Source organism: Terrimicrobium sacchariphilum (genome assembly GCF_001613545.1).
GTDB lineage: Bacteria > Verrucomicrobiota > Verrucomicrobiia > Chthoniobacterales > Terrimicrobiaceae > Terrimicrobium > Terrimicrobium sacchariphilum.
Window position 1 is genome coordinate 2060319 of record NZ_BDCO01000002.1, and the last position, 922746, is coordinate 2983064.

The following is a 922746-nucleotide window of genomic DNA, read 5'->3' on the forward strand; positions in this document are numbered from 1 at the left end:
GAAACCCGGCCTTGAGCAGGCGGCGTTCATCGGCTTCCGCCGCGCCTTGTTTGAGCAGGGCGCAGCCTGTCAGCAAAAGAGGAACCGCGCAGAGAAGGGATATCAGGGCGAGAAGGCGAGGGGGATTCATGGCGGTGGTTTTTTCCATTTACCCCCGGATGCCGGTTGCCTACAAACCTTCTTGTGGCTTTGCCGTCTGATGTAAAAATTCGTAGATACGAGGCGCGCGACCGCGACGCCGTTCGCTGGTTGTGTTGTCAGACGGGGTTTCTGGGCAAGCCGATCGATCCGGTCTTTGAAGATCGCGAGCTTTTTGCCGATTACCTGACGAGCTACTACACCGACATCGAGCCGGAGTCGTCCTTCGTCCTCGAGCATGAGGGACAGGTGAAGGGCTACCTCCTCGGCTCGCGCATGCCGATCAAGCAGCAGTTGCACAACATCTTCCAAAACGCCCGGCTCTTCGTGATCGGCATGTTCCGATACCATCGTTACAACCCGGCGACGAAGGAATTCATCGCCTGGATCCTGCGGAATTCCTGGCGCGAGGTGCCGGCCGCCCCGCGCAAGATGGCGCATTTCCACTTCAACGTCCTCCCCGAGGCTCAGAGCCTGCATGGGACCAAGACCATGATGGACCTGTACTTCGACTACCTGCGCCAGCATGGCGAAAAGGCGGTCTTTGGACAGATGGTTACTTTTGAAAGTCGCCGCGGAGCCCGCGTGCTGGAGCGTTTTGGATTCCAGGTGCTCGAGCGCAAGGAGATCACCAAGTGGCGCAACAAGCACCCCGAGCCGGTTTATCTCACCACCGCGGTGAAGCTGCTTGAGGTTGCTGAAAAATAGACGGGAAACTCCGGGGTGAGACATGGGATGTCCGACCCCATCTGACAGGTTCGCAAAATGACGCTTTTTCTGGTTGGTTTGGGTGCCCTCATCCTGGGTTTTGTGATGGGCAGCCTTGTTTATCTGCTCAAGTCGAGCCGCGAAACCACGGGGCTCCGCGCTCAGTTGGCGGCGGAACAAACAAAAACAACGGTTCTTTCCACTCAGATTTCGAATGCACGCGAGGCGGATGCTGCCCAGCGCACCCAAATCGAGGAACTCACCCGCCTGCTCGCCTCGGCCGAGGCGGAGGGGGCAAATCTGCGCCAGCGACTGGATGAGGATTCCGCCCGGCTGGCCAATCTCCAGAAGCAGTTCACCGCCGAGTTTGAAAATCTCGCCAACCGCGTGCTGGAGGAAAAAAGCACCCGGTTCCTCGCGCAGAACAAGGAAAGCCTCGCCGTCCTGCTCGATCCGCTCCGCCAGCGCATCGGGGAATTCCGCGAGCGCATTGAGTCGATCCACACCGAGGAGACCAAGGCGACAGCCGCCCTGCGCGAGCAACTCGTCCAGCTTAAGGATCTCAACCGCCAGATCACCGAGGAGGCGGGCGCGCTGACCCGTGCGCTCAAGGGCGAGTCGAAGACGCAGGGTTCCTGGGGTGAGCTCATCCTGGAGCGCATCCTGGAGAAGTCCGGTTTGCAGAAGGGTTCGGAATACGAGACGCAGGCCAGTTTCCGCGATGAAGCGGGCGGACGGCGCATGCCCGACGTGATCATTCACCTGCCTGAGGGCAAACATATCATCATCGACGCCAAGGTGTCGCTCACCGCTTATGAGCGCCTGGTCAACGCGACCACCGATGCCGCCCGGCAGGCCGCCATGAAGGAGCACGCTCTCTCCGTGCGACGTCACGTCGAGGAGCTGGCCCGCAAGGATTACCCGGGTCTCGCCGATCTCCAGTCGCCGGATTTTGTCCTCATGTTTGTCCCGGTCGAGACGGCGCTCAATCTCGCGCTCCAGGACGATCCGGAGCTGTACGGCAGCGCGTTTGAGAAAAACGTCGTGCTGGTTTCCTCCTCCACGCTGCTTATCACCCTGCGCGCCATCGAGAGCGTGTGGCGGCGGCACAAGCAGACGCTCAATGCGCTGGAGATCGCCCGCCGCGCCGGGGGCTTGCACGACCAGTTTGTCGCCTTTACCGAGTCCCTGCAGGAAATCGGCCAGCGTCTCGACCAGGCTCGGGGAGCTTATGATCAGGCCATGGGGCGGCTGAGCTCGGGACGAGGCAATCTCGTCCGCCGCGTGACCGAACTCCAGAAACTCGGAGCCCGTGCGGAAAAGCAGCTGACCGATTCTCTCGTGAAACAGTCAGAGGATGAGGAAGCCGAAACGCCGCCCCAAGCTCCGAAAAAGCCCGAAATTCCCGCCCCTGCGCAGGAACGTCTGCTCGGGATGTAGGAAATCCCCCGAAAAAATACCCCCTTGCGCTCCGGGGGAAGTGTGTCAGCGTGTTGATGTGAAAACAGCAAAACAACATAGTGCGGTCTTCACGGAGGTTACCAGGGGAATGATGGTGGCTGCGGTTGCAGTCACCGGCGTACTGGCCATTGCTTTGGCCGGCACGGCGTTTCTCAGGTAATATCCTGAGACCTGCCAGGGAATATTGAGGGAATCTGTCACCGCGTTTTAGCTTCAGCGCGAACCATCCGGGAGCGTCTCAAGCGAACAGGTAAGGGCAGGAACGGGTGCTTTGTCGCCTGACGATCCTGTCGGCTGATTCGCGCTGCTCGCCGAGAACCGGCGGCAGGTCCCTCGATAGACCTCTGTTTCACACATAAAGAAGGCGGCCGATCCGGTGAAAATTCCGGGAAATCGGCCGCCTCTTCTTTTTGCGCCGAGACTAGTCTTTCTTCAACGCCTTCTGGTAGAGGGAGTTGGCGAAATCCCAGTTAACCACATTCCACCACGCGGTGACATATTCCGGGCGGCGGTTCTGGTATTTCAGGTAATAGGCGTGTTCCCACACATCGAGTCCGAGAATGGGTTCCTCGTCCTCCATGATCGGGGAGTCCTGGTTCGCGGTGGATGTGATCTCGAGCTTCCCGTCATCGAGCACGAGCCAGGCCCAGCCGCTGCCGAAGCGCTTCATGGCCGCCTCGTCGAATTTCTTCTGAAACTCCGCGAAGGAGCCAAACTGCTTGTTGATCGCCTCGGCCAGTTCGCCCTTCGGTTCGCCGCCGCCCTTGGGGCTCATCATCTGCCAGAAAAGCGAGTGATTCACATGCCCGCCCACATTGTTGCGCAGGCCGGTGCGGATGCTTTCCGGGGCCTTGTCGAGATCCTTGAGGAGTTCCTCCGGGGTCAGCTTGGCGAGCTCCGGCTGATCGGCGAGGAGCTTGTTGGCGTTGTCCACGTACGCCTTGTGGTGCTTGTCGTGGTGAATTTTCATCGTCTCCGTGTCGATGGAGGGATTCAGCGCGTCGTAGGCGTAGGGCAGGGGAGGGAGGGTGTAGGGACCCGTCGGAGCCGGAGCGGAGGTTGGGGCGGCGGAAGTCTGAGCGAAAATGTTGCCGAGCGGAGCAGCCAGCCAGGTGGCAAGGAGGCTTCCAGCGGAGAGTTTGAAGAGAGAGCGCCGGTTTAGCGGAGTGGGGGTGGAGTCGATCGTCGGTTTCATGATGTTGATGATCAGGTGATTGTGGAGGTTCCTTTGGCTCCGGGGCGGAAGTTCTGGCTAAAGCCACGGAGTTTTGGTGACAATCTTGTTTCAATTTACGACGCGCAAAGGCTTTTTGGCCGTGCGATACAAAAAAATGCCGATCCAAATGTTACGGAATTGTAACAATCAACCCTTTGGCGCTACCCCATATTCCTCGGCACTGTCGGCTCGTAACCTGAATTACCTATGAAACTTCTCTCTCTTCTCAGCGTGGGTGCCGTCTCGACGAGCATTCTCGCCGGATCGGCGATGGCCCAGCAGCTCTCCGGCGCAGGCGCTAGCTTTCCTGCCCCCCTCTACCAGCGTTGGGCTGCCGAATACAACAAGGTCAACCCCTCCGTGCAGGTGAACTACCAGTCCGTCGGATCGGGCGCGGGAGTGAAGCAATTCACCCAGGGAACGGTCGATTTCGCCGCCAGTGACGCGGCCATGTCCGACGAGGAGATCGCCAAGGTGAAGAACGGCGTCGTGATGATCCCGGCCACCGCCGGCTCGATCGTGATCGCCTACAACCTCCCGGGCGTGACCGACCTCAAGCTCTCCCGCGACGCCTATGCCGGTATCTTCCTCGGCAAGGTGACGAACTGGAGCGATCCGATCATCGCCAAGGACAACCCGGGTGTCACTCTCCCGAACCTGCCGATCAACGTGGCTTACCGCTCGGACGGAAGCGGCACGACCTTCGTCTTCACCAAGCATCTCTCGGCCATCAGCAAGGATTTCGCTGATAGCGTGGGCAGCGACAAATCGGTCCAGTGGCCGGTGGGCGTGGGTGGCAAGGGCAATGACGGCGTGACCGCCCTCATCAAGCAGAGCCCCGGCGCAGTGGGTTACGTCGAGTACGGTTATGCCGTGAACAACGGCCTCGCGACTGCCCAGCTCCAGAACAAGGCTGGCAACTTCATCAAGGCCACCGACGAGAGCGGCGCGGCGACCCTCGCCAGCGTGCAGCTCCCGGAGAACCTCCGTATCTGGCCGGAAGACCCGGCTGGCGCTCAGGATTACCCGATTGCCACCTTTACCTGGCTGCTCCTTTACAAGCAGAACGCGGATGCCGCCAAGCTGAAGGCGCTCAAGGAATTCGTGACCTACGGTCTCACCGACGGCCAGAAGTTTGCTGGCGAACTCGGCTACATCCCGCTCCCCGCTCCGGTGGTGGCGAAGGCCAAGGCGGCTCTCGAATCCGTCAAATAACCAACCCTTAAACTCGATCGGGCATTCCCATGGCGGACCAGTCCACTGGTATTGAACAAGGCGGAATCAAGGCCTTCCGCAAGGGGCCCGATCTATTCCGAGTCCTGTGCTGGGTGGCGTCGGCAGCGACCGTCGCCACCCTCGCATGGATCATCGGGGAAATCACCCATCAGTCCTGGCCCGCGATCCGGGAGTTTGGGTTTGGCTTTCTTGTCGGGGAAAAATGGATCCCCAATCGCGATCTGTTTGGCGTGCTTCCGTTCCTCATCGGGACGGCTGTGAGCTCGCTCATCGCGCTACTTTTCGCCCTTCCGCTGGGGCTCGCGATCGCGATTTTTCTGAGCGAGGATTTTCTCCCTTTGCCCATCCGGCAGGCCATCCGTTTCACGGTGGAGATGCTGGCGGCGATTCCCAGCGTGGTCTACGGCCTCTGGGGTATCGCAGTGGTCATTCCCCTGGTGCAGAGTTTTGGAGGCTGGGCCGTCGTAGCTTTCAAGAACGTGCCGGTGTTGAATTCGCTCTTCGCTCCGCCAGCCTACGGAAACAGCATGCTGACGGCCAGTCTCGTGCTGTCGCTGATGATCCTTCCGACCATTACCGCCATTTCCCGTACTGCGCTTGTGGCCGTGCCGGGAACCTTGCGTGAAGGCGCTTATGCGTTGGGCGCCACCCGCTGGGAGGCAATCCTGGGGGTGATCGTTCCGACTGCGGCGCCCGGTATCGTCGCGGCGACGATCCTCGCCCTTGGTCGAGCCATGGGCGAAACCATGGCCATCGCAATGTTGATCGGCAACAGTTCCCGCCTCACGGGTTCGCTCCTCTCTCCGGCTGGAACTCTGGCCGGGCTGCTGGCCAACCAGTTTGGCGAAGCAGAAGGCATGCAGGTCAGCTCGCTGATGTACGCGGCGCTGCTCCTTGTGGCCATGACACTGCTCGTCAATATGGCGGGTGAGTTTGTCCTCCGTTATACCCAGAAACGTACCGCTGGAGTTCGATAATCATGACTTCCGCCACTGCTGCTCCCGAGCGACCTGCTCATAAGGATTTCTTTCACAAGGCACGCGAAGCCCGCTCGGGCTTCCGGTCGCTGGTGAACCGCGTGCTGAGCGTTGTCTGCGTCACGCTCGCCTTTCTCGCGCTGATCCCGCTGCTCTCGATCATCTTTCTCGTGTTGAAAAAGGGCCTGCCTCTCCTCAGCTGGAGTGTTTTCACCGAGCTTCCTCCCGCGGCTGGTCAGGTCGGCGGAGGTATCGGCAACGCCGTGGTCGGCACCCTGCTCATGGTGGGGGTGGCCCTGGTGATTGCCACGCCCTTTGGGATTCTTTCGGCAATTTATGTGAATGAGTATGCGCCATATTCGCGACTGGCCAATGCCGTGCGATTCGTGGCCAAGCTCCTGACGGGCATTCCGTCGATCATTTGCGGTGTGTTTGCCTATGCCGTGATCGTGCTGACGACGGGCGGGTTTTCCGCCTGGGCGGGCGGCTTCGCGCTGGCGATTCTCATCCTGCCGACCATCCTGCTCACAGCCGAGCAGGCTCTTATCGGTGTCTCCAAGGCGTATCGTGAGGCCTCCTACGGACTGGGCGCGACGAATTTCCAGACCATCTGGCGCATCGTGCTTCCCGACGCGCTGCCGGCCATGATGACCGGCATCATGCTCGCCGTGGCTCGCGCCGCGGGCGAAACCGCGCCTCTGCTTTTCACCGCTTTGTTTAGCCAGTACTGGATCCAAAGCCTCAAGGAACCCACGGCCTCACTATCGGTGCTCATTTATAACTTCTCGACAGCGCCCGTTCCGCATCAGATTCAGATGGCATGGACTGCGTCCCTGGTTCTGGTGATTCTGGTCACGATCGCGAATGTCAGCGCACAGATTGTGTTCCGCAAAAAATAACCCGATATGCCGCACACCATGGACCAACAACGCCCGGAAACCAGTGTCGTCTCTAGTGCAAACTTTGCTCCCGTGAATACACCCGCACCTCGCAGCGACTTCCTGAAGGTCGAGAACTTCAACTTCTACTACGGCAAGAAGCAGGCCCTTTACGGGATCAACATGGAGATCCCGGAGCGCCAGGTGACGGCCTTCATCGGACCCTCCGGCTGCGGCAAGTCGACGCTCCTGCGCAACTTCAATCGCATGAACGAACTGATCGACGGCGTTCATCACGAGGGCGAGATCTACCTCAATGGCCGCAGCATCTACGACAAGGCGATCGAGGTCATCGCCCTGCGCCGCAGTATCGGCATGGTCTTCCAGAAGTCGAATCCCTTCCCGAAGTCGATCTACGAAAATATCGTTTACTCACTGCGTATCGCTGGCGTGAAGGCTCGCAGCATACTCGATGAAACCGTGGAGCGCAGCCTGCGCGGCGCGGCTCTGTGGGAAGAGGTGAAAGATCGCCTGCATGACAGCGCTCTCGGCCTCTCCGGCGGCCAGATGCAGCGTCTCTGCATCGCCCGGGCTATCGCGAACCGTCCCGAGGTGCTCCTCATGGACGAGCCGTGCTCCGCGCTCGATCCGATCGCGACGGCCAAGGTGGAGGACCTGATTCACGAGCTGAAGAAGGAATTCACCATCGTTATCGTCACCCACAACATGCAGCAGGCCACCCGCTGCTCCGACAAGACGGCGTTCTTCTACCTCGGCAAGCTCATCGAGTTCGACGAGACGCAGAAAATCTTTACCAACCCCTCGGAGAAGCAGACCGAGGACTACATCACGGGCCGGTTCGGTTGATCGACACGCTGGACGCGCCAGAACTTCAGTAAACTCCATAGAAAGCTCCGACCATGGGCAGTGCACATATCCTTAGTACCTTTGAGTCCGCCTTGAGCGAATTTCGCGACAACGCGCTCATGATGGCCAGTCTCACGCAACGCAACTTCGAACATGCCCGCCAGGGGCTCTTTGAACGCGATGAAGACTGGAGCAACACCGTGATCGCGGACGACGAAGAGGTCGACACTCTTGAGATGCAGCTCGACCGTCAGGGTATCGATCTCATGGTGCGCTTCCATCCCGTGGCCTCCGATCTGCGCACGGTTGTCTCGACCATGAAATTCAGCGTGAATCTCGAGCGCATCGCCGATCAAAGCGTGAACATCGCCCGGCGCTCGCGCAAGCTCACCGGCCGGACGCCTGTGCCGGAGCTGGCCGATCTCGCAGAGCAGTATCGCTTTACCGGACTCATGCTCGACGATGCGATCCGAGCCTTTGCCGACAGCAATGTCGAACTCGCCCGCACCCTGCGCGAACGTGATCGTACGCTCGACATCATGAACCGGGATTTCGCGGAAAAGCTCACCTCCCTCATGCCGGAAAAGCCGGACAACATTCCGAGCTACATGGACCTGATTTTCACCGCCCGCTTCCTCGAGCGCATTGGTGATCAGGCCAAGAACATCGGCGACGACGTGATCTACGCAGTCTCGGCCGAGGAGAGTCGCCATCCCCGCCGCGGTGGGGAATAAGGCGGTCTTTTACGCACCCTTTGCCATCGGCCTGTCAGAAATTACGCCATTTCGTGTAATTTGAGGCTTGCCCTTCAGGGGCGTCTGGGTACTGTTATCGACCCCTTCGCCAGAGTAGCTCAGGGGTAGAGCAGGGGACTCATAAGCCCTTGGTCGGGGGTTCAAATCCCTCCTCTGGCACCAATTTTAAGAATAACCATGGCCAATACGAAATCCGCAGCAAAACGCTCCCGTCAAAGCACGATCCGTCACGGGCGCAACTCGAGCATTCTCAGCGCTCTCAAGAACGGACAGAAGAAGTTCCGCGCTGCCATCGCCGCCGGCAAGCTCGACGAAGCCAAGGCCGAGTACGTCAATGTGACCTCCGCTCTGGACAAAGCCGCCAAGCGTGGAGTGATCCATCAGAACAGCGCCGACCGCAAGAAGAGCGTCTTCAATCGCGCCCTTCAGCCGACCAAGGCCTAACGCAGTCGCTGCCGCGGGACGGCACAATGATTTCTCAGCCGCAGCAGACGCAAGACGCTGCTGCGGCGATTTCCCGCCGCCTTCCGGAGGCGCTCGCCTTTCTGCGCGATCTGGTATCGTCCAATAGCTGGACACTAAACCCTTCCGGAGTTCGAGCAAACGCCCGGCTGATTGCCGGGCATTTTGCTGCCCTGGGATTCTCCGCCGAGCATGTGCCCTCCGAGAATCCCGCTTTCGGCGACCATCTTTTCCTCCGCCGCACGGGTGCAGGCGAGCGCAGCCTGCTCCTAGTCTCCCATCTCGACACGGTCTTCCCTCCCGAGGAGGAAATGCGCAATGACTTCCACTGGCTGGAGGAGGGCGACCGCATCTACGGCCCGGGAGTGATCGATATCAAGGGGGGTACGGCCATGATCTGGCTGGTGCTGGTCTCTCTGCGAGATACCAATCCCGAGCTATTCGAAACGACCGACTGGCTTGTCGCGTTGAATGCCGCAGAGGAGGAGCTTTCCCCGGATTTCCCCCAAGCCTGTTATGAACGCCTGCCCGCGAACACGCGGGCGGCTTTGATTTTTGAAGCCTGCGCCGGACAGGGGGCAGGATACTCCCTGGTGAGGGCCCGCAAGGGATCGGCCAACCTGCGAATAACTGTCGAAGGGCGCGGTGCCCATGCCGGAAGCCGTCATCAGGAAGGAGCGAATGCCGTGGTGCAAGCGGCGGTTTTAATCCAACAGACGGCTGCGCTCACGGACTATGCCCGGAAATTGACGGTGAATGTCGGTTCTGTACGAGGCGGGGGGCCGATCAATCGGGTTCCGCACGAGTGTGAATTTGAGGTGAATATCCGCGCCTTCGATAACGAAACGCTGCAAAATGCTGTTGATCGCATATATGCGTACGAGCAGGAGAGTCCGGTTGTGCGAGCGGTGAGCGATGGCTATCCCTGCCGTGTAAGGGTGGCGACCTTGAGCCGGAATCCGGCATGGCCGGCTTCGGCTGGCACGGACGAATTGATCAGTATCTGGCAATCTGCTGCTGAAGCGGAAGGCGTTCGCCTCGATGCCGAGGAACGCGGTGGCTTGAGTGATGGGAACTATATCAGCCAGTTCCTTCCCACCCTGGATGGGCTGGGTCTTTTCGGTCGAAATGGCCATGCCTCGGAACGCAATGCCGATGGCACGAAGGTGCCCGAGTATGCGGAGAAATCCTCAATTGCCGAGATGGCGAGGGTGAACCTCCGGGCTATTCGATCACTGCTATGAACGTCCATGGTGAGATCTTCACCATTCGTCTGCCGCGCCCGTTTCGCATCGCCCATGGGGTGAGCCATACCCGGGAGACGGTACTGGTTCAGGTTTCTGATGGCGGATTCACCGGCTGGGGCGAGGGGGCGCTGCCTCCTTACTATCCTTCCCGCGCCGGGGCGTGCCTGGAATGGTTGCGCCATATTGAGGCAGAGGCTGATCCTTTGGCGGTTCTCCCGCCGGTTCCTGCGGATGCGGCAGCGGCGCGGGTGGCCTTGGAAATGGCGCGTTTTGATCTGGCGGCTCGGCGGGCCGGTTTGCCGCTTGGGCGGTTCCTCGGCTTGGAAGCTCGTGAGACCGTATCCGTCGCCCGTACGCTCTCGATCCCGCAAAATATCGCCGAGTTGGCGGAGATGCTGGCCGACGGACGCGCCCAAGGGAGCCGTCTCTTCAAGCTCAAGATGGGCGGAGCTGTCGGCTGGGATATCGACTGCGCGCGGCAGGCGGTGCGACTCGCTCCAGATTGCCGATTCATGGCCGATGTGAACGCCGGATGGCGCATCGGCGAGGCGATCGAGGCGCTTCCCCTTCTGGCAAAGCTCGGGTTTGTCCTCGTGGAGCAGCCGGTCGGTGTGGACTGGGAAAACTGGAGGGAGCTTCGCGAGTTTACTCGCAGCGCACCGTTGCTGATCGCGGACGAGTCGTTTCAGGACGCGGGAGATCTTCCGGCTGCCATGGAACTCGCCGATGGCGTGAATGTGAAAATCATCAAGGCTGGTGGCGTTGCGGCAGCGAAGGACCTGTTGACGGAAGCGCGGAGGCGAGGCTTGCAGACGATGATCGGCGTGATGGTCGAAACGGGCATTGCCCGCTCCGCTGCCGCGCAACTCGCCTCCCTGGCCGATTGGGTGGATATCGATCCGCCCGATACAATTCCCACCGAGCCTCTCTGCGGCTTTGCCATCGAGGGAGATCAGTTACGCTTGCATGAGGGAGCCGGACTGGCCCTCTCAGCGGTTACTGCGGGAGATCGCGCAGGTTGATCGAGTTCACCGGCGCCGGTGCGGGTGTGGCGACCGGGCGCGGAGGGGGAGTCGCTGCGCTGTTCACGCTGGCCGTGCCGTTGCGATACTCGGCCATGGTCGGGGGCGCCTGATCCGTTTCGACGAGTTTTCGGTAGGCCAGGATGCCTCGGGCGATGGCTTTGGCGTATTGATTACGCCAGGCCGTCGAGGCCACTCGCTTGGCATCCCCAGAGTTTGTGAGGAATCCTCCCTCGATCAGCACGGCTGGCATCTTGGTGAGGCGAAGGACGGCAAACCGGGCGCGTTTTACGCCACGATCGGCCATGTCGAGATTGGCTCCGCGGAGCGAGTGAAAGATCGTATGCGCGAGTGCAAAGCTCTGGACCTCGTTGGCATTGCCGTACTCCTGCACCATATCGCGCACGAGCAGAGTGTCGTATTCGGTCGACGGCGAACCGCGCGGGGTGATGGAATAAATCTCGAGCCCGCTGGCGTCGGGATTGGTGTCGGTCGCGTTGAAGTGGATGCTGACGAAGATGCAATTCTGCTTCGCATTGGCCATTGCGGCGCGGTCCTGAAGCTCCACGAAGCTGTCATTATTGCGGGTCATGAAGACGCGGAGTCCGGCCTGCTGAAGCTCGTTGCGGACGCGACGCGCCACGTCGAGGGCAAAGTTCTTCTCGAACTCGTACGGACTGGCGGCTCCCTTGTCCTGACCACCGTGGCCGGGATCGAGAACGACGAGCGAGAAGGGTTTTAACCCCTGGACGTTCTCGGGACGAAACGCGGGCTCGATCGTCTTGCCCAAGTCCATGCGCGAAACCCAGAACTTCCCGTTGCGGTCGAGCACCGGGAAGGAAAGCACGTAGCGTACACCGTTGATGTCGAGATCGCGGCTGTCGGCCCTGGCGGTGAGGCTGCGGCCGCCCCGCGAGAGATACATCTGGCGGTCGCTGGGAGCCACATCGAGGGGAAGATTGTAGAATTCGGCGATCTTGGCCACGGACACGTAGTCGCGTCCGTCAATACGCTGGATGTCCCAGTCGAAGGCGCGGGCCTCCGTGGCGAACATCCAGACGAGAAATACTGCGAGGAATCCAGAGAACCGCATCCGCGGTAAACTTCCACAGTTCACCGCGGGCGGGCAAGTCCGGGAAATCAGAACGTGACACCCATCTGGGCGCCGAGGACGAGGGCGTTGCCGATGTTCGGATTTCCGCCCGGGTTGATCACGTACTGCACGTCGGGCTGGATGAAGGCAAACTTGGTGAGCTGGATCTTGTAGCCGCCTTCCAGCACGAGCTCGTAGTTGGGCTTCGGATCACCCGGGTTGGCCCCCGGTTGCTGATCGCTGAAGTTGCCGTAGACGAAGCCGAAGGTCGTCCAGTCGGTGTCGCGGGTGGGGATGAGGCCCTGGTAGGCCAGGCCAAAGTTCGCCTCAAACGGGAGCTTGGCGATATTTTGCTGCGGGGAGAGGACGAAGGCGCTCCACAGGTAGAGGCCCTGGTCGCTGCCCGGGGCCTCCTGGAAGACCATCTGATCGGCGTGCCAGTAGAAACCATAGGCGTTTTGCGCCTTCTGGTCGGGCGTGCCGCCGATGACAGGGTAGGACCATGGCGACCAGTAGACGCCGAACCAGTAATGGCCCTTCAGGCCCTTCATCTCGACGGGTTCCTTGAAGGACTTGGTGGATTTGCCGTCGACGACGGACTTGCTGTCCACGACCTGCTTGCCGTCGCGCGTGGTGTTGGTGGGTACCTCACGCTTGAAGAACTCGGGCGACCAGCCGAACTGGCTGATGAGGAGGAATCCATCGTCGGGACGAATGCTGAAGTCCACGCCGTGGTAGTTCCGGTTGAAGACGCGGCTGGAGACCTGGTAGATGCCGAGCTGGCCAGTCCATTCCGGAGTCGGCTGCACCTTCAGGCGGGCGGCCCACACAGCCCAGGGATAGGCGGAGAACTGGCTGTTGACGGGCAGCGCCTGAGGGTTGCCGTCGATGCCGTTGTTCATGTAGAGCCAGTAGAGCGGGGAGGAGGCAAAGTCATCACCAGTGGCGAAGCGTCCAACCTTGATGGAGACCTTGTCTTCCATGAGCTTCTGCTCGAGGGCGAGTTCGTAAAGCATGACGGCGGAACCACCGTAGACCTGCTGGACGGTGAACTGGTTGCCGATGTAGTCCTGCGAGAGGTTGGAACCGTCACGATTCAGTCCGCTCACAGTGATGGATGCGCCCTTCCAGCCGGCGATCTTTTCCAGGTCAAGAGCCACACCCACGAGGATGTTGTCGCAATAGGTGAATCCCTGATCCCGGCCGCCGGTCACATTACCTGCGATGTTGTTCGTATAGGATCCGGAGAACTCGATCCCGTTATCATCCAGCCAGTTTCTGACACCCCACCAGTCGCCAAGAAGTGTCGGGCCGGCAAGCCACTCCGGCGAGCCGATGTAGTTGGAGGGGTAGGGATTGTAGTAATCCCAGAACCGCGAGCGGCTTCCGGATTCCGTTCCTGCGAAGGACGAGGTGGCGGTAAGGGCGAAAGCGGCAGCACCGATGCCAGCGAGCGAGAGAGTTCTCATAAACAGAGGGGGTGGAGAGTTGTTTAGTGAATCGCGGGAAAATTTGCAATCCCGGACACTGGGCTAAGCTTAGTTTGCCGGGAGGAGGCGGACGACCTTTCCGGGATTGTCGTAAACGACGTAGAGATAACCGTCGTCAAAAACGCGCAGATCGCGGATGCGGCCCGTGCCCTTGAGGATGTCCTCCTGCTCGATGACTTTCTGGCCGTCGAGTTTCACCCGCACGATTTTGGTGAGGGCGAGGGCTCCAGCGAAGATGTTGCCCTCCCATTGGGGAAACTTGTCGCCGTGGTAAACCGTGAGGCCGCACGCGCCGAGGGACGGAGTCCAGTACGTAATGGGCTGCTCCATTCCGTCCTGGCTGGTATGGTCGGTGATCGGGGTGCCGCTGTAATTGATGCCGTAGGTGATGGTCGGCCAGCCGTAGTTCAGGCCTTTGCGGATGATGTTGAGCTCATCACCGCCCTTGGGGCCGTGCTCGGTCTCCCAGAGAATGCCGGAGGGCAGGTCGTAGATGAGGCCCTGCGGGTTGCGGTTGCCATTGCACCAAATCGTCGGGCGAGCGCCCGGGGTGTTGGCGTACGGGTTGTCGGCCGGGATGCTGCCGTCATCCATCACCCGGTGGATCTTGCCCTTCACGTTGTCGACGCGCTGGGCGTTGTTCGTCGGATTGGTGACATCGCCGCGGTCGCCAATGGAGAAAAAGAGATGGCCTTCCTTGTCAAACGTGAGCTTGCAGCCGAAATGGACGCCTGCCCCAGTGGCTTCGTCGGCGGGCGGATCGAAGATCGTCTCCTGGTCGACGAGCCTGTTGTCTTTCAGCCTGGCGCGAATGACCGAGGTGAGCGCGCCTTTGGGCAGAGGCTTGGAGAAGGAGAGATAGATCCAGCCGTTCTTTGCGTAGTCGGGATGCAGGACGACATCGAGCAGGCCGCCCTGGCCCTTGGCCCAGACCTCGGGCACGCCCTCGACAGGATCGGGCAGGAGCTTGCCATTTTCCACGATGCGCAGGCGGCCGGGGCGCTCGGTGATGAGGAAGCGGCCATCGGGGAGCTTGGCGATGGCCCAGGGGTTGGTCATGCCATCGGCGATGGTCTCGACCCGGAACTTTGCCGCGGCGGTTTCCACCACGTCTCCCTGCTGGGCTGAGGCGAGGCCGCACCCAAGAAGGAGGAAAATCGCCGCGTGACGCAAGGGGAGTTGCCAAGGCTGCATGGTGCTGGCTTCTTTCTCACATGCGGCTCCACATTGCACTGCTTTCCTGCATTTTCCCCATGGTCGTCGTCGCGGATGAGCTGGAAACCCAATTGGTTGCCGGGGCGGGAGTCTATGAGATGAATTGTGCGCAGTGCCACGTCGCCGGCAAGGGCGGTCCGACCGCCCCGGCCCTCATCGGGACGGCTATCGTCAAGGGGCCGGCGAAGGCGATCATCGAGGTGGTCCTGAAAGGCCAGACCGGCAAGGTGGTGGTGGACGGCAAGCCTTTCAACGGGCAGATGCCAGCCTTTGATTACCTGACGGATGAGGAAATAGCCTCCGTCGTGGCCTATATCCGCAAGCAGTTTGGCGAGGTGGGAGAGGTCGTGCCGGTGCAGACCGTGACCGACGCGCGGCCCAAATAGAGGCTATTCCGCCTTTTCCCAGTTTACGCTGCCGTCGAATCGCGCGGCCGCCCGCATCGAGCCATGGACAGGAGCCGACGGGGTATTGGCCCGCCAGGCGGCTCCGGCTACTTCGGGGACGTGCTGATCGGCTTCCTTCATAATCCAGCGTTCGTCCTCGGGAAGCGAGGCGACGGTGACGAGTTTCAGCGAGGGCTGGGCGGGATCGGTGGGGAGATTGCCGAAGGGGTTGACCGTCGTTCCGTTGACCTCCACGGCGGTGTTCATCACGTAGATGCGGGCGTCGCCGAGGTTTGTGCCTTTCATTGCGCGGCGGTAGGACTTGGGAATGAGCGACTCGACTACGTAGGCGGTCGGGCGCTTTTCAAAGGAAAGATACTCGCCGACCTCCCGCACGAGACGACCCTCGCGGGCGGGATCGTAGAGCATGACCTGGCCGGGCCAGAGAGGGCCGGGCAGGGTGCCATCGTGCTCGCCCGCATAGGAAATAACGGCCTGCGCCATGGTGCGAAGCTGCGCGGTGGAGTCGGCCTGCTCGGCGGAGCGCTGGCTGCGGAACAGCGCCGCCAGCCCGAGAACGGCCAATACCGCGATGATGCTGATCGTGACCAGCAGCTCGATAAGTGTGAATCCCCGCCGCGTGGTTTTCATTTGGACTGAAAACATACGGCGGCGGGTTGCGAAAGGGCTGCCTATTTGGCGACGATGTTGATCAGCTTGTTCGGGACGATGATGATTTTCACCACGGTCTTCCCGGTAAGGCTTTCCTTAACCTTCTCCAGGGCGAGCGCCGCAGCTTCGATCTCGGCCTGCGGGGCGTCCTTGGGCACGACGAGGCGGTCGCGGAGCTTGCCATTCACCTGCACAACGTACTCGGCTTCGCTGACAGCGAGGTATTCCTCGTTCCACACCGGCCAGGCCTGCGAGGAGGCACGGCCATGGAATCCGGAGAATTTTGCCGCGAGGAGCGCCCAGAGTTCGTCGGCGATGTGCGGGGCGAAGGGCGAGAGCAGCACGAGGAGCGTACGCAGCACCGCAACGGGGCGCGGCGAGGCGTTTACGAATTCATTCGTGCAGACCATCATCTGCGAGATCGCGGTGTTGAAGGCAAAGCCGTCGATGTCCTCGGTGACCTTCTTGATTGTGGCATGCACGACGCGAAGCTGGGCCGGGGTGAGGTCGGCCTCCACGAGGGCGGGCGAGATCGCCCAGTCGCCCTCCTGGGTTTCCTCCATGGCGAGACGCCAGACGCGGCCGAGGAAGCGGTAGACGCCTTCGACGCCCTTCATGCTCCACGGTTTGGACTGCTCCAGCGGTCCCATGAACATCTCGTAGAGGCGGAGCGAATCCGCGCCGTACTCGGAGATGACGCTGTCGGGGTTGACCACGTTGCCGCGGCTCTTGGACATCTTCTGCTCGTCCGGGCCGAGGATCATGCCCTGGTTGACCAGCCGCTGGAAGGGTTCGCGGGTCGATATGTAGCCGAGGTCGAAGAGCACCTTGTGCCAGAAGCGGGCGTAAAGCAGGTGCAGCACGGCGTGCTCGGTGCCGCCGACATAGAGGTCGACGCCGCCGGGCTTCCCCGCATCCATCCAGTAGTTCTCCGCATCGGTACCGACGAAGCGCTCGGGGTTGAGCGGATCGCAGAAGCGCAGGTAATACCAGCAAGAGCCAGCCCATTGCGGCATGGTGTTGGTTTCGCGGCGGGCCTTCTCGGAATACTGCACCCAATCGGTGGCCTTGGAGAGCGGTGGCTCGGGCGAGCCGGTCGGCTTGAAGTCCTCCATCTCGGGCTGCGCGAGCGGGAGCTCGGCCTCGGGCAGGGCTCGGTGACGCCCATCCTCCCACAGGATCGGGAAGGGCTCGCCCCAGTAGCGCTGGCGTGAGAAGAGCCAGTCGCGAAGCTTGTAGTTGATTGTGCCGTGGCCGATGCCTTTCTCCTCCAGCCACGCGGTGATGCGGGCCTTTGCTTCCTTCGTGGGCAGGCCCTCGATGGGGGCGGAGTTGATGGCGATGCCTTCGCCGACAAAGACGGCGCTGGTGTCGGGCTGCGAGCCGTCCGCCGGGGCGACGACTGGAATGATGGGGAGCTGGAACTTGGTGGCAAACTCCCAGTCGCGCTCGTCGTGCGCGGGGACAGCCATAATCGCGCCGGTGCCATAACCAGTCAGTACGTAGTCGGCGGTCCAGATCGGAATGCGGGCGCCGTTGACCGGATTGATCGCATAGGCCCCGGTGAACACACCGGTCTTTTCCTTGGCCAGCTCGGTGCGCTCGAGGTCGGACTTTGAGGCGACCTGGCGCTTGTAGGCTTCCACGGCGTCGCGCTGCTCGGCGGTCGTGATCTGGTCGACCAGCGTGTGCTCGGGAGCGAGCACGAGGTAGCTCGCGCCGAAGAGCGTATCCGGGCGGGTGGTGAAAACTTCGATGGTCTCGCTGGCTCCCTCAAGGCCGAACGTGACCGACGCTCCCTCGGAGCGGCCAATCCAGTTTTTCTGGAGCAGCTTGATGCCTTCGGGCCAGTCGAGGCCGTCGAGTTCATTGATCAGGCGTTCTGCGAAAGCCGTGATGCGCAGCACCCACTGGCGGAGCGGACGACGCTCTACGGGATGGCCGCCGACCTCGCTCTTGCCGTCGATGACCTCTTCATTGGCCAGCACGGTGCCGAGAGCGGGGCACCAGTTCACCGGCTGTTCGCTCACGTAGGCGAGACGCACGGAATCTGCGTCCTCACCCTTGTAGGTCTCGATCGGTTCGGCTTTCTGCGTCTCGGGGTTGAACCACGAGTTGTAGAGCTTGAGGAAGATCCACTGCGTCCAGCGGAAGTACTTCGGATCAGTCGTGCTGATCTCGCGCTCCCAGTCGTAGCTGAAGCCGATGGACTGGAGCTGGGCGCGGAAGCGGTCGACGTTGCGCTCGGTCGTTACGCGCGGGTGCTGGCCCGTCTTGATGGCAAACTGCTCGGCGGGGAGGCCGAAGGCGTCCCAGCCCATGGGGTGGAGGACGTTGAAGCCGCGGAGGCGCTTGAACCGCGCGATGATGTCGGTGGCGGTGTAGCCCTCGACGTGGCCGACGTGCAGGCCCTCGCCGCTCGGGTACGGGAACATATCGAGCACGTAGTACTTGGGCTTGTTGGCGTCGAAGCCGGGCTCGCCGGGATTGGCCGCGCGGAACGCGCCCTCGTCCAGCCAGCGCTGCTGCCACTTCGGTTCGAATTCGGAAAAGGGAAATTGCTTGCGTTGAACAGCCATCGTGAAAGGGGTGGGACTATGGCAGAGACTTCCCTTTCTGAAAACCTCGCAAATTCAGGCCCCTACCGCCTGCTCGTTTCCACCCGCAACGCTCACAAGGTCGGCGAGATCCGGCAGATCCTCGGTAGTTCGTTCGAGGTCATGGACTTGTCCGCGGCTCCGCAGGTGCCGGAGGTGGAGGAAACCGAGACCACCTTTGAGGGAAATGCCATGTTGAAAGCCGTGGCCGCCTCGCTCGTCTTCGACGGCTGGGTGATCGCCGACGACTCCGGCCTGGAGGTCGACGCCCTCAATGGCGCGCCGGGTGTCTACTCCGCCCGCTACGCCGGGGAAAACGCCGGAGACAAGGACAACAACCGGCTCCTTTTGGAGAACCTCGACGGCGTCCTCGACCGGCGGGCGCGGTTCCATTGCGTGATCGTTCTGGCCCGAGGCGGGCGCAAACTGGCGGCTTTCGACGGAACGGTCGAGGGGCGAATCATCGATGCCGAGGACGGCGCGGGCGGCTTCGGGTACGATCCGCTCTTCATTCCGGAAGGTTACAACCAGACCTTCGGCGTCCTTCCCGCCGAGGTGAAAAACGCCCTGAGCCATCGTGCCAAGGCTCTCGAAAAACTGTGCCAGTGGCGCGGGTGGTATTGATTTGCGTAGGGTTGGCGTCCCACCGACCTGTTCGCTAGGCACACTAGAAGCAGTGAGGGAGCAAGGTGGTCATGGCTCGTCGTACTCGCGGGCCGGCAAGATGCCGGCCCTACGATCCTTGCGATGGCTGGTCAACGGGTGGTGCTGGCTTCCGTCTTCGTCCCGATCAGGAGCAGCTTTCCGTATTCCTCGCAGAGGAAAAAGCCGGTGATGACGGTTCCGCTGGATCGAATTTCCAGATACGTCGCAGGCGTTGACGTGGTCGTAAAGCGGACGCCGTCGACCTCTTTGCTTACCGGTGTGCCACCTTGCGGAACATCGAGCCATTGGTAATGCAGGTCGTTCTTGAACGGCTGCAACTTTTCCAGCAATCGGCGGAAAGTGCCATTTTGCGTGTTGCGGATATTCTCCTGCGACATGCCCTGTGAATACAGGAGCGAGGTCAGCACGGCCGGGTTGTTCGCTGCAATGGCCATGCGGAAGCCAGACAGAAACGCTTCCTTCTCCCGGTCGCTCGGTGCGGCGTGAAGGCAGAACGTTCCGAGGAAGACTGCAGCCAGTAACGCGAGGTTCAGACGCATGGGGTGTTTGGCTTACAAAGCTAAACACCGCTTTGTTCGGTGTCGAAGCTGAAGCTTTCCAGAAGGGCGAGGCTGCGCCTGCTCAGGTGCTCCGCCCGCGGAAGGTAAGTTCGGCGACGCCGGATTTGTCGAGTTCGCCGAGATCAAGGGCGACCATGCGGTCGTATTGGGCCTTGGTGGCTTCGGCGAGCGGGAGGGTGAGGCCGAGATCACCGGCCAGTTCGAGGGCGATGCCCGAGTCCTTGGCAGCGTGGGCGGCGGAGAAGTAACAGGAGTGCTCGCGGTTTTGCATGTCCTCGCCGTCTGTTTCCAGCACCCGGGAGTTTGCGCCGGTTTGCGAGAAGACTTCGCGGAGCATGGTGAGATCGAGACCGAGCGCCTCGCCCAGGCCGAGGCCTTCGGCGAGGCCGGCGGTGTTGATGTTCATCACCATGTTGACGAGGGCTTTTACCTTGGCGGCTTCCCCGGCTTTGCCGACATAGCGGAGTGAGGAACTGAGCTTTTGCAGGATCGGCTCGACGGCTAGGAAGACATCCTTTTGGCCGCCAACCATGAGGTAGAGTGTTCCCTGTCGAGCTTGAGTGATGCTGGAGGCCATGCAGGCTTCCAGGGCATAAGCTCCGGCGGCGGAGGCGGCCTTTTCGACGTCCTGATGCACTGCCGGGGTCACGGTGGCGCAATTAATAAAGGTTTTGCCTCCAGCATGCCGGAGAAGATGGTCGCTTTCGCCGCTCAAGCCGAAGATCGAGCGCATGGCGCCGTCATCGGTGACGACGGTGATGATGATGTCGCCTAGTCGGGTGGCTTCCGCTAGTGAGCCGGTTGCGGTCGCGCCGATTTCACTGGCCAGCTCTCGGGCCGCCTCTGGGCGGACGTCGTAGATGCCGCCGATGGGATAGCCGAGTTCATTGAGACGATGAGCCATGTTGCGGCCCATGCGGCCGACGCCGACAAAGGAAATGGTCTGCATTCGCTTAGGGAAAGAATGGGTTGTTTTGCTTTTGCTCGCCCACGGTGGTGAGCGGACCGTGCCCGGGACAGATGATGGTTTCGTCAGGGAGAGACAGAATCTCTTCCTGGTTCGTACGGAGGGCGTCAGAGTACGAAACTCCACCTCCGCCCATGGACCCGGCAAAGATGGCGTCGCCGACGACGGCGAGGGAACGTTCGAGGCCCGTGACCACGTAGGTGATGCCTCCGGGCGAATGTCCCCAGGTGAGTCGGGATTCCACCCGAAGGTTGCCGACCTCGAAGACTCGGCCAGGCGCGAAGGTGGAGGCACCCTTCACGGGTTCCTTTTCGCCGATCCAGGCGGGGGCTCCGGTTTTTTCCACGAGACGGTCGAGTTCGTAAATATGATCACCGTGCGAGTGGGTAAGCAGGATGAGTTCGAGCGTGAGGTTCTCCTCCGTGAGGGTGGCGAGCATGTCGTCGATGTCGGTACCGGTGTCGAAGGCGACCGCTTTGCCCGACGCCTTATCCCACACCAGGTAGGAGTTCACCATCATATCGTGAAACGGCGTATTGTATCCGGCAAGGCCGGGCAGCGAGATCGGCGCGGGTACATAATCCCCCCGGCCGAGAGCGGCGGTGCGATTGGCGCAGAGGCCCAGTTCCGGCGAGAGCGCACGGACGATCTCCTCGTCAAAATGACCATCGAATACGGCGGCGGCGCGATCTTCGGGAATCCCGGCGCGCTGAGCGACAGAGAACAGGTCGAATCCAAGACCGCGACGAGCCTTGGAGAGGACATCGGCAAAATTGTCTTCGAGCGGGATGGTTTTCATGGATCTAGACCGTACGGGTGCGGATTTGGTGGTTGAGGATGAGGAAAAGCGCGAAGAACAGAACCAGCGTGGACAGGGTGAGCACCCCGATGTTGAACCAGATCATGTTGACCTTGATGCCGAGATACTCTTTCACCGGCCCGAAGAAGACGTTGAGGTGGCGGCGGCCCGGCATATCGTTGCGATAGTCGGTCTGCTCCATCTCGGCTTTGGAAATGAGATCGGTCACCTTCTGGTTGATATAGATCTGTTCGGCTGTGACGCCCTTTTCGCGCCCGCGGAATTTTGCCCGGTCGAGCGGGCCGCCGCGAATGACATTGTCGACTTCGCGGAGTTTGCGATCGATATCCTTCGCATTCTTTCCCTGGAGGCCGGAGACGATGGCGAGCAGGTCCTTCAAGTCCTCGAGTCGATCCTCCTGAGGTTCTGTCAGGTTCTTGTTGGCGGCGAGTTCGGTGATCTGTTTCTGAATGATCTCCTGGCGGCTGGTGAGAGGATTGAGCTTGGCCTGAGCGAAGACAAGGGCCTCGTAGGACCAGCGCATCGGCATGAATTCGCAGATAAGCGGCACCTGGAGATCGCTACGGGTGGAGCTCATCGCGTCCGGGTGACGGTTGGCCCACTGTTCGATCGTATAGACGAAGTCGAGGTTGCGGTTCATCTCCTCGTACTTGATGAGTGCGCCCGCAAGGATGATCTGCGGGATGAGCACGGCGGGGATCACGAGCACGGCGGTCTTGCTTTCATTCACCAGCGAGGAGATGACGAGGCCGATGGCCACGCCGCTCACGGTGGTGAGAAACATCGCAACGAAGACGATCCAGTACACGCCTCGCACAGAGAGCAGCGCGTCGCCGATCCACGTGTAGAGGGCGCACTGGACGAGGGCAAACACGGACAGCGTGAGCGCCTTGCCCGCCACGTAATAGCCGATCCGCACGTTCAGGTTTCGTTCTCGCAGAAGCACGGGCCGGTCTCTGAGGATGTCGTCGACGCTATTGGTCAGGCCCAGGAACATTGCCACCACCAGCGAGAGAAAGAGGTAGGTCGGGATGTGGTAGGCCGAGGAAAAATCGTACGGTCCGCTCTCGTTGTAGCGAAGCACGAAGCCGATGAGCAGCGCCAGCGCCGGGGCGACGAGGATCGTCATGAGCAGGTTGGCGGGCATGCGCATCTTGCTCAGGAAGGCGCGTTTCAGAAGGACGACGAACTGCCGCCATTCCTCGCGCCAGCGAATTGGCTCGCGACGGCGGGCGCTGGTCGATGGGAGTTGCGGTGAAGCGTCCTTGGGCGGAGTCGTCTGCTGGACGTCCTTCATGAGGCGATATGCCTCGTACTTGTCGCGCCAGTAGTCCGGGGAATAACGGCGGGCCGGCACAAGCTGGCCGCGGTTGTTTTCCTCGAAAATAATGTCGCCCGAGAGATCTCGCAGCGGAGTCTCCAGAACGTCGAAGATGAACTCCGGCCGCGTCGTGCCGCAGGCCTCGCAGGTACCCATCTCGGTGCCGAAGTGCTGCTGGTGCTCCGCCTCGGCGAAGTACTTCAGCATTTCCTGTGGCGTTCCAAAAAAGACCAGCTTGCCGCCGCGGTCGAGGAGCACGGCCTTGTTGAACATCTGGAAGATTTTCGATGTCGGCTGGTGGATCGTCACGAGGACGATCTTGTTGTGCGACATGCCGCGAATGATCTCGATGACGTGTTCGGAGTCCTTCGACGACAGGCCGCTGGTGGGCTCGTCGAAGAGGTACACGTCGGCCGAGCCGATCATGTCGAGGCCGATATTGAGGCGCTTGCGCTCGCCGCCGGAGAGGGTCTTCTTGTGGGCGGCGCCGACGACGTAGTTGCGACGTTCGTTGAGGCCGAGCTCCGCCAGCTTGCTGTCGATGCGGCGGAGGCGCTCACGGCGGGAGAGGTGGGGCGCGCGAAGGGCGGCGGCGAAATTCAGGTTTTCCTCGATGGTGAGGTGCTCGTCAAAGGCGTCGTGCTGCGGGATGTAGGTGACGTACTTGCGGAGCTGGTCGTTGTTGGAGTACAGCGAACGTCCGTTGAAAAGCACGTCTCCCTGGGCTGGGGCAAAGGTGCCGGAAAGCGAGCGCATGAGCGTGCTCTTGCCCGCGCCGCTCGCGCCCATCACGCAGACCATCTCGCCGCGCTGGACGGAGAAGGAAATACCATCGAGCGCGACCTGGCTGTTGCGGAAGCGGCAGACGAGGTCGCGCACCTCGAGATTGCGAACGATGTTGCGCTCCTCCTCGATGAGGCGCTCGGTGAAGTTGCAGCGCAGCACCTGGCCCGCGTCGATGCGGATGGTGTCGCCATCGGCCAGCGTGGCGTAGTTGCGCACCGGCACGCCGCGCACGACGATGGGACGGTCGGCCTGGAGCACCTCCACGCGGCCTTCCTTGCGGTCGTAGTCACAGTAGATTTTCAGCAGCACGTCGCCGCCTGTGCCGGCAGAGAGGAGGATGTCGTCCTCGTGAAGCAGCCCGGGGTTGTTTGAGACGAGGTACTCGCTCTTGGAGGCCTTGAGCTGGAAGCGTCCGCCGTATTGACGCGCCCTGCGGCGAAGGTCGCCGAGGTCGAGTTCGCTGTCATTGTGGAAGATGATGTTGTCCTCCAGGGTGGCGTCGACGGTGCGGCCCTGGGTGAGGCGGACGTCGCGGAGCACGGCATCAACGTCCTTGAGCGCGGTGACCTTCACGCCGAGGCCGAATGTGACCTGGAGACAGGAGTCGCGGGATTGGTTTTTCTCCAGTCGCACCTCGTCGTCCTCGTTCACTGCGACGAAGATCTGTGGCGTGGCGACGTTTTTCTTGGCGTTGAAATAAAAGACGAGGTCCTGGTGGGTAATGACCTGGTCGTCGATGAGGATGCGCTGCCCGGTGAAGATACGGCAAAGGTCGCCGTTCTTGAGCACGCGGCCCTGCACGATGAGGTTACGGCCGCTGAGGTTCTTCAGGATGACGAGCTCCTTGTAGCGGTAGGCGAGGATGCGTTCGTGGTCCTGGAATCCGCGCAAGGCCACATCACAACTGCCCTGCGGACCAAAGCTCACCGCCTCGAGAGGCGAGGCGCCCTGGTGGTAAATCCCGGCGTCGCCCTGCTCGTTGGCATTGAGCTGGTAAACGATGTCGATGGCCTGGGCCGCCATGCCGAGCTGCGACATGAAGGAGTAGTAGGCGATGACCTGCTCCTGTTTGAGGCCCGCCTTGGAGATCAGGTCGTAAAGCTGGACGCCGAGGAGGATCTTGCGCTCGTCGTCGAGCTCCGCGCTCAGTTTCTGCGCGATGGCATTGAGATCCTGCTGCTCGTGCAGCGCATCGCGGAAGAGCTTGCGCAGTTCCGAGTAGACGGCATCCGGGTAATCGTAGCGCAGGAAGCCGAGGCTGGAGTCGATTTCCTCTTCCAGGATCTCGCCATCGACGCGGGCAAAGGCGGCAAAGACCTTGATGAGGGTCGGCAGAAGGTTGGGGCTTTCCGCAACGGTGCGCGGTTTTCCGGAGAGGCGACGAAACATGCGGCGACTGGCGGCATGTGCCTGGGACGCAAGGAGAAAGATGCCCTCCAACTTGCTGCGGGAGCGGTTGGATTGGGGTTCTTGGGCCGATGCGTCCATCGCAAGAGATTAGGGTCCGATTCCAGTGAATGCAAGGTAGCGGGTTGCAAGCTTCACCATTTCTGAGATAATGAGCAGTCCGCCGTATGACAGAAATCGCTATAGAACCACGCCAGCAGGCCGAGGAGGCCTTGCCCTTGGAGAACATCCGCGTGCGTGGTGTTACCCGTCTGATCACGCCGACGCAGATCAAGGAGCAGCTGCCCATGTCCGCTGCCCAGCTTGACACCGTCCTCCGCGGCCGTGAACAGGTTCGCTCCATCCTCCGTGGGGAGGATGACCGCCTCCTCGTCGTGGTGGGTCCATGCTCGATCCACGATCCCAAGGCCGCCCTCGAGTACGCCGAGAAGCTTGCCGCTCTCAGCCGCGAGGTCGCCGAGAAGTATTTCGTCGTCATGCGCGTCTATTTTGAGAAGCCCCGCACGACCGTGGGCTGGAAGGGATTGATCAACGATCCCCTCATGGACGACTCCTGCGACATGGCCCACGGCATCGCCCTGGCCCGCCAAATCCTCCTCGACGTGGCGGCGCTCGGCCTGCCCGCCGGTACGGAATTTCTCGATCCCATCATCCCGCAGTACATCGGCGACCTCATCACGTGGTCGGCCATTGGGGCGCGCACGACGGAATCCCAGACCCATCGTGAGATGGCGAGCGGACTCTCGATGCCGGTCGGCTTCAAGAACGGCACCGATGGCAGCGTGCAGGTGGCCATCGACGCGATGAAGAGCTCGATGTCTCCGCACAGTTTCCTCGGCATCGACCAGGACGGGTCGACCAGCATTGTCAAAACCTCCGGCAATCCCGACAGCCACGTCGTGCTGCGCGGCGGCCGCATCGGGGCAAACTACGGCCCCGAGCATGTCGCCACCGCCTGCGAGACGCTGCGCAAGAATGGTCTCAGCCCCGTGGTGATGGTGGATTGCAGCCATGCCAACTCCGGCAAGGACCCGAAGAAGCAGCCGACGGTCTGGAAGAGCATCCTCGAGCAGCGCGCCTCCGGTCGCCGCGAAATCATCGGAGCGATGATCGAGAGCAATCTCAAGCTGGGCGCACAGCCGCTCGGCACGGACCCCGCCCAACTCGAGTACGGCGTGTCGATTACCGACGCCTGCATGAGCTGGGAAATGACGGAGGAGATCCTGCGGAGTTGAGGGTCGGCGAGACGGAATTCGCCGCCATCGACTTTGAGAGCGCCGGTGCTCGCAAAGGCAGCACCGACGTTCCCGTGCAAATCGGGATAGCCACGTGTACCGGGGCGGCAACGAATTGCCGCACCGCCCTGGCCAGCTATCTCGCGACCGACCAGCCGATCGTCTGGAGCGCGCAGAAGGTCCACGGCATTCGCCAGGAGGACCTCGCAGGCGCGCCGACACTGCTGGAACTCTGGCCGCAAATCTCGTCCCAAATGCAGGGGCGGTGGGTCGTTGCCCACGGCGCGGCCACGGAAAAGCGCTTCCTGCGGGCCTTTCCGTTCCATGGATTCCGCCCCTGGGTCGATACGCTCAAGCTTGCCCGCGCCGTCTGGCCGGATCTGCCGTCACATTCCCTCGGCGACCTGATCGGGCAACTCGGGCTTGATGGGGAAATGGCGCGTCTTTACCCGGCCTATCGCTGGCACGACGCGGTTTCCGATGCGCTGGCGTCGCTCGTTTTGCTCGGACACGTCATTGCCGTCTCTGGCATCGCGGAGGAACCGGCTGAGATCCTACTGCGCGCTGATGACTCGCATTATCACCGGGCTGCGTCCCTCAAGGGCCGCGCTGCTCGGTAACCACCGAGTCGACCTTCAGATCGTGATCCTCAAGCGGGATCGCGTCGACAATCTGGCACTCGAAGCACAGACCGAGGCGGGGAACCTTGGGATGCCCCATGAGCCAGCGGTCGTAATGACCTTTCCCGCGCCCGAGGCGTCCACCGGATTGATCAAAAGCCATGCCGGGGACCAGAATCAGGTCGGGTGGCGGGGCGATTTCGCCTTCGCTCGGCTCTTGGATTCCCAGGCCACCGAGAGTGAATTCGCTCGGAATGAGAAATTCCATCCGGTTGCCCTCGATTCGGGGAAAAGCGATGATGTGCTCTCCTGCGACCGCCGCAGGTTGCCAGTCGGGTTCGCTGGGAAGGGGGTGGTAGGCGTAAATGACGCGCGAATTTTTCCAGATCGCCGATTCTGCGAGACGACGGGAAATTTCCCCGGAAGCCCATTTTTTCCCGGGGAAAGCGGCGAGCGCACGTCGGGCAGCGGTGCGGAGAATTTGCTTTTCGTTCGGAATCATCAGAAACTCTGACCCACGATATGGTGGTTCGTCTTTTGAAGCGCAAGAAGCATAAACCCCAGAATCATGTGGATATGCGCTTGGGCGACGGGTGGCATAAACGCAATTTTCTCGCCGAGGTGATCCTGCCCTCGATGTTTGCCCGGAGGCGGGGGGAGAAGATCAAACCCAAGTTTCCCAAGCTTCAGGCAGGGCAGATCTGCATCACCTGGATCGGACACGCGTCCTTCCTCGTCCAGACCCCCGAGCACAGCATCCTGATCGATCCCAACTGGGCCAAGTGGCTCAAGATCATCAAGCGCATCAAGCACCCCGGCCTCGAGATTCACGACCTGCCCGCCATCGACCTCGTGCTCGTAACGCACGCCCACTTTGATCACCTCGACAAGCGCACTCTGCGCGCGGTCGCCCGAGACCAGCCTATCGTCGTCCCGCAGAATGTCGGCAATCTCGTTCACGGGCTCGGTTTCGATCGGGTTCAGGAGATGAAGAGCTGGGACACGTTTGAGCATGGATCGCTCAAAATCACCATGACCCCGGCGAAACACTGGGGTGCGCGGGTTCTCCACGACAGCCACCGGGGATTTGGCGGGTTCATTATCGAGTACGGTGGCCGGTCGGTATTTCATTGCGGAGATACTGCGTACTTCGACGGATTTCGGGAAATCGGGGAGCGTGTACCCGTGGAAATCGCACTGCTGCCCATCGGAGCCTACGATGCGCCGACGAAGCGAGACGTGCATATGAACCCCGAGCAGGCCATCCAGGCGTTCCTCGAGTTGGACGCCAAGACGATGATACCCATGCACTTCGGGACATTCCGCCTGAGCTATGAACCTCTGGACGAGCCACCTGTGCGACTGATGGAAAAGGCACTGCAGCTGGATCTGCTGGATCGGGTGCGAATGCTGAACGAAGGGGAACCGACCGTCTTTTGACGGCTATTTCCCCCGTAATTCCCATTTGCCTTGCGAGGGCTGGCTCCCTATCCTCCCACGTTCCATGAATCTCCATACGCTCCTCATCCTGGCTCAGTCCACCCCCGCTGGCGGCGGCGCCCCCCAGCAGAACGTGCTGGTGCAGATGATCCCTTTGGTTCTCATTTTTGTGATCTTTTACTTCCTGCTGATTCGTCCGCAGCAGAAGCGTCAGAAGGACCATGAGAAGCTGGTTAGTGCGCTTAAGACCGGTGATCGCGTGATTACCAATGCCGGCATTCACGGTATCATCGTTAACGTCAAGGACCGCTCCGTCCTCATCAAGGTGGCCGACAACGTGAAGATCGAGTTTGATCGCGCCGCGATCGCGACCGTCGACAAGTCCTCCGACACGGCTGTCGAGGAAACCAAAGCCTAGTCCCCCTAACAGGCAGCCTTTGCCTGATCTCTGCTTCGTATGTCTCCGATCTTTACCTTCTTCTCGGGCCTCGGCCTGTTGATCCTCTTCGGCTGGTATTTTGCGACGGATATTCCGTCCCGCAAACGCTGGCTGGGCTTGACCCTGACCATCCTCGTGACGGCCTTCTGCTTGCAGCAGGCCATTCCGCCGGAGAAGAACATCCGCCTGGGCCTGGACCTCAAGGGTGGTACGTCCTTCCTGCTCAAGCTGGGAGACAGCGGCAACGATGACATCTCCGCCAACACACTCGACCAGGCGGTGGAGGTCATCCGCAAGCGTGTGGATGCCTTCGGCGTGGGCGAGCCGGTCATCACTCCCCAGGGCAAGGACCGTATCCTTGTTCAGATTCCGGGCCTCGATGCCAAGCAGGTGGAGGAGACGAAGAAGTCGCTGCAGCAGGTGGCTCGTCTGGAGTTTGCCACGGTGGCTCCGGGGGGGCAGGCGCTGATCCAGCAGATCGAGTCCGGCCAGATCGTGCGCGACCCCAGCTACGTCATCAAGGACTACAAGACGACCAGCCCCGATGGCACAGAGGTCACCTACAAGCTGCTGGTGAAGAAGCGTCCGGAAATCTCCGGCGACCACGTGAAGCGTGCTTTCGCGTATTTCGACCAGCGCGGCTGGGGTGTTTCGCTCGAGCTCGACAGTCAGGGCGCCAAGGATTTTGACGCCATCGCGGCCCGTCACCAAGGTGAACAGCTCGCAATCATGCTCGATGGCGAGGTGATTTCGGCCCCGACTTTGCAGGCGAGCGCCTACTTTGGCCACGCTTCCATCACGGGAAACTTCAGTGAAAAGGAAGCCCGTGATCTTTCCAGCTCGCTGGAAAATCCGCTCCGCGTGCCTGTCACCATCGAGGAGACCCATACCGTCTCTGCCTCGCTGGGCAGTGATTCCATCCGCAGTGGTATTCTTTCCGGTGTCTTCGGCCTGATCCTTGTCACCATCTTCATGGTGATCTACTACCGCCTGGTCGGATTCATCGCCATTATCGCCCTTATCATCAACTGCATCATGGTGATCGGGTCGCTGAGCATGTTCCACAGCGTGCTGACGCTGCCGGGTATCGCGGGCTTGATCCTGAGCCTTGGTATCGCGGTCGATGCCAACGTGCTCATTTACGAGCGACTGCGCGAGGAACTCGACGCGGGCAAGGGGCTGCGCGCCGCCATCAACTCGTCGTACCAGAAGGCGTTCAGCGCCATCTTCGACGCGCACGTGACCCAGTTCCTCACGGCGGCCATTCTCTACTGGCTGGCCTCTGGCCCGGTGAAGGGCTTTGCCCTCACTCTGACGATAGGTATCGTGGCCTCGATGTTCTCATCTCTGCTGGTGACCTACACCTGCTTTGACTGGGCATTCCACTTCAATGCCATCAAGAAGGTGACGATGCTGCACCTGATCCGTGCAAAGCGTTTCAACTTCCTCGGGCATGCCCGCCCGTTTGTCTTTGCCTCGATCGCGCTCGTGATTCTCAGCATCGGGTACTTCACCTGGCGCGGCCCGGCGAATTTCGACGCCGACTTCAAGGGTGGTGATCTGATAGTCTTCTCCTTCAAGGAAAAGGTGACGCCAGATCAGGTGCGTAGCGCCCTGGCAAGCACGCATCTCGACAACAGTGTGATCCAATCCGAGCAGGTGGCGGGGCGCGAATTCATCAGCGTTCGCACCGGCGGTGGACACGCGGCAGAGTTGCAGCAGATCCTCAATGAGAAGTTTCCTTCGTCTGGCCTTGTCTTTGAGCAGGTCGATCATATCGGGCCGCTGGTGGGACAGGAACTCGCCTACAAGAGCGGTCTCGCACTCGCCCTCGGTCTTCTTGGTATCTTCATCTACGTCTCCTTCCGTTTCGAGACCTCGTTTGCGGTGGGATCGATCATCGCTCTCCTGCATGACCTGATCATTACGATCGGTATTTTTGCCCTGAGCGGTCGCGAGCTTTCGCTCATCATGGTGGCGGCGATCCTCACGATCGCGGGCTACTCGATCAACGACAAGATCGTGGTCTTTGACCGAATCCGCAGTGGCTTCCGCGAGCGCGGGCGTCGCTCCATCGCGCAGGTGATGAACGACTCGATCAACGATACGCTGTCGCGCACGATCCTCACGGGTGGCACTGTGCTGCTGACCGTGGTGGCGCTGTACATCTTTGGAGGCCCGGTGCTAAACGACTTTGCCTTCTCGCTGATTGTCGGCGTGTTGATCGGCACCTACTCGTCGATCTTCATCGCGTCGCCGATCGTGCTCTGGTGGTCGTCGCTGACCACCGGCGGCAAGGGCCTCGATGCCGAACTGATCGAGACCAACGCCGAGAGCAAGGCTTGATGCCTTGCTCGCCGCCCCAGTGGCGGGAATTAGAATAGCTAATGCTTTATTTTTAGTCTGGCTGTGCCAGTATGGGATAAAATGTCAGTGGCATTCGACCCCAGCCTGGCCGCCAAGATTGAAAAGTGCGGCATCATCGCTGTCTTGATCATCGACCGAGTCGATGACGCAGTACCTCTCGCCCGTGCGCTCCTCGCCGGCGGAGTGAACGTCATGGAGCTCACATTGCGGACTCCCGCAGCAATCGACGCGCTCAAAGCCATCACGGCCGAGGTGCCGGAGATGGTGGCAGGAGTGGGCACGGTGCTTACGCCAGCTCAGGCGAAGCTCGCCAAGGAATCCGGAGCGGCTTTTGCCGTGGCTCCAGGCTTCAATCCCCGGGTCCTCGACGCCGCTCGTGAGCAGGACATCTCTTTTGCGCCGGGAGTTCTCACCCCGACGGACATCGAGCTCGCGGTGGAAGGCGGTTGCAAGCTCCTGAAGCTCTTCCCGGCGGAGCCGTCAGGCGGCCTGAAGTACCTCAAGGCTGTCGCTGCGCCATATGCCCACCTGGGGCTTAAGTACATCCCGCTGGGCGGGCTGAATTCCGCCAACATGGGATCCTATATCGCCGATCCGCTCGTGGCGGCGCTGGGTGGCTCCTGGCTCGCACCTAAGGATCTGATCAAGGCGGGAAAGTGGGACGAGATCACCCGTCTCGCCAAGGAATCGACGGAGATCATCGCGAGCACGCCTCGGTCGTAGAACCTTTGTCCGACTGGCAAAGACCAGTAGATACGAAAAGCGCCGATCTGAAGGGATCGGCGCTTTTTGCTTATTGAACTGTCACGACGTCCTAGCCGGTGGTCCGGAGGCCGCTCGCGATGGCGTTGATGGAGAGGAGGACCTTGGGTTGGAGGCGCTCGGTTTCCTGGGAGCCGTCGGCCTTGGCCGTACGCCATTTCTTGAGAATCTCGATTTGCTGCTGGTGCAGGACGCGCAGGGCATGAGCACGCAGGCCGAGAGTCTTGAGCATGCGCGGACGGCGGGCCTCCAGGCTGCCGCCAAAGACCTCCGCCATCATTTGATGGGTAAGGTCAAATTCTGCCAGGATGACCTTCAGGATGGATTCCCTCGCAGTATCGTCGGTGACCAGATTGGCGTAAGCCTCCATGATGCTCTTGTCAGCGCTGGCGATGTTGGTTTCGACATTCGTCAGCACGTAGTAAACGAGCGGCGAGGTCTTGAGCATGCCGCGCAACTTCTCGATTGCCGAAGGGTCGCTTTCCGCAAGGGCTTTGAGGCCGGAACCGACGCCAAACCAGCCCGGGAGGTAGTAACGGCTTTGATTCCAGCTGAAGACCCAGGGAATCGCCCGTAGGTCGGCCAGCGTGCGCTGCCCGGTGCGGCGAGAAGGCCGTGAGCCGATGCTGCTGATCTCAAGGGCGTCGATCGGGGTCGCCTGTGAGTAGAAGGTCATGAAACCCTCGGAGCGGATGAGGTCCGAGTAGGCCTGCTGGCTGCTTTTTGCGAGAACCTCCCACATCTCCTGGTCTTCCTGAATGACGGGCGGCTGGTTTTGCTCCAGCAGGGAGAAACCGGTGACGCCTGCGAGGAGGAGTTCCAGATTGTAGGTACACGTGACGAGGTTTGCGTACTTCTGGGCGATGGTCTCGCCCTGCTCTGTCAGGCGCAGATCGCCTTGGATCGAGCCAAGCGGCAAGGCACCTAGGAAACGATGGGTCGGGCCCGCGCCGCGGCTGATCGTGCCGCCGCGACCGTGGAAGAAGCGGATTTTGATCCCGTATTTCCTCCCTGCGGAAGCGATGCCGGCCTGGGCCTTGTGGAGAGCCCACTGGCTGGCAAGGATGCCGCAATCCTTGTTGCTATCGCTGTAGCCGATCATGACCTGCTGCACCGGGGTGCTGTGCGGGAGTGAAAGCACCTTGGTACGGTCAACCTGGTGATGGGCGAGGCTGCGTTGGGTAATCGGGTGGGCCAGGAAGCGGTCGATCAACCCCGCGCTGTGCTCCAGATCGTCGAGGGTTTCAAAGAGCGGTACGACAGGGAGCTCGCAAAGGAGTCCCTCGGGCGTCCACTTCATCAATCCCGCCTCGCGGGCGAGGACATACACCACGAGCAGATCGGAGAACTGCCGTGTCATGCTGACGATGAGCGAGCCAAGGCCGTCACGGCCGTAGTTCTTCAGGTAATCCTTGAGAATGGCGTAACAGGAGAGAACGGCGTCGGCTTGTTCTCCGATACCGGTGTGCTCGTAAAGGAACGGTCGGGGAGACTCGAGTTCCTTGGTGAGAAATGCAACGCGACGCTCCTCGTCCCACTCCCCAAAGTCTGGCGCAGGCTGGCCGATGGCGGCCAGTATCTGCATGAGCGCCTGATCGTGGAATTTGCTATTCTGACGGATGTCGAGCGATGCCAGATGGAAACCAAAGATGTCGAGCGCTCGGCGCACAGGCCATACGGCCGTGTTGGCGAGGCGCTTGGCGCCGACCTTGACGAGAGAGTCCGAGAGGAGTGCGAGATCTTCGTCGAGTTCGTCCGGCGTGCGATAGTGGTGCTTGGCTTCCTCGATGGCAGTCGGTTTGTCACCCACGCCCACCGAAAGCGGGAGTTTGGCTTGCAGGAGCAGGACGTACTGGCGCCATGGCTCGTCGGAGTATTGACGGGCGAGGGTTTCTGCGAATTCCGGGTTCTCCCCCCAGAGACGGACGATGGCTTTCTCAAGTTCCGGCGGAGCCTGCTGGAAGTTGCTCGAGAGCGGGAGCTTTGAGGCGAGGGATGTCAGGTGGCGGTGAATGACGACGAGGGCATTCAGGCGCAGTTCAGCCAGGGTGGCCTTGGTGACGCTCGCGGTAACAAAGGGGTGACCATCACGATCGCCACCGACCCAGTTGCCAAAGCGCAGCCGAGGCCATACGTGAGGATTGTCGAGCAGGGCGCCGTCGAATCCTGTGTCCTTCCAAGCCTGACGAAGGCGGGCGTCGAGCTGGTTGACTGCCGCGGGAAATACCTCCCGCAGGTAAAAAATGACGTCGCGCCGTTCCGATGCGACCTCGGGCTTCTCCAGGAGGATCTCTCCGCTTCGCCAGAGGCGTTCCAGGACGATCTTGATCTCGTCGCGGATCGCGCTGCGCTGCGATGGCGTGAGAGTCTTGTTTTCCAGCGAGGTAAGGAACTGATAAATCGCATGGTGCTGCTCGAGCACCGCAGCGCGTTTCGCCTCTGTCGGGTGGGCGGTCAGGACCGGCTCGACGCGGACTTCCCGCAGAGAGCCAACGATGTTCTCTGGCGTGATGCCAGCGTCTCGGACCCGTGCGAGCTGTTCGCCCCAGAGACCGGGTTCGTCGGTGAGACCGTGCTCGATCTCGCGCAGGCGCCGGGTCTGGCTGGCCGCATTTTCCTCGACCATGTTCAGCAACTGGAAGGCGATGGAGTAAGCCTGCTCAATGCGAAAGGGAGGCTGTTTTGAGTCATGGACCTCCCCGCTGGCTTGCCAAGGGAGGAACCTGGCCGCCTGTTCTTCCCCGAGTTCGTTAAGAACCTCGCGCAGGCATTCCATCAAGAAGTTCAGATCCGCGTCGATCTTCGCGAATCCCGATGAGATATAATCAGCCGTTGTATTCACCCCGCGCGGCATCATTGGAGAAATGTGCCGAAAATCAACGCAGAAGATTCATTCTCTGCGAGATAGTGCGAAAAAAGTCGGACTAGAAGGACATTAGGTCCTTGCGGGCGGCGCTTTGGACTTTGTTGAGCTCCTGAATGATGCTCAGGGTGCGCTCTTCCTTTTTCACGAGCTGACTGATGGCAGCGGGATTTTGGTCCTCGAGCAATTGGATCTCCGTGAGAAGCATCTGGGCGGAGTTGATGACCGATGCGAGTTGGCGCATCGACTCCTTGTCCGTACGGTTTTCCTTGGTCACCTGCCGGTAATATTCGATCTGGCGCTCAAGCCAGCGAGCAGCTTCGTCGATGGCGGCCTCTCCTCCCACGAGTCGACCCTGAGGCGTAAAGGCGGGCGGGGTGGGTTCATTGGGACGTACCGGGATCACGCTTTGCGGCACTTCGGCGATGCCGGGAGTGGTCGAGCGATTGGTGATGATCGTCGGGGTGATGAAAATGATGAGGTTCTTCTTGCTGCGGGCCCGACCCTTGGCTTTGAAGAGCTCCCCGATGCCGGGAATGTCTCTCAGGAACGGGACGCCATTGCGGGCATATTCGTCGAAGGCCTGCTCAAGGCCGCCGACGGCCAGGGTGTAACCCGAATCCACCTGCAACGCGGCATTGTAGATGCGCGATGAGGCAATGGGGTAGTCATTGCCTTGAATGGTGGTGGTGCCCACGATGGAGGAAATGGTGATCGCAACATTCAGGACGACCGAATTGTCGGGCATGGTCTTGGGCAGGATGTTGATGATCGTGCCGATGGGAAGATACTCGACCTCGGCAGTGGTCGTGCCGCCGACGCCGGGTGTCACAGAAGACGATGAGGCGAGAACGGGCTGATTGACGACGCTACGGATGACCACCTCGCGGTTGTTGATGGTGAGCACGCGGGGGTACTGCACCGTCGTTGTCTCGTTATCGGTAAGAAAGGCCTGAAGCGCAGCGGAGACATCGTGCACTGAGAGGACTGCCGAGTAGGGCATCGCCGCCGAGACCGTGTAGTCCTTGTTGTATGTCGAGTAGTCGTAGGGAGAGGAGCCGGGGGGAAGCTGGCCGGATTGGCGCTGGTTCTGATTGTTGGTATCGATGTTGATCGATCCAGAGGGCGACGCCTGGATATTGGTCAGCGAGACGTCGAAGCCGCCCTTGAGCGTGCCTGCCCAGTTGATGCCGAGCTCTTTCGACGGGTCCTTGGTCGTCTCGAAGAACTTTACCTCGATACCGATGAGAGCCTGGGGACGATCCACTGCGCTGAGGTAACCCTCAACCCATTGGTGCTGCTGGCGAGTGGCGATGACATACACCGTGCCGGAATCCGCATTGTAAATGACCTGCGGGCCTCCATCGCCAGTGCTGTTGGCGGCCAACTGGCTGCCGGGGGCCACGGCGGTTGGAGTCGTTTGAAGGGAGCCGAAATTTTCGACGCTGGCCTCGTCGGCGTGCGCTGCCGAAACCGAACTGGTCGGAATGCCGAGCAGGGACTTGATCTGTTCAATGATCTTTGGCGTCTCCACCTTGAAGACCGTGGTGGCACCCTGCATGTTGATGTCCCCGATGCCCGTGCCGCTCGATGAACTGGAGTTTGAGTTGGCGCTGCCACCCGTGGTGCCATTGCCACCCTCGTACTTGACGTTGTCCTGTGGGTTGAACTTGATTTTGTAGATTCGCCCGACGAGTTCCTTTTCGTTGGTGGGGCGCATGAACCACACACCGTTTTCGTAGAAGATCGTGACGCCATTGGCCTTCGCGACGGTCTCAAGGGTCCGGAACGGACTGGCCTTCAGGGTGAAAGTGACGAGCGTATTTTCGGCAGCCGAGGACTCCTGCAGGGCAACGAAGGGGATGCCGGCATCATCTGCGAGGAAACGGAGGACGTCGCGAAGGGAGGCTCGGTCAAACTCATAGAGCTTGGCTGGCGCATTGCGGAGCTTTGCCGCCATGGCGTTGCCCCAGTTGTAGTCCGGGTAAACCTCGAAAGCCGGAGCGGGAATCGTCTGGGGCGCCAGCGGGACGGTCATCTGGGCGACCGGGGTGGCATTGGCAAGTGCCGCAGGCGTAGCCGCCACGACGGGCGCGGGAGCCAGTGCTGCCGGGGTCGGCACGCTAACGCGAATCGAAGGCGGTTGAGAAGGTTGGGGAGGCGGAGTCTGCGTAACTACGGCCGGCGGCTGTTGCGCGATGACTGTCGGTACGTTCTGCTGTGCGGCGGCACCGCATAGACTGGATGCCATAAGGCTAATGACTAACGCGGACTGCTTGCCGGGGCAGGCAATCGCGTTTCGAGCCTCACGGGCAGAACGAAAACACAGGCTCTTCATTGGTTAGGGCGGCATCCGCATGTTCAGTCTGCGGGAGGTGAATAAGTAGGGGGTTGGCAGGCTATTTACCAGCCCAAAGTGCATTGGGATAGCCCAAAAGTTCAGAGAATTTACGCATTCAGTTGCATAAATTGCTTTCTGCCCAAAGTGCTTTCATGGAGTTTTTTGCTGGCATCTGGCAGAGGGAATGATCATTGTTGTTGCGTGAAGTCGGTGAAATCTGCGCCGTGCGTCTGGGCGTTCACCCTGGTCGAAATCCTTTTGGCCATAGCGGTGATCTCTGTTTTGACTTCAGCGGGCTATTATGTCGCGACCACCACGAAAGAGACGGCGCGAGAAAACAAGCTCCGCTCCGACGTTACGAATCTTAATACGGCGGTGCAGCTGTATGTTGCCAATGGTGGGACCATCCCGGCAAATGCCACTGCTCAGCAGGTTCTCACCAAGCTGCAGAGCCGGGCGACAGGTGCGTCTGCGGCTGTGGCCATCGGGCTGTCAGGCAGCTTTGTTGATCCCCGATTGACGCCTTCCGTCCAATCGTCGGATCAGGCTTCAGGCAGCGAACTGCGCGCGGTCTGGGTGCCTGCGGCGGGTGCTGGGGAGGCGGGAAAGTTTGCCGTAGTCGCGACAGGGCAGGGAATACGGGAGTTTTCCATCGATGAAAGCAAAGCGGCGGCAGGGGCGTCCACCCCAGCTCCAGAGGTAAGGCAGCAAACAATGGAAGCTGTCTCCCTGGCTGAGTCGAATCCTCACTGGGTCTGGGGTGTCTCCGATTCCCAGCCAGCAGCGGCAGAATTGGGCGCCACACCGACAACCGGGGCCGCGGCGGGACCTTCTGCAACACCATCCGCGAGCAATCTGTCGCAACTGGATCCTCCGAGCTTTAGTCGCGGAGGCGGCTCTTATGATCTGAGTTTGTTTCCCATGGCAGACCTGACGTTGAGCAATCCCAACCTGGTTCCGTCCAAGGTTTATTATCAGGTCGCAGGAGGGGCACCTCAGGAATATACTGGGGGGACTCTGCCCTCGTTCCATCCAGACACCCAGGTGACGGCATGGGTGAAATCCAACTCCGCCGCATATTCGGATAGCTCGATGGTCAATGCGACCTACGACAATCTGGTAAAGACCCTCCAGGTATCCCTGAGCGGTCCGACGAGCCTGACCTATCAGCAGGCTGGCGGAGCCATGTACGGAAGCGCCTCGGTAGCGGCCCCGGTCGCGACGGCGACGGTCACGACATCCGGGATCTCCTCAGCCTATCAAGGGACGTCTTATTATGTGATCTATACGAGTGTGGGTTCCGCGACGCCCTTGACCACTGGAGTCTCAAGCGGGAGTGCGACTACTGCGGCTATTGATCTGTCGCTATCCAACTGGGGCACGGCATCGTCTTTGACTGTCAGTGCTGCGGCGAAGGCGGTTCGCACGGACTACTATGCGGATAGCTCAGTGCAGACGATCTCCGTGGGGAAATCTCCGACCGCGCTGGCGATGCCATCGATCAGCCCGACCTCAGGCGAGCGCTCTGCCTTGGTGGCGGTCACGGTCACTGCCTCGGGCACGCTTCCGGCAGGGTTTCAGATTTACTACACTCAGGATGGTTCAGATCCCGGGGTAGGATCAAATGGCAGACCTACCAGTGTAGCGGCGACGTTGCTGCCTCTGGGAGGCGGAACGAGTGGCACTTTTACTCCAGAGTCCGGAGGTACGGGAGCTCTGGCAGTGAAGGCGCGAGTTTATGGTCCCTCGGGTTATGAAAGCTGGTTTACGCCGAGCAGCGTGATTTCGGTGGTTTATACGGAGGCCTCGTCCGGCATTCCGGAAGGCGCCCTCGTCGGAAGCGCTGATGTCAACGGTGTCTTTGTGGGATCGCTTATTTACTCGGATCAGAATGGGTCGATGCCCAGCAATATCAACTTCAACAGCGGGGCTCAGATCCAGCAGGGGAATATCTATTTCCCGGGTACACCGGTAATCGATCTTCAAAATGGCGGTGTAATCGTCGGCAATCAGTACAATGCCGACGGCACCCAGGTGATTCCTGCGACGGACACCCGCAAGATCGTGGACCTTAACGGGAGCATCTATCCGACCAATTACACAGTCCGCTTTAACAACAATGCAGTGGTGCAGGGAAAAGTCTATCGACGGAGCACTCCCCCCGAGTTTCCGACTGTCTCCAAACCCCCGTCGCCCACGAATTCCAATGGTGTCAACATCAACAGCCCGCAAACAACGGCGGTCAATCCCGCAATCACGGCTAATGTCAATCTGAATAATGGAGCGGGGGATGTGAAACTGGCTCCTGGGAGCTACGGAAGTCTGAATGCCAGCTCTGGAACTTCATTTGTCATCGGGGACCCTAACTCGACGACGCCGCAGGTCTATAGCTTTCAGAGCCTGAGTCTCAATAGCGGCAGTCAGCTCAAAGTGGTCGGCCCGGTAATTTTGACGATGAGCGGAAATCTTTTCATCAACGGCGGCTCGATCATGGGAAATTCAGCGCATCCCGAATGGCTGCAACTGAATATGTACTCGGGAGACTTTCAGGTGAATAGCAATGGTCAGGCGTATGCAAGGGTGGTCGCTCCCAAGAACAACGTCGGGCTCGATGGGACGTTTACGGGTAGCGTGGTGGCCAAATATCTGCGGATTAATGGCAATGGTGTAGCCTTTACTGTTCCGCCTGTAATCGGTAGTTAACTGCGATGCTTCTGGCAGATGGCCTGCCTGCAGCCTGAACCTCCAATGCGACTCCTTGATCTTCCTCCAGATTCTCCTGTTGCCCAGCGCATCAAGGAGTTGGCTACCTCTGCGTCGGTCAGTGACTTTTACCTGACCCCGTTTGAGCGCATGAGCTACAAGTACAACGGGCAGTTAATCTACGACGATATCGTCTTCGAGATGGCGGTGCCCGAGCATCTGGAGCCGGGTTGCGACGATAGCGCAATGGATCTCTTTGACTACCGCTTCCGTGTCAACCAGATGGTGACGCGCGGGCGCTTGCGTTGGGTACTCCGTCTCCTGCCGAGCAAGATCCCCGAGCCGGAAGCCATTCGTGTGCCCACGCCAGCCATCAAGGCTTTTCTGGAGGCCAAGAATGGACTGTTCCTGATCTGCGGAGCTACCGGCAGTGGTAAATCGACTACGATTGCCTCCATGGTGTTGCACCGGGCGAAACGGCGGCGTGAACATGTCATTTCCTTTGAGGATCCGATCGAGTTTGTCTATCCGGATGGTCTTCCGTCGCTGGTTTCCCAACGTGAGATGGGATCGGACGAGATTGATTTCTCGTTGGCGTTGAGGGCGGCTCTCCGCCAGGCCCCCGACGTGATTATCGTGGGTGAGATTCGAGACGGCGAGACGGCGGAGATTGCATTGCAGGCGGCGGAGACTGGTCACGTGGTTGTAGCCACCCTGCACACATCTTCTGCCTCCCAGACGGTACAGCGATTTTTGAAGCTTATTTCCTCGGATCGGCTGGAAAGCTCTCAAGAGACGCTGGCCGATACGCTGCGGCTCGTGATGTGCCAGCGATTGCTGCTGGACGAGGGACTGGGCAAGCGCTTCCCGATTCATGAGGTGATGCTGCAATACGATGGCGTCGTCAACATCATCAGGCGGGGCGATTTCAAGAAGATCGACCAGGAGCTCGAAACGGGCTGGAAGCGCGGAATGTTCAATTTTGAGAAAAGCATCCAGGTCCGCGCGGATGAGGGCTATCGCAGTAGCTCCGGCGTGTCGAAGACCGGAAACTCCTGGGAGGAGATTGAAGAGTATCTGGAGAAACAGGTGGAGGTAGCGCCATGACGTTGAAGGATGTTGTTTCGGTATTGAATTTTGCAGCCTTCCGTCCGGAGCCGGATGATCCGTCGGCCAGCTGGCGTCGTCGTTTTCCGACCCACCGCACGGTGCTGGTGGGGGTGGGAAAGGCTTCTCTCGGCTGGCGGGGAGTGCTGAAAAATGGTCGCTTCACCGAGGGCGGGTTGATCCGGGGCGAGCTGAAGGAGTTGATCAATCAGGCCTCGATCCAAATCAAGGATCTGGCTGACGATGGCTGGTGTGCGGTATCGCTGAACACCCGCTATGTGATCAGCCTGGAGACCAACCTTTCCCGACGACCGGGCAGCGAGGACGTAATCAAGACCACCCCTCGTAATGTGCTCGGTGCGCGCTATGAGCGAGGGAAACGGTATGCGGTGACGCACAACCCGGAGACAAATGCCAGCATCCTGCTTTCCACCGACGAGGACTATATCAAAAAACTCGAAGGTATGCTGAAGGAGGCCGGGCTCAGTATTGGGCGGGTCTGTTGCGGCTCTTACGTGCTTCTCCGTCACGCCCTCTCGGCGACCAACTCGACGCGGAGCGGGGAAAAGACGGCGACCTGTTTCTATGTTGTCTGCTGTATGGGGGCGGTCTGTGCTCTCGTGCAGGACCAGGACCGCTGGCTGGAGCTTCGCTCACGCACGGATGTCTACGAGGATACTCTCGATCCGGTGATCGATCTGGTGACGCCTTTCAAGCAGCGCGTCGCTCCGGAGAGTGAGATCGTCCTGATCTGTGATCAACCCTATGAGGGGCTGGCGGAAGCATTGCAGGAACTGTTCACGGGCCATAAAATCACGGATCTCTCCCAACCCGATCTGCTCTGGAGTCTGATCGCCCAGTACTAATGCAAATCCTCGCCAAATCGATCGATGACCTGAAGACGGAGCGCAAAGGGGTAAGCCCGCCGCTGCCGCCGATCTTTCGTTTGCTGCCAATGTTGTTTTATTTGACGATAGCCGCATCGATCGGCCTCAACGGCATCTTCTTTCTCCGGCTCAGCCAGGAGGTGCAGCGCAAGGAGGCAGCGATCAAGCGCAAGTCGGATTACGACGCAGCGCTCAAAAAGGCGCAGACTGAGCGACGGGATCTCGAAGGCGAGGCGAAAAAAGCCTCCGACATTCTTTCCTGGGTGGATACCACGCGGCCCCTTCAGCCGCTTGTCGTCGAGATAGCCCGTAGCGTAGCGGCAGACTCGACCATGGTGGAACTGCGCATGGAGCGTGATGAGGATTCCCCGAATCAGATCAAACTCTCGATGCGGCTCAATAGCGACTCCACCCGGCAACTCGACAATACGCTCGAGAAAATCTCCTCTCAGCGTTACCGCACCTACTCTCCTCAACAGACCGTGAACGGGCAGGAAATCGACTACAAAGCCACCTTGCTCTGGCAGGATGCCTCCCGCCCTCAACCTCCGGAACCTGCCGCCAAATGAACAACAAGCAAATTGCCTGCGTGATCGTGCTGATCATGCTCCTGGGATTGCTCCAGGTGACGAGCTGGATGAACAGCCGGATGGTTAAGATGCAGGGAGAAGCGGCAAGTGCAACCCAGGCGGCGGATTTGGCGTCGATCCAGCTGATGGGTGAGCAGCGCCAGCTTGAGGAGTTGAAGAAAAGCTCCAGAAATCTCATCGATTTTCTCAATACGTGGCAGCCCTATTTCGCGCAGACGGACTCGTCTCAGAACGCCGAGTTGCGTATCTCCCTTCGCATCAAGCAGGACAACCTGGTGAGCCTTTCGCAGCGCTATGAGGTTGCCTCGATCAAAAACAACAAGTCGCTCCCGTATGTGATGCGGGCGCATCTGTCGTTCGAAGACAACTACGCGCGGCTCCTCAATTGGTTCGGAGCGATTGAAACAGAGTTGCCCACCCTTCGCATTTCGAGTCTTCGTATCGCTCCGGGAACCGGAGAGAGCGACCTCAAGATTGATGCCATCCTGGAGCAGCCAATATCCAGTACCCGATGAAAAAGCGCCTTTTGATTTGTGTTTTTCTGGCAGCCGGAGTCGTGGTGCACGGTCAGGAGATCGGGCTTTTGCCCCAGCAAAAAGCCTCGCTGACAGTATCGTCCAGTGAGCGCAATCCTTTTGGGAAAAAGCCCCCCAAGAAAACCGTTGAGCAGGCCAAGGTGCCCGTGGAAAACGAGGAGAGCAGACTGCGAGATGCGATCAGCGAATTGCCGCTGGCGGGTGTGGTGGAAGCTCGTGGCGGAGTAAAGGTGCTCCTTGGCTCGATTGCCATCCAGGAGAATGAGTTGCTGCCGGCCTTGATCTCCGGGCAGACTGAGCAGATTCGCGTGATTTCGGTGACTCCCAAGGAGGTGATGCTGGCATTTGTCGATTCTGATGGAACGGCGAACAACCGGAAGATTCGCCTCCAGGTGGATATGACGCCCTCTGTGCGCTACAAGCTCGGTGGCAGCTCTGCCACCGCCGCAAAGGATGAAACCAAGCAGGAGTCCGCTCTCGGAGGCGTGTTTAAGAGGAATGACTCTGCTCCGAACAAGCAATAGACGGCAGTTTGCTACGCGAGGTGACAAGCGCCGGGCGATCCGGGGGTTTAGCTTCTCGGAACTGCTGATGGCTGCCGCCATCGCGGTCTGCGTCTTGACCGTGGCAGTCATCGCGTTTCGCGCGGTTTCGCAAAACGCGAACCGCTATGGGCAGTACACAAAAATACAGCTGCCAAGTGGTGCACTCTTTGCCCTATACGGCCTGAGCGGAACGGATTTGCAGACCTGGGTGGCTCCCAACTACGGTCGGGTCGCACAGGCTGAGTTGTTGCGGGAGACCTTCTATCAAGATATTTCCCATGCGACGGCGGTTTACTGCCTTGCAAGGACGGGAAGAGATTCGATCGTTCGCCCAACGTCGATCAATATCGATCAGACGATTTATCCCAATCTTGACGCGAGGACCTTGGGGACGCCGGAGGATTTCCGAGTTTTTCTCGAACGCAATGGCGTGGCCGATGCCGGGTTCTTTTTTGGATATCGAGGCGCTGCAGGGCGAACAAACCTCTCGATATTTATCCTCCAGCCATCGACCTCCGAGACGACGCTGAGCGTTCGCGCCGTGTATGAACTCGACATGATCGCCACGGTGGGGACGCCAGGCGGCACCTACGTGTCTGTCCGGCGGTATGATAACTACAGCAACCAAAACCGGGCTCCGACCGACTACTACGATATCTTTTACCCGGAGAGCGATCCTGCGGACTTTCCCGTAACGGCAGTCCATTTTGAGTTAAGTCGTCGCCTGGCTCCGAGCGATACGGCTTACGACCTGTTCAAGGTAGCTCCCGAAAAGCCATTTTACTTTCTCTGGTGGCCTGATCCGGCAACGCCGGTATTGGCTAACGACTCCAATCCGTCCTACGGGAGCGGTGATCCGCGCTCTGCATATGGTCAGATGGGCAGCCGGACATCGCTCTTTATGGTTGTGCCGATGTTTCCCGCCTTATGAGACGTAAGCGGAAATACATAGCCGGCTCGGTGCTGGTATACGCTCTCCTGATTTGCATGGTGGGCGCGGTGATGCTCGCCTCATGGATTTCTCTCCTCGGCAGCAGGGTCCGGTACGTCGAGGAGGCGGTTAAGCCAGCAATCAAACGGCGCGTCGTCCTCGAAAACAGCCGCGCTCTCGCGACGGAATACCTGCTGGAGAATGTATTGCCATATTCGTATCAGGCGATGCCTGAGATCGACTTTGATGCTTTGGACGGCTGGGGGGAGTTTTCCTTGGATGCCTCCGCGCAGATCCTGACGCCGCTAAACTCCACCACCGTTCAGCATGGAGTAAGTGGCGGTACCAGCTACGGCCAGGTGAATCACTTTTCGCCAGGTCTGGGTATCGGATTTCAGACGGTTCTCTCCGGGCAGCTTTCGGACGGGGAGGGGATGAATGCCTGGGCGTTTTATGCCAAATCGCGGAGCCCGATATTTGCCGGCGACTTGTTGACGATGCAGAGAAGCGGGGTGGTTTCTCCTGTGGGGAGTAACGTTTTTCTGGGTGGGGTCGTCATGGGAGCGGCGAATTTTGTTGCCTGGCAGGCCGGTTCCTTTGGGCTGACAGCCAAGACCTTCCAAGCTGCGACGGTGGCGGGATTGGCGACCATCAACGGCCCCGATGGACCCTTGGTTCAGCTGGATTTTCCCTTCATACCGGTGACATCGGGGAGCGGGTATTATGATGGCACTCTGAATGTGGTGAGCCCCTCGGGCGGTATCAACTCACTAGCAACCCGGCTCGTCGGTTCTTCACCGGTGTTGGTGGACCCCCAGATTGCCCAGACGATGGGAGGAGCCACTACGGATGGCACGGGAGGGGTCACGATCGACCTGGGCCAGATTTCGGGAAATTACAGTATCTCGGGCAACATGACTAGGCTGACCCTGATCGGTGTTGAGAATGGGGTGACAGGGGAAAGCTATCCCATGGCCCGTATCGTTTACGTCCAGACCGTGCCATCGGCTGGAGCCGCGACATCCATTGTCCTTTCAGGAAACAATACTCGCCGGGTGTACCTCGGTTTGAAAAAACTTGATGGCAGTGCCACCGTTTCGCTTTCCGGCGCCAATGCTTCCTGGCGCCTGGCAGGCTCGATTGAGAGTTGCCCCCTGACATTCAGCCTCGCCGGACACAGCCTGACCGTGACAGGAGGCTTTCGCACAAACCGGGGCTTTCAGATCTCAGGGGGCGGCTCGGTTACGATTCAGCGGGAAGCCGCCGCCTGGGGAAACCTTGAGTCGTTTGCGGATCGCAATGCCTGGCTGGAGGTTTATCGCCAATGAAAACCAAGGGATATACGCTCGTTGAGACGCTCGTTGCGGCGGGAATCCTGGTCGTAGCGATCGGCGCGGCTGCTGCCCTGGCGGTCACCATGACGGCCTTTGAGGAAGGAAATGCGACCGTTTCTCGCGCCTTCAACTATCAAGAGCAGGCGGCCAGGCTTTACCGGTTGGGTTTTACGCCGGACGAGGTAATCGCGCTGCTGCCTCCGGAATCCAGCGTCCAGAGCATGAACTTTACCACGAATTCCCTGACAATTTCCAACCTCGGCACCGTGGAGACGGCGACATTGGAGATGGTCTTCACATCCGGATCCGCGATCACCTCAGCGACTGCTGGCGCGAATCAGATAAATACGATAACAGTCGTGCGGCCCAGCATCCGATAGCCATGCTCAAGAAGGTCGTCCTTACCAATATCAACACTGCTCGTTCTTTCCCGGTCATCGTCGATACCGACGATGATCAAAAGGCGATCCTAGGCGCTGGAAAAGCGCCGAACGAGACCGCGGTGGTCACGGATATTGTGGGTGTTGACGAAGCCGTGCATCGCGGCACCACCAAGGCTCCCGGCAAGGAGGAGATGGTGACTCTCTTCGGCGGTCTGGCTCGATGCCTGGAACGGAATATCTCGACCGTCAAGAGTCTGGAGTTGATCTCGGGCCGCCTGTCCACACCCAGGTACCGGGGAGCGGTGGCGGACATCGCTCAGAAAGTGCTTGAGGGAGAGAAGTTGAGTGATTGCTTCGGCATGCATCCCGACCTTTTTACCGAGGACATCGTCGCGTTGATACGGGCCGGTGAGGAGTCGGGCCAGGTTCACGAAGTTTTCCGGCAAGTCGCACGCTCAAATGACAAGACTCAACGTGTTTTGAAGAAACTGAGGGCTGGATTAGTTTATCCGGCCATCGTTCTGGTGCTCGCCATTGCTGTTGTAATTGTCATGAGTTTTACCCTCGTGCCAGCAATTTCAAAGCTCTACGGCGCGATGCATGTGACTCTGCCGGTGGCTACCCGCATGATGATGGCGTTTTCTCAAACGTTGATCAAACAGCCCTACTTTGTATTGATTCCAATCATTGGCTTGGGGGCCTTGTTTAAATATTGGCCGAAGATATATCGAATTCCTCGAGTTCAATTGACTCTCACCAGAGTGCCCACGGTCGGGAACATAATCCGAAAATCGGCCGCGATGGTGAGTTTTCGGTGCTTGTCCATGCTGCTGCATGCCAATGTCCGAATCAGCACTGCGCTTGAAATCTCCGCGAGGAGTGCGAACCATGTGGAGTTCGAACAGTTTTTTTTGCGGGTGAGGGATCATATCATCGAAGGAATGTCCCTGCCTGAAGGATTCCTTATGGAATCACATTTACTCGGCCCCGATGGACGAATGATTGCCGGTGTAGTTCAAATGGCCGGTGAGACAGGCGGAGTGAACGAGTTGCTGGATGAAATCGCGGCAGATTATGAAGAGGAGCTTGATATCATTGCAGGCCAGCTCGACAAGATCATGGAGCCTTTCATGATCGTATTCCTGGCTGTGGTTGTGGGTTTTTTAATTTACGCTATTTACGGTCCAATTTTCAACCTGAGTCAGGTTCTCTTGCCGAAAAAGCCGGGTGCGCCTGTTCCTACAGCTGAAGTCAGTCGCTGATGAAGCTCAGGCCGGGCACAGTATATTCCCGAGCGCTCGCTATTTTTTTGTTGGCGTCCCTATTGCTGCTGGGAGCAGTAGCCGCGCTGACACAGTTAATTATCCTCCGGGAATTTAGTCAGACTGAGAGCCGGGAGCTTAAAGCGACAATGCAGCGTGTCGCTCTATTGCTGGGGAGGGAGGACGCTGCAATGGAAGGGGTGCTGAGCAATTGGGAACAAATTCCATTTTTTCGAAATATTGCACTAGGCTCATTAGCAAGGAATTTGAAAGAAGAAGAGGTCACGCGATCATTGGAAGATTTGCGTGCAGATTTCTTCGCGGTGGTAGGCGAGGACGGCAGGATGCGTCGGGCTTTTTACCGTAATGAAAATATCCGGAAAAAGTTGGATGCCCAAATCGGGGGGGTGATGTCCCGTGTAGCGAAGGATGGAAAGCCTGGGTGTTCCTCGGGCTTTGTCGTGATCTCCAATATGCTTTGCAGTGTGAGCTTCCTCAAGTTGGATGGCGCGCCCAATAAAGTTGTCGTTGGGCGAATTTTCGACAAGGACGCTTGGACGTTTATTGAACAGATGTTCTCTGCCGAGATCGGCTTTGGATCGTTTGGTGAACCTACAGCTGGTGTGATTTCTCCTGAAAATATCGTCGATCTTTTCAATAAGCAGGATGTCGTTATCAATGTGGAAAACAGTGACAGAATCACTGGTATCCGTTTGCTGAGAGGTATTGACGGTACGCCTCTTGGCTACATCAAGGTCTCGCAAGGTCGTCCTTTACGGCAGGAGGGGCTGCACGCCAGCAGTGTATTTTTGATCGGGATCTCTCTGGCGGGAAGCGCGCTGGTGGTTCTTGTGTGGATATTGCTGGATCGCACCATCTTGGCGAGAATCAGTGACCTGACTCGAAAGCTGGAACTTGAAAAACGCTCCGGGCGCTTGCCTGTGCGACTCGAGTTTAAGGGCGATGATGAATTGGGCACGCTGGCCAGAAGCATTGAGGATCTCGCCTCCAAGCTGGAACACTCTCAGGATCAGTATCGCGCCATCGTGGAAGATCAGGCGGAGTTGATTTGTCGATTTGACGAGAATTTCACCCTTACTTTCGGCAATGAGGTTTTCTGTCGGTATCTGCTGAACGGCAGGGCGACCATTGCGGATACAGTTCTGCTTGAGGTCTTGCCCGACGATGTGGCTGGTGAACTGAGGCGTGCTTTTGGGAGTCTCTCCAAGGACAGGCCGATGGTGATCCAAACGGTGGAGTTTTCCTTTCCTGATGGAAGGAACTCCATGTGGTTGCGAACTACGCTCAGGCGGGGGTTTGACGATCACGGGCGCTCCCGCGGCGGCCAGTGGGTGGCCTCTGACGTAACCACTCAGGTTCTTGCGCAGAAACAGGCTCTGGAAACGGAGCGGAGGTTTCGACGTCTCTTTGAGACTTCCTCCGACGGCATTCTGTTGATCGACGTCGGAACGATGTTTGTAACCGACATCAATACGAGTCTCTGTCGCATGCTATTCCTGGCGGGTAGTGATGTGCTGGGCAAGAGATTGCAGGAACTTCCGATCTTTGCTCCGTGCATGCCGCTTATCCGTGACGCGTCGGCTCAGCCGTCAAAGGAGGTCTACGGCGGCAGTAAACGGGAATGTCGCCTGGATCGTGTGGACGGGACATCGCTTCATGCTGAGGTGCGATGCTCCAGTTATCTGGTGGGTGATCGCAACTACATCCAGCTGAATTTCCGCAACATCAGTGAACGGGTGGAGGGAGAACACCAGATGCGGCTTCTCTCCGCCAAGCTCCTGCGATTGCAGGATGAGGAGCGACGACGCATTGCTCGGGAGTTGCATGACTCCACGGCTCAGAATCTCTCGGCGCTCGAAATGAATATCAGCCTGCTGGAGCCGATTATTCAGCCGAAAAACGGTCGAGCCACCCGGATCATCAAGGAAACCCGGGAGATCGTGCAGGAGTGCTCAAAGGAATTGAGAAATATCTCCTATTTGCTCCATCCACCGCTCATCGACGAGGTTGGGTTGGCCTTTGCTGTGAAGTGGTTTGTCGATGGATTCGCCAAGCGCACGGGAATGGCCGTGCACCTCGAGGTTGATCCGCTGTTTCCTCGTCTCGCGGCTGAGATTGAGATGCCGCTTTTCCGGGTGGTACAGGAGGCGATGACCAATGTGTACCGGCACTCCCGGGCGGACGATGTCTGGATCACGCTGCACCATACGGAAAATGAGGTCTCGCTGGAAATCCGAGACAATGGAAGGGGCTTCCCCGATCCTGAAGTACTCGAGGCCGGGGGCATGGGCGGCGGGGTCGGCTTGGCGGGAATGAGGGAGAGGTTGTCCAATCTCGGGGGCTCGCTGGATGTGGCCAGTTCATCATTTGGGGTTGTCGTAACCGCTACTCTGGGGCTTGATTCCAACCATGTCCGACCAACTGCCGATTAGGATCGTCATCGCAGACGACCATGAAATCGTCCGCCAAGGGGTCCGCAATCTGATCGAGAGCGAACCGGACATGGAGCTATGCGGCGAGGCTACCATCGGTAGGGATGCCGTCGATATCGTTACGCAGACGACTCCCGATGTGGTTGTGCTGGATATCAGCATGCCGGGTTTGAACGGAATCGAGGCGACACGACAGATTTTGAGGCAGTCGCCGAGGACGCGAGTGCTCATGTTTACCATGCACGATGCGGAGCAGTTGGTGCTGGAGGTTTTTAATGCCGGGGCTCACGGCTACCTGCTCAAGTCCGACGCTGGCAGGCACCTCATCACGGCGATCCGTACAGTCGCGTCGGGTTCGCGCTATTTCAGCTCCAAGCTCTCGGAGGTCATCTTTGAGAGCTTTTTGCACAAGGATTTGCCGCACACGCCAGAAAGTACTCAGCCCAAGCCGAGTTCCCGCGAGCGGGAGATCATTCAGCTCCTCGCGGAGGGCAAGAGTAACAAGGAGGTTGCTGCGGTCTTGGGGATCAGCGTCAAAACAGCGGAAACACATCGGGCCGCGGTGATGCGGAAGCTGGGGCTTCACTCGATCAGTGAGCTGGTTCGGTACGCCATCCGCAATAAAATCATCGAAGCGTGATGCAACTGTTGCGTGAATCCCTACAGGGAATTCCTAAGAGGAATTGCGGGTTTCCTGCTGTAGCGAAAGTGCGAACTTCTTGCCATGATAGGGATGCTATGAAATCCAAGCATCTCTCGTCGGCTCAGGGCTTCAGCCTTGTGGAACTTCTCGTGGTTGTTGCAGTGATCGCGATCATTGCAGCTATTGCAATCCCGAATATCGCAAATATCACTTCGTCGGCTACGTCCGCCAAAGACCAGCGAAACGCGCAAAATATTGCGTCCGTGGCTTCCGCGGCCAGAGCGGCTGGAATAACGAACCAGTGGACAACCACTCAGGGTGTAGTTGATAGTCTGGTTGCCGGCGTCAGCACGAACGGACTGAATTTTGGTATTTCGCCCCTTTCGGCCGCTGAGGTTACTGCAGCCGACAAATACCTCACTTATGGTGGCAATGGCCTGCCTTCGTATTCCACCTCGCCAAAGTCCAACTAGGAACTCCCTTAGGTAACGGTTGAATGATGTTTCCCGATCGACATGATACTCGTAGTGGGAATACGGCATTCACCCTGATCGAACTCCTTGTCGTCATCGCCGTCATTGGAATCATGGCGGCGCTGATTGTGGCCTCGATAACCAACACCGCGCGGGATACCCACGCGGTGTTGGCTCGTCAACAGGCGGTAGTGGTGCAGGAGGCGCTTAATGCCTGGGTCGCGGCAGAGTCCAGCGGAACCAGGAGCCTCCAGGTCGCGCGGTCGAATTATAACGCCGCCGCGACGGGAGCGCAGAAGCTCGCGCTCATTCAGGACTATCTCGATAGCTCGACCCGGGGAAACCTGACTGCTGTCGGCAATTACATCCGCAGTGATTCCATGATCATGCAGGGGAATGCCTTGAGCTTCTCCACCTGGCCAGCCAATGGCTACCCGAGCGTTCAGCTCTCCACCTATTCCTCCCAATGAATTTCCAGATCCGTCATCGCGGGTTTTCGCTCGTCGAGGTGCTGGCTGCTGTCGCCATCATCGGGATCATTACATTCCTTGCCATCCCCAATCTGATTCGTATCAAGGAGGACAGCGAAAAGAATCTCGCCATGGCACGAGCCGAGAGCCTGAACATGGCGATGGCAACCTATGTGCAGGCAGCCGGACAGTCTGCTGCGACCGCAAACTGGACCGGTGCAACCACGGATGACCAGCGGTACATCCAGCTCGCGCCGTATCTGGCCTTTGCTCCCGATACCTTGGATAACTACATGCCGCTGGGTTATACCGTTACCTTCCCAGCCACGTTGGTGCCGCTTTCCAAGGCGACGCTAAAAGGCCCGGGCAACGCGGCTATCGCCTATTAGGAGTCAGATATGATGGCTGCTCTTCATCCCGTTGCACCTTGGGGGAAGAAGGGGCGATCGGGTTTTTCCCTAACGGAAGTAATAATCGTCATCGGAGCCATCGGCGTCCTGGCTGCAGTTTGCATTCCGATCATTGGCGGAGTGGCGACGCAGTCGAAAGCGGCGGTGGCGGAAAAGAACATGCGCTCGCTCAACGCAGCCGTTCAGAGTTTCAATCAAGCCAACTGGGAGTTGGTGTTAGCCCCCGAGGAGGGAACGGACGATGAGCTTGCAATTTTCCTGTCGTTACAGTATAGAGACAGTGCCGTGTCGCGACAAGCGCCCGGTTCGCCGTATCTCAATCCGATGTTTGATTTTGTCCGCTCGAGCGATCCCCAAGATTATCGGGCCATCTGGAATGGCCGAATGTTCGAGATGGTGAATCCAAATGCAACAGGTGACGGTATCAATCTGATGCGTCTCGGAGAGATGGCGGGCGGCGGAGCCTCGTTCCCCAATGGCTATAGACCCGTAGGAGCACCCTGGTGAAAGAAAACGACTGGAGATTTTTGCAGGACGCGCTTCGTAGCTGTGGCTACGAGGTCGATGAGTCCGTGTCTCCAGGAGAGGAGCTCCACGTCGTACTCGCTCAGCGAAATGGCGTCCCGCCCGAGCAGGCACTCGAGTGGCTGGCCTCTCTTTTCCAGATTTTGCCGCTCGACCCGAACCGCACGGCTTGCTCGACTCAGGCTGAGGCGTTGTTCCGGCGGCTTGCGGTGGCGACCGATGATTCGGAGCCGTGGTTGCCGCTGGGTACTGTCGGCCCTCTTTTGATTTGTGCGCATTACAATCCGGCCTGCTCGGAATTTTGGAAGATTCCCGCCGAGTTGCTCGTGCCGGTGCTGATTCCCAAGGCTAAATACGATACCTTGCGTCGGGATGTGTTTGACCGGGTGGCGACGAGTCCACTGGAAAACACCAATCGCATCCGGTTTTCCGAACCTCTTCAGCCTGATCAGGGATACTCCGAGGTGCTCGGATGGATGCTCCGGGAGTTTCCGCTCGATGATGTCGAGGTCCGGGCAAAGCTTGAGCAGGAACGCCGTTCCCTCGCCGAGGGAGCGCACCATGACTACTCGGCCCTGAAGGGATTGCCCCGGCATTATGCCTGTACGGTGCATCATCTTGCGACAGGTGAGCCGTGCTTCAACCCGGAGTATGCACCTTCCCAGACGATGTTCTCCGAGAACCTTCTCGAGAAGCATGCGGTTTATCCGATGTATTGCGGGAGCAAGGTGGTCTATCTGCTCTCGGCAGAGAAAAACAATTTCGCCTTTGAGGACGAGTGGCTCTCCAGCGGGAATGAGGCGATCGATTTTCGGACGATCTATGCGGATCGCGACACGATCATGGCGATCATCGCCAAGGAGCGCGGTCGGGTGGCGGCATCTGGTGCGGTCGAGATTTCCGGGGATCTCACGTACTCGGACGTCGCAAACATCGTCGAGATCGACTTGCAGGAGGTGCAACGCATCAATCCCTCGAGCATCAATGTGACCTCTGAGCAGGTCGTCCATTGGGTGCTGTACCGCGCGATCACGGGACGCGCGAGCGATCTGCATATCGAGAAGTATTTCAACACAGCCCGATTCCGTGCGCGTATCGATGGCGAGATGAAGGTCATTCACTCCTGTCCCGAGGAGATGCTGGCCCGTTTCATCAGCCTCATCAAAAACTACGCCAACATGGGCCAGCGCCGCCAGGATGCGCAGGACGCCCGGTTCTCGCTCATCCTGGGTAAAAAGCGCGTGGATTGCCGTGTGTCGGCTATTCCCTGCCGCAAGGATCTCCAGAAAATCACGATCCGCTTTCTCGACAAGGATGGGGGCCTGAAGAAGCTCTCCGAGCTCAAGCTCTCGCCACGGCAGACGAAGCTGCTGACTGACGCGATGGGCCGCGACCAGGGGCTCATCCTCATCACCGGCCCGACCGGCAGCGGCAAGACGACTACGCTCTACGCTCTGCTCAACAGCATTAATAGCGAGAATATCAACATCCACACAGTGGAGGACCCGATCGAGTACGAGATCGAAGGCATGAACCAGACGCAGACCGACCCGATCCATAATCTGGATTTCGCGGAAGGCCTGCGACGTCTGATGCGTGCCGATCCCGACGTGATTCTTATCGGTGAGTGTCGTGATAACGAAACGGCGATGGCAGCAATCAATGCCGCTCTCACAGGTCACCTCGTGCTGACCACACTGCACGCCAATGACTGCCTGCGCGCCGTGAGCCGGCTTATTTCCATGGGAGTGCCTGCTTATTTGCTGGCAGATTCACTCGCCCTTACCCAGGCCCAGCGTCTCGTGCGTCGTCTATGCACTTTCTGCAAAAGACCGACTCCGATCACTCCGGAGATCCAGGCGATTTTTGACGCCAACATGGTCCCGATCAAACCCGAGGTGACTTCGATCTATTCGAAGAACGGTTGCCCCGAGTGCAATGAGAGCGGGTACAGCGGACGTCTGGCTTTGATGGAACTCGTGGCTGTCGACCATGCGCTGGGCGATCTGATCTCCCGTAATGCTCCTCAGAGTCAGATGCGCCGTCTTGCCTTCCGGCAGGGGATGCTGACCCTGTATCAGGAGGGGCTCGTGCAGGTCCTCAATGGCAATACCTCCCTCGATGAGATTAGCTGCCTGAGCTACACCTCCATCACCGCTGAGAACCACGACGACGATCCGCCGGATGGCAAGATCGTGGGCATGCCTGTCCGCCGGGCTCCTGCCGTGGAAAACGAGGTGCTCGAGTCGAAGTTCGAAGCCTGAGATTTCGGCTAGCCGCGTCGGTGACTGCCGCTATGTTGAGGCGCATGCCGAACGTAAAATCCCTCCTTTGGGTTTTTCTTATGGTCGTAATAGGAGGGATCGCCTTTGCCCAGAATCAACCTCAACCAACTGGTTGGGTCGTGGAGGATGACTCGGTCGGCGTGGTTCAGCCGCCCGCCATCGTGGCGCCGCAGGCTCAGCCAGCGACTCCTGCACCGCCGCCGAAATGGGCCGTTGCCGCGATGTTGTCGCTCGATCCGAAATATGCCGGCGGTATCGTCGATGTGTCGGCTTCGGGCGGGACGCCGGAGCCGAAGCAGTGGATCATTCTCGCTCGGGATACGGCCGATCAAGGTGTGCTCCACCGCATCACAGTGGCCGAGGGGCAGGTTATTTCGGATGTGCCTTCCGTGAATCTGGTCGAGAGCATGCGCCAGCGGGTTGTGATCGCTCCTCAATCGGTGCAGGTGGACTCCGGCGATGCCTATCTGGTGGTCGAGCCGATCGCGGCAGCGAGCGGCAAGATCATCGGTCATGTGGATTACTCCCTGCATCAGGAGGCTTCCGATGCAGGGTCGGTCTGGACCTTGAACTGCTTTGACCTCGACGGTGTCTACATCGGGAAGGTCAACCTGCTCGCCTCGACGGGAAATGTCCTTTCTTCCTCGGGATTCAAGAGCGTACAGGGGAATTGACCACGTTGGAGGGAATTCCCGAAAGGAAGGCCTTCACATTGCCGACAAGTGCATCCATCAGTCGCTGGCGGGCCTCGACGGAAGCCCAGGCGACATGCGGGGTAAGGACGGAACGCGGGGCAGAGATAAGCGGGCTTCCGTGCACGGGAGGTTCCGCGAGCAGGACGTCGCCTCCGTAGCCACCGAGCTGTCCCGCCTCGAGTGCTGCCGCCACGGCCTGCTCCTCGACCAAGGGACCGCGTCCTGTGTTGATGAGGAGCGCGGAGGGCTTCATTCCAGCCAGGGTCTTGGCGTTAATCAAATGATGCGTCTCGGGAGTGAGCGGGCAATGCAGGCTGACAACGTCCGCCCGGCGGAGCAGGTCCTCGGTCGAGACCCAGTCCACGGGAAAATCGACCTGTTTAGGTGACCGGGCGGTGGCGATGATTTTCATGCCAAAAGCGACGCCAATCCGAGCAACCGCCTGACCGATGGCTCCGAGACCCACGATGCCGAGAGTCTTGCCATCGAGTTCGTGCAGGGGAGCCACGGTGAAACAAAAATCGGGACAAGCTTGCCAGCGGCCAGATTTGACCTCCCGATCCAGTGGACCGACCTGCGAGCAGAGTTCCAGGATGAGCGCAAAGACATGCTGCGCGACCGACATGGTCGAGTAGCCGGGGACATTGGTAACGACGATGCCGTGCTCGCTGGCAGCTTTGAGGTCGACGATGTTGGTGCCCGTCGCCATCACTCCGATGTATTTCAGATGCGGCAGGCTGGAGATCGTTTCGCGGGAGAGTGGTGCTTTGTTTGTGAGTACGATCTCGGCGTCGGCGATGCGGGCGGGGATATCTGCGGGAGTGGAGCGTTCATGGATCGTCAGGTCACCGAGGGTGGCCAGGGCATGCCACGAAGGATGGTCGGGGGAGGACTCTGCGGCGGGAAGCGGATTCAGTGTATAGCCATCGAGGACGACGATCTTGGGCATGAGCAGTTGTAGATTGAGCGCAGATTGAAAAGTGGAGCTTCGATCCGCAAGGGCAATCGTGTATGCTCGCGTAATGAGTAGTGTATCCTCGCCCATTTCGACCATCGCAGCCGAACTGAAGAAGAAGCTCGGGTCGGATAACGTGATTTCCGATGCGGGTGATCTGGCGAAACTTGGCGGCGACAAATGGTTTGCGAGCCATCAGCCGGATCTTGCGGTGTTTCCCCGCAATGCCGAGGAGGCCTCGCTCGTGATGCGGCTGTCTCATGAAAACGACATCCCAGTCACCACACGTGGAGCGGGGTACGGGTATGTGGGCGGTTGCGTGCCGGTGCGGGGCGGGATCGTGCTGGGTGTGCGGAACCTGGCGCGCATCAAGGAGATTCACAACACGGACTTTGTCGCGGTCGTGGAACCGGGCGTCATCACTGGTGATCTGCAGGATGCCGTGCAGGCGCAAAAGCTCTTTTATCCTCCCGATCCCGCCAGCCTGCGGGATTGCAGCATCGGAGGGAATATTGCGACCAACGCGGGCGGCCCGCGATGCCTGAAATACGGCGTGACCCGCAGCTATGTGCTTGGCCTGGAGGTTGTCCTGCCAGGGGGAGACGTGGTGCGGTGCGGCGGGCGTACGCACAAGAACAAGACAGGCTTCGACCTCGTGGGCCTCTTTTGCGGCTCGGAAGGGTTGCTTGGCGTGATCACGGAGGCGACGCTCCGGCTATTGCCTCTTCCTCCCGCGCGGGCCTCGGTGTCGGCGGGATTTGTCGACATGGCAGCGGCAGCGAAAGCTCTGCAGGCTGTTTTTGCCGAGGGGTTTCTGCCGGCGGCGCTGGAGGTGGCGGATGGGTTTACTCTCAACGCAGCACGCAATTACAAGCCGGGTGCGCATTTCCCTCCCGGCGATGCCTTGTTGCTTCTCGACCTCGATGGACAGAAGGAAAGCGTGATGAATGAGGCCAGGGTGCTCGGAAAGCTGCTGGAATCCTGCGGGTCGACCGGAGTCGAGGTTGCCACGACCGAGGAGGATCGGGAGAAAATCTGGGACCTGCGCCGCGCATTTTCACAGAGCCTCAAGGCGACGGGGTTGCGCAAGCTCAATGAAGACATCGTCGTGCCGCGTGGGCGGTTGGTCGATCTTGTGAATTTTGCCCGAGATTTGCAGGGGCGGAGCGGATTTCCCATCGCGTGCTTCGGACATGCGGGAGACGGCAATATTCACACCAACATCATGGTGGGCGATTACGATAACCCGGAGATTCGCGCCCGCGCAGATGCCGCGCTCGACGAACTCTTTGGCCAGATCATCGCCTGGGAGGGCGCGATCACCGGCGAGCACGGCATCGGTCTTGCCAAGATGCGCTGGTGGGACAAGGCGCTCTCTGTGGAGAATCGCGCCTTGCACCAGCGGATCAAGCAGGCCGTCGACCCGAAGAACCTGCTGAATCCGGGGAAGTTTGTTTCGCTGGATTAGGCGACTCCTTAAGCAGGCTGACGCCGAGTCCTCCAACAAGCGTGAGGAGGAATCCGCCAAGCTGGGCAAAGTTGGGACGTTCTCCGAGCACGGCCCAAGCCAGAGCAAAGGTTGTCACTGGTCCCACGGTAGAGATGATGGCAAATCGCTGCGCCCCGGCGCGCTTCAGTCCGATGCTCAGGAGCAGGGCGGGAAGCACAGTGCCGAGAATGGCAAGGATCAGGCCATACCCATAGACGGCCGGCTTTTGATTCACCAGTCCTGTGATGTCGCGTGTTAGTATTTCATGGGAAAGGATGAAAACGCATGAGAATCCCACCGCAATGCCTGTGAACCGCATCGATCCGACACGGCTGATCGTGTCGCCGCTTAGCAGAATAAATGCGCCATAGCTCACTGCGCTCGCAAAAATGAGCATCGCTCCGAAAGCGGCATGACCATTTGCGACGGGGTTGTGCATTTCTCCACCAAAGGCGGCGAGGATGCCCAGCCATGTGATGGAACTGGCCAGCCACACGGCGGCGCGTACGGGTTTCTTCAGCACCAGCGCGGAGAAGGCGAGGAGCAGGGTGGGGTAGGTATAGAGGATGACCCGCTCCAGCCCGACGCTGACGTATTGCAGCCCGGTGAAGTTCACGAGCGAGGAAAAGTAATACCCCACGAAGCCGAGGCCCGCGAGCTTCAACCACATCGCAGCAGTCAGCGGGGCTTGTCCTCGGGAGCCGAGGATGACCATCGCAATAAAGAAGGGCAGGGCAAAGCCCATGCGGAGCGACAGTACGGTGAGTGCGTCCGCGCCGAGAGAATAGGCGAGCTTCGCGAAGACGCTCTTTGAGCAAAATAGCACCGAGCTCATCGCCACGATGAGAAAGGTCGAGATTGCGCTGGTGGATCGGTGGGTGGTCATAAATACGAAAAAACCCGCCTGAGTTGCCTCGGGCGGGTGATGGTTGACTTGCTGGAAAAGAAACTTACACGGCAATAGACCACGCTCCCGCCCGCAGGCGGAGAATCCAGATCGTGGCTTTGCCGAGTTTCAGCATGTCAGGACTTTGCGGGTGAATCGGCCCGGAGGCAAGGAGAGTTCTAGTATTTTCTTTCTGCGGCTTTTTGCCAGCCGAGTAGAATGAAGCCAATGACCGGAAGCAGAATGTCACTCCAGAGCATGATTCCCGCATTTCCGGGAGCCATGTTGTGCTGGGTGGCAATTTGGTAAATGTGGCCTGCGGCTGCACCCCAGAGGAAGAAGGCCGGACCAATCAGGGCGGCGGCACGAAATGAGATCCTGCTCCATGTGGCAATGATGCCCACGATGCCAAATCCCAGACTCGCGTAGCCGACCTCATACTGGAACGGGCTGTTGGCCCAACCGATGAATCGCGCCGCCATCTCTGCGAAGAAGACGTGCATCGCGAAGTTGTAAAGAAAGCTGAGGCCGACGGAGAAAAAGAGAAACCAGCCAAGAAAAATGCGAGCGGTCTCGAAGCGCTTTCTTTCCGGCGAAAGCATTGAGCATCGGATAAACGCTCCGACAATGCCGAGCACGAAGAAAGTGAGGGTGAAGTTGCTCAGGACAAAGGCGATGGCTGCTTCAATCATGAGGAAAAAGCTTTTGGTGCACCCGGGAGACGATGGCGGCGCGTTCGTTCACCGTGGGGCTCAGAATGGTATTGACTGCCTCGAGGACCTCGGCAGGGCTGGTTTCGGGAGTTCCGCCCGGGAAGGGAGGAGCTGGAGCATATTCGATATAAAGCTGGATCTGACGTGCGACATCCTCGCCGGAGGCGAGGGCAGCCACCTGAAGCGCGGCGTCGATGCCCGAGGTGACACCTGCTGCGAAGACGAAGGGCAGATCGACCACCACGCGGTTCTCCTGCGGGATGGCTCCAAGAGCAGGGAGGAACTGCTTCGCAGCCCAGTGGGTCGTGGCTCTTCGCCCCTGAAGCAATCCCGCTGCACCGAGGATGAGCGCTCCTGTGCAGACGGAGAGCGTGATCGAGGCGGCGGAGACCTGTGCCCGGATGAAGTCCAGTGTCTCCTCATCCTCCATCAGACGATTCACGCCGGAACCGCCGGGAACCAAGAGGATATCGAGATCCGGGGCGGAGGTGAAATCGTGGGTCGGCGTGAGGATTAATTGCTTGGCATCCTTAACGGGAGAGAGATTCTTCCCGATGACGAGAAAGTCCGCTCCCGGCAGACGGGAAAGGACTTCGAACGGACCGGTAAAGTCGGCTTGATCGATGCCGGGAAAAATCAGGCCTCCGACGTTCATCGTCCTAATCGCTGGAGATCACAGTGCCGGTAGTGGCGAGGAGCTTGAGGAATCCGATGTAGCTGCCGCCCTTGTCGTAGCACCAGATGGACCAGAGCGGTGCGGCGTCCTTGCCCTGCTGCTGCAGGACATAGCTTACGCTGCTCAAGGTCTTTCCTTTTCCCCTACAGTAGCCCGCCGCAGCATTCCATGCCTCCGTCGATCCGATGCGGATCGCCCCAAGGTTTAGCGGGCTATTCTGCACTGCCGAGCGCAGATCGAGAGAGAGCTTCTCACTCGTGATCTGTCCATCCGTGATGATGATGGAGTGAATGGTGTTGCTCGCATCGGAGTTCAATGCCGTGATGTACCACTGGGGAGGGTTGGGCGTGCCATTATCGGCAGAAAGTTTGAGTACCCCATCGCGGTATTTTTGGGGCAGGGCGTTAAGAGCAGCGAGTGCCCCTCCAGAGTCCTGTGCGGAAAGGGTGATAACGCCGGAGATCAAGACGGCAAGGAAGGGTAGGGCGGATTTCATTGCGCTTTCAGCGAAGCTTACGCTCTCGATCCCGCCTGTCGAGTTTTCGAGGTGAAAAGAATGCGGAAACCCTTTAGCCTGACGGTAATGCCCCTCCTTCGTCGCATGGCTGAGTGGATCATCGCCTTCATCGTTCTTTTCGCCGTTCTGCTGGTGGCAGCTTACGTTTATCAGGATCAGCTGATTTTTCATCCATGGCGGGGTGATGCGGGCGGCCTGGAAACGGAAGCCAATCGCGCGGGTTTGATTCCGTGGCGCGATGCTCGAGGCACGCGCATCGGATGGCAGTCCAAGGCAGGCGATCCCCGGGAGGTTATCGTTCTTTTTCACGGAAATGCCGGAGCGGCGCTGCATCGGGCCGATTACCCTTCTTTCCTCCATGGTAACTCCAGAAAGTTCTACGTATTGGAATATCCGGGCTACGCGGATCGATCTGGGCGGCCCGGGGAAAAGCCAATGACGGAGGCTGCAGTGCAAGCTCTGGATGGACTCGCTCTCGGGGGAGCCCAAAGCATCTGGGTGCTGGGTGAATCCATCGGCACCGGGGTGGCTTGCGGAGCGGTGCGCGGACGCCCGAAGCTTGTCCAGGCGCTGGTGCTGATCACGCCGTTTGATTCCCTCGTCCATGCTGCGCAGGTGCATTATCCCATGCTTCCGGTATCCCTGCTGATCCGGCATCGGTTCAATTCCGTTGAGAATCTGAAGGACTACCCCGGCCCGGTCGCTTTTCTCCTGGCAGAGGATGACCGCACTGTCCCCGCACAGCTCGGGCGAGCACTGTACGAAGCCTATCCCGGTGTGAAGCGGCTCTGGGTGACGGCGCAAGCCGATCATAATGATACTCCGCTGATGCTTTCTGCGTGGCCGGAGATTGCGGCCTGGCTGAAGGAAAGCGGGGCAAAATAAAAGGCGCGACCGGATACCGGCCGCGCCTTGGGTGATTCCTTGAGGGAATCGGTGACTTACATGTGGGCGATGATGTTGTCGCCGAATTCCGAGCACTTGATCTTCGTCGCGCCTTCCATGAGGCGGGCGAAGTCGTAGGTGACCTTCTTGGAGCCGATCGCGCCGTTGAGACCCTTGATGATGAGGTCGGCGGCTTCGTTCCAGCCGAGGTAACGGAACATCATCTCGCCGGAGAGCACGACGGAACCGGGGTTCACGACGTCCTGGTTGGCGTACTTCGGAGCGGTGCCGTGCGTGGCTTCGAAGATGGCGTGGCCGGTGAGGTAATTGATGTTGCCGCCGGGAGCGATGCCGATGCCACCCACCTGGGCCGCGAGGGCGTCGGAGAGGTAGTCACCATTGAGGTTGAGCGTCGCAATGACGTCGAAATCCTCGGGGCGGGTGAGCACCTGCTGGAGCGTGATGTCGGCGATGGCGTCCTTGATGATGATGCCATTCGGGAGCTTGCACCACGGGCCGCCGTCGATTTCGACCGCGCCGAACTCGCTCTTGGCGACTTCGTAGCCCCAGTCACGGAAGGCGCCTTCCGTGTACTTCATGATGTTGCCCTTGTGGACGAACGTGACGGACTTCTTGCCCTGGTCGATGGCGTACTGGATGGCCGAGCGCACGAGGCGCTGGGTGCCGGGCTTGGACACGGGCTTGATGCCGACGCCGACGGATGCGATGTCCTCTTCGCCGAAGCGGACTTTCTTGAATTCCTTCGGGTAGTTCGCCTTGAGGAACTCGAGGGTCTTGAGCGCCTGCTCGCTGCCGGCCTGGAAGTCGATGCCAGCGTAGATGTCCTCGGTGTTCTCACGGAAGATGACCATGTCGACCTTTTCCGGAGCCTTGACCGGCGAGGGCACGCCCGTGAAGTACTGCACGGGGCGCAGACAGACGTAGAGGTCGAGGAGCTGACGGAGGGCGACGTTCAGGGAACGGATGCCGCCGCCGACGGGAGTCGTGAGCGGGCCCTTGATGCCGACGAGGTATTCGTTGAAAGCCTCGACCGTGTCGTCCGGGAGCCAGTTGTCGAACTTGGTCTTGGAAGCTTCACCGGCGAAGACCTCGAACCAAGCGATCTTCTTCTTGCCGCCGTAGGCTTTTTCCACCGCCGCGTCAAAAACGCGCTCGCTCGCCGCCCAGATGTCCGGACCGGTTCCGTCGCCGCGGATGAACGGAAGCACCGGATTATCCGGCACATTGAGCTTCCCGTTCGTGATCGAGATTTTTCCCCCTGCTGGTGGTGTCACTGTCGTGTAGGCCATAGATTTTCGTGAACTTGTAAGCAACTCGGCCACAAGAAAAGTAAAAACTCGCCGTGAGCGCCCTCGGGGGCAAATTTACTTTCCGGCAGCTTTTTTCCGGGCGTTGCGGATCTGTTTCGCCTTGCGAACGAGGAGGAGCCAGGTGAGGTCGCCCTTGGTGCGCACCCAGCGCCAGACAAAAAACGCCACGATCAGTGACAGGATGATGGAAATCACCACATCCGAGGGATGGTGCGCTCCGATGACGACGCTGGCCCAGGCGATCAGGGCGGCGGGGACGAGGGCAGCGATACCGATCCATGGGCTGGCGAAAAGCACGACCCCGGCGAAACCAAAGGCCGTCGCCGTATGCCCCGATGGGAAGGAGTTGTAGCGAGGGTCGCCGATGAGGAGTTTCCCATTGTGCCAGGGGCCATAGAATCCCTGCTCGATCTTGGGACTCTCGCGGGGCCGGGTGCGGCCCGTGGTGAGGCGGGAGGCGTTGGCGAGCATTCCAGCGAGGGTCGAGGCAATGAGGGCGGCAACAAGGATGCGCATCCACTCGCGGCTCCTCAGCTTCCACGCGATAAGGAGTCCGACTATGGCCAGGGCGACGATTTGCGGGTAATCACCGAATTTCCGTACGCTGGTGTAGAACTTGTAGTCGTCACTCTTTTTCCACTTCTTTCCCTGGGCTGTCACCAGGGCCTTGCGGATATCGTGATCGTATCGGAAGGCAAGGGTGACCGCGGTGACGCTGGCCAGAGCCAGGACAATGATCAGGATGAGTCGGGCGGTAGGCGACATGACGCTGGGGGAAGAGATTACTGGACGGCCGGAGTATCGCCCGGAGCAGCGGTGGGAGCGATGTCCTTCGTCTTGAGGGAGTTCATGATGACGTAGAGCACTCCATCGAGATGGTCGGCATCAGTGTGGTAGATATCCGTGACCCCGGCGGGCGGCTGCCACATGGCTGGCTGGAGAGCGGGGCCAAACTTCAGGTCGGTGATCGTGACCGTGGCGGAGAGATCCGGCTGCTTGATGGTAATGCGGCGTGGGAGGTAGCCCGGCCCGATCCACAACATGGCGCGAAAGCCTTCCGCCTTGGCTGCCCTGGCAAGATCAGGCATGAGGCCGGCCGTAATCAGGCGGCAATCCTCGCCATCGAGATTGCTGATCTCCGCCGTATCGGCGTTATAAATCGTGAAGAGGGCGGGGATAAAGGCGGCCTGCTGCGCAGTGAGCGGCAGAAAGATCGGGGTGCCCTTTTTTACTGTCTTGCCGGGCTTCACCTTGAACTGCTTGAGGAGGTACTCGACCTTGGCGCCGGGAACGGCCCAGACATCGTTGCCATTGCGGCAGACGGTGATTTCCTCACCGAGGACGGGAGCCTGGAGGCGGACTTTGTCCGGAAACTCGACGGCGGCTTTGAGAATGGAGCCTTCCATCTGCTTGGGCAGGTGGCCGGTGACCTCGGTCATCGTAAGTGTCATCACGCAGGCATTGTTGGTGCCCTTGCCGCCCGACAAGAGGACCGGCATGAAAGGGGCAAGCACCCGACCGATCACGTCGTACGGATTGTCGCGAGGCGGGCCGTCCTGTGCGCGCAGGGTCGGGGAGCCAATGAGGACCGTGGCGGCAAGGACGCAGATGAGGCGGGCTGTCATGACGGCCCTACATAAGCAGGAAATGGTTGGGTGGCAAAAAGTTTAGTGACTCCGGGCGGGAGTTGGGCAAATCTTTGCCCCGGTAATGATGGCAACTGGAATCACGCTGCCGCTGGCAACGGGTCTGGTGTACGCTTTTCTCGAATCGACCGTCGAGGGAAAGGCCGTGCTCCTGGGGCTCTTTCTGGCGTCTATCTTCAGCTGGTCGGTCATGGTGACCAAGATCCGGTACCTGAACTTCGCCAAAAGGCAGTCGGGACGCTTTTCCGTGCTCTTTCACCGCGATCGCGCTCCGCTGCGCATTTACGAGCAGGGGCTTCGCTTTGAGGGTTCGCCCCTTTATGAGATCTACAAGGCGGGTTGCAGCGAGCTTTGCTTCCAGATGCTCGGGTCCACGGAGGTGGACGAGACTTTCCGCGCCCGGCTCGATAGCGCGGAGAAAATCTCCCCCTCGCAGATGCGAGCCGTGACCGTGGCCATGGAGCGCGCGGTGGGCGAGGCGGGGCTGAAGCTCGAGTCGCAGATGATCATTCTTTCCACCGCCGTCAGCGGTGCGCCTTTCCTCGGCCTGCTCGGTACGGTCTGGGGCGTGATGGACGCCTTCTCCGGCATCGCCCAGTCGGGCAGTGCGAATCTCGCCGCCATGGCTCCCGGCGTTTCGGGCGCCCTGATCACCACGGTCGTTGGGCTGCTCGTCGCCATTCCGGCGATGTTTGGCTACAATTTCCTCGTCACCAGCGTGCGGTCGATGATCGTGCAGGCGGAGAATTTCGCCGCGGAGCTTTCCTCGGAGATCGAGCACAAGTTTGTGGATCACGGCGGACGCGAGCCGCGCAAATCCTACACGCACTAAGCCATGCGCCGCTTCAGCAGCCGCAATTCGCTCTCGACGCTCACGGAGTTGAACATCACTCCGCTGCTCGACCTGTGCTTTGTGCTCCTGATCATCTTCATGATCACCACGCCGCTCATGGAAAACAGCATCGAGCTGGTGGTGCCATCGAGCTCGACCGCGAAGAGCGAGGTCAACCCTTCGCAGGTCCAGATGATCGAGATGGATCGCAATGACAACATCAAGCTGAACGGCGAGGTGACATCGCTGGCGCTCCTGCCCGATCAGCTTGCCGCTCTGAAGGCTCAGGACCCGCAGATTGCCGTGGTCGTGCGACCAGACCGGGACCTTGCCATTCAGAAGTTCATCGGCGTAATGGATATCCTCAAACAAGTGGGCATCGCCAAGGTGGGCGTCATGACGCGCCCCGAGGATGCGGCGCCTCCCCGCAACTGATGGGCGACCGCCAATTTCGGCGCAATTTCATCATCATCGCCCTCGTGCACATCCTCGTGCTGGGGGCGATCCTCTTCCTTGCCCGCCGCGAGATCAAGAAGCCGCAGGGCGAGGTGATCTGGATGGACCCAGGCACCTTCTCTGCTGCCGCCGCGGGTGATGCGGGAGCGGCCAATACGCCGGAACCTGAATCCAATCCGACGCCGGAACCGACCCCGGAGGCAGCGCCCGAGCCCACCCCTCCGCCGACTCCAGAGCCCACTCCGGAAATGACTCCTCCGCCTCCGACCCCCGAACCAACCATGGAGGAGACGATCCCGCTGGCTACTCCGACGCCGACACCAACCCCGACGCCGACCCCCAAGCCAACCCCTACACCCACGCCCAAACCGACGCCGACTCCCACACCGAAGCCAACGCCTACCCCGACTCCAAAACCCACGGCGACGCCGACGCCTAAACCTACTCCGAAGCCGAGTCCCTCGGTGACGCCGAAACCGTCTCCGAAGCCAACGCCTTCCGCTTCGCCGAAGCCGAAGGCCAGCGCTTCGCCCAAGGCCTCGCCGAAAGCGTCGCCCAAGGCGAGTTCCTCGCCATCGGCGAAGTCGGACTCAGGGTCCTCCAAGGCCACTCCCAAACCGGGAGCCACGCCGGGCTCTGGTGGCGGAGCAAAGAACTCCTCTTCCGACAAGCCGACAAGCGGCAGCGAATCGGGGCCGGGGGGCGGAGCGTCATCCGGAAAACCGGGTGGTGGAGGCGGGAATGCTTCGCAGTTCGGCTGGTATCATGAGTTGATCCACGACCGTTTTTACAGCCAGTGGGAGCAGCCGACATCGATCTTCGACTCGGCAAAGAACTTCGTTTGTACCGTACAAATCCGCATTAAGGCGGACGGTTCCATTGCCGAGGTGAAAATTGTGCGTAGCAGCGGCAATGTCGTGATGGATAATTCTGTGATGGAGGCGGCCAAGCGTGTTTCCCAAATTGACCCGCTCCCTTCCGGCCTCGGCAGCGGCGGCGAGTACACGGTGAATATCAATTTCGAGCTGCAATAAGTGGCATACGCCATTTGGCGTGGCGTGTTTTGCGAGTTGATTGGCGTGATTTGCAAGTGAGAAAAGGCCAGGCGAAGCTATGGTGTGTCCATGGCTAACACGAATGTCCGCGCGTATGCGGCCCAAGACGCCGCTTCCACCCTCGCTCCCTTTCCCATCAACCGCCGGGACCCCGGTCCGCTCGATGTCGAGATCGACATTCTCTACTGCGGAGTCTGTCACTCGGACCTGCATCAGGCCCGCAACGAATGGCACAACACGATTTACCCTTGCGTGCCGGGTCATGAGATCGTCGGTCGCGTTGTGCGAGTCGGCGAGAAGGTGACGAAGTTCAAAGCCGGCGACCTGAGCGCGGTCGGATGCATGGTGGACTCCTGTCGCGAGTGCCCGAGCTGCAAGTCGGGTCTGGAGCAGTATTGCCAGAACATCGCGACATTTACCTACAATAGCGAGGATCACCATCTTGGCGGACCGACCTTCGGCGGTTATTCCGACCGCATCGTGGTCGATCAGGATTTTGTGCTTCGCGTACCGGAGGGTCTCGACCTCGCCGCGACCGCGCCGTTGCTCTGCGCGGGCATTACGACCTACTCGCCATTGCGCCATTGGAAGGTGGGGCCGGGCCAGAAGGTCGGCATCGTCGGCCTCGGTGGGCTGGGGCACATGGGCGTGAAGTTCGCCCACGCTTTCGGAGCGCATGTCGTGCTCTTCACCACCTCACCGGGCAAGATCGAAGACGGTCTGCGTCTCGGTGCGGATGAGGTGGTCGTATCAAAGGACGCTGACGCCATGGCAAAGCACACCGCGAGTTTTGACTTCATCCTCGATACGGTCTCGGCCCAGCATGACATCAATGCCTATCTCTCACTGGTAAAACTCGATGGCACGCTCACGCTGGTCGGGGTACCGGAGCATCCGCTGCCGGTGGCTGCCTTCAACGTCATCATGCCTCGTCGCAACTTTGCCGGTTCCGGTATCGGCGGCATCGCGGAGACCCAGGAGATGCTGGATTTCTGCGCCGAAAAGGGAATCACCTCGGACATCGAGATCATCCCAATCCAGAAGGTTAACGAGGCATGGGAGCGCCTGCTCAAGCAGGACGTGCGCTATCGCTTCGTCATCGACATGGCGTCGCTGAAGGCATGAGTAATCGCTTCCGGGTTTCCAACATCCTCGCGGATCGATTGAGCGAGCATGGACTCGCGCTGGGGGCCGTCCTCCAGCGCGCCAGCCTGCCAGCAGACCTGTTCCAGCAGGAGCGGATCTATCTCACAACCGACGAGCTGTTCTCGCTCTGGCGGGCGGTGGGGGAGACCAGCGGAGACCCGTGCATCGGATTGAGGCTTGGCACGGAGGAGCGGGTGGAGAGGTTCAATGCGGCGGCTCTCACCGCCCTGTGCAGCCAGTCGTTTCGCGATGCGCTGCAGAGGCTCTCCCGGTATAAGCAAATCACCTGCCCGGAGATGATCCGCATCCAGCAGGAAGGCGGCGAGGCGGCAGTGGAGTTTCTCTTTCTCGAGGCCGACCAGGAGGAGCCGGGCACGCTGGTGGATTTGTGCCTCTCATGGATTTGCTCGATCGGTCGGCGCGGCACGGAGGGGCAGGCACGGCCGATCCGGTTGGAACTCACCCGCTCATTGCAGCACCGCGAGACGCTGGAGGCGCATTTCGGCTGCCGTGTTCGATTCAATGCCGCCCGCAATGCGGTCATCTTTCGCGCCAGCGATCTTGACCGCCCCTTTGTCACCCACAATGCCGACCTGCTGAAAGTGGTGGGCGAGCAGATGGAGGCGGAGTTCCGCGAGTGGAAGGCCGGGGCTTCCGTGGGGGATCAGGTCAAACAAACGGTTAAGCGTTCGCTCGCCGGGAAACGTCCCGTGCTGGGCGATATCGCCCGTCAGCTCGGCATGAGCGTGCGGACCTTGCAGCGCCGCCTCACCGAGGCAGGCATCTCATTTCAACAAGTGGTGGAGGATACTCGTCGCGAGCTCGCTCACCACTATCTCAGGCAAAGCACGGTGGAACTCACCGAGGCGGCGCACCTCCTCGGCTACGAGGATACAAATTCCTTCTTCCGGGCCTTCCAGCTCTGGGAGGGAACGTCCCCGGGCCAGTGGAGGTCTCTCAACTCGTCTCGCGACTGAAAGGACGCGCCAATACGCGCGACAGCACTATGAAAAAACGCACTCTGGGAAACAGTAATCTGGAAGTCTCCGCCATCGGCCTCGGCTGCATGGGAATGAGCTTCTTTTATGATCCGCCGAAGGACCGGAATGAAATGATCGGCGTCCTGCGTGGCGCGGTGGATCGCGGTGTCACCTTCTTTGACACGGCGGAAGTCTACGGCCCCTACCTGAACGAGGATCTGGTCGGCGAAGCGCTCGAGCCGGTGCGTGATCAGGTCATCATTGCCACCAAGTTTGGCTGGGACCTTGATCCGAATGCCGACCTCCGGGAAATGAAGGCGATGCCGGGCGTCAATAGCCGCCCCGAGCAAATTCGACGGGCCGTGGACGGATGTCTGAAACGGCTCCGCGTGGATACCATCGACCTCCTGTACCAGCATCGCGTCGACCCGAATGTCCCGATCGAGGATGTGGCGGGAACAGTCAAGGATCTGATCGCGCAAGGCAAGGTGAAGCACTTCGGTCTGTCCGAGGCTGGGGCGGGGACGATCCGCCGTGCTCACGCCGTTCAGCCGGTGACAGCTTTGCAAAGCGAATACTCGCTCTGGACGCGGGGGCCGGAGCAGGAAATCCTGCCACTGCTCGAGGACCTGGGAATTGGGTTCGTGCCCTACAGCCCGCTGGGACGAGGATTCCTCACGGGGACAATTACGACGGCCACATTTGGCAGCAAGGATGTCCGTACCCGCCTGCCCAGATTCACCCCCGAAGCCATCGAGGCAAACCAGGCACTCGTGAGATTGTTGGGCAAGTTTGCGACGAAGCACCGCGCCACTCCCGCACAGATCGCCCTCGGCTGGCTGCTGGCGCAGAGGCCCTGGATCGTTCCGATTCCCGGTACGACGAGGCTGGATCGCCTCGAGGAAAATATCGGTGCGGTCTCGCTGACGCTCAGTGCTGAAGACGTGGCCGAAATCACAGCGGCTGCCGCGCGGGTGCCGGTGCTCGGCAACCGCTACACAGAAGAGATGGAAAAAATGAGCGGACTGTAATCGTCCCGGGAATTGCCTTTCTGCCTAACCGGCGGGATAATGCGCTTATGCCCGCCGGTTATCATCTCATCACGCCGGAAGATCTCACCTGGCGTCCATCGAATATGATGAAAGTCCCGAACGCCGATTACCTCGAGCGTACCGGGAGTGAAAAGATGGGGGCGCGTCTCTGGCGCATGCCGCCCAAGAGTGCCAACACGCTGCACAAGCACATCCGGGCCGAGGAGTTTTATTTCGTCCTGGAAGGAACGGGTAGGATGCGCATCGGGGATGATACCGTGACCGTACCGAAATATGGCGGCGTGTGGGTTCCTCCCGAGTTGATCCGGCAGCCCTTCAACGACACGGACGAGGAGGTGCTGTGGCTGATCTTCGGCGCACCCGAGGAACTGGAGTTTCTCCAGGGATCAAAGTCCCAGATGGATCTTTCACTGATTTACCCGAGCGATCCGACCGTTCTGCCCAAGGAACTCGATGGCTTTGAGTGGCCGCCGAATGAAGACGGTTAGCGTTTCGCGATAACGAGCAGTCCCGAGAGCATAAGCGACCCTCCGAGGATGGTCCGCCAGGTGATCTGTTCCTTCAGGATGAAGTAGGCGCAGACCACGGCAATGACCATGCTGCCCTTGTCGATCAGGGCGATAGTGGAGACCTGGCCATCCTTGAGCGCCTTGTAATAGAAGATCCACGAAAGTGAGGTCGTTACACCGGAGACGCCGAGCCAGAAGAGATTGTCGCGAGTCACCGTCGCGAGTTGTTGGGCGGGCACGACGACGAAGGCAAAGCCCAGGACGATGGCAAAGACAAAGCAGGTCCGGATCGCCAGGCCAAGTTCACCAGAAATTCCCGAGAGGCCCATCTTGGCGATCACCGAGGTCAGGCCCGCAAAAACCATCGAGATAATGGCATAAACCACCCAAGTTTTCACAAGGGAGATAGTTTCTCCAGAACAGCGGAAAATCCAGTCTCGTTTGGAATTGTCAAATTTCCAGTCCAGCCTAGGAGTCTTCCGGAGATGTGCGCGAGGAGCCTTGGGATCGGCGTCCGGTATATGCTGCGTGAGAGATTTCGCGCGGCTCTCGTTGCGTTAGCCTTGATATTGTCGGACAACGCCGGGGCTCAGATCGCGGCGGATGGCCGCACGGGAAGGGTGGGGCCGTTTCGAGGTGAGCAGACGACCTTCATGTTTCAGTGGAACATGTCGCCGGAGGACTATTTGCAAAAGAACTGGCTCGATCAGCCGCAGGCGCTGGGGGCGATTTTCGGCTTTCGGCTGTGGGCGCTGGAGCATGGCGTGACGCTGGCGGGCACGTATACAGGATCAGTCATGGGCGGTGTGCTGGGCGGCAAGTCGCAGGGCGCGGCCTACACGGATGTTTTCTTCATGAGCGCCATCCTGGACCTGGGCAAGCTGATCGGCCTGGAGGGTTGGTCGATCTCCATTTCCGCCCGGCAGACCGACGGAAGTTTCATCGCCGATATCGTGGGTTCCACGCCGCTGATGAGTCCTGTCTCCGAAGCCAATCGCAGCTTTCGCCTGGGGCAGCTTAGCCTAAGTTGGGAGGGCTTTGATGATAAGTTCCAGGTGTCGGCGGGACGGTTGGTCTTGAACAACACTTTTGCCCACATCCCGCAGTCGTCACTGTTTATGAATGCTTCGATGAGTGGCTATCCCGGAGCCATCTCCAATGACGTAGCTTTTACGGGAACGAATTCCGCGCGGTGGGGCGCGTTGGTGAATGTACAGCCGGTCGAGTATGCGTATTTTCTCGCCGGGGTGTTCAGCGCCGATACCTCGCTGGAGATCAATAGCGCTCACGGGTGCGATTTCTCGATGCGTCCGCGATCGGGGACGATCGAGATCATGGAGCTTGGCATGTATACGGGCACCTACAATGTGGCGTCCGACGGAAAGGAATCGCAGCTTTCCTCCACCGGTCCGGAGACGTGGTTCGGCGGAAACCCGGGAGCCTACAAGATCGGAGGCATTATCTCCACCGCGCCATATGATGACTTTCAGTCAGGCGATCAGGTCTGGGGAAACTGGGGGATGTACGCGACTGCGAGCCAGATGGTTTACCGGGAGCCCGGCGGCACGGGAGGGCAGGAGGGGCTGACTCTCTTTGGATCGGTGACCTATTTCCCGCCGGATCGCAATTACGTGCCGTGGTTCTTCATGGGTGGAGCGTTCTATCAAGGGCTGGTTCCCGGGCGGGAACGCGATCAATGCGGCGTGGCGTTTTCCTGCGCGTTTTTCAGCGAGGATCTGAAGCGACTGGAGCAGTCCGTGGGCAATCCCGGCCCCACCAACGAAATGGCGCTGGAGTTTGCCTATTCGATCTCGATTACACCTTGGGCTTATGTCACGCCGGACGTTCAGGTCCTGGTGAATCCGGGCGCGGCGGGAAGCTACCCGACGGCGGTAGTGGTCGGATTTGAGACCGGCATTACGTTCTAGGATACGGGACTCGGAACTCCCGTCGCCAACCGATCAGCGCCACTGCGCAGCCGGCGAGAAAGACCCCGCTGAGGATAATACCGCCGCTCAGGCTCCCGAGTGATTGGGCGATCCAGCCGATGGCGACCGGGCTGATCAACGCTCCGGCAAATCCGGCGGCATTTACGAGAGGGATTCCCACAGCCGCCTTTTCTCCAGCCAGGACCTCGGGAGGCAACCCCCAGAACGTCACGGAGAGCGACAGCATCGACGCAGTGGCGATGGTCATGAGACTGAGGACCAGCCATCGATCCTGCACGATGCCGGCGAGACCGAACGCCACAGCAGCGGAGACTGCGGAGATCGCGGCCACGCGCCCGAAATCACGCGAGCGGTCGGCCATACGACTCGCCACGACGATGGAGACTGATCCGAATGCCCACGGAATCGCGCTGATCCAGCCGATAACCTGCGGGCTCTCCCAGCCGGGCCGGCGCAGAAACTGAGGCAGCCAGAGCACGATCCCGAACGTCCCGCCTACGAGTAGAAAATACGTGACGCACAATCGCCAGACGGCTGGTGACCGAAGAGTGATGAGTATCTGTGCCCGATCCACTGGTCGAGGAGAGGCTCCGGCCAGGGTCGATGCGGCAGCAATCTCGGCCGCCTCCGTTTCCGACAGCCAGCGGGCCTCGCGTGGGGCATTCGGCAAAGTTGCGAGCATCCACAGGCCAACCAGGATTGACGGTGCACCTTCGCAAAACATGAGGGCCCGCCAGCTTTCGGATTCGGCTGGCGTGGCAAAGACAGTCATCAGCCAACCCGCCAGCGGTCCGCCTATGATTCCTGCAATCGGGACGCCCTGGCCGTAGATGGCCACAGTCTGGGTCCGCATCCGCGTAGGGAACCACCAGGAGAGATAAAGTACGATGGCCGGGACAAATCCAGCCTCGACCGCCCCAAGCAGGAACCGCGCGGCATAGAGCTCGGTCGGCGTACGAACCAGCCCCGTGAGGCAGACAATCAGCCCCCATCCGATGGCGAGGATCCCGAGCCAACGCCGTGCGCCGATGCGCATGAGGCCGATATTGGCCGGGATCTGAAACAGAAGATATCCGATGGCAAAGCACGACCCTGCCCAGCCAAAGCCGACTGGTGAAAGGCCCAGTGACTCCTCCATCTGAAGTCCGGCGAAGGAGATGTTAAATCGATCAAGGTAATTAAGGAGAAATGCGATCGAGATCGCGGGCAGGAGATGGCGAAGCACGCGATGCGTAAGATCATCCGGGATATCGGGTGTTTCTCCGGTATTCATCCCCTTTTAGTGAGACCGCAGCCTAGCCGGGGATTTCGCGCTGACAATCTTTCCTCAGCGGACGGACCGGGATTTACGGCTACGATTCCGCTGGATGGCAAAAGCAATGTACAGACTGCACCACAATGCGAACCCTCGGCGCGGTTGCTCGTGGGCAGGCGCGAAACCTGTCCAGTCATACGTGGTCACCCGTATACTGGCATATGGGGGGCGTACAAAGCGGTGTAAATCCGATATAGCTAATAGTCTCTATGTCGCATCGAAAGCTCATAGACCGCTATCCGACGGGGTGAGTTGTGAATTTCATCAGGTAGGGTCGTGAGGATGTTTTTGGAGTGTTTGGGCGCGGGTGTCTTCCTCCCGGGTGAAGGAGTTCAGAGGCCGCGAAAGTCACGGCCTTTCGGCATGCTGGTACGATACTGCCGAGGTATGGCGGGGGAGTTTGCGGTCGAGGGAATGCGGTGGATTCGCCAGAGACTGAAGTCCTGTTTCGTGACCGGCCTGCGGAGGAGGATTGTCCTGGAATGAACGTTTAGTCTCAGCCGTTCTCAAGTCTTCATCTCGAATGCTTAGAGATGGTCTCCTTTGTCAAAATGTCCTGCGCTTGACCAAGTCTGGCTCTCTCCCTATCTGAAGAGGCGAATGCTCCCTTCCCGGATTCCGCAAAAAGCACGGCTGGAACGACGCTGGTGTCTTGAGCGTGTCGTGGCTGCCATCGCGTGGTGGAGTGTGGCGATTTGCGGAGTGTCACTCCTGCTTGGCGCGGTGCTCGCTTTTATTGCACTTTCGCGGTTCGGGATATTGATCGCGTTGGGCGTGCTCGGGGGCGTCTGGTTGCTTGGAGTTGGCGTGGTGGTCCTCAAATTGCTTCGGAAGCCCGGCTTGGGGACTTTGGTGAAGCGTGCCGATGCCGTGCTTCGCCTGCCGGATGATTTGCTGACCCTCAGCGAGTTGAATGAGGAGCAGAAAAGCGAGCCGTGGAGGGCGGCCACGTGGCAGAAGCTCGAGGAGTATCTGACAAGGCTCAATCTTCGAGAGGCCTGGCCAGTCCGGCTGTCGCGTCGAGGGGTCGGAGCGCTGATCGCAGCCGGGATTGCGACAGGATTGACCGTTTGGCTGGGGGGCTTTCGGCTTCAGCAGGATAATGAACGAGTCGCCCGGGAGGCGGCAGCCCAGGAGGAACGCCTCGCCGCGGGTGAGGAATTGCTGAAAGACTGGAAGGAATTTGCCGAAAAGACTGATGATCCGGAACTGAAGAAGCTCTTTGCCGAGGCGGAGAAAATCCGGGAAGCGCTGAAACAGGGTGATCCCATGGTCGCCATGCTCGCCATGGACCGCCTCGATCAGCAACTCAACTCGCTCCAGGCCGAAATCGACAAGGACAGCATCTCCGCGCAAGCCGGCGGGATCGCCGACGCAATGGAGTCATTTGCCGGCGCGGGCGCGATGAGTGCGGCTTTGCGCAACCAGAATTACGAGCAGGCGGCGACCGAGGCTGAGAAATTGAGGGAAAAGCTCGCCAAGGATCCAACCGGAAAAACGGAGGTGAAGCGTGACGCAGCTGCTTCCGAGATGCTTCAGACCGAGGCAAAAAAGGCTGCGAACCGGGGCAACCAGAGCTTGTCTGACGCCCTGAACAAGCTCTCGCAACTCGCGCAATCGGGATCGGTGGCAAACTCGGATTTGCAGGCGCCATTACAGAAACTCCAGGAGCAGTATCTCCAGGAGTGTTCGAGGCAGGGGAGGGGACTGGCATCGCGCCTCGGGAAAAAGCAGATGGAAACTTTGCGCAGGAGGTTGCGAGGCGAGGAGCCCAAGGATTCCTTTTGCCAGTCGCTTTGCCAATCGTGTCTGAAGCCCGGCAGCAAACCCGGGGGAAACAAGGCCGGTCGCGGGGCGGCGGGTGATCCCAGAGGCACGCCCACCGAACTCGCCAGCGCAGGCGTGCAAGAGCAAGTCTCGGGAACGATGACGGACGGTGAGACGGAGGTGACGGTAAGCTCCTCGGCCTCCGGTGCGGGGGGGGCGGTCAATGGCGGACGCAAAGCGGCCTTTTCCGATTACGTGGAGCTTTCGCAAAAGGCGGTCGCCGACGAAAATCTTCCCCTGGCTTATCGCCAGGTGATCCGAGCGTATTTCGAAAAAATCCGACCAGTTGCCGAAAGCCAGAATCCATGATCGAAGAGCCTAAAGTGTCCCCCGAGGAGCAGATCGCCCTGCTCCAGCATCGTTTCGCCACCATGCAAAGCGCCATTCAAAAAGCCGTGGTGGGGCAGGACGAAATCGTTCGTTATACGCTGATGGCTGTCGTGGCGGGTGGGCATGTGTTGCTGGAAGGAGTGCCGGGGTTAGGCAAGACGCTGCTCGTCAAAACGATCGCATCCGCGCTGCACTTGAAGTTTCAGCGTGTGCAATTCACGCCGGACCTGATGCCGTCGGATCTCCTCGGCACCACGCTGCTCGTCGATGACGGGCGGGGCCATCATCAGTTTCGCTTTGAGGCCGGTCCGATCTTTTCCAATGTCCTGCTCGGCGATGAGATCAACCGCGCCACTCCCAAGACCCAGTCTGCCCTGCTCGAGGCGATGCAGGAGGGGCATGTCACGGTGGGAGGGGAGACTAGGCACCTGCCTCAGCCCTTCTTTGTTCTTGCGACCCAGAATCCTCTGGAGATGGAGGGAACCTACCCGCTGCCGGAGGCGCAGATGGACCGTTTCTTCTTCCAACTCATCGTGCCGTATCCGGCGGAGGAGGAGTTTGCCCGCATCCTGGAGTTGACCACATCCGGCACGAAAGAGGCGGTGACTCCCGTTCTCTCCGGGCAGGAACTCCTCGAGATGCGTGCCGTGGCAGCCTCTGTGCCAGCCACGGCCACCATGCGCCAGCGAGCTGTGCGTCTGGTCATGGCGACGCATCCGGAGTCGCCCTATGCGACGACCGAGGTGAAGCGCTATGTCCGGTACGGCGCTAGTCCGCGTGCCGGCCAGGCTTGTATTGCCGCAGCCAAGATTGCGGCGGCTCTGGCGGGACGTTTCCATGTTGCATCCGAGGATCTCATCTCGGTGGCGCACCCGATCCTGAGGCATCGCATGATGCTGAACTTTGAGGCGCAGGCCGATGGACTCACGGCCGACCGCATCCTTGACGGTGTGGTGAGCGAATGTCGTGCCGCCTGGGCACGCGAGGCGAGCTAGTTTGTTTCCCCCGGATCGTGGCTGAACTTTTCCCGGCGGATTTCCTCAAGCAACTGGAGGGACTGCACCTGCTCGCGCGCCAGATCTCGCGTGGTCGCATGCGCGCGGAGCGGCGTAGCGTGAAGCAAGGGGCCGGGTTGGAGTTTGCGGATTATCGTCAGTTTTCTCCCGGCGATGACATTCGCGCGATCGACTGGAACGTCTACGCTCGCAATCGTCATCTCCTGCTCAAGCTTTTTGAGGAAGAGGAGGATCTGCATGTGCATCTCCTGCTCGATTGTACGGCATCGATGGCCTGGGGTGCTCCGCAAAAATTTGACCCTGCCCGTCAGATTGTGGCTGGCCTGGCGTATCTCGCTCTGGCCAACCTGGATCGGGCGGGCGTGGCGATGATTGGTCCGCACGCCCAGACACCATGGTCGCCGAGTCGTGGGCGGGCGCGGTTTTTGCGCCTCCTGAGGCACCTGGAATCCTGCACCACAAACCCCGGGCCGTGCGGGCTGGCGGACACGGTAGGTCGCTGGCTGGCCAGTCGTCCCCGGCGAGGCCTGGTAATCTGGGTCACCGACGCATGGGGCGCCGATCCGGACGATGCTTTCAATGCCTTGGACCGCCTGCGTTATGCCCGCCACGACATCGGCATTGTGCAGATACGTCATCGCGACGAGGGGGAGGCAGGGGAGCTGGGCGAATACGAGTACGAGGAAGTCGAGACCGGAGAGGTCAAGGCGATGATCGTCGATCGTGCGGTGGCTGCCGCCTACCGCGAGGCGGTGATCGCGTATGAGGGGCGGTTGAAGGAATACTGCCGCCGTCACGGCGTGGCTCATCTGCGAGCGGATGCCTCGGAGCCGGCCGTGGACGTGCTGCGGCGCTCGCTGCTGGAGGGAGGATTCATCGGATGAGCCTGCTTTTTCCCGCCGCTCTCTGGTTGTCGCTTCTCGGCCTTCCGATCATTGGGTTTTATCTGCTGAAGACGCGCCAGCGTCGTCGGCAGGTCAGCACGCTTCTTTTCTGGCAACAGATCAAACCCAAGATCGAGAACAGTCCGCTGTGGAGGAAGCTTCGACGCTGGCTATCCCTCCTGCTGCAGCTTTTGATTCTCCTGCTCGTGGTACTGGCCATTTGCCGCCCGGCCTTTGATTGGGAAAAGCGGGCCGCGCAACGCACTGTAGCGGTCTTTGATCCCTCGGCCAGCATGCAGGCGGTCGACGGCAAGGCAACCCGATGGCAGACCGCCCGCGCCCGGCTCGATGAGGCGATCTCCCGGCTGCGTGTCCAGGATGAGATGGCGATCCTCAGCGCGGAAACTCCACCTCGGATTCTTAGCGGCTGGACAGCGAGCAAGCGGACCCTTCGCGAGGCAATGGCTGGGGTTGAGGAACTCCGGACGGGTACGGATCCTCGGGCCGCCCTCGACCTCGCCCGCGAGTTGACTGTGGTACGGGAAAATGCCCGCATCGAGGTCTACTCGGATTCCGTCTGGCCCGAGGTCGCTCGAGATGCGGTGAAGCCCGATCTCGTTCTGCGCGGCGACCGCAACGACAAGGCGGAGAATGCCGGCATCACCCTGCTGGCCGTAAGGCGCTCCCCGGTTTCTCCAGGAGATTGGCAACTCGATGCCGAGGTGGTGTCCCCGGCTGCTTTCACTGGTACGCTGGAGATGCGACGGGATGGCATGCCGATGGATCGCGTGGAGGTAAAGTGCGAGCCGGGGCTGCCATGGAAAAAAAGCTGGCGGGGTAGCACAGAGTCTGGCTCCACCTTTGCGGCGACCCTCCAGGTCGCAGAGGGCGATGCGCTGCCGATCGATAACCAGGCGTCTTGCGAACTCGCTCCTTTGCGGTCGTTGCGTGTGCTGCTGGCGGGACCGCCGGACCCTTATATGGAGGCTCTGCTGGAATCCATCCCTCTCGTGCAGACTTCGCGCGTCCTGATGTTTCCTCTCAAGGCTCCAGATGGCACGGATTTGATCATTGGCAGCGGCTCGCATGGCCCGGAGGAGCGTTTCCCATCCACGCCGGTACTGCTGGTCAATCCGACGACCAGCGGGCTGTGGGGAAAACTGGAGGGGAGCCTAAAGGACACGCCGGTGACCGATCTCGACAAGAAGTCCGCTCTCGCGAGTCACGCCAACCTCGGTTCCGTCGTGATTGAGGAGGCGGGGCAGTGGAAGCCTTCCCCAGGTGCCAAGGTGCTCGCAGCCAGTCTGGGGAACCCCCTTATTTTCGGCCAATGGGATGAACGGGCAAAGTGGATGGTCATCGGATTCGATCCCGCAAAGTCCGACCTGCCCCTGCGTACGGCGTTCCCGATCTTCGTCAGCAACCTTCTCCAGTCCCTCCGCGACGAGTCGGGAGGAGGCAAGGCCATGGCCGTGCTGCCTGGACGGGTGGAATCTGAACTGCGGCCTGTGGCTCCGGCGGAGAATTTTCAATCCGCGCAGGGAAGCGCCCTGCCCGTCTTTCCGGGCTGGTGGCTGGTACTGCTGGCTGGTGTCGTGGTTCTGGTGTTGGAGTGGTTTTTCTACAGCCGGAGGTTGACCGATTGAGCTTCGAGATTCTTCGCCCTGCCTGGTTGTTTCTGCTTTTGCTCGTGCCGATCGTCTGGTGGGTGCATGTGCGATCCATCGCGCCGTTACGGGGCAGACGCAGACTGGCGACTGTCATCATTCGCAGCGTGCTGGTCGTGCTGCTTGTTTTCGCCCTCAGTGAGCCGAGGTGGGTGCGCCTCTCGGATCGCGAGGAGGTTATCCTGCTGGTGGATGAGAGCCGGAGTGTCGACGGCAAGGCGGTGGAGGCCGCGGAAAAGTTTGCCCGCGAGGCGGATTTTGCCGGCGCCGATGTCGTCTGGATGGGGTTTGCCGGAGGCGGGAGGATCTTCCGTGGGATCGACGAGCTGAAAAAAGCCGACCCTGGCGACGTGCGCCCGTCGGAAACCCGGTTCGATACAGCGCTATCGCTGGCGGCGGCGAATTTCCGCCCGGGACGGGTCAAGTCGGTGGTGGTTTTTTCCGATGGCGTGGCGACGGGAGGGGATGACAAGCTGGGATCTCTTCTCAAAGAGAAGGCGATCCGGATGCACGCAGTACCCGTGGCTCCGCCCGATCGGCCCGAGGTTTTGGTGCGCGAAGTGAATGCGCCTGCCTCCGTGAGGACGAACGAGCCGATGCAGATAACGGCGACCGTGCAGACAAATCGTCCAGGCTCCGCCGACGTCGATCTGTTCCGAAACGGAGTGCGTATCGCCACGCGCAAAGTCGACTTGAAGAGTGGTCCCAACGATGTGCGTTTTGAGGATCGGGCCGATCGCGAGAAGTTGCTTCACTACGAGGTGGGAGTGCGCTCGGCGCAGGACTCCATTGCGGAGAACAACCAACTGGGAGCGGCTGTGATTTCGGAGGGAGCGGCGAAAGTGTTGCTCGTGACTGATCGCCCGGAATCGGCGAGGTACCTGGAATGGGCATTGCGGCAGGAGGGGATCGAACTGAGCGTGCGGCCAGGGCAGGGAATGCCCTCTCAGATGAGCGATATTCAGAATTACGATACCCTCGTCATCGACAATGTCCCTGCCTCCGATTTGTCCCGCCAGCAGATGGATCTGCTCCATTCCTATGTGCGCGATTTCGGTGGCGGGTTGCTCATGCTGGGCGGCGACCAGGCCTATGGACTTGGCGGGTATTACCGTACCCCGGTTGAGGATGTGCTGCCTGTCAGTTGTGACTTCCAGCGTGAGGAGGAAGCTCCTTCGCTCGCTCTCGCGCTGGTGATCGATCGAAGTGGAAGCATGCAGGGAGAGAAGATCGAGATGGCCAAGGCGGCAGCCAAGGCGAGCGCGGAACTGCTCGGTCCGAAAGACTACGTGAGCGTCATCGCGTTTGATAGCGAGTGCTATCCGGTCGTGCCGTTGCAATCCGCCGGAAACAGCAGCGTCGCAACGCAAATCGCATCCATCGAGTCTGCGGGAGGAACCAATATGGCACCGGCGATGGAGGAGGCCTTGCGTCAGCTTTCCGGGAGCAGCGCCAAACTGAAGCATGTGATCCTGCTCACGGATGGAATGTCGGAAGAGGGACCATTCTACGAACTTACCAACCAGATGTCTCAAGGCGGCATCACGGTGAGTACTGTCGCAGTGGGCGAGGGTGCGGATACCGAACTGCTCTCGCAGATCGCACAATGGGGTGGGGGACGGTATTACGAAACGAACGATCCCTCGGCGGTACCGCAGATTTTCACCAAGGAGACGATGACCGCGTCAAAGTCGGCCATCCAGGAGTTTCCCTTTCTGGCCAAGCCGGTGCGTGCGGTCGATTTTCTCGAGGGCGTGCCTTGGAACGACACGCCGTTTCTGCTCGGTTATGTGCGGACCAAACCAAAGCCGACTTCGGAAACCTGGCTGGTCACCGAGCGGGGTGATCCGCTGCTGACCACCTGGCGTTATGGACTCGGCACCACGGCTGCCTTCACCTCCGACGCCCGCAATCGCTGGGCGGTCGAGTGGCTGCGCTGGAACGGGTTTGGCAAGTTCTGGGCGCAGCTCCTGAGGCGTCTCAGCCGACCGGAATCTCTGGGATTGTCTGAGGTCGCGATCAAGGAAAAAGACGGAACGGTACACGTCACCGTCGATGCGCTCGATCCTGTGGAGGGATTCCCGAGCGGCCTGACTGGGTCGATCCGCCTGGCTGATCCCGACGGCAAGGCTCGCGAGCTACCATTGGAGAAAACCCTGCCGGGCCGCTGGGAGACGACCTTTGCCGCTCCACTCAAAGGCATCTACTCCGCCCAGATGCTGCTGGCTCGTGACGGGCAGCCGGTGGATTCTCGCTTCTTTACCTATTCACGGGGCTACTCGAAGGAGTTCCTCTTTGATCCCCCGGATCGCGAGTTTCTCTCGGGTCTGGCCTCCGAGACTGGAGGCATGATCGATCCAGACCCGAAGACCGTATTTACCAGAAAAGATCGCAAGGCCTCGCTCGAGGAAGAGCTGTGGCCGCTCCTGGCGCTGCTGGCACTCGTCGGATTCGTGCTGGATGTGGCGATCCGACGCTGGCCGGAACGATAGACAACTTTATGAAAACTTCCCCGTATCTTCTCCTGATCCTTTGCCTGTGCCTCATCTCGGCCCGGCCGGCGATGGCGGAGGCCGAACTCAATCAGCAGATCGCAGATCGGTATGAGCTGCTCCTCATCAAGTCTCCCCAGCCCGGGGCGCCGTTCGACCGCGTGGTGGAGTGGTACTCGACCGGAGGCGGTGGACTCGAGGTGCTGCAGCAACGCTGGAAGGATGCCGCAGCGAAGGACGAAGGGGCAAGGTCCTCCTACCTGCTGCTCCAGGGACTGCTCGCCGAGAGACGCCGCGATGCCGAGGCTGCTCGCAATGCCTACCGGGACGCGCTGGCGCTGGGGGCGAATCCTGCCCAGGCCGGACGGCTGCTCGGAGCTCTGGAAACCACTGAGGGGCGCTTTGATGCCGCTGCCGCCGCCTATGAAAAGGCGCTCACCGTTGAGGAACTGCCCTCCGTCGATCGGCTCGATCTCATGCGCTCACTCGCCTTGCTTTACCAGCGCTCTTTCAATGAGGACAAGGCTCTCGCGGTGTGGCGGGATGCGCTTATCCGGTTTCCTGGCGATCAGTATGTGCTCGAGGAGTCCGGTGAAGCCTTTCTGGTGGCTGGCAACTATGCCGAGGCTCGCAAGGCATTCACCGCGATGCGTGACGCTGGCGCCAATGATCCATATCGCCGCGTAGCAGCATCGTTGCGTCTCGCCCGCACGGCCGAGGCCGAGGGAAAAATCGATGAGGCTGTAAGCATCTACGATCACGCGCTGGAAGAGACGAGCGAGGGAAGCTGGATTCAGCGCGATGTCCGGAACCGAATCGAGGAACTCTTCCGCCGGAAAAATGACCTTCCCGGCCTGCTGGCGTACTACGAGAAGCGCACCAACGCTGTTCCAGGCGACTACGTCTCCCTGGTAGCTCGCGCCGAGGTGCTCGATGAGCTCGGGCGGAGCAGCGACGGAGTGGACCTGATGCGAAAGGCGGCGCAACTTGCCCCGGACAACAAGGACCTTCAGCTTTCTCTCGTTCGCTGGCTCAGGCAGATCGGCAATACCGATGAAGCCATCGCCGAGGCGGAAAAGCTCGCCCTTGCCAAGGACGCCCAGGACGATGTGCTCATCCTGCTCGGTGACCTGCGGTGGAGCGTCTACGAGGGAACGAAACAGGATAAGTCTCGCGACGAAGCACTTGCTGCCTGGGGCCGCATCGCTCCCTCCGATTCGCAGGATGTCGCCCGGATCGCTCGGCTGGCAGACATCTTTCAGTCTCATGGCCTGACCGATGAGGCAATGAATCAATGGAAACGCATCGTCACGCTCTCTCCCGGCTCGTCCGATGCCCGCCAGCGGCTCGCGGAGATTTACCTGAAGCGTAACGACAAACCGGCGGCGGAAACCATCGTGGCCGGACTCGTCGAGGGCGAGCGTACCCGGCCGGAGAATTACCTTTCCCTGGCACGCATCCAGGAGAAGTTTGAGTGGTTCGATCTGGCCCGTGCGACGGTTCGGCAAGGGCTGGAACGAAATCCCTCGGATTACGATCTGCTCAATCTCTCGTGGACCCTTGCGCTCAACGCCAAGGATCGAGATGCCGTGGACTCGCTGTTTCCCCAGGTTTGGGCGCAGGCTCCGAATGAGTTCTTCGCCGAGGACGCGGCGAAGAAATATGCCTCCTTCCTGTCGGAAAACGACTCGTCCCAGCCGGAAGGGCGAAAGATGGCCGATCGCCTGACCCGCGATCCGGAGAATCCGCAGGATGCCGTTATCCTTCTCCGGCTCGCCTTGTCGGCGCAGGATGAAAAGGCGGCGACGAAGGCCGTGGAGTACCTGAAAACCCAGGGCAATGCCTTGCGCACGGCGCGAGCGCAGGCAGACTTCGCCCAGGCTTTCGGATCCGTCGACGACCAGATTGCCTCATGGCAGGCTGTAGCGGTGGCAGATCCACGCATGGCCGTCGATAGTTTGAGGACAGCCGCCCGCATCCAGGCGGACAACGGGAAGACCGATGCGGCGCTGGCGACCATGAAGCAGCTGATCGAGAAATCCCCCGCAGATGCCTCACTCTATGCCTATTATGCCGATATAGCGGCTCGCTCGGGACGTATGGAGTCTGCCGTGGAGGAACTCCGCAAGGCTGTGCGTTATGTCGAGGATGCCACCAGTCTGCGACTCAAGCTTGCAGAGTTGCTGCAAATGCAGCAGCGAAACGATGAGGCGGCCGCGGTACTGGAGGAGGCTTTTGTCCGGGAGGATCGTGATGCGCGGCGCATGGAGATCTTTCGCCGACAGATCGAGGTTGCCAGCCAGGCGGGACGGATTGATGAACTGATCGCCAAGCTGAAGGAACGTCAGGCCAAGGAGCAGGGCGGAGCAAAGTATGGAGCTTATCTCGCCGAGATCTACATGGCCCAGGGCGATACACTTTCGGCCCGGGACGAACTCGAGAGGAGCCTTGGACGTAATCCCGATAACGCATCCGCGGTCTCTCGACTACGTGATCTTTCCGAGCAGGGCGGGGACCAGGATGACGTATTGCGCCTTTCCGCGCGGCTTTACGAACTGGAGCCGAGCACAAGCAACCGGGCAGACTATATCGAGCGCCTTTTCAGCGCAGGGGAAACGGAAAAAGGACTTGAGGAGTTTGGGAAGGCCCGCGAGGCAGCTTTGAAGAAGCCCGGCGATTGGAGTTCCGTCCTCATCGCCATGCGGCGCGCCGGATTGGATGCCGAGGCGGATGCATTCATCGCCGAGGTCGCGAGTCGGCCGGATGCGTCGATCGAGCAGCGCTGGGATATGGCCAATCTCCGCCTGCAGCAACGGCAGTTCATCCAGGCCAAGGAAGCGATGTGGCAGCTCCTTTCAATGGGTAGCCTCGCGGATGCCCTGCAGGCGGTTTCGCAGGACACCTCGGCCAATCGGATGTACGGGTCGTCCGGCCCGTGGTTGCGATATGCTCCCTTTTACGCAATCATGAACGGGGCGCAAGGGTCGCTCCAGCAGATGTTCACCAACTATCGGGGCAGAGGAATTTATCGCTCTTATCCGATGATGTACTACCCCGCGATAGGAGGAGGTAATGCGTCTCCGGTCACTCCCGAGCAAAAAGCCCAGGTCATGGCGCTTTTCACGCTCCAGCGTCTTGCTTTCGCCGAGGGGCAGTCGAAGGAGTTTCAATCCAGGCTGCATGAGTTGCTAAAAAAGAATAATGTTCCCCGAAGCCTTCAGGCGACGATCTATCAGGTGACGAATGATACCGACGGATTGCGCGCCATTGTCGCCGCAGAAGCGGATGATCCGAGCAGCGACCTGACGACCGCCCGGCTCCTGATTGAAGGGAGCCTTGCCGAGCATCCGGATGACAAGGAACGGAAAGCCCGCATCACCGAACGTCTGGAAAAGGCTGATCCGGTCTTTGCCTGCAGCAAGATGCTGGCCGACACCCGCAAGGAGTTCCTTGAGACGGGGAACACCGTTCCCGCAGAGAAGCGCGAGGCGTTGAAAAAGCGGATTCAGGAGATCCGCCAGCGGCCGGAGGTATCGACTTCTCCTCAGCTCCAGATACAGCTGGTGTCCCTGGCCCTGGCGGGGAAGTTCTTTGATACGGCGATCGAGATATTGGATGGCATGGACGACAAGTCGGGAAACTTGCCGGCGGATTTGCTGACGCAGATTCTGATGCTGCGCAACTCGGTCCTGATGCAGGCCATCATGGCGGACAGCCCGCTCGCCCCCGATCTCTTTGTCCGTTTGATCAAGGATGCGTCCTCGGCGCAGATAAAGACGTCGCCGTTTATGTTCCGCTCCGGCATGCTCCTGCGTGGAGTCCGCCAACCGTATCTCCTCATACAAAACTCGAACGATCTGGCGGTGGGCGACAGCGAGCTGCCGGTCGCGACCTATCGGACCATGACTCAGTCCGCCGGCCAGGAAACGGCAGTCGACCGGGATGGGAAGATAAGCGCCTGGCTCGCGAAGCGAGCCTCAACGGACACGCTCGACGTCTACGGGGTGGCGATGTTTTACCAGACGTGGTTCGCGGGAAATCGCGATGAAGCCATCAAGCGCCTGGAGGCGGTCCAGAAAAAGAACCCGACACCCCGTGGTGCAGCGTTGCTGCTGGAAGCCTATGAACGCTCGAACGCCAACGACAAGGCTCTCGCAGTCATCGATGTCGCTGAGATGCAGGACGGAGAGACCGCGGAGATTCGGACCTTCCGCAAGCTCCGGCTGTTGAGAACTGCCGGAAAACTTGACGAGGCCCGTGCTCTGCTCGACAAGCTGGCCAAGGGGCGAGTCTCCTACACGCTGCGTGACCAGATTGCCAACGAGGTGAATCTCATGGGCATCCCGGTGGCCAATTATCAGAATCTTGCCCAGCAGCCCTTCCGGACGTCTCGAAGCTCACGCGGGTCAGATCCCATGCAGGAAACGGTGTCCCGGCTGGTGAATGGAGGACGGAAGGATGAGGCGGAGAAGCTCGCCCGGCAGGTGCTGCAGCGTCCGTTCCCTTCGGCGAACGATTATCAGGCGATCAATCAGCGAGACTTCATGTTGCGGACTTTATATTCCATGAAGCGCCTCGATGCGCTCGAGTCGGAACTCCGTGATCAGCTGGCGGAAAATCCCAAGGATTTTAACACAATCGTGCGGCTCGCCGAGATTCTTACTCTGAATGACTCGTCCAATATCGCTGCGGATCTCCTGATAAAGGCAGTGGACGATGGAGTTCCTACGGGTTCGCAGCTCAGCTATGCCGTGTCGCGCATGCAGCGAGGTAATGGCGGGCAGGAGAAGATTGCGGAACTGCTCTGCCGGATCATCAAGCGTAATCCGGATGAACTCTACACCGGCGGAATCCAGCTTCAGGAAGTCCTGCAGCGTGGCGATGACCAGAAAAGCCAGGAGTTGCTGGCCGACACAATCGCCAGTCTCGACCAGAAGCGTTACGATCAGCTCTTTCTACCGCAAAGGCTCTCTGGACAGTATTCGGAAGTGGCAATACTTCCGCGACTCGCTGAGTTTTCCTATCAGGCAGGCAAGACCGATCAGGCCATCGCCCTGCTGTCCCGGGCAAAGGACGAGTCTCTGACCAATCTCTATCAAAGCTGGCCGCTCCTCATCCGGTTGATGGAGTTTCAACTCCTTCAGGGAAAGAAGGACGACGCACGGGCCATCATGCTTTCACTCGTGGGAGACTCCTCCCAGTCGCCGGCGATAAGGTCCCAAGGTGGCATTGCCGGCATCCTGATGAACATGATGCAGAACTCCTATGGAGGAGGAAAGTCCACGGAGGATCAATTGATACGGTTCGGCAAGATAGCCGAGCAGACTGATACCTTCCAGGTTCTCATGGACAGTCTTTCTCCCAAGGAAGGTCAGCCAGTCATGCCGGGCATCTCTGCGGGATTGGTCCTGCGGACGATCTACAAGCAGCCTGGAGTGGTCAAGGAGTGGAAGGAAATCGCCAATAACAAGACGACTACCCTGGGATATGTGAGTCCCTCTGTCCTCGCAACAGGGCTGAACGTGCTCGCGGAGCAGAGTGATGGGGAAAAGACCGTTCCCGCTCTCCTGGCGAAGATGCCGGATGCGCAATATTACTCAGGAGACGGCCAGTTGGCCTTCCTGGTTCAGATCCGTCCGATCCTGGAGAAGTATCGCGACAATCCCAAGGTGGCCAAGTTCCTCGAAAGTATCGTGGGCAAGAGCCTTTCCGACCCGAACGCAGTGAACTACCTTGCCTATTCGGAGAACTATCCTGAGGCCGTAAGCATTTTGATTGATCTGGGTCAGGTCGATCTGGCGCAAAAGCTCTTTGATGCCACGGCCACCGTCCGGTCGAACCGCAATAGCGGGCGGGATATTGTTTTTCAGACGCTTGAAGCCAAGCTGAATGCCTCCCGTGGCAGTTCCAGCGCCTATCAGTTTCTCTGTGCCGGAACACCCGGTGCGGATGGCAAATTGAAAGTATTCTGGAAAGCCAGTCTCGCTGTCGACGATAGCAGCATGTCGGAGTATTATAATCGCAAAATTGTACAGTGGGATTCCGGCAGCTTTGCCTTTGGTACGAAGCAGAAGCCGTTGGAACTCGAGATCCTGGCCGGGCCGAATCCTCTGGCAATGGAGCGTGTCGCACTCGTCAAGGGACCGGCTGCCTCGGGCAGCATTGACGTGAAGGCGCCAGGTTCACTGGGTCTGCTCCAGGCGCGATGGAAGCGTTCGGATGGCACCGAGGGATGGGGCCCCCTGACGGCTTATTTACAGGGTGAGAATCTGGCATCGGGTAATGCCATTCCCACCTCGATCGGAGGTGCGGGTAAGGATGCATTCAGCGCGGAACAGCCGGGTCCGCTCGGGCCAAAATCTGCCGTGACGTTGGAAACCTTGTCGCCGCAGACGGAGCTTAAGGTCGACCTCGCCTCAGTGAAGATTACCGAGTCGGAGGAGGGACTCGCTTTTCTCGGCTGGTTTGGGTCCAGATCCCGCAATGGTGCTCCGTCCATTACGTTTCGCATAAAGACCACCGGGGGAAATGACTCCACCGATGGCGACTACATCTCTCAGCTTTCCGACGGCATGTGGACGCAATCGGTGAAGATCTATAGCAAAAGCGACAGTGACCGCGGTTGGTCTTCTCTTCCGGCCAAGGCCGAGCAATTCACTGTCACCGGGCAGTTTCGTGCTACAAACGGGTATAACAGCCAATGGGCGATTTCCGGGGCGTGGTCCGGAGTGCAGGTGATCCGTTTTCCCTGGAAGGAACAGGCTGCGGAGGTCAAGGCCCTGCTCGAGGAAGCCGGAAAGGCCAGGGGAAAGAAGGATTTTGCAGGGGCGACCGATGCCTACTTCAAGGCGTTGAAACTCAGTCCTGGCCAGGTGTTGCGTCAAAACAGCTCCTCGGTTTTTGAGTGTGCGGAGAAGGCGCAGAAGCTTCCTGAGATGTATAGTCTGTTCCTCGCGCCGGCATTGTACCTTCCCAATCCATTGACGGACAATCGTATGGACCTGCAGGGGGACGGGTTCCTTGCCCGATTGGTGGAGGTCGCTTCGCGTCCGGATGCTTCACCCTCTGCAAAGGAGTGGCTGCAGCGGATTCAGGACATTCCTCTTTCAGAGAGCACGCGATTTGCCATCGATGTCGCCCTGCTGAAAGCAGCCAAGGATAATCCGGAAAAGACTACGCCCGAGAAGCTGGCCGCATTCCTGGGCTGGCAGCCGGAAAAGGCGAATATTGGACGCTTGCGTATGCTTTGGTACTCGCGTGGCAGCGATGTCTATCCGGTCAAGACCGTTCTGGAGGTCATTGAAGCGACGAACAATACCGCGAAGGTGCGGGAGTTGATGAAGAAAATGCCGGTGACGGCGGATGTTGTCGCGTCGCAGCTGATGTTGGAGGCATGGCTGGCCGCACCGACAGACCCGCAGGCTGCGCTGACGGCATTCAACCAGGCTCTCGCCCAGCAAAAATCCGGCCAGAACTCGGTGAGCTTCGGTGGCAACATGCAGGACTGGGTCTTGCGGCGCATCGCGCTTACGCATCCGGAGCCGGGCAATATCCTGGCAGCCTTTACCGCACTACAGGGTCAGCGCAGCTCCGATCCGAGGTATGCACAAAAGACCACGGTGGAGTTTCTGTACACCATGAGCAAGCAGGAGACGCCGTTGGGAGCCAAATTTGCCTCGCTGTGGGCGGATGCGGAGTTTGCGGGCTACAAGATTCCCGGATATGAGGCATCCCGTGAACGACTGGGTGCGTTGATTCGGCGGTTGCAGGAAGCGCAGGATTGGGAGCGGATAGAGACTCTCAAAGGCCTCGTGGAATCGAGCAAGACCATCGATCAGGGAATCCGGCAGGAGTTGGCCCGTCTGAGCGCCGTCGCGGCCTTGAGGCGTGGCGATAGTGACATTGCCTGGCCCGTGGTATGGAGCAAGCCGGGAGCGAGTCCGACCGAGGCGACGGTCTGCTGGCAGTGGAATCTCCGCGACACGCGCCCGGACGAGGGATTCTTTGATATGGTGACTGCGGTGTCGGACAAGCCCGCTCTGACCGAGATCAATGGGCAGGACCGTGTGGAGATTTATTTCGGAGAGATGCCGAATGACTTGAAGCTCATCGGCAAGGTGGATGGAAGTGCTGCGGCTGGCGAACTCGCCCTGGATCTCCCAGCGGCAAATGGATTCCTGCGCGCAGTGGCTGTGCTGGGAGACCGACAGGTCCGTGGTCCCATGGCTGTGGTTGTTTCAGGCCCGCCCATCTATCCACCCGTGGACCAGGGGCTGAAAGAGCTCCTCATGAGCGGCGCGAAGCCGCTCGACGCATCGCAGCTCTTCGTAAAGGGAGCCGCTCCAGATGGCTCCCCGGCGGTCCAGCTTGGTGTGCTGGGAGAGGGGGATAACCTGAGCTACGAGGGGCCGTCCTTTCCCCTGCCTCCGGCTCGCTTCTGTGTTTCCCGATGCTGGTTGCGCCGCGCGGGAAATGGCGTTGCCACCGTCACCACGCGGTTCCAGGGAGATGCGGGTGCTGGCAAGCAGGAGGTGGATTTGCTCCTTGCATATCGGTCGGAGTCCGCTGGCTCCTGGGTCTACTACACCCGAGCCGTGCCGAGCCTGCCGTCACACACGTTCTGGGTTCCCTACGATCACCTTACCGGAGTGATCCCCTGCATCCAGTCGGCGCAGCCTGGAACGCAACTGGCTACTTGGGAGATGATCGATGCGACAGATTCCGCGTACGGTAGGTGGCTTGTTGAACTCGTGCTCCTGAAAGGGCAGCTTGAGAAGGCCTCGACGCCACAACTGGTCGATCGCCTTGCCCAGTTGGTGGCGGTGGAGCCGCTCACAGTGCTGGACTATCACGGGGACTGGGTTTGCCGGGAACTGATCAAGGGAGGAAAATCCTCCGCGCTGCCGCCGCTGTTTCGGACGGCGCTCGAAGCTGAAGCAAATCCGTTGTTTGCCCGCACCCGCCCCGAGCGAGTATATGCCAATCTCTTTTCCGTGATCGACAATCCGGACGTGCCGCTTGAGGTACGGCAGCAGGCGCTCGAGATCGGTCTGGCATCTTGCAGCAAGAATCGGCTGGCACGGAAGATCTCGCTCGAGCGCCGTGAACTCGATCTCGCCAAGGTCGCCGGAAAGGACGCGGAAGTTCGGACCCGTCTCAAGGGCGAGTTGCTCGATCTCGTGAAATCCGGCGACGATCAACGAAAGACCCTGCTGGGTGCACTGAAGGAAAAAGCCGTCTGGCGGGACCGCCTCGTGAACGATCTCTTCACCATCGTCATCGCATTGGACGATGAAACGATTACCCGGGGTCTGCTCTCTGCCGTATCCAACGCCAAGGATGACAGCCTGGAGGCTTATCGCCGGACTTTTGCCGCTCTTGCCCTCGAGATGAGTCTGCCGGACCCCAAGCTCGACGAGCAATGGCAGGCCCGAGTGGATAAAGGATTCGCCCTGACAGAACGAGTCCAGAATGCCCGCGACATCCTGCTATGGCCGTCGGTCATGGCGGACACGCTAGCTGCCAAGGCTCTCTTCCCCGAGATGCAAGGGACCCTTCGGCAGAAGGCTTTCGATCAACTGATCAAACTCGATATCAACAAGTCCGAAAACGCAGTCGAGTTGACCCGTTCAGCTGCGCAGCTCATTCAGGCCGACCTCGAGAAAAAGGACACCTCCAGCGCCAGGGAGGTCTCCGACCGGCTGGGCAAGCGATTGGGCGAGCGTGAAGCCAAGCTATCCGATGAAAACCTGCGGCTCTTGCTGCCGGTACTAGACGGTCTCATGGCGGAGAAGATCATCGATCCCGGTTCGCCCCTGCTCCAGCGGGCAGCCAAAGATGCCGCTGATTCGCAGACCATGGCAGACGCCTATGAAAAATATCGGCCCTAGGCCGGAAGTACCTGCGCCCTGCGTCAGCCAACGCATAAGCAAACACCTAGCCAGGATCGGGGCGCAGGGGACTTTGATAACCGGGAGGGGGGGATGACATGACCGCCGGCGTTGGAAAAATGCCTAAAATGTGGGTGACCTTGAAGCCTGCGGTAGCCAGTAATCAGGTCCTGCGGGTGTTGGCCAATGAGGGCCGCATTACGATGCGTGACGATATCTTTTGCCCCCCGAGTCGTATCTCTCAGACCACAAAGCCCGGCGGCCATAGAGGTTAAGTTGATGGCTGACAAACTTCTCAGTGCTTCGATGTCGTGAAAGGAAGGCCTTCGCACGCTGCCTGGCAGGGTTATCGATACCGACGGGTGGATCGACGAGAATGCTCCCTGGACCGCATTGGCTACGGAATTCTTCCTGAGACCGCGGCATGGAGGTGCGGCTGTGCAGTATTATTCTTTTCCCTCGGAAGAAGCGGCATGCTGGATCGCCAGCGCCATAACGTTTGGTCCGAGCCCCAACCAGTGCGCGTAAGGCTTGGACCTGTGATGCGACGTGAAAAAACCTCGGCGTGCAACCCATGGGCATCAGTCGTTTTATATGGACCTGATCGTGGCCCCCAAAGGCGCTGAGCTGCTTTCCGAGATCTCAACGGCAGTTATTGACTCTAATAACTGGAGGTAAGGGGATTCGAACCCCTGGCCTCTTCATTGCGAACGAAGCGCTCTACCAACTGAGCTATACCCCCGTTGAGTGGGAGAGGGACCATATACGGTCTTTTGGCAAAGGGAAAGCGATTTATGCGGGGAGTGGCTCGCCTCGGCGGCGCCATGTGGTGGCGAGCAGGACGATGGCAAGCATCACCCCGGAGAGATAGGCCGTGATCTGGATGGTCTGGGTGATAAGGAGGCCATGGGAATCATCTGGATAAACCCACCCGGGAGTTGAGGCGGAAGGGCGGGGGAGTCGGCATGGGGCGGATTCTCGGTCAAGGATCGGGACAAGCCAGCCATTACCTTGTGTGCCGACCTGACGAGTTGGGCGGAATTGCTCCCCGGCGCGAGATATGTCTTCATGAGGCAATGCACTCTGCCGATCGCGACCTTCAGGCTTTGTTGGACAGTTACACCTCGACGGGAAGGGAGCGAGGGCTGCAACTGGCGGTTTATAAGGATGGCAAGCTCGTCGTTGATCTGAGCTCGGGGATTGCCAATGTCGAGACCGGCGAAAAAGTCACCAGCCACACGCTCTTCCCGGTCTTCTCCGTTTCCAAGGGCATCGCGGCGACGATCGTTCACCGGTTGGTGGCGAGGGGATTGCTGGCTTATGATGAACCGCTCGCCACGTGGTGGCCGGAGTTTGGCTGCCTCGGCAAGGAGGAAATCACGCTCGCCGATGTCCTGAGCCACTCCGCGGGAATGCAAAACATCCCGGCGGGAACGAAATGGGCCGATCTGGCCGACTGGTCCGGCATGTGCCGCAAACTGGCGGAGTCCAGCCCGATATTTCCCCCGGGAACCGCGGTGGAGTATCATGCCATCACGTACGGTTGGCTGGTCGGGGAACCTGCCTGTCGGGTGACGGGGTGCGATTTCCCGGCGCTATTGAGGCGTGAAATTCTCGAGCCTCTTGGCCTGTCGGAACTCTTTATCGGCAACGATCAGCCCTGGACTCTCCCGATCTCGCTGCTCGAGGAGGAGGGGGGCTCCGTCGATGTTCCCGATCCGGAGACCCCGAGATCGATACCGGTGTGGCTGCTGCCGCTTGCGTCGCTGATGAATGACCCGGATGCCCAGCGCGCCTGCATGCCCGCATCGAGCGGTCTGGCTACGGCGCGGGCGATTGCTCGGCATTATGCCGCCCTTCTTCCCGGAGGAGTCGATGGCGTGCGCTTGCTGGATGATGAGGCGTTGAATCGTGTGGTGACACGGCATCCGCCTCGGCTGGCGCCGGACGTGGAGAGCGGCTTTGGTCTAGGGTATCATGTCGAGACCATTACCGGTTCCACAGGCGGGAAGATTCGGTCGTTTGGCCATGGGGGGCATGGAGGCTCGAAGGGATTTGCCGACATAGAAAGCGGGCTGGCGATCAGCTTGACCAAGAACAAACTGAGCGCAGACCCGCATGCGCAGGAGATCATTGACGGGGTGAGAAGCCTCCTGGGATAGCCGGCTCGGTGTTGCAGGCGGCGAGAGACTGCATACGGTGAACGATCAAGGTATGAAAAGAGCCCTCGTCGTCTTCTGCGGAGCACTGGTGTTTTCGGCCCTCGGTTTTGTGCCTCTGGCGGCTGCGGCGGAGGACGATGCGTGGATTGAGGACTTTGCCCAGGCCAGTGCGCTGTCGAAGAAACTGAACCGGCCGATGTTGGTGGAGTTTACCGGTTCGGACTGGTGCCCGCCTTGTATCCAGATGAACAAACAGATTTTCTCCACGAAGAAGTTCCAGGACTTTGCCAAGGACAAGCTGGTCCTGATGAAGGTCGACTTTCCGATGCGGAAGCCTCAAAACACCGCGCTCAAGCAGCAAAATCTTCAACTTGATGAGAAATTTGGCGTAAATGGAGCGGTCCCGACCGTGGTTCTCCTTTCACCGGATGGCAAGGTGCTGGCGGCTCACCAAGGGCTCTTCATGGCAGGTCCTGACGCCTTTATCCAGTGGATCCGGGACAATACAAAGGCATGAGCGGGTATCGCGACTTTTTGATTCTATCCGGCAGCCTTTTGCTCTAGGGTCAGGTCATGGCTGACCCTCGTACTGTCAAGCCGAAGATCCCCGCCCGTGTGGTTATCACGGCGGTGGCCATCGGCCTCGCTGTGTTTTTGTTCGTCGTTGTCGCTGTCATGCAGAGCGGGAGAGGTCTCGCCCAGGCCAGGATGGCTGGAAAGATTATCAAAAAGGAGTTCAACCCTGCTCCCGAGGAACAAATCGTTCTCGGCCGTGACGGCAAGGTCAATGCCCGTCACAAGGAAGGGGATTTCATTCTCACCGTGGAGGTGCCTCAGAAAGACGGCACAGTGAAGATCTTCAATGTCTTTCTCGACAAGGCTAGGTATGACGCTGTCAATGTGGGCGATACCTATGATGTCGGTCCCGCTTTGGTGCCGGAATAGTCTCAGGTAAATTTTGAACGGCGGGCGCATCCTGATGTCTCAGGATGTAAATACATTGTGATTCTCTAAATCATCTCCCATGAGTGTCCTCGCATCGCAACAAAACAGCCAGATCCAGGAAGCCCGCCAGTGGGTCGATCCTCTCCTAACGGAAGTTAGCAAAGTCGTCGTCGGTCAGAAGAAGCTTGTGCATCGTTTGCTAACGGGCCTTCTTTGCAACGGTCACGTGCTCCTCGAGGGCGTGCCGGGTCTGGCGAAGACGCTGACTGTGCGCACGCTGGCATCGTGCATTCACACCGGTTTCCAGCGCATTCAGTTCACGCCGGACCTTCTGCCCGCGGACCTCATCGGCACGCTGATCTATAATCCGCGCGACGGAGAGTTCACCACCAAGCTCGGCCCCGTTTTCTCCAACCTGATCCTTGCGGACGAAATCAACCGTGCTCCGGCCAAGGTGCAGAGCGCGTTGCTTGAGGCCATGCAGGAGCGCCAGGTCACGATTGGCGACTCCACTTATCCATTGCCTGATCCGTTTCTGGTTCTGGCCACGCAGAACCCGATCGAGCAGGAGGGTACCTATCAACTGCCGGAAGCCCAGCTCGATCGTTTTATGCTCAAGGTCAATGTGGGCTATCCCACCCGCGACGAGGAGCGATCCATCCTCGATGCGATGGCAACCTCTGCTCCGCGGCTCCATGTCAATCCCATCGTGACCCCGGAGGAGATCATTCATGCCCGCAGCGTGGTGAACTCCATTTACGTCGACGATCGGGTGAAGGACTACATCGTCGATGTGGTCTGGGCGAGCCGCGACCCGGCTGCCTACAAGCTCAAGCTCGACGGCTTGATCCGCTATGGAGCCTCGCCGCGTGCCACCATCTTCCTCACCCTCGCTGCCAAGGCCCAGGCCTTCATCGACGGCCGAGGCTACGTCACTCCGCAGGATGTGAAGTCCATCGGTCTCGACGTGCTCCGCCACCGCATCGGTGTCAGCTACGAGGCAGAGGCTGAGTCGATCACCAGCGAGGTGATCGTGGAGAAGATCTTCGCCGGTCTGCCGGTGCCCTGATCGTTCCAAGGATTATTGCGCCTGTAATGGTAATGGGGAGCGCGCAGCCCGTGCTCCCCGGTGTGAACCCCTGCCATGAAAAGAGACCCCAAAGAGATTCTAAAGAAGATTCGCCGTATCGAGTTGCGTACGCGGCGCCTGGTGAACTCCTCGTTCGCTGGTCAATACCACAGCGTGTTCAAAGGCCGAGGCATGAACTTCGAGGAAGTGCGCGAGTATGCACCCGGCGATGAGATTCGCTCCATCGACTGGAACGTCACGGCTCGCATGAATGCGCCTTACGTGAAGAAGTTCACCGAGGAACGCGAGATGACCGTGATGTTGTTGGTGGACGTGAGTGCCTCGGGCAGCTTCGGCAGCGTCGAGTTGAGCAAGCGCGAGCTAGCCGCGGAGGTTGCCGCCATTCTCGCCTTCAGCGCCATCAACAATAACGACAAGGTCGGCCTGATTCTTTTTTCAGATCACGTAGAGCTTTTCATTCCACCAAAGAAAGGCCGTCTGCACACATTGCGGCTTATTCGCGAGATGCTGTATTTCGAACCCAGGGGCACAGGAACAAATATCTCGGTGGCTCTCGATTACCTAAACAAGGTGGTGGCCCGTCGGGCCGTTGTCTTCATGATTTCGGACTTTATCGCTCCTGATTATAGCAAGCCGCTTACCGCCGCCAGCCGCCGTCACGATCTCGTAGCCATGCCGGTGGTCGATCCCGGTGAGGAGACTCTTCCCGACATCGGCCTGGTCACGCTGGAGGACGCGGAGAGTGGAGAGTTGATCGAGATCGACACCTCCAGTCGAGAGACCCGCAACGCCTATGCTGCCGCGGAGGAGCGCCGCCGCAAGGATCTCAAGAAGCTCCTTGGATCAAGGGGCATCGACCAGGTGCCGCTGGTAACCAATGAGGATTACCTTATCCCACTGCGCAGCTTCTTTGAACAGCGTGAAAGGAGGCAGGCAGCATGATGCCCACCCAGCCAGCCGCCACGCCCGCGCCTATCAATGACATCGTCGGCCCGGTGTGGATATTTCCTTATCCCGTGTGGGGAGTGATCGGGGCCGGAGTGCTCCTGCTTGTCCTCCTCGGTGTTGCCGTGTGGTTCCTGCGGCGCAAGCCGGGGCCGCGCATCCTGACCGCGAAGCAGCGAGCGCTTAACGCCATCGCGGCGTTTCGCGCCAAAGGTGCGGAAGCCGACGCCTACGAGTTTGGTGTGAAGGTTTCCGACGCGCTGCGCACCTACATTCGCGATCAGTATGGAGTGGATGCGGTCACCCGCACCTCGGTGGAGTTCCTGGATGTCATCCGCACAAATGCGGTTTTCAGCGCCAATGAAAAAGCCGCCATCTCGGAGTTTCTCGAATCGGTGGACTTGTTGAAGTTTGCCCGTCAGACGGCGGGCGTTGAGCAAATCACCGAGTTGCTCGATATTGCCGAGCGTGTGGTGAACGGGCAAGAAGCAGCGGGAGCGAGCAAATGATGGACAGTACGCCATTCGGTTTCAGTTTTGCCCATCCTTGGGTTCTGCTGCTGCTGCTGCTCATCCCGGTGCTGGCGATCCTGAAAGGTCGTGTCGGGGGCTCCCCTGGCATCACATTCTCCAGCACCAGCGCTCTCGCCGAGATAGGAAAACGCCGCAAGTCCCGGGCAGGGGCCTTTCTCAACATGATCGCCTACCTCGCGGTCGCCTGCATGATCGTAGCCCTGGCGCGGCCGCAACTCGGCCGTACCCTCACGCGGGTGCAGGCCAGCGGTGTCGACATCATGCTCGTGATCGACGTGTCGCGCTCGATGCTTGCCGAGGACTACACCATTGGCAATGAGCATGCCAACCGCATCGATGCAGTCAAGCAGGTGACGGAGCAGTTCATACGGCAGCGTCCGAATGACCGCATAGGAATCATCGCCTTCGCGGGCAAACCATACCTCGTGAGTCCGCTGACGCTGGATCATGACTGGCTCATCCAGAATCTCGACCGCGTACGCATCGGCATGGTGGAGGATGGCACGGCGATCGGGTCTGCCACTGCGGCCGCGGCGAACCGGCTCAAGGACAAGGAAGCCAAGACCAAGCTCATCGTACTCCTGAGTGATGGCGACAATAACGCAGGCCGGGTCACTCCGATCACGGCGGCCGAGGCGGCCAAGGCACTGGGCATCCGCATCTACACGATCGGTGCGGGTTCGCAGCAGCCTACGGTCCCATTTCCCTTTACCGATCCTTTTGGACGGACTCAGTACCAGATGGTGCCGATGGAGTTCAACGAAGACACGCTCAAGGAGATCGCCAAGATCACCAAGGGCAAATACTTCCCGGCAACCGATACCGCATCGCTCAAGAAAACCTTTAACGAGATCGACAACATGGAAAAGACCAAGGTCGAGGTTTCAAAAACCGCCGACTATCGCGACCTCTTCGCGTGGTTTCTCATCGCCGGCTTCGGCTTTCTGAGTCTCGAAATCATTCTTTCCCAAACCGTATGGAGACGTCTTCCCTGACCTTTGCCCAGCCTTGGTGGCTGCTCGGCATCCTGGCTGCGCCTGCCTTTGCGATCCTTTATATCTGGTCGCAGCGGCGCGGCGATGCTCTCATCTCCCGCCTGGTGGCTCCCCGTCTCAAGGCGGAGCTGGCAAATGGGGTAAGCATTGGGCGGCGCATTCTTCGCGCAGTGCTCGTACTGGGGGCTGTCGTCCTCATGGCCATCGCGCTGGCCCGCCCGCAGCTGGGTTTCATCGAGAATGAGATCAAGCATCGCGGACGCGATATCATCATCGCGGTGGACACCTCGAGAAGCATGCTTGCGACCGACGTGCCGCCGACCCGGCTGGCGCGAGCCAAACTGCTGGCGCAGGATTTGATGCGCTTTGCCGCAGGTGACCGCATCGGGCTGGTGGCCTTTGCGGGAAGCTCATTCCTCCAGGCGCCGCTCACGCTCGACCAGTCGGCCGTGCTTCAGGCCCTGGACGAACTCGACACCAATGTGATTCCCAAGGGAGGCACAAATATAGCGGCTGCCATTCGTACTGCCGACGAAGCGTTCGGCAAGGGAGAGGGCAACACACGAGCACTCGTGATCCTTACCGACGGCGAGGAACTGGATGCTGATGGCATCGCCGCGGCGAAAAAGGCCGCTGAGCAAGGCGTGAGGGTGTTCACCGTAGGTATCGGCTCGTCGGAAGGATCGCTTATTCCCATCCCTTCAGAAGGTGGCGGCTCGGACTTCGTACGCGATCAGGCGGGTAAGCCGGTGCAGAGCCGCCTGGATGCCAACCGCCTCAAGGAAATCGCCGCAGCGGGCGGGGGATTTTACCAACCGCTCGGCCCCGATGCCGCCAAGGCCATTTTTGAAAAGGGCATCCTCCCCATGGAGGAGGCGGATTCCACGACCGCGACCTCGCGGCAGCCGATCGAGCGTTATCAATGGCCGCTGGGGTTTGCCCTCGGTTTGATTGTGGTCTGGCTGCTCGTTGGCGACCGTCGCAGGCCCGCACGGGTTTTGCGGTACGCGCTCGGCGCTCTCGTCATCCTCCTCGCACCTTCGGCCCGGGCGGATGCTTTGGGCGACTATCAGGCGGGAAATTACGACAAGGCCATGCAGCAGTTTTCCGAGCGACTCAAGGCCAGCCCGGATTCCGTGAAGCTCCAGTACAACGCGGGAGCCGCCGCTTACAAAATGGGCGACTACGGCAAGGCGGTGGAGCATTTTACCAAGGCCATCCTTGCCGAGGACAACAAGCTCCGTGAGGAGGCTCTTTATAACCTGGGTAACTCCCTCGTGCGTCGAGGCGAGGCAGCCAAGGGCAAAGAAGAAAAGAAGGCGGATTGGAAGAACGCCATCCAGCACTACACCGAGGCATTGAAGGTCGATCCCAAGGACAAGAAGGCCGAGGAAAATCGTGAGATCGTGAAGAAGCTGCTCGAGGAACTCGAAAAGCAGGAGAAGCAGCAGGACCAGCAAAAGAACGATCAGCAAAAGCAGGACCAGAAGGACCAGAAGGACCAGAAGGACCAGAAGGACCAGAAGGACCAGAAGGACCAAAACAAAGATCAGCAGCAGCAACAGCAGCAGAATCAGCAGCAAAAGGATCAGAATAAGGACCAACAGCAGAAAGATCAGCAAAACCAGCAGCAGCAAAACCAGGACCAGAAGAAGGACGACAAGCAGGAGCAAAAGCCCGACCAGCAGAAGCAACAGGGCCAGGGCCAGAACTCCCAGGATCAAAAGAAAGATCAGGACCAGAACGGAAAGTCCGGCGATCAGGAGAAAAAGGACCAGCAGGGCGGGGATAAGAAGGATCAGCAAAAAGATCAGCAGTCCAAGGGCGACCAGAAGCAGGATCAGAATCAGCCCGCGCCCCAGCCGACGCCCGGAGAAAAGAAACAGGGCGAGTTGAAGTCTGCCGGAGACCAGCAGGGCCAGCAGCAACCCCAGGGCCAGGAAGGCCAGGGGGCGGCCGCAGGGGAGGGCGAGGAAAAGGACGGGGAAATGTCTGCCGCCCAGGCTCGCAGCTTGCTAAATTCCCTGCGCTCCGACGAAGAACGCGTGAAATTGATGCAACGTCAGCAAACAGAAGATACGGTGAAGGACTGGTAATGCATACGCTAACCAATAAACGGATGAAGTTTGGCGCAGTCGCGTTGTTGGCCGCGATGCTTGTGGCGGCCTCCAGTTACGCCCAGAAGGTGTCGGCCGATCTTTCCCAGGAGGTTACGGCCGTCGGCGAGGCTGTGCAGTTGAATATCTCGGTGACTGGTGCGACCGGCGCCCGGGTGCCTGGTCAGCTCAAAGTCGACGGACTGCAGATCGATTTTGCGGGTCGCAGCGAGCAGATCAATATCATCAACTTTCAGAAAACTGTCTCGGCGGTTTATACCTACCTGATCGTTCCTCTCAAGACGGGCGATTTCACCATTCCTCCGATCGACGTTTTGATCAACGGACAGAAGTACAAGACAGCTCCGCTGACGTTGCGGGTGGGAACCAGTTCCGGAGGGTTCGCAGGCGGGCAGGGGCAGCCGGGTCGCGCCCGTTCGCCCCAATCCCAGATGCAGGCTCAGATGCAGGCGCTCATGCAGTTCATGAATCAGGGTGTGCAGCCGCCGCAACCCCAGCAGATTCAGCCGGGGCAGCAGAGTCAGAGCCGTCAGTCCTCTGCTGGCGACGATGCGGAGCCGGCCTACGGAGACCTGATCATTCCCAAGACATCAGCTTACGTTGGAGAGGTCATTCCCGTGGAGATCCGGTTCTACTTTAATGCCAACTATCCTACCCAGTTGCGGGACCACCCGACTTTTGGCGGTGACGGATTCACCGTGATGGACTTTTCAAAGCCCACCCAGCGCGAGCAGGAAATCAATGGCGTCCCGTACAACGTGGTGATCTTCCAGACGGCGATTACGGCGGTGAAGTCCGGCCCGTTGGAGATTCCGCCCGCGAAGATCGAGGGGCGTATCCAGGTTCCAGCTCGGGGAAGTTCTCAGGATGACTTTTTCAACGGATTCTTCGGTGGTCAGGGATTTGGCATGACCGCGCGCGACATGACGGTTTCCACGAAACCGTCCAAGATCGACATCAAGCCGCTGCCGAAGGACGGCCGTCCGGATGATTTCTCCGGAGCCATCGGACAATTCTCGCTTGATGCCAAGGCGACGCCAAAAAAAGTCGATGCTGGCGAACCCATCACCCTTTCCGTGAAAGTCGCAGGGCGTGGAAACTTCGGTGCGATTACGGCGCCGACACTTTTGGACGCGGAGAACTGGCGCAGCTATCCGCCGAATGAGAAATTCACCCCGAGTGCCTCCGATCCGATCGGCTACAATGGCGAGAAGGTCTTTGAGTACACCATCGTCGCTCGCAATGATGCAACCCTCACCCCGACACCGGAGTTTTCCTTCTTTGACCCGGCGGTCGAGAAGTACGTGACGCTCAAGGCCGCCCCCATCGCGGTGGTGGCTCGGGGATCGTCCACTGCGACCCAGACCACGACGGTCCAGGCGGCATCCAGCAGCCCCACACCCCAGGCCGCGACACCGGCCCCTGCGACACCGGCTCCTGCGGAGAAGGTCGTGGATCTCGTGACGAGCTTCCGGCGCGGAGCATTCCTGCCGACATTGACCGATCCGACCTTCCTTACTGTGAACGGAGTAGTGGCTCTCGCGTTGCTTGCTTTGCTTGCACTTGGCATTCTCCGTGCGGTTGCGAGTTCCGACGCATCGCAACGCGCCGCTCGCTTGCGGGAGGTACGGCGCACCTTGCATGCTGCGGAAGATCCCAGCAAATCCGCGGAGGAGTTCTTTGCGCTGGCGGCGGACTTTGTTCATGGCCGTCTCTCCATTGCGGGAGGCCAGGGTTCAACCCGGGATATGTTGGAGTCGAGCAAGGTCTCCGAGGAAACGCGCACGGCGATTTATGCGCTGCTCAATCAGGCTGATGAGGCCCGATATGCGGCTACTCATGGCACCTCGCTCGATCGCGAGGCCCGTCACACCTACATCCAGCAACTCAAGAAATTCGATGCGCAGGTTTAGCTCACTTCTCTTGGTCAGTTTTACGGCGGCAATCCTTGTTGGTCGCGTGCAGGCAGGTCCCGCCGAGGATGCTGCGGCAGCCTACGCAAAGGGGGATTATCAGGCCGCCGCCCGCGGATATGAGACTGCGGTGGCTACGCTGCCGAGTTCCGGGCTCTACTACAATCTCGCCATGGCGGAGATGAAAGCGGGCGACCGTCCTGCGGCGGCGCTGAATTTCCGCCGTGCTCTTGTTCTCGATCCGCGCATGGTCGACGCGAAGATCGCGCTTTCCGAGATCGAGCGATCGCAAGGTCTGCCCGTAGCCAAGGAGGGCATCTTTGACAAGATCAGCCCCTACGTGCCTTTCGCCACGATCATCACCGTAGGGAGCGTGCTGTTTTGGCTCGGTGCTTTTCTCGCGGTCGGCCTGCTTGTCTTCCGGCGCGGCGGCATTGGCGTGGTCATGGGAGTGGTCCTCGTCGTGATTGGCGGAGCCCTTGCTGCGGCGGCTTTGATTTCTGAACCCGCCTGGGCTCAGCGTAATGATGGGGTGGTTATTTCCACCAAGCCCGTCGCCTTGCTCGATGCCCCGGCTGATCAATCACCCACGCTCACGAATCTGCCCCCGGCCTCGTGCGTTCGCATCATCAGCAAGCGCGGAGAGTGGACCTACTGCGAATCTCCTGGTGGAGAAAAAGGATGGCTACCCTCGGCAAACTTGCAACCCGTCATTCCCGCAGCCTGATCGCTGCGCTGGCTGTCGCGGTGTTCCTGCCAGCGGCGGGCTATGCTGCTGGCGAACCGTGGGCGGGCAAGATCACACCGCTTACGAAGGGAGCCTTCCCGGACATCCCTCCGTTTGAGGGGGAGTTTCGCTTTGGCTGGTCCGACATCGAGGCGGCGCGTGCGAAAGCAATCTTCGATAAAAAGGGGGACAAGTACGTTGTCGATGTGTCCGGTGGCACATCGGGTTTGGCTCGCACCCTCTGGTCGCTGGATGCCACTCACCACGCGGAGTTCTATGTGGATACGTTGCGACCCACGGCTTTTGATCAGGTGGAAAAATACGCCAAGCGTACCATCACCACGCGCGGGGAGTTTCGCCCAGATGGTTTCTGGCGGCATCGGGAGTCCAAGCCCGGCAAGCCGGAGAAATGGAAGAAGATCAAGATCGAGCCGATCTGGGACATGGTGGCCGGGATGTTCTTCGTGCGCAGCCAGCGCCTCGCCGATGGCGACAAGGTGGTGATCAATCTCTACCCCGGCGACTCCGCCTTTTTCACCGAGATCAGCGTGCTCAAGCACGAGAAAATCACCATCGATGGCAAGGCGCACGATGCGATCAAGCTGGAGTTCAAACCCCAGCGCATCACCCGCAAGGACGGCAAATTTGGCCTCGAGCCTCACGGCAAGTTCAAGCGCGGCGTGGTCTGGCTTTCCGACGACAAATACCGGATGCCTCTGCGAGCCGAGGTGGATATTTTTATCGGCTACGTGTTCGGAGAGCTTGCCAATGTGAGGTTCCAGGATGGTAGCACTCTTCCGTGACCGATACACGGCTCGTTGCGGACCTCTCCTCTCTCACTCGTCGTCTCAAGGCGCTTGCGCCTGAGGCGAGGAGTGTGGCCATGCCGGGCGTGCCGGATGATGTGGCTCGGGCGGCGGCATCGGACAATGACCTGACTCTTGTCGATGGCACTCCTGATCTTGCGGTGATCTATCGTCCGGGGGAGGAGAATGTCCATCTCCCTCACAGTGCACGCTTCGGTGAGGTCGCGGTATGTCGTTCCGTGGCGAACTCCGCGGCCTGCTGCCGCAGCGCCCCGGCCCGCCGCTACATCTCTCTCCGCGAGTGGGTGGAGGGTTGGTTCCCGGAGAACTCCAGCGCCGGTCGATTTCTCGCTCACCGCCTGGTCTCGCAAGCCGTGGCAGATCGCCTGACCGTCGCGAAATACCCGGGCAACTCGGAGTGGTTCGCCGTGGCCGACGGTGTGGACATTTCTCGCGCCGGAGCAGGGGAGATAACGCGGTTGCTCACTGTGACCTATTTCGGAACCGGCCTGTTTCCGATTATGCCCGCCACGGTCGCCTGTCTCGGGATGGCTCCGCTGGGACTACTCGCGGTGTGGTTGATGCCACCGCTGGCGTTTCAGCTTCTCTGGTTCGCGGTGGCGGTGGCGGCGACGTGGGGGTGTTTCGTATTGGAGAAATGGTCGGCGAGGCGCTTCCAGTCGGAGGACCCGAAGGAATTCGTCCTCGATGAGGTGGCCGGGCTGGCGCTGGTCTGGGCCTTGCTTCCTGCCCACACTGTGGCGGCGGTGCTGTGGGGAGTGCTGGCGTTTCGCGTCTTCGATATCTTCAAGTGGGGCGTGAAATGGGTCGAGCGCCGCAACTGGCCCGGGACCATCGTGTGGGATGATCTTGTCGCAGCCTTGTACGCTGCGGCGGTGGTCTGGCTCGGGTATCGGGTTCTTTAGCGCCCTGTCGATTTTCATGGCGTGTGGCCGCCTCGTTGGCTAGGGAAGGGGGCATGATCGCTCTCCGGTTATTCGTTGCGGCTCTTGCCGCCGCCGTCCTGGCCTCCTGCGCCACCACCACTGCTCCGCGGCATACCGGCAATCCGCCCGTCCTCGCCAAGCTCGAGGCCATGGGCATCGACAGCCGTACGTATGCGAAGATCGCCAACCATCGCATCCTCGATTTCGGCGACATTCTCGGCCTGCTGAAGAAGGGCGTGCCGTCGCCGGTCATTCTCACCTACATCCAGAGCACCCACGCGCCCTACACCCTTACGGATGATCAGCTCAACCAGCTGATGAATGCCGGAGCCAGCGCCGACCTCGTGAACTACCTCGGCAAATCCGTCGGCTTCTTCGAGGCCACTGAGCGCAGCCAGACCGGCGGCGCGGGCAAGTGGAAGACCGATCCGTTCTTTGCCGATCCGTATTACATGGGTGTCGGGCCGTTCCCATACGCCTGGCCGGATGAGTGGTACGACCAGAACTGGATCGCAGGCGTCTTTTAACCTTTGCCGATCATGAAGGCGGCCCAGCTTTCCTCTTTCGGTTCCGCCAGCGACGCCCTGCGCGTCGTTGATCTGGAGATCCCCAAGCCCGAGGCAGGCGAGGTGCTCATTCGCATTCTCGCCTCGCCGATCAATCCCGCCGATCTCAATGTGATCGAGGGTACGTATGGCGAACTGCCTGAGCTTCCCGCGGTCATTGGCAATGAAGCTGTCGGACGCGTCGAGGAGGTCGGGCCGGACGCCACGCGCTTCGCCGTCGGAGATCTCGTCATTCCGCTGACCAGCGGCAACTGGACGCAGCTCCGGGTTCTCCGCGAGGACGAACTCATCAAGATTCCGGCGGATACCGAAGTCCTCCAAGGCTCCATGCTCCTCGTGAATCCCGTCACCGCGTGGTTCATGCTGAAGGATTGCGTCGACCTTCACCCCGGAGATTGGGTGGTGCAAAATGCCGCCAATTCCGCCGTCGGTCGCTCCGTGATTCAAATTGCCCATGCTCGCGGCCTGAAGACGCTCAACGTCGTCCGCCGTCCCGAACTGATCGATGAACTCAAAGCCCTCGGAGCCGATGTCGTGGTGACTGAGGAGACCGACCTGCGTGCCTCGGTCGAGGAACTTTGCGAAGGCACCCGTCCGCGTCTCGCTCTCAATGCTGTCGGCGGGGCCAGCGCCCTCAATCTCGCCAATGCCCTCGCCGACCGGGGAACGCACGTGACTTATGGGGCCATGGGGCGCCAGCCGCTCAAGATTCCCAACGGCCTGCTGATTTTCCGGGAGATCACCTTCCGGGGATTCTGGCTGCGGAACTGGCGTTACGACGCGACCCTTGCTCAGAAGGAAGAAACGCTCGGCGTCCTCGCGACCATGATCGCCGGGGGCAAGCTCACTCTGCCTGTGCACCGGACCTATCCGCTCGACGACATCCATGCTGCCCTCGCAGAGGCCGCCGAGGGACAGCGCTCGGGCAAGGTCGTGATCGATCTGCGCTGACGGGTTGCCTCCGCGCTCCGCGTCCGCTAAGACTGTCCGTCTTTACCCATGCAGAATCTACCTGGCTTCCGGGATTTCCCACCGGAAGATTGCGCCCGCCGCAACTACATCCTGAATACCTGGCGCTCCGTCGCCCGTCGCTACGGCTTTGTCGAGTACGATGGCCCGACCCTGGAAAGCGTCGAGCTTTACGCCAAGAAGAACGAGAGCGGCGCGGAGATCATGCAGCAGCTCTACAGTTTCGAGGATCGCGGCGGTCGTCCGGTCGCTCTGCGCCCCGAGATGACTCCCACGCTCGCCCGCATGGTGGCCTCCCGGGAAAAACAGTACAAGAAGCCCATCAAGTGGTTCTCCTCCAGTACGTTCTTCCGCTACGAGCGCCAGCAAAAGGGCCGCCTGCGCGAGTTCATCCAGCTGAATTGCGACCTCATCGGCGAAACCGGCCCCGCCGCCGACGCCGAGGTGCTGGCCCTCGCCATTGACCTCGTGCGCGCCTTTGGTTTTGGCCCGGAGGATTTCGTCGTTCGACTTAGCGACCGCAAGGCGTGGATGGATTTCCTCACCGCCCGGGGTGTTCCTGAGGCCCAGTTCGGCACGGTGCTCCAGGCCGCTGACAAGATCGAGCGCGAGTCACCCGACTCCCTCAATGCCAAGCTCGCTCCCGCCGGGCTTACGGTGGACGACCTGAAGGCCTTCATCGCCTCCGGAAGCCCGGAGTCTTTCCGTCCGCTCATCGAGGAGCTAACGGCTCGCGGACTCGCGGGCTACGTCGAGGTGGATCTCTCCATCGTGCGCGGACTCGCCTACTACACCGGAGTCGTCTTCGAGGTCTTTGACCGCTCGAAATCCATGCGCGCTCTGGCGGGTGGGGGACGGTACGACGACCTCATCGCCGGGCTGAGCGATGGCGCGGCGAATCTCTCCGCCATGGGCTTCGGCATGGGCGACGTGGTGCTGGCAAATTTTGTCAGCGAAACGCCGAAGGCGGCCGAACGTATGGCCGCCGCATTGGCTGCTGACGCTCCGGTCGATATTTATGTGATCATCGCCGACGCCACCCGCCGGGCGGAGGGCTTGCAGACCGTGCAGGCCTTGCGCGATGCGGGCTGGAAGGCTGATTTCTCACTCGCCGGGGCCAAGGTCGGGAAGCAATTCCAGACCGCCGAGGGGCTGGGGGCGAAATTTGCCGTCGTTGTCGGTGGCGAATGGCCTGAGGTGAAGGTGAAAACCCTCGCCACCCGGCAGGAGGTGCAGGTGCCGCAAAGCGGGCTTGCGGATTGGCTGAAAAGCGGCGAAAACTCCCTTTGACCACAGAGAACACGGGAGCACAGCGTCGAGTTCTGTGCCGACCGCGCTCTCTGTGGTTTGTTTTTCTGATTTTATGACTTATCGCACACATCATTGCGGCGCTTTGCGCAAGGCGGACTCCGGTTCGCGCGTCACCCTCTGCGGCTGGGTGGATTCCCGTCGTGACCACGGCGGAGTGGTTTTCATCGATCTCCGCGACCGCAATGGCATCACCCAGGTCGTTTTCCGCCCCGAGGAACATGCCGAGGCGGCCTCCGCTGCCCACGGCCTCCGCGTTGAGGACGTCGTGCAGGTTTCCGGCACCGTGGCTCCGCGCCTCACCGGCACTGAGAACACCAAGCTCGCCACCGGCGAGATCGAGATCGTGGCCGACACGCTCGTCATTCTCAACAAGGCTGACGTATTGCCTTTCCCGCTCGATGAGGATTCGGTCAACGAAGACCTCCGCCTCGAGCACCGCTACCTCGACCTCCGCCGTCCGGCGATGGTGCGCAACCTCACCGTGCGCCACAAGGTGGTGAAGACGACCCGCGATTATTTCGACCGCCAGGGCTTCTTGGAAATCGAGACGCCGGTCCTGTCGAAGAGCACGCCCGAGGGCGCCCGCGAGTTCCTCGTGCCGAGCCGCATTTTCCCCGGCAGCTTTTACGCTCTGTCGCAGTCTCCGCAGCAGTACAAGCAGCTCCTCATGGTGGCTGGCCTGGAGCGCTATTTCCAGATCGCCAAGTGCTTCCGCGACGAGGACCCGCGCGCGGACCGCATTACTGAGCTGACCCAGGTCGACCTGGAGGCTTCTTTCATCACTCAGGAGGACATCATCGAGCTGATCGAGGGATTGCTCGTCGAGATCTTCCGCGAGGTGCGCGGCGTGGAGATTCCGCGTCCGTTCCTGCGCATGACGTATCAGGAGGCGATGAACCGCTACGGCAGCGACAAACCCGATCGTCGCTTCGGCCTCGAGCTCATCACGCTCGACGAGGTTTTCAAGGCCAGCGAATTTAAGGTCTTCCGCGGCGCGCTTGACAATGGCGGCACCGTGAAGGCGATCAACGCCAAGGGCTTTGCCGGCATCACCACCGGGCAGATCGAAGGCCTGACCGAGCTCGCCAAGCAATATGGAGCGAAAGGCCTCGCCTTCATCAAGGTTGAGAACGGCGAGTGGAAGTCGCCCATCGCGAAGTTCCTCACCGACGCCGAGAAGCAGGCGCTCATCAGCCAGCTCGGCATCGAGGAGGGCGACCTGATCCTCTTCGGCGCGGGCGACTGGGAGACCGTCTGCAACGTGCTCGGCCGCATCCGCCTCCGCGTGGCGGAGCTGCAGAAGCTCATCACAGACCCGAACGCCCTGGAGTTCCTCTGGGTCGTCGAGTTCCCGCTTCTCGCCTACAACGCCGAGGAGCAGAAGTGGAACGCCGTTCACCATCCCTTTACCCGTCCGCATGCCGATGACGTCGCCCTCATCGAGGCGGGCGAATACGGCAAGGTTCGCGCCCAGGCCTATGACGTCGTTTTGAATGGCGTGGAAATTGGCGGCGGCAGCATCCGTATCCACGAGTCCGATCTGCAGGCGAAGCTCTTCGAGGTGCTCGGCATCTCGCCGGAGAAGCAGCAGCTTCTCTTCCCGCATCTGCTCAAGGCTTTCCGCTTTGGCGCTCCTCCGCATGGCGGCGTGGCGCTCGGCGTGGATCGTCTGGTCATGCTGGCAGTTGGCACCGAGAACATTCGCGACGTCGTGGCGTTCCCGAAGAACAACCGTGGCGAAGATCTCATGATGAGCTCGCCGACCCCGGCCGAGCCTCGGCAGTTGCGCGAACTGGGCATCCAGGTCACCCGCAAGGCCTAGCCTTTTCCCCGGTTACATTTTCGTTATCCGTCCGTCCGGTTTGCCAAAACCGGCGGACTCGGGTATGACTGCGCCATGAAGTTGCGATTCCTCCTCCCCCTGGCGGTTCTTGCCGCGTCTGTCGCTTCTCTTTCCGCGGACCTCCTCAGCGAAGTCCCCAAATACGCCCAGGACGAACTGGCCGAGGGCCAGATCGTCGTCAAGAGCGAGAATATTCAAGGCGCACCCTGGCCGAAGCTTATGCTCTACCAGGTGGTCAATGCCTCGCCCTCCGTGGTGTGGAATCTTTTCAACGACTATGCCGCGGCCCCGGAGTACACCCCGGGCCTGATCGCAGCCAAGATCATCGAGACCTACCCCGATGGCAGCAAGGACGTGCAGTACACGGTCAAGGTGCCGATCATCCAGCGCGCCACCTACGTCGTCCACAATACGTATACGACGAAGGGTAAAATGCAGGAGGTGGCCTGGAATCTGGTGAAATCGCCATTGGCCAAGTCCAGCACCGGCTCCCTGCGCATCGAGCCTTACGGCAAGAACCAGACGCTCCTTTGTTACACGAACCTCGTGGTTCCGATCACCAACCTCGTGGCAGGCCTCAAGAACGAGGCGCTTTCCGAGGCCAAGACCACTGTGCGCGCGCTCAAGGCTGAAGCCGAGCGCCGTGCCTCCGGTTCCTAGATTTTTCAATGTCAGCATCATTCGATCCCTTCCGCCAAAAAATGGAATCGGCCGGCCTGAGCAAGGCGGCCATCGCAGCATTTGAACGCTCCTACGGCCTGCTGGCCGCCAATGAATCGGGCCTGATCCCCGAGAGCGCCATCACTCCCGCCCAGGGACTGCCGCTTTACGAAGATGTGGCAACGACGCAGGCAACGCCCGACCTCCTCGCCAAGACTGTCCTGCTCAAGCTCAATGGCGGTCTCGGCACCGGCATGGGACTCGAGAAAGCCAAGTCGCTCCTGCCCGTGCGCGACGGTCAGACGTTCCTTGACCTCATCGTTCGCCAGGTGCTCGCCGCCCGCAAGGCCACGGGATCGGATCTGAAATTTCTCCTGCTGAATAGCTTCAGCACCAGCGAGGATACGCTTGCGCATCTCGCGAAGTATCCCGAGTTGGGCAAGCCCTCCGACCTTGAGCTGATGCAGAACAAGGTGCCCAAGATCGACGCCGCCACGCTGGCTCCGGTCGAATGGTCGGTCGATCGAGACCACGAATGGTGCCCGCCGGGTCATGGCGACCTGTACCCGGCCATCCTGGGTTCCGGCATGCTCCAGCAGCTCCTCGACGCCGGATATCGCTATCTTTTCGTCAGCAACTCCGACAACCTCGGTGCCACTCTCGATCTCGGCCTGCTCGGCTGGTTCGCCGCCTCCGGCAAGCCCTTTGTCATGGAGGTGACGGCCCGCACCGCCGCCGACCGCAAGGGTGGCCATCTCGCCAGCCGCGCCACGGATGGCCAGTTGCTCCTGCGCGAGTCGGCCCAGTGCCCGGATGAGGACATGGATGCCTTCCAGGACATCTCGAAGCATCGCTATTTCAACACCAACAACCTCTGGCTCCGGCTCGACCTCCTTGCCGAGGCGCTCGACGCCAACGGCGGCCTGCTTCCGCTGCCGGTCATCAAGAACAAGAAGACCGTCGACCCGCGCGACAAGAAATCGCCCGCCGTCTACCAGCTTGAGACCGCCATGGGCGCTGCCATCGAGTGCTTTGCCGACGCGGGTGCCGTGGTCGTGCCGCGTACGCGCTTTGCCCCGGTCAAGACGACCGCAGACCTGCTCGCCCTCCGCTCGGATGCCTATGTCATCACCGACGACGGCCGCGCGGTGCTCGCCCCCGAGCGCAATGGAATTCCGCCGGAGATCAATCTCGACGGCGACCACTTCAAGATGGTCGACCAGCTCGATGTCGCCCTCGCGGGAGGCGTGCCGTCCCTCATTCGCTGCAAGCGCCTCGATGTCAAAGGCCCGGCCAAATTCACCTCCTCAGACGTATATGAGGGTGATGCCGTGGTCGATGTTCGTAGCTAGTTGCCAGCCCGTGCCCGCTCGTTTATGGAGAATCGCGTGAACGAGCTGTACGATGTCGTGGTGGTAGGGGGAGCCTTTTCGGGGGCTTCCACCGCCTTGCTGTTACGCCGTGAGCGTCCACAGCTCCGCATCCTGATCGTGGAGCGAAGCGAGCATTTCGATCGCAAGGTGGGGGAGGCGACTACGGAAATCAGCGGGTGCTTCCTGACGAAGCGCCTCGCGATGAACCACCACCTTAACCATCACCACGTGCCCAAGCACGGCCTGCGGTTCTGGTTTTCGCAGAATGCCTCCGACAGCTTCGGGGATTGTGGCGAACTCGGAGGGTTCTATCAAACCCGCCTGCCCACCTTTCAGGTCGATCGCGAGGTATTGGATGAATACATCCTCGCCGAGGCGGTCGCCGCAGGCGCGGAACTCCTTCGCCCCGCGCGGGTGAAGGATATCGAACTCGGTGAAAAACTCCAGACGCTCCATCTGGAAACCACCACGGGCGAGCATACCGTCTCGGCAAAGTTCCTCGTCGATGCCAGCGGACGCGCGGGAGTGCTTTCGCGCAAGCTCGACCTTCGCCGCTCGCTGCCGGATCATCCCACCCGCTCCATCTGGGCGCGTTTTCGCGGGGTGAAGGATTGGGACGGCTACGAACTCAAGAGCCGCTTTCCGGGGTATGCAAATTCCTGTCAGGTCAGCCGCGCCACCGCGACGAATCACCTCACCGGCTATGGTTGGTGGTGCTGGATCATTCCGCTGAAGGGCGGCGACTACAGCGCGGGTCTCGTTTACGACGAACGCCTCTACACTCCGCCTGTCGGGGCAACCGCTGCCGACCGGCTCAAGGCGCACATTCTCAATGATCCTGTTGGCCGGGAAATCTTTGGTCAGGCCGAGGTCGTCGAGGGCGATGTGAAGTCCTATGCCCCGCTGCCGTATTACGTCGACCAGATCGCGGGTCGCGGCTGGCAGATCGTAGGCGACGCCGCCGGGTTCCTGGACCCGCTTTACAGCGCGGGCCTGGACTATTGCTCGTGGACGGTGAGTTCGGCGGTCTATCGCATCGAGGCGGAGCTGGATGGTTCGCCGGTTGATGTGCCCATGATCAACAAGCATTGGCTCATGTCCTATCACGGCTGGTTCAACGCCCTGTACCGCGACAAATACTATTACCTCGGCGACAAGGAGCTCATGACCGCCGCGATGCTGATGGATCTCGGGCTGTTCTTCTTTGGCCCGGTTCGCTCCGTCGTGCATTGCCTGAAGTACGGCTTTGGCCATCTGCCATTTACCGGACCGATGGACTCTTTCGTTTGCAAGCTCATGGCGTTTTATAACGGGCGTCTGGCGCACATCGCCCGCAAGCGCCACGCGGCGGGAGTCTATGGCAGCGAGAACCTGCGTAGCCGCACGCTCATCGCAGGTTTTGCCCCTACGCCCGAGGTGCTCAAGGTCGTGTGGCGCGGAGTGAAGGTCTGGCTTCGCGCGGAACTCCGCAGCGCGCGCCTTCCCGCCGTGGCGGAGAAAGAAATTTCTGCCCCTGCGGCTCCGGCCACCGTATCATAGGAAATGGCTTATTCGTCCTACCGCGATTTTGTCGAGACCCTCGAGCGTCACGGCGAGTTGAAGCGTATTTCCTCGCCCGTCGCGACGGAGCTGGAGATCACGGAACTGGCCGACCGGGAAATGAAATCACCCGGAGGGGGCAAGGCCCTGCTCATTGAGAAACCGACGATCAACGGCGTGGTCAGCCCATTTCCCGTGGCGATCAATACCATGGGCTCGTGGAAGCGCATGGCGCTCGCCATCGGCGCGGAATCCGTCGAGGCGGTGGCGGAGGAACTCGGTATGCTGATGAAGGCCAAGCCGCCGACGAGCATTAAGGAAGCCCTCAAGCTTTTCAGTACGGCCATTGAGTTGCGCCACGCCAAGCCGCGCAAGGTGAAGACGGGTCCCTGCAAGGAGATCATTCATCGCTTTGACGCCCCGGCCTCGCACACTGGCGAATGGCCTGCCGCGCCCGATGTGGCCGATCTTTCCACCATCAACACCCAGCCGCCAACGCTTCTCGATATCCCGATCCTGCGTTGCTGGCCGCTCGATGGCGGGCGCTTCGTCACGCTGCCCTGCGTGGTGACGCGCGACCCCGATACCGGCGAGCGCAACCTCGGCATGTATCGCGTGCAGGTTTACGATGGCCAGACCACCGGCATGCACTGGCAGCTCCAGAAGGTCGCCGCGCGCCATGGCCGCCGGTACTACGAGACCGGGCAGAGAATGCCGGTGACGATCTTTCTCGGTGGCGATCCGGCATTTCCATTTGCGGCGACGGCCCCGCTGCCCGATGGCCTCGACGAGTTTCTCCTCGCCGGTTATCTGCGCCGGAAATCCATCGACCTCGTGAAGTGCGAGACGAATGACCTCGAGGTGCCCGCCGATGCGGACTTCGTTATCGAGGGTTACATCGACCCGACCGAGCCTCTGCGCATGGAGGGACCCTTCGGCGACCATACGGGCTACTACACGCTGCCCGAGCCGTACCCCGTATTCCACGTCACCGCGATCACGCATCGCAAGGACGCCGTTTACCCCGCGACCATCGTGGGCATTCCTCCGATGGAGGATTTCTACATGGGCGCGGCCTCGGTGAAGCTCTTCATGCCGATCTTCAAGATGAACTTCCCGGAGATCGTCGACATCGCTCTCCCGGCCGAGGGCGTCTTTCACAATGCCGTCTTTGTCAGCATCAAGAAGACCTATCCCATGCAGGCCTACAAGGTCATGCACGGCCTCTGGGGGATGGGGCAGATGATGTTTACGAAGTACCTCGTGGTGGTGGATCACGATGTCGATGTCCACAATACCAGCGAAGTGCTTTTTCATCTCTGCGCGAATACCGACCCGCAGCGCGACAGCATGCTCACGCGCGGCCCGGCCGATGTGCTCGATCACGCCACCAGCGAGATCGGCATCGGCGGCAAGATGGGCATCGATGCCACCCGCAAGATGGCGGGCGAGGGCTTCAAGCGCGGCTGGCCGCCTCTTATCAAGATGGACCCGGCGGTCAAGGCCGCCGTGGATCGCCTGAAAGGCTAGTGTTTTTCCTCATCCCACCGGCTGAGTGATTCCTCATGCAGGTGGCGGGCCTTGAGATGGCGGATGATGATGCCGTATTTCGGGCTGAAGAGATACGCGGCGAGAAACACCGTGCCGAGCACCATGATGATGGCAGGACCCGAGGGAATATTGGTCCAGTAGGAGAGGATCAATCCAGCCACCGCGCCGCTCGCGCCGAGCAGGCCGCCGCACCAGGACATCTTCGAGTAGGAGTCCGATAGCAGGTAAATCGTCGCCGCCGGGAGAACCATGAGCCCGAGCGAAAGCAACACGCCCACGGCCTGGAGGGACGACACCATCGTGAGCACGATGAGGACGATGATCAGGCCGAGCAGCCAGTCGACCGCGACGCCCTGGGTCTTGGCCACGGAGGGCTCGAAGAGCGCCAGCAACAGCGGTCGATGCAGGATGACGAGGGAGAGCAGCACGATGGCGCTCACCGCAAAGCTCGTCCAAAGGTCGCTGTTGGCGATGCCGAGGATGTTGCCAAAGAGGAAGTGATCAAGGCTCACCTTGACGTGGGCAAACTTGATGATCGCGACGCCAAGCGCGAAGGCGATGATGTAGAGCGACGCGATGGCCGTCTCGTCCTTTACCCGCGAACTGCGCGCAATGAGATGTCCGCCGATGGCGACGAAGAACGCCGCCAGCAATCCGCCCAGCAACAGTCCCGCCGTGCTCAGGCCCACCAGCATCGCTGCGATGGCCAGGCCCGGGAGGAGGGAATGCGAAAGGGCGTCGGCCATCAGTGCGAGACGACGCAATACGACGAAGGCGCCGATAAAGCCGTTGGTAAATCCGATCAGCACGCACGCTACCAGCGCGCGCTGCATGAACTCATAGTGGAACAACTCAAAGAGACTCATGACGCGTGCGGCTCGTGGTGATGATGATGGTGCGGCTCCGAGCCGGAGAAGATTTTCATCGCGAACGTCTTCTCAATGTTGGCCGTGGTGAAGGTCTCACTGGTCGGACCCGAGGCAACGAGTTCGCCATTGATGAGCAGGACATGGTCGAAAAGCTCCGGAACCGATTTCAGGTCATGGTGCGAGGCGATGATCAGCTTGCCGCTTTTGCGGAGCTTGTGCAGCGCTCCGGAAAAAGCCTCCTGCGCGTTGCGGTCGAGCCCTGTGAAGGGCTCGTCGAGCAGATAGATCTCCGCCTGCTGCGCCCAGGCTCGGGCGAGAAAGGCACGCTGCTGCTGGCCGCCAGAAAGGGCCTTGATCTGGCGGTCGGCGAAGGCTTCCAGCTCGGTTACATGGAGCGATTCCTCCACGATACGATCATCCTCCGCGCCGAACTTGCGCCAGAGCCCCAGTGACGGATACCGGCCCATCTCGGCCAGTCCGCGCACGGTGATGGGAAAATCCCAGTCCACCGCCTCGCGCTGCGGGACATACGCGATGGCGTTCTTCCGATTCCCTCCGTGAACGGTGACTTTCCCGGTTTCCATCGGCACGAGTCCGGCGATGGCCTTGAGCAGCGTGGTCTTGCCTGCACCATTGGGACCAACGAGGGCCACCAGCGAATGCGAGTTGAGCGTGACGCTCAGGTGATGGACGGCGGGGACGCGGTTATACGAGACCGTCGCGTCGGTGATGGTGAGGCGAGGCGTCATTGGGCGGGGGCGGTGAAATCAATAACCTCGGTCGCGGTCTCCGCTCCCCATATGCTTTGGTCGGCGAGATCGTCGCCGTCATGCGTGATCTTTACGCGGGCGGCGTTCTCCGATTCGGTGTGCGACCATTTGATGGTGGCGACGAGTTCCACCGGGGTTCCGGCTTCCACGGAAATCTCCCGCGAGACGCGGGGAGTTTCCGGGGGAGTATCGAGAACGACCTTCCCGTTGTTCTCGATGCGAAATGCGGCGGGAGAGGTGCTCGTCGCCTCGACCGTGACAGTGACGACCTTCTTTCCACTCTCACTGGCCGCCGGGAGCGCAGGTGTGGGCCGGGGTTTCGTCAGGTTCGCGATGGCGACCCCGGTGATTCCCAGGAGCACGATGATGGCGCAGAGAGCGGCCAGTGGAGGATTACGCATTTATTGAAGGGCTTCTACGATCGTCGTCACGTTGTGGCGAATCATGGAATCATACGTGTTCGCCTCCTTGTCGCCTAGTCCATCTGCGTAAATTGTGCCGCCGAGCTTCGCCCCGGTCTCGCGGGTGATTTCCGAGAGCACCTTTGGATTCTCGATATTCTCGGCAAAGATCGCTTTTACGCCCTTGTCCTTGATCTCTTTGATCAGGAGCTGAACCTTCTGCGACGAGGGCTGGTCACTCGTGCTGATGCCCTGCACCGGGAAGATCTCAAAGCTGTAATCCCGGGCGAAATACCCCAGTGCGTCGTGCGAGGTGACGAGGATGCGCTTGGATTTCGGGAGCTTTGCGATCTCGATCTTGGTCCACTTGGCGAGATCATTGAGCTTGGCAAGGTACGCCTTGGCATTTTCCTGGTAGGTGGCGGTGTTGGCCGGGTCGATCTGGATCAGCGCATCACGGATGACGCGGGTGGCAATCTTTACATTCTCAATGCTATGCCACCAATGGGGATCAGGCACCTTGCCGTCGGCATTAGGCGCAATGTGCTCGTGATCGTGGCCGTCGTGATCTTCCTCCTCGGTGGTCATGATGGGAGTGATCGATTCGCCAACAATGACGAAGGTCGGGCCGGACCCCACGGCGGTTTTCACCTTGGAGAGGAAGGACTCAAACCCGAGGCCAGCGGCGAGAACGAGCTTGGCCTGCGAAATCGCCTTCACGTCGCCCGGGGATGGCTCAAACTCGTGCGGATCGATGCCCGGTTTGACAATGCTCGTCACCGTCACTTTGTCTCCGCCGACGTTCGTGGCGATGTCGGAAAGGACGGTGCTGAGAGAGGCCACCGGTACGGTGTCAGCCGCCTGAAGGGCTACTGCACCGGCGAGAAATGCGATTATTGCAAGCTTCATGCGACAAGAATGGATGATGCTTGTCGTTTTGCAAGTGATTTGCAGATAAATTTAAGCGAGGAGAATTCCGCCTACGAGGACGGCGGCTCCGCAGGCGCGAAGAGCCCAATCCTTGGCGGTCGTACCCACCAGCTTGCCCGCGCCGATTCCGACGAGGTGCAGCGAGGCGGTGGCGAGGACGAATCCGGCACCGTAGAGCAGGCTCATGCTGTTGGCCGGGCACTCGGCGCCATGGGCGTAACCATGGAACACGGCGAAGACCGCGACGAGCGCGGAGCTGGCCCAGAGCGGAACCTTCACCGCAAAAGTGATCAGCACGCCGAGCAGCAGCACCGAGGTAAGGATGCCGGTTTCCACCATCGGAAGCGGTATGTTGGCAAAGCCGAGGACGCTGCCGAGGATCATTACTCCCACAAAGCTGGTCGGAACCGCCCAGAGTGCACGACCGCCGAGCTGCACGGCCCAAAGCCCGACGGCGATCATCGCGAGAAGGTGATCAAGCCCGAAGAGCGGGTGGGTGAGTCCATGCGAGAAATCATGTACGACGTCGACTCCCGTGTGGGCGTGAGCAAGCAACGGTGTGAGAGCAAGCAGTGCAACGAGCGCGGATTTCTTGGCCATGGGGGGCGTTATATGCGCAACGGCCTCGCGAACAAAGTGGAATTTCCCCGGAAAGCGCGCCTTTTTTCGTGGGAATCCCGCCGGACGATTCTTCGTGCTTGATTGATGAAACGCCGGAAGATTTCGTGCCCGGATGTTTCGTCATAGGGTGTTGATCTTAGGTTTGCTGGCGCTGGCCGGCTGTGCAACGGAATCCACGACTCGCACCTCGACCCCCGCGAGAGTCGAAGCCGCCCGCCCGATGATCGCGGCGGCGCCGGTGACAGCTGGTCCGATCTGGCCCGCCTCGGCACCTCAAATTCACGCCCGCTATGCGATCATGATCGATGCTCGTACGGGTCGCACCTTATACCAGAAGAACGCCGACGTGCATTCCCAAGTGGCGAGCACACAGAAGCTCATGACCGCTCTCGTGCTCCTGCAGCGGGGCGATCTGGCGGGAACTCTGACAATCGCGCGGGAGGATACGTTGGTGGAACCGGGTAAGCTCAATGTCCGCGCCGGGCAGACCTATTCCCGCGTCGCCCTGCTCTCGGCCATGATCGTGAAAAGCGAGAATGACGCCGCGGCAGCGCTTGCCCGCGACCATGCCGGCAGCATTCCGGCTTTTGCCGCCGAGATGAACCAAGTCGCACGCGAGATCGGCGCAAACAATTCCTATTTCGTCAATCCGCACGGCCTGCCCGCCTCGCAGTTCTCGACCGCCCGCGACATGGCGATCATCGCCTTTCATGCGTATCGCGAGCCAATTCTCCGCCGCCTGATGGCCACGAAGTACTACACCTTCCTCTATGCCGACGGCCGCACGAGGCAGCTGGAAAATACCAACAAGCTCCTTGGGCGCTCCATGATTTGCAACGGCATGAAGACCGGCTTCACCAATGCCGCCGGGCGTTGCCTCGTTTCCAGCGCGACGAATGGCAGTCGGGATGTGATTCTCGTCCAGCTCGGCAGCAAGACGAATTACATCTTCGATGATGCGGAGACGATGATGCAGTGGGGGCTGAACTCTGCTTCGCCCTTCTCGCTCGCGTCCTACTAGCCGACCAGTTCCCGCAAATCCTCGGTGTCGAGCCGCTCCAGAGCGGTGTCGGCATCGACCGTGCCCTCGAGGAGTTCGCGCTTTTTCTGCTGCATGCGCAGCACACGCTCCTCCACCGTATCGCGGGCGATCAGCTTGATCGAGGTTACCACGTTCTTTTGTCCGATACGGTGGGCTCGATCGGTGGCTTGCGCCTCGACGGCGGGGTTCCACCACGGGTCAAAGTGGATCACCGTGTCCGCCGCCGTGAGGTTGAGACCCACGCCGCCCGCTTTCAGGCTGATGAGAAAGACCGGGATGCCTGCATCCGTCTGGAACCTCTGCACCACGCCCTCGCGGTCTTTCGTTGAACCATCCAGCCGGCAAAAGCTGATGCCTGCCTCGTTGAGATTCTCTCCGATGAGGTCGAGCATTGAGGTGAACTGGCTGAAGACGAGCACGCGGTGCCCGCCGTCGATCGCCTCGGACAATAGCTCACGCAGGGCGTTGAGCTTCCCGGACTCCGTTCCATCAGGTGCGCCGAGCAGTCGCAGGTCGCAACACGCCTGCCGAAGGCGCAGTAGCGCCGTGAGCACGCGCATGCGGGTGGCTCCCGCGCTGCTGCCCGCATCCTTCATCGCGTCGACTTGCGAGCGCGCAGCCTGCTGGAGCTGGGTGTAGGCGGTTTTTTGCTGATCACTGAGCTCCACCTCGATGACCTGCTCGATCTTGTCCGGGAGTTCGGTGAGGATTTCCTGTTTGCGGCGGCGGAGCAGGTAGGGGCGCAGACGGCGGTTGAGCCGCTCCCATGCGGAACCAGCGGCTCCGTTCAGAAGCGGTGTTTCGTAGGTGTCTTTGAAATCCTGCCGTTTGCCGAGATAGCCAGGGAGCAGGAATTCGTAGAGCGACCAGAGATCCCGCAGCGAGTTTTCGATCGGCGTGCCGGTGAGAATGAATCGGCTCTTCGAGCGGAGCGCGTAGGCCGATTTTGCATTCTGGCTCTCCGGGTTCTTGATGTGCTGGGCTTCGTCGAGAATGACCGCGCCAAACTCGTAATCCCGGAACATCTCGATATCGCGGCGCAGCAGCGCATAGCTCGTGATCGCCAGGTCATGCTGCGGGATCTTTGGGAAGAGCTGGACGCGTTGCGGGCCGTCGAGGGTGAGGACCTTCAGGCCGGGCAGGAAGTGAGCGGCCTCGCGCTTCCAGTTCCACACTAGAGATGATGGGCAGACGACGAGGGCGGGGGACCGGAGCGACTCCAGCATGGCGAGCGTCTGGACCGTTTTGCCCAGGCCCATCTCGTCGGCCAGCAAGCCGCCCAAGCCCGAGCGGGCGCGTTGCAGGAGCCAGAGGGCGCCTTCGCGCTGGTAGGGGCGCAGGGTGTTTCGGAGCGAACCCAGTTCGCTTTCCGGCAGTAATTGCGACGCCTGAGGGTTGGCGCGCCCGGTCCACTCCGCGACGCTGGCCTCCATGTAGGCGCGATGCAGGGGGGAGAGGCGGTAGCCGCCGCGCTCCTGCTTCGGGTCGCAATCCCGCAGCACCTGCTCGATCTCTGCTTCCAGCCCCGCATCGGCCACGGCGATGCGACCATCGCCCAGCTTCACGCTGCCCTTGCTGGTCTGGAGGAGATTGCGCAGATCGGTGGGGGAAAAGACGGCGTTCTTCCCGGCGGTGTAGTGGACGTGAAAGTCCAGCCACCCGTCGCCGCGCTCCTTGAGGGCAAAGTGCGGCTCGATGCGCACGATGTCCTTCGTCACATGCTGGAAACGCTCGCCTTCCTCCACCTGCCAACGGCCTTTCCACTGGGGCAGGGTATTCGCAAAGAACTGTACGATCTGCTCCTCGCTCTGAAGCGCGGCCTTGCCCTTGTACTCCTGGAAGCCCGCTCCGAGCATTTCGGTGAGCACCTGGGCCTCGGCTGCCGGGTTGGAAACGCCGGGCTGGGAGTAGGAAAATGAGATTTCCGCCTCGAGATGGCGGAGGGAACCCTCCAGTTTCACCTGCACTTTGGGAGCTTCTGCCGTGGGAGCAGATGCAGGGCGCTCGACGCGAGCGGGCTCTGGTTTTGCGGCCTTGCGGGGGTGCAGCACCTCCAGCCCCACCGCGACGGAGTGCGCGCAGATGATCCCGCGCACGCGGGAGTCCCGGCACGGGCAGAGGTTCTCCACGTCGATCGGGTTGCGCATGCGCAGGCCGGCGGGGAATTGCTTCCCGCCTTCGGAATACCTGCCCCGCAGGACGGGTGGCTCGTACCTGGCCTCGATAATGCGCCCCGCCTCATGCAGGGCGCGGGCTTGTTTGACGACCGGCCAGCCGGCCATTGAGATGAGAAGTTTTTCCGTTAGCTCCACAAGTTTCGCCTTCCAGTCTACGGGGAGACCTGATCGAAGAAAGGAAGAATGCCGTGAGCCGATACCTCTTTTTCTCTGCGTTTTCCTTCTGCTGCCTGATCAACTCCGCCCTGGGGGCCGATGCACCTGTCGCCACGCCGACCCCGACTCCCTCTCAACCCATCAAGGTCGCGGTGATCGACCGCCCTCCCTTCGCAATGAAGGACAAGGACGGCGAATGGACCGGGCTGTGTGTCGAGCTGTGGGAAAACATCGCGAGCGAGCTGAATATCCCCTTCGAGTATCACGAGACGGACCTTGAGCACATCGTCTCGGAGATTGCGGACGGCAAGTTCGACATCGCCATCGGTGAGATCGGCGTCTCCGCTGAGAGGGAGCGCGAGGTGGATTTTACCCAGTCCTTTCTTTCCTTCCCGTCTGCCGTGGCGCTTAACCGACAGCGCGGCACCGCCCTGATGACGGGTTTTTTCTCGGAAATGTCCCAGCATGGCGTGATGTCAGTCGTTTATGTCATGCTTGGTACTCTGATGGTCTTCAGTCTGCTCCTGTGGCTCGTCGAGCGCGGGGTGCATAGCTCCCATTTCGGCGGAAAGCCGATCCATGGCTTTGGTTCCGCGCTCTGGTTTGCCGCCGTCACCATGACCACGGTCGGCTATGGAGACAAAACTCCTCAGACGCCGCTCGGTCGCTTCCTCGCCTTTCTCTGGATGTTCTTTGGTATTTTACTGGTGAGTGCGTTCACCGGCGCCTTTGCCTCGAGTCTCACGGTTTCCAGGTTGAATTCCGACGTGACGCGGCTGAGTGATCTTTCCCGCTATCGGACCGGAGTGCTGGAGGGTTCGCTTGGGCACGGTGCGCTTTCCGCCATGGGCATCACCGTGGATACCTTCAAGACGCCGGAGCAGGGGATGAGCGCACTCGCTGAGGGACAGATCGGGGCATTCGTTACCTCCGAGGCGACCCTGCGGTATCTGAATCACTTCAAATATGGAGATCGCTTCGAGGTCGTCCAGCTCCCGACGACCAAGGTGTCCTTTGCCATGGCGGCCCGGCAGAATTTCCCCCTCCTGCGCGAGATCAATATCGCGCTGGTCGCCGAGACCACCCGGCTCGAGTGGGAAAATGATGTCCAGCGATGGCTGGGGCCGCCTCCCGGTTCCGGAAACTGATTTCTCACCTCGAAGAAATAGGCCTTTGCCCGACAAGTTCCGCATAAGAGCTTGCGTGCAGGTCGCAATCTCTACTACCACAATTCACACGCATGGCACTCGTCGTCCAACGTCCCAAATTGACTCTCGCCGAGAAACTCTACCTTCCGTCGATCATCGCCGGTCTGCTGGTTACTCTCAAACACTTGCGCAAGGTGGTCACCGGCAAGACCAAGGTCACGATGCAATATCCCGAGGAAAAGTGGGACAGTCATTTGCCCGACTGGTATCGCGGCGCGCCCACGCTCGTGGCCGACGAACATGGCAAGGAACGCTGCGTCGCCTGCCAGCTTTGCGAATTTATCTGTCCCCCCCGGGCCATCACGATTCATCCCGAGGAAATCCCCGGTGATACGAAATGGGCCAAGGTTGAAAAGCGCCCGAAGGAATTCGAAATCGACATGATCCGCTGCATTTATTGCGGCCTTTGCGAAGAGGTCTGTCCCGAGCAGGCAATTTTCCTCCAAAAGGATTACTCCATCACCGGTTACAGCCGCGCGGAGATGAAGCACGATAAGAAAAAACTCTACGAACTCGGCGGCATAAAGACCGGCCTCGTATACAAGTGGAACGAAAAAAAGTAGCCGAGCTAACTGCCGGTTGTTAGAAACTTTGCCGCTAAATATGGAGGTCGCTCTATTTTGGATTTTCGCCGCGCTGATGCTGGGCTTCGGTGCTGCGGTAATCTTCCTCAAAAGTCCCGTCTCGAGTGCGTTGAGCCTCGTAGTTTCCTTCCTTGGGCTCGCCGCCCTGTTCCTTCTGCTTGATGCCTTCTTTATCGGCATCATCCAGGTCCTCGTCTATGCAGGCGCGGTCATGGTGCTGTTCCTATTCATCATCATGTTGCTGGACTTGAAGACGGAGCGCGCTCGCAAGTTCAACATTCCCGCCATGATCGGCGGTTTGATGGTGGTCGTCGGGTTCATTGCCTTGCTCGTCAAGCTTCTCGCGGGATTTGATATCGCCAAGCCCGCGCTCGCCCGTCCTGTGAATGACGTGGCTGCGGTAGGCATGCTTTTGTTCAGTGATTACAATCTGCCATTCCAGATTATCGGTGTGCTCCTCCTCGTTGCGACGGTGGGAGTCGTGCTGCTCAGCCGCAAGGAGTTGAAATGACCCTCACGCTCGGCCACTTCCTTCTTGTCAGCGGACTTCTCTTCGCGCTCGGCCTTGCCGGTGTGATGCTGCGCCGCAACATCATTGTCATCTTTATGTGTCTGGAGATGATGCTCAACGCGGCGAATCTCTCGCTCGTCGCTTTTTCCCGCTTTCGGCCTCCGATCGACGGCATGCCCGATTACAATGCCCAGATTCTGGTGTTCTTCATCATTACCGTCGCAGCCGCCGAGGTCGCTGTCGGTCTGGCTATCATCGTGGCTCTCTTCCGTGCCAAGCAAACCGTCCATGTCGAGGACCTCAATAGCCTGAAATTCTGATGAGTACGTCCCTCGCACCCTGGATCATCCTCTTCGCCCCCCTCGTTGCAGCGACGCTGATCCTTTTCTTCGGTAAATACTCCAAGCCCCTGAGCGCCGGGCTGGCCATCGCCGCCGCCGCCCTCGGAGCTTATCTGAGTTGGACGCTCTTTCTTTCGCATGAGCCCATCGAGGCGGCGAAGTTTACCTGGCTCAGCCTGCCAAACTTCACCGTCGAGATCGGTGTCACCATCGATCAATTGAGCAAGGTGATGCTCCTCGTCGTGACGAACATCGCGACCCTCGTGTTTATCTACTCGATCGGGTACATGGACCACGAGGAGGGGTACTGGCGCTATTTCGGCGGTCTCGCCCTGTTCCTTTTCTCGATGCTTGGCATCGTGCTCGCCGATAACCTGGTGATGATGTTCATCTTCTGGGAGCTCGTCGGTGTCAGCTCCTATATCCTGATCGGTCATTATTACAGCAAGGACTCTGCTGCGGATGCTTGTAAACAGGCGTTTCTGGTCAACCGTATCGGTGATTTTGGCTTCATGCTGGGCATTTTGTTCGTCTGGCTTGCCACCGGCTCGATTGTCTTCAGTGAAATCTTTGCCAAGATCCCCGGAGCGCAGTTCGCCGGTCCCGCGACTCTGACCATCGGCGCGATCCTTCTATTCTGCGGTACCGTTGGCAAATCCGCCCAGCTTCCGTTGCATGTCTGGCTGCCGAACTCGATGGAGGGCCCGACACCGGTCTCCTCGCTCCTGCACGCCGCCACGATGGTGGCTGCCGGTGTGTACATGCTGGCTCGTATTTTCCCGCTGCTCCTCACGGTCGACATCGCTCGCGATGTCATTGCCTGGGTGGGTGGCATTACCTGCTTCGTGGCGGCTCTCATGGCTACCCAGCAGAATGACATCAAGCGCATCCTCGCTTACTCGACCATCTCCCAGCTCGGGTACATGGTTCTGGGAGCGGGTGTGGCCTCGACCGCCGATGTGCCGATGTTCCACCTCTTTACGCACGCTTTCTTCAAGTGCTTGCTCTTCCTTTGCTCTGGCTCGGTCATCCTCGGGATGCACCATGAGCAGGACATCTGGAAGATGGGTGCACTGAAGAACAAGATGCCCCTTACACTCCTGTGTACCCTCATCGGTCTGCTGGCGCTTTCTGGCTGTGAGTTCTTCAGCGGTTTTTACAGCAAGGACCTGATCATCGCCTGGGCGGTGGAGAAACAGCCCTTCCTCGGCTGGCTCTCGGCGGCTGCGGCTGGTCTGACTTCCTTCTACATGTTCCGCCTCTTCTTCGTGGTGTTCTTCGGCAAACCCCGGAGCGATCACGCCAAGCATGCCCACGAGTCTCCTGCGGTCATGATCATCCCGATGCTTCTCCTTGCGATCCCCGCTTGGATTGGCGGCTACGGCTTCATCGAGCATCCTTTCTTCCCGAATATCGAGCACCCGCATCATGTGCCGGAGATCCTGCATTACGTGTTGCTCGCTCTTTTCCTTGCCGGTGGTATCGGAGGTTTCCTCCTCTACTTCAAGGCGGACAAGGACCCGCTAAATATCCCGTTCTTTGCCAACCGCTTCTACATCGACGACCTGTACGCATGGATCGTCAAGACCTTCCAGGACGGCCTTGCCTGGGTTAGCGCCTGGGCCGACCGCTGGATCGTCGATCTCATCCTGGCTCGCGGTACGGCTCTCGCCGCTGTGGTCTTTGGCCATGTGCTGAGGTGCCTGCAAATTGGCAACATTCAAGCCTACGCCTTCTTCTTTGGCGCGGGCGTGGTTGGTCTCCTTTACTTCCTGATCGTTCGATGAACCTGCTGCTTGCTTCAATTCTCATTCCCGTCCTTGCCGCGATCCTCGTCATCGCGGGCTTCAATGCGCGGCGGACGGCGATCTTCGCAGCGGCGCTCAACTTTCTGCTTACGCTGGTCATCGTCGGCCAGTTTAAGCAGGACGGTGGTTATCAGTTCCTGCTCAGTGTCCCGGCGGTGCCTGCTCTCGGTATCAAGTTCTCGCTCGGCGTGGACGGTCTCGGCGTCGCGATGCTCTTTCTCTCGACGGCCGTCACCCTCGCGGCCATAGCCATCGCCCGTCCTCCGAAGGCAAATGTCTCGTGGTTCTACGCGAGCCTGCTCTTCATCTCCGCGGGTGCGGTGGGTGCGTTTGTCTCGGTCGACGCATTCTTCTACTACATGTTCCACGAGCTGGCGCTTGTCCCGACCTTCCTCCTCATTGGTATTTGGGGATCGGGAGATCGGCAGACGGCAGCTTGGAAGATCACCGTGTACCTCGCTTTTGGCAGCTTCGTCCTGCTGGTCGGCCTCATCGGCCTGTACCTGTCGCTGCCTGCTGGCAGTCGCACATGGGACTTCCGCGAGCTCGCTCAGGCGGCTCGTATCGGGACGCTCGCTCCGGCGCCGTGGGTCTACCTCACGTTGTTCTTCGGCTTCGGCATCCTGGTTTCGCTCTTTCCGTTCCATACCTGGGCGCCCCAGGCTTACGCCTCGGCTCCTTCGCCTGCCGCCATGTTGCACGCGGGTGTGTTGAAGAAGTTCGGTCTCTACGGTCTGCTCCGTCTGGTGACACCGATCTTCCCGCCAGCGATCACGGAACCCTTTAACAACCTGCTCCTCGTCCTTCTGCTCGGCAACATCCTGTATGTCGGTCTCGTGACGATCTCGCAGCGCAAGCTCGATCTCATGCTCGGTTACTCCAGCGTGATGCACATGGGCTACATTTTCCTCGGTATCCTGAGCTGGACCACGATCGGCCTCGCGGGTGCGGCTCTCATGCTCGTGGCTCACGGCCTCTCGATTGCTGCACTTTTTGCCCTCTCTGGCGAACTCCGCGAGCGCACAGGTACTCTCAAGTTCTCCGAGTTGGGTGGTCTGGCCCGTACAATGCCCAAGTTTGGCCTCCTGTTCGGTTTCGCTGCCATGGCTTCGATCGGCCTGCCGGGTTTTGCAAACTTCGCCGGTGAGTTGATGGTGTTCTTCGGCGGCTTTTCCGCTGGCAAGCCTGTTGTCGGACTCAACAATTTTCAAATCGCCACGGCCATCGCGGTCTGGGGTGTTGTGATCTCTGCGGTGTACATGCTCCGCGCCTACCGCCGCGTCTTTTTCGGTCCTCCGCTTGAGCGCTGGAAGGATCTTCCGGAAATCTCCACCCACGCCAAGATCTGCGTGGTCGGCCTGCTCATCCTCCTGCTCATCTTCGGCTTTGCTCCTCAGCTTCTCGTGAAATTCGTCCTTCCTGCCATCGTCCAGCCATGATTGTTCCCTACGCTCTCGAAATTTCCGTCGTCTGCGTGGGCATCTTCCTGCTCATGGTGGATGCATTCCTCAAGACTGACAAAACCACCATCGCCTGGACGGGAGTGGTCGTGCTCCTCGCGATTTTCGGCCTTACCTTTGCGCTGGGACCCATGCCCAAGGGTGTCATCCCGGAGGGGTTCTACGTACTCGATCCTACGTCGCTGTTCTTTAAGCGGTTTCTGCTGCTGGCGACGGTTCTTACGCTCATCCTCTCGGTCGACTACTCGCCGGTTTACCAAAAATTCGTTCCAGCGGCTTCTCCTCAAGCCGGTCTGGGTGAGTTCTTTACGTTGCCGGTTTTTGCCTGCGCAGGCATGATGTTCATGGTTTCGGCCAATGATTTCATCATGATCTTCGTCGCCCTCGAACTGGTGACGATTGCCTTTTACGTGCTCGTGGCGAGCATGCGGAAGAACCAGGGAAGCCTCGAGGCGGGCGTGAAATACCTGATCCTTGGCGCTCTTTCAACCGGGTTCCTCGTCTACGGCATCACCTGGCTCTACGGCATCACGGGTTATACCTCGCTGGAAGGCATTCAGAGCGTCCTTCCGCGCGTGCCTGAGCAGTATCAGCCCAGTGTGCTTTTCGGCCTCGGCTTGGTGCTGGTGGCGCTCGGATTCAAGGTTGCCGCCGTGCCATTCCAGTTCTGGGTGCCCGATGTCTACCAGGGCGCTCCCACTCCGGTGACCGCCTATCTTTCCGTCGCCTCCAAGGCAGCGGGCTTCGTGGTCTTGCTGCGGGTCCTTGAGCCGTTCGTCACCACTCCGGCCTTTCAGGTCAAAGTCTTCGGTATCCTGACGATTCTCGCTGCAGTGACGCTCGTTCTCGGCAACCTCGCCGCGATGTCCCAGCAGAATCTCAAGCGCCTTCTCGCCTACTCCAGCATCGCTCACGCCGGTTATCTGCTCGTGGCGGTGGCCAGTCTCTCGGCTCCGGGGGCCAGAGTGGCGATCGGGTTCTACCTTGGCGGCTATCTGGTGATGACCTTCCTCGCCTTCCTTGTGCTGCTGAATGTGGCCAAGGCCAGTGGCGGCGACGACATCCGCGATTTTAACGGCCTCGGCAAGCGCTCGCCAGTTCTCGCTCTTGGCCTGCTCATCGCCATGCTCTCGCTGGCTGGCCTTCCGTTCACCATCGGTTTTCTCGGTAAGTTCTTCATTTTCGAAGCGGCTCTCGCCAGTGGTCAGTACGTGCTCGTGGTCCTAGGTGCCATCACCGTGGCCTGTGGCTTCTACTACTACTTGAAGGTCGTGATGGCTATGTACTGGCAGCCCGCCGCGCCCAGCGCGACGAGTATCCAGGTAAGTCCCTTCGGGCACTTCCTGATTGGGCTTCTGGTCCTGGCGATCATTCTCTTTGGCATCTTCCCGCAGCCGCTCCTCGGTGCCCTGACGCACCTCTAGGCGGAGGCTCTTGCAAAAATCGTTCCCCCTTGGTGCCCGCGTCTTTCGTCTCCTTGTCCTGATGGGGTTCGTTCCCCATCTGGCAGGCAGCGCGATCTTTGGCATGGTCATGCATGGATGGACGGGAGCTTTGTTTCTGCCGCTCTTCGCCTTCTTCGGCTGGTTCCTCCTGCCGGTGCAGTGGGCGGTGTCGTTTACCCAGTGGATCCTCTTCGTAAAATACCGGAGGAGCTTCCCGTGGGTGACAGCGGCGCTGGCGGTCGTGGCCCCCATTTTGTTGGCATCGGTGGGCCGGCTTGAGTCAGACGATGGATTCGATGTCGCAATAGCGTTTGCCTCAGCAGGGGCGGCATCCGTGCTGGTGTCGGCCTGGATTCTCTGGCTGGAGTACCAGAACAGTGAGGACTGAGGGTCGCTGAACGGGCGGGGCAATTACGGACCAGCATTTCTGCGTGCTCCGAAAGGTTGCCTCCGGCCTCGGTTTGTATTGCCTGGAAATTTGCGTTTAGCGGCGGACGTATCGCTCCACGGTCATCCCGGGACTGGATATCACTGTCTCCCGGAGTGCGAAATCCTGCTCGAATGCCGGGAAATATGCGTCACCTTCGACCGGCTCGGGCAGTCGGGTGAGCAGAATCTCTCGGCATTTGGGTAGCAGGGCGGCATAGAGCTCGGCTCCGCCGATCAGGAAGATCTCACACCCTTTTGGCGCTGTGGGAATGCGGTCCAGATCATGCAGCACCGTCACGCCGGGAATGGCGATCTCCTGGCGCGTCAGCACCCAGTTTTCCCGGCCAGGCAGCGGCTTTCCGATGGAATCGTAGGTTTTACGCCCCATCAGGACGACATGGCCGAGAGTAGTGCGCTTGAAGAATTTCATGTCCTCGGGCAGCCGCCACGGGATAGTGCCAGCCTTTCCAATCACCCGGTTGGCCGCCATCGCAGCGATCGCGATCATACGGAGATAGGCGCCTTGATGGCCGGATGCGGATCGTAGCCTTCCAGGGTGAAGTCCTCGTAGCGGAAATCTCCGATCTCCTTCACCGCCGGGTTCAGTTTCATGCGGGGCAGGGGGCGAAAGTCGCGGCTAAGCTGTTCACGGGCCTGATCGAGATGATTTGAGTATAGATGCAAGTCGCCGAAGGTATGCACAAACTCTCCCGGCTGTAGGCCGCAGACCTGTGCCACCATAAGCGTGAGCAGCGCATACGAGGCAATGTTGAAGGGCACGCCGAGGAACAGGTCGGCGCTACGCTGGTACAGCTGGCAGCTCAACTCGCCATCCTGCACATAGAACTGAAACAATGCATGGCAGGGTGCCAGCGCCATCTGGGAAATCTCACCGGGATTCCAGGCTGACACAATAAGCCGTCGGCTGTCGGGATTTTTACGGATCTGGTCGATGACCTCTGCAATCTGGTCGATTGATTGCCCCTGGGAGTTGCGCCAGTCCCTCCACTGAGCGCCGTATACGCGGCCAAGGTCGCCATTTTGATCGGCCCACTCGTCCCAGATCGTCACCTTGTTCTCCCGGAGATAGGTGACATTGGTGTCTCCCTGCAGGAACCACAGCAACTCATGAATGATCGAACGGAGATGGAGCTTCTTGGTGGTGAGCAAGGGAAAGGTATCGCGCAGATCGAAGCGCTCCTGCGCCCCGAAAACCGAGTATGTGCCCGTGCCCGTCCGGTCGGACTTGTATTTGCCCTGTTCGAGGACGAGGCGGAGCAGGCGATGGTATTGCTGCATAGGCTTGAAAAGGATGCACGGTACTGCATGGGGAGGCGAAAGAAAAATCGCCGGAAAACCTGCTGGTCGTGGACAGGGGGAATTGCCGTATATTTGCCTCGATGTTTGAGGTTATCACCCTGGGAAGCGGCAGTGCTGGCAATTCCATGCTCGTGCGCGGCACCTCGAGCGCATTCCTGGTCGATGCGGGCCTGAGTGCGAAACAGCTTTCTGTCCGGCTTCAGGCCTGCGGGGTGCGTGTCGAGGACCTTTCGGGAGTTCTCCTCACTCATGAACATCAGGACCATTGCGGAGGGCTGAAGGTTCTCATGAACCGCTGCCGTTTCCCGGTGTATTGCAACCCGCTTACCGCTCGCGCCATGTCCGATGCTGGATTCCCGCATGCGAATTGGCAGCTTTTTCAGAACGGATGCGCATTCGCCTTGAGTGAGTTCACCATTCTGCCATTTCAGGTTCCGCACGATGCCTCTGATCCTGTTGGGTTTCGCATCTCTACTCGAGGGGCATGTCTTGGCGTATTAACCGACCTCGGCTACGCGACGCGTAACGTCTTCGATGTGCTCAAGGGCATCCATGCCCTGCTCATCGAGACGAATTACGACGAGGAGATGCTCCAGCGCGACATCCGCCGGCCATGGTCGGTGAAACAGCGCATTCAATCGAAGCACGGGCATCTTTCAAATACCGCAGCCGCCCGAGTGGTGGAGGAACTCCACGCGCCTGACCTGAGACATGTCATTCTTGGCCACTTGAGCAAGGACTGCAACTCCCCCGACCTGGCCGAAACCTGTGTACGATCCACCCTGGAGGCGCGTGGACGAGGAACCTCGGTTTATTGTGCCGGGCAGGACGTGCCGAGTCCGGCTTTTGCCCTTATTTAGGAAGCACCTGGGGAGCGAGTCCGATAACCAAAGCGGTCAGCCCGAGCATCAGCCCGCAGCAAAAAAGCATCGGGATGACGACGCCAATCGTTGCCTTGGCCGAGGAAACCTGGTGTGTCTCCCGCAGGGCGATCACCATCAGAATCGAGAAGGCGAAGAAGAACAGCGGACCCCCGCAGATGGGGATGAACTGGACGAGGGACGCCGTGCCCCCCGCGTAGCAAAACGCTCGGAATGTGGCTTCAAAGGGTTTGGTCGTGCCGCCTATCACCGAGAGCAGGCCATGAAAGATTGCCGCGGAAATCACGGTGCCGAGCATCACGAGGAGAGGGACAAGGGGAAGCACCGATGCCTGACTCCAGAGAAACTCCGACTGCGACATACCCTTGGGAATAGTCGGAGCGAGAGCCTCGGGGTTCACCTGCGCGAGCGCGACCCGGTAGAGGAATGCAACCCAGATTGTGAGGGTCGAAATGAGGGTGAAAAAAATCATCGGCCGCTTGTAGCCCGAGGTCGCAGATGAGGCGCGAAACGTCTGTACCGGCGTGGCAAAGATCTGCCGGAAAGTTTCAAACAAGGCTTTGAAGAAACCCAGCTCGCCCACCCGTTCCCAGGCAGGCTGGGGAATGTCTTCTTGTTTGCGCTCGATGATGGAAGGGAGAGACTCGAGCTCGGGCTCCGGGTCGGGAACCTCCGGGAGATTGTCAAACTCGCCCAATGGCTTCCAGGCATCCATGGGCTCCCGCCAGGCGAGATCAGACGCGAGGAAACGCCCGGTTTTCAGTCCTTCCGCGACCTCTTCCGGGGAAAACTGACCGAGGGGTTGCCTGTTGCGGGCGATGTGAATACGGAACATGAGACTGGGGCGGGGTTACACCAAGGACGCTGTGCGGTCAACCTTGAGCAGGCGGGGGCTAGTTCTTCTTGAGAAGCTTGCGGCTTCCCAAAGCGAGAAACAACCCGATGCCAAAGAGCAGGCATACGCTCCCGATTGCCATGGATATCGCGGGCTGGAGCGGAGAGTTCGCCGCCCAGGGATTGTTCTGAAGGAAATCCTTGGGCATGACGCTTGGCCACGCACAGCCGAGCACTCCGATGAGCAGGGAGAGGGTGGCGAAATAAGCAAAAGGCCGCACCAGATGGGAGGGGGCAAAATAGGCTGGAACGCAGAAAATGAGAATGAAGAGTACGTAAAGGTAATGCATGCCTCTGGTTGCTTACGGAAAATCTTTCGACTCGGCGAGCCTCTTTCTATGCGGTGGTGCAGACACATCATGGGGAAAAATGAAACGGTCGTGTGCGCGCAGTCTTGCTTCATCGGCCCGGTGGAGAGAAAACGTCTGGAATGAGTCAGACAACGTCGTCCCCTGCGGATGTCTTGATCGTGGGAGCCGGCCCCGTCGGCCTCAGCGCCGCCCTTTGGCTGGCGCAGGCCGGGGTGAAGGTGCGCATCGTGGATCGTCTCGCCGCTCCGATGCGACAATCCCGCGCAGCGATCATTCATTCCCGCACCTTGGAGCATTTCGAGAGAATGGGGATCGTGGAGGACTTTCTCTCGGCCGGGGTGAAGGTTCATGGCGTCAATGTCATGGGAGAAGGAAATACCACCCTGCTTCATCCCCGGCTGGACAAGCTGCCCACGGCGTACCCTTTCATGCTGGGGTTGGATCAGTCCCATACCGAGGCCATCCTGGCGCGCAGGCTGGCGGGCTGCGGCGTGAGGGTGGAGCGCGGGACGGAGTTTCTGGCCTATGATGAACGTGACGCGGCGGTGTCGGTGCGATTGCGCATCGCCTCCGGCGGGCTGGAGGCGGCCTCGTTCCGGTACGTGATCGGCGCCGATGGCGCGCATAGCGCGGTGCGGGCCGCCATGAAGCTGCAGCTCGAGGGGGAGACGCTGGATTCCGTCTGGATCACCGCCGATGTGAAAATCAGCTGGGAGCGGCCGCCGGATGAGCTGTTTGCCTATCTCGGACGCTCGGGGATGATCTTCATCGCCCCGCTCAATGACGATCGCTGGCGGGTGATTCTCAATGTCTCCGGCATGACCATGCGTGACGCGGAGAAGCTGGGCTTGTCCGAGATCGAGGCCATCATCCAGGATCGCTTTGGCTCCCGCATCCCGATGTACGATCCCGTGTGGATCAGCCCCTTTGGCATCAATACCCGGCTGAGTCCCGCGATGAAAAAAGGCCGGGTCTTCATCGCTGGCGATGCGTCGCATGTGCACAGTCCGGTCGGCGGACAGGGGATGAACACCGGTATCCAGGATGCGATTAATCTCTCGTGGAAGCTCGCCTCCGTCCTGCACGGAAATGGTGGAGAGGGCCTGCTGTCCAGCTATCAGATCGAGCGTCATGGCAATGCCCGCAAGCTGCTGGAGCGCGTGGGCCCCGCCACCCGCATGGCGGACCTGCATTCTTCTCTTTCCATCGAGGTGCGCAATCATCTCATCCGATTCGTCGGCCTCGTGGGCATGGACAATGCCATGGCCGAGACGGTGAGCATGTTGAATGTGGCTTACCGGGACAGCGCCATCGTGGAGGAGGGGCATCTGGGCTGGCTCAGCGGCGCTCCCCATGCGGGCGAGCGGGCACCGGAGGCCTGGGGGTTGCAGACCCGAAGCGGGGCGCACACCCGCCTTCATGCTCTTTGGAAAGGGGATGGCCGGTTTCAGCTCTTGATCTTTGGCAATGCCCTGGCTCCGGCAGATCTGCCGGGTTTTGTCCGGGTGATCCGCATCTTCCGCGAGGGCAATGCGGGCGATTCTGTGGTCATCGACCGCCGAGGCGAGGCTCATAAGGCCTACGCTGTCGGAAAGGATGGCGCCTGCTATCTCATCCGCCCCGACGGTATCATTTCCTACCGTGGGATTTCCTCTGATATGAGTTTGTTAATCAGGCATTTGGAGAGAAATTTTGGCACTGAGTGATGGCGATCCTGAGTCGCAGTTAAGCTGCGAATGAGATTGGATTTCAAAAAATAAGAAAATCTTATTGTTGGTTCAAGACGGGATGCTGTATGATTTCGTCTTATGAACTGGATCTCTTATTGCGATCGCCCGGAAGTGGTCGTGTGGGAGATGACCCGGGCTTGTCGGCTGGCGTGCACTCATTGCCGCGCCGAGGCCCAGCCCAAGCGCGATCCGCTTGAACTGGATACGAATGAAGCCCGGACTCTCATCGATCACGTAGCAGCCTTTTCCCCACGATTTTTCATCTTCAGCGGAGGAGATCCCTCCCGGCGACCCGATCTCGTCGAACTCGTCGCCCACGCCGCCAGTCGAGGACTGCGCGTAGCCCTCAGCCCCAGCGCCACGCCGGATATGCTGGCTCTGGATTTTGAAGCCCTCGCCGAGGCTGGCCTGGCTTGCTTGTCCTTCAGTCTTGATGGGGCTACGGAGGAAACTCACAACACCTTTCGCGGGGTGAAGCGTGCCTGGGAGTGGACGATGCAGGGCATCGCAGCCACTCGCAAGGCGGGCATTCCGTTCCAGATCAACACAACGATCACCGCGCAGAATTATCATGAGTTTGACGCGATGACGACGCTCGTGGAATCCCTGAAGCCCTCCGTCTGGAGCATTTTCATGGTGGTGCCAACCGGCCGTGCCGATGCGCATCAATTGCCCGAGCCCAAGCAGGCCGAGGCGCTTCTCAACAAGCTCTGTGAGCTTTCGCGCCGGGTGCCCTTCGCCATTAAAACGACGGAAGCTCCCCAGTATCGCCGCATTCAGCTCCAGCAGGCTGAGCGTGCCGGGTTGGAACGTCCTCATGTGGGAGGCACCAATGACGGGCGGGGCTTTGTTTTCATCTCGCACCGCGGTGAAGTGTGCCCGAGCGGGTTCCTGCCTGTCTCTGCTGGCAATGTCCGACGTTTGCCATTGCTCCAGATTTATCGCGAATCACCGCTTTTCCGCTCCCTGCGCAATCCCACCGCGCTCAAGGGCAAGTGCGGCCGGTGCGACTACCGCATGCTTTGCGGCGGATCGCGTGCCCGTGCCTTCGCTCTTCGCGGCGACCCGCTCGCTGAGGAACCCCTTTGCACCTATCAACCTAAACCGCAGGAATGATTAATCTGACTCGTCTTTATCTCGGAGCCAGCCAGCCGGCCGACGGCTTGCGTTACGGCACCGGTCATCATCGGCCTTTTGCCTCCGCCCGGGAGCGTCGCCCCGTGGTCGTCTGGAACATCACCCGCCGGTGCAATCTCTCCTGCATGCACTGCTACTCCGACTCGTGCAACCAGAACTACGAGGGAGAGCTTTCGTTTGAGGAATGCAAGGGTGTCATCGACGACCTGGCCGATTTCGGTGTCCCGGCGGTGTTGCTCTCCGGTGGAGAGCCCATGATCCGGCAGGATTTTTTCTCCCTCGCCCGTTATGCGGCCAAGCGTGGGCTGCCTTTTACCCTCTCAACCAATGGCACCCTGCTTTCGCGACCGGCGGTTTTCAGCCTGCGTCAGATGTCCTGCCGCTACGTGGGGATCTCGCTCGACGGTATCGGCAAGGTGCACGACAAATTCCGTGGCCGCGTCGGGGCATTTGAGCGCGCCGTGGAGGGCTTCCGCAACTGCCAGAAGATCGGACAGAAGTCCGGCCTGCGTCTCACCCTGTCCCGCAATAATATCGATGACCTCGACAACGTCCTGAAGTTCATCGAGGACTACGACATTCCTCGCGTTTGCTTCTATCATCTGGTCTTCAGTGGGCGAGGGTCCAATCTCCAACTCGTTGAACCTGAGCGCACTCGCATGGCTCTCGACAAGATTCTCGACAGGATCAAAATCTGGCAGAGCAAAGGAATCGAGCGTGAGGTCCTTACCGTGGATCAACCGGCGGATGGCGCCTACCTCTACCTGCGCCTGCAGGAGGAGGACCCTGCCAGGGCCGACGATGCGTTCAAGCTCATGCAGTGGAATGGCGGCGGCGCCAATAGCTCCGGTGTCGGGATCGCCAATATTGACAGCCAGGGCAATGTGCATCCCGACCAGTTCTGGCAGACCCACACGATCGGAAATGTGCGAGATCACAAATTCAGCGAGATTTGGACTCAATCCAGTGATGAACTTTTGACCGGGCTTCGCGACCGATTGCCGAGATTGAAAGGTCGCTGTGGATCGTGCAGATTCCAGAAAGTCTGCGGTGGCGGCTTCCGGGTTCGTGCAGCGCAGGTGCATAACGATCCTTGGGCCACAGACCCCGGATGTTACCTTACTGATGAAGAAACGCTCGCAGCATAAGATGGATCCAGCCGTTCCCCAGTCGACCGGAGAAACTCCGAAACGCCGTCGTACGGTGAACGATCTGGCTCCCTGCGAGCAGGCGAAGGTAACCGCCATTCATCATGACGAGGGTATGGGCCAGCGGCTGATGTCGCTGGGGCTCGTACCCGGCTGTCCGCTTCAGTTTGTCCGCTCTGCTCCTCTGGGTGATCCTCTCATGATCAAGATCCCTGGATGTTTGCTCTGCCTCCGGCGAGCGGAAGCCCGGTTGGTCGAGATCGAGGACGAAATCGCCGCCTGAGGGAAATAACTATGGGGAATCGCCGCGCCACTACCGGAATCGCGACCATCGCGTTGATCGGGAATCCCAATACGGGAAAAAGCACACTTTTCAATCGCCTGACGGGTTCCCGTCAGCGCATCGGTAACTACCCGGGTGTGACTGTAGCCAAGAAATCCGGGCGGATGGTTCTCGATGGGCGGGAGATCAATGTTCTCGATCTTCCCGGTTCTTATTCACTCGCGGCGAGTTCGCCCGACGAACGAATTTCCTCCGACGTCCTGTCCGGCCGCGGCGAGGACGTGCCGGATCTCACCATCTGCGTCGTCGACTCGCGTCAACTGGCGCGGAGCCTGCAACTGGCTTGTCAGATTGCGGACTTGGGAGTCCCGCTGATCATTGCCCTTAATTTCATGGACGAAGTCGTGGCTTCGGGCCAGTCGGTCAATGCGGCACTGCTCAGCCAGAGGCTGGGTGTGCCGGTCATTCCGATCTCCGCGCGAAAAGGCCAGGGACTTGATGGCCTGTATCGGGCGATCGGCGAGTGTCTGCAGACGCCCGTATTTCTTCGCACTCCGCAGTGGCCGCAATGCGTGAAAAGCGCCACGGAGGTGTTGCGCAATCAGCTCATAACAAACATCCATCTCTCGGATGCGGAACTCCGCCGCATCCTCTTTGATCATCGCTCTTCTTATCTCGACCTGGTGGGATGCCCGGAGAGCGAGCGCAAGCCGATCGTGGAGAAGGGCCGCACTCCCATCCGTGACGCGGGATTTGATCCGTATTCGATCGAGATGGTGGTTTTTCAGAAGCTGATCTCTGAGCTTTTGGAGGGGGTCACTCGTGCGGACAATCATGCGCAGATCCAGATGACGGGACGCATCGACTCGATCCTGACTCATCGTTTCTTCGGTCTTCTCATTTTTGCGGGGCTGATGTTCATGGTCTTTGAGGCCATCTACACGCTCGCGGGACCTGCCATGGACCTGATCGATACGTTATTTTCCTGGCTGGGCGAAGTGGTGGGGAATTTCCTCGCTCCTGTCCCGGTCTTCCAGTCGCTAGTCTGCGACGGTATCATCGCCGGTGCGGGCGGTGTCGTGGTATTCCTGCCGCAGATTTTTCTTCTGTTCTTCTTCGTCTCGCTGCTGGAGGACACGGGCTACATGGCACGGGCAGCTTTCCTCATGGACAAGCTCTTCGGCTGGTGCGGCCTTAATGGCAAGAGCTTTGTGCCCCTGCTATCCAGCTATGCTTGCGCCGTTCCCGGCATCTTTGCCACCCGTACGATCGAGAATCCCCGCGCGCGGCTGGTCACGGTCCTCGTCGCTCCGCTCATGAGTTGCTCGGCTCGTCTGCCGGTCTATCTACTGCTGATCGGGGCATTTATCGAACCCGTGTGGGGCGTCTGGGCCGCTTCGCTGACGCTCTTCGCTATTCAGATGCTCGGGCTCTTCGTCGCCCTGCCCCTGGCCTGGGTGGTGAATCGCTTTATTTTCAAGACACCGAGCCAGCCATTTATCATGGAAATGCCGCCTTACCGTTTCCCGGTGCCCAAGGATGTGCTCTGGCGCATGTGGATGGGCGGAAAGGAATTTCTTCAGCGTGCGGGTACGATTATTGTCGTGATCAGCGTCATCATCTGGGCGCTCCTCTATTTCCCACATAAGCAGGGGGCGCATGACCAGAGTGCCGATCCTGTGGTGCAGGCAGAGCAGATCGAGCAAAGTTTCCTGGGCCGCGCCGGACATGCTTTGCAGCCGATCTTTGCCCCGGCGGGTTTTGACTGGAAAATCACCGTTGGCGTCCTGGCGAGTTTCCCGGCCCGCGAGGTGATTGTCTCCACCTTGGGAATCATCTATCGCCTTGGTGGCGATGTGGAGGATTCAGACGGCGCACTCGCCGATGCTCTTCGCGCCGAGCGCTGGCCTGACGGCCCCCACAAGGGGCAGCCGGTATTCACCCTCCCGGTGGCGCTCGCCATCATGGTCTTTTTCGCCTTTTGTATGCAGTGCTCATCGACCCTGGTGGTCATTGCCCGGGAAGTGGGCGCCCGGTATGCCGTCCTCACCTTTGTCTATATGACCACTCTGGCCTGGGTAGCGGCCGTGGCGGTTTATCAGACGACCTCGTTATTCCTATGAGTCTGTTGGATACAGTCCTTGTCTCGGCCAGCTTGCTGGCCTCGATCTGGTGGATCTGGCACATGGTCAGGCATCGCGGCCGTATCGACTGCTGCGGTGCGTGCAGCGTCAAGCGCAGTGGATGCAAATCCTGCGCCTTCAAGACGGATATCTCGCGGAAGGCGGCAGGGCGGAAAAATCCCGCCCAGCTCTAGCTTCACATTACTTCCCTACTCGGAAGCAGTTCCAAACCACTTTTTCTGGAGATCGGTATTGGCGCCGCTCTCCGAGAGTGCCAGCAGGGCACGGTTGATGCGTTCGCGGAGCGGGCTGTCCTGCTGGAGGCCGATGGCGTAGTTCTGTCGGTCAAAGGCGGGTTCGACGAGTTGAAGCTTGTCGTCGCCATCCTTGGAGACAGCGTACTGGACGAGCGGCGCGTCATAGACCACTGCGGCCACTTCCTTGCGCTTCAACGCGGTAAGGCACTCGGTCAGGGTCGCGTACGGCTTGGGATTCGCCCCATGATTGGTGAGCCAGTTTGCGGCGGTGCTGCCCGTGATCGTCGCCACGTCGCGACCGGGCAAATCTCCCGGTCCGGAGATATCGCCCTTGAGCGTGTTGACGGTGAGGGTGGTCGTGAAAGACGCGGTGAGGAGGGAAACCAGCACGATACTGAGCAGCATCCAGATGATGGCAATGATACGACCTCCCACGCCGACCGGCCCTTTGTTATCCGCGCCGCCGACGAGCAGTGTGCTGATCGTCCACCAAAAGGACTCCCAAAGGCCGTGGCGATAGCTCTTCGGCCACATCTCCTCGTTGACTTTGTGTTCGTACAGCCAGACGAGGTGGGAAATGACGAGCATCACCACGATCAAAAGGGTGAAGGCGCCTACGAGTTTCCAGTTCAGGAGATTTCCAACCAGTTGGAAGATGGTGTCGGCGATGGAAGCTGTCTTTCCCGAGGTGACAATCTGAAGGCCGGATTCATAGAAGGGCTGGGAGAAATCCATGATTTCCTCGCGTTTGGATGTAACGCTCAGCGCACCGACCGCAGCATCCGCCGTCCGATTGGTCAAGGCGTCGACCATCTCCTGGGCGGTTCCCACGACCTGTACGTCATAGTCCATCCCGGCCTCGCGGGCGACTTCCTGCCACAGGTCCATGGCATAGCCGACGCGCCTGCCGTTTTGCTCAAAGGAGAACGGCTCGATATTGCGGGTCACGATGTGGATTTTCTGACTCCAGGCCTCCAGGGTGAAGCTGGAAAAGAAAGCAACCAGAACGAGAAAGAAGCGATTCATGCGGGTAGGGCGGAGCTTGCGCAGATCGCACCCGCTCTCGTCAATGGGTCTCTGCGTCCGGTTGCGGAAAATCGTGCTTTTTTACTATGGAGTGAACTCGTAAGCCTCGGTGATCCAGAAAATCTCGCACGCACCGTTACCGGAATCCCCACGCTCCAAGGAGCTTTTCCATGGGGGTGCTCCGTCCTTGGTGGCTTCCACGAGATAACCTTTGAGGCTCACGAGGGAGTTTTTGCGTAGCGACTGGAGGGTGTCGAGGACTTCGTCATTTGCCGGCAGGCAATGGACGTTCGCACTCTGGGTGGCAAGTTCACCCAGGGAGACAGGACACTCCGCATCGGCAAAGAAATCATACCATCGCCCGGACTGGCCTACTGTCACATGAGACAGTACGGCTGTATCTGACATGCTGCCCCAGCCGAGGGCCAGGTCGATCGGCGCGATGGAGGCGGTGTCGTCAAAGTAATATCGCTTTTTGCTGAGCACACGCGCCCGCATGGCGTAGGAGGCGAGGGGACGGATCGTCCAGCCCTTGGCCTGCCACGCGGGCTGGTCGATGATCTGCTGGTCGGGCTCGTCGGCGATCCGGTAGCCGGCGGGTGGGTCCTCCGCCGGATTGTCGCGGAGAAAGCACCACCAGATCGCCCAGAGAAGCAGCAGGCAGACCAGCAGCCTCTTCATTGAGCCGAATCAACCCTCGAGCGAGCTGCGGGCTTCGCGGAGGCGCTTGTAGAGCGGGGTCAGTCCCTCGGGAATGACTCGGGTGCCGCTGATGGTGGTCATGAAGTTTGAGTCGCCGATCCAGCGGGGGACGACGTGCATGTGAAGATGGTCATCCACTCCCGCGCCGCCAGCCCGGCCAATGTTCCAGCCGACGTTGAAACCTTGTGCGCGTACGCAGATGGTGAGGAGTTGCTGGGCATGGACGCAGAGCTCCCAGGTCTCCAGCACTTCTTCCTCGGTGAGGTCCTGGAGCTGGTTGATCTTGCGATAGGGCACCACCATGAGGTGCCCCGCGGAATACGGGTACTTGTTCATGATGAGGAAACACGTCTTTCGCCGGGCCACCACGAAGTGCTCCTCGTCATCCGGGGAGTTTGCTGCGGTGAGAAGAAAGTCGGGGTCGGAGGTTTCCTTGTGTTCAAAATACTCAACGCGCCACGGGGCCCAGAGGCCTTCGAGGTGCTCGCGGGGAAAGGAGTCGCTCATGGGTGCTGTGCGGTCGGTTGAACGTTTCAGGCTGGAGTCGATGATGCCCCGATTTGCGGGAGATGATCAAGTATCGCTCGCGCCGCTCGTTCGCTCGCCCCGTGCGCATCGAGGGAATTTACGATCGCGCTGACCTTTTCCGTGAGTTCCGTGCGCGCCTGTTCGCTGGCAAGAAGACGCAGGGCCTCCCCGGCGAGAGCCGGTGGCGTGGCGAAGTGCTGGATGAACTCGCGCACTACGTGTGGCGAGGCCTTGGCCGGGAGCTTCGGATCGGGCGGGGGATTTTGGATGTAGTTGTTGAGGATATTGATGATGCCGAGGCAATCGACGTCGACGAGCCTGCTGCCGACCTGGAAGGTCAGCCACGCCGCCTTGTAGATCAGGCAATACGGGAGGCCGAAGAACGCAGCCTCCAGAGTGGCTGTGCCGGAGCAGACGATGCCCGCCGTCGCCCGCTGCATCAGGTCGTGGGCTGTGCCGACGCGGATGGTGAGCGGGAAGTCTCCGGCCTGGGCGTGCATTTGAGCGGCCTGGGAGTCCGAGGCGGCGGCAAGCTCGAAGCGAGTCTGGGGGCGCTTCTCGCGGATGATCCGGCAGGCTTCCAGCATCGCGGGAAAGTTGCGCTTCACCTCGCGCTCGCGGCTCCCCGGGAAAAGTCCGAGCAGGTCGGTCTCGCGCGGCTGGTGAGTTTGCTCTGCCTCAAGCATCTCCAGTAATGGATGCCCGGTGAATACCGTGTGCAAACCGCTGGCCTCGTACATCGGCTGCTCAAAGGGAAACACGCAGATCATCAGATCCAGGATCGGGGCCATCTTCTTGATGCGCCCGCGATTCCAGGCCCAGACCTGCGGGCTCACGTAGTAGAGATTTTTTCCCGGGTAGCCGCGTTTGCGGAGCGCCTTGGCCATGCGCAGGTTGAAACCCGGATAATCGACGAAAAGCACGGCGTCGGGCTTGATGCGGTCGATGTCGCGCAGCATGGCGTCGAACTTCCCGCGGAAGTACCCGTAGTTCTTCAGCACGTCCCAGAGGCCGAGCACTCCGGCCTCTGCGATCCAGTTGTCAAAAGGCGCGGAGGCGTATTTCGCCATCTTCGGTCCGCCCGCGCCGATAAAGGTGAGGTCGGGATCGAGTTGATGGAGGGCGCGGAGGAGTTCCGCGCCGCGAGCGTCGCCGCTGGCTTCCCCGGCGACGACCCAGATGGTGCGCTTCACGAGGTTGCCAGCGCCGCAGCGGCAGCGGCGTTTTTCCGCGGGTCGGCTTCCTGGATGCGGCGTGTGATTTCCAGCGCGATATCCAGTGCGTCGGCGGCTTGGCCGCCCGAGACCTTGGGCTTTGCCCCTTCCCGGGCACAGCGTACGAAGGATTCCAGCTCAATCATGAGCGGTTCGCCGCGCTGGACCTCGACGTTTTCGCGCACGATCTCTTTGCCCTTCTTGCCTTCGATGAGGCGAAAAATCACGCCATCCTGCTTCTGGTAGTCCAGCGAGAGGTATGCGTTTTCCTGGAAGACGCGGATCTTGCGTACCTTGTCCCGGCTGATCCGGCTGGCGGTGACGTTGGCCACGCAGCCGTTCGCGAAATGAAAGCGCACGTTGGCGATGTCCTCGCCCTTGCTGAGCACGGCGATGCCCACGGGGTCCATGCTGACGACGGGACTGTTCACCAGATGCAGGATGATCTCGATGTCGTGGATCATCAGGTCGAGAACCACTCCGACATCCGTGCTGCGGTTGGGGAAAGGCGAAAGGCGCGTGACCTCAAGGAATCGCGGGTTTTGCAGCTTCTGCTCCAGAGCGGCGAGCACGGGATTGAAGCGCTCGATGTGGCCCACCTGCAGCACACAGCTTTTCTGCGCGGCGAGATCGGATAACCCACGGGCCGCCTCAGGCGTGTCGGCGATGGGCTTCTCGATGAGGAGATGTTTTCCCTGCTCCAGGAGATACTTGCCGATCTCGTAGTGCGTGGTGGTCGGTGTGCAGATGGTGGCGGCGTCGACGAGGGAGGCAAACTCCTCCAGCGTAGCGGCGGCGCGGGTCTTGTATTTCTTTGCCACGCTCTGCGCCACGCCAGGGTCGGCGTCGTAGACGGCGGTGAGTTGTGAGTCCTTGAGTTCCGAGTAGACGCGGGCATGGTTGATGCCCATGTGGCCGACACCGACCACTCCTGTGCGAAGCGTGTTCATGAGATTCCGTAGATGGTGATGCCGGCACTTTCCGCCGCAGCGCTCACGCGCGGACGGTCGAGGAGCAGAGTGCGGCCGGCTTCCACTCCGATGATTTTGATTTTGGCGGCTTTCGCCGTTTCGATGGTGAGTTCCCCGACGACGGGAACGTCAAAGCGCATGTCCTGCCCGGGCTTGGATACCTTCACCATGGTGCTGCCATCGCGACCCAGGGCTCCACCGCGCTTGATGCATTCGTTGGTGCCCTCAAAGGCCTCAACGGCGAGGACTGTGCCATTGCGGACCACGACGGTCTGGCCAATGTCCAGGCGGCTGCTTTCCTTGGCAATCTCGTAGCCGTACTCCACATCCTCGACATGACGCTTCTTCAGCGCCGGTCCTGCGATGTGGCCTTTCGGAGCGATATGGTTGTCGAGGAAGGTGAGGGCGGGGAGAAGTTGGATGCCGATCTTGGCGAGTTGATTGGCCACCTCGCCGAAAAGCGTTTCGGCATTGCGGCGCTTGAGCTTGGCGAGAAGAATGAGGGCCTGGAGGTCCGGGCGCAGGTCAAAGAGATTCTTTGGCGCCAGTTGCCCGGCCATCATCGCGTGGCTCGCTCCGGATTTCTTCGCGGCGTCGAGCATCTTGCCGAGCTGTCCGACCCGGAGCATGCGCACCTCGTCTGCTGCAGCGATCGTCGACTGCTCCGTTTCGCCTTCGAAGGCGGCGAGGGAAATTCGACCGACTCCGGCGGCGCGGGCTTCTGCGATGACGAGGCCGGGATACTTGCCGCTTCCGGCGATGAGAAAGAGGGAGTCAGGTGTGCTCAAGGTGCGGAAAAGAGATCGTCGAATCGATTGACCCGGAAAGGCTTTGTTCCCTCCGGTTTCGGTTTGTCCTTCAGCAGGCTCTTGGGCTGGTCTTCGGAGGAGGAGGCACTCCTCGCCTCGACGCTGAAGGTATTAATGGGGATCATCGTGCTGCGCCCGCCACCCGGGAGTTTGCGACGGGTGGAGATGAATGCACTCGGGATGTAGTAGCACGTCAGGTCGCGGGGGAACCCGCGCTGGTTGAAGCCGATATTGAGATTCTTGCGGATCTCGAAATGCAGGTGGGCCGGGTAAAGCCCGTGAGCGGTGCCGATGGTGCCTACCTGCTGGCCGCGGACGACCTGGGCATTCTCCTTCACCATGATCTGGTCGAGATGAGCATAGACAGAATCGGCGAATTTTATCTGGCCCTCTTCGATGTAGGCGTGCCGGATAATGACAAGATTGCCCCAGCCCATGCGCATGTCGCGCGCGAGGACCACATAGCCATTGGCGGTGGCATAGACCGGCTTGCCCTTGTCGGTGTTGCCCCCTCCGTCGCCATTCCAGTCCTCTCCCATGTGATAACGAGCCCGGAACCCGCGGCTTTTATAGTATCCGTCGGCATCAGGTTTACCCACTGGCTGGTCAAAGCCATCCGCCACCCGGGTACGCGCAGTCTGCACCGGGGGCGCAGCGATGAGTCCCGCGACGAGGAGCAGAAGACAAAACCAGTATCCGTGTCGTCGCAGGGAAGACATTACCCGGTAATTTCTAGTTATGACGGGGCAGGGCTGCAACCTTTTCGGGCTACTCGCTTGCTAGGACACCCATTGTCGGCGTAGCACTTTGCGCATGGCGACGATCACTTTCCTCGGGACAGGGCATGGCGGTGGCGCTCCGGGACGTTTCCAATCCAGCATCCTCCTCCATACGGATGGCGCTCGCATCCTTCTCGATGCCGGGGAGCCGTGTACCTATTCCCTTCTTAGCAGGGGATTCGCCCTCGACGATCTCGATGCAGTCTGGATCACGCACGCACATTGTGATCATACGGCTGGTATTCCTATGTTGCTTCAAGCGAGTAAGATACGTCGACGGAGTCGAGCTTTGCCGCTCGGGCTGCCCACTCATCTGGTCGAGCCGCTGAAGGCTTGGTTAAGGGCGTCGTTTCTTCCCATCGAGCATCTGAAGTTCCCTCTGGATATCTTTACCTGGAAAGCGGGGGAGGCGGTTACCTTCCAAGGGACATCGGTTATCCCGAGACATACCAGTCACCTCGACCGGTATCAGGACGAACTGCAGGACAAATCTATCGAGTCGTTTTCCTTTGATATTCAGGCGGAGGGAAAGAGGGTCGTTTATACCGGTGACATAGGCGGAGCCAAAGATCTCGAACCCCTCCTTACGGAACCGGTCGATCTGCTAATCTGTGAACTCGCCCACTTGTCTCTTGCGGATTTGCTGGCGGCTCTTGCCTCTTCCAAGGTGGGCACGCTCTGCCTCACGCACGTCGTTGAGCGCGATGGGCTGGATCGGGCGGGAATCCGCCTCCAGTGTAGCCAGAGGCTTGATCAGGTGGATTCAGTCTACCTGCCGGACGATGGCGAGCAGATCGAGTTCTAGTTGGCAGCAACGTTCTGCTGCGGGCGTACGACTGGCAGCGGAAAGCGGAGCTTCAACTCATCGTCGACGCGAATCTCGACGTGATAGATGCCGTATTTGGGAAACTGAATGCCACCGAGCACGTGGACATTCGTTGCGTGTGAGTCCAGCCCGGTGAGGGAAAACTCCACCTCGCTCTGCGCGATGGGCTGGTCATTGTCGCAATCCAGGATGAGCGAACGTTGCTTGAACCGGCCCACTCCGCCGCACCAGCGTGTCCAAATGCAAAGCTTGAAGAACCCGATAGGCGTCGTGGGGGCGGGGATGAGACCGATGATCCCCACGAGAGTTTGCTGTCCGCTGACTTCAGCGCGGACGTCTTCACAGAGCACGGCGGCCTGGAGATCGGGAATGATGGGTTCCATTTATTTCGGCCAGAGGGCCCACAGTAGCACCAGACCGACAACGATGCGATAAATGCCGAAGCTGACAAAGGTGTGGCTCTGCACGTAGCGAAGCAGCCATTTCACTGCGAGGAAGGAGACGATGGCCGAGGCGATCGTCGCGAGGAGGAGAAGGGACCAGTCCTCATGTCCGCCGACTTTGAGCTCTTTGTAAATCTTGAGAGCTCCCGCTGCGAGCAGGGTGGGGATGCCCACCAGGAACGAGAATTCTGTGGCGGCGCCACGGCTCAATCCTAGGATCATCGCGATCATGATCGTCGATCCAGAGCGGGAGAGCCCGGGAAAGATGGCCGCGAGCAACTGGCCGACGGCTACCGCGACGACGATGAGCCAGGTGATGTCTGATCCGAGCTTCTTCCCCTTGAGGAGGCCCTCCACCGCGATGAAAATCACACCACCGATGATCAGGGCCAGTGCCACCGGGAAAACTTCCTCCGGCAGCTCAAAATGCATCTTGTCGAGGATGAGTCCGCCTACGCCGGTAATGAAGAAACAGGCGAAGATTTTGAGCGCAAAGTCGCGGCTTGCGGCCTCGCGCCAGCGCAGAAGCATCTCGATCCTACTGCGGAATAACGGTAGCACCGCTATTACCGCACCACACTGGATGACGACGTTAAAAAGGTCGCTCTGCTTCGCATTGAGCCAATGCTCAACAATGAGGAGATGACCTGTCGATGAAACCGGGATGAACTCGGTAAGGCCTTCAACGATACCGAGAATGACGACTACCAGCCAGTCGGGCATGGAAGTGTGGAGATAACCCTGCCGCCTCTAGACTGGGCGACTAGATCGCCGAGTCGCCCGTCTCTTCGGTACGGATGCGGACAGCCGTCTCGATCGGAAGGACGAAAATCTTGCCATCACCGATCTTGCCGGTTTTGGCGGAGGCGGAAATAGCCTGAACGGCCTTCTCAACCAGGGAATCAGCCACGACGATCTCAAACTTGACCTTCGGGAGGAAGTCCACCGTGTATTCACTGCCGCGATAGATCTCGGTATGGCCTTTCTGACGGCCAAAACCCTTTACCTCGCTGACGGTCATTCCTTCAATCCCAACTTCGGCAAGAGCCTCTTTGACGTCTTCCATTTTGAAGGGTTTAATGATCGCCTCAATTTTCTTCATATCACAGGGTGTTTATTCAGCAGAGAGCAAGTTGGCAAGAAGAGATGCCCCATCGAGGAGTATCAGATGACGATGTTTACAAGGCGGGAGGTCTGTTGTGAATCCGCGTGAATGGCGGAGGAGTGTGGCTGGCAAGTACTTGCGACATCTCCCCAGGATCAAACACATTCGTGGAACCTGGTTGCATCGCCGCCTCGGAGATCGACTTTTTAATTTGGAAATGTGGCAGCCGCAGCGAGAGCGTTTTGCCGCCGGATGCGCCATCGGGGTGTTTTTTGCGATGATCCCCTTGCCATTTCAGATGCTCGGAGCTGCGGTGATCGCATATTTTGGACGCGTCAACATCCCGGCAGCTATCGCCCTGACCTGGCTGACGAATCCGCTGACCGCCGCGTTCTTCGTCTATCTCGAGTACAAGATCGGGAATTTTATCCTCGGAACGGCAGCCGGCGAGCCGACGGGGAATCTTTTTGAATTGATCAAACGCGCGCCTTTTCCCGTTCTTACTGGAGCGGGCGTGCTCGCGATAGTTTCTGCGATCATCAGCTATCCGGTCGCCCTCTGGGGTTATGATTGGGTGGGCCGGAGATTCCTTGCTCCTGTGAGAAAGAATAATGCGCCCAAGTCCCAAGCCTAGACAGGGACAGCAGGATGTTCACTTTGCCGCGTTCATGCGTTCACCGCGTTAGCACATGGTGGTGTGCGTGGGGCGATTTTTAGTCCTCAGTATTTCACTGCACCTTCGGCGTGTTCCGGATGTGTAGACAGGGCTGCTGAGCCGGAAAAAACGGATACTGCTAGGCGCGAGGATGAAATTTGCGGTGCACCTGTTTCAGGCGCGAGGAATCGACGTGCGTATAGATCTGGGTCGTCGAGATGTCGGCATGACCTAGCATCTCCTGGATGATGCGAAGATCCGCCCCACCTCCCAGTAGATGCGTGGCGAAACTGTGGCGAAAGATATGCGGGTAAACGGTTTGGTCGATCTGAGCGATCGACGCGTAATGTTTCACCAATTGCCAGATGCGTTGAGGGGTGAGTCTTTTGCCGCGAACGGAGAGGAAAATTTCCGCGCCCGTCTTTTTTGCGACGAGGGCAGGGCGTTCCTCGGTGAGATAGGATTGGAGTGCCTCTATTGCCTTTTGACCGACGGGAACGAGACGCGTCTTGTTGCCCTTGCCGGTGACACGGATGAAGCCCTCCTCCAGATGGAGGTTCTCCAGCCGGGCGTTGCAGAGTTCGGATACACGGAGTCCGCTGGCGTAAAGGAGTTCCAGGATGGCGCGGTCACGTCTTCCGAGCTCGTGGTTCGTGTCGACGGCTGAGAGGAGTCGCTCGACGTCCCTCGGGTTGAGGGTTTCCGGGAGATAGCGTTCGATGCGGGGGGTTGGGAGATTCTCGGCAGGATCATGTGGGATGATCTGCCGAAAATGCAGGAAACGAAAAAAAATGCGTATTGCGACGGCCTCTATCTTTACCGAGGCGGCGGCGAGGCCGGCTCGTTTGCGCCATGCGAGGTAATCCGTGATTGTTGCCGGCGTGACCTTGCCTAGAGTCAGTTTTGCATGACTCTCCAGCCAACTGGCAAACGACTCGAGGGAACGCCGCGTCGAAAGCTGATAGTTGTCGGAGAGTCCTCGCTCGGTGGCGAGATAGAGGATGAAAGTATCGATGGCCTCGGGGGCCGTCATTGTGCCTTGAACAGGCTGCGTCCCGTGAGCCTCTCGAAGGCCTCGAGGTATTTTTCCGAAGTGCGGGTGATCACATCCGCGGGAAGGGACGGAGCAGGAGGCTGCTTGTCCCAGTCGAGCGTCTCGAGGTAGTCGCGGACAAATTGCTTGTCGAAGCTCGGCGGGCTGCCGCCGGGAGCAAACTCTGCCTCGGGCCAGAAGCGCGAGGAGTCAGGCGTGAGCACTTCGTCGATGAGGAGGATTTCATCCTCAAAGACGCCAAATTCAAACTTCGTATCCGCGACGATGATTCCTTTTTGGGCGGCGTAGGCTCGGCCGTGTTCGTAAAGCTCGATGGAGCGGTCGCGTACCTCATGCGCCACGTCGTCCCCGAGGATGCGGCGACATTCCTTCCACGTGATATTTTCATCATGGCCGGTCTCGGCTTTCGTGGCGGGAGTGAAAAGCGGTTCCGGCAGTTTGTCGCCCTGGCGGAGGCCGGGAGGGAGAACGTGGCCGCAGATGGTGCCGCTGGCCTGATATTCTTTCCAACCCGATCCGGCGATGTGACCTCGTACGACGCACTCCACGGGGAGAGGCGAAGCTTTTCGTACGATCATCGAGCGTCCGGTCAGTTCGGCTTCGAATGGCTTCAGGATCTCCGGGAACTGGCGAAACTGCGACGTGATGACGTGATTGGGTACAAAATCGAGCTTGTCGAACCAGAAAGACGAAATCTGCGTCAACACCTCGCCCTTGTGCGGTATCGCGTTGGGAAGGATGCAGTCGAAGGCCGAGATACGATCGGTCGCGACAAAAAGGAGGGTTTCACCCAAATCAAATACTTCGCGTACCTTGCCGCTTCTCAGTTTCGGGATGCCAGGGAGGCTGCACTCGAGCAAATCCATATGACGCCTCGTTGACTACCCTTGCAAAGGCTTCCTGACAAGCGCGTAGAACGCACCCGGTCGTATCAGGATTTGCGGCGGCCCTTTGGACGGGAGGTACCGCTTTTGTCTTCGCTCTTTTCTGGCGAGGCATGGCGGTCTGGTCGGGGGGATGGGCGCAGTTCCCCGACCGGAGGGAGAATGTCCTTGAACGCTGCGCCATAGATTTCCCAGGCGAGGAGAAACAAACCGCAGACCACCGGCCCGATGACGAACCCTATCGGTCCGAAGAGAAACAATCCCCCGAGTGTGCCGATGAAAATCATGAGATCGTGCATCTGGGCGTCCTGCCCGACGAGGCGAGGACGCAGGACATTGTCGATCGTGCTTACCACTGTGGCGCACCAGATGAGCAGGAGGGTTGCAGGCAGAGCCTGGCCAGCGACGTAGAGATAGATGACCGCAGGCACCCAGACGAGGCCGGCACCGACGCCTGGGATGACCGACAGGATCACCATGATGACGCCCCAGAAGGCCGATCCTCCTATGCCGGCGAAGAAGAACCCCAGCCCGCCAAGTGTTCCCTGCAGCAGACCGATCAAAAGCGTGCCCTTGATCGTGGCCCGAGAGATCGAGATAAACCGCTCGAGGATGCGCTCTTCGTCATCGTGGGCGAGCGGCATGTAGTAAAAGATCTTCGCCAGGATCTGCCGGCCGTCCTTCAGGAAAAAGAACATCGCATAGATCATGATGAAAAACTCGAGGAGGAATCCCGCCGTGCCCGCGGTGAAGCTCGATGCGCTGCTCACGAGATAGGTGCCCACCCCCCGGATAGCGTTACTGACGCTATTGACGATCTCCTTTTGGCTGGGGGCGAAATCCTCGGCGAACGGAAAATGGTCGACGATCCAGCGATTGGCGTCGAACGAGGTGGCCGAGCCGAAGCGATCCTGCAACCAAGGCAGCGCGCGATCGCTCACCGTCACCGCCTGCTGAACGGCGAGTCCCAGCATGGCGCTGATCGGACCTGCGATGATGATGAAAAGGACGAGCAGCGTCGCGATCGAAGCCAGCCCTCTGCGCCCGCGGAACAACCGGACAAACCAGTTGAACATCGGCGTACACAGGCCCGAGAGGATCGCCCCGATCATCAGGGGCCGGAGGAGAGGCCAGGCCAGCGCCAGAAACAGTCCCGAGACAACGGCGACGAGCAGCACGACAAATGCTGTCCGGAATTTGCTGCCATCGACCGCTGCGCGCTCCAAAATAGTCTCCTGATCCGGAATGTGTGGGGATTCGGCCACCGAGTCAACGCCGTTCGCGTCCTGTAATGGCGAGAATGGCTTCGTTTCCTACTTTCCTCTCGACCGAGACCGCGAAGAACTCTGCACGGATGCCCTTGACTGCTCCCAGCATCGTCAGACCATAGCTCTCGCGAGCCTGCTGGAGGACGTTTTGATGGATGGGAGCGATGCCGATGCCGTCTGCAGCGAAATCCTTGAGCAACGCTGTGTCGTCAAACTCTGCCACTATCCGGGGAGTGATTCCCTCACGATGAAACCACGCGTCCAGTTCTCTCCTTAATGGCATGGCGGGAGTGGGGAGGAGAAACGGAGCACCCTCCAGAGAATGGGGGAACTTTTTTCCAAACCGACGGGCGATGATGGGAGCGGCGCACAGGCTGATCCCACACGCGCCCAGTTTGTGGTGAAACGTGCCATGAGCGATCTCTCCGGAGATCTGTGTATCAGTCAGCAGGATATCGAGGCGATGCTGCTTCAGGCGCAGCACCAGGTCCTCAAGCACTCCCTCATGGCACACCAGCCGGACCGATGAGCCGATCGCAAATACCGGACGCAAGAGTTCCCGGGCGATGAGCTTGGGCAGGGAGTCTACGATGCCGACATTGAGGCGGTTGGGCTTTGATTCCATCCCTTGCGCGAAGGCGGCCTGCAACTCCGCGCCGAGGCCGAAGATTTCCTCCGCATACTCCATGGCGACGCGACCTGCCGCCGTGAGAATGAGTTTTCGACCGCTGCGCTGGAAGAGCGGTTCACCCAGCGACTCCTCCAGTTGATGGATCTGGGTGCTCATGGTTGGCTGCGTAAGGTGGAGCTTTGCCGCAGCCGCCCGCAAGCTTCCTTCACGTGCCACAGCCCAGAAAATCCGGAGATGGTGGTAGTTCATCATTGGTTAGATTTTATCTAACGGATCGTTAAAAACATCGTAATATTCAAACGATAAATCCTGGGTATGCTTTCCCCCATCGTGAAAGCAGCAACGATCGATGAGTATATTGAGAATGCAGCTTCGGGGATCGTGCCGGGCGAATTGGGGCGCCTGGCCGATCTCTCGGGGCGCTTGTGGGATAAGGTTACCGAGGCCGATCCGGTCCGGCATCCCCGTCTCCAGGCGCAGGCCCGCATTCTCGAGATACTTCTCGTGACGTATCAGCCGCGCTACGATGAGCTTCCCTCAGATGAACGGCGTGCCCTGGGCGAGCTCGGCGTGGCGGCATCCTACCTGCTCAAGGGGTACGACGTGATTCCTGATGAGGTGGAGGAAATTGGCTTCGATGACGATGCTTTTCTAGTCGACGCCGTCTTCAGCCGTAACCGTGATGTGATCGAGCGTTGGGTCGCATCCCGCCTCGAACGTTCGATATCCGCTTCGCTGTTCGCCCCGAGCCGATGACACTCTTTCCCTTTGAACACTACTGGGGATTTTATGCGGCCTTCTCCGCGTTGATTCTCGGATTGCTCGCCCTTGATCTCTTTGTCTTTCACCGCCGCGCTCATGCCGTGTCGATGAAGGAGGCGGCGGGATGGAGCGTCTTCTGGGTCGCCCTGGGACTCATCTTTGGCGTCGGTCTTTACTATTACAGCCTTTCCAGCTTTGCCGGGAATCCGGCCATGGCGGGGATGAACCATGCCGCCATGGCTGGACAGGCGACCATTGAATACTATACCGGCTTCGTCATTGAGAAGGCTCTGGCGGTCGATAACCTTTTCGTCTTTGTGATGATCTTCGCCTATCTTTCGATCCCGGCGGAGTTTCAGCATCGGGTTCTGTTCTTTGGCATCCTCGGCGCGCTCGTGTTCCGGGCGATTTTCATCGCGCTTGGGGCGGTCCTCTTCCAGTTCCACTGGGTGGTGATTTTCTTCGGCGTCCTCCTGATCCTGACCGGCATCAAGATCCTCCTCGTGGCGGATACGAAGGACGATCCTTCGAAAAACCCGATAATCCGGTTTCTCATGTCGCGTTTGCCCGTGACAGCGATGGATGGTCAGAAGTTCTTTGTCCGTAAGGCGGGCAAGTGGCTCGTCACGCCGTTGTTTGTAGCACTCATATTCATCGAGGTCTCGGACATCATCTTTGCCGTGGATTCCGTCCCCGCGATCTTCGCCATTACGAAGGAGCCGCTGATCGTGTTCACCTCGAATGTCTTCGCCATCCTTGGCCTGCGTGCCATGTATTTTCTGCTCGCGGGGGCGGTCGACAAATTTCACCTTTTGAAGTACGCGCTTGGCGTGATCCTGATCTTTGTCGGCCTGAAAATGGCATGGCTGAACGAAGCTTTCGGAGGAAAGTTTCCGATCACCTGGTCGCTTGGCATCATTCTCGGCCTGCTGGCTGTTGCCATCACAGCATCGCTGGTACTGGCGAAAAAGACGGAGGCGGGGATTGTCCCGGCCAATCCTTCCCGGGACGCCTGAGAAGCTATCTGGCGGGTGCCCGGACCTTCGATGCCGCCGAGCGCTCCCGAGTGGCGGAGAGAAGCCGTCTGGCCAGTAATCCGCGTCTGGGCGCAAACGTCATGGCGAGGAGGAACAGGAGAGCCAGTACGAGCACGATGCAAGCTCCGGTTGCTCCGTTGATGAAGTAGCTGACATATACGCCGACGATGCTGGACAGGACCGCCGAGCCTACGGCTATCTGAAGCATGTGCGTGAACCGGTGGCTTAACAAAAACCCGATACAGCCTGGAGTGATGAGCATCGCCATCACAAGGATGATGCCGACGGCCTGGAGAGAAACCACGATGGCCAGCGCCACGAGCGAGAGCAGTGTGTAGTAGAGTCGCGTGGTGTTCAGCCCGATCGATCGGGCGTGGTTCGCGTCGAAGCAGAATAGCAGGAGATCTCTGCGCAGGAGCAGGATTGCGAGCAGTGTGAGTCCGCCGATGACTGCGGTCTGAGCGATGAGTGATTGCGAGATGCCGAGCAGACTCCCGAAAAGAATGTGGTTGAGGTGTACGTCGGTTTTGACCTTGGTGAACAAGACCAGCCCCAGTCCGAAGAGGCCCGTAAAGACAATTCCCATGACGGTGTCTTCCTTCACGCGACTATGCGATTTGATGAAGCCTGTCGCGGAAGCGCACAGCAGCCCTGCAGCAAATGCGCCCACGGAGAGAGGTAGTCCCGCGATGTAGGCGAGCACGATGCCAGGCAGCATCGCGTGCGAGATGGCGTCACCCATCAACGACCAACCCTTCAGTACGAGGTAGCATGAGAGCATCGCACAAACGACGCCCACCAGCGCCCCCACGCCGAGCGCCTCGAGCATGAACTGGTGCCGGAATGGCGCGGCCGGGTCCTGGAGAAACAGTTCGATGGCTGCGTTCACGCCGAAACCTCCCGGAGTGTGGTGGTAACCGCTTTCCGACCAGCACGCCTCGCCGCGAGCATCCCGTGTTTGGGAGCAAAGGCGAACGCCAGGAGGAATAGTGTCGTCTGGAGAACCACGATACATCCCCCGACAGAACCATCGAGGAAATAGCTGGCATACGCTCCGGCGGCGGCTGTCAATACACCCATTGTCGACGCGATGCCTAGCATCCTTCCAAATCGGTCGGTCAGCAGATAAGCCGTTGCGCCGGGAGTTACGAGCATTGCCACGACGAGGCAGGCACCGACCGCCTGGAGGGCAGCCACGGCAACGGCGGAGAGAAGAGACAGCAGGATAAAGTGCAGCGCAGTGGTGTTGAGCCCGATGGAGCGGGCCTGGTTCGCATCAAAGCAGAAAAGCAGAAGATCCTTCCATTTTGCCAGCAGCACAGCCATGGCGATGCCGCAGATGGCGATCGCCTGGAGGATGTCAAAATCCGCGATGCCCAGCATGTTCCCAAAGACGATCGTGCGGAGATTGAATCCCGTGGGATATAGCGAAATGAGAAGCAGACCCAATGCGAAGAAGCTCGTGAATACGATGCCTATCGTTGCATCCTCGCGAATAGGCGTCTTGGCTTTGACAAAGCCCATGGCAGCCGCGGCCAGAAGGCCCGCGAAGAACGCACCGACGGCAAACGGCAGACCGAGCATCAACGCCAGCGCCACGCCCGGCACGACGGAATGGGAGAGGGCATCTCCCATCAGAGACCACCCCTTGAGCGTGACGAAACACGAGAGGAATGCGCAGACGCCTCCGATAAGCGCACTCACGAATATCGCCTTGAGCATGTACTCGTAGTGGAACGGAATGGTCAGTTGCTCGATCATGAGTCCTCTCCCTGTTTCCTTTCCTCCGCGAGGCGGTGCTCCAGATGGCCGCCGCGTCCCAGCACTACGGGGCGTTCATCGTCGGTCAGCAGAGTCACTGCCCGTCCGTCCGTCTCATCCACGGTGGATTGGTCGAACTGGAACTGCCGCAACACACCACCGAAGGCAAGGGTCAGGTTGGCCTGGGTGAAGACCTCCTCCGTCGGGCCAAATGCCAGTACCGTGCGGTTAATCAATACGACCTGGTCGCAGAACTCCGGCACGGAACCGAGATTATGCGTCGACACAAGCATGATGTGCCCGGCCTCTCTCAGCTCACGGAGAAGCTCGATAATGGCGGCTTCGGTTTTGACGTCCACTCCGGTAAATGGTTCATCAAGCAGGATGACTCGTCCGCCTTGTGCGAGGGCGCGAGCCAGGAAGACACGCTTCTTCTGCCCACCGGAAAGCTCGCCAATCTGGCGGTCCCGAAAGTCCCACATCTTCACCCTCTCAAGACTTTCCCGGACCAGGCGTTTGTCCTCCGCACGCGGGGTGCGCAGGAAATTCATAAATCCGTACCGGCCCATCATCACCACGTCCCACACGCTCACCGGGAAGGTCCAGTCGACCTCCTCGGACTGCGGGACATAAGCGACCCAGCTTTTCTTTTGTGCCTCCTTGACGGGGCGTCCTCCGATCGTGACCGAGCCTCGCGATGGCCTGACGAATCCCATGATCGCCTTGAAGAGAGTGGATTTTCCGCTGCCATTCACGCCGACGAGCGCACAGATGGACCCGCTTCTGAGATGAAACGACGCATCATGGAGCGCGGTGTGTCCATTGTTGTACGTCACGGTGACGTCGCTCACATGGACGTCCAGAGAAGTTGACTTGCTGGTCATTTCGGTCCTTTCCGGCCATTTGTCCCGAGGGAAGGATTGGGAATCATTGCCTTTCGTTGTATTGACTTCACTTCCCGGTGAAGCCTTTGACGATGGTGTCTGCGTTGTACTGGAGCAGTTTGAGGTAAGTCGGAGCCGGGCCCTCCTCGGCCGTGAGAGAATCGACGTAAAGCACGCCGCCGTATTTCGCCCCGGTTTCCTTGGCGACCTGGAGCATGGCCTTCGGGCTGATCGTGCTTTCGCTGAATACGACGGGAATTTTGTCTTTCCGCACCGTATCGACGACTTTGCGCACCTGTTGCGGCGTGCCTTCCTCGTCGGCATTCACGGGCCACAGGTAGAGCTCCTTCATGCCGTAGTTGCGGAGGAGATAGGAAAACGCGCCTTCACAGGAAACAAGGGTCCGCTGATTTTCCGGGATCTGGGCGAGCTTCTCGCGCACCGGTTCGTCGATAGCCTTGAGCTCCTTGGTATAGGCCGCAGCGTTGGCGTTGTAGGTTTCCTCATTGGCCGGGTCGATCTGCACCAGCGCCTTGCGGATGTTCTCCGTGTAAATAACCGCATTGGCCGGGGACATCCAGGTGTGGGGATTCGGTTTTCCATTGTAGGGGCCTTCCGCGATGCTCATCGGTTCGATCCCCTCGGTGAGTACCGCGACCGGAACGCCCTTCACGCTTTTGAAGAACTTTTCGAACCAGCGCTCAAGGCCCATGCCGTTATAAAGCACCAGATCGGCCGCCTGCGCTTTGACGATATCCAGTGGCGTCGGCTCATATTCGTGAATCTCCGCGCCGGGCTTGGTAATCGACTCCACGATGGCTTTGTCGCCAGCGACATTCTGAGCCATGTCCTGAATGATGGTGAAGGACGTGAGAATTCGCTTCGGTTTTACGGGTGAAGTGGTGTCTGCCGCAAACGCACCTGGCAGAGTCAGGCCGATAATCGCGACGTACAAAAGAGTGTGATGTCTGGTTCTCATGGATTCATCTGTCTTCCTGCTTGTTGAGCGCGATGGGTGTTTGCGTCAAAATGTAGCGTTAGCTACAGGATGAAGATATGGCTACTTGCGGCAGTATGATTTGTCAACGGTCTTTTCCCGCGTCCGGAATGCGGATGGCCGACTCAGCGCCGAGGCGAGTCGGATATGCCCCTTGGCTTCCCCCAAAACTAGGGATGTGTGCGATGATACCACCCCAACGCCTGAGCGTTTGGCGGTAGCCCTCTCGGTTGGGCGCGCGAGAGGGACCGTGAGTTATTTTTTGAGGATGATCGCGCCGAGCCTTCCATCGGTACGCCAGAGGTCTCCGCCACCATTGCGGCCCTCGTGTTCCGACTGGAAGTTAGTGACGTAATATTCATCCTGGATGAAGCCCGCCTGCTTAAGGCCTGTCATGACGAGATCACGCTCGGCGTCGACATCCGGGCCGATATGGTGGGTCACCTGGGCGTTGGCGTGACTAAGTCCGACGCGCTCGTCGAGGGTGGCTGATCCGAACCAGACGGGACGACCGTCCTTGAGCTTGTCCCATCGCCAGAATCTCACGTGATGGCGCTGGCGCGGACTGTCTCCGATGGGAAGCTCAAAGGCCAGATCCTGCTTGCGATCGAAAAGAAACAAGCTGCTGACCGGAGCTTGGTCGTCGGGCTTTTTGATGACGGAATCCACCGCGATGCGCACGCTGCTGTCGAAGGTGATCGGGTCGGCGGGATACCATCCAGCCTTGTTCATGGCGCGAACAAGTTCCGCCTCTTCTCCCTCGATGGCGATATTGACCGGATCTCCCGGATGTCCGTCCGACGTGTGAGTGATGCGCGGGCCTCCATTGAAATGATGGCGGTAAAACGACCGCGTGATCATGGGGATAAGGATGTAGGCCGCCAGGGCCCAGACCAGGAGAATGACGACAAACAGGGGGATACTTTTCTTCATGCGGAGCATGGTGCCGACGACCTATGAGTCTGACTGGATGGTAGCCTCGTTGTCGAGAGCGAGGAAAGCCCAAAAGCAGCAATGCGCTGATTGGGCTTCCTGCGTTCCTTACGTCTGGTGGCCACCATCGGGACGTTTGCCGGCCCACGTGAGAAGCGCGTCGAGGGCGGGACAGAGGGACTGGCCCCACCGGGTCAGTGAATACTCCACCTTGGGCGGGATTTCCGGATAGACCCGTCGCAAGACGATGCCGTCTTTCTCCAACTGCCGAAGCTGCTGCGCGAGCATCTTTTGGGTGACTGCGGGAATGGCTCGTTCGAGTTCCGAGAATCGTCGTACTCCTCCATCAAACAACTGAAAAAGGATCAGGAGTTTCCAGCGCCCTTCGAGCATCTTGAGCGCCTTTTCCACGTCGATCGCCGCCGTCTCGGGGGTATAGGGTACGCCCTGGGGATCCATACTTACTTTTTTGTGGGTTCTTCCCATTTGGGAACTATGGATTATCGTGGGGTTATGACAACGAGCAATTCATCGGAGGTCCCAGCGCCGCTTGCGGATTATATCGAGGCCGCCAACGCCGGAATGATCGAGCCAGCTCTTGCCTCCTTCTCCGAAACCGCCGTCGTGCAGGACGAAGGCGGAGAATACTGTGGACATGTAGCCATCCGCGATTGGATCAAGGAGACGGTTGGGAAATATCAGTTCCGGGTCACGCCTCTCGCAGTTCACAAGTCGGGAGATCATGTCGTGGTGCAGTGCCAGGTTGGTGGCAGCTTTCCCGGGAGTCCGGTGCAACTCGATTTTGATACTGTCGTCTCCGGCGGAAAAATCTCTCATCTTTCCATTCGATGAACAGCATTTCTGTCCGGGAGTTTGAGGGCCGCCGGGTCCTGGTCACCGGAGGAACCAAGGGAGCGGGGGCTGCCATGGTTCATCGGTTTGCCCTGGCTGGCGCCAGAGTCGCCACCACGGCGCGTTCGGCAGTCTGTCCAGACGGGGTAAACTGCGAGCTTTACATCCCGGCTGATGTTGCAACGCCGGAAGGCGCCACGAATGTTGGGCGCACTCTCACTGAGCAATGGGATGGAGTGGATGTCCTGATCCACAATGTGGGCGGATCGGCCACGCCCGGAGGGGGCTTCGCCGTCATCACCGATGAACTGTGGGAACAGGAGTTGAATGTGAATCTCCTCGCGGCCGTGCGGCTTGACCGATTGTTGCTGCCTTTGATGATCGAGCGAGGAAATGGGGTCGTCATCCATATTTCCTCCATCCAGCGCCGCCTCCCATTGCCCGCATCAACCACGGCCTATGCTGCCGCCAAGGCGGCGTTGACCACCTATAGCAAATCCTTGTCCAAGGAGGTCGGACCCAAAGGAGTGCGGGTGCTTTCAGTCGCGCCGGGCTGGATCTACACATCAGCCGCGGAAGGGCTCGTGAAACGAATCGCCGATCAGGGAGGCGTCGACGAGGATGCGGCCCGCCAGCAAATCCTCGATTCCCTAGGCGGTATTCCCATCGGCCGTCCCGCGATGCCGGAGGAGGTGGCTGATCTGGTGGCCTTCCTCGCTTCACCTCGCGCCGCATCGATTCACGGAACGGAGCTGGTCATCGATGGAGGAACCATTCCGACGGTCTAGGCAGCTGGGCGTGTTTTATTATGCGCCCTTGGCTTTCTAGGTCGCGACGCGTCCGCGCATCTTCTTCGTCTCACCGCGGCGGCGTTTGCCTTCCACCATCTTGGCTTTCGTCGCCCGGGAACGCTTCGCTTTTTGTCTGCGAGCCTTGGAAACGGCAGCCAGTCGGGCTTGGCGGCGCTCCGCCTTCCGGCGTTCGAGCTCGGCGATAAATCGTTCGATGGCCAGGTGGCGGTTTTGGGATTGAGACCGGGAGTCGCTTGCGACGATTCGGGTGCCAGTGGGCACATGCAGTAACTCGACTGCGGTGCTGACCTTGTTGACATGCTGGCCGCCGGGTCCGCTGGATCGGGTGAAGGAAAAGGTAATGTCCTCAGGGCGTATCCCCACCGCCTTCAGCCGGGCAGCCAGTTTCTCTTCGATTGCCATACTGATCCTAGGTCCCCGGCGGTCTGTTGCCTGGTGGCTGGAAGGGCGAGGCGGGCACCGGCTTGGCCCGGCGATGCATGCGGAATGCCAGCACGGCGAAGAGCAGCAGAAAAAGCGAGCCCATGAGAAGCCCGGCGGCGCCAGCGGCCAGAATGATGACGGCCGAAGTTTTCCAAGCCGGGGAGGACCGGGGAGGTGTTTTCACTTCCTCGGACTCCTCCTGCGTCCCTCCTTTGGTCCAGGAATGTGGCACGGTGATCATGTAGCCGGTCGACCCGTAGGCGCGGTCGAGGTTGGAGAGATAGCCGCTCATGCGATACGAGGGCACATGGTCGGCCTTGGCCTCGTATTTATGCCGCAGGGTCAGTCGGCTGCCATCCGGCGTGGCGGTGAAGGAGTAGTGAAAAGAAGGGTCGTTGACGGTCTCCGAGTCGGAATCGAAATTCATCGAGCGAGGAAACGAAAGTTCTATCACGCTGTTGACCCTGGCGGGATAGTCCAGCGCATAGGGCATTTCGCGGGATGAGGACTCCGGGCGGGATAAGCGCTGGCTGACGATGTCGGCGTCGACCTTGCCCTTGAGATGATCCTCATCGTCGTCATTTTTCCAGAAATCCCGGATGACGTATTTTTCCCGGCAGGTGATGATGTTGCGGGAGCGATCATCCGTAAACTCGGGAACCTCGACGGATTGGATATTCTCGTGATCCCGGCCGTAAAAGCTGCGGTAGTTCTTGGTAATCTCCTCCTGGCTGTAGTTCTCGAGATTCCTCCGCATCACATCAGCCGCATGGCCACGGTAGACGGTCTCGACGGAGAGATTCACCAGGCCGGAGAAGTCGGGGAAATCGTAGTTCTCCTTCACATCGGTGACGGTCTTGTCGTAGCCGCCCGCCTTGATCTCGGTGAGGTCAGTGGTGTCGTCGCGGAGGACGAGAGCCTGATGATAATCGGGGAAATAAATATCTCCGAGTGCGCCGCCCTGATTGTCCTCGGTGGGGTCGAGCCAATACGTCTTGCCGTCGAGCGAAAGGTGGACGACGACGTGATTGAACGCCCATGCGGAGGGCAGCCAGTTATCATGTTTCAGCCAGCCTTCGGTGGTCACCAGGGCCGGGTCGGCCTGGAAGCCGAGGTCGCGGAGCATTGCGCAAAGAAGGACGGCCTTGTCCTTGCAGTCGCCAAAACGGCGCGAAACGATCTCCGACAAGGCATGGGGTTTGTGTGCGTTGGGGCCGATCTCGATGCCGAGATAGCGGATATTATCCTGCACATACCAGAGTGCGGCTCGGATCTGATCTTCCGGCTTGGGCAGGGTGCGGATGCGGGCGACCTCCTGCTTGATTTCATCGGGCAATTCCTCCGACGTATTGTAGAGAGGAGCGCCCCATCTCGCGACGTCCGACCAGGATTTCCACTCCGAAAGCTGCACCCAGCCCCAGGGATCATACCAGTCGGGCAGAGTGTCGTCGGGAATCAGCGGCCGGACATTGCTGGCCGTCCAGCGGTATTCCGTCGTGCCGTCGGAAAGGGTGTTTTGTGTCGGAGCGAGATCGGAGTTGTGGCTTCGCACCTGCAGGGTGCGATCCCTGGGCCAGAGCAGGCGATAATGGAGCGACGAAACCGGCTCGTCACCGATAGTGCCGAACGAGTCCATGAACTTCCCTCCAAAGATCGGATTCTCACCCTCATAGGTGAACGCGTACTCGACCACATCGCCCACCCGGATGTCGTTCAGCACCATGATGACCGAGAGCTGGCCGTCGAACATGTTGCGATCCAACTGTTCTTCGCGATGGAGAGTGCGTATTTCCTGATCTGGCAGGCGGTCGATCTCCTTCCCGTCGCGATGAATCACCAGCTTGTTCAGGACGAGGTGCTGGTAGGTCGGATCGACCAGGATGGTGATACTGGAGTCGTTCTCCACCGAGGACTTGGTGGAAAACTGACGCGCATAATGATGATAGCTGGTTTGCTCAGCGGCATTGTTTTGCTCGTCCTGCAGGAGCCAGACGCGACTGCCGTTGCGTTCCTTTTTGTCGACCGGCGGCGGCACCTTCTCCGGCTGCGCCCAAGCAGGTGCGGGGCCTTTGCGTACAGCCTGTTCCTCACTGGGTGTCTCGGCGGAGACAGGGTGGGAAAATGCCAGGAGGCAAACGATGCTCCAGAGCGCGATCCCTTTACGGCCAGCTTTCATGAGATGATGCCCTTCTTAAGGCGGAAGCTCCCTGCTGGCAACTACTCCCCGATAGAAAGCCGGTCGGCGTTCCGTCCAGAGATGCGCGTCGAGAAGATCCGACGGCGAGCGGATTCGATGTCGTACGGAATCCTACGGAACGTCACATCGCGACTCTCGCGTTCATAGATCACATAGCTGGCGCGAGGGTCTCCATCCCGCGGTTGCCCGACGCTGCCGACATTGATCGTGTATCTGTGTTCCTGCGAGAGCCGGACATTGGCCAGGGCGGGCTTGTGCGCCTTCACCACCGGGCCTTTCTCTTCCCAGATGATCGGGACGTGCGAGTGCCCGTGAAAAGAAACAGGCGTGGTTTGCGCCTTGAAGTTTCGCCGGGCATCCTCGGTCCGAAAGACGTAGGGAAACTCACCTGGGTGGTGCAGAGAGGAGTGCACGGCTGTAAAGCAGCCGATCTTGCTCACCAGCGGCAGTTCGCGCAGCCAGGAAAGCTCGTCGTCAGTGAGTGACGTGCGAGCCAGTTCGATCGGGCGGCGGATACTGGATGGCATTTCTTCCAGGTATACGATGTCGTCAAATACAGTCATCGCCTCATGGTTTCCCATGACGACGATCGGGCACAGGTCGCCAATCTTTCGGACACATTCAGCAGGAGCGCCGCCGTAGCCGACAATGTCGCCGAGGCACACAACCGCTTGCACGCCGTGTTCGCGAATGTCTGCGAGGACTGCATCGAGTGCGTCGATGTTTCCGTGAATGTCACTGATGAAGGCGACGCGGGGGTGAGCGTCCAACATACTCTTCGAGGAAGAGGAGTTAGCAAACGCGCCCGGGTGTGGCAAGTCTACGAAACGTTGCGCCACGTTTTATCTCGGCAGAGAGGTCGATTCCTTAGCGGGCGTGACGATGAATTCTGTCAGAATCTCGAGCAACCGTGCAGGGACGGAGGCGCGCACCATGGCGTACTCGGGTTCGTATGCCATCTCGTGGATTTGCGCCTCGCGGTGAAGACGGGCCAGAAGATCGCCACGGTGAGTCGGGATATGGAGCATGGTTTCCTGGACTTGGTCGCTGACGAAATCTCCGATGCGATTCACCAGTGCATCGATGCCGTCGCCGCTATGGACGGAGACGAAAACCGCCTCGGGGAAATGGCGGCGCAGGACGGCTCGAGTGGAGGGGTCCGAGACCTTGTCCATCTTGTTGAAGACCACGAGCGTCTTCTTGGTATCGGCACCGAGTTCCTCAAGCACCTTCATGGTCGTGTTGTAATACTCCATCACGCGCGGGTTGGAGGCGTCGAGGACGTGAATCAGAAAGTCCGACATCGTAGCCTCTTCCAGCGTGGCGTGAAAGGCCTCGACGAGCTGGTGGGGGAGTTTGCGGACGAAACCCACCGTATCCGTGAGCAGGAGCGGCTGCTTGTTGGGCAGGGCGATCTTGCGGGTGGTCGTGTCGAGAGTGGCGAAAAGCTTGTCCTCGACCAGCACTTCCGCACCGGTGAGCCGACGCAGGAGGGAGGATTTCCCCGCATTTGTATATCCCACGATGGCTGCATTGGGCACGGGGGTGCGCTTGCGATCCTTGCGCTGGGTGGCGCGGGCTTTGCGCACGCTCTGGAGTTCCCGACGCAGGCGATCGATCTGGCCGCGAATCTTTCGGCGGTCCTGCTCGAGCTGGCTTTCACCTTCACCCTTGGCCCCGATGCCGCCGCCCTGTTGACCGAGGTGGCTCCACGCCTTGGTCAGGCGGGGCAGAGAGTAGGCCATGCGGGCGAGATCGACCTGGATCTTGGCCTCGCGTGTCTGCGCCCGGGCGCCGAAGATATCGAGGATGATCTCCTGGCGGTCGATCACGAGCACCTTGGTGAGGTCCTCCCAGTTCCGCTGCTGGGCGGGGGTCAACTCGTTGTCAAAGATGAGCACATCGCAATCGAGTTCCTTGATACGGTCCGCGATCTCCTCCGCCTTGCCCGATCCGATCAGATAGCGCGACTGGGGCTCGCGATGGTAGACAAGCATCTTTTCTCGTACGGGCACGCCCAGGGTGCGCACCAGTTCCTCGAGCTCGCTCAACAGGTCCTGCGCTTCGTCTTCCAGGTCGTTTCCGGTAAAGGCTCCGACGAGGAGCGCCCGCTCGACCATTTTTTCCCGCGCTTTGATTTCAAACATCTCGTGCGTATCTTAGCAGGAATCCCTGCGGCTTTCCACGATGGCATTTTCCCAGCTTCATCTTGTGCGAATCGGTCTGGCTCTCGTCATCCTGGTTTCTCCTTTGGCGGTCAACGCCTCGGACGAGGTGCCACCCGAGGTTCAGGCGGCTGATTCCGTGCTGGCTCGGGCGGGCCTGCCTGCCATTCCCGGAAACGCGACCGAGGTGACATGCTACTCCTGGAGCCAGACGTCCGCAGGGGTTTATGCCGTATTTGTCCTCAAGCCGGAGGAAATCGCCCCCTATGCCGAGCAGTTTCGCGGGTTTTCCCGGGCGGAGCCGATCCCTCCCTCCGTCCTGCCCGCTCCGCTCCCCGATGCGCCATGGTTCAACCCGGCGGGAATTGCCCAGGGCTACGTGCTCTGGCGCACCCAGGTGACGATCAGCGCCCCGGAACTCGTCCGGCTCTTCGTTGATACCGAGGCGCATCGCTTGTTTCTTTATTACACGTGGAATAACCGCAACGTGGCCTACTAGCGGCAAAAGCGGTTTGCCCGACGAGGACGCCGCGCTAGATTCCGCGCATGCAACTGAGGGAACTCGCCGCTTTTCTCAACACGGAACTCCGGCTCGCTGACATCAAGGATTACCCCAACGCCGTGAACGGCCTCCAGGTCGAGAACCTCGGTGAGGTCAGTCGTGTCGCCGTGGCGGTGGATGCTTGTGAATACATTCTCCGCGCCGCCGTGGAGCAGGGGGCGGATTTGCTCATCGTTCATCACGGTTTGTTCTGGAGCGGATTGCAGCCCGTGACTGGAGCGCTCTATCGCAAGCTCAAGATCGCTCTCGAAGCCGATTTGGCCGTCTACAGCGCGCATCTCCCGCTCGATGCCCACCCCACGTTGGGAAACAATGCCCTCCTTTGCGATGCTCTTGGGCTGCCTCCGGAACGTGAGCCCTTTCTCGATCTCGGCTGGAAGGCTTCGTTGAAGATTTCCCGAGAGGAACTTTCGGATCGGCTGGCCCGGGCCGTCGGTGGCCGGGTGCATGTGGCGCCGGGCGGAGCGGGGACGATTCGCTCGGTCGGCGTTGTCACGGGTGGAGCCGGCGGCGAGGTATTCAAGGCCGCCCAGGCTGGTGTGGATGCCTTTGTCTCAGGAGAGGGGCCTCATTGGAGCTATACTGCGGCGGAGGAATGCGGCATCGACCTGTTTTATGGCGGTCACTATGCCACGGAAACCTTCGGGGTGAAGGCGCTGGGAGCTTTACTGGAGTCGCGCTACGGTCTCCCGTGGCAATTCATCGACCATCCCACGGGCCTGTAATGCTACCACGCTCGTTTTTTGAAAGGGATCCGGTGCCCTGCGCCCGGGATCTCATCGGTTGCGAACTCATCTGGGGCGAGGCGAGGGGAATCGTGGTGGAGACCGAGGCCTACGATGCTGAGGATGATGCGGCCTGCCACACATTTTCGCGGCCCAGTGCCCGCACTTTTGTGGCGAAACATCAGCCTGGAACGGCCTATGTGTACTTCAACTACGGCGTACACTGGATGCTCAATGTACTCGTGAAGGGGAACCGCCAGGGTTTCGTTCTCATTCGCGCCCTTGAGCCGGTGGCTGGACTGGAGGCGATGATTCTTGCACGGGGGACGAACATCCCGACGCAACTGTGCTCAGGACCTGGCAAGCTGGCCAGGGCGCTGGGGGTTACTGGGGATGATCATGGCCGCGATCTGTGTTCCGATCCTCAACGATGCTTTCTCGCTGCTGGAGCGAGTCTGCCCGTTGCGGTCGGGCCTCGGATCGGTATTTCCCGCGCGATGGATTTCCCATGGCGGTTCCACGTACCGGCGAACCGGCATGTGAGTCACTTCAGAAGTCAAGACCGACCGCGACCGAGTCACGGCCGGTCTTGAAATTTGCTAGAGCGTAACTCCGATTACTTGGAGTAGCCCACGGTCGGAGCCGGAGCCGGCTTCGGCTTGCTGGCGCAAGCGCCGAGGCTCAGAGCGCCCGTCGCGACCGCAACAGCGGCCAAAATTTTGACGAATTTCACTTAAATGTCCCCCTCCTTTCTTAGCAGGTTGCTAGGGGGACTTTGGCAAATCCTATCCAACTGACAATAAAGAAGGTGTGAAATCGTAACAGGTTTCGCCCCTATCGAGGGGGAAGGGATCTCCCGATGCCGGGTGTCTGTCCGGGAAAAGTGGGAAATTTCGAACGTTCAGGCGACGATTTCGACGGGAGTTCCCTCGGGAATCAGATCGTAAAGTTCCTGGATATCTGCGTTTTTCATTCGCACGCACCCATGGCTGGCGGGCGTGCCGATGAGCTGCTCCTGGTTCGTCCCGTGAATGTAGATGTAGCGATCCTTGGTATTGGCGTTGCCGGGTTCCAGTCCCTCCAGCCAGAGAATACGCGTGAGGACGAGATCTTCCTCACCACCGGGAGCCGCAATGTTGCCTGTGAATTGCCTGCTGACGAAGTGCGCTCCCAACGGTGCGCCTGCACCGTGTTTTTCGGAAACGGCAAACTTTCCAAGAGGAGTCTTGAAGCTCCCCGGTTCGCTGCCAAGACCGAAGCGGGAGGTGGAAATCGGAAACTGCCGTAGCAACCGCCCGTCTTCGTGCAATTCCAGCGTCTGCCGGGGAACATTTACGAGGAGAGACAGTGTGGCGTGGACTTTTTGGTCAGGCTCGTTCATCGTAATGGTCTGTCTCTTTTGTTATGTCCCGAGATTATCGTATCGCAATTGTCGGCGCAACTGGCGCCGTGGGTGTGGAAATGCTGCGCGTCCTGGAGCGCCGCAATTTCCCTGTGGCTTCCCTGCGCCTCCTGGCGTCACCTCGTTCCTCGGGTAAAACGCTCACCTTCCGCGGCAAGGATGTCGTTGTCGAGCCGCTCCAGCCGAGCGCCTTTGCGGGCATCGACATTGCGCTTTTCAGCGCGGGCGGATCGATTTCCAAGGAATATGCTCCTGTCGCCGTGGAAAGCGGTGCAGTGGTGATCGACAACTCCTCGGCCTTCCGTCAGCACGAGAACGTCCCGCTCGTCGTGCCCGAGGTCAATGGTGCCGACGTTGCCCACCATAAGGGCATTATCGCCAACCCGAACTGCACCACAGCTATCACCCTTATGGCGCTCTACCCGCTGCACAAGAAGTTCCGGGTGAAGAGGATCTTTGCCTCCAGCTATCAGGCTGTATCTGGTGCGGGCGCCCGCGCCCTGGAGGAACTGCGCTTGCAAGTCAAGGCGGTCGCCAACGATCTCCCGATCGAGAAGGAAATCTTCCCGCATCAGATCGCGTTTAACGTAATCCCGCAGGTCGATTCCTTCCTCGACACCGGCTACACCAAGGAGGAGATGAAGATGCAGAACGAAGGACGTCGCATCATGCACCTGCCGACCTTCAAAGCCTCGGTCACCTGTGTGCGCGTGCCGGTCTATCGCGCTCACTCCGTCGCCGTGAGTGCCGAGTTTGAACGTCCTGTCACGCTGCACGAAGCGCGCGAGGCGATCAACGCCTTTCCGGGCATCGAACTCCGCGACGACACAGCGTCGCGCGATTATCCGATGCCCCTCGACTATGCGGGCAAGGACGATTGCGCCGTCGGACGTCTGCGCCTCGATTGCGCCTTGGAGAATGGCATCAGCTTCTGGGTGTGCGGCGACCAGCTTCTCAAGGGAGCTGCGCTCAACGCCGTCCAGATTGCCGAGCTTCTCTAGGGAAGCAATTTTGATCGCAGCGAACTCATGAACATCATCGACCCACTTTCCGTTGCCTGGCAGGCCGTATCGAAACAGCTCTTCCAGAATTTTCGCTTCGGAAAGTGGTTCGCTCTGGGGCTTTCAGCCTGGCTGGCAAATATCCTGATCGGGAATACAGGCAACTGCACCTTCCCGTTCAATATTCTCAACGTCCTTTTGGATGTAGGTTCCAAGTCGCACTCTTCATCCGGCTTGATACCGCAATGGCCGCAGTTTCTTGCCTCGGCACCGGTTCCGGGGCAGGCGACCACTCCGGATTTGTCCCAGGCCATTGGCGGCTCTTCAGCGTTTTTGGGCATCTTCGGTGTGATCCTTATCGCTGTCGTGGTGGTCGCACTGGCCTTGGGATTGGTCATGCTCTGGCTGGGATGCCGTGGGCAGTTCATGCTGCTCGATAACGTGCTTCACGATCGCGACCAGGTGATCAAGCCATGGAAGGAGTTTCGCAAGCACGGCAATAGTCTGTTTCTTCCCTTCCTCTTTCTTGGCGGCGGCAACATCATCCTGATCTTTGCCGTGGTTATCGGAGTCGTAGCCTTTTCGGAAGTACCGGGCCTCGGAAATTCCGTGGAGACATGGGTATGGGTTGTGCTCGGACTTGTCTGCATGCTTTCCGTCGCCCTGGTCGTGCTCGCTGCGATACTGCTAATGCTGGTGCGGGAGGTGGGCTCGGTGTGGATGTATCGCAATGGCGGCACTGCCTGGGATGCGATGAGGCGTATCCTGGCATTGGCCGCGGAAAAGCCTGCCGATGTTGTTCTCTACATCGTAGCGCGGATCGTACTCGGCATCGTTTTCTGGTCCGCTCTGATGCTTGTCGGATTCGCGACCTGCTGCTTGGGATTTTTGCCGTACCTCAATACCGTGATTACTCTTCCTGTCAGCGTATTTCGCGTCGTGTACAATGTGGAGTTGGTCGCCCAGTTTGGTGCGGAGTTTGACGTTCGCATTCCAGGCACTCCGGCCATTCCGGGGCTTCCTCCGGACGCCGCGGTCTAGATGTCGCCCGCACTCCTGGCCGCCTGGTGTGGAACCATGGCGGTGATCAGTCTCACTCCTGGTGCCGGGGCCGTGGCCTCAATGTCTAGCGGCGCGACTTATGGGTGGATGCGCGGGATCTGGACAGCCGTCGGGCAGCAGCTCGCCTTGGTGTTTCTACTAATGGTTGCCGCAGTGGGATTGTCCTCGTTGCTTCACACGGTTCCCTTTGCGTTCTTCGTCATGCAACTGGCGGGAGCGATGTATCTGGCCTGGATCGGCATTCGCCTCATCCTTCAGTCGTTTCACGAAAAGCAGATGGGTGGTCCTGGTCGGCAGGCGATTCCCTCCACGCCGACAGGAATGATTCGCCATGGCTTTCTCGTAAATGCGACGAATCCCAAGGCGCTGCTGGCCATGTTTGTCATCACGCCCCGATTCTTGAATCCGCAGGAGGCCCTCATTCCGCAGTACGCGATCATGGGGCTCTGTATGGTCACGATCGATATCGTGGTGATGGCAGGCTACACCGGAGTCGGAGCCTCCGTGCTGCGCTCATTGACCGAGTCCCGCTGGCGGCGGCGGGTGGATCGGCTTTTTGGATCGCTCTTCCTCATCGCCGCGGTGATCGTGGCGAGAGGCTGAGAGTCTCAAGGACGGAAGTTTTCGAAGATGATCGCGTCCGCATGTTGACTGGCGGCCGCCGCCTCCTCCTTGCTGCGGACCGTCCAGGCCAGGATCGGCAGGCGGTATTTCTTGCGGATCAGCGAAGACGCGAAGGACGGGAGATCACGCCAGTCGTGGCTGAGAAAGTGCGGTTTACTGATGCAATTCCACACGTAATTGCGAAGCAGGATGGTCTTCCACCACGGGCGGAAGTCGTCCTTGTACGAGTACGAGATCTGGCCGCGGGGAGCGCTGAAATAATTCGTGCGGAACCAGCCGAGGGTGAGGGGATTGAAGGACTGGATGGCAAAGGGACCGCGGTAGGAAACGAGCTGGCGGCACACCTCCTCCTCCAGCATGCCGGGCTGGGCGGGATTTTTGATCTCGACGAAGATCGGTACGCGCCCATTAACAAGAGCCAGCACATCCTCGAGCATCGGAATCTTTTCCTGGGTGTCGAAGAGAGTCAGGTTGCGCAGATTGGCCGAGCTCACGCTCGACACCTGAAGACTCATGCCGCAGAGGCGATCCAGCGAGGCGTCGTGAAATACCGCTGCCTTCAGATCGAGCGTAGCGCGAACGTCGATCTCCACCGCGTAGTCCGCTTCGATGGCGGCCTCGATGGCCGCCAGCGAGTTTTCCGGACGGGAATAGTCATGCAGACCTCGATGAGCGATAGGTCTGTTGGCTATCCACGCGATGTTTGTGGTCATTTTACTGCATGGGCTGGCCGGCTTCGTAGCGGTCGAGTTCCGCGATGCGGTTGACGTGGCGGCCGCCTTCAAACTCGGTCGTGAGCCAGATGTCGACGATGCGCAGGGCGATCTCGATCGAGATCATGCGTTCGCCGATGGAGAGCACGTTGGAGTTGTTGTGCTGGCGGGAAAGCTGGGCGGTTTCATCGCTCCAGCATAGAGCGCAACGCACTCCCTTGACCTTGTTGGCTGCCATGGCCTCGCCATTGCCCGATCCTCCCAGCACAATGCCACGCTCGCATTCGCCCCTAGCCACGGCTTCTGCCGTCGGGATGATCCAGAGCGGGTAGTCGGTGGAGTCCAGACTGTAGGTGCCGCAGTCCTTGACCTCGTGGCCGAGTTCCTTCAGGTGGGCGATGATCTGTTCCTTGTACTTGAAGCCGGCGTGGTCGGATCCGATGGCGATTTTCATACGGGTTGGGGAAGGTCGGAGTAAGGGGCCTGGGGCGTAAGGTCGAGTTCGCGGAGGAGTTCCATGTCGGCGTCGGCCGCAGGATTGGAAGCGGTGAGCAACTTGTCACCGTAGAAGATGGAGTTCGCCCCGGCGAAGAAGCAGAGCGCCTGCGCTTCGCGGGTCAGCAGGGTGCGGCCGGCGGAGAGGCGTACCTTGGCCTTGGGCAGGACGATGCGCGTCGTGGCGATGAGGCGCACGATTTCAAAGATGTCGACCGACTTGGATTCCTCGAGCGGGGTGCCGCTCATCGGCATGAGACAGTTGATCGGCACGCTCTCGGGCGCGGGATCGAAGGAACACAGCACCTCCAGCATCTTCAGGCGGTCGTCCTCCGACTCGCCCATGCCGATGATGCCGCCGCAGCACACGCTCAGGCCCGCGCGCTGCACGGCGCCGATGGTGTTAAGGCGGTCGTCAAAGGTATGTGTGCTGACGATATTCGGGTAATGCTCGGGCGAGGTGTCGATGTTGTGATTGTACGCTGTGACACCGGCCTCACGGAGTTTGCGGGCTTCGATGTCGCTGAGCTGGCCGAGGGTCACGCAGACCTCCATGCCGAGCTTGTTGACCTCGCGAATGGTATCGAGCATCTGGTCAAACTTCCGGTCGCCATCGCGCACGCCCTTCCAGGCTGCGCCCATGCAGAAACGGGTGGAGCCATTGGCCTTGGCGCGCTCGGCGTAGGGCATGACCTCCTCGGTGGTCATGAGCTTCTCGGCCTTGACCCCGGTGGAGTACCGGGAACTCTGCGCGCAATACGAGCAGTCCTCGCTGCACCCGCCCGTCTTCACACTCAGCAGGGTGCAGAGCTGCATCTCGTTGTTCGGCCAGAATTCGGTGTGGACCCGACGGCTCGTTTCGATCAGTTGGAAAAAGGGCTGGGAGTAGATGCCCTTGAGGTCTGCGAAAGTCTTACTCACGTGGACGGTCTTTCTATCCGCCCCGGTGGCGGCGCGTCAACGCTGCGCGCTTCGGATTCCACCTCGCCGTCCAGGAAACGGGTGCGCAATGTTGCGCCGGGTGAAACGCCTGCCGCTCGCGTGACCGGCTTGCCGGAGGCATCGAGGGTGATGGTGTAGCCCCGCTGCAGAGTTCCCTCGGGACTCAGGGCGGAAAGGATTCCCCGGGTATGCTCCAGCCGGGCGTGGCGATTTTCCATCTCGCGCAAGATGCTTTCTTCGAGACGGTTGCCGAACCAGGTGAGCGACTGGCGGGCTTGGGCCAGTTTGTTCTCGGGCGACTGGTTTTGCAGGCGGAGGGAGAGGTTTTTCAGCAGATGGCTCGGGCGTTCCCAAGCTTCAGTTGCCCGGCGCTCGATGATCTCGGCCATCCGGTCGGTTGTCTGGCGGAGTTCCGCGACCCGGCGCTCCGGCTCGCGCAGCGCGGCACTGGAGGCAAGAGCCCTGACCTGGGCGGTAAGCAGGTCAAAACGAGCCTCCATCGTGCGGTGCAAACGGGCTGCCTGCTGGCGGAGGCTGGAGAGCACCTCGACCCGATCAGCCGCGAGGATTTCCGCCGCCGCACTCGGTGTCGGCGCGCGCAGGTCGGCAACAAAGTCCGCAATGGTGAAGTCAATCTCGTGGCCTACTGCGCTGACCACCGGCACGCTCGCGTCGGCAATGGCTCTGGCGACCACCTCCTCGTTGAATTCCCACAAGTCTTCAATACTGCCGCCGCCGCGCGTGACCACGATCACCTCGACGGGCGGGAGGTGGTACTTTTCCGGCTCGGAGAATTCCCGCACCGCCTGGGCGATCTCGCGGGAGGCTCCCGCGCCCTGGACGCGCACGGGGTTGATGATGACCTCTATGCCGGGATGGCGGCGGTGGAGGACGTTGAGAAAATCTTTCAACGCCGCACCCGTGGGCGACGTCACGACGCCGACGACCTTCGGGAAGCGCGGCAGTGTGCGCTTGCGGTCAGGCTCGAAAAGACCCTCGGCGGCGAGCTTCGCCTTGAGGGCTTCAAACTTTGCCTGGAGCAAACCCTCGCCCTTGTTGCGCACGATGCGCACGACGAGTTGATACTGGCCACGGGCTTCGTAGACCGTGACCTGGCCAAAGACCTGCACGCACTGGCCGTCCGTCAGGTTGACCCCGCGCAGTTGCGAGGCCTGTCCGGCGAAGAGGACGCAGGAGAGCTGGCTGCCTGCGTCCTTCAGGGTGAAATACTGGTGCCCGGACGATTGCTTGCGGAGGTTGGAAATCTCGCCCTCCACCCAGAGCTCACCGACGTGGTCCTCGATGAGGCCGCGAATCGAGCGCGTTAACTGGCTGACGCTCAAGACGACCGGTTCCTTCGGAGCGGGCGGCTCGGGATCGGGCTGCGGCGGCGCAGTCAGATCGAGTGTGACTGGCGCGGCTGGTTTGGACTCAGTCGCTTCCTTAGCTTTTGGCTTGGGCGTCTTCGCGGGCGCGGGCTTGGGAGGCTCGGCGGAGCCAAAGAGGTCCAGTTGCGGCTGCACGCCTGAGTATGGCCCAATTCCGAGCCATGGCAAACCTCAGTCTTTCACGCCGAGCTTTTCGCTGTAGCCCTCTTTGAGTTTGAGAAAGTTCTCCCAGAAGGGCTGGGGTTCGATTCCCTCCAGGCGGGCCGAGAGGATATCGAGGTGCAACTGCCAGCCGGACGAGACGTAGAGATTTGTCGTCGGATCGAGCTTACGGTGGATGAGTTCCAGCCGGGTGCCATCTGCCACCGGCGTCAGATGAAAGCTCACCTCGGACGTTTCATTCCAGGTGAAAGCCAGCAGATGCGGCGGATCGCATTGCGTGACGACGCCCTCCTTGTCCGCGCCCTCATAATGCACGTCGCGGAAATCCTCCGGCGGTTCCTCGTTGGGCGAGATATTTTTATGCAGGAAGTGGAGATGGACCTTGCCGCCGACGCGGAGTTCCATTTCGCCGCTGGCGAGCCAGGTGGCGCGTTTGTCGGATTCCGTGACGTAGGCCCAGACGCGCTCGATGGGAGCGGGGAGGGTGCGGGTGAAGCGGACTGTTCCGGGGGTGGTGTGGTCGCCGTTGAGTTCGATGTTGCTCATGGTGTGGAGTTTTTGCGGAGTTCCTGTTCCAGCGCATCCAGGCGGCCTTCCCAGAAGGTTCGCATGCGCTTTGTCCACGCCTCGATCTCCGCCAGCCCTTCCGGGTTGAGGGATTGGATGCGCTTCTGGCCTTCCGCGCGCACCTTCACCAGTCTGGCCTCGCGCAGCACCTTCAGGTGCTGGGAGATGGCTGGCGCGGTGAGCGAAAAGGCCTTCACGATCTCCCCGGCAGTCAGTTCCCGCAGCGCCAGCATCTCAATGATCTGGCGGCGAGTCGGATCTCCCAGGGCGGTCAGTGGTGACATGCGAGATATATTTAAGTATAAACTTAATTAAATAAAGACGAAAATACGGTATCGAGAAAAACAACCGGCTAGCGGACCGAGTAGCCAAAGACCGCCACGGCGTGGCAAACGGTCCCGCCGAGGACGAAGAGATGCCAGATGAAATGGGCGTAAGGACGGTGCTTGGCGGCGTAAAAGACGATGCCGCCCGAATAGAAAAATCCCCCGGCGAGAATCCACGCGATGCCGGGCATGGCCATGCCGATGGCGAACGGCTTGGCCCAAAGCAGGCCGATCCAGGCGACGAGGAGATAGATGACATTGGAGATCTTGCCGAACCGCAGGGAGCCCGAGACCTTCATCGCAATACCGAGTGCGGCGAGAACCCACTCCAGCCCGAAAAGCCAATACCCGCCATGCTCGCGCAGAGGCCCAAGGGTGATCGGCGTGTACGTTCCCGCGATGAGGATAAAGATCGCCGAGTGGTCGAGCAGCCGCACCTTCCGGCGCAATTCCCCTGGCGGGAGCGCGTGGTAAAGGGTGGAACTGGTGTAAAGCAGCAGCACCGAGCAGTAGAAGACCCACGCCCCGATCGCACCATAAACCGACACGCGCGAGACGACGCCAAGCAGCGCAGGCAGGCAAGCCAGCGCCATCAGCACGCCAATTGCCGCGCTGGCGGTATTGGCAAAGCGTTCCGCCTGAGATTCCGGTCGTTCCTGTGCGCTCATGTGGGCAAGCCCACACTGTGCGCGTCTTCCGCAAACGCGGCAACGTCATTCCGGCGCGCGGGTTTATCCTGCGATCCGAATGGCGGCGGTGATGCCGACGACGAGGGCAATGATCGCGACCAAGGCGCCGACCGCGATCTTCCAGCCGAGATCCTTGTCGGCCTCGGCTTGTTCCAGCCGGAATTTTTTGTCGACAGGAGTCTCGTCGCTCCACGCATTTTCCCACGAGTTCGCCCGAACGACGAAGCAGTCGGCGAGGATGTCGTGCAGCGCCTGTTTCTTGCGCGTAAATGCAGCCATGAGAAAACCTCCGAGAAGCGGAATGAAGGAGAGGATCTTTGCGAGATTGCGGCCGATGGCATTCGGTATGGTCACACGCCCGCCGCGTTTGTTGATTACCCGCACACCCATGCACATCTTTCCGATGGAGCCCTGGTATCGACTGCTCTCCATCAGAATCCAGTAGATCAACAGAGCCATCGCTGTGAGGTTTGTGTTGCTGGCTGGCGGGATGCGTGCTCCGGTCTGGGGATCGATCCGGATGCGATCGTTCTTCGTATGGGAGGGATCGGATGGGATTGGCTCCTTGTAATAATAATGCCACCGGCCGAGTACAATCGTCTCAATGACCCTCGCGTTGGGGGCGATCTTTTGATCTTCGTAGGAGCGTTCTGAAGTGAAGAGGCCGAACGGTGTCTCTACCATGGCGGAGCCTGGCGAGATGAGGGCCAGCACGACAATGATCGGGAAGATCGCAAACTGGACCAGATAGCAATCGATGACCAATGCGACGAGGCGGCGCATGAAGCCTGCAAAGAGATCGCTTCCCGAGGTGGTACGAGGAGGGCGGGAGATCGCCGGGCTGTTTCGCTGGGTGATCGGGCGGATGATATATCCGACCGCGAGCCACTCGCCCTTGGACTGGCGGCCGAAGGTGACGGTTTCAAGAGCTGCGGGCAGCCCCTCGAAGGAAGCTTCAAACTGCACCTCCCGCCACTGCCCGGCGAGGCGGGCTTTCTCCGAGATCATTTTGCGGTCGAGCAGTTTGCCCAGCGGACCTCGAATGCTCTCAAGGCGTGAAACCCACTCCTCCCTCGGCACCCTCGTACGGAAGTACGGCGCTGCATTTTCCCAGCTCTGCACATAGCCACCCGTGTCGATCAGGGAAAGCCATAGCCTCATGCTGGAGAGACATGAGGAAGGGGCGGCGGGAGGCGGACTCTCGGCGCGGTTTTGTCGTTTTGCCCAATGGGTCACACCGAGAAACACGGCGAGAAAAGGCAGCCAGATTACCGTGCTGCCAAAGACCAGCCACGGCTGGATCTGGGTAAATAGCTGGCGGAGCATTGCCGAATCGTGATGGCTGCTGTCGAAGATGTGTACGCCGAGAGCTTGGCCTCCAAGCGCGAGATATCCGATGGCCAGGCCGCCGACCGCGAAGGGGGCGCAGGCGAACCCGCCGAAGGCGATGATCAGGGCGATCGTCATTCCGCCGCAGGCGACGATGCCCGCAGCCAATCCGCCTATAGCCAGCACGCCTCCGGCGACTCCTCCGACTGCGATGACGCCGTAAGCCGCTCCGCCGATGGCCAATACGCCTGAAGCGGTATCGCCCATGGCGATGATCCCGCGGGCATGACGCGGTCTGCCGGTTTGGGGATCGATTCCGGAAGTCACATGCACCAGCGGCCAGCCGAAGAGCGTGCGTCGGGATTTGTACTCCCAACCGTGGTTTTGCGCAGGAGGATTTGGGGTTGGAATTACCTGATCCCTCTCGAGGGATTCGAGCTGGGTTTTGATCTGGCTCGCCTGTCCGTAGCGGAGGTCAGGGCTGCGCTCCAGAGCGCGAAGCACGATTTCGTCGAGGCGCACGTCGATCTGCACTTTCCTCGATGGCGGCTCGATGGTTTTGCCCGGCAGTTCGCCGGTGAGCATCTGGTAAAACACCACCCCGAGCGCGTAGATGTCGGCACGATGGTCGACCTCGCCCGGAGCCTCGATCTGCTCCGGTGGCATGTAGGACGGCGTGCCCATCACCCTGGCGTCGGTCGAGAGGTTGAGCAGGTCGGCAGGATCGGCCGCGCTGCCGATGATCCGGGCCAGCCCGAAGTCCGCCACCTTCACCTGTCCCCGGCGGTCGATGAGGATATTCTCCGGCTTGATGTCCCGATGAACTATCCCGTGATCGTGCGCATACTGTAGCGCGTCGCAAATCTGCGGCACCACCGCCAGCGCCTCCCGGGTCGAGATGCGGCCATTGGCGGTCAGTTGCCGGAGGTTCACCCCATCGACGAACTCCATCAGGAAATAATAGAGCCCATCCGCGCGGCCGAACTCGTAAAGGGTGACGATGTTCGGATGATTGAGCTTGGCCAGGGCGCGCGCTTCGCGCGTGAAGCGTTCGGCAAAGGCCGCGTCCTGCCCGATGTCGGGAGGGAGAATCTTCAGAGCGACGAGACGGTCGAGTTCCCGCTGGCGCACTTTGTAAACCGCCCCCATGCCGCCTTGGCCGATGAATTCCAGGATTTCCAGCGCGGGAAACTTGACTCCGAGTTCGTCGATGGGCGGGGCCTGGAACGCATGAGGCCTTTCATCGCTTCCGGTGGCGGTCGCGAAGGCGGCCTTCATCAGGCAGGCGGGGCAAAGGCCCTTGGGCGCGTCCTCGGTCTGAGCAGTCCCACAACTGGGGCAGGTGCTTGGGGAATCCATGGTGTCTGCTCGGTACTTCAGAATTTCCCGCCGATTGTTACAGGCATTCCTACGCTCCTGACAAAACCTGAAAGAGGTGGCGCAGTTCTTCGTCGACCTCGTCCTCTGAGCCGACGGTTTCAGCGACCTCGGAGCGAATGAGCTGGCGGTAACGCTGGCGCAGGCGATGGACAGCCACGCGCGCCGCTCCTTCGGAGATACCGAGCTGGCTGGCGGTGGCGGCGTAGTCGATCTCTCCGCGTCCGCTCGTCAGCAACGGTCGGAGAATGTCGGCCCAGGCGGTTTTTCCTTCGCGGGAAAGATCGTCCTCGAGACGGCACAGAACATTCTCCAGCAAGGCGAGCGCCCAGTTGCGCTCATACAGGATATCGGGAGATGCGGTGTGGGCAGGTTCCCGGGAAAACCGAGTCTCCGCGGACTCTTCATCCAGGGAGAGGATGGGAAGATGACCGCCGCGTTTCTGGGCGTGAGCGCGATGCCACTCATTGGCCAGAAAGCGCTTCATCGCCGTCAGCAAAAACGTGCGGAACCTGCCGCGCGTGCGATCAGCCGATGCGACCCATTCACCCTCCAGCAATCGGAGGAAGAACTCCTGGGTCAAATCCTCGGCGTCGTCGGGAGAATGGCCGGTGCGCCGGGCAAAGGAGTAAAGCGGATACCAATAAATCTGACAGAGGTGCGAAAGGGCATGATGCGCCTCGGTGGCAGCGCCGGTTCCGGCCTTGACCACGAGCGACCAGCGGGTGGTCGCGAAGCAGCCGTGTCCGTCAGATGTCTTGGGAGCGTTCAATACCGGGAGATTACGGAAACGGGCGCATTTGTTACAGCCAGGACCGTATTCAGTTCTCTCCGGGACGCTCGGGAGTCCGCTGCTCCTCGCCTAGCTGCGGGCCAGTTGCTCGCGGAGGCGGCGGATCTGGACGAGAAAATCGGCTTCGTCGCGGGTCAGGCGGGAACCGGGCAGGGCGAGCTCCATCTGCTGGTAAACCGGGCGGGACTTGCGGGTCATCTGCGAGAAGAAGGACTGGATGTTTTTCATAACGCAGTTGACTTTGCCGCAGGGGGTCGGACATACCATGTCCGATGCCTCCGAAAAGTTTGGCAAAATTAAAAAAAACCACCGCAGAGCCGCCCGTCGCCCGAGGTTTGGCGGCGAAGGCGGCCCGTCCTCCGCTCGTGCGCATGGTGCGCATCCATGAGGCGCTGACGGCGGAGAAGTATCCGAATTGCTCCACCATGGCCCGCGACCTGGAGGTGACGACCAAGACGATCCAGCGCGATATCGAGTTCATGCGCGATCAACTGGCGCTGCCCATCGAATACGAGCCGGTCGAGCGGGGGTATTACTACGCGGCCTCAGTGGCGCAGTTTCCGATGGTGACGGTAAGCCAGGGCGAGCTGGTCGCCCTGCTGGTGGCGCAAAAGGCGGTCGAGCAGTACAAGGGGACGCCCTTCGAGCGCCCGCTCAACGCCGCCTTTGACAAACTCGTGTCCAGCCTGGGCGAGGAGGAGAATATCTCGCTGCACGAGCTTTCCGAGGCGGTGTCGTTTCGCACTACCGGCGTGCCGCACGGGCAGATCGCGACGTTTGAGGTGCTGGCCGATGCGGTGATGAAGCACCAGCGGGTGGAGTTTGACTACATTTCCATGACGGCGAAGACCTCCGAGCGGCGATCGGTCGAGCCGTACCATCTGCCCTGCATCGGGAATCAATGGTACCTCATCGGGTATGACCGGAACCGCAACGGTATCCGCACCTTCGCCCTGCCGCGCATCCAGGGAGCGCGAAATCTGGGGAAGACCTTCGAAAAGCCCGAGGATTTCTCGGTGGCGGACATGCTGGAAGGGAGTTTTTCCGCCTTCCAGGCTGGCAAGACCGAGACGGTACGGCTGTCCTTCACCCAGGCGGTGGCCCGGCTGGTCGAGGAGCGCCAGTGGCATAAATCGCAGAAAATCCGCACCATGCCGGGCGGTAAGCTGGAATTGTCCATGAAAGTGGGCATCGCGCCCGATCTGATCGCCTGGATCCTGGGGTGGGGAGGGGAGGTCGAGGTGCTCGATCCGCTCTCGCTTCGGGAGAAAGTTCGCAAAACCGGGCAGGAAATCGCCGGGAAAAACTTCTGACGCATCGTTTTGCTTGAAGCCAAACCGGGAAAACCGCAAAACGTCTGACCATGACCGAGACTCCCGCCGATGCTGCCGCCACGACTGAGCGGCAAGCTGACAAGGTGACTCCGCAGTTTGAGGCGGAAATCGACGAAATCGTCACGCATTACCCTGTCTCCAAGCGCAGCGCATCGCTCCCTTTGCTTCACTACTGGCAGAACCACTTCGGCTTCGTCGACGACAGCGGCATCGAGTGGATCGCCGCCAAGCTCGGCCTCCAGCCCATCAATATCTATGAGCTGGTGACGTTCTACCCGTGGTTCCGCCGCGAAGCCGCTGGCAAGACCATCATCCGCGTTTGCCGCACGCTCGCCTGCGCCATGGCGGGCGGCTACGAGGTGCGCGACCAGTTTTGCAAGGCGACGGGCATCGACCCGCACCACCATCACCACGGCTTTGGCATCGCGCCCCCGACCTCGGCGGATGGCAAGTTCAGCGTGGAATTCGTCGAGTGTCTGGCCAGCTGTGGCAGCGCTCCGGTCGCGCTGATCAACGACACCCTCCACGAAAACATTTCCCCGGAAGCAGTTCCCGGCATCGTAGAAAAACTCAAATGACCGACAAGCCATTCGTCATGCCCGCACCGCATCCCAAGGAGCGGCGCGTTATTTTTGAAAACATCAGCAAGGAGGGCTACGATGCCTCCATCGACACGTACCTCGCCCATGGCGGATACGAGTCGCTGAAAAAGGCGATCACCATGCAGCCTTCGGCCATCATCGACCAGGTGAAGGCCTCGAATCTCCGCGGTCGTGGCGGTGCGGGTTTCCCGTGCGGCACGAAGTGGAGCTTCATCAAGTACGACGACGGCAAGCCGCACTACATCGTAGTGAACGGCGACGAGTCGGAGCCCGGCACGTTCAAGGATCGCTACATCCTGCACTTTGACCCGCATCAGCTCATCGAGGGTCTGGTGATCTCGGCCTTCGCGACGAACACCCGCCTTTGTTACATCTACATCCGCTGCGAATTCCCCGAGGCGGCCCGCATCGTGTGGAACGCCATCAAGGAAGCCCGCGCTCGTGGCTTCGTGGGGCAGAACATTCTCGGCTCCGGCTTCGACTGCGACATCTACGTCCACCAGGGCGCCGCAGCCTACATCTGCGGTGAGGAAACGAGCCTCCTCGAGTCCCTCGAGGGCAAGCGCCCGTATCCGCGCATCAAACCGCCGTATTTCCCGGCCGTGCTGGGCCTCTACATGAAGCCCACGATCGTGAACAACGTGGAGACGATCTGCCACGTGAAGCACATCATCCGTATGGGTCCCGAGGAATACGCCAAGATGGGGACTCCCGGCGACGGCGGCACCCGTACCATGTGCGTGAGCGGCGACGTGATGAAGCCCGGCTTCTACGAACTGCCTGCTGGAGCGGTGACGCTCGGCGAACTGATTTTTGACATCTGCGGCGGGCTCAAGCCCGGTCGCAAACTCAAGGCCGTGATCCCCGGAGGCAGCTCCGCCAAGGTCATGCGCGCCGACGAGGTCTACAAGATCAAGGTGAAGGGTGCGGACGGCCAGATGGTCGACAAGGAAGTGCCCATGCTCGACGTGGTGATGGATGCGGCCAGTCTCGCCTCCGTCGGCACGATGGTGGGGTCCGGCGGCGTGATGGTCATGGACGATTCCCGCGACATGGTCTGGGCGCTCAACAACCTGAACCAGTTCTACGCCCACGAGAGTTGCGGCCAGTGTACGCCGTGTCGCGAAGGCAGCCTGTGGATGAAGAAGATCACCACCCGCATGATGGATGGCGGCGGACGCGCCGCTGACCCGGCCGAGCTCAAGAGCGTGGCCGACAATATCGCGGGCCGCACGGTTTGCGCCTTTGGTGAAGCCTGCTCCTGGCCGACCCAGAGCTTCCTCGCGAAATTCCCCGAGGAGTTCGACAAGGTCGCCACCAGCGGCACGCCCGTGCCGGTGCCTCACTAGGCTCCGAACGTCAGACTTTCCAAGAAGGCCCGGTGAAAACCGGGCTTTTTTGTTTCGGGGAACCGACTCCGACCGAGAACAACCCGGGAACATGAAGACAATGTGCTTGTATGTGGTTTCCCAAGGCGTCTACTTCCCAAAAACATGCTGCGCACTTTGTGCTCGAGTCTGGTAGCCGTGATTTTCTCTGCCATCTGGGTTCCTATTTCCGTCGCAGAGGAACCAATGGATATTCAGCTCTCTTCCGAAAAGGGAACCTATCGGAAGGGCGAATCGATCGTTTTTCACCTCTCGGTGAAAAATCGCTCAGAGCAGGATGTACCGGTGCTTGTTCGACTTTACGATTGGGCGGATCTGAAAAGGATGGAGGACAATTACCTTGAAAGGAGAAGCGAGCTTCAGCGACTTGCAGCGGAGAAGGATCCTCCAGAGTCTGTGACGCGTAAGTTGGAGAATCTCAGGAACCTGGCAGCCGACTACCGGGCTGAAGGTGGGGTCCGACCGCTCGGGGAACTGGAAGTATCGAGTGCGCCAGGCGCTCAGAGCAAATATGACGTCGATGGCCTCGACTGTGGAACTTTCCTCAAGAGTGGACGGATGCCTGCGGGAGAAAAGGTGAACTCATCTTTCTGCATTCCGGCTCCGATGGTGCCGGGAACCTATAATTTTTCCTGGCGACTGGTATCTGCCAGCAAAGGCAGCGTATGGAAACGGGGAAAAGCCGTGTCGAACGCCGTGACTGTCCAGATCGTCGAATAGGTCGGATCGCCAAAGCTAGAAAAGCCCGCTGAGGAATTTCCATAGCTGGACGGCTCCGGCCTTTCCGACGACGGCGATGGCGGCGACGTAGACTGTCGCGAGCGCGGTCAGGGCGTAGCCCCAAAGGATGGTGCGGCCGTCGCGTTCCATTGAGCCAAGAGAAAGGAAGATGATCGCGAATCCCGGAATAGTATTTGTCAGCGGGAAGGGCGGGGGAATGGGGAGGCTGAGGAGAAAGCCGGCCAGCGCAATGGTCAGGCCGGTGACCATCGTCATGCCGGGAGTGTCCAGGACCGCCGACATGCGGGGACGCACCACGCGCTCGATTTTTCGGTGAACTCGGCAGCCATAGGTCACCATACGTTCCAGTGAGGGGTAGGAGAGCGAGCGGTTTAAAATGAATCCCGGCAGCCACGGACGGTGTCCGAAGGCGATCCGGACGCCGCTGAGCATGATGGCGAAGCCAAACGGGATCGAAATTCCGGGAATTGTCACCGGGGCGAGAAATGGCAGGCAAAGCAGGATGATCACCATTTGCAGCCCCCGGCCCTGCAGGGCCTCCACCATGTCCCGAATGCGCATCGGCTGGCCATTTGCCTCGCGGAGGAGCCTTTCGAGGGCATCGGAAAGGCGTTCAGAGGGCTCTGTGGCGAGGAGGGAAGACATGAAGGGCGGAATAAAACACGAGATCGCGGGGACGGCAAATGACTTCCGGCAAGGCACTTCAATCAGAGGAAAATGCAGTTCGCCTTGCAGCGGACGCAATTCCATCAGACAACAGAGGTGATGAACGAAGAACTGCAAAACGCTGTGGATGCAGGAAAGCTCTCCCAGGCGGCTGCCGAAGCCCTGGAAAAGCTCGCACCCGGCGAATTCTGCCAGCACAAGAGCTGGGGTTTTGGAAAGATCGCGGAATGGAACCTTATCACCGGACAGGTGATCATTGATTTCAAGGGCAAGAAGGGCCACCCGATGCAGGCCCAATACGCAGCCGAAACGCTGACGCACATCCCGGCCGGCCACATTCTCGCTCGCAAGGCGGTCGACCCGGCTGCGGTGAAGGCGGAGGCGGCGGAAGACCCGGTGGGGCTCACTCGTTCGATCCTCAATGACTTTGGCGGCAAGGCGACGGTCGAGCAGATCACGACCTCTCTCGTGCCCGAGGTTTTCGACGCCCCTTCGTTCAAAAAGTGGTGGGATGCCGCCAAGAAGAAGCTCAAGGCCGATGGCCACTTCCAGCTTCCCGCGAAAAAGACCGATCCGGTCGTGCTGCTCGCCTCCCCGGAGGCTCCGACGAGCGGATTGCTCGAGCGGTTCCGCGCTGCGCGCCATCTGAAGGATCAGATCGCCGCCCTCGACCAGATCGTCAAGGCTCTTCCCGACTTTACCGATGCCAGCGAACTTCAGGTGCTGGTGACCCAGATCGAAGCCGCCGCCGCCAAGGTGCGCCGCCTCCAGCCCGCGCAGGCGCTGGAAATGCTCCAGGCTCGCGATGAAATCATTGCCCGCCACCCGGCGATCAAGACGGGCGAGGGTGCCCCGAGTGTGGCCGAGATCCTCAAGGGCGAGCAGCCCCGTCTCCAGGAGCTCTTTGCCGCTCTCCCTGCCATCAAGCAGAAGAAGGCCGTCGAGCAGTTTCCGGTTGCCTTCGGAGACGAATGGCTCGATGTGATTTTCCGCGTGATGCAGGAAGCTCCGAACCGCCTCGTGGTCGAGATCAGCCGCATCGTCGAGAAGGAAGGCCGCCAGGAGGATCTCCGCCTCGTGCTGGCTCGCTGGATCAGCGAGCGCTCCGCCTCTTCCGAAATGCTCATCTGGCTTTGCAAAGAGCGTGGTGCGTCGTACCCGGAGCTCTTCAATCACGACCTCCTCGGCGCGGTCTTCAGTGCTCTTGAGCGCGACCAGCTTGCCGAGAAGCGCGGAGCCCGTCTCCACGACCTTCTCTTTGAAGATCGTGAACTCATCGGTGAACTCCTCACCACGGCCGAGCACGACGAAGTCCGCGACGCCCTGCGCCGCCTCCTTCTCACGCCCGTCTTTGAGGATCTGAGCAAGCGCTCGCTCCTCGCCCGTATCGTGAAGATTTACCCTGAGCTCCAGTCCATGATCACCGGCGATAGCGGTGAGCGGCAGGAGACCCTTACCGTTTCCTGGGCCAGCCTGGAGAAGCGCAAGGAAGAGCACGAGGACCTGGTCAACCGCCAGATCCCACAAAACATCCGCGACATCCAGATCGCCCGTTCCTACGGCGATTTGCGCGAGAACTTCGAGTTCAAGTCGGCCAAGGAGCAGCAGCGCGTGCTGGCCCGCCGTCGTGCGGAGTCCGAGCGCGATCTCGGCCAGGCTCGCGGAACGAACTTTGAGAACCCCGACACGACGCAGGTCTCCATCGGCACGGTCGTCACTCTGAAGACCCCCGACGGCGCTATCGAGGTGTACAGCATCCTCGGGGCGTGGGACAGCGCGCCGGAGCTCGGTATCGTCTCCTACAAGGCGGCGATCGGGCAGGCGCTCCTCGGCAAAAAGGTGGGCGAAAGCGTCCAGCTCCCGGCCGAGTTTGGCGTCCACAACGTCACCATCGAAAAGATCGAACCCTTTACCAACCTCGACATCCTCGCCGAAAAGGTGCACGTCCTCGCGAAACCATCGGTTTCGTAAAAATGGTTGGGATAAGACAACACATGTGCATGGAATCTGCTTGCCTCAAACAGAGCGCCAGCGATGCTTTCCTGCGCTAATTACAAGCACACACACAAATAATGTCCGATACTGTCATCACCTCGATTACGGCTCGCCAAATCATTGATTCGCGAGGCAATCCCACTGTTGAAGCCGACGTAGAACTCGCGGGCGGCGCGATTGGCCGCGCTGCGGTGCCCAGTGGCGCCTCGACCGGCGAGCATGAGGCTTGGGAACTGCGCGACGGCGACAAGGGAGTCTACCTTGGCAAAGGCGTCCTCAAGGCTGTCGAGAACGTCAACGACATCCTCACTCCCGAGCTCGTAGGCCTCAACGCCCTCGACCAGGTGCTCATCGACAAGACGATGAACGCCATCGACGGAACGGAGAACAAGGGTAAGATCGGCGCGAACGCGATCCTCGCGGTTTCGCTCGCCACGGCCAAGGCCGCTGCCGAACAGCTCGGCATCCCGCTCTTCAAGTACCTCGGCGGACCTAACGCCAAGGTTCTCCCGGTGCCGATGATGAACATCCTCAACGGCGGCGCCCACTCGGATGCTCCGATCGACTTCCAGGAGTTCATGATCATCCCGAAGAAGTTTGACACCTTCTCCGACGCGCTCCGCGCCGGTGTGGAAGTCTTCCACGCCCTCAAGGGTGAGCTCAAGAAGCGCGGTCTTTCCACCGCCATCGGTGACGAAGGCGGCTTCGCCCCGGCTCTCTCCTCCGCCGAGGACGCCCTCGACTCCATCGCCAACGCCGTGAAGGCCGCTGGCTACAAGTTCGGCGAAGAGATCTTCATCGCTCTCGACTGCGCCTCCAGCGAATTCTACGACGCCTCCAAGAAGGCCTACGTCTTCAAGAAGTCCGACGGCTCCGTCCGCACGGCTGAGGAACTCGTGGCCTACTACAAGACCCTCGTCGGCAAGTACCCGATCGTCTCGATCGAGGACGGCTGCTCCGAGAACGACTGGGACGGCTGGAAGCTCCTCACCGAGGCCATCGGCGACAAGGTTCAGCTCGTTGGCGACGATCTTTTCGTCACCAACGTGTCCTTCCTCCAGAAGGGCATCGACCGCGGCGTGGCCAACTCGATCCTCGTGAAGGTGAACCAGATCGGTTCGCTCACCGAGACGCTCGACGCCATCGAACTCGCCAAGGAACACAACTACACTGCGGTCATCAGCCATCGCTCCGGCGAGACCGAGGACACGACGATCTCCGACATCGCTGTCGCGACGAACGCCGGCCAGATCAAGACCGGTTCGCTCTGCCGCACCGATCGCGTGGCCAAGTACAACCAGCTCATTCGCATCGAGGAACTCCTCGGCGACGACGCTGTGTACGGCGGCAAGTTCTAGTCCGCTAGTCGCAATCGTTACTTCGAAGACCGGCTGGGAATCTCCCAGCCGGTCTTTCTTTTCGCCGGATCACGGCGCATTTAATTAGTCAAGCCAAAGGGTTGCCTAAAAATCTCAATCCCATTATCATTCGCCAATGAGGTCATCGGTCGAAACACGCCGCAAACGGAAGGACGCCACCTTCCTCAAGGCGCTGAACCGTGTCCTGATGGTCCTCGTTTTCCTGGGATTTCTCGCGATTGTGGCCTTCTGGTTTTATCCGGAGGTGACATATCGCAACAAGCTCGTGGCGCAGCTTGAGGACAAGAAGATGCATCTCGCTTCGCTCCAACTCACACAAAAGCAGCGCGAGCGGGAAGTGTATCTGCTCCAGAATGATCCCGAGTATATCGAGATCATCGCCCGCGACAAACTCGACCTGATGAGACCGGGCGAAACGATCTACCGTTTTGACTCCGCCCGCGCGGCATCAGATAAATAAGGTTTCAAGTATGCAACTCCCTGGCGGGAGGCCAGCCAAGCACCTGTCGCGTCATGGCGCTATGGATAACGAGCGTTTGCTGGACGCACGTCGCAAGAATCGTTGAGACTCCGCTGAGGGCGAAGCCCTGGACCCTGGCCCACGGGCCCTTGAGGAGAAGAGCGAGGCACAGGCCGAATGAAACGAGCCACCGCGGAGCCACAGCGGAGCCACAGCGACACGGGAAGCGAATTCCCGGAGAGGAAAACGATTTCGAGAGCTCCAGTGGTCAGGGCGATCCGGTATGGCCACGCTCTCCGCAGCCCAGTGTTTTTTGGAGGGGGACTACTCCAAGACCGTCGGAATGGTTTTTTCTGATCCTCTGGCATTCAGGGAAGCCAGCAGCGAAAGGACAGATGGAGACTTGATCCCGGGGAAAATCAACGGAGGCTTTCGATGGCTTCGCGGAGATCCTCCTCGGTCACGTCCTTGGAGACGAAAGCCTCGCCGAGTTCCGGAACCACGACGAACCGAATGGCTCCGGATTCGAACTTTTTGTCCCGGCTGAGGGCTGCCAGCAGGGTATCGGTGGTGATGTCCGCAGGGAGGGATGTCGGGAGATTGTAGGCTTTAAGAGCCGTGATGATTTTTTCCGCGGATTCCTCGGAAAGGTCGGCTTTCTTGACCGAGATGCGGGCCGCTGCGACGAGGCCGAGGCTGATGGCTTCGCCATGCAGGTAGCGCCCGTATCCCGCGGCGTTCTCGATGGCGTGGCCGATGGTGTGACCGAAGTTCAGGAGAGCGCGGAGCCCATGGCGTTCGAATTCATCTTCCGCGACGATGCGGGCCTTGATCTTGACGTTACGGGAGATGAGTTCGCCAAGGTCCGGGGATGTCTCGGCCAAGAGGTCTTCCAGCATTGCCGCGTCACGAATGGCGGCATGCTTGATAATCTCGCCAAAGCCTTCATTGAATTCCCGCTTGGGCAGGGTATCCAGCGTATTGACATCAGTGATGACAAGAGATGGCTGGTGAAATGCACCAAGCAGGTTTTTGCCCTTGCGGGAGTTGACGCCGGTCTTTCCTCCGAGTGAGCTGTCGACCTGAGCGACGACCGTGGTGGGAATCTGGACGTGCGGGATGCCGCGATAAAAAATGCTGGCAACAAATCCGGCGAGATCGCCGATAACCCCGCCGCCCAGTGCGATCACTGCGCTCCGTCGGTCAAGTCCCGCCTCGATCATCTGATCGCAGACATCCTCGATGAATCCCAGTGCCTTGGAGGGCTCGCCCGGGGGTACAATGATCGTTGTGACCTCGAATCCTGCTGCTTCCAGGCTTGTCTCCACCGTCTCTGCATACAGGGGAGCGATATTGCTGTCCGTAATGAGAGCGCAGCGTGAAGCAGGCAATACCTGGCTGATGAACTCTCCTGCGCGGCGGAGAATATCATGGCCGACGATGACTTCGTAGGGATTACGGGAAATAAGGACAGGAATGCGAGCAGCCATGGGAGGTCAGGAAGCTTGGGCGAAAATCGGAGGCTCCTCGCGGAGCGGGATGGACTTACCTTGCACGATAAGCTGCCACCATACCCGGGCGCAGGAGAGGACAACAAGCAGAACCAGTATGAGAAACGCGGCAGTGACGCCGGTATTCACGTAGTTGTTCATCAGGAGGTGATTCCAGGTGGCGAGCTGCTCGGGAGTCCCGCCGGCGGCCAGCTTGGCCTTGAAGTCGGCGGCTGCACTGAGGAAACCGAGGCGTGGGTCGGCGCTGAAAATCTTCATCCAGCCCGCTGTCATCGTGACGATTGAAAGCCAGACCAGAGGAAGAAGAGCCACCCAGACATACCGGATGCGATCCATCTTGATCAGGACAGTGACGCCCAGAGAAAGCGCGATCACGGCGAGGAGCTGGTTGGCGACGCCAAAGATCGGCCAGAGTGAATTGATCCCGCCGAGTGGATCGAGCACGCCCTGGATGAGGAAGTATCCCCAGGCCGCGACAAAGGCGGCGGAGGCGAGGAAGTTACCCAGAGCGAAGTCGGTGCGTCCGAGTGGCTTCCAGATATACGCCAGGAGGTCCTGGACGAGAAATCGCCCGACGCGGGTGCCGGCGTCGATCGTGGTGAGGATGAACATCGCCTCAAACATGATGGCAAAGTGGTACCAGACCGAGATGGCGGCCTTGCTGCCAAAGACGCCGGCAAACATCGAGGCCATGCCAACGGCAAAGGTGGGAGCGCCACCTGTGCGGCCGACCATATTGGCCTCGCCGACATTCTCGGCGAGCTGGGTCATCTGCTCAGTCGTGACCGGGAAGCCGAGCGCCGTGACTTTTTGGACGACGGCGGCAGGTTCGCCTTTCATGTTGATGGCGAAGTATTCGCCGGGAGGCATCGCGCAGGCGGCGATGAGGGCCATGATGCCCACGAGCATTTCCGTGATCATCGCGCCATAGCCAATGACACGAATGTCTTTTTCACTTGTGATGATCTTGGGCGTGGTTCCGGACGCGATAAGGGCGTGGAAGCCTGAGACCGCCGCGCAGGCAATCGTGATGAAGGCGAAAGGAAAGACCGGGCCGGCAAAGACCGGCCCTGTGCCGTCTATGAACTTTGTCAGCGCGGGCATCTGGAGCTTCGGAGCGAGAATGACGATAGCGACGCCGAGAAGAGCGACAGCGCCGATCTTCATGAACGTGCTCAGGTAATCACGAGGAGCGAGCAGCAGCCAGACGGGGAGGACGGAAGCGAGAAGGCCGTAGCCCATGATGCCCCATGCGAGCTTGAGTTCCTCGGCGGTAAGTGGGCCTTCCAGCGGAGAACCCTTGATCCATTGTCCGGCAACGACCGAGGCGATGAGGGCGGCAACACCGAAGATGCTGACCCATCCCACGGACATCTTGAACATCCGCAGGGCGATGCCCATGAGCATGGCGATCGGGATCGAGGCGAGAATGGTAAAGAGGCCCCATGGGCTTTCCGCCAGCGCCTTTACCACCACCAGCGCCAGCACGGCCAGCAGGATGATCATGATGGCGACAATGCTGATGAGGGCGATGAATCCGGCAAAGGGCCCCACCTCGTCTCGCACCATCTGGCCGAGAGACCGACCGCGTCGACGGACGGAGCAGAAGAGAATAATGCTGTCGTGCACCGCTCCACCCAGGGTGGCGCCGACAAGAATCCAGAGCATACCCGGAAGAAACCCGAACTGCGCAGCGAGGACGGGGCCGACCAGTGGGCCAGGGCCGGCGATGGCAGCGAAGTGGTGGCCAAAGACAATCCACCGATTGGTGGGTACGTAGTCCTTGCCGTCCTCATTGGTAATCGCAGGCGTCAGGCGTGCGTCATTGAGCGTGAGCACCTTGGCCATCAGCCAGGCGGAATGGAACCGATAGGCGAGGGCAAAGACACAGACCGAGGCAATGACCATCCAGAGAGCACTGACGTGCTCTCCTCGGGCGAGGGCGAGAATGGCCAACGAGGCGGCTCCCGCGAAACACACGGCGAGCCACCCATAGAACGACCACCGGTGGAGGACGGAAGTCATGGTGATGTGATGAGAGTTTTAGTCCTGGTGCGCGAGGCAGGCGGCGATGAATCCCTTGAAGAGCGGATGCGACCCATTCGGCTTGGACTGGAACTCCGGATGGAACTGGCAGGCCAGGAACCACGGGTGGTTCTTGATCTCGATCAGTTCGACGAGAGTGCCGTCCGGGGAGGTGCCAGAAATGACGAAGCCCTTTTTCTCCATCTGCTCGCGATAGGCCATGTTGAACTCATAGCGATGGCGATGGCGCTCGTTGGCCTCGGGGCGTCCGTAGACCTGATGAGCAAGGCTGTTTTTGCTGAAGATGGTCGGGCAGGTGCCGAGGCGCATGGAAGCGCCCTTGGTCGTCACGTCGCGCTGTTCCTCCAGGATATGGATGACCGGGTGCGGCGTCTGAGGGTCGAATTCCGTGCTGTTGGCATGGTCGAGGCCGCAGACGTTGCGGGCAAATTCGATGGTCGCGATCTGCATGCCGAGGCAGAGACCGAGGAAGGGCGTGCGGGATTCGCGAGCAAAGCGGGCGGCAGCGATCTTGCCCTCCGTGCCTCGGTCGCCGAAGCCACCAGGAACGAGGACGCCAGCGACGCCCTGCAGGTATTTCTCCGCGCCTTCGTTTTCCAGATCCTCGGCGTCGACGAGCACGAGGTCGGCGGCGCAGTCATTGGCGGCGGCGGCGTGGGTCAGGCTTTCGTAGATGCTCTTGTAGGCATCCTGAAGCTCGATGTATTTGCCGACGACAGCGATACGGACGCTCTTCTTGGGATTCACCACGCGCTGGACGAATTTCTTCCAGTCCGACATGTCGGGTTCCGGCGTGTTAAGATTGAGGATGCGGCAGACGTAATCGTCGAGGCCCTCGGCCTGGAGGTTGAGCGGGGATTCGTAAATGGTGTGCTCGACGTCACCGGCTTCGATGACGGCTTCCACCGGGACGTTGCAGTAAAGCGAGAGCTTCTGGCGCACATCGAGATCGAGAGGATTCTCGGTGCGACAGATGAGCACCTGGGGCTGGAGCCCGATCTCGCGCAGCTTGGCGACGCTCTGCTGGGTCGGCTTGGTCTTCAGTTCACCCGCGGCCTTGATGTAGGGCACGAGCGTGACGTGCATGACGAGGACGTTGCCGTGGCCCGCCTCGAGCTGAAACTGACGAATGGCTTCGAGGAAGGGCAGTCCCTCGATGTCGCCGGTGGTCCCTCCGATCTCGGTGATGAGGATGTCGGCGCCGGAGTTCTCACCGAGCGCGCGGATGCGGCGCTTGATCTCGTCGGTGATGTGCGGAATGACCTGAACGGTCTTGCCGAGGTAGTCGCCGCGGCGTTCGTTGGCCAATACGGTTTCATAGACCTGGCCGCTGGTGACGTTGTTTTCGCGGGTGAGGACGCAGTTGGTGAATCGCTCGTAGTGGCCGAGATCGAGATCGGTCTCGGCTCCGTCGGCGAGGACGTACACTTCCCCGTGCTGAAACGGGTTCATCGTGCCAGGGTCGACGTTGAGGTACGGGTCGAGTTTCTGGAGGACGACTTTGAGCCCGCGATGCTCGAGCAGGGTACCGAGGGATGCCGCGGCGAGCCCCTTGCCCAGGGAACTGACCACGCCGCCGGTGACGAAAATGTACTTCATGCGCGGGCAGTTTAAGGACGTCTGCGAAGAAATCCAGCCTCAGCGCGAATTTCCTCGCGAATCCTTGCTACGCCGCGGGAATTGTCCGGCTGGAAACCTTGGTCGCCGGGAGGGCGGAGACGATTTTTTCCACCGCGGCCTCGGCCGTGAGGCCGTGCTTGGCGCGCAGGATTGGGACGGTGCCGTGCTCGACAAACTGATCGGGCCATCCGATGCGGACGACCGGCGTGGTGACGTGCTGGTCGGCGAGGAGTTCCATGACTCCGCAGCCAAAGCCGTTGGTCAGCACATGGTCTTCCATCGTGCAAAGGACCTCGCAACCGCGGGCGAAAAACTCGATGGTTGCAGCGTCGAGCGGCTTGATCCAGCGGGCATTGATCACGGCGGTGGAGATGCCTTTTTCCTCAAGCATGGCTGCAGTATCGAGGGCGACTTCGACCATGTTGCCGAGAGCAACGATGGCGACCTGCTTGCCGTGACGTATGACCTCGGACTTGCCGATTTCAAGGATCTTCGGCTGCGCTTTGGGGACGGCGCCCGTGCCACTGCCTCGCGGGTAGCGGATGGCGATGGGACCTTCGTGATAGTTGGCCATCGTCCAGAGCATGTCGACGAACTCCTCCTCGTCCTTGGGCTGCATGTGCACGAGACCCGGTACGGGGCGGAGGTAGGCAATATCAAAGAGGCCGTGATGCGTCGGGCCATCGTCACCGGAGAGGCCGGCACGATCCATGCACAGGCAGACATTGAGGTTCTGTAGCGCGATGTCATGAATGATCATGTCGTAGGCGCGCTGCATGAAAGTGGAGTAGATCGCCAGGAAAGGCTTCAGGCCCTGAATGGCCAGGCCGCTGGCGAAGAGGGCGGCGTGTTCCTCGGCGATGCCGACGTCATAGCACTTGGCGGGGTGGCGCTTGGCGAAGTTTACCAGTCCCGTGCCGGTCGGCATGGCGGCGGTGATGGCGACGATCTTGTTGTTGTGATCGGCGAAATCGGCCAGCGTTTTGCCAAGGAGTTCCGAGTAGGTCGGGGAAGGGGATGCGAGCGTCTCGCCGGTATCGAGCTGGAACTTGCCGAGGCCGTGAAACTTGTCCGGCTTGGCCAGGGCGGGCGCGTAGCCTTTGCCCTTCTGGGTCAGAATGTGGAGGATGACTGGCTCGTTCTGCGTCTTGAGAAATTCAAAGGTGCGAATGAGGAGCGGAATGTCGTGTCCGTCAATCGGGCCGTAATAGCGCAGGCCCAGGTCCTCGAAAATCACGCTCGGCGCCAGCAGGTTCTTCATGCCCGCCTCGACCTTGTGGGCGAGGGAACGGGCGTATTTGCCGCCGAGCCACTCGACGAACTTGCCAGCCTTTTCGTGCAGATCGGAAAAGGCGGGGTTAGTGACGATGCGGTTCAGGTACTCTGCGACCGCGCCGACATTCTTGGCGATGGACCACTCGTTGTCATTCAGGACGACGATGAGGCGTTTCGTTGTGGTGGCGACGTTGTTGAGAGCCTCGAAGCTGACTCCGCAGGTAAAAGCGGCGTCTCCCGCCACGCAGACGACGTGTTCGTCGCCGCCGACCTGATCGCGGCCAGCCGCCATGCCGAGAGCGGCGGAGAGAGCGGTTCCAGCGTGGCCTGCTCCGTAGCAGTCGTGCTCGCTTTCGGTGCGGAGGAGAAAGCCGTTCAGCCCCTCATACTGGCGGATGGTGGAAAAACGGTCGCGGCGCCCGGTCAGGAGCTTGTGGACGTAACCCTGATGGCTGACGTCGAAGAGAAACTTGTCCCTGGGTGTCTCAAAGACGCGGTGCAGGGCGATGGTGAGCTCCACCACGCCCAGGTTGGGGCCGAGGTGGCCGCCGGTTTCCGAGAGAACCCGGATGAGTTCCTCGCGAATCTCTGCTGCAAGCTGGGTAAGATCCTTTTCCTCGATGCTTTTGACGTCGGTGGGTGAGTGAATCTGCGAGAGCAAAGATTCGTTATGATTCATTTGAATACGAATGGAAATCGTCCAGTCCAGCGGGACCGGAGGCATTTCGCTTGATGATTTGAATCTTTTCCTCGGCCGCGTCGAGTCTTTCCTGACAAAGTTTCACCAGCGAGACGCCTTCCTCGTAGTGTGCAAGTAGCTTCTCCAGAGGGAGTTTTCCAGATTCCATCTCGCCGACGAGAGCCTCGAGCTTCTGCATGGCCTCCTCGATGGAGGCGGAGCCTGATGGGGGCTGGCTCACTTGCTGCTCCGGGGCTGACTCCAGCGATCGCGGTCTGCAAAGATGATGCACTCGGCCTCGATCGGGAGGGCGGTATACGAGGTCAGCGGGAAGCCGTCCACCTTGGGAGGGCGGGTAACCAGGGGCGCCCAGTCTTTGAGATTGCCCTTGTAGATATCGGAGAAAAGGCGCTGATTGCCGCTGATCGGCGTGAGGAACAGGCCATTGATCGGCTGCTTTGTCTCGTTGTAGTCGTGGATGCGATTAAAGTCTTTCATGCTCTTGGGCATGAGCAGAGAGGGGCGCTGGGCATACCATGCGACAGCCCACGGCATATCGGAGCAGATCGCTTCATCTTCGTCGAACCATTCACCGAGCATACCGATCACCGGAGGAACGTATGGCGGCCACTGAATGCGTCCCTGCTGCCCGGAGAAAAGCGTAATCAGCAGAGGGATGCCGCACAGGAAGATGACGGCAGAGATAAAAATCACCCGGAAGAGTGCACCGCCAAATTCCAGTCGACTCCACAAGACCAGCAGAAAGGCAAAGCCGAATGCGGCGAATATTGGGATGAAAATCACATGGAGCTGGTTTTCTGACATGACTTCAAAGCCACGGTAGAGACTCATTCCAAAAACTGCGGAGACCCACATGGCTAGAACGCACCATTTAAACATGGCGGCCTTGTGCGAGCGGAAGCGATGGAACAGCGCGAGGAAGAAGGCACCGGCGGCGATGTTGAGGCCGATCAGGCCAAAGAGACCGTCCAACTGGCGAACTAGATTGGCTCGCACCTTGCCTTGAAGGCTGATGCCCGAACCGCCGATAGTCAGCTCCGATGCGCGCTGATAACCTTCGGTTGGCGTCTGATCGAAGAACATTTCATAGAAGCCCAGGCCAAAGGGATTGCCGCAGACCTGATAGGTGCGCACCAGCCAGGGGGTGACAATGACCAGAAACGCAGCCAAGGCCGCCAGGAAAGCGAGGCCGCGGGGACGGAAGTAAATGGCGGCAAAGACGGCCCAACCCACGAACAGCCAAAAGGCCAGACCATGTGCGAGCGTCATGAGGCCGAAGAGCGCACCTGCTCCCACCAGCCAGCCCAGAGTATGGGTGAACTGGTCATTTCCGGCGGCTTCCATCGCGTATAAAGTGGCCAGGCTCGCGAGGCCAAAGAGTAGCAGCACAAGCATTTGCGGGAGTCCGCTCAGCGAGAATTGCCAGAGAAGATCGGTAACGAGCGCCGCCATGGAGGCGAAAAAGGCGAGCTTCGTGTCGAACAGCTTCTGCACGACCAGGAACCACACGCCAATGGCCAGCAGAAAGGTGATCATCGCGACTGCCGCTACCATGCGATCCCCAGAGTAAGGGATCTGAGTCGGGGACATTTTCCAACTGCCTTTGATCAGGCGGAGGGCAAAGGAATTGATCCAGGGATTCAGCGGAGCCTGATAGAAATCCGGGAAGCGATTCAGATCGATCTGGTCGACGGACTCACTGAGATGGTTCTTGTACATCCAAAGGGCGGCGGGTCGGATGTTGCCTGTGGTGTATCCCTTACCCGAGGCGATATTGCGGGCGATCTGCGCCTGATCCATGGCGCTGGAGTTGTCCAGACCCTTGAACTGCACGAAGAGGTACAGGAGGGAAACTGCGATCACGAGCACGGCAATCATGCCCCCCTTGATGAGCAAGGCGAACAAGCCTTGGTCGAGGGAGTGCACGGCGGATTGGACTTGTACGTCGCCGGAGGCCATAAAATAGGTCTATTGAATCGGTGGATTGGTGATTTTCAGGTCGCGAAGCCGTCGATGAAGCGTTCGGCGGCTGATTCCCAGCTTCCGCGCTGCTTCGGTTCGATTGCCGCCGCACTCTTCCAGAGCGCGGAAAATAAGTGCCTGTTCGGTTTGGTGCAAATTTAATCGACCAGATGCATGCGGCTCTTCGACCAGGGGAGAAATGGACGGGATTCCCTGCCGGACCGAGGCCGGGAGGTCGCGCACTCCGATACGGGGAGTGCAGCACATGACGACAGCGTGCTCGATGGCGGCGCGGAGTTCGCGGACATTGCCGGGCCAGTCGTAGTGGATGATGCAGGCAGCGGCCTCGGGTGAGAGGTCCCGGAACGGCTTGCCGTTTTCCTTGGCCGATTCTTTCAGGAAAGACTGGGCGAGCAGCGGAATGTCCTCCTTGCGCGAGCGCAGCGGAGGCATCGTGATCTGGACGACGTTTAGGCGAAAATAGAGATCGTCGCGGAACTTGCCCTCGGAGACGAGCTTGGCGAGATCCTTATTGGTCGCAGCGACCAGGCGGACGTCGGTCTGGATGGTCTGATTACCCCCCACGCGCTCAAAAGTGCGTTCGCCGATGGCGCGAAGGATCTTCACTTGGGTGTTTTCGTCGATTTCTCCGATTTCGTCGAGGAAGAGTGTTCCGCCGCTAGCCTGTTCAAAGCGTCCGATACGTCGTTCAAAGGCTCCGGTAAAGGCACCTCTTTCGTGTCCAAAAAGCTCACTCTCAAGAAGTTGTGATGAGAATGCCTTGCAGTGGACTGTGACGAATTTTTTACCTGCCCGGGGGCTGAGCAGATGAATGGCACGGGCGGCGAGTTCTTTGCCGGTCCCGGTTTCGCCCTGGATGAGGATGGTTGCCCGGGAGGGGGCGACCTGCTTGATCGTCTCGAAGACCTCGACCATTGGGGACGACTGGCCGATCATGTTCTCCAGACCTGAGCGCTTTTCGACCTGCTGTCGCAACTCCTCGTTCTCCTTGCGGGTGTCGCGCTCACGTAAAGCCCGCTGGATGAGGAGTTCCAGGCGATCGATATTCACCGGCTTGGTGACAAAGTCGTAAGCGCCCCGCCGCATGGCCTCCACGGCGGTATCGACGGAACCGTAGGCGGTCATCATGATACAGACGGGCGGTTTGGGCAGCTTGAGCGCCTTTTCAATAAGAGCCATGCCATCTTCGCCGCCGAGTCTCAGATCCGTGATAAGGACATCCGCCGGATCGGTTTCCATGATGGAAAGCGCACCGGAGATATCGCCGGCCACATAGACCTCAAATTCATCCTCGAGGGCGACCCTCAATCCATCCCGGGTGTTTTTTTCGTCGTCGACGATGAGCAGGGTTCCGCGCCGTGCCATATTGGCACAGTCAAAGCGGGTGGATTGCACTGTGGCAAGCAAATCCCAGCGTCGCTAATCGACAAAAACCAGCGGCGTCCACTCGTGCTGACGGTGAAAATTAATCTCGGCATGACGGGAGGTCGAGGAGAGGACCGGGGCGCGGTCTGGTCCGGCGTCGTAACGGCTGAGCGAGACGCGGGCGCTTCCGTCTGCAGAAGCGGCCGGGCAGGGTATGATGGCGACGATTTCCCAGAGACCATCCGTGTGGCGGGTCAGGAACTCAAACAAAGGCTCATCGTCGACAATGCACTCGCCCACAGCTGGGCGTGGGGTGACACTGTCGGGAATCTGCAGCTGGAGTCTATGTCCCGTCGGAGAAACATGAAGCTCGAGGTAATACGGCTCATCCGCACCGTGGAGAAAAATCTCGAAGACATCTCCGAGTTCCCAGAGGTGCTGGGAATCCCGGATGGCTTCGGAGGCGAGGTCGGTATCCTGAAGCGATGCCGCCACGAGGAGATGACCCTCGTTCCAGCCGAGGAAGGCAATGCCGGAGAGAAATTTCTCCCTTGGCCCTGCCAGGTAACATAAGGGAAGACCTGCCTGCTGGGAGAGAAGCTCGAAAAGCGTCCAGTCGGGGGTGGAGCTGGAGCGGGGAAATTTAGGGACGGCGAGTGCAGACATGGGGGGAATTATCCTGAGGCGGCGGCGAGTTTGGCGGCAGATCGGGCAAGGTGTCGAGCGAGATGGCGATTCGTTGGAGCCTGAAGCAGGGGATCAGCTTTGAGAATGGACTCGGCAAGATCCCGAGCCTCGTCCATCAGGTCACGATCGCGAAAGATGTCGCCTATTTTCACCGGAGGCAAGCCGGTCTGGGCCGTACCAAGCAGGTCGCCCGGACCGCGAAGGCGCAAGTCGGCTTCGGCGATGAGAAATCCATCGCTGGTCTCCTCCAGCACCTGAAGTTTCTCCAAGGCATCCTCCGGCGCCTTGGGATCGTGGAGGAGGATGCAGTACGACTTATGCTCGCCACGACCAATGCGACCTCGCAGTTGGTGAAGCTGTGCAAGGCCGAAGCGCTCGGCATTTTCGACGATCATCATGTTGGCGTTGGGAACGTCGACGCCAACTTCGATGACAGTCGTGGCAATGAGCACCTTGGTGCGACCATCGCGGAAAGCGGACATGACGGACTCTTTTTCCTCCGGCGACATGCGACCATGGAGAAGCGCCACCTCAGCCGGGGCGAGGTGGGACTGCCAGCGCTCGATTTCGGCAGTGGCGGCCTTGGCGGAGAGTTTGTCGGATTCCTCCACGAGGGGGTATACGACGTAAACCTGTCGGCCGTTGCCCAGATGCTTGCGGACGAACTCCACCACATCGGGCATCTTGGTCGATGGGCGGACGGCGGTCTGGATCACGCCGCGATTGGCAGGCTTGTGTTTGAGGATCGAGACATCGAGGTCCCCGTAAAGAGTCTGGGTGAGGGTACGCGGGATCGGCGTGGCGGTCATGACCAGGACGTCCGGAGTGTCCCCGCGCTCGATGAGGCGGGTGCGCTGGAGGACGCCAAACTTGTGCTGCTCGTCGATGACGACGAGGCCGAGGTTGTTGAATTCGCTGCCCTCGTAAAGCAGTGCGTGGGTGCCGACGACGATGGTGGGCTTGCTGCCGAAGAGCGGCAGTGGTCTTGCCACCTCCTTGCGCGAGCCGGTCCGCAGGACGACATCGATGCCAAGTGGCTCAAGAAGGCGCTTGAAGCCGAGGTGGTGCTGCTCGGCAAGGATCTGTGTCGGCGCCATGATAGCGGCCTGCCAGCCAGCCTCGACGGTATGCAGCATGGCGGCGAGGGCGACGAGTGTCTTGCCTGCTCCGACGTCGCCCTGGAGCAGTCGATTCATGCGCCGGGGCGAGGCGAGGTCGCGGCGGATCTCCTCGATGACCTGAGTCTGCGAGTCCGTGAGGGCAAAGGGAAGCCGATCGAGCAACTGGCCGAGGAGCTTGCCCTCGGACTGCTTGGCGGCACCGGGCAAAAGAAGCCATTCCGCGCGGCGGGCATGGATCAGGAGCTGGATGGCGAAGAACTCCTCGCGAACCAGGAAATCGTGGGCCGTGATGCGGGCGTGCTCGGACTCCGGAAAGTGGATTGCGCGCAGGGCGCCCGCCTTTTGATGGGAGGCATCGGGGATGAGAGAGGGAATCTCCTCGAGGTCGGTCGACTCAATGGCCCGGTGGATCATCTCGCGCAGGGAGCGGACTGGTACGCCGTCGCCAGCCGGGTAGACGGGCGTGATATTGCGCATGTGGACCGAGTGGGACGCCTCCTCGTCGATAACCTCAAACTCCGGGTGATCGATGACGATGAGCCGACCGCGTCTCTTCGGACGTCCGTACACGACGATCTGATCTCCCGTGGAGATCATCTTCTGCACAAACTGCATGTTGAACCAGCGGCAGGTGATCGGCTGGCTCAGGATGCCGCTGGCCGAGTTTTCCATGATGATCTCGAACATGCGGCGGCGGCCCGGAAGGAACTTCATCGCCGTGTGGGCCACGATACCGTGGAGACAGACCGAAGCAGGTTGCTCCTGATCGGGGAAACGATCAAACCGCGTACGATCCTCGTAGCGGCGCGGGTAATGCCCGAGGAGGTCGGCAAGGGTGACCAGGCCGAGGCGGTGCAGGGCGGGGAGCCGGTTGCGAGGCACCCATTCCATGTCGGCCAATTTTGTGTCCGGCGGAAGAAGTGTGCTCAAGAGACGGAGGTGCGGATGGCGACGATCTGCATCTGGGCATCGACGCGGCCATTGAATTCGTTTCGTTCCACCGTGAAGGCGACATCCCAGGGCCCACGCGGGAGTTTATCCATCGCGCCATTGAAGAAAATCGCCGGGACCTTCTGTCGGCCTGCCTGGAAGTCGAAGCGGAGGTGCTTTTCCTTCAGGATGCGCGGGGGCGAAATGGGTGAGACGCCCCGGGCGGCGTAAACCGGCTGGGGATTGGCAGAGCCATAGGGCTCCAGCCGACTCTGGCACTCGAGAAAGGCGTGTGTCACCTGCGCGATGGGGAGCTCGCCATCGACGCGGAGTTTGGGAACCAGCAGGTCGTCACTCATCATTTCACGAGCAGAGGCGTGGAAAGCATCGCGGAAAGTGGAGAAACGGTCTTCCTGAATCGTGACGCCAGCGGCCATCTCGTGGCCGCCAAATTTTTCCAGGTGCTCGGCGCATTGCTGCAGGGCGAGCACGAGCGAAAGTCCCTCGATGCTGCGACCGCTGCCTTTGCCGAGCCCGGACTCGTCGAAGCCAATGAGGAGGGTGGGGCGGTGATAACGGCGCATGATGCGCGAGGCGACGATACCGAGCACGCCGTGATGCCAGTCGCGCTGACCGGCCACGATGCAGGCATCGCGGATCGGGTTGAAGTTGCCCAGCACCCAAGTCTCGACCTCATCGGTCAGCTGGCGCTCGACCAACTGGCGCTCGCGATTCTGGTGATCGAGGCTGTCGGCGAGGCGGCTGGCCTCCGCGATGTCGTCGGTGGTGAGGAGGCGGAGGGATTCCTGGGCGGTGCCGAGACGGCCGGAGGCATTGATGCGGGGGCCAAGACGGTAACCGAGCGCATTGGCCGAGATGGGTGCCTCCACGCCTGCGACGACCATGAGGGCGCGGAGACCAGGCCAGCGGGAATGCTCCATCTGGGCGAGGCCGCGATGAACGAGGATACGGTTTTCCCCGACGAGCGGGACGATGTCGGCCACCGTGGCGAGAGCCACGATGTCGAGGTAGTCCTTCAGGTCGATGCCGGGACGGGGCGAGAGCTTGAGGATGGCGTGGGCCAGCTTGAAGACGACACCCGCGCTGCACAGATAGCCGAGGCCCTGACCATCGCGCTTGGGATTGACCAGCGCAATGCAATCGGGGCGAGCGCCGGTAGTCTCATGGTGATCCAGGATGAGGACGTCGACACCGCGGGAGCGAATGGCTTCGACCTCTTTGCAGGAATTTGTTCCGCAGTCGACAGCGATGAGGAGGCTGGCATCGTGCTCCTCGAAGCATCGCTCCACCCCGCTCATGCTGAGACCGTAACCTTCCTCGATGCGGTGCGGGAGGAAGCACGCGACGCTGGCGCCGAGGGCGGTGAGGAATCTTTTCAGGAGGGCCAGGGAGGCCACGCCGTCCACATCATAGTCGCCATAGAGAACGACCTTCTCATTTGCCTGAATAGCCTGGAGCACCCGCCGGGCGGCGGTTTCCATCTCGCCAAGGAGGAGGGGATCGCCCAGGTTTTTCAGCCGGGGCTGAAGGAAATCGGCAGCCTCCTCGGGGGCATTGTAGCCATTGCGGATGAGGACGCGCCCGACAGATTCCGGGAGTCCGAGCTCGCGGCACAGGCGGCCGAGGGTGGGAAGATCGATTTCTTCCGGAAATATCCAACGGCGCTGCATCGGCGGATCATAGAGAGGTTTGCGAAAAGGATCAACGATTGCGGAGCGAGTTGACGGGGAGAAATACAGGGTGCGCAAATCCGCTTGCTCCCCCGGAAGCGGGTGGTATGGTGTGCGCATGTCGTTTTCGGAGAACACCGCACTTCTCGCGCTTCGACTCGGGTTGCTCCCGAGCCGACTTACTCTCCTTTCTTAAAACGGCATAGGCTGCGTTCCCGGCGGGCGTGGTAGGTGCCGCGACCCCTTCCCAATCTTTCGCCGGACAACCAAACATCCCTATGTCAGACAAAGTTATCATCTTCGACACGACGTTGCGCGACGGCGAACAGTGCCCCGGCGCCAGCATGAACCTGCGCGAGAAAATGGAGGTCGCTCGTCAGCTCGAGCGCCTCAACGTCGACGTGATCGAGGCCGGCTTCCCCGTCATCAGCGACGGAGACTTCGATGCGGTCGAAAAGATCGCCACGGAAATCAAAGGCCCGAAAATCTGCGGCCTGGCCCGATGTGTGGCCAAAGACATCGACGCGGCAGGTGCTGCGGTGAAGCCCGCGGGTGAACGTGGACGCATCCACGTCTTCCTGGCGACCTCGGCGATTCATCGTGAGTTCAAGCTGAAGAAGGCGGAGGAGGAGATCATTCGCCTGGCTGTCGAGGGCGTTACTCGTGCCCGTGGCTTGGTCAAGGACGTTGAGTTCTCGCCCGAGGATGCCTCCCGCACGGAGCCGGAATTCCTGGCCCGCGTGGTGCAGGCTGTGATTGAGGCCGGGGCGACGACGGTGAATATTCCCGATACCGTCGGTTTTGCGGTGCCGGACCAATATGCGTCCTTGATCGGCTATCTGCGTTCCAACGTGCGCAACATCGACGATGCCATCATCAGCGTGCATTGCCACGATGACCTGGGCCTGGCAGTGGCAAACTCCCTGGCAGCGGTGAAGGCTGGGGCGCGTCAGGTGGAGGGAACCTTCAACGGCATCGGCGAGCGCGCGGGCAACTGCGCCCTGGAGGAAGTCGTGATGGCGATCAAGACGCGCGGCGATTTCTATGGCGGTCTGCACACGGATGTCGTGACCCGCGAGATTTTGAAAACCTCGCGCATCATCAGCCGCATGAGCGGTCTGCATGTCGCGCGCAGCAAGGCCATCGTCGGTGAGAACGCCTTTGCCCACAGCTCCGGCATTCACCAGGACGGCATCCTGAAGAAGCGCGAGACCTACGAGATCATGGATCCCGAGGAGGTCGGGTGGGGTGGAACAGAATTGCCCCTGACCAAGCACAGCGGCAGCCATGCCATGAAGGTGCGCCTGGAGCATCTGGGTTTTCACCTGAGCGATGCGCAATTGAAGGTGGTCTACGATCGCTTCAAGGACGTCGGAGACAAAAAGAAATTCGTCTACGATGACGACTTGGCCGCGTTGGTGGAGGATTCCATGACCTCGGACAGCGAGACATACACGCTCGACTATATCCACGTCACCAGTGGCAGCACGACCGTGCCGACCGCGACCGTGCGCCTGAAAAAGGGTGGCGAGACCTTGCAGGATTCCAGCCCGGGCAACGGAGCCGTCGACGCCGCGATGCAAGCCATCGACCGCATCGTGAAGCGCCACGGCCATCTCGCGCAGTACAGCGTCGAGGCCGTGACCCAGGGGCGTGATTCCCTGGGTGAGGTGACGCTGAAGGTGGACTTTGGCAATGGCGACCTGATCACCGGCAAGGGGGCGAGCACCGATGTTATCGAGGCCAGCGCCCGCGCCTATGTCAACGCGGTCAACCGCACTGAACTGCTCCAGGGCCGTAAAGCCGCTGTAGCCGCCGCTCCGATTTAGTCGGAGCGGTTCAGGGAATCTTCAGTTCTTCGATTGCGAGAACATCCAGTCCCAGATATCGGGATTGGAGTAAGTGGGGGTCCACGCATCGTGTTTCACGCCGGGGAACTCCGTGTATTTGGGATTTCCCCCGGCAGCCTTGATCGCGGCGACGATGTCGCGGGAGCGGCTGACGGGAACGATGTCATCGGCATCGCCGTGGGTAGCCCAGATCGGGATGGAGGTGAGTTTTCCGGCGAAGGCTGTATCGGCTCCTCCGCAGACGGGGGCCGCGGCGGCGATCATCTCTCCCCGGCGCTGCAAGATCTCCCAGGTGGCAAAGCCCCCCATGGAGAGTCCGGTGACATAGATGCGCTGGCGATCCACGGGATGAGTCGCGATGAATTGATCAATCGCATCGAGGGCGAGATGCAGCGGCCACGTTGGCTGCTCCTTCATGGTATGACCGACGCTGCTGCCGAATTGTGTTTCGACCCATACCCCCTCGGGCGCCTGATCGCGCCGGGGACAGAGAGGGGCGATAACGAAGCAGGGGTACTTTTTCCAGAATTCCACCGTCGACCTGAAATTTCGAAGCTGAATCCGGTTGTCGATGCCGCGCTCGCCCGCTCCATGCATGAAGATTACCAGCGGGTACGTCTTGCCCGGTTCCATGGAATCCGGCGAGTAGAGTCGATAAGGTAGGACGTGCCCATCCTCCTCAAACTTGTGAAAGGTGAAATCCGCGAACTTTCTTTCCCAATCCTCAAAGGGCTGCGCGGTGTAGTCGGGATTCAGCGGGTCAGGCGTCTGCTGGGAAAGTGCAGGGCATAACGCCGGCAATAGGAAGAAGAGGCAGCCAATCGGGGACATTCGCATGCCGAAGATTGGCCGCTCTTTCTCCTCGGGACAAGCTGGCTGAGCAGCGGACGGAGTCGGGATATTGGGAGCCTTGGCGGATGCGCCGGGGTGAACGCGGGAAGCCCTAGTTCAGATTCTTCAACTCCGGGATGCCGTATTCCTGTCGGATCTGGGCGTCGGATTTTTCGGACTCGGCTGCGTCGAGATAGATGATCGGCGGATCGTCGTCGAACTCGATCTTGTGGAAGCCGTTCTTGGGATTGGCGATGGCCTTGGCAAGGTCGTTCAGGCTTTTGATTGGCACATCATTGACCTTGCTGACGACGAGATGCTCGAGGTCCTGGTAACCGAGGGCACTGGCAGTCGGGAAGACCTGGCTGAGGAAGACCACCTTGCCGCGATCGGCAGTATTATCTTCATCCTGGAAGGCGTCGAGAGCGACGAGGCGCTGAGGGGCTTCCTTAGGCCAGTTGGCACCCCACTCCTGGAGATAGGGGCGGGAGAGTTCCTGGAAAACCAATCCGCCGACCACGAGATAGCGAGGTTGTTTGTCGAAGATATATGGGTCGCTGACGATGCTGCTGCGATCGACCGGCTCCAGCGTGACGGGGATCGTTTGCTTCTGGCCGTCGCGCAGGACGACGAAGTCGACCTTGTCTCCGACCTTTGCGTCAGTGCTCGTGAGATGGCTGAACGTCAGTTTGCCGTAAAGCGGGTGATCGAACTCGCCGTCCTGATTGATCGCCCTGCCAGCTACGGCCAGAATAACATCGCCGCGTTTGAGGCCTGCCTTGTCGGCGGCGCCTCCGGGGCGGACGGCGGTCACATAGACGCCGCCATCGTCCTTCAGCCCCACATAACGGCGGAGTTGTGGGTCGCGAGTGGGCGAATAGCCCAGACCAATGCGAGGGAAGCCCTGGTACGTGGCCTGGGCGGCGTCGGCGAGGAAGTGTCCGATAACCGGCGCAGGAATGATATCCGCCGTCTGGCTGCGGGAATCATAACGCATAAGCAGACCGACGAGAGCGCCATCGCGCACGGCGGGGATCGTGAAGCTGCTATCGCGGCTCTGGATGGGAGAGCTGATACGAAAGGTGAGCAATGCCAACTGACCGAGCGGATACGGAGCGACGGCAATGGTCGTGATGGTGCCAGGGGTCTGGGCGACGAGGCCGTTGGTTTCCAGTTGAAGCAGCTCAATGTGATCACCCACCACGGCATCCTTGTCCAATGCAAGGGGCCTGGCGTTTTTCAGGAAGTTTTCGTCGGATGGGGCAAGGAGAGCGAGGTTGCTGTCGTAGTCGACGGTGATGACCTGGCCTGCCACCCGGGCATTGGTGACGGGATCCTCCAGCTCGATGTAGGTGCTATTGGTGACGAGTTCCGCCGTGACGAGGATGCGATTCTTTTCCACTACGACGCCGAGGCCTTTACGAAAATAGGGGGCCTTTTTGTTCCAGGGGCGGAAGAAGTCGTAGGACTGGTTGGTCGAGTTGACGCGGACCAGCGATGCGGCAGTGACCTCTGAGGACACAGGTGGAGGAGTTGCCGCCGGCTGGTTCGGGTGAGTGGCTGCGGAGTGGAGAGCGGGGACGAGCGCGAGAAGCGCGGCGATGGTGAAGGAAAACCGGCGCATGGGACTAAAGCTGCTGTTCATTGACGACTCCGTAGCGGGCGCGGACGCGTTCGCGGGCCTGATCGACGGCCTGCTTTTCCAGGACGAGCGGACGGCCCTGTCCGACCATCTCGATGACATAGTAATCGGCTGGTTTCTTAAGGGCCTCAGCAAGGTCGTCGAGCTTGCGGATTTTCTGGCCGTTGATGGTGTCGACGATGTTGTAGCGGAACTCCCCCGAGTAGGCATTCACCGGGTCGGCAAGGATCGAACTGAGAGTGATGATCTCCTGCCGGTCACGATAGAGGTGATCGGAAATGAAATGGTCGAAGTAGTAGCGGAGACGGAGGTCGGCAGGATCGTGCTCGCGCATAAAATTCGCGTCGACCGGCTGGAAAACGAGTCCGCCAAAGACGACGAAGCGCGGCTTTTCATCATAGGCGTTGGCCTGAAGGGTAAAGGGCCACGAGTGGGTGAGGGGAACGGTGACGTCTTCTTCCTTGCCGTCACGAAGGATGTGAAATTTCACCTTTTCCCCGCGGAACTTGCGCTCGACGACTTCTGCCATCTCGACTGGATCGCCGGAGTCCATCTTGACCGTGCCATCACTCGCGATCGGCAGGCCGTCAATCGCGAGGAGGACATCTCCGGTTTTGAGGACACCATCACTATTGCCGCCCCCAAAGACATCGCCCACGACGACGCCTGTGTCCTCGTCGCTGAGACCGAGGGCACGGCGCATGGCGGGATTGTGAAGCGAGTGATAGCTCAGGCTCAGATCGACGTATTTGTCGTAACGTCCGTCCTCGATATCTTTCAGGAAGCGCCGGACGACCGGGGTCGGAATCATGTAGCCAACATTCTGAGCGACGTCGCCGCTGTATCCCTGGAAGGCCACGCCGACGACCTTGCCATCCTGGAGGACGGGGCCGCCGCTGTTGCCGGGGTTGATGGCGGCATCGATCTGAATCGTGAGATGCGAGTCCACGCCGGAGTGCGTGTAGGGTTGGAAGTCGATGCGTGAGACGATGCCTCGTGTGACCGAAAGACGGTCACCGCCGATCGGATAGCCGTAGACGGAAACGGTCGACTCGATGGCCGGGATGCCGCCGAAAGTGAGGGCGGTCGTTCCCTTGAAGAAGTTCGGATCATCCACGGTGAGCAGAGCGAGATCGCAGTCGTGAGCGATGAAGAGGACTCGAGCGAGGTAGGGCTTGGGATCGCCCTCCTTGGAGACAAGGAGGAACCGGCTGTTGCTGACCACGTGCGCGTTGGTCATGATCCGGTTGTTATCGATAATGAAACCTGCGCCAACGCCGCTGATGACGTTGCCCCCGGCCCACGGGACCCGGTAGTTGGGGTCTTGGGAGGTGGCTTGGATACGAACCAGGCTATCGGCGACTCGTGCGGCGGGCAGGCACGCAAAGGGTGCCAGCAGCAGGCAGAGCACCCAAAAGCAACGACGGGACATATGCGCGAGAACCTAAGCCTGTACGGGGCGTTGACAACTCGGAATTTTTACGGATTTGCGAAACTTGCCCGCGAATGGCCTAAAACGAAGCTCCGACCTGGACGCCGAGGATGAGAGCATCTCCGATATTTCCAGTTCCTCCGGGACGGAGTACGTACTGGATATCGGGCTGAACAGTGAGGTTCGGGGTCAATTGGATGAGGTAGCTCCATTCCAGGACCGACTCGGTGGTGGGGCGACCAAAACCTAACGTCGCATAGGCGTCCGCGTAGTCGCTACTCCAGCCGCCAACGAGGAACGAGAACAATGTTTGATCCTGGTCCCGGCCGGGAATGAGTCCCTGCCAGATCGCTCCGGCAAATCCCATTACGGGCATGGTGGCGATTTCAGGCTGGGGATTGCCGGTGGCTCCTCCCCACAGCGAGAAACTGATATTCGGATTGGCTGGGTTGCGCCAGATCATCTGCTGGGCGAGGGCGTAAAACCCGTAGGAGTTTTGCTGTGTGCCGTCTCCGAGAAACTCGTCCTCGGGCAGGTTGGAATAATAGAGACCTGCAACATAGGTGCCGGGTAGCCCGGAGGGAGCACTTGAGACGGAGGGCGTCACGGATTTGGCATCCTTCCCGGAGGGGACTGGGGACTGACCAAGGGTCGGGGTCCACCCCACCTCGCCGAGGAGGAGTATGCCGTCACCGGAGCGGATGGAGAAATCCAGGCCGTGATAGGCGGTGAGACCGAGGCGTTCCGTCGCCTGGTAGATTCCGGCGGAGACATAGGTGTCTGAGGTGGGGGTGTATTTTGCATAGGCGCCCCAGGTCGCATTCGGAGAGGCGGTGAACTCCGAGTTCAGGAAAACGGTGAGAGGATTGCCGTTGATGCCTCCGTTGACCTGGAGCCCGAAGGCGGGAAGCGTGGCAAAGGTGTCGCCAGCGGTGATGCGGCCGAGGCGGAACTGGAGGGCATTGTCGAGAAACGACTGCTGCCAGTAGAGTTCGTAAAACATCATCGTGGGTGTGACGTATGCCTGGGAGGCGGTGAAGATGTTGCCAATATCGTCGGAGATGTTGCTGCCTGCGGCATCTGCTCCGGAGATCACCATCGAGGCACCGGGCACCTTGAGGAGTTTTTCCAAATCCAGCGTCGCTCCGAAGGTGAGCTCCTGCGACCAGGCGGCGGATTGATCGAGGCCTCCGATGGGGTTTCCCTGGAATACGCCGAAATAGGTGATAAATGGCTTCACGCCCGCATCCTTCATCGTCCCGAACTCTTGATTTACCCATGCCGGAATGTCCCAGAAGGGGGGATTCTTCAGCGATGTGGACGTATCCGACCCAGCTGTGGCGGTGAACAGGGTCATAATGAGCGCGGTGCATGCTCCTGCCGCTTTGTGTACCAGGGTCCGACCCGGTCTGTAGCTTCCTGAAGCCATGCAGCGGTGCTACCACCTTGATGAGCCGAGAAAAGAGGAAACTTGCGGGTTTTCTGTCACGACATGGGCAAGAAAACATGCCCCTGATGGGGCAATCCGGAGTACGTTGATGCTTATGGACTTGCCAAGCCCTCACACCGCCGCCTAAAGAATACGGGGAAATTATTCGCGCTTGGTTGCGTGTAACATATTGATGTTTTTCTTGTTACATTTACCCGGCGCTCAAGACAGGTAGACATGCCGACCACAGATCCAAGCCGACACGCATCCATCATGAACCCGTTGGAGGAGCGGATGGGCTATAAGTTTCGCAATGGCCTGCTTCTGGCAGAGGCATTGACGCACCCCAGCATCTCGCTGGAGCGGAAGAACTATCCCTTCGACAACCAGCGCTTGGAATTCCTGGGCGATGCGGTGATCCAGCTTGTGGTGACGGAGCATCTTTACCGGCTGTATCCCGATTTCAGCGAGGGCCAGATGACCAAACTTCGCACTCGTATCGTGTCGCGTCCCGCGCTCAAGGCGCATGCCGTCCTGATGGATCTCGGTCGCTACCTGATGATGGGCCGCGGCGAGGAGGCCAGTGGTGGGCGCGAGCGTGCCTCAACCCTGGCGGATGCTTTTGAAAGCGTGGTGGGCGCGATCTACCTCGATGGGGGATTCGATGCGGCGCGGAATTTTGTTCTACGCGAGACGCTGGATGACTTTGAGCGCATCGCGAAGAACCCCGAGGAGGTGAATCCCAAGGGAACCTTGCAGGAAATTTTGCAAGCTATCGAGCCGTGTGCGCCAGCCTATGAGGTGGTGGAACAGACAGGGCCGGATCATTCCAAACACTTCGTTTCCAAGGTGATCTGGAGTGAGATCGAGCTGGGCAGGGGGGAGGGCCTCAGCAAGAAGCAGGCGCAGGTGGCAGCCGCCTCCGATGCGCTTGATCGACAGCTCTGGTTGCGCAAAGACAAGCGCTCGGGTACTGCTGCATCTGTATGATGTATCCGGTCGACCTTCACGCCGTGGGACTCGTCCTCGGGTTGGCGCTCATTTTGGGCCATGTTCTGGCCTTCGTAAAGCCGACGGCGACCGCATCGGCGCTAAAAGGTTTTCCCCGTTCTCGTGCCGCAGGGACAGTGCTCATCGCGATTGCGGGCATCTGGGGTTTCATTCTCATCACGACCATGGATCTTGGTGAATTTGCCCATTTAAGGCGGGTCATGGCGATTGCGGTGGTGGCTGGTACCGTTCTTTCCTGGCGGTATATGGAGGAGTTTCTGGCTGTACGCGCGCTGGGGATGATCGCCCTGCTCGCTTCCGAGCCTATTTTGGAAGCGGCATTTCTCCGTCCGGAGACCAGTCGTTTGCTCGTCGTAGTGCTTGCCTATGTTTGGATCATTCTCGGCCTGTTCTGGGTGGGAATGCCGTGGATGCTGCGTGATCAGATCACCTGGCTGACCAGCCAGAAGCTCCGTCTCAAGGCGGCGACGGTGGGCGGGATCGTTTACGGCGTGGCCGTGCTTTTTTGCGCGGTGGCTCTCTGGAAGTAAGATTTTTCGGGAAAATTGCAGTCTTCTGGCGTTGACTAGGTAACGCCATGAGAAAGACCGCTCTCCCGCTGGCCGCCCTCGTTTGGGCCGGTCATCTTTCCGCCGCCCCGATCGATGCCTCTTCCCAAATCTCCGCCGTCACAGTCTATGCCGACCGGGCGAGAGTGACTCGCTCGGCGGAGGTGACCTTGCCGGAGGGGGAAAGCGTGGTGCGTCTCGGCGGGCTCCCTGCAAATCTCGATCCCTCCAGCGTTCAGGCGGGAGGTACTGGCACGGGGGTGAAGATCCTTGGGCTGGAAATCCGCGATGTCTTCTTTGACGAGGCGGTAAATCCCCGGGTGCGGGAGCTTGAGGCGCAGCTACAAGCCTTTCAGGATCAGGAGGCGACGCTGGTTGCCAAGAATGCGGATCTCAAGGAACGCCGCACTTTTTTGAACAAGGTGCGCGACGGGCTGGCCCAGCCGGGTGCGGAGGAGGGAAAGAGTTCGTCGGGCAGCAGCCTGGAGAAGGTGAAGCCGCTTTATGAATTTTACGGAGCCGAGAGTGTGGCGATTTCCGAGGCGAGTCAGGCCAATGCCATCGCTCTTCGCGAGCTCGCGCCCAAGAAACAGGTGATCGTCGATGAATTGAATCGTCTGCGCTCGGGCGGAGGCAAGACGGAGAAGCAGGTACTGGTGGCGGTGAAGGCATCGTCTCCGGCGAAAGCTTCGCTTTCCCTGGGATACAATATGACCGGAGCCTCATGGCAGCCGCTCTACGACGCAAGAGTCAATACCCAGACAGGCGCGATCGAACTGGCCTATTATGGAAACGTGCGCCAGCAGACGGGAGAGAACTGGGACGGTGTAAAGCTGTCGCTTTCCACGGCAAGGCCCAATGTGGGGGCGCGCATGCCGGAGCTGGAGCCCTGGTGGCTGAACTTCATTCAGCCGATGGCGGCCGCGGCTCCGCGCGCTCTTGGCTATGCGCGGAATGAGCTGGCCAAGAATAAATTCGTCGCAGGCGCCGATGCCGATATCGCGGCTGAACCAGCGCCCGCCCCCATGGAATACGAACAGGCGCAGATCGAAAGCTCGGGTGTTTCCGTGGTTTTCGAAATCAAGATTCCCGCGACGATTCCGAGCGATGGAGAGGAGCATCGCGTGGCGATTGCGACGCAGAAATTCGATGGCAAAATCGAGTATGTGACGACGCCGAAGCTGGCAGATGTGGCCTTTCTCAAGACCCGCCTGACCAACTCCAGCGGAGCGCCGATCCTCGGTGGCAAGGTGAATGTCTTCCGCGATGGGGACTTCATCGGCGACAGCCATGTGAACTTCATCGCTCCCGGCGCGGACTTTGATTTCTACCTCGGGGCGGATGACAATGTGAAGGTCACGCGCAAGACGCTGGTGGACCGGGCCGCGGAGAACGGGCTCTTCCAGAAGCGCAAGGGCGTGACGCGCAAATACGAAACGACGGTGGAGAACTTCAAGAGCCAGCCGGTGAAGGTGACGGTGCTGGATCAACTTCCGGTGGCCCAGGATGCGAGCATTACCGTGCGGGATGTGAAGTTCAGCGACACCCCGACGCAGGAAAAGGATACCGGCAAACTGACTTGGACCTTTGATCTGGCTCCGAAGCAGAAGAAACAGATCACCGAGGAGTTCACGGTCGACTGGCCGTCCGAAAAAGACGTGAGCTTCTAAACCAGCGCGTCGATCTGGCGGGCGAGTGCGAAGTCCTTTTCAGTAAGGCCGCCCTTGCTGTGGGTCGTAAGAGAGAGGCGGATGGTATTCCAGCGGATGTCGATATCCGGGTGGTGGTCGGCGATTTCGGCCAGAACGGCCACGCGGTTTACGTAGTTCATCGCCTCGGCAAAATCACGAAAGACGCGCCTGCAGGCGATGGCCGAAGCCTCCCGGGCCCAGGTGGGCACGGAGGGGAGTTCGTGGGCGATTTCCATCTCGGAAAGCAGGCCGGGCATGGCGGGAATCCTACAAAAATAGCCTTTCCCGTCGCAAGGGCCGCGTGTAGGTTGCGCTTTCCCCTATCAAATCAATCGTCATGGGCAAAATTTACAACAACATCGTTGAGACCGTCGGACGCACTCCCCTCGTCAAACTGAACAAGGTGACCGAGGGCGTGAATGCCACCATCGCGCTGAAATGCGAGTTTTTCAATCCGCTGGGAAGCGTGAAGGACCGTATCGGCATGGCGATGATCGAGGAGGCCGAGAAGAGCGGTGTGCTCACCAAGGACACCGTGATCGTCGAGCCGACCAGCGGCAACACCGGTATCGCCCTCGCGTTCGTCGCCGCCTCCAAGGGCTACAAGCTCATCCTGACCATGCCCGAGACGATGAGCCTTGAGCGCCGCACGCTCCTCGCCATGCTGGGTGCCAAACTGGTGCTCACTCCAGGTGCCGAGGGGATGAAGGGAGCCATCGCCCGAGCCGAGCAGATCGTGAAGGAGACGCCGAACTCGTGGATTCCGCAGCAGTTTTACAACCCGGCCAACCCGGCGATTCACTCCAAGACGACAGCGGAGGAGATCTGGGAGGATACCGACGGCAAGGTCGATATCTTTGTCGCAGCCGTCGGCACTGGCGGAACGATCACTGGTGTTTACGAGGCACTGGCTCCGCGCAAGGCGGGCTTTGCGGCCGTCGCAGTCGAGCCGAAGGATTCGCCGGTCATTTCGCAAACCCTCGCCGGTGAGCCGGTGAAGCCGGGTCCGCACAAGATTCAGGGCACGGGCGCGGGATTCGTTCCCGGCAACCTGCATCTCAAGGCCTCCGATGGATCGGAGCAGATCACCGAATGTATCCAGGTCGCGAATGAAGACGCTTTCGCCATGGCTCGTCGCCTGGCGAAGGAAGAGGGCATCCTCGTCGGTATCAGCACAGGTGCCAACGTGTGGGCCGCCCTACAGGTCGCGAAGCGCCCGGAGAATGCGGGCAAGCTGATCGTTACGGTAGCCTGCTCCACGGGAGAGCGTTATCTGAGCACGGCCCTGGCCGAGGAAGCTCGCGCGGAGGTGGGAGCCTAATCTTATGTCCAAGGACCAACTTCCTCCGGCGGAGGATCGTTTGCTGCAATCCGACGGGTTCGACTCCGATTTGTTCTGGACCAAGTATCGCTCGGTCATCATCGGCGGCGCCATCGCCGTGGTGGTTATCGCCCTGGGCGGCGGTTTCTACTGGCTGAGCGAGCGCAATACGCGGATCAACTCGGAGAAATCCTTTGCCGAGGCCACCACGGTGGAAGCCTGGCAGACGCTCATTGCCCAGTACCCGAAATCGCAGGCGGCAGCCGATGCGTACTTCCTTGTCGCTGCCGCTCAGCGCGATGGGGGCAAGATCGAGGACTCTACGGCAACGTATAAGAAGTTCCTGGAGATCTTCCCGAAGAACACGCTTACCGGCGCGGCTCGTCTCGGAATCGCCCAAAACCTCGAGCAGCAGAATAAGCTGAGTGAGGCTCTCGATGCCCTGCGTGATGTGCAAGCCCAGGATGGGAAAAGCTACGTGGCTTCATTTGCCCTACTGGAGCAGGCTCGGATACTTCTGCGCCAGAATAAGCTCGAGGAGGCTCGTGGAGCTTTGAATACCCTGACCCAGACCTACCCGACGACTCCGGCGGCAATGTTTGGCGGATCGATCCTGTCCGATGTGCAGGCATTGATTCCTCCGCCGGCTGTGACGGCTGTCGTCGCTCCGCAGCCTGCTGCTGCGGCCTCAGCCACACCGTAGCACGCGTCGGGCGTCTAGGACGCCAGACCGAGATTGGTTAATCCCTCGAGAGGAAGCGTCTTTTCAGGCGCTTCCTTTTCGCTTTTCTGGATGGGGGAGGCTGGCTGCACGGTGCTGTCGGCGAGCAAAAAACCGCCCTTTTCGACCACGACAGCCCTGGCGGTGAGTCGACCCTCAAGGCGGCCATGACGGTGAACATGGACCTGGCCCTCACAATGGAAATTCCCCCGGGCCGAGCCATGCAAAATGATTTCGGCGGCAATGAGCGGGAGGGGGAAATCGAGCCTGGCTCCTTTTTCAATCACGATCGATTTTGCGGCGATCCGGCAGCTCATGATGCCGGAGTAGGCGATACGCACAGTGCCTTCGCAACGCAGGGTGCCGTTGACCTCGCCGCGGATATCGGCCTCGCCACAGACGATGTAGCCGTTGCTGAGGGAGCCTTTGGCCTCCACGATCAGCCGTCCACGAGTGTCGACGGGGCGGGCGACCTTGGAGTCGAAGATGATGTCGTCAAACTCGATCGAGGCGGAGCAGCCCGGGCAGATCGTGCTGCGGGCGGAGGCTGATACCTCATGCGTCCGCCGACAGCGATAACATCGCACCTCCCGGACATGACGCTGCGCCGCTGTCGGCTGAGACCGGGGAGCGGCGGGCGCTGGCGCGGGTTTTTCTTTTCCGGTTACCGGAGCGCCAATCTCATAGTAGCTGCCGCAGGAGCGGCAGTACGTGGAGATGGCGGTTACGGGCTCGAGCTGGACGTACTCGCAGTGCGGGCACCGGAACGGGGCCTTGCGGAGATTGTCCTGCATGGAGCCTTAGGACACGGCAGGCGCGGAAGCAGACTGGGTCTTGGTGGTGGCAGGAGCTGTGCCGCGGTCGGAGGCCTTGAAGGCCGGAGCGGGCTTGTTCGGGGTGACCTCGGATTTGCCGATAAAGGTCGCGCCTTCCTCGATGACGATGCGCACGGCGCGGAGATCGCCGGTGAGCTGGGAACTGGCCTTGAGCTCGACGCGCTCGGTCACGGTGATGTTGCCGTTGACGGTGCCGTGCACGACGACGTTCTTGGTGCGGACTTCGCCATTCACCTCGGCGTTTTTGCCCAGGGTGAGATTGCCGTTTTCGGAGACGATTTCGCCTTCGATTTTGCCGTCAAAGATCAGTTCGCTCTCGAAGTTGATGGCGCCTTTGATCTGGACGTCGTTGGTGAGGATATTCTTGGTGGCAGAAGGAGTGGTATCCGGCATAAAGCTCGTCAAATTGTTGAGGTTCATAGGGCGATAACGGGCAAATCTAGCGGTGAACCTAGGCAGGTCAACTCCCGACCGAGGCGTCCTCCGCCAAATCGGAGGCGGGGTAGGTCCAAATTTCGCACAGGGTGGGGTGATAGTGCGGTATGAGGGCAAACTGACCGGCAGTGGAGCGGAATCGCATGGCCACGACGACCTCCTCAATGAGGTCGGAGGCGTGCGGTCCGACGACGGAGGCGCCGATGATCTCCCGGGAGTGCTTTTCCACGATGAGTTTCACGAAGCCGTGCAGTTCATCCATGATCAGGGACTTGCCATGGTCGTTGAATGGGTAGGAGGCGGTGAGATATTCCACACCCTTCGCCGCGGCCTCGGCTTCCGAGAGTCCCACGGCTGCGACCTGCGGCTCGGTAAAGACGGCGTAGAGCTTGAGCCGGTAGTCGATCTTCTCCAGCAAGTCGGAACCGGCGAGCACCTTGGCGGCGTTGCGGGCGGCGAGTTCCGCCTGCTCGATGGCGATATGGACGACCTCGTAAGGCCCGCAGCAATCCCCGGCGGCGAAGATATGAGGCTGGGATGTTTGCTGGGTGGCGCTGGCGGCGATGTGGCTGCCCTCCACGAGGATGCCAGCTTTGTCCAGCCCGAGGTGAGCGAGATGGGGGCGGCGGCCAAGGGCGTTGAGCAGGGCGGGGGCCTCGACGGTGTGGGTGGCGCCGTTCTTCTCAAAGGTGATGCGGCGAAGGTCGCCTTCCCGCTCGATCTTGACCAGCGTGGTGCCGGTGTGGATTTCCAGCCCGCGATCGCTCAAGGCGTGCTCGAGTTCTTTCGCCACGTCGGGGTCCACGCCGGTCAGGAGTTGGGCGCTGCGCTGGATGATGGTGACTTTGGTCCCCAGGCTGGCGAAGTAATGAGCCATCTCCAGAGCGACGGGGCCTGCGCCGAGGACGATGAGGGAGGGTGGGATCGTGGTCAACTCCAACACGTCGTCGCTCGTCCATGCTCCAGACTCCGCCAGCCCGGGCACCGACGGAACATTGACGACGGACCCGGTGGCCACGATGGCCGACCGGGTGGTGATGGTGCGAGTCGTTCCGTCGAGCAGATCGACGTGCAGGGTGTTGGCGTCGAGGAAGGAGGCTTTTCCACGGACAAATTCAAACTTGCCGGTCTCCAGCTGCTCGCGGCGGTAGTCGGCGAACTCTCCGATAAGCCGCCGCTTGCGGGCGATGATCTCGGTGGCGTCGTAGCTAAAATCCGTGACGCGGAGACCGAATTCGCGGGCCTGGCCGAAGGCGCGGAAGCGGTTGGCGGATTCGATAAGCGATTTGCTCGGCATGCAGCCCCGGAGAATGCAGAGGCCACCCACCTCTTTCCCGCCATCGAGCACGATGGTTTTGAGTCCCAGCGAGGCGGCGGTGCGCGCGGCGGCATAGCCCGCGCTGCCTCCGCCGATCACGGCAAAGTCGTAGTCGCTCATGCGTCCTACTTGCTCCATCCGGGAGAAAAAGGAAAGGGCGAGTTTATGGGTGATCACCGTCGCTTTCAGGAGGAGTCAATAAACGGAGCGCTCTTCGCCCCTGTGAGTGCGGCCTTGAGTTTGCGGGAGCTTCCCGGCACGATGCCCGTCGACCCCTCAGGAATCGCTATGTGGAAGAAACAACCCCGCTCCGGGCTTTGGTGGAAGGCCGGCCTCGCCATGACCGTCCTGTGCGTGGCAGGATGCGGGCGCCAGAGTCCGGGAACGGGTGAGGTGACTGAATCGACGCCAACTCCGCAGCCGTCCATCACGCCGAAACTCGGGTTTCGTTCGATGGAGCCGGGTACTGAGGCAAAGCAGCGACCGGTTTCGGAGGTTCTGGCCGACATGGCCATGGCCAATGGCGATGAAGCCAAGGCAACACTGGCGGCGGCGTATTCCGCCCGCCTTTCTCGCGATGAACTCATTCAGAGCATTCGTGATTTGCAGGCTCAGCCCGGTTCCATGCAGGAGGTCGTATTGCGGGCGATGCTGAAGCAGCTCGCATCTCATGCTCCGTCTGTCGCGCTACAGCTCGCGTTGGAGAAAGACCCTCAAGCGGCTAATGACGGGCTGGCGGCAATGGTGGCCGAGCAATGGGCGGGCACGGATTATGCGGGTTTGTACGACTATTCGCGAACTCTCACATCGGATCTCTTAAAATATCGGGTGGGTGCTTATGCGGCATTTGCTTGGGCCTCGCGCGATCCGACGGCGGCGTTTCAGTATTTTTCCGGCTTATCGATGCGGGATGGAGGCGGGTTTATCGGTATCGCGGCCAGCGAACTGGCGAAACGTGATCCGAACGCCGCGCTTGAGGCGTTGGACAAGATTCAAAACGATCAGGTATGGGACCGGGCGGCGGGCAAGATCACGGAGGTTATCGCTCAACAGGCTCCCGACCAGGCAATCGCGTTGCTCTTTGACCAGGACGACCCGAAGGCGGCGGCGCCGATCGCAAATGCGCTGGGATCGGTCATGGCGGAATCCTCGGCGGCGGCAGGCATAGGCGTACTCAATCGCCTGGAAGACCCGCGCGTCGCGTATAGCTTTCTTTTCGGAATGCTCGGAAAATTGCGCGAGGGCGATGTGTCGGAATTCGCTGCGAATTTTTCGCAGATCAAAAACGAGAATGTCCGCGCTATGGCCGCGAGGAGCATGGCTCGCGATGTGGCGAGGCGGGACCCAAACGAGGCTCTGGCCTGGGCGGCCGCCCTGACCAATGATGAGCAGAGTCGGCGGATGGCCTATCAAGGCGCAGCGAGCGGCTATGCGGCTAATAATCCCCAGGCTGCGGCGCGGTGGTTTGAGACGTTGCCGCAGGGTGCTGAGCGGGAAAGCGCCATTTACGGATTCGTCGAGCAGTATCAATGGCGTCAGCCGGCGGATTCTGCCAACTGGGCATTGAAAATCACCAATGCCGAGGCACGCCAGCGCTACCTGAGCTCAGTTCTGGCCAATTGGTCCCGGCGCGATGCTGAGGCGGCCCGGACGTGGGCCACGCAGACGGGGAACCTTCAGTTTCTCCAAACGAGAAACTAATCCTGCGTCACCTCGTAGATGCGGAAGAACCGGTTCTGATTCACCAGCCGGAGAAAGCGCGGCGGGACGGGACGGGTGCGGAAAAGCTCGGTGGCGAAGCTTGATGCCGGTAGAGGTGTCCCCAGGACTTGCGCGGAATTTTCCAAGATGCGCGAGGGTTCGTACGCGATGACGTAACGGACATGGTGGTCCTCGAGAATCTTCCGGGCTTTTTCCTGATCGGTGGTGGTGTAAAACTCCGCGGTGTCAACGATGCCGGGTAGACTTTGGTGAGAGCTGCCGCCCATGCCGGGATGGCGGCTCCAGTAGACCGCGGCAGGCGTGAGCCACCAGGGAGCAAGGATGCTGCCGGGATTTGTCATGGCCGGAATGGTGCTGCGAAGCAGGACGGCGTCGGCGAGGTTCTCGTTGCGGGCGCGGAGTTCCTCCTGATCGGGGAAGAGCTTTTCATCCCACTCGGAGGCAACTGGCCAGAGAGCGATGATGAAGGCGGCCCAGGCAACAGACTTCCAAGGGATGGCCGCCAAGGCGATGGGCAGCGCGAAGGCGAAACTCAGGGCAAGGAAATACCCCCAGCGCATATGCCAGAGGGTGAGTCCGGTGAGAAGGAGGAGCATGAGCGCCCAGGCGACACCTTTCAGTGCGCGCAGTTGCAGGCTGCGCAGGATGAGCAGGGCCGGGACGATGGCCAGTAGCCATCCGCACCATGCAAAGATTTGCGGGATGGAGGTGTGCTGGAGTTCGCCTATGCTCTGCGCCCAGCGCCAAAATATCGCTTTGTACGCATCGGGGAGACCCGTGCCACGCCACCCATCAAAAAGCAGCCAGAGAGCCAGTATGGAAAAAAAGACGATCAGGCTCCTACGGTCGGGAAGCAAGGCGTGACGACGGGGAGCCAAGCCGACAAGGACCCGGAGCAGGAGGGTGGCAACCAGGAGGATGGCGGGTTCGAACAAAGAAACCCAGAGGGCGAGGCCCCAGCTGATGGCGGAGACGAGATGCCAGCGACCGGGAATGTTTCGCCAGAGGGCGAGTTCCGCCGCCCAGGCGATTCCGACAAGGAGGATGATGAGTGACTGGTGGTCGGGGCGACCAAGCTGAAAGCCGTGGACGAGGATGGGGGAAAGAACGACAGTCACGAGAAGCGGCCATCGTAGACCTCCGGGAAAGACCTTGCCTGACCACCACCAGAGGTAGCCGACCAGAAGCATGCCGACGAGGGGCGAAATGTATGCTCCCGCCAGATCGAGGGATTGGGCGGAGAAGGGCTTTAGTACGAGTGAAAGCCCGGCAATAAGGAAATCCAGGGGAGCTGTTGTGTGCGGAGTCGTACCCTCCGGGTAGTTCTCGAAATCGTGGTGGCGCAGCGGGGTGAAGGGATGCTCAAGGACCATCTGCACCCTGGTCATACGGGCGTAGCAGTCTCCGTCGGCAAAATAGACGCCATCCTCAAAGAAGACCGTCTTGGAGTTCCACGTATAGGTCAGGAAGGCTGCTGCCACGATAAGCAACCCGCCCAGGAGGGAGTAAATACGGCGCACGAGGGTGTCGGACACAGCCCTTGGGATACCGCAAGAGGTGGGGAAAAGGGAAGCCCGGCGAGGTGGGTATCCTGGAGAGTTGTCCTAACGTGGGCAACCGAGACTCAAACGCAATATGTTGTGTTGGGCTAATATCATCTCTCAAGATGCTGTGGCTCAGGGAAGTAAAAAACGGTTGTCTGAACTCCCGGCAACCCCTAGACTTGCCCGTTTAACAGGTTTCCTTCCTGCCAACACTCTTCCATTGATGTCCGACGAACCGAATCTTACGCCGAACAGCGAGAAATACGACGCTTCCAAAATCGACAAACTCGAGGGCTTGGCTGGCGTGCGACAGCGCCCCGGAATGTACATCGGACCCACGGACGAGCGAGGTCTGCACCATTGCGTCTTTGAGGTGCTCGACAACTCGATCGACGAACACCTGGCTGGGTACTGTACGCGCATCGATGTGACCCTGCATGCGGATGGGTCGTGCTCCATCAAGGACAACGGACGCGGCATCCCGGTCGACATGCACCCGAAGTTCAAGGTGCCGGCCATCGAGCTCGTGCTGACGAATCTCCACGCGGGCGGCAAATTCGGCCAGGGTGCGTATAAATTCTCCGGCGGTCTCCACGGTGTGGGCGCCAAGTGCGTGAACGCGCTTTCGGACTGGTTCAAGGTCGAGGTGTCCCGCGACGGCCAGGTGTACCACATGGCCTTTGAGCGCGGCGTGACGACGCAGAAGCTTACGGTCATCGGCGAGCTGAAGAACAAGAAGCAGACCGGCACGCTCATCACCTTCCTGCCCGACCCGACGATCTTCAACATCACGGTCGAGTTTCAATTTGCAAAGCTGGCGGCTCGTCTGCGCGAGCTGGCCTTCCTTAATCCGGGGCTCGAGATCAATCTCATCGACGAGCGCGGGGAGACGGAGCGGCGCGAGCAGTATCTCTACAAGCTCGGTATCGAGGAATTCGTCCGCCAGCTCGGCGAGAACAAGCAACTCATTCACCCGAAGCCGATCGTGCTCGACGGCAAGCGCAAGGTGAAGTTCCGCAACAAGGACCAGCAGGAGGTCGAGGACGATATGTATTGCGACCTCGTGCTGCAGTACAACGACAGCTTCAACGACCAGATCCTCTGCTTTACCAACGCCATTCCGAACCCGGACGGCGGCACGCATTCGACCGGTTTCCGCACGGCGCTGACGCGTGCGATCAACCAGTACGCGAAGCAGAACAACCTCGTGAAAGACAAGGACCCGACGATCTCGGGCGACGACGTCCGAGAGGGTCTCATCGCGGTCGTGTCCATCAAGCACCCATGGCCGGGCTTTGAGTCCCAGACCAAGGTGAAGCTGGTGACGCCTGAGGTGGAGGGCATCGTCTCCTCGATCACGTACGAGGGGCTGATGACGTTCTTTGACCAGAACCCGCCGATCGCCAAGAAGGTCGTCGAAAAAGGCCTCACCGCCGCCCGCGCCCGCGAGGCCGCGCGCAAGGCTCGTGAAACCGTCCGCAAGGGCGCAATGACCGGCGGCGGTCTCCCCGGCAAGCTGGCTGACTGCTCCGAGCGCGATCCGTCGCTGACCGAACTCTACATCGTCGAGGGCGACTCGGCCGGTGGCTCCGCCAAGCAGGGCCGCGACCGTCGTTTCCAGGCGATCCTGCCGATCCGAGGCAAGCTGATCAACGTGGAGAAGGCTCGCCTCGACAAGGTGCTCCAGAACACGGAAATCCAGACGATGATCACTGCCGTCGGCACGGGTATCGGTGCTGGCGACCAGGAGGGCGCCTTCAATCTCGCGAAGCTCCGCTACGGACGCATCATCATCATGACCGATGCCGATGTGGACGGCTCGCACATTCGCACGCTGCTCCTTACGTTCTTCTACCGGCAGATGCCGGAGCTCGTTCGCCAGGGCAAGATCTACATCGCGTGCCCGCCGCTCTACCTCATCAAGCGCAAAAAGCGCGAGGAGTACGTGGACGATGACGCCCAGCTCAACAAGATCCTCATTTCGCTCGGCGCTGAAGAGGTGAAGCTGAAGAACCTCGCCGACGGCAAGGTCTTCACCCCGGTCCAGCTCAAGGAACTGCTCGAACTGCTCGAAAGGCTGTCGAAGTTCAGCGAGGCGATCCGCCGCCATGGCGGAGACTTCGAGACCTATCTCAGCGAGCGCAATCCCGGCACCGGCCAGCTCCCGGCGTATCTCGTAAAGGTGCGTGAGGGTAACACCGAGTGGGTGACGTACTTCCCGGGTGAGGCCGAGATGCGCGCCTTCCACGAGGAGAATCTCGACCTGAATCTTTTCGAGGACGAACCCGAAGCGCCAGCGCTCGATGAAAACGGCCAGCCCGTTGTGATCGAGGCCGTGGCCGCTCCTGCTGAGAAATCGTCGAAGAAGAACGGCGTCCATCGCCGCGCCCGCAAGGTGGAACTCTATGAGTCCACAGCCGTGCAGAAGCTCATCGCGGAGCTGGACAAGAAGGGGCTCCACGTCGACCACTTCTCCAACAGTGATACGCCGCTCTTTGAGCTGATCGAAGGCGAGGGCGAGAAATCCACCACGCATCCGGTGTTCTCCATCCCCGAGATCCTCCAGCGCGTGCTGGATATCGGCAAGAAGGGCATGCAGATCCAGCGATTCAAGGGCTTGGGTGAAATGAACCCGAAGCAGCTCTTTGAGACGACGATGAACCCCAACAAGCGTAGACTCCTCCGCGTGGATCTCAACGAGGACAACGCGCTGAAGGCCGATGAGATGTTCACCATCCTGATGGGCGACGTCGTCGAACCGCGCCGCCAGTTCATCGAGGACAATGCGCTGAACGCCCGCCTGGACGTTTAATCCCACCCCAGATTTCCGAAGTACATGTACACTCTCAACGAGCGAGTAGAAAAAATCGACGTAGCCGATGAGATGTCGAAGTCGTTCCTCGACTATTCGATGTCGGTCATCATTTCCCGCGCTCTGCCGGATGCGCGCGACGGCCTGAAGCCATCGCAGCGCCGCATCCTTTTCGCGATGCACGAGCTGAGCCTTTATCCGCCGCGCAAGCACATGAAGTGCGCGAAGATCTGCGGTGATACGTCTGGTAACTATCACCCCCACGGCGAAGCGGTCATTTACCCGACCCTCGTGCACATGGCTCAGCCCTGGGCGATGCGCGACACGCTGATCGACCCGCAGGGGAACTTTGGTTCGGTGGAAGGCGACCCGCCGGCTGCCATGCGTTACACCGAGGCTCGCTTCACGCCCCTCGGCGGCACGCTTCTCGACGACCTGGAGAAGGACACCGTCGACCTCGTGCCGAACTACGACGAACGTCTCACCGAGCCAGTGGTATTTCCTGCTGCGTTCCCGAACCTGCTGATCAATGGCGGCACGGGTATCGCGGTCGGCATGGCGACGAACATCCCGACGCACAACCTGATCGAGATCATCAACGGCATCTGCGCCCAGATCGACGATCCGGATATCACGATCGAAGGTCTCATGGCCTACATCAAGGGGCCGGATTTCCCGACGGGCTGTCTGATTCAGGGCTCGACCGGCATCAAGTCGTACTTTGAAACCGGTCGTGGCTCGGTGCGCGTGCGCGCCCGTGTCGGCACGGAAGAGGCCAAGGGCGGCCGCGAGAATATCGTCATCACGGAAATTCCGTTCGGTGTAAACCGCGCCGACCTCGTGAAGCGCATCGCGGAACTCGTGAACGAGAAGGTGCTCACGGGCATCAGCGATGTGCGCGACGAATCCGACGAGCAGACCCGCGTCGTCGTCGACCTCAAGCGTGATGGCAATCCGAAGGTCATCATCAACAATCTCTACAAGCACACCGCGCTGGAGACCTCCTTCAGCGTGAATATGCTGGCGATCGATCACGGCAAGCCGCGCCTTCTTTCTCTCAAGGACGCGATCAACTGCTACATCGAGCACCGCCGCGAGGTCGTGCTGCGCCGCACCCGCTACCTGCTCAGCCAGGCCGAGATCGAAGCCGAGAAGCTCGAGGGTTACCTCATCGCTCTCGCAAACCTTGATGATTTCATCCGGATCATCCGCGACTCACGCGATCGCGATGAAGCCAAGGGTCGTTTGCTGGAGCTCAGCTGGACCCGTGAGATCGTCGAGCAGATCGGCATCCTCATTCGCGACGAGGCCCGCCTCATCAATGGCCACTATCGCTTCACCGAGAAGCAGGTGACCAGCATCCTCGACCTGCGCCTGTATCAGCTGACCGGCCTTGAGCGCGACAGCATCAAGGGCGAGTACGACGAACTCCTCAAGGTCATCCGCGATCTCCTCGACATTCTGGCCAAGGAGTCCCGAGTGCTGACGATCATCAAGGAAGAGCTGCGCGACATTCAGAAGCGTTACGGCACGGAGCGCCGCACGCAGATCGTTCCAGCCGAGGGCGAAATCGCCATCGAGGACCTGATCGCCAATGAGGGCGTGATCGTGACGCTCACGCACAACGGCTTCATCAAGCGCACGCTGGTGAGTGCCTACCGAGCGCAGAAGCGCGGCGGCAAGGGCGTGATCGGCATGACGGCACGTGAGGCGGAGAATGAAGAGGACAGCGACTTCGTTGAGCATCTCTTCACCGCGACCACGCACGACTACCTGATGTTCTTCACGCAGACCGGTCGATGCTACGTCGAGCGCGTGTTTGAGATTCCCGAAGGCTCCCGCGCGAGCAAGGGACGTTCCATCGCGAACTTCCTCGAGCTGCGCAATGACGAAAAGATCACGGCGACGATCCGCATTCAGGGGCAGAAGAAGGAAGAGGATACGTGGAGCAACCAGCTTCACATCGTCTTCGCGACCCGTAGCGGCATCGTGAAGAAGAGCAATCTCAGCGACTTCAAAAACATCCGCAAGGGCGGCATCATTGCCATCAAGATCGAGGAAGGCGACCACCTCATTGACTGCAAGCTCACGGGCGGGCAGGACGAGATCGTGCTCATCACTCACGAGGGCATGAGCATTCGCTTCCACGAGGAAGAGATGCGCGACCAGGGCCGCGACACCGTCGGCGTGTGGGGCATCCGCCCGAACAAGGGCGACTACATCATCGCTGCGGCGGTGGTGGAGAAGGATGCCTACCTGCTGGTGGCCGGAGAGAACGGCATCGGCAAGCAGACGGAATTCGAGGAATACCGCGTGCAGAGCCGCGGCGGCAAGGGTGTCATCACCATGAAAACCACCGAGAAGACTGGTGGCGTGGCCGGTGCGCTGACCGTGCGCGATAAAGACGAGATCATGCTCATCACGAACAAGGGCAAGATGGTCCGCACGAAGGTCGACGGCATTCGTGTGACCGGCCGCAACGCCCAGGGCGTGAAGCTGATCGACATGCGCGAAAGCGAAAACCTCCAGGCCATCGCGCCAGTCGTGAGCGAGCCGGAGGACGAGGATTCCAGCGCCCAGGCGTAAGCCTAACCTATCGTGAAACTCCAGTGGGGCATTCTGAGCACCGGGCGTATCGCCCGGCGCCTGGCCCAGGCGCTGGCAGTTTCCCAGACGGGGGAGCTGGCCGCCGTGGCCAGTCGCTCCCTGGAACCGGCCCGCGCGTTCGCTGAGGAATTCGGCGTGCCGCGAGCTTATGGTTCCTATGAGGAACTATTGGCTGATCCTGGCGTGCAGGCAGTCTATCTCGCCACGCCGCACCCGTTCCATCTGGAGTGGGTGATCAAGGCGGCGGAAGCGGGGAAGCATATCCTCTGCGAAAAGCCAGCCGGGATGAATGCTCGCGAGGTTGAGCAGATGCTTGCCGCGGCGAAGCGACATGGCGTCTTTTTCATGGAAGCCTTCATGTACCGCTGCCATCCGCAGACAGCGAAGGTGATCGAGATTTTACGCTCGGGGCGACTGGGTCAGGTGAAAACGATCGAGTGCAGCTTTGGCGGCCTGCCCGCCTATGAGCCGAAGAGCCGACTGTTTGCGCGGGAACTCGGTGGGGGAGCGATACTTGACATCGGCTGTTATTGCGCGTCGATGGCAAGGCTGGTCGCGGGTGTTTCGCTGGGTCGGGAGCTCGCGGAGCCGCTTGAAATCAAGGCGCTAGGGCAGCTTGATTCGGGCGAGGGAACAGATTTGCAGGCTCATGCGGTGCTGCGGTTTGAGGGCGGGATTTTTGCCCATCTGTCGACATCGATGGTCGCGCCGCTGGAGAATTGCGTGCGAGTGCACGGCACAGCCGGAGTCATGACGATCACGCAGCCATGGATCGCGGGATCGGCGGGTGCTTCGATCATCCTGAAGGACTACGCCAGCAATACCGCCGAGACGATTTCCACCGAGGACGCGACCGATCTGTATGCCTACGAACTCGATGCCGTGGCGCAGTATCAGAACGAAGGTGAGTCACCGTGGCCTGCGATGACCGGGGAGGATTCGCTGGGAAATCACCGCCTCCTCGACGCATGGCGCAAGGAAATCGGTCTGACTTATCCAGCGGACGAGGTTTTTTAGGCGCGGCCGAAAGGCTTGCGGTTTTGGAGCACAGGGTGAAAATTACGCCGTATGAGCCGTATCCTTGCCCTCCTACTCTTGGTTCTCCCGGTATCTGTCTCCCTCGCCAATGACGAAGCCGACATTCGCACGGCAGTGCAGGGATTTTACGACAGCTATATCCAGGCTCTGCCCAAGCTGAACGGCTACAAAGGGACAATGAACTTCGTGGCGAAGGACCCGCGCGTGACGCCGGAATTTGCGACAGCTTTGCGCAAGGTTTACACCAAGGCGCTCAAGGATGATCCTGAGCTCGGCTACGGCTCCGACGCGATCGTGTGCGGCCAGGACTGGCCGGACAAGGGATTTCAGGTCGGCAAGATCAAGATCGACCGAGATGGCGACGAAGCCGATGTGAAAGTGGTCAGTCGCGAACCAAATTTCAAACACACCATCGATGTCGAGGTGGTGAAGAGAAATGGCCGCTGGCTCATTAATGAGATCGGCGACATTTCGGGCGATTAAGGCACCTCGGAAGAAAAGCCGGACGAGCGAGGTCTGCCCGCCCGGCTATTTTGGTCGGTTCGTTAGGATTTCAGGCGCTTCTGCAGCCAGTTGAAACAGTCGTTCACCCAGGGAATGCCGTCCTTCATTCCCAGGCCGTGTCCGCCATCCTGGTAGATGTGAAGTTCGAAAGGCACTCCGGCCTTGCGGAGAGCTGACGCGAAATGCACGGCATTCTCGACCGGCACGGCACCATCCTCGTAGGTGTGCCAGATGAATGTCTGCGGGGTTTGAGCCGTGACGTTCTTTTCGGCGGACATGGCCTCCAGCATGTCTTGCTCAGCATCGACGCCGAGGAGATTTTCCTGCGAACCCTTGTGGGTGAAGTCACCCATCGTAATCACCGGGTAGCAGAGGATGCCGAGATCGGGGCGGGAGGACTCGCGATCAATCGGGTCGCTGGCGTTGGCATCAGCCTCGATCCACTGGGTCAAAACCGTGGCGGCGAGGTGGCCGCCGGCGGAAGAGCCAATGATGACGATCTTTTTGGGATCATACCCGCGCTCGGCTGCCTGCGAACGAACGATGCGCACAGCGCGCGAGGCGTCTGTAAGCATGGTGGGATGGCGATAGCCATCGGAGCCGAGGCGGTAGTTGCAGACAAAGGCGTGGAAGCCCCAGAGTTGGAAAAGACCGGCGAAACCTTCTCCCTCCTGGCCGGAGAGAAAGCCATAGCCGCCTCCCGGGAGGATGACGACGGCGCAGTCGCGGAAGGTGTTGCCGAAGGGTTCGTAGATGTCGAGGGTGGGAATGTCGGCGGGCGATGAACCCTTGGCATAAGGGGCGGGTCCATCCCAGAGAGGAATCGATTTCACGAGGGCGAACTTGCTCCCAAATCCGGGAGGGGGTCAAGGACTGGTCGGGGGATTTGTTGACGAGGCTGTTTAATGCGGTAAGATACCAATCGGTATGTATGAGTAGAGTGAAGGAGGGTCAGATCCCGACCAGGGAAAAGCTGGTCGATGCCGCCGTGCGATTAATGCTGAAGCGAGGCTTCGTGGCCACCGGCGTGGACGATGTCTGCGCGGAGGCGGGAGTCACGAAGGGCGCGTTCTTTCATTACTTCAAGTCCAAGGAGGACATCGGCGTGGCTGCGCTGCAGCGGTGGGCCGATTTTGGTATGGCACTCTACGCCGAAGCTGAGCGACTGGATATTTCCGCGGACCCGCTCGTCCGCGTCCATAAGATGCTCGATATCATGACTGGCTTCGCTCAGCAGCCGGAGGAATGCGTCTGCTGCCTGGTGGGGATGTTTGCGCAGGAGATGTCCTTTACGAACGAGCATCTGCGCGAGGGCAGCGCCAAGGCTTTGGCGGATTGGACCTCCTATGTGGCGAAGCTTCTCCAAGAGGCGAAAGACATTCACAAGCCAGTTGCCGATTTCGATGTTGAAGGAGTGGCCTGGTTTCTTAACAGCATCTGGCAGGGCTCGATGCTGATCGGCAAAACACAGCCGGATTCCACGGTGGTCGTCCAAAACCTCCGGTACGCGCGAGACTATGTGGACAGCCTGTTTTTCGGCTCCAAGGCGCCTGAGAAAGCGGGGCAGGGAAAGAAAGCCAGCTAGTCGGATTTTCGTCGACGGCTTTTGCGGTTGGTGATTTCAGAACGGGCTTTTTCGGCAAGTTGTTCGTAATCCGCGCGGATACGATCGAGGTCGGCCTCCTCGAGCTTCTCGAGATCGAGCATGGAGTTGTTCGCAGCGCGCGTGGCGCGGATGAGTTCGTCCAGCTTGATCTGAAGAGCCTCGGTGTCGCGGTTCTGAGTGTTCTGAATCAAGAATACCATCAGGAATGTCACGATGGTCGTGCTCGTATTGATGATCAGCTGCCAGGTATCGCTGAATCCGAAGATGGGGCCCGAAATCCCCCAGACGACAAGCAACCCCACTGCTGCCACGAAGGTAACCGGCTGCCCCGACCAGTGGGCGCAACGCTGGGCGAATCGCGTAAACCAACTGGTGCGATGAGAGGAAGTGCGAGCTTTCACGACGAAAAGGCTGTTTGCCTAATCATCGTGAAGAAACAGGCTGGTGGACGTAAGAATTACCAACGCTCTTAATCCGGAGCATTCGCCGCTGCGGGAGCCCAAGGATCGTAGTCCTCCTCGAAATCAGAGAACCATCGACGCTCATGTGCCTAGCGGGCACGAGGTCTCTGGGGCTGCATGCACAACGCACCTTGGATAATGACTGAGCGAGCAGCTTAATAGTGGAGTTCATCGTGACATCGTCTCCCAGGAAGTGAGGAAGAGAGGACGAGCGTCTTGATCAAATGGAGGCTTGGTCTCATTTCTTTCTGAAGCAGCGACATGTCTCACAAAGAGTTTACCTGGGCCGATATCGGAAGGTCTATGGGGGATGCAGGCGTCGACCATCGGGATATCGAGAATGTTTCGGCGGGGCTATGTTCTCTGTCGGCTCCCATTGACGGGTTCAGGAACGTTCTGCTTCAATGCGCGCTTCTTGCCAATTTCCACGTACTCCATGCGAAAGTCATTTGTTTCGTTCGGCCTGATTCTTCTTTCCGTTCCCGCCTTTGCCCAGACGCCTGCTGCGGCGCCGCTGCCTCCGTATGAGGTGCCTCCGGTGTTGGATGCGCGGGTGATTTTGCGGCCAGAGTTTGACCGGGGTTACAACTTCGCCGTGCAGCCTCCGGTACCGACGAGTCGGGGGTTGAATCACTTTACCATCGATACGGCGGATTCCGGGGTCAACCTGGCGGAAGGCAACACGGCGTTGATCCAGCGTATCGCGGAGATCCAGGCAATCGCCAAGCTGCGCGAGGTGTCTCGCAGCGAGAGCTACAAGCAGGCGCTGCAGCGGGCAGCGAAGAGTCCTTTGGCGCTCGCGCAGAACCTTATCGAGCATCCGGTAGGAACCGTGGGTGATCTGGGCAAAGGACTATGGAATACGGTAAATGGGGTTGGCCAAGCGGTGAAGGAAGCGGGGCAAGGGCGTAAACAGTCCAAGTACGAAGATTCCACGCTTGAAGGCGCCATTGGGTTTAGCAAGGCGAAGCGGCAGATCGCGCTCAGCCTGGGTGTTGATCCTTATTCAACAAATCCAGAGCTGCAAAAAGAGCTGAAGAGCATTGCCTGGGCGGCCTACGCCGGGCAGATGACGCTGACCGGCGCTCTCATGCCGGTGGGTGGTGCGGTGGGGCTGACTTTGAGATCAGTCAACACGGGCAGCCAGACCTATGCGGCGCTGCGCGATCTCAGCCCGGCGGACCTCAGGCTGCGCAACCTGAAGATCCTTCTCGCGATGGGCATCGATCGCGCTCACGCCAACGCGTTTCTCAACAACCCTGCGCTTTCCCCGATGCATCAGACGGTGATCGTGGATTCGCTGGCGCAACTGCGTGGAGCGAAGGGGCGGGCGATCTACGTCAAGCTGGCGACGGCGGCAGCCAACGAGACTGAGGCGATCCGCTATACGCGGCAGGCGCAATTGCTTGCTGCGATCAATCGCTCGCAGCCGATCTCGGCGGTCTTTAACTACCGTCGCGCGCCGCTGGCAATGAACCAGCACGGGGCATTGATCATTCCGCTCGAATGGGATTACGCGGCATGGACGAAGGAGAGCGCGGGCTTTCTCGATGTGGTGAAGTCAGGGCATATTGCCGGACACCAGTTTAGCTCCGTGCAGCTTTATCTGACTGGCGTGGCTTCACCGACGTTGAAGTCCGTTCTCGCAGCCAACCACATCGCGTTGGCGGAGAAATCACTTCCGGGGCCGCTGAGATAGGGCGACGGTCGGGTGGCTTGGTTCAGGGCTTGGCGATCTTGTTGTAAATCTCTTCGATTTTCGCCTGGGGCAGAGCACCCTCGGTTCCGTTTTCCGCGCCGTAAATGGTGAGATCATCGATCATCCCCTGAAACGGTCGTACACCGGAAGAGACGTTGCCCACTTCCAACCCGCCGGAAAAGGGGGGGAGTCTGCCAGCGTCAACGGAACGGGTGCAGACGAGAGTAAGTCCGGCGTCAGTGGCACCCACGTAGAAGTTCACATTATCCATGGTGCGGGTGCCATCATAGGTAATGGCAAAGAACATCCACATTCCCACCTCTGTATAGTTGGGCTCGCTGTTGACAAAGACAGGAGTGCCGTTGTCTGGAACGACTCCGAACTGAAGCTCGCCGCTACTGCCGGCCTGCACGTAGAAGGTTTTCCCGACAATGATGCGGGCTGCACCTGTGATGGGCGCCTGAGGTTTAATCCAGCCGGTAATCGTCAGGGATTCCAGCCCACCAAGTGCCGACAGTCCCTCTGCGTTTCCCGACACGGTGGCGACGGGACCGGTGTTTGGCGGGTTATTGGCTCCCATGCCATTAGCTCCGGAGAGGTCCAGGGCATAGTCACCGGGCTTGCCGGAGGCTCCCCCGCCATCAGGAGTGAAAAGCGATGTTTGGACTTTGTCATTCTTCATCGCCAGAGCAGCGGCGCCCGCGGAGCCGGAGCTTTCCGCCATTTCTCCGCTGCCCTCATTGAATTTCCATTCAATAAGCTGGGCCTGCGAGAGTTCGAGGCCGAGGCCGAAAGAAAATGTCGCGATAAAACTGAGTTTTAGGAAATCGGGGAAGTTAATGGCGACCATGAGAAAAAAGGGGGAGTTATGGTTTGCTCGTAGACGATGAGGGCGCCGTCGCAGGCTGGCCAAAGTAAGAGGTCAAGGTGCCCCAGGAAGGCAGGATGATCAAGTCCACTCCCTCTGGGCGATGCTTCTGTATGGTCTCGCGAACGTAGGGGAGATCGAGACCTTTCTCGACCACATAATGCTGATAAATGAGCTCGTATCCGGGTCGGAATTCTCCGCGGCCCTTGGGACTGATGGGAACCTCTCCAAGGACCTTTACATCCTGTCCGGCAAGATATTTTGCCATGTATTCGTACCCTGTGGCGAGCCGGTTTCCTGCCGCAGAGTAGAGATCAATCCCCTGATTCTTTGCGATCTCACTGCATGCCGCAAGTGCGGCGAGTCCCATCTGTCCATGGATTTGATCGCGACCTGATTCCTGGTTCTGACCGTGGGGGTGAATGTAGTGGGTAAGGGAGCCGTTCCCTTTGCCATTGAGGTAATAGGCAAGGGCTTCGTTGAACATATCGTGGCGGTTGCAGAATACGGAGATCGCCATCATCGTGGCCATCATGCTGGCATCCCAGTTTCCATTGAACTCCGGTTTGAAACCCTGAAGGCGGGGATAGAAGACGGCGACAAGCATTTGTCTGAATTTCTCGGCGGATTCTTGCGGCCAGCCGGCAGAACTACCGTCAGGTTGACGGTAATGCGCCAGCAGCTCTGCGGCACTGGCGTATTTGCCGCCAGTGAAACCAGCGGTGACCTTTCCCTGGTCTTGCCGACCGATCTCGATGGCCTGAAGTTTGCTGCCAGCGGCATCGAGGATCTGGATCGCTTTGTCGGCGTGGGCCTTGTTGCCGGTGAGGCTCCAGAGTAGCGCGTGGCCATAGGCTGCCGTTGCATCCTTCATGAGGTAGCCGACGGTCTTGTCGTGAGGGTTGATTACTGGAGTGATCTTGGGTTGGTAGTCCAGGGCGGTGTATTCGCTGGCTTGTAAAGCCTTCAGCGCGGAGGTCCAGGGTTCTTCTCCGGCGGCAAGATGCTTGCGGATCTGGTCAAGTTCCGCCTGGGTGTGCAGAATGCCAGGGTGGACGAAAGCCTGATTGGCAGGCAATTCCAGGGCCGGAAGGGGCTCTCCCGGCGCGGCGGGGCCCGTATAGTTTGTATCAAGGTACGCGGGCTTTTTCACTCCCTCGGTCTGCGCAAGGCACACGCTGGCAAAACACGCGGAAAGAGTAAGGCAATACAGTGTTGAGGATTTCATGGGAGGTTGTCTGCCGGAGGCTGGCGGACGATATTTTACCGGAAAGCGATTTCCGAGGTTAAGTCGCGCGGTCGTAAATTTCCAGGGTCACCTTGGCAGAAACCGGATCTCCCCGGAGGAAAGCGGCGATGTTGTGCAATGCAAGCTCCCCGCAGCGGGGGAACTGGTCTGCAGTCGGGCCTGCGATATGGGGAGACTTTACGATGCTGTCGACGGCGTGAAGTGGTGAATCGGGCGCGATGGGATCGACCTGATAAACGTCGAGCGCGGCGTATAATCTACCGGAGGCGGCGAGATCAGCAATGGCTGTCTCATCGGCGATAGCACCCCGGCCGACATTGACGAATAGTGCGCCGGGGGGCATCAGCTCCATGATCGTGCGGGAGACTGTGCCGATCGTGCGGGCGTTGAGAGCCTCGCAGTCGACGATGATTTCATTTGATGCGAAAAGCATCTCCAGGCTTTCACATGGGGCGACGTCGTACTCGGTGAAGTAAGATAAGGGTACGCCGGTCGAAAAGGCGGAGACACGAGCGGCAAACGGGCGGAGGAGTTGCACGAGGGATCGTGCGACGTTTCCAAAACCATGGATGCCAACCCGCTTCCCATACAGGGTACGGGTTCGAATCGGGGAGGGCTGCCAGCGTCTTTTGCCCGCGATAATATCGGGCCACTCGGGCGTGCGGCGAAGGCCGGAGAGGATAAGAAGCAGGGCGTGTTCCGCAACCGTGTCGGCGGCGAGAGTTCCCCAGTTTGTCACGAGCAATCCCTGCTCGAGAAGTTCGCGTGGAATAAGGTTACGTACCGAGCCACTCGCATGGCAGACATACTGGAGGGTGGGAACCTCCGCGAGAGTTTCCTTTGGAAACGGAGGCGTCGACCAGCTGGTGACTGCCACTTGAGGAGCAATGCTCCTCAGGAGTGAGAGATCGAGATATCCATCACGCTCCGCCTCGGCAGCATCGAAGATTTCAGCTCCAGGCAGTGAAAAACCAACTGGGAAAAACAGGTCGCTTTCCTTCTTGTTGATCAACAACGCGACTCGGCCGCTGGCAGCGGCCTGCGGGTTGCGATCGGAGGTCAGGGTCTGGAGCATCGAACTCTCCTAATAAGCCTCGCTCTCGGATCGGTCGCGAGAGTCAATCAAGTCAAACTGTTGATCGCTGCGAACAGTTTCGGTCGATAATTTATCTTGGGTGGAGCTAGTGAAGGGTTGACTTGCCATTGGTTCAGCTCAAACTGTTGACATGATCCAGCGAGTAACCTTGCGCGATATCGCGAAGGAGGTGGGCGTGCATTACAGCACAGTCAGCATGGCCCTGCGGGACAACCCCCGGATTTCCTCGGAAGTCAAAGCCCACATCAAGGCCGTGGCGGATCGTCTTGGCTATGTCCCTGACGCTGCGTTGTCAGCGCTGAATGCCTATCGGAAGGCTAAGCTTCAGGCGCATTATCAGTCGACAATAGCCTGGATCGATAACTGGTCCGGCGAATATCGTCTGCGCGATCAGCCGACGTTTGATGAATATTTTCGGGGGGCTTCCGAGCGGGCGAGGGAGCTCGGATACAATGTGGAGGAGTTCAGTCTCAAGAGAGATAAACTCACGCCTGACCAGCTTTCCCGAATCCTGCGAAGCCGCGGGATTCGCGGGCTGCTGCTTGCGCCCCAGCCCTCGGCCGGGACATGGCTGCAGCTGGCATACGAGTGGTTTTCTGTCATCACATTTGGCTACAGTCTGTATCCTCGTATTTTCAACCTGGTGACGAATCATCAGATTCACTCCGCCAATCTCGCTTTTGCGACGCTGAAGGATCTGGGCTACAAGCGTATCGGCTTATATGTGCATAAGGATCACGATGACAAAGTGGAGAACGCCTATTCCATCAGTCATTGGCTGTATCACAAGAAGCATCCCTGGGAGCAGCGCATCGAGCCTTGTTTCGATCCGTCTAGGACTCCGCCGGAGGAGACCTTTGAGCGCTGGTTTAAGAAAGCGGCTCCGGATGTGGTTTTGTTTCTAGGAGGGTTTGATGTCACGAACTGGATTCGACGGATGGGAGTGCGCGTCCCGGAAGATGTAGGTGTGGCCAATCTGAGTCTTGCGGGAGATGACGAGACGCTTTCGGGTGTTTATGAGAACGGAATTACGATCGGACGCACGGCGGTCGACAATCTGGTCGAGATGTTACAGCGCGGCGAGCAGGGTCCGCCGACCACGCCGATCCGCATTCTGGTGGAAGGAGTTTGGCGTGATGGTACGACGACGCGGCCGCAGCTTGGAGGGGAGCCTCCAGGGGCGATACCGGCCAAGGTTTCCCGCAGTAAACGACGCGCCGGATGAGAGTTGTTATGGTGCGAACTGATGGTTCGCAATGACGCGAAATCGATAGTAGTCTCCCAGTGGCTGGCTGGGAGGAAACGAGCTGCTGCTAATGACGGTCGCGTAGTCGGGAATGCTGTCGCCCGGGTCAATATAGCGCTCGATCGTCTGGGAACCGCGGAGCTGTCCGAGGACCGTGTCTCGGTCTTCCCTCCAGGTTGAGTAGTCGCTACCAGGAGTCTGTTTCAGGCTCTGCACGCGGTAATGAACGGTGTAGGTATTGGATTTGGTGGTGAGCAGAGAATAGAGGTTGGTATAGGGGCGCTCACGCACATTGTCCCCTGTGACCGGGTAGGAGTTCCAGAAGGCATCCATATTCGCGCGCGTGATCGGGAGGGCTGGCGCGGAATTATGCGCTGGGACCAGGTCAATACTGCAAATCTCGGAGGCCGAACGAAAGATATCGCCAGTCGCGAATCGGGACGCAAACTGTGAGAGCGTCTTGTCTGCATCGACCGGGAAACGCACGTCGATATTGGAGGGTTTGTTTCCGCTGCTCGGGGAGCCATTTGGGTTCTGGTATGTTTTGTAGAGGCCTGTACCAGGTGAGGGAATAACGGTTACCATCTGGCTCTTCATGGCCGCGCGCAGACCGGTATCGCGGTTGATATAGGTAAATGGGACGATCAAATGGTTCATATTGATACGACCAGCTGTGGCGAGTGGCGTGCTGATCGCATAGGGTTCAACGACCGGCATGGTGAAGAGGTCGAGGATCAGATGATCGGGCGGCATGGTGGCCGAGCCGAGTCCGGGGTGGTTGGCCGGACCGGGGCGGAACAACAAGGTCTGCCAGGGTTTGTTCGCGAGCACTCCGGTGGGGAGGGAGCCGAGCATGCCCGGGGACGGGATCATGCGATTGGGAGAGAAGAAGGTATCTCCTGCGAGCGCGGCACCGTAGTCGAGCTCGAAATATGGACGTCCGTTAACATCGTTGCGGCCTGCGTCTCCTTCGTCGGGCTTGTTGATGAGCGGGCCATCCACATTGTTGGCGATGCCATTGTCCCAGTCTGCCGGGACTCCCGATGAGGTGGTCGCGCCAGTCAGCGAAGGGACCGATGTGTCCTTGCTACGATAGTAGGTAGCGTTTCCCGGCCCTCCGTAGAAGTCCGTGTCGTTGATGTTCCGTCCCGCGGATACTTCAAACTTGGGTTGGTAGTTGGAGTAGTTGACATTGACGAGCTTGCCGCCCGATGCCCCGTACACCGGATAGGCGAGGCCGAAACGCAGCATATGGGAATGCCTTTGGGTCGACGACATGTAGTCGGCACTGGTCATTGCGCTGGTCAACGGCTGGAGCATGGATGATGGGACCTCTGCGCGAGCAGCGAGCAGGCGGGCATCGCCGGGAGTGGCTACGAGGGCACGGACGACATCGCGACTGCTGATCCATGAGATGTTTTTGTTAAAGTTGAGACGGCCGAACGGAGACGAGCCATTGTCGTAGAATGAGCGGAAGTTGTAGCTTGTCGCGTTGGAGTTGAGCGCGGTCGCGGAATCGGCCACTGTATCCGGCACGGGAAGTGTCGCGGCGGGAAAGTTCAGGTTGACGGTCTGGATGGGATCAGTCGATATGCGATTGCCAGATGCATCGAGCGCGAAGATCTTGGCAACGGTCGAGCCGCCCTTGAAGTAAATCTGCCCGTTGTTCATATCTGGACAACCGACGAGGGCGGGAGGGGCTCCCGATTGTGCTCCCGTAGGGCGGGTAATGAAGGGATACCGATTGGCCGCGGAGGCTTTATTCTTTCCGTAGGTGAAGATGCGATAATCGGTGATGCCACCGTAAAGGGACATCGACAGGCCGACTGCGCCATTAGGGCGTATGACGCCGCTCGATGGAAATGTCATCGCATGCGAGGTCGAGTTGTCATTGCTCCACGCCAGCGTATCGAGGCCTTCCACCTGAATTTCATACCAGGGATAGGTGAATGGCGTCCCGCTAGTCGGGTCATACATCTGGAGAAAGAAGCCAGCCTGGACCCTCTGGGTCCCATTGGCCGTGATGGCGGGGAATGTGAATCCGGTGAACCCCGGATATCCAGAGACTGCGGGATTAAATGCCGGACTATTATTGCCTGCTCCGATGAAGACGAGGAACGCCTGCTGAATCGTGGGAAATCGACCAAAGCCTCGCGGGTGGGAGGGTTTTCCGGTGGCAGCGTCGGAGACCGTGGTGGCCATGTCAACGATGGGAATGACCTGACCTTTCCCTGGTTCGCCATCGGTGGCATTGGAAAAGAGCGCCCGGGCGTAAGGAGTGGCGCCCGTCGTGCTGTCCTGAAGGTTCGTCGACCGAATGTAGTCGAATATCTCGGTGAGAATCTGGTTGCGATCATCGCCATACTTGCCAGCAAATGATCCCGTACTGAACCCTGGAGCGGGAAGTGCAGTAAGGGCGCGAAGATACTCGAGGAGCTGACGATTACGGCCGAGGCCGGTCTGTGAACCTCCGGCCGGGAGGTCCACGGTGGGACTATTCGCATCCTGGCGCTGAAAGTGAAAAATGTGGTTGTTTACGGTCGTGCAAAAGGCGATGAGCTTGTCAAAGGGCGTCATGGCGCGAGTCCCCGACGAGTTGAGGGTGATCGGCCACATCGAGACCCTGGGGAGATTGTAGATGTTGACGTCTGGCGCCTGGCTGCTGGCAGTGAGGAAGAAGCTGGCACGGCGGAGCGTGGCGGGATCGAGCGCAGTCGGGGAGGCGAGCAGGGTTCCATTTTCCTTGCGCGCTCCGGAGGCGTCCAGGGCGGTTTGGAAAAGGAACTCGTCTACGGTGCTATATAACCGGGTGACGCTTGCAGGCAGGGTGTTTGATGTCGGTGAGGTATCCGTGTTTCCTCCTTTTGACCCGCCAGGCTTGGTGGCCGGCGTGATCGGGTACAGGTCTTCCAGGCCGAGATGGCTTGCGGGATTGGATGGTGTCCATCCGGTGGAGGTAATACCGAGGCCCATGACTGTGCTCAGGCAGATCGTGGCAGGATGGCCGGGATAGCGTTGAAACTCGCCCTGCACAGGCTGTCTCGTCGCGAGGTAGAAGTCCTGCGTTGTATAAGTGCGAGGGGTATCCCAGAAGGTTCCTTCCGATGCCGTGTTAATATTGATCTTGGTCGTCTCGTCATCTGTCCAGAATGCGATGCGCCCGACGATCTGATTGGTCGCGGAAGGTTGCGCTCCGGAGGAATTGAAGGAGACGACCCCATTCGCGCTTGAGGACGGCGTGATGATCTTGCCGTCTTGCAGGACGTAGAGCCACTTCACCGGCATGGGCGCCTGATTTGGGGATTTCGGATCGACCGGCGCATTGTTAAGCCAGAATCCCTCGACGGATGGTGTGCCGCTGGTGATGGGTGCATATGCCTTGGCATTTGCGGCGAGGGGCGAGTTATAGCTGGCGAGGTCGGAGGCATCGCCGACCAGGATCGGGTAATAATTCGTCGAGCCGATGCGGACAGGTTGATTTAGATCGGTGTAGATGCCTCGTTGGGAATACCAGTTTGCTGGCACGCCATTGGTGGATGTGGTGTGGTCAAACTTTCCCGGTCCCTGCATGCCGGAGTCGGAGTACAGCTTGTAATAGCCGGAGGGTTGTCCCGACGTGGCGTAGGTACGGATCATTCCGGGCTGCGAGGCCCAGTTCAGCGAAGGGTTTCCTGTGGCGACGCGGATCTGCCCTTCGACGAGGTTGACAGCGTTATTGGCGAGTAATTTAAGCGATGCTCCGCTGGCATAGACCTTGGAGCTCTGCACTTCCGTGCGCACGGTGGCAAGGAAGGCCAGAAGGAGGATCGAGATCAGCGTGATGCCAATCAACACGAGGACGAGTGATGCGCCGCGATTGTTTCCAGAAGGGCTTCCGGCCGGGGACCAGAGAGGGCAATTCATTGTTTTGAATGCTCAGGGAGTGCAGGGGAGTATGCTCGACTTCGTCGCGGTATCCGTAGCGGATCTCGGACAGCGCGGGGATTATGTTTCCGCTGGTGTAAACCGGTCAGGGCGAGGCGTGGCCTCGTTTGTTGGCGACAATCAGGGAGTACTGGTTGATCTGCTGTGTTTGATTGACGCGCGAAATCTGGATGCGGACATTATAGGCCTCGTTGCGAGAGGCGGAATCTTGCAATCGCACAGGGTAGGAGGAAAGACTGTCGACAGGTTCGAGCTTCACGGTGGCAGTGTAGATCGTGGCCGGGTCGCCTGTCCGGGTGGTGACTCCGCTGTTATCGTAGGTAAACTTCCTGCCTTCCAGATCTGCGAGATTGGAGAAATCGGTAAGCGCGATCTCCTCCGATAATCCCTGAACAATCTGCGACTCGATCGTCTGCGACATCGCCATCCGGAAGTTGCTAAGTCCTGCAGGCAACAGTCCCACAAGGCTAACCATGGCAAAGGCCACGATGCCTAGCGAGATCGTGACCTCGATCAGCGTAAAGCCGGAGCGACGGAGTGCCCGGGAATCATTTCGGGAGGAAATCATTACACAGACAGATTACTCTGCGGGGAGCATGACTCAACTTACGGGAATGTCAAACTGTTGACGCGTCGCGATTGTGCCGCAGTAATCTTCCGCCGTGAGGTCAACAGATTGAGTTCCGACCGGCTGGCGAGAACTGACGTTTTGAATAGGATGAGATCTCTTCCTTATCGGATGTCTCCTAAAGCCCACTCCTCCCTTATGCAGAGTTCTCATCTTTGTGATTCCTGGTTTCTGCGCGTCGGTTCCCTAATCCTGGGTGGCGTTCTGGTGTGTGTCTCTGCCCGGGCGGAGATTACTCTTCCTCGGATTTTTTCCGATCATGCCGTATTGCAGAAGTCGGATTCGGTGCCGGTATGGGGAAAGGGCACTCCCGGCGAGGCCGTCACAGTGACTCTCGACAAGGCGGTGGCTCAGACGGTGGTTGGTGAGGATGGGAAATGGAAGGTGGTGCTGGACCTTGATACTGCAGGGGCGGGACCGCATGAACTGATCGCGCAGGGGAAAAATACCCTGACGGCCCATGACGTGCTGGTCGGCGAAGTCTGGCTTTGCTCCGGGCAGTCAAACATGGATTTCCCGTTGGGAGCCTTTCCGATCGCGAAGACCGAGGTGCCAGTTTCCGCGAATACCAATCTTCGCCAGTTCTTGGTCAAACGCGGTTCATCGGCTGACCCTTTGGATGAAGTAGAGGGTGAGTGGATGGTGGCCGGCCCCGCCACGGCTGGAAAGTTCTCTGCCGTGGCATACTTCTTTGGCAAGCAGCTCCAGAGGGATATCAGCGCTCCCGTCGGTTTGATCAACTCCGCCCTCGGAGGTACGATGATTGAAGCCTGGATGAGCAATGATGCGCTGGCCGCCGATCCGGTGCTCAAGGAGGGGGCTGAGAAGGCGCAGAACGACCGCCGGGCATTTGATCAGTATTCCGAACGCTACAAAAAGTGGCAGAAGAAATATGGGCGCGAGGACAGGAAGCAGGGAGACCCGGCGACCTTTGCCGGACCCGACGTGGATACCTCGGACTGGAGGCCTGTCACGCTCCCGGGATTCTTTGCAGAGGCAGGATTGCCCGAGGCGGGGGCGATCTGGGTGCGGCGCAAGGTGCCGGCTCCATCGGCTCCAGATATCACGCCCAGAAAGGGCATTGACATGTTCCTTGATAACATTCGCGATTCCAATGAAGTCTACTGGAATGGCAGACGGGTCGGGAGCAGTCCGATCGACAGCGTCGTGCATCGCTATGGCGTTAAGGGAGAGTATGTGAACGAGGGGGAGAACGTACTCGCATTGAGAGTCTTTAGTGCCGGAGAATCGGGCGGAGTTGCACCGGGAGGCTCGCGGTTTCAAGGAAATCATGTGCCATTCAAGGGAGAATGGCTGGCGAAGGTGGAGTATGCGTTTCCTCCGCTCGACAAGGCGGCGATGGATGAGTTTCCTAAGCGCCCGGCCACGCCCATCGACTCCCAGAACGTTGCCGGATACCTGTACAATGGCATGATTCACCCACTCATCCCGTATGCGATTCGCGGTGTGATCTGGTATCAGGGCGAGGGAAATTGGAATCGCGGGTATCAGTATCGTGCGGCATTTCCCGCCATGATTGCCGACTGGAGGGCGAAATGGGGGCGCGGGGATCTGCCCTTCTATTATTGCCAGATCGCCAATCTCGGGGCTCACAGCAAACAGCCGGAAAGGACATCAGCCTTTGCCGAGGTGCGAGAAGCTCAAAGCATGGCGCTATCGCTACCGAATACCGGTCAGGCAGTCTTGATTGATGTCGGTGAGGAGGAGGATATCCACCCTGCCGACAAGATGTCGGTGGGCGACCGGCTGGCGCGTATCGCGCTGGCGCAGACCTATGGCAAGGCCGTCGTATTCTCTGGTCCCGTGTTTGACTCCATGACGCTGGAGGGTGACAAGGCGCGGATTCGCTTCAAGCACGCGGCTCCGGGCCTTTTGGCCAGACCCATGCCGGAGACATATGCTCCCAACTCCAAGTCGGGGCGGATGGTTCCGCTCGTCCGCAACTCCCCGCGATCGGAGATCGAGGGTTTCGCCATCTGTGGAGAGGACAAAAAGTGGGAATGGGCCAATGCCAGGATCGAAGGAGAGACCGTCGTAGTCTGGGCGGATGCCGTGCCGAAACCGGTTGCCGTGCGGTATGCCTGGGCGCAGAACCCGTTCTGCAACCTGTACAACACAGCAGGACTGCCGGCGAATCCGTTTCGCACGGATGATTTCCCGCTTGCTTCGAGGAATGCGAAGTATTGAGCATGGTCCGCTATGCGGATTCCCCTTTGGTATGCAGCAGTCGCTGGATTGATGAGCCTGACCGTGATCGGTTCCGCGCAGGCGGAAACTACTGGATATTTTCATGTGGAGAAACGGGATGGTCGGTGGTGGCTGATCACTCCGAAGGGAGAGCCGTTCCTCTCCAAGGGAGTGTGTGCGGTGCGATATGCTCCGGACCCTATCCTGGGCACCGGACCCTCGCTCTACGGAGAAGCCAATGCGAAGAAATATCCCTCCGTCAAGGCATGGGCGGAGGCGAAGACCTCGCAATTGCTCGCATGGGATTTCAATACCCTCGGGGCGTGGTATGATGAAGGGATGGTGTTCGGAAAGGGTGACAGGCTCGCACGCACGCCTATTTTGAACATAGCGGCCGATTATGCCCGCAAACACATCGAGGCAGGCGGCGGAAAAAAGAGCGCCTGGGAGATGGGCGTGTTTCCGGATGTCTTCAGCCCAGACTTTGAAACATTTGCCCGCGAACGAGCACATAAGGTCTGCACCCCGCAGGCACAGGATTCCAATATACTGGGATGGTTTATCGACAATGAACTACGATGGGGACCCGACTGGCGCAGCCAGGATGAGCTGCTGGTGACTTTTCTGAACAGCTCGAAGGAGGCTCCAGGCCGGCATGCTGCCATCGGTATGCTGCAAAAGCGCTACAAGGACATTGTCGCATTTAACGAAGTATGGAAAACCGGGGCGGCTTCTTGGGCGGAGTTGGTGCAGGGCGGAGAGATCAAGAGCCCGTTTCCGCACAGGGAGAAGTCTAAACAGAACGAGGAGATCGAGCGGGTGGGGGATGACTCGGCTGGGAGACGTAAATTGTATGTGGCAGATTGCGACGCGTTTCTTGGTCTGCTGGCTGAGCAGTATTTTGCCGTGACGCAAAAAGCGGTGAGAGAGGCTGCGCCCCATCACATGGTGTTTGGGTGCCGTTTTGCCTATACTCCGGCAAAGCCCGTACTCGAGGCTGCCGCCCGCCATGTGGATGTGATTTCCTTCAACTCCTACTCCACGGATCCCTCGGGGATCACGGAAAACTATGCAACATATGGCCGCCCGCTGATAGTCGGCGAGTTTGCCTTTCGAGCGGAGGATTCCGGACTGCCCAATACCAAGGGCGCCGGCCCGAAAGTGGCCAATCAAAAGGAACGTGCGGCAGCTTATGAAAAGTATGTGCGCGCGCTCGTATCGAATCCCTCGGTCGTCGGTTATCATTGGTTCAAGCATGTCGATGAGCCTGCCGAGGGGCGGTTTGATGGAGAGAATTCCAACTACGGTTTGCTGAAAATCAACGATGAACCCTATGAAGGATTCGTTGAAAAGGTGAAGGAGTGCAACGGCAAGGCCGATACCTGGCATGCGAACGCGCCTGTGACCGGGCGAAAGTAGCTGGCCTTTCCCGGTGCTGCATTGAGGGATGCCGTAGGTTTACGGGGGGTGATTGCTCAATGGTTTGAGCTGGGTGTGCGTTTGCATATTGTGTGGAGACGTCCAAAGTGGACAGCAGGTTTTTCCGTCGTTCCCAAATTCCCCAAGATATGAAATCTCCTCTTTTCGCCCGTTGCCTGTCGGCGGCGTTTCTTTCGCTAGGAACCCTCGGTATCACCACATTATGTCCGGCCCAGGCTGACGCTCCGAAAATCACCACGACATACGTGATCCTGAAGCTGGATGATGTGACTAATGGTACGCCACAATGGAAACGAACTCTGGACTACCTGAAGAGCAAGAATATCAAGTCATCTGCCGGCATCATCTGCAACTCGCTGGAAAGTGGTAAGCAGGCTTATTACGACTGGCTCAAGGAAGTGCAACAGTCGGGGGTGGTGGAGTTCTGGCTCCATGGTTACGACCACAAGCAGTGGAAGGAAGAGGGCAAAGACGTCTGGGAATTCAGCGGACCGTCCTATGAACAGCAGAAGGAGCACATTGCGAAAAGCCAGCAGCTTGCCAGGCAAATCCTCGGTGCGCCTTTTGCCGCGTTTGGTGCGCCTTTTAACAAGACGGACGAGGCAACGGTGAAGGCTTTGGCCGAGGACCCAGACATCAAGATCGTACTCTATGGGAATACCAAGGACGCCGCAGCGCTGCCGGGCAAGCTGATCCTGGATCGCACGGAGATGAACATTGAGGCTCCGCTTTTTCTCCCCAATTCCCAGAAGGTGAAGCACGACTACGAGGTGATGGCTGGTACGCGTGATTGTTTCGTGATCCAGGGGCATCCGAATCAATGGACAGATGAGCGGTTTGCCGAGTTTCAGAAACTGGTGGAGTACCTGCAATCGCAGGGAGTCGTCTTCACGACGCCGACCGAATATCTCAAAACCCGCGATCCTGGTTCGCTCAAGGTGACGGTCGTAAATACGAAGGCAGTGGCTCCGCAGGCAGCCGCACCGATCGCAACCGAGCCACCGCCTCTCTCGGAGAATCTCCTGGCGAATGGAGACTTTGAGAGTGGCTCCCGGGGATGGTCTCTTTACGATCCGGAAAAGTCCTCATCCGCGGGCTGCCAGTTTCAGGTGGTGGCGGATAACCCGCACGAGGGCAGTGGCACGATGGAACTCTCGTCGGCGGCGAATTCGCGCTATGCGGTGCTTCAGTACCTCAAGGGCGCTAATTTTATCGAAGGCCAAAAATATCGCGTTTCAGCCTGGGTGCGGGCCGGGGAGGATTTCGTAGCCGCATCAGGCACTCCGGGATTCCTGCTGCGGGTATCGATGTTTGGGCCAAACTTTAGCAACAGCGGAATGTACTTTCTGGGTTTCAATGGGATGGGGGGTGACAGTCCCTCGGTCCTGGCTGGACAGGAGGTGCCTCGGACATGGACCAAAGTCGAAGGTGTGTTCGAGATGGCTGCCGGTGTCGAAAAGGTTAATGTCTGTCTGTTGGTTGATCGCGGGGTGGGGCACGTGTACGTCGACGACGTCTCCATTGAACGCGTGGAGGACGCCACTCCTGTCGGTGCCGTAGCCACAACGAAATAGCAGGCCGCCGCGATGTCCGGCAAGCGGTGCATTGAGCGATTCAACAGATTGATCGGGAGGGTTCTTGAGGGCTTCCGGTGAGTCACATAGGATCAGATGATCCCCTCCCAATCATGAACGATTCCTGGATTCCGGCAAATGAGGCGGGAAGGGCAAAAGCGATGGATCAGGCTTTGGTGACAACTGACGAGCTTCCAACCATGCTGACACGCCTGGACCGGCGGGGTCGGCGATCTCTTCGAGGATTTTCCCTCCTGGAGATGCTGGCTGCAAGTGCTGTGTTCCTTTTGCTAATCGGCCTGGTCCTGAAGATGACGCAGGCGACGGCGGACTCATGGTCCAGTTCGACAGGCAAGACCGAGGGGTTTCGCGATGCTCGTGCGGCCTTTGCCACGATCACCAAGGCAGTCAGCCAGGCCACGCTCAATCCCTATTTTGACTACGCCGATGCGGGCGGAAATTTCCGAGATCAGGTTTCCTCGGCGAGCTTCACGCCAACACAATATATTCGTCGGTCGGATCTCCAGTTCATCACAGGAAAGAGTCTCGTCGACGCCGGAGTGCAGAATCCTGTTTCGCATGCGATCTTCTTTCTGGCTCCGCTGGGGTATTCCCTTGAGGCGAATTATCGCAACATGGATGGCTTCCTTAACGCCTGTGGATTCTATGTGTTTTATGGGGAGGACCCCGCCATGCCCGCCCGCCTTTCCGGCGCGATCCCAGCTTCGCGAAACCGATTCCGGCTCATGCAGTTTTTGCAGCCCACGGAGAATCTCTCGATCTACGACGTCTCGGTGACTGGGGGATCTGCCAACTGGCGAAATACGAAGTGGTTCGGCAGCGCTCTCGCCAGAAACTCCGCTCCCGTCTCCCAACTGGCGGAGAATGTGGTGGCGCTGGTGATCCGCCCCAAGGCATCTGATGCAGACGAGGCAAAAGCGACCGCCACACTTGCCCCGGATTACGAATACGACAGCCGGGACCCTGCATCGGCAGAGAGCGTGAATCAACTGCCGCCCGTGGTTGAGATTGTAATGGTGGTGATAGACGATACATCCGCGCAGCGGCTCGGGAATGAAACGACGCCCCCCAATCTCGGGTTGAACAACCTCTTTCAGGATGCTTCCAGGCTCGATGCCGATCTTTCCGAACTGGAGAAAAACCTTGGCGCAATCAATGGCAACGCGGCGGGGAACAAGATTCCGCTCAGATACCAGATATTCCGTACGGAAGTTGCGTTGCGGAGTGCAAAATGGAGTAGTCAATGACCCTGCAAACCGGCATTCGAGACTTCCGAAACATGGACTTCAGAGAGGTGCCTCGCCCATCTCCAGGGGGCTTTTCTCTTGTCGAACTCCTTATTGTGATTGCCATCATGGGAATACTGACAGCCCTGGTCATGCCCGCGGTGTCCAGTATCTCCCGCGGTTACGGATTGACGACGGCAGGGCACGCCGTGATGAACAACCTCGTGCAGGCTCGTCAGGCCGCGTTGACCAGGGGATACCCGGTGCAGGTGCGAATCTACAAACTGCCCCCTTATAGTCAGCCGAATACGGCGACTCCGGAGACATATCGCGCGATGCAGGCCTTCATCGAGAGCGACCCGATCGTAACCAACGGAACGACATCGGTCACAGTCACTCCGCTTTCGCGTCCCGTCTTTTTCAATGCACCAGTTGAGATCCTAAATGATACAAAAAGCTCGCCGATCCTTGGTCTGGCTTACGAGTCGGCTCCGCAGGAAGTGCTCCCGGGTTATGGCAAGAACTACGGTTATGTCTCATTTCGCTTTAAGCCGAGCGGGCAATCAGACCTGCCAGCCGATGCTGCGGGATTGACTCTCGTGCTCGGCCCGAGCAGCAACGGCGGTGCTCTGCCCGGGAACTTTCGGGCCATTGAGATCGATACGATCACCGGAGCGGTGAGAGATTATTCGCCATAGGGTGCATCCGGCTGAAGGGAACTGCGCTGGCTCGCTCTCGATCTGTCAACAGTTTGAACTCAGGTCGCCTTGCGGGACCATGACTTAATTAAGAGAGTTCGTTCGTTCCTAAAAGCTAACACCCCACCATGATAAAAGAATCCCTCTCCTCTCGCTCCGCGAGGCATTTGGTTTATGCGCTAGCCGGCGCTGCTTCACTCGCGGTTCATTCAGCAGCGGCAGCAACCTATTCCTGGGTTCCCTCGACGGGTGGAAACTGGGATCTGACTACTGCCAACTGGAATGATGGCGTTTCGACAACTGCATGGGTGAATGGAGTTGGTAATGCGGCATCGTTTGGCGCATTCGGAGCCGGTCCGACGATTTCACTCACCACGAATATCGTTGCCGGAACGTTGACGACCAATGGCGGTGCGACACTCGTGCTTAATGGTGCCGGAACTCTGGATGTCACAACGATTACAACGGGAAACAGCGGGAGCATTGATCTTTCTGTAAAACTGACCGGTAGTCACGGCTTGACGCTGACTAGTACAGGCGCCGCCGGTAGTCAGGGACGCCTAAACATAAAGGCTGCTGCCGATTATACCGGGGATACGACGTTGTCTGGAACGGCCTACCTGCTGTCGGACAATGTGAGCAATGCTCTTCCGATAACGACGACGTTGAACATGTCCTCGGGAACGACGTTCCGATTTGCAAAGAACGGCGTTACGCAGGAAATCGCCGGACTCGCCGGTAACGGCACGGTGACATCGAGCGCGACGGGTAGCGTCTTGACACTGCGGACGAAATCCGGAGTAACGACTGCCTATTCGGGTTCCATGGGCTTTACTGGAGGCGGTGTTCTCAGTGTTGTTGTAGCCGGCTCCGGAACCCAGACGTTGAGTGGTGGAAACTTGAACTACAATGGTTCTACAACGGTTTCATCAGGAACGCTGCTCCTCGGTGCAAGTCTTAATAACTCATCGTCCGTCACAGTAAGTGGAGGCACGCTGAACAGCAGCGCTCTTGACACCAAGCTTGGCGCGGGTGCAGTTTCCATGAGTTCCGGAACCATTGATATTCGCGGCTCTGCTGCGGGCAAGTTCACCCTTGCGGCAGGGCAGAATTTCACAACGACTGGAGGAACCATCAAGTTTGATCTCGGCACGGGCACTGATCAAATTATCGGTTCCGGGGTGGGAGCGTTTAGCCTGACGAATACGACGCTGGCATTAATCTTGGGAACGGGTTTTGACTATAGCAATAGCTACACGCTATTCTCTGGATTTTCCGGTGGTTCTCTTTCTGGCTTGGTTGTTTCCGGTTACGATACGACCAACTACACGGCATCATTGAGCAATGCGGGCGTCCTTTCGTTTGCCGCGGTGCCGGAGCCATCGACGATCGCGCTTGGTGCGCTGGGTGTCGCCTTGATCGCATTCCGACTCCGTCGGCGTGCGATCTGAGATGCTGTTTGTCTCTCGCCAAGGCAGAGGTGCGAGCGGTTTGGGGGGATTGCTCGCCTTTGCCTTGTTGCCTTTTGGGTCAATTGTGAATAATGAGTTATCCGTCCTTCCCCAAAGGTAAGATTCATCCCTTATGAACACGCGTCCACTGCTGGTTGCATTTTCATTCCTCGCTGTCACCGCATTTGCTGATGAGGCGATTTTCCAAGAGTCCATCCTTGAACTGCCGAAAACAAAGGGTTGGAAGACCCTGGGAACGGTCCAGGCGCAAGGAGGCCGACTTGTGCTGAACGCGGCGGGGGATGAGGGAAATTTCGCAAACGGAGTCTTGATGACTACCGAGGGAGTCGAGGCGCTGAATTTTACCGAGCATCCTTTGCAGATCAAGCTCTCCGGACTTGAGATGAGCGGTGACGCCCCCGAATCCAAGAAAGCCTTTGTCGTTTTATTGAGCACGGATCGAAACTCGGAGACTTCCTCTGCCTATGTGAGGTTTTGCCTGAACGGCGATGGGTCTTTCAATGTGGCGAGCCCCAGGGGAGGAGGTGGCGAGAATGTCCCGCCAGTTGATGTGCTGAACGGAAAGGTGATGCTGCCTGTCTCCATGATCACCATTTCGCTCAGCCGGGAGCAGGTGACGGTGAAGATCAAAGACGCGTCGGGCGAGCAGGAGTTTAGCGGGGAAGTCGGTGACAAAATCGACCTTTCGCTCTGGCAGGGGACGTCTCCGTATTTTGTCCTAAAGGCGGTCAGGCGCCCGGCAGCGGGATTTTTTGAGGCTTCGGTAGGCGGGCTGGAGGTTGTTTCCCAGTAGACGGTCTGGAAGTGCGCGATGTCTCACGTTTCGCCTCCTGATCGTTCCCTCGGTGGATCCGGAGGTGCGCCTTCCGGGGAGGTTGTGGCGCTTTCGCCCTCTGGAGCGAGAGTGTGGAAGGTCGGTTCACTTCAGTATACTGCGGGCGGGCTGGTTGTTTTGTTCCTCCTGCTGTTGCTGGGGGACTTTTCCTGGTCGATGCGAGATCGTTCGGTGGGGCCGATGGCCCAATGGTATCTCAAGCACCTGGATGTTCCGAATTATCTCTTCGCTCTTCTGATCAGTTCTTTTCCGGCCTTGGTGGGACTAGTCCTCGGGCCAATTATCAGCGTCAAATCCGATAGGCACCGCGGTCCCCGCGGGCGGCGTATTCCCTTCCTTCTCGTCACAACTCCGATCGCTGCTGCGGGAATGATCGGTCTCGGGGTCACCCCGCATTTGGCTCGCTGGGTGCATGGACATTTCCCGGGACAGAGCGAGGTTTTTGTGGCGGTCGTCTGTTTCGGCGTTTTCTGGGCGATATTCGAGTTTGCGACCATTGCTGCGATGGCGATCTTTGGCGGCCTCATCAATGACGTGGTGCCCCAGGAGTTTCTTGGTCGTTTCTATGGGCTTTTTCGTGCGGTAAGCCTCATCGATGGGATGATTTTCAACTTCTGGATCCTGGGGAAGGTCGAGACGTACTACACCGTGATTCTTGTCATTATCGGATTCTTTTACGGCCTTTCGTTCTACTGGGTGTGTCTGAAGGTGAGGGAGGGTGACTACCCACCTCCAGAGACACACGCGAACACACACCCGCTGGCCGAGGTGAAGACGTATTTCCGCGAGTGCTTTCACCGTCCCTATTATGTCGGCGTGTTTGTCATGATGATGGCGGCCTCGCTCGTTTTCATGCCGGTGAATATCTTCATGATTCCCTACGCGGACAGCCTGGGAATGAGCATGGACACCTACGGGAAATGCCTTGCATTGACTTTCCTTATCTCGCTCATCCTTGCCTATCCGCTCGGCTGGCTGGCCGATGTCTTTCATCCGCTACGCATGTGCATCTTCAGCCTGGTCGGGTACGCTGTCGTGACGGGCTGGGGCGCTCTGAATGCGAGGACGCCGGAGACCTTTGCCATCGCGCTGGTGCTTCACGGCGTACTGTCGGGATGTTACTTCACCGTGGGTGCGTCGTTGGGTGCGCGGCTTTTTCCGCGGACCCGCTACGCACAGTTTGCCAGCGCCTCGGGTATCGTTGGTTCTCTCGGTGCGATGACGGTCGGTCCGCTGGTTGGCGGTTTGGTGGATGCGACGGGCAATGCCTACTATCATACGTTCACGGCAGGTTGTGTGATGGCCGTGATCGCGCTGCTGGCAGCGATCGGTGTTTACCTCCGGTTCCTGAGCCTCGGGGGACCCCGGGGCTATGTGGCACCGGAGTAATTTTTTAAATCATGGCAAACTTTCCAAAGGACTTCTTCTGGGGTGCGGCAGCGGCCGCTTATCAAATCGAAGGATCGGCACCCATCGATGGCAAGGGTGCCTGTGTCTGGGATATGTTTAGTGCAATCCCGGGCAAAACCTTTGAGGGGCATTCCGGCGCGAGCGCCTGCGATCATTATCATCGATATGAGGCGGATGCTGCGATGATGAGCGAACTGGGCATCCCCAACTATCGTCTCTCCATTTCATGGCCGCGCATTTTGCCCGCGGGTCGCAGTGCGATTAATGCGAAGGGGGTGGATTTTTATGACCGCCTCGTTGATGTTTTGCTTGCGAAGGGCATTCAGCCCTGGGTGACTCTATTTCATTGGGACTATCCCTATGAACTCTACAAGCTCGGAGGCTGGCTGAACCCGGAGAGTCCGCAGTGGTTTGCCGAATATGTGCAGATCGTGGTTGAAAAGCTGTCTGATCGTGTGTCGCGGTGGATGACGATTAACGAGCCGCAGTGTTTCGTGGGCCTTGGACATCAGACCGGCTATCATGCGCCCGGTGACCGGCTAGGATTGAAAGAGGTTCTTCAGGCGGCCCATCATGTGTTGATCGCTCATGGTCGGGCTGTTCAGGTGATACGGAGTCACGCTCGCACTGGGCCGACCATCGGGTGGGCGCCTTGCGGAGCGATGGCGATGCCGGAGGATGAATCCAGTTCCGCCGATATCGAGGCGGCCCGAAAGGCAGTGTTCTGCTTCGGCCCGGGAAATCCGCTGTATTCTCCTGCCGAACCCCTGTGGAGCGTAGCCTGGTGGTCCGACGCGGCTGTGCTCGGGAGGTATCCGGAAGGGGAACTCGAAGTCTACGGAGGTGCTGCGCCGATGTTTACGGAGGAAGAAATGCGAACCATCGCACAGCCACTCGATTTTTACGGAGTCAATATTTATAACGGAACCGTCGTGCGGGCGGGTGGGGACGGCGGGATCGAGCGAGTACCACGTGCACCCGGCGCGCCGGTGACCGCCCTCAAGTGGCCGGTTACGCCGACGAGTCTGTACTGGGGGCCGAAATTCCTGAACGAGCGCTACAACCTGCCCGTGGTCGTGACGGAGAACGGCCTGTCCGGCATGGATTGGGTCTCGCTCGACGGCCGGGTGCATGATTCCCAGCGAATCGATTTCCTGCAACGTTATCTGCGTGAGCTCGACCGGGCGATCGGGGACGGTGTGGATGTGCGGGGGTATTTCCAATGGTCTATCATGGATAATTTTGAATGGTCGGAGGGCTACAAGGAGCGTTTTGGCCTCGTCCATGTCGACTACGAGACCCAGAAACGCACGCCGAAGGATTCCGCCTATTGGTATCGTGATGTCATCACGACCAATGGCCGTGTGCTTTACTAGATCAGAGCCGGGCCGCGGTGAATATGACCGCTTCCCAGGGGCGCAGATGGGAATAGGCAATGCCTCCGTGATTTGCGTACAGAATGCCGTCGGCCGATGGTATCGGGCAAGGCCAGGGCTGAGCGGATGATCCCCAGTTCAAAATGACACAGACGGCGGGATGGCTGCCCCACTCTCCGCGTCGATAGGCGAGGACCTGCCCTGACTCCTTGATGGGAGTGAAGTCACCGTAAACAAGAGATTTCACCTGCTTGCGCAATGCGAGCAGCCGGGCATAGGCGTGAAAGATGGAGCCGGGATCATCGACCTGTCCGGCAGCATGGAAAGGACGATGATCTCCGGCAATGGGCAGCCATGGGACTCCACGGCTGAACCCCGCTCCGGGGGTGGCATCCCAGGGGATGGGTGAGCGACCGTTGTCCCGGCTCGTCACTCGTACCTCGGCAAGGGCCTTTTCCGGTGAAACTCCGGAGGCAACGAGTTCCTGGTAGCGATTCACCGTCTGGATGTCGCGATAGTCCGTGATCGTGGAATATGCATGGTCGGTGAGGCCGAGTTCCTCGCCTTGGAAAAGGAAGGGAGTCGCCGGCAGGGTGAGCAGCCAGGTGGCTAGAAGCGAGGCGGATGCATGGCGATAATTCACGGGATCGCCGAACCGTGACAGACTGCGGCGGGAGTCGTGATTTCCGAGCGTGACGGTGAGCCAGCTTTTCCCGCGGGTGGCCTCGTAGAGATTGGAGAAGTTTTCGAAATGAGCCTGGCCGCTGGCGCACTCGTGGAAATAGAAGTAAAAGGCGGCATTGAGTTCCCGGCGGTGGTATCCGGTGAAGTCGATGGTATTGTGCGCACCCACCCACCACGTCTCGCCAACCGAGTAGAGATCGCGGCCAGCGAATACGGCATCATGCATTTCCCTCAGGTACTCGTGAATGGGCGGCTGGTTCACCCCGTATTCGTCGAGATTGAGGAATGGCTCGGTATTGCCGGCGGGGCGGGGTACGTCGGGGTAGCCCTCTGCCTTGGCAATCATATTGATGACGTCGAGGCGAAAGCCATCCGCTCCCCGGGTGGCCCAGGTCGTCAGGACCTCGTAGAGTGCACGTCGAACGTCGGGATTGCGCCAGTTCAGGTCAGGTTGTTTGCGGGAGAAACAGTGAAGGTAATACTGCTGTGTTGAGGCTTCCCATTCCCAAGCCGAGCCGCCGAAGACGGAACGCCAGTTGTTTGGCGGGACCGGGCGATCTCCCTCTCCATCCGTCCTGGCGTCGAGCCAGTGATACCAGTCCCGTCTGGGGTTTGCTCGTGAAGAGCGACTCTGGTGAAACCACTCGTGCTCGTCGGAGGTGTGATTGAGGACCTGGTCGAGGATCAGCCGCAGGCCCCGCTCTTTTAGCCCGAGCGAAAGCTCTTGAAAATCCTTGAGGGTTCCGTACTCCGGCCCGATCGCCAGATAGTCGGAGATGTCGTAGCCATTGTCATCATTGGGAGATGCATAGATGGGAGACAGCCAGAGACCATCGACGCCGAGGCGCTTCAGGTAGTCAAGTTTGCCAGTGATGCCGGGCAGATCTCCGATGCCATCGCCATTCGAGTCGGCGAAGCTTCTTGGATAGACCTGGTAAAAGACGGCTTCCTTCCACCATGCTGGGGACTCTGGCTGCGGCACGGTCATCAGGATCAGTGACTGTGCGGGAGCGGGTTGAGCCAATACTTTCCGCCCGCCAGAAAGTCCTGGGCGTCGATGAAGACGCCGGCCGTCCATCCCATCATGGAAGGCGTCTCCGCCTCCGGAATATCGTCCCCTCCTGTTGCCAGGTTGACCGGATTTTTGAAATATCCAGCCTCATTTCTGGCTATATGGGAGCCATCGGCGACATTGTACTTTTCCCAAAGATCTCCGGTCAGATTGAAAGCCCGGGTGACGCAGTCGATATATTTTTCCGCAATACGCCGGCCTTCGGCAATGTATCCATATCGCGCGAGACCGCGATAGACGATATGCTGTATGGGAGGCCACATGTTGGGATGGTCCCACTGGAAGGGAGTGGCGTTTTCCGGTGGAAGGGTGGCGGTTATGCCATGGTCAAACTCCAGTTTCGGCAGAGCATTGGCAACAACCGACGCTGCCTGCTCCGGGGTGGCGAGTCCGACCCAGAGAGGCTGAAACAGGCCGGCATTCCACACGACGGATCGCCGGCGATTCACATGATCATAATCGAACCATGCGCCTTGCTCCGCATCCCAGCAGAGAGAGTTGATGAGGGTTCGTCGACTATCGGCCCGCTCAGCCCAGCGTACGCTTTCCTCCCCTTCGGTCCATCGGGCGAGGAGTGTCTCGTAGAGCCAAAGATTGCTATTGAGGTCGACCGGGAAGAAATCGGGACAGCGCTTGGCGAATCGCGAGTTCATATCCCAGCCAGTTTCACATTCGGACATCACCCGGGCGACGAAGTCCAGATCGTCCTCTGCACATGCCTCGGGCAATCCGAGGCGATCCCTTACGGTGGGGAAGAATTCGATTAGCTCCTCGCGGGTAGCGTGGCAGCCATGGTGAGCGAGGCCGGGAGAAACGGTGCGGCGCTTAACCCAGAATTCATACTCCCGCTTGAGCAATGGTATCGCCTCTTGCAGGAACTCCGTATCCTGACTGGACTCCTCAGCCACGAGACCTACCAGCGGAGCGAGATAGGGAGACTGGGAGCGGCTGAGGTAATACGTGCGGTTGCCGTTGGGGACGAAGCCAAACCTTTCTACTTCGGCAAGAAGATTGCGTGCATTGTTAAGAGCAAGGTCCCTCCTGCCTGTGGCGGCCAGGCCCAGACAGGTGAAATAGGTGTCCCAGTAATAGAGCTCCTGGAAGACATCTTTGCGTGTTGGAATCGTGTAGGGGTAAGGCAGCCCGATCAGCGTCTCGTCGTCTCTCGGCGAAAAGCGAACGGTATCGTCCCAATGGGATGCGATGAACGCCCGCACCTGATCGGGAGACGATGGGGGCATCGATTGGGATGTGGCAACGGGGAGAGCAGTAACCGGCATATCAAATATGCCGTCAAAATCGCAGCAGCCTTCGGACTCTCAATCGAGCCTTTGGTCAAACCATTGAGCGGCAGGGTATCAATCCAGCTGGTTTTCTGCAGGCAGATTCTGTCCCAGGTATTTTGCCAGGAACGCAAAGACTTCGGCGCGGAGATCCTTCTGTGGCGGTGTCAGGCCAAAAGCATGTTTGGCGCCGGGCACCTCAATGTATTCGTAGGGAACCCCCAGCTCCTTGAGCTGGGTGATCAGCCGGCGGCCAAAGGAGACCGGGACGATGTCATCGGCGTCGCCCTGCACGGCCAGTACAGGCGGCATCTTTGATGTGAGATGAGTGGCGGGGGAGGCTGCGATGACATTGGATTCGGTTTCCTCCTCTGTCGCTCCGGCGAAGTGGGGGCGCCGATCGACGGTGACATCATGCCGTCCATAGAACTCGATCACAGCGCTGATGTCGTTGCTCTGATCCAGATAAAGGCCGCCTTTGTTCCATTGATCAGAGTCTTTGGTCGCGGCGACCAAAAGGGCCAGATGGGCGCCAGCAGAGGCTCCCATGATGGCGAGGCGGTCCGGATCGATCCCGAAATCCCTGGCATTTTTCCGAACGAAACGCACCGCTGTCTTGCAATCGAGAAAGTTCTGCGGCCAGGCGACCTTGTCAAAATGGGTCTTTCCATCGATATCCTTGCGCGCCTTGTTCAGCAGATAATCGATGGAAACAGCGACATATCCTTTTTCGGCCAGGGCATTGCAAAACTCCTTGGAAAGTTGATCGCTCTTGCTCCCGCCGCTCCATCCTCCGCCGTGAATGAAGATGACCGCTGGGCGAGGACGAGGGAGTCCCACGGCAGGGAGGTAAACATCCAGTTTCTCCGTACGGTCTGCGCCGAGGTATGGGATGTCTGATTTGAACGAGATATCCTCTCCGGCGGGCAGGGCTGCGGTGAGAAACCCGAGGACGACAGCTGCGGCGACGAGAGTGCGGGAAGCGCGCGAGAAACTGAGGATGCCTGGAGTCATTTTGTGACATTATCGGAGTATCGCTGCCTGGAACACTGGAAGTTGCCGGGGCGATACAACTACGTCGTGACTATTTTCGGGGAAATCGCGTAAGGCCGGAACTTTAGGCTCAAAACGAAGGCATATGTAACCCTTCTGCTGCCAAATATCTCGACATTTGAAACAGGTTGCGGCACGAGGGTGGAAATCACGTGCTCAATGAGTTCCCCTGATAAGGTAGCCCGTCGCAAAGAAAAACTGGAAAGGGTCGCGAAGGTGTTTGGGCCGGGCAAAGTCATCCCCGCTGCGCGTACCGTGGAGTTTCTGGAACTCATTCTCTCGCCCGGCGACCGGGTGGTGCATGAGGGCGATAACCAGAAGCAGGGCGACTTTCTGGCAGAGAAGCTCGCTCAGGTCGATCCGAAGAAAGTCAACGGACTCAAGCTCGCCGTCTCTTGCATCGGTCTGCCCGAGCATCTGGATCTTTTTGAAAATGGCATCGCCGAGGTTGTCGACTTTGCCTACGCTGGGCCGCAGGGCGGGCGTCTCGCGGAACTGGTCGGCAAGGGCACGGTGAAAATCGGCGCGGTCCACACCTACGTGGAACTCTATGCCCGCTATTTTGCGGAGTTACGCCCCGATGTGGCCTGTCTCGTCGCGATAGATGCCGACGCGCAGGGCAATCTTTACACCGGATCAAATACCGAGGAAACGCCTGCACTGGTTGAGGCAACAGCCTTCGGCGGAGGCATCGTGGTGGTACAGGCCAACGAGCTCACCGACAGTCTCCGCCGAGTAGACATCCCGGGCGAATGGGTCGACTTTGTCATCGAGAGTCCGAAACCGTTTCATCTCGAGGCGTTGTTTACCAAGGACCCTGCGCTCCTCGACGAGACGCGCATCCTCATGGCCATGATGGCGATGAAGGCGATTTATCAGAAGTACCTGCCGAAGGTGCTGAACCACGGCGTGGGTTTCAATACCGCTGCCATCGAGCTTCTCCTGCCGACTTATGGCGAGGAGCTTGGGCTTAAGGGCAAGGCCTGCACGCACTGGGCGCTGAATCCGCATCCGACCATGATCCCCGCCATTGAAAGTGGCTTCGTAGAGGCCATTGCCTGCATCGGCGGCGAGGTCGGCATGGAAGACTATGTCGCCTCAAAGCCCGACATCTTCCCGCTAGGTCGCGATGGAAGCCTGCGGTCCAATCGCTTTTACGGTCAGATGGCCGGTCACTTTGCCGACATGTTCGTCGGAGCGACGCTCCAGATCGACCCGTTTGGCAACAGTTCCACCGTCACGGCGGACCGGTTGGCCGGATTTGGTGGCGCTCCGAACTTTGGCGCGGAGAATCGTGCGCGTCGCCATCTTTCCGAGGCCTTTCTGCGTGCCGGAGCCGAAGCTCATGCGGGCGATTATATGCCGCAGGGTCGCAAGCTGGTTGTGCAGATGGTTGAGACCTTTCAGGGGGCGAACAAGCCGACTTTCGTGGAACGGCTGGAGGCTTGGGATGCGATGAAGACGGCGGGATTTGAGGTGCCGCCCGTGATGATTTATGGCGACGATGTGAGCCACATCGTGACCGAGGAGGGAGTGGCAAATCTGCTGCTCTGCCGCACGATGGAGGAGCGCGAGCAGGCCGTGCGCGGCGTGGCGGGATTTACCCCGGTCGGTCTCAAGCGCGATCACGCGATGGTGGCCAGTCTCCGCGATCGCGGCGTCATCCAGCGCGCCGAGGACCTCGGCATACGCAAGAGCGATGTTTCGCGCGACCGACTCGCCGCCCGTAATATCCACGATCTCGTTCGCTGGTCGGGCGGGCTCTACAATCCGCCGAGCCGATTCCGTAACTGGTAAAGAGCAATGGAAAACCTATCTTTTGAATTTGATGGCGGCCCGAATGCGCCGAAATCCGGGAAGCCGTATTCCGTCTCCGGAGTGGTGGCCTCCAGCAACCTCGAGGTGCTCGCCCAGCCGATGGATCTTGGCGGCAAGGTGCGCTTTGAGGTAAATACGACGGTTGCGCATTTTGAAGACGCGTGGCGCGCTGTCTTCGCCGATTTCGTTGATCGCAGCCAGCCGCGTGACGTGCTTTTCTCCATCAATGATTTTGCCGCGATCCCACCGGTGGTGAGCCTGAGGCTGGATCAGGCCTGGGAGGCTCTCGCATGAAATTGACTCCGCGTATTTCCTTTTACGAAGCCTCGGCCCGTCAGCGTGTGGCGGGGATTCTCGATGCCGGTTCTTTCCGCGAAATCCTGCCTCCCACCGAGCAGAGAATCAGTCCGCATCTCGGCATGTTCGGAGCGCCGGTCGCCTTTGACGATGGTGCGGTGGTGGGCGAGGGGACGCTCGGCGGAAAAGAGGTTTATATTTTCGCCCAGGAGGGCAAGTTTCGCGGCGGTTCACTTGGTGAGGTGCATGCGGCCAAGATCACCGGCCTGCTGCGGCTCGCCGCCATTCGCAAGCCTGCGGCAGTGCTTGGGCTTTTTGATTCCGGTGGAGTGCGCCTGGAGGAGGCGAATGCCGGCGAGATCGGCTCGACGGAAATCATGCGCGCCATCCTGGAAGCGCAGTGCGCCGGCATACCCGTCATCGGGCTGCTTGGCGGGAGTTGTGGATGTTTTGGCGGCTCGGGCATCACGAGCAGTTGCTGCGATGCGCTCGTCGCCTCGGAGGAGGCGCGGCTCAGTGTCTCCGGGCCCGAGGTGATCGAGACCGTGATGGGCGTGGAGGCGTTTGATTCGCGTGATCGAGCCCTCGTCTGGCGTACCACAGGAGGGAAGAATCGTTTCCTTTTCGGCAAGGTCGCCACGCTCGTCGATGATCACATTCCTGCGTTCCGTGCGGCTGCTGCTGCGCTGATCCAGCCCAGCGAGCCGCTCACCGTGGAAAGTCTCCGCGCCGAGCGTGTACGGCTGGCCCGACGTATCGACGACTACGGCTCCTGTACGGATGCCCGGCAGGTCTGGCGGAAGATGGGCCTCGATGCCGATCGCGTGCCGGACATGACCGCTGCTGAATTGACCGCCGCTAAACCCGCCTGAGACATGGAACTCCCCATCCTGCTTGATCAACTTTTCCCTGAAGGCCACCGTGTCGCCGCCGAAGACTGGCTCGTCTCCGGCGAGGCCACGCTCGGCGGGCGCCCTGTGGCTGTGCTCGGCACCACGAATCATGTCTTCATCGGTATCCGGGAATCGATCGCTCTTTCCGGAAAGCTCCTGGATATCGTGGAAAGGAGTCCCGGCATGCCCATCATCATGCTGGTCGACAACAACGGCCAGCGCATGGCCCTCGACGAGGAGCTCCTTGTCCTGCCCGAATACATCGCCCACCTCTTGCGCGCCCAGCAGTTGGCTCGCAATAACGGCCACAAGCTGATCGCAGTCGTCTATGGCAATTCCATCGCCGGTGGCTTCATCGCCTTTGGCATGCTGGCCGATCGCATCGTCTCTGTTCCCGGAGCGGAAACCTCGGTGATGAAACTCGAGGCCATTGCCCGGGTGACGAAGATGCCGCTGGAAAAACTTCAGGATCTCGCGAGACAGGTGTCTGTCTTTGCTCCGGGCTGCGAGAACTTCTTCCGTATGGGCGGACTGCACGAGATGTGGGCGGATGATTTCTCGAGTCGCCTGCAAAAGGTCCTCGAAAGCGATGACGCACAGGACAACCGCGCTATCCTCGGCAAGGAACGCGGTGGTCGCAACGTGGCCCTCGCGGTTATCGAGGAAGTCCGCGGTTAACGTGTTCCGACGCCACGCCTTTGTCCGGCTCGCAGAGGGTGCATGGTGCGAAGCGACTCCGGAGGGCGGTGACGTTGAGGTTCTTCGTGAGTGGGTCGCACATGGGCGCCCACTTATTGTGCGGCGACCGTGTTTGTCGGATGAGGGACTAGAGGTCTATCTCGGCCTGGCTCTGCCCGGCAAAAAGCGAATGGCCTTTCGCGTGCCGGTTGCGGGCATCAAGTCCATCGAACCTCCGCCGGTTTGGGAAGGTGAGGGAATTCGCGCGCCGGGATTCGTCTTTCGCCTCTATGGCAGCCGTGCTTGGGAACTCCTCACGGGCCTGCCCTATGTGACCCCCGACTCCGATCTCGACCTGCTCGTGGATATCGATTCCTCGGCTGATTGGATGTCCTTTCTCTCCGCCGACCTCCGGCTTCCGGATGAACTCCGGGTCGATCTCGAGGTGATTTTTGGCGGTGATGCCTCGTTTAGCTGGCGGGAATATCTCGGACCCGCCGAAGACATTCTCATCAAGTCCAATCGCCGCGTCTGGCTTGAGCGCAAGAACCATCTCGCAACACTGTTCACATGACGCTATCCGCCGAGGAAATCGCCCTGTGCGCTGCCAAGGCGCTGCGCGAGGAATTGGAAACCTATCCCAAGCCAGGGCTGGTGAGCCTGGTCGACCAGGGTAGCCATCCCGACATGGATGCGCCGTGTTTCCTGGCATCCATTGAGGCGATCACGCCGGGTTTCGCCGAGATGGCTGCTTGTGCTGCCGGCTCGCTGGCCGACCTCCAGAGGATCGGGGTGACAATGGAACAGGCAATGCGTAAAGCGACGAATGGCCGCAACGCCCATCGCGGCGCGATTTTTTGCCTCGGCTTGCTTTGCGCAGCAGCGGGCGTGCAAATTGCAGGGGCGACCGAGTCACTCGGGCAGGTCGTCGCCACGCGGTGGGGCGGCGAGATACCTCAAGCCGAGGCCCTTGAGCCATCCAGCGATGGCGTAGCCATGTGCCGTAGGTTTCACCTGGGGGGCGTCCGGCGCGAGGCCGCACTCGGATTCCCTTCGGTCTATCAATTCGGCCTGCCTGCTTATCGGGAAGCCCTTTCGCTTGGTCGTCCTGCCGCCCGGGTCCAGGCGTTCTTTGCTATCCTGGAGCACTGTGAGGATACGACGCTCCTAAAGCGAGGAGGGCTGGATGGACGCGATTTTGCCCGGCAGTGCGCACGGCGGTTTTTGGATGACGGTGGGGTCGCGAACCCCGAGTGGTGGCAGCGCGCACAGGAAATGCATCGCGAGTTTGTCCGGCGAAATCTGACGGCGGGAGGAGTCGCGGATTTGCTGGCGGCCACTCTCTTTGTTGAGGATATGGAGAGGAAACAATGAGCCAGTTTGCCATCGTATGTTCCGGACAGGGCGCGCAGACGCCCGATCTCTTCACGAGCTTTCCTTTCACGGAAAAGGGTTTCGCTCTCAGGCAACGGATTCTTGATGCCCGTTGTGTGGGCTCCGATGTGAACGACTGGATGGCTGATCCAGCCCGCGAACCGTCGGCGATTTTTCAGAACCATTTTTCCCAACCCTTGATTTGTCTCTATCAGGCAATGGTGTGGGCCGAGATTGCTGACCTGCTGCCTGCTCCTGCCATGATCGCAGGCTACAGCCTGGGCGAACTCACCGCTTACTTTTGCGCTGGAGCGCTCTCGCCGGAGGATGTCGTGCGGCTGGCCGGAATACGTGCCCGAGAAATGGATGCCGCTGGGCCTGGTGGCAAGCTGATCGCAGTTACCGGCCTGTCGCCATCCATGGCGTCGTCACTCGATGGAGCTTTGCTGGCCATCGTGGTCAGCGACGATCATTGTGTAATCGGCTGTTCTGCCACCCGCGCCGAGTCTCTGGCTCGGGAGCTTGGCGCGGCAGGAGCTCGTGACGTCGTCATACTCGCTGTAAGCGTGGCCTCTCATACTGCGCTGCTGGATGCCGCGGTCGAGCCGTTTCGATCCGCTTTGCAGCAGGTGGGCTGGTTTGATCTGAAAACTCCGGTGCTCGCAGGCATCAGTGCCGTCAAGGTCATGCGACGCGAGCAGATGGAGCAGGTATTACCTGAGCAGATCCACCATACAGTCCGCTGGGATCGCGTCCAGCAACGCATTCAGGAATCCGGCTGCCGGGTTGTGCTGGAGCTCGGACCCGGTAATCAACTTTCCCACATGGCAATGGCCCGGGGTATCGAGGCTCGCAGCGTCGACGAGTTTCGTTCCGTGGAAGGCATCGGCGAATGGGTGAGGGCGACCCTGGCTCGGCTGGGATAGGAAATCTTTTCGGAAAGCAGACTACGGGCGAGGTTGACTAGGCACCTCTGATACTGAAAATGTCTGCCATGGAATCCTCCCGGAGAATCTTCCTCAAAACAACTGCCCTTGCTGGAGTTTCGTATGCGATTTCGGGAGCATCCGGCCAAGCGGCCAATCTCGCTCAGCTTCCCCGGCGGCGGTTTGGCCGTCATGAGGATGAACTGTCGATCATCGGATTTGGCGGGATCGTGGTCCGGGACGCTGACCCTGCTGATGCGGCGCATCGCGTGGCCGAGGCTTTTGAAAAGGGCGTCAACTACTACGACGTCGCGCCATCCTATGGCGATGCCGAAGTGAAGCTCGGTCCGGCCCTCGCACCGTATCGCAAGCAGTCCTTTCTTGCGTGCAAGACTGGGAAACGCGATCGCGCTGGCGCTGAGCAGGAATTTCAACAGTCCCTGCAGCATCTTCAGACAGACTATTTCGATCTCTACCAGCTTCATGCCATCACTGATGTGGCCAGGGATGTCGATGCTTCGTTTGCACCGGGCGGTGTGATGGAGTTTTTGATCGAAGCCAAGAAACAGGGTCGCGTCCGCTATCTTGGCTTTTCCGCGCATTCGATCGAGGCCGCGCGGGCTGCACTGGACAGGTATCCGTTTGACTCGATTCTCTTCCCGGTCAATTTCGCCAGTTATGTAGCGGACGACTTTGGCCCCCAGGTTCTCAAGCTGGCGGAGGAAAAAGGAGCGGCACGTCTCGCTCTCAAGGCTCTGGCCAGGCAAAGCTGGCCCAAGGATGATCCGTTGCGCGAGGAATACAGGAAATGCTGGTATCAACCGCTGACTGATCCCCGGCAGGCGGCGTTGGCTCTGCGCTTTACGCTGAATAAACCCGTCACTGCTGCCATCCCTCCAGGCGACGAAAGACTTTTCCGCCTCGCTGTTGATCTCGCTCTGAAAGATATTCAGCCACTTGACACAAATGAGGAGAAAGAGCTCTACGCCTTGATCGATGGGCTAAATCCGATCTTCCGCAAGGTATAGGTGTTTCGATCATGTGGGGCGCCAGGCATCCCGCCACATATCGGGATACCAGCGACCTTCGTCCATTTCGATGAGGTCAAAGTCCGTGAGTACCGAGCCGTTCTCGGGCAGCCCATACTCGCGGATCATTGCCGGGATGAACTCATCAGTCTCATCATCGTGCCAGCCTCGCTTGCTCATGAAGCTGTTGTAGATGAGTATCTCCTCCTCCGTGAGGTGGCGACCGTTTTCATAGCACCATGCCAGCGCCTCGCGATCCGAGGCGCCGGCGAGAACCTGATCGCGCAGGGCTTCGTAGGTGATCTTCAGGTAGCGACAGGTCCGACCGTCGAAACCTCGCCCCAGCATTTCCCAATATTCCGCTGGCAGCGAGCCATGAGCATGAAGCCGGATTTTCGAGCACATGCGGGCGAAGTAAAAGAGTCCGCCAGTTTTCTCAAAGCAGCCTGCGAGACCTTCGATTTTCATTCGTTGGAATAGAGTTTGCAGGTCACTGTAGCCCAGGAAACGGGACTTCCCAAGCTCGTCGTAATAGACAAAACCGACTCCGCCATCCCTTTTCGTTCGTATTTTTGTGAGAATGGAGTGTGTCCTGATCTTTCCCCACCAACTCTTTGACCCGCATCCTGCAATCGGTCCGGGTCGCAAGATCTTCATGTTGGAGGATCCATTGTTCATGGGCACGGACGAGCGGTGGCCCATGCGTATGCATCGGCAGAAGGTGATCCTGCACCGTTCCTCCATGCAGGCTTACGCGAGCAGGCTCGAGACGCAGGGGAATTCCGTGAACTATCTCGCCTGTCCCTCGGGAACGGGACGGACGGAGTCTATCCTCGAGTCGGCTTTGCCTGCGCAAACGGTCGGGTTGCACGTCGCCGATCCGGTGGATGAAATCCTCTCTCGCCGTCTTCACCGGATCTGTGAGCGCAAGGGCTGGCGGCTCAAGGTGCACGACACGCCTGCGTTTCTTAGCCCGGCCTCCTTTCTCGATGAATGCTTCGGTGGTCGACAAAAACCGTTCATGGCCCGCTTTTATCAGCGGCAGCGAGTGCGCATGGGGTTGCTGGTCTCACCCGAGGGGAAACCCTTGGGAGGAAAGTGGTCGTACGATGAGGAAAACCGCAGGCGACTGCCGGCACACGAGCCTGTGGCCCCGGCTCCATGGCTACCCCGGAATCGGCTCGCTCCTGATCTTCTGGAGGAGATCGGGCGCTTTTTTCCGAAGGCCAGTGGCGTCCCGGCACCGTTTGTTTATCCCTCGACGCATGAGGAGGCTTCCGAGTGGCTGGATGAGTTTCTTGAGCGGCGGTTGCTTCGATTTGGAGACTATGAGGATGCGATTTCGGCGAAATACGCCGTCATCTTTCACTCCGTGCTGACGCCTGCGTTGAACGTTGGCCTGCTCACCCCCGGTCAAATCGTGGAAAGAACTCTACGGGTCGCCCAGGCGAAGAGAACGCCGCTCAATTCACTGGAGGGCTTCATTCGCCAGATTGTCGGCTGGAGGGAGTTCATCCGGGCGATGTACGTGCGTGGGGGGAACTCAATGCGGGGCCAGAACTTCTGGGGGTTCAGTCGGCGTATGCCCAAGGCGTTCTACAACGGGACGACAGGTATCGAACCTGTGGATACCGTGGTTGAGAGACTGCTGGAAACGGGCTATTGCCATCACATTGAGCGGCTTATGTTGCTCGGCAATATCATGCTGCTTTGTCGCATTCATCCGGACGAAGTTTACCGGTGGTTCATGGAGATGTTTGTGGATTCCTACGATTGGGTCATGGTTCCCAATGTTTACGGAATGTCGCAATTCGCTGACGGCGGGGGATTTACCACAAAGCCCTACCTTTCCGGGTCAAATTATCTGCTCAAGATGTCTGACTTCCGTCGGGGTCCGTGGTGTGCCATCTGGGATGCACTTTTCTGGACCTTTATCGCCGATTACAAGGACGTCTTTCTCGCAAATCCCAGAATGAACATGATGGCTCGGCTCGTGGAAAAACAGGGGGCGAAGCTCGGCGAGCAACGCCGGATTGCGGAGCGATTCATTTCGAGTCTGGAGTAGCCTTCTCCAGTTGACGGAGGCGGCGGCGGCCCTCAGCATCAAGGCACATTAAAAGGAATCTATTGAATGAATAAAACAGTTGTTGCCTCCCCGGATTTTGAACGCCAGATCGAGATGGACTTTCTGAGAGCCACGGAAATCGCCGCCCTCAATACTCTCCAGTGGCTCGGAAAAGGCGAAAAGGAGAAGGCTGATGAGGCCGCTTCGGATGCGATCCGAGGGATGTTCGATCTCATGGACATCAGCGGAGAAGTCGTCATCGGAGAAGGGATCAAGGACAAGGCGCCAGGTCTCTTCAAAGGCGAGCGTGTCGGGTCCTGGAAGGAAGGGACGCCTCGCTTCGACATCGCGCTCGATCCCGTGGATGGTACGACCAACGTCAGCAAGGGCATGCCGAATTCCGTCAGTTGCATTGCGGCGACGCAGACGGCTGCCGATGGACAACCCAGTCTTCAGGATATCCCTGCCTTTTACATGAAGAAGCTGGCGTATCCGCTCAAGGTGCGTCAGGCCTGGATGAAAGACCCGAGTCTACCGATCGACATCGAAGCACCGATCGAGGAGGTCATCGACGTTACAGCCCGGATTTTGGGCAAAGAGGTGCGCGACGTTGTCGTCTGCGTGCTGGACCGCCCTCGCAACGGTGAACTCATCGAGGCTGTTCGTCGCAAAGGCGCCGCCCTGCGCATGATCATCGATGGCGATATCGCAGCGGCGCTTGCTCCGGCGATGCGGACGTCGAATATCAATCTCTACGCTGGCATTGGCGGAGCCCCCGAGGCCATTCTTTCCGCGGCAGGTCTCCGGTGTCTCGGCGGTGGCATGCGTGCTCAGATCTGGCCCAAGGACGAAGAGGAGCGTCAGTCGCTCATCGCATCCGGCTGGGGCGAAATGCTCGACAAACAGTTCATGTCCCGCGACCTCGCGCGCGGCGAGAGCATCATTTTTGCGGCGACCGGTATTAGCAATAGCCCTTTGCTCAAAGGCGTCGAGGTCGAGGGTTCCGTAGCTACAACGCATTCTGTATTGATGCGCGCCCGCAGCGGCACTGTCCGATTCATCGAGGCTCATCATAATCTGGAAAGAAAGACGATTCACCTGCGGTCCACGCAAGCGGAACGAAAAGTCTAGATTCGAGCAAAGGCTCTGACTTAGGCCGGGCGGGCGGGTATTCAACCCTGCTCCCCGGCTTTTCTGTGAGAATAACTGAGTGTTGCGAGAATCCATGAGTAGGATAGCATGGATTCATGTCGCCACAAAGATCGACGTTTACCAGTCGATCAGCTCCCGACTCCGGGGGACTCTCCGTGCCGTTGTGGAAAGCCATATTTCTCAGATATGGTGCGATATCTGCCCGCTGTCTTAGCGCGGGTGTCTTTGTGCTTGGGATGATGGGACTCGGGGGGTGGGTGCTTGAAAACGAGATCCTGAAGAGGGTCATTCCGGGATGGGTAACGATGAAGGTGACGACCGCTATTGCTCTTGTCATGTGTGCCTTCGCTCTTTTCCTGTCGTTATCCGAAACCAGGTTCCGGGCGGTCCGGATGCTGGTTCGAATCATCGGGGCAGCTGTTGGCTGCTTCGGACTGTTAGTTATTGCCGAATATGTATTTGGCCTCGATCTGGGTTTTGACAGCGTTTTCTTCCGGGAAAATTTTACGCCTGAGTGGACTGTGCGTGGTCGTCCCTCGCCGTCCACGGCATTGAATTTTGTTCTGGTGGGGACAGCTTTTTTTCTGATCAACGGGGCAGGGTTCCGTCGCAACATCCAGGTCGTAAAGTCGCTAGGGTTCACGGTCGCGGCCATCGGCTTTATTGCCATCGCGGGTTATCTTGGCGAAGCGTTTTTCGGGTATCGAGGCTGGATCTATACCGGCATGGCTTTTCATACCGCGTTATCTTTTTTTATGCTCGGATTGGGACTGGTCATCCTGACTCTGTTGAATGACGAGCTTCGATGGTCCGTGAGCATCCCGACCACGCTGGTGTTTTTTTCCGGATTGGGACTCATGGTACTCGCGGCGGAGATGACGTACGCGCACACCCGCCATTTATATGATACCTCGACGATGCTTACGCATAGGGAAGAGGTGCTCAAGGAACTCCAGGAGGTGGAAAAGGGCATCTCGAATCTCCAGGGTGAAGAGCGGAACTTTTTGATTACCGCCGACGAGACATTTCTCGGTGGTCGCCCCGAGGCGGTCAGCGCCATCTGGGGCAACCTTCAAGAGCTGAAGAGCCTCACAGGGGACAATCCCTTGCAGCAGGCACGAGTGCTCGAGGTTGGCGTTTTGCTGTCACGGTGGTTGACCGCCGAAGACGCAGCGATTTCCGCCCGCCGATCCGAGGGACTCGATGCGGCGGTCGAATCGCTGAAAAATGGCGGCTCGATGATTTATCGACAGAACATTGAAGCGATGCTCGCCAGCATGGAGGGTGAAGAGATCCGGCTGCGGGGCGGCGATCGAAGCGTCATGCGCGACGTGGCCGCAGATACATTCCTGCTCCTCCCTCTGGAGGCATTCCTCGGGTCGGCGATATTTCTCGTTGCCTTGTTTTCTCTCGATGCAGGCCTGCGCAAGCGCGATCAAGCCGAACGCCATCTCCGAGAGGCCCTGAAGAAGGAGACCGATCTCCGCAATGCGATCGGCGAGCATGCCATAGTCGCGATCACAGATACGCAAGGGAGGATAGAATTCATCAACGATAAGTTCTGCCTCATTTCAGGATATTCCCGGGAGGAATTGATCGGTCAGGATCACCGAATCATTAATTCAGGCCATCACCCTCACGAGTTTTTTCGCGATCTCTGGGCCGTCATCCAGCAGGGGAATGTTTGGAAAGGCGAGATCAAAAACCGCGCGAAGGATGGCTCCGCGTATTGGGTGGCGGCGACCATCGTCCCATTTCTTGGAGAGGATGATCGGCCAACGCATTTTGTGGGAATCCTCACAGACATCACCCAGCTCAAGGTGGCGGAGGAGTCCTTGAGACACAGCGAGGCTTGCCTCGCGCAGGAGCGGACTCTCCTTCGCACCTTGTTGGATACCATTCCTGACCTGATTTTTATCAAGGATCAGAACTGTGCTTTCGCCTATTGCAACAAGGCCTTTGAAGAGTTCTTTGGCAAGACGTCCGAGGAACTCAAGGGACTGGTAAATAAAGATGTCTTTCCCCCAGAGCATGCCGCCATGGCGCAAAGTCTGGAGATGCAGATATTGGAAACACTTCAGTCGCAACGAAGCGAAAAGACGATCGTTTCGACAACAGGGCGGAGGATGGTCGTGGAGACGGTGCGTTCTCCTCTTTCCGATGCTGCAGGGAACTGTATCGGGCTGGTGGGAATCAGCCGTGACATTACTGACCGGAGGCTCTCTGAGGCCCGGGTCCGGGCGCTGCTCGAGCGTCTTCGTATAGCTTTGCAGGCCTCTGGCGCCGGGATATGGGAGTTGGACCTCTGCGTTGACGAGGCGGTGTGGGATGATCAGATGTTTGCCTTGTACGGTGTGGCTCCCGACATGGCGGAGAAGGGCATACTTCGCTGGTATCGGCGCATGCATCCCGACGATATCGATGTTTGCAAGCGAACGATGGACGACGTTCGCAGCGCCGGGAAGGATATCTTCGAGGTCGATTTCCGAATATTTCGTTCGGACAACGGTGAGCTGCGTTTCATCCGGTCCAATGGCATCGTCAAACGCAACGAGACGGGCGAGGTCATAAAGGTGATCGGGAGCAATCGCGACGTGACCGAGGAACGAAAGCGGGAGCAGGAGCTGGCTGACGCCGTCGCGTTACAAAAAAACCTGGTCGCTCGTGCTCAGGAGGGGGAGAAAGCAAAAGGACAGTTCCTTGCAACAATGAGCCATGAACTGCGGACCCCGATGAATGGGATACTGGGATTCATCCAGCTCCTCGGTGATACCCCGGGCTTGTCGCGAGTGGCCAACGAGTATACCGCGATCATTCGCGAAAGTGCCGAGTCGTTGCTGCGCATCCTGGACGATATTCTCGATTTCAGTCGCATGGACGCTGGGAGGCTGGTGCTGGAGAGCAAGACGTTCTCACCGCGACAGCTTGTCACCGATGTTCACCGGCTCATGGTCAAGCAGGCGGAGGATCGCGGTCTGCGGTTCGAGATGATGGTGGCAGATACCGTGCCGGACCGGGTGAAAGGAGATCCTGGCAGAATCCGGCAGATTCTTCTCAACCTGATCGGTAATGCCATCAAGTTTACACCCGCAGGCAGTGTCACGCTGGAGGTTTTGCCGACCCGTCCCGAAGACCTGCCCCCGGAAAGGGCGGACCTGACGTGCTTTGATTTTCGCGTTAAAGACACAGGCATCGGGATTTCCCAGGAAAAGCTGGCCATCTTGTTCAAGCCTTTCGTTCAGGGAGATTCGAGCATTTCCCGGCGGTTCGGAGGTACGGGCCTTGGGCTTTCGATATCCAGGAAGCTGGCGGAGTGCATGGGTGGCTCCATCTTCGTCCAGAGCGAGGAGGGACAGGGATCATGCTTTACCGCCCGGCTCCACCTGGAATCTGCTCCTGACGAACCCGAGGCAATTTGCCTGTCGGCGATGGAGGCTCTCGATGTGACATTTGCTCAAAGGCATCCTCTGAATGTCATGGTGGTCGAGGATGACCGGATCAACCTCCTTCTGATTCAATCTCTACTAAGGCGACTCGGATATGAATCCTCGGCGGCGGAGAATGGAAAGGACGCCATCGGGTTGTATCAGTCAGAGAAGCCCAACTGTATCCTGACCGACCTGCAAATGCCCGTGATGGATGGCGTCGAACTCACTCGGGAAATCCGCTCCATGGAGAAGCTCGAAAGAGGGTGTCGGGGGGTAGCTGTCATCGCAGTTACGGCCAACATCCTTCCGTCTGACCGGCAGCTTTGCGCTAGCGCCGGAATGGACGATTATCTGAACAAACCCATCAAGGTTGAAGCTCTGGCCAGTGTGCTTGCCGAGGCCTCACGACAGGTCGGCGGCAATCTTTAGCCCAAAGTGGATGGCCTATCGGGCGAAAAAAAAGATATAGATGCCGAAGGCAAAAAACATCACATAGATCAGCCCGGTGAGGATGAGGGTGAGAAGCACTCGGGCATGGAGCAGGTGACGATACCAGGGCCTTGGTCCATTCCCGGGGATTTCCGTCTGGTTGCTCGGTGGCGCAGGGTTTGTGGTCATCGCAATGTCAAGTGTTCCCCATTTCACCGGAACTGAACAGTGGCAGTTTTTTTGATAATGGACCTGCACAGATCAGCGCCCGCCGGCCATGCTGCGGGTAGTTTTTTCACGTGATGTGATGAATCAACCCTCCATCGACGCGCAACGCCGCTCCATTGATCGCGGCTGCTAGCGGGCTGCTCACGAAGGCGACAAAGTCGGCGATTTCCTCCGGTCGAATCAGGCGGGAAATCAGCGAGTTGGGGCGATCGCGTTTCATGAATTCCCTGCCAGCCTCCTCGACCGTGAGATCAGGGAAAAGGCCTTGCACCAGCCGGGCCACACCTTCCGTCTGGGTTGATCCCGGCATGATGGTATTGACCGTTACTTTGGTGCCCTTGGTCAGGTTCGCCAGGCTGCGGGAAAGAGAGAGTTGCATTGCCTTGGTGGCGGAGTAGGCCGCCATGTCAGGCGGCGGGGTAAGGGCGGCTTCGCTGGCGATGAAAATGATGCGGCCGCAGTCCCTTGCGATCATCCGCTCCAGATAGTGGCGGGAGAGGCGGACGCCGCTCAGGATATTTACCTCGAAGAGCTGGCGCCAGCTATCGTCACTTTCCTCGAAGAATGAGCTGACTTCGTAAATCCCGAGATTGTTGACCAGGATATCCAGATCCGGATGCAAGGCGATGGTGAGTTCCGCTCCCTCTGGCGTCCCATTATCGGCAACGAGTGGAAGCAATGCGGCATGAGGCAGAGCCGATTGGATCGAGAAGATCGCCTTTTCGACCACGGCTGACGTCCGGCCGTTGATAATGACAGTTGCTCCCTCGCGGGCGAGGGAAGTGGCGATTTCCTGACCAATGCCGCCGCTGGATGCCGTTACCAGGGCGATTTTTCCTGCGAGCTGAAGATCCATGTCCTCAGAAATTGGACGGGAATGTCACCCGGTGCAAATGGACTTTCCATCGGGTGGTTGAGCGCAAGTTGCCGCCAAACAAACGCAATACCGGGCGAGCGGGTCTGTTTGTGTCGTCTATAAGATAATCTTATGAAAGTAGCGAGTGACTCCCTATTGCCCGGTGCGCAAAAGTCCCGTCCATCGATCTATGCGACGGCGGCCATGGGATGGGCTGGAATGAGCTGCACCATTGCTCAAGCTCTTCTTTTGGGCGTGGCGATCGACACTCTTTGGCGAGGTCAGTCCATACCGATATGGGTGTTTCTTGCTATTGGCGCGGTAATCGTCTTCCGCGCGATTTGCGCGGGAGGCGGTAGAGTTTTTGCCTTTGGCGCCTCGGCTGGTGCAAAGAGAGAAACGCGCCGTGCGATTCACCGCAAGATCCTGGAGTTGGGTCCTGCGAGATCAGCCTCCGAGCGGACTGGAGGACTCATGCATGATGCTGTCGAGGGGGTCGAAGCTCTGGATGCGAGCAATGGACTTTATTTTCCGCAATTTCTCGTCGGACTCAGCGCGCCAGTGGTCATCTGTGTCGTCATTGGCATCCTGGACTGGGTTGCCGGACTGGTTCTACTTTTGACCGCTCCTATTGCGCCGCTGTTGCTCGGCCTGACACAGAGTCGGTTCCGCTCCGTGTCTTCCCGGTATCACGCGGCAGCCAACGCGCTAAGTGCCAGGTTTCTCGATGCTGTACAGGGCCTTGCGACTCTCAAGGCACTCAATGCGGGCAGAGCGCAGGGAACGGAAATGGCACAGGCAGGGGAGTATTTCCGGAAGGAAACGATGAAACTTCTCGCCGTCAATCAACTGGCCATCTTTCTGCTGGATTGGGGGTTTGCGGTTGGCGCTACGGGGGCGGCATTTGTCGTTGCGGCCTTGCGTTGGCAAGCAGGTGCGATCTCGGTCGGCGAGGCAATAGCCATCGTTCTATTGAGTCTGGAGATCATCAGGCAGTTGAATCTGCTTGGAGCATTCTTCTTCGCCGGTGCGGGTGGGCGTGCCATGAGTCGTCGCATTTGTCAGTACCTGGAGGAGCCTGTGCCGGTACAAGATGCGGGGCAGCGGATTCACCGCCTGCCTTCCCGTCTCGGCATTAGCTTTGAGGACGTCTCCTTCGGCTACCGCGAGGGTAGCGATGTTTTGCACGATGTGAGTTTCTCGATTGACCCGGGGGAAACGGTCGGACTGCTCGGTGCGAGCGGTGCGGGAAAGAGCTCCATTATTCATCTGCTGCTGCGCTTTGCTGATCCCCGATCGGGCCGCGTGACCCTGGGCGGATATCCTTTGCCCGACCTGCCCCTGGAGTGGGTAAGATCGCAGATGGCGTGGGTGGCCCAGGATACCTGGTTGTTTCATGGCACGGTGGCGGAAAATCTTCGCATTGCACGTCCCGATGCCAGCCTGCGGGAGATCGTGGCGGCATCCCGAGCGGCCTGTATTCACGACTTTATCAGCTCTTTGCCCGATGGCTACAGTACGCATGTCGGCGAGCGTGGTGTGCGCCTGAGCGGCGGGCAGGCCCAGAGGCTTGCCATCGCCAGAGCGCTGCTGAAAGACGCGCCCATCGTTCTCCTCGACGAGCCGACGTCACATATTGACTGCGCCTGTGAAGCGAACCTCAGGCACGCCCTGGAGCGGCTCATGGAGGGGCGTACCGTCTTGCATATCACCCATCGCCGCCACTCGCTCTCTTCTGCCTGCCGACTGCTCTACCTGGAAGGCGGGCGAATCGTTCTGAACGAGGAAAGCAGAGACAGAGAGGCCATGGCTGCCTGAAGTTTATGAATCATCGACAAACTGTCTCCCGGCTCTGGAAGGTACTGCGCCCCTTGCGTGCGACCCTGGCGCTTTCTGTTGGCATGCGTATCATGAACCATGTGCTGGCCATCATTCTCATCGTGCTGGCCGTATGGGGGATCTCCGTTATCGCCCGGGGAGGTGGCAACAGGGAGCTTTGGAGTGTGGCCCTGGCTTTGGTCGGGCTGGGCATGGTAAAAGGCGTATTTCGCTATCTGGAGCAGTTTTCAGGGCATTACGTCGCTTTTCGCCTGCTGGCCGACCTGCGGCGCCAATTGTACGACTCGCTTGAGGCTCTCGCTCCGGCGGGATTGGAGAGCGAGCGGAGCGGTGACCTGGTCTCACGAGCCATTGCCGACGTGGAGCGAGTCGAGGTATTTTATGCTCATACCATTGCTCCTGCGATAGTTGCCATGGTCATTCCATTGGCTGTGCTAGGAGCTTTGGCGGTTGTGAGTCCGGGATCAGCGTTGGTTTTACTGCCCATCGTACTCCTGGTTGGCGTGGTTATCCCATTTGCAGCTCATCAGCTAGGTATGCATGCGGCTCAGAGAACGAGAAATGGCCTCGGAGAGATCGCCGTGCGACTGGCGGATACCATTCAGGGGATCCGGGAGACACTGGTCTTCGGCCATGGGGACCGTGCTGAAACTCTTCTCGAGCGCGCAGGCGATGAGGTGGGAGACGCACAAAAGGGGCTGGCCCGTTGTTCGGCATTTCAGAACATGGCGACCGAACTGGCTATCGGGACAGGCGTGCTGGCCGTGATAGTCTTAGGAAGCCGGGAGGTTTTGTCGGGAACAATGCCTGTACAGGAATTTCCCCTTGTTCTTGCTCTGACGTTGAGCGTGTTCGTGCCACTGTTAGGTATAACAAATCTGATTCCCGATTTTGAGCAGGCGATCAGCAGTGCACGGAGACTCTTCGCGATAATTGATCGTCCCGAGAGCGGTCTATCATCTCGGTACTTCAGGGGCGGCCGTCCCAAGGATTCGGGAATCATTTTTGACCGGGTGGCATTTTCCTATGAACCCGACGGAGCTCCGGTGCTGGATCGCGTCTCGTTTGCCATGGAGCCAGGGGAGATCACAGCCATTGTCGGTGCGAGCGGAGCAGGGAAATCAACATTGGTTAACCTGCTTTTGCGCTATTGGCACGAGCAGCGCGGGGATATCCGGCTCGGAGGCATTTCCCTCCGGACCCTTGCACCGGAGAGACTGCGGGAGTTGATCGCTGTGGTTCCGCAGCGGGTGCATGTTTTTAACATGACTCTCCGGGAGAATATCCGCCTCGCCCGGCCCGAGGCAACCGATGAGCAGATCGAGACGGCAGTTCGTCTCGCCCGGCTTCATGACTTTATCATGGAGCAACCAGAGGGATATGACACCCAGGCTCACGAGGGCGGTTCACGGCTTTCTGGTGGGCAACGGCAGCGAATCGCCATCGCACGCGCCTTCCTGCGTGATGCTCGGGTACTGGTTTTCGATGAAGCTACCGCCCACCTTGATGAACGAACGGAGCGCGACATCATGGACTCTGCCCGTTCGTGGCAGGCGATGGCGCCGGACCGCACCGTCATGGTCATCGCGCATCGGCTGGCTTGTGTACGGGACGCCTCGCGAATCGTCGTGCTCGAGCTCGGGCAGGTCGCCGGCTTCGGCAGACATGACGAGCTGCTGGAAAGTTGCGAGGTTTACGCGGATCTCTTTGCGGCGCAGTCCTCCGGCGCGCTGGTCTAGGCGGCAGGCTCGATTACGGGTTCCTTCCGGGCGCGGAATCGGGAAGATGCCATGAAGAGCGCGATCGCCGTCCAGATGAAGGCGAAGGCAATGCCATCGCGCAGGGTGAATCGTTCGTGAAAAACGAAGACTCCGACGAGTAGCTGCAGCGTCGGTGCGAGGTATTGGAAGAACCCCAGAGTCGACAGCGGGAGCAGCTTGGCCGCGGAGATGAACCAGATGAGGGGGAAGGCTGTCACGATGCCTCCACCCATCAGGAGCAGCGTGATCTTTGGCGTGTCTAGAAAATGCATCGAACCATGCCCGGCAAATATTCCCAGCAGGATCAGTGCGACGGGTGCCATGACAGCCGTCTCCACCAGCAGGCCGGGCAGGGGATCGATTGGCACCATCTTGCGGAGCAATCCATAGATGCCGAAGCTCGACGCAATACCCAGAGCGATCCAGGGTACCTTCCAGAGGTGCCAGCCAAAATAGATGACTCCCACCGTGGCGAGGAGCACGGCGATGATCTGCGCACGAGTGAGGCGCTCCCGGAGTACCACGGCGCCTAGCAGTACATTGACCAGTGGGTTGATAAAGTAGCCAAGACTCGTTTCCACCACCTGCCCGGTATTCACTCCGTAGACAAAGAGCCCCCAGTTGAAACTCAGCAGGGCAGCTGTGAGGAAAAGAAGGCCCACCAGCCTGGGTGAACGAATCACACGCAGACAGGGCGCAAGCTGTTTCCAAGCTGCGGCCAGAATCACCAGGAAAACCAACGACCATAGCAGGCGGTGGCAGATGACCTCGGCGGCTGGCACCGAACCAAACTGCTTCCAATATAGCGGGAAAAGTCCCCATGAGCCATACGCCAGCAATGCGTAGATCACTCCCTGGCGACTCTTGGCTTCCGTATTCACAGCAGGCAGCGGATTCTGCACGCCTGCGTTTCAAAGAACAGATTCAAATCTGATCTTTTTGGACCATTACAGATTTGCCCTTTTCCGAAGGTTGCCTGGAGGAAAGTCGAGGCAACCATTGCGGAATGTTGAATGGCTCAGTAATAATCGAGCTCCAGGTACGGACGCTGGTTCGCATCTGTATTCTCCGTGGTGCCGAGACTGTAGTAGTCAAACGTGGATGTGGTGCCAGTGGTAAAGACTCCGGTGGGGAGCTTGAGACGGAAGGCGAGGAACGAGCTATTGCGGGAGACGGCTCCCCGCAACGCAGATGTCAGTTCGGGCGAGTCGAAGGCCCAGAGTCCCATGCCCGCAGCCGGGGAAAATATGTCCCCGATCTCTCGAGCCTGGGTTTGATTGGTCCAATCCCCCAACTGAACCGGGCCGCTGGACGCCTCGTAAGTTTGCAGGATCAGATCGTGCACTGGAGCGCCCGTCTTGATCCGGTTGTAGACGCCGAAACGTGCACCGGTGATCTGGGCCCCTGCTGGTATCGAGGCAAGGGGGAATTTGTAGTATGCCTGATAAGATTCATTCAGGTTGGAATCTCCGACCCGGGACGATGGGTCAGTACTGCTTGCGACCGTGGCTGTGGAGTAGGGCGAGGGAGACTTGAGGAATCCATCATTTGCCGGAGCTGAGGCAAGGCTGATTCGTAGAGTGCGAGGGGCGCCCGCGGTGAAACTCAAGATCGGGCGCTGGGTCCCAGTTTGGTTTTTCGTCGATCCGATATCGTAGTAGTCACCGGCGGAACTCGAACCGGCAACATAAGCGCCGCCGGCCAGTTGAAGGCGAAACGCCACATGGCGAGCTCCCCGCAGATAGGCGTCGCGGATCGCGTAGCCCAGTTGCGGATAGGTGGCGGAATCAATCGTGACCGGACCGAGCGCTCGGGCCGGGGCGATCACGCTGCCTATCGATATGAGGTTCGTCGTGTCGTTCCAGTCTGTCACCCGTGCTGCAGTATCTTCCGGCGAAAATGCCACCAGCTCAGCAGCGGCATTGGGATTGCCGGACTTGGACCGAAGATAAACCTGCAGGGTGACATCCTGAACGACCTGCCCCTCGGGCAGACTAGGAAGATCGAATTTCAAGATCGCCCTATAGGCGCGGACGGAGTTTGGAGAATAGCTCCCGATTTTTTCATCCGCATAGTCGGAACTGAAGATCGTTGCGTTGGCGAAATTATCGGAATACGACACGGCCGAGTCCGATGTCAGCAATGCCTCTCCCGCACCATATGCCGCGACGTCAGCGATAATCGGCGAGGTGACTGCCGTATTGGCTCCCGTGATTTTCAGGATGATGGGTTCATCCGGCACGGATAGCCCGGTGATGGCCGTTACGGAACCAGTAGGGATCGCGCTATTGGCCACAGGATTGACTCCGACTGACGGCCGGTAGCAGGTGACCGAACCCACAGGCTGACTGAACGTGATGGAAGCCGTCTGTGCTGCCGGGGTGAGATCCGTGTAGGTGGAGGTATTGAATGAGGAGACGTTTTGCCAAAGGATCAGCCAAAACGAGCCGTCGCGTTTTTGCAACAGGACATGTCTCAAGGCCGGCTGGTTGCTGCCGGACAGCGTGAAGCCAAGGCTGGCGGGTTCGAACGAAACTCCGGGATCCTGTAAGATGGCGATGAGATTCTTGAGGCTGGAAAAGGCGGGTTTCTCCCGGGCGGTGACATTTGCACCAGGCCCGGAGACGGCGATGAGGCCAAAATGTGATTCCCGGTTGGTATTGTTGAAAGCCGCATTGCTCGTCGACCACGTGTCGATGAATTCATAGAGATACGTGCGAGCAACGCCTCGGCGAAAGTACTCCAGAAGGAGACGCGGGAGATACTTCGCCTGGGCAGCCTCGGATATTCCCTGGTTGGAAGAGTTGCCTTCGTTGAAGGTGAAATAACCCGTCTCTGTCGCAACGACCGGCTTTGGTACCCCGGTGATCAACGGCAGCCAGGAGCACCCTGAGTCGAGACCATTATCAGGCAACCCTCCGCCGGGGTAGGAGTGCAGCACTCCCGCATCGCAAGGCACGATGCCAACCTGCTGCGGTCCTCCTCCAGTCATGAATGACGGTGCGAGGACAGCGATGTCAGCGCTTTCAGTCTTTACCGCATTATACAGTGCGGATTGGTAGGCTTGAGTGCTCTGGGGAAAGGTCTTGTTGTCATAGGAGAATACTTTTTTCGGATTGTCGGTTTCGTTGGGACCCTCAATGGAGGCGATGGCATTTGGCATGGCATCGTAGAGCTCGTCGACGATGGCGGGCGGGACGATGAGATTGACCGAGATCGGGTTGGGGAGATTCGAGAGCCCGATCAGATTGTTGACCATGTCGGAGTTGTAGGAGTTCATTCCATCGCGGACGTGGCGGACTCCCAGGGAGATGAGCTTCGGCTTCACGAGGTTCTCATAATTCCCGTAAGCCGTGTCGCCATAACCCAGGTGAATGTTTACGCCGATGGTATCGATGAACGCATCAGCCTCGCGCGCCGTCTCCAGGGCGAGAGATACGGAGTACGAGGAGATGGACAGCAGGGTGATAGCCAAAGCCCGGAAGGAACCTCCGAGTCGGCTGGGGGAGTGCCGAAGAATCATGCCGCACAGATTTCCGGCCCGCTTTACTTCAGGCAACTGTTGTGTTTACGTTAGCGTTAACGCGGTCGCCCAGTTTCCCCAACGATGTCGGACACGCCCACGCTAGCCACCATAGCTCGTCTTCTCGGAGTTACTCCGATCACGGTATCCAGAGCCCTCCGTGGGCAACCAGGTGTGGGGGAGGAAATTCGCGGCAAGGTCAGGAAGGCCGCTGCGGAACTCGGCTATCGTCCGGACTATTTTGCAGCCGCGATGGCGGGTCGCCGCCTGGGAGGCAAGACGGTGGGCGGAGCAATTGCCTGCCTGGTGGGACATCAAAACGCCGATCCGAGGGGCCGGTATGAACACTATGAACTCGTCTTCGGTGGTATGCGAGAGCGTTGCGCCGAGATGGGATTTTCGCTCGACACATTTTGGGTTTTCGACCCTGGAATGTCAACGTCCCGGCTGCACCAGATCCTTCAGGCGCGAGGCATCGAGGGCTGCGTGTTAATGTCGCTCTCCCCGAATGAAATGGCTTTTCCCTGGGAGCGTTACTGCCTCGTCCAGGCTGCAGCCAATACGATGCATGCGGAGGTCGACTACAGTGCGATTGATTATTATAATGCAACGCATTCGGCATTGACTCGGATGCGGGCTCGTTTGCGGGATGAGATCGCGTTGGTGCTGCCGCCTGATTTGAACTCCGCGCTGCGAGAACGTATTGTCGGTGCGTACCATGCCTTTCATGCCTCCACGGGCTCTCGCCATACGCGGAACATGGTGCTTTCAGCCGTGTCGGCCCGCAGACAGCGAAAGCGGTTGGGAGCAGCGCTTTGCTGGGGGTGTGAAGAGGCAAAGCTGGTGCTCGACAGCCTGATGGTTCCCTCCGGTCGTGTGGCCAGCCTGCATCTCCTGCACCGGGATGTGGAGTATCCCGGAATGCTCATTCCGTACCGCGAGCTGGGGGCTGTGGCGGTCGACCTTCTTTGGAAGAAAATGCGAGAGCGAAGATACGGCATCACAGAGGAGTGCCGCGGCCTCGTGATCGAAGGAAAATGGGAGGGGACCGTGGCCGCCTAGGCAGGCCGTCTTTCGGCACTCGGAGGGTATTTCCAAAAACGCCGGTAGAGCCGCGAAAAATAGAGGGGATCGTCGTACCCCACCTCGGCGGCGATCCGCTTCATCTGCCAGTTGCTCTCTCTCAGGAGGTAGCGGGCATGACGCAGACGCAAACGTTCAATATACTCATGGGGGGTGCACAGCGCCGCATCGAGGAACAGACCGCGCAGGTAATTGGGACTGAGCTCCGCCACCTGCATCAGCTGGGTCAGGGCATCGCGTTCAGCAAAGTGATCGTGGACCCAGCGCAAGACCTCCTTGATCCGGGGATGAATTGTGGATGCCGCCATGGAGGGTATGACGGATGCTGCGGGCTGCGCATGCTGGAGAAACCGTGTCAGCATCACCTTCAAGGCGGCCTCAAGATGCAGCGCGCGCCAATCGTTATCCTCACTCAGGTGCAGTTTCCTCAGGCTGGCGTAGGCTGCGCTCTCGTTTTTTCGTTCGGCCGGAGAAAGACGTCGTCGCAGGAAGCCTCGAATGCTCTCGCTCGGATCGTCAAACTCGCACCATGTGATCCTACAGCCCGCGCCTGCGGCCGTCGTCCAGACTCTGCGCACCCACGCGGGTACGAGAAACTGCGTGCCAGCCCGGAGCCGGAACTCCGTCCCATCGAGAGTATAGCGCAGCTCCCCGTCAATGATGAGGATGAATCGATAGGTTGTAATGATTTCATCCCGCGTGGTTTCACCTCTCATAAAGAAGCCCCGATCAACATTGCTCACGTCCAGCTTCTTGCGCAGGCATTCTGCTGCGAACTGGAGGTTGGTGGATGCCGGGGAGGCGAGCATTGCGAAAAATTAAGCCTAAACTGGTGGTTTTATCCATGTCATTATTTGCGTCCCCCATCCCATGGTTCTGGCGGGAGGCAGCCGCATGGGGTGATGCTGGCCAGATGAATGACACGATTCACGAACCCGCCCGTGACCTGCCCGTGATCGGGGATTACGATCTCTGCGTCATTGGTGGCTCCTGCACCGGGGTGTTTGCCGCAGTGCGGGCCGCGAGGCTGGGGCTTTCCGTTGCCATCGTCGAGCGTATGGGGAGCCTCGGCGGCGTCGCGACGCTGTCTCTCGTCAATGTCTGGCACAGTCCTTACGATGAGGTCTTTCAGCGTAGAATCTTTCGGGGCCTGACTGTGGAACTCATTGACCGCCTCCGTGAACGGGGAGCGGTGAGGGAGCGGGACCGTGATCCTTCGTGGGCCTGGGCTTTCAATTCGGCGGAGATGCAGATCGATCTCGACGAACTCGTGGCGGAACACGGCATCACTTCCTGGCTCCACGTTTTGTTCTCCGGGCCGTTGATCGAAAATGACCGGCTCGTTGGCGTTGCGGTGGAAACCAAATCGGGGCGAGAGGCGATCCGGGCGCGCTTCTTTATTGATGCGAGCGGAGACGGCGATCTCTGCACGCGGGCAGGGGCGGAGACGTACAGGGCGAGCCGGCATCAACCAGCTACCGCGTGTGCGCTCTTTGGTGGATGGGACGGGTTGCGGGACACGGACTGGCAGGGACTCCTGCGCCAGCATGGTTGCGAGTTTGGCTTGCCCGAGGGCTTCGCCTGGGGCGCTATGGTCCCGGATTCCGAAGCGTACATGCTGGCAGCCACACGTGTGCATGAGGATTGCTCAACGGCGACCGGCTTTGCGAGGGCTGAGGTGGAAGGAAGGCGGCAGGTCCGGGCGATTCATGATCTTCTGCGAAAATATGCGCCTGCCGCTCGCCTTTCTCTGCTCGCTCTGCCGGCTCGCATCGGGATTCGCGAGACTCGGCACGTTCGGTGCCTGCATCGATTGACCGGAGAGGAGGTTTTGTATGGACGTCGATTCTCCGATGCCATCGCAAACGGATCCTATCGGGTCGATATTCATCATGCGGACAAACCGGGCATTACCTTCCGGTACCTGAATGGATCGGAGGTCTACGCCCGACCGGGCTACGCGGATGTCTGCTCGCGATGGCGTTCCGCGAGTGATGAGAACCCAACCTTTTATCAAATTCCGTACCGGTCTCTTGTCCCTGTTTCCCCTCATGGCAATCTCCTCGCTGCGGGGCGCTTTATCGATGCCGATGAGCAGGCCCACGCCGCGATTCGCGTGATGGTGAATATGAACCAGACTGGCGAGGCGGCGGGTGCGGCTGCGTTTTTGGCTCTGCGAGACAATGTGCCTGCCGCTCAGGTCGACCTGGAGAAACTCAGGTCGACCCTGGCGGAAGGCGGTTCGATAATGATCTAGGCTGGATAGACGAAGGTCGAGATTGAGCGGGCTGGCTGCTGGATCAAACTCCTGTCGTTGCCGACCGAAAGCTCGATGTTGGTATTGTGCTCGAGTGGGTTCATTACCACGACAGCCAATGTTCCGTCGGGGTTCAGGTAGGCGGTGGCTTCCACGGCATCGGAGGTCGTCGCGCAGAGGGCGCGACGTGCTCCCGGGCGGATGAAACGCGAAAAATGTCCAATGTAATAGTATGACGTCTGGAAAAGCAGGGTATCGGTCCGCGTGTCAGCCAGGATCGGAGCGCTGCAATGGTTGCCGACATGATTCGGGCCGCCCGTTTCGTCGAGCAGGAGATTCCAATCGACCCAGCCCTCGGTCCAGTGATTCAAGTCGTTGATAATGGATCGGGCGTAGCGTTCCCCCAGCGCCCACTCACCGATATGGGGTCCTCCTTCCTGGCAGCCCTCGGTGAAGAGCAGATGCTTCTCTGGCCAGGCATCGTGCAGCAGGCGCACGTTGTCGAACTTGTCAGCAACATACCAGTGGAAGCCCGCGCCCCAGATATATTTCGCAGCTTCTGGATCGTGGTACGCGACGCTGGCGCGATGCACCAGCATGTCGCGGTTGTGATCCCAGATGATGATCTTCACATCGGAAAGTCCCGCTCGCTTCAGAGCCGGGCCAAGATGATCGCGAACGAAGTCCCTTTCTTCCTCTGCGGTGTATTCACAGGAGTCCCAGGGCTGGGTTGCGGCGGGTTCGTTCTGCACGGTGATGCCCCAGATCGACAGCCCCTCGACCTCCATCTCGCGGATGTAGCGCACATAATATTCCGCCCAGGCGGCCCGGTGCTCAGGTTTGAGCTTGCCGCCTTCATTCATCCTTTCAGTTGTTTTCATCCAGGCCGGAGGTGACCACGGCGAGGCAAACAGGAGGACTTTTTCCCGTGTCGCGGCCAGCGCTTCCTTGATGAGAGGCAGGATTTCGCGACGCTCTCGATCGAGGGTAAAGGTTTTCAGATCAGTATCGCCGGCCTGTTCGACGCTTGCGTAGTTGCCCAGAGCAAAGTCGCAGCTGTTAATGTGTGTGCGACATAATGTGTATCCATGGCCAACTTCATTATCGAAGTAGGCACGAACAAGCGCCTCGCGGTTCTTTGATCCCAAGCGATGAAAGGTATGTGCCGCAGCCTCGGTAAATGCTCCGCCGAAGCCGATATGTGTTTGAAAGAGAACGGACTTGTCAGCCAACACGGAGACTTTTGCCGGGCCCGCTGAACTGGTTGTTTCGAATTGCTCGCTCAGGCGTTGTGAAGAATAAGCGGCGGTCAGAAAATGACGGAAGGGACGTTGCATTGTCGAAACACGGAGAACTTCCAGAATACGAAAACCGTAGCAAGTGTCTCGCTGCTATATCCGTTGAACGGGATGTTGGACTAGTCAGCACCTCGCCCATGGCTGGCTGGATGTATGCGGGAGGGGATTCGTCGCGAGATTCCGTTGCTGCCACCCAGACAGCTCTTTGCGTGTGAATACGTTGCACATTTCCTGGGGATGATTTTTTGTTTGGAAAAATGGCCGCTAGGGGTTGCCTCGTGAGAGATGTCCGGCTACGTTTGCGCCGCCGGTCCGCCGGCAGGGTGCAAGAGCGCCTGCCTCGGAGATTTCGACATGCCACCCACGACACTCACATTCAGTATGCTCGCGGTCATTTTCCTGCCGATGCTGGCAGTGCCGCTGGTGCTTGCTCTGGCCTCGAGGCTTGGGCCGCGGGTAGGGTACCTCGTGGGCAGCGTGCCGCTGGCTTCCGCTGGGATCCTGGCGTGGGTTACGGCATCTGCGGGGTCTCAACCGCGTGTGGTTCTTGAGGTTCCCTGGGTGCCTCAACTGGGAGTGAATCTCTCATTTCTCATCGATGGGCTCTCGATTTTTTACGGCTTTGTCATTTGTACCATAGGGGCGCTCGTCTGCTGGTACGCGGCGGAGTATCTTGGCAAAAAGTACGCTCACGCCCGGTTTTACTCCTGCCTGCTGTTCTTCATGACGGCGATGCTGGGGACGGTTTTTTCCAACAATTTGCTCCTCCTGTTTGTTTTCTGGGAACTGACCGGTGTTGCGTCTTTTCTTCTCATCGGATTTTTTCACGAGAGCGATGAATCCAGACGCGGGGCGCGGCAGGCTCTGCTTGTTACTGCGACCACGGGACTCTGCATGCTGGTCGGTATTATCCTTCTGGGACTTTCCTCGGGTACTTATTCCCTGGCCAGGTTGGCGGATGGTTCGCTGAGCGATTACAAGGATGCCGGCTGGATCACAGCTTCCTGCGTGCTGCTTCTGGTGGGGGCATTCGGAAAATCAGCGCAGTTCCCATTTCAATTTTGGCTCCCCGGTGCCATGGCTGCTCCGACACCTGTCAGCGCCTATCTGCACTCCGCCACGATGGTAAAGCTTGGCGTATTCCTGGTCGGCCGACTTTTTCCCATTTTCCATTCGCTCGAGCTTTGGTTCTGGCTTGTTTGCGGGGTCGGCTTTTTCACCATGTTGCTCGGTGCGTTCCTGGCGCTACGCTCGAATGACCTCAAGGCCATCCTGGCCTACTCGACTGTCAGCCAGCTCGGCTTTCTCATTGGAGCCTATGGGGTGGGGAGCAAGACGGGTATTCAGGCGGACATGGTCCATGTCCTGAGCCATGTGCTTTACAAAGGATCGCTCTTCATGACCGCGGGCATCGTCGATCATTGCACGGGTCTGCGCGATGTTCGGAAACTCGGAGGACTCGGGCGTTATATGCCGGTGACAGCCTTTTCGGCGGCTATCGGTGTCGCGGCTCTGGCTGGACTTCCGCTTACCACGGGGTTTATCAGTAAAGAACTGCTACTCGCGGATCTCGTTGATGCGAGGGCCTGGGTTTGTTTCGCTCTGGTGGCCATATCCGCGACACTCACGGTGGCATTCGCCGCTCGTCTCTTCTTCAATGTTTTCACTGGCGCCAAACCCGAGGCGCTTTCGGTACATAGTCCGGGCTGGGCGATTCAGATTCCTCCGCTGATGCTTGCTTTGGCGGCTCTTGCTCTCGGGACTTTCCCTGGGGTGCTCGATGGAGCGATCTATTCCCTCAAAGTCGCCGGACTGCATGGAGAGGAGCCGGTCCATCTCGCCTTATGGCATGGTCTCAACCTGGAGGTTATCACGACGGGGCTCGTGATTCTTTGTGGTGGCGGCCTTTATTTTCTTTGCCAGAAAAGCGGATGGAGGTGGGCACACATTCCTTCCTTTCTTCGCTTTGATGCCGCCTTTGAGCGAGGCCTGGACGGACTATCCGTTTTTTCCAAAAAGCTCACACTTGCTCTGCGAGCCGACTGGCCGCCCGCCTATCTGCCCATCGTGATCTTTTTTCTTCTGGTCTCTTTGGCTGGAACTGTCGCTGTCTCCTCGACGAAGTTTTTTGAAGGATTCACCGCCATCGATATCAGCCTTTCACCACTTCACTCCTTTGTCGCGTTGATGATCGCGGTTTCGCTCGTTGGCGTGATTGTGCTGCGTCGCTGGACCACCCAGTTGATCGCGCTTTCCGTTGCCGGTTTTTTCCTCACATTCTACTTCGTCCTTTATCGCGCACCGGATCTGGCGATGACACAGATCCTGGTGGAAAGCGCCTCGGTGGTGATGATCCTTCTGCTTCTCTCTCGCTTCCCGAGTTCCCAGCTTCTGCGATCCGAGGAAAAGCGGGAGGCCAAAGGGCGAATCTTTCGCGTGGTTCTCTCCGGAGGTGTTGGGCTGGTGATGACTTGTCTTGTCCTTTTCGCCGACCGGCATTCGCATCCGGAGCCTATCGGTCCGAAGTATCTCGAACTCTCCGAGCCTCTGGCGGAGGGTACCAATGCCGTGAATACGATCCTCGTGGACTTCCGCGGTTTCGACACGCTCGGTGAGATCACGGTCCTCCTTATCGCTACCCTCGGCGCACTTGGTCTCATGATGCGCTACAAACGCGGCCGTTCGGGTAGCGATCCCGCACCAGCCCCCGGGTTTTTCCTGGAAAAGAAACGCCGGCCATGAAGGCGACCACCGATTCCTTTCTCGTGCGTGCCCTCATCGGGTTGGTGTTCCTGCTGGTGAATATCGTCTCGGTGTATCTCCTGCTGCGCGGACACAACCTGCCCGGTGGCGGATTCATCGGCGGACTCATGACCGGCATGTCGTTTATTCTCCTCGGCCTCGTGCGTGGATGGGAGGAGCTTCAGCGCGAACTCCCCGTGCCCCCACTGCGCCTCGCCTCGTTTGGGCTGCTCCTTGCCATGATCACGGGCACGGCGCCGATGCTCTTTGGCAGGCAGTTCTTGACCCAGTATCAGCTGCACCTCGATCACGTACCTCTCATCGGTGAGGTGCATATCGGCACCCCGCTGCTTTTCGATGTGGGGGTATTTCTGCTTGTGAGCTGTATTACCGTTAAGCTGGTGATCGTTCTCGCCCGTTCCACATCGGGTCTCCCGGCATTTACGCCCGGAGAAGTGCCATATTACGCCTCGGAGCTCGAGGGACCCATCGAGGAATCCGCCAAGGAGGAGCGCCATGCAAATTGAAACTGCACTCCTCGTTGGCCTGCTCTTTGCCGTCTCGGTTTACCTCCTCCTGCACAAGAGCTTTGTCCGCATCCTTTTTGGATTCGTCACCCTGACGAACGCGACCAACCTCTTCCTCATTTCCATGTCGGGCGACCCCGATGGAAAGCGCGCACCGATTCTTGCGGAAGGCTCCGGGCCGATCGTTGATCCGCTGCCTCAGGCACTCGTCCTGACGGCCATCGTCATCGGTTTCGGCCTGACCATTTACCTGATCATGCTTCTCTACCGCATCTTCCTCGACGCGAAGACGACGGACGCGAGCAAGCTCTTCCTGCCGGAGGCTGACGATGAATAACCTCCTCGTGCTGCCATTTTTGCTCCCTGTGCTGACGGCGGTGATATGCTGCCTTTTCGTGGGACGCCCCGGGGTGGGGAGGCGGGTTTTCATCGCCATATCGGCTGTGGTGCAATGCGCGCTGGCGTTCTATCTTGCCATACGCGCCTTTCATGGGCCGCCCCTCGTTTTGCTCATGGGCGGATGGGCTCCTCCACTTGGGGTGGTGCTGGTTGTCGATGGACTCGCCGCCATCATGCTCTGCCTTTCGACCGTTGTCGCACTGGCCTGCATCCTGTTTTCCTATGCCGAGATACCGGTGTGGGCGGAGCAGCCGCTGCGCCTGCCGCTCATGCAGTTGCTCGTCGCGGGTATCAATCTCTCTTTCCTGACAGGCGATCTGTTCAATCTGTTCGTCGCCTTTGAGATCATGCTGGTCGCTTCCTATGCACTCCTGACCCTGGAGGCTAACGATCGGCATATTAAGGAGGCTTTTCCCTATCTGGCGGTGAACATGTTTGGCAGCGCGCTGTTCCTTGTCGCGGCAGGTCTGGCCTACTCCGTTTTCGGCACGCTCAACCTTGCCGACATTTCGCGCCGGGCGGAGGCCATGCAGGGGGACTTTGGCGTCATGGTCGTGGCTGTGCTGCTTGTTGTGGTCTTTGGTATCAAGGCGGGCGTTTTCCCACTCTACTACTGGCTGCCGAATAGCTATCCGATCCTGCCGTTTTCGCTGGGGGCGTTTTACTCCGGCATGCTGACCAAGGTGGGAATCTACGTGCTGCTGCGGACTTTTGGCACAGTCTTCCCGCACAACCTTACTCCGCTTTATACCGCTCTGGCGTGGCTGGCGGGATTAACCATGGTACTCGCCGTACTCGGTGCCGTGTCGCGGAATTTTATTCGCGGCATCCTGTCATTTCACATTGTCAGCCAGATCGGCTACATGATCCTCGCCATCGGATTTTTCACACCGCTGGCCATTGCCGCATGTATCTTCTACGTGATCCATCACATCATCGTGAAATCGTCCCTTTTTCTCATCGGAGGCACGGCGATGTTTTACAACCGCACGGACAATCTCGCGCGTATGGGAGGGCTGCTCAAGGCCAGTCCGATCCTCGCCACCTGCTTCCTCCTGCAGGCCTTCTCGCTGGCGGGAGTTCCGCCGCTCAGCGGCTTCTGGGGCAAATACGCCATCATCCTCGTCGGCCTGGAGGAACATCGGTACTGGCTCGTTGTGGCCGCGCTTGTCGCGTCCGTGCTTACGCTGGTCAGCATGCTCAAGATATGGATGGGCGCTTTCTGGCAGAAACTTCCTGTCGACGGGACTGCTGCCCCTGAGGCACCTGCCGCCGCTCGCGCGATGACAGCTATTGTGTGCGCCCTGACCTTGATCTCCGTCGCCATAGGTTTCGGGGCGGAGTTTTTCTTTGGCATCGCTCAGACGGCTGCCACCTCGCTGCTTGATCCGTCGCAATATCGCGAGGCGGTTTTTTCGCTGACCGGAAAGGGGGGGCAATGATCCCGGGAGCAGTCATGCATCTCCTCATTGCCCTGGTGGCGATGTTCCTGAGCGGCAATACCACCCTGGGGGGACTCGCTCTGGGCCTCGTGGGTGGATTTGCCCTCATGGCGCTCTTTCGCAGTGCGCTCGGGTGTCAGCACTACATTCGACGGGTGGTGGCAGTGCTGGCCTTTGGGTTCATTTTTCTCCAGCAGGTTGTTTCATCGAATCTCCGCCTCGTCGGTGCGGTTCTGCGACGCGATGCCGGTTCGCTTGAGGGTGAGTATATTTCCTATTCCGTGGAAGGCTTGACCAAGCTCGAGGTACTGCTCATTGCGCAATGCATCAGCCTCACTCCTGGCACCATCGTTGCGGACAAGAGTGCCGACGGTCGAGCCCTTATCCTGCATACCTTTGCATCGGGCAGTCCGGAAGAAATTCGCAACGCTCTGGACGAAGGACTAAAGCGCCCCATCCTGGCAATCACACGATGATGACCATAGTTGTAATCCTCGCTCTCGCGCTCTTGATTGCCGCCTCCATGCTGGCCCTGGTGCGCGTCTTGATGGGACCCACCATTATTGACCGCATCATCGCGTTCGATCTCGTCGCCATCAGCATTGTTGGAATGATGGTGATCCTATCCGTCTGGTGGAAAACCCAGCTCTTCATTGAGATCATGCTCATCTTCTCGCTGCTGGGCTTTGTCGGCACGGTCGCGTTTGTTTGCTATCTCCATAACGACCCCTCAAAGCTCAAGCGAGTGGGGAAGAAGGAGCCATCAAAAAAGGAGACGCCATGATACGAGAAATCCTCATTTCAATCCTGCTGATTGTCGGAGCGCTATTGATCTTTCTGTCTGGTTTGGGGCTTATGCGGTTTTCGGACGCATTGTGCCGTTCTCACGCTCTGGCCAAGGCGAGCACATGTGGCATCTGCCTCATGCTGGCTGCACTCGTTTTCGCTCTCAATAACGAAATCTCCGGCCTCAAGATCTTCCTGGTGATGACGTTTACGCTGCTCACGATTCCGCTTGCCGGACATCTCACTGCCCAGTTGGTCTACCGGCACGAGCAGGGGAGCTTGAAGCCTTCATCAAGGTCAAAAACAGGGAGTTCATCCGGAGGAAGCTAGATTTTTCCTCACGTCAACGGTTTGAAACGTTGCTGCGTTTACGTGTGCAGCGCTGACAGCGAAAAGGCGGCGACGATATGAAATCGGTTTTGCTTTCGGTTCGGCATCGCTGGTTGCTGGTTCCCTCCAGTCGGGGCGTCACCCGGCATCGCGTGCAAATTTACGAAGGTGGCAAACTCCTTCATGATTTCGTGTCGCCTCTTGCCAGCGCCGAGGTGGAGTGGTGGGCGCCGATCGACCTGGTCTCTTCGCTGGGGAGGCAGATAACCCTGACGTCGGAAGACGAAACACTATTCGATCTCGTTCGATGGACCCAAGAGCGTCCCAGTCCATGCGACCTTTACCGGGAGCCTCTTCGTCCTTTGTTCCATTTCTCCTGCCGTCAGGGCTGGTTGAATGACCCGAATGGCCTCGTCTGGTATCGCGGCGAGTATCATCTCTTTTATCAGCACAATCCCTATTTCACTGACTGGGGAAACATGCACTGGGGCCACGCCGTCAGTCGGGACCTTGTTCACTGGACGGAACTCGACATCGCTCTTTTCCCGGATGAGCACGGAGCCATGTTCAGCGGGTGCGCCGTCTGGGATAAGGAAAACACCAGCGGCCTCGACCCCGATGGCTCCATGGCTCTGCTCTACACCGGGGCCAAGGAAGACTCCGTCCAGTGTCTCGCTCATTCCTCCGACGGGCGGGAGTTCATCAAGTACTCCGGCAATCCGGTCATTCCCACCATCGAGAGAGGCAATCGCGATCCGAAGGTGTTTCGTGACGATGCGCGCGATCGCTGGTTGATGGCTCTTTATGTCCCGGATGGAGCTAGGCACGCGATCCATCTCCTCTCATCCCGCGACCTGAAGCGATGGACGCCTCTGAGCCGCGTGCTGGGCGGGGAGGGGAAGGATGCTTTTCTCTTTGAGTGTCCAGACATGTTCCCTCTGCGTTGGCAGGATGAGGAGAGGTGGATCCTTATCGGAGCCGATGGGCAATATCTCATCGGCTCTTTTGACGGTACCACCTTTGTGCCGGGGACCGAGCCACTGCGTTCGATTTTCGGCACTTCCTACTACGCGGGCCAGACCTTTGATAGTGAACCCCGCGACCGCCGGGTGCTCATCGGTTGGCTGCGGGGTCCGGCAAATGGAGGGACGTTCAGCCAATGCATGTCCCTGCCACTTGAGGTGTCACTGGCTGAGGGCGACGATGGCCCTCGCATCGCTCTCAATCCCGTGAGCGAGGTGGAAACATTGAGGAAACCTGAGCAAACCTGGCCCGGGGTTTCGCTCGAGGAGGGACAGCGCGAAGTCCTGGCGGAAGCCATGGATGGCTTCGCTTTGAGTATCGTGATCAGCGAAGAGAATGATGGGCATCTCGCCTTGCAGGTCGGAGAAATCGGGCTCCTCTACGATCCGGCTTCTCGCCAGCTCTCCTGCGGGGAAACCTCGGTGCGGATTCCCGGAAAAGCTGCTGCGCTCGATATTCGAATCTATGGGGATCGGACAACGCTGGAAATCTTCGCTGCGGGAGGCTTGATCTACTGGCCGATCGCCGATGCGGCGACATCGCGTTCATTGAGTGTCGAAGCCCGGCGCGGGCGCGTTGATCTGGCAATGATTTCCCTGAGCAGGATGAAATCATCGTGGCCCGGCGCTCTGGACTGAGCGCCGGATACGATTTTTGGAACCTTAAAGCTCGGTAATCGGCTCGTAGGTCTCCGGACGCCGGTCCCGGTAAAACTGCCACACATTGCGGACTTCCTGGATGAGATCCAGGTCGACTGTCTCGACCAGCACCTCGTCCTTGTCGCGGGATGCCACCGCCACCATCTGGCCGCGCGGGTCGCAGATGTAGGAGGAGCCGTAGAATTCCCCAATGTTCCAGGGCTTCTCCATGCCCACGCGGTTGACCGCGCAGAGGAAGTATTGGTTCGCCACGGCATGAGCTGGCTGCTCCAGCTTCCAAAGATACTCGCTCAGGCCCGCGACAGTCGCCGACGGATTGAAGACGATCTCTGCGCCATTCAGCCCGAGGCAGCGCGCACCCTCCGGGTAATGGCGGTCATAGCAGATATACAGGCCAACCTTGCCCACGGCAGTTTCAAAAACGGGATACCCGAGGTTGCCTGGCCGGAAGTAGAACTTCTCCCAGAAGCCAGGCTGGCAATGCGGCAGATGGCTCTTGCGGTACTTGCCCAGCCAGGTGCCGTCGGCATCGATGATGGATGCCGTGTTGTAGTAAACCCCGGTATTCTCCACTTCGTAAATGGGGACGATGAGCACGATGCCGAGGCGTTTGGCCGTCTCGATCATGAGTTGGGTGGTTGGGCCGTCGGGGATTTTCTCCACCATGTCGTACCACTTCATCTCCTGCTCCGCCGCGAAGTACGGGCCAAAAAACAGCTCCTGGAGACAGACGATCTGAGCGCCGCGTTTTGCGGCCTCCTCGATGTAGCCGATATGTTTCTCGATCATCGCCTGCTTGATCACCTTCGGGTCGGCGTCACCCGAGTGTGTGCAAGTGGCCTGGATGAGGCCGATGCGAACGTTGCGTGCCATCTGACCATCGTTGCGATCTTCCGCGGGTGGTGCAACTGGATTTGAGAAATTGCGATGGATTCCCGAGGCAAAAGGGGGAATTCTTTCCCTTTAACCCAACGCTCAATGCCCACGCTTGCCACTACCGTCGATGGCCTGAAGCTCCCAAACCCGTTCCTGATCGCCTCAGGCCCTCCAGGAACCAATTTCAACGTCATCAGCCGCGCTTTCCGGGAAGGATGGGGCGGTGTCGTGGCCAAGACCGTCAGCCTGGATGCTTCCAAGGTCATCAACGTCTCCCCGCGCTATGGCAAACTTCACGCCGCCGATGGCCGCGAAGTTGTGGGATGGGAGAATATCGAACTCATCAGCGACCGCCCGCTAGAGATCTGGCTGGAGGAGTTCAAGAAGTGCAAGGACGCCTTCCCCGATCGCATCCTCATTGCCTCGATCATGGAGGAGTACCGTCGCGATGCCTGGGTGGAAATCATCGAGCGTTGCGAGGCGGCAGGCGTCGATGGGTTTGAGCTCAACTTCTCCTGCCCTCATGGTCTGCCGGAGCGAAAGATGGGCTCCGCCATGGGCGAGAACCCCGACATTCTTTCCGAGGTTTGTAGCTGGGTGATGGCCGCAGCCAAAAAGCCGGTATGGGCCAAAATGACGCCAAACGTCACTCATATCGAATCCCCGGCGCGTGCTTCTCTCGCGTCAGGCTGTCACGGTATCAGCGCCATCAATACCATCCGCTCGGTCATCGCGGTGAACCTCGATACACTCCGACCCGAGCCTACGGTGGAGGGTTATACGACTCCCGGCGGCTATTCTTCGAAGGCCATCCGCCCGATTGCGCTCCGCATGTGCATGGAAATTGCGACCATGATCCGCAACGAATTCCCCGGCCGAACCCTGTCCGGCATCGGTGGCATCGAGTCCGGCCACGACGCTGCACAGTTCATCCTTCTGGGTTCCGACACCGTGCAGGTTTGCACTGGCGTCCTGAAGCACGGCTACGAGCTGATCCATTCGATGAAAGAGGAACTCCTCGCCTTCATGGAGAAACACGGCTTTGAAACGCTCGAGGACTTTAAAGGCAAGAGCCTCCAGTACTTCACCACCCACGCGGAACTCGTCCGCCTCCAGCGCGAGGCCAAGAAAAAGGCCGAGACCGACGGGGACTGGAAGAGCGAAACCTTCGTGGCGCAATCCCACGCCCTGAGTCGCTGACATGGCCCTCCTCATTAAAAACGGCGAAATCGTCACCGCCGACTCCCGCTACGTGGCGGATATCTGGTGCGAGGGAGAAACCATCACGCACATCGCTCCCGACATAGAGGTTCCCGCCGGGGCGGAGGTGATCGATGCCTCGGGCAAGTACGTCTTCCCCGGTTTCATTGATCCCCACACCCATATTTATCTCCCGTTCATGGGCACCTATTCCAAGGATGACTATGAGTCCGGGACCAAAGCGGCCCTCATCGGCGGCACCACGACCATCTTCGATATGTGCACGCCGGGGCGGGGAACGACTCCGCTGGAGGGATTTGAAACCTGGACCCGGCAGGCCTCCGGCAAGGCGGCGTGTGATTACGCTTTCCATGTTGGGGTGGCGGGGTTCGACGAGAGTACTCCGGCTCAATTGCGTGAAATCGTTGCGAAGGGTATCGGGTCCTTCAAGATCTTCCTGGCCTATAAGGGGGCGTTGGGAATCGACGATGAAGAGCTTTACGAAACGTTGCGTATTGCCAAGGAACTGGGCGTCATCACCGCTGCTCATTGTGAAAATTCCACCCTTATTTCGAGCCTGCAAAAAGACCTCCTTGCGCGCGGCGTGACTGGAACGGAGGGACATCATGCCAGCCGTCCGCCACGGGTGGAAGCCGAAGGGGTGCATCATCTGATGACCTTTGCGGAGCTTACCGGGGCTTCGGTGTACATTGTGCACCTGAGTTGCGTGGAGGCATTGGAGGAAGCCCTTCGCGCCCGCCTGCGGGGTGTGGATGTTTCGATAGAAACGCTTATCCAATATCTGCTTATCGATAAAAATTACGCGGAATTAGGGAATTTTGAAGGAGCCAAATATGTGATGTCTCCGCCCCTTCGCGACGCCAGTAATCAGCCAATTTTGTGGAATGCCCTGCGTCAAGGCCTCATCCAGACCGTGGCAACCGACCATGCGCCTTTCGACTTTTTCACACAGAAGCGTATGGGCGAACATGACTTTACCAAAATCCCCAATGGCATCCCGGCCATCGAGGATCGGGTGAATCTGCTCTATACCCATGGCGTGGCTGAGGGCCGCCTGGACCTCCAGACCTTCGTGGCGGTGGCGAGCACGAACGCCGCCAAGACCTTCAACCTCTTTCCGCGCAAGGGAACCATTCAGCCCGGTTGCGATGCTGACTTGGTGGTTTATGATCCGGCCTATCGCGGGACGATCTCCGCTGCCACCCAGACCCAGAATGTCGATTACAACGCTTTCGAGGGTTGGGAGATCAAAGGCAAGCCGACCCATGTCTCCGTACGCGGGCAGCTCGCTGTCCGGGACGGGAAGTTCGTGGGGACGCCGGGCCGGGGCCGCCTGCTCAGGACAACACGCTGAGCAGCGAGTCCAGGTGAATGGCCATATCGGGCCGTGTTCCCGCCCAGGGAAACACGGCGTCGATCTCCTCGGGAGAGACGGATTCCTCCAGAGGTTCGAGTCTTTTTAGTACGCTTGTAAGCGCGGGAGCGAACAAGGAAGCATCCTGACCAATACAAAAGTCGAGAACCTTGGGCGGTTTATTGTTCACCCCCATGCGTACGCGCATTCCAGACGCGTAAGCGTTCAGGCCTAAATCCCACGCCCCGCCTTCGGAGGTCAGCCGCAGGTCGCGGTAATGCTCGTTTGGCTCGATGCGGTGGAAGGTCACTATTCCTTGCTGCGGTCTGGGTGACCCCACCAACTGTTCTTCCGCTTGCCGTCGTAGTGTTTCTCGATCAGGCGCACGGCGTCTTCCAGCGATCCATCGGCCGGAGCCCACTCCTTCACATCGGGAAAGTCGATGGAGGCGTTGCGATTCTTGGCATCGCTGCGGAAACGAATCGGGCACCAGAAGGACTCAATGTTGCGAAGCATCTCGCTGCCCAGGCTCCAGAGCCCCGTCATCCAATCACAGTACCAGCACCAGAGCAAATCGTAGCCGACCAAGCCATCATATTTGTGGCGCGACAAATTGACCCACTCGCTTTGCTTGTAGGTGGGGAGCTTACCGATGCCGGCCACGATGGGGTAGAGGACGAGTTCCGTAGCGCGGATCGCCACGAAGGCGAGCACGGCCGGAGTCTGGAGTAAAAGGCACACCTGATTGCGGATCGGTCCCAGCACATGGGCCTGGGCATCGGTGAGGGTGCGCCCCTTCTTGCCGCGAATGGCTCGGTGCACCAGGCAGAAGAAATGGAGAAAGAGAAGCTGGGCGACGACGGCGGCAAAAAATCCGCGCCATCCGTCCCAGGTCGCGCCGACTGCCCACGGCACCCAGGTGTAAAGGCTGACAAAAGCGTCGAGCAGCGGAGCCTCGGTGATCTTCTCCGAGATGGCATAGGCGATTCGCGTCAGAATCGCGGCGACGATGAGTCCGCAGAAAACAGTTCCGAGGACGCAAAAAAAGGCGGTCACTTCAAGCATCCCGCCAGCATGCCGAGGAGCTGGCTCCTCGGCGATGCAAAATCTCTAGCGGGCGGCTTGCGCCTTCTTGAACTCCAGCACGTTGATCGGCGGGACGTTCAGGGCGCAGTATTCCTTGTCGTGCAACTCAAAGAGGTGGCTCTCGTCGCACAGCTGGGTGGTCACCTGATAGGTGATGAACCTGCTCTCCTCGTGCATCGCATCTGAGATGCTGCCGAGGAGCTTGCCGCGGGCTTCCTCGGGAATTACGAGGAAGGGCAGACCGGAAACGATATAGTCGCAATGTGTGATCCCATGCTCGGCGAGGACGTCGGGCATCTCGGTGGCGTTCCTGTGCAGGATCGTCACGCGCGGGTCATGGGCGAATTGCTTGCGCAGGTGCGCCACGAACTCCTCGTCCAACTCGAAGGCAAAGAGGCGGGAGTTCTTATCCATCCGCTTCACGATCTTGCGGGTATGGCAACCCTCGCCGGGTCCGAGTTCCACCACCACACGGGGCTTGGAGAAATCCAGGCGACGGGAGGTTTGGCGGGTGAGGAATGGTGAACTGGGCACGATGTAGCCAACCTGCAAGGGATTGGCCAACACGCGCTTGAAGAAGAGTAGACTCATTTATTTAAGGGGAGCGACCTGTTTATTCCAGCCTGAGAGTCGCTCGTAGGCATCTGCCACCCCGAGGAGCCTGCTTTCGTCGAGCGATTTGCCGAGGAATTGGAGTCCGACCGGGAGTTGCTTCCCGCCTTCTTCCACAAATCCACATGGAACGCTGATGCCGCAGATTCCAGCCAGGTTGGCTGCAATGGTGAAAATATCCGCCAGGTACATGCGCAGCGGGTCGCTCGTGCGCTCGCCAATCGGGAAGGCCAGATCAGGCGAGGTCGGGCAGACGATGGCGTCGACCTTCTCGTACGCGGCTTCAAAGTCGCGCCGGATGAGCGTGCGCACCTTTTGCGCACGGAGGTAGTACGCATCGTAGTAGCCGCTCGACAGGACATAGGTACCCAGAATGATACGCCGTTTTACCTCACTGCCAAATCCCTCCTCGCGCGAGCGCAGGTAGAGATCCATCAGATCCTTCGGCTGATCGGCTCGCTTGCCGTAGCGCACGCCATCGAAGCGGGCCAGGTTGGCCGATGCCTCGGCGGTGGCGATGATATAGTAAACCGATACGGCGTATTCCGTGTGCGGGAGCGAGATTTCCACCAACTCCGCCCCGGCGGCTTCGCATTGGCGGATGGCTTCCTCGACCTTGGCGCGGACCCGGGCATCCATGCCGTCGACGAAATATTCCTTCGGAATACCGAGTTTTACGCCCTTCAGGTCACGACCGAGCTGGGAGGTGAAATCCTCCGTCGGCAAATCGAGCGAGGTCGAGTCGCGCGGATCGCGTCCGGCGATGGCGTTGAGCAGCAGGGCGCAATCCTTCGTCGTGCGGGCAAATGGCCCGATCTGGTCGAGCGAAGACGCAAAAGCGATAAGGCCGTAGCGGGAAACGCGGCCATAGCTGGGCTTGAGGCCCACGCAGCCGCAAAGGGCGGCGGGTTGGCGAATCGATCCGCCCGTATCCGATCCCAGCGTAGCCGGAACCTCCAGCGCAGCCACGGCAGCAGCGGAACCACCCGACGAGCCACCCGGAATCCGGGAGGTATCCCATGGGTTGCGGGTGACCTGGTAGGCCGAGTTTTCTGTCGACGATCCCATGGCGAACTCGTCCATGTTCAGGCGGCCGAACGGAATCGCACCCGCCGCTCGGAGCTTGGTAATCACCGTGGCGTCGTAGGGCGAGGTGTAGCCGGTGAGCATCCTCGAGGCAGCCGTGCAGGACTCGCCCTTGACGTTGATCACGTCCTTGATGCCGATGGGCACGCCGCCCAGCGGGAGGGAGATGTCGGCGGTTTCGGCAGCTTTCCTGGCTGCTTCAAAATCGCGGGAAAGGAAAGCCTGCACCTGCGGCTCGACGGCCTCGATGCGTTTTTCCAGCGCCGTGATGGCGTCGACGGGGGTGAATTGACCGGCGCGGAAGCCAGCCTGGAGTTCGGCTGCGGAGAGAGTGGTCAGATCCATTATTCGAGAACCTTCGGGACGATCAGGAGATTGTTAGCGGAGCGCGGGGCGATGCCGAGGAAGGCTTCGCGCGGCAGGCTTTCACCCGGCACATCGTCGCGGGTGACGTTAAAGACCGGATACGTGTGGGCGGTGGGTTCCACGTCCGAGACATCCAGCTTTTTGAGATGCTCGATATGCTCAAGGATGCGACCGAGCTGGTCTTGGAATGTGGCGACCTCCTCATCGGAGAGCGCGAGGCGGGCCAGGGTGGCGACTTTGCGCACGTTCAGATCGGGTGAGCTCATGACGAAAAGGGAATCACACTGCCCAGCGCGGGCGGGGAGGGAAAGTGTAAAGCGTCGCCCCGAGGGCGATTTTTGCGTTTTTTCAACTCGGTACGGAATTTGCTTTATGAGGGCATGGACCACCCAAAAACAGCCGCTTCACCGCAAAGTGCGGGGCATTTGGCTGGCCTTCTCGCCTCGCTGCATGCCCTCGGAGTCCGAAACCGCGAGGTCTATAATGGCGTTCTTCGCTCAGTGCTCGACGCAAATCCGCACTTCCTTGGGGTGTGGTCGGTTTGGCAACCCGATGCCCTCGATGGCCGGGACCATGAATATGCCGGTGCGCCGGGACATGATGAATCCGGTCGCTTTGTGCCGCTGTGGCATCGCTTCGGCGGAGAGGTGCAGCTTGAGCCCAATACCGACTACGATGAACCTGGCGCCCAGTGGTATCGGCTTCCGGCCTGTCGCGGTAGCCAGGTCGTAATCGATCCGTACGAATACCGGGTCGGCGGGGAAAATCTCTTTATCGCCAGTCAGGCGGCCCCGATCAAATTCGGCGGTCGCTGCGTGGGCGTGGCCGGATTTGATGTTCACATGGATGTGCTCATCGACGCGGAAGTCCTCCCGCGCAATGTGGAGCCGATCGAGAATGCCCTGAACCGTCACCACGTCATCCTGGACGATGGGGGCGATGTCCGGTTCTGGAGTCCTGTTACTCGCCAGCTCATCTGGCGCTATGTCGGCGGACGTCCCGCCGGGCAAAGCGAACTGCCTGCGCCCTTGCACGAAATGGTCGCTTCCCGATTGCAAAATCCGTCGCGGCGTGGAGCGTCCTGGACTTTTCCGAAGGGAACGAGGGAGTTGGTAATACGATTCACGCGCCACCCGCATGCGGGTTGCGGCCTTCTCCTGGTGGAGGAGCGCGGCCTGGAATGCGCACCCATGGCGTCCGAGAGCGGGCTGAGCCAGCGGGAACGCGAAGTGGCCGACTGGATGTGCCAGGGCAAATCCAATGAGGAAATCTCCATCATCCTCGGGATCAGTGCTCACACGGTGAAGAACCATCTGGAGAAAATCTTTCGTAAACTCGGGGTGGAAAACCGCCACGCCGCAGCACTCGCCTTTCAGCGCGAATACGCTGAATCAGCCGCCTCATAGGAAGGTCTTCCTATTGTTGTATAGGAAGGACGGAGGCAGTGTGCGAACCATGTCGGATGTAAAAGCAATCAAAGAGGATCTTCAGGGAAAGGGTGTGAAGTATTGCATCGGCGCTTACGTGGATATCCACGGTGTTCCCAAGGGAAAAGTGGTGCCCATCTCGCACTTTGAAAGTTTTGCTTCGGGTTCGGAGCTTTACACGGGCTACGCGCTCGACGGCCTCGGTCAGAGCCCCAACGACGATGAGATCGCCTCCGTGCCTGATCTGGAGCGAGGCATTCAGCTTCCCTGGCAAAAGGAAGTCGCCTGGTTCCCGGCAGACAATACCTATCACGGCGAGTCTTATCCGCTGAATACGCGCAATGTCTTGAAGAGCGTTCTCGCCCGTGCGGCGGAGAAGGGCTGGAAGTTCAATCTCGGCATCGAATGCGAGGTGTACTTTCTTAAGCTAACAGACGACGGCAGACTCGAGGTTGCTAACAAGGACGACAACCTTTCCAAGGCCGCCTACGATGTGAAGCGGTTCCTTGATAGCTATCCCATGCTGGACGAAATCGCCGGGTACATCGACGACCTGGGCTGGGGGCTGTATTCCTTTGACCACGAGGATGGCCACGGGCAGTTCGAGTTTGATTTTGGCTATTCCGATGCGCTGACCATGTGCGACCGCTACATCTTCTTCCGCTATATGGCGAAGCAGGTCGCGGCGAAGTATGGACTCATCGCCACCTTCATGCCGAAGCCCTTCGGCGACAAGACGGGCAATGGGGCGCATTTCAATATGTCGCTTGCCAGCCTGGAAACCGGCGAAAATCTCTTCAAGCAGGCGGATCGCAGCGACCCGTACAGCCTCGGGCTGTCCGCGCTGGGCTATCAGTTTACCGCTGGCATCCTGCGCCACGGCCAGGCCCTTTGCGCGGCTTGGGCTCCAACGGTGAACAGCTACAAGCGCCTCGTGCGCCGCGGCCTTATGGGCTACTACTCGTGGGCTCCGGTCTTTAACTCGTTCGGCACCAACAATCGCACCAACTCGGTCCGCATCCCCATGGCGGGAGGACGGGTGGAATCGCGCAATGCCGACTCGAGCTGCAATCCCTATCTCGCCGCCGCCCTCGCGCTTGCTGCCGGGCTTGAGGGCATCGAGCAACAGCTCGATCCCGGGCCGCCGCGCACGGAAAATCTTTATGAACACACGGATGCCGAACTCGCTGAACTCGGTGTCCAGCATCTGCCCAGATCGCTCGGCGAGGCTGTTGCGGCCTTCGATCGCGACCCATTCGTCGAGCAGATTCTCGGGGCGGAACTGAAGAAGGAATTTATCACTTACAAATCCGCGGAGTGGGAGGAGTACAACCTCACTGTCACGCCGTGGGAAATTCATAAATACGCCCGCCTGTACTGACCCATGCGCTCAAAGAAAGTCCTGTTCGTCCAACACGGAGATACCGATAAACCCGGCCTGCTCGGTGAAGTTCTCACCCAGCGAGGCATCAGCCTTGATGTCTTGAGGTCCGACCTCGGCCAGCAGGTTCCCGTGACGTTGGAAGGATACGACGGACTTGCCCTTGGCGGCGGAGCGCAGGGTGTTTACGAGCAGGATCAATATCCCTATCTCGGTGCGGAGACGAACCTGGTGCGTCAGGTCGTCTCGGAGGGGAAGCCGATCATCGGCTTGTGCCTGGGTGCTCAGTTGATGGCGGCAGGGCTCGGCGCGGAGGTGCGCAAGGCTCCGCATCGCGAGGTGGGGTTCTATCGTGTCACGCTTGATCCCATCGCGGACTACGACCCCATCTGGGGCGGTTTGCCGAAAGACTTCGTCACTACGCACTGGCATGGCGACGTGTTTGAAATTCCGGTTGGCGGCATGCGGCTCGGCTCTTCGGAACTCACGCCGAATCAGCTCTTCCGCTACGGGCATTCGCTTTACGGCATGCAGTTCCACTTGGAGATGACACCTGAGATCCTCTCCGAGATGGTGGAGGACTCCCGCGACTACCTCACAGAATCGGGTGTAGATCCCGACATCATGATGTCGCAAGGAAAGGAATGCCTCCCTGTGCTGCGCGAAACGGCCATCGAGGTATTCACACGCTGGAGTGATCTCTTATGATTTACGGACCGGGAGATTCACGCAAGCCGGTGCGGCTCGAGCACCTTTCCTGGACGCGCATTCGCGACCTCCAGGCAGGCGGCGGCGATATGCTTCTCCTTCCGGTCGGAGCCACGGAACAACACGGGCCGCATCTCCCGATTAATACCGATACCGTAATCGCCACCGCAGCCTGCGACTACGCCTCCGCCGCAACCGGAGTGCCAGTATTGCCTGCTCTTTCCTATACGGTGTCCGTCGGTCACACCGAGAGATGGCCGGGGACCTTTTCGATTTTCCACGAGACCTTCATTCATACTTTGCGCGAGATTGCGGCCTGGGCCGTCGCGACAGGATGGAAGCGCCTTCTTCTCGTGAATTCCCACTTTGGCAACGATGCCTCGCTCCGCGTCGCGGTGGATCGCCTCCGCTTCGATTACGTCAACCGGCTCCAGATCGCCACGCGCAACACCTTCAATCTCACGCCGTCCATCTGGGAGTATTTCATCAGCGACGCCGCCGATCTGCACGCCAACAAGGCCGAGACCGATCTCATGCTGCACCTCGCACCGGACTCTGTGGACATGTCGGTCGCCGAGGATGATCCCGACCGCACGACCGAGACGATATTTAACTACATGGTCGCCAATACGAGCATGAATGGCGTCACCGGCAACCCGACCGAAGGCACCGCCGAACGCGGAAAGCTGCTCTTTGAGGAAATCGGCGAAGCCCTCGCCGCGATTGTGGAAAAAGCCCGCCGCGAGACCGCCCCGGTCGAATGGCATCGAACCGCCGGAGTCTTTTGAACCCCTCGAACGATCCAACAACAAACGGAGAACAACCATGATGAAGAAAACACTGATGGGTCTGCTCGCTGCCGCGCTTTGTGGCGGTGTCGCGCAGGCGGAACCCCTGAAGATCGGTTACAGCGACTGGCCGGGCTGGGTGGCCTGGGAGGTTGCGATCCAGAAAGGCTGGTTCAAGGAAGCCGGCGTGGATGTTCAATTCGAGTGGTTCGAGTACGTGCCCTCGATGGAGGCCTTTGCCGCAGGCAAGCTCGACGCCGTCTGTATGACAAATGGCGACGCTCTCGTGACTGGCGCAACCGGCGCGCCGAGCAAGACGATTCTCATCAATGACTTCTCGAACGGCAACGACATGATCGTCGGCCAGCCCGGCATTGAGAAGCTGCAGGATCTCAAGGGCAAGAAGGTCGGCGTGGAAGTCGGCTTCGTCGACCACCTGCTTCTACTCAAGGGCCTCCAGGCTGTAGGCATGAAGGAATCCGACGTCGAGCTCGTCAATGTGCCGACTGGTGAAACTCCCAAGGCACTCGCCTCCGGCGATGTCGCCGCCATCGGCGCCTGGCAGCCGAATTCCGGACAAGCCCTCAAGGCCGTCCCCGGTTCCAAGCCGATCTACACCAGCAAGGACGTTCCCGGCCTGATCTACGACGTGCTCGCCGTTAGCCCGGCCAGCCTCTCGGCTCACCCGGAGGAGTGGAAAAAGATCGCCCAGGTTTGGTACAAGGTCGTCGACTACTTCTATGATCCCGCCACGCATGATGATGCGGTGAAGATCATGGCCTCCCGCGTGAATCTCTCGCCCGAGGAATATGCGAAGTTCGTCAGCGGCACCAAGATCCTCAAGCTCGACGAGGCCAAGAAGGTCTTCAAGAAGGGCGAGGGGCTGGATTCCGTCTACGGCTCGAATGTCGTGGTCGATGAGTTCAACGTCTCCAACAAGGTCTACGACAAGCCGCAGCCCACTGCGGACTACATCGCTCCGGCCATCACGGACTCTCTGTAAGATAATAGCGAATTCGGACCGGTCGCTGACGTCCCTCTGCGGCCGGTCCCACCACTACTCATGAGCAAGGGAAAGAAATGGCTGGTTCCATTCGGGACGCTCCCGGAGTCGCGGCAGTTGATTCTGCTGTGGATCTCCTTTGCCCTCCCGCTGGCGGTCTGGGCGATCGTTAGCTACGTGCCCTTTGTTTGGCATCCGCTGGTCAAGATCGATGATCCGGGCGATGTATCGTATTTCACCCGTGACGCGCTGATTGAGCGGACCACTTTCAAAGCCGAGAATGCCAAGCTGGCAACCTCGGGTGGTCATCTCGCTACTGGCACCCCGGCGAATCCGGTCTTTCTTCCCGCCCCTCATGAGGTCGCGGTGGCCTTTTATAAGAGCTTCACCACCCCGCCCAAACGCAAGGGCGAAAAATGGCTGCATGAAAGCCTCTGGCAAAGTATCCAGGTCATCTTCTGGGGCTTTCTCTGGAGTTCTGTCGTCGGGGTGCCTCTCGGCATTCTTTGTGGCACATTCCCGTTTTTTTCCCGCATCACCGAGCCCTTCGTGGACTTTACCCGCTACATGCCTGCGCCCGCCTTCGGCGCACTGGCGGTGGCCGTTCTCGGCATCTACGATGCGCCCAAGATCGCCATCATTTTCATCGGCACGTTCTTCCAGCAGGTGTTGGTCATAGCCAATACGACGCGCAAGCTCGACACCTCGCTCGTTGAGGCCGCGCAGACCCTCGGGGCCAATCGCCGACAACTCGTGTTTCGCGTCGTCGTGCCCGGCATCGCGGTCGATCTCTACAATGACATGCGCATCCTGCTCGGGTGGGCATGGACCTACCTGATCGTGGCGGAATACATCGGCGCCAGTTCCGGCATCACCTTCTTCATCAACCAGCAGGCGAAGTACCGCATCTACGACAACGTCTTTGCCGCCATCATCATCATCGGCATCATTGGCTTCACCTCCGACCGCATCCTCGACTGGGTCGGACGCCAGATCTTCCCATGGCAGAAGGGAGCAAAGAAATCCCTGATGCGCGCCATCCTCGATCGTCGTCGCAACAGCACACAGAACACGGAGACAGCCAATGCAAACGCTTAACCTGCCCAGCCACCTGGACCAGAGCCCGGAGGTCGCCGCGCGATTCTCCAAGCTCAAGAGCCGCCCGGTCATTCTCGACGTCAACCATCTGAACAAGACGTTTCACACCCACACGACGCTCAATGACATTTCGCTCCAGGTTTTCCGCCGCGAGTTCATGTGCGTGGTCGGCCCGTCCGGTTGTGGCAAGTCCACCCTTATCCGTATCATCGCAGGGTTGGAGACACCCACATCCGGCGATGTCTTGTTGGAGGGAACCCAGGTTTCCGCTCCGGGTTCGGATCGCGGCATGGTCTTCCAAGGCTACACGCTCTTTCCGTGGCTCACGGTGAAGAAGAACGTCATGTTTGGCCTGGAGATCGGTGGGCGTTCCTCCACGGAGTCGGAAAGCGAAGCTCGCCAGTGGATCGATCTCGTCGGCCTGAGCAAATTTGAGAACTCTTATCCGCACGAGCTCTCCGGCGGCATGAAGCAGCGTGTCGCCATCGCGCGCGCTCTCGCCAACAATCCGCGAATCCTGCTCATGGACGAGCCCTTCGGCGCACTCGACGCTCAGACCCGCTGCAAGATGCAAAGCTACCTGCTGGAGATCTGGAAGCGTGTCGACGTCACGATCATGTTCGTGACCCATGATCTCGACGAGGCAATCTACCTCTCCGACCGCATCCTGGTGCTCGGCACGAATCCGAGCCGCATCATGGAAGTCATCGAGGTTCCCGTCCCGCGTCCGCGCAGTTCCAGCCAGTTCCTATCACCCGAGTTCCTGGCCACCAAGGCCCGCCTGGAGGAGTTGATTCACGGCCCGGAGGAAGCGGAGGCCATGCCGCTGCCGAAGATCCGCCTCACTCATGCGGGTGATGACGTGGAGTAGGCGAGCTTCAGGAAGCCGGCTTCCCGTTGGCATCCAGTGGTGTGAGTTTCAGAAACAGGGTGCCGGGAACAGCTTGCCCTAGCTCGATGGGGATCTCGGTGTTGGCTGAAACCGTCCCGGAAAAGAAGGTTTCGAAGCTGACAAAGCTTTTCGGGGAAAGCGATTCTTTACTTTCGAGGACATCCGGTTTGCGGAGCAGGCTCATTCCGGAAATGGTGCATTTCCCATCTTTGTAAGCAGCGGTGATTTTGATGCTAGCTCCGGCTGAGGCTTCATGGGACTCGTCTCCAATTGGAAATATGTATTCCCCGTTTACATGGACGGTTGCGATCTTGCCTGACTTAACAGTGATGCGGGGCATGGCAAGATTGGCTGGTTCGTCCTTGGAAGCGCCCTCAACGATGCCCGGGTCGATGCCTTCATACCTCGCGGCTATTTCGATTTGAGTGACTTGAGCGCAAGCGATGGATGTAAGTGCCGCGGTGATCGCCGCCAGGGGGGTGATAAACTTCATTTGATGGAGGGAATGCCGCCCGCCTACGCTGATCCATCTGCTTTGTAAAGAAGTTATATGGTCGGCGGAGCTTTCGCGACCGGCAACTAAGCTTAGAATCTCTTGGATGGCCGGGACTCAGCTACACGCTCTTCTTTAGCAAAATCTCCGCGGCCTGCGAGACGTCCTTGTCTCCGCGACCGGAGAGATTGACGATCACGAGCTGATCGGGGCTCATCTTGGGTGCGACCTTTATCGCGTGAGCCACCGCATGGGAGGACTCCAGCGCAGGGATGATTCCCTCGACGGAGGCGAGCGTACGGAAAGCCGCCAGCGCCTCATCATCCGTGGCGTAGTCGTATTCTGCCCGACCGATTTCGCGCAGGTAGCAATGCTCGGGTCCCACCGCGGCGTAGTCGAGACCGGCCGAGATGGAGTGAGTCAATTCGATCTGCCCGTCCTCATCGGCGAGCAGCCATGTCTTGGCCCCCTGGAGCACGCCGAGGCGTCCACCCTGGAAACGCGCCGCATGGCGGCCCTTGATGATGCCTTCGCCGCCGGCTTCCACCCCCACGAGACGCACGGAGGAGTCTTCGAGGAAGGGGTAAAACAGGCCGATGGCATTGCTGCCGCCGCCCACGCAGGCCACGAGCAGATCGGGGAGGCGATTCTCCTTTTCAAGAATCTGCCGCCGAGCTTCGTCGCCGATGATACGGTGGAAATCTCGCACCATCACAGGGTAGGGGTGGGCGCCGTAGGCGGTGCCGAGAATGTAGTGGGTCGAGCGGACATTCGTCACCCAGTCGCGCATCGCTTCGTTGACCGCTTCCTTGAGCGTGGCCTGTCCAGCAGTCACCGGCACCACTTTCGCGCCGAGGAATTCCATGCGGGCCACGTTGAGCGCCTGGCGCTTCATGTCCACCGCACCCATGTAAATCACACACTCAAAGCCAAAGCGCGCCGCCACCGTGGCAGTCGCCACGCCATGCTGGCCCGCGCCTGTCTCGGCGATGACTCGCTTCTTGCCCATGCGGCGGGCGAGGATGGCCTGCCCGATGGCATTGTTGATCTTGTGCGCGCCGGTATGCAGGAGGTCCTCTCGTTTGAGGTAAATCTTGGCTCCGCCGAGGTGCTTGGTCAGGCGCTCGGCATAGTAGAGCGGCGTTTCGCGGCCGCAGTAGTCGGTCAGGAGGTTCATGTACTCCTGCTGAAATGCCGGATCGTCCTTGGCCTTCAGGTATTCCTCCTCGAGCTCCTCGAGCGCACTGTAGAGCGTCTCCGGGACGAATTTGCCCCCGTACTGGCCGAAGTGACCGGTGGCATCGGGCGCGTAGACAGGTGAAGGAGAGGACATAAGTCAGCCAATATGCCCGTTTCTGATCAACGCTGCAACAGCTCGCCGATGCGGAGATGGCATCGGGGGCAATTCCGTCAGGGAAAATCCCTTGAAGAGTTCACTTGTCCTTCGCTCCGCATGTACGCTCATGGTCACGCGATACCGGGTGATTGGGTAAATCTCGGTGTGCAGAAGCCGACCGCCGCCGTCCGAGGGAGGCAGCAGCCACATGCCTTTCCAGCGCGGACCATGGGACGGTTCCAGCCAAAGCTTGCCCCGATCAAAGACGCAGGCTCGGCTTTCCGCGATGAGTTCCACCTGGGGCCGTGCCCGTTTCACGGGTAACGCCTCCGGGTTTTCCGCCTGGCACTCAAGTCGCACCGGGCAGTCGTCGCAATCCGGATTCCGCGCTGTGCAAACCAGCGCGCCCAACTCCATCAACGCCGAGGTGTGGAGGCGCCCACCCTTTGCGGGCAGGAGCGCGTGAGCCGCCTTTTCGAGGAAAGTTTTCCCAGTCGCATCGTCGATGGGTTTTTGCCAGTTATTCAGGCGGGCCAGCACGCGGGCGATGTTTGCGTCGATTACCGTCTCCACCGCGTCGAAGGCGAACGCGGAAACCGCTCCCGCCGTGTAGTTGCCAACCCCCGGCAGCGCCCTCAGTTCCGCCCGGGTACTCGGCACGATGCCCCCATGGCACGCGATCACCGCCTTTGCTGCCGCATGGAGATTGCGGGCCCGACTATAGTACCCGAGTCCCTGCCAGAGATGTAGCACCTCTTCCTCGCTGGCCTCCGCGAGGTGCCGGACGGTCGGAAATCTCTCCATCCAGCGATGAAAGTACGGCTTTACCGCTGCCACCGTCGTCTGCTGGAGCATGAATTCGGAAACCAGGATGGCGTACGGATCGGTCGTCTCCCGCCAGGGGAGCTTCCGCCCGTTGCGCCGGAACCACTTGGCCAGCGACTGGCGAATTTTTTCCTCCGCCTCTGCCGTGCTCCGGGTATTACTGGGTGTTCCTGTGTCCGAAAAAGCCATCACTCTCTACAATACGCCGCTCACCTCTGAGCAAGCTGCGAAACTCAAGCTGCTGCTCCAGGCGGACGGTTACAAGTTCGAGACGCGTCCCTATACGCTTTTCTTTGCCCAGAAGGACAAATTGACCATCGCGGTGTATGAAAAAGGACCGAAGGTAGTTGTTCAAGGTCGTGGCACCGAGGAGTTTGTTCAGTATCGGCTGGAACCCGAGATCCTTGGTGAGGCCAAGCTCGGTTATGACGAGGTGCTCAAGCCCGAGATGTTCGAGCCGCACTTCGGCATCGACGAAAGCGGCAAGGGCGATTTCTTCGGCCCGCTCGTCATCGCCGGGGCCTACGTCGACCGTGATATCGCCCAGCAGTTCAAGAAACTCGGCATTACCGACAGCAAGCGCATCGGATCGGACAAGAAGATCCGCGATCTCGCCAAGGCTATCCGCGAATCCCGCACCCCGCAGAGTGTCGTCACCATCAGCCCCGAGCGGTATAACGAACTTTATAAAAAAATCGGCAACCTGAACCGCCTCCTCGCCTGGGGCCACGCTCGCGTCATCGAGAACCTCTGCGAACTGAAGCCCGACTGCCCGCGAGCTCTTTCTGACAAATTTGCCGACGTTCGCGTCCTCCAGCGCGCTCTCATGGAAAAGGGCCGCGCCATCACCCTCGACCAGCAGACCAAGGCGGAATCCGACTACGCCGTCGCCGCCGCCTCGATCCTGGCCCGCGAGAAGTTTATCGACTGGCTCGACGCCCACGGCAAGGAAGCCGGAGTGCCTCTCCTGCGCGGTGTTTCCAAGGCGGTAAAGGCCGCCGGACGCCAGATCGCCCAGCAGGGTGGAAGCGAGAGCCTCGCTCGCTTCGCCAAGATGCATTTCAAGACCGCGCAAGAGGTTCTCACCGATTAACCCCAAAAGACTGACTATGGACATCAACGCCTGGACCCAAAATCTCCGACTGATCTACGACAAGGCCGTCAAATCCTACCAGGACGGCAATCGCGACCTCGCTTCGTACTTCAGCGACGCCGAAAAGCTCTTTCTCGCCACGATTGGCCTGAAACCGATCAACGTCTACGACTACGCCGAGGATTTCGTGAAATACGGTGAACCCGACTGGGACACCTTCCTCCTCATCGTCGCCGCCCGCCGCGACTACTTCCTCTATGAGCAAAAGGGCATGCCCAGCTCCGGGGAGATCGACGAGAGCGAGCTTCCGCCTAAAACTGCGGATCTGGAGGGAGTCACCTGGCTGCCTCGTATCACCCGCAAGGCGAAGTGCTTCCTCCATGGTGACCTCTGCCATGACATCATGTATGGCTGTAGCGGTGACCGGCGATTTCTCAGCGAGCATGGCCTGCATCCGGCCGACTTCCTGAGGGCGGTCTGGGCGTCTCATGGAGACGATCACAAGGTGCTGGCCTTCGTCCGGAAGGTCGAAGGACGCCAAAGCGCTTAACGCTCAAGACCTTCGTTACGCGAATTTTTCGCGATCCACGCGAGTTTTTTGATGACAATCTGCTCGCGTGGAATGAAATTTGCTGCCCAGTTTTTCTCTGAAAACACTGACCTGCCACTGCATCTCTGGAAACCTACGGGGAAACACACATGAATCAAAATAGCCTGAATACCGAAACGCTCCCAACTTGTATGTACCGTCCGGAGCACGAACATGATTCGTGCGGGGTAGGTTTCGTCGCTCAGGTCAGTGGACGCCGTTCCAACCGCATCCTGCGCATGGGCCTCCGGTCCATCTGCAACCTCATGCACCGCGGCGCGCTCGACGCTGACGCCAAGACGGGTGACGGAGCTGGTATCCTGACCCAGATCCCTTACAAGCTCTTCGTGCCGGAGGTGACCCGCCTCGGCCATACGCTGTACAAGGAAAGCGATCTGGCCGTCGGTGTCCTCTTCCTGCCGCATGACAATGCCTACGCCCAGGCTCGCGCCAAGGCCATCACCGAGGAGGTGCTGGAAAAGCGCGGTCTGTTCCTTTTCGGCTGGCGTGAGGTGCCGATCAATCTCCGTGTCCTTGGCGAAAAGGCCCAGACGACTCTGCCGCGCATCGAGCACGTCCTCATCGGCAAGCCCTGGGGCATGGCCGACGACGACTACGAGCGCCGTCTCTTCCTCGCTCGCAACGAGATCGAGGACATGGCCGCCGCCGCCAAGATCAATAATTTCTACATCCCGTCGTTCTCGCACCGCGTGATCATCTACAAGGGATTGCTCGTCTCCGCCTCGGTCGAGAAGTTCTACCCGGACCTCTCGAACCCCGACTACGAGACCTCGATCTGCGTCTATCACCAGCGCTACAGCACGAACACCTTCCCGAAGTGGCCGCTCGCGCAGCCCTTCCGCATGCTCGCGCACAACGGTGAGATCAACACCGTGCGCGGTAACCGTATTTGGATGAGCGCCCGCGAGGCCGAGCTTCAGGCGGATTTCTGGGGCAAGGACATCGATCTGCTCAAGCCGATCATCCAGCCCGGCGGGTCCGACTCCGCCAGCCTCGACAACGCCCTGGAGGTTCTCACCATGAGCGGTCGCAGCCTGCTGCACGCCGTCACCATGCTCGTGCCTCCGGCCTGGAGCTCCGACAAGAGCCTGCCCAAGGTCGTGAAGGAGTTTTACGAATATCACCGCTGCATCTGCGAACCATGGGACGGCCCTGCCGCTCTGTGCTTCAGCGACGGCATCACCGTGGGCGCTTCGCTCGACCGCAACGGTCTGCGCCCGGCCCGCTACAAGCTGACGGACGACGGTATCTTCGTCCTCGGCTCCGAGGTTGGTATTGACGGACTCGACCTCCGCAACATCGTTGAGATGGGTCGTCTCGCCCCGGGCGAGATGATCGCCATCGACACGGCCGAGGGGACGCTGCTCCGCGACGCCGATATCAAGCTCGGCCTGGCTTCCCGCAAGCCATACGGCGAGTGGCTGGCCAACAACCTCGTGCGCTTTGAGCACACGAAGGAGGAGGAGCTCAAGCCCTCCGAGGGCGAGCTCGACATCATGTCGCTCACGCAGCAGCAGATCGCATTTGGCTACTCCAGCGAGGAGCTCGATATGATCCTCAAGCCCATGTACAAGGACGGTGCGGAAGCCGTCGGCTCCATGGGCGATGACACGCCGCTCGCGGTGCTCTCGCTGCGTCCGCGTCTGCTCTACACCTACTTCAAGCAGCTCTTTGCCCAGGTGACGAACCCGCCGATCGACCCGATCCGCGAGAAGCTCGTCATGTCGCTCGCCACCATCATGGGATGGCGGCGCAACCTGCTCTCCGAGTCGCCCGAGCATTGCCATCAGGTCGTGATGGAATCTCCGATCGTTTTTGACGCCGAGCTGAACAAGCTCCGCGCCATCGGCGGCGATTTTGAATCGCACACTATTCCCTGTACTTGGCCCGTCTCGGAAGGCGCAGCGGGTCTGGAAAATGCCGTCCACCGCATCTGCCTCGAGGCGGAGAGCGCGGTCGACAACGGCGGCCGTCTGATCATTCTCTCCGACCGCGGAGTGGATCATCAGAACGTGGCCGTGCCGATGCTCGTCGCCGTGGGCGCCGTGCATCATCACCTGAGCCGCGTCGGCAAGCGCATGCGCGCCAGCATCATTGCTGAAACCGCCGAGGCCCGCGACGTGCATCAGATCGCCTGCCTCATCGGTTACGGAGCGAGCGCCATCAACCCGTATCTCGCCTTTGAAACCGCTCGGGAAATGATCGAGAAGGGCCAGGTCGAGGGTGGCTTCGCCACGGCGGCCATCAACTACAAGAAGGCCCTCGAAAACGGCATCCTCAAGATCATGTCCAAGATGGGCATCTCGCTCGTGAGCAGCTATCGCGGCGCCCAGGTCTTCGAGGCCATCGGTGTTTCCACCAAGGTCATCGACGAGTGCTTCGCTGGCACCACGACCCAGATCCAGGGAGTGGGTTTCAACGAAATCGCTGCGGAAAGCCTGACCCGCCATCACATGGCATTCGGCGAGGCTGTCCCGGTCGAGGAAGGCAAGCTGGAGGACCCCGGTTACTACCGCGTGCGCCGCGGTGGCGAGCTTCACGCCGTCACTCCGCCGGTGCTCCAGAGCTTCCACACCTTCGTCGGCATCAAGGGCGAAGACAAAGCCGGCAAGTGGGAGGATTACCAGAAGTACGTCGACGCCGTGCTGACCAACCGTCCGCATTCGCTCCGCAACCTGCTGGACATGATTCCCGCTCCGACCGGCCCCGTGCCGATCGAGGAAGTCGAGCCTATTGAAGAAATCCGCCGCCGCTTTACCACGGCGGGCATGTCGCTCGGCGCGTTGAGTCCCGAGGCTCACGAGGCCCTGGCCATCGCCATGAATCGCATCGGCGGCAAGTCGAACAGCGGTGAGGGTGGTGAGGACCCGGTGCGCTTCAAGCGCCGCGAGGATGGGGATTGGGCCAATAGCGCCATCAAGCAGATCGCCAGCGGTCGCTTCGGCGTCACGGCGGCCTATCTCGCCAGCGCGAAGGAAATCGAGATCAAGATGGCTCAGGGTGCCAAGCCCGGTGAGGGCGGTCAGCTGCCCGGTCACAAGGTCAATGCGTACATCGCCAAGCTCCGTCACTCGGTGCCCGGCGTCACGCTCATCTCGCCTCCGCCGCATCACGACATTTACTCGATCGAGGATCTGGCTCAGCTCATCTATGACCTGAAGCAGGTGAACCCGCGCGCCCGCGTCTGCGTGAAGCTCGTCGCCGAGGCTGGCGTCGGCACCATCGCGGCTGGCGTGGCCAAGGCTCACGCCGACATCATCCTGGTCAGCGGTCACGATGGCGGCACCGGTGCTTCCCCGCTCAGTTCGGTGAAGAACGCTGGCGGCGCTTGGGAAATGGGCGTGGCGGAAACCCATCAGGTTCTGCTGCTCAACGGCCTGCGCAACCGCGTCACGCTCCGCACCGATGGCGGAATGCGCACGGGTGAGGATATCGTTTACGCGACGCTGCTTGGCGCTGAGGAATATAACTTCGGCACGGCTGCGCTCATCGCGCTCGGCTGCGTCTACGTGCGCCAGTGTCACCTGAATACCTGCCCGGTCGGCGTTGCCACCTCGCAGGAGAAGCTCCGCGCGAAGTTCAAGGGCACGCCCGACAACCTCGTCCGGTTCTTCAACGCCGTGGCGCAGGAAGTCCGCGAGATCATGGCCAAGCTCGGCTACCGCACGATCAACGAAATGATTGGCCGTACCGAGTCGCTGCGTCAGCGCGTGGTGCCCGATCATCCGAAAGCGAACACCCTCGACCTCAGCCCGCTCCTGGTGGACGTGGCCAAGGGCGATTCGACCATGGTGCGTTACGCCACCCGCTCCCGCAACGATGCTCCCGAGGATCGCACCCTCGACGACATCATCATGCAGGATGCGAAGGAGGCGATCAATGACGCCCAGCCGATCACGCTTTCCTACAAGATTACCAACGTCAACCGCTCCGCCGGCACCATGGTGTCGGGCGAGATCGGCTACCAGTGGGGTGAGGAAGGTCTGCCTCCGGGCACGATCAACCTGCTCCTCCACGGTAGTTCGGGCCAGAGCTTCGGTGCGTTCCTCGCACCGGGCGTCCGCCTCGTTCTCACCGGTGAGGCCAACGACTATGTGGGCAAGGGCATGAGCGGCGGCGAGATCGTTATCAAGCCGGTCACTCCTCGCAAGTACACTCCGTCCGAGTGCATCGTCCTCGGCAACACCGTCATGTACGGTGCCACGGGCGGCGCCTTGTATGCGAATGGCCGCGGCGGCGAGCGCTTCTGCGTCCGTAACTCCGGCGGCACTGCCGTAGTCGAGGGCGTGGGTGACCACTGCTGCGAATACATGACCAACGGCACTGTTGTGGTCCTCGGTCCGACCGGAAAGAACTTCGGCGCGGGCATGACGGGCGGCGTGGCTTACGTACTCGATGAAGGCAATACCTTCCTCGACCGCTACAACCCGCAGCTCATTACTCCGGCCCGTCTGGAGAATGCCGACGACATCACGACGCTGAAGGAGTTCATCTACAAGCACCTTGAGCTCACCGAAAGCGCCAAGGCCCAGGCCATCCTGGCCGACTGGCCTGCTTACGAAGGCAAGTTCTGGAAGGTCAGCCCGACCGTCCCGGCTGCTGCTCCCGCCCCGGTGGAGGAGAAGCCCAAGGACGAACAGGTGATCAACGAGAACGTCACCGCCTCACGGTAAGTTCCCAAGTTAGGCTAACTTCAATAGAAAAGGGCGGGCAGAAATGTCCGCCCTTTTTCTTTGCGAAAGAACTGAAGGGGGAGGAGATACCCGCGCGGTTGCATCGAAGCCGCATGGATTCATGCTACCCAGGCACCCCATGCTCGTAAGCGGACCTTGCCGCCGAGCATCGGTTACAATTTGATTTAATTCGCCCTCAGGCGGACTGGGTGAAAAAGCGCCGCTGCTTTTCCGAGATCGGGCGCTCCAGCCGCTCGAGCACCTGCAGCATGTCCTCCCACACTTTGCGCTTCTCGCTGATGAGCTGATTGCGCAGGAGGTAGGCGGGATGGTACGTCGCCATCACCGGGATGCCACGAAATTCGAACCACTTGCCTCGCATCTTGCCGACTGGTCCGTTGGAACCAAGCAGGCCCTCGACCGCAGTAGCGCCGAGCGCGACCATGGCCTTCGGCTTCACCAGGGCGATTTGCTGCTCCAGCCAGGGAATACACGTTTGCATCTCCTCGGGCTTCGGCTTGCGATTGCCGGTTGATCCCGGAGGCATATCGGGTCGGCACTTCAAAATATTGGCGATATAGACATCATCGCGGCTGTATCCCATCGCCTGGATGATCTTGGTCAGGAGCTGACCGGCCTTCCCAACAAATGGCTCTCCCTGCAAATCCTCATCCGCCCCCGGGGCTTCGCCGACGAACATCAGCTCGGCATTGCGGTTGCCCACGCCGAAAACGACCTGGGTGCGGGAGCGCACGAGATGCTCGCATTTCGTGCAATTCAGCGCCGCCGCCTCCAGCGTCTCCCATGTCCAGACTGGCGATATGCTCGGTGCATCTGCAGGCGTCTCTGCGACGATGGTGATCTGCGGCGGTAGGGAAGGCTTGGTTTCGGCAGGAGCAGGCTTGGCCACAGGAGCTGGCGCAACCGCCGTTGATTTGGCCGCCTTGGTGGCCTCCGTTGCGAGGGAGCGCAATGCGGCCAGGCTCTGCTCCGATGCGCTGACCTTTGGGCCGAAGCCGTTCTTGATCTGCTTCAGCATCGGCAGGGTTTCTGCCAGGGCCTGTTGGAATACGTCGCTCACTATCCCTATATTCTCCAATTCTCCGCCGCCTGACTCAAGGCTTCTCCGGCAGCGAACTGCGAATCTTGAAAAACTGGCTCTCGACTGAGTCCTGAGCCCGGGGGAAGGGGATGTCTTTGCCGTCGATATGCAGGATGGGGGTGAGAAAATCGTTATCCGCCGTCATTAAGAGCGTCACCATCGACGGATGCAGCGGCGGCACGATCACGATGCCCTCCCATTTCGCGGCGAGGCGCTTGGGATCGGGGACGATCGCGGGCAGGTTGAAGAGAAGCGTCTTGGCCACCGGGCGGGCCGTGGCGGCGCTGCCGTGGTCGAGGATGTTTGTCGCCATGGAGAGATCGGCAATCCATACCGCCTTGTTGCGAGCCGCCGGGTAGTCGAGACTGCCATTGCGCCCCCGGTTGTCCCGCTCCAGCACGAGGAGGCGAGTCTGGCTTAACGCTGCCAGATCATTCACTGAGACGCTGTCGAGATCCTGCGGTTCGCTGGTCTCCGGCACCACGGTGGAAAATGGGTATGCGTACAGCGCCGTGGGCTTGCCGGAGGCCAGGTCGAGGATCAGCAGATTGGTGGTGGGCGATTTCTTCGCGCCGTCCTGCATCAGGCCGCTCTGGAAGATGAGCGCGACAGATTTCCCGTCTGGCAGCAGGCACATGCCCTCCGGCCCCTGATTCACCGCGCGGCCATGGACAAGTTTCTCCGTATTCGTGAAATCAATCCTACCATCAGCGCGGCGAGGGCGAAACATTTCCGGCAACACAATGCGCCGGATGATCTTGCCGTCGCGGGCGAACTGATAAAGCAGCGGCCCATATTCATCGGTCACATAAAGCGTTCCATCGGGAGCGACGGCGATGGCTTCGGGATCGAGGCAGGTGCGACCGTCCTTGAGCCTGGGGATTTCCGAGTTGGGATCATCCGGGATCAAGCCGCTCATCTCGCGGCCCTCCTCGTCGCGGAAAAGGACGGCTTCGACCACTTGCGGATTCAGGTCATCGCCTTGGAGATCGAGGCGGACTTTGACATAGCGCGGGCGGTAATCAATCGTGCCATCTCCCGCTCCGCGATCCGGGATGCAAAAGAACAGGCCGCTTTCGGGATCATGAGCGATGCCGGATCCCAGTCCGCCGACAGTGTCGCCGAGATTGTCGCGAGTGTCGGAAGGGATGGAACCCGAGGCGATCACGACAGAGTCCGCCCGTGCCGACTGCAGCAGGGCGAGGGAAAGGAGGAGAGACAGGAAGGACTTCACGATTTCGCGGCGAGTTTGGAATAATCGATCGTCTTGAGGCGTTTTTCCTTCGAGCCCAGCCGCGGGATGCAGGCCATGAGCGCCTTGGTGTATTCGTGCTGGGGAGAGTGAAGAATGCTCTGCGTATCGCCGTACTCGACGACTTCTCCCCGGAACATCACCGCCATCCGGTCGCAGAGTCCCTGGGTGATGGCGATGTTGTGAGTGATGAGAATGAGCGACATGTTGAACTCCGCCCGCAGGCGTTTGAGCTCCGCCAGGATCTGCGCCTGGATCGTGACATCGAGTGCCGTCGTCGGTTCGTCCGCCACCAGCAGGCTGGGGCGGCAGCTCAGAGCCATCGCGATCATCGCGCGCTGCTGCATGCCACCGCTGAGCTGGTGTGGGTAGTCGTGCATTCGCTTCTCGGGATTGACGATTCCCACCGTCTTCAGCCAGTGAACGATCTCCGCATCGACATCCTTCACCTCGGGCCGATGGAGGCGGATCGCCTCGGCAATCTGGCTGCGAATCGAGTACACCGGATTCAGCGAGGTCGAGGGCTCCTGGAAGATATAGGCAATACCGCCGCCGCGGATCTTGCGCAGCCTGTCCGGCGACATGGTGAGGACGTTCTCGCCCTTGAAAAAGATGTCGCCGCCTGCATACAGCGCCGGAGGCGAGGGGAGCAGCCGGGTGAGCGACAGCGCGGTCACGCTCTTGCCGCTGCCGCTTTCGCCCACGATGGCCAGCGAGGAACCTTCCTTGAGCGAGAGGGACACATGCTTCACGGCTTCCGTTACACCATGCTCGGTGCGGAAGTTGATGGATAGGTCGCGGATTTCCAGCAGAGAAGGGCTCATGGGTTACTTGCGTTCGGATCGGCTTTCGGCGGCCTGACGCAGCGCGTCACCCGCAAGGTAAAAGGCCAGGGCGGCGATGAAGATGGCCATGCCTGGGAAGACAATGAGCCACCACGCATCGAGGAGGTACGTCTTGCCGTCGGAAATGATGTTGCCCCACGTCGCCTGCGGGGGCTGCACGCCGAAGCCGAGGAAGCTCAGGCCCGCCTCGGTCAGGATGGCGTCGGGAATACCCACTACCGCCGTCACGATGATCGGCGCGGCGGCATTGGGCAGGATATGGCGAAAGATGATGCCCGGCGTACGGATTCCCAGCGCCTTGGCCGCGCGTACATACTCGGTCTCGCGTAGCGTCAGAAACTCCGCCCTCACGAGCCGAGCCGTGCCGGTCCAGCTCACCAGGCCGATCACGACAATGATGTTCATGATGTTGGGCCCGAGCAGGGCGACCGCAGTGAGGATCAGGAAAAACGACGGGAAGCACAGGATGGCATCCACGACGCGCATGATGATGTTGTCAATCCAGCCTCCGAAGTACCCCGAGATCGCGCCGACCGTCACACCGATGAAAAGCGAAACCGCCACCGCGACGAAGCCGACGGTGAGCGAGATGTACGATCCATTCAGCAGGCGCGAGAGCACGTCGCGACCGAGATTATCCGTCCCCAGCCAATGCGCGGCCGAGGGCGGCATGAGCTTCTGTGTCAGCTCGGTGGTATTTGGATTGTAGGGAAAGTAAACGCCGAGGAGCGAGCAAATGCCCGTCACCAGCGCGATTGTGAAGAACACCACGATCACGATGGAGGATACAACCCCGACGGGATTCTTGCGGAAGCGTCGCCACATGCGACGGCCCGGACTTTCCAAGAGCAGGGGAAGGTCAGCGACCTCGGCGGAACTGGCGGTGGATGCGGTCGTCGTCATTATTCGAGTCGCACACGGGGATCGACCACGGCGTAGAGTACGTCGGAGATCAGGTTTCCTATGAGAATCAGGGCAGCCACGATAAAGTTGATCGCCACCAGCGTCGGATAGTCGCGCTCCAGTACCGCCTCGTAGCCGAGTCGGCCCAGCCCCGGATACGCGAAGATGGTTTCAATGATCACCGACCCGCCGATGAGTCCCGGGAGCAATCCGCCGATGCCCGTGATGAGCGGGCGGATGGAATTGCGCAGCGCATGCTTGAAAAACACCGTGTCCGGCTCCAGTCCCTTGGCCCGCGCCGTGCGAATGTAATCTTCCCGCAGCGTCTCGATCATGCTGGCTCGAATGAAGCGCGATTGCACCGCGATGCCGCCGATGGAGAGCACCACCGCCGGAAGGGCGATATGCCAGAAGCGATCCAGCCACATCGACGCCGCATTCGGAAAGATCACGCCATAGCTCTGCGTGCCCAGGATCGGCACATCGGTAAACCGCACCAACCCGATCACGATCAGGTAGGAAATCCAGAAGCCCGGCATCGCGATAAAGATAAACGCCAGAATCGACGTCAGCAGGTCGGGCGTCTTACCTGCGTGCTTTGCCGCATAGACGCCGAGCGCCAGGCCGAAGCTGAGCGAAATCACCGCCGCCAGCACATTGAGCGATATCGTCGCAGGCAGGCGCTCGCCAATCTTCTGTAGCACGGGCCGGTCGTCCTTGATGCTCTTCAGGTTGCCATTGAAGAGATCGCGCATATTGAGCCAGTACTGCTCGATGAGCGGGCGATCGAGGTGGAACTTCTTTTTGAACGCCTCCTTCACCTGCGGGGTGATCTTGGGGTTCAGCTCGCCCCACGGGTACGGACTTCCGGGTGTCAGCGTGATAATGAAAAACGAGATCAGGCTGATGAGGAAGGCCAGTACGACCGAGATGGCGAGGCGGCGAATGATGAAATTCAGCATGTCAGCGAGGGAGTTTGTCCGCGTATTCCGGACGGTAGAACCACTCGGAGTAATAACTCCAGCCGGCCTTGGTCATTTCGACAGGTGAGTCGATCCATCCTCCTTTTCCATCGGGACGGCGGATGCGGTAGCTGTCCTTCCAGAGCACCGAGGTCGCCTGCGGGACGAAGAGGAAGAGATACGGCTGGTCCTTGTAGATGATGCTCTGGAGCTTGCCCGCCATCTCGATGATCTTGTCGCGGTTGTATTCCTGACGGATGTCGACGAGCAGCTTGTCCACTTCCGGATTGTTGTAACTGACGACGTTAAGTTGCTCGGGGTTGTTCTGTGACGAGTGCCAGATTTGATACTGATCGTAGTCTGGCCCGAGCGACCAGCCCAGTACCATGGCGTCGAAGTCTCCCTTGTTGATGAAGTTCTTCAAAAATACGGCCCACTCGTAGAGTTCGATTTTCACCTCGATCCCGATCTGGCGGAAGTTGTCCTGAATGAGCGTGGCGATATCGCGGCGGACCTCTCCGCCGTTGTTTGTGATGATCGTGAACGTAAACCGCTGGCCGTCCTTCGTTAGGATTCCATCCGTTCCCGGCTTCCATCCCGCTTCGGCCAGCAGTTGGCGAGCCTTCTCCACGTCGTACGGGATCGGCTTTACGTCGGGATTGAAGAACCACATCTGCGGCAGGAAGATGCCGGTGCTCTGCACTCCGTAGCCGTAGAGGATGTATTTGATCATCTCGGGCACATTGACCGCATGGGCCAGCGCCCGACGCACCCGCTCATCCTGAAAGATCGGACGCTTCAGGTTCCAGCCGACGTACGAGTAGGAACTGCTCGGATACGAAAACAGGTCGAAGCGGCTGTCTTTGCGAAACTCGCTTACCGCCCACGGATCAACCCCCCAGAAATCAATCTGTTTGGTTTCGAAAGCGAGCCGCAGCGAAAGCTGGTCGCTCAGCACGCGGTATACCATGGAATCCAGCCATGGCCCCGGCGCGTCGAAGTAATCCGGGTTGCGCACCAGCCGTACGTATTCGTTCGTCTTCCATTCGGAGAATTTGAACGGCCCGGTGCCGATCGGGTTGCGGTTGAAATTCTGCGCCCACCATTCTGGCGATTTGCCTTCGAGCAGATGAGATGGGAGCAAACCGATCATCCAGCTTTGGAGGGCGGGGGAGTAGGGCTTGCGATAGACCACGCGGACAGTATGCGGGTCGGGAGTTTCCACTGCCTGGATGTAGAGAAAGTCCGGCTTGCGCGGAGACGCTACCGCATCGTCCATGATCGCATGGTAAGTGAAAACCACATCCGCCGAGGTGAAAGGCGTGCCATCATGCCATTTAACATCGTCGCGAAGGATGAAATCCACGATCGGCTCCGCCAGAAATGGCTGTACATCGCCGGCCGCAACCGTTCCTTTTTGCGTCCGACCGGCCAGGAAGTCCTGCAAATCCTTCACCACTGGCGCGGGGTCACCCACCACTGTCACCTCAAAGGCCGTATCGGATTCCACCCAGTTGCGCACCGCCTTGGCGCCGGTCTCCGTCTCTCGCCAGGCCTTGAGCGTCTCCGCAGCCCTTCCTTCGAGGTCTGCGCGAACAATGGTCGCCGAAACGAGATTCTTGGAATCAAAGAGTCCCATGATCTCCTGCGATGCCGCCATACCCGGCTCAGAGAAGGTCAGAACCAGTGAGGAACCATCCTGCCGGGCATCGGTGAGTTTCCAGTCCGCCCAGCGGCCGCGCATGAAAAACAGCTTCCCCATTGCACCGGGTACGGACTTTGGATCGTCAAAGAATATCGTCGTGTGTTGGCTCAGGGCGAAGGACTTGGCCAGATCCGTGGTGATTTCCAATTCCGCACTGTACTTGAGCAGGCCATTAAAGATCATGCTGCCCACATCGCTGGCGGCGGAATCCGCCTGCTGGATTGGGTTGAGCATGGACGGCTCGGCTATCGAGCCGATCGTCATCTCATTCTTCTTGTCGGAACTGAGCCTCGTCTCGTTGAAGAACGCCACCGCGATGGCAACGATCAACAACGCCGGGAGGCCATGAAGGAAAAACCGAATCACCAGCGCGCAAGATAGCGCGTCCTCCGGCTCTGGAAAGCGGGAAGTGACCGCGAAAATAACCGATTTTTCTGCTGTGCGGCTGCGGGTGCGAATTGCAGAGTCTCGGCGCATGACGGACTCCACCCGCTCATCCGGCGCTCGCCGCACCCTGGCCCTCCTGCTGAGCCTCAATCTCCTCTGCTACATCGACCGCTACATCCTCGCTGCGGTGGAGCCCCAGATTCGCGAGAGCTTCTTTGCCAATGATCCCAATGCGCTGGCCAAGACCGGCAGTCTCGCCACGGCGTTTTTGTTCAGTTACATGATCCTGGCTCCGATTTTCGGTTTTCTGGCCGATCGTATGTCCCGCTGGGTCATTATTGCTTTTGGCGTGGCCGTGTGGAGTCTCGCCACGGCGGGATCGGGTTGGGCGGCGACCTTCGGCGTCCTCTTGCTGGCCCGAATTCTGGTGGGAACGGGTGAGGCGGCCTACGGCCCGGCTTCGGCCACGATCATTTCGGACATGTACCCGATCGAGCGCCGTGGCCAGGTGCTGGCTTGGTTTTTCGCCGCGATTCCCGTGGGCAGTGCGCTCGGGTACGTGTTTGGAGGAATGATCGGAGCGGCTCACGGCTGGCGGGCTCCATTCATCTGGGCCGCCATTCCGGGGATGATTTTGGCCGTGATGTGCCTGTTCTTTAAAGATCCACGCGCCGGCAGGGCCGAGAAGCCGAAGCACGCCTCGTTCAAGGATTACCTCGGCCTTCTGAAGATCCCTTCCTATGTCCTGAATGTCGCTGCGCAGACCGCAATGACCTTCGCCATTGGCGGCATGTCCTTCTGGGCTCCAGCCTATTTCTCCGGGCGGTCGGGCGCGCCGGACCTCGGGCAGGTGAATCTCATCTTTGGCGGCATCACCGCCGTGGCTGGACTCCTCTCCACGCTCTTCGGTGGCTGGCTGGGTGACCGGTTGGCCCGGCGGCTACCAGGTGCCTATTTCTGGGTCTCCTCTGGAGGCATGCTGCTCGCTTTTCCCTGCACGATCGCCATGCTTTTTGTTCCATTCCCTTGGGCTTGGGTGCTCTGCTTTTTTGCCGTGTCCTTTCTCTTTATGAACATTGGGCCAGCCAATACGGCGATCGCCAATGTTACCGATCCCGCTGTGCGCTCGACAGCCTTTGCCCTGAACATCTTCGTCATCCATGCGCTTGGTGATGCAATATCTCCGCCGCTTATCGGGGCCGTGGCCGACCGCTCCAGTCTCACTGCCGGATTCTTTGTGGTTTCTCTCGCCATGTTCGTGGCTGGCGTGATCTGGCTCTTTGCTGCCCGCTACTTGGGACGGGACACCCTGCGGGTGCGCGAGGACTTTGCCAGTGCTTGAAGCGCCCGGTTCATTGCCTTCACCGAGGCAAACCCGCTTCGTAACGCCGCCTCTGTGAGCGTCATGCCCGGCCGGTCGAGGAGTTGCTGCGCCTCTCTGGCGCGCAGCCTCCGGAGATACGCCGCCGGGGCGGTTTTCATACGATTGGAAAAGAGCCGGGTAAAATGCTCCCTCGAGAGCCCGGTTTCCGCCGCGAGTTCCTTGATGCCGATAGGCTCGCGGAATCGCCGCTCGCAGATCAGCTTGGCTGCCTGTACGGGGTCGAGGGTGCGGGCGGCCGGGGTGCTTGCTTCGCGGGTCCATGCGGCGAGAAACGCAAAACATTGGGTGCTGGCCGTGAACGGATCGACGGAAACCCGTCGCTCTGCCTGCCGGATCAGTGAAAAGAAGAGCGTCGCCGCTTCGCCGGTCCGGGTCATGGGGATCACCGGCCCGAAAGCCTCACGAAGCTCCCGGCAAAGCCGGATGCCGAGTTCGCCATACAGGTTGAGCCACGCCAACTCCCATGGCTCCTTGGGATTTTCTGGCAACCCGTATTCGCTCTTCTCCGGAACCAGCACGATAAAGGCGTGGCCTTCCGGCACCTCGTGCTCCCGGCCCTGATAAATCACGCGTCCCACTCCGTGCTCGGTACGTTGGATGATCACAAAGACCTCGTCGCTCCGATTGTCATTGTTCCAGTGATACCGGCTTTGAACCACCTGACGCGAGGCACCGAATGGGACGGAAATATCCAGGGGGTTTTTAGGCAGAGCCATGCCGGAAATATCACAAAATGACCTATCAATGTCACATCTGAATTCTGGATCGACTGATGGAATTATCGTAAGAAAACCCCATGGCAAAGCCATCCTCCAAGAAGTCACTCGGTCACGCCGAGCATTCCAAGGCCGCCCACACTCACAGTTTGGCCGGTGAATTCCTGCGCCCCATCAAGATCACGATGCTCGGCGCGGGCAGCGGGTTCACGCCCAAGCTGGTCAACGACGTCCTGCGCACCCCTGGCAACAAGGGAGGCGTGATCGCCCTGGTCGACATCGACCTCAAGCGCCTGAGCGCGATGAAGCGCCTCATCGGCAAGGTCATCGACCTTGTCGGGGCCAAGGGCTGGAAGGTCATCGCCTCGCCGGACCGCCGCGCGATGCTGAAGGGCTCGGACTATATTGTGAACTGTATCGAGGTCAGTGGCCTCGAGTGCGTGCGCCACGACAACGACATCCCGGCGAAATACGGGGTGAGCCAGTGCATTGGCGACACCATTGGGCCTGGAGGCTTATTCAAGGCTCTGCGCACCATCCCGGTGTGGCTCGCCGCCCTGCGCGACGCCGAGGAGCTTTGCCCGGAGGCCATCGTGCTGAACTACACGAACCCCATGAACATGCTCTGCCTCGCTGCGCAGCGGACCTCTGCCATGTCGGTGGTCGGTCTCTGCCACTCCGTACAGGGAACCAGCCACCTTCTCTCGAAGCGGGCAGGCATTCCATACGACGCGATGGAATGGGAGTGCGCAGGCATCAACCATCTCGCGTGGTTCGTGAAGCTCCGCCATCAGGGCAAGGACCTTTACCCGCTCCTTAAGAAGCTGGCCGAGCAGGATATCGCCGGAAAGCCATCAAATCCCGACGACGTCGGAGACATCGTGCGCAAGGATATGATGCTGCACTTTGGAGCCTTCATCACGGAATCCAGCGGACACCTTTCCGAGTACCTCCCGTACTACCGCAAGCGGCCCGAGATTTTGGAGAAATACGGACGTTCCGGATACGATGGCGAAACCTCGTTTTACGCCGACAACTGGCCGACCTGGCGCAAAAACGCCGACGCTTCCCGCGAAGCCATGCTCAAGGGCAAGGAATCGATCACCTGGGATCGCACCTGGGAGTACGCCAGCTGGATCATTGAGGCCCGCGAAAAGGACTCGCCGTTCCGCATCCACGGCAACGTCTCCAACAATGTGGAAGGCAGCGGAGCGCTGATCACCAACCTACCGGCCAGCGGCTGCGTCGAGGTGGCGTGCATGGTCGACCGCAACGGCATCAATCCGACTCGTTTCGGAGCCCTGCCGCCCCAGATGGCAGCCCTCTGCGCGTCAAACATGAGCATGTTTGAACTCGGGGCCACTGCCGCCATCGAGCGGAGCAAGGAGGCGGCGATTTACGCCCTCATGCTCGATCCGCTCACGGCGGCCATGTGCAGCCCGGCGGAGATCAAAAAGATGACTTTGGAGCTGTTTGAGGCCGAAAAGTCGTTCCTGCCGAAGTACAAATAACCAAAAACGTCACCGGCGGGGGCAAACTCATCTATTGTCCCCGCCGGGACGTTGTGCTTAACTGGACCGTTTACCGATGAACGTTCTAGTAGAAAACCAGCCCAACTGCCTCGTCTCCCTTCAGGTCGAGCTGCCCGCCGACCGTGTGACCCGTGAATGGCAGACCGTGGCCGAGCAATTTCAGCGCAACGTGCGCATCCCTGGCTATCGCCCGGGCAAGGCCCCGAAATCTCTCGTCGACACCCGTTTCGCCAAGGACATCAAGGAAGAACTCACCAATCGTCTCCTCCGCGAAAGCCTCAACGAAGCGATCAAGGAAAAGAACATCCAGGTCATCTCCGTCTCGCAGGTCGAGAACGTCGAGATCGGCACGGACAACGTGCTCCGCTATCGCGCCACGGTCGTGACCGCCCCGGATTTCGAACTGCCCGATTACTCCAGCATCCCGGCGGAGATCGCCCTTGAGGAGGTCAATGACGAGCACATCCAGCGCTGGGTCGACCAACTCCGCGAGCCGCATGCCACCTACACCCCTGTGGAGGATCGCGCCCTGGCCTTTGGCGACTACGCCGTGGTCAGCTACGAGGGCAAGATCGACGGCACGCCGCTCGCCGAGGCCATTCCGACCTCACCGCAGCAGCTCCAGGGCCGTCGTAACGCCTGGATCTTCATCGACGAAAAGAGCCTCCTTCCCGGATTCTGCGCCGCTCTCGTGGGCCAGAATGTGAATGAGGAGCGCACCTTCTCGCTCGAGCTTCCCGCCGATTTCCCGATTGCCGATCTCGCCGGCAAAAAGGTCGACTACACCGTCACCCTGCACGGCATCAATTCCAAGAGCCTGCCCGAGTTCACTGACGAACTCGCCGCCAAGCTTGATCCGGGTTCCAATGCCGAACAGGTACGTACCAAGATCCGTGAGCAGCTTGAGCAGCTCGCGCAGAATCAGTTTGAATCCAACAAACGTCAGGCTGCGGTGAAGTACCTCCTCTCCAAGGTGGAGTGCGAGCTTCCCTCAAACATCGTTGAGCGTGAGATGGCTGGCATCCTCAAGGACATCGTTCGTGAGAACCAGGGCCGCGGCGTGAGCGACGAAGAGCTGCGCAATCATCAGGACGAACTTCTTGGCGCTGCCCAGCAGAGCGCCCGCGACCGTGTCCGCACGAATTTCCTCCTCCTCCGCATCGCGGAAAAGGAAAAGATCGAGGTCGGCGAGCAGGATATCGCCCAGCGCGTCTACGAGATGGCCGCCCGCTATGAGATTCCCGTGAAGAAGCTCATCAAGGACCTTCAGCGCCGTGAAGGTTTCGGTCCGCTGCGTGAACAGATCCTCGCAGGCAAGGCTCTTGATTTGCTGGCCGCTAATGTTACGGTGACGCAACCCGCTGCAACAGCGGAGGCTCCGGCTAACGCCTGACATTTATGACGAACTCCTATCTGATTCCCACGGTCATCGAACAGACCGGTCGTGGCGAGCGCGCTTACGACATCTACTCCCGACTCCTCAAGGATCGCATCATCTTCATCGGCACACCGATCGACGATCATGTGGCCAATATCGTGATCGCGCAGATGCTCTTCCTTCAGATGGAGGACGCCAAAAAGGACATCAGCATTTACATCAACTCCCCTGGCGGATCCGTCACGGCGGGTCTCGCGATCTATGACACGATGCAATTCGTGACGTGCGACGTGAATACCTACTGCATGGGCATCGCCGCCAGCATGGGAGCTGTCCTGCTCTGCGCCGGCACCAAGGGCAAACGCTATGCGCTGCCCAACTCCGACATCATGATCCACCAGGTCTCGGGCGGCGCCCAGGGCCAGGCCAGCGATGTCGAGCGCCAGGTCGAGTTCATGTTTAAGCTTAAGAAGCGGCTCAACGGCATCCTCTCGCATCACACCGGCAAGCCGGTGGAGCAGGTGGAGAGAGACGCCGACCGTGACAACTATATGACCGCCGAGGAGGCGTGTGCTTATGGTCTGGTCGACGAAGTCGTCAAATCCCGCAAGGAAATCAAAGAGCTTCCCGTCGAAAAGGCTTCCGAGTAGTATTCTTATAGATGGCCAGGGCTAGCAATCTGACGATGTGCTCCTTCTGTGGCAAAAGCCACGCGGAGGTGAGGAAACTTATTGCCGGCCCCGGCGTCTATATCTGCGACAGTTGCATTACTGTTTGCAAAGGCATCCTGGATAAGGAGCTTAACGACGAAGCACGCAAGCAGAAGACCGCGATTCACGTGCCGAAGCCCGCAGACATCATGCGGGAGCTCGATAAGCACGTCATTGGCCAGAATGGCGCGAAGAAGGTCCTGGCCGTCGCTGTTCACAATCATTACAAGCGTCTCATCAGTGGGGAATCCAACGCCGATGGTGCGCTCATGCTCGACCCGCTTTCCGAGGTCGAGATCGAAAAGAGCAATATCCTGCTCATCGGACCCACTGGTTCGGGCAAGACGCTTCTTGCCCGTACGCTGGCACGCATCCTAGATGTTCCCTTTTGCATAGCTGACGCCACGACCATCACGGAGGCTGGCTATGTCGGTGAGGACGTGGAGAACATCGTGCTCCGGCTCCTGCAAAACGCCGATTACGACGTGAAGCGTACGGAGATGGGCATCGTCTACATCGACGAGATCGACAAAATCGGCCGCAAAACCGACAACGTGTCCATCACCCGCGACGTTTCTGGCGAGGGTGTCCAGCAGGCACTACTCAAGATTTTGGAGGGTACCGTTTGCAACGTGCCTCCGCAAGGGGGGCGCAAGCACCCGCATCAGGAGTATATCCAGATCAACACGGAGAAGATCCTCTTCATCTGCGGCGGCGCTTTCGTCGGCCTGGACAAGATCGTCCAGCGCCGTATTGGTGGCCGTTCGATGGGCTTCCACGCCCGCGATCTTCGCGATCCAGACGAGATTGCAACGGAGGCGGTTCATTCCGTCGAGCCGGAGGATCTCCTTGGCTTTGGCCTCATCCCCGAGTTTATCGGTCGTCTCCCCGTCGTCAGCACACTCGACGCGCTGACCGAGGATGAGCTGATGACCATCCTGACCGAACCCAAGAATGCCATGACCAAGCAGTATACCAAACTGCTCGCCATGGACGGGGTCGGACTCACCTTCACCAAGGATGCCTTGCGTGCCCTGGCTGCCGAAGCCGTGCGCAAAGGCACTGGCGCACGCGCTTTGCGCGCCCTGCTCGAGCGGATCATGCTCGATATCATGTACGATGTTCCCAGCCGCGACGACATTGCCGAGGTGACGATCAATCGCACTGTGGTGGAAGGAAAACGCCCCCCGTTGATCCGGAGGCGGCAGGACAAGGACGCCGCCTGAGGCGGTTTTAGGGAAGCCATGGATGACTCCACGAAGGCAGGCGGATTTGCCTACCTTTTTGAGAAATTTCCGTCGTTCAGCCAGACCTTCTGTTTCCGGGAGGTCGCTGAAATGCGACGGCAGGGAATCAAGTGCCCCGTCTATTCCGTTCGTGAGCCCACTGGCGAGCCTCCGCAGGATTTTCCGGAGGGATTGAAAGAGGCGATTACGTATCTTCCCGCCTGCTTCCACGAATGGACGGGTTCCGTGCGCCATCGCCGGAAAACTTTGCAATGCACCATCCCAAAGATGGTGAAGCGCTGGGGCGACGAGATCGAGAAACGCCGCATCCACGAGGCTCTCTGGCTGGCTGAGGATTTCCAGCGCCGCGGCATCCGCCACGTCCATGCTCATTTTGCCGGATTGGCCGCCCGTACCGCGTACTGGCTGCACGACCTTCACGGCGTGGCGTACAGCTTTACGGCGCATGCCAATGACGTCTTCTGCGACGAACCGAAGCATCGCCTGGAGACCATGGTAGCGGGTGCGAAGGTGATCACCACCGAGACCGAGTACAGCCGCAAGTTCCTTCAGGATCTTTTTCCGAAATACGCCGACAAGGTTTACCGGACATATAACGGCATCGATATCAGTCGATTCATCCCGGGAACTGAAAAATCCAATCCGCCCGTCATCATCAGCGTGGGCCGTTATATCGAGAAGAAGGGATTCGCCGATCTTATTTCCGCCTGTGCCCAGCTCAAGGATCTGTCTTTCGTTTGCCAGGTCGTCGGGAGGGGTCCGCTCGAGGAGGAACTCAAGAATCAGGCTGCAGCCATGGGAGTGGGGGACAAGGTGCAGATCACTGGTCCGCGCACCGAATCCGAAATCATCGAGATTCTGTCTCGTGCCTCGCTCTTCGTCCTTCCGTGTGTGAAGTCCTGCGATGGCGGGTCGGACAATCTGCCGACCGTCATCATGGAGGCCATGGCCATGGCATTGCCCGTCATTTCCACTCCGATCGCCGGGGTTCCCGAGATGGTGATTGAGGGACAAACCGGGTATCTTGTTCCAGAGCACAATCCCGATGCGCTGGCTCAATCCATGCGTGAGATTCTCTCGAATCCTGCCCGGGCCGATCAGTTTGGCAAAGGAGGGCGAGCCTTGGCGGAGGACCGCTTCGATATAGCGAGGACTGTTCAGACCCTCCGGGACGTGCTGGAGCAGCACGAAGCGTTCCGGCCCCGTTCCCGCAGCATTCTGTCGAGTCTTTGGTCATGATCACGGATGCCTCGCCACTCCCCGCCGGGTGGATCGAGAGCGGACGACCGCTGGAGATCGACGTCGGTTGCCACAAAGGACTGTTTCTTGCCGAAATGGCAGCACTGTACCCTGACCGGAATTTTCTCGGCATCGAACGGCAGGCCGAACGTGTTGAGCGTACCAATCGCAAGATCCAGCGCCTCGAGATGCGCAATGCCGCTGTCATCTGCGGCGAGGGCCACGAGACCTTGCGGACGCTGCCTTCGGAGGTTGCCGACCATATTCATGTGCTCTTTCCCGATCCCTGGCCAAAGCGGCGCCATCACATCCGGCGGTTGATTCAGCCTTCGTTCATCGAAACCTGCCTGCGGCTTTTGAAGCCCGGCGGAATTTTACGTCTGGTGACGGATGATGAACCCTATGCCCGGGATGTCCGCATTCATGCGGCAACCGTGCCGGGGCTCGTGGAATGCCCGGACGATCGCGAGTACCCGCTGACCGAGTTTCAGAAGAAATTCCTCGTCGACGGCCGCCCGGTTTACGCGCTGATCCTGCGCAAGCCGGATAACGATTAGGCGGCGGCTTTTGGCGAACTGCCGAGCAGCTCTCGATAAGCCGCTTCCAACCTTGCAATCGACTGACTTTGCTCGAAATTCTGGCGCACGCTCTCTGCGGCATTGCGAGAAAGGGATTGATAGAGAGACCCGTCGCCGCAAAGTCGCTCCAGCGCCGCCGTGAAGGCATCCACATCGCGCTCCGGCACGAGCAGGCCGGTGCTTTCCGATGTCACGGCCTCCGGGATCCCTCCATGCAGGGTGGCGACCACCGGCAGCCCCATGGCCATCGCCTCGAGCATGGCATTGGGCACACCTTCCTGATCGCCGGTTTCCGTCGTCTGGCTGGGGTGCACGAAAACATGCGCCTCGCGGTAGGCCTTGGCCAGGGACTCCTGGTCGAGGAACCCGGTAAAGGTCACCGAGGAGAGAATCCCGAGCTCTGTCGCCTGCCGCTTGAGGCTTTCCTCCAAGGGACCGGCCCCGGCCAGAATCAGCTCTGCGGCAGGGTAGGTTTTCTTGATACGGGCAAAGCTCTTCAGCGTCACTTCCAGCCCCTTCTTGGCGATAAACCGCGAGGCTTGGATGAATTTCCACGCTCCATCGGCTGGAGGCTGGCGATCCTGATACGGGAATCCGTCGAGCGGAATGCTTGTCCGGTTGAGGCGGATCTTGCTCCGGTCACAGCCGAGTGCAACGAGGCGGTCGGCCAGCGATTCGCTCCGGGCCAGAACCATCGGGACGGTTTTGAGCACTTCCTTGAGCTTGCCGGCATAGCTGGGCTGGTCATCCCGCGTCATGATATCCATGCCGTGGAACGACACGAGCGCGGGAATCGGCCATGCCTGCAGGAATGGCAGGAGATGCACTCCGGTATGCCCGAAATACACATGCATCAGGTCGACTTCCCGACGGCGCAGCACCTCGATCAACTGGTCATACTCTCCGCGATAGTGGATCGCGGGCATGCGCCGGACATGCTTCCGGTAAAACCGCCGGAGAAAGTTCGTCCGAGGCTTCAGTAGAATCTCGACGTCATCGAAGGGGTAAACATCCTCATTTTCCCGGCAGCGCGTCAGCACGAACGTCTTGAACTCCTTCAAACCGGTGACCTGACGATAAATATGCCGCATTTCTTTCTTGAGAAATGTGGTGCAGTAACTGGCGACGACCGGCTGGGACATGAACGATCCATTCAACGGAACTCCGCCCGCTTTAGCCAAGAGATTTTCTGCGTCTTTTTATCATTTGCCGGGTTAAATCTCTGGTAAACTGTGATTTCGTGTCTCCCGGCGATGAATTTGGACGCTTCCCCCAACGATGATTCGTCGGCGGCGGAGGATGTTCAGCTCATGCTCCGTGTGCGGGACGGCGATATCGACGCCTTCGAAAGTCTGGTTGTCAAACACCAGCATAGCGTCATTGGCACGGTGGCGCGCATGATGGGAAATCCGTCGGACTCCGAGGATATCGCTCAGCAGGTCTTCATCAGAGTCTGGAAGTCGGCCGTACGCTACGAGCCGAGCGCGAAGTTCACCACATGGCTCATGACCATCACCCGCAACCTCGTCTTCAACGAATCCCGCCGCCGGAGCCGGGCCAGGGTCGTACCTTTGCATGACGATGCCGACGATGGGCCGACGGTGCAGTATGCCGACCCCGAGGCAGGCTCTCCCGCCGACGATCTTTTGGACGCAGAACTGCGTGACGCCGTCGACACCGCCATCGCGGAACTCCCCGAAAAGCACCGCCTCGCAATTATCCTGCGGCGTTATGAAAACATGGCTTACGAGGAGATCGCCAAGGTTCTCAAGACCAGCGTGCCCGCCGTGAAAAGCATCCTTTTCCGCGCCCGGGCGGACCTGAAGGCGAAACTCCAGCGTTATCTGGAGTGATCAGCCCAGACGGCCGATCTGCTGAGCGGCGCGGAATCGCTCCAACGATTGCCTCATTTCCTCGAGCTGGGTGGCATGCCCGGCGGAATGGCGTAGATTCAGCGCCTCTTCTGGATCACTGGCGAGATCGAACAGCGCTTCCTCGCCCCCGGGAAACGCCATGTATTTCCATCTCCCATCGCACACCATGAACTTGTCTGCCTGATACTGGCTGAACGTGACCGTGGGGGGATTGGCGACCAGGTCGCGACCGTCTACGCCCTCGGGGTGTGGTAGTCCCGCCAGCCCGCAGAGGGTGGGGAAGAGATCGACGAGGTTGGCAGGGGCGGAATTCACCCCGGGTTCCAGCCCGGGAGCGCGGACGAAAAGGGGAATGCGGGCGCTTCCGTCGTAGAATTTCCGCTTTTCCCAAAGCCCATGCTGGCCGAGCATGTCGCCGTGATCGGAGGCGAAAACCACGATCCACTCGTCAAGATCTTGTCCAGCCTCCTCTAGGGTGCGGATAACACGGCCCAGTCGCTGATCGGTTTTTTCAACCATCGCGTAGTATGCTGCCGTGGCACGCCGGAGGTCTTCTGGGCCGATGCCCTCGTCCTCCCCGATACGCCCCACATTCAGGGCACTCAGATCAGGTCGCGGTTGATCGGTGAAGACCGGCACTCGGTTATGGTAGTAGTGGTAAAGATCGTCCTCGGCCAGGAGCGGGAAGTGCGGCTGCTGCAGGCTGACCATCATCAGCAGCGGTGTCTCCGGAGACAGGTCATACATCCCGCCAAAGTGGATGCGAATGAAATCGCAGGCTCCCTGCACGGTATAGTCGTCGTGGATGCCCAGTGGCGAAACGCCCGGTCCCGCCTTGCGCAGATCGTCGGCTCCCTGCCACTTGCGTCGCCCGATCTGGTTGCGCTCGCCGTAGGCATCCGGCCAGCGCACCGCGGTTTCGGACCCGATGCGGTGCATCCATCCCTGCATCTGGTCCGGTCCCCGGTGATGCAGCTTGCCGCAGGCCACCGTGTAATATCCCCGCTCGGCAAACCATCGCGCAAAAGTCGGCGATCCCGGCGGGATATCGGCGAGAAATTGGGTGCAGCCCGCGCGTTGCGGATAACGTCCAGTCGCCATGCACTGGCGGGCTGGTACGCAGACCGGCGAGGGGGTGTAGGCCCGATCAAATCGCATGGCATTTGCTGCCAGTTGATCAAGATACGGCGTACGGGCGACAGGGTTCCCCGCGAAGCCAGCGACGTCGTGGCGGAACTCGTCCGCCATCAGGAACAGGATGTTCTTCACTAACCCTCCGCAGCCATGCCGAAAAGGCCGACATGCTGATTCTTGCCCTTGAGCTGGTGCTCTCCCAAGTCCTTCGCATCGGCGGGCCGTGCGGGCAGGGTGGAGATCAGGTCATGGGAGGCGACGAGCCGGTAGCCGCCCAGTTGCTTCATCACGCTCTCGATGCGGAAGACCGTATTGACCGTATCCCCGATGATGGTCGCGTCGCGCTGGGCCACGAGCCCGATGTTGCCACAGGTGACCGGGCCATGATGCAGGGCCACCGCGATGCGGAAGGGCTTGCGCTCCACGCCGGGCCAGAAGCGCTTCTGGGCTGCCTCCAGCAGGGCGAGGCCGCTCTTCATCGCGCTTTCCGCCTCGTTCTTGGCATTTTGTTCCCGCGTCCAGTAGGCGAGCACGGCATCGCCGATGAATTTATCGATCGTCCCGCCGCTGGCGTGAATGACCTCACCGGCATCGCGGAACCACTCGCCCAGCATGCGTGCGAGATGCTCCTCGGCCAGTACCTCCGACATGGTCGAGAATCCCCGGATGTCGCAAACCATCACCGCCACCACAGCGCTCTGGTCCTCGCTGGCGTCGGTTCCCGCCGCCATCGTCACTTCGTTGGCCATGTCGGCGGGAGCGTCTTCGCTCTGCTCGAAAATGATCTCGTTGTTCGTGATGCGAATCACTGCCCCATGATTCAGCAGGGTCGGCGTGATGACGCGGCGACCGTTGACGAAGGTGCCATTGCGGCTACCCAGGTCCATGATCTGGTATTGGAAGGCATTGTGACAGCGAATGATCGCGTGCTGACGCGATACATGCTGGCTGAAGTGCAGACTCACCGTGTTGTCCCGGCTGCGGCCGATCGTCGCTGTATTGCCTACGTCGACCGTGAAGGACTCGCCTTCCGCCGGGCGGATTTTCAACCTTGCTCGCATGGGGCTATAATACTCGGTTCCCGCCGGAGCGCTACTCCCGGCGACCGTTCAGGATTCGCTCCGCGTATTTGGCCAGGATGTCAAATTCCAGGTTTACAGCGTCTCCCACCTGGAGGTCGCTCAGGTTCGTGTGCGACCGGGTGTGCGGGATGATCCAGACGGCAAAGGTGGTGTCGTTTACCTCGGCGACGGTGAGACTTACGCCATTCACCCCGATGGACCCCTTGTAGGCTATATACTGGGAAAACCCTTCCGGGATCGTGACTTCAATCCGCAGATCGCCACGACGCTCGAGGAGGTCTTTGACTTCGCCGATACCATCGACGTGGCCCTGGACAAAGTGTCCTCCCAGTCGGCCGTCCGCTGCCATCGCGCGCTCCAGATTCACGGGGGACTCCGGCCGGAGTTTGCCGAGATTGGTTCGGTGGAGTGTCTCCTCGAGGAGATCGAAGGAGAGCTGGTCTTTACGATGGGCGGTGACTGTCAGGCAGCAGCCATTGACGGCGACGCTGTCCCCAGTGCGAACCGCCTTGGGAATCATGTTTGCGGCTATGGTCAACTGCACGGCATCCGTGGTGCGCCGCAGCCACTGACACTCGCCAACTTCTTCTACCAGACCAGTAAACATTGCAGCCGGGGAGAATCTCAGAGTCTGGGCCTCCGTAAACGCAAAATCGCTCCGCAATTTCATCGACTTTGTATTCATCGGGTCTCATCAAGTGCCGGTGATGATGTCGCGGCTGATTTTGGCGGGTATTTCGCTGGCACTCTGCTCCTGCGCCTCCGTTGGGGTGCGATCTGCGCAGCAGGTTTCCGAGACTTTGCCTCGCAAGGTTCCTTCGGCCATTTTCGTGAAACCGTTTGCATACTATGATCCGAATCTGGCCGTGGATCGCAGCGGGACAAAGCTGACGGACTTCCAGTACGATTTTCAGGAGAAATTCACCCGTTTCCTCACCAGTCGCCTCTCGGATGGTATCGCTCCAGCCTCTGCCATGGCGGCTACCGCTCCGCCCCGGAGGGGCAACTACTGGCTGATCACTGGCCAGTTTGACCGCGTGAGCCAGGGCAGTCGATTTCTGCGCTCTTTCGCCGGCTTTGGTCTTGGAGGGACAAAGCTCGATACGACCGTGGTGATCGCGGACATGTCCGGTCCGACACCCCGTCCATTCCTTGTGATTCGGACCTCGGGAGGGTCGAATGCCGTACCTCTCCTGCTGGGGTTACCTCGCTCTGGCCTGACATTTGACGCCCAGCGCACCGCTCGCGAGGTTACGGCGGCAATTTCCGAGTTTCTCTACCAGCAAGGGGCGGTTCCCTACGAATATGCCGTCGCGCCCCGGAGGCTCTCGGAGACAGCCCCGGCAAGGTATGATCCTCGTGCCTGGGTGCATCCGTCCGCGCCATAGTCTTGCATAGGGCGGTGTGCTGTGCTCGTACTTGAGCTGCCATGATTCTCTCGAAGAATTCTCATGTGCTGTTCTATGGAGACAGCATCACCGATTGTGGCCGCAATCGGGACGACATCAACTCTCTCGGCGGCGGCTACGCCTTTCTCATCGCCGGTCGACTCCAGTCGGCCTACCCGGGATGGAATCTCAAGTTCACCAACAAGGGCATCGGCGGTAACCGCGTCTTTGATCTCGAGGAACGCCTGGAAAAAGACGTTCTCGCCCTCAAGCCCGACGTCGTTTCCATCCTCATTGGGATCAACGACACCTGGCGCCGCTACGACAGCAATGTGGTCTCGCAGATCGACGAATTCCAGGCCTCCTACGACCGGATTCTCACCCGCATCACCACGGAGCTTACTTCCCGCGTCATCCTGCTCGAGCCCTTCCTCCTGCCCGTGCCGGAGGATCGCAAAAAGTGGCGTGAGGATCTCGATCCCCGCATCACCGCCGTTCGCGAACTTGCCTGGAAGTACAAGGTGCCCTATGTCGCCCTCGATGGCATCTTTGCCACCGCCGCCACCATGGCTCCTGCCGATTATTGGCTGCCGGATGGCGTGCATCCCAGCCTTGCAGGCCATGGCCTGATCTCCTCAGCCTGGATTCGCGCGATCAAGAACTGATCACTTCCAGCTGACCGTTCCGACCTGGGGGTCCCATTCCGCAACCGGAGTGCGGACCCCGAATGGTTTTTGCACCGCGTGTAGCAAGGCGGCCGGTGCCTGGTCGATTCTCAACGGCAGGCGATTCGCCTCATACGGACGGTTGGCGACTGTCGTCCACAGCAACCCGACCAAGGTAAGTGCGATGCCGGCCACGACGACTCCTCCTCCCAGCCCAAAGGCAAGCCCGAGGATGCTGTCGATCACGTTGGATTCAGTATCCTTCTGGTTACGTTTCCGGATATTGACCGCAAGGCACGCCAGAAGGGCTCCCACCGCAAAAAGGATGACGAATACGGCGGATGTCACCAGCCCCGGGGATGCGGGAATGATCGGAGTCAGGCGGGTTGCCACTGGCGACCAGAGACGCTCGGCAAAGATCGTGGCGAGGGCGATGCCCACTACGTACTGAATCACGACATAGGCTCCATGACGCCAACCGAGGAAGGCGCCGACTAGAATCGGAAGGAGACTGACGAGAAAGATGATGAATTCAGTAGCCATGATGTTCTAGACAGCCTGGAGGACTTCTTCCACGGTGGTGATGCCCATAAGGACCTTGAGCGCGCCATCCTGTCGGTAGCTGCGGAAGCCCCGCTCCTCGGCCATCGAAAGGAACGTTGCTTCATCGACGTCGTCTCCGACGGCTTTACGTAAATCGTCGTCGAGCACGAGGAGTTCGAAAAGGCCGGTCCGTCCTTTGAAGCCCGTGCCGTTGCACTCGGGACAGCCTTGTGATCGGTAGATGGCCGTTCCAGGGTCAAAGCTGAACCCGATGGAGGCAAGTTCCTCGCCCTCGCACGCGATTTCCTCCCGGCATGCCGGACAGAGGACTCGTACGAGGCGCTGCCCGACGATCATGAGGAGCGCCGTGCCGAGTTTGTAGCGCTCCAATCCCATGTCTTTGAGGCGGGCCAGCGTGCCCGGCGCATCCTTGGTATGCAGCGTGCTGAGAACGAGATGGCCTGTCAGTGCGGCACTCACCGCGACCTGCGCCGCCTCGGCGTCACGCATTTCACCGACCAGGATGACGTCGGGGTCCTGTCGCAGGATCGAGCGCAACCCGCTTTCATACGTCACTCCGGCTTTGATATTCACCGCGATCTGCGTCGCTCCGACGAGTTCGTACTCGGCCGGGTCCTCGATGGTCATGATGTTGATGCGCGCAGCGTCAAGCTGGCGCAGCGCGGCGTAGAGAGTGGATGTCTTGCCTGATCCTGTGGGTCCGGTGGCCAGGATCATTCCGTTTCGAGAGTGAATTACCTGCTGGAAGGTCTCGAGCATTTCGGGCGACATGCCGAGCGCCGTCAGATCAAAAATCCCCCGGCTGTGATCAAGCACCCGGATGACGATTTTTTCACCATGAATGGAGTTGGCGGTGGCGACGCGGAAATCCACCCCGGCTCCGCCCAGGCGTGCGCGGAACCGCCCGTCCTGCGCTTTGCGCTTCTCCGAGATATCGATCTGCGCCAGAGATTTGATGGCGGTGACGATGCGCCGTCCATCCTCGGTGGCGAAGGCGAATCTCTCATGCATGATACCGTCGAGGCGGAACCTCACCCTGTATTCCTCGCTGCCCGGCTCAATGTGGATATCGCTGGCACGTTGATCGAGCGCCGTCTCGAGGATGTCGCTGGCCAGGTCGAGTCCGGAGGAAAGGTCGCCCTTCTTTTTGAGCTTCAACGCCTTTTGGTCCTCATCAAGGAACTCGATCGTTCGTGAAACCCGGTGCTTCGGAGCGGTATCGAGGGGTTTGTTCTGCTGTCGGAGTTTTGCGATAAACGTCGACCATGGGGACCAACGGGTGCCTCGCTTGGGCAGGAAGGGCAGCATCGCGATATATAATCCGTAGAGGATCGAGCCGAGGATCGGCAGCACGATCGCGACATTCGTCCACATCCCCGGGTCCACTCTCCGATGTTCCAGCGAACGCCGCACCCACTGGAGACTGTAGATCCAGATAGCAGTGAGTAGAAACAGGGCTGCGATTGCGACATCGGCTTTCCACTGGGGATGCGGTGCGGCAATCGCTGTAGTCGTCGAAACGACCGGTGTTGGCGTGGGAGTCGGAGCGACCTTCAGTCGATCCTGGATTTGTTGCACTTCGGGCACCATCCCAGGAACGACTTCATCCGGAGTTGCGCTTGGGGCCACCGTAGCGGTCGGGGTGGGAGAAGCTGACTTGTTGACGGGAGTGGGTACGGCCTTGGCAGGTCCGGGCGCTTTGCCATTGATCGATTTGATTGCTTGCCGGGGAAACTCTGCCACTCCCTTGGGCATGTGGACGATGACGTGGGTCTCTGTGAGAACCGTACGCACATCGTGCATTTTCGTTCCGTCCTGGAATACCACCTCGTCAGCAAAGAGGGCTGCATGTCCCAGAATCAGGGCTGCCAGAATGAGTGCGCCGGTGAGCCGACGTGAAATTGCCACGTTGGGGCGTATAGACTTGGGAAGGTTGTCGAGTCAAGTCGCAGCGCTCGCTCCCTGGCGGGATGATTGCGCCGCAGTCGAGGGCGGGTTGTATCAGCCTGACGCTGTGGCGATTATGGCAGACGCTCAACCGCCCGCCTTTTCCCCGCGGACGGGCGGGTGGTCCGAGAAAGAAAATAATCTCCGGAGCTTGGGAATTCTACGTAACCGATGAGACGTCAGCCTTGGGGCGTCGCGCCACGATGTACCGGGCGATGCTCGCTTCGAGATCGGCTTTACGGTAGGGCTTCGTCAGGTAGTCGTTCATTCCCGCGATTTGGCATTTTAGCCGATCGTCGGGCATTGCGGCGGCCGTGAGGGCGGATATCCAGGTTTTCTTTCCTGCGGCTCGCAGGCGGGCGGTCGTTTCAAATCCATCCAGACCGGGCATCTGCACATCCATGAAAATCAGGTCATATTCCTCACGTTCACACGCTTCAAGGCACTCGAAACCATCCCCGACCAAGGTGGCGGAATATCCAAGGGACAGGAGCATGCGCGAGATCACCTTGCGATTGATGGCATTGTCTTCCGCCACGAGGATCTTCAAGGAGGGATGGGCGGCGAGTTCTGTCTTGGCGTCTCGCGCTACAGGCGTTGCCACAGGTTCGCTCTCCGGCGTTTCCGTCAGCTTCAATGGCAGGGTGAAGGAGAAACAGGACCCGCGTCCGGGTTCGCTCATGACGGTGAGTTTCCCTCCCATGAGCTCTACGACACGGGCCGATATGGCGAGGCCGAGCCCTGTCCCGCCGTAGCGTCGAGTGGTCGAGGAGTCTGCCTGGCTGAAAGGCTTGAAAAGGCGAGCCAACGCATCCTTGTCGATGCCGATGCCCGAGTCGAGGATCTCGATCTTGATGTGATCGGGACGGTCCGAAGGGGGGGCGCTCTCGGCCGGAGTCACGCGGAGTTCCACCCAGCCGCGCTCCGTGAATTTGACCGCATTGCCGACAAGGTTGAGCAACACCTGCCGGAACCGGGTGCTGTCTCCCAGGATTTGATCTGGCACCTTGGGATCGATCTGTGCCGAAAGGGCGATCTCCTTGGCGATGGCCGTAGGCAGATTCAGGCTGATAACCTCCGAGGCGCATTGGCGGATCGAGAACGGGCGGTGCTCCAGTTCCACCCGGCTGCTTTCCATCTTGGAAAAATCGAGAATGTCATTCAGCAGTCGCAGCAGGGTATCTCCGCAGCCTTTCACCGTTTCCACATATTCCCTTTGCAGCTCGGTCAGCGTGGTTTCTCCGAGCAATTGGGCGAATCCGATGACGCCATTCATGGGCGTGCGGATTTCATGGCTCATGACCGCAAGGAACTCGCTCTTGGCGCGATCTGCCGCCTCCGCCGCCTCCTTGGCTGCAATGATCTCCTGCTCGGCTTTTCTCCGTGCGGTAATGTTGGTCAAGGTCCCGCTGATACCCGTCTGGCGGCCGGTCGAGTCGTAACGCTGACGCCAGTCGGCCTCGACCCATATCTCAATGCCTGTCGATCCGACGATGCGGAACGGAGCGGTATCCGGTTTGCCGCCATTCCATGCTCGCAGGACACGTTCCCTATCCTCCGGCCAGATAAACGGATCGATCGGTCGTCCGAGACAGTTGGTGATTCGGTAGCCGGTGTTTTCCTCCCAGGCGGGATTGAGGAACATCCAGTGCCCGTTCTGATTTGTCTGAAAGACGATCTGATCCAGCCCTTCGACGAGTTCGCGGTATTTTTTCTCGCTAAATGCCAACTCTCTTTGTGCGTGCTTGATCTTCCGGAGATCGTGCCAGACGACCAGCATGATTTCCTCGCCCGCGATGGTGAGGTGGGTATTGGTGACATCGACCGGGATCAATTCGCCGGAAATGTGCTTTTTGTAGCTTTCGAATCGGTGCAGCCCGCGGAACACCGTGGTGTCCCAGGAGGCGGTCTCATCGAGATCAGGCCAGTGGGTGGCCAGTGGTTGCCGGAGCACGTCGGCCTTTGTCTCCAGGCCGAGCATCTCGACGGTTGCCTGATTGCAATCGATGACCTTGTGGCGAGCGACCAGCATATGCGGGTCGGTGGATGCTTCAAAGACTGTCCGAAAACGCTCGTCGCTCACCTTTCGCTGCGTGACGTTGAGGAGAGTGCCGTCGACCAGCAGCGGAGCGCCTGCCGAATCTCGCAAGATGACGCAACGGTCGTGAAGCCAGAGGTAGTGTCCGTCGGCATGGCGGAAGCGATACTCCCCATCATAGGAGTTTGCTTTGCCTTTTACTGCCGCCATGAATGCGGTCACTTCGCGCGCACGGTCGTCAGGATGGAGGAAGCCGAACCACTCTTCCGTCTTTTGCGGCATCTCGCCGGGTTTATAGCCGAGAAGGACTTCGGTTTCTCCTTCCCAGAGGATTTCGTCGCGGCGTTGATCGGTGGCAAAGTTATGCCGGTAGATAATCTGTCCCAGGGATTGGATGACGCGCCGGTCGCGCTCTTCCAAGTCGGCCTTTTCCTTGGTTGCCTGCCATTTTGCCTGTTCGTGACGCCGAGCCTGTCGGGCATGCCACCAGACGAGCACGCCCAGCAGCATTCCGGTCAAGGCGGAGATCACCGAGGAAAGGAAACCGGTCTTCTTCAGGTCCGAGAGTCGGCTCTCATAATCGGCCACGCTCATATCGATCCCGAGCGAAGCGACAACCTTCCCCTGCGAGTCCCGGATGGGGGCGAGTGCCGAGAGGAACGTGCCGTATTCATCGGTGAACGCCTTTTGGCTGACAAAGTTTTGCCCCTTTCTTACAGCCTGTACCTCGGCTGCATCCTCATTCGGCGAGAAGCTGCTGTAAGGTTCCAGAAAGCCGGATGGCTTCATGGGGCGGGAGAACTGGAGTGCTTTCGCGGAGGTAGCCGTATCGAGGACGAAGTAGAGCTGCCCGTCCTTTTCGACGAGAGTGTAGAGGTAGGCGATTTCCGGCGCCCTCCGGTGAAATTTCACCAGAGGAGCAATGAGTTTCTCATAGGCTGCCGGATCGACCTTTCCGTTCTGCACCATTTCCTCGTGGGCATCGCCATCCACCAAACCTGCTGCGGTTCGAGCGGTTCGCTCCAGGCTGTCCTTGATCGTGATGCGCTGCTGGCGCAGCGCCTCGATATCCATCAGGAGAAGGCTCGACAGTGCGATGACAAACACGGCGAGTCCCGCCAGTATCCCATCCCGGACAGGGATGGAGATCCGGGGAAATAGGTGTTTTTTGCCGTGGTCTGAAGACGAACCCACTCGCGGAGAATAGGCACACATTAGGCAATTTCCAACGTAAACATGCAACGTTTCACGAGAGTTCCCTCTTCAAAGTCTCGCAGGAATCGACTAGGTCACCGGGTGGAATGATCGCGATCTCGATTGAATCCCTGACCAAGCGGTTCGGAAGCCACGCAGCACTTGACGATGTTTCGCTGCGGATCGAACCCGGGGAGCTGTTTTTCCTCCTGGGCCCGAGCGGGTGTGGAAAGACGACATTGCTGCGTACGATCGCCGGTTTTGTCACTCCCGATGCGGGCAGGGTGCTTTTTGATCGTGAAGATGTCACGAAGCTGCCAGTGCACAAGCGGCGCACCGGCATGATGTTCCAGAGCTATGCTCTCTGGCCTCATCTCTCGGTGGCGCGCAATGTGGCATTTGGCCTGGAAGAGCAGGGAGTGCCTGCTGCGGAGCGGGAAAAGCGTGTTCGCGAAGCCCTCGCTTCGGTCCGGATGGACTCCTATGCCGAACGCAAGATCGGCCAGCTCTCCGGCGGCCAGCAACAGCGGGTGGCTCTGGCGCGAGCGCTTGTGGTACGCCCACGCGCCTTGCTGCTTGATGAGCCGCTCTCCAATCTCGATGCCAAGCTGCGCCTGGAAATGCGCTCGGAAATTCGCCGGGTCTGCAAGGAGTTTGGACTCACGGCTGTCTATGTGACTCATGATCAGAAGGAAGCTCTGTCCGTGGCAGACCGCCTCGCTGTGATGTCGGAGGGGCGCATTGCCCAGATCGGTTGTCCCGAGGAGGTTTACCGCCGTCCACATTCCCGGCTAGTGGCGGAGTTCATCGGAGAAACCAACATTCTTCGCGGCAAGGTTGTGTCGCGGGCGGGGGAGGAAATGCTGGTCGCCACCGCGGCGGGAAAGTTTTCGGCGCGGGCGACCGGTGTCCTGAGGACGACGGCTGAGGAGGGCGTGTTGGTCTCCATCCGTCCTGAGGGCTGGAGGATTTCCGATACCGGCGGCGAGAACTCGATTCCCGCCGTCCTGCGGTCGACAATGTATCTTGGCGAGTTTGCCCAGCATGAGTTTACAGCCGGAGGAGAGGCGCTCAAGGCTTTGGAGCTTAATCCTCATCTGGCACACCGCGTGATCGGTCGGCAGTATTTTCTCGAGCCGCTCGATGCCGTGGTTCTCAACGACACGCCATGAAGAATCTTTTCGCCATCGGGGTGGTCATTGCCGTCTTGGCGCTACCGTTCGTTTTGCGTCCAAAGCAGAATCTGCTGGCGGCCGCGGACGATACTCTCGTTCTTATCAGCCCTCATAACGAGGCGATTCGCTATGAGTTCACCAGGGCTTTTTCCGAGAGCTATCATCGCGAGACGGGCCGCACCGTCCGGCTCGACTGGCGTACCCCTGGCGGTGGCAGCGAGATCGCACGCTATATCAAGAGCGAGTTCTACAACTCCTTTGAGAACTACTGGCGCTCGCTCGGCCGTGCCTGGACTCCCGAGGTCATCGGAGGTTTCGACAATCCCAGGATGACTCCGGCGGCCAGTCCAGCAGAGGACTTTCCAGCGCAGGCTGCCCGGCGGAGCTTTCTGGACTCCAGCGTGGGCATCGGCATCGATATCATGTTTGGAGGCGGTTCGTTTGATTTCATCCAGCAGGCGGACGCTGGTCGGCTCGTCGCGGGTGATGTCATGCGGCGTCACCCGGAGTGGTTTTCGGAAAACTCCATCCCGCAGTCGGTCTCGGGCGAGATATTTTATGACCCGAAGGGACGCTGGATCGGGGCAGCTCTCTCGTCATTCGGCATTTGTTACAACAGGGATTCCCTGCGCCGTCTCGGGGTGATGCAGCCTCCGACCGGGTGGGAGAATCTGGCCGATCCTGTGTACCGGAACGAGGTGGCATTGACAGATCCCTCCAAAAGCGGTTCCGCCGCCAAGGCCTTTGAAATGATCCTCCAGCAAAAGATGCAGCAAGCCGGGGAGGATCGGCTAGGCGACGGGTGGGCTGCCGGACTCAACCTTATTCAAGCTGCGGCCGCCAACGCCAGGTATTTCACCGATGCCGCGGGCCGCGTGCCCATGGACGTCGCGGCTGGCGATGCGGCCATTGGGATGTGTATTGACTTTTATGGTCGATTCCAGAGCGAATACATTGCAGCGCCTGATGGCGAATCCCGGCTGGTCTATGTCACGCCCTCGGGCGGGTCATCTGTCGGAGTCGACCCCATAGCGATTTTACGAGGCGCTCCGAATCGAGCCGTTGCGGAGCGATTCGTTGAGTTTGTGCTTTCGATTGAGGGGCAGAAACTATGGAATTTCCGAGTTGGCACTCCGGGCGGCCCGCAGAAGTACGCCCTCCGCCGTCTTCCGATTCGCAAGGAATTGTACGCGCCGGAGTACACGGCATTTCGTTCCGATCCCACCGTCTTTCCTTATGAGGATGCCCGCCTCTTCACATATCACGCCGCCTGGACCGCTCCGCTCTTCCGGGCGATTGGCTTGATCGTGAAGGTTATGACGCAGGACAGTCACGATGAACTCGCCGACGCTTGGAAAGCGCTTATCGCGGCAGGGTTCCCGCCAGAGGCGACCCAGAGGTTCTACGATGTCAGTTTGGTGGATTACTCTGTGGCCAGGGAAAAGCTGCGGCCCATACTTTCCTCGCCGGACCGGATCGCCGAGGTCGCGCTGACTCGCGAACTGACCGATGCATTCCGGCGGCAATATCGCGAGGCGGCGCAACTCGCCAGGGAGGGAAAATGAGCCGCGCCACCGCCATCGCTGTTTTCGGATTCAGCGTTCTGTTTTTCTTCTTTTTTTTCCTCTGGCCCATCGGCGAGACCGTCCGGGGAGCATTTGCCACGCCTGGGCAGGGGTTCACGCTGGACTATATCTTCGAGGTTTTTCGGAATCCGGTGTATGTGGAGGGATTGGTCAATGCGCTGATCCTGGCGATCGCCAGCACGGCGCTGACTTTGATGATCGCCCTGCCGCTTGCCCTCGTCTCGGATCGCTTCCTCTTTCCGGGGAGAACCCTGCTCTCGGCACTCGTGCTCGTACCGATGATCCTGCCTCCCTTTGTGGGAGCCATTGGCGTGCGGCAGATCCTCGGCCAGCAGGGCGCGTTGAATGCCTTGCTGGAGAGCCTGGGGCTTGTCAACGAAGCCGTTCCGGTTGACTGGCTGGGGCAGGGGAGATTCTGGGGCGTTGTCATCATGAACGCCCTGCATCTTTACCCGGTGCTGTTTCTTAACATCACGGCGGCCCTCTCCAATGTCGATCCCGCCATGGAGGAGGCGGCGGAGAATCTCGGGTGCACGGGAGTGAGGAAGTTCCGGCGTATCACGCTACCTCTCATCATGCCGGGAGTATTTGCCGGCGGAGCCATCGTCTTTATCTGGGCGTTTACCGAACTCGGCGTGCCTTTGATGTTTGAGTACACGAGGGTAACTCCGGTGCAGATTTTTTACGGTATTCGTGACATCTCGGGGAATCCTTTTCCCTATGCTCTGGTGGTCGTGATGCTGGCATCTACCGTGCTATTGTATGCGGCGAGTCGCTATGTTCTCGGCAATAGTGCGCATGGGATGATGCCCAAGGCCACCAGCCAGGGCGGCCCCCGACCGGTCAGGAGGGTGGCTGCATGGGGATGCACCGCACTCTTCGGCGGCGTCACTGCGCTGGCGTTGCTGCCACACATCGGCGTGATCCTGACCGCCTTCTCGTCCAACTGGTACGGCACCATTCTGCCCGCAAGCTGGACGCTGGAGCACTTCGAGGGTGCTCTGGGCCACAGCCTGACGCTTCTTTCGATCCAGAACAGCCTGAAATATGCCTCGCTGGCCACGATCCTCGACGTCGTGCTCGGGATCGGAATCGCCTACGTTGTGACCCGGACAAAGTTGCCAGGTCGCGGTTTTCTCGATGCCATGGCGATGCTTCCACTGGCCGTTCCCGGGCTGGTGCTGGCATTTGGATATCTTGCGATGACCCAGCCGGGAAAGACTTTCGAGTTTCTCAATCCGCTCGTCGATCCTCTGGCCATTATCGTCATCGCCTATGCCGTCCGGCGTCTGCCTTATGTCGTTCGCTCCGTGGCGGCGGGGTTGCAGCAAACCAGCGTGACCCTGGAGGAGGCTGCGCAGAATCTCGGAGCCTCTCCGCTCCGCGCTTTGCGCCGAGTGACGTTACCGCTCATCCTCGCCAATGTCCTCGCCGGCGGGCTGCTCGCATTCTCCTTTGCCATGCTGGAGGTAAGCGATTCACTTATCCTTGCCCAGCGGATGAAGGATTATCCGATCACAAAGGCCATTTTCGAGCTATACCAACTCCTCGGGGAAGGCCCGTACCTGGCTTGTGCCCTCGGCGTCTGGGCAATGCTGTTCCTCGCCGCCACTGTATTTGCGGCCAATCTTCTTCTCGGAAAGAAGTTGGGAGGCATGTTCCGGCTCTAGCGGCGTGAAGGGAAGGCCTGGTCTCGCCCTCCATTTCACTTGCCGCGTCTGGACTTTCCTCGCTTTAGTACGGCTCGCCCAATGAAGAGCGTCCTGCGTTTTCTCATCTTTGTCGTTATTCTCTTCGGAGCGGTGCTGCTGCTGTACTTTACTCGCACGAAGTCTGCGACGTCTGCCGGTACCACGACACCGGTAGGGACGACTCATTATTCCGCCCTGGAGGCTGTCGACCGGGAGTTTACCGATCTCGTTTCCCATGTGCTTCCGTCGGTCGTCAGCATTACGGCCATCCCGGCCGATACGACCAATCCCCGCATCCAGTACCTGCGGAGCCTCTTCGGCTTTCAACCCGGTGCGACACCTCCTCAGCTCGGCTCCGGCGTGATTGTATCCCCCGAGGGGCATATCGTGACAAATTTTCACGTGATTCAAGGTGCTGGTTCTGCCGAGGTGACCCTTAACGATGGGCGCGTCCTGCCTGCGAAGTTCCTGGGCGCGGACATCCCTTCCGACATCGCCATCCTTCAGATCTCTCCGGAAAACATCTCGCCCATCGCCTGGGGAAACTCCGATGATGTCAAGGTCGGCCAGATGGTATTTGCGGTGGGAAATCCGCTGGGTCTCCAGGAAACCGTCACCCAGGGAATCATCAGTGCCCGCGGTCGCCGCGCTGCCAGCGAGGCGGCCAATGAGTTTTTCCAGACGGATGCCGCCATCAATCGCGGCAACTCCGGAGGTCCTCTGGTCAGTCTCCGTGGTGAGCTGATCGGCATTAATAACATGGTTGCTGCCCAGACGCAGACCCAGGGAATCGCTTTTTCGATCCCGGCAAATACTGTTCGCCGGGTTTTTGAAAGTATCCGGGATCATGGACGCTTTATCCGCCCGTGGTTCGGCGTTTCGACCCTTCCGCTTTCGCCCATGATCGTGCGCCAGCTCAATCTGCCGGACGACATTACCGGGGCTCTCGTCCAGGTCACCCAGACGGATTCCCCGGCGGAAAAGGCCGGTCTCGAACCCGGCGATGTCATCGTGGGGTACGGTGGTAAGCCGGTTCGCGACGCGGCAGACCTCCGTAGCCGGGTGGTCGACACCCCGATCGGCGATACGGTGGAGATCAAAGTACGGCGTGGCGGACAGATTATTCCCTTGAAAGTCACCATCGCCCCGGAGCCCGGGAGCTGACCGTTCCAGTTTCCCCTGCGAGCAAGGCTTTGCAAAAGCCACAAAAATGTTATTCTAGCCTGCTGTGTCGACTGCCACCCCTCATCCTCCCTTACCCAAGCAGCCTTTGGGGAAGACGTTTACCGTCGCGATTTCTCTTCTGGGGCTCCTTGCCATTGTCCAGTTGCTCGCGGTGATTCTTCATTTTGGCCCCATGGTAGGGCAACAGATCAGTGATACGGCGCTCGCCGCCTCGCGGCAGAGTGAATCCCGGGCGTCCACTGCCTCTCCTGCCCCTTCTCAGGCGGACCTTCCCCCGTCCCAGTCGACCAAGGCCCCGGCCATTTCTGCTACGGATGGTCAGCAGGTGAGGGACCTTTGTGATGAAGCCGCGGGCAAACTTCGGGTAGGTGACTATGACGCTGCATTGAAAAGTCTGGATGAGGCAGAGGCCATCGTCCCGGGCGATCCCACGGTGCTTTGGCTCAAGGCCAAGGCGTTCGAGGGTTCCGACCAGCCCGGCGAGGCATTGGCTGCCCTGGAGGCGGCTTCGCGGTATCCCGATCTCCCTCCTCAAGTGCGGGCCAACCTTCAGAAGGATATGAACCGTCTCTCCCAGTTGGTCGATGCCGCACCGAGTGCTCGCGCGCGCCCGGCTCAACCCTCCGCTCTGGAGTCCGGCGGTGAGCAGGAACTGCGGGAAAACGGCCTCCAGCCGGGCTCCTCGCTCGGCATAGTTGATATCCGACTGCGCGATGTGAAAGTGGGCATCAAGGGGCTCAAGGTTGCGGTAAAGGCTCGCCCGGGTTCCACGATCAACGTCAAGGACGTCAAGCTCCTCGCCTTTTTCTATGAGCAAACGGAGGATGGTGAGATCCAACTGACAGAATCCAAGGTCGTACCCCAATGGCTCAGCCCTCCGATCGACTGGGCGGGAAATGACTTTGAATTGCTCGAGCTTCAATACACGACGCCCGAGGCCAGTGGCGACACCACCGGTCGCAAATATTTCGGCTACGTCGTAGGTATTTACTATAACAACGAACTGCAGGATTTCCGCGCCGACCCAGGCAAGCTCGCGAAAGACTTCCCCCTTCCCCTCTATCTTAAGCAAGGCAACGAATGAAAATTTTGATCGTAGACGATGAGCTCGGATTAGCGTCCGGGCTGGCAGGTTGGTTGACAGAAAATGGCTGGCCTCAGCCCGGCGTGGCAACCAATGCCGACGAAGCCACCGCCTGGGTAGATCAACAAGGCCGCCTGGACGTCCTGGTGACCGATGTCGTGATGCAGCCGACGGATGGGTTTACCCTGCGGGAAACCCTGCAAGCCCGTTTCCCAAAGCTCAAGGTAGTCTTCATTTCCGGCTACGACCTGAGCGATTACGGACCACGCATGGAAGGGGCTCGTTTCCTGCCCAAGCCTGTTTCCGGCTACGACATTGACGGAGCGATCCGCGCTCTCTTTGAACAGCCAGCGCCTGTTGTCGCGCAACCTGTGGCTGCACCGACGCCAGTGACCCCGGCCGTTGCTCAGCCTGCGCCGGTCGCCGCACAGCCGACGCCCGTCGTCGCGCAAGCTGCTCCCGCGGCCGCCCCGGTTGGCGCAGTCGGTACGGCAGGCGCTCCGGTCGGTGCGAAGGTTGCCTCAGTCGCGGCGAAGGCCGCAACCCCTACGCCAACGCCGGTTGCTTCGCCGAGACCCGTTGCCGCCGCTGCGACGCCTGTCGCTGCCGCCGCTCCCAAGGCCGTCGCCGCAGCAGCCGCTCCGCAGGCGGTTGCTCCCACTGCCGGACAGCCGGTCGTCGCCAAACTTTCCGCTGCTCCGAAAGTCGCAGCCGCTCCGCAGGCCAAGCCTGCCGCAGTCGCAGCCAAGGCCGGAGCTCCACGTCCTGCCGCCGCCGCTCCGGCGGGAGCAGGCGCCCGCCCGGCAGCCGCCGCATCTCCCGCTGTTCCAATCGCCCAGCCGGCGGATAATTCCGAGGTGGAACTCCCGGCAGATCAATTTGTCGGTACCGCGGTAGGCAATTATCAGGTCGAAGCCAAGATTGGGCAGGGTTCGCGAAGCGGCATTTATCGAGCGCAGCAGACCAATATCGGTCGACCGGTCCGACTCTACATCCTGGAGCCGGAGCGTGCCCACGATCAGGAGGAGGTGAAGAGCTTTATCTCCGATGCGAGCGTGAAGGCCAATGTTTCCCACCCGTATATCTTCGCGGTATATGAGGCGGGACAGTCAAATGGCTCATACTTCTACTCTTGCGAATATGTTCCCTGCCGCTCTCTAAAGCAGATCATTCAGGCCGGCCAGTTTCTGGACGAGGCGACCGCCGTGCAGGCCATGAAGGTCACCGCCGAAGTGCTTGCGTACTTTGAGAAGGAGAAGATTTCGCACAATCTCATCGGAGAAAATACCGTGCTGATCGGGGAAAAGAACAAGCCCCGCATCGCGAACATCGCCACCTATCACCCAGAGGCAACCTTCGACATGAAGCGCGAAATGGTGGAGATCGGGCGCGTATTTGCCGCCGTTCTCCCGGAGCAGTCCCAGGCTTTGGGTATTCGTGCCCTTGCCGTCGGTCTGGCCGATGGCTCGAGGGAGTTCCCAACCTGGCAGGCGCTCATCGATGCCGTCACGGCATTGGAACCGAAGGTTGCTCCTCAGGATGCCTACAAGCTCGATGCCCAGGAGCGTGCGGCGATTCGCATGGTCGAGGAGGCAAAGAAGCGCCAGAAGCGCGGCATGTACATCAGTACGGCTGTTTCCCTGACTCTGCTGGCGGTTGCCCTTGGCGTGGTTTACTTCTTCATCTCGGGTTCAAATACCAAGGGTACGGACTTCAACAAGATGATCGAGATTCCGGCCGGGGAGTTTGTCTATCAGGATGGACAAAAGGAGACGCTGCCGACCTTCTACATCGATGAGTATGAGGTCACGATCGGCCAGTATGCGAAATTCCTTGAGTATCTGAAGGCGCACCCCGACGAGGCCACAAAGTTTGATCATCCAGATCAACCCAAGGGCAAATCGCACAATCCCGAGAAATGGGCCGATGAGGATCTGCCGACCGGCTGGATGCCTGGCTACTATACGCGTGCCAAACGGTGGGGCAAATATCACGACGCCAAGCTCGACGTGAACAGCCCTGTCTTCGGTGTGGATTGGTATGACGCCTACGCATACGCCAAATGGAAAGGTCATCGTCTGCCAACGGAGAAGGAATGGGAAAAGGCGGCTCGCGGGACGCAGGGATTTCTCTATCCGTGGGGCAACGATCCGGATAACAAAAAGGTCAACAGCGGTCTCGATACCAATCCTGATCCCTCAAAGGGCGGAGAAATTGATGGTTGGGATCGATGGAGCCCTGTGGATGCGGTCAAGACCGATAAAAGTCCCTTCAATGTCTACGGAATGGGTGGAAACGTTTCGGAATGGACTGCTACCTTCGACGTCGATCCGATGCTGCCGAGCCAGAAAGTCCCTGTACTCCGTGGCGGCAACTGGCGTACCCCCGACTACAAGCTGACCCGTCGTATTCTCAAGTTAAGTGAAATTCAGAATGACGAGGCGCTTGGATTCCGTACCGTATCGGATACACCTCCCGCCAAATGACGAAATTTCGGTATTGGCTCATCGCCATCTGCCTCTGGGCCGCGCTTAGTCCGTTGTCGGCCCAGATCCTGGTCGACATCAAGTTCAAACGCAATTTGTACGTCGTCTACGAGCCGATCATTTGCACTGTCACGATCACGAACCAAAGCGGACGCTCGCTGACTCTCGCGGATACTCCGAAAAACCAGTGGTTCAGCTTTCAGATTGAGACGGGGCAGGGCCGGCCAATACCGCCGATCGATCCCTATTATGAGAATCAACCGCTCGTCCTGCCGGCGGGCGAAAAAGTCGTGCGAGCCATTAATCTCACGCCGCTCTTTCCGCTCGGCGAGTTTGGCACGTATCGGGTGAAAGGGGCGGTCTACTCGGAGGAGCTGAAACAATATTTCTCCTCTCCAATTCTTAATATCGAGATCACGGAGGGGCGCCTGCTCTGGAGTGATACGGTCGGAGTGCCGGAGGGCGCGGGTGCAGGCAAGACGCGCCGGGTTTCCGTTCTGGCTCATCGCCTGCCGAGCACGAGCATGCTTTACCTGAGGGTGGAGGATGCCGATGCAGGAGTCATCTATTGCACGACTCAACTGGGTAGGTTCATCGCCTTCAATAATTCGGATATCGAGCTGGATGGTTCGAACAACATTCACATCCTGCAAAACACCGCTCCCAAGGCCTTCCTCTATTCTCAATTCGACATCAATGGAAAGCTGGTCAACCAGCAAGGCTACCAGGCCGGAGCGCAGCGCCCGATTCTGGTGCGTTCTCAAGGTGTTGTATCCGTCAGCGGCGGCATGGAGTACGATCCGCGCGCGACCCCGCCCGAGAAGCAGCTTCCCAAGCTGGGCGACCGGCCCGTACCGCTGCCTACTCCGCAGACTGCGCCGACGCCGGAAGACAAGCGACCGGAGAACCTGCTTTCGCGATAAGCCTGGTCGCTCTGGATCGAGAGAGAGTTTTTCGTCGAGAGAAGGAGACGGCTGTCCGGCAATATGCTAGAAGCCAGGGTGATGGCAGGTGTTGAAAATCAGCGGCTGTCCGAGCACTCCTCCGGATCGGTGAATTGGCTCCTATGGGGGCCCTATCTGAGCGAACGCCAGTGGGGCACTGTGCGGGAGGACTACAGTGCAAGTGGGGATGCCTGGAATGACTTTCCCCATGAGCATGCTCGCAGCCGCGCTTATCGGTGGGGCGAGGATGGTTTGGGCGGCTGGTCTGATGAGAGGCAGCGACTCTGTATGAGCGTGGCCTTGTGGAATGGTCATGATGCGATCTTGAAAGAACGCCTCTTTGGCGTGACCAATGCCCAGGGCAACCACGGCGAGGACGTCAAGGAGTCCTATTTCTTTCTGGATGGTACTCCAACGCATTCTTACCAGCGGATGCTCTATAAATATCCGCAGAAGGCCTTTCCCTATGAGGAGCTCATCCGGGCCAACCAGAGTCGCTCCCGTTTGGAAGAGGAGTTTGACCTTACTCAATCCGGCATTTTTCGAGAGAATCGCTACTTCGATGTCTTTATCGAGTATGCCAAGGCTGGCTCACGCTCGACCTGTCAGCAGATCACGGTGACCAATCGCGGGCCGGAGGCCGCTCCGCTGACTTTGCTCACGCAAATCTGGTGCCGCAATGTCTGGTCATGGGGCGAGCCTGAACGCAAGCCGACGTTGCGTTTGAGGGGTGAGGGAATACAGATTTCGAATGCCGAGCTAGGCGATTATCGCTTCCAGGCAGAAGACGCACAGGAGTGGCTCTTTACCGACAACGAAACAAACTTCACCCGTCTTTTCCGCGCAGGCGAATGCACATGGCCGAAGGATGCGTTTCACGACTATATTGTCCACGGAAACGCCGAAGGCGTGAATCCTGACAGGGTTGGCACCAAGGCCGCCGCCGTATGGAGGTGCATGCTGGAGCCGGGTGAAACGAAAGAGTTTCATACCACCCTCTGTCCCATTGACGAGGTCGCTCCGGATATTGCCGCAGTGGTGACGAAGCGTCAGGCGGAAGCCGATCAGTTTTTCCAGCGGAGGACGGATGACCTTTCCGAGGAACGGGCCGGCATTTATCGTCAGGCCGCTGCCGGGCTGACGTGGAGCAAACAGTTTTACCGCTTCAACGTCCGCCGTTGGATCGAGGGTGATCCCACCGGTCCCAAGCCGCCCGCCTCTCGCGCCACCGGGCGAAACTCGCGCTGGCAGCATGTGAATGCGGGCGAGATCATTCTCATGCCCGACACGTGGGAGTATCCCTGGTTTGCCGCGTGGGATCTCGCATTTCACGCAGTGGCCTACGCGCCCATTGATCCAGCTTTTGCCAAGGAGCAGCTTTTACACATTACCAACGAGTGGTATTTGCACCCGAATGGCCAGTTGCCCGCGTACGAATGGGCCTTCGATGATGCCAATCCGCCCGTCCACGGCTGGGCGGCCTGGCGGGTGTTTCTCATCGACCGCGAGCGGCGCGGGGATCGCGGGGATATCGAGTTTCTGGAGCGCGTCTTCCACAAGCTCATCCTGAATTTCGGCTGGTGGATCAATCGCAAGGACGCTGATGGACAGAATATCTTCGAGGGCGGCTTCCTCGGCATGGATAACCTCGGAGTCTTTGACCGCAGCCAGCCGCTTCCTCCGGGATTGAAGCTCCATCAGTGCGACGCGACGGCCTGGATGGCGATGTGCTCGCTCAATCTCATGCGCATCGCCGCCGAGCTGGCGCTGACGAATCCTGCCTACGAGGACATCGCTGCGAAGTTCCTCGATCACTTCCTGCGCATCGCTTCTGCGATGAACAACGTGAGCGGGCAGGGGCTGGGACTATGGGACGAGGAGGACCAGTTTTTTTATGATGTCGTGACCAAGGCCGATGGCCAGCCGTTTCCGCTCCGGGTACGCTCGATCGCGGGATTGCTGCCGCTGCTCGCAGTCGAGACGCTGGAGGCTGAGCATATTGAAAAGCTGCCGCGGTTCGCCCAGCGGCTCGATTGGATTCTCAAGCACGAGCCGGGCCTGGCATCGCTGGTTTCCCGCTGGCAACAGGCGGGCCATAAGGAGCGGCGCTTGTTTTCTCTGCTCCGCGTGCATCGGATGAAGAGCCTGCTGCACCGCATGTTTGACCCGGCGGAGTTTTTATCCCCCTATGGCATCAGGGCGCTGTCCCGCTACCATCTGGAGAATCCGTATGTATTGCCTTATGACGGACGCAATCTCACCGTCGGCTATGATCCCGGAGAATCAAAGATCGGGGCTTTCGGGGGAAACTCCAACTGGCGCGGCCCGATCTGGATGCCGGTGAATTACCTGCTCGTCGAGGCGCTGTTGCAGTTCCATCAGTATTATGGGGATTTCATCACGGTGGAGTGTCCATGCGCAGGCGGAAATGCCAACTTGCGGGATTGGGCGGTGGAGCTTGCGACGCGGCTGGTAAGGCTCTTTGAACGCGACGAGGCAGGATGTCGTCCGATCTTTGCCAATGACGACTTGTTGCAGCGCGATCCATACTTTCGGGACTACCTGCTGTATCCCGAGTACTTCCACGGAGACACGGGGAGGGGACTCGGGGCTACGCACCAGACTGGCTGGACGGCTCTCATCATGCCGCTCCTCAAACTGGCCTCGGGTTCGCAGTCGGATATTCCGCTGCGGTAGCCTTAGTGAGCCTTGCGAGCCATCAGCCCGATCAAAAGCCGGGTGATGATTGTCTCGTCATTCAGGCTCCCACTGAGCAGTCGCTGGTTTGCCTCGGCGCAGGCGGCGAAGCCCGCCTCGAGTTCCGGCAGGGTATAGTGCGAGGCATTCATCGCGGCAATGCCGAGCGGGTAGGCATTGAGCGTGCCGTCCTTTTTCTTGGGCAGGTGCGAAAGGGCGCTTTCCGGGAGGCGCTTGAGCGATGATGCGAAGAAATGCGGCTGCGACGGCGGGGGAACCTTGTGACGAGTGATGAGATCCTTGGCCAGCAGGAGATTGCGCACTGTCGGGACGATGGAAGCGAGCAGGATGCCGACGCCTTTTTCTCCCTGGCGGAAAAGCTGGGCGAGAGTGTCGAGGGCCAGCGGCAGATCACGGCGGGAAACCGCCTCGCTTAGGTCAAAGATGCCGCCCTCCCGGGTTTGTGGCACCAGATTGCGGATGTCCTCGGCCTCAATGGCCCGGCTTTTCCCGAAGGCGGTTTCCAGCTTCTCCAGTTCCGTATCGAGTTGTCGGGTATCGAGTCCGACGCGAGCGGTGAGCGCCTCGATGGCCGCCGGGCTCATCTGGAGATCGCGGGCATGCACGCGAGATGTCGTCCACTCGATCATCTCCTCCTCGCCAGCGTTGAAGCCGAGGTCCGGCAGGTCATGTACGGTGGTCTGGGCGAGCTTGGTGAGAGTCTTGTAAATGCCCCGCCGTTTATCGGGCTGAGGCGCGCTGAAGACGAAGGTGATGCCATCGGGCAGCCCCTCGGTGAGCAGCTTGGAAAGGCTCTCAAGATTGTCGGCAACGGTTTCCGAACGGCCCATCACGCTGTCGGAAAGGAACGTGGCGCTCTTCAGCCACACGAGCTTGGCTCCTGCCAGGAAAGGCATGGTCAGCAGCGCCTGCATGGTGCTCTGAATGGCCGTGGCGGCGGCATCGACGGTATCGACCGCGCCGTCGATCGTTTCCAGGCCGAAGGCGTCGGCTCCGGGCGCGAGCTTCTGGACCAGCGCCGATGCAGCTTTCTTGACGGCCGACTCATCAGAGCCGGTAATGAAATGGATGGGTGAGGCCTTGGAGGGCATTTAAAACGAGCCGGCTTTTTTTCGTCCGCCGCGCTTCGTTGGATATTTCGACGGACGCTGGCGTGGCTCAATCTTTGAAACCCCGGAGCCATTTTTCAACTCCAGAATTTGGTCTCGCAGCAAAGCGGCCTTTTCGTACTCCAGTGACGCGGCGGCGGCGGCCATTTCCTGTTCCAGCTCGCGGATGACCTCGTGGAGGTCAAAGTCGGCCGGAGTTTCCTTCACGATGCCCTGCTCGAGCTCACGGCCCTTCAGGATGACGTGGAGGCTTTCCTGGACGGCGCGTTTCACGCTCGTGGGCGTGATGCCGTGCTCTTCGTTGTAAGCGATCTGGCGGGCGCGGCGGTATTCCGTCACATCGATGAGGGCCTGCATGCTGCCCGTGACCTGATCGGCGAAAAGGACGACCTCGCCATTGACGTGACGCGCCGCGCGGCCTGCTGTCTGGATGAGGCTGGTCTGGCTGCGCAGGTAACCTTCCTTGTCGGCGTCGAGGATGCAGACGAGGCTGACCTCGGGAAGGTCGAGACCTTCGCGGAGGAGGTTGATGCCCACCAGGATGTCGCATTCTCCCGCGCGGAGACCTCGTAGGATTTCCACCCGCTCGATGGTATCGATGTCGCTGTGCAGATAGCGGACCTTCAAGCCGATATCGCGCAGATAGTCCGCAAGATCCTCAGCCGTGCGCTTGGTCAGCGTGGTCACGAGAACGCGCTCGCCGATGTCGATCCGCTGGCGGCAAAGCTCGATCGTGGCGTCGATCTGGCCCTTCAGCGGCTTGATTGTGATCTTCGGATCGATGAGGCCGGTGGGGCGGATGATCTGCTCGACGATGAGCGGCGATCCCGGCGTGATCGGGTCGAAAGTCTCTTCCCCGGCCTTGCCCGTGCGGGATTTTTTCCCACTCAGGCGGGCGGCGGATTTCTGCTCTTTGAACCCCTCGGTATTGGCCAGGTAGCTCGTGTTGCCGACGATGCTGTTGCGGATTTCAAATTCCCCCGGCGTCGCGCTCACGTAAATGACCTGATTGGTCATTTCCATGAACTCGGCGAAATTCAGGGGCCGGTTGTCGAGGGCGCTGGGGAGGCGGAATCCGTAGTTCACCAGTACCGACTTGCGCGAGCGATCTCCCGCAAACATGCCCCCGATCTGGGGCACGGTGGCGTGCGACTCGTCGATCACGAGGAGGAAGTCCTCGGGCATGAAGTCCATCAGCGTATAGGGACGCGATCCCGGAGGCCGACCGGTGAGGTGCCGCGAGTAGTTCTCAATGCCATTGCAGAATCCCATCTCCTGCATCATCTCCAGGTCGAACTCCGTCCGCTGCTTGATGCGTTGCGCCTCGATGAGCTTGTTGTCCCGCTCGAATTCCATCACTCGCTGATCGAGTTCCTCGCGGATGGCCCGGGCGGCACGCTGGAGCTTGTCGTAAGGGGTGACGAATTGCTTGGCCGGGTAAATCGTGAGGGTCGTCAGCGTGGCCGTGACATTGCCGGTGAGGGGATCGAACTGTGAAATCCGGTCGATTTCATCGCCGAAGAACTCCACCCGAATCGCCTCGTCGTCCACCTGGGCCTGATGCACCTCGACGACGTCGCCACGCACGCGGAACTTGCCACGGCCAAAGGCGATGTCATTGCGCTCATAGAGCATGTCGACCAGCTTGGCCAGGAAGGCTTCGCGGGTCATCGTCTGCCCGGTCTTGATCGTGACGAGCATCTGGAGAAAGTCCTCCGGCGAGGCGAGGCCATAGATGCAGGAGACACTGGCCACGACGATGGTGTCGCGACGGGAGAGGAGGGAACTCACCGCCGAGAGGCGCAGGCGCTCGATCTCCTCGTTGATCGAACTGTCTTTTTCGATGTAGGTATCCGTGCGCGGGATGTACGCCTCGGGCTGGTAGTAATCAAAGTAGCTGACGAAATACTCGACCGCGTTGCGGGGGAAGAACTGCTTGAACTCGCTGTAAAGCTGCGCCGCCAGCGTCTTGTTATGCGACATGACGAGGGTGGGGCGATCCAGCTCCTTGATGACATTGGCGGCGGTAAAAGTTTTCCCCGAGCCGGTTACGCCGAGCAGCGTCTGGTGGCGGTTTCCCGCCTGGAGCGAGCGAAGCAGTTTATCGATCGCCTGTCCCTGATCTCCGCGAGGTTCATAGTTCGAGGCGAGCTCAAAAGCCATAGCCGATCAACATGCCCTCAACCCGGCCCGAGCGCAAATCCTGCTTTTTACGGTTGCCAAGCCGCTGATGACGTGGCAATATCGCCGATTCGAATTAACGAAGAAATGGCAAAAGCAGAAGCAATCGAAGTCGGAACGCTGCGACTTCACGAAAAAGATACCGGCAGTGCGGATGTGCAAATCGCCCTGCTGACCAAGCGAATCAACGATCTTACCGAGCACCTCAAAGGTCACTCCAAGGATCATGCCTCCCGTCGTGGACTCCTGAAGCTGGTCGCCCAGCGTCGCAGTCTCCTCGACTATCTCAAGAATACAGCTTCTGACCGCTACAGTTCGGTCGTCGAGAAGCTCGGCTTGCGTAAATAGCAAGTCAAAGACCGCAAAGCCCCGTCATTTGGCGGGGTTTTTTGCGTAATCCCGGCGTCGGCCCACAGGGGGTTCGACGCCTCATCCCTACACGTACGTACATAATATGCCTCATTCCGTAACGGCCAACGTTGGCCACTCCCCCCTCCTGATCGAAACCGGTAAACTCGCCCGTCTGGCTGACGGTGCAGTGACGGTTCGCTCCGGCGACACGATTGTCCTCGTGACCGCTGTTTCCGCCACCACTGTCAAGGAAGGCCAGGACTTCTTCCCGCTCACCGTCGACTACCGCGAAAAGGCGGCTGCTGTGGGCAAATTCCCCGGTGGATACTTCAAGCGCGAAGGCCGTCCTTCCGAGAAGGAAATCCTCACCGCCCGCATGACGGACCGTCCGCTCCGTCCGCTCTTCCCGAAGGGCTACCTCTACGACACCCAGATCATCGGTGTGTTGATGAGCGCTGACGGCGAGATCGATCCCGACATCCTCTTCATCAACGGCGCCAGCGCCGCTCTTTGCGTTTCCGACATCCCGTTCGCCGGTCCCGTGGCCGCCGTCCGTATCGGTCGCATCAACGGTCAGTTCGTCGCCAACCCGACCCACGCTCAGCGTGCGGATAGCGATCTCGATCTCGTCTACGTCGGCACTGAGAACGACGTGATCATGATCGAAGGCGAGGCCAAGGAACTCCCGGAAGTCGAGTTCGTTGCCGCCCTCAAGTTCGCCCACGAGTCGGCCGCCCCGATCATCCAGGCCCAGAAAGAACTCGCCGCCGCGGCTGGCAAGGAGAAGCGTGTTGCTCCTCTCTTCGTCGTTCCCGAGGAACTCCTCGAGATCGCCTACCAAGTCGCCGGTGACCGCATCGAGGCCGCCCTTTACACCCCGAGCAAGGTCGCTCGCGGCAAGGCTGTCGGCGCTCTCCGCGACGAAGTGGCCGCCGCCATCGTGGCCAAGTTCCCGGAAGCCTCGAAGTTCGAGATCAGCCAGGCGTTTGATTATCTCCAGAAGAAGGCCTTCCGCATCAGCATCCTCGACAAGCAGGTGCGTTGCGACGGTCGCGGTTACGACCAGATCCGTCCGCTCGCCGCTGAGACCGGTCTCCTCCCGCGCAGCCACGGCAGCGCGCTCTTCCAGCGTGGTGAGACCCAGGCCGTGTGTCTGGCGACGCTCGCCCCGGCTGATGAAGCCCAGGAGCTCGACGGTTACACCGGTGGTGAGACGACCAAGCGTTTCATCCTGCACTACAACTTCCCGCCGTTCAGCGTGGGTGAGACCGGCCGCACAGGCAGCCCGGGCCGCCGCGAAATCGGCCACGGCGCTCTCGCCGAGCGCAGCATCGCCCCGGTCATTCCCGACGTGAGCGACTTCCCGTATGCCATCCGCGTAAGCAGCGAGATCATGGAGTCCAACGGCTCCACCTCGATGGCCAGCGTGTGCGCCGGTGTGCTCTCCCTCATGGATGCGGGCGTGCCGATCAAGAAGCCGGTTGCCGGCATCTCCTGCGGTCTCGTGACCGAGTACAATGGCAGCCAGCTCAGCCGCTACACCATGCTCACCGACATCATCGGCAGCGAGGATCACTTCGGCGACATGGACTTCAAGCTTTGCGGCACCGACAGCGGTGTGACGGGCTTCCAGCTCGACCTGAAGCTCCCGGGCATCAGCCTCCAGCTCATGGAAGAGGCCGTCTATCGCACCCGCGACGCTCGCTACCGCGTGCTCGAGGTAATGAATGCCGCTCTCTCCGCCCCGCGCACCGAGCTCAGCGCCTACGCGCCGCGCATCGAGACCATCCGCATCAATCCGGACAAGATCGGTCTCCTCATCGGACCTGGCGGCAAGACCATCAAGGGCATCGTCGCCGAGACCGGCGCCGAGATTAACATCGAGGACGACGGCTCCGTGCACATCTACTCGAACAATGGCGAGAGCCTGAAGCGTGCCAAGGAGATCATCAATGGCATGACCAAGGAGATCACCATCGGCGAGCTCTACCAGGGCACCGTCGTCTCCATCAAGGAGTTCGGCGCCTTCGTCGAAGTGCTCCCGGGCAAGGATGGCCTCGTGCACATCTCCGAGCTGGCCGACTTCCGCGTCAACAAGGTGCAGGACGTGGTCCAGGTGGGTGATTCCGTCTGGGTCAAATGCATCGGCGTCGACGACAAGGGCCGCGTGAAGCTCAGCCGCAAAGCGGCAATGAAAGATCGCGACGAGGCTGCCAGCCAGCCCGCTTAAGTCCTTCATTATCAACATACGAAAAAGCCCGACCTTGACAGAGGTCGGGCTTTTTTCGTTGATACGCGAATCCTGATGTTACGGAATTGTAACATTAGACGCCTTTGCCCAAGGCCCCACGACTTGCAGGCTCGGCACCGCCTTAAATCTCTCCTATGAAATTACCGACAAGCCTGCCGTGGCGCTCATTTTTTAGTGCCGCAGTCTGTTCAACCCTTATCGCAACATCCGTTCACGCTGGAACGCCCACGACGACTGTCGCCGAGGAATCTTCCTCCTCCGACTCGTTGCTCAAGACCTGGTGGGATGGCAAATACATGACCGGCAACTGGTTCGGTCTGCGCGACACCCTCGAAGAAAACGGCCTCACCCTTGGCGGAAAATACGAAGGCGCCTACTTCGGCGTCGTCGATAGCGCCGGTGGCTCCCGTGGTTTCTACGATCAGCAGCTGACCTTCACGGGTGACCTCAATTTCGGCAAGCTCCTCAAAACGGAAGCCCTCGAAGGCGTCAAGGCCTTCGGAGTGGTGCGTTGGCGCGATCCCCGTCAGGCCTCGAATCCGAATCAGTTCGTCGACGCCTCCAGCATGTTCAACCCGTCGAACTGGCAGTCGGGCACCCAGTGGCGCATGATGTCCTTCGGCATGGAAATCGGCACGGCCAATCTCCTGCCGGTCAAGGACATGATCGTTCTGCGTGGCGGCTGGCTTCAGCCGAACCGCGAGTTCATCGATCAGCCGCTTTCCAAGCTCTTTTCGAACAACGCGATCAACAGTGCCAAGGGCGTAGGTGGCAACATCCCGTTCTCGTCCAGCTTCTCGACCTGGGGCGGTACGCTGAAGGTTAAGCCGGTCGAGTGGTACTATGCCAAGGCAGGTCTCTTCATGTCCTACCCGCAGGCCACCGCCAGCGGCAACCATGGTCTTGCTTACCAGGGTTTTGCTCAGGACCCCAACCAGAATGGCCTCTTCTTCATGGGTGAGACCGGCTTCACTCCGAAGATCGGCTCGTCCAAGCTCCCGGGTAAATATGCCTTCGGTGGCTACTACTACGAGCAGCAGAATACCTCGTATTTCGGCCAGAACTACGATGGGCGCTATGGCTTCTACTTCCAGGCTGACCAGATGGTTTACCGCGAACCTTCGGCCGAGGCTCCCGCTCCTCTGGGCAAGGGACCTTCTGATGGCAAGTCGGTTGCCGACGGCAAGAGCTTCAAGGCTCCTGTCGCGGAGTCCAAGCCTGAGCTCTCGAAGCAGGGTCTGTCGCTCTTCAACCTGATCAGCTTCGCTCCGAAGTATAACAACCTCTATCCCTTCTACTTCCAGTCGGGTGCGGTTTATACCGGTCTCATCCCGTCCCGCGACGAGGATCAGCTCGCCTTCGCGATCGGCTACGGCTCGTACAGCTTCTACAATATCCAGGCCCTTCAGGACCGTGGTGTGGTGAACCAGCCGAACTACTCGATCGTCCTGGAATGGGATTACCGCATCCAGCTCAACAAGTGGGCGTACTTCCAGCCGATGGCTCAGTACATCATCCAGCCGAATGGTACCGGCGCGGTCCAGAATGCGACCGTCCTTGGTTTCACCTACGGTCTGACCTTCTAAGTTCTCGTTCTCTAGGTAGCTAGTGTGAACCGCCGCCGGGCCTCTCCTCCCGGCGGCGGTTTCTTTTTTCCACAAGGGGACAGATAAACTTCAGGCGAGGGATTTCGCTGAATTGGGCACATCGAATCTGGGAAATTCCAGTGTGGCCGAGGGAGTTCCAAGGGAAAAAAAGCTGTAGTCGATTCAGTGCGACAGACCGAACTGTCGGGATGAACTTAGCTCTGGCAGCGGCGAGCGGTCTCCGATCTACAAACAGGCTGAGGCGTGCAGACGCCGCAGATTACCTGTCCGATTGGGCCTGACCTTCAGGGCGTTTGGCTGGGCGGAAAACGCCTCCCACCGAAAGTGCGCTAGTCGAGCAATTCGCCGTAGTGAGCGCGGGCGATCTCGATGCATCTTTTCAGAATAACCTCGGCCGTATCAGCCTCGAAAACCTCATTGGCGAATGTCTGGCATGTAGCCAGGGAAAGGGATTGCACGGCCTTTTTCACTCGCGGGACGACAGAAGAACTGGCGCTGAGCTCATCCACTCCCAGACCGATTAAAAGGGGAGTGTACTGAATGTCGCCAGCCATTTCGCCGCAGACTCCCACCCAGATGTTATTCCGATGGGCGGCTTCGATTACAGACTTGATCAACCGGAGCACGGAAGGGTGCGTTGGCTCGTAGAGATGAGCGATCTTGTCGTTTCCGCGATCGACAGCGATGGAATATTGGATGAGGTCGTTGGTGCCGATGCTGAAAAACTTTGCCTCACGGGCCAGCAGGTCGGCGCACAAGGCCGCACTGGGGACTTCGATCATGATGCCGACTTCGATGTCGGGATTGAACTCCACTCCGCGTTCACGCAACTCGACTTTGCATTCCTCCAGCAGAGCATTGGCCTGACGGAGTTCGCTCACGCCCGAAATCATGGGGTACATGACTCGGACATTACCCAGGGCAGCGGCTCGGAGGATGGCTCGGAGCTGGGTCTTGAAAATATCCGGATTTTGCAGGCAAAACCGAATGGCTCTGCAGCCCAGGAAGGGGTTTTCCTCTTCCTCGAGTTCCAGGCTCTCGGAGAGTTTGTCACCTCCGATATCCAGAGTGCGGATGATGACGGAGTGGGGCTTGGCTCGCTCGGCAACCAAGCGGTAGTTTTCGAACTGCTCTTCTTCGTCCGGCGGCTCCTCCCGGTTCAGATAGAGGAATTCCGTGCGGTAAAGCCCAACGCCTTCCGCCCCGCTTGAGATGACGTCGTCGACTTCCTCGGGAAGCTCAATATTTGCGGACAGGATGATGTGCCGACCTTCCTGCGTCGCGGAGACAGTATCGCGGATGAGCTCAAGACGCTCTTCGACTTCTTCTTTCCGGCTCTCGATCTTGCCGTACTCATGAAGGGTCTCCGGGGTCGGATTGATGATCAACAGGCCCGTGTAACCGTCGATCAGGATGTCATCACCGTTGGAGAGCTTGGAGCAGATCCCATGCAGGCCCACGATGGCCGGAATGTCCAGCGAGCGGGCCATGATGGCCGAGTGAGACGTCTTGCTGCCCACCTCCGTGGCGAATCCCAGCACGAGGGAGCGATTTAGCGACGCCGTATCGGAGGGCGTCAGATTGTGCGAGACGATGACGTGGGGCTTGTCATTGGACGTATACCCCTGCGGACCCTTGCCTAGCAGATGGCGGATGACGCGTCGGGCGACGTCTTCGATATCCACGACTCGCTCGCGCAGATAAGGGTCATCGATCTGGCTCAGTGTCTGGCAGTACTTTTCCGCGACCTGGTGAAAGATGTACTCGATGTTGTTGCGCTGCTTTTCGAGATTACGCAGTACCTCATCGATCAGGGTGCGATCCTCGACCACGAGCAGGTGAGCGTCAAAGATACTGGCATCCTTGGCCCCGATGGCATCCGCGATACGCTGCTGGATCTCGAGGAGTTCGGCTCGCGTGGCGATGAGGGCGGCTTCAAAGCGCGCGATCTCCTCGGGCAATTCCTCGTTCGTGATTTTACGGAGAGGAATCTCCTCTTCATCGACCCAATGAATGACGGCCTGGGCATGGGCGATGCCCGGGGCGACTCCTACTCCTTGAAAGCGCTGTTCTGGCTTTGGAGTGGTCGCTGTTTCGCTCACTCAATCAGCGGTAGCAGCAAACCGCTTTCACGTCAAAACGTCTTCAACCATCGGTGTTTGAAGATTTGCTTGCCGGTCGCCACCAAAGGGCATGTTCCGCTGTGGTTTTTGCTCTGGGAGCCGAAACTTTTGCAAACTCTGGTGGCGGCTTTTTGCCGGGAAAATCAGGCAAATACGTATCGCCCGCCGCCCGGTGGTGGACCGGGATGCGTTGCAAGACTGAGATCGAGGATGGAAAGCGGAGGAGAGACAGTTCCGCTGGTCGCAGTATCGCTTGGGAGAAGATACTCCGGATGTACGGGATATGCCCATACGCCCGGGAGCAGGTTATTCCTCTCCGAAACGGGTCTGAACCAGGTTGTCGAGTTCGGCGACGACCTTGTCGGCGTCGGCTCCCTCGGCAACGATGTGGAGCTTCGATCCTTTGCCAGCTGCCAGCATCATGAGTCCCATGATACTTTTGCCGTTGACTCGCTCGCCATCCTTCTCGACCCAGACTTCCGCCCGGTAACGACTGGATATCTTCACGAACATGGCCGCCGGCCGGGCGTGCAAGCCGTTCCGATTTTGGATCACGATCTCCTTGGTGCAGCGGAGAACGTCGTCGTTTGATTTCTTGCGAGAAAGGAGGCCCATTATCTGATACGTCTTTCGCTCATCATTTGCAGTAGTCGCTGGTTAAATTCAACTGCACTGTTTTGACCCATGCTTTTTAGTTTTTGATCAAGCGCGGCAACCTCAACCAGCCTCCCCACGTCGCGCCCGGTGCGGACCGGGATGATAACGTGCGGGATCTTGATGCCAAGGATTTCATAATACTCACGATCCAGACCGATGCGATCAACATTTTCCAGTTCCGCCCAGTCTTTCAGTGTCACTACGAAATCGAGTCGCTTTTCACTTCGGACGCTTCCCACACCAAAAATCGAGCTGAGGTTGATCACCCCGATGCCTCGAACCTCCATGTGGAAGCGGGTAAGATCCGCTGCCATGCCGATGAGCTCCCGACCTTCCACGGAGCGGACCTTGGTAATGTCGTCGCTCACGAGGCTGTAGCCGCGCTCGATCAGCGACAGCACGCATTCGCTTTTGCCAATGCCGCTGTCGCCGCGGATCAAAGTGCCTATGCCCTGGATGTCCACCATGCTGCCGTACTCACTGGCTGAAGGCGCGAAGTCGAATTCCAGCGCGATCGTGGCGGCGTTGATGAACTTCATGGTGATCATGTGCGTGCGAAACACCGGGGTCTCAAACTCGGCTGCCGTGTCCAGCAGGGCATTGGGGATCGGTGCGTTTCGCGCGATGACCAGACAGGGAATATTGCGGGAAAAGAGTTGCTTGAGACGATCCTGCATGGTCGTCGAGTTCAAACTGCGCAAATAGCTGAGCTCGGCTGCACCGAGCACCTGAATGCGCTTGCCCGCGAAATAGTTATAGAAGCCGCTGATGGCCAGCCCGGGGCGGTTGATGGTGGGCTCGCGAATCTTGCGGTTCAAGCCGCGCGAGGCGCCTTCCAGTCTCAATCCAAGGGTTTCCGCATGGTTGGCATAAAAATGTCCGACCGTGATATGCGGGACCTGATGGGAGGTGGAGGCGACCGATTTGCGCGGCATGGGGGTTACATGGTGAAGTTTTCGCCGAGGTACAGCTTGCGGCTGATCGGGTCGTTCAAAAGGAAGTCCTTTGTACCCTGACTCTCGACCCGCCCTTCGAAGATCAGGTAGGCGCGATCAACGATGTTCAGGGTCTCGCGTACGTTGTGGTCGGTGATGAGAATGGCCAGGCCCTGCGTGCGGAGATCCTGAATGATCTGCTGCACGTCATAGACGGCGATCGGGTCGACACCGCTGAAGGGTTCGTCCAGCATCAGCAGGGAAGGGTTCGTCACCAACGAGCGGGCGATGGTCAGGCGGCGTTTTTCACCGCCGGAGAGGGTAAGGGCGACATTCTTGGCCAGATGCTCGATACCAAACTTGGTCAGCAGTTCTTCGCAACGCTCCTTGCGCTCCTTGCGGGTGGATTTGGTGGTCTCGAGGATGGCCATGATGTTCTCTTCGACCGTGAGCTTGCGAAAAATGGATTCTTCCTGCGGCAGATACCCCATTCCTTGGCGCGCCCGGCGAAACATCGCCATGCTCGTGACATCCTTGTCCTCAAACAGGACCCGCCCGCCATTGGGCCGGACGAGGCCGACAATCATATAAAACGTCGTCGTCTTGCCTGCACCATTGGGTCCGAGGAGGCCGACGATTTCGCCCCGGCGGACATTGATGTCCACGCCATTGACGACGGAACGGCCATTATAGATTTTTACCAGTTTGTCGGTCTGCAGCAGCGGCTTGGCGGTATTTCCGACCGGGGCTGTTTTGGGCTCGGGAGAGCTGGCGGCTGCGCTCATCAGTACTTCTGCTCTGAGGTTTCGACGATGACTGTGGTGCTGCCTCCGATGGTCTTGGAAGTACCTGATCGGTTTAGGATCATGATGGTGCCTTCTTCGGTGGCCTTCTGCATGTTGACGTCGTGTTGGATGGATGGCCAGATGGAAAGTGTCACGTCGCCGGATTTCGGCTCGTAGACCGCTTTGCCTGCACGTCCTGTCGCCTTCGAGGTCTTGCCGTTTTCGTCGGTGCTATTTTGAACGATGATGACATTGCCCATTGCCTCGGCCAGTTGAAGCCCTTTGCGGTCCTTGCTCAACGTGACTCGGAGCTTGTCGCAGAAGAGGGTAAACTGGGGGTCCTGCACGACCACGTTGCCCTCAAATTCCGCCAGATTGGCGTTGTTATCGAAGGTGGCCTGCTTTTTTGCGGTGATCTCGGTCTTTGCGTTCTTTGGCCGATCCTTCATGAGCGGATTCATGCCGAAGGGATCTTTTTTGTCGTTTTTCGACGACTCGGGGTCCATCGAAGCTCCGGAATTGGTCTGCGCCCAAGCGGTAGCCGATAGGAGAATGAGACAGAGGGTACAGAGGAAACGCTTGATTATCATGAATTATTGAAGATTTTCGGCGCTGTTGATGATCATCTGAACGTTGCCGATTACTTTGGCAAAACGGGTTTTGGTCTCGAATTCTCCCTGATCGCCTCGAATTTCAAAATCTTCACGCCGAATGAGCACGCGATCATTACCAGTCAGCACACGGTTTTCGAGATTAAAAACCGACTTGGGCAGCTCGATATAGAACTTCTTCCCATCATCGGAATAGGCATCAATTTTGAGATTCTCCATTTCGATGTGATTGTCGTCGATTTTGCGAGCGACATCGGCATTCATGAGCATGATCAACTGACCGTTCTCGCCGTAATGTGGGATCTGAATGCCCTTTACCGGGACGTTGATGGGCATCGGAATATCAAAGTCCTTTGATGTTCCGCTGTCGTCTCCATCTTTCTTTTTGGCTTTGTCGTCCTTCTTGGCCTCGGGTTTCGGCGAGGCGGATGGCTGCTGCTCCTGAGCGGGGAGCGATGATGTTACGACAAGCGAAGCGAGGAGGAGGCTAGCGAAGAATCTCATTGCGGATGCCTTTGAGTTGCCGGATCAGCTTGGGAAGCTGGCGGAGGGGAATTTGGTTGGGACCATCGGAGAGCGCCTTGGCGGGATTCTCATGGGTCTCGATGAATATGCCATCGCAGCCTGCGGCGACAGCAGCGCGGGCGAGGACCGGAGCCAGCTCGCCATCGCCGCCCGTACGGTCTCCCGCGCCTCCAGGGCGCTGGACCGAGTGGGTGGCGTCAAAGACCACCTGGTAGTTGAGCTGTTGCATCCAGTAAATCGCGCGCATGTCGGCCACCAGGTTGTTGTATCCGAAGGTCGCTCCGCGTTCCGTGAAGAAAAATCCCGCAGATTTCGCGTTTTTCAATTTTTCGCCGATGTTTTTTACGTCCCAAGGGGCAAGAAACTGGCCTTTTTTGACGTTTACGATGCGTCCGGAGTGCGCCGCAGCGACGATAAGGTCTGTCTGGCGACAGAGAAAGGCGGGGATTTGCAGGATGTCGATGTACCGGGCGGCGATCTCGATATCCTCGGGGGAGTGGACATCAGTTGTCACCGGCACTCCGAGATCTGCGCCGATTTCCGCAAGCAAGGCACAGCCGTCCTCGACGGTCGTACCCCGGAACGAATTTATCGAGGTGCGGTTGGCTTTGTCGTAGGAGGCTTTGAAGATGAACTGGACGCCTTCGTCCTGGCAGATTTTGTGGAGCTTGCGAGCCATGCGCCGGGTGAATGCCGGCGTCTCAATCACGCACGGGCCCAGAATGAAAAGGAGCGATTTGCCGCCAATCGACTGGCGACCGATCTTCACTGCAGGTCGGGACATCCGCAAAACCTAGCGAGGTTAACGATTTTCGCCAAGTCTCTTACGCAGGTTGCGCAAGTTTTGGGTAGACCGACAGGTGTTCCGAGATGGCATCGCAGAAAATTTCGCCATATTCGGCCAGTTTTTTCTCTCCAACGCCTGGGATAAGCGACATTTCTCGCTCAGTGGTGGGGTATTTTCGCGCCATCTCTCGCAGGGTGGCGTCGCCAAAGATAATGTAGGCGGGCACCTGATGTTCGTCGGCGAGCTTTTTGCGCACGGACCGCAGGCGGGTAAAGAGGAGTTCGTCGCAGGAAATCTCGCCCGAGCGGCTGCGGGCACGCTTCCTGGGTGAAGCCAGAGGCTTCGTGAGCGAGATCATGCGGCGCGATTTCAACACTTCCAGTCCCGCTTCGGTGATTTCCCATTGAGGATACTCTCCGGCAGTTTGCTGGACGAATCCAAGGCGAAGAAGTTCACGTCCGATGGCCGCCCATTCTGGGCGGGGCAGATCCTTCCCGATGCCATAGGTGCTGAGGGTATCGTGGCCCCATTTGCGGACCTTCTCGGTTTCCGCGCCGGTGAGGACTTCGATGATATGGTTCATGCCCACGCCGAACGGAGTGGCCTTGCGGATACGAAGGATGCAGGAGAGAAATTTCTGGGCTGGGATGGTGCCATCGTATGTTTCGCGAGGTTCGAGGCAGTTGTCGCATCCCTCGCAGTTTGTCTCATCGACGTCTTCGCCAAAGTATCGCAGGAGCGATTGGCGGCGGCAGTGCGAGGTCTCGGCATACTCAAGCATCTGGCGAAGCTGGTCGCGGGCGATCTGCTTCTCCTTGGGATTAGTCATTTCATCAATGAAATGCATCTGCTTAGCCGCGTCGCCGGGACTGAAAAGGAGCAGACAATCTGAGGGCAGACTGTCGCGCCCGGCACGCCCGGTTTCCTGGTAGTAGCCCTCGACGTTCTTGGGCAGATCGTAGTGCAGGACCCAGCGGACGTTGGGTTTGTTGATGCCCATCCCGAAGGCAATGGTGGCGCAGATGATGCGCACTTCGTCGCGGAGGAAGAGCTCCTGGTTAAGCGCGCGCTCCTCGGCGGAGAGGCCAGCGTGGTAGGGGCGTGCGGTCAGGCCGCGATTGGACAGTGCGTCCGCCACGCGCTCGGTGGTGGCCCGGGTGGCGCAGTAGACGATGCCGCTTTCCTCGCGGCGGCTGGAAACGAAATCTGCGATCTGCTTGGCGGGCTGGTCTTTGGCGATGACGCGATAAAGAAGGTTGGGGCGGTTGAAGCTGGCGACGAAGATCTCGGGATCGCGGAGCTTCAGGTGCTTGACGATGTCGTCTCGCACACGTTCCGTCGCTGTGGCAGTGAGCGCCGTGACCGGGATGTCGGGCAGGAGATCGCGGAGCTTCGCAATCTGGCGGTACTCGGGACGGAAATCGTGACCCCATTCCGAAATACAATGCGCCTCGTCGATGGCGAGGGCGGAGACATTCCAGGAGAGGAGGTTGTCGCGCCAGTTGTCGAGCATCAGGCGCTCGGGGGCGACATAGAGCAGGCGATACTCTCCATTATGCAGTCCACGCAGACGGCTCTTGGACTCGGCGGCACCGAGGGTGGAATTCAGAAAAGTCGCGGAAACGCCAGCGGCCTGGAGCTGGTCGACCTGGTCCTTCATCAGCGCGATGAGCGGTGAGACCACGACCGTCAAGCCGGGACGAATGAGGGCGGGCAGTTGGAAGCAAAGCGATTTGCCGCCGCCCGTCGGGAGCAGGGCAAAGACATCGCGGCCCGCCAGTGAGGCTTCCATGATCTCACGTTGGAGCGGCCGAAATGAGGAATAGCCGAACGTGCGATGGAGCGTGTCTTCGAGGCTGGGCATGGGCAGAACGGGGAGCTTACTCCCGGTGGGAAAAAGGTCAAAACCCGTGCAGATCTTTCGAGAGGGAAATTTTGATCGCAACGGGTTGGAAAACGAAAAAGCCCCGGGCCTTGCGGCACCGGGGCTCTTAGCGGGAGGGAAATCCTCGCGTACTTAAAACTTGAGTTTGACCATAGCCTCATGCTGCTCGTCTGTGCAAGCAGCATTTAGCGGAACGTCGGTGGTTTTATCCGACGCTCCGACGAGGCCCTTCTCGAGCATATACTGCTCGAGCTCCTCGCCGCTGATGTCCGCGAGCATCGTGTCGTTCACGATGACGCAGGGCGACAGCGGCTGCCCGCTCAGTTGCTCCATCTCGAAGCGCAGTTCCGGATTTTTGATGATGTCCTTCTCCGTGTAGGGGAGGTCATACTTTGAGAGTACGGCGCGAACGCCGTTGCTCCATCCGCAGAAGGTCTTGAGATAAGCTGTGATAACGGGTTTTTCCATGGCTTTAAGCTACGCAGGTTTTGGACCAGGCAAGGGTTATTTCTTCTTCTTGCCTTCGCCCGGACGATATTCTTCCTCGGCGAACTCGAAGGCCTGAGCCAGGCCGACCATGTCCTCGCCCGGACGCAGCGTGTCGAGAGTCTCGGCTTCGCGGCGGAGGGCATCCTGGTCGTAGTTCGCGGCCTTGATGGAAAGACCGATGCGGCGCTCGGCCTTGTCGACCTTGATGACGCGGGCTTCCACTTCCTGACCGATCTTGAGAGCGTCCTTGACCTTGTCGACACGGTCCTCGCTGATCTGCGAGATGTGCACGAGGCCGTCGATGTCGTCCTGGAGCTGAACGAAAGCGCCGAAGTTCGTGATCTTGGTGACGGTACCCTTGACGAGGTCGCCGATCTTGAACTTGCCGTCGATTTCCTTCCAGGGATCGTTCTCGAGCTGCTTGATGCCGAGGCTGATGCGCTGGTTGACCTTGTCGATGTCGATGACCACCGCCTCGAGTTCGTCGCCCTTCTTGAGGACTTCGCTCGGGTGGTTGATCTTGCGGGTCCAGGAGAGGTCGGAGACGTGAATCATGCCGTCGATGCCTTCCTCGAGTTCGACGAATGCGCCGTAGGCGGTCATGTTGCGGACCTTGCCCTTGACCTGCTTGCCGATCATGTAGCGGACTTCGATTTCGTCCCACGGATTCGGCTCGAGCTGGCGGACGCCGAGCGAGATCTTCTGCTCTTCCTTGTTAACGCCGAGGACAAGAGCCTCGATCTCCTGGCCGAGCGTGAGCACGTCGGAAGGACGGGCGATGCGCTTGGTCCACGAGAGTTCGGAAACGTGGATGAGACCTTCGACGCCTTCCTCGATCTGGACGAAAGCACCGTAAGGCATGAGGCTCGTGACCTTGCCCTTGATCTTCTGGCCGACCGGGAAGCGCTCTTCGATGCGATCCCAGGGGTTGGACTGCATCTGCTTGATGCCGAGCGAGACGCGCTCCTTGTCCTTGTTGATGTCGAGGATCTGTACGTCGATCTGCTGGCCGACCTTGAGGAGCTCGCCGGGGTGGGTGAGGCGGGCCCAGGACATGTCGGTGACGTGGAGGAGACCGTCGATGCCGTCGAGGTCGATGAACGCACCGAAGTCGGTGATGTTCTTGACGACGCCCTGGACGCGATCGCCGACGTTCACGCTGCTGAGGAAGCGCTGGCGCTTCTCGGAGCGTTCCTGCTCGATGATTTCGCGGCGGCTGAGAACGACGTTCTTACGGTCTTCGTTGATCTTGACGATCTTGAAGTCGTAGGTGTTGGCGACGAACTGCTGGAGATCCTTCGGCGGGATGATGTCGATCTGGGAAGCGGGGAGGAAAGCCTCGACGCCGACATTGACGGTGAGACCGCCCTTGACCACGGCTTTGACCTTGCCCTTGATGAGGCCTTCGCCCTTGAACACGGAGACGATTTTCTCCCAGTTCTGGCGCGCGGCGGCCTTTTCCTTCGAGAGAACAACCATGCCCTCATCGTTTTCGAGACGCTCGAGAAGAACCTCGATTTCGTCGCCGACTTCGACCTCGGACGGGTCGTCAAATTCGCTGGCGGGGATTACGCCCTCGCTCTTGTATCCGATGTCGACGAGAAATTCGCGGGGACGGACTTCAAGAATGTGTCCTTTTACAATGCTACCCTCGCGGTAATTCTTTACGGAGTTAGCGATGAGTTGCTGGAGTTCTGCCATGATGGCCATATTGTTGAGTTTGTTGATGTTATGCCGCTCGTGGTGGGCGGAGGCCCAATGACTTCCGGATTCCTCATCCGGTAGAAGCGGGTCGTGAAGAATACCCCCGCATCCGGGAATGGCAATCTAAATCAACTGGCTTAGCTGGCCTGGGACGAGGCGACTCCGGCGCTGGCCGGGACTCGGATCTCGGGCAGGGGAGCGCGGAGGCCGAGGATTTCCGACGTCCAGCTCCGTACGCGGTCAAAGAGGGCGCGATTTTCCAACAGGTGCTCGCCGTAGGACGGGATGAGCGCCTGGAGGCTGGTGACCCATTTCTCACTGGAGATTTGCTGGGGGAAGCACCTGGCCAGCAGTTCGAGCATGATCGAGATGGAGGTGGAGGCTCCGGGCGAGGCCCCCAGCAGGGCGGCCAGCGAACCGTCCCCGGCGGCGACCACCTCGGTGCCAAACTCCAGCACGCCGCCGAGCTTTGGGTGCTTCTTGATCACCTGGACGCGTTGTCCGGCGTCGACGAGCTTCCAGTCCTCAAATTTCGCCATGGGAATGAAGGCCTGCAGGGCCTGGAAGCGCTGCCTGGGCGACTGGAGGACCTGGCCGATGAGGTACTGGGTGAGTGGAATATTCTGAGCACCGGCGGCCAGCATGGGAACCATGTTGTCCGGACGGAACGATAGCGGCATGTCGAGGATCGAGCCGTGGCGGAGATACTTTGTCGAAAATGTCGCATAAGGGCCGAAAAGCAGCCCGCGTTTGCCATCGATCACCCGCGTGTCGAGGTGCGGGACCGACATGGGCGGGGTGCCGACCTCGGCCTTGCCATAGACCTTGGCGAAATGGCGCTCGGCCAGGGCCGGGTCATCGCAGCGCAGCCATTGCCCGCCGACGGGGAATCCGCCGTAGCCCTTGCCCTCCGGGATGCCGGATTTTTGCAGAAGGGGCAGGGCGCCACCACCTGCTCCGAGGAAAACGAAGGGGGCGCGGAATTCCCGTTTCCCGCCGCTTGCGAGATTCTTTGCCGTGATGCGCCAGCCAGAGGCTTCGCGGTCGACGCCGGTGACCTTGTGGCGCAGCAGCACCTCGGCGCCTTGCTTGCGCAGGTAGTCGATGAACTGGCGACAGAGTTCGCCGAAGTTCACATCCGAGCCGATGGACATGCGCGTGGCGGCGAGCTTTTCTGTCTTTTCCCGACCATCCATCATGAGCGGGAGCCACTCGGCGATCTCCTCGGCAGTATTGGCGAATTGCATCCCGTCGAAGGCATGGTGACCCTTCAACGCCTCAAAGCGCCTGCGTAGATAGGATGTATTGGCCTCTCCTCGGACGAAGCTGTGATGCGGCACCCGATGGATGAATTTCTCGGGCGAGGCAATAACACCGCGCTGGGCGAGGGTGGACCAGCACTGTTTCGAGATTTCGAAAGCCTCGTTGATTTTCAAAGCCTTGGAAACATCGACTGATCCATCGGCCCGTTCGGGCGTGTAGTTCAGTTCGCAGAGTGCGGCATGCCCTGTTCCCGCATTATTCCAGGCGAGACTGCTCTCCTGGGAAACGTCGTCGAGCGACTCCAGGATCAAAATTTTCCAATCTGGTTCCAGCGCATTGAGGATGACCCCCAGAGTGCTGCTCATGATACCCGCCCCGACGAGGATGACGTCGGCGGCCCCTTCTCCCTTCCCGCTTAGCATAGCGGGATAGGGGAAGCAGGTTGTATTCCAGTTGGCAAGAAAGCCGTCGGAAAAATCGACGGCTTTCGGTGTCAGTCTTTACGCGTGGTATTCCTGGATGCTCTTGACGGCGTAGCCAGCCTGTTGCAAGGCGCGGATGGCGGCTGCGCTGGCGCGGGCACCTCGGAGAGTCGTCATCGTGGCGACGCGTCCGGCGACGGCTGCGCTGCGGATCACCACCTCGTCGCGGCGGGGTTGCTGGCCGCTCGGGGTGTTGATGATGAACTGGATCTCGCCGTTCTTGATCAGGTCGAGCACGTTGGGGCGGCCCTCCTGGAGCTTGAGGAGCGCCTTGGCGGGTACTCCGGCATCGGCCAGGATTTTGGCGGTTCCGCTCGTCGCATGGATGATGAAGCCCAGGTCATGGAATTCCTTCGCGATCGGGATGACGGCCTGTTTATCGGCGTCCTTCACGCTGATGAAGACATTGCCCTTGGTCGGGAGCGGCGGCTGGGCCGACATCTGGCTCTTGGCGTAGGCAATGCCGAGATCGGCGTCGATGCCCATGACCTCGCCGGTCGAGCGCATCTCGGGGCCGAGGATGATGTCGACGCCCGGGAACTTGATGAACGGGAAGACGGCTTCCTTGACCGAGAAATGAGTCGGGATGATCTCCTCCGTGAAGCCGAGTTCGCGCAGCGTCTTGCCCGCCATGATCTTGGCGGCGAGCTTGGCGAGCGGCTTGCCGATGGCCTTGCTGACAAAGGGGACCGTACGCGAGGCGCGCGGGTTGACCTCCAGCACGTAGACCTGCTCGTCCTTGACGGCGAACTGCACGTTCATGAGGCCGCGCACCTGGAGTTCGCGAGCCATGGCTTTGGTGGCGCTCTTGATGGTTTCCAGAACCGTGGCGGAGAGCGAGAAGCTCGGGATCACGCAGGCGCTGTCGCCGGAGTGAATGCCCGCCTGCTCGATGTGCTCCATCACGCCGCCGATCACACAGGTTTCCCCGTCGGCGATGCAATCGACGTCCACCTCGGTGGCGTCCTCAAGGAAGCGGTCGACCAGCACCGGGCGTTCCGGGCTTGCGGCCACGGCGGTGCGGATATACTGGCGCAGTTCCTCCTCGTTGTGAACGATCTGCATGGCGCGGCCGCCGAGAACGAAGGACGGACGCACGAGCACGGGATACCCGATCTCGGAGGCGACGGAAACGGCCTCCTGCTCGTTGGTGGCCGTGGCGCCCTCGGTCTGCTTGAGGCCGAGCTTGCTGAGCATCGCGGCGAAGTGCTTGCGATCCTCGGCCATCTCGATGCTGCTCGGCTGGGTGCCGATGATCTTGCAGCCGTTGGCGGCGAGGCCGGCGGCGAGATTCAGCGGGGTCTGGCCGCCGAACTGCACGATGATCGCATCGGCGCGCTCGCGCTCGTAGATGTTGAGCACGTCCTCAAGGGTGAGGGGCTCGAAGTAGAGCTTGTCGCTGGTATCGTAATCGGTCGAGACGGTCTCCGGGTTGGAGTTGACCATGATCGTCTCCCAGCCGAGCTCCTTCAGCGCGAAGGCGGCGTGGACGCAGCAGTAGTCAAACTCGATACCCTGGCCGATGCGGTTCGGTCCGCCGCCGAGAATCATGACCTTCTTCTTGTCGCTGGCGCGGGTCTCATCCTCGTCGCCATAGGTCGAGTAGAAGTATGGCGTGTAAGCCTCGAACTCCGCCGCGCAGGTGTCGACGAGGCGGTAGGTGGGCACGACTCCGGCGGCTTTGCGGGCGGCGCGGATTTCCGGTTCGGTGGCCTTGGTCAGGATGGCGAGCTGGCGGTCCGAGAAGCCGAGCTTCTTGGCCTTGCGGAATCCCACCTCGGCAATGCCCTTGGTGCGGATGCGCTCCTCTTCCTCGACGATCTGGCGGATGTTCTCGAGGAACCATGGATCGATGGCGGAAATCTCGTGAATGCGCTCCGGCGTGATGCCGACCTGCAGAGCGTAGCGGAGGAAGAAAATGCGCTCGTGATTCGGGATGCGAATCTTCTGCTCGATCGCGGCGATGTCGGGCTTGCCGTCGGGGAGGGTGGGCAGGGCGTCCTTGCCATCCGCGCCGAGGCCGAAGCGACCGATTTCCAGCGAGCGAAGCGCCTTTTGCAGGGCTTCCTTGAACGTGCGGCCAATGGCCATGGCCTCGCCCACGCTCTTCATCTGTGTGGTCAGGGTCGGATCGGCCTGCGGGAATTTCTCAAAGGTGAAGCGCGGGATTTTCACCACGCAATAGTCGATCGATGGCTCGAAGCAGGCGGTCGTCTCGCGGGTGATGTCGTTGCGCAGTTCGTCGAGGGTGTAACCCACGGCGAGCTTGGCGGCGATTTTCGCAATCGGGAAGCCCGTGGCTTTCGAGGCGAGGGCGGAACTGCGCGAGACGCGCGGGTTCATCTCGATGACGATCATGCGACCGTTCTGCGGATTGACGGCGAACTGGATGTTCGATCCGCCGGTCTCCACGCCGATGGCGCGAATGACGGCAAAGCTCGCGTCGCGCATGACCTGGTACTCCTTGTCGGAGAGGGTCTGGACTGGGGCGACGGTGATCGAGTCGCCCGTATGCACGCCCATGGGATCGAGGTTTTCGATCGAGCAGATGACCACGCAGTTGTCGGCACGGTCACGCACCACCTCCATCTCGTATTCCTTCCAGCCCAGGAGGGATTCTTCGACGAGAACTTCGGAAACGGGGGACATGTCCAGACCGCGGCGGACGATCTCCTCGAGTTCGTCGCGGTTGTAGGCGATGCCGCCGCCCGCTCCGCCGAGGGTGAAGGCAGGGCGGATGATCAGCGGGTAAGACCCGATGCGACCGGCGATCTCTCGAGCCTCATCGAGCGTATGGGCCACGCCGGAGGCGGCCACATCGAGGCCGATCTCGAGCATGATGTCTTTGAAAATCTGGCGATCTTCGCCTCGGCGGATTGCCTCTGCGTTCGCGCCGATAAGGCGGGCACCGTGACGCTCCAGGGCGCCATTCTCCACGAGAGCCATGGCGGCATTGAGCGCGGTCTGGCCACCAAGGGTCGGGAGCACGGCATCGGGCTTCTCCCGCTCGAGGATTTTCTCAATCGCCTCGGGCGTAATGGGTTCGATGTACGTGCGGTCGGCAAACTCCGGGTCCGTCATGATGGTGGCGGGGTTGGAGTTTACGAGGACGACAGAGTATCCCTCCTCGGCCAGGGCCTTGCAGGCCTGGACACCAGAGTAGTCGAATTCACAACCCTGGCCGATGACGATGGGGCCGGAGCCGATGAGCAGGATTTTTTTGATCGAAGTATCTTTGGGCATGGAGAGCGGCGCTGGTTTACCGGATATCTGACATCATCGCAAAGGCAAACGATGCGAATCGTCTTGATTTTCCTCCGAGACGGCAGACCATGGGGGCATGGTTGATCTTGAGGTTTATGCCGCCGGAGTGCGGAACCCGGACAAGATGTTGGCTTTGGCCCTGGAACTCGATGTCGTTCCAGGCCTTCGTTATAAAGTCGATACCAACCACGATATTGTTTATATGGAGTTTAGCGGAGACGCGCCAACAGTCTCCAGCCTCCAGTCCATCTTTCGTAAGATCGAGCTCGACGCGAAGTTCGTCGGCCAGATGCCCTCGGAAGTCAGTACGAAAAAGAAAACGCAGCGCCTGGACGTCCTTGAGGCGTAACAAGCGCGCGATTCTCGACCTCGTATCGGCTTCATGAAGTTCATTCCGGTTTTCTTTTCCCGCCTGATTTTGTCCTTCTTCCTCGCTCTCGGGGATGTTGCGCAACTGGCGTTTGAGACCTTTGGTTCGATTTTCCGCGGGCGGATTCGGGGGAAGCTGCTCCTTCAGCAGATCGCGGAGGTCGGCTACCGTTCGCAGCTGGTGGTCATTGTCACTGGCGCTTTTACCGGTGCGGTCTTCACGGCGCAGGCGTATTTTCAGTTTGCCAGCCTGAACATGCAGACCGCCGTCGGTCCGGTGGTGACTCTGGCCATGTTCCGCGAGTTGGGCCCGGTGCTCACCGGCCTGATGGTAGCGGGTCGTGTCGGGGCGGCGATGAGCGCCGAGATCGGCACGATGAAGGTCACCCAGCAAATCGACGCCCTGCGCGCTCTGGCAGTGCATCCGGTGGATTACCTCGTCGTTCCCCGGGCGCTGGCGATGTTCATATCCATGCCGCTGCTCGTGGTCGAGTGCGTAGGCTGCGGTGTGCTGGCGGCCTATTGGGTCGCGGTCAAGGTCCTCAACGTCGAGTCCGTCTATTTCGTCAACAACCTCAAGAAGTTCACCGACTCCAGCGATATCGCCATGTCGCTTATCAAAGGAGCTGTTTTCGGCGTGATCATCGTCTTCATCAGCTGTCGCGAAGGCCTGCGGGCCAAGGACGGCGCGGTGGGCGTGGGTCGGGCTACCACGGAAACCGTGGTGACGTGCTCGCTCGCGGTGCTGATCGTGAATTTCTTCATGACGATGTTCCTCAACATCATCTTCCCGGCAGGCCAGCGCTGATGAATCCCGAACCGCTCATTTCCGTTCGTGATCTTCACCAGAAGATCGGTCGCCAGGAGATCCTGCGCGGATTTTCCCTCGATATCTTCAAGGGCGAAACGCTCGTCCTGCTCGGCAAGAGCGGCGGAGGCAAGAGCGTCTTCCTGCGCCATCTCATCGGGCTGATGAAGCCCATCTCGGGCCAGATCGTTTTCGAGGGGGATGACATCACGAAGTATAACGAGCGCGAGCTTGAGCCCGTCCGCCGCAAGATCGGCATGCTATTCCAGGACGGAGCGTTGTTTGACTCGATGACAGTTTACGAAAACGTCGCCTTCCCGCTCCGGGAACGCGGCGAGCGCAACGAAAAGGTCATTCGCGACAAGGTGCACGACGCCCTCGGGATGGTGAACCTCCACGGCCACGACCAGAAGATGCCGGTGAACCTGAGCGGCGGCATGCGCAAGCGCGTGGCTTTGGCCCGGGCGATCATTTCGCCCCCGCATGTCATCCTGTACGACGAGCCGACGGCGGGTCTTGATCCCATCGTCTCGGATAGTATCAATCGACTTATCCGCCGCCTCCAGAAACAGCTCGCGGTTACCTCGATCGTCGTGACCCACGACATGATCAGCTGCGATCATATCGCGGACCGGGTGGCTTTACTTAACGAAGGTAAGCGGTACTTTCACGGGACGCTGCAGGAATTGCACGGCACCCAGGACCCGGTGATACGCAACTTTGTGGACGGGAAGTCGACGGATGACGACGACTTCGCCCCGCTTGATTCGCCGAACGAAGACAACTGAAGATTATAAGGTCAGCACTATGACAGAACGTGGATCCCAGCTGAAGGTAGGCATTTTCATGGCCATCGGATTGGCCGCCATCGCGGCCATGGTCGTTTATTTTGGCCGTTTCGGAGACAGCGTACGCGGCTACTACCAGATCCGGGTCGAGTACCCGAACGCCAGCGGCATCCTGCAAGGGGCGGGCGTCCTGCTCGCAGGGGCGAAGGTCGGCGTGGTGGCGACTCCGCCGGTGATCCTGCCCGACATGAATGGCGTCTATGTGATGCTGAAGATTTACGAAGAGGTGAAAATCCCGAGCAAATCGGAGTTCACCATCGGCAGCTCGGGCCTGCTCGGCGACCGCTTTATTCAGATCAATCTCCAGCCGGGAGCGAGCCAGTCCGAGCCGATCCAGCCGGGTGCGGTGATCCAAGGTAAGAACGAGACGGGAATGTCGGAGATCTTCGATCAGGTGGGCCCAGTCGTGGGCGAGGCGAGGGAAGCCATCACGAACATCAAGAACATCTCGAAGAAGCTGAACGAGCAGGTGCTGACCGAGACCATGCTGAAGGATCTCAACGCCTCCATGGCTAACCTCAAGACGACCACTCAGTCCTTTGCCGATGCCTCAAAGCGCCTCGACTCCATCATGGACAAGGCCGAGAAGACCATCGGCACAGGTGAGGATGCGTTACTTTCCGCCAAGGGTGCGGCTGACGAACTCAAGAAAACCATCACCGACGTGCGCGGCATCGTGCAGCAGGTGAAGGCGGGCAACGGTGCGCTCGGGGTGCTCCTCAGCGACAAGCAGACCGCCGAGAATCTCCGCATTCTGGTTGAGAGCATGCGCAAGCGCGGCATCCTCTGGTACAAGGATACATCGAGGGGAAATCCCGACCGGTAAGACTCCCATGACCGCCGCCGCGCCGCAGACACGAGCCGGGTTTTCCGAGACGTGCCTGCTTGCCTCCGTGGGCGGTTCGGTCGACGCGATTGGCGTCATCACGCTGGGCGGGTTGTTCGTTTCCCACATGAGTGGAAACACCGCCGCGCAGGGTGTCTTTTTCGGGCAGGGGCAGTGGTGGCTGGCGTGGCCGCATCTCGTGGCCGTACCGATTTTCCTGCTCGGGCTCTTCCTCGGCTATCTCCTGATGGAGCGCGCCCCGACCCCTCGGCAGTGCGCCGGGGTTCTGGTGCTGGAGGCCGGGCTGCTATTCGTCTTTTTCATCCTGCTCCTGATGGGGGCGGACTATCGAGTGGAGAATCCCTGGACGTTTCTCACGGCGGTTCCGCCGTTGATCGCCATGGGCATCCAGAACGCCACCCTGCGGGGGCTGAAACTCTCGGCCTTTCCCTCGACCTACGTGACCGGGGTGCTCGACACGGTGGGCCGGACTTTTGCCAAAGCCATCGCCGGGAAGGCAGAGGAGCGTGCGGAGAATGCCCTCATGGCCCGGCGTGCGGCGATGGTCTGGACCTCCTATGCGCTGGGTGCGATTGCAGGCAGCGCGATCTTTTTGGGCATCGGGAAGTGGGTTGTCCTCTTCCCGATCACCTCGCTCCTGGCGGTGGCGTGGTCGGTCGCCAGGAGGTGAAACGAACCTAGATCGTCGCGGCGCGGGCGAAACGGGAGAGCACGCGGTCTTTGCCGAGAACCTCCATCATTTCGTACAGGCCGGGGCCGACGGAGCGTCCGCTCACGGCCACGCGGGCCGGGTGGACGAGTTCGCCGACCTTCACGCCGAGCGAGGCGGCCAGTTCTTTGAGTTTGGCCTCGATGTTGGGATGGGTCCACTCCGTCACGGTCGAGAACGCCTCGCCGAGCTGCTTGAGCCGCTCAAGCGCGCCTTCCTTGCGCAGGCTCTTCTCCACAGACGCGGGATCAAAGGCGAAGTCCTCGGTGAAGAGGAAGCCGATCCAGTCCGGCACGTCGCTAAGGTGCTTGACCTTGGGCTTCACGATGGCGAGTGCGGGCAGGAGGGCTTCCTTCGTGCCGTAGTTCACGCCGGCCTTTTCGATGAAGGGCAGGGAAAGCTCGGCGAACCGCTCGATCGGCATGTTCTGGATGTACTGGCCATTGAGCCAGAAGCACTTGTCGAGGTCGAAGATCGCGTTGCGGCGATTGATGTTCTCCAGCTCGAAAATCTGGCTAACTTCCTCGATGGAGATCACTTCGCGGTTGTCCTTGGGCGACCAGCCGAGGAGGCAGAGATAGTTGATGACCGCCTCGGGAGCGTAGCCGTTTTCGATGAAATACTGCACGCTGGAACCGCCATCGCGCTTGCTCAGTTTTTTGCCCTCGTGATTGAGGATGAGCGGGATGTGGGCGAACTTCGGCGGCTCGAAGCCGAGGGCCTTGTAGAGCTCGACGTGCTTCGGGGTATTCGAAAGGTGATCCTCACCGCGAATGACGTGGGAGATTTTCATCTCGATGTCGTCGACCACGTTGACGAAGTGGAAAATCCACGAGCCATCCGGGCGGCGGATCGTCATGTCGGGGTGGGTCGCCGGGTTGGACATGTCAAACTCGATGCGACCGCAGACGAGGTCCTCGACGAGCACGCTCTTGCGGGGTGAGCGGAAGCGGATCGCGCCCTCGTCCTCGTAGAGGTAGCCGCCCTGCTCGAGGATGGCGAGGTACTTCTCGTAAATGGCGTTGCGCTCGCTCTGGCGGTACGGGCCGTAGTTGCCTCCCTTGTCCGGACCTTCATCCCAATCGAGCCCGAGCCAGGTCATGCCATCATAGATGGCCTGGACGGCCTCGGCGGTGTTGCGCTTGTCGTCGGTATCCTCCACGCGGAGGACGAGTGTGCCGCCGAAGCGACGGGCGTAGAGCCAGTTAAAAAGGGCCGTGCGGGCGCCTCCGACGTGGAGGTAGCCGGTGGGCGAGGGAGCAAAACGGGTGCGAACAGACATGAGAGCGGGAAATGTAGCCGATCAGAATGCGCAGGGTTTGCCGGGAAAGGAAAGTCTCCATCGCGGGGGAATGTCTGCGAGCGAGCGGCGTGGATTTTCCTAGGCACCGATTTTCGCCCGCTTCATGATGCGGGGATGAGTCTCCAAGCCCAAGTCGACAACGACATCAAGGACGCAATGCGCGCCAAGGACATGCCGCGCCTGAACACCCTGCGTCTCCTCAAAGCCGCCCTCAAAAACACTGCCATCGAAAAGGGCGGGGCGGACGCCGTGCTCGACGACGTGGAGGCCTCCGCGGTCATTCGCAAGCAGGTGAAGCAGCGCCAGGATTCCATCGAGGGATTCGAAAAGGGCGGTCGCCCGGAACTCGCTGCCAACGAAAAGGCTGAGATCGAGATCCTGAGCGCGTACCTGCCGAAGGCGCTTTCCGCCGAGGAACTCGCCGTCATCGTGCGTGACGCCATCGCCGAGGCCGGAGCGACCACCCGCCAGCAGATGGGCGCGGTGATGAAGATCGCCTCCGCCAAGGCAGCGGGCCGCGCGGATGGCAAAGCTCTCAGCTCGGAGGTCCAAAAGCAGCTTTCGTGAGCGTGCCGACGCTCGCCGCCATCATCGTCGCCGCGGGATCGAGCCGCAGGATGGGTTTTGACAAGCTCACCGCTCCGCTCGGCGGCAAGCCGCTGGTCCGGCATAGCCTGGAGGCGTTTTGCCGGACGGCTGAGGTTTCCCGCGTCGTGCTCGTATGCTCGGCGGAGCGAATCGGAGAGTTTTCTGAAATCGCCGCCGGTTTGCCCAAGGTTTCCCGCATCGTGGCGGGAGGCGTCGAGCGTGCTCACAGCGTGCTGGAGGGCGTCCGGGCGCTGGTTGAGGATCGCCCGGAGTTTGTCGCGGTGCATGATGGGGCGCGACCTCTCATCACGCCGGAGGCGATCAGCCAGTGCTTCCGCGAGGCTATCGAGCATGGTGCCTCCGTGAGCGCGGAGCCGGTGACGGACACGCTCCATCGCACGGATGCCGGGCGTTTTGCCCGTGAAACCGTTTCCCGGGATAACCTCTGGCGGATGCAGACCCCGCAGGTGATGCGGACGGATTTACTGGAGCGCCTTTTAAAGGAATCCATCTCCCTTGGCGGCGCGATAACGGATGAAATCTCGCTCCTTATCCGCTCCGGCGGTTCCGCCCGCATCGTCGAAAATCCCGACTGGAATTTCAAAGTGACCTACCCGCGAGACCTGGAGCTCGCCGAATTGATTTTATCGAAACGCAACGCATGAAAACCGAGCTGACCACACTGCCCTCCGGCCTGAGAGTGGCGACCTGTGAGATTCCGCACGCGGAAACCGCCTCCCTGGGTATCTGGGCCGACGTCGGCGGACGCCACGAGCCCGCAAAGCTGAACGGCATTTCGCATTTCATCGAGCACATGCTCTTCAAGGGCACCAAACGCCGCTCGGCCCGCCGCATCATGGAAGAGGTGGAGGGCGTCGGCGGCGACCTGAATGCCTACACCGCCGAGGAACGCACCTGCTATTATGCCGCAGCGGCGGCGGAGTTCTTCCCGCGCCTTTGCGACGTGCTAAGCGACCTGTATCTGGACGCAAAGTTTTCGCTCACGGACATCGAGCGGGAAAGGGGAGTCATCGGGGAGGAAATCCTCATGTACCGGGATGAACCCGCCTCCTGCGTACAGGAGATGCTCAATGAGCACTACTGGCCGAATCACCCGCTGGGCCGTCCGCTCACCGGCACGCTGGAAACCATCGCAAGTTTCAAGCGCGACGACTTCCTCGACTATCGCACCTCACATTATCACGCAGGCAGCACGGTGGTTTCCGCCGCCGGCAAGCTGAAGCATGAAGAGGTCGTCGACCGGATCGCGAAACTCTTCGAGTCCATTCCCAAAAAACGCGCTACGCGCTTCTCCAAAGCACCCGAGCCGAAGGCGAAGACGCGCATCATTTCCGAAAAACGCGACACGCAGCAGACCCAGATCGCCATCGGGTTGCCGGGGCCAAGTCACTTCGATCCCCGCCGTTATGCGGTGCAGATTTTGCATGTGATTCTGGGCGGCAACGGCAGCTCGCGACTCTTTCAGGAGGTGCGCGAAAAGCGCGGCTTGTGCTACTCAGTCAGCACACATCCCTCGGCCTTTCACGACACGGGCATGCTCAATGTCTCGCTCGGGCTTGAGCAAAAGAACGTCGAGAAATCGCTCCGCCTCATCCTGGCGGCTTTTGAGACGATCAAGAGCAAGCCGGTCGGCGCGGCGGAACTGCGACGCGCCAAGGAGTACGCCGTCGGCACCAGCCGCATGTCGCTGGAGCGCACGTCGAACCAGAACATGCGTATTGGCGGCTCCGTGCTGGTCTATGGAAAAATCACCGATCCCGAGGACGTGCATGCCAAGCTGCGAGCGGTGACGGCGGATGACGTGATGGCCGCGGCCCGGGATTTCCTCGATACGAGCCGGGCGACGATCGCGGTGATCGGGCCCTCGCCGGACGACAGGAAGATTCTCAGCCTTTTCGAATCATGAGTGACTTTTACGCGATCTTTGACTGGGACGGCGTGGTTATTGACTCGTCCAGCGCCCACGAGCGTTCGTGGGAAATGCTGGCGGCGGAAATCAACAAGCCGCTGCCTCCGGACCACTTCAAGCGGGGTTTCGGCAAAAAGAACCAGATCATCATCCCGACGATTCTGGACTGGAGCCACGACGAGGCGGAGATCATCGCGCTGGGTGATCGCAAGGAGGAGCTGTATCGCGATATCGTTCGCGACGAGGGCGTGGAGATCCTGCCGGGTGCGGTGGAGATGTTTCAGGCGCTCAAGGCTGCGGGAATTCCTCGCGCCATCGGATCATCGACGCCGCGCGGCAACCTCGACGCCATCTTTGCCTCGACGGGGCTGGATCAGTATTTCGACGCCGTGGTTTGCGGCGATGATGTGGTCCATGGCAAACCCGCGCCCGATGTGTTCCTGAAAGGAGCCGAGTTTCTGCGCGCCGACCCCGCGAAATGCGTCGTCTTTGAAGACGCGCTTTTCGGCATCGAGGCGGCGCAGCGCGCGGGCATGAAAGTCGTGGGAATCGCGACGACAAATCCGCCGGAACTCCTGTCGCACGCCGATCTGGTCGCGCCTAATCTGGCCGGTGTGACGGTTGACGATCTGCGGAAGCTCTTCGTCGCCTGAGCGGAAAGCCTCGCTTGAGTTGCGCCGGATTCCGTCCGAGGGTCCGGCATGAACAGGAATATTTTATTCCGGGCTTTATGTGCGCTGATGCTGGCCGGGGCGTTTCCGGGAACGTCCTTGCGGGCGGCGGAGAAGGAAAAAGCAGGTGACACGATCCTGCTGACCATTTTCCTGAAGCACGACCAATCGAAGAGCCTCGCGGAGATTCAGAAAATCCAGGAGGAGCAGGGCTTTTATAAAGCCTTCCCTCCCGAGGGAACTCGCATCGTATCCTGGAATGTCGCGATGGGAATCGGCCAGATCGTTACGTTGGAGGTGCCTGCCTCCAAGCTGCGGGACGTAAATGTCGCGCTGGAAAAAACGGCATGGAAGGCTTTCCGCACGGAATACTATCCGACCTACGACCTCTATCCCATCATCAAGGACAAGCTCGCGAACCCGGCCCTCGCGAAGTAGCCGTCCCACGAGCGCGCAAAGGCTGCCCGGACTACTTGTTGGTCTGGTTCCCCTGGAACGTCTGCTGAATGTCCTTGGCGGTATCCTTGACGGCTTGACCGAAGCCCTGGAGGGCGTTCTTGGCATCGTTGAGCGCCTTGGCCAGCTTGGCGGTCTGGTACTGCTCCTTCAGCGAAGTGAGCTGATCGGAGATGGCGTCCGCCTTGGCGTCGCCGCGCTTCTGGAGCGCGGCGAGCTGGGTTTCCAATTTGGCGAAATGCTCCTCGATCAACGCCTGCTTCTTTTCGTCAGGAGTGTTTTTGAACTCCGCGATTTCGACGCGGAGCTTGTCCGCCGTGCTCTGGGCGGAATCGCATCCGGCCAGAACGAGGGCGCAGGTGAGAGCGAGGAGCGCGCGTTTCATCAGGCGAGAGAAACGGTGTCGGCACCCGGATTGGCTCCGGTTGTGTAAACGACGCCGGGCTTGTTTGCCGCGATGTGGCGGGCGACGTGGAAGACATTCTCCGCGTCGGCTCCGATCGCTGCGGCGATCTGGTCGGCGGTGAAGGCCTTGCCCTTGTTATCGGCGAGATAGGCGAGGGTCTTCGCCTGCAGCTCCAGCACGCGGGCGGCGGCTTTCTTGCCAGCCTCCACGCCGGGCTGATGGTAGGCGTTGATATTCACCAGCGTGCCGTAGAAGCCCACAGCGCGCTCGTACAGGCCGATGAGTACGCCGAGGTAAAAGGCGTTGAACTCCGGGATGCTGACGGTGATGGACTCGCGGCCCTTTTCATGGAGGGCCGTGCGGGTGCCGCGCAGGAAGCCCTGCAGGTAGTCGCCGCTTTCGACGCCGGGTTCCACCTCGAGCTGTGCGACGGGCGAGGCCTTGCGCACCTCCACAAAGGTGATGAAGAAATTGTTCACGCCGTCGCGGAGCTGCTGGACGTAGGCGTGCTGGTCGGTCGAGCCCTTGTTGCCGTAGACGGCGATGCCCTGGTTGACCACGTTGCCATTCAGGTCGAGCTCCTTGCCGAGGGACTCCATGACGAGCTGCTGGAGGTAGCGGCTGAAGAGGAGGAGGCGATCCTTGTACGGGAGGACGACCATGTCCTTCGCGCCGCGGCCGCCGCCCGCGTGCCACCACATGAGGGCGAGCAGGAGCGAGGCGTTCTTCGAAAGATCATCCGTGCGGGTCTTGGCGTCGATCGCCTTGGCTCCGGCGAGGAAGGCCTCGACATCGAGACCCTGGAGGGCCATCGGGAGCAGACCGACCGCGCTCATGACGGAGGTGCGTCCGCCGACCCAATCCCACATCGGGAAGCGCTTCAGCCAGCCTTCCGCCGTGGCGACCTTGTCGAGTTCGCTGCCTTCACCGGTGACGGCGACAAAATGCTTCGGGAAATCGAGCCCGGCCTTCTTGATCGCATCCTGCGCGACGAGCATGCCGTTGCGGGATTCCTTGGTGCCGCCGCTCTTCGAGACGACAGCGACGAGGGTGGTCTCGAGCTTTTTGCCGAGCTGCTCGACGACCTTTTCCATGCCGTCGGGGTCGGTGTTGTCAAAGAAATGAACCGCGATCGGGTCCTTGGACGACCAGAGGCTGTCCGCCACGAGCTGCGGGCCGAGGGCGGAACCGCCGATGCCGACGAGGAGGAGGTCGGTGAACTTCTTGCCCGTCGAGGAAAGGATCTTGCCGGAGTGAACGTCGGCGGCGAAGCCGAGGATGGCGGCCTTGGTGTTCTCAATCTCATCGGCCAACTCCTTCGTCGGGGCGAGGCTGGAGTCCCGGAGCCAGTAGTGGCCGACCATGCGGTGCTCGTCCGGGTTGGCGATGGCTCCCTTTTCCAGGGCGAGCATCTGGGTTACGGCGTTCTTCGCCGCCTCGGCCTTGCTGCTGAGGAAATCATCCGCAAAATCCATCCGGCTGATGTCGAGCGACACGCCGAGGTCGTCGTAACGGAGGAAATGAGACTGAAACCGATTCCAAAGGGAGATTGAGCTCATGGGTCGGAGCGAACTAGATTCGCCGCGGCATGGCAAACCGAAAACTGTTACCAACCCGTCTTCTCTCGGAGGAAGGCGCGATCTGTCGCACCGAGGCGGAAATGATTTCTCTCGGCGAGGAAGTCGGCCGTTTGCTGGGCCTTGGCGACGTCGTGAGCCTGGAAGGCCCCCTTGGAGCGGGAAAGACGCAGTTTTCCAAGGGCCTCGCAGCGGGTTTGGAAAGCCGGGCCGAGGTATCGAGTCCGACCTTTGCCCTGGTGCATGAATACGATGGCGGCAGGGTGCCGGTGGCGCACTTTGACTTTTACCGGCTGGAGTCTGCCGACGAACTCCTCACGACCGGTTATGACGATAATGTCGCGGAAGGCGTGACGATCGTGGAGTGGGGGAATAAGTTCCCCGAGGTGCTCCCTGCGTCTGCGCTTCGTTTTGTTTTTGAGGTTGTCGATCCGTCCACCCGTGTCGTGAGGCTGGTGTCATGATTCTGGCCATCGAAAGCTCGGGTCCGGTCGGCGGGGCGGCTCTCGTGGAGGGTGATGCCGTTATTGCGGAGCGATTGGTCGACGCGCCACGCGGTCGAGGCACGGCCCTCGTCGGGCTGGTTTCTGAATTACTAGCCATGGCTCCGGGACTTGAGCGTGTCGTCGTCGGGATCGGACCGGGCAGCTATAATGGCATTCGTGGAGCACTCGCCCTGGGGTGGGGAATCGCCGCCGCTCGCCAGGTTCCGCTCATCGGTCTTTCCTCGCTTCTCGGTTTTTCCGACGAGCGATATGCCGCCGCAGGCGATGCCCGCCGGGGCCAATATTACTGGGCGCGGGTGGAGAATGGGCGGTTCATTGAGGAACCGGCGATTTTTGAAAAGGACGACTTTGAACGCAAAGTCTCGGAAGCGGCACGATTGCCGATCTTCCTGCCATCTCCGATCGAAGGAGTAGAGGGAACCGTCCAAGCAGCCTCCGCTGCGATTCTCGCCCGGCGCGGGGTATTCGCCGACCCGGTGCCGGGGGTGCCGGAACCACTCTATCTGAAGCCCGCCTTTATCAATCTGCCGGGTAAAAAATAGCGCTTCCCGTTTTCGCAGAGTCGGCTACATTCCTCAGTCCACCCAAGCCGGCGTGGCGGAACTGGCAGACGCGCACGACTCAAAATCGTGTTCCTTTCAGGAGTGTGGGTTCGATCCCCTCCGCCGGCAGTGGCTTATCTGCAATTTCCAAGACGATCTGGAAGATAGCCGGGGTGCGAGACTCTTCGACCCAGCCATTGATGGGAATTTTCAGATGGGGATAAGTCGATAACTGGGGAGGAGATGCTGGGGACCTGTGCGGCGTTTGCAGAGGGTTCAAGCAGTTGAAAATACTCCGTTGGATCTGCGATCTGGGTGAATCGCGGGCTAGAGTGCTTTTTTTCGTCTGTATCCCGACCAGGAGCGGCGGATGACATACCATCCTCCAATGAGCAAACTTATGCCAAAGAGCGCGGAGCTATTTGGCTCCGGCACGGTATTGAAGCCGACATAGCCATCCTGAAGATTGAAGGCGACATCCTTTCCGAAGAATGCGGTGATCCCGGTGTTTACATAGAGGGCGGGCGAGTCGATGACGTTTTGGGTCGAGAGTCCGATGGAGTTTAGGCCAGAGACGTTTCCGACCGGAGTATCCAGAATGGTCGAGTCATTCGATGCCTCGTAGGGTTGGCCGATCAGGGAAAAGGAACCGCCGTTGGCCAGTGCATCGGCCAAGGCTTGAGAGACATCGGAGTAGTCACCTGCGTCGGCTCCGACCGGATGGATCTCGGTATTGGGTGCTCCGGTGTCGTACACGATGCCGATGTTGGTAAAGGTCAGCGGAGTACCATCGGTGGGACTGGTCGAGATAGAGGTCGTTCCGTTCGAAAGGATTTCTTCATATACCTTCTGGCCTGAGTTGAGGAATGTTTCGCCAGACGGGGTTACCATCTTTGCGGTGGCATCCCAATGAGATGCCTCCAATTGATTCGTTGTGAGTCCGACCTGAACCCAACCCGTTCCGATCAGGCCTTTGCCGACACCCGACGCAGGGACATCTCCCAGGTGAATAACAAAACCAGCATTCGCGGAATTGCCGAATTGCGGAATCAAGGCAAAGAGAGAGACCGGGTTCGGGGTGTTTGCGGTGGAGGGGAGTGATCCGAGTCCCATGCCAAAGTCCCCGTAGAAATACTTTTCCAAGGGTGCTTCGTTGGGAAGTCGTTCTGTCCACTGGTTGATGGACTTGTCGGGGTGGGTCGGATTCGAAGCGCTTGAGATCAAGCCGATATTGGACTGGAGGGAGGCAGGGGCACCTCCGTCCGTGACCTCGAAGGTGACCGAGGTATTGCTCAGATGAGCGCTCAGTTCGTTCCCGCTCGCATAGCTGAGAGAGTATTCACCCTGGGTATTTTCCGTGGCGCTGTAAGGAAAGGCAAAAAAGCCGGTTCCCCCTGTATCAAACTCGTACATCCGCCAGGGGGTGTTGGAGCCATCGGTCACCGATCCCACCTGAAGGTTTATGCCCACCTTGTATTGAGGTGCGTCCTCAGAGCCGACATTGAAAATATAGAGAGGAATGCGGAACGGCGTGAATTCCTGGGCCTGCGCCCTGAGTCCGAACAACCCAACTGCCATAATGAAAAGGCAAACCCTGAGAATCATTTGATTCCCGTATCAAAGTCCTTCCAGGTGTCAAGATGGCGCGAGGGGGAGCGGAAATGGTGAAACGTGTCCCATTTATCGGCGATGCAAGGTCTGCGACGGGATGGGAGGGACAGCATTTACTCGTATTATCATGTTGATCATATGGGGCTTGAACGCAGCGTGCATCCGGTTTATTCATCCACGGCCTCCAGTCTTGGGAGGCCTGTTGTCAGGGCAGAGGATTATTTTCATAAGGACCTTAAGCCGCTTGACAATTGGCAAGATGCTGCCAAGCTCACCGATTCCACTTTTTGACTTTTTAAGATATGAAGCGCACCTATCAACCCAGCAAACGTACGCGCAAGCGCCAGTTCGGCTTCCGCGCGCGGATGAAGACCAAAAGCGGCCGCGCAATCCTGAGCCGTCGTCGTCAGCGTGGACGTAAGCGCCTGCTGCCGAAGGGTGTTGAAGTCCATTACGCCCGTCACACCGAAGCCTAACCGGCTTCGGTTTCCTCGAGCGGCCCGACTGCGAACCAGTCGGGAATTTGCGCTCGTCCGCAAACAGGGCCGAACCGCCCAAGGCCGTCTCCTCCGCATCAGCGTGGTGCGCATGGAGGAGGACAGTCAGCCTGCGCGGTTCGGCATTATTACGTCCCGCAAAGTTGGCGGGGCGGTAGATCGCAATCATACGCGGCGGAGGCTGCGCGAGTTGTGCCGTTTGTCGCGTCCGGAAGTCATTGCCGGATGGCTGGTTGTGGTCGTCGCAAAGTCCCATGCTGCAAGCGCTTCGTTTTCCGAGTTGCGCGAGGAATGGTTGCAACTGGCACGACGTCTCTCTATCGTGCCCCGCTTCGATGATCGCACGGAGAAATCCAACTAAACGGCAGACCGAAAGTCAGTGGCTTCCGGGCATGCCGTATTAACCGGATGAAGGCGGTCGTCGTATTCCTGATCTATACCTATCGCTGGACACTCAAGCCGGCTCTGCACGTGATTTGCGGACCCGGTTGCGGCTGCCGGTACGAGCCGACCTGCTCCCAGTACGCCCTCGACGCTGTGCGCGAGCATGGCGCATGGAAAGGCTCCTGGCTGGCCATGAAACGTCTCACGCGATGCCATCCCTGGGGTGGCGCCGGGTATGATCCCGTTCCCAAAATGTTTAAACCGCACTGTTAAATGGATCGCAAAGCCTGGATCGCTGTTACAATTTCCGTCCTCGGCCTGGTTGGCTGGTATTACTACTTCGGGATTCTCAACCCGCCCAAGCCTCCGGTCACGCCGCCAACGGCGGAGGCTTCTCCTACGGCGTCGCCAGCTGCGGCGACTCCGGCACAGGAAGCAACTCCCTCGGTAGCTGCGGCTACGCCGGCTCCGGCGATCGTGGCCAGGACGGAAACGCTGTCCGCCTCGGATTCCGCGTATGTATTCACCAACGATGTCGGCGGCATCCGGCATGCCATCCTGAATCGCCATCTCGGGGAAAACGACCAGCCGGTTGCTCTTAATGCCGACCCGGCTCTTCCCATTGGAGCGATCGGTGACGCTCCGGGCAAGGCTTGGGGCGGTTTCGACATGGCGCTAGACGAAGCCAATGGCGTGGCGACCTTTACCCGCAAGGATGGAGACGGGGTTCAGATTACCAAGCGCTTCTTCGTTTCCCGCGACCCGGATAAGAAGGCCAATCATTACGTGGTGCGCCTTGAGGTGGAATTTAGCAATACCGGGACCAGTCAGGTCTACCGACCTCCTTACTTTGTGAGTACTGGGGGAGCGGCTCCGATTCACTCGGCGGATCTCCCGACCTATACCCGGTTCGACTGGATGCACGATTGGAAATTCGTTGGCATCGATGTGAATTGGTTCAATGCCGGATCGATTCCGTTGATTGGCATCCAGACCCATCCTGCCCGGGAGGTCTATCTGGAAAGTCGCAACAAGGTTCAATGGGCTGCGGTAGCCAGCCAGTACTTTTGCACGATTGTTTCCGTGCCGGAATTTGAGGCGGTATCCGTGGGTGCTCTGCGGTACTCCACGCAGAAGGCGAACCATACGCCTGTATTTGGCATCGAGGGCGCGCTCGGAATGCCGGGAATCAACCTCCAGCCGGGGCAGAAAGTCACGAAGACCTTCACCATTTATGCCGGCCCGAAGGAACTCGCGAGCCTGCGCAAGCTGGGTGAGAAGCAGGACGCCGTGCTAAATTTCGGCTGGTTCGGCTTTATCAGCGAAATTCTGCTGGCAGCGATGAACTGGTTACACGGCATTCTGTTCAACAGCTTCGCCGCGGCGATCATCGTCCTGACCCTCATCATCAAATCGCTCCTCTGGCCGATCCAGAACAAGGCGACCAACGAGATGCGCAAGATGTCGCTGCTCGCGCCGAAGATGAACGAGCTCAAGGCGAAGTATCCGGATGACCCGCAGAAGATGAACGAAGAGGTCATGAAGCTCTACCGCGACTACGGGGTGAATCCCTTCAGCGGGTGCTTCCCGATGCTCATCCAGATCCCGATCTTCTTCGGCTTCTACGCCATGCTGGGCAGCGCCATCGAGCTGCGCAACAGCTCGTTCCTCTGGGTGCACGACCTTTCCCAGCCCGATACGGTTTTCCATGTGCTCGGGTTCCCGATCAACGTCCTGCCCATCATCATGGCGGGTACGATGGTCTGGCAGATGGCGATCACGCCGAAGACGGGAGATGCCATGCAGCAGCGCATCTTCTACTTCATGCCGATCATCTTCCTGGTGTTCTGCTATAATTATGCGAGCGGCCTTGCGCTCTATTGGACAACACAGAACATTTTCTCTATCGTTCAGCTATACCTGACCCGAAACAGGCCGCTCCCGACGCTGGAAAAGAAAAGCGTCATTGCGAAACGGGAAGCGGCTGCGACGGGCAAGAAAAAGAAACGCCCCGGCCAATGAGTACACCCCTGAATGCACGAGATCTCCTCGACACCATGCTGGGCTACCTCGGTTTCGTCTTTGAAATCGAGGAGCAGGAGCGGGACGGTCATCTGGTGCTTCAGATCTATACCCACGAGGCCGATCGCCTGATCGGCAAGCGCGATCAGGTGATGGACGACCTGCAGTATCTCCTCAACCGAATGCTGCAAACAGCCGATCCTCAGGCCCGTCGCGTGATCGTGGATGTGGAGCATCACCGCGCGATGCGGGATGATGCTCTGGTCGAAAAGATGAAACATCTCGCCGAGGCGGTAAAGACCACCGGTCGTCCGATCCAGACCGAGCCGCTGAATTCCTACGACCGCTACGTGGTGCACAATGTTTTCAAGGATGATCCGGAGGTTGCGACCTGGAGTCCGCCGGATGATGCGAAGGTCAAACGCATCACGTTGCGACTGCGCAAGAAAACCGCTTAACCGCCGGTCGGTGCCTGGAGCTCATTACGTGATGAGAACGCTGCTCTGCGCCTGTTTGCTGGTCAGCACTGGTGGTTTCACCCTTGCCCAGCAGACTGTATCTTCAACATCCGCCGGTCTACCGACCGTCCGCGCTGCGGCTGCCATCCTTTTCAATGCCCAGACGGGCGAGGTTCTTTACAAGAAGAACGAGACTGATCATCGAGCGGTCGCCAGCACGCAAAAACTGCTTACTGCCCTTATCGTCGCAGAAAGCGGCAATCTGTCGGACCTCGTGACGGTTACGCGCTCGGATACTTTTGCGGATCCGACGAAGCTCTACCTCAAGCCGGGCGAGGTTTACCCCCGCAGCCAACTCCTCACAGCGTTGCTGGTGAAAAGTGCCAATGACGTCGCCCGTATCCTGGCGCGCGATAATGCCGGTTCCGTCGAGCAGTTTGCACACAAGATGAATGAACGCATGGAGCGCCTGGGCGGCAAATCCTCGCATTTCATCAATCCCAATGGCCTGCCGGTCGAGGGACAGTACTCCACGGCTCGGGACATGGCCTGCGTGGCCCGTGCGGCGTACTACAACCCCGTCCTTCGCGAGATCATGAAACAGCGGCATTTTCCGTTTTGTTTCTCCAACGGGAGAGTCAGCTCCCTTCGAAATACCAACCGGGTGTTGCGGACCTATTCCTTTTGCAATGGGATGAAGACTGGCTATACCGATGCGGCTGGCCATTGCCTCATTTCGAGCGGCAGCTACAACGGCAAGGACATGATCGCTGTGGTGCTCGGAAGTAACAAGGCGCGTGTTTGGGATGAAAGCGCCCAGTTGCTGGCTTACGGGCTGGGACTCAGCCAGAGCCAGATGGCCTCATTGCGAGTCGACGAAACGAAGGTGCAGGACGACGAGGACTGATCGTGGCTCGTCATTATCAACTCGATCCGACCTCGGCAGGGCCAGCCACGGACTTTGCCGCCGAGCTCAATGAGCAGCAACTCGCCGCTGTCACAGCGGCTCCTGGGCCATCTCTGGTGATCGCCGGGGCAGGCAGCGGAAAGACCCGCACTCTGACCTACCGGGTGGCGTGGTTGCTGGAACAGGGAACCGCTCCGCGGAATATTCTCCTGCTTACCTTCACCAACAAGGCTGCGCGCGAAATGCTCGAGCGGGTTGGTGCCCTTTCTCAAAGCGCCGCCGAGGGCATCTGGGGCGGGACGTTTCACTCCATCGGCAACCGCATCCTTCGGCGCAATGCGGAGCGCATCGGGTTCCGCCAGGGATTCACGATCATGGATCGGGAAGATCAGGAGGAGATGATCGAGAGCATCGTGGCCCGCGAGGGATTGCGCACGAACGACCGGCGCTTTCCGAAGGGCGAGGTGCTGGCGGATATCTTCAGCTACTCCATTAATACCGGGGCACCCATCTCGCAGGTCGTCGCGACCAAGTATCGGTACTTCATGCCTCTCATCGCGCAGATTGAGCGCGTGCAGGTGGCCTACGAAGGCCGCAAACGGGAGGCAAACTCCCTCGACTTCGACGATCTGCTCTCCAAGACCCTGGAACTGCTCCAGATGTGCGAGGATGTCGCCGCACAGTACCAGCAGCAGTTTCAGCACATCCTTGTCGACGAATACCAGGACACCAACCGCATCCAGGCGGAGCTCGTCGACTGGCTGGGGCGCAAACATGGCAACATCATGGTCGTGGGCGACGACGCGCAGAGCATTTACTCGTGGCGCGGCGCCAATTTTGCCAACATCCTCGACTTCCCCAAGCGCTATCCGACCGCACAGGTCTTCAAGATTGAGACCAACTATCGCAGCGTGCCCGAGGTATTGAATGTTGCGAACGCCTCGATCCTGGGCAATGAACGGCAGTTTCCCAAGAATCTCGCACCGGTTCGTACGTCGTATCCGATGCGCCCGGCTCTGGTTCCGCTGTCGACCAACAACCAGCAGGCAACCTTCCTGGCCCAGCGCATCCTGGAACTGCACGAGGAGGGCGTGAGGTTGAATGAAATCGCCGTGCTGTATCGGGCGCACTTCCATTCCATGGAGGTGCAGCTTGAATTTACGCGCAGGGGTATTCCCTTCTCCATCACCAGCGGACTGCGTTTCTTCGAACAGGCTCACGTCAAGGATGTGTCGGCCTTCCTGAAGTTTGCCACCAATCCGCGCGATGAGGTGGCCTTTAAGCGCATGGTCAAGCTCCTGCCGGGAGTAGGGGCCAAGTCTGCGGAATCCATCTGGAGCCAGACGTCGGATGTCCTCGATGGCGGCACGGAGTTTGGCCGCCTGCACGGGCTCAAGGTGCCGTCGAAGTCCGCGAAAAACTGGGAACAGCTCGTTCACACGCTGGCGGAGCTGGCCCCGGATGGCAGCATTCTTGCGCCTTCCACCATGATCGATAGCGTGCTCTTCGCCGTCTATGACGACTACATGAAGAGCAAATTCGCCAATTATGAGGCGAGGCGCGAGGATCTCAACACACTGGCGGGTTTTGCCCGGCAGTTCGAGAGCACGGAGGAGTTTCTTTCTCAACTCGCGCTCCTCGGCGCAGTCGAGACGACGGACGCGCTCGCGGTGGAGAGCGAAAGTGAAAAGGTGACGCTCTCGACCATCCACCAGGCCAAGGGGCTGGAGTGGAAGGTGGTCTTTCTCATCTGGTTGACAGAGGGGATGTTTCCGAGTTCTCGCAGCGCGGAAACCGACGAGGGAATCGAGGAGGAGCGACGTTTGTTTTACGTAGGTGTCACCCGATGCTGCGATGAACTCTATCTGACCTATCCTGACCTGCGTCTTAACGCGGGCTACGGCGAGGCATTGCAAAGGCCCTCGCGATTTTTAACCGAGATCCCCGAGGAGTTGGTGGAGGGGTGGGAAGTTTCCGCTAGCCGCCAGAAGGAACCGACTTCCGACGACGAGCCGTTCTAGATTGGCGCTGGGGATTCGCCGTATTCCTGAATGATCGAATCTTTCGACAGCAGGATCAGGGTAAAGATTCCCAAGGTCGTACCGAATGGAAGGAGTGCGCAATTGATCGCACCCACGATGATACTGAACTTCCGCGACCGGCGCCGGGCTATTCTGCGACCAGACAGGATGGTGACAATCCCGAGCGTCCATCCCGCAGCGACGACGATGCTGCCGATGATGGCGAATATGGCCGCCATTGCCATTTCAGGCCCCGCTGCAGTCCGTGATTCATTCGGAAATAGGCCGAGAAGTATTGCGACTCCGAAGGAGACATGGATCAGGCCAAATGATCCGAACAGCGCGTGCAGTCCTCCGACCACGTAGTGCGAGATCGCCAGGACATTCAACTGCTCCTTGGGAGACATGAGGTTATTTGATGATCGTAACCGGGGTGCCCATCGGGGCGTTGTCCCAGAAGATCTTTACCATTTTTTCAGGCATGCGGATGCAGCCGTGGCTGTCGGGCACGCCGGGGAGGAAGCCCTGGTGCATGCCGACGCCTGCGTTGGAGACGCGCATGAAGTAAGGCATGGGGGACCCCTGGAACTTGGCTCCCGGAGGGCAGGGGTCCTTGGAACTTACGTTCTTCTGCACGACATTGCCCGAGGCATCCACAAAGTCGCCATAGAGATTGGAGACATGATTCTGGTTTTTCTGGAGGATCTTGTAGTTTCCCGTAGGCGTGTCGTAGCCCTCGCGACCGCTCGAGATCGCGGAAACTCCTACGAGCTTGTCACCCTTGTAGAAGGAGGCGGTCTGCTTCGTCAGGTCAATGACGATGGATGGTGCGCCATCGATGCCTTCGCCATCCCAGTACGATTTCCGCATGGCGAGATCCTCCTTGGCCTCGGGACTGACAACGGTTTCGCCGACGCCGAGGTACTTGACGGACGAGTTCGTGAGACGGGTATCGTAATTGGCGCAGCCGCCGATCAGCAGAGTTGCGGTGGCGGTGAGTGCGAGGACGGCACGGATATTCATGTGCGAAGGCGCTACAAGAGCACGCCCGCGGAAAACGTCAAGCACGCCATAGTTCCGCGACGCTTCGGTTGCGCGAAGTGCCATCTCTTGCTACCTTTCTAGGCTTTTGCCATGCCAACGTACGAATACGAATGCAAGAAGTGCGGAAAGACATTCGATGTCTTTCAGTCAATGAAGGACGAGCCTCTCACTGTTTGTCCTGACAAAAAGTGCAAGGGCAAGGTGAAGCGTCTGCTTGGCACCGGAGCCGGACTCATTTTCAAAGGAAGTGGGTTTTATATAACGGATTATCGCAGCGAGGGTTATAAGCAGGCGGCCAAAAAAGACTCCAGCAGCTCTTCGAGTTCGTCCTCGAGTAGTTCGAAGTCCAAACCATCGAAGGAATGAGTGCTGCGCTGGTTTGCGATCAGTGTGGATTTCATAACGACCTCACCCGGGTTTTTTGCCACAACTGCGGCGCTCGGCTGACCTCGCCACCCAAGGAAGTGGCTGAAGCGGAGGCTCCCGCGCCCGCTGCAGGAGCCTCGGTGCCGGGTCGTATGCAGATCCCTCCCGCTCTTGGGACCACTCGCGTCGCTGGATCATCGGCTCCTCCACCGGGATCGGCCTCGACTGGAAGCGCTTTGGCGAAATTTGTCCGGGCGATCGTCGCTACGGCGATATTTGCCGCCATGCTGGCTGCGATGATTCAGATGGCTCGGACTCCCGATGGCCTTCCGCCGGCGCAGATCGTTAATACGGCCATGGCCGATGGTGTTTCGTCTGCCGTGGAGTCGGCTGCCAAGTCAGGTACGGGACTGGTTTTCAAACAGGCTCAGATCAACAACTTTCTCGCGGCCAGGATCCAGGCGTTGAATGACGGAACGCAGGCGGTTTATCAGCCACAGTTTGTCAGGGCCTTCGTTCGGCTTGGAAGTGGGGAGTATCGCCTGTATGTCGAGGAGACAGTCATGGGATGGCCTGTTTTCCTCTGCCTCGCCCAAGTGCCGGTCGCTTCTCCGCAAGGCCTTTCGAAGACAGACGTTGGAGGGTGGATTGGCCGTTTGCCCATTCATCCGAAGCTATTACCAGTCGTGCAGCGATTGGTGAATCCCGTCGGAGCATCGGCATTACAGGCGGCTCCGGATTTTTCCAAGGCGACGTCGATTTCCGTGACCCCGGAGCAGATCACCGTGGGTTACATCGGAGCATCTCAGAAACCTCATTAGGCCGTTGAGACATCGGTTATGGATGGTCATCCTTTTTGCCGGGATGACTCTGGGGCTGGCGCAATCACCGGCGCCTGCTCCGAAGGTATTGCCCTTACAGCGATCCTTCAGCAGTTCCCAGCAGTTCATCATTTATAACAACGACAAGATCCTGCGTGCGCGACTGGCGCGGCAGGTCGAGGATATCAAGGCTAATTTCCTTCGCCGCCTGGGGCTTTCCGATGAATGGAAATCGCCGATTATCATCAGGGTGCTGACTCTGCGCCCGTCAAACCAGCCAAAGATCATCACCAATGCCTTCGAGAGCGACGGCGACCAGCTCAAGCTGCAGATCGATGTCTTTGAACCTGCCGTGATCGGGACGGCAGACTTTGACATCGAGATCTATCGGGCGCTCTGTCTCGAGTATCAATATCGGAACTATGTTCTCAAGGCGGGCAAACAAATCAGCCAGCCTCCGGCCTGGCTGATCGAGGCCCTTTATGAGGAAAGTCGTGCCAAGGAGGATGGGCCAGCCGCGGGACTCTACGAGATGCTCCTCCAGCGCGGAAGCTCTCCGAAGCTTGAGGCCTTTCTCAAAGAGAAGCCGACAATGTACGACGGCACATCGCGTGCGATTTACCGCGCACAGGCGGTGGGACTCCTTCGAGCGATCATGGCGTTTCAGGGCGCACAGGCCAATCTCTGCACCTACCTTTCGAAGCTGCCGGAGAAAAATGCGACGGATGCGAAGGAACTGATCAAGGCTTTTCCTGCTCTCGATCAAGATCCCTCCCTCCTCGCCAAGGCTTGGGTGCTCAGTATCGCAGATGTCTCGGCTGCAAATCGGCTCGACCCGATGACGATTGAAGACACACGCAAGCAGCTCGCCCTTGTCCTGGATCTGAGCGCTCCTCCAAATCCGAAGAAGCCTGACGAAAAGCCCTTGCGAGGACCTATGGCGTTTCAGGAAATCGCGCGTACGCCGGAGGGGCGGTACGTACTGGATCAAAAAAAGGATGACCTGTTGAGGCTTGAATCCCGGTCGCATCCGCTCCTGCGTCCCATGATCGCAGAGTATCGGTTGATCGTGACTCAGCTCGTGGCCAAGCCGAAGCGCAACGTGCGTGATCGCCTGGAAAAGAACCAGGAGCTTCTCGATGCTGTCTCTCAGCGAGCCAACGCAGTGGAGGACTATTTGAACTGGTACGAGGCGGCCAAACTCGAGACGCCGAGCGGCCATTTTACAAACGTCACCGATGAGCCAGCCATTCAGAAGACGCAGCGATCCGATGCGGTCAGCCGCCGTCTGGACGATCTGGAGGCTCAGGGCTGGTAACGTGTGTTGGCGCTTGCAGGGTGAGGGGAGCAGGCTATTTTTGCGGTGATTTGTTGACCCGACGCGAACAGATACTCGTTGCTTCCATCGTGGCCGCCTTCGCGGTGGGGCTGGCGGTGAAGTGGTGGCGTGACTCGGCCTCGCTTCGCAGCCTGCCACCCGTGACGGTCACCACTCATTGATTTTTTTATGCAGTCGATTGGATTTCAAGAAGCCCTGGAGCAGATCCTGGCCTCAGACACTCGCTACCATGCCGAGGCCTACGCCTTTCTGCGCGACGCGCTGGAGGGGACGCTGAAGCGCCGCAAAAAGGCGCGCAAGGACGCTCCACCCTCGCATGTGAATGCCGCCGAACTACTCGACGGCTTCCGCATTCATGCCTTGCAGGAGTGTGGCCCGATGGCGGTTACGGTGCTGGACTACTGGGGCGTGCGATCCTGCGAGGATGTGGGCAACATGGTGTTCAATCTCGTGAACGCCGGAGCCTTTGGCAAAACGGACGAGGACACGATCGAGAGCTTCCGCCTGGGATATGATTTCCGGGAGGCGTTCGTGATTCCTTTCCTCCCCGAGCCAACAAATTTGAGCGCCGGAGCCCCTGGCGTTGTCGGAAAGAAAAAATGAAGTCGTTGATCCCCTGTGCCCTTCTCTCTATGTCCATTGCCCTAGCGCCAGCCAAGGAGACCCGTGTAGTCAAGGAAACCCCGGTATTACCCGATAACAAGGCCCAGTCCTTCACTCTGCCTAACGGTCTCACCCTCATCGTCGAGGAGGACCACAGCGCTCCAGTCGCAAGCGTGCAGGCGTGGTGCGGCACGGGGAGTATCGATGAGGGAAACTGGATGGGGGCAGGCCTCTCTCACATCCTGGAGCATATGCTCTTTAAGGGCACGGAGAAGCGCAAGTCAGGCGACATCGCCCGTCAGATCCAGGACCAGGGTGGCTACATCAATGCCTATACCAGCTTTGACCGCACGGTGTACTGGATCGATATCCCGTCGAGCGGAGTGGATCAGGCCATCGACATCCTCGCGGATGCCATGCTGCACTCGACGCTTCCCGAGGATGAATACGTCAAAGAGCAGGAAGTCATCCGGCGCGAATTCGCCATGGGTTTTGACGACCCGGGTCGTCAGAGCTCGCAGCTCATGCTGCGAACCGTTTTCACGGAAAGCCCGTTCCGGCATCCGGTCATCGGATATCTCGATGTTTACAACAAGCTGAAGCGCGAGGATGTCTTTGCCTATTACAAGAAGCGTTACGTGCCGAACAACCTCACCTTTGTAGTGGCAGGTGATGTTGATGCGCAGAAGGTGCGCGAGCAGGTGGAGGCCCTCTTCAAGGACGAACCCCGCCAGCCCCTCGAGCCGGTCTATGTGGCGGGCGAGCCGGAGCAGGTTGGCCGCCGCGATGTGCATGAGGAGTTTCCCACGGAGCTTACCCGCTTGTCCCTGGCTTGGAGGATTCCCGGCCTGACCAACCCCGATACACCGGCTTTGGAGCTCCTGGGCGATATCATGGGTTCCGGACGCAGTTCACTCCTCAATCAGGACCTCCGCGAGAAACAGCAGATCGTTCATTCGGTCAGCGCAGGCATGTATTCGCTTCAGACCGACGGCGTCTTTGTCATTCAGGCGCTTTGCGATCCTGACAAGCGTGAACAGGCCGAGAAGGCCGCCTTTGCCATTGTTGAGAGGATCAAGAAGGATGGCGTTACCGCGGCCGAACTCGACAAGGCACGGCGTTCCATGCTTTCGAGCCAGCTCTCGAATCTCGGCACCTCGAACGGCAAGGCTTCCGATCTCGGATCGAACTGGCTGCTGACCAAGAATCTGAATTTCAGCAAAGACTATCTCGATGCCATCGCCAGAGTGACGCCTGCGGACATCCAGCGGGTGGCCCGCCAGTACCTTCGCGACGATCGCGTCAACGTCACTTCGCTCAACCCAATAGGTTCTCTCAACCTCAAGTCCGACAAGGAAAAGGAAGCGGCCAACTCGGAGGTGAAGAGATTCGTCCTGCCCAATGGCCTGCGCCTGCTCGTCCGTGAAGACGCTCGCCTGCCGCTCGTGTCGATTTATTCGACCTTCCGCGGCGGCCTGCTGGCCGAAACGCCCAAGGACAACGGCGTGACCAAGCTCATGGCACGTACGATGCTCAAGGGTACCAAGTCTCGTACGGCGGCACAGATCGCCGAGCAAATTGAGGATGTGGGTGGCAGCATCGGCGCCGATGCCGGAAACAACAGCTTTAGCATTTCCGCCGATGTGATGAAGCCCGACCTCGCGCTCGGCCTGGACCTCGTCGCCGACGTCATCAAAAACCCGACCTTTCCGGCGGGCGAGGTGGACCTCGAGAAGCGCGGCCTCCTTGCCGCCATCAAGGCCGAGGACGAGCAGCCGACCGCCGTGGCCCGCAACGCCATGCGCAGCAGCCTCTTTGGCACGCACCCGTATGCGCTGCGCGGCAATGGCTCTGCCGAGAGCGTGGCCAGTCTGACCCCCGAGCAGCTCAAGGCCTTCCACGATGAATACGCCGTCGCGTCCAATGGTGTGATCGCCGTCTTTGGCGACGTGAAGGCCGAGGATGTGCTCAAGCTGGTCGAGAAGGACTTTGGCTCGCTGCCCGCGGGCAAGCTGGCATTGACGAATCCGCCGCAGCCGGTCTTCCCGGACAAGGCAATAGACACGCAGGAGAACCGCCCGAAGCAGCAGGCCGTGCTGATGTTTGGCTTCCCCGGCACGGATGTCCTCAGCGACGACCGCTCCGCCCTGGAGCTGATCAACGAGGCCTCGAATGATCTCGGGTCGCGGTTCTTCAACCGCATCCGCGAGCAGATGGGCCTCGCGTACTACGTGGGCGCGGGCAACTTCATGGGCCTCGCTCCGGGGTGCTTCCTCTTCTATCTCGGCACGGACCCGAAGAAGGTCGACCGCGTGAGGGTGGAGTTTCAGGATGAGATCGGGAAACTCGCCAAGGACGGTCTGACGGAAGAGGAACTCGTCCGCGCAAAGAAGAAGCTCCTCGGCTCTGAGGCGATCCGCAACCAGAGCAACTCCGCCTTCGCCGCCGCCGTGGCCATCGACGAACTCGTCGGCCTCGGGTACGACAATTATCTGAAGCGCAAGGACCAGATCGAGAGCGTGACTCTCGACGACACGAAGCGCATCGCGGCGAAGTATCTTGGCGTACCGGGCCGGGTTGAAGTAATCGTTCAACCTCCGGCGCAAGCCGCCGCGAACAACCCTCAACAGTAGCACCGATATGGCAGAAGTTCAGACATCCACCCAGGCCGGGGCCTTGACCCAGCGATTCATCGAGTTCGTCGTCATGCAGGCGCAGCAGGCGTCCCTTTTCCTCGGGCGCTTCCCGCACCCGCAGACCGGCAAGACCGAGGTGCACCTCGAGGCCGCGCGCCTCTTCATCGACCAGCTCGAGATGATCCGGGAGAAAACCCGGGGCAATCTCAGCCCTGAGGAAGTCGAGATCCTGAAAAACGTGCTCTCCGATCTTCAGATGGCCTTTGTGCAGGCGACCAACGAGGCCGCCGCCGGAGGAGCCGCGCCGGCTCCCGAGACGGCCAGCGCCGCACCCGCACCGGAGGTCGCCGCCTCCAATGCAGGCGACGAGGAGAGCAAAAAGCGCTTCTCGAAGAGCTACGGCTCCTAAGCGCGGACCGCGCTTTAGTTGGAGACCTTGATCAGCCGGGAGGTGTCGTAGCCTGCCCGGCGGATTTCCTCCAGGATGTGCTGGTAGGTTTTCGCAGGCAGTTGCGGCTCGCGGGCCAGCACCCAGAGGTACTTGCGGGACGGGTGTCCCACCACGGCCCACTGGTATTTCGGGTCGAGCGCAATGACCCAGTAGTCGCCGGTGAAGGGGCCGAAGAAGCTCACCTTCAGCTTCGCGTTGCCGCTGTCCGGCACCACGCGGGCCCTGCCGATGGCCTGGATCGTCTTGCCTTTCTTATCGAGGCAGGTGTTGGTGACCTTGATCGAACCATCCGCCTGGGGCGTGTACTCCGCCGTGCTCTGGCAGGCGCATTTCCGCTGGAACCAGTTCGGGTAGCGGGCGATTTCGTACCATTTGCCCGAGTAGCGCTGCAGGTCGACCGAGGGAACAGTCTTGAGCGTCGGCGACGCGCAGCCCGGGAGGAAAAGGCCGAGGAGCAGCATTGCAGGGAGGGTCAGCTTCGTTTTCATTGGGTGCTTCCATGAGGATACGTATTTGGATGCTGGCAGGGATGCTTGCGATTGCGGGTTGCGATCGCCTGACGAAGCGCGCCGACCTCGTTTTCCTCAACGGCGCGGAGCCGGAAACGCTCGATCCCTCCCTGCTCGTCGGCCAGCCCGAGGGGCGCGTCGTGCAAGCCCTCTTTGAGGGGCTGACCACCTTTGACGCCAAGGGCCGCGCCCAGCCCGGCATGGCCGAGTCGTGGACCATCTCGGAGGACAAACGCGTTTACACCTTCCGCATCCGCGATAACGCGAAGTGGAGCGATGGCACGCCGATCACCGCGCAGGATTTCGTGGATTCCTGGAAACGCACGCTCACCCCGGAGACCGCGTCGTCGTACAACTACCAGCTCTTTTACGTGAAGAACGCCCAGGCTTTCGCCGAGGGCAAGATCATGGATTTCTCCCAGGTCGGCGTGAAGGCGCTCGACCCGCGCACGCTCCAGGTCACGCTGGAAAACCCGACGCATTTCTTCCTCGAGCTCTGCGCCACGCCGCCGCTCTTTCCCGCGCCCGTGCGCACGATCGAGAAGTATGGCGACGAGTGGATCAAACCGCAGCACATCGTGAGCAACGGCGCGTACATCCTGAAGGAATGGCGCATCAACGACCGCATCCGCCTGGAGAAAAATCCGTACTACTGGAACGCCGCCAACGTCGCGCTCCAGACCGTCGACATCCTCCCGGTGAGCAAGGCCAATGTCGCCTTCAACTTCTTCTCCAGCGGCGTGGCCGATGTGCTGCTTGACAAGGGGCTCGCGCCGCCGGCCTTGCTCGACGACCTGCGCAAGCAGCCGTACTTCCACTCCGCGCCCTTCCTCGGTGTGTATTTCCTGCGCTTCAACTGCGCGAAGCCGCCCTTTGACGACGTGCGCGTGCGCGAGGCGTTTTCCCTCGCCATCGACAAGCGCGTCATCACCGGCAAAATCACGCGGGCAGGGGAGTTGCCCGCCACGAGCTTCGTTCCGCCCGGCATCGAGGGATACACGTCGCCGACCGGCCCAGGCTTTGACCCCGAGCGCGCTCGCAAACTCCTGGCCGAGGCGGGGTATCCCGGCGGCAAGGGCTTCCCGCTCGTGACGTATCTCTACAGCGAGGGCGAGGTAAATGGCTTCATCGCCGACGAACTGCAAAACATGTGGTCGCGCGAACTCGGCATCCGCGTCGAGCTCGCCCGGCAGGAGTGGAAGGTCTACCTGAACTCGCTTAACTCCTTGGAGTACAACATCGCCCGCTCCAGCTGGCTCGGCGACTACGCCGACCCGAATACCTTCCTCGACATGTTCGTCACCGGCAACGGCAACAACCGCACCGGCTGGAGCGACCCCGCCTACGACAAGCTCATCGCCGAGGCCGCGAGCGAGGGCGAACCCGCTCGCCGCGCCGCCATCCTCCAGCAGGCCGAGACCATGCTCGTCACCCGCGCCATGCCCATCTGCCCGCTTTATTACTACGTCGGCATCCAGTTTTACGACACCGACAAGATCGGCGGCATCGAGCCCAACGTACTGGACGAACACCCGATCAAGAGTATGTTTCGCAAGGATCGCCCCCCGGCGGCTCCGCAAAAATAGACACGCGCAGCTTCCCCCCGGCAGACGAAAAGACGTTTCGACGATAGACCATCGGGCTTTTTTTAGCGGTGGAGATCGCTCCGCCAACCCGATAACCTACACAAGTATTTCCCCATGAAGATTTTCCACTGCGATAACTGCGATCAGCTCGTTTATTTCGAAAACTCCAAGTGCCTGAACTGCGGCAGCGTGCTGGCCTATCTGCCGGACCGCCAGGATCTCTGCTCCCTGGAAATGGGCGCCGATGGCGCGTGGAAGGTTCCCGGCAAGGAGCCCGACTCCTACCTGCTCTGCACGAACTACGTGAGCGAGCACGTCTGCAACTGGGCCGTCAACGTGGAGGACAACATCCCGTACTGCGCCTCCTGCCGCCTTACCACCAGGATTCCCGACCTCACCATACCGGGCAACAAGGAGGCCTGGGGCAGGATCGAGCGGGCGAAACACCGCCTCGTCTACAGCCTGCTGAACCTCGGGCTGCCCGTCATCTCCAAGCAGGAGGAACCCGAGACCGGGCTCAGCTTTGAATTCCTCGCCGATGATCCCGCCGACGGCCCCGTGCTCACCGGCCACGACAACGGACTCATCACGCTGAACATCGCCGAGGCCGACGACGCCGAGCGCGAAAAGCGCCGCATGCAGCTCGGCGAACCCTACCGCACTCTGCTCGGGCACTTCCGCCACGAGGTCGGGCATTACTACTGGGACCGCCTCATCCGCGACGGGGGATTGATTGATTCCTTCCGGGAAATCTTTGGCGATGAATCGCGCGACTACGGCGAGGCGCTGAAGGCGCACTACGCGCAGGGCGCTCCGGCCGACTGGCGCGAGAGCTTCATTTCCTCCTATGCCACGGCGCATCCGTGGGAGGACTGGGCCGAAACCTGGGCCCACTATCTGCACATGAGCGACACGCTGGAGACAGCGGCGACATGCGGGCTGGCGCTATTTCCGCCGAGGGAGAATGAGCCGGAACTCTGGCCCCTCCAGAGCGGGACGAAGCAGTCCTTTGACCACATGATCAAGAGCTGGTTCCCGCTGACACACATCCTGAACAACCTGAACCGCGGGCTGGGGCTGGCCGATGGGTATCCCTTCGTCATATCCCCGCCCGTGGTTGAAAAGCTGCGTTACGTCCACCAGGTCGTACACGGCGAGATCCTGGCCCCGACCGCCATGGCGGCGGCCTGAGGCCGGGCGATCCCGCTACTCCAGCACGAGGTTGCGGCGCGTGTTGCCATCGGCGCGGATGCCGGTGGCGTAGCGCCAGCAGAGGCGGATGCCAGCCTCCGGACTCGCCGCCCAGTTGCGTAGCGCCGTCGCGTGATGGAACTGCCCCGCGAGATCCAGCGGCACGGCCAGATACTCGGCCAGCGTGGCCGGGTCCTCGTACTCCTCGTACCACAGATCGTGCATCAGCGGGGTAAAGCCCGCTTGGTCCAGCCAGTCGGCGAGGTGCTTCCCGGCGCGGGTGTTGCCGCCGTTGCAATCCTGCAGCGTGCGATAGGCCTGGATGGCGCGATCCACGCGCACCGGGTGCGAGGTCAGGTCGATGGCGTCCCAATCCGGGCTGCACACGCCGATGAATCCGCCGGGCTTCGTCACGCGATGAAACTCATTCAGCGCGGGCATCGGGTCGCGCAGATGCTCGAGCAACGCATGGGCAAAAACCACATGAAACGCCTCATCGGCAAAGGGGAGCTGGTCCACGTTGCCGGCCACGAAGTCGAGATTCACGATCTCGCGCCCCTGGGCATTGCGGCGAGCCTGGTCGAGCTGCTTTTGCGAAAGATCAAAGGCCGTCACATGGCCGGGGAAAACCGTCTGCGCGATCCCGGTCGAGATCGTGCCAGGGCCGCATCCGGCGTCGAGCACGTCAAAGCCCGGTTGCAGCAGAGGTGTCAGGAAAAAGCCGTGGGTCTCGAGCTCGCGCGCCGCTTGGAAAGCAGTCGCGCTGGCCGTGTGTCCCGGCGTGTACTTTTGGCGAGTTGGATTCATTGGAGTTGGTATTCTTGGTGGACCAACCCACTTTCCTTTCAGCCGTGAAATAAAAAATCCCACAGCCTTCAGAGGGCCGTGGGTTTCGTCGATTCAGTGAGTTCTCAGTTCACCACGACGCCACGGCTCCCCGGCCGACGACGGCCTTGGAGACGACGGAAATCATGATGGAAACGAGATGCTTCACTGCCGCCTAGTATAAGGACGGCTTATCCATCCGCAAGCGGAATTTTCACAAGGCCGGAAAATCTTGAGGCGACCCCGGTTTCGGGCTACCAAATCCGGATGGCCCTACGTGCTTTTTTCGCTCTCTTTGTATTGGCACTCGGTACGGCGGTGGCAGCGCCCCAGCGGTTTGAAGCCTCCACGCTGAAGTTTCTCTATCACGTCTCCCTCGAGGAGAAAAAAGGCGCGGTGATCGGCACCCTCGAGCGCAGCGAATACGGCGTGAACCGCGCCAAATACCGCTTCACCGGCCAATGGACCCCGCTGCCCGCTGGCGACAAGGGCAGGGGACTCCTCGTCACCTATCTCCCCAAGGATCTCAAGAAATACGGCGACCCGTACTCCTTTCCCACCGCCGGCAAGGACCTCATCTGGCGGCTCGTCCCCACCAAGGACGGCACTCGCCTCTACGTCCGCACCACCAGCCGCATCTACTCCTCCCCGACGAAGTGGAAAGTCACCGAGCTCGTCTTCGAGCCTCAGGATTAGGGAATACGGCTGCTAGGGAACGAGAAATAGCTTTCCCGTGTAGGGGCACCTCACCTCCGAACCGGAGGGAAGACCTCGGACATCGACGTAGCCCATATCGGGTGCGTGGGGGCTGGTAACGAATCCCAGTTTGTCGGGAACCGGCACGCCGGACGGCAGGTCCTTCGCGGCGCGAGCCGGGGGAGGATTGGCAGGCACCTCCGTGGTGTCGGCAGGGGTAATCCGAGCGGTAATCAATGTGTAGAGAACGTGCTCGCCCTCCCGGCCTTCGGTCGCCTTGCCGCCGGGGAAGGCCGTCATGGATGGAGAGTCGGCATGCGAAAGGCCGCCCAAGACGATCGTTTCACCAGACCGGAGAACGGCCGTAGTCTGCATTTCCCGAGTGCGAAATACCGGCATGTTGATCGCCCCCGAGGTGTTGGCGGCAGGCCGCATAGCAGCTTGAATGGTATCTTCCTTGGGATCGGAGATTTTGGGCTTTGCACCTGCGTAGTCGACAAGGCCAAGCAGTTCCACCATGCGAGGCTTGAGGTTCAGGATGATCCGTTCGTCGTCCGCAACGAAAGGCTCGACCTCAAGAGTCAGGCCGACCGGCTCGCTCACAAATGCATTCGGGCTGGGCGGAGTCTGGTTGTCTGCTGGTGGGGAAAATTCCGACGGATAACGAAATTCGCGCACCACCTGAATGACGGCGCGCTGGCCGCTGCGAGTCGTGACTTTTGGCGAGGATGCAAGGTCTACGCCTTGGGCCTGGCTGAGGCTTTCGATGAGTTTCTCAAATGCTTCTTTCTTCAGAATGCTCTGAAATTGTCCAGGTGTGTTGCCGAAAAACTTCTCAGCGAGAGCCGGGGTCATTTCGATAAATTTCGCCCCGATTTCCACCCGGGACCCGGCATGGGAGGCGGCGGCCGGAGTTCCTTGTGGCGACTGGGATTTGGCGCTTGGTGAAAGCAGGGCCATCGCGCAGGTTCCCAAGGCTACAGCGATCACCACAGACCACCATCCGCGGGGATTAGCCAACGCGAGATGCCGGATTCTCCGCGTCAGCCCGCGACGCGACTCCGCCATGCCGGTGCGCATATACCAGTGATCCGATGGCAGGGACGCGATGCGCAGGATGGCCTCACCGTAGTCCTCAGCGCGGGATCTCTCGTGAGAGAGCACCCATTCGTCGCAGGCCATCTCCATGTCAACCCGGCTCGTGCGCTCGGCCAGCCACATGAGCGGATTGAACCAGTGCAGCGCCCGGACGACTTGAAAGCACCAGGACCAAAGCATGTCTCCACGGCAGATATGGCCCTTTTCGTGCAAAAGGATCCAACGGAGGCTGGCCGGATCCAACCGGTCGGCCCAGCCGAGGGGTAGCAGGATCACCGGAGAAAAAAGACCGCACATCGCGGGACTGTGTATGAGATCCGATTCCCGGATCGATGTCCGGCGAGGCAGCGTAATGTCGGGAAGCGCACCGGTGACCGGAGTGCTTCGGTGAACGATCTGGAGCGTGCGCAGCCAGCGGACAGACGCAGCCGTGAACAGGCAAAACGCTCCGGTCGCCCAGATGATGAATACCCATGGAACCACCGGGGCAGGCGTCGACGCAGGAGCGGACGTCGGAAGCGCGTCGTGGGAGGAGGGCAGAAAAACCGTGGCCACCACGGGCGGCAAATCATCGACCCTCGGCAGGACACCGGCAGGCGAGGGGAAGAGGGAAGGAATCACGAACGCTACCAGCGGAAATATCCACAGGACAAATGCCGCTCGTGCTCCGAGAAGCTTTCTTGCCCAGGGAATAAAGGCCAATGCAAGCACAAGGGATGCCGTCCCTGCCACCGACGTCGTTCCGAGCCAATGCAGGAACATGCTCACGGTTCGTCCACCTCCCGCATGGTGATGAAAATAAACTGCGCGTTCGTTTTCTCCGTGGCCGGTGCGCTGTAAAACACGATCTGCCCGCGCGTCACCGTCAGATCGCTCTTGAACTCATTGCTCTGAAACGCGGGCTGCCAGACAGATCTGCCCGGAGCTTCCGGGTCGGGACAGTCAATAAACCCCTCGAGGCTCTTGAGCTTGATGGTGAGGGAGAGATTGATAACGCCGTCACCGAGCTCCGGCACAAATTCCATGATCGTTCCCACCGGGGCGCTTTCAAACGCCGTGGGAACCGAGTTGGCGTTTTTCGAAGCGGAATATTCCGTCGGATATTGAAAATCCCGTACGTTCTGCACCGACGCCATCTTTCCGCTTAAAGCAATAACGCGCGTCGTGCTCGCCACTGTCGCGCCAACTCGTTTGAGGAGATCGAGGGCTTTTGCCGCCTGTTCCGGCGACAGGACTGCGGTGACACCAGAGGGTTTATCAGAGGTAATAGGAAATTCGATCGGTTCGAGACCTTCAGCCTGGCTCTTGGTCGCGCTCAAGGTGCGTACCTCGATTTCCACCATCTTGAGCGGATCGACCGCACCCGGGTAAGCAACACCCAACCCGGCAAGGAGGCACACCGTGCAGATTAAGAGCCTACTTTGCATCGCTTCGTCTCCCCTTCCGCTTAAGGATGTCCCGCAGCGTATCGATTTCCTCGGGCGAGAGATCCTGGGTTTCGCAGAAGTGGGCGAGCATGGGCGCGACGGCTCCGCCGAAGACGCGCTTGAGGAAGGATTCGCTTTCCTGCCGCACGCATTGCTCCTTGGGAATCCCGGCGTGATAGCGGAAGGCCCGGCCATCGGGGCGGGCGGCGAGGACGCCTTTGGCCACGAGCCTCGCGAGGAAGGTGTTGATCGTCTTTTGCTTCCAGTGCGTCCGGCTGGCGAGGCGATCCGCGATGTCCGCAGCGGTGAGCCCTTCCTCGGCCCAAACCTCGGAGGCGACCAGCCACTCGCTGTCGGAAATGGAGGGAATTTCAGAACTCATCGAGTTGCGGGGAGTTCTAGTCCTACAAATGTAGTCCGGTCAAGGCATAATATGTCTCATAAGACAAAAAGCTTAGGAAACGCTCAGTGGAGGAGACTAAGCTTTCACCGAGCGCAGGCCGAGGTTGTCAAAGATGCGGCGGGTGGCGTCGGAGCGGTTGAGCGTGTAGAAATGGATGCCGCGTACGTTGTTTTCCAGCAGGTCGGCGCATTGCTCGGTGGCGTAGTGGACGCCTATGCGTTCGACCGCGGCGGGATCGTTCTGGCCGCGCTGGAGGGCGCGGAGGAGCTTGGCGGGAAATCGTGCTCCGGCGGCGAGCTCTGCCATGCGGCGCATGCCACCGAGCGAGGTGATCGGCATGATGCCCGCGATGATGGGGATGTTGATCCCGGCCAGCGAGCAGCGGTCGCGGAAGTCGAGGAAGTCGCGGTTGTCGAAGAAAAGCTGGGTGACGATGTAGTTGGCCCCGGCGTCGACCTTGGCCTTCAGGTAGTCCATCTCCAGGAGGCGGTTGGGCGTGGCGGGATGGCCCTCGGGGAATCCGGCGACGCCGATGCCGAAGCCGCGCGGGTCGGCGTGTTTGCCGCTGGCGTTGAACCGCGAGATGAAGCCGACGAGATCGGCGGCGTGCTGAAAGGCGTCCCTGGAGCGATCGTAGCCTTCGCGCACCGGGGGATCCCCGGCGAGGGCGAGGATGTTGCCCACGCCCTCCTCGGCGTAGCGGGCGAGGATGCTCTCGATCTCGGCCTCCGTGTGGCACACGCAGGTGAGGTGCGGCACAGGGTTGAGCGAGGTCGTGCGCTTGATGCGCAGCACGAGGTCATGCGTGAGGTCGCGGGTGGAGCCGCCTGCGCCGTAGGTGACGCTGACAAAGTCCGGGCGGTACGCCTCCAGCTCGCGAATGGTTTGGTACAGATTCTCCGAGGCCTCGGGAGTTTTCGGGGGGAAAAACTCAAAGGAGAACGTGGTCTCGGATTCGCGCAGGGTGTCCTCGATATGCATGACGGGCCGGAAAGAATCACCTGTCGGCGGCAAATTGGCAACAATCCGTGTTTCCGGAGGGGTGGTTTTGGCACAAATTTCCCCCATGGCCGCCCTCAACGACGCGCAAAAAGCCTCCCGGGACCAGTTTCAGAAGCAGAGCGCCCGGTATGGGAAATCCCACATCCTGGCCAATGTCGAGGACGTGGCGGCGCTGCTCGATGGGGTGAGCTTTCCCGCTGGCGCGCGAGCCCTGGATGTGGCGACGGGCGGTGGGCATACGGCGCTGTACCTGGCTGGGCGGGGGCTTTCGGTCACCGCCAGCGACATCACGCCCGCCATGCTGGAAAATACGGCAAAGCTCGCGGCGGAGCGCGGCCTTTCCATCGAGACGGTGCTGCACGAGGCGGAGAGGTTTCCCTATCAGGATGCCGCTTTTGACGTGGTGACGTGTCGCGTGGCGGCGCATCATTTCAGCGATCCGAGGCAGTTCGTGGCCGAGGCCGTGCGGGTGCTCAAGCCGGGCGGCTACCTCATGGTGATCGACGGCAGCGTGCCGGATGGCGAACCCGAGGCTGAGGAGTGGCTGCATCAGGTGGAAAAGCTGCGCGATCCGAGCCACGGGCGATTCATTGCTCCGGCGGTGTGGGCGCGATGGGTGCGCGAAAGCGGGTTGGAGCTTGTGGAGTGCGCCACGACGCCGTTCAAGCAGCCCGACCTGGAGTGGTATTTCCAGACCGCCGCGACCTCGGAGGAGAACCGGGCCAGGGTGATGGCCTTGGTCGAGTCCGCGCCGGAATCCGTCCGCCGCGCCTTTCGCCTCGCGGTGGAGGACGGCAAGGTCGTCTGGTGGTGGCCGCGCCTCGGGCTGCTGGCAAGAAAGCCGTAGGGGTGGCGTCCCGCCGCCCCTACGAGTTATCAACTTTCGCCGATCTCGTCGTTGACGGTTTCCTCGAGGATGTCGGCCACGCGCTGCACAACGCGCATGTAGCGGACGCCGTCGGTGAAGTCCGGGCGCGGGCGCGCTCCGGCGGAATCACGCACGGCATCGATGAAATCCGCCTCGACCGTCCAGCCGCCCAGGAGTTCCTGCGGGATTGGCAATATCTCGGGCTCCTTGCCCGGTCGCTGAAGCGAGATGCGGTCGGCGAGGTAGTCGTAAAACAGCGTCCCAGTCGTGCCCGCAATCTCCAGGCGCTCGACCGGCTCCTGCGTATAGACGCCGCTGAATTCCAGCGTGCCGGTGAAACCCGCCGCGCCTTCGATTTTGACCCGGAGCGCATCAGGAATCGAGATGCGGTAGCCGTGGCGTTCGCGCACATCGAAGCGGCCAATGGCGCGGATCGGTGTGAAATCTCCCAGCCAGCGCTGGATCACTTCGGTGTGAATGCCGAGCGTGAGGATGTTGAGCCCGCTGATCTCGCGGCGCTGGCGCCAGTGGGCGGGTTTCTCGCGATCCGAGAAGGCCCCGTTCAGGCTCAGCAGGTGAATGTTGCGGACATCGCCGATGACCTTTTCCCCGAGCAGTTCCCGGATGAAGCGGTCGCCCGTCAGCCCATGCGGCGGCGGGCAGAGCATGGTGACGCGATCCGGTCGCTCGGAGGCGGCGGCGTGCATGCGTTCGGCCTCGGCCAGATCGCGAGCCATGCGCGCCTGGCAAAACACGTGCTTGCCGTGGTGCAGGGCGGCGATGGTGGCGGGTTCGTGCAGATAAGGTGTCGCGCCGATCCAGACGATGTCGACATCGGGGTGGGCGACCACCTCCTGCCAGCTCCCGAGCGGCTTCGCTCCGGGCGCGTGTTCCTGGCAAAAACGTTCTGAACTCTCCAGCGTCGAGTTCGCGACGACCGCGAACTCGACACCCGGAATGTTTTTCAGCCCCGGCAGGTGTCGTTGGAGAACGATACCGCCTGCCCCAACGAACCCTACTCGAAGCGTATTCATGATTTTTAACTTAGCAACTGACGCAGGACGAACGGCAGGATGCCGCCATGGCGATAGTAGTCGACCTCGATCGGAGTGTCGATGCGCAGCTTGACCACCTGATCGACGACCGAGCCGTCCTTGCGGGTGATGCGGAGCGTCACGTCCTGGCGAGGCTGGATCTCATCCGACAGGCCGAGAACGTCGTAGGACTCCGTGCCGTCGAGGCTGAGCGTCTGGGCGTTCACGCCTTCCGGGAACTGGAGCGGGAGCACGCCCATGCCGCAGAGGTTGCTGCGGTGGATGCGCTCAAAGCTTTGCGCCACCACGACCTTGACGCCGAGGAGGTTCGTGCCCTTCGCGGCCCAGTCGCGGCTGGAGCCCGTGCCGTATTCCTGACCGGCGATGATGATGAGCGGGGTGCCTTCCTTTTTGTACGCCATGCAGGCGTCGTAGATGAAGGTCGGCTTGCCGCCCTTGTCGGTGGTCATCTCCTTGTCCGGAGCCGGGACGTCGCCCTGGCCGAAGTAAACCGTGTAGCCACCCTCCACGCCCGGGAGCATGAGGTTCTTGATGCGCACGTTGGCAAAGGTGCCGCGCGTCATCACGAGGTCATTGCCTCGGCGGGAGCCGTAGCTGTTGAAGTCCTCGACGGCGACGCCGTTTTCCAGCAGGAACTTGCCAGCCGGGCTAGTCTTCTTGATCGCGCCAGCGGGCGAGATGTGATCGGTCGTCACGCTGTCGCCGAAGATGCCCAGCGGGCGGGCTCCGGAGATGCCCGAGATCGTTCCTGCCTCCATCGAGAAGTCGGCGAAGAACGGCGGCTCCTGGATGTACGTGCTGGAGCGGTTCCACTGGTAAACGTCACCGGTGGAGGAGGGGACTTCGTTCCACTTCGGGTTCTGCTCGGCGAAGTCGGTGTAAAGCTTGCGGTACACCTCGGGCTTGAGCGCGGCGGCCATGGCGGAGCGAATCTCCTCCTGTGTCGGCCAGATGTCCTTGAGGTACACGTCTTGTCCATCCGTGCCCTTGCCGATGGCGTCCTGGCTCAGGTCGATGTCGACCGTGCCTGCGAGGGCGAAGGCCACGACGAGCGGCGGGGACATGAGGAAGTTCGCACGGATGTTCTGGTGCACGCGGGCTTCGAAGTTGCGATTGCCCGAGAGCACGCTGGCGGCGACGAGGTCGTTCTTCGTGATGGCGTCTTCCAGCGCCGGATGGAGCGGGCCGGAGTTGCCGATACAGGTCGTGCAGCCGTAGCCGACGGTCTGGAAGCCGAGCTTGTCAAAGTACGGCTGAAGGCCAGTCTTTTCGAGGTAATCGGTCACCACGCGGGAGCCAGGCCCGAGCGAGGTCTTCACGGCGGGGTTCACCTTGAGGCCCTTTTCGACGGCCTTCTTGGCAAGCAGACCCGCGCCGAGCATTACGCTGGGGTTGCTGGTGTTTGTACAGCTCGTGATGGCGGCGATGAGCACGCTGCCGTTGCCGATGGCGGTATCCGCCGTCTTGTAGGGCGACGGGAATTTCGAGATGTCGTCGCCGGTCGGGCGATTCTCAACCATCTCCTCCTTGTTGCGGGCTTCGCCTTCCTTGAGGTGGTTGGTCGTGGAGTCGGTCGAGGGCAGGTCATCGGAATCGCCGTTTCCATGGCCGTTGATGTGCACGGGCACCGCGAGCTTGAGGTCCGCGGCGGATTTGCCGTAGCCGCCTTCGGTGAGGGGCTTGGTGAAGAGATTCTCAAACGTGCTGCCGAGTTCGCTGAGGTTGATGCGATCCTGCGGGCGCTTCGGGCCGGCCACGCCGGGAACGATGGTGCCGAGGTCGAGATCGAGTTCGACGGTGTAGTCGACCTCGCCCTTGCGCGGGATACCCCACAGGCCCTGGGCCTTGTAGTAGTTCTCGAACGCAGCGCAGTTCTCCTCCGAGCGGCCGGTGCCGCGCAGGTAGGCGAGCGTCTCCTCGTCGACGCCGAAGAAGCCCATCGTGGCGCCGTATTCCGGGGCCATGTTGGCGATGGTGGCGCGGTCGGTCACGCTGAGCGCGGCCGCACCCTCGCCGAAGAACTCGACGAACTTGCCGACCACCTTCTGCTTGCGGAGCATCTCGGTTACGCGGAGCACGAGGTCGGTCGCGGTGACGCCTTCTTTCAAGGTGCCGGTGAGGTTCACGCCGACGACTTCCGGGGTGAGGAAGTAAACGGGCTGGCCGAGCATGCCGGCCTCGGCCTCGATGCCGCCCACGCCCCAGCCAACGACGCCCAGGCCGTTGATCATGGTGGTGTGCGAGTCAGTGCCCACGAGCGTGTCGGGGTAGTAGACGGTGCCCTTGTCGCTCTTCGCGCTCAGGACGCCCTTGGCGAGATACTCGAGGTTGACCTGGTGAACGATGCCGATGCCCGGAGGCACGACGCCGAAGGTCTCAAAGGCCTGCTGGCCCCACTTGAGAAATTCATAACGCTCGCGGTTGCGCTGAAACTCGAGCGCGAGGTTCATCTGGAGCGCCTGGGCGGAACCGAAGAAATCCACTTGCACGGAGTGGTCAACCACGAGGTCGACGGGCACGAGGGGCTCGATGATCTTGGGATTGCCGCCCTTGAGGGAGACGGCGCTGCGCATGGCGGCGAGGTCGACGAGTAGCGGTACGCCGGTGAAGTCCTGCAGGACGATACGGGCGACGACGAAGGGGATTTCCTCCGGGGCCGGGGCCTTGGCGTTCCAGTTGGCCAGGGTGACGACGTCCTTGTCGGTCACTTTTTTGCCATCGCAGTTGCGCAGCACGGATTCGAGCACGATGCGGATGCTGACCGGCAGGCGGGAGATTTTGCCGATGCCCTGCTCTTCGAGGGCGGGGAGCGAGTAGAGGAGGCCGGTCTTACCGTTGCCTGCGTCGAAGGTACGCTGCGTGTCTGAGATCATAGTTTGGTGGTTATAGAAGATAAAATAAAGCGTCGCGCCAGCAATTTATGCAGGCAAATGGACGGCGGAGGAAACCCATGCCAGCAAACGACATGCCAACCGGCGGATATTCCCGTGATTGACGGGCGATACGCAAGCGGGCAAAACGTCCCTTCACCGCATGGTTTTATTTTTTCTCCGCCACGCAGAGGCCGAACGAGACGCCGAGACGGACTTTGCCCGCAAGCTGACCTCCAAGGGGGTCGATCAGGCAGAAAAAGCGGGTAAATTCCTGCTGCGGCTCGGTATCGTGCCGGATGTGATCCTGACCAGCCCTCTCGTCCGCGCCCGCCAGACGGCGAAGATCGTGGCCGACCGTCTCGGCGACATCGAGGCGACCGAGGTGCCGTGGCTGGCGGCCGGCATGGCTCCCGAGACCTACCTGCGCGAGATCCAGGAGTATTCCAAAAACGAGTCCGTGATGGTCGTGGGCCACGAGCCGGATTTCAGCGAAACCATCGCCTACCTGCTCGGGCTGCCCGATCCCGACGCCTTGAAAATCCGCAAGACCACGCTGACCGCCGTTCAGATCGGCCAGATCAACCCCGGCAAGGGACAGCTCCAGTTTCTCGTTCCCGCCCGCCTGATGTAACCCTTTCCCCATGAAACCCGAGATCATCCACTCCACCAACTTCGTCGCAGACGCCGTCAACCTGATCCGCGCGGAGGCCGCCGCCGCCATCGCCGCACGCGGCGTTTTCCGCATCGCCCTGAGCGGCGGCAACACCCCGCGCCCGGTTTACGAGGCGCTCCTGAAGGAACAGACCGACTGGTCGAAATGGGTCTTCACCTTCGGCGACGAACGCTGCGTCCCGCCGACCGACGAGCAGAGCAACTACCGCATGGCCCGACTGGCGTTGTTTGACCACATCGCGATCCCGGCAGAGAACATCCTGCGCATCCGCGCCGAGGCCGAGCCCGATGTGGCTGCCTCGGAATATGAGGCAACCCTCCGCCAGCACGCCGCCGGGGAGGACTACTACCGCCACGACCTGCTCCTGCTCGGCATGGGCGACGACGGACACACCGCCTCGCTGTTCCCGGGCACCGAGGCGCTCAAGATCACGGATCGCTGGGTGGTTGCGAATTTCGTGCCGAAGTTCGACACGCATCGCATCACTTTCACCTATCCGCTTCTCGACGCCTCGCGCCACGTCTGCTTCCTCGTGAACAGCAAGGGCAAGGACGCCGTGCTCGACGAGGTCTTCAGCGGCACATCGCACTATCCGAGCGCCGCGGTGAATCCGACCGACGGCAAGCTCACCTGGCTGCTGGGGGCGTAGCCTCCTCGGTCAACCCCTCCCAGATCTCGGTTCCATCCTGCTTCGGCGCGGGCCACCCCGCGCCGCAATGCTCGCAGGTTTCCCGCTCCACCGAGCGCTTCCGGCTGCACGATGGACAGGCGAGGCGTCGCGGCCAGTCGTTGGCGATCCAGAAAGCGAGCAGTCCGAAGACTCCGAAAAAGAAGGCAAACACGGTCCACGCGAGGCGCTGCCCGGCGAACTGGTCGCGCTTCAGCGGGATTTGAATTAAGGCCGCGCAAAGAAGGCCAACCGCAGCTGCGGCCAGCCAGCGAAGCATTTCCAAGGGTTTTTCCGCTGCATTCCATTCGGTTACCATGCGGTAATATCCGTTCTCGACGAATTGCAGGGCCTGGGTGATCCCGGCGCCCAGAAGTCTCGCGCCCAAAGGCGTGAGCGCTTCGCCAAGCCATTTTGAGATGGATTGAGGCGGACTGTTATACAGCAAGGGAAGAGTTTGCTGGCGGGTGATTTTTCCGTCCGGCGAAGCGACGGCAAGCTCGATGCCCTGTGGGAAGCGTCCCCTGATAAATAGGGTGTAGTTTCCGCTCTCTGGCCGATAAAACTCAACACCTGTGATTTTATTCGGAGCAACGGGCAAGGCAATACGAGCCCTGGGGCCCGATTTTGTGACGACTTGAATGGCCTGATTCGAGCCAATGGCATATTCTTCCTGCGCTCCCTCTTTTTTCGGTTTCGGGAGACGAGCGGCGGAGATGATCTGCTCCCCAGGTGCCGCCGCGTAGATTTTCTTTACGGAACGAGCATCAAGATCCGGAATATACACTCCGTCCCGGTCACCAATGACTGTTGATTTGTAAGCGCTGAAGCCCGGATGGAATCGTCCCGCCTGTCCGGTGTTGTCGATCGGCGCGTATCCATTGGGACCAAGGACTCCCAGCGGCATTTTTGTTTCCGTGGAATAGACCCGGAAGATTCCCAAATCGTTAATATAATACCAGGCGAACGGAGCAGTCCGGTTGCTTGACTCGTAAGTAAAATAAGCGCGTGGGCTGCGAAAGTCGCGGAATCCATCCGGTGTGGCGTAATAGAGCATCGTCGGAAAGAGGAAGTCGGCCCATTCGAAAGCCCTTTTCTCCGGCTTGATTTGCTTGCCGTCGAGTGTTTCGACTTTTTCGTACCAGTTCGACCGCGTGGTGATCCGGACTACCTCGCCATTCTGGTCTACCCCATATCGTTGATAACTGAGAGGTTGAGGCGGAAACAGCATCATCCATCCCAAGGACAAGACCATGTCGGCGACGAGCAGGCCAAGAAGGTAGACGGAAAGTATACCGCACTTTCCAACTACTGACATTCTACGAAACAAGCCGCTCGCGGCATGAGCGCTGGCTGCGGCGATGATCATGCTCGTCAGGACGATGATAGGTCCAATCAAAGCGGGCGACAGAATGATTGTATTGGCAAACGTCGATCCCAGCAGCGCCGCCGCGAGTGGCAAAACCTTCCGTCCATACCATCGCCCGGGGAGGATGCTGATAAGCAAAGCGGCATAATAATACGAGAGTCCTGCGAGGAGATTGACTGATCCCGGAAGGATCTGCCTGATGTCAAACGGCGCGGCGATGCTGCCGGGTAGGGAAAGCCAGTAAGCCGACGCTGCCAGTGGCAGCCCGCCCGCCACGAGATACAGAGCGGTTCCCGGCAGGGCCTTGCCCCAGAAGACCTGGAGACGGGTAACGGGGCGGTGCAGGAGAAACGCCCATTGATCCCGGCGAAGCTCGGTCAGGATTTGGAGAAAACCCAGGGCCAGGGCAATGACGGGAAACCCGAACGCTGTGACGGTGAGGAACTGCTCGTTTTGAAGCCCTGCCCATGAGCTATCAACCGAGTCTCCACCTTGTCGCAGGGCGTAGACCATCGCGACAGCGATGGCCGCCATCGCCAGCAGGCCCCATTTCAGGTTCTCCCGCCATTCTTTCCAAAACAATGCCTTCATTTTACGTCCTCCAGATCTTTGGTGAAAAAGCTCTTCGCGCCGCGCTCGCCGACATAAGTCACGAATGCGTCCTCCAGGCTAAGCGGAACCTCCTCGATACGATTTCCCGTCAGTACCTGAATGCGCTGGATCTCGGCAGGGCCGATATTGGCAAAGGTCAGACTCGTTTCCGTATCTGTGCGGAAGGTTTGCAGAAGGCCGGGCAAGTCGGGCAGGGGAGGTTCGTTGCCGTCATGCCGGATGACAAACTGGCGGACATGCTGGCGAAAGGTCTCCAGCTTGCAGGATGCTCGCAGCGTTCCGAGATCGAGCACCGCGATTTCGTCCGCCACGCGCTCGACGTCGGAGAGAAGATGCGAGGAAAAGAGGATGGTGCGGTCGGTCGTTCGCGTGACGTAGAGCATCGACTGGATGAGGCTGCGGCGAGCCACGGGATCAAGGCCAAGCGCAGGATCGTCGAGGATGAGGAGTTCCGGCTCCGGCGCGAGCACGAGCGCCAGGCAGAGCCCCGCGCGCTGGCCGCGCGAGAGATTGCCCGCCCTGCCTTTCCGGTCGAGACGGAAGTGGGATAGGACGGCCTCAAAGATGCTTGCGTTCCAGTGTTTATAAAACGCGGCTTGAAACTTTCCGCACTCCTCGATGGTCATCCAGCCGTAGACGTGGTGCCCCTCCGGGAGATAGCCAATACGGGCGCGATCATCAGGTGATAGGTTCCAGCAGTCTTTCCCAAGCACCTGGGCGGACCCGCGCGAAGGTTCGACCAGACCGAGAAGCATGCGGATCGTCGTGCTTTTCCCGGCGCCATTGCGCCCGAGGAAGCCGAAGATGCTGCCTTTCGGCACCTTGAGATTGAGTTCGGAGACCACGCAGGTCTTGCCGAAGTATTTCGTGAGTCCCTGGGTTTCGATCACGTATTCGCTCATGGCTTTGGGGAATGGGTGAAGTAGTCGGTTCCGGCCTCCTCCAGACGACGGAGGATTTCGGCGAGAGGGATGTCGAGAAATGCCGTTTCATCGAAAAACCGCTTCATCGCGCAGGACAGCCTGCGAAGCCGTTCTTCCTCGGAGTAAATCTGGCGACGCGCGGCGATGAAGACGCCGCGCCCTGCATGCGACGCCACCAATCCCTCGGCTGTGAGTTCGGAGTAGGCCCGGGCGACGGTGTTGGGATTGACGGTGAGTTGCTCGGCCAATGCACGCACGGATGGGAGCTGATCGCCCTCCTTGAGGGTTCCCGTCGCAATCCACCTCCGGATTTGTCCCTCGATCTGCTCGTAGATCGGCTGGGGCGAGCCGGGGGTGATGTCAAACCGAAGCGACATAAGTGTATTAATGCAAATAATACAGTTGAGGTCAAGAGATCGCTTTTTGACGGTATGTCAGGGTCCCCGCAGCACTCTTGCCGGATGCAACTCCTTTGCTAGACTCGTGTTGTGAAGGCACTCTTCCTGACCAACGAGTATCCGCCCCACATCTACGGTGGAGCAGGTGTCCATGTGCAGTACCTCAGCCGCGAACTGGCCAAGCTGATGCCGGTGGATGTGAGATGTTTCGGTGACCAGAACCAGGTTTCCGGAAATCTGTCGGCGCTCGGGTACGGGCTTGTTTCCGATGCCTACACGTGTCCCAAGCCGCTGAAGTCGGTCTTTGGGGCCTTGCAGCGGTGCATTGATTTCAACACGACCAACATCGACGCCGATGTCGTCCATTGCCACACGTGGTACGCGCATTTTGGCGGCATCCTGGCGAAGCTCAACTACGGCATCCCGCTCGTCGTGACGGTTCATTCTCTGGAACCGCTCCGCCCCTGGAAGCGCGAGCAGCTCGGCGGCGGCTATGACTTCACCTGCTGGCTGGAGCGCACCACGCTGGAGATGGCCGATGCGGTGATCGCGGTTTCTGAGGAAACCAAGCGTGATGTGAACAAGCTCTTCCACATCGCCCCCGAAAAGATGCACGTCATCTACAACGGCATCGACCTCGACGAATATCGCCCGGTCACGAGCAAGAACGCGCTGAAGCGTTTTGGGATCAATCCTGTCGAGCCGTACATCCTTTTCGTCGGTCGCATCACGCGGCAGAAGGGTATCATTCATCTCGTCAACGCGATCCGCCATATGAACCCGGGCTTTCAGGTCGTCCTCTGTGCCGGAGCCCCCGATACGGCGGAGATCGCCACCGAGATGAAAAACGCCGTCAGCGCGGCGCAGCGTGCACGCCCTGGCGTGATCTGGATCGAGGAGATGGTCGATACCAAGAGCAAGGTCGAGCTCTACAGCAACGCGGCGGCATTTGTCTGCCCGTCGATCTACGAGCCGTTCGGCATCATCAACCTCGAGGCCATGGCCTGCGGCACCCCGGTGGTCGCCAGCAATGTCGGCGGCATCAAGGAAGTGGTAATACATGGCGAGACCGGCTTCCTCGTTTCGCTCGACCAGATGAAGGAGAGTCCGTTTGAGGCGACGAATCCCGATCGCTTCTCGCGTGATCTCGCGGGCCGGGTGAATGAATTGATGAGTGATCCGGCCAAGCGCAAGGCCTTCGGAGCCGCCGGACGCCGTCGGGTGGAGGAAAAATTTGGATGGTCTGCCATTGCGCGACAGACCGCCGACCTGTACGAGACTCTCGTCACAAAGTAAAAATCGGGTGAAATTCGTCGATCAAGTTCGTATCCATGCCAAGGCTGGCGATGGCGGCAACGGGTGTTGCAGCTTTCGCCGCGAGAAGTTCGTGCCCCGGGGCGGTCCGGATGGAGGCGACGGCGGAAAGGGCGGCAGCATCATCCTGGAGGCCGATGTCCACACGGACAACCTCGTCTCCCTGTACTATGAGCCCAACATCCGCGCCAAGCGCGGCGCGCACGGCCAGGGCAAGGACAAGCATGGCCGCAGCGCCGAGGATCATATCGTGCGTGTGCCCGTCGGAACGATCATCTACCGCCTGCCGGATCAGGTGCCCGCGCCGACAGATATCCCGCTCTACGAAGACCTGGAGGCCTCGGAGGAGCCCGTAAAGAAGAGCCATCTCGACCTGCGCACGATGGAACCCGTGGCGGATCTTTCAGAACCCGGCCAGCGGTTTGTCCTCTGTGCCGGAGGAGACGGCGGCAAGGGCAATTCGCATTTCAAGACCTCGACGAATCGCGCCCCGCGCCGCACGACCGACGGCTGGCCCGGCGAGGAGGGGTGGTTCGCGCTGGAACTGCGCACGATCGCCGATGTCGGCCTCGTGGGCTATCCCAACGCGGGCAAGAGCACGCTGCTCGGCAAGATTTCCGCCGCTCATCCGCGGGTGGCTCCTTATCCTTTCACAACTCTGAACCCCGTGGTCGGCGTGGTCGATCTCAATGGCTACCAGCGTCTCACCGTCGCGGACATCCCAGGCTTGATCGAGGGCGCGCATGAGAACAAGGGGCTTGGCCACGAGTTCCTGCGCCACATCGTGCGCTGCCAGTTGCTTTTATTCGTACTCGATACCGCAGGCAGCGAGGGCCGCGATCCGGTCGAGGATTTCCAGACGCTTCGGCAGGAGTTGAAACTTTACGATCCCAACCTCGCAGCCAAACCGTGGGCGGTCATCGCCAACAAGGTCGATCTGCCCGAGGCCAAGGAAAACCTGAAGCGCCTCAAGTCCAAGGTCCGCAAGGTGAAGATTATCCCAATGAGCGCCCAGGAGGGCGAGGGGATTGACGAGTTGCGGAAGCTGCTTGAGGAGCTGGCGTCTTCGCCTGCCGTTTAATGCGATAGGTCAGGAAGCACTCGCCGCCGAGGACTTCCTGGCTGGACAGCTTGAAACGCACCAGATGAGGGAGGAATTCGCCGGGGAGTCCGGTGAGCGTGGATGCCTCACGGCCTCCGAAGATCACCGGGGCCCAGGTGAGGTGCAGAGTGTCGACCAGATCCGCCTCCAGCAGGGAGCGGAATAACGTCGGCCCGCCCTCGCAGATCACCGAGCGGATTCGGTAGTCCGCCCGCAGGATGCGCATCATCTCCGCGAGATCGACCGACGTCTCAAAAAGCCATACGTCGGCCTTCGCAGCCAGCCACGACCGGACGCGCTCCGGCATGGCCTGGGTGGAGAAAATCACGATCGGAGCGCCTGCCTGAGTGAAAATTTTTGCTTTGGGATCAAATCGCCCGGATGCGCTCACGACGACTCGTAGCGGCTGGGGCGACTGGCCGCGTTTTTTGCGAGCGCGTTGCTGGGCGGGATCGCTTACGCCCATGGACATGTTGTCCGTAGTGAGTGTTCCCACGCCAACCATGACCGCGTCGGCCTCTGCGCGTATTTCGCGGAAGCGGCGTTTGTCGCTCTCCGATGTAAAGCCCGAGGCCGTTTTTTTCCGCGTCGAGACTTTGCCGTCTGCGGTGATGGCGAAGTTCACGGAGACCTTTAGCCTCGATGCTTTCACGCCGCGTCTTCGATGGTCTTTTCGACCTTCTCCACTTCCTGCTCCAATTCACGGATATGGATGCCGCCGACGGGTCGGAAAAGCATGTAAATGACTCCGCCGACAAGCCCCCAGAAGACAATCATCAGGAATCCCGTCATGGAGATCATCGCGGCGGTTCCTACTGGCGTATTGAACAACTCGGAGAAGACTTGCTGGAAGAGACCTTCACGCACGCCGAGGCCGGAAAGGCTCACCGGCAGCGAGGCGATCGTCATGATCGCGGGGAGAACCGCGAAGACATCGATCAAGCCATCAAACCCGCCGAACAGGCCGAACGCCCGTGCGGCAAAATAGAAGGCCAGGAACATCAGCAGATGCGAGGGAATGGAAATGCCAAACGTCGCCAGCAGTGTCTTTGGACTGCGGGCATAGGTGGAAAAAGCCGTGGCGAACTCGAGAATCTTCGCGTGGAGCGGAAGCCATGTGGGAAGCTTGTGCGCCAGGCGAAAGTAATCCACCAGAAAGCCACCTACGATAAATGTTAGGGAACCGCCGAGGATGATGCCCAGCGAACCCATGAGCGCCTGGGTGATCGGTTTGGAAAACAGGAGGTTAAACTCCAGCGTGCAGAGCGTGGCAGCAACCGCGACTAGGCCGAGAAGGCCCATCATGCGATCGACCAGCACACTCAGGAAGGCCGCGCTCTTGCGGTCCTTGGTCTCTTTCATGGCGTAGAAGATCTTCACGACATCGCCACCGGTGCCGCCCGGCAGGAAGAGGTTGAAAAACGCTCCAATGAGAAAGATGCGCATCGCCCGCCACCAACCCATGTGAATGTCCTGCGCGGCCAAAAGGATACGCCAGCGCTGGGTTTGCAGGGAAAAGGCGATGCCCACAGCCAGCGCCCCTGGGATCAGCCACAGAAAGTTCGCCGTGTGGAGGGCGGTCGCCATCTGGTCGCGCTTGGTGGGATCTCGGAAGATCCAGCACAGGAGCAGGACGGTAACGACGATTTGGAGGATGGTCAGGAGAGTGCGCTTCATCGGAGAGTGCGCCACCTTGCGGCGGCGGAGAGAATGTCTTCTTTGGCTGTTCTCGGATGAAGTTCAAAGACGAAAAGGCAATCCGGCGGAAGAAATTGCACGAGTTTCTCGAATGGGATCTCCCCGGTAAAGGGCGCGCGATGATCCTGGAACGGCCAGCCGACGTCGTGGACGTGGCAGCCCATCGTGCGCGGACCCATCTTCCGCAGCCAGTCGGAGTGATCCAGCAAGCCGAGGTTATGCTTGATCTGGGCATGGCCAAAATCATGCCAGTACATGGCATTGGGAGCGTCGAGTCGTTGCAGGAAGTTCACAAACTCATGCTCGGACGGCATGGCCTCGTAGTGCTCACGATTTTCGATGCCGAGGCGGATGCCCTTTTCCGAGGCATAGTCAGTGATCTCCATCAGGCAGTCCAGCGCCCGCTGGATGTAGGACTCGCCGACCTTCTCTCGCCGGAGAACCGCGCACAATTTCTCTTTGGAATAGCGACGGGTGAAGTTTCCTTCATTTTCCACGAGTTCCCGGAGGTGCCGGGTAAGCTTGAGCGTTTTGATTCGTCCCGTGTGCAGGACGACCACCTTTGCTCCGAAGCGTTCCGCCATGTCGATCGTTTGCAGGGTCAATCGGACCGCCCGCTTTCGATCTGTGAGCCGATGGGAGGTGAACTCATAGCAGTCGGGATTGTCGACCATCACCTCCGGGGGCAGGGGACAGAAGTTGTGCAGACTGGAAACCCGGAATCCCTCCTTCTCCTGAAACGACAGGATCTCGTGCACGGTATGCGCCTTCAGCCCATGTCCCAGCTCGATGGCATCGAATCCCATTTCGAGAATTTCGCGAACGATGCTTTCGCCGCTGCGATGCCGGTTCGAGTTCCATGCTGTCGAAAAGGAAAGCATGTCTTAGTGGGATTCCAGAATAAGCCGGGCCGCATTTTCACCGGATCGAATCGCGGCATCGATACTGCTGCTGGAGACCTGGTCCCCAGCGAGATGAACGTTGGGCCAGGGAGACACCGGGGGAGGTCCGGCTTTCACGGTCGCGTAGGGCACGTGGCGCTGATGGACGAACCTGAGAGAGTCCGCCGCATGGGGGAAGATCTCTGAAACTTCCGCTTGGGCGCGAGCAATGATGTCCTCAGGACTCAGACCCTGGTCTTTCAGGATCGTCGCGCTGATCAGGTGAGCGCCGTCCGGCGCATACTCGGGCACGATGTTGGTGATCTGTACGAAATGCCGCACCAGACGTTCTTCTCCCGCCGGGAGAACGAGCATTCGCTCTGGATAAAGGCTTTTGCGCGAGGAAAAATACACGACACGGGTTGAAGTGTGAGCCCGGCAGGGCGTGGTGTCCTGGATCAGTCTCCGGGTCGTGGGTTCTGCGGTGGCGATCACGACCCGCGAGGCGTGAACAATGCGGTCTCCGGTGAGAAAAATACTCGCGCTCTTACCTCCTTTCACCTCCATGCTTTGTACGGGGCTGTCCAGGCGTAGCGAACCGGGAAGCAATCGCGAGGCCATCTGCGCGGGCAGTGCTCCGACACCCTCGGCAGGAACAAACACCCGCCCGGAGGCGAATTTCTTTAAATAAAAGCGGAAGAGCGATGCGGGAGCGCTCAGCGTATCATCCAGGAATACACCTCCGAAGAATGGGCGGAAAAATCTCCTCAGGGCCATCTCGCTAACGCCCCTTTTTTTTAGGAGCTGAAGGGTGGTTTCTTCGGGATCTTCGAGACTCTCGAGATCTGTATCCACGGAGAGCAGGAGATCTGCCACCATTTTGGTGATCCGAGCCTTGTCGAGCCAGGTGAGGGCGGAAGTTGCAAAAGCGGCGCCGGCCGACGTGGGGTGCTTCAGAGGGTTGTGAACCTGATAAAACTTCCGGTGATCCCACATGATGGCACCAGAGTCGAAATACCGTGGGCGGAGAGCGGAAAGGTCAACATGCGCCCGCAGGCTGGTGTAGGAATCCATGATGACCTGAAAGCCCAGATCACAGGTGTATCCATTGATGCGCTCGTGTCGGACTCTGCCTCCGACTTCCGAATTTGCCTCGAGGACAATCACCTCTCTACCGGCATGCTGCAAACTGCGAGCGCACGCCAGTCCTGCCAATCCTGCTCCTATGACTACGACCACGGTGTTCTTTCCTGGAGGTGCCGGAGTGCCATCCCCGCAGCTAGAGCTTTTCCTCGCACGGCAGCAAGGAAAACCGGCGGTCATGACTCAAAAAGCGGCACAGTTGAAAAGTAAAAGCGATAGTAACTTGGCAAATCGCTTCAGGCAATGGCATGTTCCCTGCCAATATGAAGTACCGCACATTCCGAGGCACGGACATACGTGTGAGCGAAGTTGGATTTGGTCTCTGGACGGTTTCCACCGGTTGGTGGGGCAACTATACGGATGACGAGGCGGTGGCATTGATGAAAGAGGCGCTGGATCTCGGGATCACCCTCTTTGATGCGGCAGATACCTACGGAAATGGCCGCAGTGAGGAACTCATCGGCAAGGCTTTCGCAGATCGTCGTGATGACATCGTCATCGCGACGAAGGTGGGCTACGATTTTGTGAATCATGGGGAAGAACGTCGCGGTCAGCGCGAGATCCCTCAGGATTTCAGCCCGGAGAACATCCGCCGTGCCACGGAGGCGGCCCTGACGCGCCTCAAGACCGACACCATTGATCTTCTGCAATTGCACAACATTCGTTTCGAGCAGGTGGAGGATGACGCTCTTTGGGAGACCCTCGAGGACCTGCGTGCCGCTGGAAAGGTGAAGCACTATGGCGTCGCTCTGGGACCCGCCATTGGCTGGCTCGCTGAAGGCGTCCTGACCATTCGGCGTCGCAATCCCGGTGTGCTCCAACACATTTACAATCTTCTTGAGCAGCATCCGGGCAAGACCATCCAGGATGCGGCGCGCGATGCACAGGCAGACACGATGTTCCTGATCCGCGTTCCACACTCTTCCGGCATGCTGGAGGGCAAATACACTGCCGAGACGGTATTCCCTCCGAATGACCATCGCAGCCATCGCCCCAAGTCCTGGCTCACGAACGGCGTCAAGAAAGTCGAGCAGCTTCGCTTCCTGGAAAAAGGAGGAGAGCGTACGCTCGGCCAGGCGGCCATCCAGTGGCTGCTTGCTGATGATCGCGTCGCTTCCGTGCTGCCGAATATCTACAATGTCGAGCAGCTGCGGGAGTTTGCCGCTGCTGCCGATGTGGCTCCGCTTTCTTCCGAGGAACTGGCGCGCATCGAGGCGTTGGTGAAGGCGAATTTCGGCCTGGAACCTGAGGAGGGGCGCTACAAGGGAACCATGGAGCTGCCCGCGGAAGCCACCGCGTGAAGCATTGGGCACATCGGGTCTTTGGACGTCGCAAGCCAAAGCCCCCTGTCGTCGTCGCTCCCAAGGTCATCGTTTTCGATTTTGATGGCACTCTGGCAGATACGTTCGAGATCGCCTTCGAGATCCTGAACAAGCTGGCGGACGAGTTTCGCTTCCGCAAGCTCAGCAGGGAGGAACTCGAGCATGCGCGCGACATGCGCACGCGGGAGTTGATGAAATTCCTGGGTGTGTCACCGACGAAGCTGAGTCGCATCGGCTCCCGCGGCACTGCGGCACTCCATGGGCAGATCGACCGGGTGGTTCCCTTGCCGGGCATTCCTGAACTGGTGAGGGAATTGCATCGTCGGCAGTTTGCGCTCGGAATCATCACGTCCAATAGTGAGGACAATGTCCGTACCTTTCTTCGCAATCACGATCTCGAGATCTTTCAGTTCGTGCGTAGCTCCTCGAAGCTGCTTGGAAAGGCGCGGGAGATTCGTCAGGTAATGAAGGACTTCCGGTTTGCGCATGGAGACATGCTTTTCGTCGGAGATGAGACTCGCGACATCGAGGCGGCGCACAAGGCCGGAATTCCCATGGCGGCAGTCAGCTGGGGATATAACAGCCGTCGCTCGCTCGAGGGGATGAAACCCGGAAGGCTTTACGATAAGCCGGAGAGTCTGCTGGATATCCTGGAAAAGCCGGGCCAGCTCCTCGACATTCCGATAGGGCATCCCACCAAGGAATAGCTTTTCTGGCTGCCGCGGCCGGAGCCGGGCAGCCTGAGAAAGGCCAGCCGTTTCTTAGAACGGCTTCTGGTCGAGTTTCCAGATTTCCTTCGCGTACTCCATGATCGTGCGATCGCTGGAGAATTTGCCCACTCGCGCGGTGTTGAGGATGGCCATCTTGGCCCACTTGTCCTTGTCGCGGAAGGCGGCGTCGACCCGTTTCTGGGCATCGCTGTAGGAGCGGAAGTCCGGCAGGCAGAGGAACGGATCGCTGTAGTAGAGATTGTCCCGGAGCATGCTGAGGACGCCGTGCGGTTCGTCGGGGGTGAAGTAGTTGGAGCCCACCCAGTCGACCACCGCGCGCAACTCCTCGTCGGCGTTGTAGTAATCCTGCGGATTATACCCGCGAGCCCAGAGGGCGTTGACCTCCTCCACGGTCATGCCGAAGATGAAGATGTTGTCGTCGCCGACTTCCTCGCGGATCTCCACGTTCGCGCCATCGAGCGTGCCGATCGTGAGCGCGCCGTTGAGGGCGAGCTTCATATTGCCTGTTCCCGAGGCTTCCTTGCCTGCGGTTGAGATTTGCTCGGAGAGGTCGGCTGCCGGGACGATGCGCTGCGCGAGCGAGACACGGTAGTTTGGCAGGAAGACGACCTTGAGGCGGTCGTTGATGCGCTTGTCGTTGTTGATCACCTTGCCGACCGAGTTGATCGCCTTGATGATGCATTTCGCCAGGTCGTAACCCGGAGCCGCCTTGGCGGCGAAGACAAACACGCGCGGGGTGATGTCCAGCGACGGATCCTGGAGCAGCCTGCGATAAAGGGCGAGGATGTGCAGGAGGTTCAGGTGCTGGCGCTTGTACTCGTGGAGGCGCTTGATCTGGACATCAAAGAGCGCCGATGGATCGACCGAGACATCGCAGGACTCCTTGATGATCCGGGCGAGGTCGACCTTGTTGGCATGCTTCACGTGCATGAAGGCCGACTTGAACTCCTCGTTGTCGGCAAAGGCTTCGAGTTCGCGCAGCTTGTCGAGATTGCGCTCCCAGCCATGGCCGATCTTGGATGTGATCAGGTCGCTGAGGCGCGGGTTGCAGGCGAGCAGCCACCGGCGGGGCGTGATGCCGTTGGTCTTGTTGTTGAACTTGCCCGGGTAAAGGGCGTCAAATTCCGGAAACAGCTCCTTCTTCAGCAACTCCGTGTGCAGAGCGGCAACGCCGTTGACGGAGTGGCTGCCCACGACCGAAAGGTGGGCCATGCGGACCATCTGGGTCGGGCCTTCCTCGATGAGCGAAAGGATCTGCTTCTTGGTGGTATCTCCCGGCCATCTGGCCTCCACCTCGTCGAGGAAGAGCTTGTTGATCTCGAAAATGATCTGCAGATGGCGCGGCAGTACCTTCTGAAACAGGCCGACGCTCCACTTTTCCAACGCCTCCGGCAGAAGGGTGTGGTTTGTGTAGGCGAAGGTCTTCGTGACCAGTTCCCACGCCGGTCCCCAGGACATGCTGTACTCGTCGAGCAGCAGGCGCATCATCTCGACGATCGCAACCGCCGGATGGGTGTCGTTGAGCTGGATCGCGACTTTTTCCGGGAATTCGCTCCAGTCCTCATTCGTCTTGCGGAAACGGCGAATGATGTCTTTCAGCGAACATGCGACGAAGAAATACTGCTGGAGCAGGCGCAGTTCCTTGCCGCTCTCGGTCTTGTCGTTCGGATAAAGGACCTTGGAGATGGTTTCGCTGTGGTTCTTTTCGCGCACCGCTTCGTCGTAGCCCCCGCGATTGAAGGCCTCGAAATCGAAATCCTCGGCCGCACGAGATTCCCATAGCCGCAGGTAATTGACGGTATTTGTGCCGTACCCGGGGATCGGAATATCGTAAGGGATTCCAAGCAGCTTTTTCCAGCCGTTCCAGCGGGATACGTAGTTGCCGCGGTCGTCGAAGACATTCTCGACGTAGCCGTAGACCTTGATCTCGGTGGCGTGCTCCGGACGCACGATCTCCCAAGGCGTTCCGTCGCGCATCCAGGCATCGGGCAGTTCCACCTGGTAGCCATTGCGGAACTCCTGCTTGAAGAGTCCGTACTGGTAATGGATGCCATAGCCGATGGCCGGAAGGTCGAGTGTGGCTAGGGAATCCAGAAAGCAGGCGGCGAGGCGACCGAGACCGCCGTTACCGAGGCCCATGTCGTACTCCTCGCTGCGGAGTTCTTCAAAATCGAGTCCCAGTTCCTCGAGCGCGTGAACCATGTTCTCCATGATGCCCGCGCTGTAGATCGTGTTGGAAAACAGGCGTCCCATGAGAAACTCGAGGGACAAATAGTACACCCGCTTGGCGTTGCTGTTGTGATGCACCGCCTGCGTGGCGATCATTCGCTCCACTACGACACTCTGTGCAGCTTTGCAGGTTGCGAGCCACCAGTCGCGCTTCGTGGCCGTCGAGGCGTCTCGAGCCAGGCTAAACTTGAGGTGGGTTTGGATCAGCCGTTTCAGGCCGGGAATGGAAGTATCGAGAGCGGATTGGAACTGGCTCATGCTTTATCTCGTTTCGTATGAATGGGAAGTCAGGGAAAGAGCAAAATTCGCGCCAAATTCGATTGCGGCGAACTTGTTACACAAATTCCTCCGCTATTTACGCGGCTTAAGCCTGCTGCTTGGCCGTCACGTAGGAAGCGATCGTGTTTACACTGACGAAAGCCTCCCGGGCGACCTCGGAGCTCGGAGTGGCGACGCCGAAGTTCTTTTCCAGACTAACGGCGAGTTCCAGAGCATCGATCGAGTCGAGAGCGAGGCCTTCCGGGCTGAACAAAGGGGTGTCATCCCCGATGTCGTCGGGCGATACCTTCAACATCAGGCTTTCAACGAGCATTTTCTTGATGCGGGAGGTCAGGTCGGAATCTGGCATGGCGGACGATCTAATCGGGGTTTCCAAGTTGAACAGGATTTTTTATACGGAGGTATGTCGTCAAAAATACGCCTCGATAACCTCTTGGTGGCGAGGCAATTTTTTCCATCTCGCGAAAAAGCACAGAGATCCATCATGGCCGGGCAGGTCTACGTGGCTGGGCAAAAAGCAGCCAAGCCGGGCCAGCAGGTGCCCCAGCATGTGGAAATCGAGGTGCGTGGTGGAGAAAAATATGTCGGTCGAGGCGGATTGAAGCTCGAGGGGGCGCTTGATTTTTTTCGAATCGATCCCACCGGTCGAGTGGCGGTGGATGTCGGAGCCTCGACCGGGGGATTTACGGACTGCCTCTTGCAGAGAGGGGCATTACGGGTTCACGCCCTTGATGTGGGCCATGGCCAGCTCGACTGGTCCCTGCGTACGGACCCTCGAGTGAAGGTTTACGAGGGATTCAACGCCCGCAACCTGAAGGCCGGGGACCTTGGCGAGCCGGTCGACCTGGCGGTGGCGGACGTGAGCTTCATCTCGTTGACGTTGATCCTGCCTGCGCTGTTTGCCCTGCTTGCGCCTCCGGGCGACATGATCGTGCTCATCAAGCCGCAGTTTGAGCTTTCGCCGGACAAGGTCGGCAAAGGTGGAGTGGTCCGGGAAGCGCTGTATCACGAGGAGGCGGTGGCACGCATCCGTGACTTTGTAGCCCAGCACGGCAAATGCTGGCATGGCGTCACGACTTCGCCTATCAAGGGCCGCGAGGGGAATGTCGAGTTCCTCGCTCATTTATCTTTGTGATCGGACTCATCGCCCATACCGAAAAAACGGAAGCAGCCGAGCAGGTGCGCGCCATGATCGGCGCCCTGCAGGAAAAAAAGGTCGGCTTCCTCCTTGAAAAATCCACTGCCGAGATCGCAGGCATACTGTCCGACCTGGATGAGCGCGCTCTGGCCCGCCAGTGCGACCTGCTGGTCGTAATGGGTGGCGATGGCACAATTCTGCGCGTCGTTCACAAAATCGGCGAGGACATCAAGCCCATCTTCGGCATCAATATCGGGTCCCTGGGTTTCCTGACCTGCGCCGCTGCCACGGAGATCCCTCGGGCGGTCGAGAGCATCACTCGCAAGGATTATATCCTGAGCCAGCGAAGCCTTCTTTTGACGGAGTTGATTTCATCCGGCGGAAAAATCCGCAAGATGTATGGACTCAATGACGTCGTCATCAGCCGCGGCGAGCGATCCCAATTGGTGAAACTGCGCGTCAAGATCGATGGAGCGGAGCTGACGGACTACAATGCCGACGGCCTCATCATCGCGACCCCTACCGGGTCCACCGCCTATTCGCTTTCTGCGGGCGGGCCGATCCTCATGCCGGACTCGGGCGGCTTTGTCATTACTCCGATTTGTCCGCATGTGTTGACCAATCGGTCCACGGTCGTGAGCGATCGATCGATCATTACCAGCGAACTCATCGTAGCCGAGCACTCCGTCTTTGTGACGGTCGACGGGCAGGGGAATCACGCCATGCATCTGGGCGACACCCTCCGCATCTCGCAAAGTGACCGACGTCTGCCTCTTGTGATGCTCCCGGAGAAACTCTTTCCCGAGGTGCTGCGGCAGAAACTCAAGTGGAGCGGAAGCAACGTATGACACCCATTTCTGACGTTCTGCAGCCCGATCATGTGAATCTTGCGCTGTCTGCAAAATCAAAGGCGGAGGCGGTGGAGGCAGTACTCTCCAAACTCAACGGCGATCCCCGGGTGACAAACTTTGCCCAGTTGGAGGAAGCGGTCAAAGCCCGCAATGCTCCGGCTATTTCCGAGAACGGGTGGGGGATTTGCCTCGCTCACGGCCGGACCGACAGCGTGACGGAGCTTGTGATGGCTGCGGGCCGGGTGACTCCTGGTTTTAGCTGTCGGGATGTGAGAGACCCTGTTCGCCTCGTTTTCGTGGCGGGAATCCCCAGCGCCTTCGACTCGGAGTACCTGCGTATCGTAGGGGCGATCGCCCGTATTTGCCGCGACCGCCACCAGTTTGAACGACTCCTCGCCGCCAAAACTCCCGAGGATTTCATCCATTTGCTCGGCGCGGCGGAGGTCAAATTGTGAAGGCTGCCTTGACACTTCGGCCCTATCGCCTTTGCTTATCCGCCAATGCCTTTGCTTGAGGTCAAAGATTTACGCGTTTGGTTTCCGGTCCATGGAGGATTGCTTCGGCGCAAAGTGGGCGAGATCAAGGCGGTGGACGGCGTTTCCTTTACCATCGAACCGGGCCAGACGGTTGGTCTCGTGGGCGAGAGCGGGAGTGGCAAGACCACAGTCGGGCGTGCCCTGCTGAAACTCGGTCCGGCGACCTCGGGGGAGGTGTATTTTGAGGGGCGAAATATCCTGCCCCTGAATGAACGGCAGTTTCGGCCCCTGCGTCGCCAGATGCAGATGATCTTTCAGGACCCATTTGGGTCGCTCAATCCGCGTCTGACCTGCGGATCGATCATCGGCGAGGCCTTGACCACGCATTTTAAGGAGATGACGGCTACCCAGCGCCGCGCTCGTATTTCCGACCTGCTGACCCAGGTGGGATTGAAACCCGAGATGGCTTCCCGGTATCCGCATGAGTTCAGCGGGGGGCAGCGGCAGCGGATCGGTATCGCGCGTGCTTTGGCGGTTGAACCCAAGTTCATCGTCTGCGACGAAGCGGTGAGCGCGCTCGATGTGAGCGTTCAGGCGCAGATCGTGAATCTCCTCATGGATTTGCAGGAAAAGCTCGGTATCGCCTATCTGTTCATCGCGCACGATCTCGCGGTGGTTCAGCATATCAGCGACCATGTGCTCGTGATGCATCACGGTCGCATCGTGGAGTCCGCATCTTCAGACGCGATCTATTCACGCCCCCAGCACGAATACACGAAAACCCTGCTGGCCGCAGTGCCGCAGCTGGCGTAAAGATTTTCCGTTTCGATGCATCCTCTTCTCCGAAAGATTCTGGGCATGAACTGGTTCGTCATGTTGCTCATGACGGCCCTGCTAGCCTATGGCGTTTATTCGATCTATAGCGCCACCTGGATGCGCAATGAGAACTATTGGTCGTCCCAGCTCATCTGGATCGGCATCTGTCTCCCTGTCTTCTTCGTTACGGCGCTCATCGATTATCGCTGGATCCGCTTTGGGGCGGTGCCCATCTACGTGTTGGGCATCCTGGGGCTGGTGGCGACGATGGTGATCGGCGAGGAGCGCTACGGAGCCAAAAGCTGGCTCGACCTGAAGGTCATGAGCTTCCAGCCCTCTCAGCTTGCCATCGTGGCAGGAATCATGACGCTGGCGGTGTACCTTGAGGCGTCGCGCAGGACGATGCCGATCCTGCGCATCCTCGCCTGCGGAGCCATCGTGGGCGCTCCGTGGCTGATGATTCTCATCCAGCCCGATCTGGGGTCCTGCATTGTCTGGGTGCCGGTTCTGCTCGCCATGATGTTCATCGGTGGCATCCCGAAGCGCTGGCTTGCGGCCATGTTGATCATCGGCGTGGCCTTGGTGCCTCTCGTGGTCCATTTTGGACTTAAGCCCTACCAATACGCCCGTATCACTACGTTCCTGAATCCCGACCTTGATCCCCAGGGCGACGGCTGGAATATCAACCAATCTCTCATCGCCATAGGCTCCGGCGGCTTTTATGGCAAGGGCTTCAAAGCCCCCAATACCCAGAATGAGCTGGGTTTTCTCCCCGTCACCATCGTCCACAACGACTTCATCTTCTCCGTCATGGGAGAGCAGCATGGATTCATTGGCGGCGTGATCCTGATCGGCGTGCTTGCTCTCTTATTTGTGGGCATCCTGCACATCGGCATGGAGGCGAGTGACGATCTCGGGCGATTATTGTCGATAGGCATTCTGCTGCTGCTATTCACGCACACCTTCATGAATATCGGCATGACGATCTCCGTGACGCCGATTACCGGCTTACCTTTGCCATTTGTGAGCTACGGTGGCTCCTTCCTGCTCATCACGCTCTTCAGCATGGGACTCCTCCAGAGCATCTGGATTCACCGCAAGGTGGTGCGATAGCGTGATTCGCTGACAAGAACGACGCGCTCGCCGCGAACGTTCCAACCTTTGGTTGGGAAGATCGGAATTAAGGCCGCAAGGATCATTCCGACGATGGCAAGTCCGATGAAGTGAATCGCAGTGGCAGAGAAGGCGTTGTGCAGCCAGTTCTGCGCGTTGAATCGGGTATGAAACTCCGGGATTCGCTCCGGCAGCAGCTTGTGGCAGATCACGTCGGCGAGTAAATCCGGGCCTTCGCGGATCAGATGGTAGATCAGATGGTAGATTAGATAGGTGCCGAGGGAGACCAGGGCGAGATAGATCCCAACGATGACCGATCCGCCTCCGCCTTGGCGAAGTCCTTGGTTTGCTCCGTTCCAGAAGCTGTCCTGAAATTTTCGTTCCTTTTCCGTCAGTTCGCCGAACTGCCGCCGATTTTCCTGAGCTGTTCAGTGTTCATCTGCGGAGATCGAGGATTCCAGATTTTGCAGGAGATGGTGGCGCTGATCGAGTCGGCGGGCGGCGCGATGGATGCACAGCAGGAAGATCGGCCAGGAGAACAGTATGGCGGTGAATACCGAGGCTGGCGTCGATGCCTTGAATGACGAAAGGACGGCGAAGACCGCGAAAGCGAAAACCGTGAATTGACCGAGCGCCCAGGCTGTGAGCCATCGAGGTTTGTCCATGGCTCAAATCGCACCGCGAATGCCTGAGTAAAGACGACGTGTGCGGTGTTCTCGTTCCTCCCAGGCCACTCGAGCTTCGTCTCCGAACTCGATATAACCGCGCATGGAAGATGAACCCTAGATCTTGACCCGCTCGATCTGTGCGCCGAGGCCATTGAGCTTGTCGTCAATGCTCTCGTAGCCGCGGTCGATATGGTAGACGCGGTTGATCTCGGTCATTCCGTCGGCCTTGAGTCCGGCAAGGACGAGGGCGGCGGAGGCGCGAAGATCGCTGGCCATCACGGGAGCGCCGCTCAGGCGGTCGACGCCGGTGATGACGGCTGTAGCCCCTTGCAGCTCGATATTGGCGCCCATGCGCTTGAGCTCGGCCACGTGCATGAAACGCTGCGGGAAGACATTCTCCGTGATCGCGCTGACGCCATTTGTCATCGCCAGCAAGGCGCACATCTGAGCCTGCATGTCGGTCGGGAATCCCGGGTAGGGAAGCGTCTCAAGGGTGAGCGACTTATGGCTGCCATTGGCCTTGAGCGTGACGTAATCCTTGCCGTTCGAGATCTCGTAGCCAGCGTGTGCCAGAGGCTCGATGACGGCCTGCAAATGGGCGGGGTCGACGCGCTTGAGCGTGACCTCCTTGCCCGCAATGGCGGCTGCGACGAGAAATGTTCCTGCCTCGATGCGATCGGGGATCACCTCGTGCTCGGCACCATGGAGTTCCTTCACGCCCTCGATGATGATGCGACGGGTGCCTGCGCCCTCGATGCGCGCGCCCATCTTGATCAGGAAATTGGCGAGATCCTCGACCTCCGGCTCCTCGGCGGCGCCGTCGATGACGGTGGTGCCTTCCGCGAGTACGGCGGCCATCATGACGTTGTCGGTGCCCAGGACGGTGGAACCAAACTTGCCGCGCAGATTGATGGTGGCACCTTTCAACTCGGGGGCGAGTACCTTGACATTACCGCCCTGCACACGAACAGCCGCGCCGAGGGCTTCAAATCCACGCAGGTGAAGATCGATCGGTCGATCACCAATGACACAGCCACCGGGCAGGGAGACTGTAGCCTCCTTCTCGCGACCGAGCAGGGGGCCAAGGATGCAGACCGAGGCGCGCATCTTGCGGACAATGTCGTAGGGTGCCTCGGTGAGAACTTTTTCCGCCTTCACCGTCACGATGCCGCTGGCCCGCTCCACCTCGCACCCGAGTTCACTCAGGATGGTGAGCATGTAGTGGATGTCGCTCAGGTCGGGAACGCGGGAAATCACGCACGGTTCCTTGGTCAGGAGTGTCGCGGCCAAGATAGGCAGGGCGGAGTTCTTTGATCCGCTGATGCGCACGGAGCCATTCAGTGCGGCTCCTCCGTGAACGATGATTTTATCCATAACTCGCGAAGACGAAACGTTCTATACCTTGATAATCGGGACGTACGGTGATGTCCCGATAATTGTTCCCGGAGAACAATTCGCATACGAGGGCTGCCTGGTCGTGTCCGATTTCCAGACCGATGCGTCCTCCGGGAATGAGATGAGCGGGCGCGGTGGCGATGAGCCGCCGGATGATATCGAGGCCGTCCGGGCCGCCGTCGAGGGCGGAAACGGGATCGAACTGCACCTCGCGTTGCAAGTCGGGAATGTCACCTGCCGGAATGTACGGCAGGTTGGCCATGATCAGGTCAAATGGTCCACCTTCGGACGGAAGCAGGTCCGCTTGGGAGAAATGCACCTTTGCTCCGAGCTTCTCGGCGTTTTGTCGTGCGAGGCTGAGGGCTTCGGCGTGCAGGTCGGTGGCAAATACCTCCGAGTCGGGAAACTCCAGCGCAAACGTGATGGCAATCACGCCGCTGCCCGTGCCGATATCGAGAATCCGGGCTGGCTTGGGATACTGCAGCGCAAACTCGATAAGCTGCTCGGTCTCGGGGCGGGGGATCAGCGCGCGCTCATCGCACAGGAAGGTATGGCCAAAAAACTCCGCTGTCCCGAGCAGATGCTGCAAGGGTTTGCCCTGGGCGCGCTGACGTACGAGGTCGCGCAATGGAGCGCGATCCGCATCGCTCAGGGGACGATCAAACTCGAGGTAAAGGTCGAGGCGCTTCTTGCCAAGAGTGTGGGCGAGTAGATGCTCGGCATTCAGGCGCGGACTCTCAACGGAATGCTTGCCGAGGTAATCCGCGGCGGCCGTGAGAGTTTCGAGGACGGTCATCACGCCTCGTTCTGGGCGTCCTGCAAGCGCTGCTCCATGTCGCTGGACAGCAAAGCCTCGATCATTTCCTTGATGTCGCCTTCGATGAAGCGATCCAAGCTTTTCAGCGTCATCTCGATGCGATGATCGGTGACGCGATTCTGCGGAAAGTTGTAGGTGCGGATTTTTTCCTCTCGTCCACCGCCGCCGATGAGGGCCTTGCGATGAGCGGAGTATTTCTCCTCTTCCTCGCGGCGTTTGTCCTCGAGCAGGCGGGAACGCATGATTTGCAAGGCGCGTTCCTTGTTCTGCTGCTGACTGCGGCCATCCTGGCATCGCACGATGCGACCCGTGGGGATGTGCAGGATCTGGACGGCGGAGTCCGTCGTATTGACTCCCTGTCCACCGGGACCGCCGGCGCGGCAAACCTCGATGCGGAGGTCTTCCATCTTGAGCTCCACGTCGACTTCCTCAGCCTCAGGGAGCACGGCTACAGTCGCCGTGGATGTATGGATGCGTCCCTGGGCTTCCGTGGCGGGCACGCGTTGCACACGGTGGACGCCGGACTCATAACGCATCTTGCGAAACACGCCTTCGCCGGAGAGGCGAAAGGTGATTTCCTTCAGGCCGCCCAAGTCGGCCTCGCTGGTGTCCATCACCTCGATCTTGAGGTTATTCGCCTCGGCGAAGCGCACATACATGCGATAGAGGTCGGCGGCAAAAAGCGCGGCCTCCGTGCCGCCTGTGCCAGCGCGGATTTCTACGATGGCGTCGCGATCTTCATCGGGCTCCGGCGGGAGCAGCGCGATCTGAAGTCGCTTCTCCAGCTCGGGAAGCTTTTGCTCCAGCTCGGGGAGTTCAGCCTGGGCCATCTCGGCGATCTCGGCATCATTGTCCGATGCGAGTTCGCGATTCTCCGCGATCTGCTGCTCGATGCGACGGCATTCGTCCGCGATGCTCAGGAGTTCCTTGAGCCGCGCGTGTTCGCGGAGGATTTCCCGGGCTTTCGCGGGATCGTCATACAACGATCCACTCGTCACCGCGCTTTCAAGTTCGTCGAAGCGGGTGCGCTTTTTTTCGATCAGTCCGGAGAAGTCCACAGCAGTACGATTGGGATGTAAAAACGCGAAACGGTGATGGCGCTTTTGGCGCTATCACCGTTTCTTGCGGGAGGGGAAAGCTAGGCCTTCTTGCCCGGCTTGAGAGCGCGAGCAACGCGCACCGTGCCGTAGCGGCGCTTGAACTTGTCAACGCGTCCAGCCGTGTCGACGAATTTCTGTTCGCCGGTGAAAAAGGGATGGCAAGCCGCGCAAATACCGATTTTGATGTTGTCGCGCGTAGAACGCGTGCGATACGCCGCACCGCAAGCGCAAGTGATAACGGTCTCGACGTAGTTGGGATGGATATCTGCCTTCATTTCAGTGGAAACGAGCCAATTTAGTCAAAATTCCTCCGGACGCAATCTCGAAAAGAATCCAATTCTCGCGAGATGGTCGGAAATCCTGAAGCAGTTGGGCTCGAAACCGGCGGTTTTTTCTCCGTCTGGAGAGGTTTTGCGGACTTTTGACGAGGTGGAAAAAGATGCCCGTTTCTGGGGCAGCCGCCTGGGATTTCTTCCTCCGAGATCCGTGGTTTCCTGCCAGATCGGGAATGTCCCGGAGTTCTTTTCCTTCCTGCTCGCCTGCTGGCGGGCGGACTATTGTTTCCTGCCTTTTGACATGGAACTGGCGAAAGACCGGCGAGACAAATTGGAGAAGGTCTGCGGCGTCACCATGCGGCTGGAGAATTCCAGATCCGGTCCCCGGCTGGTTCCGGTCAATAATTCCGCAACTTCGCTGATGGCGGCCGACATGCTCAAGGTGACGTCGGGTAGCGCCGGGGAGCCCAAGGCGATCCGCTTTTCCTGCGCTCAACTCCTGGCGGATTGCGACAACATCTGCGAGACGATGGGAATTGGGGCGGGGGATGTGAACTACGGCGCGATCGCGTTTTCGCATTCCTATGGGTTTAGCAATCTTGTTACGCCTTTGCTGTGCTGCGGGGTGCCAGTGGTCGTTGCTCGCGACATGATGCCTCATGCGCTGCGCGATGGGCTATCAGCCTCTCGTGCCACAGTGTTTCCCGGCGTGCCGGCCTTGTTCCGGGCGCTCGGGGCGGTGGGATCCGGAGGGTGGAAGCCTCGGCTCTGCATTTCCGCCGGTGCTCCACTCACGCCAGAAATCGCCGCAAAATTCGCGGAAAGCTGGCAGACGAAGATACACACGTTTTATGGGGCTTCGGAATGCGGCGGCATTTGCTACGACGCTTCGGAGGATTTCGCCATTGAGCCGGGATTCGTGGGAAATCCGATGCACGGCGTTGCCTTGGAACTGGCGGAGGATGCCGAGCCATCCCAGGCCGCCGTGATCAGTAAAGCGGTTGGCAAAGGCTATCATCCCTCCCGGGCGGGAGAGAGCTTCGGTGGACAGTATGTTCCCGGCGATTTGCTGGAAAAGGTTGCATGCGGCTACCGCATCTGCGGCCGGGTTTCGGATTTCATCAACATCGCCGGCCGCAAGGTCAACCCCGCAGAAATCGAGCAGGTGCTGGGTTCTATTCCCGAGGTGGAAAGTGTCGTGGTCGTCGGATTGCCCGTCGGTACCCGGGGGGAAGAGATTGGGGCATGTTATGTCGGTGGCGTGGAAATTGACGGCTTGCGCAGGGCCTGCGCGCGCGCTTTGCCTTCGTGGCAGGTGCCGCGGCACTGGTTGCGGCTCGAGGAAATGCCGGTCAACTCCCGTGGCAAGATCAGTCGCGCCGACCTGCGCAGGAAGCTGCTCGCCGAAGGATAGCCGGATTTCGATTTACTCGGGAGGGGGCTTTCGTAGGTTACGCCCATGTCCCAACTGGAATCTCTCCGCGAAGCGGCCCGCGTGTCGCCTGACAACATCCCTCTGCAGATGCTGTTCGGAGAGGCGTGTCTCAACGAGTTTGCCGCCGATGAAGCGATGGGCGCCTTTCAGCAGGTGCTGAAGCTGAACCCGTCTCATCCGGAGGCTCGCATCGGCCTGGCCCGGGCGTTGCATCATACCGGGCGCACATCCGAGGCGGTTGTGCGTCTCGAGGCTCTGGTGGCGGAACGCCCCGAACTTTCCGCGGCCTGGCTGCATCTTAGCCGTTTTCTCATGGCGGAAGGGCTGCGTGATCAGGCAAAGGCTTGCTACGAAAAGAGTCTCGCTCTGCCCGGCGGACTGCCGGACCCCGCACTGGAGCAGGAACTCTATTTGCGTGGCGGCACGGAAAAGCCCTCCGACAGCAAAGGCCTCGGCCGGGTCACCAGCGAAGGATGGGAGGCTCCCATCGCGACGGAGGAGAGGGGATTCTCGGGCAGCCCGATGGGTGCGGACGGTTTCGATGGTATCGAGCAGCCGGATCTGAATTTTGACGACATCGGAGGCATGGAGCCGGTGAAGGAGGAGATCCGAATGAAGATTATTTATCCGCTGAAGAATCCCGATCTCTTCCGGGCCTACGGCAAAAAGGCCGGAGGCGGCGTCCTTTTGTACGGCCCTCCGGGTTGTGGCAAGACGCTCATCAGCCGGGCTACGGCAGGCGAGATCGAGGCGAATTTCCTCTCCATCGGCATCCACCAGATCCTCGATCTCTATATCGGCGAGAGTGAGAAAAACCTGCACAAGCTCTTTGAGCTGGCACGGGACAATGCCCCGGCGATTCTCTTCTTTGACGAGGTCGATGCCCTCGCTGCCGATCGCCGTGATCTTCGCAAGAGTGCGGGGCGGACGCTGATCAACCAATTCCTGGCCGAGATGGATGGGAATGTCGCCTCCAACGACGGCTTGCTCATTCTCGGAGCGACCAATGCTCCCTGGCATATCGACCCCGCGTTTCGACGCCCCGGTCGCTTTGATCGTATCCTTTTCGTGCCGCCGCCCGATGAAGAGGCTCGCGAGGCCATCATCACGATTCTCGCCAAAGGGAAGCCGGTTTCCCAACTTGATGCCCGGAGCCTCGCCCAGAAGACCAGGAATTTCTCTGGCGCCGACCTGAAGGCGATCTTTGACACGGCGGTCGAGCGCAGCCTTGCCCAGGCCATGAAACAGGGGCAGGTGGTGCCAATCACCCAACGCGATCTCCTCGATGTCGCAAAATCCATTAGGTCGTCCACCCAGGCATGGTTCGAAAGCGCGAAGAACTATGCGCTCTACTCGAATCAAGGCGGGTTTTACAACGACGTGCTTGCCTTTCTGGGAATCAAGAAATGACACCAGATTCCTCTGCTGCTCACCGCGGGCTGATTTTTATCCAGCAGGGTCGCTATCGCGATGCTGAGAAATATCTCCGCGATGCCCTGGCGACCGACCCGAATAATCCAGCCACCTTGTATTACCTCGCTCTGTGCGAGTTGAATCAGGGCAGGCCGAGGGAGGCTCTGGAAACCATAGAACGGGCCTTGGGCTTAGGTCCAGAGGTGGACGGATTTCACGCGCTACGAGCCTTGTGCCTGCTGCAGATGGGTAAAGCTGATGAGGCAATGGAATCGGCAAATGAAGCAGTGCGGCTCGGGCCGGATTCCGATTTTGCCTTTGTTGCCATCGCATCGATTCATCTCGCGAAAAAGCGGTGGTTCGAGGCGGAGACGGCGGCGAGGAAGGCCCTCGATCTCAATCCTGAGAACGCAAACGCCTCGAATATTCTCACGACGGCTTTGCGCATGCAGAACCGCCTCTCGGAAAGTGCCGACCGCGTGGCATATGCTCTCCAGCAAGACCCGGAGAATCCCGACAACCATGTGTCGGCGGGGTGGACCGCGCTGCATCAGGGTCAGGTCAAACAGGCGGAGGAGCATTTCCTTGAGGCTTTGCGACTTGAGCCGGAAAATGAGCAGGCCAAGGACGGGCTGAAGGAGGCCTTCAAGTCCCGTTCCATCATTTACCGAGGATATCTCCAGTACTGCTTTTTCATGCAGCGCCTCACGACTGCGAACCAATGGCTGATTATCATCGGTTTGTTGGTTGGCGTGAGACTTGCGCGTGCCTATCTGCCTCCGGCCATAGCGACATTTGTCATCGGTTTGTACTTTCTATTGGTGCTCTGGGTCCATGTGGCCCGGCCGGTGGGAAATCTGCAACTCATGCTCGACCGGTTCGCCCGGCATGCCTTGAGCCGCGGTGAACGCTGGGAAGCCTGCCTCGCCGGGGGAGCCGTGACTGTCGGTGCACCACTGTTTTTCCTTGGTTCCATCGGAGGGTACTTGCACCCGCTTATTATTGGCTCGGCATTGACCTCGGCGGCATTTCCACTGGCCTACATCTTCACAAACCGTTCCCGGGTCGGGCAGGCGGTATTCGGACTCGCCGCCGCCGGCGCGCTGGTTTGCGGAGGACTTGCGTATCTCTCCATTTATTTCGGACATCCGGCCGGTCAACAGGGACCGGAGCTTTTACTGGTATCGGCCATCATTGCCATGGCGGTGACCTGGCTATGCAACATTCCTGCGCTCAATCGTCGCTGGTAAGGGGGGAGGGAAACCTTCCTCCTTGCAGCCTGTGAATAACCGGATATACTTGACCTCCCCAGCTGCCTATGCTCCGCGCAGGACATTTTGCCCTCATTGTTACCGCATCGTTTACGATGCTCGCAACCGCGTTTGCCCAAGACGCGTCTGATCTGTTTTTGCGTGGCTACAATGAGGTGACGGTTGCAAACAGGCTCGAGGGCGAGGATAAACCTGCCGAGGCCCTGGAGCGGTATCGCAATGCAGCGAAACTGTTCGAAAAAATCGTTAGCGACTCGCCGGATTGGCAGCCCATTGTCATCGAGTATCGCCTGAAGAAAACTCGGGAAAGCATTACGCGACTTGAGAGTCAGGTAGGGTCGGCTCCGGCTCCATCGGAAGGCATCGAGGGACCGCTGCCGTCTTCAGATCGTTCATTGCCGGAGATTTCCACCCAGCCGCTCACGGTCACCGCTCCCCCAGTTCGTCCTGCTCCCCGTCAGCAGTCCTCGGTGAGGAGTTCTGAAGTCGGCCAGTATGAAAACAGCGGTTCCGGCAATTCCGTCATGGCGGAACTTCGGAAGCTCCGGCGGCAGTTGGCGCAGGCTCAGGAGGAAAAGGACGCCCTCACAGAGCGTCTTCAGAAAAAAGGAGCAGAACTCCAGAGTGCAATGGTCGAGATCGACCGGATCAAGGTCACGGTCGTGGACCTGAAGTCTCAGCTCGCCCAGGCAAACAGTGCGCTGGAGGATGCGACCCGCGACCAGTCTTCGGATGGAGCTGCCAAGAAGAATTACGAAGCTCGTATCGCCCAGTACGCCCAGAAGTTGAGCGAGTTGCAGGCTGATAATGAGGTGCTTACGGAGGAGAATGGACGCTTGCTGGGTAAGCTGGACCTGGCGGCAAAGTACATCACCTCGAGCGATGCGATCCGGGAGGGACTCTTGAAGGAACGCATCACCTTGGCCGATGCCCGCGATACAGCCCAGGCAAAGCTGAAGAAGATCAAGGACAATGCGGCCGAACTCGACAAGGTCGCCAGCGAAAACAAAGCGCTGAAAGCCCGAATCGCCGAACTTGATGGCGGGGCTGCAGGCAAGAAAGCTCTGGACAAGGTCAAATCGGAGAAAGCCGAACTCGAAACAAAGCTGGCCGAATCGGAAAAGAAGCTTCAGGAACTCTCGGGCGCAGGTGCAGAGCGGGATAAGACCGTCCTCGCGTTGCAGAGCGAGCTCAACAGCGTCAACGACAAGCTGCTCGAGGCTCAGACTCAGTTGACGAAGAACCAGGACCAGGTGGCCGACCTTCAGAAGCAACTGGATGAGACCTCCGGCGATCTGGCCAAGCTGCGACTCAATGGCTCGCCCGGCAGGGAACAACAGACCCTCCTCGCGGAAAATGACATTCTGCGCGGTATCATCCTTCGCCAGATCAAGGAGCAGACATCCCGCGATGAGGCCAAAAAGAAGATCGAGCAGGAAATCGCCACCCTTCAGGTTCAGTCCAGCACCATCACCGAGCAATTGGGCGTGCTTGGCGCACCCATCCTGCAGCTTTCTCCCGAAGAGAAATCCGTCTTCAAGGAGCCGGTGGCGCTTCTTTCGGAACCGGGTGCTCAGGCGTTGGATGTGACTCTCGCCATTTCCAAGGACGAGAATCGCAATGTGGCGGCAACGTCCCAAGGGCCGGAGTCCTTGCCGGACAACGCCCGCGATCTCGTCAAGACGGCGAAGCAGTTCTTTGATGCCAAGAACTATCTCGAGGCTGAAAAGGTCTACCAACAGATCGTCGACGAGACGCCGGACAACTACTTTGCCCTTTCCAATCTCGGAGCTGTGCAGATCGAGGCTGGCAAACTTTCCGCCGCAGAGGTGGCGCTTAAGAAAGCGATTGAGATCAACCCGGGCGACGCCTTTGCTTACACCAATCTTGGTATCGCTTACAGCCGGCAGGGCAAATTTGATGAGGCCATCGCGAACTTGAAAAAAGCGCTAAGCATTAATGATTCGGATGCTGTCGCTCATAATTATCTCGGCGTCTGCCTCGGGCAAAAAGACGATCATGTCGAGGCGGAGAAGGAGTTGCGCCGTGCGATTGAGCTCAAACCGGAGTATCCTGACGCTCACTTTAATCTGGCGGTACTGTACGCCACCTTGCAGCCACCTTCGCTGGACTTGGCCAAAATGCATTACAACAAGGCCACTTCTCTCGGCGCTCCCCCGGATTCTTCTCTCGAACGTTTGATTCAATAAGTCTTTTGTCCGTTCATCAGGTCATTGCCAGATGATCCATGTGTGGTAGCCTCAGGGTTCTACCCAGATGATTAGCGAAAAACTGCTCAAGTCGTTGCCCGCGAGCGTTGAACGCTTTCTTAACTCTCCATCTGTCCTCAACGCGATTTTTGATGCAATCCCGGTGCAGATCGTGGTCAAGAGTCTGCGCGCGGAGAATTTTGGAGAGTTTTTGATCTGGAATAAGATGGCAGAGGAACTCCTTGGTATCTCCGCCGAGGAAGCTGTCGGGCGAACAGATGAGGATTTCTTCCCCGCAGAGCAGGCTGAAGCTTTTTGTCAGAAAGACCGTGAGGTCGCCGCCCTTGGGGGCTCCCTTGTTATTCCCTCGGAGCTGATTTACAGCCGTACAAGGGGTTTCCGGATTCTAAGGACGACGAAAACGCCAATCTATGACGCGGAGGGGGTGTCGGTTGCTCTGCTCGCTGTCTCCGAGGACATTACCGAGAGGGAACAGAGTGAGGCAGAGTTGCGCGGTGCGGTCGAGTTTCTGGAAAGCGTTAACAGTGAACTCCCGGGGGCGGTTTTTCAATTTCGCGTCGATCGCAATGGGCATCCTTCATTTCCGTACATCAGCACAGGGATACATGCGATTACGGGAGATTCCGCGGTCGACGTGTTGAGTGGAGAGGTCAGTTTATTCGACCGTATTTTCCCCGAGGATATTTCCCTGTTTGTGCAGGCGGTGGAGACCAGTCAGGAGCTGATGACGACCTGTCGGCAGGAGTACCGTATCATAACGACTTCTGGCGAAATGCGGTGGGTCTCATCCAAGAGTTCTCCCACTGCCCAGGAGGACGGATCCACCATTTGGCATGGGTTCCTTACAGACATCACCGAGCAAAAGCGTACCCAGGAGGCTCTGGCCCGGGGAAAGGAGCGTTTGCGCAATGCATTGGATGCAATCCACGCCTGCGTCTGGGAATACGATCTGGCCTCCAAAGAACTGTACTTAAGTCCCGAGTGGAATTCCCTGTTCGGATTTGAACCAGCGACTGAGAGTTTTGGCCTGGAGATGCTGAGTCGGTGCATCCATCCGGATGACGCTGGAAATGTCTCTCTGTGGTTTGATCGAATCCGGAGCGGGGAATTTCGAGGACAGATCGAGTTTCGCCATTTGCGGGGCGATGGTCAGTTTTCCTGGGTGAGACTCAGTGGGAAGCCGATCTGGGCGTCGGATGGCAGCGTGGTGCGTGAAGTCGGAGCGATCGTTGAATCCTCGGAGCAGAAGCGCATGGAGCAGCAATTGATCGAGGCCAAGGAATCAGCCGAGCGCGCCAGTCAGGCGAAGGGCGACTTCCTCGCTATGATGAGCCACGAGATTCGGACGCCGCTCAACGCAGTGCTGGGATTTTCCGATTTGCTGGCGGCTACTCCACTCAATCCCGAACAAAGCGATTTTCTCCAGACCATTCAGGATAGTAGTAGCGCGTTGCTGGTCGTGTTGAATGATGTCCTGGACTACTCGAAGATCGAATCTGGCAAACTGGATCTCCAGATCATGCCGATCGACATCACTAAGGTCATCCAGTCATCGATCGATATTTTCCGTGCGCAGGCGGCGGCTAAGGGTCTCAAGATTTACGCAAATTTCTCTCCGTACATCCCTCAGTTCGTGCTTTCTGACGCCGTACGACTCAGTCAGATCGTGCATAATCTTTTGAGCAATGCGGTGAAATTTACCGAGATGGGCGAGATCGTGGTCGATCTGTCCGTAGCCGGGCCGTTGGTGAACAGCGTGGTTCCGCTGCTACTGCAGGTGAAGGACTCGGGCATCGGTATCGATCTGGATCAGCACACGGGATTGTTTGATCCGTTCTACCAGGCCGATAGCAGTACCCGCCGGCGTCGCGGTGGCACCGGACTGGGACTGGCGATCGTTCGCCGACTCATCAATCTTCTCAATGGTGATATCGAGGTCCAAAGTGCGGTGGGCAAAGGAACGACCTTCCTGATCACTCTACCGCTCCGGATTCCTGATCAGGAGGAACCCTTGACTGAGGAAGAGCGCAAGCGGATGAGCATGAATCTCTCCGGACTCCTGCGGAAGATCCTTATTGTTGAGGACAACTCAACCAATCGCAGACTCGTGCGGCTCTTTCTTAAAAAGCTGGGGTACGACGCCGATGAAGCGGAAAATGGCTTTGTCGGCGTGAGCATGGCGAGCCGTGTTCACTACGATGTAATCCTTATGGATCTGGAAATGCCGGGGATGGACGGCTACGAAGCCGCCCAGCAAATCCGGCAGATATATGGAGCCGAGGGGCCGTATATCGTGGCTTTGACCGCCCACGCCATGCCGGAGTATCGCGAGCGCAGCTTCAAAGCCGGCATGCAGGCATATCTGAGCAAGCCGGTGAAGCGTGAAGATCTCGCGAAGGTCCTGAAACAGGCGCTCAGGCGCTAGCGGCCTTTGCTCCGTCGAGAGCGTAGCGCGCGGCGCCCATCAGGGCGGCACTGTCATTCAGGATGACCTTGATCGGCATGCTTTGCATCAAGCCGGACAGGCGTCCTTTGTCATTGAAGGCATGGGTGAAGGCCACGCTCTTGATATGTGAGAGCATCTTGGCAGGGATTCCTCCGCCCAGGTAGACACCACCCGTAGCCATGGCCTTGAGCGCCATGTTGCCCGCTTCCGCGCCGAGGCACCCGAGGAAGATCTCGATGGTCTGCACGCACATCGAGCATTCGCCGGAGTCGGCATATTTCGAGATGACCATGTTGGGGTCCTTGGTCTTCATCTCGTGGACGGCAGCAGGGAGCTCCTTGCCGCGGCCTGTGTCGCGGAGAAATTTGTAGATGTTCTCGATGCCCATGCCCGAGGCGACTCGCTCGTAGCTGACATGGCCGTATTGTTTGATAAGATGCTCCAGCAGGGCGACTTCCAGATCGTTACGGGGACCGAAATCCGTATGACCACCCTCGCAGGCCCATACGCCATAGCGCTTGCCATCCCAGTATAGACCCGCCTCGCCGAGGCCGGTGCCGGGCGACACGATGCATCGATTGCCCTCGGCGTCGGGGGCACCTTCCTGAATGACGGCAAAATCATCGGGATTCAGCTCCGAGATACCATAGGCATTGGCCGCGAGATCATTGAGGATGCTCACGTAGGGAATCTCGAATTCCTTCGAGATGTCCGCCGCGTCCACGCCCCACGAGAGATTCGTGGGCTTGGCCCGGCCATGTTTCACCGGACCGGGAACGCCGAAGCACGCGGCGAGAACCGGGCGCTTCTCCTTGGCCAGAAACTCGCGGATGATCGCGTTCAGGCCCGGGTAGGAGGCGCTGGGAAAGCGCTCGTTCCGCTCCAGGCTGAGCGAACCGCCGATGGTCTTGAAGATGGCGAGATTGGATTTCGTTCCGCCGACATCGCCGGCGAGGATGACATAATTACGATCGGGCATGGAGAGACGGGAGGCTGAAAGACAGACCTACAGCTTATGCTGAATCTGGTAGTGGTGCCAAGCATGACCCGTTTTCTGGATCAAATGGTCGGCGGCCTCGGGGCCCCATGAACCTGCCTCGTAGTTCGGGAAATCGCGGGCGGGAAGGGCATGCCAGACGTCGAGAATCGGGTTCACGATGCGCCAGGATGCATCCACGCTGTCGTAGCGATGGAAGAGCGTCGGATCGCCGACCATGCAATCGTAGAGCAGCGTTTCGTAGCCGGTAGCGGCAGTATGTTCGCCAAAGTCCGCGTAGGTGAAATCCAGCGGCACATTGGTGATGTTGATATTCGGCCCGGGACGCTTGGCGTGGATGTCGAGCGTGATGCCCTCGTCGGGCTGCACGTGAATGACCAGGCGGTTCGGCGTGATGTTGTTCTGAACCTCCTGGCCGAAAAGCATGAGCGGAGCGCGGCGGAAGCCGATGACGATCTGCGTCGTATGAGCTGCGAGGCGCTTGCCCGAGCGGATGTAGAAGGGGACCTCAGCCCAGCGCCAGTTGTCGACCTCCAGCTTCATTGCGACAAAGGTCTCGGTGTTGGAATTCGGGTCCACATCAGGCTCGGTCCGGTAGGCCGGGACGTTTTTGCCGTCGATGATGCCAGCGCCGTATTGGCCGCGCACGGTATTGGCCAGGACCTCCTCGGGCTCCATCGGTCGGATTGCCTCGAGGACCTTCACCTTTTCGTTGCGCACGCTATCGCCGGATATGGAGCTCGGCGGCTCCATCGCGATGAGCGAGAGGACGGAAAGGATGTGATTTTGCACCATGTCGCGCACTACGCCGGAGTGATCGTAGTACCCGCCCCGAAGCTCAACGCCCAGTTGCTCCGCCACGGTGATCTGGACGTATTCGATGTACCGACGATTCCAGATTGGCTCAAAGACGGAGTTGCCAAATCGAAATACCATGATGTTCTGCACCGTCTCCTTACCGAGATAGTGGTCAATGCGGTAAATCTGGCTTTCGTTGATGTGCTTGGAGAGATCCTCGTTCAGAGCCCGGGCACTCGCAAGGTCATGGCCAAAGGGTTTTTCGATGATGACACGACGCCAGGCATTGGGAGCTTCCGTGGTGAGGCCGACGCCGTGAAGCTGCTCGACGACCTTGCCGAAGAAAGTCGGCGAAACGGCGAGGTAAAACAGGACGTTGCCCGGCAGGTTCCAGGTTTTCTGGGCGTCCGCGATCTTGGCCGAAAGATGTTCGAAGGTTCCCTGGGAGTTGAAATCACCCTGCACGTAGTACGAGCGGGCGGCAAAGTCGTTCCAGCAGGTGTCGTCCACCGGACGGGTGGCAAATTCCTTGATGTCCGAGGTGATCTTCTGACGGTACAGCTCATCATTGCCATCCGTCACAGCCACACCGATGACTGCAAAGTTATCGGGGAGGAGCTTGAGCGCCTTGAGATTGTAGAGGGCGGGGAGGAGCTTACGCTTGGTGAGATCGCCGGAGGCGCCGAAGATAACGATGGTACAGGCGTCGCCGGGACGTTCGTGTCCAGTGAGAGGTTGCTGAGACATGGCAGATCCGATTAAGACAGATTCCGGGCTGCGCACAAGGCCGGAGCGGCTATTCCTGTGGCACAAAAGTGTACGTCCATTCCTCGCTGTTCCAGCCCTTGGGACCTTTCAGGCGATACCTCAGGACGGCATTCATGTTCTCGGATGGGAACTTCACGTCGGTGAATAGCCTCCAGGACTTGCCATCTGGGTTGGGATCGACCGTATGGCTGAGCACCTTGGCGTTGTCCACCGTGATGTCTACGCCGGGCACCTCGCCCTCGGCGAAGGGGGCCGGACTGCCACCATTCCAGGCAAAGTCCACCATCACGATGTACTCATCCTTGCGGCCGTAGGACGACATGATGTAGGTGGCCTTCACCTGTCCCTCCGTGGAGACGCCCGGTGGGTCCTGCGCGGTTGAGGTGAGGCGATAGCGGATTGTGTGTTTTTCTCCGGCTTTCGGAGGGGTCTTGGGCATCCAGTACGCCACGATATTGTCGTGGTATTCGTCGACTGTCGGGATTTGCCAGAGGACGATCGATCCGTCATTCCAATCCCCGATGGGCTCCACCCAGAGCGAGGGACGGCGATGATAAATCGCCCGGATGTCGACCGAACTGGAATACTCTCGATCCCGCTGGAGCAAGCCGAAGCCCTGCGGCGACTTTGGTAAACTGAAGACATCGACGAGGTCTTTCGTTACCGTCTGCAAGGGCCGCCAGATGCGCGTGCCGTAGGAATCCAGGATCAGGAGGCCGTCCGAGTCATGCACCTCGGGACGGTAGTCGGGAAATTTCCGATAGTTGTTTTCGCCAAACCAGAACATGCTGGTGATGGGCGCATAGCCTACTCGCTCGGACTGCTGGCGAAAGAAAAGGGTCGCCTTGACCTCGGCCTCCGTTGTACGAGCCAGCGGCCGGATGAGAAACTGGTACGCGCCTGTGACGGACGGGCCGTCGAGCAGAGCGTACACGGTGACCTCCTTCGCTCCTTCCTCCGGCTCCACCACCCAAAGCTGGGAAAAGGCTGGGAACTCCTCTGGGGCCTTCTTGTCCGCTGTATTGATCGCGATGCCGCGCGCAGACAGGCCGAAGATCTGGCCGGGTGCAGGGAAACGGAAGTAACTTGCTCCCTGGAACACAACGAGCTCCTCCCAACTCCGGGGGTAGGGGAACTCATAGAGCAGGCGCATGCCGGCAAATCCGTAATCCGGCGAAACTTTGGGGACCTTCCCGTTGCCCTCGGTGACCTTGAAGAGCTGCGAGGAATACGCGAGCGGTTGGATGGTGCCATTCCGACCGACGAGATTAATCTGGATCTTTTCGGGGTAGAGGAAGCCGCGGAAAAAGGCTTCGATACGGAACTTGAGGTTGGTGTTGTTCCAGATCGCCTTGTCCCGGTCAAATGCGATGGCGCGATACTCGCTATAGCTTAGTTTAGCAGCAACGTCAGGGATCTGGCGGTCGAGCGGCTGAAAGGGCCGCATGCTCAAGGCCTGAGCCTGTTTCTCGATCTCCTCAAAGGTGTTGGTTTGGGCGTGTGCGGCGGAAACGGCAAGGGTGGCTACGGCCCCCAGGGCGAAAAGGAATCTCACAACGAGGGGACGTTGCGGGGAATCCCGGCGGGAAACAAGGAGATTTCCGGGCGGTTTGTACTGAGACATTCATCAGGGATGTTTCATACTGCCTGGAATTCAGACTCGCACTCGCGGCATAGCCAGGCATCTTGTCGGCCATGAAGATCTACACCCGCACGGGAGACGACGGGACGACAGGAATCATCGGCGGCGGGCGCCTTTCCAAAGCTGACCTGCTCATCGAGGTGATCGGCGAGGTGGATGAACTTAACGCCTCACTCGGCGTTGCCCGCCTCGCGGTACTCTCCGGCGCCTCGCAACAGATCCTGCCACGTCTTCAGGACCTGCTGTTTCAAGTGGCGGCGGTGCTGGCCGATCCCAAGGGCGTTTTCGGGATGCACGTCGGGGAGGAAAACGTCTCCTCGATGGAGGAGGAAATGGATCGCCTCACGGCGGAACTGCCGGAATTGCGGAACTTTGTCCTGCCCGGTGGCAGCGCCGGAGCCGCACAACTGCATCTCTGCCGGACGGTATGTCGGCGGGCGGAGCGGCGGATAGCGCAACTTGCCCACGATCATCCTGTTCCTCCCGTGCTTCTTCACCTGATCAACCGTCTCTCGGACCTGCTCTTTACTCTGGCCCGGTACGAAAACAAAGTCGCGGGCACCGACGAAATCCTCTGGTCGGCGAAGTAAAGTCCGGGGCAGACTTGGAGCATGTCTGAGAAGCGCTGCCCCTGGTGTCTGGGTTCCGAGATTTACGAAGCCTACCATGATGAGGAATGGGGCGTCCCGGTACGGGACGATCTCGCGCTCTTTGAAATGCTCAACCTCGAGGGTGCGCAGGCGGGGCTTAGCTGGATCACCGTGCTGAAGAAGCGCGACACCTACCGCAAGGCATTTCACAATTTCGATCCCAAGCGGATCGTCAAATACACCGATCAGGATATCGCCCGCCTCATGGCCGATCCCGGGATCGTACGCAATCGGCTGAAGATTTATGCGGTGATCGAGAATGCGCGGCTCTATCTGGAGATGCAGAAGCAGGGCGTTTCCTTTAGCGAATACCTCTGGAGCTTTGTGGGAAACAAGCCGATCCAGAACAAGCTCGAGAGCCTGCGCGATGTCCAGCCAAGCACGCCAGAGTCCGATGCGATGAGCAAGGATCTGAAGAAACGGGGATTCAAATTCGTCGGAAGCACGATCTGCTACGCTTTCATGCAGGCGGTCGGCATGGTGAATGACCATTTGGTGACCTGTCCGCGCTACAAGCAGGTGGCAAAACTCAGCTAAACGCAGGGCTGGTCGCAGTCGAAGAGGTAACGATAGGAGCTTTCGTGCGCGGTTCTCGCAGGCCGGCAGGATGCCGGCCCTACGGGAATCCAAAGTGGCCAAGGCGGTTATTTGCCGGACTGTAATCGGGCGGCCTTTTCGATCAGAGTGAGAAACTCTGCGCGATAGCTGCCCGGGTCTTCGCCGAGGTTACGGCGTGCGATCTTCTGGATTTCGCTCCAGGAGAGGTCTCCTGCGTAGGGCGAGTTCCGCAGCTTCATGCCGAAGGCGGCTACGGCGGCGGCGAATTGGAGGTCCGCGCTCGCTTCGTCGAAAGCCACGGGCGTGTTTTTCACGGGTACTTCGATAAGCTTGCTCGTGTCGCCATCCGGGGCTTTGTAGCGGAGCTTGACCGTCAGCAGGTCGCCGGAGCTTTTTCTGTCGATCTCCGCAGCCGGTGCCGGTTCGGAGTATTTCAAGGGATCGACGCTCGGGCGGTTGGGCAGGGGCTGGCCCGCGGGCACCACTTCATACAGAGCGGTGACGGTATGACCTGCTCCGATCTCGCCCGCGTCCTTGCGGTCGTCGTTGAAGTCCTCCTTTGCGAGGATGCGGTTCTCGTACCCGATGAGCCGGTATCCGGCGACCTGGGCGGGGTTGAACTCGACCTGCACCTTCACATCCTTGGCGATGGTGAAGAGGGTGGAGTTCATCTGCTCCACGAGCACCTTGCGGCCTTCGGCGAAGGAATCGATGTAGGCGTAGTTGCCGTTTCCCTTGTCCGCGAGCTTCTCCATGGTGGAGTCCTTCAGATTGCCCTCGCCGAAGCCGAGGACGGAAAGAAAGACGCCCGAGGCGCGTTCTCGCTCGATGAGGTCGGTCAGGTCGCTCTGGTTGGTCACGCCGACATTGAAATCGCCATCCGTGCAGAGGATCACGCGATTGTTTCCTCCCTTGAGGAAGTTCTCGCGGGCCGTCTGGTAGGCGAGGGTGATGCCCTGCGCGCCATTGGTCGAGCCGCCAGCCTCCAGATTGTCGAGCGCCTCCAGGATGCGTGTCTTGTCCTTGCCCGGGGTGGAAGGCAATACGAGTCCGCTCGATCCAGCGTAGACCACGATGGCCACGCGGTCATCCGGTGCGAGGTTTTGCACCAGGGCCTTCAGGCTGCGCTTGAGGAGCGGCAGCTTGTTCGCCGGCTGCATGGAGCCCGACACGTCGATGAGGAAGACAAGGTTGGCTGGGCCGCGGTCGCCCTTGGCGATTTCCTGCCCTTTCAAGGCGATGCGGACGAGGTCATGCTGCGGAGCCCACGGAGCCTTGCTCACTTCCACGTTGACCGAGAACGGCTGGCCGTTGGTCGGCTGCGGATAATCGTAGCCGAAGTAATTCACCAGTTCCTCGATGCGCACGGCCCCGGCAGGAGGCAGTTGCTCGCTCTGGAGGAACCGGCGGACATTGGCGTAGCTCGCCGTATCCACATCGATCGAGAAGGTCGACAGCTCGTTGCCCTTGGTCTCGCGGAAGGGATTGTCCGCGATGGCGTCGTAGGTTTCGGTGTTGAACATCCCTCGCGCCTCGTTGATTGCCCGATCCCTGTACCGATCTTCATCCCTGACAGTCCCGGCTCGAGCGTCCAGTTGGTCTCTCGCCGCCCCTCGCGTCGCGGGAGCCTGAGAGGCAAAAAGACGCCCCACCAGTGGAACATTTCCGCTGACGATTTCCTTCGTCTTCTCAAGGTTGCCAGGTGCAGCTGTCATCGTTGCGGTTGGAACTGAGGGTGCCATCGATATTGTCACTGCAGCCGAAGCGGAGCCGTCGGCGAGGAGCTTTTTGCTGTTTTGCTCAAGTTCCTGAACCGGCAGATTATTGGCACTCAGTGCCATGGCGAGCGAATCACTCTTTGTCTGTTCCGCTGGCGTATCGGTCGCGGGAACTGTTTTGGCGACGTCGCCGAGAGCGGGGGGAGTGGCGGCTGCCGCCACCATCGTTTGCGGCTTTTCCGCGGCAACCTGGACCTCCTCGGCCTTTCTTTCCCGCCGAGCCTCAAGCTGGGCCAGCATGGCTGGCGAAGGTTTGGAAAGCGAAGCCGTAATGGCAGGCAGACTCATTGTTGCCAGGATGATTCCTCCCATGACCAGCGCGGCATAGGCGAGGACCCTTTGCACGGTCTGGCGTTGCTTCCTGTTCGTGCATTCGATGGCGCAGGCATTGCGCAGGTTCTCGCGCTGGCGATCCGTCAGGGTGTCCTCATCCCTGGGCAGCCCGGCCAGCCGGTCGCTCATTGCGATGGTCTGCTCCAGTTCGTGCTGGAGTTCCTCGCTGGCGGCGAGTTCGCGCTCGAATTCCTCGCAGTCTTTGCCGTGGAGTTCGCCGAGGGCGTATTGGGTGATGCGGAAATCTTCGGTTTTCATGATACGGCCTCCGTGTTTTCGCGGTTCCAGAGTTTGCGGAGGGTTTGGATCGCGGTGTGGAGTTGGACGCCCACGTTGGAAATGCTCATGCGGGTGGCCTCGCTCATTTCCTTGTAGCTGAGCCCGGCGTCGAATTTCAGTTGGATGAGCTCGCGTTGCTGGGGCGGGAGTTGGGAGACGAGTTTCTTGAGGAGCACCCCATCCTCGTTGGCCGAGACCTCGGCGGCGGGAGAGGGGGAATCCGACGGCTGCTCTTCGCTGAGCGCCCCATCCGGGAAGCGCAGAACCTTTCGCTGATGATCGAGCGCGCAGTTGCGGCAGACGAAGAACAGCCAGGGGGCGAGGCGTTTTTCCAGCGCTCGCACGTCCTGTCTGCTCAGGCGCAGAAATGTCTCCTGCACCGCATCGCGGGCGGATTCCAGGTCACCCGTTATGCCCTTGGCATAGCTGATGAGGGGGCGTTCGTAGCGCTCCAGAGCGTGGTCGATGATTTCTTCCGGAGACATGGGTTTCTATCCGGTCAACGCACGAGCCGGATTTTTCTTAATGCCTTTTTGGAAAAAATTCGCGCCGGGTCAACGCCGGAGGCGTCGCATGACCTTGCTCCCGACGGCATTCCAGGCGGAGGAAACTTCCTCAACCCGGAATATCAGGCAGACGAGGACGTAGCCTGCGGCCGCCAGCGCGATCAGGGACATGATGGAGGCGATTTTGATGAGGAGATGCGGCGAGTAAATCCACTCGTGTCCGTAATGCACGCCTGCCCACGCCAACGCCCCGAGTGCCGCCGAGGCAAGGCCACAGCGAATGAGCGTCGAAATCATCCGGGTGGTATGCAGCGTACCTGCCTCCCTGTGCATCAGGAGGTAGAGTGTGCCGAAGTTCAGCGTGGCCGCGATTGTCGTGGAAAGTGCGAGCCCCTTGTGGCCGAACTTCCAATGAACGATGAACAAATAGTTAAGAAAGGCATTCACTCCGATGGACGCAAAACTCACTATCATGGGAGTCCACTTCCGGTCGATGGCGTAAAAGGCTGGAGAAAGCACCTTGATGCAGGAATAAGCCACCAATCCCATCGCGTAGAACTGAAGCGCGATGGCCGTCTGAAGGGTGTCGTAATGATGAAACTGGCCGCGCTCGTAGATGAGCCCGATGATTGGCTCTGCGAGGAAATAAAGCCCGACTGCTGAAGGAAGGGTGAGGAAGATCGCGAGCCGCATGGCCTTGCCGAGGGTGGGGCCGAACTCTGAGCGATCCTCGTGTGCTGCGATGCGTGCGATGACAGGGAGAGTGATCGTCGCCACGGCCACTCCGAAAATGCCAATCGGCAGCTGCATGAAACGAAATGCAAAGTTCAGCCATGCCACGGCGCCTGTACTGACCTTCGTAGCAAAGCCGGTATTGATCATGACATTGATCTGCACCGCGCTGGCCGCGATCACGGAGGGAACCATGAGGACGAGGATGCTGCGAATGCCCGGGTCCCGCCACCTGAAGTCTGGCTTGAAGCGGAACCCTACTGCTTTGAGACTCGGAAACTGGATGACGAGTTGAAGAAACCCTCCAATCAAAGTGCCGATGGCGAGGCCGATCAGGGCTGTTTCGCCAAATTTCGGGTCGAGCATCCACCCCAAAACGACACCACCAACAATGGAGCCGATATTGAAAAAGCTCGATGCCATGGCAGGAACGCCGAAGACGTTTTTTGCATTCAGCATTCCCATGACCAAGGCAGCCAGGGAAACGAGCAGAATGAAAGGATACATGACCTGGGTGAGCAGAACCGTGAGATGCCGATCTGCCTGGTTCAGACCCGGAGCCAGCAGCCAGATAAATTGATCGGCAAAGACAATACCTAGGATGCTGACAATGCTCATAAAGATGACGGCGATTGTCATCATTTTGCCAGCCAGTTCCCACGCAGACTTATCGCCCTCGCGTTCGATCTTCTTGGAAAATACCGTAATGAAGGCGGTCGATAGAGCTCCTTCGGCGAAGAGGTCGCGGAGGAGGTTGGGAGCCCGGAATGCGATGGTGAAGATACCCATCAAAGTGGTCCCGAACAGACCGGCAAAAAGCATCTCGCGGATCAGCCCGAGCACCCGCGAGCACATGACGGCGACGGCAACGACACCGCTCGCCTTCGTATTGAGCTTGTTACTCACGCGCGGCAGCCTTGCGTAAACGCTCCATGATCGCAACGCCCAAACCCTCCTCGGGGACGGAATCAGCGACGATCAAATCGAGGCCGGCTTCATCGAGCCGACGCATGGCGGCGTAGAGATTGGTTGCGGCCTCCTCGAGGTTGACGGATTCGCTCAGCCGCTCGACATGGGCATATCCTTCGCCGGCGGAATCCCAGGCGAGCAGGCCATGACGGGGGCCGGGCACGACAGGGCCGAAGACCAGCGGGGTACGCGGAGCGTAGTGACTCTTGAGCGTACCGGGAGCACTCACCTCGGTATTACCTGAGACGAGCGGACCAAAGGCGGCCAACTGTCGATCTGTGATCGGGCCGTGGCGCAAAATGCGCAGTCCATCCTCCTGCACGAGAACGATGGTGGACTCGACGCCGTGATTGCATGGACCGCCGTCGACGATGAGGCGGATGCGGCCATTGAGTTCGGAAAGCACGTGTTCAGGCGCGGTCGGGCTGATGCGGCCAAAGCGGTTGGCGCTTGGCGCGGCGATGGGGCGGCCAAATTCCTCGGCGACCTCCTGGAAGACCGGGTGCGCGCTCCAGCGAATCGCCACGGTATCCTGCCCGGCCGTTACGAGATCGGGAACGATGGCCGTGCGCGGTAGTACGAGAGTGAGAGGCCCCGGCCAGAAGGCGTCGGCCAGAGCCTGGGCTATGGGCGAAAGAACGGCGATGCGATCCGCCCACGCCCGATTCGGCAGATGAACGATCAGCGGGTCGTAAAGCGGGCGGTCCTTGGCTTGGAAGACCTTGGCGCAGGCGAGGGGCGCGAGCGCGTCGCAGCCCAACCCGTAAACGGTTTCGGTGGGCAGGGCGACGAGTTCGCCTCGATTGAGCAGGTCCACCGCCTCGGCAATGGCGGTCGGACCACTGTGGATGCGCGTGATAATCAAGGCTCGAGCGTGCTTCCGAGGACTGCGTCGGTCTGATCCTGGCGAAATTTTTCCAACCTCGCATCCAGTTCGGGAAATTCGCGTGCCAGTTGGGCCACGGCAAAGAGTGCGGCGTTCTTAGCCCCGGCGACGCCGATGGCAAAGGTCGCGACGGGAATACCCGCGGGCATCTGCACGATAGAGAGCAGGGAATCCATTCCGCTCAAGGCCTTGCTTTGTACCGGCACTCCAAGCACCGGAATGATCGTATGCGCTGCGAGCATCCCGGGCAGATGGGCCGCACCGCCTGCACCGGCAATGATGGCGCGGAGGCCACGCTCCTTGGCGGTCTTGGCGTAGTCAACCAGCAAATCCGGGGTACGGTGGGCGGAAACCACTCGGGATTCGTGCGCCACTCCAAAGCTCTCCAGAATCAGTGAAGCTTCCTTTAAAGTCGCCCAATCGGACGTACTTCCCATCACAACTCCAATTAATGGCGCGCTTTGGCCCAAAGATTGCTGCATATTTTGACGAAATTGTTGCCAAGTGCCGTTTGACGCACCCTGATGCCGGGCCATTATGCGCCACGGAGCAGGGACTTCACCCGGATTGGCTCGTAATTAGCAGACGTATATGGCCAGAGGAACAGTAAAGTGGTTTAACGAGAAGAAGGGCTTCGGGTTCATTGTGGACCCCGCAGTCAACGGAGACATCTTCGTGCACTTCTCGGTGATTCAGACAAAGGGATTCCGCACACTTAAGGAAGGGGAGGAAGTCGAATACGAACTTTACGAAGATCAAAAAGGTTCACGCGCCAAGAACGTTGTGAGAGTCTAGTGGGGTGCTACCCAACATTGTCTTGATCGGTTTCATGGGCTGCGGAAAGTCCTCTGTAGGTCGTCGTCTCGCCGGCCTGACGGGACATCGCTTCCTTGATACCGACGACTTGATCGCGCAGGCAGAGGGGCGATCAATACCGGAAATCTTTGCCGCTGAGGGAGAAGCATATTTTCGCGACGTCGAGCACAGGGTGCTTTCGGAGCAGGTGGGTATCTGCGGTCTGGTTTTGTCTACGGGTGGCGGTCTGGTTTTGCGCCCCGAGAACCGCGAAATTCTGCGCCGCCTCGGTGTGGTGGCGTGGCTGGATGCAGACCGCGAGGCATTGTTTGAGCGCGCGACCCGCACCGGCAAGCGCCCCTTGCTCCAAACCGACAACCCTCGCGAAACCTTTTTTCGTCTGCTCGATGAACGCCTTTCCGTTTACCAGGAAGTGGCCGATTTTCGGGTGGATTCCACCAACCTTTCGCACGATGAAGCTGCTCAGAGCCTCTTGGATGGGGCATTGCGAGAGGGGCGACGTTTTGAATATTGACGCTACTCGGCTCTAGCGTGTCTATTAAAGGTACTTATTTTACGCACCCAAACATCATACAAAAACACACATGGCAACAATCGGCATTAATGGATTCGGACGCATCGGACGTCTCGTCTTTCGGGCAATCGTGGAACAGGGCCTTCTTGAGAAGGGCTTCAAAGTCGTAGCCGTCAACGACCTCGTGCCGGCAGACAACCTCGCTTACCTGGTCAAGTACGACTCCATCCAGGGCGGGTTCAAGGGCGAAGTTTACAGCGAAAAGTCCAGCGAGTCCCTCGCTGAGGACGACACGCTCGTGGTCAACGGCCACAAGATCAAGTGCCTCGCCGTCAAGGAAGGCCCGGCTGCTCTCCCGTGGAAAGACCTCGGCGTGGACATCGTGATCGAGTCGACCGGTCTCTTCACCGACGCGGCGAAGGCCAAGGGTCACCTCGACGCAGGCGCCAAGAAGGTCATCATCTCGGCTCCGGCCAAGGGTGAAGACATCACCATCGTCGTCGGCGTGAACAACGAGAAGTACGACGCCAGCCAGCACAACATCATCTCCAACGCGAGCTGCACGACGAACTGTCTCGCCCCGGTCGTCCACGTCCTCCTCAAGGAAGGCTTTGGCATCGAGGAAGGTCTCATGACCACCGTGCACAGCTACACCGCCACCCAGAAGACGGTGGACGGTCCTTCCCGCAAGGATTGGAAGGGTGGCCGCAGCGCTGCGATCAACATCATCCCGAGCACGACCGGCGCCGCCAAGGCTGTCGCCCTCGTCTGCCCGGAGGTCAAGGGCAAGCTCACGGGCATGTCCTTCCGCGTTCCCACGCCGACCGTTTCCGTCGTCGACCTCACCGTCAAGACCACGAAGCAGACCAGCTACAAGGAAATCTGCGAGGCCATGAAGAAGGCCAGCGAGACCTACCTCAAGGGCATCCTCGGCTACACCACGGACGAGGTCGTCTCCAGCGACTTCATCCACGACACCCGCTCGAGCATCTTTGATGCGGGCAGCGGCATCGAGCTGAACAGCAACTTCTTCAAGCTCGTCAGCTGGTACGACAACGAATGGGGTTACAGCAACCGCTGCGTCGACCTGCTCAAGCAGATCGCCGGCTAAATTCTACAATGATTTGGGGCGGCCTTGAGCCGCCCCTTTTCTTTTATGGCAAAAAAATCGATTACTGACGTCTCCCTCAAAGGCCGTCGCGTGGTCATGCGTGTGGACTTCAATGTCCCGCAGGACAAGGCGACCGGCGCGATTACGAATCCGGCCCGCATCACCGCGGCCCTGCCGACCATCAACTACATCCTCGACCAGGGCGGCTCCGTCGTCCTCATGAGCCATCTCGGACGCCCCGATGGCAAGAAGGTCGAGAAATACACACTCAAGCCCGTGGCGGAGAAGCTCTCCGAACTCCTCGGCAAGCCGGTCAAGTTCCTCTCCGACTGTGTCGGACCCGAGGTGGAAAAGGCCGTGTCCGAACTCCAGCCCGGCGAAGTCGCTCTCCTGGAAAACCTCCGCTTCCATATCGAGGAAGAGGGCAAAGCCAAGAACGAAGACGGCACCTCGACGAAGGCCGATCCGGCCAAGGTCGCGGAGTTCCGCGCCTCGCTGACGAAGCTCGGCGATGTATACGCCAACGACGCCTTTGGCACCGCGCACCGCGCCCACTCCTCCGTGGTCGGAGTCGACCTGCCCGACAAGGTGGCCGGTTTCCTCATGCAGAAGGAACTCGACGCCTTCGCCGCAGTCCTCGACAACCCGAAGCGCCCGCTCCTCGCCATCCTCGGCGGAGCCAAGGTTGCCGACAAGATCCCGCTCATCCGCAACCTCCTCGACATCGCCAACGAAATCATCATCGGCGGTGGCATGGCCTACACCTTCAAGAAGGTGCTCAACAACATGGAGATCGCCAACAGCCTCTTCGACGCCGAAGGCGCGAAGATCGTTGCCGAGCTCGTGGAGAAGGCCAAGGAAAAGGGTGTGAAGATTCACCTGCCGGTCGATTTCATCGCCGCCTCCAAGTTTGACCCCGAGGCTGAGACCAAAGTCGTGACCGATGCCGAAGGCATCCCGGAAGGCTGGATGGGTCTCGATGTAGGCCCGAAGAGCAATGAGCTCTTCACCGAGGTCATCCTCGGCGCAAAGACGATCGTCTGGAACGGCCCGGCGGGCGTGTTCGAGTTTGACCGCTTCGCCGAAGGCACCAAGGCCATGGCCGCTGCCATTGCCAAGGCTACGGAAGCCGGGGCTATCTCGGTGGTCGGCGGTGGCGACACAGCCACGGCCGCCAAGAAATTCAAGGTCGTCGACAAGGTCAGCCACGCCTCGACCGGCGGTGGCGCTTCGCTCGAACTCCTCGAGGGCAAGGTCCTCCCGGGCGTTGCCAACCTGAACGACAAATAATTCCCTGAAAGTTTCCCGATCCGGCATTCCTTATGCGGAGTGCCGGTGAGGAAACGCCTTACGCATGCGCAAGAAAATCATCGCAGCCAACTGGAAGATGAACATGACCATCGGAGAAGCTGAGAGCTTCCTGAAGGACTTTCGTCTTGAGATCGAGGAAGTCACCGGAGTGGAGATCGTCATCGCACCTCCCTTCACAGCCCTGCCGAAGCTCTCCGAGCTTCTCGGCGGATCGCAGAAGGTGCGCCTCGGAGCCCAGAATTTCTATTTCGAGAAAAGCGGAGCCTATACGGGCGAGATCAGCGCGGCCATGCTGCGCGACCTCTTCGTTCGCTACGTCATCATCGGCCACAGCGAGCGTCGCCAGATCTTTGGCGAGACCGATTCCTTCATTAACAAGAAGGTGCTCGCCGCCCATGCCTCCGAGCTGAAACCCATCCTCTGCGTCGGTGAGACGTTGGAGGAGCGTGAAGCCGGCAAGGAAAAGCAGGTCCTTGAGACCCAGCTTCGCGGCGGTCTCGCGGGAGTTTCCGCTGAGCAGCTCGTCGAGACCGTGATCGCCTATGAACCCGTGTGGGCCATTGGCACTGGCAAGACGGCGACCTCCGCCCAGGCCCAGGACGCCCACGCCCACGTGCGTGCGGTGTTGGCCGAGCTCACCGATGCCGCCACGGCGGACAAGGTGCGCATCCAGTACGGTGGCAGCGTGAAGCCCGCCAATGCACTGGAGCTTCTCAGCCAGCCCGACATCGACGGCGCTCTCGTCGGCGGTGCGAGCCTGGAGGCTCGGGGCTTTGCCGAGATCGTGAAGGCCGGAGTCCCAGCCTAAGCGGCTTTACCAGTCAGCTTAACTTTTACCCAGATAGCGGGCGAAGAAGTCTGCTATCTGGGTTTCTGTTTTTTTGTCGGGAGGGAATCCATGCCCGGCATCGGGCAGGAGTATCATCTCCGACTTCGCTCCTGCTTTTTGGTAGGCTTCGTTCAATACCGTGCTTTGCGAGACGGGCACCAGACGGTCTTTTTCGCCGTGGATGAGGAGAATGGGCGGGCTGTCGGCTGTCACGTATTCCAACGGGCTGGCAGCGCGGGCCAACGCCGCCTTTTCGGCAACGGAGCCACCCAGGAGCTTTGCGACGAGGTTGTCGACGCGTGTGCGCAGGGGGAAGGGGACAATGGTCGTGAGATCGGTCGGCGGATAGAGTGCACAGATTGCCTTGAACGTGTTTTTTGGCAGTGAGGCAGATTCGCTGCCCGGGTAGGTTTGTGAGGGAGCCAGCCCAAGCAAGAGCGCAAGGTGACCTCCAGCCGAACCTCCTGCCAGGCCAATACGTTGCGGGTTGATCTGGAGTTCCTTGGCATGGGCGAGCATCCAGGCGGCTGCATCCCGGACGTCGTCGATCTGTGCGGGAAATGTCGCGGCGTTTGTGAGGCGATAATCCGGGCTGACCACGAGATATCCTGCTTTTACGAGTTCCGGGGCGAGCCAGCTGAAGTGGCGCGATCCCTGGCTCCATCCGCCACCGTGAATGCAGAGCACCGCGGGATATCCGGCCGAGGGAGGGGGAGTTGACGGGCGAAAGATATCGAGCCGCAGTTGCTGGCCGGAACGTTGGGCGAAAATTGCTTCACCGGAGTCGGCTCGCCCATTCGAAAAGCCAAGGGCGGCGACAAAAAGAACCCAAGGGAAAAACCTTCGGCAATTCATGGCGGATCATACGCCCTCCGCAGCCTTTCTTCAAGATGAAGGCTAGGGCGTAAAGACCGCGGTTATTGTTTCGCGAGCGAGTTCGCTGGCTACGCTGATGACCTCGGGTTTACCGCTGACGATTGTGATAGCGGTGCGGACATTGGGAGCGTGGAGCTCGCTTTGCCCATCGGGCCAGGTAGCGCAGGCTTGGTAGGCTCGCAAAAGATGTGCCCAGCCAAGGAGTGGCACGGGGGCGGAGGTGAACGGACCGCTCCAGCCAAATCTCGCCAGCTTGCCGCTTGCAGTCAGATTGCCATAAGGAGCCAGATCAAGGGAGAGAATCGGCTTGGGAGTACCCTTGAAAAGATGTACCTGCACTTGCCCATCCACGGCTCGGGCAAAAACTGCCTCGCAATGCAGTGTCGTGTCGGCGCGCTGCCATCGGATGCTGGCATTTTGGGAAACCTCGGCGCGAAATGGATGATCCGGCTTGGTGGCGACACATCCCGTCAGACAAAGGACGGTCAAGGCAAGGAGCGCGCGGGCGATCATGACCGGGGAACGAGTGTCAGGCGCGGACAAATCGGTACGATTCGTTGCAGGCGAACGATAAGCTGAAACAGCCAGAGCCTCCAACGCAGGCTGAAAGATTTGCCCATGTTTCCGGCGAGGACGGCATTAACAGCCGGAACTACTTCAAAGAATTCGCGTGGAGCGAGAACAGTTTCGACGAATTCTTTACGATACCACGCGAGGACAAACTTTAAATAAAGGCCCATGACCTTCACGAGATGTCGCTCGTAACGGGCAAAGAGGCGTCGGGCCTCCCTGGGCGATCGCAAGGCAGCATCGATCGCCTCGGCGGCCTTCTCACCGCCCAGGATCGCCAGGAACACGCCGCTGCTGAAAACCGGGTCGATGAATCCCGCCGCGTCGCCAGCCATGAGCCAGCGGTCGCCGTGAAGGGTACGGTTCCGATAAGAATAATCTCCGCTCGCATAGACCTTGGTCACCCGTCGGGAACCAAGCAGACGAGATTGCATCAGAGGCTGGTCGCGGATGAATCGCTCGAGCACCTGCTCGGGAGTCGAGCGAAGGCTCTTGTACTTCTCGGTATCCATCACAACTCCGATACTGAGTTTGGTGGAGGAAAGAGGAATGATCCAAAACCAGTGGTCTTCTCCCCGTACCATGCGCGTCAGTGTTCCGTCGACGCCTTCGGGAATCTGGGCATCTTCAAAGTGCGCGTAGACCGCGAACTTCTGCAGGGAAGGGTACGACTCCTTAAGTCCAAGATGCGAACCGATCACCGAGTTGCGACCGCTGCAATCAATCACATACCCGGCTGTAATGGTCTCCGGAGATCCATCGGCCGAAGCAATCGAAAGAGATGTTGATCCGGCGGAGAGATCGAGGGATGTCACAATCGTCTCTTCCCTCACGAGGGCACCGCATTCCCTCGCGTGATCCAGCAGGATCTTGTCGAATTCCGAACGGGTGACCTGAAATGCTGTCGCACGCCGGGATCGGAAGCCGTCCTTGAAATAAAAGCGCGTTTCTTTCTCTCCGCACCCGGAGCAGATTTCGGCGCCATGCTTTACGACGAACCCGGCATCCTGGATTTTCTTCAGGATGCCGAGACGTTCAAAGGCGTCCATGCTAAACGGGAGAAGTGACTCACCGATATGAAACCGGGGAAACTTTTCCCGTTCGATGACGACGACGCTTCGGCCTGCTTTGGCGAGCATTGCGGCTGCCGTACTGCCAGCAGGTCCTCCACCGATGATGGCTACGTCGTAGTGCATCGACTTGCTGGGACAGCTTATGTGATGGGCTTTTCGAGGTGGCCGCCGAACTGGTAGCGCATTGCGGAACAAACCTTTTCGGCCATCGTGTGCTCCTTGCGGGAACGGAAGCGGGCAAACAGCGCGGCGCTGAGCACGTCGCAATCCACCGCTTCCTCGATGGCAGCCATGATCGTCCATCGGCCCTCGCCGGAGTCGGATACACGACCGGAGAAGTTTTCCAGCGTCGGATTTTCCGCAAATGCGGCGGCGGCCAGATCGAGCAACCAGGAACTGATCACGCTGCCGCGACGCCAAACCTCGGAAACATCCGCAAGATTGATGTCGTACACATAATCGTCGCCGACCGGGGCCGTCTCAGCATCGGCCGCGCCTTTCTTCAGGCTCGCATTGGCATTGGCAAGAATGTCGAAGCCTTCACCGAAAGCGGCCATGATTCCGTACTCGATGCCGTTGTGGATCATCTTGACGAAGTGACCAGCTCCCGAGGGGCCGCAATGCAGGTAGCCATACTCGGCTGTGCCGCCGAGCTTTTCGCGGCCGGGAGTACGCTCCACGTCGCCGATGCCGGGGGCGAGGGATTTGAAAATGGGATCGAGGCGATCCACGGCGACCTTGTCACCTCCGATCATCATGCAATAACCGCGCTCGAGGCCCCACACGCCGCCGCTGGTGCCGACGTCGAGGTAGTGGATGCCATCGTGACGCAGACGCTCGCTGCGGCGACGGTCGTCGCGGAAATACGAGTTGCCGCCATCGATGATCGTATCATCCGACTGCATGTGAGAGGCGAGTTCGCCGACAACCTTGTCTGTGATGCCTGCGGGAACCATGATCCAGGCGTTGCGGGGTGCTTTCAGCTTGCGTGCAAACTCCTCAATCGAAGTCGTGCCGATCGCTCCCTCTGCGACCAACGCGGCGACCGAGTCGGGGTTTGTGTCGTAAACGACGCATTCATGTCCGTTCTTGAGAAGGCGGCGAACCATGTTCGCACCCATCCTGCCGAGGCCGATCATTCCGAGTTGCATGTGTTTTTTGAGGAGTGAGTCGTTAGCTTGTGCCTATGAGCATGTTGCGGGCAACAAGAATTGCGAAACTTTTCTACTTGTTTTCGAGGGCAGAGATACGAGCCGATTCATCGTCATCGACTGCGTGGCGTTGTTTCCGCCAGAAAATGATGGCGGCGGCGACTGCTCCGATCCCTGTCAGGATCACCAGCCAGCCAAAGAGTCCCATGGATTGATCGACTTTGGTGGAGATGATGAACGTCGGCGATGCGGCTGATTTCTTGCCCAGTTCATCGACCGTGCGGATTCGAATGCGCCATGTCTGGCCGTCCTTCAGGTTGGGGAATCGCGCGATAATCGAGCCATTGACCTCGCTGGTCTGCACTCCCCGCCACTCGTTCCACTTGACGATGGGCGGGCCATCGCCAGCTGGCGCCATCACCTGTCGCCACTCGATCAGATAGGAGATCGCATTCTTTGCGGGAATTTTCCAGCCGATCTCAACCTCATGCGTGTCGGTACGAAGGTGGTTGAATTCCGTAATGGGAGGAATCTCGTTGCCGGCCGGTTCCGGAGGGTCCAGTGAAAAGATCGGACCTGGAGTCTCCTGTCTCTGAGGCGTGTTTCCCTCCGGTATGGCGACGACAGTGGGCCGGGAGGATTGGGTGTTGGCTGTTATTTCAGCCGTGACCGGAAGAGTCAATGAGGTGTCTCCGCCGTAGTCGATGGCAAGGGTCTCCTCAAAGCCCCCCTGTTTTGAGAGTTCCAGGACGGCAGTGAACTTTCGCGATTCACCCACCGGTATCACTGCGGTCGCCGGATCGGGGGAGATGACCAGTTCGCGAGGCGGTGTCACCTTGAGCTGGGCTGGAGATCCACCGGAGTTTTTCAGTTCAAAAGCCAGCTCCTTATGGTCGCCGGATGCCAGGGCGCCAAAAGCCAGAGCGGCAGGTGTAGCGGAAAGAATCGGCCGTACTGCACCCGCCTTGACGGGAAGCGAAACTCGATAGCCCTCGCTTTCAAAAGTAATGGCAGACTCGATGTTGCCGAGGAAAGCCGGAGCGATTTGAAGCGTGATGGTCTTGTCCTCGTGCGGTTTCATGAGCAGTTGCTCGGGACCGCTGACATTTTCCGGATATTCCAGATCGACCGGGCGGGCGGCATCGGTCCGGTTGAGCAGGGTGACTGTAGCGATGCGACGGTTGGGGTCTGCACTGCCAGGGAAGACCAATTCCTTCGCAGGCTCAAAGGCCAGGGGAGCGAAACCCGTACCGGTAAGGGTGACGTAGGCCTTGATGTCGTGGGAGAAGCGAAGCTGGCCGGTGAATTCCTCGTCGTCCATGGGCGCAAAAACGATGCGGACCTTTTGCTCTTCCTTGCGCCCCAGTCGATAGGTGTCGGTGCCAACGATGCGCCAGGGTGGCGGTACGGTGATACGACCGGTTAAAACTCCGCCCCCCGCATTTTGCAACAATACCTCCTCGGACTTGGTGTTGCCGAGTGTAACCGTGCCAAACTCCACCTCGCGGACCGCGCTGAAAGCGGGAGGCTCCTCGGAGATGGTGAGCGAGACTACTCCCGGGGCAGAAACCGGACTATCCGGTCCCTGCACGGCAAAGGTGAAGGAATCGCTGGTCGCTGAGGATTTTTCGTCGTGGATATAGGTGATCACCGCATTTTTTCGGTCGATGATCTGAACGGCGCCGAGCTTCCCGAATTTTGGTTGCGTCCGAATGAGAAAGCGGAGCTGGCCCGGGCTGCGACCGATCGCTCTCAGAGGAATCTCAATGCTGCGACCACGATACATCGTGATTGTTTGGGCCTGCGGCATGGGAGGGGGCGGCGGCAGGTTTTCCTTGTCCTTCTTAGCTGCGAAACACAGCGTCGCGGTGAGAAACAAAATCGCCACTGAGGGCAGCCAAGACCGGAACATCATTGGAATGTCGTTGCGAAAAATCCTTCCAGAGTTTAAGCGGATGTCACTTGGAAAAGCGAATGACCGTAGCCTTGCCTCACATCCGCGTAAAGGAAACTGCTGCAATACTCATCGCAGCAGCGGTTCTCGTGGTATCTCAGGCCGCTGCTCAGCAGGGAGGCGCGGCTGCTCCGACTCCTCGTCCGAAACAAAAGAAGGCTTCGGAACTCATTTATAAACAGGAGCCTCCGCGGATTTTTGAGCGGGTGCTGGAAAAATCCACTCCGGCCAATTCGACCATCGTCATTTCTCTCGGAAAGCAGCGAGCCTACTTCCTGGTCGATGGTGAGACGGCGATTGATTCTCCGATTTCTTCGGGCAAACGGGCCGGCATGACTCCGAAAGGTACGTACAAGATTTCGGAAAAGGATGCGGATCATCGGTCGAGCGTTTATGGGGATTTTGTCAGCCAGCGAACGGGCAAAACGGTTCGGGCAGGGGTAAGCACGAAGATTGATTCGGCTCCGAGCGGAACCGTCTATCGTGGCGCTCCCATGCGCTGGTTCATGCGCCTGACCAATGACGGGGTGGGTATGCACACAGGCATCTTGCCGGGTTATCCTGCCTCTCATGGATGTATCCGGCTGCCGGAGGAGATCGCCAAACTGTTCTATTCCAAGGTCGTTCTCGGTACCCAAGTTACTGTCACCGATTAGGTCGTCCTTTGACGCGCGGGACATTTCCTGCTAATTTTTCGTCTTTATGCAGTTGTCGATGCGCACGGATTACGCCCTGAGGGCCCTTTTCACCTTGGTGGCACATCATGGCGATACCCCTATTCCGATCATTGAGCTTGCCCGGAAAAACGACATACCGAAGCGTTTTTTGGAGCATATCATGCTGGATCTGAAGGAGCGTGGCTGGGTCGACAGCGTTGCGGGCAAACGAGGTGGCTACCGCCTCGCCAAGGATCCGGCCTCGATCACCATGGGGGAGGTTGTCAGGCATTTTGATGGTTATCTGGCCCCGATCGCCTGTGTTTCCGTGACGGATTACAAGTGTTGCTCTCAGGAGTCGGTGTGTCGTTTTCGTCGTGTGATGCTCGAGGCGAGAAATGTGGTCGCCAAGCTGATGGACACTTCGACCCTTGCTGATGTCATGCGGGGTGAACCAGTTACGAATCGTGAGGTAAGCGCCGTGCAGGGCGTCGACGGCGAAGGTATATAACGACGCTTGGAGTCGTAATTACTTGACCCTGTCATAAAACGGGGTAAATCGAAGGCAATGAAAGTCTTGATCCTGCTCTCATCAGTGCTTGCCCTGGCTGCTTCGTCGGCCAAGGACGTGACACTGCTGAATGTGTCGTACGACCCGACACGGGAGTTGTATTCGGATTTCAACGACGCTTTTTACAAGTACTGGAAGACCAAGACCGGCGATGGCGTGCGGGTTGACCAGTCTCACGGAGGATCAGGCAAGCAGGCTCGGGCCATCATGGATGGCTTGAATGCCGATGTCGCCACGCTCGCCCTGGCGGCGGACATTGATGTGTTGGCGGAAAAAGGCCGCCTCCTTCCGACCGACTGGCAGCAACGGTTGCCGCACAACAGCTCCCCGTACACCTCGACGATTGTCTTCCTCGTCCGCAAGGGAAACCCCAAGGGGATCAAGGATTGGAACGACCTGACCCGCAGCGGCGTGGAGGTCATCACACCCAATCCCAAAACATCTGGCGGAGCCCGCTGGAACTTCCTGGCGGCCTGGGCGTACGCGCTCAAGCAAAGCAACGGCGACGAAGCCAAGGCGCGGGAGTTCATGACCAGGCTCTTCAAAAACGTGCCCGTGCTCGATACCGGAGCCCGTGGCGCGACGATCACTTTCGCCGAGCGGGGCTTGGGTGACGTGCTGGTGGCTTGGGAAAACGAAGCCTATTTGACGGTTAAGGAAAAGCCGGGGCAGTTTGAGATCGTCAACCCGTCGATCAGCATCCTGGCTGAGCCGCCGGTCGCCGTGATCGACGTGGTCGCGAAAAAGCGCGGGACGTTTGAGATCGCCACCGAGTACCTGAAGTACCTGTATTCCGACGAAGGGCAGGAGATTGCCGCAAAGCATTACTACCGGCCGACAAGCGAGGCCATCCTCGCCAAATACGCGGACACCTTTCCGAAGATCGAATTGACGACCATCGACAAGGATTTCGGCGGATGGAAGAAGGCGCAGGGTACCTTTTTTGCCGATGGGGGCGTGTTTGATCAAATCTACCAGCCGAGCCGCTGACTGGAACCGATATTGTAGCATTGAAACCGCCGACGACTCTCGATTTCCTTGGTGCTGTGACGAACCCCGTCTCGTTTACTCGTGATTTGGAGAAATTGACTGCGCCACTTGATGTTCTGGCCGAACGCAATGAACGCCTGAGCAGCGAGCATGTTTCCTATCTGAGCAAACACGGAGCGCTGGCAAGCCTGCCGAAATATGTCTTTTCGGGACCGGGCGACCGGCGCAGTCATTTGAAAGTCGGCATATTCGCCGGAATACATGGCGACGAGGATAGCGGAGTCGAAGCCATTGGCCGCCTTGTCGAACTCCTCGGCCGGCAGCCCGAGATGGCGCGAGGGTATGAACTCTTCCTTTATCCCGTGTGCAATCGCCATGGTTACCTGACCAACAGCCGCTGGTCCGAGGATGGGCTGGATTTGAACCGGGAATTCTGGAAAGGGTCAATCGAACCCGAGGTGCGCGTGCTGGAGCAGGAACTCGAGGCAAATCGCTTCGACGGCATCGTGGCCCTCCATAGCGATGACACCAGCGAGGGACTCTATGGCTTTGTGAAGGGCCATGAATTGACTCGTTACGTGCTGGAGCCAGCCCTGGAGGCGGCGGGCATGTTTCTGCCGAGGAACTTCGACAAGAGCATTGATAACTTCGAAGCCAACAACGGCATCATCGAACAAGGATACGAAGGCATCCTCACCGCGCCGCCGACGCAGAAATTCCGGCCATTTGAGATCGTCTTTGAGACTCCCCATCTGGCGGATGCGGAGCGGCAGGTGCAGGCGCATCTCGCGGCGATTGCGGTGATCCTAGAGCGGTTCAAGGTTTTGATTTCCGAAGGACAGAATATCTAATGGCAGCACGCAGACATGTTTTGCCCGGCTTTGGGCTGACGCTTGGCTACACGCTCGTGTACCTGAGCATCATCGTTTTGATCCCCCTCAGCGCCCTGTTTCTCAAGTCATTCTCGGACGGGTGGGGACATGTCTGGAAGACCATCACCGAGCCGCGCGTGGTCGCCTCGTACTGGGTGAGCTTCGGCCTTTCCTTCCTGGCTGCGCTGGTCAATGGCGTCTTTGGCGTCATCGCCGCCTGGGTGCTGGCGCGCTACCGCTTTCCGGGTCGCAAGCTTCTCGATGCCATCGTGGACCTGCCGTTCGCCCTGCCGACCGCCGTGGCCGGCATCGCCCTCACGACGATCTATGCGCGCAATGGCATGATCGGTCATGTGCTGGAGCCTTACGGCATCAAGGTCGCGTTTACCCAGCTCGGCGTCTTCATCGCCCTGACCTTCATCGGACTGCCTTTCGTGGTGAGAACCGTGCAGCCGGTCATTCAGGATCTGTCCGCCGATGTGGAGGAGGCCGCCGCCACCCTCGGAGCCTCGCGCTGGCAGACCTTTTGGCGGGTGATCTTTCCCGCGCTGCTGCCCTCGATCCTCACGGGTATCGCGCTGGCCTACGGGCGCGCGGTCGGTGAGTTCGGGTCTGTGGTCTTCATTTCGGGCAACCTGCCGTTCAAGACGGAAATCACCCCGCTCCTCATCATCACAAAGCTGGAGCAATACGATTACGCCGGAGCGGCGGCCCTCGGGTTTGTGATGCTCGTGGTGTCTTTCATTATTCTTCTGGTCAGCAATGGGCTGCAGGCCTGGGACCAGAAAAGGAGGGGAGTCTAGGTTATGGCTGGTGCAGTATCGACATTTCCCACCCGGGTCCGGACGCCGCGCCGTGCGACGGCGGAGTCGCCAGTCGTCAAGGTGGTGCTCATCACCACGCTGGTGATCTTCTTCGCCCTGTTCCTCGTGCTGCCGCTGTTTGTGGTGTTTCAGGAGGCATTCAGCAAAGGCGTCGAGACGTTCATCAAGACATTCGAGGATCGGGCGACGGCGCATGCGGTGAAACTCACGCTTATCGTCGCCGCGATCGCCGTGCCGCTGAATACGATCTTTGGCCTCGCCGCTGCCTGGGCCATGACGCGGTTTCAATTTCGCGGACGCGCTCTGCTCACCTCGCTGATCGACCTTCCACTATGGGTCTCTCCCGTCATCGGCGGCTTGATCTACGTTCTTGTTTTCGGTGCAGGCGGCTGGTTCGGACCGTGGCTCCGCGCCAATGATATTCAGATCATCTTTGCGTTGCCGGGTCTGGTGATCGCAACGATCTTTGTCACGTTTCCCTTCGTGGCTCGGGGCCTTATCCCATTGATGCAGGCGCAGGGGCACAAGGAAGAGGAGGCCGCCATGACGCTCGGCGCCAGCGGGTGGCAGATTTTCTGGCGGGTGACGTTGCCCAAGATCAAGTGGGGCCTGCTTTACGGCGTCATTTTGTGCAATGCCCGCGCCATGGGGGAATTCGGTGCGGTGTCCGTGGTTTCCGGCCACATCCGCAACAAGACGAACACGATGCCCCTCCACATCGAAATCCTTTATAACGAATATCAAATCGCAGCGGCTTTCGCTGTTGCCTCCGTCCTCTCGGTGCTGGCCCTTGTCACCCTCGTGGTGAAGGCTTATGCTGAGTGGCGGGCAGAGCGGCAGTTGATGGAAGCAATGCAGACATCCGAGGGAACAAATCCATGAGCATAACCATCAAAGATATCTCGAAGAACTTCGGCAAATTCGCCGCGCTCAAGGGCGTGAATTGCGAGGTGCGGACTGGTGAGCTCGTGGCTCTGCTCGGGCCGAGCGGATCGGGAAAAACAACGCTCCTGCGCATCATTGCGGGGTTGGAGTTCTCCGAGCAGGGGCAGGTCTTTTTCAGCGGGCGTGACGTGACCGACCACAGCGCCTACCAGCGCAAGGCGGGTTTTGTGTTCCAGCACTACGCGCTCTTTCAGCACATGAGCGTGTATGAAAACGTCGCATTCGGCCTGCGCGTGCGTCCAGCGCGCTCGCGGCCCAGCGAGGCGGAGATTCGCAAGCGCGTGGAAAGCCTGCTGGAGACGGTCCAGCTCGCGGACTACGCCAAGCGCCTCCCGTCGCAGCTTTCCGGCGGCCAGCGTCAGCGCGTGGCCTTTGCCCGCGCGCTTGCGATCGAGCCGGAGGTGCTGCTACTTGACGAACCCTTCGGCGCCTTGGATGCCAAGGTCCGCCGGGAACTGCGCACCTGGCTGCGCGAATTTCACAACACCGTCCACCTGACCAGTCTCTTCGTCACGCACGACCAGGAGGAGGCCTTTGAGGTGGCGGACCGCGTTGTGATCATCAGCGAGGGGCTCATCCAGCAGATCGGCACGCCTGCCGAGGTGCGGTCCAATCCCGCGAACACGTTCGTCGAGGAGTTCCTCGATGTGGCGCAGTTCACGGCCTGAGGTCTTTACGGAAGGGGGCGCGGTGAGGCACTCTGCGCTCCATGACGATCACCGAGTCCTTTGTTGAGTTGACGACCACTCGCGGACCCATGCGGGTGCATCTCTTTGCGCCTGCAGGGAATAAAAAATACCCGGCGGTCATCTTTTTCTCGGAGATCTTCCAGGTGACCGGGCCGATTCGCCGCATGGCGGCGGCCTTGAGCGGGAATGGCTATCTGGTGGCTGTGCCTGAGGTGTATCACGAGTTTGAACTCGCTGGGACCGTGCTGGCCTACGATCAGGCGGGTTCGGACAGAGGCAACGAACTGAAGTACGCCAAAGAGCTCGCTTCCTACGATGAGGACGCCCGGGTGACGGCGGAATACCTGAAGAATCACCCGCAATCGACAGGCAAGGTCGGCAGCTATGGCGTGTGCCTCGGCGGTCATCTGGCGATCCGGGCCGGGTTTCAGCCCCACGTCGACGCGGTGGCCGCATTCTACGCCACGGACGTGCATACGGGTTCGCTCGGGGCGGGGAAGAGCGACGATACGCTGGCAAAGTTCGGTGATGCCCGGGCAGCGTTCTTCTTCGTCTGGGGACGGCAGGACCCCCATGTTCCCCTGGAGGGACGCAAGAAAATCGCCGACCGCCTGAACGAGGCGAATGTCGATTTCGAATGGCACGAATTCAACGGCGCCCATGCCTTTCTCCGGGACGAAGGTCCCCGCTACAACCCCTCGCTGGCCCGGGTTTCCATGGATTTGCTGCTTCGCTTCTTCTCCGAGCGCCTCGGATAAGCGGTAAACATTCCGTGACGAGGGGCGCGTCACCGTGTACCGCTGGAGGATTACATGGATAAGACAGACTTTTCGTCGCTAGGAATTTCCCCCGAGATTCTCAAAGCAGTGGGAGAGCTCGGCTTCGAACAGGCCTCGCCGATTCAAGCTGCTGCCATCCCCGTGCTCCTCACCGGCCGTGATGTGGTCGGCCAATCACAGACCGGTTCGGGAAAGACCGCGGCATTCGCCATTCCTGCCATCGAGATGGCCGACGCGACGGACCGCTCGGTCCAGGTTCTCGTGATGTGCCCCACTCGTGAACTCGCCACTCAGGTCGCTGAGGAGGTGCACAAGCTCGCCGCTTTCAAGAAGGGGATTCACGCCGTGCCGATCTACGGCGGAGCATCCTACGAGCGCCAGTTCTTCGAACTCAAGAAGGGCGTCCAGATCGTGATCGGCACGCCGGGTCGCCTGATCGACCACATCGACCGCGGCACGCTCGATCTTTCGCAGACCAAGATGGTCATTCTCGACGAGGCCGACCGCATGCTCGACATGGGCTTCCGCGACGATCTGCGCACGATTCTCGATGCGGTGCCGAAAGAGCGCCAGACCGTGTTCTTCTCGGCGACGCTGTCGAAGCCGATTCGCGAACTCATCGACAAATATTCGAAGTCTCCCGAGTTCGTTCAGATCGAGCAAAAAGAGGTCAGCGCCCCGGCGATCGAGCAGTGGTACTACGAGGCTCCGTCTCGCGTGAAGATGCAGACCCTCATCCGTCTCATCGACTACCATGGCTTCAAGCTCGGTATCATTTTCTGCAACACCCAGCGCATGGTCGACGAACTCGCCGACGCTCTGGCGGCGCAGGGCTTCTCCGCCGACCGCCTGCATGGCGGCATCGCCCAGGCCCAGCGCACGCGGGTGATGAACAAGTTCAAGAAGTCGGAGTTTGAGTTTCTCGTCGCCACCGATGTCGCAGCGCGCGGCATCGACGTGGATGATCTGGAACTCGTGGTCAACTATGACCTGCCTTACGACGCTGAAGACTACGTCCATCGCATTGGCCGTACCGGTCGCGCGGGCAAGCGCGGTATGGCGGTGACTTTTGTTTCCGGCCGCGACATCTACAAGCTGCAGTTCATCGAGAAGTACACCAAATCCAAGATCCGCCGCGGCCAGGTGCCGACGGCAGACGAGGTCGAGGAGCGCCGCACCGAGGGCTTGCTCGAAAAGGTGCGCGAGGTCGTCGATGCGGGAGAGTTCCGCGATCACTCCTTCCTCGTTGACCGTTTGCTGGAGCAGGGGATCAGCTCCACCGATCTCGCAGCCGCTCTGTTTTACTTGCTCACCGATGCGGGAAATCCCCCGGCTCGGATGGAAACTCCCATCGAGGAGCCCAAGCGCCGCGAACGCCCGGACCGAGCCGAACGCGGAGACCGCAGCGAGCGTGGAGAGCGCAGCGAACGTCGGGAAAATCCGCTCGCCATTCCCAAGGGTGAGGCTCCTCGGTTGCGCCATCCCGCTCCGGGCATGGAGTGGCTCTGCCTCAGCGTCGGACGCGGCAGCGATGCCGAGGTGCGCGATGTGATCAATCTGATCGTGCAAAAGACCGGCCTGCCGCCCCGGCAGATCGGCCTCATCCAGCTCGGCGAGGATCAGTCCTTTGCCCAGGTGCCGGAAGGCGTCCTCCAGCGTGCTCGCTCCGGCGAGGAAGCCGTGTGGCAGGACCGCGCCGTCGACATGTTCACCTGGCACTCCGGCGGCCATGGCAAGACCGAGGAAAAGCGAGCACCGAAGCGCTTCGACAAGCCCTTTGAGAAGCGCGGAGGGAAAAGCTTCGAGAAGCGTCCCGATAAAAAGTTCGTCAAAAAAGACAAGAACCGCCGGGACAGGTACTAAACCTGTCCCGCTCGATTCCTTTTAGGCCAGACGAAGGTCGCAGGTGAGATCACCCCTGCGGCCGCCACGGCAGGGCTTGCCGCCCAGCGCGGTGAGGCCCGGCTTGTCGAGGGGCGTGAAATCAATCTCGTCCACGCCCATGACAAACTCCGCCACGGCGCGACCATTTTTGCGGTTCACAATGGTGACCGCCAACGGGAGTTGGGTGGGGATGCCGGGGTGGAGCGAGGGGTAGAGGTTCGTCCGCCGATAGCGCAGGCCAGCGAGTGATGTTTCATCCGGCTGGGCTGCCAGGGGTAGCGGACGACCGGCGACGTAGATGTCGTATTGACTGCTAAAGCCGGGCGATGTGAGGAACTCCAGACGCTGCATCGAGGTATCGACGAAACGGCTCGTGCTGCCACCCTCCACCGGGGTTTCGCTCAGGAGCGGCCAGCTTTCCAGCGCCTTGCGCACGGTGAGGCTGGCGCGTCCGGATTTCCATTCGAGCAGGACGGGGAATCTCCAGTCCCAGATGGCCCGATAGGTCTCGCGGTCGAGCGTGTAGCCTGCCTTTTCCAGATCGGCGAAGATTTCCTCCAGGTCGTCCCAGAGGCGGCGGGGCAGGAAATACTCGTCGTGGAGCTTGGTGCTGAATCGCTTGAGTGAGCGCTTCGGCGGGTTTTCCAGCAGATGGGAGGCGAGGCAGGACCAGAGCAAAGCGACGGCGGAGGACCATTCCGGTTTCGGCAGCGCCTCGATGGCCCGGAATTCGATGAGTCCGAGCATGCCGGAGGGAAAGGCCGTGTTCCAGAACTTGTCGAGGCTGATCTCGCTGCGGTGCGAGTTACCGGTCACGTCGATCTGGATGTGGCGCAGCGTTTCGTTGATGAGGCTGCGGTGATCGCCCTCGGACAGCGTCTCGATGAAGGTATACGCCATGTCGATGTCGTAGAGATCGCGGGCGGATTCATCCGGGCGAGGGGCCTGGGATGATGCGCCGACATAGCAGCCGGTGAAAAGGTACGCGAGCGACGGGTGGTGCTGCCAGTAGCGGAGCACGTTTGCGAGCCAGAGGGGCCGGGTAAAAAACGGATGATCCTCCAGGCTCGGGCCACCCCAGAGCAGGTGGTTTCCCCCGCCGCTGCCCTGTGGGTGATCCCAAGGGCTTTCCTTCCACGTCCGCATGCCGGCACGGTGCCCGGAGGCAAAGAGCTCCTCCATCCACTCGGCATAGGCCTGCCAGGATTCGCAGGGCGGGAGGTTGATCTCCAGCACGCCAGGGTCGGCGGCCAGGCCGAGGACGGACCATTTGCCCTCTTCATCCTGCGGCGTGTAGCCGTGAAACTCCAGGTCGGCGACGCCTCGCGATTTGGCGGCGCGCTCGGTGGCGCCAAGCAAATTGAGAAAGGCGTTTTGCAACAGCGGCGGAACGAAGATCGAGATCGTGCCGCCCTGGCGGTCGATGCACAGGACGCGACGCGGGAGGCCCTCCGGCATAAGGTGCAGGGGCAGGCGCAATCCTGCGGGGCCCTCGGCGGTGGAGAGCTTGCGGTCGCCCTTCGGCAGAGGCCAGCGGGCGGAGCGCCAGATGGAGCCGTCGTGATCGAGAGGCATGACGAGCACCTCGATCCCGCTGCCATTCGGGTCGGTGAATCCGATCCAATGCGAGGGCACGCCGAGTTCTTTGGCCAGGGCGTCGGCGAAATCCTGGAGGCTGGACGGCGTGAGGGCTTTGCCGCGTTTGGGCAAGCTAAAGACGGGCGAGCCATCGCGGTTGGAGATCAGCCGTACGACCCAGCGCGGGTTGGTCTCACCGGGATACAGTTTGCCGGGGCAGTAGAACCGGGCGGCTCCGGCACAACGATCCTTCATCAGCTCGTCGGCAAATCGCTTCGCATAGCTGAGCTTCGTGGGCCCTACGGCGGAGTAGCTCCACTCGGGGCCCTGCGGGTCGTTGGGAATGAATGTCGGCTCACCGCCAATGGTGAATCGGATTCCATGATCGGCCAGCGTCTTTTCGGCGCGGGCCGCAGCTTCGTTCATCCAGGGGGAGATCATTTGCGGCGGATGCTGAGGTTGGTGGTCAAAGTGCTATTGATAGTCTTCTTGCCGTAATAATGGCCGTGTACGGGGGCGATATGAGCAGGAGTGAGGCCAACCGCAGTGGCGATGAAGTGGTGACCGCAAAAAATTCCGTTTGTCGGATCGATGCCGACCCAGCCCGCGCCCGGCAGGTAGGTTTCCACCCAGGCGTGAAGGGCATTTTCAGCGCGGCGGTCTTCCTCGGGGAGTTCCTCCTCCCAACTGAACCCGCTGACCAGTCTCGCCGCGAGGCCGTGGTGGCGCAGCACCTCGACCGCGAGTACGGCGTAGTCGCGGCAGGAGCCTTTCATCAGGGCGAGGGTTTGTTCTGGTGAGTAGGCTTCGCCTTCGTCCCGGCGCTCGTACTCGATGTTTTCATGCAGCCAGGAGTTCAAGCCGACGAGCCAGTCCACGGTTGGAATTTCCTTCGTCGGACGATCCAGGGCTGCCGGGATGGGGCCGAGCGGCTGCCGGGGTGTGATGTAGGCGGAAAGTACGGATGCCTCCTCCTGCGTGTAGGTGAACGGAACGTTGAGCGCGTGAGAATCGAGCAGGAAGTGGAACGGATTCTTCTCTTCCAATCGGAGATCGAGCTCGAGCTTGTAGCTCAGGTGATCCAGCTCCTTGGGATAAAAACAATAGGCGACGAGGTTGTCGAAAATGTCCTGCCGGTACTGGACATCGGTGCCCTCGTTGGTCGTGATCTTGGACCGGTCCGTCCTTACGGCAAACCCATTCCTCGGCAACAGCCGGACGAGGTGAGGGGAGAAACTGGCAGTGTCTTCATACTGATACGTCGCCTCATAGCGTATCTCGATCTCGATCATTTTTCACTGAGCCTCCTCATGGTGACTTTTACCTTCATTTGTTGTGTCCCTGACGCCTTGAAGGTGCCCCGTACGGGGGCGGCGTCCTCAAAATCTCTTCCGTACGCCATCGTGACATGACGCACTCCGCACCATTGGTTGTTAGTGGGATCGAGTGCGATCCACTTCATGCCGGGCGTCATCGCCTCCACCCATGCGTGAGTGGCGATGGAACCGACCAGCGCAGTCGATCCGTCTTCGCTCTTCGGCGGGTCGGACTCGATGTAGCCGCAGACATACCGGGCGGGGATGCCAGCAGTGCGTAGCACGCTGAGCATGATGTGGGAAAAATCCTGGCAGACTCCGGCTTTCTGTTTCCAGACGGTGTGCAGCGGCGTCGAGTTGTCCGTACTGCCAGAGCGATACTCAAACTTCTCGTAGATGGCCTTGTTCAGGTCCTCCAAGCCGTCTCCAAGCGGCAGGTCGGCGGGGAAAAACTTGCCGGCCCATTCCATCGCCGGCCCGCCCGTCGGTACGGCTGCTGTGGGCTGGAGGTAGTCGAAAAGGTCGGTGAGCTTGGACGTAAAGATCTGGCGGGCCTCGGCTACGCTGACGCCGAGAGCCGCTTCGGAATGAGCCACCTCCGAGGTACGGATCGTGGAACGATGAACGATCGACAGCCGCTCATGACGGAGTGTCATCGAGTAGAATGTCACATGGTTCCCGAAATAATCGACGTAACTCGATACCTTTGCGTCTGGAAGGAATTGTATGGAATGATCGACGACCTCCTGTCCCGCAAGAGAGGGAGGAGTGAGGCGGGCCTCGATATATGCCTCGCTGGCCGCGCGCCCGTAGCGGTAGTCGGTGCGATGGGTGATCTCAAACAGCATGGCTAAACAGCGTAGGTTGAGACTCCGGGTTCATCTGAATCTGGTGATTCAGGAAACCATCCGAGATCAGGTGGTGAAATTCGAGCGTCTTGTCGAGAAACTCCTCCTGCTTGTCCAGCAGGGCATTCTTTGCGTCAAGATCGTTCTCCGCCTCACGGGCCAGGGCTTCCCAGTCGGTATGGCGGATGTTTTGTATGAGCTGCTCCATTGCGATGACGGTGCGGCTTGTGGCCGGTGAGACCTCATCGCGCAGGCGTGCCACGCAGGCTTCCAGACATCGCGTGACCGAGCGAGGGGCGACCGGATTGTTCCATAGCAGTTCCAGAACGGGAGCAGCCTCGATACGCATCTGAAAGACACGCCGGTAAATATCCCGGCTGTTGAGCAGGCGCAGGAAGGCCGACAGTCGGATTTCAGTCTCATGATCTGCCGCCACCTTTGTGGGACGGCGTACGATCGGGCGCATGATGGAGCGAATGGCGTTGCCGGTGATGATGGCCCGCTCGAGGTATTGACCGATCTCGCAGAACGCCCAGCCGCCATCCGCCAGCATGGTGGCCTGGGCGGTGCCAAAGAACTCCGGCGTCGAGCGGGTGACGAGTTCACAGCATTTGCGGGTGCTCGTGGCCAGATCCTCGTCCGTCTGCCGGGGACGATAGCGAATGCGCTGAAAGCGATTGCGCAGCGCGCTGATCACGCTCCACGCCTCGATGCTGACGCACTCCAGCACGGACTCCGCATTGCTAACTGCGCGCAGGACGGCCCGGACGACGGAATCCGGTTCGTCGAGGTCGAGCGTGAGGCGATACCGGCCGGCAGGGCTGGAGATGTTGCGTCGCGAAACGGTCCCTGGGTTTTCCAGTGGTGGGAGGATGCGGTTCCATACCGGGCGATAAAGCGTGCGCTCGGTGGAGTTGAGTTCCTCGAGTTCCAGCGATTCGATCACGCCGATCATCACGGCGAGGCTGTTGGCGCGCTCCAGGTAGCGGCCCACCCAGTAAAACGACTCCGCTACGCGGCTGGTGACGCTTTGCGGCGGCATGGTCGTTTCTCGGACCGGGGCTCGGCTTTCCGGAGGCTCGATGAAATCGGGATGCGAGAGCACCCATGTGTCCTTGCTGCCGCCGCCGAGCTCGTTGGCAGTGAAGGGCGTGTCCTCCGTGCTCACGCGCGTGAGTGCGCCGGGGAAGACATCGTACTCGCCATCCGGCTTGCGCAGGGCAAACAGGATGTGGTCCTGGCGCCGCTCGACTTTGCGTCCGTCGTGATACGTAACCGTCAGGGCATCGCAATCCTGCGGTTGGGCGACATAAGCACCGGGATTTTGCAGGATGGCTTTGCGTATGGCCTCGGTCTCTGACCGGGACGGGGCCTGGCCATTGCCTCCGTAGAAGATCTTTTCCCCGCTGAGGCCGCGGATCGTGTAGTCCTCGATCTCCGAGAGCACGTGCTCCCGCTGGTCGATATCGCCCATCCAGAAGGTTGAGAGTCCACGCAGGATGGGATTTTCGTTGAGATAGTACCGAATGATCGCCGGGGCGAGGGGAAGCAGAGCTCGATCGTCAGCCAGTTGGGAACCAATGCCATTGACCACGGCGACGCTGCCCTGGCGGATACACTGTACGAGTCCCGGAACGCCGAGGAGCGAATCGCGCCGGAACGCCATGGGATCGAGCCACTGGTCCGAAATGCGGCTGTAGATGACCTCGACCTTTTCCAGGCCCGAGACCGTCTTGATATACACGGCGTCGTCGAGGACAAGCAGGTCGCTGCCTTGCACGACCGGGATGCCCATGCGCCGCGCGAGGAAGCAGTGTTCCGAGTACACCGCGCTGCCGGGGCCGGAAGACAGCAACACGACCGTCGGCTCCGGATCGGCAGAAAAGGAACGAAGCATCTCCAGCATGTCGACTGGCGAGTCCGCGATCGGGCGCACATTGAAATCCTGGAATGTCTGCGGGATCACACGGGCAAGCGCGCGCCTGTTCTGGATCATGTACGAGATACCGGACGCGTTGCTGAAATAGTGATGCTTGATGCCCAGTTCGCCATTGGGCAGGCGACAAACCGCGGCGCCGGAGATATGCAGGTAGGCATCGCCCGGAGGCTTCAATCCACAGGCGGCGCGCTGGTAAAAGACGCTTCCGAGCACGGGTTGTACGGGAAGCAGACCACCGCGGAGGATTTCCTTCTTCCCGTAAATGTCCTGAAGGAACAGCTCAAAGGCCTTTAGCCGCTGGCGGAATCCTTCTTCGAGCGGAGCCCACTCTTCTGGGCGGAAAATCTGGGGCAGCAGGTCGCAAAACCAGGGACGGCGACCCCACGGCCGCTCGCGCGAAATGTCAAAGGTCGCACCCATCTCACGCATGGTGGCTTCCAGGCGTTCGTCGAGCACCCGGATCTCTCCGCGAGTGTGCTCATCCATCTTTTGAAAGAGAGGACGATACACCTCACGCAGTTGCCCCGAGTCTCCCTGGATCTCGTGCCAATGCGTGAAAGGATTCTTGGCACCAACACTTTGCACGGCGGTGAAGGCTTGGCCCTACGCTTTTTCCGGTCAAGGAAATATGAAGATTCTTTGCATTTGACAGAAGAGGCAACCTTGGGCATGCTCCCCGATTCTCTTAAGTACCAAATGAAGACATTTTCTGCAAAAGCGAGCGAGGTCCAGCGCGATTGGTGGATCATCGACGCTGCTGACCAGCATCTCGGCCATGTGGCCGTGAAGGCCGCCAACCTTTTGCGCGGCAAGGGCAAAGCTATTTTCACCCCGCATGTTGATACGGGTGATTTCGTCGTCGTCATCAACGCCGAAAAGGTTCGCATCGGCGGCAAAAAAGACGTGCAGAAGACCTACATGAGCTTCTCCGGTTACGTCGGCGGTCACAAGTCCGAGACCTTCGCCGCTCGCCGTGAGCGCCATCCTGAGCTTCTCGTCGAGCGCGCTGTCCGCGGTATGATTCCTCATAACCGCCTCGGCAGCAGCGTCTATCGTAAGCTGAAAGTTTACAGCGGCTCCGAGCATCCTCACGCCGCCCAGAATCCGAAAACCGCCTGATCATGTCCGACATCACCGCAACCGGCCGCCGCAAAACCTCCATCGCCCAGCTTCGCATTCGTCAAGGCACGGGCGCCTTCAAGGTCAACGGAAAGGATTTCACCGACTACTTCCCGAGCCTTTCGATGCAGAATATCATTCTGCGTCCTCTGGAGATCGCCAACGCCGTTCACGGCTTTGATCTCGAGGCCAAGACCTCGGGTGGTGGCATTGTCGGCCAGGCTGGCGCTCTGCGCCTCGCCATCAGCCGTGCTCTGCTCCAGACCGACGAGAACCTCCGCGGCCCGCTCCGCGAAGAGGGCATGCTGACCCGCGATCCTCGCATGAAGGAGCGCAAAAAATCTGGCCAGCCCGGCGCCCGCAAGCGCTTCCAGTTCTCCAAGCGTTAATCCGCGAGGTTACCAAAGAAATTCACGAGCCGTGGTTCTCCGAGCCACGGCTCTTTTTTTGCCGCGAAAAGGGCAGAATCTGATTGCGATCTTTCCGGATTTATTGTTCTTTTATCGGCTCTCCTGCCGACGTAGCACAGTGGTAGTGCAATCGATTCGTAATCGATAGGTCACGAGTTCGAATCTCGTCGTCGGCTCCACCTTCCACCTTGAGGAAGGTGTCTTCTTTGGCAGGACTTGCGAAGCTGCGTCCTTGGCCGGTACTTCAGAGCCATTACCGAATCGCCTGAAGGGCAATCGATGAAATGAGGCTTTCGCGCACGATCCGGGCAAAAAAAAGAGGAGAGACCCGAAGGTCTCTCCCCAAAACTAGGAGAACTAACAATTACGAGTCTCTTAGAACGAGAAACGCAGACCGATGCGGGTCAGGCTGGAGTTGAGGCTGTTGTTGCCGTAGAGGTAACGCGAGTCAACGAAGGTGCCGATGTTGCGAGTAATGCGGTACTCGATGCCGCCGCCAACGTTGCCGTTGCCCTGGCCGAAATGCTTGCCCCAGGTCGCGCCACCGCCGACGAGGGCGTAAGGAGCGAGGCGAAGGCTCTCGATCGGGTAGCGGAGGATCAGGTTGCCCTGAAGGCTGTCGAAGGCGCCGTGGTTGCCGGAGCCGACTCCACCACCGACGGTGTTGTCAACGCCGATACCGATGTAGCGGGTGATGAAGTAGTTCAATCCAAGATTGCCGCCGATCCCGTTCGCATTGTGACCGTTGTAACGGCCGAGCATTGCTGCGAAGCTGGCGTCGATCTGGAATTCACCGGCGCGGAAGAGATCTTCCTGCACAGGAGCGATTACGACTTTTTTGCTATCCGTTCCAGCGAAGGCGGCCGAGGCCGTGATGATCGCGAGAGCGAGGGTGGAGAGGATTTTCTTCATTTTTGGTTTGTTGGTACCATCCTTTACTCTGGAGAGAGGGATGATCCCTGCCTTCTACCTAAGTATGGGCGGTATTAACAATCCAATTCGTGCGTGATTTTATTAAAAATTCGCTTATTGAGAACGACTTGCAGAAACGAGCCGGTCGGTAGGGGCCGGAATTTCCATTTTGCGGAAATTACTTAACGACATGAAGTAATGGCTGGGTCGCCATTTTCGGATCAAGGGCGGAAAGACGGGCCGGGCCCTACGGTCGGGCCGGAACCCGCGAAATCCTTAGATTTTTACTCCATGGCGCAGTGGCGCTCCTCGAAGTGTTTGCTTAGACTTAGGAGAGTCTTTTGTTGCTGCCGCCCGCTGCGGTCTGGTTGCGGGTGCGCCAGAGGGGGAGGGCCAGCCCGAGTGCCCCAAGCAGCAGCATGATCCAGGACGATGGTTCTGGAACTGTATAGACGAGATTAAGGTCCTTTTCATCCTGGATGAGGGAGAAGGTTCCAGAGAGATGGTCGTTGGCGAAGCCGCTGACATCGAGGACGATCTGGCCGAGGCTCCAGGGACCGATGCTTCCGGTAACGGAGAGGATGGTCCAGGAGTAGTTTTGCGTATCGGAGAATCCTTGAAGCAATCCAGCCTGTCCTTCCAGGGTGAGGGTGGAAATGGCAATGGTGAAAGGATTTTCCAAGGTGCTCTCGATCGTCAGATTCCCATCGATCTTGAGAAGATCCCACGTCGATCCTGTCGGGCCGTTGAGACTTTGGATTTCCCAGTCGTAAACGCCTTCATTTTTCCAAGTTTGTGAGCCGGTGGAAAGGGTGGCCACACTCGAGTCCCCCGGGGAGATCGTGCCGCTGATTTCCACCTCTCCGGCCACCTTGCCATCCCCAACCAGGGTGCCAAGCCGGTCGACGATGACCTTGCCAGAGCCAGTGGCGCTTCCACTACTGTTGCCGACCTTGAGCGTGCCGTCTGCGACGGTGGTGAGACCTGTATAGGTATTCTCGTAATCGAAGACGAGGCGCCCTGTGCCGCTCTTGGTCACAGAGAGATTACCAGCCAGGGTAGGGGCGAAATTGACCGTGACAGAGTGATTGAAGTTCACGCTCGCGGTACCCAGCCCGCCCGTGACGGAGGATGCCTGCAGCGCGCCTGCTGTATCGCCCTGGCCGATTACCAGCGTGCCGACAGAGCCCTCGGCTTCCGCCAGGGTCACTGTTCCGTTGCCGGTTGCGCCGATCTTGACTACTCCATCGCCTGAGAGGTTTATCGTGCCGCTTCCAGCGCCTCCGACGATGAGGGAGTCGGTATTCCAGATACCGCTGGAGACGTTGGCCGTACCGCTTGAGCCGGCTTGGGCTCCCAACATTGCCGCACCGCTTGCCACCTCGCCGCCTTGCATGCCCAATGCGCCGACACCCAGATTTCCGATCGTCAGAGTGCCTGTGACCTGCCAGGAGGAGCCGATATTGTTGATGTTGAGTTCACCGCTCGATCCAACTGCATTGCCCAAGATGGCCGAGGCGGCGGACGACTGGCCGCCGCTGGTGATGTTGAGCTTGCCCATTCCGGCATCCCCGATAATCACCGAGGAACTGACCTCCCAAAGCGAACCATCTCCCGAGACATTGACCTCGCTGGTGAAGCTGGAAAGCTGCTCGCCGATCGTGGCGGTGGCTGCCGTGGCTGTCGCCCCGGTGTTGATATTGACCTTTCCTAATCCGCTGCGGCCAACGTAAAGGGAGGAACGAATCGTCCATAGCGTATCGGCGCCCGAGAGATTGACCTCGCCGTTGCCTGCGGAGAGCACGCCGAGCGAGGCATTCGAGCTGTCCACTGCACCACCTTCCCGGATATTGAGGATGCCCTTGCCTGCCTCTCCGATAGAAAGATCGCCAGAGGCGTTCCAGGCAGAGCCGACGCCCGAAATATTGACAACGCCCTCCATCGTTCCGTTGTCTTCGCCAATGGATCCATCCACGCTCGTGACGGTGCCTCCAGCCTCGATGTTGAGAGTGCCTGCCCCCTGGTAGCCCACGTGCAGGCTGGCGGTGTTTTCCCATCGGGACCCGGTGCCGTTTATCGTGGCAGCACTGGTGTTCGTGGCACCGTAACCGACATAGCCGGAGCTCGATTTCACGGTGCCGCCTTCTCGCACTGTCAGGTTGCCGGTGCCTGATTTTCCGACGATCAGATCGTTTCGGTTGGTCCATGTGGATCCGACTCCATTGATCGTGACCGTCCCGGATCCAGAGGCGTAGTTGCCGATGGTACCGTAGGAGTTGGATACCGTGCCTTTGTTGGAAATGGTGAGTGTACCAGTGCCTTGTTCGCCCACGCTCAGGTCATCCTTAATCGCCCAGGTGGAACCGACTCCAGTCACGGAAACATCGCCGTTCGATCCGCCAAGATGGCCGACCGAGGCCGATGAAGCGCTGGTGGATGTCTCATCGGTTGCAACTTTGCCTCCCGCTGTGATATCGAGGCGCGCCGTGCCAAAATAGCCCACAAAGAGATAGCTTCGCAGCTTCCAGATGGAGCCGATGCCATCGACAGACACGGTGCCATCGCCCGTGCCATTGTAACCCAGGAAGCCTTGGGTGCTTTTCACCGTTGCGGCACTGGAGACGTTGAGAATGCCCGTACCGGATTCTCCCACGAGCACGTCGCCCGAGTTATTCCAGGCCGATGTCTCTCCGGCGACCGATACTTTGCCGCGGCTACCGCTAAAAACTCCCACCTTGCCATAGGCATTGGAGACGACGCCCCCGGCATTGATATCGAGGAGGGCAGTACCGCGCTCACCCACAGAGATGTTGCTGGAAAGAGTCAGATAGGATTCGCCGCCGTTGACGATCAACGTGCCGTCGCCGGAGGCATTGTTGCCCAAATACGCGATCGTGGCGACAATGCCCCCCGCAGAGACGATCCGGAGCGTGCCTTTGCCGTCGATGCCCACATTCAGTGTCGAGGCGGAGCCGGGGACTCCGGTATTGTGCGGTACGGAAGCATCGCCATTATTGTCGATGGCTGCGTTGTAGGCGGAGGTGGGGATGTAACCATTCCACCAATTGGCCGGATCGAACCAACTGCCCGTCGTGTTGTCTTTCCAGTCTACATTTGTCTGAGCACCCGCCTGGGATAGAGCCAGCACAGCACAACAAATGATAAGCAGCAGGCGAACAGGATGAGATCGGAATGGCAGCACGAGAAGCGGTGTAAGCGGTCACTTATGCGTCTGGTTGCGTGATGCGTCCAGAGAATTTGTTTCAGTGCCATTTTTTACGAAAAAATAACTGCTCGGAATTTGGCGGAATTGCGGTGGCCGAACGCATTTTTTTCGGTATGACTGAAATTGCCATGACTCCGACCGCAGAACTGAAACTTGACGATAAAGTGGTGAACCTCCCTGTTCTTGTCGGAACCGAGGGGGAACACGCCGTAGACATTTCCAAGCTCCGTGACCAGACCGGGTACATCACGCTGGATGATGGATATGGAAATACTGGCTCCTGCAAAAGCGCCATCACCTTCATCGATGGAGACCGTGGCATCCTGCGATACCGGGGAATTCCGATTGAGCAGCTGGCGGAACGCTCGAATTTTGTCGAGACGGCGTATCTGATCATTTACGGCGAACTGCCGACACATGATCAGCTCCGCAAGTTTTCGGACTTGTTGACCTTGAACCAGATGCTGCACGAGGACATGAAGTTCCATTTCGAGGGATTCCCGCCGCATGCGCATCCGATGGGTATTCTGTCCTCAATGATCAACGCCTGCGGATGTTTCAACCCCAGCCTATTCGCGGACGAAGAGGTCTCGCAGTTCGATCTGCAGGTCGCGCAGTTGATTTCGCAGGTTCGCACGATTGCGGCCTTCTCTTATCGCAAGTCCAAGGGGCTTCCGATCATTTATCCCAAGAAGGCCTACAAGTACTCGGCCAACTTTCTCCATATGATGTTCTCGGATCCGTATGAGGATTATGAGTTGAAGGTGGAGGTGGTTCGTGCGCTGGACCTCATTTTTCTCCTGCATGCTGACCACGAGCAGAACTGCTCCACCTCGACTGTGCGCATGGTGGCCTCCAGCCGGGCCAACCTCTTTGCCTCGGCAGCGGCGGGGGTATGTGCGCTTTGGGGGCCGCTTCATGGCGGGGCCAACCAGGCGGTGCTGGAAATGCTCCAGGAGATCCACCAGAGCGGTGATGACGGCTCGAAGTTCATCCAGGCCGCTAAGGACAAGAACAGCGGCAAGCGCCTGATGGGCTTTGGCCATCGCGTTTACAAGAACCACGATCCTCGTGCAAAGATCATCAAACGGCAGTGCGACATCCTGCTGGAGACCTTGCACATCAAGGACCCGCTCCTCGATATTGCGAAAAAGCTCGAAGAGGCCGCCTTGGGCGACAGCTACTTTGTGGAGCGAAAACTATATCCCAACGTGGACTTCTACAGCGGCATCATCCTGCGAGCGCTGGGCATCCCAACCGAGATGTTCACCGTGATGTTTGCCATCGGCCGTATGCCGGGATGGATTGCGAACTTCAAAGAGATCCGCGAGGAGGAGGGGAGCCGTATTTACCGCCCGCGTCAGGTCTACGTCGGGCCGACGATCCGGTCCTACACTCCGATGGAGGAGCGGAAATAAGTGTTTTCCGCACAGACATGCTGCCAGGAGGCAGCATGTCTGATGGTGGAAAATGGGAGAAAACCTCCGGTGTTTATGGGCCGGAGTTGTGTTTGGGAAGAGATTACTCGACGGCGAGCAAAACGCTCGAAGCCTTGATTACGGCGTAGGCAGTCGAGCCTTCCTTGAGGTTGAGTTCTTCTGCCCCTTCGGTCGTGATGCTGGAGGAGATGACCAGGCCGGGAGCCACTTCGATTTTCACGAGAGTGGTGGCGGGGCCTTCCTTGATGCTAACGACTTTGCCGGGCAGAACGTTGCGGGCGCTGAGTTTCATTGTCTTTGATTTCTCTGTCTGACGGTTGCTTGCCGAGTTCGTGAGGTCGGCTGGTACGAAATGCCGAGACGAACTCGATGACGCCGAAAAGAGTAACAGAATCCCGGCAGCGCTCAAGCCACCATCGGAAGGAGGCCTTCACCAGTTGCTCCGCCGGTGTCTAGCCAGCTTTCTGGACATCGGAGATGATGCTACCCTGCTGGGTCATGGCGTACAGGTAGATGTTGCAGCCCATCTTGAAGGCCTCCATCTGCTTGCCGGTACCGAACCAGCGGTCGCCATTGGTCCATCCGCAATGCGTGTCGGAGGGAGAAAGCAGCATGACCAGCCGCCCGTTGACGGTGACGCCGTGAAGGCCGTGCTGCTGCCCCTGCATGTGAGGCTGGCCCGAGTAAAAGTGATAATAGCAGTGGAAGACCGGATGGTCGTAAGGCAGACGCTCCAGCTTGGCATCCGGAAAAATCTTCGGCACTTCATCCACCATCTGCGTGAAAAACTCGTCGTTCAAGCTGCCATGGTGGCGCTTGCCGTTTACGCAGTCCTCCGCAAAAAGGAATCCTCCCCGGAGGAGGTACTCACGCAGGTTGGCCCGCTCGGTGTCGTCGAGTTCCGGAGCGACGTCCCCATGCATGAAGAGAAACGGGAAGGGGGTTAGCGTCGTCAGCTTATCCACCTCCGCCACGTTCCAGCGCTTGTCAAAGTTCAAGGTTGTCTGGTCCTGCATGGCGTCGATGAGATTCAGGTCGCCATTGGGATGCACGTTCCAGTCATCGTTGTCGCCATTGCGTCCGGGATACTTCAGGCGAGCCCAGGGGGAGATCGGCCCCCGATTCTCCTGGCCGAAAAGCCCGGCGGACAACCCGAAGAGCGAGGCGCCACCGGCGGATAGAAGCTTCAGAAATTGCTGACGGCTGATTTCGTCGCTCATGGTTGGGAACCTAGTCTGGAATTTTTCGAAAACAAGGGTGGATATGAGTGAAAGCTTAGCCGGTCAATCTTAGTCTCACTGGAGCATTGCGTAAGCATAGATATTTACCAGCATTCGCATGCAGGCCTCTGGAAGGCCCGGCGGAGAGATCATGCGATCCCAGCCGCATTGAAGTCCGCTGAGGCTGATGATACCCGCCATGCGGGAACCGAGCATGATGCCATAGAGGCCATGTCTGGCCCATCGCGCATCGTAAATATTGTCGCAATACATGTGGGGCGGAATGCCTCCCGGAATTTGAAAGAAACAGTGAAAGACATCGTGGTCAGGCTTGAGCGGAACCACCTCACAGTCGGGTAGGATTGCCGTCAATACGCGGATCTGATCGGCGAGGAAGGCATCGGGATCTGCGGTCACATTCCGGTTGATGCAGGCATCGATCAAGAGGAAGCCGCCCCTGTGGATGTATTCGGCGAGATTGAGGCGGGCCTTGCTGTTGTCGACCGCTCCGATGCCTTGGGAAAACAGCATGGGGTATCGGCAAAGATCCTGCAGGTTTTCCACATCCGCGGCATACCATGTGGGATCCATGTTGAGGCTGGTGTTCTCTCGGATGAACTGTGCCAGCACGGGATCACTACCCGAATGCCGTTTCCAGTGCGGGCTTGGCGTCTGGAGTCTGGCCCAGCCGACTCGGTCTGCCCGCATTTTGGAAAAATCAGTGGACCGGGCGGAACTGAGAACTCCCAGCGAGAGGAGACAGAGGCATGTCAGAAGCCGGCTCATCACAGCAGGCGGTAACAGCGTCGGGTGACCAACTCCGTCGCATAGAAACCGAGGAGCAAAAGGAGGAGCGAAGACTCGTCCCAGAGAGGGCGGGTTCTCTTGCTATCCATCGATCGAGAGTCACCGGAAGGTGAGGGGAATGCTGCGGAGTCCTTGTCGATCAAGGTGCCGCCGGTCGCCTCGGCGAGTTGACGCATGCCTTCGATATCGGCTGGTGTATTGACTGTCTCAACCGTTTTTCCCTGCTGGGAGACGGGGAGCGAAATGCGGGCAATGTCGCCTGAACTGTTCTCGGCCGCGATCTCCCAGCGGCCTTCCTGATCCGGGGTGAAGCTGGCATCCCATGTGCCTTTTGAGTTGCTTCCACGCGCGACGAGCGGGAGCGCTACCCCGCGGGGAGTGGTGGCGGAGATTTTCGGAGGTTCCCCATGGTCCGAGCCCTCGACACGTACGGTGACTGGACGCGAGAGCGATGGGCTATCTCCGAGTCGGACGATTCTCAGTCCCTGGCCAGGGGTCTTGGAGGCGAGAGACAACATGAATTGTTGCCAGAAAGTCTCTGCATTGCGGGCAGAGCTGGGCAGAGAGAGTTTCCATCGCCAGAGCAGGTCGGTGGTCATCGCGGCTGCAAACCCCTGGCCGAATTGCTGACGGGCGATGAGCACTCGAGGTGTGCCGTTGGGCGAGCGATCGCGCGGGTGTACGGCGATGATCTCAGCGCCGGGCTTGGCACAGAGCACCTTTGCGTATTCGCTGAACTGTGGAGCATTTGGGCCGGGAGCGAAGAGTTTCGCTCGTGAAGAGGAGCGCAGTGCGGCAAAGGGAGTGAGTGGCTCGATCTCCTGTCGGCTCATGGCTTCCTCTGCGAAAGCGGTCTCGTCCGGCGACCTCGCTCCGCCGATCGCCTGCATGTGAAGCTGAAACGTCTGGGCTGCGGCATCCTCCTGAGATACACGATGACGCCGTTCGAAGACCACGGGCAGCATTTCTTCTATCGCGGTACCCGCAAAGTCCTGCGAAGCATTGCTATCCGGCGTGATAAAAAGGATCCCTCCTCCTCCTCGTACGTACTCGATCAAGGCTTGTTGCTGTTTGTCGGAAAGCTGGTCCGCAAAGGCATGGGCGAGGACGACAATCTGGTAGGATTTCAGCTCATCAGCATTTTCAGGCAGGTCATTGAGGACAGCGTGGCCTTGTGCTGGAGCTGTCATTTTCATTCCCAACGCCGGGTTGAGGATGCTGGCCATTTGGAAGCTCGGATCGCTCTGAAGAGCGGCTTGCAGAAAGCGATATCCCCACTGCAGTGCCCCCTGATAGTACAGTATGTCGACAGTCGTTTTGTCGATGATCCGGGTTGTGCTGGCTGAGTATTCCTGTCGGTCGAGGCTTCCCACGCGGAATTCCAATGGCATGGGACCGATTTCTTCCGCCGCGACCTCCACGGTCCACGGGATCGAGTTCCAGCCTGCCCGGACCTTGAGTTTTGATTCCGACAGCTTTTGATCTCGGCTCCAGAGCTCTACCGGGATCTCCGTGTCCCTGGCGGCTACTGCCTCGACGATGACGGCAGCGGGAAACCGGGTTTGCCGCAAAACCTGCGAGGGAGATTTGATTTCCTTGATATTGAGAAATTCGCCAGGCCGGGCCCGGTTATTGGCAGCAACGAAATATAGCGGAATGCCGGAGCGCTGAGCCAAGGAAGTGATCTCCGACGGGTCTTTCTGAGTGGTATCGAGACCATCGGTCAGGCAGACGATGGCTGCCGGAGAGCTTGCGAGGGTTTGCTGGATTGCATCGAGGAGATGGGTCTCTTCTCCTGCTTTGCCCTGCTTGGCCGCGTCGTCGAGGTTTGGGAATGATTCCGTGTTCGTGCTGAAGCGGATGTATTCGATCTGATCAAATTTCTCCTTCGCTTCCGGGCTGTGTTGTCGCCAGGCGCGCAGGGCATTTCCAAGCCGGGTCTCCTGGCGATTGTCTATCGCATCCATGCTGGCGGAGCGATCGACCAGCACGACGAGTTTGCGTCCGGCTTTCTTGTCCTTGTCCGAATCGTCGACGCGCACCGGATTAGCGAGGCAGAGCAATATCCCGGCAAGCAACGCAGTGCGGAGCAGAGTCAGACCCCAGCGCGCATGGGTAGGGAGCTTGCGCAGTGTCCGCTGGTAAGAAAGGGTGATCAACCCGAGACCGACGATGGCGATCAGCCCAAGTAATCCCCACGCGAGAACGGGCTGCTGCCCGTGAAGCCAGCCGCCGAAGTGCCATTCCATCCCGGCCTTCATTGGTTGGACTCCTTCGAGGGCTCGGGCTGGGGAGCGTTCATATAATCTCGGGACAGGCGTTCAAAGTAATCTGCGACGGCATCACGGTATGCCTCGGGAGCCTTGGCCGGGTCTTGAGCCTCAAGCTTGTGTTGGCGCTGGACCTGCTGAAGTTGGGCGCGCAGCAATGTGACAATCTCGTCTAGGGAGCCGTCGATTTTATCGAATGCGGCAACCACTTGGGCAAATGGACCAACATAGGTGTGCGGGTCTTCCCAGAAGAGCTTATGGACTTCCTTCACCGTGGGATCGAGTGGCAGGATCAGTTCGGCCTCAATCATTTCTTCACGGAGGTCTTCGATAACTTCGCGTGCAAGTCGATCCTGGTTGGGAGTTGCTGGGCCGCCGTGACTCGAAAGGTTCAAACCATTGCCGCCTCCGGACCCAATTCCCGAAGCTGAGGAGGCGCTGCCGTTTCCTTTTGTCGAGGCGATTGTATCCGATGTGGCAGACTGTTGATTGCCTGTTGCCGTCATTTCAGACGATGAGCCGGAACCTGAGCCCTCTCCCTGACCCGGTTGGTTGCCCTGACCCGGTTGGTTGCCCTGACCCGGCTGGTTGCCCTGACCCGGCTGGTTACCTTGACCCGGTTGGTTACCTTGACCCGGTTGGTTACCTTGACCCGCTTGGTTACCTTGACCCGGTTGGTTACCTTGACCCGGTTGGTTACCTTGACCCGGTTGGTTACCTTGACCCGGTTGGTTGCCTTGACTCGGTTGATTGCCCTGGACTTGCTCGGCGTTTCCGGGCTTCGTGCCTTTGGAGCGCCGCCTTTCACTGTCCGATGCGGAATTATTGGCGTGTTGCGAAGATGCGAGGCGACGCATGTTGGCTGCACTTCGCTCGATGCGCTCGATGAGCTTTGCGATATCTTCGGATGAGGGGCGAGGCGTTCCAGGAGAACTGGAAAGCCGGTTGGCGGTATTGGCCAATTGCTCGCTCACTTTGTTGGCCTGAGCCTGGTCTCGAGGCTGATCGTAGAGCTTCTTCATTTCCTCGCGGAGTTTGCCGTCGTTCAATACGGCGGCTGCAGCGGCAAGGCGTTTCGCTGCTTCGGAAGATCCTGAGTCCTGCTGCCGTTGCGCTTCTTCAGCGAGTTTCTGGCGGGAGTGTTCAACTTGATCCGCGACTTTTTTTGCTGCGTCCTTGGCTGCATCATCGGAGCTCTTTTGCGGTGCATTCTTCGCTTCGGAACCCGCCTGATTCAGCTCCTTTAGCGCGTTCGCAATGACATCCTTGGCGGACTGCTCGCCTGCGCGAAACATTGCTTCTACGGCGAGTTTCAATTCATGTGCGGCATTTGCCGCGGGGCCGCGTGCCATCGGGACGTCTTCGGCATCGAGTTGTCGTAGGGTGGACTTTGTTTCGTCATGTGCCTTGGCGAGATGCTCCATGATCTCTGGTTCAAAAGGTGCGAGCGTCTGGTTGAGCGAAGCGGCAATGCGCTGGCTGACCTGGGCTTGCCGTTCGACAAATGATCCATCGAAGCGATTTGGATTGGACGGTTTGCCATCTGGCATCGGGGTGGGAGCCGGGGAGTTGCGACCCGGATCGGAGGCAGCATCTTTGGTTTGGTCGAGATCGGAGGACAGACGTTGCTGCTCCTTGGCGAGAAGCTCCAGTTCGCCAGCCTGAGTTTCATAACGCTGCTTGAGTTCTACCTCCTGCTGCTTTTGGAAGGGATCGTTGACGTTCTTTTCCTTACCAAAGGTTTTGCCGTCGCGGGCTATGACTTTGACCAGAAACTTCTCGATCTCGGTGATATGGCTGAGCGCCTTTCCCTGAAGCTTCGCAGCGGGCCCATTTTGCGTTTCAGCGATTGTCGTTGAAGCCTGCTGCATCAGCGGATGCGTTTCGTTCAAGAGATCAACGATTTTAGCCGGCTTGCCCTCCGCGATGAACTTCTTGATGACTTCGCCGACCTTGGCGGCCAACTGGGCTTGCTCACCAGATACCCGCTGATTTTCCTTCGTCCAGACAGGGTTCGTGCGGGCGAGTTCCGCGTTGGCAAGGAAGAAGTTCTCCTTGAGCAATCTGAGTTGGGCCACCTTGATCGCGGTGATGAGCGGGAATATTGACTCGCCCGTACCTCCCGGCAGTTCCTTGACGTCATCCCGGAAAGGTTTCACTTGAACAAACTGCACGGGGGAGACCGTCGCAGGCAGTGTCGTTGGGGCGACGCGCTGCGCTTTGAGGTAGTACGACACCATGTCAAACGGTTCCACGGCGATCTGATCAAGGAAGAGGGATGTGAGTACCTTGGTGCGGCCAGGCTTCTCCAGAGCTTCAACCGACACGGGAACGCTGAGGCGCGGATCGCCATTGACGGAGATCTCCAGAGAAAGGTCCCTCAGTCCGCTGGTGGATTCTGCCGCGGCCTCCAGGGGCACCTCCTCAATCGGTGCAGCCTTGGTTTCCGATTTGGGCGACTTCCAAATGATTGACGCTTTTGGCACGGATGGTGTGGGAGCGGGGGCCGCTGAGGCGGTCTTGGGCTGCGCGAGGGTGGCCCACGGCTGAGTCCAGATGATCAGCGTGGCGAAATGCGCGATGATCAGCGCGATGACGAGAGCTGCCAGGCTCGCCAGAGCCCTACGTGGCGAACGACGAGGGACGTGTTTCAGGAAATTCGCCGTTTCCTCCCGTTGCGCCTTGGCGATGGGGTCGTTCACATTCTGCAAAGCGGTCACCGTCTCCAGACGGTTTTTTGCTGAGAGCGAGGCATCAAGCTGGCGGGCGGTTTTTATGAGCGAGCGGCGACGGAATACCCAAAGAGCGAGACAAACGACGAAGAGACTGAGGAGAGAGGCGCTCCACCAGATGGGGAGACTCCCCCACCTTTCGACCTTGGAGAAGGCGGGATGGGAGACCCAGAGAAGGACGAGCAGGACGAACAATCCGGCAGCCGCGACGACCAGGGGCCTGCCGGTTCTCATCCAGCGATATTGCTGGTGCAAAAGCTTGCCGGTCGTTCCTTCCGGAGCCGAGGGAGAAGAGGAACTGTCGTGAGTAGGCATGAAGTCAGGCAGAGGTGCGATTTGCCAGGGCGACTTCCGCGAGCAGACCGAGTGCGCACGCTGCGAGGAGCCACCACCACAGGCGTTGCTGGGATTCGGCGACCTCGTCGCTCACCATAGGTCCGGCGGCAAGGGAGTGCTGCTCGGCTGGGACTCCGGGTCGTTGGGATTGGAGCCGGGTAAGCAGGTCGGCATCGGGCCATGGCGCGAGATCAGATTCGGTGACCGGGGTGTTGACTGCATACAATGCACGGCTCTTGCCATCGGAATACTCGTACAATCCCGGAGCCTGCGGCTGGACACCTCCGGAGACCTCTCGGGGTGGTTCCTGCGTGGATGAGTCAATCGTCTTCCACGTTCCTTTCTCCGAGGGCAATGGAATCATTTCGCCGATGCGCCAGTCTCGAGCAGAGGAATTGAGCGAGGCGAGCCAGCGAACAGCCTGATGAACGAAAGGGACAAAGGAAGGACGGACCATCCAGTCTGTCGCCTCGCGACTGGGTGGAAATCCACAGATGAGGAATCTTTGACCTCCGGAACTTACTGAGGCGATGGCGGCGGAGCCGTCCGGCCAGTTGGCCACAGGAGTGATACCATCCCCTGTGAGGTCGTAACCTTGGTAGAACTCCACATCCATGAGGGAGAAGAGTCCATCACTGCCAAAAGCGGAGAGCAGTGGACTTTCCGCGTCCCAGTCCCGTAACGTCCAGGGGTCGTTCTCCGGCGTTCTCTCCGCAAAATGGATGCCTCTCTGGGCGAGCCAGTCGCGTTGCTCCTGTGATCCATCGATAAAGATCCAGAGGGCACCGCCACCCTTGGCGAAGCGATCGAGATTCGCACGATAATGCTCGGAGAAGGGCTTTCCGCCCTGCGCGATAACCACTGATGCTTGAGGCCAATCGCTTTCTGGAAAGGCGACGGCCTCCATGGGATTGTCATTGAGCTTGTGCGTCGACCCCAATGCATGTGCGAGAAAGTCGGTCCCGGAGGGAGGAGGTTCATTAAGCACTTTTGATGAGGTGGGAGGTGTCACCACGATCCAGGCGATGTCGTCGGCAGGCAGGGCATCTGGCGTCATCGTGACCTTCAAGCCTTCGATGGTCTGATTCGCCGGGAAGGGAACCTGAAGGCGAACTTTGTTTTCCGCGTTTTGCGCGAGTTTCACGTTCTGGGTTGCCAGCACGGTATCCCGAGATCGGACCTCGATATGCCTTTCGTCGCTGGCTGGGCTGTAAAGCCGGATCGAGAGTTCAATGGTCCCTCCCTTTGGGTTGGGGGTCCACCGTGTCGAGGTGATTGAGGCCTGTCGTTCCGGAGGGGGTTCTATTGCCCCGCACTGAATTTCGATGTCCGGAGGCAGCGATCGGTCAAAGGTAGCACCGAGCCAGCCGAGACGCTGCTCGTCGGCCATCCAGACGAGGATCTTTTTGTGTGCGGATTGAGCGGCGAGAGCTTCGGCAGCGAGTCGCATCGCAGCCGGGTACCGGGTGGTTTCAAACCCAGGCTTCATCTCCTGAAGTGTCGATCGGACAGTCGCAAGGTCGGCGGTCATAGGCACCAGCCAGCGCGGTGCCGGATTGATTATAAGCAGCCCGGCCTGGTCGCCGGGACCGAGTTGATCGAGCGAGGAGAGGGCCTGCTGGCGAAGCTTTTCCCAGCGCTGGCCAGTTTGCATGCTCATGGAGTTGTCGATGGCGACAAGCACCGCGGTCTGGTGCTCCGCCTGTTTGTTTTTCCAAAAGGGGCGCGCAAACGCTCCGGCAAGGAGCAGGATCACGAGCATGCGAAGCGCGAGCGTGAGCCATCGGCGAAGGCGGTGCTTGCGCGTATCCCGGAGCGCGGACTCCCCGAGGAACCGAAGCGATGGAAAGCGGATCTCTGTCTTGGGTCTGCTACGGAGAAAGTGCAAAGCGACCGGCAACCCCACCAGCAAGCCTCCGGCTAGAAATCCAGGCAGCAGCCAATTCATAACCGGTTGTCCCTTTGTGCCAGATACCGGGCAAGCACACTTGTGGGTGGCTTGTCCGTGCGGAGGCGCGAAAGATCACCGCCCACGGAGCGAAAGAGCTGATCCAGCTCCGAGCAGAAGGTGTTAAAGCGGCGCAGGTAATTCTCGCGCACGGCGGCGGGATCGAGCTTTAGGCGTGTCCCGGACTCCGCATCGATAAACGTCCCGCCGTCTTCCATGTCGAAGTCGATTTCCTGCGGATCGAGCACGTGCAGTCCGATGACTTCGTGATGATCGTAGGCAAGTCTCCGGAGAGCGGAGTCCAGGAGCGGAAGGTCCTCGTAAAAATCGCTGGCGATAACCACGAGCGAGCGTGGCGGTATCAGTTCGGCCAGGCTTTCCATCGACGTTCCGAGGTCGGTTCCCTCGCGGGGATTGACAACGGTAAGCTTGCCGATAAATCGCCGCCAGTGCGCAGTCGACGACCTTGCAGGCAGATAGTCGACGAGTTCCTTCCCCGCCACTGCCAGGCCGAACGCATCACGTTGGCGCTGGGCGATGAGTCCGAGCCCCGCCAGGACGAGTCGGGCGTACTCCACCTTGGTCATCGTAGCGGCGGGAGAGCGAAAATCCATCGATGCACTCGCGTCGAGCACGACGAAGACTCTTAATTGAGTCTCCTCTTCGTACTGCTTGATGTGTAGACGATCAGTTCGACCATAGAGACGCCAGTCCGCACGGCGGAGGTCGTCCCCGAGTTGATAATTGCGATATTCCGCAAATTCCACGGAGGACCCCTTTTGCGGACTGCGATGCTGGCCGCTCAGGAAACCCTCCACCATGTACCGGGCACGCAGCTCCAGGCTCGGTAAATCGGCGAGCAGTTGCATGTCCAAAGGCGGGAGGGCGGGCGGAGGCCCGGCATCCACTGGCCAGCGACGTCGCTGCATGGTGGCGCTCATCGGAGGCTATTTGATGGATTGCAGCAGGCGGTCGATGATCGTGTCCGCCGTCTCATTGTCGGCCTCTGCGCGGTAATTGGTGATGAGACGATGACGCAGGACGAGCTTTGCGCTGCGACGGATGTCTTCCTTAGCCACATTAAAACGACCCTCGAGTGCGGCAAATGCCTTGCCTGCGAGAGCGAGATACTGGGAGGCGCGAGGCCCGGCGCCCCACTGGAGGTAGCGCTTTACGAAGTCAGGCGCGGAGTTGTCGGAAGGGCGCGTGGCCTGGACGAGCGACACGGCGTACTCAGCCACCGACTGTACGACAGGGATGCGACGTACCGCATGCTGAAGCGCGATCATTTCATGGCCCGTCCATACAGTCTGGAGGGATGTATCGTTGGTACTGGTGGTCTCCATCAGGATGCGCACCTCGTCGGCTCGGGAGGGATAGTCGATACGAAGATTGAACATGAAGCGGTCGAGTTGGGCTTCGGGTAGGGGGTAGGTGCCTTCCTGCTCGATCGGGTTCTGGGTGGCGAGGACGAAAAAGGGTGTCGGCAGCGCATAGGTCTGGCCGGCTACTGTGACGTGGCGTTCCTGCATCGCTTCGAGCAATGCCGCCTGTGTCTTTGGCGGGGTACGGTTGATTTCATCCGCCAGGAGGAGACTGGCGAAGACGGGACCTGGGACGAAGCGGAAGGCGCGTTTTCCAGGTTCCGTTTCATCGATGATTTCGGTGCCGGTAATATCGCTTGGCATGAGATCCGGAGTGAACTGGATGCGCTGAAAGGGCAGATCGAGGATCTCGGCCAGGCTGCGAACGAGCAGTGTTTTTGCCAGTCCTGGCACGCCGATCATCAGGACATGCCCTTGCACGGCAAGAGCCACGAAGAGATCGCGGATTGTTTCCTCCTGGCCGATGATGCGCTTGCCGAGTTCTTCTGCGAGACGAGCATAACGGGCCGGTACGGTCCGGAGGATATCCACATCGTTGTCCGTGGCATGCTGGGAGGGAGTGAGAGCTGACGTAGTCATATTTAGAAAAACCTAGCGAGCGGCGATGGATGTGGTCCATGTGCGAAGAGCCTTGCGCACCTCCGCGTATTCAGCCGGAGAAATGACAGGCTTCCTGATTTCGACCATTGCGGTGCGTTCGATCGTGTGAGCGTCGATTTGCTTCCACGTTACGGCAAGGTTTTGACCGCCGGCAGAGAGTATCAGCGGGGGGGGCAAGGATTGAGGAGCGCTGTCGGGGTAGGTCAACCTTACGGTCTGCCGGGTTGTGAAGGGCTGGCCATCATTGATCTGGAGCGGTCGGTCTCGCTCGGGGGCGCTGAATCCTTGAAGCCATGGAAAGTCGGGCAGTGGAAGTTTTGAGTCGCTGGACGCAACCCGAGCCTCGACTTTCACGGTTTTCCCCAGTGCGCTGACATTGGAAATCTCTGCGCCGGTAGTATCACTGCCTGGCCATAGAGTTGAGACGGAGGCACACACGACCTGACGTCTCTGGGCGGGAGTGAGTCCGTGGAACCTTTCTCGAAGAGTATATTCTGCTAGCCCCTTGCCGGTTCGTTGAAATGATCCGCTCCAGCCTCCCTCCGTGTTCTGTTCAAGCACCCAGGTGTCGGATAGCAGGCTTGTCTCGGGATTGCCGCCTACGACTTTGAATTCTGCCTTATCCTTGCCGATGACAAATCCTTGGCGGCCTGCATCCCCGGGGGGTACATAGCCATATGGCGTGACGCTGTCGGTTGCATCCAGCCAAAGATCCGGGTTTTTCCCTTCACCGGGTACGTAGCAGATGGCGTGGTTAAACTGCCAGCTCGGCAGACTTACATCCGTGGCGCTCCCGCGATTGAGTAGGACAAAATTCGCTTCGATCCCTGAGGCGCTCAGGAGGGCGATGAGGAGGTTTGCCTTGTCCTTGCAGTCGCCGAAGCGATTGTTCAGCACCTGTGCCGGAGTGCGGGGACGGAAGCCTTGGATGCCGAGTTCGACTGCGACATAACGTAAGGCAGAGACGAACTCGAACAAACGCTGGATCTTTTCCTCCCGAGTCTCGGCTGTCGCTACGAGGCCCCTGGCTGTCTCGCGGACGGTATCGTCGACCGCGTCGGACCCGGCGGCAATACGCCGATACCACACTGCAAACTTTTCCCAGGACGGCAGCGAACTGACACCCAGCCAGGTTACCCATTCGCAGGCAGGTGGATCACCCGGCAGGGACTCGGCGGCCTTTTGGGGGCCGAGCGCCCATCGGAAAATCTTGCGCCCATGATCCACGGATTCCTCCGGGGTTACATCGGAATTTTTGAGTGCAACATGATAGATCTTGTTCTCGGGAACCTTGATCTCGATCTGGGTGGCGAGCGCGGGAATTTTTTGCTGAATCGGAAGAGTCTCGGTGACCTCTGGCAGCGCGGCATTCAGCATCTGGCGGACGCGGTAGCCTATTTCGACGATGCAGCCGGGTTCCACCTTTGGCAGGTAGACCATGGCCATGGCACCGCACACTCCCGAGGTACAATCTGTTGCCGCTGGCAGTTTCGCCGGGTTGAAGACAGTCGCTGAGCCATCGGGATGGATGACCCTCGCGATCTCGAGCTTGCTCGTGACGATCGGCGGTGACTGAGGGAGAAATGCATTGGCCCAATCTGCAATGGCGTCTTCACGCACGAGGTAGACCCGGTGAAATAACTTGCGATCCGTCGTGCGGTCTTCCTCGACGGTCAGGCCTACCATCTGGTCCATCATGATGGCTGAGTGCTCGTCTGGATTGGGAATCGCCTTCGCCTCGGCAATAAGCTTTTTGGTTTCCTCGGTCGCTGGCTGATCCTCCCACAGGGCATTTGGGTCAGTGATCTTGACCTCGATATCGGCGATGTCGGCTGCGGTGGGGGGGAAGTTTCCGGATGTCACTGCGAGTTCCGGTCTGGCGTCAAGATTCACTCCGAAAGGAGGCTCGAGGATTGTGCCGGTTACCGGATCAGCGAGACGGGCGTGCTCGATTTGGGCAAGGCTGGCATTTTTGTACCCTTCTGACACGAGTTGGGAAGCCCGTGCGGCAATCCACGGAAAAGACGCTTTTGGGTTTTCCGATAGAGCTTCGATCCACGCTGCGGGAAAACGGGGTTGTTCAGACTCTGCCTCCATTTTGGTGGCAGAGACCACCGACCGCTGTGAGCTTTGCAGAATGGGTAAAAAGCTGCCGCTGTCGTTCGTTCCGATGAGGATGAACTGTCGCGCCGGAATTGCGTCCAGTGAAGACCTGAGATCGTTTGCCGTCAGCCGAGGACCGCGGATTTGAAAGGCGGGAATACCACCCTGAGAGCGTGCGGAATGACCATAGAGAACCAACCAGAACTCATCGTCAGCCACCTTGGCGTCTGCCAGCGCCTTCAGGATATCCTCGCGGCTGGCCTTGTCGCCAAGCTGGGTGATATTCTCCAAGGGAATGCCTCGTTCGACCAATAGTCGTTTTGTCTCCACTGAGAGGCGGTTGAATTCCTCCGAGTTTGCTGAGGAGCCGGACAATCCGGAAACCACCAGGGCGCGCGATGCTGCGGGGGATGAAGACGGGAGGAAAGTGACGCAAAGCAAGCCGAGCCACGCCACACAGGCGCCGACGCTTTTGAGGGAAGTCACAAAGGGCGTATCTAGGGGAAACACTGCTATAAACCAAGCGATAATCCCCGGAATCTTGCCGCTGGCACCCGGTACTATGGAAACGGCTCTTTGAGCCGAGGGAATAGGCGTTTTTTCGAACTTCGGTGACAATGCCGCCTTGCTGCAAAGGTCTTTGTTTTGCGGGATGTCGTACTAGTACGGTATTCTTGTGGATTGCGAATCAGAGAGCCGGAATTAGTCAATCCGACAGCGTCAGACTTTGCAGCAGGCTATTTGGCTGTTGTCCCTGCTCAGACTGTTTCCCGAAAGGATGGTCGTTTCCGGAATCAACCTCGATCAGGCTCGGAGATCGTTTGCCGAGGATTGACTGGAAAACTTCAAATCGCCGGAGTCGTCGACTTGGCAGGCAAAGGCAAACCCCTGTTGTCCGGAGGCAACTTTGACTTCGAGCAAATTCCAGCCTGCGCGGAGTGGTACGTCGCAGCGGAACTCATGAGGTTCGGGCGTCCATGAGGGGCGAATCTCGCGACTGTGGTCGATGAAGCACTCTCCATTGACACGAAATTGCATCCAATAGTCGCAGCCGAGCAGAAAAATGGCCGGGCGCTCGGTCGCGCTATGCACGAACGTACGGGCGTAGCCGACCTTTCCTTCGAGCGCCGGGGAAATGCTTTCAAAGGAAACGAAGCCTTCGCCCTTATGGTCGGCGTGAGCTGAACCAACTCCGTTTCGGAATTCCACCGGAAAGAGTTCCTTCCATTGAACATCGCGGTTATGCCCGATTTCGGGAGGAAGCGGATGAGCAAGAGCTGGCAGCGCTCCGCCGTTGTTCATGTTGAGTTTTTCCATTTCGATGGAACCAACACCGTTCCAGGCAAGCCAGCTTGGGATGGATACAAAAGAAATATCGCTGTCGCCAATCAGTCGGCGGAGCAGAAGAGATTTACGCTCTGCGTGGCGGGTTTCCACGGCTTGGGGATTGGGGCGGCTGACGAGTTGACGCAGCACCGCGCCGGGAGAGACCAGACATTTGGTGAGAACATCCAGCTCGGTGAAACGTGCCAGCAGGACTTCACCGTCGGTGTCGCGGTTACGATCATAGGTGATGTAGATCGTACCGTCGGGTGCGGTGGTTCCATCCGGATAGCTGACACCTTCGCGCTCATCGAGAACGAGACCACCTTGCCAGGTAACGCCATCGTCGTCGGATAAGTATGCGGTGAGATGGGAGCGACTCTGGGGACGTGTGTCCACGGGCACACCATGCTTTACGAGCAGGATACGGCCCGAGGGAAGACGGCGAATGAAGTGCCGAGAGTTAACGTGGGGCAGCCATGGCTCGCCAGTGGTCCAGGTCGCGCCGCGGTCAAGAGACACGCTTTGCCACATGCCATCCTTGAGCGTACGCACGATCATCCAGAGTGAACCATCTCGCCGTTCCACGATCATCTGCTCCAGGAAATCCACCGCACAGGGGAAAGTGGCTCCCCCGCGTCGTTCCCAAGTGCGGCCTAGATCGCTCGAAACGATAACGTTGCCCAGCCGGTATGGGTCGAGTTCATGAAAACTCTCAAGAAATGGGCTGGATACTTCCGATGTGCTTTCTACCATCGAGCAGTTCATCAGGTCACGAGGCCAGAGCGCGGCGGGAAGCATCCACTCACCGGTTGAGAGCACGGTGGGTTTGTTGAGGGCGAAGCCGTGCCAGAGTCGCTGGGGTTGCGTCCATTGCGGTGAGTCGGCATCGGGGTCGTCGCAACGTGCCGCCCAAATACCCATGCGGCCATCGTAGTACCCCATGGACTGTGAAAAGAAGAGCCAGAGTCGCCCCTGAGGATCGAGCCATGGCACGCCGCTTATTACCGAACGGGCCATCGGAAGACTTTCGTCGTGAGCGTCGATCACCAGGCGAGGGTCAGACCAGCAAATCCCGTCGTCGTCGCTGGTGGCGACTACCAGAAAGGCTTTCTCGTTGTCGCCGCCGCCGATCCATGAGGCCCAAAGGCGACCTCCGTACGTGCGTTCTACTCCGACGGTCATCCCGTAATCGAGCTGATCATATCCGTAACGAGGAAGCGGTGCGAGATTGAGAACCGGCGGAACCAGAGCCTGGTCGGCCAGCGCGAGGATTTCAGGAGACATGAGTATGGGTGGATCGAGGTTGGCCAGACGGGGCGTTACGCTGGCTGGAAGCTGTTCATGACGTCGCGCTGAAGCACGGGAAGTCCCTCGCGGATTTGATGCTCGGTCAGCTCCACATGGAGAATATCGCCCGAGACGTTCCGTGCGTGGTCGTAGATCAAGTGGATTGTGCCGTCGGCGGCCTGCGTAAAATTCGGGTAGGAGACGTGTTCACGCTCGTCGATGAGAAAGCCGCCATGCCAGGCCTGCCTCGCCCCATAACAGCAGGCCCAAAGCGTACCGCCATGGAGCCACTCGATGCCGGGAATGCCTTGAAAATCACGTTCGGCGAAACCAGCGGGTGGATGCCTGTGGAGGGTATTGGCCGGTGTGAGCGAGAGCTTCTCCGTTGGTGATACCATGGTCTATTTGGAGAGCTGGGCCAGTCCGTCCGCATTGATGGCGACACGGAAGCCGATGTAAATGTAGCCGCCGAAGCCGGGGCTGTTGTATTCCCGGTCCCGAACGCGCTGCGAGTGGTTGTAGTAACCCCACGAGCCGCCGCGGATCGCGCGATATGGCGAGGTCTGCGTACTGAGCGGATCGGTGGCATCTCCCGGGGTGTAATCGCGGAAGGTATCGTTGCACCACTCGGAGACGTTGCCAGCGAGATCCATCACCCCATCGCGCGAGGCGCCCTCCGGGAAATCGCCGACGACCTCGACGCCTCCGCCGACCGAGGCCGTACGCTTGGGAGACATGCTCATGCTCGCGTCGAGCTGGAAATTTCCGAGGTTGTGCGTTGGGGGTTCGTTGCCCCACGGATAGGTGCGATTTTCACCGCGACCGCTGGCGGCGTATTCCCACTCGGCCTCCGTGGGCAGGCGGAAACCGTTGGCTCCGGGAACAGGCTGCCAGGTCTTTTCGTCATAGAATGGGACAAGGCCATTTTCCCGCGAGAGGAAGTTGCAGTAACCGGCCGCTTGCGTCCATGAGACGTAAATCACGGGTTCGCGGTCGCGCCATGAGAACCCATCGCGGAGACTGTGATGGGCGGGCAGGAAGCGCTCGAATTCCGCGTTGGTGACTTCAAATTTTCCGAGTGCGAAGGGGGAGACCTTTATGCGGCGAGCCGGAGATTCGTCTAGGGAGCCACCGGGCCCGCCCATCATGAACTCACCACCAGGGATGGCGACCAGCTCGGGATGCCTGGCTTCAGGCGCGGGTGAGGATTTCGCTATCTCGATGGGGATGAGCTCGAGACTGTGCAGCGTCGCTTCACCGAAATCGTTATAGTCAGCGCCGGCAAGCTTTGCGTCATCGGAATGATCGCTGCTGATAGTGAAGCGAGTATTGGCGTCCCAGGTCGACCAGAAGAACGAGATGGTGCGGTATTCCCCTCCAGTGGGCGGTAGGGTGAGCGGGAAATATTGCGGGAACTCTCCTTCTGCACCCGGTGCGCCATTGGCATAGAGAGTCAGACGGGCTTCGGTTGACCCGGAGTTGCGATAGGTGAGGCGAAAGTTATATGGCGCATCGCCGAGAGACTTTGTCGCGATCACGAGAGGTTCACTGCCGGGTTTCAGCGTCTTGTCGTCGAGGGCAAAGGAGTGTGTCGGTTTCCCGGCGACGGCCCCGCTCATCCACGTGCGGTTGGCGAGATGATAGGCCTGCACACTGTTTTGCTGGGTGGCTGTGGCCTCGGAGACGATCTCCTTGCGTCCCGCGACGTCGATCAGCATGTCTTTATTTCGCAGCAGGCGGAATTGCGGCGTAAAGCCGGGCCGCAGCGGCGCCTCCGCATGGACTACACCGGCGGCGAGCGGAAAGCGGTCCACCTGGTCGCCCTGTGCAATCTCAAGCGTACCAGGAGCGGTCAGGAATGCGGTGACGTAGACCATGTCACGGACATCATCGTGGATCTGATCGTAGGGGTAGCGGGTGAAGCGAATGTCATCCCACTTCTTTTCCTTTTCGTCCCAGATCTTCGTAAGCTCGCGGCTGCGGTTCCGATATGCGAAATAGATTTTATCCTGGGTGATCGCAGGACGCACACCCTTCTTAAACCATTCGGCATAGTAAGCGGTAACATCGAGGAAGCTTTCGTCGCGATTGAAGTAGCGCTTGTCGGTGGGTTGCGTTTTTCCGCCAGCGCGCCATCGATAAGGCGTTAGGATTGAGTCTTCGTTATAGTCGTTCCAGGTAACAATCTCGACATAGTCAGCGCTGTCGCGGATCAGTCCTTCCCACATGGCGATGTAACCTCTCATCCCTGCAAAGTCGCGCAGATTGGGACTGTTGTAGGCCGGGCACGCACCTGCTATGTAAAGTTTGTCTCGAAAGAGCGTCACTCGGCGGCCGAGCGAGTTGACCTCGACGAGATCGGATACCGAGCCGTCGCAGGTGAAGCGAAAGAGTCCGTCGAGAGGGCCTCCCTCCGGGAGAAGCTTGAGGGCACTCTCGTAACTCCAGGTCACCGGATAAGGAGCCCCCAGCGAAGCCGCGGGAACGAGCACGATGTCTCGGCCGGAGGCGCGGAGCTTTTCTTTGGCTCCAGCATATTGATCGAGCCGCCCGGAGTACCCTGAGAGAAACTGCTTTCCGCCATGGTAAAACTGGTTGGGGTGGTCGGCGTAACGATTGACCATATCGCTGAGGTTCAGGTCCGTATGCTCGCTAATGGCCTTGCCTGCAAAATCCGGCGAGAAGAACAGTTTGAAATCGGGGCTGGTTTCCTTGGCCGCCTGATAAAGGAAATCCGCGTTACGCACATAAATGCTGTCCTGGATGGAGCCATCAGGAAGCGGTTTCTTCCATTCGCCGCAATTGAGAGCGAAGCCGTCGATGCCGTAGCGGCGCGCCAGCTGGATTTCGCGTTGATAGAACTCCGGCGTGGCGGAGAAACACGTCATGTAGTGGGCAAAGACGCGGGGTGTTTCCCCGGCGACGAGAGCCAGTGTTGCGCCCAGGTAAAGCGCTGCTGTGGCGAGAGTCCTAGTCATTAAGCGTCTCCAGTTTTACCCGTAGGTTTTCCACCATTGCAAACGGGCTGTCCGAGCGGGGGTTTGCGTCAGCGACCAGATAAAGGAAGTCGCCTTTTTTGACCTCGATGGTTCCGGAGGCGATCTGCGCGGTGCTGCCAGCGGGAATCGATTCCGTATGGAGTGGGGCGGATTCCTCGTTGCGGCTCAATTCCAGAATGAGCGGATCCGCGCCGTTAACCTCCGCGACATCCAGCGAGACGCTGACTTTTCCGTCCACCGGGCTTTTCCAGCCGACAATCACCGCCGCGTTGGCGCGTGGCCGCATGATCATTTGCCAACGGCCATCGGAGGCTTGGCGGTGGGCGATCCAGCCATGAAGATATTTGTAGGGTATCCCCTCGGGATCCTGAGGAGGAGAGAGGTGGGCCATCTTTCCCGCATAGGGAACATCCTGCCAGCTGGAGGGCATGCGTGTGTAATGGCCGTCGTGGGCGATCTTTCCAGCGTCGCCGTGTTTGTAGAAATAGAACCACACGTCACGCTCGTGAGAGTCGCGGTCCGGGTTGAAGCTGAGGCTGTTTTCTGTGATCGAGGACATGTCCCAGACATAACCAGGCTCGTAGGGACGTTCCGCGGTGAGGGGATTTGTCCGATCCTGCCACTCTTCCAGGTTGGTTCGTCCGTCGCCGTCGGGATCGTCGCCGGGCTGGGCCGCCGTGGCGGTGGAAAGGTCGGGGAATTTTCCGAAATAATACATCTCAAACCAGTTGGGCAGCCCATCTCCATCGATGTCTCCGTATTCGCTGTAGAGCAGGGGAGGCGTATCGCCAAAATCCGTGCGCCACTCGTCCAGGAAGTTGCTGGAAAAGCAGACCATCGAATTGTCTTCACGGAAAGGATGGTCGGTGACTTTTTCCGGGGCTGTCACGGAAAGAACATCCTGACCATCGCGGGAAAGTGTGGCGGAAACTTCGCCTGTCTGAAGTGGAACCTGCCGTACGGAAAGTCCAGCCGGAGCTTCGTAGGTCAGATTATAGCCAGGGACGGTGATGCGGCCGGGGCTCGTCAGGATGCTCGCAATCTCCAGCACGCCATCCACCCTTCGGCGAGTGTGGAAGGGAAAGGCTTCGGCTCCGTTGATTGACCGTCGGAAGATCAGGTGAAGCTGATCTTTGTCCACCTGGGGTTCGCGTCCCTGTTTCCACCAATCCGAGAGATAGCGATTGAGGCTGAGGATCGTGTAGTTGGTGCTGTAACCGGGTGCCAGCACGGTGTCTTCGCCGTAGTCGTTCCAGGTGACGAACTGCAGGAGCGTGGCATCGGTGTCGCGGGCTTTTTTCCAAGCCTTGCGCAATTTGTCGGTGCCGGGTTCCACGATGAGACTCCCAGCTTTATTATTATATTGGAAGAAGAGGGGTTGGCTCCATTCAGCCCCGCCGGATTTGATAGCGGCGATCGTGGCTTCGTCGTCATCCCAGCCATTGCCCAGGAATCCGCCGACCGCCCCGAACTCCTTGCCCGCCCACGCTGCAGCTTGCTGGCGAATTTCCGGAGGCTTCGAACCAAGATTATCGAAGCAGAAATGGAAGAAGAGGGGTTGGCCGACATTCTTCTCCACTTGATGGTAAGCCTCCGCCACGCGAGCCCATTTTTCTGGAGTCTCCGGCAAAGCGCGAAAAGCGGGATCAAAGATAATTCCATTGGAACCATAGCCGAAAATCAGCGGCTTGCCATCGCGTCGGGCGAGGTGAGGGCTTTGGCCGTGGCGCTCGAGCAGCCATCGAATTGTTTCCGTGTACGTGTCGATGTGATTGCCGGTATCGCGTTTTTCGTGGCAGGCGGGATCGAGACAGACGGTGAGTGCAAAAGGTTTCCCAATCCTCTCGGCCGCCGCGAAGAGTTCATCCAGCACAGCCTTGGCTTGATCTCGACCTGCCCAGGCATCGACGGCGAACCCGTCAATACCACCGCGGATCGCGCGGCGAATTTCCAGCTCCGCGTCCTGTGCCGGAGTCAGCCTGCGATTTTGCGGAACCAGCGGCCAGTTCACGATGCGGCCTCCATTGGCCGCGAGAAAGTTCGCGCTGTCGTGCTTCATCTCCGTCGCCTGATTTTGCCAATGAGTCTCGGTCGGCCCATATCCGGTGGGATAGCAGCCCATGTAGTGGGCGAAGATGGTTTTTGGAGGTTCTTCCGCGCCCACGGAAGAGCACGATATGGCCGCGAGAGCCAAGGCGAGAACGAACGGAAAAATACGGGGTCTCAACGGGAACAACTTCATGGAGGAAGGGCTGAAGATTTTCAGGCGAGCGCCGGCTCGCAGGAGTCTCGACGTGCTGTCGCAGGACTATTGATTCGGTAGCTTTGCGGAGCGAGATCTTGCCACGCAAACTCGGAGCGATTGACGAGCACCTCGGTGCCATCGGAATAGCGGGTGCACGAGACGCCCTCGCCTGGTTCCCAGCGGCCTTCGATGGTGAGCGGATTGAGGGTGGCAGCAAGGTTGTCTCGGCCGAAGTACTGCGCATAAATGGCGGAAAGATCTGCCGCCACCGATTGATAGGCCGGAATACCGAAAGACTTGGAAGGAGTCATGCAGACCTCCCATGTCGGAACGAATCCCCAGTCGAGCCAGAAGAGCGGATCGGTCCTGAGCTCTCCCGCGCCCTCGCCGCAGTTGATGCTTCCGTGCAGGACGATGCTCAGCAGCGGAATCGTGCGGTCGAGGAAGTACTGCCCCACCGCGGAGGCGCGATGCCACGGCCCTGGGTGCGAGTAGCTGTGAAAGTACCCGTCAACCGCCTCGAAATAGGGGCCGAAAGGCATCTCAGTGGAGACACTGCCCATCTCGGCTTGAATGAAATGAAACATCCGACGCACCTCTGCGGCAAAATCCGACCGATGCGGGAGCGGGTGGTCCTCCGAGTAGCAGGTCATGAAGCTGCCGATCGCGTCCACGTGATGATGGCCGTAAATGCCTAGTTGTCTTAGGCGGGGGACATCGCGTTTGGTGTGTTTATCGACGAAGACTCCGGGACAGGTCTTGTGGACCTGCCCACCGCTCCAAATCACGCCCTGCCAGAGCTCACCAGTCCGGTTTCGTATGACATCCGCCGGATCAAACTCCGGCGAGCATTCATAGCTTTCGCCATAGGAATCATGCACGCCCAGGAGGATATCGTTCTCGGCACACCAGCAGATCAGCTGCCGGAAGGCCTCTTCGCCGCCGAGACGTTCGTCCACCGGGAAGCGGGTTGGCGGCATCCCGTCATGTCCATCCACGCCCCAGCCGACCAGCATCACCGCGAGATTGCGAATGCCGCGCTGCAAGCAATCCTCCAGGATCGCGCGTGCCTCGGCAAACGTGCAGGTGGCGTGGTAGCGGCCATGGCCGTCGGCTTGCGGCTCTTTGTAAGCCATGAAAATCTTCAGGAAAAACCGGTCCCGGTAGTCGAGGACCACGGGGCGTGTCTCTGCTTTCTCCTTCCAGGAAAGCAACCCACGCTCACGGCGGAGAAAGTCGCGGTAAGAGGTTCCGCAGAAAGCGTATCCTTCACCCTCAGCCGCGTCCTCAGGCGCGGAGAGGTAGAGTATCTCGCGCGGTCCAGGGATTCGTTCATCCTCCTGCTGCCACCGGTACACAAAGCAGGGATGAATGCTGTTCGTCCGGGCCTGCTCCCAATGCACGCGGCAAATCAGCTCGGCGTCGTAGTCTCCGGCTGCCACGATTCCACAAAGGGTGCCCTGGGCACGTGTAATCCCGAAGAGCCCCATATTGCAGTTGTATTCCCACTGGTCGTTGCTGCTGTAGATCGTCTGACGAACTTCACGCGGGTACGACTTGTCGTAGAACGTCTGGCAGCCCGACCAGTTGGGCAGGGTGAGGTAGCCCTTTTCTCCCGTGATTGCGGCCCCAAACTCCGGCAGTACTTCGATGCGGAGGATCCGGTAAAGGCTTGAATGATTTTCCACCACGCCATCGTCCGCGATGCGGAAGCTGAACCCCGTTTTGCTGCGGCGGATTTCAAAGTCGATCGCGATTTGAATATTAGGAAAGTCTGCCCTTGCTCGAATGACTCCGTCGCTGGACGACACCCTTCTGAGAAATCCTTGCGCCGAAAGGGAAGGCGTTCCGGCTGTGCCAAATGCCTGACCATCGCCGGATGGTGCGGCCACCAACTGGGCGCGCGGATGCTGCCGATCGTAGTAGTGGAGAATGAGGAGCGGACCACTCGTCGTCCAGAGAGCTCCGGTCGGGGTCGTCAACCGAAAATGGCCGGAGGCGTCCAGAGACAAGTCAGGAAGAGATGCGAGTTCAGTCATGGTGTTGTGGCGCGAGAGATTATTGCTGAAAGCGGGGATCCCAGTACTTCGTGGACGCAATGTCGGGATGCGTGGTCGGCGTGATGCGGACGACGGCGCCATTGGCCAGCAGGGCATTTGCTCCGCCACTATGGACCTTGGCGATAAAGCTGTTCTTGGAGTTCCAGTCGGCCGCCTGGCTCGGGTAGCCGGCCTGGGACGACGAGGTGGAGTCGATCAGGTAGATCGCACTCGAATTCGTGATGACACTCGGCCGGATCCGGTCACCGGCGCCGGGAATGACGTCGGGCTTGCCGCCATTGTTACCCCAGTAGGTGGTGGTGGTGTAGTTCGATCGCCAGGGAAACGGCGCAGAGGTCCATTGATACCTGGAGCCCGGGTTGGTCTTGTTGGCCGGGCAGATCAGCGCGTCGGCGACCATGCAGGGATAGCCGTCCCGATCCACCGTGCGATAAGGGAGGTACTTTTGAGTTAGCAGAGAATAGAACCAAGGGTGCGAGCCATAGGCCGAGGGATTGTTGACATCCTCACGGTTGAAGGACGGCCAGAAACCGTACTCCCCCACATAGATCGCGCTGGCATTGGCAATTGTATGGAGGTTGCCAATGCATTTAGCCTCCGCCGCGCGCTGTTGGATGCGTGGCAGAGTCGCAAAAAGCAAAGCCGCCAAGGTGCCAGCGATGCTTATGCTGATCAGGAGCTCAACCAAGGTGAAGCCGGATTGTTTTTGAGGGGGGAGAGGCTGAAGCATCGGGATGAGTCAGGGTTTTGCCAGTTCAGCGATCTCTTCGGGTTCTAGCGCCCTGTTGAAGAGCTGAAGCCCGCGGAGAGAGCCGTTGAGAGGCATGTGACCATTGGGATTCGCACCGATGATGATAGGCTTGTCCCCGCTTTCCAGGGGGCCTCCGCCGGTGTACGGGACGGTTGCCTTTACCGGGTTGCCATCGATGTAAAAAGCGAGCCCGCCTGGATCGGCGTTTTTCCAGACCATGGCGACATGATGCCATTCCCCGGCGGAGATTGTTTCCTCGGTGATTCGCTGGCTGCCACCGGTCCCGGCCTTTTTCCAGTCAAACCGGAGGCTGCCCGCCGTATTTAGTGAAAAGATCCAGCTCGCATACGTGTCATCAATGCCCTTCCAGACGATCGGCTGCTTGTCATCGGGATGTTGGTCCGGGCCATTCCATTTCACCCATGCCGCGACCGTGAGTGTATCGTCTGCTCCGCCGAGCCGGAGTTGTCCAGAGCTGTCCGGGAGCTCCAGTGAGGGCCCCCGGGAACCATTGGGATACGGATCAAACTTTGCCGACCAGATGTTCTTGTCATCTGGTTCGATTTGAACAGTCGTCGGTCCCTTGTAGGCAGGATTTTGCTCCGCCTCTCCTCCGACCGAGCCCGTATTGGCGAATGATCCGTCGGTGAAATCGAGCCGGTAGAGGGGGCCAGACTCATCGGCTATGGCTGGCACGATGGCGGCGGCAAGGAGCGAAAGAACGGCAATTTTTGTGTGATTCATAAGAACTGGGGGGATGAATTTAGCGCCGCTTGCGCCGGAGTATACTAATAAGGAAGAAACTCCCACCCACGATCAACCAGATGGATGCCGGTTCGGGAACCGCCTGGAGTCCCAGGGCGCTGGAGGATGTTCCTGCCAGCCACATGTAGTACTCACCGTTGGAAGCCTTCCAGGTATCCCCGAGTGAATGGCCGGTCACGTCGAAATTTGTCGAGTAGTTCCATGTCAGGCTCCCTACCGTCTGGGAACCCATGGTGTCGTAAGCGGTGAACAGGCTGTTCATTATGCCTGCGTTGTACCCATTCAGTAGAGTGGGGGCCGTGTTGATTGATTTGATCTTGGCGGATGTGAGAACGGTATCCCACATGGCAAAATCGTCCATGTTTCCGTTCAGGGAGCGCCCCCCGTCCACGGACCCTAGCGAGATGGCCTGCGTGGTCGTATTGAGGGTGACATTTCCAAGAGTGCCGGAGTACACGGAGCTTCCATTGACATACATGTTCAATGGGCTGGTGGTGGAGAGATCCAGCGTGATTGCCACGTTTAGCCACGTTCCGGTCGAGACAGCTCCGCCCGAGCTGGAACGACTGAGAAAGGTGCTGGAGGAGGTGTTGTAGAGAAACCGGAGGGTTCCATCGTTTGTCACGTACAGAGACCAGCCCACGTTATTGGAGGCGTTCATGGCATTGACTACCCCAGACAGTGCCGATCCGTTGAACGATCCGTCCCAAAGGATCCAGGTGCTGATCGACATCTTGCTGCCTGTGGTGTTCATGCGAAACTGGGTCGTGCTATTAGGCAGCACGACAGATCCGGTTGCCGTACTGGTAGGCGTCTGCCAATCTTCCGAATACTTGCTGCCGATATTGGGCGCTACCGAGGTTGAACTGGCCGTGGGTGCCGGAGTTCCACTGATGGTCGCTGTCCCTCCCAGGTTGCCATAATTAGCCAGGCTGGCATTCGTCCCATCATCAAAGGGGATATAATAAACGAGAGCTGATTGAAGCGGGTGCCCGGCAAGGACGAGCATCAAGGCAAGCAGGGGAAGTGCCCGAAGGGCGGGATAACGTGATTTCATGGTCTTCTCGTGGGTCTGGGGTTGGATGTTGGATGCGTCTGAGGTGGCTTCTGTTGGGAAGATACGTTTCGGGCGCTGCTTGAGTGAACAATAGGTGCTCAGAGCTTGCAAATTGTCTGGTGCTTATAACAATAAGCATATGGCAAATCAGCTCACTATCGCCCGACAGCTGGGAGTTACCCAGGCAACCGTGTCGATGGCGCTCAGGAACCACCCCCGTGTTTCCCTGAAAATGCGAGAACGGGTGCAGCAGATGGCCCGTGAGCTGGATTATCGCCCCAACCCGTACGTGACCTCCTTAATGACCACCATACGGGAGGGGCGCAGTCCACAAGACTTCGGCTGTATCGCCATTTTGGTTGATGAGGTTTCCGAGCATGCCTGGCTGGACTGGCATCGAGAAACCTATTCGGCGAACTATGAGGGGTATCGCAAGGAGGCAAATCAGCATGGATATCATGTGGAATGTTTTTGCCTGCGAGCTCCGGATTCCTCACCGGAGCTGGTCGACAGACGTTTGCGGGCGAGGGGGATTCAAGGCATCATTCTGGCGGCGCCGCGCCTTTCCCACAGGTGGCCCGAGTTGAATTTTCGGTGGGAAAATTATGCGGCTGTCGCTGTGAGCCACACTTGGAGGCAACCGGCGGTGAACCGGGTTTCCACCTATCACACCCAGAGCATGGTTATGTGCTATCAATCCATGCTCGCGCGCGGCTGTCGGCGGATCGGATTCTGTCAGCCGACTCTTTCTCATATTCACGAGATTCCGTCATTATGGATGGCTGGATATCTGATGTCGCAATGGGAGTTTTCGGATTTGCCAAAATTGGAGCCTTTTGTGGGAACCGTGCATGACACTTCCGAGGAGGAATTTCGACGATGGTTCAAACGGTGGAAGCCCGACGCACTGATCACCGCAATCGGAGATGAAGCTCCACGCCTGGCCGCGATGGGAGTCCCATGCCACCGGCAGGATGGAAGAGGAGTGCAAATCTCCTGTCTAAACCGGTCCCGGGATTCCCAGTTCCCTGGAATTGATGAAAGCCATGAAACCTTGGGACGCAAAGCGAGTGAGGTCGTTATCAATCAGCTCATGCGCAACAAAGTCGGATTCCCGGAACATCCTACCGAAGTCCTCGTTCCCGGAAAATGGATCGATATTCCGACTCCAAGCCTGGCTCTCAGCAGTCGATGAGTGGCCTTCCTGAACGGAAGGAGGGGATGGGGAAAATAGAAAACCATTGCGGATGATCTACGCTCCGAATTGGCTGGGGTACCAGCCCTTGCAGGCGTGGCCCCTGATTGTCGCTGCGCGGTCCCGATTCCTTGAAGAGAAAATTGTATCCCTGCTTAAGTCTGGCAATCCGGGAACCCTGATAAATACAGGAAGGAAACTGGTCGGGCCGGCGAGATTCGAACTCGCGGCCTCCTCGTCCCGAACGAGGCGCTCTACCAAGCTGAGCCACGGCCCGACAGGTGTGATCTGTTGATCACCTCGACGGAAATCGTCGAGTCGCGTAACCTACCCGGAAGGTTCTTGCGGGGCAAGCAGATAAAATTGAAAATCGCAGGAGCCCTAAAAGACCATGCAGGTTTCCCTCGAAGCAAGTGATCGGACTGATGTTCCTGTCTGGCTCAAAAACGAGCTCACCGCAGGGGAGTTCTTTCTGGAGTTGGTACTTCTGGTGGCAGTTTGCGCTGTGATTGTATTGGGCTTTGCGGCGGTGGCGATGTGGCTGGCAGGCTACACCGAAAGATTACGCGAACGGTACTTTCCCGTTCATTCTTGCGACCAGCTTGCGCTCACGGCCATTTCCGAGATGCTGCAAAGCCTGAGCCGGGAATCGATGCGATATGACTTTATCGCCCTGCGGGTTCGTTTCGGGACATGGCATGGAAAGGAGCGGATATATGTGTGGGGTACCTTCGGAGCAGTGACTCCAGGGGAAGGGGGGCCGGGATGGGGCACTAGCGAGTGTGTTTTTGTTCTGGCGCCGAGATCTGAAGAAGAGGCACTCAGGAAAAAGGGAGGACTGTTCCCGTTCATTTTTTGCGGGAAGGAGCAATGCATTCTCCGTCTTAAGGAATCGAAGCTGAAAGAAGTGACGTTCAGGAATCCCGCACCCCTTTAGTGGACGGGATGGAATCTTTATGGGTTTCCAAATCTGGCTTGTCTCCAGAGAGGCAAACTGAGCATCTTGTCCGGCTCATGCCGTCCCGAGATAACAGATCACCCTCTGAGTTGCGGAAAATTGCCCTGGAACCGGGTATCGCTCCGAACGCTCAGGGAAGCGTATTGTGCAGTTTTGGCAGTACACGGGTGATTTGCGCCGCATCGATCGAGGATACCGTGCCCCGCTGGATGAAAGAGCAGGGGGTGCAGGGTGGCTGGTTGACGGCCGAGTACTCGATGCTGCCGTACTCTACGCTGTCTCGCAAGACGCGCGATGCGACCCGCGGCAAGATCGATGGGCGATCGACGGAGATCCAGCGCTTGATCGGGCGTTCTCTTCGCGCGGCGGTCGATCTGAGTGCAATAGGCTCGCGGACTATCTGGATCGATTGTGATGTTTTGCAAGCGGATGGCGGTACCCGCACCGCATCGATAACCGGTGCCTGTGTGGCGGTGGAGCTTGCCCTGCGCGCTTTGGTCAATCAAGGGAAGCTTTCCCGACTGCCAATGAAGCGCCGCGTAGCAGCAGTCAGCGTGGGCATCGTGGACGGAGAACCGCGTCTGGATCTGGACTATCTCGAAGACAGGGACGCCTCTGTTGATATGAATCTGGTCATGACTGACAAATCCGAATATGTCGAAGTGCAGGGTTCAGGCGAGGAAGCGGTCTTTACGGACGCCGAGCTTACCGCCATGCTCGACCTCGGACGCCAAGGCATCCAATCCCTCCTCTCCATCCAAAATCAGTTACTCTCCGCATGAAAAAAGCGCTCATCACCGGCATCACCGGGCAGGACGGCTCCTATCTGGCCGATCTGCTTCTCTCCAAGGGTTACGAGGTTCACGGCATCATTCGCCGTGCGAGTACATTTAACACGTCCCGCATCGATCACCTCTATCAGGATCCCCACGTTAATGGCGTGAAGCTCTTCCTGCATTACGGTGATCTTGCGGATTCGGTGCAGCTCGTGAAGCTGATCTACAACCTCAAACCGGATGAGATTTATCACCTCGGCGCGCAGAGCCACGTCCGTGTGAGCTTTGATATCCCGGAGTATACCGCAGATGTTACCGGCGTCGCCTCGATCCGCATCCTCGAGGCCATGCGCGAGGCGGGTGTGAATTCCCGCTTTTATCAGGCCTCCAGCAGCGAAATGTACGGCAAGGTTCAGGCAGTGCCGCAGACTGAGACGACTCCGTTCTGGCCTCGTAGCCCGTACGGTGCCGCCAAGGTTTTCGCATACTGGGCGACCGTGAACTACCGCGAGAGCTACAACATGTTTGCTACGAACGGTATCCTGTTCAACCACGAGAGCCCGCGTCGTGGCGAGACCTTCGTGACCCGCAAGATTTCCCGTGCCGTCGCCGCTATCAAGCTCGGTCTGCAGAAGGAACTCTTCCTCGGCAACATCGATGCCAAGCGGGACTGGGGCTATGCACCGGAGTACGTCGAGGCCATGTGGCTCATGCTACAGCAGGATCAGCCCGACGATTACGTGGTGGCTACCGGCGAGACCCACACCGTTCGCGAATTCCTCGAGCACGCCTTCAATCATGTCAATCTTGACTGGAAGGAGTTTGTGAAACACGACGAACGCTACGAGCGCCCGGCAGAGGTGGACCTCCTGGTGGGTGATCCGGCCAAGGCCAAGCGTCAGCTCGGCTGGGAGCCGAAGGTGAAATTCGCCGAACTCGTAAAAATCATGGTCGACGCCGACCTCGAGCTCTTGAAAAAACGGGCTTGACCAACAGACAAATCGAAACGAACATCACCCCCTTTTCCAAAAATCATGGCTAGAAAGTGTGAAATTACAGGAGCCAGCCCGAAACGCGGTGGCAAGATCCACCGCCGAGGCCTCGCCAAGAAAAAAGGCGGCATTGGCATGCACGTGACCAAGGTGGTGCCTCGCTGGCATCTGCCCAACCTCAAAACCAAGCGCGTCTGGGTTCCGGAACTCAAGAAGTTCGTAACCGTCAAGGCCACGGCTCGCGCCCACAAGACGATCTCGAAGAACGGCGCTTACAAGACGCTCCGCAAGGCGGGCGCAGTCAAGTAGGCTGTACGAGCTTTAGGTCAATTTGGCGAAGTCGCTTCCGTTTTAAGGAACTCTTCTCCAGATCTCGAAATCTTCAAAAGCGGTGATCTTCGGATCACCGCTTTTTTTTACGCCCGTGGATGGGCATTTTCATAGGCGCGCTTCAGGCGATCGGCTGTGACATGAGTATAGATCTGCGTCGTGGAGAGACTGGCGTGGCCGAGCAAAGACTGGACGCTCCGGAGATCCGCTCCGTTGTCCAGCAGGTGAGTGGCAAAAGTGTGCCGCAGTTTATGCGGGCTCATGGTTTCGGGCAGTCCGGCCGCGCGCAGGTGCTTTTTCATCGCCAGCCAAACCGAACGGCCCGTGAGCCTACGGCGGGATTTGTTGATGAAGAGCGGGCCTGCATGAACATTGGCCTGGCTGCGATAATGCGAGATGGCCTCGAGTGCAAAGGAGCCGACCGGGCAGATGCGTTCCTTCGAACCCTTCCCGATGACCCGGATTGTTTCTGAGTACGGGTCCAAATCGCGGACGTCGAGGGAGACGAGTTCGGAAAGGCGGATGCCTGTGGAGTAAAAGAGCTCGAAGATTGCTTTATCCCTGGCGAGCATCCATGGCGGAGCCTGCTTGGTTTTCTCTTCCTCGACGGGCTTTTGCAGTAGGGTTTCCACCTGTGAGTTGGTGAAAAATTGCGGCAGGCTTTTTTCGACCTTTGGCATGCTGATTTCACTGAGCGGATCAGTGGTGACGAGGCCGCGCATGCGGAGAAACTGATACAGGCTGCGCAGGGCGGAGAATTGAGCGCGTACCGACGCCCGGGCTTTCCCGGCTTTCATCAGGAAGAGCATGTACTCCCGGAAATCCTGGGCCTTGGCGGCTTTCCAGTACGTATTGGGACGGAACTTCTGAAAGCCCTGCATCGCCTGACGGTAGGCCGTCAGAGTATGTGGTGAGGCATTCTTCTCTGCCTCCAGATACTTGAAAAACTGCTCAGCCAAAGGATCGACTGCGATCTTTCGGCGAGCAGGAGCTTTTTCTGATTTCCTCAGGATACGGGTCCGATAGGCGAGGGGAGCGGAGGCTGAGCCGTGTCGGTGACCTCGCCGTATTTCTGGGTGTCTCGTTCGAAGCGCAGGATCGCCGAGCGTGTCTCTACGCCATCGGGAGAGGTTGCCACGATGGGAATCTCGTATTTGCCGTCGGGAAAGACGAAGTGATACCGGAACGTGCCGTCAGGATTCAATGCGATCCGCTTTCCATCGATCGTCACGGTGGCGCGAGGGTCAGTGCCTCCGTAGAAGATGACCTCTGCGTTGACGTGCATGAAGAATCCGCGATTTCCGAAGCCGGGCGAACTCAAGGTCTCAGACGCTCCGCCCCAGCTCGATGTTGCTGCAGTGGTCCAACTCGACAGGGCCGCCTGATTCCAACTGGACAATGCACCTGCCGCCCAACTCGATTGTGCAGCCTGTGACCAACTGGCTTGAGCGGCTTGCAGCCAGCTTGTCTCGGCCTTTTGCAGCCAGCTCGACTGGGCTGCCTGTGACCAACTCGTCTGACCAGCCTGGATCCAGCTTGTTTGTGCGGCCTGGAACCAACTGGACTGCAAGGCATGCAGCCAGCTCGTGACGGCGGCAGCCCCCCAGCTTGAGACAGCTGCCTGGGACCAACTGCCGAGAGATTCCACGGCCCAGCTGGTCGTCGCAACGAGATTCCAACTGGACTGTGATGTCCAGCTGGCGCCGGCGCCAGCGGCAGAAATCCAGCTCGTCAGTGCCCCGGACGCCCAACTGGAGAGTGCTCCAATATTCCAGCTTGACCCGACCTCACCCGATGAGAGTGCGCTCGACAGCCCGAGGCCGCTCAATCCTGCGGAATGTAAAAGCTCGCTGCTGAACCATTCGCTGGCTCCTGCGCTGCTAAGACGTTCCTCAAGATAGGTGCGAATGCGAGAGTCGATCTCTGCGGATGAAAGACCTCCACTGGTCAGTTCCTCCAGCAGGGGTGCACCGATCAGCGACTCAAGCAAGGCACGCTGGACGCTGACCAGCTCTGCAAAGCTCGAAGGCGTGACATGCGAGGCGATGTGACCTTCGCGTTGAAGACGAGAAATCGCTTCGATAAGGGATTCGCCGGAGCGGATGGCCGTTTCGATGCTATCCGTCAGTTTTTGGAAACTCAGGTGTAGCGGGATGCTGGCGTAGTCGAAACTCTCAGAGTCCGAAACCTTGTCTGAAGGCGTCTGAACCGTGACGGACCGGGAGATCGTATGCCAGGCCTGGCCTCTGTAGTACCCGATTTCGACCGTATAGCTCGCTCCGGCTTCCTTGACTGGAATATACCAGTTGCGAGTTTCAAAAGGGACGTTGATCTCGGATTCCAATTCCGATTCTCCCCGATAGACCCGCAGTTGTGCCTGTCCTCCGGGATGCCTTGAGATGTCGATATCCCAATAGGTAAAAAGCCACTTGGGTTCCTGGGCGACCAGAAAGATCGTGTCGGAACCATACGAGTGAGGCAGATCTCCGAGTTGATCAAGGGCATCGGTTTCGCGCTCCGCCATAGGTTGAGGCACCGGGGATGATCCTACGGGACTCTCGATGATCGGAGTTTCGCGCAACTGAAACCCTTTGACCTCGTCAGCCCCACCTTTTTCATTCTTGCTCATAGGCGGTTAAGGCGTTCTCCGGAGGCCAGTTGAAACACAGCTTGGCAGGGCGTGGCAACAATAAACGCGCACCCCTTGAAAATCGACCGTCCTGTCGTAATCTCACGACATGAGATGTTTGACTCTGGCATTTCTGGTTTTGGCAATGAATACGTTGCCCGCCCAGGACTCGGCGGTATCCGATTCGCTGGCAAAGTCTCTTAATGGTGCCTTTTCCAGCGTTTATGAGAAAGTCGCTCCCTCGGTTGTGATTATCGAGGTGGGCAAGGCTCCCGGAAGGCAGCTAAGTGGGCTACCTGAGGGGCTGCAGTTCTTCTGGCAGGGACCCGCTCCGAAGAGTCTCGAATCCGAGCAAGGATCGGGAATCATCATCAGCTCGCAGGGCCATATTTTGACGAACTTCCATGTGGTTGATGAGGCCGTGGCAGGTCAGATCAAGGTGAGCCTGAAGGATGGCCGCAAGCTGGACGCCGAGATCGTCGGGATCGATCCAAGCACCGACCTGGCGGTGCTCAAGATTGATGGGCAGGGTCTTCCGGCGGCGGATCTGGGGGACAGTGATACGGTGAAGGTGGGGCAGTTTGCCTTTGCCCTCGGGGCGCCTTTTGATCTGCCCTACACGTTTACGGTCGGCATCGTCAGCGCCAAGGGTCGGGGTGATCTGGAAACCGGCAGCGGGAGCATCGCCGAGTACATCCAGACGGATGCATCGATCAACCCGGGTAACAGTGGAGGTCCGCTCTGCGACATCGATGGAAAGGTGATCGGCATCAACACGATGATCGCGGGCATGAATCGCGGTCTGGGCTTCGCCCTGCCCATCAATACGGCCAAGGACGTGGCCAGCCAGCTGATCTCGACCGGAAAGGTTGCCCGCTCCTGGCTGGGGATCGTGATTACCGGGGTGGATGAGGATGATCGCGCCAAGGCATATTTTCCGAACCTGAGCGGTGTCCTGGTCGATGAGATCGGGCCGAATACGCCGGCCTATGGCAGCGATCTGCGCGCGGGAGATGTCATTACCAAGGTTGACGGGGTGCCTGTGGCGAAGGCTCGGGAATTGAGGCGCGAGATTTTGAACAAAAAAGTCGGTCAGGAGGTGAAACTCGATCTGGTCCGGGGCGGACAGGAAATGGTCGTTGCGGTGAAGACTGGAGAGCAGCCTTCTCGGATGATTCAGGCCTCGAACCGGATATCGCCTCAGATCACTGTATTGCCGGACCCTGTGCCACCCGGCATTCCGCCGAGCGTGCTTAATCCGCAGCCAGACGAGCAGACGCCGGTGAGGCCTCCGGCCCCCAGGAAAAAGGAAATCAAGCCTCAGCCGGAAAACCTGCACGGAATGGTGCTTTCCGATGCCGGCGGGCGGATGGGACGTTCCGGGGGGGCATTGGTAAAAGATGTGGTGGAAGACAGTTCTGCGGCAACCGCCGGGCTTCTCTCCGGCGATATTATTACAGAAGCCGCGGGCAAACCGGTGCATGGCGCAGGTGAGCTCTCCTCGATCCTGAGCCAGGCCGATATGTCTCGCGGAGTCATGATGATGGTCGAAAGACGCAATCAACAAACATTCGTAATCCTGAAACCCTGAATCCTGATGTCTCCTTTCAGTTTCATTCCTCTATCATGCAACGCCTGTTAGCTCAGATCGGTCGGACGCAACGACTCAACGCGATCAATGTGTTGAAACGGAGTGCGGGGTTGACCGTCCGGGAGCTCGCAGGGGAGTTGGGGATGAGCTACATGGGAGCCAAGCAGATCTGTCTGGATCTGGAAAAAGACGGTTTCCTTCAGACTTTTCGGCGCCACCATGGGGTGGGACGGCCGGAGATATTGTACAGCCTTACGGAAAAAGCGCAGGCGCTGTTTCCGCAGGCGGACAATGCCGTGGTGCTTTCCCTGCTCGATCAGGCACGAAAGCTCTTTGGAGCGGGGACTCCCGAGAAGCTTCTCTTTCTCCATTACCAGAAGCTGGCCGAGGGTTATGTCTCCAAGCTGGGGGATATCACTGATCCCATGGAGCGAGCGCAAAAATTTGCCAGGATTCGCGATCAAGAGGGCTACATCGCCAACGTGCTTGAGGAGCCGCTTCGTATTGTGGAGAGACACCATCCCCTAAAGGGGGTGGTCGATTCCTATCCCGAGATCGCAGCGATGGAGAAGGACCTGTTTCAGAAGGTTCTTCGCCAGTCTGTCACACGGGAGCAAACCGGGTCGGGGGCAGGTATGCAAACCGTGTATGTCCTGAGTTGATCCATGACGGAATTGGTGCAAGGTGTCGGCCATGTCCAAAATCGCCATTATCTCAGGCACGAACCGTCCGGGCAGCAACACCTTTAAAATCGTCACTCACCTCGATGCGATTTATCGCAGTCTGGGAGAGCCAACAGTGATCGTGGACCTGGCTGCTCTGCCGCCGGAGGTTTTTCTCCCGGCGAGCTATGCGAATAAACCGTCCGGGTTTACTCCATTCAGCGAGGCGATTCTTTCCAGCTCAGGCGTGCATGTTGTTACGCCGGAGTACAATGGCGGGTTTCCTGGTGTGCTGAAGTACTTCATCGACATGCTGCCCTTCCCGGAGAGCTTTGAGAGGCGCCCTGTCTGCTTTACGGGTGTGGCGGCAGGAATGTGGGGTGCTTTGCGGCCTGTCGAGCATCTGCAGGCCATCTTTGGGTATCGCAATGCGTATCTATACCCGGAGCGGGTCTTTATGCCCTCGATCGGGTCCCATGTGACACCGGAAGGTCGTTTGGGCAATGAAGATCTGCTGGGCCGTCTGCGGACACAGGCGGAGGGGTTCGTGAAATTTGTCCACGCTTTGAAGCCCAATTCCTAAGCGGATAGTCCTTGCCAACCCAACACCCACAGGTTTTTCTCGGTTTTCCTTTATGAGTCTGAATATCCCCGCCCTTGAAATCGCCGCACGTGACGCCAGAGGTCTTGCCATGGATGCCGTGGCGGCCTGTAAATCTGGTCACCTCGGTCTTCCTCTCGGGGCTGCTGAGATCGGCGCCGTTCTCTATGGCCACGCCTTGAGCATCAATCCCGATGAGCCGCGCTGGCTGAATCGAGATCGCTTCATTCTCTCCGCTGGCCACGGCAGCATGTTCCTTTATTCCTGGCTGCATCTCGCCGGTTTCGGCGTGTCGCTCGAGGACGTGAAGAGCTTCCGCAAGTTGCACAGCATCACGCCCGGCCATCCCGAGTTTCATGAAACTCCGGGTGTCGAGTCGACCACCGGCCCGCTCGGGCAGGGTGTGTCGAATGGTCTCGGCTATGCCATTTCAGCGAAGATGTGCGAGGCGCATTTCAACACCGGCGAGCACAAGATTTTCGATCATCATGTCGTTGTTCTCGCGGGTGACGGCTGCTTGCAGGAAGGTGTGGCGCAGGAAGCCTCGGCTCTCGCCGCGCACCTCGGCCTCGACAACCTGATTCTTTTCTACGATTCCAACAACGTCACGCTGGATGCGCTCGCCCCGGTGTCGCAGAGCGAAGACACCGCTGCCAAATACCGTGCATATGGGTGGGACGTCTATGAGATCGACGGCCACAATTTCCTGGAGATCCTCGAGACTTTCGAAAAAGCCAAGGCAGCCACGAGCGGCAAGCCGCAGTTCATCGTGGCCAAGACGCTCATCGGTAAGGGCATCCCGGAGGTTTCCGGTACGAACAAGGCGCACGGCGAGGCTGGCGTGAAGTTCATTGCCGAAGCCCGCAAGGGACTCGGACTGCCGGAGGGCAGCTTCTTCGTCGCCGAAGAGACCCGCACCTATTTCGCCCAACTCAAGGAAACCCGCAAGGCGGCCTACAACGAATGGGTGAAGACCTACGAAGCCTGGCGCGAAGGCAACAAGGATCTCGCTGCCCAGCTCGACGCCGCGCTGGAAGGCAAGACCCCTGACCTCCTCTCGGTTATTCCCGAGTTTGATCCGGCTTCGAACATTGCCACGCGCAAGGCGGGCAGCGACGTGCTCCAGCCAATTGCTCAGGCGATGCCACTCGTCATCTCCGGCAGCGCCGACCTTCATGGCTCGACCTTGAACTACATCAAGGACGGCGGGGACTTCAGCCGCCAGAATCGCGAAGGCCGTAACCTGCATTTCGGCATCCGCGAGCACGCCATGTGCGGTCTGCTCAACGGCATCGCCTACGACGGCATCTTCCGTCCGAGCGGTGCAACCTTCCTCGTTTTCAGCGATTACGGTCGTCCGTCGATCCGTGTCGCAGCGCTGTCGAAGCTCCCGGTTGTCTACATCTTCACGCACGACTCGGTCGGCGTGGGTGAGGACGGACCGACCCACGAGCCGGTTGAGACTGTCGCCGCCCTGCGTGCCATCCCTGGCCTTGACGTCATCCGTCCGGCTGATCCGGAGGAAACCGCCGGTGCCTTTGCTGCGGCCTTTGAGAATCTCCATGGCCCGACGATGCTGATCCTCTCTCGCCAGAATCTGCCGACGCTCAACGAGATCCCGGTCAAAACACGCCGTGAAGGCGTGCTCAAGGGCGGTTATATCGCCCGCAAGGAGACCGCTGAGCTCGAGTACATCCTTCTTTCCACAGGTAGTGAGCTACAACACGCCCTCAAGGCGGCTGATGAACTCGGCGCCGGCACTCGAGTGGTGTCTCTCCCGTCGTTCTCTCGCTTCGATGCACAGAGTGACGAGTACAAGGAGAGCGTGCTACCTAAGGCCGTTCGCAAGCGCGTTTCGATCGAGGCAGGTATTTCCCAGCCCTGGTTCAAGTACGTCGGCTTGGACGGCAAGACGGTCGCCATCGATCGCTTCGGACTCAGCGCCCCGGGCGCGACGGTGATGGAGTTGCTCGGCATGACTGCGGCCAAGGTCGTCGAGGCGGCCAAGTCGCTGTAGTAGCGGTTCTGAGTTGCTAATCGACTGAATTGGTCGATATTAGTAACCATATGTCGTTAGCTGGTTTCGATCTGGAAGAACTCCGTAGACAATCTGCGGAGTTCGAAAATGCTGCGTTGCCTGAGATTCTCCGCTGGTGCTGGGATATTTTCGGCGAAAAGGCGGCGATCGGAACGAGTTTTCAGGGAGCTGGCTTGGTTGCGATGGATGTTGCCTATTCCCAGGGCTGCCGCTTTCCGGTTTTCACCATCGATACGGGACTTTTGTTCCCAGAAACATTGGAGCTGAAAGCGAAGATCGAAGCCCGCCTGGGAATCACCATCGAGTCACTGGTACCCGAACAAACTCTCGATCAACAAGCGTCGGAACTTGGCCCGGAGCTTTGGAATCACAAGCCAGATCTCTGCTGCACACTGCGCAAGGTGGTTCCGCTGCAGGCCAAGCTTTCCACCTTGGAGGTTTGGATCACCGGCCTGCGTCGCCAGCAGTCGGACGTCCGACAAAAGACGCAAATTATTGAAGTTTACAATTTTGACGTCCTCCGCGATCGGCACATCATCAAGCTCAACCCGATGGCAAACTGGAGCCGCGATGCTGTACAGGCCTATATGCGCGAGCATGGGATACCCTCGAACGCACTGACGGCACGAGGGTATCGCTCGATCGGCTGCATTCCCTGCACCCGGCCCATATCTGAGGGGCAGGATGAACGCGCAGGGCGGTGGACCGGATTTGACAAAACCGAGTGCGGTATCCACACCTTCTTGGGCGAGTCGATCTAGAGCCTCCTAGGTGGTCAGAGTAATAACGGCGATCTCCGGGGGGCAATTCAGGCGAACCGGAGGGAAGATCGTGCCGACTCCCCGGGTGACGAAACACTGGGTCTTGGGAGCCTGCACCAGTCCGCTGGCATATTTTTGCCCATACCGGGACGGGATGATAGGGCTACCGATAAAGGGAAGACGGATTTGTCCGCCATGGGTGTGTCCGGAGAGCATCAGGCTGACGCGGTCATCTTTCAGTGTTTCTGCGACATCGGGACAGTGAGATAGCAGGATGGCTGTCTCGCCGGACCGCACTCCGCTCAACGCGAGCTCCGGGGAGGGAGTCCCTCGGCAAAGGTCATCGACCCCACCGAGCCAGAGACTGTCGGTTCCCCGGGTGATTCTCAGTCCGCTATTTACCAGACACGGCAGGCCATTTCTGGCGAGTTCGGCCAGCGTCAATTCGCGGCCGGCGTAGTAGTCATGATTGCCGAGGACGGAAAACACGCCGAGAGGTGCTGACAGGCGAGCGAGTTCGGCAGCGGTCGACGCGACATACCTTCCTTCGCGGTGGACGTAATCGCCCCCCAGCAGGATCAAGTCGACTCCGAGGGAGTTAACCTGATTTACCACCCTGCGGAGGTACTGGCTGGAGAGAAATGGACCCACGTGAATATCGGCCAGGAACGCAATCTTCAGGCCGCTGAGCGATGACGGCAGGCTGGGAAGGCCTACCCTCAGTCGGTTGATGACAAGGTGGCGAGTCTCCCACACGGGATACCCGGCGAAAGCCGTCACTGCGGTCACTCCCAAAAGCTGTCCTACAAATTTGCGGCGCGAAACCACCTGCATCAGGTCGGACATTTTTATGAAAGATGGCTGTGAAGGCGAGAAATGATTGATCTTTCCCGGCGCGAGCAGGCGGAGGAAATGCGGAAAATTGTCGAAACAACTGGAAAAATCCCCGAACCCGGGTTCTATCCTCTTGTCTTATCTGTGATGAGTTTCTTCAGGTTCAGCCTCCCGGATTTTGCCTTCGCATTCCTGAGTATCCTGCTGGAGGGGGTGCCGTTTCTCTTGTTGGGGGCGTTGTTATCCGGGGTGATCGAGGAGTTTCTCCCTGCCCGCACCATGCTACGATTCCTACCCAGGAATGCCTTCCTCGGTATCGCGACGAGCGCCGGGTTGGGCCTCATTTTTCCCATGTGCGAGTGCGGCGTCGTGCCGGTGATCCGGCGGCTTCTCTCCAAGGGATTGCCGCTTTCAAATGCGATTGCCTACATGCTGGCGTCACCGATCGTAAATCCCGTCGTCATCCTCAGTACGCTGGCGGCATTCAGCGGTCAATCTGCGGTGGAAATGACGGGGCTGCGGCTCGGCGTCGGGTATTTAGTGGCCATCATCGCAGCGGGTGCGGTGCATCAGATGTCGATCAGATCGGTGTTGAGGGACGATGTCGCCGCCAAGGTGCTCCAGCCTGCTTTGGAAGGAGAGCGTAGCGGGCCGATGCTGGTGCGCATGGCTCGTGCAGTGAGAGTCAGCGTGTCGGATTTTTTGGATGTGATGGTGTACTTCGTCTTTGGCGTGGCGATTTCCGCCTGCTTCAGCACGGGAGTGAACCAGGAATATATCCTGCCGCTGGCTCTGAATGACTGGCTCGCGACCTTCTCGCTGATGGGACTTGCGGTCATCCTTTCGCTTTGCAGCACATCGGACGCCTTTATTGCGGCGACTTTCACCACTTTTCCCATGGTGGCCAAACTTGCGTTTCTTGTGTTTGGCCCGATGGTCGATCTCAAGCTGCTATTCATCTATAGCGCGGTCTTTAAGAAACGGTTTGTCCTCGGTCTCGCTGTGGGACTTTTCGTTTTGGTGGGACTCATCTGTGTGCGGTTAACCGTGGTTCATTTATGACGGCGTTGATTCAACGAGGTATTACGTCGGGCATCCTTATCGTGTGGGGGATATTGCTCACCTATTTTTATTCTTCAGGACGGGTCTCGGCATACCTTAGCCCCACGTTTCAGCCATGGACCTTGGCTGCGGGCCTGATGTTGTTGATCCTGTCGGTGATTGTGTGGTTTTCGCCGTCGACGGTTACGAGCGGCGACGCACCTTCGCTGGCGAAAGGCTTGGGAGGAACGATCTTCAGCGGAGTTGTCCTGACGATTCCGCTCGTGCTGGCCACGATTGTTTCGCCCAGTCAATTCAGCGCATCGACGGTACTGAACCGGGGGTTGGTCAGTGATGCCAATTCGTTGCCGGGCTACAAGCCACCGGTGGAGCCAGCCTTGCCGACACAGGATGGAACGCCCGGGCAGGACATTGCGACCAATCCGTATATGCCGCGCAATGCCGACGGGCAGATTCGCGCCGAGACTATCGACCTGATCTATGCGGCAGAGGAGAAATCCTTGCGGGCCGATTTTGAAAATAAAGAGGTCGAGATGATCGGGCAGTTCATGCCTGCGAAATCCAATAACGCCAAGGGCGACCGCTTTTCACTCGTGCGCATGTACATGGTGTGTTGTGCCGCCGATGCGCGACCCACTGCCGTGACCGTCCAGATGGACCCGGCAGTCAAGATGGAGGAAATGAGCTGGGTGCGCGTCGTGGGTACGGCGACTTTCCCGGTGGAAGGGGGCCGAGTCATTCCCTTGGTGGTCGCCAAGACCGTCAAACCCAGTGATCCTCCAGAAGAAGCCATGATTTATTAAGATTTCCATGAAACGTCTCCTTGCCCTCCTGCTGTTGTTGCCAGCCCTTGCCTTCGCCGAGTTTCGCGGCGCCTGGATCGCCACGGTGCATAATATCAACTTCCCGTCCGAGCCGGGACTCTCTGCGGAAGCACAGAAGGCGCAGATCATTCGGCTGCTCGATGCGGCCAAGCGTAATCGGGTGAATGCCGTTCTCTTTCAGGCGAGGCCCGAGAGCGATGCATTGTATGCTTCCAAGATCGAACCGTGGAGTCGCTATCTCACGGGAACCCAGGGTGCGTCGCCGGGCTACGATCCGCTGGCTTTCCTGATCTCCGAAGCCAAGAAAAGAGGCATCCAGGTTCACGCCTGGTTGAATCCCTATCGCGGAGCAGCCAATGCATCACAGCCTCGCGCGGCCAATTCCATCACGAAAAAGTTCCCCCAATATACCTACCGCGTGGGCAATGTGCTCTGGATGGACCCAGGTGCTCCGGCGGTGCAGGACCAGATTGTCGCCGTGGTGAAGGATCTCGTGTCGCGGTACGACCTCGATGGCGTGCATTTTGACGATTACTTTTACCCGTATCCGACCGACAGCGGCGCGGTTTATCCCTTCCCGGACGACGCGACGTATGCCGCCTACCGTGCTCGGGGAGGTTCGCTGTCGAAATCCGAATGGCGCCGGGAAAACGTCAATACACTGATTCGCCGGGTCGGTGAAACGGTCCATGCCACGCGCAGCGGGGTAAAGTTTGGCGTCAGCCCGTTCGGCATTTTTCAACCCGGCGTGCCTGCGGGAATCGTCGCCGGAGTGGACCAGTTTAACCAGCTTTACGGCGATCCGCTGAAATGGATGCGCTCAGGCTGGATCGACTATCTTGCGCCGCAGCTTTACTGGAAGGATGGGGGACCGCAGAGCTTTTCCACCCTGCTGCGCTGGTGGCGGAGTCCGCAGGTGAACCCCGCCGGCGTGCCGATCTATCCCGGCATCGCCGTGGATCGCCTGACGACGCACGGCTGGCCCGCTTCGGAGATCGGTCGCCAGTTGCAGATCGAAAAAGCCACCGGGCCGCGGAATGGCGGCGGTGTGATCTTTTGGAACATCAAAGCTCTCCAAAATAACACCAAGGGAGTCTCGGGAGTCGTATCCTCCTAGATGACGCGAATAATCCTCCTCCTGTTTGCCTCACTCGCCGTCGCCTGTGGCGAGTGGAAACTGGCGCTGCCGGGGTGGGAGTATCAGTTCCCTCGCGACCATGGGAACCATCCCGGTTTCAAGACCGAGTGGTGGTACTTCACTGGGAACGTCTCAACCGCCGACGGACGCGAGTTTGGATATCAGCTCACTTTTTTTCGCCAGGGGGTAAGCCCCGACGATAGCAAGGCCGAATCACGCTTCGTCACCCGAGACCTCAAGCTGGCGCATTTTGCCCTGAGTGATCTGAAGACACCCCGGTTCAGTTTTTCCCAGAAGCTTGCCCGTGGTGCTTATGGAGAGGCGGGATTTGATGAAGGCGACAGTGTGGCATGGATCGACGGCTGGCGTTGTGAGCGATCGGGTGAGGGGTTTCGCATCCAGGCGGAGAAGGGTGATGTGAGTATTGACTTAACCTTGCTGCCACAGAAACCGCCCGTCATTCATGGCAAGGACGGGGTGAGTCAAAAAGCGGAGGGCGCGGGGAGGGCGTCGCACTATTATTCGTTTACTCGATTAAAGACCACCGGACAGATCACCTCCGGAGGGAAGACGTACCCGGTGACCGGGCTCTCGTGGTTCGACCACGAATGGGCCACCAACCAGCTCGGGGCGGATCAGGAGGGATGGGACTGGTTCAGTGTGCAGTTTGACGACAATACAGAACTCATGCTCTTTCAACTGCGCCTGAAAAAGGGCGGGCGTGATCCGTATTCCGGAGGGACGTGGGTCGCTGCTGATGGTAAGGGAGAGGCGATACCTGACAGTGATTTCAGCCTGACCCCGGTCCGGTGGTGGCAGGCACCGAAAAGCGCCGCCCGCTATCCGGTGGAGTGGAGGTTGGAAATCCCGGGCCGGAACTTTGTCGCCACGGTGCGCGCGGCAACCGAGAACCAGGAGCTCAACCTTGATCCCATTCGCTATTGGGAAGGGGCGATTCGCGTGTCCGGAGAACGCGACGGAAAACCGATCTTGGGCAGGGGCTATCTCGAGATGACCGGCTACGCGAGCAAGGTCGTCGGGATGCAGGAGGAGAAGTAATCTCCTAAAGCGTCAGGAAATTGCCGAGCAGCCGCTTGCCTTCCGAGGTCAGGATGCTCTCGGGGTGAAACTGGACGCCGTACACAGGATACTCCTTGTGAGCGAGGCCCATGATTTCACCCTCGGCGGTTTCGGCCGTGATCTTGAGGCACTCCGGCAGGGTCTCGCGCTTCACCAGCAGCGAGTGATAACGAGTCGCTTCGAAGGGTGAGGGAAGACCGGCAAAGACATTCTCGCCATGATGCAGGATGGGGGAGGTCTTGCCGTGCATGAGCCGTCCGGCGCGGACGACGTCGCCGCCATAAACCTGCCCGATGCTCTGATGCCCGAGGCAGACGCCGAGAATGGGTTTCTTCGGGCCAAACTCCTCGATGACCGCACAACTGATCCCGGCTTCCGTCGGAGTGCAGGGACCGGGCGAAACCACGATGCGATCGGGGTTCATCGCTGCGATTTCCTCGATGGTGATTTCGTCGTTGCGGCGTACCACGGGGTCTTCTCCCAACTCCCCGAAATATTGCACGAGGTTGTAGGTGAAGGAATCGTAGTTATCGATGACGAGGAGCATGGTGAGAAATCTAGTCGATCAATCCTTTTGGATCAAACTGCGGGCGCGGTCGATGGCGCGCATGGCGGCCATGGCCTTGTTCACGCTTTCCTGGTATTCGCCGTCGGGGGTCGAGTCGGCGACGACGCCGCCGCCTGCCTGCACATAGGCTTTGCCGTTTTTCAAGAGGACGGTGCGCAGGGCGATGCAGGAGTCGAGATTGCCGCCGTAAGTGAAGTACCCGACGGCGCCGGCGTAGGTGCAGCGCTTGCTTTGCTCCAGCTCGTTGATCACCTGCATGGCGCGGACCTTGGGCGAACCCGAGACGGTTCCCGCCGGGAAGGTGGCTCGCATCACATCGTAGGCGGTGCGGCCTCCGGCGAGCTTGCCCGAGACATGGGAAACGATGTGCATGACGTGGCTGTAGCGCTCGATCGTCATGAAGTCCGTCACGCGCACGGAGCCATACTCCGCGATGCGGCCGACGTCGTTGCGGGCCAGGTCGACCAGCATAAGATGCTCAGCGCGCTCCTTTGGATCAGCCAGCAGGTCTTCCGCATTCGCGAGGTCTTCCTGCTCGGTCTGGCCGCGGCGGCGCGTGCCAGCGATCGGGCGGATTTCGACGAGATCGTCGGTGAGGCGGACGTGCACCTCGGGCGAACTGCCGACGAGAGCGTAGCCCTCGGGGAAACGCAGGCAGAACATGTAGGGCGAGGGATTGACGAAACGCAGCGTACGATAGAGATCCAGCGCGTCGCCCTTGAACTCCGTCTCAAACCGCTGGGCAGGCACCATCTGGAAGATGTCCCCGGCGCGGATGTACTCCTCGGCCCGGTCGACCATCTCGTAATATTGCTCGCGAGTGGTGTTGCTGGTGGCTTCGCCCTTGGGCGGCTCGTCCGCGGTGTAGATCGGGTCGAAGGAAACGCTCTCCTGCAGGCGGGCGATGATCCCCTCGATCTGCTTCACGGCAGCATCATAGGCGGCGTCTGCTCCGGCCTGGCCGATGAAGGCGTTGGCCACGATGCGTAGGCGGCGCTGGCGATGATGGAAAATCAGGATGCTCTGCGGAAGCATGAAAAACATGTCCGGTACACCCAGTTCATCTTTCGGCGGAGCCGGGATGGTGGGTTCAAACCAGCGTACGCAGTCGTACCCGAGATAACCCACGGCACCACCATAGAAGCCCGGAATGTTCACGCCGGGTACGGTGCGATAGCGGCCCATGATTTCTTCCAGATCGGCGAGGGGATCGCGCTCGGAGGTGTAAGTGCGCGACTCGCCATTCTCCACCACCGTCACGACCTTATCGCGGGCGGAAATGGTGAGGCGTGCGCCGAAACCGAGGAATGAATACCGGCCGACCTGATCATTCTGCTCGGCAGATTCCAGGAGGAACGATGGGGCTTCCTTGCCGATCTTGGCAAAGGCGGATACAGGCGTGTCGCCATCGGCAACGATCTCCGTCCAAACTGGTACGACGTTGGCCGAGGCCGCCTGCTCCGCGAATTCAGAGCGGGACGGGCTAACGGGAATCATGAAAAGGATACCTTCGGAGCTTCTTTCTCCGCCGGATTTTCGATCTGGAACAACTCGGCCGGCGCGAAGTTGAACATGCCGGCCACGATGCTGGAGGGAAAAACCTCCCGCTTGGTGTTGTAGGCCATGACGGAATCGTTGTACGCCTGACGGGCAAAGGAAATCTTGTTCTCGGTCGAGGTGAGTTCCTCAGTGAGCTGCATCATGTTCTGGTTCGCCTTCAGGTCCGGGTAGGCCTCGGCCACGGCAAAGAGGCGGCCGAGCGCGCCGGTGAGGCCGCTCTCGGCTCCGGCGAGTTCCTTCATCGACTGAGGATCGCCTGGATTCGCCGCGGCTTTCGACCCGGCGCTGGTGGCAGAGTTACGGGCGGCGACGACGGCCTCGAGGGTTTCCCGTTCATGCTTGATGTAGCCCTTGGCAGTTTCGACCAGATTCGGGATCAGGTCATAACGGCGCTTCAGTTGCACGTCGATCTGGGCAAAGGCGTTCTTATAGCGATTGCGGAGAGCGACGAGCGAGTTGTAGATGCCGATCGCAAACAAGCCGATCAGGACAGCGCCGCCGACGAGTACGAGGAGGAGGATCAATGCCGTTGCCATGATGAAAAAGAGTGCCCGTGCCTGAGGCCGTGCGCAATGGAAAATCAGCGCTTCCGCTGAATACCTGCCAGCACCCGGTCGATCTCGCGTTCCTGCACGCGCTTTTTCAGATCGGCGCGCTTGTCGACGTCCTGCTTACCCTTGCCGAGACCGAGTTCGACTTTCACGCGGCCCTTCTTCCAATACATGCGGAGGGCGACGAGAGTGCGACCCGCCTGCTCGATGGCACCAGCCACCTTGTCGATCTCCAGTCGATGAAGGAGAAGGCGGCGGCGACGCTTGGGCTCGTGCTGTTCGTGACTGGCTCGCAGATAGGGCTGGATATCGCTATCGTAGAGAAAGATCTCCCCGCCATCCAGACGCGCGAAAGCGCCCTGCAGGTTGACATGGCCAAGGCGAATGGATTTGACCTCGGTGCCCTTCAGTTCGATGCCAGCCTCGAGCTTTTCCAGGATATGGTAATCCCGGAACGCCTTGCGATTGACGACAATTTCAGCGGACATGATCAGCCCGCGCAGGAATTGAAACTATTCCTGCGGCTCCTCGCCGTTCTCTGGCTTTGAAACCACCAAGCGCCCCTGGGCGATCTCGGCGAGCGCGATGTCGGCGAGACCCATGCGGCCCTCCACCGAAACCATCGGGCGGCTCCCCGCGCTGAGCTGACGCACGCGCTTGGAGACCATGTTGATCAATACTTGAGGGTCGGTAGCTACTTTGGAGGCTTCTTCGATGAAAATGCTGTTCATAGGTAATGAACCCGGTCGACAAGTCGAGCGGAACGTTTACACGTAGCGGAGCGGCGCGCTTTGTCAATGGAAAAGGCATCTTTTTCGATTCGACTCCACGGCGAGGGATGGCCGGGTCTGTTACAAGTTATTCACAATCTATTCACTGCCATTGACACGATAAAGAGGACGGTGATAGTTTCCGCGAATTCCGCGGGACTTCCCCCGTGCTGTTCCGCGAGTTGACCGCAATATATGGAGTCAGTTCTCGAACAACCCGTGCTTGTGCTCAACCGCTTGTGGCAAGCGGTTAATACCTGTTCCGTCCGTCGAGCTTTCACCTTGTTGTACCAAGGCCAGGCTCAAGTTGTCTCGGCCGAGGATGGAAAGAACTTTGCAACCCATGATTATCGGAGCTGGTGGGATATCTCCCAGTCGCACCCCGAGAAGGAAATGGTGCGGACGATCTCGTTCAGCATCCGCATTCCTCGCGTGATCGTGCTGCTCATCTTTGAGCGTTTGCCGAAGAAGGAGGTCAAGTTTACCCGGCACAACGTCTTTGAGCGGGATAAGAATACCTGTCAGTATTGCGGAAAAGTCTTTGATCGTGTGGATCTCAACCTGGATCACGTTCTTCCTCGTGATCGGGGAGGGCAGACGACCTGGGAGAACATCGTGTGTTCCTGTATTCCGTGTAACACGAAGAAGGGAAATCGCCTCCCGCACGAGGCAGGAATGCTTCTTATTCGTAAGCCGAAGCGACCGAAATGGCGTCCCTTTGTGAATGTCTCTATCAGTAATCATCCGCATGATAGCTGGAAGCACTTCCTCGATCTCGCTTACTGGAATGTCGAATTAGGCGACTGACTGAACGCCACGTTCAGGCTTGGGCTGGAGGAGGTCGTGGCGATCCCGGCATGATTTTCCCAAGATATTCAGCCATCCAGGTAGCGCGATTTTCTGATCAGGATCCTGTACGTATTTCGGGCGACTTCCTGTCTTGATGGAAGGCTAAAAGACAGATGGGGATGCGAGGTCTCCCTGGAGGGTTCTCCTTGTGCGAGGCTTGAAGTGTGACATCATTCCAGAATGTATAAGGCTCTTCGCGATGCTCTTGAGGCTCGGCTTGCGGTTGTGGCGGATCATTCCCTGCGCGATGCAGATCCTCATGCCCATCTGGAAAAGCTGAAGGCTGCGAGCGCCCGATTGGAGGAATTGGCGAAACAGCTTCCGCCAAATGCAGATCCCCGGCTGAAGCACTTTCTGGAAAGACAGAGTTATCTCAAGGCCAGGGATTGGCTAGCGACGTACGCTTAAGGGCGAACAGAAGATTGTCAGCGGTCTTCTCCCCGCGAGAGGGGGCAAGCTACCAGTTTACCTGGCAGTCCTTACCAGTAAACTGGGAACTAAGGGCCGTGTATTGATGGAGTTCGATGGCTATGCCATCGGGGTCGTTGCACCAAACTTGCCAGCTCTGATCGGCACCGAGTTTGGGTGCTTGATGATCGATCTGGTGTTTATGCAGATGGTGACTGACAGCCTGAATGTCGTTCACCTGTAAGCAGAAATGCGTAATTGCGCTGGAATGCGGAATTTCTCGATCTGACTTCTGAAAGACCTCGATAAATTGATTGGCCCCTACCTCTAAATAGAAGCCTATTCTTTGCCCGCTGCGCAGGAAATCGAACTTCTTTCTCATTCCGAGAATCTCAACATAGAACTTTTCGGTAGCCGCAAGATCGCGGGAAAGAATGCAGATATGAGCAATTCCTGTAACCATATTATAATAAATATATTAATAATTTTATTTACTAATATTTGATATATCAGATTCCGAGATCGAAAGCCTTTTGGAGTCCGGGCTTTTGTGGCTCTTGATTGAGAAACTGCTGGAGGGTCGCTGGAGTCACTTTTCCGGACATTCCTTCCGCTGCCAGACGGCGCAGGGCTGATGCCCAAGAGGAGTTTTTAGCAATTAAGTTCTTTAGTTCGCGTACAGGCGGACGTCGATCAAAGGCGAGAAGTTCATCAAGGGGCACCTCCAGGGCGGTGGCCCAAGTGGCTAGTGCTTCAGAGGAAGGTTGGCGGAATCCACGCTCCACATCGGCAATGAACGCCGGAGATTTTAAGCCGGTTCGTTCTGCGAGTGCTCGCATGGAGAGTTTTCTGGCTTGGCGGAGTTCTTTGAGCTTGTCGCCCAAGGTGCGTGTACTCATGTGCAGAAACTGCACGTTCGCGCTTCAGCGTACAAGAAATATTCAAGAAATCCGCGTGCGCATGTTCGCAATTACGCGATCAAAGCGAGCGGCGCTGATAGACTCGCTCCTCGATCCAGTCGATCAACTCACTCCGGGCTGCCTCTCCTCCGACGCATCCACTGTAGGACTGGCAAGTGGCGCGGATTTTGTCGGAGCTGATCAGTTCTTGAAGTGTTGCGGCGAGACGAGGGGTATCGAGGTGTCTATAGGCCAGCATTTTGCCGAGTCCCAATCGGCTAATTCGCTGCGCGTTGTCTGGCTGGTCATGAGACTTGGGGATGATGAGCTGGGGAATTCCCGCGGCGACAGCCTTGGAAGTTGTCCCGATCCCGCCATGATGGACCGCAGCGAGACATTTCGGAAAAATGTTCTCAAAAGGAACGTGAGGATAATGGAAAGTCCCGGGAGGCAGTGCGATCGTGGGGCGATCCAGGCTGACCAAGAGGCAGCGACGGCCTATTTCGTGGGTGGCTCGAATTGCGCAGCGTTGAAAGTGCTCGATATCAAAATTTGCTGAACCATGCGTCCAGATGATGGGAGGCTCTCCTCTGGACAGAAAACTGTCCAATTCGGGAGGTAAAGGCTGCGTTTTAAACGTGACGGGAAAATTGGACGTTCGGACTCCTTGCGGCCAATCGGACTGAGGAGCGGCGAACCAATCAGGAAACATTGCGATACCCCCAAGGCCTCCATGGAGGCCTTCGTCATAAAAACTCCGCCACCGCTGGAGACCAAGTTGGGAGCGGAGGCGGTTGAGGGGACGTTCAGCCACGACCCAGATCAGCCGATCCACCAACCAGAAGAACGCTCGCTTGAACCAAAGCGGAGTGTGCTGGAGGAAGCCCATACTGGTCATGAAGAGCGGGAAGTCATGGATACTGCGAACACAGATCGGCTGCATATGGACCATGATCCGAGGAATGCCTTTAGCTTCTGCGAGTGAGGCGATCGCCACCCCCAGAGTGGAGAGAATAGCGAGATCGAACTGATCACCTGCGCGGTCGAAGGCCGCCACCGCCTCGGGAATCGTGTCCACCATTCCCTTGATAACGGTACGCGGACCATTGCGAGGATCCCACGCCTTGGGATTGCGAGCAAAGGCGAGGAATTGCTCCTCGGTGCCGATGGGGACAGCGGTGAAACCCTTTTTGTCAATGAGTCGCTGGTAATGGGGGGTGATGATGAAGACAACTTCGTGCCCTCGAGCGGCCATCCCCTCAGCGATCCAGATCAACGGGTTGACGTCGCCCTCGCTTCCGAACGGGGTAAAAAGAACCCGCAAGCGCCTCATGAGGTGAGAAAGGCAGATTCTTCAGGAGTCAGGACGAAATCGGCATGGGAGAAGAGTTCTGCCGCCTGTTTGCCGCTTCGTACACCAATGATTGCGCCGGTGACCGCCGGGTTATGGAGTGTCCACGCTGCAGCCACCGCACCCGGGGGGACGTTGTGATCCGCCGCCACCTTTTTCACGCGTTCGGCGAGAGCGAGATTGCTCGAGAGCTTTGGCTCCTGAAACTCCGGATTCTTGTGTCGCCAATCGTTTTCCGGCAAGGCTGCTGCTCGTTCGCGAGTCATGGCCCCCGTGAGTAATCCCGAACCCATGGGAGAATACACGATGGCTCCAATCTGATGCTGGTGGCAAAAGGGGAGTTCACTTCCTTCCACGGCGCGTTTCACGAGCGAGTACGGAGGTTGGAGCGAGGTGATGCGAGCGATTTCCGAGGCGGCCGCCAGTTCATCCCGGCTGAAGTTTGATACTCCTGCCCATCGAATTTTGCCTTCCTGCTTCAGTTCATTGAGCGCGGCCCAACCCTCCAGCGTCTCCTCGAGATCGTCGGCAGGCCAGTGGATTTGATAAAGATCGATGACCTCCACCTTCAGCCGGCGTAGACTGGCTTCGCACTCCCGGCGGATGGATTCGCGTCGGGTCGAGTAGTCGACGTCCCGGCTTTCGTTCCACACCATGCCACACTTGGTAAAGACATAGGGCTGCGCTCCACTCCATGAGGCGAGGGCGCGGGCCACGATTTCCTCGGAATGTCCCAGACCGTAGACAGCGGCGGTATCGATCCAGTTGATCCCGAGTTCCAAGGCCTGGTGGATCGCAGAAATTGAGTCGGTGTCGTCCTGCGTGCTCCAACCAAACTTCCAGTCTCCGCCAATGGCCCAGGCGCCGAGGCCAAACCGGGTGATGGAGAGATCCGAATTGCCGAGGGTCGTGGTGATCATGACTCCAAACAAATCAGTCCTTGGCTGCTTTTTCAACTGCGCGCACGGCGAGTTGGGCTATGGTGTCGCCATGCCGACGAACGTTCTGGGTAGCGATTTGCAGTGTTGCTGTACCTCACCTATGACCGGATTTTATCGCGACGGATATTGTCGTACGGGTCCGGGCGATTATGGGTTGCATACCGTGTGTGCTGTGATGACAGAGGAGTTTCTCAAATTCAGCAAGGCGATGGGCAATGACCTGAGCACCCCCCGGCCTGATATGGCGTTCCAGGGACTGCAGCCCGGCGACAAGTGGTGTCTTTGTGTGGAGCGTTGGAAGGAGGCTTACGATGCGGGAATGGCTCCGCCGGTTGTGCTGGAGTCCACCCATACGTCTGCTCTGGAGTTCGTCTCCAGGGAGGAACTCGCGCAGCACGCGATCGACGCCTGATATCGTTTATGAGCAAGCGCGTTCTTTGCCTTTTGTCCCCCGGCTTTGAGGAGATTGAGGCCGTGACCCCGATCGATCTGCTGCGGCGGGCGGACGTCGAAGTCACTTTAGCGGCTCTGGGGGAGACCCTTTCGGTGACAGGCCGGAGCGGCATCATCCTACAGGCTGATGTCTTGTTATCTCAGGTGAATGGCCGCGACTTTGATTTACTGTTTCTGCCCGGAGGGCCAGGCGTGAAAGGAATGCGGGAGGATGGCAGGCCGGCGGCTCTGGCGCGGACTTTTGCCGCTGAGGGAAAGACCGTGACCGCGATCTGTGCGGCACCCACGATCCTGCATGATGCCGGGCTGCTGGCTGGAAAGGCTTTCACTGCGCACTTTTCGGTCAGGGAAGAACTATCCGGAGCCCGGGAGGGCCGGGTGGTGACCGACGGCGGGGTGATTACTTCGCGGGGCGCGGGGACCGCACTGGACTTTGGACTCGAGCTTCTCCGGGAGCTTTGCGGTCCCGAAAAGGCCGAAGAGGTCGCCAAGTCAATCATGGCCTGACAGCTAGAGGGTCGCCCATATCCTTTGGATGATCAGGAAGAGAAAAGCGGTCGAGCACCCGAACATCAGCAGGCCGTTGATGGCCATGATCGGCCCCAACACCCGCCATGGCGGGCGTAGAACAATATCTCCATATCCCAGCGCGGTGATGGATGTGCCTGTAAAGTAGAGACTTTCGCTGAAGGTTGGGAATTCCTTCATTCTCCAAAACAGCAGAGCCCATGCGCCTGCCTCGGCGAGATGGGTGATGAAGAGGATGAAGAAAGCGGTCAGAATGATCAACGGCCCGGCAATATGAGCTTCCTCCCCGCGGGTGATATTTCCCGCATGGTGGACTAGAACCCAGCCCATCTCAAACATGATCCACGTGTGCATGGCGAAAAGCCCGGCCGCAAGTAGTAGACCAATGAAGTAGACTTGTTGCACCGTATGGCGCTTCCGTTCTTTGCTCATTGCCATCTATGCATTTGGGAAGAGTCAGGATGTACCAAGAAAAATCGCTTCGCTAGACGACTTGGCCAGCGGCATTTCCGCTGGCCCAGGCCCACTGAAAGTTATACCCACCGAGCCAGCCTGTGACGTCGACCACCTCACCGATGAAGTAAAGACCTGCCACTTTGCGGCTTTCCATTGTCTTGGAGGAAAGCTCGCTGGTATTCACCCCTCCCAGGGTCACCTCGGCCTTGGGATATCCTTCGGTGCCCTCTACGTTCGGACTCCAGGAATGAATGCTTTGCGTTATGGCTGCGATTTCCTGGTTGCGGTAGTGACGCAATGGTTTATCCGCCGCGTAGTGCTGTATCCACTCCTCGGCGAATCGTTGCGGCCAGAGACGGGAGAGCACCTGCCTGATCGTTTCACCTGACTGTCGAGATTCACCTAGCCATCTCTCTCCGGGATGATCCGGCAGCAGATCAAAGGAGATCGGTTGACCGGGCTTCCAGAAGGATGAGATTTGCAGAATGACCGGACCGCTGAGTCCGCGATGGGTGAAGAGCATGGACTCATGGAAGGTCGTCGCTCCGATCTTCGCGGTGACGGGAAGTGATAGACCTGCAAGAGATTTCCAGCGTGTAAGCTCCGTCGATGGCCAGGTGAGGGGAACGAGGCCGGGGCGGGGAACTACCAAGTCCAGGCCAAACTGCCGGGCAATGTCATGCCCGAAGCTTGTGGCACCGAGCTTCGGAAAGGATAACCCGCCGGTCGCAACGACGAGTGAGTCGCAAGTATATGTCCCCTCGGTTGTTTCCACTGTGAAACGTCCGGGGTGCTGGACGGACCGCACTCTCGCATTGGTCACGATCTCTACACCACCATCGGCGCATTCCGCGAGGAGGAGTTCGATAATCTCCCGTGAGCTAGTGTCGCAAAACTGCTGCCCGAGCTTTTTCTCATGATAGCGGATGCCGTGCTTCTCAACGAGAGCGAGAAAATCCCATGGAGTGAATCGGGCGAGGGCCGAGCGACAAAAATCAGGATTCCCGGAGAGGTAATTGCCAGGGCCCGCGCCGAGGTTAGTAAAGTTGCATCGCCCTCCTCCGGAAATAGCGATCTTTTTGCCAACCCGGTCATTGTGTTCGAGAAGAGTGACCGACCGCCCTCGCTGGCCCGCCACCAAGGCACACATGAGGCCGGCGGCTCCTCCACCGAGAACGACGACGTCCCGCTGTAGCGTCACGCGAACTTAAAGCGGCGGGGCAAGGATGCGCACCGCTGGATCGTTCTGGCGTTTGGTAGAGTAGATATTGGCTGGGCCAACGTCCTTTACCTCGTATCCCAATAGCACGAACTCCGGGTAAAATCCGTCGCTGGCCGGTTCATAGACCGTCTCACCGGAGAAGTACCCGGTCAGCTTGTACTCGTAGTTGTTATCTGAACCGATCTGGTTGCGCTCGCGATCTGGAGCAAGCTTGCGCTGCTCGTTGAACATGACGAGCTTCGCGGATTTCCAAGGCTTGCCTGGTTCGCGAACCCAGCCCCAGACCTTATAGTCCTTTTTGTACATGCGACGACCGACGAAGTAGTTGCCGGGCGCCTCCTGCAGGATCGCTGCATTGGCTGCGGAGCGGGCGCTGGCATCCGGATCGACAGTTTCGCAGCCGGTGAAAATCACGGCAGCGGTGAGCGCGAGGAGAAGGATACGGATCATCGGAGATGGGTCTGCTTAAGGAAACCTTCCATCCACTCAGCCAGGGAATCTTCTGACTCGATGCGCATTTCCTGGGTGAGAGGAAATACATACCAGTCCTCAACATGCACTGCGGATTCCCCGGGTGCCAGGGTCTTGAGCGCGCCGAGAGATTCAATCTCCATCATCTCGGAGTTTGTGAATGTTTCGAAGTTACAGCCTCCGTCCGGGTACTGGGCGCCGGTCTCATACTCGAAGATCTTGATGAAGATGGAATCCGGAAGGACGTAGGCGATCCAGTGTTCCCGGTGGGCCAAGCCCAGCTTTGTCGGGAGATAGTCCTCGGCCTGGCGAAGCAGCCAGAACTTTTGACCAAACGTCAACCGAGCATCCGAAAGATCCGTGTAGGGCCAAAGGACCATCCCGCGATTGGGGAGAAGATCTTTCGGATGCGAACCCAACGGAGGTTGCGGAATGATTTGCAGGCCGCCGGGTTGCATCACACTCAGGGCCCAGGGAGCGGCAAAAACAGGCTCACGATCTTCGTTCGTAATGATGTGGCGAACCGTGGCGCGAGGGGCATTATCATGCACGAGCAACCCGAGGGTCTTTTTTACGCGCTGGGGCGTCTGTTGCACGCTCTCGATGAGGACCTCTCCGGTGGCCAGATCCTGTCGGGAGAGCACGGGTTCGTTGTCGATGTGATACTCGCCCTTGGGATCCTCAGGAGCGAGCCAGAGGCGATGGCCGCCGCGGATCATCCACTCGGTCTCATTTTGTCCTCCAAGTTGCTCTTCGAAGACCTTGAAGACGTTGTCGTGCTGGTGACTTTTGAAAAGGATGACGCGCGGCCCAATGTCGGTGGTGACGACAAGTTCGATGTCCTCATTCGCAAGCCTCAGGGAGTTTTTCCACTTATTAAAGGAGATGGTTTCGATATTCATGGAAAAGCGAGCACAAGCGGGAAGACAATGGCTTTGCGGTTAGAGGTTTCGGCAGGGCGGACGCACGTCAGAACGATGAACCCGGCATAACGGGATTCCTCGCAAAATTCAAGCTCATCCGCGCATGTCCCCACGTCAAAAATATGCGGAGGTCCAGAAAGTTACGCCAAAACCGTGGCGCAAACTTGGCCATGGTAACCAGCGCTTGCAACCAGCACTCTGCCATACTCCCCGCATGCAACCAGATGATGAGCAAGAATTACCTGTTGCATGGTGCTTGCAGCCAGTGATTCCCCAAAAAACGGACCCGACGAAACGAAGGAAATCTCCGGGAAGACCTTTTTAATGGCCTCCCGTTCCACGGCTGCCACGTTGCTTCCTGCCATGGAAGAAATGCAGGCATGCGGAACACATTTGGGTGGGATGCTCTGTAGTATTCGAGTCAGTTTGGAGAGGGCGTCTGGATTAGAGCCGAAGGAATACCCGCCATGAGTGAACACGATGCCTCGGTCTTCAACCGAGCTGTCCAACAACAAAGCTCCGGCTCCCTCCGAGGGAAGAAGATCCCGGGAGAGACCCCAGCGCAGATAGGCACTGGCGTTGATGCGATCGAGTTCTTGTGCAGCGATAACCAGACAGCGCTTTTGCTCCCGGGAATGCACAAGTGCTCGGACGGAGTCCAGAGCAGCGAGGGCGGCGGCACCATCTCCCACGAAGGTGAGCGCCTCATCTTTTAGTCCGAGGGCGGCAGCCACGTGACTTGCAGGTGCGTTATACACCGTCTCGGGGAACAGAAGCGGGCTTCCCGACCCAGGGCCGCGAGTGACGATATCCTGATAAAAGCGGCGCGTGTAGACCACGCTGCCGTCCCCGGCAAGAAACAAGATGGGCAGGCTCGCGAGTTCGTCTTCCCGGAGGGAAAGGCCTGCCAGGGCATCCAGGGCAGCTGCAACGGCAAAATGAGAAATGACGCTGGAACGACGGAGGCGGGGAAGGCCCGAAACATCCGTTATGAGCGAAGCGTCGATGGGGAGAACCGGAGTTTCATATCCTTCCGGCTGGGTCGGGATAGCCGGAAGATTTTCTTTCACACGGGAAATCACCTCGGCTTGGGTACGGCCGACAGGGGTGACCCATCCAGAGCCAATAATGCGTAGACTCATGTCAAACTTAGGATGATTGAGGCGTTCGACCCTCCAAATCCAAAGGAGTTGGAGAGGACGTTTCGGAGTCGCGCTGCCCGGGAGGTGTTCGCCACAATGTTCAGTGCGATATCCGGGTCCCCCTCGCGGAAATTGATGTTTGGTGGAAGAAACTGGGATCTCAATGCCGCCACGGAAAACGCGGCCTCGATGGCTCCGGCAGCGCCGAGAGAGTGTCCGGTCATGCTTTTTGTGCTGCTGGTCGGTGCAGACGGGCAGACGTTCTGGATCGCCCTGCCTTCGCTGGAATCGTTGAGCGGGGTACCAGTGCCGTGGGCGTTGATGTAGTCGATGCTACCGGGCGGGAGTTGGGCGTCCTGCAGCGCTGCGACCATGGCCTGCTCTGGACCACGCCCCGAGGGATGCGGTTGCGTAAGGTGGTGAGTGTCGATGGCACTGCCGTAACCGGTAATCTGCAACTCTCCAGCACCCGACCGGAGGCAAAACATGGCGGCCCCCTCGCCAAGGGCGAGACCGGAACGCCGGGCATCAAACGGGCGGCAAATTTCCGGGGTGGATGCTTTCAGGCAGTCGAACCCAGCAAATACCAGCTCGGCTATCGCATCGTAACCGCCGGCAAGGACACTCGTGGCCATCCCATCCCGGATCAACTGGCGGGCGATCCCGAGGGCATTCGAACCGGATGCGCAGGCATTGGAAATGATTCGCACCGGGGCATCGCTTCCGAAGACCTCAAGCGACTGGATGATGGGCTGATGGGGAACGTAGTTTCGCACTTTCCGCGTGGCGTGTGCGACGTTTTTTCCAGAGGCCAGAGCCCGGAAAAACTCTTCGCCCAACGACATCCCGCCGCTGGTCGTGCCGATCACGACCACATCCGGGCGGAAGCCGGGGCAGCCCTTTAGAGCGTCCTCCATCGCGACCAGCACCATTTGCGCAGCCCGCGACCAGCGCCGTGATCGGGGAGCAATCGCGGAGGCGGCATCAGCCAGACGCTCGTCGACTTGCCCTGCGGTACGGCACTGGCAGCCATCGACAGAAAACAGCCGGACAGGAGTGATGCCCGAAGTGCCGGCGAGCAGCGAGGAACTCGTTTCCGGCATGCCGAAGCCCAACGGGCTGACACATCCCACGCTGGCGATGGAGACGGGGATGGGGACAGACGACGACATGGTTTTCCTGACGGTACGTAGCTCGTGCTACGTACGGGTGGCAAAACTTTATTTGGATGTTCTCGATGCGGTCGCTATGCGCAGCCAGAGACGCCAGACCAGGGAAACCGCTGCGACCCATAGACCCACGACAAATCCGATCCATACCCCGGCGGGGCCAATCCCCGTGTGAAACGCGAGGAAATAGGAAATGGGCAACGCTACAGCCCAATAGGAGAAAATGCCGATAAACATCGGTACCCGTGTATCCTCAAATCCCCGCAAAGCTCCCGAGCAGACGATCTGAATGCCATCGACGATCTGAAAAATGCCTGCGAGCAAAAGAAGCTTGGTCGTCAAAGCAACCACCGCCGGGTCGCTGACAAAGGCCCGTGCAATCCAATGCCCGCCGAGGACAAAAACGAGTGTCGAAAGAAACATCAGCGACACGACCACCGACTGGGCGCCAATCGCGATCGGGAGAAAACGCTCCGATGCCTTGGCTCCTCGAGCCTGGCCGATACGCACGGCGACAGCTTGCGAAACGCCCAAGGGGATCATGAATACCGTGGCTGCGCAGGTGATGGCGATTTGGTGGGCGGCAAGCGGAACCACACCCGCCCAGCCCATCATGACCGAGCCAAACGAAAATCCCCCTACTTCCGCCAGGTGCATGGTACCCGCAGGCAGACCGATCTTGATGAGGGAGCGGATCTCTGCCCGGTCGCGAAAATCGAAGGGATTGTGGGGGCGATAACGGGCAAACTCCTGCGAGGACAAGATGAACGTTACAACGCCGAGCATGGTCACGATGCGAGATATGAGGGTTGCCACGCCAGCACCCTCGAGACCGAGAGCAGGAGCGCCCAGATTGCCATAGATGAAGACCCAGTTGAGAAAGATGTTGAGCAGTACACCGCCCATCATGATCCAAAACGGTTCCCAGGGATGTCCCAACGCTTCTGCGTAGCTCTTGGCTGCACTGGTCAGGTAGACCGGGATGACAGACCACGCACAAAGAAGCAGAAATGTTACGCAAGCCCGGTTGACCTCGGGGCTTTGGCCGAGCAGCGGCAATAGCGGAACGCCGCATTGGATGAGCAGGGCAACGAGGATACCCGTGGCCAGAGCGAGCACGGCTCCCCACTTGAGCGCTTGCCCGGCGGAATCAGGCTTGTCAGCCCCGAAAGCGTGCGAGGTGCGGACGCTCACACCGGAGAGGAAGCCAAATCCAAAGACGAGGGGTACGGCCAGGACGGTATTGGCAAAAGCGCAGGCGGCGAGGGCAACCACTCCGACCTGACCCACCATGACAGTATCTGCCACGCCCATGAGCATCTGGCCCGCATTGCCGGCGGCGATCGGGAAGGCCAGCGCCAGGGTGCGGCGGTTTTCTTGCAGGGAGCGGGTAAGGAGAGACATCGCGAGGAGACGGAGAAAGAATGGATTTCTGCTAGAGAGGCAGAAATCCGGTTATTTGGCGGCAAACGGCCGCGCGGATTTCATCGAACCACGAACGGCGAAAGCGTTGGCGGATTTCGATGATTTCATGCCGACACGCTAGACATCGGGCGAGAGGAAGTCAATGGGACACCTTCTGGCTTTGCATGCTGGGAATTCCTGCTTTGTTTTTTCCGGTGAGGACTCTCCGTGCCAGATTTGTTTTGCCCATTTCGCAGCCGCCGATCGAGGACGGCGCGGTGCAGATTCATCAGGGGCGCATTGTGGCTGTCGGCGAGTGGAAGGATTTGCGCTGCGATGACGCAGAGGATCTCGGTGAGCGAGTACTCATGCCGGGCCTGATCAATGCCCATTGCCATCTCGATTACTCGGGCATGCGCAACGCGATCCTCCAGCCGAGCAGCTTTTCCAATTGGGTGCGCCGCCTTAATGAGTTGAAGCGTACGGTTTCGGACGACGACTACCTCGATGCGATAGCCTTTGGATTTTCCGAGCTGAAAAAATGGGGAACTACATCGGTATACAATATCGAGTCCTTCCCCGAACTCATGGTGCGCATGCCGGCTCCACCTTTGCGGACGTGGTGGTTTTATGAACTGCTCGACATACGCTCGCGCGTTCATACCGACGATGTGGTAGCGGGTGCTCTCGCCTTTTTCGAGAGCCGCCCGCAATGGCTTGGCGGCTTTGGTCTTTCCCCGCATGCCCCTTACACCACCTCGCTGGGCTTGTATGAACTCTCCCGTGTGTGCTGTGAAAAATACGCGATGCCCCTAATGACGCATCTGGCGGAGACGATTGAGGAGTATGAGATGTTTGCCTCAGCCAGCGGGGTGCTCTACGACTTTCTTGCGCCTCTGGGGCGCGATATGTCCGACACGGGCAAGGTGACGCCGATCCGTCATCTTTTCGACTCCGGCGCTTTGCCTGTTGGGGCCATCCTCACCCATATGAATTTCGTCTCCGAGGACGACTGGGGGCTGCTGGCACAGCGGCATGCGGATTTCTCGGTGGTGCATTGTCCGATGTGCCATGAGTATTTCGGCCGCGAGTTTTTTCCGCTGGAGCGCTTCCGCGAAATCGGAATGAACCTCTGCTTGGGCACCGACAGTCTCGCGAGCAACAAAGCTCTCAATCTTTTTGAGGAAATGCGCATGCTGATGCAGAAGCATCCTTCAGTACGTCCGGAGGACGCGCTGGCCATGGTAACGGTTAATCCGGCCTTGGCGATCGGCCTGGCCGGTCAGCTTGGGGAATTGAAAGAGGGCGCATTTGCCGATCTCATCGCCCTGCCGTTTGATGGCAAGGGGAAAAGCCTCGTCGAGGCGGTGGTTGCAAACCGCACGCAGGTGGAGTGGACTATGGTGAACGGTGGGGTTCAGCCTCCAGCCTAGAGCTTGAAATCCCCGAGATAGGAACTCAGCTTCAGCTCTGCGAGCTGCCTGTCGGCATTGGATATTTCCCGGCTTGTTTCGATGTACAGAGCACAAAATCCCAGGATGCGGAAGGCATCGATGATCGGATAGTCATTAGCAAGCATCCAGGTCCGAAACCGCGTCACCCAGCTGGTCCATTTTTGCATGGCTTCTTCCAGTGGCTTGGGCGCTACGGGTGCCGGGATCGCTGTTTGGAGAGATTTGGTGTGAGCCTCGAGGTGGGATTTCCAGAGATTCGCGATGTGGTCGGTCTGCTCTCTGGCTTCTTCGACAAACTGGGCCGGGAGCAATGGCGAAAGATTCCCCGAAAGGGCGAGCATGTGACTGCCGCAGAACTGGAGCGTCGCCATGTAGGCGGAAACCTTCTCCTGCTCCCCAGGCGGAACGAGAGGAGGCGTGAGATTTGATGATCGTTGCGCGATCTCGGATGGGATCAAGGTCATGCGGGCGCGCTCCCACAACGCAAGCGACGTCGAACCCTCTGCCAGAATTTTCTGGCAGAACCTGATAAACTCGAAGAATCGATCGCGAATTTCAAACTGCGGTAGCGACGGCCATAACAGCCGTTGGATCACCGCAGAAAGGAGAAGTGCCAGCACGATGCCAAAAAACAGGTCGGCGATGGATTGAAACTGCACGGGCTTCTGAGCATTCAGTCCGAGCACGCCAACGATACTCAAAAGCCCGAACTGCATGGGAATCGTCATTCCGCGGGTTTTGTAAGTAAGGTATCCCCAGAGAAACAGCGCCGCAAAGAGCAGGGTGTTTGTCACCTCATAGCTCGCCATCATCGGCGTGGCAAAAAGCAGAAGGATACACAGGATCGCCATGCTCGCTGTCGCGTAGATCACATAGTGAAAGGCTCGCATGTCGCCACGACCGCCCGGGCTGGCGGCGTTGAACGCCGTGAAGACCCACGCTCCGAGAATGAACATCGACTGGCCTGGAGGATTCAGCCAGTTGGAAATGACCATCGCGAGGATGGTAGCCACCGCAGACTTGACCCCTGCTTTGATCCAGAATGGCGGTGGGAGAGGGGGAAGCAGGGCGTCGATTTCCTGTCGGGAGAATACCGGTTTCTCGGGAATGCTGTCCACCAACTGGTGAATGTGCTCCAGCTGAGCACGGACAGAATCCATGGCGAGTCCGTGGAGGCCGACTTCCAGTGCCTCCTCCACGGTGACGTTCTTGAGGGCGATGTCATGGCGGAGTCTCTGGACAGCTTCCTCAAAGTGTTTCAACGCAAGATGGATGGCTTCTCGAGATTTGCTCCGACTTTCCACCGTGGTACTGGGGTGCCCGAGGTCTTCCAGCGCAGTGCCGATCGCATGATGCAGTTCCTCCAACGGCTCGGCAAGGCATGGCCTGTATTTGGAATCCGCCGGAAGCGTGTGGGAAAGAGTCGCGATGGCGTTGCCAATGCGGCTCAGGCAGGTCGTAACATCAAAGTAGATCGGCAGTCGTTTGCGAAAGGCCGAGCTTTCTTTTGAACCAAACTCCAGCAGGGTACGCAAAGCGGTGATGCGCTCTGGAAAAACCCGGATGCGGGCCAGGGCAGACGGATTTTGCCCCTCAAGGAGTATGCGTGAGCTGTTGCAAAAGCACTGGTGCAGATCACGAAAGGCTTTTTGTACATTCGCCAGAAACTCGGTGCGGGCAAACCTTGGCCAAAGTGTGCTTTGAACAAGTACGGTGACAATGATGCCAAGTGAGACCTCCTCGATACGCCACAGCATGTATTTCCATGAGGAGTCGGGGTTCCCAAAACCATTGCCTGCAACGACCGCCGTTGTCAGGCCCGCGAGCATGAACGCGTAGGGGTATCGGCTTTGTCCCATCATGGCCGTACAGCTCCCCACGATCGAACCGAGCAGCAGGAGATAGATGACGGGATTCTGTTCCAGACTGCCCGTCAGTAAATACCCCATGAGGCCGCCGACGATCGTGCCAATGAAACGAAAGAGCGCCTTCTCTGCGACAGCCCCAACATATTGGGCGATCATCAGAACGAAGGTAGTGATGACCGCCCAGGTGGGGTTATCCAGCCTGATATAGAGGGCGATGAAAAATGCCAGCGTGCCAGCTAGTCCGAACTTTATGCCGTATTTGCAAGCTTCCCAGTCGATCCAGCTTTCTGCCGCGACTGGAGCGGGAGCTGTCGGTCGGGGAGTCGCGAGGTTGGCCATCCGGCAGAGACTAGAGCCTTGCGATGGCGCTCGTGTCAATGTCGCGATGAAGTCTACCGCGCACTTGCCATAGCGCCATTGGCATGAAAGAAAAGCAACGTGCTACCGAGCCTCCACAACGCAGAGATAGCGATCGGTGATTTTCTCTTTCCTTGGGGAATGGTGGTCTCCGCTCTCGGTTTTCTGCTCGCGTTTTTTGTGGTGCAACTGCTCGAGCGCCTCGAGTTGACCCGGAACATCTGGCATCTGCCCCTCTTTTTTGTCGCTTTGTCGGTGCTTTTTGGAAGCTTGCTCGGCCTGATTTTCGCCCCGTAATGAATAGCGCTGTACGCAATTACCTTATTACAACAGCCGTCGTCGTGCTGGCCATCGGAGCCAGCATCCTGATGTACGTGCGTTATGTGAACAAGCCTTGGACTCGGGATGCCCAGGTACGAGCCAATGTCGTGGGTATCGCTCCCCGTGTCTCCGGGCCGATCATTCAGATCCCCATCCGAGACAACCAGACAGTCAAAAGAGGGGATCTGTTGTTTGAGATCGATCCCGCGACATTCCAGGCGGCATTGGATAATGCATTGGCGAATCTCAAACAGGCTCAGGCTTCGCAGATCAAAGCCCAGCAGACGCTCCAGAGGCAGACGGAGCTTTATGAGACAAAGGTTATCGACCTGCAGACATTCCAGGATACCCAGGATGATGCTCTAGCCGCAGACGCCGATGTGGCCGCAGCCCAGGCCAATCTGGAAACCGCTCAGCTCAATCTCGGCTATACCAAGGTCTTCGCGCCTGTCGATGGATATTTGACCAACGTCAATACCAGCGTCGGCACATACGTGAATGCCGGAGAGCAACTTCTTGCGCTGGTCGATGGCAGCTCATTTTGGATTGCCGCCTATTTCAAGGAAACCCAGCTAAAGCATCTCGTGGAGGGTGCAAAAGTCCGCCTGACCATGATGGGGCACGAGTCCCAGCCGTTCCAAGGCGTAGTCAATAGTCTCGCGTGGGGTATTTACCTCTCCGATGGTGCGACGGTGGATTTGCTCCCGCAGGTGAGCCAGACGATTGACTGGGTGCGTCTTCCCAATCGGTTCCCGGTCCGTATCGATGTGCAGGGAGCGACTCCGGTCCCTTTGCGCATCGGGCAGACGATTTCCGTGGCAGTCGAGCAATCCCGGCCATGATGCCGGGTTATGACGGGTCCTTTCCACGCCATTCATGACGATATGAGAACACTCGCTTTGTTGTCGGCGATCTTCCTCGTTCTAGGGGCGGGTTCCGCTCCGGCCCAGTTTTTCCTGTTCGATAATCCACCGGTGATCGTGGTGAACAAGGGAAAAGCCAAAACCTTCGATCCCTACTACAACCAGTCAAAATCCTCGTATGGGAAAAAACCCGTCTACTACGAGACAAAGGAGACGGTGAAAAAGGGCGACAAGGTCACCAAGAAAGTCACGATCCGGGACCAATACGGCAACGTTGTTTACAAAGACAAGACGACCAAGACGGAAAAGAAAAAAAAGAAAAAGAAATGAAAGCTTTTCTGATCCTCATCCTGGCCGCAGGGCTGGCTTCCGCTGGAATGGCTTCCGATCTCGACTTTGATCTTGTCAATAAGACGAGTCGGGACTTTGAAGCCATCTACATCTCCTCCTCTGCCGAAAAATCATGGCATGGCAACCTTTTGGCCGACGGGAGGAAGCTTGACCCCAGAGATACGCTGAAAATCCGGTTTTCGGACAAAGAGACCTCGCCGACCTGGGACATCAACATAGTCGATGCCGATGGGCTTTCTGTGGCTTTTGACGATGTGAAGCTCGCTGGCGCCCAAAGAATCATCCTCACGGAGTCGGAAGGAAAACTCGTCGCTACTGTTGAGTAGCCAGCGGGACCGGTCGAGCGGAGGAGCTAGGGGTATGCCCTGATCGGGCTCTCAGGGCAGGCAAGATTTCGTCAAATCGTTTGCACCATACGCCCGGTGGGCGTTCGGTTAACGTAAAGAAAAGCATGCCTGCGGCAATCGATTCTTGCGTCGTTTTCCCCGAGGCAGCGACGACCTTCATGAAATCTCCCATCGACCCAAATATCATTCCCCTGGATCAGAAGTACCGAGACGAATTTTTGGGAGTTTTGGCGCACGAGTTGAGAAACCCGCTGGCTCCGTTACGCAATGGCCTGGAGATCATCCGACGGTCGCAGTCCGATCCAAAAATTGTCCACGAGGCCCTTGAAGTCATGGACCGGCAGTTGCAACAGCTTTCGGGTTTGATCGATGGTCTCGTTGAGGCCAGCAACCTCCGGCAGGGGCTTGTCGAGCTCAAGGTCGAGACACTCAATATCGGGAGTATTATCGAGGAGTCGGTAAAATCAATTGGCGCCCGGCTCGCGGAAGGCGGCCCGAAGCTGATATTTACGCCGTTGGCAGAACCGCTCCTTGTGGAGGGTGATCCCAAGCGGATCAGGCAAATCCTGGTCAACCTGATCGAAAACGCCGTGAAGTATACCGGACGGGACGGGTGCATCGAAGTCGATGCACATGGGGAATCCGGAGAAGTTGAGATTTCCGTGAAGGATGATGGCATTGGCATTCCTCAGGAGAAACTCGGTGAGATATTCGAGCTGTTCTCGAAAGCAGATCACTCTCTGGAGCGAGGCCAGGATGGCCTCGGGCTGGGTTTGTCGATTGTTCGCGGTCTGGTCGAGCTTCACGGAGGTTCAGTCGAAGCTCACAGCGTAGGGCCTGGAGCAGGGAGTCAATTCATCGTGCGCCTGCCGCAGGCAACGTCGGGCGTGGATTCTCCGCGGATTTCCGAGAAACGGCGAGTGCTGGTGGTTGATGACAATCGCGACTGTGCGTCGAGCCTGGCCATGATGCTCGGAATCATGGGATTTGAAACCGAGACGGCTGCGGATGGTGTCGAGGCATTGCGCACCGCTGCCGCTTACCGTCCGGACGCCATCTTCCTTGATATCGCGATGCCCAAGCTCAACGGTTACGACGTTTGCAAGGTGATCCGAGAACAGGCTTGGGGAAAAGACCCGGTCGTCATTGCGCTCACTGGCTGGGGGCAGAACGACGATATCGAGCGATCCCGAGAAGCGGGCTTTGATCATCATCTGGTCAAACCCATTGAGCTTGCCTCGCTTGAGCCGATTGTGAGGGAAATCAAGGCGGTTCATTCGGCATAACCGGACGGATTTTTTTCAGTCCGGCCCGAGGTTTCCCTCGGGGAAACGGAATTTACTCGCCCAAAATGAGCATATGCTCATTTATTTGGCAGATAAATTCCGTATGAAACAGCAGGATGATCGGCTTCCCATTACTGTAATCTCGGGCTTTCTGGGCTCCGGTAAAACGACTCTACTTAACCATGTCTTGGAAAGTCTTGATCGCCCGCGTGTGGCAGTGATCGAGAATGAGGTCGGAGAGATTTCCATCGATCATCATCTGGTACTCCGTACCGATATCGGCAGTTTGCAGAATATTAAGGGACGCACATGTTGCACCTCTCGCGAGGAATTCATACGACTCCTGCAACTTCTCGCGAAGTATAGGTCCCGGTATGATCGCTTGCTAGTGGAGACCACTGGTGTTGCGCATCCTGGGATGGTCGCCCATGCCATATGGGGAGATCCCGTGCTCAAGGAGTGCTTGCGACTGGATGGTGTGGTCACCGTGGTCGATGCGAGGCATATTCATGAGCATCTCGGCGGAGAAGGACACGCCAGCGAGCAGATCGCATATGCCGACCTGCTGGTCATTAACAAGGTGGATTTGGTTTCGGAGAGCGAACTGCAAGACGCTCTGCAGGCCGTGACACACGTAAACGGAAAGGCACCTCATCTGCTCGCCGAGGCGGCTATGGTCGATCCTGCCAGGGTGCTGGATATCGGGGGATTTGATCTCATGCGTATTGAGAGTGGCGTTGGAGGATGCTCGAAGGCCGGAGGGCATGAATCGCGGGGCGACTCTGCGCATCGGCACGAAATCCAGACGGTCAGCATCGAATTACCCGGCGCGATGGATGTGGATCGCTTTCAGCACTGGCTGGAGGGATTTGTCATGGAGCATTCTGCTGATCTCTTCCGGAGCAAGGGTATCGCGGCAATACAGGGAATGCAGGAGCGGGTGCTTTTTCAAGGGGTGCATGGGATGTTCCAGATGGCCTTGGGACAACCATGGATGGAGGCTGCTCGCTCAACTCAGGCCGTCTTTATCGGGCGAAATCTCGACAGTAGGGAGATTCGCTCTGCCATGATGGCCTGTTTGTGGGAAGGGAAAGGAGCGATGGTCTAGCCATGCAACCGGCACTCGAGTGCCTTCCGTGCCTCGTTCGCCAGGCTGCGGAAGCCGTAGCTTTGAGCGAAAAGCGGACGGAGCGCCGCCCCGCGATACTGAAGCGTATACTCCGCGCCCTGGCCGAAACCGATTGGGATCGATCCTCTCCAGCGATGGCTCAAATGATTCATCAAATTGTTCGCGAAGAAACCGGGAACGGGGATCCCTATCGGTCCATCAAGAAGCGGATGAATCGAGCGGCCCTCGAAGGCATGCCCGTCTGGCGGGAGTTAATGCTGAAATCGGAAAACGCGCGGGAGACTGTGATACGGCTGGCTGCGGCCGGGAACCTGCTCGATTCCGCGGCGAAGACCAGTATGCAGCCGGAGGATATTCCTCGTCTGGCTTCGTTATGGACGCGTCCTTTGGTGGGCGATCCGCACGATCTCTTTCGGCTCGCGGACCGCGCGACGCAAATACTTTACCTCGCAGACAATGCGGGAGAAATTGTCTTTGATCGGCTGCTCATTGAAACCCTGCCCACCGAGAAAGTCACCATGGCGGTCCGGGGAGGGCCGATCCTCAATGACGCGCTGATGGAGGATGCGGCTATGGCTGGTGTCCTAAAGATAGCCTCCGTGGTGTCGAATGGTTCGGATGCGCCGGGAACCATTCTGGACGACTGCTCCGAGGAGTTTCGCACCCTCTTTGCAACAGCTGACTTGATTGTCGCAAAAGGGCAGGGGAACTATGAAACATTAGCCGAGGTTCGCGCGCCGGTGGTTTTCCTTTTTACGGTGAAGTGCGAGATCATAGCCGACCGCATCGGAAAGCCCGTGGGTAGTCTGATCGCAACGAGAGGCTCAAACTGGACAACGCGCGGTTCAACTTGCCGCAGCCCGAAAAACTTATGAGAACCTACGCCAATCGCATTCTTAATCTACTCCTTTGGTTAACGCTCTGCTTTCTGGCTGGCACTGGTTTCCTTCTCGCCTTTCGATTGTTGCCGGGTTCCCGTGGCGGCTCTGGTCTGCAAGCACTTGGGATGGAACGCCATGATTGGAGGGATCTGCACACGTGGAGCAGCTATGCCTTCCTGGCATTGCTCATGGTTCATCTTTGGATGCACTGGCAATGGATATGGAAGGTCGCAAGCCAGCGTCGCTTTTGGCTCCTCGGCTCAGGATTCGGCGCAGGCGTGTTTATTCTGATATGGCTGACTTTCCTGCCCGTTTCCGAGCGGGCAGGGGAGAGGGATGGCAGGGGGCATCACGGGCGACACGACCGTATATCCGTGGAGAGCTCTTTACCCTGAGGAGTTCCCTCACGGATCTCCATGAACTTGGCTGATGCTCGCGCGGCAAGCCTGTCCTTCTGGATGATTTCGGCCCGACATTGGTAGATCCGATGGCGGGATGCTTCAACCCAGCCTCGCACTGTTATGGCTGAGTCGAAACCAACACCATGCAGATATCGGACAGTCAGTTCGGCGGTTACGCCGGCGATTCCACGAGCGAACAAGGCATGGACAATGGCGCTGTCCATCATGGTGGCAAGGATACCCCCGTGTATACGATCTGGATAGCTGCTGAATATTTGCAGAGGCTGCCATGCTCCCTCGGCAACGCCATCCGGATTGATTGCAAAACGCAGATTGAGGCCGTCCGGATTTTCTTTTCCGCAAGCGAAGCATTGATGATGGCTGGTGATGGCGGGATGCGGGTATCGTCCCGCAGAGGAACGGAGGAGGGGAAGTCGGTCTTCCATGCATTATCGAGCATATGCTCATATCGCAATTGGTCAATTGCCTATGCCCCGGGATGGGAATTGCCAGGCGGGCAGGTTGACATGAGGTTCAAATGCGCTTATGCCCAATATGACTCGTATGCCTCGCCCTTCGTGTCCGCGCAAGATCGCTCATCTACCTCCCGCCACATATTTCAAACCAGCGGGCATTCCTTTGCGAGAGATCCGGGAGATTCGACTTGCCGCAGACGAACTTGAAGCCATGAGACTGGCAGATTACGAGGGGTTGTATAATGTCGATGCCGCTGAGCGGATGGGGGTCTCGCGACAGACCTTTGATCGCATTGTCAACCGGGCTAGAAAGAAGGTCTCGGAAGCCTTGGTGAATGGCTGTGCTTTACGGGTCGAGGGAGTTTGACGGAAATACCTGGATTTTATCCTGCCTTCCTTGGCTTTCGACGAATGGATGAGGTATTGCTGACGGCGATATGCCATACGTCAATCTTCAGATCACCAAGGGGGCAACCCGTGAACAAAAGCAGCGACTCGTGGCGGATTTCACGGCGAGCCTGGTCAATACCCTCGGTAAAAAGCCCGAGCACATCCACATCGTCATCGAGGAAGTCCTTGAGGAAAACTGGGGATTTGCGGGAATGCTTACGGACGATTTCCGCGCGAAGGAGCGACATGCCCCACAGGGATAGAAAATGCTGGATGGGTCTCCCCGGACAATCCTAATACCTGGGAAACGACTCGAGCATGCGTCGGCGAAGCGTGTCGTAAATTGGTTCTCCGCGCACGATGGAGGCTGTCAGCATGGCGCCAAAGCATGCCACCAGCATCGGAACCATGAGTGCAGTGGTTGCTGTCATCTCCGCGATGAGAACAATGCCGGTAACCGGCGCACGGACGACGCCCGTGAAGAAAGCCGTCATACCGACGATGGCAAAGGCCACGGCTGAAACAGATGCCTGCTCGGGTATCATCGCATTAACCAGTCCCGCAAAAATCGCTCCAAAACATGCTCCCACGAGGAGCAACGGAGAGAACAAGCCCCCCGGCGTACCGGCCGAGTAGCTCAGGGGTCCCAGAAACCATCTCACCACGAGGATGATGATGAGAGGGCCGAGCGCCATGCCTCCCGAAAGAATTTCTTGGGAGAGACCATCTCCGCCGCCGACAAAACGGGGAAAAAACCATGCCACGAGGCCTACGATCGCTCCGACGATACCTGCACGTACCTCCACAGGCCAGCGTGAGCAGCGGGCAAACACTTCCAGTCCGGATACCGTGATCTTGTTGTACAGCACCCCTAGCAGGCCAAGAAGACAGCCGAGGATGAGGAATGCCCCGAGGGTCCAGGGCGCACCGGCCTCCTGCGGCTTCACGAGAAAATCGGATGTACTGCCTAGAATCATGCGCATGACTGCGATAGCCGTACCGGAGCCTATCAATGTAACCAGAGTGAGGCGAAGGCGGAAAGAGCGCGCAACTTCTTCAAAGACGAAAAGAGCTCCGCCGACCGGAGCATTGAATGCGACGGCGAGGCCGGCACCTCCCAAGGCGGCCTGCAGTTCCTGCATGACGATCCTGGGACATTTCAGGCTCTTGGAAAGCGCGGCACCGATCGTCGCTCCCATTTGAATGGTAGGGCCTTCTCGACCGAGAGCCAGGCCGGAGCCGATGGCGAGCAATCCCCCGAAAAACTTGATCGGCACGATCCAGAGGGAGCCTGGCTCGGCTTGATCTCGCATGATCGCCTCGACGTGCTGGACTCCGGAGCCCGATGCCAGCGGGTGTGGCCGGATCATTAGCCGCGCGATGGCGACACCGACTGTACCCAGTGCGACGGGAAAAATCCATCCGAGGAGCGGCCAACCGTGCGCCCAGTCGACAAATTCCAGATGGCGTTGTCCCAACCAACTGAGGCTGGCGCGAAAGGCGGCACCGATGACACCGATCAACGCGCCGCCGATGACAGCAACGATACATGCCCGGATGATTCCCGGCAGTTGATCGTTCCATTCCGCTTCTGACTGCTTCTCTGGCATCGCTGCGGATACTTTTCAGGAGTTGGCGGGTGCCTGGACTGGTGCGTCGGGCGCTGGGACTGGCTCAACGCTTTCGTCCATCGTCAGTACGTAAACAAGGATGCCGATCAGCATCAGGACGACCGCGGCAATCAAGCGCTTGTCCCGATGAAAGGGAGTCGCCCGGCTTTCCTGCTGACGGGGTTTTCCGTGATGGTGATGTTGATGGCGGCTCATGGTATCGACTCAAGTTACGTCTGGGGCAATCCCCTTACGACATATTCCGTGAAGCATGGGCGACTCATTGCCAAGAGGCAAGCCCGTGGCGAATATCTGAACAGGCGGGAATAACTTCGCCTTCAAAGGCAACTGGCCGGGATGCTTTTCCCCGTAGATGACAAGGGGGCGGAGGCACGCTTTGAGGGAGAAAATATTCGCCTCGATGGGTCCGATGACCGTCTTTCCGATTTGAGAAGACTGTCGTTCAAAATCCTCCAGAGAAATTTAGGGCGGGAACGCCGGATATTGCCGGAGTGGTTGGCCATGAAGCCGCTATTGACTATCTCTTTCAAGTTGGCGATCCCATCGATCGCCGACGACGAGCACTCTTTCTTCGAGAAAGCGACAGCCGTCCTATCTGCCATCCCCGGCGTTCGCCCGATCGCTACCGCCGCCAAAAAGGCCAAGGGTGGCGTCGTTCGTCATACCGGGCATCCCGAAGGAAGACATCGCATGGCGTCTCGATCGATATGGCATCGCCATACGGGTGGGGCATCACTGCGTATTGCCTGCCATCCGGCGTTTCAGCCTGTAGGGAACTGTGCGCCCCCCTCGATGTCTTTTATAACACTCGCGGAGGTGTAGATACGCTCGAAGTGCGCTACATCGATTGCCAGGAAAATAGTAAATTCATTTTCACCATCCCTTCCGAGAACAGCCCAGCGGGAGGAACCAAACCCTACGCTGTCGCTCGCAGATGGGCAGACGCCTCTGAAGTGTGCCGGGGAAGGGAATTCAAGCCCTGCCGTTCGGCACTGCACGATTTTCGTAGCCTGCGCGGCATTGCCAGCAGGGCTGGACCGCTATCAGAATCCGAGTAGCATTCCTTTATTCCTCTCCGACGTTTTTTGACGCGGCCACCCGCTGGTCGTGGTCGGCTTCCTCCAAGCCCTCCTGGATCAATTTTTCTCCCGGGTTGTCTTCATCTTCAGGTATCAGACGAGTCGCGCTGCTGCCGCTCGAGTTGGGAGGAACTCCCCATTCATATGGTTCCATCTCGACTTCTTCAGGAGGTGGTGGCGGCCCTGGCGCTTCGAGAGCTTCACGTGCTCTCGCGAGATCAGCATCGGTGGCCTCCGCTCGACCGTCCGCTAGGGCGATCTCCCGGGCTCGTCTTTCGATTTCCGAGTCGCTGATTTCGCCGATTCCTCGTTCGCTAATTACAATCCTGCCTTCGGAAACCGGATTTCTTTTGTCCATAGCGGGAAGGAATCGTCCCGCAAGGTGCGGAAAGACTCAGGACGCGCCCTGAAGCGGGTATCCGAGTCTCATCGGGGATGGGAGAAGAAAGGACCCTCATCTTGCCGTCGCGGTATGCCGCTCTGGGGGGAAGAAATCGGGATCGCGCCGCGAAACTCAGATCCTACTCTCCGGGCGCGGAGACCCGGGTTCAGGACCGCTGAGGTCTCAGGAAGTCGATAAGCTCCTGTGGGAGTGCCCCGAAGTTTGGCCCCGTAAAGACCTCGGACAGGAAATCGCAGATGCGAAACGGCAGAGCCCCTGGTTGATCGAATAATGGGAGGGCAGAGAATCTACAAAAGGCGACAAAGAGCTGAAGAGCAGGATAGGTTGCTCCTTTGCGAGGGAAGATATCTGCCGCTGTAAGGGGCTGAAATCTATGGAAAGCTTCCCGAAAATTAATGCTGCCTAAGGACAGGCTTTTTCTTTTAGGGATCGGTTCCATAAGAATCGGTCCAAGGTAGAAAGGAATACGTGGGTATATGATGGAGATGCGCTTCTCACGCATGATGACGCTTTCGGAGAATCGCAAGACCACACGGCGAGAAGACATGCCTGCCTTTGCAGGGTTTGAGTGCTGATGAGCGCCCGGCAGTAAATCCAGGGTATTACGGCTGCGGCCTTGCCAGGCTCCGAGGATGCTAACGAATACGCGCTTTTTCCTGCATTTCGTGTCATTGCTGGTTGATGCCAGCGCTTAGAGACGGGTGCCCAGGTCCCACGGGAAATCTTTTTTTCCTGGCACCAATCGGTGTCGGAAGGTTGGCGCTGAAAAGCGCTCTGCGAGATGGGAGCGGTTATTTCGCCACTGTCGTCGTGGCATCAAATGTGGAAGCCGTGTGCATCTGCCAGAAAGATGGCGACCCTAACGGGATTCGAACCCGTGTTACCGCCGTGAAAGGGCGGTGTCCTAGGCCACTGGACGATAGGGTCGTGCAGGACGGGTGAAAATGGGGGAGAATCGCTCCGGAGGCAAGGAATTTTTATCCGGGAATTATCGAAAACTTCTCCAGCCCTCTTGGATACCAGGCGTGACAGGTTTCCGGGGGTATGCATGATGCGCCGACATGCATCCCGTCTACAGGAAGATTTGCTGGCGCTTGTTGCCGATTCTCGTCGGGTGCTTTCTCGTCAATTATCTCGATCGCATCAATGTGAGTTTTGCTGCTCTCACCATGTCCGCCGATCTTGGGTTGAGCGACGCGGCCTATGGTTTTGGAGCCGGGGTTTTCTTTCTGGGGTACTTTCTTTTTGAGGTTCCGAGTAACCTCGCGCTCTACAAGGTCGGGCCGCGTCTTTGGTTCGCTCGTATCGTGTTAAGCTGGGGCGCTGTGTCAGCTGCCACGGCCCTCGTGCGAGACCCCTGGCATTTCTATCTTGTTCGCTTCCTGCTTGGAGTGGCCGAGGCTGGATTCTTTCCGGGTGTGATGTTGTACATCACGTGGTGGTTTCCGGTGGACCTTCGCGCGCGAATCGTCGGCCTGTTTCTCTTGGGGGTGCCGGTAGCGGGAATCTTGGGAGGGCCGGTCTCGGGGTGGATCCTTGAGAGCTTTGCCGAGTTCGGTGGCCTGCATGGATGGCAGTGGCTGTTCCTTCTGGAGAGTGCCCCATGCCTCCTTTTGACAATCTGGGTCTGGCAGTGTCTGCCCGATCGTCCGCGGGATGCCAGTTGGCTTAGTGGATCGGAGAAAGTGCTCGTCGAGAGCACCATTTCGCTTGAGGAGGAGTCTCGTGGCCGCCTCGGTGCGCCTGACACGATCCGGGGAGCTTTCCGTCGACCGGTTGTCTGGAAACTCTGCGCGACCTACTTTTGCTCGGCAATGGGTCTTTACGGGTTGTCATTCTGGATGCCTCAGATTATTCGCGAGTTCGGCGTGAAGACGCCCATCGATATCGGTTTGTACTCGATGATCCCGTGGGCGGTGGCTGCGGTCGTCATGCTCATGGTTGGAGCGAGTTCCGATCGCACTGGAGAGCGGCGATGGCATGCGATCGTTTCCTCACTCGTGGCAGCGGTCGGTTTCTCCATCTGCCTGGTTACTCGCAATCCGGTTCTGGATATGGCCGGCATCTCAATTGCCGCAGCGGGAGTGATGTCCATCGATGCGGTGCAGTGGGCCATGCCTGCGGCAGCTCTTAATGCCTCGGCAGCGGCCGCGGGAGTCGCGCTGATCAATTCCTTCGGCAATCTGGGCGGCTTTTTCAGCCCGACGCTGATCGGATTCATCTCCCAGAGAACGGGTAGCCCTGAGCTGGGGCAATCCGTCACCATCGCGGCGATGGTTCTCGCAGCCTGTATTATTTTTGTCTGCCGCTCTCTCCAGCCTCCTCGGCTGCGGGGAAAAGAATTGGCGTAGGGCGGGGGTGGGGGTGATACTCAACTTTTCGATCACCCTGGCAGCTAGAATGAACCTACCCATCCGTCCTCGTCGTCTTCGCCGCACTGCTTCCATTCGTCGCATGGTTCGCGAAACTGTGCTCACTCCGGATTCTTTCATTTACCCGTTGTTTGTTCATGCCGGAGCAGAGGCGGTGGAGATCGCGTCGATGCCGGGAGTCCGCCGCTTGCCTGTGGCGGGACTGGTGGCAGAGTGCGAGGCTGCGTGGGCGGTGGGTATTCCTGCGGTGGCAATCTTTCCAGCAATCGCCCCGGAGTTGAAAGATGCCCGAGGGACTCATGGGCTGGACGTGCGGAATGTCCTGTTTGCGGCCGTCAGAGAGGTGAAAACAGCCATCCCCGGGTTGACCATCGTGACCGATGTTGCACTCGATCCCTACACGAGTCACGGGCACGATGGAGTGCTGAGCGCTGACGAGAAAGAGGTGGTCAATGACGAGACGGTTGAGATTCTTTGCGAACTCGCTGTCAAGGAGGCTGAGGCTGGTGCGGATATCGTGGCTCCGTCCGACATGATGGATGGCCGGGTGGGGGCGATACGTGCTGCCCTCGATGCTGCAGGCTTTGAGAATACGATCATCCTTTCCTACGCAGCCAAATACGCCTCGGCCTACTACGGGCCTTTCCGGGATGCGGTCGGGAGCAAGATCGGCAAGGATGCCATCAGCAAGGCAACCTATCAGATGGACCCGGCCAATGCCATGGAGGCCGTGCGTGAGATTGCCTTGGATGAAGCCGAGGGAGCCGACATGGTGATGGTGAAGCCAGCTGGAGCATATCTCGATGTCATTCGCACCGTACGCGAGGTGACAGACCTCCCGTTGGCGGCCTATCAGGTGAGCGGAGAATATTCCCAGATCCATGCCGGGGCGAGGCTCGGCTGGCTGGACTATGAGCGCACCCGCGACGAATCGCTGCTCGCGATCAAGCGAGCGGGTGCGGACATGATCCTGACGTACTTTGCCCGCGAGGTCGCGGAGAAGCTCGCCCGGGCCTAGGTGTACTTGACGACTTCCTCGATGGTCGTGAGGCCGTCGTAGATCGAGCGGAGACCATCCTCCCGGAGGGTGGTCATGCCGAGTTCGATGGCCTTTTGGCGCATCACGACGCCCGGGGCGCGATCGTTGATCATCTCACGAAGCGGGTCGCTGATTTTCAGCAGTTCGTAGATGCCTTTACGGCCTTTGTAACCGGTGTTGTTGCAGACGTCGCAGCCCTTGCCAAAGTAGAAGTTTTTGTCGCCGATGTCGTGTACCGACAAGCCCAGTGACTGAAGCACCTGCTCGGTCGGTTCATAGGGCGTGCGACATGAGGTGCAGATACGGCGGATAAGTCGCTGCGCGAGCACGCACTCAAGAGAAGCCGAGATGAGGAACGGCTCCACACCCATGTCCATGAGACGGGTGACGGCACCGGTAGAGTCATTCGTGTGGAGTGTCGTGAAGACAAGGTGGCCGGTGAGCGACGCCTGAATGGCAATCTGAGCCGTCTCGGTATCACGAGTCTCTCCTACCAGAATGCGGTCGGGGTCCTGACGCAGGAATGCGCGAAGGATGCGGCCAAACGTCATTCCGATGGCATCATTAATGGGCACCTGGATAATGCCGTCGATCTCGTATTCCACCGGGTCCTCAGCGGTGAGGAGCTTGGTGTCGATGGTGTTGATCTTCCGAAGGCAGGAGTAAAGTGTCGTCGTCTTGCCGGAACCTGTCGGGCCGGTGACGATGAAGATGCCGTTCGGCTTTTCAATAACCTCGAGGATGTAGTTGTAGATATACTCGGGCATGCCGAGACTCTCGAGATCGAGGTTCACGCTGGAGCGATCGAGCACGCGGAGCACCACGCTTTCGCCAAAGGCTGTTGGCAGAGTCGATACACGAAGGTCGATCTGCTTGCCATTCACGACACGCTGGATACGACCGTCCTGCGGGAGGCGACGCTCGGCGATGTTGAGATTGGACATGACCTTGACGCGCGAAATGACGGGCAGGGCGAGGTGCCGGGGCGGCGGGTCCATCTCGTAGAGCGCACCGTCCACTCGATAGCGGATCTTGAATTCCGTCTCGAACGGCTCGAAGTGAATATCACTGGCACGCGCTGCGATGGCTTTGTCGAGGATCAGGTCAACGAAGCGGATGATCGGCGCGGCGTTGGCCTCCTGTGCGGCAGCCTGGGCGTTGAACTCCTCCTCGTTTCCTTCGCGGAGAGTGAGCTCGGCCGAGTCACCTAGCTGCGAGAGAACGTCGTCAAGGCTGGTCGCCTCGGAGCCATAATACTCATCGATCATCGAGCGCACCTTTGAAGGCGGCGCGACCATGAGATGGATTTCTCGGCCGAGAGCAAAACGCAAATCCTCGACGGCCTGTGCGTTCATCGGGTCAACCAGCACCACGTATATCGTATTCTGCGAGGCCCCAATGGGCATGGCCCCATGCAAGCGAGCCAGACCGCCAGGTATGAGATGAAGGATCTCCGAAGCTCCGTCAAAGTGCGCCAGATCGGCAACCTCTGTGCCGAGCGAATCGGCGATCACCTGATAAAATTGGGCCTCATTGAGCAGGCCGCTTTCGATCATCACGGTTTCGATCGGGCGATCGGTCGTGGCGACTTCCTGCACAAAAGAGTGGGCCGTTTCCGGACTCAGGTAGCCGGCCTCGACGAAGATGTCTGTGACTTGTTTGGCGTCCATGTTAGTCGGAGTCTGTCATGGTGGTGGTGATGACCTCCTCGGCGGTGGTCATACCGGAGAGAACCTTGCGAATGCCGTCCTCGCGGAGCGTGCGCATGCCGAGTTCGCGAGCGCGAGCGCGGAGTTGCACTGTCGTCGCGTTATTGATGATCATGTGCCGGACTTCGTCGTCGATTTGGAATAACTCAAAGATACCACGGCGTCCTTTATACCCCTTGCCCCGGCAGGATTCGCACCCGTGCGGTTTCATCACGGAGGACTCGGCCAACTGGCCGGGATCAATACGAAGTGTACGGGATTCATATTCCGTCAGTTCAGTGGGCTGCTTGCAGTTCGGGCACAGGCGCCGGACGAGTCGCTGGGCGAGAGCTGCGCGGACTGAGCTGGAAACGAGGAATGGCTTGATGCCGATGTCGACCAGACGCGCGATCGCGCCAGGAGCGTCGTTCGTATGTAGCGTCGAGAGCACGAGGTGACCCGTGAGGCTGGCGTTGATGGCGATACTCGCCGTCTCCAGATCTCGGATCTCACCGATCATGATGATGTTTGGCGCCTGGCGCAGGATCGAGCGCAGAGCCGCAGGGAAAGTCATTCCGATTTCGGAATTCACCGGCACCTGATTGATGCCGCTAAGCTGGTACTCCACCGGATCTTCGACCGTAATGATCTTGCGGTCCGGTTTGTTCATGTAGTGCAGCGACGCGTAGAGTGTCGTTGTCTTGCCCGATCCGGTCGGGCCGGTGACGAGCAGGATGCCGTCTGGGAGATTGATCAGCCGCTCAAACTTGAGCTGATCATCAGAAAGAAAACCAAGGTCCGGCAGACCCAGCATGAGCGAGGTCTTGTCCAGGATACGCATGACGATGCTTTCACCATGGACCGTCGGGATGCTGGAGACGCGCAAGTCGAGAGCCTTCTGTCCGAGTTTGACCTGGATGCGACCATCCTGCGGGATGCGCTTTTCCGCGATGCTCATCGAACCCGACATGATTTTGAGTCGGCTGATGATGGCAGAGTGAAGCTTCTTTGGCGGACTCTGCATCTCCTGGAGCACGCCGTCGATGCGGAACCGCACGCGGAATTTCGTCTCCAGCGGCTCAAGATGAATATCGGATGCCCGATTGTTATAGGCCTCGAGGAGCAGCATCGACACCATCTTGATGATGGGGGCGTCACCCTCGGTTGTCTCGATGTCTCCCGAGTCACCCAGGAACATCGTGTCATCCTGGCCGGCATTTTCATCCCCGGTCCCGTAAAAATCCTGAATCGCTTTCGCGATCGCGTCCGGCGTGGCGCAGACGTACTCAACATCGCGATTAAGAACGAAAGACAGATCATCCATCGTCTGCATGTCCAGCGGATCGCTGACGGCGACGACAAGAGTATCCTCATGCAGAGCCACGGGTACCGCACGATAACGCCGGGCGTCGTCCACCTTTACGATTTCGAGGACATCTGGAGGCGGAGCGACAGAGGCGAGGTCGACAAATTCCATCCCGTTCTGGGCGGCCAGAGTCCGGGTGATGTCTTCCTGAGTGAGGACTCCGGCGTCGACGAGGGCTTTGAGCACGTTTCCGTCGCTCGCATTGGCACGGGCGTCCTCGAGCTGACTGCCGGTGATCAGGCCGACATCCTGGAGAATCTCAACGATGTAATCTTCGTTATGGGCCACGGTGTGGGAGGGTGTCAGAGGAGGTTAGGGGCAAAGGTCCAAAATCACCGCGATGGCTTGCAGGGTCAATGAACTTTTGCAGGATTGCGCCTCTTTCTTGTCGTTGGTAGTGTCCTTGGGGTGTCCCTCAAATACAGAACCTACCTGATCTTTGGCGCTCCCGGCAGCGGCAAAGGCACTCAAGGCCGCACTCTTGGCTCGATCCCGCGTTTTTTTCATTGTGCGTGCGGCGATGTTTTTCGCTCGATCGATACGAGGACTCCGCTCGGAAAGGCCTTCATTGAGTATTCCAGCCGCGGCGAACTGGTCCCGGACGAAGTCACCGTTCAGCTCTGGCGCGTGCGCATCGAACAGTGCGTTGATGCGCATGAGTTCAAACCCGACATCGACTTCCTCGTTCTCGATGGCATTCCGCGCAATGTCCGTCAGGCGGAGCTTCTCGAGCCATTCCTGGATGTGCGAAAGATCTTTCATTTGAGCTGCCCGGATCGCGACAAGCTGGTTGCTCGCCTGAAAAAACGGGCGATCAAGGACAATCGTCTCGACGATGCCAACGAGGAGGTCATTCGACGTCGACTTAAAACATACGAGGACGAGTCCAAGCCGGTGCTCGACCACTACGGTGCCGAGCGCATCGTGAATATCGACGCGATGGAACCGCCCATTCTGGTGCTGAACAAGATTCTCTCCGAGATCGTCGCCAGCCGTCAGAGTCCGGTTGAGTTTACCGAAAAGGCGAGTTGAGCGATCTTCCCGCGAGAAAGAGATAAACACTTGTTTATACGCGCCTAAAGCGGCATTCACACTGCGATGTCGCAGTTGAGAATAGTCTTCATGGGCACCGGCGGAATCGGTGTGCCCTCGCTTCGTGCCCTTGTTGCCGAAGGGCATGACGTGGTGGCGGTATACACCCAGCCGGACCGGCCAGCCGGGCGAGACATGAAACTGCGGCCTTCGCCCGTCAAGCTCGTGGCTCAGGAGCTGGGAGTGCCGGTACTGCAGCCGGAAAGGATTCGTCTCCCGGAAGAGATTGAGCAACTGAAAGCACTGCGAGCCGATCTTGCAGTCGTCGTCGCTTACGGCCAGATCCTTCCCAAGACTGTGCTGGAAACCCCACGGCATGGATGCTGGAATATTCATGCATCTCTGCTTCCCAGGCATCGGGGAGCAGCACCTATTCAGGCGGCGATTTTGGCTGGAGACTCCCAGAGCGGGGTGACCATCATGCAAATGGATGAGGGGCTGGATACCGGCCCGATTCTGGTGCAGGAGGCATTTGATTTGCATCGTCATGAGACTGGCGGCTCACTGCACGATCGCCTTGGAGTACAGGCGCCAAGCTTGCTGCTGCAGGTGCTGGCGAAGCTTCAGGCCGGGACGTTGCAGATGACTCCTCAGGACTCCGAGCTTTCCACCTATGCACCGAAGCTTTCCCGGGAAAACGGCCGGATCGACTGGACCCACAGCGCCAGGGAGATTGATCGGCAGATCCGGGCGTTCACCCCATGGCCGGGGGCCTTCACGACCATCGACCAGGGTGGTCAGGCGGTGGTGTTGAAGATCCATCGCTCCGCTCTGACAAGAAACCTCCGCGGAGAGCCGGGTACGGTTTTGAAAGCAGACCGGCGAGGAATCCTCGTTGCAGCGGGCGAGGGGGGCATTTTGTTGCTGCAAGTCCAGGCACCTGGGGGGAAACGGCTTGCGGCTCATCAATATTTGCTGGGCCACCCGTTGACGGTCGGAAGCCGTCTCGGCTGAGGTGCTAATACGCACTGCGGTACATACATTTGCCTTTCCTTGCCGCCTCGGATGCGTTTTTATCCGCGCAGTCCATGTCCACCAATCCTCGCTACAAGCGTGTTGTTTTAAAAGTCAGCGGCGAGGCACTCCGGGAGCCCGGCAGCCGCGACAACATCTCACCTCAGATCGTCCAGTCAATCGCTTCGCAAATCCGCGAGGTTAAAGAACTTGGCGTTGAACTCGCCATTGTAATCGGAGGCGGGAATATCTGGCGCGGTCTCTCGGCCAGCCATCGTGGGATGAATCGCGCTACGGCCGATTACATGGGGATGCTCGCCACGGTCATCAATGGCCTGGCTCTCATGAGCGCCCTGGAGGACCTGGGGATCTCCGTGCGGGTGCAAACCGCCATCGAGATGAACAACGTGGCCGAGCCATTCATCCTGCGGCGGGCTACGCGACACCTCGAGTTGGGGCACGTCGTCATTTTCGTCGCCGGAACTGGCAACCCGTTCTTTTCCACCGATACGACTGCAGCGCTGCGGGCAAATGAGATCGGCGCCGAGGTCATCCTCAAGGCTACCAAAGTCGACGGCATCTATGATCGCGACCCGATGCTGCACAAGGATGCCGTACGATTTGACCACATCACCTATGGCGAAGCTCTTTCACGCCGACTTCAGGTGATGGATTCCACCGCATTTAGCCTTTGCATGGACAATCGGATGCCCATCATCGTATTGGACATGAACAAGCCGGACAATATCCGCCAAGCCGTACTTGGCGCTAAAGTCGGCACCACAGTTTCCGACAAACAAGTATGAGTCTCGAAGAAGCCATTTTTGAATCCGAAGCAGGCATGGATAAAGCCGTGGAGTTCATGCTCCACGAGTTTGCAGCCATTCGTACCGGCAAAGCATCGCCCGCCCTGGTGGAAAACCTCGATGTGGATGCCTACGGCAGCCTGATGAAGCTGAAGCAGCTCGCGCTTATTTCCGCCCCCGAGCCCCGCTTGCTTGTCATCCAGCCATTCGATGCCTCGACGGTTCGCGACATCGAGCGCGCGATCAACGAATCCAAGATCGGCATCACGCCAGCCGTCGATGGAAAGCTGATTCGCATCCCGATCCCGGAGCTCTCCGAGGAGCGTCGTCGCGATCTCGCCAAGACTGTTAAATCCCTGGCCGAGGATGCCCGAGTCCGTGTACGCGCTTGTCGCCGCGAGGCGATGGAGGCAGCCAAAAAACTCCAAAAAGATGGCAAGCTGACGGAGGACGATCTCCGTGTTGCCGAAACGGACATCCAGAAGATGACCGACAAATACGTGGCTTCCGTCGACAAGCATGTCGAGACCAAGGAAGCGGAGTTGATGAAGATCTGATGAAGCGCGTACTCCTCGCTCTCGCCGCATTAGCGGTGTTGGCTGCTCCGGTTTCTGCCGAAGTCGTGCGTCCCGCGCCTTTGATCCAGTGGATCGATTCCGCAGGAAAGCCGCAAAGCACGGCGGCATTCAAGGGGCAGCCCATCGTGATCATCATTGCGCCAACCCCGAGGAGTTGGGCGTTTCGATCCCAGGTCGGCCAGTTGCAGAAGATGTATCAGAGGTTCGCCGCGGAGAAGATCATCTGCGTCGCGGCGTTCACTCAGGAACCAGGGCTGATCCGGTCCAATATTCCGTTTGCCGTGGCTTCCGATGGTCCCCGTGCTGGATATGATTTCCAAGCTGGTCCAAGGATCACCGTGGCCGTGATCGGCCGCGATGGAAATCTCGATTACGTGGGGAACAAGGTGGTCCCCGCCCAACGCATTTTCGACATCGTTCGCAACTCCTACGATGTTCAGCAGGCAATGCGCCGCTAGCCTCTGTTAGCAGAGACCCCTCGCGCTTGCTGAAGCACCGTCGCGTGCATGTGCGGCGGTGTTGGTGATCGCGGGATTCGATATGTTCGTCCCCCTGCCTGCACCGGGCGGGAGGCTTCAGCAAGATTGAGGATATACTCGGGCGTGTGGTCTAGCGGTTTGCCTCGATGATATCGACCCAGATGGGGAGGGCCAGTTCGGCTCCGGTGCCGCCCTGCATGATTTTCTCGGGCACATCGAAGCCCACCCACACGCCGCAGGTGATCTGATCGTCGAAGCCGAGGAACCATGCGTCCTGGTAATCATTGGTCGTTCCGGTCTTCCCGGCGGCGCGATGCCTGAGTCCCAATGCTCGCGAACGAGCGGCTGTTCCTCGAATGAGGACGTCCTCCATGATGGATGAGGTCATGCGAGCAGATTGCTCCGGCAGCACCGGTACGCTGGCCTTGGTCGCTCGATAAATCACATTATTTTCCGCATCTACGATCTTCTCGATGAGGTACGGCTGCAGCTTCGTTCCGCCGGTGGCAAAAACCGTATAGGCCGCAGTCATGTCCTTGAGCGTGGCTTCGAATGCACCGAGGCAGATCGATGGGTAGCGAGGTGGGTTCGATGCGATGCCTGCACGAATGATGCAGTTGGCGACATTTTCAAAACCGGCGATCCGGCCCACCCGTACCGACATGGTGTTTCGTGACAGCACGAGTCCATCGGCCGCAGGAAGCAGTCCTCGGTAAGTGTTGTCGGAGTTTGCAGGATTGTATTTGCGAAAGGCGGCAGGCAGATCACCCGGGCCGAGTCGATTGTCGTTGATGGGATCGCCTGGGTGCAGCCCTGCCTCGAATGCCTTGGCGTAGACGAAAGGTTTGATCGATGACCCTACCTGGCGCTGCCCGAGGAGTGCGCGATTGAATTTACTATACTCGTAATCCCTGCCCCCGACGATGGCGCGTATGCCTCCGCTTCTATTGTCAACGGCCAGGGCTGCAGCCTGGAGGAAGGGCGATGCTGCCAGGTTGGCGATTTCTTCATTCGTCAGTGCGTGGAACGTCTTGTGCTTAAAGGCCGAGCCTTTCTCGATTTCCCTGAGCCGCTGTTTGACTGCGCCCTCAGCGGCCTTTTGCAGGTCGCTATCGACCGTTGTGTAGATTTTGAGACCACCTTCATCGAGTTGGTCCTGATCGATCACGAGTTGCAGATCTCTCACGATGGCGTCCATCGCCCAGTTTTCCTGAGGGGTGGAGCGGGGGCGTGGACCGGCGATGACCTTGGTGGCGAGGGCGGTCTGATATTGTGCCTCGTCGATGTACCCCAGTTTGAGCATTCGACCCAATACCGTATTTCGCTCGCGCGTGGCCCTTTCCGGATCGTTGAATGGAGAGAACCGATTCGGACTGCGAATCAGCCCGGCCAAAAGGGCTGCCTCTGCGACCGTCATACGCGAGGCAGGTTTTCCAAAGTAGGCCTGGCTGGCTGTTTCAACCCCGTAATATCCGCTCCCGAAATAAATCCGGTTCATGTAGGCCTCGAGGATCTGCTCCTTTGTCAGTTCGGTCTCGATGCGATAGGAAAGTGCGGCCTCGATCATCTTGCGATGGAAGTTTTTCCCCCCGAGCGGGAAGCTGTTGCGTGCGAGCTGTTGGGTCAGCGTGCTGGCACCCTCCTTAAGGCGGAAGCCTCCGATGAAATTTCGCACTACAGCCCGGGCGATTCCCACCGGGTCGATGCCATGATGGTAGTAAAATCGGGTATCCTCCCGGGCGAGGAGGGCATTGACGAAGTCATTGGAGATCTTGTCAAACGGCACCACTATGCGGTTTTCGCCCGCCAGACGACTGTAGAACTTTCCATCCTTGTCATAGACGGCCGAACGTTGCCGCATGTCGCTGATGGTGCGGAGGTCGAAAGTCAGGGCCCAAGCGTAATAGCCCAGCAATACCACGGCGGCGATGAGAAGGAAAACCACACTGGCCTTGACTCCCAGCCAGAATAATCCGCCCAGACAGCCCTTCTTTTTCTTTGGGGGTATTTTCTTGGATGGGCGACGGGATTTCGACACGGGCTTGCAGGACGCTCTGGATTATAAGAGGAATCATGCCCTCCTGCCTTGAAAATCCAAATACTTACGATTTTTCCTGCCATGTGCCGTGGTCTCCTTGAGGGAAGTATCCTCAAGCGTGCCCAGGACAAGGGCCTCGCCGAGCTTGAGGCGGTCGATCTCCGTCAGTGGGCGGTCGACAAGCATCGCACCACGGATGACACCCCGTACGGTGGCGGACCGGGGATGGTGATGAAAATCGAGCCGATCTACCGGGCACTGCAGGAACTCCGCACTCCCGATACGAAGGTGGTGCTCATGACGCCGCAGGGGCGACCATTTCAACAACGCATCGCGGAGGAGTACCGCGAAGTCTCGCATATCGTCATGATTTGTGGCCATTACGAAGGAGTCGACCAGCGAGTGGCAGATCATCTCGTGGATGATGAGATCTCCATCGGCGACTATGTTTTAACCAACGGCGCACTCGCAGCCCTGGTCGTCACCGACGCGATCGTCCGGCTCATCCCTGGAGTGCTCGGCGACGCCGATAGCGCGGTACAGGATTCCTTTTCCACTGGAGTGCTGGATCATCCGCATTTCACTCGGCCAGAGGTGTTTAACGGCTGGAGTGTTCCGGATGTGCTCATGTCGGGAAATCACGCTGCAATCGAAAAATGGAGGCGGCAACGAGCTTTGGATCTGACACGGGAGCGCCGCCCCGACCTTCTTGGTTGAGGCTGGGCATTGCGTCCAGGCGACCGGTATCATATACTGGTCGTCTTTTCCAATGAGCCAGAAAACCGTCTCGATCTACGATACCACACTGCGTGATGGCACGCAGGGCACCGGAATCTCCTTCTCGGTGTTGGACAAGATTCGGGTTGCCCAGCGACTCGACGCCTTTGGTATCGATTATATTGAGGGGGGCTGGCCGGGTTCCAATCCTCGTGATGCCGCCTTTTTTGAAGAGGCCGCCAAACAGGAGTGGAAGCACGCCAAAATCGCGGCCTTCGGCATGACGCGTCGAGGACGCATCAGCGTGGAGGAAGATTCCCAGGTGCGGATGCTGCTCGCAGCGGAAACGCCCGTGGTAACCATCGTGGGCAAGACATGGCCATTGCATGTCACCGAAGTCTTTGGGGTTTGTCTTGAGGAGAACCTCGCGATGATCGCCGACACTGTGAAGTACCTCAAGGCACACGGGCGTGAGGTCTTTTACGACGCGGAACATTTTTTTGACAGCTATCGCGAAGATCCAGCGTATTCGCTCGCAACAATCAAGGCCGCGAAGGATGCCGGGGCGGATCTCGTGATCCTTTGTGACACGAACGGAGGCTCGCTGCCCGGGTTTGTGGGCGAGGTCACCCGAACCGCAGTTGCGCATCTCGGTGCCTCGGTGGGCATCCATACTCACAACGACAGCGGACTCGGAGTCGCCAACGCTCTTGCCGCGGTAGAAGCTGGCGCTTCACAGGTCCAGGGCACAATCAACGGTTACGGCGAGCGAGTGGGAAATTGCAACCTCGTGAGCGTCATCCCGACGTTGCAGCTCAAGTACAATATTCCTGTTGTTCCCGATCTGACACAGATGAGGGAAGTCTCCGTCTTCGTTGATGAACTCGCCAATGTTCCGCATGACATCCGGGCGCCCTACGTGGGGGCTGCGGCTTTCACCCACAAGGGGGGCCTGCATGTCCACGCCGTACAGAAGCTCGCGCGTACCTACGAGCACATCGATCCCAGCCTCGTTGGCAATCGCCAGACCATCGTGGTCTCCGACATGTCGGGGCAAACTAACGTGCTCATGCGAGCCAAGGCCCTCGGGTTCGAACTCGAGAAAGGCTCTGCCCAGGTTTCTGAGATCCTCACCAAGATCAAGGCGGCGGAGAACGAGGGGTACGAATTCGAAGCAGCTGAAGGCTCCTTCAATCTCCTGATCCGCAAGGCGCTCGGCCTGTACCGTCCACTCTTCGAATTGAAGGAATACCACTGTAACTACCGCAATCTTGGGACGAATGGCTCTGATCTTTGCGAAGCAACCGTCAAATTGATCGTCGGCGGAGTGCCAGAGTATACCGTGGCGGAGGGCGATGGTCCGGTAAATGCTCTGGATGCGGCATTGCGCAAGGCCCTGCGTCCTTTCTACCCGTGGATCGATACGTTGCGCCTGACGGATTACAAGGTACGCATCGTCGATGGTGCCCGAGGAACCGCTGCGCGCACCCGGGTTCTGATCGAGTCCACAGATGGTAACACCAACTGGGGCACGGTCGGCGTGTCCGACAATATCATCCAGGCCAGTTGGGAAGCTCTCGTGGACAGTTACGAGTTCTTCAGCGCTGGCCGCTAGGGCATCTGATCCCGACCGCTCGGGCCGTGGAGATACGATGTCTCCGGCCCGATCGGAACGATGCGGGTGGGATTGATATCATCATGCGTCACATAATAGTGGCGCTTGATGTGGTCGAGATTCACTGTTTCTGCGACGCCGGGCCATTGATACAGATCGCGCAGATATCCGGAAAGGTTGGGGTAATCTACGATCCGTCGAAGATTGCATTTGAAATGCCCGTGGTACACGGGATCGAACCGGATGAGCGTGCAGAATGCCCGCCAGTCGCTCTCGACAGGGTGACTCGTGATGAGAAAGCGCTGGCTCGATAGAATGGACTCGAGTTCATCGAGCATTTCAAAGAGGGAGTTGGCGGCTCGTTCGTACGCCTTTTGAGAGGTTGCAAATCCTGCACGATAGACCCCGTTGTTGACCTTCTCGTAAATCGCATTGCTCAGAGCTTCCTGACTGTGCGAATGGGCTGACGGAAAAAGATCAACCTTCCATTTGTGGAAGGGAAGAAATGCCTCGGCGAACATTCGGCAGATATCATCCTCCGAGTTGTTGACAATGCGCGAGGTTTTTCGATCCCAGAGGACGGGAACAGTCACCCGCCCATCAAATCCGGCATCGCTGGCACGGTATGCCTCTGCCAGGAAGGAGAATCCATTGACTGGATCGGGTTCTCCAGGCGAGCGAAAAGCCCATCCCCGTTCGTCACGGATAGGATCGACGATGCTGCAGGAGATTGTCTCTTCGAGACCCAGGAGTTTCCTGGCGATGAGCGTCCGGTGCGCCCATGGACAGGCTAGAGAAACATACAGATGGTAGCGAGCGCTTTCCGGTTCGTATTTTGTTCCAGGAGCAACAATTTCGCGAAATTCATCGGCTTGTCGCTGAAACTCGCCGTCGGTTGACTGTTCCTTGGGAAACTGTGCCATCGTCGTATTTAAGTTGAGTGCTTCCTCGCGGACCGAGGGTTCTCAACTGACAGTTTAGGCGGGACCTGGCAAGGATTTCTCCGTAACGATCACGAGGCTGAAGGTGAGGGCTTCTCGGGCAGCGTGGGGCTGGGTTCCTCGCCGTTCAGATGGAGATCGAATGCCTCAACCCTTTTGCGGACCGTTTCCACGTCAAAGGAACCGGTTTCCAGCGTCTCCTCGTAGAGGTCGAGCAGGGTCAGAAAATCCTCATAAATCCGCCATACACTGCCTGTCTCTCCACGGTGACCTTCCACCAAAGCCTCAAGCTTGTCGCGATAGGACTCGAAGTCATGATGATGCTTCGCGAGATAGCGAATGTGCTCGGTCAGGGCGAATGGATCTTTTTCCCTGATATCGCCAATGCCGACCAAGATGGGGTATTCGGTATGCGTGGTCATAAACGGGAATCGAAAAACATCAACGATCTGCGCGGGTTCATGGGACCAGATCTGTGACTTCGCGCGATGTATCCCACGATGAGCAGGGTTTTATCGAGTGCAGGCAAGGTGAAGGGGAGCAGCTCTACTGCGGTGCTCATTGTGAATGAAGCGGCGGGAAAACAGAATGCTGGCGGCGATCGTCTGGCCGAACTCAAAAAGCGCCTCTCTCCACGTTTTCCCGGCCTCGAAGTCCGGATGATCACGCCGGATCTGTCGGCCGATCAGATCGCCGGGGAGGCCATGGAGCGGGGAGTCTCGCATTTGCTCGTCGGGGGAGGTGACGGCACGGTGAGTGTGGTGGCACGGACCATTGTGCGCCGTCCCGTCACATTGGGTATCATTCCACTTGGCACCTATAACAATATTGCAAGGTCGCTCAATATACCGCCGGACATAGAGGCGGCCTGCCGCATCATTTGCGAAGGACAAGAGCGCCCGGTCGATGTCGGGATCGCCAATGACGAGCGGTACTTCTTCGAAGCTGCCGGAGCGGGACTCGATGCCGCGCTGTTTCCCCTTGGAGAGGAAATCAAGACCGGGCGCTGGGGACGAATTCTGCAATTTGCCCGACTGACCATGAACTACAGCGCCCAGCGCATGAGGCTGGAGTTTGATTCATCAGTGGCAGCAGCGCTTCCCAAGGAAAGGAGGCGCAAGTTCTCCTCCTCCCACTTGTCCGGAAATTCCCTGGTAATGCGCGCCTTGCTTGTTGCTGTCGCCAATGGCCCCTATTACGGCAGCGGCTTTGCTGTTGCGCCCGCGGCGCGGCTCAACGATGGCAAGCTCACCGTGGCAGTGTTTCGCCGATTCTCCAAATACGAGTTGATACGCCACTTCATTTCAATCAGCCAGGGGCGCAGGCATTTTTGTCCAAAATTGGAGCTCTTCTCGGCGCGCCGGGTGAAGATATCCGCATTTCGCAAGCTGCCGGTGCATCTGGACGGAGTACCTTATGGAGGCGCACCCATCCGATTGGAGGCGGTGCCGGAAGCACTCCGGGTAATCGCTCCCCAGAAAGAACCAGTTGCGTGACTTGAGGGAATCTTTTGGAAACACCTCCAGCACTACAGGTAAGGACGATGCCCGAGCGCGTTGCCGAGCCTCTGCTCAGGTCATTCCCTGATGCCCTTCGCTCTTGCTGCCATCATGAGCAAGGCGTTTAGTATGAATTATTATCTGATGGCACCAACCACTCGATTCTTTGCGTTCGGCGTCGCCGTGCTATCGGTAGCATTAGCGTCGCTGACCAGATGGGGACTTATCATGCCCATGCTGGGAGATCGTTCGCCATATGCTGCGTTTCTCTGTGCGGTGATCGTATCTGCATGGGTGGGCGGTCTTTATCCTGGCCTGCTCGCTGTAGGCTTATCCCTTATTTGCGGATGGACCTTTTTGTCCCCTCAAGCGCGCTCTGGTGATGTCGCGACGATGGTGATCACGGTCTTTTTTCTCATCATCGGAATCCTGATCTCCATTGTCTGCGAGTCTCTGCATCGGAGCCGCAGGAGGGCCGAGCAGGCGAAGGCGGAGATTGCTAGTGGACAGGCGCGGATCGAGGCGGCAGAGGAGCGTCAGCGAGAGATTCTCGACGCCATTCCCCACCTGATCTGGAAGTCCTCTCCAGAGGGTGAGCTTTCCTATATCAATCGTCGCTGGACGGAGTCGCTGAACCTTCCCCTGAACGAAGCGAGGAACTACGGATGGACGAAAGTGATTCACCCCGAGGATGTGGATTCCGTGAAGGAGCGGTGGGAAGAGGCACGGGCCAAGGAATGCGAATTTCACATGTCTTTTCGCATCAAGCTGGGAAGCGGGGTCTATCGCTGGCACGAGGTGCGGGTTCGGCCGTCACGCGACTCCTCGGGTGTCTTGATCGGTTGGTTTGGCAGCGCGACGGATATTGAGGATTCCCACAATCTGAATGAATCCCTGCGCGCTAGCGAAGAGCGATTCCGGCGGCTGGCTGATCAGGCACCAGTCTTGATCTGGATGAGCGATACGTCCAAGGCGACGACGTGGTTCAATAAACCTTGGCTGGAGTTTACCGGTCGGTCGTTGGAGCAGGAGATCGGGAACGGTTGGGCAGGGTCCGTACATCCCGATGATTACGCATACTGTTTGGAAACCTACTCAAACAACTTCGAGGCCAGGCAGCCCTTTGAAATGGACTACCGCCTGCGTCGGAGCGATGGCGTCTACCGGTGGGTAATGGATCGTGGCATCCCCATTTTCGGCCAGGATGGAGTCTTCCTCGGGTACATGGGAAGTTGCATCGACATCAACGAGCGCAAGGAGGCGGAGGAACAAGGCGATGCCTTGCTGAAAATGGAGCAGGCTGCCCGGGTGCAAGCCGAGCGCACGGCTTTGTTAAAAGACGAATTTCTTGCCACGGTCAGTCACGAAATGCGCACTCCGCTGACAGCGATGCTGGGCTGGGTACAGCTTTTGCGGAGCGGCAGCCTGCCCTCAGAGACCGTGCCGCAAGCTCTTGAAACGATCGAGCGCAATGCCCGTGCTCAGGCCAAGCTGATCGATGATCTGCTCGACATGAGTCGCATTCTTTCCGGGAGGTTGCGTCTCGATGTTCAGACGGTCAATATCGTGGAAGTCGTCGAGGCCGCTCTCGACGCGGCAGAGCCTGGGGCCGCGGCGAAAAAGATTCGCATGGTACGGGTACTCGACCCCTTGTCGGGGCCGGTGACGGGCGATCCCATGCGCCTGCAGCAAATCGTTTGGAATCTTCTGAGCAACGCGGTGAAATTTACCCCGGCCGGCGGAAGAATCACCACGACACTGGAACGGATCAAATCCCATCTGGAGATTTCCGTGAGCGACTCCGGCGAGGGAATCGTGGCCGAGTTCCTGCCTCATGTCTTTGATCGTTTCCGCCAGCAGGACTCGTCGACGATGCGCAAGCATCAGGGACTCGGACTGGGTCTGTCCATCGTGAAGCAACTCGTGGAACTGCACGGTGGTTCGGTGCGAGCCACCAGCCCTGGCCAGGGGCAGGGTGCAACATTTGTCGTTTCTCTGCCAGTGGCCGCTGCACATAAGGAAGTAAGGGAGAAGGAAAAGGAAGTCGCAGTGCCCGTTGAGCCTCCTCCAGCAAGCGAAGGGGTGCCGACATTGCTGGGAACCCGGGTGCTCGTGGTCGATGATGACGGCGATGCGCGGGAGCTCCTTCGCTCGATTCTCGCACAGCGTGGCGCGAGTGTGCGAACGGCCAGCTCCGCCTCCGAGGCTTTGAGTCAGCTGGATTCCCGGGTGCCGGACGTTCTGGTCAGCGATATCGGCATGCCGGGTCAGGATGGGTATGGACTAATCCGCGAGGTGCGACTGCGGTCGAGGGAGAAGGGGGGGCACGTACCTGCGCTGGCGCTCACCGCATTTGCCCGATCGGACGATCGACGCCGCGCCATCAGCGCGGGATTTCACATGCATCTCGCCAAGCCGGTGGAACCTGCCGAGTTGGTGACTGTGGTTGCCAGTCTGGCCCGCCGCTGATGTCCCACGTGCGAAGACCCAGGCATTGAGCCAAGATCGTTCTTGGGTCCTGCCGGATTCTTGACTAAAATCTGAACTCGGGTCGGAACAAGACACGCGGCGGGGCGGGGAGCCGCGAATACTATCGAACTTGCCGATGCATAACGTGTCATCCGCCCAGTGGTATAAAGACGCAGTCATTTATGAACTGCATGTGAGGTCATTCGCTGATAGCTCCGGCGATGGAATCGGGGATTTCCGAGGCTTGACGGAGCGGCTTGGATACTTCGAGGAACTCGGGGTTACAGCTCTCTGGCTTCTTCCTTTTTATCCGTCGCCGTTGCGTGATGACGGGTATGACATCGCCGATTACATGGCGGTAAACCCGTCCTACGGAACGCTGGAGGACTTTCAGGAGTTTCTGGCCGAGGCTCATAAGCGAAACCTGAAGGTGATTACCGAACTGGTCATCAACCACACTTCGGATCAACATGCCTGGTTTCAACGAGCGAGGCGCGCGCCTGTCGGCTCTGCCGAGCGCGATTTTTACGTCTGGAGCGATAACCCGAGAAAGTTTGAGGAGGCCCGCATCATCTTCAAGGATTTTGAGTCTTCCAACTGGGCGTGGGACCCTGTCGCCAAGGCCTACTACTGGCACCGGTTTTACTCACATCAGCCCGACCTCAACTTTGACAGCCCGCATGTGCAGCAGGCAGTTTTTGAGGTTCTGGATTTCTGGTTGAAGCTGGGGGTCGACGGATTACGCCTGGATGCAATTCCCTACCTTTTTGAAAGAGAAGGGACATCGTGTGAAAATCTACCGGAAACGCACGCCTACCTGAGAAAGCTCCGCAGGCATGTGGAGGAAAACTATGCGGGCCGCATGCTGCTGGCCGAGGCAAACCAGTGGCCGGAGGATGCAGTCGCTTACTTTGGCCAAGGGGATGAGTGTCATATGTCCTTCCATTTTCCGCTCATGCCGAGAATTTTCATGAGCGTTCAAATGGAGGATCGTTTTCCGATCATCGATATCCTTGAGCAGACTCCGGAGATCCCCGCAGAGTGCCAGTGGGCGATCTTTCTCCGCAATCACGATGAATTGACTTTGGAGATGGTGACGGACGAAGAGCGGGACTACATGTACCGTCTTTATGCGGAAGATCCCCGAGCGAGGATCAATCTCGGTATCCGCCGCCGCCTTGCTCCATTGCTGGATAATAATCGCCGGAAAATCGAGCTGGTGAACTCACTTCTTCTCTCGCTTCCCGGCACCCCGATAATCTATTACGGCGACGAGATCGGGATGGGGGATAACTTCTACCTGGGCGATCGGAATGGCGTGCGTACTCCCATGCAATGGAGCGCGGATCGGAATGCCGGCTTCTCTCGGGCCAATCCCCAGCAGCTCTTTTTACCTGTCATCATCGATCCGGAGTTTCATTACGAGGCAGTCAATGTCGATGTGCATATGAAAAACCTCTCATCACTTTTCTGGTGGATGAGGCGGGTTGTTGATGCACGCAAGCGCCACCCGGCCTTCTCTCATGGCACTCTCGAGTTTCTCCGGCCAGACAACGCGAAGGTGTTGACCTTCCTGCGACGGGATGCAGATGAGGTGATTCTCGTCGTGGCAAACCTGTCGCGATTTTCTCAATGCCTCGAACTGGATCTTTCGGAGTTCAAGGGTTCCCGGGCCGAGGAGATGTTCGGCGGCGGTGTGTTCTTTGAGATCAAGGACGCACCGGTCACCTTTACCGTAGGTCCTCATGGCTTCTATTGGCTGCTCCTCAAGTCGACAATGGCGTCAAAGCCTGGCGCCGAGGCTGCGGTTGTTCCGGAGATTGCCTTGGCGGGTGAATGGTCCGAAGGACTCATCGATCACCTTGAGACGGCCATCCTTCCGGGCTATCTATCATCCTGTCGGTGGTATGGGCAAAAGGATCGTATCCTCCGACTCGCGAAGGTTCGCGAGAGCTTTGCCGACCCTTCTGGAAACAGCCGGATCATTCTCCTGGAGCTCACCTTCACGGATGGTGATCCAATGACCCAGATCCTCGCTCTGGCGATTGGGGCAGAAGATGCAGGAGACGTCTCCACCAGTCCGGCAATGGTGGCGCGGTTTACTGATGGTCGGGTCCTCTGGGACCTCCTTTATACTCCGGAGGGTCGGGGTCGGATATGGGATATGCTGACAGGGGAACTCCGATGGGGAGATTCCCGGCATCACCTGCGTGGCATCAAGGGTGACGGCATATCGGGCGGCGCACCTGCCTCCCGGGTCTTGGGTGGCGAACAGTCCAATACAGCCCTCGCATACGGCGACGAGTGGATGTTCAAGTTCTTCCGCATATTTACCGATGGACCTCATCCGGATGCAGAGATCCTCCGAGTGCTGTCTGAGCGAGGATTTCCTTATTCGCCGCGTTTCGGAGGCGAGATTCGCTGTCGACTGAATGATGAGGAAGGGGCCGCTGGTCTCCTGACTTCTTTCGTCAAGAACCAGGGCGATGGATGGAGCTACATGCTTGATGCTGTTGGCAGGTTCTTTGAGCAGGTCGTCTCCGTGGAGGTGCAGGCGGAAGCCACAGGGCAGTTTGACGAGATCATTGAGCAGGTTATCCCGCAGCGCGCTCAACAACTTGGTCAGCGGACAGCAGCTTTACATGCGTGCCTGGCATCGGTAACCGAACTGCCTGAGTTTGCACCCGAGGCTGTCAGCTCGCTCTATCAAAGATCTCTTTACCAGACGATGCGGAGCCAGTTGCGGCGCACTGAGGTCATGGTGACCCGGAAGCTTCCATCTCTGCCCGCCGAATCTCGCGAGGTTGCCATCTCCTGGCTTGCCACAACTCCTCGCATACTCGATTCCTACCAGGAACTGCTCCGCCATCGGGTGCACCTCGATAAAATTCGTGTCCATGGAGACTACCATCTTGGTCAGGTGCTCAATACCGGAAACGATTTCGTCATCCTGGACTTTGAAGGCGAGCCGCGGCGCAGTCTCGGTGAGCGACGGTTAAAAAAGTGCTCGTTGGTCGATGTCGCTGGAATGATGCGATCATTTGATTACGCGGTGCAGGTCTCGTTGAATCGCCAGAAACCCGAGGATCGTCCGCGTCTTAAGCCGTGGGCTGAGCGATGGTTGGGCGTAGTGAGTAAAGCCTTTCTCGACGGCTACCGAAGCGAGGCCGGGGATGCCTCTTTCCTCCCAGCCTCTGAGCAGGATTTTCAGTTTTTGCTACTCCTCTTTCTCTTGGACAAATCCGTGTACGAGATCGGCTACGAATTGAACTACCGACCGGACTTTCTCTCCGTGCCGATGGGGGCGGGAGAACGACTTCTTAATAACAGGGAATCAAAGGTATAACTTATGGCAGACGATAACAAACCGACGGTGTGGCTGGGACGCTCGTATCCTCTTGGGGCTACGGTTACTCCGGAGGGAACGAATTTCGCAATCTTTTCGCAGAACGCCACTGGAGTGGAGCTTTGCCTCTTCAACGGGCCTGACGATACCGAACCGTCCGCCCGTATCAGTGTGAAGGAACGCACTGATGACGTCTGGCACTGCTTTCTGCCTGGCATTGGCCACGGGCAGCTCTATGCGTATCGGGTTTCGGGTCCTTATGATCCGGCTGCAGGTCATCGTTTCAACGACAGCAAGCTTCTCCTCGATCCCTATGCCAAGGCTATCGCTGGTCCGATCAAATGGTGTGACGAGATGTTTGCCTATCAATTCGGGGGAGATGACGCCGATTTGCACCCCGACACTCGTGACAACTCCGCCGGCATGCCCAAATCCGTCGTAGTGGCCAATGGTTTTGACTGGAATGGTGATCGCAAGCTCGACGTGCCGTTGGCGGAGTCAGTTATTTATGAGGTCCATGTCAAAGGATTTTCCAAGCTTTGCCCGGAGATCCCCGAGGATATTCGCGGCAGCTACGCTGCGTTGGGCAGCGACTTTGCCATCGAGTACTTTACGAAACTCGGAGTCACTGCCGTGGAACTCCTGCCGGTGCATCATTTCGTAAACGACGACTATCTGGAGAAAAAGGGCCTGGCGAATTACTGGGGATATAACTCAATCGGGTACTTTGCTCCGCATTGGGCCTACTCAAGCTCTGGGTACCTGGGAGACCAGGTGCGGGAGTTTAAGGAGATGGTGAAACGGCTTCACGCGGCGGGCATCGAGGTGATCCTGGATGTCGTCTACAACCATACTGGCGAGGGCAATCACATGGGACCCACGCTGAGCTTCCGCGGAGTGGATAATGCCTCGTACTACCGTCTGGTGGGTGATGATCGGCGCTATTACATGGATTATACGGGCTGCGGAAACTCGCTGAACATGATGCATCCACGCACGCTCCAGATGATCATGGATAGCCTGCGCTATTGGGTCCAGGAGATGCATGTGGACGGCTTCCGATTCGATCTCGCATCCACCCTGGCCCGCGAATTGCACGAGGTGAACCGGCTCTCGGCCTTCTTCGACATTATTCACCAGGATCCGGTGATCTCCCGAGTGAAGCTTATTGCAGAACCCTGGGATGTCGGTGAGGGAGGGTATCAGGTGGGCAACTTCCCGGTTCTCTGGGCGGAATGGAACGGAAAGTACCGCGATTGCATTCGCAAGTATTGGAAGGGCGATGAGGGTAACATCGGGGAATTTGCCTCCCGTCTGACGGGAAGTTCCGACCTTTATCAAAGCGATGGCAAACGTCCGTACGCGAGCATCAATTTCATCACTGCGCACGATGGATTTACCATGCACGATCTCGTGAGCTATAATGAGAAGCACAACGACGCGAATCAGGAGGGGGGTTCCGACGGCGATAGTAGTAATAATAGCTGGAACTGCGGAGCAGAAGGACCGACGGAAGACACCGGAATTCTCGCGCTCCGCCAGCGGCAGATTCGGAACTTCCTGACCACGCTTCTTCTCTCGCAGGGTGTGCCCATGATTTCGGGCGGTGATGAGTTTGCCCGCTCTCAGGCCGGCAACAACAACGTGTACTGCCAGGATAACGAGCTGTCCTGGTTCTCGTGGGAGCAATCTCCCGAACAGCATCAATTGACGGAGTTTGTCTCCCGTTTGATCCAGTTCCGAAAGACTCACTCTGTTTTTCGGCGGCCGAAGTTCTTTCAGGGACGGCCGATCCGCGGTCTTGGAATCAAAGACATCATGTGGTTTAATCCTGATGGCCACGAGATGTCGGACGAGGAGTGGTCGGTGGGCTATGCGCGTTCAATGGGAGTCCTGTTGAGCGGGCTTGGCATGGATGTACGCAACTTCAAGGGTGAACCGATCACCGACGATACCTTTGTCGTGCTTTTCAATGCACACCACGAGCAGATCGAGTTCAAGTTGCCGCGCATCAAGAACAGCCGGGCAGGGTGGGAGATGATACTCGACACGAATCTTCCAGAGGGTTTCCTGACGGCGAAGACACGTCATTCCGCGGCGGCTCCCATCCCTGTCGAGGCGAGATCCATCGTCGTGCTCAAACACGGCCTCTCCCGCGAAAAGGCGACCCAGCAGGTGCAATGAGCGAGCAAAATTTTCCCCGTATTCCGTCGGCAACTTATCGTCTTCAGTTTCATGCGGGCTTTACTGTACGCGATGCACTGGAAATCCTGGACTATCTGAGTGACCTCGGCATCAGTGATGTCTATTCCTCTCCTTATTTTCAGGCGTCGCCAACGAGCACGCACGGCTACGACGTTGCGGATCATAACCGGCTGAATCCCGCAGTGGGTGATGCCTCGGATTTTCATGCCTTCAGCCAGGGGCTGAAGGAGCGATCAATGGGGCAGGTGCTGGATTTTGTTCCAAACCACATGGGTATCGGCGAGTCCTTGAATACCTGGTGGCTTGAGACGCTCGAGGATGGTATTGCCTCTCCCTATGCCCGCTATTTTGATATCGATTGGCAGTCCGGCAAGGAGGCGCTGGCGGATCGTGTGCTGCTTCCCATCCTGGGGGATCGTTACGGGCGGGTGCTGGAGAATGATGACTTCCATCTCGTTTTTCAGGATGGCGCTTTTGTTCTCAATTATTATGAAACCCGTTTACCGATCAATCCTCGGACATATCCCTTGATCCTGCGTGCGACTCTCGCGAGCCTTGAGGGAGAGGAGCTGGATATGATGCGCGATGTCATCGCCAGTTTTGGGGCTTTGGGCCGTGTCACAGACGAGCCTGACGCGAAACAGAAGGCGAAGAGTCGTCTGGCGGAGATCGCTGTCCGACCGCGGATTCGGCATGCGATCGATCTTGCCTTGAAGTCTTTCGCTGGGACGAAGGGCGACCCTGCTTCTTTTGATGCGCTCCATGAATTGCTCGAGGGGCAATATTACCGGCTGAGCTATTGGCGGGTGGCGGCAGAGGAAATCAACTACCGCCGTTTTTTTGATATCAATACGCTTGCGGCGATCCGCATCGAGATTCCTGAGGTATTTGAGGCTGCCCACAAGCTGGTTTTCGAACTCCTGGCCAGAGGGGCGGTCACAGGGCTGCGAATTGACCACATTGATGGCCTGTGGAATCCCCGGCAATATGTGCAGCGACTTCAGGATCGCGTTGCCAAGATGGCTGGGACCAGCACGGACAAGCCACTCTACCTCGTGGTTGAAAAAATTCTTGAGGTGGCTCGCGAGGAATTGCCAGCGGACTGGCCGGTTCATGGAACGACTGGGTATGAATTCGCAAATCAGGCTGTACAGGTGCTGGTCGACGGCCGGAACCACAAGGCCTTTGACCGGCTTTACTCGCGCTTCATCGACGAGGACCTGATCTACGCGGATCTGGTCTATGCCAAAAAGAAACTCACGATGGACATCCTGCTGCGGAGTGAGGTCTCTGCCTTGGGGCGGCGGTTGAATGAGTTGTCCGAACTTCATCGTGACTTCAGGGATCTGACACAGAATACCCTGACCAGTGCCGTCGAGGAGGTGATTGCCTGTTTCCCGGTTTACAGAACATACGTCAGCGAGGACGGGGTCGTGTCGCCTCTGGATGAGAAAGTCATTTTGCGGGCCATCGTGGCAGCGCGTCGACGCAATCCCACCATCGAAAAAGCGGTATTCGACTTTCTCAGGGGAGTGCTCTTGCTCAAACTGCCTGATCGGCTCACCGAGGAACAACGCAAGGCACATGTGGATTTTGTCATGCGGTTCCAGCAATGCAGTGGGCCGGTGATGGCCAAGGGACTGGAGGATACCACATTCTACATCTACAACCGGCTCGTGGCGCTGAATGAGGTGGGAGGAAATCCCGGCATGTTCGGTATCTCCATCGAGGAATTTCATCGCCTGAATCAGGAGCGAGCTGAGCGCTGGCCTCATTGCATGCTGGCGACCTCAACGCATGACACCAAGAGGAGCGAGGATACTCGGATGAGGCTTGTCGCCTTGTCCGAAATCCCGGAGGACTGGAATTCCGCAATACGTGCGTGGTCGCGGATGAATCGCAAGCATCGGACGAAGATCGATGATCTCATCGCTCCCTCACCGAACGAGGAGTATCTGCTTTATCAGGCTCTCGCTGGCATCTGGCCGATCGGAGAAGTCGACGATGTTTTACGGGAAAGTATCGTGGCCCGGGTTCAGGAGTATATGACGAAGGCGTTGAAGGAGGCCAAGGTCAACAGCAGTTGGACAGAGCCCAACGCTGCGTGGGAGGAAGCGGTCATGAAGTTTATTGACGCAATTCTCGATGCGGAGAGGAGTCAGGAATTTCTCTCCAGCTTCTCGGCTTTCACGGCAAGGCTGGCCCGACTGGGTGCATGGAACTCCCTGGTCCAAACCGTCCTGAAATGTACTTGTCCCGGAGTGCCGGATTTCTATCAAGGCACTGAACTGCTGGACCTCAGTCTGGTAGATCCGGACAATCGACGCCCGGTTGACTACGGCTTGCGTCGGAAGCTTTTGGATGAGGTTTCAAGCGAGTGTCCCAGGAATCTTCTGTCTCACGTGGAAGATGGGCGGATGAAGCTCTTTGCCATCCGCTCCCTGCTGCGATTCCGCCGCGACCATCAACGCCTGTTTGGCGATGGAGACTACCAGCCTCTTGAGGTCGATGGGCCGCTGAGTCACCGGGTGATTGCCTACCAGCGCACCTCCAGCGATGGAATACTGGTCGTGTGTGTGCCTCGTTTCTTCGCCGGCCTCGGAGAAACTCCCTGGGGTGAGATCTGGAAAGGGACTACTGTCAAAGGGCTGTCTCTGGGAACGTGGTGCAACCTGCTCACGGAGGCGGCCATGGAAACTGATGGCAAGCTGGATTTGGCAATGGCATTCAGCGATATGCCAGGCGCTGTCCTCTGGCAGCCCACAGAGTCTTGATGCCGAGCGACATTTCCTAAAAAAGAAAAGGCCACATTGTGAGTGTGGCCTTTTCAGCGTCCAAGTGCGGAAAGATCAGGCTTTCTCCTGGGCAACCCAGTCGATGGCAAAGCGCACCATCTCACCGGCGTCGCGAAATCCGAGCTTCTCCTTGATATGCGCACGATGGGTTTCGATCGTCTTTACACTCAGGTGCAGTTCTCCGGCGATTTCCTTGGTGCCATAGCCGCGTCCGAGGAGCTCAAGCACCTCCAGCTCACGATCGGAAAGTCGGTCGACTGGTGATCCACTGCCGCCCTCCGCAGTCTGGATCGCCTGGAAGATTAGACGCTCGCTAAGCCTGGGGCTGACGTAGATTTCTCCTTTAAGGACCTTGCGAAGGGCGTCGAGGACGTGTGTCAGGGCCTCCGCTTTCATGACGTAGCCCAATGCTCCCGCTTTGAGTGCACGGAGGGCGTAGAGAGATTCGTCGTGCATTGAGAGCATGAGGAGAGGGAGCTTGGGCTGCTCCGACTTCATGAGTTTGATCAGCTCAATACCATTGGTTCCCGGCAGAGAAATGTCCAGGAGAGCTACATCCGGCTTCAGAGTGCGCATGGCCTCCAGGGCGGAAGGCGAGGAGGCAGCTTCACCGCAGACCTCCAGATCCGCCTCTGCGTTGATCAATGCCGTGATACCGTGGCGGAATACCGGATGGTCATCCACGATCAATACCCGGCGCTTGGCTTCAGTGGCCTTGTCTGTTTTCGAGTCACTCATGAGGATTTGGAAATGTACAGATCACCCGGGTCCCTCTGCCGGGCTCAAAATGAAAATGGACTTCACCTCGCATTGCCTGCGCCCTGTAGCGCAGGGTACGAACAGCAGTTCCGTAGGGCTCCTTGGTCAATTCACCCTCGGACTTTCCATTATCGAGAATTTCGAGGCAAATCGAATCGTTCTTCTTCGAAAGGGTGAGGGTGATATGGGAGGCTCCAGATTGCTGGATGGCTGTGGTCACCGCCTCTTGGGCGATTCGGTACGCATTGCGCGCGGCGATGGAATTCTCCACAAGGATGTTCTTCTTGCAGTGGAAGTCGCATCGAATCGAATGGCTGGCGCGCGTCGCAAGTTCCTGCAAAGCCGACATAAGCCCGGCTGAGTCAAGTTCCACCGGATGCAGGCCTCGGGATATATCCCGAGCCTGAGTGACGGAGTCATTGATGAGCCTGGCGAGATCATGGAGCGCCGAGGCGTGATTGGAGCCATCCCGCTCCAAGGCCCCTGCCAGCGCTTTAGCGGCGAATGCCGCGCCTAACAAGTGCTGGCAGAGATGATCATGAAGTTCCTGGCCGATTCGGCGTTGCTCCCGTTCTGTTGCTTCCAGGAGAGCGCGTTCGAGGAACTTTTGCTCCGTGATATCCTCCGCCAGGATGAGCGTCTCGTCGACGGAATCAGCAAGATGCAGGAGCTTGAGTTCCACGGGTTCGCCGGACTTGCGTGTGGTTTCCACCTCCTGTTCCTGAACGGAACCACCGGTGTTTTCGCTCACGCGATTCCAATCCACCAATTTATGGAGCGGCTGTCCCATGACCTCGTGTGCATCCCATCCAAATATTGCGGCAGCGCCCTTGCTCCATTGCCGGATGATGTTTTCCCGGTCAACGCTGAGGCGACCCACGGGCAGGGCGTCGAGCAGTGGCTCGAACCGCTGCCCGTGGTCACCATTCGGGTTTATCGAGTCATCCTCTACCGTAGCCATCGCTACAAGAGCAACACGTCCACAGAGGGATGACAAGCTTCACCTCCCAGCAAGGGGGAGTCGATTCCCGCTTTGTTCATCAGGCGACCGGAGGCCGTCCCCGGAAGATGAGGGAAATGATGAACAGAATGAGGAATAAACCAAACAGCACCTGAGCAATCCAGGCTGCGGATCCCGCAATGCCGCTGAATCCGAGCGCTGCTGCTATCAGTGCTACAACCAAGAATGTGAGTGCCCAACTAAGCATAGTGTTCCTTTCGTTTTGAAGGGCATCGCCTCGGCTGGCATACCTGCGTGTATCGATGGGTGCCATCGCTAGGATACGGATGGCGTGGTCAGGTTATGCCCTGACCGGGGCAGCGCCTTACTGGGCGGAAATCTCAGCGGCAGCTTCCTTCAGGACGGTATCGAGTTCGTCGGGACCGAAGGGTTTGACCAAATGATGGCGAAATCCAGCGGAAAGGCTTTTTTCCTTGTCAGCTCGCATTCCGTATCCGCTCATCGCGATCCCAAAGGGAAGCACGCCACTTTCCCGGATGCGGCGCATCAACTCCCACCCATCCCCATCGGGAAGACCGATGTCGGATATCAGGACATCTACCGGGACCGATCGCAGGTCCTCAAGAGCGGAGGCCATGTCGCGCGCGCTGCGCACCGAATGACCTACCATGGAAAGATACTTGCCAAGATATTGGAGGGTGTCCTCGTGGTTCTCGACGATAAAAATGGACAATGCACGGCCTCGATCTTCCATGACTCTCCCAGCATACTACGTTCTGTGCCAGGAGAGTGCCAACGCAAAGATCGATTCGATTGGGAAATACCTGGAAGGGAGCTTACTCGTCCCGGAATGGCGTGAGGTATTTCTCGGTTTTTGTAATGACCTCTGCTTCCGCGAAAGGGTAGGCCAGATAGTCGGTCGCGCCACTGTCAAAGGCGGCGGAAAGCATTTCATTGTCGTCATCCCTAGCTACCACGAGGATTTCCGTGCCGTCGACGGGAGGAATATCCCGGATCAAGGCGACTTCCTGGATGGAATCCGTGATCACAATGATCGGGGAATCGATCTCCTGAAGCTTTTCCCGTTCGCTGATGACTAGCAGGCTGGAATAGTGGTCCCGGAGGATTCGTTCGATCTGGCCGAGAATCTCGCCATCCCGAACGAACAAGGCAATACGAGGGAGAAATGTCGTCGTTTCCATGTCGATGAATCGATTTCGGGGGTGGCCTGGATGCCTTCTTGTCAGGATGAGAGGGAAACTCAGGTGCATATTTTACCTCTGCGAAAAAAGTTCAGGGCCGCCCACCCGGGCATTTGCGTTCCTTGTGGATATGAAGCAAAAGGAATCCAAAAAAGGGGGGCGGGTGAGGGATGTAGCTTCGGCCCACCCATCCGCTCTCGACGTGACCACCTCGACCAAATCAGCGGGGGAAAAGTTGAAACGGCTCAATACAGAGAAGTTTCCTGTCGCCAAGGGCGATAAGCTCGTTGGACGGACGAACGATCTCAATCCCGAGCGATCTGCTGCGCGGTTCGGACACGATCCAGAGTCCACCACCATAGGGGAAACGGAACTGAGCGAGGCAGTGTACTGCTATGAAGATCAATCGTCCGACGAAGCAAAAAAGATCATGTTGGAGAATGGACTCGAACATATGCCGGTCGTCGACCGCGAACTGCGAATTGTCGGGATCGTTTCCCTCAAGTCGTTGAAAACAGGAGAGGTGCCGGAACCCCCGAAGACCAAAAAACGAAAGGCGGCCTAGGCCGCCTTTCGGATCAGGTTGCGATAGTGTGGTTGAAGCCGATCGCTTTCAGGTGGTCGGTCCTGTCGGTGAATCGATCACCGGCTCATGCGCACCTTCGACCAGAGTGCGGCTGTTGGCCTGCACTTGGGCCGCGATGAACTCATAGAGCTTGTAAGCACCGAAAAGGAGCAAAGCAGGCTTGAGCAAAGCCAGGAAGATACGAATCTTGAGCCGGACAATCAGTCCTATAGGCAGGAAGTGCAGGACATACCCGATAAGGGCAGCGACCAGAACGGAAGCGAGTGGAGCGCTACGGATCTGCTCTTCGCAATCCTTGCAGGTAGCGTCGAGCGTCTTGCAGGCACTTTGCACTCCCTTGCCGAGGGTGTCATCAATGGATGCGCTCATGATTTACCACCATTTCAGCTTGCTGCCGAGGGCCTGGGCCTGCTCGACAATGTTGGACTGGGTCTCGGCGTAACGCTGTTTCAGCTGGGGAATCTTCTCCCGCAGCTCGGAATACGCCGTATCGAGGAGCTCTCGGGCCGCCTGGGCCGTGTCCTTTTCTTTCTCCTCGCGCTGGCTCAAGAGATAGCCCAGTCCCAAACCGAGGGCGAAGGCGCCGGCGATAACCGGGATGGGGTTTTCTCGCACGTATTTGCGGCTCGCCGCATAGGCGCTCTTGGCTCCTTCGACGCATTTACAGGCCGGAGGCGGAGTCTCATCAAATTCAGTGGAGGTCGTGCCGATTTCTTCAGGTATGGGATTGCTCATGACGTTGGATGTCTCAGGTTGCTGATATATCGGGCGCAGCACCCGGAGTGGTCGCCTGCGCTCGATGATGATTGGACTCACGATTCCTCATGGCGGAACTCGATGGCTTCCACAATAAACCTGATCCCGGTTGCTGACAACGACGAACTCTCCCTTCCCAAGAGCAGGGGGATTGCCTGGAACCTGAAATCGGGTGCAAAAATCCCCTTTTCGTCACGCCAGATTGCCGCTTTCATGTCCCTTTATGACGAAAGCGGTTTTGGCCTTGGAAGACGGGACGATTTTTCGGGGCGAATCATTTGGCGCGAAGGTTAACCAAGCGGGGGAAATCTGTTTCAACACCTCCATGACGGGGTATCAGGAAATCCTGACCGATCCATCGTATCGCGGCCAGATCGTTGCCATGACGTACCCGCTGATCGGCAACTATGGCATCAACTTCACCGATGTGGAGAGTGAGGCTCCTCACGTGCGTGGATTCGTCATCGAAGAACTCAGCGCCATTCCCAGCAACTGGCGTGCCCAGAGCACACTTCCCGAATATCTCGAGAAGTATGGCATCCCAGGCATTCAGGGCATCGACACGCGTGCACTGACTCGAAAGCTCCGCACTGGTGGCTCATTGAGGGCTGCCATCGTGGTGGGTGAGGTTTCCGATGAGGAGGCCGTGCGCATGGCTCGCGAGGCTTCGTATGACGGTATCGATTTCGTCAAGGAGGTCACCCCGTCCTCAAAGTATCAATGGGACCCCAACGCTCTCGAAAGTGGCAAGTGGGTTTGCGCAAAGGCCGAGTACGCCCAGAAAGTCGTAGTCGACGGCAAGGGAAATATTTTTGAGGAACTGGCTCCTGCCGAGCACAAGATCGTTGCCTACGATTTCGGCATGAAAAAGAACATCCTTCGCTCGCTGCGGCGGCACGGTTTTGACGTGACTGTCGTACCGGCCTCCACTCCTGCCGCCGAGGTATTGGCGCTCAATCCCGATGGGGTTTTTCTGTCAAATGGACCGGGCGACCCGGCGGCTCTGGAGTACGCACACGCCACCGTGCGTGAGATCATCGGCAAGAAACCGATCTTTGGCATCTGCCTGGGTCACCAGATTCTGGCGCTTGCCCTGGGGGGAAAGACTTTCAAGCTGAAGTTTGGACATCGTGGCGCGAATCAGCCGGTGCAGGATTTGCGCTCCGGCAAGGTCGCTATCACCTCACAGAATCACGGCTACGCAGTCGACCCCGACTCGCTACCCGGTGACGTCGAAGTGACTCACGTGAACCTCAATGACGGAACCGTGGCCGGACTCCGCCACAAGGAACAGCCTGCGTTCAGCGTCCAGTATCACCCGGAGGCTTCTCCTGGGCCGCACGATGCGTCGTATTTCTTTTCCGAGTTCGCCAAAGAGGTTGCCCGGTACAAAAATTCCGCTTAGTAGTACGCCATGCCCCAGATTCAGGTCTTTCTCTCGGACGAGAACAAGATTTCCCACGATCTTTCCGAAGACAAGATAACGGTAGGTCGTTTGGCCGATAACTCGCTCCAGATCGACGATGGCTCAGTATCGAGTCACCACGCGGAGCTGGTGTTTGAGAATGGAGAGTATCATCTCCATGACCTTGGCTCGACCAATGGCACCTTCCTCAATGAGGAGCAGGTGACCGACGCCATCCTGAAACATGGGGACGAGATTCGCTTTGGCCGCATCCCGGCGGTTTATCAGGGCGAGGAGGAAAGCGGCGCTTCTCAGCCGTTGCCTTCCAGCACGTCCAGCAAAGTGGCCGAGGTCGCCCAGCAAAGCGCCCGCCCGGTCAACTTTGTCAGCACCTCTCCGATTCCGCGCAATGTCGAAAAGAAGGATGTGGTAGGCGTAGCACTTTATGCTCTCGCCGCCCTGGCCTTCGTTGTAGCCGGCTATGCCGCCTACTGCACATTCGCGCTTGCTCCGTCGGTCTAGCGCGCGGAGCGCTTTGATTTACCGACCCGCGTAGCGGGCAATCGCCTCGGGTCCCAGTACGCCCACAAGCGGCAGATTGCGGTAGCGTTCGTTATAGTCGAGTCCATAGCCGACCACGAAGGCATCGGGGATGTCGAAGGCGATGAAATCAGCCTCCGCTTTTCTGGGTTGAGCGATCAGCTTGCGCAGCAGCACGCAGGACCTGAGGCTCAAGATCGTTTTGTCCTGGGCAAAATGGTCCAGCACGGTCCGCAGGGTAGTGCCAGTATCCAGAATGTCGTCGAGTACAAGCACATGGCGATTGGAAAGATCGGCCACGGGGGTCTGTCGGAAGGTGACAGAACCCTTGCTCTGGGTACCGTGGTAGCTTGACACGGCGAGACAGTCGACCTGCAGGGGCAGGGGGATGCGGCGTAGCAAATCTGCCATGAAAATCACGCTGCCATTTAGCAGTGCCACGATGGTGAGGTCCTTGCCCTCATACTCCGCGGTGATCTTCCGTGCCAGGATATCGAGTCGACCGAGGATGGTTGCCTCGTCAAAAAGGACTTCAGTGATGTCTTTGATCATGATTAGCGATAGCGACCGACGGCAACGAATCTGCCATTTACAAAGGAAAACAGCTCGCGAGACACAGGGTAGGGAGATGCTTCATATTCCAGAATCACCTCTTCGGCCATATCTTGGGAAATGGAGGAGAGTTTCGGAAAAATGTAGATCACATGTCTCGACGGGATTGCCACAATGACATCCGGGCCGAGCTTTTTATCGAACATCGTGGGAAATTCAGGAGCCAGCACCGCCGAGGCGGTGAGGGGACTATCCGACTGGATCATTGCATAGGCAATAACCCCGTTTGCGTCGCGGATATAGTTGGGCTTCAGTTCCTTGAGTATAGCGGAGGCAGCAGGGATAGCCTGAGCAAGGATGTCCTTGCGCGTGACACCCATGTCCTTGATCTCAGTGCGTTTCAGAGGCGAAATTTCCCCGTCAACCAACCTGGCTGGAACGAGTACTGTGCGTTCTGCCCCGGGGATTGGCCATTCGGCATCGTGAGGCTCATAGCTCGGTTCGATAAGTAGACGCCAAGGTTCTTCCGCCTGCGCAATCATCATGGTAATGACGAGTAACGCGATAGTGGATTTGAGTTTTTGAAGAGGTCTGCTACAGGGAGCTTTGATCATGATCGCATTTTTGGAAGGCGAACTCGCCGAGGCCCTGCCTACGCACCTCGTTATCAATGTTCATGGAGTCGGCTATCACGTCATGATTCCGCTATCAAGTTTTGAGAAGCTCCCGCAAGTGGGAGCAAGGACCCGCATCCTCACGCATCTTGTCGTCCGGGAGGACGCCCATGTGCTTTACGGGTTCGTCACGGCCGGGGAGCGGGATCTATTTCGGTTGCTCGTCAATCACGTCACCGGCGTCGGTCCCAAGATGGGGCTGGCCGTACTCAGCGGAATGAGTGTCGAGTCCTTCAAGGCGGCGGTCGTCGCCGGGGATATCGTTGCGATATCCCGTATCAGCGGGGTCGGAAAGAAGACGGCCGAGCGCATCGTTCTGGAGCTCAAGGACAAGGTGGGGGTTGCGGCGGAGTGGGAGGCAGCCAGCGCGGCAAACGCCCCGGGACCGCGCGACCATGCCATTCACGATGCGGTGCTGGCCCTGATCTCTCTCGGCTACAAGCAGGTCGACGCTCACAAGGCCGTGAAGCAGGTCCTCGACAAGACACCGGCAGCTGCGGGCGACGCAGAGGAGTTGATCCGCCAGGCCCTTCGCTATCTCATATGAGCACGCTTTCCGTAGCCCAAAGCATTCGGGATGCCCTGCCAGAGGGCGGTCTGTTTCATGAGAAATCGTGGCGGGTCGCGCCCTCGGCTTTTCCTTTGGATGAGGACTTTGTGGAAGAGCTGAACAAGCTCGGCTATCGACTGACGAAGTTTGTCCGGGCCTGCAACCAGCTCTATCGCTTCAGCATCGTGGGCAGACAACCCTCGTGGATTGCCAACCTGCTCGAGCGCGGCAAGCCAGTCGATCTCGTGGCGATTCAGAGGGAGAAGATCTTTGCGATGGATACTCCGAGGGTCATTCGCCCGGATATCATCCTGACCGACGATGGCTTTATCATCGCCGAACTCGACAATGTGCCGGGAGGCATCGGGCTCACCGCCTGGCTCTCTGGCGTCTACGCAGGGCAGGGGGAGACGATCTTGGGCGGTCCCGACGGAATGCTGGATGGGTTTGCCTCGATCCTGCCCGGTGGAGATATCGTTGTTTCCGAGGAAGCATCGACCTACCGCCCCGAGATGGAATGGCTCTCGGCCAAGCTAAATGGTACGCGCAGTCAAATTGGCACGTGGCGCGTGGTGGAGGATGCGCCTCGGGATGACTGGCAAACGAATGTTTACCGGTTTTTTGAATTGTTCGATCTGGCCAATGTCCGGTCGTCCGTTCAGCTCCGGGAAAAAGCGCTGGCGGGAGAAATCCACGTCACCCCTCCATTCAAGACTTATCTGGAGGAGAAGCTTTGGTTTGCCTTGTTCTGGCTGAAGCCGCTGGAGCAGTTCTGGCTGAGGGAGCTCGGCGAGCGAAACCTCGTCGCTCTTCGCAAGGTCATTCCCTACACTTGGCTGGCTAATCCGGAGCCGCTGCCGTTTCATGCCGTACTGCCGCGTCTCGACGTGCATTCCTGGGACGAGGTCGGCAGGTTTAGCCAGAAGCAGCGCTCGCTCATCCTCAAGATCAGCGGCTTTTCCGAGACCGCCTGGGGATCGCGCGGAGTGGTGGTGGCGCAGGATCTCCCGCAGGCGCAGTGGCAGCAGGAGTTGCAGTCTGCCCTCGCGGATTACGAAAATCATCCTCACATCATCCAGCAGTTCCATGCCGGGCGGCTGGTCAATCACGATTACCTCGACGAAAGCTCCGGCGAGCTGCGCCGGATGCGCGGCCGTGTCCGGCTCTGCCCGTATTACTTCGTCGGAGAGACGGAAACAACCTGCGGCGGCGCGCTGACCACCATCGTGCCCGACGACAAAAAGCTCATTCACGGCATGACCGACGCCATCCTCGTGCCCGCATCCATCGCGCCGCCAGAGGTTTAGGGGGAAATTTTGAGCCCGAATCAGACAATATTCTTGTCCCGGAAAGCCCGGGTGAAAGAATTTGTTTGCTAGTCGGTACAGAACCGCTACTTTCCACACCTTCCCATGCCAAAGCCAATCGCACGCAGCAAGACGCGCAAATCGGTTGCCAAGCGCTTCAAGGTCACCGCCAAAGGAAAGGTGATCCGTACCCGCAGCAGCCGTCGGCATTTGCTTGAGTGCAAGTCAGCCAAGCGGAAACGCAAGCTGTCTAAAGCCGCACTGGTGCACGACACCGATGTGGCCCGCATCAAGGCAAATCTGCCGTTTGCGTAAGTAGCATCGATCCGATGGACTTCCCCGCCTCCGGGTGGGGATTACGGAACTGGTGAGTCCCCGGATCGCAAAAAAAACAGCTGGTTCCAAGGAGCTCGAGGCTTCACCGCCTCGGGATTAGAAAATGCCACGTGCAACAAACTCGCCCGCCAGCCGCGCTCGTCGCAAGCGGGTCATTAAGGACGCCAAGGGTTACCGCGGCCGTCGTTCCAAGCTCTTCCGCTACGCCAAGGATGCGCGCATGAAGGCCAAATACTGGGCCTATCGTGACCGCAAGACCCGGAAGCGGAATATCCGCGCCCTGTGGATCACCCGTCTCAACGCCGCCGTGCGTGCAGAGGGCATCACCTACAGCCGCTTCATCGAAGGCCTCAAGGCCGCCGGCATCACGCTCGACCGCAAGGTCCTCGCTGATCTCGCCGTGACGGACGAGGCAACCTTCAAGCAGATCGTCGCCCAGGCGAAGGCTGCTTACGACGCCAAGGCTCCGGCCGCCGCCTAGTATTCAGGTTTTCGTGCAAAACCCAGACGAGCCAAGAGCCTGTCTGGGTTTTTGCGCGTCCTGATCATACGCAGATGGAAGCGGAGATTGCTTCGTTACAGGCTGCGGCGCTGGCCGAGATCGAAACGGTAGGCGACCGCAGTTCCCTCGACGCTTTCAAGGTCAAGTACCTTGGCAAGCAGGGGGAAATCACCAAACTCAGCGAGGGCATGCGCCACGTCGCCAAGGAGGACCGTCCTCGCTTTGGCAAGGCGCTCAATGAACTGCGCCAGAGCGTCACCTCCCGGGTGGAGGAGCGCGAGCAGTCCCTGGCCTCCCAAGCCGATGCGGAGGTACTTTCCCGCGTCGACATTTCTCTTCCCGGCATTCCGGCCGAGCAGGGTGCGCTGCATCCTCTGACTCATTTGCTCGACCGCGCCGTCCGCATCTTCCGCCGTCTCGGCTTTGCCGTCGCGGAAGGCCCGGATATCGAGGACGAGTGGCATTGCTTCGATGCCCTCAATACCCCGCAGGATCACCCCGCTCGCAACGAGCAGGATACCTTTTATCTCCCGGATGGCCGGTTGCTGCGCACGCACACCTCGACCGTCCAGATCCGCGTCATGGAAAATCAGGCCCCTCCGGTGCGTATCATCGCCCCGGGTGCGGCCTATCGCCGTGACGAGGTGGACGCCACGCATCTGGCCCAGTTTACCCAGATGGAGGGTCTCTATGTGGATCGCGATGTCTCGGTGGCCGATCTCAAGGGCACGACGGAGTATTTCTTCCGCCAGCTCTTTGGTTCCGAAACCGAGGTGAGGTTCCGTCCGCATTTCTTCCCCTTCACCGAGCCCAGCTACGAGATCGACATCCGCGCCAAGTCCCTTGGCGGAAAGTGGATGGAGCTTGCCGGTTGCGGCATGGTTGATCCCGCTGTCTTCGAGGCAATCTGCCAGAAGCGCGGTGATCGCGCCTTCGATCCCGATGTGGTCAGCGGCTTTGCCTTTGGCTTTGGCCTCGACCGTCTGGCGATGAATCTGGCCCAGGTGCCGGACATTCGCATGCTCGTGGAAAACGACCTTCGCTTTCTCAAGCAGTTCTCTGCTCTATGAACATTTCTCTGAATTGGCTGCGTGAATTCGTCGACTGGACGGGCACGCCCGAGGAACTCGCCACACTCCTGACCCGCACCGGGCTGGAGGTCGGCTCGATCGCGACCCGAGGGGCGGATTTCCCCAAGGTCGTCATCGCGCAGATCCTCGAAGCAACCCAGCATCCGAACGCCGACCGCCTGAGCGTCTGCCGCGTCGACGATGGCTCCGGCCATCCGCGCCAGATCGTCTGCGGCGCGAAGAACTTCAAGGTGGGTGACAAGGTGCCCCTCGCGCTTCCGGGAGCCGTGTTGCCGGGCGATTTCAAGATCAAGGTGGGCAAACTCCGAGGAGTGGAAAGCGAAGGCATGCTGTGCAGCGCCAAGGAGCTTTCGCTCGCCGCCGATGCCGACGGTCTGCTCATCCTGCCTGCCGACGCTCCCGTCGGTCAGCCCATTGCCACGCTCTTCCCGCCGGAGACGGCCTTTGAGATCGAGATCACGCCAAATCGCCCCGACTGGCTCAGCCATGTCGGGATTGCGCGCGAGGTCGCGGCTTTCACGAGCCAGGCGCTTAAGTGGACCCGCCCGGCTGCGCCTCAGACGACGGAATACGCCAGTCGCATCGGCGATCTGGAGCGCTGCCCGTTCTACACGCTGCAGCGCATTGCGGGTGTGAAAGTAGGTCCGAGTCCGGATTGGCTGCGCCAGCGCCTGGAATCCGTGGGGCTTCGTTCCATCAACAACGTCGTCGACGTGACGAATTTCGTCATGCTGGAGATCGGCCAGCCGCTCCACGCCTTCGACGCAGCCAAGGTGAATGGCGACATCCAGGTGCGCCTCGCCGGGGAAGGGGAGAAGTTCCTCGCCCTCGATGGACGCGAGTACACTCTGAGCACCGACGACCTCGTCATCGCCGATTCTGCCCGTACTCTGGCTCTCGCCGGGGTGATGGGCGGCGAGGAATCAGGCGTCACCGAGACGACCACCGAGATTCTCCTGGAGAGCGCGATTTTCCAGACCAGCGGCGTACGCCGTACCGGTCGCCGCCTTGATCTGCACAGCGACTCAAGCTACCGCTTCGAGCGCGGCATCGATCCGGCTGGCGTGTTGGCGGCTTCCGCTCGCGCCACACAGCTTATCCTGGAGCTGGCTGGCGGCACGATCTCGGGTTCCGCGGAAGTTTCCGGAAAAGAACCGGAGGCTCCGGCTCCGGTGGCCCTGCGCCAGGGGAAAGTCAATGCACTGCTCGGACTGGAGCTCACGGCAGACGAAATCACTGCGGCTTTGTCCGGGCTCGGCCTGACCGCTGGGGAAGTCTCCGAAACTGCGACGACGTGGGGCATTCCGAGCCATCGCCTCGACCTGATCCGCGAGGTGGATCTCGTGGAGGAAGTGGCGCGCGTTGTCGGTATTGACCGCATCCCGTCCAGGGTTTCCGCCAATCCGGCGGAGCCGACCAAGGCGGATGCCTCCTATGACTTTCAAATCCGCGTGCGCGGTCGTCTCGCCGGGCTGGGCCTGAGCGAAGCTCGCACGAGCACGCTGGTGTCTCCGGCCTCCGTCTGGAGCGAAGCCGAAGCGATCAAGCTCAAGAATCCGCTGGGCGAGGATCAGTCCTTTCTCCGCAGCAGCCTCATTCCAGGCCTCCTCGCGGCGGTGGAGCGCAATCTCCGCTACGGCGCCGCTTCGGTGGCTCTCTTTGAAGTCGGGCGCACCTTCCATGCCAGGGGGCGGGAGGAAAGCCCCACGCTCGCCATCGCGCTGACCGGCCTGAGCCGCACAAGCTCCTGGCGGGACGGGGCAGCCAAGGCCTTCGACTGGTGGAACCTCAAGGGTATCATAGCCGCGCTGGTTCCAGTTGAACTCGAGTGGAAGAAGTCCGATGCCCAGGGCGATCTCGCGTTGGTATCGACTGTTTCCGCCAATGGCAAGACGCTCGGCCTGATTGGCCAGTTGTCTCCCGCCGCAGCCCGCAAGCTCGACGCGCGCGAATCAGTGCTCGTCGCCGAGATCGATCTCTCGGCGTTGCAGTCAATTCCCGCCTCGCCGGTTTACCGCGAGATTCCGAAATACCCGGCAACCACCCGCGACATCGCCATTGTCGTTCCCGCGACCTTGCCCTACGGCGAGATCGAGAGGACGCTGCAGGCGGTCCGCGAGCCTCTGCTGGTGGACATCGAGCCCTTTGATGTCTTCAGCGATGCAACCGGGGCGAAGCTCGCCGCAGACCGGAAATCTGTCGCGATCTCCTTGACATTCCGCGCTCCCGAGCGGACGCTCAACAGCGACGAAGTTACTGCTTCGGTCAGCCGCTTGAGGGACAAGCTCAAGGCCGATCTCGGAGCGGAGTTTCGCGAATAGTTCTTCCGACAATTTAACAGATTTTGCCCGCTGAAAGGCGGGCGCGAATTTGCCCTGCTGTGTTCGCGATTACACGGCGCAAACTCCCGATCCGATAAATACAATCGTCCCGGAGGCTTGGCTGGGCGGTGTGATGACATGCCTTCACTGGAAGTCAGAGCGCTGTCTGGCGGTCATCCACCCTAATCATAGGGGAACGGGATATGCGTCAGAACGGCACGAGCAGGGCAAAACTCTTTTTTAGCGGCGGTGCCTCCAGGTGCCGCCGCTTTATTTTTTGTCCTCGGTTTCCAGGACGATCTTCTTCTTGGCTCCGGAGCTGATCTGCGCAACGTGGAGGCCGACGAGCCGCGCCATCATCACCACGACCATGATCTGGCCCACCACGGCTTCGAAGGCGGAAAGGCTTCGGGTGATTTCACTGGTGGGAAGGATGTCTCCAAAACCCACCGACGTGAGGGTGGTAAAGCTGAAGTAAACCAGCCAGCCCGGGTTCACGACCAGGTTGGTTTGGGTCGGGCGGCCGTCGAGATTGGTAACCGTAAAGGCACCAGGGAGGAACATCTCCACAAGACAGTAGAGAAAGCCCATCAAGACCCCGACCAGCAGATACAGACAGGCCGCCCCGCAAAGGATGTTCCCGTCCACAATCGGAGCCTCAAAGACATCTCGCGTCACCACAGCGATGACGTAACCAAGGAAGAGAGACTGCCCAATCAGATGGATCGCGACGAAGGACTGCTGTTGGACAAAAACGGTGCTCAGGTAAAGCAGGGCCAGCATGAGCCCTCCGAGGACAATGGTCAGGGCGCGATTTTTGGCCGTAGGCCAGATCGACCACGCTGCCCCCACTGTGAGGATCAGAATGAAGGGCGCGAGGGAGGCGTCCTTGGAATCCTTGAAAAAAATGCGACCGATGTGCGGCGCAAATGGTGCGCCAAGCATCATGATCAAGAGGGCGGCGAGAAGAACTACGAACGGGTTTTCGCGCAGGAATCGTCCCAGGGACTTGAGACTCATATCTGCTGTCCTATACGGCGGCAGGAGGGGAAACGCAATTCCGGTCTGCCAAATTCCCGTGACGCGGCGTTTACCGCCGGATACACATGGATACCGTCATGGTTCTTGAGATTCCTTCGCGTACATTCGACGGCTACATTTTTGACTGCGACGGCACGATTGCCGATTCCATGCCGATTCACTTCATTGCCTGGACCAAGGCCGTAAGGGAAATGGGCGGCGAAATCCCCGAGGATCTGTTTTACCAATGGGGCGGCAAGCCCACGGCGGTGATTGTTGAAAGCCTGAATGAACAATTTGGCTACACGATGGATGTCGCCGAAACCGTTCATCGGAAGGAAAGCTACTACCTGGAGCAGATCGCCGCAGTTCAACCGATCCAGCCGGTGTTGGATATTGCGAAATCTCTGCATGGGGTAAAGCCCATGGCCATCGCCTCCGGCGGGCATCGCCTGTTGGTCGAGGCCACGCTGAACGCCCTTGGTATCCTTGAGATGTTTGACGCCATCGTCTGCTCCGAGGACTACCAGCGCGGCAAGCCGTTTCCCGATCCCTTTCTCGAGGCGGCCAGGCGCATCAAGATCGAGCCCGCTGGCTGTGTCGTGTTTGAAGACAGCCCGACCGGCATCGCCGCAGCCAAGGCTGCCGGGATGGACTACGTCTGGGTGCCGAGCGCCGAAACGCGTCAACCGCGGCAGGCTGCCTGACGCGGTTGATCAAAAAGGCTCTTACTCCTGGGCTGCGAGAACCGGGCTTCCCGCAGGGCTGAGCTTGCGAAGCTTCTCGATCACGGTCGGAACGGCTTCGATAGCTTTGTCGATTTCCTCATCCGTATTGAACCGACCGAAAGAGAATCGCAGGCTGCCACGGGCGCGGTCATTGGTGAATCCCATGGCCTTGAGCACGTGGGACGGATGCACCGATCCGCTGGTGCAGGCCGATCCCGCGGAGCAGCAAATACCCTGGTCATCGAGGAGCATCAGCGCGCCCTCGCTCTCGATGCCTTCAAAGGACAGGCTTGAGGTGTTTGGTAGGCGGTTCTCCCGATCACCATTCACCTCGGTGCCGGCGACCTGGGTCAGCATCGTGTTTTCAAAACGGTCCCGGAATTCCTTCACGCGCGTACGCTCCTCTTCCTGGTGAGTGGCGGCGAGTTCAGCCGCTTTGCCCAGGCCGACGATGGATGCGACATTTTGCGTGCCACCGCGACGGGCGTTTTCCTGGCTGCCACGCAGCCATGGGGTGAAGCGCATCCGGCGGTTTACGTAAAGCGCACCGACGCCCTTTGGGCAATGCAGCTTGTGGCCGGAAAGGGAAAGGAATTGCACGCCGAGGTCGCTGGCTCCGATGGGCAGCTTGCCCACGGCCTGCACCGCGTCGATGTGCAGAGGCACCTTTTTCTCGTTGGTTATCTTTGCGATCTCTTGGACTGGGAACAGCACGCCCGTCTCGTTGTTGGCCCAAAGCAGGGTGACCAGCGCCGTATCCGGGCGGATCGCCTTTGCGAGCTTTTCCAGGTCGAGATGGCCGGAGGAATTCACCGGCAGCCAGGTGATCTCGTAGCCGCGGCGGGCGAGATGCTCACAGAGCTTGATCGTGGCGCTGTGCTCGACCGCGGTCGTGATGATGTGCGTTTTATCCGGATCGATCGACGCGGCCGAAAGAATGGCCGAGTTGATGGACTCCGAGCCGCAGCTTGTAAAAAGCACTTCCTCCGGCGTGGAGCCGATCAACGAGGAAACCTGCTCACGCGCGGTGTCGAGGGCAGACGCGGCGCGGCGGCCCAATCCGTATACACTGGATGGATTTCCATACTCGTCACGCAGCCACGGCATCATCGCGTCGAACACAGCGGGATCCACTTGCGTGGTGGCGTTGTTATCGAGGTAGATGATGGGTTGTGACGACGAGTTCATTTTTGCAAGTGTGGCACGATATGCGGGAGAGTGGCTAATGGCAATCACCAGAGTCGTTGAATCCGAGCTTCTGGACAACCTCGACGCGAACGACCCGGAGGCGCTACGCAGCCGACAGGATTTGCGGATGATTAATGCCCTGATGGGGAACCAGATATGGTTCCTCCGCCAGTTCCGAAAATTTCCGCCCTCTAGCTTTGCTGGCATCGTCGAGATCGGGGCGGGGGAAGGTTGCCTATCCCGGGCCATTCATCGCCATTATCCCGCTATCCCGCTTACGGCGATGGACTTGCAACCGAGGCCCGCAGGCCTGGTCAAAGACATTTCCTGGATTCAAGGCAACCTCTTTGACCTCCTGCCGCGTATTTCAGCAGACGTCCTCATCGGGGGGATGATCATTCATCACTTCACGGACGACCAACTCGCCATGCTCGGCTCTCATCTTCAGAACTTCCGCGCGATCTTCGTCTGCGAACCCTACCGCTCGCGGTTTTCCATGGCGCTGGCTTATCTGATGTGGCCGCTGGTGGGGCGGGTGACCCGGCACGACATGCCCGCAAGCATCCGGGCCGGATTCCGGCGAGGGGAGCTGGCTGATCTTCTTCAACTGAGTGGGCAGTGGGAGATTCACGAAACGGTGGACGGGAGGGGCTCGTTTCGCTTTGCCGCCATTCGACGATGAAGACCGTGACCATCGTTGGCGGAGGTCTTTCGGGGCTGTCCCTGGGCATAGCGCTTCGCAAACACGGCGTGCCAGTGGATTTATATGAGGCGGGAGGTTATCCACGTCATCGCGTCTGCGGAGAATTCATCAGCGGTGTTTCCGACGAAACTCTTGCGGAACTCGGAATCAAAGACGCGCTGAAAGACGCGGAACGCCTGGAAACGCACGCCTGGTATCGCGGAGAAACCTGCTTGCATCGAGGAATGCTGCCCGTTCCGGCACGGGGCATTTCCCGTTACATTCTTGATGACAGATTGCAGCGCTCATTGACTGGTTCCGGGGGACAAGTCTTTACGCATTCCCGGCTCACCGGTGATGAAAGGGAGGGGCATGTCTGGTGCTCCGGGAGGATTCCCCGGCAGGGCGATTGGATCGGCTTGAAAGGCCACTTCTCAGGGCTGCCCATTCAGAGTGACCTGGAAATGCACATTGCTTCCAATGGCTATGTCGGTCTGGCCCGCATCGATTCTGAAACGGTAAACATTTGCGGGCTTTTTCGCCTCCGCCGAGACATCTCGGGTCCGGATATTTTGGAGCGCTATATCGAGGAGGGCGGGCTCCTCAGACTTCGACAGCGCATGAGCCGGGCCACCAGCAGGGCGGAAACGCGCTCAGCGATAGCAGGATTCCGATTGGGCTGGCAGGCCGGGCCCAGTGGGCGACTGTCTCTGGGTGACGCCCGGGCGATGATACCGCCCTTCACTGGCAATGGCATGTCGATGGCGCTGGAATCCGCTGCGATCACGGCTCCGCACCTTGCCGCGTACGCGAGAGGGCACTCCGACTGGGAAAGCGCCGCATCGCGAGCGTCCCGGGCGATGAAAGCCCGGTTTTCCTCCCGCATGAATTTCGCCCGCATGCTGCATCCCTTCTTGACCTCTGCGCCCGGACGGGCGTTCTTCTCCACCGCCTCACGGCTGTTGCCGTACGGCGCAATCTTCCACCTTCTCCGCTAACTCCGATGTATCTCCAATCCCTTTTCAGCGCCTTTCCGGAAGCACGATTCACCCAGTTGGAAAGCTGGGAGGCCCTGGTGGCGGAAAATGCCATGGATCATCTCTCCCGCCGGGGACGGAAGATCATGGAGACGGTGCTCAAAGGCGACTCCGGGGTCGATACTCGTCATTTTGCCATACAGCCGCGCGAGCTCTTCAGGCTGGACGCTGAGGGGCTGAACCACGCCTTTGAACGGGAGGCTCCTCCACTGGCAACTGCCGCTCTCGAAAAAGCCTGCCGCACTGCGGCGGTACAACCGCAGGATATTGATGCACTCTTTATCTGTACGTGCTCGGGCTATCTCTGCCCCGGAGTGTCCAGTTACGTCGCCGAACGTTTCGGCATTCGCTCCGATGCGTATCTGAACGACGTTACCGGTCTCGGCTGCGGCGCAGCTCTGCCCACCCTCCATGCCGCTCAATGTTTCCTCACCGCAAATCCCGATGCCTTGGTTGCCGTCGTCGCGGTCGAGGTCTGTTCCGCTGCCTTCTATCTCGACGACGACGCGGGTGTGCTGGTGAGCGCCTGTCTTTTCGGAGACGGGGCCAGCGCCTCGCTCTGGAGACAGGCGCCCCGGGGGACACAATGGCAGGCCAAGAATTTCCGCTCCCTCCACATCCCGGCGGAGCGGGAAAAAATCCGCTTTGTGAATGCCGGTGGCAAACTTCGCAATCAGCTGGCCCGCGAGGTCCCGCAGGTGGCGGCGCAGGCCGTTGACCAGCTTTTTGCCCGTCGAAGCGTCGACCCGGACCAGATCATCGCCCACACCGGGGGCAAGGACGTGATTGATGCACTGGAAGCCACTCTTCCCGCCTACAAGCTGGAGGAAACCCGCCGCGCTCTCCGGGCATATGGCAATCTCAGCAGCCCGTCTGTGTTGCTGGCACTGGAAGATCGCCTGAATCAGGCCAATCCAAATGATCGTCGCCTTTGGCTCACCTCGTTCGGCGCGGGCTTTGCCGCGCACAGCTGCGAGTTGTCGCTGGGCGACGCCTAGCTGCGCGAGCGGTGGATGAGGACGAGATTGCGCACGTAAACGATCCAGCCCGTGAGGTTGCCCAGGATGCCGACGATGTCCCGGCGCCAGATGAAGTAAACGAGCAGCATGGTCGAACCCACCAGACTCATCCACCAAAAGGAAACGGGAATGACTGACCGCTTACTCTTCTCGCTCACGAACCACTGCACGAGCATTCGCCCCATGAAAATGGCCTGACCGGCGAGGCCAAGGCTCACCCAGGCGATGCCGATGGGGCTCGTGGTATTGAACAGGAAATGGAGGACGTTGCCCCACCAGCCATGCTCCTCCGTCTGCTGGTCGTAATAGAGCCGGGCAAACTCCTCCGGCGTGACCAGGCGGTCCGAACCACTACCGAGTCGCTTTATGACGTACGCTATGGAACCATCATTGAGCCGGACAATCTTGACGTTGTCCTTGGCTCCTGAAAGGTCAACCTTCATGCGAACCTGCTGCCCGGAGATCAGGGCCGGGTCCACAGGGCGTCCAAGATCGTCGATTTCCTCCGCCTGCGCTTCGACAATGGTGAAGCTGACTAAAAGGAGAAGCAAAAGCGAGCGCATGGAGCGCGGGTTATGGCATTCACCGAAAGTTCGCGCAAGAACGTCCTTTAGCACCTCGATGTGACAGAGTTCTTGAGCCTCACCGATTTGCCGGGAAGAATGCCCGCGAAGATGAAATCTACCACGCCGCGACATGTTGCCATCATCATGGATGGAAATGGACGTTGGGCTCAGGAGAGGGGACTGCCCAGGCTGGCAGGCCACGAACAGGGGTCGAAATCCATCCGCGCTTGCGTGGAAGCTGCCATTGAGGCCGGAGTTGAGATTGTAACGCTTTACGCCTTCTCAGCGGAAAACTGGAAACGTCCTGCTGCCGAGGTGGCGGGACTCATGTTGCTCCTTGAAAGGTTCCTCGATGAGAAGTTGGCCGAGATGCAAAAGGAAGGTGTACGCCTCCTGGCCATCGGTCGCACGTCCCAGCTTCCCGGAGCCTGTCAGCGCAAGCTGCAGCAGGCAATCGCCCAGACCGCGCAAAATACCCGGCTCACGGTCATCCTCGCTCTCAGCTACAGCGGTCGTCTTGAGATCGTCGATGCCGTGAAATCCCTTCTCAGTGACGTGCAATCCGGCAAGCTCACTCCCGAACAGATCGATCCTGATGTCTTTTCCCAGCATCTCTATACTGCGGGATTTCCTGATCCCGACCTTCTCATCCGCACGTCCGGGGAGATGAGGCTGTCCAATTTCCTGCTCTGGCAACTTAGCTACACGGAAATCCACGTCACTCCCAAGTACTGGCCGGATTTCGGAAAAGCGGACTTTCATGCCGCTCTGAAGGAGTTTGCCTCGCGTTCCCGCCGATACGGAGGAGTTTAGGAAAAGCAAGCGTTTTCCCTTCAATTTTCTTGACAATCTATGACAACCGGTTGTCAAATTTGATACGGTGTCGCAAAGCTCCTCCAGATTAAGTCAGGCCGGGTTCAGTTTGGCTGAACTCCTGATCGTCATTGCCGTTATCGGCGTGATGGCTGCGATTGCCGTTCCGAACATTGGTTCGATCACTTCCCATGCTTATTACGCCAAAAAAGAGCGTAATGCGCAGAACGTGGCGATGGTTGCGGCGTCCGCACGAGCGGCTGGCGCGACCAATCAATGGACGACCATTGAAGGTGCACTGGAAGATATCGTGAACGGTATCCCTGTGAAGGTCGGAGAAGAGACCTTGGAGTTTCGTGTTCCCCTCAATGCAGAAGATCGTATCGAGTTAGCCAGTGTCCTTCGTGTAGAGGAAGGCAGGATTGTATACGAGCCTTCGGGATCAACAAACTAGTCACAAAACTGGTTTTTTTTGCGCACTTCGCGCCGTTTGCGTTGCGTTTTAGCCACGTGTGGGCTAACTAGGATGACTGACCGCCAGCCGTGCCAATCTGCCTGTAGAGTTCTTGCCATTTTCTTTCGATGCCCAAGCAGTCCATCCTCGTTGTTGATCGTGAACCCGACTTTTTAGAGTGGGCCAAACACCAATTGGAAGGTGCTGGCGCCCGAGTCCTGACCGAAGACTCCGCCGACGCCGCCTACAAAACCTTCTGCATGGAGAATCCCGACGTCGTAATGGCGGAGATGAATCTCCATCCGTTCTCGGGCCTCGATCTTTTGGCCAAGGTACGCAAGCAGTCGCAGAACACGATGGTGATCATCATCAGCGCCTTCGGAACGAATCAAAACGTGATCGAGGCGATGAAGATGGGAGCCTTCGATTTTGTCCGCAAGGAGCAGTTGCCCTTCAATCTCAAGATTGTGGCCGATGCTGCACTCAAAGCAGCCGCGGAGCTCAAAGCAGCGAATACATTCAAGCCTGTGCTCACTGTCGAGCAGTATCAGGACGAGATCGTCGGCAAATCCGACGCAATGCAGCAGGTGTTTAAAATGATCGGGCGTGTCGCAGCGAGCGATGCCCCTGTCATGGTTACGGGCGAGAGCGGCTCAGGCAAGGAACTGGTCGCCCGAGCCATTCACAACTACAGCAGCCGGAGCAACAAAAGCTTCCTCGCGATCAACTGTGCGGCAATTCCTGAGAATCTCCTCGAGAGCGAGCTTTTTGGTCACGAGAAAGGATCATTTACCGGAGCACATAGTCAGCGAATCGGCCGTTTCGAACAGTCCGACAATGGAACCCTGTTTCTCGATGAGATCGGTGAAATGCCGCTTCAGATCCAGAGCAAGATTTTGCGCGTTTTACAGGAGGGAGAGTTTTCCCGCGTAGGTGGCAACCAGACAATACGGACCAATGTCCGCATCGTGTGTGCGACGAACAAGATCCTTGAGGAGGAGGTCTCCAGAAAGACTTTCCGAGAGGATCTTTTCTATCGCTTGAACGTGGTGCGTATTCACCTGCCGCCGTTGCGATCGCGCGCCGAGGATATCCGGCTCCTTGCCGAGTATTTTCTTCAGAAGATCGCTCACCAGAAGCACCGGCCGCTCCTGAAGCTCTCTGAGGAGGCCGCGCGTGTTCTTGAGGGATACCCCTGGCCGGGCAATGTCCGGGAATTGGAGAATACGATGCAGCGGGCTACCGTGCTCGCCACCGCCGATGTTCTTCTGCCCAAGGATATCCCGCTTGGCCAGAGTTCTCTGAATATCGAGACAGCCCCGGTGCCGGCAGCAGGCGCCGACACTCTGGAGTCCGCCGTCGAGGCATTGTTCGGAGCTGCGACCAATGGCAATCTTCCTCTGCTGCCATGGCTCGAACGGGAATTTACCCTGCGCGCCATGCAGAAGACCGGCAATAATCAGGTGAGGGCAGCCCGTCTGCTCGGTATTACCCGTGCCACCCTCCGCAAGCGCCTGGAACGTAACGGTTCCCTTGGCGCAGTCGACGAAGAGTGAAATCGCCCTTCTCCTGGCAGTTTCAGGAGGATGAGCTGATCGATGCCCATACGATCCCGATTTGGGATCGGGGATTTCGATACGGCATGAGTGTTTTTGAAACGATCCTGCTCCATCGAGGGCGGGCCGTTTTGGAAGCGGAGCACCTGGAGCGTCTGCAGAAAGCATCTGCTGCCGCCGGGTTTGTACTGCCCGTTGGGCTCCAGTCGGCACTCGCACGTCGCCTCGAGGAACTGGGAGGCTCTTTCTCGGGAATGATGCGGATTTATGTTACCGCGGGCAGTGGTGCGCCTTTGTCGGAAACACGGGAATCGCGCGTCTTCGTATTTGGGGAAGAGGCCGAGGCACCGTCTGCGCTCGAAAGGGAGAGGGGATGGAATCTGCATGTATCCCGAGCTCCAATCTTTGCCGTCCTTGGGGGGTGGAAGACGGGAAATTATTGGCCGCACGTCCAGGCACTGGCGGAGGCCCGGCAAAGCGCGTGCGACGAAAGCGTGATGCTCGACCTTGCGGGAAGCGTGGTTTCTGCCGCGATGGCAAATTTGTTTGCTCTCATCGATGGGGAGTGGCTCACGCCTCCTCTTGCTTTCGGTGCTCGTGACGGCGTCGTGCGGGATTGGGTGATGCAGAACTCATCGGCCCGCGAGGAAGTGATTGTTCTCGAGGCCCTCTTGCGCGCTACAGAATGCTTCCTTACCAACAGCCGTATAGGAATCCAGCCCGTACGATCCATCGATGGCCGTGAGTTGCCCAGCCAGTCCGCCGGACGTCTGATTTACGATACCTACCGTGAAAAAATCCTCGGCGCTTGATCGCATCATTCAATGCGTCGAGCCGGTCCTGAAGGGACGCTTAAGTCGGCCGGGCGCACTATCAGAGGTCTGCGAGTCGGCGCAACCGTTTGTCGCCAGCATGGTGATCCGGGCTCAGGCCAATCGGCGCGTTTGGGTGGAGTGTCCGACTTTGAAGGCCCAGGAGGCGTTCGCTGCGGAACTTGCCGTCTGGAATGCGGCGACTCGCATTTTTCCAGAGCTTGAGGCGCCTGCGGATGAAAATGATACCGTATTGGCTGATCCTGAAACAGCAGCGGAACGTCTGGAACTGCTGCAGCTGCTCGGCGGCAAGGATTACCGTGGACCGGTTGTCGTTCATACCGAGCAATGGACGCACCACGTTCCCACCTCGCAATCAATCGCCGGTGCGGTGCTTCGCCTGGAAAGGGACCGCACATTGTCACTGGATGAAGCGACAGAAAAGCTGGCCGCCGCTGGCTATGAGCGCACTGCCCAGGTGGGCACTCGCGGGCAATACGCGGTACGAGGCGGTATTTTTGATGTTTATTCCTGGCAGGCGCCCCTGCCGTTCCGGGTCGAGCTCGATGACGACCGTATAGAGTCCATTCGCGAGTTTCACCCCGATACACAGATCTCCATCTCAACGTTGGAAGACTGTGAGATTCTGGCAGGAAATCTCGACCGCAGGCTATGTCTGCTGGAGAACTATGTCGGGAAAGACGATTTGATCATTTCTTCCGGCCCTGTTGGACGCGGCGAGATCGTCCTTGAAGCCGGAGGGGCGAACGATCCTGCAGCGTTTTTTCCGCAACCCTTTTCGGAGTTTCATGCGGGAGACCTCGTGCTCGATGCCGCGAGACGCGGCCAGTTCTTTCGCCAGCTTGAGGAGTGGCGACGCGAAGGTTGGATGGTTGCGTTGCTGGCGAACAGTGATGGTGAAATCGAGCGTTTCCGGGAACTGGCTCGAGAACACTGTCATGACGTGGCGGATCTCGTCTTTCTCAAGCTTCCGCTCTCCCGGGGATTTATTTGTCCCGCCGTCCGGTTGGCGGTGCTTTCCGATGCCGAGCTCTTTGGGCGTGGAGCGGCTCTGCGGCTGCAACGGCTGGCTTTGCGTCGCGAGCGCGCGGTCGCCAGTCGTGCTGCCACCGACTTCAGCGAGTTTGCCCCTGGCGATTATGTGGTCCATCTGGACCATGGCATCGGCCGGTTTGAAGGATTGCAGGAACGACCCGGGACAGGTGAGGGAGAGATGCTCGTCGTGGAGTATGCAAACTCGGCCCGCCTTTATGTTCCACTTGATCAAGCCTGGCAGGTCTCGCGCTATGTCGGCTTGGGCAAAAAGAACCCCGAGCTTTCGGAACTGGGGGATGCCAAATGGGAGAAGGCCAAGCAAAAGGCGCAGAAATCGATTTTCGACTACGCTGCCAGCATGCTGCGCATCCAGGCGGAGCGCGAGATCGCGCCGGGATTTGCCCATCCTCCAGACTCCCATTGGCAAGAAGAGTTTGAGGATTCGTTCCCGTACAAGGCTACCGTCGATCAGGTAAGGGCAATCGCAGAGGCAAAGCACGACATGGAGTCGGATATGCCCATGGACCGCCTGGTGTGTGGAGACGTGGGCTTCGGAAAGACGGAGGTCGCCATTCGGGCGGTGTTCAAAGCCGTGATGAGCGGGAAGCAGGTTGCCGTGCTGGCACCCACGACCGTACTGGCCCAGCAACACTATCAGAACTTCCGCGAACGGATGAGTGATTACCCCGTCAATGTGGAGCTTCTCAGCCGGTATCGCACGCCTGCGGAGCAAAAGAAGGTGCTGCGCGGGCTGGCGGCGGGAGGAGTGGATATCGTCGTCGGCACACATCGACTTGTTTCAGCCGATGTGCAGTTCAAGGACATCGGGCTGGTGGTGGTCGATGAGGAGCAGCGATTCGGAGTAAAGCACAAGGATCGGCTCAAGGAGCGCTTCCGGCAGGTCGACGTCCTGACGCTCTCCGCCACTCCGATTCCCCGTACTCTTTACCTCGCGCTCATGGGTGCCAGGGATATGTCGGTCATCGAGACACCGCCGGCCAATCGCCAGTCGGTGGAGACCATCGTGTGCGCTTACGATGAGCGGGTCTTTCGCGATGCCATCAATCGGGAACTAAACCGGGGCGGGCAGGTGTATTTCCTCCACAACCGCGTCGGTACCATCGAGAAGGTCGCGGCCCGTATCAAGGAACTCTGTCCCAAAGCCAAGGTGATCGTCGGCCACGGTCAGATGGCCGAGGGGGCATTGGAGGACGTCATGAGGATATTTGTCGGCGGAAAGGCCGATGTGCTCGTCTCGACCACGATCATCGAAAGCGGCATCGATATCCCGAACGCAAACACGATTATCATTGATCGCGCCGACTTGTTTGGCCTGGCCGACCTCTATCAGCTGAGAGGTCGCGTGGGGCGTTCTCAAAACAAGGCCTACGCCTACCTGATGCTGCCTCGAGATCTGATGGGAGCAGCTCGCAAGCGCGTCTCGGCGATCAAGCAATACAGCGAGCTGGGCTCCGGCTTCAAAATCGCCATGCGTGACCTTGAGATCCGCGGAGCAGGTAATCTTCTGGGAACGGCGCAAAGTGGGCACATCATCACCGTGGGCTTCGATCTATACTGCAAGCTCCTGAAACAGGCGGTAGATACTCTCAAGGGGAATCGCCGGGGTAAACGTCCACCTGCCGGACTGAGGCTCGATTTTGTCACCACCGACGAAGCGCAATGGATCTCTCCCGGTGTCGAAATGGCTGGCAGTTTCCTGCCAGCCTCCTACGTGACAGATTCCCGGACCAGGATTGTCTGCTATCGCAAGCTGGCAGAGGTGTCGGAAGCCGATGGAGTCGGCCTGCTGGAGAATGAATGGCGGGACCGTTTCGGCCCGCTGCCACTTCCGGCGGAGAATGCATTGCTCTGTGCTCGCATTCGCATCGAGGCAGCCCGCAGGCGCATCACGATGGTCGAATCCCGTGACAGTAAACTCATGCTCACTCAGCGTCGGGAGCTGCTGCAAAAGGATGGGCGGTTTCCCCGCTTGACGGCCTCCGACCCGGATTCTAGGTTGCGAGAGATATTGTCTTTTTTGGAATCCATTCCCTGTACATGAAGCATTTTGTCGTTTTCTCCGTGGCGCTTTTGATTGCCGGTATTGCGCTCGCGCAGAAAGCAGAGGTCATCGATGGTATCGCAGCTCTCGTCAACAATGACGTGGTCACCATCTCGCAAGTACGAGAACTGGTCGGCGCTCGTGAGCGCTCTCTCCGTCAGTTGTACAGCGGCAACGAGTTGCGCGCGAAGCTCGAAGAAGTGCGCTTGGCCGCGATCAAGGATCTGATCGATCGCCAACTGATCCTGCAGGAGTTCAAGAAGCTTCAGGAAAAGGGGGCAAGCATTCCGGACTACGTGATTGATGACCGTGTGCAGACCATCATCCGAGAGGAGTTTGGTGGTGATCGCTCCGCGTTCATCCGCACTTTGCAGGCACAGGGATACACGTTGACGCGATTCAAGGAGATCGAGCGCGAAAAGATCATCGTGCAAGCCATGCGCCAGTCGAAGGTGAACAACGACTTCGTGATCTCGCCGACCCAGATCCAAGCCTATTACAACAAAAACAAGATGTCCTACGCGACTCCCGAGCAGGTCAAGCTCCGGATGATCGTCATCCGTGAGGAAAACTCCTCGGACGTCGCCTCGACGGATAAACAGGGCATCGCCAAGGAGATCAGGGACAAAATTGCCGGCGGTGCGGAGTTCGACCGTATGGCTCAGATGTACTCCGAAGACCCGAATACCCAGGAGGTCGGGGGAGACTGGGGCTGGATCGAACGTGGAACGCTCAACGAGCAACTCACGAGCGTGGCTTTTTCCCTGCGGCCGGGCGAGGTAAGCCCTGTCGTACAGATTGGTGGCACCTACTACATCCTCATGATCGAGGCGAAGAAGAATGCCGCAGTGAAGCCGATTTCCGATGTTCGTGATGAGATCGAGCGCAACCTCATTCAGCAGGAGCGAATGAAGTCCCAGGAACGCTGGCTCGATACGCTCCGCCAGAAGGCTTACATCAAAATCCTCTCCTAGAGGCGTGAAGCCGCGTATCGGTCTCACCTTGGGCGATCCGGCTGGGATTGGTCCGGAAGTCATTCGGGCGGCCCTGCTTTCTACGGACATACCCACGGATGCGGAATATATCCTTATAGGTGGGGAGGGTGCGGATGTTTTTCGGCCCGGTGAGCCGAGCAGGGATTCCGCTTTGCATGCTCTAGCCTCTCTGGAAGAAGCCGCGGAACGTTGTCGGTCCGGGGATTTACACGGAGTTGTGACTGGCCCGATTTCCAAGAAATCGATGCACGAGATCGGCTTCGATTTTCCAGGGCAAACCGAGTTTTTTGCCTCTTGGGCGGGCATCGAGAATTTTGCCATGTGCCTTACCGGTGGCCAGATCACCGTTGCTCTGGTCACCGCCCATGTGCCGCTACGCGAAGTGCGCTCTCTTTTAAGTGAAGAGGAAATCGCGCGTGTTGGGGGCCTGTTGACTCACTTCCTGAGGAGGAGAGGCTTGAGAATTCCTCGTATCGCCGTGGCCGGATACAATCCCCATGCCGGGGAGGGTGGCGATCTTGGACGGGAGGAGATCGAGATCATTTCTCCAGCCATCGATCTGCTTAAGGCGCGGTTCGGTGCGCTTGCAGAGTTTTCGGGGCCTCATTCCCCGGATACCGTGTTTTGTCGGAGCGTTGCGGGTGAGTTCGATGGTGTACTATGCATGTACCACGACCAGGGCCTCATTCCTTTGAAACTGCATGCGTTTGACCGCGGGGTAAATGTCACCCTGGGGCTTCCCTTCGTACGTACGAGCCCAGACCACGGTACGGCCTTTGAGATCGCAGGGAAGGGTGTTGCGAGACCTGAGAGTACGATTCACGCGGTGGCTCTCGCTGTGGAATTGGCGCGAGCACGAGAGATCGACTAGATCACCATCGTCAGTCGGAATTGCCAGTTCCCGCGTGACAGAAAACCGATGGAAGGAATTGCATCGCCATATAGGCGACGCATTAGTTGTTCTTCAACAATTGCCCGAGAGCCTGAACGGATCCATCGGGAAACAGGATCAGAGGTCCCTGGCCATGGGCACTGGCAATTTCGATCAGCCAAGGCTGTCGCGGCCAGCGGTAGGGTCCGTTGGGAGTGGCGTCGAATTCCGTGGGCAGATAGTGCACTTTTAATTCGTCGCCTGAAGCGTTTTTTAAGTGGCCTTTGGCGAGAACCGGGCACTGCCAGACCTTCTCCGACTGCGTGTACGGCCTCATAATCCCGATCCAATAATTGTCGTATAAGGTATCATTTGAGGAGAGATCAGTCGGCACAGGCGGCCAGTGATTCTTCTCGCTGATGTAGGCTGCAAAGGCAGAGTGCAGACTCCGCATGTTGCTTATGCATTGCGCCTTGGTAAAGCTACCATAGAGATTTGGCGTCGCCTTGAAGATCATGACCGCCAGAATCAAAAAAATCCCAATCGCTACGACCAGCTCGATGAGCGTCATTCCTTTTCGGCCGGAATACGCGAGCACTCGCGGTTTCAAACTTGGTTTCGAGGGACTAATCACAGCTATGCAAGAGGGCTACAAAAAACAAGGAGTGCAACCAAAGTTGCACTCCTTGTTAAAACACTATTTACCTCAACTTACTGTGTGGAGGATGAAGATGACGTATCAGTCGTGCTGACCGACGGACCCGTACGCAGGCGGGTTCCACGGAAATTGAAGCGACTCTCGGGGAGCGAGCTTCCCGGAACATTGATCGTGGTGACAGTCACCGGATCAATGATAACAGTGCTCGAACCGGTAGCTGTAATGGAAACTCCACTCAAATCCATGATGTATACGAGCTGATCCGTGCGAGCCGGAGTGCCGGATACCTTTCCATAGCCACTGAATGAACCCACCGGAGAACCAAGGTCAATATCACCCTTGAAGTAACCAGTCGCGGCATTGCCCGGCACAATGTATGCAACCGAGCCCTGAATGGTGCCGCCATCGCCCGTAAGGGAACGCTGCGCAGACGAATCAAGAATGCCGGTGACCTTGCCTTGGGAGATGTTGGCTTGGGTACCGCCGGACAGAATGTTGCCGTCGACAAAGAACACCCAGGTATTGTTTCTGGTCGTGGAGGTTTGCGATCCACCACTGATTTCGAAAGTGAAAAGTCCGGTGAGATTGGTTCCCGTGGCGACGCCTTGATAAAGGCCATCAGTTCCCGTCGGAAGCGGGGAACCATTTGTGAATGGCGGCGGACCTCCGAATGAGCCGGCTTTGACAGTGCCAACTGAGACGAGAGCGGAGAAAAGGAGGATTCTGAGGTTCATTCAGGGAGCAAGAGCTAGAGAAAATGCATCAGTCTTGCAAGAGAAAAAGCCTCGCGCAGGCCGCTGTGCGTCAAGCTGTAGCGTTCGCTTCGGCAGGATCAGTGAAAATGTTCTTTTTACCTCCCCCGGATTTTTTGCAGGATAGCGGATTCTGGTCATGCCGGTCGTCAATCACTCGGTTATTCGCATCAAAGGGGCGAGACAGCACAACCTGCAGAATATCGATGTCGAGATTCCGCGGAACAAGCTGGTCGTCCTGACGGGGTTGAGCGGCTCCGGCAAATCCTCGCTGGCCTTCGATACGCTTTATGCCGAGGGACAACGAAAATATGTCGAGAGCCTTTCGGCGTACGCGAGGCAGTTTCTGGACCAGATGCAGAAGCCGGATGTCGATTATATCGAGGGACTTTCTCCAGCGATCGCAATTGAACAGCGCAATTCTGCGGCCAACCCGAGGTCAACCATCGCAACGACGACTGAGATTTACGATTATCTGCGGCTTCTGTTTGCCGCGATCGGAAAGCCCCACGATCCCGCTACGGGAGAAGCGGTCGTACGCCAGACTCCGCAGCAAATCACCGACGAGATTCTTTCCTGGCCTGAGGGCACGAAAATCATTCTGCTAGCCCCCTTGGTCAATCACGAGACCGGAGAGTTCCGTGACGTCATTGAAAAGGCGCGCCGCGAAGGTTTTGTCCGCCTGAGAATCGACGGTCAGACGGTGGAACTTGGCACCCCGACGCTGCCCAAGCTGGCCAAGACCGCGGCCCATACTATTGAGGCCGTGGTGGATCGGCTGGTGGTCAAGGATGGCATCCGGCAAAGGCTTGCGGATTCCATCGAGAGTGCCCTCCGCTGGGGCTCGGGGAAAATCACGATCAGCCGCTTGATTTCCTCTGAGGCCGAGTGGGACGAGCGCAAGTTTTCGACCGACTTCAGCAACCCCTCGACGGGCTTCACCATGCCGAAGCTCACGCCGAAGCACTTCTCGTTCAATAGCCATCATGGAGCCTGCCCGGCGTGTCATGGAATTGGCACCGAATTGTTTTTTGACCATGATCTCATGGTCGATCCAGCCAAAACGCTCGCTCAGGGTGCTATCAAACCATGGCGGGTGGGAAACAAGCGGATGCGGCTCTATTATGGGGCCATTCTGGAAGCATTACGCGCAGATACCCCTGTGCCGGAGGATGTTCCGTTTAGGGATCTGCCGCAGAATTTCAAGAGCCTCCTCTTTGAAGGCAGCGGAGACCGGGGAGTGACGGTTCAGACATCTGCCGAGCGCAAGGTGACCAAGCCTTTTGAGGGTTTGGTCGCCCAGATGGAGCGGCTTTTTGAGACGAGTGAAAGTGAGTTTACTCGCAAGCGCCTCCGGGCTTTCCAAAGCCGCCGCGTGTGCCGGATATGCCAGGGGGCGAGGCTGCGCCCGGAGATCCTGGCGGTAACGATTCCGGTTTCAGACGGCCGGGAGATCAACATCGACCAGTTTTGCGACCTTCCGATCGCGGAGGCCTACGGCGTTGCTTCCGGAATCGTATTGAGCACCACCGAAGAGGAGATCGTGCATGATGTTCAGCGCGAGATCCGCCAGCGCCTGGGGTTTCTGAATGAGGTCGGGCTGGGGTATCTACAGCTCAGCCGTGAAAGCGGCACGCTCAGCGGAGGGGAAGCTCAGCGCATCCGCCTTGCGACCCAGATTGGCTCGGGGTTGGCTGGTGTGTTGTACGTGCTGGATGAGCCGAGCATTGGCTTGCACCAGCGTGATAACGACCGGCTGATTGGAACCCTGCGAACCCTGCGTGAACTCGGCAACAGCGTGATAGTGGTCGAGCACGATGAGGATACGATCCGCGCTGCCGACCACATTCTGGACATCGGTCCGGGAGCCGGGCCTCGGGGCGGAAAGATCGTCGCCCAAGGCTCGCTCGACGAGATCCTGAAATGCGAGGACTCCCTTACGGCGCAGTACCTCAACAAAGGGTTGAAAATCTCCGTGCCAAAATATCGCGTGCCGCCTCGCAAATTGCGCAAGCTTGCGGGGGAAATCGGGGACGGATGGCTCACGGTGTTTGGCGCCACCGAAAATAATCTCAAGAACGTCACGGCGGCCTTTCCGGTCGGGTGCCTGACTTGCGTGACGGGCGTTTCCGGCAGTGGAAAGTCGACGCTGGTAAACGATATCCTGCGTGCCGTCCTGGCGAGGGATCTCAATGGAGCCAAGGAGCGTCCGGGAGCCTTCAAACGCATCGTCGGTACCGAACAATTTGACAAGGTCGTGGTGATCGACCAGACCCCGGTGGGACGCACACCTCGATCAAATCCCGCTACGTACTCGGGCGCACTCGGGCCGATTCGCGACCTGTTTAGTGAACTGCCCGCCGCGCGAATCCGGGGCTACGATGCCAGCAGATTCTCCTTCAATGCCAAGGGCGGTCGGTGCGAGCACTGCCAGGGCGATGGCTTCATCAAGATCGAAATGCATTTTCTCGCCGACGTCTACGTGGAGTGCGAGGTATGCCATGGCCAGCGATACAATCGCGAGACCCTGGAGATCACTTACAAGGGAAAGAATATCGCCGATGTGCTTGCGATGACCGTGGACGAAGCATCGCGTTTCTTTCGCAATATCCCGGCGCTTTCATCCAAACTCGAGACATTGCAGGATGTCGGCTTGGGGTACCTCCGGCTCGGTCAGTCTGCCACGACACTATCCGGCGGCGAGGCGCAGCGCATGAAACTGGCTGCAGAATTGGCGCGCCGGGCTACAGGGCGTACGATTTACCTGCTAGACGAACCGACCACCGGACTCCATTTTGCAGATATCCACAAGCTCCTCGAAGTGCTGATGAAGCTCCGCGACGCCCATAATACCCTGATCGTTATCGAACATAACCTCGAGGTGATCAAATGTGCCGACTGGATCATTGACCTTGGTCCAGAAGGTGGAGCGGGTGGGGGAACCATCGTCTGTGAGGGAACTCCTGAAGAGGTTGCGGCAAATCCCAAGAGCCACACCGCAGCCTATCTCGCTCGTATGCTCAAATGACGAAAGCCTGCTGGATACTTTCTCTCTTCGTTTCCGCCCTCCTCGGCGGCCTGCGGGCCGATGATCAACTCGCAGACGTCCGCAAAGCGCTCGCCGACGGCCTGCCGGACGTCGCCCTCTATCGGCTCGGAGCTTCCAGCGTCGCTGCTCCCAGTCCGGAAGCGCTCTTGCTGAGAGCCAGGGCGCTGAATGCTCTGGGGCGATATGACGAGGCTGTGCAAACGCTCCAGGGCGAGCAAAATCTCACTGACGAGGCCACATTGGTGCTCGCTCGAGCCCAAGGCAAAACGGGCCGCCTCGATGAAGCCCTCGCGCTTTATCAAAAGCTGTCTGCCGATCCGCAGTTCGCCACCGAAGCCAATCTGTCGCAAGCTGCGATCCTTGAGAAGCTGAACCAACCGGCCAAAGCTGCACAACTGCTCGATAACCTCGCGAAGAATGGCCCGCTGGCTCCGGAACTGGCCCTAAAATTGGCGGAAATTCGCCTGGGAGATGGAAACCCGCAGGCGGCGGCAGATCTGCTCAACAGTAGCACTGGGCTGGCCGGCGACCAACTTGCCGCCCAGCAATACCTGCTGGCCAAGGTTAACCTGGCTCAAGGGAAAACTGCGGAGGCCGAAAAGCTCCTTTCCGCCATCAAGTCCCCTTCTTCTCAAATCGCAGCTGACGTGGTCACTCTGCGAGCGGATGCCCTGGTGAGACAAAAGGACCTCAGTGAGGCGGAGCGAGTGCTGGAGGATTTTATCGAAAAGAGTCCAAACTCGGCGGTTCTTGATGGGCCGTTCCTCTTGCTTGACCGGGTTTATGCGTCACAGGGAGCTGCCTCCGGAGCCGAGCTCAAGCGCTGGGCGGCTGACACCACCGCGCCTCTCCGTGCTCAACTGGCCCTCTTCTTCCTCGCAAAAAGCGAAGCCAGAAACAGCAAGATTCAGCGCAGCCGCGAGCTTTTCAGCCAGTTTCTTCAATCGGCGCCGCCCGGGTCGCAACTGGCGAATGAAGCAAGTATCGCGCTCGCCCAGTCTTATCAAGCCGAGGGTCTTTATCCGCAGGCCATGGCGGCCCTGCAGGGAACCCCGGAAACGGGGCGTACGGGATTCATGCGAGGGGTGATTCTCGCCGCTGACGGGGACTACCGTAATGCTGCGATCTGTTTTCAGCAGGCGTCTGGAGATCCAAGTCTCAAGCAATCCGCCCTGATCAATGCCTGTATTTCCGCAACTCTTGCCGGCATCCCGCGTTCGGAAAATAAAGCATGGCAGGAACTCGCCTCATTGCCTGATGCTCAGGCAATTCTCCGGGGAGTGGAACTCAACGAAGGACTGCTGCTGGCGGCGCAAAAGCGCCCCGAGGCCGGACCACTTCTTGAGCGGCTGGCGGTGGGCGACTCATCCGAGGCGCAACGCGCCCGTCTCGCTCTCGCGGAGTGGCAGTATGCCCAGCTCAACGTCAAACAGGCGAGAGAGACCCTCAAACCATTATTGGTGAGCAACTCTCCTGAGCGTGAGCAGTCCGAGTATCTGGCAATCTTTCTTGAAGATACCGGCGACGCTTCTTCCGAGCAGGAGTCCTTGCGTTTGGCCGAGGCCTTCCTAAAAGCCTATCCGTCCTCTCAGTACGAGCCTGACGTCCGCATGAAGATCGGCGAACTATATTTCCGCCGCGGCGATTACCTCGGGGCCATAGCTCAGTTCGATACAGTCGCCGAGGAGTTTCCCGCCTCTCCATTGGCGGACAAGGCGGTCTTCCTCGAGGCTCAAGCCATGGCTCGTTCTATGGATCCGCGTCTGATGGAGGAAGCCATCGATACCTATGAAAAGGTGGCTTCCGGGAGCGGTGCCCTTGCTCTCCGGGCCCGCCTGGCTCAGGCCGTTCTTTACGACGCACTCCAGCGACCAAAGGAAGCCCTCGGCATTCTGGACAAAATCCTCGCATCGAAACCATCCGCCGATCTCCGGAGTCGTGTCCTCGTGGAAAAAGGAGATATCCAGTTTGCCCAGGGTGCAACTGCTCCTGATCAGTACAAACAAGCCATTGCCACGTGGGATCAGGTAGCCGCGGACCCGTCTGCACCGCGCCAGTGGTCCAATCAGGCACTGGCCAAGATGGGTGCCGCTTATGAAAAGCTCGGAGACAATCAGGCGGCGTTGAATTGCTACTATCGTGTTTTTTCCCAGGACCAAAAGGGGGAGCCGGAATACTTCTGGTACTACAAGGCGGGATTTGACGCCGGACGACTTTTGGAATCACAAAAGCTTTGGAAAGAGGCGATCGCAGTCTATGAAAAGATCGCCGCGCTTGAAGGGCCGCGGGCTGAAGAGGCTCGCAACAGGGTAAACAAGCTCCGACTTGAAAATTTCCTTTGGGAAAACTGACCTCTTTATATGCCTAGATCACACGTCAAACTGTTCATTCCCGGACCCATCGAGGTTTCGGAGAAAACCTATCGTGCCATGACCGAGCCGATGATCGGTCACCGCAGTGGCGACTTCAAAGCCCTCTACGGCGGTATCCAGCCGAAGCTCCAGGAGCTTTTTGGCACCAAGCGCCCCGTGTTCCTTTCCACCTCCTCGGCCTGGGGGGTGATGGAAGGCTCGATCCGCAACCTCGTCGGCAAGAAGGTGCTCAACTGCATGTGCGGCGCGTTTTCGGACAAGTGGTTCGACGTCAGCAAGCGCGTGGGCAAGGCCGCTGATACCCTCCAGGTGGAGTGGGGCAAGCCGGTTCTTCCCGAGCAGATCGAGGCAAAGCTTTCCGAGGGCGGATTTGACGCCGTCACCCTTATTCATAATGAAACCTCCACGGGTGTGCGCAGTCCGCTGCCGGAGATCGCCGAGGTGATGAAGAAATTCCCCGACGTGATGCTCATCGTCGACACCGTCTCGTCGTTCTCGACCGAGTCGATTCCGATGGACGAACTCGGCATCGACGTGCTGCTCACCGGTAGCCAGAAGGCGCTCGCGCTGCCTCCGGGCCTCGCACTTTTCTCGGTCTCCGAGCGCGCCATGGAGCGGGCCAAGACCATCGAGGGACGCGGCTACTACTTTGACTTCGTGGAATTCGCCAAGAACCAGGAGCAGGACATGACGCCGAGCACTCCGGTGATTCCGCTCATCTACGCCCTGCGCTCGAAGCTGGAAGACATCTTCAGTGAAGGCCTGGAAAATCGCTTCGCTCGCCACAAGAAGCTCAACAGCATCGTGCACGAGTGGGTGAAGTCGAAGGGTTTTGAGTTCTTCGCTCCCGAGGGCTATCGCTCGCTATCGCTCACATGCGTGGCCAACAACCGCGACGTGGACGTTGCCGCGTGGATCAAGCGCCTGCGTGAGAAGCATCAATTCGTCATCGATGGCGGCTACGGCAAGCTGAAGGGCAAGACCTTCCGCATCTCCAACATGGGCGACGAAACCGAGGAGACCATCGGCGAACTGCTCGCCGCCCTCGACGACACGCTCGAGGCCTAAACGGCACCCGACAATCATCAACCCGCGGAATGGGCTCGTCCTGTTCCGCGGGTTTTTGGTTTTCCGGGGAGGGGGATTGTGTTATGCCAAGGCTCATGGCACGGGTTTTGATCGCCTTGCTGATGATGGGTTCCCTGGTTCTCGCCGACGAACCGGTCTCCATGTCTCTGGATGTGAGCCACGTGGCTTTTCTTCCGCCTATCCCAACGGAGCAATCCGCTCCGATGATGTCTTTTCCGTATGCCCACACGGATATCGTCATCAAAGTTCCGAGTATTCCCACAAACTACGTTGCTTTTGTTTCTCCAACCGGAAGCCTGGGGATGAGGCGCGTCACCTCTTACGAGAGACTTTGCGTTCCATTTTCCTCGGCAATTGGAAATGCCCTCATCGTAAAACCTCCCGCCGGGTTTCGCTGATCGGGCGACCGATCTTGTCAGCTCGCGTTTGACCCTGAGGGGCGGCGCTGGTAAAGGTGTCCGTTTCTCATGAGCAGTTACAAGGACACGCTGAATCTTCCCAAGACGGATTTCCCGATGAAAGCCGGGCTCACCACCCGCGAGCCGGAGATTCTCAAGAAATGGGAGGAGAGCGGGTTGTACGAGCGCATCCAGGAAGCTCGCAAGGACGCTCCAGTCTACGTCCTGCATGACGGACCGCCCTTCGCCAATGGCGACGTCCACATGGGCACGGCGCTCAACAAGGTGCTCAAGGATTTCGTGGTCAAGTCCCGCTCGATGAGCGGCTTCCGTGCTCCGTATGTCCCGGGTTGGGACTGCCACGGCCTGCCGATCGAGTTCAAGGTCGTAAAGGAATCCAAGGGGCTCTCGCCTGTGGAAATCCGCAAGCGCTCCGAGGAGTACGCGCGCAAGTTCATCGATATCCAGCGCCGCCAGTTCCGCCGCCTTGGCGTACTCGGCACGTGGGAGCATCCGTACCTGACGCTCGCTCCCGGCTACGAGGCGGAGATCGTCCGTTCCTTTGCCAAGTTCGTGGAGAACGGCCTCGTTTATCAGAGCAAGAAGCCGGTCCTATGGAGCACGGGCGCGCAGACCGCGCTGGCTGAGGCCGAGGTGGAGTATCAGGACAAAACTTCACCGGCTATCTTCGTCAAATTTGCCGTCACCAGCGGACCTTTCGCGGACAAGGCCAGTATCGTCATCTGGACGACCACTCCGTGGACGCTCCCGGCCAATCTCGCGATTGCCGTTCATCCCGAGCACAATTACGTGCGGGCCACGGTGGAAGGGCTGGGGGATGTGATCGTCGCCCAGGCTCTCCTGGAAAATTTCGTCAAGGTTGCTGGAGCTTCCTCGTCCCAGGTTCATGAAGCCTTTGCCGGAGCCGACCTCGAAGGCACCAAGGCGAAGCATCCTTTCCTCGATCGCGAGGCCACGGTTTACACCGCGGATTTCGTCACCCTCGACACGGGTACGGGTGCGGTGCACATCGCGCCGGGCCATGGTGAGGATGACTACCTGCTCGGCCGCCAGAAGGGGCTGACGCTTCTTTCCCCGGTCGACGACAACGGCTGCTTCACCGAGGACGTCGGCGTGCCGGAACTCATCGGCAAGTATGTCTTCAAGGCCAACGAGCGCGTGATCGAAATCCTCGCCGAGCGCGGAGCTCTCGTCGCCCGGGAGGATTATCAGCACAGCTACCCGCATTGCTGGCGTTCCAAGACGCCAGTGATCTTCCGCGCCATCGAGCAATTCTTCATTCGTATCGACGACCTGCGCGGCAAAGCGCTGGAAGCCGTCGACAGCACGACATGGCTCCCACACTGGGGCCGCAACCGTATTCGCGGCACGGTGGAATCCCGCCCCGACTGGTGTATCTCGCGCCAGCGCACCTGGGGCGTGCCGCTTCCGGTTTTCTACGACGCCTCCGGCGCTCCGATCCTCGATCCCGACGTCATTCGCAAGGTGGCCGACGTCATCGCGGAGAAGGGGACCAATGCGTGGTTCGAACTGAACGATGCCGAGTGGGCCGCCTTGGTCGGCCTTCCTGCCACGATCTCGCGCCGCAATGATACGCTCGACGTCTGGATCGACTCCGGTGTGAGCCATCAGGCCGTACTGCGCACACATCCCGACCTGCAATTCCCAGCCGATCTCTACATCGAGGCGACGGACCAGCATCGCGGCTGGTTCCAGAGCTCGCTCATGACCTCGGTCGCGCTCAATGGCGTGGCTCCGTACAAGGCCGTGCTCACGCATGGATTCGTCGTCGACGTCGACACGAAGAAGAAAATCTCCAAATCCTCCCAGGGCGGCTACCAGAAGCCGACCGAAGCCGAGCATTACGTCAATAAATACGGCGCCGACCTGCTGCGTCTCTGGGTGAGCAGCATCAACTTCACCGACGACGTTCCGTTCTCGGAGGAAATCTTCACCCGCCTTACCGACGCCTACCGTCGTATCCGCAATACCCTGCGCATTCTGCTCGCCAACCTGCACGATTTCGACGCCGCGGTGCCCGTGCCGGAGGAAAGCCTGACGCTGGTGGATCGCTGGATTCTCGCCCGTTTGCAGAACCTCGTGGCCACCTGCCGCGATGCGTACGACAAGCTCGAGTTCCATCGCGTTTACCACTCGGTGAACCAATTCTGCGCCGTCGACCTGAGCAGCCTATATGTGGACATCACGAAGGACCGTCTCTACTGCGACGCCGCCTCGTCGGCCCGACGCCGCGCGACTCAGTTCGCCATGCACCAGGTGTTCGATACGCTGACCCGTCTGCTCGCGCCGATCCTTTCATTCACCACGGAGGAGGCCTGGGGTTACTTCGATGGACGCGATTCCATCCATCTCCAACTCTTCCCGGTGGTCGATCCGAAGTGGAAGAACGACGAGGTCATCGCCACATTTGACCACCTGCTCGCGCTACGTGGCAACATCACGCAAGCCCTGGAATCTGCCCAGAAGGGCGGCGTAATCGGTGGAACGCTGGAAGCCCGGGTCGATCTCGCAGTCCCGGCTGACGACGCCGCTCATGCGGTGAAGGCTGAACTCGACGAAATCTTCATCCTCAGCGACCTCCATCTCCACACGGGGACCGAGATTGCCGTCGATGTCGCCAAGACGACTAACCGCAAGTGCGAACGCTGCTGGCGTTTCCGTCCCGAGGTGGGCTCCATCTCCGCTCACCCGGAGCTTTGCGGACGCTGCGCCGAGGCGGTTGATCTCTTCGCTGCCGTCAAATGAGGTGGCTGCTGGCCGTTTCCTTGCCCTTCTTCGTGATCGATCAGATCACGAAGGAGCTGGTGCTGCGGTTTGTACCGCTGGATGTGACGATTCCGGTCATCCCCGGATTTTTCAACATCATCCAGGCGCACAATACCGGAGCGGCCTTCAGCATGTTTCGCGATAACAATTACTTTTTCGTCGGACTCGCCTCCACTGCGCTTCTGGTGCTGGTCTTTCTCTTCTGGAAGGGAAAATTCGCCTATCTGACCACGAAGTGGGCCGGGGCGCTGCTCGTGGCCGGTATCGCGGGAAATCTGATCGACCGATTGAGGCACGGGTTTGTCGTGGATTTCCTCGACGTCATCCTGCCTTGGTATGGGCATTGGCCGACCTTTAACGTCGCTGACTCCTGTATTTGTGTCGCCGCCGGGTTGTTCGTAATCGCCAGTTTTCGCGAGGAACGCGCCCAGAAGAAGGCGAAAGCCGAGGCCAAGTAGATCGCATTGCTCCAAAACAAAAGGGGTGAACCCGTTGCCGGGCCCACCCCTTTGATTGGATAGGAAGTATTCCTGAGCGACTAGAACGTCACAGTGAGTCGTCCTCCGATGAGGAAGGCATTGTTCAGATCCTGAGTTCCACCGGGATTGATGATCAGTTGCGCGTCCGGCTGAATCGAGAGCCAGGGGGTGATGACAGCCTCATAGCTGAACTCCACAGCCATCTCTGCACCGACTCCCGTCGATCCCTCGAGTTCCAGGTTATCCTGGGCGCCATTGGAGAGTTGCGCGTAGGCAAAGCCAACGCCGAGGCGGTCCTCATCGCGGGTCGGGATGAGACCGGTATAAACGAGACCGGTATCAAAGTAGAACCCGAGGAAGTTGCGATCCTGCGGCTGGAAGGCAATACGACCGAAGAAGCCAAGACCCTGCTGGGAGGGCTTTTCAACCGTCTGAGCATTCTTGCTCGCGACTCCCTTGCCGTCTTTGCTCAGACCCTCGGTAGTGACCACCGAAGGGGCTTCACGGAACAGCATCTGGTCGAGGACCCAGTAGAAGCCATAGTTCCAGTTATGATCCTGGGGTATGCCCGAGGAAGCTGCGTCGGCGAGGGGAATGCCAGCCTCATCGTAGTAGGGGTCGGCAAAGCTGCCGGTATGGAACCATGCGCCAAACTTGGCTTCACCAGGCAGGGCAAAGGTTTCCTCACCCTGATTCCAGCGGCCCTGGATTTCATTCATCCAGAAGTAGCCATTATTGGCATCGAGATCCCAGCGGAAACCGTGGCGGTTCACATTCTGGGCAAAGACGTTGCCCTGGAACACCGCACTCTGGAGCGTTAGCCAGTCGACCGGATTCACCGCGACACGCACGCCGAGGGTGCCCATCGGATAACCGGGGCCGCCTTCCGGCAGGTTAGTGTACATCGACGGAGCCCAGCCGAAGGTGCCGTTCAGGAACAGCGAACTGTAGGTCGAGGTAAGAAACTCGCTGTCCGCCGTGATCTGTCCCACGCGGATCGAGAGTTTATCGTCGAAGAAGTTCTGCTGGAACCACATTTCAAGCATGCGCAGGGTGTTGAATCCAGCGATGTTCGAGACCGTGAGGAAGTTCCCCGCAAGATCCTCGGAGGCATCACGCCCGCTCAACCAGAGCCAGGTCGTGCTGATCGTCGCACCTTTCCAGCCGACGAGCTTTTCCAGGTCCACCTCGGTACCGAAGGTCATCAGGCCGGTATAGACCGTGCCCTGCTTCAAGCCGCCAGTCGTATTACCCCAGACTTCCGCGGAGTAGCTGCCGAAGAGATCGACCCCATGGTCCTGAAGGGTGGTTCGCGCTCCGAACCAATCGCCGGTGGCATTGTCCCATTCCCACCAGGGTCTGGCGGGGTCACTGATCTGTTCCGTATTCGTTGCTACTCCGGCCATCAGTGAGGCGGCCGAGAGCAATAGCGGTGCTATTGTGCGTTTGAGCATGGTTGATAGAGAGGGTGCCGATTCTCCAAAGCGCGAACGTCCGGTCAAGTGCAATTAATATGCAGTATCAAGAAGGTTGGGCGCGCCGATGTGTTTTTTGGAATTTTCGCATTTGCGAAGACCCCCCGATCATGGGAAATAGGCGGGATCAGTAACGGACTTTACAACTGGGAGAAGCCCTCCCGTTCTCGACGCAAGAAGAAGCCCCTGCTCACACGATGGTGGTTTTATGCCCCTTTCGTGCTTATCGCTGTGGGTGCGTTTGGTGCGTGGGTGGCGTGGCTTATTTTTTCGGCGCAGTTTCGTCAGTCGGCGGCTCAATTTGACCTGTCGCAGATGGACAAGATGGAGGCGGCATCGGTCATTTTCGACCGGGACGGCGTGGAGATCGGTAAGATTTTCATCCAGAACCGTCATCCTGTCCCCTTGAGCAAGATCTCGCCCTGGATGCCCAAGGCCGTCATCGCAGCGGAAGACAATAAGTTTTACGAGCATGGGGGGGTGGATTACATGGGCATCCTCCGTGCCGCTTTGGCAAACTATCGGCGGGGCAAGATTTCGCAGGGTGCCAGCACAGTAACCCAGCAACTGGCCCGCAACTCCTTTGAACTGCGCGAGCGTACCTATAAGCGCAAGTTTGTGGAGATGTTCCTCGCGCAGCGTATTGAGGAGAACTTCAACAAGGATCAGATCATGGAGATGTATCTGAACCGTGTTTACTTCGGGAGTGGCTTCTATGGTGTCGAGGCGGCGGCGAAGGGGTACTTCGGCAAGAGCGCCCTCGAACTCGATCCGGGTCAAGCTGCGGTATTGGCAGGTCTTTTGAAGAGTCCTCAGGCGCTTTCGCCCTGGAATAACAAGGAGGGCGCTCTGCAAAATCGCAATTTTGTCCTGCGCCGCATGAAGGAGCAGGGATTTCTCACTGGCAAGGAGCTGGATGAGCAGATCAGCATCCCGCTGTATGTGATGAAGCGTACGAACCCCTTCAAGGTTTCATACGCGGTGGATTACATCCGCCAGCAGGCGGTGGCAGCACTGGGCTATGAGCGAGCCATGAACGGCGGATTCCGCATCGACACGACGCTCGACCTGAAAATGCAGAAGGCTGCGGAGCAGTCTATGCGCGACGTCCTGACCAAGGTAGAGCGTCTGCCCGGATACTCGCATCCCACGTTCGAATCTTACCGGGCAACTTCCAAGCAGATCGAGGACCAGATCAACAACGGCAATATGTCCGTCAAGATGCCTGAGCCCAAGTATCTCCAATGCGCCGTAATGGCATTGGATAATTCGACAGGAGGCATCCTCACGATGGTTGGCGGCAGGGATTTCAAACACAGCGAATACAATCGGGCGACCATGGCTCGACGTCCGATCGGGACGGCGTTTGTCCCGTTTGTGTATGCCGCAGCGTACGAAAAGGGGATCTTCCCGGGGCAGATCGTGGAAGACTCCTGTATCGACAATCGCTATGTCATGGTTGGCGGGGACACGGGCATCCTGGGAGAATGGGGGGTTGAGGCTGCCAATAACGAATATGACGGACCAATGACCACGCGGGAAGCCCTGGCCCGGGGGAAGAACGCTGCGGCAGTGCGTCTCGGCTTCATGGCCGGACTCGATCAGGTCAAAAAGGTCACGCAGGCCTCAGGCATTGCCTCCCCCTTGCGCAACTATGCAAACTCATTCCTCGGCAGCAGTGAAGCCACGTTGCAGGAGGTGACGCTGGGCTATACCGTCTTCCCTAATGGCGGGTGGCGGCCCAAGGAGCCATTCATCATCCAGCGGATCACGGATTCCGATGGGCGGATCGTCTTCTCTTCCGAGAAGCAGAAGGTCAAAGCGATCAGCCCGGAAGCCGCTTTTCAGACCCATGCCGGACTGGTGGACGCCCTGCAAAAAGGCACGGGTTCCATCGCCTACAATGAGTATGGACTTGGCCGCTTCCCGGCGGCAGGCAAAACGGGTACCGCCTACAATTTCACCGACACCTATTTCTTTGGATATGATAGCTCGGTGACCTGTGGTGTGTGGGTGGGATTTGATCGGCCTACGAAAATCTTTCGCGGTGCATTTGGCAGAGACCTCGCTCTACCAATCTGGTCCAAGGTCATGAACGCGGCCGCGGAGGAACTCCCGGCCACGGATTTCCACCGTCCCGATACCCTCAAGGCTGTCGAGATTTGCAGTGTCTCGGGTTTACTAGCCACTCCGCAGTGTCAGCAAACCATGCGTAACACTGCTGCCGGCGGTGGTAACAAGATGTCGTATACGTATACCGAATGGGCAACAGCGGCCCAGGTGCCGACAGTCGCGTGCGATATTCATGGCGGCGGCCTGCGCAACTATGCCAAGGAGTACAATCAGGAGGAATGGCCTCGTGCGACTCTTGCGGTGGATCTTGCCACGATCCGCCCGATAGCCATGGCGGAGCCGACTCTTCTCGGCTTGAGTGATGTTTACAACTCGGTGCGCCCGGACGCCCAGCGCTTCGACGAAAACATCCCTGTGGCCAAAGCCATTCCCGTGACGCGGGAGGACAAGGGAGAAGCTCCAGCCCAGGCTCCCCAGGAAGGTCAGCCTCTGAGTGCGCCAGCAGTTGAACCCGTGAGCGATGCGCAACCGACGCCAGTAGGGCCGGAACCCGAAGTACGACGCGCCGAGGCAGTAAAGCCGCTCGACACCCATTTTGACGCGCCCGCGATTTCCGCTCCGACTCCCGAGCCGATCAATTTCTAGAAACTCTGCCCATCAGGCACATGTCGTCTCCGATACGACGGTAGCTGACATCCTCCAGCGCAAGGCCCTCTTCGTTGGTACTTGCGCCCCGACCAGCTACTGTTGGGGTAGGCCCCCCCGCGATCATGGGAGTGAGATACAGGCACACTTCGTCAACCAGCCTGCGGTCAAACGCCTCACCGAGCAAACGCCCACCTCCTTCCAACAAGATGCTCGGGACACCCTGCTTCCCGAGCTGCCTGAAAACTTTGGACAGCGGGACATTTTGAAATATCGTTGCGGGCTCGGGAGATTGCAGGATTTTGGCAGTAGGAGGGAGATTGCCGGAACGAGTCCATACGACTCGAAGCGGCTGTTTCTTGATTCGCATGCCTCGTACTGTCAGTTGAGGGTCATCGACCCGGACTGTTTCTCCACCGACCATGATCGCCGCCACGCGTGACCGAAGGTTCATCACCTCACGGCGGGATTGTGCATTGCTAAGCCAGCGGCTCTCGGGATGAGATGCAATCCTGCCGTCGAGGGTCATCGCCGCTTTCACGACGACATAGGGAAGACTGGTCGCTATCCATTTGTTCCAATAACGATTGAGGTCTGCGCACTCCCTGGCAAGAACGCCCGAGGTAACTTTGATGCCATGGCTGGCCAGCAGACTATCCGCCCTTCCGGCATGCTTTGGGTTGGGATCAGTCGCTCCATAGACCACGCGACTGAATCCCGCTTGAACGATTGCATCGCAGCATGGCGGTGTCCGGCCATGGGTGGAGCATGGCTCCAGGGTGACGTAAATGGTCGCGCCTCTTGCGGAGCGATTCAAGGCGCGCAGAGCCTCGATTTCCGCATGGGGAAGGCCAGCGCCCTGGTGCCATCCCGTAGCGATAACGCGTCCGCCCGAGACAATAACGGCTCCGACGGCGGGATTCGGGTGCGTGCGTCCGAGGCCCTTTCGCGCTTCCGCCAAGGCAGCACGCATGAACTTGCGGTCATCTAGGTCTCGCTTTTGCGATGGCATTGAGGCACATTTTAAGAAACTCCGCCTGCGTGCAACTCAGCTTTCGGCTTAAAGAGCAGCTTTTTCACGAACTCGCCCAATTGGCACAGAGCGGGTTTTCCTTTCTCGGTGCGCTGGAGGTTATGGGACGGAATCCCGCCAGTCGTCTGAGTGCCGCGGCACGCTTGATTCATTCCAACTGGCGCTCCTCTGTCAGTGATGCCCTGGTTGCCTCAGGCTTCCCCGCTCGTGACGCGATAATCGTGGAGGTTGGGGAAAAGTCCGGCCGGCTCGAGGAGGTCTTTCGTGAGCTGAGCGTGCATTACGCAGAGCTCGATGCCGCCCGGAGGATGCTCGTGATGCGATCCGCTTATCCGCTGGTAGTGTTTCATGCTGGTGTGATTCTGCTTTCGATCCCTCTGGCGATTGTCTCGGGTGGCTGGTCGCATTACCTCGCAATGGTCGTTCCGACTTTGGGAGTATTCTACGTGATCATTGTCGGCCTGTGGCTGCTATGGAAATGGCTTCGCAAAAAGCTCGCGGGTGATACGCAGCTGGCCAAAGCGTTTCAATGCGTGCCATTCCTGGGGCGAGCTTTTTCCACGTGGTCTGCGTGGAGCTTCGCGTCAGTTGCCGCAATTTCCATTCGCGCGGGCGGGGGATTTCTTGAAGCATTCTTCTCTGCCGGGCAGGCCTGTGGAAACGCGCTCATGGCGACCGCTTCCCAGAATGTTGTCCATCGCGTCGCCACCGGTACAGCGAACCTGGGGGAGGCTTTTCGCACGGAACCAGGTATGCCGGAGGAACTTGTGCGCGCCGTTGAGACGGGAGAGGCCGCAGGAAAACTTGACGAGGAGCTTTCCCGCGCTTCATCCCGATTTCAGAAGGCCGCCCTCGATCAGCTCAATCTTATCTCCTCCTGGACTCCCAAGGTATTCTACGCCTTTGTGGTGGTTTTCGTGGGTTGGCAGATGATCCACATGGCTGGCGAACTTCGTGATTCGTTTAGCAACGTACTGGAAAACTGAGTCATTCCGTCGCTATTTCACGAGACAATTTTTTCCAGTGAGAGAGTCATCTTGACTCAATAAAGATCAGGAGCAATTTCTGTAAAAAACACATTTCCCGCTGATTATGTGTGTATTACGCAATTTGGTGCGACCTTGGCCTCGGGCGGCATGTTTTAGGCTCCTTGGAAGGGGTTAGGAGGAAATCACCAAATGAGCATCATTCGATATCGCAACCCCGAGTTGGCTACCTGGTCGCCGTATGACCGTCTCTCGTCCCTGCGGGATCTCCTGGATTCCGCGTTTCAACTGGCGAGCAATGCTCCGGGTAATCCCGAGAGCTGGGCTCCAGCGTTGGACATTTTTGAAGACGAGGAAAAGGTCACCGTTCGCGTCGAACTGGCGGGAGTGAAGAAGGAAGACTTCGACATTTCCCTGCAGGATGACGTGCTGACCATCTCAGGAGAACGCAAGGCAGAAACCGAACAACGCGGCAGCGAGAGCTTCCGTAGTGAGCGGTACTTCGGGTCCTTTACCCGCAGCGTCACGCTCCCGTCTCCGGTGAAAGCCGACGCCGTCACGGCGGCTTACCAGGACGGAGTCCTGACTGTCACTCTGCCGAAGGCGGAGGAAGCCAAGCCGAGGAAGATCCAAGTCAACCTAGAATAAACAATCAGGCGCCCGGCAAGAACCGGGCGCGACCAATCAATCCAAGGAGGAATTTATAATGAGCACACTGACCACATGCAGCCCCGCGTCATCGACGCAAGGCCGTCGCATCGAATACATCACGCCCCGCGCCAACCTGCACCATGACGGTGATGGATACACGCTGGAGCTCGAGATGCCCGGCGTTGCCAAGGATGGTGTGGAGATCACCGTGGAAGACGGCAAACTGACCCTGACAGGCCGCCGGGCCGAGGATCAATCCTTCGGCCGCCCAGTATACCGCGAGCGGTCACAGAACGAATACCGAAGGGTGTTCGATCTCGATCCCAGTATCGATACCGACAAGATCACGGCGTCGATGAGCCAGGGATTGCTGACCGTGCGCCTGCAAAAGTCGGAAGCGGTGAAGCCGCGCAAGATCACCGTCGCTTGACGGAGAGTTGAGTAACGAGCCAGTCGAGGGCGCGGGCGCTGAGTCCGCGCCCTTTGCTTTTCCACCTGCAGTAGATTTCCGTTGAGGCGCTGGCAAAGGTGTCTCATAGTCGCGTCTTGGATACGTCGCTGGTTATCGAGCAGGTTACATTTGGCGGAAAAGGCCTGGGCCGCCTGCCGAACGGAAAAGTGTGTTTTGTGCCCCGGGTAATTCCTGGGGAACGCGTCGAATGCCGGATCATCCGGGAAAAGTCGAAGCATGCTGAAGCTGATCTGGTGCGCGTGCTGGAGGCGTCCATGGATCGGGTGCGCCCTAAATGCCCTGTCTACGGAACCTGCGGGGGGTGTTCGTACCAGCATATCGGCTACGAACGCCAGCTCGCGATCAAGACGCAGCAGGTCGAGGATGCGCTCCGCCGCCTGGGAGGTATTCCCACGCCAGTCGTCCACCCCGCTATCCCGTCCCCTCAGCAATACGGATATCGCAACCGCATCAGCGTGCATGTGAGGGCAGGGAAGGTCGGTTTCTTCGGAGCAAAGAGTCACCGGGTCGTCGATGTGGCGGAATGTCCGATTGCCTCGGAGTTGGTCAATTCCGAGCTCAAGGCCCTGCGGGAATCCCAACCGCGAGACGGCGAGTATTCCCTGCGTGAACCGAGCGATTACCGAGGTTTCCGCCAAGTGAACTCAGCGGCAGGTGCGCTTCTCCAAGAGGCGGTGAGTTCACTCTCAGCGCCGGGTGGCGAGTTACTGGTCGATGCCTACTGCGGTGCAGGATTCTTTGCGCACCATCTGCGCGAACAGTATGCCCAGGTGGTCGGCATCGAGTGGAGTGAGGATGCTGTGCGAGCCGCTCGCGATCGTCGCGGAGCCAATGAGATTTACCTGCTGGGTGACGTTGCCCAACACCTCGCTGCGGCATTGGGGTCCGGACCCGCCGAGAAAACCACGGTCCTCATCGACCCACCGTCGGAAGGCATCGATAGTGAAGTGATCGGGCATCTTCTCTCCCGTGAACCGGAACGAATCATCTACGTTTCCTGTAATCCGGCTACACTGGCGCGCGACATCAAGATGCTCGCTACCAAGTACGCCTTTCGGGAAGCCAAGCCAGTTGACATGTTCCCGCAAACCGCAGAAATCGAAGTCGCTGCTCTCCTCCATCGTCTATGATGCACTATCGCCGCTTTGGCCGTACGGAACTCCAGATGCCTGTATTCTCCTGCGGAGGAATGCGATATCAGCAGGATTGGAAGGATACGGAGTTTGACAACATCCTGTCAGAGAACCAAAAACGCCTCGTCGGTTGTATTGAGCGCTCGCTGGCAGTGGGCGTCAACCATATCGAGACGGCGAGGGGATATGGCAGCTCCGAGGTTCAGCTTGGTCAGATCCTGCCACAGTATGATCGGGAGAAGCTGATCGTTCAGACCAAGGTCGCCCCCGCAGAAGCGGCGGATTTTCTCAAGACATTTGAGACCAGTATGGACCGGCTGAAGCTGGATCATATTGATCTGCTGTCGTTTCATGGAATCAACAATCGCAACCTTCTCGACTTGACCCTGCGCAAGGGAGGCGCGCTTGAAGTTGGACGCCAGTTACAAAAGGAAGGCCGCGTGCGCTTTCTCGGGTTCTCCACACATGGAGCATGCGATGTCATTACCGAAGCGATCGAGACCGGGGAATTCGACTACGTCAACCTGCACTGGTACTGGATTAACCAGGTGAACTGGCCCGCCATCGAAGCGGCAACCCGGCACGACATGGGGGTTTTTATCATCAGCCCGAATGACAAGGGCGGGAAGCTCTACGAGCCCTCGGAGAAGCTGCGCGAACTGTGTGAGCCATATTCGCCAATGATCTTTAATGATCTCTTTTGCCTGCTCCGTCCGCAGGTGCATACCCTCAGCCTGGGGGTGGCGAAGCCCGAGGACTTTGACGAGCATCTCAAGGCCCTCGAGCTTTGGCACGATGCGGAAAAGATCGTGGCCGAGGTCGGCGACCGTCTGGAGAATGAGCTTCGTCGGCAGCTTGGCTTTGATTGGTTCGCCCGTTGGCAGGAGGGACTTCCTGCCTGGGAGGATGTACCGGGAGAAGTCAACGTCTGGGAAATTCTCCGGCTGTGGAATTATGCCAAGGCTCTCGACATGGTCGAGTTTGGCAAAATGCGCTACAACCTTCTCGGAAATGCCGACCACTGGTTTCCCGGGAAAAACGCAGCCGAGCTGGACGTAGCGGCGATTTCGCGTTCGGTGAAAGATAGCCCGTTTGCCGAACGTATTCCTGGCGTGCTTGCCGAAGCACACGAACTCCTGTGGGACAAGCCCGTGGAGCGTCTGAGCAAGAGCGACTAGTCGCGAATTACTCCAGATCCTGCGAAGTGACAGTCGTCTGCGCGCGGGAGCCGAGTTCCTTGGCGTGAGCGATCACTTCCTCGGTGTCCTCATTGAAGCGATACCCGTGGCAGTTGGGGCAGGAGGACACGCGCATCGTCACGATCGAGTCGCAACCCTCGCAAATTTTGAAATTCGCGGCGTTTTCGATGATTTTCTTTGCGCGTTCGGCCCGTTCGGCCAAGTGCTGCTCGTCTGCCATTGTGATGGCAGACATACGCCAAACAATTGCTAAACTCAAGGTTTCCTTGGAGTTGCAGATGTATCACCCCCCGATATAGTGCGGCCCATGAAGCATCTCGCCGCTATTCTTTCGATCCTGGCGCTCCTGGCCGGTCCGCTCCTGGCCTCCGATATCAGTCTGCAAGATCTCAAGAAGGCGATTGATTCCAAGACTGTTACGCTGATCGACGTCAATGGTACCGAAAGCTATAACTCGAGACACATCCCGGGTGCGGTGGACTTTTTCGCCTACCAGAAAGATCTCGCGGACAAGCTCCCTGCGGACAAAAACACTCTGATCGTAGCCTACTGCTATAGCCCTCAATGTCCTGCCTACAAACTGGCGGTCGATGCGACAGAAAAACTCGGGTACACCAACGTCAAGCACTTCGCTCCCGGAATCTCGGGGTGGGTGAACGCTGGTGAGCCTACGCAAAAGGGAAACTAGATTCTTCTCTTTCGACTCCGGCGGCGGGTCATCGCGGCCGCTAATATTCCGGCGAGACCCAGCAGCACAAAGCTGGAGGGTTCTGGCACCACGGCCAGTATCCGACTGCCATACACGGACATATCGGCGAAGTACGAGCCATCCCCGATCACTGAGGTATTCCCAGGCTGGGATGGGTAGTTGGCCGAGGCGAGCAGTATGCCCGCGAGCGCTCCCGTGCTGGTAAACACTCCGCCGCCGGAATCCCCGGTAGAGACTTGGGCGTCATCATAGATCTGGTTGAATGTCGTCCCGAGCAGGGAGACATTTCCGAACCCATAATTCGTGATAAACGAGCTTACCGACACCGTATTCGTTCCCCAGCGCTTGCTGGAGCTGTTCAGCCATTTGTAGCCCACGTGAGCCGCTCCGGCTGAACTGGCGAGTTCATTCCAACTCGAGTCCCAGTACGTTGTCGTCGATGCCCCGTCAAAGCCGTTTCCGATCATCGTTACAGACGATCCGGTGGAGATGGATGCAAAACTGAGGGCAGGGAGTGCCGGGCCACTGGCTACCCGGAATACAACGAGGTCAGTGGCGCTGCCATCGGGGTTCGTTATACGGACGGACGATCGGCGATGTAGGAATACGTTGTGCCATTGAGCGTGAAGTCGCTCGGCCCCACATGGCTCGCCGTGAGGACCCAATACCCGGTGCTGTAGTTTCCGAGAAAGACAGCGCTGCCATTGGTGACCTTGCCAACATAGTTCCATCCGCTACCAGCTCCTGTCGACGCGGCGTTTCCGGTATTGTCCCATAGGACAAGTGCAGACGTATTTTCTCCAAAAAAAGCGGAGGCACAAACAGTGCCCGCCATGACAGCTTTCCGTAATTTACTCAGGCCTAACGTCAGGAAAACAGGAGGTTCCACGGCAGATATCCGGTTGGGGGAGTCCGGGTCATTTTGGAAGAAATATTGATGAACGCCAGCCAAATCCTATCAATCCGGCCACATTCCTAACAGGAAACCTAATACCTTCGATGCCGTAACCGCCAGAGAGCAAAGCATGCAACCGGAAGCAGCAAGGCCGGGAGAGCAGGCTCCGGGACTGACGAGTACATCGTCTGGCTAATGAACGTGGAGTAGGAACCTAACTGCACGAAATAGGTGTCTCCATTGGAGTCTACGGCTTCAATCAAACCGACAAGTGACCATGTGCCGCTGGCGGAGTTGTATGCGAAGGCGCCGCCGCCCGAGTCCCCGGGCACGGCCTCGGCGCTGTTTATTACTGTCATGCGGTTCCTCCCCTGCGAGGAGGGGGTTCCGTAGGCAGTGGCGAAATCCGTGGAGGTGTAGGCCGACACAGTCACCTGCACATGGGTGGCGGTCACGGTATTGACGCCCCAGCTTTTCGCACCGCCGCCATACCCGATCATGACAACCTGGGTACTGAAGCTAATGGGGGCCGAACTGCTAATGGAGAGAGCCGGGAGCTGGGGCTCCGAGGAAATCCGAAACATGGTGAGGTCTGCGGAACCCGGGGAAACGGTCGATTCCGCCACGATGGCGTAGGTCGTTCCATTCAGTGTGTAGGTGCCGCTGGAGAGATTGACGTGCGCCGCGGTAATGACCCATCCGTTGCCAAGATAAACTCCCGAGGCTCCTCCGACAGCGCCGACATAATCCCAACCTGTGACTCCGCTTTGACTCCACCCGACATCCCAATTGGGCACGCTGGCGCTTGTCGGTGCCGTCGTTTGATAGGAGGCGTCGTCGACCAGGACGGCACCCGCAGGCTCGGCCAAGGCAATCAGGGCGAGCAGGCTCGCAATGCCGCGGAAAAGAAAGGCTCTTGGCTGATACTTGATCCCGGGTGGCGTGAAGGATATGAAGGACAGCAGCTTCATGGAGGACGACAACGGTTAAACCCGGTTCGTTCGCGCAAAGTTGCAAAATCATTTATTCGTGGACTTTCTTTCTCTCACACAGGACGAACTCGGCGCCGAACTCGAAAAGCTCGGCGAACCGCGCTATCGCGGCGGACAGCTCTGCTCGTGGGTCTACGGCCGTCGGGTGGGGGAGTTTGCCGGGATGACCAATCTCCCCGCGGCTTTGCGGGAAAAATTCTCCTCGAGGTTTTCCCTGCGCCCATTGAAGACGGTGGGCGAGACAGGATCGAAGGATACGACCCGGAAGTTCCTTTTTCAGCTTGAGGACCAGCAACTCATCGAAACGGTGCTCATCCCGGCCTCTCCGGCTTTGTACGGAGAGCGGGCGGATCGACGTACCATCTGTATCTCGAGCCAGGTCGGCTGTGCTTATGGCTGCAGGTTCTGCGCCAGTGGCCTTGACGGGTGGAAACGCAACCTCACTGCCGGCGAAATCGTGGCGCAGTTCCTCGCAGTCGAGGAAATCAGCGGGGAGAAGATCAACAACATCGTCTTCATGGGGATGGGCGAGCCATTCGCCAACTACGATAACCTCCTGCAGGCCATCCAGATCATAAATGCACCGTGGGGCATCGGGCTGGGAGCCCGCCATATCACGGTCTCCACCAGTGGTCTTGTGCCCCGTATCAAGGATTTTGCCGACCAACCGCTCCAGATCCGCCTCGCGATATCCCTCCACGGCGCAACGGACGAAGTGCGAAGCCGAATCATGCCGGTGAATCGCAAGTATCCCGTGGCGGATTTGATGGAGGCTTGCGAGTATTTTTCCGCCCGCAAAAAACAGCACATCACATTTGAGTATATCCTGATCCAGGGTGTGAATGACATGCCTGAGCAAGCCTATGAGCTGGCGCGCCATGCCCGGCGATTTCAGGCCAAGATCAATCTTATCCCTTACAACTCCGTGGAGGGCCTGGAATGGGAACGCCCAGATGTACCGACTCAAGAGCGATTTCTCGGGATACTTCACGATCGGGGGGCGGCTGCCACCCTGCGCCGGGAGAAGGGCCACGACATCGCGGCGGCCTGTGGGCAGTTGCGGCTGCAGGCGGAACGCAAGAAATCCTTTGCACCCGAGGGAAGCGTGGAGTAAGGAAAACCCAATGGCTGACGACGATTTCGACGAAACGCCTGAGGTCTGGGATGAGTACCAATGGGAGCGCTTTCTCCAGCAGCAGGATAGAAACACCGAAAAGTATTTCGGTCTGCTCGAAAAGTATCTCGATCATCCCGAGCGTGACAATATCATCGCCCGTGAAATGGGATGGGAATCCCACGAGGAGGAGGAGGAGGAGTGTTGGGAGGAAGTTTCCGAGGAGTTCTGTGACGAACAGGATTCCGAACAGTCGGAAGCCTCCGACGAGGATTTCGACGAGTTCTCCAAGTCGCCGATTTATCAGGACACGCTGAAGCTCCACACCTGGATCAACAGCTGGATGGATCGCGACGGCACTCTCAAGGACGAACCCGAAGCAATTCGTCTTGCCACGCGGTCCGCTGTCTGCGGTGCAAAGCTCGCTGCGGCGCTTTGCGGAGATGAGTACACGGAGATCGGCATGACCATCGCCTATCTGAAACGTGGTCTCAAGGCTGCCAACGATGCGTTGGACGCAGCTGCGAAGCTGGTCGACCTTGGCAAAATGACGCCTCGCCAGCGCACATCGGTAAATCGCCTTTTGTTCCGTGTCCGTGACCGCATCGTCGACCTGATGAGCGAGTATCGGGCGGAATGGCGCAAGCGCTACGGCGCTTCCTAGTCGTGAGGGTGCGAACCCTCGTGATTGCGGGCCTGGCTTGTCTCGTCATGGCAGCTGGTCTAACCGCTGTTTTTCTTCCGCGGGAATTCTCAATTCTCCCCGCCGGGTCTTTCCAGACAAGGGTGATCTCTTCGTCCGCCGCTGGGGACGGAGTGGCGCTCGACATTCGATCTGCAGAGTCGGCCGATGCGGTGATTATCGAGTGGAGGAGGTTGCGATGATTCGGCTTTGCGCCATTTATTTGATCGTGTCCCTGGGTAGTTTACACGCAGCCGGGGACGTGCTGTGGATCGCCTCGGCCATAGCTTCCCGGGAGGGAACGACCGCTTCTGCTCTTCAAGAGGTGGAGGCCTCTGTCGAGAGGGACTTTGGCCTCGGAGCTCTCAAACTCGAAAAGGAGAAGAAATGGAACATCGCCGTTGGCGAGGGAAGCACGTTCGAGTTTGAAAACGGGTTTACGCTTCGTATCGATTGTGAGTCGATGGATGCCTCCCGTTACCGGTTGGCAGTGGAAATGGCCGATTCTCAGGGCAGGTTGCTCACAACCACAATCGAAGCAGCGAAGCGGGTTCCTTTGATCTTGGCCGGACCAGAGGAAAAAGAAGGTCGACAGCTTTTTGTCGTCCTGGTTCGCTAGGCTTACCCGATCTCGCGCATGCCCTCGCGCACCGCGGCGGGCAGGCCGCTGACCCCCCATCCACCGAGTTCGGCATCGATTTTCTCAAGACGGCGAATGAGGTCGATCACCTCGGAACGCTGGTATGGACCACCTGCACCAGAGCAAAAATGCGTGCGGCAGGCAAACGGACGGTCCTTGTAGATGATACATCGCCCGGTCTGCGGGTGCAGGAGCGGGCAGGCCCCATCGGCCCTCTCGGGAAGCTTGGTCCGCCCGGCTGCTCGCAAGGCTTTGGCCGCCACGATCGCCTCGCCTTTTGTGAGGAAGGGGACGATCCCGGTCAGCTTGAATTGGCAGCACTCTGTTTGCAGCGTGCAGTTGCGCTCGATCGGGCGTGCGGCGAGATCAGCGTAGATCTTGCGGACGTCTTCGATGGCCTGGAGATGGAAGGGATCGCTGCGACGGGCGGATTTCATGGGAAATGGATATCGGTTTGTCTGCGCGCTAAATTTTGCTTACTCTTGATTTCGAACGGGAAGTGATGGACCCATCGGAGAACAAAGCCCGGAACTTGACGAACGAGCTTCGTGCCCTGCGCCAGCGCAGCCGCCCGGATCACACTATCGTTCCCTCCGAAAGACAAGCAACAAGATCGCCGGAAATCATCGAATTAATTCCGGCGGATGATCGGCACCCGCAGCGGACGGGTGGATTGATCGGATTCGGATTACTGCTCGTCGTCCTGGCCTGGGCCTTGGTCGCACCACCTATTTTTACCAGGCAACCTCAGAGCGAAGCGATAGTGCCTCCCAAGGCAGAAATCGTGCCCCCGAGCATCCCAAAGGCCCCGCCACCGACCGTGCTGGAGCCTGTTGCCGTCCCACCGACGGTTATTTCCGCGCCCGTTTCCGCACCTGCGCCGAAGGCGGAGACGATCACGCTTCACAAAGCCGTTCCGGTACGTGCAGCCCAAGGGAAAGTCCTGGAAGATGATGGTTCCGACTCGTTTCGCATCGTAGACCCACCGGAACCTGCGAACCGGTAGGCAAGCCTGAAGGGTCGGGCGATACGTATTTTAGTGCGCCCTGCTTCCTTTTCCGGACTCGCGCCCCCTGAGAAGGGAGAAGCTGCTTGGGCGCTTCTCGACGTTCTCATACCCTTCCGCAATGAGCTACAGAGGCATTCTCCATTCCAAAGGTGACGATTTTTCGGATTGGAAGGGCCCCGAACCCGCTGGAGTCAGCAGCATCGCTGAAAACGCCCTGTCTGCCGGGTGGAGCTGTTTTTACTTATCCTTTATCCCAATTGCCGGGGCTTTCTGTGGAATAGCCGTCATCCCCTGCGCGATCGTTGCCATGGTCATGGGAGAGAAGAGGGAAGGGATAAAACTCCTGATCGTATCGGCAACAACGATCTTCCTGGTCAGCGTGCTCGGTCTGTTTATTGCACTTACGCTGGGATCGGTCTTTGCGCAGCACGCAATCCTCGAGGCCACAAGAAACATTCCCAAGTTTCCATAGGCCAATCTTCAGAAAGAGAGATTGGCTACCCGGCATGGATTCGAACCATGAATAAAGGCTCCAAAGGCCTCTGTGTTACCGTTACACCACCGGGTAAAGAGCGGGACAATATGGGTGTTTATTGCCCCTAAAGCAACGGAATTCCGCTAGTGAATCAAGCCCCAGCGCTTGCTAAATGGCCAGTAGACGAAGAGACCGCGACCGGCGACATTTTGCTCGGGGACCGGCCCCCAGAAGCGGCTATCGCTGCTGTGGTAGCTGTTATCGCCGAGGGCGAAATAGGATTGCTCAGGGACGCGAAACGTACTCTCGGGAGTCTGCAGGTAAGTCGCCTGGAGGAAATTTGAGTACCCTTGATATCCATCCTTCGCGGCGATGACACGTTGAAACACCCACTCACTGGGTGATGCTCCATTAATGAAGAGCTGGGGCGCTGCGATGCGCAGGGTGTCTCCCGGCATGCCTGCCAGACGCTTGATGTAGTGCTGGGAGTCGACGCCCTGAGGCATGCGGATACCGCTGATGCCAGTAGTCTTGAAGACGAAAACATTACCTCGCTGGGGTGGGACAAAGTTGTACGACATCTTGTCCACAAAGACCTGATCGCCGGTATCGACATACCCTCGCACGATCGGTTCTCCTTTGCGCAGGAGCTTTTGCTCGGAGAGGCCAAAGAAGCTGCGGAGTGTGGCTTCCGGAGCAAAAACCGTATAGCGGCTGTTTTCCCCGGTGATGTCGGTAAACGTGAAAAAGTTGAGGTACGTCTTTTCCTTGATTGTCAGGATGATGTCGTCACTGGTGGCCACTTCATTAAAGTAGGATCGGCCGAGCCAGACGAATTCAAACGCCCGCTTCAGGATATTGGGTGGGGGACTATCCTGCGGATTGGCCACGATGCCGTACAGAGTCGGCTGCATGGAGCCCGTGGGAATCTTGAATGGCTGGAGAAAATACGCCCGCACGCCAGCGGCGATTACGATCGCTACGACGAACACCTCAACGTTTTCGCGCAAACCTGCGTTATTTAGCGGGGGGACGATTCGACCGACTTGCTTGTCGATCCGCTCGATGACCTTGCCGATTTCCTCACGCTTGCGCGTCTTCAAGGCAGCCGTCATCGCAGCCTCGAGCTCCCGCAGCGTATCGAGGTCGGCCTCGGAAAGAATGTCCTCCTTGTAATGGATGAGACGCCTGACCGCATGGCGGTAGTGCTTGCCTTCCTTGATATGCCGCGGTGTGAAGAACATAGAAACTAGCTGGTCCGGAGAACCTGAATGAAAGCTTCCTGCGGAATATTCACGGTGCCGATCGCTTTCATGCGCTTTTTGCCTTCCTTCTGCTTTTCCAGAAGTTTGCGCTTACGGGTAATATCTCCGCCGTAGCACTTGGCCGTCACGTTCTTACGCATGGCGCTTACGTTTTCGCGGGCGACGATTTTGCCTCCGATGGCCGCCTGGATGGAGACCTGGTAGAGCTGGGTTGGGATTACCTCTTTCAGCTTGGCGGCAAGAGCACGCCCCCGGCCCTCGGCCTTTTCGCGATGAACGATCGAGGAAAATGCGTCGACCGGTTCGCCATTGACGAGCATCTCGAGCTTCACAAGGTCGGAGGCCCGATAGCCGGCAGGCTCGTAGTCCATGGAACCGTAACCACGGGTGAGCGTTTTGATTTTGTCGTGAAAATCAACGAGGATTTCGTTGAGCGGCAGGGTGGCCGTGATCATGACGCGGCGGGAATCGAGAGACTCGGTGTGCTCCACCGTGCCCCGCTTGTCGAGCATGAGCTGCATCATGTCGCCGATGTTTTCATTCGGAATCATGACGAAGCACTTTACGACCGGCTCCCGGATTTCCTCGATCACGCTCATGTCGGGCAGATTGGCCGGATTGTCGACCTCGAGGCGCTCACCGTTGGTCCGGATGACCTCGTAAATTACGCTCGGATATGTCGCGATGATATCCATGTTGTACTCGCGACGGAGGCGCTCCTGGATGATCTCCATGTGAAGGAGACCAAGGAATCCACACCGGAAACCGAAGCCGAGGGCGACCGAACTCTCCGGCTGGAAGACAAAGGCAGCATCATTGAGCTGCAGCTTGCCCATGGCCATCTTCAGGTGCTCGAAATCGGCGGTGTTGATCGGATAGATGCCGCTATACACCATGGGATTGACTTCCTGGAATCCGGGCAGGGGTTCCGAGGCCGGCCGACGGGCATCGGTAAGCGTGTCGCCGATTTTGATCTCCGCCGTACTTTTGATGTTGGCGATGAAGTATCCCACGTCGCCAGCATTGAGCTGCTTCTGCTGGAACATCTTGGGCGTAAAGACGCCGACTTCCTTGATCTCATAGCTCTTGTTAGTCGACATGAGCTTCACCGCTGTGCCGGGAATGACAGAACCTGACATCACGCGGATGTAGCTGACTACGCCGCGATAACCGTCAAAAACCGAGTCAAATACCAAGCCGCGCAGAGTGTCGTCCTGAGCCTTGGGGGCCGGAATGCGCGCAACGACAGCCTCGAGAATGTCTTGGATGCCGATGCCTGCCTTGGCGCTGGCCGCGATGGCCTCGTCGGCGGGAATGGCCAGAATATCCTCAAGCTGCTTCTTAACCGTCGGGAGATCGGCGTTCGGAAGGTCGATCTTGTTGATGACCGGGATGATCGTCAGGCCTTGCTTGAGGGCGAGGTGGACGTTGGCCACGGTCTGGGCTTCCACGCCCTGGGCGGCATCCACGATGAGCAGGGCACCCTCACAGGCGGCCAGGCTTCGGGAGACCTCATAGGCGAAGTCCACGTGGCCGGGGGTATCGAGGAGGTTCAGGCGGTAGTCATGACCGTCCTTGGCCCGGTAGCGCATGGCGACTGGATGGGCCTTGATCGTAATGCCGCGCTCCCGTTCCAGATCCATGGAATCCAGGAGCTGATCCTGCTTCTCACGTTCGGCAATGGTGCCCGTACTCTCAAGCAGACGATCGGACAACGTCGTCTTGCCATGGTCAATATGCGCGATGATGCAAAAATTGCGCGTGCGTTCGATGGACATCGGGAAAGGCTGGGGAATATCCTAGACGGAATCCCTCGGGTCAACAGTGCAAAAAGAGCAATCCAAACAATTTCAGTTCACGCCGCAGTTGATGTTCGTCCTCGCAATGGTCGGAATGGCCCTGGCGATCCCGATGGTTTGCGTGGTTTTAGCCTATAAAGCCTACTCGACTCCCAGGCAACCTGACCTGCCGCCCGAGGCTCTCGCACCGTTGCAGAAGGCTTTGGAAGACGTGGCGACAAAACAACTGGCCCAACCGGCGCAGTTAAGCTCGGGGACCTCCATTTTGGAGATTTCCGCCAGCAGCAATGAAGCCGGGATGGCATCGATCGAGCGTACGGCATCCGATCTCGGCGGATTCGTCCTGCCCAAGGCGGAGCCGGATAAGGTGCTGGTACAAATACCGACCGAGCGTAGCGAAGTCTTTGCCAAGTCGTTAAAAGGCGAAAACGTGGAGTCGATGAGTAAATCGACGACCGGAGGTGACACCGCGCTGATCGAGGTCCATATTACGATCATTCCTCCCAAGCCATGATTGCCGTCGTCTTTGCCCTGGAATATGAGAGCGCCGTTTACCGGGCTCGATCGAAGCCGCAACTGCTCGTCGACTCCTGGGTGCTGGGCGCAATGGGTGTACGGTGCGTACCGCCGTTTGAGGCGAAGCTTTCCCGGGTTTCGCCGGATATCGTCATTTCAGCAGGTTTCGCTGGCGGGTTGACTCCGGCCACGCGTGTTGGCGACCTGGTCATCGGCCAGAACTATACCGACCCAGGGCTTTTGGAGAAACTGGGGCGGTTGCCCGGATGGCGGCTAGGGGACCTGTATACCGCCGATGCGATTGTGGAAGCTTCCGCGGATAAGCTGCGCCTCGGCGCCTCGACGGGCGCGATGATTGCCGACCTGGAGACAGCCCACTTGGCCGAGGTTTGCCTTAAGCGCGGGATTCCGTTCGTCAGCGTTCGATGCATCAGTGATGCCGCCGATGATGATATGCCGGTGCCTGCTGATGTTTTGATGAATCCGGTGACTGGTCGTCCCGAGCCATTGGCTTTGTTCCGCCATCTCGTGAGCAAGCCATCTTGTGTGCCGGCGTTTAACACGCTCCTTCGGAACGCCAAGGCGGCTCAGTCGAACCTCGCCAAGGGCCTCGATCAGGTCGTCTCCACGTTGCTCCGGAGCTGATTTCCGGTATCCTTTTTCAACGGTTAGCCGCCTAACTATCTCTGCGGCGCTGTTAATAACTCGCGTCTTCATGGCCTTCGCAAGAGGCGCTGTGAGTTATTTCCCAAGTTATCCACAACCACTTAACCGCCTCATATGCACCGTGATATTTAAAACATCATATAATATATGTCATATATAATTGCGTATGACGCTTCCGCTTTAGGAGGCGCTGACCTGAACTGCCCGCTTTTCCGGGTCGCCAGTTCGATCTAGCTTCGAGTTTCCGGTATGCATGTGATTCTCGATGACACTTTGGACCGCTGGATTCGGGAGACCGCGCCAGGCGGCGACCTGACCTGCTGGACGCTAGGCCTCGACGAGCAGCCTGGAACAACGACGTTCAAAGCGCGGGAAGAAATGATGGTTTGCGGCTCGGAGGAAGTCGCCAGAGTCTTTGAAAAGTGCGGAGCGAAGGCTCGGGTTCACATCCCTTCGGGACAAATGGCCCAAACCAACGAGACCCTGGTGACAGCTGAAGGTCCAGTCGGTGCGCTACATATCGCTTGGAAGGTCTCAATCAATATACTGGAATACGCTTCCGGTATTGCCAGTCGGACACGTCGTTTTCTGATCGCGGCCCAGCAAGGGGCCGCAAAGGTTCGCATCGCGGCCACCTGCAAGACGTTCCCGGGAACCCGCGAGTTAAGCGCCAAGGCTGTCTGGGCTGGCGGCGGAATGCTGCATCGGCTCGGCCTATCCGAGACCGTTCTGGTTTTTGACCACCATACGGCATTTTTTCCATCGTTCGACGACCTGATTCGACTGGTACCCGACTGGAAAAGTCGCGCCTGCGAGCGGAAATTCATCGTCGAGGCTGCGTCTCTCGATGAAGCCGAGGCTCTCGCCTGCGCTGGAGTCGATGGCATCCAGTTTGACAAGCTTTCACCCGATCAACTGGCCATCAACGTGCAACGATTGCGCGACTTGCGTCCGGAACTCCTATTAATTGCAGCCGGTGGCGTGACTGAACACAATGCGGCCGAACTCGCAGCCACGGGTGTGGATGTACTGGCTACTTCAGCAATTTACTTCGGCAAGCCAGCCGATATATCAGCCTCAATCCAGCCCCTCCGCTCCTGAGCGGCCGCAGTCCCTACCCGGTCAGGAAATTGCAAGTTCCCTACCCGACGTCACGATTTCCGACGTGGCTGGGTCGAGGCCAAGAGTTCCTTGAGGTCTTTTCGGCAAGGGCGTTCTCACCCTGGTAGTGGCTCGGCCAATGCAACAACTGTAGTCCCCTACTATGGCTTCCAGCTTCGGGATGAGCGCGGATTGATCGCTCGCAACAGCGGGCGGACCTCGATCGCCGTCGCTGAAGGAACGAAGAGTTTCCGGTAACGTCCTGGAGTCTCCCCAGTCAGGCGTTTGAAGACCTTGGCAAAGTGGATGCGATCGGAAAACCCGCAGGCTTCTGCCACATCGTCGATGGTTTTATTGGGATTTTTCAACAGTTCGCGAGCGTGATCGATTCTGACCCTGCGAATGTAGAGGCCGAGTTCCACTCCGGTGTGCTGTTTAAACTTTCTCCCGAGATAGTCCGGATGGCAGCGCAGGCTCTCGGCGAGTTCCTGGATGTTGAAAGGAGCATCGAGATGCGCATGGATATAGCGGATGCTCTCCTTGACGAGAAATGGCGTTTCCTCAGTGCCTCCCGGGAGAAAGGCATCGAGATCGGCGCCATTGGAAGTGATAACGCCGCGATACATGATCGCCGATTCCTTGAGACTTCGTCGCTGGGTTTCGTAATCCACATGGATCAAACCGAAGCGATAGGCATAACCGTGCTGCCACTCAAAGTTGTCCATGGCCGACCAGTAAAAATACCCTTTCACGTCCGTGCCGTCCTGAAGAGCTCGTCGGACTTGCAGAAGGTGCGAATTGAGAAAGTCGATGCGAGCCTGATCGTGCACCTTCCCATCGAGGCCTGGGGAATCCGAGTTGGCCATGCCGTTCTCTGTTACAACGACTGGTATACGGTAATGTCGGTTGATAAAGCGCAGGCCCCAGTAGAGAGCCTTTGGGGTCTGTTTCCACCCACTGGAGGTTTCGGCATGGCCTGGCGGGAATGCCACGGCCACCGGCGCTCCGTCGGGTCCGGCTTTCACCGGGGTCCCCTGAAAGATATTGCAGCCGTAGAAATCGATGGGCTGCTTGATGATTTCCATATCCTTGCTGCCAATCTTGGGGGCGGCATTACCGTAAACGAGCAGGCCGTCGTCGGGGTAACGTCCAAAGATCACCGGGTCGCTCAGCCAAGTGTTATTCCAGATCGTCCCGGGGAAGACGGAGAAGGTAGCCTGACGGGCAGCCTCCGTATCGGCCGATGCATCCGTAAAGGGATAAAAGACGGTCACGGAGGGCGACCAGCCGACCTTGGGAGGTTGTTTTGCGGTAGCTCGGATCGCTTGCACTCCCCGTCCATGGGCGAGCAGGGCATTGTGCATGGCCAGCAGGATTTCCGGGAGTTCGAGGCGCAGGCCTGGAGCGTGTTCTCCTGTGGCATAGCCGAGGCCGACGAAACACTGCGGGTCAGAGAGTGTCACCCAGTTTCGAACTCGATCAGACAGCCTCTGGACGACTGCCTGCGCATACTCGGCAAACCAATGGGGACTCTCCGAGTTCAGCCAGCCACCCCGGAGGAAGAGTTCATAGGGGTAGTCCCAGTGAAATAGCGTCACCCAGGGGTCGATGCCCGCCTCGAGCAGCCGGTCGATCAATCGGTCATAGAAATCCAGCCCCTTTTTGTTCACCGGGCCGACACCCGCAGGCATGACGCGTGGCCATGAGATCGAGAGGCGGTATGCCTTAAGTCCAATCTGGGAAAACAGGGAGATGTCCTCCTCGTAGCGATGGAAGTGATCGCAGGCTTCGCGCCCGGATTGCCTTTCCCGGATATGATCACCGCTGCGGGTAAACATATCCCAGACGGAAAGTCCTTTACCGTCCCGGTCCCATGCGCCTTCCACTTGATAGGCCGAGGTCGAGGCACCCCATACGAAGTGTTCGGGAAAAATCATGATGCTAGGGGAAAACGACTTTTGACGTCGTCGGCTGAGGTTGAGGTCTCAATCTGAGATGAATTGTCCCCTCCATGTCGGATAATGACAAGAAAATTGTCAGAAGCAGCCCTACCATATCACGAGGGATTGAGTACGGTAAGGATGTATCGCCTGCCTCCTCTTTTACCTCGATGTACCCGAGGCGAAGCGCTGCAAAGTCCTTTTGTGAACTACTCCCTGAACCCCAAGCATCCCCCTGTATGATACGCTCCTTCCTCTCCTCAGCATCGATCCTCTGCCTCCTGGCTTCCTCGTCCATCCTCTTGGCAGATTCAAAATTCATCGACTTCGCATCCTTGGACGCAGCCGCAATCAAGGTCGAAAATGGCGCAAGCGTGGCGATCGTGGATCATGAGGGGTCCAAGGCGATCCAATTGACATTTCCTGCGAGCAAGAGCTATCCGGGTTTTGAACTCTCCGCACCGAATGGAGAATGGAATCTTGGCAGTTCTTCGGGCGTCACCGCGGAAGTCACCAACACGAGTTCGGTGAAGGTGGGTGTTTCGCTCCGAGTTGAGAATGCTGGAGACTGGCAGAAAGCCCCTTGGAACTCCAATGTGACCTGGCTTGCACCCGGGGCGACGGGTTCCGTCGTTGTAAAATTCGGCGAGTCCTTTGGAAAGCCCGGATTCGCCCTCGATCCTGCTGCTGTCACCAAGATCAAGGTTTTTGTCGGTACTCCCACTGTCGACGGAACGGTGATCGTGAATTCGATCGAAGGCTTCGACGGCTAGTATCCCGACATTGCAGGAATGAGCGGAACGACTTTCACCGCGTCGGCGGTACCGGGCGCGACCGAGGGGGCCTCGCGCATGCGCGTGGGGACTTTGAGCTATACCCGGGCGGGACTTATCACCCTCTTTGTCTACCTGCTATGGGGCGACTTTTGCTTCACGCTCATGGAGACGGTGGTGCCGAGCATCATGCCGCTCAAGTTCCACGCGATCGGCGCTCCCAACTGGGTGCTCGGCCTCGTGCTTACCACCATTCCCAATCTGATGAATACGGTGATCAACCCGTTCATCAGTTTCCGCAGTGACCGCCTGCGGAGCCGATGGGGGCGACGTATTCCATTCCTCATGGGTGCCACGCCCTTCCTCGTGGTGTTCCTCGCCCTGCTCGGATACGCTGAACCGATTGCCAAGTGGATCTACGCCTCGCTGCTCGGTGGCCAGGGTTCGCAGCTTACCGTCACGCTCGTGGTCATCGGCGTGTTCATGGTGTGTTTCCAGTTCTTCAATCTCTTTGTCACATCGGTTTACTACTACCTGTTTAACGATGTAGTTCCCGAGGCATTTCTCGCCCGGTTTATGGCCCTGTTTCGCATGGTCGGCACTGCAGCGGGGGCTCTCTTCAACGCTTTTGTCTTTCGGTATGCCGAGTCGCATACCGGCCAGATCTTTCTCATCTCGGGCATCCTGTACCTTATCGCGTTCGGCGTGATGTGCTGGCGGGTGAAGGAAGGGGAATACCCTCCCCCGCCCCCCTTGCAGGGTGATAAGCAAAGCGGCTTCCTGGCCAATCTGCGCACGTACGCAGTCGAGTGTTTCTCGCACAAGTTCTACTGGTATTTCTTCCTGGCCAACATGTCCTTCGCCATGACCTGGGTAAGTGGAACCTATGCGGTGCTGACCGCGACAAACATCATCAAGGTCAGTCTGGAAACATTTGGGCAGGTCGCCGGAGCATGCGGCATTGTCAGCCTGTTGCTACTCTATCCGGCTGGAGCGATCGCCGATCGTTTCCACCCTCTCCGGGTGTTGCTTGTTTCCATACTTTTGCAAATCTGTGTCGCTCCGCTCTCGATCACCTTTCTTTTCAGCCGTGGAGCCATTCCCGATTCCACGGCACTTGCGATCTACATCGGACTCAGTGCGTTGAGTCTTCCGATCGGAACGCTTCACGCAGCATCGGAGTTGCCGATGTTCATGAAACTCCTGCCACGGGAGAGATACGGTCAATTTTGTTCCGCTAATGCCCTGATCCGTTCAGTCGGCCTGATGGTCGGGGGGCTTGCCTGCGGAATGTTCCTTGATGCGGTCAAAGTCTTCGGCGCAACTCCGGATCAGTGCTACCGGTTTGTGCCGGTCTGGAATCTCACGTGGCTCATTTCCGCGGGAGTCTTTTACAGCCTGCTTTACCGGGAGTGGAAGACGCTCGGAGGCAACTCGGGGAATTACGTACCGCCCCAAGCCGGGAAGGCCTGACCTCACCGGCCAGCCTCCGGTGAATCGAATTTGATTCGCTCCCAAGGCAAAAGGGTACACGATTCCCTTCGCTATGCATGTAGTCGTCATCAGCGGCGCGGGAATGAGCGCCGAAAGCGGATTGCGGACATTCCGCGACAACGATGGACTTTGGGAGGATTACCGGGTCGAGGACGTCGCCACCCCGGAAGCGTGGCTAAGGGACCGGGCATTGGTTCTCCGCTTTTATAACGAACGCCGCAAGGCCCTCATGGACGCAAAGCCCAATGCGGGGCACAAGATCATCGCGGGCTGGGAGCGGGCCGCCAAGGTCTCGATCATCACGCAAAACGTCGACAACCTGCATGAGGCGGCGGGTTCCTCGAATGTCCTCCATCTCCATGGAGAACTCACCAAGGCGCGATCTACCATCGATCCGAGCCTCGTCTACGAGATTGATGGCTGGGAGATCAAGGAAGGTGATCGGTGTGAAAAGGGTTCCCAGCTGCGTCCGCACATCGTCTGGTTTGGAGAAATGGTCGATGCTATTCCCGCCGCCGAGCAGATCGCCGCTGCGGCCGACGCCATCACCGTCGTCGGCACCTCGTTGCAGGTCTATCCTGCAGCCGGACTGGCCTGGTGCGCTCCTAAGATGGCGCGTCACATCCTCATCGACCCGAATCCGCCGATCGTCCCGAAGTTTGAGGTGATCAAGGCCGGAGCCTCGGAGGGATTGGCGAAGGCCAGCGAACTCCTCGGGCTGCCCCTTCCCTGATCAAGTAGCGCCCGGTTCTCTGGGCCTGTCAAAAATCCAACACCGCTGCAGGGTATTGGCCATGCCGACGAGGGCAGCTATCTAGATCATTTGGGATATTCTGCGCGATTGCGGTCATTTTTACATGACAATGTGAACTGTATTTTACATTTGGCATATATCGTGCTTCTCGTTAGCCGTTCCGGAAATCGGAACATCGCCTTGGGTGCAGGGGCATCTTCCCGTTCGGGGAGGTAGCGGCCCTGTCTTGGCTCGGAGCAGCATCGGTTCGTCCACACGGACGCTCCGCGCTGCACAACCAAACTGCTGACCCATGACCAAGGCCCGACCATTTACACTCTTGTGCTGTGCGCTGCTTTCAGCCGCAGCTCTCCCGACTCTCAACGCGGCGGATATTGTCAACACCGACATCCCGCTAACCATGGATACTGAGGGCCAGACGTATGTTTTCAACGACGGGTATGTCGTTATGTTCGGAGGAGACAATACCGAACTAATCGATTCGAAACCAAACGCAAATTATAACCCCGACCCGGCTTTGCGGGGAGATCCTGTCATCGGAAAAACCAATGGTGGAGTGACACTGAGGATCACGGATGGCTCCCAGGTGACGCTGGGATTTCTCAACAAATCAGGCGATGGCCTCGGGGGAAGCTCGGGATGGAGGCGCATGTATATCGGCAGTGCGCCATCGAGCGCCGAAAACAGCCTTTTGGTCTCGGGCCAGTCAACCGTGCTCAACGCAACGAATATCAGCATGCTTTCCGTCGGAGGGCATGGCTCCAATAACCTTTTTGCTGTGACGGACGGGGCCCTGGCCAGCATGGGCCGCATCGCTGCGTCCTATTTCGCAGGATCGACCAACAACGTCGTCCGTGTCTCAGGCACAGTGGTTTCCAAGTCTGATCCGAATAAAATCGTTCGCTCCACCATTCAGACAACATCGCCTACGTTGCTGGGATATTACGGGAGCGGCGCCCGCCTTGAGGTCACTGATGGCGGTCAATTCCTCGGCGGAAACCGTGTCTATATTGGATTTCGCGGTTCTCTCAATGATCCCAATAGCGCGGGAACTGGTGGTGGCCACTCGGCATTGGTTTCCGGCGAGGGTTCCCTGCTGAGCGCATATGGCGACGCAGGATTCGTGTCGGTGGGAAACGCCGGGGACAACAATTCCCTGCGGATCGAAAACGGCGGCAAGGTCAGTAGTGTGGGTGCTTATATCGGCACCGGAGGCGGTGTTAACGACGGTTTGCAGACCGGTGGTCAGAACACGGCAACGATCACTGGTGCTGGTTCGATCTGGGAGATAACCAACTATTACAACACGGAAACCGGGGAGGTGTCGGCTGGCGACTTTTTCGTGGGAAAGGCGGGATCAGGTAATAAATTGGAGATCCTGAACGGAGGAACCGTTTTCAACCCAAACAACATGCATATTGGAGGGAACGGGTCGTTGTCCGATGGAAAAACCGTCATAGCAACACACGACAATTCCGTATGGGTCTCCGGAGCGAACTCCATCCTGGAAAACCAGGGAGACGTGAATGTCGGAAGTCTCCTGCTTGGCACCGGTACGGAGTCGGTTCCAGGGGTGTACTCAACCAGCACCCTGAGCGTGATGGACAAGAGCCTCGTCATGGTTGGCTCCGTCGTGAGCGAGTCTGCCGTCCTTAATATCGCGCAAGGTAGTTCTGTGCAGATCAACGGTGGATTTCTTGCGCTCTATGGGGACCTGAGTCTCAGCGATTCCTATCTCTATTCCCTGATCAGCGAAGAAAAATTCTCGATCTTTACCGAGGAGGGAAACTGGATCACGGCGACCGCCGCCGACTTTACAATCACCTATATCGAGGAGGGCGAGGATAGCGGAAGCTCGACAGGGGGGCTTTACTCGAGCCTGGGCGGATACACGATCGTTGCCTCGACCTATGTCGTGCCGGAACCCGGAGTGGTTGCTCTGCTCACGCTGGGATTGGTTCTGATCGTAGTACGCCTCTGGAGGAAACCCAAGAAGGAAACCGTACTCTCCTGCTGCTGCTTAAAGCCTACGTCAAGACCCTCGTTACTCGACCGGGGATTCTCCATGGTCGAGGTCCTGATCTCGATGGGAATCGTCGTGGTCCTGACCTCGCTTGTACTGGGTGCAAGCGGACCGATGATGCAGAGAGTGGCATCCTTGCAATCGGTGAGCAATCTCCGCCAGTTTGGTCTCGCGTACGCCAGATTCGCGGCTGAGAACGACGGCAAAATCCCGCCGACCGTCTGCAATCTCAAGGACCCCTCCGATTTCGGAACCACGGCTTACGGGAAATCCTGGGATTATTGGCTACTCCCCTACCTCGGATATGAAGTCGGAGCCGGAATCGGAAACCTCACTGAGAGCAACACGCCGAAAGGTCCCGCAGTCGAGAAGCTTTTCCTCCACGGCGCAGACAAGAACACAAGCTCCAAGACCGGGTCGCGCCGAACCTATGCATCCAATGTCTACAATGCTCCGATCGCGCAAACGATCCAGGGAAAGCCGATGAGCTGGATGCGAACATCCTACCTGCAAACCTTGAGCCAGCGAATCCTGCTCACGGAGTTTCCCTACACCTCTGCGCGGATCGGCCGGTCGTCCTTTGCGGGAGTCACTCCTGGGCTGCAGATCTCCCTTACAGCAGGCAAACCGGACCTGAATGCCGGAGGAAAATTCAACTACCTGTTCGGTGATGGCCATGTCGAGACGCTGGCGCTTGAGGACACCTATACTGCGGAGGATGACTACAAGGCTGAACCGGGAGGTCCGAAGCCGCCCCAAGGTCGCGGTAAAATGAATCTCTGGGCCAATCCCAACGGAGCAGGCTGCCCATGTGGATGCGGTGGCACCGGAGGAGTCTAGATACCAACTTATGAAATCCAAAACCATTCGCATCATCGGTGCGGCCATATTCCTCGTCATCATCGTCGCCTTTTTCTCCAGCAGACTGGCTCTGCTTGCCTCCGAGCGAGAGAACAAGGCATCCCAATCCATGGAGGCGGAGTCTGCGGCTTTGATGGAAAACTGCTGCAAGAAAAAGAAGGCGGAGCAACCTCCCGCGCCAACTGCGGAATCCACCAGCGCCGCACCGGGACATAATTGCGGAAGCTGCTCCAAGCACAAGAGCGCCCAGTGATGCGGCACAGCATCGGCCTGCTTGCCGGCATCTGCCTGCTCTCGGAGGCATCGACCGTGCTCGCTCGCTCCGTGGTGGACGCAGCCGGACGGCAGGTTGATCTTCCCGCGCACATCGAGCGAGCGGCGGGTACAGCGCCGCCGCCCACCCTGCTGGTCTACATTGTCGCGCCGGAGCTTCTCGCCTCGGTCGACACGCCCGTGGAATCTTCGTTTTTTGCTTCGGGAACGAAGTTTCTCCTCCCCGAGTTCAAGAAGCTCCCCGCCGTGGGAGGCTGGCACGGTGCGGCGCGTGGAGCGAATATGGAGTCCCTGCTGGCGCTTGATCCCCAGGTCGTCATCGCGTGGCGAAACTCCTTCGTCATGGAGCCAGTCCTGCGTTCGTTTGAGAAAGTTCATGTGCCGGTCGTCTTCGTTGAGGAGGACCGGGTTGCGGACATCCCGGGAGCGATCCGGCTCGTGGGCAAGGTTCTCGATCGGGAGGCCCGTGGCGATGCCCTGGCCAAGGATGCCGAGCGACGGATCAGTCAAGTGCGCGAGAAAGTCGCCCTCATTCCGGAGGATAAGCGGCTCAGGGTTTATTACGCGGTTGGCCCCGATGGGCTCATGACGCAATTTGGCGATTCGTTTCATTACGACCCCATCCTCATGGCCGGGGGAAAGTCTGTCTTCCCGGGAGACCAGAAGACGATGGGCGGCCTTGAGCGCATCTCGCTGGAGGAAATCCTCATACGCAACCCGGAGGTTATCGTCACGCCGGACGCTGAGTTTTTCGCCTCGGTTGGGAAAGATTCCCGCTGGGCCGGGGTCAAGGCGGTGCGTGACAATCGAGTATATCTTGTGCCGCGTGATCCACTGAACTTCATCGATCGCCCACCGAGCTTCATGAGGATTCTGGGCATTCAGTGGCTGGCCGATGTCCTGTATCCGGATGGAGATGCCGATCTGGTTGGGGAAACGATCTCGTTTTATCGCGACTACCTGCACGTCGCCATTTCCGCCGAGGAGGCGCGCACGCTACTCGGGCGATGAGAGCGAGGACGGCATGGGTTTTGCCGGGGTTTGCCGCTCTGCTTGCCATCGTGGTAATCCTTGCCTTGGGAGCCGGTCGCTTCGGCATCGGCTGGCTGGAGCTGGGGCAGCTCGTCACGGGTCACGCGGCAGACACGGATGCGCCCCGGTGGGGGAATATCTTCTTTCAGCTTCGCCTGCCTCGTATCCTGGCGGCAGCGTTGGTTGGTTCGTCCCTGGCAGTCGCGGGAGCTTCGTACCAGGCGATGTTTGCCAATCCGCTTGTATCCCCCAACCTGTGCGGCGTGCTGGCTGGATCTTCATTCGGAGCCGCCCTCGGAATGGTAATCAGCACGAGCTGGATCGTTGTCCAGATCAGCACATTCGTCTGCGGCCTGGCAGCAGTTGGTGTCGCCCTCGGCATAGCCGCCTTCTTTCGCCGCTCATCGGATCCCATGCTGATCCTGGTGCTGGGCGGCGTCGTGGCAACGGCTCTTTTTTCAGCCCTGCTCGCGATCGTCAAATATCTCGCGGATCCCTACGACAAACTGCCATCCATCGTATACTGGCTGATGGGGTCTTTCGCCCTTAGCGAATGGTCCCTGCTCGCCCGCACCGTCCTGCCGATGCTTATGGCGCTTGGCGTCCTCATGGCGATCGCCGGGCGCCTGAATGTCCTGAGCCTTGGCGATGAACCGGCTCGCGCCCTCGGGCTGTCCGCTGGGACCTTGAGGCTGGTCGCGATCCTGATGGCCACCATTCTCAGTTCTCTCACGGTCGTCATCGGCGGCGAGATCGGGTGGATCGGACTCATCATACCTCACGCCGCCCGGTTGCTGACGGGTCCAGACAACCGCTTGCTGCTGCCTGCGAGCGCCCTGCTTGGCGCGGCCTTTCTTGTCGGCGTCGATACGGCGGCGCGCACGCTGTTTCGCTCCGAGATCCCTGTCGGCATCATCACTGCGCTCCTCGGCGTCGTGACCTTTATCGCGGTGCTAGGCCGTGTCCGGAAAGGCTGGGCATCATGAGCACGCCTCTGCTGGCCCGGCATCTGCGGTTTGATTTTCCCGGCCGTCCGCTTTTGCAAGACATCTCTCTGGACCTCCGTCCCGGCAGGGTCACCGCCCTGCTCGGCCCCAATGGCAGCGGGAAAAGTACATTGTTGCGGCTCCTTCTCGGGCTTCTGGAGCCCAAGGCTGGAGAGGTGTGCCTGAATGGGCGGAATATCAGGACGATGCGGCGGCCGGAAGTGGCGGCTCTCATCGCTTTTGTCCCGCAGCAGACCGCTTCCGCCTTTGCCTACACCGCTCTGGAAATCGTGCTGATGGCGCGGGAATCCCGTCGCTCATTTCTCGCAGGGCGACGTGCCGGAGATCGGCAGATCGCCATGGCGGCTCTCGCTCAGTTGGGAGCAACCGGCCTTGCCGACCGCACGTTTTCTCTCCTAAGCGGTGGCGAGCGCCAACTGGTCCTGCTCGCCCGCGCCCTCGCCCAGGAGTCGCCCATTCTCATCCTCGACGAACCGGCAACCGGTCTCGACTACGGAAACCAGATTCGAATGCTCGATCTGATCACGGAGCTGGCTCGTTCCCTCAACAAAGCCATCCTGCAAACCACGCATGCTCCTGAGCATGCGCTGGCTTCAGCCGATGACATCCTCCTGCTCAAGGAAGGCCGCATCCTTCAGCGGGGCTCCCCGCATGAAGTCCTGACCTCCGAAATGCTCGCCGCTCTGTACGACCTGCCGGTGGAGAAATTCGAACGCCATCAGCGGAATGCGAGCATCCTTTCCGAGCACGAGTGTTTCCCTGGACTCGGGAGTTGACAGAACCGGCGCACTCCCGCTTAAGCAGAGCATGCTGATTCTGGTGGGAAGTCCGAGGCGGAATGGTAACTCAGCAACGCTTGCCGAGGCGGTTGCGCAAGGGGCGCGCGAAGCGGGACAGACGCCGCGTATCGCGTTCATTGATGACTACATCACGTCATTCCTTCGCGATTGCCGCAAATGTCGGAAAGACGATGGCGAATGTTCCATTGAGGATCGCTTCCGCGAGCTGTTCTTTGAGGCGTTTCTTCCGGCTGAGGCGGTGGTCTTTTGCACGCCGATCTACTGGTATGGTGTCAGCGCACAGACCAAGGCGTTCTTTGATCGCACCTTTTGTTATTACGCTGCCTCGTACCCGAATTCCGGGGAGGTTGTGACCCGAATGCAGGGTAAACGCATCGGGCTGGTCCTCGCTTCCGAGGAGACCTATCCCGGCGCCAGCCTGGGGATCATTCATCAGATCCAGGAATACTCCCGGTATACCAACTCCGACTTTGTCGGCGTCGTGCGAGGCATCGGCAACAGTCGCGGAGAGGTGACATCCGATCCCTGCAAGCCCCTCGCCGAGGCAGAGGCGCTAGGGCGGGAAATCCTGGGCCGGAAATTCTCCGACTACCACATCGATACTCCCCGGGCGGGCCGGGTGTGGCCCGCCGGGAATTGAGTCGCAGCTAGTTCTTGGTCGACGGAGTGAGATTGCCCGCGCGTATCACATTCTGGAAGAACGCCGCTGAGGGTTCAAACACGCGGTCCTTGGTCTTCGGGTCCATCACGGTGAGGCCGAAGTTCGGCACATAGCCCTCGGTCCATTCGAAGTTATCCACCAGCGTCCAGGCGAAGTACCCGCGCATATCGTAGCCCTCCGCATCGGCGCGGCGGACCTGGTTGATGTGGTCGCGCAGGTACTTGATCTTCTTCTGCTCGTTCTTCGTACCGATGCCATTCTCCGAGATGAACATCGGCTTGTGGTAGCGGTCGCCGATCTGCTTGATCACCTGGTAAATGCCCTCCGGCTCGATCTCCCAGCCCATCTGGGTGTAGTTCGACGACTTCTCACCCTGGCCGTGATTGAGGAAGCTGCGGATGCTGGCGTCCTGCGTGTAGTAGTAGTTGATGCCGATGATATCGACGACCGACTGGATCATGTCGAGGTTGTCGAAATTCTGCCTGCGCATCGTGTTATACGTGCAGAGCGTCGGGTCCTGCCAGCGGTTGGGTCGCCAGTTGGGGAGCGAATGCACGCTCATGATGACGGCGTCGGGACGTTCCTTTTTGATGATGTGCGCGGCATCGATGAACATGTCGGCGCAAACGCGCATGGCGCGCTTGTACTTGAAGGGACTCAGGAGAATGCCCGGCGGCCAGTGTCCGGCGATCCATCCAAGCTGTAGCGCACCATTCGGCTCATTTTGCGGTACCCAGTAGCGGACGTAGGGTTTCAGCGCGCCGACCATCTTGGTGACGTAAACTTCCCATTCCTTCTGGACGTCAGGATGGAGGAAGTTGACCTCACGCTTGTCGTAGCGGTTGTAGAGCCAGTCGGGGAAAGTGAAGTGCCAGAGCGTGACGATCGGCTCGATGCCTGCCGCCTTCAACTTGCGAGCCATCTCGGCATATTGACGGATGGCGGCCTCGTTAAACTGGCCCTTCTTCGGCTCGACGCGAGCCCACTCAATACTGAAGCGGAAATGCGAAACGCCGATCTTCTTCAGGGCGGCTACGTCCTTGTCGAAGTTCGTCCACGAGAATGTGCCGGCATCGCCCTTCACCGCCGCCTTGCCTTCGTCGGCAAACACATCCCAGTCCGTACGGAAGTAGTTCGGGTCTCCTTCCTTCACCCCTCGATCTTCGTTCTGGAAGCTGCTCGTGGAGGTGCCCCACCAGAACTTGCCTGTATTGAGCGCCTTGTTGCGAGCCTCCTGGTCCGGGGCGGGTTTGTACTTCGCCGGTGGCGTGACGCAACCGGTCAGAGCGAGCGCACCGATGAGGGAGGCCGCAGTGAGGAAATGGTTTTTCATGAGCAAGATGCTGGAAGAGAGACCTCTCTTGTGATAACCGCGGTATGGTATGCAAGTTCATATCCGCCTGTCATTGCGAAATTCGCTCGCCGGGGCTGTTGCTCTCCTCCTTTTCACCGGATTGACCCCAGCCAGCGCCGCCCTTTATCCCGACAGCATTGAACTGACCTCAGGCAAGACCTTGCGTGGTCTCATCGTCAAGCAGACGAGCAGCGACGTGACGATCCAGATGCCCTACGGGGAGGACACGATCAAAAACGCGGATATCGTCCGCATCCGCAATGTGGATGACGACGAGATGTGGTTCGTTCGTGTGCTCAGTCCGGGCTCCTTGCCCCCGTGGCGAGTGATCGCGAACGATCTGCGCAATCAGGACGAGATCAAGAGTTTCAAGGAAATCCCCGCCACGGCCGTCGACAATGGGGCCTTTAAAAATGTCCCTTACAGCTCATTCCGCGCCAATGGTCACTTTGAACTGAATATCTATGGTGATCCAGATGATCCGGCCGGGGTGGAACTCGGTATCTACGGGCTCGCTCGCTCGGATAAAAAGGTTCACAAGGTCATTCGTCAGTTCCTCGGCAGCTATCTTTCCAGCGTACCTGAGATCAAGGCGCTGTATGCGCTCGACCTGAAAAAGGACAATGTCCAGAAGGTCGGCAATTTGACGATGGAGGTTTCCCAGCCGAACGCACCGGACTCCTACGGGGCTTGGTGGCTCTCGTTTTATAATGAAAAGAAGCTTAATGAAATCCGCCTGAGCGATGCAGAGTATGCCAAGCTCACCGTGCCGGTGGAGGAGGTGCTTGATCGCCGCGGGCGCGTCAAGGTGATGGAATGGGAGGCTTCCGATATCCGGAATTCTCCGCGTGCCGTCAAAGCCCGGGCTGAGGGTCGGGTGCTCTTTGACGGATTCTACCGGGATAAAAACGGCGTCTTTCGCCTTTCTGATGGTGGGAAGAATGGCACGCCGGTGACGCCTCAGAACTGACTGTCTCCCGCCGCACCAAGCCCATCATCGCGGCGGGAATCGTGATTTGCTTGCCACGCTTCCCCTCGCCATCCGATTCTCTCGGATTCTGTGACAACGCCCAATCGTATCTCCGAACGTTTCCGCGTCCTGGCCGAAGCCGGGCAGTCTGGATTCGTGGCCTATATCACCGCGGGTGATCCCTCGCTCGCGGCCACACTTTCCGTTGCTCGCGCCTTGGACGATGCTGGAGTGGACATCCTGGAACTGGGCATTCCATTCTCCGATCCTGTGGCCGACGGTCCGACGATTCAGGCTGCTTCGACACGAGCTCTCGCCAATGGCGCATCGGTCGCCAAGGTACTCAACGTCGTCCGCGAACTGCGCAAGACGTCGCAAATGCCCGTCGTGCTGTTCACTTATCTCAACCCAATCTACGTGTACGGGTTTGAAAACTTCCTGCGCGATGCGGTGGAAGCCGGTGCGGATGGGCTGTTGATACTCGATCTGCCACCGGAGGAGGCGGCGCAGAATGCGGAGTTTGTGGTCGCGAGTGGTCTCCAGCCGATCCGGCTCATCGCTCCCACCACCCCGCCCGCCCGCATGGCCAGGATCGTCGCAGGTGGCGGCGGATTTATCTATTATGTCTCCCGCGAAGGCGTGACCGGGGAGCAAAAGGACATCTCCGATACGATCGGCGAGCAGGTGGCGGAAATACGCCGCCACACGCCGCTGCCGATTGCCGTGGGTTTTGGCATTTCCTCACCCGAGCAGGCCGCGGCGGTAGCGAGGCAATCCGACGCGGTTGTCGTGGGCAGCGCCATCGTACGCCGCATCGCTGAGCATGGAAACGAGGAAGGCCTGGCTGACCGCATCAAGGATTTCGTCAGCCCCCTTGTGCAGGCGGCCCACACCCGCTAACTTCTCCGCGACAGATATGCAGTTGAAATTCACCAAGATGAACGGAGCGGGCAATGATTTCGTCATGCTCGACAACCGTGATCGCTCGCTGAGCCTCGATCCGTCGCGCATTGCGCATCTTTGCGACCGCCACCGCGGTATCGGTGCCGATGGCGTGCTCATGGTCGAGCCGTCCCTGCATGGGGCCGACTTCCTGATGCGGTATTACAATGCTGATGGAGGCGAGGCCGAGATGTGCGGAAATGGGGCCAGGTGTTTTGCCCGGTTTGCCACCAGCCTGCAGGCCAAGCCATCGGAGGAGGTTTCCTTTGAAACACTCGCCGGGCTCATCCGCGCCCAGATCACGGATGGTCTCGTCACCATCGCGATGAGCGACCCGCATTCCCATCGTCCGCCGGAAACGCTTGATGTGGCTGGCGAGGAGATGGAGGTTCATTTCCTCAATACCGGCGTGCCGCATGCCGTGGCCTTCGTGTCAGATCTGGAGGCCGTCGATGTCCGCAAGGCAGGCGCGGCTTTGCGGTATCACCAGGCCTTTGCTCCGAAGGGAACAAACGCAAACTTTGTCCAGACCATCGAACCCGGTCTCATCGCGATCCGCACCTATGAGCGGGGCGTGGAGGATGAGACTCTCGCCTGTGGCACGGGCGTTTGCGCTGCGGCTTTGCTCTATCATCTCAAGTCCCAGACCCCGAGTCCGATCTCGGTAAAGGTTCGCGGAGGCGACACCCTTCAGGTTGGTTTCGAAAAAGTCGCGGGCAACTTCCGCAAAGTGACCCTCACCGGCCCGGCGGATTTTGTTTTCGCCGGGACAATTACTCTCTAGGCTTTCTTTTTCCCATGTCGTTTGCAGGCACATATACAGCGTTGGTGACGCCGTTTCGCGACGGAGCGTTTGACCAGGCCGCCTTTGCGGCCTTGATCGAAGGCCAGATCCGTGGTGGCGTGGAGGGCATCGTTCCCGTGGGGACCACGGGCGAATCGCCCACTCTCGATCATGACGAGCATAATGCCGTCATCAAAGCCGCCGTCGAGATTGCCAAGGGCCGCTGCAAGGTTATCGCTGGCACGGGATCAAACAGCACCAAGGAAGCCATCGAGTTGACCGTGGAGGCCGAGCGCCTCGGTGCGGACGCGGCTCTCCTGGTCGCGCCCTATTACAACAAGCCCTCCCAACAGGGCCTTTATCTCCACTACAAGGCGATCGCCGAGGCAGTAAATATCCCGCTCGTACTGTACAGCATTCCGGGACGTTGTGGCATCGAGATCGCAGTTGAGACCGTCGTGCGTCTCGCAAAGGATTTCCCAAACATCGTCGCCATCAAGGAAGCCGGCGGTTCGGTCGAGCGCGTGAGCCAGCTCCGCCAGGCTCTGCCCGATTCCTTTGAGATTCTTTCCGGGGACGATTCCCTCACCCTGCCCTTCCTTTCGGCCGGGGCGGTCGGCGTGATCAGCGTGGCGTCGAATATCATTCCCAAGGAAGTCGGTGATCTCGTGCGGCATTGGCTCGCGGGACGACCGGGTGATGCGGCGGCAATCCATCGCCAGTACTACCCGATCTTTAAGGACCTCTTCATCGAACCAAATCCGGTGCCCACCAAGTACGCCCTGGCGGAGCTCGGCCAGATGACGCCGGAGGTCCGTCTCCCGCTTTGTGAAATGACCGAAGCCAGCAAGGTTCGGGTCAAGTCAACCCTCACAGCCGTAGGCATCCTCTAGCATGGGCGCTCTCAAGCTGATTATCAATGGTGCCAAGGGCCGCATGGGGCAGGCATTGATCCACTGCGCCGAGGCGGATCCAGACCTCATTGTCTCCGCCGCGCTGGATCATGGCGATGACCTCGCTGCTGCCTTGTCTGGATGCGATGCCGTCATCGACTTTACCCATGCTGAAGTCACGCTCGGCGTGGCCGAAGCCTGCGCCAAGGCTGGCAAGGCTCTTGTCATTGGCACGACCGGACATTCCGATGCCGTGCGGACTCGCATCACGGAGCTTTCAAAGGTTATCCCCATCGTTTTTGCCCCAAACTTCAGCGTGGGCGTGAATACGCTTTTCTGGCTCACCCGCAAGGCAGCCGAGATTCTCGGACCCGACTTCGACCTTGAGGTCGTGGAGATGCACCATCGCTTGAAGAAGGACTCGCCCAGCGGCACCGCTCGCCGATTGGTGGAAATCCTCGCCGAGGTGCGAGGCCTGAGTTACGACAGCGACGTCCGCCATGGCCGCGAGGGCATGGTCGGCGAACGAACGCCGACGGAAATCGGCCTCCACGCGGTACGCGGGGGTGACGTCGTGGGTGACCACACCGTCATTTATGCAAATGTCGGGGAGCGCGTTGAACTCACCCACAAAGCCTCCAGCCGCGATACATTCGCTAAAGGCGCTCTACGTGCAGCCAAGTGGGCACATGGTCGCGATCCGGGTCTTTACGACATGCAGGACGTGCTCGGTCTCACCGACTAACCGCCTTATGAGAGCAGGCATCGCCCTCGGGTCCAACATCGAGCCGCGCCTGCTTTACCTTCAGGCTGCTCGGCGGGAATTGCTCAATCTGCACGTAGGTTCCGATCCCGTGATCGGCTCCCGCGTTTATGAAACAGCCCCGGTGGATTGCTCCGCAGAAGCCGAGCCTTTTCTCAACGCGGCGCTGGAGATCTCCACCTCGCTGTCCCCGATGGAACTGCTGACCCGTCTACTGGAGATCGAAACCGACCTTGGACGACCGAATAACCATCCCCGCAACAGCCCGCGCACCATCGATCTCGATCTGCTCTATTGCGATGGAATGACCCTGGAAGATTCCCGCCTCATTCTCCCCCATCCGAGGATCTCAGAGCGGGCTTTTGTCCTTTTGCCCTTGGCCGACATCCGGCCTCGCATGCTTTTGCCCGGTCAGAATCGGTCCATTGCCCAACTACTGACTGATGTCGACAAGACGGAATGCCGTATTTACTCGGAATCTATTTACTAGGAGGGGCTTAAGTGCCTTTTTTATATTAATACCTTAAGACAGGATTTTACTGAAAAGAAGGCGGCGAATCACAAATTTGCCGCACTCACCGCCTACGATTATCCCATGGGCCGCTTGTTGGATGATATGGGCCTCGACCTGATCCTGGTCGGAGATTCTTTAGGTATGGTGGTCTTGGGCATGCCGGATACCACCGGCGTAACGATCGATCACATGGTGCACCATACCGCGGCGGTCGGACGTGGTGTGACCCAGACCCTTCTGGTAGGCGATCTCAGCGCTGACGCTGCTCCTGATCCAAAAACAGCACTGACCAATGCAAGACGACTGACGGACGCAGGAGCCAAGGCGGTCAAAATCGAGGGAGGCATTGAGGTTCTTCCCATCGTTCGAGCCCTCTTGGATGAACATATCCCCGTGCTGGGCCACCTGGGAATGCTTCCTCAACGTGTGAAGGAGGAAGGAGGCTACCGGATCAAGGGAAAGACCGATGATCAAGCTCGTCGATTGCTGGAAGATGCCGAGGCTCTCGCCCTGGCCGGAGTTTTCGGGATCGTTCTGGAACTCGTGACGCCGCCGGTGGCTGAACAACTGTCCAGGGCTATTCCGGTGCCGACCATCGGTATCGGGAGCGGCGAAGGTTGCGACGGACAAATCCTCGTCACATACGACCTGCTCGGCATGTTTCCGTGGTTCACTCCGAAATTTGTTAAACCCAAGATCAACGTAGCCTCCCAGATTCAGACCGCGGTAAAAGAGTTCATCGACGAGTCCCGAAAGCCAAAACCCTGAGTTGCTTCCCTTTCGACATCACGTAAAGCTGGTTTCCCGCGCATGAAAAAATCCCTTACCCTGCTGTTCCTTTTCATTCCCCTCCTCCTCAAGGCGGAGCTTCCACCCTCGGCCTACGAATCAATGCAGGCAAAGGCTCCTGAACTCGTCCAGATCGAGGTGCTGCGTGTAGACGTGGAACCCGGCGAGAAGGACAACGAGCAAAAGGTGCTCGTTGTCGCGATGGTCAATGAAGTCAAGCGTACAGCCAGCGGCCTCAAGCCAAATGACATCGTCAACATTTCCTACACTATAGCCGATCATCCCAAGGGATGGGTCGGCCCGGGTCAGGTTCCTGTTCTTGCGGAAAAGGATAAATGTCCGGCTTTTCTGATCAAATCCGAAACCGGCGACTATGCGCCAGCCGCCGGTCGGATGTCGTTCAGTACCTTCTAGAGATTCCTCTTAATTCAAGGTCGGATAGTCGATATAGCCGCCTGCGCCTCCGCCGTAGAATGTCTCCGAATGGAAGGGGTTCAACGAAGCCCCTTCGGCGAAACGCCGAACAAGGTCAGGATTGGAAATGAAATCCTTGCCGAAGGCGACTGCGTCCGCTTCCCCGGCAGCGAGGACTTGCTCGGCAGTATCCAGCGTGAACTTCTCGTTCGCGATGTAAGCTCCGCCAAAATCCGCCTTGAGCGCTGGTCCGATGCGATTTTCGCCTAGTGATTCGCGGGCACAGAGAAACGCGATCTTGCGACGTCCCGTCTCGCGGGCCACATAGCCGAAGGTTTCCCTGGGATTGGAGTCGCCAATGCCATGGGAGTCCCCACGCGGAGCCAGATGCAGGCCGACCCGTCCGGGTCCCCATACGCCGACTGCCGCGTCGACTACCTCCAGCATCAGGCGAGCGCGGTTTTGGATCGATCCGCCGTATTCATCGGTACGGATGTTGGTCTTGTCCTGGAGAAACTGATCGAGCAGATAGCCATTGGCTCCATGGATCTCGACGCCGTCGAATCCGGCTCGTTGGGCATTTTCCGCTCCCTTTCGATAGGCTTCGATGATACCGGGAATCTCGTTGAGTTCCAATGCACGCGGCGTGACGAAGGGAGTGAGCGGACGAATGAGATTCACGTGGCCCTCCGCCGCAATGGCGCTGGGAGCTACTGGGAGATCGCCATCGAGATAGCGGGGATCGGAAATTCGGCCCACGTGCCACAACTGGCAGAGAATAATACCGCCCGCCTCGTGGACGGCCTTGGTGATGAGCTTCCAGCCCTCGACCTGCTCATCCGACCAGATACCCGGTGTGTCGGGATAGCCCACCCCTTTGGGAGTTACCGAGGTGGCTTCCGTCAGGATAAGCCCCGCCGTAGCTCGCTGCCGGTAGTACTCCGCCATCATTGTATTTGGGATTCGCCCTTCACTCGCGCGGCACCGGGTCAAGGGTGCCATGATAATGCGATTTGAGAGGTGAAACTCACCGATCTGGACGGGTTCAAGAAGGCGAAGATTCGAAGCTGTGCTCATATGTAGTTCGATAACGGTCGAACTATCGTTGTACAAAACGCGGAAGTCAAATTACATTCCCGCCATTGAGAAGCAGCGGCCCTGCTCGTATGATCAATCAGGCCCATGAAGCAATACGAACATCCGGAACTCGACAGCGTGGACATCGCCAATGTCCTGCAGGCCCTGGCCGATCCCTGCCGTCTCCAGATCGTTCGACATCTGCTGGAAAGTCCCGAGCAGGAGTTTGCCTGCAACGAGTTCCCCATCGAAGGAGCCAAGGCCACCCGGTCGCATCACTTCCAGATCCTGCGAGGGGCGGGAATCATCCGTACACGGGTGGACGGGACAAAATGCATGACGTCATTACGCCGGGAGGAACTCGACCAGCGGTTCCCGGGATTGGTAGCGTTTCTGACCCAATCGGCCGCGTCGCCTGCAAGCGTCTGATCTGGGCAAAGAAAAAGCCCGTCATCTCTGACGGGCTTTTCGTTGATTGTTTGCGCCTCGTTAGCTGGCCGTAGCCGAGCTCGGCTCGGGCAAGGTGCCCGACTTCGGTGTGAAGACGAGCTTCTCGCCCTCCCTGCGAACATTCAGCGTCTCGCCAGGCTTCACGTTGCCGCGGAGGAGTTCCTCTGCCATCGGATCCTCGAGGTAACGCTCCACCGCACGACGCATCGGACGCGCGCCATACATGGGATCGTAACCCTTCTCGATAAGGAGATCCTTGGCGGATTCCTCGAGCTCGAGGTGGATGTCCTTGGACTTGATGCGGGCGACCACCTTGCTGACCTCCAGGTTCACGATCGTAATGAGATCGGCCTTGCTCAGGGTGTGGAAGACAATGATGTCGTCCAGGCGGTTGAGAAACTCGGGTTTGAAGACACGCTTCGTCTCCTCGAGGATCTTGCCCTGCATGGTGTCGTAGTTGTCATCCAGCTTCGGAGCGCCAAAGCCCATCGAGGTCTGCTTCTTGATCAACTCGGCGCCGACATTCGACGTCATGATGATGATCGTGTTGCGGAAGTCGATCTTGCGGCCCAACGAGTCGGTGATTTTGCCTTCCTCCAGGATCTGGAGCAGGAGATGCATCACGTCAGGGTGAGCCTTCTCGATCTCGTCGAAGAGCACCACGGAGTACGGACGACGGCGAACCGCCTCGGAGAGCTGACCGCCCTCTTCGTAACCGACATAGCCCGGAGGCGAGCCGATGAGGCGGGAAGCGGTGAACTTCTCCATGTACTCGGACATGTCGATCTGGATCAGTGCGTCCGCATCGCCAAACATGAATTCGGCAAGCGTACGGGCGAGAAAGGTCTTACCGACACCCGTGGGGCCAAGGAAGATGAACGAGCCGATCGGACGGCGCGGGTCCTTCAGGTCGGCGCGCGAACGACGCAGGGCCTTGCTGATCGCGACGACTGCCTCGTCCTGACCGATCACCTTGCCCTTGAGATCATTCTCCATGGTGAGGAGCTTTTGAGTCTCCTGCTGCTCCATGCGGGAAAGCGGGACGCCCGTCCACTTGGACAAAACATGCATGATGTCGTCCTCGGTGACGTGGACCTCCTTCTCCTCCTTATTCGCCCTCCACTCGGCCAGGATGCCGTCGAGACGATCCTTGGCTTGCTTCTCGGTGTCGCGGAGCGACGCGGCTTTTTCGAAATCCTGGGCCTTGATGGCGGCTTCCTTCTCGACACGGATCGACTCGATCTCAGCCTCGATGTCCTTGACGTTCGGCGGCCGGGTCATGGCCGAGATGCGAGCGCGAGCGCCGGCCTCGTCCATCACATCGATGGCCTTGTCCGGCAGGAAGCGCCCAGTCAGATAGCGATCGGACAGCTTTGCGGCTGTCTCCAAGGCCTCATCGGAGATTTTCGCCTTGTGATGCGCCTCGTACTTGGGACGGATGCCCTTGAGGATGAGAATGGTTTCGTCGACCGACGGCGCCTCGACCTTCACGGTCTGGAAGCGGCGCTCGAGTGCAGCGTCCTTCTCGATGTACTTGCGATATTCGTTCAGCGTGGTGGCGCCGATGCACTGGAGCTCGCCACGGGAAAGAGCGGGCTTGATGATGTTGGAGGCGTCCATCGCTCCCTCGGCGGAGCCTGCACCCACGATGGTGTGCAACTCGTCGATGAAAAGAATGACGTTCTTGGTGCGACGAATCTCGTCCATCACCGCCTTGATGCGCTCCTCAAACTGGCCGCGGTACTTCGTACCAGCCACCATGAGGGCGAGATCGAGGGTGATAACCTTCTTTTCGCGCAGGATCTCCGGCACGTTGCCGTTGATGATCTCTTCCGCGAGTCCCTCGGCGATGGCCGTCTTGCCCACGCCCGCCTCACCGATGAGCACAGGGTTGTTCTTGGTGCGGCGGCAGAGGATCTGGATGACACGCTCGATTTCGTCGGCACGGCCGATCACGGGATCGAGCTCGCCCTTCTTGGCGAGTTCGGTCAGATCGCGGCCGAAGGCACGAAGGGCCGGAGTCTTGCCGTCCTTTTTGGCACCGGCTTCCTGCGGCACGCCGCCTTCTTCTTCCTGCGGAGCAAAATTGGGATCGAGTTCCTTGAGGATCTCGTTGCGGGTGCGCTCGATGTCGACTTCGAGGCTCTTGAGCACGCGGGCTGCCACGCCCTCACCTTCGCGGAGCAGGCCGAGCAGGATGTGCTCGGTGCCCACATAGGAGTGCTGGAGCGCCTTGGCTTCCTTGCCAGCGAGGGCGAGCACCTTCTTGACGCGCGGTGTGTATGGGATGTTCCCGACCATCTTGGTCTCGGGACCGGACCCCACCTGTTTCTCGACCTCCATACGGACGGTCTCGAGATCGAGGCCCATCTTCTGGAGGACATTGACCGCCACTCCCTGGCCGAGCTTGATCAGTCCGAGCAGGAGATGCTCTGTACCCACATAATTGTGGTTGAACCGATCGGCTTCCTTGCGGGCGAGCGCCAATACCTGTTGCGCACGAGGAGTGAAGTTATTCATCATTTTCGGTCGTCCCCAAGGGTTGGGTGGCGATTTTCGCGATATCCGGCTTGGGCACGACTTGTAGTTTGGCTCGAATCAGTGAAGCGCGCAAGGTGTCCCTTTCATCTGCGGACATTTTTTGCACATGTGCTCCTTTTTGAAGATGAGCAGGTTGCGTCTCGATGAATAGCTCATCCACCACGATTCGATTTTCGTCGGGGAAAAGGTTAAGGTCTGTTCCCAACTTGATCACTGAAAGCAGGTTAAGCGCCTCCTTCGAGCTGATGGAGTGCGCGTACGACAAAACCCCGTAGGCGCGACCGATCTGATCGAGGAGCGTGACGGGCTTCTTTTGCAGGAGCAGCTGGCGGGCGTTGCACTCATGCTCGATGATTTTTACGATTACATCATTGAGGCGCGAAATGATTTCCTCCTCCGCCTCGCCCAAGGTTGTCTGGTTGGAGACCTGGAATAGGTTGCCCATGGCTTCCGTCCCCTCGCCGTGCAGGCCGCGGACGGCGAGTCCGATCTTGTTTACGGAGTTGATGATCTTGTTCATCTGGTCGCTCATGACCAGACCGGGCAGGTGCAGCATGGCGGATGCGCGCATGCCGGTGCCGACATTCGACGGACAGGCCGTGAGGTAGCCGAGTTGCGGGTGGAAGGCAAAGTCGAGCATGGGCTCGAGTTCGCTATCCGCCTGGTTGATCATGGCGAAAACCTTGTCGAGTTGCAGGCCGCAGCAAATCGCCTGCATGCGCAAGTGATCCTCTTCATTGATCATGAAGCTGAGGGACTGGTTCACATTCATCACCACGCCGCTGCCCACGCCCTTGGCAGCGTGCTCGCGGCTGATGAGATGGCGCTCGACCAGCACCTGTTTCTCAAGAGGAGAAAGGGCCTCGAGATTCTCGGTGTAGGCATCCTCCATCTCAGGAAGCTGCTCGACCGCACTCTTGACGATTTTGAGCACCTCGATGCGCTCCGCCTTCTTGGCCCAGCCGGGAAACGGCTTGCTGCGAAGGTTGCGCGCGAGACGGACGCGGCTGCTGACGACGATGTTACGGTGCGGTCCGTCGCCTTTCAGCCACTCCCCGGAATTTTCGATGATTTCAGTAAGCTTCATGCTTCCAATCCTGCCTCAATGCGACGGATCTGATCGCGAAGGTCCGCCGCTTTTTCATATTGCTCGGCCGCGACGGCTTCCTGGAGGCTTGATTGCAAGGTCTTGATCTTCTGGTCGATTTGCCGCGACCGCAGATAAGCCACCGGAGCTTTCCCGACATGCTCGGGCCCCTTGTGCATGTTGCGAATCATGCCCTCGAGACCCTCGGCAAAAACTTCATAGCATGTGCTGCATCCGAGACGGCCAGTCTTCTTGAAGTCGGCCTGCGTAAAGCCGCACACGGGGCACCGCTGCGAGGCCGGGTTTTTCTCGATCTCCTGGGCGGCGCCCATGCCCGAGAGGAGATCCGCCAGAGCGAATCCGGTCGGATCATCGACGCCTTTGTTCTTCGAGCATGCCTCGCAAAGGTTCACCTTCTGCATCTTCCCCCCCACGATCTGGGTGAGGAAAACGGTGGCTTCCTTCTGCTGGCAAACGTCGCACTGCATGCTTAATAAATCGCCGTACCAGAGTTGGCTGTCAACTCATGGAACTTCTCAATAAATTGGAGGGTCAGCGGACCGGGTTTTCCGGTGCCAATCACTCGGGTATCGAGCTTCGTCACCGGGATGACTTCGGCTGCTGTGCCGGTAAGGAAACACTCGTCCGCCGTATAAATGTCGTAGCGAGTCATGTTGGGCTCGCTGATCGTCACGCCGAGTTGGGCGGCGATATGGAACATCGCCTCGCGGGTGACTCCCGCCAGCGCTCCTGCGGAGATCGGAGGTGTGTAGACCTGACCGTTCTTGATCGTGAAAATGTTATCGCCGGTACACTCGGCCACATAACCCTGCTCGTTCAGCATGAGTCCCTCGCCCGCGCCAGCCTGCTGAGCTTCGATCTTGGCGAGTACGTTGTTGAGGTAATTGAGCGATTTCACCATCGGGCTGAGCGCACCATGCGGGATGCGGCGGGTGGCGCAGGTCACCACGGTGAGGCCGTTCTTGTACATCTCCTCGGGGTACAGAGTGATCTTGGCGGCAATGATGAACACGCTGGCCTTGGGACAAAGAAGCGGGTTCAGGCCGAGGTCACCGACGCCGCGCGTAACGACGAGACGCACGTAGCCGTCCTTGAGTTCATTGATCCGAATCGTCTCAAGGAGAGCCTCGGTCATCTCTGCCGGGGTCATCGGGATCGTCAGGCAAATGGCCTTGGCCGAATCATAGAGGCGGTCGATATGCTCCTCGAGGCGGAAGACGCGGCCATTGTAGAAGCGAATGCCCTCGAAGACACCGTCCCCATAAAGCAGACCGTGATCGAACACGGAAATCTTCGCGTCTTGCTTATCGTAGAACTGGCCGTCCAAAAAAATCTTCATGTGCGATGCTTGCTTCAAGGGTGGTTAAGGCAAGCCTGAGAGAATACGCCACGGTTCTCCCATCCCACAAGCCCGGAGGGAACAAAAGATCACGCCTTGAGAACAATTTTGCGCCAACTCCAGTCGGCCAGATGCGCGCTGAGTGAGAGCTTGTCGGCGAAATGCGTTACCTCCCCGCCCTCCAGCAGGCCAAATCCCTCGCCATACGCCCGACCATTGACGACGCTGGCCGCGGTGCCGACCGTTGCGATCTGGCGTCTGCCGCGTTCCAGCGCATCGTCGCGGCTTCCATCGAGTTCGTACTTCCAGCCTACGATGAGGGCATGAGGAAATTTCTCGGGCAGGAGCGGCAGGAGCTTGGTGGCAGGAGTGAGGCGAATGACGAGCTCCTTGAGATCACTCCGGATCTTGTTGGTAACCTTGCCTCCCTCCACTGAAGCCACTCGATAGTCGCCGAGTGCTGCAGCATGAAAAATGGCTGAAGGAGTCTTCGGCAATGCGTCAAATAACACTTCCAGCGAGTCATTTGTCGTGAAGGGATACACCCGGGCCGAGGCCGGAGCCGGGTACGAAGCCATCTCGCCACGGAAGCACACGACCTGAAACCCTCTCGCCGCCAGTGCATCGCTCAAAAACACACCGATCTCTCCCGTCGAGTGGTTGGTAATGCGGCGGACAGAGTCGATTGGCTCATAGGCTGGGCCACAGGTGACAACCGCGGTCGGAGAGTCAGGCATGAAGTCATCGTACAGTGATGACACTGCTCCCGCAACGTGCTAGCAGACAGGCATGAACATTCTCATGGCGTCGAGCGAGTTATCGCCCCTGATCCGTTCCGGCAGCCTGGCCGACACGCTGGCCAGCCTGACCAGCGAGTTGCGCACCCTAGGGCATGAGGTCAGCGTCGTGCTCCCCTACTACCGCGCCATCCGGGAAAACAAGTCGATCAAGACGCGCAAGACCGGCGTGAAATTCACCGTTCCCGTAGGCAGCGGCCGGTATCCCTGCGAGATCTTCGAGACCAAGACGCCTGCCGGGGTGCAGGTCTTTCTCGTGTCTCGCGACGAGTATTTTGACCGATCCGGCGTCTACGGCACCGACGACCGGGATTACCAGGACAACGCCGCGCGGTTTATTTTCTTCACCAAGTGCGTGCTGGAGCTCGCCCGCCGGGCCGATCCCGCGCCTCAGGTGCTGCATCTCCACAGCTGGGAAACCGCTCTGGCCCCGGCGCTGGTCCGCGACCAGCGGCTGCCCTTTCGCACCGTGCTCAGCCCTCATGGCCTCGAGTACCAGGGCAACTTCTGGAGCTTCGATTTTGGCCTGACCAACCTGCCTGGAGATTATTTCTCCGCCCAGGGGCTGGAGTACTTTGGCAGCATGAACTGCCTGAAGGGCGGAATCATCTACGCCGACGCCGTGGTTCTTCCGGGCGAACGTTTTGTCGATGCGGCGCAGACTCCTGACTACGGCTGCGGACTCGACCCCATCCTCCGAGAACAACGCCACAAGCTGGTCGGTATTCCCTCCTCCGACGATGTGCTCGGCTGGAGACCCGAGGCCGACTCTGCGCTCACCGCGCCATATTCCAAAGCGAAACCTGCCGCACGCAGCAAGAACAAGGAGGCCTTTCTCCAGGTTGCCGGCCTCACCCCGGGAGTCTCGGCCCGGACGATCGTGACCTTCACAAATGCCACGCAGCAAGCCGGCGTCGGCAGCTTGCTGTCCTCACTCGACCGCCTGCTGGTGGATGATGTGCGCGTCGCCTTACTGGGAACCGTTTCCGACGACCTGACGATTCCTCTGGAGGTGGCACGCCGCAAGCACGCAGGGAAATTTGTTCATTTCGGGGAATTCGACGAACCGCTCGCCCGGAAGGCACTGGCGGCGGCCGACCTGTTTCTGGCTCCCGCTGCCGTGGAGCCCGAGGCGACCTGGCTCAAGCGTGCAATCCTGTACGGCGCGGCTCCGATTGCCGTGCAGTGTGGCGGGTTGTTCCAATATGTCCGCGACTGGGAGGTGGGAAGCAACACAGGCAATGGCTTTGTGTTCACCCGGGAATCAAGTGACGGGATCGTCGACATCTGCCGACGCGCCCTGCGCACCTTGGACGATCCCGCCCAGGCTGAGATGTTGCTGAACCGCAATCTAGGCACGGATTTTTCCGCCGCCACGATCGCGGCCGCTCATGTCAACCTCTACGAGCGGCTGGTCTATCCTTCCTACATCGGTCGCGCCGCCTGACGCGATGCTGCCGGAAATCATCGTCCCGCCACCAGGGTCGCGTTCGCTCGCGCTTGCGGCCAAGCTCCGGGCGTACGAAGCGCGGGGCGTGACCTTGATCGATCCGGAGTTTCCGATCTTTTGGGAACGCGCCGAGGGTGCGAATGTCTGGGACGCCGACGGAAACCGCTACCTGGATTTCACCGGGGCCTTTGCCGTGGCAAATCTGGGCCATACCGCCCCGGCCGTCCGTGATGCGGCTATCGCGCAGGCCGGCATACTGCTGCATGCCATGGGCGATGTTCATCCGGCCGCGCTCAAGGCGGATCTCTGCGAGGCGCTCAGCCGGATCACGTTTGAGCGTTGGGGCCTGGGTGCAGGGAAAACCTTCCTGGCGAACTCCGGCTCCGAGGCGGTCGAGGCGGCGCTCAAGACAGCGCTGTTGCACAGCGGCAAGCCGGGAGTCATCAGCTTCACCGGAGGCTACCATGGCCTGGGTTACGGCGCCCTCGAAGCCGTAGGCATTGACTATTTCCGCGCGCCCTTCCGAGCACAATCGGCCCGCTTTGGCGTGCAACTCCCCTACCCGCACTGTTACCGCTGCCCCTTCGAATGTCGCGATGGCTTTCGGCTGGAAGGAAGCCCTTTTCCGAACTGCTCGACGCCATGCCTGGAAAAACTCCGCAGCCAGATCGCGGCCACCATCGAGCAAAGGGAAATCGGATGCATCCTCGTGGAGCCAATCCAGGGGCGCGGTGGCGAGATCACGCCGCCCCGCGATTTTCTGCGCATCCTAAGGGAGATCTGCGATGAGTACAAAGTCCTCCTTATCCTCGACGAGATATACACCGGATTTCATCGCACGGGGAAATTCTTTGCCTGCGAGCACTTTGGGGTGTTTCCTGACATCATCTGCCTCGGCAAGGCGCTGACGGGAGGCTTTCCTCTCGCCGCCTGTGTGGGACGGTCCGACATCATGGACGCCTGGCCTGCCTCCTCCGGGGAGGCATTGCACACGAGCACGATGCTGGGCAATCCCGCTGGCTGCGCGATGGCGCTCGCATCGATCCGGGAGCATGAAAAGGATACGACGGCCGCAGCAGCCCGACGGACCGGGCGGACCTTGAGACTCGCCCTGGAGGCGCTTTCCTCCCCGCATATTGGACAGGTCCGGGGCGTGGGATCGATGCTCGGCGTCGAGCTGATCAAAACGGATGGATCACCCTTCCCGCAACTCTCGGTTGCTATCATGTACCAGGGCCTCAAGGATGGCCTGATCCTGCTCGGCGGAGGGCCCGCCGGAAACGTCCTGTCGTTTTCTCCGCCCTTCGTCGTCTCCGAGGACGAGATCGGCTACCTGCGAGAGAAGCTTCAGGAGTACCTGACGTCCTTGCCCGGCTCCATCTCGTAATCCAGCGCAAGGCGCTTGACGATGTGGGGCTTGATCACCTGCTCCACGAACTTCACGTGGATCGGGTCGTTCATGTAGATGGAGAGCTTGTCCAGAGACTCGACCTCAACGGAAAGGAAGAACGGCCACTCCATGGACTCGTCCACCCGCTTACCACAGCGGAGATTGAGTACTTCGGGAATCTTGAGCAGCTGGATGCGGGTTTCCCTCATCATCCACTCGATCTTCTCCTCGTCGACGTCGGGTTTAACCTGAAAAAGGACCAGATGATGGATCATACGAGGAAAATGATAGCCAAGCCGGACGGCTTAGCGACCCCACTCGAGAGCACCCTTCTTGACCGCGTAGACGTAGCCGAAGAGAAGGATGATGACGAAGCTGAGCATGCTCCAGAAAATGAGCATGCCGTGCTGGGCAATATAGTCGCGATAGACCACGGCCCACGGGTACATGAAAACCACCTCGATATCGAACAGGATGAAGAGCATCGCGACGAGGTAGAACTTCACACTGAAACGCGGCTGCGGACCGGGCTCCGGGATGATGCCGCACTCGTAGGCGGTGTCCTTGATCTTTGTGCGTTTTCCGGCCCTTCCCAGAGCAATATTCAGCACGAGGACGACCGTGGCAAAGCCAACGGCAACCACCACGTGAAGGAGGATCGGAAGAAAATCGATAAGCATCGGAAAAAAGGATTAGCGGTGAGCGCCTTTCTCTGCAATCGAGAAAATCAGTTGGGCATGATGTTCAAGCCCTTCAACGTGTTCTCGTCGAAGCGCCCGGTCTGGCGGAAACGAGCACTCGCCTGCCAGGCTTTCAGCGCACTGACCAGCGCGGGGCTGGGCGAACCGTTTACCGGGCCATTGTAGTACCCGAGCAGGCGGAGCGTTTTCTGGGCCTGCCGGATCGTGGCAATCTGCACCTCCGGCCCGGCGGAAATATAGGGGCCACCTTTGAAGATATCTGCGATGGCCACATATTCCGGCACAGATTGGACGGGGGCGGTTCTAGGCGGATTGGAAGACGGATTTTTCGTCGGTGGTACAGCCTGAACGGTCGGAGGCGGAGTCTGGACGCGCAGACTGTCGAGGGTCTGCGGGGTCAGGTTGCCGGTGACGCGGAGATTTTCCGCGAGTTGGTATCGGCGAATGGCGGCGGACGTCTGGCTGCCCATCTGCCCGTCGACCACACCGCTATAGTAGCCCATTTTCAGCAGTTTTTTCTGCACATCGGCCACCACCTGATCAGCCCTGGCGGCGCCAGCCGCGAGAACCAGACAGCAAAGAACGCGGAGAAAGGCTTTCATATCCGTGCCCGGAATCTAGCCAAGTTATTCACGTCGGGCAAGACGGCTCTCGTGCCGCATCGCCCCGGGAGCTACGAGGAGCAGGGAAAAGAGCAGACACCACAGTACCCCCACTCCGCAGATGATGCCGAGGCCGGACAGAGCGGGATTTTGAGCGAGCACCAAGGCGCCAAAGCCCGTGGACGTGGTCAGACCGCTCAAGCCCACGGCTTTGATCGTTCCCGCGAAGTTCCCGTCCCCTGCCCGCGCGGCCAGGATCAGATGGGTGCCATAGTCCACTCCCACACCGAGCATGAGAGGAAAGGCCAGCACGTTGAGCAGATTGATCGGAACGCTGAAGAGCTTCAGCGTGGCTGCCGTGGCGAGAAGAGCAGCGATTATCGAGGCCATGTGCAGCAGCCAAAGCGAGGCGTTGCGGTAGACGAATGCGAGAATGAATGCCACCAGCACGGCCACGGCTCCGCCAAAGACGAGCAATTCGCGTTGCGCCCAAGGCACAAGGCTGGCCAGCGTCTGACTCCAACCCGAGACGAGCGCGCCATCCACATGAGCGTCGATCTCCTTTGCGATGGCAAGACGGTCCGCGGGGGTGAGGCCTTGTGCGACCTTGGCATAGGCGATGACGGTCGGCGAAGTGGAGGACACCATGCGATCGAGCAAAAACCACCAGCGTGATTCCGAGCCCACGTAGTCCCGCCAGTTCGCAGAGGTGATCTTGAGGGCTTGAGTCAGGTCCTCAATGGGTTCCAGCAGCGAGGGCGATGCGACCAGTCCGGTATGCGATGCGGCCACTTGAACAGCAACCCGGGCAGAATTCGCATCCCAGAGCGCGAGAGAACGCCGGTTTTCCGCCACCCGCGCCGGATCGAGATAGAGACCCGACGGCGAGGACCACGACAGGACCTTTCCTTCGCTTTGCAGGCGCTTCAACTCCGCGTCCAGAGCATGAAGTTTTTCTGCACTCGGCGCAGGCAATACTACCATCAGCGGTTCAAACGTTGCAGGGAAGCGCCGCATCATATCGGCCAGAGTGCGTGCCGCCGGAGTGTTCCGCGGCTCAAGAGAAGCTGGGGTGATGTCAAAGCGGAGAGCGCCCCATGGAAGAAGGATCATCGTACCGGCAACAATCGCACCGCCGACACTTGCAGCGACGAGCCAGCCCGCGTGATTACGGCAGAGATCGGCGAACCATTTCGCCGGGCCGAGGCCTGCGGCGTTTCCGGCGGAATCCCGGACAAATGGAAACAGAAAGAGCGTCATGAAGATGGCGCACAAAAACACGCCCGCCGCCACGAGGAAGCCGAGTTGGGCAAAACCTGCGGACCCACTGAAGCTCAGCGCGAGAAAACCCACTCCCGTAGTAAGCGCGACCCAGAGCATGCCCGGCAGACAATGATTAATGGAACTGGCTATGGCCTTCTGCCGGGGCAGACCATCCGAGCGAGCCTGATAAAAATGCTGGCAGAGCAGCAGGCTGAAGTCGTCCCCCAGCCCGAATAGAATCGAACAAAAGCTGATGGCAATGATGTTCAGCTGCCCGAATACCCAGATCCCGCACACCATCGAAATCAGGGCGGTAAACGCCAGGATGAGAGTGATCCCGATGAGAGGTAGAACCCTCCGAAACCCCAGCCAGAAAAGGCCCACGACCGTGATCATCGAAACAGCCGAGGTCAGCATGATGTCGCGCTGCATGCTGGCCGCGATTTCGACAACATAGGCGGAGCGCCCGGTCACGCCGATCTCGGGTCCCTCGGGTCCCATGGCTTTGCGAGCCTCCTCAATGAACTGATGCACCTGCGCCATAACGACCTGGCATGATGCGGCGGAAAGATCGGGCTGATTGGTGATGGCGGGAACGATTGCGGCCGTTTCGTCGCTCGACACCAGGTCGAAGGCATCTGAGAGCGACACGCTTTCCCACACCGGCTTCGCGGCAGCGGTCGCAAGGCCGAGGGGATCATTCTCCCACTCAAAGCGCGCCTTTGGAGAACCTGAGGCCACCTGGTCCGCCAAGCGGGAAAACCGTTCCTCCAGCGTGCCCTCGCTCAGCCGGTCCAGCGCAGCGCGAAAGTCCTGCGGAGGCAGGTTCAGCAGAAGCGGTGCGAGGATCTCGTTGACTTGTCCCGAAGCACCGGCAAGCGGCGGCGTGTCGAGCACACGCACCACCCAGGGCTGTTTTTTCAAGAGCTCAGCAAACTCCTCGCGATACCGGTGCGCGTCGTCAGGCGGCTGCTTCCAGGTCAGGAGGAAGGCGAGTTCCCGGGCCTGAGTGAAGTCGGCATTGTAGACCTTCAGCCCTTGCACCGCCGGGCTTGAGGCCGGGAGCAGGTTCAGGATGTCTGTATCGAAGTTTTGCCTGAGCCCGAGGACCACGCCCGCCAGCAAGGCGAGCGAGATTCCCAAGGCCAGCAAAACTCCCTGCCTGCGGACGATAAGGGACGCCAGCAGGTCAGACAGATACTTCATGAAGCTTCGGCAGAACCGGAACTAGACGTTGAAGCGGAACTCCATCACGTCGGCATCCTGCACAACGTATTCCTTGCCCTCGATGCGGAGCTTGCCCGCCTCGCGAGCCTTGGCTTCCGAGCCAAGGGTGATGAGATCCTGAAACGCTATCGTCTGGGCAGCGATAAAGCCGCGCTCAAAGTCACTATGAATGACGCCCGCCGCCGCCGGGGCCTTGTCCCCCTCGTGAATGGTCCACGCGCGGGTCTCTTTCGGTCCGGTGGTGAAATAGGTGCGCAGACCGAGCAGATGGTAGACGGCGCGAATGAGCAGGCTCATACCGCTATCGGTCACACCGAGACCGGCAAGAAACTCCCTGGCTTCTTCAGGCGGGAGCTCGGCGAGTTCGCTTTCGATCTGGGCGCTGATCACGACAGCCTCGCTGCCCATGTGGGCGGCGGCGTATTCGCGGACGGCGCGGATGAACGGATTGTCGGCATCGGCCAGTTCATTCTCACCGACATTGCACGCAAAAATGGTGGGCTTCGAGCTCAGGAGGAAGAAGGTCTTGAGCAGCGCACGCTCCTCGTCGTTGAGATCGGCTGTCAGGGCAGGCTTGCCTGCATCGAGGTGCGGGATAAGCTTTTCGCAAAGAGCGAGTTCCGCCTTGGCGGTCTTGTCGCCCGACCGCGCACCCTTCTGGAGACGCTCGGCACGTTTTTTAACGCCAGAGATGTCGGCGAGGATCAACTCGGTCGAGATCACCTCGATGTCTCGCACCGGGTCAACCGAGCCCGCGACGTGGTGAATGTCTTCGCTCTCAAAACAGCGTACCACCTGTACGATGGCGTCGACTTCACGGATGTGGCTGAGGAATTGGTTGCCCAATCCCTCCCCCTCGCTCGCGCCTTTGACGAGGCCGGCGATGTCGACGAATTCGATGGCGGCGTAGATCGTCTTCTCGGAACCCGTAAGGGCGGCGAGACGGTCTAGCCGCTCGTCCGGGACGTTAACGATGCCGACATTCGGCTCGATGGTACAAAATGGGAAATTGGCCGCCTGCGCCTTGCGGGTGCGGGTCACGGCGTTGAACAGAGTGGACTTGCCCACATTGGGAAGCCCGACGATACCAGCTTTGAGCATCGCGACAGGCAATCAGATGCTCTGCCCGGAGAAAAGCAGGGAGTGTAAATTATCCTGCGGCGGCATTTCCAACCCGGGCAGTGGCATCACGCAAACGCTCGCGCCACCAGGGATGCAGACGTTCCGCCGGGCGGGTCCAGAATTCCCGGTGCAGCCAGCGCAGCGAATCGGCATCCCACAAAAGGGCAAACTGCTGCCGGATATCGAGGGCGGAGGGGCCATTCTCGAGCAACTTCTCGCGGAGTTCCTCAAGATATTCCTCAGTCTCCTCCACCACCCTGCGGCGCTGGCGCAAGAGGGCGATGTGCACGGCATTGGCCAGAGGATCGGTGACGGCTCGAGCCACGCCGGAGTACGGAAAGTTCCAGTTATCCTCCGCCTCTTGGGCAATCTGGCGGACTTTTTCGAGTTCACGCGGGCATTCGTTGGGATCTTCCTCGGCGACGAAGAAGATTTTGCTCCAGATGAGAAAATCCCCAAGCGCGGGCTGGCTCGTCGCCCAGGCAAGGAACGGAGCCAGCAGCCAGCCGCCAAGGATCGGGCTGAGCAGGAGAATCTCGTGCGGCGCATAGACAATGAGCAAGGCGAGCGAAATCGCACCCAGTACCGGTGGCAGCCAGAAGATGCGACAACTCTCGAGTATGGTCATGCCCTTGTCATCGGTGCGGTTCTGGGAACCCCACTTGGCCTGAAGTCCAGCCAGCAGCGAAACGACGAACTGGCTGTAGTAGATCATCAGCACCGGCGCCATGAGGGTGGAGATGATCGTCTCCAGGATCACACCCAGCGTGAGCCGGAGGACGCCGCCGAACTTCCGCGCCTTGGGAAGTGCCACGAGGTACGAGAGAATTTTTGGTAGAAAGAGGAGAACGAAGGTCGACGCCAGCAGGATCATTACGGCTCCGCCCGATTGCACCACCGGATCGCCCGGCAAGGCCGAGAGGACGGAGAAACGGTGTTTCACCGCAAGGTCAAACGCGCCAACGATCAGGAAAATGAGCCACAGTAGCGATCCCATGTAGCCCATCACGCCCATCCAGATATGAAAGCGATTGGCGAAATCGACGCCGGGTGCGAAGAGAAACCAGAAGTGCTGGAGGTTGCCCATGCACCAGCGGCGATCACGACCAAGGCTGTCGGAGAGATTTGGCGGCCCCTCCTCGTAGCTGCCGGGTTCGGCGTAGGCAAACCATACGTCGTACCCGGCCCGACGCATGAGCGCGGCCTCCACGGTATCGTGGCTGAAAATGTGGCGGCGCTTGGCGTCCTTTTCCGGCAGATCGGGGAGATCGCAATGCTCGATGAAGGGACGCACGCGAATGATCGCGTTATGGCCCCAGTAGTTGCCGCCAAAGAGATGCCAGTAGTTCGACCCGGCGCAGAAGAGCGGCGCGTAGAGTTTGGCGGCAAACTGGTACATGCGGCGGAACGGCGTGCGACCGAGCGCGAGTTGCGGTGTAGTCTGGATCAACCCGACTCGCGGGTGCTTCTCCATCATCGCGGTAAGGCGCTTGAGGATCGTGCCTGTCATCACACTGTCGGCATCGAGCACGATCATGTACCGATAGCGGGCTCCCCAGCGTCGGCAGAAGTCGGCCACGTTGCCGCTCTTGGCGTTCCGAGGTGTACGGCGCTTGCGGTAGAAAATGCGTCCAAAGGCGTTGAGGCGTTTGCACAGGTCGAGCCAGGCCATTTCCTCATGCAGCCAGTTCTCCGGCTTGTTGGAGTCGCTCAGGATGAAGAAATCAAAGCCCTCATTGCCGCCCGCATCCTTGAGCCCCTGCCACATGGCCTCGATGCCGCCGAAGACGCGAACGACATCTTCATTGTAAATCGGGATGACCACGGCCGTCGGCGGAGTCGGAGCGCTCAGGTCTGTCTCGTCGATGGTGCGCGCGATCTGGGCGCGATCACCGCCCGCAAGAGCGGTGATAAAACCAAAGACCGCCAGCCAGAAACCGGTGGCAATTTGCTGAAAGAGCAGCAGGAACAAAACGAGCTGCACCCACTCCAGCGCGCTGATGCCCTCTGGCAGAAAGGTCTTCCAGAGCAGCCAGACGCCCAGGCCGGTCGTGGCAATGATCGCGCCGAAGAACGAGGCGCGGCGGAAGGCGACAAAGTCCGCGGTGATTTTCTCAGGTTGGAACGTTTTGCTCACGAGGCGAAAAATTGGTCGTACGCGTAGAGCGCAGCGAAGAAGATGGCAGTCCAGAGCACGGCCGCACGCAAGAGCGGAGCCCAGGCAAATCGATGCCATGTCTCCTGGGCAATGGTCTCCATCGCGCCGAAGTCCATCGGTCGCGGCGTCATACTCGAAACGGCGAGATCGGGCCCGGTGCGGAAAGACACCCTCGCGAGCGTGGCCTTGAGCTCGTCCGGTACAGGGCCGTCATCCAATACCGCAGTGGGCCAGCGGCTCACCGCATCGGTCACACGGATACCCACGACACCGGTGGCCACACGCTTCGCTACTGGTACGTCAATATTGGCAAAGGCCCGCCCAAACCAGGCATCCAGCCGGTCGAGGGTGATGTTCATGGTATGTTCCACCGGAGCAACTGTCGGATTCTCCGCGTGCTTGCGCCGGGCTTCATCCACGATGTCGACCGCGATGCGAACGCGGTGTTCGACGCCACCGATATGCAGAGCGGCGAGAAACGAGAGGAGCCTCGATAGCGCCTCGTCCCATTCTGTGGCGGATTTTATGGATTCCACGTGTAGGTCCAGGTTTCGCTCGCCGGATTGCCATTGACCAGCACGCGGCAGCGGAGTTCGATCGGCTTTTTGTCACCGTTGCGCTCGGCCAGAAAGCTGACACGCCACGATTTTCCAAACTCATTACGCTCGACCTTCACATTGGAAATGGTTGCGGCGTTATTTGGCGACGAAACCTCGGGCACAGGGGTCTCACCTTGTTTCACCTTGTCGAGCGGTCCCCCGGAGAAATCGAGGAAAATCTCACGACGGTTTGCCTCATCCTGCAAGTCCACGCGGGTGGAAACGCAGCGCCCCACGGGCGGCAGGTCCGGACTGTAGGTCATCCAGCGGAGAACATACTCGATCTCAACCGGTTCAAGCGGTCGAGGCGAGGTCGCAGGCGACCAGTATGCCATCACGTTATCGGCCTGATCGTTTTGAGTCGGCTGCTGGAGCAAGGAAACGGCCCCCTGGTTGAAGCCTTTGACCGGCTGCACCCAGACGCTGGGCATCTGATGAAAGAGGGAATTCAGGTCCTGATAGTGGCTGAAATCGCGGTCTCGCTGCATGAGTCCGTAGCCCTTGGGGCCGGCATTGGCAAAGATGTTGACCTGGGCTGACTCGATCCAAGCCAGGGGACGCCACACCCATTCGCCACTGTCGGTCTGGAAAAGCAGGCCATCCGACTTGTGCACCTCAGGGCGGAAGTCGCCAAAGGTGTTGCTCGTGTTTTCGCCGAACCAGAACATGCTGATCAGCGGGGCAAATCCCACCTTGTCCACCTTGCGACGGAAATACAGCCGGGCGCGTACACGCACCCTGGTTTCCTCGCCCGGTTCGACCTCAAAGCTATAGGCCCCCGTCACACTGCGACTCTCCAGCAGTGCGAGCAGGGTAAACTGCGAGGAAAACGTATCCGGGCGCCGGAGCCAGAAGCTGGTGAACACCGGCTCCTCGGCCGGTTGATCCTTGCTACCCGGGTCGATCACCAAGGCGCGGGTTTTCGCACCGAGTACGAGGCCCTTGGCCACCGCTTGAAAATCTGAGCCACCGAGGAAACGCAGCACCTCGTCGAGCTGCTCCGGCCGGTTGATCGGATACATGAGGCGGAAGCCCGCATACCCGATAACGTTGAAAAACTTCAACCCCTCAAGGCGCGGGTCAAACTCGAAGGATTGCCGCGAGTAGGTCTTCTTTTGAGTTCCCTGCTTGTTGACCTCATAGATATCGATCTGGCGATCGTACACATGACCCGGGTGAAAGAAACGGACCTGAAAAGGAAGCCCTTCCTTGCGCCAGAGGGTTTTCTCGTCATTCCAGCGGATGAGCTTGTATTGGTCTGCGGTCAGCTCGCGCAGGCTGCGCGGCAAGGCAGGTGACGCCGTGAGGTAGTCCTCCTGGGCCATCTTGAGCGCAGCGGCGGCAACCTGGTCAAACCCGACGGTTTCCCTTTGCCGGGAACTGATGACGATCACAAGGAGCAGGACCGTGATCAGACCAAAGACCAAATGAATTTTCATTCAGGATACGAAGGGGCGCACTATAGCGACCAGTTGGCCGGTGGCAAAGAAGTCTTGCGTCTTTTGACAAAAAGAGCGCAAAGAGCATTTCCATGAAACTCTCCTACTACGGACATTCCTGTTTTGCGGTGGAAACGAGTGGCGCGACTCTCCTCTTCGATCCGTTCATCCGGCCAAACAGCCTGGCCGCCTCGGTGGAGGTTTCCAGCATCAAGGCAGACTATATTCTCCTGTCGCACGGGCATTTTGATCACGTCGCAGATGCGGTCGAGTTGGCCAGGCTCACCGGAGCAACGGTGATATCGAATTTCGAAATCTACACTTGGCTCGGCCAGCAGGGCATCGACAAGGTGCACCCCATGAACCATGGAGGGAGCTTTCGCTTTCCCTTTGGCCGGGTGAAGTTCGTCAATGCCATCCATTCCAGCGTCCTCCCAGATGGCACCTACGGGGGAAACCCGGGTGGATTCGTCATCGAGTCCGGCGATGGCTCATTCTACTACGCGGGAGATACGGCCCTCACGCTCGACATGCAACTGATCGCCGAGGAGTTTGACCTCTTGTTTGCCGTTCTGCCCATCGGCGACAACTTCACCATGGGCGCGAACGACGCAGGTCGCGCCGCAAAGCTCCTGAACTGCAAGAATGTCGTGGGAGTGCACTACGATACCTTCCCTCCCATCAAGATCGATCATGCGGAGGCAAAGGCCACGGTGGCAAAGCAGGGCGCGATGCTTCATCTCCCCGCGATCGGGCAGACGATCGACCTGTGACTTTCGGTTGCATCGGCCCAGCCCGAGGTGTAGCCTGACCACATGCAACCACTCGTTCCTCTTGCCTTCGGCTTGCCGGGCGGCCCGGAATGGTTTTTCCTTATAGCCTTGGTATTGCTTTTCTTCGGTGCCAAGAAGCTTCCGGAACTCGCTCGCGGTCTGGGCCAGAGCCTCGGTGAATTCCGCAAGGCTAAGGAAGAGTTTGACAAGGAACTGCATAACTCCGCCAACGCCGTGACCTCTGCTCCGGCCAAAGTGGAAGCCAAGCCTGCAGAAGGTACCGAGCCTCAGCAGAAGTCTTGATCGTCTCCTGACCAGTCGTGGGCCGATTCCAGACCTGCTGCTGCCGTACTCTCATATTCCTCTTTCTCGCGGCGGCAGCGTCGTTCGCCGCAGAGGTCAAAGTCGCGTGGTTCAATCTTGAGAACTACATTGAGCGCGACGATGGCTCCGGCCAGATCGCGAAATCTCCCGCCCGCATCGGTGCCGTGGTCAAGACCATCACGGAATTGCGCCCGGATATTCTCGCCGTGGCTGAGATCGGCGACCGGACTACCCTCACCGACCTGCAAAACCGGCTGAAAGCCGCCGGATGGGATCTCCCCGCGTCGGAGTGGGTTGCCGGGCTGGATCAAGCCCGCCATCTCGCCCTGCTCAGCCGTTATCCGATCGTCGAGCGCAATTCCCAGGATGCGCTTTATTTCCCTCTCAACGGGGTGAAGCACGGCATGCACCGCGGCATCCTCGACATCACCGTCGAGCTGGCTCCGGCATATCGGCTGCGGGTGCTCGGCGCGCATTTCAAGTCTCGGCGTGATGAAAGCGCATACGACCAGGCTGCCTTTCGGCTGGCGGAGGCCCGTCTCTTTCGCAGCTATGTTGAAAAGATCCTCCGTTCCGCACCTGAAACCAATCTCCTCGCCGCCGGAGACCTCAACGATACGAAGAACGAACCTGCAATCCGGGAGATCATCGGGACGCCCAGGGAGCCGGGAATACTCCGCGACATCTGGGTGCGGGATTCCCGAGGGGAAACGTGGACGCACTATTGGAAAGTCGCTGACGTCTATTCGCGAATCGACTATTTGTTGACCAGTCCCGGACTTTCGCCCGAGATACTCTGGCGGAAGTGCGGGATCGTCGACGCTCCCTACTGGTCACAAGCCAGCGACCATCGCGCCATTTACGCCGTTCTCTCGCCCGAAAACAAATGATCCGCCCCCTCATTCCTCTCGTCGCCATTTTCCTCCCCTTGGTTGCCATCGCGGACTCCGCCAGCGAATGGGCGCTAATCCTCAAGCTCGACGAGGGGCCGCAAAAGAAGATCAGCTCCATCACCGATGTGCGGCAGGAGGCCCGCAATCATCTCCTCCTCCAGCAAAAGACTCTCGAGACTTTCATCTCCCGCTACCCGAGTGATCCGAATGTCATCGAGGCACAGATGAAGCTTGCCGCAGTCCAGGCAGCATTGGGAAACATCGATGAGAATCACGCTCTCGTCGACACGGCGATCAAGTCGCTTGCGTCGCTGGAAAGCTCACCCAAAGCCACCGCGGAGCAGGCAGCTAATGCCGGTTTCCTCAAGGTTTCGCTCCAGATGCAGGATGCCGGGGGCACAGATGCGGAGCGCCGGGACGTCATTATCGCGGCGGCGCAGGATTTTAACAACCGTCACCCCGGGGATCGGCGAGGGCCCCGCCTGCTGGTTGAGGCGGCGACGCTATGCGACGATACTCCCTCGCGTAAGCGCGAGTTACTCGATCAGGCGGCAAGGGAGACCAAGGAGGCTTCACTGAAACAGCGCATCGCCGACGACCTCCATCGGCTCGATCTGCTCGGCAGGACGCCATCGATCAAGGTTCCCCTCATAAAAGGGGGCGTCCTCGACCTCGCGACCCTGCGCGGCAACGTGGTGGTGCTGATTTTCTGGTCTACAGACTCCCCCCACTCTCTTCTCTGGCTGAGGGATTTTCGCATCGCCTACGAGTCGCTCTCAAAAAATAACCTCAAGGTCGTGACGGTCGGTCTTGACCGCTCCCGCCAGTCCTATGAAAGCCGGGCGAAGAGCTTCCCGCCTGAGTGGGTCGACTCCTACGACTCCGATGGATGGCTCGGCGCCCTGCCGCGATCACTCGGAATTAATGCCCTCCCGTCGGTTTGGATTCTGGACAAGAAGGGCGTAGTCCGTACGATCAACGCCAAGTCGAACTTCGCGAAATGGATTCGCGATTTGCAGGCTGAGTAAATCCCAGATGAAATATCCCCTACTTCCCCTAGTAGCTGCATGTCTGTTTGCCCCGGCCCTGGCCCGGGCAGATGTCACCCTCCCCGCCATCTTCTCAGAGCACATGGTGCTCGAGAAAGCCGCCAAGGTCCCGATCTGGGGCAAGGCATCTCCCGGCGAGGAGGTCACCGTCAAAGTCGGCGACCAAACCGCCACAGCCAAAGCCGGAGAGGACGGCACGTGGAAAGCCGTGCTCGATCTTTCCAAGTCTGGACCCGGCCCGTTCGTAGCCACGGTAAAGGGCAACAACGAGATCACCATCAACGACGTCGTCGTCGGTGAGGTCTGGGTGGCATCTGGTCAGTCCAACATGGAGTGGGTCCTGTCCAATACGCTCGACTCTCAGAAGGAGATCGCAAATTCTGCCAATCCGATGCTGCGTCAGTTCCGACTGACCAAGAATGCCGCGGAAAAACCGACGACCGAGTTTACCGGCACATGGGAGGTGGCAAGCCCCGAAACCTCCGGGAAGTTCACCGCCGTCGGATACTACTTTGGCAAGGATCTGCAGAAGGAGCTCAATCAGCCGGTCGGCCTCATTTACACCAACTGGGGCGGCACGCCGAGCGAAGCATGGACGAGTCCGGATGCAATAGCCTCCGTTCCCGAACTTCAACAATCGCTTGAGAAGCAACAGGCTTACGCCAAGGAATACGTCGGCTTGAAAGCCAAGTTCGTGGAGGACTTCAAGAAATGGCTGGCGGACACGGATCGCGCCGACAAAGCGACACCTGACATCGCCGCCTATGCAGGCGAAAAGATCGCCGCCGATGGCTGGGCTCCGGTGAATTTCCCGGCGAAATTCACGGATGCAGATGGCAAGCCGTTCTATGGAGCCATCTGGGTGCGGAGGGAGTTTGACATGCCAAAGACGGACAAGTCGATCTGGCTCGATGTCGGCAATGTCGAGGGATTCGACGCTCTCTACTGGAATGGCAAGCTGATCAAGGCGAACTCCTTTGATACCGCGCCTGCCGGTCGCCGTACCTACAGCATCCCGGCGAATGAGATCAAGGAAGGTCGCAACGTCCTGGCGATGCGTATCTACTCCCCGTCGTTTCAGCCGACATTGCAGCGCGACTTCGTGATCTCCGGAGCCACACCTGCCGGTCCGACAGTCTCCAAGGCAGAGTACACCCAGACCGCACCTGCTGCGGACAAGGTGGCTCCCAAGCTGCCCGCTCCGGCCATGGCTCCGCAGAATACCGCGACCTACCTGTTCAACGGGATGATCAACCCGATCCTGTCGTACGCCATCTCGGGCGCGATCTGGTACCAGGGTGAAAGCAACGCCGGACGGTCCTATCAATATCGCATGGCGTTCCCGCTCATGATTACCGACTGGCGCAAGCAGTGGGGACAGGGAGATTTTCCGTTCTACTTCGTGCAACTGGCCAACTTCCTGCCCAAGGACAACACTCCGGTGGAGTCCGGCTGGGCAGAGCTTCGCGAGGCGCAGAGCATGACGCTCAAGCTGCCCAATACGGGCCAGGCCGTGATCATCGATGCCGGTGAGTCCGACGACATCCATCCACGCAACAAGCAGGTGGTAGGCGAACGCCTCGCCCGCATCGCGCTGGCCAGGGACTACGGCAAGAAGGACCTCGTTTACTCGGGACCAACCTACAAGTCGATGAAGGTCGATGGCTCCAAAGTACGCCTGAGCTTTGACAACATCGGCGGAGGCCTCACTGCCCATGAGGTGCCGGCGACCTACGTCAAGAAGTCGCAAACCAATGAAACCGCCCCGCTCGTGCGCAACAGCCCGTCCAGCGAACTGGAAGGCTTTGCCATCTGCGGAGAGGATAAGAAGTGGGTCTGGGCCGACGCCAAGATCGATGGCAATGAAGTCGTGGTTTCGTCTGACAAGGTGGCCAACCCCGTAGCCGTACGCTATGGCTGGGCCAACAATCCCACCTGCAACCTCTACAACAAAGAGGGTCTGCCTGCCTCTCCGTTCCGCACGGATGACTTCCCGGCCTCGACGGCCAATGGCAAATACTAGTCTGCGCTGATACGCGCAGCGTTTCCCCGAGGTGCGATATCAGGTTGTAACCCTGATATCGCCATGAAACTCCTAACGGTTTCCCTCATTAGCGGCGTCCTGCTGTCTCTTTGCAGCGGATGCTTTTCCTACAAGTCCACCGGCACGCGCACGGTAGTCGTCGAAGACGTACCTGCGACCACGACCACACGTACGGTCACAGTATTGCCCAGCGGGTATACGACCACGGTGGTACGAGGCACAACGTACTACACCTATAACAACGTATACTACCGCTCGGCTCCCGGCGGATACGTCATCGTACCTCGCCCATGATTTTCAACAAGCGTGGGTCGCTTAACTGCGATCCACGCTATACTTCCCGGCACCGACAAAGATGAGGCTGAAAAACAGCACAAGGAAAGTCGCCGGGTGAGCCCAGTCGTTGAATTGACCGTTATTCGTCTTATATAGCAATACGGTCGCAACGATGAAGTTGAACGTCAGAAGAATGGTCGTCGGACGAAAAAGAAAGCCGAGGATCAAAAGCACTCCGCCCAGAGTTTCCACAATGGCGGAGGAAAAGCCCCAAAAGCCGGGGAAGAAATTCACCCCGAGATATCCCATCGCATGCCCGAGCTTCTGCCACGCAGGCAGACCTCCGGCGAGCTTGGGCCAGCCATGCATGACCATGATCGCACCGATGCCGATGCGCATGAAAAGCAGGCCAATGTCACGATACTGGGACAGCCAGGTAAGCAGCATGAGAATGCCTTACGGGAAACTTGAACGAAGGGAACGCTCTGTAGCGCGAGTCGCCTAGAACGGGATATCGTCGTCTTCGGCGTCGAGCGGCGCGGGTTTGGGCGGACCCTGGCGCTGCGGCGGTGCGGCCGGGCGGCGTTGCGGCGTCGGCGGGGCATCCATATCGTACTCCCCTCCTCCACCGCCCTGGCCACCCTGGCGCGTACCGAGCAATTGCAATCCTTCGCCGACCACCTTTAGACGGCTGCGCTTCTGGCCGGATTGCTTATCCTCCCACGAGTCAATGCGGAGACGGCCTTCGATGAAAATAGGCCGTCCTTTCTTGGCGTATTCGCCCGCGATCTCCGCGAGGCGCCCCCAGAGTTCCACATCGACGTAGGTCGTCTCCTCCACCTTTTCTCCGCCCTGGTTGGTGTAGGAGCGATTGATGGCCAGACCCAAGTCGGCGACTGCGCTGCCTTTCGGGGTGTACTTGATCTCGGGATCACGAGTGACATTCCCGATCAGCATGACTTTGTTGAGACTGGCCATAGGATGTTGGAATTAGGCGGCGGGAGCTGCTGCCTTCTTGGAGAGAACGAGATAGTTCTGGAAAGCGACGTCGTCGTCGAGCTTCAACTTGGAGCGGAGCTTGTCGATCAGAGCAGGCTCGGCCGAGAAGATGATGTTGACGAAATAGGCGCTCTTCTGATGGTCGTGCTCGTAGGAGAGCTCACGACGCTCGAGGCGCTGGACCTGCTCAACTTCAGCACCCTCGCTCTTGAAGAGCTTCTCGATGCGATCGATGATGTCTTTGGCGGATTCCTCCTGCGTCTTCAGCGCGAGGAGAGCTTCATAGCGTTTGTTCATACGGTGGTTTTCTTGTTGTAAATATTCATTGCCGCCTCGACGCCATGGGCATTGGCGTATTCGACGGCATCTGCGGCCCGACTGTAAAGATCTTCGAGCCGCGTTTTCTCCTCGGGAGTGAACTGGCCGAGCACGTGGGAGTGAAGGGCGCCGGAAGCCGCACCGATTCCCACCCGCAGGCGGGGGACAGCTTCCGTACCAAGATGCATAAGCACCGACTCCAGTCCGTTGTGTCCGCCGGGGCTGCCCGATTTTCTCAATCTCAGGTCGCCGAACGGAAGCGCGACATCGTCTATGACGATGAGCACTTCCTCAGGCGCGAGACGGTAATACCGGGCGTAGTTGCCGATAGCTTCGCCGCTTAGGTTCATGAAGGTTTGGGGCTTCATGAAAATGCGACCGCCACAGGATGCCACCTCCGCGTCCCACTTCGGTTCGAAGCGAAACTCTGCGGCGCACCGACGGGCGAGCTCGTCGACAACTGCAAACCCCGCGTTGTGCCGTGTTCCCGTATATTGCCGGCCGGGATTACCCAGACCGGCGATAAGGCGGAATACAGCGGCATGCTCCACGCGGAGACAGGCAGGTTATTTCTTGTCGCCGCCCTCGGCAGCGTCAGCCTTCTTCTCCTTGATGACCTCAGGAGCCGTCGGGGCTTCCGCGGACGATGCGGATTCATCCGCAACTGTAGGCTCGGAGACGAGGAAAACGGTCAGTTCGGCATCGCCAGTCGCGCTCACACCAGCCGGAAGCTTGATGTCACGGATGTGGAGAGATTCGCCGACATTGAGGTTGGAAACGTCAACCGTGATGACCTCGGGAAGATTCTGCGGGAGGCAGGAGATGGCGAGCGCACGGAGATTCTGCTGGAGCAGGCCGCCGTAGGTCTTGACGCCGATGGATTCGCCAACCGGCTCGAGGACGACTTCCGCCTCGATCTCTTCCGTCGCGGAAACGGCGTGAAAGTCGACGTGGATGACTTCACCTTTCACCGGGTGATGCTGGATTTCCTGGATGAGCGAGAGACGATTGGTCGTCTTGCCGTTTTCCTCGATCTGGAGATCGACCAGGATGTTCTCACCGACCGCATGAGCGAGGAGCTGCTTGATGTCCTTCAGCGAGACCTCGAGGTTCGCGGGTTCGTCCTTGGCGCCATAGATGACGGCAGGCACGGAGCCGCGGGCGCGGACCTGTTTGACCGCGTTACGACCGGCTTCGACGCGCGGACGGGCGGAGAGTTTTACTTGTTTGGCCATGTTTACTAAGGGTTCTTCGGGTGTTTAATCTCAAAGAGCGAGCTCACCGATTCATCATCGTGAATGCGTCGAATGCCCTCACCGAGCAACGCAGCTACCGACAGGACCTTGACGCGGGCGTCTGAATCCGCTCGCACAGGCACACTGTCGGTGGTGATCAACTCCTTGATTTCTGAGCTCTTCAATCGCTCAACCGCCAAATCTGTCAAGACTGCGTGCGAAACACCAGCATAAATATTGCGCGCACCGTAACTCTGCAGGATTTTTGCCGCGCCGATCAAGGTTCCCGCCGTTTCGGTGAGATCGTCGACGATCATGACGTTCTTGCCCTCGACCTCACCGATGACGGTGATGGCTTCGGTTTCCGAGGCGCTCTTACGGCGCTTGACCACGATAGCGAGACCGGCGCCGAGGGTTTGGGCATACGCTGAGGCCATCTTTACCCCCCCGACGTCGGGCGAAACAACGACGAGATCGGTGAGGCCGAGCTCCTGCAAGTAGTTCATCATCACCGGTAAAGCGTAGAGATGGTCCACCGGGATATCGAAGAAGCCCTGGAGCTGCTGCGCGTGCAGATCCATGGTCAGGACACGGTGCACACCGGCGGCGGCGATGAGATTGGCGACGAGCTTGGCCGTGATGGGAACGCGCGGCTGGTCCTTGCGATCCTGACGGGCGTACCCGAAAAACGGGATGACTACCGTGATGCGGGCGGCGCTGGCGCGGCGGGCGGCATCGACCATGATGAGAAGCTCCATCAGGTTCTGGTTCGTCGGCGGACAGGTCGGCTGGACGATGAATACGTCACGTCCGCGGATGTTTTCGTTAATCTTTACGAAGGTCTCGCCATCCGGGAAGGTGCTGACAGTCGCGTCGCAAAGCGGCACCCCGAGGTAGTTGCAGATATCCTGGGCAAGGCGGGGATGGGCCGTGCCAGTGAAGATTTTCATCTCGGGAGTGCGATCTAACATAAATTCGGAGAACACGGCCTGACTTTCTTTAGCGGGTGAGAGGCTCCGGAGTCGGAGGCGGGTTGAGCGGTATGGTCGGCTCAAGCCTCTCCTGGGCAAGTCGGCGGAGATAGGCTGCCTCCATTCCCCGACAACGGACTGTCAGGGAGCTGTCGATATCGATCATCTTTTGGAAGAGGAGACGGTAGTACTCGCGTAGGGCCGCCCGCTTGTCCTCGTCGGTCTTGGCGACGGTCGACTTTTTGTACATGGCGAGCACCTGGGGATCCTTGTCGGCCTGGATGCGTACATCGCGGTAGCGAACGAGCAGGTCGCGGGTCTTGGATTGAGTGTTCTCCGCCACCTTGGGCATGCTCGGGGGCACGGGACCGGAATCCGGAATGATGGCATTGGGATCGGTAAAGGCCGCATCCGGCATGGGAGCGGTCGGGAGCGGCGGTGCGAGATCCTGGGTATCGAGAGGAGCGCCACCCGTGGGGGCTGCGGTTTGTCCCTCGAGCGGAATGGTGTCGGTCGAGGCAGCCGGAGACGGAGAGGCTTCTGCGGCGGGTGAAGCTTCAGGTGCAGGTGAGGACTCCGGAGCGGGAGATGATTCCGGTGTCGGGGAGGACTCCGCCGAGGCTGCCGGAGATGCCTCCGGACTGGCGGCAGGTGTCGCCTCGGGACTCGCCGAAGCCGTAGCCTCCGGGATAGCGGCGGGAGTCGCCTCCACCGCTGCAGCGGGCGTGGACTCGGGAGCGGGCGTGGGTGACGCCTGCTCTACCGGGGTTGCGGTCGGCTCGGGAGTAGCCGACGGAGACGCGGCTTCCTGGCAGATCGCCGCAGCACAGGAAAGCAGCAGCACAAAAAGGATGCGGAGCATGGACGACATCGGGAAAACCCGGAGCTTAATCTGCGTACAAGCCGATACTCAAGCAGAAGAACATGGACGCAGCCCTCTCTTTGGGAGATTTTCTTCGTGTGGCTGTCGAAAATCCCAAAATCGAGACCCCGGACCTCATCGATGCGGCGCGCGCGCTGCGTTCGAAAAGCGGTTTTGTGTGCCTTGAGGATGGCATGCCCGGTCCCCAGTCGTTTTCGCTCCTGGCAGCGGAACCCGATCTGGTAATGTCAGGAAATCTGGAGTCGTGGTCCGATTTTGAGGCGGAACTCTCCCGGCGGGCCGCTCCATCTGCTGACCTCGGGATACCGACCGGCGCCGCCATTGGCTGGGTCGGGTTTGATGGCAGCTATCGCTTTGGATTCTATGACCAGCCATCGATCTATCACCATGGTCGGGGGGTCTGGCTGACCAATCCGCCGGCAGAGGAGACTTTCACCCCCACTGGGTTCTCTCGTCCCGAGTGGCGGCACCTGATCGGGCGCGACGAGTTTGTCTCGATGGTGACCCGGGCCAAGGACTACATCGCTGCGGGCGATATTTATCAGGTCTGCCTGGCGCAGGCTCTTGAGTGCGATTTTGCCGGGGACCCATGGGAGTATTACGAATCCCTGCGCCATCACTCCCCCGCCCCCTACTCCGCCTTTCTCGATCTGGGAGATTGCCAGGTCGTCTCCGCCTCGCCCGAGTGTTTCCTGCGTATGAACGGGAGGCGCATCATCACCCGCCCGATCAAAGGCACCCGGCCTCGCCGCATGGATCAGCAGCTCGACCAGCGCAACGCTTACGACCTGCTTACCTCTCCCAAGGAAATCGCCGAGCTTGTCATGATCACAGACCTTGAGCGCAACGATCTCGGACGGGTCTGCGACTACGGCAGCGTGAGCGTGCCGGAACTGCTCAAGCTCGAGAGCTTTCAGCACGTGCATCACCTCGTCTCGACCGTGCATGGGATCCTGCGCGAGGATGTCAGCCAGCCAGCCGCGCTACGGGAGTGTTTCCCCGGCGGCTCGATCTCGGGTGCACCCAAAAAGCGAGCTCTGGAGATCATTGCGGAACTCGAACCGCACCCTCGAGGCATCTACACAGGTGCAATCGGGTACTTCGGCTACAACGGGGAGAGTCAATTCTCCATCGCCATCCGCACGGCGGTCTTTGAAAATGGACGCGGCAGTTTTCACTCTGGAGCCGGGATCGTGGCTGATTCCGAACCGGAGGCCGAATGGCAGGAAACGCTCGACAAGGCAGCAACTCTCCTGCTGCCCGCAGAGGGTCGCTGACTCACACAGAGGGGAATCGATTTGACCCCGAGGCGGAGAAAAGCTACCTTCCGCCCTTGAGAGGACGACCTCTCCTGAACCGCACACGGGACGGCCCGGATCATAAATCTTATGAACTGGGTATACCTGACACTCGCGGCATTTTTTGAAATCGGCTGGGCCGTCGGCCTGAAGTATAGCGATGGGTTCCGGCGTCCGCTCGCCTCGACCATCACCTTCCTCTGCCTCCTGCTAAGCATCTCACTGCTCGGCATGGCTGCGCGCTCGCTGCCCATCGGGACGGCCTATGCGATCTGGACGGGACTCGGAGCGGCAGGGACGTTTCTTTGCGGTTCGCTATTGCTCGGTGACACACTGTCTCCGCTCAAGCTGGCCTGCATCTCCCTGATCCTGCTCGGCGTGATCGGCCTCAAGCTCGCTCCTCATTAGCATGGTCCGAATACCGATGTTGAGCTGATCGGTGGAAGCGCCTCCGCGAGCGGTGGTCGCAGATTCATCCCGTCTGCCCTGAGTATCATGCGATCGCCCGTGCAACGGGCGTCTCTGCAATGCCGGAACGGTGAGCGAACCCTTGGGCTTGCCTGCCGTGCGCCTCCTGAGGGCGCCGAACCCAGCCCCGCCTATTCCGATGAGCTCGCAGTGGCGACTATTGGAAGAGGTCGAAGCCGATCAGGTCGGTACGGAGGAGGCCCTTGCGGCGATCAAAGAAGTAGCGACCCCAGATGTAGATGCCGCCTTCGTTGTAATCCGCCGTGATGTTGTAGTTCAGACTGCCGCCGATCATCCAGTTGGGATCGATCAGGTAACCGCCCTGGAGCTGGATGAGGCCGATACCAGTGGTCGACTCCTGCGAGTCAAACTCCTGGCCGTCGTCGTCCAGCGGGAAATACGGAGAGGCGTCCTGCTTGTTGTTCTGAATACCTGCGCCGACGCTGCCGGCGGCGAGCCAGCGCTTGCCTTCCTCGGTGAGGAACTGGGCCTGGATGACACCCTGCAGGAGGTACTGCGGGCTGAAGTAACCGCCGTTACCATAGGTGAAGTGGTTCTGGTTATTATCGAACTGCTCGTAGGACAGGGCGAAGCCGATGGTGAAGTACTCGTAGCCCGGCATGTCGAGCAGGTGAGCAAAGGCGGCTGTACCGTAAAGGTGGGTGTTGTCCTCGACATTCGTGCCGTCGATCGTGCCGTAACCTCCCTTGAGGTAGATCGTATTGTCCTCGCCGACGGAGTGGAAGAACTGGAGGTTGCCACCGGTCTCCTGCACTCGGCCCCATTGATTGCCCGTATACGGATCGACGATACCAACCCAGGAGAGCATGCTTTCCTTGATCGACTTGGAATAAATTTCACCCTGGACGTAGCCGCTGTTGCTGCGCCAGATGAGGCCAGCGCTGCCAGTCGGGCGACTCTGGAGCGGACCATTGATCGGCGTGGTACCGAGCTGAATGTACCAGCTGATCCAGTCCTGATACTCCAGGCGGACATTGAACTCCCAGAGGTCGTCTTCGCTCGTGGTCGGCTGATAATTATAGGGTGTGTAAACCGGCGGCGGAGTGCCGACCTGAGCGCCATTGGGCAGGTCGCCGCTGTTCAGGCTCAGGTGCGTGAGAGCTGCGCTGAGCATAAACTTGTTGGCCGGAAACACCTGGGCCTGAATGACTGGAAATGTAACGACCTCCAACTGGCCCTCGCCCGCGGAACCCGACTTCGTGCGATACCCGAAGCCTGCGGCAATGCTCGGCTTGTTCAGGTTTTGCAGCACGGGGTAAACCTTTGCCCCACCTGAGTCGGCGGCGGCGCGGAAGAGGTTGGCGGACATGTAGCTCTTTGCGTCGTACGTGTAGTACATGTCGCGGAGCGGGCCACCCGCGCCCGAGAGTGTATCGAGCTTGTCGTAGGCCTTGGTCTTGGAATATGCGGCGTAGGCGCCTTGAGCGGAAACGCGGTCAGGCGAGTTGCGATAGAGCTTCTGGAAAAGCTCGGCTGACTGCTCGTATTGCTTGGTGTAGTAAAGATCCCACGCGACAATGATCTGCTCATTGCGACTGAGGGGACGCATGGCGCCCGCCTTGTTGAAGTACTGAAGGCTGTCGTCGTACTGCTTGTTCTCGTAAGCCTCGGTACCCCGTCGGGAGTAAATGTCTCCTAGCAGCGTCTTCATCTTGGGATAGCTGTTGACGCGGAAATTGGCGATGGCTTCCGCCGAGGAGAGATCCCCTTCCCGGAATTTGGAGAGCGCCAGACCATAGGCCGCCTCGCCGGAGCTGGAGTTCCACTCGAGAGCCTGGTTGAACCACATGCCGGCGGAGGAATATTCGTTGCGGTTGAAGTACGCCCAACCGAGTTGGGTCGCCGTGGCGGAACTCCTTGTGGTGCTCGCTTCGTTGGCAAGCTGGCTGATCTGCGCCGTGGAAAGAGTCTGCGGCGTGGGCGACGTGCGTCTCACCGGAGTGGGAGTCGGCTGAGCCCTGGTCACCGGCTTTGCCACCGGGATGGCCTGCGGAATGATGTCCACCGTCTCGCCCGTCGCCTGTACCGCCGGGGCTGGCAGGTCGCTCGGGATAAACATCGTCGGCGTCGCAGCTGCGGCCGGAGTCGGCACCGGGGTCGGAGTCGGGGCTCCGGGCCTGACGGGAACGAAAAGGGACGGCGTGCTGGTGGGAGCCGGAGCGCTGATATCCGGCGGCGGCTGCTCACCAAAAAACGGCTGAGCGACCGTCTTCTCGAATGCGAGAACGGAAATGCTCAATGCAACCAGACGCATAGCGCCTGAGGCAATAACTCTGGTGTTGTATCTATTTGGTCGCAAAGGACTCACGGACTGCGATCTTGGTCAGGATGGAAAGGCTGGCAGAGAAGTACGGCTCCTCCTTCGTTACCGCAGGAAGCGCCCGAACTGTCAAGCTCCCTTTGGACGCGCAGGCGATGGTGTAGGCGGCTATTGACTTCATCCCAGGCAACGCCGGATAGGGTCCAAAAGAATCGTCTTTCAGATTTACCGTCGCGGGCATGTGATCCGGGAGCAGAGGCTTCCAAAAGTCGGCAAAGGATACCAGCAATGGCGAGTTTTTTTGCGCCCAGGCAAGGTGGAGCGGCACACGAACGGCATTGTAGCCAAAATCGGGTGGGAACTTGGTAGATATCTGGAGCTCACTCCCCGTGGCGAAGAGCCAGTCCGGGGTGAGCTTCCATTTACCGAAAGCCCCCTTTTCGACAAGCGATCTTCCGTCGGCGGCGACCTTGGTCCAGGGCGTGCCGGGGAAGGCCGCAGCTATCTCATCCAGAGCGGGAAAAATGTAGTACGAGGGATTCAGCGTGGCTCCATCATCCGCCCAGAAACCATCGGTGCCGGGCAGGAGGATCGTCTTGCCCTCGTAGTCCTTGAGATCAAGACGGGCGAGGTCCACCAGGATCTGGGCGGCGGCCTGCTGGTACTTGTAGTCATTCCAAACCTTGGAGGCACGAATGAGCGCCCAGGCTACGAGGAGGTCGCCGTCGCTGGCGTTGTTGGTATCTGTAACTGCGCCGCCATGGTCAGCTCCAGGCAACGGCGTGCCGTTTTGATCCTCGATCGGCTTGGCTCCGGGCTTCCACTGCCAGGCGAGGAGCTTGTCGGAGGGGCGTACCTGGAGGTTTTGCTGGGTCCAGTTCCAGATGCGGTCAAAGGCTGCACGGTCCTGATAGGCCGCGGCAATGACAAGGCCATACCCCTGCCCTTCGCTATGGCTGACATTCTCGTTGCCAGTGTCGATGACGCGGCCGTCGGCACTGATGAAGTTTCGCTGGTAGATCTCCCAGTCGGCCTTGCGCAGTCCGTAGGGGTTGAGAAAATCCAGCACGAAGGAGGTCAGCTTGAAGCCGAAGACGAGTGCGAAAATCGCACTAAGGCTGAGGATGACCGCCCATTTCGCTCTCATCAGGCATCGGATTCATTGTCTTCCGCTCCGAGCTTCTCACCGCGACGCCGCAGCACAGTGCGCACGCCGAGAGCGATCAGCAGGATGAGAATGATAAGGATCGGGGCAAAGAGCCATGGGCTCTGCTGCATGTTGGTGCCGACGCGGGTGACGACGGAGGTCGACTTGTAGATGAAGTCGGGTCCCACCTTGGCCACGGCGAGAGAATCCGGCTGGGAGTTCCAAACCGCGAGGTCGCCCGCGAGGTTGTCCCATACGCTGCGGTCCTGCAGGGCATTCATGCCGGAAAGCAGGTTGGTAGCGCTGCCCGCTGTCACGATGGTGATCGGGTAGCCGACGGCGGTGGGCGACTCAAATTGCACGGCGACCGTATCCTCGATCATGTCGGCAGCCATCGTCATCTCGGCGGTCTTCGGAGGTTCCGGCTCCGCTTTCTCCGAAGGCGTGCCGCGGATCTTTTCCACGAACTCCTCGATCGGCGAGGTAGCGAGACGCTCCGGCTTGGGGCTGACGCTCACGAGGTAGCGCATCTTGCCCACTTGCAAAGGAGAGACCGGGGCGCGGGCGACGATATCCTCGGGGATCTGGTCGCGAGCGCCGACTACGAGGAGGTTTTTGCGGATGTTGCGGCCCGGGGGCTTGAAGCCGACCTCGAGGCGATGGAGGAGAGCACCGGAGATCTGGGACATCTTGCCGAGAAGCGTCCAGGCGGCGGTGACGGTCTCCATATCGCGACCGGCGACAAAGAGCGCTGTTTCCGCACCGTCCGGCGAGCCAGAGTACGGGAAAGCCGTCTGGGAGAAGAGTCCCAGGCTCGGAAGGCGGCACTTGCGCAGAGCGCGCGGAAAGACAAAGAGAGAATCGTCGTAGAGGGTGAACACCAGATTCTCCTCCTGGATCATCTGGCACTTGCCGGTCACGAGCGGCACCATTACGGGAGTGAGCTCCACCACGTTGCGCCCAGGCTGGAAGGAGATCATCGGCAGATACAGGCGATGATCGGAGTGCATCGAGCCATTCGGGTCACGCAGGCGGATGGCCTTCTGGAACTGGCCATTGACGAAGACGTTGAAAACCGAGTCATCACGGAACGCAGCGCCGTAGGTGAAATGCAGGCGGAGTTCGGCATTGGCGCCATCATCCTTGGAGATGTCGCCGGGCATGTAAATCGGCACGGAATAGCCGCCTGCGTTCCAGCCGCGGATCGTCTGCTGCTTGTACCCGAGCTGGCGGAAGCTGTATATGCCCGGCATCTGCAAGGGAGCGTTGCGGATATAGGCAGGCTCCTGCGGCAGGGTGAGCTGATCGACGATGGCGTACTGCGAGTCGGGCAACGGATAGTTCACCAGACCAAAGGCCAGCGCGGTCTGGCTGACCTCCCGCTCGTCGCGACCACTGATGATGATCATGCAATGCGTGGGATCACCCGGCAGGGCCTTGATCGCAAGGAAGCTGCCATTGACTGATCCAATCTCCGTTGCGGTGAGATAGCCGGAAAGCTCCGTCATCGTGCCGATCACGATATTGTCCATGCCAGCACGCAGGGCATTGGCCGTCATGACGCGGAAGGGCTGATAGTTCAGCGCGAGTGCGACGCCCTGGGTCACGATGCCGCCCCAGGCGAGCTGGAGGTCAGTCATCTGGCTAGAACCCGGGAAGCAGACGTTGAACTGGTAGGGATTCCACAGCTTCTCATCCACCCACCAGCGGAGATAGGAGAGGCGCTGAGGGACATCCCGCCACTCGGCCACGGCAGAGAGGTAAGAGGTGTCGGGATTGATTTCGGTGAAAAGCTCAGGAGCGCCTGGGTCTTCGCACTGGTTCGTGTAGTGCTGGGCGACGATAAACTGGAGGCGGTTGAATCCGGTCTTGAGCAGTTCCAGCGGGATGCCCATCTCCACGGAGTTGAAGGGCCGGTTGCGGTCGAGCCGGTACTGGGCGACGATGACATCGTTCACCACCACGCGGAGGACGGAACGCTCGGTGAGCAGAGCGATCGAGTTGGTGAAATCGAGATTCAGCGTGCAGGATTTGAACTTCAGTCGAGCGCTGACGGGGACAAAGATCGTATAGATGCTCGAGGCATTGCGAAGCATGAGGGGCGAGTCGAGCGCGATGAGCTTGCGAATGGGCAGGCGCATCGTCTCCTCACGCGGAGTCGTGCGCTCGGGCAGCGGGAGCTTGGCGGCACCGGCTGGAGCCGTACGCTGAAAGACCGACGATCCCGGAGTCGGCAGCGCCAGTGCGGCAGGAGCGACCGTGGGAGCGGCGACAGCTTGCTGCTGCGCGGACATGGGCGCGATCGAACTGACCAGAACGGCCAGAGCGAGGAGCAGACTCTGCGGCAGGTGGAGGTGGCGCATCATATCTTTCATAGGGCAGCTAGTTCGAAGATCGGCCTCCCGCATGATAGGCGGGCGAGGGTTGGCGGACATTGGATTCAATCATCAGGTGGGCGAAGTGCTCGATCGAGAACCGGATGCCGCAGCTCATGAGGAAGAACGCGCTGCGCGTGACGCCGAGCCGCTTTTCGCGATTTGTCTGGAAGCTGATCCAACGGTCGCTGCTTCCATTGACAAGGAGCACCTTGCGCTTCAGTTCCTCCAGGTCCTTGTGCTGGAACTGGACACCGAGATTGGTCAGCGAACCCTCGCTACGGGCATTGCGCACCACGAAATGGAACGGCTCGCCGGAGAGGGCATTGTTACCCTGGACAATGAAGTCGGCCTTGGTATCCGTGCGGAAGATGGTCTCATAGGCAGCATCGATCTGGATGCTTGCGCCGCTGATGGAAAGGTCGGTGATCGTGGCGACGTACGACTTGTCCCCCACCCGTACACGGGCGGGAATATTGGCAGGCATGCGGGGCGAGGCACGCCGCTGTCTTCGCTCGAGGAGCGCGCCCATGGCGGCGAGGAGAATGAAGACATTGAATGCCGCCCAGCACATCGTGATCGTGGTCGGAAAGCGGTCGCCAATATTGCCCCAGACGAGCCGGCCAGCACCAAAGCCGATGGCGACAAGGTTGAGCAGGAGGAAGAGGTAAAACGGCCTGGCCAGAGGGCTGATGAAATCCTGCGTAAGCGTTTCGCCCTTGGCCGTCACGTTGAAGGTCGGTGCGCGCGGATTCATCAGCACCTTGAGCATGGCCGGGAAAGTGTAGACCGACTGCATGAGCTCATAGAGCTCGGAGACGAAGGACCATCGGACATGGCCAAAAAGGAAGTCGGAGACCATGAACACCGCAAACAGGTGGGGCAGACAGTACGCGGCGAAGTCGACGAAGTTTGCGTTGTAGATCTTCAGGCCGAAGAAAAGGAAGCACATCGGCGCGAGCAGGAAGACGAGACGCGCGTAGGCGAAGAACCAGAAGAAGCCGCTGCTGAAGTAGCACAGTCGCTGCGGCAGCGTGAGGCCCGGCAGGACGAGTGGATTCTTCAGGAGGAAGATCTGGAGCATGCCTTGCGCCCAACGGACGCGCTGCCCGATGAAGCCGCCGAGCGTCTCCGGCTGCAGGCCCGAGATCATGGGCTTGGCGATGTAGGCGCTGTTGTACCCGCGGGCATGCATGGTGAGCGCGGTCTCGGCGTCCTCAGTGATGGTGTCGCCACTGATGCCGCCAATCTCCATGATGTATTTGCGCCGGAGCACGGCGGCAGAACCGCAGAAGAAGGCGGCATTCCAGTAATCGAGTCCCCGCTGAATGACGCGGTAGAACATCTCGTTCTCACTCGGCATCTGGGTGAAGGTCTGGAGATTTTTCTCGATCGGATCGGGATTGATGAAGAAGTGCGGCGTCTGGACGAGGAACATCTTCGGGTCCTTGATGAACCACCCGACAGTGTTTTGCAGAAAGTCCGCCGTCGGCGCATGGTCCGCATCAAGGATCATGATGAGGTCGCCATGAGTCTGCTGGAGTGCGCTGTTGATGTTACCAGCCTTGGCGTGAACGTTCTTTTCGCGAGTGAGATAGTTGGCACCCACCTTGGCGCAGAGAGCCTGCAGCTCGACGCGGCGCTTCTTTGCCTTTTCCGCCAGGACGGGATCGGGCGAGTTGCAGCGCTGGTCGGTACCGCCATCATCCAGCAGGTAAACATGGAAGCGATCCTTTGGGTAATCCATCTGGAGCGCGGAGAGCAGCGTGACCTCAAGGAGTTCCGAATCCTCGTTGTACGACGGGATCATCACGTCGACCGTAGGGGGCTTGGCATCGGCCTCCTTGGAAAGCGGGATCGGCCTGCGGTCGAGCGGATCGATGTTGACGAAGATACTGAGGATATAGACGACGAACCCGTAGAGCTCGGCGAGATACAGGATCATCGCGCACGAGAAGCTCAGCAGATCGTTGAATCCCAGAGTGGTGAAGGTCCGCCAGTAGAAGTAGTCAACCGAGAGAAACGCCGCGAGGATGAGGTAAAGGACGCGAATCGTCTCAATGTTGTTGAAGCGCTTTAGGGCGAGGAAGACGACGATGGCCGACACGGCCACCGCGATCTGGGTCTTCGTCGTGATACTGGCCGCGCAGGCGATGATCCCGGCGACGAAGAGAGCCGCCAGCACGAGCTGGGTGACCGGGCTCTTTTCGATGCGGCTCAGGAGCTTCTGTCCGAGGTCCTCCGGGCCGCGCTGTTGGGATTTCTTTTTCGCCATCCGCTCGTATCGACTATCCGTACCTGATTACAAAACGAGCAGTCGCGACACGATCGCGCCAAGCACCGCAAAGAAAATGCACAGGGTAACCACTGCCCCGCGGGTGATCGGCTTGATCTGCGAGCCGACCTTGTCCACGCGAATGACGAGCGCATCGGTCTCCTTCTTCACCACGTCGAGCTTCTTGGTGCAGTAGTCGATGCCCTCGTGGTAGGCCTCGATCTGCTTGACGAACTTGTCGAAGTCGATGTGCTCGAGCTTCTGCTGCATCTCCTGGGCCTGGTACGACATGCGCTCAATGACGGGCAGCAGCGCGGTTTTCATCGCCTCGGCCAGCGACTCACTGGAGACATCCACGTTGGCGGAGATGGGTGCTGCCGATACGGGCGCAGCCCTGTACTCTCCTGCCTCCGCAGGGGCCGCCGAACCCCGCATGGGGCCGATGAATTCAATCAGCTCCAGCAAGGCAATCGCGGGATCACCATCCTGAATGTTGTAGCGTTTCTGCCAATCGAGGATTTTGGCGCGGATTTCCGGATTTTCTATCATGGCAAAAGGATTTTCTTGGCGTTATCGAGCTGCGCAAACCAGTTCCGGGAGAAGTCAATAAGCCGCTGGCGGTCCAGAAGGTTCACCTCCGGGCTTTCCAGCGCCTTGTCGATGGTCATCGAGCGGCCCTGCAGGACCTCGGCGAGGTGGGGTTGGAGCTTGGGCATCTCGACCTCGATGGCGCCGTTGGCAAGCAGGGTCTGCCGGGCCTGGCTATTGTCGTAGATGCGCATGGTGTTCGACATCTTCTGGTTCTTGACGACGAGCCAGTCCACGAGTTTGCCCGCGCGTTTCGCCGCCTCACCCGCCTGATGGACGGTGTCCTTGTCGGACTCGATGATGAGCACGAGCGTGACGGAAAGGCCGAGTTGCTGCTTCACATTGAGCAGGTCGGTCTCCTCCATCCAGTCGAGGAAGATGCTCTGGTGCGCACCGACACCATCGACGATGATGAGGTCGCTGCTGTCGAAGGATTCGACGATCTGGTCGAGATTCTCGCTATGGCGGATGTCGAGGAACTTTGCGCTGGGATAAAATCGGGTGAGCGTGCTGTTGCTGTAGTCGGGATCGAACGCGGAGAAGTTCACCCCATGCATGCCGAGCCACTCGACGAGGCGCACGCAGAAGAAGGATTTGCCCACCCCGCCCTTGTCAATGGCAACCATCACCAAGCGTTTGGTGTGGTTGCGAGTAGGGATTTTGGAAAGCGCCCGGGAACCGCTCATCAAACTTCCTCAGGAGCCACGCGAGGGCGCGCAGACGTTGCCGGCTTGCCCGCCTTGTGGACAGGCGCTGTCATGGCCAGCCGGGTAGGCACCAAGAGAGCCCGAGCAGACTCCAGCTGCTCGAAGAATCTCTTTTGAAATGTCCGCAACCGCTGCCTTTCAAGGAAGGGCAGCGACTCATCCAGCACGAGGGAGGAAAGTCCGCGGCTGGTCTTTTGGATGGTGGCCAGCAAGCTCCACGGCACGCGCTCCATGGTGATCTCCACCGCGCCGAGGCGCAGGAGTTCCTGCCGGGCCTTGCTGTTGTCGTAAATTTCCGAGGTTGAGCAAGTCTTGTGGTTCTTCACCACGAGCCAGTCCACCTGGTCGCCGAGGCGCTTGGCCAGCTCCCCGGCCTGGAATACGGTGTCCTTGTCCTCCTCGATCATGAGGATCATCGTGACCCGATGCTCGGAAAAGCGGTCCTTGTTCTGGACAAAGGTCTCGTCGAGAAAATCCGGGTAATACCCCTTCAATGCGCCCAGGGCATCCCAGCCCACCACCTCGCTGTCGTCGAGCACCTCGCTCAACTCGCGCACCGCCTCGTCGGGGTTGTCGAGCGGCAGGAAGCGCGAATCCGGCAGGAAGCGAGTCAGCGTGCCATTATAGACATCGGAATCAAAAAAAGCGCACTCCTGCTCGATCTCGGCATACCAGTCGGCGAGATTCACGAGGAAAAAAGTACGTCCAACGCCTCCCTTGCAGGTGGCGCTGACTATGATCCGGCGAATGATTTGGGCGCTGGCAGGCATGGTTAGTTCGACGCGAGGCTCCTGATGGCTGCAAAAAGATAAGCCATGGAGCATTCTCGAAGAATGCCTTCCACGACAAGGTTATTTGCGATTTTCAGAGGGCGATCTCCCATTTTTGCAGCCGATTTCGCGAGGAGTCTAAACATATCGGAAGACGCATTGCAACCGATTGCATGACTTTTTTACAGGTTTCTCCCCCCTCGCTGGGAGTCCTGACAACTAATTCCCTGCGGGAGAGGTCTTGAGCAAATTCTGCGCCGTTTGCTTCTGGACAGAGAACCGACCACCCGCCACCAGTGCGTTTTTGGTATCAAGAACGACTGATTTGACCGTGCCGGAGACGGCCTGCGGGTCGGAAACGACGGGCGCGTCGAGTGTGCCATCGGCATTCAACCTCGCCACGCTGCGCCGGGGCTGCCCGAGTACGAGGCTAAAACTGCCACCAAGGACGACCTTGCCGTCGGGCTGAATGGCGAGCGCAAAGACCGGGCCATCCGTACCGGGACTGGCTACGCCGTTGCCCGCTCCGAAAGTCTGGTCCACCGTACCATCTGCCTTGTACCGTGCGATGTTATAGGTTCCAAAGGAGTTCGCCTGGGTGAAAGTCCCGCCGACGATCACACTGCCATCGGCCTGGAGAGCAAGAGCGAATACCTGGCCATTCACTCCAGCTTCAAAACTGTTGGCAAAAGCCATGTCGAGAGTTCCATCCGGGTTCAGGCGGGCGAGGCTGCCGCGGGGCTGGCCGTTGACGGAGTTGAACCGGCCGCCAATGATGACCTTGCCATCGGGCTGGATCGCGATGGCATTCACCTCGCCTTGGACCCCTGGCTCGGTGGTGAATGCCGAGCGATTCTCCACGCTCGATTGGGCAAAAACAGAGGAACTCAGGGCCAGAAGGAGCACGAGCAACAGGGGCATAAATGGTAGTCCACTCCCGAAATCGTACAAAATCAAGCTCTCACGCTTGATTCCCCGCCGGAAATGCAGGATGCTTCGCACCCTCGCACCGGTAGCTCAATCGGATAGAGCGTCGGCCTCCGGAGCCGAAGGTTGTGGGTTCGACCCCCGCCCGGTGCAGTTTCTTTCTCCCTCTCAGAAATCTTTGGGAGGCTGTAGAAAGCTGCTTTTTTTTACCTTCTGTCCTTCTAGCACCGCTGGTTGACCTTTTTCGGCCCAAGGCACTCCTTGTGCGCAGCAAGACCCCGGGGGTCCGTTAACATAGGCGGGGCGGAATCTCCCCCGGAGGTGGAATCTCCTGGATCATCTCCATGTCCGGTGCCGAGACCCGTGAAAATCTGTCGGTTACCGGAGGACGTGTCATGCCGGATTTCCGCACAAGGCATTGAGCAGGATAGCGAGCGGGACGGTGGCGAAGGCTGTGGAGGAATCGGATACTGCGTAGGGAATGACAAGCTGTCCCTGGTGGATGATGGCTCCGCAGGTGTAGACGACATTGGGCACGTAGCCCTCGCGTTCCTCGGGAGAGGGTTTGATGAGCGGTTCCCGCAGCCGGCCAATGACTCGCGAGGGATCGTCGCGATCCAGGAGTATGGCGGAGATGCAATACTTCCGCATCGGCCCCACCCCATGGGTAAGGACAATCCACCCCGCCTCTGTCTCGATGGGCGAGCCGCAATTGCCGAGTTGCACAAATTCCCATGCCTCGGTGGGACGCATGATCACGCGGGACTCGAACCAAAAATGCAGATGGTCGGAGAACATGATATGAATGTTTTCGTTGTCCTGCCGGGAGAGCATGCAGTAGTAGCCTCCGATGCGGCGCGGGAAAAGCGCCATCCCCTTGTTGCGGATCGCGGGGCCGTTCAGCGTACAGATGTTGAAGTGGAGGAAATCGCGCGTCTCCATGAGCTGGGGAAAGATCACGCGCCCGTCATAGGCGGTATATGTCGCGATGTATGTACTGGTCCCATCATCGTCAACGAAATGCACGAAGCGGGCGTCCTCGATACCGTTGCTCTGGCTGGGGGAAAAGGGAAAGATGATCCGTTCAGAGACGTTTTGCTTCGGGTCGAAGAATACCTCATAGTTTGATTTTGCCAGGACGATGAGGCGATCCCCGATGGCGGCTGCGTCGGGAGCCGGGTGCTCACGGAGGCCCGCTCGTACCGCGACATGGAGTTGATCCAGGGTGAAGTGCTCGCCCAGCGTGTCGATGACCCTGCGGGAGAATTCATTGTCGAGGCTGAGTTCGCCGAGCTTTCGCCTGAAGAGGGTACGCTCAAAGGCCGCGTCCGTTTTGGGCCGGGGCTCGGTGACGAAGCGCGACGGCGGGTCGATTTCCACCGAGCCATCGGCGTGAATGAGTCCGGAGCGGAACGTGATCGACGAGATGTGCCCTTCGCCGGTGGCACGCAGGCTGAGGATGATGCGGATGGCTCCTGCCGGCACGTTCTCCTGATCAGGATGCGGGACGACGCTGGGATTGAAGAGCGCGGCGGACTCCAGGGAATATTCGCTGGTGAAGAATGCCCCGATGAGCTGGCGGCGAGGCTCGTCCGGCGTCCGGTCCGTGGGCAGATGCTGCCGCACTCTCTCAAAATGCTCCAGGAGGATGCGGCGAAGCTCGATATGCCGCCCGCCGAAGTCGGAGTACACCTCCTCCAGCACCGCGGCCACCTCGGTGTCGCTGAGCGCCAGGATGCGTGAAAGGATCTTGTGGACACGGGGTACACCGCCGGAATCCCCGGCGGGAACGAATGGCCTCACCAGTACCCGCGCCGGGTCGGGTTTGATGGTGAAAAGAAGCCTCCGGACAGGGATGGGGTCACTCATGATGATCGTGCCTAGTGCAGGGTGGCGAGAGCGTTTTGCGCCCGGCGCATTTCAGATAGCGACAGCAGGAAGGCAAGCGTGGACTCGGCTCCCTCATTCTGATTTGTGCGATCCAGGTGCAGGCCATCACGACAGCCGCCGGTCTGGGCATCGTAAAGGGACAGGCCGAGGTCGTTCCCGCCGAGGAACCAGTCGAAGGCAACCATCGCCTCTTCCTGCCATTTATCGTCCCCCGTGGCGGCGTGAGCCTCCAGACAGGCTCCCAGCATGGCATTTGCCTCGATGGGCTGCTGGTCAAAACGGGCGGGCTCGCCGTTGCGCTGCCAGAAGCCGTCGGACCCGATCGGTCGGAAGCAGCCGCCATCACCGCGCTGATGTTCTGCCAGCCAGCCCAGTGTCTTGAGTCCTGCATCCAGCATGTCCTCGCGCTCCATCCAGCGCCCCGTCAGGATGAGGGCATGCGAGATGCGCGCGTTGTCGTAGGTGACGATATCCTCAAACCACATCCACTTTTCATCGGCCACATTTTGGAAGAGTCCGAGCAGCCTCTCGCCCAGCGTTTCGCGTAGCCGGTTGGCCATGAGGTCTCCGCTGAGCGTACGCAGGTACTCGTGAAGCCCGAGAATCGTGAACGCCCAGGCGCGCGGAGAGGTGAACGTCTCCGCCATGCCGACCGCCGCCTCGAACAATTGCGCCGCCCACTCGCGCAGGCTGTGGCTGCGAGATCGTCCGACGCAGGTGCCGAGCGCCCAGAGTGCCCTGCCGTGGCTATCCTCCGAGCCCATCTCCTCGAGCCAGACGCGGTTGAAGGCCATGAAATTGCGAAACCGCCGCGTCACCGGGTTGAATGCTTCCTGGAGGAAGGCGGCATAGGTGCCGGTGATCCGGTAGGCCTCAGGCAATACGTCGCCAAGCTCGTCCATCAGCATCATCAGGATGAGCGCGCGGGCGTTGTCGTCGGTGCAGTAGCCGTGCTGGAAATTCGGCACGCTGAAGGTGGCGTGCTGAAACATGCCGGTGCCATCGGTCATGCGCAGCAGGTGGGTGTACTTTGCGGCGGGCAGTTCCCCCCGGCGTCGGTCCAGGGTGGGAGCCGTGAACGCCGCCGGCGCGTGGCGTTCCTCGAGCCGCGCCCGCTCAAAGGCGTCCACGTAAAGGCGCGCCACATTGGACCATACCATTTCGCGCCCAATCTTGTAGGCCTGCTTGCGCATGGCGTGGCGCTCCGTTTCCTCGGTCAGCAAGTGACGGACGGCGGAGGCGATCGCGGGAGCATTGTTGAAAGGGACGAGGATGCCACGACCATCCGCCAGCAGCTCCCGCGCATGCCAGTAGGGCGTTGAGATGACGGCCTTCCCCGCGCCGAAGCTGTAGGCGAGCGTACCGCTCGTGATCTGCGCCTCGTTGAGATACGGGGTGATGTAGATGTCTGTGGCGCCAATGAATTCCGTCAGCTCGTCCAGCCCGACGAACCGATTGAAAAAGAGCACGTTTCTGCTCACTCCATTCTTCTGCGCCAATCGCTCCAGGCTCAGGCGATAGGTCTCGCCCTGGTCCCGTACGAGGTTCGGATGCGTCGCCCCCAGCACGATGTATACGACATTGGGAAACTCCTTTACGATTTCCGGCAGGGCGTTGAGCACGTTCTCGATTCCTTTGTTGGGCGAGAGCAGGCCAAAGGTGAGCAAAACCTGCCGTCCCTCGACGCCAAACTGGTCCTTGTGGTAATTCGGATCAGCGAAGGGAACATCGGGAATGCCATGCGGGATGACGTCGATCTTTTCTGCCGGCACGCGATAAATCTCCTTAAGAAATTCCGCACCGTGCTCGCTCATGACAATGAGGCGGGCGGAAAGCCGGGCCAGTTCACTCAAGACCCGGCGCTGCTCGGGATTCGGCTCGCGAAGCACCGTGTGCAAAGTGGTCACCACGGGCATGCGCAGAGCGCTCACCGCAGCGAGGAGATGCGCGCCAGCCACGCCGCCATAGATGCCAAACTCGTGCTGCACACACACCACATCGGCATTGCCGAGATTCAGAAAATCCGCCGCGCGGCGATAGGCAGGCAGATCGCGCTCGGGAATCTCGAAACGTACCTCCGGAGGGTAGTCATAACCTTCGGGCCGGTCCGTCACCGCCACTACCGGGCATTGGAGATCGGCATAACGCAGGTTGACCGCCTTGCGAATGTCCGCGGTGAATGTGGCGATACCGCATTGCCGGGGTACGTAATCCCCCAGGAACGCGACCTTGCGCAGTGGTGTTAGCGATTCCATCTGTAGCTTTCGACCGTCAGCCTGCCCGACGTGTTAACGAAAGCTGCTTGTGCGGTCGTTGGTTTATTCTTGTGGGTCATGTTAAAAATTCGATCCTGCGCCGACGAGTGCATGTACCCGGGCGGAACTCGTTGCGATTTGACTGAACTCGAGCCCGGGCGCCCGTGTTCAGGAAGCAATCGCCTGCCCGCTCGGTTTGATGTGGTTCCAACAGAGATCCCTGCGATCGCCTGCCAGATATTAATGATAAAAAATTGGATGCTAACTCTCTGTGCAATCTATTGCATGCAGAGCAAATCAACCGTTTGTTTGGAAATGGCGCGGATTTTCAGCACTTCGCTCTCGGATGGCATCGTTCCTTCCCTGCCGCCCATCAATGGCTGCAAGCGGGCAATGCTGTTTCGAACCGCCGCAAGCGTCGGCTCCTCCCCGGGTTGATTTCCTGTTTTCCCCACGACATTGGCGAAATAAGCCAGCATCTCCGGTTGCCGCAGAAGCTCCGCCGCAAAGTCGGAGTACGGATGCGACGCCAGCATGGAGAGCGCCTCCAGTCCGCGCAGCCAGCCGCCCACGCTGATCAACTGAGACAAGGATTCACTCTTGATTTCGATCATGGCCGCCTTCAGGTCTTCGCTGGCGGCAGACCATTCCTTACGAACAGCCTCCCAGTCCTCGCGATCGACATGGTCCATGACGCTCTTTTCCCGCCGAAGCACGGCGTTTCCCACACCAAGCGCGCGCGCCAGTTTGACGGCCGTTCTGCCGAGGTTCTGCATTTCGTCGGCATCTTTCGCGGTAACCGCGAGAAAGCCCTCGCCGAACACCAGTCCCAGCGAAAGCGCGATCCGGGACGGGCCGCCGTCTGGTCGCAAGGCGGAGAGATTGGGCCGGAGGATGGAGTGCCAGTTCGCATCCGGAAACCTATCCAGCACGCGGAAAATCTCATTAGGCACCGGAACCAGCACGCCATTAATCAGCCGTACCTGCGGAGGCAGCCGATTCTCCGCAATCGAAGACTGCGATTCCGCCAAAGCGGAGCCGGCGAATGCCAACAGAAGAAGGCAGGCCCGCCTGATCGCAGGTGAGTGCATGGCTTTACCTTGCTCTCCCGCTTCCTCCTTTACACGAAAAATCGTTCCCACGGAGACATTCCCGAGGGAAGCCCACTGATCTCCCCCCACCTTTCCCGGCCGAGGCGGGAACTCCCGGGATGGGAAAAACATGCTGGCAAGAAAGCCTCCATATCTCTTCCAAAACTCGCAGGGGAGCCATTACATTGTGCAAGGCTGAGGTGAGGAAACGGCCTGCGATTTACACCATGGAAACGATTCTCTTGATCAGCGGGACCCAAACGATCTCATGCACCGATCCGACCTACTATGCGAGGCATGATGATCGGACGCCGAGCAAGCATGTGCCCAGCCATCTCGTCGCCACGCCATGCCGGGCGCACAAACCCGACGAGATCTGCTACGTGCAGCTCACCCACCAGCGGGTTCCCGTACTGGTGACCCCTCAGCCGGACGGAAGCATCTGGATCGGCGGAGCGTATCTCGACACGATCGCCCGCGAGCATCGACTGATCCCGCGCCCCCTTCCCCATGAGATGGAGGAAAAGACCAAGGAATGGCTGGAGGCGATCGGCGATCGCTGGCAAATCCCCGGCAAGGAGCCCTCCCCCTAGAGCGCCTGCTTTTGTGATATGGAGTCCGGTGCCTCCTCTCCAGCCCGGCAGGTCGGCGGGCTAGTGCTGTGGACGAATGACATTGGCTGTGCCGCAGAGCCGCTTGGAGAGATCGACCGGGTCTCCGGTGCGGACCTCGGCAGGATCGACCTGATACGCCCACACGTCGAACTGCTTGAGGTCAGCCTGTCCATACAGGGTGGTAAATGCACAATTCACCGCATCGTAGCCCGACGCGATCCGGATGCGACCGATGCGCGGCGTATTGTACCGTGCGTCGAAGATCTGCCAGCGCCCACCGAGGAAAACCTCGCAATACGCGTGAAAGTCGTTCGGAGTCCCCGGGTCCGGGAAGCCAATGTCCGGCACGAACCCGCTGACATAGCGTGCCGGGAGATTGAAGGTGCGGCACAGGGCGACAGCGGCATGGGCCAGATCCCTGCAGACGCCATATCCGCGCTGGATGACACCAAAGGCAGACAAGCTGGAGTCCCCGGAAAAGGTGCGATATTCGATGTGATCATGCAGCCATTGGCAGATCCCGAGCACACGGGGTAGACCGTTATCCATGTGACCGAAGTGATCCCAGGCAAAATCGAGCAGCTTGTCGGAGTCGCAGTATCGCGATGGCAGAGTGTAGCGGAGGACGGAGGCGGGCAGCAGATAAGGCGGTACCGGCTCGTCCAGCCAGTAGAAGTCCTCGGAAAGCCCCGGCACCTTCACGATCGCGTCGTACTGGATGGTATTGAGTCCCGGCCGCAAGGTGAGCCGGTAAACGATATTCTGATGATCGTCCTCAAACTCGGTGGCGGGAAGCTCCGGGTCGAAGCGCATGCTCTCCTGGCGAATTGACTGAAACTCATCCTGCCTCGGCTTGAAAACCACCAGCACGGGAGTATCGACCGTTGTTTCGTAATCCACCTTGCATCCGACGCGAACGGTAAGATCAAGCGGCGGACGCTCGGGCAATGTTTCCCTGTTCATTTCCATCCGGCGTGCGAGCTTGATAGCCCTGCCACCCCGCGGTGAAGAGTGGCTGCAGTATTCATAGTAATTTCATGACCATACCACTTCTCTTTGGTGCTTGCGAATCGTTCTGGCCGGAAACGAAAGAATTCCTGCGGGAGATGGTCCTCACGAACAGCTTTTCCACAAATCCGGTCGGCGTGAACCGCGTCGGGGGGCAGGTGGCGGCGCAGTTTCAGCCGCTGGGCTTCACCGCCTCCACCGCGCCGCACCGGCTGGCCGATTACGGGGATCACCTCATCCTCCGGAGCGCCGCGGCAGATGGCCCCACGGTCGCCCTGATCGCTCACCTCGACACCGTCTTTCCCGAGCAGGAGGAAGAGCGAAACGCCTTTCGCTGGCGCGAGGTGGGCACGCGCATTCATGGACCGGGCACGAATGACATGAAGGGCGGCATCGCCATGATTCATCTCGTGCTCTCCGTCCTGCGCCGCCATGCCCCGCAGATCTTTCATTCGACGAACTGGACTATCCTTTGCAATGCCTGCGAGGAGGTGGACTCGGAAGACTTTGGCGTCCTGTGCCGGGCCGCCCTGCCCCCGCAAACCCTGGCCTGCCTGATCTTTGAGCCGGATGGAGGCAATACAAGCGAATTCTCCCTGGTGACGGCGCGCAAGGGCCGGGCGACGTTCCAGATCGACGTGGAAGGACGGAGCGCGCATGCCGGGAGCCAGCACGCCCGGGGAGCCAGCGCCATCGTGCAGCTCTGCCGGGTCATTGAAACGGTGGAAGCCCGCACGTGCTATGAAAAGGCGCTGACGGTCAATGTCGGGACAATCTCCGGCGGTCAGGTGCTCAACCGGGTGCCGGAGTCCGCCAGCGCCCGGCTGGAGATGCGCGCGTCCTCCACCGAAGTCTTTGAGGAGGAAAAGAGATTCCTTCTTTCCCTGAATGGAGACGGCGACCTGGCCAGCCGGGACGCCCACCCGCATCGCTGCCGGATCCACGTGACCCAGCTCGATGAAACGCCGCCCTGGCCGAAGAACCCGGCGTCGGAAAGCCTCTTCGCCCTCTGGAAGGACGCCGCCCGGGAAATGTCCCTGGGGGTGAAGGCGGAGTCGCGAGGCGGATTGAGCGACGGAAATGTGCTATGGGACTGGGCGCCCACGCTGGACGGACTCGGCCCCGAGGGCGATCACGCCCACTGCTCCACGCATGATCCTGCGGAGGGAAAGGAGCAGGAGTTTGTGGAAACGTCCTCGTTCTTCACCAAGGCGACACTGAATGTGATCGCCCTCTGTAAACTGCTGATGCCATCAAGCCTGGAAGACCAACTGACACGACGATGAAAACCGCGGGGCGCCGGGATGCAGGTTTACGGAATACAGGCTGGCAAAACCCGCATGGATAAGCCCCATCGTCAGGGAGCCACGGAAGGCGATATCCGAAAGTGCGTGTAGCCATTGATGCGAAAGATGGTCAACGTATGAGAACCCAGTATCGAGTGAAACGCAGCATCGGGATTTTGCGCGAAGGCGACCCTCGCTCGATCCCGTATCACGAGAGCGGAGTCCCGACTCTCGAGAAACAGCTCCATCACGGAAAGCATCTCCGCCAGCTCCCGCTCGTCGGAAAAAATGCACACATGGTCGAGCGAACTCCCCAGGATGATCTCGACAGAGAACCTGCCCGCATCTCCCAGGATTCTCTGGCGACCGTCATCCAGATAAACATCTCTCCAGTCGGTGATGGAGGAAAAGCAGGCGAGGATTTGATCGAGGTCCGGCATGATCGTATGAGCCTTTTAGGAAAGCATGTGCCGAAGAACATCCGCGGCTGAGTAGGATGCCTCTCCCTGCGTGAGGAAACGGCCGAGTTCGTTTACGCCCTCGCCCGCTGTGAGCAGCGGCGGCTCGCTGCCCGCTCCGGGCTGAGATTGTCCCAATCCAATCGTGGCCAGGAGCCCATTGCAAATACACGTGCGGCCATCCGACTCGCCGGGAGCTCCCCCTTTGCGTAAAAAAGCATCCCGTGGTTCGCTGGGACACCGGAAACCCACCGAGCCGTCATCCCGGCGATAGGCTCGACGGAGGACGCCGAGGTCGCAGACGGGCTTTCTCGAATGGCGGACCGCCTCCTCGGAAACGCTTCCCTCCAACTGCACCACTTTGAATGGGAATCCCGTGGGGGAGGCCTTGGGATCGGTGAATATGTTCACCGCCGCCTTGCAGCTCTCTCGCACGACCTGGTTCTTGAGTTCATCGGTCATGCCGGACTCACGGCAGTAGGCGAAGGGAGTCCCGAGTTGTACACCCTTGGCTCCGAGCCGCTTGGCCTCGGCCAGACGCTCCGGCGAGCCGTACGCGCCTGCCAGCCAAAAGGGCAGTCCAAGTTCACGGATCTTTTCGATCTCCGGAATATCGCGGCTCCCATAGACCGGCTCGCCTTTTGCATTCAATTGCATCTGGCCTCTGGGCGGTGCGTTATGCCCGCCTGCACTCGCTTCCTCGACCACAAACCCATCCACCACGCCATTGGATTTCTTCGCCAGGGTGATCGCCAGGGTCGCGGAGGAAACGATCGGCAGGAAGAGCGGTCGCTTGAGCGCGGGAGCTGCCCCTCCACAAAATTCCGCCGGGCTGAAATGGCTGGCAAAATCCTCCCCTTTCTCTGCGCCCGAGACATCCAGTTTCAAGGTGACGTCGCCTCCTGCAGCCAGCCGATCCAGACACTGGGGGATAGACCGGGGGATTCCCGCTCCCATGAGCACGTAGTCGACACCCGCCAGCATCGCGCCATAGAGGGCCGGAAGGGTCGGGAGTTGGATTTTTTCCATCAGATTGACCCCAACCACTCCGGAATGCCCCTCCTTGGCGAGGAAGACCTCCACGTAATTCGCCAGGACAATCAGCGCAACTCGGCTCCTGGGAGAGTCCATGCCAAGCAGAGGCACGCTGCGGAATGGATCGCCCGGAGGCTTTCCGTGCGGGGAAAAGTAATCCTCCAGCACCTGCCTGCCGATATTCTCGACCGGAAACGAGGAAATGGCGCGGCGCAGATGACCGTCCTGATCTCCGTTTTGCAGCTTGCGAGCCAGGACCACGTCGAGTGCAGTCGCAGAAACTACTCCTAATTGCCCGAGTATTGAAACCGCCCGGGCCAAAGGCCACCCGGAGACAGCAACTCCCATCCCTCCCTGAATAATCGCGGGATATTTCATAGTTCGCATCAGGCCAACGATCACCCTGAGAAACTGAGTGCCGACGTTGTCCATACTGGCGATTTTGGTAGAATTGCGAGGTCGCGCTCATCCGCCAGTATGGTGAACTACCTCCAGTGCACCGCCACGTTACTGCCGGGCGGGTTAACTTGCAACGGATACTATCTTTCGTCGTGGAGCGGGTTTGACTGGCCGCGAAGGGCGTGGAGCGTTGGTAGCCCACCTTGCCAGGCGACCGGTGATGGTTGTAGTCGCGTGCCATAAGTCCTCGATGACGACTCGCGCTTCGGTCAGCGTCCAGAGATGTTCCCGGTTGAGGCACTCATCGCGGAGACGGCCAAAAGTTTGCACCAGAATCCAGAAAGCCCCGGCGCCGCCAGCAAGTGTAAACTGACCTACCAGACCAAGACAGCAGTTGACGTGTCAGCTTTGCAACCCATTGTCAATAGGTGACGGGTTGTTAGCCTAGCGGAATGAACACCCTCCAGAGCCCCAACCTGGCAAAACCGTCGTTCCTCAACCCCGCCGCCCGAACCTTCCGCCGCCGATGCGCGGCGCTGCTCTGCGCGTCGTTCGCCGCCGCACCCGCCCTCCATGCGCAGTATGTCTGGAGCGGAGGCAGCACCACCTGGGACAGCACGGGCAGTCCGGGCTGGAATGGCTCTGCGCCGAACAGCGCGGGAGCGGGCGTGACCAAGACCGACTCGACCAGCGCCACGATCACCCAGAACAACAGCGCGGGAGTAACGATCGGGAGCTTCACTCTATCCGGCGGGGCCGGGACATTCGGCGTGACGCCGAGCAATGCCCTGACCTTTAACCAGGACGGAAACGGCGCGGGAGCCGCCGCGATCACAAACGCAGGCACGAATACGAACTCGCGGGTGAACTTCGGGTCCGGCACCCTCACGCTGGCCGACGACATCGTCATCAGCAACACCGGCAGCTCGACGAATGCAAGCGGGTCCATCGCCATTTCCTCCACCATCGGGGGCACGGGCAATGTCACCTTCAGCAACGTGAGCAACAACGCCGCCGCCGGTCATATCACCCTCTCCGGGCCGAATACCTTCACCGGGACGGTGACCGTGCAGAAGGGCGCGGTGACATTTTCCAACGCCACCTCGCTGGGCAACTCGGCCAATGCCGTACACCTGGGCAGCGCCGGAAACTCAGCCACGCTCGTCTCAAGCTCCAACTCGGTAACGCACGCGTACAATATCACCGTGGCCTCCACGCTGGGAACGAACGTGCTCGGGTCGATCAACACATCCACGTTCGACACGACGTTCTCCGGAACGCTGGCCCTGAACGGCAATGTCAGCCTGACGAGCAGCAAGACCAGCAATGCCGCCGTGCTCTACACCGGGGCCATCTCGGGCGGAGGAAACGTCACCCTCATCGGCAACGGCAAGACGCAGTTCGGCGACGGCACAGCCAGCGTGACCAATACCTATACGGGCAACACGACGCTGAGCGACAGCAGTTCGCTCCTGCTGGCGGACAATGCCAAAATGACCTTCGTCATCGGAGCCAGCGGAGTGAACAACAAGATCACCGGCACGGCGAATCAAACGCTCACTCTGAATGGAGACTTCATCTTTGACCTCTCCGGCGCGGCCGCCAATGGCAGCTGGACGATCGTCGATATCGGCACGCTCAATGAGAGCTTCGGCTCTTCATTCTCAATCGTGGGATTCACCGAGGCGGCCAATGTCTGGACGTATGTGTCGGGCACGAAGACCTATACCTTCTCGGAGGCCACAGGAGTCCTCTCGGCGGTACCCGAGCCGTCCACGATCATTCTGTGGGGACTGGGCGCCGCATTTGTGCTCTTCGGAATGCGCCGTCGCGCACGCCATGCCTGAAGGATACCTCGCTCCGCCCCGGCGACGGGAAGGAGCGAAACATCCGCGAGAGAATGTTGAAGCTCGGCATCATCGGAGTCGGCGGTTACGGCTGGAACAACGTCCTGGGGTTCCTGAATCTCCAGGCGGAAGGGCGGGTGAAGATCGCCGCCCTCGCCGACATCTCAACGAGCGCCCTGGAGGACTGCCGCGCCCGGCCGGAGCTGAGCGAGGCGCGTTGTTTCACGGACTATCGCGACCTGCTGGACGCGCCGGGGCTGGAGGCCGTCCTGATCAATGTCCCCATCCCCTTTCACCGGGAGGCGACCCTCGCCGCGCTCGGGCGTGGTCTGGCCATCCTGCTGGAAAAGCCCGCCGTCCCGCTCCTCTCCCAGCTCGATGAACTGATCGAGGCCGACCGCGAGGGCCGGGTGATGGTGGGCTTTCAGCATGTCTACTCGTCGCTCGTGACGGCGGCGCGGGAGAGCATCCGTCGGGGCGGGCTGGGCCGGCTGAAATCCGTCTCGGCCTGGGGGATCTGGCCCCGGCCGACCTCCTACTACCACCGCGCCGGCTGGGCCGGACAGATCGAGTGGCGAGGGCTCCCCGTGCTGGACGGACCCTGCACCAATGCCTTTGCCCACTACATCAACCTCGCCCTCCACCTGTGCGGCTCGGACGGGCGCAGCCAGGGGTCGCCGGTCGGCGGCCGGGGCGAGGCCTATCGCGCCCGGCCGGACATCCCGAGCTACGACACGGGGTTTCTCCGCGCCCGGCTGGAGGGGGATATTGCCTGCTCCTTCGCCTTCACCCACGCGGCGGCGAGGGAGCGCGGCGTGACGATCCGGCTGGCGGGCAGCCGGGGAGAGCTGCTGTTTTCCGGGAACGGCAGGGAACTGCGCCTGCCTGATGGCGCGGTGCTCTGCGGGGACGACGGACAGATGGGCCTGCGGCGGGCCTTCGTCGCCTTTGCCCGGGGCGACCGGGAGAGAAATCTCACGCCGCTGGAGGCCTCGCGGCCTTTTCTCAGCGCCACCCATCTCATGCTGGCGGCGTCGGGCGGCATTCACCAGATCCCGGCGGAGCACTCCTGCAATGTGGCGCGCGAGAGCGGGGAGGACGAAGAGGGCGACCTGGCGTGCGCGATCCCGGGGATCGAGAGGGATATGGCGCGATGCGTGGAAGATTTCCTCACGCCTGGCGAGGCCGGTCTGGCCTGGGCCGCCGACGCCGGGGAAACCATGGTTTCGGAAGGGCTGGAGGCGGAAATGCTGCACGGCCTGGGAACAGGAGCGGGGCTTTCCGTCCCCGCATAGCCTGCCGGGTCCGAGGCGCGCCCGGTCTTGGGGGATCGAGCGCGAGCGGATACCGGGGCGCTCCCGCCCGTTCCGTCGTGAACGGGCGGGAAGGGCTGCGCCATTTGTGCTTTATCCGGGGATTTCATCCTGCGAGGTTGCTCCATCGTCCAGCCCCTCCCCGATCGTGAAAAGCAGCAAGAAAAAAGGCGCGCCTGATCCTCCGCCGGAGGAGCCGCGCATCGTTCCCGGCCGGGTCTCGATCCGGGACCTCGCAGCCATCGCATGCGTGAGCCGCACGACGGTCTCGCTCGCCCTGAGAGATAGCCACAGGGTCAGCGCCCAGGTACGCCAGGAGATTCAAAAGCTGGCGGCGGAGCACAACTACCGCAGCAACCCGATGGTAACAGCGCTCATGCAGCAGGTGCGCTCAAAGCGGGCGATCAAGGACAGCGCGACGATTGCATTTGTCACCTCGAGCCATACCCGCGAGGAGTGGAAGAACTATTCCTTCAATCGCCAGATCTGGGAGGGAGCACTGGCCGAGGCCACGCGGCTCGGCTTCCGGCTGGAGGAGTTCTGGGCGGGGCCGGGAGCGCGGGATATCCCGGCGCTCGCAGGCATGCTGTACCATCGCGGGATTCGCGCGCTGTGCTTTGCCCCGATGGCGTGGCCACACCCTCGCTTTGAGCTGCCGTGGGAGCGATTCGTGGCGATCGCCTGCACGGCGTCGACGGGCATCGCGGAGCTGCCGGTGGTACGAAGCGATCATACCCACGGCATGCACACGCTGCTCTCCCGGCTTCGCGGCCTGGGGGCGCAGTCAATCGGCGTGGCCATCTCGCTGGAGGATGACGAGCGCATCGCCCACGCGTGGTCGGCCGGAGTCCATACCTTTTGCCTCACCTCTCCGGACACCGCAGTCCATCTGCTTCGTCTGAAGGACTACAACGACTTCGAAGGCTTTGCCGCCTGGTTCCAGAAGACGCGCCCCCAGGTCATGGTCGGCCTACAGTCGACCGTTCCGGCCTTCCTCGACCGCCTGGGCATGGACGGAAAGATCGCCTATGCCTCGCTGGACGTGCTGACTGAGGAACTGGACGAAATCGCGGGCATCTTCCAGGACCCGCTTTATCTCGGTCGGCGAGGCGTGGAGTATGTCAGCAAGGCAATTTATGACCAGGTCTTTGGCCTGCCCACGCACCCCGAGTCCATCGTGGTCCGTGGGCGCTTCGTCGATGGGCGCTCTCTTGCGCCTTTGCTGAAAGCCCCCGGGCGCCGCAAAACGAAAACCGCCTCGCGCCGCTAGTTCGCCGCCGGGCTGGCGGGAGCCTTCCGGCACCAGGGATTGCGGAATCGCAGCACGGCATTGCCTTGTCCCAGGACGCGGGCGCCGAGGACGAACTTCACGCTTTTAACCTCCCGGCCCTCTCCGACGAGGTTGACCGGGGATTGCAACGTCAGCACGAGCGGGCCGCCCGCATCGATGGCGGAGATGGTATCGCGCTTCTGGGTGCCGTCGAAATCATAGGCCACGGCGAAGGTGCCGTCGGTGAAGACGAGCGTAACCTCGGCCCGAACGTCGGCGAGATTTACCGAGCCGGGATCAATCTCGACCTGCACTCCGGCCTGGAATCCCCCGGCTTTTTCGGCGACCGGGATCACCTGGGAGACGCGCATGCCGCCGAGGCCGTTCTGGGCGGTGGTCTTGAGGTCGACGACGAGTTCATTCGTTCCGTCGGGGCGGGCGTTCACGGAAAAGGCGGACGAGCAGTTTGCATTGTCCCGTCCCCCGGTGAAGAGATCGGGCAGCACGCCGGTATTGCCCTCTCCGAGTTTTCCTGCCGTGCCGGTGAAGCCCGGGTTGCCAAGGATGTTCCCGGCGAGGCCCGGGAAGTCCGGGGCGGAGGCCCCGAGGCTGTCGAGCAGCGCGGCGAGGGCGACGCCCACCTTGTACGCGCCGAGGGTCTGGAGATGAATGCCGTCGTAGAACCATCCCGGCTGCAGGATGATGGAGGGCGCTCGCTGCGTGGAGGCGAGCGCGGCGATATCGAAAAGCACCGCGCCCTTGGTCCGAGTGCAATAATCGGCGATGCGGGAGTTCAGATCGTTGATGAAAGCGACGTGCGCGGGGAGGTAATGCTCCGAGCCGGGATCAGTACAGACGATGGGAGTGATGCCCCGGGCAAGGGCCATGTCAGCAGCCTTGGCGATATTGGCCATTGTGTGGTCCGAGCTGAAGCCGGGGGAGCGCACATCATTGACGCCCATCAGGATGACGAGGAACCTCGGGTTGGAGGCGAGAGCCGGGTCCAGCATCGTCGAGATGATCGTGTCCGACGTCGCGCCAGAGATGCCGAAGACGCCGGTGCAGGGGTACTTCTGCTGGTTCAGCGCATTGGCCCAGTTGAAATGGCAGAGCGTGGTGCGGTTCAGCCCGGCCTTGTCAAAGGCGATGATGGCGGTGCGGCTGTCGCCGAGCGGAGCCAGGGTGGCGGGTGCGTCCTTGGCCGGAGCGATATGGGCCAGGGCGAGAGCGAGGATGGTGAACAGGATGGGTCTCATGGTTGTGAAGGGGGCGGAGCCGCGACATCGAGCGTGGCGGAGGCGGTGTTGTTGAGTTCGTCGGATTCGATCAGGCGGTTCACGTCGTCGACCTGAGCAGTGAGCGTGTGCGACCCTGGGACGGCTTTCCAGGTGGAGCGGCCCTGCGGTCCGTTGTTCGCGCTCACCTCGACTTTCCGGCCCGGCGCGAGCGGGCCGCGCAGCGCGTCATTCCAGCACACGGTCTTTCCGTCGATGGAGAACTTCACCCCGATGGTGACGCCCTCCCCGGTCGGCGCGGAGCCGGTGTTTTCCACCGTCGCGAGGAAGCGCACCTCCTCGCCAGGACGCGGATTTGCCGGAGCAGTCTTTACGTCGCGAATGACCAGATCGGGAAAGGCGTCGATGGTGGCAACCGCGATCCGCGCAGGATCGGATACCCGGCCATCCCGGGACGCAGCGATGATCTCCAGCGGATAGGTGGTGGCGGGCAGGAGGTCGCGCAGCGTGAAGTGCAGCCGTCCATCGGTGCCGGGCGCGGCCTGCCCGAGCTTGCGGCCATGCAGGTAAACCCACCATGCATCTGGACCGGGATACGCAGGCCAGTCGAGCGTGATGGAGGTGGGCGAGGCCTGGGACGCGACGTCCCCGGCCAGCGGGAGGCCGCCGGACGGAATGGGCGCGGCGGGTTTGATCGTCACGACGAGCACTTCGTCGGGTACCTGGAGGTCGATGGTGGAAACATCCGTGAATCGCGCGCAGGGCGCAGCCTGCCCGCCCGGCGTCACCACCGTCACCTCGGCGGCCTTTTGCGCAAGAACGAGCCGCACGGGCACAGGGGCATTCGCGATATCCTTCCGCGCTTTCCGGTCAAAGCCCGGCACCTCGTTCCAGAGCAGGAGCAGGAAAGACCCGTCCGAGCGCTGGAGCAGGGTATGGTGAACGGAGGGCGGAGCACCGCGCAGGGTGAACGCGAGGGCTCCGGTGCGGTACGGGGCCGGGCGCACCCACTGGCGGGCGGAGGCGTCCCAGCGGGACTCCGCCACCGAGGCGATAAGGTCGCGCAGGGCAAAGTAGGCGGGCTTTGGACTGGCATCCGGCATGAGCAGGCCAAAGGCGGCCTCGGGGTCCTCCTGCTCCGCCTTGCGCGGACGGCCCGCGCCGAGTTCGTACAAGACCGTCCAGCGGAAGCCAGCGTCGAAATACTCGGCGAGGAGGCGCGGCAGGTACTTGCGCTGCGCCTCGTGCGACACTCCGGCCTGCGTGCCCGCGATGACCTGGCTGCTGGCGAGGCAGGTGTGATAGCCCGTCTCGGTGGCCGCGAGCGGCGGCAGGATCGCGCCGCGCCCGAGCAGGAGATACGGGTCGCGAAAGTCGAGGCTCTCCGACGGCATGGCCCCGGCGGGATAGCTATGGGTATTGGCGATGTCAAAGCTCCGGAGAGGAGCCAACCGCGAGCCGTCGCCCTTGTACGCGGTGCTGGCGGCGATGACGGGGATGTCCTTCAGCGCGGCATCGGCCTTGATGGCGCTGTAGAGATCGTCCTGGAACTCCCGGGGACCCTCCGGCCAGCCTCGACCGTGATAGGTTTTGCCGAGCTTCTTCCATCCGCCGTTGACCTCGTTGGGACCCTCGATGGCAGCGAGGAGATGGCGCTTCTCCCGCCACTGGCGAAGCTTTTGCTCCCAGGGCGTGGCCGGGTCGTCATCGATGGCGATCACGCGGATGCCGTATTTTTCCCAGAGTTCGTCATGCCTCGGGGAAAGGTCGTCGCGGATCGTGCGCACGCCGAGGCCGCCGAGGAGATCCCGCACGGCCTCCCAACGCCCGTCGTACATGGTGTCGCGGTAATTGAAATGCGTCGCCACCCCGATCATCTGGACGAAGCTGTCGGCGGGCCGGGCGGGCTCGGGAACAGGCAATTCCTCCCCTGCCCGCACGACCTGGGCGAGCAGGACGGTTGCCAAGACGGCGCACCGACATCCGTTCATGGCCGGCCTCCTGGTTTCATAGGTTCCGCGAGAATGACATTTTTCCACAAAGCCGGATCGACCGTCTCCCCCAGCCCGCCGGTCCAGGAGATGAACTGCTTGCTGTAGCCTGCATCGTTGTCATTGGCGGCGATGTTCAGGCGGAAGACCCCGTCTCCGACGAGCCGCCGGTCGAGGGTGATGCGGTAGACGGTCGCACCCGAGGTACGCTCCACCGTGGCCGCGATGCCGTCGGCAGACGACCCGGGGCTCTCTGGAGCAACCACGGTTTTCTCCCCGACGCGCCCGACACGATACATCCCGACGGCCTCGCCACGGGCCACGGCGAGGAGGAGCGAGTCCGACTCCGCGAGTTGCGCCGTCTCCGTCGCGGGGCGGTCCTCACTGTCACGCACCTGGACAAGAAGATACAAATGCAGGTCATCGCCTCCCAGCCAGCCCTCCGCCGAGAGGTCGTCCGGTCCCTGCCAGAACTTTGTGCTGTCGGGGAGCTTGTCGAAGTGATTCGTCACATGGGCGCTCTCCAGCGAGAAAACCGGCGGGCCGTCCGGCAGGACGGGGAAAGCCCCCTGCCCTGCCACGCGGGAAACACGGAGCACGGGTTCGATGGCCAGGCGCTCGCGGGCGATCTCCTTCCCGGCCTCGTCGGCGAGCGACAGGTCGACGAAGTCCCCGGAGCGGCGCGGATCGAGCAGGGCGGGGAGCGCGGCGGGCGGAGGCAGGGTCACACTCCATCCGCCCTTGCCGCCCAGCACCTTGATGGCGATGAGGTTGTCGCCTTTCTTGAGGGGCAGATCGAGGATGCGCTCAGTCAATACCCGCCCTTCATTCCCGCTCTCCATCGTGCTGCAGATGAGCGCTCCATTCAGGCGAAACTCCATCCACCAGTCGGCATTGCACGCGACCCGGACGGTCTCGTCGCGCTCCGCGTGCACGGTACCGAGGATGTATCCGGCGCGCTTCTCGCGAGGAGCCTCGCCGGGCGGGAGCAGATTGATCAAGCCGCCCGGGGTTGCCTTCACCAAGCGACCGGATTGATCGCCGAGGCGGTCTGGTTCTGAGCGCAACTCCGACAGGTCGATATCGGGGGCGGGATCGTTCGTGAAGACCCGCCAGGTCTCCGGCCACTGATAATGCAGCGCGGCGGGGTTCCACGTCACCCCGAGACGCACCGGCAGCGAGTCCCGGGCGGGGACAGCGACCGACTGCCGCACGGGCGAGACCACGGTCTGCTCCGGATCGCTCGTCGTCGCGGAGAGCGTGGCCTGGAGAGGCCGGTCGGCGGGATTGCGGATCGCGAGATCGAGCGCGCTTTCCCGGCCCGGCACCACGACCGCCATGTCGGGCGTTTCCAGGATCGACCGCGCCACCACGGCCTGAAAGGCCGGGTCGACCGCATCCCACAGCAGGTAGACCGGCGTCTCCGTGACCTCGACCCGCACCACGCCCTCCGGCGAGGCCACGGCAGGAGACGTGTTTCCGTAAAGGTCCATGAAGCGGAGATTCCTCGCGCCGTCCGCCGATTCCGCGACCTTCACATAGACATTGTAAAACGCGGGCTGATTGGCCCAGAGCAGGCAGGCGCGCCGGGCATCATTGCGCGAGGCAAAGGAGTAGCCTTCGGCATGAGCCTTGCCCGTCACGAGCTGGCTCTGAAAGGACAGCCCCTTCAGGTGCTCGGTCATGGTCCGGTACGCGAGGAAGGCGGGCAGCGGCTCCTGGTCCGAGCGCAGCATGCCATAGCCGACATCGCCGCGCCGGAAGGCATGCAGGCGGAAGGTCATGAGGTACTCGATGCCTGTGGCCTGCGCGTAAGCCTGCTTTTGCAGCACGGTGGCGGCCTGCACGTCCTCCTGCCGACGGGACCCCACGAACATGCCGGACTCCGTGTCGATGAGCGGCTTGTCCCCCATGCCGGCTGCCTGCGCCGTCCGGCGCACCTGGGCGGCGATGTTCTCCTCCGCGAGCGAACCCGGGCCGTGGGCGTGAAAGGCGATGGCGTCGAGGAACTCCGGCTTCACCCGCTCAAGGAAGCGGCGGGAGTTCGGCCTGCCCGCCGCTCCGAAAAAGGTAATACCGCCGTTCATCACCACCGCGCGTGGATTGCCGCGTTTGATCGCCTGGCAGGTTGCCTCGTAGATCTTCGTATAGGCGTCGATGTCGGGATAGCCGAGGTCGGGTTCGTTGCCGACCTCCCAGTAGACGACCTCGGGCGCTCTGCGGGCGGCGGATTCCGCCAGCGCCAGCCAGGAGGTCCAGACCGCTTCAGAAAACGCGCCGCTCTTTCCCTCCACGGTCACATCGGGAGACGGCGGCCACGCCATGCCCACGACCTCAAGGCCATGCCGGGAAAGGATGGCGAGGTCGCGCGTGTCGTCCGACCACGCGCCCGGCCCGATGCCAAATCCCGCCGTGCGCAGGATGTCTGCGCCGGAGGCCAGCACCCAGCCGAGGAGGTCGCACTGGCCCTGCTCAGCCTTCCGACCCGGCGCGGCCGGCTGCGGCGAACGAGCCTTGACGCCGCCATAGTTCGGATCGAGCCCATAGAGAAAGTCGCCTTTCGCCGCGCGGGGGATCTCCGCGGACGAAATGACACCCACGTAATAATCCCGCTCCGCCAGGGTCGCGCCGCCCGCCTGCACGGTGAGGATGAGGTCGTAGACGCCGTATTTCAGCCCGTCCGTATCGAGGGTCGCGGTGACGGAAGCCTCGCCGCACGCGGGCAAATCGAGCGCTCCGGATTTCTCAAAGATCTGCGTTCCCTGCCGGTCGAGAAACCGCAGCGTGTACCGCGCCGCGATTGCCTCCGCGCGATCATTTCGCACCGGCAGCTCGACGACTGGCCTCGCACCCCGCGCAAACAGGAGCCTGCCGCCCGGTGTCACCGCCGCCTTGCAACGCACATCGGGAAATGCCGTACCAGGAGGCAGATAGTGATTGCAGATGATCGACTCGTGATCTGGCGGTGGCGAGGGGGCCGGATTTTCCCCGGCGAGCGCCTGAGCGCGAACCGCCATCAGCGCGAGGCCAATGGCGGAGACCCGGAAGAACGAACCGGCGGCAGATCGGAACATGGAAGATGAAAGCAGCAAAATCGTAAGGTGATGGGAGGGGACGCCGGAGCAGCGCCCCGGCCATGCCCGCAAGAATCCGCCGCCCCGCGCAAAATCTCAAGGCCACGAAATGCTGACGCGTCAACCAAAGCCGTCCACACCTCACGCTGACGTGTCAACTTGATTGCCAATTGTCATTCCGGGGCCATGGGAACATTGTACCTCCAGCACCCCGCTCCCCTCCCATGACCAGACTGTTTCCCATCCTCATCACCGCCGCCCTGGCGATGCTGCCGCAACTCCCGGCCGGGGTGATTCTTTCCACGGATTTCAAAGACGCCGAGGTTCGCTCCTATACGAACGCGGACACCATTGGCTCGGGCGAGGCCCAGATGTCGACGCGACTGGAGATCCCCAACGTCGAGATCCTCGTGGCCGAGGCCGACGGTGCGCATGTGCTGGAGTTTATCAACAACGGCACGGAGTGGGGCCAGGCGGGAGCAGTCAAAACAATCGCGCCCGAGGTCGCCGCGGAGAAGGCGCTTGTCCTGAAGGGCGCCGTGGTCTTCACGCCGCTCACGGTCTCCGGCGGTCGGGGGATCTTTCAGGTCGCGATCAACAGCGGTGACTGGCTCACCACCAGCAAGACCGTGACCGCCGTACATATCACACTCGAGAGCAACCTCGGCCTGAAATACGTCTCCGACGCCGGATCGAAGCCCGCCGCGAAGCTCCTGGCCGACACGCGGTACCGGCTCGAGTTTTCCGTCGATTTCAGCAACCCGCAGCAGAACACCTGGGAGTTCTCGGTGTACCTCGACGATGACGCGGCGGGCAAGGAACCGATCTTCTCCTCCGGGCCGCTCAATACCCGCGCGCCGCATATCACGCCCGGCATCTTCGCCCTCGGCTGCGGCGTGGGCGGCGGGGCCAGTTCCGATCCCTTTGTCAGGATTCATCGCGTGAGCCTCACCCAGGCCGCCGCCAGCACTTCCCGGTGATGAAGATCGTCGTACTCCATCGTGGCCCAGGCTCCAGGCGCTCCGCCTTCACCCTGATCGAACTGCTCAGCGTGATCGCCGTCACCGCGATCCTGCTCGTGCTCCTTTTTCCCGTGGCTGGAAAGGTGAAGGACAACGCCAACGCCTCCCGGTGCGCGTCCAACCTGCGCCAGCTCGGCATCGCCGCCATGACCTGGTCGGCGGAGAATGATAACTACATCGTCCCCTGCGACCAGGGCAGCGATGGCGCGGCCCTCTGGCCCTCGCTCCTCGCCCCGTATGTCGGGATGGAGTACGAACTCAACAATCCCGCGCGGCAGCCCTCGCTCTACCATTGCCCGGCCTCGGTGAGCGACTTTACGCCCACCGAACGCGGAGCGTATTTCGTCAGCTACCGCGCTGCCATCACCGGACCCGCGAAGGGCGCAAACTCCTATCATCCAAAATACACCATGCTCAGGGCCTCTGCCGTGAACCCCTCGGGCTTCGTCCTCCTGGCCGACGGCAAACCCCGCAAGCCCACGAACTGGCGCGGATGGTTCGGCACCAGCTCGGGGGACAAGGACCTGCTCGGCTTTTACCACGGCGACCGGGCCAACCGCCTCTACCTCGACGGACACGTGGACTCGCAGGAACTCACCGGCTGGACCCCGATGACGCAGGAAAACTGGACCCAGCTCGGGTACTCGGGCAACGTGCGCACGTATTGACCTTCCCTCAACCAGAATGACCACGGTCGAGAATTCCCGGCTTTTCGTCCCCTGGCAGGACCCCGTCTCGGGCGTGACCAGCCACCTGCTGCGGGAGCGCGTCGCCCCCATCCAGCAATCCTTTTACTTTACCAACCGGAGCTTCTCGCTCGATGGGCGGTACCATTGGTTCTACTGCGCCTTTCCTCCCGGAGGGGATGCCTACCAGGGCCGCTCGCTGGGCGTGACCGACTTCGCCACGCAGGAGGTGCGCTGGTTTCCCGAGACGCAGTTCGCGGATGCGTCTCCCTGTGTGGATGAGAGGACGGGCGAGGCCTATTGGACGACAGGGCTGGAGGTATGGAGTCGCGGTCCGGGGTTGAACGACACCGCCCGGCGCGTGGGGGAGTTCCCCGCCGGGCTGGCGCGTGGGCGGAGGCCGCTCCGGCTCGCAACCCACCTGGGATTCACCGCCGACCGCTCTTCACTCATCATCGACGCGCAGATCGGCGACGAATGGTTCGCGGGCGACCTGCCGCTCGATGGGTCGGGCTTCCGGCTGTGGCAGAGATTTGACCGCTGCTACAACCACGCGCAATTCAGCCCGACTGATCCCGGCCTCATGCTCATCGCCCAGGATACCTGGACCGGTGCCTCCACGGGTGCGCCGGGCGGCATCGACGACCGGCTCTGGCTCCTGCGGCGCGGCGAGATCGCGCGGCCCGTATATCCCGACGATCCCTCGCCGCTCCGGGGACACGAATGGTGGGACCCCGACGGCGAGCACATCTGGTACGTGCGCTACCACGAGGGCACGGAGCGGGTGAACATCCGCACCGGCCAGCGCACGCTCTTCCCCGGCGACTGCATCCACTCGCACGCCGACAGGACCGGTCAATACATCGCAAGCGACATGGCGCTGTCGCCCGAGGAGTGGACGGTGACCTTTACGAATACGGCGACCCGCCGGACCGTCGCCATCGCGTCGCACCTCCCGGCTCCGGCCCTGCCCCGCCGCCGATACCACGTGCACCCGCATCCCCAGTTCTGCCTGGAGGACCGCTATATCTGCTACACGACCAATGTCCTCGGCGCGGTGGATGTGGCCTTTGCCTCCGTGGCGGAGCTGATCGAGCGAACGTCGTGACGGAATATCGGAAGCGAGACCACGGTCCCGAACGAAAGGGCTGGAATCGGCGGCACGTCCTCGAGGCCGAGCATCTCTGGGGAAGCTAGCTCCCGCCGTGCGGGTTTGGGCCTGTGGTGTCCGAAAGTCTGTGTTTGGCGTCGATCTGGCACCATCTCCCCATGAGGTCGGGGAGCGTATCCTCCAATGGGGCCGGAGTGGAGGGCGTCGGAAAGCGCAACCGGGCGCGAATTTCTCGCGTGGAATTTCTCCACTCCCATCGTGAAATTCCGTTTGACGGGACGCATTGACCAGAGTCAATTCTCGGGCATCTGGCGGTCACGTTCGGAGTCGATTGCTATACCTGAATTTTCATTTCCACCATGGTCAGCAGGGTCAAAAGATTCAAAATGGGTTTGGGTAATCGCTTCCCAAGATATGTGGCGAGCGCCCTGGCCTCTGCTGCTGTGCTCAACTGGGGGTTCGCCGCGACGACGGAATCCACGCCCGGCTTCACGGTGACGCCTGCCGTCGGGAATGACATCACGGCCACCTTTGATCCCGCCGCGCCCGGGGTCACCTACCCGGGCTATGTCAAGCTGATCCGCGAATCTGGAGACTCCCAGGCATATACGCTGACATCCAATATCATCGGACCCGTCAGCGTCAGCGATCCGAACGCCTACGGGCTCTTCTTCATCTCTTCCGACAGCGGGGATCTCACGGTCAATACCGATGGCGACATCGTTTTCAGCGACGCCAAGGCGTTCAACAATCTCGCGGGCGCCCTCGGCAATGCCGCTGTCTTTGCCCTGGGCGAATCCACCGCCTCCAATGTAGGCGCCGGTATCACCTTCAACCACTCGGGCAACCTGACTGTCAATGGCACCGGGCGGGGACCTCTGGCCAATCCGATCGAACTGCTCCCCACGGCATTCCGCACAGCGGAACTCAGCGGAATCCAAGCCGTCTCCACCGGAGATAACAATGTCACCACCGGACAGACCTGGGCCGGCGGCAACATCCAGGTCACGACCGACAATGGCTCCACCATCACGATGACGCAGTCGGACGCATCGGTCATTACCGCGGGTATTTCCGCCTCTTCGGCTGCGGGTCCTGGCACCAGTTTTGGCAGCAACCCGACGCTCAACCAGGTGGGCGTCAGTCACACGAGCAAGATCGATGTCACCGCCAACCTCGGGGCCGGTATCTTCGTCACCACCACCGGAGCCCAACTGAACAGCCCGCTCGCGACAGGGGGAACGATTGAGGTTCACCTCTACGAGAGCGTCGGCGGAACTTCGATCCGGGTGAATGATCACGACGGCGACACCGGCCAGACCGGGGTGGGAATTTACGCCGTCAGCGAAGCCTATACCCCTGACGAGCCGAACATGGGATCGAATGTCTCCGGCGGCCAGACGGAGGTCGACCTCGACCGCAACACCAGCGTCTCGGTGGGCAATGCCGACTCGCTCCTTTCCATCGGCGTGCTCGCCGTCAGCGCTGGCACGAACGCGCTGATCAACCCCTACACCTCGCAGACCGTCAACAAGGGCGGCAGCGGCTACGGGGGTACTGCCGCCGTGACGAATGACGGCACAGTCTCAACCCGAGGGAAGGTTTCCGTCGGTATTGCCGCGCTCAGCCTGGGAGGCGCCGCCCAGGTGACATCCGTCTCGGGCTCGAGCGGACAAAGCAGCTATCTCGGAAGCGCAGGATCGACAGACGGAGGCGGCGGCACCGTCTCGGTCACCAACGGAGTTTACGGCCAGATCCTCACCCTCGGAGAGGGCGCACATGCCATCCTCGCCATCAGCTCGGCCAGTGGCGGACTCGTGAACAACGACCTCGCCGCCGCGGGCACTCTGGCCCCACCCGGCTCTCCGATCAATCAACTCACCGGAACCTGGGAGGACAACAACACCGGCCTGATACTGGGAAACAACTCCAGCAGTTCCACCGGCCATGACGGAGGGTCTGTCACAGTCAATAACTGGGGATTGATCACCACCGGCGACGGAATAGTCCCCTCGGCGGCCTCGATCGGCATTCTCGCCCAGAGCCTGGGAGGTGGCGGAGGAAACGCCGGAGGCGATCAGGCGGCGTTATTCATCGGTGACAAGGGCGGCAAAGGCGGCAATGGAGGACTCGTCCACGTAAACACCTACGCCGGGAGCACGCTGGAAACCTTTGACGTCAACTCTGTCGGCGTCCTGGCCCAAAGCATCGGCGGAGGCGGCGGCAACGGAGCCAATGCCAAGGGCATCTTTGTCGCGGTGGGCGGTCGCGGCGGCCAGGGCGGCTCGGGCGGCGTCGTGAATATCGATCACGCGGGCAGCGTCACGACATTGGCGGATCATTCGTCGGGTATCATCGCCCAAAGCATCGGTGGCGGCGGCGGACACGGGGGCGCGGCGACCACGATCTCGCCGGTCTTCTCGGCTGGCATCGGCGGCAAAGGTGGCAGCGGTGGTGCCGGTGGCACGGTCTCGGCCACGCTCGAAGCGACTTCTTCCGTCCATACTTACGGGAACAACTCCGCAGCGGTGCATCTGCAATCTGTCGGCGGCGGGGGCGGAACCGGCGGGGCCGCCATGTCGGACTCCGCAGGGGGTCTCGCCATCAGCATCGCCGTGGGCGGGCACGGAGGAACCGGAGGCAATGGCGGGGAGGTCAGTGGAACCAACCTGGGCACCATCACGACAGGAACCGGTATCAGCACGGGAGCGCCGTCGATCGATGGCAGCGACTCCTACGGCCTTTTTGCTCAAAGCGTGGGCGGTGGCGGCGGCCATGGCGGATCGGCGATCGCCAAGTCGCTCACCTCCGGTCTTGGCGAGTATCCGTCGATCGGGATCGATCTCGCGCTCGGCGGTTTTGGCGGCACAGCCGGAAATGGCAGCACGGTCGGCCTGCAGAATGAGGGTTCCGTCACCACCTGGGGAGACGGCTCCCACGCGGTCTTTGCCCAAAGCGTAGGCGGAGGCGGCGGCTCGGGTGGCGACTCGACCGCGATGGCGGCCGTCATTGACTCCGGCGTCCCCGAGGTTCCCATCACGATCGCCCACGGCGGCAATGGCGGAGGCGGCGGCAACGGCGGAGACGTGACCCTCTCGAACGAGACCGGAACCGCATCGATCACCACCCACGGCCAAAATGCGGCGGGACTTTTTGCCCAGTCGATCGGCGGCGGCGGCGGCAATGGCGGCATCGGCAACGCCGTGGCCAAGACACCCAACCTGGGTCCCGATACCACAAACATCGTGGTCAATCTCGGCCTGGGCGGGAAGGCGGGCGGCGGCGGGGATGCGGGGTTTATCAATCTGTCCAATGACGGGACCATCCAGACATCAGGCTCCGGCTCACAGGGCATCCTCGCCCAGGCCATCGGCGGCGGCGGCGGCAACTCCGGGGGAGGCAGCGCCTCTGGCGGAAATAACAGCTACGAATTTGACCTCGCCATCGGTGCGACGGGCCCCCACGGCGGCTCCGCGACGGTAGGCTCCGGCGTCAACGACGGCTACTCGGTGCTCGTCACCAACAGCGGCTCGATCTCCACCACGGCGGGCGATGCCACAGGCATCCATGCCCAGTCGATCGGCGGCGGCGGCGGCAATGGCGGCACATCCGATATCGAGGCCTCCACCGGCCCGCTTGCCAATCTCGCCAATCTTCTTGCTCCCGCCACCACCTATGCTTCGACCATCGCTGTCGGCGGCAAAGGCGGCACCGGCGGACAGGGTGGCGCAGTCAAGGTGGACAACACGAGCGGCAGTTCGATCGCCACCACGGGAACACGCTCGCACGGCGTCTTTGCCCAGTCGATCAGCGGTGGCGGCGGCACCGGCGGAGCTGCCAATGCGACCTCCAACTCCGCCGTCATCGACCCCTTCACCTATCAGGACCCCCCGCCCCCCGACCCGGAGCACCCGAACGATCCTCCTGATCCCCCGGAACGGAATAACAACTACAGCATCAACGCGTCCGTCGGCGGCGCTGGAGGCGACTCCCACGCGGGCGGCCAGATCGATCTCACCAACGAGGGTTCGATCTCGACCTCCGGCTACAGTTCTCAGGGGCTTTTCGCCCAGTCCATCGGCGGCGGCGGCGGCGTGGCGGCCGACGGCTCGCTCGATACCCGCACGACCCTCAGCCTCGGCGTCCGGATCAATGGTGCCAGCGGCGAGTCGGGCTCGGGGGGCGCCGTCACTATTTCCAATACCGGCTCGATTACTACCTCGCAGAATGACGCCTACGGTGTCTTCGCCCAGTCCATTGGCGGAGGCGGCGGACTCGCCACCTCGGGTTCCGACATTCCCTTTGTCGTCAGCCCGACCTTCGGCGTCTATCCGAACCTGCATGTCGGAGTAAACCTCGGCATCAACCTGAACAACAACACAGCTGTCGATGGCGGAAAGGTCGCGGTCACCAACGGCGGCGCGACCTCCGGGCAGGGAATCGTCCATACTCAGGGCGACCTCTCCATGGGCCTCGTCGCCCAGTCGGTGGGAGGAGGCGGCGGCAAGGCGGGAACCATCTTTGGCACCAACAGCATCGCCCTCCCCGACCTCGATGTGCGGCTCGGTGCGGACAAGGGCTATGGCAACGGAGATACCGTGACCATCACCCTCGCGCCCTCCTCGGATATTCGTACGGGCAACGCGGGTGACGGGCGCGGCTTCGCGGCCTACGGCATCGTGGCGCAAAGCATCGGCGGCGGCGGCGGACTCTCGACGGACGGCTCGGCAGCCGCCACCGGCACGATCGCCCTCGGCGGATCAAGCAGCGATGCCAAGGGCGATGGCAATACGGTGACGCTCCAGGGAACCGGTCTCGTGTCCACGCAGGGCGAGGCGGCGCATGGTGTCGTCCTGCAATCGATCGGCGGCGGCGGTGGCATCGCGGTAACAGGAAGCAGCCTCGCGTATCAAGGCAGCCTCGACGGAGTCACGCCCCCTGCCCTCACGCTCGGCGGCACCCACTCGTATGGCCATGGCGGAACCGTGAGCGTCGACAACGCCCTGCTCAATGTGAGCACCGCAGGCGACAACGCCTTTGGTGTGGTCCTCCAGTCGATCGGCGGTGGCGGCGGCATTGCCACGTCGAAACAAACCGGCGGCGACATGACCCTCGGGCGGACGGGAACCAACGACGACCAGCAGGAAGGCGGCGCGATCAACGCGACCTTCGCCCAGGGGACCACCATCACGACCACCGGCGACGGCGCTCACGCGATCGTCGTCCAGTCGATCGGGGGCGGCGGCGGAATCGCGAACCCCGAGGCCGGTCAAGGCACCCTCATCAATGTCTTTGACCAGGAAGATCAATCCCATGGCTATGGCGGCGAGACCCATGTCTCCGTGAACGGGACCGTTTCGACCTCGGGAGTCGGGGCCAACGGCATCCTCGCGCAGGTCATTGGCGGCGGCGGCGGCCTCCAGGGCAGCTGGGCAGGCAGCACCGGCGGCACCAATTCCTCCACCGATGGCAGCAAAAATGGAACCCTCACGATCACCCAGACGGGCACGATCTCGGCCACGGGCACGCACTCGATCGGTATCTTCGCACAAAATGTCGCCGGAAACGGCAGCGCGGGCAATGACATCACCATCACCGTGAACGGTTCCGTATCCGGGACCGACTACGGCATCCGGGTCGATGGCGGGAAAACCAACCACATCCAGGTCAACGGCAGTGTTTCCGGCGGGATATATTACACCACGGGCAACAACCTGAACGTCACCAATGCGGGCACGGTCACCGGCAACATCTCGCTCAATGAGGATGCCACCGGCACGTTCACGAATGAAGACACCGGCATCTTCAATACCGGAACGTCGATCGTTGCCACGGTCAGCAACATGGGAACGCTCCTCGTTGGCGGCGATGGCTCGGTAACCGACACCTACATGACCGGCCACTATACGCAGAGTCAATACGCCCTCATGCAGTTCGACGTCCTCTCCAGCCAGAGCTTCGACCAGTTTATATTTTCCAGCGATGGCCATGGGACATTTGATGGCGCGCTTTACGTCATGGTGGCCAACAACGGCTGGGATCTCCGCGCAGGCGACACCCTCACCCTCATCGGCGCGGCCGCGACCGGCACGAATACCTTCACCGCAGGATTCCTCGACGACATGGCCATTTACGGCCTCGGAGTCGGGGTCGATGCCTACCTCTTTGAGGACACGGACCACTCGATCAAAATGAGTGTCACCGCCGTTCCCGAACCTGCGACCACTTTCCTCATGCTGGCCGGAGGAGCGGTCGTGTTCCTGCTACGTCGTCGTATGAGCCGACGGCAGGCTCCCCGGTAAGCCCGGCCAGCGCGATCACGAGCCACACCAGACTCGGATTCCCTCAATGCACGCGGGGCCGACCCGGACCGCTGCCCCGGGGTGCTGTTCCCCCCGGGAGGTTTATTGAATCCTCGCCCGGGTCCGCATATAAGTACCTGCCTGCATATGGTGGGAACGCGCAAAAGGACTTCAGGAACGCCGCCGCGAGGTTCGTCGGCTCGCCTGCCCGCCGCCTCGGTTGCCCGCCAGGAATGCGCTGTCCAGTGAACCCTATCATGAAAACCCGACTCCTTTCCGCCCTGCTCGCCGCGATCGCCTTCGCGGGCTGCTCGACACCGTTGTACTATGGACCGAAGCGCGACATCGGCGGCTGGGAGGTGGACCGTCTCGCGGCGGATTCGTTCCGCGTGAACTTCCGGGCCAGCAGTTACGCTGCCGACAAGATCGTCGATGACTATGCGCTGCTGAAAGCGGCCGACACGGCACAGGAGTATGGTTTCCGCTATTTCTCGGTCGTGAACAAACAGGACATCGGCCGCACGACAGAGGTCGATCAATGGGCCAACTCGTATGCCACCGGGACCTATGGGCCGACCGGCGGGATGACATCGAGCACGCAATCCTACAACCAGACCGCCTCCGTCTACCGGCCGGGCTCCTCGCTCAAGATCATCTGTTTCAAGAACCCGCCCGCCAATCATCCCGGCACGGTTTATGACGCAAAGGAAGTCTCCGAGCGCCTGCGCGCCAGATACCAGATCGCAGGATAACGGGCGGGCGCACCGCCAGCGCGCCGTATTTCCTGCGCCCAGAGCTGGACGGCCATGCCAGCCTCATTGGTGAAAGACACCCGCAGGGAGCGCCATTGGGTGGACCGTGCCCGATAGCCCGCCTGGCGCAATTTGCCGACCAGGAGCGGGCGGCCCGACCCTCCGCCAGACTCCCCGCGCGTCCGGAGAAAACCCAAGACTCGCGGAATCGCCCGGGGCGCGGAGAGCCGGGCAAGCCTCAGCCGAATGAGAAGCAACAGGACGCCCGACGCCGAAGCGCCGGGCGGGTGGGTTACTTCTCCTCGGAAACCGCCGAGATGTCCTCGAGCTTGTTCGCCTTGAAGATGTCGCGCACGCTGTGTGCGGACTCGTGCGAGGGCGTGTGCACGGCGATAAGGTAGCCGCCGTTTTTGATATGCGTCTCGTACGTCTTCGCCTCGTACTCGGGAATCCCGAGACCGACGAGAGCGCCGACCACGCCTCCCGCCGTCGCACCAGCCGCCACGCCGCTCAGCGCGGCCATGATCGGACCCGCCGCGACGAGGGCGCCGAGACCCGGGATGGCCAGCGTGCCGATGCCTGCGAGCAGGCCCAGCGTGCCGCCGATCGCGCCTCCGGCGACCGCACCGGTGGTCGCGCCTTCCGGGGCCTTCGACGCCTTCACGGCACCCAGTTCCGGCGTGCTGCCGGAGTCGGGCATGAGCACGGAAATGTTCGCGGCCGGGATGGCGGCGGTATTCTGGAGATCAAGGAGGGTTCGTTCCACCTGCGGGGCGGACTTGGCAATACCAACAATGGCTTTGGACATAGTTAAGGGAGAGTTAGGGTTGTTTGATTTCGAGGAGGTTGACGACCTTGGAGGCGCCCGCGTGTTTTGCGTGCGTTTCCAGGAGGACCTTTTCTTTTTCCGTCTCGACGGGGCCGCGCAATGTCACGACCTGGTCGATGGTGATGATCTTCGCGTTCTTGGCCAGGGCGGAGAGCGCCTCGTCGGCGATGACCATCTTGCGGATCTCGGCGGTCATTTTCACGTCCGCCGGGGCATTGGATTGTTGTTCGGAGGTGGGAGTGCCGCTGTGCTGGTCGCGGGCATTGGTCCCGGTATTATCCGGAGCCTGCGCCCGAGCGGCCGACACAGCGGTAAACGCTGCGAGACAGAGTACGACAGGGAGTTTCATAAGGTGTCGGTTGACACAGGGAAATCGTCCCCCGCTCCAGCGCCGGGCGTGACCCTAGGATTCGCTCAGGGGCGCGACTCATTTTCAGCAAACGCGCACCTCATCGCAGCCCACCCATTTTCTCGCCGCCAACATCCACTCCCCGGCACGAAGGCGATTCCCTTCCGTGGCACAGCTCACGAAACGGCACGAAGATAAACGCCCCGCCACCTCCGAGGCGAACCCCATCCCTGCCGCTGATACCTCCCTGAGCCCGCGCGGCGGAGCGAAGCACCGGAGAATGAAAGAATCCATCCTCGCGTGTCTGCGGGAAGCGGGAGGAGCAGGCAAAACACCCGCAGAGATCGCCAGGGAGCTGGGCGTGTTAAAATCGCGCGTCCAGTCCTGGTTCAGCAGCACCGGGAAGAAATGCCCCGGGGTGCGCAAGGTCGGCACGGGCCGCTGGCGCTTCGTCGATTGACGGTCCCTGCGGACGATGTATTGAAATCGGCAGAAAGACTCGAGTATCAGCGAGGAGCAGTCAAAGCATGGGAGGCTTGTCGACTTCTGGCTTTTCAGATCCCGGATCATCAGCCTACGATCCCGCGATGGCCGCGCTACCCGCGATTCTCGTCACAGGAGCTTCCTCAGGGATCGGCTTGGCAACTGCCCAGTTGCTGAGCAAATCGGGGTACCGTGTTTTTGCGGGAGTTCGCACACTTTCCGATCGATCCATTCAGGAAAACCTGAGCGAGATCGAGCTCGACGTCAGTGATGAGGCATCCATTCGTGCCGCCGTGCAGAAGATGGAGCACGAACTTGAAGGAGCCGGTCTTGCCGGGCTCATTAATAACGCAGGTATCGCGGACGTCGCTCCGATTGAATTCCATCCTGTTAGAAATTTCCGCGCAGTTTTTGAGGTCAATGTCTTCGGCCTGGTGGCTGTCACGCAGGCCTTCCTGCCTCTTCTCCATCGTGCTCAAGGCCGGATCGTCAACATGGGATCCATCGGAGGATTAATCACGATACCCTTCGGGGCCACGCTCTGTGCCTCGAAGCACGCCGTCGAGGCCATCAGTGATTGCATGCGGCTGGAGCTTTATCCCGCTGGTATTCATGTGACATGCCTGCAACCGGCCTCCATCAACTCAGGCTCCGCCGAGAAGCTCGCCGCCAAAAATGAACAGACTATCGCTTCTCTATCCCCAGAGGGGCAACGACGCTACGCCGATATGCTCAGGCGGTTTATGAAGGTTACCATGGAGTCCGAGACCAAAGGGAGTCCTCCCTCGCTTGTGGCCCACGCCGTACTTGATGTCCTGCGGAGCGAGGCTCCTCCCGCCAGGAAGCTCGTGGGCAAAGATCATCTTCTGTTGAAACTCGCCGCGAAAGCCCTTCCCGACTCCATTCGAGATCGGTTGTTTCGGAGGCTCTTTTTCGGCAGCCCATCCTTTGGTTCCTGCCCGGCCTCTCAGGACCAGGAAACGGAGCATCATTCTGATCTTTCCGTGCGCCCTTCTGCCTCGAAAGATTAAAGCCATTGCCATTGCCGAATCAGGCCGCAGACGCGTATGTCGTAGCCGCCCTCCTCCGTCGCGCGCAGGAACACCAGGATTTCTCCCGCTGCATCCTATCGAGCAGCAAGTCGTGATCCTAATAGACGGCAGTCATCGCACCACCGGCCCGCGAGGACGGGAGAAAGGCGCGTTTTCTCTGCTCCCCGGGAGAAGCGGGGCACATTCTTACGCACAAATACGCAAATTGCCCCGCCTCGCGCACCGGCGCTTGGGGGGGAATCGAGGGAGTTCCGCGAATCATCCCGTTGCGAAGAGCGATTATCGCAATATTATTACCACTCGCATGGATGTCCGAATGATCGCGCATGATATGCGCACCCCCCTGAGTGCGCTCATGTTCAGCCTGAGAAACGCGAAAGCGGCGACAGGCAACCCGGACGCTTTGCATCGGGCCCTGGACGTCGCTGAGCGAAACACCGTAGCGCTCGCCTCGATCGTGGAAGCGCTCCTCGACACCTCCCCCGATGGGCACGGTCGGGTTTCCCACGCCGAGTGCCTACCCGCCGACCTCATCGCCTCGGCCATCGACCAGATCGCGCCGCAGTCGGAGCACAAGCGGCAGACCATCACGATCGGCGAAACCTTTCCCCAGCCCGTCCTGGCCGACCCCACCCGCATCATCCGCGTCCTGGTCAATCTCCTCTCCAACGCCATCCGCTTCAGCGCCGAGGGCGGAGAGATCCGCGTGGACGCCCGCCTGCGCCTGAATGACGGCCATCCCTGCGTCGTTTTTTCCGTCAGCGACAATGGCCCCGGCGTGCCGATCAGCGACATCACAAAGATCTTCGGCGAGGGTGTCAGCATCGCCAAGGGCGGCAAATACTCCTCCGGCCTCGGCCTCGCCGTGTGCAAGGAACTCGTCGAGGCCCACGGCGGCCGCATCTGGGTCGAGACCGACCGCACCGACGGCGCGACCTTTTCCTTTTCCATTCCCCTCGACTGGGAGAATCCCGAGGCCCACCGCGCCTGACCGCATCCCGCAGGAGGGGGAAACGCCCCCGCCTTCGCTCAGGACCTAAAGCCGCTGCCCGGCAGGCACCTTGGCCGCAGCCACGGCGGCATTGATGTCGCCGCTCCGCTCGTCCCCCACCCGCAGGTAGAGCACGCGACTGGCGGCCGCATCGTAGGCGACCTGCCACTCCTGGCGGACCATCAGGCCCGCGCCGTTCGGCGCGACGACCGTGCCCCGGGAAATAAACACGCGGTTGCCGAGATCGGACGCCCAGGTCTCCCCCTCTCCCGGCGTGGAAAATCTCGCCACCTCCGGAGATGACAGATGATCGCGCACGCTGGCGAGCGAACGATCAAACGCCGCCCGCTGCTGCTGGGTCATCGGCACCATGTGCCCAAAGGCATTGCGCACCGCCAGCGCCCCGCCGATCACGCCCAGGCCGATCACTCCTGTCGCGAGGCTTAGCCAGAAGACACTCCGCCCGCGCGGCTTGGGCTCCTCACTGGCCTGATTCCTCATGCCTGAACTCGCAGGCGTGGTGACGGTCGCGGAAACTCGGGGGCGCATACCTGCCGAGGCTGCCTTTTTCTCCGCCTCGGAGCAAGCCCCGACTGTCCCGGCAGCCCGCCCGCTCGCTCGCGGCAGGCGCGGTAGACCGCACGGCGTGCACACGTCGCACCGGAGCGGGAACTAACACCATACGTCCCGGTCTCCATGGAAATACCGCGCATTGGGATAGCCTCCCTCCGCGCGAGAAGCCAAGCGGAAGCGACCCGCGCGACATGATCGTCTTCCACGCCTCACTCGAGGGCGACGCTGCGGCTTCGTGAAAGCCTGCGCGGGCCGGGCCTCGTCCTTGCTTCCAGAATATTACCGACAATATTATCCGAAATTGCATAGATTCTCGGCTCTCGCAGTGAAAGCTGATCACCCCCTCGCCCAGAATCTCTTCGACCGCCTATCTCGATTCACTCCTCGGCAGGGAGAAAAGCAAAAGCGAGAGCCTTTGGAAGACTATATCACGGAATCCCTCGCCTACCTGCTCCTGGCATCTGCGGAATTCCGAAAGGGATTCCTTAGCAATATCCTTTCGCTGCCTGAAACCAATGCAGCCGTGTTCATCGCCACCCAGTCCGTTGACAACGGCTTTGATGGCAGGGCGGACATGGTGATTATCACCTCCATTCCCGGGCATGAGCGCATAGGCATTGAAGTGAAGCGGTATGCGAAATTCCAGACAGAGGAAGACGGCAAATTCCAGCGCCACCAGTTGGATAGACTCAAGGCTGGCTTCGCCGACAACGCATTCCTTCTCGCCCCGGAAAGCTACCTCCGGAAAGAACGCGCCACGATTGACAGTGCGAAGGTGGCGGAAGCCGCTTTGGAGGATGTTCACCAGCTTTGCAGCAAAGTCGCGGAGGTCGAGCCGGAGCCGTTGAAATCGCTGTTCCGCCAGTTTTCAGAGTTTCTGGAATCCAAAGGACATGCCCGCGTCAAAGTCACCCACCATCCTATGAAAACACAGTTCCTGCCCGATTGCGCCAAGCTCATGGACGATTGGACCCGGTTTTTATACAAAATCCGCGCGGACCTCGGCATAGACAGCTCTCCCAGCCAAAAGGCTCCCAAATGGGAGGAAGACCAAAAGAAATGGCCCGACATCTCGTTCTATGGAGTTTATGGTTCGGGCGAAAGCTACATCGGATTCAAGATTAATCACAAAGACGGTATCGACTGTTTCTACCAAGAGACTCGGCCCTTGGGAGACCCGCATATTCCATTGCTCGATCAGATGGAAAGAGGCGATCAGGGACAGGTGTACTATTCCCTCACCGCCCCCTATCCCTCTCCGGAGTCCGAAGATCAATCCGCGGAACTGACCCGCATCTTCAAAGATCTTCAGGCCAAGGTTCGTCAGGCATTCAGCGAACTGGAAAAGCCAGCCTGAAAAGGGCGCAAATCCCACGGATAACGCCTCGCCCTCTTCCGCCAAAAACACCATCGGCCGACCTCCATTTTCTGAAGGTCGGCCGACATTGGGGTCTTTGGGGGAACCGTCTTAGCTAATACCTGCGCCTGACGGGCTAATGCTTACGCCTTGAGCTCGAAGCGGTCGAGGTTCATCACCTTTACCCAGGCGGCGACGAAGTCCTCGAGGAACTTCTGCTCGCCGTCGGCGCAGGCGTAGACCTCGGCCAGGGCGCGCAGGATCGAGTTCGACCCAAAGACGAGGTCGACCCGCGTGCCGGTCCAACGCGGCGAACCCGTCTTGCGGTCGTGGCCCTCGTAGAGTTCCGGCGAGGTCGCGGTCCAGGCGGTGCCCATGTCGAGGAGGTTGACAAAGTAGTCATTCGTCAGCGCGCCGGGGCGGTCGGTGAAGACCCCGTGCGTCGCGCCGCCGAAGTTCGCCCCCAGCACGCGCAGGCCGCCGATGAGCGCCGTCATCTCCGGCGCGCTCAGCGTGAGGAGTTGCGCCTTGTCGATCAGCAGCGCCTCCGGCGAAACGGCGAAGCGGCCCTTCGAGTAATTGCGGAATCCATCGGCCACCGGCTCCAGCACGGAGAAGGACTCAACATCCGTCTGCTCCTGCGCGGCATCCATGCGGCCCGGGGTGAAGGGCACAGTCAATTCATGCCCCGCCGCCCGCGCGGCCTGCTCGATCCCGGCGCTGCCGCCGAGCACGATGAGATCGGCCAGCGAGACGCGCTTGCCCGTGGCCTGCGTTGCGTTGAAATCCCCCTGCACCGTCTCCAGCGCGTCGAGCACCTTGGCGAGTTTCGTCGGTTCGTTGACCGCCCAGAATTTCTGCGGTGCGAGCCGGATGCGTGCGCCATTGGCCCCGCCGCGCATGTCGGAGCCTCGGAAGGTCGACGCGGACGCCCAGGCCGTGGAGACGAGTTCCGCGACAGTCAGCCCCGTGGCGAGAATCTTCTCCTTCAGCGCGGCCACGTCGGCCTCGTCGATGAGCGCGTGATTCACGGCGGGAATCGGGTCCTGCCAGATCAGGTCCTCGGCGGGCACCTCCGGCCCGAGATAGCGCGAGCGCGGCCCCATGTCGCGGTGCGTGAGCTTGAACCACGCGCGGGCAAACGCCTCGGCAAACTCCGCCGGGTTCTCCATGAAACGGCGCGAGATTTTCTCATACGCCGGGTCGTAGCGCAGCGCCAGATCCGTCGTGAGCATGGAGGGCGCGATGCGCTTCTCGGGGTCGGCGGCGTGCGGCACGGTGCCAGCGCCCGCGTCGCCCTTGGGCTTCCACTGGTGCGCCCCGGCGGGGCTCTTCGTCAGCTCCCACTCGTAGCCGAAGAGATTCTGGAAAAACCCGTTGCTCCACTGCGTCGGCGTCGTCGTCCACGTCACCTCCAGGCCGCTCGTGATCGTATCCGCGCCCTTGCCCGAGCCGTAGCTATTTGCCCAGCCGAGGCCCTGCTGTTCCAGCCCCGCCGCCTCCGGTTCCGGGCCGACATTCGAGGCCGGGCCTGCGCCGTGGGTCTTGCCAAAGGTGTGGCCGCCCGCGATGAGCGCGACGGTTTCCTCGTCATTCATCGCCATGCGGCCAAAGGTGTCGCGAATGTCCTTCGCCGCCGCGATCGGGTCGGGATTGCCATCCGGCCCCTCGGGGTTCACGTAAATGAGGCCCATCTGCACCGCCGCGAGCGGATTCTCCAGATTGCGCCCGTGCATCTGGCCGTCGGCATTGTCTTCCGAAACCAGCACGCCGCCGTCCTTATCGACGCCCTCGGAACCATGGGCATAGCGCAGATCGCCGCCCAGCCACGTCGTCTCGCGGCCCCAATACACATCCTGATCCGGCTCCCACGTATCCACGCGACCGCCCGCGTAGCCGAACGTCTTGAACCCCATCGTCTCCAGCGCCACGTTGCCCGTCAGGATGAGCAGGTCGGCCCAGGAAATCTTGCGCCCGTACTTTTGCTTGATCGGCCAGAGCAGGCGGCGCGCCTTGTCGAGGCTCACGTTGTCGGGCCAGCTATTGAGCGGGGCAAACCGCTGCTGCCCGCGCCCGCCGCCGCCGCGTCCGTCGCCCGTGCGGTACGTGCCCGCGCTGTGCCACGCCATGCGAATGAAGAGCGGCCCGTAGTGGCCAAAGTCCGCCGGCCACCAGTCCTGCGAATCCGTCATCAGCGCCGCCAGATCGCGCTTCACCGCCGCGAGGTCGAGCGATTGGAATTCCTTCGCATAATCAAACTCCGGCTCCATCGGGTTCGACTTCGCCGAGTGCTGGCTGAGGAGTTCGACCTTCAGGCGATTCGGCCACCAATCCGTATTCGTGGTTCCGCTCGCCGGGGTCGTGTGGTGGAAGGGGCATTTGCTTTCGCTCGACATAGGTTTTCTCAGGGTTAGGGGTTAATGCTTAGAGTCTCTCAAAAAATCACGCGCCGCAATCCCGCGCTTGCGCCAGGCGCTTCCAGGCCACGCGCCATCCGCTCCGCGCGAACGCCCGCCCTGGGCCGAGGTTCGTTCCGTCCTCGGGAAAAAATCGCCGCCCGCCGCATCCTCGCGCACTGCAATGCCACGCCACGCTGGGCGCATCGCTCGCCATCCGGCTTCCGACATTCGCTCATGGCACGGCCCTCGCTCCCGGCTCGCTGATGCCCGGCAGTCGCCACGGCCTCCGCACCCGGATCGCCGCCAAACGCCGGGGGAATTCCCGGCTCGTTCGCACTCGGAAACACCGGGCGAAAAATCGCCATCCTTCGCGCCTCGCGCCGCCGGGGAACTCGCCGCGCCCGGCTCATGGTGCAGCCCGCCCGCGCTCGTCCACTCCCCTCGCCTCGGATCAGGCCGCCGGAGAATGCGCCTCCGCGCTCGGGGAAAAAGTCACCGCGTGCCACCGCATCCGCGCACACCGAAAGGCCACGCTCAGCGCCACGCAGGCCGCCCGGCTCGCCCCGGAACCAGCCGACCCTTTCGGCCCCGCTCATTCCGGCTTCGCCAGTCCCGGCTAGGCCGTACCGCGAGTTTGTTACGTAACCGCCTGCGTCATCCATGCGTGCCGGGAGTAAACCAGCCCGCGAGGTATTGTTGAAATACTTTGTTCCTTGGTCAATGATAGGCCGCACCTATGGAAATGCACCAGCTCCGCTACGTCGTCGCCGTGGCGCGCACCGGGACCTTCTCCCGCGCCGCCGAGGAGTGCCGCGTCGCGCAACCCTCCCTCAGCCAGCAGATCCAGAAGCTCGAGGACGAGCTCGGCGAACGCCTCTTCGACCGCCTGCGCCGGGGCGCGAAACTCACCGCCCACGGCGAGGCCTTCCTCCCCCGCGCCGTCCGCATCCTCGAGGAGGTCGAGGCCGCCCGGCACGAGGCTCGCGAGGCCAATGCCCTCCTGCGCGGCACCCTCTCCCTCGGCGTGCTCCCCACCATCGCCCCCTACCTGCTGCGCGACGTCCTCGTGCGCTTCGCCGCCAGCTACCCCGACGTGCAGGTCGTCATTCACGAGGACACCACCGCCGCCCTCCTGCGCCAGCTCCACTCCTGCGAGATCGACCTCGCCCTCGCCAGCCGTCCGCTCGACGACGCCACGCTCACCATCCGCGACCTCTTCAGCGAAGAGCTCAAGCTCGCCCTGCCCCCCGGCCACCGCCTCGCCCGCCGCCGCCAGCCCATCACGCTCGACGACCTCCGCGAGGAACAACTCATCGTCATGAAGCCCGGCCACTGCCTGGGCGAGCAAGTCCTCGGCTTCTGCCAGCGCGGCGACACCGCCCCGCGAATCGCCTTCCGGGGCGCGCAGTTGGAGACGATCCAATCCCTCGTCCACGCCGGCATCGGCCTCTCGCTCATCCCCGCGATGGCCGCCCGCCCCGACCACCCCGCCGCCCCCGTCTACCGTTCCCTGAACCACCCCCGCCCCCAACGCACCATCTCCGCCCTCTGGACCAAAAACCGCCCGCCCACACGTGCCGCCGGGGAGTTTTTGAGGATTGTGGAGGCTGGATCAATGAAAGACTAGCCGCCCGCAAAATCCAAAAGAGAGTTTCTCTTTTCCAAAACCAAACGTGGAAATACGTTATCGATTCACTCGATGTTGAAACCACCGACCAAAGGGTACGCCGCCGTTATTGAAGAAGCTGAGTCTCAAGGCCTAGTGACTCCGCCCTCCAAGGGAACGCTTCATTGCATTGACCTCTTCGCAGGATGCGGAGGTTTGTCTCTCGGCCTTGAGGAGTCAGGATTTAAGCCATTGTTATTCAGTGAATTAAATCACTCCGCTGCCGAAACCTACATTGCCAACCGCGTTGGTCAGGGCATCATTCCATACGGCGACATCTATCAGCTTACGGACGAAAATCTGGAGATGCTTCAGGTTAATTGGAAGTATCTGGGAATAAACGAGATCGACCTCGTTTGCGGAGGTCCTCCCTGTCAGGGGTATAGCGGAATTGGTCACCGCCGCACCTTCAAGCTCGATAAAAAAGATATCCCATCAAATCACCTGTACCAAGAAATGGCGCGTGTGATTCGGTGTGTACGCCCAAGGGCCTTTCTATTCGAGAATGTCCGTGGACTCCTCACCTCGAAGTGGTCTGCATCGGGAAAAAACGGCGAAGTCTTCAAGGCCGTGTTGGAGGAATTCAAGAGCATCCCGGATTACTGCATTCGCTGGCAATTGGTCCACGCGAAAGACTATGGCGTGCCTCAAAACCGTCCACGGGTGCTGATGGTCGGCATTCGCAGGGATCTAGTGGAGCCGCGCTTTCAGACTCGACTCTTTGACGAGCCCGTCACCATAGATCGACCTACAGCAGTAAAGGACGGATTCCTGCCTGCACCTTCAGGCACAGCACCGACCTTGGTTGAGCTGCTGTCTGATCTAGAAGATCCGGGCTACCTAAGCAAGCGAGCGACAGAGTTCTACGTTAACAATCCCAAGAATGCACTCCAGCGATCACTCCGGACAAAACCAGATGGAACCCTCTTGGCAAAAGGTGATGAACTGACAGAGCAGGAATACTCGGAACACGCCGACTATATCCGCGAGAAATTCGCCTACATGATCGCGAACAACGGCGAAATTCCTGAGAAGTACAAAACCAAGAAATTTGCTCAACGGGTTTTCCCGCGAGAATGGACTGTTTCCGGCCCAAACATCACCGCTACATCGCTCCCCGAGGATTACGTGCATTATTCCCAGCCGCGAGGCCCGACGGTTCGCGAATGGGCTCGTATCCAAACCTTTCCTGACTGGTACATCTTCCGGGGACCGAGAACTACCGGAGGTCGTCGCCGTGCCGGTGATCCCGACGCTGGCATCTGGGATCGAGACGTTCCCAGGTATACGCAAATCGGAAACGCTGTACCCGTTCAGCTTGCGCAAAAGGTTGGCGCACACCTAGCTGGCATTTTAAGAGGATCAATTAAAGTCACTCCGTGAATATACGGCCCCTGTCACATAGCGAATCGGCCAATCTTGCTGCACTCAATGAAGCGGGGGTGAAGAGCGTTTCGCTATTTGTCACTGCGACGGGCTTGCATAAGTCTATTTTTGATGCAACAGAGCCCATGCGCGCATTGTTCATTGAAGAAAAATTCCACGACTATGCACAACAAGGCCGAGGCGAACGATGCAAGGCAGTTAGGACTGCTTATGTCCATGAGGCGTCAGGAACACGCCCTGTCTCGGTATCGTTGTATCGACCCAAGACCAAGGATGGCGATCCTCGTTTTTGGATTTATGGATTTCGTCGACATGCCGCCCATGACGACGTTGTCGCCATCTTCATCCTCAACGGCGCACTTCATGCGATCAACTTAACAAAGACGAATGTTGCAGAAGCTGTGCCCGGGTCTGAACTGGACATCTTCCTCGCCAATCTTCGGATGGCTTCCTACTCCGTCGCGAACGAGTTGCTCAAGATGCTGCGCGATATTGCCTCCAAGGGGCCAATTCTCGCCGCTTGCGCTGGATCAACCTCCGTTGGACGAAGCGTTGAATCAGCTCTCGGCATAAAAGCCAATTCAAGTCGCGATCCAGATTACAAGGGGATTGAGCTAAAGTCAGGACGCAGCCAGCTATCCGCTCGTGAAACTCGAGCGACATTGTTCGCGTGTGTTCCAGATTGGGAGATGAGCCAATTAAAAAGCAGCGCTGAAATCCTCCATCATTTCGGATATTATCGGGGAACAACTTTCAAGCTTTACTGCACAGTTACAACGAAGGGCCCAAACCCTCAGGGGCTTCAGCTGACCGTTGACGAAGCGGCTCGATTGCTCAAGGAAGTTTCCAACAAACCCGATGCCCCAAAAGTGGCAATTTGGAAACTTTCCAAGCTCGAGCAGCGACTGTCTGAAAAGCATCGCGAAACCTTCTGGATCAAGGTGAAGACAGAAAAAGTCTGCGGACAGGAGATGTTCCACCTACACTCAATCACTCATACCCGTTCCCCGAACATTCCGCAGTTGGAGCGAATGCTTGTCGACGGAACAGTCACACTTGATCACCTGATAAAAAGAGTTTCCCCGACCAGAGCCAACGAAAAAGGGCCTCTATTTAAGATCGTCCGCGCTAAGATTCCTGAGCTATTCCTAGGCAAGCCGAGAACGTACGCATTGTCGTAATGGTTGATGATCTTTCTCGATTTCACGGGCTGACAAGGCCACAACTGATGTCGCGGATTCGGTCACGCGGAAACAAGAAGACCGAAATTGCTCTTCTCAAGATTCTTCGGGAGCAGAAATTCACCGGTTGGAGAAGACACGCAAAGCTGCCCGGGAAACCAGACTTTGCTTTTCCAAGATTGAAAGTTGCAATCTTTGTAGACGGTTGCTTCTGGCACGGATGCCCACGCCATTACAAGCCACCGACCACACGGGGCGCTTTTTGGGAACAGAAGATCCTGACGAACAGGAAACGTGATCGCCGGGTGTCCCGCGAACTCAGGGCCAAGGGCTGGCAAGTAGTCCGAATATGGGAATGCGCACTGGTAGGAACTCGCCGCCCGGCCACAATCCAACGACTCCAGCGTTATCTTGCACCGTGTCCAGCAGACGCAGGCGATCTCCCCCCCGCGCAACATCACTAGTCACCTCTTCCTTTAGGAAAAAGCCTCAATCCTTCACATCGCGGCAGCGGGAGTCTAGCTGGCGGGCGATGAGGTCGACTTGTTGGGGGTCGAGGATGCAGAGGCCTTTGCCGAGGATGTGGGTGGGGAGGTTTTTGGGGTTCTGGACGGCGACAGGGCCGGGGGTGCGGGTTTCCACCCACCAGCCGGGGAGCGCGAGCACGGGGCGGGCGGCGATGTCGAGGCCGGTCATTTGCCGAATCCACTTGGTGAGCCATTCCGCCTCGTTCGTGGCCTGCTGGAGGCCGTAGGTATCCTCCGCCCAGGGCCAGATGAGTTGCCGTCCGTCGTAGAAGACCTTGTGATCCGCGAAGCCCTCCCGCGCGCGCCCTTTGCGCCGCGTCTTGGTCTCGATGGCAAAGAGCCCCGTCGGCCCGACCACGACATGATCGAGGTTGAACGCCCCCTTGCCCTCATCCACCGGCACGTCGTGAAAGACCCGGTATTCGCGCGGCAGCGTGGCGAGCCATTCCCCCACCGCCCGCTCGCCCATGTAGCCGAGGAGGTAATCGCGCCGCTTGATAAAACTCCCGTACACCCACCTGCAGCTCACCACGAGGCCCACAATCAGGACGAGGGCCGCGAGGATAAGGGACGGCCAGACGAACACCTTCCCGAGCTTCGGTAGCCCCCACAGAATCAGCCAAGCGATAACCCAGGGCACAAAAACGAAGAGAAAAGCGTTTTGCGGGACATTCTCGTCCATCTGAAAAATCTTCCGCCGCAGCGTCTCCCCGGGCGCCCGCAGCAGCTTAAAATCCTCAGGCCACCTCTCTTTCGACCGTTTGCCTTTGATCACCAAAAGGAGGAGCCCCACCGCATACGGCGCGAGTGCACACACCACGAACAACACCATACCCACGATGAAAGACTTATCCACACGCTAAGCCTCAATTTTCCGAGCCATATGCCAAGCCGATTTTGCCGCGCTTGCTTAGCGCCCGTCCTCGCGCTAAACCTCAGCCGACCGGAAGCCCCCGCTGGGGCGTATGCCGAGGGGTTGCTTTTCGCAGCCATGAGGCCGGGCTTCCGGTTCTTTCTTCGCCCCGGCGCTCCCCTGCCCCTTGGCCGGGCGCAAGCCGCAAATCGGGAGCGGACCCTCCTCCCAGCCCTCAGACCGAACTGAACGAAGCCGGGATGCTTTCTCTGTTTTTCACGGGAATCGCCGATCCGGTTCGTTCAGCTCATCCTCGAGGGAAAACGCGTTTCGTTTCCGGCTCGTTTAGCGTTTCGTTCACCTTCGTTCAGGAAATTCTCTCCTAGGGGGCTGAACGAAGAAACGAACGAGGACTGCGCGGCAGGAGGGTCAGAACAAATTCTTTTGCACCATCGGCTGCTCCAAGGCGACCAGAGACGGCTCGAAGGTAAAGGCATTGCTCTCGTCGAAGTACCCGCAGCGGAATCTCTCGAGCGGGATGCCCGTACGCACGGACAGCATCACGGCGTAGCTGTAAATCTGCCCGGCGGCGTAGCGTTCCGCGTAGGCGTTGGGCTTGTAGTCCCAAATCCAGATGGTGCCATCCGCCTCGCACCGCAGCAGATCGATGTGGCCGGTGAGCACTCCACCCTCAGGGAAGATGGCCTCGTAGCCGTCGTACTCCTCTGCGTCCAGCCAGATCGGTATCTCCACCGCGATGGATGTCGGGTCATTTTGGAGAAAATAGCATTGGAGATTCTCATGAGCGCTCTTGTAGAGCCCTGCGCCATAGCACGCATTGGCCAAGCCGATGATTTGATGGTCGCGGTGCCGTGTGATGTTGTCTTTGATCTTTAACCTCAGCCCGGACGATGTAGGCGGCTCGGTGAAAAAGTGGTTGGGACAATCTCCATCTCTCAGCATTTGAAAGAAGTCCTGCAACTCCGGAGCGGTGCTCTTGGCTTTCCCGGTATCCACGCGAAAGCGATAGAAATTGCCATGTGCGAAGCTGATGGTGATGAGTCCCTCCTTTTGCTCCTTTTCCTTGAAGGGAATGAAATGCCCGTGGGCGCGAAGGTTGAAGCGGCTGACCTTCGCCGTCTTGCTCGGTTTATAGAGAACCTTCTTTAGGCAATCCCGCATGGCCTCTGTGCCTCCGGTATCGACCACGAAGGCGGCAATAGACACCGTGGGAACAAAAGCGCTGGCATCACTCAACCCCAGCTCGTGCGGGCTGAAGATTTGCTCGCGCAGGTCCGGGTAGTGGGAGAGGCAGCGCCGAATTTGCGATAGCTTGGCCTTGGAGACCTGATTGCAGGGATCGAAGGCCATGAGAAATGCGTGAGGCTTTTTAAGGCCATCGTAGAGCGAATGCAGGGCATCCCGCCCGACCTGCTCGAGGCACTTGGCCGCGTCGGCCACCAGCAACGGAATGAGCGGCTCCGGGCTGGATGCATCAAGGTGGGCAAAGTCGCCCGTTTGCAAAAATTTGTATAACCGCCCTTGGGTTGTGGTGATCGTCTCGACTCGCGAGCCTTCCCGGTAGTGGGTCAGTTCGAACGTCACGGGGGATGTCCAGTTGCGCAGGAACTGGCTGCCCTCATCCTCCTTGAGCGGCGGCGCTATGGCCCGGCTCGGCGACTTTACCTGAATGGACCATTGCAAGAGCTGGACAGCCTCATCCCATGGCTTGTACCCATCGGGAGAGCTATAGAGAATATCCCCCTGCTCAAAGCGGCAAAAGCCAAGGGGGTCCGTAAATGGCGTCGGTAACGCCCACGAGAATCCGGGGAAGAACGACTTCATGCGTTAGCGACGCTATCACGGGAGGCTGAGCGTTCAAGAAATCAAAGACGGCTTCGCTTAGAGACTCAGATAACGGGGCTGGCAAATCTTTCGCAAAAGAGCGCTTTCGTTCAGATGGTTCGTTTTCGGTTCGTTTAGCTCATTCCAGAGGGAAAACGCGTTTCGTTTCCGGCTCGTTTAGCGTTTCGTTCACCTTCGTTCAGCTTTTCCCCCTCCCCAGAGAGAAAAAACTGAACGAAGGATTTTGAACGACCCGGAGCGCCTGCGGACTTAGCGGAGGGCGTATTCGCGACCTCGCTTCACGAGCCACCCGGCCTCGATGCCGATCTTGGCCAGGCGGGAGATGGCTCCCTTGGTCAGGCCCATTTCATGCGCGATATCCTCGGCGCTGGTGAGGCCGTCTGCGACCCATTGGCGGAAGGTGTCGAGGCTGCTGGCGGGCTTGGTCTGGATGGTGATCGAACCGTCCTCCGAGCTGTGGAAGGTCCACTCGATATTGGGCTGTTCCGTGCGGCTGTTGCGATCCTTGGTGAACATCGAGCGGAAGGTGGTTCCCTTGCGGCTGACTTCCCCCCGCAGGGTCTCATCCAGCCGGATGACCCAGAAGGCGGCGTCCTCGCGGCGGGAGGTGCCTCGCATGGTTTCCTTGTTGCGGCCCGAGTGGTGGACGACGACCACGGCGATGCGGTGGCGGCGCAGGGTGAGGAGCCAGCCGAGGACGGATTCCCAGTCGTCGGCGTCGTTTTCCTTCATGCCGGAGAAGAGGCACGAGAGGTTGTCGAGGAAGACGATGGTGATGCCCTGGGCGAGGAGGAGCTCCGTGAGTTCGTGCTGGGCGGTGGGGCTGGCGAAATTCAGCACGCCGCCCTCGAGGTGAAAGTACGCCTCGTGGTTGAGCACGACGAAGCCCTCGCCCGCCCCCATGCCGCTCACCCGCGCCCGCAGCGCCTGGCACGGCATCTCGCCGTCGACGTACAGGATGCTCCGCCGCGCCGCCGCCTGCCAGGGGCCAAAGGCGGTGCCGTTGGTGATGGCCGTGGCCATGCCGAGGGCGAACCACGTCTTGCCTAATCCACGCGGGGCGTAGATGAACCCGAGGTCGCCCTCCATGAACCAATCGCCGAGCACGGGCTGGCGCTCGGGAATGTCGAGCGAGCCGAGCGCGGGGACGGTGCGCAGGGTGCGTGCCATGGAGCCGGGCGCGGGCGCGAGGGGTGCGGCGGGCGCCACGTCGCGCAGGAATTCGGGGACGGGCTCGGCGGGTGGTTCCCCGGCGGCGCGGGCGGAGTCGGAGGCTTGCTGGGATTTCAGGTAGTCGGAGAAGAGGCTCCAGTTTTTGGCGAAGTTCATAGGGTGTCGAGTCGTGGTGTTAGGGTTTGGTGGGTGGAGAGGATGAGTTTTCCGTGGTTCAGTTTTTCAGACGTGGCGCGGTGGGTTGGAATGGTCGGCTCCGCGTTGCGCGGGGTCGCTATTTGCTCATGGTGGACATACCGCCTCCGGCTGACCTTGGGAGACGGCGCGGGGAGGTGGTCCGCCTGCGAAGGAAGCTCCGCCTCGCGGGCGACATTCGCGGCGGGAGACGGCTCGCTATCGGCGAAGGACGGCGCGGGGTCGAGGGTGGCGTGTGGGTTCATAGCGTCGGGGCTGAGGTTGGAGGTTGGGACGAATAGAGGGTGTATTGCCTCCGCTGGTTGTCGCGGGGTCGGGCGCTGTTGGGTTCCGGCGGGGCCGCCGGGGTGAGGGTTGCGCGGGTGCCGGTGTGGCGGCGCACGTCTGCGCTGACCTCCGGAGGGACGGTGGCGGCGCTATCGCTGCCCGCGTCCATTTTCGAACAAGCCTCGGGGTTCAAAGAAGCCTCGGGGTTCAAAGAAGCCTCAGGGTTCAAAGCGGCGTCGGGGTTCAAAGCAGCCTCCGGGTTGAGGCTGAGGTCGGGGGTTGGGTCGAGGTAGAGGACGTATTGACGCTGCCCGTTGTCGCGGAGGCCGTCGGGGATGCGGACAAATTGCGACCGCGTCCAGGTGGCGCGATCCGCGCCGAGCACGCAGGCGTAGCGCATGAGGGCGCGGGCCTCGCGCTCGGGATCGCTCCCGCAGCGGAACCACCCGTGGAGCGACCGCCTGCCGCTGTGGACGACGAGCGCGAGCGGGGCGAAAAGCCCGAGGTGCGCGAGGATGGCGGCCTGTTCGTCGGGCGTGCCGCCGTCCTGCTCGATGATGAGGTGGCGGCGCGGGCCGGTATTTTCCAGCGTGTGCTGGCTCACGCGGCCATCGCGGGTGCGCCCGGTGCGGCTCGTCATGGGCGATGGCACCATGAGCGCCAGCCCGGCCAGCCTGCCGCGCCAGCGGGACCGCCGCCGCGTGGCAAAGACCGCGCTGCTCTGCCCGCAACACAGCAGCGGATCGCCGGGAAAGAGCGCGTCGACCACGGCCTCGGCTTGCGGCTCGTCATCGGCCAGGCGCACCGGGGAGGAGTCCCACAGGTCGGTCAGGGTGAAGCCGTCATTCTGCGCCAGCACGGCGCGGCGTCGCTCGGGATCGGGCGGCGGCCACAGGGACGAAGCAGGACGCGCGGGGGCATTCGCAGCGCCGGGCTGCCACGCGACCCGGCGGGAATTCTCCACCGCACGCTGTATCTCCTGCTCCCCGACCACGCGCCCGCATCCGGCGACGGAGGCGCGGAGCATCTCGAGGATCTCGCGCTCCGTGCGGTAGGCGTGGAGCACGCGGGCGAGGCGGAAGAGGTAGAGATTCACCCCCTGCCCCGCGCGGGGCGGAGCCGAGAGGAGGTCGCGCACGAAGCGCGGGAGTTGTTCCTCCGCCGTCCTTGGCGAACGGCCCGTCATTCGCGCCCCGCCTCCGCGTGGAGCATGCCGCCCACGTGCCGGGCAAAGGCCAGCCGGTGCTCCGGGCGGCCCGTGGCGAGGTACTGCGCCGCCAGCCGCGCGGCTTCGCGCTGCCACGGGTCCCGCCGCCCGGGTTGAAAAAGCACCTCCTGGTACACCGTCGCCAGCACCGCGCGACCCGCCTCCCTCGCTCGCGGACACCGCCCGCAAGACTTGCATTTCTCCTTATATGCCATGGGGCGATAAATAAGCAGAAACATGGGTCATTTGCGATCTCCATTTTCTAAGCGAAGGGGAAAACTGCTAACAACCCTGCAAGGGTTGCAACACATGCTAGTTTTCCAGCTTTAGGAAAAGCGCCGCCGGATTCGCGCTTTGCGAAAGGATGGAGGAAAGCGCCCGATAGGCCTCACGACCGGGGACACACCAACCCTGCGGCGAAGGCATTCGCGGAGCGGGAGCAATGCTCGATCCGCTCAATCGCGGAACACGAAGAGCGCAGCCGTCAATAGCGCGCCGATGAGGAAAATGAGCAAGCTGCTTTCCACGAAGTACGGGTAGGCCATCAGCGCGATGCCGATGATCACGGGTTTCAACGAACCCGACTTTTTGCCGTAAACGAACGCGCCCATTCCGATCCCTCCGAAAAGGATCATTCCGAAAAGCGCCTCAGGCGTTGGCATCCCCGGAAAGGTAGCGGAGGATCGGGCGCAATGCAATCCGGCTCGAGGCCCCAGCGAATCCTACCGGTTTCCCTGAAAACCGCTTAACGATAATAACACACCGCCAGCGCCGCGCCGAGGAGGACGAGGAAGGCGACGATGCCGGGCGCGAGGCGCAGGCTGCCACGGAAGGCCGCGATGGCAAAGCCGATGGCGACGACGGTCAGGAGCATGATGATCGCAAAGCCGTCGAGGAAGGTCGGCGTAGCGTGGGCAGCGGCGGGCGCGTGCGGTTTGCCCGTCACGGAGGTCAGGCTATTGAGCCACAGGGCGAGCAGGGCAAAGACGATCCCACCGCCGATCTTTACTATTCGGCGGTTGCGGAAGAATAACGGGGAGTCTTCCTCCTCCGATTCCTCGCGGGGTCGTGGCTCGTCGGGGTTCACTTAAGCGCGGAGCCAAGCATAATTCCCCCGTCCTGGGCAGGAAAAAAACACCGGCTCGCCCGCGGTGGCGGAGGGCGGCGGGCTCTGCTACAGTGCGCGCATGTGCAATCGCTACCGCACCGTGAGCGCCGAGTGGCGGGCCGGACAGGAGTTGGAACTCGAGGTCGTCGGCGGGGATTTTTACCGGCCCAAATGGGCGGGCAGCGCGACGGTGGAGAAGCTGAAGCGGTATTGGCTGCGCGAACCCGGCAGCGAACTCGCCCAGACGCGCGAGGACGTGACAGAGGTCTCCGAGACGGCGGAGGACGACGGCGAACTCCAGTGGTGCGCGGCCCCGGCGGGAGCCCGGCTGCTCTTTGTCATCGCCGCCCCGCCCCCGGGCAAGACCTACCGCCTCGCGAAGCTCATCACCACCGCCGCCACGCCGGACCAGGCCGCGTATTTCCGCCGCGACCGCTTCCCGCTGCTGGGCCGCCTCACCCCCTCGGGCGAGATCGCCATCATCCCCCCACTCCCCGCCCCGCCGCCCAAACCGAAGCCGCAGGGCGAGCTTTTTTAAAGACGGCAGGCGGGAAGCGGATCGCGCGGATATTAAATTGACTAATCAGTCAGTCATTCCTAGGTTGCCACTCATGGCGCGACCGAAGAGCAATGACAAGCGCAGGGCGATCCTGGACGCGGCGACGCGCGTGATCGTGGCGCAGGGCCTGAGCGCGCCGACGGCGACGATCGCCCGCGAGGCGGGGATTTCCACCGGGTCGCTCTTCACCTACTTTGAGACAAAGACCGACCTGCTCAACCAGCTTTACCTGGAGCTGAAGGGCGAGATGACGGCCGCCGCGCTGGCGGACTTCCCGGAAAAGGCGGCGCTTCGCAAACAGGCCGCCCATGTGTGGTCGGGCTGGATGAAGTGGGCCGCCGCGCATCCCGACAAACGCCGTGCCCTCGCCGTGCTGGGTGTCGCCGACGAGATCACGCCGCAAACCCGCGCCGCCACGCAAAAGCTCATCGCCCGCCCGGCGGCATTGATCGAGCAACTGCGGGGCAAGGGAAGGCTGAGCGACGCGCCCATGAGCTTCGTCGGGCCCATCATCACGTCGCTGGCCGAGACGACGATGGATGTGATGATCAGCGATCCCGCCCGCGCCGAGGAGCACTGCACGGCGGGATTTGAGACCTTCTGGCGCGTGCTGGCCTGAGTTTTTTTTGCAATATTATTGAGTGAGCAGTCAGTCATTACAAAGAAGAAAACCATGAGCAAGGAATCATCAAAGATAGAGGTCGCGCGCGGCTGGAGCGTGGCGGATATCCCGTCGCAGGCGGGGCGCACGGCGGTCGTCACGGGAGCGGGCGGCATCGGGTACGAGATCGCGCGTGCGCTGGCGGGAGCCGGGGCCGAGGTCATCATCGCAAGCCGGAATGCGGAGCGTGGTGAGGCGGCGATCGCGGCGCTGCGTCGTGAGATGCCCCGGGCGGCGGTGCGATTCGAACTCCTCGACCTGGCGAGCCTGCGGTCGGTGGCGGATTTTTCCGCGCGTCTGCTGGCGGGCCGGGCCCGGCTCGACCTGCTGGTGAACAACGCCGCCGTGATGAACCCGCCGACCCGGCAGGTGACGGAGGATGGCTACGAGGTGCAGTTCGGCGCGAACTACCTCGGCCACTTTGCCCTCACGCTCTGGCTGATGCCGCTGCTGGCGGCAGGCAATACGGCGCGGGTGGTCACGCTCTCAAGCATCGCGGCGCGGCAGGGGCGCATCGCCTTTGGCGATCTCCAGTCGGAGCGCAGCTATCGCCCGATGAAGGCCTACAGCCAGTCCAAGCTGGCCTGCCTGATGTTTGCCCTCGAGCTGCAGCGCCGCAGCGAGGCCGGGTGCTGGGGCGTGACGAGCCTCGCGGCGCATCCCGGCGTCGCGCGCACCAATCTCATTTACAACACCTCCGGACCGCGCAGCCTCTTCGGTCTGATGCGCACCGCGCTGTGGTTCCTCTTTCAGCCTGCACCCGCCGGGGCGCTGCCCGCGCTCTATGCTGCTACGTCGCCCGACGCAGCGGGAGGAGCCTACTACGGCCCCGCCGGGCTCGCCGAGCTCCGGGGTGAACCCGCCAGCGCGATGATCCCGGCCCCGGCGCTCGATGTGGAAACCTCCGCGCGGCTCTGGGAAATCTCCGAGCGCCTAAGCGGGGCGTTCATCCCCTCGCCCGCCGCCGCACGATGAGGGCCGGGGTTTCCGCCCGATCCTCCACGCTACGACGCACCTAAGTCTCCACCACGATCTCCTCCGTCACGCCGTCACCGTCGTGGAGGACGACCGTTTGCAGGCCGCGCTCGCGGGCGAGGTCCCTGGCGCGGGCGATGGCGGCCTCCTTGTCGGAGTCGCGGGTGAGCAGTGCGCCGTCCTGATCCTCCACGTCCCAGCGCCCGTCCTCGGGCATCACGTGAATCTTGTCGGTCGTGTGGTCCATGGCCGGGTATCGCGCGGCCCCGGCGGGGTGGATGCGGATGTGCGGTGAAATCCGCCGCTCGCGTCGCGATGGTCGGCGAAACAGGAAAATTTCCGCAACGCGCCGGGCTGGCGGCTGGTTGTGCAAACTATTACCAGTTGCGCGAGTCCTTGCGGGGCGATATTCGCACACTTCCCCTTGCGCGGAGGCCGGAGTGATGCCACTGAGTATCGCCCGATACGCCCGTACCTCATGAGAAAACACCTCGCCCAGCACCTCCTCGCCGCCCTCGTCTGCCTGCTCGGGTCGCTCGGGGTTGCCCAGGCGCAGACGGGGCTGACCCTGCGCGGCGATGCCGTGACGGGCGCAGCGGGCGACGAGGTGACGGTGGTTTTTCGCACGGTGGGCTTCTGGCAGATCACAGAGGGAATGGGCACGATCCAATGGACGCCGACGGTGATGGATTACGTCCACGCGGGCGACTTTGGCATTCCCGAGATCACGAACGGGACGTTTTCCCTCATCCCGACGGGCAGGCTGATCTTTCAATGGAGCAGCGACAACGTCACCGGCAACACGCTCGATGATGGCACGGTGCTTTTCTCGCTCACCTTTGGCCTGCACGGCAGCCCGGGCGCGAGCACGACCGTCGCGTTTACGGATGGCTGGACGGAGTTGCACTTTCAATCCGCGGAAAATATCAACCTCCCCTTCTCCTCCGATCCCGCGAATGTCTCGATCGTACCCGAGCCCGCGAGCGGGTTCCTCGTCCTGGCCGGGCTGGCGGGTTGCCTGCTGTGGTATCGGCGGCGCAGGCTGCGCGGCCCCTGTTAGCCATCCCTCTGCGGCGGAGGCTAACTCGCTTTCCTAACACCCCCCAACGCCCGCGCCCGGGCGCCCTCTCCGGAAGCGGAGGCCGCCGGCGGGTGGGACGTCCTCCCGCGGGACGAAGAGGCGGCTTCTCCCTCGCCGATGTGCACCAGCATCCTTACGGCGGCAGGAGGAAAATCCGCGCTTCGGGCATGGAGCGGTCGGCGCACTCGCAGGAGGTGCGACCCGGCGTTCTCACGAGGCTGCCGGGGCAGATCACGCGCCGCTTTTTGGGATGAGCTTCCGACCCCGACCGCGCGGGCCGGGGGGCACTCGCGCCATTTCCGCACCTCGGGAAAATCACACCTGCCCTCCGGAAAGAGGCCCGGCCCTCGCCAGATCCTGCCTCCCCGTGAGGAACATCGAGCAGCAGTGAACGCGCAGCGCGGGAGTGGAGGACATCATTTAATCAAACGATTGACACGCATGATCGCGACATGGCAGATGTATCCCGGGCCGGGCCCTGCCCCGCCATGCCCCCATGAAAGCTCCCTGTATTTTTCTCCGGGCCATTCTGCTGGTCCTGCTCGCAACATCCGATCCCCTCTGGTCCTACACGCAGGCACACCTGCAAACGGCCCAGGATGGCACGATCGAGACGATCCCGCTGGAGGCGACCGTGCAGGAGACGCCGCCGCAGATCCGGATCAAGACCTACGCGCCGGGCACCTTCACCATCTATCGCAAGTCGCCCTCCGCGCAGGACTGGGGCACGCCGGTGGCCTCGGGCGTTTCACTCTCGGCGGAGAGCGTGTGGACGGATGCCTCCGTCACTGTCGGCACGCTTTACGAATATCGCTTCGTCAACACAGCCGCCACCTCGCTCAGCTACATCCTCCCCACCGGCTACATCCTTTGCGGGATCAAGGTGGACGGCACGCAGTCGCGCGGCCGCATGGCCGTGCTCGTCGCCTCCGACGTCCCGGCCGCGTTGCCGACCGAGTTTGCCCAGTACAGGGCCGATCTGGCGGCCGACGGGTGGACGGTGCATGAGATCGGAGTGCCTCGCGCGGCAAACTACACCGGCCTCGGCAATGGCACGATCCTGACTCTCAAGGTGAACTCCGGCGGAACCGGCTATACAAATGGCGCTTACGTCCGGCTGACCAATGGCTCGGGCAGGATCGCGCGCGGCAAGATCACCACCTCGAGCGGCGCGATCACCGCCATCAGCATCCCCAATGGCGGCGGCGGCGCAGGGTTCTCCGTCAACGAGACGCTCACGGTCTCGGGAGGTTCCAACACCGGGACGGGGGCCACCCTCATCGGTCATGTGAATCTGTCGCAGCAGGTCCTCAAGTACCCCGCCGACAGCGCTGGCGGCACCGGCTATACCTCGGGCGAGAGCGTCACGCTCACCGGCGTGACCAGCGGCCGGACCGCGCAGGCCAGCATCTACACCCTTTCGTCGGATGCGATCTACTGGCTCATCATCAGCTCCAGCCAGACCGGGTTCCTCCAGGGGGAACGTCTCATCATGTCGGGCAACACGACGGGCTCCGGCGTGGGCGTGATCCTGGTGGATACCGTGGACGAGCAGGGAAAGCTGACCAAGGCGGGCCTCTACCCCGCAGGCCTCGGCTACATCAATGGAGAGGCCGTCACCATCACGGGCAAGAGCAGCGGCAAAAAAGCCCAGGGCTCCCTGCTAACGAACGCCGAGGGGGTGATCCTCTCCATCGATATTATCTCCAGCGAGGCGGGATTCCTCGCGGGCGAGTCCCTCGCGATCTCGGGAACCACCGCAGGCTCTGGCATGGGGGCATTCACCGCCGCAGTCGGCGGGCCGCTGGCCTCGGTCGAGGTCGTCACCGGCGGCTCGGGATACTCCGATGGCAATGTGGTGACGTTTGATACCGGGACCACCCGAGCCCAGGGCGTCCTCCACACGACCAATGGCGTCATCACCTCGGTCACCGTCACCGCGGGCGGCACCGGCTTCAGCGATGGCGGCTACGTTTACCCCCTCGGGCTGATGTCCACCTCCGGCGGCGCGACGGCCACCGTGCTGACCGTGGACAACTCCGGCACGGGGCGAAAGGTGAACGTCACCTCCGGCGGCTCCGGCTACCGCGACAACGACCGCGTGACCATCTCCGGAGCTGGCGGGACCATCACCGGCTCGATCATTGCGCCCGCAGGCACGATCACCGGCATTTCCGCCGTCCTGCCCGGCACCTTCGCGGCCGGGGAGACGCTCACCATCACGCCCTCCTCGGGCGGCAGCGGAGCCACCGCCAGCGCGGACGCCACGCTGACGAGCTGCCACCTGCTCATTCGCAGCGCCATCCAGGCGGTGAATACCGCCTACCCCGGTGAGCTGAAAAATCTCGCCATCATCGGCAAGGTGCCGGTCTGCCGCAGCGGACTCAACGACGGAGCCGGAGCCGATGGCCACGGCAACGTAGCGCCCTACGGCACCGATGCCTTCTACGCCGACATGGATGGCGTGATCGGCACGGACTGGACCGATATCAACGACAACCCGACCTACAGCGCCACCGCGAATGTTCCCGGCGACGGCCAGTTTGACCAGGAGAAGATCTCGCAAGTCGGCGGCGGCGGCCGCGTGGAGCTGGGCTTTGGACGTATCGACCTCTCCCTCGGCATCCAGACCGAGACCGAGGCGCTGCGGACGTATTTCAACAAGCTCCACCGCTACAAGACGGCTGCGGCGGACTTCCGCCCCGGTCGCCGCGTGGCGGACCGCTGGATGTACCCCAACGAACGCGAGGCCGAGTTGCAATCCATGCCCGGCGTCGTCGGCATGGCCAATGTGGAGTTTACCACCAACGCGATGCTGCCCGTCGTGAAAAGCGGGCAGGATGCCGATCAGCTCTACACCACGCAAAACGGCCCGTACCTTTTCTATTTCAAAGGCAGCAACAGTCCGGCCAGCGGCGTCGGCGGACGGGCGGTTTTCTGGACCGGCATGCAAAGCCATTGGGGCTACTGGTACGAGTCCAGCCTGCTCACCTCGGGGTCCAACCTCATGCAAAAAGCGCTGGCCGAGGACAGCTACACCCTCAGCTATACCTGGAACATCTGGGGCCTGCGCTACATCTACCATCGCCTGGGCATGGGCCTCGACGCGGGCGACATGATGCGCCAGAGCATCAACAACCGTGGGTGGACCCTGGGAGGCACCTACACCTACAAGTTTTATAACCAGAACAACGGCGACTACCACGGCTCGCTCTACATGAACCACATGGGCGATCCCGCGCTGCGGCTCTTCATGTTTGAACCGCCCTCGGCGCTCAGCGTGGTCAAAACCGGCGGCGTGCCCGTTCTCACCTGGACAGCCTCGCCCGACGCGGGCGTGATCGGGTACCACATCTATCGCGCGTCGCATGCGGGTGCTCCGTTCACCCGGCTCACCTCCGTCCCGGTGCCGGGCACGACGTACACCGATGCGTCGGCCACCTCCGGCAGTGCCATTTACATGGTGCGCGCCGTCCGACTCGAAACCACCGGCGGCGGGACCTTTTACAATGCCAGCCTCGGCATTACCCAGGTCGTCAATCTCGATGTCGCACCGTCACCAGTCGCGATCACCACCTCCGCGATTTCCCCGCTCAGTTGGAACACTCCCGTCTCCCTCACGCTCTCCGCGACCTCCGGCGTGCCGCAATACACCTGGACTCTCGACTCCGGCACCCTGCCCGCCGGGCTCGCACTTTCCCCGACGGGCGTGATTTCCGGCACTCCCGCCATGCCGGGCGTCTACGCCTTCGCCGTCCGTGTGACCGACCAGATCAACCAGACCGCCGCCCGCACCTACTCCGTCACGGTCACGTCCAACAGCGCCAATGTCCTCTACCCCGAGGCGACCACGTACACGGACAAGGCCCGGCCCACCACGTCCTTTGGCACCGACGAGGCCAGCTATATCTCCGGCGTCGCCGCCAACCAGTACGAGACCTTCCAGCGCTACGATCTTTCGGGCCTCGCGCGGAACAACAGCTTTGTCCGCGCCACCCTGTACCTCTACGTGACGAGCGGCACGACGTCCGGCACCGTCGCCAACGTCCAGGCCAATCTGATCGCCGACGCGCAGGATGGGTGGATCGATCGCGGCATCTCGCAGCCCTTCACCGGGGCGGCCAGCAACGGCTCCGGCAAGTCTCGTATTACCTGCCCCAACCATGGCTTTGCCAACGGCATCCAGGTTTCCCTCGCGGGCCTGACCGGCACGGGCGCGCCCTCCTCGGGACCCTATGTGATCACGGTGGTGGATGCGGACCATTTCGATCTGCTCACGGTTCCCTTCGGATCGTGGACCTATGATCCCGCCCTCGCCTACGTCTCGACGGCGAGCATGACGTACAACACACGCCCCACCTCCTACAACACCACCGTGCCCACGATCGCCGGCGCGGGGGTGAACACACCCGGCACGCTCCTGAGGTTCGACGTCACTCCGTACGTTCGCGAGACGCTCGCCAATGATCCGCTCAAGAAGCTCAGCCTGCGCTTCTTTACCGCCACCCCGCAAACCGTCGCCGTCGGCTCGGCCAATGCGTACGGCGACGCGCGGCCTTACATCGTCCTGGAAACCACCGACGGCCCCGACATCGCGGTCAACCGGCCCACGGCCAGCCCGGCGTACATTTCCCTCGGCGCGGGCCTGCTGCTCGACACGACCGTGACGCCGCTGGCGGGACGCAGCGGCGCTCTCTCCCTCGCCTGGACGAAACTCTCGGGCCCGGGCACGGTCACCTTCTCGCGCCCGACCTCGGCAGCGACGGCAGCCTCGTTCTCCGCCATCGGCGAATATGTCGTCCGCCTGACCGCGAGTGACGGCGTGGCCTCGGCCTACCGCGACTTCACGGTCCGCGTCATCGACCGGCCCGTCACCGGTCCCGTCGACAGCAGCCTGCTTCTTTACCTGCCCTTTGATGAGGGAACCGGCACCACGGCGGCGGACATCATGACACCCGGCGGCAAGGCCACCTTCACCGGAGGAGCCCTTTGGTCCAGCTCCGGACGCATCGGCAACGCGGCGGCCTTCGCCGGGACGGGGCAATACGCGGTCGTTCCCGACTCCGCGACGAAGCCGCTCGACGGCATGCAGCAGCTCACGGTGTCGCTTTGGATCAACCAAAAGGTTTCGGAGACCGACAGCGCCACCTACCGCACCGTCGTCTCCAAGAGCAACGGCCAATACAGCCCGATCGTCTACGAGATCAAGCTGCGCGGCGGAGCGGGCGGGAAGAACACCGTCTACGTGAGCGTGAACGGCTCGCGGCCCACCTTTTACGGCGCGACCCAGATCGGAACGAATGAGTGGAACCACCTCGTGCTCGTCTTTGACGGCACCCAGGCGTCGGACAACGTCAGGTACTACCTGAACGGCAACCCGGAGCGGTTTTTCACCATCTCCGGCGCCACCAGCGTAGCCCGCAACGCCGCCTGCAACCTCTACGTCGGAGCCCATGACAGCGGGGATACGAAGACCTTCAATGGCATCATCGACGAGGTGCGGGTCTACAACCGCGCTCTCTCGGGCGATGAAATCCGCGATCTGGCCCAGGCCGTTCCGAGCCGCATCGGCCCCGCCGTCAGCGTGAGCGGACCCATCTCCGGCACCACCGGCAGCGCCCTGCCCGTGACGGGCACAGCCAGCAGCACCGCCGGGCCGGTCACGCTGCAATGGAGCGCCCCGCAGGCCTCCGCAGCCGCCACCTTTGCCAACCCGGCGGCAGCCTCGACGACAGTGAGTTTCAACCAGCCCGGGACCTACACCGTGCGACTTACCGCCGACGATGGCAGCATCTCGACCTGGGCTGAAACCAGCGCATCCATCACCCCCGCGCCCGGCATGTCCTCGTGGCTGCAGCAGCACTTTGGCACCACCGATGCCACCGGCTCACGCGCCCCGACGGCCAACCCGGCAGGCGATGGCCTGGCAAACCTGATGAAATACGCCCTGGGTCTCGATCCTAATACCGCCTACTCCGCAGCCGACGCGGGACTCGCTCTCGGCCAGACGACCGTCTCGGGCCAGGAGTATCTCACCTACACCTTCACCGGCACCGCCGCCGATGTGACCTACATCGTCGAGGCGGCAAACGGTCTCGGCGAGCCGTGGACCACCATCTACTCACACAGCGGCTCGGCCCCGGGCACCGTGACCGTGAATGACACCCAGCCGATCCAGGCCGCGACCAAGCGCTTCCTGCGCCTCCGCGTCGTCAAGCCCTGAGGAAGCCCTGGCCGCAGACCATGAAAACCCGGCTCTAGCCCCTTGCAACATTGCCCCCGATGCCAACACGTTCCATCCCACATTCCAGGGAGCGCCAAGGTTCCAAATTCATTAGCGCAGACCGCGTCTGCCTAACGAAATTGCCTTGCGCATCGGAGTTTCAGCGATATATCAATGGTTTGATCCCCATGAGCAACCCTTCACTCTGCGCAGCGATTGGTCTCGCCCTCGTCGCCCCGCTAGCCGATTTGCCCGCTCAATCGGTCGCGGTCGCTCCGTCCGGAGTGGTCAGCACCACCATTACGGCTGGGACGGGAGCGGTCAAAAAGATGTCTCTCATTTCCCTGCCTTTGCTTGAGACGGCTACATTAAGCGGAAAATCGGTCGGGAGATTCTCCAGCGTGACATCAACGACCTTCACGGACACCTCGTCCGGATGGACCCCCGGAGAGCTCTCCACCGCTGCCACCCCCAAGCTCCTCCTCATTACCAGCGGCGCGGCGGAAGGGTACATGTTCCTCATTTCCACCGCGACCCAAAACACAGCCACCACCGCAACCATTTCCGCCTCCGATTCAGCTGTCGCAGATCTCACTACCCTCGGGATCGCCACGGGCGCAAATGGAGATACCTACAGGATTCTGAATTGCGATACCCTTGCATCACTTTTCGGAACGCCAGAGTCCACAGGAGTTTTGGGGGGAGCAACTGCCGCCACCGCCGACACCCTCGTCCTTGTGGTGAACGGGGCTTCAAACACTTATTTTTACAAGACTGATGTAACTCCCAACCGATGGACAAAATCGGCCTTGGGAAATCCTGACGCATCCTCAACTCCGGTATTACCCTATTATGGGATTCAATACAGTCGGCTGGGAACATCTCCCATCACTTTGACAGTTACGGGAGATGTTCCGGCTAATCTCCGAAAGACCTTTGTAAAAAACTCGGGAACCACCTTCCTTGCACAATTCTGGCCAGTTGATACGTCGCTCGCTTCCACGGCGATTTCCTCTCTGCCGGGATGGGCATCCGGGGCAACGGCAAACGTCTCGGACACCATATTGATCATGTCGAATGGGATAAGTTCCACCTTCTGGTTCGACGGAACAGACTGGCGCAAATCGGCCTTGGGAACTCCAATTAGCAACTCGGTTGTAATTCCCGCCGGGTCGACAGTTTCGCTAGTGAAGAAGGGAACTGCCTCGGGCTTCTCCCTTTTAAGCCAAAATATTCCGTACACGCTCCAATAACCGCAGCATAAATCAAAGTTTCTTAAAATGAAGTCCGCCAAGATTGCCCTCGCCTTCCTTCTTGCTTTCGCTTGCGTGAGTTCCGCCCAGGTTTTGGTATCCCTTGGCTCGAGTGGATTTACCGTCGACCCACAGTCGTTAACACCTTATTCCCAAACTGCAACGACGCTCACATTTAATACCCCGGTCACGACCGGAGATAATATATACGGGGTATGGAACACGACCTATAATTGGTCGTCTTACATAACGTTTGGATTACAGTTTAGTGTCTCTGGCACCAATCCCAATCTACCAGCTTCCGTATATTTCTACGATACGAACTACAACGTCATCAATACTTACAGCTTAACAACGAACGGCGTAGGATCCACTCAAACAGTGGTCCCCTTGACTCTGTTTGCTGCTGGCACGGGAAATCTGAGTGCTGTTGCCGGGTTCCAGCTTAATTGGGACGGCGGCGGCACAGTTAACGCCACCTTCACGAACGTCGTCGCCGTTCCGGAACCTTCGACCTGGGCTTTGCTCGCTGGCGGGCTGATGACCATTGTCGTACTCCGTCTGCACCACACCCGGGGCACCGCCTGATCCACGATCAGCGGCTCCTGATTTCGCTAGCCTCTTGAAGCGAGACGCTTTCTCCGTGGGGGAGGAAAGCCACGGAGCCCGGGCTTGTCCTTTTGGGGAAAGCCCGGGCCCGGGTGCTCGCTACGAGCGTTTGGGGGGAAATCGTTTTGCCTAAAACTTCACGCCGAATTGCGCGCCGAGGACGAGGCCGTTGGGGATGTCGCCGGTGCCGCCGGGCTGGATGACCCACTGCACGTCGGGCTGGATGTAGGCCCACTTGTTGAGCTGCACGCGGTAGCCTGCCTCAAAGACGAGTTCATAGCTCGGCGACCCGCCGCCCTGCGCGGAGACGCTGTTGGCGTAGTCATTACTAAACTGCCCGTAGATCACGCCGAGGATGGTGCGGTCGTTGTCGCGGCCCGGGATGAGCCCCTGGTAGATCGCGCCGCCGTTGACCTGGAAGGGCACGATCGCGACATTCTGCTGCGGCGACAGCGTGAACGTGGTGAAGAGCGTCAGCCCCTGGTCGCTGTCGAGATTCTCGCGATACACCATCTGGTCGCCGTGCAGGTAAAACCCATAGCTGGCGGGCGTGGTCGAGGCCTGGCCAAACTGCGGGTAATCCCACGACGACCAATAGCCGCCGAAGAAATAGTGGCCCGGCAGCCCCTTTGCCGTCGTGCTGATCGCCGGGGCGACCGCCTTTTTATCCGCCACCACGGCCTTGCCATCGGAGACCGGCGCGGGAGCCTCGCGCTTGAAGAACTCCGGCGTCCAGCCCACCTGGCCGATGAGCATGAACCCGTCGCCGCTCTGGATGCTCATGTCGACGCCGTGATAGGCACGGTCGAACATGCGGCTGGAGACCTGGTAGATGCCGACCATGGCGTTGAACTCCGGCGTGGGATCAATGCGCAGCCGGGCGCCCCACGAGGCGAAGGGATAGGCCGAGAAGCGGGTATTGAAAAGCACCGCGCGGATGTTGCCGTCGATGCCGTTGTTCAGGTAGTAGCCATACAGCGGCGAGGTGGCAAAGTCGTCACTCGCGCCGAGGCGGCCCAGCTTGATCGAGAGCTTGTCGTCGAGGAGCTTTTGCTCGAGGAACAGCCCATACAAAAAGATAGCCTGCCCGCCGACGAGCTGCATCGGGTCGTACTGGCTGCCCAGCGCGCCCTGGATGCTGTTGCCGTCGCGATTCACCCCGGTGATGGTGAAGGTCGCGCCCTGCCAGCCGACGAGCTTTTCCAGGTCGGTCTTCAGGCCGAAGTAGAAGTCATCGGCATACGAGGCCGACTGGTTTCGCCCGCCGACGGGATTCCCCGCCACGATGGCATTGTAATAGGCGAAGAAATCCAAGCCGTGATCACTGAGCCTGGGCCGCAGGCCGAACCAGTCGCCGGTGGCGTAATCACCCTGCCACCAGGGGACGGAGGCAGGCTCCGGAGTGGCGCGGGGAAAGTCACGGTCCTCCGCCGGGAGGCCACGGGTGTTATTGGCGGTCTGGGTAAACGCGGTTATAGGTAATACAGACGAGAACAAAGCCGCATATACGGCAGGATTGCGAGGGAACATAGGGGGTGTTTTTAGGTTAGAGTTTGGTGATCTGGATGCAGGGGAAATAGCTGCGAGGCTCGGGACGCGGATTGACGTCGATCGCGGTGAGCGAAAAGGCGGTGGCGAGACGGGCGGCCTTTTCCAGGTCGAGACCGCGCAGGCTGGCGGTGATCCAACCGGCGACCATGGCGTCGCCCGCGCCCACGGTGGTGCGAATGAGCAGTTGCGGCGGCACAGCCAGCAGCGCCTCCGAGGCGGTGACAAAGAGAGCACCCTCCGCGCCCATCGAGACGATGACGCACTCGATCCCGCCCTCCACGAGTTCCCGCGCGGTCCTCAAGACGGCGGCCTGGGACTTCAGGGCGCGGCCCGTGATGGCCTCGAGCTCATGGATGTTGGGCTTGATCACGCTCGGCTTCGCCGCCAGGGCAAACTGCAGCGGGCGGTCGCTCGTATCGACTGCCACCCGTATACCGCGCCGGATCAGGTCGGCGGTGAGTTCCTCGTAAATGGAAATCGGGACGCCCGGCGGCAGACTGCCGGCCAACACCGCCCACCGGGCGTCAAGCTTCGCGATTCTTTCCCGCAGCTCGGCCACGTTGGCGGCGGTCGGCTCCGCGCCGGGAAAGTTGATGTCCGTCGTGGTCTGGCTCGCGGGATCGGTGATCTTGATCCCCGTGCGCGTGGACCCGGCGATGCGCACGCACTCGTCCACCACGGCGTATTTGCGGAAGAGGCTCTCGAACGACCCCGCATTGTCCTCGCCCAGGAACCCGGAGACGGCCACGCGGAATCCCGCCCGGGCCACAGCCACGCCGACATTCACACCCTTCCCCGCCGCCCGGCTCTCCTCGGCGGCGACGCGATTGACTTTTCCCGCCGCGAAATGCGGGATGGAAAGCGAGTGGTCGATCGCCGGATTGAGGGCGATGGAGAGGCAGTCAAAAACGGCTTGATTCATGAGATTATCTTCCCAGGTTGCGCACCTCGGCGGCGGTTGCGCAGGCCAGGGCGAGGCGGGCCATGTCCTGGGCCTCGGTGAAGCGCAGCTTGCGCAGGTGAGCCTTCACGGCGGGCACGCTGGGCAGGCTCATGCTGAGTTCCTCCACGCCGAGGCCCGTGAGCAGGGCGGCGCCGAGAGGCTCCCCGGCAATGCCTCCGCAGACCCCCACCCACTTGCCCGCGGCCTTCGCGGCCCGCACGGTCATGTCGATGAGCCGCAGCACGGCGGGGTGCAGGCCGTCGACGTTCTTGCCCAGGGTCGGGTGCAGCCGGTCCATGGCGAGGGCGTATTGCGTGAGGTCGTTGGTGCCGATGGAAAAGAAGTCGACCTCGCGGGCCAGCTCCGGCGCCATGATGACGCTGGACGGCACCTCGATCATGATGCCGATCTCGACCGGGGGCGCTCCGACCTGGGCGCGCACGGTTTCGGCGAGTTCCTTGGCAGCGCGCAGATCCTCGAGGGTCGAGATCATGGGAAACATGATGCGCACCGGGCCAGTCAATGCCGCGCGGTAGATGGCGCGGAGCTGCGGGAGGAAAAGATCGGGCTGCTGGAGGCAGAGCCGGATGCCGCGCACGCCGAGGAAGGGGTTTTCCTCCTTGGGCAGCGTGATGTAGGAGGCGAGCTTGTCGCCGCCGATGTCGAGGGTGCGCAGGATGAGCGGCAGGCCGTTGAGCGCCCGGATCATGCCACAGTAAATCTCCGTCTGCTCGTCCTCCGAGGCGGGTTCGTCGCGATCGAGGAAGAGGAATTCCGTACGCATCAGCCCGACGCCCTCCGCGCCCGCCTCCACGGCAGCCGCCGCCTCGGAGAGTTTCCCGATGTTGGCCACCACCTCGACGCGATGACCGTCGAGCATCAGCGCCGGGGCGAACCGGCTGGCATTTGCCTCGTCATTGCGCTCGGCCAGGGTCTGCTGGAATTTCCGCGCGGACTCCAGGTCGTCCGTCCTCGGCGCGGTGTAGAGCCGCCCGGCGGCGCCATCCGCGATGCAAACCGTCCCGGCCGGGATGTCGTGCACCGCCGCGCCGAGGCCGACGATGGCGGGAATGTCGAGCGAGCGGGCGATGATCGCCGTGTGTGCGGTCGGTCCCCCGCCCGCCGTGCAGATCGCGAGAATGAGCTCGGGATCGAGCCGCGCGGTGTCGGAGGGCGCGAGATCCTCGGCCACCAAAATGCTCGGCGCGGAAGGCAATACCGGCCCTTCGTTTTTCACCCCGACAAGGAGCCGCAGAACCCGGCGGCCCACGTCGTTCCAGTCCGCCGCACGCTCGGCCAGCCGTTCGTTCTCGATCTGGCGAAACTCCGCCACGCGGCGCTCGATGGCCTGCTGCCACGACCAGGCGGCGGATTTGCCGCTGTCGATTTTCAGGTAAACCTCGTCGAGCAGTTCGGCGTCGTTGAGCAGCGCGAGGTGAGCGCGAAAGATGGCTGCCTGCCCTTTCCCGCTGCGCTGCTCAACGTCCGCCTGGATCGCCTGCAGCTCCGCCGCCGCATCGGCCAGCGCGTGCCGCAAGGTCGCCGACTCCACATCCGCGCCGCGCGATTCCTCCGAGGTCTCGATCCGCTCGACGCCATAATGAAAGACCGGGCCGATGCCCACTCCCGGCGCACCCGACACGCCCTCCAGCGAAGGAATCTCGCCACCCGGTTCCCAATGCGCCGCCGGGATGATGGCCGCCTCGGTCTCCTCATTCTCGCCCAGTCCGTCGGCCACCGCCGCCGCGAGCGCACGAAGAGCCTCCGGGGCATCCGGTCCGCTGGCAAGCAGGCGGATCGTCGCACCGCCATGGACACCGAGCTTTAGCAGCGAAGCCATCGACTTGCCATTGGCCGCCTTGTCCTTGAATCGCACCTGGATCGTGCTGGCAAAAGTATTGGCTAGTTCCGCGAAATGCGTGGCGGGCCGCGCGTGCAGCCCGGCCTTGCCTGCGACGAAGACATCGATGAAATCCGCTCCCGCCAGTTCCTCGACCACCGCCCCCGCCTGCTGGCGGGCCGTGAGGCCGAGAATGATCTCTGCCGCGCTGCTGGTCTGGGCGAGCCGGGCGGCCATGGAGTCGTTGTCGAGCACGTCGGTGAGCGCAGCCAGCACCTCGATGTGCTCGTCGGATTTTGCCGCGATGCCGATGATGACGTGCACGACCTGGCCGGGGTTCCACTCGACGCCGAGCGGCACCTGCACGACCGCCACTCCGGTGCGATGGATCAACTCGCGATCTTTTTGCAGCCCGTGCGGAATGGCGATGCCGTTGCCGAGAAAGGTATTCGCCTGCTGCTCGCGGGCCAGCATGCTCTCGATGTAGCCGGGGTCGATGCAGCCCAGCTCGACGAGCAGGCGGCCTGCCTCGCGGATGGCCTCTTCCTTGTTCCCGGCTCGCGCGTGGAGCTGGATGTTCTTGGGCGTCAGCTCGATCATGGGATGGTCCTCAGGCCTGGGCGGCGACGGGTTTCTTGACGACGAAGAGCGCAGCCACGGTCACCAGCGTACCGGCGACCAGGGCGATGAAGAAGGCTCCCAGGTGCTGCACGGCACCGGGAATGATGGCGGCAAAGATCCCTCCATGCGGCACGAGGAAAAGCACGCCGCTCCACATCGCGAGCGCCCCGCCCACGGCGGAACCCGCGATGAGCGCCGGGATCACGCGCACCGGGTCTTTCGCCGCAAAGGGAATCGCGCCTTCCGTGATGAATGACAGCCCGAGCACGAAGGCCGGTCCCGCCGCCTCGCGCTCCTCGACATCGAAGCGATTGCGAAACAGCCACGCCGCCACCGCCACGCCGAGCGCCGGGGTCATGCCTGCCACGATCACCGCGCCCATCGGCGCGTAGACCTTGCTGGCCAGCAGCCCAACGGCAAAGGTGTAGGCGGCTTTATTGACTGGCCCGCCCATGTCAAAGGCCATCATGCCGCCGAGGATCACGCCGAGCAGGATGGCATTCGCACCCTGCATGCCCTGGAGCCAGATCGTCAGGGCCGAGAGGATGACCTGCACGGGCGGCGCGATGACATAGATCATGGCGAGGCCGACGATGATGGAACTGAGAAAGGGCAGGATGAGCACGGGCTTCAGCCCCTCCAGCGTGGCGGGGAGCTTGATCTTCTCGGCCAGGAACTTCGTCAGGTAGCCCGCGAGGAAACCCGCCGCGATGCCGCCGAGGAAGCCCGCGCCGAGGTTCTGCGCCAGCATGCCGCCGATGAGTCCGGGCGTGATGCCAGGCCGGTCGGCGATGGAAAAGGCAATAAATCCCGCGAAGACCGCGACGAAGAGATGAAACGCCACGTCGCCGCCGATGAGGGTGAGCGCCGCCGCGAGAGTCCCCTCCTGCTTGCCCGCATAGATGCCGCCAAAGGCGAAGGCGAGCGCGATGGACAGGCCGCCCGCGATGACGACGGGCAGCATGTAGGACACGCCCGTCATGAGGTGCTTGTACGGGCCGGTGCGCGACTTGGACCGTTCGGCTTTCAGCTTCTCAACCGAGCTGGCGAGGGATTCGCTCTTCGGCTGTTCCAGCGCGGTCTGGAGCACCTTCTGCCCGGCGTGGATGGCTTCCTTCGTGCCGGTCGAGTAGATGGGTTTCCCGGCGAAGCGCGAAAGATCGACCTTCGTTTCCGCCGCGATCACCACCGCATCGGCAGCGGCGACATCCTCGGCGGTGAGCGTGTTCTTGGCCCCGACGGAACCCTGCGTCTCGACCTTGATCTGGTAGCCGAGCGCCTTGGCCGCCTTTTGCAGCGCCTCGGCCGCCATGAAGGTATGGGCGATGCCCGTGGGACAGGAGGTGATGGCGACGAGCTTCTTCACTTCCTGTGGAGTCGCAGGCGAGGACGGGGCGACGGAAGTGGAAACCGGCGTGGCCGCCGGGACGGTGGCGAGCTGGAGTGCGGCCTCCAGAATGGCCCGCGTATCGCGAATGGCCTCGCTCACCCGCGTGCCGTAGACCTGCTTGCCCGCAAAGCGCGAGGCGTCGACTTTCGCATCCGAGGCGAGGATCACCGCCTCGGCGGCAGCGATCTGGCCGGCGGTGAGCGGCGCGGATTGGTTGGGGATTTCCACCGCGACCTCATACCCCATCGCCGCGCCCACGGAGCGGAGCGCCTCGGAAGCGAGTTGGGAATGAGCCGGGGCGGCCTGGGACGATACGACTGCGACGAGATGTTTCATGGGGGAGATGGAAACGGGTACTTCGGGGGAACTTGGGCGCATACTTTCATTTGCTTTCGTTTTGCGCAAGAAAAATAAATGTTTGTGCGAATTTCTTTCTCATTTCCCCTCGCTTTTGATTTCTCTATCTTTCGTTTGAGCATGCCTACCCCACTCCCCCAAGATCTCTCGACCACCCAGCGCCGCGACGCCATCCTGGAGCAACTCCAGCGGCAGGGCGTGGTACGCGTCCGCGATCTGGCGAAGCACTTCGCCGTCTCCACCGTCACCGTGCGGGCCGATCTCGCCGCCATGGAGGAGGAGGGTCTCCTGCGCCGCGAGCATGGCGGAGCCGTGCGCACCCTGCCCGGACGCACCCTGCTCACCTCGCTCTCCGGCATGGAGGAGAGGCAGGGGCTGAACTCGACGCAAAAGCGCGCCATCGCCGCCGCCGCCTCCCGCCACGTCCGCCCGCGCGACATCATCCTCATCGACGCCGGAACGACCGCCGTGGAGATGGTCCCCTTTCTCACCGAGGTCGAGGACATCACGATCGTCACCAACGCCCTCAACGTCGCCGCCGCCGTCGGCGCTCACCTGCGCTGCCGCCTCATTCTCCTGGGCGGAACCTACAGCCGCACTTCCTCGAGCACGCTCGGCCCGCAGGCGCTGCATGCGTTGTCGGAGTTTAACATCTCGCGGCTTTTCCTCGGCACGCAGGCCTTCGATGCCGCCAGCGGCCTCACCGATACCACGACCGAGATCGCCCAGATGAAGCGCGCCATGATCGACGCCTCGCGCGAGGTCTATCTCCTGGCCGACTCCAGCAAGTGGGAGAAGGCGGGCTTCATCAAGGTCGCTCCCCTGAACAAAGTCCACCACGTCATCTCCGACGACGCCCTGTCCGCCTGCGCCATCCGCGCCATCAAGGAAGCCGGACCGCGCTGCGAGATCGTGTAGCAGGCACGGTATCACGCGGAATTGACGCACGCCGCGCCCGGCTGTATTCTCAGCCCGAACTCAAGCTGCCTTGGGTGCAGGGGCATCCTTCCCTATGCGGAGGGGTAGCGGCCCTGCCTTGGTGGGAAGTGCATCACACTACCGCCATGCCCACACCCATCGCCGACATCGACCCGCAGGAGGAGATTCCCTCCTTTCCCGAAACCTATGGCGCGAAGCCGCGTGCCCTCGACTATCTGGGCTACGCCCCCTGCCCGATCCGGCAGGAGATGCAGCGCCAGCTCCACCAGCACTTCCGCCGCCACGAGGCGGAGTTTGGCCCCGTCGAGTGGTTCTCGCCCAATGGCTGCGGCGGCGATGATCCCTACGACCTCGTCTGGCAGGACGGCACGGAGGAGTCCCTGCCGGGCCTGATCAGCGATGGCGGGAACAGCGATTTCTTCAAACCCGAGGCCCATCGCCGCTGGATCGAAAGCGGCATCCTCTCACCCATCCCGACCGATGGCCTGGAGATTCGCCCCGAGCTGGCCGAGGCGGGAATCGTCGACCCGTGCGGCGGCATCACGATCTACGGCGCGTTTCCCTCGGTCCTCCTCGTCGATCACGACAAGCTGAAGGGCCGCCCCGCCCCGCGCTCGTGGCAGGATCTCCTCGATCCCATTTACCAGGGCGACGTCACCATCGCGGGCCACCATGGCCGCGCTCCCGACGTGCTGCTTTTCAACTATTGGAAAAACCACGGCGACGAGGGCGTGAAGGCGCTGGCCCGCAACGTGGCGGAGTTCTCGCCCCCGGCCCGCATGGCGAAGATCGCCGGGCTGGGCAGTCCGCAGGGCACGGCCGTCTTTGTGCTCAACGGCTTCTTTGCCAAGGCCGTGCGCGGCCCCGCCGCCGAGGTCATCTGGCCAGCGGAAGGCGCGTGGTTCAATCCGCTCATGCTCCTCGCCAAGCGCAGCCGCCGTCCCGCCAGCGACCTCGCGCTGCGCTATCTCCTCGGCTCCGAGTGGGCGGCCTACATCGAGTCCGTCGGTATTCCCTTCGCCTACCGGCAACCCGGCCAGCAGCCGCTCCCGGGCAGGCTCTCGTGGATGGGGTGGGATTTCATCCGTTCGCACGACCTCGACGCGCTACGCGAGGAGCTGCTTGCGATCTTCAACTCCGCCCGCTGACACGCCATGCGTCTCGTCACCGTCGCCGGGCCGCCCTCCAGCGGAAAGACCAGCCTCATCGTGCGCACGCTCCTCGCCCTGCGCGACGACGGGCTGCGCGTGGGCGTGGTGAAGTTTGACTGCCTGAGCACGCAGGATGCCGCCGTCTTTGAGCGGCACGACCTTCCCGCGCTGGTCGGCATCTCCTCGGGCTTCTGCCCCGACCATTACTTCATCTCCAACATTGAGGACTGTGCCGCCTGGGGCGAGCGGCTGGGCCTTGATCTCCTCGTGACCGAGAGCGCGGGGCTGTGCAACCGCTGCGCCCCGCACATCCGGGGCTTCCTCGCCGTCTGCGTGCTCGACGCGCTCTCGGGAGTCAATACCCCGCGCAAGGTCGGCCCGATGCTGAAGACCGCCGACCTCGTCGTCATCACCAAGGGCGACATCGTCAGCCAGGCCGAGCGCGAGGTCTTCGCCTTCCGCGTGCGGCAGGTGAATCCCCGCGCCCGCATCCTCTTTGTCAACGGGATCACCGGCCAGGGCGCCTGGGAGGCCGCGCGCATCTGGCGGAGCGCACCCGAGGATGGCGTCCTACAGGGCGGGCGTCTGCGCTTTTCCGTGCCCACCGCCGTCTGCTCGTACTGCCTCGGCGAGACGCGCATCGGGTCCGACCACCAGCACGGCACCGTGCGCAAAATCCCCATCCCGTCATGACCGCCGCTCATTCGCCCCATCCCTTTGACGCGGCGCGATTTGCCGAGTTCCTGCGCCTGCACCATCTCCCCGCCCGCGCCGAGGTGCGTTCGCTCGACGATTACTGGGCCGCGCTCACGTGGGAGGAACGTGAAGACACCGGACTCGAGCCGGAGACGCTGGCTGCGCGGTATGCGGAGTTTCTTGCCCTCGACGGCCAGCCTGACGGGGAAAGAGCGCTGCTTTCGCTCGACGTGCTGCGCGGACGCGACAAGAGCGGCGCGCCCGAACGGTACGACCTGCGATTCGTCCCCGGCGACGTTGTCTGCCTCGTCGGCCCGACCGGAGCCGGAAAAAGCCGCCTGCTGGCCGACATCGAGTGCCTCGCCCAAGGCGACACGCCGACGGGCCGTCAGGTCCTCATCAATGGCGTGCCGCCCGGCGACGCCGAGCGCTTCTCGGGCGAGAGCGGGCTGGTCGCGCAGATTTCGCAGAATATGAACTTCGTCATCGACCTGCCCGTCGGCGAATTTCTCCACATGCACGCCGAGAGCCGGGCATTGACCGATCCCGCGCCGGTCGTCGATCAGGTTCTCCGCGCCGCCGTGGCCATGGCGGGCGAACCCTTCGATGCCGACACCCAGGTGACGCAGCTCAGCGGCGGTCAGTCCCGCGCCCTCATGATCGCCGACGCCGCCTTTCTCAGCCCGAAGCCCGTCGTGCTCATCGACGAAATCGAGAATGCCGGAGTCGACCGCCGCGCCGCCCTCGATCTCTTCGTGCGCAAAGGCAAGATCGTCCTCCTCTCCACCCACGACCCGCTGCTCGCCCTCTCGGGTTCCCGCCGCCTCGTCATTCGTCACGGCGCGGTGCAGGACGTCATCACCCCCGGCCCCGAGGAGCAGACCATGATCGCCCACCTCGTGGAGATCGACGCCCGGCTGGCCGACCTCCGCGCCCGGCTGCGCAATGGGGAGCGGATTTCCTCCTTTCCCGCCTGACCGGCGACGGGCGGCGAACATCGTTTTCTTGCCTCCCCCGGCGTGCTCTCTAAGCTTCCGGGACGCGGGGAGCCTATCCCCGTGCCGACACCATTTTCATGAAAGCCGCCGGTACCCTCGTCATCATCGTCCTGATCATCGCCGCCATTGTGCTGATGAATTCCTTTTACGTGGTCAATCCCGGCCTCGCCGGGGTGAAAATCACCATGGGCAAGGTCGATCCCACCCCGCTCGCGAGCGGCACCGGGCTCCGCACTCCCTTCGTCACCCGCATCGTCGACATGCCCGTGAAGGTGCAAACTCTGAAGTTTCCCACCCAGTGCTTCAGCTCCGACCTGCAGACCGTCACGGCCACGATCACGGTGAATTACCAGTTCCCGCTCAACCAGGTCGTGAAACTGTATGTCGACTACGGCGGCAACGTGGAAAACTCCATCCTCAAGCCGCGCACGCAGGAAGCCATTAAAGAGGTCACCGCCCAGCGCACCGCCGAGAAGATCGTAAAGGAGCGCGAGCAGGTGAAACGCGCCGCCCTTGACCTCCTCCGCGAAAAGCTCGGCGACATCGTCACCATCGACGACCTCGTGCTCGAGGACATCGCTCTTTCCTCGGAACTCGAGAAGGCCATCGAACAAAAGATGGTCAGCGAGCAAAAGGCCGCCCAGGCCCGCTTCACCCAGGACCAGACCCGCATCGAGGCCGAGACAGCCATCATCAAGGCCGAGGGCGAGGCCAAGTCGATCAAGGTCATCGCTGACGCCCTCTCGCAAAATCCGAAAATCCTCGAGCTCCGCGCCGTCGACAAATGGAACGGCGTCGCTCCGACCACCGTCGTCACAGGTGGAGCCAATACCGTCCTGCCCATCGCCAGCGGCGTCCTCAAGCCGTCGAACTAAGGCTCCTTAACTTCCGCACATTCTCTCTCCCGCCATGCGCACTCTTTATCTCGATTGTTTCTCCGGCATCAGCGGCGACATGACTGTTGGCGCTCTGCGCGACCTCGGCGTGCCGGAGGAGATTTTCCAGCAGGCCATTTCTGCGCTCGGGCTCACGGATGAGTTTCACATCCACTTCCGGCGCGGCCACAAGCAGAACATCGCCGGGTGGAAATTCGATGTCCACGCCGCCCACGATCACGGGCACTCCCACGAGGAGCATGGCCACGCGCATGAGCATGGGGAACACCATCACGAGCACGGCCATTCGCACGGCGAACACGGCCACTCTCACGCCCATCCCCACGCCGAGCACTCTCATTCTCACCCCCATGAGCACGAGCATCATCCCGAGCATGACGATCATGTCCATGGCCGCAGCTACCGGGAAATCCGCGCCCTGCTCGAGGCCAGCACACTCGCCGAAACGCCTAAGGCGCGCGCCCTCGCCGTCTTTCACCGCATCGCCATCGCGGAAGGGAAGATTCACGGCATCGACCCGGAGGAGATTTCATTTCACGAGGTCGGCGCGATTGATTCCATCGCCGACATCGTGGCGGCCTGCGCCGGTATTGACGCCCTCGGCATCGAGTGTGTCCTCGCCTCGCGGCTGGTCGAGGGTTCCGGCTGGATCACGTGCGCCCACGGTCGCTTCCCCCTACCCGCCCCCGCTACACTGGAGATCCTCGCCGGCATCCCGCTGAAGCAGGTCGAGGAATCCACCGAGTACATCACTCCCACCGGCGCTGCCCTGCTCGCCGAGTATTGCTCTGCCTACGGCCCGATGCCCGAGATGCGCATCGAAAAGGTCGGCTACGGCCTCGGCACCCGCGACACCTATCCGCGACCGAACGTCCTTCGCGCCACCCTGGGCGAAACCACCAGCAACTCCAGCGCGGAGACCGACGAGATCGTAAAGATCGAGACGAACATCGACGACCTCACGCCCGAGCTGGCCGGGGCCACGATGGAACGCCTCTTCGCCGCCGGGGCGCTCGACGTCTTTTACACCGCCGCGCAGATGAAGAAGAACCGGCCCGGCTTTCTGCTGACGGTGCTGGTGCAACCCGAGAAGGTCGACGAGATCGCGACGATCATCCTGCGCGAAACGAGCGCCTTTGGCATTCGCCTCGACCGCATGCAGCGCATGAAGCTGCGCCGCGAATTCCGCGACGTCGAGACACCCTACGGCACCGTGCGCATCAAGGTCGGCTTCCTTGGTGACGAGATCGTCCAGGCCGCGCCGGAGTACGAATCCTGCCGCGAGGTCGCCCAGCGCGCCGGAGTCAGCGTGCGCGACGTGCATCTCGCCGCCTGGATCGGCAGCGTGCCGTCCCCCACTGCCGGCAGCTAACAGAAAGTCCCGCCGAGGCCTTTAGTCAATACTCTCGCCGCCCTCGTCGCGGTCGCCCTTGCGCTGGTTCGCCGGGCAGATGCCGCGTTTGGATTCGCGCACGAAGTCAAAAAACGCCGTGGCCTCGGGTCCCCACTGCATGGTCGCCGCCTGCTCGACCGCCTGCGAGACATTCAGCCCGGAGCGAAAGAGGAGCTTGAAGGCGCGGCGGATCTCCTGCCGCGTCTCGGACTTCATCCCGGAGCGGCGCAGGCCGATCACGTTGATGCCCGAGAGAAAGTTATCCGCATCGGCCATGGCATAGGGAACGATGTCCTTGCCGAAGCGCGTACCGCCGCGCACCATGGCCTGACGTCCGACGCGCATGAACTGGTGAAACACCGTGCCGCCGCCGAGTACCGCGCCCTCCTGCACCTCGACGTAGCCCGCGAGATGACAGGCATTGGCGATGATGACGCGGTTGGCGATGCGCACGTTGTGGCCCAGATGCGAGCCGACCATGAGATAACACCCGTCGCCGACCTCGGTGGCCGAGCCTTCCTTCGTGCCGCGATGAATGGTCACGTACTCGCGCAGTGTATTGCCATTTCCGATCCGCACCTCGCTGACGGTTTCCTTCTTGAAGGCAAAGTCCTGCGGCTCGGTGCCGATGATGGAGCCGTAGCCGACAAGGTTCCCCGTGCCGAGCGTGGTCTTGCCCTCGATGATGGCATGGGCCTGCACGACGCAGCCCGCGCCGAGAGTGACTTCGTCGCCGATGATCACACCGGGGCCGATTTCCACATCATCGGCGAGGACAGCTTTGGGAGAGACAATGGCAGTGGGATGAATCTTCATAGGAGACCGGAATCGCGAAAACTGAAATAGGGTGAGCGGCCGCCATCGGACGTGCCGCAAATGACATGGTCGAGGAGCGTGATCTGCATGATCCGCGATGCCTCGGCGAGCTGGACGGTAAGGCGGCGGTCCGCCTGACTGGGCGACGGATCGCCCGAGGGGTGATTGTGCACCAGCACCACCGCGTAGGCCGAGTGCAGCAGCGCGGGGCGAAGGATTTCGCGCGGATGCGCCACGCTTTCATTGATGGACCCGAGCGAGATGTCCTCCACGCGGATGAGGCGCAGCTTCGTGTCGAGCAGGATGACCTTCACCGTCTCGCGATTCATCGCCTGGAGATCGGCCCCGACGTAGGAAAAGATGGCTTCCGCGCTGTCGAGGACCGGGCGCTCGATGCCGCCGCGGGCGAGGCGCTTGCCGAGTTCAAAGGCGGCGGCGAGCTCCGCAGCCTTGGCCGGGCCGACGCCGCAGGTGCCGCGCGAGAGTTCCGATGCGGTCGAGCGGGAAAGCCCGATCAAGCCGCCCTTTTGCTGGAGCAGGTCGGCGGCGACGCTGATGGCGCTCTTGCCGCGAATGCCCGTGCGTAGAAAGATTGCGAGCAGTTCGGCATCGGTGAGAGATCCCGCGCCGCGCTCGGTGAGTTTCTCACGAGGGCGGTCGGATTTCGGGATCTCCCGGATGCGCATTGCCGGGTCAGGCGAGAAGGGCCTTGATCAACACGCCGACGTGGTTGGCGATGGCCTGCAGCCCCTCGACGTAACGATTCGACGGGATGGAGGCGAGTTCCTGCGAGGCTTCAGCGATGAGCTTCTCGGCCACCTGCGCGGCGGCAGTCACAGAGCCGCTCTGTCGGATCATCTCGCGGAGTTCCGCCTCGCCGCCCTCTTCGCCGCTGACGAGCAGGGCGCGGAGGCGTTCGAGATCGGCACCCTCCGGCCCCTGCAGCATGAGCAGGATCGGCAGGGTGAACTTGCCCTTGCGGATGTCCGTCCCGAGCGTCTTGCCAAACTCCTCCTCCGTACCGGCGAGGTCGAGGCAGTCGTCGTAGATTTGATAGGCGACGCCGATCTTTGAGCCAAAGGCCTTGAGCGCATCGATGACCTTCCGGTCGGCCTTGCTGATATAGGCTCCGAGTTCGCAGGCCACGGCAAAGAGCGCCGCCGTCTTCATCTCGATGACGCGGTAGTATTCCGCCGTGCTCAGATTCAGGTCATAGCGACGCTGGGTCTGGATGATCTCGCCCGAGCAGACCTCGGCGGAGGCATCGGCGATGCGCAGGCAGATGGTCGGGTCGCCATAGGCGGCTGCGAGCCGGAGCGCGTGGGCAAAGAGACAATCGCCGAGCAGCACGCTGAGCGAGTTGCCCCACTTCGCGTTGGCCGTGGGCTGGTCGCGGCGGATATCCGCGCCGTCCATGATGTCGTCGTGCACCAGCGTGGCGACATGGATCAACTCCACCACCACCGCGAGGTCGACATGCCCGGAGGTGATCTCCCCGGAGGCTCCGCCCGCCAGCAGCGCGAGGACCGGACGCAGGCGCTTGCCGCCCTTGTTGCTCACATAGGAGACATACCCTTCTATGGCCGGGTCAAATTCCAGCGCCTGGGCGCGGATTCGCTCCTCGACCGAGATCAGATGCGGATTGATCAGCTCGAGCGCGTCGGCAAAACGCGCCAGCCCGGGAACAGCCTTGGCCACCTCATGCACAAACGAGGACGGGGACTGGTCGACGGAGGTATCCTTATCGGTTGGTTTCACAGCTTTTTGGAAAAGAGACGAAGAATTTCACGTGTGACGAAGAACGGAACCACGAGGGCCACGCCGACCGAGACGGCCAGCAGCAACCCCGGCACCACGCGGGCGCGATCCCTGGCGACCGCATCCAGTCCGGTACGGACGGCTACGGCGGGAGTCACGACCACGGGACCCATGGTTTCGTAATGAGCCGTGGCATCCTCGCCCCGGCGTGCGACGTCAAAGAATTCAGTGGGCACCGGACCCGGGCACAGCGCGGTCACGGTGATGCCCTTCGGGCGCAGCTCTATGGCGAGCGCCTCGGTGAGGCTGGTCACGTAGGCCTTGGTGGCTGAGTAGACCGCCATGTTGGGCAGCGGGAAAAAGCTCGCCACGGAGCTCACGTTGAGAATCGCCGCCCGGCCCGAGCGCAGCATCGAGGGCAGGAGCAGATGCGTAAGGTGCGTGAGAGCGCCGATATTCACGTCGATCATGGCGCGCACCCTCCCCCAGTCGGAGGAATCAAAATGTCCATGGTCGCCCAAGCCCGCATTGTTGATCAGAAAGTCGATGCCGATCGCGCGCTCCCCCAGCCATCCGGCCAGGCGGGTGCGTTGCTCCTCGACCGCAAGATCCGCGCCATAAATCTCCACCTGCAGCGAGGGCTGAAGCTCGAGCAGTTCCTCACGGAGGGCTTCCAGGCGATCTTCCCGGCGGGCCACCAGCACGAGTCCCCGTGCCACCGGCGCAAGCTGCCGGGCAAATTCGGCTCCCAACCCGGACGATGCTCCGGTAATCAGTGCGGTACAGCCCTCGTAAAACTTCATAATCCTTTCCACCTTCGATGATTGTCCAAAACCTATCCAGCCAAAAACCGTTTACGACCAAGGACGGCTCGCAGATTCGTAGTATTCTCGATCGCACCAACGCTCCCGTGGCCAACCAAAGTCTCGCAGAGGCTTCGGTGCCAGCGGGTTGCGTGACACAACGTCACTACCACAAGCTGAGTGAGGAGTTCTATTTTATCCTCGAGGGCGAAGGCGAGATGGGACTCGGCGAGGAGACCCGGCAGGTCGGTCCGGGTGATGCGATCCTGATTCCGCCCGGTCAGTTCCATGACATTCGCGCGACCACGACGCTGCGGTTTCTTTGCTGTTGCGCTCCGCCGTATTCCCACGAGGACACCTATTTCGAGTAACCGAGCCTAGTTCGACTCGTCAACGGTCGGGGTGGCAGGTTCGTCGCTCGAGCCGGACTTATCCTTCTGCGACTCCGCCTGCTCGGCGTCCTTGCCCTCGGTCTTGAGCTTGAGGATGCGGCGAAACGCCTTGCCGATCATGGGCGCAGCATGCGAACCGCCGTGCACCGTGTTATCATTGGGTTCGCCCTCATAGACTGCGGCAAAGGCATACTGCGGTTTGTCGACTGGCAGGAAGCCGGTGAACCACGCCGCCGTACGCTGCTTGTTGGTCGGGCCCCACTGGGCCGTTCCGGTCTTGCCCGCGACTGTCGTACCTTTCACCTGGGCGGAATGCGCGGTGCCCTGTCCATCGTACACGACGTCCTTGAGCGCCTCGCGAAGCGTCTTGTCGACCATCGGAGAGACCGGGATGGTTTCACGCAGACGATCCGGGTAGGCCGCGACCACCTTGTTGTCGATGCTCTGAATTTGGGAGACCAGACGGGTGATGTGAAACTGTCCGCTTGAGGCGATCACACCCATGGCCTGCGCCATTTGCACCGGCGAGATCAGGATGTCGCCCTGCCCGATCGCCATGTTGGCGAGGTCACCTTTCTTGATCTCACGACGATGCACGCGGAGCATGTAGTCATCCGTGGGAATGTTACCCTCCTGCTCGGCGCGCAGCGGGATGCCTGTGCGTCGCCCGAGGCCGAGCTTGTGAGCATAGTCGATGAGCGAAGGCGCCCCGAGCTTGATGCCAACCTGGTAGAACCACGTGTTGCAGGATTGTGTAAGGGCCTCGACGAAGTTCAGGTTGCCCGAGCCGGTCTTTTTCCAGTTCTTGAAGGTATGGTCGCCGACCGTGAAGGCGGTCGGGCAGTCAAACTGACTCTTCGGCGTGATCGTGTTCGTCTCCAGAGCGGCAAATCCGACGAAGGTCTTGAAGGTCGACCCCGGAGGATACGCCGCCCGGTAGGCGCGCGGAATCAGAGGGTTGGCCTCGTCATTATTGTAACGGTCGAAGACATCGCGGCGCACGATCGGCACGAATTCGTTCGGGTTGAATCCCGGTTGTGATGCCATGGCGAGGATTTCGCCGGTGTTCGGATCGATAATGACCATGGCGCCACGCTTGCAACTCGCGGCGAGCACCTCTTCGCAGATCCGCTGCATGTCGATATCGAGCGTGGTAACGACGTTGTAACCCGGTACCGGCGGCTTCGCGATGCGCTCGGAGGTCTTGTTGCCATTCGCGTCGTAGGTGACGTAGAGCTGGCCGACCTGCCCTCGCAGTTCGTTGTCAAACATCTGCTCCAGGCCCTCGCGGCCTTCACTCTCGGAGAAAATCAGATCGCCGTTTTCGATCGGGCGCGTCGAGAGAGGAGCCTCCCGCCCTGTATACCCGACAATGTGGCCAGCAAGTGATCCCTGCGGGTAGGTACGTACATAGGTCTGGCGCAGGATCAGGTTGGGCGTGAGTCCTCGCTGGACGACTCCCAGCTCCTGCGGGGAAAGATCCTCGACGATGTCCATCGGGAGCACGCCGCGGTTCTTGTAGTGATTCAGTATGGCCTCGTCCGACACCTGGATGTCACGCCCGAGGAGCCCCTTGGCCAGCGTGATCTGCTGGCGGGCAAAGGCGAGGATGCGGTTGTCCGTCCAGTCGAGCGGAGCAGGAAAGCTGACGGCAAGGTTGTAGCTGAGCCGCGTCTGGGCGAGCGGCTTGCCATTGCGATCCACGATCTGCCCGCGGGGTGCGGGGATACCGAGTACAAACGTGCGCGCCTGCTTCTGGGTTTCCCAGGTCGGCTTGGGATTTTCAACCGACCCCGTGTTGTCGATGACCGGGGCGGCCACCTCCTGGGCGATCGCGGATGATGCCAAAACGGCGGCCGTAAAAACGACCGCCGCAAGATTCAGCACGTTGGAGCGCCGATCAGAGCTGCTGAGCGACTTTCTCAAGGGTGTAACACTCGATGATGTCCTCGGGCAGGTACTCGGTGAAATCACCGAGACGGATGCCGCACTCGAGACCCGCACGCACTTCCTTGACCTCGTCCTGGAAGCGTCGCAGCGTCGCCATGCCACCGTCGTAGATCGGCTGGCGCTTGCGCAGCACGCGGGCGCGTGCCGTGCGAGCGATACGACCATCCGTGACGTAGCAACCCGCGACCTTGCCCTTGGTGAGATCGAACACCTGGCGCACCTCGGCGTGACCGATGACGGTCTCGCGAAGCTCCGGAGCCAGCATGCCAGCCATGGCTTCCTTCACCTGGTCGATCAACTCGTAGATGATACTGTAGAGCTTGATCTGGACACCTTCGCGCTTCGACACCGTGGAGGCGTTGTTCTCCACCTTCACGCTAAAGCCGATGATGACGGCATCCGAGGCACTGGCCAGGAGCACGTCGGATTCCGTGACCGGACCGACTGCCGAGTGAATGATGTCGAGGGTGATCTTCGCTTGCGGGATGTCCTTGAGAGCCCCGACGAGAGCCTCCAGCGAACCCTGCACGTCGCCCTTGAGGACGATGCGGAGCGTGGGTTTCTGGCCCTCGGCGATGTTTGCAAAAAGGTTTTCCAGCGTCGTGCGCTGAGGTGCTGCGAGCTTGTTTTGACGGATGCCGAGGAGACGCTCTTCGCTCAGGGCGCGAGCTGCTCGCTCATCGTCCATGACTACGAGTTCGTCACCAGCATTGGGCAGACCGCTCAGGCCGAGCACCTTCACCGGCATGGCGGGGCCAGCCGATTTGATGGGCTTGCCGAGATCGTTGATGAGCTGCTTGATCTTGCCCCAGTAGTTGCCGCAGATGAAGGTGTCGCCCACGTGGAGCGTACCCATGCGGACGATGACCGTGGCCGTCGGGCCGCGTCCCTGCTCGAGCTGTGCCTCGATGACGTTGCATCGGGCGAGCGCCTTGGGATCGGCCTTGAGCTCCAGCACTTCCGCCTGGAGGTTGATCATTTCCAGCAGGTCGTCGATGCCCGTGCCCTTGGTCGCGCTGACCGGCACGCAAATGATTTCGCCGCCCCAGTCTTCCGGCGTGAGTCCCTGCTCCTGGAGCTGGGTCTTCACTCGGTCGGGATTCGCAGCCGCGAGATCCATCTTGTTGATGGCTACCATGATCTGGACCTTGGCCGCCTTGGCGTGACTGATGGCCTCGATCGTCTGCGGCATGAGACCGTCATCCGCCGCCACGACGATGACGACGATATCCGTCACGTTGGCTCCACGGGCCCGCATCGCGGTGAAGGCCGCGTGACCCGGAGTGTCGAGGAAGGTGATCTCCTGCCCGTTGCGCTCGACGCTGTACGCGCCGATGTGCTGGGTGATGCCACCCGCCTCACCTGCTGCGACGCGAGCCTTGCGAATGGCGTCCAAAAGCGATGTCTTGCCGTGGTCGACGTGGCCCATGAAGGTCACGATCGGAGCGCGTGGCTTGAGCGCCTCCTCCTTCGGCTTCTCCGGCTCCTTGGGAGCCTCGACTTTCACCTCGACCTTGTGATGGCCCTTGGAGGTGTCCTTCTTCTCGCGCTCGAGGATGAAGCCATGCTTCTCACACAGCTTGGCCACCGTATCCAGCTCGAGAGTCTGGTTGATGTTGGCAAAAATCTGCAGCTCCATCAGGTCCTTGATGACCTGGAAGGGCTTGATGTTGATCAGAGGAGCGAGGTCCTTCACGGCGATGGACGCCTTGAGATGGATCACGTTTTTCGGCGTCTCCTCGACGACTTCCTCGACCACCGGAGCTTCTTCAGCCACCGAGGCGGGAGCTTCCTCGGCAGCGGGCTCGGGCTCGACGGGAGCCGGAGCGGGTGCAGGCTCGTTACGGGCCTGGATTTTGGAAATGGGAGGAAGAATGCGGCGGATTCCGACGGAATCGTCGCGCTTTTTGACCTTCTTCTTCGGTTCCAGGAGGTCCACAGCCTCCTGCTTCACCACGGGCTCCTTGGGAGCCTCGACGGCGGGTTGATTGGATGCGGGCGCGCCAGCGCCTCCGGAGCGCTTAGTGGTCTTTCCGGCTTTGTCTTCGGGTTTCTTGGCGATCGATTTTGGTGTGGCCATTAAAGGGAAAAATTATCGTTTTCATGGCCTAGGAAGCGGCCGGTGCATGCTCGGCGGCCGCTTTTGCCGCCTCGTAAATCTTCTGTCCCCGATCTGCATCGCAGCTGAGGAGTTCAGCGATGTCCGAGGCATCGCCCGTCAAGATAGCTTCGATGGAGTTCATTCCATTTTCGGCCAGGATACCAGCTTCTTCCTCGCTGATTCCCAAAGCCTCGGCCACGGAATGCGCGGCCTGGGCCTTCTGGCTGGCGAGCACTTGCTCAGCCGTCTTGTCTTCCTCGATGTCGACATTCCAGCCCGTGAGCTTGGAGGTCAGGCGGGCATTCTGCCCACGCTTGCCGATGGCGAGCGAAAGATCTTCGCGCCCGACCAGCACGCGGATGGTGTGCGTGTTTTCATCGAGCGAAATGTTGCGGATGTTGGCCGGCTTCAACGCGGCCGCGGCAAACTTGAGCGGATCCGGGTCCCAGCGGATGATGTCGACCTTTTCATTGTTCAACTCGCGCACGATGTTCTTCACGCGGGCGCCGCGCATTCCGACGCAGGCTCCCACGGGATCGACCTTGGCGTCGGCGCTGTGGACGGCGACTTTGGTGCGATATCCCGCCTCGCGGGCGATAACCTTGAGCTCGACCGTGCGGTCTGCGATTTCGCTGACCTCGATCTCAAAGAGTCGGCGAACGAAATTCGGATGGCTGCGGGAGAGAATGATCTCCGGGCCGCGGACACCATTCTGCACCTCGACGACGTAAGCGCGCACGCGGTCGCCGATGCTGTACTCCTCCGTCACGACACGCTCGGAGGACGGCATGGTGCCTTCAAATTTACCGAGGTCGACGATGACATTCGACTTCTCGAAACGGCGGACGGTGCCGCTCACGATCTCACCGGCACGATCTTTGAACTCCTCATAGATCATGTCCTTCTCGATCTGGCGGATACGCTGGTTGATCGCCTGGCGTGCAGCCTGGGCGGCGATACGGCCAAAGTCACGGGGCGTGACCTCGACCTCGATCTCCTCACCGAGCTGGATGTCGGCTTTCAGCGCCTTCGCCTTGGAGTGCAGGATCTCGTCATGCGGGTTGCTCACCTTTTCGACAGCGATCAGCTTCGCCAGCGCACGGATCTCCCCGTTCTTGGGATTGATGTCGATACGCAGTTCCCGGGTTCCCGAGGTGAAGCTCTTCTTTGACGCCGCAAGGAGGGCGTTGGAAATCGCCTCGACGAGAACTTCGCGTTTGATGCTACGTTCCCGCTCGAGGTAATCAAGCATGGCAATGAGTTCGGAATTCATATGTCAGGACCCCGAGATGAAAAAAGCGGGACTGTGCCCCGCTTGCCGCATCGTTGGGAATAGATGAATATGATCGTCCGCTCGCGGAAGGTCAAGGGTCAACCCCGAGCCATTTTTTTCGATGCCGCCGGCACCCTGATCCGGCTCACTGCCCCAGTTGGAACCACTTACGCAGAAATCGCACGGGACTTCGGAGCCAAGGCCGATCCCGTAAAGATGGAAGCCGCCTTTCGCCAGAGTTGGAAGGAGCAACCGGCTCGCGCAACGATTGCAGGCTCCCGCGAGGAGGATGACCGCCCGTGGTGGCGTGCGCTTGCGCTGGGGGCCTTGCACCGGGGATGCGATCCCCTCCCCGCCTCTTTTGATGAGGAGGGATGGTTCGATACCGTCTACCGGCGCTACGCCGAACCCTCGAGCTGGGAGCTTTTTCCCGAGGTTCTCGGCTGCCTGGAGGCCTTGTCGGTGCGGTTTCCTCTCGGCGTGATTTCCAATTTTGACCGCCGCCTCGAGACGATCCTCTCGGGCCATGGCGTCATGCCATACTTTCAGTCCATCACGATTTCCAGCGTCTGTGGCGCAGATAAACCAGCTGCCGCGATTTTTGAAACAGCCGTGGTTTCTCTCGGGCTGACTCCGGCGGATTGCCTGCACGTGGGCGACGATCCGGTGCGCGACAGGCGGGGCGCGGAGGCTGCCGGCATGAAATGCTTCCTCGTCGACCGCCCCAAGGTCACCCTGCTCGCCCTCACCGCCCGGTTGGGGAGTTTCCTATCCTAGCGCCCCGTGGCGAAGAGCGGAGAAATCTCCAAAATCCAACATCTCCAGTAGCAAGGCGCGGGTATCGAGAAAATCAACGGCGGAAGCAGGCTGCACAAGCAGGTCGCGATAAACCGACTCGAGTTTGGCCGCATAGGCTTCCGCTGAGTATTGCGAGGCAATCGTCGCGCGATTCCTTTCCATGACCCCGGAGCTTTCCGGGAGCAGGCAGACAGCCGCTCGGCCTCCCTCGTCCAGGATGCGCTCCTGCGCCGCCTCGGGCAGCCGTCCAAAATCCCCCAACTCCCCAATAAACACCGCCGCGCAGGCGGCAGCGACCATGTCGGCCTGAAGTGGCACCTGATAGCTCTCGCAGCTATGCCGCACGGCATCGCGGATCGCCTGCTCCACTGCCTGCCGCCGGGAGTCCGACACCGGGATGTCACATCGCTCGTAGAGATGGGAAAACTCGACTCCAGATGCGCGGAAGTCGTGTGTGACCTGAGGGAGATCACGCCCCGCCAGCGATACTCCCGCCAGCCAGGGTTCCAGAAACGCCATGCCAAACCCCTCGGTCACGCTCGTCGTCAGGCACAGGGAAGCCCCAAGCAAAAAATCCACCGTGGTCCGCCCAAGCAAGGTCTGGCCTTCAAAGACAACCGGCAACCGCAGACGCTCGGCCACCGCTTTCCAACGGGCGTAGAGCGCCTTGTCCGAGGGCGTCATGGGCGGCGCGGTCAGCACCAGCTTTTCTCCTGGTCCCAATGCGGCGGAGAGAAGCAACGCCTCACCGATGTTTTTCCGGCGGATGCCGCGGCACGGGTAAACGATGAGCCGCTCGGCCTGAAGTTCCGACGCCTTCACCGGGGCTTGCGAGCGTGGCAGGATGACCGGATTCGGCAGCCAGTGGCAGCTTCGCGCCGCCTGCATGCGCTTAAGATCCGGATGGTTCAGCAAACCGTAGGCGATCCGGGAGGAAACCGGATAAAGCGTGCCGCGCAGCCCCTCCTCGCCGCCGAGTTGCTCAAGGAGCAGCCGGTAATTCTCGGGTCGGCCATTCTCTGCAAAATCATGAATATGGAGCAGCAAGCGCTGGCCGTCCCGCGCCCACGCCGCCACCGCCAGGGGCAGGGCGAAGTTCTTTCCGAGAGCGTGATTGTGGAGGTGCAGCACATCCGCACCGTCGGCCCAGATCGTCCGCACACAGGCCTCGACTTCGTCTTTCAGTTCCTCCCACCGCGAAGACGCCACTCCGTACCTCATCGCCGGGGCCACCGCCACCGCATGAGCTGGCAGGCGGCCCATCTCCGGCTGCGGCTCTCCGCTCACCACCAGCACCTCGTGCCCAGCCGCCACGAGGGCATCGTACGCCATTTCGATCACCCGGGTTACGCCGCCAGGGCGTAAATGAAAATGCAGGATCGCTATCCTCATCACCGCACGTAACCGGGCACCTCCAGAAGCGGCGGCCTTTCAAAGTCCTCGATGCGCGTCTCATTCAGGCGCATCACTCCATCCTCGCGGACAAAGGAACGGTAGATCTCCGGTAGTACACCGGGAGCAGCCAACACTCCATCGGCCTGCGTCCTGCGGAGAAAAGCCTGGAGGATGGAGAAGCTCATCCGCCCGAGGGATGCCGTATCCTGGTGACGGTGAATGCGCTCGTCGAGGTCGCACTGGGCCAGCCCCTCGGTTCCATGGATACGATAAATATCCAGCAGCAGCGCTGTCTCTATCCCGTAACCCGTCGGCATCGGAATGCGCTCCAGGACGGATCGCCGCGCGGCATACTCTCCGGCCAGCGGCTGCACAAAGCCTGCCAGCGCCGGATAGAAAAGAGAAAACAACGGCCGCACCAGCGCCTCGGTCACGCGCCCCCCTCCGGCCGGGCGCAATCCCAACTCCACCGCCGCATGCGGACGGTCATAGAAGCCCTTGGCATAAACCACCCCGGACCTCGTCAAAAGAATGCCGAGGGGTCCGTAGACAAACCGCGGGTGCATATTGCGCACATCGCCATCGACGAAGCAGATGATGTCGCCCTTGAGCCGGGCAGTCGCCTTCCAGATATTCTCACCCTTTCCGCGCGCGGGTCCACACTCGGGGAGAATTTCGCTCGCGAGATAAACCTCCGCTCCAGCCGCTGCCGCCACCTCGCGAGTCCGGTCGCTGGAACCGGAGTCCACCACCGCCACCTCATCGAGCAGAGGTGTGTCATCGTGCAATGACGCTTTCAGGCACCGGATCACCTCGCCGATCGTATCCTCCTCATTGAGCACCGGCACGCAGAGAGAGACCGTTAACCCCTGTGCATGCTTGAGGCGCACGAGCTCCCCGAGGTCGGCAAACTCTCCATGGTGGCAGATGGCGATGTCGGGGATCATTCGGCGTACGTTCAAGCACTTAACGCGCATGGAGTCACGGATTGTCTGCCAGACCCGGCATCTTGCGCCCTTTGGGCATCCCGTTGTTTTTGCAGTGGCAAAACCGCCCCGATCCGAGTTATGGTTCCGCATTCGCCCCAATGATCCGAGTCCTTCCCATTCTGCTGACCGCGGCCGTTCTGTTTTTTGGCGTTGCCGCTCCTCTCCAAGCTCAATCCCCCGGCGCGGCTCAGGCCAACTCTGCTGCGTACGACATCTACTCGACCGGCGACTACAAAGCCGCCGCGGCCGCGTATGAGAAACTGATCAAGGACTACCCGACGGATCTCGTCATCCCGACGGCCCAGATCCAACTCGCTTTCACCTACTACTTCCTCGCCCGTTTCGACGACGCCCTTGCCATTCTCGACAAGGCAGTGAAGGGTCCGCCGCTCCCGGCCGAGCTCAAACAGGTGGTCGACAGCTTCATCCCGCAGATTCTCTCGGCCAAGGCCGCAGCCATGCCGATGAATGACCCCAAGCGCGTCACCACCTTCAACGACGCCATCAAGAAGTTCACCGACTTCATCAATGCGTACCCGCAGGCCCCTGACCTCGAGGCCGCGATCTACGGTCGCGCCATCGCCGAGTACCAGATCCAGAAGTACGACGATGTGGTGAAGGACCTGGAGCTGAATATTCAGAAGTTCCCCAACAGCAGCACGATCCCGGTGAGCAAAAACCTGCTCGCCATCGCTTATGCCACACAGGGAAGTCTCGAACTCAACAACCCCAACGGCGACCGCGCCAAGGCATTCGGCCTCTATCAGAAGGCCATCGCCTTGCTCCGCGCCATCATTGATAACAAGAAGGACATCGCCCTCATCAACGAGGCAAACTTCCAACTCGGCGAAATCCTCTTCAACCAGGCCGCCTTCAGCCCGGAAGCCGATCGCGCCCCTCTCTATCAGCAGGCTCTCGATGCCTACCGCGCCGTCGCTCCGAAGGATGCGATCATTGCCCTCCAGCAGGCCAAGATCAAAGAATTCCCATCCCGCCGTCTCGCCGCCATTCAGGCTCGTGATCAAGCCAAGCTGAAACTCCTTGAGAAGGAAAACGAGCGGGAACTCAAGAAGCTCGCCGAACTCCAGAGCAAGCCAGACCAGGTGGCCACCGCACTTGCCAAGATGGGTGAGATTTTCTTCGGCCAGCAGCAGCTAAATGCCGCCCGCGTCGTGTTCCAGCATGTCGACCCGTTCCTCACCACGGATGACGACAAGAAGCGTGCCCTCTACTTCACCACGATGACCTACGCCCTCCAGGGTGTGACGGACAAGGCCGTGGCGGGATACAATCAGTTCCAGAGCAAATACAAGGGCGATCCCGTTGCCGACAACCTGCCTGTCGCTATCGGCAACATGTACCTCGCCCAGAATAATCTGCCCGAGGCGATCAAGTACTTTGACGAGTCTCTCGCCATCTATCCGAAGGGACGGTTCGTCGGCATCAGCGTGGTCAGCAAGGCGGCCGCCGAGGCTCGCACCGGCAAGTACACCGAGGCAGCAAACACCTTCAAGGACTACCTCTCGAAGAATCCGCCACCGGAAGTCGGCGTCATCGCCCTGAGCGGACTCGCCGGAGTCTACAAGGATACCCAGAAGTGGGACGACGCCATCAAGAGCTACCAGGAGGTGCGCAGCAAGTACCCCAACACCCCGCAGGCTGACGAAGCCTCCTACTGGATCGCTATCGGAACCCAGCAAAAAGGTGACAACGTTGCAGCCATCCCGCTCCTCGACGAATACGTCAAGACGCACCCCAAGACCGTCTTCGCCCCCCTCGCCCTTTACACCAAGGCCGCCGCTCAACTCGCCGTCGGCCAGAAGGAGGAAGGCATCGCGACGATGGCTCAGGTCGCAGCCGAGTACCCCGACAGCCAGCCGGCTCCGTTCAGCTACTTCATCCGCGCCCAGCTTCGCGCCCAAGAAGCCAAGAACGATGAGGTGATCGCCTTGATGAAGGCCTTCATCGAAAAGTATCCCAAGGACGACAAGGTCTACAGCGCATACGATACCATCGCACAACTCCAGACCAGCGCTGGGCAGGCCGACGATGCGCTCGCCACCTATCGCGATTACGTGGCCAAATACCCGGACAATCCCCAGGCCGCCCTCGCCCTCGTAAAAGTCGCCACCATGCAGCGCGCGAAGGCGGAAGGCCTCGGTCGCTACGGTGCGCTCAACGAGCAGGAGCGTGCGCTCTGGAAGACGCTCATCGACAGCAGCATTGCCGCCTCCGAGGAGCTGATTAAAAAGTATCCGGATAGCCCGGCCGTTCCCGAGACTCTGCAAAATCTCCTGCGCATCCAGCGCACAATGATGACTGCCGAGCTGAAGAAGGCCCCTGAGGTCCAGCAGTACTTCGAGGCTCTGGCTGAGAACGCCCCGAACGCCAACGCCAAGAGCAAGATCCAGTTTGCCCTCGCAAATTATGTCTCGGAAAGCGACAAGGCCAAGGCTCTTGAGATCATGACGGCCGCCTACAACCCCGATGTCGTGTACGCGCCGCAGGATCTCGATGTCTACGGCCTCGCGCTCATCGATGCGAAGAAATACAATGAGGCTACTGCTGTCTTCCAAAAGATCGCCAAGGACTACCCGACTCCGGCTGGCACCCAGCCGCAGGCCGCCCTTCCGCAGATCCAGGAGGCTCAGGCCATCTCGCTCTTCGGCCTCGGTCGTGCTGCCCAGGCCAGCGGCGATGCCGCCAAGGCCGGACAGCTCTTTGAGCAATTGAAGACCCTCTATGGCTGGTCGCCCAAGGTGCTCGAGGCCAACTACGGTATTGCCGTCGCCTTCAAGAACCAGGGCAAGCTGGATGAAGCACAGAACCTGCTCCGTGGTGTCATCGCCGGTCAGCAGGCTACGGCGGAGCTCCGCGCCAACGCGACTCTGCTCACGGGCTATATCCTCGTCGAGCGCGCCAAGGCCGAGACGGATCCCGGGAAGCAGCGTGATCTCCAGGGTTCGGCCATCGACACCTTCTCCAAGATCGGCGACTACTTCGAAGGCGTCCCGGTCGCTGCCGCCGAAGGTCTCTGGAATGCCGGGCAGTTGCTTGAGTTGCAGGCCGCAGGCATCACCGACCCGAAGCAAAAGGCGCTTCAGACCCAGCAGTTCAACCGCGCCCGCAGCACGTACGAGCAGTTGGTCAAGGATTACCCAAACAGCCAGTACGCGCCCAAGGCCCAGGAGCGCCTCACCGCTCTCGGACCGAAGCAATGACGCGCGCGGCTGCCCGCGCCCAACACCTCACGCAGCGGCTTCCGGACATCTATCCGGACGCCCACTGCGAGTTGGACTACCGCACTCCGCTGGAGTTGCTCGTCGCTACGATCCTCTCCGCCCAATGCACGGACAAGCGGGTGAACATCGTCACGAAAGACCTGTTCGCCCGTTGCGAGACCGCGAAGGATTTCGCTGAAATTTCGCAGGAGGAACTGGAGGGAATCGTTCGTTCCACCGGCTTCTATCGCAACAAGGCAAAGAACATCCGGGCCATGGCCTCAGTACTCCTGGAGAAGTACGGTGGAGAAGTTCCCCGTACCTTGGAGGAACTCGCCGCCCTCCCCGGGGTGGGACGCAAAACGGCAAACGTCGTGCTCGGCAACGCCTTCGGCATCGACGAAGGCGTGGTGGTCGACACCCATGTGACGCGACTCTCCAACCGCCTCGGCCTCACCCGTCACACCGACGCCGTAAAGATCGAGCAGGACCTCATGAAGCTCTTCCCGCGTACTGTCTGGACCGTCCTGAGCCACTGGCTCATCTGGCATGGCCGCCGCCGCTGCGTCGCCCGCAAGCCCGATTGCGCGAACTGCGAAATCTACGACCTCTGCCCCACCGGGCCCAAGCTCCTGAAAGCCGCCGAAACCGCCTAGGCTAGCGGAAGCTGGTCTCCCCTACAGCAGGCCTTGTCGTGAATGGTCAGCACCTCCCTCACGGCTGGTAACGGCTCGGCATCACCCAAGATCACGGGAGTACGACACACAGCGTACCCTGTCGCCGCCTTCAGATACCCCTCGCTCCAGGAGGCAAACCTCTCCGCATCGCCACTTTTCTCGAAGGGGAATCTCGCCGGCGGCATACCCGTACCGGTCCGATATGGTTTAGGCGTCAGTCGAGCCCGGAAGCACGCCTGTCTCGCACAAAGTTGCCGATAATTTGCGTCATTGCACAGCTCTCGCAGTATCCGCCTCACCTCGTCATGCTCCGGGCCGGCCAGGAAATTTCGAACGACCAGACGGAACCCGGCAAAGGTGCGGTAGCATGCGATGGAATACCGGGAATTTTTTCTCTGCCAGTCACGAATTTCCTGCTCCCGCGCAGCGAAAACCGCGGCCGGATCAACGCCCCGGCCGAAAAGCCCTTTCAGACGATCGATCAACGAGATGCGGACTGAAACATCGGCATCAACAAAGATCACCCTTTCGGCATTCAGAACGAATGCCCCGTAGGCGTTACGGCTGATGGCATACCTGCCGCCATCGGAGAGGCTTCCCTCTTCGACCACAGGTTCTCTCAAGACACCATCAGAGCCGTAACCATACCGGTCCAGCGCATCCTTCCCCTCCCGCAGAAAGTTCAGGATGCGAGCCAGACGCCCCTCGGCATTATGCCCCGCCTCGGCTTCTGACTGGTCGGACCAGCCCCAGGCTTTTACCAAGCCGGAGGCATTCGTCCGACATTGCCAGAACCGTGCGAACCGCACGAAATGCTAGGCTCCGTGCACCTCGGCGGCCACTTTGAGCCGGAGGGCATTGAGGTGGATGAAGCCGGTGGCGTCGTCCTGGTTGTAGGCCTTGGTCGGGTCGGCTTCCATCGTCGCGATATGCGGGTTGTAGAGACTGACCGGGCTCTTGCGACCGGCGGCAATGATGTTGCCCTTGTAGAGTTTGAGGCGCACCGTACCGGTGACGTTCTTCTGCGACTCGGCGACCAGAGCCTGCAGGGCCTCGCGCTCGGGAGCGAACCAGAAGCCGTTGTAGACCAGCGTGCTGTATTTCGGGATGAGCGAATCACGCAGGTGCATCACCTCGCGGTCCATCGTGAGGGATTCCATCTGGCGATGGGCAAAATGCAGGATGGCTCCGCCCGGGGTCTCGTAGACGCCGCGGCTCTTCATGCCGACGAAGCGGTTTTCCACCATGTCGACGCGGCCGACGCCATGCTGCCCACCGAGCTTGTTGAGGACGCGCATGATCCAGAGCGGTGTCAGGCTGGCGTCCTGCTCGCCATTGTAGTTGAGCTCGGAAAGGATTTCCCACAGGCGCGGGTGAGCGAGGCCGGTACAGATGCCCTGATCGAAATTCAGCTCCAGGTACTCCGGCGTATCCGGCGCGTCTTCCGGAGACACACTGAGCTTGTACATGCCCTTGTGCTCCGGCGCGCTGGCGTCGAACCACGGGTCCTCGAGGATGCCGCTCTCGTAGCTGATGTGCAGGAGGTTGCGATCCATCGAGTACGGTTTCTTGGCCGAGGCCTCAACGTTGATTCCGCGATCCGCGCAGTAGGCGATCATCTCAGCGCGGCCCGGAAATTCCGTACGAAAGCGCTCGTCACGCCACGGGGCGATCACCTGGAGGCGCGGAGCCAGGGCGGCGGCGGTCAGCTCAAAGCGGATCTGGTCGTTGCCCTTGCCCGTCGCGCCGTGAGCGATGGCGTCAGCCTCTTCAGCGAGGGCGATTTCCACCATGCGCTTGGCGATCAGCGGGCGGGCGATGCTGGTGCCGAGGAAGTACTGTCCCTCGTAAAGCGCTCCGGCCTGGATCATCGGGAAGATAAAATCGCGAGCGTACTCTTCCTGGAGATTGTCGACGTAGCAGCGGCTGGCACCCGTGTTGAGGGCCTTTTCCTCGAGGCCGTCAAGCTCCTCCTCCTGACCGACATCGGCGCAGAACGCAACGACTTCTGCGGAGTAGGTGTCCTTGAGCCAGTTCAAAATGACCGACGTGTCGAGACCGCCGGAATACGCGACTACGATTTTCATGTGGTCGTGGTGATACAACAAGGTCGCGGTGACAATCCAGCCCGACGTTACGAAACCTCAGGCGATTCTCTATTGTCCCTCGCGCATTTTTCCCCATGATCGCAGGCATGGGCGACTTCATCCAAATCGTGATCACCACCTATGCGGCGTTGTTTCCGATCTGCAATCCACTGGGCAACGCGCCGATTTTTCTCTCGATCACCGATGGTGAAAAACGCTCAACCCGGGCCGCGCAGGCGCTGAAGGGATCACTTTACGTATTTTTGATTCTGGCGGGCTTTCTCCTCGCCGGAACCTTCATCCTGAGCTTTTTCGGCATTTCGCTCTCCGGTGTACGCATTGCGGGCGGCTTTGTCGTGGCGACGGTTGGAATGAACCTCCTGCGTTCGGCCCATCACCAGACCCAGCAGCCGGATGAAAAGAGCGAGGCCGAGGACAAACCCGACATCTCCTTCACTCCCCTCGCCCTCCCTCTCATCGCCGGCCCGGGGTCCATCGCCGTCGTCATGACTCGCAGCACGGAAACCCCGCATCTTCTTTCCATGACCACCCTGGCCGCCCTGGCGGGAATCTTCCTGATCAGTCTGACGTGCTGGATCGTCCTCCGGGAGGCCGACAAGGTGCTCTCCGTCCTCGGAGTGAATGGCGCCAATGCCCTGACCAAGATCATGGCCTTCCTCCTTCTCTGCATCGGTGTGCAACTCATCATTGACGGCGTCAGGCCTGTGCTCGGCCTCCACTGATGTCTGTACCGACCTTAGGACCCGAGACCTGGCTGCTGGCGGCGATGGCCGCACTGTGTATCGGGCTGGCCAAGGGTGGATTCGGCGGCCTCGGCATGGTCGCAGTCCTCCTCATGGCCCAGGTGCTGCCCGCCCGTGAGTCGACCGGGGCGATCCTGCCCATGCTCATCACGGCCGATATTTTTGCTGTAAAGGCCTACCATCAGCATGCTGATCGGAAACTGGTCTTGCGCCTGCTCTGGCCCGCCCTGGCGGGCATCGTCTGCGGTTGGCTCCTGATGCCCCATATTCCCGCACATGTCTTCGGTCGCGTCATTGGCTGGCTCACGCTGGGCCTCATCGTGCTGGTGTTGCTCCAAAAGTACGGAGGTAACATGCTGAAATTTGCCGCCGAGCACCCAGGGGTCGCCTGGCCTTTTGGCTGGCTGGCCGGCATCACGACGATGCTCGCAAATGCTGCGGGTCCTGTGATGACGATCTACCTGCTCGCGTGCAAGCTGCCCAAGATGGAATTCGTCGGCACCGCCGCATGGTTTTTCCTCACCGTCAATCTCGTGAAGGTTCCTTTCAGCACCTCGCTGGGCCTGATCAATGGGAGCAGTCTTACCCTCAACCTGATCCTCGCTCCCCTCGTCATCGGCGGCGTCTTTGCAGGCCGCTGGCTGATTAGAAAGGTGAATCAGCAGGTCTTCGAGTGGCTGATGATCCTCTTTTCCCTGGCGGGAGCCATCCGTCTGATCCTGAAGTAAGGAACTCGCTCGGAACGAGCGTGAACTATTCGCCTTCCAGGCTCAGGCGTTTTGCCCGCTCCTTCTCATATCTGATCCGCTCGCGACGATCGAGGTACCAGGCGATCCAGATGCAGCCCTCATAGAGGAGATACATCGGCCCGCCCATGAGGATGAGGGTAAAGATATCCGACGTGGGCGTGATGACGGCGGCAAAGAAAAAGATGATGATGACCGCAAAGGCGCGGGTGCGGTTCAGGATGCGGTAATCCAGGATGCCCAGCTTGACCAGCAGCAGTACCGCCAGCGGCAGTTCGAACGCGAGGCCGAAGGAAATCACAAACTGCGACACAAAGGAAAAATACTCCCTCACGCTCCACTGCGGCTGCCAGTGCAGATCCTTGGAGTAGTTGAAGAAGTAGTTCAGCGTCGGAGGCAATACCGCCCAGTAGGCAAATGCCACGCCCAGGAGGAAGAGGCCCAGGGCCGCCCCCGCAGCGGGATACAGCATGCGACGCTCGGTCGCTGTCAGCGCCGGGACGATGAACTCCGCCAGGAAAAGCACGAGAAAGGGAAACGACAGGATGAGTCCCGCGTAAAAAGACAGCTCGATGGCGATGGAAAGCGGATCGCTGACGCCCAGATTGACCAGCGACCGCGTGGGGTCCACGGAAAGAAGCGGGTGCATGATGACCGCGATCAACTGCTCCTGGAAAACAAATGAGCCTCCCATCATCAGGACCAGCACGACGATCATCTTGATGAGCATTCGCCGCAGATCCTCGAGATGCTCGAGGAACGGCTTCGGCTCGTCGTTGATCTCGCGAAAGTCGAAAAACTTGCGCCAGTTCATGCCAGCAGGCCGCGAGCCGTCAGCCGGGCAAAGACAGACAGGGTATTCGCATCAAAAATCTCTCCAGTCGCCACCATCTGCCTCAACTCATCCGCCGAAAAAGCGCGAACTTCAAGGATCGCTTCGAGTTCATCCGGCGATGCCCCCTTTTCATGCGGCACCACCTCTGTGGCCAGGAAGAGAAAACCGCGTTCATCGGTGAAGCCCGCCGACGAGTAAAAAAAGTCCAGCGGGATGAGTTCCCCCGTGCAATGCAGGCCCGTTTCCTCGATCAACTCCCGGAATGCCGTATCGCGGATCGATTGTTCGGTGATCTCTCCTTCCACCTGCCCGGCGGGAAATTCCCACATGGCACGCTGGATGGGTATCCGTTCCTGCCGGATTAATATATAGCGTCCATCGGGAGTCCTTGGCGCCACGACGGCTGCGGTCGGGCGGCGCGCCACCGTCCACTCGATCCCCTCGGGTCGGGACGGCGTGGCAACGATTTCCTGCCAGACTGGCACATACGGGGACAGACAGATGCGCTCCCGTTTCAGTGTCTTCCAGCCCGAGTCCGACATCGTTCCTAGGCCAGCACGGCCTTCCAATGAGCCAGACGGCGGGAAAGATTTTCCGGCGACGGAGCCCCGGGGGCCTTGCGCGCAGCAAGTCCGGTTTGCACGCAGAAGGTGTCGGCGATCACCGCAGGGGTCAGCACCGAACTGGCTGCGAGATAATCCGCGTCGGGCAGCTTGTGCAGGCCGACACCGCGCTCGGCGGCTAGAGCGACCAGCTTGCCCACGATCTCATGAGCCTGCCGGAAGGGCACCCCTCCCAGCACGAGGCGATCCGCCAGATCGGTCGCCAGGAGATTCGGGTCCTTGGTGGCTTCCGCCGTTACTTTAGAGCGGAAGCTGGCGGCCTCCATCATCTCGGCAAAGATCGCGAGCGCGGCCTTGGCGGTATCGACGGAATCGAAGATCGCCTCCTTGTCCTCCTGCATGTCGCGGTTGTACGTAAGCGGCAGGCCCTTCATCGTGGTGAGAAGCGAGATGAGGTTGCCGTAAAGGCGGCCAGTCTTGCCTCGGGTCAGCTCCGCGATATCGGGATTCTTCTTCTGCGGCATCAGGCTGGAACCTGTCGTGTGACGGTCGCTCAGCTCAATAAATCCAAACTCGGCCGACGCCCACAGGATCACATCCTCACTGAGGCGGGAAAGGTGCATGCCCAGGATCGCCAGGGCGGAAAGCAATTCCAGTGCGTAATCGCGATCGGAGACGGCATCCATGCTATTCTGAGTCACCCCGGAAAAGCCCAACTCTTTGGCCACGGCCTCGCGGTCGAGTATGATGGTCGATCCCGCAATGGCGCCCGACCCAAGCGGCATCTGATCGAGACGGGTCAATACATCCCCCAGCCTGCCATGATCGCGCTCCGCCATCTCGACATATGCCAGCAAGTGATGGCCGACGAGCACCGGCTGGGCGCGCTGCAGGTGCGTGTAGCCCGGCATCACGTCCTCTTCATGTCTGGCGGCAAGCCCGACGAGCGCCCGCTGAAAACTACGAACCAACCCGCGGATCACCTCGATCTCATCACGGAGATAGAGCCGGAGATCGAGCGCCACCTGGTCATTGCGGCTGCGGGCGGTATGGAGCTTCGCCCCGGCCGGGCCGATGCGCTTTGTCAACTCGGCCTCGATGTTCATGTGAACGTCCTCGAGGTCGATGTCGAAGACAAACTCTCCCTCCGAGATCTCCTTCTCGATCTGGCGCAAGCCACCCTCGATCTGGGCAAATTCATCCGGCGTCAGGATGCCCGCGGCAGTCAATGCCCGGGCGTGGGCAATACTCCCGCGAATGTCATGGCGATACAACCTGGCGTCGAACGATACAGATTCCCCGTAGGATTTGAGCAGACTCGACTGAGCCTGCTTGAAGCGGCCTTTCCACATGGCTGAATAAAAAGATTAGGAGGCTTTGTCCTTTTGATGGCGGCACGAGCCGTGCATCTTGAGTTCGTCGCAGTGACCCTCGATCTTCACCGCCTTCGAAGCGGGCGAAAACCCGAGACGGCGCGTGATGCAATTTTCCAGCAACTCCATGTTGGTGTCCTCGAACTCGATGATTTTATTGCAGTCCACACAGATCAGGTGGTTATGGGTCGGATGCTCGACGAAATTCGGATCATACACCGTGACATCCCCGCCGAGATCGAGTTCGCGAAGGAATCCGCTTTCCACGAGAAGCGGCAATGTCCGGTAAACGGTCGCCCGGGAAACAGATTTTTCAATCTGCCGCGCCTTGTCCAAAAGCTCCTCTGCCGAAAAATGATCCTTGGTGGAAAAGGCGGCGGAAATAATGGCTTCCCGCTGGATCGTGCGACGCAGTCCCCTGGTGCCCAAAAAATCCATCAGGCTTCCACGCACGCGTTCTAGAGTTTCACAATCCATTGAAATTCAGAGTAATTATCTACGGGGAACAGGTCAAGCCGCCGACGACGAGCCGGCTCACCTCGAAAAGAAAAGTGCCAGAGAACTACGGCAAAGAGGAGCAAAATACCGTTGCTGCATTCCTGCCCTGGCGGGGTTCTTCCGTCCGCAGTCCATAGTCTCTGGCGACGCACAACCTACCGATTAAAGAACTGGACGCAAACCCAAAGATTTGCCAAAGTAATTGCCTCTTGCTCATCGGACTAACCCCTGCTAGCAAGAACCCTGCTGCCAAAATCGCCTCCAGTTAACTATGGGAAAAATCCTGCTGTTCGCCTCCTTCGTGTTCGTAGTCGCTTCCGGAGTCCTCGGATTCCTGAACAAGACCAAACTCGACGCCACCCGAGAATCTCTCGCCTCTGTTGAGGAAAAATCTTCTCAGACCCAACAAGCGCTGACTTCAACCAAGAAAGAGTTGAACGATGCCAATACGAATCTCGCCACCGTCAAGGCCGAACGTGACCAGGCGACCAGCCAGGTCACCTCGCTCCAGAGCGATGTCGAAAAGGCCAAGTCCGAGGTCGCCTCGCTGACGACTCAGAAGACAGCTGCCGAAAGCCAGGTCACCCAGTTGCAGGCCGACGTTCAGTCGAAGCAGCAGGAACTTGAAAATCTCCGTAATGCCCAGCAGACCCCGGCGACCCAGGGTCCCTCGCAGGAGCAGCTTGCCATTCAGAAGGAGCAGGAAACGCTTATCGCCCAGCTCCAGCAGAAGGTCGACAACCAGACCAGCGAGCTGAGCAAGTACCGTCAGGCTGATGAGGATCGCAAACAGGGCCTCATGCGTCCCGGCACGGAAGGCAAGATCCTCGCCGTGAATCCCGCATGGAACTTTGTGGTTCTCAGCCTCGGTGACAAAAATGGTGTCGTAAACAACGCCGAGCTGCTCATCAAGCGTGGACGTCAGCTTATCGGTAAGGTCCGGGTGACCTCCGTTGAACCCTCGACCTCCATCGCCGACATCGTCTCGAACAGCGTTCCCCAGGGAGTTGTGATCAACCCCGGCGATCGCGTGATCTACCAGTCGGCCGAATAAGGAATCTTATCCAGTCGCTCATGCTGCATCGTATATTCGCCTTCCTCAGTGCCGTCGCTATTGCGGCGGCCATCTCAGGTTGCGCCCCGATGAGCGACGAAGATCGCACCACCCAGGAAGCTGGCGGAACGGTGCCTTGGAACAAGCCCCAGAGCTGGGAAGGCGGCGGCGCCCTTGGCTCTCAGATGCAGCAGTTCAACCACTAGGTTTCCGGCCTCATGGCAGGCCGCATCCTTGTCATTCGCGGAGGCGCCATCGGGGATTTCATCCTCACTCTCCCCGCGATCGGTCTTCTCAGGGAAAGCTTCCCTGAAGCCCACGTCGAGATCCTCGGCTACAGGCATATCACATCCCTCGCAGAGCGAAGATATTACGCCAATGCTACCCGCTCCATCGAGTACGGTCCTCTTGCTGGTTTTTTCAATCCCAAGTCCGATCTCGACCGCGACCTATCGGAGTATTTTTCCGGATTCCATCAGGTCGTCAGCTACCTCTACGACCCCGACAAACTTTTCGAGTCGAGCCTCCGCAAGGCTGGAGTGAAGAATCTCATTACAATCTCCCCCAAGCTCGACGACTCAGATCACGCCGCTCGTCAGCTCGCCCTGCCATTGCAGCAAATGGCTCTCTGGCTCGAGGACCCCGCCGCAGAGTTTTTCCCGGCAGATGACGACCTTGCCCTGGCCGATCAATTTCTCGTCCGCCAGCATCATTCCCGCGTTCTGGCGGTGCATCCTGGCAGCGGCGGGGAGCGAAAAAACTGGCCGCTGACCGCCTGGAGAGAGTTTCTTGTCGCGGAGCATCTTTCCGCTCGTTGGGAACGCATTTTCGTTGTCGGAGGAGAAGCCGATATTCCGCGCCTGGAGACGCTCAGGAGCACGCTACCCGACCACGGTTTCGCGTTTCTGGAACGACTTCCCCTTCCCGTTCTCGGGGCCATCCTTGGCCGTAGTACGCTCTTCGTTGGTCACGACTCTGGCATCTCCCACCTGGCTGCAGCTGCCGGGGCACAGTGTCTTCTCATGTTCGGCCCGACCGATCCGCAGATCTGGGCTCCAGCCAATGACCACGTAAGCGTGCTCGCCGCGCCCCAAGGCGATCTTTCGGCACTGGACGTTGCGACAGTTCGTCGTAGGCTGGACGAAATCCTGCAAGATGTCCGTTGAGAGAATTGTTGCCATCGATCCCGCACTGAGATGCACCGGCTATGCCGTCCTCGTGCGTGAGGGGAAGAAAATCAGCTGCCCCGAGCATGGTACCATTCAGAACAAGCCACGCATCGCCCCCTCCGGGTGTCTTCTCGCCATCCGCGAAGCTGTTTCCAGCTTGATCAGGAAACACTCTGCGGAAGCCATGGCGGTAGAGGGAATCATCTACGTCCAGAGTTACCAGACGGCGATCACGTTGGGAGCGGCCCGTGCCGCGGCGATTCTCGCCGCAGCCGAGAGCGGCCTTAGCGTCCACGAATACGCCCCCACCCGGGTCAAGCAGGCCGTCGTCGGCCGGGGCGGCGCCGACAAACAGCAGGTCGCATTCATGGTGCGTGCTCTCCTGGGGTTGACCCAGACGCCACAGTCCGATGCCGCCGATGCCATCGCGATCGGACTTGCTCACTTTCATGCCGTCGACGCGGCCAAGTTAAAAAAGGTTCCCCTGGAAACCATCTGATGATCCCATCTCTTTCCCATCCTGAAGTCCAGTGGCTGGGCAGTATCGAGTACGCCGCCGCTCTCGATCTGCAAAACCAGCTTGTTGACCAATGCCTGGAGGGCGGACCCGAAAAGCTCCTCCTGCTGGAACACGAGCCCGTCTACACCATTGGTCGCACCCGGGATCAATCCAGTCTCCGGCAGCCAACCTCTCTCCCTCACCCGGTTTTCGAGATCAACCGCGGTGGTCAGGCGACCTGGCATGGGCCAGGGCAACTCGTCGGCTACCCCATCCTCCGACTCGCCGAGCGCGGGCGTGACCTGCACCTCTATCTGCGGTTCCTTGAGGAAGTCATCATTTTAACCTGTGCAGAATGCGGCTTCACTGCTGGTCGCCGCGACGGCCTTACCGGCGTATGGGTCGAGGATCGCAAGCTCGCCTCTCTCGGAGTGGGTGTCCGGAAATGGATTTCAATGCATGGTCTCGCCTTGAATGTGACTCTTTCCTCGCTGGAGGCATTCAACTACATCACCCCCTGCGGTATCGCGGGAGTTCAGATGACCTGCATTGAAAAGGAGGCAGCCCGCCCCTTCACTGTGCAGGAAGTCGGCGATATCCTTGCGCGTATTTTCCTGCGCGATCTTCCGACCCTCGCCTAACGAGCCGCGATACGCCTGCGAATAACAAGCGCCGCGAACAATCCGAGCCCCAGCAGCCAGCCGACAGCTGGTTCAGGAACCGAGCGCAGCCCGATGACGCCATTCTCGGTATCGAAATAAACATCGTAGTTGTAAAAGAGCGCGATCCCCGAGTTCAGGCTTCCACTGCTCGTTCCCGAGACAACTCCCACTTTGTCGACAAATTCCGTGCTTCCGGTCGGGCTGATGAGCCAATTGAGCGCCTGCGACAACGTGATGCCATCCACATGTGTCTGGAAGCTGGCCCCGTCAACGATCTGCCCATCACTTACCATCGAGTCGGGCGGATTGATATCCGTGCCGGTCGTAATATGAGTGCCTAGACCGCCGGTATCGAGCAGGAGGTTGGCCACTGCCGTATAGGTCTCCTCGCCCTTAATGATCGTGTAGGTCGCAGTGGTCTGCGACTCGGGGTAAAGCGTGGCGGTCGTATGATTGTCATTCGTCACCGTGCCGGTCGAGGGATTCATCTGAATCTTGATGGGAAACAAATCCATCTCATCCTGGCTGAGACCAACGGTGAGCGTCGCCGAAGTGGAATTTGCTCCCCCGGTATGAATCATGAATCCCTTCGTTAACCCCGGGCCTGCGGGCATCTGGGCTAGTACGCTGACCAAGGAACCGGCCTCCGGCTTCGTCTGATAAAGCCCAGCTCCCAGTGTACCGTAAAAAAGGTGCGTCGTGGGACTCTCCGGTGGAATGGGATCAGCCACCCCGCCAGTCATGTGATTGATATTGGCATCCCATCCCGTGTACGGCTCGTTGGTTATGACGCCCATCCTGACGTCATTAACCGCGTACTCGATCCCATTGACATCGGAAAAGGTGATTCTGGTATTAGCCACCACCCCGCTGTAAGCGAGAGACCCCGTTCCATAACTCACGGAAAACGTCTCTCCCGTCACCGAGTCAATCGTATTGTCCCAGGCCGAGGTCGTTCCTTTCGCAGTGAAAAAGCCCGCGGAGCCTGTATCCAGGATGTAGGTAAAGTACCGGGTGTTGCTGCCCATCCGGAGATTGATCCCTAATTGCCCGCTTGCGGATTCGTTGACCAACGGGATAACCGTCTGCGCTTTAAGAAGCCCATTGAAACCCAGTACCGCGAACGCCAGAAATGCCGTGGAGGTGCGCACGAGAAAAGGCTAATGGCAGATTCCAAACCCGCTGCAAGGAAAAAACCTCGCAGGCCCCTCAGGAATACCCTGTCAAACTATCGAACGCCCGTTTAGGCGTTAGCTTCGTTCTTTTTGTACCCGGCAACAAACGCCCGGCGAAATTCAGCAAAGTTCCCTTCGATGATCGCCCGGCGGGCGGTCCGCATAAGGTTCAGATAGAAATGCAGGTTATGCAGTGACACCAAACGCAGGCCGAGAATCTCCTCGGCCTTGATCAGGTGGCGGATATAGGCGCGAGTGAAGTTTGCACAGGCATAGCAGGTGCAGCCTTCCTCAATCGGGCCGGGGTCCTCGGCGTATCCGGCATTCTTCAGCGCCATCGTTCCCGCCGCAGTGAAGGCCGTGCCATTGCGAGCCAGCCGGGTCGGCAATACACAATCAAACATGTCGATACCCCGCGCCACCATCTCCACCATTTGCGGAGGCGTACCCAGCCCCATCGCATAGCGGGCGCGGTCCTGAGGGAGATGGGGTTCGGCATTCTCAATCGCCGCCATCATTTCCGGCTCCGGTTCGCCGACACTGACGCCCCCCACGGCATAGCCATCGAAGCCGATCTTCACGAGCTCCTGCGCGCTTTTCGCACGGAGCTCAGGATAGGAGGACCCCTGCACGATGCCAAAGAGCAGCGGCTTGGACTCATCCGGCTGGGACGCCCACCATTCCTTGCAACGAACCGCCCAGCGCAAAGTCAGATCCAGGCTCGTTGACGCCACCGCTTCCTCACAAGGATATGGAGGACACTCGTCAAAGGTCATCACGATATCCGAACCTAGGTCGCGCTGAATCTCCATCGACTGCTCGGGCCCAATGAAGGTCGGCGTTCCATCCAGATGATTCTGAAAATGGACACCGTCCTCCGTGATCTTGCGCAGACGGGCCAGCGAGAAGACCTGAAAGCCGCCACTATCCGTCAGTATTGGCCGATCCCAACCATTGAAACGATGCAGGCCGCCGAGTCGCGAGATGAGCTTCTCGCCCGGCCGGACGTGCAAATGGTAGGTATTGCCCAGGATGATCTGCGCACCGAGTTCATGAAGCTCACGGGGCGAGACCGCCTTGACGGTTCCCTGCGTGCCGACCGGCATGAAGACAGGCGTCTCGATGGGACCGCGTCGTGTAGTCAGTACCCCCGCCCTCGCCTTGCTCGACGGGTCGGTGGCGATGAGGTCGTAAGGACTGCTCAAAGGGACCAGACTGTTTTGCCTGCGACGATGGTTTGCACCGCCCGGCCTTTCATCTCGGTGCCGTGGAACGGCGTATTCCGCGAGAGGGAAGGAGACAGCTCCTTGTCGTACACCCACTCGAGGTCGGGATCAATCAACGTCACGTCACCTTGTGCGCCCACGCCAAGCGTGCCGCGGTCGAGGCTGAGAAGCTTTGCGGGCTTCGACGTGTAAAGCTCGATGAGCCGAGCCATGTCGATGGCCTTCTTCTTGTGGACGAGGATGTCGCTGAACAAACCGAACTCGGTTTCCAGACCGAGGATGCCAAAAGGCGCCTGGTCGAGCTCGACCTCCTTCTCGTACTTCGCATGGGGAGCATGGTCGCTGCACAGGATGTCCAGCGTACCATCCGCAATGCCGCCGATGATCGCCTCGATGTCACGCTCGGTGCGCAGAGGCGGGTTCATCTTGTAGTTGCTATCGAAAGTCTGAAGATGATCGTCCGTCAACGCAATGTGGTGCGGGCAAACCTCTCCGGAGATCTTCACCCCACGCGCACGCGCCTCGCGGATCAGCCGTACGCTGCCGCCAGAGCTGATGTGCTGGCAGTGAATGGGCGAGTCACACAAGTCCGCGAGCAGGATGTTGCGCATCACGATGATTTCCTCACCGATGCGCGGCCAGCCCGGCAGACCAAGGCGAAGGCTCCACTCGCCTTCATTCATCACACCTCCGCCAACGAGCGAATAGTCCTGGCAGTGATCCAGCACGACGAGGCCGAACATGCGGGCATACTCAACCGCACGGCGCATCACCTCGTGGTTCTGCACGCAATGACCGTCGTCCGTGATCGCGACGATTCCCGCGCCGACCATGGCGTTGTACGGAGCCAGTTCCTGACCCGCGAGGCCCTTGGTGATCGCTCCGGTTGTGAAAATATTAACGACCGAACTCGTTGCCGCTTTTTCCCGGATGAGGGTGATCGTTCCGGCGTTGTCGGCAGCCGGGGAGGTATTGGGCATGCAGACAACGCTGGTGAATCCACCTGCAGCTGCCGCCTGGGAACCTGTCCCGATGGTCTCTTTGTGAGACTGCCCGGGTTCGCGGAAATGCACATGGATGTCGATAAGGCCCGGGGCGACGATCCGCCCCTTCGCGTCGATCTCCTCGTCGGCCTTCGTGCCATCCACCGGAGTCTCGATGATGACGCCATCGCGAATCCAAAGATCCGCCTTTTCATCCCTGCCATTAGCCGGATCAATGATGCGGCCGTTGAAAATTCTCAAAGTACTCATGAAGGTAATCCCACTCCTCCCGCGCAGAGGTAAAGCACGGCCATACGCACTGCCAGCCCATTCGTCACCTGCTCGAGGATGACACTGCGATCGCCATCGGCCACGTCGCTGTCGATCTCGACGCCGCGGTTGATCGGACCTGGGTGCATGATGAGGCACCCCGGTTTGAGGCGTTCTGCCCGGGCCTTGGTCAGACCAAAGAGCTTGATGTACTCACCGATGCCGGGGAAATACTCCTTGCGCTGGCGCTCGTGCTGGATGCGCAGCAGGTTCACCACGTCAGCCGTTTCAAGGATATCGTCAATACGATGAGCAACCTTGACGCCGAGCTTTTCAAAGGCCTTCGGCACGAGCGTGGACGGCCCGACCAGGGTCACCTTCGCGCCGAGCTTGTTGAGGGCGTAAATGTTTGAGCGAGCGACGCGGCTGAAAAGAATGTCGCCGATGATTGCCACCTCGGCACCCTCCAGGCTGCCGCGCTTTTCGATCATCGTGAAGATGTCGAGGAGTCCCTGTGTGGGATGCTCGTGAGCTCCGTCACCAGCATTGATGATGCTGGCCTGAAGGCGCTCCGCAAGAAACCGGGAGGCTCCGGCGGAGCTGTGCCGCAGCACGATGATGTCTGCGCGCAGGGCCTCAAGATTCAGCGCGGTATCCTTGAGCGATTCGCCTTTTTGCAGGCTGGAGGCGGTGGCGGAGATATTCACCACATCGGCACTGAGACGCATCGCGGCGAGTTCAAAGGAGGTACGCGTGCGCGTGCTCGGCTCGACGAAGAAATTCACCATCGTGTGACCACGCAGTGCGGGCACTTTCTTGAGACTGCGTTCGCCAACACCTTTGAAGGCTTTGGCCGTATCCAGGATGATGCGGAGTTCCTCCGCGCTGAGTTCATCGAGGCCCAGGAGATCCTTGCGCGTCCAGCCACTCATGAATTTACCGCGCGAACGACGCGCACACTGTCCGGCACGGAATCGAGGTTTTCAAAGCGGACGCGGATTTTCTCCTCCAGGGCCGTGGGAACATTCTTGCCAACATAATCGGCTCGGATCGGCAGCTCGCGGTGTCCCCGATCCACCAGCACCGCATACTGCACGCGCGCGGGCCGGCCAAATGAAGAAATGGCATCGAGCGCTGCACGGCAGCTGCGTCCGGTAAAAAGCACGTCATCGACCAGCACGATCACCCGATCATCGAGATCGACGGGCAACTCTGTCGGCACCACTGCTGTAAGGCGGCCTCGTCGCCGCAGATCATCGCGATGCATGGCGACGTCGACCACGCCAAACTCGGGGCGTACTCCCTCGATCTGCTCGATATGGTCCAGGATTCGCTTGGCGACCTCCACCCCTCGGGTGGGAATGCCGGCAATGACCAGCCGGGAAAGGTCAGTATTTCGCTCAACGATCTCATGAGCGATTCGTCGGATGGCCTTGCGGATCGCGTCCGCATCCATCACGAGCAAGGTTTCAGGGTGTTCTTGGCTCATTAAGTCTCCTTGGCGGACTCTCCGGACCGCCTTAAAGGATCGCGATGCCGGCTGCTAGTTCGCCGGCATCCTTGGGGTTTGGGTTTTTGTCCGTTCGTTCCTCCAACCGGAACGATATTTCACAATCCAATCCAGCAAAGCTCTCTCAAATCCAATATCCTTGCCGGCTTTTTCACTCTCGATCCACTTGTGTCGCAGGATCTCTTCACGCTCGGCGAGGAATTCCTTGTACAAGATCGAATTCTTTACCAGGTCGGTACCTTCGGTCTTCTGGGGATTCATGCGCGATAAAGATAAGGGGCCATCATTGCCTTGCTGTCAAACGGAAATTACGTTTTAACCGTCAGTCCCTGAACATATCTCACTATTGATAAGCAACTTGTGAAAAACATAGGTTTTCCTAACGACCTAAAGCACTTTCGGCCTTCTGCCGAACTTGCGACGCAATCTTGATAAATTCCTGAGCAACAACTCCCTCCGGGTCGGCCGACACGATGGGTTTGCCGATATCTCCGGACTCGCGAACCGCGATCTGAATGGGGATCTCTCCGAGCAGCGGCACCTTCAAGCGCGCCGCCTCCCGCTGCCCTCCGCCTTCGCCGAAGATATTGTAGCGCACTCCATCACTGGGACAGAGAAAGTAGCTCATGTTTTCCACGATACCGAGGACAGGTACATTCGTACGCTCAAACATGCCCACCGCCTTGCGGGCGTCGATCAAAGCCACCTCCTGCGGCGTGGTCACGATCACAGCGCCGCTCAAGGCGATCGTCTGCACGATGGTGAGTTGGATGTCTCCAGTCCCCGGAGGCAGGTCAAGTACGAGATAGTCCAGCGGCGCCCATGTCACCTGACGGAGAAACTGCTGGGTATACCGCGTCACGATCGGCCCCCGCAGCACCGCCGGAGAGTCATCTTCCAGGAGGAAGCCCATCGACATGAGCTTCAGCCCTTCACGTTCGACCGGGATGATATTATTCTCGTCGTCCGCTGTCGGGCGTTCGTTGCTGCCAAACATCATCGCAATGCTCGGGCCGTAAAAATCACAGTCGAGGAGACCGACCTTGGCTCCTGTGGCAGACAGCGCAAGCGCGAGATTCGCCGCCACGGTGGATTTACCCACCCCGCCTTTGCCGCTCGCCACCGCGATCACATGCTTCACGCCAGGGATGCGCGCCGGGCCGGGAACTCCCGCTGCCTGAGCGGGGGCCTGAACATCGATCCGCACCTCCACTGCACGCACGCCCGGCAAACGCTTGAGCGCGGCCTCGGCCTCATCATGGATCGTCCGCGCGATTTTCTGGTCGGCCGTGGTGAGCGTCATCTGCACCTGAACGTCCCGCCCGTCGGTCTGAATATCTTTTACCAGACCAAAAGAGACGATATCCCGCGAGAATCCCGGGTACTTGACGGTTTGCAGCGCTTCACGCAACGCCGTGACATCGATGGAAGACATAGAAGGATCATTATGCACACCGGCGCCCGCACTACCAAGGGTCAACTGAAGGAGATTCGACTCGTCCCTCTATTCCCTATCCCTTACCGCTGCCAAACACGCACGTAATCCACGACAAACTCGGATGGCAGCATGCCCGGATCGACGCCCTCACGACCGCCCCACGTCCCTCCAATGGCAAGATTCATCAGGATGTATGCAGGATGATCGAACGGCCATTGCGATGCCCCGGCATGAGCGTTCGCATAGCGAAAGACCGGCTCTCCGTCGAAGAACCAGACCAGTTCATCGGCCATCCAAAGCAAACCGTAACGGTGAAACTCCTCGCTCAGCCTTTCCACCTCAAGCGTGGTGCCCTGTTGATTCTGGCGGGAGTGATTGAACGCATCCGTATGCACCGTGAAATGCAACACATCAGGCATGAACCCGACAAACTCCATGAGATCAATCTCTCCACAGTGGGGCCAGCCTGCCTGTTCATAGTTGCTTCCCATGAGCCATAGAGCCGGCCAGGTTCCCCTGCCCTTTGGCAGCCTGGCCCGTATCTCCAGCTTACCGTGGCAGAAATCAAACTTGCCGAGGGTGATCAAGCAGGCCGAGGTCACATCTGCCCCCTCCCATGGCTCATGTCGGGCGGTAATGATCAGATGCCCATTCTCCACCCGGGCATTTTCTCGCCGGTTCCGGACATAATACTGATCCTCGCGATTGCGGACGCGACCCTCCTCGTAGTTCCACTTCGCGGCATCAGGCAAACCGGCTGTCTCAAACTCATCGGCCCACAGCGTTTTCCATCCGGGGGCTTCATAAGCTTCCTTCAGCTTGTCCCGGTCAGGAAACTCCACTTTCGCTTTTCCACCCAGAGAGGTGGTTGGTTCAGTCGCGAACCCGCCAGATGATACCAGGGCCAGGGCGAGACCCGCTGTGATTTCCTTCATCATCCGGTACTAGAAGATGCTTCGCGGAGTCAGCAACCACCGCCCGACTCGTCCATTAGAACGACTTGCGCAAATGGCTGGGCAGGATGCCGAGTTGCTCGCGGTATTTGGCCACCGTCCGTCTCGCGATCGGCACGCCGCGCTCGCCGAGCAGCTTGACAATATCCTGATCGCTGGGTGGTTTGCGCGGATCTTCATTTTTGATGATCTCGGCGATCGACTGCCTCACGCTTTCGTTGCTGACTGCCTCGCCTTCGGAGGTCGTGTAGCCGGAGGTGAAAAAGTACTTCAACTCAAAGAGTCCCCTCGGCGTGGACATGTATTTACCGGAGACCGCCCGGCTCACGGTTGTCTCATGGACGCCGACCGCCTGTGCCACCTGACTCATCGTCATCGGGTGAAGGTGGGCCGGCCCGAGATCAAAGAACTCCCGCTGGCGGTTCACGATCTCGCGGGCAATATTGAGCAGAGTGTGCTGCCGCTGCTCGATGCATTTGATGAAGAAACGGCCTCCCCGGATTTTTTCGCGCAGGTACTCCTTCACTTCACGATTGGCACCCGGTTGGGACAGCATGTCCTTGTAGTCATTGCCGATGCGCAGCGAGGGAATCTCGGAGTTGTTGAGCGACAGCGTATACTCATCTCCATCCCGCTCCATGATGATATCGGCAACGACGGTCTGCTCTTCCTCGGCGGAAAAGGGACGTCCCGGGCGAGGCTCCAGATGGGAAATCTCCTCGGCGGCACGCTGCACCTCCGCCAGCGGCACCCGGAGCTGGCGGGCGATATCCCCCAGCTTTCTCCGACCCAGCTCTTCCAGATAATGCTGCGCGATTCTACTGGCGATACTGTACTGCTGGCCCTGTCGCTTGAGCTGAAGAAAGAGGCACTCCGAGAGCGAACGCGCACAGACGCCCGGAGGGTCGAGCTCCTGGATGATGCCGATCACCTCTTCCGCCTCTCCATCGGAACATCCGGCCTGGGCCGCGATCTCGACCGCGTCGGACCTCAGGTACCCGCGGTCGTCGATGTTTCCCACCACGACCATGGCGATTCCCTTGCGGTTGGGCGACAAGCCGATGGCACCGAGCTGCTCAAGCAAATGCTGCTGCAAGGTCTGGGGCCGGGTGTGCGAATCAAAAAAATGCTGACGCCGCTCGAGCGCCTCCGCACTCCATTGCTCCGTCGAGCCTCGCTGGCTGTAAACCTCACGCCATTCATCATCCAGCGTCGACGATTGCTGGGGCGCCCCCTCATCCAGCGACGGCGAGGTGGTGCGATTCTCCTCTTCCAGCACAGGATTCGCCTGAAGCTCCGAGGCCACCAGCTGACGTAATTCCATCAGGGGTGCCTGGAGAATATGCAGACTCTGCTGCATCTGCGGCGACAGGGTTTGCTGAAGCGCCAACCCTTGAACCTGTTCCATGCCGATCATCGACATCCAAAATCAGGCACTCGACTTGCTAGAGCAAGCAATTTCCGCGCCAATTATTTAGGACCCATCGTATTTTCAAAAAAATACACAAACTCGCCTCCGAGGGGTGGCTAGGCAAAGAGATCCGCCTGCGCAGGCAAAGCCTTGGCTGCCTCGTCTTCCACCTCTTTGAGCAAGCCCTTAAACTCACACTCGCGCAGGGCGCCAATCAATTCCGGATAGCGAGGACGAATCTCGAGATCCTGCCACCTGACAGGTAGGGGAAGATCCAGATCCAGAGCCACCATCTGTCGATTACTGACAATCTGGTCGCGATGTGTGGCGATTTTTTCCTGGAGGCGTCCAGGCACGATCGCCCCGATATTGGCGAGCATTTCATCGGTCGTCCCGTAGGTTCGCACCAGCTGTGCCGCAGTCTTTTCTCCGATTCCCGGCACGCCCGGGATGTTATCAGAAGAGTCTCCCGTGAGAGCGAGCACATCGGCAATGAACGCAGGAGGCACGCCCCATTTCTTTTCGACGTCCTCAGTACCGAGGAGGGCAAACGCGTCCTTGATCGTGGTGTAGATCGAAACCTGCCCGCAGACCATCTGCATGATGTCCTTGTCATTGGTTGCGATGACGACATCAGCACCCTCACCCATGGCGGCCTGGGCGTAGGAGGCAATGAGATCATCCGCCTCGGTGTTGGGAGTTTTCAGGCTGGCAAGTCCAAAGAGCGGCACATTCTTCTGCAACCACCCTTCCTGGGGGCGGAGATCGTCCGGCATCTCGGTCCGATTCTGCTTATACTCGGGCTGGAGTTCCGTACGCCGCGCTGGCAATCCGCAATCCCAGATCACCGCAGCGCGGTCCGGCTTCGTATCGGCGATCATGCGTCGGATGGCTTTGGAAAAGCCATATATCGCATTGGTCGGCTCCCCCTTGGAGTTTGAGAGACCCCGAATGGCGAAAAAAGACCGGTAGAGATAGTAGTGACCGTCGATCAAAAGCAGACGCATCGACGCAGGTTAGCCACCAACCGGACGGATGCCAGCAGGAATCAGAATTTCCCGGACAACTCTCAGGGACTATTGCAGTTGACGCCAGCCGGGATGTTTCCTACGTTGCGCCGCCTGCATGTTATCTAAAATCTTCGCGCCCATTTTGATCGTGGCACTGCTCATCGCGCGCCCCGTCGCGGCGCAGGAAAGGCGTGAGACGCAAGCATCTACGCCGAGCGATGCCGCCACGGCCTTTGCCTCTGCCAAACAATACGACGAAGCCGGGCAATACGAAAACGCCCTCGCGTCGTACCGGAATTTTCTAAAAATCTTCCCGGCGGCAGCCCAGGCCTCCAAGGCGCAGTTCCGCATCGCCCAGATCCTCGAGGAGCAGGGCAACGCGAGCAAGGCCTTCGACGCCTACCAGACTCTTGTGAGCCGTTATCCGGACACGCCGGAGTTTGAGCAGGCGGTCGCCCAGCAGGTCCTCATCGCCAACCAGTATCTCCAAGGGAAAAGAGTTGTTTTCCTTGGTGTGCCAGTCATTCCAGGCACCGAGCGCGCTCAGCAGATGTACCGCTCGATCCTGAATAATGCTCCCTACAGCAAACATGCCCCGGTCGCGCAGTTCAATCTCGGTCTGACGTACGAACGCCAGAAGATGCTGGCCGATGCCCGCAACGCCTACCAGACCGTCCTCGACAAGTACCCAAACAGCGACGTGGCAGACGACGCTCTCTACCAGATCGGTTACATCTACATGCAGGCTGGAACGACTGGCGACACTCGCGACCTCTCGGCCCTCGTCCAGGCCCGCGAGACCTTTGAAGATTTCCTCCTTCAGTTTCCCAAGAGCGAAAAGGCGGCACAGGCCCGTGACAATCTCGTCACCCTCGGCCAGTCCGAGGCTGGCGACTTGATGGCCATCGCGAAGTACTACGACTGGGCCCGCAATTACAAGGCCGCCGTCATCTACTACAACGACGTGATCCGCAAGCAGCCGAAGACCGCCGATGCGGAGTTTGCGAAAACTCGTCTGAATGAACTGCGCAACTCGGTCGGCGAAGACGCCCTGCGAGTCGGCTCCGAGCGTGCGGAATCCGGCGAGCAACAGGCTCTCCGCCGTCGCTTGCAGGCCCAGGTGGAAACCTCCGCTCTGGCCGACTACTCCGGTCCATCCAAGCGAGATGTCGTCCCGGATGAACTCCCGATCTCACGTGCTCCGAAGCTCCGGACCAATGTCCGCGACGTCCAGCCGCTTCCCGCCGTCGAACCCGCTCTGCCCAATCAATGAGAACTGTCAGCCTCCTTCTTGTCGCCATCCTTCTCAGCGGTTGCGGATACAAGCTCGGCGAGATTCGCCCCACCCCGATGCGGTCGGTCAGGACGCTTGCCATCCCTACGTTCAAGAACAACACCTATGAGCCTCGCATCGAGGTGCTCATGGCAGACACGGTGATCAAGCAGTTCCAGCAGGACGGCACCTATACGATCGTCTCCGATGATACGGCCGATGCCATCCTGTATGGCACCGTCACCAAGATCGAGCGACGGTCGCTGCGCTCGGTCCAGAACAACGTACTCGCGACGAGCGAGTTTGGCCTCACCGTGACCGTCAGCTATCAGGTGGTGGACCGCGTCACTGGAGCCGTCCTGATGAAGAGCGTCGTCCAGGGCGACACTTCCTTCTTCTCGTCGAACGACCTTCAAACCACCGAAAGACAGGCCATTCCGCTCGCCGCGCAACGGCTGGCTGTCGACTTGTCCGCCGCTCTCAGCGAAGGCTGGTAAGACGCTTTGCTGACTGTCATCCCGACTCCGATTGGGAACCTGCAGGACATCACCCTGCGCGCTCTCGACGCATTGCGCGAAGCCGACGTGATCGCGGCAGAGGATACCCGGCACTCCGGTATTCTGCTCCACCATCACGGCATCAGTAAGCCGATGGTGAGCTTTCACGAGCACAACGAAGCGGGAAAAACCGCTTCTCTGGTGGAAGAAATCGCCCAGGGTCGCAAAGTCGCACTCATCACCGATGCAGGAATGCCGGGAATTTCCGATCCGGGATTCCGCCTCGTCCGAGCCTGCCGCGAACGCGAGCTTCCCGTCACCGTATTGCCTGGCCCCAGCGCCGTCGTCACTGCATTGGCAGGCTCCGGACTGCCCAGTGACTCGTTTTATTTCGGCGGATTCCTACCCGTCAAAAGCGGCCAGCGTCGCAATGAACTGGAGGCTGCCATTGCCCGCGAAGAGACGAGTATCTACTTCGAGTCTCCCTATCGGCTGGCCAAAAGCCTGGGCGTCCTGGCCGAGGTGGCTCCCGAGGCGGCAGTCTGCGTCGCGCGCGAACTCAGCAAAAAATTTGAGGAATACCGCCGAGGCAAGCCCGCAGACCTTGCGGCTCATTACGACGCTCATCCTCCGAAAGGCGAAATCACTCTGCTCATTTCCAACAAATGAGTGTCCAGCCCCCGTTTCTGCCTGGAAGCCGGGGATCGCGGTTCCTTGTTGGGGCGGCGTTGCTGCTCGTTCTCGCTCTACTCCCTCTTCTCCCCACGAGTTCCGGCTCGTGGAATCCGACTACATGCGCGATTCATGCCATGACCGGTCTGCCCTGTCCGCTGTGCGGTGGCACCCGCGCGGCCAAGGCATTGATGCACGGCGATGTCGCGACGGCTTTACGACTGAACGCGCTGGCATTGCCCGCGGTGGGAATGATCGCACTTATCGGCATCATTCTCGTCAGCGAGGCGATCCGCGGTCGTCCATGGATGGATTGGACGCCTTTTCTCCGGCGTATCGGGCGTTTTGCCCCTTGGGTCGTCCTCTTTCTCCTGATCTGGTGGATTCCTCAGCTTTTGGGAGCATTGCGAGGCTCCAAATCTGAATTGCTCGATACGCGAAATCCCGTAGCCCGCTACCTTCAGCAGCATCTCGGTCAATCTCACTTGTGATTTCCTCTCGACGACAATGTCGTAAAAACGCTACACGCTCGAGACATGAACTGGTTCTACGCCAAGGATGGACAGCAACTCGGCCCGGTAGCCTTCTCTGAGATTGAGCGTCTCCATGCGGAAGGTCAACTGACAGACGACTCGCTGGTATGGCAGCAGGGTTCCCCCAACTGGATTAAATTCTCAGAAGCTCGCGCCACCGCCGCGGCTCCAGCGCCAGCAGCTCCAGCGGTCAGTCCCTCGCCGGCAATTTCGCCCGCAGCAACTCCCGCAACGGGATCGGCCGCTCCGGCCAAGCCCCTTGCCGACTATGGCGACTTCATCGTATGGGGCTACATCGGCATGCTCGTGCCGTGCGTGAATTTCATCGTCTACGTCGTGCTCGTCGTGCTGAACATGCTCGAGTACTTCGAGCGCCGGAAGGAAGTCCAGGAGGGCCGCCTGCCAGAGAGCGACTATAGCAAGATGAACCCCGTGCTGTTCGTACTCGGGCTCATCTGCTGCTCGGGTCTCCTCTATCCGCTTTACATGTACTACCGCAACAAGTCGGGGTACTTCAAACCGCAGCCGAAAGCTGTACCGGTGACGATCGCCATCGTGATCCTGTCGATCATCATCAATGTCATCATCCAGCTCGTCTCCATGTCGGTGAATGGCGCTGCCCTCCACCACGACATGCAGTAAGGCGGTTTACTCCTCCGCCTTTTTCTCTCTCCCGCGCTGCCGTATGATGAGCGGCAGCCCGGGAAACTCCCACTTCTCCCGCAGGCGCGAACTGAGGTAGGTCAGATAGTTGTCCGTAAGCAGTCGCGTATCGTTGCCAAAAAGCACGATCTGCGGCGGCTCAAAAGCCGATGGTCTCTCAGGCGCCACCTGCGTGGCGTAGAGCAGCTTAAAGCGCCTTGTGCCGCGCATCGGCGGCTGCTGCTTTTCCATGACCGTGCGCAGGAGGCGGTTCAACTCTCCCGTGCCAGCGCGTCGTGAAGCATGCTGGCGCACCTTCTCGATCATCGTGAACAGGCGTCGGACATTTTCTCCTGTCTTGGCCGAGAGCACGACGACGGGGGCGTACGGGAGGAAAAAGAGTTCCTCACGCACCCGGGCGATGTGTTCGCGCAGGGACTCGGCCTCGGTCATTTCGGGATCGGAAATCAGATCCCACTTGTTCAGCACGATGATCGCGGCCTTGTAGGATTTTTGGATCAAGCCAGCGATCTTTTTATCCTGGGCCGTGACACCCGAGGTGACATCGATCACCAGTACGCAGAGATCCGCACGGCGGATCGTCTCCTCGGACCGCATCACGCTGAAGACCTCGACGGACGTGTTGTGCTTGGAGCGATGACGGATGCCCGCCGTGTCGCAGAGCACGTATTTGCGCCCTTCCCTCTCGCAAAGAATATCGACCGCATCGCGCGTCGTGCCCGGAATGTCGCTGACGATGGCACGCTTGTCGTCGAGAATGGCGTTAATCAAGGAGGATTTGCCGACATTGGGGCGTCCCACCAGAGCCAGCTTCGGAAGCCGGGCAAGCTCCTCCTCGCCCTCCAAAGGAGGCGGGAGCAGCCGATCGACAGCCTCGATCAATTCATCAATACCTCGGCCATGGGCGGCACTCACATCCCGCACCTCAGCAAATCCGAGTGATGCGAAATCAATGACAAAATCCTCGTGAGCATCGGTATCGACCTTGTTGACCACGAGGATGACCGGACGGCCGGAACTCCGGATCTTGTTCGCCAGTTCCTGGTCGAGCGGCGTGACACCCTGCTGTCCATCGACAACGAAAAGAAGGACATTGGCCCCGGCGATGGCGATTTCCGCTGCTTCCTGGGTCGGTTCCGCGAAATCCGGGTCTGGATCGGCCCCGATACCGCCGGTGTCGACGATCTCAAAAGGCTGCTGGCCGAGCTTGCACTTGGCTGTGATTCGGTCCCGGGTGACTCCTGGCTGATCGTGGACAATAGAAATCCTCCGTCCTGCGAGACGGTTAAAGAGAGCTGATTTTCCTACGTTCGGTCGTCCTACGATGGCAACGCTATGCATGGGGCGTGTCGTGATGCCTGAGCTGGCTCACTCCATCAAGCACATAACCGAGGCCGCTGAGAAGGGTAAACGCTCCTGCGACGTAAATCGGGTACAGATGACCGGGGAATTGGAGCATCACCCAGGCCAGCGCCACCATTTGGGTCGCAGTGGCAGTTTTGCCGATCAGGCTCGGATGCACCTCGAGCTTGCCATTGAGGTGCTTGACCACCAGGCAGCCGGTCATGATGACGATATCCCGGGCGATCACCAGGACGAGAAACCAGAGAGGAAAGGCGTAGGTCCACTTGCTGAATGTCAGGGTAATGAGCGCAGTAAGGAGGAGCCCCTTGTCCGCGATGGGATCAAGCACAGCGCCAACCCGGCTCATTTGCCCAAACTTACGAGCCACCCAACCGTCAAGCAGATCGGTGACCGATGCCGTGATGAATACAATGATCGAGGCGATGCGCAACCACTCCTCCGGCCTGCCATCCTCGATGCTCCGCCCGTAGTAAACGGCAAAGAGGACGAAGACCGGTATGAGGAGGATTCGCACCACGGTGATGTGGTTTGCGAGTGTCATGATCTTCATTTTCATCATCAGTTCCTCTCGTTCCCAGCGCAAATTTATGCCTCACTCTGCGGATGGATTCGCGCGTTTGGTTGATCGGCACCCCTGTCGTCCTGTTGGTGCTGGCTTCCGGAGTACCTTCGTTGCGACGCGCCTATCTGGATGGATGGCGGTGTGTACTGCGTCATGGAGGGCTTTGGAAGATTCCGGCGGGGTTTGCCCTCGCCTACGGCCTATTCGCTGGTGCGCTGGAAATGTGGCTGACCAATCTCGCCGGCCGCGACATGCAACCCGTGTTTCAATTCAATACCGCGCCTCCCGCCCTATCCCCCTTGATCGCGTCAAGCCTCGTCCCAGCCGCAGAGCAGCTTGCCGCCACCCTGACCTCTCTCGTCTCGGTATTTCCTCTTTCGTGTATCGCCGCCCTCCTCCTGTTGGTGAACTACCGCGGGTTGGCGCGGGAACTTTTCAAGATGGCTCGGGCGCGGTATGGCGCCGGCGTATGGATCATCCTGCCGATCGCCCTGATCTGCACACTCTCCGCCCTGGTCAAACCGGTTTCATTCCTCGCCCTGCCCTTCGTCTCCAAGGTGCTCGACACGCCATCCATTCTCGGGCTGGGCGCAACGATCAACCTCCTGTCTTTTATCTTCGAGTTCCTCCTCGGCACAACGATCCAGCTCTGCCTGCTCTTCACAGCCTACGGCTGGGTGCGCGGTCTGAGCCTCAATGACGAGCGGCTTTTGCCTTTCGCTGTGCGCCGGTTGGGATACGTACTGAAGTGGTCGCTTGTGATCGTCGCCGCCACACTTGTCATCTTCCACCTTCCATTCCTCTGGGATGCGCTACACTCAGGCAGCATGTCATGGAATCCCGAGAGCTGGGCGCGACTATTCCTCTCCGCCATGACATTGCTTTTCGGAACCGTGCAGATTCACCTCGCCTTTCACAACACGACACTCAAGCAAGCCATAATCGCCAATTTCCGCTTCCTGCGAACCAACGGGTTCCATTATCTGGGCTTCCTGCTCACCGCTTTTGGATTCCTCCTCATCGCACAGTTCGTCCCGATGTTTGGCCTGGAGATTTGCGAAGGTTCCCTCGTGGGCGTGGCGTTGGCCATATTTGCCCAGACACTGGCTGCGGGCGTAGGCGGCTGGCTGCTCGCTTCGTGGGTTTGTTTCTTCAAGCAGTATTCCCGCGGAGGAAAGGAGATTACGTATTGAAACCGCTCGCCCTCGCCTGCCGGCAGATCACGTGTCATCGCCCCGCCTGGAATGGAGCGGGGCCGGCCTCGGTCCATGATGTGACCGCATCCTTCACGTTCGGCGAGTTTTGCGCCATCACCGGCCCCGACGGAAGCGGCAAGGGCTTGCTCATGAATGTCCTCGGCCTTATGGAGCAACCGGACCACGGGGCCGTCGCCGTGGGCGAGTACGATGCCTCTACTCTGGCACTCGAGGAAATGCGTCAACTGCGCAATGAAGCTTTCGGGTTCCTTTTTAATCATCCCTGCCTGCTTCCCTCCTTCTCCGTCGCGGAAAACGTCGCCATGCCGCTGTTCCGCATCTGCGGAGGCGAGGCAAAGGGCGTACGGGCCCGTACTCTGGAGGTGCTAGAGTTTTGCGGTATTGAGCATCTGGAAAGTGCCCTGGCGGGCCGTCTGGACTTTTCCCAGCGGCGGACAGTGGCGCTCGCGCGGGCGCTGGCGCATGACCCGGATATCCTCCTCATTCTCTCTCCCTCTGCCTCGGAAGACCTGCTCCAGCTGGCCCGCCGCGCCGCTGTAGAACTCAACCGATGCGTGGTCTGGGCGGGAGGAGAAGAGCAGTTGCAACATCATGCCCACCGGCTTATCCAGATGGACCGCGGCCGAATCCTCAGCGACTACCGCCAGTGAACTCTCCCACCCTCACCCTGGCCTCCGATAGCGGTGCAAAAAGCTCCAACCTGGCCTTTGCCCTAGGCAGTCTCCCCGCTCCGCGACGCCGCGATGCCATGGTCTTCTACGCTTTTTGCCGCGAGATCGACGACATCGCCGACGAAGCTGGCAGGACTCCCGAGGAAAAGCACCGGCTTCTCGACGCATGGAAGAATGGCTTGCGGGGGAATCAGCCAATACCAGCCAGCCTGCGGGACATCATCATGCGCCACCGCATAGATCGGGAGTTGCTCGTGCAGATCGTCGAGGGGGTCGAGATGGATATCGAGCCAGGGGACTTTGAGACCTTCAACGATCTCCGTACTTACTGCTGGCATGTCGCCAGCGCCGTGGGGCTCGTCAGCATCAAACTCTTTGGCTGTACCGATGCCAAGAGCACCCGGTATGCGGAGGACCTCGGCTACGCCCTGCAAATCACCAATATCATCCGCGACGTCGGCGAAGATGCTGCCTTGGGCAGGATCTATCTCCCGGTTGAGGACACCGAGAGATTTGGGGTCGATCGTGCCCAACTCCGCAACGGTATGGCGACGGGGCGTTTCCGGGAACTCCTCGAGTTTGAAGCTGGCCGGGCGCGCGAATACTACGCCGGAGCGCGCCAATCCCTCACCGCGCAGGACGCAAAGGCGCTGCTGCCGGCAGAAACAATGCGGGAGATTTACTCCCGACTGCTGGACCGGATGGAAGGAGACGGCTTTCGTGTGCTGGAAACCCGCTACCGCCTCTCCAAGGTGGAAAAGCTTGCGATCCTGCTTAAGAAGCGAATCGGTTTTCCTTGGTAACGAGCAAGCGTGTCGGGATGACGCTATAGAGCCAGTCGAGGTGCATCGGCAGGGGATTTCCCGCCGAACCTCCGCGAACTACGAAAAGATCCGCCCCTATCCCCTGGACGGCATCGAGCACAGCGTAACCCGTATTGGATGCGACGATCCAGGTGTCTACCTCGATATTGCAGCGCGCCCGCAATCCTTCGGCGACTTCCTCGCTCCATGTTCGGGGATCGGGCGCCTGTTCTCCTCGCGACGCGGCAAGGGCTGCGGCAAACGGCGTCTCCGCCGCGACGATGGTCACCTTTTTTGGTCGGAGCGCGCTCACCGCATCGGCCAGGAAGCTTGCGCAGTCCTCGCCGGGTTCAAAGGCAAATATCACATGCTCAATCGAGTGCGCCTCCATCGAGGCTCCGGGAATGAGGAGCAGGTCGGAGGAGACCCGCTTCATCAGGTCCCGGGCCACCCCGCTCGTGAACGGCTTGTCGCTATCCTCCCGGTGCAGGGCTCCGGCGATCAGCAGGTCGTAGCCAAACTCCTCCACCACCCGCGCGATCGCCTCGGCCGGGGTATCGGCCACAGACCAGCGAATCGGTACGTCGGGTCCCACGATTTCACGAAAACTCATTTCCTTTCCGGCATCGAAAGCCGCGGCGTGGATCACGTCGAGTTTGGCGGAACAACGCGTTGCCACTCGCTTTGCCTCCTCCAGGAGGGCGGCATAAGTCGGCGTAAATGCCGAAGCGACAGCAATGCGACCGTATCTTTTCACGGCAGGGAACTTCGTTTGAGACGAGAAAGAGCGCCAGAAAGAAATTCTAGCCCTGTCCCATCGAGGTGATGAGTTCGTACTCCTCGGGCTGCAGCGGCATCACGCTCAGCCGGGACTGCCGGAGCAGGCCAATCTCCTTGAGCTTCGGCTCCGCCTTGATCTCATCGAGGGAAACCGGACTCTTGAACGGCTTGCGCGGCTTCAGTTCGACACAGGACCAGTCTCCTGCCGTCGCCGTGGGATCGGGAAACGCAGTCCGCGCGACCTCGGCTTCTCCAACGACGCATTTCCCCGTGACGCTATGGTAGAAGAGGACGCGGTCCTTCAGCTTCATTGAGCGCAGATGATTGCGAGCCTGGAAGTTGCGCACGCCCGTCCAAAGCGTCTTGCCATCGCGGACAAAATCGTCCCACGAATACGCGGAGGGTTCCTGTTTAACGAGCCAGTAGTTCATGAATATCGCCTCCTTCCTATCGTGAAATCGCAAGAACTTCAGCAAAATCCGATTTCCTGCTTTGCACAGGGGGGCGAGTCGTCGAAAATTCTCCGCTTCCAGCATGTTGTCGGAGAGTCAAAACGGTTTTTTCATCAGCTTTGAAGGTTCGGAAGGGTGCGGCAAGAGCACACAGATCGCCCTGCTGGTGAATGCCTTGCGCGCTGAGGGCCGGGACGCCCTGCTGGTGCGTGAACCCGGCGGCACTCCGCTCGGGGAACAGATTCGACATCTCCTCAAGCATGCACCGGAGGGGCGGAACATGACCCCCGAAGCCGAGCTCCTGCTCTTCGCCGCCAGCCGGGCCCAGCTTGCCCGCGAGATCATCCAGCCCGCCCTCGCTGCAGGCCGCATCGTGATCTCAGACCGCTTCCTGGATTCCACCACCGTCTACCAGGGCGTCGCGCGCCGGATTCCCTCGGAAGCCGTGGACCTCATCAATCACTTTGCCGCCGGAGACCGCCTTCCCGATGTCACTTTCCTCCTCGACATGGACCCGGTTGCCGCCATGGAACGAGCCCGGCGTCGCAACGAGGCCATCGATCGCATGGAACAGGAGCCGCTCGATTTCTTCCACGCCGTGCGAGACGGATATCTCGCACTTGCCCAAAGGCATTCCGACCGCATCTGCGTGATCGATGCGAGCCAGGATCAATCCACCGTCTCAACCTCCATCCGTCAGGAACTGCTGCAACGCTGTCATGGCCTTTTCTCACCAAACGGCATTTGAACGCCTCCAGTCCGCACACGCAAACGGCCGCCTGGCACATGCGTACCTGATCACGGGTCCCATCGGATCAGGGAAACGCGAGCTGGCCTTAGCGCTGGCAGGTATGATCCTCGGTTGCCGGGCAGACGAGGTGCCACACCATCCGGATGCCCATTTTGTCCAGCCGGAGTCCAAATCCCGCCGCATCGTCATCGACCAGATCCGCGAACTGGAGCAGGCGATACAGAGAAAGCCGCTCATCTCAAGCAACAAAGCCGTCATCATCTCCGATGCCGAGCGGATGCAGCCCCAGGCAGCCAATGCGTTTCTGAAAACCCTCGAGGAGCCGCCTCCTGGCTCGCTCATCCTGCTGCTGAGCGCCCTGCCCGAGGCGATTCTGGAGACGGTACTCTCTCGCTGCGTGGAAACCTCGCTGCGCCCGACCTCCGCCATGGTGGCCGCTCCCGAGCACGCCCCCATTATCTCCGCGCTGGAGCAGGCTCTGCTGCAGCCCCACCCGCCCACCGCGGGAGATGCCTTTCGTTTCACTCGTGTGGTCCAGGCGCTCATCGTCTCGGCCAAGGAACGCATTTCCGACGAGAATGACTCCCTGCTCAAACAGGAAACCTCAAAGTACAAGCAGGCATCGGAAGGTTCCAGCTGGCTGCAGGAGCGTGCCGAGCAGGTCAAAGCGATGACCGAGGCGGGATCTGTCCGGGAACGCGACCGCATCCTGCAAATCGTCGTCGATGTGCTCGGCCAGGCCCTGCGGGTTCAGCATGGCGCCACGGCGACGCATGCGTCCATCCAGAAGCTGGCCGATAAGTACCCCCCCACCAACATTCTGAAGCGGCTGGATGCCATGGAAACCCTCCGCCGCCGCCTTGCCCTCGGGGTGCAGGAAGCGCTTTCGCTGGAAGGAAGCTTCCTGGAAATGATAATGATCAAGTAGTCTCTCTATGTCTCGCATCGTCTTGAAGTTTGGCACAGGTGTGCTTTCCCGCCTCGATGGCCGCGCCCTCGACGCAGCCCAGTTCCGTCGTATTGCCGATGAGGTTTCCGTCCTCGTGAAAGCCGGCAAATCCGTAGTCATCGTCAGCAGCGCCGCCATTGCGGCAGGCATCCCGGTTCTCGGGCTTTCCAAGCGCCCAGACGACCTGCCAGGCAAGCAGGCTTGTGCAGCTGCGGGCCAGCCTGAGCTGATGCGAATGTGGTCCACCGCCTTCCGCCGTCATGGCCTCAATGTCGCTCAGATGCTGCTCACCCACGAGGATGTCGACAGTCGCATGCGCCGCAAGAATGCCCGCAACACCATTGAGCGCCTGCTGAACAGCCATGAGATCATCCCCATCGTAAACGAGAATGACTCCGTCGCGGTGGAGGAGTTGCGTTTCGGGGACAATGATCGCCTCTCCGCCGAGGTCGCCCTCCTCGTCCGCGCCAAACGCCTGATCATTCTTACCAGTTCCAATGGCCTGACCGACAATACCGGCCGCCGCCTCCCCATCATCCGCAAAATGGAGGACGCCCTGCGCCATGTGCGCCCCGAGAAAGGCGAACTCTCCGTCGGCGGAATGAAAACCAAGCTCGAGGCGGTGCAACTCGCCCTTTCCGGAAACATCCCCGTCAGCATCATCGACGGAAAGAAACGCGGACAGATTGCCGAAGCCGCCGTTTTCGGCGATGTTGGCACCCGGTTCCCGGTCCCCCGGGCCCCCCGCAAGGCATCCTAAACCATCCACATGCTGAACTCGGTCCTCCCCATCGCGAAGAATACCCTGACGGATCTGATCCGGCAGAAAGTCTTCAACATTCTCCTCGTCTTCGCACTCTGTGCGATCGGCAGCTCGATCTTCATGGCGAAGCTGACCTTCCAGGAGGAGTTTCAAATGCTCAAGGACGTGTGCCTCGGAGCGATGTCGATCTTCACATCGCTCCTGGCCATTCTCGCGACGGCGGGTTTTCTCCCAAAGGATCTGGAAGACCGGACCATCTATACCCTCCTGTCCAAGCCTGTGCCTCGGTATGCCTACCTCATGGGCAAGCTACTCGGGATCATCTCGCTCCTTTTTATCTTCACCGTGTTGATGAGTGTCGTCTTCTGCGTGGTTCTCTGGACACGCGAGCAGACCGTCCTGGCCGAAACCCGGAATGCAACCGCCGGGATGTCCGCCGAGGAGATCAAGGCCGCCCTCAAGCAGATCACCGATGCCACGTTTAACCTCAACCTGCTGCCCGGCATCGCGATCATCTTCATCAAATCGGCCCTGCTCGCCTCGATGACGCTGCTCATTTCCACATTTGCCACCTCCCAGCTCTTCACTGTGATGGCAGCTGCGGCAGTCTACTTTATCGGCCATCTCCAGGCGACCGCCCGCGAAGCTTGGGTCGGAGACGTGACCACACAGTGGTGGAGCAAGATCCTCGTAGCGATCGTTGCCCTCCTTTTTCCGGATCTCCAGGCATTCAACCTGACCGATGATGTCATCGCCGGTGCCGCCATCCCGCTCGGTATTTTCTTCCAGACGTTCGGCCTCGGCGTGTTTTACGTCATGATCTACTACGCTGTTTCGGCCTTCATTTTCTCAGGACGCGAGCTATGATTCGCAAAGGCGCTGCGATTTTGATCCTGCTGGCGATCGGAGCTCTGCTCATGCCGGTCGAGCGCCAAATCGACGCCGACCAGCGCGCAGCCCACCTTCGCAAACCAACGCTGAACCTGGAGTTGCGCGAGCGCATCGGCCAGATGGGTTTCCTCGCCGCCCTGAGCGGTTTTCGCTCGCCCTTGGCCGCCATCCTGTGGATCGAAGCCCACAACGCGTGGGAGCGCACGGAATGGGGCCGCATGGCGGGACTGTTCGATACCGTCACCACACTCCAGCCACGCTCTCCTCTCTACTGGGACATGGCATCCTGGCACATGGCCTACAATGCCTCGGTCGCCGCACGCGAAGATCCCAAGCAGCCCAGCGAGATCCTCCGCCAGCGTGCGGAACGTCAATACATCCAGCTCGGCAAGGAAATCCTCGAGCGAGGCATCCGCAACAATCCGGACAATGCCTACCTCCAAAATCAGCTTGGTATCATTCTGCGGGACAAGCTGAGCGACGACTGCGGTGCCGCAGATGCCTTTCTCAAAGCATCCGAGCTGCCGGGAGCTCCGCCGTTTTACGCACGGGCGGCCGGATATTCCATGGCCAAATGCCCGGGAAAGGAGAAACAGGCGTACGAATTGCTGAAGCATTTGTACGACAAGGGGGAGGATGAGAGGAAGCCAAGCCTCATCTCCAACATCAAGGAACTTGAAAAGAAACTGGATGTCCCCCCGGCTGAACGGATACCGTAGAAACCCTTAGTTTCAGCTGTCCTCTCTCCTTCCATGCGATTTGCGATTTTCGGCGATATTCACGCCAATCTCCATGCCCTTGAGACCGTCTTGGCCGACGCCAAGGCTCAAGCCTGCACCCACTATGTCTGTATGGGGGATATCGTGGGCTACAATGCCTTTCCCAAGCAGTGCCTCGACATCGTCCGCAATCTGGAGTGCCCCGCCGTCAAAGGCAACCACGACGAGCAAGCCTCGATGATCGGTGAGCAGGAAGGCTTCAACCCCCTGGCAGAGGAGGCCATGCACTGGACCAGGGAGCAGCTCAGCCGTGAGGACAAGGACTGGCTGCGCTCCCTGCGGCTCCAGCGGCAGGTACGCGATTTCACCATCGTTCACGCCACGCTCGATACCCCGCACAAGTGGGGATATGTATTCAACCAGCTCGATGCAGCGGCCAGCTTCAGCTACCAGCATACCACCGTATGCTTCATCGGCCACACGCATACGCCCAAGGCCTATATCCGCGATGGAAGCGTGCGCACGACCCCACTGGACGTGCTCGCCATCCAGCAGGGAAAGAAATACCTGGTGAATGTCGGAAGTGTCGGCCAGCCGCGCGATGGCGACTGGCGCTCCGCCTATTGCATCTACGATACGAATACCAACGAGATTCATCTGCGACGTCTCGAGTACGATATCGAGGGGGCCCAACGCGCCATCCTTGATGCCGGGTTGCCTCGCCGGCTCGCGGAGCGTCTCGCCGTCGGGCGGTAGGATCGGCCCATGACTTCCAAGGGCGAGGCACCGCAGGACATCCTCTTGATAAAGCCCGGCTCGATGGGCGATGTGATCCATGCCCTGCCCTGTGCCGTCGCCATCAAGAATCACTGGCCGGCGGCACGCCTGACATGGCTCATCGATGATCGCTGGCAACCGCTGCTCGGTGGGCTGACATCGCTTGATGCCGAGGTGGTATTTCCCCGCAGGAAATTCCGGGGAGTTCTTGGCATTTTGAAATCGCTCCCCTGGATTGCCAGCCTGAGCCGACTGTCACCCGATCTGGTCCTGGACCTGCAAGGCCTGCTCCGCAGTGCTCTCATGGCGAGATTCAGTGGCGGACGACGCATCGTTGGTCTCTCGGATGCCCGGGAAGGCGCCACCGGCTTCTATCACGAGACTGCACTGGTGGGAGAGCCATGCCATGCCGTTACCCGCTATCTGCGAGCTCTTCCGACCCTGGGCGTCCCAATTCCGGAGAAGGCGGATTTTCCCTTACCCGCTGGCATCGAACCCGAGGGCGCCCCCCGACAGGCTTTCGTGCTCCTGCATCCGTATTCCCGCGGAGAAGGCAAATCGTTAACGCCAGCTCAGGTCACCGAGTTTTGTCATGCCCTTGCTCACCGCAGAGTGGTCGTCGTCGGCACCGGATCACCTCCTGATCCCATGCCCGCCAACGCCCTCTCCCTCCTCAATCGGACAAGTCTGGATGAGTTGATCTGGCTGACGCGCCGGGCGGATTTCGTCGTAAGCGTCGATAGCGGTCCCATGCACATTGCCGCCGCATTGACCGACCGTCTGCTTTCGATCCACACTTGGAGCGACCCGGGACTCGTCGGTCCGTATAATCCAGCGGCTCACATCTGGAAGGACGGCCACATCCTTCCCCAGGATTTCGTGGTGGGTCGCGCAGGCAGCCAGCGCACCCCGACCTCCGAGGATATGCAGGCGATGGCGGCGTGGGTGGACCGGCAGCTTGGCTAAACGTCGGAGAGAATACGCTTTTTCGTATCCTCAAACTCTTCTGCGCTGATCAGCCCATCGTCGCGAAGCTTTTGCAGGCGGCGCAGCTTTTCATCAAAGGTCAGGACTTCACTCTCCGGTTTGGCGCCTGGAGAGATGCCAGCTTCGTCCAGGATATCCCTCACCACGCCTCCTCCCATTCGCGCCCAAGGTTCGACATCCCGCCGGGCCTCCTCGGGATCAAGCTTCAATCCGGAACCAGCCAGACCAGCACGCCCGACGGACTGAAGCACGCCCCCGACGACAATCATCAGCGCTCCAACGACCGCTCGCAGAATCATCGAACGCGAACGGTCAGCGAAGTTTGAAAAATCGCCAAAATGGAGAGCCGCTGAGAGAAACGTCGACAAAAAGAGCAACGCACCGGCAACTAGCAACGCCATGCCGATATAAAATACCACCTTTCGCTGGGGTGAAATCTGTCTCCGCACCATCTCTCGGGCCTTATAGATTGCCATGTAAGGTAGCACAACCCTTAATACATAGTATCGATGCCCTCTCACCAGCCGCAGATTGAGGCGAGGCAAATTCACCCAGAACCTCACCATGGCTCTCGCTGGAAAATTCTATCTATCGCTGGGAGCCGGAGTATTGCTAATCTCAGCGATCATCTTTGCTTATAACCGGATTACGTTTAACACTCAACAGTGTCAAAGCGACCGACCGGAGCATCGCCATTGAAACAACACCCGGCCCCCGCATGAGCTCCTATCATCACGTGATCGAGTACACAGACGACACAGGAACGTCCGTTACGTCTATCTCGACAGCATCGGCTCCCGCACTCCTGATGAAGGATGCATCGACCGCCATGTGACTGTCCGTTATCAACCCGGCGCACAGAAGCGCAAGGCCCAACCATGAACGATTTCCTACCTCACACTCGGTCCGCGTGCGACTTTTTCTGAGCGAGATAATACTCAATCGCTCGCATCGCATCCTCTGAGGAAGCAGCAAGTCCACACATCTCGATGCGCAGTGCATACACGGGCGGATTCATAACTCCGGGGATCGCCATGAGGGCGCCTCGATACCATCTGGCCAGCCAGCCGGTCGCGTATTTATTGAGATCGAGCACCACGAGGTCAATGGGCCGCCAAGCCTCGGAGAAACAGGTCCGCACACCCTTTCCATCCGGTCCATTTACCATCTCGCTCCGCGGAGCACGCACTGCCGAGACGACGGCATCCCAGGGGATACGGGAGTAATACGCCCGGTAACAAAGTATCCCCGTCTCATCGATCTCTATGGCAGCACGACCGCCAGTCAGATTCACGACGGTCAGCGCGATCAAGCCACCAAAGACCAGAACTGCCGCAACTTTTCCCCAAAGAGGTAACCCGGTGTAGGCAAACACCCCAAATACACCCCCGAATAAAAGAATGAGAATGAGTATCCCGAAATTCCAGAGCTTCGAAGAATAAGCCACGAACCGCACGCTTCAGCCCTATCTCAGGCACCGTGCCTTAGCGATCATTTCCTGCATCTATCGAGTCCTGCACCATCACGGGAACCATCCATCTCCAGCGGATCGCGGCCAGACGCAGGAGTAACACCGTGGCCATGCAGACCGCAGGAATAACCCATAAGGGCTGAATCTTGAATGCGTGCAGCACCACATACAGCACGGCTCCAGGGATACTGGCAGCGGCATATAGCTCGCCTTTGCGCATGATGTTCGGAATCTGTGCACTCAGCACATCGCGAATCAGACCACCCGCCGTCCCCGTAACGACTCCGAACAAAGCCACGATGATTCCAGAAAATCCCAGCAGGGCGACCTTTTCGCATCCCAGCCAGGTAAAGAGCGCCAGACCGACAGCGTCCGGGAAGACCAGCACCCTTTCCGGAAACCGGATGCGATGCAGGATCGGCAGCATGACCAGCGCCGTACCCACCGCAACCCAAAGATAAAGCGGCTGGCGAATCCAAAATACGGGCAATTGCCCGGTTAGAAGATCTCGCAGGGTTCCCCCGCCTATCGACGTCACAATGGCCAGCACGATGGCGCCGACCCAGTCCATTTGTCTCCGCGCGGAAGCCAATACCCCCGTCGCAGCGAAAACCGCCACCCCGGTATAGTCGGCGATGGTCAGGAGCCAGTTTTCGAAAATGCCCATGGAAGAAATCCCGACGATATCCTCCCGGCGAAATTTGGCAACGCGAACCCCTTGGTCAGTTCACCCGACGGGTGGCATTTCGCTAAAGCGATTCCGTGCCCAGCAGCAGAGCCTCGGCTCGCTCCTGTGTCATCGGAAGAATGTGTCCATCCACGAAGAGATAATTGGCCGTCGTTCCATGCCTGATGGGATCGCCTGAGCCAAATCGACCCTGGCCATCCGGGCCGTTCGCCCACGTCCTCGAGTCTATGGCGAGGTGATAATCGTCGCTATCACCTGCGAGGATGGTTGACGAAGGGTTGGCGATCGTCGCCATGGCGGTGCGGCTATCATAAGCATCCTTGGAGATCTTTGCCATGCCATACCCGCCGGTCTTGAGCGTCTGCGCACTGGTGTTTTGCTTGAACTCCCGAATATATGCCGGACAGAACACCCCCTGGCCGCCGTACTTTTGCGAGATCGTTTTAAAGGAGGTGCTCTCTACATCGAGGTACGGAATAATCTCAAACTGCCAGTTATTTTGCCCCGGGTTGGGATTGCCGCCCACGGAGGAAGCTCGGTATCGCATGGCCGGGAGCAGGCCGTTGTTTTCCGCCGCATAGAGATGAAAAGCCGAGCCGATATTTCGGAGGTTACTCATGCAGGCTCCGGAAGCCGCTTGCTGCTGCGAATGGCGCAGCATGGGTACTAGCAGTACCGCCAGGACAAAGACCAGCGAGACAACAGCTATGAGTTCCAGAAGAGTGAAGCCGCTGGGGTGGAGGCTCTTGTTCATTGAGGTCAGTTGGCTTGAGCGGTCTTTTGTTCCACCGCGGCAGCGCACTCCGTTGGGGTGACAAATACAGCGTTTTGCTGTTGTAGAAAATCGAGGATCTTCTCGAATTGAACGAAACCCTCGTCCTTCCAATGGGTCGGATGGCCCTGGAGAACAAAGTATGCTCGTTGAGGGTACTTCGCATATCCCCTCTCCAGCTTCTCCGCATTGGGAACAAACAGCGGTTGCTCGATATTGACCGGCCATTCTCGATCGAGGATCACGACCTTGCCTCCCGCCACAACCTGCCGCCCGGCCTCGTCCAGAGGCTGGGGATAGAGCCACACCTTCATCTCAGGCACATCATTCATCACCCGGATCGTCGCCTCATCAAAGCTGCCGACAGTGCCGCCTCCCGGAGGTCCGAACGTGACGAGCGTAAACCCCAGCTTCTCTCGTACCAGGGACTCGGACTCCTCAAAACGCCGCTTCTGTTCATCGTACGGACGCCCCTTAAACTCTGCCATTTGCACACCATTCTCCGTGCGAACGTCGTGGTTGAGGCCGTGAAACCAAAACTCGACGAGTCCGCTCTGGTGGGCGTCCTTGATCCACTGGATGACCGAGGGATCGGCTTTCGCCAAAGAGTCGCAGATGATGCCAAAGCTGGCCTTGATATTGCGAACCTTGAGAATGTCGAGGACACGTTGCCACTCGGTCGGCAGCCGTCCGCCGCCGCTGACTTTGAGATCGTCAAGCTTGAGCACGATCATCGCGGGCTTTTCACGGGTGATCACAGCTGTCGGCTCGCTCGGTTTTGACGCGGGAACCACCGACGCCACCGGTACCGAGGCCGAGGATGTCGAGGCCCCGCTCCCGCCCACTTCCTCCAGCGAAAAATCATCAAACTCGATGGTTCCGGTCGCGCCGCTCCAGCTGTGAATCCAGATCGCAATGGCGGCCGTCCCTGCCGGAGCAACGGCGTCCAGGGTATAATTTTCCCAATCCCCGGCTTTGCTTATCGCAACATTCGGAAGATTCTGAGGATCGATGATCTTTTGCGAACTGTCATAGAAACGGAGGTAGACTGCGCCCTTGTTTGCGCCTTTGGCTCGGGCGTAGAAAGCGAGTTTGTATGTGAGCCCCGGCGAGGCGGGCATCGGCTGGCTCACCAAGCTCGATCCTGCTTGCTTGTTGGTATCCTCGACACGCAGGCCTGCACTTCCCTCGCGCGCCGCATCAGTCGCGACCGAAGTCATCTGGTCCGGCAGGTCGCGCTCGAGGAGTATCCAGCCCTCAAGACCGTTCTCAAAGCCGGGATTCTGCAGAGGCATGGCCATCGCACAGGAAACAAGGGCGAGACCAACAACGAAGCGAGAGAGGAATCGGATCATAAGAAAAAACTATCGGGGTGCTGGGGCAGGATTGATTTGCTTATCGCCCTGTTCTCCATCTTTCGCAAACTTCGCAAAGCTCTTACTGTATAGTAAATAAGCTCTACAGTTACAGTTGCAGGACCATTGGGCGGCGGGAGATTCCATCGGAGAATAGTCCCACGTATGACACGCCTTCTCACTCCGGCCGGCGAAAGCCTCATGGCCGAGCCGGCGAATGATCTCTCCCCCATCCGCACCACCCGGGTGCTCTTCGCCCTTACAGAGACCGAACTGGGAATCTTTTTTAATGGAGAGTTACCCTCGCCCGATCCGGACCATATCCAGGTTTTTCGATATCCGGAAGGTCATGAGGACTGGCAATCGGTGCTGGAGGACGTGCAGCCCGATATCCTTGTTTCCTGCTGGAAAACGCCCACCCTTCCCGAGGCGTGGTTACAACGGCTGGACTGTCCGCTCCGGTATGTCTGTCACCTGACGGGCTCTGTGCGACATGTCGTTCCGCGCAGCTTTCTGGAGGATGGCGGACTGGTGACAAACTGGGGAGGTATTGCAGCGCCCCAGGTGGCGGAGCACGCTTTGCTCCTGGCGCTGGCGGCCCTTCGTAATCTGCCTACATGGAGACGGTGGGACAAAACCCAGATACCGGCGACCCAGACCCTGTTTGAAAAATCGGTCGGCATCCATGGGTTTGGCAAAGTTGCCCGCTGCCTGGTCGATTTACTGCGTCCCTTTGGAGTGCGTGCGCGGGCGTATTCGGACGGCGTACCGGCATCGTTGATGCAGAGCCATGGAGTCACACCCGCCGCCTCACTTCAGGAGCTATTCTCCCAAAGTGAGGTGCTCTTTGACTGCGAGGCTCTCAATGAACTCACCGAACTCAGCGTCTCCGATGCTCTCCTGGCCGCGCTCCCGGACAATGCGGTCTTCGTCAACGTCGGTCGCGGCCGTATCGTGGATGAGGACGCGCTCGCCCGCGAAGCGGCCTCCGGTCGGATCACCGTGGCCATCGACGTGGTCACACACGAGCCACTTCCGCCCGATTCCCCATTAGCCACTCTGCCCCGGGTCATTTATTCTCCGCACATTGCCGGACCGACTGGAGATCAGTTTCCTCATTGCGGAAAACTCGCACTGGAGAACATCCGGCATTATATCAACCACGCCCCCCTCGATGCCCGCGTCACTCTCGATATCTACGATCGTGCAACCTAAGCAAACCTCACGTCTGCGTACCAGCCTCCTGCTTGCCGCCTCCGCGCTCGTCATTTCCGCTCCGCTGCAGGCAGGATGGAGGTCGACCTTGTACCCTGAGGACTGGAAGCCAGGATACCATGACGAAAAGGACCGCTTCCTCCATGACTTTTCCTACGCAGGCTACCACCGCGGAGAGGTCGATATCCCCGCTCGTACCGGCGAGGTGATCGATGTCACCGCTGCTCCTTACAAGGCTGATCCAAGCGGCAAAACCGACTCCACGGCCTCCATCCAGTCCGCTCTCGACGCAGCAATGGCTGCGGGAGGCGGCATCGTCTTTCTCCCCCCGGGAACCTACCGGGTTTCTCCACCCGAGAACCAAAAAGTCGTTCTGCGTGTGGAAGGCGACAATATCGTCCTGCGCGGAGCAGGAGCCGACAAAACGCATATTTTCAATGACTCCTTCCAGATGCGGGAAAAGACCATCATTGAGGTCAAATCTCGCGATGCAACGTGGTGGTACGCCAATGGCAAAAACTCACCGGCTACTGCGGACTTTGCCAATGGCAGCCTTGTGCTTCCTGTCGCCGATGTATCCATCTTTCAGCCGGGAGACGCTATCGCGATACGGAATGATCCCACGGATGCCTTCATCGCATCCCTGGGTATGACTGGAAAATGGACCAGTCAAAACTTGAAGAATCGCGCACTCGTCTTCTTCCGGAGAGTTGTCTCGATCAACCCGGCGGCTGGCACGCTCACGATTGATGCGCCCATCCGCTATGGCTTGCGCAAAGACGATGGCGCCCGGGTGGTCAAGCTTGGCGGACACTCGATCTCCGAGGTCGGTCTGGAGGATTTCTCGATAGGAATGGCTGCCCATCCAGGCGAAGGCTGGGGCGAGGAGGATTTTGGCCAGGAGGGTACGGCCGCCTATGACGTCCATCAGTCGCATGCGATCGTCTTTACCTCCGCCGAAAACTGCTGGATGCGAAGGGTGAACTCCTGGAATCCACCCGAAAATCCACCCGACCTCCATATCCTCTCGAACGGCGTGAAATTTGAAAAGAGCCGTCAGATCACAGCGGTGGATTGCGACTGGCGTCACCCTCAATATCGCGGCGGCGGAGGAAATGGCTATCTTTACACGCTACATGGAAACGAATGCCTTGTTACAAAATGCAAGGCGACCGGTGGACGTCATAATTATGACTTCGGCACAATGTCGGCCTCTGGCAATGTGCTCTTCGACAACCTCGCCAAGGATGGAAGACTCGGCTCCGATTTTCATATGTTTTTCTCTGTGACCAATCTGCTCGACAACATGACGTGCGACGGAGATTTCCTTGAGGCTATTTATCGCCGGTGGGGAGGCAATCCCGTGCATGGCGTCACAACCACCGAATCCGTTTTCTGGAATACGAACGGCCTGCGCTATATTGCGTCGCCTTTTGAATTTGGGGGCACGATGCACGATCGTCCGCAGATCCTTGTGGAATCCGAGCAGTTCGGCAACGGCTATGTCATCGGCACGCGAGGGCCGGCTTCGAAGGTAAAAACCAGCAACTTCCTGGAGGGAGAGGGACTCGGAGATACTCTGGAGCCGGCATCCCTCTACAAGGATCAGCTTAAGCGTCGACTCGGGCGATAGCAGGGTTTCTAGCAAAGGTGTGGTGATGAATACCACACCGCCGTTCAGGATCGGCTATACCTTTGCGGAAAGCTCATTGGATTTTCTGCGCTTGCCCGCCGCGGGTCGGGTCCGCTGGTCTCGCAGAGTCGTCCCTTCAATCCACTCGCTCTCCACCAGAATGCGGGTCGGAGTGCGAGGGATACCTCGCTCACCGCTGTGGAGCATGGAAATGATGAAATCCACCGCCGCCTCTCCGATGCGAACATTGTTCTGATAGATCCCTGAGATGCTTGATATCTCCTGGGCGAGGCTCAGGCTGGCAAAGCCAAGATCCTCGGGAATCTTGTATCCCAGTTGATGGAACCACTCACTGGCACCGGTATAGGAGATCACCACGTCCGGGCGATTGACCTTGAGCCATTGACGCAGTTCCCGGTCGCTGGGTTCTCGCTTGAGTAAAGGAGGTACCTCCATCATGCCGGGATTCAACGCTCTGGCCATGGCCATGCCTCCCACCCAGCTATGCTCCACTTTGTCGTCCCAGGCCTGCTCTCCAAAAAACCCCACGCGTTTGTAGCCGCGCTGAAACAGATTGCTCAGCGTAAGATTAATCGAGTGAAAGTGATGGTTCGTCACCACGTGAAAGACCGATGGCTGAAGGCTATAGCCAAACGACAACACGGCAAAATTCTCATAGCTGAGTGCCGGGAACATATTGGGAGCCGGCTGAGGAGCGAGCAACAGCCCCTCAATGTTTCTCGCCTTGAGGATACCAACGAGGCGCTCCGGCGTCATGCCCGGCTCGGCCAGCCAGAACTCCTCAAGTACATAGCCCATCTTCTCCGCCCTACGCTGCGCCCCGGCAAAATACTCCTGAAAGCACTCATTGCGATGCAGAGCCTCGCGGTCAGGCCAGTTATTGATCCAGGCGAGCGTCGCTTGATAGCGCCGAGGTTGATTGGCTCTCCGATAGACATTGAGCGCCGCGAGCATGGGGTCGGGGCGATAACCCAGGCGCTCGGCGATATCTCGTATGCGCTGCCGCGTGCCCTCTGGCAGTTGCGCGCTGCCTCTCAAGGCAAGTCCCACCGTCGTGAAATGAACTCCTGCCACTTTGGCGATATCGCGAATCGTAACCCGCTTGACGGGACCGGAGGCGTCTGGAGATGACATTACTCTACACATAGAGTTGAGCGTTCGTTGCTTCAAGCAGGGAAAAGCGAAAGCGTTGCAAAAACCCCGACCATGAAGCCCTTCCACATCCCTCTCTTCCTCGCCATCGCCTCCCTGCCCTTGACATCCCTCCGCAGTTCGACGCTGACCTGGGATGCGAGTGGAACCAGTCCCTCCGCTCCGACAGGAGGGGGAGGCACATGGAGTTCCACCAATTCCAACTGGAGCAATGGAACAACAGACACTGCATGGAATAACAGCGCCGACAATAGCGCCTACTTCCTGGGAAACCTCACTGCCTACGCCGCGATCACCCTGGGTGAACCCATCACGGTAAATTCCCTCACTTTGGGAGCCGGGGGCACGAACGGATACACGATCATCGGGAGCGGATCAAACACGCTCACCGTCTCCAGCGGATTGATTACAGTGGGCAGGAGTTCCACCATCCAGGCCAACATCGCGGGCTCCAACGGCCTGACCAAGGGAGGAGTCTCCTCCGTGACACTCACCCTGGGGTCCGTCAATACCTACACCGGCGCCACCCAGATACAAAATGGAAACCTGAGACTCGACGCCGCAGGAGCACTCCCCACGGGTACCACGCTGGTGCTGGGAAAGGCTGAAACCACAAACAATACCAGCATCGATCTGCGCACCAGTCAGACGATATCAGGGCTTAGCAACGTGGGTACCGGCTCGGCAGTCATTACCAACAATCGCTCAAGCGCGGGAACAGCCACTCTGACCATCAACCCCGACAGCGGAAGCGGCGCGGCAGATTCTGTGTTCTCAGGTACGATTCAGGACGGATCATCCGGCGGCTTGGTCGCATTGACCAAAGCCGGCAGCCATGCGCTCACCCTGACCGGTACAAACACCTACACCGGGGCAACGACCATAAGCGGCGGCACACTCGTGATCGGGGTGTCCGGTGTCGGCTCGGTCGCCAGCAATATCACAGTGAAGAGCGGAGCGACGCTTGCCGGATCAGGCGGCACCTCAGGCAGTGTCACCGTCGAGTCCGGAGGCAATCTCGCACCGGGAAACAGCGCCGGGCAGTTTACGATCGGCGGCTCCCTCTCGCTCGCCTCGGATGCCATTTATCAGTTTGAACTCAATGGCGCTACAGGCACCGCCGACAAGGTTGCCGCAAATGGCATCTCCATCAATGCGTCTGCCGATTTTTCCTTCACGCTGTTGGGTGGTTTGAGCGGGCTTTCCGTGGGCAACCAATTTATCATCCTCGATAATACCGGTGCGGGTTCCATCGTGGGTACATTCGGCAACCTCACGGCAGGCGGCATCTTCAACGCGGGGAACGGCCTTCTTTTCTCGGTGAGCAGTGATGGACTCGGCGGATACGGCAATGATCTCGTGCTTACGGTCACCGCAGTGCCCGAGTGCTCGACAGTGATGTCATTAGCCTTGGGAGGCTCCGTTCTCTGGCTGGTCATTCGCCGCCGCAGAAACTCCTGAGCTATCCGGCTTCCGCAAAGGAGCTACAGCTTCTCGTTCTGGAACAACTCGACGATCTCGCCACTCGGCCCTTTGAAGAAAGCAATACGCACGGGAATGGGGCCGATGTTGGAGGGAATATCGAGATCCTTCGATTCCATCGTCACCTCCATTCCTGCGCTACGAACGGTCTCCAGCAACGCAGCGCAATCATCCGTACGCAGCGCAAAATGCAGGATGGCACCCTCCTCGCGCGAGGCCTCGGCCCGCTCGAAAATCTCAACATAGTTTCCGTCGCCGGAATCGATCATGATCGCCCGTGACGGCTTTTCGCCCCACGTGATCTTTTGCGTCATGCCCAGCACGTCGATGTAAAACTTTACGCTCGCGTCGAAGTCGAGAGAGGGAATCGCGACGTGATGAAAACCGGAGATTTTTGCCATGCCCCGGACTCGCAGATTTTTCCCGTCTGATAAAGAAAATGCTGCGGACTTCCTCACTGGGAAGGCCTGCTCAGCGTACGATCTCGACCGGAGTGCCGATCTGCACCCGCTCGAAGAGGGCCGCCGCCATCTCATCCGGCAGGCGGATGCAGCCATGCGAGGCAGGCGTGCCCGGCTCCGGAATCGGGCCTGCATGCATGCCGATGCCCGTCCACGTCAGGCGCATCCAGTTCGGCATCGGAGCAAAGACAAACTGGCCTCCCTGCGGCGGACGGTCCCGGCGGACATCCGCGTCGGGCTTGATGGTATTGCCGTAGGCATCGACGATCTTGCCGTAGATGGTGGAGTGCTTGTCGGCGACCTTCTCGACGATAGTGTAGTCGCCTGCCGGGGTTCCAAATCCCGCCTTGCCAGTCGCAACTGCGGTCCAACCGGCGTATTGCCCGCCGATGTAAATGTCCGCCCGCTGGGTGGTGAGATTGATGACGATTTTCACTGGGCCGGTGAGACCGTAGCCCTGCCAGTCAAAGAGGTCCGCCTGCGAGGGCTGGGCGTAGGCACCCGGCGTGTATGCGACCTGCTCCGAGGCGCAGGAGCAAAGCATCAATGCTCCAAGCAAACCTGCCAAACACCGCATCGAGAAAAAATCACCCTTCATGCTGCACGCCAAAACGCTCTTTGTTGAAGATACTACGTCTCCCGGAGGGGGACTGGTCGCAGCTAATGACAGGTTTTTTCCCGAAAACAAGTCCGGTTAGCGCTTCTTCGTGATCACCTGGGCGAAGATCATCGCCCCGCCCGCCGCGATGGCCACGACTCCCAGCAGAGGAAAGACAGACATGCTCTCGCCGTTCTCTGCCCGAATCTCCAGCGGATCGAGGCGTCTCTCCTTATCATGGCTGAGCGAGGAGAGAACAACGGGCGCGATGAAGGACAGCACGCCCACGACGATCATGATGATGCCAAAAACCCTCATGGCTCAGGCCGTCTTGAGAAATGCCTGGAGCGCCGGGATCTTGGCGATCACGCCGTCGATGACCTCCGGCCCGGCCACCTCGCGGGATTTTTCCACGAAAGCCTGCACAAAAGCGGTGATCTGCGGGGTCGAGAGACCGGCGGCTTGGAGATTGGCAAAGGCTTTCGCGGCATCGGCGGTCTGGCCGCCGAGGAAACCGCCGAGCAGTCCACCGAGGGGATTCGAGCCTTCGGATTTGACGGGTTCGCTAAGGAGCTCGGTAGCGCCGGGAATCTGTGCGATCAGTTTCTCGAAATCCGTTCCGGCTGCGTATTTCTGGGCAAACTGGAGGAGAATCTTGACGGCTTCGCGCGCCGCTTCGGGAGCCACGTTGAGACGGGCGCTCAGGGATTCGATGAACTGGTCCATGGCTTTATATGCGGCGGAATGCGATCCGTGGCAAGGGCAGGCTGAAAGTGAATCTTACCGCTTGCCATTCCCGGCCCGGCGGCCCATGTATCTGCCGCGATGGGAAATGACCGCCAGAAGTCACAGGGAGACTTGGAGTCCGGCATCGCGCTGATCACGGCGGCATTCTTCTGCGCGTCCGTCATGAGCGCCTTCAGCAAGGAAGCCACCGGCGTGTCTCCCCTGCTCCTCCTGTTTCTGCAATACGGCATCAGCTTTCTCGTCTTCGTGCCTCCCGTCCTCAAGCAGGGACCGGGACTGCTGAAGACCTCGCACCTCAGGCTGCACGCTTTTCGCAGCATCGCGGGCTCGATCTGCCAGCTCCTCTTTTTCATCGCGGTGAAGTCGATCTCCCTCCTCGACGCCGTACTGCTCTCCAATGCCGCGCCGCTCTTCATCCCGCTGGTTGTCCTGATCTGGTTCCGCAAGACCGTGCAGCCGCTCGTGTGGCTCAGCCTGTTCATCGGCCTCGTCGGCATCTGTCTCATCATCAAGCCGGGCCCGGAGATGTTTCGCAATCCGGCCTCCCTCATCGCGCTGGCCGCCGCCGTCTTCTCCGCCATCGCGCTCGTCGCGACGAACAAGCTTTCGGAAACAGAGCCGCCCACGCGCATCCTGTTCTATAACTTCGGCATCTCCACCGTGCTCCTCGCCCCGGTCTGCGCCTTTGCCTGGAAGCCGCCGACGGCTCAGGAGTGGATGCTGCTCGTGGCGGTGGGCCTTTCGTATGCCCTTACCCAGTATCTCATCATCCTCGCCTACCGCCATGCCAGTGCGGCGCAGATTTCGCCCTTCAACTACACCGTGGTGATTTTCTCCGGCATCCTCGGCTGGATTTTCTTCGGCAATGTCCCGGATTTCATCTCGCTCCTCGGCACCCTCCTCATCTGCGCAGGCGGCATCCTCAGCATCCGCGCCGGACATCCGGAAGGCCGCGGCCATGCGTTCGGCAGTGGCCACTGGCATCTTTTCGGAAAACCCAAGACCTCATGAAACTCGATCCCCGCTCGCTCCCCGCTGTCTCCACCCTGCGCGCTGATCTCGTGCATCAGCACGACTCCATCCTCGGCGAATCGCCCCTCTGGGAAGAGCGCGAGCAGGTTCTCTACTGGGTCGACATCGATCGCGGGCAGATTCATCGCTTTGATCCCGCAAAGCGCACAAATACGACGCACACCCTGCCCACCAAGGTCAGCTCGATCGTGCGGCGTGCGTCGGGTGGCCTCGCTGTCACCCTGAAGAAAAACTTTGGGTTCTTCGATCCGGCCTCCGGGAAGCTGGAGGAACTCGACGTGGTCGAGGGCGATCAACCGGAGAACCGCTTCAACGATGGCAAGGTCGACCGCCAGGGGCGTTACTGGGCCGGTACGATGAACGAGGTGCATATCGGCAGACCCGACGCGGGGCTGTACCGCTTTGAGGGGCCGGGCCGGCTGCAAAAGATGGTTCCCGAGGTCACAATCTCCAACGGCACGGGATGGAGCCCCGACGGTCGTACCATGTACTACACGGACACCCTCCGGCACACGGTCTTTGCCTACGATTTCGACACGGAAACCGGCGCGATTTCCAATCGCCGCCCGTTCCTGGAAATCGAGCCCGCCAGCGAGGGCCTGCCCGATGGATTGACCGTCGATGCGGAGGGCCATGTCTGGAGTGCGCTGGTGAACTACGGCTGCATGCTGCGCCTCGACCCGGCGGGAAATCTGGAGCGCATCGTGGATTTCCCGGCCACCCGAGGCACGTGCTGCACCTTCGGCGGGCCGAACTACGAGCATCTCTATATCACCACCGCGCGCGAATGCCTCGATGAGATGCAGATTGCCGCCCAGCCGCTGGCGGGAAGTGTCTTCCGTTGCGAGCCGGACGTGCGCGGACTCGCCGAGACGCCGTTCAACGGTTAAGCCGCCCAGTCCGGTGCAGGGGCCTCAAAGGTCACGCGCTTGCGGCTGACCGGGTGCGTGAACTCCATGCGCCATGCGTGGAGACAGAGCGGAGCATCCCCGACCGCCAGCGTCATCGCGTCTCCCAGCCTGCCGTCAGGCAAATATGCCGGATCGCCCACGACCGGCCATCCGAGACTCCAGAGATGGACGCGAATCTGGTTGGTCCGTCCGGTGAGCGGGCGAGCCTCGACCAGTGACGTCCCATCGGGAAAACGGGCCTTGACGGCAAACTCCGTGCGGGCCGAAAGACCGCCCTCATCCACCACGCGGGAACCCAGCTCCCCCGGCTCCGCGCTGATGGGAGCAGTGCAGACAAAACGCTCCTCCGACGGCGTCCCCTGGATGCGCGCCAGATAAACCTTTCCCACCTCGCCCCGCTCGAACTGCGGCTGGAGCAGACGCGCAAAATGCCGTGTCCGCGCACAGACCAGCACTCCGGTCGTATTGGCATCGAGCCGATGCGCCGGACGGATCTTTTGGGGATCGTAGGCACGGTCGAGGAAATACTGGAGCGTATTGCGGTTGAACCGCCCGCACGGGTGCATGGGCAGCGGCGCGGGTTTGTTCAGGATCACGATCGCCTCGTCCTCGTGCAGCACGACCACATCCGACGCGACATCCGGCTCCGCCGCCATCGGGAGACGGTGATAGATGCGCTGCCCGGCAAAGACCGGCGTTTCTGCGGTCAGCGCAACCCCATTGGCATCCTCCATCCGCCCCGCGGCGCAAATCGCCCGCCAGTGTTCAACGGATTCATGAGCGAACAGCGCAGTCAATACCTCAAGCAGCGTCCCGCCATCATGCTCCTGCGGAACGATGAAGGGACGGCGATTCTCATAAGGCTTGCTCCCCGGCAATGGCGTCGCCGCCTGCTGCAAGCGAACGGTACCGGCGCGCGCCGCCTCCCGCATCAGTTCCTCTGGAGCGCGATAGCAATGCGGGCAGGATTTTCCCGGCACATAGCGCGGGTCGCTCTGCTCGTCGTCGGTAAGCGGAGCCTGACAGGCAAAGCACTGGGCCGTGCCCGTCTCATGCAGCGCCGGGTCCACCCCCACCCGCTGATCAAAGACGAAACACTCGCCGTCATAATGCGCCGAGCCGCAATCCTCGAAGTACTTCAGGATGCCGCCCTCCAGTTGGAAGATTTTCCGAAAGCCCCGGCTCTCCATGTATGGCCCGGCCTTCTCGCACCGAATCCCTCCGGTGCAAAACATCACGATCGGCTCGTCTTTCATCTCCTCGGGCAGCGTGTCGACGGCTGCCGGGAAGTTACGGAAATGGTCGAGGTCAAATGTCTTCGCCCCGTGGAAGGTGCCGAGCTTCACCTCGTAGTCGTTGCGCGTATCCAGCAGAGTCACGGGGCGTCCCTCGTCGAGCCATTGCTTGAGCGTGTGAGGCGGCAGCTTTTCCGAGGTGCGTGTCGCCGGGTCGATGCCCTCCACGCCAAAGGCGATGATCTCCTTCTTGATCCGCACCAGCATGCGGTTGAACGGCTGGGCGTCGCTCTCACTGTACTTGGCCTTCAGCTCCTCCAGGCCGGGAAGGGAGCGGAGTTCCGTGAGCAATTCCTCGATTCCCTCGCGTCCTCCCGCGACGAACAAATTGATCCCCTCCGCGCTGATCAGGATCGTACCGCGCAGCTTGCGGGCTTTGCAGAAATCCAGGAGCCGCTGGCGGAGGGGCTTGAGGTTTTCCAGCCGGGCAAACTTGTAGGCGGCGATGTTCGTGATTGGAAGCATGGGAGCGGAGCATCATTCCTGCTTCATTTCGCGCGCGCAAGTCGTCCGCCGCTTTTCTGTCGCATTTACGGGCCGCTCTGGGGCATGGTCGTCGATTCGTTCCATGAGTATCCCGCTGCTCTCCGCCACTGACCTGTCGCTTTCCTACGGTTCCCAGCACCTGCTGGAATCCGTCACCATCGCCGTGGCGGCAGCCGAGAAGGTCGGTCTGGTGGGCCGCAATGGCTGTGGAAAAACCAGCCTGCTCAAGATCCTCGCGGGTGACCAGGCGCCGGACTCCGGGGAGGTTTCCAGCCGCCGGGGGTTGCGCGTGGGCTACCTGCCGCAGGAATTCGAACTCGATGACTCGCGCACCGTGCGCGAAAACATCGAGTCCGGCGCGGCGGACCTCGTCGCGGCCCTGCAACGCTACGGCAGCGGAGCCGGAACAGAAGCCCAGCTCGCCGATGACCTCAAGCTCATCGAGGCGGCGGATGGTTGGAATCTCGACACCCGCATCCGCGCCGACGCTACCGCCCTCCGGGTTCCCGACCTCGATCTGCCCGTCGGCCCGCTCTCCGGCGGAGAAAAGCGCCGCGTCGCCCTTTGCCGTGCTCTCGTCGCCCAACCCGACCTGCTGCTTCTCGACGAACCGACCAACCACCTCGACGCGGAATCCATTCGCTGGCTGGAGGGCTTTCTCGCCTCTTTCAAGGGCGCGGTCATCTTCGTGACGCACGACCGGTATTTCCTCGATGTCATCGCGACCCGCATTATCGAGGTGGCCGATGGAAGGGCGTTCTCGCATCCGGGCAATTACACCGCCTATCTGGAGGCCAAGGCCCTGCGCCAGCAGATCGCCGAGCAGACCGAGCGGCGCAGGCAGCGGTTTATCCGCGCCGAGCTGGAGTATGTCCGCGCGGGGGTGCGCGCCCAGCGGTCAAAGAGCCGCCATCGCCTCGACACCTTTTACGAGATCGCCGGGCTGGAGGCTCCGCCCGAGGAGCGCGAGATGGACCTTATCCTTCCGCCCGCGCCGGAACTCGGCAACACCGCGATCGAGCTTTCGAATGTGGGAGCACGGGCCGGAGGCGACGGCCGCTGGCTCTTCCGAGGGCTGAATCTCAGCATCAAACCCGGCGAATGTACCGGCATCGTCGGGCGGAACGGCGTCGGCAAGACCTCGCTGCTCAGGATTTGCCTCGGAGAATCCGCTCCCGCCGAGGGCGACGTCACCATCGGGAAGCGCGTCATTTTCAACTACATCGACCAGGGTCGGCTCCAGCTCGACGGGACCAAATCCGTCATCGACGAAGTCGCCGACCTCGGCGGCGAAACGGTCACCTTTGGAGAAACCAAGATCAGCGTGCGCGCCTATCTACGCCGGTTCCTCTTCACCGACGACCGAGTCCGCGAACGCATCGACCGTCTCTCCGGCGGCGAACGCGCCCGGCTCCTTCTGGCGAAAACGCTCAAGCGCGGCGGCAACCTCATCGTTCTGGACGAACCCACGAACGACCTCGATCTGCAAAGCCTGCGCATCCTGGAGGAGGCGCTGGTTCATTTCGACGGTAGCGCCGTGGTGGTCAGCCATGACCGCTATTTCCTCGACCGGGTTTGCGACCAGATCGTCGCCTTCGAGGACGATGGGCGGGTTCACGTCCAGCCGGGTAACTACTCGTACTATCTGGAAAAGCGCAAGGATCTGGAGCGCCCCGCCCAGTGGGACGCCCCGGCGGAAGCCAAGACCCAGCGCACCACGCGCCAGCGGAAGCTCTCCTTTAAGGAACAGCGGGAATACGAGACGATGGAGGCCACTATTCTGGAGGCGGAATCCCTCGTCGACGAAATCGAGAACCTCCTGAACGATCCTCAATTCTTCGTTAGCCGCGCCCAGGAGGCTCCGGCCAAGGTGCAGGAACTCGAGGCTGCCAAGGCCCGGGTAGCCGAGCTTTACCAGCGTTGGGCCGAGCTGGAAGAAATCGCCGCCGGACAGAAGTAACATTTCCCCCCTCGCCAGAGCCGGGAAGGCGGTGTATCGTTTTTCCGGAACGGATGTTAAAACCCTGGATGATACCCGGCGATCTCGCTCCGGGAGACAGCAAGTGTCTGGAACGCGATTGGTCGGACGTTGAACTCGCCCGCGTCGAAAGCGCGGATGATCCCGGCTTTGATATCGCTTTTGGGGCGCTCTGGGCGGAATTCGGAGCCAAGGGAGAGATCGAGCAGGCGGCGGTTCTTTCCCGGCGGCTCCACTGGCACGGTCAGTTGCAGGAAAATGGCTACGGCCTTCGCTATCGCCTCATGCTCGTTACCTCCGGCGGGAAGTTTGTCGCCGTTCGCGACCACACCGCCATCGTGCCAAAGGACGAAGACGCCGCGTACGTCCATCTTTCCCACAATCTCGTCTCACCGGAATGGCGCAGGACAGGGATTGCCGGATGGCTCCGCGCCCTTCCCATCCAGACGGCCCGCCACGGTCTCGCCGCGCTCAACAAGCCCGAGTCGTCGCCAATCACGCTCGTCGCCGAGATGGAGTATCCCGATCCGGCGGTCGAAGCCACGGCGATACGCCTCGGCGCGTATGAAAAAGCCGGTTACCTCAAGGTCGACCCCATTCGCATTTCCTACGTCCAGCCAGATTTTGGCTCGCCGGAGCAGATCGATCTCGCGGGAGGCCCGAAGCCCCTGCCCCTCACCCTCATGGTCCGCCGGGTTGGGCGGGAAACGGAACGACAGATCACCGGACGCGAGGTGAAGTCCATCGTCACCGCGCTTTACAAGATGTACGAAGGCAGCTTCCGCGCCCGCGACATGGCTGAGGTCTGGAAAACACTCGATGGTTATCCGCGAGATGACGAAGTGATCACACTCGTCCGTCCCACCGAGGGAATTTCATGAGCCTACGGCTTTTCTACGATCCGGGTTTCGCCGCGCCGATCGGAGACCACATCATGCCGATCCGCAAGTTTGGCCTGGTCGCGGAGCAGGTGCAACGCCTTCCGGGGATGGAACTTGCGAGCGTGAACCCTGTAAGCGAGGACGACTTGTTACGAGTTCATTCCCCAGCCTACATCAAGGCGGTAAAGACGGGCGAACCGTGCGATCTGGCCGAGTCCCAGAAATTTCCCTGGTCGCTCGAGCTTTTCCCCAGTGTCTGCCTGACCAATGGCGCTGTGCGCGATGCAGCAGTTCAGGCGCTCAAAACCGGAGCCGCCGGAGCGCTGGCCAGCGGATTTCATCATTCCTGTCCCGATCATGGAGAAGGTTTCTGCACCTTCAATGGCCTCATCGTCGCCCTGGAGTGGCTGAAAGCCCATGGTTTGATCCGCACGGCCGCCATCCTCGATATGGATCTGCACTACGGCAACGGCACCGCGCTGCTCGCCGCCACGCGCCCATGGATCAGGGCGCTCTCGCTGTACGGCAATGACTACTGGGACAACATCCCCTACCGCGATGTGACCGAGCGCCATCACGAAGATGGCCCCAATCACCGCTCAGCCGCGATCATCCCCACCGGAGGACCGGATGGCGAAGCCATGCTCGCCCTGCTGGAACGCGAGATCGGGTGGCTGGTCTCCGAGGAGAAACCCGACATTCTCCTGTATCAGGCCGGAGCCGATCCGTTGAAATACGACCCCTACTCGCCGCTCGACCTCAGCCACGAAGACCTGGCCGCCCGCGACCGCCGGGTATTTGAGTTTGCCCGTGCGCATGCCATCCCCATCGCTTGGGTTCTGGCCGGTGGGTACACCAAGGATGTCACCCAGGTCGTGCAAGTTCACGTGAATACCGCCATCGCCTGCCGGGACACGTTTTCTCTTTGACGACGCCTCCGTCCTCGCCTCTGTTTTTGCCATGACCGTTACCCGACTCTCCCACGAATCCCGCGTCATCTTCGAGATCGACGGCCGCCTCGACGCGGCGAATGCCGTCACCCTCGATCGGGAGTTCTTTTCCTGCTATGATGAAGGCTCCCGCGATTTTATCTGGGACTGCTCCAAGGTCACGTACCTGAGCAGCGCGGGACTCCGCTCATTTCTTCAGGCCATGAAGCGCCTGGAGGGAGCTGACGGGAGGCTGGTCATCGTTGGAGCCAGCCCGCAGCTGCTGGAGGTCTTCGACATCTCTGGATTCAAGCCTCTCCTGACCTTTGCGAAGGACCAGACCGCCGCTTTGAAAGCCTGATCCTCATGAGACTCGTCGTCGCAGCCACCGGAGCGAGCGGCTCCATCTACCTGCAGCGCCTGCTTCACTATCTCGGAAACGGCGACCATGAAGTCCATTTCATCGCCAGCCCCTACGCGCGGCAGGTGATTCACGAGGAACTGGGGAAACTCGCTCTGCCCGAGGGAACCATCGAGCATTCGGATAAAAGCATGAATGCCCCCTTCGCGAGCGGCAGCGCGAAGTTCGACGCCATGGTCGTCGTGCCATGCTCGATGGGAACGATGGCCCGCATCGCCCACGGCACCAGTGAGTCCCTCATTCTCCGCGCCGCCGATGTCTTCCTCAAGGAGCGGCGCAAGCTCATCCTCGTCCCGCGCGAAACGCCATGGAACCTCATCCATGCCCGCAACGCCGTCGCGGTGGTCGAGGCAGGCGCGATTCTCCTTCCCGCCTCCCCCTCATTCTACAGCCTGCCCAAGTCCTTCGAGGAACTCGCCGATACCGTCGTCTGGCGCATCCTCGACCAGATCGGCATCGACGCGCCGAACGCCTGCCGCTGGCGGGAGACTCCCGAGGTCTGAGGCGCATTTTATCCGAGCCAATCAAGACGCTGGATTATTGCGGCGGCAGCAGGCATCATGTTCCGCCAGATGCTCGATCTGATTGAAAAACTGCTGACCCTGCAGGATCGCGACCAGCGCCTGCGTGCCCTCCAGACCGAACTTGCGAACCTTCCCCAGGAACGCGCCGCCAAGGAAAAGCTCATTGCTGATTCCGCCGCCCGCTTGGAGAAAGCCAAAACCCGCGCCAAGGAAATCGAGGTCGAGAAACGCAACCTGGAAACCGAGGCGCAAGCCAAGCGCGACTCCATCGCCCGCTATCGTCAGCAGCAGCTCCAAACCCGCAAAAACGAAGAGTACTCCGCCCTCGCCCACGAAATCGAAGCCGCGGAGAAAGTCATTTCCTCCATCGAGGATCGCGAGCTTGAGCTCATGGACGAAGCCGAGCGCCTGAAGCCGGAAATTTCCGCCGCTGAGAAAACTCATTCCGAGGAGAAGACCAAGATCGAGCTCGTGATCAAGAGCCTCGACGAAAAGAAAGGCAATCTCGAATCCCGCATCGGCGAGGTCAAAAAAGAGCGCGATGCCGCCACCGCAGGTATCGACGAGGACGTACTCGACCGCTACCAGCGCCTTTTCAAGACCAAGAACGGCAATCCGGTGGTCGCTCTGGAACACGAGGTCTGCATGGGTTGCCACATGAAGGTGACCACCCAGACCGTCGTGCAGGTCAAGGCTCATACTGATGTGATCCACTGCCCGCAGTGCGGTCGCATGCTGTACATCCCGGCCTGATTTCGCACTCCGCCCTGGAGGCGGTGAAAAAAAACGGCAACGCGGATTTGCGCCCGGAGCCGTATAGAGTATTGTAACAAACTCGCCACGTTGCCGATGCGCCCTTGCTTTGGGTTCGATTAGCACGTATCTACCCCAACCCCAACCTTGGAGGCACTACCATGGAAACACTGACCGACCGCAAAATCTCGCATCACTACGAGTCTGGAAAACAGGACCTGGAAAGTCTGATAGCCCCGCTCATTGAGCTCTCCGAGGAGTCGTCATCTCTCGTCGTCGGCTATGGCCTCGGCCAGAGCGCTTCCCGGGACGAGATGATCCCGTATTTTCACGTCTGCGGCTCCTACACCGACCAGTCGCCTGTCCGCGTCCTTCTCATTGGAGGATGGGCTGGCACGGAATCTGTCACGCCCTACGTCGCGGCCCGGGTCGTTGCGGCATTGGAATCAAAACTCCGCCTTGTTGCCGGGATCGAAATCACCGCCTACCCTGTCGCCAATCTGGACGCCCATCGCGCCGGGGAATACGTCACCCGCGACCAGCAGAATGACAGCGCCAAGTGCTGGGAAGATTCCTCGCTCAATCACATCAAGGTGCTGGAGAATGAACTCAAGCGCTACGACTTCGACCTCGTGATCGTGCTGCGGGAGAACATGCGCGCCCATGAGGCTCAGGTCGAGGCCTGGCTGGTGGAAGATGAGCAGAAATCCGTCCTCTCGGCGGCTCTCGACAACCTCGGTTCCGTCGGGCACTCGTTCAATTGGAAGGCCAATCCGGTCCGCCCGGTCTATCCTCGCACGTTCACGCCGATTCCCCATGCGGAAAGGCAGCCTGCCGAGATCATCATCGGTCTCCCGGGAGCGCGCGATACTTACGATCAAGCCCAGGAAGGCCTCGGCCTCATCCTGAGCCTGGCTCACGCCGTCCGGCAGGCCCGGAACGAAGGTCGGCTCTAGGCTGATCCCTCTCCAATGAGAATGGCCGCCCGATGAGACGGCCATCTTCTCGCCGATCTCGATTTCTTCATCGAGTTGTTGCGACAACGGCTCCGACGCGCTTTTTCTTCGCCAGATCGTCAGATATTCTTTCTGGACGATGAGTAAACGTGTCGGACTGATGGGTTGCGGCCAGGTAGCGGCGTATGGCCACATACCAGCGATCTTTGCGACGCCGGATCTCGACCTTTTCGCCGTATTCGAGCCAGACCCGGATCGAGCCAGGGAAATCCCGCATCGCTTTGGGATTCCGTTTGCCTTTTCTCGAGCGGAGGATTTTTTCGCCTCAGGCATCGAGGCGGTTACGATTACCTCTCCTGCACCGTGCCACCGGGAAAACGTCCTGGATTGCGCGCGGCACGGCCTGCCGGTGCTCTGCGAAAAGCCCCTGGCCATCAATAAGGAGGAAGGCGACGAGATGGTCGCAGCCATGCGAAACGCGGGCCGATCGTTTTATGCCGGGTTTTGCTACCGATTCAGCCCCGCTGCCTTAAAAATCCGGGACCTTGTCCGCAGCGACGTAATCGGACGTGTACGCTCCCTCCGCCTTATCTACAACTGGCATCTGCACGGGAAATACGAGACCTCCTGCGACGGAGTGAAGACCCTGCAAAAGCGACGGGAAGCCCGTATGGAGGAAGGCGGTCCCATGGTGGATTGCGGCACGCACCAGATCGATCTCGCTCATTTCTGGCTCAACTCACCCGTGACCCGATTCGCTGGCCACGGAGCCTGGGTGGATGACTATCAGGCTCCCGACCACATGTGGCTCCATCTCGACCACGCCAATGGCGCACATACTGCGGTGGAGATCAGCTACGCCTACACACACACGGCCCAAAATCGCCGCTCCGAATTTATTTACGAACTCATCGGCACCGACGGAATCATCCGCTACGACCGCGAGGCGGAGAGCTTTTTCATGGAAAACTCGACCGGCCGCCACGACTTCTCCTTTACGCCGGAGAAGGATTTCATCGGCCTCTATCGGGAATGGGCCGCTGCGCTGACCTCTGGAAAATCCGACCTGCTGACCACCGCTGAAGAAGGCGTCCACGTCGCCGACCTGGCCCGCCGCGCAACGGATGAGGCGATTGCCACGCGCGTCCTGCTGCGGAGCTGAGTCAAGAGCGAGCCGCCGGGCTTCGTCCCACGACAAAGCGTCTCTCCCGAAAAGAATGCGTGGCAGGCGCCCCCTGATCCGTGGCGCCTGCCACACTTTTCCCTCCGGCATTTATCCGGTTCCTCCTAGTCGAGCTATTCCCTGGCCCTTTGCTCCCTGCCCTCCTCGAACAAATTGAATAACGACTTACTTAGTCGCTTATTTGAAAATCGCAAGAATTTTTCTCATTTTTCCGAGTAAAACTCCGCCAGCTTCGGCTCCTTGGCGAAACGGCGCATGGCCGGATCATTGATCAAGTAAATGAAGAGCTCCCGGTCCATGAGGGGTTGTGTCTTTCTCAGCAGGTCTGCGGCCTGGTCAAAATCACCTCGTTTCATCGCGGCGTAAGCGGCTGGCAAAAGCTCACGCGGGTCGTTGGTCGACGTTTGTTGCGGCGGGAGGTCGACCGCTGCGAGACTTTCGAGCCGCAGCAGTCGCGAGGTGATGTCCATCACGAGGTGGCTGTCCATGGGATTCAGGCGGGCCTTGGCAGCCTCGATCTCCTGGAGCGCCTCCTGCCGATTCCCTTGGTAACGCAGCAGCGTCGCCAGCTCGAAATGCGGGTACGGATTTGCCGGATCGACGGCCATGGCCTCGCGAAGGAAGGATTCGGCGCGCCTGCGAGGATCGACCATCGCCATTTGCGTGCGGTCGCTCGCCTTTTGCGTTTCCACCACCGCCAGCAAGGCCAGCGAGTCGGACACTCTTTCCTTCAACGAAATGGATTCATTTGCTGCGGTCGACGCCAGTTGTCTATCCCCGTTCTGCAGTCCCGCCAGTGCGAGCAAATAGGCGACTGACGGGTGAGAGCCGCTCTGGCTTTTCAGATCGGAAAGGATCGTGATGGCTTCCGATGGATTCCCGCTGCGCAGCATCTGCAATGCCCGGTTCAGGGCCAACATTTGCTCCTCGGAAGCCAGGGCGGGAATCCGCTGCGCAGCGGCGTGTTCAGCCGCCCGCTCCGAGGCTTGCCCAAGCCTGTATCCCGCATACCCGGTAGCGACCACGGCTATCAGCATCAGCATGGCTGCTCCAGCGATGAATGGCCATGGTAGAAGCCCTGCCTTCTTTTCTGCAGCCGCTTCGCCCGGAGCGAGAGGTGGAACTGCCTCAGATTCCTTCGCCTCCCCGGCGGCGCGTTTCAAAGCCTCGTGAGATGCCAGCTGTCGGGGACGGAAGAGCGTGGAACGTCCGGCACGATCGCTTCGTTCAAAGCGACGTTCCGGACGTATCGGCTCGTTGGTTGTCTCGGACATATCCCACCTTCCCGCAAGTCTCCGGGAAATTCCCCATGTCGGTCAAATGGCGGTGAGTTACGCTTCCGTAACAATCCGTGAAAACGAAAGCGATCAGGCCGCTTGCCGCCCCTCCGGCAACCTTCTAGATATTTCCGATGCTCCGAGACCTCCGGCTGCGAGATTTTCGCTGTTTTGAATCCCTGCACTTCACGCCCGAGCCGGGGCTGAACTTCATCATCGGAGCCAATGCCCAGGGAAAAACCTCCATTCTCGAGGCAGCATGTGTTCTTTTGCGTCTCCAGTCTCCCAAGGCAGGCTCCCTCGGGGAAACCGTACGCTTCGGACAGTCGGCTTTCGGCCTCGATGGCCACTGGGAAACCCGGCACCTCCATCTCAAATACGAGAACGCACTCAAGTCCTTCGCGCTGGATTCCAAAAACCAGTCCCGCTCCGGTGACTATCTCTCGGTGGGACGAGTAGCGTGGATCGGGAACGACGACCTGCAGCTCGTCCGGGGCTCCGGCACGCATCGCCGCCGCTACCTTGATTTCCTGGGAGCACAGATTGCCGAGGGTTATCTCAAGACATTGCGCTCCTACGAGCGGGCATTGCGATCCCGCAATGCGCTGCTGAAAGACAATCGCCCGCGCCGGGAAATTGCAGCATTCGACCAACCGCTCGTGGAATACGGGCAGGCGCTGCTGGACTGGCGGCAGGAATTCTGCCGGGTACTGGAGCCGCTGATCGCCGCATCCTACACCCGAATCTCAGGCGGAGCCGAAACCATCCACATCGAGTATGTGCCCGGCTCCAACGGCGATCTGAAATCCGCGCTTGCCGCCAGCCTGGAGGAGGAGTCCCGCCTGCGCAGCACGGTCACCGGCCCGCATCGGGACGACGTGCGTGTACTGCTGGGCGATAAACCGGCCGCGATCTACGCGTCGGAGGGTCAGCAGCGGTCTGTCGCTCTGGCGTTAAAGCTCGGGCAGGCGGCAGAATTGGCCGCCGCCACCCAGACTCCCCCGCTCTACCTGATCGACGACGTCTTCGGAGAACTCGACCCCGCACGTCGGAACAACCTCATGGCGGCCCTGCCGCCCGAAGCGCAGAAGATCATCACGTCGACCACGCTGGACTGGCACCGCTCGGAAATGAGCGGCGCCATATTCCAGCTGGCGGATGGTGTACTCAGCCGGACCTAAGAAATCAGGCGGCGGCTTCGCTCACGCGGAGTTCCTCGCAGAACTCGCCGATGCGCTCGATGGCGATCTTGATCTGGTCGAGAGCGGTGGCATAGCTGCAACGCACATGCCCCTCGCCACTCGGTCCAAAGGCGCTGCCGGGTACGACGGCGACTTTCTTCTCCCTCAACAGACGCAATGAGAACTCCCGGCTGGAGAGCCCCATCGTGGAAATCTTCGGGAAGACATAGAACGCTCCGCGCGGCCGGAAGCACTCCAGCCCGAGATCGTTAAACCCGCGCACGATGTAGTTGCGGCGCAGTTCGTACTCTCGGCGCATGGATACCATGCTCTGCTCGCCGCGCTCCAGGGCCTCGACCGCAGCCTCCTGCCCCATGATGGAAGCACAGAGGATGGAGTATTGGTGAATCTTCATCATCGCCTCGATCAGCTCGACCGGGGCGCAGACGAAACCGATACGCCAGCCGGTCATGGCATAGGCCTTCGAAACGCCGTGCAGGAGAACGGTGCGCTCCTTCATTCCCGGCACGGCCGCGATGGAGAAGTGCTGCTTCCCGTCATAGGTCAGCTCGCTGTAGATTTCGTCAGTCAATACGACGATGTCGTGCTTGATGCAGACGGCGGCGATCTCCTCGAGCTCCTCGGGCGGCATGGCCGCGCCAGTGGGATTCGTGGGGAAGTTCAGCATGAGCACGCGCGTTTTCGGCGTGATCGCCTTCTCGATCGCCTCGGCTTTGAGGATGAAATTGTCCTCCGCATACGTCGGAATCGCGCGGGCCACGCCTCCGGCCAGCGTGATACTCGGCGCGTAGGAAACGTAACACGGCTCGTGATAAAGCACCTCGTCGCCGGGGTTGAGCAGCGCGCGCAGGGCGATATCGATCGCCTCGGAGACGCCGATGGAGACCAGCACCTCGCTCAGCGGCTCATAGCGCACGTGGAAGTGGTCATACACGTAATCCGAGATGGTGCGGCGCAGGCGCGGCAGGCCCAGGTTGGAGGTATAGCCTGTACGACCCTTCTCCAAAGAGTAGATGGCAGCCTCGCGGATGTGCCAGGGCGTGGCAAAATCCGGCTCGCCGATGCCGAGCGAAATCACGTCGCCCATCGTCTGGACGACCTCAAAGAAATCGCGAATCCCGGAACGCGGGATCTCGCGCACAGTGTCAGCAATGCGAATGCTCATGGCGTGACCGCGAGGCGTTCCGGTGTGAGCTCGACCTGATGGAAGGCTCCGTTTTCCTTGTAGGTCTTGAGGCGGAAATGGGTCGCGGTCGACTGCACGGCCTCGACCGTGCTGAGCTTCTCAGCCACAAAGGCGGCGACGGCTCGCAGGTTGCGAGCCTCCAGGACGATGAGCAGGTCGTAACCTCCGCTCATGAGATAGCAGGTCTGCACCTCCTCAAACTTGGCGATGCGGGCTGCGATACGGTCAAAGCCGCCGTCCCGCTCAGGAGTGATCTTGACCTCAATGACCGCCGTGACCGAATCCGTGTCCCACTTGTTGTGGTTCACGATGGCCTGGTAACCAAGGATGATGCCGTCCTTTTCCAAGCGGGCGATCTCGGCCTGCACTTGTTCGACGGAAAGGTCGAGCATACGGGCGATGTCCTCACGTGGAGTGAGGGCGTTCTTTTGCAGGATATCGATCAATGCTTGCATGGAAAGGAGGCATCATTACGCCCCTAACGCTGCTTGGCAAGCGCACGACAAGAGGTTACGTTGTCGCCATGGCTAAGAAACCCACGAAAAAAGCCGCCTCCAAGTCCCCCAAGAAACCCGCAGCCGCCAAAGCTGCCCCGAAGACCAAGACGGCGAAGAAAACCACCAAGCCCGCCGCTACGAAGTCCTCCACCCGCCCGCTCGGCGCCCGTGAGCAGAAGCTCGCCAACAGTGCGCTGAAGCTCGTCGACGAAGCCGCCGCGCTCCTCCGCAAGGGCATCAACACCACGGCCGACGTGTCGGAAAAGAACCGCCTCGCCGCCAAGAAGCGCGCCCACGGCCTTCTGAACAAGGCAACCTCCTCGCTGAGCAGCATCCTCGGAAGCAGCTCCGACGCCCTGCACAAGGTCATCGGCAAAATCTAACCTACACTCTTCAATCTCTCAGGCGCCGGTGGTTTCCACCGGCGCTTTTTTTATGCCCTCGGCTAGAGTCCGCCGTGCTTCCAGATCGAAAGCACCATGCGCAGGCACATAAAGAATCCCCAGATCAGACCGGCCAGGCCGATGACCGGGACATCCCCGATCTTGGGGGGAATCCCCGAGTGGATGAGAATGCTGGAGCAGATCAGCACCGAAGCGGCCAGAATGGCATTGGTCAGCCGATTGGCGATGGAGTCGAGGGTCTTGCGCAACGGCTCGAATCCCTCGGGATCGATCTTGTGCTGGAGCGGGATGCTGACCTTTCCATGCTTGATCTGCTGATAGAGATTCCGGAAATCACCGGGAAACGTATCGAGAAAATCCAGTCCCTCGCTCGCCCAGCGCTGCAGCAGCATCATGAGCCGATGCGGGTGATATTTCCCCTGCATGAGCTTGATGGCATAGGGTTCGCCCTGCTTGATGAAATTCAGGTCAGGATCGAGCGTTCGGCCCACGGCCTCGACCTGGGTCAGGGCCTTGATGCCGAGATAGAAGCTGCCCTTCATGCGGAGATGGTTGTTGCGCAGCATCTCCAGGAGCTTGTTGAGCACCACCTCCAGCCGGATCTCGCGGAGCGGTCGATTCAGGTGCGTGCCGCTGAACTCCTCCACGTCGTTTAGCATCTTCGCCGTGTTGGAGGCGAAACCCTCCTCGCTCATGTCGAGGATTGAACGCATGACCTGCTGGTGATTTTTCTCGGCGAGGCCCGCGATCAACTGCGCAATGCTGGTACGGAACGGCGGGGTAAAGGAGCCCATCATACCGTAATCCAGCAGGCCGATCGCACCGTCCTTCATCACGAGCATGTTTCCGGGATGCGGGTCTCCATGGAAAAAGCCAAACTCGAAGATCTGTTTGTAGATCAGCTCGGTGATGTTGCGGGCGAGCACCGATGGGTCGATGTCGTTCTTTTGGAGTCGCTTCTCATCGTACACGTTGACTCCCGCCAGGAAGTCCATCGTCAGCACGCGCGTGCTTGTCAGATCGCGGTAAATCTTCGGCACACGGATAGTCGGGTCGTCGGCAAATTGCTTCCCGAAGCGCTCGGCGTTGGAGGCTTCATGGCTGAAATCGAGTTCCTTCACCAGCGTGGAGGCAAACTCGGCTACCACCCCGACCGGATTCAGGCCGGAGATTTCGGGCACGTGCTTGTCCACGAATCGGGCGATGTCGTGGAGGATGGAGAGATCGAGCTCCACGACCTTTTGAATATCGGGACGCTGGACCTTGATGGCGACCTTCGTGCCATTCTCCTTCAAGGTGCCCGCATGCACCTGGGCAATGGAGGCGCTGCCAACGGGCTTGTCCTGAAAGGATGAGAAAACTTCGTCGATCGAGATATTGAGTTCGGACTCGATGATCTCCCTCGCCGTGGACGTGGCAAAGGGAGGCACCTGGGACTGGAGCTTGGTCAGTTCGACAAAATACTCATCGTCGACCAAGTCACGCCGCGAGCTGATGATCTGGCCGAATTTAATGAACGTCGGCCCCAGCTCCTCCAGCGCCATGCGCATGCGAACCGGGAGCGGTTTGGAGAGCACGCCATCCTCCCGCAGGGTGATGGTGGCATCCTCAAGACCGAGGACTCGCTGTAGGGCGACGAGCTTGAGGACGTCGGCAAACCCATATTTCCAAAGGATGCCGATAATCTCGCGATATCGCGGAAGGTTGTTGGCAAACTCGACCGCGCTTTTGAGTTGATCCAGGATCACCCCCTGCGAATAAACCGCCCGGGAGGTCTCGCCAAGCTCTTACTTGGCCTCGTTTGGACTCCCCTGCTCCAGGAATCGAACCCGCCTGTCGCCGCTCGGCAGCCGAATCGTCACCGTGAGCCCCTGCCCCGGCGCGCTTTCGATGATCACCTCGCCGCCATGCGCCCGCACGATGCGGCGCACGATCAGCAGGCCCAGACCGGAGCCGCTTTGCTTGGTCGTGAAGTACGGCTCGAAGACGCGAGTGATATTCTCGGGCGCAATCCCTCCCCCGCTGTCGGCAAAGGAAATAAACTGGTGCGTCTCATCCGCTCCGGACCGGATGCGCAGGATGCCGCCTGTTTTCATCGCCTGAAAGGCGTTGCGGATGATGTTGTAAAACGCCTGCTTGATCTGGTCGCGGTCCACACCCAGCGTCGGCAGCGAGCGATCCAGGTCCACCTCGACCAGAATGTCCCGATCCCGGATCTCCGCCTGCAGAAAGGAGACGGATTCCTCGACGATCGCGTTCAGGCTATCGGGCCTCAGGGTCAACGGCTGGGGTCGGATGGCGCGAAGGAATTGCGTGATGATGTGATCGAGGCGTTTCACCTCCTGCCGGGCGACGTTGATCGACTCCTCGAATTCGCCGCGCGAGCGCGAGGGCAGCTTGCGCAGCCGCCGCTCCATGAGCTGCAGGTGGATGTCGAGCGAGTTCAGCGGATTGCCGATCTCGTGGGCCACACCGGCGGCCAGCAGTGTGAGGGCGGAAAAGCGCTCGCTCTCGATGGTTTCCTGCGTCTCGCGCCGATACTGCGTGATGTCACGTAAGATGATGGCGTGTCCGACGACCTCATCGGGGCTGTCCTCGCTCATCAGGGGAACCGTGTAAAAATTCAGATGCCGGTTCTCGGGATAGAAAACCTCCAGATCGCGGCTAATGACTCCTCCGCCGGCGGAAAGCTGTTCGAAATCGAGTCCGCGTACGGCGTGGCCCAGCAGCTCGCCCAGGCTGGCCTCGACGCTGATGCCGAAGAATCCGGCGGCGGCGCGATTGAGGTAAATGATGCGCCCCGAGGGATCAGTCACGATCACACCCTCCAGGATGGCGTTGAAGATCGTCTCAAGAAACCCCTTCTCGCGAGCGATCTCGACGAGGTAGTTCTGTACATCGCCGGGCTGCACCAGCCGGATGCGCTCGATGAGTTTTTCCAGGAAGCCGCGTTTCATTTCGCCGCCCTCCACTGCACCGCCTGCTCATCGACGGCAAAGCGCACGAACCCACGCCCGCCCGGCTTCCCATTGCCGGAAGCACCGAAGCCGCCGAAAGGAAGAGTGGATGGCGAGAATGTCGTGGGCAGGTTCCAATACAGATTTCCCACCTCCAGCCGGTCGCCGATCTCGCGGAAACTCTCCTCCGTCGCGGTAAAGATCGAGGCGGTGAGGCCGAAGGGCACGCTGTCATGGAGGGCAACCAGTTCCTCGTCACCGTCAAAGGTCTGCAACGACACGATAGGGCAAAACATTTCCTGATCCGAAACCCCTGAGGCAAATTTCGCGACCGCTGGACGAACGTAATAGCCCGTATGCCCATTCATTTGAGGCAGGACCTCGCCGGGAACGATCCACTCGGCACGCTCGGCCAGGAAACCGGAGTAACGCTGAACGGAGCGCTCGGTCGCCAACGGCCCGAGCATGGTGGTTTCGTCGAGCGGATACCCGGGTTGATACCGCTGAAGCGAGGCTTTCAGGAGTTCGCAATAATCCTTCTCCACCTCGCGAGCCACCAAGACACGGCTGGACGCGTTGCATCGCTGGCCGGTTGTCAGGCACATTGCGTCGGCGGTGCATTCGGCGGCGAGCGCCAGGTCGGCGTCACTCAGGACGATAACGGCGTTCTTGCCACCCAACTCCAGTGCGACCGACTTGGAATAATCCTCGGCCAAGTCCCGAGCGAGCGCCTTGCCGACAGGCACGGAGCCGGTGAAGCACACCGAGCGCACCGCCGGATGCAGACATACCGCCTGCCCGATCGCGCCCCATCCTTGCACCAACTCAAATACGCCGGGCGGCAATGCGCTCTGCATTGCCTCTGCGTAAGCCGCCACGGTCGTCGCGACCAGCGGCGAGGGCTTGAAGAGCACGGTATTCCCTGCCACCAGATAAGCCATCGCGGCGCCGTGGCCGAGATGGATGGGAAAGTTAAACGGCGAGATCACAGCCGCCGGGCCGCGAGCGCGGTGCCGTACGACCGCCGGGTGCGGCCCCTTTTCCACCGCCTCCTCCCCGATGTAGCGGCGAGCGTCCTCAAAGGTGAGGTCAAACTTGGCAATGACTGCACCAAGCTCGATCCGGGCTTCGCGCAGCGGCTTGCCCATCTCCGTTGCGATCAGCACGGCAAGCTCCTCCTGCCGCGCCTTCACCGCCTCCTGCGCTCCCTTGAGAGCCGTGATCCGGTCGTCCAGACTGGCGCGCCTCCATTCCGGGAAGGCTTTGACAGCGCGGGAGACGGATGCCTCCACGTTGCCGGAATGCGCCTCGGGCAGAGAGACGGTCAGGTCTCCCGGGGATCGATTCGTCCAGACGGCCGGTTCGTTCATGCGTTGAGCAGGGTTTCGAGTTCGTTGACGCGACGTTCGAAGAGCGCCAGCGCGGCGTCGACCGGCGCGGGCGTGGACATATCCACCCCAGCCTCAGCGAGCGTCTCAATCGGGAACCGGCTGCCGCCGCTCTTGAGGAAGTTCAGATACTTCGAGGCGTCGCCCGTCGCAAGAACCTGCTCGGCCAGCGCCGCCGCCGCCGAGATGCCCGTGGCGTATTTATAGACGTAGAAAGCGCCGTAGAAATGCGGGATGCGCAGCCCTTCCAGGTTGAGCTCCTCATCGAGGGCAAAGTCGGGACCGAAATACGCCTCCAGCAATCCGCGATAGATCTTCTGGAACGTATCCAGAGTCAGTGCGTCGCCGCTCTCCTCGGTTTCGTGGATCGCCTTCTCAAACTCCGCAAACATCGTCTGCCGGTAGAGCGTGCCTCGGAGATCGTCGATCTGGCGGTTGAGGATATAGGCGCGCATGCGCGGGTCGTCCGTGGTCTTCAGGAGATGCTCGGTGAGGAGGATCTCGTTGAAGGTCGACGCCACCTCCGCGAGGAAGATCGGGTAGTGGTAATTCTGAAAGCTCTGCGCGCGCTGGGAGTACCAGGTGTGCATCGAGTGGCCGGCCTCATGGGCGAGCGTGTAGACATCGGAGAACACGTCGGCCTTGTAATTCATCATGATGTACGGCGGGCTCGTGTACGTGCCATAGCTGAAGGCTCCGCTCCGCTTGCCCTTGTTCTCGTACCGGTCGCACCAGCGACCATCGCGCAGGCCATGGCCGAGCACCTCGCGGTATTTGTCGCCGAGCGGCACGAGAGCGCTGAGCACCTTTTCCACCGCGCCGTCCCACGGCACCTCGGTGTGCACGTCGCCGACCATTGGCACGTAGGTGTCGTAGTGATGAATCTCGTCGAGACCCAGCACGCGCTTGCGCAGGGCAAAGTAGCGATAGAGCGGCTGGAGGTGATTGCGCACCGAGCCGATGAGATTGTCGTACACGCTCACCGGCACGTCGTCGTAGAAGAGCGCGCATTCGAGAGCCGACGGATAGTTGCGAGCGCGAGCGTAAAAGACATCCGCGCGCACGGAATTCGCCAGCGAGGAAGCCACCGTATACTGGTGGTCGCGGAACTCGGCGTAGAATTTGTGAAACGCCTCCTTGCGCACCGCCGGATCGCGATCCTGGAGGAACGAGGAAAACGAGCTTTGCGTCAGTTCCCGTTCCTGCCCCCGGCTATCCCGTAGCGAGCCGAATTTCATGTCGACATTGGTCAACTGAGAGAAGGTGTCGCGATGTCCGCGCGTCGCGGCGGAGCCGAGCGCAAGCAAGCGCTCCTCGGCGGCGGTGAGCGTGTGCGGCTTCAGTCGGCGCAACTTGCGCAGCGGGATCGTCCACTCCGCCAGCACCGGATCGGCAAGATATGCCTCGTAGGCCTCGTCGGAAAGCGCCTGGAGTTCAGGCTGGAAGAAGGAAAAGGCCTCCCCCACCCGTACGAGCAAACCATCGAGACGGGCTTCACGGGAGAGCGCGCCCGCATCTGAGCTATCCTCGGTGACCTTGAGCGCCGCATATTGGTTGAGCCGCTCGACGCGAAGATCGACCGTCTTTTCAAACTCAAGGGCTTCCCGAAGCTTCGAGGCTCCTTCCGCAAGCTTGCCTCGAAATTCCGCTGCCTTCGGGAACTCCGCTTGCAGTACGGCAAAATCCTTCTCCCATTCCTCGTCGCTCGTATAGAGCGGATTCAGGTCCCAGGTATCCTCGACTTTCACCTCCGAACGCAGGGGGGTGCGTTTACCGCCATCGCCTTCCGACAGAAACCGTGCTGACAACATCCTCCCATCATACCGAGCCTGCTCCAGCAAACAACTTGTTACAGCAGCCTGATTTTCGTTTTCGCACCGGGAGATAAAGATTACTCATCGCCCAAGCTCTCACGCCAAATCCATGGAACCGCTGTTGCAACGCCTGAACCGCTCAATCGATCGTTTTTTGGGGAAGCGAATCGGCAATGGCCTGCGCTTTGGAGGTCGCACGGGGATGAATACCGTTCACCTCTACAGCGAGATCGATGGCGAGCAACGTGCCGCTTCGTTCGCCTACTACGTCCTATTTTCCATCTTCCCGCTCTGCGCTCTGATCCTCACGACCGGATCGGCATTCTTCGGGACGACCGATGTGGTGGAGACGATCAAGGGCTTCCTGCCCATCAGCGCACAGGAGCAGAAATTCATCTGGGAAAATGTCCATCGCCTGGAACAGGCCCGCGGCGGGGTAAGCGCGATTTCGGTGGCGATCCTGCTTTGGAGCTCGCTACGCTTTTTCCAAGCCCTAGTCCGAGGTGTGAACCGGGCATGGCATACGGTGGAAATCCCATGGTGGCAGGTCCCGCTGAAGAACCTGCTAATGCTCCTCATCATCGGCAGTGCACTCTTCGTCGGTCTGTTGATTCCCGCCGTCCTGCAGGCCGTGAGAAACATCCTGATCGGTGCCGAGCAGTGGGTGCTCCATTATTATCCCCAGTTCAATCTCGGCCTCGCTTCCATGGCTCTGGATCTGTCCCGGTACCTGCTGGGAGGACTCGTGCTGTTTTACTGCTTCAGCCTCCTCTATATGCTGGCACCACGCCGCCGGGTGTACTTTCGCCAGGTCTGGCTGGCCGCGGTCATCGTGACGCTGGCGCTACAGGCATGCCAGATTGCCTTCGTGAACTATCTTCCGCACCTGCTGAATTACGGAATCTACGGTGCAGTCGGCGGTCTCATGCTGCTGCTTTTCTGGGTCTACATCTCCGGAATCGTCATCATTCTCGGCGGGTGTCTTTGTGTAGCTCTCGACAAGGAATGGAATGGCCGGGTGGAAGTTATTCCAGCCAGTTGAGCAGGTTGAAATCCGTCGCGATGAGGACCGTACAGATCACAATCATCCCGATGAGGCCCACCACGCAAAGACAAGCTCCACCAACCAGCCACCGCCGGATCAACCGATCTTCCGCCTCCGGGTCCATCCTGCAAAAGTAAGTCCTCCAGGCCAGACGGACAAGCCTGACCCGCTGACGAGTACCCTCCCTATGTTGAATGATCCTAAGCAGGATGATATCGCAGGGCACGTGCGTACGCATCTTCGCAGAGTCGCCGTGAGCGGTTTCACCCTGGTGGAACTCCTCATCACGATTGCCATTGTGGGCATACTAACCGCGCTCGTGATGGTCAACTGGCCCCAGTTGCGGCTGATGACCCAGCGCTCAACCGCATTGAACAATATGCGAGCGATCGGCGTCGCGTTTCACCTCTATGCCAATGAGCATGACGGGGTATTGCCGCAACGGACCACCGGTGCAACCGACCGGTGGCCGCGCATCCTTGCGGACTATCTTGATGACATCAAGGTCTACGCCGCGGTAGGCGACGGCAATGTGAACCGCTCCGATCGGGAGCTACTCCTCTCCAACTCCCGGAACAACACGAGCTACATCATGAATGGATATAACGATGTCGGCGCGTACCAGGACACCACGGTCCAGGTACGCATCACTCAAATATCCCATCCCTCACAAGTCATCCTCCTCGGCACACCCAAGGCGGGAAGCACCCATTTCTACATGGATATGCTGGAGGGAAAAAACGGCAACCATGTCGATGTCCTGAACCTCGAACTCTACGACAACGGATCGAATTACCTATTCGCAGATGGTTCCGCCCGATTTATCAAAAAAGCGGACTACGACCACCGTCTCTGGCTGGTAAATCCCGACTTCGCCATCCCCGGCGAACCGTCTCAGACGCCTTGACACCTCCCCCATGATCAAGGCTCACCGCATGAGAAAAATCCTCGCCGCAGCTTCGATATTCCTTTTTTCCTTGTCCATGCTCCCTGCCTCCACGCTCCAGGAAATCCCGTTTGAAACGATGGACGGAAAAACGTCGAAACTCGGCGATTACTCCGGGAAGGTCTTACTCGTGGTCAATGTCGCCTCCAAGTGCGGCCTGACTCCACAGTACGCCGCCCTAGAAACCCTTCAGCAAAAGTACGGCCCGGAGGGATTCACCATTCTGGGGTTCCCTTGCAATGACTTCGCCGGACAGGAGCCGGGAACCAACGAGGAAATCGTTTCCTTTTGCTCGACTCGCTACAACGTCACCTTCCCCATCCTGGCCAAGGTCCATGTCCTCGGAGCAGAAAAAGCCCCGCTCTTTGCCGCTCTGACCGGACCGGACGCAAAATTCCCCGGCGACATCGCGTGGAACTTTGGGAAATTCCTGATCGGCCGGAATGGCGAGGTCATAGCCCGCTTCGAACCCAAGACGAAACCCGACGATCAAGCCGTCATCTCCGCAGTGGAAGCCGCACTCAAATAGTTTTTACCCATGTTCCGACTCGATCGTGAAGAAAGTCTCCCCCTCACCGCTCCCATGAAATTCCGCACCTTTGGCAAGGGCGGCGAGAAGGTCTCGGAAATCGGCCTCGGCTGCTGGCAACTCAGCGGCAACGCCTGGGGCGATCTGGATGAAGCAAAAGCCCTGGAGATCCTCGCTGCCGCAGCGGATGCCGGGGTGAACTTCCTGGATACCGCCGACGTTTATGGCACGGGACGCAGTGAGGAGCTCATCGGCAAGTTTCTGAAATCCCGCCCCGGGTCCGATTTCTTCATCGCGACCAAACTCGGCCGCACCTCCGACCTTTATCCCGACAAATACACGGAAGCCGGCGTACGCGCCGCCCTGGAGGCTTCACTCCAGCGGCTCGGGGTCGAGACGATTTCGCTGGTTCAACTCCACTGCGTCCCAGTGGAAGTCCTACGACAGGGAGACATCTTTGACTGGCTCCGAAAGTTGCAAGCCGAGGGCAAGATCCGGCACTTTGGAGCAAGTGTGGAAGATACCGCCCAGGCCTCGCTCTGCCTCGCGCAGGACGGACTCGCCAGCCTCCAGATCATTTTCAACATCTTCCGGCAGACTCCCGAGACAACGATCCTCCCGGCGGCGAAGGCGAAAGGCATCGCCATCATCGTCCGCCTGCCACTCGCCAGCGGCCTGCTCTCCGGGAAGTTCACCAAGGACACCCTTTTCGCGGAAAATGATCATCGGAACTTCAACCGCGACGGCCAGGCCTTCAATGTGGGCGAGACCTTTGCGGGCATCCCATTCGACAAGGGCGTGGAACTCGCCGACGAGATGAAGCACTTCGTCCCGGAAAGTCTGACGATGGTTCAGATGGCGCAGCGCTGGATACTCGACCACGACGAGGTCACCGTCGTGATCCCCGGCGCCCGCACGCCCGCCCAGGCACGCGAAAACGCCTCCGTTTCCCGCCTGCCAGAGCTTCCGGAGTCGCTGCACGCACGCCTCGCCCGGTACTACAAGACCGAGGTGGAACCCTTCATCCGAGGCACGTACTAAAAAGGCACTCGCATTCCGTCTTATCCGCAAATCACTTAACGAACCGTATTGCGCGGCAGGAAGGCATTTGCCATAAAGCTCGCTCCCATGCGCTTCACCCCTATCGCCATCGCACTGGCACTCGCAGTTTCCATCATTCCTACCATGGCTCAAAACGCACTCGAAGAAGGCAAGAAGTTCCTCGCCGAAAACGCAAAGAAAGAAGGCGTGGTCACCACGTCCAGCGGTCTCCAGTACACTGTGATCAAGGAAGGCACGGGCAAAAAGCCCAAGGCCACCGATACGGTGCTCGTCCACTACCGCGGCACCCTGCTGAACGGCAAGGAGTTTGACAGCTCCTACAGCCGCAACGAGCCGATCGAGTTTCCGCTCAATCGCGTAATTCCCGGCTGGACCGAAGGCGTTCAACTCATGAAGGAAGGCGCCAAGTACAAGTTTTTCATTCCGTCCCAGCTCGCCTACGGCCCCTTTGGCGCCGGTCCGGACATCGGACCCAACGAGACGCTAATCTTTGAAGTTGAGTTGCTAAAGGTCCGCTAACCCATCATCAGCCCTCTCTGGCCATGCCTCTCGTCGACAAGCCTCTCGCCGATCTCAAGGAATACTACGGCATCTCGCCGCGCCCCAGTGACTTCAATGAATACTGGGACGCTGCTCTGACCGAACTCGACGCCACCGATCCCGCGCCGAAGCTGGAGCGCTCGAAGGAGATCGATCCTCGCAATGCCGAAGCCTTTGACCTGTGGTTCACGGGCGTAGGCGGAGCGCGGATCTACGCCAAATACCTGCGCCCCAAAAAGCGCGAGGGCAAGCTCCCGGCCATCCTCCACTTCCACGGGTACACCGGCAATAGTGGCGAGTGGGCCGACAAGCTAAACTACGTCGGCGAGGGATTTGTCGCCGCGGCTCTGGACTGTCGCGGTCAGGGAGGAAAGAGTGAGGATTCCGGCGCTGTGAAGGGAAACACTCATCACGGCCACATCATTCGCGGTCTCGACGACGCCCCGGAAAAGCTTCTTTTCCGCAGTATCTTCCTCGATACGGCGCAACTGGCCCGCGTCATCATGAGCTTTGAGGAGGTGGACGCCTCGCGCGTTGCCACCTTCGGCGGGTCCCAGGGCGGAGCGCTTTCGCTCGTCTGCGCGGCGCTCGAACCCCGCATCAAGAAGTGCGTCTCCGTCTTCCCGTTCCTGTCGGATTACCGTCGCATCTGGGAAATGGATCTGTACAAGGACGCCTACGCGGAACTCCGTACGTTCTTCCGTCATTTCGATCCGCTCCACGAGCGTGAGGACGAGATTTTCAACAAGCTGGGGTACATCGACATCAAGAACCTCACGCCGCGCATCAAGGCGGATGTGCTCATGGCGATCACCCTCATGGACACGATTTGCCCGCCCTCGACGCAGTTCGCCGCGTTCAACAATATCTCGGCGAAGAAAGAATCCATCGTTTATCCCGACTACGGCCACGAAGGGCTGCCTCAGTTCGGGGACAAGGCGTTTGGATTTCTGCGTGATCTGTAAGTGAAAATCCTGAAGGCCTACACCTACTCGGGCTGCGGAACCTGCAAAAAGGCGGTTCGGTTTCTCCGTGATCACGGCGTGGCCTTCGAGGAAATCCCCATCCGGGAGCATCCGCCCACAGAAAAAGAGCTCAAGGGGGCACTTCAGAGTTACAAAGGAGAAGTCCGGCGGCTTTTCAACACCTCCGGACGCGATTACAAAGAGATGGAGCTATCCAAAAAGCTCCCTTCCCTCTCCGAGGCTGAGGCGATAGCTCTGCTGGCTGGCAACGGAAACCTGGTAAAACGTCCATTTGTGGTTCTGGATTCCGGCTATCTCGTCGGTTTCAACGAAACAGACTGGGCAAAGATCGCCTGAAGCGGTCGTTTTGAGAGGGGATTGGGCTTGCTTTGCTGGCCTCCATCTGGAACATTCTGAAAAACGCGGACAATTTTTCATGAAACGTCTCACCGTCATTTTCTCCACCGCACTGGTGACAGTTGCCGCTGTCTCTCCCCTTTCTGCCCAGCAGCAAGGTCAACAGCAGCAGCAACAAACCCAGGCTCCCGCCCAAACTTCGCTGACGAACAAGCAGCGAGCCGAGCTCGCCAAGGCTCTGGCCGGAGTCGATGCGACCAATCCGGAAGCGGTGACCAAGGCCGTTCTCGGGGTCATCGCCCAGTACCCCTCGCTCGCACCGCTTTTCACGGGTGAAGCAATCAAGGCTGTCACGGCAAACCCAGCGCTATCCAGCAACCCAACCGCCGCCGCCAAGGTAGTTTCCGCTGTCGTTTCAGCAGTGGTTTCAACCTATCCGGCTGCCGCCCAGCCGATCGTGAGTGCTGCGGTTAAAGCCGTACCCGCCACGTTGAAGCCCGCAGTCGTACCGGCAATGGTCGACAAGGCGATCGCGTCTGTCAGCACGGTCGCAACCAAGGCCGCCATCCTCAACGGTGCAAAGGAAGGTGTCGGAGGGATTCCCTCTCTCATCGCGACCCTCGATAAAGTCGCTCAGGACAATAACATCAAGATCGACGAGAATAGCGACACCAGCGGCAACACGCGTTACACCATTGCCGATCAACTCGCTGACAGCTATATAAGTGGCGACCAAGGCTCCGACACAGGTATCGGCGCGGCTCCCCTCCCGAATTCCTCGGGTGGCGGCAGCGGGTCTAACAGCAATCCGGGAGCCACGGGAAACCAGCCTGCTCCGTCCTCCGCTGGATCCTAGTCCTGCGGTTTCCGACAGTTTCTTTTTTCAAAAGCGCCCTCTTGTGAGGGCGCTTTTTGTTTATCCGTCCAGTTATCGCGAGAGGTCTGCTAGTTGCTTCCAGATCGCCTTTTCCGCATCGGACGGGTTCTTCGGCACGGTGATCGAAGCCACCGCATAGAAGTTCCCACGGGCTCCTCCTCTGCCCGGCAATCCCTTGCCAGAAAGCCGGAATCTCTGGCCGCTTTGAGTTCCCGGAGGAACATGCAGTCGCGCACGACCCTCCAGGGTAGGCAGTTCCACATCCGCTCCGAGCACGGCGTCGTAAGCTGGAATCTCAAGTTCGTAAACCAGATCCTCCCCCTGCACCTCGTAGTCCGGATGTTTCTGGAACTTGATACGAAGATAAAGATCTCCCGATTCCCCGCCGCCCTGTCCCTCGGAACCTTGTCCTGCCAGCCGAATACGCTGCCCCTCACGGACTCCACGCGGGATTTTCACGGTATAGGTTTGGATTTTGCCAGTATCGCCGCGGCGGAACGAAATCTGCCGCGTTGAACCATGAAAGGCTTCCTCGAGCGAAACCAGCAGGTCGGCTTCGACGTCCTGACCTCGCGACGGGCCATCATCGAAATCGTAGCCGCCAGAGAAACCGCGAGAAAACCCGCCGCCTCGCCGACCGCCGAACATCTGCTCGAAGAAGTCGCTGAATCCCGTACCGCCAAAATGAAACTCCGCACCTCCGGCGTCGCCGCCGCGGCCATACGCCTGCTGCCACGTCTGGCCCTGTGGGGGCGGCGCGTAGCCGCCCTGCTGCCAGTTGGCGCCTAGTTCATCGTATTTGGCCCGCTTCTCCGGGTCTCCAAGCACTTCGTAAGCTTCGTTGATCTCCTTGAATTTCTCCTCCGCCGTCTTCTTGTCCTCGGCGGTATCGGGGTGAAACTTGCGGGCGAGCTTGCGGAAAGCGCTCTTGATCTCGTCCTGGGTGGAGGTCTTGGAGACCCCCAATGTCTGGTAGTAGTCGCGAAATTGAACCGGCATACTTCTGAAGGAGATTTACACGAAACCGAAGAAGCACCACAGTCAAATGCTCTCCAAGCCAATTTCTTCATGCTCGATCTCCGCCTGCTCCGCGAACAGCCCCAAGCCGTCAAAGACCGTCTCGCCACCCGAGGGACGTGTTTCTCCGAGCACATCGACAAGCTGCTCGCCATCGATGCCGAACGCCGCTCAGCCGAAACCCGGCTCCAGAACCTCCAGGCTGATCGCAATCGCCTGAGCAAGGAGATCGGCAAGCTCCGCAGCCAGGGACAGGACAGTTCGGCCATCGAGGCCCAGGTCAAGACGCATGCCGCCGAGATGCAAACGCTCGCCCAGCTCTCGACGGAACTCGACAGCCGCCAGCGGGACCTGCTGCTCGTGTTGCCCAATCTTCCTCAACCGGAAGTGCCGGTGGGTGAGACCGCCGAGCAAAATCCGGTCCTACGCCTCTGGGGCGAAAAGCCCTCCATCGCCAATCCTCAGGATCATCTGGCCATCGCCGAGCGGCTCAAGTTGATCGATCAGGAACGCGCGACCAAGATCAGTGGCAGCGCGTTTGTCTGTTATACCGGCGTCGGCGCTCGTCTCGAGCGTGCACTGCTGAACTTCCTGCTCGACCTCCACACCCGCGATCACGGTTATACGGAGATCAGCACTCCGTACGTCGTGAAACCCGAGGCCCTCGTCGGCACTTCGCAACTCCCGAAATTCGAGGAACAGCTGTATCGCATCGACCGGGACGACCTCTACCTTGCTCCCACGGCCGAGGTTCCGGTAACCAACCTCCACCGCGAGGAAACCCTGCAGACATCGGTCCTTCCGATCAAGTACACGGCCTATACGCCATGCTTCCGCCGTGAAGCGGGATCGGCCGGGTTGGGTACGCGCGGGCTGATCCGCATGCATCAGTTTGACAAAGTCGAGCTGGTCAAGATCTGTACGCCAGAGAAGTCGCGCGAAGAGCTGGAACTCCTGACCGCAGACGCCGAGCGCGTGCTCCAGCTCCTCGGCCTGCATTACCGAGTGATCGAGCTTTGCACGGGAGACATCGGCTTTGGCTCGGCGAAGACCTACGATATCGAGGTCTGGTCGCCTGGCCAGAATGCATATCTGGAGGTCTCCAGCTGCTCGAATTTCGAGGATTTCCAAGCTCGGCGCATGAACCTGCGGTTCAAGGGCGACGATGGGAAAAACCGCTTCTGCCATACCCTGAACGGCTCGGGCACTGCCCTCGCCCGACTCTACGTGGCGCTGCTGGAAAACGGTCTCCAACCCGACGGCTCCGTGCTCCTGCCCGAGCCTCTGCATGACTACTTCGGCGGACAACGCATCTCCTGATTTCCTCCAAGATCTCTCGGCGGCAGTGGATGCCTACTCCCCCCGCCGCAAGTACCTGATCGGAGTTTCCGGAGGCCGGGATTCCATGGCGCTGCTGCATGGACTCCGAGCGCTGGGATTTCGTCATCTCGTCGTCTGTCATCTTGATCACGGCCTCCGAGGAGCGGCCTCCCGCGCTGATGCCCGGCTGGTGGAGAAAGCGGCTAAAAAGCTTGGCTATCGTTTTCTCGGCGAGTCCTGTCAGGCGGATCTCGAAGCAAAGAGCCGAGGCTTGTCGCTGGAGGCAGCCGCCCGCCAGATGCGGCACGAGTTTCTCGCCCGCTGTAGCCGGTCCGAGCAATGCCACGATGTCTTTCTCGCCCACCACGCGGACGACCAGATCGAGACTGTCTTCCTGAATCTCCTGCGGGGTACGGGGACAGCAGGCTTGGGCGGAATGCGCTCACAAACGCCATTGAGAGTCGGCAAAGCCGAGTTTATCCTTCACAGACCCATGCTCGGAATCCGTCGCGAATCGATCTCCGGCTATATCACGTCGTGCCGCATTCCTTTCCGGGAGGATGCCAGTAATCAAGACACGCGGCATACGCGAAATCGAATCCGGCGGGATGCACTGCCCCATTTACGAAAACTCTTCAGCGCAAATATCGATGAGGCAATCCTGCGTACTTCGATCATCCTGCAGGACGAGGAGGCGTGGATGCAAACGCTCGTTCCCGCTCCCGCGGAATCTCTGGCATGTGAGGAACTACGGGCTATGCCAAAGGCGCTCCGCAGACGCCTGATCCTGCGCTGGCTTCGCGAACAGAATGTCCCGGAACCGGGCTTCGCGGAAATCGAGCGCGTCCTCGGCCTGCTCGATATCGAGGGACCAGCCAAAGTGAACCTACCCGGCGGGTGGCATGCGCGGCGCCGGAACAAAGTCGTCTTTCTCGAAAGGCCCCAATGAATTTCCGAGACGCTGTCCACAAAGCCACCGCTGGCGCCAAGGCCAATCTTTTACCGGGGTTGCTCCTTCAGGCTCTGATGCTGGTTTTCTTCTGCCTTTATATCAGTCATGAAGGCACCCGGCACTTCCTGGCCAACATTGCCGATATCAAGCGAGAAGCCGGGTACCGTTTTGCCTTTGTCTCCTACGTCATCGCCGCGGCTTTTCTTCCGGAGTTGCTTCGCGTCGCGTTCTTTCAAGACGGGCGCGCCACCCGCGCCAACCTCTGGAGTTTCCTCACCGCCGCACCGTTCTGGGGGTGCATCGGGATGTTGGTTGACTATTTCTATCGCCTGCAAATGGCATGGTTCGGGCCGGGCGACAGCCTCGGCATAGTCCTGACAAAGATGGTGGTGGATCAGTTTATCTTCAGCCCGTTCCTCTGCCTCCCGCTTACCTTGTCCTATTTCATCTGGCGCGACGCCGGATTCCGCCTAGCTCCCGCAGCGCGAGAGATTTTCAGCCTCTCATTCATCATCGACCGGGCGATTCCCTCCCAAGTCGCCGGCTGGATGATCTGGATTCCCGGGGTCTCTCTGGTTTACTTCGTTCACTCCGAGCTGCAAATCCCCGTTGCCGCGCTTATCCAGACCTTCTGGGTGCTTGTATTGACATTTACCTCACGCCGCACCCAGTCGCGTCCCACCTCAACGCGATCACCGCTTCGGAGCTGAGGACCGGGCATACCGTCCGATGAGACGGTGGAGACGCCGATCCTCCAGGTCGAAATCATACTCAATCCTTTTGCGCATCTCCTCGGAGATCTCTCCGCGGGAACGCATCTCGGCAAGGCGGAGACGGATATTCTGAAACAACTCCGGGAAAACCGTCATGTCGCAATCGAATATGCTCTCCGTCTGAAGCTGCGGAGACTCGATGCGAATCTGCAGGTGATGCGCCCGCTGCGCATAGTTGTCCCGCCATAGACGCAGTGAGGCCTTTTCCGCCTCGTCGGTCTTGGTGGCGATGATCCGCTCGATCTGATCCACCAGCCACTGCATGATGGCGAGCCGGGCCCGGGCCTCACCCAGATAAGTCTCGGCCTCCTCCTCGACCTTCAGCTTGCGCATCAACCAAGGCAGGGAGAGACCTTGAAAAACCAGGGTCACAAAGATCACCGAAAAGGTCAGGAAAAGGATGAGATGCCGGAAGGGAAACGGCTCCCCTGTGGCCGTGGTCTCGGGCAGCGCCATCGCCGCGGCCAGGGAAACCACCCCCCGCATCCCGGCCCAGGAGGCCGCGATCAACTCCCGCCACGGCAAGCGCTCCTGTCGGCGCACCTCGGCAAAAAGTATCCGCTGGAGAAGCGCGAGGGGAAAAATCCATGCAAACCGGATCGCAATCACGACCAGGGAAACTCCGATACCCAGGAGGATGAGAATCACGGGATTCCAATCGCCCGCCAGGCCCGCCCAGATTGCCGGAAACTGGAGACCGATAAGAATAAAAACGATGCCATTGAGCAGGTAGTCAATGAACCGCCAGATTGTTTCCCGCTGGAGTCGGTTTTCCGGTGAAAGAGTTTCCCAGGCGTGATGTCCCAGGTGCAGGCCCGCAGTGACGACGGCCAGCACGCCGGAGCAGCCAAAATGCTCGCACGGCAGATAGGCGATGTAGGGAGTCAAAATGGTCAAGGTGACCTGGACAGCCGAATCCGAGAGCTCTCGATGGACATACGCAACAACCCAGCCCACAACCCAGCCAAACGCCACGCCTCCCAGAGACTCCCAGACAAAATCCCCGCCCGCCTGGGACAGGGAAAACGATCCTGTCACGACCGCAACCACGGCGAACTGATAGGCAACCAGCCCGCTGGAGTCATTGATCAGGCTTTCACCTTCCAGGATCGTCGACAGACGCTTGGGCACCCGGAGATTCTTCAGCACCGAATTGGCCGCGACCGCATCCGGTGGTGAGACAATCGCCCCGAGGACGAATCCAGTCGCCAGAGTCATGCCCGGAATGATCCAGTGCGCAGCATACCCCACCCCCACCATCGTGGCCAAGACGAGTCCGATCGCGAGGGCGAAGATGGGAATGAGATTCGCCCGAAAATCCTCCCACGGGAAATTCCATGCCGCCGAGAAAATGAGGGGTGGCAGAAAGATGATGAGCACCAGCTCCGGATCGAGCTTCACCAACGGGAGATTGGGGAAGAAGGCGATACCCAGACCGGCGATGACAAGCAGGATGGGAAAGGGAAAACGCAACCTCTCTGCAACCACCGAGAGCACCCCGACAAGGCCGAGGAGCAGGAGGAGCGTCTCAATTTTCTCTACCATTGCCGAGGCACATTAGCTCACCATATTGGCAGGTCAAAGACCTTGCACTCTGGCTTTCTTGTGCGCATTATTAGAAAATATTATGATTCCCATCGAGCATACCGATCCCGTCAATACGAAGATTCTCTCCGTCTCCGAGGATAAAATCACGGGATTCGTCCGGGAACCTTTCCAGGAAATCGCCAATCGTTGCGACCTTCCTCTCGACACCGTATTGGAGCGCATTCGTACCATGCTGGCCGCCGGAACGATTCGCCGGGTCCGCCAGACCCTCCTCGCCACCAACCTCGCCGAAGGCGCGCTTGTGGCGTGGCGAGTACCTGAGAGTCAGCTCGACGCCGCATTTGAGGACATGTTCCAAAACGATCCCTACACGGGGCACGTCGTCGTTCGGTCCACTGAGGCGAACATTCCGGGCAAGGCGTTCAAACTTTGGACCACACTGAAGGTGCCGGCAGGGTATTCCCTCGATGCGCATTGCGAAATCCTGATGCGCCGCACGGGTGCGGATGCTTATCGCCTCATGCCAGCGAAGGGGATTTTCGCTCTCGGCGTCGGCCATGTCCGCCGCTCCAAGATCCAGCCCGGCGACCGCTGCGAAGGTCCCGCCAAGATGCACAAGGTCGAGACGATCAAGCTGACCGACCACGAGTGGCGCATCCTGACCGTCCTCAAAAGGGAATTCGCCCCGGACGAGATTTGCGAACCCGCCTGGACAAAACGCGCCGCCGAGGCAGGCGTGAGCCTTGACGAGTTCTTCGCCGTCGCAGAATCCCTCGCCGCGAGAAAGCTGGTGGGCCGGTTCTCCACCTTCCTGGAGCATGTCAAACCAAACCAGAGCGGAGCGCGGGTGACCCGCTTCAACGCGCTCTTTCATTGGGCTGTTCCCCCGGGCCGCGAGATCGAGGCTGGCAGCGAAGTCGGCCGCCATGAGGTCCTGACCCACTGCTACTGGCGCGATGGAGGTCCGGAATTCAATAATGTCAACATCATGGCCGTGGCCCACGGCACCGATCGCGAGCGCGTGCTCGAGCACAAGGCCGCGATCGATCGCCACCTCGAGGAGGCCAGCATCCCGGTTACCTATACCAATGTCTTTTGGGGAGGACGCAGCGAAATCAAACCCTCCGAGATCTCCCCTATCGCTTATGAGGAGTGGCTTCGCAAGAACTCCGCTCCGTCATTGACCAACGCCTGAACAGGCGCAGGGCGAGCCGTCTATTGGGCGGCTCGCTCGATTTTCTGGCCGACATTCTCAATGCCGGAGCCGACATCGTAAACTGCATTGTCGACACTACGGCCAGCTCGTTGAGCCGGACCGCCCGGACCACTACATGCGACCAGGGCCAACGTAGAACAAAGAAGAATAAGTCGGATGATCATAACGATTTCCTAGGAAATCGTTCCTGGTTTGTCATCCGGATTCTCCCGATTGGCACTTTCTCCCGCAGGATCGGCAGACAGGTCAACAAGCACCGTCTCTTCGATTTCCGGCTCGGCAGAGAGGTCGACGAGGACAGTCTCTCGCGACTGCTCTCCGACCGGCGCTGCGGACAAATCCACAAGCACGGTCTCCTCGGCCTCTGGCTCAACCGAGGCAGGTTCTGCCGACAGGTCGACCAGCACGCTTTCCTGGGGCTCTTCACCGAGCGGCTCAGCAGAAAGGTCTACCAATACGGTTTCCTCAACCACCTGCGCATCGTCAACCGGGTCGGCCGATAGATCAACCAGAACCGTCTCCTCCTCGGGGGAGTCCTTATTCTCGGATTCCGCGCCAGCAGAGAGATCGACTTGAGCCGTTTCCTCCGACTCTTCATCAGCCACGAGCACATTGCTCTGCACCGAAGCCGCGGAGTCCTCCGCTTTCCCGTCGGTCGCGGCTCCAAACTCGGCTCGTTCGCGCTCGCTCTGGAGGTCGCCGTGTTTGCCGAAGACCTCGGCCACGCTCTTGGGCTGTTCGATGCCCTTCGCCGCGCTCTCCTCCTTGGTGGTAAACTTGACGCTCACGAGCTTGCTCACGCCATGCTCCTCCATCGTCACACCATACAGCATGTCGGCGCGGCTGATCGTGCGCTTGTTGTGCGTGATGACCACGAACTGGCTCTGGCCGACGAAGCGGTCGAGGATCTTGACGAATCGGCTGATGTTTGACTCATCCAGCGGCGCATCCATCTCGTCCAGCACGCAGAACGGGCTGGGCTTCACCATGTAGATGGCGAAAAGAAGGGCCACGGCCGTCATGGTGCGTTCGCCGCCGGAAAGCAGCGAAATGCTCTGGAGTTGCTTACCGGGAGGCTTGGCGATGATCTCGATACCGCACTCGAGCGGATCGCTATCATCCATGAGCATGAGATTCGCGCGACCACCACCAAACAGTTCGTTGAACATGAACTGGAAGTTCTCGCGGATCTTCACGAACGTCTCGGCGAAGAGTTCCTTCGTGGTGCGGTTGATCTTGGAAATGACCTCAAGCAGCTCCGTCTTGGAGTTCACGAGATCCTCGTTCTGCTTCTCCAGGAAATTCTGGCGCTGTTCGAGTTCCTCGTACTCCTGAATGGCTTCCAGGTTCACCGGACCCATCGAGTCGATACGCTCGGTCAGCTCGGCCACGAGTTCCTCGATGCGATCCCAGTTCAGCGGTTCCTGAGGCTCAGTCGGGAGCTCCGGAGATTCCTCCGATGGAGCTTCCGGGGCCGGGGCCTCCTGAGCAACCTCGCCACCATCTACCGCGGCAACATCGCCTCCGGAATTCCGCTTCTTGATGCGCTCACGATAAGCACAGACAAGACCGTAGGCGTCGGGTTCAAAAGCCTCCAGGTCCGTCTGGTAGCGCTGGGACACATGGTTGCGCAAATTTTCCATGCGCATTTCCACCTGGGCGATACGAACCTCCAGGCGGCCACGCTGCTCCTGCAATTGCACGAGATTCTGCCGAGCGGCGCGGAGGGCGATTTCGATAGCCTCAGCCTCGCCGTAAACCTCCGAGCGAGCCGCGACGAGTGCCGCCCCCTGTGTCTCCAGCGACATCACCTCTTCCTGCCATTCCCCGATCGAGGATTGCAGGGTGGCGCTTTCCGCCTGGAGCGAGTCAATACGAGCCTCGTAGTTGGAGATATCCTGTCGACGGGCATCGAGAAGCTCGGCGAGCTCCGCGAGACGCGCCGACATCGGGCCGCGCTGGCGGCTGAGATTTTCCTGCTGCTGGCGCTCGGTAGCCACGCGCACGCGCACCTCGTTCAACTGCTCGACGGCGACGTTTTCGCGCTCGCGTACGATGAGGATGTTATTCTCAGCATCGGAGCGGCGCACCCGGGCCTGCTCGATGGTGGACGCGACCTCGGCAATGTTCATCTCGAGGTTCTGCACGTGGGCGAGGCTGGCGCGGAGCGATTCGCTCAACTGTACAGTCTCGCGGGCAAAGGATTCGCGACGGGTCTCAAGGTCGCTGTATTGACGCTCCGCCAGCTTCTTTTCGTTCTGGATGGCGGCGCTTTCCACCTGAGCACGCTGCAAGGCATCGCGCGAGGCGAGCAAGCGATCCTGCGCATCGTCGAGCGCCTGCATGGCCTCGGAACGTGTGTTGGAATGCACCTCCAGCTTTTGAATGACCAGCGTAAGGGCTTCATCGAGTTCCGCGATCTGGGCCTTGCGTACCAGCGTTGACTGTCCGGAATTTTCCCCCGAGGCACCACCTCGCACGATACCGTCACGAGTGATCAGTTCTCCCGCCAGCGTCACCACACCGAGATACGGATGCTGCGCCTTGATTCGAAACGCAGCTTCCAGGTTTTCAACCACGGCGATATCGGCGAGCAAAGCCATCGCAAAAGCGCGGGCATCGCCCTCCGCATTTACGCAGGAGGAGGCCCAAGTAATCGCACCCTCCGGGAGGATGTCGCCCTTTTGCTCACTCGGGCGAATCCACTCGCTCGGGATGAGTGCAGCCTTGCCGAGCTTTTTTCCCGCGAGTGTCGCCAAGGCCGCCTCGGCGACCATGGAATCCTTGAAGATAATCGCCTGCAGCGAGGAACCCAGGGCGGCCTCGATGGCAGGAATGAAGCGCTGCTCGACCTGAATATTGTCTGCCAGCGCACCCTGAATGGCGGGACGGTAAAAATTCGGATCGTCCAGGCCGCGCAGGACGGTCTGCGTGCCCTCATCGTACCCCTCGCCCTGCTCCTGCAGCTGGCGGAGCACCTCGAGGCGGGACTCAATGCCCGTAGCCTCGCGGGAGATGGCATTCATCGCATTCTCGGCATTCTGCCGCGCCAACTGAGCGCCTTCATAGGCAGACTGGGCCTCGGATTGCTCGATCTGGGAAAACTCGACGGTGTGAACCGAGGCCTCTTCGCGATGGCGGATTTCCTCCAGGCGGGCCTGAAGTTCGCCGACGGCCTGGGCGGCAGCCTCTGCCTCACCCTGCAACAGGCGGAGACGGGTTTCTCCTGCCTCACGGCGTCCTGCCGCAGCGGAAATGTCATTACGGAGCGAGCCGAGACGCCCCTCGTGCCGCGAGATCTCCGAGTTGATCTCCTGAATCTGGCGCTCGGCGACAATGCGCTCCTCGCGAGCCATCCGCACGCGATCCGTATGCTCGTTCAGCGTGGTTTCATGATCCTGGAGCGTAGCGATCATCTGCTCCAGCAGAATGTCGGTCTGCTCAATCTGCTCCTGCTGGGCGCGGATTTTTTCCTCGGCTGCCGCGATGTCGAGGCGATGGCGATCGATCAGGGTCGACGCCTCTTCGCACCGCTCGGCATTCGTCGAGATACGATTTTCGGCGGAAAAAACCCGATTGCGGAGATTCTGGATGCTCTCTCGCAACTCCCCCATCTGGCCGTCGAGTTCGTCAATACGAGCACGGTAGCCGGAGAGTTCTGCCTCCTGCTGTGCGATCTCGGTCTCATGAACACCGCGGGTCGACTCGCCCTGGTCGAGCTGCTGGCGGATGGTGGTGAGTTCCTCGGAGAGTTGTCGATAGTTCTTGTGCGAAAGGTGGACGTCAAAAACCCGGAGGTCCTGCATGAAGGACTGATAACGGCGAGCCTTGGAAGCCTGCCGCTGAAGGGAGCCGATCTGGCGCCGCACCTCCTTGATGATATCCTGGACGCGGAGAAGATTGGCCTCGGTATACTCCAGTTTGCGGAGGGCCTCTTTTTTTTGGGCCTTGTACTTGGTAATACCAGCCGCCTCTTCAAAGATGGCGCGACGATCCTCCGGCCGGCTGCTCAGGATGAGATCGATCTTTCCCTGCTCCATGATGGAGTAGGCACTGCGGCCCACACCCGTATCCATGAAGAGCTGGTGAATGTCCTTGAGGCGACAGGGGGTCTTGTTGAGAAAATACTCGCTCTTCCCATCGCGATAGACGCGTCGGGTGATGCAGACTTCGTTCCAGTCCACGCCGAGTTCTTTTTCGCACTCGGCAAAGGTCAGCGACACCTCGGCCATACCCAGCGCTTGACGGCTGTCCGTACCGCTGAAAATGACGTCGGACATTTCCCCGCCCCGGAGCGCTTTTGCAGATTGCTCACCCAGCACCCAACGCATAGCGTCGAGGACATTCGATTTGCCACAGCCGTTCGGACCCACGACGGCGGTCACGCCGCGATGGAAATTCAAAATCGTTCGCGGCGCGAACGACTTAAAGCCGAGCATTTCGAGGGATTGAAGATACATGAGACCTCCTCTAGGGTTAGGTCCGCCCACCAATAGGAGTGGGCAAAAACCTTGGCAAGTAAAAACACTATATATTGTGGTCTCCTTTTGAGACTCGCGCTACCTATTGAGTTTTATGTCCGATTCCCGTCTCAACGATCTTCTTGATTTTCTGCGTTTTCCGAGCATCTCGACCCAATCCGAACACACCGTCGATCTCCGGAATTGCGCGGAGTGGCTGAGGCAAAAGATCGAGAGCCTGGGAATGGCGGCGGAAGTGAGGGAAACCGGCGGCCACCCCGCCGTGATCGGCCGCACGGCGCACGATCCGGCAAAACGCACCCTCCTGATCTACGGACATTACGACGTCCAGCCGCCGGAGCCGCTGGAGCTCTGGGAAACCCCGCCTTTTGAGCCTTCCATCCGTAATGAACGCATTTATGCGCGAGGGTCCACGGATAACAAAGGCCAGATCATGGCCCACATCCTCGGCGTCGGAGAAGCCATCGCCAGCGGGAAACCCTTGCCGGTCAATGTGATCTTCCTCATTGAGGGTGAGGAAGAGATCGGCAGTGACCATCTCGCTCCCTTCCTGGAACGTTACAAGGAGGACCTCGCTTGCGACGTCATCGTCATTTCCGACAACGGAATGGCCGCCCATGGGTATCCAACTCTTACCTATGCGCTGCGAGGTATCAGCGCCCTCGAATTCAAGGCCTCCGGCCCGGCACTCGACTTGCACTCGGGAGTTTTTGGTGGTGCGGTCATGAATCCAGCAACCGCCGTGGCTCGGCTGATCGCGTCCCTGCATGATGAGGATGGCCGGGTGGCGATTCCGGGATTCTATGATGCGGTGGCCGATCTGCTTCCCTGGGAACGCGACGCTGCGGCAGCGTTGCCGATCGGGGATGAGATCATCCGGGAACTCACCGGAGTGAACGAACTCTTTGGCGAAAAGGGATACAACTCTATCGAGCGCATCGGGGGCCGGCCCACGGCAGAAGTAAATGGCATCGGCGGCGGCTACCAGGGCGAAGGCACCAAAACGGTCCTGCCCCGGGAAGCCTTCGCGAAGCTGACATTCCGCCTCGTGCCGAACCAACAGCCGGAAGAGATCCTGCGCCTCGCCGAGGCCCACCTTGTCAGCCATTGCCCGCCCGGCATCAAGCTGGAGATTACCAAGGGCCACTCGGGCGAGCCATATTTTGCCGACCCGACCTCGCCCGATGGGCTGGCGGTTCAGCGAGCGCTGGAGCGGGTCTTTGGCCACAAACCTGCCCTCATGCGGGAGGGCGGATCGATTCCCATCGTCGTCGCGTTCCGAAATATCCTCGGCCCTGCCGCTCTGCTGCCAGGACTCGGCTCGCCGGATTGCCAGGCGCACTCGCCGAACGAGAACTTCCCGATCGAGAACTTCCTCAAAGGCATCAAGCTTAGTCAGGCGATCCTGGAAGAACTCGGCACGATCCCCTTGCGATGAAACGATCGCTTCTCCTCGTCTGCTCCCTACTATATGGAGCGTTGCTGGCCGTGGCCGATACGGTGCCCGCGGAGCCATCCCCCACTCCATCAGCCGCAGAGAAAAAGGACTGGCTGGCAGACCAGTTGGAATCCGCCCGGCAACGGGAATCCGCGCTCAACGAAAGAAACCTCAGTGAAGCGCTGCAAAAGAACGGCCTTCCGGCAGACCAAGCGTCGGATTTCCTGGCAGCCGCCAACGAAGCGGTACGCAATTACCAGACCGCATCCGACACGTTGACCTCGATCCAGAACAACGAGCGGGCGCTCCAGGCCTTGCAGACTGAGCCCCCGCCGAAAGCGCCTACGAACGACCAGGAGTCGGACGCCATGCGGGAGAAAATCAACACTCTGCGCCAGCAGATCCAGACCGAGGAAACGCAGGTGCAGTTGGACCAGTCCGTACTGGCCCGCAGCCAGACTCGTCTGGACTCGGCGGAGCAGGACCTCCGGCGAATTCAACAGGAGGCTGATGCCGTCACCGATCCGGCGCAAAAACAGCGGTCAGTTCTCCAGGTGCAGCTTGCCCAGCTTCGCCGCGAAGCCGCCGCTTCCGCAGCCTTCCTCGCCGACTGGCGAGTGACGCTCGACCAGATCGATCGATCCATCGTTTCCCTCAATCTCGCCCGCACCGAGAAAGCCCTCGCTGCGGCGGGACAGGATACCGTCTTCAACCGCCAGCGTGCGGAATCAGCTCTCGCCCGGATCGATCAAATCCAGAACTCCACCCGCGACCGCATCGAGGCCACGCGTCGGATTGCCGCCGGATTGAACGACACGATCACCAACCTGGGCAAGCAGGTCGAGGAGGCAAAAAAAGCCGGCCGTGAAAAGGAGGCCATCGCCCTTGCCGCCCGTCAAACCATCGTAACAGATGCCGCCAGCGTGGCTAACAAGATCATCCAGACCGAGGAGGGAATCCTCACCGAATGGACGAAAATCCAAGCCATCTGGAAACTGACGCTAGCCGCGATCGAGAAACCCGAGTCCGCCTCCTACGAGTCCATCAAGACACAGTCGGCCCAGGCGCTCTCAGACATCGAGCCCTGGCGCGAACAGCTTCGCCGCAGCCTTCAGGATACCCAGCGACGTCTGGAGGAAGCCCAGGCCGAAACACCGGCCCGCGATGCGGAATTGCGCAAGCATCAGGAGGCCCGTCTGGATGCCCTGCGCAAGCGCGTCACCCAGCTCAGCGAACTCGTGCCAACGGTTGACAGCGTGATCGCGCTCCAGCAGCAGATGATCTCCGAAAGTCGCGAGCGACTGGCCAGCCAGAGCATCGCGGAAAAGGCGGCGCTCTCGGCCGAAAATCTCGGCAATCTCATCAAGGATGGTTGGAACAAGGAGCTCTTCGTCACCACGGACAAAATCACCGACAGCTCGGGAAACGTCACCACGCGACAGCACGCGGTTTCACTGGGAAAGCTCCTTTCCGCTCTCGTCTGGCTCATTCTGGCCTTCGCCCTTTCCAAGGTAGTCTCGCGAACGGTGTGCAACCGCATCCAGACCCGCTTCTCGCTCGACCCTGTCCGCGTCTCCGCTCTCGAGAAAGCCCTGTTTACCGCCATCCTCGCGGTAGCCATATTGACTATCCTTAACTGGCTGAATATCCCGCTGACGGCCTTTGCCTTCATGGGTGGCGCGCTGGCTATCGGCATCGGCTTTGGCGCTCAGACGCTGGTGAACAATTTCATCAGTGGCCTCATTCTGCTGGCCGAAAGGCGTATCAAGGTCGGCGATACCATCGAGGTGGACGGTCATACCGGCAGCGTGCTGAATCTCGGCACCCGCTGCTCCCGCATCCTCAAGGGCAATGGCGCAGAGGTCCTCGTGCCAAACAGCTATCTCCTGGAAAAGAACGTAGTCAACTGGACGCTGACGCACTACCGGCACTCCTTTGACTTCGCCGTGGGCCTTTCATACGGTACCGACATCACGAAGGCCGTTGCCCTGCTCCGGCAGGCCGTCGAGGCCGAACCCAAGGTCCTGAAGACTCCGGCCCCGGTGGTTTTCTTCGAGGAATTTGGCAGTCAGGCGCTGATCTTCCGCATGTCCTATTGGGTGGATCTGCGGGGGACGGACAACCGTGTCGTGGGGAGCAATATCCGCACACGCATTGCCCAGCTTTGCCAGGAGCAGGATATCCAGATTTCCGCGCCAAATCAGGACCTCCGCCTGCACACGCCGGATGCCATCCGGGTGCAGATGATTCCGCATGATTCGGAATAGGCCGCAAATTTCCTCCCACACCCGACGGATCGTCTGCTATAGTCCCCCCCATGTCCCAGCAAGTGACGCGCCTTTGGCTTATGTATCCCGCACGGCTCATCACCCGTCCCATCGTCTATGAGATCGGGAAAGAATTTGCGGTGGTGACAAACATTCGCCAAGCCAGCGTCACGGAAGAAATCGGCATTGTTTCCCTCGAGCTCGATGGGGATCGCGAGGAAATCAAGAAGGCGATCAACTGGCTCGAGGAGCAGGGCGTAAAGGTCGAGCCCGTCGAGATCAACACGATCGAGGGCTGATCCCCTCGCCCGATTTTGCAGCCATAATCAACAGGTATGGCTGAATTGCGAAGAAGGCATTAGGCGTTTTCGCGACATGGCGTATTCTTCGTCCATGGCAAAAATCCTTACGATCCTCGCTGCGGTCACTGCAGTGGCGGTGATTGGCGCATGGGCTGTACTCGGCGCAAACCGCGGATGGACGAAGACCTCTGTCGGCATCCAGAAAATCGATCCGGTAACGGAGATCGCCTTCACGGAATACGAAAGCCGTTTCGTGCCCGGAGTCGACTTCCTGGCCGTCGGTCTCGGAGGCGCTATCGGCCTCGGGGTGATTGCCCTCGTGATTTCGAAGATTCAATCCACAAAAAAACCATGAAAAAAGCAGTCCTCATAGCAACAGCGGTCCTGGCGACATCGTCCATCTGGGCGGCCTCCACGAGCTTTGATTTCAAAGATCCCAAGGGCGTAAACAACGTCGTCTTCAAACTCGATGCTCCCCTGGAGTCGATTAACGGCACCGCCACCGGCGTCTCCGGCACCGTGTCGGTCGATCCCGCCGATTTCACCACGGCGAAGGGCAAGATCACGGTCGAGACGTCCAGCCTCACCGTTCCGAATCCGATGATGAAGGAACACCTTCTCGGAGAGAACTGGCTTAACGCGGCAAAGAATCCGGCCATCACTTTTGAGATCAAGGAAGTGAAAAACGTGAAGGCCACGAATGGCTCCGGCACCGCCGATGTGACCGGAACATTCACGCTCAATGGCGTGTCGAAAGACATCACTGTCCCGGCCAAGATCGCATATCTCCCGGGCAAGCTGGGTGACCGTACCAATGGCAAAGTGCAGGGCGACCTTCTAGTGGTGCGTACCGCCTTCCAGATCAACCGCAGTGATTACAACATCCAGCCCGGCCAGTATCAGGACAAGGTCTCCGAGACAATCGACCTGTCCCTCGCCGTCGCGGGAGCTGCCCCGAAGAGCTAGACTGCCTTTCGGAAATCTTTCATGCCGGCTGGCGGAACCTTCCGCGGCCGGCATTTCTTTTAGTCCTTCGGCTTGTTCTCCTTTAAGGTCTTTTCGATGTCCGGATCGGGATCCGCTCCCAGCTCGAGGGCCCGGTAGTAGTGCCGTCGGGCCAGTTCAATGGCCGGAGGTTTGCTCTCGAGGTAAAACGCAGCAAGGTTGAAGTTTGCGTCGGCGTTGTTTGGATCGAGCTCAATAGCTTTCCTAAGCTCAGCCTGAGCGCCATCGATCCATCCCTTCCGTCCCACCACGACTCCGAGAAAGGCATGCGCCCTGGCATTCTTCGGATCGTAGAGCACGGCCTGGGCGAGGGCCGCCAGAGCCTCGTCAAGGCGATTTTCATCGAGAGCGATGATGCCCAGCGTGAGCCATGCGGGAGGATTATCCAACCGGATCTGGACAGCCCGCTTGAGGTACTTCTCCGCCTCCGAATGATTCCCGGCAGAAAACTCGACCACCCCGATATTGATCAATGCAAGCAGGTTGTCCGGAGCGAGATCGAGAACCTTCAGGTAAGCCTTGCGAGCGCGGTTGTAGTCCCCCCGGGCGAACGCTGCGCGCCCCTCGGCAGCCGTCTCGCGAGCAAGCTCCGGTACATAAGTAGCGTCCGGCCCCGTCGGATCGGGAGTCGGCGAAGGGGTAGCCAGCAGCGTGGCCGTCGGTGCAGGGCTCGGAGCCGTTGCGGCAGTTGGGGCCTTGGATTGGGCCACAGCAGATCCGCAAAGACACACAAAAGCAAGGAGACGGAGGCGCATTAGCGCGAAGAAAGTTCCTGGGATCGGGCTGCTGCCGCCAGCACAGCTGAGATGAAGGCTGCACGCACGCCTCCCTTTTCCAAGGCAGTGAGGCCGGCAATAGTGGTGCCGCCCGGGCTGGTGACCATCTCACGGAGAATCGCGGGATGCTCCTTGGTCGAGGCCGCCATCTCCGCCGCTCCCGCGACGGTTTCAATGGCGAGATCGAGCGCCATCTTGCGAGGGAGCCCCGCGGCCACGCCGCCATCGGAGAGCGCCTCGAGGATCAGGTAGATAAAGGCCGGACCGCTGCCGCTCAGACCGGTAATGGCATCGAGTTGCTTTTCGTTGGCCGGAAAGACCTCGCCCACAGCCTCAAATATCTCGGAGGCCAGATTGACATCCTGATGCGAAAGCGTGGGGCTGGGCGCGAGCGCAGTGGCGCTTTTTCCGATCATGGCGGCTGTATTGGGCATGGCTCGCATGACCCGAGCACCAGGGGCGGCGGCCTCCATGGCGGAAATGGTCAGCCCCGTGACAACAGAGATGAGAAACTTCCCGGCGAACTCCTCCCTCGCCTGACCGATGGCGTCGAGCGCGTCGATCGGCTTGACACAAAGAATCACAACATCAGCAGCGCGGACAGCGTCGGCATTGGTACGCACGACGTTGACGGAGGTGGCTGCGGAAACATTTTCCAGAGAAGCCTGGGAACGGCTGGAAACAGTGATCTGTCCGGGCGTACACAGATTCGCCCGGAGCATTCCATGGATGAGGGCCAAGGCCATCTTTCCGGCCCCAAGGAAGGCGTAGTTCATGAGGGGAGAGTAAGACGAGAAATGATGCGGGCAAGGAGTTTCAGAAAGAGTTGCCAGCCCCGGCGGGCTTGGGTAGTGCTGGGGCATGTCCAGGCGTCTCCTGCACCTTTCCCTCTTTGCCGCGGTAAGCGTCATGCTCGGCGCATGCGCATCGTCCGGCCCATCGGTCAACCCGGCCATCACCTCGGCAGTCTCATCCCATGGGGTGAACTCCGGCACTTATGTAAAGATGAGCCATGGTCAGGTCCTCGACTATGACGACATCCTCAACCTCGTGCAGAAAGACGTGCCGTCGAACATCATCGTCGGCTACCTCGCCAGCACCCGGAAGGTGTACGACTTCAACACCGCCCAGCTTCAGGGCCTCAAGAGCGCCGGCGCATCGGCCCAGGTACTGAACTTCCTGTCGGAAAGCCAGGGCTTCTATGGCAAAACGACTCCGGCCCAGGTGACGCGTACCAAGAACGAGCAGGCCGACCGTTACTATCGGACCCCGTACTATCAGGATGAACAGCCGTTTGCCTACAACGCTCCGATCATCGACGACTGGTATGACTCCGGCTACGAAGAGTCGCTCTACAGCCCGTTCTCGTTCAACTAAGTTTCGCTGACTCTCCATCATGGCCAAACAGCTCGAAGGCAAATTCCCACGCCTGCTTCCGGACGCGGTCCGCAAAGGCATCGGCGCAGCCGACCTCATCGACACGGCATTCAAGGCCTACAACGGCGGGCGTCTCGCCGAGGCCTGCCGACTCTTCACCTCACGGATGATCGCAAACGAAGGCACCGTGGGGCTGTCCCTTACGGGCGCTCTCACCCCGGCGGGACTCGGCAAGTCCTGTCTCATTCCCCTGCTGGAGGCAGGCTTCGTCGACTGGATCATCTCGACCGGCGCGAACCTGTATCACGATCTTCACTTCGGCCTCGGCATGGATCTTTTTGCCGGATCGCCTTTCCTCAATGACGTGGATCTCCGTCATAAGGGCGTGATTCGCATTTACGACGTGCTCTTCGATTACGACGTGCTGCTCGATACCGATGCCTTCGTGCGTCAGGTCATCCAGGGGCCGGAGTTTCAGAAGACGATGGGCACCGACGAGTTCCACTACCTGCTCGGCAAATACGTCTACGCTCGCGAGCAAAAGCTCGGCATCAAGGGCCACAGCCTCCTGAGTGCCGCCTATCGACTCGGCGTGCCGATCTTCACCAGTTCGCCCGGCGACAGCTCGATCGGCATGAATGTGGCCGCGATGTCGCTACGCGACTCAAAGCTCGCCTTTGACGTCAACCGCGACGTCAACCAGACCGCCTCCATCGTTTACAATGCCAAGCGCTCGGGCCAGACCTCCAGCGTCTTTATCCTCGGCGGCGGGTCGCCAAAGAACTTCATGCTCCAGACGGAACCTCAGATCCAGGAGGTCATGGGCATCGAAGAACGCGGCCATGATTTCTTCCTCCAGTGCACCGATGCCCGCCCGGATACCGGCGGCCTGAGTGGTGCGACTCCGGCGGAAGCTGTCTCCTGGGGCAAGGTCGATCCCGACAGCCTGCCGGATTGCGTGGTCTGCTACGCGGACTCCACCATCACCCTGCCGCTCATTACGGCCTACGCGCTCAGCCGTGCTCCCAAGCGCAAGCCGAAGCGCCTCTACGATCGCCGCGAGGAAACCCTCGAACTCATCCGTTCGGAATACTTCAAGCGCGGCACGGTCGAGAAGATCGAGCATCGGACCAACCTCGAAAAGAAGAAGAAAAAGCCCGCCCGCAAGCTGGCAAAGCGAGCTTCGTCGGTCGGTCTCAAGAAGTAGATCGTGGAGGAATCGCCGTTTGCCGCGCCGTTTATCTACGCAGCAGGCGGCGACATTGAGGTGCGTATCGAGGATCATCCCGATCCCACGCGCATTGATCATGTCTGGATCTCGATCGACACCGAGGAGTTCGGTCGCATCCGCATCGCGGTCAACACCGATTCGCGAAACAGTTTCATGGCTGGGTTTGATCGGCGCATCCGGGTGGGAACCCTGCGCGGAACCTGGACAGAACTGCCGCCTCGTATCGTGCAGGCTCATCGCGGATTTGATTACGCCTCCATCCCCGATATCGAGAGTATCGCGTTTGAGCCGATGCCCCGGGTGCAGGTCGAGAGCCTGCTCTCCCGGGCCTGCTACCGTGCGTCCCTGCTGGAGGTCTGGGGGACGCCGTACGAGCGGCCGCGCATCGGGATTCACCAGATTCACAGCCGCAGAGCCAGCCGCGCCGTGCCCGTCGACCTGAGGGGACGAGATGGGGCCTTGCAGTTCTACTTTCGCGACGACTATACGACGCTGCTGGTGTTGTTCAAATTTGACGGACAGCCGTGAAAAAGGTTTCCCTGCTCCGCCAGCGCCTACCCTTTGCGGCGTTGCTGGTTCCGGTGGCGGGAGGCATCCTGCTTGCGCAACTTTTCCATCCCGCACTTCTCTTCACCGCCATCGTGGCAGCGGTTTCAGGGAGCCTGTTTGCGGCAGCCTGCGTCAAGTGGTCGACCGCCAGCCGGGATTTCTGGTTTCACCTGTTCCTTGCTGCCACGATGGCGGTGATCCACCTCCTGCAAACCACGCGGAGCGCATCAACCTCACTCGCGAGTTGGCTGGGTGATCGTCGGTTGCCCGTAACCGCCGAGGGATTTGTCATTACCGAACCGTCGGTCTTTTCTGCACGATCCGCCCGGTTTGATTTTCGTGTCGACTCCCTGTCTGCGGACGGCAGCCAAATCACTGCGCCTCTTTCGGTACAAATCCGTTGGCGAGGCGCCGCCCCTCAGTATGGAGACCGCCTGAGGATTTCCGGTCTTCTCTCAAATATCTCGCCTCCGCGGAATCCCGGCCAGTTCGATGCCGCCACGTGGTCTCAGCGCAAAGACATTCATCAGGTAATCGAAATCATTCAGCCAGGTGTCGCCGAACCTCTCGGTCGCCAGCAGGGAAATCCGCTGGTGTGGTTTTCCATTTCGGTGCGGAACTGGATGATTTCCGCAATCACCTACTCCATCGATGATCCCAATGTCTCCAAGCTGCTGACCGGGATGGTGCTCGGAGATACGAGCGACCTCTCCCAAAACATCCAGGAAGCCTTTCGCGCCACCGGGACCTATCACCTCTTTTCCGTCAGCGGACTCCATGTGGGTATCGTGGCAATCATTCTCTGGTATCTCTTCAAAACCCTGCGGTTGCCGCGAAAACTCACGGCGGCACTGATCATTCCCCTCCTCTTCTTCTATGTCCTGATGACCGGCCTGAAAGCGGCAAGCATCCGGGCCGCCGTGATGGGATCGATCATCCTGATCGGCCTCATGGCCGAAAGACGTCCCGTTCTGCTAAACAATCTCTGCGCTGCAGCGGTCCTTATCCTATTGACTGATACCAACCAGCTTTTCAACGCCGGTTTCCAGTTGTCCTTCGGAGTCGTCGCATCGATTCTCCTCCTAAGCGCGATCTTTGAGCGGAAGATCGGGGAACCACTCGCACCCGATCCCTTCATTCCGCGCAAACTCCTGTCGCCCGCCCGCCGGTTCGCGCTGCGGACCACACAGGTCTTCGCGAGCCTTTCAGCCGTTTCGCTCGCTGCCTGGCTGGGTTCCTCTCCGCTCACCGCCGGGTACTTTCACATGGTGTCGCTCTCCGCCTTGCCGGCCAACCTGATCGCCGTTCCACTGTCCTTCGCCATTATGTTTGTCACGGCGCTCTCGGTCTTCGCGTTTTTGGTGTCACCCTGGCTGGCCGCGGTATTCAACCAGACAAATCTCGTTCTGACCAAGCTGCTGCTCTTCAGCGTCCAGACCTTTGCAAACATCCCGGGATCGCACGTCTACCTCCCGCCCTGGCATCAAGCTCAGCGCGTCGTGATCTTCGATGCTGGCGCCGGAGGAGCAGCCTCCATACAGGCTGGAGGAAAGACGTGGCTCATCGACTGCGGTCCACAATATTTCACCGACTCCGTCATCGTTCCCTATCTCCGGTCCCAAGGCATTCGGAAGCTCAATGGACTCATCATCACTCATGGAGACGCGAATCACATGGGCGGAGCGGAAAATCTGATTCTCGCCACACGACCTGCGACCATCCTCGACTCGGGCACCTCCCAACAATCTCCCACCCGCAAAAAACTCCTCGCCTGGATGGGGACGCAAGGCATGGTTCCCACCCTGGCCCGCAGCGGATTTCGCGAAGAGCTATCCCCGACCGTATCCTTGGAAATCCTCTACCCACCCGGGAACCCGCCCAAGGCGGTGGCAGACAATCTCGCCCTCGTCGCCCTGCTCACGATCGAAGGTCGCCGCATCCTCTTCACCTCGGATATCGGGCTGCTCGCCGAAACGTGGCTGATGGAACACGCCTCGGAAAAGCTGTCGTGCGACATTCTCGTCCAGGGAGTTTCCAAGACGGGACGAACGACACCGGAGGATTTCCTGGAGGCGGCACATCCCAGTCTCGTCATCGCAACCGCCGCCGACTTTCCCGAGACCGAGCGCATCCCCGCAGCCTGGGAGGCGCAGCTTGCCAAGAGAGGTATCAAGTTGATCCGACAAGACGAAACGGGGGCGGTTGTGATAACCTTCTCCAGCGATAAAACCATCGCCACCGGATTTCTCAACAAAGCAACATGGCATCTCCCGCAGTAACTCTCCCGCTCCTCGACGTGAGCGAACTCACCATTCGCCGCGAGTCCTCCTACGTTCTCTCAAGGGTCCACTGGACCGTCCGAAAGGGTGAACACTGGGTGATCCTCGGCGCCAACGGATCAGGCAAAACATCTCTCCTGAAAGCCATAGCGGGATACATGCCGCCAACCGACGGCGATATCTCGGTGCTGGGCGAGACCTTTGGATCGAGCGACTGGCGGGAACTCCGCAAACGTATCGGTGTGGTCAGCGCGAGCATTTCCCACCTTTGCCACGACGAAGACCCGGCCCTGGAAATCGTCGCGGGCGGATTACAGGCCATGATCGGCCTTTGGGGACAGCTCCGGGCGGGAGACAAGAAGAAGGCTCTGGCTTCGCTCGGCTTGGTACGAGCGCGCTATCTCGCTAACCGGCGCTGGGAAGTCCTTTCCCAAGGCGAGCGCCAGAAGGTGCTTATCGCGCGTGCTCTTATCTCCGCACCGCCCCTGCTCATCCTGGATGAGCCGTGCTCCGGCCTCGATCCTGTGGCTCGGGAACGCTTTCTTCAGGATCTCCGGCATCTGGCAGCTAAACGCAGCGCTCCAGCAATGATCCTCGTCACCCACCATATCGAGGAGATATTGCCGGAATGCACCCACCTGCTGGCCCTCAAGGATGGCAAGGTGGAATACTGCGGCCCGATCGCCGAGGGACTGACCTCGGCGACATTAAGCCGCACATTTTCCGCGCAGATGCGCGTGCGGAAATCGGGAGACCGCTACTCCCTGCACGGGTTGTCCGTTTAGCCGCTAGGCCTCCTCGACCATCTCGCTGACGCGCTCGATCGACAGGGCGCGTCCCGTGTTGGGATCGACCTGCACGATCACACCGCAAAGACGCACCGGCCACTTGGCCACGGGGAACTGTCCCGGGAGATTGTCCATGAAGCGCTTGATGATCGGCTCGGGTTCACGGCCAAGGCAGGAATGCTCCGGCCCGCACATGCCGGCATCGCAGAGGAATCCCGTGCCATTGGGCAGGATCTTCTCATCCGCCGTCTGCACGTGTGTATGAGTGCCAAATACCGCCGAAACCCGTCCATCGAGGAAGCGTCCCATGGCGATCTTTTCGCTCGTGGTCTCGCTGTGCATGTCGACGATGATGACAGGAGTCTCCAGCCGCATCCTGTCGACCTCGATCGAGGCGGCGGGAAACGGATTGTCCAGGATCGGCTGCATGAAAGTACGGCCCTGCACGTTCAGAACCCCGATCTTGCCCTTGGCCGTATCGAGAATGATGCTCCCGTTGCCAGGCGCGCCATCGGGATAGTTGATAGGGCGCAGCAATCGCGGTTCCGTCTCTATGTAGGAAGCCGTTTCCCGCTGATCCCAGACATGGTCGCCCGTCGTGATGACCGCAACCCCGGCGCGAAGCAAATCGATGGCGATTTTGGCGGTGATGCCGCGACCGGCGGCCGAGTTCTCGCCATTCACAATGACAAAATCGACTCCTCTCTCCTTGAGGAATACAGGCACTCTGCGAATCACGGCCTTGCGACCGGGTTCGCCTACGATATCTCCAAGAAAGAGGATACGAATCATCAGTCCCCCAGTAAATCAAATGGGAGGCCGATGACAAACCTCTGGAAAAAAAACTCACGCATCCCCTCGATTTTGCTCCCCCATATCGGGATGGGATGTGATTTAATTCCCGCGTGAAGCGCCTCCTGCTGACCGCCTTGCTTCTGATTTCGTTCCACCCCGTTCAGGCCCGGCTCAGCCCGCTGGCATTGCCTCCGGACTGGTCCCGCCTCAATGTCTACCAGGGGACCATCACCCGTGCCGATTTCGTGGATCTTCTCGACCGGGTCTACGCTCCAAACGGAGCTTGGCAAAAATACATCACCGTGACGGATGCCGGAGCGGTCATCCGTACAGGGAGTGAACCCTTTGTGCTGCGCTTCGCCCCGGATCGCGGCAGCGCAAAAGCCCCCGTGAACTACTGGCGGCCGCGCTCCGCTCTGCCCCACGAGGAGCCGGGCAAGCCGTTGGCAGGCCTTCGTATTGCCATCGACCCAGGCCACATCGGGGGTACCTGGGCCAAGATGGAAGAGCGCTGGTTCCAGATTGGGAGTTCCAAGCCCGTGACGGAAGGCGATATGACGCTGAAGGTGGCCAAACTGCTGGTTCCACGACTTGAGGAACTGGGAGCGGAGGTCGTTCTCACCCGTGCCAAGGCGTGGCCGGTCACCTCATCTCGCCCTAGCCAACTGGTCAAAGCAGCCCGTGCCTCTCTGGAGGATAAAAATGCCGCCGTCACCGATGAATCCCTGCAAAAGGAGAGCGAAAAGCTTTTTTACCGAGTCGCGGAGATCCGCCGTCGGGCCAAGCTGGTCAACGACAGCTTCCGCCCAGACCTTGTCCTGTGCCTACACTTCAACGCCGAGGCGTGGGGCGATGAAAACAACCCCAAGCTACTGGATGAAAATCACTTACACTTTCTCGTCACAGGATCCTTTAGCGCGGATGAGCTGGATTATGAGGATCAGCGATTTGAAATGCTGACAAAGCTGTTGAACAGGTCTCTCTCCGAGGAGGTTGCCTTGACCAACTCCCTCTCGAAATCCATGGTCGCACAAACGGGGCTGCCCCCCTACGTGTATCGGCAGGCCAATGCCATCCGGGTCAACGGAAATGACTACATCTGGGCTCGCAACCTCCTGGCCAATCGACTGTTTTCCTGCCCGGTCGTCTACGTCGAGCCCTATGTGATGAATAACAAGCTCGTTTTTGACCGTATTCAGGCCGGGGATTACTCCGGGCGGAGGGAGTTTGGCGGCATAATGCGAAAAAGTATCTACCGCGAATATGCGGATGGGATTGTCGACGGGCTTCTGGCGTATTATTCCAAACGTTCCCTGTGAAGATCATAGCCGTTGCCAACCAGAAGGGCGGAGTCGGAAAGACCACGACGACGCTGAGCCTCTCCGCCGCACTCGCCGAAAAGGGCGTGCGCGTCCTGCTCGTGGACGTCGATCCGCAGGGCAATGCCAGTAGCGCACTCGGGGCCTCAGGTGAGAAGGGCAGCCTGTACCACGCCCTCATCGGAGAGAAACCCGCCGCCGAGATGGTCTACTCGACCCGAATCGAGAACCTCTGGACCATCCCCGCGACGCTCGACCTCGCAGGTGCTGAGGTGGAGGTCGCCCGGATGGAGGGTCACCTGACCCAACTCCGCCGTGTCCTCAGCCCGCTGAAAGACCTCGGCCTCTACGATTATCTTTTCCTCGATTGCCCACCTTCGCTGGGCATCCTGATGTCCAACGCCCTCTCCGCGGCCGACGAAATCCTCGTCCCGATCCAATGCGAATACTACGCGCTGGAAGGCCTCGGCCTTCTCATGCAGGTGACCGAGCAGATACGCGCGTCGGGAGCCAATCCTGACCTGTCTCTCTGCGGGTTGCTCATGACCATGTACGATGGACGTACGAATCTGAACCCCGCTGTGGTCAAGGAAGTGCGTAATCACTTCCAGGAAGTCGTCTTCGATACGCTCATTCCCCGCACGGTTCGTTTTGCCGAGGCTCCGAGCCACGGTCGCACCATTATCGAGCACGACCCCGCCGGACAGGGTGCAGAGGCCTATCGAGCACTCGCAGGGGAATTTCTCGAACGCCAGAAGAAAGGCGTTGCCTTTGTCAGCGGCGCAACTGCCCACCATTCTTGAATATGAACGAAGTCCTCGATCTCTTCCGCCAGACCGGCGCTCTCCTCAACGGCCATTTCATTCTGCGTTCCGGGTTGCATAGCAGGGAATTCTTCCAGTGCGCCCTGCTCCTTCAGGATGCCACCATCGCTGCGCAGGTTTGCGGTATGCTCGCGGAGCAGCTCTCAGCCTATGACGCAACGACGGTAGTCTCGCCGGCTGTCGGCGGTATCATCGTCGGTCAGGAGGTGGCCCGTCATCTCGGCAAGAAGCACATCTTTGTGGAAAAGGATGGCAACGGCGGCCTCGTGCTGCGCCGTGGGTTCACCATCACGCCGGGCGAGCGCTTTCTCGTCGCGGAGGACGTGGTCACGCGCGGCGGCCGGGTGCAGGAAACGATCCAGATCATCAAGGATCACGGCGGCGTGGTCGTGGCGGCAGGGTCCATCGTGGATCGTAGCGGAGGGAATCTGCCAGATTTCGGGTGCCCATTTGTTTCACTGGTTCAGATGACTCCCGAGACATTTGAAGCGGACAACATTCCCGCTGATCTTGCAGGCATTCCGGCGATCAAACCCGGCAGCAAATAAGAGGCTTTGGTCTTGATGGGAGAGGGATTGCGCCGGACAGTAGGCGCGTGAAGTGGCTGATCATCCCTCTCCTCGCCCTGCTCGCCGTCCCCGTCCACGCGGAGGAATCGAAAATCCGCGAGGGTTCCGTCGTCGTCCTGCCTATTGAAGGAGAGGTCAGCGAAGCGCAATTTTACTTCATGCGTCGCATCCTCAAGGAGGCGGAAGCAGCGAAGGCCTCTGCCTTTGTCATCAATATGGACACCTACGGCGGCAGCCTCGGTGCAGCGGTGAAAATGCAGGATGCGCTAATGAAGTCGCCCATCCCGACCATCACGTATGTAAACCCCAATGCGGGTTCCGCCGGGGCACTCATCGCGCTCTCAACACGCAGGGTCTTCATGGCTCCGGTGAGCGCGATCGGCGCAGCCGCTCCGGTGATGGGCGGCGGCGAGGATTTGCAGGAGACGATGAATGCCAAGGTCGTTTCGTATTTCTCCGGCTACTTCCGCAGTGCGGCGGAAAGGAACGGCTATAACCCCGAGGTTGCCGAGGCCTTCATCAACAAGGACAAGGAGGTCAAGATCGGCGACCAGATCATCAACCCCGCCGGGAAGCTCCTCACCCTGAGCGCTCAGGAAGCGGTGAAAGTGTACAACGGCAAACCGCTGCTCGCCTCCGGCATCGCAGATTCGCTTGATGATCTAGCCAGAAAGGCTGGCCTCAATCCGCAGGAAATCGTCAAGATCGAGCCGAGTGGATTTGAGACAGTCGCCCGATGGATCACACTGCTCGCTCCTTTTCTCATGATGGCGGGAATTCTCGCCGCCTACATTGAGTTCAAGTCTCCGGGATTCGGCGTCCCGGGCGTGATTGCGGCGATCTGCTTCCTGCTCTTTTTCTTCGGCCACTATATCGCAGGACTAACGGGGTTTGAAGTCGCTGCATTCTTCTTCCTGGGCGTCATCCTCATCGTCGTCGAACTGCTCTTTTTCCCCGGCATTGCAGTCCTCGCCGCGCTCGGGCTCCTCCTCATGCTTGGTTCGTTATTCTTTGCAATGGTGGATTACTATCCTGCCCAGCCGCTGAATCTCGATTGGGAATTGGTTGCCCGCCCTCTCGTCAATCTCGGCATTGCCCTCCTGCTGGCGGCAATCGGCATGATGCTCCTCGCGAAATATTTCCCACACCTGCCTTTTTTCCGACGCGTCATTCTCAGCCCGGCCATCTCGGCGGGTCCAGCCCTGCCAGTGGACGCAGTAGTACGGGCGCCGACTCTCAATGTCGGTACGGTAGGAAAAGCCCGAACGATCCTCCGCCCTGCAGGCAAGGCGGATATTGAAGGAATGCTGGTCGATGTGGTTACAGATGGCGAATTCATCGATCCCGGTGCCTCGATCCGCGTCCTCCGTGTAGAAGGAGAGAAAGTCGTTGTCGGTGCCGTCCGCTGACCGCCTCCCGCCCGAAGTTCCGAAAACACTCCGCCTTTGACACCTTCCGCCGGGAGAGTCAGAGTCGCGGCCTAACCAATCATTATTTTATGGCACTTCCCGTAGGCTCAAAAGCCCCCGATTTCACCCTCAAGTCTGCCGGCCCGAATGGACTCGAAGACATTACGCTGAGCAGCAACTTCGGTGTTCAAGCCACCGTCCTTCTGTTTTTCCCACTCGCTTTCACCAGTGTATGCACGCAGGAATTCTGCGATCTTACAGCCGGCCTGAGCCGGTACTCCGACCTGAATGCCGACGTCATCGGCATCAGCGTCGACAGCCCGTTCGCGCAGGACGCCTGGGCCAAGAAGGAGAAAATCACGATCAAGCTCGCCAGCGATCTCAACAAGGAGACGACCAAGGCCTACGACGTGCTCTTCCCTGCTCTTGCCGGAATCGGTGACACGGCAGCCCGTGCCGCTTTCGTCATCGGCAAGGACGGCGTGATCTATTACAGCGAGCAGACCCCGAGTCCGAAGGAACTTCCCAGCTTCGATAAAATCGAGCAGGTCCTCAGCACTCTCACCCTGTAACTCTCATCATGACTGGTCCGTTGCGACTCGCCTGCCTGCTGGCAGCCATCGCTCTCGCCGGGTGCGACCGCAAGGCCGCGCCCGCTGCGGCAAGCACACCGACTCCAGCCCCGGTTAATGAACCAGGCTATGCCGGAGTGCCCGAGCCATCCGCCAGCCCTGCGGCGTCGGAAGCGCCCTCGGGGCAAGTGGTCGCACCGGAACAAGTCAATACCGACTCCGCCAACGCGGAAAACCAGGCGGTAAAGACCGAGGTGCTCTCGCGCATCGACGTCATGCCAAACCTGACCCCCGAGGAAAAGGACAAGCTCTACGTGCAGGTGGAGCGCGCCCGGGGGATGGGCAAGATCATCACGATCCCCTTCGCATCAGGCAAAACCGCCGTCGGCGCCACGGAAATCGCCGCCCTTCAGGAGGTGATCAAGTTGCCGCAGGTGCAAAAATTCGCGTCAGACCCGACGGTGGTTTTTGTGGTTCTCGGGTTCGCCGACAAGAAGGGCGATCCCGGCAAGAACCAGGCCATTTCCCTCCAACGTGCGGACAGCGTGGTTTCCACCCTCAAGCGCAGCGGTATTCTCAATGTCACCCACGCGGTCGGGATGGGCAGCTCGGAAATCTTCGACGCTCAGAATCTCGACAAGAACCGCGTGGTGGAGGTCTGGGCCGTCCTCCCGTAATTCTCTGCCATGAGCAGCGAGATCGAGACCCGGGAAGGCCTGGCTCCCATCCCGCTTAAGGATGGACTCGTACTCGGTCGCGGTGCGGAGGCGGGCGCGTTATTGCCTGATCCCGCAGTTTCCCGCCGCCATGCCCAGCTCCGATCCACACCGGAGGGATGGATCATCGAGGATCTCGGCAGCCGCAGTGGATCGTTTCTTAACGGCCGGGTGTTTCAGCGCGAGCGCCTCGTCCTCGGCGATGTCCTGCGCATCGGTCCGTTTTTCCTCAGGTACGACGGGCATTTCCTGAGGGAAACTCTTGGCGCCACCGGAGCGAGGCTGGAAGCCATCAGCCTCGGCAAGATCGCATCGGGCCATACGATTCTCTCCGATGTGTCGTTGGTCGTGGAGCCGTGTCAGTTCGTCGGCGTCATCGGCCCCAGCGGTGCGGGAAAGAGCACACTCCTCGATGCGCTGTGCGCGTTGCGTCCGGCCACGTCGGGGTCTGTTCGTCTGGATCACGTCGATCTTTACAAGCACTATGAGAGCCTGCGCGAGGAACTCGGCTACGTGCCGCAGGACGATATCGTCCCGTTGGAACTCACCGTCCGCGATGCGTTGTGGTACGGGGCGAAGCTGCGCCTGCCTGCCGGAACTCCCGGCGCGGAAATCTCCCGGCTGGTCGATCACACCATCGCCCAGATCGGTCTGGCGGAACGAGCCAATACACCGGTGGGCAGGCTTTCCGGCGGCCAGCGCAAGCGCGTGAGTGTCGGAGCCGAGCTGCTCTGCCGCCCTCGCCTCATGTTTCTCGACGAGCCGACATCGGGGCTCGACCCGGCAGCGGAAACGCGGCTGATGCAGTCTCTCCGGGAGCTTTCCACCAATGGCTGCACCATCGTCTGCACGACGCATGTGATGGGCAATGCCTATCTCTTCGACAAGCTCGCGGTGGTGAATGCCGGCCGGCTGGTCTTTTTCGGTGAACCCGCGGCGGCGCTCCGCCACTTTGGCGTCGAGCATCTGGAAAATCTTTACGAGCGTCTGGAGATTCTTGATCCGGCTGGCATTCCTCCTTCCCTGCCGCCGAGCGAGGAGCCTGCCTCGGAACCGATGCTCGCGGCCCGCGCGAAACGACCGGCGGCGCTGCCCATCCTGCTCATGCGCCAATGGGCCATCCTGCGGTCGGATTGGAAAAACCTCCTGCTCGCGCTCGGCCAGCCGGTCTTCATAGCGTTGCTGGTGACCTGGGTCTCGAAGGAATCGCCTCTCGCCCTCTTCTTCGCCTACATCGCAACGCTGTGGTTCGGGTGCGGGAATGCCGCGCAGGAGATCGTGAAGGAACTGCCCATGTTCCGCCGCGAACGGCTCATCGGCCTGGGCCGCCATGAGTATCTGCTGGCAAAGTTCCTCTCCCTAGCCCGCATCACCATCATCCAAAGCCTGCTTCTCTATGGCGTGATGCAAATCACGGCGGGCGGATTGAAAGGCTCGATCGGCTGGCAGGTTGCGGGACTCGTCCTTACGGCCACCGCCTCGGTAGGAATCGGCCTCGCCATTTCCGCGCTTTCCCGCAGCGTTCTCCAGGCCGTGATGCTCGTGCCACTGGTCTTGATCCCGCAGATTCTCTTCTCCGGCTTCACTCCGTCAGCAGGCGACATGAAGGATGGACCGTATCTCGTGTCCCGCCTGATGCCGAGTGCGGCGGTGCAATCGGTCATGGATGTGAGCCTGTTCTGGGATCAGAAAATCACAGGCTCGATGCGGGTGGATTATCCCTCGTCATTTTCCAATCTGAACCGCGACCGCTCGCTACGGAACGGACAAGTCTTTACCAACGCAGGCCCGGCCTGGCAGGGACTTGGCACCCTCGCCCTCTGGGCGCTGGTCTCCTATTGGGTCGCGTGGTTCGCGCTACGCGGCAAGGAACGCGGTTAGCAGACACTAAGGCCGTACGCCGAGAAGCTCCATCGCCTCGCCCACGAGGAAAAGGGAGCCAGTGATCAGCATGCGGCCGCCGGACTGTCGGGCGGCGGCGATGCCTGTCGCGAGCGATTCCTTCACCTGCGACGGAACGCCCACATGGAAATTCGCCGGAGCCTCGGCGCGCTGGCTGCGAGTCGGGACGAAATAAAACTCGCGGGAAATCTTCGCGATCGAGCCCAGCATCTGCGAGTAGTCCTTGTCGCTCAGGGCTCCGAAGACCACGACCGCTTTCTCGTCTCCGAAGCGCTCGATCCAGTGCTGCACCAGACACTCCGCCGCCTGCGGATTATGCCCGCCATCCAGTACTGTGCCATCGGCCAGCACCTGAAAACGTCCAGGCCAAGTGGCGGATTTCAAACCCGCCCGGATCTCGGCGTCGATAAGAGATATTTCCGCCGCAGCCAAAGTCCGCAGAGCCAGCGCGGCATTCAGCTTCTGAACTGATCCCGGGATACCGAGTTCGTACCCCTCCAGCGGATCGTCCACAAACTCGATAGGCGCATTTTTTTCCCGGGCGGTGGCCCGGAGAACCTCTGCTGCCGGAGCCTGCTGGCGACCACTGACGACCGGGACGCCCGGCTTGATAATCCCCGCCTTTTCCCCCGCGATGGCCGCGAGCGTATCGCCCAGCCATTTCATGTGATCGAAGTCCACGGGAGTAATCACCGAGACCAGAGGCGTGACCGCATTGGTCGAGTCGAGCCGACCGCCCATGCCGGTTTCGAGAATCACGATATCGCAGCCCTCGTCGGCGAAATGTCGGATACCGAGAGCCGTCACGATTTCAAAGTAGGTCGGGGAATGCACCCAGCCCTCCGTCTCGCGGCGGATCAGGGTCAGGACATCGACCACCTTTGCGTCCGGTATCATCGCGCCGTTGACGCGAATGCGTTCGCCGAACTCCACGAGATGCGGCGACGTATAAAGCCCGGTCCGCAGCCCATGCGCGCGGCAGAGCGAATCCAGAAACGCGCAGACCGAGCCCTTGCCATTCGTCCCTGCCACATGAAGGAAGCGCAGGTCTTTCTCGGGATTGCCGAGGAGCGCGAGCAAGGCCCGGGTATTATCCAACCCGAGCTTGATCCCAAACTGCTGCGTGGAATACAGCCACGCGAGCGCCTCGGCGGAGGTCACTTGCTGGCCGGAGCGAGGTAGTCGAGAAGCTGGCTGATCACGCCGCGCAGCTTCGTCCGCGAGGCCACGATATCGATGAGACCGTGCTTCTCGAGGAATTCCGCGGTCTGAAAGCCGGGAGGCAGGTCTTGATGCGTGGTCTCCTTGATCACGCGGGGACCGGCGAAGCCGATCATGCTCTTCGGCTCCGCGATGAGCACGTCGCCAAGCGAGGCGTAGCTCGCCATCACACCGGCGGTAGTGGGATTGGTCAAAACGGTGAGGTACGGCAGACGAGCCTCGGCATGGCGGGCGAGAGCGCCGCTGGTCTTGGCCATCTGCATGAGGCTGAGCATGCCCTCGTACATGCGGGCTCCGCCGGAGGCGCAGACGATGACGACGCCCATCTTCTTCTTGGTCGAGAGCTCGATGATGCGGGTGATCTTTTCCCCGACCACGGAACCCATGGTGGCGGCGAGAAAGCTGAAATCCATCACGGCGATACCCACCGGCTTGCCGTCGATCTTTCCGGTACCCGTGATGACGGCGTCGGTGAGGCCCGTCTTGTCCTGATAGCTCTTGAGGCGGTTCGTGTAGGTCGCCACGCCCTTGAACTCCAGGGTATCCACGGAGGTCATGTTCGCATCCGTTTCCTCAAAGGTTCCTTCGTCAATGAGGGAGGCAATACGCTCCTTCGATCCCATGGTGAAGTGGTGTTCGCACTTTGGGCAGATGCGGAGGTTTTCCTCCAAGGCGAGATTGTGAATCACCTCGGAGCAGCTGGGGCATTTGGTCCAGAGTCCTTCAGGCATCTCGCGGGTTTTGCTGACGATGTTCTTGAGAAAGGGCTTACGAAAAATGGGCATGGAGTAAAAAGGGTACGGAATTAGCCGCGGGCGAGAGTGAGCGCGCAAACGGAATGGGCTCCGCCTTCACGGAGGACACGGGCGCATTCATCGAGTGTGGAGCCTGTGGTGAACACATCGTCCACCAAGAGAAGCTTTTGACCTTGCACGGAGACATTCTGCCGTAGAGCGAAGGCATCCCGCAAGTTTTGCATGCGCATATGGCGATCGAAATGCGTTTGGGTCGTGGTGGATCGAATTCGGCGCAAGACTTTCACAATAGGAACGTTACACCGTTTTTGCAACTGTCGGGCCAGAATTTCGGACTGATTGAACTCCCGTTCCCGCTCCCTTGTGGAGAAAAGCGGCACGGGAACGAGGCCGTCAAAGGTGCGTCCCCGGATGCGTTCGTCGGCCAGCCCTTCGCTCAAAAGCCGCCCGAGAACCGGGGCCAGAGTGAGCTCGCGACCGTACTTCAGGCGGTGGATCATCTCCCGCAGGACGCCCCGGCTTTCCCAGCAGGCCACGGCGTAGTCGAAGTGAAAGTCGCGATCCCCGCAGTTCGTGCAGACAAAGGAGCCCAGCGTGCCCCGGGAGGGACGCGAGCAAACCGGGCACCTCGGCGGGGTGATGGGTTTCAGGTCGGCCTGGCACTCCGGGCAGAGATCCTCTCCGCTCACCGCACAAAGACATCCCGAACAATGCGCGGGGAAAAAGAGATCCCGCAGGGTCTCAAGCCCGATCCGGCACGCGTCGAGCACTGGCATGGCGAAGATACAACCAGACGAGCCCACCGGTAATCAACAGGACAATCACGGGAGCCAGTCCCGTCGGCACCGCACCGCTCACGAGGTTGGGCCCGACCCAGGGAAGAAACTCCTCCGGCGGCTTGGCCCGGAATTTCCCGAACCACTGGATTCCCTGCTGGCCAGTGATCCATCCGGCATGGATGCCGATGGGAAGCCAGAGCGACCGCGTCCAAAGGGCGGCAATTCCGAGGATGAGGCCACCGATAAAGAGCGACAAAATGCCAAATCCCAGGACATGGGGTGCAGGCAGGCCGTCGACCACGGCGGCCAGTTGCTGAAGTCCGCTATACCACTCGACGTGCTCGGTCATGGCCTTGGCGGGTTTGGCAAAATGGATGACGGCAAACAGCGCCGAGACTCCGAGCAGGGCGGGAATGCGCCCAAAGGCTCGTGCCGCCAGCCCAAGCAGCACGCCCCGGAAGAGAAACTCCTCCACCGTCGCCACCACCCCGGCGGTCATCAGAATGCGGAAGAGATGACCGAGGCCGAGCTCCTTCTTGATCTTGTAGACGTCGAAGAAGAAATAGCTCACCCCGAGCAGGATTACCGGAATGAGCGCTACAGCGAGGCCAAACCCAAGGTCCTTCGCCCAGGAAGGATTCTTCTCAAGTCCGAACCCTCGGACATTCCGGATTCCCAGCCAGAACAACAACGGCACGATGAGCACCAGAGCCGACACCTGGGTGACGCGGCTGAAATACCGATGAAAGGGATGCTTCGCCAGCCCGGTCAGTACCCCATGATCCGCCAGGGCCTGAACCCCCCAGTAAATCGGCGGAGCCAGGAGGACCCCCGCGAGGATGACGATGAGGAGATAAAGGAAGATTTTTCCGATGGCGGTCACGGATGGGAGAAAAAGTTGTGGAGGGCATCCTGTCAATCGTCCCATGATCCCGACTTTCCATGACACCTGGTACCGAATCCCTCATCCGTCTCGATCGCCAGTATCTCTGGCATCCCTTTACCCAGATGAAAGGCTGGTGCGATCCTGCCTATGAGCCGCTGGTCCTCGTCGAGGGGGACGGCGCGATTCTCCGGGATTCCGAGGGTCGGGAGTATATCGACGGCAACTCCTCCATATGGACCAATGTCCACGGGCACCGGCATCCCGCCATCACCGCCGCGATGAAGGCCCAGCTCGACAAGGTCGCCCACGTCTCCTTCCTCGGAACCACCAACGAACCCGCCATCCGGCTGGCGGAGAAGCTGGTCAACCTGCTGCCAGCTGGCGACTACTCCCGCGTCTTTTTTACCGACAATGGATCGACTGCTATCGAAGTCGCGGTCAAGATGACCTTGCAGTACTGGCAACTGATCGGGCGACCGGAGAGGAACCGGTTCGTGGCGTTCGACAACGCCTATCACGGGGACACCGTAGGCGCGGCCAGCCTGGGAGGAGTGAGCGCATTTACGCAACGCTTTGCCCCGGTACACTTCGCCATCGAGCGGGTGGATTCCACCGATGCGCTTGCACGCCTGGATGCGAACTCGATTGCAGCGATCATCATCGAACCCATGGTTCAGGGCGCTGCCGGGATTCGGCTCTGGCCGGAGGGAACTCTGCGCCGCCTGCGGGAGTGGTGCGATGCCCATGAAGTCCTCCTGATTCTGGACGAAGTCCTCACCGGATTCGGACGAACGGGGAAAATGTTCGCATGTCAGCATGATGGCGTACGAGCGGATTTCCTCTGTCTGGCCAAAGGACTGACCGGCGGGTATGTCCCCTTGGCAGCAACTCTCACAAACGAAAGCATCTATTCTGCATTCCTTGGCGAATATCAGGATCTTAAGACCCTTTTTTACGGACATAGTTTCTGTGGAAATCCTGTGGGTTGCGCTGCCGCTCTGGCCAGCTTGGAGGTGTTCGAGCAGGAAGAAACCCTGCGCCATCTGGGGGAGAAGATCACTTACCTGAGCGAGCTCCTGTCGCGCGTACGCCAGAATGCGTACGTGTTTGAGATTCGCCAGTGTGGTTTCATCGCCGGGATAGAGGTCCGGCAACCCGATGGCACCGCTTTTGAGTGGACCAGCCAGACCGGCGCGCGCATTTGCCAGCGAGCCCGCGAGTACGGATTGCTCACCCGCCCTGTCCTCGACACCCTGGTCTTCATGCCTCCCTACTGCATCACGAGGGAGCAGATGGACGCGGCATTTGTTGCATTGAATCAGGCCATTCTGGATATCTGCCAGGGGACCTGACTACCCCCACCCAGCCGAATGGCTGGCGGGGTTCTGAAACACAAAGACCTCCCGCGAAAGACGCTAGGAGGTCAGGACTTTGACAACAGCCGCAGTGTCCGACAGATCCGGAAAAAGGAAGTCGGGGTGGTGGGCCTCCAGCTCCTCGAGGGAGTAATTACCGGTAGCAATTGCCACCGTTTTGCCCCCGAACGCGCGGCCACACTCGATGTCGCGCGGGGTGTCGCCGATCACATAAACCTGCTCGGGAGGGAACTCCTCCCCATGGCGCTCCAGGGCGCGGGCGCGGGCAAAATTGCCCAGTTGATTGCGATCGTGCGAATCGTCGGAGAATGCGCCGAACTCAAAGTAATCCCACACGCCGTAGTGGCCCAGCTTGATCTCGGCACCGCGGGCCACGTTGCCCGTGAGTAGCGCCAGGACACAGCCCTCGTGCTTCTTGAGCTCCTCCAGAAGCTGGATGATGCCCGGCAGGAGGCGGCCTTTGTGCAGCGGCATGCGCTGCTTGAGATTGTGCAGGTACGCATCGAGGAGGGCCGTGATGTTCTCCGGCGTCACGTCGAGATTCGACTTCTCGAGCATCTGACGCGAGATCAGGCCATCCGTGGCACCCGCGAGATTGATTCCCTGCAGATCTTCAGGAATGCCAAAGGCTTCCTGCATGGCGTTCTTGAGGGACTGCTCCCCTGCTCCCCCTGAGGTGATCAGGGTTCCATCGATGTCGAAGAGCAGGAGGCGACGTTTACTCGTCGTCGCCATCCTCGGGATCGTCGGGCAGATTGTCGACGTCGACCTCACCAGCCTTGCTGAACTTGCGTTTGCGCTTGGCTGCGGGCAGAGGCGAGAGCGTCATGCCGATGGCCTTGCCGACCAGCTTGGGTTCCATGTCGACATGGCCCATGGTGGCGAGGTCTTCCTTCACGCGCTTGACGACCTGCATGCCGAGCTCCTGGTGAGCCATCTCACGGCCGCGGAACTGGAGGTGAATCTTCACCTTGTTCCCCTTGTCGAGAAACTCCTCGGCGTGACGGATCTTGGTCAGATAGTCGTGCTCGTCAATGTTCACCCGGAATTTGACTTCCTTCACCTTGCCGGCGGTGTGCCGCTTTTCCTTCTCCTGTTTGGCGAGGTCATAGCGGAACTTGCCGAAGTCGACGATGCGACATACAGGCGGCTGGGCGTTCGGAGAAATCTCGATCAGGTCAAGCCCCATGCTGCGCGCCTGGCGCAACGCTTCATCGAGGCGCATGACCCCGATTTGCTCGTTGTTTACTCCGTTGATAACACGCACTTCGCGGGCGCGAATGCGTTCATTGACTCGAATATCTTTTAAGTTAATGGGACCTCCCGGTTGTTGGACGTTGCATGCGAAGAAGACAGTACATTCTCACTCTGAGAACCTACGCGAGGAACATTGAAGGCGAAATAAGACGGCTCATGCGCGGCATGAACTAGTTTTCGCAGGTAAAATATTGCATCTTCAATCGTTCGAAATCTGCGCCGTCCGGTAGACGACTACCCGCAGCTTTTAGTGAACTTACGGGATGGCGCAAGAGGAAAATTTCAACAATTTGCCTCACGCTGTTCGATCGAAGCCGAGGCATCCCCTCGGGCGCTGCACCTCGCAGCCTGTTGAAGGCTGAAAAAACCGGCTCAGGCAGCCGGAACCCGAGGGCTCCGACTGCATTTTGAGATCGCGATTTTTCCGGCAAATCAGGCGCGGTTCTTAATGGCGTCGGCCAGCGCGGTGACGACTTCGGCGCGAGGTTTCGCACCCAGGTTGCCCTTTCCGTGCTCGCGAACGCTCACGGCTCCGGCCTCCAGGTCCCGCTTGCCGATGACAAGCATCGTATGAACCTTGGCTTGCTCGGCGCGCTGGATTTTGCCGTTGATCTTGTCGCTGGAGATATCCAGCTCGGCACGAATGCCGAGGCTGCGAAGCTCCGCGTGGAGATCCTTCGCGGCATCGACGAGAGGGTCTTCGTCGCCGATCGTCATCACGCGCACCTGCTCCGGAGCGAGCCAGAGCGGGAAGTTGCCCGCGTAGTGCTCGATAAGGAAGCCGATAAAGCGCTCATGCGTGCCCAGCGGCGCGCGATGGATGCACAGCGGAGTCTTCTCCGTGTTGTCGCGATCCTTGTAGGTCAGGCCAAAGCGGGCCGGTACGGCAAAGTCGACCTGGTTCGTGGCGATGGTGAATTCGCGCCCGATGGCACTCCACACCTGCACGTCGATCTTGGGACCGTAGAAGGCGGCTTCATTCGGCACCTCGACATAGTTGATGCCGGAGCGAATGAGGACGTTGCGCACCATGTCCTCGGTCTTTTTCCAAAGCTCGGGCTGGTCGACAAACTTCTGGCCCAGCTTGGCCGGGTCGTGGGTCGAGAAGCGCATGACATACTTGTCGATTCCGAAAATCTTGAAGTACTTCAGGTACATCTCGTTCACCGCGCGGAACTCCTGCTCAAACTGGTCCTCCGTGCAATAGATATGCGCGTCGTTCATCTGCATGGACCGCACGCGCATGAGGCCGAAAAGCTCGCCGCTCTGCTCGTAGCGATAGCAGGCGCCGTACTCCGCGAGGCGCAGGGGCAGGTCGCGATAGCTGCGCTGCACGGCTCCGAAGAGCTTGTGATGGTGCGGGCAGTTCATCGCCTTGAGGTAATACTTTACGGAATCCCCGCCCTCCTCCTCGCTGAACTCCATCGGAGGAAACATCGAGTCGGCGTAATAAGGCAGGTGACCGCTGCATTTGTACATGCTCTCGCGCGCAATGTGCGGCGTGCGCACGCGCTGATACCCGGCGGCGAATTCCGTCTCCTTGGCGAGGCGCTCGAGCTCCTCGACGAGCACGGTGCCCTTGGGCAGCCAGAGCGGCAGACCGGGGCCCACGTCTTCGTCAAAGCAGAAAAGCTCCATCTCGCGACCGATCTTGCGATGGTCGCGCTTTTTGGCCTCCTCCAGCATGGTGAAGTAAGCCTCCATCTCGGTCTTGTTTTTAAAGGCCGTACCGTAGACACGCTGGAGCTGCGGATTGCGCTCATCGCCCTTGTAGTAGGCGCTGGCGAGATTGGTCAGCTTGAACGCCCCGATGCGCCCGGTGTGCGAAACGTGCGGGCCGGCGCAAAGGTCGGTGAACTGGCCGTTGCGGTAGATCGTGATGACCTCGCCATCCGGGATGTGCTGGACGATATCGAGCTTGAACTTGCTCGGCTCGGTGCGACCGCCGAGGGCGGCGAGTTCGCCCCGCTCGGCCATGGCGATGGCCTCCTCGCGGGAAACCTCGATGCGCTCAAAGCGGTTGTTCGCCTTGATCTCCTTCTTCATCTCCTCCTCGATCCGCGCGAAGTCCTCGGGCGTGATGCGGTGGGGCAGCTCCAGGTCGTAATAAAAGCCGTTCTCCACCGGGGGACCGGCGGCGAATTGAGCCTCGGGCCAGATCTTCAGAATGGCCGTGGCAAGCACGTGGGCGCACGAATGGCGCAGGGTCTCGAGTTCAGTCATGGTAAGTCTGCCGGTTCCCGCGTCGTCCGATCAGGCCAGTCGAATGGCCTCGTCGGAGATCAACAGGGGGATGCCGTTGCGAATGGGATAAAACACCTGTTCATCCTGTCGGATCAAGCCCGCTTCAAAATTGCCCGCCCTGAAAGAGCGGGCGCGCGCGAGCTCCGAAGGCGTCGCCTCGCGGAGAGGCTGACGCGT

Annotated in this window: 842 protein-coding genes, 8 tRNA genes, 2 other RNA genes and 4 pseudogenes (2 of these 856 running past the window's edge); 471 read left to right on the forward strand and 385 right to left on the reverse strand. The window is 59.6% G+C overall.

Going from position 1 to position 922746, the window contains the following annotated elements; all coding sequences use genetic code 11:
- Window positions 1–130, reverse strand: the beginning of a protein-coding gene (locus TSACC_RS09710; protein ID WP_153811373.1) for a hypothetical protein. The gene continues 260 nt to the left of window position 1, outside the view; 130 of the gene's 390 nt are visible here — the first part of the coding sequence; it begins with the start codon at window positions 128–130; its stop codon lies off the left edge, out of view.
- Window positions 131–183: 53 nt separating this feature from the next.
- Between TSACC_RS09710 and TSACC_RS09715 the strand changes: the two genes are divergently transcribed.
- The gene (locus TSACC_RS09715; RefSeq protein ID WP_153811374.1) at window positions 184–846 is read left to right on the forward strand and encodes a GNAT family acetyltransferase; all 663 of its coding nucleotides are present in this window, start codon (window positions 184–186) and stop codon (window positions 844–846) included.
- A gap of 57 nt (window positions 847–903) precedes the next feature.
- Window positions 904–2286, forward strand: coding sequence for a DNA recombination protein RmuC (locus TSACC_RS09720; protein WP_075079116.1), 1383 nt, complete (start codon window positions 904–906; stop codon window positions 2284–2286).
- A gap of 442 nt (window positions 2287–2728) precedes the next feature.
- Here the strand turns inward: TSACC_RS09720 and TSACC_RS09725 are convergent, their stop codons facing one another.
- Entirely contained in the window at window positions 2729–3502 is a 774-nt protein-coding gene (locus TSACC_RS09725) for a superoxide dismutase (RefSeq protein ID WP_084400352.1), read from the reverse strand.
- 228 nt (window positions 3503–3730) lie between these two features.
- Here TSACC_RS09725 and pstS point away from each other — a divergent pair, with 228 nt between their 5' ends.
- From pstS to TSACC_RS09770, 9 genes are all read left to right on the forward strand, one after another.
- Window positions 3731–4738 (forward strand): phosphate ABC transporter substrate-binding protein PstS, encoded by a 1008-nt coding sequence (pstS, locus tag TSACC_RS09730; RefSeq protein ID WP_075079117.1) that lies wholly within the window; start codon window positions 3731–3733, stop codon window positions 4736–4738.
- Between the two features lie 29 nt (window positions 4739–4767).
- Complete coding sequence (gene pstC / locus TSACC_RS09735; RefSeq protein ID WP_075079118.1) at window positions 4768–5736, forward strand: phosphate ABC transporter permease subunit PstC; 969 nt, start codon at window positions 4768–4770, stop codon at window positions 5734–5736.
- Between the two features lie 2 nt (window positions 5737–5738).
- The gene (gene pstA / locus TSACC_RS09740; RefSeq protein ID WP_075079119.1) at window positions 5739–6635 is read left to right on the forward strand and encodes a phosphate ABC transporter permease PstA; all 897 of its coding nucleotides are present in this window, start codon (window positions 5739–5741) and stop codon (window positions 6633–6635) included.
- Between the two features lie 18 nt (window positions 6636–6653).
- A complete protein-coding gene (gene pstB / locus TSACC_RS09745) occupies window positions 6654–7481 on the forward strand; it encodes a phosphate ABC transporter ATP-binding protein PstB (RefSeq protein ID WP_084400608.1) in 828 nt (275 codons plus the stop codon).
- Between the two features lie 53 nt (window positions 7482–7534).
- Window positions 7535–8215 carry a phosphate signaling complex protein PhoU gene (gene phoU / locus TSACC_RS09750; protein WP_075079120.1) on the forward strand — a complete coding sequence of 227 codons (681 nt, stop codon included), beginning with the start codon at window positions 7535–7537 and terminating at the stop codon, window positions 8213–8215.
- A 108-nt stretch (window positions 8216–8323) separates the two neighbouring features.
- Window positions 8324–8398: transfer RNA gene (locus TSACC_RS09755), tRNA-Met, on the forward strand.
- Between the two features lie 15 nt (window positions 8399–8413).
- On the forward strand, window positions 8414–8680 hold the full coding sequence (gene rpsT / locus TSACC_RS09760; RefSeq protein WP_075079121.1) for a 30S ribosomal protein S20: 267 nt from the start codon (window positions 8414–8416) through the stop codon (window positions 8678–8680).
- Window positions 8681–8706: 26 nt separating this feature from the next.
- Window positions 8707–9942, forward strand: a complete 1236-nt coding sequence (locus tag TSACC_RS09765) for a M20/M25/M40 family metallo-hydrolase (RefSeq protein ID WP_075079122.1) — start codon at window positions 8707–8709, stop codon at window positions 9940–9942.
- Window positions 9939–10967 (forward strand): enolase C-terminal domain-like protein, encoded by a 1029-nt coding sequence (locus tag TSACC_RS09770; RefSeq protein ID WP_075079123.1) that lies wholly within the window; start codon window positions 9939–9941, stop codon window positions 10965–10967. The genes TSACC_RS09765 and TSACC_RS09770 overlap by 4 nt, the downstream gene beginning before the upstream one ends.
- Here TSACC_RS09770 and TSACC_RS09775 read toward each other — a convergent pair.
- The 3 genes from TSACC_RS09775 to TSACC_RS09785 form a co-directional block, all read right to left on the reverse strand.
- Complete coding sequence (locus tag TSACC_RS09775; protein WP_075079124.1) at window positions 10942–12060, reverse strand: N-acetylmuramoyl-L-alanine amidase; 1119 nt, start codon at window positions 12058–12060, stop codon at window positions 10942–10944. The genes TSACC_RS09770 and TSACC_RS09775 overlap by 26 nt on opposite strands.
- A 47-nt stretch (window positions 12061–12107) precedes the next feature.
- Window positions 12108–13529, reverse strand: a complete 1422-nt coding sequence (locus tag TSACC_RS09780; RefSeq protein WP_075079125.1) for a carbohydrate porin — start codon at window positions 13527–13529, stop codon at window positions 12108–12110.
- Between the two features lie 69 nt (window positions 13530–13598).
- A complete protein-coding gene (locus TSACC_RS09785) occupies window positions 13599–14744 on the reverse strand; it encodes a PQQ-dependent sugar dehydrogenase (RefSeq protein ID WP_075079126.1) in 1146 nt (381 codons plus the stop codon).
- A gap of 20 nt (window positions 14745–14764) precedes the next feature.
- On the opposite strand from TSACC_RS09785, the gene TSACC_RS09790 reads away from it, so the two are divergent.
- Window positions 14765–15151 (forward strand): c-type cytochrome, encoded by a 387-nt coding sequence (locus tag TSACC_RS09790; RefSeq protein WP_075079127.1) that lies wholly within the window; start codon window positions 14765–14767, stop codon window positions 15149–15151.
- 3 nt (window positions 15152–15154) lie between these two features.
- On the opposite strand, the gene TSACC_RS09795 is transcribed toward TSACC_RS09790, so the two are convergent.
- Together TSACC_RS09795 and leuS are read right to left on the reverse strand one after the other, a co-directional pair.
- On the reverse strand, window positions 15155–15802 hold the full coding sequence (locus TSACC_RS09795) for a type II secretion system protein (RefSeq protein ID WP_169809599.1): 648 nt from the start codon (window positions 15800–15802) through the stop codon (window positions 15155–15157).
- Window positions 15803–15843: 41 nt separating this feature from the next.
- The gene (gene leuS / locus TSACC_RS09800) at window positions 15844–18402 is read right to left on the reverse strand and encodes a leucine--tRNA ligase (protein ID WP_075079129.1); all 2559 of its coding nucleotides are present in this window, start codon (window positions 18400–18402) and stop codon (window positions 15844–15846) included.
- Window positions 18403–18420: 18 nt separating this feature from the next.
- Between leuS and rdgB the strand changes: the two genes are divergently transcribed.
- Window positions 18421–19044, forward strand: a complete 624-nt coding sequence (gene rdgB, locus TSACC_RS09805; RefSeq protein WP_075079130.1) for an RdgB/HAM1 family non-canonical purine NTP pyrophosphatase — start codon at window positions 18421–18423, stop codon at window positions 19042–19044.
- Window positions 19045–19175: 131 nt separating this feature from the next.
- On the opposite strand, the gene TSACC_RS09810 is transcribed toward rdgB, so the two are convergent.
- The 4 genes from TSACC_RS09810 to TSACC_RS09825 all read right to left on the reverse strand — a co-directional run bounded on the left by TSACC_RS09810 (window position 19176) and on the right by TSACC_RS09825 (window position 25028).
- Window positions 19176–19625 carry a hypothetical protein gene (locus TSACC_RS09810; protein ID WP_075079131.1) on the reverse strand — a complete coding sequence of 150 codons (450 nt, stop codon included), beginning with the start codon at window positions 19623–19625 and terminating at the stop codon, window positions 19176–19178.
- Between the two features lie 82 nt (window positions 19626–19707).
- On the reverse strand, window positions 19708–20595 hold the full coding sequence (locus TSACC_RS09815) for an NAD(P)-dependent oxidoreductase (RefSeq protein ID WP_075079132.1): 888 nt from the start codon (window positions 20593–20595) through the stop codon (window positions 19708–19710).
- Between the two features lie 4 nt (window positions 20596–20599).
- Complete coding sequence (locus TSACC_RS09820; RefSeq protein WP_075079133.1) at window positions 20600–21412, reverse strand: MBL fold metallo-hydrolase; 813 nt, start codon at window positions 21410–21412, stop codon at window positions 20600–20602.
- Between the two features lie 4 nt (window positions 21413–21416).
- A complete protein-coding gene (locus TSACC_RS09825; protein WP_075079134.1) occupies window positions 21417–25028 on the reverse strand; it encodes an ATP-binding cassette domain-containing protein in 3612 nt (1203 codons plus the stop codon).
- 86 nt (window positions 25029–25114) lie between these two features.
- On the opposite strand from TSACC_RS09825, the gene TSACC_RS09830 reads away from it, so the two are divergent.
- Together TSACC_RS09830 and TSACC_RS09835 are read left to right on the forward strand one after the other, a co-directional pair.
- Window positions 25115–26182, forward strand: a complete 1068-nt coding sequence (locus TSACC_RS09830) for a 3-deoxy-7-phosphoheptulonate synthase (RefSeq protein ID WP_075079135.1) — start codon at window positions 25115–25117, stop codon at window positions 26180–26182.
- Entirely contained in the window at window positions 26179–26802 is a 624-nt protein-coding gene (locus TSACC_RS09835) for a 3'-5' exonuclease (RefSeq protein WP_075079136.1), read from the forward strand. Before TSACC_RS09830 ends, TSACC_RS09835 begins: the two co-directional genes overlap by 4 nt.
- On the opposite strand, the gene TSACC_RS09840 is transcribed toward TSACC_RS09835, so the two are convergent.
- Window positions 26780–27304 carry a 5-formyltetrahydrofolate cyclo-ligase gene (locus TSACC_RS09840; RefSeq protein WP_075079137.1) on the reverse strand — a complete coding sequence of 175 codons (525 nt, stop codon included), beginning with the start codon at window positions 27302–27304 and terminating at the stop codon, window positions 26780–26782. The genes TSACC_RS09835 and TSACC_RS09840 overlap by 23 nt on opposite strands.
- A gap of 20 nt (window positions 27305–27324) precedes the next feature.
- Here TSACC_RS09840 and TSACC_RS09845 point away from each other — a divergent pair, with 20 nt between their 5' ends.
- From TSACC_RS09845 to TSACC_RS09860, 4 genes are all read left to right on the forward strand, one after another.
- Window positions 27325–28242 (forward strand): MBL fold metallo-hydrolase, encoded by a 918-nt coding sequence (locus TSACC_RS09845; protein ID WP_084400353.1) that lies wholly within the window; start codon window positions 27325–27327, stop codon window positions 28240–28242.
- A gap of 64 nt (window positions 28243–28306) precedes the next feature.
- Window positions 28307–28660, forward strand: a complete 354-nt coding sequence (yajC, locus tag TSACC_RS09850) for a preprotein translocase subunit YajC (protein WP_075079138.1) — start codon at window positions 28307–28309, stop codon at window positions 28658–28660.
- 39 nt (window positions 28661–28699) lie between these two features.
- Complete coding sequence (locus TSACC_RS09855) at window positions 28700–31027, forward strand: protein translocase subunit SecDF (protein ID WP_075079139.1); 2328 nt, start codon at window positions 28700–28702, stop codon at window positions 31025–31027.
- Window positions 31028–31108: 81 nt separating this feature from the next.
- Window positions 31109–31771, forward strand: coding sequence for a bifunctional 4-hydroxy-2-oxoglutarate aldolase/2-dehydro-3-deoxy-phosphogluconate aldolase (locus TSACC_RS09860; protein ID WP_075079140.1), 663 nt, complete (start codon window positions 31109–31111; stop codon window positions 31769–31771).
- 91 nt (window positions 31772–31862) lie between these two features.
- Here TSACC_RS09860 and TSACC_RS09865 read toward each other — a convergent pair whose 3' ends face one another.
- Together TSACC_RS09865 and TSACC_RS09870 are read right to left on the reverse strand one after the other, a co-directional pair.
- The gene (locus TSACC_RS09865) at window positions 31863–34652 is read right to left on the reverse strand and encodes a phosphoenolpyruvate carboxylase (protein ID WP_202815944.1); all 2790 of its coding nucleotides are present in this window, start codon (window positions 34650–34652) and stop codon (window positions 31863–31865) included.
- Between the two features lie 82 nt (window positions 34653–34734).
- A complete protein-coding gene (locus tag TSACC_RS09870; protein WP_169809600.1) occupies window positions 34735–36924 on the reverse strand; it encodes a type II secretion system protein GspD in 2190 nt (729 codons plus the stop codon).
- A 300-nt stretch (window positions 36925–37224) separates the two neighbouring features.
- Here TSACC_RS09870 and TSACC_RS09875 point away from each other — a divergent pair, with 300 nt between their 5' ends.
- The 18 genes from TSACC_RS09875 (at window position 37225) to TSACC_RS09960 (ending at window position 55225) form a co-directional block, all read left to right on the forward strand.
- On the forward strand, window positions 37225–39717 hold the full coding sequence (locus TSACC_RS09875) for a type II secretion system protein (protein WP_237763936.1): 2493 nt from the start codon (window positions 37225–37227) through the stop codon (window positions 39715–39717).
- A gap of 45 nt (window positions 39718–39762) precedes the next feature.
- On the forward strand, window positions 39763–40824 hold the full coding sequence (locus TSACC_RS09880; RefSeq protein WP_075079143.1) for a type IV pilus twitching motility protein PilT: 1062 nt from the start codon (window positions 39763–39765) through the stop codon (window positions 40822–40824).
- Window positions 40821–41690, forward strand: a complete 870-nt coding sequence (locus TSACC_RS09885) for a hypothetical protein (RefSeq protein ID WP_075079144.1) — start codon at window positions 40821–40823, stop codon at window positions 41688–41690. Before TSACC_RS09880 ends, TSACC_RS09885 begins: the two co-directional genes overlap by 4 nt.
- Window positions 41690–42280: a hypothetical protein gene (locus TSACC_RS09890; protein ID WP_075079145.1), complete on the forward strand. Its 591-nt coding sequence runs from the start codon at window positions 41690–41692 to the stop codon at window positions 42278–42280. The genes TSACC_RS09885 and TSACC_RS09890 overlap by 1 nt, the downstream gene beginning before the upstream one ends.
- Window positions 42277–42816: a hypothetical protein gene (locus TSACC_RS09895; protein ID WP_075079146.1), complete on the forward strand. Its 540-nt coding sequence runs from the start codon at window positions 42277–42279 to the stop codon at window positions 42814–42816. The genes TSACC_RS09890 and TSACC_RS09895 overlap by 4 nt, the downstream gene beginning before the upstream one ends.
- A complete protein-coding gene (locus TSACC_RS09900) occupies window positions 42813–43361 on the forward strand; it encodes a hypothetical protein (RefSeq protein WP_075079147.1) in 549 nt (182 codons plus the stop codon). Before TSACC_RS09895 ends, TSACC_RS09900 begins: the two co-directional genes overlap by 4 nt.
- The gene (locus tag TSACC_RS09905) at window positions 43336–44313 is read left to right on the forward strand and encodes a pilus assembly FimT family protein (protein WP_153811376.1); all 978 of its coding nucleotides are present in this window, start codon (window positions 43336–43338) and stop codon (window positions 44311–44313) included. The genes TSACC_RS09900 and TSACC_RS09905 overlap by 26 nt, the downstream gene beginning before the upstream one ends.
- A complete protein-coding gene (locus TSACC_RS09910) occupies window positions 44310–45641 on the forward strand; it encodes a hypothetical protein (RefSeq protein WP_153811377.1) in 1332 nt (443 codons plus the stop codon). The genes TSACC_RS09905 and TSACC_RS09910 overlap by 4 nt, the downstream gene beginning before the upstream one ends.
- Window positions 45638–46027: a prepilin-type N-terminal cleavage/methylation domain-containing protein gene (locus tag TSACC_RS09915; RefSeq protein WP_075079150.1), complete on the forward strand. Its 390-nt coding sequence runs from the start codon at window positions 45638–45640 to the stop codon at window positions 46025–46027. The genes TSACC_RS09910 and TSACC_RS09915 overlap by 4 nt, the downstream gene beginning before the upstream one ends.
- Window positions 46028–46029: 2 nt before the next feature.
- Complete coding sequence (locus tag TSACC_RS09920; protein WP_075079151.1) at window positions 46030–47292, forward strand: type II secretion system F family protein; 1263 nt, start codon at window positions 46030–46032, stop codon at window positions 47290–47292.
- Window positions 47292–49745, forward strand: a complete 2454-nt coding sequence (locus tag TSACC_RS09925; protein ID WP_075079152.1) for a PAS domain S-box protein — start codon at window positions 47292–47294, stop codon at window positions 49743–49745. Before TSACC_RS09920 ends, TSACC_RS09925 begins: the two co-directional genes overlap by 1 nt.
- Window positions 49723–50385 (forward strand): response regulator, encoded by a 663-nt coding sequence (locus tag TSACC_RS09930; RefSeq protein ID WP_075079153.1) that lies wholly within the window; start codon window positions 49723–49725, stop codon window positions 50383–50385. Before TSACC_RS09925 ends, TSACC_RS09930 begins: the two co-directional genes overlap by 23 nt.
- Before the next feature lie 98 nt (window positions 50386–50483).
- Window positions 50484–50861: a prepilin-type N-terminal cleavage/methylation domain-containing protein gene (locus TSACC_RS09935; protein WP_075079154.1), complete on the forward strand. Its 378-nt coding sequence runs from the start codon at window positions 50484–50486 to the stop codon at window positions 50859–50861.
- Between the two features lie 23 nt (window positions 50862–50884).
- Window positions 50885–51331: a type II secretion system protein gene (locus tag TSACC_RS09940; RefSeq protein ID WP_075079155.1), complete on the forward strand. Its 447-nt coding sequence runs from the start codon at window positions 50885–50887 to the stop codon at window positions 51329–51331.
- The gene (locus TSACC_RS09945) at window positions 51328–51720 is read left to right on the forward strand and encodes a type II secretion system protein (RefSeq protein ID WP_075079156.1); all 393 of its coding nucleotides are present in this window, start codon (window positions 51328–51330) and stop codon (window positions 51718–51720) included. The genes TSACC_RS09940 and TSACC_RS09945 overlap by 4 nt, the downstream gene beginning before the upstream one ends.
- A gap of 9 nt (window positions 51721–51729) precedes the next feature.
- The gene (locus TSACC_RS09950; protein ID WP_075079157.1) at window positions 51730–52248 is read left to right on the forward strand and encodes a type II secretion system protein; all 519 of its coding nucleotides are present in this window, start codon (window positions 51730–51732) and stop codon (window positions 52246–52248) included.
- Window positions 52245–54530, forward strand: a complete 2286-nt coding sequence (locus TSACC_RS09955) for a GspE/PulE family protein (protein WP_075079158.1) — start codon at window positions 52245–52247, stop codon at window positions 54528–54530. The genes TSACC_RS09950 and TSACC_RS09955 overlap by 4 nt, the downstream gene beginning before the upstream one ends.
- 80 nt (window positions 54531–54610) lie before the next feature.
- Window positions 54611–55225 carry a hypothetical protein gene (locus tag TSACC_RS09960; RefSeq protein WP_153811378.1) on the forward strand — a complete coding sequence of 205 codons (615 nt, stop codon included), beginning with the start codon at window positions 54611–54613 and terminating at the stop codon, window positions 55223–55225.
- On the opposite strand, the gene TSACC_RS09965 is transcribed toward TSACC_RS09960, so the two are convergent.
- The gene (locus TSACC_RS09965) at window positions 55203–56195 is read right to left on the reverse strand and encodes a D-2-hydroxyacid dehydrogenase (RefSeq protein WP_075080666.1); all 993 of its coding nucleotides are present in this window, start codon (window positions 56193–56195) and stop codon (window positions 55203–55205) included. The two genes, TSACC_RS09960 and TSACC_RS09965, sit on opposite strands and share 23 nt — an antisense overlap.
- A gap of 73 nt (window positions 56196–56268) precedes the next feature.
- Here TSACC_RS09965 and TSACC_RS09970 point away from each other — a divergent pair, with 73 nt between their 5' ends.
- Window positions 56269–57669 carry an FAD-binding oxidoreductase gene (locus TSACC_RS09970; protein ID WP_075079160.1) on the forward strand — a complete coding sequence of 467 codons (1401 nt, stop codon included), beginning with the start codon at window positions 56269–56271 and terminating at the stop codon, window positions 57667–57669.
- On the opposite strand, the gene TSACC_RS09975 is transcribed toward TSACC_RS09970, so the two are convergent.
- From TSACC_RS09975 to TSACC_RS21800, 4 genes are all read right to left on the reverse strand, one after another.
- Window positions 57608–58576, reverse strand: coding sequence for a DMT family transporter (locus TSACC_RS09975; protein WP_075079161.1), 969 nt, complete (start codon window positions 58574–58576; stop codon window positions 57608–57610). The genes TSACC_RS09970 and TSACC_RS09975 overlap by 62 nt on opposite strands.
- 179 nt (window positions 58577–58755) lie before the next feature.
- Window positions 58756–59268, reverse strand: a complete 513-nt coding sequence (locus TSACC_RS09980) for a DUF6790 family protein (RefSeq protein ID WP_202815945.1) — start codon at window positions 59266–59268, stop codon at window positions 58756–58758.
- Window positions 59261–59944 carry a DJ-1/PfpI family protein gene (locus TSACC_RS09985; RefSeq protein WP_075079162.1) on the reverse strand — a complete coding sequence of 228 codons (684 nt, stop codon included), beginning with the start codon at window positions 59942–59944 and terminating at the stop codon, window positions 59261–59263. Before TSACC_RS09985 ends, TSACC_RS09980 begins: the two co-directional genes overlap by 8 nt.
- 4 nt (window positions 59945–59948) lie before the next feature.
- A complete protein-coding gene (locus TSACC_RS21800; RefSeq protein ID WP_153811379.1) occupies window positions 59949–60461 on the reverse strand; it encodes a hypothetical protein in 513 nt (170 codons plus the stop codon).
- 60 nt (window positions 60462–60521) lie between these two features.
- Here TSACC_RS21800 and TSACC_RS21805 point away from each other — a divergent pair, with 60 nt between their 5' ends.
- Complete coding sequence (locus TSACC_RS21805; RefSeq protein ID WP_237763937.1) at window positions 60522–61367, forward strand: alpha/beta hydrolase; 846 nt, start codon at window positions 60522–60524, stop codon at window positions 61365–61367.
- A 56-nt stretch (window positions 61368–61423) separates the two neighbouring features.
- Here the strand turns inward: TSACC_RS21805 and icd are convergent, their stop codons facing one another.
- The 3 genes from icd to TSACC_RS10010 all read right to left on the reverse strand — a co-directional run bounded on the left by icd (window position 61424) and on the right by TSACC_RS10010 (window position 64323).
- On the reverse strand, window positions 61424–62677 hold the full coding sequence (gene icd / locus TSACC_RS10000) for an NADP-dependent isocitrate dehydrogenase (RefSeq protein WP_084400356.1): 1254 nt from the start codon (window positions 62675–62677) through the stop codon (window positions 61424–61426).
- Between the two features lie 75 nt (window positions 62678–62752).
- On the reverse strand, window positions 62753–63463 hold the full coding sequence (locus TSACC_RS10005) for a phosphatase PAP2 family protein (protein WP_075079165.1): 711 nt from the start codon (window positions 63461–63463) through the stop codon (window positions 62753–62755).
- 17 nt (window positions 63464–63480) lie between these two features.
- Window positions 63481–64323 carry a hypothetical protein gene (locus tag TSACC_RS10010; protein WP_075079166.1) on the reverse strand — a complete coding sequence of 281 codons (843 nt, stop codon included), beginning with the start codon at window positions 64321–64323 and terminating at the stop codon, window positions 63481–63483.
- A gap of 85 nt (window positions 64324–64408) precedes the next feature.
- Between TSACC_RS10010 and TSACC_RS10015 the strand changes: the two genes are divergently transcribed.
- The 7 genes from TSACC_RS10015 to TSACC_RS10045 all read left to right on the forward strand — a co-directional run bounded on the left by TSACC_RS10015 (window position 64409) and on the right by TSACC_RS10045 (window position 70353).
- Window positions 64409–65176, forward strand: a complete 768-nt coding sequence (locus tag TSACC_RS10015; protein WP_084400357.1) for a MotA/TolQ/ExbB proton channel family protein — start codon at window positions 64409–64411, stop codon at window positions 65174–65176.
- 3 nt (window positions 65177–65179) lie between these two features.
- A complete protein-coding gene (locus TSACC_RS10020; protein WP_075079167.1) occupies window positions 65180–65611 on the forward strand; it encodes an ExbD/TolR family protein in 432 nt (143 codons plus the stop codon).
- Window positions 65611–66666 (forward strand): energy transducer TonB, encoded by a 1056-nt coding sequence (locus tag TSACC_RS21810; protein WP_075079168.1) that lies wholly within the window; start codon window positions 65611–65613, stop codon window positions 66664–66666. The genes TSACC_RS10020 and TSACC_RS21810 overlap by 1 nt, the downstream gene beginning before the upstream one ends.
- Window positions 66667–66756: 90 nt before the next feature.
- Window positions 66757–67812, forward strand: a complete 1056-nt coding sequence (locus TSACC_RS10030) for an NAD(P)-dependent alcohol dehydrogenase (protein ID WP_075079169.1) — start codon at window positions 66757–66759, stop codon at window positions 67810–67812.
- Complete coding sequence (locus tag TSACC_RS21815) at window positions 67809–68810, forward strand: AraC family transcriptional regulator (protein ID WP_075079170.1); 1002 nt, start codon at window positions 67809–67811, stop codon at window positions 68808–68810. The genes TSACC_RS10030 and TSACC_RS21815 overlap by 4 nt, the downstream gene beginning before the upstream one ends.
- Before the next feature lie 29 nt (window positions 68811–68839).
- On the forward strand, window positions 68840–69844 hold the full coding sequence (locus TSACC_RS10040; RefSeq protein WP_075079171.1) for an aldo/keto reductase: 1005 nt from the start codon (window positions 68840–68842) through the stop codon (window positions 69842–69844).
- A gap of 47 nt (window positions 69845–69891) precedes the next feature.
- Window positions 69892–70353, forward strand: a complete 462-nt coding sequence (locus tag TSACC_RS10045) for a cupin domain-containing protein (RefSeq protein ID WP_075079172.1) — start codon at window positions 69892–69894, stop codon at window positions 70351–70353.
- On the opposite strand, the gene TSACC_RS10050 is transcribed toward TSACC_RS10045, so the two are convergent.
- Window positions 70350–70772, reverse strand: coding sequence for an EamA family transporter (locus TSACC_RS10050; protein ID WP_075079173.1), 423 nt, complete (start codon window positions 70770–70772; stop codon window positions 70350–70352). The two genes, TSACC_RS10045 and TSACC_RS10050, sit on opposite strands and share 4 nt — an antisense overlap.
- 123 nt (window positions 70773–70895) lie before the next feature.
- Between TSACC_RS10050 and TSACC_RS10055 the strand changes: the two genes are divergently transcribed.
- Window positions 70896–72302, forward strand: a complete 1407-nt coding sequence (locus TSACC_RS10055; protein WP_237763938.1) for a carbohydrate porin — start codon at window positions 70896–70898, stop codon at window positions 72300–72302.
- Here the strand turns inward: TSACC_RS10055 and TSACC_RS10060 are convergent.
- On the reverse strand, window positions 72292–73596 hold the full coding sequence (locus TSACC_RS10060) for an MFS transporter (RefSeq protein ID WP_075079175.1): 1305 nt from the start codon (window positions 73594–73596) through the stop codon (window positions 72292–72294). The two genes, TSACC_RS10055 and TSACC_RS10060, sit on opposite strands and share 11 nt — an antisense overlap.
- 642 nt (window positions 73597–74238) lie before the next feature.
- Between TSACC_RS10060 and TSACC_RS10065 the strand changes: the two genes are divergently transcribed.
- Genes TSACC_RS10065 through TSACC_RS10090 form a run of 6 tightly spaced genes read left to right on the forward strand, consistent with a single transcriptional unit; the run spans window position 74239 to window position 91744 of the window.
- On the forward strand, window positions 74239–75774 hold the full coding sequence (locus tag TSACC_RS10065) for a coiled-coil domain-containing protein (protein WP_153811382.1): 1536 nt from the start codon (window positions 74239–74241) through the stop codon (window positions 75772–75774).
- Window positions 75771–76790, forward strand: a complete 1020-nt coding sequence (locus tag TSACC_RS10070) for an AAA family ATPase (RefSeq protein ID WP_075079177.1) — start codon at window positions 75771–75773, stop codon at window positions 76788–76790. Before TSACC_RS10065 ends, TSACC_RS10070 begins: the two co-directional genes overlap by 4 nt.
- 17 nt (window positions 76791–76807) lie before the next feature.
- Window positions 76808–77695, forward strand: a complete 888-nt coding sequence (locus TSACC_RS10075; RefSeq protein ID WP_075079178.1) for a DUF58 domain-containing protein — start codon at window positions 76808–76810, stop codon at window positions 77693–77695.
- Window positions 77692–79341, forward strand: coding sequence for a vWA domain-containing protein (locus tag TSACC_RS10080; protein WP_075079179.1), 1650 nt, complete (start codon window positions 77692–77694; stop codon window positions 79339–79341). The genes TSACC_RS10075 and TSACC_RS10080 overlap by 4 nt, the downstream gene beginning before the upstream one ends.
- A 26-nt stretch (window positions 79342–79367) precedes the next feature.
- Complete coding sequence (locus TSACC_RS10085) at window positions 79368–81854, forward strand: VWA domain-containing protein (RefSeq protein ID WP_237763939.1); 2487 nt, start codon at window positions 79368–79370, stop codon at window positions 81852–81854.
- 8 nt (window positions 81855–81862) lie between these two features.
- The gene (locus TSACC_RS10090; protein ID WP_075079181.1) at window positions 81863–91744 is read left to right on the forward strand and encodes a tetratricopeptide repeat protein; all 9882 of its coding nucleotides are present in this window, start codon (window positions 81863–81865) and stop codon (window positions 91742–91744) included.
- A gap of 669 nt (window positions 91745–92413) precedes the next feature.
- Here the strand turns inward: TSACC_RS10090 and TSACC_RS10095 are convergent.
- A tRNA-Ala gene (locus tag TSACC_RS10095) sits at window positions 92414–92486 on the reverse strand.
- Between the two features lie 334 nt (window positions 92487–92820).
- On the opposite strand from TSACC_RS10095, the gene TSACC_RS10100 reads away from it, so the two are divergent.
- The 20 genes from TSACC_RS10100 to TSACC_RS10195 all read left to right on the forward strand — a co-directional run bounded on the left by TSACC_RS10100 (window position 92821) and on the right by TSACC_RS10195 (window position 114715).
- Window positions 92821–93906 carry a serine hydrolase domain-containing protein gene (locus TSACC_RS10100; RefSeq protein ID WP_075079182.1) on the forward strand — a complete coding sequence of 362 codons (1086 nt, stop codon included), beginning with the start codon at window positions 92821–92823 and terminating at the stop codon, window positions 93904–93906.
- Between the two features lie 52 nt (window positions 93907–93958).
- Complete coding sequence (locus TSACC_RS10105; protein WP_075079183.1) at window positions 93959–94423, forward strand: thioredoxin family protein; 465 nt, start codon at window positions 93959–93961, stop codon at window positions 94421–94423.
- 56 nt (window positions 94424–94479) lie between these two features.
- Complete coding sequence (locus TSACC_RS10110) at window positions 94480–94851, forward strand: hypothetical protein (RefSeq protein ID WP_075079184.1); 372 nt, start codon at window positions 94480–94482, stop codon at window positions 94849–94851.
- Between the two features lie 79 nt (window positions 94852–94930).
- A complete protein-coding gene (locus TSACC_RS10115; RefSeq protein WP_075079185.1) occupies window positions 94931–95920 on the forward strand; it encodes an AAA family ATPase in 990 nt (329 codons plus the stop codon).
- Window positions 95921–95995: 75 nt separating this feature from the next.
- Complete coding sequence (locus TSACC_RS10120; RefSeq protein ID WP_075079186.1) at window positions 95996–96883, forward strand: DUF58 domain-containing protein; 888 nt, start codon at window positions 95996–95998, stop codon at window positions 96881–96883.
- Window positions 96880–97395 (forward strand): DUF4381 family protein, encoded by a 516-nt coding sequence (locus tag TSACC_RS10125; protein WP_075079187.1) that lies wholly within the window; start codon window positions 96880–96882, stop codon window positions 97393–97395. The genes TSACC_RS10120 and TSACC_RS10125 overlap by 4 nt, the downstream gene beginning before the upstream one ends.
- Window positions 97392–98414: a VWA domain-containing protein gene (locus TSACC_RS10130; protein WP_075079188.1), complete on the forward strand. Its 1023-nt coding sequence runs from the start codon at window positions 97392–97394 to the stop codon at window positions 98412–98414. The genes TSACC_RS10125 and TSACC_RS10130 overlap by 4 nt, the downstream gene beginning before the upstream one ends.
- Window positions 98396–100510 carry a VWA domain-containing protein gene (locus tag TSACC_RS21820; protein ID WP_075079189.1) on the forward strand — a complete coding sequence of 705 codons (2115 nt, stop codon included), beginning with the start codon at window positions 98396–98398 and terminating at the stop codon, window positions 100508–100510. The genes TSACC_RS10130 and TSACC_RS21820 overlap by 19 nt, the downstream gene beginning before the upstream one ends.
- Window positions 100510–102444, forward strand: coding sequence for a BatD family protein (locus TSACC_RS10140; protein ID WP_075079190.1), 1935 nt, complete (start codon window positions 100510–100512; stop codon window positions 102442–102444). The genes TSACC_RS21820 and TSACC_RS10140 overlap by 1 nt, the downstream gene beginning before the upstream one ends.
- Window positions 102431–103171, forward strand: a complete 741-nt coding sequence (locus tag TSACC_RS10145) for a hypothetical protein (protein WP_153811384.1) — start codon at window positions 102431–102433, stop codon at window positions 103169–103171. The genes TSACC_RS10140 and TSACC_RS10145 overlap by 14 nt, the downstream gene beginning before the upstream one ends.
- The gene (locus TSACC_RS10150; protein ID WP_075079192.1) at window positions 103126–103974 is read left to right on the forward strand and encodes a DUF3108 domain-containing protein; all 849 of its coding nucleotides are present in this window, start codon (window positions 103126–103128) and stop codon (window positions 103972–103974) included. The genes TSACC_RS10145 and TSACC_RS10150 overlap by 46 nt, the downstream gene beginning before the upstream one ends.
- Window positions 103971–104903 (forward strand): phosphatidylglycerophosphatase A family protein, encoded by a 933-nt coding sequence (locus tag TSACC_RS10155; RefSeq protein ID WP_075079193.1) that lies wholly within the window; start codon window positions 103971–103973, stop codon window positions 104901–104903. The genes TSACC_RS10150 and TSACC_RS10155 overlap by 4 nt, the downstream gene beginning before the upstream one ends.
- A gap of 53 nt (window positions 104904–104956) precedes the next feature.
- Window positions 104957–105451, forward strand: coding sequence for a hypothetical protein (locus TSACC_RS10160; RefSeq protein ID WP_075079194.1), 495 nt, complete (start codon window positions 104957–104959; stop codon window positions 105449–105451).
- A 12-nt stretch (window positions 105452–105463) separates the two neighbouring features.
- Window positions 105464–106441: an MDR family NADPH-dependent oxidoreductase gene (locus tag TSACC_RS10165; RefSeq protein ID WP_075079195.1), complete on the forward strand. Its 978-nt coding sequence runs from the start codon at window positions 105464–105466 to the stop codon at window positions 106439–106441.
- Window positions 106442–106489: 48 nt separating this feature from the next.
- Window positions 106490–107749, forward strand: coding sequence for a histidine--tRNA ligase (gene hisS, locus TSACC_RS10170; RefSeq protein ID WP_075079196.1), 1260 nt, complete (start codon window positions 106490–106492; stop codon window positions 107747–107749).
- 73 nt (window positions 107750–107822) lie between these two features.
- Window positions 107823–109592, forward strand: coding sequence for an aspartate--tRNA ligase (gene aspS, locus TSACC_RS10175; RefSeq protein WP_075080670.1), 1770 nt, complete (start codon window positions 107823–107825; stop codon window positions 109590–109592).
- Window positions 109593–109667: 75 nt separating this feature from the next.
- Window positions 109668–110273, forward strand: a complete 606-nt coding sequence (locus tag TSACC_RS10180; protein WP_075079197.1) for an SRPBCC family protein — start codon at window positions 109668–109670, stop codon at window positions 110271–110273.
- An 8-nt stretch (window positions 110274–110281) separates the two neighbouring features.
- On the forward strand, window positions 110282–111625 hold the full coding sequence (locus TSACC_RS10185; RefSeq protein WP_075079198.1) for a UTP--glucose-1-phosphate uridylyltransferase: 1344 nt from the start codon (window positions 110282–110284) through the stop codon (window positions 111623–111625).
- A 36-nt stretch (window positions 111626–111661) separates the two neighbouring features.
- The gene (locus TSACC_RS10190; RefSeq protein ID WP_169809602.1) at window positions 111662–113185 is read left to right on the forward strand and encodes an NAD(P)/FAD-dependent oxidoreductase; all 1524 of its coding nucleotides are present in this window, start codon (window positions 111662–111664) and stop codon (window positions 113183–113185) included.
- 3 nt (window positions 113186–113188) lie between these two features.
- Window positions 113189–114715 (forward strand): UbiD family decarboxylase, encoded by a 1527-nt coding sequence (locus tag TSACC_RS10195; RefSeq protein ID WP_075079200.1) that lies wholly within the window; start codon window positions 113189–113191, stop codon window positions 114713–114715.
- On the opposite strand, the gene TSACC_RS10200 is transcribed toward TSACC_RS10195, so the two are convergent.
- The 5 genes from TSACC_RS10200 to TSACC_RS10220 are packed head-to-tail and all read right to left on the reverse strand — an operon-like array spanning window position 114712 to window position 118306.
- Window positions 114712–115602 carry a metal ABC transporter permease gene (locus TSACC_RS10200; protein ID WP_075079201.1) on the reverse strand — a complete coding sequence of 297 codons (891 nt, stop codon included), beginning with the start codon at window positions 115600–115602 and terminating at the stop codon, window positions 114712–114714. The genes TSACC_RS10195 and TSACC_RS10200 overlap by 4 nt on opposite strands.
- A complete protein-coding gene (locus TSACC_RS10205) occupies window positions 115599–116354 on the reverse strand; it encodes a metal ABC transporter ATP-binding protein (protein WP_075079202.1) in 756 nt (251 codons plus the stop codon). Before TSACC_RS10205 ends, TSACC_RS10200 begins: the two co-directional genes overlap by 4 nt.
- Window positions 116351–116776: a hypothetical protein gene (locus TSACC_RS10210; RefSeq protein ID WP_075079203.1), complete on the reverse strand. Its 426-nt coding sequence runs from the start codon at window positions 116774–116776 to the stop codon at window positions 116351–116353. The genes TSACC_RS10205 and TSACC_RS10210 overlap by 4 nt, the downstream gene beginning before the upstream one ends.
- Window positions 116777–117685: a metal ABC transporter solute-binding protein, Zn/Mn family gene (locus tag TSACC_RS10215; RefSeq protein ID WP_075079204.1), complete on the reverse strand. Its 909-nt coding sequence runs from the start codon at window positions 117683–117685 to the stop codon at window positions 116777–116779.
- A gap of 51 nt (window positions 117686–117736) precedes the next feature.
- Window positions 117737–118306, reverse strand: a complete 570-nt coding sequence (locus TSACC_RS10220) for a HupE/UreJ family protein (protein ID WP_075079205.1) — start codon at window positions 118304–118306, stop codon at window positions 117737–117739.
- A gap of 133 nt (window positions 118307–118439) precedes the next feature.
- Here TSACC_RS10220 and TSACC_RS10225 point away from each other — a divergent pair, with 133 nt between their 5' ends.
- Entirely contained in the window at window positions 118440–119348 is a 909-nt protein-coding gene (locus TSACC_RS10225) for a D-alanyl-D-alanine carboxypeptidase family protein (protein WP_084400362.1), read from the forward strand.
- On the opposite strand, the gene TSACC_RS10230 is transcribed toward TSACC_RS10225, so the two are convergent.
- Window positions 119345–121651, reverse strand: coding sequence for a DEAD/DEAH box helicase (locus TSACC_RS10230; protein WP_075079206.1), 2307 nt, complete (start codon window positions 121649–121651; stop codon window positions 119345–119347). The genes TSACC_RS10225 and TSACC_RS10230 overlap by 4 nt on opposite strands.
- A gap of 83 nt (window positions 121652–121734) precedes the next feature.
- Between TSACC_RS10230 and TSACC_RS10235 the strand changes: the two genes are divergently transcribed.
- From TSACC_RS10235 to TSACC_RS10270, 8 genes are all read left to right on the forward strand, one after another.
- On the forward strand, window positions 121735–122850 hold the full coding sequence (locus TSACC_RS10235) for a transporter substrate-binding domain-containing protein (protein ID WP_075079207.1): 1116 nt from the start codon (window positions 121735–121737) through the stop codon (window positions 122848–122850).
- A 92-nt stretch (window positions 122851–122942) separates the two neighbouring features.
- A complete protein-coding gene (locus TSACC_RS10240; RefSeq protein ID WP_075079208.1) occupies window positions 122943–123473 on the forward strand; it encodes a NuoI/complex I 23 kDa subunit family protein in 531 nt (176 codons plus the stop codon).
- A gap of 40 nt (window positions 123474–123513) precedes the next feature.
- A complete protein-coding gene (locus TSACC_RS10245) occupies window positions 123514–124005 on the forward strand; it encodes an NADH-quinone oxidoreductase subunit J family protein (protein ID WP_075079209.1) in 492 nt (163 codons plus the stop codon).
- Window positions 124002–124325, forward strand: coding sequence for an NADH-quinone oxidoreductase subunit NuoK (gene nuoK, locus TSACC_RS10250; protein ID WP_075079210.1), 324 nt, complete (start codon window positions 124002–124004; stop codon window positions 124323–124325). Before TSACC_RS10245 ends, nuoK begins: the two co-directional genes overlap by 4 nt.
- Window positions 124325–126133 (forward strand): NADH-quinone oxidoreductase subunit L, encoded by a 1809-nt coding sequence (nuoL, locus tag TSACC_RS10255; protein ID WP_075079211.1) that lies wholly within the window; start codon window positions 124325–124327, stop codon window positions 126131–126133. Before nuoK ends, nuoL begins: the two co-directional genes overlap by 1 nt.
- A complete protein-coding gene (locus tag TSACC_RS10260) occupies window positions 126130–127593 on the forward strand; it encodes a complex I subunit 4 family protein (protein ID WP_075079212.1) in 1464 nt (487 codons plus the stop codon). Before nuoL ends, TSACC_RS10260 begins: the two co-directional genes overlap by 4 nt.
- Window positions 127590–129038, forward strand: coding sequence for an NADH-quinone oxidoreductase subunit N (locus TSACC_RS10265; RefSeq protein ID WP_075079213.1), 1449 nt, complete (start codon window positions 127590–127592; stop codon window positions 129036–129038). Before TSACC_RS10260 ends, TSACC_RS10265 begins: the two co-directional genes overlap by 4 nt.
- Window positions 129039–129099: 61 nt before the next feature.
- Entirely contained in the window at window positions 129100–129447 is a 348-nt protein-coding gene (locus TSACC_RS10270) for a hypothetical protein (RefSeq protein WP_153811385.1), read from the forward strand.
- A gap of 96 nt (window positions 129448–129543) precedes the next feature.
- Here the strand turns inward: TSACC_RS10270 and TSACC_RS10275 are convergent, their stop codons facing one another.
- Window positions 129544–129996: a dihydrofolate reductase gene (locus TSACC_RS10275; RefSeq protein ID WP_075079215.1), complete on the reverse strand. Its 453-nt coding sequence runs from the start codon at window positions 129994–129996 to the stop codon at window positions 129544–129546.
- On the reverse strand, window positions 129993–130787 hold the full coding sequence (locus TSACC_RS10280) for a thymidylate synthase (protein ID WP_075079216.1): 795 nt from the start codon (window positions 130785–130787) through the stop codon (window positions 129993–129995). Before TSACC_RS10280 ends, TSACC_RS10275 begins: the two co-directional genes overlap by 4 nt.
- Window positions 130788–130888: 101 nt before the next feature.
- Between TSACC_RS10280 and TSACC_RS10285 the strand changes: the two genes are divergently transcribed.
- On the forward strand, window positions 130889–131668 hold the full coding sequence (locus TSACC_RS10285) for an MBL fold metallo-hydrolase (protein ID WP_075079217.1): 780 nt from the start codon (window positions 130889–130891) through the stop codon (window positions 131666–131668).
- Here TSACC_RS10285 and TSACC_RS10290 read toward each other — a convergent pair.
- Entirely contained in the window at window positions 131661–132524 is an 864-nt protein-coding gene (locus tag TSACC_RS10290) for a YIP1 family protein (protein WP_075079218.1), read from the reverse strand. The genes TSACC_RS10285 and TSACC_RS10290 overlap by 8 nt on opposite strands.
- Window positions 132525–132582: 58 nt before the next feature.
- Window positions 132583–132873 carry a hypothetical protein gene (locus TSACC_RS10295; protein ID WP_075079219.1) on the reverse strand — a complete coding sequence of 97 codons (291 nt, stop codon included), beginning with the start codon at window positions 132871–132873 and terminating at the stop codon, window positions 132583–132585.
- Window positions 132874–133013: 140 nt separating this feature from the next.
- Between TSACC_RS10295 and TSACC_RS10300 the strand changes: the two genes are divergently transcribed.
- The 6 genes from TSACC_RS10300 (at window position 133014) to TSACC_RS10325 (ending at window position 139509) form a co-directional block, all read left to right on the forward strand.
- The gene (locus tag TSACC_RS10300; RefSeq protein WP_075079220.1) at window positions 133014–134600 is read left to right on the forward strand and encodes an FAD-dependent monooxygenase; all 1587 of its coding nucleotides are present in this window, start codon (window positions 133014–133016) and stop codon (window positions 134598–134600) included.
- A 102-nt stretch (window positions 134601–134702) separates the two neighbouring features.
- Complete coding sequence (locus TSACC_RS10305; protein ID WP_084400363.1) at window positions 134703–135740, forward strand: radical SAM protein; 1038 nt, start codon at window positions 134703–134705, stop codon at window positions 135738–135740.
- The gene (locus TSACC_RS10310; protein WP_075079221.1) at window positions 135737–136909 is read left to right on the forward strand and encodes a radical SAM/SPASM domain-containing protein; all 1173 of its coding nucleotides are present in this window, start codon (window positions 135737–135739) and stop codon (window positions 136907–136909) included. The genes TSACC_RS10305 and TSACC_RS10310 overlap by 4 nt, the downstream gene beginning before the upstream one ends.
- Before the next feature lies 1 nt (window position 136910).
- Window positions 136911–137192 carry a FeoA family protein gene (locus TSACC_RS10315; RefSeq protein WP_075079222.1) on the forward strand — a complete coding sequence of 94 codons (282 nt, stop codon included), beginning with the start codon at window positions 136911–136913 and terminating at the stop codon, window positions 137190–137192.
- Between the two features lie 11 nt (window positions 137193–137203).
- A complete protein-coding gene (gene feoB / locus TSACC_RS10320; RefSeq protein ID WP_075079223.1) occupies window positions 137204–139315 on the forward strand; it encodes a ferrous iron transport protein B in 2112 nt (703 codons plus the stop codon).
- Window positions 139312–139509: a hypothetical protein gene (locus tag TSACC_RS10325; protein ID WP_075079224.1), complete on the forward strand. Its 198-nt coding sequence runs from the start codon at window positions 139312–139314 to the stop codon at window positions 139507–139509. The genes feoB and TSACC_RS10325 overlap by 4 nt, the downstream gene beginning before the upstream one ends.
- A 15-nt stretch (window positions 139510–139524) precedes the next feature.
- Here the strand turns inward: TSACC_RS10325 and TSACC_RS10330 are convergent, their stop codons facing one another.
- From TSACC_RS10330 to TSACC_RS10360, 7 genes and pseudogenes are all read right to left on the reverse strand, one after another.
- A complete protein-coding gene (locus TSACC_RS10330) occupies window positions 139525–140598 on the reverse strand; it encodes a transporter substrate-binding domain-containing protein (RefSeq protein WP_075079225.1) in 1074 nt (357 codons plus the stop codon).
- An 84-nt stretch (window positions 140599–140682) separates the two neighbouring features.
- Window positions 140683–141279: a hypothetical protein gene (locus TSACC_RS10335; RefSeq protein WP_075079226.1), complete on the reverse strand. Its 597-nt coding sequence runs from the start codon at window positions 141277–141279 to the stop codon at window positions 140683–140685.
- A 9-nt stretch (window positions 141280–141288) separates the two neighbouring features.
- Window positions 141289–141807 (reverse strand): HIT family protein, encoded by a 519-nt coding sequence (locus TSACC_RS10340; protein WP_075079227.1) that lies wholly within the window; start codon window positions 141805–141807, stop codon window positions 141289–141291.
- 125 nt (window positions 141808–141932) lie between these two features.
- Window positions 141933–143021, reverse strand: a pseudogene (gene lpxB, locus TSACC_RS10345) (lipid-A-disaccharide synthase); the annotation flags it as partial.
- Window positions 143018–143992, reverse strand: a complete 975-nt coding sequence (locus TSACC_RS10350; RefSeq protein WP_075079229.1) for a Gfo/Idh/MocA family protein — start codon at window positions 143990–143992, stop codon at window positions 143018–143020. The gene TSACC_RS10350 and the pseudogene lpxB, both read right to left, overlap by 4 nt.
- Complete coding sequence (locus TSACC_RS10355) at window positions 143989–144801, reverse strand: LpxI family protein (RefSeq protein WP_075079230.1); 813 nt, start codon at window positions 144799–144801, stop codon at window positions 143989–143991. Before TSACC_RS10355 ends, TSACC_RS10350 begins: the two co-directional genes overlap by 4 nt.
- Window positions 144798–145541, reverse strand: coding sequence for a murein hydrolase activator EnvC family protein (locus TSACC_RS10360; RefSeq protein ID WP_075079231.1), 744 nt, complete (start codon window positions 145539–145541; stop codon window positions 144798–144800). The genes TSACC_RS10355 and TSACC_RS10360 overlap by 4 nt, the downstream gene beginning before the upstream one ends.
- Window positions 145542–145635: 94 nt before the next feature.
- Here TSACC_RS10360 and TSACC_RS10365 point away from each other — a divergent pair, with 94 nt between their 5' ends.
- Window positions 145636–146406: an MBL fold metallo-hydrolase gene (locus tag TSACC_RS10365; protein WP_075079232.1), complete on the forward strand. Its 771-nt coding sequence runs from the start codon at window positions 145636–145638 to the stop codon at window positions 146404–146406.
- Here the strand turns inward: TSACC_RS10365 and TSACC_RS10370 are convergent.
- Genes TSACC_RS10370 through TSACC_RS10380 form a run of 3 tightly spaced genes read right to left on the reverse strand, consistent with a single transcriptional unit; the run spans window position 146403 to window position 147972 of the window.
- Window positions 146403–146810 (reverse strand): DUF6941 family protein, encoded by a 408-nt coding sequence (locus TSACC_RS10370; RefSeq protein WP_075079233.1) that lies wholly within the window; start codon window positions 146808–146810, stop codon window positions 146403–146405. The two genes, TSACC_RS10365 and TSACC_RS10370, sit on opposite strands and share 4 nt — an antisense overlap.
- Window positions 146811–147593: an undecaprenyl-diphosphate phosphatase gene (locus tag TSACC_RS10375; protein ID WP_075079234.1), complete on the reverse strand. Its 783-nt coding sequence runs from the start codon at window positions 147591–147593 to the stop codon at window positions 146811–146813.
- Between the two features lie 40 nt (window positions 147594–147633).
- A complete protein-coding gene (locus TSACC_RS10380; RefSeq protein WP_075079235.1) occupies window positions 147634–147972 on the reverse strand; it encodes a P-II family nitrogen regulator in 339 nt (112 codons plus the stop codon).
- A gap of 124 nt (window positions 147973–148096) precedes the next feature.
- Here TSACC_RS10380 and TSACC_RS10385 point away from each other — a divergent pair, with 124 nt between their 5' ends.
- Window positions 148097–148609 carry a DUF2062 domain-containing protein gene (locus TSACC_RS10385; protein ID WP_269084888.1) on the forward strand — a complete coding sequence of 171 codons (513 nt, stop codon included), beginning with the start codon at window positions 148097–148099 and terminating at the stop codon, window positions 148607–148609.
- A gap of 160 nt (window positions 148610–148769) precedes the next feature.
- Here the strand turns inward: TSACC_RS10385 and xerD are convergent, their stop codons facing one another.
- From xerD to TSACC_RS10405, 4 genes are all read right to left on the reverse strand, one after another.
- Window positions 148770–149663, reverse strand: coding sequence for a site-specific tyrosine recombinase XerD (gene xerD, locus TSACC_RS10390; RefSeq protein WP_075079237.1), 894 nt, complete (start codon window positions 149661–149663; stop codon window positions 148770–148772).
- Window positions 149660–150550, reverse strand: a complete 891-nt coding sequence (locus TSACC_RS10395; protein ID WP_075079238.1) for a phosphoribosylaminoimidazolesuccinocarboxamide synthase — start codon at window positions 150548–150550, stop codon at window positions 149660–149662. The genes xerD and TSACC_RS10395 overlap by 4 nt, the downstream gene beginning before the upstream one ends.
- Window positions 150551–150615: 65 nt before the next feature.
- Entirely contained in the window at window positions 150616–151794 is a 1179-nt protein-coding gene (locus TSACC_RS10400) for an AI-2E family transporter (protein ID WP_237763940.1), read from the reverse strand.
- A gap of 43 nt (window positions 151795–151837) precedes the next feature.
- Entirely contained in the window at window positions 151838–152719 is an 882-nt protein-coding gene (locus TSACC_RS10405; protein WP_075079240.1) for a LysR family transcriptional regulator, read from the reverse strand.
- Window positions 152720–152782: 63 nt separating this feature from the next.
- On the opposite strand from TSACC_RS10405, the gene TSACC_RS10410 reads away from it, so the two are divergent.
- Both TSACC_RS10410 and TSACC_RS10415 read left to right on the forward strand, forming a co-directional pair.
- Complete coding sequence (locus tag TSACC_RS10410) at window positions 152783–153223, forward strand: YkvA family protein (protein ID WP_075079241.1); 441 nt, start codon at window positions 152783–152785, stop codon at window positions 153221–153223.
- Window positions 153220–154245, forward strand: a complete 1026-nt coding sequence (locus TSACC_RS10415) for a TerC family protein (protein ID WP_075079242.1) — start codon at window positions 153220–153222, stop codon at window positions 154243–154245. Before TSACC_RS10410 ends, TSACC_RS10415 begins: the two co-directional genes overlap by 4 nt.
- A gap of 4 nt (window positions 154246–154249) precedes the next feature.
- Here TSACC_RS10415 and TSACC_RS10420 read toward each other — a convergent pair whose 3' ends face one another.
- The 6 genes from TSACC_RS10420 to TSACC_RS10445 all read right to left on the reverse strand — a co-directional run bounded on the left by TSACC_RS10420 (window position 154250) and on the right by TSACC_RS10445 (window position 159327).
- Window positions 154250–155155: a metal ABC transporter permease gene (locus tag TSACC_RS10420; protein WP_275477987.1), complete on the reverse strand. Its 906-nt coding sequence runs from the start codon at window positions 155153–155155 to the stop codon at window positions 154250–154252.
- Window positions 155152–156027 (reverse strand): metal ABC transporter permease, encoded by an 876-nt coding sequence (locus TSACC_RS10425; protein ID WP_075079243.1) that lies wholly within the window; start codon window positions 156025–156027, stop codon window positions 155152–155154. Before TSACC_RS10425 ends, TSACC_RS10420 begins: the two co-directional genes overlap by 4 nt.
- Complete coding sequence (locus TSACC_RS10430; RefSeq protein WP_075079244.1) at window positions 156024–156911, reverse strand: manganese/iron ABC transporter ATP-binding protein; 888 nt, start codon at window positions 156909–156911, stop codon at window positions 156024–156026. The genes TSACC_RS10425 and TSACC_RS10430 overlap by 4 nt, the downstream gene beginning before the upstream one ends.
- Window positions 156912–156978: 67 nt before the next feature.
- Window positions 156979–157890: a metal ABC transporter substrate-binding protein gene (locus TSACC_RS10435; RefSeq protein WP_075079245.1), complete on the reverse strand. Its 912-nt coding sequence runs from the start codon at window positions 157888–157890 to the stop codon at window positions 156979–156981.
- Window positions 157891–158163: 273 nt separating this feature from the next.
- Window positions 158164–158841, reverse strand: coding sequence for an LssY C-terminal domain-containing protein (locus TSACC_RS10440; RefSeq protein WP_202815946.1), 678 nt, complete (start codon window positions 158839–158841; stop codon window positions 158164–158166).
- A gap of 108 nt (window positions 158842–158949) precedes the next feature.
- On the reverse strand, window positions 158950–159327 hold the full coding sequence (locus TSACC_RS10445; protein ID WP_075079247.1) for a winged helix-turn-helix transcriptional regulator: 378 nt from the start codon (window positions 159325–159327) through the stop codon (window positions 158950–158952).
- 27 nt (window positions 159328–159354) lie between these two features.
- On the opposite strand from TSACC_RS10445, the gene TSACC_RS10450 reads away from it, so the two are divergent.
- Together TSACC_RS10450 and TSACC_RS10455 are read left to right on the forward strand one after the other, a co-directional pair.
- Window positions 159355–159693 carry a nuclear transport factor 2 family protein gene (locus TSACC_RS10450; RefSeq protein ID WP_075079248.1) on the forward strand — a complete coding sequence of 113 codons (339 nt, stop codon included), beginning with the start codon at window positions 159355–159357 and terminating at the stop codon, window positions 159691–159693.
- Window positions 159690–160481 carry an SDR family oxidoreductase gene (locus tag TSACC_RS10455; protein ID WP_075079249.1) on the forward strand — a complete coding sequence of 264 codons (792 nt, stop codon included), beginning with the start codon at window positions 159690–159692 and terminating at the stop codon, window positions 160479–160481. The genes TSACC_RS10450 and TSACC_RS10455 overlap by 4 nt, the downstream gene beginning before the upstream one ends.
- Before the next feature lie 36 nt (window positions 160482–160517).
- Here the strand turns inward: TSACC_RS10455 and TSACC_RS10460 are convergent, their stop codons facing one another.
- The 4 genes from TSACC_RS10460 to hflX form a co-directional block, all read right to left on the reverse strand.
- Complete coding sequence (locus tag TSACC_RS10460; protein WP_084400366.1) at window positions 160518–160907, reverse strand: peptide chain release factor family protein; 390 nt, start codon at window positions 160905–160907, stop codon at window positions 160518–160520.
- A 7-nt stretch (window positions 160908–160914) separates the two neighbouring features.
- Window positions 160915–163104, reverse strand: a complete 2190-nt coding sequence (locus TSACC_RS10465) for a DUF3857 domain-containing transglutaminase family protein (RefSeq protein ID WP_075079251.1) — start codon at window positions 163102–163104, stop codon at window positions 160915–160917.
- 41 nt (window positions 163105–163145) lie between these two features.
- Window positions 163146–163898 (reverse strand): metallophosphoesterase family protein, encoded by a 753-nt coding sequence (locus TSACC_RS10470; protein ID WP_075079252.1) that lies wholly within the window; start codon window positions 163896–163898, stop codon window positions 163146–163148.
- Between the two features lie 69 nt (window positions 163899–163967).
- Complete coding sequence (hflX, locus tag TSACC_RS10475) at window positions 163968–165272, reverse strand: GTPase HflX (protein ID WP_075079253.1); 1305 nt, start codon at window positions 165270–165272, stop codon at window positions 163968–163970.
- A 40-nt stretch (window positions 165273–165312) separates the two neighbouring features.
- On the opposite strand from hflX, the gene TSACC_RS10480 reads away from it, so the two are divergent.
- From TSACC_RS10480 to TSACC_RS10490, 3 genes are read left to right on the forward strand one after another with little or no spacing between them, the layout of a single operon-like run.
- Entirely contained in the window at window positions 165313–165789 is a 477-nt protein-coding gene (locus TSACC_RS10480) for a hypothetical protein (protein WP_075079254.1), read from the forward strand.
- A 47-nt stretch (window positions 165790–165836) separates the two neighbouring features.
- Entirely contained in the window at window positions 165837–166577 is a 741-nt protein-coding gene (locus TSACC_RS10485) for a Nif3-like dinuclear metal center hexameric protein (RefSeq protein ID WP_075079255.1), read from the forward strand.
- On the forward strand, window positions 166577–167170 hold the full coding sequence (locus TSACC_RS10490) for a DNA-3-methyladenine glycosylase (RefSeq protein ID WP_075079256.1): 594 nt from the start codon (window positions 166577–166579) through the stop codon (window positions 167168–167170). Before TSACC_RS10485 ends, TSACC_RS10490 begins: the two co-directional genes overlap by 1 nt.
- 308 nt (window positions 167171–167478) lie before the next feature.
- Here the strand turns inward: TSACC_RS10490 and TSACC_RS10495 are convergent, their stop codons facing one another.
- Window positions 167479–167958 carry a L,D-transpeptidase gene (locus TSACC_RS10495; RefSeq protein WP_174548589.1) on the reverse strand — a complete coding sequence of 160 codons (480 nt, stop codon included), beginning with the start codon at window positions 167956–167958 and terminating at the stop codon, window positions 167479–167481.
- A 23-nt stretch (window positions 167959–167981) separates the two neighbouring features.
- On the opposite strand from TSACC_RS10495, the gene TSACC_RS10500 reads away from it, so the two are divergent.
- Genes TSACC_RS10500 through TSACC_RS10510 form a run of 3 tightly spaced genes read left to right on the forward strand, consistent with a single transcriptional unit; the run spans window position 167982 to window position 170645 of the window.
- On the forward strand, window positions 167982–168980 hold the full coding sequence (locus TSACC_RS10500) for an aspartate-semialdehyde dehydrogenase (protein ID WP_075079257.1): 999 nt from the start codon (window positions 167982–167984) through the stop codon (window positions 168978–168980).
- A 27-nt stretch (window positions 168981–169007) separates the two neighbouring features.
- Complete coding sequence (locus TSACC_RS10505; protein WP_075079258.1) at window positions 169008–170021, forward strand: DUF7544 domain-containing protein; 1014 nt, start codon at window positions 169008–169010, stop codon at window positions 170019–170021.
- Entirely contained in the window at window positions 170022–170645 is a 624-nt protein-coding gene (locus TSACC_RS10510; protein WP_075079259.1) for a LysE family translocator, read from the forward strand.
- 5 nt (window positions 170646–170650) lie between these two features.
- On the opposite strand, the gene TSACC_RS10515 is transcribed toward TSACC_RS10510, so the two are convergent.
- From TSACC_RS10515 to TSACC_RS21825, 10 genes are all read right to left on the reverse strand, one after another.
- Window positions 170651–171379, reverse strand: coding sequence for a glycerophosphodiester phosphodiesterase family protein (locus TSACC_RS10515; protein WP_075079260.1), 729 nt, complete (start codon window positions 171377–171379; stop codon window positions 170651–170653).
- Between the two features lies 1 nt (window position 171380).
- The gene (locus TSACC_RS10520) at window positions 171381–171833 is read right to left on the reverse strand and encodes a ribose-5-phosphate isomerase (protein ID WP_075079261.1); all 453 of its coding nucleotides are present in this window, start codon (window positions 171831–171833) and stop codon (window positions 171381–171383) included.
- Complete coding sequence (gene bioB / locus TSACC_RS10525; RefSeq protein WP_075079262.1) at window positions 171830–172795, reverse strand: biotin synthase BioB; 966 nt, start codon at window positions 172793–172795, stop codon at window positions 171830–171832. The genes TSACC_RS10520 and bioB overlap by 4 nt, the downstream gene beginning before the upstream one ends.
- On the reverse strand, window positions 172792–174339 hold the full coding sequence (gene xseA, locus TSACC_RS10530; protein ID WP_169809605.1) for an exodeoxyribonuclease VII large subunit: 1548 nt from the start codon (window positions 174337–174339) through the stop codon (window positions 172792–172794). The genes bioB and xseA overlap by 4 nt, the downstream gene beginning before the upstream one ends.
- A 36-nt stretch (window positions 174340–174375) precedes the next feature.
- The gene (locus TSACC_RS10535; RefSeq protein WP_075079263.1) at window positions 174376–174912 is read right to left on the reverse strand and encodes an SRPBCC family protein; all 537 of its coding nucleotides are present in this window, start codon (window positions 174910–174912) and stop codon (window positions 174376–174378) included.
- The gene (locus tag TSACC_RS10540) at window positions 174909–175217 is read right to left on the reverse strand and encodes an ArsR/SmtB family transcription factor (RefSeq protein ID WP_075079264.1); all 309 of its coding nucleotides are present in this window, start codon (window positions 175215–175217) and stop codon (window positions 174909–174911) included. The genes TSACC_RS10535 and TSACC_RS10540 overlap by 4 nt, the downstream gene beginning before the upstream one ends.
- Window positions 175218–175285: 68 nt before the next feature.
- The gene (trhA, locus tag TSACC_RS10545) at window positions 175286–175927 is read right to left on the reverse strand and encodes a PAQR family membrane homeostasis protein TrhA (RefSeq protein WP_075079265.1); all 642 of its coding nucleotides are present in this window, start codon (window positions 175925–175927) and stop codon (window positions 175286–175288) included.
- Between the two features lie 63 nt (window positions 175928–175990).
- Window positions 175991–178555 (reverse strand): protein kinase domain-containing protein, encoded by a 2565-nt coding sequence (locus TSACC_RS10550; protein WP_202815948.1) that lies wholly within the window; start codon window positions 178553–178555, stop codon window positions 175991–175993.
- Window positions 178556–178685: 130 nt separating this feature from the next.
- Complete coding sequence (locus TSACC_RS10555; RefSeq protein ID WP_075079267.1) at window positions 178686–179426, reverse strand: RNA polymerase sigma factor; 741 nt, start codon at window positions 179424–179426, stop codon at window positions 178686–178688.
- Between the two features lie 90 nt (window positions 179427–179516).
- The gene (locus TSACC_RS21825; protein ID WP_153811387.1) at window positions 179517–179675 is read right to left on the reverse strand and encodes a hypothetical protein; all 159 of its coding nucleotides are present in this window, start codon (window positions 179673–179675) and stop codon (window positions 179517–179519) included.
- A 59-nt stretch (window positions 179676–179734) separates the two neighbouring features.
- On the opposite strand from TSACC_RS21825, the gene TSACC_RS10560 reads away from it, so the two are divergent.
- From TSACC_RS10560 to TSACC_RS10575, 4 genes are all read left to right on the forward strand, one after another.
- Window positions 179735–180760: a helix-turn-helix transcriptional regulator gene (locus TSACC_RS10560; protein ID WP_169809606.1), complete on the forward strand. Its 1026-nt coding sequence runs from the start codon at window positions 179735–179737 to the stop codon at window positions 180758–180760.
- Between the two features lie 50 nt (window positions 180761–180810).
- Window positions 180811–181359 (forward strand): NADH-quinone oxidoreductase subunit NuoE family protein, encoded by a 549-nt coding sequence (locus tag TSACC_RS10565; RefSeq protein WP_084400368.1) that lies wholly within the window; start codon window positions 180811–180813, stop codon window positions 181357–181359.
- Window positions 181356–182732, forward strand: a complete 1377-nt coding sequence (nuoF, locus tag TSACC_RS10570; protein WP_237763941.1) for an NADH-quinone oxidoreductase subunit NuoF — start codon at window positions 181356–181358, stop codon at window positions 182730–182732. Before TSACC_RS10565 ends, nuoF begins: the two co-directional genes overlap by 4 nt.
- A gap of 144 nt (window positions 182733–182876) precedes the next feature.
- Window positions 182877–183491 (forward strand): hypothetical protein, encoded by a 615-nt coding sequence (locus tag TSACC_RS10575; RefSeq protein ID WP_237763942.1) that lies wholly within the window; start codon window positions 182877–182879, stop codon window positions 183489–183491.
- A gap of 15 nt (window positions 183492–183506) precedes the next feature.
- Here TSACC_RS10575 and TSACC_RS22115 read toward each other — a convergent pair whose 3' ends face one another.
- Window positions 183507–184157 (reverse strand): exopolysaccharide biosynthesis protein, encoded by a 651-nt coding sequence (locus TSACC_RS22115; protein WP_169809607.1) that lies wholly within the window; start codon window positions 184155–184157, stop codon window positions 183507–183509.
- Window positions 184158–184277: 120 nt separating this feature from the next.
- Between TSACC_RS22115 and TSACC_RS10585 the strand changes: the two genes are divergently transcribed.
- From TSACC_RS10585 to TSACC_RS10595, 3 genes are all read left to right on the forward strand, one after another.
- The gene (locus TSACC_RS10585; protein WP_075079271.1) at window positions 184278–186149 is read left to right on the forward strand and encodes a GreA/GreB family elongation factor; all 1872 of its coding nucleotides are present in this window, start codon (window positions 184278–184280) and stop codon (window positions 186147–186149) included.
- Between the two features lie 101 nt (window positions 186150–186250).
- Entirely contained in the window at window positions 186251–187531 is a 1281-nt protein-coding gene (eno, locus tag TSACC_RS10590) for a phosphopyruvate hydratase (protein ID WP_075079272.1), read from the forward strand.
- Window positions 187532–187667: 136 nt separating this feature from the next.
- The gene (locus TSACC_RS10595; RefSeq protein WP_075079273.1) at window positions 187668–188012 is read left to right on the forward strand and encodes an FtsB family cell division protein; all 345 of its coding nucleotides are present in this window, start codon (window positions 187668–187670) and stop codon (window positions 188010–188012) included.
- A 419-nt stretch (window positions 188013–188431) separates the two neighbouring features.
- Here the strand turns inward: TSACC_RS10595 and aroB are convergent, their stop codons facing one another.
- From aroB to recJ, 10 genes are all read right to left on the reverse strand, one after another.
- Window positions 188432–189502, reverse strand: a complete 1071-nt coding sequence (gene aroB, locus TSACC_RS10605) for a 3-dehydroquinate synthase (RefSeq protein WP_075079275.1) — start codon at window positions 189500–189502, stop codon at window positions 188432–188434.
- 6 nt (window positions 189503–189508) lie between these two features.
- A complete protein-coding gene (locus tag TSACC_RS10610) occupies window positions 189509–191548 on the reverse strand; it encodes a carbon starvation CstA family protein (protein ID WP_075079276.1) in 2040 nt (679 codons plus the stop codon).
- 18 nt (window positions 191549–191566) lie between these two features.
- On the reverse strand, window positions 191567–193168 hold the full coding sequence (pyrG, locus tag TSACC_RS10615) for a CTP synthase (RefSeq protein ID WP_075079277.1): 1602 nt from the start codon (window positions 193166–193168) through the stop codon (window positions 191567–191569).
- Between the two features lie 67 nt (window positions 193169–193235).
- Window positions 193236–195143, reverse strand: coding sequence for a 1-deoxy-D-xylulose-5-phosphate synthase (gene dxs, locus TSACC_RS10620; RefSeq protein WP_075079278.1), 1908 nt, complete (start codon window positions 195141–195143; stop codon window positions 193236–193238).
- Window positions 195133–195384 (reverse strand): exodeoxyribonuclease VII small subunit, encoded by a 252-nt coding sequence (gene xseB / locus TSACC_RS10625; protein WP_202815949.1) that lies wholly within the window; start codon window positions 195382–195384, stop codon window positions 195133–195135. The genes dxs and xseB overlap by 11 nt, the downstream gene beginning before the upstream one ends.
- Entirely contained in the window at window positions 195381–197090 is a 1710-nt protein-coding gene (locus TSACC_RS10630; RefSeq protein WP_153811389.1) for an ArnT family glycosyltransferase, read from the reverse strand. Before TSACC_RS10630 ends, xseB begins: the two co-directional genes overlap by 4 nt.
- Before the next feature lie 42 nt (window positions 197091–197132).
- Window positions 197133–198512 carry a sigma-54-dependent transcriptional regulator gene (locus TSACC_RS10635; protein WP_075079281.1) on the reverse strand — a complete coding sequence of 460 codons (1380 nt, stop codon included), beginning with the start codon at window positions 198510–198512 and terminating at the stop codon, window positions 197133–197135.
- Between the two features lie 54 nt (window positions 198513–198566).
- On the reverse strand, window positions 198567–199178 hold the full coding sequence (locus TSACC_RS10640) for a DOMON domain-containing protein (RefSeq protein WP_075079282.1): 612 nt from the start codon (window positions 199176–199178) through the stop codon (window positions 198567–198569).
- An 8-nt stretch (window positions 199179–199186) separates the two neighbouring features.
- Window positions 199187–201250, reverse strand: coding sequence for an ATP-dependent DNA helicase RecG (gene recG / locus TSACC_RS10645; RefSeq protein ID WP_084400370.1), 2064 nt, complete (start codon window positions 201248–201250; stop codon window positions 199187–199189).
- A complete protein-coding gene (recJ, locus tag TSACC_RS10650) occupies window positions 201247–202941 on the reverse strand; it encodes a single-stranded-DNA-specific exonuclease RecJ (protein ID WP_075080679.1) in 1695 nt (564 codons plus the stop codon). Before recJ ends, recG begins: the two co-directional genes overlap by 4 nt.
- A gap of 278 nt (window positions 202942–203219) precedes the next feature.
- Between recJ and TSACC_RS10655 the strand changes: the two genes are divergently transcribed.
- Window positions 203220–204770: a 2-isopropylmalate synthase gene (locus tag TSACC_RS10655; RefSeq protein WP_075079283.1), complete on the forward strand. Its 1551-nt coding sequence runs from the start codon at window positions 203220–203222 to the stop codon at window positions 204768–204770.
- A 21-nt stretch (window positions 204771–204791) separates the two neighbouring features.
- Here TSACC_RS10655 and TSACC_RS10660 read toward each other — a convergent pair whose 3' ends face one another.
- The 4 genes from TSACC_RS10660 to TSACC_RS10675 all read right to left on the reverse strand — a co-directional run bounded on the left by TSACC_RS10660 (window position 204792) and on the right by TSACC_RS10675 (window position 210053).
- Window positions 204792–205622 (reverse strand): carboxylesterase family protein, encoded by an 831-nt coding sequence (locus TSACC_RS10660; RefSeq protein ID WP_075079284.1) that lies wholly within the window; start codon window positions 205620–205622, stop codon window positions 204792–204794.
- 112 nt (window positions 205623–205734) lie between these two features.
- Window positions 205735–207267 carry a S1C family serine protease gene (locus tag TSACC_RS10665; protein ID WP_075079285.1) on the reverse strand — a complete coding sequence of 511 codons (1533 nt, stop codon included), beginning with the start codon at window positions 207265–207267 and terminating at the stop codon, window positions 205735–205737.
- Window positions 207251–208696: a S1C family serine protease gene (locus tag TSACC_RS10670; protein WP_075079286.1), complete on the reverse strand. Its 1446-nt coding sequence runs from the start codon at window positions 208694–208696 to the stop codon at window positions 207251–207253. Before TSACC_RS10670 ends, TSACC_RS10665 begins: the two co-directional genes overlap by 17 nt.
- Window positions 208697–208775: 79 nt before the next feature.
- The gene (locus TSACC_RS10675) at window positions 208776–210053 is read right to left on the reverse strand and encodes a carbohydrate porin (protein ID WP_075079287.1); all 1278 of its coding nucleotides are present in this window, start codon (window positions 210051–210053) and stop codon (window positions 208776–208778) included.
- 345 nt (window positions 210054–210398) lie between these two features.
- Here TSACC_RS10675 and rnc point away from each other — a divergent pair, with 345 nt between their 5' ends.
- Genes rnc through TSACC_RS10690 form a run of 3 tightly spaced genes read left to right on the forward strand, consistent with a single transcriptional unit; the run spans window position 210399 to window position 213354 of the window.
- Window positions 210399–211115: a ribonuclease III gene (rnc, locus tag TSACC_RS10680; RefSeq protein ID WP_075079288.1), complete on the forward strand. Its 717-nt coding sequence runs from the start codon at window positions 210399–210401 to the stop codon at window positions 211113–211115.
- Window positions 211112–211666: a hypothetical protein gene (locus TSACC_RS10685; RefSeq protein ID WP_153811391.1), complete on the forward strand. Its 555-nt coding sequence runs from the start codon at window positions 211112–211114 to the stop codon at window positions 211664–211666. The genes rnc and TSACC_RS10685 overlap by 4 nt, the downstream gene beginning before the upstream one ends.
- 47 nt (window positions 211667–211713) lie before the next feature.
- Entirely contained in the window at window positions 211714–213354 is a 1641-nt protein-coding gene (locus TSACC_RS10690) for a mucoidy inhibitor MuiA family protein (RefSeq protein WP_075079290.1), read from the forward strand.
- On the opposite strand, the gene TSACC_RS10695 is transcribed toward TSACC_RS10690, so the two are convergent.
- On the reverse strand, window positions 213351–213632 hold the full coding sequence (locus TSACC_RS10695; protein ID WP_075079291.1) for a 4a-hydroxytetrahydrobiopterin dehydratase: 282 nt from the start codon (window positions 213630–213632) through the stop codon (window positions 213351–213353). The two genes, TSACC_RS10690 and TSACC_RS10695, sit on opposite strands and share 4 nt — an antisense overlap.
- 80 nt (window positions 213633–213712) lie before the next feature.
- Between TSACC_RS10695 and cysK the strand changes: the two genes are divergently transcribed.
- Window positions 213713–214696, forward strand: a complete 984-nt coding sequence (cysK, locus tag TSACC_RS10700) for a cysteine synthase A (protein WP_075079292.1) — start codon at window positions 213713–213715, stop codon at window positions 214694–214696.
- A 4-nt stretch (window positions 214697–214700) separates the two neighbouring features.
- Complete coding sequence (locus TSACC_RS10705) at window positions 214701–215399, forward strand: tetratricopeptide repeat protein (RefSeq protein ID WP_075079293.1); 699 nt, start codon at window positions 214701–214703, stop codon at window positions 215397–215399.
- Between the two features lie 14 nt (window positions 215400–215413).
- Here TSACC_RS10705 and TSACC_RS10710 read toward each other — a convergent pair whose 3' ends face one another.
- From TSACC_RS10710 to TSACC_RS10720, 3 genes are read right to left on the reverse strand one after another with little or no spacing between them, the layout of a single operon-like run.
- The gene (locus TSACC_RS10710; protein WP_075079294.1) at window positions 215414–216211 is read right to left on the reverse strand and encodes a bactofilin family protein; all 798 of its coding nucleotides are present in this window, start codon (window positions 216209–216211) and stop codon (window positions 215414–215416) included.
- 6 nt (window positions 216212–216217) lie between these two features.
- Window positions 216218–216673 carry a bactofilin family protein gene (locus TSACC_RS10715; RefSeq protein ID WP_075079295.1) on the reverse strand — a complete coding sequence of 152 codons (456 nt, stop codon included), beginning with the start codon at window positions 216671–216673 and terminating at the stop codon, window positions 216218–216220.
- A 40-nt stretch (window positions 216674–216713) separates the two neighbouring features.
- Window positions 216714–218126, reverse strand: coding sequence for a dihydrolipoyl dehydrogenase family protein (locus tag TSACC_RS10720; protein ID WP_075079296.1), 1413 nt, complete (start codon window positions 218124–218126; stop codon window positions 216714–216716).
- A 45-nt stretch (window positions 218127–218171) separates the two neighbouring features.
- Between TSACC_RS10720 and TSACC_RS10725 the strand changes: the two genes are divergently transcribed.
- The gene (locus TSACC_RS10725) at window positions 218172–219707 is read left to right on the forward strand and encodes a hypothetical protein (RefSeq protein ID WP_153811392.1); all 1536 of its coding nucleotides are present in this window, start codon (window positions 218172–218174) and stop codon (window positions 219705–219707) included.
- Here TSACC_RS10725 and TSACC_RS10730 read toward each other — a convergent pair.
- Window positions 219704–221263: a hypothetical protein gene (locus tag TSACC_RS10730; protein ID WP_075079298.1), complete on the reverse strand. Its 1560-nt coding sequence runs from the start codon at window positions 221261–221263 to the stop codon at window positions 219704–219706. The genes TSACC_RS10725 and TSACC_RS10730 overlap by 4 nt on opposite strands.
- A gap of 232 nt (window positions 221264–221495) precedes the next feature.
- On the opposite strand from TSACC_RS10730, the gene gyrB reads away from it, so the two are divergent.
- From gyrB to TSACC_RS10750, 4 genes are read left to right on the forward strand one after another with little or no spacing between them, the layout of a single operon-like run.
- A complete protein-coding gene (gene gyrB, locus TSACC_RS10735) occupies window positions 221496–224084 on the forward strand; it encodes a DNA topoisomerase (ATP-hydrolyzing) subunit B (RefSeq protein WP_075079299.1) in 2589 nt (862 codons plus the stop codon).
- A 24-nt stretch (window positions 224085–224108) separates the two neighbouring features.
- On the forward strand, window positions 224109–226670 hold the full coding sequence (gene gyrA / locus TSACC_RS10740) for a DNA gyrase subunit A (protein ID WP_075079300.1): 2562 nt from the start codon (window positions 224109–224111) through the stop codon (window positions 226668–226670).
- 12 nt (window positions 226671–226682) lie between these two features.
- Window positions 226683–227708 carry a Gfo/Idh/MocA family protein gene (locus TSACC_RS10745; protein ID WP_169809608.1) on the forward strand — a complete coding sequence of 342 codons (1026 nt, stop codon included), beginning with the start codon at window positions 226683–226685 and terminating at the stop codon, window positions 227706–227708.
- A gap of 51 nt (window positions 227709–227759) precedes the next feature.
- Window positions 227760–228212, forward strand: coding sequence for a DUF3828 domain-containing protein (locus tag TSACC_RS10750; RefSeq protein WP_075079302.1), 453 nt, complete (start codon window positions 227760–227762; stop codon window positions 228210–228212).
- A gap of 62 nt (window positions 228213–228274) precedes the next feature.
- On the opposite strand, the gene TSACC_RS10755 is transcribed toward TSACC_RS10750, so the two are convergent.
- Window positions 228275–229066: an alpha/beta hydrolase gene (locus TSACC_RS10755; RefSeq protein ID WP_075079303.1), complete on the reverse strand. Its 792-nt coding sequence runs from the start codon at window positions 229064–229066 to the stop codon at window positions 228275–228277.
- A gap of 98 nt (window positions 229067–229164) precedes the next feature.
- On the opposite strand from TSACC_RS10755, the gene TSACC_RS21830 reads away from it, so the two are divergent.
- Entirely contained in the window at window positions 229165–229818 is a 654-nt protein-coding gene (locus TSACC_RS21830; protein ID WP_169809609.1) for a TetR/AcrR family transcriptional regulator, read from the forward strand.
- On the opposite strand, the gene TSACC_RS10765 is transcribed toward TSACC_RS21830, so the two are convergent.
- Window positions 229815–230240: a low affinity iron permease family protein gene (locus tag TSACC_RS10765; RefSeq protein ID WP_075079305.1), complete on the reverse strand. Its 426-nt coding sequence runs from the start codon at window positions 230238–230240 to the stop codon at window positions 229815–229817. The two genes, TSACC_RS21830 and TSACC_RS10765, sit on opposite strands and share 4 nt — an antisense overlap.
- Window positions 230241–230736: 496 nt before the next feature.
- On the opposite strand from TSACC_RS10765, the gene TSACC_RS10770 reads away from it, so the two are divergent.
- Window positions 230737–231999: a hypothetical protein gene (locus TSACC_RS10770; RefSeq protein ID WP_075079306.1), complete on the forward strand. Its 1263-nt coding sequence runs from the start codon at window positions 230737–230739 to the stop codon at window positions 231997–231999.
- A 22-nt stretch (window positions 232000–232021) separates the two neighbouring features.
- On the opposite strand, the gene TSACC_RS10775 is transcribed toward TSACC_RS10770, so the two are convergent.
- From TSACC_RS10775 to TSACC_RS10785, 3 genes are read right to left on the reverse strand one after another with little or no spacing between them, the layout of a single operon-like run.
- Window positions 232022–232849, reverse strand: a complete 828-nt coding sequence (locus TSACC_RS10775) for a LamG domain-containing protein (RefSeq protein ID WP_075079307.1) — start codon at window positions 232847–232849, stop codon at window positions 232022–232024.
- A gap of 16 nt (window positions 232850–232865) precedes the next feature.
- The gene (locus tag TSACC_RS10780) at window positions 232866–234095 is read right to left on the reverse strand and encodes an alginate lyase family protein (protein WP_084400376.1); all 1230 of its coding nucleotides are present in this window, start codon (window positions 234093–234095) and stop codon (window positions 232866–232868) included.
- 58 nt (window positions 234096–234153) lie between these two features.
- Complete coding sequence (locus TSACC_RS10785; RefSeq protein ID WP_075079308.1) at window positions 234154–235191, reverse strand: hydroxyacid dehydrogenase; 1038 nt, start codon at window positions 235189–235191, stop codon at window positions 234154–234156.
- A 151-nt stretch (window positions 235192–235342) separates the two neighbouring features.
- On the opposite strand from TSACC_RS10785, the gene TSACC_RS10790 reads away from it, so the two are divergent.
- Window positions 235343–236437: a LacI family DNA-binding transcriptional regulator gene (locus TSACC_RS10790; protein WP_075079309.1), complete on the forward strand. Its 1095-nt coding sequence runs from the start codon at window positions 235343–235345 to the stop codon at window positions 236435–236437.
- 6 nt (window positions 236438–236443) lie between these two features.
- Here TSACC_RS10790 and vccA read toward each other — a convergent pair whose 3' ends face one another.
- On the reverse strand, window positions 236444–240361 hold the full coding sequence (vccA, locus tag TSACC_RS10795) for a Verru_Chthon cassette protein A (protein WP_084400377.1): 3918 nt from the start codon (window positions 240359–240361) through the stop codon (window positions 236444–236446).
- Window positions 240362–240467: 106 nt separating this feature from the next.
- The gene (gene vccB, locus TSACC_RS10800) at window positions 240468–240950 is read right to left on the reverse strand and encodes a Verru_Chthon cassette protein B (RefSeq protein ID WP_075079311.1); all 483 of its coding nucleotides are present in this window, start codon (window positions 240948–240950) and stop codon (window positions 240468–240470) included.
- Window positions 240951–241148: 198 nt separating this feature from the next.
- On the opposite strand from vccB, the gene TSACC_RS10805 reads away from it, so the two are divergent.
- From TSACC_RS10805 to TSACC_RS10845, 9 genes are all read left to right on the forward strand, one after another.
- On the forward strand, window positions 241149–243218 hold the full coding sequence (locus TSACC_RS10805) for a sialate O-acetylesterase (RefSeq protein WP_075079312.1): 2070 nt from the start codon (window positions 241149–241151) through the stop codon (window positions 243216–243218).
- A gap of 12 nt (window positions 243219–243230) precedes the next feature.
- Entirely contained in the window at window positions 243231–244637 is a 1407-nt protein-coding gene (locus tag TSACC_RS10810; RefSeq protein ID WP_084400379.1) for a glycoside hydrolase 5 family protein, read from the forward strand.
- Window positions 244638–244786: 149 nt separating this feature from the next.
- Window positions 244787–246232: a DUF2334 domain-containing protein gene (locus TSACC_RS10815; RefSeq protein ID WP_084400380.1), complete on the forward strand. Its 1446-nt coding sequence runs from the start codon at window positions 244787–244789 to the stop codon at window positions 246230–246232.
- 200 nt (window positions 246233–246432) lie between these two features.
- Entirely contained in the window at window positions 246433–247500 is a 1068-nt protein-coding gene (vccC, locus tag TSACC_RS10820) for a Verru_Chthon cassette protein C (RefSeq protein ID WP_237763943.1), read from the forward strand.
- 32 nt (window positions 247501–247532) lie between these two features.
- Complete coding sequence (gene vccD / locus TSACC_RS10825) at window positions 247533–248177, forward strand: Verru_Chthon cassette protein D (RefSeq protein WP_269084889.1); 645 nt, start codon at window positions 247533–247535, stop codon at window positions 248175–248177.
- A 128-nt stretch (window positions 248178–248305) separates the two neighbouring features.
- The gene (locus TSACC_RS10830) at window positions 248306–249628 is read left to right on the forward strand and encodes a beta strand repeat-containing protein (RefSeq protein WP_084400382.1); all 1323 of its coding nucleotides are present in this window, start codon (window positions 248306–248308) and stop codon (window positions 249626–249628) included.
- Between the two features lie 133 nt (window positions 249629–249761).
- Window positions 249762–250442 (forward strand): hypothetical protein, encoded by a 681-nt coding sequence (locus TSACC_RS10835; protein WP_075079317.1) that lies wholly within the window; start codon window positions 249762–249764, stop codon window positions 250440–250442.
- Between the two features lie 18 nt (window positions 250443–250460).
- Window positions 250461–251873, forward strand: coding sequence for an MFS transporter (locus TSACC_RS10840; protein WP_084400383.1), 1413 nt, complete (start codon window positions 250461–250463; stop codon window positions 251871–251873).
- An 11-nt stretch (window positions 251874–251884) separates the two neighbouring features.
- The gene (locus TSACC_RS10845) at window positions 251885–253270 is read left to right on the forward strand and encodes a GH1 family beta-glucosidase (protein ID WP_075079318.1); all 1386 of its coding nucleotides are present in this window, start codon (window positions 251885–251887) and stop codon (window positions 253268–253270) included.
- A gap of 1 nt (window position 253271) precedes the next feature.
- On the opposite strand, the gene TSACC_RS10850 is transcribed toward TSACC_RS10845, so the two are convergent.
- From TSACC_RS10850 to TSACC_RS10860, 3 genes are all read right to left on the reverse strand, one after another.
- The gene (locus TSACC_RS10850; RefSeq protein ID WP_237763944.1) at window positions 253272–254978 is read right to left on the reverse strand and encodes an alpha-glucosidase; all 1707 of its coding nucleotides are present in this window, start codon (window positions 254976–254978) and stop codon (window positions 253272–253274) included.
- Window positions 254948–256267 (reverse strand): trehalase family glycosidase, encoded by a 1320-nt coding sequence (locus tag TSACC_RS10855; RefSeq protein WP_075080684.1) that lies wholly within the window; start codon window positions 256265–256267, stop codon window positions 254948–254950. The genes TSACC_RS10850 and TSACC_RS10855 overlap by 31 nt, the downstream gene beginning before the upstream one ends.
- A 117-nt stretch (window positions 256268–256384) precedes the next feature.
- Window positions 256385–257323, reverse strand: a complete 939-nt coding sequence (locus TSACC_RS10860; RefSeq protein WP_084400385.1) for an alpha/beta hydrolase — start codon at window positions 257321–257323, stop codon at window positions 256385–256387.
- A 198-nt stretch (window positions 257324–257521) separates the two neighbouring features.
- Here TSACC_RS10860 and mdcA point away from each other — a divergent pair, with 198 nt between their 5' ends.
- The 8 genes from mdcA (at window position 257522) to TSACC_RS10900 (ending at window position 264376) form a co-directional block, all read left to right on the forward strand.
- Window positions 257522–259159 (forward strand): malonate decarboxylase subunit alpha, encoded by a 1638-nt coding sequence (gene mdcA / locus TSACC_RS10865; RefSeq protein ID WP_075079319.1) that lies wholly within the window; start codon window positions 257522–257524, stop codon window positions 259157–259159.
- A gap of 6 nt (window positions 259160–259165) precedes the next feature.
- Window positions 259166–259474, forward strand: a complete 309-nt coding sequence (gene mdcC, locus TSACC_RS10870) for a malonate decarboxylase acyl carrier protein (RefSeq protein WP_075079320.1) — start codon at window positions 259166–259168, stop codon at window positions 259472–259474.
- Window positions 259471–260349, forward strand: coding sequence for a biotin-independent malonate decarboxylase subunit beta (locus TSACC_RS10875; protein ID WP_075079321.1), 879 nt, complete (start codon window positions 259471–259473; stop codon window positions 260347–260349). The genes mdcC and TSACC_RS10875 overlap by 4 nt, the downstream gene beginning before the upstream one ends.
- 3 nt (window positions 260350–260352) lie before the next feature.
- Window positions 260353–261048, forward strand: a complete 696-nt coding sequence (locus tag TSACC_RS10880; protein WP_075079322.1) for a biotin-independent malonate decarboxylase subunit gamma — start codon at window positions 260353–260355, stop codon at window positions 261046–261048.
- On the forward strand, window positions 260960–261622 hold the full coding sequence (locus TSACC_RS10885; protein WP_084400386.1) for a malonate decarboxylase holo-[acyl-carrier-protein] synthase: 663 nt from the start codon (window positions 260960–260962) through the stop codon (window positions 261620–261622). The genes TSACC_RS10880 and TSACC_RS10885 overlap by 89 nt, the downstream gene beginning before the upstream one ends.
- A complete protein-coding gene (locus TSACC_RS10890; RefSeq protein WP_075079324.1) occupies window positions 261619–262422 on the forward strand; it encodes a triphosphoribosyl-dephospho-CoA synthase in 804 nt (267 codons plus the stop codon). Before TSACC_RS10885 ends, TSACC_RS10890 begins: the two co-directional genes overlap by 4 nt.
- The gene (locus TSACC_RS10895) at window positions 262419–263348 is read left to right on the forward strand and encodes an ACP S-malonyltransferase (RefSeq protein WP_075079325.1); all 930 of its coding nucleotides are present in this window, start codon (window positions 262419–262421) and stop codon (window positions 263346–263348) included. The genes TSACC_RS10890 and TSACC_RS10895 overlap by 4 nt, the downstream gene beginning before the upstream one ends.
- Window positions 263349–263416: 68 nt before the next feature.
- Window positions 263417–264376: an aldo/keto reductase gene (locus TSACC_RS10900; RefSeq protein ID WP_084400387.1), complete on the forward strand. Its 960-nt coding sequence runs from the start codon at window positions 263417–263419 to the stop codon at window positions 264374–264376.
- 9 nt (window positions 264377–264385) lie between these two features.
- On the opposite strand, the gene TSACC_RS10905 is transcribed toward TSACC_RS10900, so the two are convergent.
- Complete coding sequence (locus tag TSACC_RS10905) at window positions 264386–264844, reverse strand: DUF5069 domain-containing protein (RefSeq protein ID WP_075079326.1); 459 nt, start codon at window positions 264842–264844, stop codon at window positions 264386–264388.
- 112 nt (window positions 264845–264956) lie between these two features.
- On the opposite strand from TSACC_RS10905, the gene TSACC_RS10910 reads away from it, so the two are divergent.
- From TSACC_RS10910 to TSACC_RS10920, 3 genes are all read left to right on the forward strand, one after another.
- A complete protein-coding gene (locus TSACC_RS10910) occupies window positions 264957–266441 on the forward strand; it encodes a cryptochrome/photolyase family protein (protein ID WP_075079327.1) in 1485 nt (494 codons plus the stop codon).
- A gap of 66 nt (window positions 266442–266507) precedes the next feature.
- Window positions 266508–267572, forward strand: coding sequence for a class II fructose-bisphosphatase family protein (locus TSACC_RS10915; RefSeq protein ID WP_075079328.1), 1065 nt, complete (start codon window positions 266508–266510; stop codon window positions 267570–267572).
- A 587-nt stretch (window positions 267573–268159) separates the two neighbouring features.
- Window positions 268160–271450, forward strand: coding sequence for a PAS domain S-box protein (locus TSACC_RS10920; protein WP_237763945.1), 3291 nt, complete (start codon window positions 268160–268162; stop codon window positions 271448–271450).
- A 15-nt stretch (window positions 271451–271465) separates the two neighbouring features.
- On the opposite strand, the gene TSACC_RS21835 is transcribed toward TSACC_RS10920, so the two are convergent.
- Entirely contained in the window at window positions 271466–271639 is a 174-nt protein-coding gene (locus TSACC_RS21835; protein ID WP_153811395.1) for a hypothetical protein, read from the reverse strand.
- A gap of 106 nt (window positions 271640–271745) precedes the next feature.
- A complete protein-coding gene (locus TSACC_RS10925; RefSeq protein WP_075079330.1) occupies window positions 271746–272534 on the reverse strand; it encodes an SDR family NAD(P)-dependent oxidoreductase in 789 nt (262 codons plus the stop codon).
- 132 nt (window positions 272535–272666) lie between these two features.
- Here TSACC_RS10925 and TSACC_RS10930 point away from each other — a divergent pair, with 132 nt between their 5' ends.
- Both TSACC_RS10930 and cydC read left to right on the forward strand, forming a co-directional pair.
- Complete coding sequence (locus tag TSACC_RS10930; RefSeq protein ID WP_084400389.1) at window positions 272667–274352, forward strand: ABC transporter ATP-binding protein/permease; 1686 nt, start codon at window positions 272667–272669, stop codon at window positions 274350–274352.
- Between the two features lie 5 nt (window positions 274353–274357).
- Window positions 274358–276112 carry a thiol reductant ABC exporter subunit CydC gene (cydC, locus tag TSACC_RS10935; protein ID WP_075079332.1) on the forward strand — a complete coding sequence of 585 codons (1755 nt, stop codon included), beginning with the start codon at window positions 274358–274360 and terminating at the stop codon, window positions 276110–276112.
- Here the strand turns inward: cydC and rarD are convergent.
- Both rarD and TSACC_RS10945 read right to left on the reverse strand, forming a co-directional pair.
- Entirely contained in the window at window positions 276109–277014 is a 906-nt protein-coding gene (gene rarD, locus TSACC_RS10940) for an EamA family transporter RarD (protein ID WP_084400616.1), read from the reverse strand. The two genes, cydC and rarD, sit on opposite strands and share 4 nt — an antisense overlap.
- Window positions 277015–277151: 137 nt before the next feature.
- Window positions 277152–279656: a hypothetical protein gene (locus TSACC_RS10945; RefSeq protein WP_075079334.1), complete on the reverse strand. Its 2505-nt coding sequence runs from the start codon at window positions 279654–279656 to the stop codon at window positions 277152–277154.
- An 84-nt stretch (window positions 279657–279740) separates the two neighbouring features.
- On the opposite strand from TSACC_RS10945, the gene TSACC_RS10950 reads away from it, so the two are divergent.
- Window positions 279741–280718 carry a LacI family DNA-binding transcriptional regulator gene (locus tag TSACC_RS10950; RefSeq protein WP_075079335.1) on the forward strand — a complete coding sequence of 326 codons (978 nt, stop codon included), beginning with the start codon at window positions 279741–279743 and terminating at the stop codon, window positions 280716–280718.
- Here the strand turns inward: TSACC_RS10950 and TSACC_RS10955 are convergent.
- On the reverse strand, window positions 280715–281548 hold the full coding sequence (locus TSACC_RS10955; RefSeq protein WP_075079336.1) for an AraC family transcriptional regulator: 834 nt from the start codon (window positions 281546–281548) through the stop codon (window positions 280715–280717). The two genes, TSACC_RS10950 and TSACC_RS10955, sit on opposite strands and share 4 nt — an antisense overlap.
- Before the next feature lie 35 nt (window positions 281549–281583).
- Here TSACC_RS10955 and TSACC_RS10960 point away from each other — a divergent pair, with 35 nt between their 5' ends.
- A complete protein-coding gene (locus TSACC_RS10960) occupies window positions 281584–282996 on the forward strand; it encodes an FAD-dependent oxidoreductase (RefSeq protein ID WP_202815950.1) in 1413 nt (470 codons plus the stop codon).
- Here TSACC_RS10960 and TSACC_RS10965 read toward each other — a convergent pair.
- Window positions 282993–284231 (reverse strand): glycoside hydrolase family 30 protein, encoded by a 1239-nt coding sequence (locus TSACC_RS10965; protein WP_237763946.1) that lies wholly within the window; start codon window positions 284229–284231, stop codon window positions 282993–282995. The two genes, TSACC_RS10960 and TSACC_RS10965, sit on opposite strands and share 4 nt — an antisense overlap.
- A 417-nt stretch (window positions 284232–284648) precedes the next feature.
- Between TSACC_RS10965 and mbhE the strand changes: the two genes are divergently transcribed.
- The 8 genes from mbhE (at window position 284649) to TSACC_RS11005 (ending at window position 292181) form a co-directional block, all read left to right on the forward strand.
- Window positions 284649–287036, forward strand: a complete 2388-nt coding sequence (gene mbhE / locus TSACC_RS10970) for a hydrogen gas-evolving membrane-bound hydrogenase subunit E (protein ID WP_169809612.1) — start codon at window positions 284649–284651, stop codon at window positions 287034–287036.
- Entirely contained in the window at window positions 287033–287563 is a 531-nt protein-coding gene (locus tag TSACC_RS10975) for an MnhB domain-containing protein (RefSeq protein WP_075079339.1), read from the forward strand. Before mbhE ends, TSACC_RS10975 begins: the two co-directional genes overlap by 4 nt.
- The gene (locus TSACC_RS10980) at window positions 287553–287900 is read left to right on the forward strand and encodes a sodium:proton antiporter (RefSeq protein ID WP_075079340.1); all 348 of its coding nucleotides are present in this window, start codon (window positions 287553–287555) and stop codon (window positions 287898–287900) included. The genes TSACC_RS10975 and TSACC_RS10980 overlap by 11 nt, the downstream gene beginning before the upstream one ends.
- Window positions 287893–289404, forward strand: coding sequence for a proton-conducting transporter transmembrane domain-containing protein (locus tag TSACC_RS10985; protein ID WP_075079341.1), 1512 nt, complete (start codon window positions 287893–287895; stop codon window positions 289402–289404). Before TSACC_RS10980 ends, TSACC_RS10985 begins: the two co-directional genes overlap by 8 nt.
- Before the next feature lie 14 nt (window positions 289405–289418).
- Window positions 289419–289880, forward strand: a complete 462-nt coding sequence (locus TSACC_RS10990) for a Na+/H+ antiporter subunit E (protein ID WP_169809613.1) — start codon at window positions 289419–289421, stop codon at window positions 289878–289880.
- Window positions 289877–290188: an MrpF/PhaF family protein gene (locus TSACC_RS10995; protein WP_084400390.1), complete on the forward strand. Its 312-nt coding sequence runs from the start codon at window positions 289877–289879 to the stop codon at window positions 290186–290188. The genes TSACC_RS10990 and TSACC_RS10995 overlap by 4 nt, the downstream gene beginning before the upstream one ends.
- Window positions 290185–290520, forward strand: a complete 336-nt coding sequence (locus tag TSACC_RS11000; RefSeq protein ID WP_075079344.1) for a cation:proton antiporter — start codon at window positions 290185–290187, stop codon at window positions 290518–290520. The genes TSACC_RS10995 and TSACC_RS11000 overlap by 4 nt, the downstream gene beginning before the upstream one ends.
- Before the next feature lie 77 nt (window positions 290521–290597).
- Window positions 290598–292181 carry a glycoside hydrolase family 32 protein gene (locus TSACC_RS11005; RefSeq protein WP_075079345.1) on the forward strand — a complete coding sequence of 528 codons (1584 nt, stop codon included), beginning with the start codon at window positions 290598–290600 and terminating at the stop codon, window positions 292179–292181.
- 24 nt (window positions 292182–292205) lie between these two features.
- On the opposite strand, the gene TSACC_RS11010 is transcribed toward TSACC_RS11005, so the two are convergent.
- Window positions 292206–293075 (reverse strand): nitrilase-related carbon-nitrogen hydrolase, encoded by an 870-nt coding sequence (locus TSACC_RS11010; RefSeq protein ID WP_075079346.1) that lies wholly within the window; start codon window positions 293073–293075, stop codon window positions 292206–292208.
- 105 nt (window positions 293076–293180) lie between these two features.
- On the opposite strand from TSACC_RS11010, the gene preA reads away from it, so the two are divergent.
- A complete protein-coding gene (gene preA / locus TSACC_RS11015; protein WP_075079347.1) occupies window positions 293181–294278 on the forward strand; it encodes an NAD-dependent dihydropyrimidine dehydrogenase subunit PreA in 1098 nt (365 codons plus the stop codon).
- Window position 294279: 1 nt separating this feature from the next.
- Window positions 294280–295653 carry a dihydropyrimidinase gene (hydA, locus tag TSACC_RS11020; RefSeq protein ID WP_075079348.1) on the forward strand — a complete coding sequence of 458 codons (1374 nt, stop codon included), beginning with the start codon at window positions 294280–294282 and terminating at the stop codon, window positions 295651–295653.
- Here the strand turns inward: hydA and TSACC_RS11025 are convergent.
- Genes TSACC_RS11025 through gatC form a run of 5 tightly spaced genes read right to left on the reverse strand, consistent with a single transcriptional unit; the run spans window position 295637 to window position 299069 of the window.
- Window positions 295637–295963 (reverse strand): hypothetical protein, encoded by a 327-nt coding sequence (locus TSACC_RS11025; protein WP_075079349.1) that lies wholly within the window; start codon window positions 295961–295963, stop codon window positions 295637–295639. The genes hydA and TSACC_RS11025 overlap by 17 nt on opposite strands.
- Complete coding sequence (locus TSACC_RS11030) at window positions 295963–296718, reverse strand: hypothetical protein (RefSeq protein WP_075079350.1); 756 nt, start codon at window positions 296716–296718, stop codon at window positions 295963–295965. The genes TSACC_RS11025 and TSACC_RS11030 overlap by 1 nt, the downstream gene beginning before the upstream one ends.
- 45 nt (window positions 296719–296763) lie before the next feature.
- Window positions 296764–297330 (reverse strand): class I SAM-dependent methyltransferase, encoded by a 567-nt coding sequence (locus TSACC_RS11035; protein WP_075079351.1) that lies wholly within the window; start codon window positions 297328–297330, stop codon window positions 296764–296766.
- A complete protein-coding gene (gene gatA / locus TSACC_RS11040) occupies window positions 297331–298782 on the reverse strand; it encodes an Asp-tRNA(Asn)/Glu-tRNA(Gln) amidotransferase subunit GatA (protein ID WP_075079352.1) in 1452 nt (483 codons plus the stop codon).
- Window positions 298782–299069: an Asp-tRNA(Asn)/Glu-tRNA(Gln) amidotransferase subunit GatC gene (gene gatC / locus TSACC_RS11045; protein ID WP_075079353.1), complete on the reverse strand. Its 288-nt coding sequence runs from the start codon at window positions 299067–299069 to the stop codon at window positions 298782–298784. Before gatC ends, gatA begins: the two co-directional genes overlap by 1 nt.
- A 114-nt stretch (window positions 299070–299183) precedes the next feature.
- Here gatC and TSACC_RS22610 point away from each other — a divergent pair, with 114 nt between their 5' ends.
- The 7 genes from TSACC_RS22610 to TSACC_RS11080 are packed head-to-tail and all read left to right on the forward strand — an operon-like array spanning window position 299184 to window position 306079.
- Complete coding sequence (locus TSACC_RS22610) at window positions 299184–300209, forward strand: LuxR C-terminal-related transcriptional regulator (RefSeq protein ID WP_153811396.1); 1026 nt, start codon at window positions 299184–299186, stop codon at window positions 300207–300209.
- 49 nt (window positions 300210–300258) lie between these two features.
- Window positions 300259–301611, forward strand: a complete 1353-nt coding sequence (glnT, locus tag TSACC_RS11055; RefSeq protein WP_075079355.1) for a type III glutamate--ammonia ligase — start codon at window positions 300259–300261, stop codon at window positions 301609–301611.
- Window positions 301612–301614: 3 nt separating this feature from the next.
- Window positions 301615–302319 carry a type 1 glutamine amidotransferase gene (locus TSACC_RS11060; RefSeq protein WP_075079356.1) on the forward strand — a complete coding sequence of 235 codons (705 nt, stop codon included), beginning with the start codon at window positions 301615–301617 and terminating at the stop codon, window positions 302317–302319.
- Window positions 302316–303107, forward strand: a complete 792-nt coding sequence (locus TSACC_RS11065; RefSeq protein ID WP_084400392.1) for a creatininase family protein — start codon at window positions 302316–302318, stop codon at window positions 303105–303107. The genes TSACC_RS11060 and TSACC_RS11065 overlap by 4 nt, the downstream gene beginning before the upstream one ends.
- Before the next feature lie 37 nt (window positions 303108–303144).
- Window positions 303145–304110 carry an ABC transporter substrate-binding protein gene (locus TSACC_RS11070; protein WP_101927839.1) on the forward strand — a complete coding sequence of 322 codons (966 nt, stop codon included), beginning with the start codon at window positions 303145–303147 and terminating at the stop codon, window positions 304108–304110.
- Between the two features lie 60 nt (window positions 304111–304170).
- Window positions 304171–305208, forward strand: coding sequence for an ABC transporter permease (locus tag TSACC_RS11075; RefSeq protein ID WP_075079357.1), 1038 nt, complete (start codon window positions 304171–304173; stop codon window positions 305206–305208).
- Window positions 305195–306079 (forward strand): ABC transporter ATP-binding protein, encoded by an 885-nt coding sequence (locus TSACC_RS11080; protein WP_075079358.1) that lies wholly within the window; start codon window positions 305195–305197, stop codon window positions 306077–306079. Before TSACC_RS11075 ends, TSACC_RS11080 begins: the two co-directional genes overlap by 14 nt.
- A 7-nt stretch (window positions 306080–306086) precedes the next feature.
- Here TSACC_RS11080 and TSACC_RS11085 read toward each other — a convergent pair whose 3' ends face one another.
- The 3 genes from TSACC_RS11085 to TSACC_RS21290 all read right to left on the reverse strand — a co-directional run bounded on the left by TSACC_RS11085 (window position 306087) and on the right by TSACC_RS21290 (window position 308943).
- Window positions 306087–306593, reverse strand: a complete 507-nt coding sequence (locus TSACC_RS11085) for a hypothetical protein (protein ID WP_075079359.1) — start codon at window positions 306591–306593, stop codon at window positions 306087–306089.
- Between the two features lie 121 nt (window positions 306594–306714).
- Window positions 306715–307926, reverse strand: a complete 1212-nt coding sequence (gene trpB, locus TSACC_RS11090) for a tryptophan synthase subunit beta (RefSeq protein WP_075079360.1) — start codon at window positions 307924–307926, stop codon at window positions 306715–306717.
- Window positions 307927–307929: 3 nt separating this feature from the next.
- The gene (locus TSACC_RS21290; protein WP_084400617.1) at window positions 307930–308943 is read right to left on the reverse strand and encodes an A/G-specific adenine glycosylase; all 1014 of its coding nucleotides are present in this window, start codon (window positions 308941–308943) and stop codon (window positions 307930–307932) included.
- Here TSACC_RS21290 and rnhC point away from each other — a divergent pair.
- The 3 genes from rnhC (at window position 308927) to gltB (ending at window position 315130) form a co-directional block, all read left to right on the forward strand.
- The gene (gene rnhC, locus TSACC_RS11105) at window positions 308927–309847 is read left to right on the forward strand and encodes a ribonuclease HIII (protein ID WP_075080690.1); all 921 of its coding nucleotides are present in this window, start codon (window positions 308927–308929) and stop codon (window positions 309845–309847) included. The genes TSACC_RS21290 and rnhC overlap by 17 nt on opposite strands.
- 16 nt (window positions 309848–309863) lie before the next feature.
- The gene (locus TSACC_RS11110; protein WP_075079362.1) at window positions 309864–310397 is read left to right on the forward strand and encodes a DUF5069 domain-containing protein; all 534 of its coding nucleotides are present in this window, start codon (window positions 309864–309866) and stop codon (window positions 310395–310397) included.
- A 149-nt stretch (window positions 310398–310546) separates the two neighbouring features.
- Window positions 310547–315130, forward strand: coding sequence for a glutamate synthase large subunit (gltB, locus tag TSACC_RS11115; RefSeq protein WP_075079363.1), 4584 nt, complete (start codon window positions 310547–310549; stop codon window positions 315128–315130).
- A gap of 196 nt (window positions 315131–315326) precedes the next feature.
- Here the strand turns inward: gltB and TSACC_RS11120 are convergent, their stop codons facing one another.
- Genes TSACC_RS11120 through TSACC_RS11145 form a run of 6 tightly spaced genes read right to left on the reverse strand, consistent with a single transcriptional unit; the run spans window position 315327 to window position 322265 of the window.
- The gene (locus tag TSACC_RS11120; RefSeq protein ID WP_202815952.1) at window positions 315327–316211 is read right to left on the reverse strand and encodes a uracil-DNA glycosylase; all 885 of its coding nucleotides are present in this window, start codon (window positions 316209–316211) and stop codon (window positions 315327–315329) included.
- A 34-nt stretch (window positions 316212–316245) separates the two neighbouring features.
- The gene (locus TSACC_RS11125) at window positions 316246–317466 is read right to left on the reverse strand and encodes an esterase-like activity of phytase family protein (RefSeq protein WP_075079364.1); all 1221 of its coding nucleotides are present in this window, start codon (window positions 317464–317466) and stop codon (window positions 316246–316248) included.
- A complete protein-coding gene (locus TSACC_RS11130) occupies window positions 317463–318308 on the reverse strand; it encodes an ABC transporter ATP-binding protein (protein WP_075079365.1) in 846 nt (281 codons plus the stop codon). The genes TSACC_RS11125 and TSACC_RS11130 overlap by 4 nt, the downstream gene beginning before the upstream one ends.
- Window positions 318309–318311: 3 nt before the next feature.
- Window positions 318312–319232, reverse strand: coding sequence for an ABC transporter permease (locus TSACC_RS11135; protein WP_084400395.1), 921 nt, complete (start codon window positions 319230–319232; stop codon window positions 318312–318314).
- Complete coding sequence (locus TSACC_RS11140; RefSeq protein WP_075079366.1) at window positions 319232–320194, reverse strand: ABC transporter permease; 963 nt, start codon at window positions 320192–320194, stop codon at window positions 319232–319234. Before TSACC_RS11140 ends, TSACC_RS11135 begins: the two co-directional genes overlap by 1 nt.
- Window position 320195: 1 nt before the next feature.
- Entirely contained in the window at window positions 320196–322265 is a 2070-nt protein-coding gene (locus tag TSACC_RS11145; RefSeq protein WP_169809615.1) for a peptide-binding protein, read from the reverse strand.
- A 109-nt stretch (window positions 322266–322374) separates the two neighbouring features.
- Here TSACC_RS11145 and TSACC_RS11150 point away from each other — a divergent pair, with 109 nt between their 5' ends.
- Window positions 322375–323628 (forward strand): spinster family MFS transporter, encoded by a 1254-nt coding sequence (locus TSACC_RS11150; RefSeq protein ID WP_075079368.1) that lies wholly within the window; start codon window positions 322375–322377, stop codon window positions 323626–323628.
- Here TSACC_RS11150 and TSACC_RS21840 read toward each other — a convergent pair.
- A complete protein-coding gene (locus TSACC_RS21840) occupies window positions 323577–324386 on the reverse strand; it encodes an AraC family transcriptional regulator (RefSeq protein WP_075079369.1) in 810 nt (269 codons plus the stop codon). The two genes, TSACC_RS11150 and TSACC_RS21840, sit on opposite strands and share 52 nt — an antisense overlap.
- 80 nt (window positions 324387–324466) lie before the next feature.
- On the opposite strand from TSACC_RS21840, the gene TSACC_RS11160 reads away from it, so the two are divergent.
- The 6 genes from TSACC_RS11160 to trmB all read left to right on the forward strand — a co-directional run bounded on the left by TSACC_RS11160 (window position 324467) and on the right by trmB (window position 331049).
- A complete protein-coding gene (locus TSACC_RS11160; protein ID WP_084400397.1) occupies window positions 324467–325897 on the forward strand; it encodes an alpha-glucosidase/alpha-galactosidase in 1431 nt (476 codons plus the stop codon).
- Between the two features lie 76 nt (window positions 325898–325973).
- A complete protein-coding gene (gene tig / locus TSACC_RS11165; RefSeq protein WP_075079370.1) occupies window positions 325974–327311 on the forward strand; it encodes a trigger factor in 1338 nt (445 codons plus the stop codon).
- A 5-nt stretch (window positions 327312–327316) separates the two neighbouring features.
- Window positions 327317–327946: an ATP-dependent Clp protease proteolytic subunit gene (locus TSACC_RS11170; RefSeq protein WP_075079371.1), complete on the forward strand. Its 630-nt coding sequence runs from the start codon at window positions 327317–327319 to the stop codon at window positions 327944–327946.
- 11 nt (window positions 327947–327957) lie between these two features.
- The gene (clpX, locus tag TSACC_RS11175) at window positions 327958–329232 is read left to right on the forward strand and encodes an ATP-dependent Clp protease ATP-binding subunit ClpX (protein ID WP_174548590.1); all 1275 of its coding nucleotides are present in this window, start codon (window positions 327958–327960) and stop codon (window positions 329230–329232) included.
- 18 nt (window positions 329233–329250) lie between these two features.
- Window positions 329251–330492, forward strand: coding sequence for a glycosyltransferase family 4 protein (locus tag TSACC_RS11180; protein WP_075079372.1), 1242 nt, complete (start codon window positions 329251–329253; stop codon window positions 330490–330492).
- Window positions 330489–331049 carry a tRNA (guanosine(46)-N7)-methyltransferase TrmB gene (gene trmB, locus TSACC_RS11185; RefSeq protein WP_075079373.1) on the forward strand — a complete coding sequence of 187 codons (561 nt, stop codon included), beginning with the start codon at window positions 330489–330491 and terminating at the stop codon, window positions 331047–331049. The genes TSACC_RS11180 and trmB overlap by 4 nt, the downstream gene beginning before the upstream one ends.
- On the opposite strand, the gene TSACC_RS11190 is transcribed toward trmB, so the two are convergent.
- Window positions 331046–332212 (reverse strand): glycosyltransferase, encoded by a 1167-nt coding sequence (locus TSACC_RS11190; RefSeq protein ID WP_075080695.1) that lies wholly within the window; start codon window positions 332210–332212, stop codon window positions 331046–331048. The genes trmB and TSACC_RS11190 overlap by 4 nt on opposite strands.
- A gap of 111 nt (window positions 332213–332323) precedes the next feature.
- Here TSACC_RS11190 and TSACC_RS11195 point away from each other — a divergent pair, with 111 nt between their 5' ends.
- A complete protein-coding gene (locus TSACC_RS11195) occupies window positions 332324–332923 on the forward strand; it encodes an RNA polymerase sigma factor (protein ID WP_075079374.1) in 600 nt (199 codons plus the stop codon).
- Here TSACC_RS11195 and TSACC_RS11200 read toward each other — a convergent pair whose 3' ends face one another.
- From TSACC_RS11200 to TSACC_RS11210, 3 genes are read right to left on the reverse strand one after another with little or no spacing between them, the layout of a single operon-like run.
- Entirely contained in the window at window positions 332924–334213 is a 1290-nt protein-coding gene (locus tag TSACC_RS11200) for a sulfatase-like hydrolase/transferase (protein WP_075079375.1), read from the reverse strand. It abuts the gene before it with no gap.
- Complete coding sequence (locus tag TSACC_RS11205) at window positions 334213–335139, reverse strand: adenylate/guanylate cyclase domain-containing protein (RefSeq protein WP_084400398.1); 927 nt, start codon at window positions 335137–335139, stop codon at window positions 334213–334215. The genes TSACC_RS11200 and TSACC_RS11205 overlap by 1 nt, the downstream gene beginning before the upstream one ends.
- Window positions 335140–335170: 31 nt before the next feature.
- Window positions 335171–335830: a riboflavin synthase gene (locus TSACC_RS11210; protein WP_202815953.1), complete on the reverse strand. Its 660-nt coding sequence runs from the start codon at window positions 335828–335830 to the stop codon at window positions 335171–335173.
- A gap of 160 nt (window positions 335831–335990) precedes the next feature.
- Here TSACC_RS11210 and TSACC_RS11215 point away from each other — a divergent pair, with 160 nt between their 5' ends.
- Window positions 335991–336548 (forward strand): DUF4410 domain-containing protein, encoded by a 558-nt coding sequence (locus TSACC_RS11215; RefSeq protein WP_169809616.1) that lies wholly within the window; start codon window positions 335991–335993, stop codon window positions 336546–336548.
- Between the two features lie 41 nt (window positions 336549–336589).
- Window positions 336590–337213, forward strand: a complete 624-nt coding sequence (locus tag TSACC_RS11220) for an SGNH/GDSL hydrolase family protein (RefSeq protein WP_075079378.1) — start codon at window positions 336590–336592, stop codon at window positions 337211–337213.
- On the opposite strand, the gene TSACC_RS11225 is transcribed toward TSACC_RS11220, so the two are convergent.
- From TSACC_RS11225 to TSACC_RS11235, 3 genes are all read right to left on the reverse strand, one after another.
- Window positions 337214–337756 (reverse strand): CvpA family protein, encoded by a 543-nt coding sequence (locus tag TSACC_RS11225; RefSeq protein WP_075079379.1) that lies wholly within the window; start codon window positions 337754–337756, stop codon window positions 337214–337216.
- A 6-nt stretch (window positions 337757–337762) separates the two neighbouring features.
- Window positions 337763–339685: a GspE/PulE family protein gene (locus tag TSACC_RS11230; protein WP_075079380.1), complete on the reverse strand. Its 1923-nt coding sequence runs from the start codon at window positions 339683–339685 to the stop codon at window positions 337763–337765.
- 199 nt (window positions 339686–339884) lie between these two features.
- Window positions 339885–342977 carry a PAS domain-containing protein gene (locus tag TSACC_RS11235; RefSeq protein WP_084400399.1) on the reverse strand — a complete coding sequence of 1031 codons (3093 nt, stop codon included), beginning with the start codon at window positions 342975–342977 and terminating at the stop codon, window positions 339885–339887.
- 86 nt (window positions 342978–343063) lie between these two features.
- Here TSACC_RS11235 and TSACC_RS11240 point away from each other — a divergent pair, with 86 nt between their 5' ends.
- The 8 genes from TSACC_RS11240 (at window position 343064) to TSACC_RS11275 (ending at window position 355804) form a co-directional block, all read left to right on the forward strand.
- Entirely contained in the window at window positions 343064–344128 is a 1065-nt protein-coding gene (locus TSACC_RS11240) for an ABC transporter ATP-binding protein (protein ID WP_075079382.1), read from the forward strand.
- A complete protein-coding gene (locus TSACC_RS11245; protein WP_075079383.1) occupies window positions 344125–345696 on the forward strand; it encodes an ABC transporter substrate-binding protein in 1572 nt (523 codons plus the stop codon). The genes TSACC_RS11240 and TSACC_RS11245 overlap by 4 nt, the downstream gene beginning before the upstream one ends.
- Complete coding sequence (locus tag TSACC_RS11250) at window positions 345693–347387, forward strand: ABC transporter permease (protein WP_174548591.1); 1695 nt, start codon at window positions 345693–345695, stop codon at window positions 347385–347387. The genes TSACC_RS11245 and TSACC_RS11250 overlap by 4 nt, the downstream gene beginning before the upstream one ends.
- Before the next feature lie 81 nt (window positions 347388–347468).
- Complete coding sequence (locus tag TSACC_RS11255) at window positions 347469–348572, forward strand: S1C family serine protease (RefSeq protein ID WP_075079384.1); 1104 nt, start codon at window positions 347469–347471, stop codon at window positions 348570–348572.
- Window positions 348573–348765: 193 nt separating this feature from the next.
- Entirely contained in the window at window positions 348766–349677 is a 912-nt protein-coding gene (locus TSACC_RS11260) for a hypothetical protein (RefSeq protein ID WP_153811399.1), read from the forward strand.
- Window positions 349674–352163: an SUMF1/EgtB/PvdO family nonheme iron enzyme gene (locus tag TSACC_RS11265; protein WP_075079386.1), complete on the forward strand. Its 2490-nt coding sequence runs from the start codon at window positions 349674–349676 to the stop codon at window positions 352161–352163. The genes TSACC_RS11260 and TSACC_RS11265 overlap by 4 nt, the downstream gene beginning before the upstream one ends.
- Window positions 352160–353086 (forward strand): hypothetical protein, encoded by a 927-nt coding sequence (locus TSACC_RS11270; protein ID WP_075079387.1) that lies wholly within the window; start codon window positions 352160–352162, stop codon window positions 353084–353086. The genes TSACC_RS11265 and TSACC_RS11270 overlap by 4 nt, the downstream gene beginning before the upstream one ends.
- A gap of 81 nt (window positions 353087–353167) precedes the next feature.
- Window positions 353168–355804 (forward strand): MGH1-like glycoside hydrolase domain-containing protein, encoded by a 2637-nt coding sequence (locus tag TSACC_RS11275; protein WP_075079388.1) that lies wholly within the window; start codon window positions 353168–353170, stop codon window positions 355802–355804.
- Window positions 355805–355806: 2 nt separating this feature from the next.
- Here TSACC_RS11275 and holA read toward each other — a convergent pair whose 3' ends face one another.
- Both holA and uvrB read right to left on the reverse strand, forming a co-directional pair.
- A complete protein-coding gene (gene holA / locus TSACC_RS11280; protein WP_075079389.1) occupies window positions 355807–356916 on the reverse strand; it encodes a DNA polymerase III subunit delta in 1110 nt (369 codons plus the stop codon).
- The gene (gene uvrB / locus TSACC_RS11285) at window positions 356917–359097 is read right to left on the reverse strand and encodes an excinuclease ABC subunit UvrB (RefSeq protein ID WP_075079390.1); all 2181 of its coding nucleotides are present in this window, start codon (window positions 359095–359097) and stop codon (window positions 356917–356919) included.
- 105 nt (window positions 359098–359202) lie between these two features.
- Between uvrB and rpsO the strand changes: the two genes are divergently transcribed.
- The 3 genes from rpsO (at window position 359203) to TSACC_RS11300 (ending at window position 363303) form a co-directional block, all read left to right on the forward strand.
- On the forward strand, window positions 359203–359463 hold the full coding sequence (rpsO, locus tag TSACC_RS11290) for a 30S ribosomal protein S15 (RefSeq protein ID WP_075079391.1): 261 nt from the start codon (window positions 359203–359205) through the stop codon (window positions 359461–359463).
- A 106-nt stretch (window positions 359464–359569) separates the two neighbouring features.
- Window positions 359570–361696 (forward strand): polyribonucleotide nucleotidyltransferase, encoded by a 2127-nt coding sequence (gene pnp / locus TSACC_RS11295; protein ID WP_075079392.1) that lies wholly within the window; start codon window positions 359570–359572, stop codon window positions 361694–361696.
- A 155-nt stretch (window positions 361697–361851) separates the two neighbouring features.
- Entirely contained in the window at window positions 361852–363303 is a 1452-nt protein-coding gene (locus tag TSACC_RS11300; RefSeq protein ID WP_084400400.1) for a carbohydrate porin, read from the forward strand.
- A 350-nt stretch (window positions 363304–363653) separates the two neighbouring features.
- Here TSACC_RS11300 and ptsP (TSACC_RS11305) read toward each other — a convergent pair whose 3' ends face one another.
- The 12 genes from ptsP (TSACC_RS11305) to carB all read right to left on the reverse strand — a co-directional run bounded on the left by ptsP (TSACC_RS11305) (window position 363654) and on the right by carB (window position 378813).
- Window positions 363654–365426, reverse strand: coding sequence for a phosphoenolpyruvate--protein phosphotransferase (gene ptsP / locus TSACC_RS11305; protein ID WP_075079394.1), 1773 nt, complete (start codon window positions 365424–365426; stop codon window positions 363654–363656).
- 327 nt (window positions 365427–365753) lie between these two features.
- Window positions 365754–366062: an HPr family phosphocarrier protein gene (locus tag TSACC_RS11310; protein ID WP_075079395.1), complete on the reverse strand. Its 309-nt coding sequence runs from the start codon at window positions 366060–366062 to the stop codon at window positions 365754–365756.
- A complete protein-coding gene (gene hprK / locus TSACC_RS11315; protein ID WP_075079396.1) occupies window positions 366062–367039 on the reverse strand; it encodes an HPr(Ser) kinase/phosphatase in 978 nt (325 codons plus the stop codon). The genes TSACC_RS11310 and hprK overlap by 1 nt, the downstream gene beginning before the upstream one ends.
- Window positions 367040–367044: 5 nt before the next feature.
- The gene (gene lptB / locus TSACC_RS11320; protein WP_084400401.1) at window positions 367045–367824 is read right to left on the reverse strand and encodes an LPS export ABC transporter ATP-binding protein; all 780 of its coding nucleotides are present in this window, start codon (window positions 367822–367824) and stop codon (window positions 367045–367047) included.
- The gene (locus TSACC_RS11325) at window positions 367824–368414 is read right to left on the reverse strand and encodes an LptA/OstA family protein (protein ID WP_075079397.1); all 591 of its coding nucleotides are present in this window, start codon (window positions 368412–368414) and stop codon (window positions 367824–367826) included. The genes lptB and TSACC_RS11325 overlap by 1 nt, the downstream gene beginning before the upstream one ends.
- A 3-nt stretch (window positions 368415–368417) precedes the next feature.
- Complete coding sequence (locus tag TSACC_RS11330; protein WP_075079398.1) at window positions 368418–368939, reverse strand: hypothetical protein; 522 nt, start codon at window positions 368937–368939, stop codon at window positions 368418–368420.
- Complete coding sequence (kdsA, locus tag TSACC_RS11335; protein WP_075079399.1) at window positions 368923–369744, reverse strand: 3-deoxy-8-phosphooctulonate synthase; 822 nt, start codon at window positions 369742–369744, stop codon at window positions 368923–368925. The genes TSACC_RS11330 and kdsA overlap by 17 nt, the downstream gene beginning before the upstream one ends.
- Window positions 369745–369784: 40 nt before the next feature.
- Window positions 369785–371611, reverse strand: coding sequence for a DNA helicase RecQ (gene recQ / locus TSACC_RS11340; RefSeq protein ID WP_075079400.1), 1827 nt, complete (start codon window positions 371609–371611; stop codon window positions 369785–369787).
- A gap of 153 nt (window positions 371612–371764) precedes the next feature.
- Window positions 371765–372100 (reverse strand): glutaredoxin family protein, encoded by a 336-nt coding sequence (locus TSACC_RS11345; RefSeq protein WP_075079401.1) that lies wholly within the window; start codon window positions 372098–372100, stop codon window positions 371765–371767.
- Window positions 372101–372136: 36 nt separating this feature from the next.
- Window positions 372137–373831 carry a 30S ribosomal protein S1 gene (locus TSACC_RS11350; RefSeq protein ID WP_075079402.1) on the reverse strand — a complete coding sequence of 565 codons (1695 nt, stop codon included), beginning with the start codon at window positions 373829–373831 and terminating at the stop codon, window positions 372137–372139.
- Between the two features lie 131 nt (window positions 373832–373962).
- Window positions 373963–375510, reverse strand: coding sequence for a malate dehydrogenase (quinone) (gene mqo / locus TSACC_RS11355; protein ID WP_075079403.1), 1548 nt, complete (start codon window positions 375508–375510; stop codon window positions 373963–373965).
- A gap of 78 nt (window positions 375511–375588) precedes the next feature.
- A complete protein-coding gene (gene carB / locus TSACC_RS11360) occupies window positions 375589–378813 on the reverse strand; it encodes a carbamoyl-phosphate synthase large subunit (protein ID WP_075079404.1) in 3225 nt (1074 codons plus the stop codon).
- Between the two features lie 97 nt (window positions 378814–378910).
- On the opposite strand from carB, the gene TSACC_RS11365 reads away from it, so the two are divergent.
- From TSACC_RS11365 to TSACC_RS11385, 5 genes are read left to right on the forward strand one after another with little or no spacing between them, the layout of a single operon-like run.
- Entirely contained in the window at window positions 378911–379183 is a 273-nt protein-coding gene (locus tag TSACC_RS11365) for a hypothetical protein (protein WP_075079405.1), read from the forward strand.
- A 33-nt stretch (window positions 379184–379216) separates the two neighbouring features.
- Window positions 379217–380011: an MlaE family ABC transporter permease gene (locus TSACC_RS11370; protein WP_075079406.1), complete on the forward strand. Its 795-nt coding sequence runs from the start codon at window positions 379217–379219 to the stop codon at window positions 380009–380011.
- A complete protein-coding gene (locus TSACC_RS11375) occupies window positions 380011–380799 on the forward strand; it encodes an ABC transporter ATP-binding protein (RefSeq protein WP_075079407.1) in 789 nt (262 codons plus the stop codon). Before TSACC_RS11370 ends, TSACC_RS11375 begins: the two co-directional genes overlap by 1 nt.
- A 19-nt stretch (window positions 380800–380818) precedes the next feature.
- Window positions 380819–381685 (forward strand): MlaD family protein, encoded by an 867-nt coding sequence (locus tag TSACC_RS11380; protein WP_075079408.1) that lies wholly within the window; start codon window positions 380819–380821, stop codon window positions 381683–381685.
- Between the two features lie 7 nt (window positions 381686–381692).
- The gene (locus TSACC_RS11385; RefSeq protein ID WP_075079409.1) at window positions 381693–382376 is read left to right on the forward strand and encodes a YoaK family protein; all 684 of its coding nucleotides are present in this window, start codon (window positions 381693–381695) and stop codon (window positions 382374–382376) included.
- Between the two features lie 7 nt (window positions 382377–382383).
- Here the strand turns inward: TSACC_RS11385 and gltX are convergent, their stop codons facing one another.
- The gene (gene gltX, locus TSACC_RS11390) at window positions 382384–383697 is read right to left on the reverse strand and encodes a glutamate--tRNA ligase (protein WP_075079410.1); all 1314 of its coding nucleotides are present in this window, start codon (window positions 383695–383697) and stop codon (window positions 382384–382386) included.
- A gap of 135 nt (window positions 383698–383832) precedes the next feature.
- On the opposite strand from gltX, the gene TSACC_RS11395 reads away from it, so the two are divergent.
- From TSACC_RS11395 to TSACC_RS11415, 5 genes are all read left to right on the forward strand, one after another.
- The gene (locus TSACC_RS11395; RefSeq protein ID WP_075079411.1) at window positions 383833–384285 is read left to right on the forward strand and encodes a GatB/YqeY domain-containing protein; all 453 of its coding nucleotides are present in this window, start codon (window positions 383833–383835) and stop codon (window positions 384283–384285) included.
- Entirely contained in the window at window positions 384282–384971 is a 690-nt protein-coding gene (ispD, locus tag TSACC_RS11400; RefSeq protein WP_084400403.1) for a 2-C-methyl-D-erythritol 4-phosphate cytidylyltransferase, read from the forward strand. Before TSACC_RS11395 ends, ispD begins: the two co-directional genes overlap by 4 nt.
- Complete coding sequence (locus TSACC_RS11405; RefSeq protein ID WP_075079412.1) at window positions 384968–386233, forward strand: M16 family metallopeptidase; 1266 nt, start codon at window positions 384968–384970, stop codon at window positions 386231–386233. The genes ispD and TSACC_RS11405 overlap by 4 nt, the downstream gene beginning before the upstream one ends.
- The gene (locus TSACC_RS11410; protein ID WP_075079413.1) at window positions 386230–386889 is read left to right on the forward strand and encodes an HAD family hydrolase; all 660 of its coding nucleotides are present in this window, start codon (window positions 386230–386232) and stop codon (window positions 386887–386889) included. Before TSACC_RS11405 ends, TSACC_RS11410 begins: the two co-directional genes overlap by 4 nt.
- An 87-nt stretch (window positions 386890–386976) precedes the next feature.
- Window positions 386977–387345 carry a hypothetical protein gene (locus tag TSACC_RS11415; RefSeq protein ID WP_101927840.1) on the forward strand — a complete coding sequence of 123 codons (369 nt, stop codon included), beginning with the start codon at window positions 386977–386979 and terminating at the stop codon, window positions 387343–387345.
- A 31-nt stretch (window positions 387346–387376) separates the two neighbouring features.
- Here TSACC_RS11415 and TSACC_RS11420 read toward each other — a convergent pair whose 3' ends face one another.
- Complete coding sequence (locus tag TSACC_RS11420) at window positions 387377–387748, reverse strand: hypothetical protein (protein WP_075079415.1); 372 nt, start codon at window positions 387746–387748, stop codon at window positions 387377–387379.
- The gene (locus TSACC_RS11425; RefSeq protein ID WP_075079416.1) at window positions 387748–389328 is read right to left on the reverse strand and encodes a glucose-6-phosphate isomerase; all 1581 of its coding nucleotides are present in this window, start codon (window positions 389326–389328) and stop codon (window positions 387748–387750) included. The genes TSACC_RS11420 and TSACC_RS11425 overlap by 1 nt, the downstream gene beginning before the upstream one ends.
- Window positions 389329–389357: 29 nt before the next feature.
- Between TSACC_RS11425 and tsaE the strand changes: the two genes are divergently transcribed.
- The 3 genes from tsaE (at window position 389358) to TSACC_RS11440 (ending at window position 390523) form a co-directional block, all read left to right on the forward strand.
- On the forward strand, window positions 389358–389810 hold the full coding sequence (gene tsaE, locus TSACC_RS11430) for a tRNA (adenosine(37)-N6)-threonylcarbamoyltransferase complex ATPase subunit type 1 TsaE (RefSeq protein ID WP_202815955.1): 453 nt from the start codon (window positions 389358–389360) through the stop codon (window positions 389808–389810).
- Window positions 389807–390394, forward strand: coding sequence for a tRNA (adenosine(37)-N6)-threonylcarbamoyltransferase complex dimerization subunit type 1 TsaB (gene tsaB, locus TSACC_RS11435; protein ID WP_075079417.1), 588 nt, complete (start codon window positions 389807–389809; stop codon window positions 390392–390394). The genes tsaE and tsaB overlap by 4 nt, the downstream gene beginning before the upstream one ends.
- Before the next feature lie 46 nt (window positions 390395–390440).
- Window positions 390441–390523, forward strand: a tRNA-Leu gene (locus TSACC_RS11440).
- A 198-nt stretch (window positions 390524–390721) separates the two neighbouring features.
- Here the strand turns inward: TSACC_RS11440 and TSACC_RS11445 are convergent.
- On the reverse strand, window positions 390722–391972 hold the full coding sequence (locus tag TSACC_RS11445) for a PEP-CTERM sorting domain-containing protein (protein WP_075079418.1): 1251 nt from the start codon (window positions 391970–391972) through the stop codon (window positions 390722–390724).
- A gap of 335 nt (window positions 391973–392307) precedes the next feature.
- Here TSACC_RS11445 and rpmH point away from each other — a divergent pair, with 335 nt between their 5' ends.
- From rpmH to TSACC_RS11485, 7 genes are read left to right on the forward strand one after another with little or no spacing between them, the layout of a single operon-like run.
- Window positions 392308–392481, forward strand: a complete 174-nt coding sequence (gene rpmH, locus TSACC_RS11455) for a 50S ribosomal protein L34 (RefSeq protein ID WP_075079420.1) — start codon at window positions 392308–392310, stop codon at window positions 392479–392481.
- Window positions 392444–392863 (forward strand): ribonuclease P protein component, encoded by a 420-nt coding sequence (rnpA, locus tag TSACC_RS22730; protein WP_369695375.1) that lies wholly within the window; start codon window positions 392444–392446, stop codon window positions 392861–392863. The genes rpmH and rnpA overlap by 38 nt, the downstream gene beginning before the upstream one ends.
- A gap of 47 nt (window positions 392864–392910) precedes the next feature.
- Window positions 392911–393159: a membrane protein insertion efficiency factor YidD gene (gene yidD, locus TSACC_RS11465; RefSeq protein WP_075079421.1), complete on the forward strand. Its 249-nt coding sequence runs from the start codon at window positions 392911–392913 to the stop codon at window positions 393157–393159.
- Window positions 393160–394908, forward strand: coding sequence for a membrane protein insertase YidC (yidC, locus tag TSACC_RS11470; protein ID WP_075079422.1), 1749 nt, complete (start codon window positions 393160–393162; stop codon window positions 394906–394908).
- Window positions 394905–395366, forward strand: coding sequence for a Jag family protein (locus TSACC_RS11475; protein WP_075079423.1), 462 nt, complete (start codon window positions 394905–394907; stop codon window positions 395364–395366). The genes yidC and TSACC_RS11475 overlap by 4 nt, the downstream gene beginning before the upstream one ends.
- Before the next feature lie 31 nt (window positions 395367–395397).
- Window positions 395398–396273 carry a D-alanyl-D-alanine carboxypeptidase family protein gene (locus tag TSACC_RS11480; protein ID WP_169809618.1) on the forward strand — a complete coding sequence of 292 codons (876 nt, stop codon included), beginning with the start codon at window positions 395398–395400 and terminating at the stop codon, window positions 396271–396273.
- A gap of 2 nt (window positions 396274–396275) precedes the next feature.
- Window positions 396276–398294: an ATP-dependent helicase gene (locus TSACC_RS11485; protein WP_075079425.1), complete on the forward strand. Its 2019-nt coding sequence runs from the start codon at window positions 396276–396278 to the stop codon at window positions 398292–398294.
- Here the strand turns inward: TSACC_RS11485 and TSACC_RS11490 are convergent.
- Together TSACC_RS11490 and TSACC_RS11495 are read right to left on the reverse strand one after the other, a co-directional pair.
- Window positions 398291–398701 (reverse strand): hypothetical protein, encoded by a 411-nt coding sequence (locus TSACC_RS11490; RefSeq protein WP_075079426.1) that lies wholly within the window; start codon window positions 398699–398701, stop codon window positions 398291–398293. The genes TSACC_RS11485 and TSACC_RS11490 overlap by 4 nt on opposite strands.
- Before the next feature lie 4 nt (window positions 398702–398705).
- Window positions 398706–399317 (reverse strand): L,D-transpeptidase family protein, encoded by a 612-nt coding sequence (locus TSACC_RS11495; protein ID WP_075080702.1) that lies wholly within the window; start codon window positions 399315–399317, stop codon window positions 398706–398708.
- A gap of 111 nt (window positions 399318–399428) precedes the next feature.
- Between TSACC_RS11495 and TSACC_RS22735 the strand changes: the two genes are divergently transcribed.
- Genes TSACC_RS22735 through TSACC_RS11525 form a run of 7 tightly spaced genes read left to right on the forward strand, consistent with a single transcriptional unit; the run spans window position 399429 to window position 405512 of the window.
- Complete coding sequence (locus TSACC_RS22735) at window positions 399429–399704, forward strand: FmdB family zinc ribbon protein (RefSeq protein WP_075079427.1); 276 nt, start codon at window positions 399429–399431, stop codon at window positions 399702–399704.
- A complete protein-coding gene (locus TSACC_RS11505; protein WP_075079428.1) occupies window positions 399701–400525 on the forward strand; it encodes a zinc ribbon domain-containing protein in 825 nt (274 codons plus the stop codon). The genes TSACC_RS22735 and TSACC_RS11505 overlap by 4 nt, the downstream gene beginning before the upstream one ends.
- Before the next feature lie 22 nt (window positions 400526–400547).
- Window positions 400548–401843, forward strand: coding sequence for a hypothetical protein (locus tag TSACC_RS11510; RefSeq protein WP_075079429.1), 1296 nt, complete (start codon window positions 400548–400550; stop codon window positions 401841–401843).
- Window positions 401844–401893: 50 nt separating this feature from the next.
- Complete coding sequence (locus TSACC_RS22540; protein WP_269084874.1) at window positions 401894–402025, forward strand: hypothetical protein; 132 nt, start codon at window positions 401894–401896, stop codon at window positions 402023–402025.
- 7 nt (window positions 402026–402032) lie between these two features.
- Window positions 402033–402467 (forward strand): Minf_1886 family protein, encoded by a 435-nt coding sequence (locus TSACC_RS11515; protein ID WP_075079430.1) that lies wholly within the window; start codon window positions 402033–402035, stop codon window positions 402465–402467.
- Window positions 402468–402496: 29 nt separating this feature from the next.
- A complete protein-coding gene (locus tag TSACC_RS11520; protein WP_075079431.1) occupies window positions 402497–405100 on the forward strand; it encodes a M16 family metallopeptidase in 2604 nt (867 codons plus the stop codon).
- A gap of 7 nt (window positions 405101–405107) precedes the next feature.
- Window positions 405108–405512 (forward strand): DUF1844 domain-containing protein, encoded by a 405-nt coding sequence (locus TSACC_RS11525; RefSeq protein WP_075079432.1) that lies wholly within the window; start codon window positions 405108–405110, stop codon window positions 405510–405512.
- Window positions 405513–405526: 14 nt separating this feature from the next.
- On the opposite strand, the gene TSACC_RS11530 is transcribed toward TSACC_RS11525, so the two are convergent.
- Window positions 405527–406042 carry a lipocalin family protein gene (locus tag TSACC_RS11530; protein ID WP_075079433.1) on the reverse strand — a complete coding sequence of 172 codons (516 nt, stop codon included), beginning with the start codon at window positions 406040–406042 and terminating at the stop codon, window positions 405527–405529.
- A gap of 11 nt (window positions 406043–406053) precedes the next feature.
- On the opposite strand from TSACC_RS11530, the gene TSACC_RS11535 reads away from it, so the two are divergent.
- Window positions 406054–407649, forward strand: a complete 1596-nt coding sequence (locus TSACC_RS11535) for a peptide ABC transporter substrate-binding protein (protein ID WP_075079434.1) — start codon at window positions 406054–406056, stop codon at window positions 407647–407649.
- A 114-nt stretch (window positions 407650–407763) separates the two neighbouring features.
- Window positions 407764–408840 carry a zinc-binding metallopeptidase family protein gene (locus TSACC_RS11540; protein WP_075079435.1) on the forward strand — a complete coding sequence of 359 codons (1077 nt, stop codon included), beginning with the start codon at window positions 407764–407766 and terminating at the stop codon, window positions 408838–408840.
- Between the two features lie 15 nt (window positions 408841–408855).
- Here TSACC_RS11540 and TSACC_RS11545 read toward each other — a convergent pair whose 3' ends face one another.
- Window positions 408856–409647, reverse strand: coding sequence for a class I SAM-dependent methyltransferase (locus TSACC_RS11545; protein WP_075079436.1), 792 nt, complete (start codon window positions 409645–409647; stop codon window positions 408856–408858).
- A gap of 285 nt (window positions 409648–409932) precedes the next feature.
- Between TSACC_RS11545 and TSACC_RS11550 the strand changes: the two genes are divergently transcribed.
- Window positions 409933–410361 (forward strand): hypothetical protein, encoded by a 429-nt coding sequence (locus TSACC_RS11550; RefSeq protein ID WP_075079437.1) that lies wholly within the window; start codon window positions 409933–409935, stop codon window positions 410359–410361.
- A gap of 12 nt (window positions 410362–410373) precedes the next feature.
- Here the strand turns inward: TSACC_RS11550 and TSACC_RS11555 are convergent, their stop codons facing one another.
- The 4 genes from TSACC_RS11555 to metF all read right to left on the reverse strand — a co-directional run bounded on the left by TSACC_RS11555 (window position 410374) and on the right by metF (window position 414270).
- The gene (locus tag TSACC_RS11555) at window positions 410374–412221 is read right to left on the reverse strand and encodes a M56 family metallopeptidase (protein ID WP_075079438.1); all 1848 of its coding nucleotides are present in this window, start codon (window positions 412219–412221) and stop codon (window positions 410374–410376) included.
- Window positions 412222–412223: 2 nt separating this feature from the next.
- Window positions 412224–412859 (reverse strand): secretin GspD/PilQ domain-containing protein, encoded by a 636-nt coding sequence (locus TSACC_RS11560; protein ID WP_075079439.1) that lies wholly within the window; start codon window positions 412857–412859, stop codon window positions 412224–412226.
- A 16-nt stretch (window positions 412860–412875) separates the two neighbouring features.
- Window positions 412876–413268, reverse strand: a complete 393-nt coding sequence (locus TSACC_RS11565) for a BlaI/MecI/CopY family transcriptional regulator (RefSeq protein WP_075079440.1) — start codon at window positions 413266–413268, stop codon at window positions 412876–412878.
- Window positions 413269–413364: 96 nt separating this feature from the next.
- The gene (metF, locus tag TSACC_RS11570) at window positions 413365–414270 is read right to left on the reverse strand and encodes a methylenetetrahydrofolate reductase [NAD(P)H] (RefSeq protein ID WP_075079441.1); all 906 of its coding nucleotides are present in this window, start codon (window positions 414268–414270) and stop codon (window positions 413365–413367) included.
- A gap of 85 nt (window positions 414271–414355) precedes the next feature.
- On the opposite strand from metF, the gene TSACC_RS11575 reads away from it, so the two are divergent.
- Window positions 414356–415138 (forward strand): class I SAM-dependent methyltransferase, encoded by a 783-nt coding sequence (locus TSACC_RS11575; RefSeq protein ID WP_075079442.1) that lies wholly within the window; start codon window positions 414356–414358, stop codon window positions 415136–415138.
- A gap of 29 nt (window positions 415139–415167) precedes the next feature.
- On the opposite strand, the gene TSACC_RS11580 is transcribed toward TSACC_RS11575, so the two are convergent.
- Complete coding sequence (locus TSACC_RS11580) at window positions 415168–416193, reverse strand: Gfo/Idh/MocA family protein (RefSeq protein ID WP_075079443.1); 1026 nt, start codon at window positions 416191–416193, stop codon at window positions 415168–415170.
- A gap of 5 nt (window positions 416194–416198) precedes the next feature.
- Window positions 416199–419087, reverse strand: a complete 2889-nt coding sequence (locus TSACC_RS11585; protein WP_075079444.1) for an aconitate hydratase — start codon at window positions 419085–419087, stop codon at window positions 416199–416201.
- 160 nt (window positions 419088–419247) lie between these two features.
- On the opposite strand from TSACC_RS11585, the gene sixA reads away from it, so the two are divergent.
- Both sixA and pgl read left to right on the forward strand, forming a co-directional pair.
- Complete coding sequence (gene sixA, locus TSACC_RS11590; RefSeq protein ID WP_075079445.1) at window positions 419248–419718, forward strand: phosphohistidine phosphatase SixA; 471 nt, start codon at window positions 419248–419250, stop codon at window positions 419716–419718.
- Between the two features lie 10 nt (window positions 419719–419728).
- On the forward strand, window positions 419729–420409 hold the full coding sequence (gene pgl, locus TSACC_RS11595) for a 6-phosphogluconolactonase (RefSeq protein ID WP_075079446.1): 681 nt from the start codon (window positions 419729–419731) through the stop codon (window positions 420407–420409).
- On the opposite strand, the gene TSACC_RS11600 is transcribed toward pgl, so the two are convergent.
- From TSACC_RS11600 to TSACC_RS11610, 3 genes are read right to left on the reverse strand one after another with little or no spacing between them, the layout of a single operon-like run.
- Window positions 420387–422387, reverse strand: a complete 2001-nt coding sequence (locus TSACC_RS11600) for an ABC transporter permease (RefSeq protein WP_075079447.1) — start codon at window positions 422385–422387, stop codon at window positions 420387–420389. The two genes, pgl and TSACC_RS11600, sit on opposite strands and share 23 nt — an antisense overlap.
- Entirely contained in the window at window positions 422384–423310 is a 927-nt protein-coding gene (locus tag TSACC_RS11605; protein WP_075079448.1) for an ABC transporter ATP-binding protein, read from the reverse strand. The genes TSACC_RS11600 and TSACC_RS11605 overlap by 4 nt, the downstream gene beginning before the upstream one ends.
- Window positions 423307–423708 carry a GntR family transcriptional regulator gene (locus TSACC_RS11610; RefSeq protein WP_075079449.1) on the reverse strand — a complete coding sequence of 134 codons (402 nt, stop codon included), beginning with the start codon at window positions 423706–423708 and terminating at the stop codon, window positions 423307–423309. The genes TSACC_RS11605 and TSACC_RS11610 overlap by 4 nt, the downstream gene beginning before the upstream one ends.
- A 111-nt stretch (window positions 423709–423819) precedes the next feature.
- Here TSACC_RS11610 and glgA point away from each other — a divergent pair, with 111 nt between their 5' ends.
- Both glgA and obgE read left to right on the forward strand, forming a co-directional pair.
- The gene (gene glgA / locus TSACC_RS11615) at window positions 423820–425025 is read left to right on the forward strand and encodes a glycogen synthase (RefSeq protein ID WP_075079450.1); all 1206 of its coding nucleotides are present in this window, start codon (window positions 423820–423822) and stop codon (window positions 425023–425025) included.
- 7 nt (window positions 425026–425032) lie between these two features.
- Window positions 425033–426124, forward strand: coding sequence for a GTPase ObgE (gene obgE, locus TSACC_RS11620; RefSeq protein WP_075079451.1), 1092 nt, complete (start codon window positions 425033–425035; stop codon window positions 426122–426124).
- On the opposite strand, the gene TSACC_RS11625 is transcribed toward obgE, so the two are convergent.
- From TSACC_RS11625 to TSACC_RS11640, 4 genes are read right to left on the reverse strand one after another with little or no spacing between them, the layout of a single operon-like run.
- Window positions 426039–426797 carry a RibD family protein gene (locus TSACC_RS11625; protein WP_075079452.1) on the reverse strand — a complete coding sequence of 253 codons (759 nt, stop codon included), beginning with the start codon at window positions 426795–426797 and terminating at the stop codon, window positions 426039–426041. The genes obgE and TSACC_RS11625 overlap by 86 nt on opposite strands.
- A complete protein-coding gene (locus TSACC_RS11630; RefSeq protein ID WP_075079453.1) occupies window positions 426794–427822 on the reverse strand; it encodes a lysylphosphatidylglycerol synthase transmembrane domain-containing protein in 1029 nt (342 codons plus the stop codon). Before TSACC_RS11630 ends, TSACC_RS11625 begins: the two co-directional genes overlap by 4 nt.
- Entirely contained in the window at window positions 427819–428724 is a 906-nt protein-coding gene (locus tag TSACC_RS11635) for a sugar phosphate isomerase/epimerase family protein (RefSeq protein ID WP_075079454.1), read from the reverse strand. The genes TSACC_RS11630 and TSACC_RS11635 overlap by 4 nt, the downstream gene beginning before the upstream one ends.
- A 3-nt stretch (window positions 428725–428727) precedes the next feature.
- Window positions 428728–429963, reverse strand: a complete 1236-nt coding sequence (locus tag TSACC_RS11640) for an NAD(P)/FAD-dependent oxidoreductase (protein WP_075079455.1) — start codon at window positions 429961–429963, stop codon at window positions 428728–428730.
- 167 nt (window positions 429964–430130) lie between these two features.
- Here TSACC_RS11640 and TSACC_RS11645 point away from each other — a divergent pair, with 167 nt between their 5' ends.
- Both TSACC_RS11645 and TSACC_RS11650 read left to right on the forward strand, forming a co-directional pair.
- Window positions 430131–431168, forward strand: a complete 1038-nt coding sequence (locus tag TSACC_RS11645) for an aldo/keto reductase (RefSeq protein ID WP_075080703.1) — start codon at window positions 430131–430133, stop codon at window positions 431166–431168.
- Window positions 431165–431896, forward strand: coding sequence for an HAD hydrolase-like protein (locus TSACC_RS11650; protein ID WP_084400409.1), 732 nt, complete (start codon window positions 431165–431167; stop codon window positions 431894–431896). Before TSACC_RS11645 ends, TSACC_RS11650 begins: the two co-directional genes overlap by 4 nt.
- Before the next feature lie 54 nt (window positions 431897–431950).
- Here TSACC_RS11650 and TSACC_RS11655 read toward each other — a convergent pair whose 3' ends face one another.
- Both TSACC_RS11655 and TSACC_RS11660 read right to left on the reverse strand, forming a co-directional pair.
- The gene (locus TSACC_RS11655) at window positions 431951–434407 is read right to left on the reverse strand and encodes a glycogen/starch/alpha-glucan phosphorylase (RefSeq protein WP_075079456.1); all 2457 of its coding nucleotides are present in this window, start codon (window positions 434405–434407) and stop codon (window positions 431951–431953) included.
- Between the two features lie 106 nt (window positions 434408–434513).
- Window positions 434514–434777 carry an acyl carrier protein gene (locus tag TSACC_RS11660; RefSeq protein ID WP_075079457.1) on the reverse strand — a complete coding sequence of 88 codons (264 nt, stop codon included), beginning with the start codon at window positions 434775–434777 and terminating at the stop codon, window positions 434514–434516.
- Between the two features lie 54 nt (window positions 434778–434831).
- Between TSACC_RS11660 and TSACC_RS11665 the strand changes: the two genes are divergently transcribed.
- From TSACC_RS11665 to rodA, 5 genes are all read left to right on the forward strand, one after another.
- The gene (locus TSACC_RS11665; protein ID WP_075079458.1) at window positions 434832–435563 is read left to right on the forward strand and encodes a TlyA family RNA methyltransferase; all 732 of its coding nucleotides are present in this window, start codon (window positions 434832–434834) and stop codon (window positions 435561–435563) included.
- Window positions 435560–436414 carry an NAD(+)/NADH kinase gene (locus tag TSACC_RS11670; protein ID WP_169809619.1) on the forward strand — a complete coding sequence of 285 codons (855 nt, stop codon included), beginning with the start codon at window positions 435560–435562 and terminating at the stop codon, window positions 436412–436414. Before TSACC_RS11665 ends, TSACC_RS11670 begins: the two co-directional genes overlap by 4 nt.
- Complete coding sequence (locus TSACC_RS11675) at window positions 436411–436872, forward strand: PTS sugar transporter subunit IIA (RefSeq protein WP_075079459.1); 462 nt, start codon at window positions 436411–436413, stop codon at window positions 436870–436872. The genes TSACC_RS11670 and TSACC_RS11675 overlap by 4 nt, the downstream gene beginning before the upstream one ends.
- Window positions 436873–436971: 99 nt before the next feature.
- Complete coding sequence (locus TSACC_RS11680) at window positions 436972–437706, forward strand: ABC transporter ATP-binding protein (RefSeq protein WP_237763949.1); 735 nt, start codon at window positions 436972–436974, stop codon at window positions 437704–437706.
- Window positions 437707–437751: 45 nt separating this feature from the next.
- A complete protein-coding gene (gene rodA / locus TSACC_RS11685; RefSeq protein WP_237763950.1) occupies window positions 437752–438822 on the forward strand; it encodes a rod shape-determining protein RodA in 1071 nt (356 codons plus the stop codon).
- Here rodA and TSACC_RS11690 read toward each other — a convergent pair.
- The 6 genes from TSACC_RS11690 to rpmE all read right to left on the reverse strand — a co-directional run bounded on the left by TSACC_RS11690 (window position 438801) and on the right by rpmE (window position 443077).
- Complete coding sequence (locus tag TSACC_RS11690) at window positions 438801–439034, reverse strand: hypothetical protein (protein ID WP_075079462.1); 234 nt, start codon at window positions 439032–439034, stop codon at window positions 438801–438803. The genes rodA and TSACC_RS11690 overlap by 22 nt on opposite strands.
- A gap of 216 nt (window positions 439035–439250) precedes the next feature.
- The gene (locus TSACC_RS11695) at window positions 439251–439487 is read right to left on the reverse strand and encodes a hypothetical protein (protein WP_075079463.1); all 237 of its coding nucleotides are present in this window, start codon (window positions 439485–439487) and stop codon (window positions 439251–439253) included.
- 117 nt (window positions 439488–439604) lie between these two features.
- Complete coding sequence (murA, locus tag TSACC_RS11700) at window positions 439605–440864, reverse strand: UDP-N-acetylglucosamine 1-carboxyvinyltransferase (protein ID WP_075079464.1); 1260 nt, start codon at window positions 440862–440864, stop codon at window positions 439605–439607.
- On the reverse strand, window positions 440857–441681 hold the full coding sequence (prmC, locus tag TSACC_RS11705) for a peptide chain release factor N(5)-glutamine methyltransferase (protein ID WP_075079465.1): 825 nt from the start codon (window positions 441679–441681) through the stop codon (window positions 440857–440859). Before prmC ends, murA begins: the two co-directional genes overlap by 8 nt.
- Entirely contained in the window at window positions 441681–442760 is a 1080-nt protein-coding gene (prfA, locus tag TSACC_RS11710; RefSeq protein ID WP_075079466.1) for a peptide chain release factor 1, read from the reverse strand. The genes prmC and prfA overlap by 1 nt, the downstream gene beginning before the upstream one ends.
- A gap of 80 nt (window positions 442761–442840) precedes the next feature.
- The gene (gene rpmE / locus TSACC_RS11715; protein WP_075079467.1) at window positions 442841–443077 is read right to left on the reverse strand and encodes a 50S ribosomal protein L31; all 237 of its coding nucleotides are present in this window, start codon (window positions 443075–443077) and stop codon (window positions 442841–442843) included.
- A 211-nt stretch (window positions 443078–443288) separates the two neighbouring features.
- Between rpmE and TSACC_RS11720 the strand changes: the two genes are divergently transcribed.
- From TSACC_RS11720 to TSACC_RS11740, 5 genes are all read left to right on the forward strand, one after another.
- On the forward strand, window positions 443289–444491 hold the full coding sequence (locus TSACC_RS11720) for a class I adenylate-forming enzyme family protein (protein WP_153811402.1): 1203 nt from the start codon (window positions 443289–443291) through the stop codon (window positions 444489–444491).
- Between the two features lie 45 nt (window positions 444492–444536).
- On the forward strand, window positions 444537–445922 hold the full coding sequence (locus TSACC_RS11725) for an ATP-binding protein (RefSeq protein ID WP_075079469.1): 1386 nt from the start codon (window positions 444537–444539) through the stop codon (window positions 445920–445922).
- Complete coding sequence (locus tag TSACC_RS11730) at window positions 445919–447175, forward strand: tetratricopeptide repeat protein (RefSeq protein WP_075079470.1); 1257 nt, start codon at window positions 445919–445921, stop codon at window positions 447173–447175. Before TSACC_RS11725 ends, TSACC_RS11730 begins: the two co-directional genes overlap by 4 nt.
- Before the next feature lie 68 nt (window positions 447176–447243).
- The gene (locus tag TSACC_RS11735) at window positions 447244–449406 is read left to right on the forward strand and encodes a tetratricopeptide repeat protein (protein WP_075079471.1); all 2163 of its coding nucleotides are present in this window, start codon (window positions 447244–447246) and stop codon (window positions 449404–449406) included.
- Between the two features lie 67 nt (window positions 449407–449473).
- The gene (locus TSACC_RS11740) at window positions 449474–451852 is read left to right on the forward strand and encodes a PAS domain S-box protein (RefSeq protein ID WP_075079472.1); all 2379 of its coding nucleotides are present in this window, start codon (window positions 449474–449476) and stop codon (window positions 451850–451852) included.
- Here the strand turns inward: TSACC_RS11740 and glk are convergent.
- The 3 genes from glk to TSACC_RS11755 are packed head-to-tail and all read right to left on the reverse strand — an operon-like array spanning window position 451842 to window position 456060.
- A complete protein-coding gene (glk, locus tag TSACC_RS11745; RefSeq protein ID WP_075079473.1) occupies window positions 451842–452852 on the reverse strand; it encodes a glucokinase in 1011 nt (336 codons plus the stop codon). The genes TSACC_RS11740 and glk overlap by 11 nt on opposite strands.
- Before the next feature lie 27 nt (window positions 452853–452879).
- Window positions 452880–454415 carry a glucose-6-phosphate dehydrogenase gene (gene zwf, locus TSACC_RS11750; RefSeq protein ID WP_075079474.1) on the reverse strand — a complete coding sequence of 512 codons (1536 nt, stop codon included), beginning with the start codon at window positions 454413–454415 and terminating at the stop codon, window positions 452880–452882.
- 49 nt (window positions 454416–454464) lie between these two features.
- The gene (locus TSACC_RS11755; RefSeq protein ID WP_084400413.1) at window positions 454465–456060 is read right to left on the reverse strand and encodes an OpgD/OpgG family glucan biosynthesis protein; all 1596 of its coding nucleotides are present in this window, start codon (window positions 456058–456060) and stop codon (window positions 454465–454467) included.
- A gap of 71 nt (window positions 456061–456131) precedes the next feature.
- Here TSACC_RS11755 and TSACC_RS11760 point away from each other — a divergent pair, with 71 nt between their 5' ends.
- A complete protein-coding gene (locus TSACC_RS11760; RefSeq protein ID WP_075079475.1) occupies window positions 456132–456668 on the forward strand; it encodes a cob(I)yrinic acid a,c-diamide adenosyltransferase in 537 nt (178 codons plus the stop codon).
- A 21-nt stretch (window positions 456669–456689) separates the two neighbouring features.
- Window positions 456690–457265: a DNA-3-methyladenine glycosylase I gene (locus TSACC_RS11765; RefSeq protein ID WP_075079476.1), complete on the forward strand. Its 576-nt coding sequence runs from the start codon at window positions 456690–456692 to the stop codon at window positions 457263–457265.
- Window positions 457266–457372: 107 nt separating this feature from the next.
- On the opposite strand, the gene TSACC_RS11770 is transcribed toward TSACC_RS11765, so the two are convergent.
- The 5 genes from TSACC_RS11770 to purE all read right to left on the reverse strand — a co-directional run bounded on the left by TSACC_RS11770 (window position 457373) and on the right by purE (window position 463251).
- Window positions 457373–459655 (reverse strand): VWA domain-containing protein, encoded by a 2283-nt coding sequence (locus tag TSACC_RS11770; RefSeq protein WP_075079477.1) that lies wholly within the window; start codon window positions 459653–459655, stop codon window positions 457373–457375.
- Complete coding sequence (locus tag TSACC_RS11775) at window positions 459652–460161, reverse strand: RNA polymerase sigma factor (RefSeq protein WP_075079478.1); 510 nt, start codon at window positions 460159–460161, stop codon at window positions 459652–459654. Before TSACC_RS11775 ends, TSACC_RS11770 begins: the two co-directional genes overlap by 4 nt.
- Window positions 460162–460230: 69 nt before the next feature.
- The gene (gene murJ, locus TSACC_RS11780) at window positions 460231–461820 is read right to left on the reverse strand and encodes a murein biosynthesis integral membrane protein MurJ (RefSeq protein ID WP_084400414.1); all 1590 of its coding nucleotides are present in this window, start codon (window positions 461818–461820) and stop codon (window positions 460231–460233) included.
- Window positions 461813–462748, reverse strand: a complete 936-nt coding sequence (locus tag TSACC_RS11785) for an L-threonylcarbamoyladenylate synthase (RefSeq protein WP_084400415.1) — start codon at window positions 462746–462748, stop codon at window positions 461813–461815. Before TSACC_RS11785 ends, murJ begins: the two co-directional genes overlap by 8 nt.
- A complete protein-coding gene (gene purE / locus TSACC_RS11790; RefSeq protein WP_075079479.1) occupies window positions 462745–463251 on the reverse strand; it encodes a 5-(carboxyamino)imidazole ribonucleotide mutase in 507 nt (168 codons plus the stop codon). Before purE ends, TSACC_RS11785 begins: the two co-directional genes overlap by 4 nt.
- A 109-nt stretch (window positions 463252–463360) precedes the next feature.
- On the opposite strand from purE, the gene TSACC_RS11795 reads away from it, so the two are divergent.
- The 5 genes from TSACC_RS11795 to tpiA all read left to right on the forward strand — a co-directional run bounded on the left by TSACC_RS11795 (window position 463361) and on the right by tpiA (window position 467329).
- Window positions 463361–463564 carry a cold-shock protein gene (locus tag TSACC_RS11795; protein ID WP_075079480.1) on the forward strand — a complete coding sequence of 68 codons (204 nt, stop codon included), beginning with the start codon at window positions 463361–463363 and terminating at the stop codon, window positions 463562–463564.
- 4 nt (window positions 463565–463568) lie between these two features.
- Window positions 463569–464099, forward strand: coding sequence for a shikimate kinase (locus tag TSACC_RS11800; RefSeq protein WP_153811403.1), 531 nt, complete (start codon window positions 463569–463571; stop codon window positions 464097–464099).
- Window positions 464100–464169: 70 nt separating this feature from the next.
- A complete protein-coding gene (gene gap, locus TSACC_RS11805) occupies window positions 464170–465210 on the forward strand; it encodes a type I glyceraldehyde-3-phosphate dehydrogenase (protein WP_075079481.1) in 1041 nt (346 codons plus the stop codon).
- A gap of 45 nt (window positions 465211–465255) precedes the next feature.
- Window positions 465256–466500 carry a phosphoglycerate kinase gene (gene pgk / locus TSACC_RS11810; protein WP_075080710.1) on the forward strand — a complete coding sequence of 415 codons (1245 nt, stop codon included), beginning with the start codon at window positions 465256–465258 and terminating at the stop codon, window positions 466498–466500.
- A 64-nt stretch (window positions 466501–466564) separates the two neighbouring features.
- Window positions 466565–467329, forward strand: a complete 765-nt coding sequence (tpiA, locus tag TSACC_RS11815; RefSeq protein ID WP_075079482.1) for a triose-phosphate isomerase — start codon at window positions 466565–466567, stop codon at window positions 467327–467329.
- A gap of 18 nt (window positions 467330–467347) precedes the next feature.
- Here tpiA and TSACC_RS11820 read toward each other — a convergent pair whose 3' ends face one another.
- The 5 genes from TSACC_RS11820 to TSACC_RS11840 form a co-directional block, all read right to left on the reverse strand.
- Window positions 467348–468205, reverse strand: a complete 858-nt coding sequence (locus TSACC_RS11820; RefSeq protein ID WP_075079483.1) for an alpha/beta hydrolase — start codon at window positions 468203–468205, stop codon at window positions 467348–467350.
- A 42-nt stretch (window positions 468206–468247) separates the two neighbouring features.
- On the reverse strand, window positions 468248–468739 hold the full coding sequence (locus tag TSACC_RS11825) for a hypothetical protein (RefSeq protein WP_075079484.1): 492 nt from the start codon (window positions 468737–468739) through the stop codon (window positions 468248–468250).
- On the reverse strand, window positions 468736–469992 hold the full coding sequence (locus TSACC_RS11830; RefSeq protein WP_075079485.1) for an NAD(P)/FAD-dependent oxidoreductase: 1257 nt from the start codon (window positions 469990–469992) through the stop codon (window positions 468736–468738). The genes TSACC_RS11825 and TSACC_RS11830 overlap by 4 nt, the downstream gene beginning before the upstream one ends.
- Window positions 469993–470009: 17 nt before the next feature.
- Window positions 470010–471020, reverse strand: coding sequence for a phosphogluconate dehydrogenase (NAD(+)-dependent, decarboxylating) (gene gnd / locus TSACC_RS11835; RefSeq protein WP_075079486.1), 1011 nt, complete (start codon window positions 471018–471020; stop codon window positions 470010–470012).
- Between the two features lie 73 nt (window positions 471021–471093).
- Complete coding sequence (locus TSACC_RS11840; protein ID WP_153811404.1) at window positions 471094–472935, reverse strand: Ig-like domain-containing protein; 1842 nt, start codon at window positions 472933–472935, stop codon at window positions 471094–471096.
- 59 nt (window positions 472936–472994) lie between these two features.
- Between TSACC_RS11840 and TSACC_RS11845 the strand changes: the two genes are divergently transcribed.
- The 9 genes and pseudogenes from TSACC_RS11845 (at window position 472995) to TSACC_RS11885 (ending at window position 481163) form a co-directional block, all read left to right on the forward strand.
- Window positions 472995–473630: a L,D-transpeptidase family protein gene (locus tag TSACC_RS11845; RefSeq protein WP_084400417.1), complete on the forward strand. Its 636-nt coding sequence runs from the start codon at window positions 472995–472997 to the stop codon at window positions 473628–473630.
- Window positions 473631–473676: 46 nt separating this feature from the next.
- Window positions 473677–474141, forward strand: a complete 465-nt coding sequence (locus TSACC_RS11850; RefSeq protein WP_075079488.1) for an RrF2 family transcriptional regulator — start codon at window positions 473677–473679, stop codon at window positions 474139–474141.
- A 57-nt stretch (window positions 474142–474198) separates the two neighbouring features.
- Window positions 474199–475191: a sulfate ABC transporter substrate-binding protein gene (locus TSACC_RS11855; protein WP_075079489.1), complete on the forward strand. Its 993-nt coding sequence runs from the start codon at window positions 474199–474201 to the stop codon at window positions 475189–475191.
- A gap of 20 nt (window positions 475192–475211) precedes the next feature.
- Window positions 475212–476042 (forward strand): M14 family metallopeptidase, encoded by an 831-nt coding sequence (locus tag TSACC_RS11860; RefSeq protein WP_075079490.1) that lies wholly within the window; start codon window positions 475212–475214, stop codon window positions 476040–476042.
- Window positions 476042–476866, forward strand: coding sequence for a sulfate ABC transporter permease subunit CysT (gene cysT, locus TSACC_RS11865; RefSeq protein ID WP_075079491.1), 825 nt, complete (start codon window positions 476042–476044; stop codon window positions 476864–476866). Before TSACC_RS11860 ends, cysT begins: the two co-directional genes overlap by 1 nt.
- A gap of 3 nt (window positions 476867–476869) precedes the next feature.
- Complete coding sequence (gene cysW, locus TSACC_RS11870) at window positions 476870–477769, forward strand: sulfate ABC transporter permease subunit CysW (protein ID WP_075079492.1); 900 nt, start codon at window positions 476870–476872, stop codon at window positions 477767–477769.
- Window positions 477766–478476: pseudogene (locus TSACC_RS11875) on the forward strand (sulfate/molybdate ABC transporter ATP-binding protein); the annotation flags it as partial. The gene cysW and the pseudogene TSACC_RS11875, both read left to right, overlap by 4 nt.
- Before the next feature lie 65 nt (window positions 478477–478541).
- Window positions 478542–479279 carry a dienelactone hydrolase family protein gene (locus TSACC_RS11880; RefSeq protein ID WP_075079494.1) on the forward strand — a complete coding sequence of 246 codons (738 nt, stop codon included), beginning with the start codon at window positions 478542–478544 and terminating at the stop codon, window positions 479277–479279.
- A 54-nt stretch (window positions 479280–479333) separates the two neighbouring features.
- Window positions 479334–481163 carry a DEAD/DEAH box helicase gene (locus tag TSACC_RS11885; RefSeq protein WP_169809621.1) on the forward strand — a complete coding sequence of 610 codons (1830 nt, stop codon included), beginning with the start codon at window positions 479334–479336 and terminating at the stop codon, window positions 481161–481163.
- 21 nt (window positions 481164–481184) lie between these two features.
- Here the strand turns inward: TSACC_RS11885 and TSACC_RS11890 are convergent, their stop codons facing one another.
- Genes TSACC_RS11890 through TSACC_RS11905 form a run of 4 tightly spaced genes read right to left on the reverse strand, consistent with a single transcriptional unit; the run spans window position 481185 to window position 487351 of the window.
- Window positions 481185–483203 (reverse strand): transglutaminase family protein, encoded by a 2019-nt coding sequence (locus TSACC_RS11890; RefSeq protein WP_075079496.1) that lies wholly within the window; start codon window positions 483201–483203, stop codon window positions 481185–481187.
- Window positions 483200–484054, reverse strand: a complete 855-nt coding sequence (locus TSACC_RS11895) for a transglutaminase family protein (RefSeq protein ID WP_075079497.1) — start codon at window positions 484052–484054, stop codon at window positions 483200–483202. The genes TSACC_RS11890 and TSACC_RS11895 overlap by 4 nt, the downstream gene beginning before the upstream one ends.
- Window positions 484051–484926, reverse strand: coding sequence for a transglutaminase family protein (locus tag TSACC_RS11900; RefSeq protein WP_075079498.1), 876 nt, complete (start codon window positions 484924–484926; stop codon window positions 484051–484053). The genes TSACC_RS11895 and TSACC_RS11900 overlap by 4 nt, the downstream gene beginning before the upstream one ends.
- Complete coding sequence (locus TSACC_RS11905; RefSeq protein WP_237763952.1) at window positions 484916–487351, reverse strand: circularly permuted type 2 ATP-grasp protein; 2436 nt, start codon at window positions 487349–487351, stop codon at window positions 484916–484918. The genes TSACC_RS11900 and TSACC_RS11905 overlap by 11 nt, the downstream gene beginning before the upstream one ends.
- Window positions 487352–487414: 63 nt before the next feature.
- On the opposite strand from TSACC_RS11905, the gene rplM reads away from it, so the two are divergent.
- From rplM to TSACC_RS11920, 3 genes are all read left to right on the forward strand, one after another.
- Complete coding sequence (gene rplM / locus TSACC_RS11910) at window positions 487415–487984, forward strand: 50S ribosomal protein L13 (protein ID WP_237763953.1); 570 nt, start codon at window positions 487415–487417, stop codon at window positions 487982–487984.
- Between the two features lie 2 nt (window positions 487985–487986).
- Entirely contained in the window at window positions 487987–488373 is a 387-nt protein-coding gene (rpsI, locus tag TSACC_RS11915; protein ID WP_075079500.1) for a 30S ribosomal protein S9, read from the forward strand.
- 125 nt (window positions 488374–488498) lie between these two features.
- A tRNA-Thr gene (locus tag TSACC_RS11920) sits at window positions 488499–488573 on the forward strand.
- A 196-nt stretch (window positions 488574–488769) separates the two neighbouring features.
- Here TSACC_RS11920 and TSACC_RS11925 read toward each other — a convergent pair.
- On the reverse strand, window positions 488770–489306 hold the full coding sequence (locus TSACC_RS11925) for a hypothetical protein (protein ID WP_075079501.1): 537 nt from the start codon (window positions 489304–489306) through the stop codon (window positions 488770–488772).
- Window positions 489307–489634: 328 nt separating this feature from the next.
- The gene (locus tag TSACC_RS11930; RefSeq protein WP_075079502.1) at window positions 489635–492454 is read right to left on the reverse strand and encodes an autotransporter-associated beta strand repeat-containing protein; all 2820 of its coding nucleotides are present in this window, start codon (window positions 492452–492454) and stop codon (window positions 489635–489637) included.
- Between the two features lie 206 nt (window positions 492455–492660).
- On the opposite strand from TSACC_RS11930, the gene TSACC_RS11935 reads away from it, so the two are divergent.
- Window positions 492661–493950, forward strand: a complete 1290-nt coding sequence (locus TSACC_RS11935; protein WP_075080713.1) for a citrate synthase — start codon at window positions 492661–492663, stop codon at window positions 493948–493950.
- 103 nt (window positions 493951–494053) lie between these two features.
- Here the strand turns inward: TSACC_RS11935 and TSACC_RS11940 are convergent, their stop codons facing one another.
- The 17 genes from TSACC_RS11940 to TSACC_RS12020 all read right to left on the reverse strand — a co-directional run bounded on the left by TSACC_RS11940 (window position 494054) and on the right by TSACC_RS12020 (window position 519862).
- A complete protein-coding gene (locus TSACC_RS11940) occupies window positions 494054–494263 on the reverse strand; it encodes a TOBE domain-containing protein (RefSeq protein ID WP_075079503.1) in 210 nt (69 codons plus the stop codon).
- A 160-nt stretch (window positions 494264–494423) separates the two neighbouring features.
- Window positions 494424–495191 carry a DUF4159 domain-containing protein gene (locus tag TSACC_RS11945; protein ID WP_075079504.1) on the reverse strand — a complete coding sequence of 256 codons (768 nt, stop codon included), beginning with the start codon at window positions 495189–495191 and terminating at the stop codon, window positions 494424–494426.
- Window positions 495192–495266: 75 nt separating this feature from the next.
- A complete protein-coding gene (locus TSACC_RS11950; RefSeq protein WP_169809622.1) occupies window positions 495267–495899 on the reverse strand; it encodes a DUF4159 domain-containing protein in 633 nt (210 codons plus the stop codon).
- 77 nt (window positions 495900–495976) lie between these two features.
- Window positions 495977–498259, reverse strand: coding sequence for a hypothetical protein (locus tag TSACC_RS11955; protein ID WP_075079506.1), 2283 nt, complete (start codon window positions 498257–498259; stop codon window positions 495977–495979).
- Window positions 498256–501315 (reverse strand): hypothetical protein, encoded by a 3060-nt coding sequence (locus tag TSACC_RS11960; RefSeq protein WP_075079507.1) that lies wholly within the window; start codon window positions 501313–501315, stop codon window positions 498256–498258. The genes TSACC_RS11955 and TSACC_RS11960 overlap by 4 nt, the downstream gene beginning before the upstream one ends.
- A gap of 4 nt (window positions 501316–501319) precedes the next feature.
- Window positions 501320–503284 carry a BatA domain-containing protein gene (locus TSACC_RS11965; protein ID WP_075079508.1) on the reverse strand — a complete coding sequence of 655 codons (1965 nt, stop codon included), beginning with the start codon at window positions 503282–503284 and terminating at the stop codon, window positions 501320–501322.
- Complete coding sequence (locus TSACC_RS11970) at window positions 503281–504225, reverse strand: DUF58 domain-containing protein (RefSeq protein ID WP_084400420.1); 945 nt, start codon at window positions 504223–504225, stop codon at window positions 503281–503283. Before TSACC_RS11970 ends, TSACC_RS11965 begins: the two co-directional genes overlap by 4 nt.
- 6 nt (window positions 504226–504231) lie before the next feature.
- Complete coding sequence (locus tag TSACC_RS11975; RefSeq protein ID WP_084400421.1) at window positions 504232–505248, reverse strand: AAA family ATPase; 1017 nt, start codon at window positions 505246–505248, stop codon at window positions 504232–504234.
- 12 nt (window positions 505249–505260) lie between these two features.
- Entirely contained in the window at window positions 505261–507858 is a 2598-nt protein-coding gene (locus tag TSACC_RS11980; RefSeq protein ID WP_153811405.1) for a DUF3857 domain-containing protein, read from the reverse strand.
- 318 nt (window positions 507859–508176) lie between these two features.
- Entirely contained in the window at window positions 508177–509982 is a 1806-nt protein-coding gene (locus tag TSACC_RS11985; protein WP_075079511.1) for a sialidase family protein, read from the reverse strand.
- Window positions 509983–510017: 35 nt separating this feature from the next.
- Window positions 510018–510383: a sialidase family protein gene (locus TSACC_RS11990; protein ID WP_075079512.1), complete on the reverse strand. Its 366-nt coding sequence runs from the start codon at window positions 510381–510383 to the stop codon at window positions 510018–510020.
- Between the two features lie 3 nt (window positions 510384–510386).
- A complete protein-coding gene (locus TSACC_RS11995) occupies window positions 510387–512963 on the reverse strand; it encodes an endo-1,3-alpha-glucanase family glycosylhydrolase (protein ID WP_075079513.1) in 2577 nt (858 codons plus the stop codon).
- Window positions 512956–515226 (reverse strand): endo-1,3-alpha-glucanase family glycosylhydrolase, encoded by a 2271-nt coding sequence (locus TSACC_RS12000; protein WP_075079514.1) that lies wholly within the window; start codon window positions 515224–515226, stop codon window positions 512956–512958. The genes TSACC_RS11995 and TSACC_RS12000 overlap by 8 nt, the downstream gene beginning before the upstream one ends.
- A gap of 20 nt (window positions 515227–515246) precedes the next feature.
- The gene (locus TSACC_RS12005) at window positions 515247–517268 is read right to left on the reverse strand and encodes a DUF5696 domain-containing protein (protein ID WP_075079515.1); all 2022 of its coding nucleotides are present in this window, start codon (window positions 517266–517268) and stop codon (window positions 515247–515249) included.
- Window positions 517269–517287: 19 nt separating this feature from the next.
- The gene (locus tag TSACC_RS12010) at window positions 517288–518019 is read right to left on the reverse strand and encodes a type II secretion system protein (RefSeq protein ID WP_075079516.1); all 732 of its coding nucleotides are present in this window, start codon (window positions 518017–518019) and stop codon (window positions 517288–517290) included.
- 9 nt (window positions 518020–518028) lie between these two features.
- Complete coding sequence (locus tag TSACC_RS12015; RefSeq protein WP_075079517.1) at window positions 518029–518784, reverse strand: LamG domain-containing protein; 756 nt, start codon at window positions 518782–518784, stop codon at window positions 518029–518031.
- 19 nt (window positions 518785–518803) lie between these two features.
- Entirely contained in the window at window positions 518804–519862 is a 1059-nt protein-coding gene (locus tag TSACC_RS12020; RefSeq protein WP_075079518.1) for a LamG domain-containing protein, read from the reverse strand.
- 139 nt (window positions 519863–520001) lie between these two features.
- Here TSACC_RS12020 and TSACC_RS12025 point away from each other — a divergent pair, with 139 nt between their 5' ends.
- Window positions 520002–521057, forward strand: coding sequence for a LacI family DNA-binding transcriptional regulator (locus TSACC_RS12025; protein WP_075079519.1), 1056 nt, complete (start codon window positions 520002–520004; stop codon window positions 521055–521057).
- Window positions 521058–521257: 200 nt separating this feature from the next.
- Here TSACC_RS12025 and TSACC_RS12030 read toward each other — a convergent pair.
- A tRNA-Pro gene (locus TSACC_RS12030) sits at window positions 521258–521334 on the reverse strand.
- A gap of 114 nt (window positions 521335–521448) precedes the next feature.
- On the opposite strand from TSACC_RS12030, the gene TSACC_RS12035 reads away from it, so the two are divergent.
- From TSACC_RS12035 to rpmB, 4 genes are all read left to right on the forward strand, one after another.
- Window positions 521449–521994 carry a hypothetical protein gene (locus TSACC_RS12035; protein WP_075079520.1) on the forward strand — a complete coding sequence of 182 codons (546 nt, stop codon included), beginning with the start codon at window positions 521449–521451 and terminating at the stop codon, window positions 521992–521994.
- 77 nt (window positions 521995–522071) lie between these two features.
- On the forward strand, window positions 522072–522797 hold the full coding sequence (rph, locus tag TSACC_RS12040; RefSeq protein WP_075079521.1) for a ribonuclease PH: 726 nt from the start codon (window positions 522072–522074) through the stop codon (window positions 522795–522797).
- The gene (gene gmd, locus TSACC_RS12045) at window positions 522794–523780 is read left to right on the forward strand and encodes a GDP-mannose 4,6-dehydratase (protein WP_075079522.1); all 987 of its coding nucleotides are present in this window, start codon (window positions 522794–522796) and stop codon (window positions 523778–523780) included. The genes rph and gmd overlap by 4 nt, the downstream gene beginning before the upstream one ends.
- A 45-nt stretch (window positions 523781–523825) precedes the next feature.
- The gene (gene rpmB, locus TSACC_RS12050) at window positions 523826–524092 is read left to right on the forward strand and encodes a 50S ribosomal protein L28 (protein WP_075079523.1); all 267 of its coding nucleotides are present in this window, start codon (window positions 523826–523828) and stop codon (window positions 524090–524092) included.
- A 107-nt stretch (window positions 524093–524199) separates the two neighbouring features.
- On the opposite strand, the gene xerA is transcribed toward rpmB, so the two are convergent.
- Window positions 524200–525072 carry a site-specific tyrosine recombinase/integron integrase gene (gene xerA, locus TSACC_RS12055; protein WP_202815958.1) on the reverse strand — a complete coding sequence of 291 codons (873 nt, stop codon included), beginning with the start codon at window positions 525070–525072 and terminating at the stop codon, window positions 524200–524202.
- Between the two features lie 47 nt (window positions 525073–525119).
- Window positions 525120–526742 (reverse strand): DUF4912 domain-containing protein, encoded by a 1623-nt coding sequence (locus TSACC_RS12060; protein WP_075079525.1) that lies wholly within the window; start codon window positions 526740–526742, stop codon window positions 525120–525122.
- Between the two features lie 145 nt (window positions 526743–526887).
- On the opposite strand from TSACC_RS12060, the gene TSACC_RS12065 reads away from it, so the two are divergent.
- From TSACC_RS12065 to TSACC_RS12085, 5 genes are read left to right on the forward strand one after another with little or no spacing between them, the layout of a single operon-like run.
- Complete coding sequence (locus tag TSACC_RS12065) at window positions 526888–528333, forward strand: trypsin-like peptidase domain-containing protein (RefSeq protein WP_169809623.1); 1446 nt, start codon at window positions 526888–526890, stop codon at window positions 528331–528333.
- 35 nt (window positions 528334–528368) lie between these two features.
- Window positions 528369–528995, forward strand: coding sequence for a helix-turn-helix transcriptional regulator (locus TSACC_RS12070; protein ID WP_075079527.1), 627 nt, complete (start codon window positions 528369–528371; stop codon window positions 528993–528995).
- Window positions 528996–529026: 31 nt separating this feature from the next.
- On the forward strand, window positions 529027–529578 hold the full coding sequence (locus TSACC_RS12075; protein ID WP_075079528.1) for an NADPH-dependent FMN reductase: 552 nt from the start codon (window positions 529027–529029) through the stop codon (window positions 529576–529578).
- A gap of 52 nt (window positions 529579–529630) precedes the next feature.
- Window positions 529631–531613, forward strand: coding sequence for a transketolase (gene tkt, locus TSACC_RS12080; RefSeq protein ID WP_075079529.1), 1983 nt, complete (start codon window positions 529631–529633; stop codon window positions 531611–531613).
- 50 nt (window positions 531614–531663) lie between these two features.
- Window positions 531664–532395, forward strand: a complete 732-nt coding sequence (locus TSACC_RS12085) for a phosphoadenylyl-sulfate reductase (RefSeq protein WP_075079530.1) — start codon at window positions 531664–531666, stop codon at window positions 532393–532395.
- A 6-nt stretch (window positions 532396–532401) separates the two neighbouring features.
- Here TSACC_RS12085 and TSACC_RS12090 read toward each other — a convergent pair whose 3' ends face one another.
- Window positions 532402–533241: a metallophosphoesterase gene (locus TSACC_RS12090; RefSeq protein ID WP_084400423.1), complete on the reverse strand. Its 840-nt coding sequence runs from the start codon at window positions 533239–533241 to the stop codon at window positions 532402–532404.
- Window positions 533242–533376: 135 nt separating this feature from the next.
- Between TSACC_RS12090 and TSACC_RS12095 the strand changes: the two genes are divergently transcribed.
- The 4 genes from TSACC_RS12095 to TSACC_RS12110 are packed head-to-tail and all read left to right on the forward strand — an operon-like array spanning window position 533377 to window position 537312.
- On the forward strand, window positions 533377–534291 hold the full coding sequence (locus TSACC_RS12095) for a permease (RefSeq protein ID WP_169809624.1): 915 nt from the start codon (window positions 533377–533379) through the stop codon (window positions 534289–534291).
- On the forward strand, window positions 534288–535094 hold the full coding sequence (locus tag TSACC_RS12100) for a TIGR03943 family putative permease subunit (RefSeq protein WP_075079532.1): 807 nt from the start codon (window positions 534288–534290) through the stop codon (window positions 535092–535094). The genes TSACC_RS12095 and TSACC_RS12100 overlap by 4 nt, the downstream gene beginning before the upstream one ends.
- Window positions 535095–535101: 7 nt before the next feature.
- Window positions 535102–536232 carry a glycoside hydrolase family 10-like protein gene (locus TSACC_RS12105; protein ID WP_084400424.1) on the forward strand — a complete coding sequence of 377 codons (1131 nt, stop codon included), beginning with the start codon at window positions 535102–535104 and terminating at the stop codon, window positions 536230–536232.
- Complete coding sequence (locus TSACC_RS12110; RefSeq protein WP_075079534.1) at window positions 536233–537312, forward strand: lipocalin-like domain-containing protein; 1080 nt, start codon at window positions 536233–536235, stop codon at window positions 537310–537312.
- Window positions 537313–537316: 4 nt separating this feature from the next.
- On the opposite strand, the gene TSACC_RS12115 is transcribed toward TSACC_RS12110, so the two are convergent.
- The 5 genes from TSACC_RS12115 to TSACC_RS12135 are packed head-to-tail and all read right to left on the reverse strand — an operon-like array spanning window position 537317 to window position 540743.
- A complete protein-coding gene (locus TSACC_RS12115; protein WP_075079535.1) occupies window positions 537317–537880 on the reverse strand; it encodes an anthranilate synthase component II in 564 nt (187 codons plus the stop codon).
- An 18-nt stretch (window positions 537881–537898) separates the two neighbouring features.
- The gene (gene trpE / locus TSACC_RS12120; protein WP_174548592.1) at window positions 537899–539398 is read right to left on the reverse strand and encodes an anthranilate synthase component I; all 1500 of its coding nucleotides are present in this window, start codon (window positions 539396–539398) and stop codon (window positions 537899–537901) included.
- The gene (locus TSACC_RS12125; RefSeq protein WP_075079536.1) at window positions 539395–539997 is read right to left on the reverse strand and encodes a LemA family protein; all 603 of its coding nucleotides are present in this window, start codon (window positions 539995–539997) and stop codon (window positions 539395–539397) included. The genes trpE and TSACC_RS12125 overlap by 4 nt, the downstream gene beginning before the upstream one ends.
- 44 nt (window positions 539998–540041) lie before the next feature.
- On the reverse strand, window positions 540042–540500 hold the full coding sequence (gene smpB, locus TSACC_RS12130; RefSeq protein ID WP_075079537.1) for an SsrA-binding protein SmpB: 459 nt from the start codon (window positions 540498–540500) through the stop codon (window positions 540042–540044).
- A 24-nt stretch (window positions 540501–540524) separates the two neighbouring features.
- A complete protein-coding gene (locus TSACC_RS12135) occupies window positions 540525–540743 on the reverse strand; it encodes a DNA-directed RNA polymerase subunit omega (RefSeq protein ID WP_075079538.1) in 219 nt (72 codons plus the stop codon).
- 234 nt (window positions 540744–540977) lie between these two features.
- Here TSACC_RS12135 and TSACC_RS12140 point away from each other — a divergent pair, with 234 nt between their 5' ends.
- Window positions 540978–541589, forward strand: a complete 612-nt coding sequence (locus TSACC_RS12140) for an HNH endonuclease (protein ID WP_075079539.1) — start codon at window positions 540978–540980, stop codon at window positions 541587–541589.
- A gap of 499 nt (window positions 541590–542088) precedes the next feature.
- Here TSACC_RS12140 and TSACC_RS12150 read toward each other — a convergent pair whose 3' ends face one another.
- From TSACC_RS12150 to TSACC_RS12165, 4 genes are all read right to left on the reverse strand, one after another.
- Window positions 542089–542502, reverse strand: a complete 414-nt coding sequence (locus tag TSACC_RS12150; RefSeq protein ID WP_075079541.1) for a VOC family protein — start codon at window positions 542500–542502, stop codon at window positions 542089–542091.
- A 46-nt stretch (window positions 542503–542548) separates the two neighbouring features.
- Window positions 542549–542938: a helix-turn-helix domain-containing protein gene (locus TSACC_RS12155; protein WP_153811406.1), complete on the reverse strand. Its 390-nt coding sequence runs from the start codon at window positions 542936–542938 to the stop codon at window positions 542549–542551.
- Window positions 542939–543017: 79 nt separating this feature from the next.
- The gene (locus TSACC_RS12160; RefSeq protein WP_075079543.1) at window positions 543018–544271 is read right to left on the reverse strand and encodes a glycosyltransferase; all 1254 of its coding nucleotides are present in this window, start codon (window positions 544269–544271) and stop codon (window positions 543018–543020) included.
- The gene (locus TSACC_RS12165) at window positions 544268–545209 is read right to left on the reverse strand and encodes an aldo/keto reductase (protein WP_075079544.1); all 942 of its coding nucleotides are present in this window, start codon (window positions 545207–545209) and stop codon (window positions 544268–544270) included. The genes TSACC_RS12160 and TSACC_RS12165 overlap by 4 nt, the downstream gene beginning before the upstream one ends.
- A gap of 70 nt (window positions 545210–545279) precedes the next feature.
- Here TSACC_RS12165 and TSACC_RS12170 point away from each other — a divergent pair, with 70 nt between their 5' ends.
- Together TSACC_RS12170 and TSACC_RS12175 are read left to right on the forward strand one after the other, a co-directional pair.
- Window positions 545280–545642: a DUF2237 family protein gene (locus tag TSACC_RS12170; RefSeq protein ID WP_075080717.1), complete on the forward strand. Its 363-nt coding sequence runs from the start codon at window positions 545280–545282 to the stop codon at window positions 545640–545642.
- 8 nt (window positions 545643–545650) lie between these two features.
- Window positions 545651–546190 carry a DJ-1 family glyoxalase III gene (locus tag TSACC_RS12175; RefSeq protein WP_075079545.1) on the forward strand — a complete coding sequence of 180 codons (540 nt, stop codon included), beginning with the start codon at window positions 545651–545653 and terminating at the stop codon, window positions 546188–546190.
- A gap of 3 nt (window positions 546191–546193) precedes the next feature.
- On the opposite strand, the gene TSACC_RS12180 is transcribed toward TSACC_RS12175, so the two are convergent.
- From TSACC_RS12180 to TSACC_RS12210, 7 genes are all read right to left on the reverse strand, one after another.
- The gene (locus tag TSACC_RS12180; protein WP_075080718.1) at window positions 546194–546643 is read right to left on the reverse strand and encodes a potassium channel family protein; all 450 of its coding nucleotides are present in this window, start codon (window positions 546641–546643) and stop codon (window positions 546194–546196) included.
- A gap of 52 nt (window positions 546644–546695) precedes the next feature.
- Window positions 546696–547817 (reverse strand): BaiN/RdsA family NAD(P)/FAD-dependent oxidoreductase, encoded by a 1122-nt coding sequence (locus TSACC_RS12185; protein WP_101927841.1) that lies wholly within the window; start codon window positions 547815–547817, stop codon window positions 546696–546698.
- A gap of 57 nt (window positions 547818–547874) precedes the next feature.
- Window positions 547875–548339, reverse strand: coding sequence for a hypothetical protein (locus TSACC_RS12190; RefSeq protein WP_075079547.1), 465 nt, complete (start codon window positions 548337–548339; stop codon window positions 547875–547877).
- Entirely contained in the window at window positions 548336–549262 is a 927-nt protein-coding gene (locus TSACC_RS12195) for a hypothetical protein (RefSeq protein WP_084400425.1), read from the reverse strand. The genes TSACC_RS12190 and TSACC_RS12195 overlap by 4 nt, the downstream gene beginning before the upstream one ends.
- A gap of 161 nt (window positions 549263–549423) precedes the next feature.
- Window positions 549424–550425 (reverse strand): beta-ketoacyl-[acyl-carrier-protein] synthase family protein, encoded by a 1002-nt coding sequence (locus tag TSACC_RS12200; protein ID WP_075079548.1) that lies wholly within the window; start codon window positions 550423–550425, stop codon window positions 549424–549426.
- Window positions 550422–551597 carry a beta-ketoacyl-[acyl-carrier-protein] synthase family protein gene (locus TSACC_RS12205; RefSeq protein ID WP_075079549.1) on the reverse strand — a complete coding sequence of 392 codons (1176 nt, stop codon included), beginning with the start codon at window positions 551595–551597 and terminating at the stop codon, window positions 550422–550424. Before TSACC_RS12205 ends, TSACC_RS12200 begins: the two co-directional genes overlap by 4 nt.
- 48 nt (window positions 551598–551645) lie before the next feature.
- On the reverse strand, window positions 551646–552998 hold the full coding sequence (locus TSACC_RS12210) for an MATE family efflux transporter (RefSeq protein WP_075079550.1): 1353 nt from the start codon (window positions 552996–552998) through the stop codon (window positions 551646–551648).
- A 242-nt stretch (window positions 552999–553240) separates the two neighbouring features.
- On the opposite strand from TSACC_RS12210, the gene TSACC_RS12215 reads away from it, so the two are divergent.
- Window positions 553241–554431 (forward strand): amidohydrolase family protein, encoded by a 1191-nt coding sequence (locus tag TSACC_RS12215; protein ID WP_237763959.1) that lies wholly within the window; start codon window positions 553241–553243, stop codon window positions 554429–554431.
- Here the strand turns inward: TSACC_RS12215 and TSACC_RS12220 are convergent.
- On the reverse strand, window positions 554428–556659 hold the full coding sequence (locus TSACC_RS12220; RefSeq protein ID WP_075079552.1) for an FUSC family protein: 2232 nt from the start codon (window positions 556657–556659) through the stop codon (window positions 554428–554430). The genes TSACC_RS12215 and TSACC_RS12220 overlap by 4 nt on opposite strands.
- 99 nt (window positions 556660–556758) lie before the next feature.
- Here TSACC_RS12220 and TSACC_RS22740 point away from each other — a divergent pair, with 99 nt between their 5' ends.
- The 8 genes from TSACC_RS22740 to TSACC_RS22745 all read left to right on the forward strand — a co-directional run bounded on the left by TSACC_RS22740 (window position 556759) and on the right by TSACC_RS22745 (window position 562250).
- A complete protein-coding gene (locus tag TSACC_RS22740) occupies window positions 556759–556974 on the forward strand; it encodes a DUF1656 domain-containing protein (protein WP_075079553.1) in 216 nt (71 codons plus the stop codon).
- Entirely contained in the window at window positions 556974–557840 is an 867-nt protein-coding gene (locus tag TSACC_RS12230; RefSeq protein WP_075079554.1) for an HlyD family secretion protein, read from the forward strand. Before TSACC_RS22740 ends, TSACC_RS12230 begins: the two co-directional genes overlap by 1 nt.
- Before the next feature lie 42 nt (window positions 557841–557882).
- On the forward strand, window positions 557883–558191 hold the full coding sequence (locus TSACC_RS12235) for a hypothetical protein (protein ID WP_153811407.1): 309 nt from the start codon (window positions 557883–557885) through the stop codon (window positions 558189–558191).
- On the forward strand, window positions 558188–558538 hold the full coding sequence (locus TSACC_RS12240; protein WP_075079556.1) for a hypothetical protein: 351 nt from the start codon (window positions 558188–558190) through the stop codon (window positions 558536–558538). The genes TSACC_RS12235 and TSACC_RS12240 overlap by 4 nt, the downstream gene beginning before the upstream one ends.
- A 179-nt stretch (window positions 558539–558717) precedes the next feature.
- Window positions 558718–559845: a hybrid sensor histidine kinase/response regulator gene (locus TSACC_RS12245; RefSeq protein ID WP_169809626.1), complete on the forward strand. Its 1128-nt coding sequence runs from the start codon at window positions 558718–558720 to the stop codon at window positions 559843–559845.
- 103 nt (window positions 559846–559948) lie between these two features.
- Window positions 559949–560953, forward strand: coding sequence for a CobW family GTP-binding protein (locus TSACC_RS12250; protein WP_075080720.1), 1005 nt, complete (start codon window positions 559949–559951; stop codon window positions 560951–560953).
- 2 nt (window positions 560954–560955) lie between these two features.
- Window positions 560956–561849 carry a damage-control phosphatase ARMT1 family protein gene (locus TSACC_RS12255; protein WP_075079558.1) on the forward strand — a complete coding sequence of 298 codons (894 nt, stop codon included), beginning with the start codon at window positions 560956–560958 and terminating at the stop codon, window positions 561847–561849.
- The gene (locus TSACC_RS22745) at window positions 561846–562250 is read left to right on the forward strand and encodes a DUF4405 domain-containing protein (RefSeq protein WP_084400429.1); all 405 of its coding nucleotides are present in this window, start codon (window positions 561846–561848) and stop codon (window positions 562248–562250) included. The genes TSACC_RS12255 and TSACC_RS22745 overlap by 4 nt, the downstream gene beginning before the upstream one ends.
- On the opposite strand, the gene TSACC_RS12265 is transcribed toward TSACC_RS22745, so the two are convergent.
- Window positions 562205–562702 carry a PaaI family thioesterase gene (locus TSACC_RS12265; protein ID WP_075079560.1) on the reverse strand — a complete coding sequence of 166 codons (498 nt, stop codon included), beginning with the start codon at window positions 562700–562702 and terminating at the stop codon, window positions 562205–562207. The genes TSACC_RS22745 and TSACC_RS12265 overlap by 46 nt on opposite strands.
- A 118-nt stretch (window positions 562703–562820) precedes the next feature.
- Between TSACC_RS12265 and TSACC_RS12270 the strand changes: the two genes are divergently transcribed.
- Both TSACC_RS12270 and TSACC_RS12275 read left to right on the forward strand, forming a co-directional pair.
- Window positions 562821–563099 carry a DUF134 domain-containing protein gene (locus tag TSACC_RS12270; RefSeq protein ID WP_075080721.1) on the forward strand — a complete coding sequence of 93 codons (279 nt, stop codon included), beginning with the start codon at window positions 562821–562823 and terminating at the stop codon, window positions 563097–563099.
- 70 nt (window positions 563100–563169) lie between these two features.
- A complete protein-coding gene (locus TSACC_RS12275) occupies window positions 563170–563385 on the forward strand; it encodes a tautomerase family protein (RefSeq protein ID WP_075079561.1) in 216 nt (71 codons plus the stop codon).
- A gap of 30 nt (window positions 563386–563415) precedes the next feature.
- Here TSACC_RS12275 and TSACC_RS12280 read toward each other — a convergent pair whose 3' ends face one another.
- Both TSACC_RS12280 and TSACC_RS12285 read right to left on the reverse strand, forming a co-directional pair.
- Window positions 563416–564732, reverse strand: a complete 1317-nt coding sequence (locus TSACC_RS12280; RefSeq protein ID WP_075079562.1) for a ClC family H(+)/Cl(-) exchange transporter — start codon at window positions 564730–564732, stop codon at window positions 563416–563418.
- A gap of 15 nt (window positions 564733–564747) precedes the next feature.
- On the reverse strand, window positions 564748–564948 hold the full coding sequence (locus TSACC_RS12285) for a hypothetical protein (RefSeq protein WP_075079563.1): 201 nt from the start codon (window positions 564946–564948) through the stop codon (window positions 564748–564750).
- A gap of 242 nt (window positions 564949–565190) precedes the next feature.
- Between TSACC_RS12285 and TSACC_RS22750 the strand changes: the two are divergent.
- Together TSACC_RS22750 and TSACC_RS22545 are read left to right on the forward strand one after the other, a co-directional pair.
- A pseudogene (locus tag TSACC_RS22750) lies at window positions 565191–565274 on the forward strand (aminotransferase class V-fold PLP-dependent enzyme); the annotation flags it as partial.
- Between the two features lie 74 nt (window positions 565275–565348).
- On the forward strand, window positions 565349–565525 hold the full coding sequence (locus tag TSACC_RS22545) for an aminotransferase class V-fold PLP-dependent enzyme (RefSeq protein ID WP_153811512.1): 177 nt from the start codon (window positions 565349–565351) through the stop codon (window positions 565523–565525).
- Between the two features lie 293 nt (window positions 565526–565818).
- Here TSACC_RS22545 and TSACC_RS12300 read toward each other — a convergent pair whose 3' ends face one another.
- Together TSACC_RS12300 and TSACC_RS12310 are read right to left on the reverse strand one after the other, a co-directional pair.
- Window positions 565819–566190: a hypothetical protein gene (locus TSACC_RS12300; RefSeq protein ID WP_075079564.1), complete on the reverse strand. Its 372-nt coding sequence runs from the start codon at window positions 566188–566190 to the stop codon at window positions 565819–565821.
- 896 nt (window positions 566191–567086) lie between these two features.
- Window positions 567087–567162, reverse strand: a tRNA-Glu gene (locus TSACC_RS12310).
- Window positions 567163–567329: 167 nt separating this feature from the next.
- Between TSACC_RS12310 and TSACC_RS12315 the strand changes: the two genes are divergently transcribed.
- Both TSACC_RS12315 and hemB read left to right on the forward strand, forming a co-directional pair.
- Window positions 567330–568586 (forward strand): MFS transporter, encoded by a 1257-nt coding sequence (locus TSACC_RS12315; protein ID WP_237763960.1) that lies wholly within the window; start codon window positions 567330–567332, stop codon window positions 568584–568586.
- Window positions 568587–568635: 49 nt separating this feature from the next.
- Complete coding sequence (gene hemB, locus TSACC_RS12320; RefSeq protein ID WP_075080722.1) at window positions 568636–569625, forward strand: porphobilinogen synthase; 990 nt, start codon at window positions 568636–568638, stop codon at window positions 569623–569625.
- Here hemB and TSACC_RS12325 read toward each other — a convergent pair.
- Together TSACC_RS12325 and TSACC_RS12330 are read right to left on the reverse strand one after the other, a co-directional pair.
- Entirely contained in the window at window positions 569622–571316 is a 1695-nt protein-coding gene (locus tag TSACC_RS12325) for a GspE/PulE family protein (RefSeq protein WP_075079567.1), read from the reverse strand. The two genes, hemB and TSACC_RS12325, sit on opposite strands and share 4 nt — an antisense overlap.
- 1 nt (window position 571317) lies before the next feature.
- The gene (locus tag TSACC_RS12330) at window positions 571318–572988 is read right to left on the reverse strand and encodes a GspE/PulE family protein (protein WP_075079568.1); all 1671 of its coding nucleotides are present in this window, start codon (window positions 572986–572988) and stop codon (window positions 571318–571320) included.
- 120 nt (window positions 572989–573108) lie between these two features.
- On the opposite strand from TSACC_RS12330, the gene TSACC_RS12335 reads away from it, so the two are divergent.
- From TSACC_RS12335 to TSACC_RS12355, 5 genes are all read left to right on the forward strand, one after another.
- Window positions 573109–573732, forward strand: coding sequence for an adenylate kinase family protein (locus TSACC_RS12335; RefSeq protein WP_075079569.1), 624 nt, complete (start codon window positions 573109–573111; stop codon window positions 573730–573732).
- Window positions 573733–573798: 66 nt separating this feature from the next.
- Complete coding sequence (fmt, locus tag TSACC_RS12340; protein WP_075079570.1) at window positions 573799–574746, forward strand: methionyl-tRNA formyltransferase; 948 nt, start codon at window positions 573799–573801, stop codon at window positions 574744–574746.
- A gap of 74 nt (window positions 574747–574820) precedes the next feature.
- Entirely contained in the window at window positions 574821–575552 is a 732-nt protein-coding gene (gene pyrH / locus TSACC_RS12345) for a UMP kinase (protein WP_101927869.1), read from the forward strand.
- Complete coding sequence (gene frr / locus TSACC_RS12350) at window positions 575549–576109, forward strand: ribosome recycling factor (RefSeq protein WP_075079571.1); 561 nt, start codon at window positions 575549–575551, stop codon at window positions 576107–576109. Before pyrH ends, frr begins: the two co-directional genes overlap by 4 nt.
- The gene (locus tag TSACC_RS12355; protein ID WP_075079572.1) at window positions 576109–576588 is read left to right on the forward strand and encodes a thioredoxin domain-containing protein; all 480 of its coding nucleotides are present in this window, start codon (window positions 576109–576111) and stop codon (window positions 576586–576588) included. Before frr ends, TSACC_RS12355 begins: the two co-directional genes overlap by 1 nt.
- Before the next feature lie 151 nt (window positions 576589–576739).
- Here TSACC_RS12355 and TSACC_RS12360 read toward each other — a convergent pair whose 3' ends face one another.
- On the reverse strand, window positions 576740–578647 hold the full coding sequence (locus TSACC_RS12360) for a transglycosylase domain-containing protein (RefSeq protein WP_075079573.1): 1908 nt from the start codon (window positions 578645–578647) through the stop codon (window positions 576740–576742).
- Between the two features lie 48 nt (window positions 578648–578695).
- Between TSACC_RS12360 and trmD the strand changes: the two genes are divergently transcribed.
- On the forward strand, window positions 578696–579364 hold the full coding sequence (gene trmD / locus TSACC_RS12365; protein WP_075079574.1) for a tRNA (guanosine(37)-N1)-methyltransferase TrmD: 669 nt from the start codon (window positions 578696–578698) through the stop codon (window positions 579362–579364).
- Between the two features lie 52 nt (window positions 579365–579416).
- Window positions 579417–580979: a citramalate synthase gene (gene cimA / locus TSACC_RS12370; protein WP_075079575.1), complete on the forward strand. Its 1563-nt coding sequence runs from the start codon at window positions 579417–579419 to the stop codon at window positions 580977–580979.
- Here cimA and TSACC_RS12375 read toward each other — a convergent pair.
- Both TSACC_RS12375 and TSACC_RS12380 read right to left on the reverse strand, forming a co-directional pair.
- Window positions 580976–581902: a glutathione S-transferase family protein gene (locus TSACC_RS12375; protein WP_075079576.1), complete on the reverse strand. Its 927-nt coding sequence runs from the start codon at window positions 581900–581902 to the stop codon at window positions 580976–580978. The genes cimA and TSACC_RS12375 overlap by 4 nt on opposite strands.
- A gap of 89 nt (window positions 581903–581991) precedes the next feature.
- Complete coding sequence (locus TSACC_RS12380) at window positions 581992–582342, reverse strand: hypothetical protein (protein WP_075079577.1); 351 nt, start codon at window positions 582340–582342, stop codon at window positions 581992–581994.
- A gap of 78 nt (window positions 582343–582420) precedes the next feature.
- On the opposite strand from TSACC_RS12380, the gene TSACC_RS12385 reads away from it, so the two are divergent.
- From TSACC_RS12385 to treY, 5 genes are all read left to right on the forward strand, one after another.
- Window positions 582421–583416 carry a diacylglycerol/lipid kinase family protein gene (locus TSACC_RS12385; protein ID WP_169809627.1) on the forward strand — a complete coding sequence of 332 codons (996 nt, stop codon included), beginning with the start codon at window positions 582421–582423 and terminating at the stop codon, window positions 583414–583416.
- Window positions 583417–583563: 147 nt separating this feature from the next.
- A complete protein-coding gene (locus tag TSACC_RS12390) occupies window positions 583564–585888 on the forward strand; it encodes a hybrid sensor histidine kinase/response regulator (protein ID WP_169809628.1) in 2325 nt (774 codons plus the stop codon).
- 136 nt (window positions 585889–586024) lie between these two features.
- A complete protein-coding gene (gene treS, locus TSACC_RS12395; RefSeq protein ID WP_075079580.1) occupies window positions 586025–589234 on the forward strand; it encodes a maltose alpha-D-glucosyltransferase in 3210 nt (1069 codons plus the stop codon).
- Between the two features lie 3 nt (window positions 589235–589237).
- Window positions 589238–591418: a glycogen debranching protein GlgX gene (gene glgX, locus TSACC_RS12400; RefSeq protein ID WP_075079581.1), complete on the forward strand. Its 2181-nt coding sequence runs from the start codon at window positions 589238–589240 to the stop codon at window positions 591416–591418.
- On the forward strand, window positions 591415–594213 hold the full coding sequence (treY, locus tag TSACC_RS12405; protein WP_075079582.1) for a malto-oligosyltrehalose synthase: 2799 nt from the start codon (window positions 591415–591417) through the stop codon (window positions 594211–594213). The genes glgX and treY overlap by 4 nt, the downstream gene beginning before the upstream one ends.
- A 75-nt stretch (window positions 594214–594288) precedes the next feature.
- On the opposite strand, the gene TSACC_RS12410 is transcribed toward treY, so the two are convergent.
- From TSACC_RS12410 to TSACC_RS12430, 5 genes are all read right to left on the reverse strand, one after another.
- Window positions 594289–594972, reverse strand: a complete 684-nt coding sequence (locus TSACC_RS12410) for a response regulator (RefSeq protein WP_075079583.1) — start codon at window positions 594970–594972, stop codon at window positions 594289–594291.
- Window positions 594965–595954 carry a PAS domain-containing sensor histidine kinase gene (locus TSACC_RS12415; protein WP_075079584.1) on the reverse strand — a complete coding sequence of 330 codons (990 nt, stop codon included), beginning with the start codon at window positions 595952–595954 and terminating at the stop codon, window positions 594965–594967. The genes TSACC_RS12410 and TSACC_RS12415 overlap by 8 nt, the downstream gene beginning before the upstream one ends.
- Before the next feature lie 79 nt (window positions 595955–596033).
- Entirely contained in the window at window positions 596034–596201 is a 168-nt protein-coding gene (locus TSACC_RS12420) for a DUF1328 domain-containing protein (protein WP_075080723.1), read from the reverse strand.
- 117 nt (window positions 596202–596318) lie between these two features.
- Window positions 596319–596708, reverse strand: a complete 390-nt coding sequence (locus TSACC_RS12425) for a response regulator (protein ID WP_084400432.1) — start codon at window positions 596706–596708, stop codon at window positions 596319–596321.
- 82 nt (window positions 596709–596790) lie between these two features.
- Window positions 596791–597156, reverse strand: coding sequence for a response regulator (locus TSACC_RS12430; RefSeq protein ID WP_075079586.1), 366 nt, complete (start codon window positions 597154–597156; stop codon window positions 596791–596793).
- A gap of 130 nt (window positions 597157–597286) precedes the next feature.
- Between TSACC_RS12430 and TSACC_RS12435 the strand changes: the two genes are divergently transcribed.
- Window positions 597287–597721, forward strand: a complete 435-nt coding sequence (locus TSACC_RS12435) for a CBS domain-containing protein (RefSeq protein WP_075079587.1) — start codon at window positions 597287–597289, stop codon at window positions 597719–597721.
- A gap of 48 nt (window positions 597722–597769) precedes the next feature.
- Here the strand turns inward: TSACC_RS12435 and TSACC_RS12440 are convergent, their stop codons facing one another.
- A complete protein-coding gene (locus TSACC_RS12440; protein ID WP_075079588.1) occupies window positions 597770–598111 on the reverse strand; it encodes a hypothetical protein in 342 nt (113 codons plus the stop codon).
- A 3-nt stretch (window positions 598112–598114) separates the two neighbouring features.
- On the reverse strand, window positions 598115–598477 hold the full coding sequence (locus TSACC_RS12445) for a hypothetical protein (RefSeq protein ID WP_075079589.1): 363 nt from the start codon (window positions 598475–598477) through the stop codon (window positions 598115–598117).
- A 102-nt stretch (window positions 598478–598579) separates the two neighbouring features.
- Here TSACC_RS12445 and TSACC_RS22415 point away from each other — a divergent pair, with 102 nt between their 5' ends.
- Genes TSACC_RS22415 through TSACC_RS12455 form a run of 3 tightly spaced genes read left to right on the forward strand, consistent with a single transcriptional unit; the run spans window position 598580 to window position 600425 of the window.
- A complete protein-coding gene (locus TSACC_RS22415) occupies window positions 598580–598792 on the forward strand; it encodes a hypothetical protein (RefSeq protein ID WP_237764016.1) in 213 nt (70 codons plus the stop codon).
- Window positions 598722–599903, forward strand: a complete 1182-nt coding sequence (gene carA / locus TSACC_RS12450; RefSeq protein WP_075079590.1) for a glutamine-hydrolyzing carbamoyl-phosphate synthase small subunit — start codon at window positions 598722–598724, stop codon at window positions 599901–599903. The genes TSACC_RS22415 and carA overlap by 71 nt, the downstream gene beginning before the upstream one ends.
- 9 nt (window positions 599904–599912) lie before the next feature.
- A complete protein-coding gene (locus tag TSACC_RS12455) occupies window positions 599913–600425 on the forward strand; it encodes an FHA domain-containing protein (protein ID WP_075079591.1) in 513 nt (170 codons plus the stop codon).
- A gap of 18 nt (window positions 600426–600443) precedes the next feature.
- Here TSACC_RS12455 and hpt read toward each other — a convergent pair whose 3' ends face one another.
- Together hpt and TSACC_RS21855 are read right to left on the reverse strand one after the other, a co-directional pair.
- Window positions 600444–600995 (reverse strand): hypoxanthine phosphoribosyltransferase, encoded by a 552-nt coding sequence (hpt, locus tag TSACC_RS12460; protein ID WP_075079592.1) that lies wholly within the window; start codon window positions 600993–600995, stop codon window positions 600444–600446.
- A gap of 2 nt (window positions 600996–600997) precedes the next feature.
- On the reverse strand, window positions 600998–601609 hold the full coding sequence (locus TSACC_RS21855; RefSeq protein WP_153811408.1) for a DUF1444 domain-containing protein: 612 nt from the start codon (window positions 601607–601609) through the stop codon (window positions 600998–601000).
- Between TSACC_RS21855 and ruvA the strand changes: the two genes are divergently transcribed.
- From ruvA to ssrS, 7 genes are all read left to right on the forward strand, one after another.
- Window positions 601608–602216, forward strand: a complete 609-nt coding sequence (ruvA, locus tag TSACC_RS12470) for a Holliday junction branch migration protein RuvA (RefSeq protein ID WP_075079594.1) — start codon at window positions 601608–601610, stop codon at window positions 602214–602216. The two genes, TSACC_RS21855 and ruvA, sit on opposite strands and share 2 nt — an antisense overlap.
- Window positions 602213–603526 carry a hypothetical protein gene (locus TSACC_RS12475; protein ID WP_075079595.1) on the forward strand — a complete coding sequence of 438 codons (1314 nt, stop codon included), beginning with the start codon at window positions 602213–602215 and terminating at the stop codon, window positions 603524–603526. The genes ruvA and TSACC_RS12475 overlap by 4 nt, the downstream gene beginning before the upstream one ends.
- A gap of 105 nt (window positions 603527–603631) precedes the next feature.
- A complete protein-coding gene (rpmI, locus tag TSACC_RS12480) occupies window positions 603632–603841 on the forward strand; it encodes a 50S ribosomal protein L35 (RefSeq protein WP_075079596.1) in 210 nt (69 codons plus the stop codon).
- 124 nt (window positions 603842–603965) lie between these two features.
- Window positions 603966–604343: a 50S ribosomal protein L20 gene (rplT, locus tag TSACC_RS12485; protein WP_075079597.1), complete on the forward strand. Its 378-nt coding sequence runs from the start codon at window positions 603966–603968 to the stop codon at window positions 604341–604343.
- A gap of 74 nt (window positions 604344–604417) precedes the next feature.
- Window positions 604418–605434, forward strand: a complete 1017-nt coding sequence (gene pheS / locus TSACC_RS12490) for a phenylalanine--tRNA ligase subunit alpha (protein ID WP_075079598.1) — start codon at window positions 604418–604420, stop codon at window positions 605432–605434.
- Window positions 605431–607776, forward strand: coding sequence for a phenylalanine--tRNA ligase subunit beta (pheT, locus tag TSACC_RS12495; protein WP_075079599.1), 2346 nt, complete (start codon window positions 605431–605433; stop codon window positions 607774–607776). Before pheS ends, pheT begins: the two co-directional genes overlap by 4 nt.
- Window positions 607777–607824: 48 nt before the next feature.
- Window positions 607825–608009, forward strand: a non-coding RNA gene (gene ssrS, locus TSACC_RS12500) — 6S RNA.
- A gap of 37 nt (window positions 608010–608046) precedes the next feature.
- Here ssrS and TSACC_RS12505 read toward each other — a convergent pair.
- The gene (locus TSACC_RS12505) at window positions 608047–608796 is read right to left on the reverse strand and encodes a potassium channel family protein (protein WP_075079600.1); all 750 of its coding nucleotides are present in this window, start codon (window positions 608794–608796) and stop codon (window positions 608047–608049) included.
- Window positions 608797–608882: 86 nt separating this feature from the next.
- Here TSACC_RS12505 and TSACC_RS12510 point away from each other — a divergent pair, with 86 nt between their 5' ends.
- Window positions 608883–609503: an HAD family hydrolase gene (locus TSACC_RS12510; RefSeq protein WP_237763963.1), complete on the forward strand. Its 621-nt coding sequence runs from the start codon at window positions 608883–608885 to the stop codon at window positions 609501–609503.
- A 21-nt stretch (window positions 609504–609524) separates the two neighbouring features.
- Here TSACC_RS12510 and nifS read toward each other — a convergent pair whose 3' ends face one another.
- Window positions 609525–610712 carry a cysteine desulfurase NifS gene (gene nifS, locus TSACC_RS12515; protein WP_075079601.1) on the reverse strand — a complete coding sequence of 396 codons (1188 nt, stop codon included), beginning with the start codon at window positions 610710–610712 and terminating at the stop codon, window positions 609525–609527.
- Window positions 610713–610749: 37 nt separating this feature from the next.
- Here nifS and TSACC_RS12520 point away from each other — a divergent pair, with 37 nt between their 5' ends.
- The 3 genes from TSACC_RS12520 to TSACC_RS12530 are packed head-to-tail and all read left to right on the forward strand — an operon-like array spanning window position 610750 to window position 613429.
- Window positions 610750–611394 carry a class I SAM-dependent methyltransferase gene (locus tag TSACC_RS12520; RefSeq protein WP_075079602.1) on the forward strand — a complete coding sequence of 215 codons (645 nt, stop codon included), beginning with the start codon at window positions 610750–610752 and terminating at the stop codon, window positions 611392–611394.
- Window positions 611391–612392, forward strand: coding sequence for an NAD(P)/FAD-dependent oxidoreductase (locus TSACC_RS12525; RefSeq protein WP_075079603.1), 1002 nt, complete (start codon window positions 611391–611393; stop codon window positions 612390–612392). Before TSACC_RS12520 ends, TSACC_RS12525 begins: the two co-directional genes overlap by 4 nt.
- 5 nt (window positions 612393–612397) lie before the next feature.
- Complete coding sequence (locus TSACC_RS12530; protein WP_075079604.1) at window positions 612398–613429, forward strand: beta-ketoacyl-[acyl-carrier-protein] synthase family protein; 1032 nt, start codon at window positions 612398–612400, stop codon at window positions 613427–613429.
- Here the strand turns inward: TSACC_RS12530 and TSACC_RS21310 are convergent.
- A complete protein-coding gene (locus tag TSACC_RS21310; RefSeq protein WP_202815959.1) occupies window positions 613426–614013 on the reverse strand; it encodes a lipid-A-disaccharide synthase N-terminal domain-containing protein in 588 nt (195 codons plus the stop codon). The genes TSACC_RS12530 and TSACC_RS21310 overlap by 4 nt on opposite strands.
- A 111-nt stretch (window positions 614014–614124) precedes the next feature.
- On the opposite strand from TSACC_RS21310, the gene uppS reads away from it, so the two are divergent.
- From uppS to pdxA, 7 genes are all read left to right on the forward strand, one after another.
- On the forward strand, window positions 614125–614829 hold the full coding sequence (gene uppS, locus TSACC_RS12540; protein ID WP_075080726.1) for an undecaprenyl pyrophosphate synthase: 705 nt from the start codon (window positions 614125–614127) through the stop codon (window positions 614827–614829).
- A gap of 67 nt (window positions 614830–614896) precedes the next feature.
- Complete coding sequence (locus TSACC_RS12545; RefSeq protein WP_075079605.1) at window positions 614897–615283, forward strand: type II secretion system protein; 387 nt, start codon at window positions 614897–614899, stop codon at window positions 615281–615283.
- A 128-nt stretch (window positions 615284–615411) separates the two neighbouring features.
- Complete coding sequence (locus tag TSACC_RS12550) at window positions 615412–616839, forward strand: sigma-54-dependent transcriptional regulator (RefSeq protein ID WP_075079606.1); 1428 nt, start codon at window positions 615412–615414, stop codon at window positions 616837–616839.
- Window positions 616836–617651, forward strand: coding sequence for an aminotransferase class IV (locus TSACC_RS12555; protein WP_075079607.1), 816 nt, complete (start codon window positions 616836–616838; stop codon window positions 617649–617651). The genes TSACC_RS12550 and TSACC_RS12555 overlap by 4 nt, the downstream gene beginning before the upstream one ends.
- Window positions 617629–620769, forward strand: a complete 3141-nt coding sequence (gene mfd, locus TSACC_RS12560) for a transcription-repair coupling factor (RefSeq protein WP_075079608.1) — start codon at window positions 617629–617631, stop codon at window positions 620767–620769. Before TSACC_RS12555 ends, mfd begins: the two co-directional genes overlap by 23 nt.
- Window positions 620766–621743, forward strand: coding sequence for a peptidylprolyl isomerase (locus TSACC_RS12565; RefSeq protein ID WP_075079609.1), 978 nt, complete (start codon window positions 620766–620768; stop codon window positions 621741–621743). The genes mfd and TSACC_RS12565 overlap by 4 nt, the downstream gene beginning before the upstream one ends.
- 4 nt (window positions 621744–621747) lie before the next feature.
- Window positions 621748–622635: a 4-hydroxythreonine-4-phosphate dehydrogenase PdxA gene (gene pdxA, locus TSACC_RS12570; protein WP_075079610.1), complete on the forward strand. Its 888-nt coding sequence runs from the start codon at window positions 621748–621750 to the stop codon at window positions 622633–622635.
- An 82-nt stretch (window positions 622636–622717) separates the two neighbouring features.
- Here the strand turns inward: pdxA and TSACC_RS12575 are convergent, their stop codons facing one another.
- Together TSACC_RS12575 and TSACC_RS12580 are read right to left on the reverse strand one after the other, a co-directional pair.
- Complete coding sequence (locus tag TSACC_RS12575) at window positions 622718–623269, reverse strand: type II secretion system protein (RefSeq protein ID WP_369695376.1); 552 nt, start codon at window positions 623267–623269, stop codon at window positions 622718–622720.
- A 77-nt stretch (window positions 623270–623346) separates the two neighbouring features.
- Complete coding sequence (locus tag TSACC_RS12580; protein WP_075079612.1) at window positions 623347–624027, reverse strand: hypothetical protein; 681 nt, start codon at window positions 624025–624027, stop codon at window positions 623347–623349.
- Between the two features lie 157 nt (window positions 624028–624184).
- Between TSACC_RS12580 and uvrA the strand changes: the two genes are divergently transcribed.
- The 5 genes from uvrA (at window position 624185) to lspA (ending at window position 634219) form a co-directional block, all read left to right on the forward strand.
- Window positions 624185–627073 carry an excinuclease ABC subunit UvrA gene (gene uvrA / locus TSACC_RS12585; protein WP_075079613.1) on the forward strand — a complete coding sequence of 963 codons (2889 nt, stop codon included), beginning with the start codon at window positions 624185–624187 and terminating at the stop codon, window positions 627071–627073.
- Entirely contained in the window at window positions 627070–629445 is a 2376-nt protein-coding gene (locus TSACC_RS12590; protein WP_075079614.1) for a tetratricopeptide repeat protein, read from the forward strand. The genes uvrA and TSACC_RS12590 overlap by 4 nt, the downstream gene beginning before the upstream one ends.
- A gap of 9 nt (window positions 629446–629454) precedes the next feature.
- On the forward strand, window positions 629455–630534 hold the full coding sequence (locus TSACC_RS12595; RefSeq protein WP_075079615.1) for a pyridoxal-phosphate-dependent aminotransferase family protein: 1080 nt from the start codon (window positions 629455–629457) through the stop codon (window positions 630532–630534).
- A gap of 488 nt (window positions 630535–631022) precedes the next feature.
- The gene (ileS, locus tag TSACC_RS12605; RefSeq protein WP_075079617.1) at window positions 631023–633740 is read left to right on the forward strand and encodes an isoleucine--tRNA ligase; all 2718 of its coding nucleotides are present in this window, start codon (window positions 631023–631025) and stop codon (window positions 633738–633740) included.
- Complete coding sequence (lspA, locus tag TSACC_RS12610) at window positions 633737–634219, forward strand: signal peptidase II (protein WP_075079618.1); 483 nt, start codon at window positions 633737–633739, stop codon at window positions 634217–634219. The genes ileS and lspA overlap by 4 nt, the downstream gene beginning before the upstream one ends.
- Window positions 634220–634299: 80 nt before the next feature.
- Here lspA and TSACC_RS12615 read toward each other — a convergent pair whose 3' ends face one another.
- Window positions 634300–635646, reverse strand: coding sequence for a carbohydrate porin (locus tag TSACC_RS12615; RefSeq protein ID WP_237763964.1), 1347 nt, complete (start codon window positions 635644–635646; stop codon window positions 634300–634302).
- Window positions 635647–635934: 288 nt separating this feature from the next.
- Here TSACC_RS12615 and TSACC_RS12620 point away from each other — a divergent pair, with 288 nt between their 5' ends.
- Window positions 635935–638433 carry a transglycosylase domain-containing protein gene (locus TSACC_RS12620; protein ID WP_237763965.1) on the forward strand — a complete coding sequence of 833 codons (2499 nt, stop codon included), beginning with the start codon at window positions 635935–635937 and terminating at the stop codon, window positions 638431–638433.
- On the opposite strand, the gene ribD is transcribed toward TSACC_RS12620, so the two are convergent.
- Window positions 638423–639445, reverse strand: coding sequence for a bifunctional diaminohydroxyphosphoribosylaminopyrimidine deaminase/5-amino-6-(5-phosphoribosylamino)uracil reductase RibD (gene ribD, locus TSACC_RS12625; RefSeq protein WP_075079621.1), 1023 nt, complete (start codon window positions 639443–639445; stop codon window positions 638423–638425). The two genes, TSACC_RS12620 and ribD, sit on opposite strands and share 11 nt — an antisense overlap.
- Window positions 639446–639474: 29 nt before the next feature.
- Between ribD and TSACC_RS12630 the strand changes: the two genes are divergently transcribed.
- The 5 genes from TSACC_RS12630 (at window position 639475) to TSACC_RS12650 (ending at window position 643886) form a co-directional block, all read left to right on the forward strand.
- Window positions 639475–640452, forward strand: a complete 978-nt coding sequence (locus tag TSACC_RS12630; RefSeq protein WP_075079622.1) for a type II secretion system F family protein — start codon at window positions 639475–639477, stop codon at window positions 640450–640452.
- A gap of 192 nt (window positions 640453–640644) precedes the next feature.
- Window positions 640645–641100 carry an Hsp20/alpha crystallin family protein gene (locus TSACC_RS12635; protein WP_075079623.1) on the forward strand — a complete coding sequence of 152 codons (456 nt, stop codon included), beginning with the start codon at window positions 640645–640647 and terminating at the stop codon, window positions 641098–641100.
- Between the two features lie 58 nt (window positions 641101–641158).
- Window positions 641159–641533, forward strand: a complete 375-nt coding sequence (locus TSACC_RS12640; protein WP_075079624.1) for an Hsp20/alpha crystallin family protein — start codon at window positions 641159–641161, stop codon at window positions 641531–641533.
- Between the two features lie 98 nt (window positions 641534–641631).
- Complete coding sequence (locus tag TSACC_RS12645; RefSeq protein ID WP_084400435.1) at window positions 641632–642705, forward strand: class I SAM-dependent RNA methyltransferase; 1074 nt, start codon at window positions 641632–641634, stop codon at window positions 642703–642705.
- Complete coding sequence (locus TSACC_RS12650; RefSeq protein WP_075080727.1) at window positions 642705–643886, forward strand: aldo/keto reductase; 1182 nt, start codon at window positions 642705–642707, stop codon at window positions 643884–643886. The genes TSACC_RS12645 and TSACC_RS12650 overlap by 1 nt, the downstream gene beginning before the upstream one ends.
- A gap of 7 nt (window positions 643887–643893) precedes the next feature.
- Here the strand turns inward: TSACC_RS12650 and TSACC_RS12655 are convergent, their stop codons facing one another.
- Window positions 643894–644142, reverse strand: a complete 249-nt coding sequence (locus TSACC_RS12655; protein WP_075079626.1) for a hypothetical protein — start codon at window positions 644140–644142, stop codon at window positions 643894–643896.
- A 72-nt stretch (window positions 644143–644214) separates the two neighbouring features.
- Here TSACC_RS12655 and TSACC_RS12660 point away from each other — a divergent pair, with 72 nt between their 5' ends.
- Window positions 644215–644595: a rhodanese-like domain-containing protein gene (locus TSACC_RS12660; protein WP_075079627.1), complete on the forward strand. Its 381-nt coding sequence runs from the start codon at window positions 644215–644217 to the stop codon at window positions 644593–644595.
- On the opposite strand, the gene TSACC_RS12665 is transcribed toward TSACC_RS12660, so the two are convergent.
- The 3 genes from TSACC_RS12665 to TSACC_RS12675 form a co-directional block, all read right to left on the reverse strand.
- Window positions 644592–645083, reverse strand: a complete 492-nt coding sequence (locus tag TSACC_RS12665; RefSeq protein WP_075079628.1) for a PEP-CTERM sorting domain-containing protein — start codon at window positions 645081–645083, stop codon at window positions 644592–644594. The two genes, TSACC_RS12660 and TSACC_RS12665, sit on opposite strands and share 4 nt — an antisense overlap.
- 107 nt (window positions 645084–645190) lie before the next feature.
- The gene (locus TSACC_RS22125; protein WP_075079629.1) at window positions 645191–645451 is read right to left on the reverse strand and encodes a hypothetical protein; all 261 of its coding nucleotides are present in this window, start codon (window positions 645449–645451) and stop codon (window positions 645191–645193) included.
- 152 nt (window positions 645452–645603) lie between these two features.
- Window positions 645604–646482: a S1 family peptidase gene (locus tag TSACC_RS12675; RefSeq protein ID WP_075079630.1), complete on the reverse strand. Its 879-nt coding sequence runs from the start codon at window positions 646480–646482 to the stop codon at window positions 645604–645606.
- A gap of 58 nt (window positions 646483–646540) precedes the next feature.
- Between TSACC_RS12675 and rlmN the strand changes: the two genes are divergently transcribed.
- The 3 genes from rlmN (at window position 646541) to TSACC_RS12695 (ending at window position 648918) form a co-directional block, all read left to right on the forward strand.
- Window positions 646541–647617: a dual-specificity RNA methyltransferase RlmN gene (gene rlmN / locus TSACC_RS12680; protein WP_202815962.1), complete on the forward strand. Its 1077-nt coding sequence runs from the start codon at window positions 646541–646543 to the stop codon at window positions 647615–647617.
- A gap of 10 nt (window positions 647618–647627) precedes the next feature.
- Complete coding sequence (locus TSACC_RS12685; RefSeq protein ID WP_075079632.1) at window positions 647628–648281, forward strand: hypothetical protein; 654 nt, start codon at window positions 647628–647630, stop codon at window positions 648279–648281.
- Between the two features lie 202 nt (window positions 648282–648483).
- Window positions 648484–648918, forward strand: a complete 435-nt coding sequence (locus tag TSACC_RS12695; RefSeq protein WP_075079634.1) for a hypothetical protein — start codon at window positions 648484–648486, stop codon at window positions 648916–648918.
- A gap of 2 nt (window positions 648919–648920) precedes the next feature.
- Here the strand turns inward: TSACC_RS12695 and TSACC_RS12700 are convergent, their stop codons facing one another.
- Window positions 648921–649376 carry a YkgJ family cysteine cluster protein gene (locus tag TSACC_RS12700; protein ID WP_075079635.1) on the reverse strand — a complete coding sequence of 152 codons (456 nt, stop codon included), beginning with the start codon at window positions 649374–649376 and terminating at the stop codon, window positions 648921–648923.
- Between the two features lie 347 nt (window positions 649377–649723).
- On the opposite strand from TSACC_RS12700, the gene TSACC_RS21860 reads away from it, so the two are divergent.
- Both TSACC_RS21860 and TSACC_RS12710 read left to right on the forward strand, forming a co-directional pair.
- Window positions 649724–649945, forward strand: coding sequence for a hypothetical protein (locus tag TSACC_RS21860; protein ID WP_153811411.1), 222 nt, complete (start codon window positions 649724–649726; stop codon window positions 649943–649945).
- A gap of 121 nt (window positions 649946–650066) precedes the next feature.
- A complete protein-coding gene (locus TSACC_RS12710; protein ID WP_075079637.1) occupies window positions 650067–650420 on the forward strand; it encodes a hypothetical protein in 354 nt (117 codons plus the stop codon).
- A gap of 22 nt (window positions 650421–650442) precedes the next feature.
- Here the strand turns inward: TSACC_RS12710 and TSACC_RS12715 are convergent.
- From TSACC_RS12715 to lepA, 3 genes are all read right to left on the reverse strand, one after another.
- Window positions 650443–650516: transfer RNA gene (locus TSACC_RS12715), tRNA-Gln, on the reverse strand.
- 50 nt (window positions 650517–650566) lie between these two features.
- Window positions 650567–651667, reverse strand: coding sequence for a signal peptidase I (lepB, locus tag TSACC_RS12720; protein ID WP_075079638.1), 1101 nt, complete (start codon window positions 651665–651667; stop codon window positions 650567–650569).
- 5 nt (window positions 651668–651672) lie between these two features.
- Window positions 651673–653466, reverse strand: coding sequence for a translation elongation factor 4 (gene lepA, locus TSACC_RS12725; RefSeq protein WP_075079639.1), 1794 nt, complete (start codon window positions 653464–653466; stop codon window positions 651673–651675).
- 88 nt (window positions 653467–653554) lie between these two features.
- Between lepA and TSACC_RS12730 the strand changes: the two genes are divergently transcribed.
- From TSACC_RS12730 to modD, 3 genes are all read left to right on the forward strand, one after another.
- A complete protein-coding gene (locus TSACC_RS12730; RefSeq protein WP_237763966.1) occupies window positions 653555–654001 on the forward strand; it encodes a hypothetical protein in 447 nt (148 codons plus the stop codon).
- Window positions 653998–654648 (forward strand): phosphorylase family protein, encoded by a 651-nt coding sequence (locus TSACC_RS12735; protein ID WP_075079641.1) that lies wholly within the window; start codon window positions 653998–654000, stop codon window positions 654646–654648. Before TSACC_RS12730 ends, TSACC_RS12735 begins: the two co-directional genes overlap by 4 nt.
- A gap of 270 nt (window positions 654649–654918) precedes the next feature.
- Window positions 654919–655770, forward strand: coding sequence for a ModD protein (gene modD, locus TSACC_RS12740; protein ID WP_075079642.1), 852 nt, complete (start codon window positions 654919–654921; stop codon window positions 655768–655770).
- A gap of 161 nt (window positions 655771–655931) precedes the next feature.
- Here modD and TSACC_RS12745 read toward each other — a convergent pair whose 3' ends face one another.
- Window positions 655932–657707, reverse strand: coding sequence for a GH1 family beta-glucosidase (locus tag TSACC_RS12745; RefSeq protein ID WP_075079643.1), 1776 nt, complete (start codon window positions 657705–657707; stop codon window positions 655932–655934).
- Between the two features lie 242 nt (window positions 657708–657949).
- On the opposite strand from TSACC_RS12745, the gene TSACC_RS12755 reads away from it, so the two are divergent.
- The 9 genes from TSACC_RS12755 to TSACC_RS12795 all read left to right on the forward strand — a co-directional run bounded on the left by TSACC_RS12755 (window position 657950) and on the right by TSACC_RS12795 (window position 667367).
- Window positions 657950–658483, forward strand: a complete 534-nt coding sequence (locus tag TSACC_RS12755) for a hypothetical protein (RefSeq protein ID WP_153811412.1) — start codon at window positions 657950–657952, stop codon at window positions 658481–658483.
- 18 nt (window positions 658484–658501) lie between these two features.
- The gene (locus TSACC_RS12760) at window positions 658502–659956 is read left to right on the forward strand and encodes an MFS transporter (RefSeq protein ID WP_075079646.1); all 1455 of its coding nucleotides are present in this window, start codon (window positions 658502–658504) and stop codon (window positions 659954–659956) included.
- Window positions 659957–660029: 73 nt separating this feature from the next.
- A complete protein-coding gene (locus TSACC_RS12765) occupies window positions 660030–660710 on the forward strand; it encodes an SIR2 family NAD-dependent protein deacylase (protein WP_075079647.1) in 681 nt (226 codons plus the stop codon).
- A 313-nt stretch (window positions 660711–661023) separates the two neighbouring features.
- On the forward strand, window positions 661024–663594 hold the full coding sequence (locus TSACC_RS12770) for a prepilin-type N-terminal cleavage/methylation domain-containing protein (protein ID WP_075079648.1): 2571 nt from the start codon (window positions 661024–661026) through the stop codon (window positions 663592–663594).
- Between the two features lie 10 nt (window positions 663595–663604).
- Complete coding sequence (locus TSACC_RS12775; protein WP_075079649.1) at window positions 663605–663868, forward strand: hypothetical protein; 264 nt, start codon at window positions 663605–663607, stop codon at window positions 663866–663868.
- Entirely contained in the window at window positions 663868–664899 is a 1032-nt protein-coding gene (locus TSACC_RS12780) for an ABC transporter substrate-binding protein (protein WP_075079650.1), read from the forward strand. The genes TSACC_RS12775 and TSACC_RS12780 overlap by 1 nt, the downstream gene beginning before the upstream one ends.
- Window positions 664896–665906 (forward strand): FecCD family ABC transporter permease, encoded by a 1011-nt coding sequence (locus TSACC_RS12785; protein WP_075079651.1) that lies wholly within the window; start codon window positions 664896–664898, stop codon window positions 665904–665906. The genes TSACC_RS12780 and TSACC_RS12785 overlap by 4 nt, the downstream gene beginning before the upstream one ends.
- Window positions 665903–666703, forward strand: coding sequence for an ABC transporter ATP-binding protein (locus TSACC_RS12790; RefSeq protein ID WP_075079652.1), 801 nt, complete (start codon window positions 665903–665905; stop codon window positions 666701–666703). Before TSACC_RS12785 ends, TSACC_RS12790 begins: the two co-directional genes overlap by 4 nt.
- A gap of 31 nt (window positions 666704–666734) precedes the next feature.
- Window positions 666735–667367, forward strand: a complete 633-nt coding sequence (locus TSACC_RS12795; protein ID WP_075079653.1) for a flavodoxin family protein — start codon at window positions 666735–666737, stop codon at window positions 667365–667367.
- A 7-nt stretch (window positions 667368–667374) separates the two neighbouring features.
- Here the strand turns inward: TSACC_RS12795 and TSACC_RS12800 are convergent, their stop codons facing one another.
- A complete protein-coding gene (locus tag TSACC_RS12800) occupies window positions 667375–668721 on the reverse strand; it encodes a glycoside hydrolase family 1 protein (RefSeq protein ID WP_075079654.1) in 1347 nt (448 codons plus the stop codon).
- A gap of 49 nt (window positions 668722–668770) precedes the next feature.
- Between TSACC_RS12800 and TSACC_RS12805 the strand changes: the two genes are divergently transcribed.
- From TSACC_RS12805 to TSACC_RS12840, 8 genes are all read left to right on the forward strand, one after another.
- Window positions 668771–669712, forward strand: coding sequence for a hypothetical protein (locus tag TSACC_RS12805; protein WP_075079655.1), 942 nt, complete (start codon window positions 668771–668773; stop codon window positions 669710–669712).
- Window positions 669713–669802: 90 nt separating this feature from the next.
- The gene (gene trpA / locus TSACC_RS12810; RefSeq protein ID WP_202815963.1) at window positions 669803–670612 is read left to right on the forward strand and encodes a tryptophan synthase subunit alpha; all 810 of its coding nucleotides are present in this window, start codon (window positions 669803–669805) and stop codon (window positions 670610–670612) included.
- Window positions 670613–670628: 16 nt separating this feature from the next.
- Window positions 670629–671438, forward strand: coding sequence for a diaminopimelate epimerase (dapF, locus tag TSACC_RS12815; protein WP_075079657.1), 810 nt, complete (start codon window positions 670629–670631; stop codon window positions 671436–671438).
- 14 nt (window positions 671439–671452) lie between these two features.
- Window positions 671453–672331: a 4-hydroxy-tetrahydrodipicolinate synthase gene (dapA, locus tag TSACC_RS12820; RefSeq protein ID WP_075079658.1), complete on the forward strand. Its 879-nt coding sequence runs from the start codon at window positions 671453–671455 to the stop codon at window positions 672329–672331.
- 1 nt (window position 672332) lies between these two features.
- A complete protein-coding gene (dapB, locus tag TSACC_RS12825) occupies window positions 672333–673076 on the forward strand; it encodes a 4-hydroxy-tetrahydrodipicolinate reductase (RefSeq protein ID WP_075079659.1) in 744 nt (247 codons plus the stop codon).
- 7 nt (window positions 673077–673083) lie between these two features.
- Window positions 673084–673584, forward strand: coding sequence for a 2-amino-4-hydroxy-6-hydroxymethyldihydropteridine diphosphokinase (gene folK / locus TSACC_RS12830; RefSeq protein WP_075079660.1), 501 nt, complete (start codon window positions 673084–673086; stop codon window positions 673582–673584).
- Window positions 673585–673608: 24 nt separating this feature from the next.
- Complete coding sequence (gene panB / locus TSACC_RS12835; protein WP_075079661.1) at window positions 673609–674376, forward strand: 3-methyl-2-oxobutanoate hydroxymethyltransferase; 768 nt, start codon at window positions 673609–673611, stop codon at window positions 674374–674376.
- Window positions 674377–674418: 42 nt separating this feature from the next.
- On the forward strand, window positions 674419–674811 hold the full coding sequence (locus TSACC_RS12840; RefSeq protein ID WP_075079662.1) for a hypothetical protein: 393 nt from the start codon (window positions 674419–674421) through the stop codon (window positions 674809–674811).
- A 9-nt stretch (window positions 674812–674820) separates the two neighbouring features.
- Here the strand turns inward: TSACC_RS12840 and TSACC_RS12845 are convergent, their stop codons facing one another.
- Window positions 674821–675888 carry an alkene reductase gene (locus TSACC_RS12845; protein WP_075079663.1) on the reverse strand — a complete coding sequence of 356 codons (1068 nt, stop codon included), beginning with the start codon at window positions 675886–675888 and terminating at the stop codon, window positions 674821–674823.
- Between the two features lie 105 nt (window positions 675889–675993).
- Here TSACC_RS12845 and TSACC_RS12850 point away from each other — a divergent pair, with 105 nt between their 5' ends.
- Window positions 675994–676317 carry an ArsR/SmtB family transcription factor gene (locus TSACC_RS12850; protein WP_075079664.1) on the forward strand — a complete coding sequence of 108 codons (324 nt, stop codon included), beginning with the start codon at window positions 675994–675996 and terminating at the stop codon, window positions 676315–676317.
- 60 nt (window positions 676318–676377) lie between these two features.
- Here TSACC_RS12850 and TSACC_RS12855 read toward each other — a convergent pair whose 3' ends face one another.
- From TSACC_RS12855 to TSACC_RS12875, 5 genes are all read right to left on the reverse strand, one after another.
- Complete coding sequence (locus TSACC_RS12855) at window positions 676378–678858, reverse strand: ATP-dependent Clp protease ATP-binding subunit (protein ID WP_075079665.1); 2481 nt, start codon at window positions 678856–678858, stop codon at window positions 676378–676380.
- Window positions 678851–679966 carry a protein arginine kinase gene (locus TSACC_RS12860; RefSeq protein ID WP_075079666.1) on the reverse strand — a complete coding sequence of 372 codons (1116 nt, stop codon included), beginning with the start codon at window positions 679964–679966 and terminating at the stop codon, window positions 678851–678853. Before TSACC_RS12860 ends, TSACC_RS12855 begins: the two co-directional genes overlap by 8 nt.
- Complete coding sequence (locus TSACC_RS12865) at window positions 679963–680454, reverse strand: UvrB/UvrC motif-containing protein (RefSeq protein WP_075079667.1); 492 nt, start codon at window positions 680452–680454, stop codon at window positions 679963–679965. Before TSACC_RS12865 ends, TSACC_RS12860 begins: the two co-directional genes overlap by 4 nt.
- Before the next feature lie 2 nt (window positions 680455–680456).
- Window positions 680457–681326 carry a branched-chain-amino-acid transaminase gene (gene ilvE / locus TSACC_RS12870; protein WP_075079668.1) on the reverse strand — a complete coding sequence of 290 codons (870 nt, stop codon included), beginning with the start codon at window positions 681324–681326 and terminating at the stop codon, window positions 680457–680459.
- Window positions 681327–681415: 89 nt separating this feature from the next.
- Complete coding sequence (locus TSACC_RS12875; protein WP_153811413.1) at window positions 681416–682063, reverse strand: phosphopantothenoylcysteine decarboxylase domain-containing protein; 648 nt, start codon at window positions 682061–682063, stop codon at window positions 681416–681418.
- Window positions 682064–682115: 52 nt separating this feature from the next.
- On the opposite strand from TSACC_RS12875, the gene TSACC_RS12880 reads away from it, so the two are divergent.
- Both TSACC_RS12880 and TSACC_RS12885 read left to right on the forward strand, forming a co-directional pair.
- Window positions 682116–683570 carry a glycogen synthase gene (locus TSACC_RS12880; protein WP_075079670.1) on the forward strand — a complete coding sequence of 485 codons (1455 nt, stop codon included), beginning with the start codon at window positions 682116–682118 and terminating at the stop codon, window positions 683568–683570.
- A complete protein-coding gene (locus TSACC_RS12885; RefSeq protein WP_202815965.1) occupies window positions 683515–684960 on the forward strand; it encodes an aspartate aminotransferase family protein in 1446 nt (481 codons plus the stop codon). Before TSACC_RS12880 ends, TSACC_RS12885 begins: the two co-directional genes overlap by 56 nt.
- Here TSACC_RS12885 and TSACC_RS12890 read toward each other — a convergent pair.
- From TSACC_RS12890 to TSACC_RS12925, 8 genes are read right to left on the reverse strand one after another with little or no spacing between them, the layout of a single operon-like run.
- Entirely contained in the window at window positions 684921–685238 is a 318-nt protein-coding gene (locus TSACC_RS12890; RefSeq protein WP_075079672.1) for a Dabb family protein, read from the reverse strand. The two genes, TSACC_RS12885 and TSACC_RS12890, sit on opposite strands and share 40 nt — an antisense overlap.
- Window positions 685239–685268: 30 nt before the next feature.
- Entirely contained in the window at window positions 685269–685643 is a 375-nt protein-coding gene (locus tag TSACC_RS12895) for an NADH-quinone oxidoreductase subunit A (RefSeq protein ID WP_075079673.1), read from the reverse strand.
- Between the two features lie 47 nt (window positions 685644–685690).
- On the reverse strand, window positions 685691–686266 hold the full coding sequence (locus tag TSACC_RS12900) for a peptidoglycan-binding domain-containing protein (RefSeq protein WP_075079674.1): 576 nt from the start codon (window positions 686264–686266) through the stop codon (window positions 685691–685693).
- Between the two features lie 24 nt (window positions 686267–686290).
- Window positions 686291–688735 (reverse strand): MMPL family transporter, encoded by a 2445-nt coding sequence (locus TSACC_RS12905; RefSeq protein ID WP_075079675.1) that lies wholly within the window; start codon window positions 688733–688735, stop codon window positions 686291–686293.
- Between the two features lie 21 nt (window positions 688736–688756).
- Window positions 688757–689857 carry a redox-regulated ATPase YchF gene (ychF, locus tag TSACC_RS12910; RefSeq protein ID WP_075079676.1) on the reverse strand — a complete coding sequence of 367 codons (1101 nt, stop codon included), beginning with the start codon at window positions 689855–689857 and terminating at the stop codon, window positions 688757–688759.
- A 49-nt stretch (window positions 689858–689906) separates the two neighbouring features.
- Window positions 689907–692015 carry a glucans biosynthesis glucosyltransferase MdoH gene (gene mdoH / locus TSACC_RS12915; RefSeq protein ID WP_075079677.1) on the reverse strand — a complete coding sequence of 703 codons (2109 nt, stop codon included), beginning with the start codon at window positions 692013–692015 and terminating at the stop codon, window positions 689907–689909.
- A complete protein-coding gene (locus TSACC_RS12920; protein ID WP_075079678.1) occupies window positions 692012–692572 on the reverse strand; it encodes a hypothetical protein in 561 nt (186 codons plus the stop codon). The genes mdoH and TSACC_RS12920 overlap by 4 nt, the downstream gene beginning before the upstream one ends.
- Entirely contained in the window at window positions 692560–694074 is a 1515-nt protein-coding gene (locus TSACC_RS12925) for an OpgD/OpgG family glucan biosynthesis protein (protein WP_075079679.1), read from the reverse strand. The genes TSACC_RS12920 and TSACC_RS12925 overlap by 13 nt, the downstream gene beginning before the upstream one ends.
- 92 nt (window positions 694075–694166) lie before the next feature.
- On the opposite strand from TSACC_RS12925, the gene TSACC_RS12930 reads away from it, so the two are divergent.
- From TSACC_RS12930 to TSACC_RS21865, 6 genes are all read left to right on the forward strand, one after another.
- Window positions 694167–694847, forward strand: coding sequence for a metal-dependent hydrolase (locus tag TSACC_RS12930; RefSeq protein WP_075079680.1), 681 nt, complete (start codon window positions 694167–694169; stop codon window positions 694845–694847).
- Between the two features lie 42 nt (window positions 694848–694889).
- Window positions 694890–695150: a Sec-independent protein translocase subunit TatA/TatB gene (locus TSACC_RS12935; RefSeq protein ID WP_075079681.1), complete on the forward strand. Its 261-nt coding sequence runs from the start codon at window positions 694890–694892 to the stop codon at window positions 695148–695150.
- Window positions 695151–695167: 17 nt separating this feature from the next.
- Window positions 695168–696061, forward strand: coding sequence for an endonuclease/exonuclease/phosphatase family protein (locus tag TSACC_RS12940; RefSeq protein WP_075079682.1), 894 nt, complete (start codon window positions 695168–695170; stop codon window positions 696059–696061).
- On the forward strand, window positions 696058–697092 hold the full coding sequence (locus tag TSACC_RS12945; RefSeq protein WP_075079683.1) for a thioredoxin family protein: 1035 nt from the start codon (window positions 696058–696060) through the stop codon (window positions 697090–697092). The genes TSACC_RS12940 and TSACC_RS12945 overlap by 4 nt, the downstream gene beginning before the upstream one ends.
- A 7-nt stretch (window positions 697093–697099) precedes the next feature.
- Window positions 697100–699136: a sialate O-acetylesterase gene (locus TSACC_RS12950; protein ID WP_075079684.1), complete on the forward strand. Its 2037-nt coding sequence runs from the start codon at window positions 697100–697102 to the stop codon at window positions 699134–699136.
- Window positions 699137–699199: 63 nt separating this feature from the next.
- Window positions 699200–699451: a DUF6515 family protein gene (locus TSACC_RS21865; protein WP_146177114.1), complete on the forward strand. Its 252-nt coding sequence runs from the start codon at window positions 699200–699202 to the stop codon at window positions 699449–699451.
- Window positions 699452–699472: 21 nt separating this feature from the next.
- Here TSACC_RS21865 and TSACC_RS12955 read toward each other — a convergent pair whose 3' ends face one another.
- The 7 genes from TSACC_RS12955 to TSACC_RS12985 are packed head-to-tail and all read right to left on the reverse strand — an operon-like array spanning window position 699473 to window position 703818.
- Complete coding sequence (locus TSACC_RS12955) at window positions 699473–699880, reverse strand: DoxX family protein (RefSeq protein ID WP_075079685.1); 408 nt, start codon at window positions 699878–699880, stop codon at window positions 699473–699475.
- A 54-nt stretch (window positions 699881–699934) separates the two neighbouring features.
- Window positions 699935–700411: a single-stranded DNA-binding protein gene (locus TSACC_RS12960; protein WP_075079686.1), complete on the reverse strand. Its 477-nt coding sequence runs from the start codon at window positions 700409–700411 to the stop codon at window positions 699935–699937.
- 12 nt (window positions 700412–700423) lie between these two features.
- Entirely contained in the window at window positions 700424–700729 is a 306-nt protein-coding gene (gene rpsF, locus TSACC_RS12965) for a 30S ribosomal protein S6 (protein ID WP_075079687.1), read from the reverse strand.
- The gene (gene pth, locus TSACC_RS12970; RefSeq protein ID WP_075079688.1) at window positions 700726–701301 is read right to left on the reverse strand and encodes an aminoacyl-tRNA hydrolase; all 576 of its coding nucleotides are present in this window, start codon (window positions 701299–701301) and stop codon (window positions 700726–700728) included. The genes rpsF and pth overlap by 4 nt, the downstream gene beginning before the upstream one ends.
- Window positions 701302–701316: 15 nt before the next feature.
- Window positions 701317–701985, reverse strand: a complete 669-nt coding sequence (locus TSACC_RS12975) for a 50S ribosomal protein L25 (RefSeq protein ID WP_075079689.1) — start codon at window positions 701983–701985, stop codon at window positions 701317–701319.
- A 5-nt stretch (window positions 701986–701990) separates the two neighbouring features.
- Window positions 701991–702956: a ribose-phosphate diphosphokinase gene (locus tag TSACC_RS12980; protein WP_084400438.1), complete on the reverse strand. Its 966-nt coding sequence runs from the start codon at window positions 702954–702956 to the stop codon at window positions 701991–701993.
- A gap of 28 nt (window positions 702957–702984) precedes the next feature.
- Window positions 702985–703818 (reverse strand): hypothetical protein, encoded by an 834-nt coding sequence (locus TSACC_RS12985; protein WP_153811414.1) that lies wholly within the window; start codon window positions 703816–703818, stop codon window positions 702985–702987.
- 98 nt (window positions 703819–703916) lie between these two features.
- Between TSACC_RS12985 and pabB the strand changes: the two genes are divergently transcribed.
- Both pabB and TSACC_RS12995 read left to right on the forward strand, forming a co-directional pair.
- Window positions 703917–705116, forward strand: a complete 1200-nt coding sequence (gene pabB, locus TSACC_RS12990) for an aminodeoxychorismate synthase component I (RefSeq protein WP_202815966.1) — start codon at window positions 703917–703919, stop codon at window positions 705114–705116.
- Window positions 705117–705227: 111 nt separating this feature from the next.
- Window positions 705228–705545, forward strand: a complete 318-nt coding sequence (locus TSACC_RS12995) for a DMT family transporter (protein WP_075079692.1) — start codon at window positions 705228–705230, stop codon at window positions 705543–705545.
- A gap of 217 nt (window positions 705546–705762) precedes the next feature.
- Here the strand turns inward: TSACC_RS12995 and TSACC_RS13000 are convergent, their stop codons facing one another.
- From TSACC_RS13000 to TSACC_RS13035, 8 genes are all read right to left on the reverse strand, one after another.
- Window positions 705763–707880, reverse strand: a complete 2118-nt coding sequence (locus TSACC_RS13000; protein ID WP_075079693.1) for a cellulose synthase subunit BcsC-related outer membrane protein — start codon at window positions 707878–707880, stop codon at window positions 705763–705765.
- Between the two features lie 31 nt (window positions 707881–707911).
- On the reverse strand, window positions 707912–709033 hold the full coding sequence (locus tag TSACC_RS13005; RefSeq protein ID WP_084400439.1) for a family 8 glycosyl hydrolase: 1122 nt from the start codon (window positions 709031–709033) through the stop codon (window positions 707912–707914).
- Complete coding sequence (locus tag TSACC_RS13010) at window positions 709033–711399, reverse strand: cellulose biosynthesis cyclic di-GMP-binding regulatory protein BcsB (protein ID WP_075079694.1); 2367 nt, start codon at window positions 711397–711399, stop codon at window positions 709033–709035. Before TSACC_RS13010 ends, TSACC_RS13005 begins: the two co-directional genes overlap by 1 nt.
- Before the next feature lie 16 nt (window positions 711400–711415).
- Entirely contained in the window at window positions 711416–713683 is a 2268-nt protein-coding gene (bcsA, locus tag TSACC_RS13015) for a UDP-forming cellulose synthase catalytic subunit (RefSeq protein WP_075079695.1), read from the reverse strand.
- Between the two features lie 27 nt (window positions 713684–713710).
- The gene (locus TSACC_RS13020) at window positions 713711–714232 is read right to left on the reverse strand and encodes a hypothetical protein (protein WP_075079696.1); all 522 of its coding nucleotides are present in this window, start codon (window positions 714230–714232) and stop codon (window positions 713711–713713) included.
- Window positions 714229–714957 carry a P-loop NTPase family protein gene (locus tag TSACC_RS13025; protein ID WP_075079697.1) on the reverse strand — a complete coding sequence of 243 codons (729 nt, stop codon included), beginning with the start codon at window positions 714955–714957 and terminating at the stop codon, window positions 714229–714231. The genes TSACC_RS13020 and TSACC_RS13025 overlap by 4 nt, the downstream gene beginning before the upstream one ends.
- Window positions 714957–715748 (reverse strand): P-loop NTPase family protein, encoded by a 792-nt coding sequence (locus TSACC_RS13030; protein ID WP_075079698.1) that lies wholly within the window; start codon window positions 715746–715748, stop codon window positions 714957–714959. Before TSACC_RS13030 ends, TSACC_RS13025 begins: the two co-directional genes overlap by 1 nt.
- A gap of 219 nt (window positions 715749–715967) precedes the next feature.
- Window positions 715968–716669: a delta-60 repeat domain-containing protein gene (locus tag TSACC_RS13035; protein ID WP_075079699.1), complete on the reverse strand. Its 702-nt coding sequence runs from the start codon at window positions 716667–716669 to the stop codon at window positions 715968–715970.
- Window positions 716670–716754: 85 nt separating this feature from the next.
- On the opposite strand from TSACC_RS13035, the gene TSACC_RS13040 reads away from it, so the two are divergent.
- Window positions 716755–716828, forward strand: a tRNA-Arg gene (locus TSACC_RS13040).
- Window positions 716829–717068: 240 nt separating this feature from the next.
- Here the strand turns inward: TSACC_RS13040 and TSACC_RS13045 are convergent.
- From TSACC_RS13045 to TSACC_RS13055, 3 genes are all read right to left on the reverse strand, one after another.
- Window positions 717069–718532 (reverse strand): glycoside hydrolase family 130 protein, encoded by a 1464-nt coding sequence (locus TSACC_RS13045; RefSeq protein WP_075080730.1) that lies wholly within the window; start codon window positions 718530–718532, stop codon window positions 717069–717071.
- Window positions 718533–718555: 23 nt separating this feature from the next.
- Window positions 718556–720820: a glycosyltransferase family 4 protein gene (locus TSACC_RS13050; protein ID WP_075079700.1), complete on the reverse strand. Its 2265-nt coding sequence runs from the start codon at window positions 720818–720820 to the stop codon at window positions 718556–718558.
- A gap of 278 nt (window positions 720821–721098) precedes the next feature.
- Window positions 721099–721644: a hypothetical protein gene (locus TSACC_RS13055; protein ID WP_237763968.1), complete on the reverse strand. Its 546-nt coding sequence runs from the start codon at window positions 721642–721644 to the stop codon at window positions 721099–721101.
- A gap of 494 nt (window positions 721645–722138) precedes the next feature.
- Between TSACC_RS13055 and TSACC_RS13060 the strand changes: the two genes are divergently transcribed.
- Entirely contained in the window at window positions 722139–722504 is a 366-nt protein-coding gene (locus TSACC_RS13060) for a hypothetical protein (RefSeq protein ID WP_075079702.1), read from the forward strand.
- A 60-nt stretch (window positions 722505–722564) separates the two neighbouring features.
- Here the strand turns inward: TSACC_RS13060 and TSACC_RS13065 are convergent, their stop codons facing one another.
- Entirely contained in the window at window positions 722565–723488 is a 924-nt protein-coding gene (locus tag TSACC_RS13065) for a transglutaminase-like domain-containing protein (protein WP_169809634.1), read from the reverse strand.
- Window positions 723489–723562: 74 nt separating this feature from the next.
- Here TSACC_RS13065 and TSACC_RS13070 point away from each other — a divergent pair, with 74 nt between their 5' ends.
- Window positions 723563–724819: a M20/M25/M40 family metallo-hydrolase gene (locus tag TSACC_RS13070; protein ID WP_084400442.1), complete on the forward strand. Its 1257-nt coding sequence runs from the start codon at window positions 723563–723565 to the stop codon at window positions 724817–724819.
- Window positions 724820–724890: 71 nt separating this feature from the next.
- On the opposite strand, the gene TSACC_RS13075 is transcribed toward TSACC_RS13070, so the two are convergent.
- A complete protein-coding gene (locus TSACC_RS13075; protein ID WP_075079705.1) occupies window positions 724891–725259 on the reverse strand; it encodes a hypothetical protein in 369 nt (122 codons plus the stop codon).
- Between the two features lie 15 nt (window positions 725260–725274).
- A complete protein-coding gene (locus tag TSACC_RS13080; RefSeq protein ID WP_237763969.1) occupies window positions 725275–726744 on the reverse strand; it encodes a nitronate monooxygenase in 1470 nt (489 codons plus the stop codon).
- 419 nt (window positions 726745–727163) lie between these two features.
- Here TSACC_RS13080 and TSACC_RS13085 point away from each other — a divergent pair, with 419 nt between their 5' ends.
- From TSACC_RS13085 to TSACC_RS13095, 3 genes are all read left to right on the forward strand, one after another.
- Complete coding sequence (locus TSACC_RS13085) at window positions 727164–728558, forward strand: beta strand repeat-containing protein (RefSeq protein WP_075079706.1); 1395 nt, start codon at window positions 727164–727166, stop codon at window positions 728556–728558.
- A 53-nt stretch (window positions 728559–728611) separates the two neighbouring features.
- The gene (locus TSACC_RS13090) at window positions 728612–729853 is read left to right on the forward strand and encodes a Gfo/Idh/MocA family protein (protein ID WP_075079707.1); all 1242 of its coding nucleotides are present in this window, start codon (window positions 728612–728614) and stop codon (window positions 729851–729853) included.
- A 166-nt stretch (window positions 729854–730019) separates the two neighbouring features.
- Window positions 730020–731141 (forward strand): LacI family DNA-binding transcriptional regulator, encoded by a 1122-nt coding sequence (locus TSACC_RS13095; protein WP_169809635.1) that lies wholly within the window; start codon window positions 730020–730022, stop codon window positions 731139–731141.
- Here the strand turns inward: TSACC_RS13095 and TSACC_RS13100 are convergent.
- From TSACC_RS13100 to TSACC_RS13110, 3 genes are read right to left on the reverse strand one after another with little or no spacing between them, the layout of a single operon-like run.
- Window positions 731138–732397: an SGNH/GDSL hydrolase family protein gene (locus TSACC_RS13100; RefSeq protein ID WP_075079709.1), complete on the reverse strand. Its 1260-nt coding sequence runs from the start codon at window positions 732395–732397 to the stop codon at window positions 731138–731140. The two genes, TSACC_RS13095 and TSACC_RS13100, sit on opposite strands and share 4 nt — an antisense overlap.
- On the reverse strand, window positions 732394–734343 hold the full coding sequence (locus TSACC_RS13105; protein ID WP_169809636.1) for a CARDB domain-containing protein: 1950 nt from the start codon (window positions 734341–734343) through the stop codon (window positions 732394–732396). The genes TSACC_RS13100 and TSACC_RS13105 overlap by 4 nt, the downstream gene beginning before the upstream one ends.
- Window positions 734344–734363: 20 nt before the next feature.
- Window positions 734364–737441 (reverse strand): hypothetical protein, encoded by a 3078-nt coding sequence (locus tag TSACC_RS13110; RefSeq protein ID WP_075079711.1) that lies wholly within the window; start codon window positions 737439–737441, stop codon window positions 734364–734366.
- A gap of 224 nt (window positions 737442–737665) precedes the next feature.
- Between TSACC_RS13110 and TSACC_RS13115 the strand changes: the two genes are divergently transcribed.
- From TSACC_RS13115 to TSACC_RS13135, 5 genes are all read left to right on the forward strand, one after another.
- Complete coding sequence (locus tag TSACC_RS13115) at window positions 737666–738421, forward strand: hypothetical protein (RefSeq protein WP_075079712.1); 756 nt, start codon at window positions 737666–737668, stop codon at window positions 738419–738421.
- Complete coding sequence (locus TSACC_RS13120) at window positions 738421–739131, forward strand: type II secretion system protein (RefSeq protein ID WP_075079713.1); 711 nt, start codon at window positions 738421–738423, stop codon at window positions 739129–739131. Before TSACC_RS13115 ends, TSACC_RS13120 begins: the two co-directional genes overlap by 1 nt.
- Window positions 739132–739147: 16 nt before the next feature.
- On the forward strand, window positions 739148–740257 hold the full coding sequence (locus TSACC_RS13125; protein ID WP_075079714.1) for a hypothetical protein: 1110 nt from the start codon (window positions 739148–739150) through the stop codon (window positions 740255–740257).
- A 419-nt stretch (window positions 740258–740676) separates the two neighbouring features.
- Window positions 740677–746562 (forward strand): PEP-CTERM sorting domain-containing protein, encoded by a 5886-nt coding sequence (locus TSACC_RS13130; RefSeq protein WP_075079715.1) that lies wholly within the window; start codon window positions 740677–740679, stop codon window positions 746560–746562.
- A gap of 257 nt (window positions 746563–746819) precedes the next feature.
- Window positions 746820–747314, forward strand: a complete 495-nt coding sequence (locus TSACC_RS13135; protein WP_075079716.1) for a CC0125/CC1285 family lipoprotein — start codon at window positions 746820–746822, stop codon at window positions 747312–747314.
- Between the two features lie 292 nt (window positions 747315–747606).
- On the opposite strand, the gene TSACC_RS13140 is transcribed toward TSACC_RS13135, so the two are convergent.
- The gene (locus tag TSACC_RS13140; protein WP_075079717.1) at window positions 747607–748122 is read right to left on the reverse strand and encodes a hypothetical protein; all 516 of its coding nucleotides are present in this window, start codon (window positions 748120–748122) and stop codon (window positions 747607–747609) included.
- 13 nt (window positions 748123–748135) lie between these two features.
- On the reverse strand, window positions 748136–748492 hold the full coding sequence (locus TSACC_RS13145) for a BON domain-containing protein (protein WP_084400444.1): 357 nt from the start codon (window positions 748490–748492) through the stop codon (window positions 748136–748138).
- Window positions 748493–748772: 280 nt separating this feature from the next.
- Between TSACC_RS13145 and TSACC_RS13150 the strand changes: the two genes are divergently transcribed.
- From TSACC_RS13150 to TSACC_RS13160, 3 genes are all read left to right on the forward strand, one after another.
- Complete coding sequence (locus TSACC_RS13150; RefSeq protein ID WP_075079718.1) at window positions 748773–748952, forward strand: hypothetical protein; 180 nt, start codon at window positions 748773–748775, stop codon at window positions 748950–748952.
- 127 nt (window positions 748953–749079) lie between these two features.
- Window positions 749080–750006 (forward strand): SDR family oxidoreductase, encoded by a 927-nt coding sequence (locus tag TSACC_RS13155; RefSeq protein ID WP_075080733.1) that lies wholly within the window; start codon window positions 749080–749082, stop codon window positions 750004–750006.
- Between the two features lie 337 nt (window positions 750007–750343).
- Entirely contained in the window at window positions 750344–751018 is a 675-nt protein-coding gene (locus TSACC_RS13160; protein ID WP_075079719.1) for a sensor histidine kinase, read from the forward strand.
- A gap of 45 nt (window positions 751019–751063) precedes the next feature.
- Here TSACC_RS13160 and TSACC_RS13165 read toward each other — a convergent pair whose 3' ends face one another.
- Entirely contained in the window at window positions 751064–751567 is a 504-nt protein-coding gene (locus TSACC_RS13165; RefSeq protein ID WP_075079720.1) for a hypothetical protein, read from the reverse strand.
- Between the two features lie 547 nt (window positions 751568–752114).
- Between TSACC_RS13165 and TSACC_RS13170 the strand changes: the two genes are divergently transcribed.
- On the forward strand, window positions 752115–752948 hold the full coding sequence (locus TSACC_RS13170) for a hypothetical protein (RefSeq protein WP_153811417.1): 834 nt from the start codon (window positions 752115–752117) through the stop codon (window positions 752946–752948).
- A gap of 143 nt (window positions 752949–753091) precedes the next feature.
- Here TSACC_RS13170 and katG read toward each other — a convergent pair whose 3' ends face one another.
- Together katG and TSACC_RS21870 are read right to left on the reverse strand one after the other, a co-directional pair.
- Window positions 753092–755344, reverse strand: coding sequence for a catalase/peroxidase HPI (katG, locus tag TSACC_RS13175; protein ID WP_075079722.1), 2253 nt, complete (start codon window positions 755342–755344; stop codon window positions 753092–753094).
- Window positions 755345–755382: 38 nt separating this feature from the next.
- A complete protein-coding gene (locus TSACC_RS21870) occupies window positions 755383–756009 on the reverse strand; it encodes a hypothetical protein (protein WP_153811418.1) in 627 nt (208 codons plus the stop codon).
- Window positions 756010–756089: 80 nt separating this feature from the next.
- Between TSACC_RS21870 and TSACC_RS13185 the strand changes: the two genes are divergently transcribed.
- The 4 genes from TSACC_RS13185 (at window position 756090) to TSACC_RS22755 (ending at window position 760044) form a co-directional block, all read left to right on the forward strand.
- The gene (locus TSACC_RS13185; RefSeq protein ID WP_237763970.1) at window positions 756090–756974 is read left to right on the forward strand and encodes a LysR family transcriptional regulator; all 885 of its coding nucleotides are present in this window, start codon (window positions 756090–756092) and stop codon (window positions 756972–756974) included.
- Window positions 756975–757046: 72 nt separating this feature from the next.
- Window positions 757047–758396 carry a DNA cytosine methyltransferase gene (locus TSACC_RS13190; RefSeq protein WP_084400447.1) on the forward strand — a complete coding sequence of 450 codons (1350 nt, stop codon included), beginning with the start codon at window positions 757047–757049 and terminating at the stop codon, window positions 758394–758396.
- Window positions 758393–759580: an MvaI/BcnI family restriction endonuclease gene (locus TSACC_RS13195; protein WP_153811419.1), complete on the forward strand. Its 1188-nt coding sequence runs from the start codon at window positions 758393–758395 to the stop codon at window positions 759578–759580. The genes TSACC_RS13190 and TSACC_RS13195 overlap by 4 nt, the downstream gene beginning before the upstream one ends.
- Window positions 759580–760044: a very short patch repair endonuclease gene (locus tag TSACC_RS22755; protein WP_075079725.1), complete on the forward strand. Its 465-nt coding sequence runs from the start codon at window positions 759580–759582 to the stop codon at window positions 760042–760044. The genes TSACC_RS13195 and TSACC_RS22755 overlap by 1 nt, the downstream gene beginning before the upstream one ends.
- A gap of 25 nt (window positions 760045–760069) precedes the next feature.
- On the opposite strand, the gene TSACC_RS13205 is transcribed toward TSACC_RS22755, so the two are convergent.
- The 8 genes from TSACC_RS13205 to TSACC_RS13235 form a co-directional block, all read right to left on the reverse strand.
- Window positions 760070–760963 (reverse strand): nuclease-related domain-containing protein, encoded by an 894-nt coding sequence (locus TSACC_RS13205; RefSeq protein WP_075079726.1) that lies wholly within the window; start codon window positions 760961–760963, stop codon window positions 760070–760072.
- Window positions 760964–761389: 426 nt separating this feature from the next.
- Window positions 761390–762805, reverse strand: coding sequence for a PD-(D/E)XK nuclease family protein (locus TSACC_RS13210; RefSeq protein ID WP_075079727.1), 1416 nt, complete (start codon window positions 762803–762805; stop codon window positions 761390–761392).
- Window positions 762806–763075: 270 nt separating this feature from the next.
- Window positions 763076–764155: an AAA family ATPase gene (locus tag TSACC_RS13215; protein WP_075079728.1), complete on the reverse strand. Its 1080-nt coding sequence runs from the start codon at window positions 764153–764155 to the stop codon at window positions 763076–763078.
- Window positions 764152–764439 carry a hypothetical protein gene (locus tag TSACC_RS21875; protein WP_153811420.1) on the reverse strand — a complete coding sequence of 96 codons (288 nt, stop codon included), beginning with the start codon at window positions 764437–764439 and terminating at the stop codon, window positions 764152–764154. Before TSACC_RS21875 ends, TSACC_RS13215 begins: the two co-directional genes overlap by 4 nt.
- Window positions 764436–765599, reverse strand: coding sequence for a hypothetical protein (locus TSACC_RS13220; protein ID WP_153811421.1), 1164 nt, complete (start codon window positions 765597–765599; stop codon window positions 764436–764438). Before TSACC_RS13220 ends, TSACC_RS21875 begins: the two co-directional genes overlap by 4 nt.
- Before the next feature lie 44 nt (window positions 765600–765643).
- Window positions 765644–765907, reverse strand: a complete 264-nt coding sequence (locus TSACC_RS13225; RefSeq protein WP_075079730.1) for a hypothetical protein — start codon at window positions 765905–765907, stop codon at window positions 765644–765646.
- Between the two features lie 216 nt (window positions 765908–766123).
- Entirely contained in the window at window positions 766124–766279 is a 156-nt protein-coding gene (locus TSACC_RS13230) for a hypothetical protein (RefSeq protein ID WP_237763971.1), read from the reverse strand.
- Window positions 766280–766413: 134 nt separating this feature from the next.
- Complete coding sequence (locus TSACC_RS13235) at window positions 766414–766755, reverse strand: hypothetical protein (protein ID WP_075079732.1); 342 nt, start codon at window positions 766753–766755, stop codon at window positions 766414–766416.
- 100 nt (window positions 766756–766855) lie between these two features.
- On the opposite strand from TSACC_RS13235, the gene TSACC_RS13240 reads away from it, so the two are divergent.
- From TSACC_RS13240 to TSACC_RS13250, 3 genes are all read left to right on the forward strand, one after another.
- Complete coding sequence (locus TSACC_RS13240; RefSeq protein WP_153811423.1) at window positions 766856–767314, forward strand: hypothetical protein; 459 nt, start codon at window positions 766856–766858, stop codon at window positions 767312–767314.
- Window positions 767315–767387: 73 nt separating this feature from the next.
- On the forward strand, window positions 767388–767954 hold the full coding sequence (locus TSACC_RS13245) for a TetR/AcrR family transcriptional regulator (protein ID WP_075079734.1): 567 nt from the start codon (window positions 767388–767390) through the stop codon (window positions 767952–767954).
- Between the two features lie 54 nt (window positions 767955–768008).
- Complete coding sequence (locus tag TSACC_RS13250) at window positions 768009–768971, forward strand: SDR family oxidoreductase (RefSeq protein ID WP_075079735.1); 963 nt, start codon at window positions 768009–768011, stop codon at window positions 768969–768971.
- 40 nt (window positions 768972–769011) lie between these two features.
- Here the strand turns inward: TSACC_RS13250 and TSACC_RS13255 are convergent, their stop codons facing one another.
- On the reverse strand, window positions 769012–769218 hold the full coding sequence (locus TSACC_RS13255; protein ID WP_075079736.1) for a DUF2188 domain-containing protein: 207 nt from the start codon (window positions 769216–769218) through the stop codon (window positions 769012–769014).
- A gap of 231 nt (window positions 769219–769449) precedes the next feature.
- Between TSACC_RS13255 and TSACC_RS13260 the strand changes: the two genes are divergently transcribed.
- From TSACC_RS13260 to TSACC_RS13275, 4 genes are all read left to right on the forward strand, one after another.
- Window positions 769450–770031 carry a PEP-CTERM sorting domain-containing protein gene (locus tag TSACC_RS13260; protein WP_075079737.1) on the forward strand — a complete coding sequence of 194 codons (582 nt, stop codon included), beginning with the start codon at window positions 769450–769452 and terminating at the stop codon, window positions 770029–770031.
- A gap of 517 nt (window positions 770032–770548) precedes the next feature.
- A complete protein-coding gene (locus TSACC_RS13265; protein WP_075079738.1) occupies window positions 770549–776275 on the forward strand; it encodes a LamG-like jellyroll fold domain-containing protein in 5727 nt (1908 codons plus the stop codon).
- A 188-nt stretch (window positions 776276–776463) separates the two neighbouring features.
- Window positions 776464–777528: a hypothetical protein gene (locus TSACC_RS21880; RefSeq protein ID WP_075079739.1), complete on the forward strand. Its 1065-nt coding sequence runs from the start codon at window positions 776464–776466 to the stop codon at window positions 777526–777528.
- 27 nt (window positions 777529–777555) lie between these two features.
- A complete protein-coding gene (locus TSACC_RS13275; protein ID WP_075079740.1) occupies window positions 777556–778116 on the forward strand; it encodes a PEP-CTERM sorting domain-containing protein in 561 nt (186 codons plus the stop codon).
- 150 nt (window positions 778117–778266) lie between these two features.
- On the opposite strand, the gene TSACC_RS13280 is transcribed toward TSACC_RS13275, so the two are convergent.
- From TSACC_RS13280 to TSACC_RS22635, 4 genes are read right to left on the reverse strand one after another with little or no spacing between them, the layout of a single operon-like run.
- Entirely contained in the window at window positions 778267–779667 is a 1401-nt protein-coding gene (locus tag TSACC_RS13280; RefSeq protein ID WP_075079741.1) for a carbohydrate porin, read from the reverse strand.
- A 16-nt stretch (window positions 779668–779683) separates the two neighbouring features.
- A complete protein-coding gene (gene pfkB, locus TSACC_RS13285; protein ID WP_075079742.1) occupies window positions 779684–780610 on the reverse strand; it encodes a 1-phosphofructokinase in 927 nt (308 codons plus the stop codon).
- A 4-nt stretch (window positions 780611–780614) separates the two neighbouring features.
- Window positions 780615–783071, reverse strand: a complete 2457-nt coding sequence (gene ptsP, locus TSACC_RS13290) for a phosphoenolpyruvate--protein phosphotransferase (RefSeq protein WP_075079743.1) — start codon at window positions 783069–783071, stop codon at window positions 780615–780617.
- Window positions 783072–783081: 10 nt separating this feature from the next.
- Window positions 783082–784818 (reverse strand): PTS fructose-like transporter subunit IIB, encoded by a 1737-nt coding sequence (locus TSACC_RS22635; protein WP_075079744.1) that lies wholly within the window; start codon window positions 784816–784818, stop codon window positions 783082–783084.
- Between the two features lie 141 nt (window positions 784819–784959).
- Between TSACC_RS22635 and TSACC_RS13300 the strand changes: the two genes are divergently transcribed.
- From TSACC_RS13300 to larC, 6 genes are all read left to right on the forward strand, one after another.
- Window positions 784960–785757 (forward strand): DeoR/GlpR family DNA-binding transcription regulator, encoded by a 798-nt coding sequence (locus tag TSACC_RS13300; protein WP_075080736.1) that lies wholly within the window; start codon window positions 784960–784962, stop codon window positions 785755–785757.
- Window positions 785758–785903: 146 nt separating this feature from the next.
- The gene (locus TSACC_RS13305) at window positions 785904–786926 is read left to right on the forward strand and encodes an ABC transporter substrate-binding protein (RefSeq protein ID WP_075079745.1); all 1023 of its coding nucleotides are present in this window, start codon (window positions 785904–785906) and stop codon (window positions 786924–786926) included.
- Between the two features lie 6 nt (window positions 786927–786932).
- Entirely contained in the window at window positions 786933–787622 is a 690-nt protein-coding gene (locus TSACC_RS13310) for a GTP-binding protein (protein WP_075079746.1), read from the forward strand.
- On the forward strand, window positions 787619–788602 hold the full coding sequence (locus tag TSACC_RS13315) for an ATP-binding cassette domain-containing protein (RefSeq protein WP_084400451.1): 984 nt from the start codon (window positions 787619–787621) through the stop codon (window positions 788600–788602). Before TSACC_RS13310 ends, TSACC_RS13315 begins: the two co-directional genes overlap by 4 nt.
- Window positions 788603–788700: 98 nt before the next feature.
- Window positions 788701–789498, forward strand: a complete 798-nt coding sequence (locus tag TSACC_RS13320) for a prohibitin family protein (RefSeq protein WP_075079747.1) — start codon at window positions 788701–788703, stop codon at window positions 789496–789498.
- 34 nt (window positions 789499–789532) lie between these two features.
- Window positions 789533–790891, forward strand: coding sequence for a nickel pincer cofactor biosynthesis protein LarC (larC, locus tag TSACC_RS13325; protein ID WP_075079748.1), 1359 nt, complete (start codon window positions 789533–789535; stop codon window positions 790889–790891).
- Window positions 790892–790912: 21 nt separating this feature from the next.
- Here the strand turns inward: larC and lpxA are convergent, their stop codons facing one another.
- The 4 genes from lpxA to TSACC_RS13345 are packed head-to-tail and all read right to left on the reverse strand — an operon-like array spanning window position 790913 to window position 794289.
- Window positions 790913–791728 carry an acyl-ACP--UDP-N-acetylglucosamine O-acyltransferase gene (gene lpxA, locus TSACC_RS13330; protein WP_075079749.1) on the reverse strand — a complete coding sequence of 272 codons (816 nt, stop codon included), beginning with the start codon at window positions 791726–791728 and terminating at the stop codon, window positions 790913–790915.
- The gene (gene radC, locus TSACC_RS13335) at window positions 791725–792414 is read right to left on the reverse strand and encodes a RadC family protein (RefSeq protein ID WP_075079750.1); all 690 of its coding nucleotides are present in this window, start codon (window positions 792412–792414) and stop codon (window positions 791725–791727) included. The genes lpxA and radC overlap by 4 nt, the downstream gene beginning before the upstream one ends.
- A gap of 7 nt (window positions 792415–792421) precedes the next feature.
- Window positions 792422–793486, reverse strand: coding sequence for a polyprenyl synthetase family protein (locus TSACC_RS13340; RefSeq protein WP_202815967.1), 1065 nt, complete (start codon window positions 793484–793486; stop codon window positions 792422–792424).
- Complete coding sequence (locus tag TSACC_RS13345; RefSeq protein WP_075079751.1) at window positions 793483–794289, reverse strand: SDR family NAD(P)-dependent oxidoreductase; 807 nt, start codon at window positions 794287–794289, stop codon at window positions 793483–793485. Before TSACC_RS13345 ends, TSACC_RS13340 begins: the two co-directional genes overlap by 4 nt.
- Before the next feature lie 17 nt (window positions 794290–794306).
- Between TSACC_RS13345 and TSACC_RS13350 the strand changes: the two genes are divergently transcribed.
- A complete protein-coding gene (locus TSACC_RS13350; protein ID WP_075079752.1) occupies window positions 794307–794660 on the forward strand; it encodes a cupin domain-containing protein in 354 nt (117 codons plus the stop codon).
- 6 nt (window positions 794661–794666) lie between these two features.
- Here the strand turns inward: TSACC_RS13350 and TSACC_RS13355 are convergent, their stop codons facing one another.
- Genes TSACC_RS13355 through nusA form a run of 3 tightly spaced genes read right to left on the reverse strand, consistent with a single transcriptional unit; the run spans window position 794667 to window position 800005 of the window.
- The gene (locus tag TSACC_RS13355; RefSeq protein WP_169809638.1) at window positions 794667–796607 is read right to left on the reverse strand and encodes a peptidoglycan D,D-transpeptidase FtsI family protein; all 1941 of its coding nucleotides are present in this window, start codon (window positions 796605–796607) and stop codon (window positions 794667–794669) included.
- The gene (infB, locus tag TSACC_RS13360; protein ID WP_075079754.1) at window positions 796582–798711 is read right to left on the reverse strand and encodes a translation initiation factor IF-2; all 2130 of its coding nucleotides are present in this window, start codon (window positions 798709–798711) and stop codon (window positions 796582–796584) included. The genes TSACC_RS13355 and infB overlap by 26 nt, the downstream gene beginning before the upstream one ends.
- Before the next feature lie 28 nt (window positions 798712–798739).
- Entirely contained in the window at window positions 798740–800005 is a 1266-nt protein-coding gene (gene nusA, locus TSACC_RS13365; protein WP_075079755.1) for a transcription termination factor NusA, read from the reverse strand.
- A 69-nt stretch (window positions 800006–800074) separates the two neighbouring features.
- On the opposite strand from nusA, the gene TSACC_RS13370 reads away from it, so the two are divergent.
- On the forward strand, window positions 800075–800782 hold the full coding sequence (locus tag TSACC_RS13370) for an HAD-IA family hydrolase (RefSeq protein ID WP_169809639.1): 708 nt from the start codon (window positions 800075–800077) through the stop codon (window positions 800780–800782).
- Here TSACC_RS13370 and TSACC_RS13375 read toward each other — a convergent pair.
- Window positions 800774–802195, reverse strand: a complete 1422-nt coding sequence (locus TSACC_RS13375) for a glycosyltransferase (RefSeq protein ID WP_084400453.1) — start codon at window positions 802193–802195, stop codon at window positions 800774–800776. The genes TSACC_RS13370 and TSACC_RS13375 overlap by 9 nt on opposite strands.
- Window positions 802195–803145: a glucosyl-3-phosphoglycerate synthase gene (locus TSACC_RS13380; RefSeq protein ID WP_075079758.1), complete on the reverse strand. Its 951-nt coding sequence runs from the start codon at window positions 803143–803145 to the stop codon at window positions 802195–802197. Before TSACC_RS13380 ends, TSACC_RS13375 begins: the two co-directional genes overlap by 1 nt.
- Before the next feature lie 140 nt (window positions 803146–803285).
- Between TSACC_RS13380 and TSACC_RS13385 the strand changes: the two genes are divergently transcribed.
- A complete protein-coding gene (locus TSACC_RS13385) occupies window positions 803286–806408 on the forward strand; it encodes a tetratricopeptide repeat protein (RefSeq protein ID WP_075079759.1) in 3123 nt (1040 codons plus the stop codon).
- Window positions 806405–807064 (forward strand): endonuclease III, encoded by a 660-nt coding sequence (gene nth / locus TSACC_RS13390; protein ID WP_075079760.1) that lies wholly within the window; start codon window positions 806405–806407, stop codon window positions 807062–807064. The genes TSACC_RS13385 and nth overlap by 4 nt, the downstream gene beginning before the upstream one ends.
- Here the strand turns inward: nth and TSACC_RS13395 are convergent.
- Window positions 807061–807894 (reverse strand): hypothetical protein, encoded by an 834-nt coding sequence (locus TSACC_RS13395; protein WP_153811424.1) that lies wholly within the window; start codon window positions 807892–807894, stop codon window positions 807061–807063. The genes nth and TSACC_RS13395 overlap by 4 nt on opposite strands.
- Before the next feature lie 6 nt (window positions 807895–807900).
- A complete protein-coding gene (locus TSACC_RS13400; RefSeq protein ID WP_075079762.1) occupies window positions 807901–809172 on the reverse strand; it encodes an argininosuccinate synthase in 1272 nt (423 codons plus the stop codon).
- 107 nt (window positions 809173–809279) lie between these two features.
- On the opposite strand from TSACC_RS13400, the gene TSACC_RS13405 reads away from it, so the two are divergent.
- The gene (locus tag TSACC_RS13405) at window positions 809280–809915 is read left to right on the forward strand and encodes a MarC family NAAT transporter (RefSeq protein ID WP_075080739.1); all 636 of its coding nucleotides are present in this window, start codon (window positions 809280–809282) and stop codon (window positions 809913–809915) included.
- Window positions 809915–810664 (forward strand): sulfite exporter TauE/SafE family protein, encoded by a 750-nt coding sequence (locus tag TSACC_RS13410; RefSeq protein WP_075079763.1) that lies wholly within the window; start codon window positions 809915–809917, stop codon window positions 810662–810664. The genes TSACC_RS13405 and TSACC_RS13410 overlap by 1 nt, the downstream gene beginning before the upstream one ends.
- A gap of 25 nt (window positions 810665–810689) precedes the next feature.
- Here TSACC_RS13410 and tatC read toward each other — a convergent pair whose 3' ends face one another.
- The 5 genes from tatC to ffs all read right to left on the reverse strand — a co-directional run bounded on the left by tatC (window position 810690) and on the right by ffs (window position 814097).
- On the reverse strand, window positions 810690–811496 hold the full coding sequence (gene tatC, locus TSACC_RS13415; protein WP_075079764.1) for a twin-arginine translocase subunit TatC: 807 nt from the start codon (window positions 811494–811496) through the stop codon (window positions 810690–810692).
- Window positions 811493–812059 (reverse strand): NUDIX hydrolase, encoded by a 567-nt coding sequence (locus tag TSACC_RS13420; RefSeq protein WP_075079765.1) that lies wholly within the window; start codon window positions 812057–812059, stop codon window positions 811493–811495. The genes tatC and TSACC_RS13420 overlap by 4 nt, the downstream gene beginning before the upstream one ends.
- Before the next feature lie 5 nt (window positions 812060–812064).
- Window positions 812065–813432, reverse strand: a complete 1368-nt coding sequence (argH, locus tag TSACC_RS13425; protein ID WP_075079766.1) for an argininosuccinate lyase — start codon at window positions 813430–813432, stop codon at window positions 812065–812067.
- A gap of 15 nt (window positions 813433–813447) precedes the next feature.
- Window positions 813448–813906 (reverse strand): Fur family transcriptional regulator, encoded by a 459-nt coding sequence (locus TSACC_RS13430; RefSeq protein ID WP_202815968.1) that lies wholly within the window; start codon window positions 813904–813906, stop codon window positions 813448–813450.
- A gap of 96 nt (window positions 813907–814002) precedes the next feature.
- Window positions 814003–814097: signal recognition particle sRNA small type (gene ffs / locus TSACC_RS13435), an RNA gene on the reverse strand.
- A 125-nt stretch (window positions 814098–814222) separates the two neighbouring features.
- On the opposite strand from ffs, the gene TSACC_RS13440 reads away from it, so the two are divergent.
- Genes TSACC_RS13440 through lipB form a run of 5 tightly spaced genes read left to right on the forward strand, consistent with a single transcriptional unit; the run spans window position 814223 to window position 817314 of the window.
- Complete coding sequence (locus TSACC_RS13440; protein WP_075079768.1) at window positions 814223–815005, forward strand: hypothetical protein; 783 nt, start codon at window positions 814223–814225, stop codon at window positions 815003–815005.
- 20 nt (window positions 815006–815025) lie between these two features.
- Complete coding sequence (locus TSACC_RS13445) at window positions 815026–815211, forward strand: hypothetical protein (RefSeq protein ID WP_075079769.1); 186 nt, start codon at window positions 815026–815028, stop codon at window positions 815209–815211.
- Between the two features lie 12 nt (window positions 815212–815223).
- Complete coding sequence (locus tag TSACC_RS13450) at window positions 815224–816171, forward strand: glycosyltransferase family 9 protein (RefSeq protein WP_075079770.1); 948 nt, start codon at window positions 815224–815226, stop codon at window positions 816169–816171.
- A complete protein-coding gene (gene ruvC, locus TSACC_RS13455; protein WP_075079771.1) occupies window positions 816161–816673 on the forward strand; it encodes a crossover junction endodeoxyribonuclease RuvC in 513 nt (170 codons plus the stop codon). Before TSACC_RS13450 ends, ruvC begins: the two co-directional genes overlap by 11 nt.
- Window positions 816673–817314, forward strand: a complete 642-nt coding sequence (gene lipB, locus TSACC_RS13460) for a lipoyl(octanoyl) transferase LipB (RefSeq protein WP_075079772.1) — start codon at window positions 816673–816675, stop codon at window positions 817312–817314. Before ruvC ends, lipB begins: the two co-directional genes overlap by 1 nt.
- On the opposite strand, the gene TSACC_RS13465 is transcribed toward lipB, so the two are convergent.
- The 10 genes from TSACC_RS13465 to TSACC_RS13510 form a co-directional block, all read right to left on the reverse strand.
- The gene (locus TSACC_RS13465; protein ID WP_237763972.1) at window positions 817311–818363 is read right to left on the reverse strand and encodes a PEP-CTERM sorting domain-containing protein; all 1053 of its coding nucleotides are present in this window, start codon (window positions 818361–818363) and stop codon (window positions 817311–817313) included. The genes lipB and TSACC_RS13465 overlap by 4 nt on opposite strands.
- Before the next feature lie 215 nt (window positions 818364–818578).
- On the reverse strand, window positions 818579–819715 hold the full coding sequence (tgt, locus tag TSACC_RS13470; protein ID WP_075079774.1) for a tRNA guanosine(34) transglycosylase Tgt: 1137 nt from the start codon (window positions 819713–819715) through the stop codon (window positions 818579–818581).
- On the reverse strand, window positions 819712–820989 hold the full coding sequence (locus TSACC_RS13475) for a dihydroorotase (protein WP_075079775.1): 1278 nt from the start codon (window positions 820987–820989) through the stop codon (window positions 819712–819714). The genes tgt and TSACC_RS13475 overlap by 4 nt, the downstream gene beginning before the upstream one ends.
- A complete protein-coding gene (locus TSACC_RS13480; RefSeq protein WP_075079776.1) occupies window positions 820986–821921 on the reverse strand; it encodes an aspartate carbamoyltransferase catalytic subunit in 936 nt (311 codons plus the stop codon). Before TSACC_RS13480 ends, TSACC_RS13475 begins: the two co-directional genes overlap by 4 nt.
- Window positions 821918–822478 carry a bifunctional pyr operon transcriptional regulator/uracil phosphoribosyltransferase PyrR gene (gene pyrR / locus TSACC_RS13485; protein ID WP_075079777.1) on the reverse strand — a complete coding sequence of 187 codons (561 nt, stop codon included), beginning with the start codon at window positions 822476–822478 and terminating at the stop codon, window positions 821918–821920. The genes TSACC_RS13480 and pyrR overlap by 4 nt, the downstream gene beginning before the upstream one ends.
- A 54-nt stretch (window positions 822479–822532) precedes the next feature.
- Complete coding sequence (locus tag TSACC_RS13490) at window positions 822533–822760, reverse strand: hypothetical protein (protein WP_075079778.1); 228 nt, start codon at window positions 822758–822760, stop codon at window positions 822533–822535.
- Window positions 822761–822878: 118 nt separating this feature from the next.
- Window positions 822879–823934 (reverse strand): Mrp/NBP35 family ATP-binding protein, encoded by a 1056-nt coding sequence (locus TSACC_RS13495; RefSeq protein WP_075079779.1) that lies wholly within the window; start codon window positions 823932–823934, stop codon window positions 822879–822881.
- Window positions 823935–824017: 83 nt separating this feature from the next.
- On the reverse strand, window positions 824018–824875 hold the full coding sequence (locus TSACC_RS13500; protein WP_075079780.1) for a glycoside hydrolase family 16 protein: 858 nt from the start codon (window positions 824873–824875) through the stop codon (window positions 824018–824020).
- A 52-nt stretch (window positions 824876–824927) separates the two neighbouring features.
- A complete protein-coding gene (rpoN, locus tag TSACC_RS13505; RefSeq protein WP_075079781.1) occupies window positions 824928–826313 on the reverse strand; it encodes an RNA polymerase factor sigma-54 in 1386 nt (461 codons plus the stop codon).
- A 104-nt stretch (window positions 826314–826417) separates the two neighbouring features.
- On the reverse strand, window positions 826418–827308 hold the full coding sequence (locus TSACC_RS13510) for a 5'-3' exonuclease (RefSeq protein ID WP_075079782.1): 891 nt from the start codon (window positions 827306–827308) through the stop codon (window positions 826418–826420).
- Window positions 827309–827459: 151 nt separating this feature from the next.
- Between TSACC_RS13510 and bamD the strand changes: the two genes are divergently transcribed.
- The 5 genes from bamD to TSACC_RS13535 are packed head-to-tail and all read left to right on the forward strand — an operon-like array spanning window position 827460 to window position 830928.
- Window positions 827460–828584 (forward strand): outer membrane protein assembly factor BamD, encoded by a 1125-nt coding sequence (bamD, locus tag TSACC_RS13515; RefSeq protein WP_237763973.1) that lies wholly within the window; start codon window positions 827460–827462, stop codon window positions 828582–828584.
- On the forward strand, window positions 828581–829081 hold the full coding sequence (lptE, locus tag TSACC_RS13520; RefSeq protein ID WP_075079784.1) for an LPS assembly lipoprotein LptE: 501 nt from the start codon (window positions 828581–828583) through the stop codon (window positions 829079–829081). The genes bamD and lptE overlap by 4 nt, the downstream gene beginning before the upstream one ends.
- Window positions 829082–829087: 6 nt before the next feature.
- Window positions 829088–829750 carry a 16S rRNA (cytidine(1402)-2'-O)-methyltransferase gene (rsmI, locus tag TSACC_RS13525; protein WP_075079785.1) on the forward strand — a complete coding sequence of 221 codons (663 nt, stop codon included), beginning with the start codon at window positions 829088–829090 and terminating at the stop codon, window positions 829748–829750.
- On the forward strand, window positions 829747–830244 hold the full coding sequence (locus TSACC_RS13530; protein ID WP_084400455.1) for a DUF2752 domain-containing protein: 498 nt from the start codon (window positions 829747–829749) through the stop codon (window positions 830242–830244). Before rsmI ends, TSACC_RS13530 begins: the two co-directional genes overlap by 4 nt.
- A 45-nt stretch (window positions 830245–830289) precedes the next feature.
- Window positions 830290–830928: a DUF4339 domain-containing protein gene (locus tag TSACC_RS13535; RefSeq protein WP_075079787.1), complete on the forward strand. Its 639-nt coding sequence runs from the start codon at window positions 830290–830292 to the stop codon at window positions 830926–830928.
- A 6-nt stretch (window positions 830929–830934) separates the two neighbouring features.
- Here the strand turns inward: TSACC_RS13535 and der are convergent, their stop codons facing one another.
- Complete coding sequence (der, locus tag TSACC_RS13540; protein ID WP_075079788.1) at window positions 830935–832290, reverse strand: ribosome biogenesis GTPase Der; 1356 nt, start codon at window positions 832288–832290, stop codon at window positions 830935–830937.
- A complete protein-coding gene (gene pgsA / locus TSACC_RS13545; RefSeq protein WP_169809640.1) occupies window positions 832283–832855 on the reverse strand; it encodes a CDP-diacylglycerol--glycerol-3-phosphate 3-phosphatidyltransferase in 573 nt (190 codons plus the stop codon). The genes der and pgsA overlap by 8 nt, the downstream gene beginning before the upstream one ends.
- A gap of 62 nt (window positions 832856–832917) precedes the next feature.
- On the opposite strand from pgsA, the gene TSACC_RS22130 reads away from it, so the two are divergent.
- From TSACC_RS22130 to TSACC_RS13560, 3 genes are read left to right on the forward strand one after another with little or no spacing between them, the layout of a single operon-like run.
- Window positions 832918–834069: a hypothetical protein gene (locus TSACC_RS22130; RefSeq protein ID WP_075079790.1), complete on the forward strand. Its 1152-nt coding sequence runs from the start codon at window positions 832918–832920 to the stop codon at window positions 834067–834069.
- On the forward strand, window positions 834066–834743 hold the full coding sequence (locus tag TSACC_RS13555) for an ATP-binding cassette domain-containing protein (RefSeq protein ID WP_075079791.1): 678 nt from the start codon (window positions 834066–834068) through the stop codon (window positions 834741–834743). Before TSACC_RS22130 ends, TSACC_RS13555 begins: the two co-directional genes overlap by 4 nt.
- Entirely contained in the window at window positions 834740–835567 is an 828-nt protein-coding gene (locus TSACC_RS13560; protein WP_169809641.1) for a phytoene/squalene synthase family protein, read from the forward strand. Before TSACC_RS13555 ends, TSACC_RS13560 begins: the two co-directional genes overlap by 4 nt.
- Here the strand turns inward: TSACC_RS13560 and TSACC_RS13565 are convergent.
- Together TSACC_RS13565 and TSACC_RS13570 are read right to left on the reverse strand one after the other, a co-directional pair.
- The gene (locus tag TSACC_RS13565) at window positions 835539–836324 is read right to left on the reverse strand and encodes an adenine nucleotide alpha hydrolase family protein (RefSeq protein ID WP_075079792.1); all 786 of its coding nucleotides are present in this window, start codon (window positions 836322–836324) and stop codon (window positions 835539–835541) included. The genes TSACC_RS13560 and TSACC_RS13565 overlap by 29 nt on opposite strands.
- A 46-nt stretch (window positions 836325–836370) precedes the next feature.
- Window positions 836371–836778: an EVE domain-containing protein gene (locus TSACC_RS13570; protein ID WP_075080741.1), complete on the reverse strand. Its 408-nt coding sequence runs from the start codon at window positions 836776–836778 to the stop codon at window positions 836371–836373.
- A gap of 103 nt (window positions 836779–836881) precedes the next feature.
- Between TSACC_RS13570 and tmk the strand changes: the two genes are divergently transcribed.
- The 7 genes from tmk to TSACC_RS13605 are packed head-to-tail and all read left to right on the forward strand — an operon-like array spanning window position 836882 to window position 842615.
- On the forward strand, window positions 836882–837547 hold the full coding sequence (gene tmk, locus TSACC_RS13575) for a dTMP kinase (protein WP_075079793.1): 666 nt from the start codon (window positions 836882–836884) through the stop codon (window positions 837545–837547).
- Window positions 837519–838478: a DNA polymerase III delta subunit-related protein gene (locus TSACC_RS13580; RefSeq protein WP_075079794.1), complete on the forward strand. Its 960-nt coding sequence runs from the start codon at window positions 837519–837521 to the stop codon at window positions 838476–838478. Before tmk ends, TSACC_RS13580 begins: the two co-directional genes overlap by 29 nt.
- A 7-nt stretch (window positions 838479–838485) precedes the next feature.
- A complete protein-coding gene (gene proB / locus TSACC_RS13585; protein WP_075079795.1) occupies window positions 838486–839259 on the forward strand; it encodes a glutamate 5-kinase in 774 nt (257 codons plus the stop codon).
- 9 nt (window positions 839260–839268) lie between these two features.
- Window positions 839269–840129, forward strand: a complete 861-nt coding sequence (locus TSACC_RS13590; RefSeq protein ID WP_075079796.1) for an ABC transporter permease — start codon at window positions 839269–839271, stop codon at window positions 840127–840129.
- On the forward strand, window positions 840126–840872 hold the full coding sequence (locus TSACC_RS13595; RefSeq protein ID WP_075079797.1) for a hypothetical protein: 747 nt from the start codon (window positions 840126–840128) through the stop codon (window positions 840870–840872). The genes TSACC_RS13590 and TSACC_RS13595 overlap by 4 nt, the downstream gene beginning before the upstream one ends.
- Window positions 840873–840905: 33 nt before the next feature.
- Window positions 840906–841628: a metallophosphoesterase family protein gene (locus tag TSACC_RS13600; protein ID WP_075079798.1), complete on the forward strand. Its 723-nt coding sequence runs from the start codon at window positions 840906–840908 to the stop codon at window positions 841626–841628.
- Window positions 841629–841637: 9 nt separating this feature from the next.
- Window positions 841638–842615 (forward strand): glycosyltransferase family 9 protein, encoded by a 978-nt coding sequence (locus TSACC_RS13605; RefSeq protein WP_075079799.1) that lies wholly within the window; start codon window positions 841638–841640, stop codon window positions 842613–842615.
- Here TSACC_RS13605 and TSACC_RS22420 read toward each other — a convergent pair.
- The 5 genes from TSACC_RS22420 to TSACC_RS13630 all read right to left on the reverse strand — a co-directional run bounded on the left by TSACC_RS22420 (window position 842612) and on the right by TSACC_RS13630 (window position 846922).
- On the reverse strand, window positions 842612–843112 hold the full coding sequence (locus TSACC_RS22420) for an SHOCT domain-containing protein (RefSeq protein WP_237763974.1): 501 nt from the start codon (window positions 843110–843112) through the stop codon (window positions 842612–842614). The two genes, TSACC_RS13605 and TSACC_RS22420, sit on opposite strands and share 4 nt — an antisense overlap.
- Window positions 843113–843531: 419 nt before the next feature.
- Window positions 843532–844083: a hypothetical protein gene (locus TSACC_RS13615; protein WP_153811426.1), complete on the reverse strand. Its 552-nt coding sequence runs from the start codon at window positions 844081–844083 to the stop codon at window positions 843532–843534.
- 37 nt (window positions 844084–844120) lie between these two features.
- The gene (locus TSACC_RS13620) at window positions 844121–844774 is read right to left on the reverse strand and encodes a trimeric intracellular cation channel family protein (RefSeq protein ID WP_075079802.1); all 654 of its coding nucleotides are present in this window, start codon (window positions 844772–844774) and stop codon (window positions 844121–844123) included.
- An 82-nt stretch (window positions 844775–844856) separates the two neighbouring features.
- A complete protein-coding gene (locus tag TSACC_RS13625) occupies window positions 844857–845549 on the reverse strand; it encodes a prepilin-type N-terminal cleavage/methylation domain-containing protein (RefSeq protein ID WP_075079803.1) in 693 nt (230 codons plus the stop codon).
- Between the two features lie 5 nt (window positions 845550–845554).
- Window positions 845555–846922 carry a polysaccharide deacetylase family protein gene (locus tag TSACC_RS13630; protein WP_075079804.1) on the reverse strand — a complete coding sequence of 456 codons (1368 nt, stop codon included), beginning with the start codon at window positions 846920–846922 and terminating at the stop codon, window positions 845555–845557.
- A 165-nt stretch (window positions 846923–847087) separates the two neighbouring features.
- Between TSACC_RS13630 and TSACC_RS13635 the strand changes: the two genes are divergently transcribed.
- Complete coding sequence (locus tag TSACC_RS13635; RefSeq protein WP_101927846.1) at window positions 847088–848137, forward strand: hydroxyacid dehydrogenase; 1050 nt, start codon at window positions 847088–847090, stop codon at window positions 848135–848137.
- Window positions 848127–849770: a glycosyl hydrolase family 28-related protein gene (locus TSACC_RS13640; protein WP_237763975.1), complete on the forward strand. Its 1644-nt coding sequence runs from the start codon at window positions 848127–848129 to the stop codon at window positions 849768–849770. Before TSACC_RS13635 ends, TSACC_RS13640 begins: the two co-directional genes overlap by 11 nt.
- 54 nt (window positions 849771–849824) lie before the next feature.
- Here TSACC_RS13640 and TSACC_RS13645 read toward each other — a convergent pair whose 3' ends face one another.
- Window positions 849825–850925, reverse strand: a complete 1101-nt coding sequence (locus tag TSACC_RS13645) for a LacI family DNA-binding transcriptional regulator (RefSeq protein WP_075079805.1) — start codon at window positions 850923–850925, stop codon at window positions 849825–849827.
- Between the two features lie 72 nt (window positions 850926–850997).
- Here TSACC_RS13645 and TSACC_RS13650 point away from each other — a divergent pair, with 72 nt between their 5' ends.
- Window positions 850998–852404 carry a beta strand repeat-containing protein gene (locus TSACC_RS13650; RefSeq protein WP_075079806.1) on the forward strand — a complete coding sequence of 469 codons (1407 nt, stop codon included), beginning with the start codon at window positions 850998–851000 and terminating at the stop codon, window positions 852402–852404.
- A gap of 23 nt (window positions 852405–852427) precedes the next feature.
- Here TSACC_RS13650 and TSACC_RS13655 read toward each other — a convergent pair whose 3' ends face one another.
- The 4 genes and pseudogenes from TSACC_RS13655 to TSACC_RS13670 all read right to left on the reverse strand — a co-directional run.
- Window positions 852428–852826: a VOC family protein gene (locus tag TSACC_RS13655; protein ID WP_075079807.1), complete on the reverse strand. Its 399-nt coding sequence runs from the start codon at window positions 852824–852826 to the stop codon at window positions 852428–852430.
- Between the two features lie 70 nt (window positions 852827–852896).
- Complete coding sequence (locus TSACC_RS13660) at window positions 852897–853454, reverse strand: L,D-transpeptidase (RefSeq protein ID WP_237763976.1); 558 nt, start codon at window positions 853452–853454, stop codon at window positions 852897–852899.
- Window positions 853455–853580: 126 nt separating this feature from the next.
- Window positions 853581–853802 (reverse strand): hypothetical protein, encoded by a 222-nt coding sequence (locus TSACC_RS13665; protein WP_075079808.1) that lies wholly within the window; start codon window positions 853800–853802, stop codon window positions 853581–853583.
- 3 nt (window positions 853803–853805) lie between these two features.
- A pseudogene (locus tag TSACC_RS13670) lies at window positions 853806–854213 on the reverse strand (DUF2780 domain-containing protein); the annotation flags it as partial.
- A 96-nt stretch (window positions 854214–854309) separates the two neighbouring features.
- Between TSACC_RS13670 and TSACC_RS13675 the strand changes: the two are divergent.
- Entirely contained in the window at window positions 854310–855242 is a 933-nt protein-coding gene (locus tag TSACC_RS13675) for a DMT family transporter (RefSeq protein ID WP_075079810.1), read from the forward strand.
- Window positions 855239–856153 carry an SMP-30/gluconolactonase/LRE family protein gene (locus TSACC_RS13680; RefSeq protein WP_075079811.1) on the forward strand — a complete coding sequence of 305 codons (915 nt, stop codon included), beginning with the start codon at window positions 855239–855241 and terminating at the stop codon, window positions 856151–856153. The genes TSACC_RS13675 and TSACC_RS13680 overlap by 4 nt, the downstream gene beginning before the upstream one ends.
- Here TSACC_RS13680 and trhO read toward each other — a convergent pair.
- The gene (trhO, locus tag TSACC_RS13685; RefSeq protein WP_075079812.1) at window positions 856150–857934 is read right to left on the reverse strand and encodes an oxygen-dependent tRNA uridine(34) hydroxylase TrhO; all 1785 of its coding nucleotides are present in this window, start codon (window positions 857932–857934) and stop codon (window positions 856150–856152) included. The two genes, TSACC_RS13680 and trhO, sit on opposite strands and share 4 nt — an antisense overlap.
- Window positions 857935–858037: 103 nt before the next feature.
- On the opposite strand from trhO, the gene TSACC_RS13690 reads away from it, so the two are divergent.
- The 8 genes from TSACC_RS13690 (at window position 858038) to TSACC_RS13725 (ending at window position 865559) form a co-directional block, all read left to right on the forward strand.
- Window positions 858038–859915: an ABC-F family ATP-binding cassette domain-containing protein gene (locus TSACC_RS13690; protein WP_084400625.1), complete on the forward strand. Its 1878-nt coding sequence runs from the start codon at window positions 858038–858040 to the stop codon at window positions 859913–859915.
- Window positions 859916–859968: 53 nt separating this feature from the next.
- Window positions 859969–860814, forward strand: a complete 846-nt coding sequence (locus tag TSACC_RS13695; RefSeq protein WP_075079813.1) for a GNAT family protein — start codon at window positions 859969–859971, stop codon at window positions 860812–860814.
- Window positions 860811–861743 carry a histone deacetylase family protein gene (locus TSACC_RS13700; RefSeq protein ID WP_075079814.1) on the forward strand — a complete coding sequence of 311 codons (933 nt, stop codon included), beginning with the start codon at window positions 860811–860813 and terminating at the stop codon, window positions 861741–861743. Before TSACC_RS13695 ends, TSACC_RS13700 begins: the two co-directional genes overlap by 4 nt.
- Window positions 861744–861774: 31 nt before the next feature.
- Window positions 861775–862104: an STAS domain-containing protein gene (locus TSACC_RS13705; RefSeq protein ID WP_075079815.1), complete on the forward strand. Its 330-nt coding sequence runs from the start codon at window positions 861775–861777 to the stop codon at window positions 862102–862104.
- A 5-nt stretch (window positions 862105–862109) separates the two neighbouring features.
- The gene (locus tag TSACC_RS13710) at window positions 862110–862667 is read left to right on the forward strand and encodes a UbiX family flavin prenyltransferase (RefSeq protein WP_075079816.1); all 558 of its coding nucleotides are present in this window, start codon (window positions 862110–862112) and stop codon (window positions 862665–862667) included.
- A 69-nt stretch (window positions 862668–862736) separates the two neighbouring features.
- Window positions 862737–863441 (forward strand): zinc ribbon domain-containing protein, encoded by a 705-nt coding sequence (locus TSACC_RS13715; protein WP_075080746.1) that lies wholly within the window; start codon window positions 862737–862739, stop codon window positions 863439–863441.
- Window positions 863442–863602: 161 nt separating this feature from the next.
- Window positions 863603–864397, forward strand: coding sequence for a hypothetical protein (locus tag TSACC_RS13720; protein ID WP_075079817.1), 795 nt, complete (start codon window positions 863603–863605; stop codon window positions 864395–864397).
- A gap of 139 nt (window positions 864398–864536) precedes the next feature.
- A complete protein-coding gene (locus TSACC_RS13725) occupies window positions 864537–865559 on the forward strand; it encodes a Gfo/Idh/MocA family protein (RefSeq protein ID WP_084400464.1) in 1023 nt (340 codons plus the stop codon).
- A gap of 224 nt (window positions 865560–865783) precedes the next feature.
- Here the strand turns inward: TSACC_RS13725 and TSACC_RS13730 are convergent, their stop codons facing one another.
- Entirely contained in the window at window positions 865784–866854 is a 1071-nt protein-coding gene (locus TSACC_RS13730; RefSeq protein WP_075079819.1) for a tetratricopeptide repeat protein, read from the reverse strand.
- A gap of 137 nt (window positions 866855–866991) precedes the next feature.
- Between TSACC_RS13730 and recF the strand changes: the two genes are divergently transcribed.
- Window positions 866992–868038 carry a DNA replication/repair protein RecF gene (gene recF, locus TSACC_RS13735; protein WP_075079820.1) on the forward strand — a complete coding sequence of 349 codons (1047 nt, stop codon included), beginning with the start codon at window positions 866992–866994 and terminating at the stop codon, window positions 868036–868038.
- A gap of 4 nt (window positions 868039–868042) precedes the next feature.
- Here the strand turns inward: recF and TSACC_RS13740 are convergent, their stop codons facing one another.
- Window positions 868043–869224 (reverse strand): pyridoxal phosphate-dependent aminotransferase, encoded by a 1182-nt coding sequence (locus TSACC_RS13740; protein WP_075079821.1) that lies wholly within the window; start codon window positions 869222–869224, stop codon window positions 868043–868045.
- A complete protein-coding gene (locus TSACC_RS13745) occupies window positions 869221–869700 on the reverse strand; it encodes an Lrp/AsnC family transcriptional regulator (protein ID WP_075079822.1) in 480 nt (159 codons plus the stop codon). The genes TSACC_RS13740 and TSACC_RS13745 overlap by 4 nt, the downstream gene beginning before the upstream one ends.
- 68 nt (window positions 869701–869768) lie before the next feature.
- Here TSACC_RS13745 and TSACC_RS13750 point away from each other — a divergent pair, with 68 nt between their 5' ends.
- On the forward strand, window positions 869769–870125 hold the full coding sequence (locus TSACC_RS13750) for a hypothetical protein (RefSeq protein WP_075079823.1): 357 nt from the start codon (window positions 869769–869771) through the stop codon (window positions 870123–870125).
- A 62-nt stretch (window positions 870126–870187) separates the two neighbouring features.
- Here the strand turns inward: TSACC_RS13750 and TSACC_RS13755 are convergent, their stop codons facing one another.
- The 4 genes from TSACC_RS13755 to pepF are packed head-to-tail and all read right to left on the reverse strand — an operon-like array spanning window position 870188 to window position 876302.
- Complete coding sequence (locus tag TSACC_RS13755) at window positions 870188–871894, reverse strand: ABC1 kinase family protein (RefSeq protein WP_075079824.1); 1707 nt, start codon at window positions 871892–871894, stop codon at window positions 870188–870190.
- A 39-nt stretch (window positions 871895–871933) separates the two neighbouring features.
- Window positions 871934–873103 (reverse strand): two-component system sensor histidine kinase NtrB, encoded by a 1170-nt coding sequence (locus tag TSACC_RS13760; protein ID WP_075079825.1) that lies wholly within the window; start codon window positions 873101–873103, stop codon window positions 871934–871936.
- Window positions 873100–874473, reverse strand: a complete 1374-nt coding sequence (locus TSACC_RS13765; RefSeq protein WP_075079826.1) for an aldehyde dehydrogenase family protein — start codon at window positions 874471–874473, stop codon at window positions 873100–873102. Before TSACC_RS13765 ends, TSACC_RS13760 begins: the two co-directional genes overlap by 4 nt.
- The gene (pepF, locus tag TSACC_RS13770) at window positions 874470–876302 is read right to left on the reverse strand and encodes an oligoendopeptidase F (RefSeq protein WP_075080747.1); all 1833 of its coding nucleotides are present in this window, start codon (window positions 876300–876302) and stop codon (window positions 874470–874472) included. The genes TSACC_RS13765 and pepF overlap by 4 nt, the downstream gene beginning before the upstream one ends.
- Before the next feature lie 112 nt (window positions 876303–876414).
- On the opposite strand from pepF, the gene TSACC_RS13775 reads away from it, so the two are divergent.
- Window positions 876415–877347, forward strand: coding sequence for a YihY/virulence factor BrkB family protein (locus tag TSACC_RS13775; protein WP_075079827.1), 933 nt, complete (start codon window positions 876415–876417; stop codon window positions 877345–877347).
- On the opposite strand, the gene TSACC_RS22140 is transcribed toward TSACC_RS13775, so the two are convergent.
- Entirely contained in the window at window positions 877331–877474 is a 144-nt protein-coding gene (locus TSACC_RS22140; protein ID WP_169809644.1) for a hypothetical protein, read from the reverse strand. The genes TSACC_RS13775 and TSACC_RS22140 overlap by 17 nt on opposite strands.
- Window positions 877475–877576: 102 nt before the next feature.
- Between TSACC_RS22140 and TSACC_RS13780 the strand changes: the two genes are divergently transcribed.
- The 7 genes from TSACC_RS13780 (at window position 877577) to TSACC_RS13810 (ending at window position 882605) form a co-directional block, all read left to right on the forward strand.
- Complete coding sequence (locus tag TSACC_RS13780) at window positions 877577–878257, forward strand: type II secretion system protein (RefSeq protein WP_237763977.1); 681 nt, start codon at window positions 877577–877579, stop codon at window positions 878255–878257.
- 28 nt (window positions 878258–878285) lie between these two features.
- Window positions 878286–878825: a glutathione peroxidase gene (locus tag TSACC_RS13785; RefSeq protein WP_084400626.1), complete on the forward strand. Its 540-nt coding sequence runs from the start codon at window positions 878286–878288 to the stop codon at window positions 878823–878825.
- A gap of 54 nt (window positions 878826–878879) precedes the next feature.
- A complete protein-coding gene (locus TSACC_RS13790) occupies window positions 878880–879866 on the forward strand; it encodes an aldo/keto reductase (protein ID WP_075080749.1) in 987 nt (328 codons plus the stop codon).
- 144 nt (window positions 879867–880010) lie between these two features.
- Window positions 880011–880406 carry a BamJ family beta-barrel-assembly machinery protein gene (gene bamJ, locus TSACC_RS13795; RefSeq protein WP_075080750.1) on the forward strand — a complete coding sequence of 132 codons (396 nt, stop codon included), beginning with the start codon at window positions 880011–880013 and terminating at the stop codon, window positions 880404–880406.
- A 23-nt stretch (window positions 880407–880429) separates the two neighbouring features.
- Window positions 880430–881392, forward strand: coding sequence for an alpha/beta fold hydrolase (locus TSACC_RS13800; RefSeq protein WP_075079829.1), 963 nt, complete (start codon window positions 880430–880432; stop codon window positions 881390–881392).
- Window positions 881393–881749 carry a Spx/MgsR family RNA polymerase-binding regulatory protein gene (locus TSACC_RS13805; protein ID WP_075079830.1) on the forward strand — a complete coding sequence of 119 codons (357 nt, stop codon included), beginning with the start codon at window positions 881393–881395 and terminating at the stop codon, window positions 881747–881749.
- A gap of 79 nt (window positions 881750–881828) precedes the next feature.
- The gene (locus tag TSACC_RS13810; RefSeq protein ID WP_075079831.1) at window positions 881829–882605 is read left to right on the forward strand and encodes a hypothetical protein; all 777 of its coding nucleotides are present in this window, start codon (window positions 881829–881831) and stop codon (window positions 882603–882605) included.
- A 72-nt stretch (window positions 882606–882677) separates the two neighbouring features.
- Here the strand turns inward: TSACC_RS13810 and TSACC_RS13815 are convergent, their stop codons facing one another.
- Window positions 882678–883625 (reverse strand): DnaJ C-terminal domain-containing protein, encoded by a 948-nt coding sequence (locus TSACC_RS13815; protein WP_075079832.1) that lies wholly within the window; start codon window positions 883623–883625, stop codon window positions 882678–882680.
- A gap of 69 nt (window positions 883626–883694) precedes the next feature.
- Between TSACC_RS13815 and serS the strand changes: the two genes are divergently transcribed.
- Genes serS through TSACC_RS13830 form a run of 3 tightly spaced genes read left to right on the forward strand, consistent with a single transcriptional unit; the run spans window position 883695 to window position 886625 of the window.
- Entirely contained in the window at window positions 883695–884963 is a 1269-nt protein-coding gene (gene serS, locus TSACC_RS13820; RefSeq protein ID WP_075079833.1) for a serine--tRNA ligase, read from the forward strand.
- A complete protein-coding gene (tilS, locus tag TSACC_RS13825) occupies window positions 884932–885912 on the forward strand; it encodes a tRNA lysidine(34) synthetase TilS (protein WP_075079834.1) in 981 nt (326 codons plus the stop codon). Before serS ends, tilS begins: the two co-directional genes overlap by 32 nt.
- The gene (locus TSACC_RS13830) at window positions 885909–886625 is read left to right on the forward strand and encodes a hypothetical protein (protein WP_075079835.1); all 717 of its coding nucleotides are present in this window, start codon (window positions 885909–885911) and stop codon (window positions 886623–886625) included. The genes tilS and TSACC_RS13830 overlap by 4 nt, the downstream gene beginning before the upstream one ends.
- On the opposite strand, the gene TSACC_RS13835 is transcribed toward TSACC_RS13830, so the two are convergent.
- Window positions 886608–888233 (reverse strand): Na+/H+ antiporter, encoded by a 1626-nt coding sequence (locus TSACC_RS13835; protein ID WP_075079836.1) that lies wholly within the window; start codon window positions 888231–888233, stop codon window positions 886608–886610. The genes TSACC_RS13830 and TSACC_RS13835 overlap by 18 nt on opposite strands.
- 82 nt (window positions 888234–888315) lie before the next feature.
- On the opposite strand from TSACC_RS13835, the gene TSACC_RS13840 reads away from it, so the two are divergent.
- Complete coding sequence (locus tag TSACC_RS13840) at window positions 888316–889431, forward strand: Lrp/AsnC family transcriptional regulator (protein ID WP_075079837.1); 1116 nt, start codon at window positions 888316–888318, stop codon at window positions 889429–889431.
- Between the two features lie 194 nt (window positions 889432–889625).
- Here the strand turns inward: TSACC_RS13840 and smc are convergent, their stop codons facing one another.
- Window positions 889626–893912, reverse strand: a complete 4287-nt coding sequence (smc, locus tag TSACC_RS13845; RefSeq protein ID WP_075079838.1) for a chromosome segregation protein SMC — start codon at window positions 893910–893912, stop codon at window positions 889626–889628.
- A gap of 115 nt (window positions 893913–894027) precedes the next feature.
- On the opposite strand from smc, the gene TSACC_RS13850 reads away from it, so the two are divergent.
- The 5 genes from TSACC_RS13850 to TSACC_RS13870 all read left to right on the forward strand — a co-directional run bounded on the left by TSACC_RS13850 (window position 894028) and on the right by TSACC_RS13870 (window position 898906).
- Window positions 894028–895371 (forward strand): dipeptidase, encoded by a 1344-nt coding sequence (locus TSACC_RS13850; RefSeq protein ID WP_075079839.1) that lies wholly within the window; start codon window positions 894028–894030, stop codon window positions 895369–895371.
- Window positions 895368–897638, forward strand: a complete 2271-nt coding sequence (locus TSACC_RS13855) for a mechanosensitive ion channel domain-containing protein (protein ID WP_075079840.1) — start codon at window positions 895368–895370, stop codon at window positions 897636–897638. Before TSACC_RS13850 ends, TSACC_RS13855 begins: the two co-directional genes overlap by 4 nt.
- Window positions 897639–897688: 50 nt before the next feature.
- Window positions 897689–897937 (forward strand): NIL domain-containing protein, encoded by a 249-nt coding sequence (locus tag TSACC_RS13860; protein WP_075079841.1) that lies wholly within the window; start codon window positions 897689–897691, stop codon window positions 897935–897937.
- A 94-nt stretch (window positions 897938–898031) separates the two neighbouring features.
- The gene (locus tag TSACC_RS13865) at window positions 898032–898295 is read left to right on the forward strand and encodes a hypothetical protein (protein ID WP_153811427.1); all 264 of its coding nucleotides are present in this window, start codon (window positions 898032–898034) and stop codon (window positions 898293–898295) included.
- Window positions 898292–898906, forward strand: a complete 615-nt coding sequence (locus tag TSACC_RS13870) for a YceI family protein (RefSeq protein ID WP_075079843.1) — start codon at window positions 898292–898294, stop codon at window positions 898904–898906. Before TSACC_RS13865 ends, TSACC_RS13870 begins: the two co-directional genes overlap by 4 nt.
- Window positions 898907–898965: 59 nt before the next feature.
- On the opposite strand, the gene TSACC_RS13875 is transcribed toward TSACC_RS13870, so the two are convergent.
- Together TSACC_RS13875 and proC are read right to left on the reverse strand one after the other, a co-directional pair.
- The gene (locus tag TSACC_RS13875) at window positions 898966–899700 is read right to left on the reverse strand and encodes a tetratricopeptide repeat protein (RefSeq protein WP_075079844.1); all 735 of its coding nucleotides are present in this window, start codon (window positions 899698–899700) and stop codon (window positions 898966–898968) included.
- Complete coding sequence (gene proC, locus TSACC_RS13880; protein ID WP_075079845.1) at window positions 899700–900497, reverse strand: pyrroline-5-carboxylate reductase; 798 nt, start codon at window positions 900495–900497, stop codon at window positions 899700–899702. Before proC ends, TSACC_RS13875 begins: the two co-directional genes overlap by 1 nt.
- An 85-nt stretch (window positions 900498–900582) precedes the next feature.
- On the opposite strand from proC, the gene TSACC_RS13885 reads away from it, so the two are divergent.
- The 5 genes from TSACC_RS13885 to TSACC_RS13905 are packed head-to-tail and all read left to right on the forward strand — an operon-like array spanning window position 900583 to window position 905942.
- Complete coding sequence (locus TSACC_RS13885; RefSeq protein WP_075079846.1) at window positions 900583–901098, forward strand: hypothetical protein; 516 nt, start codon at window positions 900583–900585, stop codon at window positions 901096–901098.
- A gap of 19 nt (window positions 901099–901117) precedes the next feature.
- A complete protein-coding gene (locus TSACC_RS13890) occupies window positions 901118–902305 on the forward strand; it encodes a homospermidine biosynthesis protein (protein ID WP_075079847.1) in 1188 nt (395 codons plus the stop codon).
- 3 nt (window positions 902306–902308) lie between these two features.
- Window positions 902309–902857: a hypothetical protein gene (locus TSACC_RS13895; RefSeq protein ID WP_075079848.1), complete on the forward strand. Its 549-nt coding sequence runs from the start codon at window positions 902309–902311 to the stop codon at window positions 902855–902857.
- A complete protein-coding gene (locus TSACC_RS13900; protein WP_075079849.1) occupies window positions 902854–905157 on the forward strand; it encodes a ComEC/Rec2 family competence protein in 2304 nt (767 codons plus the stop codon). Before TSACC_RS13895 ends, TSACC_RS13900 begins: the two co-directional genes overlap by 4 nt.
- Window positions 905139–905942 (forward strand): ABC transporter ATP-binding protein, encoded by an 804-nt coding sequence (locus tag TSACC_RS13905; RefSeq protein WP_075079850.1) that lies wholly within the window; start codon window positions 905139–905141, stop codon window positions 905940–905942. The genes TSACC_RS13900 and TSACC_RS13905 overlap by 19 nt, the downstream gene beginning before the upstream one ends.
- 3 nt (window positions 905943–905945) lie before the next feature.
- Here TSACC_RS13905 and TSACC_RS13910 read toward each other — a convergent pair whose 3' ends face one another.
- The gene (locus TSACC_RS13910) at window positions 905946–906737 is read right to left on the reverse strand and encodes a TIGR00282 family metallophosphoesterase (protein WP_101927847.1); all 792 of its coding nucleotides are present in this window, start codon (window positions 906735–906737) and stop codon (window positions 905946–905948) included.
- A 113-nt stretch (window positions 906738–906850) separates the two neighbouring features.
- Here TSACC_RS13910 and TSACC_RS13915 point away from each other — a divergent pair, with 113 nt between their 5' ends.
- From TSACC_RS13915 to TSACC_RS13945, 7 genes are all read left to right on the forward strand, one after another.
- Window positions 906851–908059, forward strand: coding sequence for an N-acetylmuramoyl-L-alanine amidase family protein (locus tag TSACC_RS13915; RefSeq protein WP_075079852.1), 1209 nt, complete (start codon window positions 906851–906853; stop codon window positions 908057–908059).
- The gene (locus TSACC_RS13920) at window positions 908056–908862 is read left to right on the forward strand and encodes a ParA family protein (RefSeq protein ID WP_075079853.1); all 807 of its coding nucleotides are present in this window, start codon (window positions 908056–908058) and stop codon (window positions 908860–908862) included. The genes TSACC_RS13915 and TSACC_RS13920 overlap by 4 nt, the downstream gene beginning before the upstream one ends.
- 2 nt (window positions 908863–908864) lie before the next feature.
- Complete coding sequence (pyrE, locus tag TSACC_RS13925) at window positions 908865–909431, forward strand: orotate phosphoribosyltransferase (protein ID WP_075079854.1); 567 nt, start codon at window positions 908865–908867, stop codon at window positions 909429–909431.
- Between the two features lie 47 nt (window positions 909432–909478).
- A complete protein-coding gene (locus TSACC_RS13930) occupies window positions 909479–910861 on the forward strand; it encodes an NfeD family protein (RefSeq protein WP_075079855.1) in 1383 nt (460 codons plus the stop codon).
- Between the two features lie 89 nt (window positions 910862–910950).
- The gene (locus TSACC_RS13935) at window positions 910951–911433 is read left to right on the forward strand and encodes a redoxin domain-containing protein (RefSeq protein ID WP_075079856.1); all 483 of its coding nucleotides are present in this window, start codon (window positions 910951–910953) and stop codon (window positions 911431–911433) included.
- A gap of 8 nt (window positions 911434–911441) precedes the next feature.
- Window positions 911442–912110 carry an OmpA family protein gene (locus TSACC_RS13940; RefSeq protein ID WP_075079857.1) on the forward strand — a complete coding sequence of 223 codons (669 nt, stop codon included), beginning with the start codon at window positions 911442–911444 and terminating at the stop codon, window positions 912108–912110.
- 9 nt (window positions 912111–912119) lie between these two features.
- Window positions 912120–914030, forward strand: a complete 1911-nt coding sequence (locus TSACC_RS13945; RefSeq protein WP_075079858.1) for an ATP-binding cassette domain-containing protein — start codon at window positions 912120–912122, stop codon at window positions 914028–914030.
- Between the two features lie 6 nt (window positions 914031–914036).
- Here TSACC_RS13945 and TSACC_RS13950 read toward each other — a convergent pair whose 3' ends face one another.
- The 4 genes from TSACC_RS13950 to TSACC_RS13965 are packed head-to-tail and all read right to left on the reverse strand — an operon-like array spanning window position 914037 to window position 917689.
- Window positions 914037–915212, reverse strand: coding sequence for a bifunctional folylpolyglutamate synthase/dihydrofolate synthase (locus tag TSACC_RS13950; RefSeq protein ID WP_075079859.1), 1176 nt, complete (start codon window positions 915210–915212; stop codon window positions 914037–914039).
- On the reverse strand, window positions 915209–916057 hold the full coding sequence (gene accD / locus TSACC_RS13955) for an acetyl-CoA carboxylase, carboxyltransferase subunit beta (protein ID WP_075079860.1): 849 nt from the start codon (window positions 916055–916057) through the stop codon (window positions 915209–915211). Before accD ends, TSACC_RS13950 begins: the two co-directional genes overlap by 4 nt.
- Window positions 916058–916077: 20 nt before the next feature.
- Complete coding sequence (locus TSACC_RS13960; protein ID WP_084400469.1) at window positions 916078–916803, reverse strand: ComFC family protein; 726 nt, start codon at window positions 916801–916803, stop codon at window positions 916078–916080.
- Window positions 916769–917689, reverse strand: a complete 921-nt coding sequence (locus tag TSACC_RS13965; RefSeq protein WP_169809645.1) for a CPBP family intramembrane glutamic endopeptidase — start codon at window positions 917687–917689, stop codon at window positions 916769–916771. The genes TSACC_RS13960 and TSACC_RS13965 overlap by 35 nt, the downstream gene beginning before the upstream one ends.
- 59 nt (window positions 917690–917748) lie before the next feature.
- Here TSACC_RS13965 and bioA point away from each other — a divergent pair, with 59 nt between their 5' ends.
- Window positions 917749–919044, forward strand: a complete 1296-nt coding sequence (gene bioA, locus TSACC_RS13970) for an adenosylmethionine--8-amino-7-oxononanoate transaminase (protein WP_075079863.1) — start codon at window positions 917749–917751, stop codon at window positions 919042–919044.
- A 63-nt stretch (window positions 919045–919107) separates the two neighbouring features.
- Here the strand turns inward: bioA and TSACC_RS13975 are convergent, their stop codons facing one another.
- The 4 genes from TSACC_RS13975 to TSACC_RS13990 all read right to left on the reverse strand — a co-directional run.
- Window positions 919108–919803, reverse strand: a complete 696-nt coding sequence (locus TSACC_RS13975) for an HAD family hydrolase (RefSeq protein ID WP_075079864.1) — start codon at window positions 919801–919803, stop codon at window positions 919108–919110.
- A complete protein-coding gene (infC, locus tag TSACC_RS13980) occupies window positions 919787–920383 on the reverse strand; it encodes a translation initiation factor IF-3 (RefSeq protein WP_075079865.1) in 597 nt (198 codons plus the stop codon). Before infC ends, TSACC_RS13975 begins: the two co-directional genes overlap by 17 nt.
- Before the next feature lie 374 nt (window positions 920384–920757).
- Window positions 920758–922548: a threonine--tRNA ligase gene (gene thrS / locus TSACC_RS13985; RefSeq protein ID WP_075079866.1), complete on the reverse strand. Its 1791-nt coding sequence runs from the start codon at window positions 922546–922548 to the stop codon at window positions 920758–920760.
- 30 nt (window positions 922549–922578) lie between these two features.
- On the reverse strand, window positions 922579–922746 hold the 3' portion of the coding sequence (locus tag TSACC_RS13990) for a Trm112 family protein (RefSeq protein ID WP_075079867.1). It continues 39 nt past the right edge of the window; only the last 168 of its 207 coding nucleotides appear in the window; the start codon falls outside the window, past its right edge; the stop codon is at window positions 922579–922581.

Bases quoted from the DNA above. Each gene is read 5' to 3' on its own strand.
- TSACC_RS11695 (WP_075079463.1), bottom strand. From the start codon at position 439,487: ATGGACAAACCTCGATGGCTCACAGCCTGGGCGCTCGGTCAATTCACG.
- TSACC_RS13120 (WP_075079713.1), top strand. From the start codon at position 738,421: ATGAAGATCGTCGTACTCCATCGTGGCCCAGGCTCCAGGCGCTCCGCC.
- TSACC_RS10550 (WP_202815948.1), bottom strand. From the start codon at position 178,555: ATGAAGGCCGCCTTCGCGACCGCCACCGGAAGCGATGAAAGGCCTCAT.
- TSACC_RS13035 (WP_075079699.1), bottom strand. From the start codon at position 716,669: ATGCCCCTGTTGCTCGTGCTCCTTCTGGCCCTGAGTTCCTCTGTTTTT.
- TSACC_RS13800 (WP_075079829.1), top strand. From the start codon at position 880,430: ATGCCTCTCGTCGACAAGCCTCTCGCCGATCTCAAGGAATACTACGGC.
- gmd (WP_075079522.1), top strand. From the start codon at position 522,794: ATGAAAAAAGCGCTCATCACCGGCATCACCGGGCAGGACGGCTCCTAT.
- TSACC_RS11545 (WP_075079436.1), bottom strand. From the start codon at position 409,647: ATGAATCCAACTCGCCAAAAGTACACGCCGGGACACACGGCCAGCGCG.
- TSACC_RS11600 (WP_075079447.1), bottom strand. From the start codon at position 422,387: ATGAAGGCATTGTTTTGGAAAGAATGGCGGGAGAACCTGAAATGGGGC.
- TSACC_RS11150 (WP_075079368.1), top strand. From the start codon at position 322,375: ATGACGGACTCCACCCGCTCATCCGGCGCTCGCCGCACCCTGGCCCTC.
- tpiA (WP_075079482.1), top strand. From the start codon at position 466,565: ATGCGCAAGAAAATCATCGCAGCCAACTGGAAGATGAACATGACCATC.
- TSACC_RS21805 (WP_237763937.1), top strand. From the start codon at position 60,522: ATGCGGAAACCCTTTAGCCTGACGGTAATGCCCCTCCTTCGTCGCATG.
- TSACC_RS10480 (WP_075079254.1), top strand. From the start codon at position 165,313: ATGGCATTTTCCCAGCTTCATCTTGTGCGAATCGGTCTGGCTCTCGTC.
- TSACC_RS10945 (WP_075079334.1), bottom strand. From the start codon at position 279,656: ATGATTCTTCGGCACTCCCCCAGCCGACTCGGAGGTTCCTTCCGGGCT.
- TSACC_RS11925 (WP_075079501.1), bottom strand. From the start codon at position 489,306: ATGAAGAAAATCCTCTCCACCCTCGCTCTCGCGATCATCACGGCCTCG.
- TSACC_RS21870 (WP_153811418.1), bottom strand. From the start codon at position 756,009: ATGGATGACGCAGGCGGTTACGTAACAAACTCGCGGTACGGCCTAGCC.
- TSACC_RS12840 (WP_075079662.1), top strand. From the start codon at position 674,419: ATGAAAAAATCCCTTACCCTGCTGTTCCTTTTCATTCCCCTCCTCCTC.
- TSACC_RS10815 (WP_084400380.1), top strand. From the start codon at position 244,787: ATGAAATCTCCTCTTTTCGCCCGTTGCCTGTCGGCGGCGTTTCTTTCG.
- carB (WP_075079404.1), bottom strand. From the start codon at position 378,813: ATGCCCAAAGATACTTCGATCAAAAAAATCCTGCTCATCGGCTCCGGC.
- TSACC_RS13090 (WP_075079707.1), top strand. From the start codon at position 728,612: ATGTTGAAGCTCGGCATCATCGGAGTCGGCGGTTACGGCTGGAACAAC.
- TSACC_RS10205 (WP_075079202.1), bottom strand. From the start codon at position 116,354: ATGACGCCTCGCCTCACCATCACCGACGCGACGGTCTCGTATAACCGC.
- TSACC_RS10210 (WP_075079203.1), bottom strand. From the start codon at position 116,776: ATGCGTAATCCTCCACTGGCCGCTCTCTGCGCCATCATCGTGCTCCTG.
- TSACC_RS10380 (WP_075079235.1), bottom strand. From the start codon at position 147,972: ATGAAGAAAATTGAGGCGATCATTAAACCCTTCAAAATGGAAGACGTC.
- TSACC_RS13675 (WP_075079810.1), top strand. From the start codon at position 854,310: ATGGGAAATGACCGCCAGAAGTCACAGGGAGACTTGGAGTCCGGCATC.
- TSACC_RS11030 (WP_075079350.1), bottom strand. From the start codon at position 296,718: ATGCTTGAAGTGACCGCCTTTTTTTGCGTCCTCGGAACTGTTTTCTGC.
- gatC (WP_075079353.1), bottom strand. From the start codon at position 299,069: ATGAGCTCACCCGATCTGAACGTGCGCAAAGTCGCCACCCTGGCCCGC.
- tmk (WP_075079793.1), top strand. From the start codon at position 836,882: ATGTTGTCGGAGAGTCAAAACGGTTTTTTCATCAGCTTTGAAGGTTCG.
- TSACC_RS13465 (WP_237763972.1), bottom strand. From the start codon at position 818,363: ATGGGCAGCAACACCCGGTACTTTACCTACATCCTGGATACAGGCTCC.
- TSACC_RS11505 (WP_075079428.1), top strand. From the start codon at position 399,701: ATGAGTGCTGCGCTGGTTTGCGATCAGTGTGGATTTCATAACGACCTC.
- TSACC_RS13310 (WP_075079746.1), top strand. From the start codon at position 786,933: ATGCGTCTCGTCACCGTCGCCGGGCCGCCCTCCAGCGGAAAGACCAGC.
- TSACC_RS11585 (WP_075079444.1), bottom strand. From the start codon at position 419,087: ATGATCTCAGACACGCAGCGTACCTTCGACGCAGGCAACGGTAAGACC.
- vccD (WP_269084889.1), top strand. From the start codon at position 247,533: ATGGACTTCAGAGAGGTGCCTCGCCCATCTCCAGGGGGCTTTTCTCTT.
- TSACC_RS09935 (WP_075079154.1), top strand. From the start codon at position 50,484: ATGAAATCCAAGCATCTCTCGTCGGCTCAGGGCTTCAGCCTTGTGGAA.
- TSACC_RS09915 (WP_075079150.1), top strand. From the start codon at position 45,638: ATGAAAACCAAGGGATATACGCTCGTTGAGACGCTCGTTGCGGCGGGA.
- TSACC_RS10330 (WP_075079225.1), bottom strand. From the start codon at position 140,598: ATGAATCGCTTCTTTCTCGTTCTGGTTGCTTTCTTTTCCAGCTTCACC.
- TSACC_RS10030 (WP_075079169.1), top strand. From the start codon at position 66,757: ATGGCTAACACGAATGTCCGCGCGTATGCGGCCCAAGACGCCGCTTCC.
- TSACC_RS13495 (WP_075079779.1), bottom strand. From the start codon at position 823,934: ATGTCTTCCATCGATGTCACGGCGTTGCGTGAAGCGCTGCAAACCGTC.
- TSACC_RS13000 (WP_075079693.1), bottom strand. From the start codon at position 707,880: ATGCGTCTGGTTGCATTGAGCATTTCCGTTCTCGCATTCGAGAAGACG.
- TSACC_RS13050 (WP_075079700.1), bottom strand. From the start codon at position 720,820: ATGGAATCGCTAACACCACTGCGCAAGGTCGCGTTCCTGGGGGATTAC.
- TSACC_RS12190 (WP_075079547.1), bottom strand. From the start codon at position 548,339: ATGATCCGTATCCTTCTCCTCGCGCTCACCGCTGCCGTGATTTTCACC.
- TSACC_RS11520 (WP_075079431.1), top strand. From the start codon at position 402,497: ATGTCCATTGCCCTAGCGCCAGCCAAGGAGACCCGTGTAGTCAAGGAA.
- TSACC_RS12685 (WP_075079632.1), top strand. From the start codon at position 647,628: ATGGCTGACGACGATTTCGACGAAACGCCTGAGGTCTGGGATGAGTAC.
- pstA (WP_075079119.1), top strand. From the start codon at position 5,739: ATGACTTCCGCCACTGCTGCTCCCGAGCGACCTGCTCATAAGGATTTC.
- nifS (WP_075079601.1), bottom strand. From the start codon at position 610,712: ATGAACTCGTCGTCACAACCCATCATCTACCTCGATAACAACGCCACC.
- TSACC_RS10810 (WP_084400379.1), top strand. From the start codon at position 243,231: ATGCGGATTCCCCTTTGGTATGCAGCAGTCGCTGGATTGATGAGCCTG.
- TSACC_RS13855 (WP_075079840.1), top strand. From the start codon at position 895,368: ATGAAACGATCGCTTCTCCTCGTCTGCTCCCTACTATATGGAGCGTTG.
- TSACC_RS10070 (WP_075079177.1), top strand. From the start codon at position 75,771: ATGATCGAAGAGCCTAAAGTGTCCCCCGAGGAGCAGATCGCCCTGCTC.
- cysT (WP_075079491.1), top strand. From the start codon at position 476,042: ATGGCAGCACGCAGACATGTTTTGCCCGGCTTTGGGCTGACGCTTGGC.
- TSACC_RS13645 (WP_075079805.1), bottom strand. From the start codon at position 850,925: ATGTCATCTCCAGACGCCTCCGGTCCCGTCAAGCGGGTTACGATTCGC.
- TSACC_RS12885 (WP_202815965.1), top strand. From the start codon at position 683,515: ATGTCAACCTCTACGAGCGGCTGGTCTATCCTTCCTACATCGGTCGCG.
- TSACC_RS12380 (WP_075079577.1), bottom strand. From the start codon at position 582,342: ATGACCACGCATACCGAATACCCCATCTTGGTCGGCATTGGCGATATC.
- TSACC_RS12925 (WP_075079679.1), bottom strand. From the start codon at position 694,074: ATGAAAATTCATTTGGTCTTTGGTCTGATCACGGTCCTGCTCCTTGTG.
- proB (WP_075079795.1), top strand. From the start codon at position 838,486: ATGTCTCGCATCGTCTTGAAGTTTGGCACAGGTGTGCTTTCCCGCCTC.
- TSACC_RS10305 (WP_084400363.1), top strand. From the start codon at position 134,703: ATGAACTGGATCTCTTATTGCGATCGCCCGGAAGTGGTCGTGTGGGAG.
- tatC (WP_075079764.1), bottom strand. From the start codon at position 811,496: ATGAACTGGCGCAAGTTTTTCGACTTTCGCGAGATCAACGACGAGCCG.
- TSACC_RS11445 (WP_075079418.1), bottom strand. From the start codon at position 391,972: ATGGCAGTTGGGTTGTTCGGACTCAGGGCGCAGGCCCAGGAATTCACG.
- TSACC_RS13010 (WP_075079694.1), bottom strand. From the start codon at position 711,399: ATGATGCGCCACCTCCACCTGCCGCAGAGTCTGCTCCTCGCTCTGGCC.
- TSACC_RS12710 (WP_075079637.1), top strand. From the start codon at position 650,067: ATGAGCTACAGAGGCATTCTCCATTCCAAAGGTGACGATTTTTCGGAT.
- TSACC_RS10340 (WP_075079227.1), bottom strand. From the start codon at position 141,807: ATGAGCGACTCCTTTCCCCGCGAGCACCTCGAAGGCCTCTGGGCCCCG.
- hydA (WP_075079348.1), top strand. From the start codon at position 294,280: ATGGCCCTCCTCATTAAAAACGGCGAAATCGTCACCGCCGACTCCCGC.
- TSACC_RS12855 (WP_075079665.1), bottom strand. From the start codon at position 678,858: ATGAATAACTTCACTCCTCGTGCGCAACAGGTATTGGCGCTCGCCCGC.
- TSACC_RS11130 (WP_075079365.1), bottom strand. From the start codon at position 318,308: ATGAGCCCTTCTCTGCTGGAAATCCGCGACCTATCCATCAACTTCCGC.
- TSACC_RS10685 (WP_153811391.1), top strand. From the start codon at position 211,112: ATGATGTATCCGGTCGACCTTCACGCCGTGGGACTCGTCCTCGGGTTG.
- TSACC_RS10470 (WP_075079252.1), bottom strand. From the start codon at position 163,898: ATGTTGGACGCTCACCCCCGCGTCGCCTTCATCAGTGACATTCACGGA.
- TSACC_RS13305 (WP_075079745.1), top strand. From the start codon at position 785,904: ATGCCCACACCCATCGCCGACATCGACCCGCAGGAGGAGATTCCCTCC.
- rph (WP_075079521.1), top strand. From the start codon at position 522,072: ATGCCGTCCCGAGATAACAGATCACCCTCTGAGTTGCGGAAAATTGCC.
- TSACC_RS10885 (WP_084400386.1), top strand. From the start codon at position 260,960: ATGACGCACAGGACAACCGCGCTATCCTCGGCAAGGAACGCGGTGGTC.
- pstS (WP_075079117.1), top strand. From the start codon at position 3,731: ATGAAACTTCTCTCTCTTCTCAGCGTGGGTGCCGTCTCGACGAGCATT.
- TSACC_RS13750 (WP_075079823.1), top strand. From the start codon at position 869,769: ATGGCTAAGAAACCCACGAAAAAAGCCGCCTCCAAGTCCCCCAAGAAA.
- TSACC_RS11885 (WP_169809621.1), top strand. From the start codon at position 479,334: ATGGATAAGACAGACTTTTCGTCGCTAGGAATTTCCCCCGAGATTCTC.
- TSACC_RS12860 (WP_075079666.1), bottom strand. From the start codon at position 679,966: ATGAAGCTTACTGAAATCATCGAAAATTCCGGGGAGTGGCTGAAAGGC.
- icd (WP_084400356.1), bottom strand. From the start codon at position 62,677: ATGGCCTACACGACAGTGACACCACCAGCAGGGGGAAAAATCTCGATC.
- cysK (WP_075079292.1), top strand. From the start codon at position 213,713: ATGGGCAAAATTTACAACAACATCGTTGAGACCGTCGGACGCACTCCC.
- TSACC_RS10960 (WP_202815950.1), top strand. From the start codon at position 281,584: ATGTCATTATTTGCGTCCCCCATCCCATGGTTCTGGCGGGAGGCAGCC.
- TSACC_RS13730 (WP_075079819.1), bottom strand. From the start codon at position 866,854: ATGTCCGAGACAACCAACGAGCCGATACGTCCGGAACGTCGCTTTGAA.
- bamJ (WP_075080750.1), top strand. From the start codon at position 880,011: ATGGCTCAAAACGCACTCGAAGAAGGCAAGAAGTTCCTCGCCGAAAAC.
- rpmB (WP_075079523.1), top strand. From the start codon at position 523,826: ATGGCTAGAAAGTGTGAAATTACAGGAGCCAGCCCGAAACGCGGTGGC.
- TSACC_RS13060 (WP_075079702.1), top strand. From the start codon at position 722,139: ATGGAAACGATTCTCTTGATCAGCGGGACCCAAACGATCTCATGCACC.
- TSACC_RS11610 (WP_075079449.1), bottom strand. From the start codon at position 423,708: ATGTCGCTTCGGTTTGACATCACCCCCGGCTCGCCCCAGCCGATCTAC.
- TSACC_RS13225 (WP_075079730.1), bottom strand. From the start codon at position 765,907: ATGTTTCTGCTTATTTATCGCCCCATGGCATATAAGGAGAAATGCAAG.
- smc (WP_075079838.1), bottom strand. From the start codon at position 893,912: ATGTATCTTCAATCCCTCGAAATGCTCGGCTTTAAGTCGTTCGCGCCG.
- TSACC_RS11405 (WP_075079412.1), top strand. From the start codon at position 384,968: ATGAAAACCGAGCTGACCACACTGCCCTCCGGCCTGAGAGTGGCGACC.
- glk (WP_075079473.1), bottom strand. From the start codon at position 452,852: ATGCCCGATCGTAATTATGTCATCCTCGCCGGCGATGTCGGCGGAACG.
- TSACC_RS11855 (WP_075079489.1), top strand. From the start codon at position 474,199: ATGAAAGTCTTGATCCTGCTCTCATCAGTGCTTGCCCTGGCTGCTTCG.
- TSACC_RS10185 (WP_075079198.1), top strand. From the start codon at position 110,282: ATGTCAGCATCATTCGATCCCTTCCGCCAAAAAATGGAATCGGCCGGC.
- TSACC_RS12520 (WP_075079602.1), top strand. From the start codon at position 610,750: ATGGCAATCACCAGAGTCGTTGAATCCGAGCTTCTGGACAACCTCGAC.
- TSACC_RS13210 (WP_075079727.1), bottom strand. From the start codon at position 762,805: ATGAAGTCGTTCTTCCCCGGATTCTCGTGGGCGTTACCGACGCCATTT.
- TSACC_RS21815 (WP_075079170.1), top strand. From the start codon at position 67,809: ATGAGTAATCGCTTCCGGGTTTCCAACATCCTCGCGGATCGATTGAGC.
- TSACC_RS11630 (WP_075079453.1), bottom strand. From the start codon at position 427,822: ATGAAGCGCACTCTCCTGACCATCCTCCAAATCGTCGTTACCGTCCTG.
- folK (WP_075079660.1), top strand. From the start codon at position 673,084: ATGAGAGCAGGCATCGCCCTCGGGTCCAACATCGAGCCGCGCCTGCTT.
- TSACC_RS12510 (WP_237763963.1), top strand. From the start codon at position 608,883: ATGGATACCGTCATGGTTCTTGAGATTCCTTCGCGTACATTCGACGGC.
- eno (WP_075079272.1), top strand. From the start codon at position 186,251: ATGTCCGATACTGTCATCACCTCGATTACGGCTCGCCAAATCATTGAT.
- TSACC_RS09940 (WP_075079155.1), top strand. From the start codon at position 50,885: ATGATGTTTCCCGATCGACATGATACTCGTAGTGGGAATACGGCATTC.
- rpsO (WP_075079391.1), top strand. From the start codon at position 359,203: ATGGCAAAAGCAGAAGCAATCGAAGTCGGAACGCTGCGACTTCACGAA.
- TSACC_RS21855 (WP_153811408.1), bottom strand. From the start codon at position 601,609: ATGATCAAAGCTCCCTGTAGCAGACCTCTTCAAAAACTCAAATCCACT.
- TSACC_RS11525 (WP_075079432.1), top strand. From the start codon at position 405,108: ATGGCAGAAGTTCAGACATCCACCCAGGCCGGGGCCTTGACCCAGCGA.
- lptE (WP_075079784.1), top strand. From the start codon at position 828,581: ATGAGAACTGTCAGCCTCCTTCTTGTCGCCATCCTTCTCAGCGGTTGC.
- TSACC_RS13260 (WP_075079737.1), top strand. From the start codon at position 769,450: ATGAGAAAACACCTCGCCCAGCACCTCCTCGCCGCCCTCGTCTGCCTG.
- gltB (WP_075079363.1), top strand. From the start codon at position 310,547: ATGAATCAAAATAGCCTGAATACCGAAACGCTCCCAACTTGTATGTAC.
- dapA (WP_075079658.1), top strand. From the start codon at position 671,453: ATGTCGTTTGCAGGCACATATACAGCGTTGGTGACGCCGTTTCGCGAC.
- mdcC (WP_075079320.1), top strand. From the start codon at position 259,166: ATGGAAAACCTATCTTTTGAATTTGATGGCGGCCCGAATGCGCCGAAA.
- TSACC_RS12275 (WP_075079561.1), top strand. From the start codon at position 563,170: ATGCCATACGTCAATCTTCAGATCACCAAGGGGGCAACCCGTGAACAA.
- TSACC_RS13140 (WP_075079717.1), bottom strand. From the start codon at position 748,122: ATGTCCAAAGCCATTGTTGGTATTGCCAAGTCCGCCCCGCAGGTGGAA.
- TSACC_RS11195 (WP_075079374.1), top strand. From the start codon at position 332,324: ATGAATTTGGACGCTTCCCCCAACGATGATTCGTCGGCGGCGGAGGAT.
- TSACC_RS12235 (WP_153811407.1), top strand. From the start codon at position 557,883: ATGAGAACACTCGCTTTGTTGTCGGCGATCTTCCTCGTTCTAGGGGCG.
- lptB (WP_084400401.1), bottom strand. From the start codon at position 367,824: ATGAGCGCAGCCGCCAGCTCTCCCGAGCCCAAAACAGCCCCGGTCGGA.
- TSACC_RS10445 (WP_075079247.1), bottom strand. From the start codon at position 159,327: ATGGGAAGAACCCACAAAAAAGTAAGTATGGATCCCCAGGGCGTACCC.
- TSACC_RS11330 (WP_075079398.1), bottom strand. From the start codon at position 368,939: ATGAGATTCTTCGCTAGCCTCCTCCTCGCTTCGCTTGTCGTAACATCA.
- TSACC_RS13300 (WP_075080736.1), top strand. From the start codon at position 784,960: ATGCCTACCCCACTCCCCCAAGATCTCTCGACCACCCAGCGCCGCGAC.
- TSACC_RS11580 (WP_075079443.1), bottom strand. From the start codon at position 416,193: ATGAATACGCTTCGAGTAGGGTTCGTTGGGGCAGGCGGTATCGTTCTC.
- TSACC_RS13815 (WP_075079832.1), bottom strand. From the start codon at position 883,625: ATGCCGGTTCAATTTCGCGACTACTACCAGACATTGGGGGTCTCCAAG.
- TSACC_RS13255 (WP_075079736.1), bottom strand. From the start codon at position 769,218: ATGGACCACACGACCGACAAGATTCACGTGATGCCCGAGGACGGGCGC.
- TSACC_RS12935 (WP_075079681.1), top strand. From the start codon at position 694,890: ATGCAACCACTCGTTCCTCTTGCCTTCGGCTTGCCGGGCGGCCCGGAA.
- TSACC_RS13150 (WP_075079718.1), top strand. From the start codon at position 748,773: ATGAAAGAATCCATCCTCGCGTGTCTGCGGGAAGCGGGAGGAGCAGGC.
- TSACC_RS12550 (WP_075079606.1), top strand. From the start codon at position 615,412: ATGCCCAAGCAGTCCATCCTCGTTGTTGATCGTGAACCCGACTTTTTA.
- TSACC_RS13480 (WP_075079776.1), bottom strand. From the start codon at position 821,921: ATGAGTGGCTGGACGCGCAAGGATCTCCTGGGCCTCGATGAACTCAGC.
- pgl (WP_075079446.1), top strand. From the start codon at position 419,729: ATGAAACCCGAGATCATCCACTCCACCAACTTCGTCGCAGACGCCGTC.
- TSACC_RS13160 (WP_075079719.1), top strand. From the start codon at position 750,344: ATGATCGCGCATGATATGCGCACCCCCCTGAGTGCGCTCATGTTCAGC.
- recJ (WP_075080679.1), bottom strand. From the start codon at position 202,941: ATGCAGCGCCGTTGGATATTTCCGGAAGAAATCGATCTTCCCACCCTC.
- modD (WP_075079642.1), top strand. From the start codon at position 654,919: ATGCATGTGATTCTCGATGACACTTTGGACCGCTGGATTCGGGAGACC.
- TSACC_RS13850 (WP_075079839.1), top strand. From the start codon at position 894,028: ATGTCCGATTCCCGTCTCAACGATCTTCTTGATTTTCTGCGTTTTCCG.
- TSACC_RS10785 (WP_075079308.1), bottom strand. From the start codon at position 235,191: ATGCTCCAGACCCTGACCTCCGATCGCAACCCGCAGGCCGCTGCCAGC.
- hpt (WP_075079592.1), bottom strand. From the start codon at position 600,995: ATGATCAAAGACATCACTGAAGTCCTTTTTGACGAGGCAACCATCCTC.
- TSACC_RS11325 (WP_075079397.1), bottom strand. From the start codon at position 368,414: ATGATAATCAAGCGTTTCCTCTGTACCCTCTGTCTCATTCTCCTATCG.
- TSACC_RS13725 (WP_084400464.1), top strand. From the start codon at position 864,537: ATGAGTAAACGTGTCGGACTGATGGGTTGCGGCCAGGTAGCGGCGTAT.
- TSACC_RS10375 (WP_075079234.1), bottom strand. From the start codon at position 147,593: ATGCCCGACTGGCTGGTAGTCGTCATTCTCGGTATCGTTGAAGGCCTT.
- TSACC_RS09870 (WP_169809600.1), bottom strand. From the start codon at position 36,924: ATGGCATCCAGTCTATGCGGTGCCGCCGCACAGCAGAACGTACCGACA.
- rdgB (WP_075079130.1), top strand. From the start codon at position 18,421: ATGGCAGAGACTTCCCTTTCTGAAAACCTCGCAAATTCAGGCCCCTAC.
- TSACC_RS10225 (WP_084400362.1), top strand. From the start codon at position 118,440: ATGTTTCGTCATAGGGTGTTGATCTTAGGTTTGCTGGCGCTGGCCGGC.
- TSACC_RS12020 (WP_075079518.1), bottom strand. From the start codon at position 519,862: ATGAAATCACGTTATCCCGCCCTTCGGGCACTTCCCCTGCTTGCCTTG.
- TSACC_RS10335 (WP_075079226.1), bottom strand. From the start codon at position 141,279: ATGAAGAGGCTGCTGGTCTGCCTGCTGCTTCTCTGGGCGATCTGGTGG.
- pyrE (WP_075079854.1), top strand. From the start codon at position 908,865: ATGAACGAAGTCCTCGATCTCTTCCGCCAGACCGGCGCTCTCCTCAAC.
- TSACC_RS11740 (WP_075079472.1), top strand. From the start codon at position 449,474: ATGATTAGCGAAAAACTGCTCAAGTCGTTGCCCGCGAGCGTTGAACGC.
- TSACC_RS11765 (WP_075079476.1), top strand. From the start codon at position 456,690: ATGTCTGAGAAGCGCTGCCCCTGGTGTCTGGGTTCCGAGATTTACGAA.
- gltX (WP_075079410.1), bottom strand. From the start codon at position 383,697: ATGTCTGTTCGCACCCGTTTTGCTCCCTCGCCCACCGGCTACCTCCAC.
- TSACC_RS09775 (WP_075079124.1), bottom strand. From the start codon at position 12,060: ATGCGGTTCTCTGGATTCCTCGCAGTATTTCTCGTCTGGATGTTCGCC.
- TSACC_RS13475 (WP_075079775.1), bottom strand. From the start codon at position 820,989: ATGAGTACTTTGAGAATTTTCAACGGCCGCATCATTGATCCGGCTAAT.
- TSACC_RS21810 (WP_075079168.1), top strand. From the start codon at position 65,611: ATGGGCGACCGCCAATTTCGGCGCAATTTCATCATCATCGCCCTCGTG.
- rplM (WP_237763953.1), top strand. From the start codon at position 487,415: ATGCGTGAAAGGATTCTTGGCACCAACACTTTGCACGGCGGTGAAGGC.
- pstB (WP_084400608.1), top strand. From the start codon at position 6,654: ATGGACCAACAACGCCCGGAAACCAGTGTCGTCTCTAGTGCAAACTTT.
- TSACC_RS11080 (WP_075079358.1), top strand. From the start codon at position 305,195: ATGCAAACGCTTAACCTGCCCAGCCACCTGGACCAGAGCCCGGAGGTC.
- TSACC_RS12985 (WP_153811414.1), bottom strand. From the start codon at position 703,818: ATGCTCCGCATCCTTTTTGTGCTGCTGCTTTCCTGTGCTGCGGCGATC.
- TSACC_RS10930 (WP_084400389.1), top strand. From the start codon at position 272,667: ATGAAAGTAGCGAGTGACTCCCTATTGCCCGGTGCGCAAAAGTCCCGT.
- TSACC_RS11205 (WP_084400398.1), bottom strand. From the start codon at position 335,139: ATGCGAGCAAGGTTGAAAATCCGCCCGGCGGAAGGCGAGTCCTTCACG.
- vccA (WP_084400377.1), bottom strand. From the start codon at position 240,361: ATGAATTGCCCTCTCTGGTCCCCGGCCGGAAGCCCTTCTGGAAACAAT.
- TSACC_RS11510 (WP_075079429.1), top strand. From the start codon at position 400,548: ATGGTCATCCTTTTTGCCGGGATGACTCTGGGGCTGGCGCAATCACCG.
- TSACC_RS10500 (WP_075079257.1), top strand. From the start codon at position 167,982: ATGTCCCGAGATTATCGTATCGCAATTGTCGGCGCAACTGGCGCCGTG.
- TSACC_RS11255 (WP_075079384.1), top strand. From the start codon at position 347,469: ATGAAGAGCGTCCTGCGTTTTCTCATCTTTGTCGTTATTCTCTTCGGA.
- TSACC_RS09930 (WP_075079153.1), top strand. From the start codon at position 49,723: ATGTCCGACCAACTGCCGATTAGGATCGTCATCGCAGACGACCATGAA.
- TSACC_RS21875 (WP_153811420.1), bottom strand. From the start codon at position 764,439: ATGAACCCACACGCCACCCTCGACCCCGCGCCGTCCTTCGCCGATAGC.
- TSACC_RS13860 (WP_075079841.1), top strand. From the start codon at position 897,689: ATGTCCCAGCAAGTGACGCGCCTTTGGCTTATGTATCCCGCACGGCTC.
- bcsA (WP_075079695.1), bottom strand. From the start codon at position 713,683: ATGGCGAAAAAGAAATCCCAACAGCGCGGCCCGGAGGACCTCGGACAG.
- TSACC_RS10585 (WP_075079271.1), top strand. From the start codon at position 184,278: ATGAACGAAGAACTGCAAAACGCTGTGGATGCAGGAAAGCTCTCCCAG.
- TSACC_RS12770 (WP_075079648.1), top strand. From the start codon at position 661,024: ATGACCAAGGCCCGACCATTTACACTCTTGTGCTGTGCGCTGCTTTCA.
- trhO (WP_075079812.1), bottom strand. From the start codon at position 857,934: ATGCTTCCAATCACGAACATCGCCGCCTACAAGTTTGCCCGGCTGGAA.
- TSACC_RS10780 (WP_084400376.1), bottom strand. From the start codon at position 234,095: ATGAAATCCTCAACACTGTATTGCCTTACTCTTTCCGCGTGTTTTGCC.
- zwf (WP_075079474.1), bottom strand. From the start codon at position 454,415: ATGTCTCAGCAACCTCTCACTGGACACGAACGTCCCGGCGACGCCTGT.
- TSACC_RS10350 (WP_075079229.1), bottom strand. From the start codon at position 143,992: ATGAACACGCTTCGCACAGGAGTGGTCGGTGTCGGCCACATGGGCATC.
- TSACC_RS11385 (WP_075079409.1), top strand. From the start codon at position 381,693: ATGACCGCCGCCGCGCCGCAGACACGAGCCGGGTTTTCCGAGACGTGC.
- TSACC_RS11475 (WP_075079423.1), top strand. From the start codon at position 394,905: ATGAGTACACCCCTGAATGCACGAGATCTCCTCGACACCATGCTGGGC.
- pgsA (WP_169809640.1), bottom strand. From the start codon at position 832,855: ATGACACTCGCAAACCACATCACCGTGGTGCGAATCCTCCTCATACCG.
- TSACC_RS13650 (WP_075079806.1), top strand. From the start codon at position 850,998: ATGAAGCCCTTCCACATCCCTCTCTTCCTCGCCATCGCCTCCCTGCCC.
- TSACC_RS13065 (WP_169809634.1), bottom strand. From the start codon at position 723,488: ATGAACAGGGAAACATTGCCCGAGCGTCCGCCGCTTGATCTTACCGTT.
- carA (WP_075079590.1), top strand. From the start codon at position 598,722: ATGACGAAAGCGGTTTTGGCCTTGGAAGACGGGACGATTTTTCGGGGC.
- TSACC_RS13490 (WP_075079778.1), bottom strand. From the start codon at position 822,760: ATGAATCCCCAGAAGACCGAAGGTACCGACCTGGTAAAGAATTCGATC.
- TSACC_RS10195 (WP_075079200.1), top strand. From the start codon at position 113,189: ATGGCTTATTCGTCCTACCGCGATTTTGTCGAGACCCTCGAGCGTCAC.
- TSACC_RS11480 (WP_169809618.1), top strand. From the start codon at position 395,398: ATGAGAACGCTGCTCTGCGCCTGTTTGCTGGTCAGCACTGGTGGTTTC.
- TSACC_RS11240 (WP_075079382.1), top strand. From the start codon at position 343,064: ATGATCGCGATCTCGATTGAATCCCTGACCAAGCGGTTCGGAAGCCAC.
- TSACC_RS12240 (WP_075079556.1), top strand. From the start codon at position 558,188: ATGAAAGCTTTTCTGATCCTCATCCTGGCCGCAGGGCTGGCTTCCGCT.
- TSACC_RS11905 (WP_237763952.1), bottom strand. From the start codon at position 487,351: ATGGATGAGCACACTCGCGGAGAGATCCGGGTGCTCGACGAACGCCTG.
- TSACC_RS13145 (WP_084400444.1), bottom strand. From the start codon at position 748,492: ATGAAACTCCCTGTCGTACTCTGTCTCGCAGCGTTTACCGCTGTGTCG.
- TSACC_RS13935 (WP_075079856.1), top strand. From the start codon at position 910,951: ATGGCACTTCCCGTAGGCTCAAAAGCCCCCGATTTCACCCTCAAGTCT.
- TSACC_RS10830 (WP_084400382.1), top strand. From the start codon at position 248,306: ATGATAAAAGAATCCCTCTCCTCTCGCTCCGCGAGGCATTTGGTTTAT.
- TSACC_RS11070 (WP_101927839.1), top strand. From the start codon at position 303,145: ATGATGAAGAAAACACTGATGGGTCTGCTCGCTGCCGCGCTTTGTGGC.
- TSACC_RS13070 (WP_084400442.1), top strand. From the start codon at position 723,563: ATGACCATACCACTTCTCTTTGGTGCTTGCGAATCGTTCTGGCCGGAA.
- TSACC_RS10670 (WP_075079286.1), bottom strand. From the start codon at position 208,696: ATGTCCCGTCGTTGCTTTTGGGTGCTCTGCCTGCTGCTGGCACCCTTT.
- TSACC_RS11935 (WP_075080713.1), top strand. From the start codon at position 492,661: ATGACTCCGACCGCAGAACTGAAACTTGACGATAAAGTGGTGAACCTC.
- TSACC_RS12960 (WP_075079686.1), bottom strand. From the start codon at position 700,411: ATGGCCAGTCTCAACAAAGTCATGCTGATCGGGAATGTCACTCGTGAT.
- TSACC_RS11735 (WP_075079471.1), top strand. From the start codon at position 447,244: ATGCTCCGCGCAGGACATTTTGCCCTCATTGTTACCGCATCGTTTACG.
- TSACC_RS12245 (WP_169809626.1), top strand. From the start codon at position 558,718: ATGAAATCTCCCATCGACCCAAATATCATTCCCCTGGATCAGAAGTAC.
- TSACC_RS10910 (WP_075079327.1), top strand. From the start codon at position 264,957: ATGGAGTGTGTCCTGATCTTTCCCCACCAACTCTTTGACCCGCATCCT.
- TSACC_RS10890 (WP_075079324.1), top strand. From the start codon at position 261,619: ATGACGCTATCCGCCGAGGAAATCGCCCTGTGCGCTGCCAAGGCGCTG.
- TSACC_RS12410 (WP_075079583.1), bottom strand. From the start codon at position 594,972: ATGAGTGACTCGAAAACAGACAAGGCCACTGAAGCCAAGCGCCGGGTA.
- TSACC_RS10295 (WP_075079219.1), bottom strand. From the start codon at position 132,873: ATGCATTACCTTTACGTACTCTTCATTCTCATTTTCTGCGTTCCAGCC.
- TSACC_RS10975 (WP_075079339.1), top strand. From the start codon at position 287,033: ATGAAGGCGACCACCGATTCCTTTCTCGTGCGTGCCCTCATCGGGTTG.
- tsaB (WP_075079417.1), top strand. From the start codon at position 389,807: ATGATTCTGGCCATCGAAAGCTCGGGTCCGGTCGGCGGGGCGGCTCTC.
- TSACC_RS10120 (WP_075079186.1), top strand. From the start codon at position 95,996: ATGAAAAGAGACCCCAAAGAGATTCTAAAGAAGATTCGCCGTATCGAG.
- TSACC_RS10905 (WP_075079326.1), bottom strand. From the start codon at position 264,844: ATGAAAATCGAAGGTCTCGCAGGCTGCTTTGAGAAAACTGGCGGACTC.
- gnd (WP_075079486.1), bottom strand. From the start codon at position 471,020: ATGCAACTCGGAATGATCGGCCTCGGCAGGATGGGTGCGAACATGGTT.
- TSACC_RS11940 (WP_075079503.1), bottom strand. From the start codon at position 494,263: ATGAAACTCAGCGCCCGCAACGTTCTGCCCGGCAAAGTCGTTAGCATC.
- TSACC_RS11395 (WP_075079411.1), top strand. From the start codon at position 383,833: ATGAGTCTCCAAGCCCAAGTCGACAACGACATCAAGGACGCAATGCGC.
- TSACC_RS13030 (WP_075079698.1), bottom strand. From the start codon at position 715,748: ATGCCTGCCAGCGCCCAAATCATTCGCCGGATCATAGTCAGCGCCACC.
- TSACC_RS12930 (WP_075079680.1), top strand. From the start codon at position 694,167: ATGAAACTCTCCTACTACGGACATTCCTGTTTTGCGGTGGAAACGAGT.
- TSACC_RS09980 (WP_202815945.1), bottom strand. From the start codon at position 59,268: ATGATTGAAGCAGCCATCGCCTTTGTCCTGAGCAACTTCACCCTCACT.
- TSACC_RS12700 (WP_075079635.1), bottom strand. From the start codon at position 649,376: ATGAAATCCGCCCGTCGCAGCGATCCCTTCCATCTCCAGGCCATCGAA.
- TSACC_RS13380 (WP_075079758.1), bottom strand. From the start codon at position 803,145: ATGATCCCCGACATCGCCATCTGCCACCATGGAGAGTTTGCCGACCTC.
- TSACC_RS09925 (WP_075079152.1), top strand. From the start codon at position 47,292: ATGAAGCTCAGGCCGGGCACAGTATATTCCCGAGCGCTCGCTATTTTT.
- TSACC_RS12785 (WP_075079651.1), top strand. From the start codon at position 664,896: ATGAGAGCGAGGACGGCATGGGTTTTGCCGGGGTTTGCCGCTCTGCTT.
- TSACC_RS09780 (WP_075079125.1), bottom strand. From the start codon at position 13,529: ATGAGAACTCTCTCGCTCGCTGGCATCGGTGCTGCCGCTTTCGCCCTT.
- TSACC_RS10835 (WP_075079317.1), top strand. From the start codon at position 249,762: ATGAACACGCGTCCACTGCTGGTTGCATTTTCATTCCTCGCTGTCACC.
- TSACC_RS12865 (WP_075079667.1), bottom strand. From the start codon at position 680,454: ATGCAGTGCGACGTTTGCCAGCAGAAGGAAGCCACCGTTTTCCTCACC.
- TSACC_RS13215 (WP_075079728.1), bottom strand. From the start codon at position 764,155: ATGAACTTCGCCAAAAACTGGAGCCTCTTCTCCGACTACCTGAAATCC.
- TSACC_RS12975 (WP_075079689.1), bottom strand. From the start codon at position 701,985: ATGGCCAAACAAGTAAAACTCTCCGCCCGTCCGCGCGTCGAAGCCGGT.
- TSACC_RS11990 (WP_075079512.1), bottom strand. From the start codon at position 510,383: ATGGTATCACCAACGGAGAAGCTCTCGCTCACACCGGCCAATACCCTC.
- TSACC_RS13865 (WP_153811427.1), top strand. From the start codon at position 898,032: ATGGCAAAAATCCTTACGATCCTCGCTGCGGTCACTGCAGTGGCGGTG.
- TSACC_RS13600 (WP_075079798.1), top strand. From the start codon at position 840,906: ATGCGATTTGCGATTTTCGGCGATATTCACGCCAATCTCCATGCCCTT.
- TSACC_RS09950 (WP_075079157.1), top strand. From the start codon at position 51,730: ATGATGGCTGCTCTTCATCCCGTTGCACCTTGGGGGAAGAAGGGGCGA.
- TSACC_RS11555 (WP_075079438.1), bottom strand. From the start codon at position 412,221: ATGTTCCTGCATTGGCTCGGAACGACGTCGGTGGCAGGGACGGCATCC.
- pnp (WP_075079392.1), top strand. From the start codon at position 359,570: ATGCCTCATTCCGTAACGGCCAACGTTGGCCACTCCCCCCTCCTGATC.
- TSACC_RS21835 (WP_153811395.1), bottom strand. From the start codon at position 271,639: ATGACCACAAACCCTGCGCCACCGAGCAACCAGACGGAAATCCCCGGG.
- TSACC_RS22610 (WP_153811396.1), top strand. From the start codon at position 299,184: ATGGACCACCCAAAAACAGCCGCTTCACCGCAAAGTGCGGGGCATTTG.
- TSACC_RS12090 (WP_084400423.1), bottom strand. From the start codon at position 533,241: ATGTCCGACCTGATGCAGGTGGTTTCGCGCCGCAAATTTGTAGGACAG.
- lpxA (WP_075079749.1), bottom strand. From the start codon at position 791,728: ATGAAGATTCATCCCACTGCCATTGTCTCTCCCAAAGCTGTCCTCGCC.
- TSACC_RS12205 (WP_075079549.1), bottom strand. From the start codon at position 551,597: ATGTCGTCGTCTGTCCCCATCCCCGTCTCCATCGCCAGCGTGGGATGT.
- TSACC_RS12425 (WP_084400432.1), bottom strand. From the start codon at position 596,708: ATGGAAGATCGAGGCCGTGCATTGTCCATTTTTATCGTCGAGAACCAC.
- TSACC_RS22125 (WP_075079629.1), bottom strand. From the start codon at position 645,451: ATGGCGGGCACTGTTTGTGCCTCCGCTTTTTTTGGAGAAAATACGTCT.
- TSACC_RS10520 (WP_075079261.1), bottom strand. From the start codon at position 171,833: ATGAAAATCGCCATCGGATCCGACCACGCCGGCTTCAAGTACAAGGAA.
- TSACC_RS10505 (WP_075079258.1), top strand. From the start codon at position 169,008: ATGAACATCATCGACCCACTTTCCGTTGCCTGGCAGGCCGTATCGAAA.
- TSACC_RS22115 (WP_169809607.1), bottom strand. From the start codon at position 184,157: ATGTCTTCCCTCCTCGCCACAGAGCCCTCTGAACGCCTTTCCGATGCC.
- TSACC_RS13190 (WP_084400447.1), top strand. From the start codon at position 757,047: ATGTTGAAACCACCGACCAAAGGGTACGCCGCCGTTATTGAAGAAGCT.
- TSACC_RS12165 (WP_075079544.1), bottom strand. From the start codon at position 545,209: ATGATCACCACGACCCTCGGCAATTCGGATCTCTCCATCACCCGGTTT.
- TSACC_RS09795 (WP_169809599.1), bottom strand. From the start codon at position 15,802: ATGAAAACCACGCGGCGGGGATTCACACTTATCGAGCTGCTGGTCACG.
- frr (WP_075079571.1), top strand. From the start codon at position 575,549: ATGAGTCTCGAAGAAGCCATTTTTGAATCCGAAGCAGGCATGGATAAA.
- TSACC_RS12945 (WP_075079683.1), top strand. From the start codon at position 696,058: ATGATCCGCCCCCTCATTCCTCTCGTCGCCATTTTCCTCCCCTTGGTT.
- TSACC_RS13185 (WP_237763970.1), top strand. From the start codon at position 756,090: ATGCACCAGCTCCGCTACGTCGTCGCCGTGGCGCGCACCGGGACCTTC.
- clpX (WP_174548590.1), top strand. From the start codon at position 327,958: ATGGCCAGGGCTAGCAATCTGACGATGTGCTCCTTCTGTGGCAAAAGC.
- prmC (WP_075079465.1), bottom strand. From the start codon at position 441,681: ATGACCGTCCTCGAAACTCTCACGGCCGCCGCGGATTACCTCGGCAAG.
- TSACC_RS09975 (WP_075079161.1), bottom strand. From the start codon at position 58,576: ATGACCACCCACCGATCCACCAGCGCAATCTCGACCTTTCTCATCGTG.
- TSACC_RS11310 (WP_075079395.1), bottom strand. From the start codon at position 366,062: ATGGGCCTCCTTTCTCGCAAGAAATCAAACGACGACGTTCTCCGCTGC.
- TSACC_RS10540 (WP_075079264.1), bottom strand. From the start codon at position 175,217: ATGTCACCACTGACCGCCCTGGGAGATCCGACTCGCCGCCAGATCATT.
- kdsA (WP_075079399.1), bottom strand. From the start codon at position 369,744: ATGTCCCGACCTGCAGTGAAGATCGGTCGCCAGTCGATTGGCGGCAAA.
- TSACC_RS22635 (WP_075079744.1), bottom strand. From the start codon at position 784,818: ATGAAACATCTCGTCGCAGTCGTATCGTCCCAGGCCGCCCCGGCTCAT.
- mqo (WP_075079403.1), bottom strand. From the start codon at position 375,510: ATGCTAAGCGGGAAGGGAGAAGGGGCCGCCGACGTCATCCTCGTCGGG.
- TSACC_RS12070 (WP_075079527.1), top strand. From the start codon at position 528,369: ATGCAACGCCTGTTAGCTCAGATCGGTCGGACGCAACGACTCAACGCG.
- lepB (WP_075079638.1), bottom strand. From the start codon at position 651,667: ATGTTCTTCACACCGCGGCATATCAAGGAAGGCAAGCACTACCGCCAT.
- serS (WP_075079833.1), top strand. From the start codon at position 883,695: ATGCTCGATCTCCGCCTGCTCCGCGAACAGCCCCAAGCCGTCAAAGAC.
- TSACC_RS12950 (WP_075079684.1), top strand. From the start codon at position 697,100: ATGAAATATCCCCTACTTCCCCTAGTAGCTGCATGTCTGTTTGCCCCG.
- TSACC_RS11675 (WP_075079459.1), top strand. From the start codon at position 436,411: ATGACACCCATTTCTGACGTTCTGCAGCCCGATCATGTGAATCTTGCG.
- TSACC_RS10660 (WP_075079284.1), bottom strand. From the start codon at position 205,622: ATGTCCCCGATTGGCTGCCTCTTCTTCCTATTGCCGGCGTTATGCCCT.
- TSACC_RS11635 (WP_075079454.1), bottom strand. From the start codon at position 428,724: ATGCTTTCCTTTTCGACAGCATGGAACTCGAACCGGCATCGCAGCGGC.
- TSACC_RS11850 (WP_075079488.1), top strand. From the start codon at position 473,677: ATGCAGTTGTCGATGCGCACGGATTACGCCCTGAGGGCCCTTTTCACC.
- TSACC_RS12735 (WP_075079641.1), top strand. From the start codon at position 653,998: ATGATTGCCGTCGTCTTTGCCCTGGAATATGAGAGCGCCGTTTACCGG.
- TSACC_RS13500 (WP_075079780.1), bottom strand. From the start codon at position 824,875: ATGATGAAGGAAATCACAGCGGGTCTCGCCCTGGCCCTGGTATCATCT.
- TSACC_RS10365 (WP_075079232.1), top strand. From the start codon at position 145,636: ATGGCGACGATCACTTTCCTCGGGACAGGGCATGGCGGTGGCGCTCCG.
- TSACC_RS12255 (WP_075079558.1), top strand. From the start codon at position 560,956: ATGCAACCGGCACTCGAGTGCCTTCCGTGCCTCGTTCGCCAGGCTGCG.
- nuoK (WP_075079210.1), top strand. From the start codon at position 124,002: ATGACCCTCACGCTCGGCCACTTCCTTCTTGTCAGCGGACTTCTCTTC.
- TSACC_RS10165 (WP_075079195.1), top strand. From the start codon at position 105,464: ATGAAGGCGGCCCAGCTTTCCTCTTTCGGTTCCGCCAGCGACGCCCTG.
- TSACC_RS12745 (WP_075079643.1), bottom strand. From the start codon at position 657,707: ATGATTTTTCCCGAACACTTCGTATGGGGTGCCTCGACCTCGGCCTAT.
- mbhE (WP_169809612.1), top strand. From the start codon at position 284,649: ATGCCACCCACGACACTCACATTCAGTATGCTCGCGGTCATTTTCCTG.
- TSACC_RS13975 (WP_075079864.1), bottom strand. From the start codon at position 919,803: ATGGCGACGACGAGTAAACGTCGCCTCCTGCTCTTCGACATCGATGGA.
- TSACC_RS11645 (WP_075080703.1), top strand. From the start codon at position 430,131: ATGAAGTACCGCACATTCCGAGGCACGGACATACGTGTGAGCGAAGTT.
- TSACC_RS11660 (WP_075079457.1), bottom strand. From the start codon at position 434,777: ATGCCAGATTCCGACCTGACCTCCCGCATCAAGAAAATGCTCGTTGAA.
- hisS (WP_075079196.1), top strand. From the start codon at position 106,490: ATGCAGAATCTACCTGGCTTCCGGGATTTCCCACCGGAAGATTGCGCC.
- TSACC_RS12105 (WP_084400424.1), top strand. From the start codon at position 535,102: ATGAAACGTCTCCTTGCCCTCCTGCTGTTGTTGCCAGCCCTTGCCTTC.
- TSACC_RS09985 (WP_075079162.1), bottom strand. From the start codon at position 59,944: ATGAACGTCGGAGGCCTGATTTTTCCCGGCATCGATCAAGCCGACTTT.
- TSACC_RS12005 (WP_075079515.1), bottom strand. From the start codon at position 517,268: ATGACTGAACTCGCATCTCTTCCTGACTTGTCTCTGGACGCCTCCGGC.
- TSACC_RS13025 (WP_075079697.1), bottom strand. From the start codon at position 714,957: ATGAGCGGTTCCCGGGCGCTTTCCAAAATCCCTACTCGCAACCACACC.
- metF (WP_075079441.1), bottom strand. From the start codon at position 414,270: ATGCATATCGAGGACACCCTGCGCGAATCCGAGACCACGTTCTCCTTT.
- TSACC_RS13710 (WP_075079816.1), top strand. From the start codon at position 862,110: ATGAGACTCGTCGTCGCAGCCACCGGAGCGAGCGGCTCCATCTACCTG.
- TSACC_RS21290 (WP_084400617.1), bottom strand. From the start codon at position 308,943: ATGGCTTTTTCGGACACAGGAACACCCAGTAATACCCGGAGCACGGCA.
- TSACC_RS13320 (WP_075079747.1), top strand. From the start codon at position 788,701: ATGAAAGCCGCCGGTACCCTCGTCATCATCGTCCTGATCATCGCCGCC.
- dxs (WP_075079278.1), bottom strand. From the start codon at position 195,143: ATGAATCATAACGAATCTTTGCTCTCGCAGATTCACTCACCCACCGAC.
- TSACC_RS10145 (WP_153811384.1), top strand. From the start codon at position 102,431: ATGCGCAGGTTTAGCTCACTTCTCTTGGTCAGTTTTACGGCGGCAATC.
- TSACC_RS21825 (WP_153811387.1), bottom strand. From the start codon at position 179,675: ATGAAAAACATCCAGTCCTTCTTCTCGCAGATGACCCGCAAGTCCCGC.
- TSACC_RS11530 (WP_075079433.1), bottom strand. From the start codon at position 406,042: ATGAAAACGAAGCTGACCCTCCCTGCAATGCTGCTCCTCGGCCTTTTC.
- TSACC_RS10440 (WP_202815946.1), bottom strand. From the start codon at position 158,841: ATGAAGAAAAGTATCCCCCTGTTTGTCGTCATTCTCCTGGTCTGGGCC.
- TSACC_RS12000 (WP_075079514.1), bottom strand. From the start codon at position 515,226: ATGAAGTTGTTCCCGTTGAGACCCCGTATTTTTCCGTTCGTTCTCGCC.
- hprK (WP_075079396.1), bottom strand. From the start codon at position 367,039: ATGCCGCGCAAATCGGTCGCCTCCACCTCCCATCAGGTCCCGCATATC.
- TSACC_RS09845 (WP_084400353.1), top strand. From the start codon at position 27,325: ATGGTGGTTCGTCTTTTGAAGCGCAAGAAGCATAAACCCCAGAATCAT.
- TSACC_RS12385 (WP_169809627.1), top strand. From the start codon at position 582,421: ATGAGCAGGGTTTTATCGAGTGCAGGCAAGGTGAAGGGGAGCAGCTCT.
- TSACC_RS12325 (WP_075079567.1), bottom strand. From the start codon at position 571,316: ATGGACGCCAAACAAGTCACAGACATCTTCGTCGAGGCCGGCTACCTG.
- TSACC_RS12525 (WP_075079603.1), top strand. From the start codon at position 611,391: ATGAAGACCGTGACCATCGTTGGCGGAGGTCTTTCGGGGCTGTCCCTG.
- TSACC_RS13870 (WP_075079843.1), top strand. From the start codon at position 898,292: ATGAAAAAAGCAGTCCTCATAGCAACAGCGGTCCTGGCGACATCGTCC.
- TSACC_RS22130 (WP_075079790.1), top strand. From the start codon at position 832,918: ATGGATTCGCGCGTTTGGTTGATCGGCACCCCTGTCGTCCTGTTGGTG.
- argH (WP_075079766.1), bottom strand. From the start codon at position 813,432: ATGTGGAAAGGCCGCTTCAAGCAGGCTCAGTCGAGTCTGCTCAAATCC.
- TSACC_RS10430 (WP_075079244.1), bottom strand. From the start codon at position 156,911: ATGACCAGCAAGTCAACTTCTCTGGACGTCCATGTGAGCGACGTCACC.
- TSACC_RS10020 (WP_075079167.1), top strand. From the start codon at position 65,180: ATGCGCCGCTTCAGCAGCCGCAATTCGCTCTCGACGCTCACGGAGTTG.
- TSACC_RS12200 (WP_075079548.1), bottom strand. From the start codon at position 550,425: ATGAGTCTACGCATTATTGGCTCTGGATGGGTCACCCCTGTCGGCCGT.
- TSACC_RS13830 (WP_075079835.1), top strand. From the start codon at position 885,909: ATGAATTTCCGAGACGCTGTCCACAAAGCCACCGCTGGCGCCAAGGCC.
- TSACC_RS11010 (WP_075079346.1), bottom strand. From the start codon at position 293,075: ATGGCACGCAACGTTCGCATCGGCCTCATCCAGGCCACTTGCACACAC.
- ychF (WP_075079676.1), bottom strand. From the start codon at position 689,857: ATGCTCAAAGCTGGTATCGTCGGGCTTCCCAATGTGGGCAAGTCCACT.
- TSACC_RS13620 (WP_075079802.1), bottom strand. From the start codon at position 844,774: ATGGGCATTTTCGAAAACTGGCTCCTGACCATCGCCGACTATACCGGG.
- TSACC_RS10115 (WP_075079185.1), top strand. From the start codon at position 94,931: ATGAGTGTCCTCGCATCGCAACAAAACAGCCAGATCCAGGAAGCCCGC.
- TSACC_RS10900 (WP_084400387.1), top strand. From the start codon at position 263,417: ATGGAATCCTCCCGGAGAATCTTCCTCAAAACAACTGCCCTTGCTGGA.
- TSACC_RS10635 (WP_075079281.1), bottom strand. From the start codon at position 198,512: ATGGCACGGCGCGGAACCCTGCTCATCGTCGACGACGAAAAAAACACC.
- TSACC_RS13790 (WP_075080749.1), top strand. From the start codon at position 878,880: ATGAAATTCCGCACCTTTGGCAAGGGCGGCGAGAAGGTCTCGGAAATC.
- TSACC_RS11225 (WP_075079379.1), bottom strand. From the start codon at position 337,756: ATGGCTACTGAATTCATCATCTTTCTCGTCAGTCTCCTTCCGATTCTA.
- TSACC_RS11140 (WP_075079366.1), bottom strand. From the start codon at position 320,194: ATGCTGAATTTCATCATTCGCCGCCTCGCCATCTCGGTCGTACTGGCC.
- TSACC_RS11825 (WP_075079484.1), bottom strand. From the start codon at position 468,739: ATGATCGCCCGCGCGCTCCTTGCCTTGACCGTCCTTTGTCTGACGGGA.
- rpsF (WP_075079687.1), bottom strand. From the start codon at position 700,729: ATGAACAAACGCTATGAAGCTCTCCTCGCGCTGAAGACGCAGGAGGAA.
- TSACC_RS11840 (WP_153811404.1), bottom strand. From the start codon at position 472,935: ATGATGTTCCGGTCTTGGCTGCCCTCAGTGGCGATTTTGTTTCTCACC.
- TSACC_RS12210 (WP_075079550.1), bottom strand. From the start codon at position 552,998: ATGTCTCTCCTTACCCGCTCCCTGCAAGAAAACCGCCGCACCCTGGCG.
- TSACC_RS13165 (WP_075079720.1), bottom strand. From the start codon at position 751,567: ATGCGCCCCCGAGTTTCCGCGACCGTCACCACGCCTGCGAGTTCAGGC.
- pheT (WP_075079599.1), top strand. From the start codon at position 605,431: ATGAACATTTCTCTGAATTGGCTGCGTGAATTCGTCGACTGGACGGGC.
- TSACC_RS11495 (WP_075080702.1), bottom strand. From the start codon at position 399,317: ATGAATATCCGTGCCGTCCTCGCACTCACCGCCACCGCAACTCTGCTG.
- TSACC_RS11380 (WP_075079408.1), top strand. From the start codon at position 380,819: ATGACAGAACGTGGATCCCAGCTGAAGGTAGGCATTTTCATGGCCATC.
- vccC (WP_237763943.1), top strand. From the start codon at position 246,433: ATGCTGACACGCCTGGACCGGCGGGGTCGGCGATCTCTTCGAGGATTT.
- TSACC_RS11655 (WP_075079456.1), bottom strand. From the start codon at position 434,407: ATGAGCCAGTTCCAATCCGCTCTCGATACTTCCATTCCCGGCCTGAAA.
- TSACC_RS21800 (WP_153811379.1), bottom strand. From the start codon at position 60,461: ATGAAATCCGCCCTACCCTTCCTTGCCGTCTTGATCTCCGGCGTTATC.
- TSACC_RS10410 (WP_075079241.1), top strand. From the start codon at position 152,783: ATGCTTTCCCCCATCGTGAAAGCAGCAACGATCGATGAGTATATTGAG.
- TSACC_RS12170 (WP_075080717.1), top strand. From the start codon at position 545,280: ATGCCGACGAACGTTCTGGGTAGCGATTTGCAGTGTTGCTGTACCTCA.
- TSACC_RS21820 (WP_075079189.1), top strand. From the start codon at position 98,396: ATGGAGACGTCTTCCCTGACCTTTGCCCAGCCTTGGTGGCTGCTCGGC.
- TSACC_RS11665 (WP_075079458.1), top strand. From the start codon at position 434,832: ATGTCGTCAAAAATACGCCTCGATAACCTCTTGGTGGCGAGGCAATTT.
- thrS (WP_075079866.1), bottom strand. From the start codon at position 922,548: ATGACTGAACTCGAGACCCTGCGCCATTCGTGCGCCCACGTGCTTGCC.
- gyrA (WP_075079300.1), top strand. From the start codon at position 224,109: ATGTACACTCTCAACGAGCGAGTAGAAAAAATCGACGTAGCCGATGAG.
- TSACC_RS21880 (WP_075079739.1), top strand. From the start codon at position 776,464: ATGAGCAACCCTTCACTCTGCGCAGCGATTGGTCTCGCCCTCGTCGCC.
- TSACC_RS10655 (WP_075079283.1), top strand. From the start codon at position 203,220: ATGTCAGACAAAGTTATCATCTTCGACACGACGTTGCGCGACGGCGAA.
- TSACC_RS13595 (WP_075079797.1), top strand. From the start codon at position 840,126: ATGATTCGCAAAGGCGCTGCGATTTTGATCCTGCTGGCGATCGGAGCT.
- TSACC_RS12250 (WP_075080720.1), top strand. From the start codon at position 559,949: ATGAAACAGCAGGATGATCGGCTTCCCATTACTGTAATCTCGGGCTTT.
- TSACC_RS10720 (WP_075079296.1), bottom strand. From the start codon at position 218,126: ATGAGCGACTACGACTTTGCCGTGATCGGCGGAGGCAGCGCGGGCTAT.
- TSACC_RS13350 (WP_075079752.1), top strand. From the start codon at position 794,307: ATGATTGTCCAAAACCTATCCAGCCAAAAACCGTTTACGACCAAGGAC.
- TSACC_RS22745 (WP_084400429.1), top strand. From the start codon at position 561,846: ATGAGAACCTACGCCAATCGCATTCTTAATCTACTCCTTTGGTTAACG.
- fmt (WP_075079570.1), top strand. From the start codon at position 573,799: ATGTCGCAGTTGAGAATAGTCTTCATGGGCACCGGCGGAATCGGTGTG.
- TSACC_RS12880 (WP_075079670.1), top strand. From the start codon at position 682,116: ATGAACATTCTCATGGCGTCGAGCGAGTTATCGCCCCTGATCCGTTCC.
- TSACC_RS10455 (WP_075079249.1), top strand. From the start codon at position 159,690: ATGAACAGCATTTCTGTCCGGGAGTTTGAGGGCCGCCGGGTCCTGGTC.
- pgk (WP_075080710.1), top strand. From the start codon at position 465,256: ATGGCAAAAAAATCGATTACTGACGTCTCCCTCAAAGGCCGTCGCGTG.
- glgX (WP_075079581.1), top strand. From the start codon at position 589,238: ATGGCAGACGATAACAAACCGACGGTGTGGCTGGGACGCTCGTATCCT.
- TSACC_RS13315 (WP_084400451.1), top strand. From the start codon at position 787,619: ATGACCGCCGCTCATTCGCCCCATCCCTTTGACGCGGCGCGATTTGCC.
- TSACC_RS12995 (WP_075079692.1), top strand. From the start codon at position 705,228: ATGAACTGGGTATACCTGACACTCGCGGCATTTTTTGAAATCGGCTGG.
- TSACC_RS12455 (WP_075079591.1), top strand. From the start codon at position 599,913: ATGCCCCAGATTCAGGTCTTTCTCTCGGACGAGAACAAGATTTCCCAC.
- TSACC_RS11975 (WP_084400421.1), bottom strand. From the start codon at position 505,248: ATGACTACGTCAGCTCTCACTCCCTCCCAGCATGCCACGGACAACGAT.
- TSACC_RS12160 (WP_075079543.1), bottom strand. From the start codon at position 544,271: ATGAGGCGCTTGCGGGTTCTTTTTACCCCGTTCGGAAGCGAGGGCGAC.
- cysW (WP_075079492.1), top strand. From the start codon at position 476,870: ATGGCTGGTGCAGTATCGACATTTCCCACCCGGGTCCGGACGCCGCGC.
- TSACC_RS12775 (WP_075079649.1), top strand. From the start codon at position 663,605: ATGAAATCCAAAACCATTCGCATCATCGGTGCGGCCATATTCCTCGTC.
- TSACC_RS11950 (WP_169809622.1), bottom strand. From the start codon at position 495,899: ATGCGGGCAGACCGAGTCGGCTGGGCCAGACTCCAGACGCCAAGCCCG.
- TSACC_RS13605 (WP_075079799.1), top strand. From the start codon at position 841,638: ATGACTTCCAAGGGCGAGGCACCGCAGGACATCCTCTTGATAAAGCCC.
- trmB (WP_075079373.1), top strand. From the start codon at position 330,489: ATGATCACGGATGCCTCGCCACTCCCCGCCGGGTGGATCGAGAGCGGA.
- TSACC_RS11250 (WP_174548591.1), top strand. From the start codon at position 345,693: ATGAGCCGCGCCACCGCCATCGCTGTTTTCGGATTCAGCGTTCTGTTT.
- TSACC_RS10725 (WP_153811392.1), top strand. From the start codon at position 218,172: ATGGGTGATCACCGTCGCTTTCAGGAGGAGTCAATAAACGGAGCGCTC.
- TSACC_RS10770 (WP_075079306.1), top strand. From the start codon at position 230,737: ATGCGAAAGTCATTTGTTTCGTTCGGCCTGATTCTTCTTTCCGTTCCC.
- TSACC_RS10280 (WP_075079216.1), bottom strand. From the start codon at position 130,787: ATGCAGCAATACCATCGCCTGCTCCGCCTCGTCCTCGAACAGGGCAAA.
- ileS (WP_075079617.1), top strand. From the start codon at position 631,023: ATGAGCAGTTACAAGGACACGCTGAATCTTCCCAAGACGGATTTCCCG.
- TSACC_RS12265 (WP_075079560.1), bottom strand. From the start codon at position 562,702: ATGGAAGACCGACTTCCCCTCCTCCGTTCCTCTGCGGGACGATACCCG.
- TSACC_RS12445 (WP_075079589.1), bottom strand. From the start codon at position 598,477: ATGAGCAATCCCATACCTGAAGAAATCGGCACGACCTCCACTGAATTT.
- TSACC_RS10275 (WP_075079215.1), bottom strand. From the start codon at position 129,996: ATGATCGCGATCGCTGCGATGGCGGCCAACCGGGTGATTGGAAAGGCT.
- rpoN (WP_075079781.1), bottom strand. From the start codon at position 826,313: ATGTCGATGATCGGCATGGAACAGGTTCAAGGGTTGGCGCTTCAGCAA.
- TSACC_RS09725 (WP_084400352.1), bottom strand. From the start codon at position 3,502: ATGAAACCGACGATCGACTCCACCCCCACTCCGCTAAACCGGCGCTCT.
- TSACC_RS13740 (WP_075079821.1), bottom strand. From the start codon at position 869,224: ATGAGCATTCGCATTGCTGACACTGTGCGCGAGATCCCGCGTTCCGGG.
- TSACC_RS11220 (WP_075079378.1), top strand. From the start codon at position 336,590: ATGATTCTCTCGAAGAATTCTCATGTGCTGTTCTATGGAGACAGCATC.
- TSACC_RS10855 (WP_075080684.1), bottom strand. From the start codon at position 256,267: ATGCCCCCATCGTCTCCCGATCAGGTGCGGGCGTTCATCGCATCCCAT.
- TSACC_RS11270 (WP_075079387.1), top strand. From the start codon at position 352,160: ATGACGAAATTTCGGTATTGGCTCATCGCCATCTGCCTCTGGGCCGCG.
- TSACC_RS13375 (WP_084400453.1), bottom strand. From the start codon at position 802,195: ATGAGGATAGCGATCCTGCATTTTCATTTACGCCCTGGCGGCGTAACC.
- TSACC_RS10535 (WP_075079263.1), bottom strand. From the start codon at position 174,912: ATGAGCAACATCGAACTCAACGGCGACCACACCACCCCCGGAACAGTC.
- TSACC_RS21865 (WP_146177114.1), top strand. From the start codon at position 699,200: ATGAAACTCCTAACGGTTTCCCTCATTAGCGGCGTCCTGCTGTCTCTT.
- TSACC_RS13450 (WP_075079770.1), top strand. From the start codon at position 815,224: ATGGCAGGCCGCATCCTTGTCATTCGCGGAGGCGCCATCGGGGATTTC.
- TSACC_RS10270 (WP_153811385.1), top strand. From the start codon at position 129,100: ATGGGGTTCGTTCCCCATCTGGCAGGCAGCGCGATCTTTGGCATGGTC.
- murA (WP_075079464.1), bottom strand. From the start codon at position 440,864: ATGGATAAAATCATCGTTCACGGAGGAGCCGCACTGAATGGCTCCGTG.
- TSACC_RS11110 (WP_075079362.1), top strand. From the start codon at position 309,864: ATGGACATCAACGCCTGGACCCAAAATCTCCGACTGATCTACGACAAG.
- TSACC_RS10100 (WP_075079182.1), top strand. From the start codon at position 92,821: ATGCACTCTGCCGATCGCGACCTTCAGGCTTTGTTGGACAGTTACACC.
- TSACC_RS12900 (WP_075079674.1), bottom strand. From the start codon at position 686,266: ATGAAAGCCTTTCTCCGCGTTCTTTGCTGTCTGGTTCTCGCGGCTGGC.
- cimA (WP_075079575.1), top strand. From the start codon at position 579,417: ATGAGCCAGAAAACCGTCTCGATCTACGATACCACACTGCGTGATGGC.
- TSACC_RS10265 (WP_075079213.1), top strand. From the start codon at position 127,590: ATGATTGTTCCCTACGCTCTCGAAATTTCCGTCGTCTGCGTGGGCATC.
- TSACC_RS11795 (WP_075079480.1), top strand. From the start codon at position 463,361: ATGGCCAGAGGAACAGTAAAGTGGTTTAACGAGAAGAAGGGCTTCGGG.
- TSACC_RS10665 (WP_075079285.1), bottom strand. From the start codon at position 207,267: ATGAACAGCAGCTTTAGTCCCATGCGCCGGTTTTCCTTCACCATCGCC.
- TSACC_RS13100 (WP_075079709.1), bottom strand. From the start codon at position 732,397: ATGAGACCCATCCTGTTCACCATCCTCGCTCTCGCCCTGGCCCATATC.
- TSACC_RS11730 (WP_075079470.1), top strand. From the start codon at position 445,919: ATGACACCAGATTCCTCTGCTGCTCACCGCGGGCTGATTTTTATCCAG.
- TSACC_RS10840 (WP_084400383.1), top strand. From the start codon at position 250,461: ATGTCTCACGTTTCGCCTCCTGATCGTTCCCTCGGTGGATCCGGAGGT.
- TSACC_RS13680 (WP_075079811.1), top strand. From the start codon at position 855,239: ATGAAACTCGATCCCCGCTCGCTCCCCGCTGTCTCCACCCTGCGCGCT.
- TSACC_RS11955 (WP_075079506.1), bottom strand. From the start codon at position 498,259: ATGAAGGCCGGGATGGAATGGCACTTCGGCGGCTGGCTTCACGGGCAG.
- TSACC_RS13125 (WP_075079714.1), top strand. From the start codon at position 739,148: ATGACCACGGTCGAGAATTCCCGGCTTTTCGTCCCCTGGCAGGACCCC.
- TSACC_RS11350 (WP_075079402.1), bottom strand. From the start codon at position 373,831: ATGGCCATCATGGCAGAACTCCAGCAACTCATCGCTAACTCCGTAAAG.
- TSACC_RS12595 (WP_075079615.1), top strand. From the start codon at position 629,455: ATGCCTAGATCACACGTCAAACTGTTCATTCCCGGACCCATCGAGGTT.
- TSACC_RS12035 (WP_075079520.1), top strand. From the start codon at position 521,449: ATGCAGGTTTCCCTCGAAGCAAGTGATCGGACTGATGTTCCTGTCTGG.
- mdcA (WP_075079319.1), top strand. From the start codon at position 257,522: ATGAGTTCCCCTGATAAGGTAGCCCGTCGCAAAGAAAAACTGGAAAGG.
- TSACC_RS11575 (WP_075079442.1), top strand. From the start codon at position 414,356: ATGGCCGCCCTCAACGACGCGCAAAAAGCCTCCCGGGACCAGTTTCAG.
- TSACC_RS13720 (WP_075079817.1), top strand. From the start codon at position 863,603: ATGGAAACACTGACCGACCGCAAAATCTCGCATCACTACGAGTCTGGA.
- TSACC_RS13115 (WP_075079712.1), top strand. From the start codon at position 737,666: ATGACCAGACTGTTTCCCATCCTCATCACCGCCGCCCTGGCGATGCTG.
- TSACC_RS09770 (WP_075079123.1), top strand. From the start codon at position 9,939: ATGAACGTCCATGGTGAGATCTTCACCATTCGTCTGCCGCGCCCGTTT.
- TSACC_RS09855 (WP_075079139.1), top strand. From the start codon at position 28,700: ATGTCTCCGATCTTTACCTTCTTCTCGGGCCTCGGCCTGTTGATCCTC.
- TSACC_RS11605 (WP_075079448.1), bottom strand. From the start codon at position 423,310: ATGAGCGAATACGTGATCGAAACCCAGGGACTCACGAAATACTTCGGC.
- TSACC_RS11210 (WP_202815953.1), bottom strand. From the start codon at position 335,830: ATGAAATTGCGGAGCGATTTTGCGTTTACGGAGGCCCAGACTCTGAGA.
- TSACC_RS12665 (WP_075079628.1), bottom strand. From the start codon at position 645,083: ATGATCGGAAACGGCTTTGACGGGGCATCGACGACAACGTACTGGGAC.
- gatA (WP_075079352.1), bottom strand. From the start codon at position 298,782: ATGGATCTGACCACTCTCTCCGCAGCCGAACTCCAGGCTGGCTTCCGC.
- tilS (WP_075079834.1), top strand. From the start codon at position 884,932: ATGACTACTTCGGCGGACAACGCATCTCCTGATTTCCTCCAAGATCTC.
- TSACC_RS12615 (WP_237763964.1), bottom strand. From the start codon at position 635,646: ATGGCCGGAGTAGCAACGAATACGGAACAGATCAGTGACCCCGCCAGA.
- TSACC_RS13345 (WP_075079751.1), bottom strand. From the start codon at position 794,289: ATGAAGTTTTACGAGGGCTGTACCGCACTGATTACCGGAGCATCGTCC.
- TSACC_RS11160 (WP_084400397.1), top strand. From the start codon at position 324,467: ATGGCAAAGCCATCCTCCAAGAAGTCACTCGGTCACGCCGAGCATTCC.
- TSACC_RS10140 (WP_075079190.1), top strand. From the start codon at position 100,510: ATGCATACGCTAACCAATAAACGGATGAAGTTTGGCGCAGTCGCGTTG.
- TSACC_RS10490 (WP_075079256.1), top strand. From the start codon at position 166,577: ATGCTACCACGCTCGTTTTTTGAAAGGGATCCGGTGCCCTGCGCCCGG.
- TSACC_RS09765 (WP_075079122.1), top strand. From the start codon at position 8,707: ATGATTTCTCAGCCGCAGCAGACGCAAGACGCTGCTGCGGCGATTTCC.
- TSACC_RS10845 (WP_075079318.1), top strand. From the start codon at position 251,885: ATGGCAAACTTTCCAAAGGACTTCTTCTGGGGTGCGGCAGCGGCCGCT.
- TSACC_RS10395 (WP_075079238.1), bottom strand. From the start codon at position 150,550: ATGGATTTGCTCGAGTGCAGCCTCCCTGGCATCCCGAAACTGAGAAGC.
- TSACC_RS13695 (WP_075079813.1), top strand. From the start codon at position 859,969: ATGTTAAAACCCTGGATGATACCCGGCGATCTCGCTCCGGGAGACAGC.
- TSACC_RS11370 (WP_075079406.1), top strand. From the start codon at position 379,217: ATGAAGTTCATTCCGGTTTTCTTTTCCCGCCTGATTTTGTCCTTCTTC.
- vccB (WP_075079311.1), bottom strand. From the start codon at position 240,950: ATGATTTCCTCCCGAAATGATTCCCGGGCACTCCGTCGCTCCGGCTTT.
- bioA (WP_075079863.1), top strand. From the start codon at position 917,749: ATGACACCTGGTACCGAATCCCTCATCCGTCTCGATCGCCAGTATCTC.
- TSACC_RS12065 (WP_169809623.1), top strand. From the start codon at position 526,888: ATGAATACGTTGCCCGCCCAGGACTCGGCGGTATCCGATTCGCTGGCA.
- TSACC_RS12430 (WP_075079586.1), bottom strand. From the start codon at position 597,156: ATGGAAACGACGACATTTCTCCCTCGTATTGCCTTGTTCGTTCGGGAT.
- TSACC_RS11365 (WP_075079405.1), top strand. From the start codon at position 378,911: ATGGTTGATCTTGAGGTTTATGCCGCCGGAGTGCGGAACCCGGACAAG.
- uppS (WP_075080726.1), top strand. From the start codon at position 614,125: ATGAAATCTACCACGCCGCGACATGTTGCCATCATCATGGATGGAAAT.
- TSACC_RS12420 (WP_075080723.1), bottom strand. From the start codon at position 596,201: ATGCTTAGTTGGGCACTCACATTCTTGGTTGTAGCACTGATAGCAGCA.
- TSACC_RS10180 (WP_075079197.1), top strand. From the start codon at position 109,668: ATGAAGTTGCGATTCCTCCTCCCCCTGGCGGTTCTTGCCGCGTCTGTC.
- TSACC_RS12660 (WP_075079627.1), top strand. From the start codon at position 644,215: ATGAAGCATCTCGCCGCTATTCTTTCGATCCTGGCGCTCCTGGCCGGT.
- TSACC_RS09790 (WP_075079127.1), top strand. From the start codon at position 14,765: ATGCGGCTCCACATTGCACTGCTTTCCTGCATTTTCCCCATGGTCGTC.
- TSACC_RS12155 (WP_153811406.1), bottom strand. From the start codon at position 542,938: ATGAGTACACGCACCTTGGGCGACAAGCTCAAAGAACTCCGCCAAGCC.
- TSACC_RS13580 (WP_075079794.1), top strand. From the start codon at position 837,519: ATGGCCTTTTCTCACCAAACGGCATTTGAACGCCTCCAGTCCGCACAC.
- TSACC_RS12475 (WP_075079595.1), top strand. From the start codon at position 602,213: ATGAGCACGCTTTCCGTAGCCCAAAGCATTCGGGATGCCCTGCCAGAG.
- TSACC_RS10215 (WP_075079204.1), bottom strand. From the start codon at position 117,685: ATGAAGCTTGCAATAATCGCATTTCTCGCCGGTGCAGTAGCCCTTCAG.
- TSACC_RS12440 (WP_075079588.1), bottom strand. From the start codon at position 598,111: ATGAGCGCATCCATTGATGACACCCTCGGCAAGGGAGTGCAAAGTGCC.
- cydC (WP_075079332.1), top strand. From the start codon at position 274,358: ATGAATCATCGACAAACTGTCTCCCGGCTCTGGAAGGTACTGCGCCCC.
- katG (WP_075079722.1), bottom strand. From the start codon at position 755,344: ATGTCGAGCGAAAGCAAATGCCCCTTCCACCACACGACCCCGGCGAGC.
- TSACC_RS10125 (WP_075079187.1), top strand. From the start codon at position 96,880: ATGATGCCCACCCAGCCAGCCGCCACGCCCGCGCCTATCAATGACATC.
- TSACC_RS10895 (WP_075079325.1), top strand. From the start codon at position 262,419: ATGAGCCAGTTTGCCATCGTATGTTCCGGACAGGGCGCGCAGACGCCC.
- TSACC_RS13745 (WP_075079822.1), bottom strand. From the start codon at position 869,700: ATGCAAGCATTGATCGATATCCTGCAAAAGAACGCCCTCACTCCACGT.
- smpB (WP_075079537.1), bottom strand. From the start codon at position 540,500: ATGTCCGCTGAAATTGTCGTCAATCGCAAGGCGTTCCGGGATTACCAT.
- tkt (WP_075079529.1), top strand. From the start codon at position 529,631: ATGAGTCTGAATATCCCCGCCCTTGAAATCGCCGCACGTGACGCCAGA.
- TSACC_RS11005 (WP_075079345.1), top strand. From the start codon at position 290,598: ATGAAATCGGTTTTGCTTTCGGTTCGGCATCGCTGGTTGCTGGTTCCC.
- TSACC_RS10460 (WP_084400366.1), bottom strand. From the start codon at position 160,907: ATGGCAATCGAAGAGAAACTGGCTGCCCGGCTGAAGGCGGTGGGGATA.
- TSACC_RS13250 (WP_075079735.1), top strand. From the start codon at position 768,009: ATGAGCAAGGAATCATCAAAGATAGAGGTCGCGCGCGGCTGGAGCGTG.
- TSACC_RS13960 (WP_084400469.1), bottom strand. From the start codon at position 916,803: ATGCCAGTGCTCGACGCGTGCCGGATCGGGCTTGAGACCCTGCGGGAT.
- TSACC_RS13530 (WP_084400455.1), top strand. From the start codon at position 829,747: ATGAGTGTCCAGCCCCCGTTTCTGCCTGGAAGCCGGGGATCGCGGTTC.
- TSACC_RS11550 (WP_075079437.1), top strand. From the start codon at position 409,933: ATGGCCCTACGTGCTTTTTTCGCTCTCTTTGTATTGGCACTCGGTACG.
- TSACC_RS12760 (WP_075079646.1), top strand. From the start codon at position 658,502: ATGAGCGGAACGACTTTCACCGCGTCGGCGGTACCGGGCGCGACCGAG.
- TSACC_RS11770 (WP_075079477.1), bottom strand. From the start codon at position 459,655: ATGAAAACCGAAGATTTCCGCATCACCCAATACGCCCTCGGCGAACTC.
- TSACC_RS10595 (WP_075079273.1), top strand. From the start codon at position 187,668: ATGAGGTCATCGGTCGAAACACGCCGCAAACGGAAGGACGCCACCTTC.
- hemB (WP_075080722.1), top strand. From the start codon at position 568,636: ATGAACCTACCCATCCGTCCTCGTCGTCTTCGCCGCACTGCTTCCATT.
- TSACC_RS11895 (WP_075079497.1), bottom strand. From the start codon at position 484,054: ATGATCGAGATCGAGATACGCTATGAGGCGACGTATCAGTATGAAGAC.
- TSACC_RS13715 (WP_075080746.1), top strand. From the start codon at position 862,737: ATGCTCGATCTGATTGAAAAACTGCTGACCCTGCAGGATCGCGACCAG.
- TSACC_RS09810 (WP_075079131.1), bottom strand. From the start codon at position 19,625: ATGCGTCTGAACCTCGCGTTACTGGCTGCAGTCTTCCTCGGAACGTTC.
- lepA (WP_075079639.1), bottom strand. From the start codon at position 653,466: ATGTCCATCGAACGCACGCGCAATTTTTGCATCATCGCGCATATTGAC.
- TSACC_RS10090 (WP_075079181.1), top strand. From the start codon at position 81,863: ATGAAAACTTCCCCGTATCTTCTCCTGATCCTTTGCCTGTGCCTCATC.
- pyrH (WP_101927869.1), top strand. From the start codon at position 574,821: ATGTCCACCAATCCTCGCTACAAGCGTGTTGTTTTAAAAGTCAGCGGC.
- TSACC_RS12150 (WP_075079541.1), bottom strand. From the start codon at position 542,502: ATGGTTACAGGAATTGCTCATATCTGCATTCTTTCCCGCGATCTTGCG.
- TSACC_RS10060 (WP_075079175.1), bottom strand. From the start codon at position 73,596: ATGAATACCGGAGAAACACCCGATATCCCGGATGATCTTACGCATCGC.
- TSACC_RS12795 (WP_075079653.1), top strand. From the start codon at position 666,735: ATGCTGATTCTGGTGGGAAGTCCGAGGCGGAATGGTAACTCAGCAACG.
- TSACC_RS11890 (WP_075079496.1), bottom strand. From the start codon at position 483,203: ATGATCTCCCCCTGGATGAACGAAGCTGCGGCCCGCGCCGAAAAGACG.
- TSACC_RS11945 (WP_075079504.1), bottom strand. From the start codon at position 495,191: ATGAGCGACGAAATCAGCCGTCAGCAATTTCTGAAGCTTCTATCCGCC.
- purE (WP_075079479.1), bottom strand. From the start codon at position 463,251: ATGCAGCAATCTTTGGGCCAAAGCGCGCCATTAATTGGAGTTGTGATG.
- TSACC_RS11565 (WP_075079440.1), bottom strand. From the start codon at position 413,268: ATGAGTTCTGAAATTCCCTCCATTTCCGACAGCGAGTGGCTGGTCGCC.
- TSACC_RS13630 (WP_075079804.1), bottom strand. From the start codon at position 846,922: ATGATCCGATTCCTCTCTCGCTTCGTTGTTGGTCTCGCCCTTGTTTCC.
- TSACC_RS10005 (WP_075079165.1), bottom strand. From the start codon at position 63,463: ATGTCGCCTACCGCCCGACTCATCCTGATCATTGTCCTGGCTCTGGCC.
- TSACC_RS12220 (WP_075079552.1), bottom strand. From the start codon at position 556,659: ATGGCCAACCTCGCGACTCCCCGACCGACAGCTCCCGCTCCAGTCGCG.
- glnT (WP_075079355.1), top strand. From the start codon at position 300,259: ATGTCGGATGTAAAAGCAATCAAAGAGGATCTTCAGGGAAAGGGTGTG.
- TSACC_RS10925 (WP_075079330.1), bottom strand. From the start codon at position 272,534: ATGGATCTTCAGCTCGCAGGAAAAATCGCCCTGGTAACGGCATCCAGC.
- TSACC_RS11995 (WP_075079513.1), bottom strand. From the start codon at position 512,963: ATGACTAGGACTCTCGCCACAGCAGCGCTTTACCTGGGCGCAACACTG.
- TSACC_RS11775 (WP_075079478.1), bottom strand. From the start codon at position 460,161: ATGTCTCCGGAAGAAATCATCGACCACGCTCTGGAGCGCTACGAACGC.
- TSACC_RS10370 (WP_075079233.1), bottom strand. From the start codon at position 146,810: ATGGAACCCATCATTCCCGATCTCCAGGCCGCCGTGCTCTGTGAAGAC.
- TSACC_RS13135 (WP_075079716.1), top strand. From the start codon at position 746,820: ATGAAAACCCGACTCCTTTCCGCCCTGCTCGCCGCGATCGCCTTCGCG.
- TSACC_RS13410 (WP_075079763.1), top strand. From the start codon at position 809,915: ATGTCTGTACCGACCTTAGGACCCGAGACCTGGCTGCTGGCGGCGATG.
- TSACC_RS12230 (WP_075079554.1), top strand. From the start codon at position 556,974: ATGAATAGCGCTGTACGCAATTACCTTATTACAACAGCCGTCGTCGTG.
- TSACC_RS13835 (WP_075079836.1), bottom strand. From the start codon at position 888,233: ATGGTAGAGAAAATTGAGACGCTCCTCCTGCTCCTCGGCCTTGTCGGG.
- TSACC_RS12850 (WP_075079664.1), top strand. From the start codon at position 675,994: ATGAAGCAATACGAACATCCGGAACTCGACAGCGTGGACATCGCCAAT.
- TSACC_RS10710 (WP_075079294.1), bottom strand. From the start codon at position 216,211: ATGCAGGACAATCTCCGCAAGGCCCCGTTCCGGTGCCCGCACTGCGAG.
- TSACC_RS10750 (WP_075079302.1), top strand. From the start codon at position 227,760: ATGAGCCGTATCCTTGCCCTCCTACTCTTGGTTCTCCCGGTATCTGTC.
- TSACC_RS13940 (WP_075079857.1), top strand. From the start codon at position 911,442: ATGACTGGTCCGTTGCGACTCGCCTGCCTGCTGGCAGCCATCGCTCTC.
- TSACC_RS13110 (WP_075079711.1), bottom strand. From the start codon at position 737,441: ATGTTCCGATCTGCCGCCGGTTCGTTCTTCCGGGTCTCCGCCATTGGC.
- feoB (WP_075079223.1), top strand. From the start codon at position 137,204: ATGGGGAATCGCCGCGCCACTACCGGAATCGCGACCATCGCGTTGATC.
- TSACC_RS12025 (WP_075079519.1), top strand. From the start codon at position 520,002: ATGGCAAATCAGCTCACTATCGCCCGACAGCTGGGAGTTACCCAGGCA.
- trhA (WP_075079265.1), bottom strand. From the start codon at position 175,927: ATGAGCGCACAGGAACGACCGGAATCTCAGGCGGAACGCTTTGCCAAT.
- TSACC_RS13275 (WP_075079740.1), top strand. From the start codon at position 777,556: ATGAAGTCCGCCAAGATTGCCCTCGCCTTCCTTCTTGCTTTCGCTTGC.
- TSACC_RS09830 (WP_075079135.1), top strand. From the start codon at position 25,115: ATGACAGAAATCGCTATAGAACCACGCCAGCAGGCCGAGGAGGCCTTG.
- TSACC_RS10915 (WP_075079328.1), top strand. From the start codon at position 266,508: ATGAATAAAACAGTTGTTGCCTCCCCGGATTTTGAACGCCAGATCGAG.
- TSACC_RS12635 (WP_075079623.1), top strand. From the start codon at position 640,645: ATGAGCATCATTCGATATCGCAACCCCGAGTTGGCTACCTGGTCGCCG.
- TSACC_RS13280 (WP_075079741.1), bottom strand. From the start codon at position 779,667: ATGTTCCCTCGCAATCCTGCCGTATATGCGGCTTTGTTCTCGTCTGTA.
- nusA (WP_075079755.1), bottom strand. From the start codon at position 800,005: ATGAATTCCGAACTCATTGCCATGCTTGATTACCTCGAGCGGGAACGT.
- tsaE (WP_202815955.1), top strand. From the start codon at position 389,358: ATGGCAAACCGAAAACTGTTACCAACCCGTCTTCTCTCGGAGGAAGGC.
- TSACC_RS13085 (WP_075079706.1), top strand. From the start codon at position 727,164: ATGAACACCCTCCAGAGCCCCAACCTGGCAAAACCGTCGTTCCTCAAC.
- TSACC_RS12185 (WP_101927841.1), bottom strand. From the start codon at position 547,817: ATGTGTGCCTTGGTGGCGGGCCAGCGAGGGCGGTCGGTCACTCTTCTC.
- TSACC_RS11275 (WP_075079388.1), top strand. From the start codon at position 353,168: ATGGCAGGTGTTGAAAATCAGCGGCTGTCCGAGCACTCCTCCGGATCG.
- aroB (WP_075079275.1), bottom strand. From the start codon at position 189,502: ATGGCTGCTCGCATTCCTGTCCTTATTTCCCGTAATCCCTACGAAGTC.
- TSACC_RS12270 (WP_075080721.1), top strand. From the start codon at position 562,821: ATGCCTCGCCCTTCGTGTCCGCGCAAGATCGCTCATCTACCTCCCGCC.
- TSACC_RS12755 (WP_153811412.1), top strand. From the start codon at position 657,950: ATGATACGCTCCTTCCTCTCCTCAGCATCGATCCTCTGCCTCCTGGCT.
- rodA (WP_237763950.1), top strand. From the start codon at position 437,752: ATGAACTGGTTCGTCATGTTGCTCATGACGGCCCTGCTAGCCTATGGC.
- TSACC_RS11065 (WP_084400392.1), top strand. From the start codon at position 302,316: ATGATTTACGGACCGGGAGATTCACGCAAGCCGGTGCGGCTCGAGCAC.
- TSACC_RS13910 (WP_101927847.1), bottom strand. From the start codon at position 906,737: ATGATTCGTATCCTCTTTCTTGGAGATATCGTAGGCGAACCCGGTCGC.
- TSACC_RS10695 (WP_075079291.1), bottom strand. From the start codon at position 213,632: ATGCCCGGCCTGCTTTCCGAGATGGAAATCGCCCACGAACTCCCCTCC.
- TSACC_RS13655 (WP_075079807.1), bottom strand. From the start codon at position 852,826: ATGGCAAAAATCTCCGGTTTTCATCACGTCGCGATTCCCTCTCTCGAC.
- rpmH (WP_075079420.1), top strand. From the start codon at position 392,308: ATGAAGCGCACCTATCAACCCAGCAAACGTACGCGCAAGCGCCAGTTC.
- TSACC_RS12780 (WP_075079650.1), top strand. From the start codon at position 663,868: ATGCGGCACAGCATCGGCCTGCTTGCCGGCATCTGCCTGCTCTCGGAG.
- TSACC_RS11170 (WP_075079371.1), top strand. From the start codon at position 327,317: ATGACGAACTCCTATCTGATTCCCACGGTCATCGAACAGACCGGTCGT.
- radC (WP_075079750.1), bottom strand. From the start codon at position 792,414: ATGCGCATCCGGGAGATCCCGAAATCCGACCGCCCTCGTGAGAAACTC.
- TSACC_RS13700 (WP_075079814.1), top strand. From the start codon at position 860,811: ATGAGCCTACGGCTTTTCTACGATCCGGGTTTCGCCGCGCCGATCGGA.
- TSACC_RS13080 (WP_237763969.1), bottom strand. From the start codon at position 726,744: ATGGACAACGTCGGCACTCAGTTTCTCAGGGTGATCGTTGGCCTGATG.
- TSACC_RS21830 (WP_169809609.1), top strand. From the start codon at position 229,165: ATGAGTAGAGTGAAGGAGGGTCAGATCCCGACCAGGGAAAAGCTGGTC.
- TSACC_RS13690 (WP_084400625.1), top strand. From the start codon at position 858,038: ATGAGTATCCCGCTGCTCTCCGCCACTGACCTGTCGCTTTCCTACGGT.
- TSACC_RS09945 (WP_075079156.1), top strand. From the start codon at position 51,328: ATGAATTTCCAGATCCGTCATCGCGGGTTTTCGCTCGTCGAGGTGCTG.
- TSACC_RS10450 (WP_075079248.1), top strand. From the start codon at position 159,355: ATGACAACGAGCAATTCATCGGAGGTCCCAGCGCCGCTTGCGGATTAT.
- TSACC_RS10325 (WP_075079224.1), top strand. From the start codon at position 139,312: ATGAGTCTGTTGGATACAGTCCTTGTCTCGGCCAGCTTGCTGGCCTCG.
- TSACC_RS10150 (WP_075079192.1), top strand. From the start codon at position 103,126: ATGGCTACCCTCGGCAAACTTGCAACCCGTCATTCCCGCAGCCTGATC.
- recF (WP_075079820.1), top strand. From the start codon at position 866,992: ATGCTCCGAGACCTCCGGCTGCGAGATTTTCGCTGTTTTGAATCCCTG.
- TSACC_RS10990 (WP_169809613.1), top strand. From the start codon at position 289,419: ATGCATCTCCTCATTGCCCTGGTGGCGATGTTCCTGAGCGGCAATACC.
- TSACC_RS12650 (WP_075080727.1), top strand. From the start codon at position 642,705: ATGCACTATCGCCGCTTTGGCCGTACGGAACTCCAGATGCCTGTATTC.
- TSACC_RS13510 (WP_075079782.1), bottom strand. From the start codon at position 827,308: ATGCGTCTGCTTTTGATCGACGGTCACTACTATCTCTACCGGTCTTTT.
- TSACC_RS12010 (WP_075079516.1), bottom strand. From the start codon at position 518,019: ATGCTTCAGCCTCTCCCCCCTCAAAAACAATCCGGCTTCACCTTGGTT.
- TSACC_RS10980 (WP_075079340.1), top strand. From the start codon at position 287,553: ATGCAAATTGAAACTGCACTCCTCGTTGGCCTGCTCTTTGCCGTCTCG.
- TSACC_RS10415 (WP_075079242.1), top strand. From the start codon at position 153,220: ATGACACTCTTTCCCTTTGAACACTACTGGGGATTTTATGCGGCCTTC.
- TSACC_RS12905 (WP_075079675.1), bottom strand. From the start codon at position 688,735: ATGAAGTATCTGTCTGACCTGCTGGCGTCCCTTATCGTCCGCAGGCAG.
- TSACC_RS10790 (WP_075079309.1), top strand. From the start codon at position 235,343: ATGATCCAGCGAGTAACCTTGCGCGATATCGCGAAGGAGGTGGGCGTG.
- dapF (WP_075079657.1), top strand. From the start codon at position 670,629: ATGCAGTTGAAATTCACCAAGATGAACGGAGCGGGCAATGATTTCGTC.
- TSACC_RS12140 (WP_075079539.1), top strand. From the start codon at position 540,978: ATGGAGTCAGTTCTCGAACAACCCGTGCTTGTGCTCAACCGCTTGTGG.
- TSACC_RS11820 (WP_075079483.1), bottom strand. From the start codon at position 468,205: ATGAATTGCCGAAGGTTTTTCCCTTGGGTTCTTTTTGTCGCCGCCCTT.
- TSACC_RS22755 (WP_075079725.1), top strand. From the start codon at position 759,580: ATGGTTGATGATCTTTCTCGATTTCACGGGCTGACAAGGCCACAACTG.
- TSACC_RS09970 (WP_075079160.1), top strand. From the start codon at position 56,269: ATGAGTAGTGTATCCTCGCCCATTTCGACCATCGCAGCCGAACTGAAG.
- pheS (WP_075079598.1), top strand. From the start codon at position 604,418: ATGGAAGCGGAGATTGCTTCGTTACAGGCTGCGGCGCTGGCCGAGATC.
- uvrB (WP_075079390.1), bottom strand. From the start codon at position 359,097: ATGGCTTTTGAGCTCGCCTCGAACTATGAACCTCGCGGAGATCAGGGA.
- TSACC_RS10705 (WP_075079293.1), top strand. From the start codon at position 214,701: ATGTCCAAGGACCAACTTCCTCCGGCGGAGGATCGTTTGCTGCAATCC.
- TSACC_RS12390 (WP_169809628.1), top strand. From the start codon at position 583,564: ATGGCACCAACCACTCGATTCTTTGCGTTCGGCGTCGCCGTGCTATCG.
- treY (WP_075079582.1), top strand. From the start codon at position 591,415: ATGAGCGAGCAAAATTTTCCCCGTATTCCGTCGGCAACTTATCGTCTT.
- TSACC_RS10300 (WP_075079220.1), top strand. From the start codon at position 133,014: ATGAGTCAGACAACGTCGTCCCCTGCGGATGTCTTGATCGTGGGAGCC.
- TSACC_RS13385 (WP_075079759.1), top strand. From the start codon at position 803,286: ATGATCCGAGTCCTTCCCATTCTGCTGACCGCGGCCGTTCTGTTTTTT.
- TSACC_RS09720 (WP_075079116.1), top strand. From the start codon at position 904: ATGACGCTTTTTCTGGTTGGTTTGGGTGCCCTCATCCTGGGTTTTGTG.
- TSACC_RS12955 (WP_075079685.1), bottom strand. From the start codon at position 699,880: ATGCTGCTTACCTGGCTGTCCCAGTATCGTGACATTGGCCTGCTTTTC.
- TSACC_RS11900 (WP_075079498.1), bottom strand. From the start codon at position 484,926: ATGCTGTTTGAGATCACCCATCGCACCGACTACCGCTACGGGCGCGCG.
- TSACC_RS13760 (WP_075079825.1), bottom strand. From the start codon at position 873,103: ATGAAACGCGGCTTCCTGGAAAAACTCATCGAGCGCATCCGGCTGGTG.
- TSACC_RS12015 (WP_075079517.1), bottom strand. From the start codon at position 518,784: ATGAATCACACAAAAATTGCCGTTCTTTCGCTCCTTGCCGCCGCCATC.
- TSACC_RS13440 (WP_075079768.1), top strand. From the start codon at position 814,223: ATGGGAAAAATCCTGCTGTTCGCCTCCTTCGTGTTCGTAGTCGCTTCC.
- gap (WP_075079481.1), top strand. From the start codon at position 464,170: ATGGCAACAATCGGCATTAATGGATTCGGACGCATCGGACGTCTCGTC.
- TSACC_RS10010 (WP_075079166.1), bottom strand. From the start codon at position 64,323: ATGACAGCCCGCCTCATCTGCGTCCTTGCCGCCACGGTCCTCATTGGC.
- TSACC_RS10775 (WP_075079307.1), bottom strand. From the start codon at position 232,849: ATGGTCGCCATTAACTTCCCCGATTTCCTAAAACTCAGTTTTATCGCG.
- TSACC_RS10860 (WP_084400385.1), bottom strand. From the start codon at position 257,323: ATGACTCCAGGCATCCTCAGTTTCTCGCGCGCTTCCCGCACTCTCGTC.
- TSACC_RS12895 (WP_075079673.1), bottom strand. From the start codon at position 685,643: ATGCTTATCGATTTTCTTCCGATCCTCCTTCACGTGGTGGTTGCCGTT.
- TSACC_RS10310 (WP_075079221.1), top strand. From the start codon at position 135,737: ATGATTAATCTGACTCGTCTTTATCTCGGAGCCAGCCAGCCGGCCGAC.
- TSACC_RS22415 (WP_237764016.1), top strand. From the start codon at position 598,580: ATGGCTTCCACAATAAACCTGATCCCGGTTGCTGACAACGACGAACTC.
- TSACC_RS12675 (WP_075079630.1), bottom strand. From the start codon at position 646,482: ATGAAGCTGCTGTCCTTCATATCCTTCACGCCACCCGGGATCAAGTAT.
- TSACC_RS13775 (WP_075079827.1), top strand. From the start codon at position 876,415: ATGGAACCGCTGTTGCAACGCCTGAACCGCTCAATCGATCGTTTTTTG.
- TSACC_RS09785 (WP_075079126.1), bottom strand. From the start codon at position 14,744: ATGCAGCCTTGGCAACTCCCCTTGCGTCACGCGGCGATTTTCCTCCTT.
- TSACC_RS09965 (WP_075080666.1), bottom strand. From the start codon at position 56,195: ATGCCCAAGATCGTCGTCCTCGATGGCTATACACTGAATCCGCTTCCC.
- TSACC_RS10080 (WP_075079179.1), top strand. From the start codon at position 77,692: ATGAGCCTGCTTTTTCCCGCCGCTCTCTGGTTGTCGCTTCTCGGCCTT.
- accD (WP_075079860.1), bottom strand. From the start codon at position 916,057: ATGCCCATTTTTCGTAAGCCCTTTCTCAAGAACATCGTCAGCAAAACC.
- TSACC_RS12285 (WP_075079563.1), bottom strand. From the start codon at position 564,948: ATGAGCCGCCATCAACATCACCATCACGGAAAACCCCGTCAGCAGGAA.
- yidD (WP_075079421.1), top strand. From the start codon at position 392,911: ATGAAGGCGGTCGTCGTATTCCTGATCTATACCTATCGCTGGACACTC.
- TSACC_RS10220 (WP_075079205.1), bottom strand. From the start codon at position 118,306: ATGGCCAAGAAATCCGCGCTCGTTGCACTGCTTGCTCTCACACCGTTG.
- TSACC_RS10230 (WP_075079206.1), bottom strand. From the start codon at position 121,651: ATGGCCGGCTGGCCGGTCGTCAAACAAGCCCGCGCCCTGCATGAGGCG.
- TSACC_RS09920 (WP_075079151.1), top strand. From the start codon at position 46,030: ATGCTCAAGAAGGTCGTCCTTACCAATATCAACACTGCTCGTTCTTTC.
- TSACC_RS13665 (WP_075079808.1), bottom strand. From the start codon at position 853,802: ATGAGGGTTTTTGGCATCATCATGATCGTCGTGGGCGTGCTGTCCTTC.
- TSACC_RS12135 (WP_075079538.1), bottom strand. From the start codon at position 540,743: ATGAACAGCATTTTCATCGAAGAAGCCTCCAAAGTAGCTACCGACCCT.
- TSACC_RS11880 (WP_075079494.1), top strand. From the start codon at position 478,542: ATGACGATCACCGAGTCCTTTGTTGAGTTGACGACCACTCGCGGACCC.
- TSACC_RS09825 (WP_075079134.1), bottom strand. From the start codon at position 25,028: ATGGACGCATCGGCCCAAGAACCCCAATCCAACCGCTCCCGCAGCAAG.
- tig (WP_075079370.1), top strand. From the start codon at position 325,974: ATGAACGTTCTAGTAGAAAACCAGCCCAACTGCCTCGTCTCCCTTCAG.
- yidC (WP_075079422.1), top strand. From the start codon at position 393,160: ATGGATCGCAAAGCCTGGATCGCTGTTACAATTTCCGTCCTCGGCCTG.
- TSACC_RS12580 (WP_075079612.1), bottom strand. From the start codon at position 624,027: ATGAACCTCAGAATCCTCCTTTTCTCCGCTCTCGTCTCAGTTGGCACT.
- ptsP (WP_075079743.1), bottom strand. From the start codon at position 783,071: ATGATCGAGCTGACGCCCAAGAACATCCAGCTCCACGCGCGAGCCGGG.
- TSACC_RS12300 (WP_075079564.1), bottom strand. From the start codon at position 566,190: ATGGACAAAAGAAATCCGGTTTCCGAAGGCAGGATTGTAATTAGCGAA.
- TSACC_RS11960 (WP_075079507.1), bottom strand. From the start codon at position 501,315: ATGCCTACTCACGACAGTTCCTCTTCTCCCTCGGCTCCGGAAGGAACG.
- TSACC_RS10485 (WP_075079255.1), top strand. From the start codon at position 165,837: ATGCAACTGAGGGAACTCGCCGCTTTTCTCAACACGGAACTCCGGCTC.
- TSACC_RS12375 (WP_075079576.1), bottom strand. From the start codon at position 581,902: ATGGCACAGTTTCCCAAGGAACAGTCAACCGACGGCGAGTTTCAGCGA.
- TSACC_RS09910 (WP_153811377.1), top strand. From the start codon at position 44,310: ATGAGACGTAAGCGGAAATACATAGCCGGCTCGGTGCTGGTATACGCT.
- TSACC_RS11260 (WP_153811399.1), top strand. From the start codon at position 348,766: ATGGTAGGGCAACAGATCAGTGATACGGCGCTCGCCGCCTCGCGGCAG.
- TSACC_RS12805 (WP_075079655.1), top strand. From the start codon at position 668,771: ATGCAAGTTCATATCCGCCTGTCATTGCGAAATTCGCTCGCCGGGGCT.
- TSACC_RS13240 (WP_153811423.1), top strand. From the start codon at position 766,856: ATGTGCAATCGCTACCGCACCGTGAGCGCCGAGTGGCGGGCCGGACAG.
- TSACC_RS11410 (WP_075079413.1), top strand. From the start codon at position 386,230: ATGAGTGACTTTTACGCGATCTTTGACTGGGACGGCGTGGTTATTGAC.
- TSACC_RS10690 (WP_075079290.1), top strand. From the start codon at position 211,714: ATGAGAAAGACCGCTCTCCCGCTGGCCGCCCTCGTTTGGGCCGGTCAT.
- pepF (WP_075080747.1), bottom strand. From the start codon at position 876,302: ATGTTGTCAGCACGGTTTCTGTCGGAAGGCGATGGCGGTAAACGCACC.
- TSACC_RS12980 (WP_084400438.1), bottom strand. From the start codon at position 702,956: ATGTTAGATCGCACTCCCGAGATGAAAATCTTCACTGGCACGGCCCAT.
- TSACC_RS10950 (WP_075079335.1), top strand. From the start codon at position 279,741: ATGTCGGACACGCCCACGCTAGCCACCATAGCTCGTCTTCTCGGAGTT.
- TSACC_RS13420 (WP_075079765.1), bottom strand. From the start codon at position 812,059: ATGTCGGACTCGGGCTGGAAGACACTGAAACGGGAGCGCATCTGTCTG.
- TSACC_RS10055 (WP_237763938.1), top strand. From the start codon at position 70,896: ATGCTGCGTGAGAGATTTCGCGCGGCTCTCGTTGCGTTAGCCTTGATA.
- TSACC_RS13230 (WP_237763971.1), bottom strand. From the start codon at position 766,279: ATGGGCGCGTTCGTTTACGGCAAAAAGTCGGGTTCGTTGAAACCCGTG.
- TSACC_RS12435 (WP_075079587.1), top strand. From the start codon at position 597,287: ATGAAGCAAAAGGAATCCAAAAAAGGGGGGCGGGTGAGGGATGTAGCT.
- TSACC_RS21840 (WP_075079369.1), bottom strand. From the start codon at position 324,386: ATGGCTCTGCCTAAAAACCCCCTGGATATTTCCGTCCCATTCGGTGCC.
- TSACC_RS11265 (WP_075079386.1), top strand. From the start codon at position 349,674: ATGAAAATTTTGATCGTAGACGATGAGCTCGGATTAGCGTCCGGGCTG.
- TSACC_RS13570 (WP_075080741.1), bottom strand. From the start codon at position 836,778: ATGAACTACTGGCTCGTTAAACAGGAACCCTCCGCGTATTCGTGGGAC.
- TSACC_RS09960 (WP_153811378.1), top strand. From the start codon at position 54,611: ATGGTCGTAATAGGAGGGATCGCCTTTGCCCAGAATCAACCTCAACCA.
- TSACC_RS12875 (WP_153811413.1), bottom strand. From the start codon at position 682,063: ATGCCTGACTCTCCGACCGCGGTTGTCACCTGTGGCCCAGCCTATGAG.
- TSACC_RS10985 (WP_075079341.1), top strand. From the start codon at position 287,893: ATGAATAACCTCCTCGTGCTGCCATTTTTGCTCCCTGTGCTGACGGCG.
- TSACC_RS10240 (WP_075079208.1), top strand. From the start codon at position 122,943: ATGGCACTCGTCGTCCAACGTCCCAAATTGACTCTCGCCGAGAAACTC.
- TSACC_RS13905 (WP_075079850.1), top strand. From the start codon at position 905,139: ATGGCATCTCCCGCAGTAACTCTCCCGCTCCTCGACGTGAGCGAACTC.
- uvrA (WP_075079613.1), top strand. From the start codon at position 624,185: ATGCCGGTCGTCAATCACTCGGTTATTCGCATCAAAGGGGCGAGACAG.
- hflX (WP_075079253.1), bottom strand. From the start codon at position 165,272: ATGTTTGAAATCAAAGCGCGGGAAAAAATGGTCGAGCGGGCGCTCCTC.
- TSACC_RS11075 (WP_075079357.1), top strand. From the start codon at position 304,171: ATGAGCAAGGGAAAGAAATGGCTGGTTCCATTCGGGACGCTCCCGGAG.
- TSACC_RS13875 (WP_075079844.1), bottom strand. From the start codon at position 899,700: ATGCGCCTCCGTCTCCTTGCTTTTGTGTGTCTTTGCGGATCTGCTGTG.
- TSACC_RS22140 (WP_169809644.1), bottom strand. From the start codon at position 877,474: ATGGACCCGGAGGCGGAAGATCGGTTGATCCGGCGGTGGCTGGTTGGT.
- TSACC_RS12505 (WP_075079600.1), bottom strand. From the start codon at position 608,796: ATGAGTCTCAAGTCCCTGGGACGATTCCTGCGCGAAAACCCGTTCGTA.
- TSACC_RS11235 (WP_084400399.1), bottom strand. From the start codon at position 342,977: ATGTGTGCCTATTCTCCGCGAGTGGGTTCGTCTTCAGACCACGGCAAA.
- TSACC_RS09890 (WP_075079145.1), top strand. From the start codon at position 41,690: ATGCAAATCCTCGCCAAATCGATCGATGACCTGAAGACGGAGCGCAAA.
- TSACC_RS10260 (WP_075079212.1), top strand. From the start codon at position 126,130: ATGAACCTGCTGCTTGCTTCAATTCTCATTCCCGTCCTTGCCGCGATC.
- TSACC_RS09840 (WP_075079137.1), bottom strand. From the start codon at position 27,304: ATGATTCCGAACGAAAAGCAAATTCTCCGCACCGCTGCCCGACGTGCG.
- infB (WP_075079754.1), bottom strand. From the start codon at position 798,711: ATGGCCACACCAAAATCGATCGCCAAGAAACCCGAAGACAAAGCCGGA.
- TSACC_RS12180 (WP_075080718.1), bottom strand. From the start codon at position 546,643: ATGAGCAAAGAACGGAAGCGCCATACGGTGCAACAAGTCTACTTCATT.
- der (WP_075079788.1), bottom strand. From the start codon at position 832,290: ATGCATAGCGTTGCCATCGTAGGACGACCGAACGTAGGAAAATCAGCT.
- TSACC_RS11725 (WP_075079469.1), top strand. From the start codon at position 444,537: ATGTCCCAACTGGAATCTCTCCGCGAAGCGGCCCGCGTGTCGCCTGAC.
- TSACC_RS10640 (WP_075079282.1), bottom strand. From the start codon at position 199,178: ATGTCTGCACTCGCCGTCCCTAAATTTCCCCGCTCCAGCTCCACCCCC.
- TSACC_RS10315 (WP_075079222.1), top strand. From the start codon at position 136,911: ATGGATCCAGCCGTTCCCCAGTCGACCGGAGAAACTCCGAAACGCCGT.
- TSACC_RS11135 (WP_084400395.1), bottom strand. From the start codon at position 319,232: ATGACGACGACCGCATCCACCGCCAGTTCCGCCGAGGTCGCTGACCTT.
- TSACC_RS10955 (WP_075079336.1), bottom strand. From the start codon at position 281,548: ATGCTCGCCTCCCCGGCATCCACCAACCTCCAGTTCGCAGCAGAATGC.
- TSACC_RS09880 (WP_075079143.1), top strand. From the start codon at position 39,763: ATGCGACTCCTTGATCTTCCTCCAGATTCTCCTGTTGCCCAGCGCATC.
- TSACC_RS10435 (WP_075079245.1), bottom strand. From the start codon at position 157,890: ATGAGAACCAGACATCACACTCTTTTGTACGTCGCGATTATCGGCCTG.
- TSACC_RS12355 (WP_075079572.1), top strand. From the start codon at position 576,109: ATGAAGCGCGTACTCCTCGCTCTCGCCGCATTAGCGGTGTTGGCTGCT.
- gyrB (WP_075079299.1), top strand. From the start codon at position 221,496: ATGTCCGACGAACCGAATCTTACGCCGAACAGCGAGAAATACGACGCT.
- TSACC_RS11060 (WP_075079356.1), top strand. From the start codon at position 301,615: ATGCGCTCAAAGAAAGTCCTGTTCGTCCAACACGGAGATACCGATAAA.
- pyrR (WP_075079777.1), bottom strand. From the start codon at position 822,478: ATGAGCCAAGAACACCCTGAAACCTTGCTCGTGATGGATGCGGACGCG.
- TSACC_RS11830 (WP_075079485.1), bottom strand. From the start codon at position 469,992: ATGCACTACGACGTAGCCATCATCGGTGGAGGACCTGCTGGCAGTACG.
- TSACC_RS11085 (WP_075079359.1), bottom strand. From the start codon at position 306,593: ATGAAGTTTATCACCCCCCTGGCGGCGATCACCGCGGCACTTACATCC.
- rpsT (WP_075079121.1), top strand. From the start codon at position 8,414: ATGGCCAATACGAAATCCGCAGCAAAACGCTCCCGTCAAAGCACGATC.
- lspA (WP_075079618.1), top strand. From the start codon at position 633,737: ATGAGGTGGCTGCTGGCCGTTTCCTTGCCCTTCTTCGTGATCGATCAG.
- TSACC_RS13155 (WP_075080733.1), top strand. From the start codon at position 749,080: ATGGCCGCGCTACCCGCGATTCTCGTCACAGGAGCTTCCTCAGGGATC.
- TSACC_RS10565 (WP_084400368.1), top strand. From the start codon at position 180,811: ATGACCGAGACTCCCGCCGATGCTGCCGCCACGACTGAGCGGCAAGCT.
- TSACC_RS09815 (WP_075079132.1), bottom strand. From the start codon at position 20,595: ATGCAGACCATTTCCTTTGTCGGCGTCGGCCGCATGGGCCGCAACATG.
- TSACC_RS13945 (WP_075079858.1), top strand. From the start codon at position 912,120: ATGAGCAGCGAGATCGAGACCCGGGAAGGCCTGGCTCCCATCCCGCTT.
- recQ (WP_075079400.1), bottom strand. From the start codon at position 371,611: ATGCCCAGCCTCGAAGACACGCTCCATCGCACGTTCGGCTATTCCTCA.
- TSACC_RS11490 (WP_075079426.1), bottom strand. From the start codon at position 398,701: ATGTCTCCCAAGGAGCAGTTGAATGTCCTGGCGATCTCGCACTACGTG.
- TSACC_RS10130 (WP_075079188.1), top strand. From the start codon at position 97,392: ATGATGGACAGTACGCCATTCGGTTTCAGTTTTGCCCATCCTTGGGTT.
- TSACC_RS13535 (WP_075079787.1), top strand. From the start codon at position 830,290: ATGAACTGGTTCTACGCCAAGGATGGACAGCAACTCGGCCCGGTAGCC.
- TSACC_RS11345 (WP_075079401.1), bottom strand. From the start codon at position 372,100: ATGGAAAAACCCGTTATCACAGCTTATCTCAAGACCTTCTGCGGATGG.
- TSACC_RS10245 (WP_075079209.1), top strand. From the start codon at position 123,514: ATGGAGGTCGCTCTATTTTGGATTTTCGCCGCGCTGATGCTGGGCTTC.
- TSACC_RS11420 (WP_075079415.1), bottom strand. From the start codon at position 387,748: ATGAAACGCGCGCTCCTCGCTCTCACCTGCGCCCTCGTTCTGGCCGGA.
- TSACC_RS10715 (WP_075079295.1), bottom strand. From the start codon at position 216,673: ATGAACCTCAACAATTTGACGAGCTTTATGCCGGATACCACTCCTTCT.
- preA (WP_075079347.1), top strand. From the start codon at position 293,181: ATGCCCACGCTTGCCACTACCGTCGATGGCCTGAAGCTCCCAAACCCG.
- TSACC_RS09885 (WP_075079144.1), top strand. From the start codon at position 40,821: ATGACGTTGAAGGATGTTGTTTCGGTATTGAATTTTGCAGCCTTCCGT.
- TSACC_RS11540 (WP_075079435.1), top strand. From the start codon at position 407,764: ATGAAGATTTTCCACTGCGATAACTGCGATCAGCTCGTTTATTTCGAA.
- TSACC_RS10160 (WP_075079194.1), top strand. From the start codon at position 104,957: ATGATCGCTCTCCGGTTATTCGTTGCGGCTCTTGCCGCCGCCGTCCTG.
- ruvA (WP_075079594.1), top strand. From the start codon at position 601,608: ATGATCGCATTTTTGGAAGGCGAACTCGCCGAGGCCCTGCCTACGCAC.
- TSACC_RS12100 (WP_075079532.1), top strand. From the start codon at position 534,288: ATGACGGCGTTGATTCAACGAGGTATTACGTCGGGCATCCTTATCGTG.
- TSACC_RS12565 (WP_075079609.1), top strand. From the start codon at position 620,766: ATGAAGCATTTTGTCGTTTTCTCCGTGGCGCTTTTGATTGCCGGTATT.
- TSACC_RS22735 (WP_075079427.1), top strand. From the start codon at position 399,429: ATGCCAACGTACGAATACGAATGCAAGAAGTGCGGAAAGACATTCGAT.
- yajC (WP_075079138.1), top strand. From the start codon at position 28,307: ATGAATCTCCATACGCTCCTCATCCTGGCTCAGTCCACCCCCGCTGGC.
- TSACC_RS13265 (WP_075079738.1), top strand. From the start codon at position 770,549: ATGAAAGCTCCCTGTATTTTTCTCCGGGCCATTCTGCTGGTCCTGCTC.
- TSACC_RS12845 (WP_075079663.1), bottom strand. From the start codon at position 675,888: ATGAGCACAGCTTCGAATCTTCGCCTTCTTGAACCCGTCCAGATCGGT.
- sixA (WP_075079445.1), top strand. From the start codon at position 419,248: ATGGTTTTATTTTTTCTCCGCCACGCAGAGGCCGAACGAGACGCCGAG.
- TSACC_RS13810 (WP_075079831.1), top strand. From the start codon at position 881,829: ATGAAACGTCTCACCGTCATTTTCTCCACCGCACTGGTGACAGTTGCC.
- TSACC_RS11375 (WP_075079407.1), top strand. From the start codon at position 380,011: ATGAATCCCGAACCGCTCATTTCCGTTCGTGATCTTCACCAGAAGATC.
- TSACC_RS12060 (WP_075079525.1), bottom strand. From the start codon at position 526,742: ATGAGCAAGAATGAAAAAGGTGGGGCTGACGAGGTCAAAGGGTTTCAG.
- rpmI (WP_075079596.1), top strand. From the start codon at position 603,632: ATGCCAAAGCCAATCGCACGCAGCAAGACGCGCAAATCGGTTGCCAAG.
- TSACC_RS10290 (WP_075079218.1), bottom strand. From the start codon at position 132,524: ATGTTCCGTATTCACATCGCCCGCAACAGGCAACCCCTCGGTCAGTTT.
- TSACC_RS10495 (WP_174548589.1), bottom strand. From the start codon at position 167,958: ATGAACGAGCCTGACCAAAAAGTCCACGCCACACTGTCTCTCCTCGTA.
- TSACC_RS11245 (WP_075079383.1), top strand. From the start codon at position 344,125: ATGAAGAATCTTTTCGCCATCGGGGTGGTCATTGCCGTCTTGGCGCTA.
- xerD (WP_075079237.1), bottom strand. From the start codon at position 149,663: ATGACGGCCCCCGAGGCCATCGATACTTTCATCCTCTATCTCGCCACC.
- TSACC_RS11425 (WP_075079416.1), bottom strand. From the start codon at position 389,328: ATGAGCTCAATCTCCCTTTGGAATCGGTTTCAGTCTCATTTCCTCCGT.
- ilvE (WP_075079668.1), bottom strand. From the start codon at position 681,326: ATGAAGATTTTTTTGGACGGCCAGTTCTACGATAAGCAAGACGCGAAG.
- TSACC_RS10105 (WP_075079183.1), top strand. From the start codon at position 93,959: ATGAAAAGAGCCCTCGTCGTCTTCTGCGGAGCACTGGTGTTTTCGGCC.
- TSACC_RS09895 (WP_075079146.1), top strand. From the start codon at position 42,277: ATGAACAACAAGCAAATTGCCTGCGTGATCGTGCTGATCATGCTCCTG.
- TSACC_RS11300 (WP_084400400.1), top strand. From the start codon at position 361,852: ATGAAATTACCGACAAGCCTGCCGTGGCGCTCATTTTTTAGTGCCGCA.
- TSACC_RS10065 (WP_153811382.1), top strand. From the start codon at position 74,239: ATGCTCCCTTCCCGGATTCCGCAAAAAGCACGGCTGGAACGACGCTGG.
- TSACC_RS11755 (WP_084400413.1), bottom strand. From the start codon at position 456,060: ATGTCTCAGTACAAACCGCCCGGAAATCTCCTTGTTTCCCGCCGGGAT.
- TSACC_RS09860 (WP_075079140.1), top strand. From the start codon at position 31,109: ATGTCAGTGGCATTCGACCCCAGCCTGGCCGCCAAGATTGAAAAGTGC.
- TSACC_RS13885 (WP_075079846.1), top strand. From the start codon at position 900,583: ATGTCCAGGCGTCTCCTGCACCTTTCCCTCTTTGCCGCGGTAAGCGTC.
- TSACC_RS13705 (WP_075079815.1), top strand. From the start codon at position 861,775: ATGACCGTTACCCGACTCTCCCACGAATCCCGCGTCATCTTCGAGATC.
- TSACC_RS10880 (WP_075079322.1), top strand. From the start codon at position 260,353: ATGGAACTCCCCATCCTGCTTGATCAACTTTTCCCTGAAGGCCACCGT.
- proC (WP_075079845.1), bottom strand. From the start codon at position 900,497: ATGAACTACGCCTTCCTTGGGGCCGGAAAGATGGCCTTGGCCCTCATC.
- TSACC_RS10675 (WP_075079287.1), bottom strand. From the start codon at position 210,053: ATGACCCTGTTCACCGCCACAGCTGGGTCGGATACGTCCACATCGCTG.
- TSACC_RS09820 (WP_075079133.1), bottom strand. From the start codon at position 21,412: ATGAAAACCATCCCGCTCGAAGACAATTTTGCCGATGTCCTCTCCAAG.
- TSACC_RS13590 (WP_075079796.1), top strand. From the start codon at position 839,269: ATGCTGAACTCGGTCCTCCCCATCGCGAAGAATACCCTGACGGATCTG.
- TSACC_RS12095 (WP_169809624.1), top strand. From the start codon at position 533,377: ATGAGTTTCTTCAGGTTCAGCCTCCCGGATTTTGCCTTCGCATTCCTG.
- TSACC_RS13785 (WP_084400626.1), top strand. From the start codon at position 878,286: ATGAGAAAAATCCTCGCCGCAGCTTCGATATTCCTTTTTTCCTTGTCC.
- leuS (WP_075079129.1), bottom strand. From the start codon at position 18,402: ATGGCTGTTCAACGCAAGCAATTTCCCTTTTCCGAATTCGAACCGAAG.
- TSACC_RS11515 (WP_075079430.1), top strand. From the start codon at position 402,033: ATGCAGTCGATTGGATTTCAAGAAGCCCTGGAGCAGATCCTGGCCTCA.
- TSACC_RS09905 (WP_153811376.1), top strand. From the start codon at position 43,336: ATGACTCTGCTCCGAACAAGCAATAGACGGCAGTTTGCTACGCGAGGT.
- TSACC_RS12280 (WP_075079562.1), bottom strand. From the start codon at position 564,732: ATGCCAGAGAAGCAGTCAGAAGCGGAATGGAACGATCAACTGCCGGGA.
- TSACC_RS12125 (WP_075079536.1), bottom strand. From the start codon at position 539,997: ATGGCAACGGCATTGATCCTCCTCCTCGTACTCGTCGGCGGCGCTGTC.
- TSACC_RS10515 (WP_075079260.1), bottom strand. From the start codon at position 171,379: ATGACCACAAACATCGCGTGGATAGCCAACAGACCTATCGCTCATCGA.
- nth (WP_075079760.1), top strand. From the start codon at position 806,405: ATGACGCGCGCGGCTGCCCGCGCCCAACACCTCACGCAGCGGCTTCCG.
- TSACC_RS13075 (WP_075079705.1), bottom strand. From the start codon at position 725,259: ATGCCGGACCTCGATCAAATCCTCGCCTGCTTTTCCTCCATCACCGAC.
- TSACC_RS13890 (WP_075079847.1), top strand. From the start codon at position 901,118: ATGGCCAAACAGCTCGAAGGCAAATTCCCACGCCTGCTTCCGGACGCG.
- TSACC_RS11190 (WP_075080695.1), bottom strand. From the start codon at position 332,212: ATGTCCCAGCCGGTCGTCGCCAGTTACTGCACCACATTTCTCAAGAAA.
- TSACC_RS22420 (WP_237763974.1), bottom strand. From the start codon at position 843,112: ATGGCAATCTATAAGGCCCGAGAGATGGTGCGGAGACAGATTTCACCC.
- holA (WP_075079389.1), bottom strand. From the start codon at position 356,916: ATGCCCTCCAAGGCCTCACCCATCCATTTCATTACCGGCTCTGATGAG.
- ruvC (WP_075079771.1), top strand. From the start codon at position 816,161: ATGTCCGTTGAGAGAATTGTTGCCATCGATCCCGCACTGAGATGCACC.
- nuoF (WP_237763941.1), top strand. From the start codon at position 181,356: ATGACCGACAAGCCATTCGTCATGCCCGCACCGCATCCCAAGGAGCGG.
- TSACC_RS13245 (WP_075079734.1), top strand. From the start codon at position 767,388: ATGGCGCGACCGAAGAGCAATGACAAGCGCAGGGCGATCCTGGACGCG.
- TSACC_RS12195 (WP_084400425.1), bottom strand. From the start codon at position 549,262: ATGAATATCGAAACCATCTCCTTTAATAAGTGGAAAAACTCCCTGAGG.
- TSACC_RS13405 (WP_075080739.1), top strand. From the start codon at position 809,280: ATGGGCGACTTCATCCAAATCGTGATCACCACCTATGCGGCGTTGTTT.
- trpE (WP_174548592.1), bottom strand. From the start codon at position 539,398: ATGATTCCCGTTAGCCCGTCCCGCTCTGAATTCGCGGAGCAGGCGGCC.
- TSACC_RS12800 (WP_075079654.1), bottom strand. From the start codon at position 668,721: ATGAAAAACCATTTCCTCACTGCGGCCTCCCTCATCGGTGCGCTCGCT.
- trpB (WP_075079360.1), bottom strand. From the start codon at position 307,926: ATGTCCTCTCCTTCACCTGTCTACGCGCCCGATGCCACCGGTCACTTC.
- TSACC_RS11965 (WP_075079508.1), bottom strand. From the start codon at position 503,284: ATGAATTGGCTGCTGCCTGGATTTCTAGCCGGAGGCTTGCTGGTGGGG.
- TSACC_RS13445 (WP_075079769.1), top strand. From the start codon at position 815,026: ATGCTGCATCGTATATTCGCCTTCCTCAGTGCCGTCGCTATTGCGGCG.
- TSACC_RS12075 (WP_075079528.1), top strand. From the start codon at position 529,027: ATGTCCAAAATCGCCATTATCTCAGGCACGAACCGTCCGGGCAGCAAC.
- TSACC_RS13840 (WP_075079837.1), top strand. From the start codon at position 888,316: ATGATTCCCATCGAGCATACCGATCCCGTCAATACGAAGATTCTCTCC.
- pfkB (WP_075079742.1), bottom strand. From the start codon at position 780,610: ATGAATCAAGCCGTTTTTGACTGCCTCTCCATCGCCCTCAATCCGGCG.
- TSACC_RS12415 (WP_075079584.1), bottom strand. From the start codon at position 595,954: ATGGCTACGGTAGAGGATGACTCGATAAACCCGAATGGTGACCACGGG.
- TSACC_RS09900 (WP_075079147.1), top strand. From the start codon at position 42,813: ATGAAAAAGCGCCTTTTGATTTGTGTTTTTCTGGCAGCCGGAGTCGTG.
- pstC (WP_075079118.1), top strand. From the start codon at position 4,768: ATGGCGGACCAGTCCACTGGTATTGAACAAGGCGGAATCAAGGCCTTC.
- lipB (WP_075079772.1), top strand. From the start codon at position 816,673: ATGATCCCATCTCTTTCCCATCCTGAAGTCCAGTGGCTGGGCAGTATC.
- TSACC_RS10875 (WP_075079321.1), top strand. From the start codon at position 259,471: ATGAAATTGACTCCGCGTATTTCCTTTTACGAAGCCTCGGCCCGTCAG.
- rnc (WP_075079288.1), top strand. From the start codon at position 210,399: ATGAACCCGTTGGAGGAGCGGATGGGCTATAAGTTTCGCAATGGCCTG.
- TSACC_RS21310 (WP_202815959.1), bottom strand. From the start codon at position 614,013: ATGCGCTCGCTTTTGCTTCTCCTTTTAGTCAGCTTCACCATTGTCGAA.
- TSACC_RS13370 (WP_169809639.1), top strand. From the start codon at position 800,075: ATGATCGTCCGCTCGCGGAAGGTCAAGGGTCAACCCCGAGCCATTTTT.
- TSACC_RS10575 (WP_237763942.1), top strand. From the start codon at position 182,877: ATGCTGCGCACTTTGTGCTCGAGTCTGGTAGCCGTGATTTTCTCTGCC.
- rpmE (WP_075079467.1), bottom strand. From the start codon at position 443,077: ATGAAGGCAGATATCCATCCCAACTACGTCGAGACCGTTATCACTTGC.
- ribD (WP_075079621.1), bottom strand. From the start codon at position 639,445: ATGCCATCGCAAAAGCGAGACCTAGATGACCGCAAGTTCATGCGTGCT.
- TSACC_RS11845 (WP_084400417.1), top strand. From the start codon at position 472,995: ATGACCGTAGCCTTGCCTCACATCCGCGTAAAGGAAACTGCTGCAATA.
- TSACC_RS12640 (WP_075079624.1), top strand. From the start codon at position 641,159: ATGAGCACACTGACCACATGCAGCCCCGCGTCATCGACGCAAGGCCGT.
- TSACC_RS10405 (WP_075079240.1), bottom strand. From the start codon at position 152,719: ATGATGAACTACCACCATCTCCGGATTTTCTGGGCTGTGGCACGTGAA.
- TSACC_RS11180 (WP_075079372.1), top strand. From the start codon at position 329,251: ATGGATGACTCCACGAAGGCAGGCGGATTTGCCTACCTTTTTGAGAAA.
- TSACC_RS13765 (WP_075079826.1), bottom strand. From the start codon at position 874,473: ATGAACGAACCGGCCGTCTGGACGAATCGATCCCCGGGAGACCTGACC.
- TSACC_RS11035 (WP_075079351.1), bottom strand. From the start codon at position 297,330: ATGAGTCTACTCTTCTTCAAGCGCGTGTTGGCCAATCCCTTGCAGGTT.
- TSACC_RS13635 (WP_101927846.1), top strand. From the start codon at position 847,088: ATGACACGCCTTCTCACTCCGGCCGGCGAAAGCCTCATGGCCGAGCCG.
- TSACC_RS12115 (WP_075079535.1), bottom strand. From the start codon at position 537,880: ATGCTCCTCGTCATCGATAACTACGATTCCTTCACCTACAACCTCGTG.
- rpsI (WP_075079500.1), top strand. From the start codon at position 487,987: ATGTCCGACATCACCGCAACCGGCCGCCGCAAAACCTCCATCGCCCAG.
- TSACC_RS10465 (WP_075079251.1), bottom strand. From the start codon at position 163,104: ATGAAAGCTGGCCGTAAAGGGATCGCGCTCTGGAGCATCGTTTGCCTC.
- TSACC_RS13005 (WP_084400439.1), bottom strand. From the start codon at position 709,033: ATGAGAGCGAAATGGGCGGTCATCCTCAGCCTTAGTGCGATTTTCGCA.
- phoU (WP_075079120.1), top strand. From the start codon at position 7,535: ATGGGCAGTGCACATATCCTTAGTACCTTTGAGTCCGCCTTGAGCGAA.
- TSACC_RS11535 (WP_075079434.1), top strand. From the start codon at position 406,054: ATGAGGATACGTATTTGGATGCTGGCAGGGATGCTTGCGATTGCGGGT.
- TSACC_RS11760 (WP_075079475.1), top strand. From the start codon at position 456,132: ATGAAGATCTACACCCGCACGGGAGACGACGGGACGACAGGAATCATC.
- TSACC_RS10040 (WP_075079171.1), top strand. From the start codon at position 68,840: ATGAAAAAACGCACTCTGGGAAACAGTAATCTGGAAGTCTCCGCCATC.
- TSACC_RS13625 (WP_075079803.1), bottom strand. From the start codon at position 845,549: ATGAACAAGAGCCTCCACCCCAGCGGCTTCACTCTTCTGGAACTCATA.
- TSACC_RS12110 (WP_075079534.1), top strand. From the start codon at position 536,233: ATGACGCGAATAATCCTCCTCCTGTTTGCCTCACTCGCCGTCGCCTGT.
- TSACC_RS10360 (WP_075079231.1), bottom strand. From the start codon at position 145,541: ATGTCTTCCCTGCGACGACACGGATACTGGTTTTGTCTTCTGCTCCTC.
- TSACC_RS12890 (WP_075079672.1), bottom strand. From the start codon at position 685,238: ATGATCCATCATCTGGTCCTTTTTCAGGTTAAACCCGACGTCGACGAG.
- TSACC_RS13020 (WP_075079696.1), bottom strand. From the start codon at position 714,232: ATGATAGAAAATCCGGAAATCCGCGCCAAAATCCTCGATTGGCAGAAA.
- TSACC_RS12655 (WP_075079626.1), bottom strand. From the start codon at position 644,142: ATGTCTGCCATCACAATGGCAGACGAGCAGCACTTGGCCGAACGGGCC.
- larC (WP_075079748.1), top strand. From the start codon at position 789,533: ATGCGCACTCTTTATCTCGATTGTTTCTCCGGCATCAGCGGCGACATG.
- TSACC_RS12790 (WP_075079652.1), top strand. From the start codon at position 665,903: ATGAGCACGCCTCTGCTGGCCCGGCATCTGCGGTTTGATTTTCCCGGC.
- nuoL (WP_075079211.1), top strand. From the start codon at position 124,325: ATGAGTACGTCCCTCGCACCCTGGATCATCCTCTTCGCCCCCCTCGTT.
- TSACC_RS12590 (WP_075079614.1), top strand. From the start codon at position 627,070: ATGACGAAAGCCTGCTGGATACTTTCTCTCTTCGTTTCCGCCCTCCTC.
- pyrG (WP_075079277.1), bottom strand. From the start codon at position 193,168: ATGAAGTACATTTTCGTCACCGGCGGCGTGGTCAGTTCCCTGGGCAAG.
- TSACC_RS12085 (WP_075079530.1), top strand. From the start codon at position 531,664: ATGTCGTTAGCTGGTTTCGATCTGGAAGAACTCCGTAGACAATCTGCG.
- TSACC_RS10510 (WP_075079259.1), top strand. From the start codon at position 170,022: ATGTCGCCCGCACTCCTGGCCGCCTGGTGTGGAACCATGGCGGTGATC.
- TSACC_RS13400 (WP_075079762.1), bottom strand. From the start codon at position 809,172: ATGAAAATCGTAGTCGCGTATTCCGGCGGTCTCGACACGTCGGTCATT.
- TSACC_RS10285 (WP_075079217.1), top strand. From the start codon at position 130,889: ATGTTTGAGGTTATCACCCTGGGAAGCGGCAGTGCTGGCAATTCCATG.
- TSACC_RS10110 (WP_075079184.1), top strand. From the start codon at position 94,480: ATGGCTGACCCTCGTACTGTCAAGCCGAAGATCCCCGCCCGTGTGGTT.
- dapB (WP_075079659.1), top strand. From the start codon at position 672,333: ATGGGCGCTCTCAAGCTGATTATCAATGGTGCCAAGGGCCGCATGGGG.
- TSACC_RS10015 (WP_084400357.1), top strand. From the start codon at position 64,409: ATGATGGCAACTGGAATCACGCTGCCGCTGGCAACGGGTCTGGTGTAC.
- TSACC_RS10805 (WP_075079312.1), top strand. From the start codon at position 241,149: ATGCAGAGTTCTCATCTTTGTGATTCCTGGTTTCTGCGCGTCGGTTCC.
- TSACC_RS12175 (WP_075079545.1), top strand. From the start codon at position 545,651: ATGAGCAAGCGCGTTCTTTGCCTTTTGTCCCCCGGCTTTGAGGAGATT.
- TSACC_RS12530 (WP_075079604.1), top strand. From the start codon at position 612,398: ATGTATCTCCAATCCCTTTTCAGCGCCTTTCCGGAAGCACGATTCACC.
- aspS (WP_075080670.1), top strand. From the start codon at position 107,823: ATGACTTATCGCACACATCATTGCGGCGCTTTGCGCAAGGCGGACTCC.
- rplT (WP_075079597.1), top strand. From the start codon at position 603,966: ATGCCACGTGCAACAAACTCGCCCGCCAGCCGCGCTCGTCGCAAGCGG.
- TSACC_RS10045 (WP_075079172.1), top strand. From the start codon at position 69,892: ATGCCCGCCGGTTATCATCTCATCACGCCGGAAGATCTCACCTGGCGT.
- TSACC_RS11000 (WP_075079344.1), top strand. From the start codon at position 290,185: ATGATACGAGAAATCCTCATTTCAATCCTGCTGATTGTCGGAGCGCTA.
- TSACC_RS10200 (WP_075079201.1), bottom strand. From the start codon at position 115,602: ATGAGTCTCTTTGAGTTGTTCCACTATGAGTTCATGCAGCGCGCGCTG.
- TSACC_RS11970 (WP_084400420.1), bottom strand. From the start codon at position 504,225: ATGAGCGCCACCATGCAGCGACGTCGCTGGCCAGTGGATGCCGGGCCT.
- TSACC_RS10995 (WP_084400390.1), top strand. From the start codon at position 289,877: ATGATGACCATAGTTGTAATCCTCGCTCTCGCGCTCTTGATTGCCGCC.
- TSACC_RS10425 (WP_075079243.1), bottom strand. From the start codon at position 156,027: ATGATCGAGCAACTGACCATTCCGTTCCACTACGAGTACATGCTCAAG.
- treS (WP_075079580.1), top strand. From the start codon at position 586,025: ATGCATAACGTGTCATCCGCCCAGTGGTATAAAGACGCAGTCATTTAT.
- TSACC_RS12765 (WP_075079647.1), top strand. From the start codon at position 660,030: ATGCATGTAGTCGTCATCAGCGGCGCGGGAATGAGCGCCGAAAGCGGA.
- TSACC_RS11985 (WP_075079511.1), bottom strand. From the start codon at position 509,982: ATGTCTCCTGAAATCCTCGCGCTGGCCGACCAGGCTCTGGTTCCGCCG.
- TSACC_RS11415 (WP_101927840.1), top strand. From the start codon at position 386,977: ATGCTGGCCGGGGCGTTTCCGGGAACGTCCTTGCGGGCGGCGGAGAAG.
- TSACC_RS10610 (WP_075079276.1), bottom strand. From the start codon at position 191,548: ATGACTTCCGTCCTCCACCGGTGGTCGTTCTATGGGTGGCTCGCCGTG.